At 68.6% G+C, this 922,746-nt stretch carries 836 protein-coding genes, 10 tRNA genes, 3 rRNA genes, 24 pseudogenes, 2 riboswitches and 1 other annotated feature (1 of these 876 only partly in view); of the genes and pseudogenes, 446 read left to right on the plus strand and 427 right to left on the minus strand.

Annotated features, from left to right (window positions below; all coding sequences use genetic code 11):
* Positions 1-46 precede the first annotated feature (46 nt).
* The 8 genes from rpsO (at position 47) to AC0LPE_RS09670 (ending at position 12,578) form a co-directional block, all read left to right on the plus strand.
* On the plus strand, positions 47-316 hold the full coding sequence (rpsO, locus tag AC0LPE_RS09635; RefSeq protein ID WP_006551263.1) for a 30S ribosomal protein S15: 270 nt from the start codon (positions 47-49) through the stop codon (positions 314-316).
* A gap of 324 nt (positions 317-640) precedes the next feature.
* On the plus strand, positions 641-2,926 hold the full coding sequence (locus AC0LPE_RS09640; protein ID WP_160875925.1) for a polyribonucleotide nucleotidyltransferase: 2,286 nt from the start codon (positions 641-643) through the stop codon (positions 2,924-2,926).
* Positions 2,927-3,118: 192 nt separating this feature from the next.
* Positions 3,119-4,366 (plus strand): nitrate/nitrite transporter, encoded by a 1,248-nt coding sequence (locus AC0LPE_RS09645; RefSeq protein ID WP_490606095.1) that lies wholly within the window; start codon positions 3,119-3,121, stop codon positions 4,364-4,366.
* The gene (locus tag AC0LPE_RS09650; RefSeq protein ID WP_490606096.1) at positions 4,363-8,058 is read left to right on the plus strand and encodes a nitrate reductase subunit alpha; all 3,696 of its coding nucleotides are present in this window, start codon (positions 4,363-4,365) and stop codon (positions 8,056-8,058) included. Before AC0LPE_RS09645 ends, AC0LPE_RS09650 begins: the two co-directional genes overlap by 4 nt.
* Before the next feature lie 25 nt (positions 8,059-8,083).
* Positions 8,084-9,754, plus strand: coding sequence for a nitrate reductase subunit beta (gene narH / locus AC0LPE_RS09655; protein ID WP_064060416.1), 1,671 nt, complete (start codon positions 8,084-8,086; stop codon positions 9,752-9,754).
* A complete protein-coding gene (gene narJ / locus AC0LPE_RS09660) occupies positions 9,751-10,416 on the plus strand; it encodes a nitrate reductase molybdenum cofactor assembly chaperone (protein WP_064060417.1) in 666 nt (221 codons plus the stop codon). The genes narH and narJ overlap by 4 nt, the downstream gene beginning before the upstream one ends.
* A complete protein-coding gene (gene narI, locus AC0LPE_RS09665) occupies positions 10,413-11,144 on the plus strand; it encodes a respiratory nitrate reductase subunit gamma (RefSeq protein ID WP_490606097.1) in 732 nt (243 codons plus the stop codon). The genes narJ and narI overlap by 4 nt, the downstream gene beginning before the upstream one ends.
* Positions 11,145-11,240: 96 nt before the next feature.
* On the plus strand, positions 11,241-12,578 hold the full coding sequence (locus AC0LPE_RS09670; protein ID WP_490606098.1) for a M16 family metallopeptidase: 1,338 nt from the start codon (positions 11,241-11,243) through the stop codon (positions 12,576-12,578).
* Here AC0LPE_RS09670 and zapE (AC0LPE_RS09675) read toward each other — a convergent pair.
* Positions 12,527-13,579 carry a cell division protein ZapE gene (gene zapE, locus AC0LPE_RS09675; RefSeq protein WP_490606099.1) on the minus strand — a complete coding sequence of 351 codons (1,053 nt, stop codon included), beginning with the start codon at positions 13,577-13,579 and terminating at the stop codon, positions 12,527-12,529. The two genes, AC0LPE_RS09670 and zapE (AC0LPE_RS09675), sit on opposite strands and share 52 nt — an antisense overlap.
* A gap of 50 nt (positions 13,580-13,629) precedes the next feature.
* Between zapE (AC0LPE_RS09675) and AC0LPE_RS09680 the strand changes: the two genes are divergently transcribed.
* The 4 genes from AC0LPE_RS09680 (at position 13,630) to AC0LPE_RS09695 (ending at position 16,214) form a co-directional block, all read left to right on the plus strand.
* Positions 13,630-14,232 carry a TetR/AcrR family transcriptional regulator gene (locus AC0LPE_RS09680; RefSeq protein WP_443209920.1) on the plus strand — a complete coding sequence of 201 codons (603 nt, stop codon included), beginning with the start codon at positions 13,630-13,632 and terminating at the stop codon, positions 14,230-14,232.
* An 85-nt stretch (positions 14,233-14,317) separates the two neighbouring features.
* Positions 14,318-15,073 (plus strand): 4-hydroxy-tetrahydrodipicolinate reductase, encoded by a 756-nt coding sequence (gene dapB, locus AC0LPE_RS09685; RefSeq protein ID WP_170318494.1) that lies wholly within the window; start codon positions 14,318-14,320, stop codon positions 15,071-15,073.
* Positions 15,070-15,549, plus strand: a complete 480-nt coding sequence (locus AC0LPE_RS09690) for a hypothetical protein (RefSeq protein ID WP_159418550.1) — start codon at positions 15,070-15,072, stop codon at positions 15,547-15,549. The genes dapB and AC0LPE_RS09690 overlap by 4 nt, the downstream gene beginning before the upstream one ends.
* A 161-nt stretch (positions 15,550-15,710) precedes the next feature.
* The gene (locus AC0LPE_RS09695) at positions 15,711-16,214 is read left to right on the plus strand and encodes a flavodoxin family protein (RefSeq protein ID WP_490606336.1); all 504 of its coding nucleotides are present in this window, start codon (positions 15,711-15,713) and stop codon (positions 16,212-16,214) included.
* A 2-nt stretch (positions 16,215-16,216) separates the two neighbouring features.
* Here AC0LPE_RS09695 and AC0LPE_RS09700 read toward each other — a convergent pair whose 3' ends face one another.
* Both AC0LPE_RS09700 and AC0LPE_RS09705 read right to left on the minus strand, forming a co-directional pair.
* Positions 16,217-16,657: an SRPBCC family protein gene (locus AC0LPE_RS09700; protein WP_006551250.1), complete on the minus strand. Its 441-nt coding sequence runs from the start codon at positions 16,655-16,657 to the stop codon at positions 16,217-16,219.
* A 57-nt stretch (positions 16,658-16,714) separates the two neighbouring features.
* Entirely contained in the window at positions 16,715-17,287 is a 573-nt protein-coding gene (locus AC0LPE_RS09705) for a hypothetical protein (protein ID WP_490606100.1), read from the minus strand.
* Between the two features lie 144 nt (positions 17,288-17,431).
* On the opposite strand from AC0LPE_RS09705, the gene thyX reads away from it, so the two are divergent.
* The 6 genes from thyX to AC0LPE_RS09735 all read left to right on the plus strand — a co-directional run bounded on the left by thyX (position 17,432) and on the right by AC0LPE_RS09735 (position 25,832).
* Positions 17,432-18,187 (plus strand): FAD-dependent thymidylate synthase, encoded by a 756-nt coding sequence (gene thyX, locus AC0LPE_RS09710; RefSeq protein ID WP_016695555.1) that lies wholly within the window; start codon positions 17,432-17,434, stop codon positions 18,185-18,187.
* A gap of 152 nt (positions 18,188-18,339) precedes the next feature.
* Entirely contained in the window at positions 18,340-19,245 is a 906-nt protein-coding gene (gene dapA / locus AC0LPE_RS09715) for a 4-hydroxy-tetrahydrodipicolinate synthase (RefSeq protein WP_120282311.1), read from the plus strand.
* Complete coding sequence (locus tag AC0LPE_RS09720) at positions 19,245-21,050, plus strand: ribonuclease J (protein WP_490606101.1); 1,806 nt, start codon at positions 19,245-19,247, stop codon at positions 21,048-21,050. The genes dapA and AC0LPE_RS09720 overlap by 1 nt, the downstream gene beginning before the upstream one ends.
* 77 nt (positions 21,051-21,127) lie before the next feature.
* Positions 21,128-21,754, plus strand: coding sequence for a TIGR03085 family metal-binding protein (locus AC0LPE_RS09725; RefSeq protein WP_490606102.1), 627 nt, complete (start codon positions 21,128-21,130; stop codon positions 21,752-21,754).
* 93 nt (positions 21,755-21,847) lie between these two features.
* Complete coding sequence (locus tag AC0LPE_RS09730; RefSeq protein ID WP_490606103.1) at positions 21,848-24,631, plus strand: DNA translocase FtsK; 2,784 nt, start codon at positions 21,848-21,850, stop codon at positions 24,629-24,631.
* Between the two features lie 217 nt (positions 24,632-24,848).
* On the plus strand, positions 24,849-25,832 hold the full coding sequence (locus AC0LPE_RS09735) for a TerC family protein (RefSeq protein WP_088898225.1): 984 nt from the start codon (positions 24,849-24,851) through the stop codon (positions 25,830-25,832).
* Here AC0LPE_RS09735 and AC0LPE_RS09740 read toward each other — a convergent pair.
* Positions 25,822-26,106 (minus strand): YciI family protein, encoded by a 285-nt coding sequence (locus AC0LPE_RS09740; RefSeq protein ID WP_033096530.1) that lies wholly within the window; start codon positions 26,104-26,106, stop codon positions 25,822-25,824. The genes AC0LPE_RS09735 and AC0LPE_RS09740 overlap by 11 nt on opposite strands.
* A 25-nt stretch (positions 26,107-26,131) precedes the next feature.
* Positions 26,132-26,659: an amino-acid N-acetyltransferase gene (locus tag AC0LPE_RS09745; protein WP_016694603.1), complete on the minus strand. Its 528-nt coding sequence runs from the start codon at positions 26,657-26,659 to the stop codon at positions 26,132-26,134.
* A 43-nt stretch (positions 26,660-26,702) separates the two neighbouring features.
* Between AC0LPE_RS09745 and pgsA (AC0LPE_RS09750) the strand changes: the two genes are divergently transcribed.
* From pgsA (AC0LPE_RS09750) to pspM, 4 genes are all read left to right on the plus strand, one after another.
* The gene (pgsA, locus tag AC0LPE_RS09750; RefSeq protein WP_016694602.1) at positions 26,703-27,431 is read left to right on the plus strand and encodes a CDP-diacylglycerol--glycerol-3-phosphate 3-phosphatidyltransferase; all 729 of its coding nucleotides are present in this window, start codon (positions 26,703-26,705) and stop codon (positions 27,429-27,431) included.
* Positions 27,432-27,650: 219 nt separating this feature from the next.
* A complete protein-coding gene (locus AC0LPE_RS09755; RefSeq protein ID WP_026061660.1) occupies positions 27,651-28,037 on the plus strand; it encodes a helix-turn-helix domain-containing protein in 387 nt (128 codons plus the stop codon).
* A gap of 199 nt (positions 28,038-28,236) precedes the next feature.
* Complete coding sequence (pspA, locus tag AC0LPE_RS09760) at positions 28,237-29,043, plus strand: phage shock protein PspA (RefSeq protein WP_006551283.1); 807 nt, start codon at positions 28,237-28,239, stop codon at positions 29,041-29,043.
* Positions 29,044-29,069: 26 nt separating this feature from the next.
* Positions 29,070-29,879, plus strand: a complete 810-nt coding sequence (pspM, locus tag AC0LPE_RS09765; RefSeq protein ID WP_258259316.1) for a phage shock envelope stress response protein PspM — start codon at positions 29,070-29,072, stop codon at positions 29,877-29,879.
* A 59-nt stretch (positions 29,880-29,938) separates the two neighbouring features.
* Here the strand turns inward: pspM and AC0LPE_RS09770 are convergent, their stop codons facing one another.
* Genes AC0LPE_RS09770 through AC0LPE_RS09780 form a run of 3 tightly spaced genes read right to left on the minus strand, consistent with a single transcriptional unit; the run spans position 29,939 to position 31,837 of the window.
* Positions 29,939-30,544 carry a CbiQ family ECF transporter T component gene (locus AC0LPE_RS09770; protein ID WP_088898223.1) on the minus strand — a complete coding sequence of 202 codons (606 nt, stop codon included), beginning with the start codon at positions 30,542-30,544 and terminating at the stop codon, positions 29,939-29,941.
* Positions 30,541-31,221, minus strand: coding sequence for an energy-coupling factor ABC transporter ATP-binding protein (locus AC0LPE_RS09775; RefSeq protein ID WP_490606104.1), 681 nt, complete (start codon positions 31,219-31,221; stop codon positions 30,541-30,543). The genes AC0LPE_RS09770 and AC0LPE_RS09775 overlap by 4 nt, the downstream gene beginning before the upstream one ends.
* Before the next feature lie 19 nt (positions 31,222-31,240).
* Complete coding sequence (locus tag AC0LPE_RS09780) at positions 31,241-31,837, minus strand: biotin transporter BioY (RefSeq protein ID WP_088898222.1); 597 nt, start codon at positions 31,835-31,837, stop codon at positions 31,241-31,243.
* Between the two features lie 249 nt (positions 31,838-32,086).
* Between AC0LPE_RS09780 and AC0LPE_RS09785 the strand changes: the two genes are divergently transcribed.
* The 6 genes from AC0LPE_RS09785 to recX all read left to right on the plus strand — a co-directional run bounded on the left by AC0LPE_RS09785 (position 32,087) and on the right by recX (position 36,462).
* Positions 32,087-32,260, plus strand: a complete 174-nt coding sequence (locus AC0LPE_RS09785; protein ID WP_006551287.1) for a hypothetical protein — start codon at positions 32,087-32,089, stop codon at positions 32,258-32,260.
* A gap of 16 nt (positions 32,261-32,276) precedes the next feature.
* Positions 32,277-32,999, plus strand: coding sequence for a PIG-L deacetylase family protein (locus AC0LPE_RS09790; RefSeq protein WP_106199985.1), 723 nt, complete (start codon positions 32,277-32,279; stop codon positions 32,997-32,999).
* Positions 33,000-33,039: 40 nt separating this feature from the next.
* Positions 33,040-34,185 carry a glycosyltransferase gene (locus tag AC0LPE_RS09795; RefSeq protein ID WP_211269808.1) on the plus strand — a complete coding sequence of 382 codons (1,146 nt, stop codon included), beginning with the start codon at positions 33,040-33,042 and terminating at the stop codon, positions 34,183-34,185.
* Positions 34,186-34,222: 37 nt separating this feature from the next.
* A complete protein-coding gene (locus tag AC0LPE_RS09800) occupies positions 34,223-34,417 on the plus strand; it encodes a DUF3046 domain-containing protein (RefSeq protein ID WP_006551291.1) in 195 nt (64 codons plus the stop codon).
* Between the two features lie 277 nt (positions 34,418-34,694).
* Positions 34,695-35,738: a recombinase RecA gene (gene recA / locus AC0LPE_RS09805; RefSeq protein WP_006551292.1), complete on the plus strand. Its 1,044-nt coding sequence runs from the start codon at positions 34,695-34,697 to the stop codon at positions 35,736-35,738.
* 106 nt (positions 35,739-35,844) lie between these two features.
* Positions 35,845-36,462 carry a recombination regulator RecX gene (gene recX, locus AC0LPE_RS09810; RefSeq protein WP_016692690.1) on the plus strand — a complete coding sequence of 206 codons (618 nt, stop codon included), beginning with the start codon at positions 35,845-35,847 and terminating at the stop codon, positions 36,460-36,462.
* A 56-nt stretch (positions 36,463-36,518) separates the two neighbouring features.
* Here the strand turns inward: recX and AC0LPE_RS09815 are convergent, their stop codons facing one another.
* From AC0LPE_RS09815 to gluA, 4 genes are all read right to left on the minus strand, one after another.
* On the minus strand, positions 36,519-37,427 hold the full coding sequence (locus AC0LPE_RS09815) for an amino acid ABC transporter permease (protein ID WP_006551295.1): 909 nt from the start codon (positions 37,425-37,427) through the stop codon (positions 36,519-36,521).
* Positions 37,424-38,104, minus strand: a complete 681-nt coding sequence (locus AC0LPE_RS09820; protein WP_006551296.1) for an amino acid ABC transporter permease — start codon at positions 38,102-38,104, stop codon at positions 37,424-37,426. Before AC0LPE_RS09820 ends, AC0LPE_RS09815 begins: the two co-directional genes overlap by 4 nt.
* A 123-nt stretch (positions 38,105-38,227) precedes the next feature.
* On the minus strand, positions 38,228-39,061 hold the full coding sequence (locus AC0LPE_RS09825) for a glutamate ABC transporter substrate-binding protein (RefSeq protein ID WP_016692693.1): 834 nt from the start codon (positions 39,059-39,061) through the stop codon (positions 38,228-38,230).
* A 69-nt stretch (positions 39,062-39,130) separates the two neighbouring features.
* Complete coding sequence (gene gluA, locus AC0LPE_RS09830; RefSeq protein WP_186455156.1) at positions 39,131-39,859, minus strand: glutamate ABC transporter ATP-binding protein GluA; 729 nt, start codon at positions 39,857-39,859, stop codon at positions 39,131-39,133.
* Between the two features lie 225 nt (positions 39,860-40,084).
* On the opposite strand from gluA, the gene miaB reads away from it, so the two are divergent.
* Positions 40,085-41,614 carry a tRNA (N6-isopentenyl adenosine(37)-C2)-methylthiotransferase MiaB gene (gene miaB, locus AC0LPE_RS09835; protein WP_443209262.1) on the plus strand — a complete coding sequence of 510 codons (1,530 nt, stop codon included), beginning with the start codon at positions 40,085-40,087 and terminating at the stop codon, positions 41,612-41,614.
* On the plus strand, positions 41,602-42,195 hold the full coding sequence (locus AC0LPE_RS09840) for an Rv2732c family membrane protein (RefSeq protein WP_088898218.1): 594 nt from the start codon (positions 41,602-41,604) through the stop codon (positions 42,193-42,195). The genes miaB and AC0LPE_RS09840 overlap by 13 nt, the downstream gene beginning before the upstream one ends.
* Positions 42,196-42,266: 71 nt before the next feature.
* Here the strand turns inward: AC0LPE_RS09840 and AC0LPE_RS09845 are convergent, their stop codons facing one another.
* Complete coding sequence (locus AC0LPE_RS09845; RefSeq protein ID WP_443209260.1) at positions 42,267-43,679, minus strand: DUF349 domain-containing protein; 1,413 nt, start codon at positions 43,677-43,679, stop codon at positions 42,267-42,269.
* Between the two features lie 148 nt (positions 43,680-43,827).
* Here AC0LPE_RS09845 and AC0LPE_RS09850 point away from each other — a divergent pair, with 148 nt between their 5' ends.
* The 5 genes from AC0LPE_RS09850 to AC0LPE_RS09870 all read left to right on the plus strand — a co-directional run bounded on the left by AC0LPE_RS09850 (position 43,828) and on the right by AC0LPE_RS09870 (position 48,990).
* Positions 43,828-44,541 (plus strand): class III extradiol dioxygenase subunit B-like domain-containing protein, encoded by a 714-nt coding sequence (locus AC0LPE_RS09850; protein ID WP_490606105.1) that lies wholly within the window; start codon positions 43,828-43,830, stop codon positions 44,539-44,541.
* On the plus strand, positions 44,538-45,500 hold the full coding sequence (miaA, locus tag AC0LPE_RS09855; RefSeq protein WP_229567959.1) for a tRNA (adenosine(37)-N6)-dimethylallyltransferase MiaA: 963 nt from the start codon (positions 44,538-44,540) through the stop codon (positions 45,498-45,500). The genes AC0LPE_RS09850 and miaA overlap by 4 nt, the downstream gene beginning before the upstream one ends.
* 10 nt (positions 45,501-45,510) lie before the next feature.
* A complete protein-coding gene (dapF, locus tag AC0LPE_RS09860; protein WP_490606106.1) occupies positions 45,511-46,377 on the plus strand; it encodes a diaminopimelate epimerase in 867 nt (288 codons plus the stop codon).
* 106 nt (positions 46,378-46,483) lie between these two features.
* Complete coding sequence (hflX, locus tag AC0LPE_RS09865) at positions 46,484-47,950, plus strand: GTPase HflX (protein WP_059381257.1); 1,467 nt, start codon at positions 46,484-46,486, stop codon at positions 47,948-47,950.
* Positions 47,950-48,990: a hypothetical protein gene (locus tag AC0LPE_RS09870; RefSeq protein WP_490606107.1), complete on the plus strand. Its 1,041-nt coding sequence runs from the start codon at positions 47,950-47,952 to the stop codon at positions 48,988-48,990. The genes hflX and AC0LPE_RS09870 overlap by 1 nt, the downstream gene beginning before the upstream one ends.
* 54 nt (positions 48,991-49,044) lie before the next feature.
* On the opposite strand, the gene AC0LPE_RS09875 is transcribed toward AC0LPE_RS09870, so the two are convergent.
* The 4 genes from AC0LPE_RS09875 to AC0LPE_RS09890 form a co-directional block, all read right to left on the minus strand.
* On the minus strand, positions 49,045-49,302 hold the full coding sequence (locus AC0LPE_RS09875) for an HPr family phosphocarrier protein (RefSeq protein ID WP_016692704.1): 258 nt from the start codon (positions 49,300-49,302) through the stop codon (positions 49,045-49,047).
* A 63-nt stretch (positions 49,303-49,365) separates the two neighbouring features.
* On the minus strand, positions 49,366-51,456 hold the full coding sequence (locus tag AC0LPE_RS09880; RefSeq protein WP_490606108.1) for a PTS fructose transporter subunit IIABC: 2,091 nt from the start codon (positions 51,454-51,456) through the stop codon (positions 49,366-49,368).
* An 8-nt stretch (positions 51,457-51,464) separates the two neighbouring features.
* Entirely contained in the window at positions 51,465-52,454 is a 990-nt protein-coding gene (gene pfkB, locus AC0LPE_RS09885) for a 1-phosphofructokinase (RefSeq protein WP_024100688.1), read from the minus strand.
* Positions 52,451-53,218: a DeoR/GlpR family DNA-binding transcription regulator gene (locus AC0LPE_RS09890; RefSeq protein ID WP_019289185.1), complete on the minus strand. Its 768-nt coding sequence runs from the start codon at positions 53,216-53,218 to the stop codon at positions 52,451-52,453. The genes pfkB and AC0LPE_RS09890 overlap by 4 nt, the downstream gene beginning before the upstream one ends.
* A gap of 133 nt (positions 53,219-53,351) precedes the next feature.
* Here AC0LPE_RS09890 and ptsP point away from each other — a divergent pair, with 133 nt between their 5' ends.
* The 3 genes from ptsP to AC0LPE_RS09905 all read left to right on the plus strand — a co-directional run bounded on the left by ptsP (position 53,352) and on the right by AC0LPE_RS09905 (position 57,734).
* Positions 53,352-55,019, plus strand: coding sequence for a phosphoenolpyruvate--protein phosphotransferase (gene ptsP / locus AC0LPE_RS09895; protein ID WP_490606109.1), 1,668 nt, complete (start codon positions 53,352-53,354; stop codon positions 55,017-55,019).
* 108 nt (positions 55,020-55,127) lie between these two features.
* Entirely contained in the window at positions 55,128-56,420 is a 1,293-nt protein-coding gene (locus AC0LPE_RS09900; RefSeq protein ID WP_160875957.1) for a solute carrier family 23 protein, read from the plus strand.
* 171 nt (positions 56,421-56,591) lie between these two features.
* Positions 56,592-57,734 (plus strand): acyl-CoA dehydrogenase family protein, encoded by a 1,143-nt coding sequence (locus AC0LPE_RS09905; RefSeq protein ID WP_016692710.1) that lies wholly within the window; start codon positions 56,592-56,594, stop codon positions 57,732-57,734.
* Positions 57,735-57,813: 79 nt separating this feature from the next.
* On the opposite strand, the gene lexA (AC0LPE_RS09910) is transcribed toward AC0LPE_RS09905, so the two are convergent.
* The gene (gene lexA, locus AC0LPE_RS09910) at positions 57,814-58,524 is read right to left on the minus strand and encodes a transcriptional repressor LexA (RefSeq protein ID WP_145691767.1); all 711 of its coding nucleotides are present in this window, start codon (positions 58,522-58,524) and stop codon (positions 57,814-57,816) included.
* 253 nt (positions 58,525-58,777) lie between these two features.
* Between lexA (AC0LPE_RS09910) and AC0LPE_RS09915 the strand changes: the two genes are divergently transcribed.
* Both AC0LPE_RS09915 and nrdR read left to right on the plus strand, forming a co-directional pair.
* The gene (locus tag AC0LPE_RS09915) at positions 58,778-59,392 is read left to right on the plus strand and encodes a LysM peptidoglycan-binding domain-containing protein (protein ID WP_490606110.1); all 615 of its coding nucleotides are present in this window, start codon (positions 58,778-58,780) and stop codon (positions 59,390-59,392) included.
* 193 nt (positions 59,393-59,585) lie between these two features.
* On the plus strand, positions 59,586-60,056 hold the full coding sequence (nrdR, locus tag AC0LPE_RS09920; RefSeq protein WP_059381265.1) for a transcriptional regulator NrdR: 471 nt from the start codon (positions 59,586-59,588) through the stop codon (positions 60,054-60,056).
* A gap of 12 nt (positions 60,057-60,068) precedes the next feature.
* Here nrdR and hrpA read toward each other — a convergent pair whose 3' ends face one another.
* Positions 60,069-63,962 carry an ATP-dependent RNA helicase HrpA gene (gene hrpA, locus AC0LPE_RS09925; protein ID WP_490606111.1) on the minus strand — a complete coding sequence of 1,298 codons (3,894 nt, stop codon included), beginning with the start codon at positions 63,960-63,962 and terminating at the stop codon, positions 60,069-60,071.
* Positions 63,963-64,012: 50 nt separating this feature from the next.
* Positions 64,013-64,975, minus strand: coding sequence for a TIGR03621 family F420-dependent LLM class oxidoreductase (locus AC0LPE_RS09930; protein ID WP_490606112.1), 963 nt, complete (start codon positions 64,973-64,975; stop codon positions 64,013-64,015).
* Between the two features lie 125 nt (positions 64,976-65,100).
* Here AC0LPE_RS09930 and AC0LPE_RS09935 point away from each other — a divergent pair, with 125 nt between their 5' ends.
* Positions 65,101-66,294, plus strand: coding sequence for an aminotransferase family protein (locus AC0LPE_RS09935; RefSeq protein WP_145691872.1), 1,194 nt, complete (start codon positions 65,101-65,103; stop codon positions 66,292-66,294).
* Here the strand turns inward: AC0LPE_RS09935 and AC0LPE_RS09940 are convergent.
* Positions 66,254-66,520: a hypothetical protein gene (locus tag AC0LPE_RS09940; RefSeq protein ID WP_145691764.1), complete on the minus strand. Its 267-nt coding sequence runs from the start codon at positions 66,518-66,520 to the stop codon at positions 66,254-66,256. The two genes, AC0LPE_RS09935 and AC0LPE_RS09940, sit on opposite strands and share 41 nt — an antisense overlap.
* A gap of 132 nt (positions 66,521-66,652) precedes the next feature.
* Here AC0LPE_RS09940 and AC0LPE_RS09945 point away from each other — a divergent pair, with 132 nt between their 5' ends.
* The gene (locus AC0LPE_RS09945; protein WP_016692718.1) at positions 66,653-67,363 is read left to right on the plus strand and encodes a hypothetical protein; all 711 of its coding nucleotides are present in this window, start codon (positions 66,653-66,655) and stop codon (positions 67,361-67,363) included.
* Positions 67,364-67,431: 68 nt separating this feature from the next.
* Positions 67,432-68,364, plus strand: a complete 933-nt coding sequence (locus tag AC0LPE_RS09950; protein ID WP_490606113.1) for a hydrogen peroxide-inducible genes activator — start codon at positions 67,432-67,434, stop codon at positions 68,362-68,364.
* A 36-nt stretch (positions 68,365-68,400) separates the two neighbouring features.
* Here AC0LPE_RS09950 and AC0LPE_RS09955 read toward each other — a convergent pair whose 3' ends face one another.
* The 4 genes from AC0LPE_RS09955 to AC0LPE_RS09970 form a co-directional block, all read right to left on the minus strand.
* Entirely contained in the window at positions 68,401-69,168 is a 768-nt protein-coding gene (locus tag AC0LPE_RS09955) for a LysR substrate-binding domain-containing protein (protein WP_490606114.1), read from the minus strand.
* Positions 69,169-69,209: 41 nt separating this feature from the next.
* Complete coding sequence (locus AC0LPE_RS09960; RefSeq protein WP_160875965.1) at positions 69,210-71,714, minus strand: DEAD/DEAH box helicase; 2,505 nt, start codon at positions 71,712-71,714, stop codon at positions 69,210-69,212.
* Between the two features lie 90 nt (positions 71,715-71,804).
* A complete protein-coding gene (locus AC0LPE_RS09965; protein WP_006551325.1) occupies positions 71,805-72,842 on the minus strand; it encodes an alpha/beta fold hydrolase in 1,038 nt (345 codons plus the stop codon).
* A 174-nt stretch (positions 72,843-73,016) separates the two neighbouring features.
* Positions 73,017-74,039, minus strand: coding sequence for a proteasome assembly chaperone family protein (locus AC0LPE_RS09970; protein WP_160875967.1), 1,023 nt, complete (start codon positions 74,037-74,039; stop codon positions 73,017-73,019).
* A gap of 147 nt (positions 74,040-74,186) precedes the next feature.
* Here AC0LPE_RS09970 and AC0LPE_RS09975 point away from each other — a divergent pair, with 147 nt between their 5' ends.
* Positions 74,187-74,939 carry a sensor domain-containing protein gene (locus AC0LPE_RS09975; RefSeq protein WP_490606115.1) on the plus strand — a complete coding sequence of 251 codons (753 nt, stop codon included), beginning with the start codon at positions 74,187-74,189 and terminating at the stop codon, positions 74,937-74,939.
* Between the two features lie 170 nt (positions 74,940-75,109).
* A complete protein-coding gene (locus AC0LPE_RS09980; RefSeq protein WP_088898203.1) occupies positions 75,110-76,246 on the plus strand; it encodes a DUF4192 domain-containing protein in 1,137 nt (378 codons plus the stop codon).
* Between the two features lie 19 nt (positions 76,247-76,265).
* Here the strand turns inward: AC0LPE_RS09980 and galE are convergent, their stop codons facing one another.
* Complete coding sequence (gene galE / locus AC0LPE_RS09985; RefSeq protein ID WP_172414945.1) at positions 76,266-77,258, minus strand: UDP-glucose 4-epimerase GalE; 993 nt, start codon at positions 77,256-77,258, stop codon at positions 76,266-76,268.
* 45 nt (positions 77,259-77,303) lie between these two features.
* On the minus strand, positions 77,304-77,990 hold the full coding sequence (locus AC0LPE_RS09990; protein ID WP_016692727.1) for an iron-dependent transcriptional repressor DtxR: 687 nt from the start codon (positions 77,988-77,990) through the stop codon (positions 77,304-77,306).
* A gap of 104 nt (positions 77,991-78,094) precedes the next feature.
* On the opposite strand from AC0LPE_RS09990, the gene AC0LPE_RS09995 reads away from it, so the two are divergent.
* Together AC0LPE_RS09995 and AC0LPE_RS10000 are read left to right on the plus strand one after the other, a co-directional pair.
* The gene (locus AC0LPE_RS09995; protein WP_026061234.1) at positions 78,095-79,366 is read left to right on the plus strand and encodes an acetoin utilization protein AcuC; all 1,272 of its coding nucleotides are present in this window, start codon (positions 78,095-78,097) and stop codon (positions 79,364-79,366) included.
* A 106-nt stretch (positions 79,367-79,472) separates the two neighbouring features.
* Entirely contained in the window at positions 79,473-82,127 is a 2,655-nt protein-coding gene (locus AC0LPE_RS10000) for a bifunctional acetate--CoA ligase family protein/GNAT family N-acetyltransferase (protein ID WP_051033001.1), read from the plus strand.
* Between the two features lie 100 nt (positions 82,128-82,227).
* Here the strand turns inward: AC0LPE_RS10000 and AC0LPE_RS10005 are convergent, their stop codons facing one another.
* From AC0LPE_RS10005 to AC0LPE_RS10015, 3 genes are all read right to left on the minus strand, one after another.
* Entirely contained in the window at positions 82,228-83,190 is a 963-nt protein-coding gene (locus AC0LPE_RS10005; RefSeq protein WP_016692730.1) for a sigma-70 family RNA polymerase sigma factor, read from the minus strand.
* A 168-nt stretch (positions 83,191-83,358) separates the two neighbouring features.
* Positions 83,359-84,837: a DUF7782 domain-containing protein gene (locus AC0LPE_RS10010; protein WP_490606116.1), complete on the minus strand. Its 1,479-nt coding sequence runs from the start codon at positions 84,835-84,837 to the stop codon at positions 83,359-83,361.
* Between the two features lie 37 nt (positions 84,838-84,874).
* Positions 84,875-85,234 (minus strand): DUF3099 domain-containing protein, encoded by a 360-nt coding sequence (locus AC0LPE_RS10015; RefSeq protein ID WP_160875975.1) that lies wholly within the window; start codon positions 85,232-85,234, stop codon positions 84,875-84,877.
* 73 nt (positions 85,235-85,307) lie between these two features.
* Between AC0LPE_RS10015 and AC0LPE_RS10020 the strand changes: the two genes are divergently transcribed.
* Positions 85,308-85,544: a DUF3039 domain-containing protein gene (locus tag AC0LPE_RS10020; protein WP_006551335.1), complete on the plus strand. Its 237-nt coding sequence runs from the start codon at positions 85,308-85,310 to the stop codon at positions 85,542-85,544.
* On the opposite strand, the gene AC0LPE_RS10025 is transcribed toward AC0LPE_RS10020, so the two are convergent.
* Positions 85,517-86,854: a YihY/virulence factor BrkB family protein gene (locus tag AC0LPE_RS10025; RefSeq protein ID WP_490606117.1), complete on the minus strand. Its 1,338-nt coding sequence runs from the start codon at positions 86,852-86,854 to the stop codon at positions 85,517-85,519. The genes AC0LPE_RS10020 and AC0LPE_RS10025 overlap by 28 nt on opposite strands.
* 211 nt (positions 86,855-87,065) lie before the next feature.
* Here AC0LPE_RS10025 and AC0LPE_RS10030 point away from each other — a divergent pair, with 211 nt between their 5' ends.
* The gene (locus tag AC0LPE_RS10030; protein WP_490606118.1) at positions 87,066-88,793 is read left to right on the plus strand and encodes a DEAD/DEAH box helicase; all 1,728 of its coding nucleotides are present in this window, start codon (positions 87,066-87,068) and stop codon (positions 88,791-88,793) included.
* 75 nt (positions 88,794-88,868) lie between these two features.
* Here the strand turns inward: AC0LPE_RS10030 and AC0LPE_RS10035 are convergent, their stop codons facing one another.
* Positions 88,869-89,063, minus strand: a complete 195-nt coding sequence (locus AC0LPE_RS10035; RefSeq protein WP_006551338.1) for a DUF7455 domain-containing protein — start codon at positions 89,061-89,063, stop codon at positions 88,869-88,871.
* 258 nt (positions 89,064-89,321) lie between these two features.
* Between AC0LPE_RS10035 and AC0LPE_RS10040 the strand changes: the two genes are divergently transcribed.
* The 3 genes from AC0LPE_RS10040 to AC0LPE_RS10050 are packed head-to-tail and all read left to right on the plus strand — an operon-like array spanning position 89,322 to position 91,419.
* Positions 89,322-89,702: a DUF952 domain-containing protein gene (locus AC0LPE_RS10040; protein ID WP_088898198.1), complete on the plus strand. Its 381-nt coding sequence runs from the start codon at positions 89,322-89,324 to the stop codon at positions 89,700-89,702.
* Between the two features lie 10 nt (positions 89,703-89,712).
* A complete protein-coding gene (locus tag AC0LPE_RS10045; RefSeq protein ID WP_088898197.1) occupies positions 89,713-90,195 on the plus strand; it encodes a cation:proton antiporter regulatory subunit in 483 nt (160 codons plus the stop codon).
* 9 nt (positions 90,196-90,204) lie between these two features.
* Entirely contained in the window at positions 90,205-91,419 is a 1,215-nt protein-coding gene (locus AC0LPE_RS10050) for a cation:proton antiporter (protein WP_490606119.1), read from the plus strand.
* Positions 91,420-91,501: 82 nt separating this feature from the next.
* Here AC0LPE_RS10050 and AC0LPE_RS10055 read toward each other — a convergent pair whose 3' ends face one another.
* Positions 91,502-92,872: an RNA polymerase sigma factor gene (locus AC0LPE_RS10055; protein ID WP_016692739.1), complete on the minus strand. Its 1,371-nt coding sequence runs from the start codon at positions 92,870-92,872 to the stop codon at positions 91,502-91,504.
* Positions 92,873-93,006: 134 nt separating this feature from the next.
* The gene (gene ppgK / locus AC0LPE_RS10060) at positions 93,007-93,792 is read right to left on the minus strand and encodes a polyphosphate--glucose phosphotransferase (RefSeq protein WP_088898196.1); all 786 of its coding nucleotides are present in this window, start codon (positions 93,790-93,792) and stop codon (positions 93,007-93,009) included.
* A gap of 100 nt (positions 93,793-93,892) precedes the next feature.
* On the opposite strand from ppgK, the gene AC0LPE_RS10065 reads away from it, so the two are divergent.
* On the plus strand, positions 93,893-94,783 hold the full coding sequence (locus AC0LPE_RS10065; RefSeq protein ID WP_160876032.1) for an inositol monophosphatase family protein: 891 nt from the start codon (positions 93,893-93,895) through the stop codon (positions 94,781-94,783).
* Positions 94,784-94,869: 86 nt separating this feature from the next.
* Here AC0LPE_RS10065 and cei read toward each other — a convergent pair whose 3' ends face one another.
* A complete protein-coding gene (gene cei / locus AC0LPE_RS10070; protein ID WP_160875979.1) occupies positions 94,870-95,553 on the minus strand; it encodes an envelope integrity protein Cei in 684 nt (227 codons plus the stop codon).
* 361 nt (positions 95,554-95,914) lie between these two features.
* Between cei and AC0LPE_RS10075 the strand changes: the two genes are divergently transcribed.
* On the plus strand, positions 95,915-96,217 hold the full coding sequence (locus AC0LPE_RS10075; protein WP_006551346.1) for a DUF4193 domain-containing protein: 303 nt from the start codon (positions 95,915-95,917) through the stop codon (positions 96,215-96,217).
* A gap of 167 nt (positions 96,218-96,384) precedes the next feature.
* On the opposite strand, the gene AC0LPE_RS10080 is transcribed toward AC0LPE_RS10075, so the two are convergent.
* A complete protein-coding gene (locus tag AC0LPE_RS10080) occupies positions 96,385-96,837 on the minus strand; it encodes a DUF3093 domain-containing protein (protein ID WP_060650904.1) in 453 nt (150 codons plus the stop codon).
* Positions 96,838-96,963: 126 nt separating this feature from the next.
* Here AC0LPE_RS10080 and dut point away from each other — a divergent pair, with 126 nt between their 5' ends.
* Complete coding sequence (gene dut, locus AC0LPE_RS10085; RefSeq protein WP_016694466.1) at positions 96,964-97,434, plus strand: dUTP diphosphatase; 471 nt, start codon at positions 96,964-96,966, stop codon at positions 97,432-97,434.
* A 1-nt stretch (position 97,435) separates the two neighbouring features.
* Positions 97,436-98,332 (plus strand): DUF3710 domain-containing protein, encoded by an 897-nt coding sequence (locus tag AC0LPE_RS10090; protein WP_490606120.1) that lies wholly within the window; start codon positions 97,436-97,438, stop codon positions 98,330-98,332.
* A gap of 12 nt (positions 98,333-98,344) precedes the next feature.
* On the opposite strand, the gene AC0LPE_RS10095 is transcribed toward AC0LPE_RS10090, so the two are convergent.
* Positions 98,345-99,076 (minus strand): alpha/beta hydrolase, encoded by a 732-nt coding sequence (locus tag AC0LPE_RS10095; RefSeq protein ID WP_216359305.1) that lies wholly within the window; start codon positions 99,074-99,076, stop codon positions 98,345-98,347.
* 183 nt (positions 99,077-99,259) lie between these two features.
* Between AC0LPE_RS10095 and AC0LPE_RS10100 the strand changes: the two genes are divergently transcribed.
* Positions 99,260-99,634, plus strand: a complete 375-nt coding sequence (locus AC0LPE_RS10100; protein ID WP_016694463.1) for an OB-fold nucleic acid binding domain-containing protein — start codon at positions 99,260-99,262, stop codon at positions 99,632-99,634.
* A gap of 75 nt (positions 99,635-99,709) precedes the next feature.
* On the plus strand, positions 99,710-100,462 hold the full coding sequence (locus AC0LPE_RS10105) for a DUF3159 domain-containing protein (protein WP_229567972.1): 753 nt from the start codon (positions 99,710-99,712) through the stop codon (positions 100,460-100,462).
* 40 nt (positions 100,463-100,502) lie between these two features.
* Here the strand turns inward: AC0LPE_RS10105 and AC0LPE_RS10110 are convergent, their stop codons facing one another.
* Together AC0LPE_RS10110 and AC0LPE_RS10115 are read right to left on the minus strand one after the other, a co-directional pair.
* Positions 100,503-101,156, minus strand: coding sequence for a potassium channel family protein (locus AC0LPE_RS10110; protein ID WP_490606121.1), 654 nt, complete (start codon positions 101,154-101,156; stop codon positions 100,503-100,505).
* Positions 101,157-101,181: 25 nt separating this feature from the next.
* Positions 101,182-101,847 (minus strand): potassium channel family protein, encoded by a 666-nt coding sequence (locus AC0LPE_RS10115; protein WP_016694460.1) that lies wholly within the window; start codon positions 101,845-101,847, stop codon positions 101,182-101,184.
* A 139-nt stretch (positions 101,848-101,986) separates the two neighbouring features.
* Between AC0LPE_RS10115 and AC0LPE_RS10120 the strand changes: the two genes are divergently transcribed.
* From AC0LPE_RS10120 to dxs, 5 genes are all read left to right on the plus strand, one after another.
* Positions 101,987-103,984, plus strand: coding sequence for an APC family permease (locus AC0LPE_RS10120; protein ID WP_229567973.1), 1,998 nt, complete (start codon positions 101,987-101,989; stop codon positions 103,982-103,984).
* Positions 103,981-105,264, plus strand: a complete 1,284-nt coding sequence (locus tag AC0LPE_RS10125) for a class I SAM-dependent RNA methyltransferase (protein ID WP_160875989.1) — start codon at positions 103,981-103,983, stop codon at positions 105,262-105,264. Before AC0LPE_RS10120 ends, AC0LPE_RS10125 begins: the two co-directional genes overlap by 4 nt.
* 151 nt (positions 105,265-105,415) lie before the next feature.
* Positions 105,416-105,874: a MarR family winged helix-turn-helix transcriptional regulator gene (locus tag AC0LPE_RS10130; RefSeq protein ID WP_160875991.1), complete on the plus strand. Its 459-nt coding sequence runs from the start codon at positions 105,416-105,418 to the stop codon at positions 105,872-105,874.
* Positions 105,871-107,466, plus strand: a complete 1,596-nt coding sequence (locus tag AC0LPE_RS10135; protein ID WP_229567975.1) for an MDR family MFS transporter — start codon at positions 105,871-105,873, stop codon at positions 107,464-107,466. The genes AC0LPE_RS10130 and AC0LPE_RS10135 overlap by 4 nt, the downstream gene beginning before the upstream one ends.
* Before the next feature lie 159 nt (positions 107,467-107,625).
* Positions 107,626-109,569 carry a 1-deoxy-D-xylulose-5-phosphate synthase gene (dxs, locus tag AC0LPE_RS10140; protein ID WP_490606122.1) on the plus strand — a complete coding sequence of 648 codons (1,944 nt, stop codon included), beginning with the start codon at positions 107,626-107,628 and terminating at the stop codon, positions 109,567-109,569.
* Between the two features lie 75 nt (positions 109,570-109,644).
* On the opposite strand, the gene AC0LPE_RS10145 is transcribed toward dxs, so the two are convergent.
* Entirely contained in the window at positions 109,645-111,042 is a 1,398-nt protein-coding gene (locus tag AC0LPE_RS10145; RefSeq protein ID WP_145691752.1) for a sugar porter family MFS transporter, read from the minus strand.
* A 287-nt stretch (positions 111,043-111,329) separates the two neighbouring features.
* Here AC0LPE_RS10145 and AC0LPE_RS10150 point away from each other — a divergent pair, with 287 nt between their 5' ends.
* Positions 111,330-112,130 (plus strand): oxygenase MpaB family protein, encoded by an 801-nt coding sequence (locus AC0LPE_RS10150; protein ID WP_160875997.1) that lies wholly within the window; start codon positions 111,330-111,332, stop codon positions 112,128-112,130.
* Positions 112,131-112,178: 48 nt separating this feature from the next.
* Here the strand turns inward: AC0LPE_RS10150 and AC0LPE_RS10155 are convergent, their stop codons facing one another.
* The 3 genes from AC0LPE_RS10155 to AC0LPE_RS10165 all read right to left on the minus strand — a co-directional run bounded on the left by AC0LPE_RS10155 (position 112,179) and on the right by AC0LPE_RS10165 (position 115,588).
* Entirely contained in the window at positions 112,179-113,432 is a 1,254-nt protein-coding gene (locus AC0LPE_RS10155; protein WP_490606123.1) for an HRDC domain-containing protein, read from the minus strand.
* A gap of 117 nt (positions 113,433-113,549) precedes the next feature.
* Positions 113,550-114,962 carry a WS/DGAT/MGAT family O-acyltransferase gene (locus tag AC0LPE_RS10160; RefSeq protein WP_490606124.1) on the minus strand — a complete coding sequence of 471 codons (1,413 nt, stop codon included), beginning with the start codon at positions 114,960-114,962 and terminating at the stop codon, positions 113,550-113,552.
* A gap of 50 nt (positions 114,963-115,012) precedes the next feature.
* Positions 115,013-115,588 carry a DUF3000 domain-containing protein gene (locus AC0LPE_RS10165; RefSeq protein ID WP_026061620.1) on the minus strand — a complete coding sequence of 192 codons (576 nt, stop codon included), beginning with the start codon at positions 115,586-115,588 and terminating at the stop codon, positions 115,013-115,015.
* Between the two features lie 168 nt (positions 115,589-115,756).
* Here AC0LPE_RS10165 and hemE point away from each other — a divergent pair, with 168 nt between their 5' ends.
* Genes hemE through AC0LPE_RS10185 form a run of 4 tightly spaced genes read left to right on the plus strand, consistent with a single transcriptional unit; the run spans position 115,757 to position 121,251 of the window.
* Positions 115,757-116,854: a uroporphyrinogen decarboxylase gene (gene hemE / locus AC0LPE_RS10170; RefSeq protein ID WP_016694449.1), complete on the plus strand. Its 1,098-nt coding sequence runs from the start codon at positions 115,757-115,759 to the stop codon at positions 116,852-116,854.
* On the plus strand, positions 116,851-118,209 hold the full coding sequence (locus AC0LPE_RS10175; protein WP_490606125.1) for a protoporphyrinogen oxidase: 1,359 nt from the start codon (positions 116,851-116,853) through the stop codon (positions 118,207-118,209). The genes hemE and AC0LPE_RS10175 overlap by 4 nt, the downstream gene beginning before the upstream one ends.
* A 5-nt stretch (positions 118,210-118,214) precedes the next feature.
* Entirely contained in the window at positions 118,215-118,910 is a 696-nt protein-coding gene (hemQ, locus tag AC0LPE_RS10180) for a hydrogen peroxide-dependent heme synthase (RefSeq protein WP_006551366.1), read from the plus strand.
* Between the two features lie 55 nt (positions 118,911-118,965).
* Complete coding sequence (locus AC0LPE_RS10185) at positions 118,966-121,251, plus strand: molybdopterin-dependent oxidoreductase (protein ID WP_490606337.1); 2,286 nt, start codon at positions 118,966-118,968, stop codon at positions 121,249-121,251.
* A 4-nt stretch (positions 121,252-121,255) separates the two neighbouring features.
* On the opposite strand, the gene AC0LPE_RS10190 is transcribed toward AC0LPE_RS10185, so the two are convergent.
* Positions 121,256-122,224 carry an L-lactate dehydrogenase gene (locus AC0LPE_RS10190; RefSeq protein ID WP_490606126.1) on the minus strand — a complete coding sequence of 323 codons (969 nt, stop codon included), beginning with the start codon at positions 122,222-122,224 and terminating at the stop codon, positions 121,256-121,258.
* A gap of 176 nt (positions 122,225-122,400) precedes the next feature.
* Between AC0LPE_RS10190 and AC0LPE_RS10195 the strand changes: the two genes are divergently transcribed.
* Positions 122,401-123,126 (plus strand): HAD family hydrolase, encoded by a 726-nt coding sequence (locus AC0LPE_RS10195; RefSeq protein WP_490606127.1) that lies wholly within the window; start codon positions 122,401-122,403, stop codon positions 123,124-123,126.
* Here AC0LPE_RS10195 and msrB read toward each other — a convergent pair.
* From msrB to AC0LPE_RS10210, 3 genes are all read right to left on the minus strand, one after another.
* Entirely contained in the window at positions 123,089-123,517 is a 429-nt protein-coding gene (msrB, locus tag AC0LPE_RS10200; RefSeq protein ID WP_059381498.1) for a peptide-methionine (R)-S-oxide reductase MsrB, read from the minus strand. The genes AC0LPE_RS10195 and msrB overlap by 38 nt on opposite strands.
* 57 nt (positions 123,518-123,574) lie before the next feature.
* Entirely contained in the window at positions 123,575-124,810 is a 1,236-nt protein-coding gene (locus tag AC0LPE_RS10205; RefSeq protein WP_490606128.1) for a glycosyltransferase family 87 protein, read from the minus strand.
* Between the two features lie 64 nt (positions 124,811-124,874).
* On the minus strand, positions 124,875-126,434 hold the full coding sequence (locus tag AC0LPE_RS10210) for an alpha/beta fold hydrolase (protein ID WP_037191399.1): 1,560 nt from the start codon (positions 126,432-126,434) through the stop codon (positions 124,875-124,877).
* 165 nt (positions 126,435-126,599) lie between these two features.
* Between AC0LPE_RS10210 and zapE (AC0LPE_RS10215) the strand changes: the two genes are divergently transcribed.
* Positions 126,600-127,613: a cell division protein ZapE gene (gene zapE / locus AC0LPE_RS10215; protein WP_016694441.1), complete on the plus strand. Its 1,014-nt coding sequence runs from the start codon at positions 126,600-126,602 to the stop codon at positions 127,611-127,613.
* A 70-nt stretch (positions 127,614-127,683) separates the two neighbouring features.
* Here zapE (AC0LPE_RS10215) and AC0LPE_RS10220 read toward each other — a convergent pair whose 3' ends face one another.
* Complete coding sequence (locus AC0LPE_RS10220) at positions 127,684-128,235, minus strand: GNAT family N-acetyltransferase (protein WP_490606129.1); 552 nt, start codon at positions 128,233-128,235, stop codon at positions 127,684-127,686.
* A 399-nt stretch (positions 128,236-128,634) separates the two neighbouring features.
* Between AC0LPE_RS10220 and AC0LPE_RS10225 the strand changes: the two genes are divergently transcribed.
* Positions 128,635-129,129, plus strand: a complete 495-nt coding sequence (locus tag AC0LPE_RS10225; protein ID WP_490606130.1) for a 2-isopropylmalate synthase — start codon at positions 128,635-128,637, stop codon at positions 129,127-129,129.
* 177 nt (positions 129,130-129,306) lie between these two features.
* Here the strand turns inward: AC0LPE_RS10225 and AC0LPE_RS10230 are convergent.
* The 5 genes from AC0LPE_RS10230 to AC0LPE_RS10250 form a co-directional block, all read right to left on the minus strand.
* Positions 129,307-129,378, minus strand: a tRNA-Val gene (locus tag AC0LPE_RS10230).
* A gap of 20 nt (positions 129,379-129,398) precedes the next feature.
* Positions 129,399-129,474 (minus strand) — tRNA-Gly (locus AC0LPE_RS10235).
* Positions 129,475-129,524: 50 nt separating this feature from the next.
* Positions 129,525-129,599 (minus strand) — tRNA-Val (locus AC0LPE_RS10240).
* 1 nt (position 129,600) lies between these two features.
* Positions 129,601-129,671: transfer RNA gene (locus tag AC0LPE_RS10245), tRNA-Cys, on the minus strand.
* A gap of 25 nt (positions 129,672-129,696) precedes the next feature.
* Positions 129,697-129,769: transfer RNA gene (locus AC0LPE_RS10250), tRNA-Gly, on the minus strand.
* Positions 129,770-130,179: 410 nt separating this feature from the next.
* Between AC0LPE_RS10250 and AC0LPE_RS10255 the strand changes: the two genes are divergently transcribed.
* The 8 genes from AC0LPE_RS10255 to AC0LPE_RS10290 all read left to right on the plus strand — a co-directional run bounded on the left by AC0LPE_RS10255 (position 130,180) and on the right by AC0LPE_RS10290 (position 137,887).
* Positions 130,180-130,251, plus strand: a tRNA-Val gene (locus tag AC0LPE_RS10255).
* A gap of 239 nt (positions 130,252-130,490) precedes the next feature.
* A complete protein-coding gene (locus tag AC0LPE_RS10260; RefSeq protein WP_490606131.1) occupies positions 130,491-131,141 on the plus strand; it encodes a DUF742 domain-containing protein in 651 nt (216 codons plus the stop codon).
* Between the two features lie 139 nt (positions 131,142-131,280).
* Entirely contained in the window at positions 131,281-133,359 is a 2,079-nt protein-coding gene (gene thrS, locus AC0LPE_RS10265) for a threonine--tRNA ligase (RefSeq protein WP_490606132.1), read from the plus strand.
* Between the two features lie 59 nt (positions 133,360-133,418).
* A complete protein-coding gene (locus tag AC0LPE_RS10270) occupies positions 133,419-133,940 on the plus strand; it encodes an ATP adenylyltransferase (protein ID WP_051033086.1) in 522 nt (173 codons plus the stop codon).
* 151 nt (positions 133,941-134,091) lie between these two features.
* A complete protein-coding gene (gene pgsA, locus AC0LPE_RS10275; RefSeq protein WP_490606133.1) occupies positions 134,092-134,763 on the plus strand; it encodes a phosphatidylinositol phosphate synthase in 672 nt (223 codons plus the stop codon).
* Positions 134,760-135,662, plus strand: a complete 903-nt coding sequence (locus AC0LPE_RS10280; RefSeq protein WP_006551380.1) for a phosphatidylinositol mannoside acyltransferase — start codon at positions 134,760-134,762, stop codon at positions 135,660-135,662. Before pgsA (AC0LPE_RS10275) ends, AC0LPE_RS10280 begins: the two co-directional genes overlap by 4 nt.
* Positions 135,663-136,790, plus strand: coding sequence for a glycosyltransferase family 4 protein (locus tag AC0LPE_RS10285; RefSeq protein WP_016694911.1), 1,128 nt, complete (start codon positions 135,663-135,665; stop codon positions 136,788-136,790).
* The gene (locus tag AC0LPE_RS10290) at positions 136,787-137,887 is read left to right on the plus strand and encodes an NUDIX hydrolase (RefSeq protein WP_490606134.1); all 1,101 of its coding nucleotides are present in this window, start codon (positions 136,787-136,789) and stop codon (positions 137,885-137,887) included. Before AC0LPE_RS10285 ends, AC0LPE_RS10290 begins: the two co-directional genes overlap by 4 nt.
* A 16-nt stretch (positions 137,888-137,903) precedes the next feature.
* Here the strand turns inward: AC0LPE_RS10290 and AC0LPE_RS10295 are convergent, their stop codons facing one another.
* Positions 137,904-139,736, minus strand: a complete 1,833-nt coding sequence (locus tag AC0LPE_RS10295) for an ABC transporter ATP-binding protein (protein ID WP_490606135.1) — start codon at positions 139,734-139,736, stop codon at positions 137,904-137,906.
* Positions 139,733-141,565 (minus strand): ABC transporter ATP-binding protein, encoded by a 1,833-nt coding sequence (locus AC0LPE_RS10300; RefSeq protein WP_490606136.1) that lies wholly within the window; start codon positions 141,563-141,565, stop codon positions 139,733-139,735. The genes AC0LPE_RS10295 and AC0LPE_RS10300 overlap by 4 nt, the downstream gene beginning before the upstream one ends.
* A gap of 312 nt (positions 141,566-141,877) precedes the next feature.
* On the opposite strand from AC0LPE_RS10300, the gene pdxS reads away from it, so the two are divergent.
* Entirely contained in the window at positions 141,878-142,780 is a 903-nt protein-coding gene (gene pdxS, locus AC0LPE_RS10305) for a pyridoxal 5'-phosphate synthase lyase subunit PdxS (RefSeq protein ID WP_059381317.1), read from the plus strand.
* A 5-nt stretch (positions 142,781-142,785) separates the two neighbouring features.
* On the opposite strand, the gene AC0LPE_RS10310 is transcribed toward pdxS, so the two are convergent.
* Positions 142,786-143,982, minus strand: coding sequence for a SpoIIE family protein phosphatase (locus AC0LPE_RS10310; protein ID WP_088898175.1), 1,197 nt, complete (start codon positions 143,980-143,982; stop codon positions 142,786-142,788).
* Positions 143,979-144,800 (minus strand): alpha/beta fold hydrolase, encoded by an 822-nt coding sequence (locus tag AC0LPE_RS10315; protein WP_088898174.1) that lies wholly within the window; start codon positions 144,798-144,800, stop codon positions 143,979-143,981. The genes AC0LPE_RS10310 and AC0LPE_RS10315 overlap by 4 nt, the downstream gene beginning before the upstream one ends.
* A 142-nt stretch (positions 144,801-144,942) precedes the next feature.
* Between AC0LPE_RS10315 and tesB the strand changes: the two genes are divergently transcribed.
* The 12 genes from tesB to AC0LPE_RS10375 all read left to right on the plus strand — a co-directional run bounded on the left by tesB (position 144,943) and on the right by AC0LPE_RS10375 (position 158,183).
* Complete coding sequence (gene tesB / locus AC0LPE_RS10320) at positions 144,943-145,767, plus strand: acyl-CoA thioesterase II (RefSeq protein ID WP_016694918.1); 825 nt, start codon at positions 144,943-144,945, stop codon at positions 145,765-145,767.
* A 76-nt stretch (positions 145,768-145,843) separates the two neighbouring features.
* Complete coding sequence (pdxT, locus tag AC0LPE_RS10325; RefSeq protein ID WP_016694919.1) at positions 145,844-146,455, plus strand: pyridoxal 5'-phosphate synthase glutaminase subunit PdxT; 612 nt, start codon at positions 145,844-145,846, stop codon at positions 146,453-146,455.
* Positions 146,456-146,593: 138 nt separating this feature from the next.
* Positions 146,594-147,346 carry a YebC/PmpR family DNA-binding transcriptional regulator gene (locus tag AC0LPE_RS10330; RefSeq protein ID WP_490606137.1) on the plus strand — a complete coding sequence of 251 codons (753 nt, stop codon included), beginning with the start codon at positions 146,594-146,596 and terminating at the stop codon, positions 147,344-147,346.
* 196 nt (positions 147,347-147,542) lie between these two features.
* Positions 147,543-148,121 (plus strand): crossover junction endodeoxyribonuclease RuvC, encoded by a 579-nt coding sequence (gene ruvC / locus AC0LPE_RS10335; RefSeq protein ID WP_026061730.1) that lies wholly within the window; start codon positions 147,543-147,545, stop codon positions 148,119-148,121.
* On the plus strand, positions 148,118-148,714 hold the full coding sequence (ruvA, locus tag AC0LPE_RS10340; protein WP_490606138.1) for a Holliday junction branch migration protein RuvA: 597 nt from the start codon (positions 148,118-148,120) through the stop codon (positions 148,712-148,714). Before ruvC ends, ruvA begins: the two co-directional genes overlap by 4 nt.
* On the plus strand, positions 148,711-149,880 hold the full coding sequence (ruvB, locus tag AC0LPE_RS10345) for a Holliday junction branch migration DNA helicase RuvB (protein ID WP_016694923.1): 1,170 nt from the start codon (positions 148,711-148,713) through the stop codon (positions 149,878-149,880). Before ruvA ends, ruvB begins: the two co-directional genes overlap by 4 nt.
* Before the next feature lie 147 nt (positions 149,881-150,027).
* A complete protein-coding gene (gene yajC / locus AC0LPE_RS10350) occupies positions 150,028-150,357 on the plus strand; it encodes a preprotein translocase subunit YajC (protein ID WP_016694925.1) in 330 nt (109 codons plus the stop codon).
* A 121-nt stretch (positions 150,358-150,478) separates the two neighbouring features.
* Positions 150,479-152,254 (plus strand): protein translocase subunit SecD, encoded by a 1,776-nt coding sequence (secD, locus tag AC0LPE_RS10355; RefSeq protein ID WP_016694926.1) that lies wholly within the window; start codon positions 150,479-150,481, stop codon positions 152,252-152,254.
* 2 nt (positions 152,255-152,256) lie between these two features.
* On the plus strand, positions 152,257-153,459 hold the full coding sequence (secF, locus tag AC0LPE_RS10360; RefSeq protein ID WP_490606139.1) for a protein translocase subunit SecF: 1,203 nt from the start codon (positions 152,257-152,259) through the stop codon (positions 153,457-153,459).
* A 1-nt stretch (position 153,460) separates the two neighbouring features.
* The gene (locus tag AC0LPE_RS10365) at positions 153,461-155,212 is read left to right on the plus strand and encodes an ABC transporter substrate-binding protein (RefSeq protein WP_490606140.1); all 1,752 of its coding nucleotides are present in this window, start codon (positions 153,461-153,463) and stop codon (positions 155,210-155,212) included.
* The gene (locus tag AC0LPE_RS10370) at positions 155,209-155,766 is read left to right on the plus strand and encodes an adenine phosphoribosyltransferase (protein ID WP_016694929.1); all 558 of its coding nucleotides are present in this window, start codon (positions 155,209-155,211) and stop codon (positions 155,764-155,766) included. Before AC0LPE_RS10365 ends, AC0LPE_RS10370 begins: the two co-directional genes overlap by 4 nt.
* A gap of 104 nt (positions 155,767-155,870) precedes the next feature.
* Positions 155,871-158,183, plus strand: a complete 2,313-nt coding sequence (locus AC0LPE_RS10375) for a RelA/SpoT family protein (protein ID WP_016694930.1) — start codon at positions 155,871-155,873, stop codon at positions 158,181-158,183.
* A gap of 22 nt (positions 158,184-158,205) precedes the next feature.
* Here the strand turns inward: AC0LPE_RS10375 and AC0LPE_RS10380 are convergent, their stop codons facing one another.
* The 3 genes from AC0LPE_RS10380 to AC0LPE_RS10390 form a co-directional block, all read right to left on the minus strand.
* Positions 158,206-159,003, minus strand: a complete 798-nt coding sequence (locus AC0LPE_RS10380) for a peptidylprolyl isomerase (protein WP_490606141.1) — start codon at positions 159,001-159,003, stop codon at positions 158,206-158,208.
* Between the two features lie 209 nt (positions 159,004-159,212).
* Positions 159,213-159,995, minus strand: coding sequence for a peptidylprolyl isomerase (locus AC0LPE_RS10385; RefSeq protein WP_490606142.1), 783 nt, complete (start codon positions 159,993-159,995; stop codon positions 159,213-159,215).
* The gene (locus AC0LPE_RS10390) at positions 159,995-160,870 is read right to left on the minus strand and encodes a peptidylprolyl isomerase (RefSeq protein WP_490606143.1); all 876 of its coding nucleotides are present in this window, start codon (positions 160,868-160,870) and stop codon (positions 159,995-159,997) included. The genes AC0LPE_RS10385 and AC0LPE_RS10390 overlap by 1 nt, the downstream gene beginning before the upstream one ends.
* A gap of 149 nt (positions 160,871-161,019) precedes the next feature.
* Between AC0LPE_RS10390 and AC0LPE_RS10395 the strand changes: the two genes are divergently transcribed.
* The 3 genes from AC0LPE_RS10395 to AC0LPE_RS10405 all read left to right on the plus strand — a co-directional run bounded on the left by AC0LPE_RS10395 (position 161,020) and on the right by AC0LPE_RS10405 (position 163,714).
* Entirely contained in the window at positions 161,020-161,703 is a 684-nt protein-coding gene (locus AC0LPE_RS10395; RefSeq protein WP_186455154.1) for an MBL fold metallo-hydrolase, read from the plus strand.
* A gap of 105 nt (positions 161,704-161,808) precedes the next feature.
* On the plus strand, positions 161,809-163,083 hold the full coding sequence (gene hisS / locus AC0LPE_RS10400) for a histidine--tRNA ligase (RefSeq protein WP_060653189.1): 1,275 nt from the start codon (positions 161,809-161,811) through the stop codon (positions 163,081-163,083).
* Complete coding sequence (locus AC0LPE_RS10405; RefSeq protein WP_172414944.1) at positions 163,070-163,714, plus strand: hypothetical protein; 645 nt, start codon at positions 163,070-163,072, stop codon at positions 163,712-163,714. The genes hisS and AC0LPE_RS10405 overlap by 14 nt, the downstream gene beginning before the upstream one ends.
* Positions 163,715-163,739: 25 nt before the next feature.
* On the opposite strand, the gene AC0LPE_RS10410 is transcribed toward AC0LPE_RS10405, so the two are convergent.
* Together AC0LPE_RS10410 and AC0LPE_RS10415 are read right to left on the minus strand one after the other, a co-directional pair.
* A complete protein-coding gene (locus AC0LPE_RS10410; protein WP_145691730.1) occupies positions 163,740-164,957 on the minus strand; it encodes a hypothetical protein in 1,218 nt (405 codons plus the stop codon).
* Positions 164,957-165,292 (minus strand): type VII secretion target, encoded by a 336-nt coding sequence (locus tag AC0LPE_RS10415; protein ID WP_088898158.1) that lies wholly within the window; start codon positions 165,290-165,292, stop codon positions 164,957-164,959. The genes AC0LPE_RS10410 and AC0LPE_RS10415 overlap by 1 nt, the downstream gene beginning before the upstream one ends.
* Before the next feature lie 199 nt (positions 165,293-165,491).
* On the opposite strand from AC0LPE_RS10415, the gene AC0LPE_RS10420 reads away from it, so the two are divergent.
* Entirely contained in the window at positions 165,492-166,520 is a 1,029-nt protein-coding gene (locus AC0LPE_RS10420; RefSeq protein WP_088898157.1) for an Rv2578c family radical SAM protein, read from the plus strand.
* 20 nt (positions 166,521-166,540) lie between these two features.
* Here AC0LPE_RS10420 and AC0LPE_RS10425 read toward each other — a convergent pair whose 3' ends face one another.
* Positions 166,541-166,984, minus strand: a complete 444-nt coding sequence (locus tag AC0LPE_RS10425; RefSeq protein WP_145691728.1) for an acyl-CoA thioesterase — start codon at positions 166,982-166,984, stop codon at positions 166,541-166,543.
* 108 nt (positions 166,985-167,092) lie between these two features.
* Complete coding sequence (locus AC0LPE_RS10430; RefSeq protein WP_016694941.1) at positions 167,093-167,557, minus strand: MarR family winged helix-turn-helix transcriptional regulator; 465 nt, start codon at positions 167,555-167,557, stop codon at positions 167,093-167,095.
* A 92-nt stretch (positions 167,558-167,649) separates the two neighbouring features.
* On the opposite strand from AC0LPE_RS10430, the gene AC0LPE_RS10435 reads away from it, so the two are divergent.
* Positions 167,650-168,675: a pirin family protein gene (locus AC0LPE_RS10435; protein WP_490606144.1), complete on the plus strand. Its 1,026-nt coding sequence runs from the start codon at positions 167,650-167,652 to the stop codon at positions 168,673-168,675.
* A complete protein-coding gene (locus AC0LPE_RS10440; protein WP_490606145.1) occupies positions 168,672-169,451 on the plus strand; it encodes a pirin family protein in 780 nt (259 codons plus the stop codon). Before AC0LPE_RS10435 ends, AC0LPE_RS10440 begins: the two co-directional genes overlap by 4 nt.
* Before the next feature lie 87 nt (positions 169,452-169,538).
* Here AC0LPE_RS10440 and AC0LPE_RS10445 read toward each other — a convergent pair whose 3' ends face one another.
* Together AC0LPE_RS10445 and AC0LPE_RS10450 are read right to left on the minus strand one after the other, a co-directional pair.
* The gene (locus tag AC0LPE_RS10445; protein WP_172414943.1) at positions 169,539-170,552 is read right to left on the minus strand and encodes a hemolysin family protein; all 1,014 of its coding nucleotides are present in this window, start codon (positions 170,550-170,552) and stop codon (positions 169,539-169,541) included.
* On the minus strand, positions 170,545-171,912 hold the full coding sequence (locus tag AC0LPE_RS10450; protein ID WP_088898151.1) for a hemolysin family protein: 1,368 nt from the start codon (positions 171,910-171,912) through the stop codon (positions 170,545-170,547). The genes AC0LPE_RS10445 and AC0LPE_RS10450 overlap by 8 nt, the downstream gene beginning before the upstream one ends.
* Before the next feature lie 429 nt (positions 171,913-172,341).
* On the opposite strand from AC0LPE_RS10450, the gene AC0LPE_RS10455 reads away from it, so the two are divergent.
* Together AC0LPE_RS10455 and AC0LPE_RS10460 are read left to right on the plus strand one after the other, a co-directional pair.
* The gene (locus AC0LPE_RS10455; RefSeq protein WP_016691628.1) at positions 172,342-172,464 is read left to right on the plus strand and encodes a hypothetical protein; all 123 of its coding nucleotides are present in this window, start codon (positions 172,342-172,344) and stop codon (positions 172,462-172,464) included.
* Positions 172,465-172,732: 268 nt separating this feature from the next.
* On the plus strand, positions 172,733-173,167 hold the full coding sequence (locus AC0LPE_RS10460; protein ID WP_016691629.1) for a DUF4383 domain-containing protein: 435 nt from the start codon (positions 172,733-172,735) through the stop codon (positions 173,165-173,167).
* Between the two features lie 46 nt (positions 173,168-173,213).
* Here the strand turns inward: AC0LPE_RS10460 and AC0LPE_RS10465 are convergent, their stop codons facing one another.
* Positions 173,214-174,974 carry a RecQ family ATP-dependent DNA helicase gene (locus tag AC0LPE_RS10465; protein WP_088898482.1) on the minus strand — a complete coding sequence of 587 codons (1,761 nt, stop codon included), beginning with the start codon at positions 174,972-174,974 and terminating at the stop codon, positions 173,214-173,216.
* A 162-nt stretch (positions 174,975-175,136) separates the two neighbouring features.
* Here AC0LPE_RS10465 and AC0LPE_RS10470 point away from each other — a divergent pair, with 162 nt between their 5' ends.
* Positions 175,137-175,928 (plus strand): SDR family NAD(P)-dependent oxidoreductase, encoded by a 792-nt coding sequence (locus tag AC0LPE_RS10470; protein ID WP_490606146.1) that lies wholly within the window; start codon positions 175,137-175,139, stop codon positions 175,926-175,928.
* A gap of 19 nt (positions 175,929-175,947) precedes the next feature.
* Here the strand turns inward: AC0LPE_RS10470 and AC0LPE_RS10475 are convergent.
* Positions 175,948-176,555 (minus strand): annotated as a pseudogene (locus AC0LPE_RS10475) (nucleoside/nucleotide kinase family protein).
* A gap of 32 nt (positions 176,556-176,587) precedes the next feature.
* The gene (locus AC0LPE_RS10480) at positions 176,588-177,121 is read right to left on the minus strand and encodes a hypothetical protein (RefSeq protein WP_490606147.1); all 534 of its coding nucleotides are present in this window, start codon (positions 177,119-177,121) and stop codon (positions 176,588-176,590) included.
* 82 nt (positions 177,122-177,203) lie between these two features.
* On the opposite strand from AC0LPE_RS10480, the gene AC0LPE_RS10485 reads away from it, so the two are divergent.
* Positions 177,204-177,503: a protease inhibitor I42 family protein gene (locus tag AC0LPE_RS10485; RefSeq protein ID WP_016691636.1), complete on the plus strand. Its 300-nt coding sequence runs from the start codon at positions 177,204-177,206 to the stop codon at positions 177,501-177,503.
* Positions 177,504-177,606: 103 nt separating this feature from the next.
* Here the strand turns inward: AC0LPE_RS10485 and ypfJ are convergent, their stop codons facing one another.
* Positions 177,607-178,524, minus strand: a complete 918-nt coding sequence (gene ypfJ / locus AC0LPE_RS10490; protein WP_490606148.1) for a KPN_02809 family neutral zinc metallopeptidase — start codon at positions 178,522-178,524, stop codon at positions 177,607-177,609.
* Between the two features lie 139 nt (positions 178,525-178,663).
* On the opposite strand from ypfJ, the gene aspS reads away from it, so the two are divergent.
* The 3 genes from aspS (at position 178,664) to AC0LPE_RS10505 (ending at position 182,269) form a co-directional block, all read left to right on the plus strand.
* Positions 178,664-180,451, plus strand: a complete 1,788-nt coding sequence (gene aspS / locus AC0LPE_RS10495; protein ID WP_490606149.1) for an aspartate--tRNA ligase — start codon at positions 178,664-178,666, stop codon at positions 180,449-180,451.
* A 180-nt stretch (positions 180,452-180,631) separates the two neighbouring features.
* On the plus strand, positions 180,632-180,901 hold the full coding sequence (locus tag AC0LPE_RS10500; RefSeq protein ID WP_006551422.1) for a DUF4235 domain-containing protein: 270 nt from the start codon (positions 180,632-180,634) through the stop codon (positions 180,899-180,901).
* A 204-nt stretch (positions 180,902-181,105) separates the two neighbouring features.
* Positions 181,106-182,269, plus strand: coding sequence for a kinase (locus AC0LPE_RS10505; RefSeq protein WP_490606150.1), 1,164 nt, complete (start codon positions 181,106-181,108; stop codon positions 182,267-182,269).
* 31 nt (positions 182,270-182,300) lie between these two features.
* On the opposite strand, the gene AC0LPE_RS10510 is transcribed toward AC0LPE_RS10505, so the two are convergent.
* Complete coding sequence (locus AC0LPE_RS10510) at positions 182,301-183,938, minus strand: alkaline phosphatase D family protein (protein ID WP_490606151.1); 1,638 nt, start codon at positions 183,936-183,938, stop codon at positions 182,301-182,303.
* 95 nt (positions 183,939-184,033) lie between these two features.
* Here AC0LPE_RS10510 and AC0LPE_RS10515 point away from each other — a divergent pair, with 95 nt between their 5' ends.
* From AC0LPE_RS10515 to AC0LPE_RS10550, 8 genes are all read left to right on the plus strand, one after another.
* The gene (locus AC0LPE_RS10515; RefSeq protein WP_490606152.1) at positions 184,034-185,446 is read left to right on the plus strand and encodes a replication-associated recombination protein A; all 1,413 of its coding nucleotides are present in this window, start codon (positions 184,034-184,036) and stop codon (positions 185,444-185,446) included.
* Positions 185,447-185,577: 131 nt separating this feature from the next.
* Positions 185,578-188,244 carry an alanine--tRNA ligase gene (gene alaS / locus AC0LPE_RS10520; RefSeq protein WP_423658970.1) on the plus strand — a complete coding sequence of 889 codons (2,667 nt, stop codon included), beginning with the start codon at positions 185,578-185,580 and terminating at the stop codon, positions 188,242-188,244.
* Positions 188,245-188,246: 2 nt separating this feature from the next.
* A complete protein-coding gene (gene ruvX, locus AC0LPE_RS10525) occupies positions 188,247-188,765 on the plus strand; it encodes a Holliday junction resolvase RuvX (RefSeq protein ID WP_423658969.1) in 519 nt (172 codons plus the stop codon).
* Positions 188,762-190,618 (plus strand): endolytic transglycosylase MltG, encoded by a 1,857-nt coding sequence (locus AC0LPE_RS10530; protein ID WP_490606153.1) that lies wholly within the window; start codon positions 188,762-188,764, stop codon positions 190,616-190,618. Before ruvX ends, AC0LPE_RS10530 begins: the two co-directional genes overlap by 4 nt.
* Positions 190,608-191,462 carry a shikimate dehydrogenase gene (locus AC0LPE_RS10535; protein WP_490606154.1) on the plus strand — a complete coding sequence of 285 codons (855 nt, stop codon included), beginning with the start codon at positions 190,608-190,610 and terminating at the stop codon, positions 191,460-191,462. Before AC0LPE_RS10530 ends, AC0LPE_RS10535 begins: the two co-directional genes overlap by 11 nt.
* A 162-nt stretch (positions 191,463-191,624) precedes the next feature.
* Entirely contained in the window at positions 191,625-192,776 is a 1,152-nt protein-coding gene (locus AC0LPE_RS10540; protein ID WP_490606155.1) for a thiolase family protein, read from the plus strand.
* A gap of 148 nt (positions 192,777-192,924) precedes the next feature.
* Positions 192,925-193,281 carry a YciI family protein gene (locus AC0LPE_RS10545; protein WP_490606156.1) on the plus strand — a complete coding sequence of 119 codons (357 nt, stop codon included), beginning with the start codon at positions 192,925-192,927 and terminating at the stop codon, positions 193,279-193,281.
* 13 nt (positions 193,282-193,294) lie between these two features.
* Positions 193,295-194,542 (plus strand): RNA polymerase sigma factor, encoded by a 1,248-nt coding sequence (locus AC0LPE_RS10550; protein WP_490606157.1) that lies wholly within the window; start codon positions 193,295-193,297, stop codon positions 194,540-194,542.
* On the opposite strand, the gene AC0LPE_RS10555 is transcribed toward AC0LPE_RS10550, so the two are convergent.
* Positions 194,535-194,915, minus strand: coding sequence for a DUF1622 domain-containing protein (locus AC0LPE_RS10555; RefSeq protein WP_490606158.1), 381 nt, complete (start codon positions 194,913-194,915; stop codon positions 194,535-194,537). The two genes, AC0LPE_RS10550 and AC0LPE_RS10555, sit on opposite strands and share 8 nt — an antisense overlap.
* 163 nt (positions 194,916-195,078) lie before the next feature.
* Here AC0LPE_RS10555 and AC0LPE_RS10560 point away from each other — a divergent pair, with 163 nt between their 5' ends.
* The 4 genes from AC0LPE_RS10560 to aroB are packed head-to-tail and all read left to right on the plus strand — an operon-like array spanning position 195,079 to position 198,609.
* Entirely contained in the window at positions 195,079-195,696 is a 618-nt protein-coding gene (locus AC0LPE_RS10560; protein WP_490606159.1) for a prepilin peptidase, read from the plus strand.
* A gap of 48 nt (positions 195,697-195,744) precedes the next feature.
* Positions 195,745-196,932, plus strand: a complete 1,188-nt coding sequence (gene aroC, locus AC0LPE_RS10565; RefSeq protein ID WP_026061033.1) for a chorismate synthase — start codon at positions 195,745-195,747, stop codon at positions 196,930-196,932.
* A gap of 4 nt (positions 196,933-196,936) precedes the next feature.
* Complete coding sequence (locus AC0LPE_RS10570; RefSeq protein ID WP_016691666.1) at positions 196,937-197,503, plus strand: shikimate kinase; 567 nt, start codon at positions 196,937-196,939, stop codon at positions 197,501-197,503.
* Positions 197,500-198,609, plus strand: coding sequence for a 3-dehydroquinate synthase (gene aroB / locus AC0LPE_RS10575; protein WP_490606160.1), 1,110 nt, complete (start codon positions 197,500-197,502; stop codon positions 198,607-198,609). The genes AC0LPE_RS10570 and aroB overlap by 4 nt, the downstream gene beginning before the upstream one ends.
* A gap of 11 nt (positions 198,610-198,620) precedes the next feature.
* Here the strand turns inward: aroB and AC0LPE_RS10580 are convergent, their stop codons facing one another.
* Complete coding sequence (locus AC0LPE_RS10580; protein ID WP_490606161.1) at positions 198,621-199,238, minus strand: TIGR03086 family metal-binding protein; 618 nt, start codon at positions 199,236-199,238, stop codon at positions 198,621-198,623.
* 111 nt (positions 199,239-199,349) lie between these two features.
* Positions 199,350-199,952, minus strand: coding sequence for a B-4DMT family transporter (locus AC0LPE_RS10585; RefSeq protein WP_490606162.1), 603 nt, complete (start codon positions 199,950-199,952; stop codon positions 199,350-199,352).
* A gap of 75 nt (positions 199,953-200,027) precedes the next feature.
* Here AC0LPE_RS10585 and AC0LPE_RS10590 point away from each other — a divergent pair, with 75 nt between their 5' ends.
* From AC0LPE_RS10590 to AC0LPE_RS10665, 16 genes are all read left to right on the plus strand, one after another.
* Complete coding sequence (locus tag AC0LPE_RS10590; RefSeq protein ID WP_490606163.1) at positions 200,028-201,125, plus strand: M24 family metallopeptidase; 1,098 nt, start codon at positions 200,028-200,030, stop codon at positions 201,123-201,125.
* A gap of 34 nt (positions 201,126-201,159) precedes the next feature.
* On the plus strand, positions 201,160-201,723 hold the full coding sequence (gene efp, locus AC0LPE_RS10595; protein WP_006551441.1) for an elongation factor P: 564 nt from the start codon (positions 201,160-201,162) through the stop codon (positions 201,721-201,723).
* Entirely contained in the window at positions 201,724-202,233 is a 510-nt protein-coding gene (gene nusB, locus AC0LPE_RS10600) for a transcription antitermination factor NusB (RefSeq protein WP_016691671.1), read from the plus strand.
* Positions 202,234-202,442: 209 nt separating this feature from the next.
* Positions 202,443-203,060: a bifunctional pyr operon transcriptional regulator/uracil phosphoribosyltransferase PyrR gene (gene pyrR / locus AC0LPE_RS10605; RefSeq protein ID WP_024100783.1), complete on the plus strand. Its 618-nt coding sequence runs from the start codon at positions 202,443-202,445 to the stop codon at positions 203,058-203,060.
* Positions 203,057-203,998, plus strand: coding sequence for an aspartate carbamoyltransferase catalytic subunit (locus tag AC0LPE_RS10610; protein WP_016691672.1), 942 nt, complete (start codon positions 203,057-203,059; stop codon positions 203,996-203,998). The genes pyrR and AC0LPE_RS10610 overlap by 4 nt, the downstream gene beginning before the upstream one ends.
* Before the next feature lie 44 nt (positions 203,999-204,042).
* Entirely contained in the window at positions 204,043-205,356 is a 1,314-nt protein-coding gene (locus AC0LPE_RS10615; protein ID WP_006551445.1) for a dihydroorotase, read from the plus strand.
* Positions 205,357-205,364: 8 nt separating this feature from the next.
* Positions 205,365-205,856, plus strand: a complete 492-nt coding sequence (locus AC0LPE_RS10620) for a PH-like domain-containing protein (RefSeq protein ID WP_059381367.1) — start codon at positions 205,365-205,367, stop codon at positions 205,854-205,856.
* A gap of 117 nt (positions 205,857-205,973) precedes the next feature.
* Positions 205,974-207,158, plus strand: a complete 1,185-nt coding sequence (gene carA, locus AC0LPE_RS10625) for a glutamine-hydrolyzing carbamoyl-phosphate synthase small subunit (RefSeq protein WP_033096601.1) — start codon at positions 205,974-205,976, stop codon at positions 207,156-207,158.
* On the plus strand, positions 207,158-210,502 hold the full coding sequence (gene carB, locus AC0LPE_RS10630) for a carbamoyl-phosphate synthase large subunit (protein WP_490606164.1): 3,345 nt from the start codon (positions 207,158-207,160) through the stop codon (positions 210,500-210,502). Before carA ends, carB begins: the two co-directional genes overlap by 1 nt.
* Positions 210,499-211,341 (plus strand): orotidine-5'-phosphate decarboxylase, encoded by an 843-nt coding sequence (pyrF, locus tag AC0LPE_RS10635; RefSeq protein WP_490606165.1) that lies wholly within the window; start codon positions 210,499-210,501, stop codon positions 211,339-211,341. The genes carB and pyrF overlap by 4 nt, the downstream gene beginning before the upstream one ends.
* 429 nt (positions 211,342-211,770) lie before the next feature.
* Positions 211,771-212,091: an integration host factor, actinobacterial type gene (gene mihF / locus AC0LPE_RS10640; protein ID WP_006551450.1), complete on the plus strand. Its 321-nt coding sequence runs from the start codon at positions 211,771-211,773 to the stop codon at positions 212,089-212,091.
* Positions 212,092-212,156: 65 nt separating this feature from the next.
* Positions 212,157-212,708 (plus strand): guanylate kinase, encoded by a 552-nt coding sequence (gmk, locus tag AC0LPE_RS10645; RefSeq protein WP_016691679.1) that lies wholly within the window; start codon positions 212,157-212,159, stop codon positions 212,706-212,708.
* A 75-nt stretch (positions 212,709-212,783) separates the two neighbouring features.
* Positions 212,784-213,086: a DNA-directed RNA polymerase subunit omega gene (rpoZ, locus tag AC0LPE_RS10650; RefSeq protein WP_016691680.1), complete on the plus strand. Its 303-nt coding sequence runs from the start codon at positions 212,784-212,786 to the stop codon at positions 213,084-213,086.
* Positions 213,083-214,366, plus strand: coding sequence for a bifunctional phosphopantothenoylcysteine decarboxylase/phosphopantothenate--cysteine ligase CoaBC (gene coaBC, locus AC0LPE_RS10655; RefSeq protein WP_423658930.1), 1,284 nt, complete (start codon positions 213,083-213,085; stop codon positions 214,364-214,366). The genes rpoZ and coaBC overlap by 4 nt, the downstream gene beginning before the upstream one ends.
* Positions 214,367-214,500: 134 nt before the next feature.
* The gene (gene metK, locus AC0LPE_RS10660; RefSeq protein WP_088898499.1) at positions 214,501-215,715 is read left to right on the plus strand and encodes a methionine adenosyltransferase; all 1,215 of its coding nucleotides are present in this window, start codon (positions 214,501-214,503) and stop codon (positions 215,713-215,715) included.
* Between the two features lie 17 nt (positions 215,716-215,732).
* Positions 215,733-217,751 (plus strand): primosomal protein N', encoded by a 2,019-nt coding sequence (locus AC0LPE_RS10665; RefSeq protein ID WP_085468097.1) that lies wholly within the window; start codon positions 215,733-215,735, stop codon positions 217,749-217,751.
* A 212-nt stretch (positions 217,752-217,963) separates the two neighbouring features.
* On the opposite strand, the gene AC0LPE_RS10670 is transcribed toward AC0LPE_RS10665, so the two are convergent.
* Positions 217,964-218,482, minus strand: a complete 519-nt coding sequence (locus AC0LPE_RS10670) for a hemerythrin domain-containing protein (RefSeq protein WP_490606166.1) — start codon at positions 218,480-218,482, stop codon at positions 217,964-217,966.
* A gap of 286 nt (positions 218,483-218,768) precedes the next feature.
* Between AC0LPE_RS10670 and AC0LPE_RS10675 the strand changes: the two genes are divergently transcribed.
* The 6 genes from AC0LPE_RS10675 (at position 218,769) to crcB (ending at position 224,360) form a co-directional block, all read left to right on the plus strand.
* Positions 218,769-219,800: an esterase/lipase family protein gene (locus AC0LPE_RS10675; RefSeq protein ID WP_490606167.1), complete on the plus strand. Its 1,032-nt coding sequence runs from the start codon at positions 218,769-218,771 to the stop codon at positions 219,798-219,800.
* Positions 219,801-219,983: 183 nt separating this feature from the next.
* Complete coding sequence (gene fmt / locus AC0LPE_RS10680; protein ID WP_229568022.1) at positions 219,984-220,907, plus strand: methionyl-tRNA formyltransferase; 924 nt, start codon at positions 219,984-219,986, stop codon at positions 220,905-220,907.
* The gene (locus AC0LPE_RS10685) at positions 220,904-222,385 is read left to right on the plus strand and encodes an RsmB/NOP family class I SAM-dependent RNA methyltransferase (protein WP_490606168.1); all 1,482 of its coding nucleotides are present in this window, start codon (positions 220,904-220,906) and stop codon (positions 222,383-222,385) included. The genes fmt and AC0LPE_RS10685 overlap by 4 nt, the downstream gene beginning before the upstream one ends.
* A gap of 92 nt (positions 222,386-222,477) precedes the next feature.
* The gene (locus AC0LPE_RS10690; protein WP_490606169.1) at positions 222,478-223,404 is read left to right on the plus strand and encodes a 1-phosphofructokinase family hexose kinase; all 927 of its coding nucleotides are present in this window, start codon (positions 222,478-222,480) and stop codon (positions 223,402-223,404) included.
* Between the two features lie 132 nt (positions 223,405-223,536).
* Positions 223,537-223,986: a fluoride efflux transporter FluC gene (locus AC0LPE_RS10695; RefSeq protein WP_490606170.1), complete on the plus strand. Its 450-nt coding sequence runs from the start codon at positions 223,537-223,539 to the stop codon at positions 223,984-223,986.
* Positions 223,983-224,360 (plus strand): fluoride efflux transporter CrcB, encoded by a 378-nt coding sequence (gene crcB, locus AC0LPE_RS10700; protein ID WP_490606171.1) that lies wholly within the window; start codon positions 223,983-223,985, stop codon positions 224,358-224,360. The genes AC0LPE_RS10695 and crcB overlap by 4 nt, the downstream gene beginning before the upstream one ends.
* Before the next feature lie 18 nt (positions 224,361-224,378).
* Here the strand turns inward: crcB and AC0LPE_RS10705 are convergent, their stop codons facing one another.
* The 9 genes from AC0LPE_RS10705 to AC0LPE_RS10745 form a co-directional block, all read right to left on the minus strand.
* Positions 224,379-225,305, minus strand: a complete 927-nt coding sequence (locus AC0LPE_RS10705; protein WP_490606172.1) for an urea transporter — start codon at positions 225,303-225,305, stop codon at positions 224,379-224,381.
* A 45-nt stretch (positions 225,306-225,350) separates the two neighbouring features.
* On the minus strand, positions 225,351-226,409 hold the full coding sequence (locus tag AC0LPE_RS10710) for an urease accessory protein UreD (RefSeq protein WP_490606173.1): 1,059 nt from the start codon (positions 226,407-226,409) through the stop codon (positions 225,351-225,353).
* Positions 226,409-227,041 carry an urease accessory protein UreG gene (gene ureG / locus AC0LPE_RS10715; RefSeq protein ID WP_490606174.1) on the minus strand — a complete coding sequence of 211 codons (633 nt, stop codon included), beginning with the start codon at positions 227,039-227,041 and terminating at the stop codon, positions 226,409-226,411. Before ureG (AC0LPE_RS10715) ends, AC0LPE_RS10710 begins: the two co-directional genes overlap by 1 nt.
* A gap of 66 nt (positions 227,042-227,107) precedes the next feature.
* A complete protein-coding gene (locus AC0LPE_RS10720) occupies positions 227,108-227,800 on the minus strand; it encodes an urease accessory protein UreF (RefSeq protein ID WP_490606175.1) in 693 nt (230 codons plus the stop codon).
* A gap of 10 nt (positions 227,801-227,810) precedes the next feature.
* Positions 227,811-229,535, minus strand: coding sequence for an urease subunit alpha (gene ureC / locus AC0LPE_RS10725; RefSeq protein ID WP_490606176.1), 1,725 nt, complete (start codon positions 229,533-229,535; stop codon positions 227,811-227,813).
* Positions 229,535-229,960, minus strand: a complete 426-nt coding sequence (ureB, locus tag AC0LPE_RS10730; RefSeq protein WP_490606177.1) for an urease subunit beta — start codon at positions 229,958-229,960, stop codon at positions 229,535-229,537. The genes ureC and ureB (AC0LPE_RS10730) overlap by 1 nt, the downstream gene beginning before the upstream one ends.
* Positions 229,961-230,029: 69 nt before the next feature.
* Positions 230,030-230,896 (minus strand): sirohydrochlorin chelatase, encoded by an 867-nt coding sequence (locus tag AC0LPE_RS10735; protein ID WP_490606178.1) that lies wholly within the window; start codon positions 230,894-230,896, stop codon positions 230,030-230,032.
* A gap of 4 nt (positions 230,897-230,900) precedes the next feature.
* Positions 230,901-231,206, minus strand: coding sequence for an urease subunit gamma (locus tag AC0LPE_RS10740; protein ID WP_490606179.1), 306 nt, complete (start codon positions 231,204-231,206; stop codon positions 230,901-230,903).
* A gap of 347 nt (positions 231,207-231,553) precedes the next feature.
* Positions 231,554-233,182 (minus strand): ammonium transporter, encoded by a 1,629-nt coding sequence (locus tag AC0LPE_RS10745; RefSeq protein ID WP_490606180.1) that lies wholly within the window; start codon positions 233,180-233,182, stop codon positions 231,554-231,556.
* Positions 233,183-233,570: 388 nt separating this feature from the next.
* On the opposite strand from AC0LPE_RS10745, the gene AC0LPE_RS10750 reads away from it, so the two are divergent.
* The 18 genes from AC0LPE_RS10750 (at position 233,571) to AC0LPE_RS10835 (ending at position 255,223) form a co-directional block, all read left to right on the plus strand.
* Positions 233,571-237,032, plus strand: a complete 3,462-nt coding sequence (locus tag AC0LPE_RS10750) for an FUSC family protein (RefSeq protein WP_490606181.1) — start codon at positions 233,571-233,573, stop codon at positions 237,030-237,032.
* A 195-nt stretch (positions 237,033-237,227) separates the two neighbouring features.
* A complete protein-coding gene (rpe, locus tag AC0LPE_RS10755) occupies positions 237,228-237,911 on the plus strand; it encodes a ribulose-phosphate 3-epimerase (protein WP_490606182.1) in 684 nt (227 codons plus the stop codon).
* Positions 237,908-238,927 carry a bifunctional diaminohydroxyphosphoribosylaminopyrimidine deaminase/5-amino-6-(5-phosphoribosylamino)uracil reductase RibD gene (gene ribD / locus AC0LPE_RS10760; protein ID WP_490606183.1) on the plus strand — a complete coding sequence of 340 codons (1,020 nt, stop codon included), beginning with the start codon at positions 237,908-237,910 and terminating at the stop codon, positions 238,925-238,927. Before rpe ends, ribD begins: the two co-directional genes overlap by 4 nt.
* A gap of 37 nt (positions 238,928-238,964) precedes the next feature.
* A complete protein-coding gene (locus AC0LPE_RS10765) occupies positions 238,965-239,570 on the plus strand; it encodes a riboflavin synthase (RefSeq protein WP_490606184.1) in 606 nt (201 codons plus the stop codon).
* A 93-nt stretch (positions 239,571-239,663) separates the two neighbouring features.
* Complete coding sequence (locus AC0LPE_RS10770) at positions 239,664-240,914, plus strand: bifunctional 3,4-dihydroxy-2-butanone-4-phosphate synthase/GTP cyclohydrolase II (protein ID WP_016691693.1); 1,251 nt, start codon at positions 239,664-239,666, stop codon at positions 240,912-240,914.
* Complete coding sequence (gene ribH, locus AC0LPE_RS10775) at positions 240,914-241,396, plus strand: 6,7-dimethyl-8-ribityllumazine synthase (protein ID WP_490606185.1); 483 nt, start codon at positions 240,914-240,916, stop codon at positions 241,394-241,396. Before AC0LPE_RS10770 ends, ribH begins: the two co-directional genes overlap by 1 nt.
* A complete protein-coding gene (locus AC0LPE_RS10780) occupies positions 241,393-241,902 on the plus strand; it encodes a PH domain-containing protein (RefSeq protein WP_490606186.1) in 510 nt (169 codons plus the stop codon). The genes ribH and AC0LPE_RS10780 overlap by 4 nt, the downstream gene beginning before the upstream one ends.
* A 9-nt stretch (positions 241,903-241,911) precedes the next feature.
* Entirely contained in the window at positions 241,912-244,149 is a 2,238-nt protein-coding gene (uvrC, locus tag AC0LPE_RS10785) for an excinuclease ABC subunit UvrC (RefSeq protein ID WP_490606187.1), read from the plus strand.
* Between the two features lie 23 nt (positions 244,150-244,172).
* The gene (gene rapZ / locus AC0LPE_RS10790) at positions 244,173-245,087 is read left to right on the plus strand and encodes an RNase adapter RapZ (protein ID WP_490606338.1); all 915 of its coding nucleotides are present in this window, start codon (positions 244,173-244,175) and stop codon (positions 245,085-245,087) included.
* A complete protein-coding gene (locus tag AC0LPE_RS10795; RefSeq protein WP_490606188.1) occupies positions 245,084-246,130 on the plus strand; it encodes a gluconeogenesis factor YvcK family protein in 1,047 nt (348 codons plus the stop codon). The genes rapZ and AC0LPE_RS10795 overlap by 4 nt, the downstream gene beginning before the upstream one ends.
* Entirely contained in the window at positions 246,121-247,104 is a 984-nt protein-coding gene (gene whiA, locus AC0LPE_RS10800; protein WP_006551475.1) for a DNA-binding protein WhiA, read from the plus strand. Before AC0LPE_RS10795 ends, whiA begins: the two co-directional genes overlap by 10 nt.
* 134 nt (positions 247,105-247,238) lie before the next feature.
* On the plus strand, positions 247,239-248,255 hold the full coding sequence (gene gap, locus AC0LPE_RS10805) for a type I glyceraldehyde-3-phosphate dehydrogenase (protein WP_120282439.1): 1,017 nt from the start codon (positions 247,239-247,241) through the stop codon (positions 248,253-248,255).
* 26 nt (positions 248,256-248,281) lie between these two features.
* Positions 248,282-249,493, plus strand: coding sequence for a phosphoglycerate kinase (locus AC0LPE_RS10810; RefSeq protein WP_088898509.1), 1,212 nt, complete (start codon positions 248,282-248,284; stop codon positions 249,491-249,493).
* Positions 249,494-249,498: 5 nt separating this feature from the next.
* The gene (gene tpiA, locus AC0LPE_RS10815) at positions 249,499-250,284 is read left to right on the plus strand and encodes a triose-phosphate isomerase (RefSeq protein ID WP_016691702.1); all 786 of its coding nucleotides are present in this window, start codon (positions 249,499-249,501) and stop codon (positions 250,282-250,284) included.
* A 197-nt stretch (positions 250,285-250,481) separates the two neighbouring features.
* On the plus strand, positions 250,482-250,715 hold the full coding sequence (secG, locus tag AC0LPE_RS10820; RefSeq protein ID WP_006551479.1) for a preprotein translocase subunit SecG: 234 nt from the start codon (positions 250,482-250,484) through the stop codon (positions 250,713-250,715).
* A gap of 64 nt (positions 250,716-250,779) precedes the next feature.
* The gene (gene ppc, locus AC0LPE_RS10825; protein WP_490606189.1) at positions 250,780-253,542 is read left to right on the plus strand and encodes a phosphoenolpyruvate carboxylase; all 2,763 of its coding nucleotides are present in this window, start codon (positions 250,780-250,782) and stop codon (positions 253,540-253,542) included.
* Between the two features lie 88 nt (positions 253,543-253,630).
* Positions 253,631-253,969 (plus strand): YciI family protein, encoded by a 339-nt coding sequence (locus AC0LPE_RS10830; RefSeq protein WP_088898512.1) that lies wholly within the window; start codon positions 253,631-253,633, stop codon positions 253,967-253,969.
* Positions 253,970-253,972: 3 nt separating this feature from the next.
* Entirely contained in the window at positions 253,973-255,223 is a 1,251-nt protein-coding gene (locus tag AC0LPE_RS10835; protein ID WP_088898513.1) for an RNA polymerase sigma factor, read from the plus strand.
* A 362-nt stretch (positions 255,224-255,585) separates the two neighbouring features.
* On the opposite strand, the pseudogene AC0LPE_RS10840 reads toward AC0LPE_RS10835, so the two are convergent.
* The 5 genes and pseudogenes from AC0LPE_RS10840 to AC0LPE_RS10860 all read right to left on the minus strand — a co-directional run.
* Positions 255,586-256,401, minus strand: a pseudogene (locus tag AC0LPE_RS10840) (T6SS phospholipase effector Tle1-like catalytic domain-containing protein); the annotation flags it as partial.
* 130 nt (positions 256,402-256,531) lie between these two features.
* A complete protein-coding gene (locus AC0LPE_RS10845; RefSeq protein WP_490606190.1) occupies positions 256,532-257,020 on the minus strand; it encodes an SRPBCC domain-containing protein in 489 nt (162 codons plus the stop codon).
* Positions 257,021-257,088: 68 nt separating this feature from the next.
* Positions 257,089-258,330 (minus strand): MFS transporter, encoded by a 1,242-nt coding sequence (locus tag AC0LPE_RS10850; protein WP_490606339.1) that lies wholly within the window; start codon positions 258,328-258,330, stop codon positions 257,089-257,091.
* Entirely contained in the window at positions 258,225-258,443 is a 219-nt protein-coding gene (locus tag AC0LPE_RS10855) for a hypothetical protein (RefSeq protein ID WP_490606408.1), read from the minus strand. The genes AC0LPE_RS10850 and AC0LPE_RS10855 overlap by 106 nt, the downstream gene beginning before the upstream one ends.
* A gap of 336 nt (positions 258,444-258,779) precedes the next feature.
* Positions 258,780-259,538: a hypothetical protein gene (locus AC0LPE_RS10860; protein WP_490606191.1), complete on the minus strand. Its 759-nt coding sequence runs from the start codon at positions 259,536-259,538 to the stop codon at positions 258,780-258,782.
* Positions 259,539-260,659: 1,121 nt separating this feature from the next.
* On the opposite strand from AC0LPE_RS10860, the gene AC0LPE_RS10865 reads away from it, so the two are divergent.
* The 3 genes from AC0LPE_RS10865 (at position 260,660) to AC0LPE_RS10875 (ending at position 263,110) form a co-directional block, all read left to right on the plus strand.
* The gene (locus AC0LPE_RS10865; protein ID WP_490606192.1) at positions 260,660-261,232 is read left to right on the plus strand and encodes a hypothetical protein; all 573 of its coding nucleotides are present in this window, start codon (positions 260,660-260,662) and stop codon (positions 261,230-261,232) included.
* Between the two features lie 108 nt (positions 261,233-261,340).
* Positions 261,341-262,081 carry a lycopene cyclase family protein gene (locus AC0LPE_RS10870; RefSeq protein ID WP_490606193.1) on the plus strand — a complete coding sequence of 247 codons (741 nt, stop codon included), beginning with the start codon at positions 261,341-261,343 and terminating at the stop codon, positions 262,079-262,081.
* A 27-nt stretch (positions 262,082-262,108) separates the two neighbouring features.
* Complete coding sequence (locus AC0LPE_RS10875; RefSeq protein ID WP_490606340.1) at positions 262,109-263,110, plus strand: GMC oxidoreductase; 1,002 nt, start codon at positions 262,109-262,111, stop codon at positions 263,108-263,110.
* Between the two features lie 373 nt (positions 263,111-263,483).
* Here the strand turns inward: AC0LPE_RS10875 and pgl are convergent, their stop codons facing one another.
* The 5 genes from pgl to tkt are packed head-to-tail and all read right to left on the minus strand — an operon-like array spanning position 263,484 to position 269,936.
* Complete coding sequence (gene pgl / locus AC0LPE_RS10880; protein WP_160875034.1) at positions 263,484-264,242, minus strand: 6-phosphogluconolactonase; 759 nt, start codon at positions 264,240-264,242, stop codon at positions 263,484-263,486.
* Positions 264,235-265,143, minus strand: coding sequence for a glucose-6-phosphate dehydrogenase assembly protein OpcA (gene opcA / locus AC0LPE_RS10885; RefSeq protein WP_324256232.1), 909 nt, complete (start codon positions 265,141-265,143; stop codon positions 264,235-264,237). The genes pgl and opcA overlap by 8 nt, the downstream gene beginning before the upstream one ends.
* Positions 265,140-266,681 carry a glucose-6-phosphate dehydrogenase gene (gene zwf, locus AC0LPE_RS10890; RefSeq protein ID WP_172414976.1) on the minus strand — a complete coding sequence of 514 codons (1,542 nt, stop codon included), beginning with the start codon at positions 266,679-266,681 and terminating at the stop codon, positions 265,140-265,142. Before zwf ends, opcA begins: the two co-directional genes overlap by 4 nt.
* Before the next feature lie 2 nt (positions 266,682-266,683).
* A complete protein-coding gene (gene tal / locus AC0LPE_RS10895; RefSeq protein ID WP_490606194.1) occupies positions 266,684-267,829 on the minus strand; it encodes a transaldolase in 1,146 nt (381 codons plus the stop codon).
* Between the two features lie 4 nt (positions 267,830-267,833).
* Entirely contained in the window at positions 267,834-269,936 is a 2,103-nt protein-coding gene (tkt, locus tag AC0LPE_RS10900; RefSeq protein WP_088898569.1) for a transketolase, read from the minus strand.
* Positions 269,937-270,148: 212 nt separating this feature from the next.
* On the opposite strand from tkt, the gene AC0LPE_RS10905 reads away from it, so the two are divergent.
* Entirely contained in the window at positions 270,149-271,126 is a 978-nt protein-coding gene (locus AC0LPE_RS10905; protein WP_088898520.1) for a heme o synthase, read from the plus strand.
* A 64-nt stretch (positions 271,127-271,190) separates the two neighbouring features.
* Here the strand turns inward: AC0LPE_RS10905 and AC0LPE_RS10910 are convergent, their stop codons facing one another.
* Complete coding sequence (locus AC0LPE_RS10910) at positions 271,191-272,156, minus strand: quinone oxidoreductase family protein (protein WP_088898521.1); 966 nt, start codon at positions 272,154-272,156, stop codon at positions 271,191-271,193.
* A 23-nt stretch (positions 272,157-272,179) separates the two neighbouring features.
* Here AC0LPE_RS10910 and AC0LPE_RS10915 point away from each other — a divergent pair, with 23 nt between their 5' ends.
* Positions 272,180-272,521, plus strand: coding sequence for a hypothetical protein (locus AC0LPE_RS10915; RefSeq protein ID WP_088898522.1), 342 nt, complete (start codon positions 272,180-272,182; stop codon positions 272,519-272,521).
* Positions 272,522-272,593: 72 nt separating this feature from the next.
* Here AC0LPE_RS10915 and AC0LPE_RS10920 read toward each other — a convergent pair whose 3' ends face one another.
* The 4 genes from AC0LPE_RS10920 to mptB all read right to left on the minus strand — a co-directional run bounded on the left by AC0LPE_RS10920 (position 272,594) and on the right by mptB (position 277,105).
* Entirely contained in the window at positions 272,594-273,559 is a 966-nt protein-coding gene (locus tag AC0LPE_RS10920; protein ID WP_088898523.1) for a COX15/CtaA family protein, read from the minus strand.
* A 68-nt stretch (positions 273,560-273,627) separates the two neighbouring features.
* Entirely contained in the window at positions 273,628-274,425 is a 798-nt protein-coding gene (locus AC0LPE_RS10925; protein ID WP_016691722.1) for an ABC transporter permease, read from the minus strand.
* Positions 274,422-275,366 (minus strand): ABC transporter ATP-binding protein, encoded by a 945-nt coding sequence (locus tag AC0LPE_RS10930; protein ID WP_016691723.1) that lies wholly within the window; start codon positions 275,364-275,366, stop codon positions 274,422-274,424. Before AC0LPE_RS10930 ends, AC0LPE_RS10925 begins: the two co-directional genes overlap by 4 nt.
* Positions 275,367-275,377: 11 nt before the next feature.
* A complete protein-coding gene (gene mptB / locus AC0LPE_RS10935; RefSeq protein ID WP_490606195.1) occupies positions 275,378-277,105 on the minus strand; it encodes a polyprenol phosphomannose-dependent alpha 1,6 mannosyltransferase MptB in 1,728 nt (575 codons plus the stop codon).
* A gap of 109 nt (positions 277,106-277,214) precedes the next feature.
* Here mptB and AC0LPE_RS10940 point away from each other — a divergent pair, with 109 nt between their 5' ends.
* The 7 genes from AC0LPE_RS10940 to AC0LPE_RS10970 all read left to right on the plus strand — a co-directional run bounded on the left by AC0LPE_RS10940 (position 277,215) and on the right by AC0LPE_RS10970 (position 283,800).
* Entirely contained in the window at positions 277,215-277,997 is a 783-nt protein-coding gene (locus AC0LPE_RS10940; protein ID WP_372473013.1) for a helix-turn-helix transcriptional regulator, read from the plus strand.
* Positions 277,998-278,112: 115 nt separating this feature from the next.
* Entirely contained in the window at positions 278,113-279,558 is a 1,446-nt protein-coding gene (gene sufB, locus AC0LPE_RS10945; RefSeq protein ID WP_006551501.1) for a Fe-S cluster assembly protein SufB, read from the plus strand.
* Positions 279,559-280,788 carry a Fe-S cluster assembly protein SufD gene (gene sufD, locus AC0LPE_RS10950; RefSeq protein WP_490606196.1) on the plus strand — a complete coding sequence of 410 codons (1,230 nt, stop codon included), beginning with the start codon at positions 279,559-279,561 and terminating at the stop codon, positions 280,786-280,788.
* Between the two features lie 50 nt (positions 280,789-280,838).
* Entirely contained in the window at positions 280,839-281,627 is a 789-nt protein-coding gene (gene sufC / locus AC0LPE_RS10955) for a Fe-S cluster assembly ATPase SufC (RefSeq protein WP_006551503.1), read from the plus strand.
* A gap of 4 nt (positions 281,628-281,631) precedes the next feature.
* Positions 281,632-282,885, plus strand: a complete 1,254-nt coding sequence (locus AC0LPE_RS10960) for a cysteine desulfurase (RefSeq protein ID WP_490606197.1) — start codon at positions 281,632-281,634, stop codon at positions 282,883-282,885.
* Between the two features lie 4 nt (positions 282,886-282,889).
* Positions 282,890-283,381, plus strand: coding sequence for a Fe-S cluster assembly sulfur transfer protein SufU (sufU, locus tag AC0LPE_RS10965; protein ID WP_024100819.1), 492 nt, complete (start codon positions 282,890-282,892; stop codon positions 283,379-283,381).
* Positions 283,381-283,800, plus strand: a complete 420-nt coding sequence (locus AC0LPE_RS10970) for a metal-sulfur cluster assembly factor (protein WP_016691730.1) — start codon at positions 283,381-283,383, stop codon at positions 283,798-283,800. The genes sufU and AC0LPE_RS10970 overlap by 1 nt, the downstream gene beginning before the upstream one ends.
* A gap of 56 nt (positions 283,801-283,856) precedes the next feature.
* Here the strand turns inward: AC0LPE_RS10970 and ku are convergent, their stop codons facing one another.
* Both ku and AC0LPE_RS10980 read right to left on the minus strand, forming a co-directional pair.
* Entirely contained in the window at positions 283,857-284,831 is a 975-nt protein-coding gene (ku, locus tag AC0LPE_RS10975; RefSeq protein WP_490606198.1) for a non-homologous end joining protein Ku, read from the minus strand.
* Positions 284,832-284,928: 97 nt separating this feature from the next.
* The gene (locus tag AC0LPE_RS10980; protein WP_490606199.1) at positions 284,929-286,044 is read right to left on the minus strand and encodes a lycopene cyclase family protein; all 1,116 of its coding nucleotides are present in this window, start codon (positions 286,042-286,044) and stop codon (positions 284,929-284,931) included.
* A gap of 166 nt (positions 286,045-286,210) precedes the next feature.
* Here AC0LPE_RS10980 and AC0LPE_RS10985 point away from each other — a divergent pair, with 166 nt between their 5' ends.
* Positions 286,211-287,842 carry an ABC-F family ATP-binding cassette domain-containing protein gene (locus AC0LPE_RS10985; RefSeq protein WP_016691733.1) on the plus strand — a complete coding sequence of 544 codons (1,632 nt, stop codon included), beginning with the start codon at positions 286,211-286,213 and terminating at the stop codon, positions 287,840-287,842.
* Positions 287,843-287,962: 120 nt separating this feature from the next.
* Entirely contained in the window at positions 287,963-288,214 is a 252-nt protein-coding gene (locus AC0LPE_RS10990) for a helix-turn-helix domain-containing protein (protein ID WP_026061044.1), read from the plus strand.
* Positions 288,215-288,231: 17 nt separating this feature from the next.
* Here the strand turns inward: AC0LPE_RS10990 and AC0LPE_RS10995 are convergent, their stop codons facing one another.
* Both AC0LPE_RS10995 and acnA read right to left on the minus strand, forming a co-directional pair.
* A complete protein-coding gene (locus tag AC0LPE_RS10995) occupies positions 288,232-288,798 on the minus strand; it encodes a TetR/AcrR family transcriptional regulator (RefSeq protein WP_016691734.1) in 567 nt (188 codons plus the stop codon).
* 105 nt (positions 288,799-288,903) lie between these two features.
* Entirely contained in the window at positions 288,904-291,708 is a 2,805-nt protein-coding gene (gene acnA, locus AC0LPE_RS11000; RefSeq protein ID WP_088898529.1) for an aconitate hydratase AcnA, read from the minus strand.
* 342 nt (positions 291,709-292,050) lie between these two features.
* On the opposite strand from acnA, the gene AC0LPE_RS11005 reads away from it, so the two are divergent.
* From AC0LPE_RS11005 to AC0LPE_RS11040, 8 genes are all read left to right on the plus strand, one after another.
* Positions 292,051-292,599, plus strand: coding sequence for an Rv1476 family membrane protein (locus AC0LPE_RS11005; protein WP_229568041.1), 549 nt, complete (start codon positions 292,051-292,053; stop codon positions 292,597-292,599).
* 359 nt (positions 292,600-292,958) lie between these two features.
* Complete coding sequence (locus AC0LPE_RS11010; RefSeq protein WP_490606200.1) at positions 292,959-294,899, plus strand: NlpC/P60 family protein; 1,941 nt, start codon at positions 292,959-292,961, stop codon at positions 294,897-294,899.
* Between the two features lie 171 nt (positions 294,900-295,070).
* On the plus strand, positions 295,071-296,432 hold the full coding sequence (locus AC0LPE_RS11015) for an AAA family ATPase (protein WP_490606201.1): 1,362 nt from the start codon (positions 295,071-295,073) through the stop codon (positions 296,430-296,432).
* Entirely contained in the window at positions 296,429-297,388 is a 960-nt protein-coding gene (locus tag AC0LPE_RS11020) for a DUF58 domain-containing protein (protein ID WP_120282469.1), read from the plus strand. Before AC0LPE_RS11015 ends, AC0LPE_RS11020 begins: the two co-directional genes overlap by 4 nt.
* Complete coding sequence (locus AC0LPE_RS11025; protein WP_006551517.1) at positions 297,385-298,365, plus strand: VWA domain-containing protein; 981 nt, start codon at positions 297,385-297,387, stop codon at positions 298,363-298,365. The genes AC0LPE_RS11020 and AC0LPE_RS11025 overlap by 4 nt, the downstream gene beginning before the upstream one ends.
* A 65-nt stretch (positions 298,366-298,430) precedes the next feature.
* Positions 298,431-299,180 carry a 3-oxoacyl-ACP reductase FabG1 gene (gene fabG1, locus AC0LPE_RS11030; protein WP_016694070.1) on the plus strand — a complete coding sequence of 250 codons (750 nt, stop codon included), beginning with the start codon at positions 298,431-298,433 and terminating at the stop codon, positions 299,178-299,180.
* Positions 299,181-299,226: 46 nt separating this feature from the next.
* On the plus strand, positions 299,227-300,033 hold the full coding sequence (inhA, locus tag AC0LPE_RS11035; protein WP_016694069.1) for an NADH-dependent enoyl-ACP reductase InhA: 807 nt from the start codon (positions 299,227-299,229) through the stop codon (positions 300,031-300,033).
* Positions 300,034-300,055: 22 nt separating this feature from the next.
* Positions 300,056-301,132, plus strand: a complete 1,077-nt coding sequence (locus AC0LPE_RS11040; RefSeq protein ID WP_490606202.1) for a ferrochelatase — start codon at positions 300,056-300,058, stop codon at positions 301,130-301,132.
* Positions 301,133-301,145: 13 nt separating this feature from the next.
* On the opposite strand, the gene AC0LPE_RS11045 is transcribed toward AC0LPE_RS11040, so the two are convergent.
* A complete protein-coding gene (locus AC0LPE_RS11045; RefSeq protein ID WP_490606203.1) occupies positions 301,146-301,826 on the minus strand; it encodes a winged helix-turn-helix transcriptional regulator in 681 nt (226 codons plus the stop codon).
* Positions 301,827-301,995: 169 nt separating this feature from the next.
* Between AC0LPE_RS11045 and AC0LPE_RS11050 the strand changes: the two genes are divergently transcribed.
* Positions 301,996-302,826, plus strand: coding sequence for a class I SAM-dependent methyltransferase (locus AC0LPE_RS11050; protein ID WP_490606204.1), 831 nt, complete (start codon positions 301,996-301,998; stop codon positions 302,824-302,826).
* A 34-nt stretch (positions 302,827-302,860) separates the two neighbouring features.
* On the opposite strand, the gene AC0LPE_RS11055 is transcribed toward AC0LPE_RS11050, so the two are convergent.
* Entirely contained in the window at positions 302,861-303,670 is an 810-nt protein-coding gene (locus tag AC0LPE_RS11055) for an Rv1486c family protein (protein WP_490606205.1), read from the minus strand.
* 82 nt (positions 303,671-303,752) lie between these two features.
* Between AC0LPE_RS11055 and AC0LPE_RS11060 the strand changes: the two genes are divergently transcribed.
* Complete coding sequence (locus AC0LPE_RS11060) at positions 303,753-304,586, plus strand: DUF3097 domain-containing protein (RefSeq protein WP_490606206.1); 834 nt, start codon at positions 303,753-303,755, stop codon at positions 304,584-304,586.
* Positions 304,587-304,598: 12 nt separating this feature from the next.
* Here AC0LPE_RS11060 and AC0LPE_RS11065 read toward each other — a convergent pair whose 3' ends face one another.
* The 11 genes from AC0LPE_RS11065 to AC0LPE_RS11115 all read right to left on the minus strand — a co-directional run bounded on the left by AC0LPE_RS11065 (position 304,599) and on the right by AC0LPE_RS11115 (position 314,865).
* Positions 304,599-305,288, minus strand: coding sequence for a hypothetical protein (locus AC0LPE_RS11065; RefSeq protein ID WP_490606207.1), 690 nt, complete (start codon positions 305,286-305,288; stop codon positions 304,599-304,601).
* Positions 305,285-306,235, minus strand: a complete 951-nt coding sequence (locus tag AC0LPE_RS11070) for an MlaD family protein (protein WP_490606208.1) — start codon at positions 306,233-306,235, stop codon at positions 305,285-305,287. The genes AC0LPE_RS11065 and AC0LPE_RS11070 overlap by 4 nt, the downstream gene beginning before the upstream one ends.
* Positions 306,232-307,260, minus strand: a complete 1,029-nt coding sequence (locus tag AC0LPE_RS11075; protein WP_490606209.1) for an MlaD family protein — start codon at positions 307,258-307,260, stop codon at positions 306,232-306,234. Before AC0LPE_RS11075 ends, AC0LPE_RS11070 begins: the two co-directional genes overlap by 4 nt.
* Positions 307,257-308,357, minus strand: a complete 1,101-nt coding sequence (locus AC0LPE_RS11080; protein WP_490606210.1) for an MCE family protein — start codon at positions 308,355-308,357, stop codon at positions 307,257-307,259. The genes AC0LPE_RS11075 and AC0LPE_RS11080 overlap by 4 nt, the downstream gene beginning before the upstream one ends.
* Position 308,358: 1 nt before the next feature.
* Complete coding sequence (locus AC0LPE_RS11085; RefSeq protein ID WP_490606211.1) at positions 308,359-309,375, minus strand: MlaD family protein; 1,017 nt, start codon at positions 309,373-309,375, stop codon at positions 308,359-308,361.
* Positions 309,375-310,412: an MlaD family protein gene (locus tag AC0LPE_RS11090; RefSeq protein WP_229568049.1), complete on the minus strand. Its 1,038-nt coding sequence runs from the start codon at positions 310,410-310,412 to the stop codon at positions 309,375-309,377. Before AC0LPE_RS11090 ends, AC0LPE_RS11085 begins: the two co-directional genes overlap by 1 nt.
* Positions 310,409-311,425 (minus strand): MlaD family protein, encoded by a 1,017-nt coding sequence (locus AC0LPE_RS11095; protein WP_229568050.1) that lies wholly within the window; start codon positions 311,423-311,425, stop codon positions 310,409-310,411. Before AC0LPE_RS11095 ends, AC0LPE_RS11090 begins: the two co-directional genes overlap by 4 nt.
* Positions 311,426-311,432: 7 nt before the next feature.
* Complete coding sequence (locus AC0LPE_RS11100; RefSeq protein ID WP_060653283.1) at positions 311,433-312,317, minus strand: ABC transporter permease; 885 nt, start codon at positions 312,315-312,317, stop codon at positions 311,433-311,435.
* Positions 312,317-313,162, minus strand: a complete 846-nt coding sequence (locus AC0LPE_RS11105) for an MlaE family ABC transporter permease (protein WP_490606212.1) — start codon at positions 313,160-313,162, stop codon at positions 312,317-312,319. The genes AC0LPE_RS11100 and AC0LPE_RS11105 overlap by 1 nt, the downstream gene beginning before the upstream one ends.
* A gap of 163 nt (positions 313,163-313,325) precedes the next feature.
* Entirely contained in the window at positions 313,326-314,222 is an 897-nt protein-coding gene (locus AC0LPE_RS11110; RefSeq protein WP_490606341.1) for an oxygenase MpaB family protein, read from the minus strand.
* A gap of 7 nt (positions 314,223-314,229) precedes the next feature.
* Positions 314,230-314,865, minus strand: a complete 636-nt coding sequence (locus tag AC0LPE_RS11115) for a TetR/AcrR family transcriptional regulator (protein ID WP_159418417.1) — start codon at positions 314,863-314,865, stop codon at positions 314,230-314,232.
* 216 nt (positions 314,866-315,081) lie between these two features.
* On the opposite strand from AC0LPE_RS11115, the gene AC0LPE_RS11120 reads away from it, so the two are divergent.
* Together AC0LPE_RS11120 and AC0LPE_RS11125 are read left to right on the plus strand one after the other, a co-directional pair.
* Positions 315,082-315,522: an NfeD family protein gene (locus AC0LPE_RS11120; RefSeq protein WP_016694052.1), complete on the plus strand. Its 441-nt coding sequence runs from the start codon at positions 315,082-315,084 to the stop codon at positions 315,520-315,522.
* Between the two features lie 2 nt (positions 315,523-315,524).
* The gene (locus AC0LPE_RS11125; protein WP_016694051.1) at positions 315,525-316,766 is read left to right on the plus strand and encodes an SPFH domain-containing protein; all 1,242 of its coding nucleotides are present in this window, start codon (positions 315,525-315,527) and stop codon (positions 316,764-316,766) included.
* A 78-nt stretch (positions 316,767-316,844) separates the two neighbouring features.
* Here AC0LPE_RS11125 and AC0LPE_RS11130 read toward each other — a convergent pair whose 3' ends face one another.
* Entirely contained in the window at positions 316,845-317,882 is a 1,038-nt protein-coding gene (locus AC0LPE_RS11130) for a DMT family transporter (RefSeq protein ID WP_490606213.1), read from the minus strand.
* Positions 317,883-318,024: 142 nt separating this feature from the next.
* Positions 318,025-318,114: riboswitch (glycine riboswitch) on the minus strand.
* A gap of 132 nt (positions 318,115-318,246) precedes the next feature.
* Between AC0LPE_RS11130 and AC0LPE_RS11135 the strand changes: the two genes are divergently transcribed.
* A complete protein-coding gene (locus AC0LPE_RS11135; protein WP_490606214.1) occupies positions 318,247-319,572 on the plus strand; it encodes a DUF2254 domain-containing protein in 1,326 nt (441 codons plus the stop codon).
* Between the two features lie 77 nt (positions 319,573-319,649).
* Entirely contained in the window at positions 319,650-319,859 is a 210-nt protein-coding gene (locus AC0LPE_RS11140) for a hypervirulence associated TUDOR domain-containing protein (protein WP_006551530.1), read from the plus strand.
* A gap of 17 nt (positions 319,860-319,876) precedes the next feature.
* Here AC0LPE_RS11140 and AC0LPE_RS11145 read toward each other — a convergent pair whose 3' ends face one another.
* The 3 genes from AC0LPE_RS11145 to AC0LPE_RS11155 form a co-directional block, all read right to left on the minus strand.
* Complete coding sequence (locus AC0LPE_RS11145) at positions 319,877-320,392, minus strand: hypothetical protein (RefSeq protein WP_120282509.1); 516 nt, start codon at positions 320,390-320,392, stop codon at positions 319,877-319,879.
* On the minus strand, positions 320,389-320,970 hold the full coding sequence (locus tag AC0LPE_RS11150; protein WP_120282510.1) for a hypothetical protein: 582 nt from the start codon (positions 320,968-320,970) through the stop codon (positions 320,389-320,391). The genes AC0LPE_RS11145 and AC0LPE_RS11150 overlap by 4 nt, the downstream gene beginning before the upstream one ends.
* Before the next feature lie 81 nt (positions 320,971-321,051).
* Positions 321,052-321,756 carry a DUF6875 domain-containing protein gene (locus tag AC0LPE_RS11155; protein ID WP_159418400.1) on the minus strand — a complete coding sequence of 235 codons (705 nt, stop codon included), beginning with the start codon at positions 321,754-321,756 and terminating at the stop codon, positions 321,052-321,054.
* A 546-nt stretch (positions 321,757-322,302) separates the two neighbouring features.
* Here AC0LPE_RS11155 and AC0LPE_RS11160 point away from each other — a divergent pair.
* Positions 322,303-323,604, plus strand: a pseudogene (locus tag AC0LPE_RS11160) (condensation domain-containing protein); the annotation flags it as partial.
* A 163-nt stretch (positions 323,605-323,767) separates the two neighbouring features.
* Positions 323,768-327,535 carry an amino acid adenylation domain-containing protein gene (locus tag AC0LPE_RS11165; protein WP_490606215.1) on the plus strand — a complete coding sequence of 1,256 codons (3,768 nt, stop codon included), beginning with the start codon at positions 323,768-323,770 and terminating at the stop codon, positions 327,533-327,535.
* Here the strand turns inward: AC0LPE_RS11165 and AC0LPE_RS11170 are convergent.
* Complete coding sequence (locus tag AC0LPE_RS11170) at positions 327,514-328,185, minus strand: TVP38/TMEM64 family protein (protein WP_016693116.1); 672 nt, start codon at positions 328,183-328,185, stop codon at positions 327,514-327,516. The two genes, AC0LPE_RS11165 and AC0LPE_RS11170, sit on opposite strands and share 22 nt — an antisense overlap.
* 277 nt (positions 328,186-328,462) lie before the next feature.
* On the opposite strand from AC0LPE_RS11170, the gene mutA reads away from it, so the two are divergent.
* The 4 genes from mutA to AC0LPE_RS11190 are packed head-to-tail and all read left to right on the plus strand — an operon-like array spanning position 328,463 to position 334,365.
* Positions 328,463-330,328 (plus strand): methylmalonyl-CoA mutase small subunit, encoded by a 1,866-nt coding sequence (mutA, locus tag AC0LPE_RS11175; protein ID WP_106199845.1) that lies wholly within the window; start codon positions 328,463-328,465, stop codon positions 330,326-330,328.
* Positions 330,329-332,575, plus strand: coding sequence for a methylmalonyl-CoA mutase (gene scpA, locus AC0LPE_RS11180; protein ID WP_106199843.1), 2,247 nt, complete (start codon positions 330,329-330,331; stop codon positions 332,573-332,575).
* A 7-nt stretch (positions 332,576-332,582) separates the two neighbouring features.
* The gene (gene meaB / locus AC0LPE_RS11185; protein ID WP_088899304.1) at positions 332,583-333,632 is read left to right on the plus strand and encodes a methylmalonyl Co-A mutase-associated GTPase MeaB; all 1,050 of its coding nucleotides are present in this window, start codon (positions 332,583-332,585) and stop codon (positions 333,630-333,632) included.
* Positions 333,633-333,636: 4 nt separating this feature from the next.
* Complete coding sequence (locus AC0LPE_RS11190; protein WP_490606216.1) at positions 333,637-334,365, plus strand: lysoplasmalogenase; 729 nt, start codon at positions 333,637-333,639, stop codon at positions 334,363-334,365.
* Here AC0LPE_RS11190 and AC0LPE_RS11195 read toward each other — a convergent pair.
* The 7 genes from AC0LPE_RS11195 to AC0LPE_RS11225 form a co-directional block, all read right to left on the minus strand.
* A complete protein-coding gene (locus tag AC0LPE_RS11195) occupies positions 334,305-334,922 on the minus strand; it encodes a hypothetical protein (protein WP_088899302.1) in 618 nt (205 codons plus the stop codon). The two genes, AC0LPE_RS11190 and AC0LPE_RS11195, sit on opposite strands and share 61 nt — an antisense overlap.
* Before the next feature lie 69 nt (positions 334,923-334,991).
* Positions 334,992-335,570 (minus strand): hypothetical protein, encoded by a 579-nt coding sequence (locus AC0LPE_RS11200; protein ID WP_016693110.1) that lies wholly within the window; start codon positions 335,568-335,570, stop codon positions 334,992-334,994.
* Between the two features lie 19 nt (positions 335,571-335,589).
* Positions 335,590-336,627, minus strand: coding sequence for a sulfite exporter TauE/SafE family protein (locus tag AC0LPE_RS11205; protein ID WP_490606217.1), 1,038 nt, complete (start codon positions 336,625-336,627; stop codon positions 335,590-335,592).
* A gap of 294 nt (positions 336,628-336,921) precedes the next feature.
* Positions 336,922-338,157, minus strand: a complete 1,236-nt coding sequence (locus AC0LPE_RS11210) for a saccharopine dehydrogenase family protein (RefSeq protein ID WP_490606218.1) — start codon at positions 338,155-338,157, stop codon at positions 336,922-336,924.
* 13 nt (positions 338,158-338,170) lie between these two features.
* Positions 338,171-338,551 carry a DUF2784 domain-containing protein gene (locus AC0LPE_RS11215; RefSeq protein WP_490606219.1) on the minus strand — a complete coding sequence of 127 codons (381 nt, stop codon included), beginning with the start codon at positions 338,549-338,551 and terminating at the stop codon, positions 338,171-338,173.
* Positions 338,552-338,612: 61 nt separating this feature from the next.
* Complete coding sequence (locus tag AC0LPE_RS11220; protein WP_160875092.1) at positions 338,613-338,981, minus strand: universal stress protein; 369 nt, start codon at positions 338,979-338,981, stop codon at positions 338,613-338,615.
* 109 nt (positions 338,982-339,090) lie between these two features.
* Positions 339,091-340,560, minus strand: a complete 1,470-nt coding sequence (locus AC0LPE_RS11225; RefSeq protein WP_088899297.1) for an SDR family oxidoreductase — start codon at positions 340,558-340,560, stop codon at positions 339,091-339,093.
* Between the two features lie 86 nt (positions 340,561-340,646).
* On the opposite strand from AC0LPE_RS11225, the gene AC0LPE_RS11230 reads away from it, so the two are divergent.
* Positions 340,647-340,880, plus strand: coding sequence for a PLDc N-terminal domain-containing protein (locus AC0LPE_RS11230; RefSeq protein ID WP_160875094.1), 234 nt, complete (start codon positions 340,647-340,649; stop codon positions 340,878-340,880).
* Between the two features lie 63 nt (positions 340,881-340,943).
* On the opposite strand, the gene AC0LPE_RS11235 is transcribed toward AC0LPE_RS11230, so the two are convergent.
* Positions 340,944-341,029: transfer RNA gene (locus AC0LPE_RS11235), tRNA-Leu, on the minus strand.
* A 283-nt stretch (positions 341,030-341,312) separates the two neighbouring features.
* Positions 341,313-341,398, minus strand: a tRNA-Leu gene (locus AC0LPE_RS11240).
* Between the two features lie 133 nt (positions 341,399-341,531).
* Here AC0LPE_RS11240 and AC0LPE_RS11245 point away from each other — a divergent pair.
* Positions 341,532-342,884 (plus strand): M20/M25/M40 family metallo-hydrolase, encoded by a 1,353-nt coding sequence (locus AC0LPE_RS11245; protein WP_160875096.1) that lies wholly within the window; start codon positions 341,532-341,534, stop codon positions 342,882-342,884.
* A gap of 29 nt (positions 342,885-342,913) precedes the next feature.
* The gene (locus AC0LPE_RS11250; protein ID WP_160875098.1) at positions 342,914-343,456 is read left to right on the plus strand and encodes a YbhB/YbcL family Raf kinase inhibitor-like protein; all 543 of its coding nucleotides are present in this window, start codon (positions 342,914-342,916) and stop codon (positions 343,454-343,456) included.
* 57 nt (positions 343,457-343,513) lie between these two features.
* Here AC0LPE_RS11250 and AC0LPE_RS11255 read toward each other — a convergent pair whose 3' ends face one another.
* From AC0LPE_RS11255 to AC0LPE_RS11290, 8 genes are all read right to left on the minus strand, one after another.
* Positions 343,514-344,584: a quinone-dependent dihydroorotate dehydrogenase gene (locus AC0LPE_RS11255; protein ID WP_026061325.1), complete on the minus strand. Its 1,071-nt coding sequence runs from the start codon at positions 344,582-344,584 to the stop codon at positions 343,514-343,516.
* Between the two features lie 46 nt (positions 344,585-344,630).
* Positions 344,631-344,885 carry a DUF5703 family protein gene (locus AC0LPE_RS11260; RefSeq protein WP_006551956.1) on the minus strand — a complete coding sequence of 85 codons (255 nt, stop codon included), beginning with the start codon at positions 344,883-344,885 and terminating at the stop codon, positions 344,631-344,633.
* Positions 344,885-345,907: an NHL repeat-containing protein gene (locus tag AC0LPE_RS11265; RefSeq protein WP_490606220.1), complete on the minus strand. Its 1,023-nt coding sequence runs from the start codon at positions 345,905-345,907 to the stop codon at positions 344,885-344,887. Before AC0LPE_RS11265 ends, AC0LPE_RS11260 begins: the two co-directional genes overlap by 1 nt.
* A gap of 139 nt (positions 345,908-346,046) precedes the next feature.
* The gene (locus AC0LPE_RS11270) at positions 346,047-346,919 is read right to left on the minus strand and encodes a heme ABC transporter ATP-binding protein (protein ID WP_088899294.1); all 873 of its coding nucleotides are present in this window, start codon (positions 346,917-346,919) and stop codon (positions 346,047-346,049) included.
* On the minus strand, positions 346,910-348,007 hold the full coding sequence (locus AC0LPE_RS11275) for a FecCD family ABC transporter permease (protein WP_490606221.1): 1,098 nt from the start codon (positions 348,005-348,007) through the stop codon (positions 346,910-346,912). The genes AC0LPE_RS11270 and AC0LPE_RS11275 overlap by 10 nt, the downstream gene beginning before the upstream one ends.
* 7 nt (positions 348,008-348,014) lie before the next feature.
* Positions 348,015-349,040, minus strand: coding sequence for a heme/hemin ABC transporter substrate-binding protein (locus AC0LPE_RS11280; protein WP_088899292.1), 1,026 nt, complete (start codon positions 349,038-349,040; stop codon positions 348,015-348,017).
* A 3-nt stretch (positions 349,041-349,043) separates the two neighbouring features.
* Positions 349,044-349,709 (minus strand): biliverdin-producing heme oxygenase, encoded by a 666-nt coding sequence (locus tag AC0LPE_RS11285; RefSeq protein ID WP_088899291.1) that lies wholly within the window; start codon positions 349,707-349,709, stop codon positions 349,044-349,046.
* A 94-nt stretch (positions 349,710-349,803) separates the two neighbouring features.
* Positions 349,804-350,742: an aldo/keto reductase gene (locus tag AC0LPE_RS11290; RefSeq protein ID WP_490606222.1), complete on the minus strand. Its 939-nt coding sequence runs from the start codon at positions 350,740-350,742 to the stop codon at positions 349,804-349,806.
* A gap of 211 nt (positions 350,743-350,953) precedes the next feature.
* On the opposite strand from AC0LPE_RS11290, the gene AC0LPE_RS11295 reads away from it, so the two are divergent.
* From AC0LPE_RS11295 to mshC, 5 genes are all read left to right on the plus strand, one after another.
* Positions 350,954-351,799 carry an undecaprenyl-diphosphate phosphatase gene (locus AC0LPE_RS11295; RefSeq protein ID WP_174479658.1) on the plus strand — a complete coding sequence of 282 codons (846 nt, stop codon included), beginning with the start codon at positions 350,954-350,956 and terminating at the stop codon, positions 351,797-351,799.
* A gap of 36 nt (positions 351,800-351,835) precedes the next feature.
* The gene (locus AC0LPE_RS11300) at positions 351,836-352,564 is read left to right on the plus strand and encodes a histidine phosphatase family protein (RefSeq protein ID WP_490606223.1); all 729 of its coding nucleotides are present in this window, start codon (positions 351,836-351,838) and stop codon (positions 352,562-352,564) included.
* Between the two features lie 45 nt (positions 352,565-352,609).
* Positions 352,610-353,200, plus strand: coding sequence for a DUF3090 domain-containing protein (locus AC0LPE_RS11305; protein ID WP_006551966.1), 591 nt, complete (start codon positions 352,610-352,612; stop codon positions 353,198-353,200).
* A gap of 4 nt (positions 353,201-353,204) precedes the next feature.
* Positions 353,205-354,011, plus strand: coding sequence for an SCO1664 family protein (locus tag AC0LPE_RS11310; RefSeq protein ID WP_490606224.1), 807 nt, complete (start codon positions 353,205-353,207; stop codon positions 354,009-354,011).
* A 75-nt stretch (positions 354,012-354,086) separates the two neighbouring features.
* Complete coding sequence (gene mshC / locus AC0LPE_RS11315) at positions 354,087-355,328, plus strand: cysteine--1-D-myo-inosityl 2-amino-2-deoxy-alpha-D-glucopyranoside ligase (RefSeq protein ID WP_490606225.1); 1,242 nt, start codon at positions 354,087-354,089, stop codon at positions 355,326-355,328.
* 52 nt (positions 355,329-355,380) lie between these two features.
* On the opposite strand, the gene AC0LPE_RS11320 is transcribed toward mshC, so the two are convergent.
* A complete protein-coding gene (locus tag AC0LPE_RS11320) occupies positions 355,381-358,599 on the minus strand; it encodes a DEAD/DEAH box helicase (protein ID WP_490606226.1) in 3,219 nt (1,072 codons plus the stop codon).
* 485 nt (positions 358,600-359,084) lie between these two features.
* Positions 359,085-359,831 (minus strand): Mur ligase domain-containing protein, encoded by a 747-nt coding sequence (locus AC0LPE_RS11325; RefSeq protein WP_490606227.1) that lies wholly within the window; start codon positions 359,829-359,831, stop codon positions 359,085-359,087.
* A 17-nt stretch (positions 359,832-359,848) separates the two neighbouring features.
* On the opposite strand from AC0LPE_RS11325, the gene AC0LPE_RS11330 reads away from it, so the two are divergent.
* The gene (locus tag AC0LPE_RS11330) at positions 359,849-361,357 is read left to right on the plus strand and encodes a protein adenylyltransferase SelO (protein ID WP_490606228.1); all 1,509 of its coding nucleotides are present in this window, start codon (positions 359,849-359,851) and stop codon (positions 361,355-361,357) included.
* A gap of 224 nt (positions 361,358-361,581) precedes the next feature.
* Here AC0LPE_RS11330 and AC0LPE_RS11335 read toward each other — a convergent pair whose 3' ends face one another.
* From AC0LPE_RS11335 to AC0LPE_RS11345, 3 genes are all read right to left on the minus strand, one after another.
* Entirely contained in the window at positions 361,582-361,878 is a 297-nt protein-coding gene (locus AC0LPE_RS11335; RefSeq protein ID WP_242496712.1) for a type II toxin-antitoxin system Phd/YefM family antitoxin, read from the minus strand.
* 114 nt (positions 361,879-361,992) lie between these two features.
* Complete coding sequence (locus tag AC0LPE_RS11340) at positions 361,993-362,625, minus strand: pyridoxamine 5'-phosphate oxidase family protein (RefSeq protein WP_371053763.1); 633 nt, start codon at positions 362,623-362,625, stop codon at positions 361,993-361,995.
* 221 nt (positions 362,626-362,846) lie between these two features.
* Complete coding sequence (locus tag AC0LPE_RS11345; RefSeq protein ID WP_490604568.1) at positions 362,847-364,100, minus strand: IS256 family transposase; 1,254 nt, start codon at positions 364,098-364,100, stop codon at positions 362,847-362,849.
* Between the two features lie 121 nt (positions 364,101-364,221).
* Here AC0LPE_RS11345 and AC0LPE_RS11350 point away from each other — a divergent pair, with 121 nt between their 5' ends.
* Positions 364,222-365,625 carry an FAD-dependent oxidoreductase gene (locus AC0LPE_RS11350; protein ID WP_490606229.1) on the plus strand — a complete coding sequence of 468 codons (1,404 nt, stop codon included), beginning with the start codon at positions 364,222-364,224 and terminating at the stop codon, positions 365,623-365,625.
* A 50-nt stretch (positions 365,626-365,675) separates the two neighbouring features.
* On the plus strand, positions 365,676-366,071 hold the full coding sequence (locus tag AC0LPE_RS11355) for a tautomerase family protein (RefSeq protein ID WP_475862627.1): 396 nt from the start codon (positions 365,676-365,678) through the stop codon (positions 366,069-366,071).
* Positions 366,072-366,095: 24 nt separating this feature from the next.
* Here the strand turns inward: AC0LPE_RS11355 and AC0LPE_RS11360 are convergent, their stop codons facing one another.
* From AC0LPE_RS11360 to AC0LPE_RS11375, 4 genes are all read right to left on the minus strand, one after another.
* Entirely contained in the window at positions 366,096-367,244 is a 1,149-nt protein-coding gene (locus AC0LPE_RS11360) for a glycoside hydrolase 5 family protein (protein ID WP_490606230.1), read from the minus strand.
* Positions 367,245-367,320: 76 nt separating this feature from the next.
* Positions 367,321-371,475 carry a TIGR02680 family protein gene (locus AC0LPE_RS11365; RefSeq protein ID WP_490606231.1) on the minus strand — a complete coding sequence of 1,385 codons (4,155 nt, stop codon included), beginning with the start codon at positions 371,473-371,475 and terminating at the stop codon, positions 367,321-367,323.
* Positions 371,472-372,866 carry a TIGR02678 family protein gene (locus AC0LPE_RS11370; RefSeq protein ID WP_490606232.1) on the minus strand — a complete coding sequence of 465 codons (1,395 nt, stop codon included), beginning with the start codon at positions 372,864-372,866 and terminating at the stop codon, positions 371,472-371,474. The genes AC0LPE_RS11365 and AC0LPE_RS11370 overlap by 4 nt, the downstream gene beginning before the upstream one ends.
* The gene (locus tag AC0LPE_RS11375; RefSeq protein WP_072740516.1) at positions 372,863-374,353 is read right to left on the minus strand and encodes a TIGR02677 family protein; all 1,491 of its coding nucleotides are present in this window, start codon (positions 374,351-374,353) and stop codon (positions 372,863-372,865) included. Before AC0LPE_RS11375 ends, AC0LPE_RS11370 begins: the two co-directional genes overlap by 4 nt.
* Positions 374,354-374,608: 255 nt before the next feature.
* Here AC0LPE_RS11375 and AC0LPE_RS11380 point away from each other — a divergent pair, with 255 nt between their 5' ends.
* Positions 374,609-375,901 carry a PucR family transcriptional regulator gene (locus AC0LPE_RS11380; protein WP_490606233.1) on the plus strand — a complete coding sequence of 431 codons (1,293 nt, stop codon included), beginning with the start codon at positions 374,609-374,611 and terminating at the stop codon, positions 375,899-375,901.
* A 7-nt stretch (positions 375,902-375,908) separates the two neighbouring features.
* Here AC0LPE_RS11380 and AC0LPE_RS11385 read toward each other — a convergent pair whose 3' ends face one another.
* A complete protein-coding gene (locus AC0LPE_RS11385; RefSeq protein WP_490606342.1) occupies positions 375,909-376,226 on the minus strand; it encodes an alpha/beta hydrolase in 318 nt (105 codons plus the stop codon).
* Positions 376,227-376,712: 486 nt separating this feature from the next.
* Here AC0LPE_RS11385 and AC0LPE_RS11390 point away from each other — a divergent pair, with 486 nt between their 5' ends.
* Positions 376,713-377,066 carry a Zn-ribbon domain-containing OB-fold protein gene (locus AC0LPE_RS11390; RefSeq protein ID WP_006551994.1) on the plus strand — a complete coding sequence of 118 codons (354 nt, stop codon included), beginning with the start codon at positions 376,713-376,715 and terminating at the stop codon, positions 377,064-377,066.
* Between the two features lie 10 nt (positions 377,067-377,076).
* Here AC0LPE_RS11390 and AC0LPE_RS11395 read toward each other — a convergent pair whose 3' ends face one another.
* Entirely contained in the window at positions 377,077-377,487 is a 411-nt protein-coding gene (locus AC0LPE_RS11395) for a RidA family protein (RefSeq protein ID WP_024100879.1), read from the minus strand.
* Positions 377,488-377,573: 86 nt separating this feature from the next.
* Here AC0LPE_RS11395 and AC0LPE_RS11400 point away from each other — a divergent pair, with 86 nt between their 5' ends.
* Entirely contained in the window at positions 377,574-377,945 is a 372-nt protein-coding gene (locus tag AC0LPE_RS11400; RefSeq protein ID WP_006551996.1) for a winged helix-turn-helix transcriptional regulator, read from the plus strand.
* 53 nt (positions 377,946-377,998) lie between these two features.
* Here the strand turns inward: AC0LPE_RS11400 and AC0LPE_RS11405 are convergent, their stop codons facing one another.
* The gene (locus AC0LPE_RS11405) at positions 377,999-378,064 is read right to left on the minus strand and encodes a hypothetical protein (protein WP_254707588.1); all 66 of its coding nucleotides are present in this window, start codon (positions 378,062-378,064) and stop codon (positions 377,999-378,001) included.
* Between the two features lie 263 nt (positions 378,065-378,327).
* Positions 378,328-378,591: a GlsB/YeaQ/YmgE family stress response membrane protein gene (locus AC0LPE_RS11410; protein WP_217579816.1), complete on the minus strand. Its 264-nt coding sequence runs from the start codon at positions 378,589-378,591 to the stop codon at positions 378,328-378,330.
* Between the two features lie 193 nt (positions 378,592-378,784).
* On the opposite strand from AC0LPE_RS11410, the gene AC0LPE_RS11415 reads away from it, so the two are divergent.
* The 4 genes from AC0LPE_RS11415 to AC0LPE_RS11430 all read left to right on the plus strand — a co-directional run bounded on the left by AC0LPE_RS11415 (position 378,785) and on the right by AC0LPE_RS11430 (position 381,379).
* Positions 378,785-380,158, plus strand: a complete 1,374-nt coding sequence (locus AC0LPE_RS11415; RefSeq protein WP_490606234.1) for a cytochrome P450 — start codon at positions 378,785-378,787, stop codon at positions 380,156-380,158.
* 54 nt (positions 380,159-380,212) lie between these two features.
* On the plus strand, positions 380,213-380,689 hold the full coding sequence (locus AC0LPE_RS11420) for an SRPBCC family protein (RefSeq protein WP_230811013.1): 477 nt from the start codon (positions 380,213-380,215) through the stop codon (positions 380,687-380,689).
* Between the two features lie 115 nt (positions 380,690-380,804).
* Entirely contained in the window at positions 380,805-380,945 is a 141-nt protein-coding gene (locus AC0LPE_RS11425) for a hypothetical protein (RefSeq protein ID WP_006552001.1), read from the plus strand.
* A 215-nt stretch (positions 380,946-381,160) separates the two neighbouring features.
* Positions 381,161-381,379 carry an aromatic-ring hydroxylase C-terminal domain-containing protein gene (locus tag AC0LPE_RS11430; RefSeq protein ID WP_490606343.1) on the plus strand — a complete coding sequence of 73 codons (219 nt, stop codon included), beginning with the start codon at positions 381,161-381,163 and terminating at the stop codon, positions 381,377-381,379.
* Between the two features lie 129 nt (positions 381,380-381,508).
* Here the strand turns inward: AC0LPE_RS11430 and AC0LPE_RS11435 are convergent, their stop codons facing one another.
* The 4 genes and pseudogenes from AC0LPE_RS11435 to AC0LPE_RS11450 all read right to left on the minus strand — a co-directional run.
* Positions 381,509-382,996, minus strand: a complete 1,488-nt coding sequence (locus AC0LPE_RS11435; protein WP_490606235.1) for an NAD-dependent succinate-semialdehyde dehydrogenase — start codon at positions 382,994-382,996, stop codon at positions 381,509-381,511.
* Positions 382,993-385,998, minus strand: a complete 3,006-nt coding sequence (locus AC0LPE_RS11440) for an FAD-binding and (Fe-S)-binding domain-containing protein (RefSeq protein ID WP_237451183.1) — start codon at positions 385,996-385,998, stop codon at positions 382,993-382,995. The genes AC0LPE_RS11435 and AC0LPE_RS11440 overlap by 4 nt, the downstream gene beginning before the upstream one ends.
* A gap of 191 nt (positions 385,999-386,189) precedes the next feature.
* Entirely contained in the window at positions 386,190-386,693 is a 504-nt protein-coding gene (locus tag AC0LPE_RS11445) for a PucR family transcriptional regulator (RefSeq protein ID WP_490606236.1), read from the minus strand.
* 697 nt (positions 386,694-387,390) lie between these two features.
* A pseudogene (locus AC0LPE_RS11450) lies at positions 387,391-387,705 on the minus strand (PucR family transcriptional regulator ligand-binding domain-containing protein); the annotation flags it as partial.
* 168 nt (positions 387,706-387,873) lie between these two features.
* Between AC0LPE_RS11450 and gabT the strand changes: the two are divergent.
* Complete coding sequence (gabT, locus tag AC0LPE_RS11455) at positions 387,874-389,259, plus strand: 4-aminobutyrate--2-oxoglutarate transaminase (RefSeq protein WP_490606237.1); 1,386 nt, start codon at positions 387,874-387,876, stop codon at positions 389,257-389,259.
* On the plus strand, positions 389,256-390,701 hold the full coding sequence (locus AC0LPE_RS11460; protein WP_160875140.1) for an aldehyde dehydrogenase family protein: 1,446 nt from the start codon (positions 389,256-389,258) through the stop codon (positions 390,699-390,701). Before gabT ends, AC0LPE_RS11460 begins: the two co-directional genes overlap by 4 nt.
* Before the next feature lie 170 nt (positions 390,702-390,871).
* Here AC0LPE_RS11460 and AC0LPE_RS11465 read toward each other — a convergent pair whose 3' ends face one another.
* On the minus strand, positions 390,872-392,350 hold the full coding sequence (locus tag AC0LPE_RS11465; protein WP_490606238.1) for an aldehyde dehydrogenase family protein: 1,479 nt from the start codon (positions 392,348-392,350) through the stop codon (positions 390,872-390,874).
* Positions 392,351-392,683: 333 nt separating this feature from the next.
* A complete protein-coding gene (locus AC0LPE_RS11470) occupies positions 392,684-393,589 on the minus strand; it encodes a LysR substrate-binding domain-containing protein (protein WP_490606239.1) in 906 nt (301 codons plus the stop codon).
* Positions 393,590-393,688: 99 nt separating this feature from the next.
* On the opposite strand from AC0LPE_RS11470, the gene mqo reads away from it, so the two are divergent.
* Positions 393,689-395,194, plus strand: coding sequence for a malate dehydrogenase (quinone) (gene mqo / locus AC0LPE_RS11475; protein WP_272267337.1), 1,506 nt, complete (start codon positions 393,689-393,691; stop codon positions 395,192-395,194).
* A gap of 9 nt (positions 395,195-395,203) precedes the next feature.
* Here mqo and AC0LPE_RS11480 read toward each other — a convergent pair whose 3' ends face one another.
* Together AC0LPE_RS11480 and AC0LPE_RS11485 are read right to left on the minus strand one after the other, a co-directional pair.
* On the minus strand, positions 395,204-396,244 hold the full coding sequence (locus AC0LPE_RS11480; RefSeq protein WP_490606240.1) for an alkene reductase: 1,041 nt from the start codon (positions 396,242-396,244) through the stop codon (positions 395,204-395,206).
* Between the two features lie 16 nt (positions 396,245-396,260).
* Complete coding sequence (locus AC0LPE_RS11485; protein ID WP_088898615.1) at positions 396,261-397,223, minus strand: helix-turn-helix transcriptional regulator; 963 nt, start codon at positions 397,221-397,223, stop codon at positions 396,261-396,263.
* A 100-nt stretch (positions 397,224-397,323) separates the two neighbouring features.
* Between AC0LPE_RS11485 and AC0LPE_RS11490 the strand changes: the two genes are divergently transcribed.
* Positions 397,324-397,872 carry a DinB family protein gene (locus tag AC0LPE_RS11490; protein WP_490606241.1) on the plus strand — a complete coding sequence of 183 codons (549 nt, stop codon included), beginning with the start codon at positions 397,324-397,326 and terminating at the stop codon, positions 397,870-397,872.
* Between the two features lie 13 nt (positions 397,873-397,885).
* Here the strand turns inward: AC0LPE_RS11490 and AC0LPE_RS11495 are convergent, their stop codons facing one another.
* Complete coding sequence (locus tag AC0LPE_RS11495; RefSeq protein ID WP_490606242.1) at positions 397,886-400,414, minus strand: helix-turn-helix transcriptional regulator; 2,529 nt, start codon at positions 400,412-400,414, stop codon at positions 397,886-397,888.
* 297 nt (positions 400,415-400,711) lie between these two features.
* Here AC0LPE_RS11495 and AC0LPE_RS11500 point away from each other — a divergent pair, with 297 nt between their 5' ends.
* Entirely contained in the window at positions 400,712-401,323 is a 612-nt protein-coding gene (locus tag AC0LPE_RS11500; RefSeq protein ID WP_229568111.1) for a hypothetical protein, read from the plus strand.
* A gap of 4 nt (positions 401,324-401,327) precedes the next feature.
* On the opposite strand, the gene AC0LPE_RS11505 is transcribed toward AC0LPE_RS11500, so the two are convergent.
* Entirely contained in the window at positions 401,328-402,797 is a 1,470-nt protein-coding gene (locus tag AC0LPE_RS11505; RefSeq protein WP_490606243.1) for a DUF7159 family protein, read from the minus strand.
* Positions 402,798-403,013: 216 nt separating this feature from the next.
* On the opposite strand from AC0LPE_RS11505, the gene AC0LPE_RS11510 reads away from it, so the two are divergent.
* Entirely contained in the window at positions 403,014-403,820 is an 807-nt protein-coding gene (locus tag AC0LPE_RS11510; protein WP_490606244.1) for a crotonase/enoyl-CoA hydratase family protein, read from the plus strand.
* Between the two features lie 6 nt (positions 403,821-403,826).
* Here AC0LPE_RS11510 and AC0LPE_RS11515 read toward each other — a convergent pair whose 3' ends face one another.
* The 7 genes from AC0LPE_RS11515 to AC0LPE_RS11545 form a co-directional block, all read right to left on the minus strand.
* Positions 403,827-404,030: a zinc-ribbon domain-containing protein gene (locus AC0LPE_RS11515; protein WP_016694796.1), complete on the minus strand. Its 204-nt coding sequence runs from the start codon at positions 404,028-404,030 to the stop codon at positions 403,827-403,829.
* Between the two features lie 32 nt (positions 404,031-404,062).
* Entirely contained in the window at positions 404,063-404,686 is a 624-nt protein-coding gene (locus AC0LPE_RS11520; protein ID WP_490606245.1) for a maleylpyruvate isomerase N-terminal domain-containing protein, read from the minus strand.
* 94 nt (positions 404,687-404,780) lie between these two features.
* On the minus strand, positions 404,781-405,155 hold the full coding sequence (gene gvpJ / locus AC0LPE_RS11525; RefSeq protein ID WP_016934320.1) for a gas vesicle protein GvpJ: 375 nt from the start codon (positions 405,153-405,155) through the stop codon (positions 404,781-404,783).
* A gap of 340 nt (positions 405,156-405,495) precedes the next feature.
* On the minus strand, positions 405,496-406,851 hold the full coding sequence (locus tag AC0LPE_RS11530) for a cytochrome P450 (RefSeq protein WP_490606344.1): 1,356 nt from the start codon (positions 406,849-406,851) through the stop codon (positions 405,496-405,498).
* Between the two features lie 115 nt (positions 406,852-406,966).
* Positions 406,967-407,737, minus strand: coding sequence for an 8-oxoguanine DNA glycosylase OGG fold protein (locus AC0LPE_RS11535; protein ID WP_490606246.1), 771 nt, complete (start codon positions 407,735-407,737; stop codon positions 406,967-406,969).
* Positions 407,738-407,899: 162 nt separating this feature from the next.
* On the minus strand, positions 407,900-409,066 hold the full coding sequence (locus AC0LPE_RS11540; RefSeq protein WP_490606247.1) for an aromatic ring-hydroxylating oxygenase subunit alpha: 1,167 nt from the start codon (positions 409,064-409,066) through the stop codon (positions 407,900-407,902).
* A gap of 45 nt (positions 409,067-409,111) precedes the next feature.
* Positions 409,112-410,365: an IS256 family transposase gene (locus AC0LPE_RS11545; protein ID WP_490604568.1), complete on the minus strand. Its 1,254-nt coding sequence runs from the start codon at positions 410,363-410,365 to the stop codon at positions 409,112-409,114.
* A gap of 192 nt (positions 410,366-410,557) precedes the next feature.
* Here AC0LPE_RS11545 and AC0LPE_RS11550 point away from each other — a divergent pair, with 192 nt between their 5' ends.
* Entirely contained in the window at positions 410,558-411,313 is a 756-nt protein-coding gene (locus AC0LPE_RS11550) for a TetR/AcrR family transcriptional regulator (protein WP_088898606.1), read from the plus strand.
* Positions 411,314-411,378: 65 nt separating this feature from the next.
* Here AC0LPE_RS11550 and AC0LPE_RS11555 read toward each other — a convergent pair whose 3' ends face one another.
* Positions 411,379-412,179, minus strand: coding sequence for a HugZ family pyridoxamine 5'-phosphate oxidase (locus AC0LPE_RS11555; RefSeq protein WP_016694803.1), 801 nt, complete (start codon positions 412,177-412,179; stop codon positions 411,379-411,381).
* A gap of 148 nt (positions 412,180-412,327) precedes the next feature.
* Between AC0LPE_RS11555 and AC0LPE_RS11560 the strand changes: the two genes are divergently transcribed.
* Entirely contained in the window at positions 412,328-412,777 is a 450-nt protein-coding gene (locus AC0LPE_RS11560) for a cupin domain-containing protein (protein ID WP_490606248.1), read from the plus strand.
* Between the two features lie 562 nt (positions 412,778-413,339).
* Positions 413,340-415,598, plus strand: a complete 2,259-nt coding sequence (locus tag AC0LPE_RS11565) for an NADP-dependent isocitrate dehydrogenase (RefSeq protein WP_490606249.1) — start codon at positions 413,340-413,342, stop codon at positions 415,596-415,598.
* Positions 415,599-415,770: 172 nt separating this feature from the next.
* Here the strand turns inward: AC0LPE_RS11565 and AC0LPE_RS11570 are convergent, their stop codons facing one another.
* The 3 genes from AC0LPE_RS11570 to AC0LPE_RS11580 form a co-directional block, all read right to left on the minus strand.
* Positions 415,771-416,355 (minus strand): PadR family transcriptional regulator, encoded by a 585-nt coding sequence (locus AC0LPE_RS11570; protein ID WP_423660883.1) that lies wholly within the window; start codon positions 416,353-416,355, stop codon positions 415,771-415,773.
* A 19-nt stretch (positions 416,356-416,374) separates the two neighbouring features.
* Positions 416,375-417,364 carry an NAD(P)H-dependent flavin oxidoreductase gene (locus AC0LPE_RS11575; protein WP_490606250.1) on the minus strand — a complete coding sequence of 330 codons (990 nt, stop codon included), beginning with the start codon at positions 417,362-417,364 and terminating at the stop codon, positions 416,375-416,377.
* 212 nt (positions 417,365-417,576) lie between these two features.
* Entirely contained in the window at positions 417,577-418,860 is a 1,284-nt protein-coding gene (locus tag AC0LPE_RS11580) for a TetR/AcrR family transcriptional regulator (RefSeq protein WP_490606251.1), read from the minus strand.
* 324 nt (positions 418,861-419,184) lie between these two features.
* Between AC0LPE_RS11580 and AC0LPE_RS11585 the strand changes: the two genes are divergently transcribed.
* The 14 genes and pseudogenes from AC0LPE_RS11585 (at position 419,185) to AC0LPE_RS11650 (ending at position 431,590) form a co-directional block, all read left to right on the plus strand.
* Positions 419,185-419,409, plus strand: coding sequence for a hypothetical protein (locus tag AC0LPE_RS11585; protein ID WP_490606252.1), 225 nt, complete (start codon positions 419,185-419,187; stop codon positions 419,407-419,409).
* A 170-nt stretch (positions 419,410-419,579) separates the two neighbouring features.
* Positions 419,580-420,386, plus strand: a pseudogene (locus tag AC0LPE_RS11590) (MlaE family ABC transporter permease); the annotation flags it as partial.
* A 20-nt stretch (positions 420,387-420,406) separates the two neighbouring features.
* Complete coding sequence (locus AC0LPE_RS11595; RefSeq protein ID WP_490606253.1) at positions 420,407-421,243, plus strand: MlaE family ABC transporter permease; 837 nt, start codon at positions 420,407-420,409, stop codon at positions 421,241-421,243.
* 3 nt (positions 421,244-421,246) lie between these two features.
* Complete coding sequence (locus AC0LPE_RS11600; protein ID WP_490606254.1) at positions 421,247-422,524, plus strand: MlaD family protein; 1,278 nt, start codon at positions 421,247-421,249, stop codon at positions 422,522-422,524.
* Positions 422,521-423,594: an MlaD family protein gene (locus AC0LPE_RS11605; protein WP_490606255.1), complete on the plus strand. Its 1,074-nt coding sequence runs from the start codon at positions 422,521-422,523 to the stop codon at positions 423,592-423,594. The genes AC0LPE_RS11600 and AC0LPE_RS11605 overlap by 4 nt, the downstream gene beginning before the upstream one ends.
* Entirely contained in the window at positions 423,591-423,815 is a 225-nt protein-coding gene (locus tag AC0LPE_RS11610) for a hypothetical protein (RefSeq protein WP_490606256.1), read from the plus strand. Before AC0LPE_RS11605 ends, AC0LPE_RS11610 begins: the two co-directional genes overlap by 4 nt.
* Complete coding sequence (locus AC0LPE_RS11615; RefSeq protein ID WP_490606345.1) at positions 423,815-424,864, plus strand: MCE family protein; 1,050 nt, start codon at positions 423,815-423,817, stop codon at positions 424,862-424,864. Before AC0LPE_RS11610 ends, AC0LPE_RS11615 begins: the two co-directional genes overlap by 1 nt.
* Positions 424,855-425,979, plus strand: a complete 1,125-nt coding sequence (locus AC0LPE_RS11620) for an MCE family protein (protein WP_490606257.1) — start codon at positions 424,855-424,857, stop codon at positions 425,977-425,979. Before AC0LPE_RS11615 ends, AC0LPE_RS11620 begins: the two co-directional genes overlap by 10 nt.
* A 32-nt stretch (positions 425,980-426,011) precedes the next feature.
* The gene (locus AC0LPE_RS11625; protein WP_490606258.1) at positions 426,012-427,070 is read left to right on the plus strand and encodes an MlaD family protein; all 1,059 of its coding nucleotides are present in this window, start codon (positions 426,012-426,014) and stop codon (positions 427,068-427,070) included.
* On the plus strand, positions 427,067-428,284 hold the full coding sequence (locus tag AC0LPE_RS11630; RefSeq protein WP_490606259.1) for an MlaD family protein: 1,218 nt from the start codon (positions 427,067-427,069) through the stop codon (positions 428,282-428,284). Before AC0LPE_RS11625 ends, AC0LPE_RS11630 begins: the two co-directional genes overlap by 4 nt.
* Positions 428,271-428,825: an Rv1363c family protein gene (locus AC0LPE_RS11635; RefSeq protein WP_490606260.1), complete on the plus strand. Its 555-nt coding sequence runs from the start codon at positions 428,271-428,273 to the stop codon at positions 428,823-428,825. The genes AC0LPE_RS11630 and AC0LPE_RS11635 overlap by 14 nt, the downstream gene beginning before the upstream one ends.
* A 23-nt stretch (positions 428,826-428,848) precedes the next feature.
* Positions 428,849-429,754 (plus strand): oxygenase MpaB family protein, encoded by a 906-nt coding sequence (locus tag AC0LPE_RS11640; RefSeq protein WP_490606261.1) that lies wholly within the window; start codon positions 428,849-428,851, stop codon positions 429,752-429,754.
* A gap of 7 nt (positions 429,755-429,761) precedes the next feature.
* The gene (locus AC0LPE_RS11645; protein WP_490606262.1) at positions 429,762-430,481 is read left to right on the plus strand and encodes an oxygenase MpaB family protein; all 720 of its coding nucleotides are present in this window, start codon (positions 429,762-429,764) and stop codon (positions 430,479-430,481) included.
* A gap of 65 nt (positions 430,482-430,546) precedes the next feature.
* Positions 430,547-431,590 carry an ABC transporter ATP-binding protein gene (locus AC0LPE_RS11650; RefSeq protein WP_490606263.1) on the plus strand — a complete coding sequence of 348 codons (1,044 nt, stop codon included), beginning with the start codon at positions 430,547-430,549 and terminating at the stop codon, positions 431,588-431,590.
* Here AC0LPE_RS11650 and AC0LPE_RS11655 read toward each other — a convergent pair.
* Complete coding sequence (locus tag AC0LPE_RS11655; RefSeq protein ID WP_490606264.1) at positions 431,587-432,651, minus strand: helix-turn-helix transcriptional regulator; 1,065 nt, start codon at positions 432,649-432,651, stop codon at positions 431,587-431,589. The genes AC0LPE_RS11650 and AC0LPE_RS11655 overlap by 4 nt on opposite strands.
* Positions 432,652-432,745: 94 nt before the next feature.
* Between AC0LPE_RS11655 and AC0LPE_RS11660 the strand changes: the two genes are divergently transcribed.
* The 3 genes from AC0LPE_RS11660 to AC0LPE_RS11670 all read left to right on the plus strand — a co-directional run bounded on the left by AC0LPE_RS11660 (position 432,746) and on the right by AC0LPE_RS11670 (position 434,445).
* On the plus strand, positions 432,746-433,198 hold the full coding sequence (locus AC0LPE_RS11660; protein ID WP_490606346.1) for a cupin domain-containing protein: 453 nt from the start codon (positions 432,746-432,748) through the stop codon (positions 433,196-433,198).
* Positions 433,195-433,599 carry a DUF1304 domain-containing protein gene (locus AC0LPE_RS11665; RefSeq protein ID WP_490606265.1) on the plus strand — a complete coding sequence of 135 codons (405 nt, stop codon included), beginning with the start codon at positions 433,195-433,197 and terminating at the stop codon, positions 433,597-433,599. Before AC0LPE_RS11660 ends, AC0LPE_RS11665 begins: the two co-directional genes overlap by 4 nt.
* Before the next feature lie 87 nt (positions 433,600-433,686).
* Positions 433,687-434,445, plus strand: coding sequence for a 2-phosphosulfolactate phosphatase (locus tag AC0LPE_RS11670; protein WP_490606266.1), 759 nt, complete (start codon positions 433,687-433,689; stop codon positions 434,443-434,445).
* Between the two features lie 55 nt (positions 434,446-434,500).
* Here the strand turns inward: AC0LPE_RS11670 and AC0LPE_RS11675 are convergent, their stop codons facing one another.
* Positions 434,501-435,481 (minus strand): pirin family protein, encoded by a 981-nt coding sequence (locus AC0LPE_RS11675; RefSeq protein WP_490606267.1) that lies wholly within the window; start codon positions 435,479-435,481, stop codon positions 434,501-434,503.
* A 142-nt stretch (positions 435,482-435,623) separates the two neighbouring features.
* On the opposite strand from AC0LPE_RS11675, the gene AC0LPE_RS11680 reads away from it, so the two are divergent.
* The 7 genes from AC0LPE_RS11680 (at position 435,624) to AC0LPE_RS11710 (ending at position 444,511) form a co-directional block, all read left to right on the plus strand.
* Positions 435,624-436,463: a MerR family DNA-binding transcriptional regulator gene (locus AC0LPE_RS11680; protein ID WP_490606268.1), complete on the plus strand. Its 840-nt coding sequence runs from the start codon at positions 435,624-435,626 to the stop codon at positions 436,461-436,463.
* Entirely contained in the window at positions 436,460-437,296 is an 837-nt protein-coding gene (locus AC0LPE_RS11685) for a hypothetical protein (protein ID WP_490606269.1), read from the plus strand. Before AC0LPE_RS11680 ends, AC0LPE_RS11685 begins: the two co-directional genes overlap by 4 nt.
* A gap of 183 nt (positions 437,297-437,479) precedes the next feature.
* Entirely contained in the window at positions 437,480-438,793 is a 1,314-nt protein-coding gene (locus tag AC0LPE_RS11690) for a PucR family transcriptional regulator (protein WP_490606270.1), read from the plus strand.
* A 131-nt stretch (positions 438,794-438,924) separates the two neighbouring features.
* Positions 438,925-440,388, plus strand: coding sequence for a class I adenylate-forming enzyme family protein (locus tag AC0LPE_RS11695; RefSeq protein WP_490606271.1), 1,464 nt, complete (start codon positions 438,925-438,927; stop codon positions 440,386-440,388).
* Between the two features lie 73 nt (positions 440,389-440,461).
* Positions 440,462-442,279: a DUF3556 domain-containing protein gene (locus AC0LPE_RS11700; protein WP_490606272.1), complete on the plus strand. Its 1,818-nt coding sequence runs from the start codon at positions 440,462-440,464 to the stop codon at positions 442,277-442,279.
* Positions 442,276-443,691 carry a phytoene desaturase family protein gene (locus AC0LPE_RS11705; protein ID WP_490606273.1) on the plus strand — a complete coding sequence of 472 codons (1,416 nt, stop codon included), beginning with the start codon at positions 442,276-442,278 and terminating at the stop codon, positions 443,689-443,691. Before AC0LPE_RS11700 ends, AC0LPE_RS11705 begins: the two co-directional genes overlap by 4 nt.
* A 73-nt stretch (positions 443,692-443,764) precedes the next feature.
* Positions 443,765-444,511 (plus strand): oxygenase MpaB family protein, encoded by a 747-nt coding sequence (locus tag AC0LPE_RS11710; protein WP_490606274.1) that lies wholly within the window; start codon positions 443,765-443,767, stop codon positions 444,509-444,511.
* 7 nt (positions 444,512-444,518) lie between these two features.
* On the opposite strand, the gene AC0LPE_RS11715 is transcribed toward AC0LPE_RS11710, so the two are convergent.
* Positions 444,519-445,826 (minus strand): alpha-hydroxy-acid oxidizing protein, encoded by a 1,308-nt coding sequence (locus AC0LPE_RS11715; protein WP_490606275.1) that lies wholly within the window; start codon positions 445,824-445,826, stop codon positions 444,519-444,521.
* Between the two features lie 129 nt (positions 445,827-445,955).
* Here AC0LPE_RS11715 and AC0LPE_RS11720 point away from each other — a divergent pair, with 129 nt between their 5' ends.
* From AC0LPE_RS11720 to AC0LPE_RS11735, 4 genes are all read left to right on the plus strand, one after another.
* Positions 445,956-446,621, plus strand: coding sequence for a class I SAM-dependent methyltransferase (locus AC0LPE_RS11720; RefSeq protein WP_490606276.1), 666 nt, complete (start codon positions 445,956-445,958; stop codon positions 446,619-446,621).
* Positions 446,622-446,721: 100 nt separating this feature from the next.
* Entirely contained in the window at positions 446,722-447,771 is a 1,050-nt protein-coding gene (gene rsgA / locus AC0LPE_RS11725; RefSeq protein WP_490606277.1) for a ribosome small subunit-dependent GTPase A, read from the plus strand.
* A gap of 729 nt (positions 447,772-448,500) precedes the next feature.
* The gene (locus AC0LPE_RS11730) at positions 448,501-449,307 is read left to right on the plus strand and encodes a glycoside hydrolase family 19 protein (RefSeq protein ID WP_272267368.1); all 807 of its coding nucleotides are present in this window, start codon (positions 448,501-448,503) and stop codon (positions 449,305-449,307) included.
* A gap of 58 nt (positions 449,308-449,365) precedes the next feature.
* Positions 449,366-449,917 (plus strand): dihydrofolate reductase family protein, encoded by a 552-nt coding sequence (locus AC0LPE_RS11735; protein ID WP_272267369.1) that lies wholly within the window; start codon positions 449,366-449,368, stop codon positions 449,915-449,917.
* A gap of 15 nt (positions 449,918-449,932) precedes the next feature.
* Here the strand turns inward: AC0LPE_RS11735 and AC0LPE_RS11740 are convergent, their stop codons facing one another.
* A complete protein-coding gene (locus AC0LPE_RS11740) occupies positions 449,933-450,781 on the minus strand; it encodes an alpha/beta fold hydrolase (protein WP_088898589.1) in 849 nt (282 codons plus the stop codon).
* 12 nt (positions 450,782-450,793) lie between these two features.
* A complete protein-coding gene (locus tag AC0LPE_RS11745) occupies positions 450,794-451,498 on the minus strand; it encodes a DUF899 domain-containing protein (protein ID WP_490606278.1) in 705 nt (234 codons plus the stop codon).
* A gap of 137 nt (positions 451,499-451,635) precedes the next feature.
* Here AC0LPE_RS11745 and AC0LPE_RS11750 point away from each other — a divergent pair, with 137 nt between their 5' ends.
* Positions 451,636-453,408, plus strand: a complete 1,773-nt coding sequence (locus tag AC0LPE_RS11750; RefSeq protein WP_490606279.1) for a dynamin family protein — start codon at positions 451,636-451,638, stop codon at positions 453,406-453,408.
* Complete coding sequence (locus AC0LPE_RS11755) at positions 453,405-454,847, plus strand: GTPase (RefSeq protein WP_039587271.1); 1,443 nt, start codon at positions 453,405-453,407, stop codon at positions 454,845-454,847. Before AC0LPE_RS11750 ends, AC0LPE_RS11755 begins: the two co-directional genes overlap by 4 nt.
* 13 nt (positions 454,848-454,860) lie before the next feature.
* Here AC0LPE_RS11755 and AC0LPE_RS11760 read toward each other — a convergent pair whose 3' ends face one another.
* The 14 genes from AC0LPE_RS11760 to AC0LPE_RS11825 all read right to left on the minus strand — a co-directional run bounded on the left by AC0LPE_RS11760 (position 454,861) and on the right by AC0LPE_RS11825 (position 467,121).
* Complete coding sequence (locus AC0LPE_RS11760) at positions 454,861-455,223, minus strand: hypothetical protein (protein WP_490606280.1); 363 nt, start codon at positions 455,221-455,223, stop codon at positions 454,861-454,863.
* A gap of 89 nt (positions 455,224-455,312) precedes the next feature.
* Entirely contained in the window at positions 455,313-455,858 is a 546-nt protein-coding gene (locus AC0LPE_RS11765) for an RNA polymerase sigma factor (protein ID WP_016692266.1), read from the minus strand.
* Positions 455,859-455,962: 104 nt separating this feature from the next.
* Positions 455,963-457,252 (minus strand): DUF7373 family lipoprotein, encoded by a 1,290-nt coding sequence (locus AC0LPE_RS11770; RefSeq protein WP_039587275.1) that lies wholly within the window; start codon positions 457,250-457,252, stop codon positions 455,963-455,965.
* A 44-nt stretch (positions 457,253-457,296) separates the two neighbouring features.
* Positions 457,297-459,123, minus strand: a complete 1,827-nt coding sequence (locus tag AC0LPE_RS11775; protein WP_033098212.1) for an Hsp70 family protein — start codon at positions 459,121-459,123, stop codon at positions 457,297-457,299.
* Positions 459,124-459,226: 103 nt separating this feature from the next.
* The gene (grpE, locus tag AC0LPE_RS11780) at positions 459,227-459,544 is read right to left on the minus strand and encodes a nucleotide exchange factor GrpE (RefSeq protein WP_033098152.1); all 318 of its coding nucleotides are present in this window, start codon (positions 459,542-459,544) and stop codon (positions 459,227-459,229) included.
* 40 nt (positions 459,545-459,584) lie between these two features.
* A complete protein-coding gene (locus AC0LPE_RS11785) occupies positions 459,585-460,340 on the minus strand; it encodes a hypothetical protein (RefSeq protein ID WP_016692262.1) in 756 nt (251 codons plus the stop codon).
* Positions 460,341-460,560: 220 nt separating this feature from the next.
* Positions 460,561-461,469, minus strand: coding sequence for an energy-coupling factor ABC transporter permease (locus AC0LPE_RS11790; protein ID WP_229568139.1), 909 nt, complete (start codon positions 461,467-461,469; stop codon positions 460,561-460,563).
* Between the two features lie 13 nt (positions 461,470-461,482).
* Positions 461,483-462,214 (minus strand): urease accessory protein UreD, encoded by a 732-nt coding sequence (locus tag AC0LPE_RS11795; protein ID WP_272267384.1) that lies wholly within the window; start codon positions 462,212-462,214, stop codon positions 461,483-461,485.
* A gap of 2 nt (positions 462,215-462,216) precedes the next feature.
* Entirely contained in the window at positions 462,217-462,981 is a 765-nt protein-coding gene (gene ureG, locus AC0LPE_RS11800) for an urease accessory protein UreG (RefSeq protein ID WP_490606281.1), read from the minus strand.
* Positions 462,974-463,669, minus strand: a complete 696-nt coding sequence (locus tag AC0LPE_RS11805; protein ID WP_016692258.1) for an urease accessory protein UreF — start codon at positions 463,667-463,669, stop codon at positions 462,974-462,976. Before AC0LPE_RS11805 ends, ureG (AC0LPE_RS11800) begins: the two co-directional genes overlap by 8 nt.
* Entirely contained in the window at positions 463,669-465,369 is a 1,701-nt protein-coding gene (locus AC0LPE_RS11810) for an urease subunit alpha (RefSeq protein WP_490606282.1), read from the minus strand. Before AC0LPE_RS11810 ends, AC0LPE_RS11805 begins: the two co-directional genes overlap by 1 nt.
* A 4-nt stretch (positions 465,370-465,373) precedes the next feature.
* Positions 465,374-465,703 (minus strand): urease subunit beta, encoded by a 330-nt coding sequence (ureB, locus tag AC0LPE_RS11815; protein WP_088898586.1) that lies wholly within the window; start codon positions 465,701-465,703, stop codon positions 465,374-465,376.
* 13 nt (positions 465,704-465,716) lie between these two features.
* Entirely contained in the window at positions 465,717-466,019 is a 303-nt protein-coding gene (locus AC0LPE_RS11820) for an urease subunit gamma (protein WP_016692255.1), read from the minus strand.
* A 439-nt stretch (positions 466,020-466,458) separates the two neighbouring features.
* Positions 466,459-467,121, minus strand: coding sequence for a GAP family protein (locus AC0LPE_RS11825; RefSeq protein ID WP_160875482.1), 663 nt, complete (start codon positions 467,119-467,121; stop codon positions 466,459-466,461).
* Positions 467,122-467,467: 346 nt separating this feature from the next.
* On the opposite strand from AC0LPE_RS11825, the gene AC0LPE_RS11830 reads away from it, so the two are divergent.
* A complete protein-coding gene (locus AC0LPE_RS11830; protein ID WP_490606283.1) occupies positions 467,468-468,313 on the plus strand; it encodes an alpha/beta fold hydrolase in 846 nt (281 codons plus the stop codon).
* Between the two features lie 4 nt (positions 468,314-468,317).
* On the opposite strand, the gene AC0LPE_RS11835 is transcribed toward AC0LPE_RS11830, so the two are convergent.
* From AC0LPE_RS11835 to ligD, 3 genes are all read right to left on the minus strand, one after another.
* Positions 468,318-468,719, minus strand: coding sequence for a TIGR03668 family PPOX class F420-dependent oxidoreductase (locus tag AC0LPE_RS11835; protein ID WP_160875478.1), 402 nt, complete (start codon positions 468,717-468,719; stop codon positions 468,318-468,320).
* Positions 468,720-468,769: 50 nt separating this feature from the next.
* Positions 468,770-469,291, minus strand: coding sequence for a DUF6328 family protein (locus AC0LPE_RS11840; protein ID WP_490606284.1), 522 nt, complete (start codon positions 469,289-469,291; stop codon positions 468,770-468,772).
* Positions 469,292-469,364: 73 nt separating this feature from the next.
* Positions 469,365-470,333 carry a non-homologous end-joining DNA ligase gene (gene ligD, locus AC0LPE_RS11845; protein ID WP_490606285.1) on the minus strand — a complete coding sequence of 323 codons (969 nt, stop codon included), beginning with the start codon at positions 470,331-470,333 and terminating at the stop codon, positions 469,365-469,367.
* 105 nt (positions 470,334-470,438) lie between these two features.
* Here ligD and AC0LPE_RS11850 point away from each other — a divergent pair, with 105 nt between their 5' ends.
* Complete coding sequence (locus AC0LPE_RS11850) at positions 470,439-471,374, plus strand: formylglycine-generating enzyme family protein (protein WP_160875476.1); 936 nt, start codon at positions 470,439-470,441, stop codon at positions 471,372-471,374.
* Between the two features lie 89 nt (positions 471,375-471,463).
* Complete coding sequence (locus tag AC0LPE_RS11855; RefSeq protein WP_490606286.1) at positions 471,464-473,791, plus strand: arylsulfatase; 2,328 nt, start codon at positions 471,464-471,466, stop codon at positions 473,789-473,791.
* A gap of 63 nt (positions 473,792-473,854) precedes the next feature.
* Here the strand turns inward: AC0LPE_RS11855 and AC0LPE_RS11860 are convergent, their stop codons facing one another.
* The gene (locus AC0LPE_RS11860; protein WP_490606287.1) at positions 473,855-474,685 is read right to left on the minus strand and encodes an aldo/keto reductase; all 831 of its coding nucleotides are present in this window, start codon (positions 474,683-474,685) and stop codon (positions 473,855-473,857) included.
* A gap of 39 nt (positions 474,686-474,724) precedes the next feature.
* Positions 474,725-475,951, minus strand: coding sequence for an MFS transporter (locus AC0LPE_RS11865; protein WP_490606288.1), 1,227 nt, complete (start codon positions 475,949-475,951; stop codon positions 474,725-474,727).
* 163 nt (positions 475,952-476,114) lie between these two features.
* Between AC0LPE_RS11865 and AC0LPE_RS11870 the strand changes: the two genes are divergently transcribed.
* The 4 genes from AC0LPE_RS11870 (at position 476,115) to AC0LPE_RS11885 (ending at position 480,429) form a co-directional block, all read left to right on the plus strand.
* A complete protein-coding gene (locus tag AC0LPE_RS11870) occupies positions 476,115-476,606 on the plus strand; it encodes a MarR family winged helix-turn-helix transcriptional regulator (RefSeq protein WP_088899205.1) in 492 nt (163 codons plus the stop codon).
* A gap of 198 nt (positions 476,607-476,804) precedes the next feature.
* The gene (locus tag AC0LPE_RS11875) at positions 476,805-477,509 is read left to right on the plus strand and encodes a universal stress protein (RefSeq protein ID WP_016692223.1); all 705 of its coding nucleotides are present in this window, start codon (positions 476,805-476,807) and stop codon (positions 477,507-477,509) included.
* 428 nt (positions 477,510-477,937) lie between these two features.
* Positions 477,938-479,164, plus strand: coding sequence for a Na+/H+ antiporter NhaA (gene nhaA, locus AC0LPE_RS11880; RefSeq protein WP_216359316.1), 1,227 nt, complete (start codon positions 477,938-477,940; stop codon positions 479,162-479,164).
* Entirely contained in the window at positions 479,161-480,429 is a 1,269-nt protein-coding gene (locus tag AC0LPE_RS11885; protein WP_160875468.1) for a glycosyltransferase 87 family protein, read from the plus strand. Before nhaA ends, AC0LPE_RS11885 begins: the two co-directional genes overlap by 4 nt.
* On the opposite strand, the gene AC0LPE_RS11890 is transcribed toward AC0LPE_RS11885, so the two are convergent.
* Together AC0LPE_RS11890 and AC0LPE_RS11895 are read right to left on the minus strand one after the other, a co-directional pair.
* Positions 480,402-481,112, minus strand: coding sequence for a FadR/GntR family transcriptional regulator (locus tag AC0LPE_RS11890; RefSeq protein ID WP_016692220.1), 711 nt, complete (start codon positions 481,110-481,112; stop codon positions 480,402-480,404). The genes AC0LPE_RS11885 and AC0LPE_RS11890 overlap by 28 nt on opposite strands.
* 26 nt (positions 481,113-481,138) lie before the next feature.
* The gene (locus AC0LPE_RS11895) at positions 481,139-482,857 is read right to left on the minus strand and encodes an L-lactate permease (RefSeq protein WP_423661141.1); all 1,719 of its coding nucleotides are present in this window, start codon (positions 482,855-482,857) and stop codon (positions 481,139-481,141) included.
* A gap of 220 nt (positions 482,858-483,077) precedes the next feature.
* Between AC0LPE_RS11895 and AC0LPE_RS11900 the strand changes: the two genes are divergently transcribed.
* From AC0LPE_RS11900 to AC0LPE_RS11915, 4 genes are read left to right on the plus strand one after another with little or no spacing between them, the layout of a single operon-like run.
* A complete protein-coding gene (locus AC0LPE_RS11900; protein ID WP_026060979.1) occupies positions 483,078-483,842 on the plus strand; it encodes a (Fe-S)-binding protein in 765 nt (254 codons plus the stop codon).
* Positions 483,839-485,341: a LutB/LldF family L-lactate oxidation iron-sulfur protein gene (locus AC0LPE_RS11905; protein WP_490606289.1), complete on the plus strand. Its 1,503-nt coding sequence runs from the start codon at positions 483,839-483,841 to the stop codon at positions 485,339-485,341. Before AC0LPE_RS11900 ends, AC0LPE_RS11905 begins: the two co-directional genes overlap by 4 nt.
* The gene (locus AC0LPE_RS11910) at positions 485,338-485,961 is read left to right on the plus strand and encodes a LutC/YkgG family protein (protein WP_423661138.1); all 624 of its coding nucleotides are present in this window, start codon (positions 485,338-485,340) and stop codon (positions 485,959-485,961) included. The genes AC0LPE_RS11905 and AC0LPE_RS11910 overlap by 4 nt, the downstream gene beginning before the upstream one ends.
* Positions 485,958-486,221, plus strand: coding sequence for a WhiB family transcriptional regulator (locus AC0LPE_RS11915; protein WP_016691381.1), 264 nt, complete (start codon positions 485,958-485,960; stop codon positions 486,219-486,221). Before AC0LPE_RS11910 ends, AC0LPE_RS11915 begins: the two co-directional genes overlap by 4 nt.
* Before the next feature lie 18 nt (positions 486,222-486,239).
* Here AC0LPE_RS11915 and AC0LPE_RS11920 read toward each other — a convergent pair whose 3' ends face one another.
* Positions 486,240-486,539 (minus strand): alpha/beta fold hydrolase, encoded by a 300-nt coding sequence (locus AC0LPE_RS11920; RefSeq protein ID WP_143543580.1) that lies wholly within the window; start codon positions 486,537-486,539, stop codon positions 486,240-486,242.
* 398 nt (positions 486,540-486,937) lie between these two features.
* Here AC0LPE_RS11920 and AC0LPE_RS11925 point away from each other — a divergent pair, with 398 nt between their 5' ends.
* The 4 genes and pseudogenes from AC0LPE_RS11925 to AC0LPE_RS11940 all read left to right on the plus strand — a co-directional run bounded on the left by AC0LPE_RS11925 (position 486,938) and on the right by AC0LPE_RS11940 (position 493,034).
* A complete protein-coding gene (locus tag AC0LPE_RS11925; RefSeq protein WP_490606290.1) occupies positions 486,938-488,137 on the plus strand; it encodes a S8 family peptidase in 1,200 nt (399 codons plus the stop codon).
* A gap of 682 nt (positions 488,138-488,819) precedes the next feature.
* On the plus strand, positions 488,820-489,401 hold the full coding sequence (locus tag AC0LPE_RS11930) for a hypothetical protein (protein ID WP_490606291.1): 582 nt from the start codon (positions 488,820-488,822) through the stop codon (positions 489,399-489,401).
* Between the two features lie 319 nt (positions 489,402-489,720).
* On the plus strand, positions 489,721-491,202 hold the full coding sequence (locus AC0LPE_RS11935; RefSeq protein ID WP_490606292.1) for a glyceraldehyde-3-phosphate dehydrogenase: 1,482 nt from the start codon (positions 489,721-489,723) through the stop codon (positions 491,200-491,202).
* Between the two features lie 574 nt (positions 491,203-491,776).
* Positions 491,777-493,034 (plus strand): annotated as a pseudogene (locus tag AC0LPE_RS11940) (selenium-binding protein SBP56-related protein).
* A gap of 53 nt (positions 493,035-493,087) precedes the next feature.
* Here the strand turns inward: AC0LPE_RS11940 and AC0LPE_RS11945 are convergent.
* From AC0LPE_RS11945 to AC0LPE_RS11955, 3 genes are all read right to left on the minus strand, one after another.
* The gene (locus AC0LPE_RS11945) at positions 493,088-493,846 is read right to left on the minus strand and encodes a cutinase family protein (RefSeq protein ID WP_490606293.1); all 759 of its coding nucleotides are present in this window, start codon (positions 493,844-493,846) and stop codon (positions 493,088-493,090) included.
* 138 nt (positions 493,847-493,984) lie between these two features.
* Positions 493,985-494,881 carry an alpha/beta fold hydrolase gene (locus AC0LPE_RS11950; protein ID WP_490606347.1) on the minus strand — a complete coding sequence of 299 codons (897 nt, stop codon included), beginning with the start codon at positions 494,879-494,881 and terminating at the stop codon, positions 493,985-493,987.
* Positions 494,821-495,561, minus strand: coding sequence for a TetR/AcrR family transcriptional regulator (locus AC0LPE_RS11955; protein ID WP_490606294.1), 741 nt, complete (start codon positions 495,559-495,561; stop codon positions 494,821-494,823). The genes AC0LPE_RS11950 and AC0LPE_RS11955 overlap by 61 nt, the downstream gene beginning before the upstream one ends.
* Before the next feature lie 130 nt (positions 495,562-495,691).
* Here AC0LPE_RS11955 and AC0LPE_RS11960 point away from each other — a divergent pair, with 130 nt between their 5' ends.
* The gene (locus tag AC0LPE_RS11960) at positions 495,692-496,339 is read left to right on the plus strand and encodes a pyridoxamine 5'-phosphate oxidase family protein (RefSeq protein WP_490606295.1); all 648 of its coding nucleotides are present in this window, start codon (positions 495,692-495,694) and stop codon (positions 496,337-496,339) included.
* Between the two features lie 24 nt (positions 496,340-496,363).
* On the opposite strand, the gene AC0LPE_RS11965 is transcribed toward AC0LPE_RS11960, so the two are convergent.
* Together AC0LPE_RS11965 and AC0LPE_RS11970 are read right to left on the minus strand one after the other, a co-directional pair.
* Positions 496,364-497,647, minus strand: coding sequence for a competence/damage-inducible protein A (locus AC0LPE_RS11965; RefSeq protein WP_490606296.1), 1,284 nt, complete (start codon positions 497,645-497,647; stop codon positions 496,364-496,366).
* A gap of 24 nt (positions 497,648-497,671) precedes the next feature.
* Positions 497,672-499,156: an adenylate/guanylate cyclase domain-containing protein gene (locus tag AC0LPE_RS11970; protein WP_490606297.1), complete on the minus strand. Its 1,485-nt coding sequence runs from the start codon at positions 499,154-499,156 to the stop codon at positions 497,672-497,674.
* Between the two features lie 353 nt (positions 499,157-499,509).
* On the opposite strand from AC0LPE_RS11970, the gene AC0LPE_RS11975 reads away from it, so the two are divergent.
* Together AC0LPE_RS11975 and AC0LPE_RS11980 are read left to right on the plus strand one after the other, a co-directional pair.
* Entirely contained in the window at positions 499,510-499,755 is a 246-nt protein-coding gene (locus tag AC0LPE_RS11975; RefSeq protein WP_490604541.1) for a hypothetical protein, read from the plus strand.
* Positions 499,752-500,521 (plus strand): annotated as a pseudogene (locus AC0LPE_RS11980) (Nramp family divalent metal transporter); the annotation flags it as partial. The gene AC0LPE_RS11975 and the pseudogene AC0LPE_RS11980, both read left to right, overlap by 4 nt.
* Positions 500,522-500,587: 66 nt before the next feature.
* Here AC0LPE_RS11980 and AC0LPE_RS11985 read toward each other — a convergent pair.
* From AC0LPE_RS11985 to AC0LPE_RS11995, 3 genes are all read right to left on the minus strand, one after another.
* Complete coding sequence (locus tag AC0LPE_RS11985) at positions 500,588-501,049, minus strand: hypothetical protein (protein ID WP_072740513.1); 462 nt, start codon at positions 501,047-501,049, stop codon at positions 500,588-500,590.
* A 118-nt stretch (positions 501,050-501,167) separates the two neighbouring features.
* Positions 501,168-501,938: a replication protein gene (locus tag AC0LPE_RS11990; protein ID WP_490604542.1), complete on the minus strand. Its 771-nt coding sequence runs from the start codon at positions 501,936-501,938 to the stop codon at positions 501,168-501,170.
* A 208-nt stretch (positions 501,939-502,146) separates the two neighbouring features.
* On the minus strand, positions 502,147-502,848 hold the full coding sequence (locus AC0LPE_RS11995; protein WP_490604543.1) for an SIMPL domain-containing protein: 702 nt from the start codon (positions 502,846-502,848) through the stop codon (positions 502,147-502,149).
* Between the two features lie 193 nt (positions 502,849-503,041).
* Here AC0LPE_RS11995 and AC0LPE_RS12000 point away from each other — a divergent pair, with 193 nt between their 5' ends.
* Positions 503,042-503,314, plus strand: a complete 273-nt coding sequence (locus tag AC0LPE_RS12000) for a GlsB/YeaQ/YmgE family stress response membrane protein (RefSeq protein ID WP_019289453.1) — start codon at positions 503,042-503,044, stop codon at positions 503,312-503,314.
* Between the two features lie 68 nt (positions 503,315-503,382).
* Here AC0LPE_RS12000 and AC0LPE_RS12005 read toward each other — a convergent pair whose 3' ends face one another.
* The gene (locus AC0LPE_RS12005; protein WP_490604544.1) at positions 503,383-503,802 is read right to left on the minus strand and encodes a glutaredoxin domain-containing protein; all 420 of its coding nucleotides are present in this window, start codon (positions 503,800-503,802) and stop codon (positions 503,383-503,385) included.
* A gap of 227 nt (positions 503,803-504,029) precedes the next feature.
* On the opposite strand from AC0LPE_RS12005, the gene AC0LPE_RS12010 reads away from it, so the two are divergent.
* The 4 genes and pseudogenes from AC0LPE_RS12010 to AC0LPE_RS12025 all read left to right on the plus strand — a co-directional run bounded on the left by AC0LPE_RS12010 (position 504,030) and on the right by AC0LPE_RS12025 (position 507,664).
* Complete coding sequence (locus AC0LPE_RS12010; protein ID WP_490604545.1) at positions 504,030-504,692, plus strand: hypothetical protein; 663 nt, start codon at positions 504,030-504,032, stop codon at positions 504,690-504,692.
* A 189-nt stretch (positions 504,693-504,881) separates the two neighbouring features.
* A complete protein-coding gene (locus AC0LPE_RS12015; protein ID WP_337200373.1) occupies positions 504,882-505,481 on the plus strand; it encodes a phosphatase PAP2 family protein in 600 nt (199 codons plus the stop codon).
* Between the two features lie 195 nt (positions 505,482-505,676).
* Positions 505,677-506,378 (plus strand): annotated as a pseudogene (locus tag AC0LPE_RS12020) (phosphatidylinositol mannoside acyltransferase); the annotation flags it as partial.
* Positions 506,379-506,444: 66 nt separating this feature from the next.
* Positions 506,445-507,664 (plus strand): annotated as a pseudogene (locus tag AC0LPE_RS12025) (IS3 family transposase).
* A gap of 29 nt (positions 507,665-507,693) precedes the next feature.
* On the opposite strand, the gene AC0LPE_RS12030 reads toward AC0LPE_RS12025, so the two are convergent.
* The 3 genes from AC0LPE_RS12030 to AC0LPE_RS12040 are packed head-to-tail and all read right to left on the minus strand — an operon-like array spanning position 507,694 to position 509,628.
* Positions 507,694-508,122 carry a DUF998 domain-containing protein gene (locus tag AC0LPE_RS12030; protein ID WP_490604546.1) on the minus strand — a complete coding sequence of 143 codons (429 nt, stop codon included), beginning with the start codon at positions 508,120-508,122 and terminating at the stop codon, positions 507,694-507,696.
* Between the two features lie 4 nt (positions 508,123-508,126).
* Positions 508,127-508,894 (minus strand): ABC transporter permease, encoded by a 768-nt coding sequence (locus AC0LPE_RS12035; protein ID WP_169687832.1) that lies wholly within the window; start codon positions 508,892-508,894, stop codon positions 508,127-508,129.
* Positions 508,891-509,628 carry an ABC transporter ATP-binding protein gene (locus AC0LPE_RS12040; protein ID WP_490604547.1) on the minus strand — a complete coding sequence of 246 codons (738 nt, stop codon included), beginning with the start codon at positions 509,626-509,628 and terminating at the stop codon, positions 508,891-508,893. Before AC0LPE_RS12040 ends, AC0LPE_RS12035 begins: the two co-directional genes overlap by 4 nt.
* A 111-nt stretch (positions 509,629-509,739) precedes the next feature.
* Here AC0LPE_RS12040 and AC0LPE_RS12045 point away from each other — a divergent pair, with 111 nt between their 5' ends.
* Complete coding sequence (locus AC0LPE_RS12045; RefSeq protein ID WP_490604548.1) at positions 509,740-510,840, plus strand: sensor histidine kinase; 1,101 nt, start codon at positions 509,740-509,742, stop codon at positions 510,838-510,840.
* Positions 510,837-511,481: a response regulator gene (locus AC0LPE_RS12050; RefSeq protein WP_490604549.1), complete on the plus strand. Its 645-nt coding sequence runs from the start codon at positions 510,837-510,839 to the stop codon at positions 511,479-511,481. Before AC0LPE_RS12045 ends, AC0LPE_RS12050 begins: the two co-directional genes overlap by 4 nt.
* Before the next feature lie 25 nt (positions 511,482-511,506).
* Here the strand turns inward: AC0LPE_RS12050 and AC0LPE_RS12055 are convergent.
* Positions 511,507-511,758, minus strand: a pseudogene (locus AC0LPE_RS12055) (metalloregulator ArsR/SmtB family transcription factor); the annotation flags it as partial.
* A 26-nt stretch (positions 511,759-511,784) separates the two neighbouring features.
* Here AC0LPE_RS12055 and AC0LPE_RS12060 point away from each other — a divergent pair.
* On the plus strand, positions 511,785-511,937 hold the full coding sequence (locus AC0LPE_RS12060) for an efflux permease Rv1217c-related protein (protein WP_169687489.1): 153 nt from the start codon (positions 511,785-511,787) through the stop codon (positions 511,935-511,937).
* A 19-nt stretch (positions 511,938-511,956) separates the two neighbouring features.
* On the opposite strand, the gene AC0LPE_RS12065 is transcribed toward AC0LPE_RS12060, so the two are convergent.
* Positions 511,957-512,595, minus strand: coding sequence for a potassium channel family protein (locus AC0LPE_RS12065; protein WP_490606348.1), 639 nt, complete (start codon positions 512,593-512,595; stop codon positions 511,957-511,959).
* A gap of 19 nt (positions 512,596-512,614) precedes the next feature.
* Positions 512,615-513,971: pseudogene (locus tag AC0LPE_RS12070) on the minus strand (TrkH family potassium uptake protein).
* 225 nt (positions 513,972-514,196) lie between these two features.
* Here AC0LPE_RS12070 and AC0LPE_RS12075 point away from each other — a divergent pair.
* From AC0LPE_RS12075 to AC0LPE_RS12090, 4 genes and pseudogenes are all read left to right on the plus strand, one after another.
* The gene (locus AC0LPE_RS12075) at positions 514,197-514,751 is read left to right on the plus strand and encodes a TetR family transcriptional regulator (RefSeq protein ID WP_169687827.1); all 555 of its coding nucleotides are present in this window, start codon (positions 514,197-514,199) and stop codon (positions 514,749-514,751) included.
* Complete coding sequence (locus tag AC0LPE_RS12080) at positions 514,748-515,482, plus strand: ABC transporter ATP-binding protein (RefSeq protein ID WP_169687826.1); 735 nt, start codon at positions 514,748-514,750, stop codon at positions 515,480-515,482. The genes AC0LPE_RS12075 and AC0LPE_RS12080 overlap by 4 nt, the downstream gene beginning before the upstream one ends.
* Positions 515,479-516,255 carry an ABC transporter permease gene (locus AC0LPE_RS12085; RefSeq protein ID WP_247272846.1) on the plus strand — a complete coding sequence of 259 codons (777 nt, stop codon included), beginning with the start codon at positions 515,479-515,481 and terminating at the stop codon, positions 516,253-516,255. The genes AC0LPE_RS12080 and AC0LPE_RS12085 overlap by 4 nt, the downstream gene beginning before the upstream one ends.
* 136 nt (positions 516,256-516,391) lie before the next feature.
* A pseudogene (locus AC0LPE_RS12090) lies at positions 516,392-517,479 on the plus strand (IS3 family transposase); the annotation flags it as partial.
* A 36-nt stretch (positions 517,480-517,515) separates the two neighbouring features.
* Here the strand turns inward: AC0LPE_RS12090 and AC0LPE_RS12095 are convergent.
* Positions 517,516-518,774, minus strand: a protein-coding gene (locus AC0LPE_RS12095) for an IS3 family transposase (protein ID WP_153008518.1) whose coding sequence is annotated in 2 segments (ribosomal slippage) — positions 517,516-518,429 and positions 518,429-518,774 — 1,260 coding nt in all. Because the reading frame shifts where the segments join, the coding sequence is not laid out codon by codon here.
* A 60-nt stretch (positions 518,775-518,834) separates the two neighbouring features.
* Here AC0LPE_RS12095 and AC0LPE_RS12100 point away from each other — a divergent pair.
* Both AC0LPE_RS12100 and AC0LPE_RS12105 read left to right on the plus strand, forming a co-directional pair.
* A pseudogene (locus AC0LPE_RS12100) lies at positions 518,835-518,978 on the plus strand (integrase core domain-containing protein); the annotation flags it as partial.
* Positions 518,979-519,010: 32 nt separating this feature from the next.
* Positions 519,011-519,211 (plus strand): annotated as a pseudogene (locus tag AC0LPE_RS12105) (LpxL/LpxP family acyltransferase); the annotation flags it as partial.
* A 34-nt stretch (positions 519,212-519,245) separates the two neighbouring features.
* On the opposite strand, the gene AC0LPE_RS12110 reads toward AC0LPE_RS12105, so the two are convergent.
* Positions 519,246-520,004 carry a DUF6920 family protein gene (locus AC0LPE_RS12110; protein ID WP_490604550.1) on the minus strand — a complete coding sequence of 253 codons (759 nt, stop codon included), beginning with the start codon at positions 520,002-520,004 and terminating at the stop codon, positions 519,246-519,248.
* Between the two features lie 236 nt (positions 520,005-520,240).
* Positions 520,241-520,391 (minus strand): annotated as a pseudogene (locus tag AC0LPE_RS12115) (epoxide hydrolase); the annotation flags it as partial.
* 3 nt (positions 520,392-520,394) lie between these two features.
* Here AC0LPE_RS12115 and AC0LPE_RS12120 point away from each other — a divergent pair.
* Positions 520,395-520,514 (plus strand): annotated as a pseudogene (locus AC0LPE_RS12120) (CGNR zinc finger domain-containing protein); the annotation flags it as partial.
* 18 nt (positions 520,515-520,532) lie between these two features.
* On the opposite strand, the gene AC0LPE_RS12125 reads toward AC0LPE_RS12120, so the two are convergent.
* The 4 genes from AC0LPE_RS12125 to AC0LPE_RS12140 form a co-directional block, all read right to left on the minus strand.
* Positions 520,533-520,853 (minus strand): ZIP family metal transporter, encoded by a 321-nt coding sequence (locus tag AC0LPE_RS12125; RefSeq protein WP_490604551.1) that lies wholly within the window; start codon positions 520,851-520,853, stop codon positions 520,533-520,535.
* A gap of 8 nt (positions 520,854-520,861) precedes the next feature.
* Positions 520,862-521,305, minus strand: a complete 444-nt coding sequence (locus AC0LPE_RS12130) for a hypothetical protein (protein ID WP_490604552.1) — start codon at positions 521,303-521,305, stop codon at positions 520,862-520,864.
* A 181-nt stretch (positions 521,306-521,486) separates the two neighbouring features.
* Positions 521,487-522,287, minus strand: a complete 801-nt coding sequence (locus tag AC0LPE_RS12135; RefSeq protein ID WP_160875389.1) for an HAD-IIA family hydrolase — start codon at positions 522,285-522,287, stop codon at positions 521,487-521,489.
* A gap of 79 nt (positions 522,288-522,366) precedes the next feature.
* Positions 522,367-522,621, minus strand: a complete 255-nt coding sequence (locus AC0LPE_RS12140; RefSeq protein WP_088899005.1) for a hypothetical protein — start codon at positions 522,619-522,621, stop codon at positions 522,367-522,369.
* Positions 522,622-523,287: 666 nt separating this feature from the next.
* Between AC0LPE_RS12140 and AC0LPE_RS12145 the strand changes: the two genes are divergently transcribed.
* Together AC0LPE_RS12145 and AC0LPE_RS12150 are read left to right on the plus strand one after the other, a co-directional pair.
* On the plus strand, positions 523,288-523,692 hold the full coding sequence (locus AC0LPE_RS12145; RefSeq protein WP_490606404.1) for a hypothetical protein: 405 nt from the start codon (positions 523,288-523,290) through the stop codon (positions 523,690-523,692).
* A gap of 41 nt (positions 523,693-523,733) precedes the next feature.
* Positions 523,734-523,982, plus strand: coding sequence for an ANTAR domain-containing protein (locus tag AC0LPE_RS12150; RefSeq protein WP_490604553.1), 249 nt, complete (start codon positions 523,734-523,736; stop codon positions 523,980-523,982).
* Positions 523,983-524,019: 37 nt separating this feature from the next.
* Here the strand turns inward: AC0LPE_RS12150 and AC0LPE_RS12155 are convergent, their stop codons facing one another.
* Complete coding sequence (locus tag AC0LPE_RS12155; protein WP_490604554.1) at positions 524,020-524,361, minus strand: VOC family protein; 342 nt, start codon at positions 524,359-524,361, stop codon at positions 524,020-524,022.
* A 350-nt stretch (positions 524,362-524,711) separates the two neighbouring features.
* Here AC0LPE_RS12155 and eat point away from each other — a divergent pair, with 350 nt between their 5' ends.
* Positions 524,712-526,166 carry an ethanolamine permease gene (gene eat / locus AC0LPE_RS12160; RefSeq protein ID WP_490604555.1) on the plus strand — a complete coding sequence of 485 codons (1,455 nt, stop codon included), beginning with the start codon at positions 524,712-524,714 and terminating at the stop codon, positions 526,164-526,166.
* A 30-nt stretch (positions 526,167-526,196) separates the two neighbouring features.
* Here eat and AC0LPE_RS12165 read toward each other — a convergent pair whose 3' ends face one another.
* From AC0LPE_RS12165 to AC0LPE_RS12175, 3 genes are all read right to left on the minus strand, one after another.
* Positions 526,197-527,036: a sucrase ferredoxin gene (locus AC0LPE_RS12165; protein WP_490604556.1), complete on the minus strand. Its 840-nt coding sequence runs from the start codon at positions 527,034-527,036 to the stop codon at positions 526,197-526,199.
* A gap of 66 nt (positions 527,037-527,102) precedes the next feature.
* Positions 527,103-528,335 carry a cupin domain-containing protein gene (locus tag AC0LPE_RS12170; RefSeq protein WP_490604557.1) on the minus strand — a complete coding sequence of 411 codons (1,233 nt, stop codon included), beginning with the start codon at positions 528,333-528,335 and terminating at the stop codon, positions 527,103-527,105.
* On the minus strand, positions 528,310-528,567 hold the full coding sequence (locus AC0LPE_RS12175; RefSeq protein ID WP_016690757.1) for a hypothetical protein: 258 nt from the start codon (positions 528,565-528,567) through the stop codon (positions 528,310-528,312). The genes AC0LPE_RS12170 and AC0LPE_RS12175 overlap by 26 nt, the downstream gene beginning before the upstream one ends.
* Before the next feature lie 229 nt (positions 528,568-528,796).
* Between AC0LPE_RS12175 and AC0LPE_RS12180 the strand changes: the two genes are divergently transcribed.
* The gene (locus AC0LPE_RS12180; RefSeq protein ID WP_120282760.1) at positions 528,797-529,048 is read left to right on the plus strand and encodes a DUF6480 family protein; all 252 of its coding nucleotides are present in this window, start codon (positions 528,797-528,799) and stop codon (positions 529,046-529,048) included.
* 81 nt (positions 529,049-529,129) lie between these two features.
* Here the strand turns inward: AC0LPE_RS12180 and AC0LPE_RS12185 are convergent, their stop codons facing one another.
* A complete protein-coding gene (locus AC0LPE_RS12185) occupies positions 529,130-529,465 on the minus strand; it encodes a hypothetical protein (RefSeq protein ID WP_490604558.1) in 336 nt (111 codons plus the stop codon).
* A gap of 143 nt (positions 529,466-529,608) precedes the next feature.
* Here AC0LPE_RS12185 and AC0LPE_RS12190 point away from each other — a divergent pair, with 143 nt between their 5' ends.
* The 3 genes from AC0LPE_RS12190 to AC0LPE_RS12200 are packed head-to-tail and all read left to right on the plus strand — an operon-like array spanning position 529,609 to position 532,165.
* On the plus strand, positions 529,609-529,905 hold the full coding sequence (locus AC0LPE_RS12190) for an HpcH/HpaI aldolase/citrate lyase family protein (protein WP_226949835.1): 297 nt from the start codon (positions 529,609-529,611) through the stop codon (positions 529,903-529,905).
* Positions 529,902-530,738, plus strand: a complete 837-nt coding sequence (locus AC0LPE_RS12195; RefSeq protein WP_490604559.1) for a cyclase family protein — start codon at positions 529,902-529,904, stop codon at positions 530,736-530,738. Before AC0LPE_RS12190 ends, AC0LPE_RS12195 begins: the two co-directional genes overlap by 4 nt.
* The gene (locus AC0LPE_RS12200) at positions 530,735-532,165 is read left to right on the plus strand and encodes an MmgE/PrpD family protein (RefSeq protein WP_490604560.1); all 1,431 of its coding nucleotides are present in this window, start codon (positions 530,735-530,737) and stop codon (positions 532,163-532,165) included. Before AC0LPE_RS12195 ends, AC0LPE_RS12200 begins: the two co-directional genes overlap by 4 nt.
* 147 nt (positions 532,166-532,312) lie before the next feature.
* On the opposite strand, the gene AC0LPE_RS12205 is transcribed toward AC0LPE_RS12200, so the two are convergent.
* Together AC0LPE_RS12205 and AC0LPE_RS12210 are read right to left on the minus strand one after the other, a co-directional pair.
* Complete coding sequence (locus tag AC0LPE_RS12205; protein ID WP_490604561.1) at positions 532,313-533,971, minus strand: class I adenylate-forming enzyme family protein; 1,659 nt, start codon at positions 533,969-533,971, stop codon at positions 532,313-532,315.
* Positions 533,972-533,979: 8 nt separating this feature from the next.
* Positions 533,980-534,954 (minus strand): cyclase family protein, encoded by a 975-nt coding sequence (locus tag AC0LPE_RS12210; protein WP_490604562.1) that lies wholly within the window; start codon positions 534,952-534,954, stop codon positions 533,980-533,982.
* 125 nt (positions 534,955-535,079) lie between these two features.
* Here AC0LPE_RS12210 and AC0LPE_RS12215 point away from each other — a divergent pair, with 125 nt between their 5' ends.
* The 5 genes from AC0LPE_RS12215 (at position 535,080) to AC0LPE_RS12235 (ending at position 539,468) form a co-directional block, all read left to right on the plus strand.
* On the plus strand, positions 535,080-536,075 hold the full coding sequence (locus tag AC0LPE_RS12215) for a TetR-type transcription factor C-terminal domain-containing protein (RefSeq protein WP_490604563.1): 996 nt from the start codon (positions 535,080-535,082) through the stop codon (positions 536,073-536,075).
* A gap of 57 nt (positions 536,076-536,132) precedes the next feature.
* A complete protein-coding gene (locus AC0LPE_RS12220) occupies positions 536,133-537,386 on the plus strand; it encodes an acyl-CoA dehydrogenase family protein (RefSeq protein WP_490604564.1) in 1,254 nt (417 codons plus the stop codon).
* A 106-nt stretch (positions 537,387-537,492) separates the two neighbouring features.
* A complete protein-coding gene (locus AC0LPE_RS12225; RefSeq protein WP_490604565.1) occupies positions 537,493-538,089 on the plus strand; it encodes a hypothetical protein in 597 nt (198 codons plus the stop codon).
* Positions 538,090-538,222: 133 nt separating this feature from the next.
* Complete coding sequence (locus AC0LPE_RS12230; RefSeq protein ID WP_088899020.1) at positions 538,223-538,663, plus strand: VOC family protein; 441 nt, start codon at positions 538,223-538,225, stop codon at positions 538,661-538,663.
* Between the two features lie 73 nt (positions 538,664-538,736).
* Positions 538,737-539,468, plus strand: a complete 732-nt coding sequence (locus tag AC0LPE_RS12235) for a DJ-1/PfpI family protein (protein WP_490604566.1) — start codon at positions 538,737-538,739, stop codon at positions 539,466-539,468.
* Positions 539,469-539,481: 13 nt separating this feature from the next.
* Here the strand turns inward: AC0LPE_RS12235 and AC0LPE_RS12240 are convergent, their stop codons facing one another.
* Positions 539,482-540,549: a coiled-coil domain-containing protein gene (locus tag AC0LPE_RS12240; protein WP_160875364.1), complete on the minus strand. Its 1,068-nt coding sequence runs from the start codon at positions 540,547-540,549 to the stop codon at positions 539,482-539,484.
* On the opposite strand from AC0LPE_RS12240, the gene AC0LPE_RS12245 reads away from it, so the two are divergent.
* The 4 genes and pseudogenes from AC0LPE_RS12245 to AC0LPE_RS12260 all read left to right on the plus strand — a co-directional run.
* The gene (locus AC0LPE_RS12245; RefSeq protein WP_229564879.1) at positions 540,548-540,733 is read left to right on the plus strand and encodes a hypothetical protein; all 186 of its coding nucleotides are present in this window, start codon (positions 540,548-540,550) and stop codon (positions 540,731-540,733) included. The two genes, AC0LPE_RS12240 and AC0LPE_RS12245, sit on opposite strands and share 2 nt — an antisense overlap.
* A 432-nt stretch (positions 540,734-541,165) precedes the next feature.
* Positions 541,166-541,891 (plus strand): aspartate/glutamate racemase family protein, encoded by a 726-nt coding sequence (locus AC0LPE_RS12250; RefSeq protein ID WP_490604567.1) that lies wholly within the window; start codon positions 541,166-541,168, stop codon positions 541,889-541,891.
* Positions 541,892-542,181: 290 nt separating this feature from the next.
* Complete coding sequence (locus tag AC0LPE_RS12255; RefSeq protein WP_088898977.1) at positions 542,182-542,637, plus strand: nitroreductase family deazaflavin-dependent oxidoreductase; 456 nt, start codon at positions 542,182-542,184, stop codon at positions 542,635-542,637.
* 131 nt (positions 542,638-542,768) lie between these two features.
* A pseudogene (locus AC0LPE_RS12260) lies at positions 542,769-542,912 on the plus strand (LysM peptidoglycan-binding domain-containing protein); the annotation flags it as partial.
* 99 nt (positions 542,913-543,011) lie between these two features.
* Here the strand turns inward: AC0LPE_RS12260 and AC0LPE_RS12265 are convergent.
* Positions 543,012-544,265: an IS256 family transposase gene (locus AC0LPE_RS12265; RefSeq protein ID WP_490604568.1), complete on the minus strand. Its 1,254-nt coding sequence runs from the start codon at positions 544,263-544,265 to the stop codon at positions 543,012-543,014.
* A gap of 121 nt (positions 544,266-544,386) precedes the next feature.
* Here AC0LPE_RS12265 and AC0LPE_RS12270 point away from each other — a divergent pair, with 121 nt between their 5' ends.
* Positions 544,387-544,698: a LysM peptidoglycan-binding domain-containing protein gene (locus AC0LPE_RS12270; protein WP_490604569.1), complete on the plus strand. Its 312-nt coding sequence runs from the start codon at positions 544,387-544,389 to the stop codon at positions 544,696-544,698.
* Between the two features lie 27 nt (positions 544,699-544,725).
* Here the strand turns inward: AC0LPE_RS12270 and AC0LPE_RS12275 are convergent, their stop codons facing one another.
* Positions 544,726-545,163, minus strand: a complete 438-nt coding sequence (locus AC0LPE_RS12275; protein WP_490604570.1) for a carboxymuconolactone decarboxylase family protein — start codon at positions 545,161-545,163, stop codon at positions 544,726-544,728.
* A gap of 99 nt (positions 545,164-545,262) precedes the next feature.
* Positions 545,263-545,637: a winged helix-turn-helix transcriptional regulator gene (locus tag AC0LPE_RS12280; protein WP_490604571.1), complete on the minus strand. Its 375-nt coding sequence runs from the start codon at positions 545,635-545,637 to the stop codon at positions 545,263-545,265.
* A 121-nt stretch (positions 545,638-545,758) separates the two neighbouring features.
* On the opposite strand from AC0LPE_RS12280, the gene AC0LPE_RS12285 reads away from it, so the two are divergent.
* The 4 genes from AC0LPE_RS12285 (at position 545,759) to AC0LPE_RS12300 (ending at position 551,104) form a co-directional block, all read left to right on the plus strand.
* Positions 545,759-546,604, plus strand: coding sequence for an SDR family oxidoreductase (locus tag AC0LPE_RS12285; protein ID WP_490604572.1), 846 nt, complete (start codon positions 545,759-545,761; stop codon positions 546,602-546,604).
* A gap of 50 nt (positions 546,605-546,654) precedes the next feature.
* Complete coding sequence (gene pepN / locus AC0LPE_RS12290) at positions 546,655-549,147, plus strand: aminopeptidase N (protein ID WP_088899018.1); 2,493 nt, start codon at positions 546,655-546,657, stop codon at positions 549,145-549,147.
* Positions 549,144-550,274: a site-specific integrase gene (locus AC0LPE_RS12295; RefSeq protein WP_490604573.1), complete on the plus strand. Its 1,131-nt coding sequence runs from the start codon at positions 549,144-549,146 to the stop codon at positions 550,272-550,274. The genes pepN and AC0LPE_RS12295 overlap by 4 nt, the downstream gene beginning before the upstream one ends.
* A 128-nt stretch (positions 550,275-550,402) precedes the next feature.
* On the plus strand, positions 550,403-551,104 hold the full coding sequence (locus AC0LPE_RS12300) for a DNA alkylation repair protein (protein WP_490604574.1): 702 nt from the start codon (positions 550,403-550,405) through the stop codon (positions 551,102-551,104).
* Position 551,105: 1 nt separating this feature from the next.
* Here the strand turns inward: AC0LPE_RS12300 and AC0LPE_RS12305 are convergent, their stop codons facing one another.
* Entirely contained in the window at positions 551,106-551,495 is a 390-nt protein-coding gene (locus AC0LPE_RS12305; RefSeq protein ID WP_490604575.1) for a hypothetical protein, read from the minus strand.
* A gap of 294 nt (positions 551,496-551,789) precedes the next feature.
* Between AC0LPE_RS12305 and AC0LPE_RS12310 the strand changes: the two genes are divergently transcribed.
* Positions 551,790-552,755: a recombinase family protein gene (locus tag AC0LPE_RS12310; RefSeq protein ID WP_230825897.1), complete on the plus strand. Its 966-nt coding sequence runs from the start codon at positions 551,790-551,792 to the stop codon at positions 552,753-552,755.
* 725 nt (positions 552,756-553,480) lie between these two features.
* Here the strand turns inward: AC0LPE_RS12310 and AC0LPE_RS12315 are convergent.
* The 3 genes and pseudogenes from AC0LPE_RS12315 to AC0LPE_RS12325 all read right to left on the minus strand — a co-directional run bounded on the left by AC0LPE_RS12315 (position 553,481) and on the right by AC0LPE_RS12325 (position 556,144).
* Positions 553,481-553,786 (minus strand): hypothetical protein, encoded by a 306-nt coding sequence (locus AC0LPE_RS12315; protein WP_071935021.1) that lies wholly within the window; start codon positions 553,784-553,786, stop codon positions 553,481-553,483.
* A 28-nt stretch (positions 553,787-553,814) separates the two neighbouring features.
* Positions 553,815-555,884 (minus strand): annotated as a pseudogene (locus tag AC0LPE_RS12320) (DUF4158 domain-containing protein); the annotation flags it as partial.
* A gap of 77 nt (positions 555,885-555,961) precedes the next feature.
* Positions 555,962-556,144, minus strand: coding sequence for a hypothetical protein (locus AC0LPE_RS12325; RefSeq protein ID WP_490604576.1), 183 nt, complete (start codon positions 556,142-556,144; stop codon positions 555,962-555,964).
* 263 nt (positions 556,145-556,407) lie between these two features.
* On the opposite strand from AC0LPE_RS12325, the gene AC0LPE_RS12330 reads away from it, so the two are divergent.
* Positions 556,408-558,774: a phosphoketolase family protein gene (locus AC0LPE_RS12330; RefSeq protein ID WP_230825378.1), complete on the plus strand. Its 2,367-nt coding sequence runs from the start codon at positions 556,408-556,410 to the stop codon at positions 558,772-558,774.
* 3 nt (positions 558,775-558,777) lie between these two features.
* Here the strand turns inward: AC0LPE_RS12330 and AC0LPE_RS12335 are convergent, their stop codons facing one another.
* The 4 genes from AC0LPE_RS12335 to AC0LPE_RS12350 all read right to left on the minus strand — a co-directional run bounded on the left by AC0LPE_RS12335 (position 558,778) and on the right by AC0LPE_RS12350 (position 564,017).
* The gene (locus AC0LPE_RS12335) at positions 558,778-559,542 is read right to left on the minus strand and encodes an HAD family hydrolase (protein ID WP_106199629.1); all 765 of its coding nucleotides are present in this window, start codon (positions 559,540-559,542) and stop codon (positions 558,778-558,780) included.
* Positions 559,543-559,558: 16 nt separating this feature from the next.
* A complete protein-coding gene (locus tag AC0LPE_RS12340) occupies positions 559,559-561,976 on the minus strand; it encodes a glycoside hydrolase family 65 protein (protein ID WP_490604577.1) in 2,418 nt (805 codons plus the stop codon).
* A gap of 49 nt (positions 561,977-562,025) precedes the next feature.
* Positions 562,026-562,877, minus strand: coding sequence for a trehalose-phosphatase (gene otsB, locus AC0LPE_RS12345; protein WP_229564887.1), 852 nt, complete (start codon positions 562,875-562,877; stop codon positions 562,026-562,028).
* Positions 562,878-562,949: 72 nt separating this feature from the next.
* Positions 562,950-564,017 carry a helix-turn-helix domain-containing protein gene (locus AC0LPE_RS12350; RefSeq protein WP_088898970.1) on the minus strand — a complete coding sequence of 356 codons (1,068 nt, stop codon included), beginning with the start codon at positions 564,015-564,017 and terminating at the stop codon, positions 562,950-562,952.
* 120 nt (positions 564,018-564,137) lie between these two features.
* On the opposite strand from AC0LPE_RS12350, the gene AC0LPE_RS12355 reads away from it, so the two are divergent.
* The gene (locus AC0LPE_RS12355; protein ID WP_088898969.1) at positions 564,138-564,599 is read left to right on the plus strand and encodes a 6,7-dimethyl-8-ribityllumazine synthase; all 462 of its coding nucleotides are present in this window, start codon (positions 564,138-564,140) and stop codon (positions 564,597-564,599) included.
* 25 nt (positions 564,600-564,624) lie between these two features.
* Here AC0LPE_RS12355 and AC0LPE_RS12360 read toward each other — a convergent pair whose 3' ends face one another.
* Positions 564,625-565,533, minus strand: a complete 909-nt coding sequence (locus AC0LPE_RS12360) for an SDR family oxidoreductase (protein WP_490604578.1) — start codon at positions 565,531-565,533, stop codon at positions 564,625-564,627.
* A gap of 122 nt (positions 565,534-565,655) precedes the next feature.
* On the opposite strand from AC0LPE_RS12360, the gene AC0LPE_RS12365 reads away from it, so the two are divergent.
* Positions 565,656-566,672, plus strand: coding sequence for an AraC family transcriptional regulator (locus tag AC0LPE_RS12365; RefSeq protein ID WP_229564888.1), 1,017 nt, complete (start codon positions 565,656-565,658; stop codon positions 566,670-566,672).
* 153 nt (positions 566,673-566,825) lie between these two features.
* Here AC0LPE_RS12365 and AC0LPE_RS12370 read toward each other — a convergent pair whose 3' ends face one another.
* Both AC0LPE_RS12370 and AC0LPE_RS12375 read right to left on the minus strand, forming a co-directional pair.
* Positions 566,826-567,971: an MFS transporter gene (locus AC0LPE_RS12370; RefSeq protein ID WP_145691989.1), complete on the minus strand. Its 1,146-nt coding sequence runs from the start codon at positions 567,969-567,971 to the stop codon at positions 566,826-566,828.
* Positions 567,968-568,867: a PAC2 family protein gene (locus tag AC0LPE_RS12375; RefSeq protein ID WP_016690813.1), complete on the minus strand. Its 900-nt coding sequence runs from the start codon at positions 568,865-568,867 to the stop codon at positions 567,968-567,970. Before AC0LPE_RS12375 ends, AC0LPE_RS12370 begins: the two co-directional genes overlap by 4 nt.
* A gap of 51 nt (positions 568,868-568,918) precedes the next feature.
* Here AC0LPE_RS12375 and metH point away from each other — a divergent pair, with 51 nt between their 5' ends.
* The 6 genes from metH (at position 568,919) to hisG (ending at position 576,231) form a co-directional block, all read left to right on the plus strand.
* Positions 568,919-572,488, plus strand: a complete 3,570-nt coding sequence (gene metH, locus AC0LPE_RS12380) for a methionine synthase (RefSeq protein ID WP_423660669.1) — start codon at positions 568,919-568,921, stop codon at positions 572,486-572,488.
* On the plus strand, positions 572,481-573,188 hold the full coding sequence (locus AC0LPE_RS12385; RefSeq protein WP_229564890.1) for an HAD family hydrolase: 708 nt from the start codon (positions 572,481-572,483) through the stop codon (positions 573,186-573,188). Before metH ends, AC0LPE_RS12385 begins: the two co-directional genes overlap by 8 nt.
* Before the next feature lies 1 nt (position 573,189).
* A complete protein-coding gene (gene trhO, locus AC0LPE_RS12390) occupies positions 573,190-574,050 on the plus strand; it encodes an oxygen-dependent tRNA uridine(34) hydroxylase TrhO (RefSeq protein WP_229564891.1) in 861 nt (286 codons plus the stop codon).
* A 4-nt stretch (positions 574,051-574,054) separates the two neighbouring features.
* Positions 574,055-574,942, plus strand: coding sequence for a pseudouridine synthase (locus tag AC0LPE_RS12395; RefSeq protein WP_490604579.1), 888 nt, complete (start codon positions 574,055-574,057; stop codon positions 574,940-574,942).
* Between the two features lie 40 nt (positions 574,943-574,982).
* The gene (locus tag AC0LPE_RS12400) at positions 574,983-575,264 is read left to right on the plus strand and encodes a phosphoribosyl-ATP diphosphatase (protein ID WP_170318512.1); all 282 of its coding nucleotides are present in this window, start codon (positions 574,983-574,985) and stop codon (positions 575,262-575,264) included.
* Positions 575,265-575,367: 103 nt separating this feature from the next.
* Positions 575,368-576,231: an ATP phosphoribosyltransferase gene (gene hisG, locus AC0LPE_RS12405; RefSeq protein WP_016690818.1), complete on the plus strand. Its 864-nt coding sequence runs from the start codon at positions 575,368-575,370 to the stop codon at positions 576,229-576,231.
* Between the two features lie 48 nt (positions 576,232-576,279).
* Here hisG and AC0LPE_RS12410 read toward each other — a convergent pair whose 3' ends face one another.
* Together AC0LPE_RS12410 and AC0LPE_RS12415 are read right to left on the minus strand one after the other, a co-directional pair.
* Complete coding sequence (locus AC0LPE_RS12410) at positions 576,280-577,119, minus strand: thioesterase family protein (RefSeq protein WP_160875342.1); 840 nt, start codon at positions 577,117-577,119, stop codon at positions 576,280-576,282.
* A complete protein-coding gene (locus AC0LPE_RS12415; protein ID WP_490604580.1) occupies positions 577,116-578,009 on the minus strand; it encodes a RecB family exonuclease in 894 nt (297 codons plus the stop codon). Before AC0LPE_RS12415 ends, AC0LPE_RS12410 begins: the two co-directional genes overlap by 4 nt.
* 89 nt (positions 578,010-578,098) lie before the next feature.
* Here AC0LPE_RS12415 and AC0LPE_RS12420 point away from each other — a divergent pair, with 89 nt between their 5' ends.
* Complete coding sequence (locus tag AC0LPE_RS12420) at positions 578,099-578,950, plus strand: tRNA (adenine-N1)-methyltransferase (RefSeq protein WP_060653154.1); 852 nt, start codon at positions 578,099-578,101, stop codon at positions 578,948-578,950.
* 21 nt (positions 578,951-578,971) lie between these two features.
* Here AC0LPE_RS12420 and AC0LPE_RS12425 read toward each other — a convergent pair whose 3' ends face one another.
* Positions 578,972-579,451: an MTB12 C-terminal domain-containing protein gene (locus tag AC0LPE_RS12425; RefSeq protein WP_120282826.1), complete on the minus strand. Its 480-nt coding sequence runs from the start codon at positions 579,449-579,451 to the stop codon at positions 578,972-578,974.
* 187 nt (positions 579,452-579,638) lie between these two features.
* On the opposite strand from AC0LPE_RS12425, the gene arc reads away from it, so the two are divergent.
* From arc to prcA, 6 genes are all read left to right on the plus strand, one after another.
* Positions 579,639-581,408, plus strand: coding sequence for a proteasome ATPase (gene arc / locus AC0LPE_RS12430; protein WP_120282828.1), 1,770 nt, complete (start codon positions 579,639-579,641; stop codon positions 581,406-581,408).
* A 76-nt stretch (positions 581,409-581,484) separates the two neighbouring features.
* Positions 581,485-581,871, plus strand: coding sequence for a nitroreductase family deazaflavin-dependent oxidoreductase (locus AC0LPE_RS12435; RefSeq protein ID WP_026060877.1), 387 nt, complete (start codon positions 581,485-581,487; stop codon positions 581,869-581,871).
* 55 nt (positions 581,872-581,926) lie between these two features.
* Positions 581,927-583,420, plus strand: coding sequence for a depupylase/deamidase Dop (gene dop / locus AC0LPE_RS12440; protein ID WP_490604581.1), 1,494 nt, complete (start codon positions 581,927-581,929; stop codon positions 583,418-583,420).
* A 167-nt stretch (positions 583,421-583,587) separates the two neighbouring features.
* Positions 583,588-583,779: a ubiquitin-like protein Pup gene (locus tag AC0LPE_RS12445; protein ID WP_006552173.1), complete on the plus strand. Its 192-nt coding sequence runs from the start codon at positions 583,588-583,590 to the stop codon at positions 583,777-583,779.
* Positions 583,776-584,630: a proteasome subunit beta gene (gene prcB, locus AC0LPE_RS12450; protein WP_423660679.1), complete on the plus strand. Its 855-nt coding sequence runs from the start codon at positions 583,776-583,778 to the stop codon at positions 584,628-584,630. Before AC0LPE_RS12445 ends, prcB begins: the two co-directional genes overlap by 4 nt.
* Complete coding sequence (gene prcA / locus AC0LPE_RS12455) at positions 584,627-585,439, plus strand: proteasome subunit alpha (protein WP_229564896.1); 813 nt, start codon at positions 584,627-584,629, stop codon at positions 585,437-585,439. The genes prcB and prcA overlap by 4 nt, the downstream gene beginning before the upstream one ends.
* Here the strand turns inward: prcA and AC0LPE_RS12460 are convergent.
* Entirely contained in the window at positions 585,340-586,938 is a 1,599-nt protein-coding gene (locus AC0LPE_RS12460) for a bifunctional phosphatase PAP2/diacylglycerol kinase family protein (protein ID WP_229564897.1), read from the minus strand. The two genes, prcA and AC0LPE_RS12460, sit on opposite strands and share 100 nt — an antisense overlap.
* Before the next feature lie 31 nt (positions 586,939-586,969).
* On the opposite strand from AC0LPE_RS12460, the gene pafA reads away from it, so the two are divergent.
* From pafA to AC0LPE_RS12495, 7 genes are all read left to right on the plus strand, one after another.
* On the plus strand, positions 586,970-588,328 hold the full coding sequence (pafA, locus tag AC0LPE_RS12465; protein WP_026061779.1) for a Pup--protein ligase: 1,359 nt from the start codon (positions 586,970-586,972) through the stop codon (positions 588,326-588,328).
* A gap of 88 nt (positions 588,329-588,416) precedes the next feature.
* Entirely contained in the window at positions 588,417-589,412 is a 996-nt protein-coding gene (locus AC0LPE_RS12470) for a helix-turn-helix transcriptional regulator (protein ID WP_016695543.1), read from the plus strand.
* Positions 589,409-590,437, plus strand: a complete 1,029-nt coding sequence (locus AC0LPE_RS12475) for a helix-turn-helix transcriptional regulator (RefSeq protein WP_490604582.1) — start codon at positions 589,409-589,411, stop codon at positions 590,435-590,437. Before AC0LPE_RS12470 ends, AC0LPE_RS12475 begins: the two co-directional genes overlap by 4 nt.
* A 127-nt stretch (positions 590,438-590,564) precedes the next feature.
* Positions 590,565-590,822 (plus strand): Sec-independent protein translocase subunit TatA, encoded by a 258-nt coding sequence (tatA, locus tag AC0LPE_RS12480; RefSeq protein WP_490604583.1) that lies wholly within the window; start codon positions 590,565-590,567, stop codon positions 590,820-590,822.
* Between the two features lie 104 nt (positions 590,823-590,926).
* Complete coding sequence (tatC, locus tag AC0LPE_RS12485; protein ID WP_490604584.1) at positions 590,927-591,865, plus strand: twin-arginine translocase subunit TatC; 939 nt, start codon at positions 590,927-590,929, stop codon at positions 591,863-591,865.
* Entirely contained in the window at positions 591,862-594,618 is a 2,757-nt protein-coding gene (locus AC0LPE_RS12490; protein WP_490604585.1) for a DEAD/DEAH box helicase, read from the plus strand. The genes tatC and AC0LPE_RS12490 overlap by 4 nt, the downstream gene beginning before the upstream one ends.
* 106 nt (positions 594,619-594,724) lie before the next feature.
* On the plus strand, positions 594,725-595,612 hold the full coding sequence (locus tag AC0LPE_RS12495) for a DUF4333 domain-containing protein (protein WP_490604586.1): 888 nt from the start codon (positions 594,725-594,727) through the stop codon (positions 595,610-595,612).
* A 10-nt stretch (positions 595,613-595,622) separates the two neighbouring features.
* Here AC0LPE_RS12495 and AC0LPE_RS12500 read toward each other — a convergent pair whose 3' ends face one another.
* The gene (locus AC0LPE_RS12500) at positions 595,623-596,600 is read right to left on the minus strand and encodes a 5'-3' exonuclease (RefSeq protein WP_490604587.1); all 978 of its coding nucleotides are present in this window, start codon (positions 596,598-596,600) and stop codon (positions 595,623-595,625) included.
* Positions 596,601-596,635: 35 nt separating this feature from the next.
* Here AC0LPE_RS12500 and AC0LPE_RS12505 point away from each other — a divergent pair, with 35 nt between their 5' ends.
* Positions 596,636-597,766 (plus strand): M24 family metallopeptidase, encoded by a 1,131-nt coding sequence (locus AC0LPE_RS12505; protein WP_229582028.1) that lies wholly within the window; start codon positions 596,636-596,638, stop codon positions 597,764-597,766.
* A gap of 15 nt (positions 597,767-597,781) precedes the next feature.
* Here AC0LPE_RS12505 and AC0LPE_RS12510 read toward each other — a convergent pair whose 3' ends face one another.
* Positions 597,782-598,099 carry a hypothetical protein gene (locus tag AC0LPE_RS12510; RefSeq protein ID WP_024101048.1) on the minus strand — a complete coding sequence of 106 codons (318 nt, stop codon included), beginning with the start codon at positions 598,097-598,099 and terminating at the stop codon, positions 597,782-597,784.
* A gap of 59 nt (positions 598,100-598,158) precedes the next feature.
* Here AC0LPE_RS12510 and dprE2 point away from each other — a divergent pair, with 59 nt between their 5' ends.
* Positions 598,159-598,905, plus strand: coding sequence for a decaprenylphospho-beta-D-erythro-pentofuranosid-2-ulose 2-reductase (gene dprE2, locus AC0LPE_RS12515; RefSeq protein ID WP_085470576.1), 747 nt, complete (start codon positions 598,159-598,161; stop codon positions 598,903-598,905).
* A gap of 462 nt (positions 598,906-599,367) precedes the next feature.
* On the opposite strand, the gene AC0LPE_RS12520 is transcribed toward dprE2, so the two are convergent.
* The gene (locus AC0LPE_RS12520; protein WP_490604588.1) at positions 599,368-600,201 is read right to left on the minus strand and encodes an AAA family ATPase; all 834 of its coding nucleotides are present in this window, start codon (positions 600,199-600,201) and stop codon (positions 599,368-599,370) included.
* Between the two features lie 3 nt (positions 600,202-600,204).
* On the minus strand, positions 600,205-601,656 hold the full coding sequence (locus AC0LPE_RS12525) for a transposase (RefSeq protein ID WP_490604589.1): 1,452 nt from the start codon (positions 601,654-601,656) through the stop codon (positions 600,205-600,207).
* Positions 601,657-602,020: 364 nt separating this feature from the next.
* Here AC0LPE_RS12525 and AC0LPE_RS12530 point away from each other — a divergent pair, with 364 nt between their 5' ends.
* The 4 genes from AC0LPE_RS12530 (at position 602,021) to AC0LPE_RS12545 (ending at position 605,115) form a co-directional block, all read left to right on the plus strand.
* A complete protein-coding gene (locus AC0LPE_RS12530; RefSeq protein ID WP_226949896.1) occupies positions 602,021-602,662 on the plus strand; it encodes an AMIN-like domain-containing (lipo)protein in 642 nt (213 codons plus the stop codon).
* A gap of 289 nt (positions 602,663-602,951) precedes the next feature.
* Positions 602,952-603,434, plus strand: a complete 483-nt coding sequence (locus tag AC0LPE_RS12535) for a hypothetical protein (protein WP_490604590.1) — start codon at positions 602,952-602,954, stop codon at positions 603,432-603,434.
* A 290-nt stretch (positions 603,435-603,724) separates the two neighbouring features.
* Positions 603,725-604,168, plus strand: coding sequence for a hypothetical protein (locus AC0LPE_RS12540; RefSeq protein ID WP_106202033.1), 444 nt, complete (start codon positions 603,725-603,727; stop codon positions 604,166-604,168).
* A gap of 182 nt (positions 604,169-604,350) precedes the next feature.
* Complete coding sequence (locus tag AC0LPE_RS12545; protein ID WP_001389365.1) at positions 604,351-605,115, plus strand: IS6-like element IS6100 family transposase; 765 nt, start codon at positions 604,351-604,353, stop codon at positions 605,113-605,115.
* Positions 605,116-605,135: 20 nt separating this feature from the next.
* On the opposite strand, the pseudogene AC0LPE_RS12550 reads toward AC0LPE_RS12545, so the two are convergent.
* Positions 605,136-606,095 (minus strand): annotated as a pseudogene (locus AC0LPE_RS12550) (integron integrase); the annotation flags it as partial.
* 145 nt (positions 606,096-606,240) lie between these two features.
* On the opposite strand from AC0LPE_RS12550, the gene AC0LPE_RS12555 reads away from it, so the two are divergent.
* The 6 genes from AC0LPE_RS12555 to aph(3')-Ia all read left to right on the plus strand — a co-directional run bounded on the left by AC0LPE_RS12555 (position 606,241) and on the right by aph(3')-Ia (position 611,283).
* Positions 606,241-607,077, plus strand: coding sequence for an ANT(3'')-Ia family aminoglycoside nucleotidyltransferase AadA9 (locus AC0LPE_RS12555; protein WP_010991842.1), 837 nt, complete (start codon positions 606,241-606,243; stop codon positions 607,075-607,077).
* 163 nt (positions 607,078-607,240) lie between these two features.
* On the plus strand, positions 607,241-607,588 hold the full coding sequence (locus AC0LPE_RS12560; RefSeq protein ID WP_000679427.1) for a quaternary ammonium compound efflux SMR transporter QacE delta 1: 348 nt from the start codon (positions 607,241-607,243) through the stop codon (positions 607,586-607,588).
* Positions 607,582-608,421 carry a sulfonamide-resistant dihydropteroate synthase Sul1 gene (gene sul1 / locus AC0LPE_RS12565; RefSeq protein ID WP_000259031.1) on the plus strand — a complete coding sequence of 280 codons (840 nt, stop codon included), beginning with the start codon at positions 607,582-607,584 and terminating at the stop codon, positions 608,419-608,421. Before AC0LPE_RS12560 ends, sul1 begins: the two co-directional genes overlap by 7 nt.
* A 127-nt stretch (positions 608,422-608,548) precedes the next feature.
* Entirely contained in the window at positions 608,549-609,049 is a 501-nt protein-coding gene (locus AC0LPE_RS12570; protein WP_000376623.1) for a GNAT family N-acetyltransferase, read from the plus strand.
* Between the two features lie 506 nt (positions 609,050-609,555).
* On the plus strand, positions 609,556-610,320 hold the full coding sequence (locus AC0LPE_RS12575) for an IS6-like element IS6100 family transposase (protein WP_001389365.1): 765 nt from the start codon (positions 609,556-609,558) through the stop codon (positions 610,318-610,320).
* 147 nt (positions 610,321-610,467) lie between these two features.
* Positions 610,468-611,283 (plus strand): aminoglycoside O-phosphotransferase APH(3')-Ia, encoded by an 816-nt coding sequence (aph(3')-Ia, locus tag AC0LPE_RS12580; RefSeq protein ID WP_000018323.1) that lies wholly within the window; start codon positions 610,468-610,470, stop codon positions 611,281-611,283.
* A 136-nt stretch (positions 611,284-611,419) separates the two neighbouring features.
* Here the strand turns inward: aph(3')-Ia and AC0LPE_RS12585 are convergent, their stop codons facing one another.
* The 3 genes and pseudogenes from AC0LPE_RS12585 to AC0LPE_RS12595 form a co-directional block, all read right to left on the minus strand.
* On the minus strand, positions 611,420-611,821 hold the full coding sequence (locus AC0LPE_RS12585; protein WP_001183556.1) for a LysR substrate-binding domain-containing protein: 402 nt from the start codon (positions 611,819-611,821) through the stop codon (positions 611,420-611,422).
* 39 nt (positions 611,822-611,860) lie between these two features.
* Entirely contained in the window at positions 611,861-612,565 is a 705-nt protein-coding gene (locus AC0LPE_RS12590; RefSeq protein ID WP_001067855.1) for an IS6-like element IS26 family transposase, read from the minus strand.
* Positions 612,566-612,626: 61 nt separating this feature from the next.
* Positions 612,627-612,980, minus strand: a pseudogene (locus AC0LPE_RS12595) (transposase zinc-binding domain-containing protein); the annotation flags it as partial.
* A 318-nt stretch (positions 612,981-613,298) separates the two neighbouring features.
* On the opposite strand from AC0LPE_RS12595, the gene AC0LPE_RS12600 reads away from it, so the two are divergent.
* Both AC0LPE_RS12600 and AC0LPE_RS12605 read left to right on the plus strand, forming a co-directional pair.
* Positions 613,299-613,571: a trypsin-like serine protease gene (locus AC0LPE_RS12600; RefSeq protein ID WP_490606349.1), complete on the plus strand. Its 273-nt coding sequence runs from the start codon at positions 613,299-613,301 to the stop codon at positions 613,569-613,571.
* Between the two features lie 39 nt (positions 613,572-613,610).
* Positions 613,611-614,375 carry an IS6-like element IS6100 family transposase gene (locus AC0LPE_RS12605; protein WP_001389365.1) on the plus strand — a complete coding sequence of 255 codons (765 nt, stop codon included), beginning with the start codon at positions 613,611-613,613 and terminating at the stop codon, positions 614,373-614,375.
* Positions 614,376-614,465: 90 nt separating this feature from the next.
* On the opposite strand, the gene AC0LPE_RS12610 is transcribed toward AC0LPE_RS12605, so the two are convergent.
* Together AC0LPE_RS12610 and AC0LPE_RS12615 are read right to left on the minus strand one after the other, a co-directional pair.
* On the minus strand, positions 614,466-614,666 hold the full coding sequence (locus AC0LPE_RS12610) for a hypothetical protein (protein WP_069408167.1): 201 nt from the start codon (positions 614,664-614,666) through the stop codon (positions 614,466-614,468).
* Positions 614,667-615,013: 347 nt separating this feature from the next.
* Positions 615,014-615,583 (minus strand): TetR/AcrR family transcriptional regulator C-terminal domain-containing protein, encoded by a 570-nt coding sequence (locus tag AC0LPE_RS12615; RefSeq protein ID WP_005882738.1) that lies wholly within the window; start codon positions 615,581-615,583, stop codon positions 615,014-615,016.
* Positions 615,584-615,621: 38 nt separating this feature from the next.
* On the opposite strand from AC0LPE_RS12615, the gene tet(33) reads away from it, so the two are divergent.
* Both tet(33) and AC0LPE_RS12625 read left to right on the plus strand, forming a co-directional pair.
* Positions 615,622-616,845: a tetracycline efflux MFS transporter Tet(33) gene (tet(33), locus tag AC0LPE_RS12620; protein WP_010991840.1), complete on the plus strand. Its 1,224-nt coding sequence runs from the start codon at positions 615,622-615,624 to the stop codon at positions 616,843-616,845.
* A 719-nt stretch (positions 616,846-617,564) separates the two neighbouring features.
* Positions 617,565-618,329 (plus strand): IS6-like element IS6100 family transposase, encoded by a 765-nt coding sequence (locus AC0LPE_RS12625; protein WP_001389365.1) that lies wholly within the window; start codon positions 617,565-617,567, stop codon positions 618,327-618,329.
* 116 nt (positions 618,330-618,445) lie between these two features.
* Here AC0LPE_RS12625 and AC0LPE_RS12630 read toward each other — a convergent pair.
* The 3 genes and pseudogenes from AC0LPE_RS12630 to AC0LPE_RS12640 all read right to left on the minus strand — a co-directional run bounded on the left by AC0LPE_RS12630 (position 618,446) and on the right by AC0LPE_RS12640 (position 621,906).
* Positions 618,446-619,446: pseudogene (locus tag AC0LPE_RS12630) on the minus strand (hypothetical protein).
* A 4-nt stretch (positions 619,447-619,450) separates the two neighbouring features.
* Positions 619,451-620,614, minus strand: a complete 1,164-nt coding sequence (locus AC0LPE_RS12635) for a site-specific integrase (RefSeq protein WP_372466175.1) — start codon at positions 620,612-620,614, stop codon at positions 619,451-619,453.
* 125 nt (positions 620,615-620,739) lie between these two features.
* The gene (locus AC0LPE_RS12640; protein WP_229581137.1) at positions 620,740-621,906 is read right to left on the minus strand and encodes a hypothetical protein; all 1,167 of its coding nucleotides are present in this window, start codon (positions 621,904-621,906) and stop codon (positions 620,740-620,742) included.
* 180 nt (positions 621,907-622,086) lie between these two features.
* Between AC0LPE_RS12640 and AC0LPE_RS12645 the strand changes: the two genes are divergently transcribed.
* Positions 622,087-622,317: a cold-shock protein gene (locus tag AC0LPE_RS12645; protein WP_229581135.1), complete on the plus strand. Its 231-nt coding sequence runs from the start codon at positions 622,087-622,089 to the stop codon at positions 622,315-622,317.
* A 360-nt stretch (positions 622,318-622,677) separates the two neighbouring features.
* Here the strand turns inward: AC0LPE_RS12645 and AC0LPE_RS12650 are convergent, their stop codons facing one another.
* From AC0LPE_RS12650 to AC0LPE_RS12665, 4 genes are all read right to left on the minus strand, one after another.
* The gene (locus AC0LPE_RS12650; RefSeq protein WP_006553200.1) at positions 622,678-623,295 is read right to left on the minus strand and encodes a recombinase family protein; all 618 of its coding nucleotides are present in this window, start codon (positions 623,293-623,295) and stop codon (positions 622,678-622,680) included.
* A 128-nt stretch (positions 623,296-623,423) separates the two neighbouring features.
* Positions 623,424-623,960 (minus strand): PaaI family thioesterase, encoded by a 537-nt coding sequence (locus AC0LPE_RS12655; protein ID WP_129978101.1) that lies wholly within the window; start codon positions 623,958-623,960, stop codon positions 623,424-623,426.
* Positions 623,961-623,982: 22 nt separating this feature from the next.
* Positions 623,983-624,432: a universal stress protein gene (locus AC0LPE_RS12660; protein WP_129978100.1), complete on the minus strand. Its 450-nt coding sequence runs from the start codon at positions 624,430-624,432 to the stop codon at positions 623,983-623,985.
* A gap of 12 nt (positions 624,433-624,444) precedes the next feature.
* Positions 624,445-626,016, minus strand: a complete 1,572-nt coding sequence (locus AC0LPE_RS12665) for an MFS transporter (RefSeq protein WP_039583601.1) — start codon at positions 626,014-626,016, stop codon at positions 624,445-624,447.
* 128 nt (positions 626,017-626,144) lie between these two features.
* On the opposite strand from AC0LPE_RS12665, the gene AC0LPE_RS12670 reads away from it, so the two are divergent.
* Positions 626,145-626,813: a TetR/AcrR family transcriptional regulator gene (locus tag AC0LPE_RS12670; RefSeq protein ID WP_006554624.1), complete on the plus strand. Its 669-nt coding sequence runs from the start codon at positions 626,145-626,147 to the stop codon at positions 626,811-626,813.
* Between the two features lie 23 nt (positions 626,814-626,836).
* Here AC0LPE_RS12670 and AC0LPE_RS12675 read toward each other — a convergent pair whose 3' ends face one another.
* From AC0LPE_RS12675 to AC0LPE_RS12685, 3 genes are all read right to left on the minus strand, one after another.
* Complete coding sequence (locus AC0LPE_RS12675) at positions 626,837-629,851, minus strand: Tn3 family transposase (RefSeq protein WP_039583599.1); 3,015 nt, start codon at positions 629,849-629,851, stop codon at positions 626,837-626,839.
* 140 nt (positions 629,852-629,991) lie between these two features.
* Entirely contained in the window at positions 629,992-630,759 is a 768-nt protein-coding gene (locus AC0LPE_RS12680; RefSeq protein ID WP_490604591.1) for a hypothetical protein, read from the minus strand.
* 354 nt (positions 630,760-631,113) lie between these two features.
* Positions 631,114-632,387, minus strand: a protein-coding gene (locus AC0LPE_RS12685) for an IS3 family transposase (RefSeq protein ID WP_265572591.1) whose coding sequence is annotated in 2 segments (ribosomal slippage) — positions 631,114-632,111 and positions 632,111-632,387 — 1,275 coding nt in all. Because the reading frame shifts where the segments join, the coding sequence is not laid out codon by codon here.
* Positions 631,984-632,115: a sequence feature (AL1L pseudoknot), on the minus strand. It overlaps the preceding gene by 132 nt.
* A gap of 55 nt (positions 632,388-632,442) precedes the next feature.
* Here AC0LPE_RS12685 and AC0LPE_RS12690 point away from each other — a divergent pair.
* The 10 genes from AC0LPE_RS12690 (at position 632,443) to AC0LPE_RS12735 (ending at position 641,204) form a co-directional block, all read left to right on the plus strand.
* A protein-coding gene (locus AC0LPE_RS12690) for an IS3 family transposase (RefSeq protein WP_487764536.1) occupies positions 632,443-633,698 on the plus strand; the annotation gives its coding sequence in 2 pieces (ribosomal slippage) (positions 632,443-632,716 and positions 632,716-633,698; 1,257 coding nt in all).
* Between the two features lie 161 nt (positions 633,699-633,859).
* Positions 633,860-634,246 (plus strand): hypothetical protein, encoded by a 387-nt coding sequence (locus AC0LPE_RS12695; RefSeq protein ID WP_490604592.1) that lies wholly within the window; start codon positions 633,860-633,862, stop codon positions 634,244-634,246.
* Between the two features lie 487 nt (positions 634,247-634,733).
* A complete protein-coding gene (locus AC0LPE_RS12700) occupies positions 634,734-635,684 on the plus strand; it encodes an SMI1/KNR4 family protein (RefSeq protein WP_490604593.1) in 951 nt (316 codons plus the stop codon).
* A gap of 195 nt (positions 635,685-635,879) precedes the next feature.
* A complete protein-coding gene (locus AC0LPE_RS12705; protein ID WP_490604594.1) occupies positions 635,880-636,989 on the plus strand; it encodes a transposase in 1,110 nt (369 codons plus the stop codon).
* 171 nt (positions 636,990-637,160) lie between these two features.
* Positions 637,161-637,709 (plus strand): recombinase family protein, encoded by a 549-nt coding sequence (locus AC0LPE_RS12710; protein WP_421096666.1) that lies wholly within the window; start codon positions 637,161-637,163, stop codon positions 637,707-637,709.
* A gap of 94 nt (positions 637,710-637,803) precedes the next feature.
* Positions 637,804-638,205 (plus strand): ArsR/SmtB family transcription factor, encoded by a 402-nt coding sequence (locus AC0LPE_RS12715; RefSeq protein WP_230825412.1) that lies wholly within the window; start codon positions 637,804-637,806, stop codon positions 638,203-638,205.
* Positions 638,202-639,299 (plus strand): ACR3 family arsenite efflux transporter, encoded by a 1,098-nt coding sequence (gene arsB / locus AC0LPE_RS12720; RefSeq protein ID WP_230825415.1) that lies wholly within the window; start codon positions 638,202-638,204, stop codon positions 639,297-639,299. Before AC0LPE_RS12715 ends, arsB begins: the two co-directional genes overlap by 4 nt.
* Before the next feature lie 3 nt (positions 639,300-639,302).
* Positions 639,303-639,716, plus strand: coding sequence for an arsenate reductase ArsC (locus tag AC0LPE_RS12725; protein ID WP_256062354.1), 414 nt, complete (start codon positions 639,303-639,305; stop codon positions 639,714-639,716).
* 14 nt (positions 639,717-639,730) lie between these two features.
* Positions 639,731-640,774: an ArsO family NAD(P)H-dependent flavin-containing monooxygenase gene (locus tag AC0LPE_RS12730; RefSeq protein WP_230825418.1), complete on the plus strand. Its 1,044-nt coding sequence runs from the start codon at positions 639,731-639,733 to the stop codon at positions 640,772-640,774.
* Between the two features lie 22 nt (positions 640,775-640,796).
* Entirely contained in the window at positions 640,797-641,204 is a 408-nt protein-coding gene (locus AC0LPE_RS12735) for an arsenate-mycothiol transferase ArsC (protein WP_230825419.1), read from the plus strand.
* Between the two features lie 52 nt (positions 641,205-641,256).
* Here AC0LPE_RS12735 and AC0LPE_RS12740 read toward each other — a convergent pair whose 3' ends face one another.
* A complete protein-coding gene (locus AC0LPE_RS12740) occupies positions 641,257-641,748 on the minus strand; it encodes an ArsI/CadI family heavy metal resistance metalloenzyme (protein ID WP_230825422.1) in 492 nt (163 codons plus the stop codon).
* A 97-nt stretch (positions 641,749-641,845) separates the two neighbouring features.
* Here AC0LPE_RS12740 and AC0LPE_RS12745 point away from each other — a divergent pair, with 97 nt between their 5' ends.
* The 3 genes from AC0LPE_RS12745 (at position 641,846) to AC0LPE_RS12755 (ending at position 643,423) form a co-directional block, all read left to right on the plus strand.
* Entirely contained in the window at positions 641,846-642,205 is a 360-nt protein-coding gene (locus tag AC0LPE_RS12745) for an Rv2640c family ArsR-like transcriptional regulator (protein ID WP_230825425.1), read from the plus strand.
* A gap of 230 nt (positions 642,206-642,435) precedes the next feature.
* Positions 642,436-642,870 carry a helix-turn-helix domain-containing protein gene (locus tag AC0LPE_RS12750; RefSeq protein WP_452584963.1) on the plus strand — a complete coding sequence of 145 codons (435 nt, stop codon included), beginning with the start codon at positions 642,436-642,438 and terminating at the stop codon, positions 642,868-642,870.
* A 1-nt stretch (position 642,871) separates the two neighbouring features.
* Positions 642,872-643,423, plus strand: a complete 552-nt coding sequence (locus tag AC0LPE_RS12755; protein WP_490604595.1) for a VapC50 family PIN domain-containing toxin — start codon at positions 642,872-642,874, stop codon at positions 643,421-643,423.
* Between the two features lie 526 nt (positions 643,424-643,949).
* Here the strand turns inward: AC0LPE_RS12755 and AC0LPE_RS12760 are convergent.
* On the minus strand, positions 643,950-644,957 hold the full coding sequence (locus tag AC0LPE_RS12760) for a tyrosine-type recombinase/integrase (RefSeq protein ID WP_229564909.1): 1,008 nt from the start codon (positions 644,955-644,957) through the stop codon (positions 643,950-643,952).
* 254 nt (positions 644,958-645,211) lie between these two features.
* Between AC0LPE_RS12760 and AC0LPE_RS12765 the strand changes: the two genes are divergently transcribed.
* Positions 645,212-645,856, plus strand: coding sequence for a class I SAM-dependent methyltransferase (locus tag AC0LPE_RS12765; RefSeq protein ID WP_490604596.1), 645 nt, complete (start codon positions 645,212-645,214; stop codon positions 645,854-645,856).
* Positions 645,857-646,368: 512 nt separating this feature from the next.
* On the opposite strand, the gene AC0LPE_RS12770 is transcribed toward AC0LPE_RS12765, so the two are convergent.
* The 3 genes from AC0LPE_RS12770 to AC0LPE_RS12780 all read right to left on the minus strand — a co-directional run bounded on the left by AC0LPE_RS12770 (position 646,369) and on the right by AC0LPE_RS12780 (position 651,938).
* The gene (locus tag AC0LPE_RS12770; RefSeq protein ID WP_490604597.1) at positions 646,369-649,386 is read right to left on the minus strand and encodes a Tn3 family transposase; all 3,018 of its coding nucleotides are present in this window, start codon (positions 649,384-649,386) and stop codon (positions 646,369-646,371) included.
* A gap of 227 nt (positions 649,387-649,613) precedes the next feature.
* Positions 649,614-651,077, minus strand: a complete 1,464-nt coding sequence (locus AC0LPE_RS12775) for a dihydrolipoyl dehydrogenase family protein (RefSeq protein ID WP_490604598.1) — start codon at positions 651,075-651,077, stop codon at positions 649,614-649,616.
* Positions 651,078-651,173: 96 nt separating this feature from the next.
* A complete protein-coding gene (locus tag AC0LPE_RS12780; protein WP_490604599.1) occupies positions 651,174-651,938 on the minus strand; it encodes a ferredoxin-like domain-containing protein in 765 nt (254 codons plus the stop codon).
* Positions 651,939-652,012: 74 nt separating this feature from the next.
* On the opposite strand from AC0LPE_RS12780, the gene AC0LPE_RS12785 reads away from it, so the two are divergent.
* From AC0LPE_RS12785 to AC0LPE_RS12795, 3 genes are all read left to right on the plus strand, one after another.
* On the plus strand, positions 652,013-652,426 hold the full coding sequence (locus tag AC0LPE_RS12785) for a PPOX class F420-dependent oxidoreductase (protein ID WP_430716435.1): 414 nt from the start codon (positions 652,013-652,015) through the stop codon (positions 652,424-652,426).
* 5 nt (positions 652,427-652,431) lie between these two features.
* Positions 652,432-652,932 (plus strand): acyltransferase, encoded by a 501-nt coding sequence (locus AC0LPE_RS12790; protein ID WP_088899434.1) that lies wholly within the window; start codon positions 652,432-652,434, stop codon positions 652,930-652,932.
* A 114-nt stretch (positions 652,933-653,046) separates the two neighbouring features.
* A complete protein-coding gene (locus tag AC0LPE_RS12795; protein ID WP_088899435.1) occupies positions 653,047-653,580 on the plus strand; it encodes a glutathione peroxidase in 534 nt (177 codons plus the stop codon).
* A gap of 42 nt (positions 653,581-653,622) precedes the next feature.
* Here the strand turns inward: AC0LPE_RS12795 and AC0LPE_RS12800 are convergent, their stop codons facing one another.
* The 3 genes from AC0LPE_RS12800 to AC0LPE_RS12810 form a co-directional block, all read right to left on the minus strand.
* Positions 653,623-654,993 carry a metallopeptidase TldD-related protein gene (locus AC0LPE_RS12800; RefSeq protein WP_430716436.1) on the minus strand — a complete coding sequence of 457 codons (1,371 nt, stop codon included), beginning with the start codon at positions 654,991-654,993 and terminating at the stop codon, positions 653,623-653,625.
* Entirely contained in the window at positions 654,990-656,501 is a 1,512-nt protein-coding gene (locus AC0LPE_RS12805) for a TldD/PmbA family protein (RefSeq protein ID WP_088899437.1), read from the minus strand. The genes AC0LPE_RS12800 and AC0LPE_RS12805 overlap by 4 nt, the downstream gene beginning before the upstream one ends.
* 62 nt (positions 656,502-656,563) lie before the next feature.
* Positions 656,564-657,328 (minus strand): TSUP family transporter, encoded by a 765-nt coding sequence (locus AC0LPE_RS12810; RefSeq protein WP_088899443.1) that lies wholly within the window; start codon positions 657,326-657,328, stop codon positions 656,564-656,566.
* Positions 657,329-657,432: 104 nt separating this feature from the next.
* On the opposite strand from AC0LPE_RS12810, the gene AC0LPE_RS12815 reads away from it, so the two are divergent.
* The 4 genes from AC0LPE_RS12815 to AC0LPE_RS12830 are packed head-to-tail and all read left to right on the plus strand — an operon-like array spanning position 657,433 to position 661,982.
* A complete protein-coding gene (locus tag AC0LPE_RS12815) occupies positions 657,433-657,975 on the plus strand; it encodes an FxsA family protein (RefSeq protein WP_088899438.1) in 543 nt (180 codons plus the stop codon).
* Between the two features lie 19 nt (positions 657,976-657,994).
* A complete protein-coding gene (locus AC0LPE_RS12820; RefSeq protein ID WP_490604600.1) occupies positions 657,995-659,605 on the plus strand; it encodes an amidohydrolase in 1,611 nt (536 codons plus the stop codon).
* A 17-nt stretch (positions 659,606-659,622) separates the two neighbouring features.
* On the plus strand, positions 659,623-661,206 hold the full coding sequence (gene lnt, locus AC0LPE_RS12825) for an apolipoprotein N-acyltransferase (protein WP_490606350.1): 1,584 nt from the start codon (positions 659,623-659,625) through the stop codon (positions 661,204-661,206).
* On the plus strand, positions 661,206-661,982 hold the full coding sequence (locus AC0LPE_RS12830; RefSeq protein WP_016695914.1) for a polyprenol monophosphomannose synthase: 777 nt from the start codon (positions 661,206-661,208) through the stop codon (positions 661,980-661,982). Before lnt ends, AC0LPE_RS12830 begins: the two co-directional genes overlap by 1 nt.
* Before the next feature lie 22 nt (positions 661,983-662,004).
* Here the strand turns inward: AC0LPE_RS12830 and AC0LPE_RS12835 are convergent, their stop codons facing one another.
* The 5 genes from AC0LPE_RS12835 to AC0LPE_RS12855 form a co-directional block, all read right to left on the minus strand.
* Positions 662,005-663,000 (minus strand): AurF N-oxygenase family protein, encoded by a 996-nt coding sequence (locus tag AC0LPE_RS12835; protein ID WP_490604601.1) that lies wholly within the window; start codon positions 662,998-663,000, stop codon positions 662,005-662,007.
* Complete coding sequence (locus AC0LPE_RS12840; protein WP_490604602.1) at positions 662,997-663,911, minus strand: prephenate dehydrogenase dimerization domain-containing protein; 915 nt, start codon at positions 663,909-663,911, stop codon at positions 662,997-662,999. The genes AC0LPE_RS12835 and AC0LPE_RS12840 overlap by 4 nt, the downstream gene beginning before the upstream one ends.
* The gene (pabB, locus tag AC0LPE_RS12845) at positions 663,908-666,073 is read right to left on the minus strand and encodes an aminodeoxychorismate synthase component I (protein WP_490604603.1); all 2,166 of its coding nucleotides are present in this window, start codon (positions 666,071-666,073) and stop codon (positions 663,908-663,910) included. Before pabB ends, AC0LPE_RS12840 begins: the two co-directional genes overlap by 4 nt.
* Positions 666,074-666,081: 8 nt before the next feature.
* Positions 666,082-666,516 carry a chorismate mutase gene (locus AC0LPE_RS12850; RefSeq protein ID WP_490604604.1) on the minus strand — a complete coding sequence of 145 codons (435 nt, stop codon included), beginning with the start codon at positions 666,514-666,516 and terminating at the stop codon, positions 666,082-666,084.
* A 266-nt stretch (positions 666,517-666,782) separates the two neighbouring features.
* Entirely contained in the window at positions 666,783-667,121 is a 339-nt protein-coding gene (locus AC0LPE_RS12855; RefSeq protein ID WP_026061850.1) for an RNA polymerase-binding protein RbpA, read from the minus strand.
* A 231-nt stretch (positions 667,122-667,352) separates the two neighbouring features.
* On the opposite strand from AC0LPE_RS12855, the gene AC0LPE_RS12860 reads away from it, so the two are divergent.
* Complete coding sequence (locus tag AC0LPE_RS12860) at positions 667,353-667,694, plus strand: hypothetical protein (protein WP_490604605.1); 342 nt, start codon at positions 667,353-667,355, stop codon at positions 667,692-667,694.
* Positions 667,695-667,733: 39 nt separating this feature from the next.
* Here AC0LPE_RS12860 and AC0LPE_RS12865 read toward each other — a convergent pair whose 3' ends face one another.
* Complete coding sequence (locus AC0LPE_RS12865) at positions 667,734-668,321, minus strand: hypothetical protein (protein ID WP_490604606.1); 588 nt, start codon at positions 668,319-668,321, stop codon at positions 667,734-667,736.
* A 542-nt stretch (positions 668,322-668,863) separates the two neighbouring features.
* Here AC0LPE_RS12865 and AC0LPE_RS12870 point away from each other — a divergent pair.
* The 5 genes from AC0LPE_RS12870 (at position 668,864) to AC0LPE_RS12890 (ending at position 694,448) form a co-directional block, all read left to right on the plus strand.
* Positions 668,864-690,901, plus strand: coding sequence for a non-ribosomal peptide synthase/polyketide synthase (locus AC0LPE_RS12870; protein WP_490604607.1), 22,038 nt, complete (start codon positions 668,864-668,866; stop codon positions 690,899-690,901).
* Between the two features lie 83 nt (positions 690,902-690,984).
* Complete coding sequence (locus AC0LPE_RS12875) at positions 690,985-692,160, plus strand: cytochrome P450 (protein WP_490604608.1); 1,176 nt, start codon at positions 690,985-690,987, stop codon at positions 692,158-692,160.
* Positions 692,157-692,351: a ferredoxin gene (locus tag AC0LPE_RS12880; protein ID WP_085470249.1), complete on the plus strand. Its 195-nt coding sequence runs from the start codon at positions 692,157-692,159 to the stop codon at positions 692,349-692,351. The genes AC0LPE_RS12875 and AC0LPE_RS12880 overlap by 4 nt, the downstream gene beginning before the upstream one ends.
* Complete coding sequence (locus tag AC0LPE_RS12885; protein WP_490604609.1) at positions 692,348-693,502, plus strand: NAD(P)/FAD-dependent oxidoreductase; 1,155 nt, start codon at positions 692,348-692,350, stop codon at positions 693,500-693,502. The genes AC0LPE_RS12880 and AC0LPE_RS12885 overlap by 4 nt, the downstream gene beginning before the upstream one ends.
* A 10-nt stretch (positions 693,503-693,512) precedes the next feature.
* Positions 693,513-694,448 (plus strand): LysR family transcriptional regulator, encoded by a 936-nt coding sequence (locus tag AC0LPE_RS12890; RefSeq protein WP_490604610.1) that lies wholly within the window; start codon positions 693,513-693,515, stop codon positions 694,446-694,448.
* A 12-nt stretch (positions 694,449-694,460) separates the two neighbouring features.
* Here the strand turns inward: AC0LPE_RS12890 and AC0LPE_RS12895 are convergent, their stop codons facing one another.
* On the minus strand, positions 694,461-694,670 hold the full coding sequence (locus AC0LPE_RS12895) for a hypothetical protein (protein WP_490606405.1): 210 nt from the start codon (positions 694,668-694,670) through the stop codon (positions 694,461-694,463).
* On the opposite strand from AC0LPE_RS12895, the gene AC0LPE_RS12900 reads away from it, so the two are divergent.
* From AC0LPE_RS12900 to AC0LPE_RS12920, 5 genes are read left to right on the plus strand one after another with little or no spacing between them, the layout of a single operon-like run.
* Entirely contained in the window at positions 694,575-695,561 is a 987-nt protein-coding gene (locus tag AC0LPE_RS12900; RefSeq protein ID WP_490606351.1) for a phosphotriesterase family protein, read from the plus strand. The genes AC0LPE_RS12895 and AC0LPE_RS12900 overlap by 96 nt on opposite strands.
* A gap of 50 nt (positions 695,562-695,611) precedes the next feature.
* Positions 695,612-696,727 (plus strand): FAD-dependent oxidoreductase, encoded by a 1,116-nt coding sequence (locus tag AC0LPE_RS12905; protein WP_160877700.1) that lies wholly within the window; start codon positions 695,612-695,614, stop codon positions 696,725-696,727.
* A gap of 43 nt (positions 696,728-696,770) precedes the next feature.
* The gene (locus AC0LPE_RS12910; RefSeq protein WP_160877738.1) at positions 696,771-697,703 is read left to right on the plus strand and encodes an alpha/beta hydrolase; all 933 of its coding nucleotides are present in this window, start codon (positions 696,771-696,773) and stop codon (positions 697,701-697,703) included.
* Positions 697,696-698,652, plus strand: coding sequence for an MBL fold metallo-hydrolase (locus AC0LPE_RS12915; RefSeq protein ID WP_229564928.1), 957 nt, complete (start codon positions 697,696-697,698; stop codon positions 698,650-698,652). The genes AC0LPE_RS12910 and AC0LPE_RS12915 overlap by 8 nt, the downstream gene beginning before the upstream one ends.
* 6 nt (positions 698,653-698,658) lie before the next feature.
* Positions 698,659-700,386, plus strand: a complete 1,728-nt coding sequence (locus AC0LPE_RS12920) for a CocE/NonD family hydrolase (RefSeq protein ID WP_490604611.1) — start codon at positions 698,659-698,661, stop codon at positions 700,384-700,386.
* Between the two features lie 33 nt (positions 700,387-700,419).
* Here the strand turns inward: AC0LPE_RS12920 and AC0LPE_RS12925 are convergent, their stop codons facing one another.
* Both AC0LPE_RS12925 and AC0LPE_RS12930 read right to left on the minus strand, forming a co-directional pair.
* Positions 700,420-700,989: an ATPase gene (locus tag AC0LPE_RS12925; protein ID WP_490604612.1), complete on the minus strand. Its 570-nt coding sequence runs from the start codon at positions 700,987-700,989 to the stop codon at positions 700,420-700,422.
* Positions 700,986-701,372, minus strand: a complete 387-nt coding sequence (locus tag AC0LPE_RS12930) for a TA system antitoxin ParD family protein (protein WP_160877730.1) — start codon at positions 701,370-701,372, stop codon at positions 700,986-700,988. Before AC0LPE_RS12930 ends, AC0LPE_RS12925 begins: the two co-directional genes overlap by 4 nt.
* A 204-nt stretch (positions 701,373-701,576) precedes the next feature.
* Here AC0LPE_RS12930 and AC0LPE_RS12935 point away from each other — a divergent pair, with 204 nt between their 5' ends.
* Both AC0LPE_RS12935 and AC0LPE_RS12940 read left to right on the plus strand, forming a co-directional pair.
* On the plus strand, positions 701,577-702,647 hold the full coding sequence (locus tag AC0LPE_RS12935) for a class I SAM-dependent methyltransferase (protein WP_490604613.1): 1,071 nt from the start codon (positions 701,577-701,579) through the stop codon (positions 702,645-702,647).
* Between the two features lie 69 nt (positions 702,648-702,716).
* Positions 702,717-703,088, plus strand: coding sequence for an HNH endonuclease (locus tag AC0LPE_RS12940; RefSeq protein WP_160877726.1), 372 nt, complete (start codon positions 702,717-702,719; stop codon positions 703,086-703,088).
* A 25-nt stretch (positions 703,089-703,113) separates the two neighbouring features.
* Here the strand turns inward: AC0LPE_RS12940 and AC0LPE_RS12945 are convergent, their stop codons facing one another.
* Entirely contained in the window at positions 703,114-703,770 is a 657-nt protein-coding gene (locus AC0LPE_RS12945) for a CPBP family intramembrane glutamic endopeptidase (protein ID WP_490604614.1), read from the minus strand.
* A 309-nt stretch (positions 703,771-704,079) separates the two neighbouring features.
* Here AC0LPE_RS12945 and AC0LPE_RS12950 point away from each other — a divergent pair, with 309 nt between their 5' ends.
* The gene (locus tag AC0LPE_RS12950) at positions 704,080-704,247 is read left to right on the plus strand and encodes a hypothetical protein (protein WP_490604615.1); all 168 of its coding nucleotides are present in this window, start codon (positions 704,080-704,082) and stop codon (positions 704,245-704,247) included.
* Positions 704,248-704,929: 682 nt separating this feature from the next.
* Here the strand turns inward: AC0LPE_RS12950 and AC0LPE_RS12955 are convergent.
* The 4 genes from AC0LPE_RS12955 to AC0LPE_RS12970 are packed head-to-tail and all read right to left on the minus strand — an operon-like array spanning position 704,930 to position 709,327.
* On the minus strand, positions 704,930-705,862 hold the full coding sequence (locus AC0LPE_RS12955) for a TAXI family TRAP transporter solute-binding subunit (RefSeq protein WP_490604616.1): 933 nt from the start codon (positions 705,860-705,862) through the stop codon (positions 704,930-704,932).
* Positions 705,859-707,286, minus strand: a complete 1,428-nt coding sequence (locus AC0LPE_RS12960) for a sensor histidine kinase (RefSeq protein ID WP_490604617.1) — start codon at positions 707,284-707,286, stop codon at positions 705,859-705,861. The genes AC0LPE_RS12955 and AC0LPE_RS12960 overlap by 4 nt, the downstream gene beginning before the upstream one ends.
* A 1-nt stretch (position 707,287) precedes the next feature.
* Positions 707,288-707,944 carry a winged helix-turn-helix domain-containing protein gene (locus AC0LPE_RS12965; RefSeq protein WP_160877716.1) on the minus strand — a complete coding sequence of 219 codons (657 nt, stop codon included), beginning with the start codon at positions 707,942-707,944 and terminating at the stop codon, positions 707,288-707,290.
* A 15-nt stretch (positions 707,945-707,959) separates the two neighbouring features.
* On the minus strand, positions 707,960-709,327 hold the full coding sequence (locus tag AC0LPE_RS12970; RefSeq protein ID WP_490604618.1) for an MFS transporter: 1,368 nt from the start codon (positions 709,325-709,327) through the stop codon (positions 707,960-707,962).
* Positions 709,328-709,512: 185 nt separating this feature from the next.
* Here AC0LPE_RS12970 and AC0LPE_RS12975 point away from each other — a divergent pair, with 185 nt between their 5' ends.
* Both AC0LPE_RS12975 and soxR read left to right on the plus strand, forming a co-directional pair.
* Positions 709,513-709,731, plus strand: a complete 219-nt coding sequence (locus AC0LPE_RS12975; protein ID WP_225623569.1) for a hypothetical protein — start codon at positions 709,513-709,515, stop codon at positions 709,729-709,731.
* 98 nt (positions 709,732-709,829) lie between these two features.
* Entirely contained in the window at positions 709,830-710,321 is a 492-nt protein-coding gene (soxR, locus tag AC0LPE_RS12980; protein WP_016696413.1) for a redox-sensitive transcriptional activator SoxR, read from the plus strand.
* A gap of 10 nt (positions 710,322-710,331) precedes the next feature.
* Here soxR and AC0LPE_RS12985 read toward each other — a convergent pair whose 3' ends face one another.
* Together AC0LPE_RS12985 and AC0LPE_RS12990 are read right to left on the minus strand one after the other, a co-directional pair.
* Positions 710,332-711,216 carry an alpha/beta fold hydrolase gene (locus AC0LPE_RS12985; protein ID WP_490604619.1) on the minus strand — a complete coding sequence of 295 codons (885 nt, stop codon included), beginning with the start codon at positions 711,214-711,216 and terminating at the stop codon, positions 710,332-710,334.
* Positions 711,213-711,446, minus strand: coding sequence for a hypothetical protein (locus tag AC0LPE_RS12990; RefSeq protein WP_490604620.1), 234 nt, complete (start codon positions 711,444-711,446; stop codon positions 711,213-711,215). The genes AC0LPE_RS12985 and AC0LPE_RS12990 overlap by 4 nt, the downstream gene beginning before the upstream one ends.
* 138 nt (positions 711,447-711,584) lie before the next feature.
* Here AC0LPE_RS12990 and AC0LPE_RS12995 point away from each other — a divergent pair, with 138 nt between their 5' ends.
* The 3 genes from AC0LPE_RS12995 (at position 711,585) to AC0LPE_RS13005 (ending at position 713,955) form a co-directional block, all read left to right on the plus strand.
* Entirely contained in the window at positions 711,585-712,619 is a 1,035-nt protein-coding gene (locus AC0LPE_RS12995; protein ID WP_490604621.1) for an NAD(P)H-binding protein, read from the plus strand.
* 9 nt (positions 712,620-712,628) lie between these two features.
* Entirely contained in the window at positions 712,629-713,372 is a 744-nt protein-coding gene (locus AC0LPE_RS13000; RefSeq protein WP_490604622.1) for a VIT1/CCC1 transporter family protein, read from the plus strand.
* A 70-nt stretch (positions 713,373-713,442) separates the two neighbouring features.
* On the plus strand, positions 713,443-713,955 hold the full coding sequence (locus tag AC0LPE_RS13005) for a MarR family winged helix-turn-helix transcriptional regulator (protein ID WP_145691899.1): 513 nt from the start codon (positions 713,443-713,445) through the stop codon (positions 713,953-713,955).
* Between the two features lie 22 nt (positions 713,956-713,977).
* Here the strand turns inward: AC0LPE_RS13005 and AC0LPE_RS13010 are convergent, their stop codons facing one another.
* Both AC0LPE_RS13010 and AC0LPE_RS13015 read right to left on the minus strand, forming a co-directional pair.
* A complete protein-coding gene (locus AC0LPE_RS13010) occupies positions 713,978-715,003 on the minus strand; it encodes an SDR family oxidoreductase (protein WP_490604623.1) in 1,026 nt (341 codons plus the stop codon).
* 31 nt (positions 715,004-715,034) lie between these two features.
* Positions 715,035-716,495 carry a glycoside hydrolase family 15 protein gene (locus AC0LPE_RS13015; protein WP_490604624.1) on the minus strand — a complete coding sequence of 487 codons (1,461 nt, stop codon included), beginning with the start codon at positions 716,493-716,495 and terminating at the stop codon, positions 715,035-715,037.
* Between AC0LPE_RS13015 and AC0LPE_RS13020 the strand changes: the two genes are divergently transcribed.
* Positions 716,478-716,948: a phytoene desaturase family protein gene (locus tag AC0LPE_RS13020; RefSeq protein ID WP_490604625.1), complete on the plus strand. Its 471-nt coding sequence runs from the start codon at positions 716,478-716,480 to the stop codon at positions 716,946-716,948. The two genes, AC0LPE_RS13015 and AC0LPE_RS13020, sit on opposite strands and share 18 nt — an antisense overlap.
* 24 nt (positions 716,949-716,972) lie before the next feature.
* On the opposite strand, the gene AC0LPE_RS13025 is transcribed toward AC0LPE_RS13020, so the two are convergent.
* Positions 716,973-717,179: a hypothetical protein gene (locus AC0LPE_RS13025; RefSeq protein WP_160877856.1), complete on the minus strand. Its 207-nt coding sequence runs from the start codon at positions 717,177-717,179 to the stop codon at positions 716,973-716,975.
* Between the two features lie 129 nt (positions 717,180-717,308).
* Between AC0LPE_RS13025 and AC0LPE_RS13030 the strand changes: the two genes are divergently transcribed.
* Positions 717,309-718,505: a Fic family protein gene (locus AC0LPE_RS13030; protein WP_160877858.1), complete on the plus strand. Its 1,197-nt coding sequence runs from the start codon at positions 717,309-717,311 to the stop codon at positions 718,503-718,505.
* 60 nt (positions 718,506-718,565) lie between these two features.
* On the opposite strand, the gene AC0LPE_RS13035 is transcribed toward AC0LPE_RS13030, so the two are convergent.
* A complete protein-coding gene (locus AC0LPE_RS13035) occupies positions 718,566-718,790 on the minus strand; it encodes a DUF2188 domain-containing protein (RefSeq protein WP_490604626.1) in 225 nt (74 codons plus the stop codon).
* Between the two features lie 152 nt (positions 718,791-718,942).
* Here AC0LPE_RS13035 and AC0LPE_RS13040 point away from each other — a divergent pair, with 152 nt between their 5' ends.
* Together AC0LPE_RS13040 and AC0LPE_RS13045 are read left to right on the plus strand one after the other, a co-directional pair.
* Positions 718,943-719,998, plus strand: a complete 1,056-nt coding sequence (locus tag AC0LPE_RS13040; RefSeq protein WP_160877862.1) for a tyrosine-type recombinase/integrase — start codon at positions 718,943-718,945, stop codon at positions 719,996-719,998.
* Between the two features lie 78 nt (positions 719,999-720,076).
* Positions 720,077-721,516, plus strand: a complete 1,440-nt coding sequence (locus AC0LPE_RS13045) for an NAD(P)/FAD-dependent oxidoreductase (protein ID WP_160877864.1) — start codon at positions 720,077-720,079, stop codon at positions 721,514-721,516.
* Positions 721,517-721,571: 55 nt separating this feature from the next.
* On the opposite strand, the gene AC0LPE_RS13050 is transcribed toward AC0LPE_RS13045, so the two are convergent.
* The 3 genes from AC0LPE_RS13050 to AC0LPE_RS13060 form a co-directional block, all read right to left on the minus strand.
* Positions 721,572-722,021, minus strand: a complete 450-nt coding sequence (locus tag AC0LPE_RS13050; RefSeq protein WP_088899596.1) for a PaaI family thioesterase — start codon at positions 722,019-722,021, stop codon at positions 721,572-721,574.
* A 118-nt stretch (positions 722,022-722,139) separates the two neighbouring features.
* A complete protein-coding gene (locus AC0LPE_RS13055) occupies positions 722,140-722,625 on the minus strand; it encodes a hypothetical protein (protein WP_490604627.1) in 486 nt (161 codons plus the stop codon).
* Entirely contained in the window at positions 722,622-723,224 is a 603-nt protein-coding gene (locus AC0LPE_RS13060) for a TetR/AcrR family transcriptional regulator (RefSeq protein ID WP_490604628.1), read from the minus strand. The genes AC0LPE_RS13055 and AC0LPE_RS13060 overlap by 4 nt, the downstream gene beginning before the upstream one ends.
* A 96-nt stretch (positions 723,225-723,320) precedes the next feature.
* On the opposite strand from AC0LPE_RS13060, the gene AC0LPE_RS13065 reads away from it, so the two are divergent.
* A complete protein-coding gene (locus AC0LPE_RS13065) occupies positions 723,321-724,202 on the plus strand; it encodes an alpha/beta fold hydrolase (RefSeq protein WP_490604629.1) in 882 nt (293 codons plus the stop codon).
* Positions 724,203-724,346: 144 nt separating this feature from the next.
* Here AC0LPE_RS13065 and AC0LPE_RS13070 read toward each other — a convergent pair whose 3' ends face one another.
* A complete protein-coding gene (locus AC0LPE_RS13070; RefSeq protein ID WP_490604630.1) occupies positions 724,347-725,063 on the minus strand; it encodes a hypothetical protein in 717 nt (238 codons plus the stop codon).
* 196 nt (positions 725,064-725,259) lie between these two features.
* On the opposite strand from AC0LPE_RS13070, the gene AC0LPE_RS13075 reads away from it, so the two are divergent.
* From AC0LPE_RS13075 to AC0LPE_RS13105, 7 genes are all read left to right on the plus strand, one after another.
* Positions 725,260-726,678 (plus strand): FecCD family ABC transporter permease, encoded by a 1,419-nt coding sequence (locus AC0LPE_RS13075; protein WP_490604631.1) that lies wholly within the window; start codon positions 725,260-725,262, stop codon positions 726,676-726,678.
* Positions 726,675-727,811 (plus strand): iron chelate uptake ABC transporter family permease subunit, encoded by a 1,137-nt coding sequence (locus AC0LPE_RS13080; RefSeq protein ID WP_160877848.1) that lies wholly within the window; start codon positions 726,675-726,677, stop codon positions 727,809-727,811. Before AC0LPE_RS13075 ends, AC0LPE_RS13080 begins: the two co-directional genes overlap by 4 nt.
* On the plus strand, positions 727,808-728,680 hold the full coding sequence (locus tag AC0LPE_RS13085; protein ID WP_088899763.1) for an ABC transporter ATP-binding protein: 873 nt from the start codon (positions 727,808-727,810) through the stop codon (positions 728,678-728,680). Before AC0LPE_RS13080 ends, AC0LPE_RS13085 begins: the two co-directional genes overlap by 4 nt.
* Before the next feature lie 78 nt (positions 728,681-728,758).
* The gene (locus AC0LPE_RS13090; RefSeq protein ID WP_088899762.1) at positions 728,759-729,169 is read left to right on the plus strand and encodes a BlaI/MecI/CopY family transcriptional regulator; all 411 of its coding nucleotides are present in this window, start codon (positions 728,759-728,761) and stop codon (positions 729,167-729,169) included.
* Positions 729,170-729,182: 13 nt separating this feature from the next.
* Entirely contained in the window at positions 729,183-730,133 is a 951-nt protein-coding gene (locus tag AC0LPE_RS13095) for a M56 family metallopeptidase (RefSeq protein WP_006552761.1), read from the plus strand.
* A gap of 71 nt (positions 730,134-730,204) precedes the next feature.
* Positions 730,205-731,656, plus strand: coding sequence for an NADP-dependent phosphogluconate dehydrogenase (gene gnd, locus AC0LPE_RS13100; protein ID WP_490604632.1), 1,452 nt, complete (start codon positions 730,205-730,207; stop codon positions 731,654-731,656).
* A gap of 4 nt (positions 731,657-731,660) precedes the next feature.
* Positions 731,661-732,560 carry a DMT family transporter gene (locus AC0LPE_RS13105; protein ID WP_088899759.1) on the plus strand — a complete coding sequence of 300 codons (900 nt, stop codon included), beginning with the start codon at positions 731,661-731,663 and terminating at the stop codon, positions 732,558-732,560.
* Here the strand turns inward: AC0LPE_RS13105 and AC0LPE_RS13110 are convergent.
* The gene (locus tag AC0LPE_RS13110) at positions 732,514-733,155 is read right to left on the minus strand and encodes a class I SAM-dependent methyltransferase (RefSeq protein WP_088899758.1); all 642 of its coding nucleotides are present in this window, start codon (positions 733,153-733,155) and stop codon (positions 732,514-732,516) included. The genes AC0LPE_RS13105 and AC0LPE_RS13110 overlap by 47 nt on opposite strands.
* Before the next feature lie 304 nt (positions 733,156-733,459).
* Here AC0LPE_RS13110 and AC0LPE_RS13115 point away from each other — a divergent pair, with 304 nt between their 5' ends.
* From AC0LPE_RS13115 to AC0LPE_RS13140, 6 genes are all read left to right on the plus strand, one after another.
* Complete coding sequence (locus AC0LPE_RS13115) at positions 733,460-734,863, plus strand: hemolysin family protein (protein ID WP_088899783.1); 1,404 nt, start codon at positions 733,460-733,462, stop codon at positions 734,861-734,863.
* Entirely contained in the window at positions 734,860-735,978 is a 1,119-nt protein-coding gene (locus AC0LPE_RS13120) for a hemolysin family protein (protein WP_490604633.1), read from the plus strand. The genes AC0LPE_RS13115 and AC0LPE_RS13120 overlap by 4 nt, the downstream gene beginning before the upstream one ends.
* On the plus strand, positions 735,975-736,913 hold the full coding sequence (locus AC0LPE_RS13125) for a 3-methyladenine DNA glycosylase (protein ID WP_490604634.1): 939 nt from the start codon (positions 735,975-735,977) through the stop codon (positions 736,911-736,913). The genes AC0LPE_RS13120 and AC0LPE_RS13125 overlap by 4 nt, the downstream gene beginning before the upstream one ends.
* A 66-nt stretch (positions 736,914-736,979) precedes the next feature.
* Complete coding sequence (locus tag AC0LPE_RS13130; RefSeq protein WP_490604635.1) at positions 736,980-739,163, plus strand: malate synthase G; 2,184 nt, start codon at positions 736,980-736,982, stop codon at positions 739,161-739,163.
* A 143-nt stretch (positions 739,164-739,306) separates the two neighbouring features.
* The gene (locus AC0LPE_RS13135; protein WP_490604636.1) at positions 739,307-741,040 is read left to right on the plus strand and encodes a substrate-binding domain-containing protein; all 1,734 of its coding nucleotides are present in this window, start codon (positions 739,307-739,309) and stop codon (positions 741,038-741,040) included.
* Positions 741,041-741,042: 2 nt separating this feature from the next.
* Positions 741,043-742,227, plus strand: coding sequence for a metallophosphoesterase (locus AC0LPE_RS13140; RefSeq protein WP_490604637.1), 1,185 nt, complete (start codon positions 741,043-741,045; stop codon positions 742,225-742,227).
* Between the two features lie 97 nt (positions 742,228-742,324).
* Here AC0LPE_RS13140 and gcvP read toward each other — a convergent pair whose 3' ends face one another.
* From gcvP to AC0LPE_RS13195, 11 genes are all read right to left on the minus strand, one after another.
* Positions 742,325-745,177 carry an aminomethyl-transferring glycine dehydrogenase gene (gene gcvP, locus AC0LPE_RS13145; RefSeq protein WP_490604638.1) on the minus strand — a complete coding sequence of 951 codons (2,853 nt, stop codon included), beginning with the start codon at positions 745,175-745,177 and terminating at the stop codon, positions 742,325-742,327.
* Between the two features lie 162 nt (positions 745,178-745,339).
* A riboswitch (glycine riboswitch) is annotated at positions 745,340-745,435 on the minus strand.
* A gap of 117 nt (positions 745,436-745,552) precedes the next feature.
* Entirely contained in the window at positions 745,553-746,179 is a 627-nt protein-coding gene (locus tag AC0LPE_RS13150) for a MerR family transcriptional regulator (RefSeq protein WP_006552749.1), read from the minus strand.
* 239 nt (positions 746,180-746,418) lie between these two features.
* The gene (locus AC0LPE_RS13155; protein WP_006552748.1) at positions 746,419-746,892 is read right to left on the minus strand and encodes a bifunctional nuclease family protein; all 474 of its coding nucleotides are present in this window, start codon (positions 746,890-746,892) and stop codon (positions 746,419-746,421) included.
* A gap of 148 nt (positions 746,893-747,040) precedes the next feature.
* A complete protein-coding gene (gene ftsR / locus AC0LPE_RS13160; RefSeq protein ID WP_006552747.1) occupies positions 747,041-747,778 on the minus strand; it encodes a transcriptional regulator FtsR in 738 nt (245 codons plus the stop codon).
* The gene (garA, locus tag AC0LPE_RS13165; RefSeq protein ID WP_006552746.1) at positions 747,778-748,239 is read right to left on the minus strand and encodes a glycogen accumulation regulator GarA; all 462 of its coding nucleotides are present in this window, start codon (positions 748,237-748,239) and stop codon (positions 747,778-747,780) included. Before garA ends, ftsR begins: the two co-directional genes overlap by 1 nt.
* 155 nt (positions 748,240-748,394) lie before the next feature.
* Positions 748,395-748,799: a glycine cleavage system protein GcvH gene (gcvH, locus tag AC0LPE_RS13170; RefSeq protein WP_016694267.1), complete on the minus strand. Its 405-nt coding sequence runs from the start codon at positions 748,797-748,799 to the stop codon at positions 748,395-748,397.
* A 42-nt stretch (positions 748,800-748,841) separates the two neighbouring features.
* Entirely contained in the window at positions 748,842-749,603 is a 762-nt protein-coding gene (locus AC0LPE_RS13175; protein WP_490604639.1) for a DUF881 domain-containing protein, read from the minus strand.
* Positions 749,604-749,605: 2 nt separating this feature from the next.
* Positions 749,606-749,965 (minus strand): small basic family protein, encoded by a 360-nt coding sequence (locus AC0LPE_RS13180; RefSeq protein ID WP_006552743.1) that lies wholly within the window; start codon positions 749,963-749,965, stop codon positions 749,606-749,608.
* On the minus strand, positions 749,962-750,825 hold the full coding sequence (locus AC0LPE_RS13185) for a DUF881 domain-containing protein (protein WP_490604640.1): 864 nt from the start codon (positions 750,823-750,825) through the stop codon (positions 749,962-749,964). Before AC0LPE_RS13185 ends, AC0LPE_RS13180 begins: the two co-directional genes overlap by 4 nt.
* A gap of 4 nt (positions 750,826-750,829) precedes the next feature.
* Positions 750,830-751,432: a CDP-alcohol phosphatidyltransferase family protein gene (locus AC0LPE_RS13190; protein WP_006552741.1), complete on the minus strand. Its 603-nt coding sequence runs from the start codon at positions 751,430-751,432 to the stop codon at positions 750,830-750,832.
* Between the two features lie 111 nt (positions 751,433-751,543).
* A complete protein-coding gene (locus AC0LPE_RS13195) occupies positions 751,544-752,161 on the minus strand; it encodes an NUDIX hydrolase (RefSeq protein ID WP_423660427.1) in 618 nt (205 codons plus the stop codon).
* Between the two features lie 197 nt (positions 752,162-752,358).
* Here AC0LPE_RS13195 and AC0LPE_RS13200 point away from each other — a divergent pair, with 197 nt between their 5' ends.
* Together AC0LPE_RS13200 and AC0LPE_RS13205 are read left to right on the plus strand one after the other, a co-directional pair.
* A complete protein-coding gene (locus AC0LPE_RS13200) occupies positions 752,359-753,387 on the plus strand; it encodes a phosphotransferase family protein (protein ID WP_490604641.1) in 1,029 nt (342 codons plus the stop codon).
* 54 nt (positions 753,388-753,441) lie between these two features.
* The gene (locus tag AC0LPE_RS13205; RefSeq protein WP_160877668.1) at positions 753,442-753,837 is read left to right on the plus strand and encodes an MmcQ/YjbR family DNA-binding protein; all 396 of its coding nucleotides are present in this window, start codon (positions 753,442-753,444) and stop codon (positions 753,835-753,837) included.
* A gap of 21 nt (positions 753,838-753,858) precedes the next feature.
* On the opposite strand, the gene AC0LPE_RS13210 is transcribed toward AC0LPE_RS13205, so the two are convergent.
* The 38 genes from AC0LPE_RS13210 to AC0LPE_RS13395 all read right to left on the minus strand — a co-directional run bounded on the left by AC0LPE_RS13210 (position 753,859) and on the right by AC0LPE_RS13395 (position 796,357).
* The gene (locus AC0LPE_RS13210; protein ID WP_026061784.1) at positions 753,859-754,275 is read right to left on the minus strand and encodes a VOC family protein; all 417 of its coding nucleotides are present in this window, start codon (positions 754,273-754,275) and stop codon (positions 753,859-753,861) included.
* A 366-nt stretch (positions 754,276-754,641) separates the two neighbouring features.
* Positions 754,642-754,715, minus strand: a tRNA-Pro gene (locus tag AC0LPE_RS13215).
* A gap of 97 nt (positions 754,716-754,812) precedes the next feature.
* Positions 754,813-756,243, minus strand: coding sequence for a ribosome biogenesis GTPase Der (gene der, locus AC0LPE_RS13220; protein WP_016695593.1), 1,431 nt, complete (start codon positions 756,241-756,243; stop codon positions 754,813-754,815).
* On the minus strand, positions 756,240-756,902 hold the full coding sequence (gene cmk, locus AC0LPE_RS13225) for a (d)CMP kinase (protein ID WP_490606352.1): 663 nt from the start codon (positions 756,900-756,902) through the stop codon (positions 756,240-756,242). The genes der and cmk overlap by 4 nt, the downstream gene beginning before the upstream one ends.
* Positions 756,903-756,934: 32 nt before the next feature.
* Positions 756,935-758,155, minus strand: coding sequence for a pseudouridine synthase (locus AC0LPE_RS13230; RefSeq protein ID WP_490604642.1), 1,221 nt, complete (start codon positions 758,153-758,155; stop codon positions 756,935-756,937).
* Between the two features lie 10 nt (positions 758,156-758,165).
* Positions 758,166-758,798: an SMC-Scp complex subunit ScpB gene (scpB, locus tag AC0LPE_RS13235; protein WP_229568341.1), complete on the minus strand. Its 633-nt coding sequence runs from the start codon at positions 758,796-758,798 to the stop codon at positions 758,166-758,168.
* A 140-nt stretch (positions 758,799-758,938) separates the two neighbouring features.
* Complete coding sequence (locus AC0LPE_RS13240; RefSeq protein ID WP_490604643.1) at positions 758,939-759,835, minus strand: segregation and condensation protein A; 897 nt, start codon at positions 759,833-759,835, stop codon at positions 758,939-758,941.
* A gap of 5 nt (positions 759,836-759,840) precedes the next feature.
* A complete protein-coding gene (locus AC0LPE_RS13245; RefSeq protein WP_490604644.1) occupies positions 759,841-760,824 on the minus strand; it encodes a ParA family protein in 984 nt (327 codons plus the stop codon).
* A 134-nt stretch (positions 760,825-760,958) separates the two neighbouring features.
* A complete protein-coding gene (xerD, locus tag AC0LPE_RS13250) occupies positions 760,959-761,930 on the minus strand; it encodes a site-specific tyrosine recombinase XerD (protein ID WP_490604645.1) in 972 nt (323 codons plus the stop codon).
* 3 nt (positions 761,931-761,933) lie between these two features.
* Positions 761,934-762,560, minus strand: a complete 627-nt coding sequence (locus AC0LPE_RS13255; RefSeq protein ID WP_490604646.1) for an NUDIX domain-containing protein — start codon at positions 762,558-762,560, stop codon at positions 761,934-761,936.
* Between the two features lie 5 nt (positions 762,561-762,565).
* Entirely contained in the window at positions 762,566-764,320 is a 1,755-nt protein-coding gene (pyrG, locus tag AC0LPE_RS13260; protein ID WP_080597776.1) for a CTP synthase, read from the minus strand.
* A gap of 159 nt (positions 764,321-764,479) precedes the next feature.
* Positions 764,480-765,430, minus strand: coding sequence for a copper transporter (locus AC0LPE_RS13265; RefSeq protein ID WP_490604647.1), 951 nt, complete (start codon positions 765,428-765,430; stop codon positions 764,480-764,482).
* Positions 765,427-766,611 carry a putative cytokinetic ring protein SteA gene (steA, locus tag AC0LPE_RS13270; protein ID WP_016695508.1) on the minus strand — a complete coding sequence of 395 codons (1,185 nt, stop codon included), beginning with the start codon at positions 766,609-766,611 and terminating at the stop codon, positions 765,427-765,429. Before steA ends, AC0LPE_RS13265 begins: the two co-directional genes overlap by 4 nt.
* A gap of 84 nt (positions 766,612-766,695) precedes the next feature.
* A complete protein-coding gene (gene recN / locus AC0LPE_RS13275; protein ID WP_088899747.1) occupies positions 766,696-768,465 on the minus strand; it encodes a DNA repair protein RecN in 1,770 nt (589 codons plus the stop codon).
* Position 768,466: 1 nt separating this feature from the next.
* Complete coding sequence (locus AC0LPE_RS13280; protein ID WP_088899748.1) at positions 768,467-769,411, minus strand: NAD kinase; 945 nt, start codon at positions 769,409-769,411, stop codon at positions 768,467-768,469.
* Positions 769,408-770,232, minus strand: a complete 825-nt coding sequence (locus AC0LPE_RS13285) for a TlyA family RNA methyltransferase (protein ID WP_088899749.1) — start codon at positions 770,230-770,232, stop codon at positions 769,408-769,410. The genes AC0LPE_RS13280 and AC0LPE_RS13285 overlap by 4 nt, the downstream gene beginning before the upstream one ends.
* A gap of 1 nt (position 770,233) precedes the next feature.
* Positions 770,234-770,464, minus strand: coding sequence for a hypothetical protein (locus AC0LPE_RS13290; RefSeq protein ID WP_088899750.1), 231 nt, complete (start codon positions 770,462-770,464; stop codon positions 770,234-770,236).
* A 52-nt stretch (positions 770,465-770,516) separates the two neighbouring features.
* Positions 770,517-771,548, minus strand: coding sequence for an HAD-IIA family hydrolase (locus AC0LPE_RS13295; RefSeq protein WP_490604648.1), 1,032 nt, complete (start codon positions 771,546-771,548; stop codon positions 770,517-770,519).
* Positions 771,545-772,960 (minus strand): hypothetical protein, encoded by a 1,416-nt coding sequence (locus AC0LPE_RS13300; RefSeq protein ID WP_080597806.1) that lies wholly within the window; start codon positions 772,958-772,960, stop codon positions 771,545-771,547. The genes AC0LPE_RS13295 and AC0LPE_RS13300 overlap by 4 nt, the downstream gene beginning before the upstream one ends.
* Before the next feature lie 65 nt (positions 772,961-773,025).
* Positions 773,026-773,142 (minus strand): 5S ribosomal RNA (rrf, locus tag AC0LPE_RS13305).
* Positions 773,143-773,247: 105 nt separating this feature from the next.
* Positions 773,248-776,381, minus strand: a 23S ribosomal RNA gene (locus tag AC0LPE_RS13310).
* A 298-nt stretch (positions 776,382-776,679) separates the two neighbouring features.
* A 16S ribosomal RNA gene (locus tag AC0LPE_RS13315) occupies positions 776,680-778,201 on the minus strand.
* The 16S, 23S and 5S rRNA genes sit together here, the layout of an rRNA operon.
* Positions 778,202-778,673: 472 nt before the next feature.
* A complete protein-coding gene (gene tyrS, locus AC0LPE_RS13320; RefSeq protein ID WP_088899249.1) occupies positions 778,674-779,951 on the minus strand; it encodes a tyrosine--tRNA ligase in 1,278 nt (425 codons plus the stop codon).
* Positions 779,952-779,966: 15 nt separating this feature from the next.
* Positions 779,967-780,617: a DNA-3-methyladenine glycosylase gene (locus AC0LPE_RS13325; RefSeq protein WP_088899250.1), complete on the minus strand. Its 651-nt coding sequence runs from the start codon at positions 780,615-780,617 to the stop codon at positions 779,967-779,969.
* Positions 780,602-780,823 (minus strand): Trm112 family protein, encoded by a 222-nt coding sequence (locus AC0LPE_RS13330; protein ID WP_016692763.1) that lies wholly within the window; start codon positions 780,821-780,823, stop codon positions 780,602-780,604. Before AC0LPE_RS13330 ends, AC0LPE_RS13325 begins: the two co-directional genes overlap by 16 nt.
* 39 nt (positions 780,824-780,862) lie before the next feature.
* The gene (locus tag AC0LPE_RS13335) at positions 780,863-783,847 is read right to left on the minus strand and encodes an AMP-binding protein (RefSeq protein ID WP_490604649.1); all 2,985 of its coding nucleotides are present in this window, start codon (positions 783,845-783,847) and stop codon (positions 780,863-780,865) included.
* A gap of 153 nt (positions 783,848-784,000) precedes the next feature.
* Positions 784,001-785,422 carry an argininosuccinate lyase gene (gene argH, locus AC0LPE_RS13340; protein WP_016692765.1) on the minus strand — a complete coding sequence of 474 codons (1,422 nt, stop codon included), beginning with the start codon at positions 785,420-785,422 and terminating at the stop codon, positions 784,001-784,003.
* 2 nt (positions 785,423-785,424) lie between these two features.
* The gene (locus tag AC0LPE_RS13345; protein ID WP_490604650.1) at positions 785,425-786,624 is read right to left on the minus strand and encodes an argininosuccinate synthase; all 1,200 of its coding nucleotides are present in this window, start codon (positions 786,622-786,624) and stop codon (positions 785,425-785,427) included.
* A gap of 47 nt (positions 786,625-786,671) precedes the next feature.
* Positions 786,672-787,181: an arginine repressor gene (locus tag AC0LPE_RS13350; RefSeq protein ID WP_423660967.1), complete on the minus strand. Its 510-nt coding sequence runs from the start codon at positions 787,179-787,181 to the stop codon at positions 786,672-786,674.
* A gap of 2 nt (positions 787,182-787,183) precedes the next feature.
* Positions 787,184-788,113, minus strand: coding sequence for an ornithine carbamoyltransferase (gene argF / locus AC0LPE_RS13355; RefSeq protein WP_258260738.1), 930 nt, complete (start codon positions 788,111-788,113; stop codon positions 787,184-787,186).
* A gap of 6 nt (positions 788,114-788,119) precedes the next feature.
* Entirely contained in the window at positions 788,120-789,307 is a 1,188-nt protein-coding gene (locus AC0LPE_RS13360) for an acetylornithine transaminase (RefSeq protein WP_145691054.1), read from the minus strand.
* Positions 789,304-790,242, minus strand: a complete 939-nt coding sequence (gene argB / locus AC0LPE_RS13365; protein ID WP_016692770.1) for an acetylglutamate kinase — start codon at positions 790,240-790,242, stop codon at positions 789,304-789,306. The genes AC0LPE_RS13360 and argB overlap by 4 nt, the downstream gene beginning before the upstream one ends.
* On the minus strand, positions 790,239-791,489 hold the full coding sequence (gene argJ / locus AC0LPE_RS13370) for a bifunctional glutamate N-acetyltransferase/amino-acid acetyltransferase ArgJ (protein WP_490604651.1): 1,251 nt from the start codon (positions 791,487-791,489) through the stop codon (positions 790,239-790,241). Before argJ ends, argB begins: the two co-directional genes overlap by 4 nt.
* On the minus strand, positions 791,486-792,559 hold the full coding sequence (gene argC / locus AC0LPE_RS13375) for an N-acetyl-gamma-glutamyl-phosphate reductase (protein WP_490604652.1): 1,074 nt from the start codon (positions 792,557-792,559) through the stop codon (positions 791,486-791,488). Before argC ends, argJ begins: the two co-directional genes overlap by 4 nt.
* 60 nt (positions 792,560-792,619) lie before the next feature.
* Positions 792,620-793,120, minus strand: a complete 501-nt coding sequence (locus AC0LPE_RS13380) for a PspA/IM30 family protein (protein WP_085468325.1) — start codon at positions 793,118-793,120, stop codon at positions 792,620-792,622.
* Positions 793,117-794,121, minus strand: coding sequence for an NAD-dependent epimerase/dehydratase family protein (locus AC0LPE_RS13385; protein WP_490604653.1), 1,005 nt, complete (start codon positions 794,119-794,121; stop codon positions 793,117-793,119). The genes AC0LPE_RS13380 and AC0LPE_RS13385 overlap by 4 nt, the downstream gene beginning before the upstream one ends.
* Positions 794,118-795,029: a bile acid:sodium symporter family protein gene (locus tag AC0LPE_RS13390; protein WP_490604654.1), complete on the minus strand. Its 912-nt coding sequence runs from the start codon at positions 795,027-795,029 to the stop codon at positions 794,118-794,120. Before AC0LPE_RS13390 ends, AC0LPE_RS13385 begins: the two co-directional genes overlap by 4 nt.
* Entirely contained in the window at positions 795,026-796,357 is a 1,332-nt protein-coding gene (locus tag AC0LPE_RS13395) for a flavin-containing monooxygenase (RefSeq protein ID WP_490604655.1), read from the minus strand. Before AC0LPE_RS13395 ends, AC0LPE_RS13390 begins: the two co-directional genes overlap by 4 nt.
* A gap of 58 nt (positions 796,358-796,415) precedes the next feature.
* On the opposite strand from AC0LPE_RS13395, the gene AC0LPE_RS13400 reads away from it, so the two are divergent.
* Positions 796,416-797,483 (plus strand): Lrp/AsnC family transcriptional regulator, encoded by a 1,068-nt coding sequence (locus tag AC0LPE_RS13400; protein ID WP_088899260.1) that lies wholly within the window; start codon positions 796,416-796,418, stop codon positions 797,481-797,483.
* Here the strand turns inward: AC0LPE_RS13400 and pheT are convergent.
* From pheT to infC, 6 genes are all read right to left on the minus strand, one after another.
* On the minus strand, positions 797,472-799,958 hold the full coding sequence (gene pheT / locus AC0LPE_RS13405) for a phenylalanine--tRNA ligase subunit beta (protein ID WP_088899261.1): 2,487 nt from the start codon (positions 799,956-799,958) through the stop codon (positions 797,472-797,474). The genes AC0LPE_RS13400 and pheT overlap by 12 nt on opposite strands.
* Positions 799,959-800,017: 59 nt before the next feature.
* Complete coding sequence (gene pheS / locus AC0LPE_RS13410; protein ID WP_026061249.1) at positions 800,018-801,088, minus strand: phenylalanine--tRNA ligase subunit alpha; 1,071 nt, start codon at positions 801,086-801,088, stop codon at positions 800,018-800,020.
* An 84-nt stretch (positions 801,089-801,172) separates the two neighbouring features.
* Positions 801,173-801,985, minus strand: a complete 813-nt coding sequence (locus tag AC0LPE_RS13415) for a TrmH family RNA methyltransferase (RefSeq protein WP_490604656.1) — start codon at positions 801,983-801,985, stop codon at positions 801,173-801,175.
* A 38-nt stretch (positions 801,986-802,023) separates the two neighbouring features.
* Positions 802,024-802,404: a 50S ribosomal protein L20 gene (rplT, locus tag AC0LPE_RS13420; RefSeq protein ID WP_006553977.1), complete on the minus strand. Its 381-nt coding sequence runs from the start codon at positions 802,402-802,404 to the stop codon at positions 802,024-802,026.
* A 67-nt stretch (positions 802,405-802,471) separates the two neighbouring features.
* Positions 802,472-802,666, minus strand: coding sequence for a 50S ribosomal protein L35 (gene rpmI / locus AC0LPE_RS13425; RefSeq protein ID WP_006553978.1), 195 nt, complete (start codon positions 802,664-802,666; stop codon positions 802,472-802,474).
* 71 nt (positions 802,667-802,737) lie between these two features.
* On the minus strand, positions 802,738-803,451 hold the full coding sequence (gene infC, locus AC0LPE_RS13430) for a translation initiation factor IF-3 (protein WP_080597679.1): 714 nt from the start codon (positions 803,449-803,451) through the stop codon (positions 802,738-802,740).
* Positions 803,452-803,770: 319 nt separating this feature from the next.
* Between infC and AC0LPE_RS13435 the strand changes: the two genes are divergently transcribed.
* On the plus strand, positions 803,771-804,136 hold the full coding sequence (locus AC0LPE_RS13435) for a DUF1844 domain-containing protein (protein WP_016692782.1): 366 nt from the start codon (positions 803,771-803,773) through the stop codon (positions 804,134-804,136).
* A 97-nt stretch (positions 804,137-804,233) separates the two neighbouring features.
* Here the strand turns inward: AC0LPE_RS13435 and uvrA are convergent, their stop codons facing one another.
* Positions 804,234-807,257, minus strand: a complete 3,024-nt coding sequence (uvrA, locus tag AC0LPE_RS13440) for an excinuclease ABC subunit UvrA (RefSeq protein ID WP_088899262.1) — start codon at positions 807,255-807,257, stop codon at positions 804,234-804,236.
* A 131-nt stretch (positions 807,258-807,388) separates the two neighbouring features.
* On the opposite strand from uvrA, the gene AC0LPE_RS13445 reads away from it, so the two are divergent.
* On the plus strand, positions 807,389-808,078 hold the full coding sequence (locus AC0LPE_RS13445; protein ID WP_145691063.1) for an MBL fold metallo-hydrolase: 690 nt from the start codon (positions 807,389-807,391) through the stop codon (positions 808,076-808,078).
* 36 nt (positions 808,079-808,114) lie between these two features.
* Positions 808,115-808,438, plus strand: coding sequence for a hypothetical protein (locus tag AC0LPE_RS13450; protein WP_443209736.1), 324 nt, complete (start codon positions 808,115-808,117; stop codon positions 808,436-808,438).
* Between the two features lie 118 nt (positions 808,439-808,556).
* Here AC0LPE_RS13450 and AC0LPE_RS13455 read toward each other — a convergent pair whose 3' ends face one another.
* Positions 808,557-808,862, minus strand: coding sequence for a hypothetical protein (locus AC0LPE_RS13455; RefSeq protein WP_145691064.1), 306 nt, complete (start codon positions 808,860-808,862; stop codon positions 808,557-808,559).
* A 204-nt stretch (positions 808,863-809,066) separates the two neighbouring features.
* Complete coding sequence (locus AC0LPE_RS13460) at positions 809,067-809,318, minus strand: hypothetical protein (protein ID WP_145691065.1); 252 nt, start codon at positions 809,316-809,318, stop codon at positions 809,067-809,069.
* 193 nt (positions 809,319-809,511) lie between these two features.
* Here AC0LPE_RS13460 and AC0LPE_RS13465 point away from each other — a divergent pair, with 193 nt between their 5' ends.
* From AC0LPE_RS13465 to AC0LPE_RS13480, 4 genes are all read left to right on the plus strand, one after another.
* Entirely contained in the window at positions 809,512-811,206 is a 1,695-nt protein-coding gene (locus tag AC0LPE_RS13465; RefSeq protein WP_490604657.1) for an alkaline phosphatase D family protein, read from the plus strand.
* A 166-nt stretch (positions 811,207-811,372) separates the two neighbouring features.
* Positions 811,373-812,416: a DoxX family protein gene (locus AC0LPE_RS13470; protein WP_026061251.1), complete on the plus strand. Its 1,044-nt coding sequence runs from the start codon at positions 811,373-811,375 to the stop codon at positions 812,414-812,416.
* Positions 812,417-812,589: 173 nt separating this feature from the next.
* Positions 812,590-814,908 (plus strand): HelD family protein, encoded by a 2,319-nt coding sequence (locus AC0LPE_RS13475; RefSeq protein WP_490604658.1) that lies wholly within the window; start codon positions 812,590-812,592, stop codon positions 814,906-814,908.
* Between the two features lie 111 nt (positions 814,909-815,019).
* Positions 815,020-815,439, plus strand: coding sequence for a hypothetical protein (locus tag AC0LPE_RS13480; protein ID WP_088899267.1), 420 nt, complete (start codon positions 815,020-815,022; stop codon positions 815,437-815,439).
* Positions 815,440-815,443: 4 nt separating this feature from the next.
* On the opposite strand, the gene AC0LPE_RS13485 is transcribed toward AC0LPE_RS13480, so the two are convergent.
* The 3 genes from AC0LPE_RS13485 to uvrB all read right to left on the minus strand — a co-directional run bounded on the left by AC0LPE_RS13485 (position 815,444) and on the right by uvrB (position 819,130).
* Positions 815,444-815,896 carry a universal stress protein gene (locus tag AC0LPE_RS13485; RefSeq protein WP_059381080.1) on the minus strand — a complete coding sequence of 151 codons (453 nt, stop codon included), beginning with the start codon at positions 815,894-815,896 and terminating at the stop codon, positions 815,444-815,446.
* Between the two features lie 156 nt (positions 815,897-816,052).
* Positions 816,053-816,925: an SCO6745 family protein gene (locus tag AC0LPE_RS13490; protein ID WP_490604659.1), complete on the minus strand. Its 873-nt coding sequence runs from the start codon at positions 816,923-816,925 to the stop codon at positions 816,053-816,055.
* Positions 816,926-816,970: 45 nt separating this feature from the next.
* Entirely contained in the window at positions 816,971-819,130 is a 2,160-nt protein-coding gene (uvrB, locus tag AC0LPE_RS13495) for an excinuclease ABC subunit UvrB (protein WP_016692792.1), read from the minus strand.
* Between the two features lie 69 nt (positions 819,131-819,199).
* Between uvrB and AC0LPE_RS13500 the strand changes: the two genes are divergently transcribed.
* From AC0LPE_RS13500 to AC0LPE_RS13525, 6 genes and pseudogenes are all read left to right on the plus strand, one after another.
* Positions 819,200-819,718 carry a ribonuclease FAU-1 family protein gene (locus tag AC0LPE_RS13500; protein ID WP_088899269.1) on the plus strand — a complete coding sequence of 173 codons (519 nt, stop codon included), beginning with the start codon at positions 819,200-819,202 and terminating at the stop codon, positions 819,716-819,718.
* Positions 819,719-820,180: 462 nt separating this feature from the next.
* Entirely contained in the window at positions 820,181-821,896 is a 1,716-nt protein-coding gene (locus AC0LPE_RS13505) for a sodium:solute symporter family protein (protein WP_051033008.1), read from the plus strand.
* A complete protein-coding gene (locus tag AC0LPE_RS13510) occupies positions 821,893-822,024 on the plus strand; it encodes a putative transporter small subunit (RefSeq protein WP_016692795.1) in 132 nt (43 codons plus the stop codon). The genes AC0LPE_RS13505 and AC0LPE_RS13510 overlap by 4 nt, the downstream gene beginning before the upstream one ends.
* A gap of 141 nt (positions 822,025-822,165) precedes the next feature.
* A complete protein-coding gene (locus tag AC0LPE_RS13515) occupies positions 822,166-822,687 on the plus strand; it encodes a DUF7373 family lipoprotein (protein WP_490604660.1) in 522 nt (173 codons plus the stop codon).
* A gap of 170 nt (positions 822,688-822,857) precedes the next feature.
* A pseudogene (locus AC0LPE_RS13520) lies at positions 822,858-823,257 on the plus strand (sigma-70 family RNA polymerase sigma factor); the annotation flags it as partial.
* A 325-nt stretch (positions 823,258-823,582) separates the two neighbouring features.
* The gene (locus AC0LPE_RS13525) at positions 823,583-823,783 is read left to right on the plus strand and encodes a hypothetical protein (RefSeq protein ID WP_490604661.1); all 201 of its coding nucleotides are present in this window, start codon (positions 823,583-823,585) and stop codon (positions 823,781-823,783) included.
* Here the strand turns inward: AC0LPE_RS13525 and AC0LPE_RS13530 are convergent.
* From AC0LPE_RS13530 to AC0LPE_RS13560, 7 genes are all read right to left on the minus strand, one after another.
* Positions 823,771-824,433: an FMN reductase gene (locus AC0LPE_RS13530; RefSeq protein WP_490604662.1), complete on the minus strand. Its 663-nt coding sequence runs from the start codon at positions 824,431-824,433 to the stop codon at positions 823,771-823,773. The two genes, AC0LPE_RS13525 and AC0LPE_RS13530, sit on opposite strands and share 13 nt — an antisense overlap.
* The gene (locus AC0LPE_RS13535; protein WP_060652933.1) at positions 824,430-825,572 is read right to left on the minus strand and encodes an LLM class flavin-dependent oxidoreductase; all 1,143 of its coding nucleotides are present in this window, start codon (positions 825,570-825,572) and stop codon (positions 824,430-824,432) included. The genes AC0LPE_RS13530 and AC0LPE_RS13535 overlap by 4 nt, the downstream gene beginning before the upstream one ends.
* Before the next feature lie 97 nt (positions 825,573-825,669).
* On the minus strand, positions 825,670-826,887 hold the full coding sequence (gene coaE / locus AC0LPE_RS13540) for a dephospho-CoA kinase (protein ID WP_490604663.1): 1,218 nt from the start codon (positions 826,885-826,887) through the stop codon (positions 825,670-825,672).
* 47 nt (positions 826,888-826,934) lie between these two features.
* Positions 826,935-827,768 (minus strand): DUF5602 domain-containing protein, encoded by an 834-nt coding sequence (locus AC0LPE_RS13545; protein WP_071935114.1) that lies wholly within the window; start codon positions 827,766-827,768, stop codon positions 826,935-826,937.
* Between the two features lie 47 nt (positions 827,769-827,815).
* Entirely contained in the window at positions 827,816-829,204 is a 1,389-nt protein-coding gene (locus tag AC0LPE_RS13550; RefSeq protein ID WP_490604664.1) for an FAD-binding oxidoreductase, read from the minus strand.
* A gap of 112 nt (positions 829,205-829,316) precedes the next feature.
* Positions 829,317-832,739 (minus strand): ATP-binding protein, encoded by a 3,423-nt coding sequence (locus tag AC0LPE_RS13555; protein ID WP_490604665.1) that lies wholly within the window; start codon positions 832,737-832,739, stop codon positions 829,317-829,319.
* A gap of 82 nt (positions 832,740-832,821) precedes the next feature.
* The gene (locus tag AC0LPE_RS13560) at positions 832,822-834,279 is read right to left on the minus strand and encodes an MFS transporter (protein WP_145691078.1); all 1,458 of its coding nucleotides are present in this window, start codon (positions 834,277-834,279) and stop codon (positions 832,822-832,824) included.
* 290 nt (positions 834,280-834,569) lie between these two features.
* Between AC0LPE_RS13560 and AC0LPE_RS13565 the strand changes: the two genes are divergently transcribed.
* The gene (locus AC0LPE_RS13565) at positions 834,570-834,782 is read left to right on the plus strand and encodes a hypothetical protein (RefSeq protein WP_016934979.1); all 213 of its coding nucleotides are present in this window, start codon (positions 834,570-834,572) and stop codon (positions 834,780-834,782) included.
* 187 nt (positions 834,783-834,969) lie between these two features.
* On the opposite strand, the gene rpsA is transcribed toward AC0LPE_RS13565, so the two are convergent.
* On the minus strand, positions 834,970-836,430 hold the full coding sequence (gene rpsA, locus AC0LPE_RS13570; RefSeq protein ID WP_016691436.1) for a 30S ribosomal protein S1: 1,461 nt from the start codon (positions 836,428-836,430) through the stop codon (positions 834,970-834,972).
* A gap of 219 nt (positions 836,431-836,649) precedes the next feature.
* On the opposite strand from rpsA, the gene AC0LPE_RS13575 reads away from it, so the two are divergent.
* On the plus strand, positions 836,650-837,558 hold the full coding sequence (locus tag AC0LPE_RS13575; protein ID WP_202400262.1) for a class I SAM-dependent methyltransferase: 909 nt from the start codon (positions 836,650-836,652) through the stop codon (positions 837,556-837,558).
* A gap of 7 nt (positions 837,559-837,565) precedes the next feature.
* Here AC0LPE_RS13575 and AC0LPE_RS13580 read toward each other — a convergent pair whose 3' ends face one another.
* From AC0LPE_RS13580 to AC0LPE_RS13595, 4 genes and pseudogenes are all read right to left on the minus strand, one after another.
* The gene (locus AC0LPE_RS13580; protein WP_160876885.1) at positions 837,566-838,339 is read right to left on the minus strand and encodes an amino acid ABC transporter ATP-binding protein; all 774 of its coding nucleotides are present in this window, start codon (positions 838,337-838,339) and stop codon (positions 837,566-837,568) included.
* Positions 838,336-839,321: pseudogene (locus tag AC0LPE_RS13585) on the minus strand (amino acid ABC transporter permease). Before AC0LPE_RS13585 ends, AC0LPE_RS13580 begins: the two are co-directional and overlap by 4 nt.
* Positions 839,322-839,332: 11 nt before the next feature.
* Positions 839,333-840,205: an ABC transporter substrate-binding protein gene (locus AC0LPE_RS13590; protein ID WP_229568343.1), complete on the minus strand. Its 873-nt coding sequence runs from the start codon at positions 840,203-840,205 to the stop codon at positions 839,333-839,335.
* 108 nt (positions 840,206-840,313) lie between these two features.
* Positions 840,314-841,399 (minus strand): isocitrate/isopropylmalate dehydrogenase family protein, encoded by a 1,086-nt coding sequence (locus tag AC0LPE_RS13595; protein WP_490604666.1) that lies wholly within the window; start codon positions 841,397-841,399, stop codon positions 840,314-840,316.
* 19 nt (positions 841,400-841,418) lie between these two features.
* Here AC0LPE_RS13595 and AC0LPE_RS13600 point away from each other — a divergent pair, with 19 nt between their 5' ends.
* The 3 genes from AC0LPE_RS13600 to trxA all read left to right on the plus strand — a co-directional run bounded on the left by AC0LPE_RS13600 (position 841,419) and on the right by trxA (position 843,736).
* Entirely contained in the window at positions 841,419-841,937 is a 519-nt protein-coding gene (locus AC0LPE_RS13600) for a 2'-5' RNA ligase family protein (protein ID WP_160876879.1), read from the plus strand.
* Between the two features lie 232 nt (positions 841,938-842,169).
* The gene (locus AC0LPE_RS13605) at positions 842,170-843,201 is read left to right on the plus strand and encodes a GlxA family transcriptional regulator (protein WP_490604667.1); all 1,032 of its coding nucleotides are present in this window, start codon (positions 842,170-842,172) and stop codon (positions 843,199-843,201) included.
* Between the two features lie 163 nt (positions 843,202-843,364).
* Positions 843,365-843,736, plus strand: coding sequence for a thioredoxin (trxA, locus tag AC0LPE_RS13610; RefSeq protein ID WP_016691445.1), 372 nt, complete (start codon positions 843,365-843,367; stop codon positions 843,734-843,736).
* Positions 843,737-843,830: 94 nt separating this feature from the next.
* Here the strand turns inward: trxA and polA are convergent, their stop codons facing one another.
* The gene (gene polA, locus AC0LPE_RS13615) at positions 843,831-846,554 is read right to left on the minus strand and encodes a DNA polymerase I (RefSeq protein WP_088898383.1); all 2,724 of its coding nucleotides are present in this window, start codon (positions 846,552-846,554) and stop codon (positions 843,831-843,833) included.
* Positions 846,555-846,809: 255 nt separating this feature from the next.
* Between polA and AC0LPE_RS13620 the strand changes: the two genes are divergently transcribed.
* Genes AC0LPE_RS13620 through AC0LPE_RS13635 form a run of 4 tightly spaced genes read left to right on the plus strand, consistent with a single transcriptional unit; the run spans position 846,810 to position 851,060 of the window.
* Positions 846,810-848,180, plus strand: coding sequence for a branched-chain amino acid ABC transporter permease (locus AC0LPE_RS13620; protein WP_490604668.1), 1,371 nt, complete (start codon positions 846,810-846,812; stop codon positions 848,178-848,180).
* A 3-nt stretch (positions 848,181-848,183) separates the two neighbouring features.
* On the plus strand, positions 848,184-849,173 hold the full coding sequence (locus AC0LPE_RS13625; protein WP_120283063.1) for a branched-chain amino acid ABC transporter permease: 990 nt from the start codon (positions 848,184-848,186) through the stop codon (positions 849,171-849,173).
* Entirely contained in the window at positions 849,166-850,227 is a 1,062-nt protein-coding gene (locus AC0LPE_RS13630) for an ABC transporter ATP-binding protein (RefSeq protein WP_490604669.1), read from the plus strand. The genes AC0LPE_RS13625 and AC0LPE_RS13630 overlap by 8 nt, the downstream gene beginning before the upstream one ends.
* On the plus strand, positions 850,224-851,060 hold the full coding sequence (locus AC0LPE_RS13635; RefSeq protein ID WP_160876871.1) for an ABC transporter ATP-binding protein: 837 nt from the start codon (positions 850,224-850,226) through the stop codon (positions 851,058-851,060). Before AC0LPE_RS13630 ends, AC0LPE_RS13635 begins: the two co-directional genes overlap by 4 nt.
* A gap of 40 nt (positions 851,061-851,100) precedes the next feature.
* Here AC0LPE_RS13635 and AC0LPE_RS13640 read toward each other — a convergent pair whose 3' ends face one another.
* Positions 851,101-852,432 (minus strand): ABC transporter substrate-binding protein, encoded by a 1,332-nt coding sequence (locus AC0LPE_RS13640; RefSeq protein ID WP_016691451.1) that lies wholly within the window; start codon positions 852,430-852,432, stop codon positions 851,101-851,103.
* Positions 852,433-852,618: 186 nt separating this feature from the next.
* On the minus strand, positions 852,619-853,233 hold the full coding sequence (locus tag AC0LPE_RS13645) for an ANTAR domain-containing response regulator (RefSeq protein WP_016691452.1): 615 nt from the start codon (positions 853,231-853,233) through the stop codon (positions 852,619-852,621).
* 107 nt (positions 853,234-853,340) lie between these two features.
* Between AC0LPE_RS13645 and AC0LPE_RS13650 the strand changes: the two genes are divergently transcribed.
* The 3 genes from AC0LPE_RS13650 (at position 853,341) to lexA (AC0LPE_RS13660) (ending at position 854,707) form a co-directional block, all read left to right on the plus strand.
* A tRNA-Leu gene (locus tag AC0LPE_RS13650) sits at positions 853,341-853,417 on the plus strand.
* 79 nt (positions 853,418-853,496) lie between these two features.
* Positions 853,497-854,030 (plus strand): hypothetical protein, encoded by a 534-nt coding sequence (locus AC0LPE_RS13655; protein ID WP_088898388.1) that lies wholly within the window; start codon positions 853,497-853,499, stop codon positions 854,028-854,030.
* A 14-nt stretch (positions 854,031-854,044) separates the two neighbouring features.
* Entirely contained in the window at positions 854,045-854,707 is a 663-nt protein-coding gene (lexA, locus tag AC0LPE_RS13660) for a transcriptional repressor LexA (RefSeq protein ID WP_490604670.1), read from the plus strand.
* A gap of 12 nt (positions 854,708-854,719) precedes the next feature.
* On the opposite strand, the gene AC0LPE_RS13665 is transcribed toward lexA (AC0LPE_RS13660), so the two are convergent.
* Positions 854,720-855,634 carry a hypothetical protein gene (locus AC0LPE_RS13665; RefSeq protein ID WP_490604671.1) on the minus strand — a complete coding sequence of 305 codons (915 nt, stop codon included), beginning with the start codon at positions 855,632-855,634 and terminating at the stop codon, positions 854,720-854,722.
* Positions 855,635-855,819: 185 nt separating this feature from the next.
* Here AC0LPE_RS13665 and AC0LPE_RS13670 point away from each other — a divergent pair, with 185 nt between their 5' ends.
* Positions 855,820-856,392 carry a hypothetical protein gene (locus tag AC0LPE_RS13670; protein WP_159418102.1) on the plus strand — a complete coding sequence of 191 codons (573 nt, stop codon included), beginning with the start codon at positions 855,820-855,822 and terminating at the stop codon, positions 856,390-856,392.
* A 199-nt stretch (positions 856,393-856,591) separates the two neighbouring features.
* On the opposite strand, the gene AC0LPE_RS13675 is transcribed toward AC0LPE_RS13670, so the two are convergent.
* The gene (locus tag AC0LPE_RS13675) at positions 856,592-857,131 is read right to left on the minus strand and encodes a flavodoxin domain-containing protein (RefSeq protein WP_088898391.1); all 540 of its coding nucleotides are present in this window, start codon (positions 857,129-857,131) and stop codon (positions 856,592-856,594) included.
* 238 nt (positions 857,132-857,369) lie between these two features.
* Here AC0LPE_RS13675 and AC0LPE_RS13680 point away from each other — a divergent pair, with 238 nt between their 5' ends.
* A complete protein-coding gene (locus AC0LPE_RS13680) occupies positions 857,370-858,242 on the plus strand; it encodes a universal stress protein (protein ID WP_172414964.1) in 873 nt (290 codons plus the stop codon).
* 34 nt (positions 858,243-858,276) lie between these two features.
* On the opposite strand, the gene ppsA is transcribed toward AC0LPE_RS13680, so the two are convergent.
* Entirely contained in the window at positions 858,277-860,562 is a 2,286-nt protein-coding gene (gene ppsA, locus AC0LPE_RS13685) for a phosphoenolpyruvate synthase (RefSeq protein ID WP_490604672.1), read from the minus strand.
* A gap of 174 nt (positions 860,563-860,736) precedes the next feature.
* Here ppsA and AC0LPE_RS13690 point away from each other — a divergent pair, with 174 nt between their 5' ends.
* From AC0LPE_RS13690 to AC0LPE_RS13700, 3 genes are all read left to right on the plus strand, one after another.
* Positions 860,737-861,234, plus strand: coding sequence for a potassium channel family protein (locus tag AC0LPE_RS13690; RefSeq protein WP_253250086.1), 498 nt, complete (start codon positions 860,737-860,739; stop codon positions 861,232-861,234).
* A 110-nt stretch (positions 861,235-861,344) separates the two neighbouring features.
* Complete coding sequence (locus AC0LPE_RS13695) at positions 861,345-863,132, plus strand: ABC transporter ATP-binding protein/permease (RefSeq protein ID WP_490606353.1); 1,788 nt, start codon at positions 861,345-861,347, stop codon at positions 863,130-863,132.
* A 73-nt stretch (positions 863,133-863,205) separates the two neighbouring features.
* Positions 863,206-864,189, plus strand: a complete 984-nt coding sequence (locus AC0LPE_RS13700; protein WP_016696076.1) for a TIGR00341 family protein — start codon at positions 863,206-863,208, stop codon at positions 864,187-864,189.
* 8 nt (positions 864,190-864,197) lie between these two features.
* Here AC0LPE_RS13700 and AC0LPE_RS13705 read toward each other — a convergent pair whose 3' ends face one another.
* Positions 864,198-866,090, minus strand: coding sequence for an alkyl sulfatase dimerization domain-containing protein (locus AC0LPE_RS13705; RefSeq protein ID WP_160875890.1), 1,893 nt, complete (start codon positions 866,088-866,090; stop codon positions 864,198-864,200).
* Positions 866,091-866,434: 344 nt separating this feature from the next.
* Here AC0LPE_RS13705 and AC0LPE_RS13710 point away from each other — a divergent pair, with 344 nt between their 5' ends.
* Positions 866,435-867,847, plus strand: a complete 1,413-nt coding sequence (locus AC0LPE_RS13710) for a WS/DGAT/MGAT family O-acyltransferase (protein ID WP_253250087.1) — start codon at positions 866,435-866,437, stop codon at positions 867,845-867,847.
* A gap of 181 nt (positions 867,848-868,028) precedes the next feature.
* Positions 868,029-868,905: pseudogene (locus AC0LPE_RS13715) on the plus strand (cyclopropane mycolic acid synthase family methyltransferase).
* 37 nt (positions 868,906-868,942) lie between these two features.
* Here the strand turns inward: AC0LPE_RS13715 and AC0LPE_RS13720 are convergent.
* From AC0LPE_RS13720 to AC0LPE_RS13805, 18 genes are all read right to left on the minus strand, one after another.
* A complete protein-coding gene (locus AC0LPE_RS13720; protein WP_490604673.1) occupies positions 868,943-870,538 on the minus strand; it encodes an FMN-binding glutamate synthase family protein in 1,596 nt (531 codons plus the stop codon).
* A gap of 78 nt (positions 870,539-870,616) precedes the next feature.
* Positions 870,617-870,763 (minus strand): hypothetical protein, encoded by a 147-nt coding sequence (locus AC0LPE_RS13725; RefSeq protein WP_172414966.1) that lies wholly within the window; start codon positions 870,761-870,763, stop codon positions 870,617-870,619.
* A 121-nt stretch (positions 870,764-870,884) separates the two neighbouring features.
* A complete protein-coding gene (gene msrA, locus AC0LPE_RS13730; protein WP_016696069.1) occupies positions 870,885-871,406 on the minus strand; it encodes a peptide-methionine (S)-S-oxide reductase MsrA in 522 nt (173 codons plus the stop codon).
* Positions 871,407-871,472: 66 nt separating this feature from the next.
* Positions 871,473-873,077: an NADH-quinone oxidoreductase subunit NuoN gene (gene nuoN, locus AC0LPE_RS13735; protein WP_229564999.1), complete on the minus strand. Its 1,605-nt coding sequence runs from the start codon at positions 873,075-873,077 to the stop codon at positions 871,473-871,475.
* The gene (locus tag AC0LPE_RS13740) at positions 873,074-874,774 is read right to left on the minus strand and encodes an NADH-quinone oxidoreductase subunit M (protein WP_160875884.1); all 1,701 of its coding nucleotides are present in this window, start codon (positions 874,772-874,774) and stop codon (positions 873,074-873,076) included. The genes nuoN and AC0LPE_RS13740 overlap by 4 nt, the downstream gene beginning before the upstream one ends.
* A 13-nt stretch (positions 874,775-874,787) precedes the next feature.
* Positions 874,788-876,680, minus strand: a complete 1,893-nt coding sequence (gene nuoL, locus AC0LPE_RS13745; protein ID WP_229565001.1) for an NADH-quinone oxidoreductase subunit L — start codon at positions 876,678-876,680, stop codon at positions 874,788-874,790.
* Positions 876,681-876,737: 57 nt separating this feature from the next.
* On the minus strand, positions 876,738-877,037 hold the full coding sequence (gene nuoK / locus AC0LPE_RS13750; protein WP_006554035.1) for an NADH-quinone oxidoreductase subunit NuoK: 300 nt from the start codon (positions 877,035-877,037) through the stop codon (positions 876,738-876,740).
* Positions 877,034-877,825: an NADH-quinone oxidoreductase subunit J gene (locus tag AC0LPE_RS13755; protein ID WP_229565002.1), complete on the minus strand. Its 792-nt coding sequence runs from the start codon at positions 877,823-877,825 to the stop codon at positions 877,034-877,036. The genes nuoK and AC0LPE_RS13755 overlap by 4 nt, the downstream gene beginning before the upstream one ends.
* Positions 877,822-878,367, minus strand: coding sequence for an NADH-quinone oxidoreductase subunit NuoI (nuoI, locus tag AC0LPE_RS13760; RefSeq protein ID WP_016696064.1), 546 nt, complete (start codon positions 878,365-878,367; stop codon positions 877,822-877,824). Before nuoI ends, AC0LPE_RS13755 begins: the two co-directional genes overlap by 4 nt.
* The gene (gene nuoH / locus AC0LPE_RS13765) at positions 878,367-879,671 is read right to left on the minus strand and encodes an NADH-quinone oxidoreductase subunit NuoH (protein WP_160875881.1); all 1,305 of its coding nucleotides are present in this window, start codon (positions 879,669-879,671) and stop codon (positions 878,367-878,369) included. The genes nuoI and nuoH overlap by 1 nt, the downstream gene beginning before the upstream one ends.
* Positions 879,668-882,136 carry an NADH-quinone oxidoreductase subunit G gene (locus AC0LPE_RS13770; protein WP_490604674.1) on the minus strand — a complete coding sequence of 823 codons (2,469 nt, stop codon included), beginning with the start codon at positions 882,134-882,136 and terminating at the stop codon, positions 879,668-879,670. The genes nuoH and AC0LPE_RS13770 overlap by 4 nt, the downstream gene beginning before the upstream one ends.
* Entirely contained in the window at positions 882,133-884,319 is a 2,187-nt protein-coding gene (gene nuoF / locus AC0LPE_RS13775) for an NADH-quinone oxidoreductase subunit NuoF (RefSeq protein WP_490604675.1), read from the minus strand. The genes AC0LPE_RS13770 and nuoF overlap by 4 nt, the downstream gene beginning before the upstream one ends.
* Positions 884,316-885,620: an NADH-quinone oxidoreductase subunit D gene (locus AC0LPE_RS13780; protein WP_088898406.1), complete on the minus strand. Its 1,305-nt coding sequence runs from the start codon at positions 885,618-885,620 to the stop codon at positions 884,316-884,318. The genes nuoF and AC0LPE_RS13780 overlap by 4 nt, the downstream gene beginning before the upstream one ends.
* Positions 885,617-886,333, minus strand: a complete 717-nt coding sequence (locus tag AC0LPE_RS13785; protein ID WP_160875876.1) for an NADH-quinone oxidoreductase subunit C — start codon at positions 886,331-886,333, stop codon at positions 885,617-885,619. Before AC0LPE_RS13785 ends, AC0LPE_RS13780 begins: the two co-directional genes overlap by 4 nt.
* Entirely contained in the window at positions 886,330-886,884 is a 555-nt protein-coding gene (locus tag AC0LPE_RS13790) for a NuoB/complex I 20 kDa subunit family protein (protein WP_059381031.1), read from the minus strand. Before AC0LPE_RS13790 ends, AC0LPE_RS13785 begins: the two co-directional genes overlap by 4 nt.
* 100 nt (positions 886,885-886,984) lie before the next feature.
* Complete coding sequence (locus AC0LPE_RS13795; RefSeq protein WP_016696057.1) at positions 886,985-887,344, minus strand: NADH-quinone oxidoreductase subunit A; 360 nt, start codon at positions 887,342-887,344, stop codon at positions 886,985-886,987.
* Positions 887,345-887,602: 258 nt separating this feature from the next.
* Positions 887,603-888,007, minus strand: a complete 405-nt coding sequence (locus AC0LPE_RS13800; protein ID WP_490604676.1) for a hypothetical protein — start codon at positions 888,005-888,007, stop codon at positions 887,603-887,605.
* Positions 888,008-888,087: 80 nt separating this feature from the next.
* On the minus strand, positions 888,088-888,336 hold the full coding sequence (locus AC0LPE_RS13805) for a hypothetical protein (protein ID WP_490604677.1): 249 nt from the start codon (positions 888,334-888,336) through the stop codon (positions 888,088-888,090).
* Between the two features lie 335 nt (positions 888,337-888,671).
* Between AC0LPE_RS13805 and AC0LPE_RS13810 the strand changes: the two genes are divergently transcribed.
* Positions 888,672-889,706: an ABC transporter substrate-binding protein gene (locus AC0LPE_RS13810; protein ID WP_160875872.1), complete on the plus strand. Its 1,035-nt coding sequence runs from the start codon at positions 888,672-888,674 to the stop codon at positions 889,704-889,706.
* Positions 889,707-889,743: 37 nt separating this feature from the next.
* On the opposite strand, the gene AC0LPE_RS13815 is transcribed toward AC0LPE_RS13810, so the two are convergent.
* From AC0LPE_RS13815 to AC0LPE_RS13830, 4 genes are all read right to left on the minus strand, one after another.
* Positions 889,744-890,412, minus strand: coding sequence for a methionine ABC transporter permease (locus AC0LPE_RS13815; RefSeq protein WP_490604678.1), 669 nt, complete (start codon positions 890,410-890,412; stop codon positions 889,744-889,746).
* Between the two features lie 13 nt (positions 890,413-890,425).
* Positions 890,426-891,445: a methionine ABC transporter ATP-binding protein gene (locus AC0LPE_RS13820; protein WP_490604679.1), complete on the minus strand. Its 1,020-nt coding sequence runs from the start codon at positions 891,443-891,445 to the stop codon at positions 890,426-890,428.
* Entirely contained in the window at positions 891,445-892,281 is an 837-nt protein-coding gene (locus tag AC0LPE_RS13825; RefSeq protein ID WP_016696051.1) for a MetQ/NlpA family ABC transporter substrate-binding protein, read from the minus strand. The genes AC0LPE_RS13820 and AC0LPE_RS13825 overlap by 1 nt, the downstream gene beginning before the upstream one ends.
* A 61-nt stretch (positions 892,282-892,342) precedes the next feature.
* The gene (locus AC0LPE_RS13830; protein WP_490604680.1) at positions 892,343-893,371 is read right to left on the minus strand and encodes an isopenicillin N synthase family dioxygenase; all 1,029 of its coding nucleotides are present in this window, start codon (positions 893,369-893,371) and stop codon (positions 892,343-892,345) included.
* A 351-nt stretch (positions 893,372-893,722) separates the two neighbouring features.
* Between AC0LPE_RS13830 and AC0LPE_RS13835 the strand changes: the two genes are divergently transcribed.
* Positions 893,723-894,340: a DJ-1/PfpI family protein gene (locus AC0LPE_RS13835; RefSeq protein ID WP_189637403.1), complete on the plus strand. Its 618-nt coding sequence runs from the start codon at positions 893,723-893,725 to the stop codon at positions 894,338-894,340.
* Positions 894,337-894,858: a MarR family winged helix-turn-helix transcriptional regulator gene (locus tag AC0LPE_RS13840; RefSeq protein ID WP_059381024.1), complete on the plus strand. Its 522-nt coding sequence runs from the start codon at positions 894,337-894,339 to the stop codon at positions 894,856-894,858. Before AC0LPE_RS13835 ends, AC0LPE_RS13840 begins: the two co-directional genes overlap by 4 nt.
* Here the strand turns inward: AC0LPE_RS13840 and AC0LPE_RS13845 are convergent.
* The 10 genes from AC0LPE_RS13845 to AC0LPE_RS13890 all read right to left on the minus strand — a co-directional run bounded on the left by AC0LPE_RS13845 (position 894,825) and on the right by AC0LPE_RS13890 (position 905,420).
* A complete protein-coding gene (locus AC0LPE_RS13845; protein ID WP_490604681.1) occupies positions 894,825-895,712 on the minus strand; it encodes an acyl-CoA thioesterase II in 888 nt (295 codons plus the stop codon). The genes AC0LPE_RS13840 and AC0LPE_RS13845 overlap by 34 nt on opposite strands.
* Entirely contained in the window at positions 895,709-897,130 is a 1,422-nt protein-coding gene (gene pyk, locus AC0LPE_RS13850; protein ID WP_026061874.1) for a pyruvate kinase, read from the minus strand. The genes AC0LPE_RS13845 and pyk overlap by 4 nt, the downstream gene beginning before the upstream one ends.
* A 91-nt stretch (positions 897,131-897,221) precedes the next feature.
* Positions 897,222-898,205 carry a TM2 domain-containing protein gene (locus tag AC0LPE_RS13855; protein WP_160875862.1) on the minus strand — a complete coding sequence of 328 codons (984 nt, stop codon included), beginning with the start codon at positions 898,203-898,205 and terminating at the stop codon, positions 897,222-897,224.
* Positions 898,202-899,269 (minus strand): prolipoprotein diacylglyceryl transferase, encoded by a 1,068-nt coding sequence (gene lgt / locus AC0LPE_RS13860; protein ID WP_229565016.1) that lies wholly within the window; start codon positions 899,267-899,269, stop codon positions 898,202-898,204. The genes AC0LPE_RS13855 and lgt overlap by 4 nt, the downstream gene beginning before the upstream one ends.
* Entirely contained in the window at positions 899,266-900,069 is an 804-nt protein-coding gene (gene trpA / locus AC0LPE_RS13865) for a tryptophan synthase subunit alpha (RefSeq protein ID WP_160875858.1), read from the minus strand. The genes lgt and trpA overlap by 4 nt, the downstream gene beginning before the upstream one ends.
* The gene (gene trpB / locus AC0LPE_RS13870; RefSeq protein WP_160875910.1) at positions 900,066-901,328 is read right to left on the minus strand and encodes a tryptophan synthase subunit beta; all 1,263 of its coding nucleotides are present in this window, start codon (positions 901,326-901,328) and stop codon (positions 900,066-900,068) included. The genes trpA and trpB overlap by 4 nt, the downstream gene beginning before the upstream one ends.
* Before the next feature lie 112 nt (positions 901,329-901,440).
* Positions 901,441-902,250 carry an indole-3-glycerol phosphate synthase TrpC gene (trpC, locus tag AC0LPE_RS13875; protein WP_490604682.1) on the minus strand — a complete coding sequence of 270 codons (810 nt, stop codon included), beginning with the start codon at positions 902,248-902,250 and terminating at the stop codon, positions 901,441-901,443.
* Positions 902,251-902,341: 91 nt separating this feature from the next.
* Positions 902,342-903,007: a TIGR02234 family membrane protein gene (locus AC0LPE_RS13880; RefSeq protein ID WP_490604683.1), complete on the minus strand. Its 666-nt coding sequence runs from the start codon at positions 903,005-903,007 to the stop codon at positions 902,342-902,344.
* Positions 903,004-904,587 carry an anthranilate synthase component I gene (locus AC0LPE_RS13885; RefSeq protein WP_024101208.1) on the minus strand — a complete coding sequence of 528 codons (1,584 nt, stop codon included), beginning with the start codon at positions 904,585-904,587 and terminating at the stop codon, positions 903,004-903,006. Before AC0LPE_RS13885 ends, AC0LPE_RS13880 begins: the two co-directional genes overlap by 4 nt.
* A gap of 44 nt (positions 904,588-904,631) precedes the next feature.
* Positions 904,632-905,420, minus strand: coding sequence for a dioxygenase family protein (locus AC0LPE_RS13890; RefSeq protein WP_423660038.1), 789 nt, complete (start codon positions 905,418-905,420; stop codon positions 904,632-904,634).
* Positions 905,421-905,528: 108 nt separating this feature from the next.
* On the opposite strand from AC0LPE_RS13890, the gene AC0LPE_RS13895 reads away from it, so the two are divergent.
* Entirely contained in the window at positions 905,529-906,014 is a 486-nt protein-coding gene (locus tag AC0LPE_RS13895; RefSeq protein WP_490604684.1) for a MarR family winged helix-turn-helix transcriptional regulator, read from the plus strand.
* Between the two features lie 118 nt (positions 906,015-906,132).
* On the opposite strand, the gene AC0LPE_RS13900 is transcribed toward AC0LPE_RS13895, so the two are convergent.
* The 6 genes from AC0LPE_RS13900 to AC0LPE_RS13925 all read right to left on the minus strand — a co-directional run bounded on the left by AC0LPE_RS13900 (position 906,133) and on the right by AC0LPE_RS13925 (position 911,429).
* The gene (locus AC0LPE_RS13900) at positions 906,133-906,312 is read right to left on the minus strand and encodes a tautomerase family protein (RefSeq protein WP_106201504.1); all 180 of its coding nucleotides are present in this window, start codon (positions 906,310-906,312) and stop codon (positions 906,133-906,135) included.
* A 55-nt stretch (positions 906,313-906,367) separates the two neighbouring features.
* Positions 906,368-906,730: a phosphoribosyl-AMP cyclohydrolase gene (gene hisI / locus AC0LPE_RS13905; protein WP_106199468.1), complete on the minus strand. Its 363-nt coding sequence runs from the start codon at positions 906,728-906,730 to the stop codon at positions 906,368-906,370.
* On the minus strand, positions 906,727-907,500 hold the full coding sequence (gene hisF / locus AC0LPE_RS13910) for an imidazole glycerol phosphate synthase subunit HisF (protein WP_016696031.1): 774 nt from the start codon (positions 907,498-907,500) through the stop codon (positions 906,727-906,729). Before hisF ends, hisI begins: the two co-directional genes overlap by 4 nt.
* On the minus strand, positions 907,497-908,339 hold the full coding sequence (locus tag AC0LPE_RS13915) for an inositol monophosphatase family protein (RefSeq protein ID WP_085468365.1): 843 nt from the start codon (positions 908,337-908,339) through the stop codon (positions 907,497-907,499). Before AC0LPE_RS13915 ends, hisF begins: the two co-directional genes overlap by 4 nt.
* Before the next feature lie 3 nt (positions 908,340-908,342).
* The gene (priA, locus tag AC0LPE_RS13920; protein WP_088898475.1) at positions 908,343-909,077 is read right to left on the minus strand and encodes a bifunctional 1-(5-phosphoribosyl)-5-((5-phosphoribosylamino)methylideneamino)imidazole-4-carboxamide isomerase/phosphoribosylanthranilate isomerase PriA; all 735 of its coding nucleotides are present in this window, start codon (positions 909,075-909,077) and stop codon (positions 908,343-908,345) included.
* Positions 909,078-909,149: 72 nt separating this feature from the next.
* The gene (locus AC0LPE_RS13925; protein ID WP_490604685.1) at positions 909,150-911,429 is read right to left on the minus strand and encodes an ATP-binding cassette domain-containing protein; all 2,280 of its coding nucleotides are present in this window, start codon (positions 911,427-911,429) and stop codon (positions 909,150-909,152) included.
* 62 nt (positions 911,430-911,491) lie between these two features.
* Between AC0LPE_RS13925 and AC0LPE_RS13930 the strand changes: the two genes are divergently transcribed.
* On the plus strand, positions 911,492-912,478 hold the full coding sequence (locus AC0LPE_RS13930) for a helix-turn-helix transcriptional regulator (protein ID WP_490604686.1): 987 nt from the start codon (positions 911,492-911,494) through the stop codon (positions 912,476-912,478).
* Positions 912,479-912,590: 112 nt separating this feature from the next.
* On the opposite strand, the gene AC0LPE_RS13935 is transcribed toward AC0LPE_RS13930, so the two are convergent.
* From AC0LPE_RS13935 to hisD, 7 genes are read right to left on the minus strand one after another with little or no spacing between them, the layout of a single operon-like run.
* Positions 912,591-912,845 carry a hypothetical protein gene (locus AC0LPE_RS13935; protein ID WP_490604687.1) on the minus strand — a complete coding sequence of 85 codons (255 nt, stop codon included), beginning with the start codon at positions 912,843-912,845 and terminating at the stop codon, positions 912,591-912,593.
* Positions 912,842-913,477: an imidazole glycerol phosphate synthase subunit HisH gene (hisH, locus tag AC0LPE_RS13940; RefSeq protein WP_088898428.1), complete on the minus strand. Its 636-nt coding sequence runs from the start codon at positions 913,475-913,477 to the stop codon at positions 912,842-912,844. Before hisH ends, AC0LPE_RS13935 begins: the two co-directional genes overlap by 4 nt.
* Before the next feature lie 10 nt (positions 913,478-913,487).
* Entirely contained in the window at positions 913,488-914,645 is a 1,158-nt protein-coding gene (locus AC0LPE_RS13945; RefSeq protein ID WP_490604688.1) for an MFS transporter, read from the minus strand.
* A gap of 1 nt (position 914,646) precedes the next feature.
* A complete protein-coding gene (locus AC0LPE_RS13950) occupies positions 914,647-914,802 on the minus strand; it encodes a hypothetical protein (RefSeq protein WP_016696019.1) in 156 nt (51 codons plus the stop codon).
* Between the two features lie 3 nt (positions 914,803-914,805).
* Positions 914,806-915,420, minus strand: a complete 615-nt coding sequence (hisB, locus tag AC0LPE_RS13955; protein ID WP_006554074.1) for an imidazoleglycerol-phosphate dehydratase HisB — start codon at positions 915,418-915,420, stop codon at positions 914,806-914,808.
* Positions 915,417-916,544: a histidinol-phosphate transaminase gene (locus tag AC0LPE_RS13960; RefSeq protein WP_490604689.1), complete on the minus strand. Its 1,128-nt coding sequence runs from the start codon at positions 916,542-916,544 to the stop codon at positions 915,417-915,419. Before AC0LPE_RS13960 ends, hisB begins: the two co-directional genes overlap by 4 nt.
* Positions 916,541-917,863: a histidinol dehydrogenase gene (gene hisD / locus AC0LPE_RS13965; RefSeq protein WP_490604690.1), complete on the minus strand. Its 1,323-nt coding sequence runs from the start codon at positions 917,861-917,863 to the stop codon at positions 916,541-916,543. The genes AC0LPE_RS13960 and hisD overlap by 4 nt, the downstream gene beginning before the upstream one ends.
* A gap of 121 nt (positions 917,864-917,984) precedes the next feature.
* Here hisD and AC0LPE_RS13970 point away from each other — a divergent pair, with 121 nt between their 5' ends.
* The 4 genes from AC0LPE_RS13970 to AC0LPE_RS13985 all read left to right on the plus strand — a co-directional run bounded on the left by AC0LPE_RS13970 (position 917,985) and on the right by AC0LPE_RS13985 (position 921,953).
* A complete protein-coding gene (locus AC0LPE_RS13970; RefSeq protein ID WP_088898432.1) occupies positions 917,985-918,368 on the plus strand; it encodes a helix-turn-helix domain-containing protein in 384 nt (127 codons plus the stop codon).
* Positions 918,369-918,479: 111 nt separating this feature from the next.
* Positions 918,480-920,234, plus strand: coding sequence for a PHA/PHB synthase family protein (locus AC0LPE_RS13975; RefSeq protein WP_261379850.1), 1,755 nt, complete (start codon positions 918,480-918,482; stop codon positions 920,232-920,234).
* A 109-nt stretch (positions 920,235-920,343) separates the two neighbouring features.
* The gene (locus tag AC0LPE_RS13980) at positions 920,344-920,769 is read left to right on the plus strand and encodes a hypothetical protein (protein WP_059380999.1); all 426 of its coding nucleotides are present in this window, start codon (positions 920,344-920,346) and stop codon (positions 920,767-920,769) included.
* Positions 920,770-920,834: 65 nt separating this feature from the next.
* A complete protein-coding gene (locus AC0LPE_RS13985) occupies positions 920,835-921,953 on the plus strand; it encodes an alpha/beta fold hydrolase (protein ID WP_059380998.1) in 1,119 nt (372 codons plus the stop codon).
* 37 nt (positions 921,954-921,990) lie between these two features.
* Here AC0LPE_RS13985 and AC0LPE_RS13990 read toward each other — a convergent pair whose 3' ends face one another.
* Both AC0LPE_RS13990 and AC0LPE_RS13995 read right to left on the minus strand, forming a co-directional pair.
* Entirely contained in the window at positions 921,991-922,284 is a 294-nt protein-coding gene (locus AC0LPE_RS13990; protein WP_016696012.1) for a DUF2470 domain-containing protein, read from the minus strand.
* 108 nt (positions 922,285-922,392) lie between these two features.
* On the minus strand, positions 922,393-922,746 hold the 3' portion of the coding sequence (locus tag AC0LPE_RS13995) for a WS/DGAT/MGAT family O-acyltransferase (RefSeq protein ID WP_059380997.1). 1,089 nt of this gene lie beyond the right edge of the window; only the last 354 of its 1,443 coding nucleotides appear in the window; its start codon lies off the right edge, out of view — the gene reads right to left on this strand; the stop codon is at positions 922,393-922,395.

The raw sequence follows: 922,746 nt of genomic DNA on the forward strand, positions 1-922,746 counted from the left end.
GGTCCGTCTACCGTCACGCGGACGTCAGTTGTACAGGAGTGACCCAGTGGCTCTGACCACCGAACAGAAGAAGCAGATCCTCGGCGAGTACGGCCTCCACGAGACCGACACCGGTTCCCCCGAGGCGCAGGTGGCACTGCTCACCAAGCGCATCGTGGACCTCACCGAGCACCTCAAGCAGCACAAGCACGACCACCACTCCCGCCGCGGCCTGCTGCTGCTGGTCGGTCGTCGTCGCCGCCTGCTGAAGTACGTCGAGAAGGTCGACGTCGAGCGTTACCGCTCGCTCATCCAGCGTCTGGGTCTGCGTCGCTGACGCGGACACGACACGACCTGATCTGCATTCGCTGATCTTTTCCGGCAGCCGACGGGGTACCCACTACACTGGGCCCCGTTGGCTGTCGGTGTTTGTGCCGGTTCGGCCGGCGACTTCCATCGCCTCCAGCGGCGATGATCCGTATGCACCGACGGTGTCGGTCCTCGGTAGTGACCTTCCGGTCCCGTCGGGTGTCGTATCCCGAATCCGCCGGAGGGTTTCGATCGACGACCGCCTCCGTGAGTCGGTGCGCAGCCGTGGCCACGGGGGTCGCGGCGCCCGCGCGGGTACGGCGAAGACGAAGAGGGAAGAGAAGACATACAGATGACAAGCACTACCGCAGTCGAGATCGACGAAGGGGTCTACGAGACCACCGCGACGCTCGACAACGGTGCCTACGGCACCCGCACCATCCGTTTCGAGACCGGCCGCCTCGCACGCCAGGCCGCCGGTTCGGTCGTCGCCTATCTCGACGACGAGACCATGCTGCTCTCGGCCACCAGCGCCTCGAAGCAGCCCAAGGACCAGTTCGACTTCTTCCCGCTGACGGTGGACGTCGAGGAGCGCATGTACGCCGCGGGTCGCATCCCCGGCTCGTTCTTCCGTCGTGAGGGACGCCCCTCCACCGACGCGATCCTGACCTGCCGTCTGATCGACCGGCCGCTGCGCCCGTCCTTCGTCGACGGTCTGCGCAACGAGATCCAGGTCGTCGTCACGGTTCTGAGCCTGAACCCGAACGACCTCTACGACGTCGTCGCGATCAACGCCGCGTCGGCCTCCACCCAGCTCGCCGGCCTGCCGTTCTCCGGCCCGGTCGGTGGCGTGCGTGTCGCGCTCATCGTCTCCGACGACAACAAGTCGGGCCAGTGGGTCGCGTTCCCGACCGTCGAGCAGCTCGAGAACGCCGTCTTCGACATGGTCGTCGCCGGTCGCATTGTCGGTGGGGCAGACAACCCCGACACCGCGGACGTCGCGATCATGATGGTCGAGGCCGAGGCGACCGAGAACGTCATCGCGCTCGTCGACGGTGGCGCCCAGGCGCCCACCGAGTCCGTCGTGGCCGAGGGCCTCGAGGCGGCGAAGCCGTTCATCGCCCGCCTGTGCATCGCGCAGCAGCAGCTCGCCGCCGCCTCCGCGAAGCCCACCGGTGAGTTCCCGCTGTTCCCGCCCTACCAGGACGACGTCTACACCGCGGTCGAGTCCGCCGCGTCGGAGAAGCTCGCCGAGGCGCTCACCATCGCCGGCAAGCAGGAGCGCGACGACCGCACCGACGAGATCAAGGTCGAGGTGCTCGAGCAGGTCGCTCCGAACTTCGAGGGTCGCGAGAAGGAGATCGGCGCTGCCTTCCGCTCGCTGACCAAGAAGCTCGTGCGCCAGCGCATCCTGCGCGACCAGTTCCGCATCGACGGCCGCGGTGTCACCGACATCCGTGCCCTCTCCGCCGAGGTCGCGGTCGTTCCCCGCGCCCACGGTTCGGCGCTGTTCGAGCGCGGCGAGACCCAGATCATGGGTGTCACCACGCTCGACATGGTGAAGATGGCGCAGCAGGTCGACTCGCTCGGTCCCGAGACCAGCAAGCGCTACATGCACCACTACAACTTCCCGCCGTACTCCACCGGTGAGACCGGTCGTGTCGGCTCGCCGAAGCGTCGCGAGATCGGCCACGGTGCCCTCGCAGAGCGCGCGCTCATCCCGGTTCTGCCGAGCCAGGAGGAGTTCCCCTACGCCATCCGTCAGGTCTCCGAGGCCCTCGGCTCGAACGGCTCGACGTCCATGGGTTCGGTCTGCGCCTCGACGCTGTCGATGCTCAACGCCGGTGTGCCGCTCAAGGCCCCGGTCGCCGGTATCGCCATGGGCCTGGTCTCCGACGAGGTCGAGCTCGAGGACGGCACCCGCGAGACCCGCTACGTCGCCCTCACCGACATCCTCGGTGCGGAGGACGCGTTCGGCGACATGGACTTCAAGGTCGCCGGCACGAAGGACTTCGTGACCGCCCTGCAGCTCGACACCAAGCTCGACGGTATCCCGTCGCAGGTCCTCGCCGGTGCGCTCTCGCAGGCCCACGATGCCCGCGCCACGATCCTCGAGGTCATGGCCGAGGCCATCGACACGCCCGACGAGATGAGCGAATTCGCTCCGCGGATCACCACCATCAAGGTCCCGGTGGACAAGATCGGTGAGGTCATCGGCCCCAAGGGCAAGATGATCAACTCGATCACCGAGGAGACCGGCGCCAACATCTCCATCGAAGATGACGGCACCGTCTACGTCGGTGCAGCGGACGGCCCGTCCGCGCAGGCCGCGATCGACAAGATCAACGCCATCGCCAACCCGCAGCTGCCGAAGGTCGGCGAGCGCTTCCTCGGCACCGTGGTCAAGACCACGGCGTTCGGAGCGTTCGTCTCCCTGCTCCCCGGCCGCGACGGCCTGGTGCACATCAGCAAGCTCGGCAACGGCAAGCGCATCGCCAAGGTCGAGGACGTCGTGAACGTCGGTTCGAAGATCCGCGTCGAGATCGCCGACATCGACAACCGCGGCAAGATCAGCCTCGTCCCCGTCGAGGACGAGTCGGCCGAGGCCGCTGCGACCGGCGAGAACGCCGAGTCCTGATCACCCCACCCGCCTGCCGGTTCCCGGTGGGCGCGTGAACCCCGCACCCGTGGCGCCCGACATCCGGTCGGGCACCACGGGTGCGTCGTTTCCGGCAGACCATGGTTACCGGGGTGCAACGGCCGGACGTCATCCGGGTGAGATTCCGCCGAACCGGGTCCGGACCGCGCCCGGGAATGGTTCCCTGAGTATGTGAGAACGGACACGCAGGCGGATCTCGGGAGGTTGCGCGGAGCGAATCTGGTTCTGGCAACCTGGGTGTCCGCCATCAACTTCTGGGCCTGGAACATGATCGGGCCGCTGTCGACGACCTACGCCACCGACATGTCGCTCAGCAGCACGGAAGCGTCGACGCTGGTGGCCACGCCGATCCTCGTGGGCTCCCTCGGTCGCATCGCGGTCGGGGCGATGACGGACCGGTACGGCGGACGGGCGATGTTCATCGCCGTCTCGCTGTCGTCGATCGTTCCCGTCGTCGCGGTCGGATTCGCCGCCGAGGCCGGCTCCTATCCGTTGCTCCTGGTCTGCGGGTTCTTCCTCGGCATCGCCGGCACGATCTTCGCGGTCGGGATCCCGTTCGCCAACAACTGGTACGAACCCGCCCGCCGCGGCTTCGCGACCGGCGTGTTCGGGGCGGGCATGGTGGGCACGGCCCTGTCGGCCTTCTTCACCCCGCGTTTCGTGAACTGGTTCGGGCTGGTGCCCACCCACATCGTCGTGGCGGCCGCCCTCGCCGTGACCGCCGTGGTGTGCATCCTGATGATGCGCAATGCTCCCGATTTCCGTCCCAACACCGACCCGGTGCTGCCCAAACTGACAGCCGCGGCGAAACTCGGTGTGACCTGGGAGATGTCGTTCCTGTACGCGGTCGTGTTCGGCGGATTCGTGGCGTTCAGCAACTATCTGCCCACCTACATCAAGACGATCTACGGCTTCTCCGCCGTCGACGCCGGTACCCGCACGGCGGGTTTCGCGCTCGCCGCGGTCCTCGCCCGGCCCGTGGGCGGAGCGCTGTCGGACCGGGTGCCGCCGAAATACGTGGTCCTGGCCTCGTTCACCGGCACCGCCGTGATGGCGGTGATCGCGACCTTCCAGCCCCCGCCCGACCTGTGGTCGGCGCTGACGTTCATCACAATGGCGATCTTCCTCGGCATCGGCACCGGCGGTGTCTTCGCGTGGGTGGCGCGCCGCGCCCCGGCGCACACAGTGGGCAGTGTCACCGGCATCGTCGCCGCTGCCGGTGGGCTCGGCGGCTACTTCCCGCCACTGGTGATGGGCGCGACCTACGACGCCGAAGGCAACGACTACACCGTCGGTCTGCTCCTGCTCGCGGCGACGGCACTGGTGTGCCTGTTCTACACCGCATTCCGCCTGCACGCCCACGAACCGCCCCCTGTCGCACGATCCGGAACCCGCGACGTACGTGAGGAGAAGCCGTGACGGACACCGCCGGAGTCGGGAACCGGATCGAGGAACTGCTCGTGCGCAGCGGACGGTTCTTCACCTCCGGCGAGCAGTCCGACGACACACGCACGGTCACGCGGCGCGGTGGCCGCGAGGGCGACATCTTCTACCGGGACCGCTGGAGCCACGACAAGGTCGTCCGCTCGACCCACGGGGTGAACTGCACCGGCTCGTGCTCGTGGAAGATCTACGTCAAGGACGGCATCATCACCTGGGAGACCCAGGAAACCGACTATCCGACAGTCGGTCCCGACCGTCCCGAGTACGAACCGCGCGGATGCCCGCGCGGCGCGGCCTTCTCCTGGTACACCTACTCGCCGACGCGCGTGCGCTATCCGTACGCGCGCGGGCTGCTCGTCGAGATGTACCGGGAGGCGCGGCAGCGACTCGGCGATCCGGTGCTCGCCTGGGCCGACGTCCAGAACGATCCCGAACGGCGCCGCCGCTACCAGAGTGCCCGCGGCAAGGGCGGACTGGTGCGCGTCACGTGGGCCGAGGCCACCGAGATGATCGCCGCCGCGCACGTCCACACCATCAAGGAGTACGGACCCGACCGGGTGGCCGGCTTCTCGCCGATCCCCGCCATGTCGATGGTCTCCTTCGCCGCCGGATCCCGGTTCGTCGAACTGCTCGGCGGCGTGATGACGTCGTTCTACGACTGGTACGCCGACCTACCGGTGGCGTCGCCGCAGGTCTTCGGCGATCAGACCGACGTACCCGAGTCCGGGGACTGGTGGGACGCCTCCTACCTGATGATGTGGGGTTCGAACGTGCCCGTCACCCGCACCCCGGACGCGCACTGGATGACGGAGGTCCGCTACCGCGGCACCAAGGTCGTCTCGGTGAGTCCGGACTACGCCGACAACACCAAGTTCGCCGACGAGTGGATGGCGTGCGCGGCCGGTACCGACGGTGCCCTGGCGATGGCGATGGGCCACGTGCTCCTCACCGAGTTCTATGTGCGGCAGCGCGTGCCGTTCTTCGTCGACTACGTGCGCCGGTACACCGACCTGCCCTTCCTCGTGCGGGTCGAGGAACGCGACGGAAGGCTCGTGCCGGGCAAGAACCTCACCGCCGCCGATCTCGGGCACAGCGTCGAGAACGCGGCCTTCAAACCGGTCTTCGTCGACGGTACGACCGACACCGTCGTCGTACCCCCGGGCTCCCTCGGCTTCCGCTACGGCGACGACGGCATCGGAAAGTGGAATCTCGAACTCGGCGACCTCGTCCCGACATTGACGGTCGCGCCCGGCGGCGGGGGAGCGGGCGAGACCGCGGCGGTGTACCTGCCGAGCTTCGACACCGTCGACGGGCACGGTGAAAGCATCGAACGGGGCGTGCCGGTCCGTCGGATCGGGGACCACCTCGTGTGCACCGTCTTCGACCTGATGCTCGCGCAGTACGGGGTGAACCGTCCGGAGCTCGACCTGCCCGGGCAGTGGCCGAGCGGGTACGACGACCCGGGCTCGCCGTACACCCCGGCCTGGCAGGAGGCCCTCACCGGGGTGCCCGCGGCCCAGGCGATCCGGATCGCGACGGAGTTCGCCCGCAACGCCGAGGAGTCGGGCGGGCGTTCGATGATCATCATGGGGGCCGGCATCTGCCAGTGGTTCCACGGCGACGCGACCTATCGCGCCGTACTTGCGCTGCTCATGCTCACCGGCTGCATGGGACGCAACGGAGGCGGGTGGGCGCACTACGTCGGCCAGGAGAAGTGCCGTCCCGTCACGGGATGGGCGGCCATGGCGATGGGGACGGACTGGTCTCGCCCACCTCGCCAGATGGCCGGCACCTCCTACTGGTACGTGCACACCGACCAGTGGCGCTACGACGGTTACCGTGCCGACGCGCTGGCCAGTCCGCTGGGACGAGGTCGTTTCCGCGACAAGCACACGATGGACGTCATGGCGTCCGCGGTCGCCATGGGCTGGACACCCTTCTATCCCCAGTTCGACCGCAACACCCACGAGATTGCCGAACAGGCACGGGCGGCGGGACGGGAGATCCCGCAGCACGTCGCGCAGCAACTCGCCTCGGGTGAACTGAAACTGTCGGTGACCGACCCCGACGACCCGCGGAACTGGCCGCGCGTGCTCAGCGTGTGGCGGTCGAACCTGCTCGGCTCGTCCAGCAAGGGCAACGAGTATTTCCTGCGGCACCTGCTCGGCACCGATTCCAACGTGCAGGCCGAGCCGACCGCCCCCGGCCTGCGGCCCGGTGAGGTGGCGTGGCCCGACGACCTGCCCGAAGGAAAACTCGACCTGCTCATGTCGATCGACTTCCGCATGACCTCGACAACGTTGTTCTCCGACATCGTCCTGCCCGCCGCGACCTGGTACGAGAAGGGCGACCTGTCGAGCACCGACATGCACCCCTACATCCACGCCTTCACCGCAGCGGTCGATCCGCCCTGGGAAACCCGTTCGGACTACGACGCTTTCGGCGCCATCGCGCAGACCTTCAGCACCCTCGCCCGGACCCACCTGGGAACCCGCACCGACATCGTGATGGGGACACTGCAGCACGACACGCCCGCAGCGATGGCGTATCCGTCCGGCACCGAGCGGGACTGGCGCTCGACCGGCGAGGTGCCGGTTCCGGGGAGGACGATGGGTCCGCTCACCGTCGTCGAACGGGACTACGGTGCGATCGCGGAGAAGTGGGCGACGCTCGGTCCGCTCGTCGAGTCTCTCGGGTTGAACACCAAGGGCGTCGTGACCCGGCCGGACCGTGAGGTCGCCGAACTGGCACAGAGATTCGGCGTGATGGATTCCGGTGCCGGACAGGGACGTCCGGCGATCACCACCGCCGAACGCATGGCCGACACGATCCTCGCGCTGTCGGGCACGTCCAACGGCAGGCTCGCCGTCGAGGGTTTCCGTGAACTGGAGAAACGCACCGGACGGCGACTCGTGCACCTCGCGGAGGGCAGCGAGGAACGGCGGATCACCTACGCCGACACCCAGGCCCGTCCCGTACCGGTCATCACGAGCCCGGAATGGTCGGGGAGCGAAACGGGAGGTCGCCGGTACGCGCCCTTCACGGTCAACATCGAGGAACTCAAACCCTTCCACACCCTGACGGGACGGATGCACTTCTACCTCGACCACGACTGGCTGGAGGAACTCGGTGAGCAGCTCCCCGTCTACCGGCCCCCACTGGACATGTCGCGACTGTTCGACGAACCGGCCGTCGGCACGGGTGACGGAATCGGGCTGGCCGTTCGGTATCTGACGCCGCACTCGAAGTGGTCGATCCACTCGGAATATCAGGACAACCTGTTCATGCTGTCGCTGTCCCGGGGCGGGCCGACGATGTGGATGTCGCCGGCCGACGCCGCAAAGATCTCGGTGAGCGACAACGACTGGGTCGAGGCCGTCAACCGCAACGGTGTCGTGGTGTGCCGGGCGATCGTCTCGCACCGGATGCCCGAAGGGGTGGTGTTCGTCTACCACGCCCAGGACCGCGTCATCGACGTCCCGCGCAGCGAGACCACCGGACGCCGCGGCGGCATCCACAATTCGCTGACCCGCATCCTCATCAAGCCGAGCCACCTGGCCGGTGGATACGCGCAGACGGCCTACGCGTTCAACTATCTCGGCCCGACGGGCAACCAGCGCGACGAGGTGACGATCGTGCGTCGCCGATCCCAGGAGGTCGTCTACTGATGCGTGAGCAGGAAGCGAGGCGATCGTGAAGGTCATGGCACAACTCGCGATGGTGATGAACCTCGACAAGTGCATTGGATGCCACACCTGCTCGGTGACCTGCAAACAGGCGTGGACCAACCGGTCGGGCACCGAGTACGTGTGGTTCAACAACGTCGAAACCCGCCCGGGCCAGGGCTATCCGCGCACCTACGAGGACCAGGAACGCTGGCGCGGTGGCTGGGTCCGGGATACCAAGGGACGGCTGCGTCTCCGCGACGGTGGACGCCTCGCGAAACTCGCCCGCATCTTCTCGAACCCGAAGATGCCGTCGATCCACGACTACTACGAACCGTGGACCTACGACTACGACAACCTGACGAACGCCCCGCTCGGCGACCACGTCCCGGTGGCCTCGCCGCGCAGCCTCATCTCCGGTGAACCGATGAAGGTGGAATGGTCGGCGAACTGGGACGACAACCTCGGTGGCTCACCGGCGATCGTGCCCGACGACCCGATCCTGAAGAAGGTCGGCGACCGGATCAAGCTCGAGTTCGAGCAGACCTTCATGTTCTACCTGCCGCGGATCTGCGAGCACTGCCTCAACCCGTCGTGTGTGGCGTCGTGTCCGTCCGGCGCGATGTACAAGCGGTCGGAGGACGGGATCGTCCTCGTCGACCAGGACCGGTGCCGCGGCTGGCGGATGTGCGTGTCCGGATGCCCGTACAAGAAGGTGTACTTCAACCACAAGACCGGGAAGGCCGAGAAGTGCACCTTCTGCTACCCGCGGGTCGAGGTGGGGCTGCCGACCGTGTGTTCGGAGACGTGCGTGGGCAGGCTCCGGTACATCGGTCTGGTCCTCTACGACGTCGATCGGGTCCTGGAGGCGGCATCGGTGGAGAACGACACCGACCTGTACGAGGCGCAACGCGGCCTGCTGCTCGACCCCCGTGACCCCGAGGTGATCGCCGGCGCCCGCGCCGAGGGCATCTCCGACGAGTGGATCGAGGCCGCGCAACGGTCCCCGGTCTACGACCTGATCAGCACGTACCGGGTCGCGTTGCCGCTGCATCCGGAATACCGGACGATGCCGATGGTCTGGTACGTGCCACCGCTGTCACCGGTCGTCGACGCCGTCAGCCGGGAGGGACACGACGGCGAGGACATCGGCAACCTGTTCGGCGCCCTCGACGCCCTGCGCATCCCCATCGCGTACCTCGCGGAACTGTTCACCGCCGGGGACACCGCGACGGTCGAGGCGGTGTTGCGACGACTCGCCGCGATGCGCTCCTACATGCGCGACATCAATCTCGGCCGCGAGACCCGCCCCGAGATCCCCGAGGCCGTCGGCATGACCGAGGAACGGATCTACGAGATGTACCGGCTCCTCGCGCTCGCCAAGTACGACGAGCGGTACGTCATCCCGACCGCCTACGCGGCCGAAGGGCATCGGCTCGAGGAGTCGGCGACGGACTGTGCGCTGTCCTACGAAGGTGGCCCCGGCATGTACGAGTCGGGTCCGTTCGGGGAGGCCAGCGGCGTCCCGGTCCCGGTGGCGGTCGAGACCTTCCACGCCCTCGCACAGCGGCAGACCAGTGAGGGGATGGCGGCGAACGCGTCGAACCCGTCGCGGGTGAACCTCCTGAACTGGGACGGCAAGGGCGTACCGACGGGCATGTTCCCGGGCGGTCACGACACGAGGGGGGAGAAGCAATGAGACTGCTGCGTCCACGGCGCGCCGGCGTCGCTCGCGCCCTGCACCGTCGCCTCGTCCGTCAGGCCGCGTCGCTGCTGCTCGCCTATCCCGACGCCGGACACGCCGGACGGCTGGACGTCGCCGGGCAGCTCGTCGACCACATCACCGGTCCCGAGCAGGACATGCTGGGGACGGCGGTCCGCGCACTGGACGAACCGGATCTGCTCGTCCTGGCCCAGCGGTACGTCGAGACCTTCGACCTGCGGCGACGCTCGACGATGTACCTGACCTACTGGACCGCGGGCGACACCCGGAATCGCGGCGCCGAGATGCACGCCTTCGCGAGTGCCTACCGCGCCGCGGGAGTCGAGCCGCCCGCCCACGAATCACCCGACCATCTGCCGGTCGTCCTCGAATTCGCGGCCACCGTGGATCCCGCCGCGGGCGAGGAACTCCTCACCCGGTATCGGGTGGCCCTCGACGTGCTGCACACCTCCCTGCACGAGGCCGGCTCGGCGTACGCGCAGGTCGTCGCGGCCGTGTGCGCGACGCTCCCGCCGGTCACCGCCCGGGACGAGGAACGGGCCCGGCGCCTCGCGCAGGCGGGACCGCCCCGCGAGTCGATCGGTCTGCAGCCCTTCACCCTGACGGTGCCGCCCCGGCGAGGAGTCCCGGAATCATGAGTGCAGGAGAGATCTTCTGGGACGTGGTGCCGTACGTGACGCTCGCGATCGTCGCGGTGGGGACCTGGTGGCGGTATCGATACGACAAGTTCGGATGGACCACCCGTTCGTCCCAGCTGTACGAGGCGCGGTTACTGCGCATCGCGAGCCCGATGTTCCATTTCGGGATCCTGGTCGTGATCGTCGGCCACGTCATCGGCCTGGTGATCCCGCAGTCGTGGACCGACGCCGTCGGGTTGAGTCAGCACGCCTATCACGTGCAGGCCATCACGCTCGGCACGATCGCCGGTGTCTCGACGCTCGTCGGCATCTCCCTGCTCGTGTACCGCCGTCGCACCCGCGGTCCCGTCTTCAGCGCCACCACTCTCAACGACAAGGTCATGTATGTCGTGCTCGTCGCCGCGATCGTGGCGGGTCTCGCCACCACGCTGATGGGGTCGGGTGTCGTGGGCGAGGAACACAACTACCGGGAGACCGTCTCGCCGTGGTTCCGGTCGATCTGGGTCCTGCAACCCCGCGGCGACCTGATGGTGGAGGCGCCGTTCAGCTTCCAGCTGCACGCCCTGATCGGCCTCGCGCTCTTCGCCATCTGGCCGTTCACGCGCCTCGTCCACGCCTTCAGTGCCCCCGTCGGATACCTGTTCCGGCCGTACATCGTCTATCGCAGTCGCGACGAGGCCCCTCCCGGACGACTCGTGGGTTCGGAACCGCGGCGACGGGGATGGTGAGCACGCGCAGCCTGCCGTAGGTGGAGGGCCCGGAGGTCGGGTGTACTGTGAAATGTTCCGCGCCCTCCCGACCTGTCAGGACCACCGAAGATCCCCATGGCTGCCAGTTCCCACGTGAAGAACGATGCTTCGACTCCCGTGCCCGTTGCGGAGACCGGCGTCCGCCGCTCGGTTCTACCCGGGGGAGTGCGAGTCGTCACCGAGCACGTCCCCGGAGTGCGCTCGGCCGCCGTCGGTGTCTGGGTCGGTGTCGGCTCGCGCGACGAGCAGCGATCGGTCGCAGGTGCCGCCCACTTCCTCGAACACCTGCTGTTCAAGGCGACCCCGACCCGCACCGCCCTCGACATCGCAGAGACGATGGACGGGATCGGCGGTGAGCTCAACGCCTTCACCAGTAAAGAACACACCTGCTTCTATGCGCACGTGCTCGACGACGACCTGCCCATCGCCGTCGACGTCGTCGCCGATGTCGTGTTGCGCGGCCGGTGCCTGAGCACGGACGTCGACGTCGAACGGCAGGTGGTGCTCGAGGAGATCGCGATGCGCGACGACGATCCCGAGGACCTGCTCGGCGACTCGCTGCTCACGGCCCTGTACGGCGATCACCCCATCGGCCGGCCGATCATCGGATCCGTCGAGTCGATCGAGTCCATGACCCGGACCCAGTTGCACTCGTTCCATGTGCGCCGCTACACCCCGCCGCGGATGGTCGTCGCGGTCGCCGGCAACGTCGACCACGCGCACACAGTCGAACTGGTCCGCCGCGCCTTCGCCGGTCACCTGGACGACGCGGCCACCCCCGCGCCCTGCCGCGACGGACGGCTCGAACTGCGCACTGCACCGACGATGAGCATCGTCGAGCGCGACAACGAGCAGGCGCACCTGACGCTCGGCGTGCGGTCCTTCGGTCGGCACGACGGGCGTCGCTGGGCGCTGTCGGTGCTCAACGCAGCAGTCGGCGGTGGGCTGAGTTCGCGCCTGTTCCAGGAGGTGCGCGAGAAGCGGGGCCTGGCCTACTCGGTGTACTCCGGCACCGACACCTTCGCCGACACCGGCGCCTTCTCCGTGTACGCGGGCTGCCAGCCCGACAATCTCGGTGAGGTCGGCGCGGTGGTCCGTGAGGTGCTCACCGACGTGGCCGAACACGGCATCACCGACGCGGAATGCGCTCGCGCAAAGGGGTCGCTGCGCGGCGGTCTCGTGCTCGGACTCGAGGACACCGGGGCGCGCATGCACCGGATCGGCCGCAGCGAACTGAGCTACGGGCAGCACTGGGGCATCACCGAGACCCTCGAACGCATCTCGTCGGTGTCCACCGAGGAGGTGCGCAGCGTGGCCGCCGACCTGCTGCACCGGCCGTTCGCGGTCGCCGTCGCCGGCCCCTACCGGCGCACTCGTGACGTTCCGGCGTCGGTGCGCGAACTCGTGTCCTGAATCGTCCTCAGCTGGGCCAGTCGGCTCCGCAGGCGTCCGATGTCGTGCGCGACGGGTCCCGCCGGAGCAGCGAGTTCCGATACCGCGACTTCCGAGACGAACACGACCCGCACGTCGCGGTCGTGGAGCACGTCCACCAGATTGGCGAACCGCTGCGCGGGTTCGCGACCCGCGGTCGTCAGATCCGGGATCTTGTCGACGACCCAGAACAGGTGGTCCGCCGCGAGCGCCAGATAGTCGGCCGGCGCCGTGGTGTGGTCGCAGAGATCGCCGAAGTCGAACCAGAGACAGTCCTCCTCGGCCCGTAGAGCGCGGAGCGGGCGTTCCGCCGGGCGCAGGACCCGATGTTCGGCCGGCGCCGGCCGTTCGAGACCGAGCCGTCGTAGCTGCCGGTCGGACGGGGAGACGGCCCAGATCCCCGACGCGAATCCCTTCGCATGGTCGGAGCCGAGCCGATGATCGCGCGGACCGTCCAGAGCGACGACCGTCGCGCACCGCTCGACGAGCTCGATCGTCGGGACGAAGCCGTCGTGGAAGAGCGGGTTGGGGAGCAGGTCGCGGGGAGGATAGTTCGAGGTCAGGACGAGACGCGTGCGGCGACCGAGCAGTGCGGGGAACAACCGGGCGACGAACGTGCCGTCCGCCGGATCGTGGACGTGGAATTCGTCGAAGCACACGAGCTCGGCGCGACCGATCAGGTGATCGAGTGCGGCGTCGAGATCGAAGCGGTGCCGTCGGAGCTCGACGTGCAGGTCGCGGAAGAACTCGTGGAAGTGGACGCGCAGCTTGTTCCGTCCGGGATAGGCCGAGAAGTACACGTCGGCGAGCCAGCTCTTGCCGCGCCCGGGCGGGCCCCACAGGTAGACGTTCGGGCGCTCGGGATGACACAGCTGCTCGACGGCGTCGTGTTGCGCGGGATCGAGCACGAACCCCCGGCTGTGCGCGGCCTCGTCGAACACGGTGCGGGGGACGGGGTTCGGCATGGCGGTGTTCGGCGACATGCGGTTCCTGCGTCGGCGCACCCTCACGGCCGAGACTCTATCATCGTAGAGTGACGACTTCACCCGAACGTCCCTCCCGGCGCACGGCCATCAGCGATGCCGCCCTCGAACTCGCCGCCCGTGGCGGCAACCACGCGGTGACGCACACGGCCATCGACGTGCACCTCGGCCTGCCGAAGGGCTCGACCTCCTACTACTTCCGCACCCGCCACGTGCTCGTCTCGGCTGCGATCACCCGCCTCGCCGAACGGTCGCGCGCGGATTTCGCCGCGCTGTTCGACGACACGACCGGCGACCCGAGCCCTCCTGCCGACCTGATCGCGCGCTATCTCGAACGCCTGCTCACTGTGCGTCGCACCGATGTGCTGGCCCGGTACGCGCTCGCGACCGACGCGCGCCTCGAACGAGAGTCTGCCGAGGCGCTCGCGGCCTGCATGTTCTCGATCTCCGCGGCCACCGATCTCGTGCGGGAACTCGGTGCGCCGGAACCCGACACGGCGGGGCGCGATCTGGTGACCCTGCTCGAAGGAGTTCTGTTCGACCGCACCCACGGCGCTCGCGCCCACATGTCCTCGGATTCGGACACGGTATGGGTCGACGAGATCAGCTCGACCGTCGGTCGGTGGCTCGACGCGCTCTGCGCACAGCAGTAGGTGGCGTTCGACCCGCTCGGGACGTCCACGGGTGGTTGCGTAGGATTTCCGGGGGAGACGGCAACGAAAGGGCGTGACGACGCAAGTGGATGCAACAAAAGTTCGGGTGGGTGTACTCGGTGCTGCCGGCAAGGTCGGCCAGGCGATCTGCGCCGCCGTCGACGCCGCGTCCGATCTCGAGCTCGTCGCCACCGTCGACAAGGGCGACAGCCTCGACGCCTTCGTGAACTCGCAGACCCAGGTGGTCGTCGACTTCACCCACCCCGACGTCGTCATGGACAACTTGCACTTCCTCGTCGAGAACGGCATCCACGCCGTGGTCGGAACCACCGGCTTCGACGACGAGCGCCTCGACCGGGTGCGGAGCTGGCTCGCGGATCGTCCCGAGGTGGGCGTGCTCATCGCGCCGAACTTCGCGATCGGTGCCGTGCTGTCGATGCGCTTCGCCCAGGCCGCCGCCCGGTTCTTCGACTCCGTCGAGGTGATCGAGCTGCACCACCCGAACAAGGCCGACGCCCCGTCCGGCACCGCCTACCGCACCGCCCGTCTGATCGCGCAGGCCCGCGCCGAGGCCGGTGTGGCTCCGAGCCCGGACGCCACCACCACCGAACTCGACGGTGCTCGCGGCGGCGACGTCGACGGTGTCCGCGTGCACTCCGTGCGTCTCGCCGGACTCGTCGCCCACCAGGAGGTGCTGCTCGGCACCCAGGGCGAGACCCTCACCATCCGGCACGACTCGATCGACCGTTCCTCCTTCGCCCCCGGGGTGCTGCTCGGTGTGCGGGAGATCGGTAAGCGACCGGGTCTGACCGTCGGAATCGATCCCCTCCTCGACCTGTGAGAACCGGCTCGCTCAAAGTCCTCGTGCCCATCGCGTTCATCGTGGTGGCGCTGGGGTTCTACTTCGTTCTGCTCGGCTCCACCGGCCTGGAGCTGGTCCGGTCCGGTGAGGTCGCGGCGATCGGTCTCGGGATCGGCATCCTCATCCTCCCGGTCGTGGGGGCCTGGATCGTCTACGCGACCCTCCGCGCAGGGCTGCAGCATCAGCACCTCGCGCGGCGGATCCACGACGAAGGCCTCGAACTCGACGTCGACGACCTGCCCCGCATGCCGTCGGGGCGGATCGACCGGGACGCCGCCGACGAACTGTTCGCGACCGTGAAGCAGGAATGGGAAGCCGACCCCGACAACTGGCGCAACTCCTACCGGCTGGCACGCGCGTACGACTACGCGGGCGACCGCAGCCGCGCGCGGGAGACGATGCGCCGGGCGGTCGCGCTCGAGAAGCTCGAACGCGACGGCCACGCCGGTTCCTGAGCCGGCGAACGGCTTCGACAAACCTGCCGCAAGCGGTTTCGATAGGCGCTGCCGCGAGCGGCTTCACAAGCGCTGCCGCGAGCGGCTTCACAAGCGCTGCCGCGAGCGGCTTTGACAACCTCGATGCGGTGCAGCAGCCTGCTGATGTGACGGACGAGGCTGTGGAAGACCGGGCAGGGACGGGCGAGTCGGGACGCGGGGACGGATCCCGCACGGTGCTGGTGGTGCACCACACCCCGTCGCCGCCGACCCGCGAGATCCTCGAAGCCGTCCTGGCGGGAGCTCGGGACCCGGAGATCACGGGTGTCACCGTCCGGGTGGTCCCCGCGCTGGGCGCCACGGTGCCCGATGTGCTGGCCGCCGACGGCTTCCTGTTCGGCACGACAGCCAGTTTCGGTTACATGTCGGGTGCGCTCAAGCACTTCTTCGACACGGTCTACTACCCGTGTCTCGATGCCGTGGCCGGCCGTCCCTACGGTCTGTGGGTGCACGGGAACAACGACACCGCCGGCGCTGTGGCGTCGGTTCGGCGCTTGACCACCGGGTTGGGTCTCGTGCAGGCTGCTGCCGATCTCGAGATCACCGGACCGGTCGACGCGAAGGTACGCGAGCAGTGCTACGAGCTCGGCGCCATCGTCGCGGCGACCGCGGCCGGTGACATCTGACGTCAGCGGAAGTTCTTCTCCGTGAACGACTTGAGGCCCTTTCCGGCGGTTTCGAGGGCCATCTTCTCGGCGCGCCGCACGAGGAATCCGGGGATGGGGACCTTCGGATCGATGGTCAGTGAGAACTCGGCCGTCGTGCCGGATCCCTTGGCGGTGAGGGTGTAGGCGCCGTCCTGCTGGCGCTGCTGGCTGCTCTCCACCAGGGTCCACGACATCGACCCGTCGCCGTTCCAGGAGTACTCGACGACCTGCTCGTCGGTGATGCCGACGATCGAGACGGTCATCCGCACGCGGTGCGGTCGTCCGTCGGGGTGGGTGGACTCGACGGTGACGGACTTGTGGGTCGACGACCACTCGGGCAGGCGTTCGACCGCGGCGAGCGCGGCCATCACCTGCTCCGGGGTTGCGTCGATGTCGAAACTCCTGGTGCTGCTGACTGCCATGCGCCCTCCGCGTCGCCCGATTGTGTGCGTCGGCACTCTATCGTGCGGTGAGGTGCCTTACGCGTCGCTGCGCGGGTTCGTGTCGTCGGGTCCCGCGGCATCGTCCGGGCCGGCGGTGTCGGTCGGCGGTTGCTCGGTGGGTGCAGGCGGGGTGGGCTTCGCCCAGCCGCCCTGCCGGCGCCATTCGTCGGCCCGGCGCTGGTAGCGCATCTGCTCACGCAGGGCGCCCTGCACGGCCTGTGCCATCCAGGAGTTGAGCGACAGTCCGCTCTGCTGCGCCGCTTCCTCGGCCTTGGTCTTGATCTGCTCGACGAGGCGCAGGGTCACCCGGCTGATGTCGCCGGTCATCTCCTCGAACGACGGCGTCGGATCCTCGTGCGGGGGAGCGGGTTCGTTGTGGACGGCGAGGACGGCATCGGTGCCGTCGAGTCGCACCGTGACGGTGCGGTCGCCGAGTTCGTCGCTGATCTCGTTGGCCATGTCGGACAGTGCTGCCAGGACGGCGAGGCGGACGGGTGCGGCGATGGCGGTCGCGAGGACGGCGGCGGTGCGCCGGGTCTGCTCGTCGCCGAGTTCGGCCGCGGAGATCACGGAGTCGGTGATGGCGGACGTGTACTTGTCGATGTCCATGACGCCAGTGTGACGCCGCTGGTGACGTCATGCAAGGTGTCATCGTGATGTCATCGATCGTCGCAGGTCGAGGCGCGTTAGTGTTCGGACGGAAGAAGACGGTGCGTCATAAGGACGCGCGACGACCGAGGCGAGGAGGAGACGATGGCGCCCGAACCCGCCGTTCCGAAGGTCCGGCTCATCGCCACGACGGAGTTCCACGTCCCCGACGACGTCGACTGGGACACCGACGCCGAGGGCGGCGAAGCGCTCATCGAGTTCGCCGGTCGCGCCTGCTACCAGAGTTGGTCCAAGCCCAACCCCCGCACCGCGACGAACGCCGGATACCTCCGTCACCTGCTCACCGTGGGACACCTGTCCGTTCTCGAACACGCCACGGCGACCTTCTACATCACCGGTATCTCCCGCTCGTGCACGCACGAATTGATCCGGCACCGGCACTTCTCGTTCTCGCAGTTGTCCCAGCGTTTCGTCGCCGACGGCGAGGTGCCCGTGGTGGTTCCGCCCGCGATCGCGGGCGATCCCGAGCTCGAGGAACTGTTCCTCGCCGCCGCGGAACGCAGCCGCGAGGCGTACGTGGCGCTGCTGGCGGCGCTCGACGAGAAGCTCTCGCATCTTCCCGCCGGTCCGTTGCGCGCCAAGCAGGTCCGGGAGGCCGCCCGGGCGGTGCTTCCCAACGCCACGGAGACCCGCATCGTCGTCACCGGCAACTACCGCTCGTGGCGTCACTTCGTCGCGATGCGCGCGACCGAACATGCCGACGTCGAGATCCGGCGTCTCGCCGTCGAATGTGTGCGTCAGCTCGCGGATGCCGCACCGAACGCGTTCTCGGACTTCGCGATCACGAAGCTGGCCGACGGCAGCGAGATCGCAGCTCCCACGCTTGCGACCGATCTCTGATCGACCTGCGCACCGATCTCTGATCGACCTGCACACAGATCTCCGATCGACCTGCACACAGATCTCCGATCGACCGCTACACCGATCTGTGATCCGTCTTCGGGGGGCGGGCGTGTGTCGAGTCGGCCCTGCCACGCGGTAGCCTTCTGACCATGACCAACGGTGATTCCGCAACTGCTGTCGAGCTTCCGTTCGGCACCGTCGCCACAGCGATGGTGACCCCGTTCACTGCCGATGGCAAGCTCGACGTGGATGCGGGCGTGCGTCTGGCGAACTACCTCGTCGAGGGTGGCTGTGACGCACTGGTTCTCGCCGGTACGACCGGCGAATCGCCCACGACGACCGAGAACGAGAAGATGGAGCTGATGCGGGCCGTGCTCGCATCCGTCGGCGACCGCGCCAAGATCATCGCCGGTGCCGGCAGCAACGACACCGCCCACAGCGTCGAGCTCGCCCGCGACGCCGCGCGAGCCGGTGCGCACGGCCTGCTCGTGGTGACCCCGTACTACTCGCGGCCCCCGCAGGCGGGTCTCTACGCCCACTTCGTCGCGGTGGCCGATGCGACCGATCTGCCGGTCATGCTCTACGACATCCCACCTCGATCCGTCGTGCCGATCGAGACCGACACGCTGCGTCTGCTCGCCGAGCACCCGCGGATCGTCGCGGTGAAGGACGCCAAGGGTGATCTGAACGCGGGCGCCGAGCTGATCGGCACCACCGACCTGAAGTTCTACTCGGGCGACGACCCGCTGAACCTGCCGTGGCTGTCCGTCGGCGCCGTCGGATTCGTCAGCGTGATCGGCCATCTCGTGCCCGGTCGCCTCCGCGAGCTGCACACCGCCTTCGAGGCCGGCGATCTCGAACTCGCCCGTCGCATCAATCTGTCGATGGTGCCCATCTACCGGGCCGTCGCGCGACTGGGAGGTGTGAGCGCCTCGAAAGCAGGGCTGCGACTGCTCGGCATCGACGTCGGAGAGCCCCGTCTGCCGCAGGTCGCTCCGGTGACAGCGCAGATCGACGCTCTCGCGGCGGATCTCCAGGCTGCGGGGGTGCTGTGATGAGCCGCCCCGATCGTGGCCGTGGCCGCGCCACCCGCAACGCCGGTCCGCCCTCCCGCGCCCCACGCCGGGTGCCGCAGAACTCCGCGGCCGCCCAGCGACCCGACGCGCGCGTCGTCGACCCCACCGAACGGTTGGGTACGCCGCCCAAGGCTCCTCGCGACGGTCTGCGCGTCGTCGCGCTCGGCGGTATCGGCGAGATCGGCCGCAACATGACGGTCTTCGAACACCAGGGACGGCTCCTGATCGTCGACTGCGGTGTTCTCTTCCCCGAGGACCAGCAGCCCGGCGTCGATCTGATCCTGCCCGACTTCCGGTACATCGAGGACCGGATGGACGACGTCGAGGCGATCGTCCTCACCCACGGCCACGAGGACCACATCGGGGCCGTGCCGTTCCTGCTGCGTCTGCGCCCCGACATCCCGGTCGTCGGATCCAAGTTCACCCTGGCGCTGGTCGCGGCCAAGTGCCGCGAGCACCGTCAGCGTCCCAAGCTCGTCGAGGTCGTCGAGGGGCAGAGCACCTCGCACGGTCCGTTCGAGTGCGAGTACTTCGCGGTCAACCATTCCATCCCCGACGCGATCGCCGTCGCGATCCGCACCGCCGCGGGCGTCGTGCTGCACACCGGCGACATCAAGCTCGACCAGCTGCCGCTCGACAACCGCCTCACCGACCTCGCGGGCTTCTCCCGCCTCGGCGACGAGGGTGTCGACCTGTTCCTCGTCGACTCGACGAACGCCGAGGTCCCCGGCTTCGTCACGCCCGAGCGCGAGATCGGCGGGGTGCTCGACACCGTCATCGGCAAGGCCACCAACCGGGTGATCGTCGCGTCCTTCGCGAGCCACGTGCACCGCATCCAGCAGATCGTCGACGTCGCGGAGCGCTACAACCGGCGCGTGGCGTTCGTCGGCCGGTCGATGGTCCGCAACATGCAGATCGCGCAGGATCTGGGCTACCTCAACGTGCCCGACGGCCTCGAGGTCGACATCGACACCGCCGCGAGCCTGCCCGACGGCCGGGTCGTGCTGGTCTCCACCGGTTCGCAGGGCGAACCGCTCTCGGCGCTGTCCCGGATGGCGCGCGGCGAGCACCGGCAGATCAACATCCGGGCCGACGACCTCGTCGTCCTCGCGTCGTCGCTGATCCCCGGCAACGAGAACTCCGTGTTCGCGGTCGTCAACGGTCTGGCCAAGCGCGGCGCGAAGGTCGTCACCCAGCAGAACGCGAAGGTGCACGTCTCCGGTCACGCGTCGGCCGGCGAGCTGCTGTACCTCTACAACGCGGTGCGACCCACCAACGCGATGCCCGTCCACGGCGAGTGGCGCCACCTGCGGGCGAACGCCGCCCTGGCCGAGGCCACGGGTGTTCCCCGCGAGCGGATCGTGCTCGCGGAGGACGGTGTGGTCGTCGACATGGTCGACGGACTCGCCGAGATCGTCGGGCGCGTCCCGGTCGGTCACGTCTACGTCGACGGCCTGTCGGTGGGCGACGTGGGCGAGTCCACGCTGTCCGACCGTCTCGTCCTCGGCGAGGGTGGTTTCATCTCGATCTCCGTCGCGGTCGACGCCACGACCGGCCGTGCGGTGAGCACCCCGGAGGTTTCCGGTCGCGGTTTCTCCGACGATCCGGGCGCGCTCAACGAAGCAGCGCAGCTCGTCGACAAGGCGCTCAACGAACTCGCTGCCGAAGGGGTCACGGAGACCCATCGCATCGCCCAGGGCATCCGCCGCGTCGTCGGCCGCTGGGTCGCCGAGACCTATCGTCGTCGCCCGATGATCGTGCCCACGGTGATCCCGGTCTCCTGAGTGCGGTGCGCGCGGTCCCGCCGAACACGCGGGCTCGCGCGATGGGCGAGGGCAGGAGTGATCGCTAGAGTGGCGGAATGAGCCTCGCCCGAAGCGAACGACATGCCCTCGTCCGCACCATGTCCGAGGTCGGGCCCGACGCGCCGACGCTCTGCGGCGACTGGACGGTCCGGGATCTCGCCGCGCACCTGCTCGTCCGCGAGCGCCGGGTGGACGCGATGCCCGGCATCGTCGTCCCGGCCCTGGCCGATCACACGGAGAAGGTGCGACGCTCCGCCACCGACCGGCAGTGGGCACACCTGCTCGCCGACGTCGATTCCGGCCCGCCGAAGTGGTCGCCGATGTTCCTGTTCGACGCCGTCGCCAACGCGGCGGAGATGTTCGTGCACCACGAGGACGTGCGCCGCGCGCAGCCCGGATGGGAGCCGCGGACGCTGTCGGCGGACGACCAGGACCAGCTCTGGCGCATCGCGCGGATGATCGGACGCAACAGCTACGGCGGATGCGACGTCACGGTGGTCTTCGAGCGGTCCGGTTCCGGCGAGCGGGTCACCCTGCGCAAGCGCGGTCCGCGCACCGTCGTGCTGCGCGGCGAACCGTCCGAACTCGTGCTGCACGCCTTCGGCCGGGACCAGGTGCGGCTCGAGATCGAGGGTGACGAGTCGGCGGTCACCGAACTGGCGGGGTCGAAACGCGGACTGTGAGCGCTCGCCCGGGACAGCGTGTGACCAGTGCCGCCGCCCGGTACCCGTGTTGCTGATGGTTCATGAGAGGTCCGTGCGGCTACCCTGGCGAATATGGCAGGAAAGTCGTCGGGCAGCCGCGGAACGTCGTCTACGACCGCTCGGTCGCGGGCGGGGGCGCGGGGTTCGGGCGGCAGCACCTCCCGTGCTCGCAGCGCGGGTGCCTCCACCTCGAAGACCGGATCGACCGCGAAGTCGAAGGCGTCCGGATCGACCCGGTCCACCCCCGCACGCAAGCCGCGCGCCGCGGCCTCGACCGCGAACCGTCGCAGCGGTGGCACCGCACGTCGCACTCCGGCCGCGAGCCGCCGCCCCGCGCCCGCCCGTCCCCGGCGCAGTTCCGGGGGGATCCTCACCGCTGTCGGCCGCACCGTCGGCGCCGGCTGGATGATGACGGCCCGCGCCCTCGGAGCCACGACCCGGACGATGGGTCGCGCCACCGAGATCGAGTCCGGACACCGCCGCGACGGCATCGCGCTCGGACTGATCTCCATCGGCGTGATCATCGCCGGCACGGTGTGGTTCGGCGTCGGCGGCCCGGTGGGGGAGTGGGTCGAGACGGCCGTCCGCGCCGTCACCGGCGGTGCGAGCGCGGTCCTTCCGCTCGTCGCGGTCGGCATCGCGGTGACGCTCATGCGCACCGAACCGCATCCCGAGATCCGTCCCCGGCTCGTCGTCGGCGGACTGCTCGTCGGTCTGCCCGCACTGGGCCTGTGGCACATCGCCTCCGGTTCGCCCACCGACGCGGAGGGCCGATCCGAAGGAGCCGGTTTCGTGGGTGCTGCCGTGGGCGGACCACTCACCTCCGGACTCACCGTCTGGCTGTCCGTGCCGCTGATGCTCCTCGCGGCAGGCTTCGGGATCCTGCTCCTCACCGGCACCACGGTGCGTGAGCTGCCCGAACTGTTCCGCGACTACTTCGGCCTCGGCTACCGCGCCGACGACGAATACGGCGACTACGACGACCACTACGACGACGGTTACGGCTACGACGAGCCGCCGATGTTCGACGCCGACGGCTACCCGATCGACGAGCCGCCCGCCCCCAAGCGGTCCCGTCGCCGGCGTACCCCGGTGGAGAACTACCCGCCCGACGAGTTCGACGGCGACGCGAAGACCGAGGTGCTCCCGCTGTGGGACGACCGCGCACCCGAACCGGAGAAGCCCACCTCACCGCCGGCCACGCTGGAGATGCCCTCGGTCGCCGAGACCCCGGCCGCAGCACCGGCCCCCGCTCCCGCCCGCAAGAAACCGAAGGCCGCGCCCGTCCCCGAGGTCGTCGACCAGACCTCCGAACCGGAACCGGCAGAGACGTTCGTCCGCGACCGCGAGGTCGAGGGCGACTACACGTTGCCCTCCCTGGAACTGCTCACCAAGGGCGATCCGCCCAAGACGCGGTCGGCCGCGAACGACCAGATGATCGAGGCGATCACCGAGGTCCTCGAACAGTTCAAGATCGACGCCGCGGTCACCGGCTTCACCCGCGGCCCGACCGTCACCCGCTACGAGGTCGAGCTCGGCCCCGGCGTCAAGGTCGAGAAGATCACCGCGCTCGCCCGCAACATCGCGTACGCGGTGGCGACCGACAACGTCCGTCTGCTCGCGCCGATCCCGGGTAAGTCCGCAGTCGGCATCGAGGTCCCCAACACCGACCGCGAACTCGTGCGTCTGTCGGACGTGCTCGCGGCACCGTCGACCCGCCGCGACCACCACCCCCTCGTCATCGGTCTCGGCAAGGACATCGAGGGCGACTTCGTCTCGGCCAACCTCGCGAAGATGCCGCACCTGCTGGTCGCCGGTTCTACCGGTTCCGGTAAGTCGAGCTTCGTCAACTCGATGCTCGTGTCGCTGCTCATCCGCGCGACGCCCGACGAGGTGCGGATGATCCTCATCGACCCCAAGATGGTCGAGCTGACGCCCTACGAGGGCATCCCGCACCTGATCACCCCGATCATCACGCAGCCCAAAAAGGCCGCGGCGGCGCTCGCGTGGCTCGTCGAGGAGATGGAGCAGCGCTACCAGGATATGCAGGCCAACCGTGTGCGGCACATCGACGACTTCAACGCCAAGGTGAAGTCGGGGGAGATCACCGCACCGCTCGGCAGCGAGCGCGTGTACCGGCCGTATCCCTACATCCTCGCCATCGTCGACGAGCTCGCCGACCTGATGATGACGGCCCCGCGAGACGTCGAGGACGCGATCGTCCGCATCACCCAGAAGGCCCGCGCCGCCGGCATCCACCTCGTGCTCGCCACCCAGCGACCCTCGGTGGACGTCGTCACGGGTCTCATCAAGACGAACGTGCCCTCGCGACTCGCGTTCGCGACGAGTTCGCTCACCGACTCGCGTGTCATCCTCGACCAGCCCGGTGCCGAGAAGCTCATCGGTATGGGCGACGGACTGTTCCTGCCGATGGGCGCGGGCAAACCGATCCGCCTGCAGGGTGCGTTCATCACCGACGAGGAGATCGCAGGGGTCGTCGACTTCGCCAAGAACCAGGCCGAACCCGAGTACAACGAGGGCGTCACCGCCCCGAAGGCCGGCGACAAGAAGGACGTCGACCCCGACATCGGCGACGACCTCGACGTCTTCCTGCAGGCGGTCGAACTCGTCGTCACCAGCCAGTTCGGTTCCACGTCGATGCTGCAGCGCAAGCTCCGCGTCGGCTTCGCCAAGGCCGGTCGCCTGATGGACCTGATGGAGACCCGCGGCGTGGTCGGCCCGAGCGAGGGCAGCAAGGCCCGTGAGGTTCTGGTCAAGCCCGAGGAACTCGACGGCCTGCTGTACTCGATCCGTGGCGGCGGAGACCCGGCGGAGGCCCCGGCCGCAGAGCAGTGAGACATGCCCGTTCGACGGGCCGTCCCTGCTGTCTCCGGCGGGAAGTGACGATGTGTGGCACAATCGTGGGAGCTGTGGAGGGGAGTATCCCCTGATCCGCGGCGGTCTCGTCAACACGTGCGGCGCCGATGCCGTCCCGGGGCCGTCGGTCCGGCGATAGTCCGGGCGGGAGAGACCTCCGGCAGGTACGCATACCTACCGGAAGGCCCGTGTATCCATGCACGTAACCCTGACCACCTGGTTGATCACGATCGCCGTCATCATCGGGTTGTTCGTCTTCGACTTCTTCGCCCACGTCCGCAAGCCGCACGCGCCCACCCTGCGCGAATCCGGCTTCTGGTCGGCCGTCTTCATCGCCATCGCGATCCTCTTCGGCGTGATCGTCTTCGTGATCTGGGGCCCGACCTACGGCGGCGAGTACTTCGCCGGCTACATCACCGAGAAGGCGTTGTCGGTCGACAACCTCTTCGTCTTCGTCATCATCATGGCCACCTTCGCGGTGCCCCGTGAGTACCAGCAGAAGGTTCTCACCATCGGCATCGTGCTGGCCCTGGTCATGCGTGGTGCCTTCATCGCGGTCGGTGCCGCGGCGATCAACGCCTACAGCTGGGTGTTCTACCTGTTCGGCTTCTTCCTCGTCTACACCGCCGTCAAGCTCATCCGCGACCACGGCGAGGACCCGCAGGGCATCTCGGAGAACCGGATGGTCAAGTTGGCCCGGAAGTTCCTGCCGGTGCACGACGAGTACGACGGCGACCGGCTCGTCACCCGCATCGACGGCAAGAAGCTCGTCACGCCGATGCTGCTCGCGCTCGTCGCGATCGGGTTCACCGACATCCTCTTCGCGCTCGACTCGATCCCCGCGATCTACGGTCTGACGAACGAGCCGTACCTGGTGTTCACCGCGAACGCCTTCGCGCTGATGGGTCTGCGACAGCTGTTCTTCCTCATCGGCGGTCTGCTCGAGCGGCTGGTCTACCTGTCCTACGGACTGTCGATCATCCTGGCGTTCATCGGCGTGAAGCTGGTGCTCCACGCCCTGCACGAGAACACGCTCGGCTGGATCAACGGCGGCGAGCACGTCGCCGTCCCGGAGATCTCCACCGGCGTGTCCCTGGTCGTGATCGTCGGCGTGCTGGCCGTGACGACGGTGGCCAGCCTGCTGAAAACGCGCGGCGAGAAGGAATCCGTCAGGAGTTGAATACGCCCATCACCGGGTTCCACCCGGTGATGCGCACGGCATCGACGAGGTCGCGCTGCGCGAACGGGTCCTGGGCCATCAGTTCGCGCGCCGCGGCCTCGTCGGCCACGTCGACGAGGATGAGCGCACCCGAACCGTCCGTCCACGGGCCGGTTGCCCGCACGATGCCCTGTTCGACGAGATCGCCGAGCCATGCGCGGTGCTTCGGGCGGTGCTCGTCGCGCGCCGAGGCGGTCGCGTCCGAATAGGTGTACTCGACGGCGAACAGGGCCATGCGGGCCTCGCTTTCGTGGTCTCGATCAGAGGGTGAGGAGCATCCGGGTGTTCCCGAGCGTGTTCGGTTTCACATAGCTCAGGTCCAGGAACTCCGCGACGCCCGTATCGTACGACCGGCACATCTCCGCGTAGACCTCGGCCGTCACAGGAGTCCCCTGGATCTCCGCGAAACCGTGCCGCGCAAAGAATTCCACCTCGAAGGTGAGCACGAACAATCGTTCCAGCTCGAGCTCGCGGGCGACCTCGATGAGGCGCGCGACGATCAGGTGACCCGCGCCGTGACCCTTGACCGACGGATCGACGGCCACGGTGCGTACCTCGCCGAGATCCGACCACAGCACGTGCAGGGCACCGCAACCGACGACCTGCCCTCCGAGTTCGGCGACCCAGAACTCCTGGACGGCCTCGTACAGGGTCACCAGATTCTTCTCGAGCAGGATCTTGCCCGCGTAGATGTCGATGAGCCGCTTGATCTCGGGCACGTCGGAGGTTCGGGCGCGCCGGACGACCATTCGATCGTTCGAGTCGTGGTTCGTCGGCGGTGTCGTCATGCGGTGAACAGTAGCGCGTGCGGCTACCGATATTGTGGGGCACATGAGCACGCCCCGCCAGCATGTCACCGCGTCGGGCGGGAGCGGCGCCGCACCGGGACCGCACGCCGGGAGCCCGCACGATCCGGTGCCGTTGTGGAACATCGCCAACATCCTGACGGTGGGCCGGATCGCGTTGGTGCCGGTCTTCCTGGTGCTGCTCTTCGTCGGCGACGGGCACGACACCGTGTGGAGGCTCGCGGCGACCGGAGTCTTCGCGATCGCCGCCATCACCGACCGGATCGACGGTCAACTCGCGCGAAAGCACGGTCTCGTCACCGATTTCGGCAAACTCGCCGATCCCATCGCCGACAAGGCCCTCATCGGTGCCGCGCTGGTCGGCCTGTCGTTGCTCGGCGACCTGTCGTGGTGGGTCACCGGGATCATCGCGGCCCGGGAACTGGGGATCACCGCCCTGCGGTTCGCCGTGCTCCGGCACGCCGTGATCCCGGCGAGTCGCGGCGGCAAGCTCAAGACCCTGGTACAGACGCTCGCGATCGGCGTCTACCTGCTGCCGCTGCCGGACTCGGTGGCACCGGTGGCGATCGGCCTGATGATCCTCGCGGTCGCCCTGACGGTGGTGACGGGACTCGACTATGTGGTCCAGGCGATCCGGCTGCGTACCGGGGTGCGCCGGAGCGAGACCGTCCGGGCGGAGGACGGGCCGGCGGACGACGTCGCCGCCCAGGACACGCCGGACGACGGTCGCACGGTGGGTGAGGACGCCCGGTGACCCTGCCCCGTAACCGCGTCCGGTAACCACGTGCGGCACGTGCGGGATCCGGCCCGGTGCGGCCGACACCGCTGTGTCGGGACTACTCGGACGTCTGCAACCGCCGTCGGCGTTGTAATGTCTGGACACCGCGGTATCGAGGTCCGATCGATCTGCGGGAACCTCGCAGCGTCGTCGTGCGTTGACGAGGTGTCGGCACGACGGACGAAGGAGGATGGGATGGCGCTGTTGTTGCGTGAGGCACTCGGTGACAGCCTTCGGCGCACCCGTGTTTCGCAGAGCCGCACCCTGCGCGAAGTCTCCAGCAGCGCCCGGGTCAGCCTCGGCTATCTCTCGGAGATCGAGCGCGGCAGGAAGGAGGCCTCGAGCGAACTGCTCGCGGCCATCTGCGATGCACTGGACGTCCCGCTGTCCGACGTGCTGTTCGACGTGAGCGGTCTGCTGGCGGACGGCGTCGACCGTCGCGCGGGCATGGAGACCACCGCAGCCGCCACGGCACCCGCCGAGCGGTCCGACGACGGCGCCACCGCCGAGCCGGGGCTGCTCGCGCAGGAGCCGCGCATGGTGATCCCTGCACCCGCCGCACAGGCGCTGGCAGCCGCCTAACATGGATCACGAACCGTGCCGGCCTTGCCGGATACGGTCGTAAGCGACATCGACCGGGGCGTGGTGCGTGCACGGACCCGGCCGGGGCAGGTGGGTCGTCGGGGGTAGCAGCGGACCGGCGATCTTCGAACCGGGGCGCGAGGGCCGCGTACCGGGTCGCGTTCGGCGCGGCGTACCAGATGGAGGCAGGATCACACCCATGGCTAATCCTTTCGTCAAGGGCTGGAAGTACCTGATGGCGCTTTTCAACTCGAAGATCGATGAGAAGGCCGATCCGAAGGTCCAGATTCAGCAGGCGATCGAGGACGCGCAGCGGCAGCACCAGGCGCTCTCGCAGCAGGCGGCTTCCGTCATCGGTAACCAGCGTCAGCTCGAGATGAAGCTCAACCGTCAGTTGGACGAGGTCGAGAAGCTCAACGCGAGTGCTCGCCAGGCCGTCATGATGGCCGACCAGGCGACGGCGGCGGGCGACACCGAGAAGGCGATCCAGTACACGAACGCGGCGGAGGCCTTCGCGGCCCAGCTCGTCACCGCCGAGCAGTCCGTCGAGGACCTCAAGGTGCTGCACGACCAGTCGCTCCAGGCCGCCGCGCAGGCCAAGAAGGCCGTCGAGCAGAACGCCATGGCGCTGCAGCAGAAGGTCGCCGAGCGCACGAAGCTGCTCAGCCAGCTCGAGCAGGCCAAGATGCAGGAGCGCGTGAGCGAGTCGCTGCGTTCGATGGATTCGACCCTCGCAGCGCCGGGCACCACCCCGAGCCTCGACGCCGTCCGCGAGAAGATCGAGCGTCGCTACGCCAACGCTCTCGGTTCCGCCGAGCTCGCCCAGAACTCGGTGCAGGGCCGCATGCTCGAGGTGCAGCAGGCCACCGTCCAGATGGCCGGCCACAGCCGACTGGAGCAGATCCGGGCATCGATGAAGGGCGAGGCCCTTCCGGGCACTCCCGCCAACCCTGCCGTCGACACGCGCAAAGAGCCCCCGAACGCTGCCGGTACCACCGGCCGCTGATCCGCACGCCTCGGAACCGATCCGCCGTGAACGCCTCCGGAGACGACCGGACCGGGAACATCCCCGGTTCGGTCGTCTCTGCGTTCCGCGACGCCACCGACAACGCGATGGAGGCCGCGCGCCGCTGGCGCGATCCCGCCGCCCGCTTACGGCGTAAGAAGCGTCGCGCGCGTCGCCGGGCCAGTTTCTTCGGTGCCGGCTCGGGCACCACAGCAATCGGCACCGCCACTCTCGCCGTCGCGTCGGCTCCCGAATGGACGCTCGTCGCGGCCGGGGGAGCCACGGCGGCTCTCGCGGTGCCCGCCGTCCTCGCCGTCCGTACGTTCCGTCGTCTCGATGCGGTGCCGCTGCCCCCACCGCCGCCGCGCCGCCGGTCGCTGCCACCGGCCGGTTCGGTCGCCCGCGCCCCGATGGAACGCCTCGCGGCGAACGAGGAGAGCCTGCGGCGACTGCTCGGTGTGCTCGTCCGGTCGAACTCCGTGGCCCCCGACGACCTCACCGAGATCGACGACGCGGCCCGCGCAGCCGCATCCGCACTCGATGCCGTCGTCGAGGACGTCGTGGCCCTCGAATCCGCCGCGCGGGGCAGTGCGGCCGCGAAGACCCATCTCTCCGCCGCCATCGTCGACGCCGGCGAGCGTCTCGGGACGGGTGTCGACCAGTTCGAGGAACTCGTCGCCGCCGCCGCACGCCTCGCTGCGACCGCCGAGGGCAACCGGTCGCTGGCGATGCTCGACCAGCGACGCGCCGAACTGATCGCCACGTCCGACAAGCTCGAGAGCTGGGCGCAGTCCTGGCGCGAGTTGGGACAGATCGAGCAGCGTTACCGCCCCTGAGGGGTGGAACACCTCCGTCATCGACACCGCGAGCCGAGCACGTCGGCCGTCGACACCGGTCAGTCGTCCACACCACGAGCGGCGAGGGCCTCACCCATCGCCTCCGCGGTGCGCAGCGCTCCCACCACCACCGGAACCACGAGGGCCCGCAACGAGAATCCGAGACCACGCGCCTTGCGTGCCTCGGTCACGCGGGTGACCACGGTGCCGATCAGCGGGATGGCCCGGACGGTCATCACCAGCACGAGTCCCACCCGATCGGGATCGACCCCGACGCGCGCGAGGGGACGCGCCGCCCGCACGATCGCGTCGAGCATCTCGGTGGTCCGCGTCGTGAGGGTCACGAGGGCGGCCAGAGCGACCGCCACGAGCAGCGACCCGCAGATCACCACCGCCCGTTCCCATCCCGCCACCAGGACCTGGAACGCTGCGATGATCGCCAGCATCCACACCAGCGGCCGCAATTGCACAGCGGCCAGACGCGGAGGTATGCGCGCGGCCGCGTACGCGAGCACGGCCAACGCCAGGGCGGGCAGCACCTGCCAGGGCTGCCGGATCCACAGGGTCAGGGCGAGGATCAGTGCTGCCACCGCGAGCAGCTTCGCTCCCGCCGGAAGCCGATGCAGGACGGAGCGTCCGGGATGGTAGAGGCCGAAAGTGTTCACCCGATCAGATTCCGGTAGAACGCGAGCGCGGACGCCGGTTCGTCGTCGGCAACGACCCGCCCCGAATCGACCACCAGCACACGATCGAAGTCCGCGAGGAGTTCGAGATTGTGGGTCACCGCGATCACCTGCTGTGGCAGGCTCGCGAAGGTGCGCGCGATGAGCTTCGTGTTGCGCAGGTCGAGCAGGGTCGTCGGTTCGTCCGCGACGAGCACCGCCGGGTCGGTCACCATGATCGCGGCGAGCGCGAGCAACTGCTTCTGGCCGCCCGAGAGCAGGTGGCTGGGGTGGTCGTGATGCCCCGCGAGCCCGAAGTCGGCGAGGACCTGCCGTACCCGGGCCTCGCGTTCCTCCTTGCCGAGTCCGCTGCGGCGCAGTGAGAAGGCGACGTCCTCGGCGACCGTCGGCATGACGATCTGATGGTCCGGGTCGGTGAAGACGAATCCGACCTTCTTGCGGACCTCCCGGCCCTTGCGCGCTGTGTCGAGGCCGTCGACGGTCACCGAACCGGACCACGGGACGAGCAGGCCGTTGATCATGCGCGCCATCGTCGACTTGCCGCTGCCGTTCGCGCCGACGATGCCGACGCGTCGTTCGGTGAGGACCACGTCGACCCCGTCGAGGACGGTGCGGTCGCCGTAGGCGTGCCGCACCTCCCGGAATCGGATCTCGCTCATCGACGGTCGGGCGGCGGCGTCAGTGCGCGGGATCCGCAGCGGGGCGGGGCGCGATGCGCGGTGCCGCCAGTGCGGGATAGGCGCGGTGCACCTGGGCGGCGACCGCTGCGGCGACGACCGCCTTGGCGAGATCGCCCGGCAGGAAGGTGACGTTGGCAGCAGCGGCGGCCCACACCGTGAGATCCGTGCGCAGGACCATGCCCGCGATACCGAAGGCGTAGAGAACGACGATGCCACCGAGGACGTTGACGGCCACACCGGGCAACGTGCGGTATCGCGGCAGCATCTTCATGCTCAGCCAGCCGATCACGGCGACGGCAGGAACCCAGCCGATGAGGAAGCCCACCGTGGGACCGGCCAGCGAGGTGAGGGTCGTGCGCCCGCCGGCGAGTACGGGCAGCGCCAGTCCCAGCACGATCACGGTGAGCACCGACAGGACACCCTTGCGTGCGCCGAGCAGTGCACCCGCGAGCATCACGCCGAGGGTCTGCAACGTGATGGGCACGCCGGACGATCCGATGCTGATCTGACCGGGCAGTCCCAGGGCGATGATCAGGGCGGCGAAGACGGCGATCTGCGCGAGGTCGCGCGCGGGGATACGGCGGGACGTGGACACGATTACTCAGCCTTCCGGTATGGACGGTGAACCCGTAGAGCCTAAGCCGTACCGGCGTGCCGCGGGTCACCGACCCACCTCCGGGTGCCCGTGGGCCACACCCGGGGTGCGTCTCCGGGTGTCCCCTGATCTTTCCCTGATATCTGCGCTGACCTGCTGTTTTTCTCCACTCGAGCTGTCAGGATCGAGGCGTACCGAGCAAACGGAGTCCGGCACGGAAGAGGTCGGCATCGAGGGTGGGAGTACCCAATGTTCTGGAAGATCGTAGGAATCGTCGCGGTGGTGTGGGTCGGTCTCGCCGTCCTCGGTGCCCTGCTCGACAACCTGTTCGGCTTTCTCGTACTCGGCGCCGTGATCTTCGGCGGATACCTGCTGTACAAGGCAGTATCGGGAGGTGACAAGCACGACCTGACACGTCTGTAGGACGAAGGGGGCAGCTGTGGAGGCGGTACCGGAGGACTGGCAGGACGGACTCGTCGTCGTCGCCCACCCGGACGACATCGAATACGGCGCGGCGGCGGCGATCGCGCGGTGGACCCGACAGGGCAAGGAGATTTCCTACGTTCTGGCCACCAGTGGCGAGGCGGGCATCGCCGGTCTGTCGCCCGAGAAGAGCGGGCCGGTGCGGGAATCGGAGCAGCGCGAGTCCGCGCGGATCGTCGGAGTGGATACCGTCGAGTTCCTCGGGCACCCGGATGGTCGACTCGTCCCGAGTCTCGATCTCCGTCGCGACATCGCTTCCGCCATCCGACGTCATCGTCCTGAGATGGTGGTCACGCTCGCGTTCGGGCTGTCGCCCCGGCCGGGCTGGGTCAACAGTGCCGACCATCGGGCGCTCGGGATCAGCGTCCTCGACGCCGTCTCCGATGCCGCGAACGAATGGATCTTCCCGGAACTCACCGAACGCGGTCTGGAACCGTGGCACGGCGTGCGATGGGCTGCCGTGTGTCCGGGTTCGCCTCCGACCCACGCGGTGGACGTGACCGATACGGTCGAACTGGCAGTCGAGTCCCTCGCGGCGCACCGTCTGTACCTGCAGGCTCTCGACGACAGGCCGGTGGAGGCACAAGCGCGCGAACAGGTGGAGCGCGCATCGGCGCCGCTGCCGGGATTCGCTGCCGAGCGCGCCTCCGGGTTCGAGTTGTACACCTTCGCGGGATAGGAAGCGTCCCGCCGTCGGTGGCCTGTGGCAGGCTGTGCGCGTGCGAGTGGCGGTGGTGGCCGGGCCCGATGCGGGTCATGCGATTCCGGCGATCGCGTTGTCGCTGCGGCTCGCGGATGCCGGGCACGACGCGGTCGTCCTCACGGGCGAACGATGGCTCGGCCTCGAGCTGCCCGGTGTGACGTTCGCTGAGTTGAAGGGGCTGGCGCCCCGGCTCGGTGACGACGACGGCGACGCGGGGGCGAAGATCCACGCCCGCGCCGCCCATATCGCGAGCGAGATGCTCCCGGATCTCGGGGCCCTGCTACCCGACCTCGTCGTGGCGGACGTGCTCACCGCCGGCGGAGGGATGGCCGCCGAGCGCCTGGGGATCCCGTGGGTCGAGCTCTCGCCGCACCCGTTGTACCTGCCGTCGCGCGGGCTCCCGCCGATCGGCAGCGGTCTCGATGTGGGCAGGGGCGTGCGGGGCCGGTTGAGGGATGCCGCGTTGCGAGCGATGACCGCGAGATCGCTGCGGCAGGGGGAGCGCGAGCGTTCTGCCGCACGCGTCGGGATCGGTCTGCCGGCGCGCGATCCCGGGCCCCGGCCCCGGCTGATCGCCACCCTGCCGGCACTCGAGGTGCCACGTCCCGACTGGCCCGGGCACGCGCACGTCGTCGGTCCGCTGCTGTGGGAACCCACCGTGGAGATCCTCGATCCGCCGCCAGGGGACGGACCTCTCGTGATGGTCGCGCCGTCGACCGCGGTCACCGGCGTGACCGGGATGGTCGAGACGGTCTGCGACGCACTCGACGGGGCCGGGATGCGGGTCGCCGCGACGATGCTCGACCCTCCGCCGCAGTCGCTCCCCAGCTGGGCCGTCTCGGGTCGCGGCAGGCAGGACGTCCTGCTCCGGCAGGCCGATGTCGTCGTGTGCGGGGGTGGGCACGGGATGCTCGCCAAGACGCTGAGTGCGGGGGTTCCGGCGGTGATCGTTCCCGGGGGCGGCGACCAGTGGGAGCTGGCGAACCGCGCCGCACGGCAGGGGAGTGCGGTGGTGGTGCGTCCGCTCGACGCGGATGCGGTCCGCTCCGCGATCGACACCGTGCTGTCGTCGCCGGACTTCGCCGCCGCGGCTCGTGCGGCCGCGGACGGTGCCGGCGACGTGGAGGATCCGGTCGCGGTGTGCGAGGCCGCAGCGGACTGACTGTCGCGCCACACCGCGCGCGACTACCGTGGTCGGGGTGCGGTTGACGGAGTTCTACGAGGTGGTCCGGGACGAGTTCGGACAGATGCACGGCGATGCCCTGCTGCGCGATCACGTGCTGCTTTCGCTCGGTGGACGGACGGCGGCCGAGGCGATCGAGGCGGGACAGGAGCCCCGGGAGGTATGGCGCGCTCTCTGCGACGAGTTCGACGTCCCACCCGTGCGGCGGTAGCCGCGGAGCCGATCGGGGCTGTTCCCGACCGGAATCGGTGCAGGAGTAGATGCCGGAATCGATTTTCTGTCCGACCGGGATGAGACCATTCCTGGCGTACACGAAGCGACCGGATTTCGAACACGTGTTCGGCTATGCTGGGAACGCCGGGTGGGTTGTCCACAGGTGGTGATTCCATCCACAGATACGGCGTTTCCGCGGTCGCGACAGCGAACTTGTCGGTGCCGGGTTCTAACGTCGTCGACAACAAGGACGAGATTCTATTAAGGGGACCAAGATGGCAGCACAGGCTCACGACCGCGAGAAGGCGCTCGAGCTCGCCCTCGCGCAGATCGACAAGAGCTTCGGTAAGGGCTCGGTGATGCGCCTGGGCGAGGACGTCCGTCCGCCCATCGCAGTCATTCCCACCGGGTCGATCGCACTCGACGTGGCTCTCGGTATCGGCGGCCTGCCGCGCGGGCGCGTCATCGAGATCTACGGCCCGGAATCCTCGGGTAAGACGACGGTGGCCCTCCACGCGGTCGCCAACGCGCAGGCCGCCGGCGGCATCGCGGCGTTCATCGACGCCGAGCACGCCCTCGATCCGGACTACGCGCGCAAGCTCGGTGTCGACACCGACGCCCTGCTCGTGTCCCAACCCGACACCGGTGAGCAGGCCCTCGAGATCGCCGACATGCTCATCCGCTCGGGTGCGCTCGACATCATCGTCATCGACTCGGTCGCGGCGCTCGTGCCCCGCGCCGAGATCGAGGGCGAGATGGGCGACAGCCACGTCGGTCTCCAGGCCCGCCTGATGAGCCAGGCACTGCGCAAGATGACCGGTGCTCTCAACAACTCCGGCACCACCGCGATCTTCATCAACCAGCTGCGCGAGAAGATCGGCGTGATGTTCGGCTCGCCCGAGACCACCACGGGCGGTAAGGCACTGAAGTTCTACGCCTCGGTGCGTCTGGACGTGCGCCGGATCGAGACGCTCAAGGACGGCGGCGACGCGGTGGGCAACCGCACCCGCGTGAAGGTCGTCAAGAACAAGGTCTCGCCTCCGTTCAAGCAGGCCGAGTTCGACATCCTGTACGGCCAGGGCATCTCGAAGGAGGGCTCGCTCATCGACATGGGTGTCGAGCAAGGCTTCATCCGCAAGTCCGGCTCCTGGTACACCTACGAGGGCGACCAGCTGGGGCAGGGCAAGGAGAACGCCCGCAAGTTCCTGCTCGAGAACACCGATGTGCGCGACGAGATCGAGAAGAAGATCAAGGAGAAGCTCGGCATCGGTGCCGTTCTCACCGATCCGAGCGACGTCGAGGAGCCGGTCGACTTCTAGTCACCACCCACGGCTCTGCGGGGGCACGGACGCACATCGCGTCCGTGCCCCCGCGGCGTATCCGCACCCGGCCGCGTTGTCGGTGGGTCCGGTTACTGTGCGCGTCATGGACGACCCCGAGGAACGACGGCCCGACGCCCGACGCGAACGACGCGGACGGCGGCGCTCGGCTCGCACCGAGCAGGAACTGCCCGGCGGCGGCACCGAAGCGCAGGCCAAGGACGTCTGCCTTCGTCTGCTGACCGATCGCGCACGCAGCCGATCCGAGCTCGCGACGAAACTCGAGCAGAAAGGGTTCGCGTCCGACGTCGCCGAACGTGCCCTCGATCGGCTCACCGAGGTCGGGTTGATCGACGACGCGGATTTCGCGAACCAGTGGGCGCGTTCACGGCATCTGCACGCCGGGAAGGGCAAGCGCGCGATCGCACTCGAACTGCGCCGCAAGGGAATCGACGCCGACGACGCAGCGGCCGCCCTCGAACAGATCGACACCGCCGACGAACGGGAACGGGCGGTCGAACTCGTCCGCAAGAAGCTCCGCACCCAGCCGCCGCTGCCCACCGAGGGCGATCGGCGCGAGATCGCGGCCGAACGCGACAAGTTGGTGCGGCGGCTGGTCGGGATGCTGGCCCGGCGCGGCTACGCGCAGGGGATGGCGTTCGATGTCGTGCGGGAAGAACTCGCGACGTTCGGTGCCGACGCGAGCGACCTCCCGCACGACTGAGCCCGACTGCGAAACGCCTGGGCTCGACTGCGAACTTCGCAACCGCAGTGCTGCTGTTACTTGCGGCCCTCGCCGCTCAGGTCCAGGCCCGGCACCGACATCGTGGGCATCGTCTGCGGCTCTTCGGCCGCCACGGCACCCTTCTTCCGCTTCCCGGATCGCAGACGCTTCTCGAGCCAGATCGCGAACTGTGTCAGCGCACTGTTGAGGATGATCATGATCGCCGCGACCACCAGCAGCGACGGCAGGTAGTTCTGGAAGAACGCGCCGAGCTGCTGGCCGGAACGCACCACTTCGACATAGCCGATGAGGTAGCCGAGCGCGGAGTCCTTGAGCGCGATCACCATCTGCGACACGATCGCCGGGAGCATGACCGTCACGGCCTGCGGCAGCAGGATCAGTCGCATGAGCTGGTTCTTCCGCATGCCGATCGCGTAGGCGGCCTCGCTCTGACCACGCGGAAGCGATCGGATGCCCGCGCGCACGATCTCGGCGATGACCGAGCCGTTGTACAGGGTCAGGCCGGTGATGACCGCCGCGAGCGCGAGATATCCGGACTTGAAGACGCGGTACTCGGCGAACACCTGGTAGGCGAAGATCATCAGGATCAGCACCGGGACGGCGCGGAACAACTCGACGATCGTGCCGGCGATCCAGCGGACCCACCGGTGGTCGGACAGACGCGCGATACCCAGGACCGTGCCGAGCACGAGTGCCAGCACGATCGACGCGACGGCCGCGATGATCGTGCCGCGGATGCCGGGCAGCAGATAGGTGGTCCAGCTGGACGATTCGACGAACGGCTCCCACTTGGCGGCCGTCAGCTGTCCGTTGGCGTCGAGCGCGCGGTAGACGATCCAGCCGACCAGGACGAGGAGCGCGACCACGACCACCGACAGGATCCGGTAGAGCGCCTTGGCGCGGGGCCCGGGTGCGTCGTAGAGAACGGTTCCGTGTGCACTCATCGGGCGACCTCGTATCGCTTGCTGAGCCGGCCGAAGAGCAGGCCGGTGGGAAGGGTGAGGATGACGAATCCGAGCGCGAAGATGCCACCGACGACGAAGATGGCCGCTTCGTTCTCGATCATCGTCTTCATCAGCAGCGAGGCCTCGGACACGCCGATGACGGAGGCGATCGTCGAGTTCTTGGTCAACGCGATGAGCACCGAACCGAGCGGGGCGATGACCGCGCGGAACGCCTGCGGGAGGACGATCAGGCGCAGGTTCTGGCTGAAGGTCAGGCCCAGCGAGCGGCCGGCCTCCGACTGGCCGAGCGAGACCGTGTTGATGCCCGAGCGGAGCGACTCGCACACGAAGGCCGCCGTGTAGACGCTCAGGCCGAGCACGGCGAGCCGGAAGTTGTTGTCCACCAGGAAGGTCGGCGACGACTCGGAGGCCAGCTTGATGCCGAGCGTCTGGGACAGACCGAACAGGCAGAAGATGATGATCAGGGTCAGCGGGGTGTTACGGAAGATCGTCACGTAGGCGGCGCCGACGGCACGCGCGACGGGGATGGGGGACACGCGCATCGCGGCGAGGATCGTTCCGAGGATCAGTGCACCGATCGCCGAGATGACGGTCAGCTGGATCGTGGTCCAGAACGCGTCGAGTAGCTGGCTGCTGTACTTGCTCAACAGATCCACAGGTCACTCCGGGATCGAGGGGACGGGTGGGAGTCCGGAACGGTCCGGCCGGTCCGTGGGATCACGGACCGGCCGCACCGGCGGACGTGACGGGTGGTACCCGTACGCGGTGTCGATCGACACTCAGTAGCGATCGACGGTGGGCTGCTCCGGGAGCTCGTAGCCCGAGGCACCGACCGTCTCCTGGAACGCGGCCTCCCATGCACCGCTGGCGATCATCTCCTCGATCGCGTCGTTGATCGCGTTGCGCGACTCGTCGTCGCCCTTGGCGAGACCGATGCCGTAACGCTCGGTGGTGAACGGCTCACCGACGACCTTGAAGTCGCCCGGGCTCTGCGCGGCGTAACCGGCGAGGATGATGTCGTCGGTGGTCACCGCATCGACGGCGCCGTTGCGCAGCGCCTCCACGCACAGCGAATAGGTGTCGAACTCCTGGAGCTGGACGTCCTGCGCGTAGTTGTCCTTCACGTTCTGGGCCGGGGTCGAACCCGCCACCGAGCACAGGCGCTTGCCGCCGTTGAGCGTTTCGGGTCCGGTGATCTCGGTCTCGTCGGCGCGCACGAGGAGCGACTGTCCGGCGATGAAGTACGGACCTGCGAAGTCCACCTTCTCCTTGCGGGAATCGGTGATCGAGTAGGTCGCGACGACGTAGTCGACCTCACCGTTCTGGATGAGCGTCTCGCGCTGGGCCGAAGGAGCCTCCTTGAAGGTGATGTTCTCCGGCGGGACACCGAGCTGGTCGGCGACGTACTCGGCGACCTCGACGTCGAACCCGCTGAACGAACCGTCCGGGTTGCGCAGGCCCAGGCCCGGCTGGTCGAACTTGATACCGACCGTCAGGGTGCCGTTCTCCGCGGACTGCGAGACACTGCGCGTCTCGTCGCCACCGCACGCCGTGGCGACCACTGCCACGGCGACGGCGCCGATGCCCAGGCGGATGGAGCGGGACAATTTCATCGAATACCTCCGGTGCGGTTCGGAACTACGTCCGACGGACCGGGTGGCCCGTCGGATGCGGGGAAAGGTTCAGTGACTGAGGATCTTGCCGAGGAAGTCCTTGGCGCGATCGGATTTCGGTGCGGTGAAGAAGGTCTCGGGATCGGTGTCCTCGACGATGCGACCGTCGGCCATGAACAGCACGCGGTCGCCGGCCTTGCGGGCGAATCCCATCTCGTGGGTGACCACGACCATCGTCATGCCCTCCTTCGCGAGGGAGGTCATCACGTCGAGGACCTCCTGGACCATCTCGGGGTCGAGGGCGGAGGTGGGCTCGTCGAACAGCATGACCTTGGGGTTCATCGCGAGCGCGCGTGCGATGGCGACGCGTTGCTGCTGGCCGCCCGACAGTTGTGCCGGGTACTTGTCGGCCTGGTTGGCGATGCCGACCCGGTCGAGCAGCTGCATCGCCGACTCGCGGGCCTTCTCCTTCTTGATCTTGCGCACCTTGATGGGGCCGAGCATGACGTTCTCGAGGATCGTCTTGTGGGCGAAGAGGTTGAACGACTGGAACACCATGCCGACGTCCGAACGCAGGCGGGCGAGTGCCTTGCCCTCCTCCGGCAGCAGGGTGCCGTCCACGTGGATCTCTCCCGAGTCGATCGGTTCGAGCCGGTTGATGGTGCGGCAGAGGGTCGATTTACCCGAACCCGACGGACCGACGACGATGACGACCTGTCCTCGCGGGATCTCGAGGTTGATGTCCTGCAGTACGTGCAGGGATCCGAAATGCTTGTTCACCCCGTTCATGGAGATCATGGACGAGCTGGTGTCCGACTTCTCGGACGGACGATCCGTTCCGGCTGCCGCTGATGTCATATCTGCAGACCCTATGCCGTCCGGCGCCCGAGACTTCGCATTTCGGGACACCTTCGGTGCACGCGTCACGGGATTTTTACGGCACGAGCGGTGACCGACACCTCGACGGGGCTCATGGGGGCAGCGCGTGGAAAGGAGACCGGTCGAGGTGAGATACCCTGAGACGTGTCACTGATCGACGAAGAAGCCCCCCGCACCGGTGCCCGGACCTACGAGGTCCGCACCTACGGCTGCCAGATGAACGTACACGACTCCGAGCGTCTGTCGGGGTTGTTGGAGGACGCCGGCTTCACCAAGGCCGGGCCCGGCGCGTCACCCGATCTGGTGGTCTTCAACACCTGCGCGGTGCGGGAGAACGCCGACAACAAGCTGTACGGCAATCTGAGTCATCTGCGTCCGGTCAAGGACGACAACCCCGACATGCAGATCGCCGTCGGAGGCTGCCTCGCCCAGAAGGACCGCGACACGGTCGTCGAGAAGGCGCCCTGGGTCGACGTGGTCTTCGGCACGCACAACATCGGCAATCTCCCCGCACTGCTCGAACGCGCGCGGCACAACCGCCGTGCCGAGGTCGAGATCCTCGACGCCCTCGAGGCGTTCCCCTCGACGCTGCCCGCCAAGCGCGAGTCGTCGTACGCCGGATGGGTGTCGATCTCCGTCGGCTGCAACAACACGTGCACCTTCTGCATCGTGCCGTCGCTGCGCGGCAAGGAGGTCGACCGGCGCCCGGGCGACATCCTCGCCGAGGTGCAGGCGCTCGTCGACGAGGGCGTGCTCGAGGTGACACTGCTCGGCCAGAACGTCAACTCCTACGGCCGGTCCTTCGCCGATCCGGAGCAGCCCCGCGACCGGGGCGCCTTCGCGTCGCTGCTGCGCGCGTGCGGCGAGATCGAGGGCCTCGAGCGGGTGCGCTTCACGTCCCCGCATCCGGCGGAGTTCACCGACGACGTCATCGACGCGATGGCGCAGACCCCCAACGTGTGCCCGCAGCTGCACATGCCGCTGCAGTCCGGCAGCGACCGGATCCTGCGCGCCATGCGCCGCTCGTACCGCAAGGAACGCTTCCTGGGCATCATCGAGCGGGTCCGTGCCGCGATGCCGCACGCCGCGATCACCACCGACATCATCGTCGGCTTCCCCGGCGAAACCGAGGAGGACTTCCAGCAGACCCTCGAGGTCGTCGAGAAGGCACGGTTCACCAGCGCGTTCACCTTCCAGTACTCGAAGCGCCCCGGCACGCCCGCTGCCGACATGGACGGTCAGCTCCCCAAGGCCGTGGTGCAGGAACGTTACGAGCGCCTGATCGCGCTGCAGGAACGCATCACCCTCGAGGAGAACCGCAAGCTCGTCGGAACCGAGGTCGAACTGCTCGTCGCCGCGGGGGAGGGCCGCAAGAACGCCGAGACCGCCCGGATGAGCGGGCGTGCCCGCGACGGCCGCCTCGTCCACTTCCGTCCCGAGGGCGCGATCGACACCGCGGTGCGTCCCGGCGACGTCATCACGATCGTCGTCAGCGACGCCGCGCCGCACCACCTCGTCGCGGACACCCCGATCCTCACGCACCGCCGTACACGTGCGGGCGACCACTTCGAACAGGGCCGGCTGCCCAAGACACCGCCGATCGGTGTCGGACTCGGACTGCCGAGCATCGGCGTCCCCGACCCGCTGCCGCCTCAGATGGGATGCAACGCATGACCACCGACAAGCCGCACGATCACCACGCGACGGGTGACGTACGCGCCGAACTCGAAGCCGCCGAACGGAAGGTGGCGAGCGACATCGACCCGGGCGCCCGGGCGATGTTCGTCGCGATCGCCGTCCTGATCCTGTTGGCGACCTTCAGCCTGCCCCACGCCGGATCCGCGAACGGGTGGGAGGTGCTGTCCTTCGCCCCGGACGCGACCACCGAGGAGATCGGTCTGCCGTCGCGGCTGTTCGTCGGCTTCGCAGTGGTCTTCGCCGGGCTGGGCTCGATCCTCGCGCTCGTCACCCGCAAGTGGTCGCTCGCGTGGGTGTCCCTGGCCGGATCGGCGGTGACCATCGTCTTCGGCATGCTCGCGATCTGGTCGCGCCAGACCCTGCCCGTCGAGTCGTCCGCCGCGGGACCGGGATTCGGTCTCGTCATCGGCTGGTTCGCCGTCATGGTCATCGTCTTCCACTGGGCCCGTGTGGTGTGGGCGCGGACCTCGGCCCAGCTCGAGGCCGAGGCCGAGTTGCGGAAGGTCGCGGCCCAGCACGAACGGCCCCGCCTGATGCGCGACGACCCCGAGGCCTGACGCCTCCCGAACGAAGACGATCCCCCTCTCCCGATCGGGAGAGGGGGATCGTCGTCTTCGGATGTCGCGGGTCAGCGCTCGCCGACGGCGCCTTCGGCCGCGTCGGCCCACTCGCGCCACTGCGCGGCCTGGGCGAGAGCCTTCTCGGCCTCCTTCGCCCGGCCGGCGGCGGTCGCCTTGGCGGCCTGCTCCTCGAACTGGCGCACCCGCTCACGGAACTGGGCCGCACGGGCGAGTGCCTCGGGATCGGTGCGGCGCCACTCGGAATCCGCGGCCTCGCGCACCTTCTTCTCGATGGCCCGCAGCCGACCCTCGAGATCGTGCATGCGCTCGCGCGGCACCTTGCCGATCGCCTCCCACTGGTCCTGAAGCTCGCGCAGGCGCGCCCGGGCACCTTCGAGATCGGCCGCCGGGTCGATCGAGGAGGCCGCCTCGAGCAGGGCCTCCTTCGCGCGGGCGTTCTCCTCGAACTCGGCGTCGCGCTCGGCGTTCGCGGCGTTGCGTGCGGCGAAGAAGACGTCCTGGGCGCCCTTGAACCGCTTCCACAGCTGGTCGTCGGCGTCCTTCGGTGCGCGTCCGGCCGCCTTCCACTCGGCGAGCAGGTCGCGGAAGGCCGCGGCGGTGGCACCCCAGTCGGTGGAGTTCTGCAGTTCCTCCGCCCGGGCGACGAGTTCTTCCTTGCGGCTCTTCGCCGCGGCGCGCTCGCGGTCGAGTTCGGCGAAGTGGGCTCCGCGACGCCGGTTGAACGCCTCGCGTGCCTTCGAGTAGCGACGCCACAACACGTCGTCGACCTTCCGGTCGACCCCGCGGATGGTCTTCCACTCCTCGAGGATCTCGCGCAGCCGGTCGCCGGCGGCCTTCCACTGGGTGGATTCGGCGGCGATCGTCTCGGCCTCGGCCGCGAGGGCCTCCTTGCGGGCCGTGCTCTCGGCGCGCCGACGCTCCTTCTCCTGCTTGGCGAGAGCCGCGGCCTCCTCGGAGTGCTCGATGATCGCGGTGAGCCGGGTGGCGAGCGCATCGAGATCACCGATGACGGCGGCGGTCGGCAGCGACTCGGCCAGTGCCTCGGCGGCCGCGCGGGTCTTCTTCACGTCGGCGGTGCCGGAGGTCAACCGGGTCTCGAGGATCGCCACCTCGGTGGCGAGATCGTCGTAACGGCGTCCGAAGTGCGCGAGGCCCTCGGCGGCGTCGCCTGCCTGCCACGATCCGATGCACCGCTCGCCCTCGCTCGTGCGGACCCATGCGGTGCCGTCCTCGTCGACGCGTCCGAACCGACTCGGATCGCTCGCGGGCACCGCCGGGACGTGGGGGTGCGTCTGGGCCGCGACGGGATGCGGCTTCGGGGGTGCTGCGGTGGAACTGCCGTTCTCTCGGCCCGCAGGGCCGGGCGTCGCAGCATGGGCTCGGGGTGTGGCGGGACCGGGACGCGGGGTCCGCTCCTGCGTCGACTCGCCGGTTCGGTCCTGTGCGTTCGGGTCGCTCATCGATACCTCATCTCTGCCGCGCGGCACGGCTGCCTGGTCGCATGGTCTACCGCCGGTCGATCCCGGGGTTCCGCGATCGTGTCCGCCCACTATTGAAACAGGTCGTGTCGATGCAGGGCGCCGGGTCCGGTGGACTACGGTTGCCGATGTGTTGACCGCCGCGGCGTTCGTGCCGTCCCCACCGCTGCTCGTGCCCGAGCTGACCGGTCTCGCCGCGTCCGAGACCGACGATCTGCGCGAGGCGGTTCTCGAGGTCGGTCGCAGCCTGTCCGATGCCGCGGAATGGGTGGTCGTGGGCGCCGAGTCGGCCGAACAGACCGTTCCCTCCACCGCGCGCGGGACCTTCCTCGGGTTCGGAGTCGACGTCACCGTGCAGCTCGGTCCCGAGGCCGCCGGCGAACCCGATCCCGAGCTCGCATTGACCGCTCTGGTGGCCGGCTGGATCCGCGATCGCACGGCACCCGGCACCCGCGTGACGACCCACGTGGTGGCCGTCGACGCGGACGCCGCGCACTGCGCCGATCTCGGCCGCGACCTGCGCACGGCGCTCGACCGCGACGATCTGCCGCGCGCACTGCTCGTCGTCGCGGACGGAGCGACCACCCTCACGGCCAAGGCGCCCGGCGCCTACGATCCTCGCGCCGAGGACGTCGAGGCCGTCCTGGCGGCGGCGCTCGCCGCCGGCGACCCGGAGGCGCTCGCGGCGCTCGACCCCGACCTGTGTTCGGACATCGAGCTGACCGGACGCGCCGCCTGGCACGTCCTGGCGGCCGCCCTCGGCGCGCGCCCGCGCTCGGCGTCCGTCACCTACTCCGCCGCGCCCTACGGCGTGGGCTACCACGTGGGGATCTGGACACCGTGAGCGCAGAAAACACCGGTCCCGCCGACACGCTCGTCCCGATCGCGGTCGTGGGCCCCACGGCCACGGGCAAGTCCGATCTCGGACTGGACCTCGCCGAGGTGCTCGGCGGCGAGATCGTCAACATCGACGCGATGCAGCAGTACCGCGGCATGGACATCGGGACGGCCAAGCTGCCAGCGGACGAGCGTCGCGGCATCCCGCACCATCAGCTCGACGTCCTCGACGTCACCGAGACCGCGACGGTCGCCCGCTACCAGCAGGCCGCGATCGCCGACGTCGAGGCGATCCTCGGCCGCGGTCGCCTCCCGATCGTCGTCGGTGGATCGATGATGTACGTGCAGGCACTGCTCGACGAATGGCAGTTCCCGGCGACGGATCCGCAGGTCCGCGCCAAGTGGGAGGCGGTCCTCGAGACCGAGGGGCTCGCAGCGGTCCACCGGGCGCTGCAGAGCGCCGATCCCGCCGCCGCGGCGACGATCCTGCCCACCGACGGCCGCCGCATGGTCCGCGCGCTCGAGGTCGTCGAACTGACCGGGCAACCGTTCGCGGCGTCGCAGCCGACGATCGGTGAGCCTCGCTGGGGCACCGTGATCCTGGGCGTCGACCGCGACACCGCCGAACTCGACGACCGCATCGCGCGGCGCACCGACCTGATGTTCGAACGCGGCCTCGTCGACGAGGTGCACGGTCTCCTCGAGGTCGGCCTGCGCGAGGGTGTCACCGCACGTCGCGCGATCGGTTACGCGCAGGTCCTCGCGTACGTCGACGGGGAGTACGACCTCGATCACGCGCGCGAGCGGACGTTCATCGGGACCCGGCGCTACGTACGACGGCAACGCTCGTGGTTCCGCCGCGACCCGCGCATCCACTGGCTCGACGGCGCCGACCCCCACCTGCTCGACGCTGCCCTGCGGGCCGTCCGGGACGCACGCACATCACCGGCCTCACCAGCCCGATAAGGTAGCGCGCATGGAGTTCAGCAAAGGGCACGGAACCGAGAACGACTTCGTGATCCTTCCCGATCCCGACGCGCGCCTGGACCTCGACGCAGGCCGGATCGCCGCCCTGTGCGACCGGCGTCGCGGGCTCGGTGCCGACGGTGTGCTCCGCGTCGCCCGTGCCGGTGCGCTGGTGTCGGCCGGCGTGCTCGGAGAACTGCCCGAGGGCACCGGGGCGGACGACTGGTTCATGGACTACCGCAACGGCGACGGATCCATCGCCGAGATGTGCGGCAACGGTGTGCGGGTGTTCGCGCACTATCTCACCGCGCACGGGCTCGAGAACCGCCGCGAGTTCGTCGTCGGCAGCCGCGCCGGAGGCAAGCCCGTCACGGTGCACGAGACCGGACCTGTCCTCGGCGAGGTGACCGTGGACATGGGGACGGTGCGCACCCTCGGCGAGTCGGCGGCGACCATCGACGGACGGGTCTACCCGGGCATCGGCATCGACGTCGGCAACCCGCACCTCGCGTGCGTGGACCCGCACCTGAACGAGACGAGCCTGGCCGGTCTCGACCTCACCTCGCCCGGCTTCGACCCGGGCTTCTTCCCACACGGCGTCAACATCGAGTTCCTGACCCCCATCGCGGCCGGAACGGTCCACATGCGCGTCCACGAACGCGGCGTGGGGGAGACCCGCTCGTGCGGAACCGGCACGGTCGCCGCGGCCGCTGCGGCCCTGCGCTTCGACGGCGCATCCGACGGCGCGGTGCGGGTCCGGATCCCGGGCGGCTCGGTCGAGGTGCGGATCGAGGACGGTCACGCCTGGCTACGCGGACCGTCGGTGCTGGTCGCGGTGGGTGAACTCGACGACACCTGGTGGTCGGCGCCGAACTGATCGGCACCGATCGGCCCTGCTGAGGCGCACTCGGGTATGCCCCTGCGCGAATGCGGCGGAAAAACTCGAATGCACCGATTCGGGCTTCGTGACACCATGGAGGTGTATGACGAACACACAGCGCACGCGCCGCGCAACCACAGATGACAGCACTTCGACCGCGTACGACGCACCCGGAGGCTGGACCGCCGAGGATCCGTCCGTCGGCGAGATGCAACTCGAAGACCGCAGCGCGTTGCGGCGTGTGGTCGGTCTGTCCACCGAACTCGAGGACATCACCGAGGTCGAATACCGCCAGCTCCGACTCGAGCGTGTCGTGCTCGTCGGTGTCTGGACGGGCGGAACGGCCGCCCAGGCGGAAGCGAGCCTGGCCGAGCTGGCCGCACTCGCCGAGACCGCCGGCTCCGAGGTCCTCGAAGGTCTCGTCCAGCGTCGCGACCGGCCCGATGCCTCCACCTACATCGGTTCCGGCAAGGCCGACGAGCTCCGGCAGATCGTCCTGACCACCGGCGCGGACACCGTGATCTGCGACGGTGAACTCACTCCCGCCCAGCTCACGGCGCTGGAGAAGGTCGTCAAGGTCAAGGTCATCGACCGGACCGCGCTGATCCTCGACATCTTCGCCCAGCACGCCACCTCGCGAGAGGGCAAGGCGCAGGTCTCCCTCGCGCAGATGGAGTACATGCTCCCGCGCCTGCGCGGCTGGGGCGAGTCGATGTCGCGGCAGGCCGGTGGTCGTGCCGGCAGCAACGGCGGTGTGGGCCTGCGTGGCCCCGGTGAGACGAAGATCGAGACCGACCGCCGCCGGATCCGCGAGCGGATGGCCAAGCTCCGTCGCGAGATCAAGGCGATGAAGGCCGCGCGCGACACCAAGCGCACCCGGCGTCTGCGCAACAGGATCCCGTCCGTCGCGATCGTGGGCTACACCAACGCCGGTAAGTCGAGCCTGCTCAACAAGCTCACCGGCTCCGGTGTCCTGGTGCAGAACGCACTGTTCGCGACCCTGGATCCGACGACCCGCCGGTCGGCGCTGCCCGACGGCCGCGAGTACGTGCTCACCGACACCGTCGGTTTCGTCCGGCACCTCCCGACCCAGCTGGTCGAGGCGTTCCGGTCGACCCTCGAGGAGGTCGCCGACGCCGATGTGCTGCTCCACGTCGTCGACGGCTCCGACCCGCTGCCCACCGAGCAGATCAAGGCGGTGCGCGAGGTCGTCACCGAGGTGCTCCGCGAATCGGACGCCCCGCCGCCGCCGGAGTTGATCGTCGTCAACAAGATCGACGCCGCCGATCCGGTGACACTGACACAGTTGCGCAGCGCGATCCCCGGCGCGGTGTTCGTCTCCGCGCACACCGGGGAGGGCGTCGAGGAGTTGCAGACCCAGCTCGCGGGTCTGCTCGAGGATCCCGACGTCGAGGTGAAGCTGCTCCTGCCGTACACCCGCGGCGACCTGCTCGCACGCATCCACTCGGACGGTCAGATCCTCTCGTCCGAGCACGAGGTGGACGGCACACGGGTGCACGCGAAGGTGCCGGCAGCGCTGGCGTCGGCATTGGTCGACTTCGCGGCCTGATGCGGGTCGTGCGCCGGGCGGCGCTGCTCGCTGCCGTCGTGGCGTTCGTGCCGGCCCCGAACGCCGGCGCGCAGGACACCGCGATCCCGGCCGCGGATCTGCCGACCGAGATGCTGTGCACTCCCGACGATCCCGCGCTCGCCGAACTGTCCGGCCTCGCGACGATCGGCGACCGGCTGTTCGCGACCCCCGACGCCGGAGAGGACGAACGCATCGTCGAACTCGACGGGGATTGTGCGGTTCTGCAACGGATCCCGTCGCCCGTCGATCCCTACGACGTCGAGGATCTCGCCGCGGGTCCCGACGGCCGGTTGTGGCTCGGCGATCTCGGCGACAACACCCGCGTCCGCGAGACGATCGCGCTCATCTCCCTCGACCCCGACACCGGGCAGGGAGATCTGCACCGGCTGACCTATCCCGACGGTCCCCGCGACGCCGAGACCGTACTCGTCTCCGCGACAGGCGAACCGATCATCGTGACGAAGGCGCTGTTCGGATCGAGCAATGTCTACCGGCCCGCACGCGGACTCACGATCGACGGCCTGCCCGTCCCGGGACCGGCCCCCCTCGAGAAGGTCGGATCGCTGGCACTCGGACCGTCGGACACCCCCGGCGGTCCCGTTCCCGGTGCGTCCTCCTCGATGGTCACCGGCGGTGCGGTCAGCGCCGACGGGACGGTCGCGGCGGTCCGCACCTACACCGACGTCTACCTGTTCCACGTCCCCGACGGCGATCTCGCGTCCGCTCTGGTCGCCGGTCCGCGCTTCCGCGTCCCGGTCCCGGGCGAACCGCAGGGCGAAGCCGTCGCATTCACCGCCGACGGTGACCTGGTCACCGCGTCCGAGCGCGGCGCGGCAGGCACGGAGAATCCACCGATCCATATCCGTCGCGGTGCGACCGATCTCTTCGCACCCGCGGACGACGATGCCGCGGACGAGATGTCGCCCGCGGCACTGCCGGTCGTCGGTGCGGGCGTGGCCGCCGGGGTCATCGCGCTCGGGGTCCTCGGACTCGTCGTCCGGCGCCGCACCCGCGGCTGAGATCAGGCGCCGCACCCGCGGCTGAGATCAGGCGCCGCGAGCCCGCGGCCGAGATCAGGCGTCGAGGTCTGCGGCGACCAGTTCCGCGACCTGCGCGAGGACCGCGTCGTCGTCGCACGAGATCGTGACCTGCGTGCCCTTTTCCGCGCCGAGCGTCATGATCATCAGGGCCGAACCGGCGTCGACGGGCTCGCCGCCGTCGACCGAGAGGGTCACCGGGACACCGGCCGCGACCACGGCCTCGGCGATGATCCCTGCAGGACGGGCGTGGAGGCCGATGGACGAACCGACGGCAACCGTGGTGCTGGGCATGTGAATCTCCTTCGTGATGGGGAAGTGCAGAGGGTCGGATCGATCAGGAGCGTGCCGCTGTGTTCAGGAGCGTGCCGCTACAGGCTGGGGGTTCGTCTCGTCGGCGGCGACCCGGGCGGGACGCGTGATCGACTTGGCGATACTGACCGCGAGTGCGGCGACCACCGTGCCCGCCGCCAGCGCGATCAGGAACCACACGACGCGGTCCATCGCGAACAGCACGAACAATCCGCCGTGGGGAGCGGTGAGCGTGACACCCGTCGCCATGACGATGCCGCCGGTCACGGCGCCGCCGAGCATCATCGACGGGATGACCCGGAACGGGTCGGCCGCCGCGAACGGGATGGCGCCCTCCGAGATGAACGATGCACCGAGCAGCCAGGCGGCCTTGCCGTTCTCGCGTTCGGCCGTGCTGTAGAGACGCGGACGCACCAGCGACGACAGTGCCATGGCGAGCGGCGGAACCATACCGGCGGCCATGACCGCCGCCATGATCTCGAGCGAACCGGTGTTGGCGACGTCGAGACCCGCGACCGCGAAGGCGTAGGCGGCCTTGTTGACCGGTCCGCCGAGGTCGAAGCACATCATCAGGCCGAGGATCGCACCGAGCAGCACCGCGGAACCACCGGACAGACCGTTGAGCCAGTCGGTGAGACCGGTCGTGATCGCGGCGAGCGGGCGACCGAGCAGCAGGAACATGAGCCCACCGACGATCAGGCTCGCGAGCAGCGGGATGATCACCACAGGCATCAGGCCACGAGCCCAAGTGGGCAGCGGGATACGGCCGACCCACAGGGCCGCGAAGCCGGCGATGATGCCGCCGACCAGACCGCCGATGAAACCGGCGCCGACGAAGACGGCCACCGCACCGGCGGTGAAGCCCGGAGCCAGACCCGGACGGTCCGCGATCGCGAAGGCGATGTACCCGGCCAGTGCCGGGACGAGGAACGAGAACGCCAACGAGCCGATCTGGTACAGCACCGCACCGAGATAAGTGCCGAGCCCACCCTCGGGAAGGTTGGTGAGCGTGTTGTCGAGGACGATGTCGGCGGCCGAGTCGGTGATGTCGGGACCGGCGAGCAGGAAGCCCAGAGCGATGAGCAGACCACCGGCCGCGACGAACGGGATCATGTAACTCACACCGGTGAGCAGGATCTGCCGCAGCCGGGTACCCCAACCGAGGTCGGTGCCGGTCTCCGACTCACCCGCCGGGGCGCCCGCGGTGCCCTCGACGGTGCGTGCGGACGGATCGGTGGCGGCCCGCAGGGCCTCGTCGACCATGGTGTCCGGTTCGTTGATCGCGCGCTTGACGCCCGATGCGATCACGGGCTTCCCGGCGAACCGTTCGCGGCCCTTGACCCCCACGTCGGTGGCGAAGATGACGGCGTCGGCGCCGGCGATCACGTCGGGGGGCAGGGGAGTGCTGCCGCTCGATCCCTGCGTCTCCACCCGGACCGTCACGCCCGCGCGTTCACCGGCGGCGGCCAGCGCATCGGCGGCCATGTAGGTGTGCGCGATACCGGTCGGGCACGCGGTGACCGCGACGATCGTGCGGCCTCCGGGCTGTTCCGCGCTCTGCGGAGGCGCGACCGCCGGCGTCGCAGCGGCTGTCGGTGACGGCTGTTCCGGCGCTGCGGTCGAGCCGGCAGGAGCGCTGCCCGACGACTCCGGTCGGGGCGGGAGGACGTCCTCGACCAGCGCGATGACCTCGTCCGCGGACGCGGCCGCGCGCAGCGACGCGACGAAGTCCGGGCGCACGAGTGCACGAGCGAGAGCGGTGAGCAGCTTCATGTGGTCGCCGCCCGCACCTTCGGGCGCGGCAATGAGGAAGACGAGGTCGGCGGGTCCGTCGGGCGCACCGAAGTCGGCCTTCGGGGACAGCCGGGCGAAACCGAGCGACGGCGTGGTCACCGCTTCGCTGCGTGCGTGCGGGATCGCGATCCCGCCGGGAAGGCCGGTGGCGGACTTGGCCTCCCGTTCGAGAACGGCCGCGGTGAGTGCGTCGGCGTCGGATGCGCGACCGTTCGCTGCGAGACGCTCGGCGAGCGCGGCGATGACGGAGTTCTTGTCGGATCCCAGGTCTACATCGAGCGAGACGAGTTCCGTGCCGATGATCGAGGAACCGCCTGCGGAGCCGGAGGTGGTGTCGGACATGACGTTCCTTAGGAGTGGGAGGGGAGCGGTCGGGGTCGGCGGTGGACGTCGGTGACGTGCACTCGGGATGGATCGACGGAATCGGGTGTGGGCAGGGCTGTTCCGGGGAGCGTGACGGCTGCGGTTCCGTACGCCACGGCGAGGCGCAGGCACTCGTCGGGGGTGTGACCGGCCTGCTCGGCGAGCAGATATCCGGCGAGCGACGAGTCGCCCGCGCCGACCGTGCTGCGGACCGTGACGTCGTCGGCGGTGGCCCGCCACGCGCCGGTGGCGGTGACCAGCACCGCGCCCGCACCGCCGAGGGTCGCGAGTACCGCGCCGACCCCGCGTTCCACCAGCACCCGTCCCGCGTCGACCACGGCGCCGACGTCTCCTGCGGCGGCGCCGGATTCGAGTTCGTGGGCGTCCGCGCCGGTGAGCTGGGCCAGTTCGTCGGCGTTCGGCTTGATCACGTCCGGGGCCGCCGCGGGGAACCGCTCGGCGAGGGCGAGCAGTGGCCGCTCGGAGGTGTCGACCGCGATGCGGCATCCGAGACCGCGCAGGGCACCCACGAGATCGGCATACCACGACTCGGGCACACCGGGAGGAAGAGAACCGGACAGGACGGTCCACGCGGCTCCCTGCGCGCATTCCAGCAGGACTGCGTGCAACTCGCCGAGTGTGCGTCCGGTGCAGGGGGTTCCGGGTTCGTTGAGTTTGGTCGTGGTGCCGTCGGGTTCGGCGACGGTGATGTTGTTGCGCGTCGGCCCGGAGGTGGGCACGGCCCGATGGGCGATGCCCTGCTCGTCCAGCGCGGCGAGCAGAGGATCGCCGGCGTTGGCCGGGAGAACGGCGACGACCTCGGTCGTCGCGGCGTGCAGCACACGCGCGACGTTGATCCCCTTGCCGCCCGGATCGACGGTGGATCGCTCGGTGCGATGCACCTTCCCGCGCTCGAGCGGGCCCGTCAGCCCGACCGTGCGATCGAGACTGGGGTTGGCCGTGAGCGTGACGATCATGTCGTCACCACCTCGATTCCGTGTTCGATGAGTTGCCGACGGTCGGTGTCGTCGAGATCGGTGTCGGTGACCAGAACGTCGATCGGTTCGAGCGACGCGAAGCTCAGCAGATTGCGCCGACCGACCTTCGACGAATCGGCGACCACGACGACCCGGTCGGCGGTGCGCACCATCGCGCGCTTGACCGCGGCCTCGTCGGCGTCGGGGGTGGACAGGCCGTGGTCGATGCTCAGCGCGTTGGTGCCGATGAAGGCCACGTCGACGTGCACCGTCGACAAGGTGGCGAGGGCCTCGGCACCCACCGCGGCCTGCGTGACACCGCGGACGCGACCGCCGAGCAGGTGCAGCTGCACGGTGCTCATTGCGGCGAGGCGCGCGGCGATCGGCACCGAGTTGGTGACGACGGTGAGGTCGACCTCGGGCGGCAGCGCTCCGACGATCCTGCCGGTCGTGGTGCCGGCGTCGAAGAGCACGCTTCCGCCGGACGGCGGGAGGAAGGACGTCGCGGCGGCGGCGATGCGGTCCTTGTGTTCGGCGCGGGTGTGCTCGCGCTCGGAGAGGGCAGGCTCGGCCACCGAGAGCGAGGCGGCCGGGATCGCGCCGCCGTGAACCCGCCGCACGAGGCCCAGGCGTTCGAGGTGTGCGAGGTCGCGGCGCACGGTCTCGGTGGTGACGCCGTACCGGTCGGCGAGCACTGCGACCGACACGCGGCCACGTGCCGCCACCAGTGCTGCGATCGCCTGCTGCCGTTCCTCTGCGTACACCGACACTCCTGGGGGTACCCGATCTGTGGGGAAAACAATGTTGGTTTATGTTGTTTTACGCCCGTCTGTGTTGACATGTCAAGGCTTCCGAGTAATCTGAGTCACAACGAACTACTGCGGTGAGGAGATCTCCATGGAGCAGTCGGCGTCCGTCCTGCACGGCACCCCCGTCGTCCCCGGTATCGGATACGGGCCGGTCATCCGTCCCGTCGCGCGTCCTGTGGTCCCGGCGCAGGGCGCCTCGATCCCCGACACGGCGCGCGAGGCCGAGGTGGGCCGGTTCGAGGACGCCGCGAAGGTCGTGGCCGAGCGGCTGCGCGCCCGCGCCTCGCGTGCATCGGGTGCCGCGGCAGAAGTGCTCCAAGCCACCGCTGTGCTGGTCGAGGACCGCGCCTGGCGCGGAGCGGCCGCGACGAAGATCCGGTCCGGATCCGACGCGGTCGGCGCCACCGTCGCCGCCACCGACCAGTTCGCGGCCCTGTTCGAGAAGATGGGCGGGCTGCAGTCCGAGCGGGTCACCGACCTGCTCGACATCCGCGACCGCGTGATCGCCGAACTGCAGGGCGCCCCCGAACCCGGTCTCGAGATGCCCGATTCGCCGTCCGTGCTCCTCGCGGCCGATCTCGCACCCGCCGACACCGCCGGACTCGACCCGTCCGTCGTCGTCGCGCTGGCCACCTCCCTCGGAGGACCCACGAGCCACACCGCGATCATCGCGCGCCAGCTCGGCATCCCGTGTGTCGTCGCAGTGGCAGGTCTCGACGACGTCCCTGCCGGCACCGAGGTGCTGGTCGACGGCGCGACGGGCCGGATCGTGCTCTCCCCGGACAGCGCCGAGGCCGCAGCCGAGGTCGAACGCGACCGCGTCGAGCGCGAGCGGGTGGCGGGCTGGTCCGGTCCCGGCGCCACCGCGGACGGTCACCCGGTCGAGATCCTCGCCAACGTGCAGGACGGATCGGGTGCCCGCGCGGCGCGCCGGACGCCGGCGCAGGGCGTCGGACTGTTCCGCACCGAGCTGTGTTTCCTCGACCGCGACACCGAACCGACGGTGGACGAGCAGGCCGACATCTATGCGGAGGTCTTCGAGGCGTTCGAGGGACGGAAGGTCGTCCTGCGGACCCTCGACGCCGGCTCCGACAAGCCCCTCCGGTTCGCCAACCACCCCGACGAACACAATCCCGCCCTCGGCGTCCGCGGTATCCGCATCACGACCACGGCGCCGGGAGTCCTCGATCGTCAGCTCGACGCGGTGGCCGCGGCCGCCTCGCGTACCGGCGCCACGCCGTGGGTCATGGCTCCGATGGTGGCGACCGTTTCGGAGGCCGCCGATTTCGCCGCGCGCGTACGCGAGCGCGGACTGTCGCCGGGCGTCATGATCGAGGTTCCGTCCGCCGCCCTGCTCGCCGACCGATTGCTCGAACACCTGGACTTCCTGTCGATCGGCACCAACGACCTCGCCCAGTACACGATGGCGGCCGACCGGATGTCGCCGCAGCTGGCCGCACTCACCGACCCGTGGCAGCCCGCGGTGCTCGCGCTCGTGGCCCGCGCGGCACAGGCCGGGGCGGTCGCGGGCAAGCCGGTGGGGGTGTGCGGCGAGGCGGCGGCCGACCCGCTCCTCGCCTGCGTCCTGGCCGGCATGGGCGTGACCTCCCTGTCGTGCGCCGCCTCGGCGGTGACGGGTGTCGGGGCCCGGCTCGCCTCGGTCCCGATGGACCGTTGCCGCGAGGCGGCCGAGGCGGTCCTCGCGAGCGACGACCCCGTCGCGGCACGGGCCGCGGCAGCGAAACTGCTGGACTGAACGGCAAGGCCGGGACGGCCGGTTCCACGCGGCCGGGACGGCCGGTTCCACGCGGCCGGGACGGCCTGTTCCACGCGCCCGAGGCTGCCGGTTCTACGATGACCTGTCGTGACCGAACGAGCGAACACGACCGGACGCACGACCACACGCCGCGGCTGGACCCTGCACGGCGACGGGCGTCGTATCAATCCCGGTGCGGTGGTCGCACCGCACGAGCGACTGTCGTGGCCGCGCACCATCGGCATCGGGATGCAGCACGTCATCGCGATGTTCGGCGCCACCCTGCTCGTGCCGACGATCACCGGCTTCCCCGTCACGACGACGCTGCTCTTCTCCGGTATCGGCACCGCGCTGTTCCTGATCATCACGCGCGGCCGGGTGCCCAGCTATCTCGGTTCGTCGTTCGCGTTCATCGCGCCGCTCAGCGCGTCGGCCGGGTCCGGTCCGGCAGCGCAGCTCGGCGGAATCGTCGCCGTCGGCATCGTGCTGGTGCTCATCGGTCTGATCGTCAAGGCGGCGGGTTCGCGCATCATCGACGCGGTCATGCCGCCGGTGGTCACCGGGGCGATCGTCGCCCTCATCGGCCTCAATCTCGCACCGACCGCCACCGGCTCGTTCGAAGCCCAACCGCTCGTCGCCACGATCACGCTCGTGGTCACGCTGCTCGTGACAGTGGTCGGCCCGGGCATGCTCGGCCGCCTCGGCATCCTCGTCGGTGTGATCGTCGGATGGATCTTCGCGGCGTTCACCGGGGCGATCGCGTCGGAACGCATCGACGCCATGCGGGACGCCGCCTGGTTCGGTCTGCCCGACCTGCGCGCCCCCACCTTCGAACTGTCGGTCGTGCTGCTGGCGCTGCCCGTCGTCGTCGTGCTGGTCGCGGAGAACGTCGGCCACGTCAAGGCGGTCGCCGCGATGACCGGCCGGAACCTCGACGACATGGCCGGCAACGCGCTCATCGCCGACGGCCTCGCGACCACCCTCGCCGGTGCGGGCGGCGGCTCGGGCACCACCACCTACGCCGAGAACATCGGCGTCATGGCGGCGACTCGCGTGTACTCGACCGCTGCATACGCCGTTGCGGCGGTCACCGCCGTCGTGCTGGCCTTCTCGCCGAAGTTCGGTGCGCTGGTGTTCACCGTGCCCGACGGTGTCCTCGGTGGCGCGACCCTCGTGCTCTACGGCCTGATCGGCATCCTCGGTGTCCGCATCTGGACGGAGGCGAAGGTCGACTTCACGGATCCGGTCAACCTCACGGTCGCAGCCGCGGCGCTCGTCGCCGGCATCGGCGACCTGACCCTGTCGATCGGCTCGGTCGAACTCGGCGGTATCGCCTGGGGGTCGATCGGCATCCTCGTCGCGTACCCGCTGCTGCGCAGACTCGCGGATCTGCGCCGCTGACCGGCGCCCGGCGCATCGGCCGACACCGCCCCGTGCCCGCGGGCCGTTCGATACCGACGGGCGCCCGCCGGGGTCGTCCGGGTCACAAAATGCGCTCGGTTGTGTCAGCGTCACCGCGCGCTCGGCTGCATACCGTGAGTATGTCGAACGACGTCTCACACAGGAGCGCAGATGGAACGCACCCTTTTCGAGCCCGAGCACGACCTCTTCCGGGAGTCGTACCGGAAGTTCCTCGAACAGGAGGTGGCCCCCTTCCATGAGCAGTGGGAGAAGGACAAGATCGTCGACCGTGAGGTGTGGAAGAAGGCCGGCGCGCAGGGCTTCCTCGGCATGGCGGTGCCGGAGGAGTACGGCGGCGGTGGCATGGACGACTTCCGTTACAACGCCATCATGGCCGAGGAGACCACCAAGCTGGGCTTCAGCGGTCTGGGCTTCATGCTGCACAACGATGTCGTCGCTCCCTACCTGCTCGAGCTCGCGAACGAGGAGCAGAAGAAGCGCTGGCTTCCGGGCTTCTGTTCGGGTGAGCTGATCACAGCCATCGCGATGACCGAGCCGGGCACCGGCAGCGACCTGCAGGGCATCAAGACCCGCGCGGTGCGCGACGGTGACGACTGGGTCCTCAACGGCGCCAAGACGTTCATCACCAACGGCATCCACTCCGATCTGGTGATCGTCGTCGCCTGCACCGACCCGGAGAAGGGCGCCCAGGGCTTCTCGCTGCTCGTCGTCGAGCGCGGCATGCCGGGCTTCGAGCGGGGACGCAACCTCGACAAGATCGGCCTCGACGCGCAGGACACGGCGGAGCTCAGCTTCAACGACGTCCGCGTCCCGGCGGCCAATCTCCTCGGTCAGGAGGGCATGGGCTTCATCTACCTGATGCAGAACCTGCCGCAGGAGCGCCTGGCGATCGCGGTCGTCGCCGCGGCTGCGATGGAGCGCGTGCTCGACGACACGATCCAGTACTGCCGCGACCGCAAGGCCTTCGGCAAGCCGATCGGCAAGTTCCAGAACACCCGCTTCGAGCTCGCCGAGCTCGCCACCGAGACCCAGCTCGCCCGGGTGTTCGTGGACCGGTGCATCGAGCTGCTCAACGAGAAGAAGCTCACCGTCCAGGAAGCCGCGATGGCCAAGTACTGGACCACCGACAAGCAGGTCGAGCTGATCGACCGCTGCCTGCAGCTGCACGGCGGCTACGGCTACATGCGCGAGTACCCGGTCGCCAAGGCGTACCTCGACGCCCGCGTGCAGAAGATCTACGGCGGCACGAACGAGATCATGAAGGAAGTCATCGGGCGCGGCCTCAACGTCTGAGGCACGTACGAGAAAGGCCGGGGTGGCTCCGCTCAGCGGAGCCACCCCGGCCTCGTTCCTCTCCGGGTGCACCCGGGAATCAGATCTTGCGGACGACCGTGACGACCTTGCCGAGAATGACGGCGTCGTTGCCCGGGATCGGTTCGAACATCGGGTTGTGCGGCATGAGCCAGACGTCGCCGTCGACCCGCTTGAACGTCTTGACGGTGGCCTCGCCGTCGAGCATCGCGGCGACGATGTCGCCGTTGTCGGCGACGTTCTGCTGCCGGACGACCACCCAGTCGCCGTCGCAGATGGCCGCATCGATCATCGACTGGCCGACGACCTTGAGCAGGAACAGCGAGCCCTGACCGACGAGTTCGCGCGGCAGCGGGAAGACGTCCTCGACCGATTCCTCGGCCAGGATCGGGCCACCGGCCGCGATCCGACCGACGACGGGAACCATTGCCGCCGAAGGAATGTCGTCGGTCGACGAGCCGGCGACCACCTCGGGGGAGGACTCGGCTGCGGGGGTGGGCTCGAGACCGCGGACGTCCACGGCACGCGGACGGTTCGGATCGCGGCGCAGGAAGCCCTTCCGTTCGAGGGTGCGCAGCTGGTGCGCGACGGAGGACGTGGAGTTGAGCCCGACGGCGTCGCCGATCTCGCGGATGCTCGGTGGGTACCCCCGTTCGCTGACGGAATCGCGGATGACCTCGAGCACACGACGCTGACGCTCGGTGAGGCTCGCGGTGGGATCGTCGGTCGTGGGTCCGCCCCGGCGGGCTGTGGATGTTCCGTCCGCCTTCATCGTGACCTCCGTGCGGCGAGTGTCGGATGGGTTGCAAGTTGCCTTTCGAATCTATCGAGATCCCGCGCGTATATCAAACAGATGTTCGAGATTCACCCTCCGAGGAGCTGTCGTCGGGGTGCGACTCGTGGTAGAACATTCGAACAGACTTTCGTTCGAACACATGAGCGACTGATCGAACGGGGTCGTGAGACCACGCACAGCGACACGGTCGAGGTCGGAAGACCACGCACAGCGACACGGAGGATTTCCGATGAGCAGAGCGGTTCGGATCGACACGGCGGTTCCGGTGGGTACGGCGCGACAGGGCGCTGTGGCCCGAACCGGTGCCTCAGTCCGGACGAGCACGGCAGGACGGACCGTCACGGGCCCGCCCGGAGCAGGTGCACCCGGGGCGGCGGCGTATCGCATCCGGCCGATCGCGACGTCGACGCTGCATCATCGCACCCGTGTCCCGGCGCGGACGAGACCGCGCGTCGCCGCGCCCACGCGCGAATATCGCGAATATGTCGCCGCACCCTCGCGCGAACCCCTGCACCGTCGCTCGGAGATCACGCCGCGCAGTCGCCGGCCTGCGGAGGGGACGAGTTGGCGGCAGATGGCCGCGACGGTGCTCCTCACCGCGCTCGCGACGACGATGCTCCTCGTGCTCGCCCACGTGCGTACCGATGAGGTGATCCCGCAGGGCGCCGGCACCACGGTCACGGTCGTACGCGAGGGGGAGAGCCTGGAGGCGTTGGCCGCTCGCGTGTGGCCCGATGCTCCGGTCGACGTCACGGTGGCGAGGATCGCCGACCTCAACTCGCTCGACGGTACGGCCGTGCAGGCCGGAAGCCGTCTCCTCGTGCCGGATTCCTCCCGGGGATGAGGGTGTCGTGGCCCTGCCCGACCCGCGATCCGCGCCCGAACCGGACAGGCGGGTATTGTCTAACACTGTCAGTCACACCACTCCGTGTGGTTGCGGCGGTGTCGGCCCACTCGCGGGTGGAGACGGTTCCGGTCGGGAGACATTGCTTCGGCGCCGACGTCGCGACCCGCACGGGCACGACGAAGGAACCGACATGTACTGCCCGTATTGCCGCCACCCCGATTCCCGGGTGGTCGATTCGCGCGAGGCAGACGAGGGTGCCGCGATCCGTCGTCGGCGGGCGTGTCCCGAATGCGGGCGCCGCTTCACCACAGTCGAGACGGCCGTGCTGTCCGTCGTCAAGCGCAGCGGCGTGACCGAGCCGTTCAGCCGCGAGAAGGTCGTGCGCGGCGTGGCCCGTGCCTGCCAGGGACGCGATGTCGACAACGATGCGCTCAACAAGCTCGCGCAGCAGGTCGAGGACGCGGTGCGGGCGAAGGGATCCCCCGAGGTCCCGAGCCACGAGGTGGGACTGGCGATCCTCGGGCCCCTGCGCGATCTCGACGAGGTCGCCTATCTGCGATTCGCCTCGGTCTACCGTTCCTTCAGTTCCGCAGAGGATTTCGAACGCGAGATCCAGGAACTGCGCGAGCACAAGAAGTCCCGCTCGGACGCGACCGACTGACGGTTTCGGTCGCTACCGGATCGCGTCGATCGCCTTCAGGACGCGCTTCTCCGACACCGGGATCCGCGTCCCGAGACCCTGCGCGAACAGGCTCACGCGCAATTCCTCGATCATCCAGTAGATCTCGACCACCTCGGGTGCGGCACGTCGCTCCTCCGGCAGTCGTGCGAGCAGCTTGTCGTAGGCGCCGTAGACGCGATCGAGCACATCCATTCCCGCCGCGTCGCGATGCGCACTTGCCGGCAACGCCTCCAGGCGCTGCGCGGCCGCGGTGAGGTAGCGCGGCAGGTCGGCGATCCGCCGCGATCCGAGGTCGGTGACGAAGCCGGGGAACAGCAACGACTGCAGCTGTTCGCGTACGTCGTCGGCAGCCTCGCCGTTCGACCGATCGAGGAGCACACCCGCCTCGTGGGCGCGGGACAGCACGGGCACAACCGCTTTCAACAGACGGGCCACGCGCCCCGGCAGATGTGAGCGCACCGTGGCCGCGAGCGCCTCGAACTCCTCGGGTGTGCGCACGGGAGCTCCGTGCGCGGCGATGAGTTCGTCCACCGCGCAGGCACGGCAGTCCTCGATCAGCGCTTCGAACGATCCGTCCGGGTTCCGCCCGAGCGCGAGTCGCTCCATGTTGGTCAGTCCCGAGGTCACGGCCTTCGCCTTCGTCGGTGCCGACGACAGAAGCAGGGCACGCAACCCCTGACGCGTCGCGTTCTGCTGGGCCTGCGGTGTGCTGAGCACGCGCACCGCGACGCCGTCCTTCTCCGCAACCAGGGCGGGATAACCGGTGACCTTCCGGCCGCCGACCTCACGGGTGACGGTCTCCGGCAGGTTCCCGAGGGTCTCGGCCGTCCACACCACCGCCGCGGGACGTTCGGTGCCCGCAGCGGCGCGCGAGACCTCCGCTTCGACCCGCGGAGCCAGCTTCTTCCGCAGCGCCGCCAGACTCTTGCTGCGGCCCAGCACGGTGCCGCGTTCGTCGACCGCCGCGAAGGTCATCCGCAGATGGTCGGGCAACGCACCGGTATCGAAGTCCGAGGGCTCGATCGTGCACCGGCCGAGCCGCGACAGCTCGCGGGCCATCGCGTTGACGAGCGGTTCGGAGCGCGGCGTCACCGACGCGAGGGCGGCCGCCGCGAAATCGGGAGCCGGGACGACCTGCCTCCGAAGGTGTTTCGGCAGGGTCTTGATGAGGGCCGTCACCAGCTCGGTCCGCATCCCGGGTACGAGCCAGTCGAAACCGACGGACTTGAGGTTCGCGAGCAGCGCGACGGGGACGCGTGCGGTGACGCCGTCCTCCTCCGTGCCCGGCTCGAATTGGTAGGTGAGGGGGAACTGGATCTCGCCCTGACGCCACGCATCCGGGTAGTCGCCCTCGAGCACCGACGCGGCGTCCTGGTTCACCACGGTGTCCGGCGTGAACGTCAGCAGGTCGGGTTGCTGCTTCCGGGTCTTCTTCCACCACATGTCGAAGTGCCGGGCCGAGATCGCCTCCGGGCCCACCCGCTGGTCGTAGAAGTCGAACAGGGTCTCGTCATCGACGACGATGTCGCGCCGGCGCGCACGGTGTTCGAGTTCCTCGACGTCCTCGAGCAGCGCCCGGTTGTCGTGGAAGAACTTGTGCTGCGTGCGCCATTCGCCCTGCACGAGGGCGTGGCGGATGAACAGCTCTCGCGAGACCTCCGGATCGATCCGTCCGTACGGCACGGGACGCTGGGCGATCAGCGGGATGCCGTAGAGCGTGACGCGTTCGTAGGCCATCGCCGACTCTCGGCGCGTCGACCAGTGCGGCTCCGAGTAGGTGCGCTTGACCAGGTGCGGAGCGAGCTTCTCGACCCATTCGGGTTCGATGCGCGCGGCCGTCCGCGCCCACAGCCGTGAGGTCTCCACGAGTTCGGCCGCCATGACCCAGCGCGGAGGCTTCTTGAACAACGACGATCCGGGGAAGATCGCGAACCGTGCGCCGCGGGCACCGAGGAAGTCGCGCTTGTCGCCCTCGCGAAGACCGATGTGCGACAGCAGGCCTGCGAGCAGCGACTTGTGGACGTCGTCGGGATTCACGTCGCGGTGGTGCGTCTGCCAGCCCATGTCGACCGTGATCTGACGGAGCTGCCCCTGCAGGTCCTGCCACTCACGGATCCGCAGCCAGTGCAGGAACTCGTCGCGGCACAACCTGCGGAACCTGCTCGACGACAGTTCCCGCCGTTGTTCCTTCAGGTAGTCCCACAGCCGCAGGAAGGCCAGGAAGTCCGAGCCCTCGACGGCGAACCGGGCGTGCTTCTCGTCGGCGGCCTGCTGGAACTCGGTCGGGCGTTCGCGCACGTCCTGGATCGACAGGGCCGCGACGATGATGAGCACCTCGCGCAGGCATCCGTTGCGGTGGCCCTCGACGATCATCCGGGCCATGCGCGGATCGACAGGAAGCCGGGCGATCTCGCGGCCCGTCGCGGTCAGGCGCGGCGTCTCGCCCTTCTTCGCCGGTTCGAGCGCGCCGAGTTCCTCGAGCAGAGCGATGCCGTCGCGGATCGCGCGGGGATCCGGTGCCTCCACGAACGGGAAGGCCTCGATGTCGCCGAGTCCGAGCGCCGTCATCTGCAGCACCACCGACGCGAGGTTGGTGCGCAGGATCTCGGGTTCGGTGAATTCCGGCCGACCGTCGAAGTCGTCCTCCGAGTACAGGCGGATACAGATGCCGTCGGCGACGCGACCGCAGCGCCCCGCGCGCTGACGCGCCGAGGCCTGCGAGATCGGCTCGATCGGCAGTCGCTGCACCTTCGTGCGCACCGAGTACCGCGAGATACGGGCGGTGCCGGGGTCGACGACGTAGCGGATACCGGGAACCGTCAGGGACGTCTCGGCGACGTTGGTGGACAACACGACCCGGCGTCCTGTGTGCGGTGCGAAGACGCGGTGCTGTTCGGCCGCCGACAGGCGTCCGTAGAGCGGGAGGATCTCGGTGTTGCGGAGCTTACGGTCGCGCAGTGCGTCGGCGGTGTCGCGGATCTCGCGTTCGCCGGAGAGGAAGACCAGGATGTCGCCGTCGCCCTCGCGCTGGAGTTCCTCGACGGCCTCGCACACGGCGTCGACGGGGTCGCGGTCGACGAGCGTGTCGCCCGCCTCGACGGTCAGCGGCCGGTAACGCACCTCGACGGGATAGGTGCGGCCGGAGACCTCGACGATGGGGGCGGGCGTGCCGTTCGCGTCGGCGAAGTGGCGCGCGAAACGTTCGGGGTCGATCGTCGCCGAGGTGATGATCACCTTCAGGTCGGGACGACGCGGAAGCAGCTGCGCGAGGTAACCGAGCAGGAAGTCGATGTTGAGGCTGCGTTCGTGCGCCTCGTCGATGATGAGCGTGTCGTACCGGCGCAGCAGCCGGTCGCGCTGGATCTCGGCGAGGAGGATGCCGTCGGTCATCAGCTTGACGAGTGTCGACTCGGTGACCTGATCGTTGAACCGCACCGTGTATCCGACGGCGTCGCCGAGCTCGGTGTCCAGTTCGTCCGCGAGTCGCTCGGCGACGGCGCGCGCGGCGATACGGCGCGGCTGGGTGTGGCCGATCAGGCCGCGAACCCCACGCCCGAGTTCGAGACAGATCTTCGGGATCTGCGTCGTCTTGCCCGAACCGGTCTCACCGGCGACCACCACGACCTGGTGGTCGCGGATCGCGGCGGCGATGTCGTCCTTGCGCTGCGAGACCGGCAGATCCTCGGGATAGCGGATCTGCGGGACCGACGACGCGCGGGACGCGAGCCGGGTGCGGGCGTTCTCGATCTCGGCGGCGACCTCGGTCAGCGCCTCGCCGCCCCGCGCCCGGTCGAGCCTGCGACGGAGGCGGTTCTCGTCGCGGAGGGAGACCTCGGACAGGGCAGCGCGCAGTTCGCGACGATTCGGGGCGGGGGAGATGGACATGCTGATCACACAGCCTAGCGAAACGGCCCGGTCGGGGCCGGTCGGGGAGGTCAGGCCTCCGGTGGTCGGCCCGCCAGGGCACGCACCCGGCCGATCACCGCGCCGAAGATCTCCCGGTACGGGGCGTGGACCGTGAAGTGGGTGAACCCGTAGCGCTCCCGGCTGCGCAGGATCTGCCCGGCCATCTCGTCCACCGTGCCGATCAGCACGAACGGCGAGTCGAGCAGGTCGTCGGCGCCGACGGTGTGCTCGAACCGCTCGGCGAGCGCGGCGGCGGTGCCCGCCCGGTCGTCGGTCTCGACGACCGCCTGGAGCAGGGTGTGCCACTCGATGTCCTCGACCCGGTCGCCGGCCCGCGCCCGCGCGAACGCGACACGGTCGTCGGCCTCGGTCGCGGTGGCGATGCGGAACGTCCCCGGTGGCCTCCCCGGCAGCTGGACGGCACCCGCGACACTCACGATGTCGGCATGGGCGGCGGCGACGGACAGGATCCGGTCGCCGGTGCCTCCGACGATCAGGGGCGGGCCGTAGCCGCCGAATCCGCGCCGCTGTACCGGACGGAGCACGGGCAGATCGAACGCTTCGCGCAGCGCCGCCTGCTCGTCGAAACCGGACCCGGTGAACGATCGCTGCAGTTCCTGCACGGTGGATTCGAGACGCTCGGCGCGCTCGTCGAAGCGCTCCCACTCGATCCCGGCCGCCTCGAACTCCCATCTCATGTGGCCTGCGCCGAGACCGACCTCGAGACGGCCGCCGGTGAGCAGATCGGTGGTCGCGATCTCGCGGGCGAGCAGTGCCGGATTCCAGAAACCGGCGTTGAGCACCATCGTGCCGACCCGCAGACGCTCGGTGGCGCCGGCGGCGGCCAGGACGGGGAACGGCGCGGGGACACCGAGATGGTCGGCCGCGTACACCGCATCGAAGCCGGCGTCCTCGACGGCGCGGCACCAGCGAACGAACTCGTCGGGGGACCCGACCTCGAAGATGTTGACGGAGAAGCGGAACTCGGTCATGGCACCCAGGGTGGCGGGTTCGGGCCTCCGGCACCAGAGTCGTTTCCTCCGCATACGATGACGGGTGTCGTGATCGTCGTGGACGGGAGTTGGTCGTGGGTGCGTTGTGGCACGGATTCGCCGATATGGGCGCGATCGAACGGGACGGCGCATTCGTCGTGTCGCGCGGGGAAGGCGCGTACATCTGGGACGACGCCGGCAACCGCTACCTCGATGCCACCGCCGGACTGTGGTTCACCAATGTCGGTCACGGCCGTACCGAGATCGGCGACGCGATCGCAGCGCAGGTCGCCAAGCTCGCCCACTACTCGAACTTCGGCGATCTGACCTCCGAACCCACCGTCGAACTCGCCGAGCGTCTCGCGGGGATCGCCCCCGTTCCGGGCAGCAAGATCTTCTTCACCTCCGGTGGATCCGACTCCGTCGACTCGGCGGCCAAGCTCGCGCGGCGGTACTGGCAGGAGGTCGGGAAGCCCGGCAAGCGGCTGCTGGTCTCGCGCGAGAAGGCGTACCACGGCATGCACGTCGGTGGCACCTCGCTCGCCGGTATCCCCGTCAACGGTGAGGGCTACGGCCGCCTGTGGGAGGACACCGCGCGGGTTGCGTGGGACGACGCCAAGGCGCTGCTCGAACTCGTCGATTCGGTCGGTGCCGACTCCATCGCGGCCTTCTTCTGCGAACCCGTCATCGGTGCGGGCGGGGTGTACCTGCCGCCGGACGGCTATCTCGCCGAGATCCGCGACATCTGCCGCGAGCACGACATCCTGTTCGTCGTCGACGAGGTGGTCACCGGCTTCGGTCGTATCGGCGGTTCGTGGTTCGCGTCGTCGCGATTCGACCTGGATCCCGACATGGTCACCACCGCCAAGGGACTCACCTCCGGCTACCTGCCGATGGGCGCCCTGTTCGTCGCTCCGCGGGTCGCCGAACCGTTCTTCGCCGGCGGCGTGTGGTGGCGCCACGGATACACCTACGGCGGGCATGCTGCAGCCGCAGCGGCCGCGCTCGCCAACCTCGACATCATCGAGCGTGAGAATCTGCTCGCCGAGGCGGCGCGGATCGAGCGGACGCTGCACGAGAAGCTCGCTCCGCTGGCGGACCACCCGCGGGTGGCGGAGGTGCGCAGCGGCCTCGGTGCGGTGGCGGCCGTGCAGCTCGCCGATCCGTCCGAGGCGCTCGGTTTCGTGAAGACCCTGCGGCAGCACGGGATCTCGGGACGAGCGGCCGGTCAGGGCGCGATGCAGATCTCCCCGTCGTTCGTGATGACCGACGAGCAGATCACCGATCTCGCCGACGGAATCGCCGCAGCACTCGGCTGATCCGTTCCTTCGGCCCGGCCGGTACCTCGGCGAGGGGGAGTTCGGCGCTGCCGTCGCGTGCGGCGAGCGAACGCGCATAGCGTTCGTGCAGTACCGACCGCACCTCGTCGGGGCTGTAGTTCCGTCGTTGTCGCTCGTTGCGGGCGGTGACGGCACCGGTCGCCGCGACTCCCACGATCCCGGCGAGTCCGACGAGCTTCCACCACTTGCCACCGCGCAGTGTCATGCGGACGACCCTAGCGGCCGTCGCGGCCGTGCGGACGACCCCAGCGGCCCTCGGGGCCGTGCGGACGACCCCAGCGGCCCTCGGGGCCGTGCGGACGACCCCAGCGGCCGTCGGGCATGGCAGGCTCACGGCATGGACACTTCGTCGGCAGATCGGTCCGCCGGTGCGCGTTCGCGTCTCACCCTCGACGAGGCCGTGGCGACGACTCGCACGGGGGACCTGTGGATCTTCCGCGGCGCCACCCCGGCCGACCGGGCGATCCAGACGCTGACCAACGCGCCGGTGAACCACGTGGGGATGACGGTCGCGCTCGAGGACCTACCGCCGCTGATGTGGCACGCCGAGCTCGGACGCAGCCTCCCGGACATGTGGACGGGGCGGCACCAGCGCGGCGTGCAGCTGCACGACCTTCGTAGTGCGGTGCAGGTGTGGGCCGCTCGTTACGGACAGCGCGGCTGGTTGCGGCAGATCTCGGTGGCGGTCACCCCGGATCAGGAGGACCAGCTGCTGCGCACGATCGCGCGGCTCGACGGCACACCGTTCCCGTCGACGACGAAACTGACGGGGCGATGGTTCGCGGGTCGGCTCCCACGTCGCCGCCGTGCGGCCGTCCCGTCGGGTGGGCTCGAGAGCGCCTACTGCGCCGAGGTGGTCGGTCTGACCCTGGAGGAGATGGGATTGCTGCGGCAACGGCACCGGGGGAGCAACTGGTACGACCCCGGCCGGTTCTGGAGTGGCGATCGGCTGCCGCTCGCCCCCGGTGTGGAGTTCGGTGGCGAGATCGAGGTCGTGCTCGACGAGGACGACCTCGCTGCCGGCAAGGCGGCAGGCTCGACGTCGTAGGGCCCGCGGCCGGCGTAGTCCGATAGCTGCGAAAGGTAAAGGCGATAGGTCGCTCTACACTGATAGGCGTGAGCGATCAGAGCTACCAGCCCACCCTCTCGCAGCTGCGTGCCTTCGTCGCGGTGGCCACCTACCGCCACTTCGGCACGGCAGCAGCGCGACTCGAGGTCAGCCAGCCCACACTGTCCCAGGGCCTGGCGGCTCTCGAGAACGGCCTGGGCGTCCAGCTCATCGAGCGCAGCACCCGCCGTGTGCTCGTGACACCGGTGGGCGCACGCCTGCTTCCCTACGCGGAGGTGGTGCTCGACGCCGCCGACGGCTTCGTCGACGCGGCGGCAGGAGTGTCCGACGGGCTGTCGGGCCCGCTGCGGGTGGGCTTGATCCCCACCGTCGCGCCCTACGTCCTGCCCGAGATCCTGCCCGCCCTCGACGCAGCGATGCCGGCCCTGTCGCTGCAGGTCGTCGAGGACCAGACCGCCCGGCTCCTCGACGCACTGCGAGCCGGAACCCTCGACGTCGCCGTCCTCGCGCTGCCCGCCGACGTCTCGGGTGTGATCGAAGTTCCTCTGTACGACGAGGATTTCGTCCTCGTCCTGCCGACCGGACACGAACTCGCCGGGCGCACCGACCTCTCGGTGTCCGCACTCGACGACGCTCAACTGCTGCTGCTCGACGAAGGCCACTGCCTGCGCGACCAGACACTCGACCTGTGCCGGTCCGTCGACGCACGACCGGCACTCGGCGACACCCGCGCGACCTCCCTGTCCACCGTGTTGCGCTGCGTCGCAGGACGATTGGGCATCACCCTCGTCCCGGCCTCCGCGGTCGCCGTCGAAACCGCCAGGGGAGACCTCGAGGTCGCGCACTTCGCGGACCCGGCACCCGGCCGCCGGATCGGACTGGTGTTCCGCTCGTCGTCCCCGCGCGGAGTCGACTACCGCATCCTCGCCGAGACCATCCGTGGCTGCGTGCCGCCCACCTGCCGCCCCGTCGTCTCCTGACCACGACCCCGATCAGCGCCGACCGCGTCGTGTCGATCAGCGCTTACCGCGTCGGGGTTTTCCGGGGCGCTTCCGCGCGGACGCCCCCGCCCGGCGGGACGTCTTGGGTTCCGGCGCGCGGCGCTTGGGGGCCGAGCCCTTGCGTTCGCCACGACGCGAGGTGCCGCCCGACTCGCCTTCCGGCTCCGAATCACTGCGGCGTCCACGAGAACTGTTGGCCGTCCGCCCCCGGACGATCCCGACGAACTCGTCGACGAGGTCGGTCGTCCGGTCGGTGATCCACACGAGACCCACCTGGGACGCCGGCGCGTCGACGACGGGACGGTAGGTCAGGTCGCGGCGGTGGTGCAGGCGGGCGAGCGATTGCGGCGTGACGAGCACACCCACCTCCGAGGCGACGTGCGAGATCGCGTCCTCGGTGGTCGCGGGCCGTTCGAAGGCCTCCTCACCGGGGAGGGCGACCCAGTCGAGCACGTCGTCGAGCGGATGCAGCACCGTCTCGTCGGCGAGGTCGGACACCGACACCTCGTCGACCGCCGCGAACACGTGCTCCTTGGGCACGACCACGACGGAGACCTCGGTGTAGAGCGGGATGACCGACAGGCCGTCCCGCTGCAGCGGCAGGCGCAGCAGCGCGATGTCGGCGACGTCCTCGCGCAGCGGATCCGCACCTGCCGTCGGTTCGACGGGGACCAGTTCGATCGGGACGTCCGGAATCCGTTCGTTCCACACCCGCACCCACTTCGCGGGGGTGACACCCGGGACGTAGGCCAAGCGGAAGGGTTGCACGGTCGGTTCGCTCACCGAGTCAGGCTACCGCTCCCGGGACCCGCCGCCTGCGACGATCAACCCTCGACGATCTCGAACTCATCGAACACCACTTCGCCGGCGGCATCGGACTCACCGAGATTCACCTCGCCGATCAACGCCCAGCCGTGATCCCCCTGCGGGTCGTGCAGGGTCTGACGCACCCGCCACAGTTCCGGACCCGTCTCGACGGTGAACAACAACGGCCCGCGCGCGTCGGGGCCGGTGCCGATCTCGTCGTACTCCTCGAAGTACAGCTCGAGCAGGTCCTCCCAGTCCTCGGCATCGAGACCGTCGCCGAGGGCCGCGAGTTCGTCCCAGCGTCGACGCGAGGCCAGCTCGACCCGCTTGAACATCGCGTTGCGGACCATGACCTTGAACGCACGGACGTTCGCGGACAACGGGCGAGGGGAGTCGGCGCCGAACGCGATCTGCTGCTCGTCGGATTCCGCCCCGGGGTGGGTCAGCGACTCCCACTCGTCGAGCAACGACGAGTCGACCTGGCGGATCAGCTCACCGAGCCACTCGATGATGTCCTCGAGGTCCTCCGTGCGCGCGGCGTCCGGCACCGTCTGCCGCAGCGCGCGGTAGGCGTCGGCGAGATAGCGCAGGACCAATCCCTCGGAGCGGGCCAGACCGTAGTGCGAGACCAGCTCGGAGAAGGTCATGCTGCGCTCGATCATGTCGCGCACCACCGACTTCGGGGACAGCGGGAACTCCGACACCCAGGGATGCCCACCCCGATACGTCTCGAAGGCCGGCTCGAGCAGTTCCACGAGCGGCTTGGGCCAGGTGATCTCCTCGAGCAGTTCCATCCGCTCGTCGTACTCGATGCCGTCGGCCTTCATCTGCGTGACGGCCTCACCGCGCGCGGCATGCTGCTGCGCCATGAGCACCTGACGCGGATCGTCGAGCGTCGACTCGATGACGGACACCACATCGAGTGCGTAGGTGGGGGAGTCGACGTCGAGCAGTTCGATCGCTGCGAGCGCGAACGGCGACAGCGGCTGGTTGAGCGCGAAGTCGCGTTGCAGGTCGACGGTGAGACGGGCCCGGCGCCCGAACTCGTCCGGCTCGTCGAGCTGCTGGACCACGCCCGCCTGCAGCAGCCCCCGGTACAGCGAGATCGCCTTGAGGATGTGCTTGCGCTGCGCCGGACGGGGTTCGTGGTTGTCCTCGAGCAGGTGCCGCATCGCGTCGAAGCAGTTGCCCGGTCGCGCAATGACGTTGAGCAGCATCGAGTTGCTCACCGAGAACCGCGACTGCAGCGGTTCGGGCGACGCCGCGATCAGCTTGTCGAAGGTGCCCTCACCCCACGAGACGAACCCTTCGGGTGCCTTCTTGCGCTGCACCTTCCGGCGCTTCTTCGGGTCGTCCCCGGCCTTGGCGAGGGCCCGGACGTTCTCGATCTCGTGCTCGGGGGCCTGCACGACGACCGTGCCCATCGTGTCGTATCCGGCGCGACCTGCACGACCGGCGATCTGGTGGAACTCGCGGGCCTTGAGCTGCCGGGTGCGGGTGCCGTCGAACTTCGTCAGGCCCGTGAGCAACACGGTGCGGATCGGGACGTTGATGCCGACGCCGAGCGTGTCGGTGCCGCAGATGACCTTCAGCAGCCCGTCCTGCGCGAGCTTCTCGATCAGGCGCCGGTACTTCGGCAGCATGCCCGCGTGGTGCACGCCGATACCGTGCCGGACGAGACGCGAGAGGGTCTTGCCGAAACCGGTGGAGAACCGGAAGTCGCCCAGCGCGGTGGCGATTGCCTCCTTCTCGGCCTTCGTGCACATGTTCACGCTGGTCAGGGCCTGGGCGCGCTCGAGGGCCGCGGCCTGGGTGAAGTGCACGACGTAGACGGGAGCCTGATGCGTGGTGACGAGCTCCTCGATCGCTTCCCCGATGGGCGCCTGCGAGTACGAGAAGGTCAGCGGGACCGGACGTTCGGAGCCCGAGACCTCCACCGTCGGCCGTCCGGTGCGCCGGGTCAGATCCTTCTGCAGGAAGGTCACGTCGCCGAGCGTCGCGGACATGAGCAGGAACTGTGCGTGCGGCAACTCGATGAGCGGAACCTGCCACGCCCACCCGCGGTCGGGTTCCGAATAGAAGTGGAACTCGTCCATCACGACCTGGCCGATGTCGGAGTCCGGTCCCTCGCGCAAGGCGAGATTCGCGACGATCTCGGCGGTCGCGCAGATGATCGGTGCTCCGGCGTTGACCGACGCGTCGCCGGTCATCATGCCGACCTTGTCGGCGCCGAAGACGTCGCACAGGGCGAAGAACTTCTCGCTCACCAGCGCCTTGATCGGGGCGGTGTAGAAGGTGCGCTTCCCCGCAGCGAGCGCGAAGAAGTGCGCGCCGAGCGCCACCATCGACTTACCCGAACCGGTGGGCGTGGCGAGGATGACGTTGGAGCCGGCGACGAGCTCCATGAGCGCTTCCTCCTGCGCCGGATACAGCGAGATGCCCCGATCCGTCGTCCAGGTGGTGAACGCGTCGAACAGCGCGTCGTCGTCGACGGGGTCGGGTATCAGATCGGGAAGCAGCACTTCTCCAGGCTAGTCGGAAGGACCCGACCCACCGGAGCGGGTCGCGCGGCGCTGCAGGAGCGCAGTCGGTGGCCCTGGGTCGAGTTCAGGTCAGGTGGCGCTGCGCTCGTCCGAACCCATCGCGCCGAGCACCGCCATGCGGGTCTCCGGGCCACCGCTGATCTGCGACTCGCTCACGCCCGACACGAGGAGCCGGCGCCAGCGGTCGAGGTCGAACTCCAGGGGAGCGGTGGTCTCCAGGAAGTTCTCGACCACCCGCAGGAAGCGCAGCGGGTCGTCGCGGAACGGGAAGTGGCCGGAGCCCCGGAAGATCTCGAGACGTGAACCGGGCATGGCCGAATGCGCGAGATAGGCGTGGGCGATGGGGATGACGCTGTCGTGATCGCCCCAGATGAGCTGGACGGGAAGGTTCTCCGTCAGATAACAGCGGTCGAGCATGGTCACCACCTGACCACGCCAGTCGACCACCGCGCGCAGCGTGCGCAAATACGCTTCGTAGGCCGTGGGGTCGGGGAGGTTCCCCAGCACGCGCACCAGATCCGAGGTGTCGTGCAGCAGGGCACCGGGCCTCAGTGGCGATCCGTTGACCCGGTTCAGCATCGCGCCGGCAGCGCGCAGGACGGGCATCGCCCCGGGCAGTCGCAGGACCCGCAGCGCTTCGCTGACGATCGGCACCGAGATCAGCCGCAGGGCAAGATGGACGTCCTTGGTGACCCCGCCGGACGCGACGAGCACCAGACGCTCGACCATGTGCGGGAACTGGTAGGCGAACTGCATCGCCACCCCGCCGCCGAGCGAATGGCCGATCACCGTGACCGATTCGATCCCGAGGACCGACAGCAGGTCGCGCATACCGTTCGCGTAGGCGGCCACCGAGTAGTCGGCCCGCGGCTTGTCGGATCGACCGTGCCCGAGCAGGTCGGGGGCGATCACGGTGTACTTCTCCGCCAGGTGCGGGATCACGTCCTGCCAGGTCGACGAGTCGTCACCGATTCCGTGTACGAGCAGCAGTGCGGGACCGCTTCCGGCCAGGCGGAACGCGCGTCGGTAACCGTGGATCGTGCGGAACACGATGCGGGGTTCGTTGTCCGGAACCGGGCGGAGCGTCCGGGCGCGCGGTGGAACCATGAGCGTCTCCTGCGACGTCGGTGATCGCGTGGTGGTAGTCAGGCTGCCCGACCCGTGGCCGAGAACCGGACACAACTACTACTGTGGCATGTCGCCGAAGCGTACATGTCTGTATGTGACGTCGACAACGACGATTGTGATGATCATGAAACATCCGGCGAACCCGCCGTGGTGTCAACGCGGAGCGGAATCGTCCCCGTCGTCCGGGTCGAACTCGCCGAATCCGCCGTCGCCGGTTCTTCCGTCGTCCGGACCGGGGAGATCGCCGCCGGGACCGGCGCCGCGCCGGTCGTATTCGGCGAGGAACCGCTCGAACTCCGCCCCGATCTCCTCACCCGTCGGCAGACTCTCGTCGGTCGGCAGGGGAGAGGTCTGCTGTTCCTGGGCGGCGACGTAGCTGTCGTATTGCCGCTCGAGCGCGTGCACCACGCCGAGGACCTCGGCATTGTCCTCGATGTGCTCGTCGATCTGCTCCCGCACCCGCGCCGCGGCCTCACCGAGCGCCTGCAGAGACAGCTCGAGGCCGCCGACCTCTGCGACGTTCGTCAGCAGCGTCTCGGCGGCCGCCGGATAGTCGGTCTGGGCGAGATAGTGCGGCACGTGCACGGAGAAGCCTACGGACTCGTGCCCGTGCTGGCCCATGCGGTATTCGAGCAGCGACGACACTCCCGCGGGCACCTGGAGCTCGCCCGACCAACGGTGGTGCCCCGCGATGAGGTCCTTGTTCGTCGAGTGCGCGGTGACCGCCAACGGCCGGGTGTGCGGGATCGCCATGGGGATCGCGTTGAGTCCGATGGTCCGCCGCACCCCGAACTGCTCGGCGAGCAACCGCACCGCGGTGATGAAACGCTCCCACTTCAGATCCGGCTCGGCACCCGCGAGCAGTAGGAACGGGGTGCCGGCCTCATCGATGAGCGCGTACAGGTTCAGTTCGGGCTCGGCGTAGTCCGAGAAGTGGTCGGCCTTGAACGTCATGAGCGGCCGACGCGACCGGTAGTCGATCAGTTCGTCGACGGCGAACGACGCGACGAGTTCGGTCTCCAAGTTCTCGCGCAGGTGCGTGGTCGCCAGGCGCACCGCGTGTCCCGCGTCGGCGAACCCTTCGAGACCGTGCACGAGGACGGGCCCCTCACCGTCCGGGGAGGTGAGCTGCGGAGCCGGGAATTCCAGCTCGTACATGCGGGACTGCTCGTCCATCTGCGAACCACTCCGATCACACTCAGTCTCGGCATCTCCGCCGGGGTCACCCGACGTGGCATGGTGGTGTTCGAGTCTAATTGACGCCACGACGACCGATTCCGGGGCGCACACCCTGCCCGACGTCGACGACCGAGGGAGGTTCGGATGACCCGACGCGATACTCGTCCGAGGCGCCGCGCATCGGCCGGCCGGAGCGTGGTGGCGGCCGCGTGCCTGATGCTCGCATCCGCCTGCTCCCAGACCGTCTCCGGCGACCCCCGGCCCGAACCGGCAGCCCTGACAGGAACCGCGTCCGCGCCTGCGCCTGCGCCTGCGCCTGCGATCGTCCGGGCACCGGGCGAACTGGTGCTTCCCCCCGAACGGTTTCCCGAACCGTACGTCGCGGTGGTCCTCCCACCGGAGGCGGTGGCGCAGGCGGCGCCCGACCTGACCGGGATCCAGCCCGGCTCGAGGGTCGATCCGGGCGGATGTCTGCCGCCCGCGCAGGATTACGGCCCCGAGAGCACCGCCATGGTGGTCGGTACCGACAACGCCAGTCGCGCGACGATCAGCGTCGAGGTCACCCGGCCTGCTCCGGACCTCGCCGAGTACCGCACCTATCTGACGGAATGCTCGCAGGTGGACGCCACCGTGCGGGGCATCACCTCGACCGTCTCGACCGTCCTGGGCGACGATCCCGCTGCGCCCCTCGACGGAGCCGGGACGCTGGCCCTGACCCGCACGGTCGACTCCGGTCGGGGATCGGGCGGCATGACCCAGTCGATGGCCACGCGGATCGCGCAGATCGAGGACGTGCGTGTGACGGTCACGTACATGTCCTTCGATGCGGCGGCGCCCGACACCGACAATCTCGACCGCGTGTTCCGGGAGGCCGTCGACTTCGCCGCCCGTCCCTGACGGGGGCAGGGCGCGCACCCTAACAGCGCCTGCCGACGGGATCGCCCGTCCGGCATCCGATCGCGGTGCCGCTCGCGGAGTTGTCCACAGCCGGCCGGTTCATCCCCAGAAGACCCCGGAACGGCCTCCGGCGCCGCTTGTCGTTCGGACCGATGGGCCACGGTCGGCGCATGACAACTTCCACGCCTTCGTCGTCGCATCCGCTCCGTCTCACCGATGTCGGTGACGTCATCGCTGCCCTGCCCGCACTGATGGGCTTCCCGCCGACGCGCTCGATCGTCGTGATGTGCCTGACCCCGACCGGAGACGCCCCGACCCGCCCGAACGGCAGGGTGGCGAGCATCGGCGCGGTGATGCGACACGACCTCGTCCTGCCCCGGCCGGGGGAACCCGTCCCCGAGCTCATGCGCGCGGCGTTCCGGCGCTTCTGCGCCGTCTGTGCCCGCGAGGGCGCGGAATCGGTGGTGGCCGTTCTCGTCGACGACGATCTCGCCGACCGGCACGATCCGGTGATCGCCGACCTGTGCAGGCTCGTCGACGACTTCGCCGATCATCTCGACGCCGTCGGCATCGACCTGGCGGGGGTGTACGCGCTTCCGGAGATCACCGGCGGAGCGACCTGGTTCGTGCCCGGCCAGGACATCACCGGCAGGGTGGCCGATCCCGGGTCCTCGGTGGTCGCGGCGGCCCGGGTGTTCGAGGGCAGCCCGATCCGCGGCTCCCGCACCGAACTCGCCGCGCTGCTCGCGCCGTATCCGCCGGCGGTGCGGCAGGAGGTCGCGCGGTGCATCGACGAGGTCGTCGAGACCCGCGACCGCGAGTACGAACGCTGTGCCCGTGAGGGCGGCGGCGAACGCGCCGACCGTCTCGAACTCGAGACCGTGCTCGCGCACATCGAGACGTACGCCGCCGGAACGGATCCCAGCGCGTCCGACATCGCCGAGCTGGCCGTCCTGCTCGCCAACCGCACGGTGCGGGACGCCGCCATGGGACTCGCGACCGGACCGCTCGCGCGGCCGGCGGAGCGTCTGTGGACCGAGCTCGCTCGAGCTCTGCCCGATCCCGAGCGGGCCGATGCCGCCGCGCTCGTCGGCTTCGGTGCCTACGTGCGCGGCGACGGTCCGCTCGCCGGGGTTGCGCTCGCAGCGGCCCTCGAATCCGATCCCCGCCACCGGCTTTCGGATCTGCTCGACCAGGCCCTGCAGGCGGGACTGCGTCCCGAGTCGATCCGCGGCCTCGCGGAGACCGGACACGAGATCGCGGCGCGGCTGGGACTCGAACTGCCGCGCGGCGACGAACCGTCCTGAACCGGAGTGGTGCGCTCGATCAGCGTCGAGCGGCGTGCAGACGGTCGCCGAGGGACCGGGTGAACTCCCACGCATCGGAGACGATCTCGTCGAGATCGGTGTGCTGGGGGTTCCATCCGAGCTCGGAGATCGCGCGGCTGCTCGAGGCGATGAGCACGGCCGGATCACCGGCGCGGCGCGGCGCGTCGACCGCAGCGATCGGGAGGCCCGTGACCCGCTCGCACGCCGAGATGACCTCGCGGACGGTGAAACCCTCTCCGCTTCCGAGGTTGTAGATGCCGTGGCGGCCGGGCTCGGACTTCGTCAGTGCCAGTACGTGGGCGTCGGCGAGATCCTTGACGTGGATGTAGTCGCGCACCGCGGTGCCGTCCTTGGTCGGCCAGTCGGTGCCGAAGACCGAGATGTGATCGCGCACACCGAGAGCGACCTGCAGTACCAGCGGGATCAGATGCGTCTCGACGACCCGGTTCTCCCCGGCACCGCCGTAGGCGCCGGCGACGTTGAAGTACCGCAGGCTCGTCGCCGCGAGACCGTGGGCGTGCGCGTACGACGAGATCGCGTGATCGATGGCGAGCTTCGACGCACCGTACGGGTTGGTCGGCCGGGTGGGTGCGTCCTCGGTGATCGGCACGCTCTCGGGTTCGCCGTAGGTCGCGGCGGTGGAGGAGAACACCAACCGCGGGGTGCCCGAGCGGCGGATGGCCTCGAGCAGGGCGAGGGTGGTCACCACGTTGCCCTGCCAGTACTTCTCGGGGAACTCCACCGACTCGCCGACCAGCGACTGTGCACCGAAGTGGAGGACGCCGTCGAAACGGGATCCGGAGAGCAGTTCGTCGGCGACGGCCGCGATGTCGCCCTCGACGAACTCGGCACCGGTGGGCACCGCCCCGGCGTTGCCGGTGGACAGGTCGTCGACGACCACGACGTCGTGGCCCTGCTCGAGCAACACGGTCGTGCACACGCTGCCCACATAGCCGGCGCCGCCGGTCACCAGAAGTCTCACGCTGGACATCCCCTTTTCGCATGCCCGTACCGGACATGCGAAAAGGGGTCTGGGTCAGACCTGCTTCACCTGCACGGCGTGGGCCATCTCGTCGGAAAGCTCGAAGCTGTCGTGACCGGCCACGGTGATGGACACCGAGCCCGGTCGCGTCTCGACTGTAACCCGCGCGTCGGGGACCACACCGGCCTCACGCAGCCGCGCGATGACCTCGGGGTCGGACTGGACGTACTCCGCGAGCCGGCGCACCACGACCGCGGTCGGCTTGCCGTGCGGGATCTCCGTCAACCGCACCAGCTTCTCGTCGAGGACCGCCGTGCGGTCGAGACCGAGCTGGGCCAGTCCCGGGATCGGGTTGCCGTAGGGGGAGGTGGTCGGGTTGTTGAGCACCTCCACGAGGCGGCGCTCGACCTCCTCGCTCATCACGTGTTCCCAGCGGCACGCCTCGGCGTGCACGTTCTCCCAGTCGAGACCGATCACGTCCACGAGAAGCCGTTCCGCGAGCCGGTGCTTGCGCATGACCGAGACCGCGAGGTCGCGGCCCTTCTCGGTGAGCTGCAGGTGGCGGTCGCCGGCGACCCGGAGCAGGCCGTCGCGTTCCATACGGGCCACGGTCTGGCTGACCGTCGGTCCGCTCTGTTCGAGGCGCTCGGCGATACGCGCGCGCAGCGGCACCACGCCTTCCTCTTCCAAGTCGTAGATGGTCCGGAGATACATCTCCGTTGTATCGACCAGGTCCTTCACTCTCACACCCCTTCGTCTGGGCCGATTCTAACCGTGCGAACAGGACGGTGGGGGCGCCCTCCGAGGCTCGCATGTCCGTGGGTGGACCAGTAGCGTCTGTGTCCATGACCACGAGCTCCACCGCGGCGGGCGGTACGACACAGCTGAGCGGCGATCGGATAGTGGTGTGGAGCCCCGACTACCTCGATTACCGGTGGGGTCCGACACATCCGATGAATCCCACGCGCCTCGATCTCACCATGGCGCTGTCCCGCAGTCTCGGTCTCCTCGAAGGTGTCGAGACGGTCCGCCCGTCCCCTGCGGACGACACCGATCTGCTGCGCATCCATACCGCCTCCTACGTCGACGCGGTCAAGCGCGCGGGCTCCGCCCCCGAGGGAGCGGCGCCTCCGGCCGACGCGCCCCACGGTCTCGGCACCGAGGACAACCCGATCTTCCCCCGCATGCACGAGGCCAGCGCGACGCTCGCCGGGGGGACCCTCGCAGCCGCACGCGAGATCGCGAGCGGCCGGGCCCGCCGCGCGGTGAGCATCGGGGGCGGGATGCATCACGCGATGGCCGACTGGGCTGCCGGATTCTGCGTCTACAACGACGCCGCCATCGCGATCTCGTGGCTGCTCGACCACGGCTACGACCGCATCGCCTACATCGATGTCGACGCCCACCACGGCGACGGTGTGCAGCACGCCTTCCTCGGCGATCCCCGCGTCCTGACCATCTCCCTGCACCAGCATCCCGCGACGTTGTGGCCCAACACCGGCTGGTCCAGCGAGGTCGGTTCGGGTCCGGCCGAGGGCACCGCGATCAATCTGCCGGTGCTGCCGGGCACCGTGGACGCGTTGTGGTTGCGCGCCTTCCACGCCGTCGTACCGGGCGCGGTCGCGGCGTTCCGCCCCCAGATCCTCATCAGCCAATGCGGTGCCGACAGCCACCGCGAGGACCCCCTGGCCGACCTCTCCCTGACCGTCGACGGCCAGCGCGCGTCGTATCTCGCGATGCGCGATCTCGCCGACCGCTACTGCGAGGGCCGCTGGCTCGCCGTGGGCGGCGGCGGTTACGGCCTCGTGCGGGTGGTGCCCCGGGCGTGGACCCACCTGATCGCCGCGGCGTTGGACCGCGAGATCGACCTGAGCACCCCCGTCCCGGCGGACTGGAGCGAGCGCGTCGGCGCTCTCGCTCCGAGCGTCGAACTGCCCACCGTCATGGGGGAGGGCTCCGACGTCTCGTACCTGCCGTGGGACGGACCCGGCGGCACACCGGAGACGGGCATTGCGTCCCTGGACCGTGCACTGACCCGCATCGATTCGGCGATCATCGCCACGAGGCGGGCGGCCTTCCCGCTGCTCGGCCTGGACCCGGAGGACCCCCGTGACTGACCGGCAGAATCCCGCGGCGGCACCGGACACCGCGTCTGCGGCGGGCGCCGCACCCGCACACGGCGTCGGGACGACAGGGGAGACCGACCCCGCGCGCGAGGCGGCGCTGGCGCGCGCCCGCGACTATCCGCGGCATTGGGTCGCCGACGTGCTGGCCTCGGACGGTGGTGTCGTGCACCTGCGGCCGATCGTCCCCGAGGACGCCGACGGGATCGTCGCCTTCCACGCCAAGCTGTCCGAACGAACCCGCTATCTGCGGTACTTCGGTCCGTACCCGACGATCTCGAAGAAGGACCTGTTCAACTTCACGGTCGTCGACCACAAGTCGCGAGTGGCGTTCGTCGCGGTGCTCGGCGACGAGATCATCGCCGTCGGGCGGTACGAGGGACTCTCGCACGAGGGCGACGGCCTCTCCGCCGAGGTGGCCTTCACCGTCGCCGACGCCCACCAGGGACGCGGTCTCGGCCCGATCCTGCTCGAACATCTCGCCGGCGCGGCCGCCGAGAACGGACTGCACACCTTCGTCGCCGAGGTCCTCGCCGAGAACCGGCACATGATCACGGTCTTCAGGGAGGCCGGCTACCAGGTCAGCCGCAGCTTCGAAGGGGGAGTCGTCCGGCTCGAGTTCGCGATCGACCCCACCGAGGCCCTCGTCTCGGTCCGCAACGCCCGCGAACGCGCCGCCGAGGCGCGCAGCGTGCGCAACATCCTCGGTCCCGGCAGTGTCGCCGTCATCGGTGCCTCCACCGACAGCCGCAAGGTTGGCAACGCCGTGCTGGTGAACATGCTGCGCAGCGGGTTCACCGGGCCGGTCTACCCGGTCAACGCCGAACACCGGTCCGTCCGGGGTGTCCGCGCCTACCCGACCGTCCGCGACATCCCCGACGAGATCGACCTCGCGGTCGCCGCCGTACCCGCCGAATCGATCGACTCGGTGCTCGACGACTGTCTCGCGAAGGGCGTCAAGGCGCTGCTCGTCGTCTCGTCCGGTTTCGGCGAGACCGGACCGGAGGGCCGCGACGCTGAGCGTCGGCTCACCCTGGCCGCGCGGTCGCACGGTATGCGACTCATCGGGCCGAATGCTCTCGGTGTCGCCAACAACGATCCCGCCATCCGGCTCAACGCGACCCTCGCGCCCGTGCTCCCGGCGTCCGGCAACGTCGGCTTCTTCTGCCAGTCCGGCGCCCTCGGCATCGCGATCCTCGACGAGGCCGCCAAGACGGGCGTCGGACTGTCGTCCTTCGTCTCGGCCGGTAACCGCGCCGACCTGTCCGGCAACGACTTGCTGCAGTACTGGGACACCGATCCTGCCACCGAAGTGGTGCTGCTGTATCTGGAGAGCTTCGGCAACCCGCGCAAGTTCTCGCGCATCGCGCGGCGGGTGGCGCGCAGCAAGCCGATCGTCGCCGTCAAGAGCGGCCGCCACGCGGTGCCCCCGGCGCTCGCCGCCCGGACGGGGGAGATGGACGACACCATCGTGCGATACCTGTTCGAGCAGGCCGGTGTCGTCCAGGTCGAGTCGATCGGCCAGCTCTTCGACTCGGCGCTGCTGTTCGGTTACCAGCCGCTGCCCGCCGGTCCCCGCGTCGCCGTGGTCGGCAACTCCACCGCGCTGGGCCTGCTCGCCGTCGACGCCGCCCGGGGCCAGGGCCTGCAGGCACCGGACGCGGTGGATCTCGGCGCGCAGGCGTCGCCGGAGGAGTTCGCCGAGGCCGTCGCGAAGGCGCTCGACTCACCCGACGTCGACTCGGTGATCGCGGTCTTCGTCCCGCCGGTCGCCGTCGACGTCCAGCCCTACGCCCAGGCCCTGCGCGACGCCGTCGCAGGGTCGGAGAAGCCCGTGGTCACGACCTTTCTGGCGACCGAGGGTATTCCCGACGTGCTGGCCGTACGCGGGCCGGACGGCAACCCGACGCGCGGATCCGTGCCGTCCTATCCCGGTCCGGAACGGGCCGCGCTCGCCCTGGGACGGGCCTGGCGGTACGCGAAGTGGCGCAGTCGTCCGCCCTCGCAGGTCGTGCGGCCGGCGGGCATCGACCCCGAACGCGCCCGCGGGCTCGTGGACGGCTGGCTCGAAACGACACCCGAGGGCCGCTACCTGTCGGACACCGAGGCGGCGCTGCTGCTGTCCTGCTACGGGGTCGAGGTCGCGGACTTCCGCGCCGTCACCACCGAGGAGGAGGCGGTCGCGGCGGCGGAGGAGATCGGTTTCCCCGTGGCGGTCAAGGCCACCGGTGCCCAGTGGCGGCACCGGCCCGACCTGAGCGGTGTCCGGCTCGATCTCGTCGACGCGGATTCGGTGCGGATCGCCTATCGCGACCTGGCCGCGGTGTCGGGGGAGCCGTTGATGCACGTGCAGCGGATGGCCCACAAGGGCATCGGGTGCGCGATCCGTGTGCAGGACGACCCGTCGTTCGGTTCGCTCATCTCGTTCGGTCTCGCCGGTGTGATCTCCGATCTGCTCGGTGATCGGGCCTACCGGGTCCTGCCGCTCACGGAGGACGAGGCGGTCGAGCTGATCGACGCTCCGAAGGCGGCGCCGTTGCTGTCGGGCTACCGCAACGCCGCGCCGGTGAACAAGCCGGCACTCGTCGATTTCGTCCAGCGGATCTCGGCGCTCGCCGACGACCTTCCCGAGGTGCGCGAGCTGGTGTGCGAGCCGGTGCTGGCCTCGGTGGTGGGAGCCGAACTCACCGACGCCCATGTGCGGATCGGGCCCGAACCGCACCCTCTCGACCTCGGCCCGCGCCGTCTGCGCTGACGGCGGCCTGGTGGACGTCTCACCGAACAGGCCCCGGACAGCAACGATCCCCGAGAACCCAGCCCGGTTCTCGGGGATCGGATACCGCTGACGCGCCCGGTCAGCTGGCGTAGGCGCGAAGGCGCTCGGCGCGGTCGCCTTCGCGGAGCTTGGCCATCACTTCGCGTTCGATCTGGCGGACGCGCTCACGGGAGAGCCCGAAGAGCTTGCCGATCTGATCGAGGGTGCGGGGCTGGCCGTCGTCGAGTCCGTAGCGCAGCCGGATGACCTGCTGTTCGCGCTCGTCGAGCGTCGCGAGGACGCTGCGGACGTCGCTGTGCAGGAGGCCGGCGATGACCGCGGTCTCGGCGGACGTCGCCTCGGCGTCCTCGATGAAGTCGCCCAGCGGGGCCTCCTCGTCGTTGCCGACGGGCATGTCGAGGCTCACCGGGTCGCGGCTGTGATCGAGCAGGTCGGCGATCTTCTCGACGGGGATACCCGACTCGTTGGCGAGTTCCTCGTCGGTCGCCTCGCGGCCGAGCTGCTGGTGCAGCTCACGCTTGATGCGGGCGAGCTTGTTGACCTGTTCGACGAGGTGGACGGGGAGCCGGATGGTGCGGCTCTGGTCGGCCATGCCGCGGGTGATGGCCTGACGGATCCACCACGTCGCGTAGGTCGAGAACTTGAAGCCCTTCGCGTAGTCGAACTTCTCCATCGCACGGATCAGGCCGAGGTTGCCCTCCTGGATGAGGTCCAGCAGGGGCATACCGCGTCCGGTGTAACGCTTCGCCAGCGAGACGACGAGGCGCAGGTTGGCCTCGAGCAGGTGGCTGCGAGCGGCCTGTCCTTCGCGGACGATGATCGCGAGATCGCGCTTCTTCGCGGCCGACAGACGCTTCTTCGTCTCGAGCAGGTGCTTGGCATACAGGCCGGCCTCGATCCGCTTGGCCAGTTCCACCTCGTCGGCTGCGGTGAGCAGAGCAGTCCGTCCGATACCGTTCAGGTAGACGCGAACGAGATCGGCTGCGGGGCTCTGACCGTCGAGGTCGGAATCGAAGCGAGCGGTGGTTTCGGGGCGTGCCATGACGTGCCTCCTCATCGGTGGTGTCTCACAGGGTTCAACGACCGGCGAAGCGGTGGAGTTCCCGTCGGTCTCCGAGTACCACCGCGCTGACCTGCACTAACCCGATGAGCTCCTGAGAAGTTGCTGAGAGAACCGAATCGTGGAACCTCAGGAACGCCCCGAAGGGGGTCAGGCGGGCTCGATCAGCCCGTGCCGCACCAACCCGTGCACGAGGCCCACCGCCTGCGCGAGGAGGTCGTCCTCGTCCTCGCCGTGCGCGGCCGCGAGCAGCGACACGAGATCCCCGAGCGGCAGGCCGTCGGCGCGCATGCCGCCGAGCAGGGCGGCCGCGAGGTCGTCCACCTCGTGCTGCCAGGCCGGACCGCCACCGCGATGCACCCGCGCGACCACCTGGTCCCACCCGTCCTCACCGGGCAGGTGCACCCGCTCGAGGGCCGTGTCGGGCCGCACCGCGAAGCGGGCGTCGAGCACTTCGTGCGTACGCAACCAGTCGAGGCGCCGGAAGTAGTCGATCGCCTCGTCACCCAGCGCGTCGGTGAACGCGTGCCGCAGGTCCTCGGCCATCACATCGGACGGCAGGTCGGTGCGGCGCAGGTAGACGAACCCGAACCCGACGCCCTCGACGCCGTGCTCCTCGAAGTGGTCGAGCCACTGCTCGGCGCGCACCGCGACCTCCGGCTCGCGTTGATCGGCGTCACCGTCGCGCAGCCACGTCCCGACGTAGAGGGCGGGATCGGCGACATCGCGCTGCACGATCCAGGCGTCGACGCCGTGTGACGGCAACCACGATGCGACGCGGGCCCGCCAGTCCTCACCCTCGACGTGCACCCAGGACGCGAGCATCGCGGCGGTGCCGCCGGGATTCAGGTGTTCGGCGGCCTGCGAGATCATGAGGCGGCTGGCGCCGTCGAGGTCGAGACCGGAGTCGCGGTAGCTGTGCTCGACGCGTCCGGCGCTCACCACGAACGGCGGATTCGCGACGATGCGGTCGAAGGTCCGGCCGGCGACCGGCTCGAACCACGACCCCTCGAGAAGATCGATGTCGATCTCGTTCAACGCGGCGCTCGCGGCGGCCAGGGTCAGACAGCGGGGATTGATGTCGGTCGCGGTGACCTCGTCCGCGTGGTCCGCGGCGCGGATGGCCTGCACCCCGCAACCGGTGCCGAGATCGAGCACCGAACCGACCCGATCGGTCGGGGTGGCCTGCAGCAGCGACAAGGAGGCCTGACCGACGCCGAGGACGTGATCGGGACGGGTCGGGACGGGACGGATCGAGCCGTCGAGATCGGACAGCACCCAGCGGCTGCCGGTCCCGGCGTCGAGGGGCCGCAGGTCGAGAGCGGCCCGCACGCCGTCGCCGTCGCGTTCGACGAGTCCCGCCTGCACGGCCTGCTCCGTCGTCACCGGAGCGAGAGCCTGCGCGACCTCGTCCTCGGGGCAGGTGTCCTGGAGGAGGAACAGCCGCACGAGCACGCCGAGATCGCCCGCACCGCGCGCGATGCGCCGGGCAGGGACGGGTTCGCTGCGCCCGAGGGCGGCGTGCGCCTCGGGGCCGAGCAGTTCCCGGACGGTGTCGAGGTCGTAGCGGCACCGGATCAGTGCGGTGCGCAGAGCCGGGCAGAGAGACAGAAGAAGGTCGCGGTCCACCACGACATTCTCGCAAGCGTCCCGTCCGGGGTCCCTCTCAGCCGTCGATCACATGGTGGCGGGACGACTCGATCGCCGGGGGATCGTCGAAGCGGCCGTCCCAGCGGCTCGGTTCGTCCTTGCGGCGCGGCGGCCGGTCGTTGGCGATGAGGACGGCGATCCACGGCAGCGGGATCGACACCCCGATGATCGCCATCGAGATCCAGGGATTGGCCCATATGCCGTACGCGATCGCCGCCAGCAGCAGGGCGGGGATGCGGACCGACATGATGGTGAGGTACTTGCGAACCCGTGCTCGGTGCTGATCCTCGAGCGACGTCTCCGCCGCGGTGATCAGAACCGGGTTGTCGGGCGATCCGTTCTCGGGGGATCCGCCGAAACCGTGAGTTCTCGCCATGTCTTCCACCTTCCCACGCCGGGCCGTCGCACGCACATACGCATCCGGCCCTTCCGTGCGGCATCATGGACACGTGAGCACGGATATCAAGGAACGGCCGGATACCACCACCGACGAAACGACCGACGACGACACCCCGAAGTTCTTCCACTACGTGAAGAAGAACAAGATCGCCGAGAGTGCGGTCATGGGTACCCATGTGGTCGCGCTGTGCGGTGAGGTCTTTCCGGTGACCCGGTCGCCGAAGCCCGGCTCGCCGGTGTGCCCCGAATGCAAGAAAGTCTACGACGGCTTGCGCAAGGGCGACTGAGACACCTGGTGGAACACCCCGTCGTCCGCCGCGGCGTCGGGTGATTCTTGCGGAAGCGTCTCCACCGGCGGAAGTTCGGTCTCGGCCGGGGGAACTTCGGATCCCCCGGCCTTGTCGTCGTGCCGGGCCTTCTCGTCGCACGAGGCAGTGGCGTCGTGCTCGTCGCACGAGGCAGTGTCGTCGTGCAGAGACGTGTCGTTGTGGGTCGCCGTATCCGACTCGGTCGGCTTCCCGTCGATCGGCCACGACTCGGGTTGGCGATCCCCGGGCCGGATCAGGTCGGACAGCCGAATCGTCGTGGAGCCCGTCAACCGGCGCGTGAGGTTCGTCACCGGCCCGCTGTCGGGCGACGGATCTCGTGCCGACTGCTCGGCGAGCCAGATCCGCCACTGCTCCAGGCGTGTGGCGCGTGCCGGCCAGAACTCCTGCACCGTGGCGTTGAACTCGGCTCCGAGGACCACGGCGAAACCCAGGAAGAACGTGAACAGCAGGAACGCGATCGGGGCGGCGAGCGCGCCGTAGGTGTAGCCCGTTGCCGCGACCCACGTCAGGTACCACCGCAGGATCACGCTCGACGCGAGGAAGAACACCCCGGCCAGGACCGCGCCGCCGAGCAGTCGGTGCCACGGCAGCGACCTGGGCAGCGCCACCTTGTACAGGGTCGTCAGACCGATCAGCAGGAGCAGGCCCACCGCGGGGAAGTAGAAGGTGTCGATGATCCGTGAGCCGACGTCGAACCAGGCGTCGGGCAGCAGCCGGCCGATCAGTGTGGGCCCGAGCGCGACGAGCGGCATCGTGAACACCGCCAGGATCAGGAAGACCACGTAGAGGAGCAGGCCGAAGATCCGCTGCCACACCGGGTGGCGATGGTCCTGCTGGTGGTGCGCTTCGACGATCGAATCCACGAACGTCGAGATCGCCGACGATCCTGCCCACAGCGACAACACGAAGCCCAACGACATCACGTCGGCGCGGCCCCGCCGGAGGACGTCCTCGACGGTGGGTTCGATGATCTGGTCGACCACGCTGTCGCTGAAGACCGAGCGGAGGAAGGTGACGGTCTTCGACGTGATGATCTCCACCGTGTCGGGACCGAACCAGCCTCCGACGTAACCGAGGCTGCCGAGCAGACCGAGCACCAAGGGCGGCAGCGAGAGGGTCTGCCAGAAGGCCGCCGTCGCCGCCTTGCTGAAGATCGAGTGGTCCCAGGCCGACGACAGGGTGTGCGTGACGACCTCCCAGCCCTTCCCGACCGCGCGGCGAACGCGGCCGGAGGATGCCTGTGCGGGGGACCGTGGTGTGTCGTTCATCTACTTCCAGAATTCCTGAAGACACGCTCGCGTGCGCGCACAGGCAGGTGAGGGCCTCTCGAATTCTGCCACGCAGTCCTCGGAGAACCCGCCGACGCCGCGGCTTCGGCGGGTTCGCGGGCTCCGAGACGATAGGCTGCATGACGGTCGGCGCCCGGACGAGTGCGGTGGCACCGACCCGAGCGAAGCGGACAAGGAGCACGAGAAACCGGTGAGCACCGAAACCGTCGGACAAGCTACGACCTCCGCCCCTGTGGCCCAGCTGCGTGCCTGGCAGCGCCGCGCCCTCACCAAGTACCTCGCGACGAAGCCGCGTGACTTCCTCGCCGTCGCGACCCCCGGCGCCGGTAAGACGACCTTCGCCCTCCGGGTGGCGTCGGAGCTGCTGCGCGACCGGACGGTCGACCAGATCACGGTGGTCGCCCCCACCGAGCACCTCAAGCACCAGTGGGCGGGTGCTGCGGCCCGCATCGGTATCGCGCTCGACTCGAACTTCACGAACTCCACCGGGCAGACGTCGAGCGACTACCAGGGCGTCGTGGTCACCTACGCGCAGGTCGCCTCGCATCCGTTCAAGCACCGCGTGCGTACGGAGGCGCGTCGCACCCTGGTGATCCTCGACGAGATCCACCACGGTGGCGACGCGAAGAGCTGGGGTGAGGGCATCCTCGAGGCGTTCGGGGACGCGACCCGCCGTCTGGCGCTGACCGGTACACCCTTCCGCAGCGACGACAGTGCGATCCCGTTCGTGAGCTACGAGCCGAACGAGGACGGTCTGCTGCAGTCCAAGGCCGATCACGCCTACGGCTACGCCGACGCGCTCGCCGACGGCGTCGTGCGCCCCGTCGTGTTCCTCGCGTACTCGGGCGAGGCGCGCTGGCGCACGAGTGCGGGGGAGGAGTTCACCGCGCGGCTGGGGGAACCTCTCAGTGCCGAGCAGACGGCCCGTGCGTGGCGGACGGCCCTCGATCCCCAGGGCGACTGGATTCCCGCGGTGCTGGGGGCGGCGAACACCCGTCTGCAGCAGCTGCGTGCCGGCGGCATGCCGGACGCCGGTGGACTCGTCATCGCCACCGACCAGACCACCGCGCGTGCGTACGCGAAGATCCTCGAGTCGATCACCGGCGAGATGCCGACCGTGGTGCTCTCGGACGATCCCACTGCTTCCGAGCGCATCTCGCAGTTCAGCGAGGGCAACCAGAGGTGGATGGTCGCCGTACGCATGGTGTCCGAGGGCGTCGACGTCCCGCGACTCGCGGTGGGTGTGTACGCGACCAGCGCCTCGACCCCGTTGTTCTTCGCACAGGCGATCGGCCGCTTCGTGCGGTCGCGGCGCAAGGGGGAGACCGCCAGTGTCTTCCTGCCGTCCGTGCCGGTGCTGCTCGAGCTCGCCAGCCAGCTCGAGGCCCAGCGCGACCACATCCTCGGCAAGCCGCACCGGGTCAAGGAAGGCTTCGACGACGAGCTGCTCGCCGACGCGAACCGGCGCAAGGACGAACCCGGCGAGGACGAGAAGGCCTACCACTCGCTCGGAGCGGACGCCGAACTCGATCAGGTCATCTACGACGGATCCTCGTTCGGCACCGCGACATTCGCCGGTTCCGACGAGGAGGCCGACTATCTGGGACTCCCGGGTCTGCTGGACGCGGAACAGATGCGGGCACTGCTGCGTCAGCGTCAGGAACAGCAGCTGAACAAGCCCAAGGCCGCACCGGCACCCACTCCGCCGCCCCAGGTGACCGAGCGGGTCGAGACCGCCGACACCCTCGCCCAGCTCCGCCGCGAACTCAATTCGCTCGTCGCGGTCGTGCACCACCGGACCAGGAAGCCGCACGGGGTGATCCACGGCGAACTGCGTCGCCAGTGCGGTGGTCCGCCGACGGCGATGGCGACCGCCGAGCAACTGCGCGACCGGATCACGATCCTGCGCAGCTGGTGACGACGAGAACGGGCGACCACCTCGAGGTGGTCGCCCGTTCGGTCGGGTCTCGGAACCGTGGTTCCGGACGGCGGATCACACGGTGGCGTCGGACTCGCTCACGATCGTCGCTCCGAGTTCACGGAGGCGGTCGGTGTGCTCGTTCGCGTGGTGCCCGCAGAACAACAGTTCTCCGCCGGTCGGAAGGACGGCGCGGACACGAGCGGCGGCATTGCACCGATCGCAGCGATCTGCAGCGGTCAACTTCGGGCTGGTCAACGTACCGGGCATGACTCCTCCAAACTGGCCACCGCTCATATCGGGTGCCGGGGTCTGGTCCGCCGCACCGGCCGGCGCGGTGGATCTACTCTGACAGACGATTCGTATTCACGTGTTGTTCCCCTGGATGCCCAATGGTGGCGTGTTTCACGCATCGAACAGCGAAAACGCTGCGACATGGCCGTTTTCCGCACAGTGTGTTCGCTCACAGCGCAGAGCTCCAGGGGGCCGGGAACGCCCCGGAGAGGCCGTCCGACGCACAATGACGCCATGACCGAGACCCTGCTGCACATCATCTCCCGCGACGAGTGGGACCACTTCCGACCCCTCGGGGCGGTCGCACCGGAGTCCCTCGGGACCCAGGGTTTCGTCCACCTCTCCACGCCGCACCAGGTGCACCTGCCCGCCGACCGCTTGTACTCCGGCCGTACGGATCTGCTCCTGTTGCATGTCGATCCGACGCGTCTCGTCGACCCGCTCCGTTTCGAACCCGGCGTGCCGGGGGACCCGGAGTCCATGCGCTTCCCCCACCTCTACGGGCCGCTGCCCGTCGATGCCGTGGTGGAGGTGATGCCCTACCTGCCGGGACCGGACGGCCGGTTCGCACCCCTCGACCGGGAGCAGGCGGACGTCGTCGGTCCGGAGGACTAGTCTTTCGGCCATGATCGTCGACGTGACGCCGCTACCCGGGATCGGTGTACGCAAGGACTTCGAACTCGCCTCCGGACGCCGCATCGGGGTGATCACCCATCGGGACGGTCACAGCGACCTCATCATCTCGAAGGCGGGCGACCCCGACGCGTGTGCCGCCTCCCTGCCTCTCACCGTCGAGGAGGCAGCGACGCTCAGCAATCTCCTCGGTGCCCCACAGCTCGTCGCCCAATTGCGTGAGGACCACCGCGACCTGCCCGGAATCCTCACTCGCCAGCTCCACATCCACGAGGATTCGCGGTTCGACGGAGCGGTACTGGGCGACACGGCGCTGCGCACGCGCACCGGCGTGTCGGTCGTGGCCGTGATGCGTGCCGGTCAGGTCATGCCGTCCCCGACACCCGACTTCGTCCTCACGGGTGGGGACATCCTGGTGGCGGTCGGCACAGCGGACGGTCTCGACGCTGCCGCCAGGATCCTGCGCAACGGCTGATCCCGCGGAATGAACACCACGACACTCGCACTCATCGAACTGGGTGCGGTGTTCTTCGGACTCGGCGTCCTCGGCCGGCTCGCGGCGCGGATCGGCATGTCGCCGATCCCGTTCTATCTGATCGGCGGCCTGTGCTTCGGCAACGGTGGCTTCATCCAACTCGGCGACATCGGGGCGTTCAGTCACCTCGCCAGCGAGATCGGCGTGGTCCTGCTGCTGTTGCTGCTCGGGCTCGAGTACACCGCGAACGAGTTGATCAGCGGCCTGAGACGCTCCCGGATGGGAGGCCTGCTCGACCTTGCTCTGAATGCGGTGCCCGGAGCCGCCGTCGCGTTGATCCTGGGGCTCGGTCCCATCGGCGCCTTCGTGCTCGCGGGCGTGACCTACATCTCGTCGTCCGGGATCGTGGCGAAGGTTCTCGCCGATCTGGGACGCCTCGGCAATCGTGAGACACCGGTCGTCCTGTCGATTCTCGTCTTCGAGGATCTCGCGATGGCCGTCTACCTCCCGATCCTCACCGCGATCCTGGCGGGCGTGAGCCTGCTCGGCGGCCTCGAAGCCGTCGCGATCTCGCTCGGTCTCGTCACCGTGGTGCTGGTCCTGGTGGTGCGGTACGGACGCTACGTCTCGGTCGTGCTCGACAGCCCCGACCGGGAAACGCTGTTGCTCAAGCTGCTCGGCGCAGCGCTGCTGGTGGCGGGGATCGCGTCGGCCCTGCAGGTGTCGGCGGCCGTGGGAGCCTTCCTACTGGGCATCGCCATCTCCGGTTCGACGGCACACAACGCGGTCCGGGTCCTCGAACCGCTCCGCGACCTGTTCGCCGCCATCTTCTTCGTCTTCTTCGGACTGAACACCGATCCGACGGCTATACCGCCGGTGCTCGGCTGGGCGGTCCTGCTGGCCGTGCTGACCGCGCTGACGAAGCTCGTCACCGGATGGATCGCGGCGGCCCATCACGGTATCGCCGTGATGGGCCGGGCCCGCGCCGGCGCGGCGCTCATCGCCCGAGGAGAGTTCTCCATCGTGATCGCCGGTCTGGCCGTCGCCTCCGGCCACGTCGACAGCCGCCTCGCGGCTCTCGCCTCGGCATACGTGATGATCACCGCGGTGCTCGGTCCGGTGGCCGCGCGTGTCGTCGAACCGGTCATGCGGTTCGCATCCACACGGCTCCCCGGACGCGAGGGGCGCCAGCGCCTTCCCGGAGACGAGCCGGAACTCCTCTAGCGGGCCTGTGGCCCGGAACGCAGAACGAGGGCCACCCGATCGGATGGCCCTCGTTCCGTGCGATTGTTCTGCGTGACGGAGATCAGTCGAGGTAGTCGCGCAGCACCTGCGACCGCGACGGGTGGCGCAGCTTCGACATGGTCTTCGACTCGATCTGGCGGATGCGCTCGCGCGTCACGCCGTAGACCTGACCGATCTCGTCGAGGGTGCGCGGCTGGCCGTCGGTGAGGCCGAAGCGCAGACGCACGACGCCCGCTTCGCGCTCGGACAGGGTCTCGAGCACCGACTGCAGCTGATCCTGCAGCAGGGTGAAGGAGACGGCGTCGACGGCCACGACGGCCTCGGAGTCCTCGATGAAGTCGCCGAGCTGGCTGTCGCCCTCGTCGCCGATCGTCTGGTCGAGGGAGATGGGCTCACGCGCGTACTGCTGGATCTCCAGCACCTTCTCCGGCGTGATGTCCATTTCCTTGGCGAGCTCCTCGGGTGTGGGCTCGCGGCCCAGATCCTGGAGCAGCTCGCGCTGGATACGACCGAGCTTGTTGATGACCTCGACCATGTGCACCGGGATACGGATGGTGCGGGCCTGGTCGGCCATGGCGCGGGTGATGGCCTGACGGATCCACCAGGTGGCGTAGGTGGAGAACTTGTAACCCTTGGTGTAGTCGAACTTCTCGACCGCGCGGATCAGACCGAGGTTGCCTTCCTGGATGAGGTCCAGGAACGCCATGCCGCGGCCGGTGTAGCGCTTGGCGAGCGAGACGACGAGGCGGAGGTTCGCCTCGAGCAGGTGGTTCTTGGCCCGGTTGCCGTCGCGGCAGATCCAGTTCAGATCGCGGCGCTGGGCGACGGGGAGCTTCTCGCCCTTCTCCGCCAGCTGCTGCAGCATGTGGGTCGCGTACAGACCTGCCTCGATGCGCTTGGCGAGCTCGACCTCCTCCTCGGCGTTGAGGAGGGCGACCTTGCCGATCTGCTTGAGGTAGGCGCGCACGGAGTCGGCCGACGCGGTGAGCTCGGCGTCCTTGCGTGCCTGACGCAGCGCCTCGGACTCCTCCTCGTCCCAGACGAAGTCGCCCGAGGCCTTGTCCTTCTCGCTGGGCTCGTCGTCGTCGACCACGACATCCTCGGCGCCGGCGAGATCACCCTCCGAGACCTCGAGGTCTGCGAGGTCCGCTTCCTCGGTGGCGTCGAAGTCCTCGTCGCCCGAACCTGCAGCCTTCGTGGCTTTCTTTGCTGCCTTCTTCGCGGTGGTCTTCTTGGCTGCCTTCTTCGCAGGAGCCTTCTTGGCGGCTGCCTTCTTCGCGGGGGCCTTCTTCGCAGCGGTCTTCTTCGCCGGCGGCTTGGCACCGGGAGCGGTGCCCTCCGCGGAGTCCGCAGCGCCTGCGACGCTCGAAGCGTCCGCAACGGGTGCCGATTCGTTGGCGGAATCAGCGGTGTGGATGTCGGTGGCTGCCACGTACGCCCTTTCGTGACGAGGTAGTGCGGCGTCGCGCCAGAGTGATTCCGGCGGAGAGGTCTGTCGGGATGGGGGCCGGTTCCGGCCTGCTGGGGACCATTGTAACGATCCCTCGGGCAGCCGATGCGCCGGACTCAGGGAGTGACACCTGTTTTCGCGGCATATGCAGCCCCTACGATTCCCGCCGCGTTGCGCAGTTCGGCGGGGACCACCGGGGTGCGGTTGGTCAGGAGTGGGACCCACTTCTCGTGCTTGCGGCTGATACCGCCGCCCACGATGAACAGGTCGGGCCAGAGCAGGGCCTCGAAGCGGGTGAGGACGCGGGAGACCTCCTTCGCCCACTGCTTGTACGACAGGTCGTTGCGTTCCTTGACCGACGAAGCGGCGCGGTGCTCGGCCTCCTTGCCGTCGACCTCCATGTGTCCGAACTCGGTGTTGGGCAGCAGTACACCGTTGTGCAGCACGGCCGAACCGATCCCGGTGCCGAAGGTCAGCAGGATCACCACGCCGTCGGTGTCCTTGGCGGCACCGAAGCGGTCCTCGGCGATCCCCGCGGCATCCGCGTCGTTGAGCACCGAGACGTCCCGGTCGCCGAGCACCCGCGAGAAGAGGGATCCGGCGTCGGTGCCGATCCACGACTTGTCGATGTTGGCGGCGGTGCGGGCGACGCCTCCGGTGACCACGCTCGGCAGTGTCACGCCGACGGGGCCCGTCCAGCCGGCCTGCTCGACGATCTGCGCCACCGTCTTCGCCACGGCCTCCGGAGTGGACGGTTGCGGAGTGAGGATCTTGATCCGGTCGCCTACCAGACGGCCCGTGTCGAGATCCACCACGGCACCCTTGACGCCACTGCCCCCGATGTCGACTCCGAACCCGTGGTTGACGGCAGTCGATCGGTCCGTGGGGACGTCCTGTGCCATTGCGTACTTCCTCTCGCTGGGTGGGGCCGTCTGCTCCGCTCGTGTGGAAACGATAATGCCCGTGTGACCGGTGCGGCACACACTGGCGAAACGCTCGGCGCTGTGTTCGGATCGGTTCGTGCATACACAGAGAACGCTCTCCGCATCCGAGTTGTCCGGCTTGAGGGACGTCGCCGTGACCGTCGCGCGGGAGGCCGCAGCCTACGTACGAGGACGTAGGGCCACGTTGTTCGGCCCTCCGGGATCGGGCGAGATCACCCGTGTCGGGACGAAGTCGACAGTGACCGATCCCGTCACAGTGGCCGACACCGAGAGCGAAGAGCTCATCCGGCGCCGACTTGCCGTGCTGCGGCCCGGGGATGCCTTCCTGGGGGAGGAGACCGGAGGCGACGCTGGAACGTCGACTGCGAGAGGCGTCGTCTGGGTGGTCGATCCCATCGACGGCACCGTCAACTTCGTCTACGGACTCCCGGCGTCGGCGGTGTCGGTGGCTGCGCAGGTCGACGGACGCTCGGTGGCCGGCGCAGTCGTCGCCATCGCATCGGGGGAGACGTTCTCGGCGGCAGAAGGTCTCGGTGCCCATCTCGAAACGAATGGCACGCGGGTCCCGTTGCGCTGTAATCCGATAACGGATCTGCAGCTGGCGCTCGTGGCCACCGGGTTCTCGTACTCCTCGGAACGGCGTGCACGGCAGGGAGAACTGGTGGCGGCGCTGCTACCGCGGGTGCGCGACATCCGGCGGGTCGGAGCGGCCGCCCTGGACCTGTGCATGGTCGCGGCCGGCAGGGTCGACGCCCACTACGAACACGGACTCGGTCCCTGGGACTGGGCGGCGGGTGCGCTCGTCGCCGCGGAAGCCGGTGCCGTGGTACGTGTCCCGAACGGCACCGGGGACGACGGCGAGCTCACGGTCGCGGCCGCGCCGGGGATCGCCGCCGATTTCGAAACTCTGCTCGCCGAAATCGGAGCGCTCGACCCAATTCCGAATTGACCGATTCGTCACATCACGAATTGCCGTTCGTCACCTTTTATCGCAGTAGTGACGAAAAACAGGATGCACGGTCTGTGAAAAGAGATTCAGCACCGGGCATTGCGTGCGGCCGTGAGCAGATCGAGGTCGAGCGGAGCCGTCTGCTCGCCCACCGGGACCTCGCGTAGCGCTCGCAGGACCTCCTCGGCATCCGCCCCGGGGGAGATGTCCCGGAAGTAGGTCCCCAGCGCGAGATCGACCGTGTCGTCCTCGCGTGTGTCCTGCACCAACTCGGCGCACGGGGCGAGCAACCACACCGAGGACGCAGCCGCGCGTCCGGCCTCGCCGAAGCGGATCTGCCCCTGGCACTGCATGTTCTGGTCGACGTAGACCGGATCGTTGCCGGCCTGCACGTCGGGCGGGCTCGAGAAACCGTAATCGCTCAACTGGGCGGCCACGTGCGTGGCCTGGCCGCGTTCGCCGTTGGCGTTGTAGACCCGGACCCGGGTGGCCGCCAGGGGAGCGGGTTCGACCTCGAGCAGCGTCGATCGGTCCACGACCTCGCCGAGCGGCGCCGGTTGCGGGCCTTCGGGATCGGTGGCCTCGGTCGGGGGAGCGTTGCATGCCACGGTGGTCGTGACGGGCTCGGACGAGGTGAACACGGAGGTCCACACGACGATGGTGGCGGCGGCGAGGACGGCACCCGCGACGGCGGCCGGGACCACCCGGCGCCGACGGAACGGGCGGCCGCGATCATCGTTTGCGCTTCCTTCGGTGATCAGGGAAACCACGCGGCCCTGCCTCTCGTGTCATGCCGGGTTCGTCGCACTCACTGTAGAGGTCGTGGACGTGGTCGGTGGAACCGCCGACCCGAGGAAATGTCACGAGTCGTTGTGTTGTTGATGACGATTGCCCGACAATTTCCGGCGGTTCCACGCATCGATTGCATATTCGTGCGTGAGGTCGGCTATTGTTCGGCGGCCGAACCGTCCAAGAAGGGGCGGTGCGGCGCGAAAACAGAGTGAATTCGGGTATGCCACAGCAGTGACACGCCCGTCGGGAACTCCAACGGACGGCCGTGCGTTGCCCTGGCCGGGAGCACCGTCCGTGTCCCGGCCGGCTACCGGTACGAGTACTAGAAGGTAAGAGGAAATGGCGACTGACTACGACGCACCCCGGCGGACCGACAGCGACGATGTGTCGGAGGATTCACTCGAGGAACTGAAGGCCCGGCGCAACGAGGCCCAGTCCGCGGTGGTGGACGTCGACGAATCGGACACCGCCGAGTCCTTCGAGCTGCCCGGGGCGGATCTGTCCGGCGAAGAGCTGTCGGTGCGTGTCGTCCCGAAGCAGGCCGACGAGTTCACCTGCTCGAGCTGTTTCCTGGTGCATCACCGGAGCAGACTCGCAAGCGAGGAGAACGGTGTCATGATCTGCCGGGACTGCGCAGCGTGATGAGGACATAGGTGCGGAACGAGGCCGGGTGACGACGGTGCGCCGTGGTCACCCGCGTCTCCCTCGTGCGTGCCCCGGCGCCGCGGCAGCCTCCGCTGTTCCCGGCATCCGGGCCCTGTCGTATCCGGGCCCTGTCGTATCCGGGGCCGATTCCCGTTCGAGCAGCCCTACTTGCGGGTCGGATCGTCCTTGCGGCCCGACTCGTCGCAACCCAGCGCCGCGAGCAGTTCGGCAGGCCGCCGCGTGCTCACCAGCCAGTAGGGCGTCGGATCTTCCGGGTCGTCGAGCACGACGAGCGCCATGGTCCGCACCCAGGGGCGGTGCTGGACGAACGCCGCCGGATCGAGCTGGCGTCCCATCGCGGCACTCTTGGCCGACGCCGGCACCACCACACCCCGCGAGATCACGTCGACGGGCAGATGTGCGCGACCGACGACGAGTTCGCCGCCGACCACCTCGACCCGACTGCGTGAGAGCCAGGTGAGCACCCAGATCGGCACCGGGAGCAGAAGGACGTAGGGCAGCCACGCGTACATCCCCGGCGCGCCCATGTGCAGCTCGGCCGCGAGCAGAGCGGCCACACCGAGCCCGATCGGCCACCACCACCACGGTACCCACATCCGCTCCGAGAAGGTCGGAGCGTCGGCCGTCGGAGGAGTAGTCGGTGAGGTGCGCGAGGAACGGGACACACCGTAAGGATAGTCGGCTCGGTGGAGCGGCCCGGCACGCGAGTAGTCTCGGACGACGTGACCGATCTTCCCCCGATACCGCTGCGCCGGCTCGATCCGGAGCTCCCCGTGCCCACTCGTGCCCACCCCGGTGACGCCGGTGTGGACCTGTGCACGTCGGTCGACGTGACTCTCGGCCCGGGGGAGCGGGCGCTCGTCGGCACCGGCATCGCCGTCGCGCTGCCCGTGGGCACGGTCGGCCTGATCCACCCCCGTTCGGGCCTCGCCGCCAAGTTCGGCCTGTCCGTCGTGAACACTCCCGGGACGGTCGACGCGGGCTACCGTGGAGAGATCAAGGTGTGCCTGATCAACCACGACACCGAGCGCGCCGTCGAACTCCGCCGGGGCGACCGCATCGCGCAGCTGCTCGTCCAGCGTGTCGAACTCGTCGACTTCGTCGAAGTGGACGAGCTCGACGACACGGCGCGGGGCAGCGGCGGATACGGATCGAGCGGCGGGCACGCCGGCCTCGTGAAGGAGGGTTCCTGACATGTTCGGACGACGCCGCAAGGACCGCGGGTCGAACGTCGAGGCGGCCGACGCCGCACCCGCCGGCGACCTCGGCGCGTACGACGAGCCCTCCGACGAGGAGTACGACGAGTACGCCACCGGAAGTGCGGCCGATTCCGGCCCGTACGACATCGACGAGGTCGACGAGGAGACGGTGACGGCCTCCCGTCTCGACCTCGGATCCGTGCTCGTTCCGCTCCCGGCCGGTGGCCAGATCCAGGTCGAGATGGCACCGAACGGCACGCCGCAGAACGTCCACCTCGTGACCCAGTTCGGGCGCATCACGGTCTCCGCGTACGCGGCACCGAAGTCGCCGGGACAGTGGCGCGAGGTCGCCGCGGAGCTCGCGGAGACGCTGCGCAACGACAAGGCCGAGGTCAGCATCGAATCGGGGCCGTGGGGCCGCGAGCTGCACGGCAGGACCGCGAACGCGGATCTCCGGTTCATCGGTGTCGACGGCTTCCGCTGGATGATCCGCTGTGTCGTCGCAGCGCCCGCGGGGAACGCCGGAGCCGACTCCGAACTCGTCGGGATCGCGCGGTCGGTGATCTCCGGCACCGTCGTCCGCCGCGGATCCGAGCCCCATCCGGTCCGTACGCCGCTGCCGATCGTGCTGCCCGAGGCACTCACCCGCCAGCTCGTCGCGGCCCAGCAGCAGCAACAGCAGGCCGCTGCCGCGCAGCAGCAACAACAGGCCGCCGCCGCGCAGCAGCAACAACAGGCCGCGCCCCAGCAGGGCACGGATCCGGCGCAACCCGCTCCGCGGACGGCCCCGCCGGCACAGCCCACCCAGCAGACGCAGCAGGTTCCGCCCACTCAGCAGACGCCGCCGCGTCGGGGCGAATCCGGTTCGGCGATGCAGCAACTCGGCTTCTGACACCGAGACCGATCATCGGTTCGGGACGGGGACGATCCTGTCGAGCGCGGTGAGGCACAGCCTCCCGAGCACGGAGGGATCGTCCCCGACCTGTTCGAGTGTCACCGTCGCGAGTTCCGCGCGAGGGATCTCCCGCGCCCATTGCCGCCCCACCTCGAGCGGATGGACCGCGTCGTCCACCGCGGCGGCGATGCCGACCGGCACGGCCACGGACCGCAGTTCGTCGACGTCGAGTGCCCGATAGCGCGCGGCCTCGTCCAGTGCGGCCGGGAGATCGGGCCATTGGGCGCTCCACGAACGCCTCAGTTCCCGCGCGAGCCAGGACGGGCTCGACGCCGTCATCGCAGCGGTGACCGCATCGATCCCGTGGGTCCGTAGCTCGGAGGCCGTCCACCGCGCACTCGCGGCGGCCGGCGCCTCCCGCGGATCGCCGGTCCATGCAGGTAGGGCAGCGAGGACGCCGACGGCCCGGCCCGGATTGTCGAACGCCCACCTCACCGCGACGGCCGCTCCGATCGACACCCCTCCCACGAGGATCGGTCCGTTCCCGGCCGCGTCGTCGAGCGCGGCGAGATAGCTGGCCACCACACCGCGCGGATCCGGATCGACGGCGATCGGGGTGATGCCCCGCCGTCGGAGTTCGGCGCCGAACGCCTTCTCGGCGAAGCATGCGTCCGAACCCGTGCCGGGAAGCACGACCGCGGTGCCGACGGTCGGGGGGACCGGGGATTCGCTGTGGGACATGCGGACGATCCTGCACCATCGGCCCCCGGAGACTGCGCTCACCTGCCCGCACAGCAGGACGGAGGGCGGCTGCACGCGCGTGTGCACCGTGCAACTTGTATCCGGCGAGAATGCGTCTACAGTGGCGGTCGAAGAAGAGTCCGGTGGCACGAGATCCGTGCCCCTTCCGTACAGGAGCGTGTTATGGCTTCCCCGGCCGGCTACCTGCGTCGGCTCACACGGCGGCTCACCGAGGACATCGAAGAACTCGATGCCGAGGAGATGGCCGAATCCTCGCACTCCACGGGCGCTCTACCCGTCGTCGAATGCGCCCGCGGTCAGGAAGTGACCATGTACGGACGTCTTCGCAGTGTCGAGTCGTGTTCGCGTGCTGCTGCCGCCGTCGTCGAAGCGGAGTTCTTCGACGGGACCGACTCGATCCAGCTCGTGTGGATCGGCCGTCGGCGCATCCCGGGAATCGAGCCCGGGCGTACGTTGACGGTGCGCGGTCGTGTCGGCGAACGCGACGGACGCAAGGTGATCTACAACCCCTACTACGAGCTGCGCGAGCCCGCCTGATCGGTGCACCTCGGGGGCGACAACCCGGTGCATGCGGGGTCGTGGCCCTGTGCCGGATGTGGCAGGCTCGTAGGAGTGAGCGACACCAACCAGCAGACGATGCTCGAACAACTCGGTGGTATCAGCGGGTTGATCTATTCGACGCTGCCGGTCCTGGTGTTCGTTCCCGTCAACAGTCTCTGGGGCCTCACCGTCGCCATCTGGTCCGCGCTGGGCGTCGCTCTCGCGGTGCTCGTGTGGCGTTTGATCCAGCGCACCCCGATCCAGCCCGCGATCTCGGGCTTCTTCGGAGTCGCGCTGTGTGCCTTCATCGCTCATCGCACCGGCGATGCGAAGGGATACTTCCTCTTCGGGATCTACGCGAGCCTGGTCTACGGGGGCGCCTTCCTGTTGTCCGTGCTCGTCCGCAGACCGCTCGTGGGCGTGATCTGGGGAATGCTCAACGGCCAGGGATCGCGGTGGCGCTCGCATCACACCGCGGTGCGCGCGTACGACGTCGCGACCCTCGCATGGACCCTGGTCTTCCTCGGACGCTATCTCGTGCAGAACCACCTCTACGACGAGGACCGCACCGGCTGGCTCGCGGTGGCCCGGATCGGCATGGGCTGGCCGCTGACCGCGCTGGCCCTGCTCGTGACCCTCTGGGCGGTCCGGCGTGCCGACCGCATCGTCGAACCCCCGCCCGCGGAGACGGTCGACGACGCATCGGTCGACGCCGCACCGACCGATGATCCGGCGGCGGACGACGCGCTGTCGAACAAGTCCCGTGACGAGCACGGCGCGCGCGACGAGCACCGACTCCCCGGCCAGCACCGGCTCCGCGACTAGTCGGCACAGCCTCCGCGACCAGTCGGCACAGCCTCCGCGACTAGCGGTTCACCGCCTGCCGGAGATCGTCCTCGACGTCCTCCGCCGTGACGAACAGCAGTTCGTCCCCGCCTTCGAGCGGGTCGTCCGGCTGCGGGACGATCACCCGCCCTCCGCGCAGGACCGCCACCAGGGCCGTATCGCGCGGCAGTTCCAGTTTCCGGACCGGTTTCCCGGCGAGGGCGGTGGTGTCGCGCAGGGTGACCTCCACCAGATTCGCGCCCTTGCGCAGCGTCATCAGCCGCACCAGATCGCCCACGGTGACGGCCTCTTCGACCAGCGCCGCAAGCATGCGCGGGGTGGAGACCGCGACATCCACACCCCACGATTCGTCGAACAGCCACTCGTTGCGCGGATCGTTGACGCGGGCCACGACCCGCGGGACACCGAACTCGGTGGTCGCGAGCAGGCTGAGGACCAGGTTGGCCTTGTCGTCACCCGTCGCCGCGATCACGACGTCGTACTGTTCGAGTCCGGTGGATTCGAGCGAGCTGAGTTCGCAGGCGTCGGCGTGGACCCATGTCGCGTCCGGCACGGACTCGGGTTCGACGTGGTCGAGCTTGCGTTCGATGAGCATCACCTCGTGGGCGTTGCGCAGCAGCTCCCGCGCTATCGAGCGCCCCACCGCGCCGGCGCCGGCGATCGCCACCTTCATGTGGGCTTCCTCTCGGGTGGACGGGTCAGTTCTCGTCGACCGGCGGGTTCTCGGCGTGCGTGATCGCCTCCGAGACCGAACCCGACACGGCCGCGATGTAGACGGAGTCGTCGGCCTGCAGCACCGTCCTGCGGTCGGGCAGCAGTCCGGTGCCGAACCGGATCAGGAACGCGACACGCGAACCCGTGGCCTCCTCGAGTTCGGTGACGCGTCGTCCGACCCACCCCTCGTGCACGTTCACCTCGGCGATGGCGACGGATCCGGTGGGATCGCGCCAACGGGCGGTCTCGCTGTCGTGCGTGAGCGCATGCAGGAAACGGTCGGTGGTCCACGGCACCGTCGCCACGGTGGGGATGCCGAGCCGCTCGTATGCCGCGGCCCGCTTGGCGTCGTAGATCCTCGCGACGACGCGCTCGACGCCGAAGGTCTCCCGGGCCACGCGCGTCGAGATGATGTTCGAGTTGTCGCCGGACGAGACCGCCGCGAAGGCATCGGCTCGTTCGATGCCGGCGGAGATCAGGACGTCGCGGTCGAAGCCCATGCCGAGCACCGTGTGCCCGGGGAAGTCCGGGCCGAGCCGTCCGAACGCGCTCTCGTCGCGGTCGATGACCGCGACCTCGTGACCGAGCCGGACGAGAGCGGTGGCCACCGCCGAACCGACCCGACCGCACCCCATCACCACCACGTACACCCGTGGACTCCGTTCCGGTCGATCTTTCCGAGACGGACCGCAGCGGACCGCCGATCCGAACGGTACCGCGTGACGATCTTCGAGAGGTCGTGACCCGGCCGAGGGGTACTTCGGGGCCGGAACCGCATAGGCTTTGCGCGTGTCCAAGCTTTCCACCGCGGCGAAGCGGCTCGTGCTGGGTCGCCCTTTCCGCAGCGACACTCTCGGGCACGAGTTGCTGCCCAAGCGCACCGCACTGCCGGTCTTCGCCTCCGACGCGCTGTCGTCGGTCGCCTACGCACCCGAGGAGATCTTCCTCGTCCTGTCCGTCGCGGGGCTGTCCGCCTACGCCTTCTCCCCGTGGATCGGTCTCGCGGTCGCCTTCGTGCTCGTGATCGTGATCGCCGGTTACCGCCAGACCGTGCGCGCCTACCCGTCCGGCGGCGGCGACTACGAGGTCGCCACGAAGAATCTCGGCCCCACGGCAGGATTGACCGTGGGCAGTGCGCTGCTCGTCGACTACGTCCTGACGGTCGCGGTGTCGCTGTCGTCCGCGGCGGCGACGGTCGGATCGGCCGTCCCGTTCGTCGCCCGGCACAAGGTGCTCTTCGTCGTCGTCGCGATCGCGTTGCTGACCGCGGTGAACCTGCGCGGACTCCGGCGCGCCGGCCGGGCCTTCGCCGTGCTCACCTACACCTTCGTGGGCTGCATGCTGGTGATGCTCGGGGCCGGGCTGTTCCGGATCTTCGTCCTGGGCGACGACCTGCGTGCGGAGTCGGCGGACTTCGAACTCGTCGCCGAGCAGACCGATCTGACCGCGCTCGCCTTCGTCCTCCTGCTCGCACGCGCCTTCTCGTCCGGTTGCGCGGCGCTGACGGGTGTCGAGGCGATCAGCACGGGCGTGCCGGCCTTCAAGAAGCCGAAGGCACGCAACGCTGCAACGACCCTGCTGGTGCTCGGCGGTGTCGCCGTCACGCTGTTCCTGGGGGTGGTCTTCCTCGCCGAGCGACTCGGCGTGGTGGTGGCCGAGCATCCCGACACCCAGCTGCGCGGTGCACCCGAGGGTTACGAGCAGAAGACGCTGCTCTCCCAGTTGGCGCACACCGTCTTCGAGGGGGTGCCGGCAGCATTCGTCCTGATCACGATCGTCACCGCCGTGATCCTCGTGCTCGCCGCCAACACGGCCTTCAACGGATTCCCGGTGCTCGGTTCGGTTCTCGCGCAGAACCGCTACCTGCCGCGCCAGTTCCACACCCGCGGCGACCGGCTCGCCTTCAGCAACGGCATCCTCTTCCTCGCCGGGATCGCGATCGTCTTCGTGTGGGTCTTCGAGGCCGAGGTCACCCGGTTGATCCAGCTGTACATCGTGGGTGTGTTCGTCGCGTTCAGCCTGGGACAGGCCGGCATGGTGCGTCATTGGACGCGGGAACTGGGCACCGAGACGGATCCGGCGGCCCGGGGCCGCATGACGCGGTCGCGGTGGATCAACGGTGTCGGATGCGTCTCCACGTCGGTGGTGCTGCTGGTCGTGCTGACGGGCAAGTTCGCCGCCGGTGCGTGGATCGCGGTGGTGACCATGGTCGTCGCGTTCGGGCTCATGAAGGCGATCCGGCACCACTACGACACGGTCGCCGCGGAACTCGAGAGGGCGGACTGGGACGGCGTGCTGCCCAGCCGCACCCATTCGATCGTGCTCGTCTCGACCCTGCACCTGCCCACGATGCGCGCCCTCGCCTATGCGCGGGCGACACGCCCCGACACGCTCGAGGCGATCACCGTGAACGTCGACGACGAGAGCACCCGGCGTCTCGTCCTCGAGTGGGAGAAGAGCGATCTGACCGTGCCGTTGAAGGTCGTCGAGTCGCCCTACCGGGAGATCACGCGGCCCGTCCTCGACTATGTCCGCCGGGTGCGGCGTGATTCTCCCCGCGACGTCGTGACCGTCTTCATCCCCGAGTACGTGGTGGGGCACTGGTGGGAGCAATTGCTCCACAACCAGAGCGCCCTGCGGCTCAAGAGCCGGCTCCTCTTCCAGCCGGGGGTGATGGTGACGAGTGTGCCCTGGCAGCTGCGCTCGTCCGCGGACGCCGGCGCCGTGGGGCGGGCCACCCCGAACGGGCAGGATCGACAGTTCGACAACGAGGAGGAACCGCGGTGAATCGTCAGGCACACCCGCGCACGGATTGGTCCGGCCGGAGGATCGAGGTGATCCTCGGCAATCCCGCCCACGGCGGTGCGTGTGTCGCGCGGTTCGAGGGACGCGTCGTGTTCGTGCGGCACGGACTGCCGGGGGAGCGGGTCTTCGCTCGCGTCACCGAGGATCGGGGCGGGTCGTTCTGTTTCGCCGACGTGGAGGACGTGCTCGAGGCGTCCGAGGACCGCCTCGAGCGGGTCTGCCCGATCTCCGGTCCGGGGGGAGCGGGTTGCTGCGATCTCTCGCACATGACCGTCGAGGCTCAACGCCGTTTCACGGGCGCCGTGGTGGCCGAACAACTGCGTCGGCTCGGTGGGGTGGACCGGGAGGTGACCGTCGAGGAGGTGCCGGGCGGTGCGTCCAACGGCACCCTGTGGCGCACCCGGGTCCGGCTCGCGGTGGACGTGGTGGGGAACCCCGGTTACCGCCGGTATCGCAGCAACGAGGTCGTCCCGGAACTCGCGTGCCCGCAGATCGATCCGCACGCCTACGTCGGTCTCGCCGATCGTGTGTGGCAGCCGGGAGCGGAGCTGCAGGTCGTGCTCGACGCGGACGGCAGGCGGCACGTGGTGGAGATCGCACCTCCGGTCCTCTCGGGGGGTGCCCGGCGGCAGGGCCGGCGCGGCGCGGCGTCGCGACGGGCGGCGGTGAACGCGCCTCGTCCGGAGAAGGTGATCGAAGGCCCGGGACGCGTGGTCGAGCGGGTCGGCGAGCGCGAGTGGCGGTTGGTTCCGACCGGTTTCTGGCAGGCCCATCGCGGCGCTGCGTCGACCTATTCGGCTGCGGTGGCCGACTGGGCGCGGGCCTCGGAGGGTGCGACGGCATGGGATCTGTACGGCGGAGTGGGGGTCTTCGCGGCCGTGCTCGCCGAGCAGGTCGGTCCGTCCGGCCGGGTGGTGTCGGTCGAGTCGTCGAAGACCGCGGTCGACGATGGGATCGAGGCGCTCGCCGACCTCGATCAGGTGTCCTTCCTTCACGGACGTGTGGAGCGGATCATCCCCGATCTCCCGGCTCCCGAGGTGGTCGTCCTCGATCCGCCGCGCGCGGGGGCGGGCAAGGACGTGGTGGCCGCCGTGGCCGCGGCGGGACCTCGCCGGATCGTCCACGTCGGCTGTGATCCCGCGTCCTTCGGTCGGGACGTGGGTCTGTACCGGGACCACGGATTCGAGTTGACGGACGTCCGGGCCTTCGCGGCGTTCCCCTCCACCCATCACGTGGAATGCATCGGTCTGTTCACCCGTTGAACAGGGTTCCCGCCGCACCGCTCGGAAGAGGTGTGACGGAGACCGCATCGGGGTGGTCGGTGTGACATGAAAATACGATTGCTTGTAGTACGCAACTAATCTGTATAGTTGCATGACGTAATCAATTAGTTCGTTCCGACGGAGGTTCGCTGTGCTGGAAAAGGCTCAGGCCCACGAACTCGCCGACGCCATCTTCATGTTCGGTCGCACGCTGCGTGGTGCACTCGTGCACCACGACACCGATGTGCTTCCTTCTGCGCTCGTCGCGGTGCTGTTCGTGCTCGCACGGATGGGGGAGTGCCGGCCCAGCGAGCTCGCCGTCGAAATGTGCGTCAGCCAGTCGTCGTTGAGCAGACAGATCGCCGAACTCGTCGAGCGAGGCCTCGTGGATCGACATCCCGATCCCGACGATCGTCGCGCTCATCGGGTGAGTTGTTCGGTCGCGGGTATCGAGATCCTCGAACTCGTGAAGAAGCGCCGAACCGAACGGCTCTCCGCAGAACTCGCGGACTGGCACGAGGACGAGATCGCGGGCGCCATCACGACGCTCGACCGTCTCACCTCGTCCCTGGCTCCGCTCGTCATCGATACTCGAAGGACCAATTCATGACCACAGTCTCCGGATCGGGAGCGCAGCCGGATGCTCCGGCAGCCGAGGAGCAGATGACGCACCGCGAGATCCTCGTCGTGCTGTCGGGCCTCCTCGCCGCTCTCTTCACGGCGCTGCTGAGCAGCACGATCGTCTCGACCGCCCTGCCGACGATCATCGCCGACCTGAACGGCACCCAGACCCAGTACGCCTGGGTCATCACCACGGCCCTCCTCGCGAACGCCGCGTCGACGCCCATCTGGGGCAAGTTCGCCGACCTGTTCAACAAGAAGTTGCTCGTCCAGCTGGGGATCCTGGTCTTCGTGATCGGCTCGGTGCTGGCCGGTATCGCGCACAACGTGCCGGTCCTGCTCGCCGCCCGCGTGATCCAGGGCATCGGCATGGGTGGTCTGACCGCTCTCGTCGTCGCGATCATCGGCAGCATCATCCCGCCCCGTCAGCGTGGCCGGTACTCCGGCTACATGGGCGCCGTCATGGCCGTCGCCATGTCGGGTGGACCCGTGCTCGGTGGTGTCATCGTCGACCTCCTCGGCTGGCGCTGGTGCTTCTACGTCTGCGTGCCGATCGCCGTCGTGGCGCTGATCCTGCTGCAGCGCACGCTGCACGTCGCGACCGTCCGCAAGGAGAACGTGAGCATCGACTGGTTCGGAGCCACGCTCATCACCGCCGCCGTGAGCGTCCTGCTCGTGTGGGTGTCCTTCGCGGGTAAGGCCGGCTACTACGAGTGGTTCTCGCTCGAGTCCGCCCTCTACGTCGGTGCCGGCATCGTCCTGCTCGTCGCGACGCTGATCGTCGAGTCGAAGGTCGCCGATCCGATCATCCCGCTGAAGATCGTCACCGAACGCACCACCGGCCTCGCGATCATCGCGTCCGTGGCAGTCGGTATCGGTCTGTTCGGTGCCACGACCTTCCTCGGTCAGTACTTCCAGACCTCGCGGGCCTACAGCCCGACGGTGGCCGGTCTGCTCACCATCCCGATGGTCGCCGGCACGCTCGTCTCGTCGATGCTCTCCGGTCAGCTCATCACGCGCTTCGGCAAGTGGAAGGGCTTCCTGATCGGCGGCGCGATCCTGCAGATGGTCGGTTTCGGCCTGCTCGGCACGGTCGACCACCTCACCTCGCTCACGCTGATCAGCGTGTACATCGCGATCGTGGGTCTGGGCACCGGCATGCTGATGCAGAACCTCGTCCTCGCCGTGCAGAACACCGTCAGCGTGCGCAACATCGGCGCCGCGAGCAGCTCGGTCGCCTTCTTCCGCACCTTCGGTGGCGCGATCGGTGTGTCGGTGCTGGGCTCGATCCTCGCGTCCCGCGTCGCGACGATCTCCGCCGACGGCCTCGCGAAGCTCGGTGTGGACACCTCCGGCGGCGGATCGGGCGGAAGCCTCGACTTCTCCCAGCTGCCCGCACCCGTGGCGGAAGTCATCCGTGCCGCCTACGGCGACGCGACGGCGACCCTCTTCCTCGTGGCGGCGGCGTTCGCGGTCGTTACCCTGGTGGCAGTGGTGCTGATTCCGAACCAGGCGTTGCGCACCACCATCGACCTCGTCGAGGAGAAGTCGCCGGCAGATCGCGCCGACATCTCCTCGTGAGGGTGACCTCGCTCACCGGCGGACGATCCGTCCGCCGGTGACCAGGAGATCACGCGGAAGCGAGGCGGTGGCGGGAGACGCTCCGTTCCCGCGCTCCGTAGACTGAGGAAATCACTCGCGCGACGAGCGTGAGCCACGAGCCGGAGGGAGCTGTTCCAGTTGGGTGTTCTGTCCCGCATCCAGTCGCCCGACGATCTGCGTCGACTCTCCCCTGTGGAGCTCACCGAGCTCGCGGGGGAGATCCGGGAATTCCTGGTCGAGAAGGTCGCGGCGACCGGCGGTCACCTCGGGCCCAATCTCGGCGTCGTCGAGCTGACCATCGCTCTGCACCGGGTGTTCGATTCGCCACGCGATCCGATCCTCTTCGACACCGGTCACCAGGCCTACGTCCACAAGATCCTCACCGGTCGTCGCGACGAGTTCGACAGTCTCCGGCAGAAGGGCGGGTTGTCCGGCTACCCGTGCCGCGCGGAGAGCGAACACGACTGGATCGAGTCGTCGCACGCCTCGGCGGCCCTGTCGTACGCCGATGGACTCGCCAAGGCCTATTCGCTGTCCGGACAGTCCGATCGGACCGTGGTGGCCGTGGTGGGCGACGGCGCGCTGACCGGTGGTATGTGCTGGGAGGCGCTCAACAACATCGCCGCCGGGCAGAACCGCTCGATGGTGATCGTCGTCAACGACAACGGCCGCTCCTACGCCCCCACGATCGGCGGTCTCGCCGAGCACCTCGCGGCGCTGCGCCTCAAGCCCGGCTACGAGAAGGTGCTCGACAACAGTCGGCGCATCGTCAAGCGGATCCCCTGGATCGGCTCGGCGGCCTACTCGGTGCTGCACGGCATGAAAACCGGCGTGAAGGACGCCGTCAGCCCGCAGGTGCTCTTCACGGATCTGGGCATCAAATATCTCGGCCCGGTCGACGGGCACGACGAGCAGGCGATGGAATCGGCTCTGCGTCGCGCGAAGGCGTACGGCGGCCCCGTCCTGGTCCACGCCGTCACCCGCAAGGGAGCCGGCTACGCGCCCGCCGAGAACCACCTCGCCGATCAGATGCACGCCACGGGCGTGATGGATCCGCGCACGGGTCGCGCGAAGTCCGCCTCCGCCCCCGACTGGACGTCGGTCTTCTCCGACGAACTCATCGCGCTGGGGGAGAAGCGGGAGGACGTCGTGGCCATCACCGCCGCGATGCCCGGGCCGACCGGCCTCGCCAAGTTCGGCGAACGGTTCCCCGATCGCACCTTCGACGTCGGCATCGCCGAACAGCACGCGGTGACCTCGGCGGCAGGTCTCGCGCTCGGCGGGATGCATCCCGTCGTCGCCGTCTACTCGACCTTCCTCAACCGGGCGTTCGACCAGCTGCTCATGGACGTCGCGCTGCTGAAGCAGCCGGTCACCGTGGTGCTCGACCGTGCGGGTGTGACGGGCTCCGACGGCGCCAGCCACAACGGCATGTGGGATCTGTCCCTGCTGGGCATCGTCCCCGGCATCCGGGTCGCCGCTCCACGCGACGGGGCGACGCTGCGCGAGGAACTCGGTGAGTCGCTCGACGTCTCCGACGGCCCGACCGTCCTCCGTTTCCCCAAAGGCTCGGTGGGAGAAGACATCCCGGCGATCGAGCGTCTCGACGGCACCGTCGACGTGCTGCGGATGCCGCCATCGCGTCGCGGCGACGCACTGATCGTCGCGGTCGGTGCCTTCGCCGGTCTCGCGCTCGACGTCGCCGATCGTCTCTCCAAGCAGGGCATCGACGCTGCCGTCGTCGACCCGCGGTGGGTATTTCCCGTGCCCGACGCGGTGGTCGACCTCGCCCGTGACTTCCGCATCGTCGTCACGATCGAGGACAGCGGCCTCCACGGTGGCGTCGGCTCGGCGGTCTCCGCCGCGCTGCGCCGCAATGACGTCGACGTACCCACGCGCGATCTCGGGGTGCCGCAGAAGTTCCTCGATCACGCCTCCCGCAACGAGATCCACGCCGAACTCGGTCTGACGGCCCAGGACGTGGCGCGTCAGGTCACCGGCTGGGTCGCCGGCCTCGACAGCGAAGCCGAGGAGCGGTCGCGACCGTCGGCGGTGGAACAGTCCGATCGCGAAGCGGGCTGAGTCGGCCGACGCGCTCATACAGACGCGAGGGGCGGTATCCGGACCACCGGATACCGCCCCTCGCGTCCGTATCGACTAGGTCTGCATCTCCTCGAGTTCCATGCCCTTGGTCTCGGGGATCTTCGTCTTGACGAAGAAGAACGACAGCAGGGCGAAGAACGCGAACAGTCCGTACAGGAACCACAGCCCGACCGCGGAGGTCAGCGGCGGGAACGCCAGTGTCACCGTGAAATTCGCGACCCAGTTCGCCGCGGTGCTGATACCGAGGGCCACCGCGCGCATGCGGTTCGGGAACATCTCGCCGAGCATCACCCACATGATCGGACCCCAGGTGGCGGCGAAGAAGATCACGAAGGCGTTCGCGCCGACGAGGGCGAGCGCACCCCACGGTGCCGGAAGTTCGACATCCTCACCGCTGCCGACCGCCTGCGAGAAGGCGATGGCGGCGAGCAGCAGGCTGACGAACATGCCGATCGAACCGGTCATCAACAGCGGACGGCGGCCGATCTTGTCGACGAACAGGATCGCGACGAACGTCATGAGCACGTTGATCACGGCCGTGATCACCGACGTCGTGAACGACTGGTTCTCGGTGAAGCCCACCGACTTCCACAGGGTCGTCGAGTAGTAGAAGATCGCGTTGATACCGACGAACTGCTGGAAGACGGCCATCGTGATGCCGACCCACACCAGCGGCTGCAGACCGAAGACCGGGCCGCGGATGTCGCCGAAGGACGCCTTCGACTCGCGTCGCAGCGTCAGCCGGATCTCGCGGACACGCTCGTCGGGCCGGAGTTCGCCCGTGACGTTGGCCAGGACGGCCGCAGCCTCCTCGTCCATGTCCTTGCCGACGAGATAACGGGGGGACTCCGGGATCGTCAGCGCCAGTACGCCGTAGAGGACGGCGGGCGCGACGCCGACGAGGAACATCCAACGCCAGGCCTCGAGATTCCACCACAGCTCGTTCGACGCTCCACCGGCGGCGTTCTGCAGCACCGCGTCGGACAGCAGGGCCGCGAAGATGCCGAGAGTGATGGCGAGCTGCTGCAGTGATGCGAGGGCGCCGCGGTAGCGAGCGGGTGCGATCTCGGAGATGTAGGTCGGGGCGATGACCGAGGCGATACCGATGCCGAGGCCGCCGAGCACACGCCACAGCATGAGATCGGGAACGCTGAAGGCCAGGCCGGACCCGATCGACGAGATGACGAACAGGGCGGAGCCGAGGAGCATCACCCGCTTGCGGCCCCAACTGTCGGCGAGGCGTCCGGCAAACCATGCCCCGACGGCACAGCCGAGCAGGGCGATGGCGACGGCGAAACCGGTCACGAACGAACTGAGCGCGAAGTTGTCCTGGATGGAGTCGACGGCGCCGTTGATGACCGAGCTGTCGAAGCCGAACAGGAAACCGCCCACGGCCGCCGCGACGGTCACGGCGATGACTTTCGCGGCGTGTGCGGTCGATGGTTGGGTCACCGAGGAACTCCTGGATCGGACTGGCCGCGAGGGCGGGAAAAGGGCTGGACACAGTGTGTTTTCTTCAGTGGAACATTACGCCGGGGTGAACGGCCGACTCGACGTTTCCGGCGAGAACTCGCCCACAGGGCGGACTTCGAACGGGGCATCGACGGAGTGTGGCGACGCCTCAGAGCGGGCAAGAAGTTAAGGAATATTCTCTCCGCGTCGTTGCTCTGCCTGCGACCTTCCCATCCGGTGAGGACCTCCGCTTGACACTGTGTGATCTGGGAATACAGTCGCGTTCCATGACTCGGCGACGACCGGATGCGACGGTACAGGGTGTGGTGGGTGAAGCGGCGTTCCTGCTGACCTCACCTCGGAGGTTCCTCATGGAGATCGCTCTGCCTCCGGTGGGGCACGGGGTGGTGGAACACAGCACGGCGCTCATCGATCCCGTCACACGCTTCCGGAACACGAGCGCGTACATCTTCCTCGTGGCGTTCGGCGACGCCGAGGAACGGCGCAGGGTGGTGCGTTTCGTCAACCGCGCCCACGCACCGGTTCGCTCCGACGGATACAACGCCTTCGATCCGAAGCTCCAGTTGTGGATCGCCGCGGTGATGTTCCACGGCGGCCGCGACGTGTACGAGCGGTTCTTCGGCCGCCTCGACCGGGCCGAGGCCGAACGGCTGTACCGCGAGTTCGCGGTCTACGGCACGTCGTTGCAGGTACCTGAGGAGATGTGGCCCGCGGACCTCGACGCGTTCGATGCCTACTGGCACAGTGTCGTCGACGATCTCGAGATCGACGAGACCGTTCGTTCCTACGCACGCGCCTTGCTCTCCGGTGGCGACCTGCCGATCGTCGTCCGGCCGGCGATGGCGCTCAACAGGTTCTTCACCCTGGGCATGCTCGATCCCCGTATCCGTGAGGCCTACGGCTTCACATGGACCGAGGCCCACCAGCGATGGTTCGACCGCCTCATGCGGATCGCGGTGCCCGCCTACCGGGCGCTGCCCGCGGCGGCGCGCCACCTGCCCAAGAAGCTGGTCCTGCGCGACGCGCGTAAGAGGTTCGCCGCGGTGCCCGCGCACGTCGCTGCCTAGGACGCGGCAGCGCCGGAAAGAGACAGCATGCGGCAGAGGCGGCGGAGATCAGTTCTCCGCCGTCAGGGCCTTCGCGAGTCGCGGCACGGTCAACGCGCGCTGCCACGGACGTGCCCCGCCCTCGGCGAAGCGGCCGTCGATGTACTCCTCGACGTCGCCCCCCTCGGAGACGTCCCAGTCCCAGCACAGGCGCCGAACGAGTTCGGGACTGACCAGGTTCTCGACCGGAACGGCGACTTCCTCGCTCAGAGCGGCGAGTTCGCCGCGCGCGAGGGCGAGACGTGCGGCCTGTTCGGGGTGGTGGCGCGACCACCGGCCGGCAGGCGGAGGCCCGGTCAGCGGCGGAGTGAGGGGTGGGAGCCGGTCCTCCGGCAGCGCACGGGCCCGCTCGATCGCGTTGAGCCACGCGCGGGAGGAACGGCGCTGTCGCGGACCGCCGAAGACCGGAAGCTTCTGCAACTGTTCGACGGTCGTGGGATTCGCCTCTGCGGCGGCGATGATCGCGGAGTCGGGAAGGATGCGCCCCGGCGCGATGTCGCGCCGCGCAGCGATCTCGTCGCGTGTGGTCCACAGTTCCCGGACGATCGCCAGACGGCGTCGGTCCTTGATCGCGTGGATCTTGGACGTGCGCCGCCACCGATCGGGCTTCGGAGCGGGCGGCCCCGCGAGCCGGATGTGCTCGAATTCCTGGGCGGCCCACTCGGTCTTGTTCTGCCGCTCGAGTTCGCGCGCCATCGCCTCGCGGAGTTCCACGAGCGGTTCGACGTCGAGCGCGGCGTAGTTGAGCCACGAGTCGGGGAGCGGTCGCGTCGACCAGTCCGCCGCACCGTGGCCCTTGCGCAGTTCGAGGCCGAGGGTCTCGGCCACGATCGCGGCGAGACCGACACGAGGGAATCCGGCGAGACGACCGGCGAGTTCGGTGTCGTACAGCTTCGCCGGGCGGAGTCCGAGTTCGGCCAGGCCGGGGAGATCCTGGTCGGCGGAGTGAAGGACCCATTCGAGGTCGTTGATCACCTCGGCCAGGGGAGCCAGGTCGTCCCGTGTCGGAATGGGATCGAGCAGCACCGTGCCGGCGCCCTCACGACGGAGCTGGACGAGATAGGCGCGCGCCGAGTAGCGGTAACCCGATGCGCGTTCGGCGTCGACGGCGAGCGGGCCGTGTCCCCGCGCGAGCATCGCTGCCGCGTCGGCGACCCCGCGCGCCGTGGTGACGACCTCCGGGACGCCGTCGCGCGGTTCGAGGAGCGGCACCGTCGTCATGCTCGTGCTCTTCTGCTCGTCCTCGTCGTTCTGTGCCGGCATGGGCGTGACTCTAGCGGTGTCGTCCCCGTGCGCAATTCCGTTCCTGTCCGGAACGTTCGATCGGTGGACACGCGCGGACCCGCTCGATGCCACGCGAACCTCTCCGGGACGCCCGTGTCAGCCCTCCTGGGAGACGACATCGTCGCTGTCCGTACCGGCCGCGAGGACGAGGTCCTCGAGGGCGGGGGAGAAGTCGTCGACGAGCTCCCACAGGTCGGGCACGAGATCGGGACACGAGATCAGGCCGATGTCGAGCCTGCCGTCGAGGGAGAGCACCGTCACGTTGAGCGCCGCGCCGTGGAAGATCGGTCCGAAGGGGTACATCGCCGTCATGCGTGCACCCAGGAAGTACAGCGGCACGGGCGGTCCGGGCACGTTGGAGATCACGAGGTTGTGGATCACCGGATGCCGGTCGGCGAGGCGGAGCCCGGCGTACGCGCGCATCGCGGGGGCGAAGACCGCCGCGCCGAGGAACTGCGACCAGTCCTGCAGCAGGTTCGCGCCGAGGTCGGCGTTGTGCTCCTTGGACACCGCGTTCGCTTCCGAGAGTGCCCGCAGCCGTTCGGCCGGGTCGGCGATGTGGGTGTGGAGGTCGGCGAACATCGCCGAGACCTGATTGCGCCCCGGCCGATCCGACCTTCCGTGCACCGAGACCGGGATCATCCCGATGAGCGGCGAGTCGGGCAGCTCGCCGCGCCGCTCCAGATATCGGCGCAGCGCACCGGAGCACACGGCCATCACCACGTCGTTGACGGTGACGCCGAAGACGTTCTTCACCAGTTTCACGTCGTCGAGGTTCAACTCGGCGAAGCCGACGTTGCGGTGTCCGGTGATGGTGGAGTTGAACGGGGTGCGCGGCGCCGTGAACGGCGCGGGCATGGCGTCGCCGCGTCGTGCGCGGGCGATCCACGAGGTCAGCGATGTGACCGCGCCGGGCAGGATCCGCAGCAGGTGGAGAGGCCGGCGGGCCACGTTGAGAGCTCCGGCAATCGCGATGGCGAGGTCGTTCGCGTCGCCGGCACCCCACTGGACCGGTTCGGGCCGGGGATCGGCCGGGTCGAGGCTGCACAGCTGTGCGATGAGTGCGGCGCCGGAGACCCCGTCCACCCCGGCGTGGTGCATCTTCGCGATGACCGCGATCCTGCCGTCGTCGAGGCCGCCGACGAACCACATCTCCCACAGCGGCCGCGAGCGATCCAGGGGTTGCGCGGCGATGTGGCCGCACAGGTCCGCGAGCTCGGTCCGGCCGCCCGGGGCGGGCACGCCGACGTGGTGGACGTGCCGGTCGAGGTCGAAGTCGTGGTCGTCGACCCAGACCGGATGGTCGAGGTTGAATCTGCTGTCGGCGAGCTTCATCCGGAACTGGGGTACGGCGGTGAGGCGTGCTTCGAGTTCGTTGCGCAGGCTCACGTAGTCGTAGCCACCCGGGACGGTGGACGGATCCAGCACGATCAGCCCGCAGATGTGGAGGTGCTGACTGGGGGTCTCGAGATAGAGGAAACCGGCATCGAGCCCGCTGAGACGCTGCATGAACCAAGAATAGAACAGGTTCTAGAAATCCGGTCGGATTGCGCCGGTTTTCACCGCTGGAGTCGCGCGACCCCCGCCGGAGGCAGACCCGCGGCATAGGCGAGGACGTCACAGAACGCCTCCACGTGCGGGGTCAGCATGTCGGACTGCGGAGTCCACGATGCACGCAGTTCCAGTTGGTGGGCCCGTCCCGGCCCGGCGATGTCCCCGAACCGCACGGAGGTCGTCGCCGTCACCGTGCCGCCCAGCGCCGTGAGCGGTTCACCGTGCGCGGCGAGGGCGTCGACGAGCCAACTCCACGCGACCTCCGGCAGCAGTGAGTCCGCTGCCAGGCTCTCGTCGACGTCGGCCTGGATGTACGAGACGAGCCGGGTGGTTCCGTGCCACGCCTCGTCGCCGTCGGGGTCGTAGAGAAGGATGAGGCGGCCGAACGCGTCGCCCTCGGACTGTTCGGGCACCCGGTCGGTCTCGTCGTGCAGGACCTCGGCGCCCAGCGCGTAGCTGTAGGGCGCGAGCCGTTGCGGGGGCCGGATCGGCCCGACCTCGATCTCCGGGCGCACGGTGGCCGCGTTCATCGCATCGACTGCGGAACGGAAGCGGGCCGGCTCGGCGGGCGAGGTGGTCACCGAGCGGAGGTTAGTGCCGGTGACGCACCGCACGCGGGAGGCGCGCCGATTCCGGCGAACGGCACGGGCGTGGCAGCATGGGCAACGGGTCCGGACCACACGTCCCGTGTGCGCCCCGGCAGACGCTGCCCTGCGCGACGGCGCGCAGTGCCCGAAGAACGAGGATCGATGACCGGCTTGGAGAACACGAACGTCGGATCTGCGGTGCCCGCGGACTACCCCGCGCGGAGGATCCTGCCCCATGCGCCCCTGCTGGCGGCCGCTCGCGGTGAGAAGCCGGCCCACCGCCCCGTGTGGTTCATGCGCCAGGCCGGCCGCTCCCTGCCCGAGTACAGGGAGATCCGGGCCGGTATCGGCATGCTCGAATCGTGCTTCGACCCCGAACTGGTCTGCGAGATCACGATGCAGCCGGTGCGGCGCCACAAGGTCGACGCCGCCATCCTGTTCTCCGACATCGTCGTCCCGCTCAAGGCCGCCGGGATCGACCTCGACATCGTCGCCGGCACGGGCCCGGTCGTCGCGAACCCCGTCCGCACCGCCGCCGACGTCACCGCGCTGCCGACCCTCGAGGCCGAGGAGGTCGGAGCGGTCGCCCGCGCGGTCGGGCTGCTGACCCGCGAGCTCGGAGACACCCCGCTCATCGGGTTCGCAGGCGCGCCCTTCACCTTGGCCTCCTATCTCGTCGAAGGCGGCCCGAGCCGCAACCACGAGCGCACCAAGGCGCTCATGCACGCCGACCCGAAGACCTGGCACGCCCTCCTCGGCAAGCTCACCGATGTCGCCATCGCCTTCCTCCGCGCGCAGATCGGTGCCGGTGTCGACGCCGTCCAGCTCTTCGACTCGTGGGCCGGTGCCCTCTCTCTCGCGGACTACCGCGAGTACGTCCTGCCGCACTCCGAGCGTGTCTTCGCCGAGATCGCCGGTGCGGGGGTGCCGCGCATCCACTTCGGTGTCGGCACCGGTGAGCTCCTCGGCGCCATGGGTGAGGCGGGCGCCGACGTGGTGGGCGTCGACTGGCGCATCCCGCTCGACGTCGCCGCGACCCGCGTCGGCCCGGGCAAGGCCCTGCAGGGCAACCTCGACCCCGCGATCCTGTTCGCGGGCCGGGAGGTCGTCGAACGCGAGGTGCGCCGCATCGTCGCCGAGGCCGACCGTGCTCTCGAGGCCGGCGCTGTCGGACACATCTTCAACCTCGGTCACGGTGTCCTGCCCGACACCGATCCCGACGTCATCACCCGAGTGGTCGAGCTGGTGCATTCGCTGTGACCCCGCCGACGGTCGCGGTCGTCGGCGGTGGGATCAGCGGGCTCGTCGCCGCGTACCGGCTGCGTCGTTCGCTCGGCGCCGCCGCGCGGATCGTCGTGCTCGAACGGTCGACGCGGCTCGGCGGCAAGCTCCGCACGGTCCCGCTCGCGGGCGACCCGGTCGACGTCGGTGCCGAGGCGTTCATCGCACGCCGACCCGAGGTGCTCGCGCTCGTCGAGGAACTCGGCCTGAGCGACCACATCGTCCACCCCTCGGCGGCCCGTCCCCTCCTGTACGCCGACGCGCGACTGCATCCGCTGCCGGCGGGCACGCTGATGGGCATCCCCGCATCCGCGCAGTCCGTCGAAGGACTCGTCGACGACGAGACCCTGGCACGCATCGCCGCCGAACCCACCGTGCCGTTCCACTGGGACCGGGACTCCGACGTCTCCGTCGCGGATCTCGTCCGAGCACGCTTCGGTGAGCAGGTGGTGCGGCGCAGCGTCGACCCGCTGCTCGGCGGGGTGTACTCGGGGCTGTCCGACACCGCGGGTGTCCGCGCCACCGTCCCGACGCTCGCGGCGGCGCTCGATGCCGGCGCGACGAGCCTGAGCGAGGCCGTCGCCCGCGCCCTGCCCCCGAAGACGGACGCCCCGGTCTTCGGGACGCTGCGCGAGGGCTACGGCGTGCTGATCGAGGCCCTCGTCCGCGAGGCCGACGCCGAGTTCCTCTACGGCACGGCGGCATCCGGACTGAAGCGCAGCGCCGGCCGGTGGTCGGTCGACCCGCTCGGCGAGGTCGACGGTGTAGTGCTCGCCGTGCCCGCCCCGGACGCCGCCCGGCTGCTCGCCGACAGCGTGAGATCCGCCGCGCAGTGCGCAGCGCAGATCCCGCTCGCCTCGTCGGTGGTGGTCGCGCTCGCGTTGCCGCACGACGCCGGCCTGCCGCAGAACTCCGGAATCCTCGTCGCGACGGGGGAGAACCTGTCGGCGAAGGCCTTCACGCTGTCGAGCCGCAAATGGCCCCACCTCGCCGAACGACCCGTCGCGCTCGCCCGCGCGTCGTTCGGACGGTTCGGCGACGACGCGCTCGTCGACGCGTCCGAGGCCGATCTGATCGCGCTGGCCCGCGCGGATCTCGCGACCGTCACCGGAGTCGACGCCGAACCGGTGGCCGCCTTCGTGCAGCGGTGGCACGGCGGGCTGCCGCAGTACCGCGAACACCACGGCGAGATCGTCGCCGCCTTCGAGGCCGAGATCGCAGGGATCGACGGACTCGAGGTCGCCGGCGCGATGCTGCACGGTGTGGGCGTACCCGCATGTGTCGCAACAGGCACGGCCGCGGCCGCACGCCTGGCTGCACGAATGGAAGGATGAACGTCATGGCACGTCTCGACTACGACAAGCTCAATTCCACACTCCGTTACGCGATGTGGTCGGTCTTCCAGGTCCGGCCCGGCGTCCTCGGCGACGACCGCACCGCGGCGATCGAGGACGCGAAGGCGTTCTTCGCCCGCTTCGACGACACCGACGTGATCGTGCGTGGTATCTACGACGTGGCCGGCACCCGCGCCGACGCCGACTTCATGATCTGGACGCACGCCGAGCACATCGAGGATCTGCAGAAGTTGTACGCCGACTTCCGGCGCACCACGATCCTCGGCCGCGCGAGCACCCCGGTCTGGTCGAACACCGCACTGCACCGGCCCGCGGAGTTCAACAAGAGCCACCTCCCCGCCTTCATCGCAGGGGAGGAGCCGGGCAACTACGTCTGCGTGTACCCCTTCGTGCGGTCCTACGAGTGGTACCTGCTGCCCGACGAGCAGCGCCGCAAGATGCTCGCCGACCACGGCATGGCGGCCCGCGGCTACCCCGACGTCCGCGCCAACACCGTTCCGGCCTTCGCGCTCGGCGACTACGAGTGGATCCTCGCCTTCGAGGCGCCGGAGCTGCACCGCATCGTCGATCTCATGCGCGACCTGCGTGCCACCGACGCGCGCCTGCACGTCCGCGAGGAGACCCCCTTCTTCACCGGACCGCGGGTCGACGTCGAAGCCCTCGTCGCGTCGCTACCCTGACGTGACCTCGACGAGCGCGGTGCCACCGGAGGGAGACGGTCGTCTGTTCTCCCAGATGGCGCACTGGGGCATGTTCTCGGCGCAGGCGCGCGACGGCGAGATCGTCGCCGTGCAGCCCTACGCCGGGGACCGCGACCCCTCACCGATCCTGGGGAACATCCCCGGATCGGTGCGGCACCGTGCTCGCATCGCCGGGCCGGCCGTCCGCCGCGGCTGGCTCGAGAACGGACCGGGACCGAGCACACGACGCGGCGACGACGAGTACGTCGCCGTCTCGTGGGACGAACTCACCGAGATCCTCGCGGGCGAACTGCAGCGCGTGAAGGACCGGCACGGCAACCGGGCGATCTTCGGCGGCTCCTACGGCTGGTCCGCCCCGGGCCGGTTCCACCACGCACAGAGCCAGGTGCACCGCTTCCTGAAGATGTTCGGCGGCTACACCCGCTCGGTGCACTCCTACTCGCTCGGCGCGACCGGCGTGATCATGCCGCACGTCGTGGGCACCCACTGGAAACTGTTCGCACGCTCGACCTCCTGGGAGGTCATCGCCCGCGACACCGATCTGATGGTGTGCTTCGGCGGGATCCCGCTCAAGAACACCGCTGTCAACGACGGCGGCACGAGCGATCACCCCACCCGCGACGCCCTCGACCGGATGCGGGCCCGCGGCGGGCGGATCGTCTCGTTCAGCCCGATCCGCAGCGACGTGCACGGTGAGCACGAGTGGCTCGCGCCCCGGCCGGGCACCGACGTCGCGATCATGCTCGCCCTCGGCTACGTCCTGGCCACCGAAGGTCTGGCCGACCGCGAGTTCCTCGACCGCTACTGCACCGGTTACGACCGCTTCGAGGAATATCTGCTCGGCCGCACCGACGGCGTCCCGAAGACCCCCGAGTGGGCCGCCGGACTGTCGGGCATCCCGTCCGGCACCCTCGTCGACCTCGCGCGACGCATGGCCCGCGGCCGCACCCTGGTGTCGGTCACATGGTCGCTGCAACGCGTGCGGCACGGCGAGCAGGCGCCCTGGGCGGGCGTGACCCTCGCCGCGATGCTCGGTCAACTCGGCGTTCCCGGAGGCGGTTTCGGCCACGGCTACGGGTCGATGAACGAACCCGGTCTCGCGCCCGTCCCGTATCCGCTGCCCACCCTGTTCCAGGGCAACAACGACGTCGAGGACTTCATCCCCGTCGCCGCGATCTCCGACCTGCTGTTGCAGCCCGGGGAGCAGTTCGACTACGACGGCCGTCGCCTGACCTTCCCGGACATCCGGCTCGTGTACTGGGCGGGTGGCAATCCCTTCCACCACCACCAGGACATCGGGCGGCTCCGCCGGGCCCTGCAGCGACCCGACACGATCGTCGTTCACGACCCGTACTGGACGCCGATGGCCAAGCACGCCGACATCGTCGTGCCGTCGACCACGGCGCTCGAGCGCGACGACCTGACGTGCACGCGCAACGATCCGCTGCTCGTCGCGATGCAGGCCGCCGTCCCGCGCTTCGCCGACGCCCGCGACGACTACGACACCTTCACCGCTCTCGCCCACCGCCTCGGCTTCGGCGAGCAGTTCACCGAGGGCCGGACGTCCCGGCAGTGGCTCGAACACCTCTACGAGCAGTGGCGCGGTTTCGTCCTCGCCGACGACCGGCGCGTCGAGGACCCGCCGCCCTTCGACGACTTCTGGTACGGCGGACCGGTCCGGATGCGGACCGAGGACGATCTGACGCTGTTCGAGGATTTCCGGTCCGACCCCGAGGCGAACCCGCTGCGGACTCCCAGCGGACGGCTCGAGATCTTCTCCGCCGACATCGACTCGTTCGGCTACGACGACTGTGCCGGGCACCCCACCTGGTACGAACCCGACGAATGGCTCGGCTCCTCGCGGGTCGAACGGTTCCCACTGCACCTGATCGCCAACCAGCCGGCCACGCGCCTGCACGGGCAGCTCGATCACGGCTCGGTGAGCCAGGCGTCGAAGATCCGTGGCCGCGAACCGATCCGGATGCGTCCCGACGACGCGGCCGCGCGAGGTCTGGAGGCCGGCGACATCGTCCGCGTCTTCAACGATCGTGGTTCGTGCCTCGCCGGGGTCGTCCTCGACGACGGTCTGCTGCCGAACGTCGTCCAGCTCGCGACGGGAGCCTGGTACGACCCGCTGGATCCGTCCGATCCCGGATCGATGTGCGTGCACGGGAACGCGAACGTGCTCACCCCCGACGTCGGCACATCGTCGCTGTCCCACGGCTGCACCGGGCAGCACGTGCTCGTCGACGTCGAGCGGTTCGACGGCGAGCTACCGCCCATCCGGGCCTACGATCCGCCCGTCGTCCGGCAGCGCTGAGCGGTCACAGGCCGAGGGACGCCTGGACCTCACGCAGGGTGGCTGCGGAGGCGGCCAGCCCCGCTTCCTCCTCCGACGACAGCGGCACGTCGAGCACGGTGTGCGCGCCGCGCGCGTCGACGACGGTGGGAAGCGAGAGGCAGACGTCCTGCCGGCCGTGCCGCCCGGTCTGCAGCGTCGACACCGCAAGCACCCGGCGCTGGTTCCGCAGCACGGCCTCCACGATGCGGGCACTCGACAGTCCGATCGCGAGATTCGTGGCGCCCTTGCCGCGGATGATCTCGTAGGCGCTGCGCACGACCTCCTCGAAGAGTGCGGCGCGGGTGTCCGGACCGAAGACCGGGCGTCCGTCGACGGTGAAGGACTTTACCGGCACACCGCCGATCGTCGCACTCGACCACAGGGCGACCTCCGAATCGCCGTGCTCGCCGACGACGAACACGTGGACGTTCTCGATCGCGACGTCGGCACGGTGGGCGAGCAGATACCGCAGCCGGCCGGAATCGAGCACCGTGCCCGACCCGAAGATCCGGCCGTCCGCGATGCCGGTCGCCGCGATCGCGGCGCGGGTGACGATGTCGACCGGATTGCTGACGAAGACGATCACCGCCTCGGGGGAGACGGACAGCAGGCCGGGAGTCAGGTCCCGTGCCAGGGCGACGTTCGCGGCCGCGAGATCCAGGCGCGACTGGCCGGGATGCTGCTTGGCCCCCGCGGTCACGACGATGAGATCGGAACCGGCGGTGACCGCGATGTCGTCGCTGCCCTCGATCCGGCACGACGGCGCGAACTGGGTGCCGTGGTTCAGGTCGAGGACCTCCGCGCGCACCTTCGCGGTATTCGTGTCGTACAGCGCGATCGCGTCTGCCGACCCCCGGAGCAGACATGCGTACGCCACCGCGGTGCCGACGCTTCCGGCACCGACGACGGACAGTTTCGTGTGTCGCCGGATTCTCGTACCCGTCTCGCTCATGCGAGGAATTATGGCGTATACCGGCCGCTCGGTCGGTGACCTCGGGCCACATGATTCGGTCCGTATCGGGGCATTCCCTGCGAGTGGCCGGCCCGCCGCGATGGCGGCGATGCGACTGCTCGAGGAGATCTACCCGAGCCGACCTGCCACTGTCGCGCAGCCGTTAGCCTCGGGACATGGCCGAGACTCCCTTCGATGCCGTCCTGTTCGACTTCTCCGGCACCCTGTTCCGGCTCGAGGAGGACGAGAGCTGGCTCGCGGACGTCACCGACCACGAGGGCAGACCCTTCGACGTGCACCGGCAGGCCGAACTCATGCGGCGGCTGACGCAACCCGTCGGGCAGCCCGTCGAGATGGACGCCGACGAGCACCACGCGTGGACCAACCGCGACCGCGAACCGCGCTGGCACCGCGAGGCCTACCTGACGGTGCTGCGCAGGTCGGGCGTGGCCGATCCCGAGCAGGCACAGGCGCTCTACGAGAAGGTGACCGACCCCGACTGCTGGACCGTCTATCCGGACACCGTTCCCGTCATCGAGGAGCTCGCCGGAGACGGGATCGCCGTCGGCGTGGTGAGCAACATCGCCTTCGACCTGCGGCCGGCCTTCGCGCGGCTCGGTATCGACGACCTCGTGTCGGTGTTCGCGCTGTCCTTCGAGGTGGGCGCCGTCAAGCCCGAACCGGAGATCTTCCGCTACGCCGTCGACAGACTCGGTGTCGACCCGCGACGGACGCTGATGATCGGCGACAGCGAGAAGGCGGACGGTGCCGCCCGGTCGATCGGATGTGCGTTCGAACTCGTCGAACCGGCACCGACCACCGAGCGGCACGACGCACTGTGGACCGCGCTGGCCGCGGCCGGGATCACTCCGACGGAACCAGGCGCAGGGAGATCGAGTTGATGCAGTACCGCTGGTCGGTGGGCGTCGGGTAACCCTCGCCCTCGAAGACATGCCCGAGATGGCTGTGGCACGTCGCGCACACCACCTCGATGCGCCGCATGCCCAGCGAGTTGTCCTCGCGCAGGATCACGGCGTCGGAGTCGGCGGGGTCGAAGAACGACGGCCACCCGCAGTGGGAGTGGAACTTCTCGGTGCTGCGGAACAGTTCGGCACCGCACGCGCGGCATTCGTAGATGCCCTCGGTCTCGGTGTCGGTGTACTCGCCGACGAAGGGGCGCTCGGTGCCTGCCTGACGCAACACGGCGAATTCGGCGGGTGTGAGCTTCGCGCGCCATTCCTCGTCGGTGTGGACGACCTTGGGTGCGGGTTCGGATCGAGGAGCAGACGTCATGATCTCCACGCTAACCGCGGTCGGCGCACGCGTCACGTCTGCACCGGAAGCAGCGGGTCACGTCCGTGCCGGCTGTTTCTCCTCGAGCAGGTGCGACGGCTCGATACCGTCCGCCAGGCGTCCTTCCCGCTTCGCGGCGAGGTAGCGGTCGAGCAGGACGGCGAAGACGACGATGAGCAGCAGCGACCAACCGAAGGTGGTCTTCATGTACTCCGCCGCGCGCCCGGCTTCCACCCATCGGCTCGACAGCCACGAGTCGTAGCTCAGGAAGCCGTAGACGGCGAGCCAGGCGGGCCAGTTCCGCATCACGGAATTCGGCAGCAGCACCGTCATCAGCAGCGGGAACAGCATCATCGAGTAGTACATCTGGCCGAGCGATCCGAGCAGGAACGAGGCCGCGAGCAACACACCGCCGGCGGTGCACACGAAGAACACCTCGTCGTGGCGGCAGTAGCGGTAGAGCAGCCACACCGAGACCGCGACCATCACCGCGAGCACCGCCCGCAGGCCGAAGACCAGCCAGGCCGGGAGCCCGTAGTACATGCCGTTGCCGACGATCGCGCTGTTGAAGTAGTCGCGGGACTCGAGCAGGTACGGCACGGTGTGTTCGACGAACTGCCACGCGTCGACCGACAGGGGCCACGCGATGATCGTCAGCGCGATCGGGACGCCCGCGGCGGTGATGAAGACCTTCCACTGTCCGCGCACGAGTGGCAGGAACAGCAGGGGAGCAAGGATCGGTTTGACGGCGAAGGTCAGGCCGAGCGCAGCTCCCGCCCACAGATCACGGCGTTTGAGCAGCAGCGTCAGGAAGGCGATCTCGCCGAGCAGGACGAGACCGTTGATGTTCGTGAAGACGAGCGTGTTCGTCACCGTCTCGGACGCGAACGCGGCGAAGACCAGCACCGGCGCGATCGGCGAGTCGAGTCGCAGACCGAACATGCGCAGCAACAGGTAGAGCGCGACGAGGATCGCGATCGCATTGGCGAGGATGAACAACCACCGCGACCGTTCGGGGTCGATCACCGCGATCGGGGCGATCAGCAGCGTGCCGGAAGGTGGGTAGAGATAGTGGGGATCGACCCACTGGAACTCGGCGGTGTACACCGGCCGGCGGTTGAGGAAGGCCAGCGCCGCGTTGTAGACCGGGGTGAAGTCGTCCGTCCGGAACCCGTTGACCGCTTTGACCACGACCCGGTGCAGAACCGTCAGTACGGCAAGCGGCCACACCACGGCCTTGACCACCTCGGCGGTCGTGCGTGCGGTCCGGGGTTCGAGACTTCTGAGGAACACTACGGCACGGTACACCGCGGGCCTGCGGACCCGTGCACACGCCCTGACCCCGTGCCGGGAAGGTTCACGCGGGGCACAGGCTCCCGTTGGGCGGAAGTTCCCCCTCGGACAGATAGGCCTCCACCCGGGCCTGCACGCAACCCGAGTGCAGGACCGCCGAGTAGCCGGCCCCCTGCCACGACAGCGACGCCCAGGCGATACCGCCCGCGGTGAGCACACCTGTCACCGACTCCACGCCGGCATTGCCCACGACCGGGTCCGCGGCCCCCGAGGAGACGAGCACGGGCACGTCGAGCGCAGCCGGCAGCGGCGGGGGAGGCAGGCTCGGCCACGCCGCACATGCCGTCAGGCCCGTCGCAAGGTCCGCGCCGTAGAGCGGATACAGGGTCGACCAGCTCCGGGCGAGATCGCCCGCATGGGTCGGGGTCGGCCACCGCTGTCCGTCGCTGCACCGGGCGACGAACTGACCGTCCGTCGAGAGCCTCTCCTCGGCCGCGCCGACCAGTTCGATGAGCGGCATGACATCGCCGTCCCGTGCCGCCGCGAGGACGTCCGCCACCTCACGGACGCGGCCCTGCAGATCGCCGCGCGGCGTGCCGAGGACACCCGTCAGCGCCGTGAGGAACGAGTTGGCCGAGACCGGCGCGAGGTCACCCTCGGTGGCCTGCTCGTGCAGATCCTCGATCGCCGCGCGGGGATCGTCGCCCAGGGCGCAGTCGAGGGCGATGCACTGCCGCGTGAAGGCATCGACGGCGGCCTCCGCGCCGCGGGCCTGCGACTCGGCCATGAGCTCGGCGTCGGCGGTGGCCGCGGCGGGGGAATCGAGGACCAGGCGGCCGACCGCGCCCGGATAGGCGGCGGCGTAGGCGAGCGCGACCGTCGCCCCGTTCCCCACCCCGAGGAGGCCGATCCGGTCGACGCCCCATGCCTGGCGGAGGCGTTCGATGTCGTCGGCGGCGTGCGATGCGCCGAACATCAGCTGCTGGGGCTGCAGGTAGTCGGTGCACGAGACGGTCGCCTGTCGGCCCAGATCGGCGACACGTTCGGGTGCATCGCCGGTGCGGCCGAATTGCCCGAGATCGCCGAGACCACGACGGTCCGCGGGGAAGATGCAGTCGATCGCGAGCGAGTTGCCGATTCCGCGCCGATCCACCGCGACGATCGGGCGCATCGCCAGTGCACCGGACATCGGACCGGTCGCCATGCCGGTCAGTGCACGCGAGGACGCGATGTCGGCGCCGGTCGTGAGAACCAGCGGCGCCACGTCGGTGGGCGTATCGGGCAGTCGTGCCCGCATGACCGCCAGTGGGAAGGTGCCCGTCACGGTGCCGGCCGCATCGATCGGGGCGACGACCTCCGCGCACTCGAGAACCAGGCCCTGAGGGCCGGGCGGTGCGTCGAACGAGGAGAGTGTCTCGTCGGTGCAGTTCCGCCACGCCGGTTCGGCCGACGGCACTGGAAGGTCGGGCACTTCGGTCTCGTCCTGCGGGGTCCTGTCGACGGCGACACCGGGATCGTCGCGCACCACGGCGACGTCGGGACGTATCGACGGTCCTGCTCCGCACGCGGTCGACGCCGCGGCAACCGTGATCAACATCGCGGCGATCACTCCCGATCTGCGCATGCGCACAGCCTGCCAGGTTCACCGGCGGACGCGTGCAGCCGGTGGTGGAGCGGCCGATCCGAAGTGTCCTCCCGGTGCATGACGCCGAGGTGAACGCCGTGTGAAGTAGGTCGCAATCCGGATTCGAGTGAGGATCCGAGCATGGTGCGGTCGTACCCTGGGCTAATGCACGAACGTCTCGTCGACCGCAATCCGGTGGTGCCTGCAGACCAGTTGGTGGCGCAGATGGTGCCCCCCGCGATGTTCGACGAGGTGAGCTTCGAGTCGTACATCCCGGATCCGAACGAGCCGAGTCAGGCGGCCGCGGTGAAGACCGCGGCGGAGTTCGTCGGCAAGATCGGGAAGATCCGCGGCGGCAAGCGCGGCCTGTTCGGCCGCCGCTCCCAGCCGCAGGGTGCCGGCCTCTACCTCGACGGCGGCTTCGGCGTGGGCAAGACCCACCTGCTCGCCTCGATCTTCCACAGCGCACCCGCCCCCAAGGCCTTCGGCACGTTCGTCGAGCTCACCCACGTCGTCGGCGCCCTCGGGTTCAACAAGGCCGTCGAGGAGCTGTCGAGCCACAGCGTGCTGTGCATCGACGAGTTCGAACTCGACGATCCGGGCGACACCATGCTCGTCTCGCGTCTGCTGACCGAACTGTCGGCCCGTGGCGTCTCGATCGTCGCGACCTCCAACACGCTCCCCGGCCAGCTGGGTGAGGGACGGTTCGCGGCACAGGACTTCCTGCGCGAGATCAAGAAGCTCGCGTCGATCTTCGAGACCATCCGCGTCGACGGCCCCGACTACCGTCACCGCGACCTGCCGCCCGCACCCGATCCGGTCGACTCGGCCGAGCTCGCCGAGCGCGCCGAAGCGATCCCGGGCGCCACGCTCGACGACTTCGACGAGCTGTGCGCGCACTTGAGCACGCTGCACCCCTCGCGTTACGGCAAGCTCGTCGAGGGTGTCCCCGCGGTCTTCCTCGAGGGCGTGCACCCGGCGAAGGACCAGTCGGTTGCCCTGCGTCTGGTGGTCCTCGCCGACCGCATGTACGACGCGAGCATCCCCGTGACGGTCTCCGGCGCCAAGCTCGACGAGATCTTCACGCCCGAGATGCTCGCCGGCGGTTACCGCAAGAAGTACCTGCGCGCGACGTCCCGTCTCCTGGCGCTGTCCCGCTTCGAGGTCGCCGCGGGCTGATCGGATACCCGGCGCTCGTGTGCGCCGGGTCGTCCTCACCCCATCACCGGCTCACTGCCGGGAGTTTCGTTCAGAGGGTGCGCTGCATGACGAAATCGTCGTGCGTCTGCGCGCCCACGACGAACGTGCGCGTGCCCACCACCTCGAAGCCCTGCTTCTCGTAGAAGCGCCGGGCGCGGGTGTTCTCCTGGTTGACGCCGAGCCACAGGCCCGCCCGCCCGAGCGTGCGGGCCCGCGCGACGATCGCGTCCATGAGCGCCGCGGACACCCCGGAACCGTGGTGACCCGGCATCACGTACAGCTTGCTGATCTCGGTCGCCGGCCGTGCCGTGAGCATCGCATCGATCGCCGGATCCTCGGGAGCGGCGTCCACTGCCATCAGATAGCCGACGATCTCCTCACCCGCGCGCGCCTCGAGAACGATGCGTTCGGGGGAGGACAGATACTCGGCGAACTTCTCCGCGCTGAGGGTGCGCTCGATGAAGTCGGCGATGTCGTCCTCGGCGGCGTCCGGAGGGCAGGCGAGCGGGAAGGTCGCGGCGGCGACCTGGGCGATCGCCTCGGCATCCCAGATGCCTGCCTCGTCGACGGAGACCGCTTCTTCGAGTGGTGGCATGGACATGCACACCAGTGAAGCACTCGGACGGGACGATCCGGCAGGTGCCCCGCGTGTCGATGCGAGACGGAGACACGAGCCGGACGTGAGGCGGAAAAGGGTCCGGATATGGCTGAACCCCAGCCTTGGATGGGGGGTCATGGCTGGGGTTCGACACCATCGGGGGGATGGCAACATCCACGCTACATGAGGGATACCTCAGGTTCCAGCCGCACTGGTCACGGTTCCGTCACACGGTCCCGTGCATACGACTTGCACGAAATGTCGGTGCGTTGTACCGTCGCGGCTATGAAGCGCGTACTCGTAGTTCACCGCCGTAGCGGGGTCTGATTCGGACCGACCCCTCGCTGCGGGTCGTTGAGCTACGCGTCGGTCCTCCCTTCTCGTGGAAGACCACTACGAACGATGAACGCCTTCACCTCCTTCTCCGATTTCGCTCCGATGTTCCCTTTCGGCACCCCTGATGCCGATCCGTTCTTCGCTCGCTACGGGCGTGCCCTTCCTCGCGGACTGCGTGAGGAAGCCTCCGGCATGAGCTGGACGGAGTTCGAATCCACCTACGGTGCCCAGCACGGCCCGGTCCGCCTCGGTGGCTGGACCGCGACGGCCCTGGGTGCGGGGCGCAGCGCCTTCGAGGCGACGATCGCGATCGGCGACACGATCCACACGGCATCCGCCACGACCTGCGGGCCGATCGCCGCAATGACTGCGATGCTGTACGACCTCGGGCTGAACATCGAGATCCTGTCGTTCCACCGCCACGACCTCGGTGGGATGTCCGCGACCTTCCTGTTGTGCCGTTCCGGCGAGCGCACGACCTGGGTGATGGGCACGGGCGAGACCGGCAACGAGTCGTCGCTGCGGGCGATGATCGCGGGGATCAACAAGCTCGGCGCGTGACGCGCCGGTCCGGTGCGGGGGAGTACCTTCGCACCGGACCACCCGCAGTCGGATCTCTCACCGGGGTGACCCGGACGATCGGCCGGCTCCACGAACGAATGCGTCTCCACGAACGAATGCGTCTCCACGAACGAATGAAGGCCCCCTTCGAAATTCGAAGGGGGCCTTCATCTTCTGTGCGCGATACTGGGATTGAACCAGTGACCTCTTCCGTGTCAGGGAAGCGCTCTCCCGCTGAGCTAATCGCGCCGGCATGGTGATCGCCGGAGTGGAGCGGATGACGGGATTCGAACCCGCGACCCTCACCTTGGCAAGGTGATGCGCTACCAGCTGCGCTACATCCGCATGTGCACGTTGTTTCGGTGAACCGGTTCGACCCACGTGCTGGTCGAACCTGGTGCGCGATACTGGGATTGAACCAGTGACCTCTTCCGTGTCAGGGAAGCGCTCTCCCGCTGAGCTAATCGCGCGAGGTGGAGACGGGAATCGAACCCGTGTGCACGGCTTTGCAGGCCGTTGCCTCACCACTCGGCCACTCCACCGTAAAAGGTCGAGTCCAACCTCTCGAGCGGATGACGGGATTCGAACCCGCGACCCTCACCTTGGCAAGGTGATGCGCTACCAGCTGCGCTACATCCGCATTCGCACCGTTCGGCGTCTTGCTCTCCGTGGTGCGGTTCAAAACAGTAGCCGAGCATCTACGAAACACACAAATCCGCAGGTCAACGGCGGAAAACCGGCAGATTTCGCGAACGTGACGGCTCGATGACCCCATGAGAGGTGTCGAATCGGGCTTCCGAATTCGGCTTCGGGGCCGATCTCGCGTCTCCTGCTCGGGTCGATCCCGCCGGCGGTCGCGCCCTCCGGGGCCTCCCGGGCGGAGGGGCGTGCCGCTCCGGGTGCCGACTCCTGCCCGCCCGCGTGCGCGCGCGTGCAGCGCCCGGACGCGCTGCACGGAACATCGCATCGAAACGCTGCGACCAGGCGATTCGTGTTCGTGGCGGGAGCGTGTTAGTGTTCCATCTCGTTCGAGCCGCTGCGAAGCGGCCCGGTCCCGTGGCTCAGTGGAAGAGCGTCCCGTTCACACCGGGGAGGTCGCTGGTTCGATCCCAGCCGGGACCACCGAGATGGACAGTGACGAAAGGCACCCCCGCAGGGGTGCCTTTTTTCGTACCTTGATGAAATCGTTGAGCGTGCGTGGCGCCCGGTCGGGCGGGTCGCCCGCGAGCGCTTGTTTCCTTCGAACCGCAACGGCCCCATCGGGCTCGACCACGCGTGTCGTGTGGGCACAGCTGTGGTGCTTGTGGCCGAAGTGCGCATAGTGATGGCAGGATCGTGGTCGTCGAGGAGGACACGTCCGGATGAGCGTTGCGGACAACGAATGGCCGGTCGTGGGGGCGACCGGAGCGAGATTCGGATCCGGTCGGTCCCGTCGACGTCGGCGGCCGGCGGATCACGCCGTGCCGGTACGGAATCACCGCGAGCCGGGCCCCGTCGTGGACGAGGTCACGGCAGCCGAGGTGTACCGGCCCGCAGCGCAACCGGTCGACAGAGCGCGATCGGTCGACACAGCGCGATCGGTCGACAGAGCGCAGTCGGTCGGAGCAGCGCAGGCGGCCGGCCGGAATGCGGGCACCGGGACCAGTGTGGGAATCGAGGACATGAACCAGCCAGAGACGTCGTCGTTCGTGCGCCCGTTCGTACGGAGCGGGGGACGCACCCGAGCCGAGGTGGAGTTGCCTCTCGAAGTGCTCGTGTCGGCCGTCCCCTCCGCGATGGGCAGTGAGTCCGGTCCGGCGATGGATGAGCATCGCCTCGTGCTGGCGTTGTGCGCCCAGCCGAGATCGATCATGGAGATCGCGGCCCTCGCGCAGATCCCGCTCGGTGTCGCCCGCGTGCTCGTCGGCGATCTCGCGGCGACCGGCGAGATCACCGTGCACCGCACCGCAGACAAGGTGGGACCGAACGTCGAACTGCTCGAACGGGTACTGACGGGTCTCAACCACCTCTGAGGACTTCACGGCTCCCTGTGTTCGCGGTCCGCGCGGATGTCGATAGCATGAGGAAGTTGCCGTGTGCTCGCGGTCGTCGACCGCAGCACGTGCCCGGCGACGACCACGTATCAGGCATCGAGCCGAGGAGTCCGTCACAGTGACCACGCCCGCATCCGCGAAACCAGCCACGATCGTCCGGGTGCCCGCGGGGACCACTGCGGGCGCGGCGGTCCGTGACGCGGGTCTGCCCACCAAGGGACCCGAGACGATCGTGGTCATCCGCGACTCCGAAGGCGCGCTGCGCGACCTGTCCTGGACGCCCGAAGCGGACGTCGAGGTCGAGGCCGTCGGCGCCGACACCGACGACGGCCGCAGCGTCATCCGCCACTCGGCCGCCCACGTGCTCGCGCAGGCCGTGCAGCAGGAGTTCCCGGAGGCCAAGCTCGGCATCGGCCCGCCGATCCGCGACGGCTTCTACTACGACTTCCAGGTCGAGCGTCCCTTCACGCCCGAGGATCTCGCGAAGCTCGAGAAGCGGATGAAGAAGATCGTCAAGGACGCCCAGCGCTTCTCGCGTCGCGTCGTCGACAGCCTCGAGGACGCCCGCGAGGAACTGAAGGACGAGCCGTTCAAGCTCGAACTCATCGACGACAAGGCAGGAAGCAGTGACTTCGAGCCGGACCCCGAGGTGATGGAGGTCGGCGGCAAGGAACTGACCATCTACGACAACCTCAACCCGCGCACGGGTGAGCTCGTCTGGAAGGACCTGTGCCGCGGCCCGCACGTGCCCACCACCAAGTTCATCCCGGCCTTCAAGCTCACGCGCAGCTCCGCGGCCTACTGGCGCGGCGACCAGGACAACGCCGGCCTGCAGCGCATCTACGGCACGGCCTGGGAGTCCACCGAGGCGCTCGACGCGCACCTCGAACTCCTCGCCGAGGCCGAACGCCGCGACCACCGCAAGCTCGGCAACGAGCTCGACCTGTTCTCGTTCCCCGACGAGCTCGGTTCGGGTCTGCCCGTCTTCCATCCCAAGGGCGGCATCATCCGCCAGGAGATGGAGAACTACTCGCGCCAGCGGCACGTCGAGGCCGGCTACGAGTTCGTGTACTCGCCGCACATCACCAAGGGTCAGCTGTACGAGGTCTCCGGTCACCTCGACTGGTACCGCGACGGCATGTTCCCCGCGATGCACATCGACGAGGAGCTCAACGAGGACGGCACCGTCCGCAAGCCGGGCCAGGACTACTACCTCAAGCCCATGAACTGCCCGATGCACGACCTGATCTTCCGGTCGCGCGGGCGCTCCTACCGCGAACTGCCGCTGCGCATGTTCGAGTTCGGTTCGGTCTACCGCTACGAGAAGTCCGGTGTCGTCCACGGCCTGACCCGCGTGCGCGGCATGACGCAGGACGACGCACACATCTTCTGCACCCCGGAGCAGATGCGCGACGAGCTCACCAGCGTCCTGAACTTCATCCTCGACCTGCTCAAGGATTACGGGCTCGACGACTACTACCTCGAACTGTCGACGAAGAACCCCAAGAAGTTCGTCGGCAGCGACGAACTGTGGGACGTCGCGACCGAGACGCTGCGCGAGGTCGGTGAGGCCTCCGGCCTGAACCTCGTGCCCGACCCGGGCGGAGCCGCCTTCTACGGCCCGAAGATCTCCGTGCAGGTCAAGGACGCGCTCGGCCGCAGCTGGCAGATGTCGACGATCCAGCTCGACTTCAACCTGCCCGAACGCTTCGAGCTCGAGTACACCGGCGCCGACGGTGCCAAGCACCGTCCCGTCATGATCCACCGCGCACTGTTCGGTTCCATCGAACGGTTCTTCGGTGTGCTCACCGAGCACTACGCCGGTGCCTTCCCCGCGTGGCTCTCGCCCGTTCAGGTCGTGGGCATCCCCGTGGCCGCCGACTTCGAGGGTCACCTGTTCGACGTCGTCGGCAAGCTGAAGGCGCAGGGGATCCGCGCCGAGGTCGACGTCTCCGACGACCGCATGCAGAAGAAGATCCGCACCCACACCACCCAGAAGGTGCCGTTCATGCTGCTCGCCGGCGAGCGCGACGTCGCGGCCGGCGCGGTCAGCTTCCGCTTCCGCGACGGCACGCAGGTCAACGGCGTGCCCGTCGACGAGGCCGTGCGGATCGTCACCGAATGGGTCCGCCGCCGCGAGAACGCCTCGCCCACCGCCGAACTCGTCGGCTCCGGTGGGGAAGGCAGCCCGTCGTGACGGGCGACCGCACCCCGGGACCCGCCGACATCCCAGCGACCGAGGACAGTCCCGCCTCGATGGTCGATCGCGGCGTGGGAGAGTCCGACCACCTGCAGCGCCTGTGGTCGCCACACCGGATGTCGTACATCACCGAGTCCCCGCGGGGTCGCGACGAGCCGTACGAGCCCTTCACCGACATCCCGAAGATGTCCGACGAGGAGGGCCTGGTCGTCGCACGCGGCGAACTGGTGTACGCGGTGCTCAACCTGTACCCGTACAACCCGGGCCATCTGATGATCGTGCCGTATCGCCGGGTGGCCAACCTCGAGGATCTGACGCCCGAGGAGAGTGCCGAGCTCATGCAGTTCGCGCAGCGGGCGCTCCGCGTCATCAAGCGCGTCTCGCGGCCGCACGGCTTCAACGTCGGCCTCAACCTCGGTGCCGCGGCGGGAGGCTCGCTGGCCGAGCATCTCCACCTGCACGTCGTCCCGCGCTGGGGCGGCGACGCCAACTTCATCACCGTCCTCGGTGGGTCGAAGGTGATGGTGCAGCTGCTGCGCGACACCCGTGCACTGCTCGCCTCGGCATGGGACGAGTGACAGTCCTCCCCGAGTCGTCGCGATCGCAGCGCACGGCCGTGGTGCCGTTCGCGTGCCGACCCACCGCGGGCCGACCGCGCATTTCCGGCTCCACTCGTGGCAGGATCGGATTCCGGACACAACGGTCGGACAGGAAGACAGGGGTCGCGGGATGCTGAGCTTCTTCGGGCGTGCGTCGGTGTCGAAGGTCACCGCGCCGCTCGGCAAGGCGCTGATCCGTACCGGCCTGACTCCGGACGCCGTCACGCTCATCGGCACCGTCGCCACAGTCGCCGCCGCCGTGACGCTGTTCCCCATGGGACACCTGTTCTGGGGCGCGATGGTCATCTGGCTGTTCGTCATGTTCGACATGCTCGACGGCGCCATGGCCCGGGCCCGCGGGGGCGGAACGCGCTTCGGAGCGGTACTCGACGCGACCTGCGACCGGGTCGCCGACGGTGCGATCTTCGGTGGTCTCGCGTGGTGGGCCGTCTACCACGAGCAGAGCCGCCCGTTGTTCGTCGCCACCCTCGTCTGCCTCGTGACCTCGCAGGTCATCTCGTATGCGAAGGCGCGGGCCGAGGCGAGCGGTCTGTCCGCCGACGGCGGTCTGATCGAGCGGCCCGACCGGCTCGTGATCGTGCTCGTGGGCGCCGGTCTCACCGGCCTCGGGCTCGACTGGGCGATCCACATCGCGATGTGGCTGCTCGTCGTCGGATCGGTGATCACGGTCTTCCAGCGGGTTCTCGCCGTCCGCAACTCCGCGGGTGCGCGCGAACTGCTTCCCATCACGCCCCCGGCCGGCGGGACGACGGAGACCCGGGACGACGGGGGAGCGCAGTGAGTGTCGGCGAGAAGGCGTCCGATCTCGCGTACGCGGGTGGCTGGCGCCTGGTCCGGGCGCTGCCCGACGGCGTCGCGCGACGGTTGTTCGACGCCGGCGCCGACCATGCGGCGCGCCGTGGCGGCGGACCGCAGCAACTGCGCCGCAACCTCGCGCGGGTGCTCGGGGTGCAGCCGCACGAGGTGCCCGACGATCTGATCCGCCGGTCGGTCCGGTCCTACGCGCGCTACTGGCGCGAGGCGTTCCGCCTGCCGTCGATGGATCTCGACGCGACCGCGAAGTCGATCGATTCGTCCATCGAGGGCCGTGAGCACATCGAGGCGGCGCTCGCCGCCGGTCGCGGCGCGATCCTGGCGCTGCCCCACAGTGGGAACTGGGATCTCGCCGGCGTGTGGTGCGTCCGCTACTTCGGCGGATTGACCACGGTCGCCGAGCGCCTGCGTCCCGAGTCCCTCTACCGCCGTTTCGTGGACTACCGCGAGGGTCTCGGTTTCGAGATCTTCCCCTCGAGCGGCGGGGAGACACCTCCGTTCGGGGAGCTGGCCGCGCGGTTGCGCGACAACCGGATCGTGTGCCTGCTCGGCGAACGCGACCTCGCTCGCAAGGGAGTCCCGGTCACCTTCTTCGGCGAACCGACCCGCATGCCCGCCGGACCGGCGAAACTGGCCATCGACACCGGTGCGGCACTGTTGCCGGTGCACTGCTGGTTCACCGAGGACGGCTGGGGGTTCCGCGTGGATCCGGAGCTCGACGTGAGCGTCGGGATCGACGCTGCCACACAGGCCCTCGCCGACCGGTTCGCCGCCAACATCGCCGCCCACCCCGAGGACTGGCACATGCTGCAACCGTTGTGGCTCGACGATCTGTCGGAGGCCCGCCGCGCCCGGATGGAGGCGTAGGTGAGGATCGGGATGGTCTGCCCGTACTCCTTCGACGTTCCCGGTGGAGTACAGGCACACGTCGTGGATCTCGCGGAGGTCCTCATCGGGCGCGGGCACGAGGTGAGCGTGCTCGCTCCCGCGTCGGAGACGACGCCCCTGCCGGACTTCGTCGTCTCCGCAGGTCGCGCCGTCGCCATCCCGTACAACGGATCGGTCGCGCGCCTGAGTTTCGGTCCCGTCTCCTACGCGCGGGTCCGCCGCTGGATCAACGACAACGACTTCGACGTCCTCCACATCCACGAACCGAACGCGCCGAGCCTGTCGATGCTCGCGCTCAAGGTGGCGGAAGGGCCGATCGTGGCGACCTTCCACACTTCCACGACGAAATCGCTGGTGCTCAGCACCTTCCAAGGCGTCCTGCAGCCCTATCTCGAGAAGATCAGCGGCCGGATCGCGGTGTCCGAGCTGGCCCGGCGCTGGCAGGTCACCTCTCTCGGCGCCGACGCGGTCGAGATCCCCAACGGTGTCGACGTGCCGTTCTTCCGGCACGCCCCGCTGCTGCCGGGTTATCCGCGACCGGGCCGCACGGTGCTCTTCCTCGGCCGGTACGACGAATCCCGCAAGGGCATGGATGTCCTGCTCGGAGCGTTGCCGGCTCTCGTCGCCCGGCATCCCGACATCGAGATCCTCGTGGTGGGGCGCGGCGACGAGGAGCGGTTGCGGAAGGAGGCGGGGCGCTACTTCCGGCACCTGCGCCTGCTCGGGCAGGTCGACGACGACGAGAAGGCGTCCGCGATGCGCAGCGCGGATGTGTACTGCGCGCCGAACCTCGGTGGTGAGAGTTTCGGCATCGTGCTCGTCGAGGCCATGGCGGCGGGGACGGCGGTCGTCGCCTCCCAGCTCGACGCCTTCCGCCGTGTGTTGCGCGACGGACAGGCCGGTGTCCTCGTCCCGGTCGGCGACGCCGACGCGCTCGCACGCGGCATCCTCGAGGTCCTCGACGACGACGACCGCCGGCAGGCGCTGGTCGACTTCGGATCCACGGTGGTCGAGGCGTACGACTGGCCGGTGGTCGCTGATCAGATCCTGCGGGTCTACGAGACCGTCACCGTCGGTGCCGGCCCGGTGCGGGAGGTCCGGTCGTGACCGTCAGCGCGGTGACGATCCTCGTCCTGTCGCTGGTCGCCGCCGTGGTCGTGGCGATCGGTGTGTGGGCCTATTCCACCGCCAACCGGCTCGACCGTCTCCACGTGCGCTCGGATCTGTCCTGGCAGGCACTCGATGCGGCCCTGGCGCGCCGCGCGGTGGTCGTGCGGAGCATCGCCGCGTCGATCCCCGTCCCGGAGGGACGCGCACTCGCCCGACTCGCCGACACCGCCGAGCGGGCCGACCGCGACCGGCGCGAGGAGGCCGAGAACGCGTTGTCGGCTGCCCTGGCACGCCTCGAGACCGGCCGGCTGCGCCCCCAGCTCGTGGCCGAACTCGCCGACGCGGAGGCGCGCGTGCTCATCGCCCGCCGCTTCCACAACGACGCGGTACGCGACACCCTGGCGCTGCGCACCCGACGACCGGTCCGCTGGCTGCACCTCGGGGGAACCGCGCCGCTGCCCACCTACTTCGAGATCGCCGAGCGGGCGGGTGCGGTCGCCACCGCGTCTCCGGCCGTTCCCGGCACGGCTCCTTCTCCGAGCGCGGCCCCTGCATCCGGCACTGCCACTGCTCCCGCTGCGCGCACCATCCCTGTGCCGGATCGGGCACGCACGTCGGCCCGCGTCGTGTTGCTCGACGAGGACGGCCGGGTCCTGCTGCTGCGCGGACACGACCCGGCAGTGCCCGAGCGGCACTTCTGGTTCACGATCGGCGGCGCCGTCGAACCCGGCGAGAACCTCGCGTCGGCCGCGCTCCGCGAGCTCGCCGAGGAGACCGGCCTGCGGGTCGAGCGCGATCTCCTGTGCGGGCCGATGTGGCGGCGCGTGGCCGTCTTCCCGTTCAACGGCGAGGTCCTGCACTCGGAGGAGCTGTTCTTTGCGGTGCGGGTGCCATCCTTCGAACCCGCAGCGGACGGCTTCACCGATCTCGAGCGGAGCATGCGCCTCGAACACCGCTGGTTCGACGACGACGAACTGCAGACGCTCGTGCAGTCCGGGAACCCGGTCTACCCGCACGATCTGCCCGAGCTGCTCGACGAGGCGCGGCAGGTCGCGATGCGGCGGCTCGAGCCGGAGATCCGCGCGATCCACTGAGCCCGAGCCGCTCCCCTCACACGAGCGTCGACCGGAACGACCAGGCGTCCTGCAGCCGGGCGTAGAGCCCACCCGTTGCGACCAGCTCGTCGTGCGTGCCGTCCTCGACGATCCGGCCCCGGTCGAACACCAGGATTCGATCGGCGACCCGCGCACTGTGCAGGCGGTGGGCGATCGTCACCGTGGTGCGTCCCCGTCCGATCGATGTCAGCGCCCGCTGCAGGCGCACGTCGGTTCCTGCATCGACACCGCTGGTGGCCTCGTCGAGGACCAGCAGGTCGGGGTCGACGAGCGCGGTGCGTGCCAGCGCGACGAGCTGGCGTTCGCCGACCGACAGCGCCTCACCCCGCTGGCCGGTGCGGGTGTCGAGGCCGTGCGGTAGGTCGCGGGCCCAGTCGTCGAGCCCCAGCTCGGCAAGGATCGCTTCGACGTCGTGCCGGTCGGTTCCCGGACGGGCGACGGCGATGTTCTCGAGGACGCTGCGATCGAACAGGAAGGGATCCTGGGCGACCACGGCGACACGCCGGGCGAGCGACCCGTCGTCGATGCTCGCGACGTCGACACCGGCGAAGCGGACGGTGCCGGTCGTGGGGTGCAGCTGCCGGGTGAGCAGCTTGGCGAAGGTGCTCTTGCCCGAACCGGTCTCGCCCACCACCGCGACCTGCTGCCCGGCACCGATCCGCAGGTTTAACCCGCTCAGGACCGGGCGTCCGGGGACGTAGCCCACCTCGACGGCGTCGATGTCGACGTCGAACATCCCGGGTCGCAGCGGCGTCGCGATCTCCTGTGCGACCGCGTCGGTCTCCAGGTCGAGGATCGCGAGCACCCGGCGCAGTCCCGCCTCCGAGTTCTTGGCGTCGGCCAGTGTGTTGACGGCGAACTGCAGAGGCCGGACGAAGAACGTCACGAGGAAGACGAAGGCGACCACCGTCCCCACGGTGATCGACGAACCCACACCGGAGGTGCCGAGGCCGAGCGCGACCCCGCCGTACATCACCGCGATCGTGATGAGCGTGTCGATGCTCTGGCCGACGGAGAACGAGGCGCTCATCGGCAGCAGCGTGCGGACCTGTGCGTCCGCCGTCGCATCGATCCGCGAATGCACCCGGGTCCGGACCCGCTCGACGGCGCCGGCGGCCCGGATCGTGTCGATCCCGGTGAGGGTCTCCGCGAACGCCGCGTACAGCTGCCCGATCCGCGAGCGCACCACGTCGAACCGGCCCGCGATGATCCGCTGCACGTAGCGGCCGACGAGCGGCACGACGCACGCGACCAGCGCCGCCAGGATCGCCAGCGGCCACGAGTACACCGCCATGACGATGAACGCGATCGTCATCTGGGTCAGGTTCTGGACGAGGGTCATGCCGCCACCCTGGGCGAACACCGTCACCGCATCGAGGTCGTCGGTGCTCCGGGCGACGAAGCTGCCCTGCGCGCCGGATTCCAGACGGGTGGGAGGCAGCCGCAGGGTGTGGTCGAGCACCCGGATCCGCAGGGCGGACACGACGTCCTCGACGGTCGAGATCAGACGACGGTTCATCAGCGACGAGCCGACGCCTGCGACCAGCACGGCTGCCATTCCCAGGAGCGCGCACCAGACGACGATCCGGGTGCGCTCCTCGGAGGTGACTGCGGTGAGCAGACCGTGATCGATCGTGTACTGCACCACGACGGGAACGACGATGCGTCCCACCGCCGCGAGCGCGGCGAACGCCAGGGTGGCGGCCAGGCCGGTCCGCACCGACGGGACGAGCCGGGCGACGCGGCGGAGCAACGCGACGGTGCCGAGTCGTTCGGTGTCGGTCCTTTCGGCGTCCGGTTGTGGGGATGCGGTGGGGGACACGGTCATCGGGTCGCCCCCTCGAGTTCGGCCGTGCGTGCATTGTCGTCGTAGGCCGTCACCAGATCGCGGTAGGCGGGCACCGATGCCGCGAGACCGGCGTGAGTGCCGGTCGCGACCACCCGGCCCTGATCGACGAAGACCACCTCGTCGGCGAGTGAGATCATCGCCGGACGGTGTGCGACGACGAGGATCGTGGTCTCCGATCGTCCCTGCGAGAACTCCGCCCGCAGGTTGTCGACGACGGCACGCTCCACGGCGGGATCGAGCGCGGACGTGGCGTCGTCGAGGACGAGCACACGGGGTCGCCGCACGAGTGCCCGAGCGAGGGCGATGCGCTGACGCTGGCCGCCGGACAACCGCGCGTGACCGTCGCCGATCACGGTGTCGAGACCGTCCGGCAGTTCGTCGACGAAGCCGGCCTCGGCGAGCGCGAGCGCGCGACGGACCGCTGCCTCGTCGATCCCGTCGTCCCACAGGGTGAGGTTGTCGCGCACGGATCCGGCGAAGACGAACGGGGTCTGGGTGACGAGAGCGACGTGTCGTGCCGTGTGATCGGGTGGTGTCGTGGCCAGGTCGACGTCGTCGAGGGTCACGGTGCCCGAGGTGGGCGGGAACAGACGAGTGAGCAGCGCGACGAGGGTGGACTTGCCGGAACCGTTGCGCCCGACGAGCGCCACGATGCGTCCCGGGCGCAGATCCAGGTCGACCGAGTCGACGGCGGGACGGTCGGCGTCGGCGAAGCGGTAGGAGACGGCATCGGCGCGCAGACGGGCCGGAGCCGCCGAGTGGGGGACGGAGGCCGAGCCGGACGGCTCCGGTTCGGCCTCGGCCAGTACCGTCTCGACGCGGCGGCGACCGACGACACCGGCCGGCAGGACGGCGAGGAAGCGGCCGATGACACCGAGCGGCATCGCCATGGTGAGCAGCAGGTAGACGACCGAGACCAGGGCGCCGATGGTCACCGCACCGGCCTCGATCCGCACCACGCCCACGAGCAGGACCACGAGGACCGCGAACGACGGGGTCAGTTCGATGAGCGGGTCGAAGATCGCCCCGACACGACCCGCGGACCGATTGGCCCTCGCGAGTTCGTGTGCGGCGCCGGCGAATCGCCGCGTCTCGTCGTCGGTCGCTCCGAGCGTGCGGATGACCTGGGCGCCGGCGATCGCCTCGTGCGCGAGCGCGGCGACCTCGGCGCGGCGCGACTGCACCTGCCGGGCGCGCGGCGACAGGACCCGTTGGTAGACCACGTTCGTCGCGATGAGCGCGGGGATGAGCACGGCCGCGATCACACCGAGCCGGGTGTCCGTGCGGAAGACCTGGACGAGCACCGCCAGGAGCATGCCGGTCATGCCGACCGCGAACGGGAAGTGCTGCATCGGGGCGTGGGCGGAGTCGGCGTCGGAGACGGCATGGGCGAGCAGACGACCGGTGGGATGACCTCGGTGCCAGCGCGATCCGGAATCGAGATAGTGATCGGCCAGGCGCGTGCGCGTGCGGGCCAGTCCGCGGAACTGGACGGTGCCTCCCGCGAACGTGCGGGTCACGATGCTCAGGACGCGCAACAGAGCGACGCCGATCAACGCGAGAGCCGTTGCCACAGCGATGCCGGTGGACAGCTCGCCGCGTTCGAAACTCCCGAGGACGAGATCGTCGGTGGCCGAGCCGATCACGTCGGCGAACAGCACCGTGCACAGGCCGTTGGCGATGCTCGCGCCGATCGCGACCGCCGCGGGGACGGGGAATCGGCGACAGTCCTCGACCATCATCGCGATCCCTGCCCGGAAGGTGGCTCCGCGGAGCGGTTCACGAGCAACAGGGCGGTTCGGTGCCACGGGCATCCCAGCCTTTCGTCGGTTCCCGGACATCCGCGTGAACCCTCGAGGTGAAACGGCGGAGTGCGCCCACGGCCGTGGGCGCACATCCCTCCCATCATGAGTATCGGCAACGATCCGGGCGACGGTTCGAGTCGGCGTGATCGAAAACCTCCGGAGCCCAGTCGGGGGAGTGGACCGGCAGCGTGCAGTCCAGTTGTTGTCAACTGGCTATGGGGGTGGCTCGGATACGGTCCTAGGCTGGGGTCCGCTGCCCGTCGCCCGTGCGCCGGCAGTATTCGCCGATCCGTCCACCGAGGAGGAATCCCCATCGTGACCAGCCCCGATACCGCCCCCGTCACCGGCACCGCCCGCGTCAAGCGCGGCATGGCCGAGATGCTCAAGGGCGGGGTGATCATGGACGTGGTGACCCCCGAGCAGGCGAAGATCGCCGAGGACGCCGGCGCGGTGGCGGTCATGGCCCTCGAACGCGTGCCCGCCGACATCCGCGCGCAGGGCGGCGTGTCGCGCATGAGCGATCCCGACATGATCGACGGCATCATCGAGGCCGTCTCGATCCCCGTCATGGCCAAGGCGCGCATCGGCCACTTCGTCGAGGCGCAGATCCTGCAGGCTCTCGGGGTCGACTACATCGACGAGTCGGAGGTGCTCACCCCCGCCGACTACGAGAACCACATCGACAAGTTCGCGTTCACCGTGCCGTTCGTGTGCGGCGCCACGAATCTCGGTGAGGCACTGCGCCGTATCAACGAGGGTGCGGCGATGATTCGCTCGAAGGGCGAGGCCGGCACCGGCGACGTCTCGAACGCCACGACCCACATGCGCCGGATCCGCCAGGAGATCCGGCGCCTGACCTCGCTTCCCGAGGACGAGCTCTACGTCGCCGCCAAGGAACTGCAGGCCCCCTACGACCTCGTCGTCGAGGTCGCCCGCGCCGGCAAGCTGCCCGTCACCCTCTTCACCGCCGGTGGCATCGCCACCCCCGCCGACGCCGCGATGATGATGCAGCTCGGGGCCGAGGGCGTGTTCGTCGGATCCGGAATCTTCAAGTCGGGTAACCCTGCCCAGCGTGCGGCCGCGATCGTCAAGGCCACCACCTTCCACGACGATCCCGACGTGCTCGCGAAGGTCTCGCGGGGTCTCGGCGAGGCGATGGTCGGTATCAACGTCGACGAGATCCCGCAGCCGCACCGGCTCGCCGAACGCGGCTGGTGACCGCTCTATCGGGGTGCGTGCAGGGCGAGCAGGGCGACGTCGTCCTGCACGCCCGCTCCGAGCGTCGCGAGCGCCTCGCGGACGGCCCCGACCGCTTCCGCCGCGCTCGTCGGCTTCGACGCGCGGACATGGTCGAGGAGCCGATCCTCTCCGAAACGTTCGCGGGTCTCACCGGAGACGAGCGCCTCGGTCACCCCGTCGGTGTACAGCAGCAGTGTGTCGCCGGGGCGCAGCGCGAAGGTGTGCTCGACGAGCCGCGGCGTGGGCAGCATCCCGATCAGCTGTCCGCCGATCGTGGGGAGATAGTCGACGTTGCCGTTGGCGCGCACGAGGAGCGGCGGCGGATGCCCACCCGAGGCGAGACGGATGTCGACCCGTCCCGTATCCGGGTCGGGAGCGACCGTACCGAAGGTGAGCGTGCAGAAGGGGGCTCGCGTCTCGCTGTCGCGTTCGTCGAGCAGGGTGGTGTTGAGCGTCCTGAGCGCCGCGGACGGGAACGTCTCGTAGACCGCCGCGGCGCGCAGCGTGTAGCGGACGATCGACGTCACCGCCGCTGCGCGAGCGCCTTTTCCGCACACGTCGCCGAGGAACAGCCCCCACGTGCCGGTACGCGCGGGGAACAGGTCGTAGAAGTCGCCGCCGACCTCGTCGGGGGACGCGATGTGGTAGTACGCGTCGACCTCGAGTCCCGGTACCGCGGGCAGGCTCGGCGGAAGGAGGGTCGCCTGGAGCGTGGCGTTGATCTTGCGGAGCCGCTCGCGCTCGAGTTCGGCCTCGCGACGGGCACGGAGCAGTTCGGTCTCGTAGGCGCGGCGCTCACGAGCGTCGAACAGCATCGTGCGGATCAGCGCGGGCCTGCCCTCGGCGTCCGGTTCGACCACCGAGGCCGCCAGGACCGGCAGCCGCGTCCGGTCGGCCCGGACGAGTTCGAGGGCGATCCCGTTGATCTGCCCGTGCATGACGAGGAGCGGCGCGTAGTGGGTCTCGTGGTAGATGCGGCCGCCCACGCTGAGCAGGTCCGAGAAGTACCGCTTGCCGACCAGCTCGTCGCTCGGGAATCCGAGCCAGTCCGTCAACGTCCGGTTCACGTCCGTGATACGGCCGTCCGGGAGCGTCGTCAGGAATCCGCACGGCGCGTTGTCGTAGAGCGCGTCGCCGTGTCGGATACGGGGATCGAGGGTCCGATCGGTCGTCGCCGTCACCCCGATCGGCGCGCGAACGCCGCGATCGCGGCTGCTGTCTCTTCGGGTGCGCTGAGCTGCGGGCAGTGGCCGGTCGCGTTCAGGGTCACGAGTTCGCTCCCGGGGATCTGCTCGTGAACGAAGGCACCGACCTCGCGCGGAGCGATCGCATCGTGGGCGCACTGGGCGACGAGCGTGGGCACCGACACCGCGGCCAGATCGGAGCGGTTGTCGGCCAGGAAGGTCACCCGGGCGAAGACGCGCGCCACCTCGGGATCTGTGCGGCAGAAGATCTCGGCGAGTTCGTCGCCGAGCTCCGGCCGTTCCGGGTTGCCCATGATGACCGGCGCCATCGACTCGGTCCAGCCCAGATAGTTCGCCTCGAGGGATTCGAGCAACTCGTCGATGTCGTCGGTGCTGAACCCACCGCGGTAACCGGTGGCCGGATCGTCGATGAAGCACGGGGACGGTGCGAGCAGCACGAGACCGGAGAAGATTTCCGGGGCAGCGGCGGCCGCGAGGACACCGATCGACGCGCTCACCGAGTGGCCGACGAAGAGCACCGGACCGAGATCCAGGCTCCGGCACAGGTCCACGACGTCCTCGGCGTAGGTCTCCATCCGCGAATAGCGCTGGGGATCCCACGCGGTCGCATCGGAACGCCCGGAGCCGACGTGGTCGAACCGCACCACGGTGAAGTCGGGTTCGAGCAGCGGGATCACCAGGCGCCACAGGTGCTGGTCACAGCCGAAACCGTGCGCGAGGACGACCACCGGGCCCTCTCGGTTGCCCGTGATCGTCACGCTGTTCCTGCGCACCACATCGGTGACTTGTCGCATTGCACCCCCTCCGTTCTCCCGAGGGTGTCATATTCGCAACTCGATAGCGATCCCGGTTCTCTCGCATCTTCCCGGGGACACGGCGTTCGGCACGCGTCCGTACAGCTAGCCTTCTTGCGTACGGCGCACAGAAGGAGTTTCCATGGCGAAGATCGAGCAGATCCTGGCGCTCGAACAGATCGAGAACGACATCTTCCGGGGCATAGCGACGGAGACGTTGCTGCCGCGGACGTTCGGTGGTCAGGTCGCCGGTCAGGCGCTCGTATCGGCGGTCCGCACCGTAGATCCCGACTTCGGGGTCCACTCTCTGCACGGCTACTTCCTCCGGCCGGGGAACCCGACGATGCAGATCGTCTATCTCGTCGACCGGATCCGCGACGGCCGCTCCTTCTGCACCCGGCGCGTGACGGCCGTCCAGGACGGCAAGGCGATCTTCACCATGTCGGCGTCGTTCCACGTGCGCGACGAGGGGATCGAGCACCAGGACACGATGCCGCGCGTGCCGGCTCCGGAGGAACTGCCCGATCCGGAGACCGTGGTCGACGACGCGACCCTGCTGTGGGCGAAGAAGGAATGGGCCGAATGGGACTTCCGGTTCGTTCCCCGCGACCGGATGGACTCGTCGAGCAGGATGGCCGCACAGCAGCAGCTGTGGTTCAAGTCCCGCGAGATCCTCCCCGACGACCCGGTCTTCCACGTGTGCACGCTCGCGTACATGAGCGATATGACGTTGCTCGGCTCGGCGAGTGTCGGCCACGACGACGAACGGACGCAGGGCGCATCCCTGGACCACGCGATGTGGTTCCTGCGGCCGTTCCGCGCCGACGACTGGCTGCTCTACGACCAGACGTCACCCTCCGCCGGGCTGGGGCGCGCACTGACCCAGGGGCGGATCTTCGATCGCAACGGCAACATGGTCGCGGCGGTGGTGCAGGAAGGACTCACGCGGTACCTGCGCGAGTCCTGAACGAGGGCGTCCCCGACGAGGACGTCCTCACGGAGTGCCTGCGCCCCGGCGACCCCGGACGGACAGGCAGGCAACGGTGACCACTTCTTCCCCCACGATCGGCGTCCTGGCACTGCAGGGCGACGTCCGCGAACACCGCAGTGCTCTCGAGGCGGCGGGTGCGCGGACGATCGCGGTGCGGCGCGAGCGCGAACTCGACGAGGTCGACGGCATCGTCCTCCCCGGCGGCGAGTCCACGACCGTCAGCCGGCTGTTACGCGTGTTCGATCTGCTCGAGCCGTTGCGGAGCCGGTTGAAGGCGGGCCTGCCCGCCTACGGTTCGTGCGCCGGCATGATCCTGCTCGCCTCCCGGGTACTCGACACCACCGAGGACGCCGAGCACCTCGACGCCCTCGATATCGTGGTGCGCCGCAACGCGTTCGGCCGTCAGGTCGACTCGTTCGAGACCGACCTGCCGCTGACCGGCCTCGACGACGGTCCGGTGCGCGCGGTGTTCATCCGCGCGCCCTGGGTGGAGGAGGTCGGGCCCGACGTCGAGGTCCTGGCCACGGTGCCGGACGGGCCGGCGGCGGGCCGGGTGGTCGCGGTGCGACAGGGTGCCGTGATCGCGACCTCCTTCCATCCCGAGATCACCGGCGACCATCGCGTGCACCGGTTGTTCGTGGAGACCGTGCGCTCGGCCACCTGACCGCGGAGTGCGCCCGACGACCTCGGCGACATGACGACACGGCCACCGTGCGGTGGCCCACAGCGGGAGCGAGTAGAATCGACGCTCCGACCTGTCGGTTGACGCCGACCACACTTCGCCGGAAGGGGCTCGAAGCGAATGAGCGGCCACTCCAAATGGGCCACCACCAAGCACAAGAAGGCGGTCATCGACGCCAAGCGCGGCAAGATGTTCGCGAAGCTCATCAAGAACATCGAGGTGGCGGCTCGGACCGGCGGTGGCGACCCGGCGGGTAACCCGACCCTGTTCGACGCCATCCAGAAGGCGAAGAAGAGCTCGGTCCCGAACGACAACATCGAGCGTGCCCGCAAGCGCGGCGCCGGTGAGGAAGCCGGCGGTGCCGACTGGCAGAACATCACCTACGAGGGCTACGGCCCCAACGGTGTCGCGCTGCTCATCGAGTGCCTGACCGACAACCGCAACCGCGCCGCCGGTGAGGTCCGCACGGCGATGACCCGCAACGGCGGCAACATGGCCGATCCGGGTTCGGTCGCCTACCTCTTCACCCGTAAGGCTGTCGTCGTGCTCGAGAAGAACGGCCGCTCCGAGGACGAGATCCTCGAGGTCGTCCTCGAAGCGGGCGCCGAGGAGATCAACGATCTCGGCGACTCCTTCGAGATCGTCTCCGAGGCGTCCGACCTGATCGCCGTGCGTACGGCGCTCGTCGACGCCGGCATCGACTACGACTCGGCCGACCCCGACTTCCGGGCCTCGGTCGAGGTGCCCGTCGACGCCGAGGGCGCGCGCAAGGTCATGAAGCTGGTCGACGCGCTCGAGGACTGCGACGACGTGCAGAACGTCTACACGAACGTCGACATCTCCGACGACGTGCTCGCCGAACTCGACGCCTGAGCGACGCTCTCGTCGTACTCGTCCCCGAGCGACGCTCGTCGTACTTGTCACAGCGGCCGGGGTCGCGTGTCGGTCTCCCGGCACCCGACCCCGGCCGCTATGCTCTCGAACAGGCGTTCGCAATCGTGCGGAGCGGGGTCGGGTCCGTCGGATGTGTCGGAAACCGGCCGTATTCGGGTGTCGAGAGGTGAGTCGGGTGCGCGTGATGGGTGTCGACCCCGGTCTGACCCGCTGTGGTCTGGGGATGGTCGACACAGGACGCGGACGCGACGTGATCCCCGTCGCCGTCGGGGTCATCCGCACCTCACCCGACCTCGACCTCGAGCACCGACTCCTCAAGGTGTCCGACTCGGTCGAGGAATGGATGGACCGCTACGAGCCCGACGTCGTCGCGATCGAGCGCGTGTTCTCCCAGCACAACGTGCGCACCGCGATGGGCACCGCGCAGGCCGGCGGTGTCGTCGCCCTGGCCGCGGCGCGTCGCTCGATCCCGGTCATGTTCCACACGCCGAGCGAGGTGAAGGCCGCGGTCACCGGCAGTGGCACGGCCGACAAGAAGCAGGTGACCACGATGATCACCCGCATCCTCAAGCTCGACGCCGCGCCGAAGCCCGCCGACGCCGCCGACGCGCTCGCGCTGGCCGTCGCACATTGTTGGCGGGCCCCGCTGATCGCCAGACTTGCGGCCGCCGAAGCTGCGGCCGCCCAGCAGAAGAAACGCTACGAGGAGCGGCTGCGCGAACAGTCGGCCGCACGGAAGGCAGGTAGCCGGTGATCGCCTCGGTACACGGCGAGGTACTCGACATAGCCCTCGACCACGTGGTGATCGAGGCGGGTGGGATCGGCTATCGCATCAACACCACACCCGCGACCCTCGCCGGTCTCCGGCGCGGCGAGCAGGCCAGACTCGCCACCGCGATGATCGTCCGCGAGGACTCCATGACGCTGTACGGCTTCGTGGACGCGGAGGCGCGCGAGCTGTTCGGTCTGCTGCAGACGGTCAGCGGCGTCGGCCCCCGGCTCGCCATGGCCACGCTCGCCGTCCTCGAACCCGATGCCTTGCGTGCCGCTCTCGCCGACGGCAACACCGCAGCGTTGACGAGGGTGCCCGGGATCGGCAAGCGCGGCGCCGAACGCATGATCGTCGAACTGCGCGACAAGGTCGCGGCCTTCGGTGCGACCGGATCGTCGCCCGTCGCGGCCGGAGCCTCGCCGCTGCGCGACCAGATCGTCGAGGCGCTGGTCGGCCTCGGATTCACGCCGCGTCAGGCCGAACCGGCCGCCGACAAGGTCCTCGCCGACGACCCGGGCGCCGACGTCTCGACGGCGCTGCGCTCGGCGCTCAAGCTGCTGGGTAGGTCGCGGTGACCGACGAGTACCGTGAGTTCGATGCTGCAGCGGCCGACCGTGATCGGTCGCCCGTCACGGCGGAGCACCTGCCCTCCGACAGCGACATCGAGACCAGCCTGCGCCCGACCAGTCTCGACGATTTCATCGGGCAACCGCGGGTCCGCGAGCAGCTGCAGCTCGTCCTGCGAGGAGCGAAACTCCGCGGCGGCACTCCCGACCACATCCTCCTGTCCGGCCCGCCCGGTCTCGGCAAGACGTCGATGGCGATGATCATCGCCGCCGAACTCGGCACGTCGCTGCGACTGACCTCCGGTCCCGCGCTCGAACGCGCCGGCGATCTCGCCGCGATGCTGTCGAATCTCGCCGAGGGCGACGTGCTGTTCATCGACGAGATCCACCGCATCGCCCGACCGGCCGAGGAGATGCTGTACCTCGCGATGGAGGATTTCCGCGTCGACGTCGTGGTGGGCAAGGGGCCCGGCGCGACGTCCATCCCGCTCGAGGTCGCACCCTTCACCCTCGTCGGCGCGACCACCCGTTCCGGCGCCCTCACCGGCCCGCTCCGCGACCGGTTCGGTTTCACCGCGCACATGGACTTCTACGAGCCTCCCGAACTGCAGCGGATCCTGCACCGCTCCGCGTCGATCCTCGGGATCGATCTGCGCGACGACGCCGCCGCGGAGATCGCCGGTCGCTCCCGCGGCACGCCGCGTATCGCCAACCGGTTGCTGCGCCGCGTCCGCGACTACGCCGACGTGCGCGCCGACGGTGTCGTGACCCGGGCCGTGGCCCAGGCCGCGCTCGAGGTGTACGACGTCGACCCGATCGGTCTCGATCGTCTCGACCGCGCCGTTCTCGGCGCACTCGTCCGCAGCTTCGGTGGCGGCCCGGTCGGCGTGTCGACACTCGCGGTGGCCGTGGGGGAGGAGCCCGCCACCGTCGAGGAGGTGTGTGAGCCCTTCCTGGTCCGTGCCGGCATGGTCGCGCGCACTCCGCGCGGACGTGTGGCCACGCAGGCCGCCTGGTTGCAGCTCGGCCTCACCCCGCCGCCGGAAGCCGCCACCGGGGGCATCGAGGTGCGCGCGCGCGAACCCCAGCTCGAGCTGTTCGAGGACGACCCCGACACGACCCTCGAGGGCGGTGTCGATCCGTCCGACCCGGACGATCCGGACGTACGGCGGTAGGACCCTCGCCCGGGGAATGGCACACTGGTCTACTGCGTCGGTCCGTGGAGGCCGATCCCGACGTCGTGGTGCCGCATGCGCCACCACGACCCGCTGGTGTCGCCCGCGTCACCACCCACCGACAACGACCGAGGACTGACTTCAACGATGGAACTGCTCTTCCCTCTCCTGATCCTGGCACTGCTCGTCCCGACCTTCCTGGGCGTGCGGCGTCAGAAGAAGGAGATGCAGAAGGTGACGGCGCTGCAGGACTCCCTGCGCATCGGCGACCGCGTGATGACCACCGCGGGTCTGCACGCCACGGTGGCCGCCCTCGCCGACGACACCGTCGATCTCGAGATCGCGCCGGGTGTCGTCACGACCTGGTCGCGTCTGGTCATCCGGGAGCGCGTCGAGACCGAGACCCCGCAGGATCCGGATCTGCTCCGCAAGGACGACGATGCGACCCCGCCGGAGGGACGTCCGACCGAGTACTGACAGCCGATTCGCGACGCACGGTTCGGCACCGGAGTCTCCGGTGCCGGTGACGAGCGCCGCGCGACTGGACCCGACCACCACTCACTCACTCACTCACTCGCATCGAGGAGACTGACAGACCGTGGCACCTTCCAACGGATCGGTGCATCCCGTGCGCGCTCTCGCCCTGTTCGGGGTGATTCTCGCCGCGTTGTATGCACTGGTCTTCTTCACCGGGGACAAGTCGCCCACCCCGAAGCTGGGCATCGACCTGCAGGGTGGCACCCGCGTCACCCTCACCGCGCGAACCCCCGACGGGAGCAGCCCGAGTCCGGACAGCCTCCGCCAGGCCCAGCAGATCATCGAGACCCGCGTCAACGGCCTCGGTGTGTCGGGTTCGGAAGTGATCGTCGAGGGCGACAACCTCGTGATCACCGTCCCGGGTGAGGACAGCTCCCAGGCCAGGACGCTGGGCCAGACCGCCCGTCTGTACATCAGGCCGGTGATCGGGGGACCGATCGACGCGAACATGACCGCCGAGGATCTCGCCGAGCAGCCCGGCGCCGGTACGCCCGAGGGCGGGCTGCCCGCAGAACCGGCCCCTGCCGAACCGGCACCCGGCGAACCCGCACCGGCCGATCAGGCTCCGCCCGCCGATGCGCCCGAACCGCAGGGACGTCCGTTCCCGGCGCAGGATCCCACCGCGCCCACCGATGCCCCGGAACCGGCCGAGACGCCCGAGGCTCCGACCGAGACCACCGGAGCACCCGAGGTTCCCGAGAACGACGGCTCGCTCACCCCGCAGGAACAGGCGGCCGCCGACATCGCCGCGGCCAAGGCCACCCGCCAGAGCGAGGACCCCGCGGTGCAGCAGGCCGCAGCTCTCGCGCTCGACTGCTCCGCGGCCGACCCGCTCGCAGGCAACGACGACCCGGCGCTTCCGCTCGTCGCGTGCTCCACGGACGGCACCGCGATCTACCTGCTCGGCCCGAGCATCATCGACGGCCAGCAGATCGACGACGCCACCTCCGGCTTCAACCAGCAGCAGTCGCGCTACGAGGTCAGCCTGACCTTCGACAGCGAGGGCAGCAACACCTGGGCGCAGTTCACCGCGGCGAACATCGGTCAGCAGGCCGCCTTCGTGCTCGACTCGAAGGTCGTCAGCGCCCCGGTGATCCAGGGCGCCACCCCCGCCGGCAGCGCCACCTCGATCACCGGCCAGTTCACGAACACGCAGGCCGCCGAGCTCGCGAACACCCTCAAGTACGGCTCGCTCCCGCTGTCGTTCGTCGCGTCCGAAGCCGAGACCGTCTCCGCGACACTGGGTCTGGCCTCGCTCGAGGCCGGCCTGATCGCCGGTGCGGTGGGCCTGGCCCTCGTGCTGATCTTCTGCCTCGCCTACTACCGGATGCTCGGACTGCTCACCGCACTGTCGCTCGTCCTGTCGGGTCTGGCGGTCTACGCGGTCATGGTGCTGCTCGGCCGATACATCGGGTTCACGCTCGACCTCGCCGGCGTCGCCGGTCTCATCATCGGTATCGGCATGACCGCCGACTCGTTCGTCGTCTTCTTCGAACGGATCAAGGACGAGATCCGCGAGGGACGAAGTTTCCGTTCCGCCGTGCCGCGCGGTTGGGCCCGTGCCCGCCGGACCATCCTCTCCGGTAACGCGGTCAGCTTCATCGCCGCCGCCGTGCTCTACGTCCTGGCCGTCGGTCAGGTCCGTGGCTTCGCGTTCACCCTCGGCCTCACCACGATCCTCGACGTCGTCGTGGTGTTCCTCGTGACCTGGCCGCTGGTGTTCCTGGCCTCGAAGTCGAAGTTCTGGTCCAAGCCGAGTGTGAACGGTCTGGGCGCGATCCAGCAGGTGGCCGACGAGCGTCGCCTCGTTGCCGCGACCGCTGCGAAGGAGGCGTGACGATGACCGACACGACCACGACGACGGCCATACCGCAGCACGGTCTGCTGTCCCGCCTGTACACCGGCACGGGCGCCTTCGAGATCGTCGGCCGCCGCAAGCGGTGGTACATCGTCACCGCGGTGATCGTGCTGATCGCCCTGCTCAGCATGCTGCTGCGCGGATTCAGCTGGGGTATCGACTTCGAGGGCGGCACCCGCATCCAGATGCCGGCCGTGCCGGGCGTCGCCGTCGAGGAAGTCGAAACCGTCTTCAGCGACACCATCGGTTTCGAACCCGAAGCGGTGCAGACCGTCGGTGCCGGCGACGGTGCGACCGTCCAGATCCGGTCGGAGACCCTCGACGGCGATCAGGTCGCCGAGCTGCAGACCGCACTGTTCGAGGAGTTCCAGCCTGCCGGGCCGGACGGTGAGCCGTCCCGCAACGCGATCAGCGTCGCCGACGTCAGCGAGACGTGGGGAAGCCAGATCACCAACAAGGCGCTCATCGCGCTGGTGGTCTTCCTCGTCATCGTCAGCATCTACATCACGATCCGTTACCAGCGGAACATGGCGATCGCGGCGATCGCGGCCCTGTTCTTCGACATCATCGTGACAGCGGGCATCTACGCCCTCGTCGGTTTCGAGGTCACCCCGGCGACCGTCATCGGCCTGCTCACGATCCTCGGCTTCTCGCTGTACGACACGGTCGTCGTCTTCGACAAGGTCGAGGAGAACACCCGCGGCATCCTGCACCTGCACCGCCGCACCTACGCCGAGCAGGCCAACCTCGCCGTCAACCAGACCCTCATGCGCTCGATCAACACCACGATCATCTCGGTGCTGCCGGTGCTCGCGCTCATGGTGGTCGCGGTGTGGCTCCTCGGAGTGGGCACGCTCAAGGACCTCGCCCTCGTCCAGCTCGTCGGCATCGTCGTCGGTACCTTCTCGTCGATCTTCTTCGCGACCCCGTTGCTGGTTACGCTCGAGGAATGGCGTGGTCCGGTCGCGAAGCACACCCGCAAGGTGCTCGCCAAGCGGGAGGAGGCCGCCGCCCGCGCAGCGAAGGCCGGGACGACGGCCGGATCGCAGTCGGCCGCCGCGCCCTCTGCGAAGGTTGTGCCGACGGTCCAGGGGGCCGGAGCCCTGCCCGACCGGGCGACGGTCCGTCGCGGCCCCGCCCCCGGAGCGCGACCCACCGGAAAGCGCGGCAAGAGAAGGTCCTGACATGGCGGTGAGCGAGCGGAACGACCCGACGACGAGGCGGTCGCCGAGGCGCCGCGGCACGCTCCTCGCGTGCGCAGCGGTGGCCTCGACACTCGCGTTCTCCACCGTGGCCTGTGGCACGGACGAGGAACCGGTGCACTCGATCGGGTACGCGATCGACAACACGGTGACGACCTACAACGCCAACACCGTCGACGGCGCCGCCTCCGGCGCACGCCAGGCGTTCGCCCGGGTGCTGCCGGGCTTCGGCTACGTCGGCCCGTCGGGCCGGGTGATCGCGGACACCGACATCGGCACCGCCTCGGTCGTGCCCGGTGAGGGCCTGACCGTGCAGTACCGCCTGTCGCCGGATGCGGTCTACTCCGACGGCGTGCCGACGTCCTGCGACGACCTCGTCCTCGCCTGGGCTGCGTCGAGCGGACGCTTCACCGCACCCGACGAGTCCGGCGAGCAGGTCCCGCTGTTCGACGCCGCCCATCGCGGTGGCTACGCCGACATCGACCGGGTCGACTGTCAGGCGGGGTCGAAGGAGGCCACCGTCGTCTTCCGGCCCGGCCGTGAGGACACGAACTGGAAGGCGTTGTTCGGGGCCACCGAGTTGATGCCGGCCCACGTGGCGGCGGACAGGTCGGGTGTCCCCGACGTGGTCGGGGCGATCACGGCGAACGACACCGAGGCCGTCCGGCGCATCGCGGAGTTCTGGAACACCGGCTGGGCCCTCACCCCGGGCGAGATCGATCCGGCGCTGTTCCCGTCCGCGGGGCCGTACCGCATCGAGTCGTACACCGCCGAGGACGGCCTGACCCTCGTCGCGAACGAGCGGTGGTGGGGGAACGCCCCGGGCACCGACCGCATCGTCGTCTGGCCGCGCGGCACCGACACGTCGGCGGCCGCGGAGGACGGCCGCATCCACGTCGTCGACGTGGCCGAGGGATCCGTCGGCCACAGCAACCTCGGTGACGGCGCCGACGTCTCCACCGTCGTCTCACGCAACCTCGAGCAACTGGTGTTCGCCACGAGCGGTGTCTTCCAGGACCCGGCGGCGCGCCGCGCCGTCGCCCTGTGCACGCCCAGGACACAGTTGTTCGACGAACTCGGCGCATCCGACGAGTCGAACGGCGTCACGGGCCCCGTCACATCGCGGCTCCTGGCGCCCGATTCGCCGCTGTACCCGCAGACGGCGCAGACCGCCGAACGCTACGCCGAGGTCGACATCGACGCCGCGCGTTCCGAACGTGAGGCCTCCGGTCAGGACCGCATGCAGGTCCGCATCGGCTATCTCGGACCGGACGAGCGTCGCGCGCGCACCGTCGAGCTGATCGGCGAGTCCTGCCGGGAGGCGGGCATCGAGATCGTCGACGCCGGCTCCGACACCTTCACGCCGTCGCAGCTGACGGGGGGGGAGGTCGACGCGATCCTCGTGGGGACGGCCACGGCGGCCGGTGCCGGTGGTGCCGCCGACATGGAGGACGCCCGCGGCTCGCTGCACTCCGGCACCGGCAGCAACGTCGGCGGCTATTCGATCGGACGCGTCGACGAACTGCTCGACGGTCTGCTCGTGGCGAAGGACAACGCGGCCATCGCCGGACTCGCGACCGAGGCCGAACGCATCCTGTGGGGCGACGTCCCCACCCTGCCCCTGTTCGCGCAGCCCCGCACGCTCGGGTTCGCGGCGGGAATGCATGCCGGGGTGCCGAACCCGACGACCGCGGGTGCGGGCTGGAACATGGACCGGTGGATACTCGGAGGATGAACGCTCAACGGATCGGCGACCCGCGGCTCGTCGAGGAAGCTGCCGTGGCCGTGGCCGAACACACCCGATGGGTCGACGACTTCCCGACCGCGGGTGTCCGTTTCGCCGACCTGACGCCCGTCTTCGCCGACGGACCGTCCTTCTCGGCCGTCATCGCGGCGCTGGCGTCCGCGGCACCCGACGCCGAACTCGTCGCCGGTATCGATGCGCGCGGCTTCCTCCTCGGCGGCGGCATCGCCCGCACCCTCGGCGTGGGCGTGCTCGCCGTCCGCAAGGCGGGCAAGCTCCCGCCGCCCGTTCAGACCTGCGAATACAGCCTCGAATACGGCACCGCCGCGATCGAGATCCCGGGCGACTGGATGGCCCTGCAGGGACGCAAGGTCCTCGTCGTCGACGACGTCCTCGCAACCGGCGGAACCCTCGCCGCGACCGTCGAACTGCTCGAACGCGTCGGTGCCGAGGTCGTCGGGATCACCGTCGTCACCGAGATCGAAGCCCTCGGCGGCCGGGCGCGACTGCAGAAGTACCCGCTCACGTCTCTCGTGCGGATCTGAGAGATAGAGTTGCCACAGGTGCCGGTGAACCCGCCGGGCCCGTACGGTCCGGACATGCGCATCGGTGACGAACCGGGTTCGCAGCCGCGACGGGAGGTGGAGGCATGACCCAGAATCTCGATCGGTCGCACAATTCCGGTCAGAACCCGACACCCACACCGGCATCGACCTCCGCGTCGAGGCGGGTGCGCGCCCGCCTGGCGCGACGTATCACCGGTCAGCGGGGCACGAGCCTCAAGCCGGTCCTCGAGCCGCTGGTCACCATCCACCGCGAGCTGTACCCGAAGGCCGACCTCTCGCAACTGCAGCGCGCGTACGACGTCGCCGAGGAGCGGCACGCGAGCCAGAAGCGCAAGTCCGGCGATCCGTACATCACCCACCCGCTGGCGGTCGCCACGATCCTCGCCGAGCTCGGCATGGACACCACGACCCTCGTCGCGGCACTGCTCCACGACACCGTCGAGGACACCGGATACACGCTCGAGCAGCTCACCGCCGAGTTCGGTGAAGAGGTCGCGCATCTCGTCGACGGCGTCACCAAACTCGACAAGGTCGTGCTCGGCTCGGCCGCCGAGGGCGAGACCATCCGCAAGATGATCATCGCGATGGCGCGCGACCCCCGGGTGCTCGTCATCAAGGTCGCCGACCGCCTGCACAACATGCGGACCATGCGCTTCCTGCCTCCCGAGAAGCAGGCCCGCAAGGCACGCGAGACCCTCGAGGTCATCGCCCCGCTGGCCCACCGCCTCGGAATGGCGACGGTCAAGTGGGAGCTCGAGGACCTCGCCTTCGCGATCCTTCACCCGAAGAAGTACGAGGAGATCGTCCGGCTCGTCGCGACCCGCGCGCCGTCGCGCGACACCTACCTGGCCACCGTCCGCGACGAGATCGGCCGGACGCTCGCGGCGTCGCGGATCGATGCGGTCGTCGAGGGCCGGCCCAAGCACTACTGGTCGATCTACCAGAAGATGATCGTCAAGGGCCGCGATTTCGACGACATCCACGACCTGGTCGGCGTGCGCATTCTGTGCAACGAGATCCGCGACTGCTACGCGGCCGTCGGTGTCGTGCACTCGCTGTGGCAGCCCATGGCGGGACGGTTCAAGGACTACATCGCGCAGCCCCGCTACGGCGTCTACCAGTCGCTGCACACCACCGTCATCGGTCCCGAGGGCAAGCCGCTCGAGGTGCAGATCCGCACACACGAGATGCACCGCACCGCCGAGTTCGGCATCGCCGCGCACTGGCGGTACAAGGAGACCAAGGGACGCCACTCGGGTGATGTCGCCGAGCTCGACGACATGGCCTGGATGCGGCAGCTCCTCGACTGGCAGCGGGAAGCGGCCGACCCGGGGGAGTTCCTCGAATCGCTCCGCTACGACCTGGCGGTCAAGGAGATCTTCGTCTTCACGCCCAAGGGCGACGTGATCACCCTGCCCTCCGGCTCGACGCCCGTGGACTTCGCGTACGCCGTGCACACCGAGGTCGGGCACCGCTGCATCGGAGCCCGCGTCAACGGCCGCCTCGTCGCCCTCGAACGCAAGCTCGAGAACGGCGAGGTCGTGGAGGTCTTTACCTCCAAGGACCCCAACGCCGGCCCGAGCCGCGACTGGCAGTCGTTCGTCGTCTCACCCCGCGCCAAGGCGAAGATCCGGCAATGGTTCGCCAAGGAGCGTCGCGAGGAGGCCCTCGAATCCGGCAAGGACGCCATCGCGAAGGAGGTCCGCCGCGTCGGTCTGCCGCTGCAGCGCCTGATGAACGCCGACCTGATGGTCGCGGTCGCCAAGGAACTGCGCTACGCCGACGTCTCGGCGCTGTACACCGCCGTCGGTGAGCACCACGTCTCGGCGCACCACGTCGTGCAACGGCTGGTCGCGCTGCTCGGCGGGGTCGGTGGCGTCGAGGAGGAACTGGCCGAGCGGTCCACCCCGTCGACCATCCCCACCCGCTCGCGGCACAGCGGCGACTCCGGTGTCCTCGTGCCCGGCGCACCGGGCACGGTCTCGAAGCTCGCCAAGTGCTGCACGCCCGTCCCCGGCGACGAGATCATGGGCTTCGTGACCCGCACCGGAGCGGTGAGCGTGCACCGCACCGACTGCACCAACGCCGGGTCGCTGCGGGAGCAGTCGGAGCGCATCATCGAGGTGCAGTGGGCGCCCTCGCCGTCGTCGGTCTTCCTCGTCGCGATCCAGATCGAGGCGCTCGATCGGCACCGCCTGCTGTCGGACGTCACGAAGGCGCTCGCCGACGAGAAGGTCAACATCCTGTCGGCCTCGGTGACGACCACGGGCGACCGGGTCGCGGTGAGCCGGTTCACCTTCGAGATGGGCGATCCTAAGCATCTCGGACACGTGCTCAACGTCGTCCGCAACGTCGAGGGCGTCTACGACGTCTACCGGGTGACCTCGGCAGCCTGATCGCGGCGGTCGGGTCGCTCCGTCACCGCACGGCTCCGATCACGACGGGCGTCGTGGGTACGCCGCCCCCGAGCGGGCTGGAACCGTCGTGCCCGTCCGCGGCGGCTGCGTCGAGCACCGGCATCCCGGCATCGGCGATGCGGCCGAAGGCCGTGAAGTCCGGTCGCAACAGCGAATCTCCGAGCAGCAGGAAGAACTGGCTGCCGTTGCTGTTCTCCACCCCGGCGTTGGCCATCGCGACCGTGCCGCGTGGATACAGCACCGCCGGCGGGAGATAGGACGTCGCCGCCTCCGCCGCGAACTGCGGTACCGGGTACTCGTCCGCGAAGGTGTAACCGGGCCCGCCGGATCCCGTCCCTGTGGGGTCGCCGCACTGGTAGAGCTCACCGCCCGGATCGGTTGCGAGACGGTGGCAGGAGGTGCCGTCGTAGAACCCGCGACGCGCGAGATCGACGAAGCTGTTGACGGTGCACGGAGCCTGGGTCCGGTCGAGCACGAGCGGGATCGCGCCGATCGACGTCTCGAGTGTCAGGTCGACGATGCCCACGGTCGATGCGGTGGACGGGGGACGAGCGCCACCCCTGTCGACGTACTCGCATGTCACCGTCGGTGCCGGTGGGGCCGGGACCTCGGGGAGTCCGCGGTAGATGGACAGATCGCGTGGGGGAGCGGACCGTGGCTGGGCGACCTCGGTGACCTTCGTGGTTTCGGAACCGGCGTCCTGCGCACAGCCGCCGAGCAACACTGCGACGGCGACGAGACAGAGCGGAACAACGGTACGGAGCCGGGACGCGAACCGCTGTTCGGTGGTGTGGATCACAGCATCGGGACGCTATCGGAACCCTGCACGAACCGATAGGGGCCGAGGGTGGATCGGTGAACAATCACCCCCGAGATCACCCCGTGAGGTGGTGTGGTCCAGCGGATCTCGTACCGGCCGGCAGTATCCGCGCCGTCGGAGTCCCGACGGCACGACGTCCCGCCCCGGGATCCGGGGCGGGACGTCGTGCGCTGTCGGGCGAGGGGGTGTCAGGACCCGACGGTCACCGACTCGATCTGCACCGCGCGGTTGGGGGCACCGCCGCCGGCCGCCATCGATCCGTCGTCGCCCTCCGCCGCGACCTCCTCGATCACGGTGAGTCCGGCCTCGTCGACCGTCCCGAAGACCGTGTAGGTGGGGGGAAGCTGCGAATCCTCGTAGACCAGGAAGAACTGGCTGCCGTTGCTGCCGGGCCGGCCGGTGTTGGCCATCGCGACCGTGCCGCGCGGGTAGATCACCGGCTGGCGCAGCTGGGCGTCGCCGGGCGCGTACACGTTCTCCGGGTACTCGGTGTCGAAGCCGTAACCCGGACCGCCCGTGCCGGTGCCCGTCGGGTCGCCGCACTGCAGCACCTGCAGACCCGGCGAGGTCACCAGACGGTGGCAGGGCGTGTCGTCGAAGTAGCCCTGCTCCGCGAGGGACACGAAGCTGTTGACCGTGCACGGCGCCGCGGCCCGGTCGAGCTCCACGCCGATCTCGCCGACGCTGGTGGTGATCTGCGCGGCGGTGGTGCCGGTGGCGGAGACGTCGTCCGCGGACGGGGCGGTCACGTCGCGCGCGGCGTCGCCCGAGGCGTTGTAGGTGCACGAGACGAGATCGCCACCGGCGGGTCGCTCCGGCAGTTCGCCCGTGTAGGCGGGGGACTCCCGGTCGGCGACGGACGCGGGTGCCGAGGAGGTCGCGGCGCTGTCGGTGGACGTGTCGTCGGAGCATCCCGTGAGCAGGAGTGCCAGCCCGGCGCCGGCGGCGAGGGTGGTGCGCAATCGGATCATCAGTCCATCCTGACCGACGTGAGGGTGGTCTCCAGCGCGGGGGCACCGTCGGCGGCTCCGCCTGCGACACCGGCCGCGGCGATCTTGTCGAGGGTCGCGAGACCGGTCTCGTCGATCGTGCCGAAGACGGTGTACTGCGGCGGCAGCACCGAATCGCCGTACACCAGGAAGAACTGGCTGCCGTTGGTGTCCGGGCCGGCGTTGGCCATCGCGAGCGTGCCGCGCGGATAGGTCATCGGTTCCTGCGCCGCGGGATCGTCGGCGGCGAACTGGTCGGTCGGGAACTCGTTCGCGAACTGGTAACCCGGCCCGCCCGACCCGCTACCCGACGGGTCGCCGCACTGCAGGACCTGCAGGGACGGCGAGGTGGTGAGCCGATGGCAGGCCGTCTCGTCGAAGAAGTTCTGCGAGGCGAGCGACAGGAAGCTGTTGACGGTGCACGGCGAATCGTCGTTGTGCAGGATCAGGCCGATGTTCCCCTGGCTCGTCTCCACGCTGACGCTGATGTCCGTGTTGCCCTCGCCGGTGGTGCGGATGCCCTCGGTGCGCGGCGGCTCCGCCGGCTTCGACGGTTCGCGGCCGTCCGCGGGGTAGGAGCAGTTCACCGTCTCGGGCAACGGCTCGGACCGGCCCTCGGGGAGCGCGGCGTACTCCGTTTCCGAACCCGAGGTGTCGTTCGACGCCGCCTCGGTGGCCGTGTCGTCGCCCCGGTCGACCGCCCACAGAGCAACACCCGCACCGACGACCACGATCACTCCGAGCGCGGACAGCGCGATCGTCATGCGGCGCCGCTTACGCTCGCGTTCGGCTCGACGCTCGAGCTGCCGTTCGAGTTTGCGTTTCGCGGCCTGGCGCCGTTGTGCGTTGCTCGGCACTGCAGTAGTCCTCCCGTGAACGATCGATGTGGTCCAACCGACTTCGAAGCAGACCCGAGTCTGCCACCCGGGACCGGCAACCCGCGGGCAGGGCGCAACGCATAGTCTGTAGGAGACCTCGAAGGCTTCCACCCGTAGGAGCGATGCTCGTGCTCGTGACCGGATTCCCTGCAGGGATGTTCCAGACCAACTGCTACATCCTCGCGCAGGACAACGCGAAGGAGTGCGTCGTCGTCGATCCCGGCCAGGACGCCGCCGAGCCGCTCGTGGAGTTCCTCACCGGATCCGATCTCACGCCCCGGGCGGTGCTGCTCACGCACGGTCACCTCGACCACATGTGGTCGGCGCAGCCGGTGGCCGACCGGTACGGGATCCCCGTCTACATCCACCCGGACGACCGGATGATGCTCACCGATCCGCTGCAGGGCATGGGGTCGAGCCTTGCGCCCTTCCTCGACGGCGTCGAGTTCGTCGAACCGCAGCAGGTCGTGGAGTTCGCCGACGGGGACGAGATCGAACACGCCGGAATCGGGTTCGTCGTCGACCACACGCCCGGACACACCCGCGGCTCGGTCGTCCTGCGCACCCGCACCACCACGCCCGACGGGGCCGTCCTGAACGTCGCCCTGACCGGCGACACCCTGTTCCAGGGATCGATCGGCCGCACCGACCTGCCCGGCGGCGACCACGCGCAACTGCTCGACTCGATCGCGCGCAAGCTGCTCGTGCTCGACGACGGCACCAACATCCTCCCCGGACACGGCGGGGCGAGCACGATCGGCCAGGAGCGGGTGTCGAACCCCTTCCTCACCGGCCTGGCAGAATCCCGCTGACGGCACGAACACCGACGCACGAACGCCGGCGCATCGATACCGACGCACGAACACCGCGATCCGTCCGGTGACCAACCGAGAGAATCCCGAGAGAAGGCAGTACCAGTGAGCAAGGCCTCCACGTTTTCGGCGCCGAAGGGTGTGCCCGATTACGTTCCCCCGCAGTCGGCGGAGTTCGTGGCGGTACGGGACGGTCTGACCCGTGCCGCACGCCTGGCGGGGTACGGGCACGTCGAGCTGCCCATCTTCGAGGACACCGGCCTGTTCGCTCGCGGCGTCGGCGAGTCCACCGACGTCGTCACCAAGGAGATGTACACCTTCGCGGATCGCGGTGAACGCTCGGTCACGCTGCGTCCCGAGGGCACCGCAGGTGTGATGCGCGCCGTGATCGAGCACGGTCTCGATCGCGGTCAGCTCCCCGTGAAGCTGTCCTATTCCGGACCGTTCTTCCGCTACGAGCGTCCCCAGGCGGGCCGCTACCGTCAGCTGCAGCAGGTCGGCGTCGAGGCGATCGGCATCGACGATCCCGCGCTCGACGCCGAGGTCATTGCGGTCGCCGACGCAGGATTCCGGTCGCTCGGACTCGACGGCTTCCGCCTCGAGATCACGTCCCTCGGCGACGAGACCTGCCGCCCGCAGTACCGGGAGAAGCTGCAGCAGTTCCTCTTCGCGCTCCCGCTCGACGAGGAGACGCGCCGCCGCGCCGAGATCAACCCGCTTCGGGTGCTCGACGACAAGCGCCCGGAGGTCCGCGAGATGACCGCCGACGCACCGCTGATGCTCGACCACCTCTCGGACACCGCTCGCGCGCACTTCGACGAGGTGCTCGCCCACCTCGACGCGATCGGTGTCCCGTACGTCGTCAACCCGCGCATGGTGCGCGGCCTCGACTACTACACGAAGACCACCTTCGAGTTCGTCCACGACGGGCTCGGCGCCCAGTCCGGCATCGGTGGTGGAGGCCGCTACGACGGGCTCATGGAACAGCTCGGCGGCCAGCCCCTCTCGGGCATCGGTTTCGGAATCGGCGTAGACCGCACGGTTCTCGCGCTCGCCGCCGAGGGCAAGACCGCCGGTAGCCCCGCGCGGTGCGAGGTGTACGGGGTGCCGATGGGCGATGCCGCCAAGGCCGCACTCGTGCCCATCGCACACAAGCTGCGCGCTGCGGGTGTCCGCGTCGACCTCGCCTACGGTGGGCGCGGCCTCAAGGGCGCCATGAAGGCGGCCGACAAGTCGGGCGCCGTCGTCGCGCTCGTGCTCGGCGACCGCGAACTCGAGGCGGGCGAGATCGTCGTCAAGGATCTGCGCAACGGCGAGCAGCACAGCGTTGCACTCACGGACGTCGTCGCCCGTGTGGGTGAGGTCGTTGCCGGCGCATGACGACCGGGACGGTGCCGCCGTCCCGCTCGATCTGATCCCGTCCAAACTGCTCCGGCCACGCGCCCGCAGGATCGCGCTGCTCGCACTCGCCGTCGGCGTCGTCCTCGGCTTCCTCGTCTGGATCGTCGCGCCCGGCTGGGTAGCGCTGCTCGTCGGGGGCGTCTTCGCCGTGCCGCCGGCCGTCGGTGCGTTCCTGGCCACGCGTCGGCACCTGCTGCTGCGCGGCACCGTCGTCACCCTGTCGGGGGCGTTCCGGTCGCGCAGTGTCGATCTCGCGCGACTCGCCGGGGTCGAACTGATCGTTCGGGTGGGCGGGGTATCGCAGGCCGTCGTGCGCGTCAACGACGGCGAGCACAACCTCGTGTCGGTCCCGCTCGCCCTGTACGCGAACGGCGGCGGCCGCGAACTCGACGTACTGGCCCTGCGAAAGCTCGCGGATGCGCTCGCCACCAGCGAGATCGCACCGGCGGCGGCGATCTCGTCGGTGCTCGTCGAACAATTGCGGGCCGAGGCCCGCGACGCCGCGCTCGGCGAACGCCCGCTCTACCGGGCGATCGAACTCGCGCGCGGCGCCGGCCGGGTGCCGCAGACGACGCTGACCGACCACGAGGTCGCCTCGCTCGTGGACTGACGGCCCGTCGATCGGCGAGTGGCGCTCACCGGTCGTCGTACGAACCGATCACCGCGGGAACGACCAACGGCAGTTCGCCGACGACCTCGGTGCCCTCCGCGGCGGCACTCAGCAGACGGGTGGGGGAGCGGTGCTCCTCGTCGTCGGATCCGCGGGTCGAGCCCGCGGGGACCATCCCGCCGGTCGAGGGTGCCCTTCCCATCGCGGTCGCGCCGGTCGTGGTCGGCGAACCCCCACCCGTACCGGGCGCGGTCGGAATCGGAGCGGCGGCAGGCGCACCTGCAGTTCCGAACGCGGCCCCTGCGGTGCCGTGACCGGCGGCCACTCCGGCCGACATCGTTCCGGCCGATCCCGCGACCGCCGCGCCGACGGTCGGAACCGCCGCGTGTGCGGTGGGCACGGTCGCCGCGTGGGCGGTGGGAATGGTCGGGGCGTGCGCGGCGGCCGTGAACGGCGCTGCGACACTCGACGCGACATCGGTTGCGGCAGTGGCGACCGTGCGCATCTCGTGGACCCCGGCCACGGCGACCGGCGCGGGCACGGGAATCGGTGTGGTCAGCGCCGTCATCGCGGCGGTATGGATCGTCAGCTCGCCCCGGGTGCGCGCGACGACGGCCAGTGCCGCCTGGAGATGCTGCACGGCGGACGCCAACAGGGCGGCCTGGCCCGGCGGCGTCGCGAGAGCGGGCGCGGCCGCCATCGCCGTGGCCACGAACGACTGTGCGATGCCGGTCAATTCGATGTTGCCGCGTTCGACGGTCGCCGTGGCGGCGCGGGTGACGTCGCCGATCCGGTCGCCGCGGTCGGCCAGTTCGAGGGCGGACTGTTGTGCGCGCACCCCGTGCCCTGCGGCCTCGTCGGCCGTCACCCCCTCCCACGACTCCGGAAGTGCGTGCAGCGCACTGCGGCCGAGCATCGTGGCGGTCTCGAGCAGACGCGACCCCTGCTGCAGGATCGCCGAGGGGTCGAGTGAGTCGAGGATGCCGGTCCCGAACATCGAGCAGAGGTCGGTGAGCGGCCGCACGATCGTTTCGAGATCGGGTAGCACCGGTACCGGGATCGATTCGAGCAGTTCGACGATCGAATTCGCCTCGAGGACGGGCAGACCGGGCTCGGGGAGCACGGGTTCCGGCAGTACCGGAAGCGGTGCGTCGAGGACCGGTCCGATCGGAGACGCGCGGAGAGCGTCGAGAACGGTCGGTGAGGCGGCGGGTGTTGCGGTGTCGACGACCGATCCCTGCATCACAGTCCTCCCGCAGCATCGGCCAGCGCCGAAGCCGTTCCGGTGTCGGTCGTTTCGTAGCCGGTGGCCGCCTCGTGTGCCGCGATGCCGTTGGACGCGTAGGCCCACGACAGTTGCGCGACGGCGCGGCTGTGCTCGGACTGGGCCGCCGCGAACACTGCGAGGAACTCTCCGCCGATGAGTCCCATGGCCGGGCTCAGCGCGGAGATGTTGGCCTGCAGATCGAACGTCCCCGCCTGCGCCACCTGCTCGGCCGCACGAAGATTCGTGGTCCCGAACGCTCGAATTCCGTCGGGCACCACCCGGATTCCGGCACCGGGAAACAGACCGCTCATCGAACCCCCCCATCGAAGATCAGTGTGGCGAGCACTGTAACTCGAGCGAACCGGGCGAGCCACCGGGCCCTCGGCCGGCTGTGGATGAAGCGGCGGGAATGCCGATGTATTCGTTGCACAGCGAGTGCGCTCCGTCCGATCGAACACGATGTCGAACGATCTGTTGACAGCGAATAGCACACATGTTCGACTGGAGGGCATGCGGTGGGCGGGTCAGGCTGTGGATGCGGACGACGGAGCTCTGCCGGGTCTCGAACGGGCCGGCCTCGTCCGTAGTGTCCGCACGCCGGAGTTCGAGGGCGTCACCTTCCACGAGGTGCTGTGCAAGAGCGCGCTGAACAGGACGCCGGAGGCCTCCCGGTTGCCGTTCCGGTACACCGTCAACACCTTCCGCGGCTGCACACACGCGTGCCGGTACTGCTTCGCCCGGCCCACGCACGAGTACCTCGATCTCGACGCCGGGCACGACTTCGACTCGCAGCTGGTCGTCAAGACCAACGTCGCCGCCGTCCTGCGCCGCGAACTCGCGCGACGATCCTGGACCCGGGAACACGTGGCGCTCGGCACCAACACCGATCCCTACCAACGTGCGGAGGGGCGCTACCGGCTGATGCCCGGAGTCATCCGGGCCTTCGCCGAATCCGGCACCCCCTTCTCCATTCTCACGAAGGGCACGCTGCTGCGCCGGGATCTCCCGCTGCTGTCGCTGGCGGCCGGTCAGGTCGACGTGTCGGTCGCGGTGTCGCTCCCGATCGGCGATCCCGAGCTCGCCGCGCACATCGAGCCGGGCACGCCGTCACCGAAGGCCCGTCTCGATCTCGTGAAGGCGATCGTCGAGGCCGGGTTGTCGTGCCATGTCATGGTCGCTCCGGTGCTGCCCTTCCTCACCGACTCGCGGCAGCACCTCGACACGCTGTTCGACTCCCTCGCCGCAGCCGGCGCGTCGGGGGTCACGGTGATACCGCTGCACCTGCGCGGATCGACCCGCGGGTGGTTCCTGTCGTGGCTCGCCCAGGAGCATCCTGCCCTCATGCGCCGCTATCGCCGCCTCTACGGCCGGGGCGCCTACGTCGCTCCCGAGTACTCGCAGTGGTTGGACGAGCGGGTCGCGCCCCTGCTCGACCGTCACCGCCTCGGGGCCCGGGCGTCCGCTCGGCGCGAGGAGAAGGGGGCGCTGCGCACCGACGAACGCGCCCCCGAACCGGAGGCGGCGCTCACCCTGTTCTGAGGCGGTTCGCGGGCGGCGTGTCAGTCGTCGTATGCGAGCCGGAACTTCTCGAACGCCGCACGCGAGGCTTCGGGGACCGGCCGTGAGCCGCCTTCGGCGGCGGTGCCGACGTCCACCGAATCGGCGAGCGCGACGCACCTGCCGTGCTGGAACAGGGCCGAGCCGATCACGACCGACGACGTCCCGATGTGATGGACACCGGTGGCGATGACGATGTCGTGCGGATAGAACACCTCGGCCAGGAAGTTGATCTCGATCTTCGCGAGTACCGCACGCTCGAAGGGCTGGGTACCGCCCAGGGTCGACGACACGGCCTCCATGACGAGGACGCGGGCCTGTTCGAAGTAGCGGGCGATCGAGACGTTGTTGATGTGCCCGAGCGCGTCGGTGTCGCCGAAGAGGGGCGTGATCGTGCGCTGCAACGGATACAGGTCGAGCGAGGTGCGTCGCGGGTCGTACCGCATGGGAGGTACCGCCTTCGAGATGGTGACTGTGACCCGGTCAACATATCCGTGACCGGGCCGGCGTCCCGCTTCGGAGGCGCGGGAGGTGTTCGTCCCGGGGTGGACGGCCTACCGTCTACCGTCGATCATGCGATCGCGCATGCGGGTGAAGGCCTCGGCCATGGAGGTGACGTCATCGGGCGAGAGCAGGTCGAACATGTTCTCGCGGACCGCCTCGACGTGGCCCGGACCCGCCTCGGCGAGTCTCGCGTAGCCGACGTCCGTCAGTTCGGCCCACGCGCCACGTCGGTCGGATTCGCACTCCACGCGCCGGACCCACCCCGCATTCTCCATGCGGGAAACGGCGCGGGTGATGCCGCTGCGGGTCGTGGTGCTCGCGTCGGCGAGGTCGCGCATGCGCATCCGGCGGTCGGGTGCCTCGGACAGCAGGACCAGGATCTCGAAGTCGGTGAAGGAGATGTCGGAGTCCCGCAGCAGCTGCTTGTCGAGATTCTGGAACAGCAGACGCGTCGCATCGAGATAGGCGCGCCACAGGCGCTGTTCGTCGTCGCCGAGCCACTTCGCTTCTCCCATGACCTCCAGTGTACCCGTGTTAGTTGACTGCGCAATCAAATGTGACACACTGGAAGCGTCGACCGACGGACCACCGAGAGGAGTCGAGCGGCATGAGCAACACCGACACCCGTCCCGAGGAGATCCGCTGCCGGACGGAGGACCTCCCGATTCGCGACCCGCTCCGCCCCCGCGTGGAGATCATCACCTCGCGTGAGGTCCCGCTCGGCGGCCCCCGGGCCATGCCCGTCCGCCGCACGCTCCCGCAACGGCAACGTTCGCTGATCGGTGCGTGGTGCTTCGTCGACCACTACGGTCCCGACGACGTCTCCCGCACCGGCGGCATGGACGTCGCACCGCACCCCCACACCGGGCTCCAGACGGTGTCGTGGCTGTTCACCGGGGAGATCGAACACCGCGACAGTCACGGCGTGCACGCGATGGTCCGGCCGGGGGAGTTGAACCTCATGACCGGAGGCCACGGGATCTGCCACTCCGAGGTCTCCACCGCCGCGACCGCGACGCTGCACGGTGTCCAGCTGTGGGTGGCCCTGCCCGACACGCATCGCGATGCGCCCCGCGACTTCCAGCACCACGTGCCGCCGGTCGTCCGGGTGCCCGGCGCCGACGTCAAGGTCTTCCTCGGTTCGCTCGCCGGCCAGGAGTCGCCCGTGACGACGTACACCCCGCTGCTCGGCGCGGAGATCGTCCTGGACCCCGCAGCGAGTATCACCCTCGACGTCGACCCGTCGTTCGAACACGGGGTGCTCGTCGACACCGGTACGGTCGCACTGTTCGGCACCGTGCTCACCCGTGCCGCGCTCGGCTACACCGGAACCGGCGTGCCGGCCCTCGAACTGACCAACACCACCGACGAACCCGCACGTATCGTCCTCCTCGGTGGAACGCCCTTCGGCGAGGAGATCGTGATGTGGTGGAACTTCGTCGGGCGCGACCACGACGAGATCGTCGCCTACCGGAACGCCTGGGAACGCGGCTCCGATCGGTTCGGCAGCGTCTCCGGCTACACCGGCAGGGTCGAGCGTCTCCCGGCGCCACCCCTGCCCCAGGCACGTATCCGCCCCCGCCGCAATCCGCCCACCGCAGATCCGAACTGCCCGACACAGGACCCCGCATGAGCACCGCACCGATTCTCGACGTCCGCCGCGCGGACGACCGCCTCCACACGAAGATCGACTGGCTCGACTCGAGGCACTCCTTCTCGTTCGGCCACCACTACGATCCCGACAACACGCATTTCGGGATGCTGATGGTCAACAACGACGACATCGTCCGTCCGGGAAGCGGTTTCGACACCCACCCGCACCGCGACATGGAAATCGTCACCTGGGTGCTCCGCGGATCGCTCGTGCACCAGGACTCGACGGGACACTCCGGGGTGATCTACCCGGGTCTCGCGCAGCGCATGAGCGCGGGCTCCGGCATCCTCCACTCCGAGAAGAACGACTCGTGGCGTCATCCCGGCGCCACCGCGTCGTATGCCGCCGAGCACGACGAACCGGTGCGGTTCGTGCAGATGTGGGTGCTGCCGGACGAAGCCGGGATCGAGCCGGGATACGAACAACTCGAGATCGACGACGAACTGCTCTCCGGCGGTCTCGTGCCGGTCGCATCCGGAATGGACGCCTACGCCGACCATTCCGCCATCCGCATCCGCAACAGATATGCCGCCATGCACGTCGCGCGGATGCGTCCGGATCGCCCCGTGACGCTGCCGGACGCACCCTTCGTGCACCTCTTCGTCGCCCGGGGCGAAGCCGCACTCGAGGGAGCCGGACCTCTCGCCGAAGGAGACGCGGTGCGGATCGCCGGAGGTGGCGGTCGAGCGCTCACCACGGCGACCGGCGCCGAGGTCATCGTCTGGGAGATGCACGCCGCACTCGGACATTCCTGAACACCGCCACTCCCGACCGGTCCGGCGGACCGGAAACGGCGACAGGCCCGCCCCGGAGATCCGGGACGGGCCTGTCGCCGTCGTGGGTCAGTTCGCGGCGCCGCTCATCGGCAGCAACCGGGCCAGGACGTCCGACAGGGTGATCAACCCGACGATCCGTCCGTTCTCGGTGACGGTGACCAGATGGTTCCTGGTCTCCCGCATCGTCGTGAGCGCCTCGTAGACCGGCGTCGCGGCGTCGATCGTCAGCGCGGGGCGCATCAGTTCGGCCGCCGTGGTTCCGGGTGCGGCCTGGAGACTGTCACGCACGTGCACGACACCGTCCACGTGCCCGTTGGCGCGTACGAGCAACCGGAGATGCCCCGTGCGATGAGCCGTCTCACGGATCTCGTCGGCCGTCGAGGTCGGCTTCACACTGCTCGGCTCCGCCTGCGGCGTGACGATCTCGCCGAGCGTGAGCGTCTCGAGCTCCAGCGCGCTGCTCAGGTGCCCGTGATAGCGCTCGTCGAGCGTGCCGACGGTGGCCGAGTGCTCGACCAGATGGCGGAGTGCATCGGGATCCTGACCTTCGGCGACCTGATCCACGGGATCCACGCCGACCTTCCGCAGGCACCAGTTCGCCATGTGGTTCAACCGGACGAGCAACGGCCGGGTCACCCACATGAACGCCCGCATCGGCAGCGCCAGCATCGTGGCGGACTTCTCCGGGTGGGCGATCGCCCACGACTTCGGTGCCATCTCGCCGACGACGAGGTGCAGGAACGTCACGATGATCAGCGCAAGGACGAAGCCGGCGACATCCGCGAGCCACAGCGGCGCGCCCCAGTTCTCGAACAAGGGCGTGAGCCAGTGGTGCACTGCGGGTTTCGTCGTCGCACCGAGTGCGAGCGTGCACACCGTGATACCGAGCTGGGATCCTGCGAGCAGCACCGACAGTTCGGACGCGCTGCGCAGGGCGGCGCGCGCCGACCGGCTCGACGGCGCTGCGTCCTCGAGCCGGTGTCGTCGCGCCGCGATGAGCGCGAACTCGACCGCGACGAAGAACGCGCTGGCGGCGATCAGGCCGATCGTCACCACCGCGACGACCACAGGGTTACTCATTGCCGGTCACCTCGTCCGTCAGAACGGTCACGCGCACGGACGACGGCACGTGCTTGTCGATGTCGCGTACCTCGGCGACCAGGGTCCTGTGGATCGGGCCGTCCTCGTTCAGCAGTTCGGCGGGCTCCGGATCCAGCGTGATCCGGACGGTGTCGCCCACCTCGGGCAGGCCGCCGAACTCGGTGATGACCAGACCGGCGAGCGTCTCGTAGTCGCCCTCGGGCAGTTCGTGGTCGAGGGTGCGGGCCACCTCGTCGATGTGTGCGTCGCCGCGGACGATCCAGCCGTCGCCCTCGGGACGGATGACCTCGACGGCCATCGCGGGATCGTGCTCGTCGGCGATCTCGCCGACCAGTTCCTCCGCGATGTCCTCGAGCGTGACGACGCCGGCGAAACCGCCGTACTCGTCGATCACCAGTGCCATCTCGTCGTCGGCCCGTGCCAGTTCGGTGAGAACTTCCGGTAGTGCCAGCGTGGCCGGCACGATCACGGGCGGTCGGCAGACCGTCGCGGCCGTGCCCGTCGGGGTGTCGAGGCCGAGGAGGTCGTGCAGGTGCACGACCCCGCGCAGATCGTCGGACGAGGTGCCCACCACGGGGTAGCGGGTGTGCCCCTCGCTCATCTTGTCGAGAATCGTGGCGACCGGCTCGTCCAGCTCGACGACGTCGACCCGCGACCGCGGGATCATCGCGTGTTCGGCGGTCCGGGTCGGGAACTCGAGGATCCGGTCGAGGAGGGTGGACAGCTCCGGCGGAAGTTCGCCGGTCTCGCGGGACGCGGCCACGATGTGTTCGAGGTCGCGCGGTGTCGCGGAGTGCTCGACGTCGTGCACCGGCTCGATGCGCAGCGCGCGCAGCAGGAGATTCGACGACGCGTCGAACAGTTTGATCAGCCATCCGAAGACGGCGAGATAGGCGCTCGTCGACAGGGCGAGACGGCGTGCGACCGGTTCGGGACGGGCGATGGCGAGGTTCTTCGGTACCAGCTCACCGAAGACCATCTGGACCACCGTCGAGAAGAGCACGGCCAGCACGGTGCCGACGGCGACACCCACGGCGGTGGGGATGCCCACACCGCCCAGCAGTTCGCCGAGGCCGCTACCGATCAGCGGTTCCGCGACGTAACCGACGAGCAGGCCGGTGACGGTGATGCCGAGCTGAGCGCCCGAGAGCATGAACGAGGTGCGGCGGGTGACCGCCAGTGCGCGGGCCGCAGCCGAGTCACCGCCTTCGGCGCGGGCCTTCAGGCGGGAGCGGTCGACGGCCATGTACGCGAATTCCTGCGCGACGAAGTAGCCGGTCAGTGCAGTGATGGCGAGAACGACAAGAATGCCGGCCGCGATTCCGAGGGCGGTCAGCACTTCGGGGACCGGGCTCGGGTGACGAGCAGAGCGTCACATCTGGGCGGGACGGGTCTTCGAGGTTTTCGCTTGGGGCGTTTCATGACTCCCTCTGGGTCGGGTCGGGCTGACGGATGCATTCACAGGATAGGACGAACGGACGGGGGTGGAAGTTCCACCATCCGGGTGGAGGTATGGTCACAAAGCGATCTTGTAATCCCCGGATTATCATCCGAATGGACCGGATTGTCCGACGCGGGTATTTCCGAGCGATTACGACATTTCTGACCGATTTTCTCGAATATTTCGACGTTTGTGCTGGTAGGGGCATTTTGTGGCCCGGATTACAAATCTAAGTGCTGCGCGGACGTGGAATGCAGGTAACAATTGGATCGCGTGTCGACGCGCGTCGTCACAACTTCGTTGTTGTTCCATTGATGGGAGAAGCCCGTGCCTGCACTCGAGTTCCTTGTCGACCTCTTCGGTAACCTCGCCGACCTGTTCGACGTGCTGAACTTCTTCACCGGTTCCGCTGATGCGGCCGGCGATGCGTTCGGCAGCAGCCAGGCCTGAGCCTCGCAGACTCGAAGGCCCGTGGGTTGATCCCGCGGGCCTTCGTCGTGTCCGGAGATGGTCGTCTCCGTCCGGCCAGGGGGAGCGGAGTGCCGCACCGTTTCCGACCCCCGTTCTCGATCCCGTCCCGACCACAGAAAACCGACGTTTGGGTTCGTTTCGCCAGAGCTAACCGGTGGGTGTAATTCGGACCACTCAACCCAAACGGACGTTCGGTGAGAGGACGCGAAAGATGACATCTCGAACACCAAGCCCCGGCCGCGGCTCGATGACGGCAACGCCGGTGCAGACCGCGGCGCTCGTGGTGGGCGCGGTCTTCCTCCTGGTGGGCATCCTCGGTTTCATCCCGGGTGTCACGTCGGACTACGACCAGCTCTCGGGTGCAGGCCACCATTCCGAGGCTCTGCTGTTGGGGATCTTCCAGGTCTCCATCCTCCACAACATCGTGCACCTGCTCTTCGGTGTCCTGGGACTCGCTGCAGCCCGGGATGCAGCCATGGCCCGCAGTTTCCTCATCATCGGCGGTGCGATCTACCTGGTGCTGTGGATCTACGGTCTGATCATCGACAAGGACAGCAGCGCCAACTTCGTGCCCTTGAACACCGCGGACGACTGGCTGCACTTCGTCCTCGGCCTGGGCATGATCGCTCTCGGCGTGCTTCTCACACGCACGCGAACGGCCCCGGGCACGGCTCGCCCCTGACCCGAGCCCGCCCCTCCCGACGTCGGGATCCGGAAGAACCCGTGGTTCACGCCACGGGTTCTTCCATGTGGGCAGGCAGGGTGTCGGTGTGGGTCTCGTCGGGGCGATCGGTATCGTCGACCGTCAGCACCCCCGACTCGGCGATCGCCTCGAGCGACAGCGTCCGGTAGCCCTCGCTGTCGAACAGGACGGTGACGCGATCGTGCTCGCAAGTCATCACCACTCCCGGTCCCCACTCGGCATGCACCACGCGAGTGTTCGGGGCGAACGCCGACGTCTCGCAGTCCACCTGCGCCGTCTCGGTGCCCGGAAGCACGGATACCGTTGCGGCCTCGTCGGACGCGCCGTCCCGGCAGGTGTCGCACCGGCCGCAGGGGTCGGACAGCGCCTCGCCGAAGTATCCGAGCAGGAACCGGCGGCGGCATCCGCGGGTCTCGGCGTAGCCGCGCATCATCTCGACCCGCGACCGGTCCAGTCGTTCACCCGAGGCAGCCGTCTCGCGTGCGCGCACGACCGCCTTCCGTCGTGGGATGTCGGCGGCGGAGAGTCCGCGTCGGCCGGAGACGAGAGCCCCGCACCGCTCGAGCAGGTTCACCGCGTTTGACAGTCTCCGGCCCCGCACGTCGAGTTCGGTACGCAGCCGTCCGAGCTTCATCGGCGACGCGGAGCGGACCGCCGAGAACACCCGGCCGATCAGCTCCTCGTCGGGGTTGTGGGTGGTGAAGAAGGTCGCGAGCGACAGATCCTCGGGACGGTAGAACATCAGGACGGTGGCCGGCTCCCCGTCGCGTCCGGCGCGCCCGATCTGCTGGTAGTAGGAATCGACCGAGTCGGGTACCGAGGCGTGCACGACGAAACGCACATCCGGCTTGTCGATACCCATGCCGAAGGCGGAGGTCGCCACCACGACATCGCAGCGACCGTCGAGGAATCCGAGGTGGACGTCCTCGCGCTCGGCCGCGCGCATCCCGGCGTGATAAGGGCACGCATCGATCCCGCGTTCGCGCAGGGCCTCGGCGTACCGCTCGGTGTCCTTGCGGGTCGCGGCGTACAGGATGCCCGGACCGGACAGGGACGCCACTGCTTCGACGACGGCGCGTCGCTTCTCGCCGTCGTCGGTGTGTCTGCGCACCTCGATGTCGAGGTTCGGCCGGTCGAAACCTCCGGCGACGACGAGCGGATCCCGCATGCGCAACGCCTCGACGATGTCCTCGCGGACCGGGGGTGAGGCGGTCGCGGTGAGTGCGACGACGGGTGGTCGGCCGAGAGCCTCGGCCACGTCTCCCAGGCGCAGATATTCGGGCCGGAAGTCGTGCCCCCACATCGCGACACAGTGCGCTTCGTCGACGACGAGGAGCGAGACCTCCACGCTCCTCAGGCGCTCCAGGACCTCGTCCTTGGCGAGCTGTTCGGGAGCGAGGAAGACGTAGTCGGCGTCGTGTTCGAGCACGGCCTGCCAGTTCGCCTCGTTCTCCGACTCGCGCTGGCGTGAATTGATCGCGACCGCCTCGGGCGCCTCCGAGTGGTCCAGACCGGCGATCTGATCGTTCTGCAACGCGATCAAGGGGGAGACGACGACCGTCACCCCCGGTAGCAGCAGTGAGGGCACCTGATAGATCGCGGACTTCCCGGAGCCGGTGGCCATCACGGCCAGGACGTCGCGTCCGTCGAGCAGCGGAACCATCGCGTCCAACTGTTCGGGGCGCAGCGTGTCCCAGCCGAACACCTTCTGCGCCGCGGCGCACAGTTCCTCGCGGGCATCCTCCGATGCTCTGTCGGACGAAGGCCGATATGTCTTGTGCTGCAAGTGGACTCCAGAAATCGGAAGGGACTGCCCGTGACGGGGCGAGCGCAGGATGTCTCCCGCATACCCGACGACGTGCCCGACCCAAACGGTTGCGAGCTCCCGGTGCCGTGTCGACCCGACGGGGTGTGGGTACCCGCGAGCCATACGTGCCGAGGAGGAGATATGAACGACGCTCGACCTCTCGCTCTGGTGACCGGAGCATCGCGAGGCATAGGCCGGGAGCTGGCGGCCCTGTTCGCGGCCGACGGATACGACCTCGTGCTCGCGGCGAGATCGGACACTCTGGACGAGGTCGCCGCCGACCTGCGGACATCCGGTGCGGAGGTGATGTCGGTCCACGCGGATCTGAGGACTCCGGAAGGGGTCCGGGCGGTGCACGAGGCGGCGACGGCCGGAGGTCGCGTCCCGGCGGCGGCTGCGCTCAACGCCGGTGTCGGGATCGGCGGGGCGTTCGTCGACGCAGAGCTCGAGGACGTTCTCTCGATCGTCGACGTCAACGTGCGCTCGACGGTGCATCTGGCGCATCTGTTGCTGAACGACATGCTGCGGGTGGGTTCGGGCCGGATGCTCGTCACCTCGTCGGTCGTGTCGAAGATGCCCGGCCCGTACCAGGCCGTGTACAACGCATCCAAGGCCTTCGTGCAGTCCTTCACCGACGGCGTCCGCAAGGAACTCGACGGCAGCGGGGTCACGCTCACGGCCATGCTGCCCGGGGCCACGGACACCCACTTCTTCGCACGTGCCGGGATGCTCGACACGATCCTCGGGAAGGCGCCCAAGGACGATCCCGCCCACGTCGCGCGCGACGGCTATGCCGCTCTGATGCGCGGCGAGGCGAACGTGGTGCCCGGTTCCGTGCTCGCGAAGTCGATGGCGGTCTTCGGCACGGTGGCGCCCGACGCGGTGACCTCGGCCGTCCACCGGGTCCTGGCCAAGCCTCGATCGGGGCGATGATCCGCGACGGCAGGAGCGCTCAGGCCGATCGCGTCCGCACTGCCGGGCGGGTGGGGTGGTCGTAGCGCACCAGGACGTCCGCGTCCGTCTCGTCGTGTTCGAGCACCGCGTCGATCGTCCAGTGATCCTCGGCGCGCGTGCGCCTTTCGAGTGCGCCCCGGGACATCGTCAGGACGACGGTGACGTCGAAGTCGAGACCACGGCCGAGGAGGATGGGGCCGGCGACGACGAGGATCTGGTCCTCCGCCGCTCGCCGAGGGCGTTCGCGCGCAGAACGGTCGGTGCGCTCGTCCCACAGCCGCGGAAGCCACCGCTGGTGTTCGCGTACCGCGCGGAGCACCTCCCGGTCGACCGCGGCGTAGTCGAACCAGTCGTGGCGGTAGCTGTACGGATCGGTCCGCCCGTGCTCGACCGGAGCGCCGCGGGCCGGACGAAATCGTGGAGATCGACGACGTCCGCCGCGCGACCCCGCGTTCTCAGTTCCGTCGCGACACGCTGCGCGAACTCCACCGGATCCGCCGCGTCCGGTGCGTTCACGGCGACACACACGCGTCCGGTGAGCGCTGCGGCGCGATCGGCGACGGAGATCGTGAGTATCTCGGGGGTCAGGGGAGTGAAGGCGGCCATCGCTCGCCGTCACTCCCTTCCGGGGGTGGACGTCACCAGGGCGGTGTGTCGTTCCCCTCCGGTACCGGTGTGTCGAGAAGCCGGTCGAGCCAGAGCACCGCCTCGACCAGCGCTTCCATCTGCGACGCCCAGTCCATCGCGAAGACCACTTCGTCGAGGTCGCTGCGGGCCGCGATCGAGTCGCCGGCGAGCGCGTCGACGACCGCCTTCATCACGGTGCTCTCCGGCTGCGGGAGTTCCTCCGGCCGGACGTGACGGCTGCTCTCGGTCCGGATGGTCAGTTCGAAGCTCTCGTCGCCCCGCACCTGCGGACCGATCTTGTCGACGACGACGTCGGCGATCGTCGAGACCGTCCACCTCAGCACGCCCCCGTAGAGCGGGGGAGTGATCTGTGACGGCGAGTCCGAACCGGCGCTCGACACCAGCGCCGCGACCTCTTCGGTCAGTTCGCTGTAGCCGTTCTCGTGTGCCAGAGCGAGAAGGCGTCCTCCCATCACCGCGTCGCTGCGTGTGATTCCGGCTCGTTCCTCGTGCATGGAGAACGAATGCCCCGTTTTGTGTCCCATCACACATCGCTGCCGTGACCAGTGAACGAGCGCCGCCGTCACGGGAGTGAGGAAAATCACATTCGCGGGCTATCCTGAGGTCATGAAGCACATCGCCACTGGTCCGAAGGATGTCACTGTCGGTGTCGGGGACATGATCGAGCTGCATCTTCCCGAGAACACCTCCCGGGACTACTGCTGGTCGACGTCGAGGGTCGGAGAGGGGCTCGTCCTTCGCGACATCCGATTCGTGCCGTCGAAGAACCCGTTGCCGGGAGGGACCGGCGAGCGGGTCTTCTTCTTCAAGGCGCGCCGCGCCGGCACCTGGCCCATCTCCCTGCGCATGCGGAAGCATGCCGATCTCGTCGCCGACCGCGCGAACATGACCGTCACCGTCGCGTGACGGCGTCCGGAGGCGCACGGACTCAGCGCAGTGCCGGAGGCGCACGGACTCAGCGCAGTGCCGGAGGCGCACGGACTCAGCGCAGTGCCGGAGGCGCACGGACTCAGCGCAGGGCCGGCGGGTTGTCGAGATCGCGTGCCGAGTAGGTGTCGCACGCGTCGACCCGACCGGTGCGGTAGCCGGCCAGGAACCATGCCTGACGCTGCTCGGACGACCCGTGCGTCCAGCCCTCCGGGTTCACCCGGCCGGTGGCGGCCCGCTGGATCCGGTCGTCGCCGACGGCCGATGCGGCCGACAGTGCGTCGCGGATGTCGGTGTCGGTGAGCGGCACGAGGAAGGGCTCGCCGGTGGTCGGCTCGGGCAGCTTGTCGGCGTGGTAGGCCCACACCCCGGCGTAGCAGTCGGCTTGCAGTTCCGTACGGACGGCGCCGGATTCGGGGCCGCGCGGATCGGCCTGCGCGCGACCGAGATCGCCGAGCTGGTTCTGCAGGTGGTGCCCGAACTCGTGGGCGACGACGTATTCCTGCGCGAGCGGACCGCCGCTGGCGCCGAACCGCGTCTCGAGTTCGTCGAAGAAGCTGGTGTCGAAGTAGGCGGTCCGGTCCGCCGGGCAGTAGAAGGGCCCGATGTCGCTGGTGGCGTTGCCGCACCCGGTGGACGTGGCCGAGGTGAAGATCTCGACCTCCGGCTGCACGTAGGCCACGCCGGTCTGCGTCCCGAACTGCTGCTCCCACACGGAGTCGAGCGACCCGACGGTGTAGAGCACCCGGCAGTCGACGTTCTCGTTCGCGGCGCTGCCGCCGACCTCGCACTGTTCGAGTGCGCTCTCGGCCTGCGGATCGCCGGAGGTGTCGGGCACTCCCGAGCCGAGCAGCGAGGACGGATCGCCGCCGAACAGCAGCGCCAGGATGATGACGATCAGGCCACCGGCCCCGCCACCGAGAGCGAGCTTTCCACCGCGCCCACCGCCGCCGGTACGGACCCGGCCCGCATCCATGCGTGCACCTTCTCTGAACGTCATCGCCGCCGCTTTCTCCTGTGTTCGTCGGATTCGGACAAGCTTGGCACGAACTATTCGGTACGGGTGCGCTCGGGCCGATCGTGTCTTTCGTAGGATTACAGCCGACGAACCCGTCGCTGATCGTTTCGAAAGGAATTCCGTGCTGCGCACCCATCTCGCCGGCTCGTTGCGAGCCGAGCACGCCGAGCAGACAGTCACCCTCACCGGTTGGGTTGCCCGGCGACGCGATCACGGCGGGGTCATCTTCATCGACCTGCGCGACGCCTCGGGTGTATCGCAGGTGGTCTTCCGCAGCGCCGGCGTCCTCGAGCAGGCGCACCGGCTCCGCGCGGAGTACTGCGTCCGGATCACCGGCAAGGTGGACATCCGCCCCGAGGGCAACCAGAACTTCGAGATCCCGACCGGTGCGATCGAGGTCGACGCCTCCGAGCTCGTGGTTCTCAACGAGGCCGCCCCGCTGCCGTTCCAGCTCGACGACCAGGTCGGCGAGGAAGCGCGCCTGAAGTACCGCTACCTGGATCTGCGTCGCGAGAAGCCCGGCAAGACCATCCGTCTGCGCAGCAAGGTCAACGCTGCGGCCCGCGCGGTGCTCGCCCACCACGAGTTCGTGGAGGTCGAGACTCCGACCCTCACCCGCTCGACGCCGGAGGGCGCGCGCGACTTCCTGGTCCCGGCCCGTCTGCAGCCCGGCAACTTCTACGCTCTGCCGCAGTCCCCGCAGTTGTTCAAGCAGCTGCTCATGGTCGGTGGCATCGAGCGCTACTACCAGATCGCCCGCTGCTACCGCGACGAGGACTTCCGCGCCGACCGTCAGCCCGAGTTCACCCAGCTCGACATCGAGATGGCGTTCGTCAACCAGAACGACGTGATCCTCCTCGCCGAGGAGGTGCTGCACGCGCTGTGGCGTCTGGTGGGCTACGAACTCGAGACCCCGATCCCGCGGATGACCTACGCCGAGGCCATGCGCCGCTTCGGCACCGACAAGCCGGATCTGCGTTTCGGCATCGAACTCGTGGAGTGCAAGGAGTTCTTCAAGGACACCACCTTCCGTGTCTTCCAGGCCGAGTACGTCGGTGCCGTGGTCATGCCCGGTGGTGCGAGCCAGCCGCGTCGTCAGCTCGACGCGTGGCAGGAGTGGGCCAAGCAGCGCGGTGCCAAGGGCCTCGCCTATGTGCTCGTCGGTGAGGACGGCACGTTGAGCGGTCCGGTCGCCAAGAACCTCACCGACGCCGAGCGCGAGGGCCTCGCCGCGCACGTGGGCGCGAACCCTGGTGACTGCATCTTCTTCGCCGCCGGTCCGACCAAGCAGATGCGCGCCCTGCTCGGTGCGGCCCGCGACGAGATCGCCCGCAAGCTCGATCTGATCGATCCGAACGCCTGGGCGTTCGTGTGGGTGGTCGACGCCCCGCTGTTCGAGCCGGCGGCCGACGCGACCGCGAGTGGCGATGTCGCCCTCGGTCACTCGGCGTGGACCGCGGTGCACCACGCGTTCACCTCGCCCAAGCCCGAGTACATCGACACCTTCGACACCGATCCGGGTTCGGCGCTGGCGTACGCCTACGACATCGTCTGCAACGGCAACGAGATCGGTGGCGGCTCGATCCGTATCCACCGCCCCGACATCCAGGAGCGGGTGTTCAAGGTGATGGGCATCTCGGAGGAGGAGGCGAACGAGAAGTTCGGCTTCCTGCTCGAGGCGTTCAAGTACGGCGCGCCCCCGCACGGCGGCATCGCCTTCGGCTGGGACCGCATCACTGCGCTGCTCGCCGGGGTGGACTCGATCCGCGAGGTCATCGCGTTCCCCAAGTCCGGTGGCGGTGTCGATCCGCTGACCGATGCTCCCGGCCCGATCACGCCGGAGCAGCGCAAGGAGACGGGCATCGACTTCGTGCCCGAACCCGAGACCGAGGGCACCGACAAGGCCTGATCACCCGTAGCTGTCGATGGCGCGGTGTCGCCCGTCTCCGGACGGGGCGCCGCGCCGTCGTGTGTGCCGTCCGGCGGTGTTCCCGGGTGAGGTTCGTGGGCCCGATGAGGTTTGTGAGGATCGAGCCCGGGTACTCCGTCGGTCCGGCGCCAACGGTGGCGACGGATCGAGGAGGTATCCATGGCCGACGCACGCGTGATCTTCTACAAGCCGCTCGCTCTCGCAGCCAGTGTGGGAGGCGGCATCCTCGCCGGAGCCGTCTTCAACCAGGTGTGGAAGAAGGTCGGCGGCAGTGACGAACGGCCCGAACCCCAGGATCTGTCGCAGCGCACCCGGGACGTGCTGATCGCGGCTGCCCTCCAGGGCCTGATCTTCGGTGTCGTGAAGGCTGCGGTGGACCGCGGTACGGCCCGTGGTTTTCAGAAGGTGACACACGTTTCACCCGAATGATCATGACGTGTCCCGATCGTGATCGGTGCCCGAAGCGCGGAGTTGCCGGGGCGCGGACGGGGACACGCCCGCATGAACAGCGATTTTCCCTCGCAAAGCAGACAATAGCGACCTGGTGGGCCGGGCGCGGGTGAGAAAGGTCCTGCTCGATCCGAGCATTGTGGACGACCTCGTCGTGACCGGGAACCTGTAGATTGGGCAGTGATGACCGCAACATTGGCAGACCCCGTGTCCGAGGTGGTTCACGCCGCCGAAGCGCTGCTCACCCGCCGTACCGGCGCCACGGTGACCCTGACCGATCCCGTGGATCTCGGGGGCAGTGGCCGCTCGGTGGTCGTACGGGTACGAGTGGCCGCCAATCCGTTCTCGCTCCCGCGCACCCTCGTCCTCAAGCAGGTACCGCCCTCGCGTGGCACCGGCCACGTCGACTTCCGCGGTTCCGAGACGGACGAGCAGATCGCCTTCCTCCGCGAGGCGGTCTCCTACCAGTTCACGACGGCCCTGGCGAAGGATCACCGTCCGGGCGCCGAACTGCTCGCCTACGACTTCGACGCCCGCCTGCTGGTCCTCAGCGACCTCGGCGACGCGACCACGCTGTCGGAGGTGCTGCGCAACAGTTCCGAGGCCGCCGGGAACACCCTGATGGCCCTGGCCCAGGCACTCGGGCGCATGCATGCCGCGACCGTCGGCCGCGAGGAGGACTTCGCGGCGCTGCTCCGTCGCGCCGACGTCGCGCGGGTCGCCGACGCCGTGTCCCAGCAGGCTCTCGACGCCGTGCGGGGCGTGCCCGAGCTCCTCGAGGCCGACTTCGGTCTGTCGGTGCCCGAGTCGGTACGCGAGCGTGCCGAGCGGGCGTCCAAGCTCTTCACCGGCGGTCGTTTCCGGGCCTTCAGCCCGTCCGACCTGTGCCCCGACAACATCGTGGTCGGCGACGAGGGTGTGCAGTTCCTCGACTACGAATGGGGCGGCTTCCGCGACGCGACCCTCGACATCGCGTACGCACTCAGCTCCTTCCCGCTGTGCCTGTGCTCGGTGCCGTTGTCCGTCGATCGCATCCGTGCGATGGCCGACGCGTGGCGCGCCGAGGTCGTCGCCATGTGGCCGCAGCTGGCCTACGACGAGGTACTCGAGGAGCGGCTGCTCGACGCACTGCTCGCGTGCATCTGGCTGAGCACGCACCTGTTCCTGCCCGAGGACCATGCCCGGATCGCCTCGGTACGCGAACACGGGTTGTCGGTGCCGCGCATCCCCGCGCTCCGCGCCCGCTGGTCGCTGCTCGCCGAGTTCGCCACCGCGACAGGCCACGACGACGTCGCCGTCCACGCCCGCGACGTGCTCGCCCACCTCGAGGACCGCGCCGCCGGTTAGCGCGGTCGATCCGGCAGGCGCCGACCGGCGTCTACACCAGCGGAGCGGCGGGCTCGATCCTCGTCGCGCCGTCGGCTACCCGGTATCCCGCGACGCGACGCGCGGCCGTGTTCGGATCCGTGCGGTCGCCGATGAAGAACCACTCCATCTGTGTCGCCTCGGGAGTCACGTCGAGTACGCCGTAACCGTGCGAATCCAGTTCGACGAACCGCACGTGCCGGTTGGCCGCGGTCGCCGTCGCCTCCAGCGCGGGAGACAGGCTACGCGGGGGCACACCGAGCAACTCGTCCATGTTCGCCGACGTCACCGACGGAACCACGAACTCCGTGGCGACGGTGCCCGCACCCGGATAGTCGGCGGCGTCCACCGGGACGTCCATCGCCCAGGAGGTGTGGATGTCGCCGGTGAGGAAGACGACGTTGCGCAGTCCCGCCGCCGTGATGGTGTCCATCAACCGCCGGCGGTCGGCGGTGTAGCCGTCCCACTGATCGGTGTTGAAGGGCACACCTCCGGCCGGCACTCCGACGAGTTCGGTCAGTGCTCCGGTGGTCCGCGGATCGAGGGGCGGCAACACGATCGGCGAGAACATCACCGAATTGCCGATCAACTGCCATCGGGTGGGGGAGGTCGTCAGGCCGGCGGTGAGCCACTCCATCTGGTCCCGTCCGGTCATCGTGCGACCCGGATCGTCGACCTGCCGTCCGACTGCGAGGACCTGCCGGGAACGGTAGCTCCGCAGATCCAGCATCGACAGTTCGGCGAGCCGTCCGTACCGCAGACGCCGGTAGAGTCGGCCGCCGTTCGGACGCACCGGCATCCACTCGTCGTAGGCCTGCACCGATGCGTCCTTGCGGGAGGCCCAGTCGCCCTCGACGAGCGGATCGTGGTTCTCCGCCCCTCCCGCCCACGCGTCGTTCGCCGCCTCGTGGTCGTCCCAGATCACGATCCACGGCACCTTTGCGTGCAGCGCCTGCAGGTTCGGGTCGGTCTTGTACTGCGCGTGCCGGATGCGGTAGTCGGCGAGACTCACGATCTCGTGGGCGGGCTCGTGCGTCCGGACGCCCCGGCCGCCGGCGACGGGGAACTTCCCCGCCGCGTATTCGTACAGATAGTCGCCGAGGTGCATCACGGCGTCGAGATCGTCGCGTGCGGCGAGGTGGCGGTAGGAGGAGAAGAAGCCGCCCTCCCAGTCGGCGCACGACACGACCCCGAAGCGCAGGCGTCCGACCGCAGCGTCGTGCGAGGGGGCGGTGGACGTGCTGCCGGTCGGGGAGACGGCACCGCCGGCGCGGAATCGATAGAAGTAGGTCGTTCCCGGTGCGAGCCCACGAGCGTCGACCTTGACCGTGTGGTCGGAGACGGAACTCGCCGTCGCGGTCCCGCTAGCGACCACCGCGTCGAAGCTGCTGCTGCGGGCGAGCTCCCAGGTGACCGGGACGTCCGGTCCCGCACCCGAGCCGGGTGTCGCCTCCGGCGAGGGTGTCACCCGCGTCCACAGGATCACCGCGTCGGGCAACGGATCTCCCGACGCGACGCCGTGCGCGAAGACGGCGGGAGATGCCTGCGCGTGCTGCGTGGTCGAGGCGAAGGCCGCAACACCGGCGGCGAGGATCGACGACCGGAGCACGGCGCGGCGGGACACATGATCGGCGGACGGTGTCGTGGCCACGACCAAGATCCGACCACACGGTCGGTCATCCGTCCATACGAACGACGAACACCGCCGTCGACCGGGCGTCGGCGCGAGCTTGTAGCGTCGGATGCGTGAGTGATCTTTTCGGGGCGAACGACCCGTCTGCCGAACCGGACGCCCTGTTCGAGGCGCCACGCGAACCGGAACCCGAGGACGAACCGCAGGTCCGCCGGCAACCCGTGGCGGCCGGCGGCGCGAACGCGCCCCTCGCTGCGCGCATGCGACCGGCGAGTCTCGACGAGGTGGTCGGACAACAGCACCTGCTCGAACCCGGAGCGCCGCTGCGGCGGCTCGTCGAGGGATCGGGTGCGGCCTCCGTCGTGCTCTACGGTCCGCCCGGTACCGGGAAGACGACCCTGGCCTCACTGATCTCCGGGGCCACCGGACGCCGGTTCGAAGCGCTGTCCGCTCTGTCGGCGGGCGTCAAGGACGTACGTGCCGTCATCGACCTGGCACGTCGGCGCCTCACCCACGGCGAACAGACCGTGTTGTTCATCGACGAGGTCCACCGCTTCTCCAAGACCCAGCAGGACGCGCTGCTCGCCGCGGTCGAGAACCGCATCGTGCTGCTCGTCGCCGCGACGACCGAGAACCCGTCGTTCTCCGTGGTCGCCCCGCTGCTGTCGCGCTCGCTGGTGCTCCAGTTGCAGCCGCTCGGGCCGGACGACATCCGGGCACTGCTCGAACGCGCGCGCACCGACGCCCGTGGACTCGTGGGTGCGGTCGAGATCGACGACGACGCCCTCGACCACCTCGTCCGGCTCGCCGGGGGCGACGCCCGCCGCGCCCTGACAGCGCTCGAGGCCTCCGCCGACACCGCGCTCGCCGTCTCCGGTGGCGACGCGGCCGTCATCGACCTCGCGACCGTGGAGTCGAGCATCGACGAGGCCGCCGTCCGCTACGACCGCGACGGCGACCAGCACTTCGACGTCGCGAGCGCCTTCATCAAGTCGCTGCGCGGCTCCGACGTCGACGCAGCCCTGCACTATCTGGCACGGATGATCGTCGCGGGGGAGGACCCGCGCTTCATCGCCCGTCGCCTGATGATCCAGGCCAGCGAGGAGGTGGGCATGGCCGATCCCACCGCTCTGCAGACGGCGGTCGCCGCCGCGCAGGTCGTGCAGCAGGTCGGGATGCCCGAAGCCCAGCTCGCACTCGCCCAGGCCACCATCCACATCGCCACCGCCCCCAAGTCGGGATCGGTCACCGCCGCCCTCGGCGCCGCGATCGCCGACGTGAGGGCCGGCAAGGCCGGTCCGGTACCCGCGCACCTGCGCGACGGGCACTACCAGGGCGCGCAGAAGCTCGGCAACGCGATCGGCTACAAGTTCCCGCACGCGCACCCGGACGGCGTGCTCGCGCAGCAGTACGCCCCGGACGAGCTGGTCGGCGTCGACTACTACGAGCCGACCGGCCGCGGCGTGGAGCGGGAGCTGTCGGCCCGCCTGCCCAAGCTGCGCCGCATCGTGCGCGGTGAGCGGTGACGCCGAGTACTCACGGCGCCGTACCGAGGCCACTTCGGGCGGCGCGATAAGCTGAAGAACGGCCGATCGACAGGATCGACCGCCCGTCCCGGGTAGTTCACACCATCGCCAGACCACAAAGGACCATCGACGTGCAGACCCACGAGATCCGCAGGCGCTTTCTCGATCACTTCGTGAAGGCGGGACACACCGAGGTGCCCAGCGCGTCGCTGATCCTCGCCGATCCCAACCTGCTGTTCGTCAACGCCGGCATGGTCCCCTTCGTGCCCTACTTCCTCGGTCAGCAGACCCCGCCCTACACCCGCGCCACGTCGGTGCAGAAGTGTGTGCGCACCCTCGACATCGAGGAGGTCGGCAAGACCACCCGCCACAACACCTTCTTCCAAATGGCCGGCAACTTCTCGTTCGGCGACTACTTCAAGGAAGAGGCCATCACCTTCGCGTGGTCGCTGCTCACCGGCTCCGTCGAGGACGGCGGCTACGGCATCGATCCCGAGAAGCTGTGGGCGACGGTCTATCTCGACGACGACGAGGCGTTCTCGATCTGGCGCGACAAGGTCGGCGTGCCCGAGGAACGCATCCAGCGTCGCGGCATGAAGGACAACTACTGGTCGATGGGCATCCCCGGACCGTGCGGCCCGTGCTCCGAGATCTTCTACGACCGCGGCCCCGCCTACGGCGTCGAAGGCGGCCCCGAGGCCGACGAGGACCGCTACATCGAGATCTGGAATCTCGTGTTCATGCAGAACGAGCGCGGTGAGGGCGGTGCGAAGGACGACTACCCGATCCTCGGCCCGCTGCCGAAGAAGAACATCGACACCGGCATGGGTGTCGAGCGCGTCGCCTTCCTGCTCCAGGGCGTCGAGAACGTCTACGAGACCGACCTGCTGCGCCCGGTGATCGACAAGGCCGCCGAACTCACCGGCGCCGTCTACGGTGCGAAGCACGACGACGACGTGCGTTTCCGCGTCATCGCCGACCACGCCCGCACCGCGGCGATGCTCATCGTCGACGGCGTCAACCCCGGCAACGACGGCCGCGGCTACGTGCTGCGCCGTCTGCTCCGCCGCATCGTGCGCTCGGCGCGTCTGCTCGGCGCCGACAAGCCCACCATGCGCGAGTTCATGGCGGTCGTGCGCGACACCATGGCCCCGTCCTATCCCGAACTCGACACCGACTTCTCGCGCATCGAGACCGTCGCGGTGGGCGAGGAGACGGCCTTCCTCAAGACCCTCGGTACCGGCAGCAAGCTGTTCGAAGGCGCCGTCGAGACCGTGAAGTCGCAGGGCAGCAACGTGCTCGGTGGCACCGAGGCGTTCACCCTCCACGACACCTACGGGTTCCCGATCGATCTCACCCTCGAGATGGCGGCCGAGGCGGGCCTGACCGTCGACGAGGAGGGCTTCCGGTCGCTGATGGCCGAGCAGCGCCAGCGCGCCAAGGACGACGCCCGCGCCCGCAAGCACGCCCACGCCGACCTGACCGTCTACAAGGAACTCCTCGACCGCGGTCCCACCGAGTTCACCGGCTTCAGCGAGCTGGTGACCGAGGCGCACGTGCTCGCCGTCATCACCGGTGGCGAGCGCCTGCACGCGGCGAGCGCGGGCCAGCAGGTCGAGCTCATCCTCGACCGCAGCCCCCTCTACGCGGAGTCCGGCGGCCAGATCGCCGACATCGGCACCATCACCGGCCCCGGCCTGAAGATCAAGGTCGACGACGTCCAGAAGATCGCCAAGCAGCTGTGGACGCACAAGGTCACGGTGCTCGAGGGTCAGGTCGTCGAAGGCGACGCCGTCCTCGTGCAGGTCGATCCCGAGTGGCGCAAGGGCGCCACCCAGGGCCACTCCGGCACCCACCTGGTCCACGCCGCGCTGCGCGAGGTGCTCGGCCCCAACGCCGTGCAGGCCGGTTCGCTCAACAAGCCCGGCTACCTGCGCTTCGACTTCTCGTGGCCCGGCGCCCTGTCCGAGCAGCAGAAGCAGGACATCGAGGCTGTCACCAACGAGGCCGTCGCGGCGAATTATCCCGTCAACACCTTCGTCACCGACCTCGACAAGGCCAAGAAGATGGGTGCGATGGCCCTGTTCGGCGAGAACTACGGCGACGAGGTCCGCGTCGTCGAGATCGGTGGGCCGTTCTCGATGGAGCTGTGCGGTGGCACGCACGTGCAGCACTCCTCGCATGTCGGCACCGTCACGCTCCTCGGTGAGCAGTCCGTCGGTTCCGGTATCCGCCGCGTCGAGGCGTACGTCGGTCTCGACTCCTACCGCCACCTGGCGAAGGAACGCGCGCTGCTCGCGGGCCTGTCCTCGACCCTGAGGGTTCCCTCGGAGGAGGTGCCCGGACGTGTCGAGGCCCTGCTCGACCGGCTCAAGGCCGCCGAGAAGGAACTCGAGAAGACCCGCGCGGCGAACGTCGCCGCCGCAGCCGGAACGTACGTGGGCAAGGCGCAGCGCGTCGGTGACGTGCTCGTCGTGGCCGACGCCGCCCCTGAGGGTGTCGCCGGCAACGACCTGCGCACACTCGCATCCGACGTCCGTGGCCGGCTCGGCACCGAGCCCGCCGTGGTGCTGCTGCTCGGCAACGCCGGCGGCAAGGTGCCCTTCGTCGTCGCCACCACCAAGGCAGCGCAGGAGAAGGGCATCAAGGCAGGCGACCTCGTTGCGAGCTTCGGTCCCGCGATCGGTGGTCGCGGTGGCGGCAAGCCCGACATGGCGCAGGGTGCAGGGTCGGATCCGGCCGGTATCCCGGCCGCACTCGATGCCTTCCGTGCCCGCCTGAGCGAGCTGGCCGGCTGAGCGTGGCCGAACCGCCGCGCCCCGATCGTCCCGGAGTGGACGATCCCGGCCGTGGTCGCCGCATCGCAGTCGACGTCGGCAGCGTCCGGATCGGGGTCGCCTCCAGCGACCCCGACGGCATCCTCGCCACCCCGGTCGAGACGGTGCCGCGGTCCAAGGAACGCGGACCCGACGCACCCGATATCCGGCGCATCGTCGAGATCGTTAGGGAATACGAGGCTGTTGAGGTTATCGTCGGGCTGCCGCAGACACTGCGCGGTGAGCCCGGCAAGGCTGCGAAACTGGCGAGCGACTTCGCGCGCCGACTTCGCCGTGCCCTACCCGACGTTCCTGTGCGCATGGCCGACGAACGCTTCACGACGGTCACTGCGGCGCGCGCCCTCCGCGAGAGCGGGGTGAGTGCGCGAGGTGCGCGGCCGGTCATCGACCAGGCTGCCGCCGTGGCCATCTTGCAGGGTTGGTTGGACGAGCGGAGTTCGGTAGTGAACGAGTCGGGGCGTGACGCGGGGGGCAGCCGGTGAGCCGGCACGGACGACACGACGACCATTCGGAGAACGCACGGGAGGATCTGTTCGCGGATCCCTATGCCGGTGGGTACACGCAACCGCCGGTCGATCGCACCGGAGCAGAGGATCCGTATCGCACCGGATCCCAGGATCCGTATCGATCCGACCCGCGGTACCGGTACGACGATCCGTACGCATCCGGCCCCCGGGGTCACGATGCGTACGGGCACGACCCGTACGGCGGTGGTGCGTACGAGGGCGCCCCGGGTGAGACCCCGGAGGCCCGTCGACCCGATCCGGACGATCACGAGACCACGGTCCTGAACTTCGAGCCGGGTGTGTTCGACGGCCCGCCGCCCGGTCACCCGGAACAGGGTTACGCCGAACAGTGTTATGCGGACCAGGGGTACGTCGAGCAGGGGTACGTCGAGCAGGGCTACGGCGACGGGGGCTACGCAGGATCCGGGTACGAGCAGGACGGATCGACCGACACCGATCCCGGATACGCTCCGGCCGATCACCCCGAGGGTGGACATCTCGACGACGAGTACCCGGGCGGATACTCCTACGCCGCACGCGACGCGAACCGTGACGGCCACCGCGACGACGACCCCGCCGACGACGCGGTCGCAGCGGAGGAGATCACCGCCGAGCAACGTGCGGTCCCCGTCGCGGTCGGTGGTTCGGAACGCGCTGCACGCCGCGATCCGAAGGCGAGCAGGCGCAAGAAACGCGGACGGGTCGTGGGCGCGCTCGCCGCCGCCGTGCTCCTGCTCGTCGTCGTGGGCGGCGGTTATCTCGCCTACGACCGGTTCCTCGGCACGAACCTTCCGCCGGACTTCACGGGACCTCCCGGACCTGCCGTCGTCGTCCAGGTCAACCCGGGCGAGACCGCCGGGGAGATCGGCAGCGAGTTCGTCGACAAGGGAGTCGTCGCGAGCTCCGCCGCCTTCTACGAAGCGGCCGTGCAGAACTCGGGGATGAACTCGCTGCAGCCCGGCTTCTACCAGGTGGCCACGAACATCCCGGCCGTCGACGCCGTCGCCGCGCTCGTCGACCCGGCCAGCCGGGTCGGTGCGCTCGTGATCTCCGAGGGACGTCAGCTCCACGACATCCGCGACGTCAATACCGGTGCCGTCCGCAAGGGCATCTACACACTCATCGCGGAGGCGAGCTGCCACGGCGATCCGGCCGCCGAGAACTGCGTCACCTACGAGGAACTCGACGCGGCCGGTGCCACCCCGGACCTGCAGGCACTCGGCGTTCCGGAATGGGCGCGCGACGCGGTGGCGAACGTGCCCGACCGCAGGCGGCAGCTCGAAGGCCTCATCGCCGCGGGCAGCTGGGATTTCGATCCGACGGCCGAACCCGTCGAGATCCTTGCCCGCCTGGTGTCGGAAAGCGCTGCGAGTTACGACGCGACGGGGATCACCGACGCGGCCGCACGGGTGGGGCTGACCCCGTACGAGATGCTCATCTCCGCATCGCTCGTCGAACGCGAGGCCCTGCCACAGGATTTCGCGAAGGTCGCGCGCGTGATCCTCAACCGCCTCGACATCGACCAGATGCTCCAGTTCGATTCGACCGTCAACTACGAGCTCGACGAGACCGAACTCGCGACCACCGACGCCGACCGCGCGCGGGTGACCCCCTGGAACACCTACGCCATGGTCGGTCTGCCGGCGACGCCCATCTCGTCACCGAGCATCGGTGCGCTGCAGGCGATGGAGAACCCGGAACCGGGGGAATGGATCTACTTCGTGACGATCGACGACAAGGGCACCACGCTCTTCGCGAATTCCTACGAGGAGCACCTGCAGAACACCGAACTGGCACTCGCGAGCGGGATCCTCGACAGTGGCCGCTGATCCGAACGGGGGTGTCCGAAGGGCCGCGGTCCTCGGGAAACCCATCGCGCACTCGAAGTCGCCCCTGTTGCATCTCGCGGCGTACCGGGCACTCGGGCTGACCGAGTGGACCTACGAACGCATCGAATGCACCGGTGAACAACTGCCGGGGCTCGTGTCCTCACTCGGGGAGGAATGGGTCGGTCTGTCCGTCACGATGCCCGGCAAGTTCGCGGCACTGGAATTCGCCACCGAACGCACCGAGCGGGCCGTGAGGATCGGATCGGCGAACACCCTCGTCCGCATCGGGAACGGCTGGCGTGCCGACTGCACCGACGTCGACGGCGTGTCCGGAGCACTGCGTTCGGCCGGCGTCGGCGATCTGTCCGACGCGGCGGCGGTCGTCGTGGGCTCGGGTGGTACCGCGCGGCCGGCGCTCGTCGGTCTCACCGACCTCGGTGTGCGCTCGGTGACCGTGGTCGCTCGGTCCGAGGAGAAGGCCCGAGCGACGTTCGATTGTCTCGACGACGACATCGAGGCCCGATGGCTGTCGTTCGACGCACCCGAACTCGGCCGGGTCTGCGCCGAGGCCGGAGCGCTCGTGAGCACCGTGCCCGCACCCGCGGCGGCGCCGTACGCGGAGGCTCTCGCACAGGCCCCGTGCATCCTCGACGCGATCTACGACCCTTGGCCCACGCCGCTCGCGGCAGCGGCCGAGGCGCGCGGCGTCCGCGTCGTCAGCGGTCTGCACATGCTGTTGAACCAGGCGTTCGGGCAGGTCGAGCAGTTCACGGGTCTCTCCGCCCCGCACGCGGAGATGGCGCGCGCCGTCGGACTCGACCTGAATTCTCCGCACCCGGCCTGAGAATTCGCGCGCTCCTCGATCCATAGATACGGGTGAGGGGTCCGATACCGAACAAGAATGGTCCGCGAGCAGTTTCCGACCCGTTCGCGAAGTAGTGTCGGACCCGTCCGACGGCCGTGACGGCCGTCACCGCTGTCGCCTGCGGGTCGAGAAGGAGCAGACATGAGTGCAGTGATCGTCCAGGCCGTGCGCACACCTGTCGGCAGGAGGAACGGCGGCCTGTCCGGCGTGCACCCGGCACAGCTGTCCGCCGTGGTCCTGAACGCGCTGGTCGAGCGCGCCGGCATCGATCCGGAGGTCGTCGAGGACGTCATCTGGGGTTGCGTGCAGCAGGCCGGCGAGCAGGCCATCGACATCGCCCGCACCGCGGTGCTCACAGCGGGTTGGCCGGAGTCCGTGCCCGGCGTGACCATCGACCGGCAGTGCGGCTCGAGCCAGCAGGCGCTGAACTTCGCGATCGCGAGCGTCGAAGCGGGACACTACGACGTCGTCGTCGCCGGTGGCGTCGAGGTGATGTCGCGGGTACCCATGGGCACCTCGACCTCCGTGGGCGGGTCGCCCTACCCCGAGGCCTTCCTCGAGCGGTACGACGGGGCGCGGCCGAACCAGGGCATCGGTGCCGAGATGATCGCCGAGAAGTGGGGCCTGAGCCGCACCGACGTGGACGCCTTCTCCGCGCGTTCGCACGAACGCGCCGCCGCCGCCCAGGACGCCGGGCTGTTCGCCGACCAGATCGTGCCGGTGACCACCCCGGACGGAACCGTCGTCTCGCAGGACGAGGGCATCCGTCGCGGCACCACCGTCGAGAAGCTCGCCGGCCTGAAGACCGTCTTCAAGGAGGACGGTGTCATCCACGCCGGGAACTCCTCGCAGATCTCCGACGGGTCCGCCGCACTGCTCATCATGAGCGAGGAGGCCGCCGCGAAGCACGGCCTGACCCCGCTCGCGAAGATCCACACTGCCGTCGTGACCGGCTCCGACCCGGTCATCATGCTCACCGCACCCATCCCGGCGACGGAGAAGGCGCTCGCGAAGTCCGGCCTGTCGATCGACGACATCGGCGTCTTCGAGGTCAACGAGGCGTTCGCTCCGGTGCCCATGGCGTGGCAGAAGGAGATCGGCGCACCCGAGGACAAGCTCAACCCCAACGGTGGTGCGATCGCCCTCGGTCACCCGCTCGGGGGTTCCGGTGCTCGCATCCTCACCGACATGATCTTCCACATGCGCCGCAACAATCTCCGGTACGGCCTGCAGACCATGTGCGAGGGCGGCGGCCAGGCCAACGCCACCATTCTCGAGCTCGTCGCGCAGTAGGCCGCACCCGACACCGTCCGCTGTCCACCCGCGATGCCTGAGCGGGTGGGCAGCGGATTTCTCCGCGCAGGTGTCGAATCGGCGCCCTACCGTTCGTGTAGAGGGTGAGAGGCCGGAACCGCCGGCCGCCGAGGGAAAGGACCCCGCCATGGCGCAGTACCTGCTGAGCATCTACCAGCCCGACGGTGAACCGCCGTCACCGGAGTTCCTGGAACCGATCATGAAGAAGGTCGCGGCGTGGCAGAACGAGATCCGGGAGGCAGGGGTCTGGGTGTTCTCCGGCGGCCTGCACCCGCCGGACACGGCGACGGTCGTGCGCACGGACGAGGGGCGCACGGTGACCACCGACGGTCCGTACATCGAGGGTAAGGAGCATCTCGGCGGTTTCGACGTCATCGATGTGCCCGACCTGGACGAGGCGCTGAAGTGGGCGCGCGGTCTCGCCGACGCCACCACACTGCCCATCGAGGTGAGGCCCCTGGCGTTCGGATCCTGCGCCGGATGACGTGCACACCTCGATGACCGGGCCCTCCGCCGCCGACATCGGACGTGTCTTCCGTGAGGAGTACGGCCGGGCGGTCGCCGTGCTCACCCGCGTCCTCGGCGACATCGGCGTCGCCGAGGACGCGGTGCAGGACGCCTTCTCGACCGCCGTCGAACGGTGGCCCGGGGAGGGGATCCCGCCGAGCCCGGCCGGATGGATCATCACCACCGCCCGTCGCCGGGCGATCGACAGGGCGAGGCGGGAGGCCGCACGCTCGGTCAAGCACGCCGAGGCGGACCTGCTCCACCCGGCATCCGGCGTCGCGTTCGACCCCGAGGCAGTCGACTCGCCCGAAATCCCCGACGATCGCCTCCGTCTGATCTTCACCTGTTGTCACCCGGCGCTCGCGCCTGCGTCGCGAGTCGCGCTGACCTTGCGGCTGCTCGGCGGACTCACCACCGCGCAGATCGCCCGGGCCTTTCTCGTTCCCGAAACGACGATGGGGCAACGGATCTCCCGCGCCAAGCGGAAGATCCGCGACGCGCGCATCCCGTTCCGTATCCCGTCTCCGGACGAGTTTCCCGAACGCCTCGACGCGGTGCGGTCCGTGCTCTATCTCGTGTACACCGAGGGCCACACGGCGAGCGCCGGACCCGAACTCGCCGACACGGACCTGTGTTCGGAGGCGGTGCGGCTGGCGCGTGTGCTGGCCGGGTTCGTTCCCGGCGATCCCGAGACCACCGGACTTCTTGCCCTGATGCTCCTCGGTGAATCCCGGCGCCCGGCGCGGACGGGACCCGGCGGCGAACTCGTCCTGCTCGCAGACCAGGACCGCTCGCGGTGGGACCGCGCGCTGATCGACGAAGGGCAGGCACTCGTGCGGCGCACCCTGCGCTGGAACAGGCCGGGGCCCTACCAGATCCAGGCCGCGATCGCCGCAGTGCACGCGGACGCGCCCACCTTCGAGGACACCGATTGGGCGCAGATCGTCGCGCTCTACGACCTGCTGATGGCCACGGACCCCACACCGGTCGTCGCGTTGCACCGGGCCGTCGCACTCGCCGAAGTGGAGGGTCCCGCAGTCGCTCTCGGGATCGTCGACCGCCTCCACCTCGAGCCGTACCACGTCTTCCACGCCGTCCGAGCCGACCTGCTCGCCCGCCTCGGCCGGATCACCGAGGCGAGCGAGGCATACGCCACCGCCGCCGCGCGGACGGCGAACACGATCGAACGCGCCCATCTCCTGCACCGGCGCGACGAGCTCCGGGGCTCGCTCAGGTAGCCGGTGTCGTGCCGGCCGTCGTCCCGGCCTCGGGAACCGAACGCTGCCACGGCCACCGGCCATCGATCTCCAGCTGCAGCGACCAGCTCAGGAAGGTGCGGATGAGCACGATGACCGCCAGCACACCCACCGATGTGAAGGTCGGCGTGACAGCGACGGTCTTGATGATGTCGGCGGCGACCAGGAATTCGAGACCGAGCAGGATCGACCGGCCGAGATTGCGCCGGTACGGCTCGTAGATCTCCGAACCCGGCCCGCCCCGCCGGGCGGTCGCCGCGATCCACGTCGCCGCCAATGCGCCGATCACCATGACGCCGACTCCGACGACGTCGATGGCCGTGCCCACGTGTTCGAGCAGCGACGAAATCTCCATTCGACCAGAACCTTCCGACCGGAACCGACAGACTCCGGCAATCCTCGCAGGACGATCGCCGCACCGTGCGGCTTTGTCCACAGGAGGTGTGCCTGTCCACAGGCCGGGCCGGACACCGCGCGAACACCCTGCCTGCGAGTGCGGATGGGAGATGCTCCGGGTCGTGGCAGGGGAGACGGTGGGTGTGCTCGCGACGGTGGTCCTCGGCGTGGGCGTGGGAGCGATCGTGCGCGTGGTGGCGGGAGGAATGGCCGGTCGTCGGCCACCGCCGGGTCTGTGCGAGGCGGCATGCGCGGCAGCCGCACTCGTCGCGGTCTCGATCACCACAGGTGCCGCGGTCGTCGGAGCAGCGATGTTCGGATGGTGGTGCGTGTGCCTGAGCGCCGTGGACCTGCTCGTGCGGCGTCTGCCGAACGTACTGACCCTCGGGGGAGCGGGCACGATCCTCGGCGTGGCCGCGGCGACGGGGCACGGCCGCGCGGCGTTCGCCGGTGCACTCCTGCTCGCGGCACCGTTGTTGATCACCCACCTCGTGGTGCCGCGGTCGGTGGGTGCGGGCGACGTCAAACTCGCCCTCGGTCTCGGCGCCGTCACCGGACTCGCCGGCCCCTCGGCGGTACTCCTCGGTGCACTCCTCCCACCCGTCCTCACCGCAGGTGCGGCCCTGTTTCTGCGGCTCCGGGAGGCCGGCCGCGGGGGAGCGCGTGCCGCTCCGCGCGTGCTTCCGCACGGACCGTCGATGTGCGCCGCCGCGGCACTGGCGGCGATCTCGACGGGTTGACCAGGGGCGGCATGTCGAGCCGGCGGACGAACATGGAAGGATGGACGTGTGCTGCGTTGGATAACTGCTGGAGAATCCCATGGTCCCGCCCTCGTCGCGATGCTCGAGGGGATGGTCGCCGGAGTCGAGGTGACGTCGAACGACATCTCGGAGCAACTCGCGCGACGGCGACTGGGCTACGGCCGCGGCGCACGCATGAAGTTCGAGGCCGACAAGGTCACCGTGATCGGTGGCGTCCGGCACGGACGCACCCTGGGCGGCCCGATCGCGATCGAGATCGGCAACACCGAATGGCCCAAGTGGGAGACCATCATGGCCGCCGACCCGGTCGATGCCGAACTGCTCGAAGGCCAGGCGCGCAACGCGCCGCTGACCCGTCCCCGCCCCGGCCACGCCGACTTCGCGGGCATGCTCAAGTACGGCTTCGACGACGCGCGTCCCGTCCTCGAGCGTGCCAGTGCCCGGGAGACCGCAGCACGCGTGGCGGCCGGCACCGTCGCCCGGAACTTCCTGCGCCAGGCGTTCGGCGCCGAGGTCGTCTCGCACGTCATCTCCATCGGCGCATCCGATCCCTATGTCGGCCCCGAACCCGGTGCCGACGATCTCGCCGCGATCGACGCGAGCCCCGTGCGCGCCTACGACAAGGCCGCCGAGGAATCCATGATCGCCGAGATCGAGGCCGCGAAGCGCGACGGCGACACCCTCGGCGGCATCGTCGAGGTCGTGGTGCACGGGCTGCCCGTGGGCCTCGGTTCGTTCGTCAGCGGTGCCGATCGCCTCGACGCGCGACTGGCCGCGGCCCTCATGGGAATCCAGGCCATCAAGGGTGTCGAGGTCGGCGACGGCTTCGAGACCGCGCGCCGACGCGGCAGCGCCGCCCACGACGAGATGAAGCCCGGCCCCGACGGTGTGCTCCGTTCGAGCAACCGTGCCGGCGGCATCGAAGGCGGCATGACCAACGGTGAGGCCCTGCGCGTGCGGGCGGCGATGAAGCCGATCTCGACCGTCCCGCGTGCCCTGTCGACGGTCGACATGACCACCGGCGACGAGGCCGTCGCGATCCACCAGCGCTCCGACGTGTGCGCGGTGCCCGCAGCGGGTGTCGTCGCCGAGGCGATGGTCGCCCTCGTCGTCGCGCAGGCCGCCCTCGAGAAGTTCGGCGGCGACTCGCTCGCCGAGACCGTGAGCAACATCGACCACTACCTGAAGGGCATCGCGGCGCGGCCGCCGCGGTGATCTCATGTCGCCTCGCCTGGTACTCATCGGCCCGCCGGGAGCGGGCAAGTCGACGATCGGACGTCGGGTCGCGAACGCACTCGAACTGCCACTGCTCGACACCGACGCCGAGATCGAGCGTGTGACCGGCCGGACGATCCCCGAGATCTTCTCCCAGGACGGCGAACCGGCCTTCCGGGAGATCGAGGAGGAGGTCGTCGCGCGGGCCCTCGACACCCACGACGGAGTGGTGTCCCTGGGCGGAGGAGCGATCCTCTCGGAGCGCACCCGCGCGCGACTGGCCGGCCACACCGTCGTCTATCTCGAGATCAGCGTGGCGGAAGGACTGCGTCGCACCGGCGCGGTCGGCGCCGCCGGAACCAGGCCGTTGCTGGCCGGCGGTGATCCGGCCCAGAAGTACCGCGACCTCATGCGTCGCCGCCGCCCGTTGTACCGGCAGGCGGCGACCATCCGGGTGCGCACCGACGGCCGCAGCCCCGGGCGGGTCGTCCAGCAGGTGCTCGCCAAACTCGAAGCGGCGGACGCCGCCACCAGCCAGACCATCAGCGAGGATCGGAGCCCCACACCGTGACCGAACCGGTACGCATCGACGTCGAGACCGCCCAGCCCTACCCGGTGATCATCGGCCGGGGACTGCTCGGCGACGTCGTCGAAGAACTGTCCGGCACGCGGACCGTCGCGATCTTCCACCAGCCGACGCTCACCGCGACGGCCGAGGCCGTGCGGGAGGCGCTCGCCGAGACCGGCATCGACGCCCACCGCATCGAGATCCCCGACGCCGAGGACGGTAAGGAACTCGCCGTCGCCGGATTCTGCTGGGAGGTGCTCGGCCGCATCGGCCTGACCCGCTCGGATGCCGTCATCAGCCTCGGCGGCGGTGCCGCCACCGATCTCGCAGGCTTCGTGGCCGCGACGTGGATGCGCGGCGTGCGGGTCTACCACATCCCCACCACGCTGCTGGCGATGGTCGACGCCGCCGTGGGCGGCAAGACCGGCATCAATACCGAGGCGGGCAAGAACCTCGTCGGGTCGTTCCACGAGCCGTCGGCGGTCTTCGTCGACCTCGCGACCCTCGAGACGGTGCCGCGCAACGAGATCGTGGCCGGCCTCGCCGAGGTGATCAAGACCGGCTTCATCGCCGATCCGGTGATCCTCGACCTGATCGAGGAGAACCCCGAGGCCGTGCTCGATCCCGCCGGGAGGGTGCTGCCCGAGCTCATTCGGCGCTCGGTGGAGGTCAAGGCGAAGGTGGTCGCGGCCGACCTCAAGGAGTCGAGCCTGCGCGAGATCCTCAACTACGGTCACACGCTCGGCCACGCCATCGAGCGTCGCGAGCGGTACCGCTGGCGTCACGGCGCCGCCGTGTCGGTGGGCCTGGTCTTCGCCGCCGAGTTGGGCCGGCTCGCCGGGCGTCTCGACGACGCCACCGCCGATCGGCACCGCGCGATCCTCGAATCCGTCGGCCTGCCGACCACCTACGATCCCGATGCCTTCGGCGATCTGCTCAAGGGCATGCAGACCGACAAGAAGAACCGTGCCGGCATGCTCCGGTTCGTCGTCCTCGACGGGCTCGCGAAGCCCGGCAGGCTCGAAGGACCCGACCCGACCCTGCTCGCGGCGGCCTACTCCGAGGTCGCGCGCCAGGGCAAGGCCGACGCGGGAACCGTCCTGCTCTGACCTCCGCGTAGTCAGACCGTCCGGTTCGACGCGGGCGGTCTCCACGACGGGTCGCGCCCGGTGAGTCCGATCAGGCGTTCCAGCGGCGGGGCGTCCTCGCCCACCCGGACGGCCGGACCGAACAGGCCACCCCCGTCGGCGACGCGTTCCTCGTCGGTGATGCTCTCCGCGAATGCGGTACACGCGGCGATCTCGTCGGGCTCGCAGGAGTACTGCTGTCCCGTGGCGACGGCGAGGTCCCAGCCGTGGACGACGAGTTCGTCGAGCGTGACGAGTCCGGCGACCGGCGCGGGCAGGTCGAGGCCGCCCGCACGCGTCATGCCCTCCCACGCTGCGGGATCGCTCCACGCTCCGCGAAGTTCGCCGAGCCGATGGGGAACGAGACGCCGCCAATCCGGCGGCAGTTCGCTCGTGAGCTGCGGGGGAATGTCGGTGTACGGGCCGATGTCCTTGCGCGCGGCCGCGGTGAAGGCGAGCGACAGGCCCAGCACGTGGTCGACGAGCGCACCGACGGAGGTCTCCGAGCACGGTGTGGGCCCCGCCAACTGTGCGTCGTCGATCCCCGCCAGGATGCGTTCCATGCGGCGGGTCGCGGGAGTCAGGTCGAGCGTCTCGGTGGTGTCGGTCATGGCCAGCTCCTCGAGGTCGGTTACGTGTACCGACCGTCACCGCGCCGAAAACTGAGCGCCCGCCCATGCGGGGCGGGCGCTCAGCAGTGTTGCGGTCTCAGTGTTGCGATGTCACTGCTTCGGATCGATCCTCGGGAACACCTCGGTGGGAGAGTCGTCGCTGCGCCAGGCGGGATCGGCCTGCTGTGCGGAGTTCACGGGCGCCGAACCCGCGGACGCGGTCGCTGCGACCCCTGCGGGCTCGTGGTGCTCGTGGTGGACGGACCAGTCGTCGTCGCGAGCGGCCTTGCGCTCGTTCCGGCGCGCGAAGAACCGGCCCAGCGTCACCGCGGCCATCGCCGGCAGGAACACCATGAGCACGGTGAACGCGGCACCGGAGGTGATCTCGAAGAACAGGGAGGTCACGCCCACCGGGATCGGGGTGACGGTGTCGACGAGCCAGGTGAGGACCCCGCCGACGAGTCCGGTGACCGCACCGGCGGCGAGCCAGCGCATCGTGAGGTCGTCGCCCTCGTCGGCGTCGGGATGGGCGCGGTGGTCGCGGATGCCGTCGAGGCCGGCCCAGACGAACGCTGCGACGACCACCACGGCGAAGCCCAGCCAGCGCAGTACCGATCCCTGCAACGGCCACTGGATGAGAGCGGCACCGAGCAGGACGCGCACGACCACGTGGACCAGGGCGAGCCCGAGTCCGCGGAGCAACCAGGGTTTCATGTACCTCAGCGTAACGGGTGGCGAAGCCGACAGTGTGTCCCGTCCCACAGCCGTGATCGCGGTAGGTTGAGCGATATGTCTGCCGACCACGCCTCCCGCCGGCGCGCGCTGCGTGCGCTGCTCGCCGAACGCGAACTCGATGCGCTGCTGGTGACCGATCTGACCGGTATCCGCTATCTCACGGGCTTCACGGGATCCAACGCGGCGCTGATCGTCTCGAGCGAGGACGACGAGAACGAGACGCGCACCGTCATCTGCACCGACGGCCGCTATGTCACGCAGGTGGGGGAGCAGGTCCCCGATCTGCGGGCCGTGATCGCCCGGTCGTCGGCCGCGCACCTCGTCACCGAGTTCGGAACCGGTTCTGCGCGTTGGGGATTCGAGAGCCACGTCGTCACGGTCGACGAACGGTCGCGGTGGGACGATCTCGGCGTGTCCGTCCGCTTCGTTCCCGCTCCCGGGCTCGTCGAGCAGCTGCGGGCCGTGAAGGACGAACACGAGATCGGCCTGCTGCGCGACGCGTGCGGTGCGGCCGATCGCGCACTGGCGGATCTCATCGCGGCGGGCGGGCTGCGTCCCGGGCGAACCGAGAAGGAGGTCGCCCGCGACCTCGAATGGCGCATGTTCGAGCACGGCGCCGACGGCATCTCCTTCGAGACGATCGTCGCCGCCGGCGCCAATTCGGCGATCCCGCACCATCGCCCGACCGGCGCGGTCCTCGCGGAGGGCGACTTCGTGAAACTCGACTTCGGGGCGCAGATCGGCGGCTACCACTCCGACATGACGCGCACCTATGTGCTGGGCCGGGTCGCGGACTGGCAGCGTGATCTGTACGAGCTGGTCCTGCGTGCGCAGCAGGCCGGACGCGAGGCGCTCGCCCCCGGTGTCGACTGCGCCGCGGTGGACGCCGCGGCGCGCACCGTGATCGCCGAGGCGGGCTACGCCGACCTGTTCCTGCACGGGCTCGGTCACGGGGTCGGGCTCGAGATCCACGAAGCACCCGGAATCGGTGCGGCGGCGACCGGTACACTTGTCGCCGGTGCGGCGGTGACCGTCGAGCCGGGTGTGTACTTCTCGGGGCGCGGAGGCGTGCGGATCGAAGACACGCTCGTGGTGCGGGAGCATACTCCGGAGTTGCTCACGCTCACCGACAAGACATTGACCGTCGTTTGAGGGCGGTTCCTCGACCCTAGGAGACACGAACCAAGTGGCTGATACCAGTGACTTCAAGAACGGCCTCGTTCTGAAAATCGACGGACAGCTCTGGCAGATCATCGAGTTCCAGCACGTCAAGCCGGGCAAGGGCCCCGCCTTCGTGCGCACGAAGCTCAAGAATGTGACGTCGGGCAAGACCGTCGACAAGACCTGGAATGCCGGTGTCAAGGTCGAGACCGCCACCGTCGATCGCCGCGACATGACCTACCTCTACAACGACGGCACCGACTACGTCTTCATGGACGGCGAGACCTACGACCAGATCACCATCTCGCCCGAGCTGCTCGGCGACAGCGCCAACTTCCTCCTCGAGAACATGCCCGTGCAGGTCGCGACGCACGAGGACGTTCCGCTGTTCGTCGAGCTCCCGGTCACGGTCGAGCTCGTCGTCCAGCACACCGATCCGGGCCTGCAGGGCGACCGCTCCACCGGTGGCACCAAGCCTGCGACCCTCGAGACCGGTGCCGAGATCCAGGTCCCGCTGTTCATCAACACCGGCGACAAGCTCAAGGTCGATTCCCGTGACGGCAGCTACCTCGGGCGAGTGAATTCCTGAGTGTCCGGTAACCAGAAGAAGCTCGGGGCCCGCCACAAGGCCCGCAAGCGGGCCGTGGATCTGCTCTTCGAGGCGGAGGCCCGCGACGTGCATCCCGTCGACCTCGCCGCCGATCGCGTCGAACTCGCGATCGACGACGACCAGGTCGCGCCGGTGCCGGCATACGCGCAGACCATCATCCGCGGTGTCGCCGACAATCTCGACGAGACCGATCGGGTGATCGCCGATCACCTGCACGAATGGACGCTGGACCGTCTCCCCGCAGTCGACCGCGCGATCCTGCGCATCGCGGTGTGGGAGCTCTTCCACGCGACCGACGTGCCGCCCGTGGTGGCCGTCGACGAGGCGGTCGAGCTGGCGAAGCAGCTGTCCACCGACGATTCGCCGGCCTTCGTCAACGGGGTGCTCGGTCAGATCGTCGCCGTCGCCGACCAGGTGCGTGCAGCTGCCGCTGCCACCCTCGTCCGGCCGGCGCAGGAGTCGCAGGATCAGGGCTCGGACGAGTCCTGAATTCGTCACCCTCTTCGGGTGAGCGACGACACGAGGCACCGTGAGCGGGCCCGGTGGGAGTCTTCCCGCCGGGCCCGCTCACGCATCCGGGGTCTGTGTTGCGCTTCACCCGTCATCCGTGCCGGGGCGGACGTCGACGCTGATAGGCTCGACAACTGTCAGGCATCCTTTAACGATCCGTCCAGTGAGGCGGAGAAGGAGGTCGCTGCATGGCCGTGTCCGAGGACGGGTCCACAGCTTCTACCCCCACTACGTCTTCCGGTACCGGCGTGCCGGCGCGTGAGCTGCTCTCCGCTGCCGACGTCCACCGGACGATCTCGCGCATCGCGCACCAGATCATCGAGAAGACCGCGCTCGACACCCCCGAGGACGCACCGCGTGTCGTGCTCCTGGGCATCCCCACCCGCGGGATCACCCTCGCCCAGCGCCTCGCCGACCGCATCGAGGAATTCGCCGGCGTCCGTGTCCCGGTCGGCTCGCTCGACATCACGCTCTACCGCGACGACCTCCGCACGAAGCCGCACCGCCCGCTGGAGCGCACCTCGGTGCCCGAGGGCGGCGTCGACAACACCCTCGTCGTCCTCGTCGACGACGTCCTGTTCTCGGGACGCTCCGTCCGCGCCGCGCTCGACGCCCTGCGCGATCTCGGCCGACCCCGCGCGGTGCAACTCGCGGTCCTCGTCGACCGCGGCCACCGCGAACTGCCGCTGCGCGCCGACTACGTCGGCAAGAACGTGCCCACCGCGCGCAGCGAGGACGTCCGCGTACTGCTGACCGAACACGACGGGCGCGACGCCGTCGAGATCTCCGGAGGCAAGTCCCAGTGAAACACCTGCTCACCATCGCGGATCTGACGAAGGACTCCGCGACGGGGCTTCTCGACGAGGCCGAGCGGTTCGAGCAGGCACTGCTCGGGCGTGAGGTGCGCAAACTCCCCACGCTGCGCGGCCGCACCATCATGACCGTCTTCTACGAGAACTCCACCCGCACCCGCGTGTCCTTCGAGGTCGCCGGTAAGTGGATGAGCGCCGACGTCATCAACGTCTCGGCGTCCAGCTCGTCGGTGAAGAAGGGCGAATCGCTGCGCGACACCGCCCTGACGCTGCACGCCGCCGGCGCCGACGCGCTGGTGGTCCGTCACTCCGCCTCCGGTGCCGCACACCGGATCGCGCAGTGGACCAACGAATCCGGCTCCGGACCGGCCGTGGTCAACGCCGGCGACGGCACCCACGAACATCCCACCCAGGCCTTGCTCGACGCGCTCACCCTGCGCCAGCGTCTCGGCTCCATCGAAGGGCGCCGGATCGGCATCGTCGGCGACGTGCTGCACAGCCGCGTCGCCCGGTCGAACGCGCTGCTGCTGAGCATGCTCGGCGCCGAGGTCGTGCTCGTCGCTCCTCGCACCCTGCTGCCGGTGGGGGTGGAGACCTGGCCGGTGACGGTCGCCGATTCGCTCGAAGCCGAACTTCCCACCCTCGACGCGGTCATGATGCTGCGCGTGCAGGCCGAGCGCATGAACGGCGGGTTCTTCCCGTCCGCCCGCGAGTACTCGATCCGATACGGGCTCAACGCCAAGCGCGCGGCGTTGCTGCCGGAGCACGCCGTGATCCTGCATCCCGGCCCGATGCTCCGCGGCATGGAGATCGGCTTCCCCGTCGCCGACGCCCCACAGAGCGCTGTGCTGCAGCAGGTGAGCAACGGTGTCCACGTGCGGATGGCGGTGCTCTTCCGCCTGCTCGTGGGCACGGAAGGGAACCTGTCGTGACCCACACTTCCCACCCGGGAGACACAGGAACAGGAGTGACACAGGTGACGCCGCAGGTGCTCATCCGCAACGTCCGCCTCTACGGCGAGGGCGACCCGGTCGACGTGCTGCTCGGCGACGAGCAGATCCTCGCGATCGGCACCGACCTCGAGGCCGACGCCGACGCGGAGATCGTCGACGGCACCGGGCAGATCGTGCTCCCGGGCTTCGTCGACCTGCACACGCACCTGCGTGAACCGGGCCGCGAGGACACCGAGACCGTCGATTCGGGCTCGGCTGCCGCGGCGCGCGGCGGGTACACCGCGGTGTTCGCGATGGCCAACACCGATCCGGTCGCCGACTCGGTGGTCGTCACCGACCACGTGTGGCGCCGCGGCCGCGAGGTCGGGCTCGTCGACGTCCACCCCGTGGGTGCCGTCACCGTCGGACTCGAGGGCAAGCAGCTCGCCGAGATGGGCACGATGGCCGCCGGCGTCGGGGGCGTGCGGATGTTCTCCGACGACGGCAAGTGCGTCTACGACCCGCTGCTCATGCGTCGCGCGCTCGAGTACTCCGCCTCGCTCGGGGTGCTCATCGCCCAGCACGCCGAGGAACCGCGGCTGACCGTCGGTGCCGTCGCGCACGAGGGACCGACCGCGGCGCGTCTCGGCCTCACCGGCTGGCCCCGCGCCGCCGAGGAGTCCATCGTCGCCCGCGACGCGCTGCTCGCCCGCGACGCCGGAGCCCGCGTGCACATCTGCCACGCGTCCACGGCCGGCACCGTCGAACTCGTCCGGTGGGCACGCTCGCAGGGCATCTCGATCAGCGCCGAGGTCACGCCGCACCACCTGCTCCTCGACGACTCGCGTCTCGAGAGCTACGACGGCATCAACCGGGTCAATCCGCCGCTGCGCGAGCGATCCGACGTCGAAGCGCTGCGCCGCGGCCTCGCGGACGGGACCATCGACTGTGTGGCCACCGACCACGCCCCGCACGCCGAACAGGACAAGTGCTGCGAGTTCTCGCAGGCGCGTCCGGGAATGCTCGGGCTCGAGACGGCGTTGTCCGTCGTGATCGAGACGATGGTCCGGCCGGGCCTGCTGGACTGGCGCGGCGTCGCGAAGGTCATGAGCGAGCGTCCCGCGGAAATCGTGGGCCTCGACGATCAGGGCCGGCCCCTCGAGGTGGGCGAACCCGCGAACATCGTGCTCGTCGACCCGGATACCGAGTGGACGGTGCACGGCCCCGACCTCGCGAGCATCTCCCACAACACGCCCTACGAGGACATGACCCTGCCGGGCCGGGTCACCACCACCGTGTTGCGCGGGCGGATCACCGCTCGCGACGGTGCGGTGTTCCCGCGCTCGACCGAAAGGTAGGAACCGACATGGATCGCTTCTTCATCACCGTCGGTTTCCTCGCGCTCTGGGTCGTGCTCGTGCTGCTGATGTGGAAGGGCTGGAAGGGACGCGCCCGACGTCAGCAGGACGCGGTCGGCGAACTGCCGACCGTGCCGGCCGAGCTGGGGGAGCGGCTCGTCGAACCGACCACCGGTCTATACGTCGGCAGCACGCTCGCGCCGAGCTGGCAGGACCGCATCGCGGTCGGCGATCTCGGCCACCGCGCCAACGCGGAACTGACCCGATACCGATCCGGTGCCCTGCTCGAACGCGACGGTGCGTCCCCGATCTGGATCCCGCAGGACTCGATCCGCGCGATCCGCACCGAACGCGGTCTGGCGGGCAAGGTCATGTCCAAGGACGGGGTGCTGGTCATCCGCTGGCAGCTGCCCTCGGGCACGGAGGTCGACACCGGCTTCCGCGGTGACGACAAGTCGATCTACCCGCTCTGGACGAACGGGTCGGACGAAAAATCTTGAGACGGTGACGATCACAACGACGATGACGATCACGACGAACAACACGACGATCACGACACGCGAGATCTCAGCCCGTGCGGCCGGCTCTGGTGCGGTCGATAAGAACGGAGACAACGCATGAGCGGCAGAACATTCGGCGGCGGCACGGCTGTGCTGGTCCTCGAGGACGGACGGGTCTTCCGCGGCATCCCCTTCGGTGCGGTCGGACAGACCCTCGGCGAGGCCGTCTTCAGCACGGGTATGACCGGCTACCAGGAGACCCTCACCGACCCCAGCTACCACCGGCAGATCGTGGTGGCCACGGCCCCGCAGATCGGCAACACCGGCTGGAACCATGAGGACAACGAGTCCGTCGGCCCCACCGGCGACCACACCGAGTCCAAGATCTGGGTGGCCGGCTTCATCGTCCGCGACCCCTCGCGTCGCGTGTCGAGCTGGCGCGCCACCGGCTCGCTGCAGGACGAACTCGAGCGGCAGAACATCGTGGGTCTCGCGGGTATCGATACCCGCGCACTCGTGCGGCACCTGCGCACCCGCGGTTCGATGCGCGCCGGCATCTTCTCCGGCGACGCCCTCGCCTGGAAGGGTGACGACCTCGACATCGACGTCCTGCTCGACCGGGTGAAGAGCCAGCCCTCGATGCTCGGCGCCGACCTCGCCGGCGAGGTGAGCACCACCTCCGGTTACGTCGTCGAACCGACCGACGGGGACGCGCGCTTCACCGTCGCGGCCATCGACCTCGGCATCAAGACCAACACCCCGCGCATGTTCGCCCAGCGCGGCATCCGGGTGCACGTGCTGCCGTCCACCGCGACGCTGCACGACATCCTCGACCTGAAGGCCGACGGCGTCTTCCTGTCCAACGGCCCGGGCGACCCGGCGACCGCCGACGGCGCGGTGCACCTGACCAAGGAAGTGCTCGGCCAGGGACTGCCCCTGTTCGGCATCTGCTTCGGCAACCAGATCCTCGGCCGCGCGCTCGGCCTGGGCACCTACAAGATGAAGTTCGGTCACCGCGGCATCAACATCCCGGTGGTCGAGCACGAGACCGGCCGCATCGCGATCACCGCGCAGAACCACGGGTTCGCGCTCGAAGGCGAGGCCGGCCAGGAGTTCGACACCCCGTTCGGTCGCGCAGTCGTCAGCCACACCTGCGCCAACGACGGTGCGGTCGAGGGCGTCAAGCTCCTCGACGGCCGTGCCTTCTCCGTGCAGTACCACCCCGAAGCGGCGGCCGGACCGCACGACGCCGCCTACCTGTTCGATCGTTTCACCCGCATGCTCGAGGGAGAGAAGAACTGATGCCACGCCGTACCGACCTCTCCCACGTCCTGGTCATCGGGTCCGGCCCGATCGTCATCGGACAGGCCTGCGAGTTCGACTACTCGGGCACCCAGGCGTGCCGGGTGCTCCGCGAGGAGGGCCTGCGCGTCTCCCTGGTCAACTCGAACCCGGCCACGATCATGACCGACCCCGAGTTCGCCGACTCGACCTACATCGAGCCGATCACCGCCGACTATGTCGAGAAGGTCATCGCGACCGAGCAGGCCAACGGCACCCCGATCGACGCGGTGCTCGCGACCCTCGGCGGCCAGACCGCCCTCAACACCGCCGTCGCCCTGTCCGAGCGCGGCATCCTCGACAAGTACGACGTCGAACTCATCGGCGCCGACTTCGACGCGATCCAGCGCGGCGAGGATCGGCAGAAGTTCAAGGACATCGTCGCCAAGTGCGGCGGCGAGTCCGCCCGCTCGGCCGTCTGCTACACGATGGACGAGGTCCGCGCGACCGTCGCCGAACTCGGCTTCCCGGTCGTCGTGCGCCCCTCCTTCACGATGGGTGGCCTCGGCTCCGGCATGGCCTACAACGATGCCGACCTCGAGCGCATCGCCGGTGGCGGCCTCGCGGCCTCGCCCACCGCGAACGTGCTCATCGAGGAGTCCATCCTCGGCTGGAAGGAATACGAGCTCGAGCTCATGCGCGACGGCGCCGACAACGTCGTCATCGTCTGCTCGATCGAGAACGTCGACCCGGTCGGAGTGCACACCGGCGACTCGGTGACCGTCGCTCCCGCGATGACGCTCACCGACCGCGAGTACCAGAAGATGCGCGACCTCTCGATCGCCATCCTGCGCGAGGTCGGTGTCGACACCGGCGGCTGCAACATCCAGTTCGCGATGGACCCGCGCGACGGCCGGCTCGTCGTCATCGAGATGAACCCGCGCGTGTCGCGGTCGTCGGCCCTCGCGTCGAAGGCCACCGGCTACCCGATCGCGAAGATGGCCGCCAAGCTCGCCATCGGCTACACGCTCGACGAGATCGTCAACGACATCACCAAGGAGACCCCGGCCTGCTTCGAACCGAGCCTGGACTACGTCGTGGTCAAGGCCCCGCGGTTCGCCTTCGAGAAGTTCCCCGGCGCCGACGGCACCCTCACCACCACGATGAAGTCGGTCGGTGAGGCCATGTCGATCGGCCGCAACTTCTCCGAGGCCTTCGGCAAGGTGCTGCGCTCGCTCGAGACGAAGTCCGCCGGCTTCTGGACGGGCCCCGAGGTCGAGGGCACCCTCGACGAGATCCTCGAGGAGATCCGCACCCCCACGGACGGCCGGTTCTACCGGATCGCCCGGGCCCTGGAGCTCGGTGCGACCGTCGAGCAGCTCTTCGACGCCACGAAGATCGACCCGTGGTTCCTCGAGCAGTTCGCGCACATCGTCGAGCTGGGCCAGGACGTCCGCAACGCAGAGCAGTTCGGTGCCACCGAGCTGCGCTACGCCAAGCACCACGGATTCTCCGACCGGCAGATCGCAGCCCTGCGCCCGTCGCAGTTCGCCTCCGAGGACGACGTGCGCGCCCTGCGTCAGGAGCTGGGCATCCACCCGGTCTACAAGACCGTGGACACCTGCGCCGCCGAGTTCGAGGCGAAGACGCCGTACCACTACTCGACCTACGAGCTCGACCCCGCGGCCGAGTCCGAGGTCGCGGAGCAGCGCGACAAGCCGAAGGTGCTCATCCTCGGTTCCGGCCCCAACCGCATCGGCCAGGGCATCGAGTTCGACTACTCGTGCGTCCACGCCGCGCTGACGCTGTCCGAGGCCGGCTACGAGACCGTGATGGTCAACTGCAACCCCGAGACGGTCTCGACCGACTACGACACCGCCGATCGCCTGTACTTCGAGCCGCTGACCTTCGAGGACGTCCTCGAGGTCTACCGCGCCGAGTGCGAGTCCGGCACCGTCGCCGGCGTCATCGTCCAGCTGGGCGGCCAGACCCCGCTCGGCCTGGCGCGTCGCCTGAAGGCCGCCGGGGTGCCGATCGTCGGTACCTCCCCGGAGGCCATCGACCTCGCAGAGGACCGCGGCGAGTTCGGCCGCGTGCTCGACGAGGCCGACCTGCCGGCCGCGAAGTACGGCACGGCCACCACCTTCGAGGGTGCACGCGAGATCGCCGCCGGCATCGGATACCCGGTGCTGGTGCGCCCGTCCTACGTGCTCGGTGGTCGCGGCATGGAGATCGTCTACGACGAGAAGGCGCTCGAGACCTACATCTCCAACGCCACCGAGATCTCCGACGACCGCCCTGTGCTCGTCGACCGCTTCCTCGACGACGCCGTCGAGATCGACGTCGACGCACTGTGCGACGGCACCGACGTGTACATCGGCGGGATCATGGAGCACATCGAGGAGGCCGGCATCCACTCCGGTGACTCGGCGTGTGCGCTGCCGCCGATCACCCTGGGCCGCGCCGACATCGAGAACGTGCGCCGCTCGACTGCGGCGCTCGCGAAGGGCATCGGTGTCAAGGGCCTGCTCAACGTCCAGTACGCGCTCAAGGACGACATCCTGTACGTCCTCGAGGCGAACCCCCGTGCCTCCCGCACGGTGCCGTTCGTGTCCAAGGCCACCGCGGTGCAGCTCGCCAAGGCCTGCGCCCGGGTGATGCTCGGCGAGTCCATCGCCGAGTTGCGTGCCGCGGGCATCCTCCCCGCCGAGGGCGACGGCAGTGACATCCCCCTCGACGCACCGGTCGCGGTGAAGGAAGCGGTGCTGCCCTTCAACCGGTTCCGACGTGCCGACGGCACGGGCATCGACACCCTGCTCAGCCCGGAGATGAAGTCCACCGGTGAGGTCATGGGCCTCGACGACGACTTCGGAACCGCATTCGCGAAGAGCCAGACCGCCGCCTACGGCTCCCTGCCGACCTCCGGCACGGTCTTCGTCTCGCTCGCGAACAAGGACAAGCGGTCGATGATCTTCCCGGTCAAGCACCTCGCCGACCTGGGCTTCCACATCATGGCCACTGTGGGAACCGCAGAGGTGCTGCGCCGCAACGGTGTTCCGTGCGAGCAGGTCCACAAGGTGTCCGGTGAGGACAAGCCGGAAGGCGCGCTCGACGTCGTCGACCGCATCCGTGCCGGCGATGTGGACATGGTCATCAACACCCCCTGGGGCAACGCCGGTCCGCGCGTGGACGGTTACGAGATCCGCAGCGCGGCGGTCGCCGCGAACATCCCGTGCGTCACCACGGTGCAGGGTGCCTCCGCGGCCGTGCAGGGTATCGAGGCGGCACTGCGCGGCGAGATCGGAGTCAGCTCGATCCAGCGGATGCACGCGCGGCTGCGCGGCGTGCCCGCCGAACAGGCGTGACGCCCTTCGGGCAGCGACTCGCGGACGCCCTCGGGCGCCGCGGGCCGCTGTGCGTGGGCATCGACCCGCACCCGGGGCTGCTCACCGCGTGGGGGCTCGACGACGACGCCGACGGCCTGGCCCGGTTCAGCGAACTGTGCGTCGAGGCCTTCGGCGACACCGTCGCGGTCGTCAAGCCGCAGGTGGCGTTCTTCGAGGCGTACGGCTCCGCCGGTCTCGCGGTGCTCGAACGCACCATCGCCGACCTCAGGGAGGCGGGAGCGCTCGTCCTCGCCGACGCCAAGCGCGGCGACATCGGCTCCACGATGGACGCCTACGCGCGCACCTGGCTGTCGGACGGCTCTGCGCTGCGTTCGGACGCGGTGACCGTCTCCCCGTACCTGGGGTTCGGTTCGCTCGCCCCGGCGCTCGATCTGGCTGCCGGAACGGGCCGTGGGGTGTTCGTGCTCGCGGCGACCTCCAATCCCGAGGGCGCCCAGTTCCAGCGCGCACGGCTCGACGACGGGCGCACCGTCGCGCAGGTCGTGGTGGACGAGTGCGCTGCCCGCAACAGCGCTGCCCGCACGGACGGGGCCGCAGAACTCGGCTCCGTGGGTGTGGTGGTCGGTGCGACCCTCGCCGAGGCACCGGACCTGTCCGACCTCCACGGGCCCATCCTGATGCCCGGAGTGGGGGCCCAGGGCGGCACTGCCGACGACGTGCGACGACTCGTAGGCGACCATCTGCGCGCGGTGGTGCCCAACGTCTCACGTGACGTGTTGCGGGCCGGCCCGTCCGTCGCCGACCTGCGGGCCGCCGTCGCCCGCACCCTGGACGGCTTCGCCTTCCTCACGAGCTGAGACGTTCGACTCTCGTGCCCGGATCGCCATGCGCGGTCCGGGCACGAGTCGTACATACCGCTCGTATGCACTCTGACCTGCGCTCGGAGTGGCGCGACACGCGGAATGGGAAAAAAATTTCTCGGCCCGCCGAATCGCCGGAACAGCGGGTCGGTGAGCGGGGAAGCCGCCCGGCCCGATGCCGCCCCCTCTGTCGCGGCGGATACCCGGTGACCTGCGGTTTTTCGCTGTTCGAGCAGTTCGCGGCGATGTCTCGACGCCGATCGGGGGGCGCGAGATCCACTGCGGAAACGGCGTGCACTACCGCACGGATTTTCGAGCGGATCGCCGGGGGGTGGGTTCGCATTCGTCGGTGGTCGTGAGTACGGTCGCTATCGCCGCTGGTTACAGCGGTGAAGACTCGAAAGCCAACGATGAGACGGAGGAACCGTGGCCCTTCCCCAGCTGACCGATGAGCAGCGCGCCGCTGCTCTGGAGAAGGCGGCTGCTGCCCGTCGTGCCCGGGCTGAGCTCAAGGAGCGCCTCAAGCGCGGCGGCACCGACCTCAAGCAGGTGCTCAAGGACGCCGAGAACGACGAGATCCTCGGCAAGATGAAGGTGTCGGCTCTGCTCGAGGCCCTGCCGAAGGTCGGCAAGGTCAAGGCGCAGGAAATCATGACCGAGCTGGAGATCGCCCCGACCCGCCGTCTGCGCGGCCTCGGCGACCGTCAGCGCAAGGCCCTGCTCGCCAGGTTCGATTTCGACGCCTGAGCACCGTGGTAGCTGACGCACGACCCGTGACGGACAGCGCACCCGCAACGCGGAGGGGCCGGCTGGTGGTACTGGCCGGACCCTCCGCGGTGGGTAAGTCGACCGTCGTACGCCTTCTGCGGAGCCGGATCCCGGATCTGCACTTCAGTGTCTCGGCCACCACCCGGGACCCGCGACCGGGCGAGGTGGACGGGGTGGACTACCACTTCGTCGGCCGCGCCGAGTTCGACCGGATGATCGAAGCCGGTGAACTGCTCGAATGGGCCGACATCCACGGCGGCCTGCAACGATCGGGCACTCCGGCCAAGCCGGTGCTCGACGCACTCGCCGAGGGACATCCGGTGCTCGTGGAGGTCGACCTCGCGGGAGCGCGGGCCGTCCGTGCCGCGATGCAGGACGCAGTCCTCGCCTTTCTCGCCCCGCCCAGTTGGGAGGTGCTCGTCGAGCGCCTCACCGGCCGAGGCACCGAAACCGACGAGGTCGTCGCTCGCAGGCTCGATACCGCCCGCAGCGAACTGGCCGCGCAGGACGAGTTCGACGTCGTGATCGTCAACGACGATGTCGACCGGGCCTGCGATGAATTGGTATCCTTGTTGGTTGGACCCGGAGCCGACTGACCGTCCGCGCCTCGAGCGCGTCCGGCTGCCGGTTCCGGCGCCCTCCCATCCCGCGACATCTCAGGAGAACACCGAGTGAGCAGCATCCAGGCAGCCGCGACCGACCTCGAGGGCAACACCCTTCCGGTCTACGACACCCCCACGGGTATCACCAACCCGCCTATCGACGAGCTGCTCGAGCGCGCCTCCTCGAAGTACGCGCTGGTGATCTACGCGGCCAAGCGGGCACGCCAGATCAACGACTACTACAACCAGCTCGGCGACGGCATCCTCGAGTACGTCGGCCCCCTCGTGGAGCCGGGCCTGCAGGAGAAGCCGCTGTCGATCGCCATGCGCGAGATCCACTCGGATCTGCTCGAGCACACCGAAGGCGAGTGAGCAACCCCGCTTCGAGCGGCGAGGCCGGATCCGTGCAGCGCCGCCGTATCGTCGTCGGTGTCGCCGGTGGCATCGCCGCCTACAAGTCCTGCGCACTGATCCGTGCCTTCACCGAGAGCGGGCACCATGTGCGGGTCGTCCCGACGGAGTCCGCCCTCGAATTCGTCGGGCGCGCCACCTTCGAGGCGCTCTCCGGCAATCCCGTGCAGACCGGGGTCTTCGCCGAGGTGCCGCAGGTGCCGCACGTCCGGCTCGGGCAGGAGGCCGACCTCGTCGTCATCGCTCCGGCCACCGCCGACCTCATGGCGCGGGCGGTCGCGGGTCGCGCCGACGACCTCCTCACGGCCACCCTGCTCACCGCGCGGTGCCCCGTGATGTTCGTGCCCGCGATGCACACCGAGATGTGGGAGCACCCCGCGACCGTCGACAACGTCGCGACGCTGCGCCGCCGCGGTGCCGTGGTCGTCGAACCGGCGTCCGGTCGTCTGACGGGCAAGGACACCGGTGCCGGGCGGATGCCCGAACCCGACGAGATCTTCAATCTGGCCTCGCTGCTGCTCGAGCGGGCCGACGCGCTGCCCCGCGACCTCGCCGGTCGCCGCATCGTCGTGTCCGCCGGCGGTACCCGTGAACCCCTCGACCCGGTGCGCTTCCTCGGCAACCGGTCGTCCGGCAAGCAGGGTTACGCGCTCGCCCGTCTCGCCGCGCAGCGCGGTGCCGACGTCACTCTCGTCGCCGGCAGCATCGCGGGTCTCGACGACCCGGCCGCGGTCGACGTCGTCCGGGTCCAGACGGCCGCACAGATGCAGGACGCCGTCGCCAAGCACGCCTCGGGTGCCGACGCGGTCATCATGTCCGCGGCCGTCGCCGATTTCCGGCCCTCCACCTTCGCGACCAGCAAGATCAAGAAGGGCGAGGGCGAACCCGACTCCATCGCGCTGACGAAGAACGACGACATACTCGCCGGTCTCGTCCGGGCGCGTGCCGACGGCGGCCTGTCCGCCGAGACGGTCATCGTCGGATTCGCGGCGGAGACCGGCGACGAACACGGCGACGTGCTCTCCTACGCCCGCGAGAAGCTCGCCCGCAAGGGATGCGATCTGCTCGTCGTCAACGCCGTCGGGGAAGGCAAGGCGTTCGAGGTCGACGACAACAACGGCTGGTTGCTGTCCGCGGACGGTTCGGAAACGGCCCTCGCCCACGGATCGAAGGCTCTCATGGCCAGCCGCGTGCTCGACGCGTTGGGACCTCTGCTGGCGGAACGCAGCAGAATCGGGTGATTTCAATACTCGCGCCGACGCCTGCGGAGCAGTAGCGTCGGCACTGCGATCGGGTCCTTCCGGCCCGATCGGGGAGCGCATGCTCCATACGGTTTGTCCGTCCAGCGCCTGGCGCACAGTCGAGAGGGAGTTTCGTGAGCAAGACCGGCGGTCGTCTTTTCACCAGTGAGTCCGTGACCGAAGGGCATCCGGACAAGATCTGTGACGCGATCAGCGACTCGGTTCTCGACGCGCTCCTCACCGAGGATCCTCGTGCCCGGGTAGCAGTGGAAACCCTCGTCACCACGGGTCAGGTGCACGTGGTGGGTGAGGTCACCACCTCGGCGTACGCCGACATCCCCAAGATCGTCCGCGATCGGGTACTCGAGATCGGTTACGACTCGTCGTCGAAGGGCTTCGACGGCAACTCCTGCGGTGTCAACATCGCGATCGGCGCGCAGTCGCCCGAGATCGCCGGCGGCGTCGACGTCTCGCACGAGGCGCGCAGCGGTGTGCTCACCGACGACGAGGTCGCTCGTCAGGGCGCCGGCGACCAGGGCCTGATGTTCGGATACGCGTGCTCCGACACGCCCGAACTCATGCCGCTGCCGATCTCCCTCGCGCATCGCCTGTCGCGCCGGCTCACCGAGGTCCGGAAGTCGGGGGTCCTGCCGTACCTGCGTCCCGACGGCAAGACCCAGGTCACCATCGAGTACGACGGCGACAAGCCCGTCCGCCTCGACACGATCGTCATCTCGACGCAGCACGCCGCCGACATCGATCTGAACAACCTGCTCACGCCGGACCTGCGCACCCACGTCGTCGACGCGGTGCTCGCCGACCCGAACCTGGCCGATCTCGACACGACCGACGTGCGGCTGCTGGTCAACCCGTCCGGATCGTTCGTCCTCGGCGGCCCGATGGGCGATGCCGGCCTCACCGGTCGCAAGATCATCGTCGACACCTACGGCGGCATGGCCCGTCACGGTGGTGGCGCGTTCTCCGGCAAGGATCCGTCGAAGGTCGACCGTTCGGCCGCCTACGCGATGCGCTGGGTCGCCAAGACCGCCGTCGCTGCCGGTCTCGCAGACCGCATCGAGGTGCAGGTCGCCTACGCGATCGGCAAGGCGGCTCCGGTGGGTCTGTTCGTGGAGACCTTCGGCACCGAGAAGACCGACCCGGCCCGCATCCAGCAGGCCATCGGCGAGGTCTTCGACCTGCGTCCGGGCGCGATCATCCGCGACCTCGACCTGCTGCGCCCGATCTACGCGCAGACCGCTGCGTACGGCCACTTCGGCCGTACCGACATCGAGCTGCCGTGGGAGAACACCGACCGCGCCGACAAGCTGCGCGCGGCCGCCGGTCTGTAGATTCCGATCGGGCCCGGGTGGCTGCTGATTTCGACGCCGCCGAGGTCGATCCGGTCGCGCGGGTTCTCCCGCTGCTACCGGTTCCGCACCTCGACCGGGAGTTCGACTACCTGATCCCGCGCGACCTGGACGCGGACGCCCGCCCGGGCGTCCGCGTCCGCGTCCGCTTCGCCGGACGTCTCGTCGACGGTTTCCTGCTCGCGCGCGCCGCGACGAGCGATCACACCGGCAAGCTCGGCCGGCTCGACCGGGTCGTCTCGTCCGAACAGGTCCTCACCCCCGAGATCGCTGCTCTGGCAGAGGAAGTCGCGACCCGCTATGCCGGGACCCGGGCCGACGTGCTGCGTCTGGCGGTACCTCCGCGACACGCACGCGTCGAAGCCGAGGCGCCGCGTACACCGGAAACTCCGCCTGTCCCGGAGATCGAGCACGCGGCATGGAGTCGGTACCGGCACGGCGAGAACTTCCTCGAAGCGCTCGGCGGCGGCCGCGCCCCGCGCGCGGCCTGGCAGGCGCTGCCCGGTGAGGACTGGCCCCGACGGCTCGCCGAACTCGCCGCGCTGACCCTCGCCTCGGGGAAGGCGGCCGTGCTGGTCGTTCCCGACCAGCGCGACCTCGACCGTCTCGTGACGGCGTGCGCCGACGTCGCCGGCGCCGATCACGTCGTCGGCCTCGCCGCCGGCCTCGGACCGGCCGAACGTTATCGACGCTGGCTCGCGGCCCTGCGTGGATCCGCCCGCATCGTCGTCGGAACGCGGGCTGCGGTCTTCGCCCCGACGCCCGAGCTCGGGCTCCTCGTGGTGTGGGACGACGGCGACGACCTGCACTGCGAACCGCGGTCGCCGTATCCGCACGCCCGCGAAGTGGCTGCTCTGCGCGCCCACGCCGTGGGTGCCGCCATCGTCATCGCCGGGCACGCCCGCACCGCCGAGACCCAGGCACTCGTCGACGCCGGTTGGGCACACGATCTCGTGGCACCCCGTGACGTCGTACGGGCGTGCGCGCCGAAGGTCACGGCCCTCGCCGACAGCGACCACGCACTCGCACGGGATCCGGCCGCGCGTGCCGCGCGACTGCCGGCCATCGCGTTCGCCGCCGCCCGATCCGCCCTCGCGGCCGACCGCCCGGTGCTCGTGCAGGTACCGCGGCGCGGGTACGTGCCCGCGCTGGCGTGCGGAAAGTGCCGGGCACCCGCCCGCTGCCGGCACTGCAACGGCCCGCTCGCTCTGCCCACGGCGGCCGGTCCCGACGGTGCCGCGATCCCTGCGTGCCGTTGGTGCGGTGTCGCCGATGCGCGTCACCGCTGCCATGCGTGCGGTGCGCGCTCGTTGCGGGCCGTGGTGGTCGGGGCGGCCCGCACCGCCGAAGAACTGGGCCGCGCCTTCCCCGGCGTGCCGGTCGTGACCTCCGGCGGCAACGACGTCAAGCACACCGTGCCCGGTTCGGCGTCGCTCGTCGTCTCCACTGTGGGTGCCGAACCGGTCGCCGAAGGTGGTTACGGGGCGGCGCTGCTCCTGGACGGGTGGGCGCTGCTCGGCCGTGCCGACCTGCGCGCCACCGAGGAGACGATGCGCCGCTGGCTCACCGCGTCGGCGCTCGTACGGTCGTTCGCCGACGGGGGACAGGTCGTGGTCGTCGCCGATTCCGGCATCCCCACCGTGCAGGCGCTCGTCCGCTGGGATCCCGTGGGGCACGCGCAGTCCGAGGTCTCCGAACGAGCCGAGGTCGGTTTCCCACCTGCGGTCCACATGGCCGCGATCGACGGGTCGTCCGCGGCGGTCGCGGAACTGCTCGAGGCCACACACCTGCCCGAGGGAGCCGAGGTGCTCGGGCCCGTGCCGCTACCGCCGGGGCAACGACTGCCGTTCGGGTCCGAGGGACCCGAACCGGAGGACGTGCACCGGATGATCGTGCGGGTCGCACGCGAGCGCGGTCGCGCACTCGGTCGCGCCCTGCGAGACGCGCAGGCCACCCGCACGGCGCGTCGCGCGGACGGGCCGCTGCGGGTCCAGGTGGATCCGCCGCGTATCGGCTGAACCGGCCGAGGTGAGCGGGCGCGGATCGCCACCGCGCGGCTAGGCCGCTTTCGGAATCGGTTGCGACGGAATCGATGCGGCGTCCGTACCCTTCCACAGTGCCGCGAAGTCGTGGCGATGGCGTATGCCGAGGACGTGCACGAGGATGAAGCGCGGTACGGGCGGCACGAGATGCACGACGCGATCGCGCGAGGAGTCGTCGAGGCCGTCGATCAGCCAGTGCCGAGCTGCTGCATGCCTTTCGGCTCGATATTGAACTCCTGGTCCCACGCGCGCCACTGCGCATCGGTGATACTGGTCGAGACCAGCGGCATCATCTCCCGCTCCTCGCGTTCGAGATGGGGTAGTAGCACCTCGGACAGGCGGGACAGTGCTGCACCGAGTGCCTCCCCGGAACCGGGGCGGTCGGCGCGGAAATCCCGGGCGGCGTCCTCGACGGTGGCGATCGCAGGCTCGATGGTGCGGTGGTCGGCGTTCATCCTCTCCACGAGCGGCGCCGCGTCGGGATTGCACTGCACCACGCGCGGATAGAGCCCACGGTCCTCGGACTCGTGGTGATGGTGCAGGAAATCCATCATCCACAACACATGATCGGCGAGAGCCACTCGGTGGGTCTCCTGCCATGTCTTCGTCGAGGTGGCGACCTCGATGCGGAGTAGGTCGCGGCGGAGGGCGGAATGCACGATTCCCATGATTCGGGTATCGGCAGGTCCGTCGGGATCGGTGATCATGACGACTCCCGTGAATCGACGAGCAACGAGACCTGCGGAGCGCAGGCGGGGATCTGCGAGGACGGTGGGGGCACCGTGTTCGCACCGTGGGGTTTCCGTCGACGGAGGCTGTTCCCAGTGTCGATCCGGCACGGACCGAGCGCAAGACCCGCCCGCTGCTGTCCTGCATATGTACGACAGCGACACGCGTTGCCGGAGATATTATTTGTCACAGTAACGGAGCCGGTGATTGTGACCGATCTACTTCAGTAGGTGCCGGGGAGGCACAGGAGGAGAGGGCGGACGAATGAGTGCCGGGCGGAATGTCGGTGGTGCCGTCGGAGCGTGTGTCGTCGCGATGCTGACTGTGGGTGCAGCGGCACTGACTGCGGGCGCAGCGGCGGCGCAGCCGCTCCCGTCCGACGACGGACCGATCCTCGGTCTCGGGGAGGGGTCGTACAGCAGCGTGCCGGTCCCGGTGGGACCGGTGGCCACCGGGCACGCCGAAGCCGCCGAATACGCCGAGAACAACCCCGATGTCGCCCCCGCGGGTAGCAACGACTTCGCGTGCGTGCCGTCCGAGGAGCACCCCCGTCCGGTGGTGCTCGCGCACGGCACCGATTCCAACGCCTACTCCGACTTCGCTGCTCTCTCACCGCTGCTCGCCGCGTCCGGCTGGTGCGTGTTCGCTCTGAACTACGGGTTCGCCGACGGCGCCGAGGACTACGGCACGGGCGACATTCGGGTCTCCGCAGCACAGTTCGGTGAGTTCGTCACCGAGGTTCTCGACGCCACCGGTGCGGAGGAGGTCGACGTCGTCGGCTACTCGCAGGGAGCCACCGTCGCCCGCTACTACATCAACGAGCTCGGGGGTTCCGAGGTCGTCGACCGGTGGGTCGGAGTCGCGTCGCCGAGCTACGGCGGCACCTTCTACGGCATCGGGGCAGCCTTCGCCACGCTGCCCGGAGCGACCGACATCGTCGAGGGCGAGTTCTCCGTCGCCCTCGTGCAGCAGCTCCAGGGGTCGGAACTGCTCACCGAGCTCAACACACCCACCGACACCGTGCCCGGCGTGCGCTACACGACCATCGGCAGCGAGGTCGACGAGGTCATCCAGCCTGCCGGCAACGTCGCGCTCCACGGTGAGGGCGCCGTCAACCACGTGATCCAGGAGCTGTGCCCGCAGGATCTGACGGGTCACTTCAACATGGTCTACGACCCGTTCTCGCTGCAGCTCGCGCGGCATGCGCTCGACCCCGACCGGTACGCGATCGGGGAGTGCACTCCCGTCGCGCTCGGCACCGGTATCCCCGAACTGATCCTGCAGTCCAACACCTGAGCTCCCTGCTGCTCGGGCACCGACCTCCGTGAGGTGACCGCTCGGCGCGGTGATGCAGGTCCCACGACGTCGACTCCCTAGACTGTGAGAGATCATCGCCGTCGAAAACTGGAGCAGCATCCGTGACATCCCCGCACAGTCCACACGCAGCGCACCCCACCTCCTGTCCGGCGGTGCTCTGACATGCGCGTGGTCTTCGCGGGAACGCCGGAACCCGCCGTCCCGTCGCTGCTCCGCCTCATCGAGTCGACGCGCCACGAGGTCGTCGCGGTGGTCACCCGCCCCGACACCACCGCCGGTCGCGGCCGGAAGGTCGTGCGATCGGCCGTGGGGCAGATCGCCGACGAACACGGCATCGAGGTCCTCACGCCGCGCTCGCCGCGCGACCCCGAGTTCGTCGCGCGGCTGACCGAACTCGCACCCGACTGCTGCCCCGTGGTGGCCTACGGCGCCCTGATCCCGCAGGACGTCCTGGACATCCCCACGCACGGATGGGTGAACCTCCACTTCTCGCTGCTGCCCGCCTGGCGCGGCGCGGCGCCCGTCCAGGCGGCGATCGCCGCCGGTGACGAGATCAGCGGAGCGAGCACCTTCCGGCTCGAGGCCGGACTCGACACCGGTCCGGTCTACGGCGTCGTCACCGAGACGATCCGTCCCACCGACACCGCCGGCGACCTGCTCGGCCGACTCGCCGAGGCCGGTGCGACACTGCTCGAATCCACCCTCGACGGACTCGAGGACGGCATCCTCACGCCCGCACCGCAGCCGGCCGACGGTGTTTCGCACGCGCCCAAGGTCACCGTCGAGGCCGCTCAGGTGCAGTGGACCCTCCCCGCACACGTCATCGACCGCCGGATCCGCGCCGTCACCCCCGCTCCGGGCGCGTGGACGATGATCGGCGACCTGCGCGTGAAGATCGGCCCCGTGACAGTGACCGACGAGACCCTCGAACCCGGTGAGCTCGACATCCGCAAGGACGGTGTGCTCGTCGGTACCGCCACGACTGCCGTCCGGCTCGGGACGGTGCAACCGCCCGGGAAGAAGGCGATGGCAGCCACGGACTGGGCGCGCGGCGCCCGTCTCGACCCGAAGGTGCGTGCGCGATGAGCGAATCCGGCAGGCCCCCGCGGGGCAAGCGCAATCCCGGAGGACGGAACCCGGCAGGCCGCGGGGGACGCAACGGCGGAGGGAAGCCGAACCGCAATCCGGCGTCCGAACACACCCGCCGGCCGTCGAAGCCACCCGCCGACCCCGCACGCGTCGCCGCGCGGGACGTGCTGCGCGCGGTGCGCGAACGGGACGCCTACGCCAATCTCGTTCTCCCGTCGCTGCTCCGGGAACGGCATCTCGACGCGCGCGACGCTGCCCTGGCCACCGAACTCACCTACGGCGCGGCGCGCGCACAGGGACTGCTCGACGCGGTGATCGCGGAAGCCGCGAACCGTCCCGTCGACGAGATCGACGGTGCCCTGCTGGACGTGCTGCGTCTCGGCACCTACCAGCTGTTGCGCACGCGGGTCGCTCCGCATGCCGCGGTGGCGACGAGCGTGGATCTGGTTCGATCCGAATTCGGTTCGGGTCGAGCGGGTTTCGTGAACGCAGTGCTACGTAGGGTGGGGGAGCGGCCGGAGGAGGAGTGGATCGAGCTGCTCGCCCCCGATGCGGAACGTGATCCGGTGGGCCACCTGGCCTTCCGCTACGCGCACCCGCTGTGGATCGCACAGGCGTTCGCGCACGCACTCGGCCCGGATGCGTCCGAACTCGCGGATGTGCTCGCCGCGGACGACGCCCGCCCGATCGTTCACCTCGTCGCCCGCCCCGGTGTCATCACCGCAGAGGAACTCGCCCTCGTCACCGGCGGTGAGATCGGGCCCTGGTCGCCCTACGCCGTGCACCTCGAGCACGGTGATCCCGGTCGTCTCGAGCCGGTCCGGGACGGGATGGCCGCGGTCCAGGACGAGGGAAGTCAGCTCGTCGCCCGTGCTCTGACCCTCGCTCCGCTCCACGGCGAGGATCGGGGCCGCTGGCTCGATCTGTGTGCGGGGCCCGGCGGGAAGGCTGCTCTGCTCGGGGCCATCGCCGCCATCGACGGACACACGGTCGATGCGGTCGAGCCGGTCGAGCACCGTGCGGATCTGATCCGCAAGACGGCACGCGACCTACCTGTGACCGTGCATGTCGCCGATGGGCGGGATCCCGGTCTGGAACCCGGATACGATCGAATTCTCGTCGACGCTCCGTGTACAGGGCTCGGCGCGTTGCGGAGGCGGCCGGAGGCGAGGTGGCGTCGCAGGCCCGCCGACGTCGCCGAACTCGTGCGTCTGCAGAAGGAATTGCTGGCTTCGGCGATCGGACTTCTGCGTCCCGGGGGAGTGGTGCTCTATTCGACCTGCTCACCGCACGTCTCGGAGACGGTGGCGGTGGTGTCGGACGCAGTGCGCCGTCACGGTGTCGAGCAACTCGACACACGCGAACTCGTTCCCGGCGTGCCGCGGACAGGAGACGGTCCTGGGGTTCAATTGTGGCCCCACCGGCACGGTACCGACGCGATGTTCATGGCGGCCCTGCGCAAACCTTCGGACTGAGACACCTCCCGGAAGGACAGGCGTCCATCGAGGATTCGGGGTCGACTGCGTACGGCCCGGGCCGAACGCACCGCACCGGCTAGGGTTTCGGTATGCCCGATATCGTCACGCTGACCATGAATCCGGCTCTCGATGTCACGACCTTCGCCGACGAGGTCGTTCCGACCCGCAAGCTTCGATGTGACGAGCCCTTCTACGATGCGGGGGGCGGGGGTATCAACGTGGCGAAGGTCGCGCGGGTGCTCGGCGCCTCGGCCGGCGCGGTCTTCCCTGTGGGGGGTGCACGCGGCCGGCAGATGAGCGGCCTCCTCGACGACGACTGTGTCGACGCGTACGCCGTCCCCATCGCCGACGACACCCGCGAGTGCTTCACCGCGATCGATCGCACCACCGGGGCCGAATATCGATTCGTGACGCCGGGCCCGGACGTCACCCGCGACGAGCAGGAACGGTGTCTTGCTGTGCTGACCGAGGTCGCACAGGACGCGAAGTATGTCGTGGCCAGCGGCAGTTTTCCACCCGGTGTCCCCGGCGCCTTCGTCAACCGGGTGGCGGAGATCGCCCGTGCGTCGGGGGCCCGGTTCGTGCTCGACTCCTCCGATGACGCGCTCGCGAGCATCGAGTCGGGGGTGTTCCTGGTCAAGCCGTCGCTCGGTGAGTTGTGCGAGTGGGTGGGGCGCGACCTCCCCACGGTGGAGGAGCGGGTCGCGGCGTCGCGCGAACTGGTCGAGCGCGGTGTCGCGGAGATCGTGGTGGTGTCCCTCGGTGCCGAGGGAGCCGTCATGGTCACCGCGGAGAACGAGGTCGAGGTTCCCGCACTCGACGTCGAGGTGCGCAGTGCGGTGGGTGCCGGCGACAGTATGGTGGCCGGACTCGTCGTCGGGCTGCTGCAGGAACGGTCGCTGCACGACGCCTTGGCGCTCGGCATCGCGTGCGGTACGGCTGCGCTGCTGACCGCAGGCAGCCGTGTGTGCCGTCGAGAGGACATCGACCGGTTCGATGCGCTCGCCCGTGCGTGAGGCCGGCCGGGGGCTTCCCGGCGCCGCGGCTGAAGTGAACAAAGTGCAGGGTTTCCCGGCGAGGCTCGGATAGACTGAGAGGATGGACCTTCGGATGAAGTCCTCCCGCGGTCGACACGTCGAGGCGCGGACATGAGCAGCGGCCGGCCGGCTTATCTCCGGTGGGCCTCGATCGGGCTCGTCGCAATCGGCGGCCTGTTCGGCGCCGGTAGCCGCGAAGGCCTGTCGCTCGTCATCCCGAAACTCGGTGAAGTCCCCATCGTGATCGCGATCGTCAACGTCGTCGGCGCGTTTCTTCTCGGCTACCTGTACGAAGCCGTCACCCGGCTCGACACCGCGAAGCCGACCGGCAACAACCTGAAGCTTCTCCTCGGGACGGGATATTGCGGGGGCTTCACCACCTACAGCTCCCTCGCGACCGATACCGCGGTGCTCTTCCGCGACGGGTACATCTGGCAGGGCGTGGTGTACGCCCTGGGGACGGTCGTCGTCGGTGGATGTGCCACCTGGGCCGGAATCGCGCTTGCCAGCAGTGTCAACGCGAGGATGGCACCGCCCGCCGGGGGAGGGGCGACGACGTGACGCCGCTCGTCTTCATCACGCTGAGTATCGCCGGCGGCGTCGGCGCAGTTGTGCGGTACATCTTCGACGGCTTCCTCCGTGCCCACATGACGACGAGGTTCGCGTGGGCGACGACCATCATCAACGTGTCGGGATCGCTCGTGCTGGGATTCCTCACCGGCCTCACGGTGGAACATCTCGTCTCCACCGACGCGAGCTATATCCTCGGCACCGGATTCCTCGGCGGGTACACCACATTCAGTACGGCGAGTTACGAGACGGTCCAGCTCATCAAGGAGCGCCGTTACGGGCAGTCGTTCATCAGCGGCGTGGTGATGCTGGTGCTGGCCCTGGCAGCGGCGGGACTCGGGTTGTGGATCGGCACCTCGATCTGAGTCCGAAGCGGAAACCCCTCAGGGACGTTCGGCGGACGGGATGTAGTGGGCGATGATCAGGAACACCCACGTGGTGAGAATGTAGGGCCACGTGTAGGTGGGGACGTCGAGGTCGTGCATCACCAGGGTGACCACCGCTGTGACGATCGTGCCGATCACCGCGAGCACCCAGGAGATCACGCTCTCCTTCAAGAAGGTCACCGACAGCGCGATCGCTGTGAGCACACCGGAATACCCGCTCAGGCCGTTGCCGGTATCGGTGAGACTCTCGCCCAGCGCGAGGGCGCACAGGGTACCGACGACACTTCCGAGGAGACCGGCCAGGCCGACCTTCCAGTTCGCGATGAACAGGCCGATGAGAATGAGTCCGCCGGCCCAGACATTGTCGACCAGCACGACTTCCGAGACATTGGTCAGCAACGATCGGAAGAAGGCGACTACGGTCGAGTCGATCGTCATCTGCGACGAGTCGACCCACCAACGCTCGAAGACGAAATGGATGATGGTCGCGACGATGCAGAACGGCGCTGTCGTCGACGGCAACGCGTAGGTCTTCAGGGGCGTCTTGGTGAACAGTTCGTCGATCAGCCAGGTGACAGGGGCGGCGAGCGCCCCACCGACCAGTGCGATGGGGTACGAGAACCACTGGCTGCCGAGGGTCGCGAAGGTCGCCGCGCCGACGAGGGCGCCCGAGAAACCCTGCATCCCGAAGATCAGGTCGGCAGCTTTCGTCCGGATGACCCATCCGGTGAAGGTCTGCGCCACGCAGCCGATCGCCACGAGTACTGCCATCTGCCAACTGGCGACCACGAAGCCCGCCATGATGAGCAGAGTCGTGTAGATGTTCGCCTGGAAATAGATCTGCGACGGACCGTGGCCGAAACCGACGAGCCAGGAGCGAGGCGATCCCATGGACTGGTGGGACTCTGCAGTTCCCGTGGTCATATCCAGCTCCTTCCGTACGCCCGTCGTGTCTGTGTCGTTCCGCTCTCAGGTCTTGCGGATCGCCGGTGCCGCCGACCCGGTGAGAACCTCGTGCGCGGCCGCTGCCGCTGCATAGTTCGCGCGGGCCACCGACACCGGATTGTCTGCCAGCAGCCGCATCCACACTCCGGCGTCGTTCGGTAGCGCGCTGATACCGAACAGTCCCCCGTCGAATGTGGCGGCCAGGGCATCGTGGAGCAGATCGGCGAGGTCCGCCGCGGACACCAGGGGAGTGAACACGTACAGCATCGCCAGGATGTCGTGACCTGCCATGACCCCCGATCCCGTCGGAGCCGACATGTCGTCCGTACCTGTGGGACAGAGGCGAACGCGGTCGAGTGCGATCATCTGCCCGCCGGGTCGGCGCACCTCGACATCGGAGGCGTACACGTCGTATCGGTGCCGCTCGTCGCGCGCGAGGCGACCCGCGTACACGGTCTCCCCGAGAAGGAAGGTGGCCGACTCGTCCAGAGTGACCGAGGTGTGCTGGTAGAAGCGTGAGCCGGCGAACGGAATGACGGCGTCGGGAAGATACTCGACGTAGGCGTCCGGCCCGACCGTGATGTGTGTGACGGACGAGGCATAGTCGTTGTCCATCCTGTACACCCGGGTCTGAGCCTGAGTCGTCACGTGGGCCGATGTGCGTGCCCCGAACGTCAGATCGGTTCGCAACCGGTCGGACTGGAGAACACCTCCACCCGAGGACATCATGTACGTGTAGGGACAATCGGGGCGGAGCGGGTCGAAATACAGCGGGCGCATGATCTGCAACGGCGACTTCTGGTAGTGCCGAACGAGTTCCGTCCGGTCACGGAGCCGGTTGTGCTCGAAACCGAGCTGGAGAATGCCCACCTTGCCGGGGCTCCCCACGGGAAGGGTCGCGTGAGGGCTGCTGTGCCGGAGGACTTCGGCCGGTACCCGTGAGGGTTCGAAGAAGTCCGGTTGGAGCCGGTACCCACCGGGATGGGGCGCGGACACGGGCAGGGGGCTCACCGGGGCGAGACCCCGGGACTCGCCGGGGCCGCGACCGGTGTCTGCCGAAGCAGCCGAGATGCCGGCCGTCATCAGACGAGTTCTGTCCGCGAGTCGTTCCACAACGAGAGGATCTGGTCGAGCAACTCGTCGAGTCCCTCCCCGGTCAGGGAATTGGTGAGAACGACCGGCGTGCCGCCCCGCACCCGGTGGGCGTCGCTCTCCATCACGCCGAGATCGGTCCGCACGTACTGTGCGATATCGATCTTGTTGATGACGAGGATGTCGCTGTCGGTGATGCCGGGACCCCGCTTGCGTGGCATCTTCTCGCCCTCCGCCGTGTCCAGGACGAAGATGAAGACGTCTGCCAGAGCAGGTGAGAACGTGAGTGTCAGGTTGTCCCCGCCCGATTCGTAGATCAACGTGTCGATCTCGGGGAACCGTTGCAGCAGTTCTTCACCCACAGCGAGATTCATCGTGGGGTCGTCGCGCACAGCCGTGTGCGGGCAGGCACCCGTCTCGACGCCGACCACCCGATCGGGATCGAGAATCCCGTCGAGAACCCGTCGCACGTGCTGTGCGTCCTCCTGGGTGTAGATGTCGTTGGTGATGACACCGGGAGTGCGTCCGGCCGCGATGAGCAGTGGTACCAGCGCCTCCGTCAATGCAGTCTTGCCGGAGCCCACCGGCCCGCCCACACCGATTCTCAGAACATCGTCAGCCATGGTGGCTCCTTCCCTACGGTTCGTGACGAAACGAAGTGGCAGCCCCCACCTCGCATATCGGACAGGTCAACTCGCGAACAAACGCGCTTCTGCTCTTTCGTGCCGGGCGGACATGATGTCGGCCATCGGTGCGCAGCCCCCGAGATCGTCGAGTTCGCGTACGACGGCGTCCTTCGTCACCTGTTCGATCACCGGTCCGATCCTGTGCAGGATCACCTGAGCCTCCCGGTGATCGGTCAGGCGCAGGCGCAACGCCGCCCCTACGAAACTCACAGCGAAAGCGGAGAGGTCGGAAGCCACTGCGAAGTGGGTGCCGACGCCCGTCGCCGCATAGATCAGCGCGGAGACCACGGGCTGGCATCCCGGCGTGACACGCGCTTTCAGGCGTCGCCGGTACTCGGCGAGCGCCTCGTCGCCGAGCACGACCTCGACGAGGCCGGCGAGTTGGTGGCCACTGCGAACCGAGGCACGCCGCATCTCGGCATTCAGCTTGGACGCGAACAGTCGGTGATCGACCTCCTCCACGAGATCCCAGTCGCCGATCTGCGCGGCCTTGTGGGCGCAGGCGAGCGCAGTCGCGTCCGCAGGCCCCACCGAGTGGACGAGAAGAGATCCCAGAAGGTCCTCCACCTCGCCGCGATCGACGAGGTGGGCCTGGCTGTACCCCTCCAGTCCGTGGGACATGGTGTAGAAGCCGCTCGGGAACGCCGAGTCCGCGAATTGCAGACTCGTCAGCAACTGACGGATGTCCGACGTCACGCTGTCTCCTTCACGCCAGGAAGAACATCTGGGTGAGCGGAAGAGTCTGCGCGGGATCGATCGCGGCGGTTTTTCCGTCGTAGGTCACGTCGTAGGTCTCCGGATCGACCTCGATGGTCGGCGTCGCATTGTTGCGCACCATGTGCTGCTTTCCGATGTTGCGGCACCTCTTCACCGGCAGGATCTGGCTTTCCAGCCCCAGTTTCTCCGGCACGCCGAGGTCGATCGATGCCTTCGACATGAAGGTGGCCCGGGTGGACTGCAATGCTCTGCCCTGCGCACCGAACATGGGCCGGAAGTAGACCGGCTGAGGTGTGGGGAGCGACGCGTTCGGTTCGCCCATGAGTCCCCAGTTGATGAGGCCGCCTTTGACGACGACCTTGGGCTTGGCCGCGAAGGAGGTCGTCGGCCACAGCACGATATCGGCCATCTTTCCTTCTTCGAGCGACCCGATGTACTCCGAGATACCCTGCGTGATCGCGGGATTGATGGTCACCTTCGCCAGATAGCGCAACACCCGGAAATTGTCGTTGTCCTCCGCGTCCTCCGGGAGTTTGCCGCGCTTGTCCTTGCAGTGGTGAGCGATCTGGAATGCCCGCATGAAGGACTCGCCGATTCGACCCATGGCCTGGGAATCGGACGACACCATCGAGATGATGCCCTCGTCGTGGAAGACCGTCTCGGCGGAGATGGTCTCGGCTCGGACGCGGGAATCCGCGAACGCGACATCCTCCGGAATGTCGTGCGACAGGTGGTGGCAGACCATCACCATGTCGAGGAGTTCGTCCACCGAATTCGCCGTGTACGGGAGTGTGGGGTTCGTGGAGGACGGCAACACGTTCGGATGGCCGGCGACCTTGATGAGGTCCGGTGCGTGTCCACCGCCGGCACCCTCGCTGTGGAACGTGTGGATCGTCCGGCCGTCGATCGCATCCAGAGTGTTCTCGACGAAGCCCGACTCGTTGAGTGTGTCGGTGTGCACCGAGATCTGGATGTCGTAGCGGTCCGCGACGTCGAGGGCGTTGCTGATCGCGGCGGGCGTGGCGCCGTAGTCCTCGTGCACCTTCAACCCCGCAGCGCCGGCCTCGATCTGTTCGCACAGGGCCTCGGGGAGCGAACCGTTGCCCTTCCCGAGGAATCCCATGTTGACGGGCATCGCCTCGGCGGATTCCAGCATGCGGTGCAAGTTCCAGACACCGGGCGTGGTGGTGACGCCGTTGGTCCCGTCGGTGGGTCCGGTACCACCGCCGAAGAGCGTGGTGATGCCGTTCGACAGTGCGGTCACTCCCTGTTGCGGTGAGATGTAGTGCACGTGGGAATCGAACCCGCCGGGGGTCGCGATGCAGTGCTCACCGGCGAGTAGTTCGGTACCCGGCCCGACGACCAGTCGGGGATCGACCCCGCGCTGAAGATGCGGATTGCCGGATTTGCCTACCCCCGCGATCTTCCCGTCCCGGACGCCGATGTCACCCTTGAGAACTCCGAGCACGGGGTCGAGGATGATCGCATTCGTGATCACGAGGTCCAGCACGCCCTGGGCGTCGGTTCCCTGCGGATCGGCTCCCATTCCGTCGCGTGCGGTCTTGCCGCCGCCGTAGACGATCTCGTCGCCGTAATTGCCTTCGTTGAAATCCTTCTCGATTTCGATGATCAGATTCGTGTCGGCCAGATGCACGCGGTCACCGGTCGTGGGACCGAAGAGATCGGTGTACTGCTTGCGTGAGATGATCGCCATTACTTCGCGCCTTTCTTCTTCTTCGGAGTGCTCGCGCTCTCTCGCGCCTTCGGGGTGCCGTCCTGGTACTCGAGTTCCTTCATCAGGGCCATCGCACGAATTTTCGTGCCTTCGGAGTCCAAGCCACCGTCGACGAGGTTGTTGAACCCGATGACGTGGCGGTTGCCGGCATAGGCCGTGAGCGTCACCTCGCGCGTGTCGCCCGCCTCGATGCGCACACTCAATCCGGAGGGCAGATCCAGGTGCATGCCGTAGGCGAGTTCACGTTCGAACAGAAGTGCCTTGTTGACCTCGAAGAAGTGGAAGTGGGACCCGATCTGGATCGCACGGTCTCCGGTGTTGCTGACCTGCAGCGTGACGGTGTGGCGTCCTGCATTGATCTCGATCTCTTCGTCCCTGTGGTGATATGTCGGCTTGGCTACCATGGTGTTTCCTTCCTCGCGGCGGCGTGTCGAGAAGTCCGTGTCGGTGGTCGATCTGCCGGTCGGTGTCGGTCAGTGCGAAGACGCGGTCGCTGGGCGTCGACGACCGAGATCGCCGCCGGGATCCTCGCCGGGATGATGGCCGTGGCCGTGGCCGTGGCCGTGGCCTCCGGACTCGTCGAAGGCGTGTGAGTGCGCATAGCCGTGGCCGTGGTCGGCCATCAGACCTGCTTCGACTCCTGAACGGCCGTGCGACAATTCGTGCGCAGCGTTTCGGGTACGCGTGTCGACGATGCGGATCGTCGCCTGTTCGCTCATCAACGGTCCGTAGAAGGTGCAGTCTGCAAATCTGGTGTCGCCGAGCGGGATCGGAGAGACGCGACGAAATCCTGCAGGGACGACGACGGTGTGACGGTGACCGAGCCGCCGGAGCCGCTCCAGGACCGCGGCCAGATCGTCGGTCGTGCGTGTCGTGGCGACCTCCACGACGTTTCCTGTGCCGTGGGTGCGCACCAGATATGCGATGCGGTGCAGTTCGGCCTCGTCGAACGGATCGGACGAGGGGGCCTGGACGACCATCGCGGCGTCGGGAGAGTCGCGCCGGATGCCTGTGGCCGCGAGACGCAACCACGCGATGAGATGGTCGGCGGTGCCGAACGGCTCCGCCAATGCGAGACGGCCCGGTGCGCTCGAGGAGAGCCACTGCACGGTTCTCGCCGTGTCGGCGATCAGCGTCGGATTGCGCCCCAGAGTCATGGGCACGATCGAGATGGGTCCGTCAACCGATTCCAGGAGGTGGGCGACGAGATTGTGGAGCGGTCGGCCGACCGGGGTGACGAACCGGTCGGGGCGCCCCTGCTCGAGGAAACGCAGGTCGGCGCCGTCAGCGCTCTCGTGGCCCGCGACCAGGACCGTTCCGGTCTCGTTCCCGCCTCCCACTGCGTCAGCCGCCGATCGGGTCGTGGCAGGAGACCAGCTTGCTCCCGTCGACGAAGGTCGCCTCGACCTGCAGAAGCGGCAGGAGTTCGCGGACTCCGTTCATGCAGTCCTTCTCCGAGACGATCGTCTTGCCCAGTTCCATGACTTCGGCAACGGATCGGCCGTCGCGTGCGCCTTCCAGGATCGCCTCGGAGATGAGCGCGGTCGCCTCGCTGACGTTGAGCTTCGTACCCCGCTCGCGTCGTCGGCGTGCGAGTTCTGCCACCTGGTACACGTAGAGTTTTTCGACTTCTCGAGGAGTCAAATCCATTTTCCGCTCCCGCAATGCCGTAGGGCCGATTCGATGAGCATCTTCCGGCTACGAGCCGGCTCGCTGTGTTCGACGATACGCCGGAGGCCCAACAAAGTTCGCAGTTTCGTCGTTCGTCGAATGCATCCTCATCGGATGTAAATCTGTTCATATGTGCAGTCGCGCAAGTGATGTCGGCGGATTCGCCGGCCGAGGGCGAGCTGCCCGGACGGGGACGTACCGGCTCCCCTGATCTCTGCTACGACATCGGATCCCGTTGCGCGCCACACTGGAAGAGGAAATGGTCGTAGCGCGGTGCGTGTGTGTTCCGCCCGGTTCGATCACCGAATCGGAATGAGCGCCTCGTTTTATCCACTCTCGACCGGCACGACGGTCATCTCGACGAGGTCGTCACCCAACGCCGACAAGGCGCTTCGTACGGGAGTCAGCGCCTCCGCAGGCGTCAGGATCTCCGCGCGGACCCGTGGGGAGACATCCAGGGTTCGTTTCTGCCCTCGGACCATCTGATCGACCGAGTCGGTTGTGGTGACGAAGACTTCGGAGAGAATTGCGCGGCGTGCACCCGCGGCAAGTACCTCTCGTTCCACACCTGCGGCTCCGGCCGAGTCGAGAACTGCCGTGACCAGGTACAGCTTGTGTCCGGGTTCCATCGGCTTCGATACGAGCGCCGATATCGAGCCGTCTGCTGCGGGATCGGGGGGAGTGGGGCCCTCGTGATAGGCGTTCATGCCCTGCTGGCTGAGATCGAGATGTTCTTCTTCCTCGGCGCTGACGCGAAGGCCGATCGTCTTCTCGATCGCGAAGCCGATCACCAGGGTGAGCACGAGGGCGTAGACGATCACCGCGATCAGTGCGACGACCTGGTAACCCAGCAGTGCCCAACCGCCACCGGCGAAGACTCCGTCCCGGCCGATCGAATTGATCGCCTCTTCGCCGAAGAAGCCGACGCACAGGGTGCCGAACACGCCACCGATGAAATGGACTGCCAGCACGTCGAGCGCATCATCCACACGCAGAAGCTTTTTCAGTCCGAGCGCCACATAACACACCACTCCGGCAAGAGCACCGATGACCACCGCGGCCCACGTGTTGACGTAGCCCGCGGCGGGGGTGATGGTCGCCAGTCCGGCCACCGCGCCCGTCACGCCTCCCAGTACGGTCGAATGGCCTTCCCGGTAGCGCTCGATCACGAGCCAGACGAGCATCGCGGCGGCGCCGGCCAGCTGGGTGTTGACCAGAGCTTGAGCGGCAACCCCGTTGGCCTGCAGCCCGTCTCCGGCATTGAAGCCGAACCAGCCGAACCAGAGGATGCCCGCGCCCACAATCACCAGCGGGACCGAGTGCGGCAGTGGTGCGCGGTTGGGTCGAACCTTGCGTCGTCCCAATACGATCAGCAGACCGAGCGCGGCAGCTCCGGCGGACGAGTGGACGACCATTCCGCCGGCCCAGTCCTGCGCTCCCATCTTGGTCAGCCATCCGCTGGGAGCCCACAACCAGTGCGCCACAGGTGCGTACACGATCACCGACCAGATGGCGATGAACACCGCCCAGCCCAGAGCCTTGAGGCGATTGGCCACTGCTCCCGTGGCCAGCGCCGGGGTGATGATCGCGAACATCAACTGATATGCGAAGAAGGCCAGCGTCGGGATCGCAACGGTTTCGGTCACCACGTGGAGGTCCGGCTTGGGGGCCTCGCCGATGTTGGTGAGCGCGACGAACCCGAGATCGGCGATGATCCCGTTGCCCCGGTCGTTACCGAAAGCGATGCTGTAGCCGAACACGAACCAGGTCAGCGAGATGATGCACAGGCCGACGAGGTTCTGCTGCAGCATCACGAGCGTGTTGCGCCTGCTCACCATGCCTGCGTAGAAGAACGCAAGACCCGGTGTCATGAACAGGACGAGGGCCGCACACACCAGTACCCATGCGGTGTCGCCGCTGTCGATCGCGGCTTGCGACAAGGTCGAAGTGGTCATCGACGGGCCTGCGCTTTCGGGAGAGGTGTGATCGTCCCTGAACGAGTCTGCCGAACAAGGTATTTCGGACTTCGGTCGACTCGGGATCGGGACGGTGGGCTCTGCTCTGCCCGATGACGAGCGATATGCATCCAGCGACCTCCGATCCTCACATCGGCCAGTGACGCGGTTCTCGATGCCGGCAGCAGAATCGCCGGGCGGCGAGAGTTGTAGTCCGAGGTGAGCATATACACCCCCTTTGCGCGATGTGGGTCGATCGCGTCAACTCGACTCCCTACCGTGACGCTGTTCCTCGCCGAGCGTGCCGGCGACGGGCATGTCACCTACCGGGCAGTTCGTCCGTCCGTTCCTCTCTACCGGCGCACTCGTAGGGCTCTAGACTTGCGCTGTGGAGGCCGTCTGGGTGGGAGCCGGGATCATCATCCTGGGGATGACCCTCCTCGACCTGTTCCTCACCGCCCTCAATTACGACGAAGCAGGCTTTCTCCACCAACCGGTTGCGGCGTGGGTGTGGCGCGTCATCAGGCGAGTGACGCGAAGAATGTCACGCCGCCGGAGGCCTGTTGTACTCCGTCAGGTCACGGGTATCCAGATCGTGGTCATCGTGGGTATCTGGGTGGGTGGCTCGATCGTGGGCTACGCGTTCATCTACCTCGGCATGATGAGCGGGCAGGGCTTCCTGCACGACGGTGGTTCCGGCGACGCGTTCGGCGCACTGTATTTCAGCACTGCTCAGCTCGCGACGATAGGCACGTCCCAGATCACCCCCAACACTGATGCGACACGGATCATTTCGGCCCTGGAGACCCTCACCGGCTTGATGCTCGTCCCCCTCATCGTCACGTTTCTTCTCGGGGTCTACGGAGTGATCAGTGCCCTGCGCGAACTTTCCGCGCGGTTCTACAATCCTGGAAACGGCATCGGCGACCCGGTGGCCAGCCTGAAGCCGTACTTTCCGGGCGGCGAACCGCGTGACCTCGACGTGGCACTTTCGTCCGTCGCCGAGAGCTTCAGCAGTTACACCGATGGGGTCCGACTGCACCACTCCGCCTACTACTTCCAGAGCGGCCGCGACACCTTCTCGCTGCCCTACTCGATCAGGATGCTGAGCGGAATCGTCGCAGTACTTCGGTGGGGGTTGCCGAAGTCCCACCCTGTGACCGTCGAGCCTCTGTTGCTTCCACTCACCGACCAGTTCCTCCGGTTCGCGGACTACATGCATCCCATTCTCGGGTGGACGAGCACCGACGTTCCCGAGACGAGGTCGCGTGAAGAATTCCAGCGGCTGATCGAGAAGGACATCGAACTGCACCGGACGGCAGGAGATCGCTCGGGGCCTCCAGAGGAAAGCGAAGATCCGTGGGTCACCCGGTTCGCGCGGGTGAATCGGAAGATGGGCGAACTGGCTCACGTCGAACCGTTCACCGATCTCGGCGATGCCTACGAACGGTACGTCGAGTGGCTGCCGTTCGCGTACCGGGCGCAGCAGTTCACCGAGGCGGTCAGCCGCGATCTGGACTATCAGCCCGTGTACGCACCCGGCTGGACCGATGTCGCGGAATCTGCGGCGCCAACCGAGCGTCCGAGTGCGGGGACTCACAGCCTCCGCACCTTCTTCGCCAATCGGCTCACCCTCATCGACCCCGGATACGTTCGATTGTTCGGTGCGCTGCGCGTCGTTCTCGCTGCGATCGTTGCGGTCGCGGTAATGGCGATCGGTCTGAAACTGGTCGGGGGAACGCCGATGCCCACGGCGATCTTCGGCGGAATGATCGCAATGTTCGCAGCCGGTGTCGCAGCACAGTCCGCCTCGCGCCCGGGCATCGCCAAGTTCGGCGGGATGCTCGTGACGGTCCCTGTAGTGGTCGCGGTCGGGCTGATGACCGTGGTCCCGCACGACCCGTTGCCGTCGGGGCTCGCAGTCGCAGCGCTGGCTTTCGTCGGCGTGTGGCTCGGCAGATTCGGACCACAAGGAGCCGGGCTCGGCCGTGTGTTGTTCATGACGTTCTACTTCAGTGTCCTGCTCCGCTTGAGTTCCGACGACTTCTGGGTGTATGCGCTGACGGGCCTCGTGAGCGTCACCGTGTCGGTGCTCGTTCAATTCATTCCGCTGGGCAGCGGCCGAGTGGGGCTCGTGCGCGGAGGCATCCGCGCTTTCGAACGCAGTGTCGCGGACACCATCGACCCCCTCGTCGATACGGTCTCCGCTGCTCGCTGGGATCCGGACCTGCGTAAACGGGTGCAGAGCAAACTCGATCAGCTTCATCACACCGCCTCGTTTCTGGGTGGTCAGCTCACCGGGCAGGTACCGGGCCTGCACCTGTCGCCGGAGCAGTTGACCGATCTGCGAATTCGGATCTTCGATGTCGAACTGGCGGCGGTGAACCTCGGTGCCGCGACTCGCGACGCGACCGGATTCGGTATGTCGCTGCCGATTCGGGCCGCACTCGCCGGTGAGCTCGAACGGCTCAAACAGCACATCCGCGGTTACCCGGGTCTTCCTGGATGGGTTGGGGATTCGGAAGACGACAGGACATATTCACTCGATCCTCCCGGTGGTGCACCCGACCCTGTCGACTGGCCGATCCTGGCGCAACGTTTGCATCATGCGATGCGCGAATTGTGGTCCGCAGCCGATGATTTGCATCTTGCACGCGCCGAGGACCTGATCGCGCGTCCGGCTACCACGGATCGAGCCGATCGCCTGCCTGCGCCGACCGGTCCGGAAAGCGCCGCCGGAAAGACGGAAACACCGTCCCCTGCCACGGGAAAGGCGGAAGCACCCTCCGGCCCGGGCAGCGGCGGCCGAAACCTGATCGCGGGACCGGTTCGCCGCGGAATCCAGGCCACGCTCGCAACAGGGCTCTCGCTGTGGGCCGGCGGTGCGGTATCTCAGACATATCAGTACTGGGCCGCGCTACCGGCGTTCTTCGTGCTGGGTGAGACCGACGGGGAGACACTTCTCAAGGGGGTGCAGCGGATCGTCGGTACCGTGTTCGGAGGCGCGATCGGGTTCGGCTTCGCAATCTGGATCGGGACCGACACCCTCGCCGTGCTGCCCCTGCTGGCACTGTGTGTGTTCGCATCGATGTACTTCGGGCCCGTGTCGTCCGTGCTGAGGGCGTTCTGGACGACCATGCTCGTCGCGTTGCTGTACGACCTCCTGGGAAAACTCGACTCGGAGACGATCGAACTACGTGTCGTGGAGACAGTAATCGGAGCCGTGCTCGCCCTGGTGGTCGCCGCGCTGGTCCTGCCCACCCACACCGGCACACGACTGGCTACGGATACATCACAGTTGGTGCGCACGGTGCGCGACGTGACTGCGATATGCCTCGACCACCTCCGATCCGGTTCCGTCGGGAAGCTGGATATGGGCGATCTCGAACGCCGTGAACTCGCCTTGACCAAGCTGGTGAACGAAGTCGAGAACACGGCGCTGCCGCTGCGCCGTTCCTCCGGCGCACTCGATGTCCGGGGAATCGAAGGGAGACTCACCGCGCTGTGGGCGCTGTTGTTCTATGTGCGGCACCTCGTCTCGGCCACCGAGCATCTGTCCCCCGACGAGAATGTGCTGACCGACGCCCAGCGGCGCGACATCCAGGCGATCACCGAACGCAACTTCGGGGCGCTCCTGACTGCCTTGGAAGGTGGGACACCCGGCCCGGTGGAGGGGGATGTGGAAGTGGTCGACGAGTACGACATTCCGTACGGCACGCCTCTGTCACAGGTACTCCGGTCCCTCGAGCGCATCGATTTGACCGTGACGTTCATGGTGGAGGAGGTGCTGCCGAGCGAGGGGAGGTTCTCGCGGGTCGGCTCGGCGGCGCGCAGAGTCCGGAATCGGTGAGTGCGGCGGATGTTCGGACAGACCGGCGTGCAACCGTTTTCGTGTGTCGAACGCGACCTCTCCGGGGCCGGCTGCCGCCCATCGTGCGACTCGGCGACCCTCTCGAGCCGAGGATGCCGGACCGCGACGGGGTGCCTCCGACAGCCGGCCGCCGGGTGCCGACACGCCCGGCGCGCTCGTCTAGACTCGACCGATGTGGCCCACCCGATGATCGCCCCCTCGATCCTGTCCGCAGATTTCGCTCGTCTCGCCGACGAGGCGCAGGCTGTCGCCGGTGCCGACTGGCTCCACGTCGACGTCATGGACGCGCATTTCGTACCGAACCTGACCCTCGGACTCCCCGTCGTCGAGTCCTTGCTGAAGGCGACCGACATCCCCCTCGACTGTCACCTGATGATCGAGAATCCCGGTCGCTGGGCGCCGCCCTACGCAGAGGCGGGTGCGCACAACGTGACCTTCCATGCCGAGGCGACCGACGATCCGGTCGCCGTGGCGCGCGATATCCGGGCCGCCGGTGGCAAGGCGGGGCTGTCCGTGAAGCCCGGCACCCCGATCGAGCCCTATCTCGAGATCCTGAAGGAATTCGACACCCTGCTCGTGATGAGCGTCGAACCCGGCTTCGGCGGTCAGTCCTTCATCCCGGACGTCCTCGACAAGGCCCGGCAGGTCCGTCGTCTCGTCGACTCCGGTGAACTGCGGTTGCTCGTCGAGATCGACGGCGGTATCAATGCCGACACCATCGAGGCCGCCGCCGAGGCCGGTGTGGACTGCTTCGTCGCCGGATCGGCCGTCTACGGCGCCGACGATCCCGGTGAGGCGGTCCGGAAACTTCGGGCGCAGGCCGGGACTGCGTCCCGGCACCTGACGCTCGCCCCGTGACCACACCCGAGATCGCCGAAGCGCTCCAGTTCGCGCTCGACGCGTCGGAGGCGGTGCGGGGCACGACGAGCCCGAACCCGCCGGTCGGTGCGGTCATCCTCGACGCGGAGGGGCAGCCGGTGGGGGTCGGTGCCACCGCCCCGCCCGGGGGGCCGCACGCGGAGATCCGGGCTCTCGAAGCGGCCGGAGAACGCGCCCGGGGCGGCACCGCCGTCGTGACTCTCGAGCCGTGCAATCACACCGGACGCACGGGCCCGTGCGCGCGCGCCCTCGTCGAGGCGGGCATCGCGACGGTGTACTACTCGGTGGCCGACCCCAACCCCGTCGCCGGCGGTGGTGCGGACACCCTGCGCGCCGCCGGGGTGACCGTGCATCCGGGATTGGGGGCCGAGGCCGTCACACGGGGACCGTTGCGGGCTTGGCTGCACCGCCAGCGCACCGGGCGACCGCACGTGACGTGGAAGTACGCCGCCTCGATGGACGGCCGGAGTGCGGCCGCCGACGGGACGAGCAGGTGGATCTCCGGCCCCGAATCACGGGCACGGGTGCACGACCAGCGCAGCCGGCTCGACGCCATCATCGTCGGAACCGGCACGGTGCTCGCCGACGACCCCTGGCTGACGGCTCGGCTGCCCGAAGGTGAGCTCGCCCCGCACCAGCCGCTTCGGGTGGTCGTCGGGATGCGTGAGATACCTACCTCGGCAAGGGTTCTCGACGACGCTGCCCCCACCCTGGTGCTGCGTACCCATGATGTGGGGGAGGTGCTGGACGCGCTCGGGGATCATCCCGACGTCCTGCTCGAGGGCGGTCCCCGGCTCGCAGGTGCCTTCCTCGCGGCGGGTTGCGTCGACCGCATCCAGGCATACCTCGCGCCGGTGGTGCTCGGAGCAGGGGAGGCCGCCGTCGAGGGCGCGGGAGTGAACACGATCGCGGACGCGTTACGGTTCCGCCGGGAGCGGGTCGAAACGGTCGGCTCGGACATCCTGTTGACACTCGTCCCGGACCGGGACGACTGAATCGAGACCGGTCACGCACCGGGGCAAGGAGCGGAACATGTTCACCGGCATCGTCGAGGAACTCGGGGAGATCGTGGCGAAGGAGGATCTCGCCGACGCGGCGCGCTTCACGGTGCGCGGTCCGGTGGTCACCTCCGACGCGAAGCACGGTGACTCGATCGCGGTCAACGGTGTGTGCCTGACAGTGGTCGACGTGGTCGACGGCAGCGCGTTCACCGCGGATGTGATGAAAGAGACGCTGGACCGGTCGTCGCTCGGGCAGTTGACGCCCGGCAGCCCGGTCAACCTCGAACGCGCCGCCGCGATCGACAGTCGTCTCGGCGGCCATCTGGTGCAGGGACACGTCGACGCGACGGGCACGGTCCTGGCCCGCACACCCTCCGAGAACTGGACGGTCGTGCGCATCTCGCTACCCGCCGAAATCGCCCGCTACGTCGTGGAAAAGGGCTCGATCACCGTGGACGGCGTCTCGCTCACCGTCTCGGCGCTCGGTGGGGAACGCGGTGACGAATGGTTCGAGATCTCACTCATCCCGACCACCCTGTCGCTCACGACGCTCGGCACCGCCGCTCCGGGCAGCCTCGTCAACCTCGAGGTCGACGTGATCGCCAAGTACGTGGAGCGCCTGCAGAACGCGCGCTGACGCGTCGTAGTGTGGAGCACGACAGTGCTGTGTTCACGAGCCGGAGACCTTCCGGTACGGGTCGTCCGGATACGAGAGTTGGAGTCCAGGGAAGTGACGAGGTTCGACACCATCGAGCGCGCGGTCGCCGACATCGCCGCCGGTAAGGCGGTCGTCGTAGTCGACGACGAGGACCGTGAAAACGAGGGCGACCTCATCTTCGCCGCAGAGAAGGCCACACCCGAACTCGTGGCGTTCATGGTGCGCTACACCTCCGGCTATCTGTGCGTCCCACTCGACGGCGAGGACTGCGACCGGCTCGGGCTCCCCCCGATGTACAGCGTCAACCAGGACAAGCACGGCACCGCCTACACGGTCACCGTCGACGCGAAGGAAGGCATCGGCACGGGTATCTCCGCGTCCGACCGCGCCGCCACCATGCGGCTGCTCGCCGACCCGACCTCCACTGCCCAGGACTTCACGCGTCCCGGTCACGTGGTGCCGCTGCGCGCCAAGGAGGGCGGCGTCCTGCGCCGGCCCGGGCACACCGAGGCCGCCGTCGACCTCGCCCGCATGGCCGACCTGCGGCCGGCCGGCGTCATCTGCGAGATCGTCTCGCAGAAGGACGAAGGCGAGATGGCCCGCACCGACGAACTGCGGGTCTTCGCCGACGAGCACGAGCTCGCCCTGATCTCGATCGCGGATCTCATCGCGTGGCGCCGCAAGCACGAGAAGCATGTCGTGCGCGTCGCCGAGGCCCGCATCCCCACCCGGCACGGCGACTTCACGGCCGTCGGCTACCAGAGCATCTACGACGAGGTCGAACACGTCGCGCTCGTCCGCGGCGACATCGCCGGCCCGGACGGCGACGGCTCCGACGTGCTCGTGCGCGTGCACTCCGAATGCCTGACCGGCGACGTCTTCGGGTCGCTGCGCTGCGACTGCGGTCCGCAGCTCGACGCCGCCCTCGAGATGGTGGCCGAGGAAGGCCGCGGCGTCGTGCTGTACATGCGCGGCCACGAGGGACGCGGCATCGGCCTGATGCACAAGCTGCAGGCCTACCAGCTGCAGGACTCCGGTTCCGACACCGTCGACGCCAACCTGCAGCTCGGCCTGCCCGCCGACGCCCGCGACTACGGCATCGGCGCCCAGATCCTCGTCGACCTCGGCATCTCGTCGATGCGCCTGCTGACCAACAACCCGGCCAAGCGCGTCGGTCTCGACGGCTACGGCCTGCAGATCACCGAGCGCGTCCCGATGCCGTTGCGCGCGAACCGCGAGAACATCTCGTACCTGCGCACCAAGCGCGATCGCATGGGCCACGACCTGATCGGTCTCGACGAGTTCGACGAGGGAGACGCCTGATGAGCGGCGAAGGCCTGCCCGAGCTGCAGCTCGCGGACGCCGCAGGACTGAGTCTCGCGATCGTCGCCGGTCGCTGGCACGCCGAGATCTCGGACGCCCTGATCGCCGGTGCGCAACGCGTGGCCGAACAGGCCGGCGTGACCGACGTGACCCTCGAGCGGGTCGCAGGTGCCATCGAGCTCCCGGTCGTCGCGCAGCAACTGGCCCGGACCCACGACGCGGTGGTCGCGCTCGGTGTGGTCATCCGTGGTGGAACGCCGCACTTCGAGTACGTGTGCGACGCCGTGACCTACGGCCTCACCCGGATCGCCCTGGACGAAGGGACACCGGTCGGTAACGGTGTGCTCACCACCGACACCGAGCAGCAGGCCCGCGACCGCGCGGGTCTGCCCGATTCGATGGAGGACAAGGGCGGACAGGCCTGCGCTGCCGCCCTCGACACCGCCGTGACACTGCGGCGACTGCGGAAGGCGCAAAGGTGACCGGCACCGAGACCGGCTGGGATCTCGAGGTACGCCCGGAGAAGATGCGGCGCTGGGTCGTCGTCGCCGCGGTCTTCGTCCTCGCCGTGCACATCTTCGCGGCGCTCGTACTGCGCGGCGGCGGCGACACGGGCGTACACCTGCGGGTCGTGGACCAGATCGCTCTGCTCGCGATCGGTGTCGTGCTCACCGGAGGCATCCTGCTGTTCACCCGGCCGCGGCTGCGGGCCGGCGCGGCCGGCGTGACCGTGCGCAACGTGATCGCAGAACGTCACATCCCCTGGAGCGACGTGCGGGGATTGTTCTTCGACCACGGCGCGCCCTGGGCCCGCCTGGAACTGCCCTTCGACGAGTACGTGGCCGTCGTCGCGATCCAGGCCCGGGACGGGGAGACCGCGGTGGATGCGCTCGAACGATTCCGCGAACTCGAGTCCCGCTACACGAACACCGTCCGCAACGACGACACCGACGGTGACGACGGCGGAGCCGTCAGGGGCGACGACTAACCTGGACCTGTGCCCGACCCCTCGACATATCGTCCTGCCCCCGGCTCCATTCCCACGGAGCCGGGGGTCTACAAGTTTCGCGACCCGCACGGCCGGGTCGTCTACGTCGGCAAGGCGAAGAACCTCCGCTCGCGTCTGAACTCGTACTTCGCCGACATCGCGTCGCTGCACCCGCGGACCCGGCAGATGGTGACCACGGCGGGCAAGGTCGAGTGGACGGTGGTGCGCACCGAGGTCGAGGCGCTGCAACTCGAATACAACTGGATCAAGGAGTTCGACCCGCGGTTCAACGTGCGGTACCGGGACGACAAAACGTACCCGATGCTCGCCGTCACGCTGAACGAGGAGTATCCGAGACTGTTCGTCTACCGCGGTCCGCGTCGTCGAGGGGTGCGGTATTTCGGACCCTATTCGCACGCGTGGGCGATCCGCGAGACCCTCGACCTGCTGCTGCGTGTGTTCCCGGCGCGCACCTGCTCGGCGGGGGTGTTCAAACGGCACGCCCAGATCGGCCGCCCCTGCCTGCTCGGATACATCGACAAATGCTCGGCGCCCTGCGTCGGCCGCGTCACTGCCGACGAGCACCGCCGCATCGTCGAGGACTTCTGCGACTTCCTCGCCGGTCGCACCGACAAACTCGTGCGCGAGGTCGAGCGACGGATGCAGGCCGCTGCCGAGGAACTCGACTTCGAGACCGCGGCGCGACTGCGCGACGATCTCGGCGCACTGCGCAAGGCACTCGAGAAGCAGGCCGTCGTGCTCGGCGACGGCACCGACGCCGACCTCGTGGCGTTCGCGGGCGACGACCTCGAGGTGGCCGTCCAGGTCTTCCATGTGCGCGGCGGTCGCGTGCGCGGTCAACGCGGCTGGGTCGTCGAGAAGTCCGGTGACGTGCTCGACCGTCCCGAGGACCGCGACGTCGAAGGCGTCGAGGCCGCCGAGGGGACCGACGACGCCGAAGAACTCTCGCTGCTCGTCGAACAGTTCCTCACCCAGTTCTACGGCGAGGAGGCCGCGCTCGGCACCGACGACGCGGACGCCACCAGCGCTGTGCCGCGCGAGGTGCTCGTTCCCGCCCTGCCGCCCGACCCGGACGAGATGAGCCGCTGGCTCGGGCGCCTGCGCGGCGGTCCCGTGCGTCTGCGCATCCCGCAGCGCGGCGACAAGAAGGCACTGGCCGACACGGTCGAGCGCAATGCCAAGGAAGCACTCGCGCAGCACAAGCTGCGGCGCGCGGGCGACTTCAACGCCCGATCGGCGGCGTTGCAGGGCATCCAGGACGCCCTCGACCTCGACTCGGCGCCGCTGCGCATCGAGTGCGTCGACATCAGCCACGTGCAGGGCACCGACGTCGTCGCATCGCTGGTCGTCTTCGAGGACGGGTTGCCCCGTAAGTCCGACTACCGGCACTACGCCATCAAGCACGCCGCCGGCGACGGGCACTCCGACGACGTCGCTTCGATCGCCGAGGTCACGCGCCGGCGTTTCCTCCGCCACAACCGCGACCTCGCCCGGCAGGCAGATCCGGACGGTTCCGCCCCGGAGGGAGGCGACGGCGGGGATCTGGCGCCCGAAGCGGCACTGGACCCGGCGACGGGCCGTCCGCGGCGGTTCGCCTATCCGCCGAACCTGTTCGTCGTCGACGGTGGTGCACCGCAGGTCGCGGCTGCGGGCGAGGTCCTCGACGAACTCGGTGTCACCGATGTCGCGGTCGTCGGACTCGCGAAGCGTCTCGAGGAGGTGTGGGTGCCGGGGGAGGAGGATCCGGTGATCCTCCCGCGGACCAGCGAGTCGCTGTTCCTGCTGCAGCGCATCCGCGACGAGGCACACCGTTTCGCGATCACCTACCACCGCAGCAAGCGGTCCAAGCGCATGACGGCCTCCGCTCTCGACGGGGTCCGCGGTCTCGGCGATACCCGGCGCAAGGCGCTCGTCACCCACTTCGGGTCCGTCGCGCGACTGCGGGAGGCGAGCGTCGAGGAGATCACCGCGGTGCCCGGGATCGGGCAGGCCACGGCGAAGGCCGTCCTCGAGGCGCTGCGGGGTGACGCACCCGCTCCGGCCGAATCGCCGCAGGACACCGACTCCCCGGCCGTCGCGGACGAGAGCGACGCCACCCCCGCCCCTGCGGGCGCTCCGGTTACGGCACCTGTGGTCGACCCGGCTGCCGCGGATGCGGGCGACACGCCGGTAGGCGATGATGGCTCCGTCGGCGTGTCGGGAGTACGAGCGGAGTCGGAACAGTGACCGAAGTGGGTCGGATCCCGGGAATGGCGGACGGTTCGGAACAGGGTGTCGACGGTGAACGGCCGGCGCAGGCCGAGGTCATCGTCGTCACCGGCCTGTCCGGAGCCGGACTGAGTACGGCGGCGACCGCCCTCGAGGATCTCGGGTGGTACGTCGCGGAGAACCTCCCGCCCCAGTTGGTGCTGTCGATGATCGATCTCGCGGTGCAGGCCGAACCTCCGCTGCAACGCCTCGCCGTGGTGATGGACGTGCGCAGCCGGTTGTTCACCGGCGACCTCGAACGCGTGGTCACCGATCTGGCGGCCCGCCCGGTCAACACCCGGGTGCTCTTCCTCGAAGCCGCCGACTCGGTGCTCGTCCGGCGGTTCGAGCAGGTGCGCCGCAGCCATCCGCTGCAGTCCGACACGGCCGACCGCACGCTCACCGACGGCATCGCCGTCGAACGCGAGCAGCTCGCTCCCGTCAAGGCCGCGGCCGACCTCGTCATCGACACGTCCGCGCTGTCCGGGCCCGATCTGCGTCGCAAGATCGATGCGGCCTTCGGCGACGCCGCATCCGACACCATCCGGGTGACCGTGGAGTCGTTCGGCTTCAAGTACGGCCTGCCCATGGACTCCGACGTCGTGTGCGACGTGCGGTTCCTGCCGAACCCCCACTGGATCGCCGAACTGCGTCCGCACACCGGGCAGGACGCGGCGGTGCGCGACTATGTACTCTCCCGCGACGGTGCCGAGGACTATCTCGCCACCTATCACCGGCTGCTCGATCTGACGACCGCCGGTTACCGTCGGGAGGGGAAGCGCTACATGACGATTGCAGTGGGCTGCACCGGAGGGAAACACCGGAGCGTGGCGATGGCCGAGGCCCTCGCCGCACGCCTCGAGCAGGAACCGGATCTGACGGTGAACGTGGTGCACCGGGATCTGGGGCGCGAGTGAACGCCGAGACTCCGAACTCCGACAGCGCTCCGAACCCCGGGGCAGCGCCCGGACCTGCGATCACCGCTCTCGGCGGCGGACACGGTCTGTACGCGACGCTCAGTGCCGTCCGGCGCCTCACCGACCGGGTCACCGCCGTCGTGACCGTCGCCGACGACGGAGGTTCCTCGGGACGGCTGCGCGCCGAACTCGGCGTCGTCCCACCCGGCGACCTGCGCATGGCCCTCGCCGCACTCGCCGGCCGCGACGACGAGGTCCGGGTGTGGACCGAGACCGTCCAACACCGCTTCGGCGGCACAGGCGCACTCGCCGGGCACTCCGTCGGCAACCTGATCCTCGCCGGGCTCGCCGAGGTGGCGGGCGACACCGTCACTGCTCTCGACATGCTCGCTCGCGTCCTCGACGTACGCGGTCGGGTACTGCCCATGTCGCCGATCCCCCTCGACATCGAAGCCGACGTGTCGGGACTCGAATCCGACCCGCGGGTGAGCCGCTGCATCCGGGGACAGGTCGCGGTGGCGACCACCCCGGGCAAGGTGCGCCGCGTCCGCCTGATCCCCGCCGATCCGCCGGCCTGTCCGCCGGCGCTCGACGCGGTGTGCGAGGCCGATCTCGTGGTGCTCGGCCCGGGATCCTGGTTCTCGAGCGTCATCCCGCACGTGCTCGTCCCGGACCTGCACGAGGCGTTGGTCCACACGACGGCGCTCAAGGTCCTCGTGCTCAACCTCGCGGCGGAACCGGGGGAGACGGCAGGCTTCTCCGCGGAACGTCACCTGCACGTTCTCGCCCAGCACGCCCCCGATTTCCGTGTCGACCACGTCGTCGTGGATGCTGCCTCGGTACCGGAAGGACGCGAGCGCGAGCACCTGAGCCGGTCCGCGGCCCGATTCGGAGCGGACGTCTCGTTCGTCGACGTCGCCGAGACCGGTACGCATCGACACGACCCCGCCAAGTTGGCGGGGGCACTGGAAACATGTCTGTCCTCGCGCGGTGGAGTCCGTGCCGCGCGCGGGGACGGGAGGGAGAGCGTCTCGTGGCAATGACAGCGGAGGTCAAGGACGAGCTGAGCAGGTTGTCGGTCACCAGGATCAGCAATCGCAAGGCCGAGGTGTCCGCCCTCCTGCGCTTCGCCGGGGGATTGCACATCGTCGCCGGACGGGTGGTCGTCGAGGCCGAGGTCGACCTCGGATCGATCGCACGTCGCCTCCGCCGCGAGATCTTCGAGCTCTACAGCTATCCCGCCGAGATCCAGGTGCTCGGCGCGGGCGGTCTGCGCAAGAGCTCCCGGTACATCGTCCGCGTCGGCAAGGACGGTGAGGCGCTGGCCCGCCGCACCGGCCTGCTCGACGGGCGCGGACGACCCGTGCGCGGACTGCCTGCGCAGGTGGTCGGTGGCAGCGTCTCCGACTCCGCCGCGGCGTGGCGCGGAGCGTTCCTCGCCCACGGTTCGCTCACCGAACCGGGCCGTTCCTCGGCCCTCGAGGTCAGCTGCCCCGGCCCGGAGGCCGCCCTCGCGCTCGTCGGCGCCGCCCGCCGGCTCGGCGTCACCGCCAAGGCACGTGAGGTGCGCGGCGCCGACCGCGTGGTGATCCGCGACGGCGAGGCCATCGGCGCGCTGCTCACCCACATGGGCGCGCAGGACACCCGGCTGGTCTGGGAGGAACGTCGCATGCGCCGCGAGGTGCGGGCGACCGCGAACCGTCTCGCCAACTTCGACGACGCCAATCTGCGCCGGTCCGCACGCGCCGCCGTCGCTGCCGCTGCGCGGGTCGAGCGGGCGTTGGCGATCCTGGGCGCCGACGTTCCCGATCACCTCGCCGCCGCCGGCGCGCTGCGCGTGCAGCACCGTCAGGCGTCCCTCGAGGAACTCGGTCAGCTCGCCGATCCGCCGATGACCAAGGATGCCGTCGCGGGACGGATCCGCCGTCTGCTGTCGATGGCGGATCGTCGAGCGAAGGAACTCGGGATCCCCGACACGGAGTCGGCCGTCACCGCTGAGTTGCTGGACGAGGCATAGCGGGGCAGGCTTGCAAGGGAGTTCGCGCCACGACCGGGCGGCTCCCCGCAGTACGGCCACATCCCACTAGGGTGGAGGTCACACGAGCACGAGCACCACCACGACCATCGAATACTGGGCAAAGGAGCTTCATTGTGACTGTCCGCGTAGGCGTGAACGGATTCGGACGCATCGGGCGCAACTTCTTCCGGGCGGTCGAGGCACAGAAGGCACTCGGTACCACCGACATCGAGATCGTTGCCGTCAACGACCTCACCGACAACGACACCCTCGCGACGCTCCTGAAGTACGACTCGATCCTGGGGCGCCTCGACAAGGACGTGCATGTCGAGGGCGACGACATCGTCGTCGGCGACCGGAAGATCAAGGCCCTCTCGATCAAGGAAGGCCCCTCCGCTCTACCGTGGGGCGACCTCGGTGTCGACGTCGTCGTCGAGTCCACCGGCATCTTCACCAACGCCGCCAAGGCGAAGGGTCACATCGACGCCGGTGCCAAGAAGGTCATCATCTCGGCGCCCGCCACCGACGAGGACATCACCATCGTCATGGGTGTCAACCACGACAAGTACGACGGCACGCAGAACATCATCTCCAACGCCTCGTGCACCACGAACTGCCTCGGCCCCCTCGCAAAGGTGCTGAACGACGAATTCGGCATCGAGAAGGGCCTGATGACCACGATCCACGCGTACACCCAGGATCAGAACCTGCAGGATGGACCGCACAAGGATCTGCGTCGCGCTCGCGCCGCCGCCCTGAACATCGTCCCCACCGGCACAGGCGCCGCCAAGGCCATCGGCCTCGTGCTCCCCGAGCTGCGCGGCAAGCTCGACGGCTACGCGCTGCGCGTCCCGGTCCCGACCGGCTCGGTCACCGACCTCACCGCGACCCTCACCAAGAAGGCCACCGCCGACGAGGTCAACGCCGCACTGAAGGCTGCTGCGGAGGGTCCGCTGAAGGGCATCCTGAAGTACAACACCGATCCGATCGTCTCCTCGGACATCGTCACCGACCCGCACTCGTCGATCTTCGACGCGCCTCTGACCAAGGTCATCGACGAGCAGGTCAAGGTCGTCTCGTGGTACGACAACGAGTGGGGCTACTCGAATCGTCTTGCCGACCTCGTCGGTCTCGTCGGCAAGTCTCTCTGAAACTCGTAGAACAGGACATTTGAACAGTGGCAGTTCAGACCCTCGAGGATCTGCTCGACGCAGGTGTGGAGGGTCGGGGCGTACTCGTGCGCTCCGACCTCAACGTCCCGCTCGACGGCGACACGATCACCGACGCCGGCCGCATCCTCGCGTCCGCGCCCACCATCCGCGCGCTCGCGGAGGCCGGGGCCAAGGTCGTCGTGACCGCGCACCTCGGCCGCCCCAAGGGCGAGCCGGATCCGAAGTACTCGCTCGCGCCCGTCGCAGCGAAGCTCGGTGAGGTGCTCGGCCGCAACGTCCAGCTCGCCTCCGACGTCGTCGGCCAGGATGCGCTGGCGCGTTCCGAAGGGCTGACCGACGGCGACATCCTCCTGCTCGAGAACGTCCGCTTCGACGCTCGCGAGACCAGCAAGGACGATGCCGAGCGGCTCGCCTTCGCCCGTGAGCTCGTCGAGCTCGTCGGCGACGACGGCGCATTCGTCTCCGACGGCTTCGGTGTCGTGCACCGCAAGCAGGCGTCGGTCTACGACGTCGCGACGCTGCTCCCGCACTACGCGGGTGGTCTCGTCGCAGCCGAGGTCGACGTGCTCGCCAAGCTCACCACCGACACCGAGCGTCCGTACGCCGTGGTGCTCGGCGGCTCGAAGGTCTCCGACAAGCTCGGGGTCATCGAGGCGCTCGCACCCAAGGTCGATACGCTCGTCATCGGTGGCGGTATGTGCTTCACCTTCCTTGCGGCACAGGGCTACTCGGTCGGCACCTCGCTGCTCGAGGAGTCGATGATCGACACCTGCAAGCAGCTGCTCGAACGCTTCGGCGACGTCATCCACATCCCGCAGGACGTGGTGGTGGCCGACAAGTTCGCGGCCGACGCACAGTTGCAGACCGTCGCGGCCGACTCCATCCCCGACGGATGGATGGGCCTCGACATCGGACCGGAATCCGTGCAGCGCTTCGCCTCGCTCCTCGGCTCGGCGAAGACGGTGTTCTGGAACGGCCCGATGGGCGTGTTCGAGTTCGAGAACTTCGCGGCCGGAACGAAGGGTGTCGCGGAAGCGATCATCGAGGCCACCGGCAAGGGAGCGTTCAGCGTCGTCGGCGGCGGCGACTCCGCTGCGGCCGTGCGGTCGCTCGGCCTCGGTGAGGACCGTTTCTCGCACATCTCCACCGGTGGTGGCGCCTCCCTCGAGTACCTCGAGGGCAAGGAACTGCCCGGCATCGCAGTTCTGGAGGGCTGACGGTCATGGCACGGACACCGCTCATCGCGGGCAACTGGAAGATGAACCTCAACCACCTCGAGGCCATCGCCCTGGTGCAGAAGATCGCGTTCACCCTTCCCGAGAAGTACCTCGAGAAGGTCGACGTGACGGTCATCCCGCCGTTCACCGACATCCGCTCGGTGCAGACCCTCGTCGAGGGCGACAAGCTCGGCATCACCTACGGAGCCCAGGACCTGTCGGTCCACGACTCCGGCGCCTACACCGGCGAGATCTCCGGCGCGATGCTCGCGAAGCTCGGCTGCACCTACGTGGTCGTCGGGCACTCGGAGCGTCGCACCCTGCACGGTGAGACCGACGAGATCGTCCGCGACAAGACCAAGGCCGCGCTGCGGCACGGTCTCACGCCGATCGTGTGCATCGGTGAAGGACTCGACGTCCGCGAAGCAGGCAACCACGTCGAGTACAACGTCGAGCAGTTGAAGAACTCGCTCGCCGGCCTGTCCGCCGAGGAGATCGCGAAGATCGTCGTCGCGTACGAGCCGGTCTGGGCCATCGGCACGGGCAAGGTCGCCTCGGCGGCCGACGCGCAGGAGGTGTGCGCCGCGGTGCGCAACACCCTCGCCGAGCTGGCCTCGCCCGAGGTCGCGGCCTCGGTCCGCGTCCTGTACGGCGGGTCGGTCAACGCCAAGAACGTCGGTGAGCTCATCGCTCAGACCGACGTCGACGGCGGCCTCGTGGGAGGCGCCTCCCTCAAGGCCGACGAATTCGCCCAGCTGTCGGCGATCGCCGCAGGCGGTCCGCTCCTCTAGAGCGACCGGCATCACGGTGGGGTGCAGGATCTCGACGAGATCCTGCACCCCACCCGCGTTTCGCCTCACCGCGGTGTTGCTACCCCGACCCGCGCAGCCACGACGACCGTCCCCGGCACACCCGCAGCATCCCCGTATGACGAGCGGGTAAGCTGACGCCGACGTCGCCCACCATCCGAAGGACATCGAACACCGACATGGAACTGTTCCTGGACATCCTCCTGATCGTCACGAGCCTGTTGCTCATCCTGCTGGTGCTGCTGCACCGCGGTAAGGGCGGTGGTCTGTCCAGCCTGTTCGGTGGCGGAGTCCAGTCCAATCTCTCGGGCTCGACCGTGGCGGAGAAGAACCTCGACCGTCTCACCGTCTTCACCGGCATCATCTGGGTGATCTCGATCCTCGGCATCGGACTGCAGATCAAGTTCAGCTGATCCCCGCGGGTGCACAGCCGCTGCCGCGGTCGCGCCCCGGCCGCCAGGCACAGATACTGGCTGTATGACGGACACTGTGCCTGCCTCTGCGACCGAACCACTCCGCGAGGACATCCGCCTGCTCGGCGGCATCCTCGGCAACGTCATCCGTGAGCAGGCGGGACCCGAGACCTTCGACCTGGTCGAATCCGCCCGGGTGGAGAGTTTCCGGATCCGGCGCTCCGAGATCGACCGCACCGAACTCGCCGAACGCTTCGCCGGCGTCGCCACCGACGACCTGATTCCCGTCGCCCGGGCGTTCAGCCATTTCGGTCTGCTCGCCAATCTCGCCGAGGACCTGCACCGCGAACGACGTCGGGCCCTGCACGTGCGCGCAGGCGACCCACCGCAGGACAGCAGCCTCGCCGCCACCTATGCCAAACTCGACGCCGCCGGCCCGAGTCTCGACGCCGATACCGTGACCGACGCGCTCGCATCGGCTCTCGTCGCCCCCGTCATCACCGCTCATCCCACCGAGACCCGCCGACGTACCGTCTTCGACGTCCAGACCGCCGTCACCGAGCTCATGCGGCGCCGGGAGAGGACCGACGATCCCGCCGCGCTCGAGGAGATCGACCGCGCCCTGTACCGGCACATCCTGACCCTGTGGGACACCGCGCTCATCAGGCTCGCGCGTCTGAGGATCAGCGACGAGGTCGACAACGGTCTGCGCTACTACGACCTCGCGCTGTTCGACGTCGTTCCCGCCCTCAATGCCGAAGTGCGACGCGAACTCCGGCGACGCTGGCCCGACGCGGCGGTGCTCACCGAACCGCTGGTCCGGCCCGGAACCTGGATCGGCGGCGACCGCGACGGCAACCCCAATGTCGACGGCGAGGTCGTCACCACCGCAGCGAACCGCGCCTGTGAGACCGCGCTGCGACACCACCTCACCGAACTCGCTGCGCTCGAACGCGCACTGTCGATGTCCGAACGCACCGCGACCATCAGCAGCGCTCTGAAGAAGCTCGCCGACGACTCGGGCGACGACAATCCCGCCCACAGCGACGAGCCGTACCGACGCGCAGTGCACGGCATCCGTGCTCGCCTCACCGCGACCGCGGACAGGTTGCTGCCCGGCGTCGATCTGCCCCACACGGTGCGTATCCCGTGCGAGCCCTATGCCACCCCGGCCCGCCTGCACACCGACCTGAACATCGTCGACGCCTCGCTGCGTGCCGGCGGCGCGGCCGTGATCGCCGACGATCGGCTCGCGCACCTGCGCAGCGCCGTCGAGGTCTTCGGCTTCCATCTCGCCCCGCTCGATCTGCGGCAGAACTCCGAGGTCCACGAGAACGTCGTTGCCGAACTGCTCTCCTGGGCGGGGGTGACCGACCGCTACCGCGACCTGCCGGAGGACGACAAGGTCGCGCTGCTCACCGCGGAGTTGCGGATCCGGCGCCCGCTCACTGCTCCTGACGCCCACCTGTCGGACGAGACCGCCAAGGAACTCGGCATCCTGCGTGCCGCGGCCGACGTGGTCCGTCGCATCGGACCGGCCGCCATCGAGCACTACATCATCAGCATGTGCACGTCGGTGTCCGACCTGCTCGAGGTCGAGGTCCTGCTCAAGGAGGTCGGGCTGCTCGATCTCGACCGCGGTTATCCGCGCAGCACGGTGCAGGTCATCCCGCTGTTCGAGACGATCGACGACCTGCGCGGCGGTGCCGCCACGCTGACCGCCGCGCTCGCCGTGCCCGAGTTCCGCAGCCTCGTCGACGGACACGACGGACTGCAGGAGATCATGCTCGGCTACTCCGATTCCAACAAGGACGGCGGCTATCTCACCGCCAACTGGGCGCTCTACCGCGCAGAACTCGACCTCGTCGAGGCGGCGCGCACCGCCGGGATCCGGCTGCGCCTGTTCCACGGTCGCGGCGGCACCGTCGGCCGCGGTGGTGGACCGAGCTACGACGCCATCCTCGCCCAGCCGCCCGGCGCGGTGCAGGGCTCGCTGCGCCTGACCGAACAGGGCGAGGTCATCGCCGCGAAGTACCGCGAACCGGTGCTCGCCCGCCGCAACCTGGAGGCGCTCGTCTCGGCGACCCTCGAGTCGAGCCTGCTCGACGTCGAGGGCCTCGGCAAGGACGCACCGGAGGCCTACCGGATCCTCGACGAACTCGCCGATCTCGCTCGCGCCGCGTACAGCCGGCTCGTGCACGAGACACCGGGTTTCGTCGAGTACTTCACCACCGCGACACCGGTCTCGGAGATCGGTGCCCTCAACATCGGCAGCCGTCCCGCGTCCCGCAAGCAGACGAAGGCGATCAGCGACCTGCGGGCCATCCCGTGGGTGCTCTCGTGGACCCAGAGCCGCGTGATGCTCCCCGGCTGGTACGGCACGGGAACGGCCGTGCAGGACTGGGTGGCCGGTGATCCGGACCGGTTGGCGACCCTGCAGGATCTCTACCGTCGCTGGCCGTTCTTCCGTTCGGTGCTGTCGAACATGGCGCAGGTGCTCGCCAAGTCCGATCTCGGCCTGGCCGCCCGGTACTCCGAACTCGTCGAGGACACCGAACTGCGCGAGCGGGTGTTCGGGAGCATCGTCGACGAGCACGCCCGCACGGTCGACGCCTACCGGCAGATCACGGGATACGACTCGCTCGTCGCGGACAATCCGGCGCTCGAGCGGTCGCTGCACAACCGCTTCCCGTATCTCGAACCGCTCAACCACCTGCAGGTCGAATTGCTGCGGCGGTTCCGTGCCGGGGAGGACACCGACCGGGTCCGGCGCGGTATCCAGATCACGATGAACGGTCTCGCCACGGCGTTGCGCAACAGCGGCTAGAAATTTTTTCTCGTCGGTTGTCGATACGGCAGGTGTCCGCTCGTCGTGATGGTGTAGGACGAACACCACACAGACGGGAGCAACCGCGATGAAGTACATGCTGCTGATCTACGCATCCACGACCGACGAGCCCACCTGCACCTTCGAGGACTGGCAGGACTACGAGAAGGCGATGCGCGATGCGGGTGTCCTCGTGTCCGGGCACGCCCTGCAGGATCTCGTCACCGCGACGACCGTGCAGGTCGACGCGGACGGACGACGCACGGTGACCGATGGGCCGTTCGGCGAGAGCCGCGAGGTGCTCGGCGGATACGACGTCATCGACGTCGGCAGCCTCGACGAGGCACTCGACTGGGCGGCACGCTGCCCCGGGTCGAGGGACGGCGGCACGGTCGTCGTGCGGCCGATCGCCGACTTCGGGGACTGAGCGATGGGGGAGTCGGCCGCCGCCGTCGAGTCGGTGTTCCGTGAGGAACACGGCCGGCTCCTCGCCGCGCTCGTCCATCGCTTCGGCGATCTCGATCTCGCCGAAGAGGTCGCATCGGAGGCACTCGAGGCGGCGCTCGTGCACTGGCCGGTCGACGGTGTGCCCGAGCGTCCGGGCGCGTGGCTGCTCACCACGGCCAGGCGCCGAGCGCTGGATCGGGTGCGCCGCGACCGCGTGTATGCGACGCGACTGGCCGAACTCGCCGTCGACACCGAACGTCGCGCGCCGTACGAGCCGCTCGGGGCCGGGGAACTGCCGGACGACCGCCTCGAGCTGTTCTTCACGTGCGCCCACCCCGCCCTCGCGACGGACGACCGCGTCGCGCTGATCCTGCGCTGCCTCGGCGGTCTCACCACGAACGAGGTCGCGCGGGCCTTCCTCGTCCCGTCGCCGACGATGGCGCAGCGGATCGTGCGGGCCAAGAAGAAGATCCGCGGTGCCCGCATCCCGTTCCGGGTGCCCGGACCGGACGAACTGCCCGAGCGGCTGCCCGTGGTGCTCGCGGCGCTGTACGCGATCTTCACCGAGGGCTACGCCGCGAGCAGCGGCGAACATCTGCAACGCCCCGACCTGGCCGAGGAAGCGATCCGCCTCACACGCATCCTGCACCGTCTGATGCCGGCGGAACGGGAGGTGAGCGGGTTGCTCGCGCTGATGCTGCTCGTCCACGCCCGCCGGGACGCGCGCACCGACCCGTCCGGCGCCGTGATGCTGCTCGAGGTGCAGGACCGTTCCCGGTGGGATCGCGCGATGATCGACGAGGGCAGTGCACTGGTGGTCGCCGCGCTCACCGGAGGACCACCCGGACCGTACGGGGTGCAGGCCGCGATAGCCGCGCTGCACGACGAAGCGAGCGACCTCGACAGCACCGACTGGCCGCAGATCGTCGCCCTCTACGACGTGCTGACCGCCATGAGCCCGTCACCGGTCGTCGCACTGAACCGCGCCGTTGCGGTTGCGATGCGCGACGGGCCCGCGGCCGGCCTCGAACTCCTCGACGGACTCGCCGAGGAGCCGGGTCTGCGCGACTACGGGCCGTACGTGGTGGCGCGGGCCGAGTTGCTGGCCCGGGTCGGCCGGAAAGGCGAAGCGGCCGAAGCATATCGGCGGGCGTTCGAGCTCGCCGGTACCGAACCCGAGCGACGCCACCTCAGGGCGAGGTCGGCGGAGCTGTCGCGTTCGCGCGAGTTGTGACCGACCCCGGTGCGCCGAGACCTCCGATCAGGACGGAGCGGCGCGGTTCGGCGGTTCGTATAGCCGGATACCTCGAGGTCGTAGCGCTTCGGCGTGTACCACTCCGGATCGACCCAGTGCGGATTCCGTAGCCGGGCCGCCAGACGGTCCTCCCGGAGCCTGACGCTCTCGTGGACTTTCAGTCCTTCGGGAGATCGTGTCCCGCCGAGGATCTCACGAGTTCCTCGACCGATGAGCCACCAGATGCGGCTCATCCGGGTCGGCGTGGCCGTCGCGCTCGTCTGCTCCGGTTTCGGAAGCTGCCGCAGGCTCACCGTCCGGCGCAGGAGCACGCCGTGGTCGAGGGCACCCTCGAGGACCCAGCGGAGCGAGACGTCGGCGAGTCGGCAGTCCTCGAATCCGCCTCCGACGTCGGAGTGGACGCCCGAGAACCAGACCTCCTCGATCCGGTCGTTCGCGACCTTGTCCACCCTGTACGGCCTGCGGTACTCGTCGATGGAGATCGCGTGCCGGCCGGATTCCACGTTCGGCAACTCGGCCGTCTTTTCGAAGTGGTAGTCCTTCTCGAAGATTCCGGGTGCGCTGACGCTGTCCCAGATCCCGAGGTAGTGCACGGGGACGGAGAACGTCCCGTTCGACGCGCGGCACACGGTCGTCGCGAACTGTTCGGCGCATGCGAAGTCGTCGGAGTCCCAGGACCTGCGACGGGCGTATGCGGCGATCGCGTACTGCACGAGATTCTCGGACGACGCCCGTGGAAGGCCGACGAGATGCAACATCGCCGCGAAGGCACGTGCTGTGTGGGCGCCCCGGCTGAACCCGAAGAGATAGATGCGATCACCGGGCTCCCACTGCTTCATCAGGAACGTGTAGGCCTCTGCGAGGTTCGTCTTGATACCGACGCCGAATGCGAGGCCGAGCGTGCGGGAGATCCTCTGTCCCACACGCGTCGAGGCCCCGGCGGAGGAGAAGGTACCGACGCCGGGGTCGTAGTAGGTGACCTGTTCGCCCGTCGTGTTCTCGAGCGCGCGGAACAGACGGACGACGTTGGTGTTCCCCTTCGCCCGAATTTCGTTGCCGGTGCCGTCGAAGCACAGGACGATGTTCTTCGATCCCTTCCTTCTCGCGACCTTCTGCGTGATCTCTGTCGGTTGTGTGCTCGTTCCGGGCTGCGGCATCGTAGTGCTCCCTGAATGCGACCGGTTGGTGGATTCGACGCTAGGAGGCGGCTCGGGAGGTCTCACGGGTAGTGCGCTACTCGAATCCGGTGGTGCTCGTCAGGCGGATCACTGCAGCGAACGGCGCCGGTCAGCGGTATTCGTCGACCAGGTCGAGGTAGTCGTCCCACACCGGCGGGCGAGTGCCGGCCAGTGCCGCGTCGAGACGGTCGAGGTAGTACTGCCACCCCGGCCCGATCTCTCCGGCCTCCGAGCGCGGGACGTGGCGGTGTGTGAACTCGAGGGTGGTGACCTTCCCGACCTGGCGCAGCGCCACCTCGAGCTGCCACTCGTCCACGTCGACGGCGAATCCCTCCGGGGGAGAGCACCGGAGGATGTCGACATAGGTGGTGGCCGAGTCGAGGTCGTCGGTCATCGTCAGGAGCACACGGCCCGTGGCCGGGTCGCCGGTGTACGTGCCGTACCAGCGACCCAGCTTCTCCGAATCGGTGAGTGCCGCCCAGACCTCGCCGATCGGGAGCAGGAAGTTGCGGTGGTAGATCAGCCGCACCAGCGACGCGTCGCTCGGACAATCACGTTCCGGGCTCACTTCGCCTGTGTTCGTCCTCGGCGTGCTCATCACGGCTCCTCTCGATGGCGCTCGCCTTATCGGAATTGTCCTGCATTCGGCTGCCTGCGCGGTCCGTTTCACCGCGATGGTTCCTCCGCTGCGGCGAAGGAGGTGCGCAGCCGTTGGTTGGGCAGCAGCGCGACCGCGACGAGTCCGACGACGGACAGCGCCGCCAGCAGGAGGAAGACCTGGCCGGTGCCCTGGCCGTGGGGCGGGACCGTCGCGGCGAGGAGAGGCAGACCCACCGCCGCTCCGATGAGACGGAAGAAGAAGACCGCCGCACCGGCCGCTCCGAAACGCTCCGGAGCGACGGCGTTCTGGACCAGCGTCACGAGATTCTGCAACAGGACCCCGATTCCCAGGCCGAGCAGCAGGACGGCGAGCTCGATCCACCACGGAGCGGTGTTGCCGTCGGCGAACGCGAGCATCGCGCATCCGGCGACCTGGAGCACGGACCCGGCCACGAGCAGTGCCTTCCACCTGCCGGAGCGGGTGATGAGACGACCCGAGGTGTAGGAGGACGACGCGAGTCCGAACACCAAGGGGGTCAGTAGGATCCCTGTGGCAGTGGCCGTGTGGTGGCGCACCGCCTGGAAGTACTCGCTGAGGAAGGACAGCGCTGCGTAGAACGCGAACCCGGACGACACGGACGTGATCAGGGCGCACGCGACGGTGCGCTGCCCGAGCAGATCCACCGGAACCACAGGTGCGGGAGTGCGGCGTTCGACGGCGAGCGCAGCGACGAGCAGGACACCGCCGCCGAGGAGGTATCCGACCTGTGGCCACGACGACCGGCTCCCATTTCCGGCGCTGACCCACACGAGCACCAGCGTCACCCCGGACGTGAGCAGTACCGCGCCGACCCAGTCGATCCGCGCGTCCGACGAGCTGCGCGGCCCCGGCTTCAGCCTGCGTCGCAGTGCGACCAGTGCGATGGCGGCCGGTGCCGCAGGAACGAGGAAGCAGGCCCGCCAGCCGAGGGGCGTATCGACGAGGGCGCCGCCGAGGAGCGGACCGCCGGCCATCGACACCGCCATGACCACGGCGCCGTATCCGGCATAACGACCCTGTTCCCGCGGCGGGATGAGGGCGCCGAGCACCGCGACGGTGACGGCCACGACGCCGCCGAGGCCGATCCCTTGCACCACGCGGCCGGCGAGGAGGACGGGCAGAGCCGGAGCGCAGGCCGAGACCACCGATCCCGCCGTCAGCGTCAGCAGCGCCGCCTGGACGAGGAGGCGTGTGTCGTAGCGGTCGATATCGATCCCCAGACCGGGGTGGTGGTCGCGTTGGCCAGGAGAGCGACCGTGATGATCCAGGTCAGGCCTACGGACCCGCCACCGAGTTCCGCCGTGACGGCAGGCAGTGCAGGGATCGCGACGGTGCCGGAGAGCAAGGCGGCGAACAGCGCGGCGAGCAGGGGAAGCAGCACCGCGAGAATGTCGCGATGTGTGGGTAATGGATCGCCGGACGTCGGTGATGAGAGCTGCGGAACCGCAACATGGTGCGAGGACATGACGGGTCCTTGGAAGAAGTCGGCGCTCGACGGAGTCGAGGGCAGGGCCGGAACGGAATGCAACACGAAGCGAGGGCACGCCGGGATCGGACCGCCGGAAGGCGGGATCACCGATGCGATACTCGTCGCTCCATGTTCTGCATTCGCATGACTTCTCCTCGGACGGGGGACGCTTCCGTGTCCACCGAATCGATATTCCCAGTGTGCGCCATCGGCAGGCATCGGCACGAGTAGTGCGCTACTCGAATCCGTTCACAGGATCGTCTCGATTCGGTACGGCGGGGTGAACCGTCGGTACAGGGAAGAGATCCGCGAATTCGGACGGCGGCAGTCGTGAAGGTCGTTGTCCGGCACTTCGGTCCTCACGGATGCGGGTTCACCGTTCCGGTCGAGCCGGATGTACCGGTCCGAGACCAGGGTCCGGTCCCGCCAGGTGCGTATGTAGGTGATCCACTCGTCGTCACACAGGGCGGTGACGAGAAGTTCCAGACGGTTCTCGGCGTCTGCGGGTGACTCGTTACCACGGGCGACCGCCTCGACCAACGCCTTACGGTGGGCGCATCTCTGCCGGGCCGCCAGGAGGTCGGTCGCGCTACGAATGCCCAGTGCGCGCAGGTCGGACAGCACTCTCGCGCCCTCGGGATCCGTCTCGGCGGTCGAATCCACGATATGGAGTCGCAGAATCGCCTGATCGACCCAGTCGACGAGGCGGCCGACCGGAATCCGTGTCTCGAGCAGCAGATCGACGAGATCGTGATGCGCAAGGGCTTCGACGTTGGGCACACCCTCGTCGATCAGTCGTGCCCGGTCGTAGAGGTCGAGTCCCTCGATGTCGGTGAGCGGCAATTGCTCTTCGAGCATGCGGCGTTTCTTGGTGAGGGCGAAACGCCGCAGGGTGTCGCGCAGTAGCACCATCGCGGTTTCGGGAAGCACGCCGATCACGAACGCCAATGGGAGCACGGTGGCGTCGTAGACCCGCGACTCCGGTGATTCGACGACGGCCTGGAGCAAGCAGGCAAGGATGACGACGGTGATCACTCGTACGGTGATCGCGCTGTATGCCTTGGGCCGTAAGTCGTTCCGTGAATACCGGCGCAGGCAGGTGTTGAGGGAGAAGAAGTACGCGCCCAGGAATGCGAACGCGAGCGGATCGGCGAGCGCAGTGAAGAGACTTCGTATCGGGCGTGCCGGACGACGCGGCTGGGGAGTACAGCGCCATGGTCCAGCCCAACGCGATGGTGACGGTGGAAACGAGGATGGGCCACAGTCGCTGGGTGGCGTTCACCGTGGTGGTCCGCTCGTCTGCGGCGTAGAAGACCTCGTCCATCTGGCCGCCGTACTTGGCCTGCACGTCTGCCAACGTGTGGACGTTCGGGTCCAGGCGGAAGATCTGCCATTCGAAGCGGTCGCGGAGCGTACTCAGACGTTGACGGTCGAACAGGAAGAACAACAGGCCCGGCAACATGGTTGCCACTGCGACAAATGCGACTGCGACGACGGGCGCCGCCGTGATGCTCACCAGTCCGGTAGCGAATGCCGAGATAGGCACCGCCACGCTGATCACGAGCATGCACCACAACGTGACCGTGTGGAGTTGACGGCGGGAACGAGCCTTGGTGCCGTCGAGGGGTGTATCCGTTGTGGCGTGCAGGGGGACGACGTATCCGTGGCGGATCAGGCCCTCCCAGGGCCACTGTCGCTCCGGGTCGGTCGGTACGCGGCGTTCGAGCGGTGCGAACACGAGCGTCCGACCGTCCGCGTGGGTGATGTGCAAGCGGCAAGGCGTCGCATTGCGCAGTTCCGCAGGTGCCGTGTCCGAAGCCGGCGCGGGAGCGCCGCCGTGGCTATCGTTGCCGGGACGGGTAGCGAGAGCATCGTCCAGGCTTCGGAGTGTCTTCAGGGCAGACGCGAACCGGTTGCTCTCCCTCTTCTGCAACATGATTCTCACCCCGTTGCATCGTTCGGCTGTATTCGAATCCTGCGCGCCTCGGGTGCGGACGGCACGGGTAGCGAGCTACCCGATTCCGTCGATCGCTCCGCCGGTCCGTGCGACCGAGGGGCGATCCGGACGAAATACCGCAACCGTTCCGTGACATCTCGTACGCTGCACCACGAAGCGACGAGGGGGCGACGTGGACGACCCGCAGCACGGGTACTGGAACAGGCGGCGTTTTCTCGCCGGGATGGCCACGACGATGGCGGCGTTGGTCGGCACCGCAGGCGTGTTCGCGCGGGAGGTGAACGCGAGTCCGCTGAGCGAGACGCCTCCCGTGCGCGACACGATCAACGGAGTGCTCGCGTTCGTCGTACCCGGCAACGACCCGTACTCGCACCAGCAGGGCGTGTGGACCGACCGGCCCGGCGGCGTCACCGTCGGCACGGCGGAATCCCTCGAGCGAACCCTGGACCAGGCGTCGCCGATGCCGTTGCTCGGACCCGAGGCGGGCAACCTGCCCGGTGCCGCGGCGATCGCAGTGCTGCTCAACACCTTCGGTGTCACCGCCGACCCGCGTTCGGTGAGCGGGCCGTTCGCGGCGCCCTTCGCGAATCTGAGCCATGCCGCGAAAGCGCAGGTCTTCGAATGGCTCGACACCGACCCGCGTTTCGAGGGCCTGGTGCTGAAATTCGTGGTCAACGCGATCCCCACCCTGGCCGCCTTCGCGGCCTTCTCCGAGGTCTCCGCGTACGACCGCGCCCGGCGCTAGGTCACCGGGCGCCCGGTCGGCTGGGAACTGAGCCGCTATTCCGGGCCGAGCGACGGGTGGGACGAGTTCCTGGGCTACTACGGCGGAATCGACGAGGTGGAGAAATAGATGACCGACGTCATCGTCATCGGGGCGGGTGGCGGCGGACCCGTCGTGGCCAAGGAACTCGCAGCGCGCGGTCTCGACGTGCTCGTTCTCGAGGCAGGCCCCCGCTTCGCCGACCCGGAGAACGAGTGGACCCATTTCGAGGACGACATCAACAATCCGATCACCGGGCTGTTCCGCCACGGGCCGGGGGACCGCTCGGGCACGCCGTGGCTGCGTGATCTGCCCCAGAACTCGTTCGTGTGGCAGGTGTCCGGTGTCGGTGGCACCACGCTGCACTTCTTCGGCAACTCGCCGCGGGCGGCACCCGGCGCGTTCTCCGGATACGACGGCGCCGACCGCGCCATGTACGACACGGCGCACCTGTTCCCCTTCGGATACGACGAGCTGCGTCCCTACTACGAGTGGGTGGAGGCCACGCTGCCCGTGCAGACCGCACCGATGGGCGCCAAGGAGCAGTTGTTCCTGCGGGGTGCAGCGGCCATGGGGTTGCCGCACCAGACCTCGCTCGACACCACCGGGCCAGCCCATCGCGCCCAGCAGAACGCGATCCTCCAGCCCGGTGGCACCGCCGGCCGCACCCGGGACCGCGCGCGTCTGCACCATCCAGAAGCGCGGGGCTGCACGATGTGCGGGCACTGTTATCAGGGCTGTTTCCTGCCGCTGGGGGCGCCGCGGAATCTCAAGGCCGAACGCTCCACCGACAACTCGTATGTCCCGATGATGCTCACCGCAGACGCGTAGTCACCCCAGGGGCGTGCCGTCACCCTGATCGCCGATGCGGTGGTCTCCGAGATCCTCGTCGAGGAGGTGAACGGGGAGACCGTGGCGCGCGGCGTGCGGTTCACGACAGCGGGGGAGGAGCACGAGGCGACCGCGCCGGTGGTGGTGCTGGCGGCAGGGTGCATCGAGAGCCCGAGATTGTGGCTGAACTCGACGCTGCCGAATCCGAACGGCTGGGTCGGCCGCGGCCTCACCGACCACCACATGGACGCGGTCTTCGGCGTCTTCGACGAGTACACCGGGCAGACGCGCGGACCGGGATCCAACGCGCGCGTCGATCTGCCCGGCTACGGCGGGATCGAGCAGGTCGGCCTGCCCCCGGCGTTGATCGCGTACGCGCTGAACTTCAGCGACTCCGGCATCCACGGATACGGACGTGCCGGCGGTGTCGTCGATTCGGCGGGGGCCGACAGTGTGGGTCGGCTCGTCGGACGCGACCTGCTCGACACGATGGCCGACGCCGACCGCGTCCTCGCCGCGCTCGTCATCTCGGACGACGACGTCGAACCGGACAACCGCGTGACGCTCTCACCGATCCTGTATCCGGACGAAGGGGGTCTGGCGCCGCGGGTGACCGTGCAGCATCGTCGGCGCTCGGCTCGTACCCGCCGCAATCGTGACCACGCGACCCGCACGGCCGTCGAGTTGATGAGGGCGGCGGGCGCGAAGAGGGTGCATCGCTGCGACTGGCCACCGCTGATCCTGCACTCGCAGTCGAGCATGAGGATGGGGGTGAGCGACCGGGATTCGGTGCTCGACGCCGACGCGGAGGCGCGGTGGGTGGAAAGGTTGTTCGTCGCCGACAACTCGGCGCTCGCCAACAGTCTCGGAGGCCCGAACCCGACGTTGACGACACAGGCGATCGCCACCCGCACGGCCGAGAAGATCTTCGCGAAGTACTTCGGTGGCGATCCCTGGGTGGCACGGGAGAACCCCGTGTCGTCGATCGACGACCGCGTCACCGCCGCGGTGATCGAACGGAGTATCTGACCGCTCGATCCCGGATCGGAACCATCGATTTCGTCCCGAGTGGAACCGTCGGGCGTCCCGGCGCGTCGAACGAGACAGAGGGCCGTGACGACAACGGTCCACGACGGGAGGAGCTCACCGGCATGGACCCACGAACGGTGCGATGTGTCCCGGGCCGATCACCACTGCGCGCGCTGCGCTCGACGGCAGGCCCGCGTTCGATGAATCGGATGCGGTGCGTGCGAAGCGGTGTCGACGACGGCGACACCGCCGGTACTTCGGAGGGGCGCCGTGTGGAGACGGACGACGCCGACGATCCCGACTTCGACGGCGCCGGCGCGTGACGTCCGGATCGCCGATCACGGCGTCGGGCTCCCGGTGCTCCGCTCGGTTACTACGCCGGGAGTTGCGCTGCGGCAGCCGGATCGAGGAACCACACGGTGCCTTCGGTGCCGCGGGCGCCGGCGGAGGGGAAGTCCTCCGGTGCGGCACCACCCACGGCCGCTGCGACGGCCTCCGCCTTGGCGTCACCGGTGACCAGCAACCAGACCTGCCGCGCCCGCTGCACGGCGGGCAGCGTCAGCGTCACCCGGGCCGGCGGCGGCTTCGGGGAGTCGTCGACACCCACCACGAAACGTTCGGACTCGCGCACCGCGTCGGTGTGGGGGAACAGCGAATTGATGTGTCCCTCACCGCCCATGCCGAGCAGGTGCACGTCGAAGACCGGTGCGGTGCCGTCAGGGGAGTGCGCCGCGAGGAGTTCGGCGTACCGCTGGGCCGAGTCCTGCGGCGTGCTGCACCCGTCCTCACCGAGCGCCGGCATGGTGTGGATGCGGGCCGGGTCGATCGGCACGTGGTCGAGCAGAGCCTCACGGGCCTGCACCTCGTTGCGATCCGGATCGCCGGGCGGCAGGAAACGCTCGTCGCCGAAGTAGACGTTCACCGCCGACCAGTCGATGGCGCCCTGGTCGCGCCGCACGTTCTCGAGCATCGCGATACCGGTACCGCCGCCGGTGAGCACGACGTGGGCCTGCACCCGCTCGCGCTGCGCGGCGACGACGGCATCGACGAAGGCGGACGCCGCGGCGCGGGCGACCTCGTCGGCGTCGGCGAAACGCCGGATCTCGGACGGAGTGCGGACCGTGTCAGACATAATCCACCTTCGGCAGGGCCGACAATGCGGCTTCGTAGACTTCGTCGGGATCGAGGCGACGCAGTTCCTCGGCGAGACATTCGGCCGAGTTCCGGCGTGCCAGGCTGATCAGCGAATCGGGCTTGTGGGTGCGTTCGAGGGTCGCCACGCGGCCTTCCTGCGGGCGTTCCAGGGCGATCGTCTGCGACGCCGTGCGCAGTTCCACCCTCAGCTCGCCGATAGCTCGCTCGACGGGGCAGTCGAGACGGCTCGCGAGCCAGCCCGCGATCAGATCGACGGCCGGCTCGGTCCGCAGACCCGACACGCGCGCCGAGAGCACCGGCTCGTAGGGCGGCTGATCGAGTGCCGAGACCAGCAGCGCCCGCCAGTAGGTGATGCGGGCCCAGGCCAGATCCGTGTCGCCCGGCCGGTAACCGGACAGGCGGGTCGCGAGATCGGCACGCGGGTCGTCGGAGTTGGTCACGTCGGTGATGCGGCGGACGGCGAGGCGACCCACCGGGTCCTCGGCCGGGACCGCGGGGGCCTGGTTGGGCCACCACGCGACGACGGGGGTGTCCGGCAGCAGGAACGGCACCACGACCGACTCCTGATGTTCACCGAGTTCGCCGTGCAGGGCGAGGATCAACGCCTCGGAGGCACCCGCTTCACCGGCGACCCGGATCTCCGCGTCGAGCCGCGACGGACCGTCCTGCCGGCCGCGACCGACGACGATGACGCGGCAGGGATGTTCCTTCGACGCCTCGGTGGCGGCCGTGATCGCGGCGTCGAGGCCCCGCGCGTCGCCGGCGCACACGATGAACGTGAGAACACGTCCCTGCGTGACCATTCCGCTCGACCGCCGCAACTCCACCAGCTTGCGGCTGATGGCGTTGGCGGAGGTGTTGCGCAACTGGAGCCTCACGGACGCCTCCATTCCCGGCCGGTGCGCCGCAGCATCTCGTCGGCCGAACGCGGACCCCAGGTGCCGGACTCGTAGGGCTCCGGTCGCCCGTTCGCCGCCCAGTGCTCGAGCACCGGATCGAGGATCTTCCAGGACAATTCGACTTCCTCGTCCACCGGGAACAGTGACGGGACGCCGAGGAGCACGTCGAGGATCAACCGCTCGTAGGCCTCGGGGGAGGAGACCGTGAACGCCTGGCCGTAACTGAAGTCCATGTTCACGTCCCGGACCTCCATCTCGGAGCCGGGCACCTTCGAGCCGAAGCGCATCGTGATGCCCTCGTCGGGCTGCACGCGGATCACCAGCGCGTTCTGACCGAGTTCCTCGGTCATGGTCTTGTCGAACGGCAGGTGTGGGGCCCGCTTGAAGACCACCGCGATCTCGGTGACGCGGCGGCCGAGGCGCTTGCCGGTGCGCAGATAGAAGGGGACACCCGCCCAGCGGCGGGTGTCGACCTCGAGGGTGATGGCCGCGTACGTCTCGGTGGTCGAATCCGCCGCGAAGCCCTTCTCCTCGAGCAGACCGACGACCTTCTCGCCGCCCTGCCAGCCGGATGCGTACTGGCCGCGCGCGGTGGTCTCGTCGAACGGCTCGGCCGGCCGGGTCGCGGAGAGCACCTTGATCTTCTCCGCGTGCAGCTCCGACGCCGCGAAGCTCACCGGCTCCTCCATCGCGGTGAAGGCGAGCAGCTGCAGGAGGTGGTTCTGGATGACGTCGCGCGCCGCGCCGATGCCGTCGTAGTAGCCGGCGCGACCACCGAGACCGATGTCCTCGGCCATCGTGATCTGCACGTGGTCGACGTAGTGCGCGTTCCACACCGGCTCGAACATTTGGTTCGCGAACCGCAACGCGAGGATGTTCTGGACCGTCTCCTTGCCGAGATAGTGGTCGATGCGGAAGACGGATTCCTCGGAGAACACCTCACCGACAACCGAATTGAGCTCGCGCGCACTCTCGAGGTTGTGCCCGAACGGCTTCTCGATCACGACGCGGCTCCACGAGCCGTTGCGTTGCGCGGCCAGACCCGAACGCGACAGCTGCCCGCACACCACGGGGAAGGCGTCCGGGGGAACCGACAGGTAGAACGCGTGGTTGCCACCCGTACCGCGCTCGCGGTCGAGCTTCTCGAGGGTCGTCGCGAGCTCCGCGAACGCCGCATCGTCGTCGAAGGTGCCCTGCACGAAGCGGATCCCCTCCGCGAGGCGCTGCCAGACCTCCTCGCGGAAGGGGGTACGCGAATGCTCACGTACCGCGTCGTGGACCACCTGACCGAAATCCTCGTCGGCCCAGTCCCTCCGGGCGAAACCGACGAGCGCGAATCCGGGCGGCAGGAGGCCGCGGTTGGCGAGATCGTAGACGGCGGGCATCAACTTGCGCCGGGCCAGATCGCCGGTCACACCGAAGATCACCAGCGCGCACGGGCCGGCGATACGTGGCAGTCTGCGATCTCTGTTGTCCCGGAGCGGATTCACCCACTCCGCCGCACCGGATTCGGGCACGTTCAGCCCTCCGCGCCCGGCGCGTGAGCCGCGAGCTGTTCCGCCGTCGCCGCGAGCAGGTCCTTCCACGACACGACGAACTTCTCCACACCCTCGTCCTCGAGCTTGCGGAAGACGTCGGGAAGATCCACACCGACCGATGCCAGCGCGTCGAAGACCTGCTGGGAGGAGGCGATGTTGCGGGTGACGGTGTCGCCCGTGACCTCACCGTGGTCGGCGACGGCCTCGAGGGTCTTCTCCGGCATCGTGTTCACGGTGTTCGGCGCGACCAGTTCGGTGACGTAGAGGGTGTCGGGGTAATCGGGGTTCTTCACACCCGTCGACGCCCACAGCGCACGCTGGGGAACGGCACCCGCCTCGGTGAGCTGCTCGAACCGCGTCCCGCCCTCGAACGCGCGCTGGTAGGCGCCGTACGCGAGTCGCGCGTTGGCGAGACCGGCCTTGCCGCGCAGCGCCAACGCCTGATCGGTGCCGATCTCCTCGAGGCGCGGGTCGATCTCGGTGTCGACACGCGAGACGAAGAACGACGCGACCGAGCGGATCTTCGACAGGTCGTGACCGGAGGCCTTCGCTGCGGTCAGGCCGTCGAGGTAGGCCTCGATGACCCGCTCGTAGCGCTCGACCGAGAAGATCAGCGTGACGTTGACGCTGACACCCTCACCGATCACCCGGGCGATGGCCGGCAGACCCGCCACCGTCGCCGGGATCTTGATGAACAGGTTCGGGCGGTCGACGATTCGCCACAGCTCGAGGGCCTGCTGGACGGTGTCGTCCGTCTTGTGCGCCAGACGCGGGTCGACCTCGATCGACACCCGTCCGTCGAGGCCGTCCGTCGCCTCGAACACCGGCGCGAGGACGTCGCAGGCCGCGCGCACGTCGTCGGTGGTGACGGTGCGGATCGCTTCGGTGGCGTCGGCGCCGGCGGCAGCGAGATCGCGGATCTGCGCGTCGTAGGCGTGGCCCTTCGACAGGGCGGCCTGGAAGATCGACGGGTTGGTCGTCACACCCACGACACTGCGGGTCGCGACGAGCTCGGCGAGCTCGCCGGAATCGATGAGGTCGCGGGACAGGTCGTCCAGCCACACCGAGACACCCTGGGCGGACAGTTCGGCCAGCGCCGCGTTCTGCGTGGAGGTCTGCTGGGTCATCGGATCATCCCTTCACTCGGGTCAGCGAGCGACGCGCGGCGTCGACGACGGCCTCGGCAGTGATGCCGAACTCGCGGTACAGGGTCTTGTAGTCGGCGGAGGCGCCGTAGTGCTCGAGCGAGACCGGCTCACCGGCGTCGCCGATGAGGCGGTACCACGGCATCGCGAGACCGGCCTCGACGGACACGCGGGCACGCACCGACGGGGGCAGCACCTCGTCGCGGTAGGCCTGGTCCTGCTCGAGGAACCGGTCGAGCACCGGCACCGAGACGACGCGGGTGGCCACACCGTCGGCCTCGAGGGTCTCGCGGGCGGCGACGGCGAGCTGAACCTCGGAACCGGTCGCGAGGATCACGACCTCCGGGGTGCCCGAGGATGCCTCGGCCAGGATGTAGGCGCCGCGGGCGACACCCTCGGCGGCCTTCTCCCGCGTGCCCTCGAGCACCGGCACGTTCTGACGGGTCAACGCGAGCGCGGTCGGGCCGGTGCGGTTCTCCAGCGCGGCCTTCCACGCGAACGACGTCTCGTTGGCGTCGGCCGGGCGGATCACGGCGAGATTCGGGATCGCGCGCAGCGCCGCGAGGTGCTCGATCGGCTGGTGCGTCGGGCCGTCCTCGCCGAGACCGATCGAGTCGTGCGTCCACACGTAGATCGCCGGGGTCTGCATGAGGGCCGCGAGACGCACCGCGGGCCGCATGTAGTCGGAGAAGACGAGGAAGGTGCCGCCGTAGGGGCGGGTCGGGCCGTGCAGGGCGATGCCGTTGAGGATCGATCCCATCGCGTGCTCACGGACACCGAAGTGCAGCGTGCGTCCGTAGGGCTGCGCGTTCCAGTCCTTCGTGGAGATCGACTCGGGACCGAAGGAGTCGGAACCGGGGATCGTCGTGTTGTTGCTGCCGGCGAGGTCGGCGGAGCCGCCCCACAGCTCGGGCAGCACCGGTCCGAGCGCGGCGAGGGCCTTGCCGGACGCCGAGCGGGTCGCGGGACCGCTCTCGGTGGGCTCGTAGGTCGGCAGTGCGTCGACCCAGCCCTCCGGGAACTCACCGGCGTGCAGGCGGTCGAACAGTTCCTTGCGCTGCGGCTCGCGGGCGGCCCACGCGTCGAAGTCGGCCTGCCAAGCCGCGCGTGCCTCGGTGCCGCGCGTCACGACCTGCCGGGCGTGCTCGATCACGGCCGGGTCGACGTCGAAGTTCTTCTCGGGGTCGAAGCCGAGGATCTTCTTGATCTCGGCGACCTCGTCGGCGCCGAGCGCGGCACCGTGCGCGTCGCCGCTGTTCATCTTCGTCGGGGCCGGGTAGCCGATGATCGTGCGGACGGAGATGAAGGACGGACGGTCGGTGACCGCCTTCGCGGCCTCGACGGCCTCGAGCAGCGCGGCGACGTTCTCTCCGCCCTCGACGGTCTGCACGTGCCAGCCGTAGGCCTCGTAGCGCTTGGAGACGTCCTCACCGAGAGCGATCGCGGTGTCGTGCTCGATGGAGATCTTGTTGTCGTCGTAGAAGACGATCAGGTTGCCGAGCTGTTGGACACCGGCGAGCGAGGACGCCTCGGAGGTCACGCCCTCCTCGATGTCGCCGTCGGAGGCGATCACGTAGACGTAGTGGTCGAACGGGCTCGAGCCGGCGGGCGCCTCGGGATCGAACAGACCGCGCTCGCGGCGGGCGGCCATCGCCATACCCACGGCGGAGGCGAGACCCTGACCCAGCGGGCCGGTGGTCATCTCGACGCCGGCGGTGTGGCCGTACTCGGGGTGGCCCGGGGTGAGCGAACCCCACGTGCGCAGCGCCTCGAGGTCGGCGAGCTCGAGTCCGTAACCGGACAGGTACAGCTGGGTGTACAGCGTCAGGCTCGAATGTCCGCACGAGAGCACGAAGCGGTCGCGGCCGACCCACTCGGGGTCGGTCGGATCGTGGCGCATCACACGCTGGAAGAGGGTGTACGCGAGGGGAGCGAGGCTCATCGCGGTACCGGGATGCCCGTTTCCGACCTTCTGCACGGCGTCGGCGGCGAGCACGCGCGCGGTGTCGACGGCCTTGGTGTCCAGGTCGGTCCAGTCGGCAGGATGCGCAGGCTGGGTGAGGGTGCGGATCTCGTCTGTGATCGACACGAGCTTGAAGTCTCCTGACATGGGTGTACGGGGTCCCGGCGGGTGGAAGTCGGCCCGCGCGCTACTTCAGACTAGTGCGCTGCTCCGAACGGGTCGATTCGGTCCGGGCAACGGTCCGGTCTACCATCGTTCGTAGTAGAGGAGCGTCCGGAACCGGGCGACCGTGAACGGGCGAAACGAAGGTGCGGATCCGCGTGGGACAAGGAGACAGTGTGCGGGCAGGGCGACGGCCGGGAGGACACGGCTTCGGCGTCCCCGAAGCGCCGAGCGCCCCGCGCCCCGACACCGCGTGGGGCCGGATCTCCGGCACCGTCCTCGCCTACATCGCGTTGACCAAGCCGCGGGTGATCGAACTTCTGCTGGTCGCGACCATTCCCGCGATGCTGTTCGCCGACCGCGGCAACGTCGACATCGTGCTCATCCTGAGCACCCTGTTCGGCGGCTGGATGGGTGCGGCGAGCGCCAACTCGCTCAACTGCGTCGTCGACGCCGATATCGACAAGGTGATGAAACGCACCGCGTTGCGTCCTCTCGCCCGGCAGACGGTGCCGACACGCAACGCCTTCGTCTTCGGCATGATCCTCGGGATCGCGTCCTTCGCGTGGTTGTGGTGGCGCGCCAACCTGTTGGCCGGACTGCTGGTCGTGGCGACGATCGCGTTCTACGTACTCGTGTACACGATGGTGCTCAAACGCCGGACCTGGCAGAACGTGGTCTGGGGCGGGGCCGCCGGATGTATGCCCGTGATGGTCGGCTGGGCCGCCGTGACGGGTTCGCTGAGCTGGGAACCCATCGTGTTGTTCCTGGTCATCTTCTTCTGGACGCCGCCGCACACCTGGGCGCTCGCGATGCGCTACAAGGAGGACTACAAGGCCGCCGGCGTGCCGATGCTGCCGGTCATCGCCACCGAGCAGCACGTCACGAAGCAGATCGTGCTCTACACCTGGGCGACCGTGATCGCGACGCTGGTGATCGTCCCGGCCGCCGGTGTGATCTACGCGGCCGTCGCGCTGCTCGCGGGCGCCTGGTTCCTGATCGTCGCGCACCAGCTGTTCAACAGCGTGCGCGGTGGGGCGTCGGTCAAGCCGCTCAAGCTGTTCCTGCAGTCCAACAACTACCTCGCGGTGGTGTGCCTGGGCCTGGCGATCGACTCCGTGCTCGCACTGCCCACGATCGGCTCGTACTTCTGACCCACGCTCGACGACGAACGCCCCGGCCGATCGGCCGGGGCGTTCGTCGTGTCGGGTCGGGAGATCACGGGATCAGGACGATCGATCCGGTGGTCCGGCGTCCTTCGAGATCTGCGTGGGCGCGGGCGGCCTCGGCGAGGGGATAGCTCGCTCCGACGCGGAGCTTCAGCGACCCGTCGGCCAGCGCCGCGAGCACGTCGCCCGCCCGCCACAGCAGTTCCTCGCGGTCGCGGGTGTAGTGCACGAGGGTCGGCCGCGTGACGAACAGCGAACCCGCCGGGTTCAGCCGCTGCAGGTCGAAGGGCGGGACGGGTCCGCTCGCGGCACCGAACAGCGCGACCGTGCCGCGCACGCGGACGGACGCCAGCGACGCCTCGAAGGTCGCGGCACCGACACCGTCGTAGGCCGCGGCCACCCCCTCACCGTCGGTGAGCTCGCGCACCTTCCCGGCGAGGTCGTCGCCGTAGCGCAGCACCTCCGCGGCACCGGCCTCGCGTGACAGGGCCTCCTTCTCGTCGGAGGACACCGTGGTGATCACCCGCACGCCCTTCGCGACGGCGAGCTGCGTCAGGATCAGCCCCACCCCACCGGCACCGGCGTGGACGAGCACCGTCTCGCCGGGCTGTGCCGGGTGGACGGAGTTCAGCAGGTAGTGCGCCGTCATGCCCTGCAGGAGGACCGAGGCGGCCTGCTCGGCCGGCACCGAGTCCGGGACCGGCACGGCGACCTGCTCGCGGACGCGGACCAGTTCGGCATACGAGCCGGGTGCCTCGCACCACGACACCCGGTCGCCGACCGCCGTGTCCCGCACACCTTCGCCGACGGCGACGACCGTGCCCGTGCCCTCCGAGCCCGGGATGTACGGCAGCTCCGTGCCGTAGAGGCCGGTGCGGAAGTAGGTGTCGATGAAGTTGACGCCGATCGCGTCCGTGCGGACCAGCAGCTCACCCGGTCCGGGCGAGGGGTCGGGTCGTTCGACGGGGACGAGGACGTCGGGGCCTCCGTGCTGTGCCACTTCGATTGCGTGCATAGCGCTCACAGTATTCTGCAGACATGAGCGTCGAAACACAGGTCGTGGCCGCACCGGCCGACATCGTCTCGTCCATCCGCAGCTTCGTCGCCGAGCACGGAGGTTCCGGGAAGGCCGTGCTGCAGCCGATCGGTCTGTCCGGCGTCCGGATCACCGTGGTCGCCGCCGACGGCACCCTCGGCGACCGCGTCGCGAAGGACCTCCCGACGGCGCGCGTCATCGTCGAGGAGATCCCCGACGTCACCGTCTCCGAGTGGGACCGCGAGGTCACCAGCATCGCCAACCCGCAGAAGGGTCATTGGGCGAAGATGGCCGGCTGGGTGGCACGCCAGACGAAGTTCCCGAAGGCCCGCAACGAGCGCTGACAGGCCCGATCCCCGTACGACGACACGCGGCCCCTTTCCGGAAACCCGGGAAGGGGCCGCGTCGTCGAACGATCAGGCCGGAACGGGTTCGCGATCCGGAGCGGTCGTGCGCGTCCGTCCGGCCGCCCACACCGCCGCGGTCGCCGCCGTGCACAGTCCGGCGCCGGCGACGTGGAAGACGACCAGTACGGCTGGCACGTCCGTCCAGAACTGGACGAGGCCGATGCCGGCCTGTGCGACCACCAGGGCGAGGACGACCTTCAGTCGCAGCGTGACGGCTCGCGGTGCGCGGACCGCGTAGACGGCGAAGGTGAGGCCGATCAGCAGCGCGAGGTAGCCGACGAGCGCTTCGGCGTGCAGGTGGACGAGATTGGTGATGTCGAGTGCGAGGCGCGGAACGGGCCTGTCGATGCTCTTGTCTCCGGCGTGCGGGCCGGCGCCGGTGACCATCGTGCCGAGCACGAGGACCCCGGCGAGCGCGACACCCGACAACGCGGTGAGCCAGCGCAGCGGCTGGGGCAGAACCTGCACCACCGTCCCGTCGTCCGGCTCGCTCACCTTCGCGTAGAGCACCGTCGCCAGCCACACCATGAGCATCGATGCGAGCAGGTGGATCGCGACCGTCCACCAGGCCAGACCGGCCAGGACGGTGATGCCGCCGATGATCGCCTGCAGCACGGTGCCCGCAGGCATCAACCATGCCCAGGCGATGACCTCCTTGCGGCGCCGCGCGCGGGTGACGGCCAGGACGATCGCGGCTGCGACGGCCACGACCACGAAGGTCAGCAGCCGATTGCCGAACTCGACCACCTGATGCAGGGTGTTCACCCCGCTCGACACACCCACCGGAACCAGCGACCCGGGGAAGCACTGCGGCCAGGTCGGGCAACCCAGTCCGGAGGCGGTGACGCGGACGACCGAGCCGGTCACGGCGATGCCGCCCTGGGTGACGATCGTGAGGAACGCGATGATCTTCTGCGTCCGCAGCGACGGCAGGGGGAGACGGTCGACAAGGCTCAGGTAGCCGCGATACAACACGGTTCGATGGTACGGCGTGAACCACTACACGCTGTAGTTGGGTCGTGCCCGATCGGGCCGCCCACGACTCAGGTGAAGCGGAACCAGCGCGCCGCGGCGGTGCCGCCGATCACCGTCCAGACGAGCAGCGAGACGATCGACAGCCAGTCGAACACACCCGAGGTGGCGTTCTCGAGCGCGAGCGTCAGCGCCCCCGACGGCACGATCCGCAGCAGGTGGACCACCGCTTCGGGGATCACGTCGCCGAGCACCACGATGCTGCCGATGCCCAACAGCACGAACCACACGATGTTCGCGAGGGCGAGCACGATCTCGGCGCGCAGGGTTCCGCCGAGCAGCAGCCCCAGTGTCGCGAACATCACCGTGCCCAGGGCGATGACGACCGCCCCGATGAGCAGGTCGACGGGGGAGGGGCGCCAGCCCAGGGCCAGTCCGATGGCGCCGAGCAGCACGGCCTGCAGCACGACGACGATGCCCACCGCTGCGCTCTTGCCCGCGATGATCCCCCACTTGGGCAGCGCGGTCGCGCCGATCCGCTTGAGGGCGCCGTAGCGGCGGTCGAAGCCCACGGCGATCGCCTGACCGGTGAACGCCGTCGACATCACGGCCACCATCATCACCGCAGGCAGCACGCTGTCGACCCGCGAGTCGCCGAGATCGCCGATGGGCAGCAGCGACAGGCCGATCAGCAGCGTGATCGGGATGAACATGGTCAACAGGAGCTGCTCGCCGTTGCGTAGCAGCAGCTTGAGTTCCATGGCGGTCTGCGCCGCGAGCATCTTCGACGGCGAGTTCGGCTGCGGTCGCGGGGTGAAGGTCCCCTCCGCGAACCGGTTGTTCGCCAGACGATCGTGGGTCACGCTCACCCTCTCAACTCCCGACCGGTCAACTCGAGGAAGACGTCCTCGAGGCTGCGTTGATCCACCCGGATCTCGGTTGCCAGTGCGCCCAGGTTCGCGCACCAGGTGGCCGCCGCCGCGACGACGGACGGTTCGATCGTGCCCTCGACGAGATACCGCCCGGGATTGTCCTCCCGGACCCGGTGGGTGCCGGCCAGAGCGGACTGCAGGGCGCTCAGGTCGAGACCCGCAGGCGCGGTCAGCCACAACTGGCCCTCGGCGCCGTCACGGGTGACCTCGTCCGGCGTTCCCGCGGCGACCACCCGGCCGTGATCGATGATGACGATCTCGTCGGCGAGCTCTTCGGCCTCGTCCATGAGGTGGGTGGTGAGCAGCACGCTCACGCCGTCGCGGCGCAGCGCGTCGATCAGTTCCCACACGAGGAGCCGGGCCTGCGCGTCGAGACCCGCCGTCGGTTCGTCGAGGAACACCAGTTCGGGGCGTCCGACCAGCGCGCACGCGAGCGCGAGGCGTTGCTGTTGTCCGCCCGACAGCCGGCGGTAGGGGGTGCGGCGGGCATCGGTGAGTCCGAGGCGCTGGAGCAGCCAGTCGGGGTCGAGGGGATCGGCCGAGTACGCCGCCACCAGGTCGAGCATCTCGCCGGCCCGCGAACCCGGATATGCGCCGCCACCCTGCAGCATCACGCCGATCCGGGGGCGGAGGGCGTCGGAATCGGCGACAGGATCGAGACCCAGGACGCGGACCGTGCCCGCGTCGGGAGTGACGAACCCCTCGCACATTTCCACGGTGGTGGTCTTACCGGCGCCGTTCGGGCCGAGGAGGGCGAGCACCTGGGCACGTTCGACGGTCAGATCGAGACCGTTCACGGCGGTGACGCCCCCGTAGGTCTTGACGACGCCGTCCAGGCGCACGGCCGGTACCGCACCGGCGGGAGAACTCGGGGTCACAGGGTTCCAGCCTAGGCGTCCGCGGTTTCCGTCGGACGCGGTGGTGTGCGCTCCTGCAGCCGCCACGGCAGCCGGGAGCGTGTGGCGACGATGATCAGCCCGACCACGACGATGGTCGCGATCGACGCCTGGACGATGATGAACGGTTGGTATTCGCTGCCGTTGGGCATGAGGATCATGCCGACGACCGACGAGAACGCGATGGTGGGGATCCGGAAGACCGGGCGGGTCGCCCAGGCCGCGAGCGGGATCACCGCCCACAGCAGATACCACGGTTGCACGACCGGGAAGAGCAGCACGATCGCACCCAGCGACACTCCCAGCGCACCGACCGGATGGATCCGTCCCATGAGCACCGCGAGCAGCATGCGCACCGTGACGAAGGCGGCCACCAGCGCTGCGATGGGGCGTGTGATGGACAGTACGGCCGTCGTGTGGTCGCCGAGACCGAGCAGCACGCCCCCGAGGCCGGTACCCATGCCGAGCAGGGTCGGGATCGACATCCAGCTGCGGACCTCCGTGGCGGTGCCCAGGGTCTTCGTCCAGCCGAAGCCCAAGCCGCTGCCCCAGCTCACAGCGCCGATGACGACGCAGGTCCCGATCCCGAGGATCGCGGCGGCGGCGATCACGGCGCGGAAGCCGCCACCCCACTTGCGGGCAAGGGCCATGCCGACGAATCCGAGCGCGAGCAGCGAGGGCACCTTGATCATCGACGACAGGGCGATCAGCGCGGTGCCGGCCGCGAGCCATCCCGCGAGACGCAGGCGCGAGGCTGCCTCGTCGTCCGGGTGGACGGCCCGCAGCGCGAGTTCGACTCCGGCGAGCATGAGCCCGAGCATCAGGGCCTCGTTGTGGATGCCGGCAACCAGGTGGAAGAGCAACAGCGGGTTCGCGGCACCGAGCCACAATGCGCTCACCGACGCGACGCCGCACCGGCGGGCGAGCCGCGGCAGCGCCCACACGATCAGGGCCACACCCACGAGCGCGAGCAGGCGGTGGACGAAGATGCCGGCCACGATGTTCTCGCCCGTGAGGTAGGTGATCTTCTCGCCGATCCACAGGAAGGCCGGGCCGTAGGGGGCCGAGGTGTCGCGCCAGATGTTCGGCACAGTCCGGGTCAGGACGTGGTCGACCCCCAGCGCGCCGGCCGGACCGATGGCGTAGGGATCGAGCCCGCGCGCCGCGATCTCGCTCTGCGCGAGATACGAGTAGACGTCCTTGCTGAACATCGGCGGCGCGACGACCAGCGGAAGGATCCACAGCAGCAAGGTGCGGTCGAGCTGCGACCGGGACAGTCGGCGCACGGGACCGTCCGGTGCGCCCCGGCCGATCGCGAACCGGCCGAGCAGCAACCAGGCGAGGATCACCAGCGCCGTGCCGATCATGGTCGTCGTGAGGGCGGCGCTCGGCATGCGTGCCGCCAACCCGAGGGCGCGGACGCCCTGCACGGGGTTCTGCAGGACCGGCTGGGCGCCGGCGCCGAGCGCTCCGACGGCCATGAGGACGGCACCGGTGGCGCCGAGCAATCGGATGCGGTGGAGATAGATGTTCTCGATCGCATCGAGTCCGCGACCTTCGGTCTCGTCGCCGTGCAGGACGACCGAGACATCGGCGTGTGGGCCCGGGGCGTCGAGGCCCAGGGCGCGTCGGATCCACACGTGCAGCCGTTCGCGGACCCCGGATCGGCCCGGCGACGGAGACGTCGTGCGCGGGGCGCACAGGGGAGGAGTCGACGGCACGTCAGAAGCGTAACGGGACGGCGGGGGTGGTCTTCGACGGCTCCGTCATGAGGTGTAACAAAGGGCACCCTTGGTGGACCGTGCTTCCGAATTCCGTCACACTGGTGTTGTGAAATACCGGTCCGACACCACCGACACCGCAGAACGCGCAGGTCACGCACCTGCCGCGACGGCGTCGCGCGTCGAGGACACCCGCAGGAATCCTGCTTCGACGGGCCGCGAGATCCCGGAGGGTCAAACCCGCGCCGCAGTCGTGCAGCTGCTGCTCGAAGAAGGTCCCATCACCGCGCCGGAGATCGGCGAGCGTCTGGGGCTCAGTGCCGCGGGCGTGCGACGCCATCTCGACGCGCTCATCGAGTCCGGTGAGGCGCAGGCCGCCGCGCCGCCGCGCAGGCAGGGACGCGGTCGTGGCCGCCCCGCCCGCCGCTTCCAGCTCACCGCCGTCGGGCGTGCCCGCCTCGGGCACTCCTACGACGATCTCGCCACCGCCGCGATGCGGCACCTGCGCGAACTCGGAGGCGACGCTGCCGTCGAGGACTTCGCGCGGCGCCGCGTGGACTCGATCCTCGGCACCATCGCACCCGCCGACGAGAACGTCGACGACGTCGAGAGCGTCGCCGAGGAGATCGCCGGGGCGTTCACCGCCTCCGGTTTCGCCGCCTCGACCCGCCGCGTCGGCACCGGCGTGCAGATCTGCCAGCACCACTGCCCTGTCTCGCACGTCGCGGAGCAGTTCCCCGAACTGTGCGAGGCGGAGCAGGAGGCCTTCGTGCGGATCCTCGGAACCCACGTGCAACGCCTCGCGACGATCGCGAACGGCGACGCCTTCTGCACGACACACGTGCCCGTTCTCCCCAGAGCGGATGTGCCCCGTCCGGAGCCGCCCACGTGACGACCCCACCGCGAGTGCTCCGCGAACCAGGGCACACCAGGAAGACATCCACCCACCCGTCGACCGTCGACGCACAGCCCGCGCCGACGCCCACCAGACTCCGGAAGGAGCTCGCATGACCGTCGCATCGGATCAGACGTCCGGAACCGCGCCGCTGACGCAGGAAGAGACGATCGATTCTCTCGGCCACTACGAATACGGCTGGGCGGACCCCGACACCGCCGGCGCCACGGCGCAGCGCGGCCTGTCCGAAGAGGTCGTGCGGGACATCTCCGCCAAGAAGAACGAGCCCGAGTGGATGCTCGACATCCGCCTCAAGGCGCTGCGCACCTTCGACAAGAAGCCGATGCCGGTGTGGGGCTCGAACCTCGACGGAATCGACTTCGACAACATCAAGTACTTCGTGCGCTCGACGGAGAAGCAGGCCGCGAGCTGGGACGAGCTCCCCGAGGACATCAAGAACACCTACGACAAGCTGGGCATCCCGGAGGCCGAGAAGCAGCGCCTCATCGCCGGTGTCGCCGCCCAGTACGAATCCGAGGTGGTCTACCACCAGATCCGCGAGGACCTCGAGAGCCAGGGCGTGATCTTCCTCGACACCGACTCGGGTCTACGTGAGCACCCCGAGCTGTTCAAGGAGTACTTCGGCACGGTCATCCCCGCCGGCGACAACAAGTTCTCCGCCCTGAACACCGCGGTGTGGTCGGGTGGCTCGTTCATCTACGTCCCGCCGGGTGTGCACGTCGACATCCCGCTGCAGGCCTACTTCCGCATCAACACGGAGAACATGGGCCAGTTCGAGCGGACCCTGATCATCGTCGACGAGGGCGCCTCGGTGCACTACGTCGAGGGCTGCACCGCGCCGATCTACAAGTCCGACTCGCTGCACTCCGCGGTCGTCGAGATCATCGTCAAGAAGGGCGGCCACTGCCGCTACACGACCATCCAGAACTGGTCGAACAACGTCTACAACCTGGTGACCAAGCGCACCAAGGTCGAGGCCGGCGGCTCGATGGAATGGATCGACGGCAACATCGGTTCCAAGGTGACGATGAAGTACCCGGCCGTGTGGATGATGGGCGAGCACGCTCGCGGTGAGGTGCTCTCCGTCGCCTTTGCCGGCGAGGGTCAGCACCAGGACACCGGCGCGAAGATGCTGCACCTGGCTCCGCACACCTCCTCGACCATCGTGTCGAAGTCGGTGGCGCGCGGTGGTGGACGTGCCTCCTACCGCGGCCTCGTGCAGGTCAACAAGGGCGCTCACGGCTCGAAGTCGACGGTCAAGTGCGACGCGCTGCTCGTCGACCAGATCAGCCGCTCCGACACCTACCCGTACGTCGACATCCGTGAGGACGACGTCACGATGGGTCACGAGGCGACCGTCTCGAAGGTGAGCGACGACCAGCTGTTCTACCTGATGAGCCGCGGACTCGACGAGGACGAGGCCATGGCGATGGTGGTGCGCGGATTCGTCGAGCCCATCGCCAAGGAACTGCCGATGGAGTACGCCCTCGAACTCAACCGCCTGATCGAACTGCAGATGGAAGGGGCAGTCGGCTAAATGACTGCGGAAGCGAAGAACACTCCGGCTACCGGAGTGCAGGATGCCGTGCGTGCCGAGAATCGTGCCCCGGCGGTCAAGACCGCCGGCAAGCCGGCAATCAACAAGGGTGAGGTCTTCACGTCGTTCGACGTGAATGCCTTCGAGATTCCGTCGGGTCGCGACGAGGTGTGGCGGTTCACCCCGCTGCGTCGCCTGCGCGGTCTGCACGACGGCACCGCTCCCGCGACCGGCACCGCGACCGTCGAGGTCACCCCGGTCGACGGCGTGCAGGTCGAGACCGTGGCGCGCGACGACGCGCGACTCGGGCAGGCCGGTGTGCCGTTCGACCGGATCGCAGCACAGGCGTACTCGTCGTTCGAGACCGCGACCGTCCTGACCGTCGGCCGCGAGGTCGAGGTCGCCGAGCCCGTCACCGTGACGATCACGGGACCGGGCGAGGGCGCCGTCGCCTACGGACACGTGCAGATCCGGCTCGAGGCGTTCGCCAACCTCACGCTCGTCATCGACCAGCGCGGCAGCGGCACCTACGCCGAGAACATCGAGTTCGTGCTCGGCGACAGCGCACAGCTGAAGGTCGTCGCGGTGCAGGACTGGGCCGACGACGCCGTACACGTCGCCGCGCATCACGCTCGCCTCGGCCGCGATGCCGTGCTGCGCCACTTCACCGTGGCGCTCGGCGGCGATCTCGTGCGCGTGTCGGCGACCACCAAGTACGACGGCCCCGGCGGCGACGCCGAACTGCTCGGCCTGTACTTCGCCGACGCCGGTCAGCACTTCGAGCAGCGTCTGCTCGTCGACCACTCGCAGCCGAACTGCAAGTCGAACGTCGTGTACAAGGGTGCGCTGCAGGGCGATCCGGCCTCCGGCAAGCCCGACGCGCACACCGTGTGGATCGGCGACGTGCTCATCCGCGCCGAGGCCGAGGGCACCGACACCTTCGAGCTCAACCGCAACCTGGTGCTCACCGACGGTGCGCGCGCCGACTCGGTGCCGAACCTCGAGATCGAGACCGGTGAGATCGTCGGTGCCGGACACGCGTCGGCGACCGGCCGCTTCGACGACGAGCAGCTGTTCTACCTGCGTGCTCGCGGCATCCCCGAGGAGGAAGCGCGTCGCCTCGTCGTCCGCGGCTTCTTCCACGAGCTGCTCGAGCGCATCACGGTCACCGAGGTCCGCGAACGGCTCGAGGCCGCCATCGAGGCGGAACTCGCCGCCGTCGGCGCCTGACCGGCCCTGCCTCCCGTACTCCCGATACTTCACTAAGGAAACGCATTTCGATGTCCACACCTTCGAACGTCCTCGAGATCAAAGACCTGCACGTCCGCGTCGCACAGACCGACGAGAACGCCGAGCCGATCGACATCCTCAAGGGCGTGAACCTCACGGTCCGCTCGGGTGAGACGCACGCCATCATGGGCCCCAACGGCTCCGGCAAGTCCACCCTGTCGTACGCGATCGCCGGCCACCCCAAGTACGAGATCACCTCGGGCAGCATCACCCTCAACGGTGAGGACGTGCTCGAGATGAGCGTCGACGAGCGCGCCCGCGCCGGCCTGTTCCTCGCCATGCAGTACCCGGTCGAGGTGCCCGGCGTGTCGATGTCGAACTTCCTCCGCACCGCCGCGACCGCCGTGCGCGGCGAGGCCCCCAAGCTGCGCCACTGGGTCAAGGAGGTCAAGCAGGCGATGTCCGATCTGGACATCGATCCGGCCTTCGGTGAGCGCAGCGTCAACGAGGGCTTCTCCGGTGGCGAGAAGAAGCGCCACGAGATCCTGCAGCTGGGTCTGCTCAAGCCGAAGATCGCCATCCTCGACGAGACCGACTCCGGCCTCGACGTGGACGCGCTGCGCGTCGTCTCCGAGGGCGTGAACCGCTACCAGGAGAACGAGAACGGCGGCGTCCTGCTCATCACCCACTACACCCGCATCCTGCGCTACATCAAGCCGCAGTTCGTGCACGTCTTCGTGGGTGGCCGCGTCGTCGAGTCCGGCGGCCCCGAGCTCGCCGACGAGCTCGAGACCAACGGCTACGTTCGTTTCACCCAGGCAGCAACGCAAGGAGCGTGATCGGATGACGGTGCCGGTGCGGACCTTGGACATCGCCCGGATCAGGGCCGATTTCCCGATCCTCGCGCGCACGGTGCGCGACGGCAAACCCCTGGTCTACCTCGACTCGGGGGCCACCTCCCAGCGCCCGGTACAGGTGCTCGACGCCGAGCGTGAGTTCCTCGCGACGCGGAACGCGGCCGTGCACCGCGGTGCGCACGCGTTGTCGGAGGAGGCGACCGACTCGTACGAGGACGCTCGCGCCGTCATCGCGTCCTTCGTCGGGGTCGACGTCGACGAGGTGGTGTTCACCAAGAACGCCACCGAGTCGCTCAACCTCGTCGCGTACGCCTTCGCCGACGACCGGTTCCCGAACCGGCTCGGACCCGGTGACGAGATCGTCGTCACCGAACTCGAGCACCACGCGAATCTCGTTCCGTGGCAGGAACTCGCGCGGCGCACGGGTGCCACCCTGCGCTGGTACGGGGTCACCGACGACGGTCGCATCGATCTCGATTCGCTGACGCTGACCGACGCCGTGAAGGTCGTGGCGTTCACGCACCAGTCGAACGTGACCGGTGCGGTCGCTCCCGTCGAGGAGATCGTGCGGCGCGCGAAGGAGGTCGGCGCGATCGTCGTGCTCGACGCGTGCCAGTCGGTGCCGCACATGGCCGTCGACTTCCGTGCTCTCGGTGTGGATTTCGCGGCGTTCTCCGGACACAAGATGTTCGGTCCGTCCGGCGTCGGTGTCCTCTACGGCCGACGTGACCTGCTCGCCGACGTGCCGCCGTTCATCACCGGTGGCTCGATGATCGAGACGGTGACGATGGAGGCGACGACCTTCGCCGCACCGCCGCAGCGATTCGAGGCCGGATCGCCCATGGTCTCGCAGGCCGTCGGCCTCGGTGCCGCCGTGCGCTACCTGCAGGACATCGGCATGGACGCCGTCGCCGCACACGAACACGAGCTGACTGCTGCGGCACTCGCCGAGCTGGGCGGCATCGACGGCGTGCGCATCATCGGACCCACGACCGGCGAACAGCGCGGCGGGGCGGTGTCGTTCGTCGTGGACGGAATCCATGCTCACGATCTCGGCCAGATCCTCGACGACGAGGGCGTCGAGATCCGGGTCGGACACCACTGCGCCTGGCCGCTGCACCGCCGCTTCGGGGTGGCCGCGACCGCCCGCGCATCGTTCGCCGTGTACAACACGCCGGACGAGGTGCAGGCACTCGGCGCGGCGATCCGGCGCGCCCAGAAGTTCTTCGGGGAGGCGTGATCCGATGCGGATGGAGCAGATGTACCAGGAAGTGATCCTGGACCACTACAAGCACCCGCACAATCGCGGACTGCGCGAACCGTTCGGCGCCGAAGTGCATCACGTCAACCCGACCTGCGGCGACGAGGTGACCCTGCGCGTGCACATCGACGGCGACACCGTCAGCGACGTCTCCTACGACGGGCAGGGCTGCTCGATCAGCCAGGCATCGACGTCCGTGCTCACCGACCAGGTGATCGGCGTTCCGCTCGGCGACGCGCTGAAGATCGTCGAAGGGTTCGTCGAGATGGTCGGCAGCCGCGGGACCGTCGAAGGCGACGAGGACCTGATCGGCGACGGCATCGCGTTCGCCGGCGTCGCGAAGTACCCGGCGCGCGTGAAGTGCGCGTTGCTGGGCTGGATGGCCTTCAAGGACGCGGTCGCGCAGACCGTGGACGCCGCCCCCGCCGACCTGGCGGGCGGCGCGCACACCCTTTCGAGCGGAGGACAGAACTGATGACCGAACCCGCACCGGGCACCGTGAACACCGACGAGAACCCGACGGCCGATGCCGGCGCGGACGAGACCTCGACGCTGGTCGCGGCCACGGCGCCGCCGCTGGATCCGGGCCGCCTCGACGAACTCGAGGAAGCGCTGCGCGACGTCGTCGACCCCGAGCTCGGCATCAACGTCGTCGATCTCGGTCTCGTCTACGGGATCTCCGAGGTCGACGAGACCGTGACCGTGGACATGACGCTCACCTCGGCGGCGTGCCCCCTCACCGATGTCATCGAGGAGCAGGCCAAGGGCGCACTCGTGCGCAGCGGCCTGTGCGACGAGCTGCGCATCAACTGGGTATGGATGCCGCCGTGGGGTCCCGACAAGATCACCGACGACGGACGCGAGCAGCTGCGCGCACTCGGATTCACCGTCTGATCCCGCGGTCTCCGGTTCCGAGCCTCGGCGCCTGATCTTCGACTTCCCGTCGGAGGTCAGGCGCCTTTGCGTTCGCCGGAGGTCTTCTTGGCGGCCGTCTTCTTCGCTGGAGTCTTCTTGGCTGCCGAGCTCTTGGACGCGGTCTTCTTCGCGGGGGCTTTCTTCTTCGTGCCCTCGTCCTCGCCTTCGTCCTCGTCGTCGTCCTTCGAGGACTTCTTCCCGCCGGAGGACGAACCGGACGGGACCTTCTTGCCCGCCGCATCGACGCTACGTTGCAGGGCCGCCACGAGGTCCAGCACCTCGGCGTCCTCTTCACCGGTGTCGTGTTCGGCGACCTGGAAGACCTTCTCGCCGCCGCGGGCGAGGGCCTCGTCGATCAGCGTGCGCAGTTCCACCTGGTACTCGTCGGTGAATTCGGTGGGATCGAAATCGTCGGACATCGACTCGACGAGGGTCTCGGCCATCGCGAGTTCGCGTTGTTTCGGCTTCTCGATGTCGTCGAGCGACTCGAACTCGGCCGCGCGCACCTCGTCGGGCCACAGCAGGGTCTGCAGGATGAGCAGTCCGTCGCGGGTGCGCAAGGCGGCCAGCCGGGTGCGCTGACGAAGCGTGAAGTGCACCAGCGCGGTCCGGTCGCTCTGTTCGAGAGTCGCGGCGAGCAGGCCGTAGGCCTTCGGCGACGACGAATCGGGTTCGAGATAGTAGGACTTCTCGAACAGGATCGGGTCGATCTGCTCGGTGGGCACGAACTGCAGCACCGGGATCTCGTGCTTCTCGGCGGCCGGGAGTTTCTCGAAGTCCTCGTCGGTGAGCACGACCCGCTCGCCGTCCTCGGAGTCGTACGCCTTGTCGATCTCCTGGTAGGGGACGACCTCACCGCACTCGGTACACACACGCTGATACTTGATCCGCCCGCCGTCCTTCGCGTGCACCTGGTGGAAGGAGATGTCGTGCGACTCGGTCGCCGAGTACACCTTCACCGGCACGTTGACGAGGCCGAACGCGAGTGAGCCTTTCCAGATCGACCGCATGTGTCCATCATGATCGACACCTCGAAAGCACGCTGGAAAGCTGCGAAACTCACCGGCCCGTTCGCCGAGACGTTCGCCACACGCCGCACCCGGCGGATCAGCGGAGGGAACGCAGAATCGTCGCGCGCGCACCCGTCGGCAGCACCCGGAACAGGCGCCACATCGTGGCCGCCACGCCGGTCGCGTCGTCGCGACCGGACAGGTAGGCGCGTTGCTGCTCGACCGGCAGGGCGAAGAACGCGTCGAAGAACTCGATCGCTCCGCGTGCGTCGAGTCGCAGCAGGACCCGCAGCCCCATCTGCCGCAGCGTCGCCACCGAGCGGGCGCGGACCGGCCACAGGACGCGCTGCGGATCGTCGCCGCGGCGTATCGCATCGACCACCGCATCAGCGGTGGACAGGGCGGTAGCCACCGCGTATCCCGTGGCCGGATGCATCAGACCACCGCGAGCGCCGAAACCGATCACCCCGGGGGCTGTCGGTGCACCCTCGACGGCGAAGCGCACCCGTTCGACCTGCTCGTCGCCGGTCGTGCGCACTCCTCGCGCTGCGAGGCGGATGTGCAGGCGCCGCTCGAGTTCGCCGAGACCGAGTGCCGGACGGCCGACGAGGCAGGTCTCCTCGAGGATCGTGCGTCCGTCACCGACCGGCACCGCATACAGGAAGGACGGCACGTCGTCGGGGCCCGTACCGTTGTCGCGGCGCCAGTCCATGAACCAGGCGTCGTGGCCGTCGAGTGCCGGAGCCGCGGTCGCATCGTCGACGATCAGCCCGAACGCCGTCTGCTGGGCGCGTTCCGGTTCGGCGGGAACCCCGCGGGCATCGACGACGTAGCGGGCAGGCACCCGGCGGCCGTCCCCGAGGACCACGCCGTCCGCATCGACGTCGCGCACCCGACCCGTGACCACCGTGACGGCGTCGAGGGCGAGGAAGTCCTGCAGTCCCGCCGTGTCCAGCACCCGGTAGGCGCGATCGACGACGTGGGGCCCGGTCGTCCACGCTGCGGGCCTGTCGATGTGCGCTGCCACCACCTCGTCGGGCAGCCAGGCGGGTAGTTCGTCGGCCCACGCCGCGTAGGTCGCGGTCCATCGGCGCTGCGGGCGCACATCGACGGCCGTCACCGACAGTCCGGCTGCGGCCGCTCGGAACGCCAGCGCACGGCCCGCGGGACCGAGTCCGGCCACGACGAGGTCGGTGGGGGGAAGGTGGGTCACGGGCGTCAGCCTAGGTCGCGCGAGGGGAGGACCCGGCCGTGCGTGGCGAGGGTAGCGAATCTCACCGTGGGGGAGAGGGGCCGTCACGGTAAAATGAGTGGTTCGTGTGCCCGGCTGTTTGCCACCATGGCACTCATCCATCGTCTTTCGTTCTAGGAGCCCGTGCGTGATCACCGCTACCGACCTCGAAGTCCGCGCCGGCGTGCGGACACTGCTCTCCGCCCCCGGATCGGGGTTGCGGGTGCAGGCCGGGGACCGTATCGGCCTCGTGGGACGCAACGGTGCCGGCAAGACCACGACCCTGCGGATCCTCGCGGGTGAAGGCGAACCCTACGCCGGCACCGTGATCCGTTCCGGCGACATCGGTTACCTGCCGCAGGATCCCAAGGAGGGCAATCTCGACGTCCTCGCCAAGGACCGGGTGCTCTCGGCGCGAGGTCTCGACGAGATCATGCGCAGCATGGAGAAGCAGCAGGCGCTCATGGCGGAGGCTGTCGACGAGAAGATCCGCGACCGCGCCGTGCGCAAGTACGGTTCGCTCGAAGAGCGTTTCGCGACGCTCGGCGGATACGTCGCCGAATCCGAGGCTGCGAGCATCTGCCACAGCCTCGGCCTGCCCGACCGGGTCCTCGGCCAGCCGCTGCACACGCTGTCGGGTGGTCAGCGCCGTCGTGTCGAACTCGCCCGCATCCTGTTCGCCGCCTCGGACGGCTCCGGCGGGAAGTCCGATACCACGCTGCTGCTCGACGAGCCGACCAACCACCTCGACGCCGACTCGATCACCTGGCTGCGCGGTTTCCTGCAGAACCACGACGGTGGGCTCATCGTTATCAGCCACGACGTCGACCTGCTCGCCGATGTGGTGAACAAGGTGTGGTTCCTCGACGCGGTGCGCGGCGAGGCCGACGTCTACAACATGGGCTGGAAGAAGTACCTCGACGCACGCGCCACCGACGAGGCGCGGCGCCGGCGCGAGCGCGCGAACGCCGAGAAGAAGGCGTCCGCCCTGCAGAAGCAGGCCGCGAAGCTCGGCGCGAAGGCCACCAAGGCCACGGCCGCCCAGAACATGGCCAAGCGCGCCGAGAAGCTGCTCTCCGACCTCGACGACGTACGCGTCGCCGACAAGGTGGCCAAGATCCGGTTCCCCACGCCGGCCGCCTGCGGAAAGACCCCGCTGATGGCCAAGGAACTGACCAAGGTCTACGGCTCCCTGGAGATCTTCACCGGCGTCGACCTCGCGATCGACCGGGGCAGCCGCGTCGTCGTCCTCGGCCTCAACGGTGCCGGCAAGACGACGCTGCTGCGACTGCTCGCCGGTGTCGAGCAGCCGGATCTCGGTGAACTCGTGCCCGGTCACGGTCTGAAGATCGGCTACTTCGCGCAGGAGCACGACACCATCGACGACTCGGCGACGGTGTGGGAGAACATCCGGCACGCCGCTCCCGACGCCGGTGAACAGGACCTGCGCGGACTGCTCGGCGCGTTCATGTTCACCGGTCCGCAGCTCGAGCAGCCGGCCGGAACGCTCTCCGGTGGTGAGAAGACGCGACTCGCCCTGGCGGGGCTCGTGTCGTCCGCGGCTAACGTGCTGCTCCTCGACGAGCCGACCAACAACCTCGATCCCGTCTCGCGCGAGCAGGTGCTCGATGCATTGCGGAGCTACGAGGGTGCCGTCGTGCTGGTCACCCACGATCCGGGTGCGGCCGAGGCCCTCGACCCGGAACGTGTGATCCTGCTTCCCGACGGAACCGAGGACCACTGGTCCCAGGAATACCTCGAGCTCATCCAGCTCGCCTGATCGGGCCTCCGGTCGGATCCGTCCCCCGATCCGCTCCTGCTGGTCCGATCTGCGTCCGCGCAACCTGACAGTCCTCTAGCCTGGGAAAGGGACCTTTGGCGAGGGCGCAGGGAGGATCCGATGGCGCGAAATTCCGGTGGTGGAGAGACGACCTACGCGAAGGGAGCCCGAGTTACAGGGGAATCGCGGGACCGCTTGCAGGAGGATCTGAAGCGCCGCTACGAGGAGGGCGCGAGCATTCGGAGGCTCGCGCAGGAAACCGGTCGATCCTACGGTTTCGTGCACAACGTTCTCGTGGAGTCGCAGGTGCGGCTGCGGGGCCGCGGCGGCCCGAACCGTCGTCGGGCGGCAGCGAGCGACGAGAAGGCATGAGGAACGGATCCGGCGCGTCAGTCGCGCCGGCGCACGGATTCCTCGACGAGGTCGAGAACCGCGACGAGGTCCTGTTCGGTGTGCCCTGAAGCGAGGCGGGCGACGAGCCCGTCGAGCACGAGGTCGAGATAACCCAGGACGACTTCGGTCGGCACGTCGTCGCGCAGCCGGCCCGCTTCCCGCTGCCGTTCGAGGCGTCCGACGGTGGCCTCGGTGAGTTCGGCCGAATGTTGCATCCACGCCTTCGCGAACTCGGGGTCGGTGCGGAGACGGCGCGTGATCTCGAGCCTCGTCCCGAGCCAGTCGAACTGGTCGGGGGAGGACAGCATGTCGCGCATGACCTGCACGAGACCCTCGTTGGCCGCGACGTCGGCCATCCGTCTCGCATCCTCCTGGGCGAGGGCGAGGAACAGTCCGTCCTTGTCCTTGAAATGGTGGAAGATCGCGCCACGAGACAGACCCGTGGCGTCTTCGAGCAGTCGCACGGTCGCGCCGTCGTAACCGTATTCGGCGAAGCAGCGACGGGCACCGTCGAGGATCTGCCTGCGCCGCGCGGCGAGATGGTCCTCACTGACCTTGGGCACGCGCCACTTCCTTTCGGCTCGATGGAGACGGCGGGCCCGAGACGAGTCTCGTCCCGGGCCCGCCGCTTCACACGGATGTGACCGATCGGGTCACGAGCACTGCTCTCAGCCGCGGATCATGTTCCGCAGCACGTACTGCAGGATGCCGCCGTTGCGGTAGTAGTCGGCCTCACCGGGGGTGTCGATGCGGACGACAGCGTCGAAGGTGACCTTCTCGCCGTTGTCCTTGGTCGCCGTGACCTTGACGGTCTTCGGCGTGACGCCCTCGTTGAGCTTCTCGATGCCCTCGATGTCGAAGACCTCGGTGCCGGTCAGGCCCAGCGACGCGGCCGACTCGCCCGCCGGGAACTGCAGCGGGATGACACCCATGCCGATGAGGTTCGAGCGGTGGATGCGCTCGAAGGACTCGGTGATGACGGCCTTGACGCCGAGCAGGCGGGTGCCCTTGGCGGCCCAGTCGCGCGAGGAGCCGGAACCGTACTCCTTGCCACCGAGGACGACCAGCGGGATGCCGGCCTTCTGGTAGTTCTGCGAGGCGTCGTAGATGAACGCCTGCGGAGCACCGTCCTGGGTGAAGTCGCGGGTGTAGCCACCGGAGACACCGTCGAGCAGTTGGTTCTGCAGACGGATGTTCGCGAAGGTGCCGCGGACCATGACCTCGTGGTTGCCACGACGCGAACCGAGCGAGTTGTAGTCCTTGCGCTCGACACCGTGGGCGTCGAGGTACTGCGCGGCCGGGGTACCCGGCTTGATCGGACCGGCCGGGCTGATGTGGTCGGTTGTGACCGAATCGCCGAGCAGCGCGAGGACGCGAGCGCCCTTGATGTCGCTGACCGCGTCCGGCTCCATCGTCATGCCCTCGAAGTACGGAGCCTTACGGACGTACGTCGACTCCTCGTCCCACGCGAAGGTGTCGCCCTCGGGGGTCTCGAGGTTCTGCCAGCGCTCGTCGCCCTTGAAGACGTCGGCGTAGGACTTGCGGAACATGTCCTGGTTGATCGCCGACTTGATGGTGTCGTCGATCTCCTGGGCGGAAGGCCAGATGTCCTTCAGGAAGACGTCGTTGCCGTCCTTGTCCTTGCCCAGCGCGTCGGTCTCGAAGTCGAAGTCCATCGTGCCCGCGAGCGCGTACGCGATGACCAGCGGCGGCGAGGCCAGGTAGTTCATCTTCACGTCGGGGGAGATGCGACCCTCGAAGTTGCGGTTGCCGGAGAGCACCGCGGTGACCGAGAGGTCGTTGTCGTTGACGGCCTTCGAGATCTCCTCGGGCAGCGGGCCGGTGTTACCGATGCACGTGGTGCAACCGAAGCCACCGAGGTAGAAGCCGAGCTTCTCGAGGTACGGCCACAGGCCGGCCTTCTCGTAGTAGTCGTTGACGACCTGCGAACCCGGAGCCATGTTGGTCTTGACCCACGGCTTGGTGGACAGGCCCTTCTCGACGGCGTTGCGGGCGAGCAGCGCGGCGCCGAGCATGACCGACGGGTTGGAGGTGTTGGTGCAGGAGGTGATGCCCGCGACCACGACGGCGCCGTGGTCGAGGACGAACTCGCCGCGCTCCTCGGAGACGACCTTGACCGGCTTCGACGGACGTCCGTGGGCGCCGTTGGCAGCCGAGTGGACGTCGACGGCACCGTCGTCAGCGAAGGACAGCACGGCCGGGTCGGACGCCGGGAAGGTCTCCTCGACGGCCTCGTCGAGCTTGGTGTGCTCGGCCGGGAGGTTCTCCTCCACGTAGTTGTGGATGTCCTTGCGGAAGGCGACCTTCGACTCGGACAGCAGGATGCGGTCCTGCGGGCGCTTCGGGCCGGCGATCGACGGGACGACCGTCGACAGGTCGAGCTCGAGGTACTCGGAGAACTCGGGCTCGCGGCTCGGATCGTGCCACAGGCCCTGCTCCTTGGCGTACGCCTCGACGAGAGCGAGCTGCTCGTCGCTGCGGCCGGTCAGGCGCAGGTAGTTGATGGTCTCGCCGTCGATCGGGAAGATCGCTGCGGTCGAACCGAACTCGGGGCTCATGTTGCCGAGGGTCGCGCGGTTGGCGAGGGGGACCTCGGCCACGCCGGCACCGTAGAACTCGACGAACTTGCCGACGACGCCGTGCTTGCGCAGCATGTCGGTGACGGTGAGCACGACGTCGGTCGCGGTCACGCCGGGCTGGATCTCACCGGTGAGCTTGAAGCCGACCACGCGCGGGATGAGCATGGAAACCGGCTGGCCGAGCATCGCGGCCTCGGCCTCGATGCCGCCGACGCCCCAGCCGAGCACGCCGAGGCCGTTGACCATCGTCGTGTGCGAGTCGGTGCCGACGCAGGTGTCGGGGTAGGCCTGCCCGTTGCGGACCATGACGGTCGGGGCGAGGTACTCGATGTTGACCTGGTGGACGATGCCCATGCCCGGGGGCACGACGCGGAAGTCGTCGAAGGCGCCCTGGCCCCAGCGCAGGAACTGGTAGCGCTCGCCGTTGCGCTCGTACTCGAGGTCGACGTTGCGCTCGAGGGCGTCGGCGCGACCGAAGTAGTCGAGGATCACCGAGTGGTCGATGACCATGTCGGCGGGGGAGAGGGGGTTGACCTTGTTCGGGTCGCCGCCCAGGGTGGTCACGGCCTCACGCATGGTGGCGAGGTCGACGACACAGGGGACACCCGTGAAGTCCTGCATGATCACGCGGGCGGGCGTGAACTGGATCTCGATGCTCGGGTCGGCGGAGGGATCCCAGTTGGCGATGGCCCGGATGTGATCGGCCGTGATGTTGGCACCGTCCTCGGTGCGCAGCAGGTTCTCGGCCAGGACCTTCAAAGAGTAAGGAAGTTTCTCGGTGCCGGGGACGGCCGACAGGCGGAAGATCTCGTAGGAGTTGTCTCCGACCTGCAGCGAACCCTTGGCGCCGAACGAATCACTACTGGTGCTCACGTCAGCTCCACTCGTCGTTTCGGCTGGCCGCCGACGGGGCTGTGTCGACGGCTGAAGCGAGGCACACGACGTCCACCCGCGGCCTGTTGCCCGGATGCCGAAGTCGTGGCGTCTCGCACTCGATTCTAACAGTACGCTTGTCCTGTATTGAACCGAAGTCGGGTCCGTCGTGTCGACGAGGCGTCCCGCCGGCATCGGTCCTGCTCGCGACGAGTGCTTCGAGGCGCCGTCGCGCGATCGCGTAGTGTTCTCCCTTGCCGCACGGGTGTGGCGCTTCGTGTCGTCTCCGCGCGGCCGGATCGCCGTATCGCCCGGCTTCCGACCCTGCACCACCGGAGAGAGATGTCTGCGCCACTGCTTCGCATACCGGGCCCTGCGCTCACGGATCTTCCTACCGGGGTCTCGGTCGAAAAAGTGCTCGCCGATCTCGCCGACGACCAGGTGGCGGCGCCCTCGCAGTACGTCGACGACCTCGTCGCCGAGGTGCAGCGCGCGCAGGAGAACGGGATCGACCTCAGCGTGGTCGTGCTCGACCGGGACCCCCGTATGGATTCGCAGCTGCGCGACCTCGCGACGGAGGTCGGCGCCGAGGACGGCGGAACGGTGCTGGTCCTCAGCCCGGGATGGGTCGGGACGTTCAGCGAGGATCTCGACCGCGTCACTCTCGAGGCCGCCCAGGATCGCACCTACACCGGCGATCCGGTGGTCTCCACACGCAACTTCGTCGACTCGGTGCTCGAGCCGTCTCCGCCCTGGACGCTGATGACGCTGCTGATCGTCGCGGTGGTCGCTCTTGCGGCCGGCGCGACCTGGCTCGCCAAACGCCGCCGCGCGGACGGCGACGCGACCGTTGCCGGAGGTAGCGGATCGTCATCGGCCGAAGATGTCTGAGGTCTCTTTCCCGTCACCGTAGAGATCTTCTCCGGGTTGTCCTCGTCCCGATCGTGACGGAATCCGGCAGGGAAGATCGTTCGGCGTCCTCACGGTGTTGCTCGGTGTCCGCACCGTGTTCTTTCGGCGTTCTTCCGGCCGATCTTCGTGACTGTCATGCGACATACCCCTGAGGTGTCGTACGGTTCTCATGACGCTCTTGGGGAAGGTGTGTCACAACCCGGCTCGTGGGGACGCTGTCCGCAGTCGGTGTACGACTGCAGCGTGTGAGCCGTGGGGCACCCACGGCGAGCGGATGCTGCCTGCCTTCCTCGGGTCGTCCGGCCGGATGTCTCGGCCACCAGGTGCGACCGAGGGAGATGCACGTGAGACGGTTCGGTATCCACGGAGGGATTCCGCGACGGTCGGGGCCGGACGGCACCGCCACGACGCTCACTGCAGGCCGTCGACCCGACGGTCCGACGCCCGGTCGCATCCCGCGGACGCGCACCGGCACGCTCCTCGCCGGTTTGGGGTTGGTCACAGCCGTGCTCCTCACCGTGACCACGACGGCGTCCGCCGCACCGGCCCCGCCGCCGAACCCCTCGGACGCCGAGATCGACCGCGCAGGTGCGGCCGTCGCGGCCAACATCGACCGGGTCGGGCAGCTGATCGTCCGGATCGCCGACGCGGATCAGCAGCTCGCCGAGCTCGACGCGCAGGTCGCCATCCGCCGCGAGGACGTCAACCGCGCCCTCGTCGATCTCCAGAGCGCGCGCGACGCGGCGGATCTCGCCGAACGGGTGGTCGTGGATTCCCGCCGCGCACTCGACGACGCCGCCGACCGGATCGCTGCTGCCCAGAAGAACTTCGACGCGTTCGTCCGCGACAGCTACACCCGTGGCGCCAACTCGGTCTCCCTCGCGGCCTTCCTCGACGTCGACGGTCCCGACGATCTGCTCGACCGCGCCCAGGTCATGCGATTGCTGTCCGCCGGGCGCACCGCGGTGCTCGATGCGCTCCAGCGCGCCCGGGCCCAGGAGGCCAACTCCCATTCGCGGGCACGCGCGGCCAAGCTCGAGGCCGACGCGGCGGCGGAAGCCGCCGAGCAGCGCAGGGCCGAGGCCGAGGCCGCGATCGCCGTCGCGCGAGCGGAACTCGGTCGGCAGGCTGCCGAGAAGTCGCGCATCGAGCAGGAACGTGAAAACGCGCAGAGCGAACTCGACCGGGCCCGCGTGAACGTTGCGGGCCTGGAAGGGCAACGCGCGCAGTACCAGGACTGGGAGCGTCGCCGCGCAGCCGAGGAAGCAGCCGCCGCGGCGGCACGGGTCGCGGCAGCCGAGGCGGCCGAGCGTGTCGCCGCCGACGCCGCAGCCCGGGAACGTGCGGCGGAACTGGCCAACGGCCGTCGCCCTCACACGCTGATCGAGGAGTCTCCGTCGACCGGCGACAGCGACGTCGCCGCACCGGGTGAGGTCACCACCGAATCCGGAGCGCCGGAGGACAGTGACACCGCTGCGAGTCGCACCGATACCAGTGGCACCGACACGGTTGCACCGGACTACACCGACGACGCCACGGTCCCGGATTACGGCGACCGTGGAAGCGTCCTGGACGACGTCCTCGAGGATACGGACAGCGGAACGGTCCCGGATGACACCGATGGTGGAACCGTCCCGGATGACACCGACGATGGATCCGTCCCGGACGGCACCGACAGCGGCACGATCCCCGACGAAGACGAGGACAGCGGCAGCGACGGTGGGATCGACTGGGAGAACCCGGATCCGGGCGACCCCGTCGTGGAGACCCCCGGATCGGGGACCGGGGGATCGGGTTCTCGCCCCTCCACACCGAATTCGACGCCCAGCACCCCGTCGCGTCCGTCCGTCACGGGTCCCGCTGCGGTGGAGATCGTCATCGACCGCGCGATGTCCCAGATCGGCGTCCCGTACGCGTGGGGTGGTGGCAACGAGAACGGCCCGACCCGCGGTATCCGCGACGGTGGCGTCGCCGATGTCCACGGCGACTACGCCAAGGTCGGCTTCGACTGTTCGGGACTGATGATCTACGCCTTCGCGGGCATCGGTATCTCGCTCCCGCACTACACCGGCTACCAGTACACGGCCGGCACGCAGGTCCCGTCGTCGCAGATGAGGCGGGGCGACATGATCTTCTACGGGCCCAACGCCAGCCAGCACGTCGCGCTGTATCTCGGCGACGGGCAGATGCTCGAGGCGCCGCAGTCGGGATCGTTCGTGAAGATCTCGCCGGTACGCTGGGGCGGCATGACACCGTACGTGGTGCGCATGGTGTCGTGAGGGCGAGGTTTGCCGCGGCCCTCGTACCACCGAGGACGGGTGCCATCCGGTCGTTTCCGGGTGCCGTCTCCCGGTCGGTGCAGGGGCGACGACACACCGAGCCGGCACCTGCAATAGTGGTGCAGCAGGTGTTTCCAGCGGAGCGACGTAGGCGAAAGCGGTGGATTGTTGGTGACCTCACGCGAGGGTGGGACGTCCGGTTCGGCAACGCCGGGCGACCAGAGCGGTAACGACGGACGCAAGAACTACCAGGCTGCGGCGGGTGCCGCGTCGGCGCCGAAGGCGGCGGGCGCGAACGGTCCTGCTCCGCAGGGGTCCGGCGCGAACGCTCAGCCGGCTCCGCAGGGGACCGGTGCGAACACTCAGCCGGCGGCCGGTACGAACACCCAGCCGGCAGCCGGCGCGAACATGCGGAAACCCGGCGACGCTCCTGCGAAGGCGTACGACCCGGCCGACGACGTCCGTCTCCTCGAACGGGCCATCTACGAGGTCAAGCGCGTGATCGTCGGCCAGGACCTGCTGGTCGAGCGGATGCTGGTCGGTGTGCTCGCGCGCGGGCACGTGCTGCTCGAAGGCGTTCCCGGTGTCGCGAAGACGCTGGCCGTCGAGACCTTTGCGAAGGTCGTCGGTGGATCGTTCTCCCGCGTCCAGTTCACCCCCGACCTCGTGCCGACCGACCTCGTCGGTACCCGCATCTACCGGCAGGGACGCGAGGAGTTCGACACCGAACTCGGACCGGTCGTCGCGAACTTCGTGCTCGCCGACGAGATCAACCGCGCCCCGGCGAAGGTGCAATCGGCGCTGCTCGAGGTGATGGCCGAACGCCACGTCACCATCGGTGGCAGGACCTTCCCGATGCCCGAGCCGTTCCTCGTGATGGCGACGCAGAACCCCATCGAGAACGAGGGCGTCTACCCGCTCCCGGAAGCACAGCGCGACCGCTTCCTGTTCAAGGTCCTTGTCGACTACCCGACGGTGGAGGAAGAACGCGAGATCGTCTACCGAATGGGTGTCGCCGCTCCCGAACCGAAGCAGGTGCTCGACAACGAGCAGCTCCTGCGCCTGCAGAAGATCGCCGGACGTGTGTTCGTGCACCACGCGCTCGTCGACTACGTGGTGCGGGTCATCTTCGCGACGCGTCGGCCCGCCGAACTCGGCCTGCAGGATGTGCAGGGCTGGATCGCCTACGGCGCCTCGCCCCGCGCGACGCTCGGCATCATCTCCTCGGCGCGTGCCCTGGCGCTCGTGCGCGGTCGCGACTACGTGGTACCGCAGGACATCGTCGACGTCATCCCCGATGTGCTCCGCCATCGCCTGGTGCTGTCCTACGACGCGCTCGCGGACGACGTCTCCCCGGACCAGATCATCACCCGCATCCTGCAGACGGTGGGTCTTCCGCAGGTCGCGCCCCAGGCGAACGCACCCGTGCCGACCGCGACCCCCGGCCCGGCGCCCGCCGATCCGCGGACCGTTGCCGGTCAGCAGGCGCCCGTCGGTGCACCCGGTCCGCAGGGAGGTGCGGGCGCGCGGTGAGCACACGTCCTCACGACGGGTCGCCACCGCGGTTCCGGTCCGGTGAACTGCGCGATCCCGCGCTCACCGCCGCGCTCCGCACCCTCGAGCTCACCGTGCGGCGCCGTCTCGACGGCGTCCTGCACGGCGACCACCTCGGTCTGATCCCGGGCCCGGGTTCCGAACCGGGGGACGCCCGCGAGTACCAGCCGGGCGACGACGTGCGGCAGATGGACTGGTCGGTCACTGCGCGCACGACGCACCCGCACGTGCGGCAGACCGTCGCCGACCGGGAACTCGAGACGTGGCTCGCGGTCGACCTGTCGGCCAGCCTGGACTTCGGTACCGGTATGTGCGAGAAGCGCGACCTGGCGATCGCAGCGGTGGCCGCGCTCGCGCATCTGACCACCGGTGGCGGGAATCGGATCGGTGCGGTGATCTCCACCGGCAACGAGACCGTCCGCGTCCCCGCGCGGGGTGGGCGGCTGCACGCCCAGTCGTTGCTGCGTACCGTCGCGACCACCCCGCATGCACCCGACGGGACCCGCGGCGATCTCCAAGGCCTCGTCGAGTCGCTGCGACGCCCCCAGCGCCGCCGCGGTCTGGCCGTCGTGGTGAGCGATTTTCTGGGTCCGCTCGACTGGGAGCGCTCCCTGCGGGCGCTGTCCGGCCGGCACGAACTGCTCGCCGTCGAGATCATCGATCGCCGCGACCTCGAACTGCCCGATCTGGGCGACGTGGTGCTGCACGACCCGGAGACGGGCCGCACCCGCGAATTCACGACCACTCCCGAACTGCGGGCCGACTACGCGCAGGCGGCCGCGGAGCATCGCGCGGCCGTGCACCAGGCACTGCGCAGTTCCGGTGCACCCGTGCTGACGCTGCGCACCGACCGCGACTGGATCGGCGACGTCGTGCGGTTCGTCGCGGCCCGGCGGCACAGCTTCGGCGCACCCGCACGGCAGGGGGGACGATGAGCCTGTCCGGTTTCACTTCACCGTGGTGGTTGCTGCTGCTGTTCGTCGTCGCCGCCCTCGGCGGTGCGTACGTGCTGGTCCAGCGCCGGCGCCAGACGAACACGCTGCGCTTCACCAATCTCGAGCTGCTCGAGAAGGTCGCGCCCGCCCGCCCGGGACGCGCTCGGCACATTCCCGTCGCACTGTTGCTCGTCGGCCTCGTCTTCCTCACCGTGGCGCTCGCCGGCCCGACCGCCGAACAGCGGGTGCCGCGCAACCGGGCCACGGTCGTGCTCGTCATCGACGTGTCGTTGTCGATGGAGGCCACGGACGTCGCACCCACGCGACTCGCCGCCGCTCAGGAGGCGGCCAAGCAGTTCGCCGACGACCTGACACCCGGCATCAACCTCGGTCTCGTCGCGTTCTCGGGTACCGCCTCGGTCCTGGTCTCGCCGACCACCAACCGGGAGGCGAGCAAGTCCGCGATCGACAACCTGCAGCTCAGCGAGCGCACCGCGACCGGCGAGGCGATCTTCACGGCGATGCAGTCGATCGACACGCTCGCCGCCGTGCTCGGCGGTAGCGACCAGGCGCCGCCCGCGCGGATCGTGCTCTTGTCCGACGGCAAGCAGACCGTCCCCGAGAGTCCCGACGATCCTCGCGGGGGGTTCACCGCGGCGCGACAGGCGGCGGAGAAGGGAATCCCGGTCTCGACCATCTCGTTCGGCACGCAGACGGGCACCGTCACCATCGAGGACGATCGGATCCCCGTGCCCGTCGACGACCCGTCGCTCAAGGAGATCGCCAATCTCTCGGGTGGGAGCTTCTTCACGGCGGCGAGCCTCGAGGAACTCGAGGACGCCTACAACACGCTCGAGGAGCAGATCGGCTTCGAGACGACCCGCGGCGACGCCAGTCGTCCGTGGCTCATGCTCGGAGCGCTCTCGGTGATCGCGGGGCTCGGCGCGGCGATGGTGTTGCGCCAGCGGCTGCCCTGATCCCCCTTGTGCACGCTCACGGAGCGTTTTCCGTCCTGGACCGGCCACCAGATAGGTTGGAATGCATGACTGACGCAGATAGTGCCGCAGCGTCCACGCGCGCGGGTGTCACCCCCCGATCCGTCCTCGTCACCGGCGGAAATCGCGGGATCGGCCTCGCCGTCGCCCGTCGCCTGCAGGCCGACGGCCACAAGGTCGCCGTGACCCACCGCGGTTCGGGCGCGCCCGACGGCCTGTTCGGTGTACGGTGCGACGTCACCGACGCCGACTCGGTCGACGCCGCGTTCAAGGAGGTCGAGGAGCATCAGGGTCCCGTCGAGGTGCTTGTCGCGAACGCGGGCATCACCGACGACACCCTGCTGATGCGCATGACCGAGGACCAATTCAGCTCGGTGATCGACGCGAACCTCACCGGCGCCTTCCGGTGCGCCAAGCGCGCCAACCGGGCGATGCTCCGTGCCCGTTGGGGCCGCATGATCTTCCTCGGCTCCGTGGTCGGCCTCGCCGGTCAGGCCGGTCAGATCAACTACGCGTCCTCGAAGGCCGGTGTCATCGGTCTCGCCCGTTCGGTCACCCGCGAACTCGGTTCGCGATCGATCACGGCCAACGTCGTCGCTCCCGGTTTCATCGAGACCGACATGACCGCGGATCTGTCCGACGACCTGCGCGACACCGCGAAGAAGTTCATCCCGCTGCAGCGGCTCGGCAAGCCCGAGGACGTCGCAGCCGTCGTCAGCTTCCTGGCCTCCGACGACTCCGCCTACGTCTCCGGCGCCGTCATCCCGGTCGACGGCGGCATGGGCATGGGCCACTGACGGTCTCACGACCACATCCGAATCTCACTGGAGGACCGACACACTCATGGGCGGACTGCTCGAGGGCAAGACCATTCTCGTCACCGGCATCATCACCGATGCCTCGATCGCCTTCCACACCGCGAAGGCCGCGCAGGAACAGGGCGCGAAGGTGATCATCACCGGCTTCGAGCGACTCCGGTTGATCGACCGGATCGCGCAGCGTCTCCCGCAGCCGGTGCCGCCGGCGATCAGCCTCGACGTGCAGAACCAGGAGGATCTCGACGGTCTCGCCGACAAGATCCGCGAACTCGCACCGGAGGGGATCGACGGTGTCGTCCACTCCATCGGTTTCGCACCCCGGTCCTGCCTGGGCAGCCCGTTCCTCGACGCGCCCTGGACGGACGTCGCGGTGGCGCTCGAGGTGTCGGCCTACTCCTACGGCGCGCTCGCCAAGGCCGTCCTGCCCGTCATGAACGAGGGCGGCTCGATCGTCGGAATGGACTTCGACCCGTCCCGGGCCGTGCCGTTCTACAACTGGATGGGTGTCTCCAAGGCGACGCTCGAGTCGGTGAACCGCTACGTGGCCAAGGAGGTCGGCCCGCGCGGCATCCGTTCGAACCTCGTCGCCGCCGGCCCGATCAAGACGCTCGCGGCCAAGGCCATCGCGGGCGACGCGACCGGCCCGGGCGCGGAGATGAACCGTCTGAACGAGGGCTGGTCGGCCGCGTCGCCGATCGGCTGGGACGTCGACGATCCGACGCCTGTGGCGAAGACCGTGTGTGCAGTGCTGTCCGACTGGCTACCCGGGACAACGGGATCCATCGTCTATGTCGACGGTGGTTTCCACTCCCAGGTCGGCTTCGGCAGCTGACCGTACGACGGAAGGCACTCCCATGACGAACACCCCCGGGGCGTACGACGCGCTGATGCTGCTGTCCTTCGGCGGACCGGAAGGACCCGACGACGTGCGGCCGTTCCTCGAGAACGTCACCCGCGGACGAGGGATCCCGCCGGAACGACTCGACGAGGTCGCGCAGCACTATCTGCACTTCGGGGGTGTCTCGCCGATCAACGCCCTGAACCGGGCGATCATCGACGCCGTCCACGCCGAGTTCGACGCGCACGGTATCGATCTGCCGATCTACTTCGGCAACCGCAACTGGCATCCCATGGTCGAGGACACCGTCGCGCGGATGCGTGAGGACGGGATCCGTAACGCCCTGGTGTTCGCGACCTCCGCCTGGGGCGGCTACTCGGGTTGCCGGCAGTACCACGAGGACATCGCCCGGGCGCGGGACGCCGTCGAGAACGCCCCGCAGCTGACGAGGCTGCGGCACTTCTACGACCACCCGCTGTTCCTCGACGCTGTCACCGACGCCGTGCGCGCGGCCCGCGTCGAACTCGCCGACGACGTGCGCGATTCCGCTCGCGTGGTGTTCACCGCGCACTCCGTTCCGACCTCCTTCGACGCGACCGGTGGTCCGCCGGAGGAGGGTGGGCATCTCTACAGCCGGCAGGTGGCCGAAGCGGCGCGGTTGGTGGCCGAGGCGCTCGGCGAGGACGACTACGACCTGGTGTGGCAGTCGCGGTCCGGTCCGCCACAGGTGCCGTGGCTCGAACCCGACATCGTCGACCACATCGACGCCCTGCACGAACGGGGAGTCCGCGCCGTCGTGGTCGTGCCGGTCGGGTTCGTCTCCGATCATCTCGAGGTCGTGTGGGATCTCGACACCGAGGCTCGCGACCGGGCCGCTGAGCTGGGCATGGGCTTCTCTCGTGCGGCGACGGCCGGTACCGACCCGCGCTTCGCGCAACTCGTCCGCGAACTCGTCGAGGAACAGCGGGACGGGATCACCGCCCGTCGCTGCGGCACCGAACCGCTGCTCGGGGCCGCGTGCAACGGGAGCCTGTGCGCCGTCGGGTGCTGCGAGCCGCCGAAACGCCCGTCCCGTCCCGCCGCGAACGGATAGATCCCTCCGCGCCTCACCGGGCGGCGTGCCCGACCGGTGAGGCCAGAGGGGAGTCGAACCAGCGCGGCAGCGACCGGCGCAGGGCGCTCGGACCGTCGACGACCACGGCGCCCGAGCGCAATGCGTCCGGCCAGGTCGCTTCGCCACGCCAGATCTCGGTCAGCTCCCGCAGTCCCGTCGTCACCCGGATCGAGACCTCGAAGCCCGGGTCCTCGTCACACACGTCGACGTCGTGCGGCGTGATGACCATCCACCACCGGCGCGACGCGTGGGTGACCGTCGGGAAGGCGAACTCCACGACCACCCGGGATTCCGGCAGGGCCGCATGGTCGACGTGCCGGTGCATGTCCCACATCAGCAGTCGCGGATCGAGGTCGACGTCACCGAGTTTCCCGGTCCACCGCGTGCCCCACGCACCGAGTGCGTCGACGACGGTCTCGAGATCGCGTCCCGCCGGGGTGAGCACGTACCGGACGTCGTTTCCGTCCTCGAGACGCCGCACGATTCCCGCCGCCGTGAGCTGGTGCAACCGCTTCGACAGCAGCGTCGGCGACATGCGGGGCAGGCCGCGCCGGAGATCGTTGAACCGTTCGCTGCCGAGCACGAGTTCGCGCACCACGAGCAGCGTCCACCTCTCGTCGAACAGTTCCATCGCCTTCGCGACGGGACAGAACTGGTGGTAGGGCGGGCCCATGATCGGATCCTAGGCCGGTCGGACCGCCGCGACCAGCACGAATGTGTGGCGGTGCAGTACAGATTGTGTACTGGAGGACACCGCGTCCGCGTTCCTACAGTCGATCTGTGACCCGGGCCGCCTTCGGGACGGCGCCGAAGCCGGGTCCCTCCACAGGAGGAATCCTCTGATGACCGACATCTCCACGACACACGACGCCGATCTCGCCCTGAAGGCCAAGCACCGGGCGATGTGGGCACTCGGCAACTATCCGGCGGTGGCGACCGAGGTCATCGCCGAACTCGGCCCCGCTCTCGTGGCCGCGACCGGAATCGGTCCGGGCGACCGCGTCCTGGACATCGCCGCCGGATCGGGCAACGCGTCGATCCCCGCCGCGCTCACCGGTGCGACGGTGCTCGCGACCGACCTGACCCCGGAACTGTTCGAGGTGGGCCGTCGTGACGCCGACGCGGCAGGTGCGACGCTCGACTGGCAGGAAGCCGACGCCGAAGCACTCCCGTTCGACGATGCGAGCTTCGATGCCGTGATCTCTTGCGTGGGAGTGATGTTCGCGCCCCACCACCGGGCCGCTGCCGACGAACTGCTCCGGGTGACCCGGCCGGGCGGACGTATCGGCCTCCTGAGCTGGACCCCCACCGGCTTCATCGGGCAGATGTTCGCGACGATGAAACCGTATGCGCCACCGCCCCCGCCGGGCGCACAGCCGCCGCCGCTGTGGGGCGACGAGGTGCACGTGCGCGAGTTGATCGGCGACCGCGTCACCGACCTGCAGGCACGCACCGACAATCTGCGCGTCGAACGGTTCGCGACCGGGGAGGACTTCCGCGAGTTCTTCAAGTCCGCCTACGGTCCCACCATCGCGGTGTACCGCAACATTGCGGACGACCACGAACGGGTCGCGGCTCTCGATCTCGATCTGCTCGAACTCGCCCAGCGTCACTATCTCGGTGGGGGAGCGATGAATTGGGAGTACCTGTTGGTCACCGCGCAACGAGGTTGACGCGCACTGGAGTCGACGCGCACTGCCGGCGCGGTCAGTGATGGTGCTCGGCCCGCAGAGCCGCCGCGACTGCACCGGTGCGGGCCTCGCGGACCGCGGCCCACAGCGGCTGCAGCGCGCCCTCGCGACCGGTGGCGGCGGACACCGAACCGGCCCGCAGGCCCCCTCCGCGACCGGCCACGGTGAGAATCGCCGCGACCTGGTCGGCGGTGTCGAGGACGCGCACGGCACGTGCGGGCAGGGACGGGGGATAGCGGTGCCGGGCGAGTTCGGCGATCTCCTCGGCGATCTCCGTCCGCGGATCGGCGCGGCGCCCGTCGGTGCCCACCGTCGGGATTCCGCTCAATGCGGAGGCGGCATCACGTACCGCCTCGCGAATCGCGAACTCGGCCGCACCGAGACCACCATCGACGGCGATCTCGGGGACCGCCGACAGTGTGAAGACGTTCCATTGCAGCACGTCCGGACCCTCGATCACGGGCACCAGGCCCAACCCCGGTGCACCGGGCGCTCCCACGACGACGCCTTCACCGGCCGCGAGCGCCGCGGAGGCGAACGCTGTACCTGCAGGCAGCGCGCGGACGTCGCCCGGGGCGGGAAGGACGAGATGCAGACCCGCGCCGGCTGCGGTGTCGACGCGGCGGATCAGGGTGAGCAGCAGTGCGGCACCGTCGGCGACACCCCTGTCGGGCAGATCCGCCGCGGAGGCCGTCGCCGCATCGTGGGCACCCACGAGATGCATCGGCGCCCACTCGTGCAGCGCGTCGATCACATCGTCGGGGGAGGCGTGACCGGACAGCCACGACCCCGCCCACACGGTCAGCGTCAGGCTCGGAGAACTCACCCCGAAAGCATACGGCGACCGCGCACGGCGGTCCGGCGTGGCAGCGCGAGCGGCCCCGCGCGATGTCCTAGGGTCGACTGGCGTGAGCCCACGCGATATCTACGGCGGCGACATCTACGCCGGTCACGCCCGCACCAAGAAGAAGGCCGTTCCCGAACTCGCAGCGGAGCGCGGCGTCGTCGTCGAGGACGCCGCATCCGGCTGGTGCGGCGCGATCGTGGGGATCGAGAAGACCTACGACGGCGACTTCGTGCGGCTCGAGGACGCGCAGGGACGCACCCGCCTGTTTGCGATGCGCCCCGCCGCGTTCCTGGTCGACGGAGCATCCGTCACCCTCGTCAAGCCGAAGATCCGTCCCGCCTCCGCACCGACGAGATCCGCCTCGGGATCCACCCGGGTGGAGGGTCTGCGCGCACGCGTGGCGCGGGGGAGCCGGATCTGGGTGGAGGGCGTGCACGACGCCGCCCTCGTCGAACGGGTGTGGGGGCACGACCTGCGGGTCGAGGGCGTGGTCGTCGAACAGCTCGAGGGCCTCGACAATCTGGGTGCCCGGCTGGCCGAGTTCGAACCCGGCCCGGGCCGGCGCGTCGGTGTGCTCGCCGACCACCTCGTCACCGGATCCAAGGAGGAGCGTCTCACCGCGAATCTCGGTCCGCACGTGATGGTCACCGGCCATCCCTACATCGACGTGTGGCAGGCGGTGAAACCGAAGGCCGTGGGCATCGACGCCTGGCCCACCATCCCGCGCGGGCAGGACTGGAAGACCGGCGTCTGCCGTGAACTCGGCTGGGGCACCCCGCAGGACGGCTGGCGGCGCGTCTACAACGCCGTGAATTCGTTCCGCGATCTCGAATCGCACCTCATCGGCGCCGTCGAGCGCCTCGTCGACTTCGTCACCGAACCCGAGGAGGGCTGACCGACCGGAACCTCAGCGGCCCCCGTCCGCCGGCGCCGGCGCAGGTTCCGGCTCCGCGGCGCCACCCGGCAGGCCGGTGCCCACTCCGCCGACGTCGGTGATGGTCCAGTCCGACGCGCGGTCCATCGTCACCGTGTAGGTCGCGGTGGCGGCGACGCCGTCGGGTGTCTGCTTGCTCTTCGAGATCATGTCGACGAAGACCTGGACGACGAAGGTATCGCCGTCGTTGCTCGCCACCTCGGCCGCGAGCAACCGGGCGTCGGCGGTGTACTCCATCTGCGTCAGCCACGGAGCCACGACGTCCACGGCGCCTTCGAGTTTCGGTGCGAGTTGTTCGCTGACGCCGTCGGTCAGCGCCGTCCGCCAGGCGTCGAGATCACGGAAGTCGACCTCCGAGACGCTCAGCGCGTAGTCGGAGGCGACGGCCTCGGCCTCGGCCTCGGTGTCGAGTCGGCTCTGCAGGGCTTGCAGTTGCTCGGACGAGTCGTCCGTCGCCCACAGCACCCCGAAGGTGACCGCGGCGACGACGGCGAGCACCGTCACGACCGCGAGGGCACGGACCGACGACCACCACGGACCGCGGCTTCCCGCCTCGGCGGCAGTCGGCGTGGAGGTGGCCGGTTCCTGTTCGGTGACCCCGATGTTCGAGGGCCCGGTGTTCGAGGGGCCGGTGTTCGACATGACGATTTCTTCCTTCTTCATCGGGGTACGTTCACGGTGAATCGGACGCTGTCGCCCGGCATGGTCGCGATGGCCTGTTCGAGCAGGGTACCGAGATCCATTCGGCCCACCACGGAACCGGTGGCCTGGGTGACCGGGCGGAGCGCGACACCGATCGCGCCGAGTTCGGGTGCGAACCTCCTGAGGAAGTCGGCGAGTTCGATCTCCTCCTCGCGCCACGAGCCGAGGATCTCCTCACCCTTCAGTACCGAGGACCCCTCGAAGAGGTACTCGTACGAGACACCGAGGGTCTCACCGAACTGGTCCAGCATGGGAGGCGCCGCGACCATCGCGGGTCGCACCCAGTCCACATCGCCGATCATCCACATCAGGTCGCTCAGTACCGTTTCCAGCGATCCCTCGTGCCGGGTCAGGGTCGACAGCAGCAGCTCGGCGCCACGACCCGCCGCGGGCATGGTCTCCTCGAGACCCGCAACCGATTCGGTGAACGTCGCGACGAGCTCGTTCAGCGACTCGGCGTCGGTCTGTTCGAGCAGCTCCGAGGTGGTGGCGAGGAGATCGGGTACCGAGGTGGGCAGCTCGACGATCTCGGTCAGGTGGGCGCCGTCCTCGAGATAGGGCCCCTGGGTCGAGGCCGGGAGGAACGAGAACACCGGTTCGCCCAGCGACGACAGGTTCTCGACGCGCATGGTGCTGTCGACGGGGATGCGGTGTTCGGCTTCGTAAGAGATGTTCATGCGGACGAAACCGTCGAGGTTTTCCATGCCGTCGACCCGTCCGATGTTCACCCCGCGGTAGACGACGCTCGATCCGGTGCGCAGTCCTGCCGCGTCGCGCATGTCCACCACGGCGTGCACGCGGCGCTGGGTCGGATCGATCTGCAGCACACCGACGACGAGATACCAGGTTCCCAGGATCATCACGAGGGCCAGGGCGAGTGCGGACATCCAGGCCGGAATTCGGGTCACGGGATCGCTCCGATCATGCGCAGGAGAACCAGTCCGTCGGCCGCCGGACTTCCCTCGTTACCGGCGATGGTCACCTCACGGATGTCGATGCCGGGTTCGAGCAGGAAGGGGACGAGCTTCTCGTCGACGAGCTCCACGAGTTCTGCTGCGTTGCCGCGCAGTTCGGTGGCGTTCGGCGACGGTTCGCGCAGCAGCGGAGTGAGGATCTCGAGGTTGTCGTTGATGTGCGGGAGGCGGGGGATCAGCCATTCCAGGCCCGTGACCATGGTGTTCACGTCGATGACGATGTTGAGCACGGCCTCCATGAAGTAAGGCACCCGGTCGAGACGCCGACGTGCGGTGTCGGAGAACAGGAACCCCACGTCGTCGCGTGCGGCATCGAGACGCTGGGACAGGTCCTCCGTCGCGACGACGATGCGATCGATCTGGTCGATGTTCGCGGCGGCCTCGCTCAGATCGTTGGAGACGACCGCCGACAACTCACGGGTCTCCTGCGTGTCCTCGGGCAGCACGTCGTTCAGCCGCGCAAGCGAATCCTGCAGGCGGGTCAGGCTTCCGCCGTTGACGAACATCGCGATGCGTTCGAGCATGTCCTCGATCTGCGGACCCGGATCCGTGTCCTGCAACGGGATCGTGTCGCCGTCCTGCAAGGGTGCGCCGCTGCCGTCCTTCGGGGGGAGCAGAGCGACGTAGATGTCGCCGAGCACGGTGTTCTGCCGCAGTTCGGCGCGGGTGCCCGCGGGCACGACCACCGACTCGCGCACGTCGATCCGGGCAACGGCGCTGTGCGGCTCGAGATCGATCGCCCGCAGGGTGCCGACCGAGATGCCTTCGGAGCGGACGTCCGCCCCGGCCGGCAGGCTCAGCAGCGATTCGAATTCGAGGTTCAGCCGGTAGGTCGGTCCGCGCACCCCGGAGCCGGGCAGCGCGTGGTCGCTTGGGTCGAAACTGCATCCGCACAATGCCACCAGAGCGGTGAGGACCGCACCGATGAGAAGGCGGGACCGGGAGAACGAACGGGTCACGGCGTTGCTCCGATCGTCGACAGGACCAGCTGAGGCAGCGGCACCGACACCGAGCGGGAGGACACCACGGTGCAGCTGTCGGGTGCGATCTGCTCGAGTGCCGTGCACGTCAGCGCGGCATCGGGGGTCGGCACCTCGGCGCGGGCGGGATCGAGTTCGACGGCGACCGACCCCGGGTGGGACTGCACCATGGTCTCGAGCATCGTGATCGTGCCGGGAATGGTGGCGAGCAGTTCGCTCGAGCTCTCCGCCTGGGTGCGCAACATCGTCAGCGTGGGCAGCGTCGAGTTCAGGGCGTTCATCAGGTACGGGAAGTGCTCGTTGAACAGCCGGTCGAGAGGTCCGACGGCCAGTGACAGCTTCTCGACGAGGATCTTCGCCACGACGAGCATCTGCTCGATGCCCGCCAGGCCCGGGGCGAACGTCTGGATGGTGGACTTGACGTTCTCCCACTCGCCGGTGAGCAGGGTCGTCATCTCGGCCGAGTTGTCGAGGATCTGCCCCAGCTGGTCCATGAAGTTGTCGGGGGAGGAGAGCAGGTCCGCGAGGTCGCGCAGTTCTCGGTTGAGTGTCGGTCCCAGGTCCTCGAACTCGCGTCCGGCGTCCTTCAATGCGGTTTCGAGCGGCGCGGTCCCGTCGGGTCCGCGCTCGGTCATCTGCCGCACGAGTTCGGAGAACGATCCGAGCGCGTCCGACACGCTGACCGGGGTGCGGGTGTGCGCCGTGTCGATGCACGTCTCCCGCGACAGGGTCGGTCCCGGCCGGGGATCGGCGTCGACGAGTTCGAGTCTGCGGTCGGTGAGGATGGACGCGTTGGTGATCACCGCGCCGGTCTCGGCGGGAAGCTCGCGGTCACCGACGGTCATGTCGACGCGCACGCGCGCACCGTCGGGTTCGATCCGGTCCACGGTCCCGACCGAGATCCCGCGGATGGTGACCGGGGAACCGGGGTAGAGGCCGTAGGAGTCCTCGAAGTACGCGCAGATCGAGGTGTCGTCTCCCGAGGTCGCAGCGAAGGCGGTCGCGCCGGCCACGGCCAGCGCCACGACCGTCACCGCGGGAACGAGTCGTCGTGTAGTCGTCGTCAGTGTTCGCACGTCAGCACCGTGTTCCCGGCATCGGGAGACAGACGTCGGGTCGCTCGACCGTCAGTCCGCTCTGGTCGACAAGGGCCTGGCCTTCGGGACCGGCGACGGCCGCGAGTCCCGTGAGGGTGGCACGGAGGGATTCCGTCATCGACTCGACGGAGGCCGACAGTTCCGCGCTGCTGTCGGCGGCTTCGGCGAGATGCGGGATGATCGGTTCGACCTTCTCCTGGTACGGGCCGCTGAGGAAGTCGAACAGCAGTCCTGCGAGCCCGGAGAGCCCGTCGGCGAAGATCTTCACGTCCTGATGGGCCTCGACGATCTTCGGGCCGAGGATCGCATAGCCGCGGATGATCTCGAGCGCGAGTTCCTTGTTGTCGTTGGCAGTGCGGAGATATTCGTTGGACAGCTCGAGCAGGCTCTCGACCTGGTCCTTCTGATTCGCGATGACGTCCATGACGGCTTCGAGATCGGTGACCGTGATCCGCACCGAATCCGGAGATTCGCCGAGCAGCGCCGCGGTCTTGTCCAGGGCGGTGCGCAGTGCCTGCGTGTCGAGTTCTTCCACCACCTCGGTGGCCTCCTCGAACATGTCGTTCACCAGGAACGGCAGTGCTGCGCGGTTCTCGGGGATCGGTTCGGTGAGCGGCTGCCGGCCGGCCGGGTGCACCGCGAGGTACAGGCCTCCGATGGGGGTGAGCATCCGCACCGACACGGAGGTCTGGTCGCCGACGAAATGCTCGGAGTCCACGGTGAACTCGACGTCGACGTGGTCGTCGGCGAGGTGCAGGCCGGTGACCGAACCGACCGGCACACCCGCGATGCGCACGTCGTCGCCCGCGGCGAGCCCCGCCGATTCCGGCAGTTCGAGGCGGTAGGTCGTCGAACCGACCGGTCGCAGATAGAGCACGAGGACGATGCCCGCGACGAGGGCGAGGACGATCAGACCCGACAGCGCCCACCACATCTGGGTGCGGGGATCGGCGTCCTCGGCGCCGAAGTCGAGTCGTCCGAACAGGCGGGTGCGCATCAGGCACCTCCGTTGCAGATGGTCAGGGGACGGCCCTGGAGCAGAATGTCGGCCTCGATCGGCAACTGCACCGCGCCGTTGCTGCACTGCCGGGACTCGTCCACGCGCGGCACCAGGGAGTTGATGCCCTCGAAGATCCCCGGCAGAACCGACAGGGTGTCGATGGCCGTCTGCGGATCCGGGATCACCTGGTCCACCCGGACGATGAAATCGTCGTTGCGTTCCAGGAATCCGTCGTGTTCGGCAGGCGCGCCGAGGCCCAGCTGGGAGAGCAGGTTCACCGTGCGGTCGACCTCCGCCATCTCGAGTGCACCGAGCTTGGTCAGGGACAGGAACTCGGTCATACGTGTCACCAGCGGGGTGAAGATCGAGTGGAAGACCTCGAGGATGTTCTCGAGGTTCGCGGACCGGCCTTCGAGTTGCTCGTTGAGGGCCGTGAAGTTGTCGAGCAGGGTGCTCATCAGGGCGCTGCGGTCCTCGGCGTAGCTCGCGAGCTCGGCGATGTCGCGCATCACCGGGGTCGGACTGGACTCGCTGCCCTCGATCAACGCGGCCACATTCGTGGCGAGCCGGTTGTAGACGGCCGGATCGGCTTCGCGCAGAAGCGGTTTGAGTCCGTTGAAGACCGTGGTGATGTCGAACGAGTCGACGGTGTTCACGACCAGCCCCGACGGATCGACCTCCTGACCGCCCTCCTCGCTGCGATCGAGTTCGAGATAGCGCTGGCCCGTAAGGTTCTGGAACTTGACGAGCAGCCGGTCCGACTCGCGCAGACGGTACTCCTCGAGCACCGTGAAGTCGACGAGCGCACGGTTGCCGTCGGACACCGAGATGTCGGTGACCTTGCCGATCTGTACGCCCCGCAGGCGCACATCGGCGTTCTCCTTGAGGCCGAAGACGTCACCGAACTGGGCCTTGTAGGCGACGGTCGATCCGCCGACGGGACGTTCGATCGCCTGCACGATCAGCACGATGATCAGGACGACGACGCCGGCGAGCAGGGCGAGCCGGACGGCTGCCTGGCGTGGAGTTCTCATCGGGTACCCCCGGTGGTCTCGAGCGGGACCCGGAAGGCCGGGAAGGTGTCGACGAGCACGTCCACCCCCAGGACCACCCGGTCGCCCTGGTGCTGCAGTGCGCCGTCGGCGCCGTCGACGAGCCGGTCGACCTGGTCGGGGGTGACCCCGCCCAGGCTCTGGTTCAGCGGGATCAGGATGTCGAGGAGCATGTCGACGGCAGACGAAGTGGGGCCGAGCGCGCCGACGATCTCACCCGAGAGTGCGAGCACCAGATGCGAGACCTCGGTGATCGTCTCGCTCGCCTGCTGCGTGCGGAAGTCGTCCTCGAGTTCCTCGACGGACGCGATGGCCGACAGAGTGTTCAGTGCCGACGGAGTGAACGCCGCGACACCTTCGGAGACATCCGCGAACTTCGGCAGCAACTCACTGAGCGGCTCGTTCTGGGTGCGGGCGATGTTGCGCATCACGAGCAGCGAAGAGGCGAGCAGCGGCGCCATCTGCTGGGTCAGTTCGGCGGCGCTGTCGATCGAGTCCGACAGCTGTGGCGTCACCACGTCGAGCAGGAGACGACCGGAATCGCGCAGCACCGTGGTGACGGTGTAGTCCCCGACATCGCCGAGGGCGAGGGTGCTGCCGGCTCGGATCGGCTCGCCGCCCGGCATCGGGATGAGCTCGAGTGCGGTGGAACCGAAGATGTTCGACGAGACGAAACGGGTGTGCATGGCCGTCGACAACTCGGCGACGTGGCTTTCGTCGACGCTGAGTGTGACGATCTGTTGCTGCGGACCCTGCGGTTCGACCTCGATCACCGATCCGATCGACATGCCCCGCAGACGCACGGCGGTGTCGGTGGAGACCCCGTCGCCGAGATTCGATGCGGTGACGGCGAACTGCACCTCACCGGAGCGGTCGGGCTGCGACGCCCACCAGGCCGCGGTGACGACGAGTGCGGCGGCGACCACGACGGCGAGCCCGCGGATCCGCAGTCCGCGGCGGCTGGGGCCGAAGCCCGAATACTGTGCTGCGCTCACTGGTTCCTCACCCCGAGAAGCTGATCGTCGCGTCGAGGCCCCACATGACGAGCGTGAGCACCATGTCGGTGGTCACGATCAGCACGAGGCTCGCCCGGATGGCGCGGCCCGAGGCGATCCCGACCCCCTCGGGACCACCGCTCGCGTGATAGCCCTGGTAGGCGTGCACGAGCGTCACGACCAGGACGAACACGATCACCTTGACCAGTGAGTAGATCAGGTCGATCGGCTCGGTGAACATGTGGAAGTAGTGGTCGTAGGCGCCCGAGCCCTGACCCTGCACCACGGTGACGGTCGCGCCGGTGGCGGCGAATCCGAGTGCGAGCGCGATCAGATAGGACGGGACTACGGCGCCGACGGCGGCGATGAGCCGGGTGGAGACGACGTAGGGGATCGAGTCGATGGCCTGGGCTTCGAGCGCGTCGATCTCCTCCGAGATCCGCATGGCGCCGACCTCGGCGGTGATGCGGCAGCCGGCCTGGGCGGCGAATCCGATCGCCGCGATGAGCGGTGCGAGCTCGCGGGGATTCGCCAGGGCCGACATGGCTCCGGTCAGCGGTCCCATTCCGAGCATGTCGAGTGCGGAGAAGCCGACGAGCCCGACCATCGCCCCGGCGACGATGCCGAGGATGGCCAGCACCGGTGCGACACCTCCGCCGACGATGACTGCGCGGCCGTTGCCCCACGTCAGGTCGGTGAAGATGGCGACGGTCTGCCGGCGGTTGCGGCGCAGGGCGTGGCCGATGCCGCGGAAGGAGACGACGACGAAGTGCAGGTAGAGCCCGAGGGATTCGATCGGGTTCCACGCCCGTCCGGCGTGGCGCGTCCACCGCAGACCGCGGGGACGATAGGGCGACGGCGTGGCAACGGATCCGCTGCGTGTGGCGCTCATCAGAGGAACCTCATGGGGACGAACATCAGGACCACCTGGGTGATGAAGAGGTTGACGACCATGCAGGCGATGATGCTGAGCACCACGGCCGCATTGACGCTGTCCGCGACGCCCTTCGGGCCGCCCTTGGCCTCGAGGCCCCGTTGGCTGGAGATGATCGCCACCACGTACCCGAAGACCGCGGCCTTGAACAGGCAGACGATCAGGTCGGTGGTCGAGGCGAAACTGCCGAACGACAACCAGTACGAGCCGGGGGCGACGCCCTGGCCGAGCGAGGCCACCGCGAAGCTCGCGAGGATGCTCATGAGGATGATCAGCACCGACAACATCGGGGCGACGACGACCATCGCCAGGATGCGGGGGGAGACCAGCCTGCGGTGGGGGTCGATGCCGAGGGTGCGCAACGCGTCGATCTCCTCGCGGATGGTGCGAGAGGCGAGGTCGGCGGAGATGGCCGAACCACCGGCACCACCGATGAGCAGTGCCGCGGCCAGGGGGGCGATCTGCTGCATCACCCCCATGCCGCCCACCGCACCGGCCATCGAGTTGGCGCCGACATTGTCGGTCATGCTGCCGACCTGGACGGCGATGACGACGCCGAGCGGCAGCGCCACCAGAACGGCGGGCACGGCCGAGACAGAGATGAAGAACCATCCCTGAACGATTGCCTCCCGCATCGGGAAACGACCGCGCGCGATGTCGACGGCCAGGTATGCGGTGGAGCGGAACGCCAGACGGAGCGTGCGTCCGAATGTGCGTGTGGAGTCGGCGGTGCGTGTGACCACGGCACCTCCGAACGGCCGCTCGCCCCGGACGTCTGCGTCCGCGGGTCGCGAGGTCTTCATCGAGCCCCCCTGATGAACTGACACTGGATCGAGTGGTACTGGGTGGAACCGGCGCGGAAGCAACCGGATATCCGGGTCGGGTACTTGAAGGACGGCCGACGACTGCAGCATCGGCTCGCGTCCGTGACGAGCGAACGCGTGTACGGCGGTGACGACCGGTGGGTCAGATCCCCAGCGCGGCGCGGGCTTCCGGGATCATGCGCAGGCGCTCGGGAATCAGCCGGGAACCGACGCGCATGAGTGCGAGGATCGCTCGGAACTCACGTTCGCGGGCCGCGCTCCACGGCACTCCCCAGATCCGGCGGACGGATTCGGGGAATGCGCCGAACATCAACGTCTTCACCGGCCGCCCCGTCAACTTCTCCAGGACGGCGGGAAGGGGCCGGGGGAGTGCGGCGAGTTTCGGCTCGAGGGTGGCGATCACGTCCTGCTCATCGGCGAGTTGCTGCATCCGCCGGGTTCCGGGCGACATCGCGAGCTTGTCGGCGACCCCCCGGTCGACGTAGACGCGAAGACCTGCCACGTCGTCCGGCATGTCCTGCTCACGAACCCCGAACAGCACGCCGAGCCGGCAGCTCTCCCGGTAGAAGGCCTCCACCTCCGGTGCGGGTTGCGGACCGAAGCAGACCTCGATCGCATAGATGAGCGATTCGATGGTGGTGAGGTGGACCCACGTCCACACGTCGCGGTTCCACGCGTGGTATCTCCGGCCTTCGTAGTCGAGTCCGGTGATGGGGCGGTGCATCTCCCGCAGTTCCCGTGCCGAATCGGCGACGTTCTCGCCGAAGTAGATGCGGTAGGTGTACGCGAGGGTGTTCTCCGCACGTACCGACGGCTCGGTGAACGACTTCGAATGTTGTTCGAGCGCAACCATGACGGTGGGGTGGGTGCCCTGGAGCGACAGCGCCCGGAACAGGAACATCGGCCAGATGCGGCGGTCTGCAACCGGACGAAGGTGCGGTCGGCGACGGGTACGTCGTCCTCGATGTTTGCGCGAACACGCTGTGCGGGAGTGACTTCCATGGCCGGACTCCTCGGGTTCGAAGGCTGGGGAACGGATGCGGACATCAGCTGTCGGTGGAGGGCGTCGAGGGCACGATCAGGAAGGACAGCATGGTCCGGGCCACCCGTCGTACCCCGTCGTCGGTCGCGGTGGCGCTGCCGAGATCGGGTGCGAGCCACACGCTCGCGAAGAATCGCGAGACGATCTCCGCGGCGGTGGCCGTGTCGAACGTGATCCCCGCCCGTTGTGCGGTGAGGTCGAGTTCGTGGCGGACCGACGTGAGCAGCGCAGCGGTGATCTGCGGATCGTGCAGGAGGGGGAGGGCGGCTCCGTCGTCGACGAATCGTCGTGCGACCGGGTGGTGGCGAACGGTGCGGACCGCTTCGACGATCCATTCGACCGCGCGCTCGTACGGGTCCTCGATGTCGTCGATGGCGGCGTGGAACCGCGTGACGAGCTGATCGAGCTCCCACGCGAACGCGCGACCGAGCAGTTCCTCTTTGGTGTCGAACCGCCGGAAGACCGTCGCGCGGCCGACGCCGGCCTCCGCCGCGACGTCGGCCACGGTCGTCCGCTCGAGGCCGTGATGGCTCAGACAGCGGATGGTGGCCGCAAGGATTGCGGTGTCGGTCGGATCGGCGTCGGCGCTCTGGCCGATCAACGCTCCCACGAGGAGCGAACGCACGGGGGTGATACCCATAGTTCGGGGACGGTATCACCGATCTCACAACGGCAAAAGGATGTGTTTCGGCTAACTTCACTTATGAACCGAGGTGGGAGTCCGGTCGGGACGGAAAAGAGAAAACTGCAGAATTCCCGACCTGAGAACTCCCCTGCGGAAAGCGGCGTCGAGGACGCGAAGCCGAGACCGCTTCCGCCACCAGGGCATCTGCCAGGATGTCCGATTTGTGGTTCGATGGTGACCGTGGCCGCATTGATTTGGTTGATCGCCGGAGTGGCGTTGGCGGCCGGCGAAGCGCTCACGGGCGATTTCGCGCTGCTCATGCTCGGCGGTGCAGCGCTCGTCACCGGCGGTGTCTCCGCGGTGACCGATCTGCCCGTCTGGATCGACGCGGTGATCTTCGCCGTGACCTCGCTGGTTCTGCTGCTCGGTGTCCGGCCGATGCTGAGGCGGCGGTACTCTCAGCCGCCCGCTCTGCCGACCGGGATCGACGCTCTCCCGGGCAAGCACGCCCTGGTCCTCGAGCAGGTGGGGGAGCATTCCGGGCGCGTGAAGATCGACGGTGAGGTGTGGACCGCCAGGCCGCTGGACGCCACCGAGGTGTACGAGCCGGGAACGACAGTGACAGTGATGCAGATAGACGGCGCGACCGCCGTCGTGTGGAGGGGTGTCTGAGGATGGAAGCTCTGATCGTGCTCGCCGTGGTGGTGGCACTGGTCGTGGTGGTCGTGGCCAAATCGGTATCGCTGGTACCGCAAGCGGAGGCCGCGGTCATCGAACGTCTCGGCCGGTACTACCGGACGGCGTCGGGTCAGCTCACCTTCCTGGTGCCCTTCGTCGACCGCATCCGGGCGAAGGTCGATCTGCGCGAACGTGTGGTTTCGTTCCCGCCGCAGCCGGTCATCACCCAGGACAACCTCACGCTGAGCATCGACACGGTCGTGTACTTCCAGGTCACGAACCCGCAGGCGGCCGTCTACGAGATCAGCAACTACATCGCCGCGGTCGAGCAGCTCACCGTCACCACGCTCCGCAACGTCGTCGGCGGTATGACCCTCGAGGAAACGCTCACCTCCCGTGACTCCATCAACGGCCAGCTCCGCGGGGTGCTCGACGAAGCGACCGGCCGATGGGGACTGCGTGTCGCCCGGGTCGAACTCAAGAGCATCGATCCGCCGCCGTCGATCCAGGAATCGATGGAGAAGCAGATGAAGGCCGACCGCGAGAAGCGCGCGATGATCCTCACGGCCGAGGGTCACCGCGAATCCGCGATCAAGACCGCCGAGGGCGACAAGCAGTCGCGCATCCTCTCCGCCGAGGGTGCGAAGCAGGCCGCGATCCTCGAGGCCGAGGCCGACCGGCAGTCGCGGATCCTGCGCGCGCAGGGTGATCGCGCGGCACGGTACCTCGAGGCCCAGGGCGAGGCGAAGTCCATCGAGAAGGTGTTCGCCGCGATCAAGGCCGGCAAGCCCACTCCGGAGCTGCTCGCCTATCAGTACCTGCAGACCCTGCCGCAGATGGCCCAGGGCGATGCGAACAAGATGTGGGTGGTGCCGAGCGACTTCGGCAAGGCGCTCGAAGGATTCGCGCGGACGCTCGGTGCGCCCGGCGAGGACGGCGTCTTCCGCTTCGAGCCGAGTCCTGTCGACGAGGAACTGCAACGGCCCGAGGACGACAGCGCCGAGGTCGAGGACTGGTTCGCGACCAAGCGCGACCCCGAGGTGGCCCAGGCCGTCGCCGAAGCCGAGGCGGTCGCGCGCAAGCCGGTCGATCCCGCGGTCCGGACGGGTCTCGCCACGGAGGGTGCGCAGGGCGGTGCCGGTGAAGGGCAGTCGGCGTTGCCCGCAACGCCGCCCGCGCAGCGCTGGATGACGAACGACGCATCCGAGCAGCCGGCCGAGCCGCCGCAACAGCAGTAACGGAAACCGATTCGAGTGGGAGGGCGCGCCCGTCGGCGCGCCCTCCCACTCGTCATCGGCGGCCGAGCATCGGCAGTGTCATCGGCGGCCGAGCATCGGCAGTGCCATCGCCACCATGATGAGACCGGCGCCCGCGGCGGCGAGCACGGTCACGGACTCTCCGAAGGCGACCATGCCGATCATCAGCGCGACCACGACTTCGAGGTAGGACAGCCCGGACAGTTCCGCGGCGCGGAGGTGCTTGCCCGCAACGACGAGCAGCCCCAGCGCGAACAGACCGCAGACGACGAAGAACCCACCGGCCCACAACCAGTGCGTCGCGGTCATCCCCGACATGTCGGGTCGGGTCACCGCGACCATCCCACCTGCCGCGACGGCGCCGAAGACGAAGTTCCACAGGGACCGGACGTCGGATGGCATGTCGGTGCGATAGCGGTAGCACAGCAGGGCCCCGCCGTAGAAGACTCCCGAGGCCGCGCCCAGCACGGTGCCCAGCGTCTCGTGCTCACCCCCGGACGACTCACCGCCCACCAGGCCGGCGGCGAGCAACATCCCGGCGAACGCCGTGCCGATCGACAGGGCGTCGAGCCGACCGACCCTCTCCTTCAGGAACACCCGGGCGAGGGCCGTCGCGACGACGGGGCCGAGGTAATGGAGAACCACGGCACGGGACAGGTCGGTCAACACCGTGGCGGACAGATAGGTCGCGAGGGACAGTCCGAGGAGGACACCTCCACCGACGACCGACCAGGACAGGCGGGTCCGGCGCAACTGCCCGAGACGGCGGGAGAGCGCGATCAGGACGAGCATGCCGAGCGCTCCGACTGCCATCCGCCCGAGCGTCAGTGCCTCACCGAGCACCGCGCCTTCGGGAGTGGCCTTGCGGCCGAACAATCCTGCGGCGCCCATCGTGGTCGCGGACAGCACGATCGCGGCGATCCCGAGTCGCCGGTTCGTACGCGGCGGCGACTTCGGGGCGGGGGAGGGAGGGAGAACGGGGCCACGCGACTCGGTCGATGCAATCTCGGCGAGCTGCTCGAGCAGCGCATCATCGGCGCGCAGGGGCGCGGACAGCGAACTATCGGCGCGCGAAGGCGCGCCCAGGGAAACGGTCACACGTCTACCTCGGGTCCAGGGTGCACGAAACGAGCACCAGCGGGTGTTGTCGTTCCCCGCTCTGTCATCGGACCTGAGAGCTTTCGCGGACGGAGCCGCTTACACCTTCGGTGAACCCGGAAGAGTTGCTTTCCAGAGGAGCCTCGCCGTGGCGGTCTGGGGGCCTGAGAGATTCCCGGGGAGGTTGCTCCTTCGGCGCCCGCTGTGTGCGGGACTCTCCCGCCGCGGTTCGGTGGCTGTTCAGTTGTCCGTCGAGTATCTCATGGACTCGTCGTGACCGCGCCGAAGGGGACATCCGGTGCGCGTGCCCACAGTTCGCTGCGAGTGCCCGCGGTGCGGAGAACGGATGGTTAGCTTGGTCGACATGAGTGCTCTACCGAGATCGTGGATGCAGTTGCGGATCGCCGCGGGCGTATACCGATTCCGGGAGAGCCTGTTCGCGCTGCCCGCGCTGGTCGTCGTCGCCGGAGCCGTGCTCGCGGAGGTGAGCGGCTACATCGATCGGGCCTTCGGCCCCTTTCCGTGGGGCATGAAGATGAACAGCAATGCCGCGATCTGGCTGCTGAGCACCGTGGCGGGTGCCACGATCACCACCGCCGGTGTCGTCTTCTCGTTGACCGTCGTGAGCCTGCAGTTGGCGAGCAGCCAGTTCTCACCGCGGGTGATGCGGTCCTTCATTCGGGATCGGGCCAGCCAGACGGTGATCGGGATGCTGGTGGCGACCTTCGTCTACTGCGTGCTGACGCTGCGCCACATCGGCGCGGACGACGCCGCACCCGCCCCGACACTGTCGACCACCCTCGCAGTGGTCCTCGCGGTGTCGACCGTGGTGCTCATCATCGCCTATCTCAACCGGCTGGCCCACGGTCTGCAGGTCGGGGAGGTGGTGCGCAGCATCGCCTCGGAGGCCGAGAAGGTCATCGCGAACACGAGCCGGAGTGCGCACCGCGAGATCCACGTCGACCGGGTGCCGGAGCCGGATTTCACCGAGGGTGCGACGGTGCACGCCCCGCGCGACGGCTGGGTGACACAGGCGCCGGCCGAGCTCGTTCTCGCCGTGGTACCGCCGGGCTCGGTCGTGCGGATGGAGACGCGTCCCGGCGCGTACATCCACTTCGGGGAACCGCTGCTGCGGGTCCATCCGAAGCCGGAACGGGCGGTGGTCCTGCGGCGGCTCGAGGCGGCCGTGGAGATCTCGAATGCGCGCACCATGCAACAGGACGTGGACTTCGCGCTGCGGCAACTCGTCGACATCGCGCTGCGCGCCCTCAGTCAGGCGATCAACGACCCGACGACCGCCACCGAGGTGGTGCTCCGGCTCGGCAGTCTGCTGCGCACCCTGCTGGTCACCGACAGTCCGGTGCCGGCGATCGAGGGGGCGGACGGCCGGATTCTGCTGCGTCCGTGGATCCTGTCGCCCGACGAGTACATCGAGCACGCCTTCGAACAGATCCGGCAGGCCGGTTCGGCGCAGCTGCACGTGGCCACGGCGCTCGCCCGGGTTCTGCGCATGCTCATCGATCATCTCTCCGAGCAGGGGCGCACCGAGTCGGTACCGGCCTTGCAACACCAGTTGCGGCTGCTCGTCGACGCGGTGGTCGACCGGCCCGAGTTCCGTCCGGAGGACCTCGAACGTTTCCGGGCCGTCGCCGAGGGATCCGCGGATCCCGCGGAGCATCGGACGGACTGATCGACCTGGGGTGTAGGACCGATCGGAGACGGCTATCCGACTGTCACAGGAAGCGGGCCGAGCGGGAGGACGACGACATGGCGACCCACTTCTCCGTCGGTGACCACGTCCGATGGAACTCCGAGGCCGGATACGTCGAGGGTGTGATCATCGCGAAGCACACGGAGGACGTGGAGTTCAAGGGACGCACGCGGCGGTGCAGCGAGGACGAGCCGCAGTACGAGATCCGGAGCGACAAGACCGATCACGTCGCGATGCACAAGGGCAGTGCGCTGAAGAAGACCTGACGGTGGAGATCCCGGCGTCAGGTGATCAGCGCCTGCCCGACACCGCACACCGCGACCGCCCACAGCACCGAGGTGGACGTGCCGATGATGAACTGTTCGGAAGCATTCGGTTCGCGTAGTTCGGGATAACGGGCGAGGCCCTTCACGGCCATGATGACGGCGATCCCTTCGGGCCATCCGGCGAGGACGGAGGCGGTGACCGCTCCGCGTTCGAGCACGCCGATGACGCGTCCGCCGCGGAGCGGGCCCGGGGGAGGGGTGGGCTCGGGACCGGCGTCGGGTTGCCGGCGCGCGATCCGGAAAGCCACGAGGACCGCGGGTCCGCCCCCGGTGATCGCCGCCGTGGCGGTGAGGATCAGCGTGGCCGCGAGCGCGACTCCCTGAACCGGTGTGGTCGCGGTGGCGGCGAGGGCGGCACCGGCGAGACCCGCGAGGCTCAGCGAGGCGGCCGGCCACACCGGCAGGCTCGGGCGCAGCGCGAGCGTGGGTGCGAGAGCGGCGACGGCCAGGCACACCAGTGAGAGGACGGTCAACGATCGGCCCTTTCCAGGAGTCGGCGCACGAGTTCGCGTCCGGCCAGTTCGGCCTGCCACCCGGCGGTGGCGAGGCGCTGGGATACCGCTTGCTTGCTGATGTCGAGACGCTCGGCGATCCGCGCCTGCGACAGACCCTGGCGAGCAAGATCGACCGCCTCGTGCCCCTGCTCGGTGCGGCGCAGGACGACGGTGGCGAGCAGGGTGAGCGCGGCGTCGACATCGGCGGTGGCCTCGGGGTCGTCACCTTCGGCCGCGACCTGCCCGGGTGCGCTCTTGGCGCGTTCGACAGCGGTGCGGGCATGTTCGAAGGCGGGTCCGCGGCCGGCGCGTGTCTGCTCGGGGAGCGGGGTCTCCACCGGGCCGATTCCCACCCCGATACTCCAGCGTTCCCTTCGGAGGAGGTCTAGGACGAGATCGACGACGAGAGCGGGATCGTCCGCGACGGCCTGGACCTCGTCGCCCGCGGTGCGATCGAAGGGCCGTACCAACGGAACGTCCTGCAGTGCGGTGAGGAGGTCCGCCACGCGGTCGACATCGCGGCGGCTGCCCCGTTGGTCGACCGTCAAGACGAACATGTGTCAAGTGTGAGGGCTTGATTCCGGATAATCAAGACCTGAAGCTTGACGAATCGGGTGCCGCGCGGCGATGCGTACGGGCTAGCGGGCCGGCTCGTTCCCCGTCAGCTCATGATGTGCGGTGATCGCGTCCACCGCATCGCCGTCGTACTTCATCCGTTTCGCGATGGTGAGGCGGAGTGTCGACGGCAGTGCCGGGGCGAACTTCTTGAAGTAGGCGCACAGCCATTCCTGGCGACCGACGAGAAACGGGAAATCGGTCGTCATCATGTTGCGGGCGACCAGCATCGGCAACGGGGCGTCGAGCGGATGGAAGTCGTGATTCCACAGACCCGGCTGGGTGCAGCCCGGGTAGAACTGGCCGAGCATGAAACCGTGTTCGACGAACCGCGACTTGAATTCCGCGTGGACGACGTCGATCACCTCGAAGCCGGTGAGGTCGGGCAGTACGGTCACGAGCGTCTTCAGGCTCCGGTCGCGATCGTCCTCGCGTGAGAGCGTCGTGTACAGGTCGAACTGGTCCTCCACGATCGTGCCGAGTGCCCCGGCGTCGATTGCGGGTCCGTGGACGAACGCGGCTCCGAAGAGCTGCTTGCCGATCGACGGACGAACGAACGGGCAGACGGGCCCGCTGCGGCCGAGGTCGGGGTTGGGTTCGGTGAGATACCCACTCGCCCACGTTCTCAACAGGTGGGCGCTCGCTTCGTCTGCGTACTCGGAGGTTTCACCGAACAGGTCCACCCAGACCGTGCCCGAACGAGGCCCGACTCGTCTCTGGATCGGCATCTGCGCTTCCTCCCTCCAGGGGGATGGATGTCGCGTGTCTGTGGGAACCGGGGAAGGTTCTTGGAAAGGATTGTCGGAAGGCTGTTTCGCGCAGCAGGCATACGACGAGTGGAAACTGTTGCAGCGCAAAATGTTCGACTGTTCCGGCCCGGCCTCGTGCATCGTCCGCTCTCGCGGGTCCCGTGCTCGTGCGACCGTCGGACCGGGCGTGAATTCCCCTTCGTCCGGAGTTTACCGAAAGTTTTGTATTCTAAGTTTGTAAAATGAGCATAGCGCGGACGGAGGGTTTCTATCCATCCCATCAAACAAACCCAAGGTTTATGGCGTGAAAATGCCGAATGTCGGGATGTGCGAGCGTCGTCCTCTGCGTCATGTCCTGGTCGCATCTCGATCTCGTTCTGCTGCACAGCATTGCAGCAACCCCGTCCCCGTCCTACGCTGACGCTCGAGGAACTGCCGGGTGGTGGCGTCGGCGACGTTCCGCTCACCCCGATACTGCGGTGGCTGCTCGGGAGTGGCCGAACGTATCCGGGCTTCTGTCAATCGGTGTCGGTTCCGCTGCCGGACCGACTCCGCGAGGCCGACCTTCTCGCGGCGCTGCAGGCGGTCGTGGATTGGCACGACATGCTGCGGGCGCGGCTCCACGCGGAGTCCGGAGCGACCGACGAGCTGCGTCTCGAGACACGGCCGGTCGGATCCGTCTCGGCGTCGTCGATCCTGCGTCGCGTCCGGGTCGACGATCTGACGGGGCCCGGGTTCACCGCGATCGCCGCCGCCGAGCACGCTGCCGCGACCGGACGGTTGGATCCCGGCAGGGGAGTGATGTTGCAGGCGGTGCAATTCGAGGCGGGGCCCGCCTCGCGGCTGTTGCTCGTGGCACACCATGCCGTGATCGACGGTGTCTCCTGGCGGATCCTGCTGGGCGACCTCGCTGCTGCGGCGGCTCGACTCGAACACGGACTCGCTCCGGATCCCGCACCGACGGGCACCTCGATGCGCCGCTGGGCGCACGGTCTCGTCGAGGCGACCCGCCGTGGCACGCGTGCGGCCGAACTGCCGTTCTGGATCTCGACGCTGTCGGGTCCGGATCCGCTGCTCGGCGCCAGAGAGCTGGATCCCGCGGTCGACGTCGGGGCCACCGTCGACACCGTCACCGTCGAGATTCCCACCCCGGCCACCGGAGCGCTGCTGACCGTCCTTCCGGCGGCCTTCCACGGGAGCGTGATGGACGGTCTTCTCGCGGCCCTGACCGGAGCCGTCGTCGCATACCGCGCCGAGCGCGGGATCGGCGTTGCCGAGGTGCTGGTGGGGTTGGAAGGGCACGGCCGGGAGGAGCAGGCCGTACCGGGAGCCGATCTGTCCCGGACGGTCGGGTGGTTCACCGCGGCCTATCCGGTGCGGCTGTACCTGACCGGTATCGACGTGGAGGCCGTGGCACGCGGCGGTACCGCAGCGGGGGCCGCGATCAAGACCGTCAAGGAACAATTGCGTGCCGTTCCCGACCACGGGATCGGATACGGGATGCTGCGGTATCTCGACGACGAGGGCCGCGCTGCGCTCGAGCCCCTGCCGGCGCCCCGGCTCGCCTTCAACTTCCACGGCCGGAGCACGCTGCCGGATGCCGTCACGGACATCGAATTCGGCGGTGGCCTCGATCCCGCCCAGCCGGTACCGGCGGTGATCTCCGTCAACGCCATGGTCGTCGACACCGCCGACGGTCCGGTGCTGCGCGCGGATCTCGCCTATCCGACCGGGGTCATCACCCGCCCGGAGGTGTCGGATCTGGCCGAACGGTGGCGACGCATGCTCAGCGGCCTCGTCCGGCACGTCGCCGAACCGGGCGCGGGAGGACACACCCCCTCGGATCTGCCGCTGGTCCCGTTGAGCCAGGAACGCCTCGACGAGCTCGCGCGCCGCTATCCCGGCCTCGAGGACGTGTGGCCCCTCACCCCCCCTGCAGACCGGCTTCCTGTTCCATGCCCTCCGGAACGATTCGATCGACGCGTACACGGTGCAACTGACCCTGCACCTGCGCGGTGTCGTCGATCCGCGACGCCTCCGGCGGTCGGTGGCCGCCCTGGCTGCGCGGCATCCGAACCTGCGGGTGAACTTCGTCTTCGACGGGCAGCCCCCGCCCGTGCAGGTCGTGCAGGCGTCGGTCGAACTGCCGCTGCGTGAGCTGGATCTGAGCGACCTGGACCCCGAGGACCGTGCGGCGGAACTGGTCCGACTGCAGACCGAGGACCGGACGCAGCGTTTCGACACGGCGCACGGACCGCTGGTACGCCTGAGCCTGGTCAGGATGGGACCGGACGATCACCGGTTGGTGTTCACCAACCACCACATCCTGCTCGACGGCTGGTCGGCGCCGCTGCTGCTGAAGGAACTCCTCGTGCTGTACGGAACCGACGCGGACACCGGGGTTCTCCCGCCGGCACGTCCCTACCGGGACTACGTGCGGTGGCTCGTGCAGCAGGACCCGGCACCCGCCCGCGATGCCTGGTCGCGGTACCTGGCCGGCCCGGATCGGCCCACGCTGGTCGCCCCGGACGCCGAGCAGACCTCCGTGCAGGCCCTGTCCGAGGAGACCACCTGGGCACTCGATCCGGCGGACACCCGGCGCCTCGAGGGCTTCGTGCGGGACCACGGGGTCACCGTCGGCACGGTGGTGCAGGTCGCGTGGGGGATCGTGCTGGCGAAGCTCACCTCGCAGCGCGACGTCGTGTTCGGATCGACCGTCTCCGGGCGGCCCGCGGAGGTCGACGGGGTCGAGGAGATGATCGGCCTGTTCGTCAATACCGTTCCCGTGCGGGTCCGGCTCGACCCGTACGAGACTCTCACAGAGCTCGTCGAGCGGATCCGAGCCGAACAGACCGCACTGCTCGACCGGCATCACCTCGGCCTCACGGAGATCCAGCAGGCCGCCGGCCCCGCCGCGGGGTTCGACACCTTGACGGTGTTCGAGTCGTATCCGGTCGACCGTGCCGCTCTGTCCGATGCGGTCGACATCGCGGGCATGCAGGTGCGCGAGGTCACCGGACACGACTCCGGCCACTATCCGCTGACCCTGATCGCACACGTCGACGACGCGCTGCGGCTGCGACTGAGCTACCGCCCGGACCTGTTCGACGCGGCCGCGGCCGACGCGATCGTGTCGCAGGTCGCTCAGGTCCTCGAGGCCGTCGTCGACCGGCCGAAGGTGCCGCTCGGCCGCCTCCGTTTGTTCGGGGACGCGGTGCCGGTCGTGTCCGCTCCCGGCACCGCGCCTTCGCGGACATGGACGGAGATCGTCGACGACTGGATGTCGCGGTCTCCGGAGGCCGTCGCCGTCGTCGATGCGGGCAGGCAGTGGACCTACGCGGAGTTGGACGAGCGGGTCCAGCGGCTCGCGCATCTGCTCGTCTCCCGCGGAGCGGCACCGGAGACCACCGTCGTGGTGGCGATCCGGCGATCGTTCCTGCGGGTCGTCGCGATGCTCGCCGTCGTCCGCGCCGGTGCCGTCTACGTGCCCGTCGACCCCGACCAACCCTGTGACCGTGTCGCCGCGATGGTCCGGACGGTCACACCGCTCTGCGTGCTCGTCGACGGACCCGAATCAGCGGTGCCCGGCGGGGTATCCGTCGTTCCCGTCCGGGACGTCGAGCTCGACGGTGCGCCGGCAACGCCGGAGCCGGACATCGACCGCCGCGCGCCGGTGCGTGCCGACAACACGGCGTACGTGATCTTCACGTCCGGATCGACGGGCACGCCGAAGGGGGTGACCGTGACGCATCGCGGCATCGCCGAGCTGGTCGATCGGCTCTCGACGGTCGCCGACCGCGAGTCGCGTGTCGCGCAGGCGATGCTGCCGGTGTTCGATGCCTCATTGCTGGAGACGATCGTCGCGTTCTCGGCCGGGGCGCGGCTCGTCGTGGTGCCGCCCGGTATCGCCGCCGGTGACGACCTCGAGCGTGTGCTCGCCGACGAGGAGATCACCCACCTGTACACCACGCCAGCGGTGCTGGCGACGCTGGATCGGGACGCGCTGCCGGCTCTGACCTTCGTGAGCGTGGGTGGGGAGGCGTGCCCGCCGTCCCTGGTGGAGACGTGGGCCCGGGGTCGTCACATGGTCAACGGCTACGGTCCGAGCGAGGCCACGGTGATGTCGAACCTGCTCGATCCGCTCATCCCCGGCGAGAACCCCACCGTGGGACCGCCGATGCCCGGTTTCGACGAATACCTGCTGGACTCGTACCTCCAGCCCGTGGCCGGCGGCGCGGTGGGGGAGCTGTACCTCACCGGACCGGGTCTGGCGCGCGGGTATGCGGGACAACCCGGCCTGACCGCGACGCATTTCGTCGCCGACCCCCTCGGCGCACCGGGGCGCCGGATGTACCGCACCGGGGATCTGATGCGCTGGACCCGCACCGCGCAGGGCACCGAACCCGTCTACGTCGGGCGCAGTGACTTCCAGATCCAGCTGCGCGGTCTGCGCATCGAGCTCGAGGAGGTCGAGGCGGCACTGCTCCGGCATCCGGCCGTCGCCCAGGCGGTCGTGGTGGTGCGTGACGACGGCAGCGGCGACCGGCTCGTCGGATATGTGGTGCCCGCCGGGGCCGTTCCGGTCGAAGCGCCCGAGATCCTGCATTTCGCCGCCACCCGGTTGCCGCGGTACATGGTCCCATCGGTCATCGTCGTGCTGCCGGGGCTGCCGGTCACCCCGAGCGGGAAGGTGGACCGGTCGGCGCTGCCGGCGGCTGCGCCCGTCGGGGCCGCCTACCGGGCGCCGCGTACACAGACCGAAGGAGTCGTCGCCCGCGCGTTCGCCTCCGTCCTCGAACGGGACCGGATCGGGATCGACGACAACTTCTTCGACCTCGGCGGTAACTCGCTCGCCGCGACCGCCGTGGCATCGAAGCTGCGCAGCGAGCTGGGCCGGGACGTTCCGCTGTCGTTGGTCTTCCTCGACCCCACACCGGCCGGGCTCGCGGATCACCTCGACGAGCCGCCGGCGACCGCTGCTCCGGCGACCGGGATGTTCGATATGCTGATCCCCCTGCGAAGGCAGGGTCACCGCCCACCGGTGTTCTGCGTGCATCCCGCGATCGGTTTGTCCTGGGTGTACGCGGGACTGCTGCGCTACCTGCCGGATCGGCCGGTGTACGGACTGCAACTGCCGTACCTCTCCGGCGGACCCCTCGACGCGACGCCCGCCGAACTGGCGCACCGCTACGTCGAGGAGCTGCGGGCCGTGCAACCGCAAGGTCCCTACACCGTGCTCGGCTGGTCCCAGGGCGGACTGATCGCCCATCACATGGGCGTCGAACTCGGCGCCGCGGGGGAGTCCGTCGACCTGGTCGTCCTCGACTACTACCCGCTCGAACGCGAACGACGTGCCCATACCCACGCGGAGTTGCTGGCGGGCCTGGGCATCGAACTGCCCGGCGCGAGGCCGGACGACATGACCTCCGAACAGTTGCTCGACGCGGTGAACCGCAGTCTCGGGCACGAGACCGGACTGTCCACCGCCGACCTGGAGTGGATCCTCACGGCCTACGCGCACGTCCATCGGGCCGCGCCGACACTCGAGCTGCGATGTTTCGACGGCGACCTGCTGTTCGTCGCCGCGGCGCGATCGCTCGGCACGGGTGACGGTGCGTCACCGGCCCTGTGGCGGCCGTGGGTGTCCGGCACGATCACCGAGCACACGATCGACTGCGACCATCTGGAGATGATGACCCCGGCCGTGCTCGCTGTCCTCGGCCCGATCCTGGCGGACTATCTCGCCGCCGGGTCCTGATCCGGATCGACGACGGCGTCGAGCGCCGAACCGGCGGGCTCGGGGAGCCGGGCCTCGAGCAACAGCCCGGCGAGACCGAGTGCGATGCACACCCCGGTGATCACCATCAGTCGCGGATCGGTCTGCCCGGTCAGGGCATCGCCGAGGAGCACGACCGCCACGGTGCCCGGCAGGATGCCCACGACCGTCGCGAGCGTGTAGGGGACGAGGCGGACCGCCGAGACGGCGCAGCAACAGTTCACGACGAAGAACGGGGCGGCGGCGATCAACCGCAACGAGCCGACCGCGAGCCATCCGCGGCGTGCCAACCGCAGATCGATCGCTTTCGCCGCCGGGTGTGTGAGACGCGATTCCACGGCCTTGCGTCCGACGGCCCGCACGAGCAGGAACGCGAGGACGGCGCTGACCGTGGAGGCGGCGACCGTCACGCCGATGCCGACGGCACTGCCGAACAGCACGCCGGCGCTGAGGGTGAACACCGTGCGCGGGATCGGGGCGATCGTGACCAGGGCGTGGACGGCGAAGAACGCCAGGACCAGTGCCGGGCCGTGCACCGATTCGGACCACTCCCGGATCTGGGCGATCGTCGGATGCGGCACCACGAGAGCTACGACGACGAGCGCCGCCACCAGGCCCAGGATGCCGAGCACTCTGCGGTCTGCGGCAAGCCTCGTCACGAGCGTCCACACTACCGGCCGAGCAGTGTCTGCTTCCCCGCGAGCAACGTGAGGAAGCCGGCACGATACCGTTCCGGTCGAGGACGTCGTTATCGAACGCTAGAAAAACTGTGGTGATCCCCACAACGACCGCGCGGTGTGTGGGGATAGCATCACACCGAAGGCAACCTACCCTTTTCGAGGTTGTCCACCTCCGGCCGACAACGCCGTCCGTACAAAGCCTGCAAACCCGCAGTAGGAGGAATCGCCCGTGTCATTAGCTGCAGAAGCCGAGGATGCCGCGCGCGCATACGCGCAGTGGCAGGACGCGGTGGCGGGGGTGCTGGCCAAGTCCCGACGCGTCGACCCGGCCGAACTCGGACCCGAGCCGCAGCGTCTGCTCGAGACCACGACCTACGACGACGTCACCGTCGCGCCGCTGTACGGCGTCCGCGACGAGCGCGACGAAGCGCCGCTGCCCGGTGAGTTCCCGTTCGTCCGCGGCGGCTCGTCCACGCGCGACGTCAACACCGGCTGGCTCGTCGACGTCCGCTTCACCGGCACCGACGCGGCCTCGGTCAACGAGCGCATCCTCGACGCCCTGAACAACGGCGTCAGCTCGGTGTGGCTCGGTCTCGGCGCCGGCGCGGTCCCCGTGGACGCGCTCGACACTGCGCTGAGCGGTGTGCTCCTCGACCTCGCGCCGGTCCGTCTCGACGCCGGTGCCGACGCGGTCGCAGCGACCACCGCCGTGTACGCCGTGCTCGACAACCGCACCGACATCGAGGACCGCACCGCCGTGCGCATCTTCCTCGGTGCAGCGCCGCTCACCAGCGCGTTCTCCGAGCGTCCCGACGTGCCCCTCGCCGAGGCCGTCGAGCTGGCCCGGGCCGCCGCCGACCGCACCGAAGCGGTGCGTGCCCTCACCGTGGACGGCACCGCCTTCCACAACGCCGGTTCGTCCGACGCCGAGGAGCTCGGCGCCGCGATCGCTGCCGGCCTCGACTACGTGCGAGCACTCGTCGACGCCGGGGTTCCCGTCGCGGCCGCGCTCGGCCAGCTCGAGTTCCGTCTCGCCGCGACCGACGACCAGTTCCAGACCATCGCCAAGTTCCGCGCGGGTCGTCAGGTGTGGGCGCGCGTCGCCCAGGTCGCCGGTGCCCCCGAGGCCGGCAACGCACCGCAGCACGCCGTGACCTCGGCGGCGATGATGGCCCAGCGCGATCCGTGGGTGAACATGCTGCGCACGACCCTCGCCGCCTTCGGTGCGGGTGTCGGTGGCGCCGACGCCGTCACGGTCCTGCCGTTCGACTCCGCGCTGCCGGCCGGTGTGCTCGAGGTGTCCGAGGCGTTCTCCGCCCGGATCGCCCGCAACACCCAGCTGCTGCTGCTCGAGGAGTCCAACCTCGGTCGTGTCCTCGATCCCGCCGCCGGTTCCTGGTACGTCGAGGAACTGACCGCGCAGATCGCGGAGAAGGCGTGGGGCTTCTTCCAGGAGATCGAGGCGGCCGGTGGCTACCGCGCCGCTCTCGAGTCGGGGCTGATCGCCGAGCGTGTCGCGCAGACGCGTGCCCGCCGCGAGTCCGACATCGCGCACCGCAAGTTCTCGGTGACCGGTGTCAACGAGTTCCCGAACCTGGCCGAGAAGCCGCTGCCGGTCGGTGTCGCCGAGGCCGGCGCGTCCGCCGCGCGGTACGCCGCGCCGTTCGAGGCCCTGCGCGACCGCTCCGACACCTACCTGGCCTCGCACGGTGCCCGGCCGAGGGTGCTGCTCGCCCCGCTCGGACCGATCGCCGAGCACAACGTGCGTGCGACCTTCGCGGCGAACTTGCTCGCCGCCGGTGGCATCGAAGCGGTCAATCCCGGACCGCTCGATATCGACGCCGACCTGTCGTCCCTGGTGGGCGACACCGGAACGTCCGTCGCCGTGCTGTGCGGCACCGACACCCGCTACGGCGAGCAGGCCGGTACGGCCACCGCTGCGCTGCGTGCGGCGGGGATCACGACGGTGCTGCTGGCCGGACCGGAGAAGGCCGTGAAGGACGCACAGGGCGACGATCGTCCGGACGGCTTCCTCACCGCGCGCATCGACGCCGTCGCCGCCCTCACCGACCTGCTGAACACTCTGGGAGCGTAAGTGAGCATCGAACACGAAATCGGCAGCTTCGCCGACGTCCCGTTGACGGACCCGGCAGCGCCGGCGCCCACTGCTCCCACCGCGGAGCAGGCCGCCGCGCTCGTCGAGTCCGTCGCCGAGGCGAACAACTACAGCACCGAGGACGTCGTGTGGTCGACGCCCGAGGGCATCGACGTCAAGCCGGTCTACACCAAGGCCGACCGCGACGCCGTCGTCGCCGAGGGCTATCCGCTCGGCAGCTACCCGGGTATCGCCCCGTTCGTGCGCGGGCCGTACCCGACGATGTACGTGAACCAGCCGTGGACCATCCGCCAGTACGCCGGCTTCTCCACCGCCGCCGAGTCCAACGCCTTCTACCGGCGCAACCTCGCCGCCGGTCAGAAGGGTCTGTCGGTGGCCTTCGACCTGGCCACGCACCGCGGCTACGACTCCGATCACCCGCGCGTGCAGGGTGACGTCGGTATGGCCGGTGTCGCGATCGACTCGATCCTCGACATGCGTCAGCTGTTCGACGGCATCGATCTGTCGCAGGTGTCGGTGTCGATGACCATGAACGGCGCGGTGCTGCCGATCCTGGCGCTGTACGTCGTGGCGGCGGAGGAACAGGGCGTCAAGCCCGAGCAGCTGGCCGGAACCATTCAGAACGACATTCTGAAGGAGTTCATGGTCCGCAACACCTACATCTATCCGCCGAAGCCGTCGATGCGGATCATCTCCGACATCTTCGCCTACACCTCGGCGAAGATGCCGCGCTTCAACTCGATCTCGATCTCCGGCTACCACATCCAGGAAGCCGGCGCGACGGCCGACCTCGAGCTCGCCTACACCCTCGCGGACGGCATGGAGTACATCCGCGCCGGACTCGACGCGGGCATGGACGTCGACAAGTTCGCGCCGCGCCTGTCGTTCTTCTGGGCGATCGGCATGAACTTCTTCATGGAGGTCGCGAAGCTACGCGCCGGTCGCCTGCTGTGGAGCGAGCTCGTCGAGAAGTTCGGGGCGAAGAACCCGAAGTCGAAGTCGCTGCGTACCCACTCGCAGACCTCCGGCTGGTCGCTCACCGCGCAGGACGTCTTCAACAACGTCGCCCGCACCTGCGTCGAGGCGATGGCCGCGACCCAGGGCCACACCCAGTCGCTGCACACCAACGCGCTCGACGAGGCGCTGGCGCTGCCCACCGACTTCTCGGCGCGCATCGCCCGCAACACCCAGCTGCTGCTGCAGCAGGAGTCGGGCACCACGCGGCCCATCGACCCGTGGGGCGGCTCGCACTACGTCGAGTGGCTCACCCACGAGCTCGCCAACAAGGCCCGCGCCCACATCGCCGAGGTCGAGGCGGCCGGCGGTATGGCACAGGCGATCTCGGAGGGCATCCCGAAGCTGCGCATCGAGGAGGCGGCCGCCCGCACCCAGGCGCGCATCGACTCGGGTCGCCAGCCGGTCATCGGTGTCAACAAGTACCAGGTGACCGAGGACCACGAGATCGAGGTCCTCAAGGTCGAGAACTCGCGTGTGCGGGCCGAGCAGCTGGCCAAGCTCGAACAGCTGCGCGCCGACCGCGACGAGGAGGCCACTCGCGCCGCCCTCGACGCGCTCACCCGCGCCGCCGGTGCGCAGAGCCAGGGTCTCGACAACAACCTGCTCGCGCTGGCCATCGACGCGGCCCGCGCGAAGGCCACCGTCGGTGAGATCTCGGACGCCCTGGAGAAGGTCTACGGCCGTCACCAGGCGGAGATCCGTACGATCAGCGGCGTGTACCGCGACGAGGCCGGCAAGGCCACCAACATCACCGCCGCGACCGAGCTGGTCGAGAAGTTCGCCGAGGAGGAGGGCCGTCGCCCCCGCATCCTCGTCGCGAAGATGGGCCAGGACGGTCACGACCGAGGCCAGAAGGTGATCGCCACGGCCTTCGCCGACCTCGGATTCGACGTCGACGTGGGACCGCTGTTCCAGACCCCCGAAGAGGTCGCCCAGCAGGCGGCCGACAACGACGTGCACGTCATCGGCGTGTCGTCGTTGGCCGCGGGTCACCTGACGTTGGTCCCTGCCCTCAAGCAGGCACTGGCCGAGGTGGGCCGCGAGGACATCATGATCGTCGTCGGTGGTGTCATCCCGCCGGGTGACTTCGACGAGCTCTACGCGGCGGGTGCGGCGGCGATCTTCCCGCCCGGCACCGTGATCGCGGATGCGGCGACCGGTCTGCTGACCAAGCTCGCCGCGCAGCTCGGCCACCACCTCGGAGGCTGACGTCGGCATGAGCGACACCTCGGCCGGCGCCGCGCAGACCCGCCGACGGCAGATCGACGTCGACGCCCTCGCCGAGGCCGTGCTCGCCAACGAGCGGGCCGGCCTCGCGCGGGCGATCACGCTGATCGAGTCGACCCGCGACGACCATCGGGAGCGGGCGCAGCAGTTGCTGCTGCGCCTGCTCCCGAAGGCGGGCAACGCGATTCGTGTCGGTATCACGGGTGTGCCCGGTGTCGGCAAATCGACCTTCATCGATGCGCTCGGCATGTATCTGCTCGAGCAGGGGCATCGGGTCGCGGTGCTGGCCGTCGACCCGTCGTCGACCCGCACGGGTGGTTCGATCCTCGGCGACAAGACGCGGATGGCGCGTCTCGCGGTGCAGCGGGACGCCTACATCCGCCCGTCGCCCTCGGCCGGCACGCTCGGTGGGGTCGCGAAGGCCACCCGCGAGACGATGGTGCTGCTCGAGGCCGCCGGTTTCGACGTGATCCTCGTCGAGACCGTCGGTGTCGGGCAGTCCGAGGTGACCGTGGCGAACATGGTCGACACCTTCTGCTTCCTGACCCTGGCCCGCACCGGCGACCAGTTGCAGGGCATCAAGAAGGGCGTGCTCGAACTCGCCGACCTGGTGGCCGTCAACAAGGCCGACGGGGAGTTCGAACGCGACGCGCGGGTCGCCGCCCGCGAACTCGCCGGCGCGATGCGCATGGTGCATCCGCACGACGCGATCTGGAAGCCGCCGGTGATCACCATGAGCGGCATGACCGGCAACGGTCTGGACACCTTCTGGGACACCGTGCTCGAGCACAAGAAGGTGCTCACCGAGGCGGGCATGTTCGAGGAGAACCGGCGCCGTCAGCAGGTGGACTGGACGTGGACGATGGTGCACGACCAGCTGTTGCGTCGTCTCGAGACCTCCCCGCGCGTGCGGGCGATCCGCAAGGATGTCGAGGCCGGGGTGCGCGACGGTTCGCTGACCGCCGCGCTCGCCGCGCAACGCCTGCTCGACGCCTTCGACGGGGTGAACGACCCCGGAACGTCCGGCGAGGACTCCTGATCCCATGAGCCGCCGCACGATCGCCGCCACCGTTCTCGGTGCGTTCGCGATCGTCGCGGCGGCTCATGTCGTCTTCCAGGTTCTCGCGCCGGATTCGGCGTTCACCGACGTCTCGCAGTGGTTCCTCATGCCGCTGCTCGCGCTCGGACTCGTCCTCGTCACGTCCGCACCGCGCGACCGGCTGGTCGTGGGCACGCTTGTGGCGCTGGGGTTCTCGTGGCTGGGGGACACCGCGCCCGATCTCGTCGAGGGGGATGCCTCGTTCCTGGTGCTGGTGGGCTTCTTCCTGTGCGCCCAGCTCACCTACATCGTCGCGTTCCGGCCGTACCGGCGGTCGAGCGTGGTGCGGACCCGCCCGTGGGTGGTCGGTCTCTACGCCCTCGCGGTGATCGCCATGGTCGCCGTGTGCGCTTCGGCGGCAGGGATTCTCGTGGTCCCGATGGCGGTCTACGCGTCGTGTCTGGCGGCGATGGCGGTGCTCGCCACCGGTCTGAACCGGACGGCGGCGGTCGGCGCGATGCTCTTCGTCGTCTCCGATGCGCTCATCGCCGCGCGTGCCTTCGTCGACGCGGATCTGCCTGCCGTGGGGTTGTGGATCATGGCCACCTACATCGCGGCCCAGGCCCTGATCGTGCGCGGTGTGCTCACCGCGCACGATCGGCGCGGACGGGCCTACAGGTCGAGCAGTTCCTTGGCGACGGTCACCGATGTCGGGGCGTCGAGCGACGGGTAGTCGCCCCACTGCCCGCCGGTGATGGACACCTCCACGTCGGGCAGCTGGATCTGGGTGACCGAGACGGCGGCGACCGAGACGGCCTCTCCCATGGTGTAGGCGACGCCGCCGGCGGCCTCGATGTCGGGGTCGGGAAGCAATTCGAGACCGCCGGTTTCGAGGTCGCTCGCCGACGGGACGTTTCCGGATCCGGGTGCCAGGACGATCTCCACCGACCGGATCTCGTCGAGGTTCGTCGCGGTGTCCGGGGTCTCCCACGCGCAGTAGACGCTGTACTCGTCCACGCCGCTCGACGAACGCAGGCTCAGGCCTTCGATGTAGGGGGCGACGGCGGGCGCGACATCGTCGCACGATTCGAAGCGGGCGAGGATGTCGCTGCCGAGGCCGGTCGGTTCGCCGACGGTGTCGGCGTCGAAGGTGGTGTCGACGGCTGCGGAGTCGGCGTCCGAGGCGGTGTCGGAGGAGGCGTCGTCGCCGGAGGAACACGCTCCGAGGAGCAGAGCGCCGGCGAGGGTCGCGGATGCGACCGCGTATCGGGTCAGATTCACACGGCGCATCGTAGCGTCCGTACGAGTTGTATGTGATCTTGGTTCCGCCCGGGCGGTCGAGGGCCGCGACACCGTGCGTTACAGCCCGAGAAGCTGCTTGGCGACCGCCACGCCGCCCGCCGGATCGAGGACCATCGCGGCATCGCGGCCGCCGACGGTGATCGACACGGAGGCCTGGGGGAGTTCGACGCCGGTCGCGGTGAAGGCGGTGCCGGCCATGTTGATCGGCATGCTGTGCGCGAATCCGCCGGCCGCTTCGATGGCGGGATCGGGAAGCACCACCAGGCCGGTCTTCGCCGCGGTGGCGGGTGTGACGGTCTCGGGTTCGACGACGACCTCGACGGAACGGAGTCCGGAGGGCGGCTCGCCGGCTCCGGCCTCCCACACGCAGTTCACGCGCTGGGTGCTCACGATGCCGCCGGGAGCGGGCGTCAGCCCGTCGATGTAGCGCTCGAGGGTCGCGCCGATGGCCTCGCAGCTGGGGAAGCTCTGTGCGATCTTCACCAGATACGGCGATTCGGCGGAGGTGGACGTCGGGGAATTGATGTCGGCTGCGTTGCGGATGCCGACCGTGGAATCGTCCGAGGAACAGGCCGTCAGAGCGGCGCCGGCGGTGAGGAAGACGAAGGCACCAGTATGTATTCGCTTTTGTCGCACGCGGGCATAATAGCGATTATCAAGCGCCGTCGGGGGAGCGTGGTGACGGGGTGGAATTCAGGCGAGTCTCGTTGTGTCCGGGCACCTCCCGAGGCTCCGGACGGGCCCCGGCGAGGGGCGTCGCGTCGGCGCCTTCGAGCAGTGCCACCGGCGTCGGCTGCGCCAGCGGTTCGAGCGAACCGCTCTTCTCCGCGGCGGTGAGGCGCGAACGCTTCCAGGACACGATCAGCAGGGTGAGCCAGGCGGCGACGATGGCGAGGTAGAGCACCGCCAGTGCCGGGCCCGAGAGTTCGAACGCCTTGGCGAGCTTGTGCGCGTTGGTCAGCACGATGACACCGCCGACACCGGTACCGAGCAACGTCGCGGGCACACGGCTGACCAGCCACGCCGCGACCGGCGCCGCGAGGGCACCACCGAGGGCGAGACCGGCGACGATCACCAGATTGCCGAGCGAGTCGTGCCCGAGCCCGAACAGGAAGCCGACGCTCGCCGCGACCGCGACGAGGAACTCCGACGCGCTCACCGAGCCGATCACGGTGCGCGGTGCCGTCTTGCCGCGGGAGAGCAGGGTGCTGGTGGTGATCGGGCCCCAGCCGCCACCGCCGCTCGCGTCGATGAATCCGCCGAAGAAGCCCAGCGGCGACAGGAATTTCGCGGTGTGCGGGGAGGTGCGGGCAGGGGCGACCGCCGGGGGTCGCACCGAGAAGCGCAACGCGACGTACACGCCGATGGCCAGCAGGATCCCGGCGGTCACCGGTTCTGCGGCCTCGGTCGACAGTCCCGACAGCACGGTCGCGCCGAGGAAGGCGCCGATGGCGCCGGGAACACCGAGCCGCAGCACGACCTTCCAGTCGATGTTGCGGAACCGCCAGTGCGAGGCACCGGAGACGAGGGTGGTTCCTACCTCGGCGAGGTGCACGGCGGCGCTCGCGTGCGCCGGACCGACACCGCTGAACAGCAACAGGGTGGTCGCGGTGACACCGAAGGCCATGCCGAGTGCGCCGTCGACGAGCTGTGCGCCGACACCGACGAGCGTGAAGATGAGCAGATTGAACATGCGTTGGCTCCGAAAGCTGGAAGAACCCGAAAAGTTGGACGAGCGGCGAAGCGCTCAGCAACACTCCCGGGTGCAACACAGACAATCGAAGCAGGCGCCGCGACGGGTCGGCCAGAACGGCATGAGCGCGAGACGAGCGGCCGGAGCCATCTCGGTACTCGTCGCAGCCATGGTCACGTCCTCAGGTCTCGTTCCGCGCGCGGATCGTTCGGTCCGGTCGAGCATAGCCCGTCGAGGCGACGGAGCCACACTCGGCGGGCTATGCGCGCCCGATCGGGCGCGCCGGACGCGAGGTCAGCCGAGGCGGCGTGCGGAGATCTCGAAACCGGCCGCGCGGAGCCGTTCGCTGAGCACGTCCCCGAAGGCCACGGCGGGGGTGAGGACGCCGCCACCGGCGTGCAGGGCCGCGCCGCCGAGCGCGAGCGAGAGGGCGGACTCGCCGAGCATCACGGCCGTGGCCTTGTAACCCGGGTCGCCCTGCGCGGAGAACCGCGCGGTGTAGCGGGCACCCGACTCGGTCGAGGCGTACAGATCCACCGTGAAGTAACCGTTCTCGCGGGTCTTCTCCGACGGTCCCTCACCGGGCGCGGGCAGGAGCTTGTCGAGGACGAACCGTGTGGGCGGGAACGACAGGCCGGCGGCGAGGGCGCCCGTGCCGAGTCCGACGAGCCCGGCGAGGACGGGGGACAGCGGCGAGGACCCGACGCTCATCACCTCCCGGTAGCGGAAGCGGCGTCCGTAGGCCCAGTCGCGCAGCGCGTTGCTGCGTCGCACGATGCGGGTGTTGTACGAGGCCATCACGAACGGGGCCAGCCGGCCCGAGACCTCCGGGGCGACGGACTTGCCGTCGAAGAACGCGAAGTCGTTCTGCCGACCGAGATCGGGTTCCCGAGCAGGATCGGGGGACAGCGAGTACGGGCGCGCGGCGATCTTCCGTGCGGCGGCATCCTTGCGGATCGCGTCGAGCTGTTGCCGGAGCGAATCGATGGTTCCGCCGCTCACGCCGCCGCGGAAGGAGCCGAGCACGAAGGTCGTGTCGGTGAGCGGCAGGTTGCCGTCGGCCTCCGCGGCGCGGTAGAGCGCGTGGACGCCGAGGTCGGACGGGACGGAGTCGAAACCGCAGGAGTGGACGATGCGGGCGCCGGTGCGGCGGGCCACGTCGTCGAAGCGGTCGATGCTCTCGCGGTGGAAGAGCACCTCGCCGGTGAGGTCGACGTAGTCGGTGCCGGCCTCGGCGCACGCCTGCACGAGCGGCAGCCCGTACGTGGCGTAGGGACCGACGGTCGTGATCACCACGCGGGTGGACTCGGCGAGCGTGGTCAGCGAGGCGGGATCGTCGGCGTTCGCCTCGATCAGCCGCCAGTCGGTTCCGAGGTCGGCGGCGAGCTTCTCGAGTTTGGTGCGTGAACGTCCTGCGAGTCCGACGGCGACGCCGTCGGGGAGGTTCTCGGCGAGATAGGCGGCGGTGAGGCGCCCGACGAAGCCGGTGGCGCCGTAGACGACGATGTCGAGATCCCGGGAGACAGTCATGTCCCCACCCTACTCAGGAGTAAGTCTTCGGGGCGACCTTCGTCACACGGATCCGGTGCCACAGCACCACCCATGAGATCAGCACGGCGAGCGCGGCGAGGGCGCGGACCGCACCGAGCGCGGACTCCGGGTAGATCACGCCGGTGAGGTAGTGATCGATGAACCCGCTCGGCGGCAGACCCTCCTGGCCGGCCCCGCGGCGGGCCCAGTTCTCCACCGCGGTCAGCGGGCAGTCGAACCCCACGGCCACCGAGGCCGCTCCCCACACCACGGCGACGACGTGCGCGACGATCGTGCGGGGCCACCGCCACGCGAGGAAACCACCGAACGCGACGTAGAGCACGAACAGCAGATGCACGAAGGCCGTGAGGTCGGCGACCACCCGGAACGCCATGTGCCCAGGGTAGAACGAACGGCCGCGGAACGAACGCGGTTGCCGGAGGGCGGGCGGTGCCTCAGCCGGCCTTGATGACGAGCACCGGCACCGACGACTCGGTGATCAGCCGCTGCACCGCCCGCTCGACGAGGAACTTGCCGGTCGCGGTGCGCCCGCGGCTGCCGATGACCACGCGTTCGGCGCCGCTGCGCGCGAGCAGTTCGACGGTCGTGCCGACCGGATCGCCGTCGTGGACGGCCGAGAGCAACTCCCACCCGTCGGTACCGGCCACCTCGCTCACCTGTGCCCGCACGTCCTCCACCTCGTCGGGCTCGTCGAGCGGGTGGAGCACCACCAGCGACTGCTGCCGATCGGCGGCCTCCCGCACCGCGGCCTGCAGAGCGATCCGGCCTTCGGGGGTATCGGCGTGAACGACAGCGACAGTCATGACTCTCCTCGTGCGGGCCTGCGGGGACGTCCTCCATTATCGCCGCGGCCCCGAGGCCGGGCCACGATCGACGGTGTGGAACCGGTCTCCCCGAATTTCGGGGTCCGGATCACCAGGGTGCCGGGCGGAAGTCCTTGAGGAAGCATCCGTACAGGTCCGTACCGGTCTCGCCCTGGACGATCGGGTCGTAGACGCGGGCCGCGCCGTCCACGAGATCGAGCGGCGCGTGGAAGCCTTCCTCGGCCAGCCGCATCTTGGTGTGGTGCGGCCGCTCGTCGGTGATCCACCCGGTGTCGACGGCGGTCATGAGAATGCCGTCGGTGAGCATCTCCTCGGCGCTGGTGCGGGTGAGCATGTTCAGCGCGGCCTTGGCCATGTTGGTGTGCGGATGCCCGGCGCCCTTGTAGCGGCGACCCGCGAACTGCCCTTCCATCGCCGAGACGTTCACGACGTACTTGCGGCGTGCCGGGGATGCGGCGAGCGCCGGACGCAGACGGTTGACGAGGATGAACGGCGCCACCGAGTTGCACAGCTGCACCTCGAGCAGTTCCAGCGGCTCGACCTCGCCGACGGTCTGCACCCAGCTGTTGGTGTGCACGAGATCCGGCAGCAATCCGCCGGCGTCGACGGCGACGCCGGCCGCTACCCGCTCGGGTGTCGCCGAGCCGGCCACCAGTGCCAGCGAGGTCAGCGAGTGCGCCGACAACTCGGCCGGCAGCGACCCGGCCAGGGCGGCCGGGTGGGCGTCCGAGGGCTTGCCGAAGGTCAGGACCTCGGGGCGAGGGCCGGCGGGCAGCGGATCGGCCTCCGCCTCGGCGAGCGCCGAGTAGGCACCGGGGGAGCGGCGCACCGTCTGCGCGGCATTGTTGATGAGGATGTCCAACGGACCCTGCGCGGCCACATCGTCGGCGAGGGCGACCACCTGGGCGGGATCACGCAGGTCGATGCCGACGATGCGCAGCCGGTGCAGCCAGTCGCCGCTGTCCTCCATCGCGGTGAAGCGGCGGATCGCGTCGTTGGGGAACCGGGTGGTGACGGTGGTGTGCGCGCCGTCGCGCAGCAACCGCAACGCGATGTACATGCCGATCTTGGCGCGCCCGCCGGTCAGCAGGGCGCGACGACCCCGCAGATCGGTGCGCGCGTCGCGCTTGGCGTGGTTCTCCTCGGCGCAGGTCGGGCACAACTGGTGATAGAAGGCGTCGACGCGGGTGTACTTGTCCTTGCAGATGTAGCAGTGCCGCGGACGCAGCAGCGTTCCCGCGCTCGCACCGCGCGTCGCCGACGCGAGCGGGAGTCCGGCGGTCTCGTCGTCGATGCGGGTGGGGGAGGCGGTGGCGGTCGCGGACAGCACCTGACGGTCGGCGTCGACGCGTTGCTTGCGGGCCTCGTTGCGGCGCAACCGCTTGAACTTCTTGAACATGTGCCCCACGGCCCGCTGCACGGTGATCGCGTCGGGATGCTCGGCGTCGAGACCCGCCGCCTGGTCGAGCACCCGCAGGCAGGTGGCCAGATCGTCGGGGTCGATGCGGGTGAAGCCGTCGGTGGCGGGCTCGGCGGTGGTGTCGCTGTGGGGGTTCATCTGCCTTTTTCCGTGTGCTGCTGTATGCCCGATCGTATCGGGCAGGATGATCGTGTCCGAATTCCCGTGCAGGTACCGGAGGAACGATGAGCCCGAGCTCCCCCTTGTCCAAGAAGAAGTTCGCCGAACTGAGCCGCCCCCAGCAGGCGCTGGTGGTCCTCCTCGCGGTGGTGCAGTTGTCGCTCGCCATCACGGCCTGGGTCGATCTGGCGAGGCGACCGGCCGACAAGATCAACGGCAGCAAACTGCGCTGGGCGCTGACCATCGCGGTGAACTTCTTCGGTCCGATCCGGTACTTCCGCAAGGGCCGCCGGGACTGAGCGGACCCCGGACGAACCGAAGGCCCCGAACCGATATCGGTTCGGGGCCTTCGGGTTTCGGAGTGTCCGAGGGGGGACTTGAACCCCCACGTCCGTTAATAGGACACTAGCACCTCAAGCTAGCGCGTCTGCCATTCCGCCACTCGGACCGACGCCCACACGGGGCATGTCGGTAGAACCCGCTCCCGCGGGCGCTGAAGAAACAGTAGCGCATGGGGCGCCCGATCCCCAAAACGGCACTTCAGGCGCGCCCGCGGTACTCGACGAGCCGGACCTCGTATGGATCCGCGCGCTGATTCGTCAGCCGCTACGGCAACCGCCGCCGCGGCTGACGAAAGCGGTAGCGGCTGTCGCCCGTTCGATCGTTTCCCGACAACGACGAAGGCCCCGAACATGATGTTCGGGGCCTTCGTCGTCTGTCTCGACTCAGAGTGTCCGAGGGGGGACTTGAACCCCCACGTCCGTTAATAGGACACTAGCACCTCAAGCTAGCGCGTCTGCCATTCCGCCACTCGGACCTGATGCTCGCGCCCGCTCGTCGTGGGCGCTGTGAAAGAGTAACCCACCGCGCCCACGGTCCCAAATCGCCACCTCCACCTGCGGTGATCCGAACTGTCGAGATGGTGGACGGGCGGTGGTAGACATACGGCCATGGCCAATGACATGAGCGCCCACCAGCCGTCCCGGGCGGAGGAGGAGGTCGTCGACCTCGTCTCCCGCCTCATCCGGTTCGACACCTCCAACACCGGCGAACCCACCACCACCCGCGGCGAACGCGAGTGCGCCGAATGGGTGGCCTCCGTGCTCGAGGAGGTCGGCTACGAGACCACCTACGTCGAATCCGGAGCGCCGGGCCGCGGCAACGTCTTCGCGCGGCTTCCCGGCTCCGACCCGAGCCGCGGTGCCCTCATGCTCCACGGCCACCTCGACGTCGTGCCGGCCGAAGCCGCGGACTGGAGTGTGCACCCGTTCTCCGGGGCCGTCGAGAACGGTTACGTGTGGGGACGCGGCGCGGTCGACATGAAGGACATGGTCGGGATGATGATCGCCGTCGCCCGCTACTTCAAGGTCGAGAACATCGTGCCCCCGCGCGATCTGGTGTTCGCGTTCGTCGCCGACGAGGAGGCCGGAGGCAAGTTCGGTTCGCAGTGGCTGGTCGAGCACCGGCCCGAGCTGTTCGAGGGCGTCACCGAGGCCGTGGGGGAGGTCGGCGGGTTCTCCCTGACCGTGCCGCGCCCCGACGGCACCGAACGTCGCCTGTACATGGTCGAGACGGCCGAGAAGGGCATGCGCTGGATGCGCCTGACCGCAACGGGTGTCGCCGGGCACGGCTCGTTCCTCCACGAGGACAACGCCGTCACTGTCCTCTCCCGCGCGGTGGCCCGGCTCGGATCACACACCTTCCCGCTGGTCGTCAACGATTCCGTCGCCGAGTTCCTCTCCGTCGTGAGCGAGGAGACCGGCCTGGACTTCGATCCGGCCTCGCCGGATCTCGAGGGGGCGCTCGCCAAGCTCGGGTCGATCGCCCGCATCGTGGGCGCGACCCTGCGCGACACCGCGAACCCCACGATGCTCGACGCCGGGTACAAGGCCAACGTCATCCCGCGCACCGCGCACGCCGTCGTCGACTGCCGCATCCTGCCGGGCCGGCTCGCCGAGTTCGAACGCACCGTCGACGAGTTGATCGGCCCCAACGTCACCAGGGAGTGGATCACCGGGCTCGAGCCGTACGAGACCACCTTCGACGGCGACCTCGTCGACGCGATGAACGCGGCGATCCTCGCGCACGACCCGATCGGCCGGACGGTGCCGTACATGCTCTCGGCCGGCACCGACGCCAAGGCGTTCGCCAAGCTCGGTATCCGCTGCTTCGGTTTCGCGCCGCTGCAGTTGCCGCCCGATCTGGACTTCGCGGCGCTGTTCCACGGTGTCGACGAGCGTGTCCCCGTCGAGGCACTGCGCTTCGGCACCCGGGTCATGGAACACTTCCTCATGCACGCCTAGAACACACGAAACGTCACGAAAGGACCGGAATGGCTTTCGATTACGACCCGTACAAGTTCCTGCCCGAGCTGCCCACCTTCGAGGTGACCAGCGCGGACTTCGCCGAGGGCGAGGAATGGAAACTCCCGCAGGCCAGCGGTGCGTTCGGAATCCCCGGGGGCGGCGACGTCTCCCCGCAGCTGTCCTGGTCGGGTTTCCCCTCCGAGACGAAGAGCTTCGTCGTCACGGTGTTCGATCCGGACGCCCCCACGGCGTCGGGTTTCTGGCACTGGGCCGTCGCGAACATCCCCGCCTCGGTCACAGAACTGCCGACGGGTGCGGGTAGCGCCGACTCGGACGCTCTTCCGGAGCAGGCCGTCACGCTGCGCCACGACGGCGGAGCCCACGGGTTCATCGGTGCCGCTCCGCCGGCTGGACACGGCCACCATCGCTACATCGTCGCGGTGCACGCACTCGACGTCGAGGTGCTCGAGGGTGTCACGCCCGAGTCGAGCCCGGCCTTCCTCGGCTTCAACGTCTTCGGGCACGCCATCGCCCGTGGTCTGCTGACCGGCACCTACGAGGTGCGCTGACAGGTCGTGACGGACGGGGCCCGGGTCGAGTACGACCCGGGCCCCGTCCGTTGCAGGTCAGACCCGTGCGGTGGCGCCCACCGCGTCGGCGATGGAGCGGTAGCCGTGCGCGCGCAGCTTGCGGGCGATGCCGCGGTTGATGCGCCGCGCCCAGAACGGACCGCCGTAGATGAAGCCGGTGTAGCCCTGGACCAGCGACGCGCCGGCGAGAATGCGCTCGAACGCCTGCTCCGGGGTTTCGATGCCGCCCACCGAGACCAGGGTGAGTCGATCGCCGACCCGCACGCGCAGTCGGCGCAGCACCTCGAGGGAGCGCTCGGCGACCGGGGCGCCCGACAGGCCGCCCGCGCCGATCTCCTCGACACGGCTCTGCGGGGTGTTCAACCCGTCGCGGCGGATGGTGGTGTTGGTGGCGACGATGCCGGCGAGCCCGAGTTCGAGTGCCAGGTCGGCCACGGCGTCGACGTCCTCGTCGGACAGGTCGGGGGCGATCTTCACCAGCACCGGCACGGTGACGGTGTCCAGCACCGCGGCGAGGATCGGGCGCAGCGACTCGACGGCCTGCAGATCCCGCAGGCCGGGGGTGTTGGGGGAGGAGACGTTGACGACCACGAAATCGGCGAGCGGACCGAGCAGTCGCGCGCTCTCGGTGTAGTCCTCGGCGGCCTGCTCGGCCGGCACGACCTTCGTCTTGCCGATGTTCGCGCCGATGGGGACGGTGCGGCGGCGCTGACGCAGCCGGTTGGCGGCCTCCCCGGCACCGTGGTTGTTGAAGCCCATCCGGTTCACGATCGCCCGGTCCTCGGGGAGGCGGAACAGTCGCGGCTGCGGATTGCCCGGCTGCGCCTGGGCGGTGACGGTGCCGATCTCGGCGAACCCGAATCCGAGCGGCCCCCACACGTCGACACCGGTCGCGTCCTTGTCGAAACCGGCCGCCAGACCCACCGGCGTGGGGAACTGCACGCCGAAGACGGTGTTGCGGAGGATGGGGTCGTCGGTGACGAGCACTTTCGCCACCAGGGCGCGCAGCGGCCCGAAGCGAGTCGACCAGCGCATCGCGAGGAAGGCGAGGTGGTGGGCTCGTTCCGGCGGCAACAGGAACATGAGCCGAAGAAGATAGCGGTACACGAACTACTCCCTGCAAGCCCGGTCCACGACGGTCCGGGATCTGTTATCAACCAACGGTGGGTTCGGGGACGTGATGGGCGGTCTTGCGGCGGCGCAGCAGCACCCGCCGGCTCCCGTCCGGATACAGACGCACCCGGGTGAGTTCCCAGCCGTGGAATTCGGCGGAGATCGCCAGACGCATCGACGCGCTCACCCGGGACACGTCCCGGGGCAGCTTGAGCGGCACGTATTCGTATTCGTCGTTGCTGGTGTCCCAACCGACGGGCATCCGGGTGAGCCGGCCGAGTCGCTCGTTCGCCATCACTGTCCTTCGATCGGGATCCGTTGCAGTCCGTCACCGGTTGCCGACGCGATCACCAGTGCCGCATCGGCCGGATCGACGGCGATCGAATTCGGTTGCCGCACCGTTGCGAAGCGGTGGCGTTCTCGCGGGATCCCGGTCGAAAGATCGTAGCCCACGACCTCGTTGCTGCCGGTCAGAGTCACCCAGATCAGGTCCCGCGTCTCGTCGTAGGTCACAGCGTACGGGGCGGGGCCGACCGGATAACGCTGCCGCAGGACGATCGCGTCGAGGGTGTAGACGAGCAGTTCGTCGCCGGTGGTGTCGGTGACCACCACGCGTCCGAACGGGTCGGTGGTCAGCTGCGTCGCGCCTTCGCCGGCGCGCAGCGCGGGCCCGAGATGGGCGTCGGCGAGGTCGAGCTCGGTGAGGGAGGTCTGCCGGCGGTCGAGCGCCGCGACGGCGTCACCGGTCACGGCGAGAGCGTCGACGGAGGCGAGGCCCCCGAGGGTGGTGGCCACCTCGCCGGATTCGGGGTCGACGACGAGCACCCGGCCGTCGTCGGTGCCGACGGCCCAGCGGCCGTCGGACAGCACGGCCGCCGACGCGGCATTGCCGTCGACCGGGACCTCGGTGATGGTGCCGCCGGCGGCGTCGATGCGCAGCACGGCCCCGGACACGGGCGCGAGCACACTGCCCTCGGGGCCGGTCACGACGGTCGCGGCGGACGATGGCAGGTCCACCAGGCGCGGTTCCGCCCCGGCACCGTCGAACACCGTGTCGTCGAACAACGCGAGTCGTGCGCCGTCGTCGACGAGCGCGGCGAAGGTGCCTGTGGACGGTTCGACGACCAGCGCGTCGACCTGCAGGTCGAGCGGACGGACGTCGCCGGCAGGGGAGGGGCCGACCTCGGGGGCGGCCGCGGGAGTGGCGGGTTCGATGGTCTGCAGCACGTCCGGGGTGCTCTCCGACGAGCAGCCGGCCAGCACGACCATCGCGATCGCGCCCACCATCGTGACCGCTCGGATCCCCGCTCTGCCCATCGTTGCTCCTCGTCCTCGGATTCGATTCGCACCTGCCGGACGCGCTCCGGCGCCCGGCGCGCCGACCTTCAGTGTTCCTGATGCCGGTCGCGGGGAAGAAATCAGTGGGTCGTCCGACGGGCCGGATGTGACCTGCTGCTCAGGTCTGCGCCGACGCGGACCTGTCGCGGTTCGGTCGTCGCGGCAACACGAGCGGGGTACCGGTCTCGGGGTGGCGGCCGATCGCCACCGGGTACTGGTAGACGCGGCCGAGCAGCTCTTCGGTGAGGACGTCGCCGGGTGCGCCGTCGGCGACGATGCGGCCCTGTTCGAGCACACAGATGCGGTCGGCGTAGGCGGCGGCGAGGCCGAGATCGTGCAGTACGACCACCACGGCGTGCCCGTGGTCGGCGCGGGCCCGCACGACCTGCATGACCGCCTCCTGATGGCCGAGGTCCAGTGCCGCGGTGGGTTCGTCGAGCAGCAGTGTCTCGGTGTCCTGGGCCAGCACCCGCGCGAGCGCCACCCGGGCGCGTTCGCCGCCGGACAGCGCGGGGAACGGCCGGTCGGCGAGATGGGTGACGTCGCAGGTTGCGAATGCCTCGGCGACGATGCGATCGTCGTCGTCCTGCCGGGGGGTGCGCGTCCACGCGGCCCGTCCCATCCGCACGACCTGCCGGGCGGTGAACGGGAAACCGACCGTGTGCTGCTGCGGCAGCACCGCACGGCGACGCGCCAGCGCGAGCGACGACCACTGCTCGAGGGGGCGGCCCTCGATCTCGACGGTGCCACCGCTGATCGGATGATCGCCGGACAACGCCGCGAGCAGGGTGGACTTACCCGCCCCGTTGGGGCCGACCAGCGCGACGACCTCGCCGGTGCGCACCTCGAAGTCGAGACCGTGCAGGATCTCCCGCTCGCCGCGCCGCAGTCGCACACCCACCGCGCGCATCGTCGCGGTGCCGGGCGCCGAGCGGGCCGGGACGGCGGTCGCCGGGGATCCCAGGGAGCGGGGGAGCAGCCTCATGCCCATCCGCCTTGCTTCGCTCGGGTGCGGCGGAGCATCAGGAAGAAGACCGGACCGCCGATGAGGGCGGTGATCATGCCGAGCGGTAGGTCTGCGTTCTCGACCAGCGTGCGCGCCGCGAGATCGGCGGCGAGCAGGACGACCGCGCCGGCAAGCACACTCGCCACGACGAGCACCCGGTGGGCGGGGCCGAGCGCCAGGCGCATCAGGTGTGGCACGACCAGTCCGACGAACATGATGATGCCGGTGAAGGCGGTGGCGCCGCTGACCAGCACGGCGACCGCCAGGATCGACAGTTGCCGCACGCGTTCGACGTCCACACCCAGATGCCGGGCGACGCTCTCACCGAGCGCCAGCAGGTCGAGTTTCGGGGCGAGCAGCACCGCGACGAGCACCCCGGCGAGGGTCAGCGGGGCGACCACCGCGACGATGTCCCAGGTGGCGCCGCCGAGACTGCCGAGTTGCCAGAACACGATCTGGTCGCGGGCGGCGGGACTGGCGACGAAGGTGAAGAACGCGATGAGCCCGCCGGCGACGGCGTTGACGGCGACGCCGGTGAGGATCACCGTGACCACCTCCGTGCGTCCGTTCGATCGGGACAGCACATAGACCAGCACGGTGGTGATCAGACCGGAGACGAGTGCGGCGCCGGCCAGCGCCCAGCCGGCGGTGAAGGCGCCGCCGAGCACGATCACCGCGGACGCGCCGACGGCGGCGCCGGAGGACACGCCGATCACGCCGGGTTCGGCGAGCGGATTGGCGAAGATGCCCTGCAGCAGCGCCCCGGAACAGCCGAGGGCGGCACCGACGAGCATCGCGAGCACCACGCGCGGGAAGCGCACCTCCCACAGGGTCACCTCCCCGGCGGGGTGCGCGGGCACCGGGCCGAGGTCCAGCCCCATGCGGTGCAGCAGACTGCCGACCACATCGGCCGGACTCGTGGGCACCTGGCCGAGGCACGTCGACGCGACGGCCAGGGCGAGCAGGGCGACGACGAGACCGGCGAGGACGACGGTGGTGCGTCCCCGTCCGGCCTTCCGCAGTGCCCGTTCGGGCAGACCGGTCGCTTCGGTGACGTCTTCGCTCACGGACATCCGGCGATCACGCCCGGTCCGACGGGTAGAACGCCTCCACCAGAGCGGCCAGGACCTTGCCGGTCTGCGGGCCGAAGCTGAGCAGGGTCGAATCGTCCATGTCCACGATGGTGCCCGTCTTCCCGGCCGGAGTCTGGGCGACCCCCGGGAGCTGCGCGAGCCCGTCCGGTCCGCCCACCGAGTCGAGGCTGTGCGTCATCACCAGGATGATGTCGGGCGCCGAGGCGATCATCGCCTCGCTGGTGATGGGCACGAACTGCGAGTCCAGGCCGGCGAGGATGCCGGCGTCGCGACCACCGGCCGCTGCGACGAGCGCATCGGCTCCCGAGCCGGGGCCGCCGAGCATCTTGATCGCCGCACCGCGCAGATAGAGGAAGGCGACCGTGGGTTCGGGATGATCAACGGGGATCGAGTCCTTCGCCGCGGCGATCTCGTCGAGCGTCCGCTGAGCGAGCGCCGCTCCGGCTTCGGGGACGCCGAGCGCGGCCGCGACCGCCTCGATGTCGTCGGCGACGGTGTCGAGGGAGCGTTCCGGGTCGACGAACACCACCGGCACGCCGGTCGCGCGGATCTGTTCCTGCACCGCCGGCGGACCGATCGAGGTGTCGGTGAGTACGACGGTCGGGTTCAGCGCGAGAATCGCCTCGGCGTTGAGACCGTGCCCGCCGGGCGTGACGTTGGGGACGTCCTCGATCGCGGGGAAGGACGCGGTGGAGCGGCCGACGAGCTTGTCGCCGAGACCGAGCGAGTACACGGTCTGCGCGAGGGTACCGGAGCGGTCGGCCACCACGATCCGGGAGATGTCGGTGATCGTGGTCTCGACCCCGTCCACGCCGCGCACCGTGGCCGGTAGCACGGGATCCGGGTCGGTGGTGATCGGCTCGGGTTCGGAGTCGACGACGGCGGTGCGCGGACCGGTCGCGATGTCGGTGGCGGTCGTACCGTCGGTGGTGGGGGCGCTGCACGCGGCGACGACGAGGACACCCAGCACCGCGATCAGCGCGACCGGGAGGCGGAGGAGGGAACGGTACATCGGTCAGGCACGCACCCGGTAACGGTCGATGTCCCGCGCGAGGTCGGCGAACAGGGCACCGTTGAGTCCGTACACCAGGTTCGCCTCGTCGATGACGGTCTGCTGCTGGTCGCCGTCGAGCGGTGCGGCGTCGAGCTTCGCGCGGTAGGCATCCTTGAACGGTTTGGGCTTCGGGATCTGATCGAAGATGTAGAAGCGCAGGCCGTCGCGTTCGTAGCCGTAGGCGCGTTCGAGCATGCGGCGGATGATCTGACCACCGGACAGGTCGCCGAGATAACGCAGATAGTGATGCGCGAGGAAGGCTTCCGGGGACACCGCCGCGACCTGCTCGAGCCGGTCGACGTAGGCGACGGTCGCGGGCAGCGGCGCGATGCGCTCGCGCCAGTCCGAGCCGACGAGGAAGTCGAGGTCGGCTTCGAGCGCGGCGGTGCGGAGCAGTTCGTCGCTGAGGAAAGGACCGGCGATCGGGTCGTCGGTGTAGCCACGGCCGATCCGCTCGAGGCTGTCGTAGACGAACCAGGTCTGCGCGATGAGCGCGGCGTGGGCTTCGGTCGACAACTTGCCGCCGAGCAGTTCCGAGACGAACACCGAGTTCTCGGTGTCGCTGTGGGCCTGCTGGGTCTCGAGCCGGATGCGCTCGGCGAATCCGACGACTTCGGTCGCGGCCATCGACCGACCTCCCTCACATTGCCTGAACCGAATGTACTCGGCAGGCTAGCCTAACCTTCCGGAAAAAGGCAGGGTGCGGGCGGTGTCGCCGGGATCACGCGCTCACGTCGTCGAGCGCCGCGGCGATCGCCGGCGGCAACGCCAACTCCTCCGCGACCAGCACTCCGGTCAGCTGCGCGAGATCCCGGGCACCCACGAGTGTCGAGGCGACGTGCGGCCGGTCGCGCACCCACGCCAGCGCGACGGCCAGCGGCGAGGTGCCGAGACCGTCGGCGGCCGTGGCGACCGCGTCGACGACACGCACCGCGGATTCGGTGAGATAGCGGCGCACCTCCTCGGCGTGCACGTCGTCGGCGCCGCGCGAATCCGCCGGCACCCCCGACCGGTACTTACCGGTGAGCACACCGCCGGCGAGCGGCACGGCCGCGAACACACCCACGCCGTGGTGGGCCGCGGCGGGGATCAACTCCTCCTCGACGCCGCGGGCGAGTAGGGAGTACTCGACCTGCGTGCTGATCAGCGGAGCCGGACGCCGGGCCGCCCCCGCGGCGGTCGCGAGCTGCCAGCCGAGATAGCCGCGCACCCCGACGTATCGCACGCGCCCGCTGGTCACGGCGAACTCGAGGGCGTCCATCACCTCGTCGACGGGGGTGTGCGGCTCCCACGTCGCGACCTGCCACACGTCGAGGTGGTCGGTGCCGAGTTCACGCAGGGTCGCGTCGAGCTGGTTGAGCAGGCCCGAGCGGGAGCAGTCCACCCGGCCGGAACCGAGTGTGGAGGTGTCGATGCCGGAGCTGCCCGAGAGCACCAGCTGGTCGCGGGGCACCACGTCGTCGAGCAGTTCGGCGAGGATCCGTTGCGCGACCCCGTCCCCGTAGGCGGGGGAGGTGTCGACGAGCGTGCCGCCCACATCGACGAAGGCCGACAACTGGGCTGCGGCCTCGTCGCCGTCCGTTCCGCGACCCCACGTCAAGGTGCCCAGGCCGAGCCGTGAAACCCGCAGGCCGCTCGCACCGACTGTCCTGTATTCCATAACCGTCCGCGTTTCCTCCCGACACGACGGGACGTTGCCGCGCTCGGCCACGACCCCGGTACTGCACCCTAATGCGCGACAGGCGCGCGGCAGCGTCCGGCGCGCCGACCGGTCGGCTTCCACGTACCCTTCGGCGAGTGAGAACCGCTCCCTGCATCCGCGACCGCCGATCCGTCCCCACCGCAGCCTCCGTGCCGGGAGTCGCCGCATGATCGGCGAATCGATGACCTGGCTGCAGACGATCGTCCTCGGCATCGTGCAGGGCCTCACGGAGTTCCTGCCGATCTCCTCGTCCGGTCACCTGCGGATCGTGTCGGAGATCTTCTTCGGAGAGGACGCCGGCGCGTCGTTCACCGCGGTCACCCAGCTGGGCACCGAGGCCGCGGTGCTGGTGTTCTTCGCCGGCGACATCTGGCGGATCCTGCGCGCGTGGTTCCGCGGCCTGTTCCACAAGGAGCACCGCGCCGATCACGATTACAAGATGGGCTGGTACGTCATCCTCGGCACCATCCCGATCGGCATCCTCGGTGTGTTGTTCAAGGACGACATCCGCACCGTCGCCCGCAATCTGTGGCTCGTCGCCACCATGCTCATCCTGTTCTCGATCGTCATCGCCGCCGCCGAGTACTTCGGCAAGCAGCGGCGCGACGTCAGTCAGCTCACCCTCAAGGACGGTCTGATCATGGGTTCGGCGCAGGCGCTGGCCCTGATCCCCGGCGTGTCCCGCTCCGGCGGCACCATCTCCGCCGGTCTGTTCCTCGGGCTCACCCGCGAGGCTGCCGCCCGATACTCGTTCCTGCTCGCCATCCCCGCCGTCGTCGCCTCCGGTCTGTTCAGCCTGCCGGACGCCTTCGAACCGGCCGGGGAGGGGCTCAATGCCTCGGGGGCGCAGTTGCTCGTCGCGACCGTGATCGCCTTCGCGGTCGGCTACGCTGCGATCGCCTGGTTGCTGCGCTTCGTCGTCAACCACTCGATGTACTGGTTCGTCGGCTACCGCGTGATCCTCGGCGTGATCGTGCTCGGACTGCTCGCCACCGGCGTGGTCTCCGCCACCTGAGAGGCTGCCGACAGGCGGTACCTCTAGGCTGGGCGCATGACGGTCATCCTGCTGCGGCACGGACGGTCGACGGCGAACACCTCGCACGTGTTGGCCGGTCGTTCCCTCGGTGTCGAACTCGACGAGGTCGGCCACGTCCAGGCGAAGAATCTCGTCACCCGGTTGGCCGGGCTCGAGATCACCGAGATCGTGCGGTCGCCGCTGCTGCGGTGCCGGCAGACAGTGCAGCCGTTGGCGACCGATCGTGGACTCGAACCGGTCGTCGATGAGCGACTCGCTGAGGTCGACTACGGGCAGTGGACCGGACGCGAACTGAAGGAACTGGTCAAGGAACCGCAGTGGGCGGTCGTGCAGCAGCACGCCTCCGCAGCGGTCTTCCCGGACGGTGAAGGGCTCGCGCAGGTGCAGTCCCGCGCGGTCGCTGCGATCCGCGAACACGACCGGCGTCTGCGCGAGGCGCACCGCAAGGACGTCGTGTGGATCGCGTGCAGCCACGGCGACGTCATCAAGTCGATCCTCGCCGACGCGCTCGCGACGCATCTCGACAGCTTCCAGCGGATCGTCGCCGAGCCGGCGTCGATCAGCGTCGTCCGCTACACCGACACGCGGCCGTTCGTGCTGCGCGTGAACGACACCGGTTCGGATCTGTCCGGGCTTGCCGGGCCGTCCGAACCCAAGTCCGTGCCCGGCGGTGAAGTGCCCGGCGCGGCCGAGGAACCCGGCGACCCACCGCAGGGGCACCGACAGGAGACGGCACGCGGATAATGGCAGTGTCCGTCATGGCAGAGTGTGGGGACTCGAGGAGGTGTGATGGCCCGCGCGATACACGTGTTTCGAACACCTGATCGGTTCATCGCCGGCACTGTCGGTGAACCGGGCGACCGGGTGTTCTACCTGCAGGCCGTGCACGAGTCCCGTGTGGTGAGCGTGCTTCTGGAGAAGCAGCAGGTGCAGATCCTCGCCGACCGGATGGGGCTGTTGCTCGAAGAGGTGCAGCGCCGCTTCGGCACCGTGATCCCCGACGATCCCGAGGTCGACGTCAGCCCGTTGGTGACACCGATCGAGGCCGAGTTCCGGGTCGGCACCATGGGTCTGGGCTGGGACGCCGACGCCGGATCGGTGGTGGTGGAACTGCTCGCCGTCACCGACACCGAACTCGACGAGTCCGTGGTGCTCGACGACACGGAGGAAGGTCCCGACGCGGTGCGGGTGTTCCTCACCCCGGTGCAGGCCCGCGAGTTCGCGGCCCGTTCCGAACTCGTCGTCTCGGCCGGTCGTGCGCCCTGCCCGCTGTGCGGCGAACCGATCGGTGCCGACGGCCACATCTGCGTCCGCACCAACGGCTACCTGCGTACGCCCGGATTCGATCCGGCCGCGTGGTTCGGCGAGGAAGAAAGCTGACCGCGTGACGGCGCCGGACGTGCGGACCGCGCTGACCGACGGCGACCTCACCGTCGTCGGACAGATCGTGCACGCGAGCAACGCCACCCTCGTGTGCGACGCGCGGCACGGCGACACCGTCGTGCGGTGCGTCTACAAGCCCGTCCGGGGCGAGCGGCCACTGTGGGACTTCCCCGACGGCACCCTCGCCGGACGCGAGGTCGCCTCGTACCTGATCTCCGAGGCGCTCGGCTGGGACGTTGTTCCGCTCACCGTGCTGCGCGACGGGCCGTACGGACCCGGCATGGTGCAGCGCTGGATCGACACGGTCGACTCCGCGCAGGGCGGAACGGAACGCCTGGATTTGGTGGACCTGTGCCCGGCCGGTGCGGTTGCGCAGGGGTGGCTGCCGATCCTGCGTGCCCGCGATCTGGACGGCGCCGAGGTGGTGCTCGTCCACGCCGACGATCCGCGCCTGCAGCGCATGGCGGTGCTCGACGTCGTCCTCAACAACGCCGACCGCAAGGGCGGCCACGTCCTCGAAGGTCTCGACGGACACGTCTACGGCGTCGATCACGGCATCTGCCTGCACCAGGACGACAAGCTGCGCACCGTGCTGTGGGGGTGGAGCGGCGACCCGGTCGACCCGGTCCTCCTCGCCGACCTCGACAAGCTGCTGCGCCGGTTCGACGGCGGCTTCGCCGAGGAGCTGTGCGAGCACATCACCACCATCGAGGTGCGTGCCCTGCAGCGCAGGATCACCCGCTTGCTCGAACGTCCCGTGATGCCGCATCCGCGCGGCGACCGGCGCATTCCCTGGCCCGCCTTCTGACGTCCCAGCCGTTCGCCTACCGCACGCCCGGGTGCCCGCGCGGAGCACTCCCGCGACTCCATTAGGCTCGTAGTCATGCAATCTTGGTCCGACGTCGCGATCCCGTCCGTCCCCGGTCAGGGGCCTCCGTTGCGGTTGTTCGACACCGCGGACCGAGCGGTGCGTCCGGTCACCCCGGGCGACACGGCAACGATGTACGTGTGCGGCATCACCCCCTACGACGCCACGCACCTCGGCCACGCCGCCACCTACCTGACCTTCGATCTGGTCAACCGCATCTGGCGCGACGCCGGCCACGACGTCCACTACGTGCAGAACGTCACCGATGTCGACGACCCGCTGTTCGAACGCGCCGAGCGCGACGGTGAGGACTGGGTCGTCCTCGGAATGCGCGAGACCGCGCTGTTCCGCGAGGACATGGAGGCGCTGCGGGTGCTGCCCCCGCGCGACTACATCGGCGCCGTCGAATCGGTGAACGAGGTCGTCGAACTCGTCGAGAAGCTCGTCGCCTCCGGTGCCGCGTACATCGTCGACGACGCCGAGTACCCGGATGTCTACTTCCGGACCGACGCCACCGAGCAGTTCGGCTACGAGTCCGGCTACGACCACGACACGATGATGCGGTTCTTCGCCGAGCGCGGCGGCGACCCGGAACGTCCCGGCAAGCGCGACCCGCTCGACGCCCTGCTGTGGCGTGCGCAGCGTCCCGGCGAACCGGCCTGGCCGTCGCCGTTCGGTGACGGACGCCCCGGCTGGCACATCGAGTGCGCGGCCATCGCCCTCAACCGCATCGGTTCCGGCTTCGACGTGCAGGGTGGCGGCAGCGACCTGATCTTCCCGCACCACGAGTACTCCGCCGCGCACGCCGAAGCCGTCACCGGCGACCGGCGTTTCGCCCGGCACTACGTGCACACCGGCATGATCGGCCTCGACGGCGAGAAGATGTCGAAGTCGCGCGGCAACCTGGTGTTCGTCTCCAAACTGCGCGGTGAGGGCGTCGATCCGGCCGCCATCCGCCTCGGTCTGCTGTCGGGGCACTACCGCGTCGACCGGCCGTGGACGTCCGAGGTCCTCGCCGCCGCCGAGGCGCGACTGGCGTTGTGGAAGCAGGCGGCCGCGCTGCCGTCGGCGGCGTCGGCCGAGGACGTGGTCGCGCGCCTGCGCCAGCACCTCGCCGACGACCTCGACACCCCCAAGGCCCTCGACGCCCTCGACGGGTGGGCGACCTTCGCCGTCGAGCGTGGCGGCGACGACGCTGCCGCACCGGGCCTGTTCGCCGACGCCGTCGACGCGCTGCTCGGTGTGAACCTGCGCTGACGCGTCGGTGCGTGGTGTTGGTAGCAGGCATCACCAGGACCACGCACCGTAGCTACGCCAGCAGGGCGCGGATGTCGTCGGCGGTCAAGGCCGACGAGAACATCTCTCCGTCGTCGACGACCGACGAGAACAGCTCCGCCTTGCGTAATTGCAGCGCCCGCACCTTCGCTTCGATGGTGTCGCGGGCGATCAGCCGGTACACCATGACGTTGCGGGTCTGCCCGATGCGGTGGGTACGGTCGACGGCCTGCGCCTCCGTCGCGGGATTCCACCATGGGTCGAGCAGGAAACAGTAGTCCGCTTCCACCAGATTCAGGCCGAATCCGCCGGCCTTGAGGCTGATGAGAAACACCGGTGCCGCTCCGGACTTGAATTCCTCGAGTACTTTTCCGCGTTTGCGGGTCTTGCCGTCCAGATACAGGTAGTCGATTCCGGCGGCGTCGAGCCGTGCCCGGACGCGGTCGAGGAACCCGGTGAACTGGCTGAACACCAATGCTCGGTGCCCGCCGACGATCACGTCGTCGAGCTGTTCGAGCAGCGCATCGATCTTTGCGGAGCCGGCCTTGTTATGCGCGTCGTCGACGAGGGCCGGATCGAGGCTCATCTGCCGCAGCAGGGTCAGCGACCGCAGGATCGTGAAGCGGTTGTTGTCGAGGTCGTCGACGAGCCCGAGAATTTTCTGCCTCTCGCGCTGCAACTGCCGGTCGTAGACGGCACGGTGTTTCGGTGTGAGTTCCACCTCGAGTACCTGCTCCTGTTTCTCCGGCAGGTCGGTGGCGACCTGTTCCTTGGTGCGACGCAACATCAGCGGTTTGATGCGCTGCCGCAGCTGCACCAGCAGTTCGGGGTGGCTGCCGCTTTCGATGGGTTTGCGGTAGTAGTCCTGGAACTTCGTCGGATGGGGGAACAGGCCGGGTGCGGTGATCGACAGCAGCGACCACAACTCCATCAGGTTGTTTTCCATCGGAGTTCCGGTGATCGCGACCTTCAGCGGTGCCTCGATCTGCCGCACGCACTGATATGCCTTCGCCCGGTGGTTCTTGACGAACTGTGCCTCGTCGAGCAGCAGCATCGACCAAGCCCGTTCGAGATACTCGTCGATATCCAGGCGCAGCAGCGTGTACGACGTGACGACGACGTCGATCCCGTCGAACAGATCACCCAGCGACACACCGCGTTTGGCGGATGTCTCGGTGATCGCTACGACATTCAGGTCCGGTGCGAATCGCCGGGCTTCGGTGGCCCAGTTCGGAACCACCGATGTCGGCGCGACGATGAGTACCGGAGCATCCGCGGGTCGCTTCGCGCGAGCGTGGCAGATCAGTGCAAGCGACTGCAGGGTCTTGCCGAGGCCCATGTCGTCGGCGAGGATTCCGCCGAGTCCGTGCGTCCACAGGAACGTCAACCACCGGAATCCGTCGAGCTGGTACGGCCGCAGTGTTGCGTGTAATGCCTTCGGTACGCGGGTCTTCGCTGTCGCCTTCACATCGAGAAGTCCTTGCACCTGTTTCTTCCAGGCCGCGGCCTGTTTCTCGACGACACCGAGTGCCGCCAATTCCTCCCAGATGCCGGCCTGGAATCGGCTCAGCTGCAATCGATCCGGATCGTCGTTTTCGTGCAGCGCGCGGGCTTCGTCGACGAGTCGGCGCAGCTGCTGCAATTCGGGTTTGTCCAGCGACAGGTAAGCACCGTCGGGCAGCATCAGATACGAGGCGCCTTCACTGAGCGCCGTGAACACCTCGGAGAACGGGATCGTCTCACCCTCGATCTCGATGGTGATGTTCAGGTCGAACCAGTCGGTGTCGGCGGTGGCCTCGGTGGACAGTCCGATGCGCAGACTGTCGCCGACGTCACGGTAGTCGGCGGGAGTGCCGTCGACGCGCACGTGCACGTCGTCGCGGTCGGACAGTAGGGGCAGCAGATCGGACACCAGGCGTGCCGTATCGAGTGCTGCGAAGGTGAGATGCGAGAGCAGGCGCCCATCGACGGAGTTGTCAAGGCCGAACGGAGCGACGACCGGCCGGATCTCGGCGAGCAGTGCGTCCTCTGCGTCGCGGTCGCGGACGGTGTCGCCGAGACGTTCGTACAGCTCGGCCGTGTACTCGCCGTCACCGACTGTGTAGACGAACTGCCAGTGCAGATCGGCGCGATGCTGGGGATGGAACGTCACGTGCAGCACGAGCGTCGGCCCGCTGACGCTCGGGGCTGTGAACGAGCCGTCGGCGGAGGTGACGGTCGCTGCTCGTTGCAGGCGCGGGTAGTAGGTGGTCGCGAACCGCGGCACCTGATCTGCCGGCACGGTGAGCGCACCGCTGCTCTGCAGCAGTTGCTGCATGCCGGCGGCAACGGGGTTGCGGAGCTGCGCGAGACGGAACGGTAGATCTGCCGGCGCGCCGCCGTCGTGATCCCCTGAAGGGAGGTAGACGACGCCGTGGGCGGGGGTGCCGATGAACGCGACGGCGGTCCCGGTCGAATCGTCGCCGATGTGCAGGGCTGGGGTGACGGTCAGGCCGTCACCCGAATCGGCGACGTCGACATGCACATCGGCGGTGCCTGGCGGCGGCACCGCACCGTGCTTCTTCTTCGCGTAGCGCAGCTCGATCCCGAGGCGGTGGGCATCGTCGAGCAGCGACCACAGTCGCGGCGACACCGCCGACAGATCGAGGGTGGTCTGGGCGGAACTGTAGTAACTCCGTGTCGAGGCGTGTACCAGCGCTGCGAACTCGAGCAGCAACTGCCGATGTTGCTCGTTCACGTCGTAGGTGTAGGCCAGGTTCTGCCACGAGATGTTGCCGGACACCCACCCGGTGCGGCCGGGTCGCAGCACCCGTGCGGTGAGTGCCGGTGCAGGAGTGTGGGCGCGTTGTGTCAACGCCAGTTGCAGTGCGAGCGGCGTTCCGCTGCCGGTGTCGTGGTCCTCGAACATCGCTTCGAACGGTGCCTCCCACGAGGGAGTGGGAGAAGGCATGTCCTCCTGCGGGGTGAGCAGTGTGAGTAGAAGCGCCACGGTGTGCTTGCAGTCGTAGCCGACCGGGCACGAACACTCGCCGTACTCGAACTCGAGTCCCCGCGGTCCGGGGTGGAGCTGAACGACAGTCTCGTACATTCGTGTGCCGGAGATGCGTCCGAGACCGACGAGATTGTCCTCGTCGAATCCGCAGTCGACGACCGCGCCCTGCTCGGCGTAGCGCACGCCGCGGTCGAAGGTGGATCGGCCCACCGCGGCGATCAAGGACTGGACGAGATGCGCGAATGCGGGATGGCCGGACATGGGTGAGCAGTCTATGCCCCCACGTCGCGTGCGCGAGTTCGCCGTGCCGCCGTCCTGATCGAGGCCGCGCCCGACCGGCGTCGTGCAGGTGACTGGCGTGTCGCCTGTGCCGCAGCGGGATTCGACCTCGACCGCCTGCACCCGCTGGTCGCCGCAGCGCTGTATCCGGGTCGGTCACCGCCGCAAGCGTCCCGGATGCCGAAGCACGGGAATCGGACTCACCTGATCCATTGCCGTGGTGAACGGCACCGGCTCGGCCACGGCATCGTCCGGCGCCCGGGACGACTACACCTATCGTCGACCGCCCTCGAATCCGACCGTAACGCCTGGGCCCGTGTTGCCGATCCTGAGCAGGATGACCCGTCCGGGTAAGTTGTGACGGACGTGAACGATCGGATGGAAGAGGGGGAGCCCGGTGCACAGTGACCGGTGGGTCGAGGTCAGCCCTTCCCCGTTCGACCACGAACGCGAGGGGCTCGAACGGATCAAGGAGATCCTTCCCGACGCCCCGCCGTTCCGGGCGTGGTCGAACTTCGAGTTCCGCGACAACCGCGGCCGCTGGCACGAGGTGGACCTGCTGGTCCTCGCTCGCGACACTCTAGTACTTGATCGAGCTGAAGTATTACCGCGGCTTCGGGGGTCGTGCGGGTTGCGGCCCGAACCCCGGTGGGACCGCGGACGACGACACCGCCGATCATGCCCGTCACGACACCGTTCGCGGAGAGCGCGGTGTCGAGGAGATAGGTCGCGCTCGTCTTGCCGTTGGTGCCGGTGATGCCGTGGACCTGCAGGTCGTGGGAGGGATGACCCAGGATCCACGACGCCAGCGGACCGACCACGTCGCGAGGCCGATCGACGACGAACGTCGGCAGCAGATGCGACGGCCGGTCGCTGAGCCCCGCGACCGCACCGCGGGAGCCGGCTTCGGCCGCGAAGTCCAGGCCGTGGACGTGATGCCCGGGCAACGCTACGTACAGATCGCCCGGCTGCACCGTCCGGGAATCGTCGCTGATCCCGGTGATCACGCGGTCGTGACCGTCCGGCGGCCCGACTCGCAGGACATCGCGGAGGTGCTCGGCGACGTCGCGGATCCGGATCTGCCGGGAGGGGCGGCCAGGATCGTCCGGGTCGGGATGCACGGGGGCGGATACCCGGTCCGGGGCGAAATGATGCGCCGCCGGTGACCGGGGTGCACCGGCGTTCCATTCGCCCGCGACAGGCGGCGGAGTCACACGGTTACCCTCGAGGGATGACTGCGATTCCGGATTTCCCCGTCGGCACGAACACCACGATATCCGGTCTCGGTAGTTCCTTCGCCGACGAGTTGAGTGGCTTGTCGGTGCCGTGGCAGGGCACCGAGGCGCCCGAGCCCGAACTCCTCGCGCTCAACGAGGAGCTCGCGGTGTCACTGGGCCTGGACGTGGCGGCCCTGCGCAGCGCCGACGGGGTAGCCGTATTGGCAGGCTCGGCGGTGCCGGTCGGCGCCAAGCCTGTCGCGATGGCGTATGCCGGTCACCAGTTCGGCGGATACGCCCCGCTGCTCGGCGACGGTCGCGCGTTGCTGCTCGGCGAACTCGTCGACGGGGACGGCCGACGTGCCGACCTGCATCTCAAGGGTTCGGGCCCTACGCCGTTCTCCAGGGGCGGGGACGGTTTCGCGGTTGTCGGGCCGATGCTGCGCGAATATCTCGTGAGCGAGGCCATGCACGCGCTCGGTATCCCGACCACCCGTTCGTTGTCGGTGGTGGCGACCGGCCGGTCGGTGTACCGCGAGGGTGTCGAGCCCGGAGCGGTGCTGGCCCGGGTCGCGTCCAGTCACCTGCGGGTGGGGACCTTCGAGTTCGCGGTGCGACGGGGCGAGATCGTGCGCTCGCTTGCCGACCACGCGATCGCCCGGCACTATCCGCACCTGCTCGACCGGCCGGAGACCGGCGAGGACAACCGCTACCTGGGCTTCTTCGCCGCCGTGGTCGAGGCCCAGGCGGCGTTGGTCGCGCAGTGGATGCTCGTCGGTTTCGTCCACGGCGTGATGAACACCGACAACACCACCATCTCGGGAGAGACCATCGACTACGGTCCGTGTGCCTTCGTCGACGCCTTCGATCCGGCCGCAGTGTTCAGTTCCATCGACCACAGTGGGCGCTACGCCTTCGGCAACCAGCCTGCCGTCCTGAAGTGGAATCTGGCACGTCTCGCCGAAACCCTGCTCACATTGGTCGATTCCACCCCGGACGCGGCGATCGGCGCCGTCACCGCGGTTCTCGACAGTTTCGACGTGCGCTACGAGCACCATTACCGGGTCGGTATGGCGGCGAAGCTCGGCCTCTCCGAGGACGCGCTCGACCGGGTCTCGGTCGACGATCTGCTGGCCCTGCTGGAAGAGCACGGCGCCGACTGGACCGCGACCTTCCGTGCCCTCGCCGGCGAACTGCGAGGAGATCCGGCATCCCTGGACATGCTCGTGCCGCGCGAGCGCACAGCGCCCTGGCTCGAACGCTGGCACGCCGCCGCGACGAGCGACAACCGTGGGGCGAAAGAGCGGGCCGAGGCGATGGACCGGGTGAACCCGCTGTACATCCCCCGTAATCATCACGTCGATTCAGCTCTGAAGGCCGCGACGGCCGGTGACCTCGCGCCGTTCGCGACACTGCTCGACGTGGTGACGCATCCCTTCGAGATGCGTGCCGAGTGGGCCGAATACGCCTTGCCGGCACCACGTTCGTTCGCCGAGTCCTTCCGGACCTTCTGCGGCACCTGACCGTCCGATCCCGCGCACCTCTGCTCGATCAGGCGCTCTCGGGGAGTCGGCCGTCTCGGCCGGCCCTGGACGAGTCGGGTGCCGGGCGGGCCGTGGTCGTCGGTGACGATGACGATGACGGTGACGGGGACGGGGACGGTGACGGTGTGCAGACGTACGGGATGGGTCGATCCGGCCCGAACTGTTGTGGACGACGGACCGACGACGCTCCGGCAGGTCGGCGCTCAGCGAGAACGATGGCGCTTCTTCCGCTTCTTCTTGTTCTTCGTGCGCCGGCGAGCGGATCGTAGCGGCGGTTCGTCCGCCGGCTCGGCGTCCTCGAGCAGCGCCCGCTGCATCTCGCGGCGGAGGCTGTCCATCAGTTCGGGGGAGCGCAGCAGGAAGGTCGCCTCCTGCAGCGCCGCGTAACGGTCCTGGGAGATCAGGACGCCCGTGCCACGTTTGCCGACGATCTCGACGGCGACAGTGTCGTCGTTGACCTCTCGGACCAGTTCACCGAGCCGCTTGCGTGCGGCTTTCACGGACACGGACGTTGGTGGCACTCGCGGCGACTCCGATCTGTTCCCCCGACCCGGGCATCCTTTCATCACCGATGCCGGAATCGGGGGTGGACACGGCGGACACTCCGAACGAGATCACAGGAGTGCGCGCACGGAACGTGGTAGTGCGCTCGCGGAACCGGTGATCGGTGACGGGATCGGATCGTCGGCGACGGTACGCAGGGGCACCACTCCCGCCCACACGGAGTGGTCCTCGCCGTCCCCGCGATCCTCACCCGGACCGGCGGCCCGGACCTTCACGCTCACCTCGGCGAGCGGCACCTCCAGGACGGTGGTGGCGGCCAGCTCCTTCGGGGTCGGCGACCGGACCTCGTCCCAGCGTCCCGGCATCAGATGTTCGCTCACCACCCTCAACGCACGTTCCTTCTCGTCCGGGACGACCGGTGTGGCCACTCCGAACAGCACGGCACTGCGGTAGTTCATGCTGTGGTCGAAGGCCGACCGGGCGAACACGAGTCCGTCGAGGTGTGTCACCGCGACGGACACCTCGATTCCGGCACGGGCGGCGAGGAACATCCCGGCGCCGGTGGAACCGTGCAGCAGCAACCGGTCTCCGTCGCGTCCCATCGCCATCGGCAGCACCACGGGCGATCCGTCACGCACGAATCCCACGTGCGCGATGCGGGCCTCGTCGAGAAGGCGGTGCAGGACGGCGGGATCGTCGGTGCCGCGTTCGGGTTTGCGCGTCAGACGTGTGCGGTTGTTCATGGCTCCGATCGAAGCAGCGCCGCCGCGGCCGGGCAACCGGATTCCGAATCGAGTAGTGCGCTACTCGCGACCGTCGACGATCGCCGCCCCAGACTTCGTGTACAGGCACGTAGGTGCGCGACAGTCGACCGGCCGACGGAGATGACGAGATGGACAAGATCGGTGACCATGGTCAAGCCCCGATAGGTGGTGTAGGACGGTGATCCTTTCTCCTGTCCTGACTATGCAGCAGGAATCGCGGCGGCAGGCTCTGTAACCACCTCCCCGCAGGACTCCGGCTCCGCACCAACGGCACGACAACGAGCCAGCACCTCGAGCCCGAGATACCGCCGACCCTCCGCCCATTCATCGGTCTGCTCAGCCAGAACAGCACCGACCAGCCTGACGACCGCGTCGCGGTTCGGGAAGATCCCCACCGCATCGGTCCGACGCCGGATTTCTCGATTGAGCCGCTCGGCCGGATTGTTCGACCACACCTGAGTCCACACATCCTTCGGAAAAGCACTGAACGACAACAGATCCGGGCGAGCATTACCCAGGTGCTCAGCCACCGCCGGGAGCCGGTCCTCGGTGTACTCGACGAGACGATCGAACTGAGCATCGACCGCATCGGCCGTCGGTTGGTCGTAGACCGAATGCAACATCGCCTTGACCGCCGGCCACATGCTCTTCGGACACACACCCATCAGGTTCGCCGCGTAGTGGGTCCGGCACCGCTGCCACGCAGCACCGGGCAGGTTCGCCGCGATCGCATCGACCAGACCACGGTGCGCATCGGAGGTGACCAACCGGACCCCGCTCAGACCGCGGGCGACCAGGTCGGCGAAGAAGGTGTTCCATGCCGGACCGGTCTCGCTGGTGGCCACGTGCAGGCCCAGCACTTCGCGGTGCCCGTCGGCGTTGACTCCGGTGGCGACCATCGCGACTGCATTCACGACCTGCTTGTTCTCGCGGACTTTCATCGTCAATGCGTCGGCGGCGACGAACGTGAACGGGCCCGCGTGATCGAGGCGGCGTTGCCGGAATGCGGCAACCTGCTCGTCGAGGTCCTCGGCCATGCGTGAGACCTGGGATTTCGACAGTGCGTTGATGCCGAGGGTTTTGACCAGCTTGTCCATCCGGCGGGTGGAGACCCCGGCCAGGTAGCAGTCGGCGACCACGGTGATCAATGCCGCCTCGGCGCGTTTACGGCGTTCGAGGAGCCATTCGGGGAAATACGTTCCGGATCGGAGTTTGGGGACGGCGACGTCGATGGTGCCGACGCGGGTGTCGAGGGGACGGTGCCGGTATCCGTTGCGCTGATTGACTCGTTCGGTGGACTGTCGGCCCCATTCGGCGCCGCAGACCGCGTCGGCCTCGGCGGACAGCAGGGCGTTGATCATGGTTTGCAGCAGTTCGCGCATCAGATCGGGCGACGCGTCGGTCAGGGCTTGGTGCAATACGCCTGCAGGGTCGACAATGTGGGGTGCGGTCATCGTGATGACTCCGTTCGAGGATTCTGTGGAAGGTTGACTCGAAGGATCACGCGGTGACCGTTTCACGTCCAGCAGCGACACGCTGCCGGTTGTGTTGCTGGTCACCGGGTTACACCACTCTATGGGGCACTACTGTGACCATGCAATCGTTCTGGGCGCGAGCGTCGGCGGTCTGCTCGCGGCCCGTGCACTGGCCGACTCGTACCGCGCGGTGACGGTCGTCGAACGCGACGTCCTCCCGACCGGTGCGGAGAACCGCCACGGGGTACCGCAGGGGCGGCACGGACACGGGCTTCTCGCCCGCGGCGCCCGGTCCATGGACGAATTGTTCCCGGGTATCCTCGACGAACTGATCGCCGACGGCGCACCGGTGATCGCCGACGGCGACCTGTCGGAGATGCACTTCGTCCTCGGTGGCCACCGGCTGGCGCCGTCGGGTCGCTTCCGCGACCACCGAGCCACCTACGTGCCGAGCAGGCCGCTGCTCGAACATCATGTCCGGCGGCGCGTGCGCGCCATCCCGAACATCACTCTCCTCGACGGGCACAACGTCGGCGACCTGACGACGACACCCGACCGCCGCCGGATCACCGGAGTGCAGGTGGGCAGCCGCGAGGGTGTTCGGAGCCTGACGGCGGATCTGGTGGTCGACGCGATGGGGCGCGGAGCCCGCACCCCGGCGGGTCTCGAGAAACTCGGTTACGGGCGACCGGTCGAGGAGCATGTCGTCGTCCACGTCGTGTATCGCAGCCAGCTGTTGCGACTCGCGCCGGGCACACCGATGGAGAAGATGGTGTTGATCGGCGCCGTGCCGGGTCGCCCCGCGGGCATGGCGCTGTTCGGCTACGAGCACGACACGTGGCTGTTCACGGTCGCCGCCATGGCTGGTCGTGAACCGCCACCGCGCCTGGACGGCATGATCTCCGCCGTGGAGGCGTACGCGCCCGAGCATGTCGTGGCCGCGCTCCGTACCGCCGAACCCCTCGGTGAGCTGGCACAGCACAAGTTCCCGTCCAGCCAATGGCGACACTATGAGCGGATGCACCGTTTCCCGGATGGACTGCTGGTCTTCGGCGATGCGATCTGCAGCTTCAATCCGGTCTATGGTCAGGGCATGACGGTAGCCGCCGTCGAAGCGATGTCGCTGCGGGACTGCCTGCGGCGCGGTGAGGACGACCTGTCCCGCAGATTCTTCCGGGCCGCGAGGAAACCCATCGGCGCCGCGTGGCAGCTCGCGGTCGGCGCGGATCTGGCGCTGCCCGAGGTCGAAGGTTCACGCAGCGTGCAGACCCGACTCGGCAACGCGTATGTGGCGCGTGTCCTGGCCGCTGCCGAGAACGATCCCGTGGTCGTCGACCGAGTCCTGCGGGTCAGCAGCCTGATGGATCCGCCGAGCTGTCTGTTCCACCCTGCGCTCGTGGGACGGGTGTGCGCGGGCAACCTTCGACGTCACCGGACAACCGACGGCGCACCGGCGGCGATCCCCAACGAGAGGCGGAAGGGTTTCCTCACCGCCCGCAGATGAATTCTCCACCGCTCATTGCGCAGCGGTCCTCGGGCCGGTAGAAGTGTCGGATGCCCAGCACCCTCATCGAGGTTCGCAACCGTCACGACCGCGACATCGAGACCGGCATCATCGACGCCGTCCACCACGCGCTCGTCGCGGCCTTCCGGATTCCGGAAATAGACAAGCACATCCGGCTCGTGGTGCACGAACCGGAACGATTCGCGGTGCCGCCGACCCTGAGATCACCCGAGCTCTACACCCTGGTGATCGTCGACTGCTTCGCGGGGCGCAGCGTGGACGCGAAGCGGCGCCTCTACCGTGAGATCACCGAGCGGCTCGAAGTTCTGGGGATCCCCGCCGACCACGTCACGGTTATCGTCCGGGACATCCCCGCCGCGAGTTGGGGAATTCGCGGCGGGCAGGCTGCGTGCGACGTGGATCTCGGTTTCACCGTCGACGTGTGAGGACTGCACCCTCCCCGCGTCGATCTATGGGAAGAACTGCGGGTTCGAGGCGGTGGAGGGTTCCAGGAAGCCGAAGTTGTCGACCACATCCCAGAGGGGATCGTCGAACCCGATGTCGAAGGTGCAGTCGGACTCGCGTGGGTCGGGTACGAACGCCCACAGCAGTGCACCCGCGGTGCCGGCGGCGCGTTGACCCTCGATCTTCGTGGTGATGTGATCGGCGCGGTCACCGAGCGACCCGCACGATCCGGCGCGCTCACCGATCTCCGCCACGAGCAACGGCTTTCCGACGGCTGCGGCCTGCGCGACCCGCCGGGCAAGGCCGTTCCACTGATCGCCGGGCAACGGCACGCCGTCGGCGCCGTAGTCGTGGTACTGCACGGCATCGACATAGGAGGAGGCGCTGACGAACTGGTACTCGTCGCCCTGGGTGCCGCACTGACCGCCCCCGGTGTAGCCCGCGGTGATCAGGGTGCGGGGGTCGACGGCGCGCAGTTCGGCACCGGCTGTATCGAAGAAGTCGCGCAGCACCTGGGCGGCCCCGGGCTCGCACGACCGGGTCCACCAATAGCACGCGGCGTCGGTGCAGGAACTCGTCTCCGGCTCGCCGACGAGCTCCCACGCCGCGAGGGAGGGGGAATCCCGGTAGCGGGCGACGGCAGTGTGCATCCAGTCCCGGTAGCTCATCACCACCCGCTCGTGGCCCGGGGTGAACTCGGTCCAGCCGTCGACGTACCACTGCCGGTCCTTGAAGACCTCGTCCTCACACGCACCGTCCTGAGGTGCCAGGACAGGCAGCAGCATCTGATCGTGCGCTTCGGCCGCCGCGAAGACCGCGTCCATCGGTCCGAAGTCGAGTTGCCCGGTGAACCGGTTGACGGCCAGCGCCTGGAAGAGGTTGAAGCGGGTGAGCGAATTCGGGGGCAGCGCACCGAAATAGGCGTCGAGGTCGACCATCGCTCCGCATCCCCAGTTCACCGACCAGTCGGTGGCGAGCTGGTAGGCGTTGAACCCGGTGGGCCACCAGGCCCGACCGTCGAGCGCGAAACCGTCCGGCGACGCGGTCACCCGCGCGCCGGGCGCCGGTGCCGCTGCCGCGGGGCTCGTGCCCAGCAGCAGCCCGACCACGGTCGCGGCGCCGACGATGAGTCTGGATACCCGAAGCCTCGTCATCTTCCGGATCGTAGGTCCGCGGCACAGGTGAGAGCCCCGATCGAGGAGGAACACGCCGCAGTGACCGTCGTCACGATCAGGCGAACTCGAGGGCTCCCTCCACCGGGCGTGTGACCCGTCGGGTGCGCGGGGATCCGAGCGCGCTCTCCAGATCCGACCCGTCGTGCTCGGCGAGCAGTTCGCCACCCGACCACACCAGCAGCGTCGTGGCGACGGTGTGCTCGGCCACCGAATGCGACAGATCGTAGTGCGCGCAACCCGGCACGCCGGCATAGGTGATCCACAGGTCGAAACCGGTCATGAACAGGTCGAGGTCGAATTGCACGGACAGACCGAGCAATTCGCTGCGACCGGTGTCATCCACACCGGCGAAGGCCTCGTCCAGGGCGAGCAGACGCGGCGCATGCGGGTCGGCGGAATCGAGCATCACGTGCGCCGCGGCGAACAACGGCAGGTGCAGGGAGACGGACTGCTCGCCACCGGACAGCGCCGAGTGCCGGGCCGGGGTGAGGCGGTCCTCACTGCCGTCCGCACCGACGAGACTGAACGAGAACACCCGCCACCGGCGGTAATCCAGCGTGGCGGCGAGGATCTCAGGGTACGACCGTTCCGGATGCGCGGCCCGCTCCGCGCGGATCCGCGACGCGAAATGCGCGCGGATCCCCGCGAGGTCCTCCGGCGCCAGCATCGACGCGTCGCGGTCGAGGAGCTTGCACACCGCGCGGGCCGGCTCGTCGAGATGGTCGGCGAGCACCCAGTGCACCCCGATGGTGTTGCCCGAAGACATGTGCCGTTGCCGCATCTCGGTGCCCATCCGGGCGATGAGGTCGCGGGCGTCGACGGTGCGCTCGTGGATCTGCTGCGCGAGACCGGTGAGCAGCGCGTCCTCGAGGATCCGTCGTTCGGAGTCGGTGAGCAGGGTTTCCTGTTCCTGCCGCGCCCGGGCGATGCGCTGCGCGAACGCCGCGACGGACGTGTAACCCTGTTCGTCCTGTACCTGCACGACGGTAATGCCGTCGGCGGCGTCCCAGTGCAGCCGGTAGTCGCGGCCTCGGGCGAGTTCGGCGTCGAACTCCTGCAGTGCGGAGGTCAGTGCCGAAGCGGTGGACTTGCGGGTCGACTCGGAGGCCGTGACCGATTCGGTGGCGGCGTCGAGTGCCCGGAACAACGAGAGGACCTCGGTGGGCAGCACATCGACCGTGTCGTCGGGGGACTGTCGGATCCGGTAGGCCAGCTGATCGGCATCGAGCCACGCGGCGGCGCTGGACGGCCACACGTGCTCGCTCTCCACGCCGAGCAGGGTCAGCAGGTCGCGCCGGGCGAAGGGTGCCAGGGCGTCGGCGTCGGCGCGGGCCTCGGTGAGCGCCGACCGCAGTGTCTGCTCGGCGCCCGTGTGGGCGGCCTCTGCCTTGCCGATCCGCTCGAGCGCCGACTCGTGGGCCTTACGCGCGGTTCGCTCGGCGGTCTTCGCAGTCTCGATCCGGCGTCGGGCCTCGTCGAGCTGGGCATCGATCCGGTCGGCGCTCGCCCCGATCGACTCGCGCAGCGTCTCGAGCTTCTGCTGCTCGTTGGCCAGCGTCTCGGCGTTCTCCGCCGCGAGCTCGGCCGCGTTCTCGGCGGAGACCCGCGCCTCGTCGAGCCGAACTTCGGTGTCGCGGAGTCGATCACCCCAGGTGACCTGCTCACGCAGGGCGCGCTGCAGGGCCTGGCCCTGGGAACGGAAGTGCCGCACGGCTGCGTCGAGACTGTCGAGTTCCGTCGCGGTGAGCGGCGCTCGGTGCCGGCCGGCCGTCGACCGCAAGTGCTGTTCCTTGGTGGCGACCGCGGCGATCGCCTGGTCCAGGTCGCGATCGGCGGCGGCTGCGGATTCGGATGCGGTCCGCAACGCGCCGGCGCATTCGGTGACCTTGCGCAGCGCCGCGAGCACGGATCCGGTGCGCGGCAACGACTTCACGGCCTCGTCGAGTGCGGTGAGCCGGTGGCCGATCTCGCGGTCCTGCTCGCGCTGCGCCTCCACGTCGGCGCGGCATTCGGCGATGGTGGTCTCGAGTTCGACGATGCGACGCTGCCGACGCCGGGCGCGGGCGGTGGCTCCGATGAACTCGGCCTGCTCCTTGACGTGGCGACCGAGCTGCACTCCCTGCCGGAACCCGCCGTGCGCATCGACCGACACTCGCGCGTCCGGACCGGGATCGGTGGTCCACGCGATCGACGACAGCACCGCGGCGATCCGTTCCTCGGGGACGGCCGTGTCGGGTTCGGGAACGAGTACGTCGGCGAGGGTGAGACCGCTGGGGCGGTGCTCGGGCGCCAACGGCACCAGTAACTGCTCCGACTCGATGTCCGGCAGGTCGCCGTCGGTGATCCACCCGTCGAGCAGGTTCGCGGCCTGCAGCGCCGCTTCGATACCGGCAGCGTCCTGCGTCGACACATCGTCGCGGAACCGGACGAGCTGCCACAGCGGGGCGCCGACGAGATCGTCGCGGCTGCCGGTGCGGGAAGGGAACGCCGGGGGAGCGTCGTCGCGTTCGGCCGCGACGGCGGTGCGTTCGGTCTCGAGTTCGGCGATGCGGGTGCCGAGCGACTCGATCTCAGAGCCGCACACGCGACGCCGGAACCGCAGGTCGTCGAGCACGGGCCCGGTGTGCTCGGCGAACACCGCCGCGGGGGACGGGGCATCGTCCTGACCGACGGTGCCGAAGGCGGTGTCGAGCGCCTCGAAGACCGGGGTGGACAGGCCCACGGCCGCGAAGGTCTCGGCGCGATCGGACCACCACCGGCCCAGCTCGGCGGCGACCTCGCTGCGGGACAGCTCGACCATGGTCTCGGCGGCCTCCACCGCGGCCGAGGCGGTGTCGCGTTGCGCGCGGGCACGCACCGCGGCGGCCTCGGCCCGTGACCGCGCGGCGGTCGCACCGTCGAGCTGGGACAGTGCGCTGCGCACCGCGCGCACGTCGGCGTCGCGTTCCTCGGCGAGTGCGTCGATCGCGGTGTTGAGCTGCTCGGTCCGTTCGATGCCGTCGAGACCGGTCCATGTGATGCCGGCGTCCTCGGCCGCCGCACTCAGCCCGTCCTCGGCGCGACGACGCGCCGCCGTCGCCGTCTCGAGCGCGTCGCGGGCGCTGTCGTGGTCGCGGAGCCGGTCGGCTACGACGGCCTGGGCGCGGTTCGCCTGCTCGGCCTGTGCGGCGGTGGTGCGCTCGAGGTTCTTCACCGCGGACGCGAGGTCGTCGAGCTGCTGTTTGCCCTCGTAGGCGCTGGAGCGGTGCAGTGCCTCGAGGGTGGTGCGTGCCTGTTCGTGGTCGCGTTCGGCCACCAGGAGCTGTTCCTCGGAGGCCGCGCGGGCGGCGGCGGCCTCGGTGCGGGCTTCGGTCGCCTCGCGCAGCGACCGGACGGCGGTGTCCACCACTCCGAGACGGGTGGCGACCTTGTCGACGGCGGTGCGCGCCTGCTGACGGATGTACTTCGAATACACCTTGACGAACTGTTGCGCCGCATCGTCGGCGGCGGCGAGGGATTCGAGGGTGCGCTCGACCTCCTCGATCGCGGAGAACGAGCGGGCGGCCTCGACGATGAGATCGTCGTCGAGGGGGCGAAGGCCGTCGGTCAGCGCCTGCGACAGGCCCTTCGGGTCGAGGTTCTTGGCGAGCTGGGGGCGGCGCAGCGTGAGGATCAGGTTGATCAGCTGGTCGTAGCGTTGCGCGCCCAGACCGAACATGCGCGCGTCGATCGCGGCCCGGTAGTCGACGGGACGATCGGCGATCGCGTCGGCTCCGATCTGATCGACCAGTTGTTTGCGGGTGAGCGGTCGGTCCTCGTCGTCGAGCAGCGAGAAGTCGACTCCCACACGGCCGTCGACGACGAAATGCCAGCGGGTGACCTTGTCGTTGCCGCGGGTGGCGCGCATCCCGATGCCGACGGTGACGGCCTCCGGGTCGTCGGCGCGGCCGCGGCAGAACTCCATCCACACGTACGAGTGGGCGCTGTCCTGGCCGCGGTACAGCAGGTTCGAGCGCATGGTGCGCTCCTCGCCGGCGAACGGGTTCAGACGTCGCGGTTCGATCCGGCCGTCGAGCACGAACGGGAACAGCACCTCGAGCGCCTTGGTCTTGCCCGACCCGTTCGGTCCGCGCAGCACCAGTCGTCCGTCGGCGAACGAGAACTCCTGGTCGCGGTAGTCCCACAGGTTGATGATCCCGGCACGCGTGGGGCGGAATCGGGCGCTGCTCATGAGATCTCCGTCGGGGTCGTATCGGGGGCGGGGACTGTCGGTGGGGTGGTCTCGGGGAACAGGTCGATCTCCGGATCCCGTTCGCGCACACTGACCGTCACGCCGCGGAAGCGGGCGATGGCGGGCAGGACCAACACTCCGCCCGGTACGCGGGCCACCAGGCGCAGTCTGTCGAGCATGTCCACCGCGGCCTCGGCCAGTCCCGCGGGGTCGGCCTGCCACTGCGCGGCGAAGGTCCGGCCGTAGATGTCGACGAGACGACCGACCGTGCCCGCCAGCCACGAATCCTCGAGCAAGGGATGCTCGAGCGGGGCACGAGCGTCGTCGTCCTGCTCCTGCTCGTCGGGCATCGGGGTGTCGGACGCCGCGAGCGGGGTGAACACCGTCGACCTCGGGATCGCGGAATCGACCGCCGCGACGAGGACGTCCTGCGTCTGCGCGGGCACCGGCATCCGGGGCGGGACAGGGGCGTCGGGATCGAGGACGCGATCGCACATCTCCCCGGCCAGCAGCAGCGCGACCTGCGCGACCGTCCCCGTGTTCGGGAACCGCATATCCGACAACCGTCCCGAGGTGTCCACCAGCGCAACGCCTTCGGCGCGACGCTCACAGACCAGGCCGGTGAGCAGTTCCACCTCGTCGGTGGTGCGCGGCAACGCCAACTGCAGCGCCTCGTCGTCGTCGAGATCGTCGGCGTACACCACGGGACGCTGCACCAGTGCGCGGCGCACCCGCCGCCGGACCTCCGCCGTATCCGAGTGCGGGGCACCGGCATTGCCGAGCAGACCGCGCACCGATTCGAGGTGCTGCAACGCCCGCGGTGGCCGGAACAGGGCGTGCACGACCGCACGATCGACGTCGTAGAGCGCCTCACCGTTGTCGGGATCGCTCGCCCACCTGCCCGCATCACCGTCGGCGAGGGTGATCGCGCCGCGCACGCCGAGCCAGGTCACGGCATCGACGAAGGCATCGCGGTCGGCGGCACGTTCGGTGTCGAGTTCGACACCGTCCACCCGGCTCGCCTCGGAGGCGACGTGCTCGGCGAGTTCGGACAGCGTGATCTGCCCGGCGCCGCGACCGAGCGCGGCGATTGCCAACGCGAGATAGGCGTAACGGCGCCGGTCGAACGGCCGGCCGGTGTGCGTCGACGTGCCTGCCCCCGCGTCGAGGCGATCGGCGACGGTGAACAGCCGCGCGGTGGTCTCGGTGACCTCGAGCCGGTATCCGAAGGTGGCGAGCAGATCCTCGCGCAGCTCGGTGGCCCAGCGGCGCACCGTCGCCAGCGCCGACCGGTCGGGGAAGGTCGTGGTGACGAGATGGTGGGTGAGCACCAGCCGCGCGGCGCGCTGATACGAATCCAGTTCGACGGACGGAATCGAACGGGCCCTCATCGCACCTCCACCGACAGACCGTCGAGATACAGGCGCCCGCGCGCGGTGTGCACCACCGTCGACTCGCCGCTCGGTCGGAGGGTGAGCTTGACGCCGTTCTGCGTACCGGAGGAGGCATCGTCGCTGCGCACCCGCCCGCTCACGGGCACCCGGGCCGACAGTGCGGCGTCGAGCAGGCTCAACAGCACCTCGGCTTCCGGTTCGCTCAGCTTCCGTTCGCGCACACCTCCGGCGGCGAGGGAGCGCGCCGCTTCGGCCCGGCGACGCTGCTTCTCGAGCTGCGCCTCGCGCAGCCGCCGTACTCCGGCGTCGTTGCGCTGGATCCGTCCCGGCGCTCCCGCTGCGGGGCGCCGGCCGGTCTCGGCGAGGGTGCGGGCGATCTCCACGGGAGGCGCGTCCCACCACGACCGGGTGACCGGCACGATGTCGGCATCGGGATGGGCGACGGAGAAGTGTCGGGGCCGGCCCAGGTCGAACACCGCATCGAACAGCGCGTGCGCGGCCTCCTCGGACGGCGCGGCAGCGAACCATCCCGCGAGATGCCGCAGCTGCGACTCGCGGCTGACACCCCCACGACGCTGCTCGGTGAGCCGGCGCAGCAGCCCGAGCACCGCGGAGATCGCGTTGATGGTCGCGCCGCGCAGGCGTTCGGATTCGCTCGGTTCGGAGCCCACCCCGACGAACCAGTGTTCGATGCCCCACCAGCGCTGCGCCCAGTCCGCTTCGCGTTCCTCGAACGAGAGCAGCACCCGCTCGTCGTGCCGGGCCGCGGCCGCGGTGAGCTTCTGAACCCCGGTGACCTGCACCCGGTCGAGCGCCGCGGAAAGCTTCGGGGCGTAGCGGGCCAGATCGGTGCTGAACTCACGCATGTGGGTGAGGAGCGCGTCCTTGTGGGCGAGGAAGGTCTCCGGGGTGACCTCGGTGGTGCGCACCAGCTCGCCGAGGACGAGATAGAAACGGGCAGCGCGCTCGGCCATGTCCGACAGCGTCGCGTCGAGGCGACTCAACTTCCGGTAGACCAGTTCGCCGTCGCCGGCCGCGTTCGCATCGGCGAGATCGTTCAGGTCGGCGAGCAGATCGGGGAGGGCCAGACGCGACAGCGAGACGTCCTCCCCACGGGAGGACAGCACGTCCTCCACGGCGCGGAACACCCGGTAACCGGCCTGCCCGAACTGGTAGACGTAGTGCCGGTTGCGGTACTCGGCGAGCGTCGCCGCCCGGGATCCGTCGTAGCTGCGTTCGAGCACACCCCACGCGTGCAGCTGCTCGAGCAGGGCCGGGATCTCGGAGGAATCGGGCACGTCGTCGCCGTTCGCGCCGGGCAGCCGAGTGAGGACGTTCTCGACGTCGCCGGCGTGCAGCAGCACCGAGTAGTTGCCGCGCGCATGATCGAATGCGCGCAGAACCCACAGGTAGTGCACCCTTTTCTCGGCCGTTGCGAACGAGAAGAGGCGCAGGCGGTCGTCCCGCACCAACGCGTCCTCCATCGCGCCGAACCGCGCTCGGCCTGATTCACTCACCGTGACAGGTTAGGCGGCGCAACCGACGGGTCCGGACAACACCCGGCGTGAGTGTCGGCACGATCGTTGCCCGATGAACGCCCCGATCCGCGGTGGCGGCCCGCCCCGAGCCGTTACGGTCGAGGCGGTGCGCTCGGCGAGGGCAGTGCGCCCGGACAGACGCCGCAGCCTCCGGAATCGGACACGATGAATCCTCACGAGATCGGACAGGACACCCACAGAGTGGGCGATCCGGGACCCGCCACGCGTGCACTGATCGAGGCGGTCGCCGACCTGTCGACGACGCGGCAGGCCGAGATCACGCAGTACATGACCGAGCGGATCTCGGCCGAGATCGAGGCGATGTCCACCGACCGCCACACCCGCCGCTCCCTCGCCCAGGCCGCGGAGGAGGGTGTCGCAGCCATCACCCGGTTCCTGCGGGACGATCTTGCCGAGATCGAGATCCCGGCGGCGTCCTATTCACTGGTGCGCATGCTGGCCCGGCAGGGATTCCCGGTCTCGGTGGTCGACCGCAGCAACCGGCTCGCGCAGGACAGCATCATGCGCTGGTGCCTCGAGGTGCTGGCGGGACTCAGCGACGACGCCGCGGCAGTGATGCAGGCGGGCGTGGAGATCCTGATGAAACTCTCTGCCGGGATCGATGGGGTGTCGCAGAAGTTGCTCGGGGTCTACGAGGCCGAGCGCGACACCTGGCTGCTCAACCGCAACGCCTCCCGGACCGCCCGCATCCAGGACATCCTGGCCGGACGGCCGATCGAGGTGGGGGACGCCGAGCGCACCCTCGGCTACCGGCTCGGCCAGCACCACCTCGGGGTGATCGTCTGGACGGACGACATCGAAGTGGTCGGCGGGGACCGGTCCGGCACCGAATGGAACGGCCTCGAGCAGGCGGTGACGGCCTTGGCCGAACATCTCGGGCGGGGAGGTCGGGTGCTGTTCGAACAGTTCGACGAGTACACCGCCTGGGCATGGATCCCGCTCGGTACCGTCGATCGCATCGACCCGAGCGGACTGTCCGGGGTCGTCGCGGCCTGGCAGCGACCCGTCGGTGTCGCCGTCGGAGCGCCGCAGGAGGGGATCGACGGTTTCGTCCGCACCCATCGGCAGGCGGCGCGGGCGCGGGAGGTGGCTCTGACATCGGCTCTGCCGGTCCCACGTCTCGTCTCGATCGACGAGGTCGGCGCGGTCGCGTTGATGTGCACGAATCTCGAATGGGCGCGCGCCTGGGTGGGGGATGTGCTCGGCCGCCTCGCCGCCGACGATCCCGCTGCCGCACAACTGCGGCACACACTGCGGGAGTTCCTGTCCAGTGGAGGCAGTTTCGTCGCCACCGCGGAAAAGCTCCATCTGCACCGGAATTCGGTCGCCTACCGGATCAGCAAGGCGGAGGAGCAGATCGGGCACAGTGTCCGCGAGTGTCGACTCGACCTCGAGAACGCGCTCGCGCTGTGCCACTGGCTCGGAGCCGCCGTGCTCGCGCCCGATTCGGAAGGTCCACCTTCGCCCGGGTGACGGCCCGTTATCGGGAGCCGGGCACGGCGCTGCGGACGAACCGTCCGATCTCGCCGATCGCGCGGATTCCTTCGGGTAGCAGATCCGCGGCGGCCTGGAATACGTGCACCTGCCGGTCCCAGACCTGCAGTTCGCACGCGATACCGGCGTCGGCGAGACGGTCGGCCATCGACTCCGCGTCCACCAGGAACAATTCGTGCGAGCCGACCTGGATGAGCGTGGGCGGCATGCCCGACAGATCCGCGTCGGCAGGGCAGAGCCGCCCCGACTCCTGGCGACGTCCTGCAAGACCGGCCAGCGCCTCGAGTGCGTTGCCGGGCAGCAGCGCGCAGTGTGCGGCGTTGGAGTGGCCGAGCTTGCGGGCGAGTCGACCCGGCGAATCGGGTGCCGCTGTCTTCCACGTGAAGGACGAACGTCCCTCGGTTCACCGGTGCGGCTGCACACTGTTTCGGTAGTGATTCGGGCTGTGCGCACAGTGTCCGCGCGTGGCACTGGGTGCCGGTGCGAGCTGGAACACGTCGAAGTAGGGAAGATCTGCAGGTAGGGAGGTTTATTCGGGCGCTTGTCCAAGTGATATCCGGTGGCCCGAACGACCCGAAAGCCCCTGTCGACCGACCCGGCATTGTGCGCTGCGACCAGCGAACCCCCACGATCTGTGTGCTCGCGTACCGATGGAAAAGCTCCCGAGTCGACCTACCTTCGAATAGGGGGCCGATGATCGGAGCCACGTCATCGGCCCGTCGGGGTCCCGCCCCCCTCTACGACGGACCGCTTCGTGGCTCGGACATTTTCCGTTGACGGAAGGACTGCGATGGCGCCCCACGCGACGCAGAACTGCATGACGATCCTGCGCTGCGGAAGCTGCACGACGCTTCACGCTCCGGAGACAGCGTGCTGCTCCTCCTGCGGCGGCGCGAACCTCGAGTCCGCCCGCTGCTCCGGCACCGGCTCGATCGTGTCCTGGAAGGTCGTCGAACCGCTCGACGACGGCGCGCAGGACGACAGCGCGGTCACCCTCGCAATCGTCGAACTCGACGACGGGCCATGGCTCTACTCGAAGATCGAAGGATCGTTCCCCGACTGCGCCGAGGCCCGGGTGCGGGTCGCGTTCCGGTCCACTGCGGGTGACGACGGATTCCCCGTCTTCGGGATCTGCGCGGCCTGATCTACGACGCTCATCCCTCGAGAACCGCGGTGGCTTCGATCTCCACGAGCACGACAGGTTCGTAGAGCGCCGCGACACCGATCAGCGATGCCGGCGGCATCGGATCGGGCAGATCGATCTCCTGCGCGACGGCCTGCACACCGGCCATGAACTGTCCGATCTTCTCGGGATGCCAGTCTGTGACGTAGAACGTCAGGCGCACGACATCGCGGAAGGTCGCGCCGGCTCCGTCCAAGCCTCGTGCGACGTTGCGCAGCGCTTGGGCCACCTGACCGGCCAGCTCGGTAGGAATCGGTGAGCCGTCCGGCATGTATGCGACCTGTCCGGCGAGATGGACCTGTCGCGTGCCGGTGGAGACTGCGACGTGGTGGTAAGGAGCGTTCGGCAGCGTGCCTTCGGGGCTGAACAGGGTGACGGACACGGACATGGAGTTCTCCTGGGGTCGGAACCAAATGGTATCCGAGTTATACTTGGTATCCGGAAGTCACTTCAACGAAACCAGGTTTCATGTCGGATACCGCTGACCACGATCTGCTCGCCGTCGCCGCCCACCGGGAACTGTTGGGGCAGATCCTCGACAAGTGGTCCTTGAGCGTGCTCACCGAATTGTGCGAGGCTCCGCGCCGCTTCAACGAGCTGCGGCGCGCCGTTCCCGAGGTCACGCAGAAATCCCTGACGACCACGTTGCGCAGACTCGAACGCAACGGAATCGTCGAACGCCGGGTGGTGAACACCCGCCCCGTCGCGGTCGAATACCGCATCACGCCACTGGGGAAGACGGTGCGCGAACCGATCGACGCTCTGTTGATGTGGGCGTCGACGAATCTTCCTCGCATCGAGGAAGCGCGACGCAGATTCGACGAGGATCTCGGCGAATGAGGATGTCAGCGCTCGGGCCACGGTTCGACGACCAATCGAGGCCATTCCACCTGTCATCGTCGGGCTTTCGCTTCGTACACGTTGCGAGGTGCCAGCACCGGATTCGGGCGGAGCACCATCCCGAACAGGTCGTCGAAACCGTGCGGAGCGTAGACCCGTAGTCCCGGATGCCGGCCTGCCGGTCGCGGCCGTCGAGAAAGTTCCAGACCGTCTGGAAGACTCCGCCCGCGGTGAGATATCAGTCTCCGATGCCGAGTTCACCCGTCCGGTCCAGGACGACCCGGCACACCGGATTTCCGGGAACGATGTCGAGCAGTCGCTGCTCGGTTGCGGGGCGTGAGGTCACTCGGGCATCGTCTCTCGTCGCGGGATACCGATAGCGCTAGGCCTGACGCGACCGGGACTTCCAGGCCGACCAGGCAGCGGTCACGATGATCGCGCCGGCGAGGGAGCCGATGATCTCGCTGGGGCGTAATTCGAGTCCGTCACCTGCGAGAAGGCTGATGAGTAGACCGCCGATGAACGAACCACCGACGCCCGCGACCAACGCGAGAGTCCAGTCGATCCCGGTCCCGGACCTGCCCACGACGAGCTGTGCCACCGCGCCGACGAGCAGCCCGAACAGAATGATTCCGATGATCAACATTGCGCGAGTACAAGTGGACATCCTCACGCGGACCCCGCTTTACGTCTCGAAAGTGCAATTCGAGATCCGGTCTTCCCACGGGTCAAACTGTTGTTACATGCGAGCCTGCCCTTCGAGTTCAGCAAGGTTGCGGTTGCGCAATGACTCGGTAGTGGGTCTGGTGTGACCGTCCGAGGCGGACCGCACTCGGAGAATGGCCAGGACAAGCGCACAGGCCCAGGATTTTCCGATTGCGCCCGACGTGCCGATGCATTTGATCGACCGCATCCGGGCACTCCGACATCTCGATACCGGTCCCGAGAAATTCCGTGATGCAGGCGGGCCGGTCACCCTCGTACATATCGGTCCTGCCCGGTGGGCGCCGACCTTCGCTATCGTCACCTCACCGCAGGGCGCCCACGATGTTCTCGGCGGTTTCGACGGTTCCTTCGACAAGGAAATGACCGTCCACGTCGAGGGACGGGTGTGGGTCGGCGACAATCTCTTCAATCTTCCTCACGATTCGTGGGTGCCGCACCGTCGTGCGTTGCAGCCTTTGTTCACCAAGAAGCACGTAGCGGTCTACGCCGACCGGATCGCCGAGGTCGCCGACACGATGGCGGCAGAGTGGAGCGAGGGCGGGTCGATCGATCTCGACACCGAAACCCGGCGACTCACCCTGCGTGTCCTTGGCCGGTCACTCTTCGGAACGGATCTCAGCGAGAAATCCGAAGCTGTCGGAGTTCCACTCGGACAGGTGGTGCAATTCGTGGGACGACGTGCCCTGCAACCGATACGAACCCCGACATGGCTGCCGACACGTGCCCGTCATCGTTTCCGTGTTTCGTTGGCTGTTGTCACCGAAACGCTCGACGAGGCGATGGACGCCGCGCGGAGCGGTGCTGGCAATGGCGCCGAATTGATCAAGCTGTTCTTCGAGCTCACCGATCCGGTCACTGGCAGAGCGTTCAGCGACGAGAAAATCCGTGACGAGTTGCTCGCGTTTCTCTTCGCGGGTCACGACACCACCGCGACCACTCTCGCCTACAGCTTGTGGCAGCTCGGCCGCAATCGCGAGATGCAGGAGCGGGTGGCGCGGGAGGCTGCAGCCATCGGAGACCGCCTGTTGCGCGCGAGCGATATCGGGGATCTGCCCTACACCGTCCAGATAGTCCATGAGTCACTGAGGATGTGTCCGCCCGCAGCGACGGCCGCGCGAATGGCAATGCGCGACGTGGAGGTCGACGGTTACCGTATCCCTGCCGGGACGAATACGATCGTCGGCACCTACGCGCTCCACCATGATCCGTCGCTCTGGGACGAGCCCGAGAAATTCGACCCGGATCGGTTCGCCTCCGGGCAATCGGTAGACAGGTCGCGGTGGCAGTATCTGCCGTTCGGTGGTGGCCCACGCACCTGCATCGGAGATCATTTCGCCATGCTCGAAGCAATCCTGGGCCTCGCCAGTGTGGTGCGAAAACTCGAGGTGGAATCCCTTCACGACGATTTTCCGGTAAAGACGCCGTTCACCTTGGTCGCGGCCGGACCCGTGCCCGCGCGTGTGGGGACCAGAGCCGTCGCTGCGTAGTCGTCGGCAAAGGCAGGCAGGTGCGTCGCGCCGCACTGATCGGGACAGGGCAGGATGGTGGCCATGCAGACCACACCCCTGACCTTCGAGTCCTCCGTTGTCGTTTCCGCCACCCCCGACGAGGTGTACGCCCTCGTCTCCGACGTCACCCGCACGGGTGAATGGTCGCCCGTCTGCGCGGAGTGCTGGTGGGACGAAGGGCAGGGCCCCGAGGTCGGTTCCTTCTTCACCGGCCGGAACGTCACCCCCGAACGCATCTGGGAGGCCCGGTCGAAGGTCGTCGTCGCCTCCCCGGGCCGCGAGTTCGCATGGTCGGTCGGCCCGGGCCTCGTGCGCTGGAGCTACGTCATCAAGCCCGCGGACGCCGGCACGGAACTCACGGAGACCTGGGAGTTCACCGAAGCCGGGCAGAAATTATTCCACGAGAAGTTGGGGGCGGAGGCACCTGCCCGGATCGCCGCGCGGGAGCAGGCCGCCCGCAGCGGAATTCCGGCGACCCTGGACGCGATCAAGCGCATCATCGAGGGCTGACCCGGGACGCTCGTCGATCATCGAGGGATCGCCGGGCGACTCCTTGCCGAGGGGCGAACGGTGAACACCGCGACCTTCGGGTGCACCAGGCTCGGTACGTGGTGGGCGCAGTGTCGTGCGCTGCGAGGCCGGGATCGGATTCGAGGGGTCGGCTGCGACACGTAGCAGCCTGATCGCCGAAGTGCGGGTCACCGAGGAACTCCCCACCGGCGGACTGGGTGTCGGCCTGGGCATCCAGAAGGCCGATTCGCGCTAGGAGGCCCTGCGCGATCTGATCGACGAGGTGCTCCGCGTCGACGATGCCGGCTCACCGATCGCGGCGTTGATCTCCGGCCTCGACGTCGCCTACGACCTCGGTGAGAGACACCCGCTGCTGGGACGACGCATGCCGGATCTCGACGTCATTGCCGAGGAGAAGCCGGTTCGAGTGTTCGGGCTCGCCCACTTCTGCTGCAATTCGACGGTCCACCAATCGATTCCGGGCATCGTCCTGAATGCGTCGACCTCGTGTGGGCGCGTTACGACGCCGCTTGGGGATTGTCGTTGCTCGGTGAGGGGGACGCGCCGTCGGCTGTGGTCGTGCGCCCGTACGGGCACGTGGCATGGGTGGGGGGCTCGACGGACGGTCTCGACGCCGCGCTCGCGAAGTGGTGCGGCACTGCGGCCGGCCGACCAGGAACCGTTGCGTGAGCAGGTGATTCCTGACCTACGCGGGTAGACCGTACCGACCTTGCGCGCCGAACAGGGCTTCGCGCGCGTTGCAGTTGCGTCGAAACACGGTTCGGCGCGCAAGGATCGGCGGCGCAGTGAGACCATGCGTCACCGACGAGGAACAGCGACGTACTTGACCTCGAGGAACTCGTCGATACCGATGGTGCTTCCCTCGCGTCCGAGACCCGATGCCTTGATGCCGCCGAACGGTGCCGCGGGATTGGACACGATGCCGGTGTTCAGCCCGATCATGCCGACCTCGAGCGCTTCGCTGACACGGAAACTGCGGTCGACATCCTGGGTGAAGAGGTATCCGGCCAGTCCCCAGGGCGTGTTGTTGGCGATCTCGACGACCTCGTCCTCGGTGTCGAAGACGATGATGGGCGCGACCGGTCCGAAGATCTCCTCGCTCATCAACGCGGCGTCCTTCGACACGTCGGCGAGGACGGTGGGTGGGTAGAAGTAGCCGGGTCCCTCGGGTCGGCTTCCGCCGCACACCACGCGCGCTCCACGTTCCACGGCATCGGCGACGAGACGCTCCACTTTCGTCAGAGCCTTCTCCTCGACCAACGGACCGACCTGGCTACCCTCGACCAGGCCGTCCCCGACGACGAGGGCATCCATCCGAGCAGCGAGCTTCTCGGCGAACCGATCGGCGACCGCGCGGTGCACGAAGATGCGGTTCGCAGCGGTGCAGGCCTCACCCATGTTGCGCATCTTCGCGGCGAGCGCGCCGTCGACGGCCCGGTCGAGATCGGCGTCCTCGAACACGATGAAGGGGGCATTTCCGCCCAGCTCCATCGAGCTGCGCATCACGTGCTGGGATGCCTGTTCGAGCAGCCGGATGCCCACCGCGGTCGAACCGGTGAAACTGACCTTGCGTGCGATACCGCTCGACATCCAGGTCGAGACGACCTCCCCGGGTGCGGTGGTGGGCACGACGTTCAGCACACCCTTGGGCACACCGGCCTCGACGAGCACGTCGACCAGGGCCAGCGAGGTCAACGGCGTCAGCTCCGAGGGTTTGAAGACGATGGTGCACCCGGCTGCGATGGCGGGTCCGATCTTGCGGGTACCCATGGCGAGCGGGAAGTTCCACGGCGTGACGAGGACGCAGGGTCCCACCGGCTCCTTGGACACCAGGATGCGGGTCGCGCCGTCGCCGGTGCTGGTCACATCACCGCGGATGCGGACGGCTTCCTCGGAGAACCACCGGAAGAACTCCGCCGCGTAGGCGACCTCGCCCTTCGCCTCGGCGAAGGGTTTGCCCATCTCGGTGGTCATGATGGTCGCGAACTCGTCCTGCCGCTCCAGGATGAGCTCGTAGGCCCGGCGAAGGATCACGCTGCGTTCGCGCGGAGCGGTCTTCGCCCAGTGTTTCTGCACGCGGGCGCAGGTTTCGATGGCACGCCGGGCGTCGTCGGCGTTGCCGTTCGCGACGGTCGCGACGACCTCCTCGGTCGCCGGGGCGACGACCTCGAATCGTTCACCGGAGCTCGATTCGACCCACTCACCGTCGATGAACAATCCTGTGCTGACGCGGGACACTGCGTCGGAGACGCCCACCCGTGTCCCGACAATCGTTGCATCGGTCATGCGCTTTCCTCCTCGGAGATGGTGTTGTTCATCGACATTCGTGGCCCGGGATCGAGCAGTTCTGCGAGATGTTGCCCCGGGCAGGACACGTCGATCTGTGCGACCTGCATCGCGCACGAGAATCCGTCGGTGACCACCGCGGAGTCGTCGTCGGCCGCGCGCAGTGCCGGGGCGAGGGAGGTCTCGGCGACCTTCATGCTGATGTCGTGGTGTTGTTTCTCGAATCCGAAGTTTCCTGCTACGCCGCAGCATCCGACCGCGTCGCGGACGTCGTCGACTCCCGCTGCGGTCAGGATCCGGCGATGGCTTCCGGCGCCGAACACGGAGTACTCGTGGCAATGGGTCTGCAGCACCATCTCGTTCGGTAGCGGCTGTGCAGGAGCGGGTGTCCAGCCGTTGCGCACCATGGTGTCCAGGTAGGACGCGAAGCTGTGGACCCGTGCGGCGACGCGACGCGCAGCCTCGGTGGGCACCAGCTCGGGCAGGTCCTTGCGCAGGGCGGCGGCGCAACTCGGCTCGACGACGACGATCGGCCGGTCGGTGCCGTCGTCCAGTGTGCGGGCGGCGTGGGAGAGTTTCTTCTTCGCGGTGTCGAGCTGGCCGGTGGAGATCCACGTCAGTCCGCAGCACGCGTCCGCGGAGCAGCTCACCTGCTGATCCGCCGAGGCGAGCACGCGGGCGGCGGCACCGGCGACCTCCGGCCGCAACCCGCGAGTGAAGGTGTCGACGAACAGCACCACCGGCATCGAACCGGACCGGCCGCTCAGCGCGTCGCTCACGGCCTTCTTCCAGGCCCGCCGGGAGGCGAAAGGCGGAAGTACCCGGTCGGGGGAGATGCCGCCGAGAGCGGCGACGCGCTTGGCGAGAGAAGTGCGCAGGACCGCGTTGACCAGCGGTGCTGCCAACCCCGTGACGCGGAGCCAGCGTGGCAGCCACCCCAGCGAATAGTGCGATACCGGTCGTCGTGTGCCGTCGTAGTAGTGCGAGAAGAACTCGGATTTGTAGGTGGCCATGTCGACGCCGGCCGGGCAGTCGGTCGAGCAGGCCTTGCACGACAGGCACAGATCGAGTGCCTCACGCACCTGTTCGGACTTCCACCCTTGTTCGATCGTGCGGGCGCCGCGCACCATCTCCTGCAGGACCCGGGCCCGGCCGCGAGTCGAATCCTTCTCGTCGCGGGTCGCGCGGTAGCTCGGGCACATCACGCCCCCGGCGTCGGCCCGGCACCGTCCGACGCCGATGCAGCCCTGGACGGCGTGCACCCACGGGTCGGGGGTGTGTTGCGGCCGCGCGCCGTCGGGACGGACCGCCTCGATCGGGTGCAGGTCGTAGTGGGTACGCCAGGTGCGTTCGGGAACGCCCGCCAACGCCAGATCTTCATCGATCCGTGCCGGGTCGGTCAGCGATCCCGGGTTCAGGATGCCTTGCGGGTCCCAGATCGTGCGGAAGGCGCGGAATGCGCTCATCATCCGCGCGGAGTACATCACCGGCAGCAGTTCCGAGCGGGCACGGCCGTCGCCGTGTTCTCCGGAGAGCGATCCGCCGTGACGGACCACCAGACGCGCGGCTTCGTGCGTGAACTCGCGGAAGACCTTCCGGCCCTCCTCGGTGCGCAGGTCGTAGGTGATGCGGATGTGCATGCAGCCGGCGCCGAAGTGCCCGTACATCACCCCCTGCAGACCGTACCGGTCGAGCAGTGCACGGAAGTCCTGCAGGTAATCGGCGAGGTTTTCCGGCGCGACGGCGGAATCCTCCCAGCCCGGCCAGGATTCGCCACCGGACGCCAGACGGGAGGACAGTCCGGCGCCGTCCTCGCGCACCCGCCACAGGGAAGCGCGCTCGGTGGTGTCGGCCGCGATGCGGCCGTCGACGAGACGGCCGTTGCGGCGAAGTTTGTCGAGCAGTGCGTCGGCGGCCGCGGCCACGGAGTCCGGGTCGTCACCGTCCAGGTCCACGTAGAGCCACGCGCTTCCGGCGGGGAGACCGAGGACGGAGTTCTCGCCCCGACGCAGCCGCATGGTCTCGACGATCGCCGCGTCGACACCCTCGACCGCCGCAGGAGAGAATTCCAGGATGGTTCCGATGTCGCGGGCTGCGTCGACGACGTCGTCGTAGCCGAGGCAGACCAGCAACGCGCTGGACGGGCGGGGAACCAACTCGACGCGGGCGCCGACGATCACCGCGCACGTTCCCTCGGATCCGACGAGCGCACGGGCGACATCGAACCGCTTCTCCGGCAACAGATTGTCCAGGTGGTACCCCGAGACCTGCCGTTGGATCCTCCCGAGCTCGGTGCGGAACTCGAACAGGTGCTCGCCCGCCAACGCGGTGAGCTCGGCGTCGAGCTGCTGCGCGCGAGCCGCAGCGGCCGCGTCGTCGGGGTCGGTGGCACGCAGGCCTCGCTGCGCCGCGGTGAGCCGGAACCCGTCGGCGGTGACGAGGTCGATCTCGTGGACGTGATCGGACATGCGGCCGTAGCGCACCGAGTGGTTTCCGCAGGCGTCGTTGCCCAGCGCGCCACCGACCGTGGCCCGGTTCTTCGACGAGGGATCGGGGGCGAAGGTCATCCGACCCGAGGACGCGTCCTCGACTGCCCGCGTAAGGGTGTCGAGCACGACGCCCGGTTCGACGTCGGCGACACCGGACGTCTCGTCGATGTCGAGGATGCGGTTCATGTGCCGGGAGAAGTCGAGGACGACACCGGAGCCGATGGCATTACCCGCCATCGACGTCCCGCCCCCTCGGCTGACCAGCGGAATCCCGGTGTCGCCGCAGGCGGTCACCACCGTCACGACGTCGTCCACCGACCGAGGAAAGACCACGGCCGAGGGTGGCACCCGATAGTTGGAGGCGTCGTAGGAGTACTCGGCCCGTCGACGCGTCGAGGTGTCGATCGGGACGCCCAGTGCGTGGAGTCTGTCGGTGAGGAGTCGAACTCGGACGTTCTCGTCGGTCGAGGAAGCTCCGCCGTCCTGTCCTATGGTGAGCTGGTCGTCGTTCATCGCGTGCGCCGCGTCAGGAACGGGGACCGCAGAGAATGTGGGCGCGTCGGATCAAGGAACACTATCGGCCGCCTCCCAGTTTGTAGGATTGTCGACAATCCTGTGTATGCACGGAGCGTACAAAGCGGCGACGCCGAACGCAACGCACACCGCCTGCGCATCCGCATCCGTAATCGAGCTTCTTCGGGCCCTTAGCTGGTCGGTGCGTCGGCGATGAGCGCCGCGAGCAGCAATTCCGCCCGTACCCGCGCGTCCCCGAGGTCGACATCGAGCAACTGCTCGATCTTCGCGATGCGCCCGCGCAGCGTGTGCCGGTGGACGTCCAGCGCGGCCGCTGCCGATTCCCAATGTCCGTTGGCTTCGAGAAACGCGCGTAGTGAAGGAACCAGGCGCCCGCCGCGCTCGCGGTCGTATTCGGCGAGGACCGTTACGGTCGACGCGGCGACGGATTCGAGCACGGACCGTACCTGGGGAGAGGCGAGGAGGGCGGTGCCGTGGGTGGCATCGAACTCCGCGATACGACAGGTGGCGTCGGTGGTGCGCAGTGCATGCTCGGCCTGCTCGAGTCCTTGTCGGACCTCGGCGATCCGATGGGCGGGGCTGAGGCCGGCGCGCAGGGGGCGGGCGTGCTTCGCCGGTAGGTCGGCGAGCATCGCCGTGACGTCGGAGATGCTGTCGTCGCCGCGCAACAGCACGGTGAGTTCGTCCCCCCTCCTCGCGGCTGTAGAACGGTCGCCGGCGGGCGTCGAGAACGATGTCGAGATGCCGACGCACCTCGGACGAATGCGGTGTGCTCAGCCGCAGGACGCGGACGCGGTTGCGTCGACCGACAGCGTCGGCCAGGTACTCCAGTGCATCGCCCGCGTCCAGGAGACCCGCGGCGAGTAGGTCGAAGACCTTGGACCCGAGGTCGTTTCGTTCGTTCCGCAGACGCCGGGGCTTGTCGAGTTCGAGGGTCACCAGGGAGACAGCGTGACCGATCAGTACGAGTTCGACGTTCTGGAGGGGTCGGTCCGCTTGGACCGCCAGGTATCCGTTCACGATGCCGCCGTGGACGACCGGCTGAACCGTCACCGTCCTCCCCGGGCGAATCAAGGTGACCGACCCGGTGCCGTCCCGCCGCGCCTCGGCGATCGGCTCGGTGAGGTCCGGGTCCGGCATCGGATGAGCGATCACGGCATCGTCGCGCTCGGCCACGTACACGACCGAGGCGGAGGTCGAGACGGCCAGTTCGCGCACGATGGCGGTCACGCCCCCGCGCAGTGCGGCCCGTGTGATGCGGACCTGGGTGTCGGCTGCTCGGCGCACCAACTCGTACTCCTGCTCGGCGAGCCGCGTCGTCACCGCACGGCTGACCGCCGCGAACGGGGTCGTGTAGGGCACTTCGAGCAGCGCCAATCCCGCCGCGTCGGCGGCCTCGAGTACCGACGGAGGGATTTGTTCGTGCGACAGGCCGGTGCCGAAGCCGAGTGCGGCAATCCCGGCCTCTGCGAGTCGCCGGACGTAGTCGCCACCCTCCTCGTCGCGCAGGCCGAGGCCGGTGGTCAGGACCAGTTCGCCTCCGGACAACCATGGTCGCGGGTCGACGAGTTCGGTGGGCTGGACGAAATCGATCAGTCGCTCCTGCCCGGCCCGTACGGCCCGCAGTGCCAGCCCGAGTCCTGGTTGTCGTAGTAACCAGGCGATGCCCACGCTCATGACCGTCATCCTATGGCGGTGGACGAATCGGCGTATTTCCTCGGAGCAGGTTGTACGAAATGGATATGGAGCCGTTCCGTCCCCGCTTCGATACTCGAATCACCACCTGCTCCGCACCGCACCGTCGACGGCGACGCTGCGATCACGCGCCGAGCGAATGATCGAGAAAGGACCCTCATGTCCGAGATGGAGTACCGACTTCCCCAGCAGCGTCGCCTCGTCACCGAGTTGCCCGGCCCGCGCTCGGTCGCTCTGACCGAACGCCGCCACAATGCTGTCGGCGCGGGCGTCGCCTCGTCCGTGCCCGTCTACGCCGCCGACGTCGACGGCGGTGTCGTCGTCGACGTCGACGGCAACTCGCTGATCGACCTCGGTTCCGGTATCGCCGTCACCAGCGTCGGGGGTTCGGATCCCGCCGTGGTGGCCGCGGTGAGCGAGCAGGTCGCGCACTTCACGCACACCTGCTTCATGGTCACCCAATACGAGGGTTACATCGCCGTCGCCGAGAAGCTCGCCGAGCTCACCCCGGGTGATCATCCGAAGCGCACGGTGCTGTTCAACAGCGGCGCCGAGGCGGTGGAGAACGCCGTGAAGATCGCGCGGGTCGCGACCGGTCGCAGCGCCGTGGTGGTGTTCGACCACGCCTACCACGGCCGCACCAACCTGACCATGGCACTGACCGCGAAGAACCAGCCCTACAAGGAGGGCTTCGGACCGTTCGCGCCCGACATCTACCGGGTCGCGGCGTCCTATCCGTTCCGCGAGGGCCTGAACCACGACGGCACCGAGGTCAGCGGTGAGCAGGCCGCCCGCCGCGCCATCTCGCAGATCGACAAGCAGATCGGGGCGCACAACGTCGCCGCGATCGTCATCGAGCCGATTCAGGGCGAGGGCGGATTCATCGTGCCCGCCAAGGGTTTCCTGCCCGCCCTCGTGGACTGGGCGAAGGCCAACGGCATCGTGTTCGTCGCCGACGAGGTGCAGACCGGCTTCGCGCGCACCGGCGACTGGTTCGCCAGCAACGACGAGAACATCGTCCCCGACCTGATGACCCTGGCCAAGGGCATCGCCGGTGGTATGCCGCTGGCAGCGGTGACCGGTCGCGCCGATCTCATCGACGCCGTGCACGGCGGCGGCCTCGGCGGCACCTACGGCGGCAACCCGGTGGCCTGTGCCGCTGCGCTGGCGACCCTGGACCGTATGGCCGAGCTGGACCTGTGCGGCCGGGCCCGCCGTATCGAGCAGATCGCCACCGACCGGCTGCGTGCGCTGGCGGCCGACATCGACATCATCGGTGAGGTCCGCGGCCGCGGGGCGATGCTGGCCGTCGAATTCGTGCAGCCCGGCACCCGTGAACCCGACCCCGAGGCGACCAAGGCCATCGCCGCCAAGGCACTCGAGCAGGGCGTCATCATCCTGACCTGCGGCACCTACGGCAACGTCATCCGCCTGCTGCCGCCGCTGGTGATCTCCGACGAACTGCTCGAAGACGGTCTCGACGTCCTCACCGCCGCCGTCCGCGAGGTCGCCGGCGCCACGTCCCTTGCAGGAGCAATCCGATGAACCACACCCTTCCCGCCGATGTTCCGACCCGGCTCTGGCTCGGTGGCAAGCTCGCCGATGCCTCGACCGGCGCGACGTTCCCGGTGACCGATCCGGCCACCGGTGCGGTGCTCGCCGAGGTCGCCGACGCCTCGCCGGCCGACGGCCTGCAGGCTCTCGAGCTCGCGAGTGCGGCACAGGCCGAGTGGGCGGCCACCGCACCGCGCACGCGTGGTGAGATCCTGCGCACCGCATTCGAACTCGTGCAGGCCCGCGCCGACGACTTCGCCCGCGTGATCACCCTCGAAATGGGCAAGACCCTGGCCGAGGCGCGCGGCGAGGTGAACTACGGGGCCGAGTTCCTGCGCTGGTTCGCCGAGGAGGCCGTGCGGATCGGTGGTCGAACCGCCACCGCCCCGGCCGGCAACGGACGCATCCTCGTCACCAAGGAAGCGGTCGGTCCCGTGCTGGCCATCACCCCGTGGAACTTCCCGCTGGCCATGGCCACCCGCAAGATCGGTCCCGCCCTTGCGGCGGGCTGCCCGATCATCGTCAAGCCCGCGGCGGAAACCCCGCTGACGATGCTGTTGCTCGGCCAGGTCTTCGCCGACGCCGGTCTGCCGGCCGGCGTGCTGTCCATCCTGCCGACCTCCGATGCTGCGGCGCTGACCGAGCCGTTGATCACCGATTCGCGGATGCGCAAGATCACCTTCACCGGTTCGACGGGGGTCGGCAAGCACCTGGTCCGGCAGTCCGCCGACCGGCTGCTGCGCACCTCGATGGAACTCGGCGGCAACGCCCCGTTCCTGGTCTTCGACGACGCCGATATCGACGCGGCCGTCGACGGGGCGATGGCGGCGAAGATGCGCAACGGGGGAGAGGCCTGCACCGCAGCCAACCGATTCCACGTCGCGCGGGCGGTGGCCGAGGAGTTCACCGACAAGCTCACCGCACGCATAGCCGCACTGCAGACCGGCCACGGCCTCGACGAGGGCACCGACCTGGGGCCGCTGATCACCGACCGGCAGCGCGCCACGGTCGACGAACTCGTCCGCGACGCGGTCGAGCGAGGAGCCCGCGTCCGCACCGGCGGGCGGATCCCCGACGGGACGGGCAGCTTCTACCCACCGACCGTGCTCGACCGGGTGCCGGCCGACGTCCGGCTGTTGAAGGAGGAGATCTTCGGTCCGGTCGCGGCGGTCACGATCTTCGACACCGAGGACGAGGCGATCGCCGCCGCGAATGACACCGAATACGGTCTGGCCGCCTACTTCTACACCTGCGACCTCGATCGGGCGATGCGCGTCGCGTCGGCGCTGAAGACCGGGATGGTCGGCGTGAACCGGGGTGTCATCTCCGACGTTGCCGCACCGTTCGGCGGTGTGAAGGAATCGGGCTTCGGCCGGGAGGGCGCCGCCGAAGGTATCGAGGAGTATCTCGACACCAAGTACATCGCCCTGTGAGCGTCTGCCGTCTGCACCCCGAGTCTGCGCAGGGTGCAGACGGCAGCGTGTCGTATCGGAGCCGGTCGGTAGCTGTGACACAGCCGTGGATGCCGACTGCGTGCGGTCGGGCTACGTACGGCCGCGACGGTCGTCGAATCCGTCGGCGTAGCGGAGGCGCTGTTGCGTGCCTACACCAGCCGAGTCACGCCGATGGTGTGATCGGTGGTGAACTCCTCGATCGCCCACTCGCCGTTGAATCGTCCGAGACCGGAGTTGCGTTCGCCACCGAATGCCACGTGTGCCTCGTCCTGAACGGTCATCTCGTTGATGAACGTCATGCCTGCCTCGACCCGATGCGCGAATTGCAGTCCGCGGTCGATGTTCTGCGTGAAGACTGCGCTGGACAGACCGAATTCGTGGTCGTTGGCCAGTTCGAGGGCGTGTGCTTCGTCGTCGGCGCGCAGGACCGCGACCATCGGGCCGAAGATCTCCTCGCGGGCGATCTCCATGTCGGGTGTGACGTCGACGAACACGTGCGGAGGCACGACCCGGCCGTCGATCTTCCCGCCGAGTGCAACGCGTGCTCCGGCGTGCCGGGCCTGCTCGATCTTTTCCTCGAGGCCCTTCAACTGCGAATCGTTGACGACCGGCCCGACCAAAGTGCCGTCTGCGGAGGGATCGCCGTAGGGCACGGCCTGCGCGGCTCGGGTGAACCGTTCGACGAAATCGTCGTACACCGGCGCCTGCACGATGATGCGGTTCACGGCCATGCAGATCTGTCCGGAATGCAGGAACGACCCGGTCACCGCTGCCTCGACGGCCGCGTCGAGGTCGGCGTCGTCGAGGACCACCAGGGGTGCGTTGCCGCCCAATTCGAGTGCCACCTTCTTGAGGTGCTCACCGCCGGTGGCGACCGCACCGACCTGCTTGCCGACCGGTGTCGAGCCGGTGAAGGAGATCAACCGCGGGACGGGATGCTCGACGAAAGCGTCGCCGATCTCCGAACCGGAGCCGATCACCACCGACAACACTCCCGCCGGTAGGCCTGCTTCCTCGAAGATCCGGGCGATCAACAGGCCGCCGGTCACCGGAGTGTCCGAGGCCGGCTTGATCACCACGGCATTGCCCAACGCCAATGCCGGTGCCACCGATCGCTGCGACAGGTGCAGCGGGAAACTCCACGGGCTGATCACCCCGACCACTCCGATGGGCTTGCGGTACACCCGCATCTCACGGTTCGGGGTGTTCGAATCGAAGATCGATCCGTGGACCCGGGACGGGAACGACGCCGCCTCCTGAGTGATGCCGATGGCCAGGGAGACCTCGGTATCGGCCTTGATCCGCGTCGAGCCGGATTCGGCGACCAGCCAGTCGATGATCTCGGCTCGGCGTTGTTCGAGGATCTGCGCGGCGCGACGCAGGACCGCGGCGCGGTCGGCGGGACCGGTCGCGGCCCACTCGGCCTGTGCTGCCCGGGCGGAGGTGTAGGCGGCGTCGACGTCCTCGGCGGAGGCGAGGCGGATCGTGGCGACCACGCTGTCGTCGAACGGGTTGGTGTCGGTCAGGACGCGGTCGGAGCGTCCCTCGCGCCACTGCCCATCGATGAACTGGGAGGCGACCGGCTGCCCGGCGAACGTGGCGGTGGAACCGAGATCTGTTGTTGTCATGGAGAACTCCTCGACGGTAGGTAGGTCAGGGAAAAGCGACGACGGGCTCGAAGGTCGATGCGTTTACCGAATCGTCGAATGTGGTGTTGATCTGTTCGAACAAATAGGCTCCACCTGCCGGTCTGGATGCCGGAGTCCGCACGATGTCCTCGTATCCGAGAACTGCCGACAGCGGCGTCGGATAACACTCGTTGCAGACGATCGCATCTGTGTGGCGTACCCCGCCGGCGACCATTCGAACCCGGAGCTTGCGCCTGGTCGGGACCGGCGACGCAGGAAATGGCGCACGGCTCTCGCGGCTGTGCGCCACGTCTTGCGTTCGATGGACGATGCCTACGAATCGAGCCGGCGATCGTCGAATCTGTCGGCGTGTCCGGCGATGTGAGCGTGCAGTCGCGTGACCGCCGGTGAAGGCGTCCTCGTCCCCGTCGTCAATCCGATGGTGCGATTCGCGATGCCGGCGACCGGCACGGTGACGATTCCGGGGACCGGAGTTTCCGAGCGAGGCAACAGTGCAACCCCGAGGCCCTGGGCGACCAGTGCCCGGATCGTTTCGAACTCGCTGATCTCGAACGCGATGTACGGTTCGAATCCTGCTTCAGCGCAAACAGATTCGAGTTGTCTCCGGATGTGGTAGTCGGGAGGGTTGGCGATGAAGTGATCGTCCGCGAGGTCGCGCAGGTCGAGGCGGGCACGGCCGGCGAGTCGATGGCTGCTCGGGAGGTGGAGCAACAGCCGCTGCTGGGCGAGCACGGTGACCGGCAGATCCTCCGGCGGAGGGATGATGACGGCGAGATCGAGCCGGCCGTCGCGAACCATCTCTGCGAGCGCTTCGCCGTGCGCCTGGACCAAGTGCAACCGGACGCCGGGGACGAGACGGTGGAACTCGGCCAGCAACGACGGGATGCTCACCGGCCCGAGGGTGAGCGGGAACCCGAAGCGGACGACGCCGTGATCGGGATCGGCGTGCTCACGCACCGTGGCGATCGCACCGTCGAGCTCCCGGACCAGATGCCGGGTGCGTTCGTGCAACTCCCGCCCGGCCGACGTCAACACGACCCCTCGTCCGGATTGCTGGAACAACGCCACACCCACTGCTTTCTCGAGTGCCCGGATGCGGCGACTGACCGAGGACTGGGGAACGTCGAGCAGATCCGCCGCGCGCGTGATGTGGCCTTCGCGCGCCGCGGCGTCGAAGGCGACGAGCAGTGGGGCGACCATTGCGGTCTCGGACGTCATATACCAATCCACATCTGCATGGTAATACCTGCGAAATCTCATTGGACGGATGAATCGGGAAGAGGCACGCTGAAGATCGACAACGGCGAAAGCAGGTGAATGATGGTGAATCGGAAGCACTCTGCCGACGGACCACAGCACGACGACCACGAGTGCGACGCCGTCCTGATCGGCGGCGGCATCATGTCGGCAACACTGGGTGCACTGCTGACACGGCTCGAACCCGATCGGTCGATCCTCGTCCTGGAACGACTCGACGAGGTCGCGGCCGAGAGCAGCGCCCCGTGGAACAACGCCGGCACCGGCCACGCGGGCCTCTGCGAACTGAACTACATGCCCGATCCTGAGGATTCGACCCGGGCCGAGGAGATCGGCCGACAGTTCCGGATCTCACGGCAGTTCTGGGAGTCCCTCGACGAGCCGGACGAGACGACGTTCGTGAACGCGACACCGCACATGAACGTCGTCTTCGGCGAACGCGATGTGGACTATCTACGTCGGCGGCACGCCACCTTGCAACGCTCGCTGCTGTTCTCCGCCATGGAGTACAGCGAGGACCCCGACACGATCGTCCGGTGGGCACCGCTGGTGATGGGCGGTCGCTCCGGATCCGAACCGATCGCGGCCACGCACTACGAGGCAGGCACCGACGTCGACTTCGGTGCCCTGACCCACCGACTGCTGTCGGACGCGCGTCGTCGTGGCGTCGAGCTTCGTACCGGGCACGAGGTCACACGACTGCGCCGCACCACCGACGGGAGGTGGACGGTCTCGGGACGCACGACGACGGGACGGTTTTCGGTCCGATCCCGGTTCGTGTTCGTCGGCGCCGGCGGGTACGCCCTGAAACTCTTGCAGAAGGCCCGCATCCCGGAGGTGCGAGGTTTTGCCGTCTTTCCCATCGGCGCGCAGTTCCTCCGCACCGGTAATCCCGACGTGGTGTCCCAACATGCGGCGAAGGTCTACAGCCAGGCCGACGTGGGCGCACCACCGATGTCCGTGCCGCATCTCGACAAACGGATCGTCGACGGACGCGAGTCGCTGATGTTCGGCCCGTACGCCACGTTCAGCACCAGGTTGCTCAAACACGGCCGGCTCACCGATCTGTTCACCACCCTGCGCCCACACAACATCGCCCCGTTGGTGGCGGTGGGCCTGCAGAATCTGTCGCTGGTGCGCTATCTCGTCGGCCAACTGCTCGCGTCCCGTGCGCGGAAATTCCGGCAGCTGCAGCGATTCTGTCCCGAGGCACAGCAGTCCGACTGGGAGTTGATCGACGCGGGGCAACGAGCCCAGCTCGTCAAACCCGATCGTCGCAGGGTCGGCGTCCTGACCTTCGGCACCGAGGTCGTGGCGAGCGCGGACGGCAGCATCGCCGGGTTGCTCGGGGCGTCGCCCGGCGCCTCGATCGCTCCATCGGCGATGGTCGAGCTGCTGAGCACGTGTTTCCCGGATGACGTGGCGCGGTGGCGACCGGTGCTCGAACGGATGATGCCCGACCTGTATCGGGAGACCGAAACGACCTCGCGCGCCGAACCGGGCCTCGCCCGCGCTACAGCAGCGGCGAGAAACGGTTCGGCGCGCGAGGATCCGAGCGCCTCGTAGGATTTACGCTCAGGCGGTCTGCAGGAACGGGTAGTCGGTGTAGCCCTCGGCTCCGGACGCGTAGAACAGCTCCGGACGCGGTGCGTTCTCCGGCTGCCCGTCCCGCCAGCGCTCGGCCAGGTCGGGATTGGCGATCAGCGCGCGGCCGACGGCCACGGCGTCGGCGTGCGAATCGTCGATCAGCTGCACGGCCTCGTTGCGGGTGGTCGGCGAGCCGAAGCCGCTGTTGGCGATCACCTTGCCGCCGAAACGCTTCCGGAGTTCCTGGACCAGATCGCCGGTCGGCTCCTTGTGCAGGACCGACAGATACGCCAGGCCCAGGGGCTGCAGGGCGTCGACCAGAGCGCCGTAGACGGCACGCACATCGTCGCGATCGGTCTCGACGGCGTCCTGGATGTTGTGTTCGGGGGAGATCCGCAGCCCGACACGTCCGGCGCCGACCGCCTCCGACACGGCCTTCACGACCTCGACAACGAGGCGGATCCGGTTCTCCACCGAACCGCCGTACTGGTCGTCCCGCACGTTCGATGCGGGGGAGAGGAATTCGTGCAGCAGGTAGCCGTTGGCGCTGTGGACCTCGACGCCGTCGAGTCCGGCATCGATTGCACGGCGGGCCGAGGCGACGAAGTCGTCGACGACGGAGGGGATCTCGTCGATGGTCAGCGCGTGGGGCACGGGGTAGGGCTGCTTACCCTGCTCGGTGTGCACCTGGCCGTCGATCGCGATCGCGCTCGGCCCGACGACACGCCGGCCACCGTTGACGTCGGGATGCGTGACGCGGCCGCCGTGCATCAACTGCAGCACGATGCGTCCGTCGCGCTCGTGCACGGCATCCGCGACGCGACGCCAGCCGGCGACCTGCTCGTCGGTGACGATGCCGGGCTGACCGACGAAGGCCTGCGATTCGAAGTTCACATAGGTTCCCTCGGCGATGATGAGTCCGGCGCTCGCCCGCTGACGGTAGTGCTCGACGATCAGATCTCCGGGTACACCGGCCGACCCCCACCCCCGACGGCATTCCGGTGCCCGGCCGATTGTGGGATGGGTCATAGCGCCGGGTGGATGGTCACTCCGAGTGTTCGACGGCGGTGACCAGCCGATTCGACCAGTTCTCCAGGTGCTCGACGAACTCCGGTGGCGACGCACCGAGCAGCCGTCCTCCGGACATGCCCACGGCGAAGACCGCCCAGTCCATGCTGTCGGCGTCCACCTCGATCCGGCACCGTTCGGAGTCGATCGCGATCACCTCGGCCCACTGACCGATCCGGCGCCGCACCTCGTGCTCCGGCGCCTCGAGTTCCGCACTGACCTTCACCTGGGAGCGGCTGCGGATGCCGCGTTCGACGAAGGCCGCGGCATTGCCGCCGGGCAGCTCGCGCTGCCGGAATCGCATCCCGGTGGCGGTGGTCTCGGCCATGCGGTCGAGCCGGAAGCTGCGCCAGTCACCACGGTCGAGGTCGTAGCCGACGAGATACCAGCGTCGCCCGAGGGAGACGAGCTGCCGGGGTTCGACGCGCCGGCTCGTCGTGGTGCCGTCGGCCGCGGTGTACTCGAAGACGATGCGTTCGTCGTCGCGGCACGCGCGCGCGACGGTGACGAGTTGCTGTGAATCGGTCGCGCGGGTCGCCCAGGGGGTGTCGGCGGAGACCGTCGCCGCATCGAGCGCCTCCACCTGGCGTCGCAGCCGCGGTGGCATCACCTGGATGACCTTGGCCAGCGCGCGCACGGAGATCTCGGCGATCCCGGTGATCGAGGTCTGGGCCGCGGTGAGTAGGCCGACCGCGAGCGCGACCGCTTCGTCGTCGTCGAGAGCCAGTGGTGGCAACGACGCGCCCGGCGCGAGCTGGTACCCGCCGCCGACCCCACGATCGGACCGCACCGGATATCCGAGATTGCGGAGCCGTTCGATGTCGCGGCGGAGGGTGCGCAGCGAGACGCCCATCCGGTCGGCGAGTTCGGCGCCGAGCCAGTAGCGGTGGGTCTGCAACAGCGACAGAAGCCGCAGGGTGCGGGAGCTCGTGTCGGACATGACCTCATTCTTCCGCACCTGCGGACCTATAAGTGACAGGAACTGGCACCAATGGCTCGTAGCGTAGTTCTTGCCGGATCACGACGACGAGGAGCACCCGATGACCGAGACCACCACCACCCGGAACGCCACCCCGACCCTCGACCAGGAACGCCGCGATCTGCTGTCGGGCCTCGCCCACGCGCGGCACTTCCTGCGGTTCACGGCCCGCGATCTCACCACCGAACAGGCGTCGCAACGAACAACGGTGAGCGCCTTGACGATCGGCGGACTCATCAAGCACGTCACCGAGGTCGAGCGGGGATGGGCGGATTTCCTCGTGGTCGGAGCCGACTACATGGAGAAGGATTTCACCGAGTGGACCGAAGAGGATTTCGCCGAACACGACAAGGTCTTCCAGCTGCAGCCCGGTGAGACCCTCGAAGGAGCGCTGCGCGCCTACGACGAGGTCGCCACCCGGACCGACGAGCTGGTACGCACGCTGCCGTCGCTGGACGTCGTCCACGAACTTCCCAAGGCACCGTGGAACACCGAGGACGCCTGGTCGGTGCGTCGCGCGCTGCTGCACATCGTCGCCGAGACGACGCAGCACGCCGGCCACGCCGACATCATCCGCGAATCCCTCGACGGATCGAAGTCGATGGGGTGAACCGGAGGTCGCGCTAGCGCCGGCCGGTGTCGCGCATCAACTCGGCGAGCTCCGTGCGGTCGGAGACGTCGAGTTTGGTGCACGCCCGGTAGATGTGCCCCTCGACGGTGCGGACCGACACCACGAGCCGGTCGGCGATCTGCCGGTTGGACAGCCCGGCGGTGACCATCGCGGCGACCTCCCGTTCCCGGCTGGTCAGGGGGAGCGGGCGAGCCGCCTCGTCCAGCGCCGGCGACGAGGCGTGATCGCATCGCGCAGCCAGTGCCGCGGCCGCGGCGGCGGCTTCGACGGATCGTCGGGTGTCGCCGTGGTCGCGGTAGGCGAGGGCGGCCAGGGCGTGGGCATCGGCGGCGTCGGCGAGGGCCCCGAGCGCCTCGAAGGTCTCCGCGGCCGCGGTCAGTCCCCGGCCGTCCGCCTCCGCGGAAGCGGTGGCGTGGGCCGCCATGGCGGCGACGAGACGTCCGTCGCACTGCTCGGTCAGTGCCGAGAGTCGTTCCGCGGTGGTGCGATCCCCGAACCGGGTGGCGGTGTGCAGGGCGATCGCCTCGACGGCGAACTGATCGTGCCGTGCCGCGATCTGCGCCGCCTCTCGGGCCGAGGTGATCGCGTTCGTGGTCTCGCCGCGCGCCGCGGCGAGCCATGCCTCTGCGATCCGGAGTTGCGGCTCGAAGACGGCGACGTGCAGGCCGCTGCGCGAGGTCGCCTGGGCCAGAGCGGCATCCGCGTCGTTGACACGCCCGAGTACGGCGTAGCCGTGTGTGAGGGCGAGGTACGCCGGCACGTTCCAGGAGACGGTGGCAGCCCGGTCGTCCACCTGGAGCGCGGCGACGGCCTGTTCGAGGCGGTGCACGGCGTGCACGAACCGCCCGCGCGCGGTGTCGACGACGCCGAGCAGGATGTTCGCCAGCCCCCACGCGAGATACTGGCCTATCGACGTGACGGTCCCGTGGGCGTCGGCGGGACCACGCATCGCGCTCTCCCGATAGGTCTCGGCCCGACGCTCGGCCTCGTCGAGGCTCCCGGTGAGGAGCAGTGCGAGGACCTCGCCCAGTCCGGCGGGATAACGCAGCAGGCCGTCGACCTGATCGGCGACTGCTGCGCAGCGCGCCGCCATGGCGGGGACCTCGTGACCACGTCCCATCACCGCGAGGGCCAGTCCGCCGCCGAAGAACGCCCACTCGACGGCCCAGGGGAGCGCGGTTTCGGTGGCGAGGACGCGATGGGCGAGGGTGAGTGCATCGCGGGGACGCCCTTCGTACACCGCGCATCCGCAGTCGATCGCGTCGACCACCGACCCCAGGTGGGGCCGCGTCACCAATTCGCGGAGGGTCGCGAGCACCTGCTGGGCCTCGGCGGCGTTACCCATCCCCCAGAACAGATTGGAGATGCGGGTCGCGCCCCATCGCACGAGCTCGCTCTCGTCGAGGGTGCGGGGATCGAACGAGGCGAGCACGGACTCCGCCTCACTGATTCCACCCAGCCACACCAGTGCGCGGGCGAGGAGATCGGCGGCCGAGAACGTCCCCGTGGCATCGAACGCCGCGCGTGCGAGACGTTCGGCGAGCGGTGCGTCGCCCAGGGCGATCGCATCGTGAGCCGCGGTCTCGAGCAATTCGGGGTCGACGGACCGGCTGCTGTCCAAGGAGAGCTCGGCCAGACGGATCCGGTCGGCCGGGCCTCGCTGGACGCGTGAACCCAGCGCCTCGACAAGCTGCCCCCGGATCCTGCGACCCGCGACCCGGCCCACGCGGCGGCGCACGACCTCACCGAAGAGGGGATGGGTGTAGCGGACGCGATAGTTGCGGTTGTCGTCGACGACGTCGATCAGTCCACGTCGTTCGGCTTCCTCGACCGCGTCGTCACCGGCGAGACCGCAGAGGATCTCGAGGTCGAGCGGTTCGCAGAACGCCAACAGCTGCAGGGCCTGCAACACCTCGGGCGTGAGGTGGTCGATGCGATGTTCGAGGAGTGAGGCGAGCTCGGAGGTGACGGCGGTGCCGCCCCGGAGCTGCCACACGTTCCCCACCCGGCGGAGCGTGCCGGCCTCACGGGTCCCGACCACGAGGTGGTGGACGAACAGCGCGTTCCCACCCGAAGCCTTCCAGATCAGGTCGGCGCTCAACTCTTCCAGGGGTCCACCGAGCACGGTCTCGATGAGATCGATGCACTGCTGCCGGGTGAACGGTGACAGCTCCAGGCGGATGAGATGGCCGTCCTTCCACAGGGAGGTGACGGCGTCGGGCACGACTTCGCCGTTGCGGACCGTAGCGACCGTGTGGACCGCGCGATCGAGGGCGAGCTGATGGAGGAAGGTGGCCGAGAGTGGATCGAGCAGGTGGGCGTCGTCGACCCCGAGGACGAGCCGTGCGCGATCGGAGCCGTGTTCGCCCAGCAGGGCCTGTCGTGCAGCGGCGAGGAAGGCGACGTGGTCGCTGGCAGGGGGAGCTTCGATGAGGTGCGCGAAGGCACCCAGAGGGATGCTCCGAGCGGATTCCGTTCCCGCGATCCAGCGCACCGGGGCGGACAGCGAGTCGGTGGCCATGCGGGCCAGGGTGGTCTTCCCGACTCCGGGATCTCCGGTGAGGACCACACCGCCTCGGTCGTGGTCCGTCAGGGCCGCGACAATGATTTCCAGTTCCCCCGCCGCTGAATCAGTGGCCAGCGCTGATCCATGCACACGATCGTAGATCCGCGAAGTGCGGATATCTCCGGGTTGGAGATTTCACCTCCCGCGGGCGACCGCAGATCGAGTACTCCACTACGCGCGACGTCCCCACTCTCGGCGACCACGATGGAGTCGTCGGAGCAAGCGAACGGAAAACAGCCGAAGGAGCTGGTGATGACCACGACATCGTCGGAGCCGTTCTTCAGCTGGACGTCGAGACGGATCGACCTGAGCGCTGCAGCGGACGCGCGCACGGTGACACCGGAGCTCGACGAGTCACTGCGCTGCGGCTCCCGAAAGGCCCGATTGCTGGCCATTCGCGATTCGGAGAGCGAGACCGACTACGTGGCGTTGCTGGTGGGCGACGTCTCGGGACACAGCGACGTCACCGTCCGCGAGGTCGACGAGGAGCGTCTGCTGGTCGAGGCGAGCCGGCCGTCCACCGAACCCGAGATCCTGTTGGGCGTCGCCTCCGCCCCGGAGCCCGGGCATCCCGGCCCCCATCACGTCGACCGGGAGGTCTTCGTGGACGGACCCGTGCGGTCGCTGATCATCCGCAGCGGAGCGCGGTCGGTGGTGGTCGATTGGTGCCACGACGAACGCGTGCACTCGGCGTCGAGAGAACAGGCCGTGACGGCGGCGCCGCCGATGCGCACCGGACCCGGGACGAACCGGTTCCGTGTCGCGCGACCGATTGCGAGTCCGCGGGTGACCCGGTGGTGGCAGCGACTGCTGCCTCATCCGGAACCGACGAGTTCGCGTCGCACCCCGGCGGTCTGCGGCTGACCGATCAGAGCCCGGGGATGCGGGGCAGCTGCGGGAGCTGGATCTGCGGGGGCGGCGGCAGCGTCGGCATCTCGAACTGGGGGAGGCCGGGGACCATCGGGGCCGGCTCCGGTTCGAGTGACGGCACCGAGGTGTCGGCCGCCGCGTCGTCCTGTGCCCCGGTGGTGGGGATCTGCGTGGAGGTCTCCGCCGTCGTCGGTGGCCGGGAGGTGGTGCGGGTCTCGCTGCGATCGGTGACCGTCGACTGCTCGTCCGACACCGCCGGGACGGTTTCCGGCACGGTCGAAGCGTCCGTGGTGGTCGTGGACCGGGGCTCCGCTGCCGGTTGCGCCGGTGGCTCCTGCATCTCCTGCTGTGTGGCGGTCGGCTGCGGATCGCGACCGGAACTCTGGAGCAGGTCGATACCGAGGCCGATCGCCGCTGCGACGACGACGGCACCACCGGCGAGCAGGAGGCGTCGACGGTTCCGCGGCTGCGCGGGCGTCTCGGTCTCCTGCCGGATGTCGGCGGCAGCGAAGCTCTCGGTCGGCGCGTCCGGCGCGACCGGCTGCGGAGCGAACTGTGCCGTCTCGGTGAGCTCGAGCGGCGCCGCGAACTCCGCCGTCTCGGCGACCTTCGCGGTGTCCGGGCGGGCGAGGAGCGCCGCGCCTTCCGCCGCCACCAGTTCGGGCTGCGGGGGCACGATCACCGGAATATCGAGCCACGATTCCATCACGGCGGTGACCAGCGGAATGTTCGCTCCGCCCCCGATGAGCACCGCGGCGTCGGGAGTGCGTCCCGAACGGCGGATCACGTCGAGGGTGAGGCGGGCCGAGGCCTTCACAGGTCCGTCGATGAGCGAATCGAAGCTGTCCTGCGAGAGCAGCAGCAGACCACCCTCGCCGGGCATGCACACCGCATCCTTCGAGGACAGCTGCTCCTTCGCGTCGCGGCACCGGGCGGTGAGGGCCCGCTGTGCCGCCATGTCGGCCGGCTCGGCGAAACGCTGCAGGTCGACGTGGTGGTCGTAGATCAGGCGGTCGACGAGGTCGCCGCTGATCCCCTCCGAGCGTGCCGTGCTCAACGCGATGCGGGTACCCCGGTCGACAACCGTGACGGTGAGGCCCGAGCTGCCGAGGTCGTAGAACACGAGCGTCTCGTGATCGCCGAGCTCTCCTGTGGTTTCCAGCATTTCGAGCGCCGCGGTCACTTCCGGGACGAGCCGGAAGTTGTCGATGTCCAGGCGGCTCATCGCGCCCTGGACGAAATCGGCCTGCGTCTCGTTCTGGTAGGCGACGCCGATGGCGCGCACCTGCTCGATCTCGTCGGTCTCGGCGAGCATCGTCTCGATGGACTCCGCGGCCAGCTCGGCCGGCCGGTCGAGCAGGGCGGGCATCGAGCGGGATCCGAAGACGGGGCTGTCGAGGCTCCCGGTGTCACGTCGCGCAAAGCGCACCGCGCTGGCACCGACCGAGACACCGAGAACTGTAGTCATGCCGCCGACTATAACGGTTCGGTCACGGTCTGCACGCCGGAGGCGGGCGGTGCCCGGATGGCGGCGCGTCTCCGAACGGCAGCCGAGGACGTTCGTCGCGGCCTCTCGCATGTTCACCGTCGGCGGCGAAATCCTTGCTGTACAGTCGGCTTCGCGATCGCGGGCAGGATTCTCCGGACGTCCCGATCCCCACCGGTTCTCGAGGAGGTTCGGCGGATGAGCGAGCAGAGAGTGCGGATCGAGATCGACGAGTTCGGTGTCGCAACCGTGACCTTGGACCGCGCCGAGAAGCACAACGCGCTCGACCCGGCGATGTTCGATGCGATCGTCGATGCCACCGAGCAGCTCGCGATCGACCGCACGGTACGCGCCGTCGTGCTCCACGGCGCCGGCAAGAGCTTCTGCTCCGGCCTCGACATCACCGGTCTCGGTAACCGCGACGGCAGTGGCCCGCGGGATCTGCTCGCCCGCGCAGACGGCCACATCGCCAACCATGCCCAACGCGTGGCCTACGGTTGGTCCCGCGTCCCGGCCCCGGTGATCGCCGCGATCACCGGCAACTGCTTCGGCGGCGGCCTGCAGATCGCGCTCGGCGCCGACATCCGCTTCGCGACGCCCGACGCGCGGCTGTCGATCATGGAGGTCAAGTGGGGCCTCGTCCCCGACATGGGGATCACCCAGAGCCTGCCGCGACTCGTGGGCCTCGATGTGGCGAAGGAACTCACCTTCACGGGGCGCATCCTCACGGGCACCGAGGCCGACGCACTCGGTCTCGTCACCCATGTCTCGAACGACCCGCTTGCCGCGGCGCAGGAACTGGCCCACGAGATCGCCGGCAAGTCGCCGCACGCCGTGCAGGCGGCCAAGCGCCTGTACGAGGAGACGTGGACCGGCTCCGATCCGGAGTCCGCGCTGATGCTCGAGAGCACGCTGCAGGTCGAGCTGATGGGGTCGCCCAATCAGATCGAGGCGGTCACGGCGGGGAGAGCCAAGCGTGCTCCCGCCTTCGCCGATCCCGACTGACCGGGCTCAGATCTCCACGGCGGTACCGCAGATCCCGCACTGCTCCAACTGTCGGCGGCCCCACCGCGCGACCGGCACGAAGAACAGCGTGAACTGCTTGGACTCCCGGATCCGAAGCCACTGCGTGGTGTTGTGGCAGCGCGGACACGTCCGGTTCTGCCCTGGACCGAGGTTCTGTCGCTTGGTGCCGAAGCCGAAGAGAAGGAACATCGTCCGAGCATAGAGCGACGACGCGTGGTCCTTCAGTGCATGACGGGAAGGATCGTCGGGTCGGCGCGACCCGACGCCGCCTCGACGAAGATGAGCGGATCGGGTACCGCGGCGAGGATGTCGCGCGTCCGTTCGAGTGCCATCGACTCCGGCGGTGGTCCTCCGACCGCATCGGCCACGTCGAGCCAGTGGATCGTGGTCTCCAGGATCGCTACGTCGATGAAGGCGCCGAGCGCGACCGAGTCCAGAAAGGGATGCGGGATGACGGTGGCACGATTCAATCCCGTGAGTCGCTCGAAGGCGGCGGGAAACTCGGATACGAAGCGCGTCGCCATGGTCGCGCGATCGGCATCGACCGCCAGTTGCCGGACCATCTCGGCCATCTGCCCGTGCCGCAATTCGGCCACGGTCGGATCGGCATTGAAGACCCGGAGCATTTCGGCCGCGCTGGTGACCTTCGCGGCACCGTCCGCTGTGGGGGTGGCGAGCATGTCGATCATCACGGACGGAGTGATGTGCACGTAGAGGTCGCGAACCGTCCAACCGGGTAGTCGGGTGTCGGTCGTCCACTGCTGGTCGGACAGGTCGGCGGCGCGTGAGCCCCACATGCGCCACAGACGGATCATCAGCGCCCGGTCCCGTTCGAAATCCGCCACTGCCACCCCTCGGTCGACGTGCTGCGGTTCCGATGGTATCGCCCATCCGTGCTCTTCGCCGTACGTTCGCCACCGGAAAACGACGGTCGATCCGCTACCGCCGCTTCCGTTTGCTTCGCGGAGCTTCCTGCCGCTTCTCCGACACATCGTCGAGAAATCCCAGCACCTTCTCGGCAGCGGAGTCCAGGGCGCTGTGGGTCTTGTGCTCGGCGGCGCTCTCCACGGCCTTGCCGCCGATATCACCGACGATCTCGGGCACACCCTTCGGCTGGGTCTGTGAGATCTCCAGCCTGTCGACGGCCTGCGCGAACCGCAGGTAGGTGTCCACGCTGGCGACCACGATGCGGGCATCGATGGTCACGATCTCGATGCCGACGAGGGACACCCGCACGAACGCGTCGATCACGAGACCCTTGTCGAGAATGGTGTCGATGACGTCTGCCAGCCCGGACGAATTCGGTCGGGCCATCGTTCCGCCGCCACTCCGGCCGCCGGCGGGTTCGGTCGATGTCATGGTGCTGCTCCTCGTGCGTGAACGGAATTGGCGCACAGCGATTCCGGACCACACGAATGGATCCGGGCGAGGAGGACGAAGTCTCCGGGCGACGCGGGCGTCACTTCTCCATCATGACGCCTTCTCGGCGGCGCGACCAGGACCGCGAAGGCATCGTGGTTGCAGGAGAATGGGCTGCCGGTGGGAGCTCTGCTGGTCGCGGTGACCGTGATCGCCGTGCTCGTCGTCACCGACTGGTCAGCCCCTGTCGACGACCCGACCGCCGTCCACCGTGCAAGAGCAGCGACGCGACGGATCAGGCGGGGGAGAGCCGCACCCGTAGGCCACGGGGCTTCAACGTGATTGCCTCGTGGACGTCGAGTTCGTAGCCGGGTTCCGGAGCGAAGTCGTACCGCCGGATCAGCGATGCGAGCGTGAGCACCGCTTCGTGCAGCGCGAACTGCCGACCGATGCACGCGCGGATGCCGGTGCCCCACGGTTTGAAGATGTGCGCCGGACGCTTCCGCACGGCCTCGGGTTCGAACCGGTTCGGGTCGAACCGCTCGGGGTCGTCGCCCCACAGCGGGTCGCGGTGCAGCTGTGGCAGCAGCACGAACACCCACGAACCTTTCGGCAGGACACGACCCCCGAGGGTGGTCTCACCGCGCACCTTGCGGAAATAGCCCGGGGCGGCCGGCCACAATCGCAGCGTCTCGTCCACCACTCGCCGCACATACCGCAGCTTGGCGACCTGCTCATACCCGATCCGGCCGTCGGTACCGACGACCTGGGCGATCTCGGCCCGCGCCTTCGCCACCACCTCGGGATGTCGGCTCAGGAAGTGGACCGCGAACCCCAGAGTGGCCGCGGTGGTCTCGTTGCCCGCGACCAGGAAGGTCAGCACCTGATTGCGGATCGATTCGCGATCGAGCTGCTCACCGGTGTCGGGATCGGCGGTGTGCATCATCAGGTCCAGCAGATCGCCGTGCTGCTCACCGGAGCGCATCCGCTCCTCTACGATGCGATCGACCGTCTCCTGCATCAGCGCGATGTCGCGTTCGTGCTGCTCACGGGCGCTGCGGCCGAACAGGGCGCGCAGGATCGGGATGTCGTTCGACGAGCGGTTGATGTACTCGAGCGCCCGGCTCATCGCCGCGATGAACGGATCCGGTTCGGTGCGGCCGAACGAGTCGAAGTCGTAGCTGAAGCCGCACCGGCCGATGACGTCGAAGGTGAGCGACGTCATGCTCTTCGGCACGTCCACATACTCGCCGCCGGCCGCGGCGGCGTCCCAGCTGTCGACCAGCCGGTCGACGACCGTGAGCATCGAGTCGTGATAGCCGCGCATCGCGGCCTGGCCGAATCCCGGGCCGAGGATGTTGTGGGCCTTGCTCCAGTTCGGTTCGGAGTTGAACGCGGTGAACAGCCCGTCGCCGGCGATGACACGAAGCTTGCGCAGCGGCTTGCCGAGGAACTTCGCCCACTTCTCCTCGTCGTTGACCTCGCGCACCAGCTCGGCGCCGGAGACCACGATCAATCGGTGCCGGAGGATCTTGCGTTCGAAGATTCCACCTAGTTCCTGAGCCATCTGCATCTCACGCTGAACCGGTTTGGCCACATCGATACTGAGCAGATCACCCACCAGCGGAAGTCTCCATCGCGGCTGTGGAATCGGCTGTGCGCCGGTCGTCCTGGTGATGCTCGTCGTAGTCGGTGACCCCATCCTGCGAGTGTGCATCAGCCCCGACGGGACGATTCGGGCGGCCTCATCGCGACGCCCGGGTCGATCAGAACAATCGCGGAGTCGCGTGCGACCCGTCCCGGGCTTCACAGATACGGGCGTGCCAACGGTCGACGAGCCACATCTCGACCATCTCCGGACGCGTGGCGATCAACGAGGCCCACATGTTGAGAAGTTCGACGTACCGGTGATAGCGCCGCAGCGTGAAGTCGGCGACCGACGGATCCTCGAGCCACCCTTCGTGGATGAGCGTCGACACCGCGTGCTGATCGAGAAGTTGTGCCGGGCCCGCCTCGGTCCGCACCTCGACCGCCCACAGATAGGTCGCCAGGAGCGGTACGCCGACGCCGGGAGTGTCCGGCCATCCGGACCAGGTCTGCCGCGCGGTGTCGGGCAGCGACTTGGTCTTCGCGCAGTAGTCGAGGACTCCCTTGATCTTGGTGAACCGGTCCCGGTCCTTCGGGGCGTGTGCGTCGCGGACGTCCGGAAAACGTCGGGCGCCGCGTCGTCGCGGATGCGCGCTGCGCCAGGCCGCGCACAGGAACAACAGCCCCAGGCCGGCGTGGTCGGCTTCGATCAGTTCACTGTCCGATCGGAGGTCGTTGCGTTGGACGATCGCGTCGCCGTCGTCGATGATCCGTCCGTCGAGATTCCGTCCCCGGAGGCGGATCTCGTGCCCGGCGCGTTCGAGGTGGCTGTTCCACCATTTCAGGTCGACGGTGACGCCCTCGTCGAGCACCTGCAGGTCGAACGAGCGCGCCCGACACCACTCGGAGCATGCTTGCGGAGGCTCGAACCCCTGGTCGTACGGATGCATTCTGTGGACATTGCCACGAGTGACCGGCGATTCCGGGGCAGGACACGCGCTGACTGTCGACATGTTGCCGTGTCGTCACACGAGGTGAGCGCTCGTCGGATCCGGTGCTGACGGATCACCCGAGCCGGAACGGGAGGAGGGCATGGCGACGGGCAACGAGGGTCATTTCAGGTCGATCCCCACCCTCTCGGCCATCACCCTGATCATGTGCTGCACGCCTATCTCGTTGCGCCCGATGAGCATGTGCTCATGTTGGCCGCGGCGCACTCCTTCGCCGCACTGGGGGAGCATCGCGAAGTCCTCATCCCTTACGGCAGCATGAACCTGCGCGAAAATGCCGGCGTACAGCTCCACCTGCTCCGGACTCTCCGCGGGGTACTTCGCCATCCAACTGTGCCGCACGACGCAGGTGGTGGCCGACCTGCCGGGCAAGATGTCGATGACCTCCACCCCCACAGGACTGTTGGCCAGAATCAGGTTGGGATAGACCCAATAGATGATGCCCATGTGCGCGATCGGGTCATCCCAGGTGTCGTCCTGCTCCTTGCCCTCGAGGTCCCGAACCCAATTGAACGGGAAGCCGATCCGGTGATGCGGACCGAACTCGTCGTACACATGGGTATTCGCGATGGTGTTCTGTCCGATGACGCTGTCCCCGTGAACGAACGGAAAATGATAGCCCTCGGCGAATGCTTCGAGTGCACCCTTCCAGCTGACGTCCGCTTCCAGGTGTCGCTCGTCGTGATACTGAAAATTCCGGTAGTCCCACCGTGCAAGCTCGTTGCCGAATTCACCCAGATGAGAGTCCAGATCCAGTGGTACATCAGCGTCGAGGACACCCCAGACGAACCCGTGACGCTCCTCGCTGGGTAGTTCCACGAGGCCGTAGTCGTTCCGATCGATGTCGTCGAACCCCGCCTTGCCGGGGACTCCCCGAAGTCTTCCCTTGTTGTCGTAGACCCATGCGTGGTACGGACACGTGAACCGGCGACTGTTCCCGGCCCCGCACGCCGGCATTGCTCCGCGGTGGCGGCAGTAGTTCAAGAAGACATGAGCCTGCCCGTCATGGTCACGGGTGATCAGCAACGAGTCGTCGAGCACCGTGCGCACCACGTAGTCGTCGTTGTTCGGGATCTGCGCCGACGCCGACAACGGCAGAGGTGTCTCCCTCAGGAGTCGAGTGCGTTCGAACTCCGCAAACTTGTCGTCTCGGTAGTACGCCAGCGGCACGCGGAGTGTTGCCTCGGCCATGTCCGTGGTGTCGGACAGCGCCAGATTCAGGGCCCTTCGGGTGAGTTCGGCCCCGTAGGGGCTGGTGGTCGGGGTCAAGCCCCGATAGGTGGTGTAGGACGGTGATCCTTTCTCCTGTCCTGACTATGCAGCAGGAATCGCGGCGGCAGGCTCTGTAACCACCTCCCCGCAGGACTCCGGCTCCGCACCAACGGCACGACAACGAGCCAGCACCTCGAGCCCGAGATACCGCCGACCCTCCGCCCATTCATCGGTCTGCTCAGCCAGAACAGCACCGACCAGCCTGACGACCGCGTCGCGGTTCGGGAAGATCCCCACCGCATCGGTCCGACGCCGGATTTCTCGATTGAGCCGCTCGGCCGGATTGTTCGACCACACCTGAGTCCACACATCCTTCGGAAAAGCACTGAACGACAACAGATCCGGGCGAGCATTACCCAGGTGCTCAGCCACCGCCGGGAGCCGGTCCTCGGTGTACTCGACGAGACGATCGAACTGAGCATCGACCGCATCGGCCGTCGGTTGGTCGTAGACCGAATGCAACATCGCCTTGACCGCCGGCCACATGCTCTTCGGACACACACCCATCAGGTTCGCCGCGTAGTGGGTCCGGCACCGCTGCCACGCAGCACCGGGCAGGTTCGCCGCGATCGCATCGACCAGACCACGGTGCGCATCGGAGGTGACCAACCGGACCCCGCTCAGACCGCGGGCGACCAGGTCGGCGAAGAAGGTGTTCCATGCCGGACCGGTCTCGCTGGTGGCCACGTGCAGGCCCAGCACTTCGCGGTGCCCGTCGGCGTTGACTCCGGTGGCGACCATCGCGACTGCATTCACGACCTGCTTGTTCTCGCGGACTTTCATCGTCAATGCGTCGGCGGCGACGAACGTGAACGGGCCCGCGTGATCGAGGCGGCGTTGCCGGAATGCGGCAACCTGCTCGTCGAGGTCCTCGGCCATGCGTGAGACCTGGGATTTCGACAGTGCGTTGATGCCGAGGGTTTTGACCAGCTTGTCCATCCGGCGGGTGGAGACCCCGGCCAGGTAGCAGTCGGCGACCACGGTGATCAATGCCGCCTCGGCGCGTTTACGGCGTTCGAGGAGCCATTCGGGGAAATACGTTCCGGATCGGAGTTTGGGGACGGCGACGTCGATGGTGCCGACGCGGGTGTCGAGGGGACGGTGCCGGTATCCGTTGCGCTGATTGACTCGTTCGGTGGACTGTCGGCCCCATTCGGCGCCGCAGACCGCGTCGGCCTCGGCGGACAGCAGGGCGTTGATCATGGTTTGCAGCAGTTCGCGCATCAGATCGGGCGACGCGTCGGTCAGGGCTTGGTGCAATACGCCTGCAGGGTCGACAATGTGGGGTGCGGTCATCGTGATGACTCCGTTCGAGGATTCTGTGGAAGGTTGACTCGAAGGATCACGCGGTGACCGTTTCACGTCCAGCAGCGACACGCTGCCGGTTGTGTTGCTGGTCACCGGGTTACACCACTCTATGGGGCACTACTGTGGTCGGTGCTGGGGTCGGATTCTCGACGGTGGCCATGCCAGGTCCTTTCGCTACCGATGTCAGCAAGGGTGACAGTACATGAAACGTGTTCTATGTCCAGCCGTATTGTCCGGTACGTCCCGGCCGAACGAGCACTGTCGCATTCGGCACGGGACAATGAGTGGGTGCGTACCCATGGATGGGCCGGTTTGATGCCCCCTGCCGATGACAACGAAGCGTCGAAACGCATCATCATCGCTGCCGGAGAGCTCATGGATTCGGGCGCGACCGACGTGAACATCCGTCAGGTTGCGCAGAAACTCGGCATCGCTCGCCAGACCGTCTACAGGTACTTTCCGAACAGTCAGGCCCTCTTGGCCGCGACGGCGCAACACGCCACCGACGAGTTCCTCGGCGACCTGGCGCGTTCTCTCGAAGGTCTCACCGAGCCGTCACACGCGATCGTCGAAGCGATCGCTCTGACCTTCGAGCGTCTACGCAAGCATCGCCGCTTCGGTCTGCTGTTCGCCCGGCCCGAGAACGCGAAGTTCACCGCCGAAGTGACCGCCGCCCGGTCCATCGCCATAGGACGCGTGATCGTGGATCACCTCGCCATCGATTGGGCAGCACACGGATGGACGGACGCCGACATGAACGAACTGGTCGAGATCATGCTCCGGTTCGTTCAATCGCTCCTCGTCGACCCTGGTGATCCTCTCCGTTCCCCGGCCGAGCTGCGCGCGTTTCTGCATCGTTGGGTCGGAACCGCCATCGAGGCGAAGGCCTTGCCGTCTGGAACGCGGCCCCCGTCGGGTACGCATTGTTCGCGCTGATCACCGAGAAGGAATCCGACCTCGCCACGGCAGCAGCGATGCTCGAGCCACAGCACTGACCATGTTTACGGTGATTGCGCCGCGCGAGCCAGAGCGACTGTTGCTGCGCGCAATTCGTCGGCGGAGTCGAGCGGCGACAGATAGCCGGCGCGCGTCATGGCTCGCCCACGCGGCGTGGTGACATCGAGGTCGAGGCCGTATCGGTCGGCTCCGACACAGGTTGCCGCTGTCGCATCCGGGAACCCGCCGAGCTTCCGGGCCATCGCCAGCAGTGCGTCGGCGTGATCGTCGTTGAGATGCGCGATCGCACGAGCCGCCGACGGGGTCACAGGATCCGGCAACGCTTCGGCATAGTCCTCGGCGGTGGCCGAATCCATCCGTCCGTACCCACCGACCCAGCGCACGCGCTGAACCCGAAGAACCCAGAGCGTGAAGTCGCTGAAATCGATGTACACGCGGGCCGCGGGGACAGCGGCCAGGTGTGCTTCGCGCGCGGCGGCCAATTCCTCACCTTCGGGACGCTCGACGTACCCGGCGAGAGTGATGCGGGTGCCGGCGAGCGGGTCGGACTGCGGGTCGGGCGCGACGATCGCGATGCTCGCGCGTGGGTCGCGCGCAAGATTGCGGCCGTGCTCTGCCATGTGCGACACGCACAACACCGGTGAGCCGCCGACCAGTCCGTACGTCACGAAGGAGGCCCAAGGGTCTCCTTCCTTCGTGAGGGTCGCGAGAGTGCCGGTGTTCGTCGACGCCGCGACCGTCCGCGCTTCCTCGGCGGCAGTAGGTCGGGTCGCGTTGACGATCTCCGCCAACGGCGGCGGCACGGTGGGAGCGTCGCCGGGGTCTCCGTGATCCGAGTTCGTCATTCACGAGACGCTACCGACACGCCGGCTTCCGAGCGAGCCGTCATGGATGGGCATGATGGGCCGCGGCGGAGCGGCAAGCAGAGGACGGGTTCATCGAGTGCACGAGTTGTCCTGCAGCAGTGTCGTGTAGGCGGTAGCGTCCGTGCGCATGAAGCGCTCCGTGCAGGGTGTACTCGCGGCGACGGCATGTGCAGCAGCGGTGGCGGTGCCCGGGTGGGCGTACGCCACCCCGAGCGAGGGCATCTCAGGGGTGACATGGGTGGACATCGAGGTGCCACCGGGACTGCTGCCGGTCGTACCGGACGGTGTGCACGCCGTGGCCCGGGAGATCACCATCGAACCGGGTGGTAGCACCGGTTGGCACTATCACGATGGTCCCGTGCTCGGCATCGTGCGGGCCGGCACATTGACGCATCCCGAAGGAGACTGCGAGCCTGTCGTGTTCGAGACCGGTGATTTCATCAACGAACCGTCGGGTCGGGACCACCTGCACGTGGGCCGGAATCTCGGCGCGGAGCCGGTGATCCTCGACGTGGTGTACCTCGTGCCGATCGGGTCGCCGCTGTTCGAGGATGTTCCGGCGCCCGCCTGCGATTGATGTCGGAGCAGTGGCGGGCTCCTGGCGGTAACCGCTCGAGTCGAGTCGTCGGCGAGAAATGTGAAGTTTTTCATCGGGACGCAGGCGTGCGGCTCCCTCTCGGGTCCGCGGTCGTCTCCCCGCAGAGCGACGATCGACGAATCTCGACGGAACGATCGTCCCCGCCGACAGCATCTGCGGGCGTCGGCGTTCGACCGCGATCGGACGGCCGAGGGATCGAAGTCCGGTTCGACAACGGGATCGCTTGTGACAGCAGTCTTTCCACTGCTTGCGAAGACTACTTTCCTGACGGCGATGCGGTGCGCTGATCGCACCCGTGTCACGACAGGTCGAGGGGCCATCGAATCGGTGGCGCGCCGGACTGCGGCGTTGTCGGTCGCGAGCGGACACGAGGTCGACGGTCGGGCGCCCGCCGGGCCGTCGAAGCCTGTCGGCGGAGTTCGAGTTACCGGCGAGTAAATATCGTTCTCGTGTTCTCGCACGTAGCCTGATACCCGATGCAATCCCGCACGCGGAGCATTTCGTGAGGCGGACCGAACCGACGTAGGGAGTCGAGACAAGAATGAGCGCCGACAAGCAGTCGACCATTATCTATACGTTGACCGACGAGGCGCCGTTGCTTGCGACCTACGCCTTCCTGCCGATCGTGCGTACCTTCGCTGGGGCCGCGGGTATCGAGGTCGAGACCAGCGACATCTCGGTGCCTGCGCGGATCCTGGCCGAGTTCCCCGAGCACCTCACGGAAGAGCAGCGCGTCCCGGACAACCTGGCCGAGCTGGGTCGTCTGACGCAACTGCCCGAGACCAACATCATCAAACTGCCCAACATCAGTGCGTCCGTGCCGCAGCTCCTGGCTGCCATCAAGGAACTGCAGAGCAAGGGCTACCAGGTCCCGGATTTCCCGGACGCCCCGAAGACGGACGAAGAGCGTGCCATCCGGGAGCGCTACGGCAAGATTCTCGGCAGTGCGGTCAACCCTGTCCTGCGTGAGGGCAACTCCGATCGGCGCGCACCCCGGGCGGTGAAGGAGTACGCCCGTAAGCACCCGCACAGCATGGGCGAGTGGTCGATGGCCTCACGCAGCCACGTCGCGCACATGCGGCACGGCGACTTCTACCACGGCGAGAAGTCGATGACGCTGGACCGGGCGCGCAAGGTCCGGATGGAGCTGGTGACCAAGAGTGGCGAGACGATCGTCCTCAAGCCCGAGGTGGACCTGGGTGAGGGCGACATCATGGACAGCATGTTCATGAGCAAGAAGGCGTTGCTCGAGTTCTACGAGGAGCAGATGGAGGATGCGCGCAAGACGGGCGTGATGTTCTCCCTCCACGTCAAGGCGACGATGATGAAGGTCTCGCACCCCATCGTCTTCGGCCATGCGGTGAAGACCTTCTACAAGGACGCCTTCGCCAAGCATCAGAAGCTGTTCGACGAACTGGGCGTCAACGTCAACAACGGTCTCGGCGACCTGTACGACAAGATCGAGCCGCTCCCCAGCACGCAGCGCGACGAAATCAAGCAGGACCTGCACAACTGCCATGAGCACCGTCCCGAATTGGCCATGGTCGATTCCGCCCGCGGCATCTCCAACTTCCATTCCCCCAGCGATGTCATCGTGGATGCCTCGATGCCCGCAATGATTCGCTCGGGCGGCAAGATGTACGGCGCCGACGGACGACCCAAGGACGTCAAGGCGGTCATGCCGGAGTCCACTTTCGCGCGCATCTACCAGGAGATCATCAACTTCTGTAAGACCAACGGCGCGTTCGACCCGACGACCATGGGTACCGTTCCCAACGTCGGTCTCATGGCGCAGAAGGCCGAGGAGTACGGCTCGCACGACAAGACCTTCGAAGTTCCGGAGGAGGGCGAGGCCAACTTCGTCGATGTCGAGACCGGTGAGGTGCTGCTCACCCAGCACGTCGAGGCGGGTGACATCTGGCGCATGTGCACCGTCAAGGACGCGCCGATCCGCGACTGGGTCAAGCTCGCGGTCACCCGGGCACGCAACTCCGGTATGCCGGTCCTGTTCTGGCTCGACCCGTACCGCCCCCACGAGAACGAGTTGATCAAGAAGGTCGAACTGTACCTGCAGGATCATGACACCGAGGGCCTCGACATCCACATCATGTCGCAGGTGCGCTCGATGCGGTACACGCTGGAGCGGCTGATCCGCGGGATGGACACCATCGCCGCGACCGGCAACATCCTGCGCGACTACCTCACCGACCTGTTCCCCATCCTCGAACTCGGTACGAGCGCCAAGATGCTGTCGATCGTGCCGCTGATGGCGGGCGGTGGCCTCTACGAGACGGGTGCCGGCGGGTCGGCGCCCAAGCACGTCAAGCAGTTGGTGGAGGAGAACCACCTGCGCTGGGATTCGCTCGGTGAGTTCCTGGCGTTGGCCGTAAGCCTGGAGGATCTCGGCATCAAGACCGGCAACGAGCGCGCCAAGATCGTGGCGAACGCGCTCGATGCAGCGACCGGCAAGCTGCTGGAGACGAACAAGAGCCCGTCGCGCAAGGCCGGCGAGCTCGACAACCGGGGCAGCCAGTTCTACCTCGCGATGTACTGGGCACAGGAACTTGCCGCGCAGACCGAGGATCCGGAACTCGCAGAACAGTTCGCCCCGCTGGCCGAGGCGCTGGCCAGGGACGAGGACACGATCGTGCGGGAGCTGAACGAAGTGCAGGGCGCGCCGGTCGACATCGGCGGCTACTACCGGCCGGACAGGGACAAGACGGTGGCCGTGATGCGGCCGAGTCGGACCTTGACCACCGCGCTGACGGCAGTCGACCCTGAGGCCGGAAACGCACCGTGACAGGTAGACCTGCATCCGTGTAGACAAGCCGCCGCTCCTCGACCGGTGTGACCGCGCGGGTCGTCGAGCAGTCCCGAGAATGCACGGGCAGAGGGAGGTCGACCGGCCCTCGAACGGAGGGCCGGTCGACCTCCTCGCGTAGTACACCTCGGCCCGGTTCTCGTGTTCCGGTCTACGGGACCGTTCCGCTGCGGTCGGCGGAGGAATCCGGTGTCGAGTCGAGCCGGTCGATCGTGTCGAGCGCCTCGTCCAGCCAGGTCAGCCAGGTCTCTTCGAGGAGGATGCCGAGGCGGAGCACGAGATGCTGCAGGGTGCTCCGCGCGTCGCCCCGGGCCTCGGCGAAGTCGCGTTGCTCGATGGCGCGATATTGCTCGAGCATCGCCGCGCGGTATGCGCGTTGATGTTCCAACGCGGGACGCGCGGAGTCGGGATCGTCGAGCGCCGCGGCCGCGCGCAAGCGCACGGAGACACCGGAGCGCACTACGTCCGGATCCTCGATCTCGGAGATCCAGCCGCGCAGCAGTCGGCGACCATCGGGTGTGATGGTGAAACGTCGGGGCTGACCGCGACCGGGTTTTCCGTCCGTCGGGACTTCGCGGATCAGGTCGCCCGCCCGCATCCGGTCCAGTTCGCGGTAGATCTGCTGGTGGGTCGCGGGCCAGAAGTACCCGATCGACCGGTCGAAGCGCCGCGCCAGTTCCAGACCGGTGCTGTCGCGCTCGACCAGTGCGGTGAGGATGGCGAACCTGAGAGACACCGCGTCAGCCTAGGTCACGCTATCCGGCGTCGATCATGGCGACTCGGCGTCGTTCGAGGGACGTCCACGCCTGCTCGTATTCGTCGCGAAGTCGTTGGACGAGCTCGCGGGCGGGGACGACGGACTCGATCGCGCCGAGGCCCTGGCCGGCGCCCCAGATGTCGCGCCAAGCCTTGGCGTCGGTGTTGCCACCGGACCCGAAGTTCATGGCGGACGGATCGGACTCGGGGAGGTCGTCGGGGTCGAGTCCGGCGGCGACGATGCTTCCCCGCAGGTAGTTGCCGTGCACGCCGGTGAACAGGTTGCTGTAGACGATGTCCTTGGCGGTGCTGTCGACGATCATGTTCTTGTAGTCGTCGGCGCTGCGGGCCTCCTCGGTGGCGAGGAAGGCCGTGCCGGCGTATGCGAGGTCGGCGCCGGCGGCCTGGGCAGCGAGGATCGAGCGGCCGTGGGCGATGGATCCGGACAGCAGCAGGGGGCCGTCGAACCACCGGCGGATCTCTTGGATCAATGCGAACGGTGACTGCGTCCCGGCGTGGCCGCCTGCGCCCGCGGCGACGGCGACGATGCCGTCCGCGCCCTTGTCGATCGCCTTGTGCGCGAACTCGTTCGAGATCACGTCGTGGAGGACGATGCCGCCGTAGGAGTGAACAGCCTCGTTGACCTCCTCGCGGGCACCGAGCGAGGTGATCACAATGGGGACCCGATGCTCGACGATCACCTCGAGGTCCTGCTCGAGGTGATCGTTGGAGCGGTGCACGATCTGGTTGACGGCGAACGGCGCGACGTACTCCTCGGGGTGGCGCGCCGCGTAGTCGGCGTTGCTCTCGGTGATCTGCTGCAGCCAGTCGACGAGCATCGACTGGGGACGGGCGTTGAGTGCCGGGAACGACCCGACGACTCCGGCCTGGCACTGGGCGGACACCAGTTCCGGCCCTGACGCGATGAACATCGGGGAAGCGACCAGGGGCACGCTCAGCGGGCCGGACAGGATCGGTGGCAGCGTCATGATGTGTTCCTTCTTCGTCTCCGGACGGTCCCTCTGCCGCCAGACTATGTGCAACAAGGTGCAAAAAACAATGGGTCGACGTCACCTAGCCTGGAACAGAGGATTTTCGGGGATCACAGCTGTGTGCACCCAGTGGCACTACGGGCGTCAGCGGGTGATCTCGCGCAGTGTGCAACGAGCGGCACCACTCAGTGCGTATTGAGCGTGATCGCTCAGTGCGCGGACCCGATCGTCGGCGTGCACGGGGCGTCCTCGCCGTGGCCGAGGCGCTGACCGGACCGGCTCAGCAGCACCGCGAGCATGCACCGGTGGATGTTCTCCGCTTGCTGCTGTGCCGCGGACGTGCCCAGCAGGACCCCGAGATCCGGCACCAGGTTGATCGCGGCGTACATGAGGAAGCGGGCATCCGCGGCGGACAGACCGTCGCAGATCGCCTGCAGGTAGGACGACCACTGCTCCACATTGGCGCGCTGACGCAGCCGCAGATCGGCGCGCGAGGCGTCCATAACGTTGACGAGCTCGGCGAAGTACACCGACATCAGTTCCCGCTGGGAGAACGACAGGTCGACGTAGATCGAGACCAGCGATCGCAACGCGTCCTCCGGATCGGACGCTGCGGCCGTCCCGGCGGCCACGGCTGTCTCGAGTCGGTCGGCCGCTCGGTGGAAGGCCGCAGCGAGGATGTCGGACTTCGACACGAAATAACGGTAGATCCCGGAGGCGGGGAGGCCGACCGTGGCAGCGATGTCCTCGACCGCGACCTCGTTGTAGCCCCGTTGGTGGAACAGCCCGACCGCCGAGCGCAGCAGGTTTTCCCGCATGTTGTCCTGGCCCGGGCGATCCGCGGCGGCGACTCGCTCGGGCGCGGCGGGAGGGGGGGAGAAGCGGGTCTCGGCGAGCGCGGTGCACGCATCGAGCAGTAGTTGTTCCATGTACCGCGGAGGCAGCGTCAGATTGTGCACGGTGATGCTGCCGATGGTGCTGAGCATGGCCGCGACAAGCACGAACGCGTCCTCGTCGGACAGATCCGGCCGGATCTGCTGCAGTGGGCGACGGATGCGGGCATTGACCGCCCAGGAGCGTTCGCGGATGGCGGGGCGGTCCTCCTTCCGGAGATATCTGCGCTCCCATCGGTAGATCCCGGCCGACCGACGCTGCTCGACCGTCACCGCGATGATCGCGGACATCTGGGCACGGAGGGTCTCCCGTGGATCGCGCGCGGGGTCGTCGGGCACGGAATCGAGGGCGCCCTCGAGCGAATCGATCAGCATGAGCGCCGAATTCAGGAACAGGGCGTACTTGCCCGGAAAGTGCCGGTAGAGCGCGGACTTCGTGACACCGACCTCCGTCGCGATGTCCTCGACGCTCACACCGTGGTAGCCGCGCTCGGCGAAGGCGACGGCAGCTGCGGCGGCGATTCGTGCACGACGATCCTTCGGGCGGGTTCGTCGTCCGGTGTCGGGGGACGTCTTGCCGACCACGCGTGTTCGCCTCACTGATTCTGGATGTCGTTCGCGGAGGATCGGTGTCGCTCCGTCGGGGAAATTCTCGACCCGTTCTGCGAGCAGCGTACACACCGGCGGGGCATCGATCCATCCGAGCGGCCGGTTCCTTGTTGCCATCGGGGCCGTCCGAACGATGTCCGCGCGACGTCGATCGGGTCTTCGGAGACCTTCGGAATGACCGTTCACAAATTTCGGATGTTCCTGATAACCTCCCCGGCGGTCGTGCCGGCGGACCGGTTCGATCGATCCTGATCCGGCCCGGGCCGGGACCGTCGTTCTCCACTCGTTCTTCCATCCATCGAGGAGGGCTCTGCCATGCTTGCCATCGCCCGCAGGATCCTGTCCTACGAGATGACCGTCGCCGAGTTCATCGGACTCGTCATCCTCGTCGCAATCCCGTACGGCCTGGTCGGGGTGATCTGGACCCTCACCCACACCTCACATCTCGGTGCCATGGACGGGGTGGATCCGGTGATCTCGTTCCTCGGATCGATCGTGTGCTGGCCGGTCCTCATCTTCTCCGACGTGTGCATGACGTGAACGTCGGAATGGTTGTTCACTTAGCTCTTGTCCGGCACAGGACTGGCGTGGCACACTTCACGCGCTCGGACCGTGACGCGCTCCGCCACCGGCCGGACAGTTCCACTCGGCGCCGACGGGCGGTTTCCGGCGCCGACATCCAGGGGGGGTTCGATGAAGGGAACCGGTAGATGACCTACGAGTTGCCGAACTCGCGTGGTCCCATCAGGGACGTCGCGACGGAAGGTGGCTATCTCATCGGCTTCGCCGTCCAATCGCTCGTGGTCCTCGCGGCCGCGGTGTTCAGACGGCGACTTTCGTTGCACGAGACGGTCACTCAGACACTCTTCATCGGGAGGGTCTGTACCGGGCCGTCTCTGCTGCTCATGGTCCCGGTGGGGGTGTTCATCGCGGTGTCCGTCGGCGAACTCGCCGGCCGCATCGGAGCCGGCGGCTACTCGGGTGCCGTCGTCGCGTTCATCATCGTCGGACAGGCCTCGGCCCTGGTCTGCGCGCTCATGCTCGCCGGCGTCGCCGGCTCCGCCATCTGCACCGATCTCGGGTCCCGCAAGATCCGCGAGGAGATCGACGCGATGGAGGTGATGGGTCTCGACATCCTCGAGCGCCTCGTCGCCCCCCGGCTCGTCGGAGCGGTCATCGTCTCGTTGGCGCTGTGCTCGATGGTCACGGTCGGTGGTGTCGCGGCATGCTGGCTCTACCACATCTACGTGCAGCATCTGCCCGCCGGCACGTTCATGGCGACCTTCGCCGAGTACGGCCGACCGGCCGATTTCGTCATGGCCCTCGTGAAGTCCGCGGTGTTCGGCCTGCTCGCGGCGCTGGTCGCCACGTTCAAGGGGTTGCACACCAAGGGCGGCCCGCGCGGGGTGGCCGACGCGGTGAACGAAGCCGTCGTCATCGCCTTCGCGCTCGTCTTCATCGTCAACACCGCTCTGTCGGCGCTGTACACGGTGATCGTCCCGGCAGTGGGTGAGTTCCGACGAGCACCGATGTCCGATTGCAGGCCACCCGGCTGGCGCAGCCGATCCGGCAGACCGGCGACAATCTCGCGACGCTCGGGATGCACGTCACCTTCTACTGCCGCACCATTGCGTCGATCCCGTACGCGCTCACCCGATTCCGCAAGCACGTCATCGCGCAGATCAGCGAGGTCAGCTTCGGTACCCAGTCACTGCTCTCCGGTGGTGGCACGATCGGCATCGTCTTCGCGATGTCGCTCGCCGCGGCCATGATGCTCGGCGTCGAGACCCAGCGCGGCCTCGAACTCGTCGGGATGACCACGATGTCGGGCATGCTCTCCGCGGTGGCCAACACCCGCGAGCTGGCGCCGGTCGTCGTCGCCATCGCCCTGTCGGCGAAGGTGGGCGTCGGCTTCACCGCCCAGATCGGGGCCATGCGCATCTCCGACGAGATCGACGCGCTCGACTCGATGGCCATCAAGTCGATCCCGTTCCTGGCCGCCACCCGCACCATCGCCGCGATGGTGTGTGTCATCCCGATCTACATGATCGGACTGCTGGCCAGCTACCTGTCCACCCGACTGGTCGTGGTGGTGTTCAACGGCGCGTCCGCCGGCACCTACGACTACTTCTTCCACCTCGTGCTCACCCCGCAGGACCTGCTGTATTCGGGCATCAAGGCCATGGCCTTCGCGATGGTGGTCAGCCTGGTGCACTGCGCCTACGGCTACTACGCCTCGGGTGGTCCCGCAGGCGTCGGTGCCGCCGCGGGCAGGGCGCTGCGCACGGCGATCCTGTCCATCGGTGTGCTCGACGTGCTGCTGACCTTCGCGCTGTGGGGACTGGTTCCCGAAATTCCTGGTATGGGGGTGTGATTCGTGGACCGTCCCAGTTCACGCGAACGACTGAATTATCTGGTCCGGGGTGCTGTGGCCTTCGCCGTGGCCCTCGGCGTCGCGGCGGTGATGGTGCTGCGCGGTACCGGCGCGCTCGATCGGACCGAGGACGTCTTCGTCGAGGTGCCCTCCGCCGTCGGCCTGGTCAACGCCGGAGCACCGGTCCGGTATCTCGGCGTCGACATCGGCCGGATCGCCTCGATCGAGGCCGGCGCCACCGAATCGCGGGTGCGACTGGCCGTCGACATCGATGCCTCCCGCACGATCCCGTCCGACGTCCTGGCCCGCGTGGTTCCGCGCACCTTCTTCGGCGACATCTACGTCGAATTGGTCACCACCGATCCGGCCGGCGGCGATGCGGCCCACGGCAGCGCCGGGCCTTCCGAGGCGGTCGCCCTCGCCGAGGTCGACTCGATCGCCGTCGACACCGGCCCCGAGGCCGTCGCGATGTACGACGTGTTCACCCGCATGTCGAGTGTGCTCGAGCAGATGCAGCCGCAGGAGATGGCCAAGGCCCTCGACGCGCTCGGGCGCGCCCTGGACGGTAACGGTGAGACCATCGGACGCACCATCGACCGGCTCGCCGCGACCACCGACCAGCTCACTCCGTCGCTGAACGAGTTCATCGACGCGACACCGCTCTTCGTCACGGTCATGGAATCGCTCCAGACCGCGACCCCGGACATGGTGGGCATGCTGTCCGCCGCGACCGAGGTCTCCCGGGCCATCGTCGAACACCGCGGCGACCTGGCCGACACGATGGGAGCGGCGACTCTGCTCGCCGCCTCCGTCGACGGATTCACCGGCCCCCGACTGGACACGATGATCACGGTCACCGACTCGATCGGCACGATCCTCGCGACCACCGGCGCCGATCCGGACGGCCTCTACGCCACCCTCGCGAACGCGGAGACCTTCGGCGCCGCCGGTGCTCGGGTCTTCGGCAGCGGCCGGTTCGACATCACCGCCGTCCCGTCCTTCGCCGGCCCGCTGCCCTACACCGCTGCGGACTGCCCCAGTTACGGGTCCCTCACCGGCGCGAACTGCAATAGTCCCGGCAACGGCTCCTACAGTGCCGCCAAGCCGGTGATCAACGCGGCCACCGAGGCCGGCCCCCTGCAACTTCTCGAACAGCAATTGCGCGGCGAGCCCGCCGCGGCGCCGGCGGAACAGGACACGGCGGAGCCGACCGGACCGCACGCCGCGGTGACGGCACTGCTCGCCCCCCTCTTCCGCGGAAGCGAGGTACGGATTCCGTGAAACTGACACGACTCCAGGTCTCGACCCTGGTCGGCTACTGCACCATCGGCGTCGTCTGCAGCACCCTCGTCTACAACGCGCTCGCCGTGCCGGTGCGGGGTGCCAGCGACAACTACGTCCTCGAGTTCACCGATGTCGAAGGGCTCAACCCCGGCAACCCCGTGACCCTGTCCGGGGTGCGGGTGGGCCGGGTCGACGCGGTCGACGTCGCCGACACCGACGACGGTCGCGCGCTCGCCCGCGTCACCGTGGAGGTCGAACGCGGACGCACCCTCCCGAAGGACGTCGAGGCGTCCGTCCGGTACGGCGACATGCTCGGCGCTCGCTATGTGGCGCTCACCCTGCCCGAGGCGGGGGTCGCCGCCGGATCCGACGGCGCCGAGGCGGGGGTGCCCGCCGAATCCGACGGCGCCGAGGTGCTCGAACCGGGAGGCGTGGTGCCCGTCTCGCAGACCACTCCACCCATCGACCTCACCGCGCTGATGAACGGCTTCCGGCCTCTGTTCGAGTCGTTGCCCCCGCAGGAGGTGAATGTCCTCGCCCGGAACGTGGTCGACACCTTCAACGGCCGAGGCGACGCGGTCGCCCGGTTCCTCGACCGGGTGGCGGTGCTGTCGACGCAGCTCGGCGACCGCGAACACATCCTCGGCGAGGTCACGACGAACATGAACCGCATCCTCGGTTCGCTCGACAACCGGCACGACGAACTGCGCGACCTCACCGACGGGCTGGCCGCGCTCGGCGCCTCGGTGGTGGGGGACGGGCAGCAACTGGCCGCCTTCCTCGACGCCGGTGCGCAGAGCGTGTCCGCACTGGCGGACACCATCGCCGACTCGCAGGGCGCCTTCACCCGCAGCCTGCAGCAGTTCGGCGCCGTCACCGACCAGTGGATCGCGTCGACTCCCGAGTTCGAGCGCATGCTCGCCGGCCTGCCCGCCTTCGCCGACAACATCAACCACACGGGGCAGTACGGCAGCTTCATCAGTCTCTATCTCTGCAATTTCACCCTGAAAGCAGGCGACGCGGAAGTGAACATCTTCGGCCCGACCCATTCGCCGGTGTGCTCATGATGACCCTTACCCGATTCATCGATCTGCTCGTGCGTTTCGTCACCGCACTCGGTGGCCGCATCGGCCGGGTGCCCCAGTTCGCGGCCTGGACGGTCGTCGTCGTGGTGGCGGTCGCCAGTGTCTCGCTCGTCGCGGTGGGCATCGCCTACATCGACGATCTCGTCCACGTCCTCCGAAGCGACGCAGCCTCGGCAGCCGGGGGAGGGGCACTCACCCGATGATGTTCCTCGTCAAGCTCATCGACGTCTTCGTCGGTGCCCTCGAGTTCCTGTTCGGGGGTGGCCGACGGCAGAACACCACCCACATGCCGCTCGTGCTCGGCACCATCGGAATCTTCGTCCTCGTCGTCGGACTCGGTGCGGCCGTGGGACTTCCGCGGGTGTGGTACCAGGTGCGCACCGAGCCGTACACGGCCGAGTTCGCCAACGCCGCCGGACTCGCCACCGGCGATCCGGTCTACGTCGCGGGCGTGCCGGCCGGGCGCGTGGAGGGCATCCGGCTCGCCGGTACCCACGTCGACGTCGACTTCCGCCTCGACAAGCAGCGCGCCGTGGGCAACACCTCCACCGCATCGGTCCGGCTCGAAACCGTCCTCGGCAAGCGGTATCTCGATCTCCGTCCTGCCGGGGTCGACGACGGAGCGAACCGGATCCCGCTGGCCCGCACCACCGTTCCCTACTCGCTCGACAAGATCGGAGCCGGCGCCGACGCGGTCGCCGAGGACCTCGACCTCGACGCGATGACCGAGATGATGAGCACCCTGTCGCAGGTGCTGCCGCGGGAGAGCGACGAGCTCGACCGTGCCCTCACCGGTATCAGCGCCGCCTCGACCGCGTTCTCCCGGCACGGCGAACAGTTCGACCAGCTCCTCGACACCGCCCGGAAGCTGTCGGAGATGGCGGTCGACCAGCAGGACATCCTGGTGCAGAACGCGGTCGACGCCCGCACCCTCGTGCAGACCCTCGTCGTCCGCAAGGACACACTCACCCGGCTCGTCGAGAACCTGCGGGTCGTCATCGCGACCATGTCGGAGACGCTCACCGCCAACCGCGGCGACGCCGACCGCCTCGTCGCCAACCTGGTGGAGGTCTCCGGGACCCTCCAGCGCAACGCCGACCGGATCGGCCTGCTCATGGACCGCCTGCCCCCAGCCCTGCGCACCGTCACCGATGCCACGGGCAACGGCTCGTGGGCGGACGTCGTCACCCCCGCCACGGTCCTTCCCGACAATCTTCTCTGCGCGATCGGAGTGATGCAGGAATGCCGGTGACCTCGACACCGACGAGAACCTCGCGACGGAAGAAGATCGTCGCGGCGACCCTTGTCCTACTCCTTCTGATCGCGTTGCCCGCGTGGTACGTCTTCGGCCGCACCGACCGCAGTCACACCGTCCACGCCGACTTCGAATACGTCAACGGCATCTACGTGGGCAGTACCGTCGCCGTGCTCGGCGTGGAGGTCGGCACCGTCACCGACATCGAACCGCAGGGAACGTCCGTGAGAGTGACGATGACCGTCCCCGACGAGGTGACCCTCCCCGAGGACGTCTCCGCCTACGTGATGAGCCCCGCGATCATCAGCGAACGCTACGTCGAACTGGGGCCCGCCTACGACGGCGGTCCCACCTTCGCCGACGGCGGGGTGATCCCGAAGAACCGCAGCCACTCGCCGATCGACATCGACAACATGCTCGACAGCCTGTCCACGATCATCGAGACGATGGGACCGGACAACGCCGACCTCGGCGCCGTCCTCACCAGCGGAGCCGATGTGTGGGAGGATCGCGGCGCGGCCTTCCACGACGCCATCGCCGATCTCGCCGCCGCCACGGGCGTCGTCGGGGCATCCAGTGAGGACTTCGCACTGCTCGTCGAGAACCTTTCGGCACTGCTGCGCGCCCTCGACGAACGGTCGGTGGGTCTCGACAGCATGGTCACCGATCTCAGCGCGCTCGCCGGGGTCTGGGAGGAGAGCGATCTCGACGTCACCGAGCCGTTGCAGCAACTGCAGGTCGTGTTCGACGAGGTCGACACCTTCGTCGCGCAGCACCAGGAGAGCTTCGGTGCGATCTCCGACAACCTGAAGGTCATCGGCGACACCCTCGGCGAGAACCCTCAGGGTCTGGCCGAGTTCATGGACCTCGTCCCGCTGATGATGGAGAACCTGACCGACACGATCGGCCCCGACGGTCGCGGCCGCATCCGTCTGAACATCTCCACCGCGCTGACGCAGTTCGCGGTCGCGGCCCCGCTGTGCGCGGAACATCCGCTCCCGCTGTGCACGGGAGCCGGCTTCACCAACCCGATCTCCTTCCCGATCAGCGCCTCGGATCCGCTCGGCATCGTCAGCGCGGTCACCGGTGGACAACCAGGACGTAACCCGTGAGCTCAGCTTCTGCAGCGTCACCTCGTCACTCCGTGACGCGGGTCCTGGCCCTCGTCGGTGCCGCTCTCACCTGCGCGACGGTGGTGTCCGGATGCGGCTACGGCATCCAGGATCTTCCCGTCGGACGCTCCATCGGCGGTGGCGACTTCGAGGTCACCGTGCAACTGCCGTCCGCGGACGGCCTGGTCCTCGGCGCCGACGTGCGCTACGGCCAGCAGATCGTCGGCCGCGTCGCCGGACTCGACACCGCACCCGGTGGCGCCGACGTGCGGGTCTCGCTCGAGGAAGACCTCGAGGTGCCGTCCGATGTCCTCGTCTCCGTCGAGATCCCGTCCGCGCTCGGCAGCCCGTACCTGCGACTCGTCCCGCCTCCGAACCCGAGTTCGTCGCTGCTCGCCCACGGTGACGTCGTATCGGAGCAGAACGTCGACCTCGGTCCCCGGGTGGAGACGATGCTCGCCGCGCTCGGCAATGTCGTCAGCGGCAGCGGACTGACCCAACTCGAAACCGTCGTGCGCGAACTCAACGTCGCATTCAACGGCCGATCCGGGAGCGTCCAGGCCCTCGCCGACACCGCCACCGAGATGATGACCCGCGCGATCGACGAACAGACCTCCTTCGACCAGGCCATGACGCTCGCCGCCGACGTCACCCGACGGATGGTCGAGGAGGAGGAGATGTTCGACCGCTATCTCGTCGAAACCGCCGGCGCCGTCGATGTCCTGGTGGCCCAACGCGAGAGTATGGCCTCCCTGCTCGACGCCACCACGAGCCTGGCGGCGAACGTCAACGAGTTGACCGCCGCGACCCCCGACGGGGCCGGCGGACTGTTGCGCGACGCCGACACGATCACCGCCACGCTTGCGTCGTTCAACGACCGCATCGGCACCGCCCTCGCCAACATGAACGCCTTCATGGCCGCCTTCGACAGTTCCGTCCGCGGCGACTACCTGGTGTTCGACGGTGCCCTGGAGATCCCGGAAAGCCTCGACACGATCTTCACCGGCGGGTATTTCACCGGTGACTTCACCGGATTCGACGACGCGTCCGCATCGGCCTCGCTGGAAGAACTGCTCGGAGGGGAGCGATGAAGAAGATCGTCGTCGTCCAGCTGGTCCTGTTCGTCATCACCGCGCTGACCGTGGTGCCCTACGGCATCTACTACATCGTCGGACCCACCGGTGTCGGCGACCGCATCAACATCCACGCCACGGTCGACAACGCCCTCGGTGTCGGCGAGGGCACCGTCGTGACGTATCGCGGTGTCCAGGCGGGCATGGTCACCGGTATCGGATTCGACCCCGAGACCCGGCGTGCCCGCCTCGATTTCGCGCTCGACGGTGATACCCGTATCCCCGTCGACTCCTACGCCAAGATCACCCAGGGCACCATGGCCGGCATGCTCAACGTCGACATCTTCCCGCGTGTCGACCACGGCCCCTATCTCACCGACGGCGACGAGATCACGATGCCCGCCGAGGAGCAGCCCACCCAGATCTCCGAAACCCTCGCCCACACCGCCGATCTGCTCGAAACCATCGACCCCGCGGTGATCTCGACCGTCGGTCAGGAGCTCGGCAGCGCGTTCGAAGGACTCGGACCCGACCTGGCCCGTCTCGTCACCGACGCCGACCGGATCTCCGCGCAGTTCGCCGAGGACGCGCCCGCCCTCGCCGAACTGCTCGATCGCGCAGCCGGATTGACGGGCACCATGGCCGAGAACTCCACCGAGTTCGTCGACGGGATGGCGTCGGCGCGGACCGTCGCCGAATCATTGCAGGCCAACGAGGATCGCATCGCCTCGATGATGGCCACCGGCCCCGACGCGATGCGCCGTGCCGACGAGGCCATCGGCGCGAACCAGGAGTCGTTCTCCGCGGTGCTCGCCAACCTCGGCGCGGTCGGTCCGGTGATCTCCGACCGGTCCGCGGCGCTGCGCACCGGTCTGGACGCGATTCCCCGCGGCCTGGCGGCACTCGAATCGATCGTGCACGGCGACCGCGCGGACTTCGCCCTGATCGCCACGCAGGGACCGGCCTGCTACTACGACAATCCCCGTCGCGCGCTCGGCGACACGTCCCCGATCGAACCGAACCTCGACTACTACTGCCCACCGGGGCAGGACCTCGAGCAACGCGGCTCCCGCAACGCACCCCGCCCCAACGATCTCGGGCTCGGAGGCACCATCCCGGGCACGGTGATCGGACCGCCTGTCGTTGCCGATCCGGTCCTCATCCCGAGCGGCACCGAACTGCTCTACTTCTGGAAGAGCCTGCTGGAAGGCAACACCCATGGCACACGATGACACCGGTACGGCAGTCCTCGACAAGGCTCCGGTCCCAGAGTCCACGACCGTCGAACGACGCTCGTCGAAGCCCCGCGGGCTGGTGGTCGCGCTGGTCCTCTCGATCAACGCTCTGCTCGTGATGCTGGCAGCACTCGTCGTGGTCCTCCTCGATCACCGCACCGACGAGCAGGCCGAACAGGAGGCGGTGGCACTGGCGCGCGAGTACGCCGTGGTGATGTCGACCTTCGACTACCAGAACCTCGACGCCAACCGCGAACGGATCGCGGAGATGTCCACGCCGGCCTTCGCCGAACGCTACGGATCGATGGTCGACGCATTGCGTGAACTCGTCACCGAGGGACAGGGGAGCGCCGAAGCGCAGGCGCTGCACGCGGCCGCCGAGCACGCCGACGGCGACACCGCCACGGTGCTCGTCTTCGCCGACCAGAACGCCACGAACGTCTCGACGCCCGACGGGGGCACCTCGCGTTTCCGCATGGTGTTCTCCCTGGTCCGCATCGACGACCGCTGGCTCGTCGACAACGTCGAAACACTCTGACCCACACCACGAGGAGACACGCGATGCCCACTCCCTATCTCGACGACCTGGACCGGGAACCGGTACTGAGCTCGCGCCGGACCCGTATCACCATCACCAGCGGCCCCAACCGGTGGATTCGCAAGCAGCACAAGGTGTCCGACGCCGTCGACTTCTGGTCCTTTGCCGGGGCCGCCGCGAACGTCATCATGCAGCTCGGCTGGCCCGAGGTCGCGTACGGCGTCATGGAAAGCAAGGTCGAATCCGGCTCGCTGGTCAAGCACCCGTGGAAGCGGGCCCGCACCACCGCCACCTACCTGGCTGTGGCGATCCTCGGCAACGACGAGGACCGCAAGGCCTACCGCGAGGCCGTCAACGGTGCCCACCGGTTCGTGCGATCCGACGAGAACAGCCCGGTCAAGTACAACGCGTTCAACCGCGAACTGCAGCTGTGGGTCGCTGCCTGCCTGTACATCGGCATCGAGGACATGTACCAGCTGCTGCACGGCAAGCTCGACGACGAGCAGCTCGAGGAGTTCTACCGCACCGGTTCCACCCTCGGCACAACCCTGCAGGTCACCGAGGACATGTGGCCCGCGACGCGGGCCGATTTCGACAGGTACTGGAACATCGCCTGCGAGCGGGTCGTCTTCGGCGAGACCACCAAGGCGTACTTGATGGACCTGGTCGATCTGAAGATGATCAACTGGCCGATGCGCCTGATGTTCCGGAATCTCCTGCGTTTCCTCACCATCGGGAGCCTGCCCCCGATCTTCCGGGAAGCGCTCGACCTGGAATGGAGCGAAGCCGACCGCCGACGCTACGAGCACTTGTTCGTGTTCGTCTCGTTCGTCAATCGGTTCATCCCGCGTTTCCTGCGGCACGGCGGAAGCGAAGCGCTCGTCGCCGATCTGCGTCGCCGCGTCAAGTCCGGTCGCAATCTGATCTGACAGGCGCATGACCGTTCCAGACACCGACATCGACCCGGACGGGTTGTTGCGGCGCTACCTGCACGACCGGCGTTTCCTGCTCGCCCTGCCGCGGGCGGTGGCGCTGCAGATGCTGCATCCGGCGATCGCGGCGGGCATGGACCACTCGCGGACGCCGCGCCGGCTCTGGTTGCACAAACGCCGGACGGTGCCGGCGCTCGTCCGTGCCGCGTACGACGACCGGCACATCCGCCCGATCGTCCGGTTCGCGCACGAGGACGTGAAGGGAACGGACGATCTCGGCCGCCGGTACCACGCGCTCGACCCGGATGTCTTCTTCTTCCAGCACGCCACCTACGTCGACACGCTCGTGACGATGATCGACGTCTTCGTCCGTCGCCTCGAGGTGGGGGAGAAGGAGGCGCTCTACCTGGACAGTTGCGCGTGGTACCGGCGTTACGGCATCTCCGATCGGCGGATGCCGCAGGACTGGGCGGAGTTCACGGACTATTTCGACGACACCTGCGCCTCGGTCCTGGCCCGCACACCCAGCGGCGACCGCTACCGCGACCAGATCTTGCGGCCCCGCGACTGGGTGCAGCGCGGGATCCCGGCCCGGGTCGTCCGCACGCTGCTGCACCCGGCCGCGCGCACGCTGTGGGAGGTCGACGTCGGCGCTGCCGATCGACACGCCCTGACCGCATACGCGACGTACCGGCGCCTGCGTCGAGGACCGATAACGCGGTAACCGCACCGCGGATCGACAGAACGGATCATCACCCGGCACCGAGTCGGGTTCATCAGGAGGTAAGTGTGGGAGTCGAGGTTTCCGTCGAGGGGCTGACCAAGTCCTTCGGCTCGCAACGTATCTGGCAGGACGTGACGTTGACGTTGCCGGCCGGTGAGGTCAGTGCGCTGCTCGGTCCGTCGGGTACCGGTAAGTCGGTGTTCCTCAAGTCGTTGATCGGTCTGTTGCGCCCGGAGGAGGGCTCGATCGTCATCGACGGCACCGATATCCTGCAGTGCTCGAGCAAGGAGCTCTACGAGATCCGCAAGCTGTTCGGGGTGTTGTTCCAGGACGGGGCGTTGTTCGGGTCGATGAACCTCTACGACAATGTCGCCTTCCCGTTGCGTGAGCACACCAAGAAGACCGAATCGGAGATCCGGCAGATCGTGATGAGCAAGCTCGAGCTCGTCGGTCTGCTCGGCGCCGAGGACAAGCTGCCCGGTGAGATCTCCGGGGGGATGCGCAAGCGCGCCGGCCTGGCCCGCGCGCTGGTGTTGGATCCGGAGATCATCCTGGTCGACGAGCCGGATTCGGGTCTCGATCCGGTGCGCACGACCTATATTTCGCAGACGTTGATCGATATCAACGCGGAGATCGATGCGACGATCCTGATCGTGTCGCACAACATCAATCTGGCGCGTACGGTGCCGGACAACATCGGCATGTTGTTCCGTCGGCAGTTGGTGATGTTCGGTCCGCGTGAGGTGTTGTTGACCTCGGACGAGCCGGTGGTCAAGCAGTTCCTCAACGGCACGATGATCGGTCCGATCGGGATGTCGGAGGAGAAGGACGAGGCGACGATGGCGCACGAGCAGGCGCTCGTCGATGCCGGTCATCATGCCGGTGGTGTGGACGATATCGAGGGGATCGTGCCGCAGATGCAGGCCACGCCGGGGATGCCGGAGCGGCAGGCGGTGGCGCGTCGGCAGGAGCGGGTGCGCTCGATCCTGCACACTCTGCCCCCGGCCGCCCAGAGCGCCATCCTCGAGGACATGGATTCTCAGCCTCGAACCACGGCGTTCACGGGGTCCGACGCGCCCACCGAACTGATCCCGGTGGTGCTGCGTTAGATAGGGGACGACAGCGACGGCCGGGGCATCTGCCGGCCGGCCAACCGAGCGACGAGTTCCGCGCGACTACCCGCTCCCGTCTTCGCATAGACGGATTTGAGGTGGTCGTGCACCGTGTTCGGCGTGATGCCCCGGTGCCGAGCGATCTCGGTCGTCGACAGTCCGCTCAGTACGTCGGTGCACACCTCGCACTCGCGTGCGGTCAGCGCGTACGCGGCGAACAGCACCTCTGTGAGCTCGCTGTCCGCCGCGGGTTCGATGGTGACCGCCGTGCGGGATTCGTCGCCGTCGGTGCTCAACGGCGCTGCACGGACGACGATCCAGCCTCCACCCTCGTTGCGGATACGCGCCCGGAACACTCCGGTCGAACTCGCCCGAGCTCCGAACGTTGCCGCCCGCAACAGCAGTGCCAATCGCACGGGACCGGCGAGCCGCTCCTCCCATGCCCGCGCCGCGACCGTCGATGCGACCGGCTCACCCGCTGGATCCGTCACGATCACGGCCGGTCCCGGATTGGCTCCGGGGCGTGCACGCAGGGTGTGGACGGCGGCCGCCCGGGTCGCGGCCGCCACCGCCGGCGCGACCATCGTCAGGAACTCCAGCTCCCGATCCGTGAAGTCCGGTCCCGATCGGACGAAACCGGCCGATCCCCAACACAACCCGTCCACCGTGAAGACGACCCGCACCTCACGGTGGAGTCCGAGTGGGCGCCACACCGCAGCGTGCCGGAGGCTGTGGGCGAGTTCGGTCGACGGTAGATCCGAGGCCCGCACCACCGTTCGTCCACTGCGGGCGATGTCTGCGAACGTCGCGGGATCGTGTCCACCGCATTCCGATTCGGCGAGCAGTGGCTCGTACTCGCCGGGAATGCGGTTGCGCCCACTGGTCATCGAACCGAACGCCAGGGTCAGGGGATCGAACAGTGCCCAGCACGTCAGGTCGCTGCGTACGGTGCGATCGACCAGTTCGATGGCGTGCTGGTGCAGTGCGGTGACGCCGGCGCCGGTGCCCGCGAACTCCAGGATCTCGCGGCGTAGCCGCTTCGCCCGCACTTCGAGCATGAGCCCAGTATGCGCCGGATCCGGGAGACGGGAGCATCCCCGATTCAGGGGATGGTTCGGCTGCTTCCGGGTCCCTAGCGTCGCAAATGTGTCCATGATTCATCTCGAGCGGGCCGGTACGGGCAGGCGATTGTCGGTGCCGGACGCCGTCGTCACCGTCCTGTCGTCCGGTGAACACACCGGCGACGCTTACGAGGTCATGCTGGTCGAGGCGCCCTGCGGCACCCCACCGCCGCTGCACTCCGAGCCTTGGCCCAAGACCTACCACCTGCTGCGCGGCCGGATCCTCGTCCTGCTCGACGGTGAGGGCTGCGAACTCACCGCCGGTGACACGCTCACCATCGCGGCGGGAACGATGAACAGCTTCTCGGTGCTCACCGATGATGCGGTCTTTCTCCTCGTCTGTCCCGGGACGGGGATGAGCGGATTCTTCACCGACCTCGACGCGTTGGGGGAGGAGCACCTGCCCGAGGACGCGCTGATGAGCGGGTTCAGGCAGATCGCCACCAGTTACGGCATCCGATTCGCCGAGGAGGTCTCGCCATGATCGTCGTTGCGCAACTCGCGGCCCTGGTCGCTGCCGCAGTGCACCTGCTGGTCTTCGTGTGGGAGACGATCCTCTTCCGCCGTCCGAGCATCCACCGGGACGTGTTCCGCATCCCGACCGAGGACGTCCAGCCGGTGCGGATGTGGGCATTCAACGTCGGCTTCTACAACCTCTTCCTCGGATCCGGAGCACTCGCCGGCGTGATCCTGTGGTGGACCGGCTACGAGACGCCGGGCCGCACGCTCGTCGTCTATACGTGCACGTTCATGTTCCTGGCCGGCATTGCATTGTTCGCCTCGGACCGGATGGCGATGAGCCGTCCGCGCGGGGCCGGGGTGGTGGGATCGCTGTGCCAAAGCGTGCCGTCGCTGGTCGCGCTCGGGGCGCTGGCGCTGGTGTAGAAGCGGCGCGGCCGACGATTTGGTGTTCTCGACCTCGCTCAGCGCGGTCGGGAACACCGGATTCGTGGCATGTGTGAGGGTAGAGGCGTGAACCCCGCGCACCAGCAGTCGCATGCTTCTGTTCGCTTCGAGTGGGACTTGTTCGGAGCGGTTGCTCTCGGGGCCTCCGACATCTCGGTCGTGGTGGACGTGCTGTCGTTCACCACGACGCTGTCGGTCGCCGCGGATCGTGGAATCGAGGTGTTGCCGTACTGGGCGAGAGACGATTCGGCCGCCGAGTACGCCGCGAGACATGATGCCGTCCTGGCGGTCGGGCGTAGCCGAGCGGAGGCGGGGGAGGTGAGTCTGTCTCCGCGCACCGTTCGCGACGCCGACAACCTGCATCGCCTCGTCCTGCCCTCGCCGAACGGCTCGTCGATCGCGCACTCGCTGGCTACGTCGTCGTCTGTCGTCGTCGGGGCGTGCCTGCGCAATGCCACTGCGGTGGCAGCATGGATCGCGGAGGCGCTGTCGGAGGGTGCGACCGTGGCAGTGATCGCCGCTGGCGAGAAGTGGCCCGACGGGTCTCTGCGACCGTGCGTCGAAGATCTGTGGGGTGCGGGCGCGGTGCTTGCCGACGTGTTGGTTCGGCGTCCGGAACTGGCCGCGTCGCCCGAGGCCGAGATGGCAGTGGCCGCCTGGTATGCGGTTCGCGAGAAGGTGGCGTCCTCGCTCGGGGAGTGCGCTTCGGGTCGGGAGCTGATCGCCATGGGATACGGCTCCGATGTCGCCGTGGCAGCGGAGGTCGGTCGGAGTGCGACCGTGCCCGTGCTCGTCGGCGATCGCTTCGTGGACCACAGTGGATAGACGATTCGGGTGGCTTCGACCCCGCTTTCCGGGGTCGAAACCACCCGAATTGCAACTATCCGTCCAGGCCTTTCTCGTCCGAGGCGTGCACGGCGGGAATCGAACCGAATCGCCCGGCCTGGAAGTCCTCCATCGCCTCGATGATCTCGGCGCGGGTGTTCATGACGAACGGACCCGCCATGACGACGCGCTCACGAATCGGCTTGCCGCCGAGCACGAACACCTCGAGGGCGTCGGTGCGCGAATCCTGTGTCGCGGCAGCAGAGATGGTCAGGCTTTCACCCCTACCGAAGACGGCCGTCTGTCCGGTGCGGATCGGGCGGTGTTCCGGTCCGACCGCGCCATCACCGGCGAGCACGTATGCCAGGGCGTTGAATTCGGGGTTCCACGGCAGGGTGACGCTCGCTCCCGGCGCCACGGTCGCGTGCAGCAGGGTGATCGGCGTGTGCGTCGAACCGGGGCCACGGTGCCCGTCGAGTTCTCCGGCGATCACCCGGATGAGCGCGCCGCCGTCGGCCGAGGACAGCAGGGCGACCTCGCCGCCGCCGATGTCCTGGTACCGCGGTGTGACGAACTTCTCGGCCCTGGGCAGGTTCACCCACAACTGCACGCCGTGGAACAGTCCACCGCTGACCACCAGGTGTTCCGGTGGTGCTTCGATGTGCAGAATGCCGCTGCCTGCGGTCATCCACTGGGTGTCGCCGCCACCGATCGTGCCGCCGCCTCCGTGGGAGTCGCGGTGCTGCATGATGCCGTCGATCATGTAGGTGACGGTCTCGAAGCCGCGGTGCGGATGCCAGGGTGTGCCCTTCGGTTCGCCGGGTGCGTAGTTCACCTCGCCCATCTGATCCATGTGGATGAACGGATCGAGGTACTTCGTCTCGATGCCCGCGAACGCACGGCGGACGGGGAAGCCTTCGCCTTCGAAGCCACGCGGTGCGGTGGTCACGGATAGGACGGGACGGGAGAGCGCGTCGGGTGCGGGCTCTTCGACGCGGGGAAGAGCGAGAACGTTGTCGACGGTCACGGCGGGCACGGTAACCCCTCTCGGTTATGTAGTTGATCTGTCAACTACCTTACTGCACTCAACCACTGCTCTCTCCGAGTTGTTCCCGCCCGGACGCGCGGGTGCATCTTCGACTTGACCCTGACGCAGCGTCAGGGTTGATGCTGAAGCCATGAGAATCAGTGACTTGGCCCAGGCCGCAGGAACCACCGTTCGCGCCGTCCGGCACTATCACCGGCTCGGGCTCATGTCCGAACCCTCACGGACACCCAACGGATACCGGGACTACGAACTCGCCGACCTGGTGCGCCTGCTGCGCATCCGCTGGCTCGCCCAGTCGGGTGTTCCGTTGGGTTCGGTGGCGACCGTCCTCGGCGGCCACTTCACCGACGGCAGCGACCGAGATGCCGAGTCCGATCTCACCGCAGACCTCGAATCGCTGCTCGAGGCGGCAGATAATCAGATCCGGACGCTCCAGGTCAAACGTGAGGCACTCGCCGCGATTCTCGAGCGTCACCGCGCCGGCGACCGGCTCTCGCCCTTGCCGTCACCGATCGTCGACGCGTTCGACGAACTTATCGACGGCGAGGACGACCCGCACACCCGGTCGCTGTTCGTCCGCGAACGCGACAGTTGGGAGATGCTCGCACTCACCGGGCAGGCATCGCCGGAGTATCTCGACGCCATGCGAACCCTGCTCGAGGACCCCGGACAACGGCACGCGATGATCGCCGTCTACCGACGCTTCGGTGCGCTCGCCGGACAGGATCCCACCGCGGCGACCGACGAGATCACCGCCGTCATCGACGGCATGACCGCGCTGCTCGACGACATCCCGATCATGGCGGAGGTGCTCGGTTCGTGGGCGGCCGAGGCGGCAGCTGCCCTCGAATCGAACACCGAGGTGCTTGCCGAGTTCCTTCCGGACCCGGCGCAGCAGGCCGTCGCGATCGGGTTCGTCCGGCGCGTCTCTGCACAGTCGGGACCGCAGCGGGACGGAGCGCGGGCATGACCGGGCGCACCGTCCGGCTCGTCCAGCGGGCCGCTCTCATCCTCACCGTGGTGGTGGCATGTACGAACGCCGTCCTTGCCGCGTTCGGTGTCCTCACACCGGCGACCGCGCTGAAGGTCTGGCTCGGATTCGAGCTTCCTCTCGGGATCCTGGTGCTGATCGTCGGCGCACTGCGCGTCCGAGTCCTGCGCCGATCCGGAACACCGTGGGCGGGGGTGCTCGACGAACTCGTCGGCCGCGTGTCCGCGACCCTGATCCGCGCAGAGTTGAGAAGCTACCGCGCACTGTGGTTCCTGATACGAGGGTGTCGCGTCGGCGCCGGCCCTGAGGTGACGACGATCGGCTATACCCGAGGCACGATGAGCGTGCCGATCGGATGGCTCGTGGCGTCGGTCATCGAGATCGCGGTGGTCCACATACTCGTGCCCTGGGAGTGGTTGCGCTGGACGTTGCTGATCGTGTCGGTGTACTCGCTTCTACCCCTCGTCGGGTGGCTCGCGGATCGTGTCGTAAATCCGCATCTTCTGACGCGGGACGGCCTGGTCCTGCGCTCCGGGCATCAGGTCGTGGCCCATATCGACATCGACAACGTGCAGCGATGCCTCCCGCGCCGCCGCTTTCAGCCGACGGAGACGGGCGTGGACGGCGAGGTGCTGTTCCTGCCCGGTCCCGACGGCACCAATCTCGATCTCGTCCTCGCGGAACCCGTCGAGGCCCTCTTGCCGGCCTTCTTCGACCATCGCCGCCGTCCGGCGCTCGTGAGCCGGTTCGCGATCCACGTCGACGAGCCCGCAGCGGCGCGCCGAGTGCTCGACGCCGCGCTCCTCGCCTGAGGCGACGAGGGTGAAATCGACGATTTCGTCTACCGGATCCGTTCCCCATGCGGTGACCTGCGGTCATCGTGTATGGCAATGCGGCATGCCAGGACGAAGCCGCAGGCTGACGCTCGGGTAAGACCTCGCCGGTGGTGTGGTGATCGCGCACTGTGCACGAGAGTTTTCTGGTAGACGAGTGCAATGAGCGATGACGCCCGACGCGGGACTCCGTCGAAGGACGCGCGTGCCGCCGAGGTGCAGGAACTCGTCGTGGTGGTCGGTGAGCGGCTGCAACGGCGGTCCGGCGAGCTCGTGGCGAGCATGGACGCGGCGATCGAGTCGGTCGTCGAGGATCTCGACGAGTCCGAACTGACGGACATGCTGCGGGCAAGTGTGGAGGGCAATGTCGCCACCATCCTGCACATGATCAGCAACGACATCCCGCTCGATCGCATCCAGCCGATCACCGCGGCCACGGAGTATGCGGTGCGGCTCGCGCGACACGGCGTTCCTGCGGCGGCGCTGCGGCGGGCGTACCACATCGGCTCCGACGACCTGTTCAACCAGATGTTCGCGGAGATCCAGCAGCTCGATTGTGCACCCGACCTGAAACTCGAACTGCTCCATCATTTCGCCGGGTGGATGCACAAGTACGTGGACTGGATGACGCGCGTCGTGCTCGACGCACACGAAGAAGAGCAGCGGGTGCTGGTCCAGCAGTCCGAGAATGTGACGTCGGCGCTGGTGGAGCAGGTGTTGAGCGGCGGTGCATTCGATACCGAGGAGTTCGCGACGAAGACCGGTTACCGGCTCGACGGAACCCACCTCGGTGCGATCGCGTGGATCGAAGGCCCGGCGCAGGGCGCAGACCAGACGCCCACGCTCGCGGCGGCGGCAGAGACTCTCACCGTCGCGGCCGGTGGGGGAGGCGCACCCCTGTTCGTACCGGTGGATCGGCGCACGGCCTGGCTGTGGACGACGACGGCGGGTGGCACGGTCGTCGACGTGTCACGCCTTCGGACGGCTGTGCAGGCCGTCCCCGGGTTGCGCGTGGCGTTCGGGAAGCCGGAGGTCGGGGTCGCGGGGTTCCGGCGGAGTCACGAGCAGGCCGAGGCGGTGCGGATCGTCGCGAGCACCGCGACCGTTCCCCACAGCCGAGCGGTGTACTACGGCGAGGACGGCATGTCCGCGACAGCGGTGCTGGCACGCGATCTCGCGACGACCAGGCGTTTCGTCGCCGATACGCTGGGCCGACTCGCGATCGACAGCCCGGCCGCGGAGCGGTTGCGGGACACGACGCGGGTGTTCCTGCGAACCGGCGGAAGCTATGTGCAGACCTCCGAGGAACTCGTCCTCCACCGCAACACCGTGAAGTACCGGCTGCAGAAGGCGGAGGACGAACGGGGACGGCCGATCTCCGACAACCGGCTGGATCTCGAGCTGGCTCTGCACGTCTGTCATGTGCTCGGACGGCCCGTGCTGCTGTCCAAGGAAAAGCGCTCGTCCGGTCGCTGACCCGTTTTTTTGTGCAGAATCGACAAGAGAAGCGTCGAAGTTGGTTTCGTGGGGACGTGTCCTGGATCACGCCGACCGCATAGTGTCGTGCATCACAACCGATACGTGCTCGTCGGACCGAGGAGCTGTAGATGCCCTTCTCCCGCTTTCCCTTTCTCCCCTGGAACGTCCCCGCCGAGGATCGCTCTCGTACGGCGGTGCGAGACGACAGGATCGAACTCACCTACGCTCAGCTCGACGACCGAACCCGCGCTGTCGCAGCGCAGTTCGCGCGTCACGGCGTCGGTGCGGGTGACATCGTCGCGATCATGCTGCCGAACCGGATCGAACTGCTCGTCGCGATGATCGCGGCGTGGCGTCTCGGTGCTGCCGCGACACCTGTCAATCCGGCGTTCACAGAATCGGAAGCGGCATATCAGATCTCGGACTCCGGCGCTGTCCTCGTGGTCAAGACTTCGACCGACGCACCCGACGGGGGCCGGCCGAGCATCGCGGTGAACGATCTCGCCGACGGGGGCGACGGCCCCGAACCCGTGGCCCTGCGCGGCGACGAATTGAGCCTGGTCATCTACACCAGCGGATCCACCGGCCGGCCGAAGGGCGTGATGCTCGATCACGACAACGCCGAGGCCATGTCGTCGACGATGGCGCAGCATTTCCGTCTCACCGCCGACGACCACTGCATGCTCGTCCTGCCGCTGTTCCACGTCAACGCGATCATGGTGAGTGCACTGGCGGTCTGGCGCTCGCACGGACAGCTCAGTGTCATCGGATCGTTCTCCGCGACCCGGTTCTTCGACCACGTGGAAAAGCTCCGTCCCACATACTTTTCCGCTGTACCCGCGATCTACGCGATGCTCGCGGCGCTGCCCGACACCGTGCGCCCCGACACCTCGTCCCTGCGGTTCGTGGTGTGTGGCGCGGCGCCGGTGTCGAAGGAACTGCTGCAGCGGTGCCACGACCGCTTCGGCTTCGTCATGGTCGAGGGATACGGACTCACCGAGGCGACCTGCGCGTCCGCCTGTAATCCCGTCGACGGCGTCCGCAAACTCGGAACGGTCGGACCGGCACTGCCCGGACAGCGGATCGGGATCATGTCCCCGGACGGTGAACTGCTGGCACCCGGCGAGACAGGGGAAGTGGTCATCGCGGGACCGACGGTCATGCGTGGCTACCTCGATCGCCCCGATGCGACCGCCGAGACCGTCCGCGACGGTTGGCTGCACACCGGGGACATCGGGATCCTGGACGAGGACGGTTATCTGCGCATCGTCGACCGCGTCAAGGACATGATCATCCGCGGAGGCGAGAACATCTATCCCAAGGAGATCGAAACCGTCCTGACCTCGGTCGACGACGTTCTCGAAGCCGCGGTCGTCGGGCGGCCCGACCCGGTCCTCGGTGAGGTTCCCGTCGCCTACGTGGTGCTGTACCCGGCTGCGACGACGACCACCGAGGACCTTCTCGAGCACTGCCGGCGGCACCTGATGCGCGCGAAGGTGCCCGAGCGGATCGACATCCTCGACGCGCTACCGAAGAACCCCGTCGGCAAGATCGACAAACCCTCGCTCAGGCGCACATTGCAACACGCCTGACCCCCATCCCTCGTCCTACCTCGACGCGAGTGCCCCTCGCGGTGATGAGCCCTGCCCACCTTCAGGAGTCACAATGGGATTCAAGACGGCAGACATGCCACCGGTCGACCCGGCCACCTACGACGACATGCCCTTCATGGAGCGCATGCGGGTGCTGGCGACCCACTGGGCCGAATACGGTTTCGGCAGCCCCAAACAGATGCACATGCTCTACGTGTACAAGCTGATCTTCTACGTTCTCGGTGGGGTGGCGGTCGTCGGACTCACCACGCCCGGACTGGGTTTCGCCGATCCCGCCGGCTGGTGGGGCGAGCCGATCGTCTACCAGAAGTTGATGGTGTGGACGCTCCTGTTCGAGATCACCGGCTACGCGTCGTCCTCCGGACCGCTGGCGTTCAAGTTCAAGCCGTTCACCGGTGGCTGGCGTTACTGGACCCGCCGCGGCACCCTGCGGCTCCCACCCTGGCCGAAGGTGGTGCCGTTCACCCGCGGTGACCATCGCACCGTCGTCGACGTCGCGATCTACTTCGCGCTCCTGGCCACGCTGCTGTTCCTGCTGCTCGGACCCGGCGTCACGACCGCTGCCCTGCCGGGAAGCGAGGTCGGATTGCTCCCGCAGTGGGCGCTGCTGACCTATGTCGGCCTCATCGTCGTCATGGGTCTGCGCGACCGCGTGGTCTTCCTGGCCGCACGCTCGGAACAGTACGTCGCCGTCATGTTCTTCTTCGGCATCTTCAGCAACCACGTCGATATGATCCTGGCCGCCAAGATCGCGCTGGTCACCGTGTGGTTCGGCGCAGGTGTCTCCAAGTTCGGTCACCACTTCACCAATGTGATCCCGCCGATGCTCAGCAACACCCCGTGGATCACCTCGAAGCGGTTCAAGCGCTCGCTCTACCGCAACTTCCCGCAGGACCTGCGTCCGTCGAAGGTCAGCTGGTTCCTTGCCCACGTCTGCGGCACCGTCGTCGAACTCGTCGTCCCGCTGGTGCTGCTGTTCTCCACGAACACGACGATCACCTGGCTCGCCATCATCGGCATGGTCATGTTCCACATCTTCATCACCTCGACCTTCCCGCTGGCGGTGCCGCTCGAGTGGAACGTCTTCTATATGTTCGCCGCGGTCTGGCTCTTCGGTGGATTCCCCGCCGGCGCCGGTTACGGTGTGGGCGACGTGAGTTCCGTCTGGATCCTCGCACCGATCCTCGTCGCTTTCCTGTTGTTCCCGATCCTCGGCAACCTGCGCCCCGACCTCGTCTCCTTCCTGCCGTCGATGCGTCAGTACGCCGGCAACTGGGCGTCGGCGCTGTGGGCCTTCCGCGGTGACGAGGCGGAGAACAAGCTCAACGAGAATCTCACCAAGTTCAACGACAACCAGATCGACCAGCTCAGCGGGGCGTTCGGCAAGGAGGTCGCCGAGATCTTCATGCAGAAGGCGGTCGCATGGCGCACCATGCACAGCCAGGGGCGCGGACTGATGTCGCTGATGATGCGGCACCTCGACAAGCTCGAGAACTACCGCATCCGCGAAGGTGAGTTCACCTGCACCACCCTGGTGGGTTGGCAGTTCGGCGACGGTCACCTCCACAACGAGCAGACCATCACCGCGGTGCAGGAGCGGTGCCGGTTCGAACCGGGAGAATGCGTCATCGTGTGGATCGAGTCTCAGCCGATCCATCGGAAGACGCTGGACTACAAGGTGATCGACGCTGCGCTCGGTGTCGTCGAGCGCGGTCACTATCACATCGAGGACGCGGTCTCGGCGCAACCGTGGCTGCCCGACGGCCCGATCCCGCACACCGTCACCTGGCGTATGGCCGGCTACGAACCGGCCGGAACGGCCTACCTCCACCCGCAGGTCCGACCCGATCGTGTCAAGGTTGGAGCATGACCGACGCGGTGGTAGTCGGCAGCGGGCCCAACGGGCTCGCTGCCGCCGTCGTCCTCTCCTCCGAGGGCGTACGGGTACGAGTGCTCGAGGCAGCCGAGACGATCGGTGGCGGCACGCGCAGCAGCGAACTGACCCTGCCGGGCCTGCTCCACGACGAATGCAGCGGCTTCCACCCGTTGGCCGTGGACACACCCTTCAGCAGGAGGTACGACCTCGCGGAACACGGACTGACCTGGTCGTGGCCCGAGGTGCAGTACACCCACCCGCTCGACGGCGGACGTGGTGGCGCGGCCTACCGATCCGTGGACGACACCGCCACGGAACTCGGGACCGACGGGACCAGGTGGCGCCGGATCTTCGGCGCACTGACCGAACGATTCGGCGGCATCACCGAGGACTTCCTGCGGCCGATGCTGCACGTACCCGTCCATCCGGTGCTGCTCGCCAGATTCGGGATGTTCGCCGCGATGCCCGCCGACGCGCTCGCACGCGCCTGGTCCACTCCCGAGGCGCGCGCCCTCTTCGGTGGCGTGGCGGCACACGCCCTGCGGCCCTTCGGCTCGCCGATGTCGTCGGCCATCGGCATCGCGCTGGGCACGGCGGCGCACGCCTACGGGTGGCCGGTCGCGCAGGGCGGATCGCGCGCGATCGCCGCAGCGATGGCGTCACTGATCGAGAAGAACGGCGGCACCGTCGAAACCGGGGTGCGCGTGGAGTCCCTCGACGAACTCGGCAACCCCGATCTGGTGCTCCTCGACACCTCACCCGCCGACGCCGTGCGGATTGTCGGCGACAGGCTGCCTCGCCGCACCGCCCGCGCCTACCGTCGGTACAAGCACGGGCCCGGAGCGTTCAAGGTCGAGTACGCCGTCGAGGGCACCGTGCCCTGGCAGCACGAACCGTCCCGCCGCGCCGGCACCGTCCACGTCTGCGGTTCGTACGCCGAGACGGCGGCGGCCGAACGTCAGGTCAACCGGGGGATCATGCCCGATCGCCCCTACGTCCTGGTCGGCCAGCAGTTCCTCGCCGACCCGTCGCGCTCCGCAGGGAACCTGAACCCGCTCTACGCCTACGCGCACGTCCCGCACGGGTACACCGGCGACGCGACCGAGCCGATCACCGCCCAGATCGAACGGTTCGCCCCGGGCTTCCGCGACACGATCCGTGCCGCGCACGTGCGGACGACGACCGAGATGTCCGTCCACAACGCGAACTACGTGGGCGGCGACATCGTCACCGGAGCCAACAGTGCGGTGCAGCTCGTGCTCCGGCCCCGCCCGGCCCTGGACCCGTACGCGACCGGCGTTCCCGGCGTGTACCTGTGCTCGGCGGCGACTCCGCCGGGTGCCGGGGCGCACGGCATGTGCGGCTACCACGCGGCCCGGTCGGCGCTGGCGTACCTGAAGGCATGAGGTGATCTTCCGGGGTGAATGTGCGGTGGGGGTGCGCGGGGCGTGCGAAACTTCGTCCTCTCGCGTCGCCGGCATGGCGGGCCTACTGCTGCAGGCACTCAACCCCGGCATGATGCGACTGTTCGAGCGCGCGTCGGCCGCGTACGTCGATCCGAAGGGGCGGGACGAGCGCACCGGCCGCTATCTCGACACGGTCATGTTCGGCGACAAGGCCCATGCGGATGCCGCCGCTGCGTCGGTGCGCCGCATGCACGCTCACGCCGTGTGGGACGACCCGGACACAGGCACCACGCTGCGCGCCGACGAACCCGCGTGGATCGACTGGACCCACAACGCCCTCGCATTCGCGCTGTTGCGCGGTGCGGAAGCCTTCGGCCTCGACCTGACCCCGGCCGAACAGGACAAGTTCGTCGTCGAACAGCACATCGCCGCAGAACTCGTCGGCGCGGACCCGGCCCGCCTGCCCGCTACCCGGGCCGACCTCGAGGCGTACGTCGACGAGCAGCGCCACTGGCTGTCGCTGTCGCTCGCCGCTGCCGAGGTGACGCACGCACTCCGGAAGCCGAACCTGTGGGGCAATCCGGTGAAGGTGTCCACCTTCGTCGTCGTGCAGGACGGCATGTTGTCGCTCCTGCCGGAGTGGGCACGCCTGATGTACGGCATCGAGGGGCGCCCGATGAACCTGCGCGCCGCGGCGCGCACCACCAAGCAGCTCATCGGCATCGCCCGCAAGAACGAGTCGTACGACAAGATGGTCGCCGAGATCACCACGCGCATCGACGAGACTCCCTACCGCAAGGTGCGTGCGCGCAAGGCCTGACCCTGTTTCAGAAGGAGGGATTCGGCCGGACGAACCGTTCGTCGATATCGGCGATCGATCGGGCGCCGGTCAACGCCATGGTGAGGTCGAACTCGGCGATCACGTTGCGGACCACCTCCTCGACGCCCTGTCGACCCGCGATCGCCAACCCGTACATGTAGGGCCGGCCGAGCAGCACGGCGTCCGCGCCGAGCGCGAGCGCGACGAAGACGTCGGCACCGCTTCGGATCCCGCTGTCCAGCAGCACGGTCGGCTCCCGGCCGATCGCCGCGCGGATGTCGAGCAGGGCATCGAGCGAGGCGATCGATCCGTCGACCTGGCGTCCACCGTGATTCGACACGACGAGGGCGTCGACTCCGAGGTCCACGGCGCGACGCGCGTCGTCGGGGTGCAGAATTCCCTTGAGCACGATGGGAAGTCGCGTCCGATCCCGCAACGTCGCCAGATGCTCCCAGCTCAGTCCCGGATTGGAGTAGATGTCGAGGAAGGTCTCCGCGGCGGCGCGCGGCACGGGGGAGCGGAGGTTGTCGAGGAATCGACCCGGATGGTTACGGGTCATCGACAGCAGTGTGCGGATCGCACCGAGCGTGACGTCGGGTCGCTCCGTCACCATCTCGCGGGCGGCGTCGATCCGCTCCCGGACGATGTCGAGGAAGCGGGGATCCGAGGTGTACTGCGCGATGCCCTCACCACGTGCGAACGGCAGCGACCCGAGATTCAGGTCCTGCGGACGCCACCCCAGCATCGTCGTGTCGAGGGTGACGACGACGGCCTCGGCGCCGGCTGCTTCGGCCCGTCGCAGCAGACTGTCGACGAGATCCTCGTCGGAACTCCAGTACAGCTGGAACCAGCGGGACGCAGAGCCCATCGCGCCGGCACAGTCCTCCATGGAATTGCAGCCCTGATTGGAGAAGACGTACGGCACGCCGGTCGCGGCGGCCGCCCGCGCGATCGCCAGGTCGCTGTCGGCGGCCATCAACGCTCCCGCCCCGATCGGGGCCAGCAGCAGCGGCGAGGAGAGCGACGTGCCCGCCACGGTCGTACGCAGGTCGCGTTCGGTGACACCGTGGGCCATGCGCGGGACGGTCGCCCATCGGTCGAACGCGCGCCGATTGTTGCGCATCGTGCGTCCCCCACCGGCACCGCCCGCGACATACGCCCAGGCCCGCTTCGAACTCGCACGCCGCGCGGCGCGTTCGAGGTCGCCGAAGGACGTCGGAACGGCCGGACGCCGGCCCAGCGCTCCGTTGCGGTACACGACCCCCTGACGTTCCCGGCCGGGACCGGCGGGTGCGGATGCGGCAGTTTCGGTCACGAGTGAGTTCCCCTCTCGAACGGTGGCGCTTGTCGATCCTTCCTCACGAACCCGGCCGAGTGAACCGGTTACCGGTGCCGAATTCGGAATCGGTGCGGTGGATCCGGCGGCGGGCGTACCGTCGGATCCATGACCGAGGACGGCCAGGTTGCACCGTGGGACGACATCTACCGGGGCGTCGCCGAAGGGTTTTCGGGCCCCGTACCGTGGAACATCGGCGAACCCCAGCCCGAGATCGCCCGATTGATCGACGAGGGCAGATTCCGCAGCGATGTGCTGGACGCAGGCTGCGGACATGCCGAGACCTCCCTCCACCTGGCGGCCCAGGGATACACGGTGGTGGGTCTCGACCTGTCGCCCACAGCCATCGAGGCAGCTCGGGCCGCGGCGTCGGAGCGGGGCCTGACGACCGCGACCTTCCAGGTCGCCGATATCACTTCGTTCACGGGATTCGACGGCCGGTTCGCGACGATCGTCGACAGCACCCTGTTCCATTCGCTGCCCGTGGACCGGCGCCGCGCCTACCTGAGCGCCGTCACCCGTGCCGCTGCTCCGAACGCGTCTTTCTTCGTCCTCGCCTTCTCGAAGGACGCCTTTCCGGAAGAGGGTCAGGGACCCAATCCGGTGACGGACGACGAGTTGCGCGACGCGGTCGCCGAGTTCTGGACCGTCGACGACGTGCGGCCGGCGTTCATCCACGCGTTTCTCGGCGACGAGGATGCTGCCGCGTGGCAGCGTGACGACAAGGGCCGCTCGATGCTCCCGGCCTGGTTGCTGTCGGCCCACCGCGGTTGAGGGTGCACGCGGAAATTCGATTGCATTGCCGGGGTGCGAAGTTCACCATCGGATCTGTCGGAGCGGACCACCCGCGCCTCGTCACGATCCAGGAGTCACCGTGCACCCCGATGTCCCACCCGGAATCGATTCGCCGGTCGAGTACGGCTGGTCCGAACAGATCGCGGAACGGTTCGCGGACAACGACATCCAGGGAACTCCCGGCCGGATCGTGCGGGTCGGTCGCGGTCACGGTGACGCCGTGACCTCCGCCGGTCCGCTGCGGGTGCGGACGGCGGGCCACCACGTCTGCACCGGCGACTGGGTGATCGTGCGCGAACCGCCCACGGAAGGCGACACGATCGGCACCGTCTGTGCGGTCCTGCCCCGTAGCGGCGCGATGCGTCGAGCCGATGCGTCGGGTCGTTCGGAGGAGCAGGTTCTCGCCGCCAACGTCGACACCGTCGTGGTGACCGTCGCGGCCGACACCCTCGATGTCGGTCGCATGGAACGTCTGCTGGCGCTGGCCTGGGACAGCGGCGCGCAACCGGTGGTCGCCCTCACGAAGGTCGACCTCGCCACCGAAGCGGTCTTCGAACAGGTCGCCGTGCTCGCACCCGGAGCGAGCGTGGTCGAGGTCTGTGCGCCGGACCGATCCGGATTGAACGAACTGCGCGAGCTGCTCCACGGCACCGTCGTGTTCGTCGGAGCGTCCGGCGCCGGGAAATCGACCCTGGTCAACGCGCTGTGTGGTCGCAATATTCAGGCGACGGCGCCGGTGCGGCAGGGGGACGGCAAGGGGCGGCACACCACGACCGATCGGGAGATGTTCCCTCTGGGTGGCGGCGTGACCCTCATCGACACGCCGGGATTGCGGGGCGTCGGGATGTGGGACGCCGGTGCCGGCATCGCCTCCGCCTTCCCCGAGATCGACGAGCTCGCTCAGTACTGCCACTTCGCGGACTGTGCGCACGAGACCGAACCGGGATGCGCGGTTCGCGCCGCCGTCGACCGCGGCGACCTCGATGTCCGGCGAGTGGAGAGTCATCGCAAGCTGCGGCGTGAGAACGAGTGGGTTGCGGCCCGGTCCGATGCCCGATTGCGGCGCGAGCGGACCCGTGAGCTCAAGGTGATGAGCCGCGCGATCCGGGCGTACTACCGCGACCGCTGAGGGTTCTCGGCGCGGCATACAAGGCGGTCGGTACTCTCCCGCGCAGTTCGCGCGGTGAACCGGGGCTCGCTACTGCAACACGCCGCGTCGACCCCGTTTCGGCGCGCTGATCATCGAAGGCCCCGACCGAATGGTCGGGGCCTTCGACCTGCGCGAACATACCGGTCGGTACTTCCTGCTCGGGTCCGTCGCAGTGTGAACGCGGATGGTCTCGGTGGGCGCGAAGCTGCGCGTTATCGAGGTGTGTCGTCGGACACGAAATGATTACGACCCAGCTCGGGGGTGTACTTCTCCTCGGTCGAACCGAACCGGTCTGTTCCCGGGAGGGCGACCCATCGCGGCGTCGATTCGATCATCGGTGACGCGAACCTTCGGCGCGTGCGCCCGTTGTATCGAAAGTGTTGGCGCACAAGGAATTCGGTAAGAGATCGTCGATCCTCGGTGGACAAGGGGGCAGGATCGGCCAGGTGTCGCCGCGGCCGGTTCTCGTTGGGCCGGCCGAATGCGATCGCCGCAATGATCGACTTCCGATTATGGCGTGCATCACTTTCGTGGGTTCAGATGGCGTCGGCCACGATCGCTTGAAAACCTCTCGACCTGCGACGTTACCTGGTTGTGACCTAATGGTCGCGTGTTGGCCCTCCGTGCGGTGGTAATGATCCCGCCGGTGATGCCCGCGGCCCCGTTCGAAGGCCGAACCCAGCTTCGGCGAATCTTGGAGCACGACCCTTGTCCGTTTCATCATTGCGCCGTTTCCGTGCCGCGGTCGCCGCGGCGGCCGTCCTCACCGCCGCGCTCGGCGTCGGTACCTCCGCCGCCCATGCCGACACCGCACCCACCACCCCCACCCAGACCCGTTTCCAGGAGCCCCGCGACCTGCTCCGGGCGCTCGACTTCGACGCCCTGGCCGCCGACGGCTGGACCGTGACGGACGATGAGGAGGAGGCCGACTCGGCAGAGGCGACCGAGGTGGTCGAACTCGTCGCCGAGACGACTCCCGCGCCGCCCGCCGTCACACCCGAGGAACTGACCCGCATCGTGCCGGGTATCCCGGCGGAGAAGGTCGAGCAGTTCATCGCGCCGTTGAACGAGGCGATGGCGCGCAGCGGCATCGACAATCCGGTCCGTCAAGCGGCGTTCATCGCCCAGCTGGCCGTCGAATCGGACTCCTTCCGCACCTTCGAGGAGTACGCGTCCGGTCGCGCCTACGAGGGTCGTGCCGATCTCGGCAACACCCATCCCGGCGACGGTGAGCGCTACAAGGGTCGCGGCGCGATCCAGATCACGGGTCGCCACAACTACGAGAAGGTCAGCGAGCACATCGGCGTCGACTTCGTCGCGCACCCCGAGCTGCTCGCTGCGCCGGAGAACGCCTTCACCACCGCTGCCTGGTACTGGACGTCGCGCAACCTCAACGAGGTCGCGGACACCGCGGGGATCGTCCGGGTGTCCGAGCTCGTCAACGGCGGTCACCACGCTCTCGGTCGCCGCATCGACGACTTCAAGCGTGGCCTGGACGTGCTGCTCCAGCCGTAGGCGCGACACGTTCGCACCGGGCCGATGAGTTCGGGGCCCGTCGACGGTCTATCGGATCATGAGAAAACTTATCTACGACTTCGGCGTGTCCCTCGACGGTTACATCAACGACCGCGACGGCAACATCGACTGGACCGACCCCAACGACGAACTGCACCAGTTCCACAACGACCGGTTCCGTCAGCTCGAGCTCTCGCTGCACGGCCGGCGGATGTACGAGCTGATGGCCGAGTACTGGCCGCACCTGCCCGAGGACGCCTCGCCCATCGAACGCGACTTCGCCGAGTTGTGGACGACCACGCCCAAGGTCGTCTTCTCCCGCACCCTCACCGAGGTCCACTGGAACAGTCGCCTCGTCAGCGACGACGCGGTGGAGGAGGTGCGCAGGCTCAAGACCGAGGGCGACGGCGTCATGGAGGTCGGTGGGGCAAATCTCGCCGCGTCGCTGATCCCGCACGGTCTCATCGACGAGTACCAGGTGTTCGTCTCACCCGTCCTGCTCGGTGGAGGCACACCGATGTTCCCGCCCCTGGAGAAGCGCGTCGATCTGCGCCTGGTCGAGACACGACAGTTCACGACCGCCGTGATGCTGCGCTACCTCGCCGACTGAGGACCGCCGGCCGGATCAGAAGAGCTCGGGCGTCACCGGCGGAACGTCGTCGAGGAACGCCGTCACCATCGGCGCCAGCACGTTGGCCTCTCCGGAGATGCCGAGGTGTGACATCGCCGGGAGGATCACCAGGCGTGCCCGAGGAACCTTCTGCAGCATCCCCGTCGCCGCTGCTTCCTCGTCGCCGCCACCGAGCAAGCGGAACATCGTCACCGCGTGTTCCGGTTTCACGCCGTCCGCGTCGCCGACGATCACCATCGTGTTCGCAATGATCGACCGCATCTGTTCGTCCGTGATCTGCTGGTCCTCGATGTTGAGGACCTTCATCTTGTCGACGTAGACGGCGAACGCCGCGGGATCGGGCGTGTGCTCCATGAACGACTTCTCGACGGAGGAACCGGCGAACACCTCGGCATCGAGATGTCCGACGCCCTCGAGCACCGACGCGTACCAACCGTCCTGTCGGTAGGTGGCCGACAACGTGACGAGCTTTCCGACGAGGTCCGGATGCCGGAGCGCCACCTGCAACGCCACCCCGCCGCCCTGCGAATAACCCATCACGTCCGCACGCTCGACGTTCAGAGCCCGCAGCAACTCCGCCGCATCGTCGCCGAACTGCTCGTACGACATCGGACGATCGGTGTCCGGGGTGCGACCGTGCCCCTGCTGATCGAAGAGGATCACCGGGCGCCGTTCGGCGAAGGCGGTCACCCAGGACGGCATCGACTCGGTGCTCATGAACGCGCCGGGAATCAGCAGCAAGGGCAGCGGAGCGGACCCGCCGAGTTCGCCGTGCACCTCGAAGTACAGACTCAGGCCGTTGATGGGCAGATGTCCGCTGCGCGAGGGTGTCGAGTCCGCCATGTCACCCGGCCCTCACTGCGCGCCGGTGCCGGGACCGTAGAGCCGCGCCACGTCGGGGGAGTCGAGCCACCCCGAATAGGTCGGCGACTGCGGCCAGCCCTCGGGCGAGTCCTGCCATTCCTCCTGACGGCCCCACGGAAGAAGGTCGATCAGCGCGAAGGTGTAGCTGAGCTGTTCGGTGCCCCGGCCCGTGGTGTGCCAGGTGCGGTAGACCTTGTCGCCGTCGCGCAGGAACACGTTGACCGCGAACCCTCCACCGGGAGGTGCGTCGACGTCGGCGCCGAACGAACTCTCCGACGACGAGTACCACTCCATCGTGTTGCCCACCTTCGCCTTGTAGGCGAGGGCTTCGTCGATCGGCCCGTTGGTGACGATGACCATGCGGGCGTCGTAGTTGTCGAGGATGCCGAGCCGGGTCCACTGCGTCGTGAGACTCGTGCATCCGCCGCACTGCCATTCGGCACCGTCGGAGCACATGTGGTGATAGGTGATGAGCTGCGAGCGGCCCTGGAACACATCGACGAGCCGGATCGGGCCGTCGGCGCCGATCAGCGTGTAGTCGGGCAGTTCGATCATCGGCAGCCGGCGGCGCTGCGCTGCGATGGCGTCGAGTTCGCGAGTGGCGGCCTTCTCCCGTCGCCGTAGGTCGTCGAGCGCCGACCGCCATGTCTGCTCGTCGACGATCGGAGGAAGGGCGCGGGTGGTCTGCTGGGTCATGACGTCTCCCGGAGCCGGACGGATCCGTTCACGAATGTTGACCGGGGCAGGAGCCGGAAATCATCGTGGACGCGGCCACGAGTCCGAACGCCGGAGTGGAGCACGGCCCCGTACCGACCGGTATGTAGTGTCGTCGCGTGTCTCCTGATCCGTCTGTGGCCGACCTGATCGACGGCGCGTGCAAGGTGCTGCGCGCCTACAAGCACGACGAGGTCGCCGACCGCGCCGAACGCAAACTCGCCGACACCGGCCGGCCGACGTCGATCGTGGTGGTGGGGGAGATCAAGCGCGGCAAGAGTCTGCTGGTCAGCGCTCTCATCGGCCGCGACGGCGCCGCTCTCGACGACGTCGAGCACTCGACCGCCGTCGCAACCCGTTTCGTCACCGCCACCGACGATTTCCCGGAGGGCACCGCCGAATTGGTGTTCCCCGACGGGCGCCGGCGCATCGACCGCGCCGAGCTGGGGGAGTGGATCACCACCGGCGGCCGCTACGTCCAGGACCCGACCGTCGAGGCGCTGCCGGTCGCGGCGGTCGTGCCGATCGCGTCCGAGAAGCTCACGAACGCGTCGATCGTCGACACTCCCGGCATCGGCGGCCTCGACCCCCGGCACGCGGCGATGGCCGCTCACTCCGCCGATCGGGCCGCCGTGCTCGTGCTGGTATGCGATGCGTCGACCCCGCTGACCGAACCGGAGATGCGGTTCCTGCGCGAGAGCGCTGCCGGAGTGGAGAACGTGCTGGTCGTGGTCACCAAGACCGACAAGAACCTCACCCGCTGGGAACAGATCGTCGCGGAGAACCGCCGCGCCGTCGCGGAACACGTCGGCCGCGACATCCCCGTCGTCGCCGTCTCGAGCGTGCGAGCCCTGGCCGCGACCGCGCTACCGCCCTCCCCGGTGCGCGAGCGCAGCCTCGCCTGCTCCGGTCTCCCCGGACTGTGGGGGATGCTCGACGAGCGGGTCGCCGCCGCACGGCACCGCCCCGAAGCCGATGCGCTGCGCGTCGCCCTCGACGGGTTGCGCCGCATCGAAACCGGAATCAGCGACGAACTCTCCGTGGTGCGCGACGGCGAATCCGCGATCCCGGACCTGACCGCCGAGATGGAACGGCTGAAGGGGCTCAAGGACGAGGCGCAGCAGTGGGAACAGCACCTGCAGCGCGACCTCACCCTCGCGCGGCAACGGGCGATCACCCGCCTCGACGAGGAGCTCGCCCGCGTGCGCGAGGACTGGACGACACGCATCAACAAGTCGTCGATGCAGGTGCTGCGGCGCTGCCCGCAGGTGTTCACCGCCCAGATCCAGGCCGACCTGCTCGACGCGATGGCCACCACCGCGCAGGTCTTCCTCGACGACCTCGAGAAGATCGTCACCGACCTCTTCGACGACCCGCAGCAGTGGGAGCACATCCGCGAGATCACCCTCGAGGCGCTGCAGACCGATCCATTGGTGACCGGGGAGGTGGGCTCGAAACGCCAAGGGCTGCTGGATCCGAGCGTGCTGACGATGGGCATGATCGGCACCACCATGCTCGGCGCGGTGATCGGGGCCGGTGCCATCGCCGGCGTCGCCTGGGTGGCGATCAATCTCGGGTTCAAGGCGATGCGCACCGGCAAGACGAACCTGCTGACCTGGCTGCGCGAGACCCTCGCGACCGTGCGGACCGTCACGACCCGCATGCTCGAGGCCGCGATGGCCACCACCCGCCCGGAGATCGTGCTGCGTCGCCGCAAACACCTGCAGGACCGGATCACCGAGTTGCAGAAGCGTATCGACGAGGCCAAGCGCGCCGCGCAGGCGGACGCCGCGACCCGCACCGCGAACATCGAACGACTGGAGAAGAACCTGCGCATCACTCGCGCCCGCATCACCCCGATCGATACGGCTCTGAGGGGAGGTGCCGCATGAGCGCCCCGCACATCCCACCGCAGACCGGGGCACCCGATCCGGTGCACCAGCGCATCGACGCCGCCCTGCACCAACTCGCCGCGCTCGGCGGTGATCTCGTCGCCCACGCCAACCGTATCGGCGCGATCCTGTGGTCACCGCCGCGCATCGTCGTCGTCGGGCGGCTCAAGGCCGGCAAATCCACCCTGGTGAACGCGTTGATCGGGGCGCCGGTCGCCGAGACCGCGGCGCTCGAGGCCACCAATGTCGTCACCGTCTACGAGAACGGTGCGCCCTCCCGCGCCGACGTGGTGTCCACCGATGGCACCCGTCGACCCGTGCCGCTGGCACTCGGCACCACCGTCGACCTCGGCGTCCCGCCGGAGCAGGTCGCGTACGTGCACCGCTACCTGCCCTCCCATGCGCTGAGCACCATCACCCTCGTCGACACCCCCGGTCTGGCGACACTGACCGTCACCAACGCCGCCGCCACCGAGCGCGCCCTGATCGACGGATTCGAGCAGACCCGCTCGGCGTCCGTCGACGCCGACGCGGCGGTGTTCCTGTTCGACTCGATGCCGCGCACCGACGAGGTCGAATTCCTGCAGCGCCTCGGCTTCACTCCGCTGAACACACTCGGAGTGCTGTCGCGCGCAGACGGTTTCGGCCGCGGGGTGCTCGGCAACCGCGATCCGCTCGGACACGCCGCCGAACACGCGAACGTGCTCGCGCGGCGGTTGGCGGGACAGGTCGGCACGGTGGTGCCGGTCGCCGGGTTGCTGGCGCAGACCTCCCACACCGGTGCGTTCACCGACGCCGACGCCCACGCGCTCGTGGCGCTCGCCCCACTGGCCCCGCTGGAGTTGTTCGATCTGCTCGACGCGGATCCCGCCGCGCTGCCGGTGCCGCGCGATCAGGTGTGGCGACTGCTGGAGCTGATCGGGGAGTACGGGCTCGTGCACGCCCGCGCGCAGGCAACGGGTGGGGCGCACCAGGTCAACCAGTGGTTGTCCGGGGTGTCCGGCGTCCATCCGCTGCGAGCGGTGCTCGAACAGTCGTTGCGTCGCTTCGCGGTGCTGCACCGCGCCGGCCGGATCCTCGCCGAACTCGACGCCCTCGTCTATTCGCATCCGGCGCGCGACGCCATCCGGCAGATCGTCTCGGCGCTGCGCACGGACCCGGCGCTGGTGCCGGTGGAGTTGTTGCGGGCGTTGCGATCTCTGCTGCAGGCCGACCCGAGCGCGCCGGCGGTCGACGAACTGGTCCAGGTGCTGCGCGGCGGCACGATCGCCGAGGCGTTGGGGCTGGAGCCGACGGCGTCACCCGAGCAGATCCGAGCGATGGCGCAACAGAAGCTTGTCGCGGTGCAGGCCCAGAGCGTGTCGACGCGGTCGGCGGCGGAGGACACGGCGCTGACAGCGCTGACGCACGCCTATACGGTGATCGTCCGCGGACACTGACCCGGTCGGTGGGTTACGCGCCGAGATCGGGTTCGTCGACGTTGTCGGTGAAGCCGAACGAGGCTGCCTCGTCGTCGGATGAAGCCTCGCCGTTGTCGTCGTCGACAAGGCCGGGGTCGATTCCACCTGCGCTGTCGAGGTCGGCATCGGGGTCGAGGGCAGGATCGAGGTCGACAGAGTCGACGGTGACCGTCTCCGGAACGATCTCGTCGTCGTCCGGGATCAACGAGGTATCGACCGCGGCAGTGCCGGGGTCGGTGGCGATGTCGAGCGCGCGCTCCCAGACCTGATCGGGCAGTTCCGGTAGGTCGGCGAGCACATCGATACCGAGCAGCTCCCCCAGTGAGGGCACCGGATCGGTCTCATCGCTTGTCATGGGCTCTTCCTTCTTCCCCCGTTGTCCGTCGTCGTCAGGTTGGAGTCGTGTGGGCCCCGGAATGTTCCTGCCACGTCCCAATCTACCGGTCAGGGATCGAGACCGGCGGGATCGAGGCGGGCGGGATCGAGCAGTTCGACGAGTTGTGCTCGCCCCCGGTTGATGCGGGTCTTGACCGTCGCGACCGGCACGTTCTGATGCTCGGCGATCTCGGCGTAACTCATCTGGGCGTATTCGCGGAGCACGACCGCGACGCGGAACTGTTCCGGGAGTCGAGCGAGGGCGTGACGCACCGCGTCGGTGTCGACGACGCGATCGGCCGGTCCCGGCACCGTGGAGGCCCGACCGAGGTCGATCTCGTCGTCGGGGATCTCGCGGCGCTTGCGCACGATCGCCAGCGCGGCGTTGCTCGCGATGCGGTAGAGCCAGGAACCGAAGCGGGAGGTGCCCCGGAATTTGTCGAGGTTCTGCCAGGCGGCGATCAGGGCGTCCTGCAGGGCGTCCTCGGCGTCGTGGCGGTTACCGGTGATCTGTACACATACCGCCCACACCTGGGTGCGCGACGGTTCCACCAGTGCGGCGAACGCGGCCCGGTCGCCGGACCGGCACCGTTCGATCAACTCCGTCTCGTGCATGGCACCCCCATCTGTACGCGGAGTAACCTACCCGGCCGCGTCGCGCAGCGGTCCGGTGACCGCCCTCGGTGTCGTGCACCGACGGTCACCGGACCGCGAGGAGGTCAGTTCTCGCCGAGGCCCATCTCCTCGGCGCGGACGAACTTCACGTACTGAGTGGCCACGCGCTGCGGCACGGTGCGCAGCGTGTCGGAGTCGGGATTCTCGTTGCCGATCGAGCGGAAGCCGGACAGTTCGGCCACGTAGCGGCCGTAGGTCATCAGGCACGCGGCGGCTCGACCGTCGGCGACGTCGCCCGACCAGCAGGTGGTGTTCGGAAGACCTTGCGTCAGCGAGGGGTCCTCGACCAGGTCCGGATACGTCTCGGCCGTGTGTGCAGCGAACGCGTCCTTCAGGACTTCGGCCTCGTCCGGGCCCGCGGTGCGATAGACGACGCTGTTGACCTTCGCGACACGATCGGTGCCGGTCTGCTCGAACACCACCTCGGTGTCGGCTGGAGCGGAGTCGTAGTGCAACCAGCCGTCCGGTCCGTAGACCGCCATGTCGGAGTTACGTGAGTACTCGCTGTCGACGAATCCCACGGCCCGGGCCATCACCTTGTCCAGATCGATGGGCAGCGAGGCGATCTCGTCGGTGGGGGTGGCCGGGAACCGGTCGAGCAGCTCGATCTGCTGTTGCACACCGCGCGTCGCGGTATCGGTGATCCACTCGGTCCCACCGCTGTCGTCGCCGCTGTAGGTGTAGACGACGAACATGCCGCGTGTGGTGAGCGTGCTCAGGGACGTGGTGGCCAGTTCCGGCCAGGAGTAGGTGGTGGCCAGTGTGTCGGGCAGTTCCGGCAGCGTCGTCGGGGTCTCCGGACCGGTGGAGAACGGACCGTCCGCGGGCCCGAGCTTGTACTCGTACAGGGCCTGCGCGGCGCCGGCGGCGTCCTCGGGGGTGGGGAATCGCCAGACGCTGACACCGAACTCGCGGCTGTCGTCGTCGGTGCTCCGGAAGCTGGTGAAGGCGTTGATGATCGAGAATTCTTTCAGGATCTCGTTCTCGCTGCCGGAGAAGATGTTGCCCGTGCCGCCGAGGAACACGCCGTTGGTCGATCCGCCGACGGTGAGGGCCGGGTCGACGGTGTGCGGGTGGACGACGAACTCGGCGAGTCGCTGGCCTTCCACCGCCGGACCGAAATCCTCGGCCGCCATGCCCAGCGCAACGAAATCGCGCGGCTGGGTGTTGTAGTCACCGGTATCGAGCGAGTCGAGATCCACACCGGCAGAGGTCTGTTCGGTCGTGGTCTCGTCGACGACGGTGGCGTCGCTGTCGGACGAGCAGCCGGCCACGGTGACGACGGTGACGGCCGCCAGGGCCAGGGCGAGACGGCCGGTTCGAGGGATGTGCATGAGAAGAGGACTCCTGAAGAGGAAGGTATGGGAGGTAAGGCAGGTCAGGCGTTCCAACCGAGTTCGGCGAGCAGTGCTTCGCCGCGCTCCGTCGTCGTCGAGAACTGCGCGACGAGTCCGGTGGACTTGTCGATGACGGTGAAGTACGAGTTGCCGCCCGGTGGGTGGTCGTAGTCGGCGATACGCGTGCCGTCCGCCGAGACGATCCTGGTGTTGTCGTTCTTGGCGTCACGGAGCCGGATGAAGTTCGAGCGTGCGTACTGATCGTCCCGGTACGCCGACACGGATTCGTAGTCGGTGGGCTCCATGCCCAGCGCCTTCCCGAGGTTGGAATTGGGGCTGATCTGGCACCGCACCTGCATGGCACCTTCCGAGGAGAAGCCGGACTTCTCGCACGAACTCGACCCGGTGAGCAACTTGGTCGGCAGCAGTTCGACCACCTCGTCGGTGCTCTCGCTGCGATAGACCGAATCCGATGTCGCCGGGGGCGGTGCTCCGGTGTCCGACCTGTCCTCGGCCACAGCGGGGGCGGCTGCGGCGCCGGCCGCCGCTCCGTCGTCCGCGTCCCCACGGGTGAGTCCGAAGACCGCCCCGGCGGCGACGAGCACCGCCAGCACGGCGGCCCCGGCGATGAGCAGGGGCCGAGACGGCCGTGACCGCTCCACGTCGCGCGTCGGTGCCGGGTTCGGTTGCGCCGCCGGGGTACCCGGACGGGGAACGCCGGGTCGGGGTGCTGCGGGGCGGGGAGTGTCCGGTCGCAGCACCTCGGTGTCGAGGTCGGCGGCGGGTTCGGTGGTGCGTCCGCCGGCGACGAACCCGGCGGCGCCCTTGGCCACGACGGTCTTCGGGTCGTCGAGGGTGGCGATGGATCCGAGTTCGGACAGCCGCCGATGCACGTACGGGATCCGGGAGGAGCCGCCGGTCAGATACAGCGCCTGCAGACTCGACCGGTCCACCCCGGCATCGCGCAGCACCTGGGCGGCGAGCTGCACGCCACGGGTGATCTGCGGTTCGATGAGCTGCTCGAACTCGTCGCGGGTGATGGTGAAGGTCAGATCCGCGCCGTTGCCGGTGACCCGGATCGTCGCCGAGGGATGCTCGGAGAGCAGTTCCTTGGCGCGGCGGATCTGATCGTCGAGGGTGCGACGGGCGTCGAGCCCGTCCGGGGTGCGCAACCACGCCGCCAGATCCGGATCGTCGTCACGCAGGCGTTCGTCGACCCAGCGGGCGACGGTGGCGTCGAGGTTCTTGCCGCCGAGGGTGTTGTCGCCGCCGGCCCGGATGACCTCGAAGGTCCATTCGCTCGTCGCGGTGAGCACGGCGATGTCGAGGGTGCCGCCGCCGAAGTCGAACACCGCGATCGTCGAGCCCTTGACGATCTTCGCGTCGTGCTGGCGCGAGTAGTAGAACGCCGCGGCGCGGGGTTCGGAGATCAGCGAGACGCTGCCGCCGAGTCCGGCCAGGGATGCGGCGTGGCGCAGCACGTCGAGTTCGCGCTGAGACCAGGCCTCGGGGTGGGTGAGCACGACCTCCGCCGGCGGATGGTTGTTGTGCCGGGGTAGCGCCTGGTTGTAGACGGTGCGCAGGACCGAGGCGATGGTGTGGGCGACGGGGACGTCCTGGCCGCGGACCATCACCGACCCGACGGCCACGTGGGTCTTGGGGTAGGCGACGAAGCCGGCCGGGTCCACGGTGGCCTGGTTGATGGCCACGTCGCCGGTGGTGATCGCCCCGGTGTGGTCGACGTACACCGAGGACGGCATGAGGTTGGAGGTGTGGGTCAGCGGCAGTGATTCGACCCGGTCCGGCCCGATCCGGTGCGCCGCCGACGTGTTGGACGTGCCGAAATCGACCGCCAGAACCCAGCTCATCTCGATCGTGCCTTTCGAATGCGAACCGACAAAACCTGCATGGACGGTGCGATGACCGCCGCGGACTTTATAGCGGCGAACGGTCGTCGCCCGGTGGCGGGTGTCACGACGCCCCCGGACTGGGGTACTGCGCCGGCGGAACCTGCACCCGCACCTCGACGTACCGCAGGATCTGCCCCTCGTGACACCAGCCGGGCCGGATCATTGCGGCGACCAGGTTCTCGTCCGCCGGTGCCGCTGCCGGCGTCACCGCCACCGCACGGTGACGGCTCGGATCGAATCGCGTACCGGGCTCGACGGCCAGACGTTCGACCCCCAGATCGGCGAGTCGTGCGGTCGCGGCGGCGCGCTCGGGCCCGTCCGCCGCGACATCCGCCGCCGCGATCAGTTCGTCGATCCGCTCACGGATCTGCGGTGACATCACCTGCTTGCCCTTCGTCTCGGATCGGTCGGAGTGGGTCTCAGACCAGATCGGAACCGGCGTCGGTCGACTCGGAACCGTTGTCGAAGGCCGAGACGTCGACGTAGTCGTCGGCGATGCCGTCGCCGTCGTAGTCCACCGCACCGGAGTGCAGGTCCACCACCACGTCGACCTCGCCGTCGCCGTCCTCGTCGAAGACGGCCAGATCGAGGCGGCCGTCACCGTCGAGATCACCGGCGACGGCGTCGATGTAACCGTCACCGTCGCGGTCGAACTCGATCAGGTCGGCGTTGCCGTCGCCGTCGGAGTCGCTGATCTGCGCGTCGGTCCTGCCGTCGCCGTCGTAGTCCACCAGCGACAGGTCGACCTGTCCGTCGCCGTCCACGTCGACGTCGGCGACGCGGGTGCCGTCACCGAGGGTGTACTCGTCGAGCACGACCGGCTCGGTGGAGGCCGATCCGGAGGTCACGCTCGAGGTGGACTCGGCGTTCTCCGCGGCGGCGCGGTCGGAGGCCGAGGAGGCCGATCCGGCGGAGCTCGACGCACCCGAGTTGCTCGCCGATCCGTAGGACGAGTCCGAGCTCGAGGAGCCGGAGCTGTCGTACCGCTCGTAACGCTCGTAGGACTCGTAGCTCGTCGATCCCGACTGGTCGGACGACGAGGAGCCGTAGGACGAGTTGCCGTCGTAGGAGGACTGCGAGCCGTACGACGAGTCCGCACGGTCGCTGGCGGTGGACTGCGATGCGGCGCGGTCGGCGTTCGAGGAGCTGCTGCCGGGGAAGGAGTTGGTAGCCATGGTGGGTGCCTCTTTCGGTGTCTCGGTGACTGACACAGGTAAGAGAGACCGGGAGGCGGAAAGGTTCCCGCCGAATCGAACAAATTTCCGAGATTCCTGATCGGCGGTGAAAACGCCAGGTCACGGAGCTGCAACGGTCGGTGATCGTATCGGTTGCGAAACGCCGAACGGTGCGGCCGCATCAGCGACCGCACCGCTCGAAGGGGCTTCGAGAGGACCGTTACGCGCTCTGACGGACCGGCGTGTGACGACCCATCGCGGTGAGGGCGGCGCCGATCACCGCGGTGGCGGCGAGCCCGGCCAGTGCCGCGAGGAATTCGGTGCCACTGAGCGTGCCGTAGTCGGCGAGGCCGGGAAGACCGGCGAAGGCGGCGTCACCGACCGGCAGCGAATAGGCACCGACGATGTGCTCGAGACCGTCCGGACTACCGGACGCGCCGAGAGCCAGCGCACAGGCGCTGACCACGCCCAGACCGCCGATCGCGGCGAGACCACGTCGGACGGCAACAGGAGTGACGGAGGACCGTGCGTCCCACGCGGCGACGCCGGGCGCGAACGCCATCACGGCGCTCAGCACGGCAGCGGTGATGAGGGCTTCACCGAGGCCGATGGTCAGGTGGACCGCAGTCAGATCGCCGATGAACGCTGCTGCGGCGCCGGTTCCGGCGGTCGCCGAGTACGCGACGCCGAGAACTGCGGCACTCACCGGCACGGACAGACCGGCGCCGACGGCGGCGGTGGTCCGCGTCAGCTTCCCGAGGCCGAGTCGCTCGGCGCCGGTACGGACACCGGCGGTGACGAGGACGGGCAGCACCGCCATCAGCAGCACGTTCACCCCGAGGGCGTTGATCCCGCCGTCCCCGAACAGCAATGCCTGCACACCGACGACGGCGGTCATCGCGAGAAGCGCGAGCCGGGGCCCGAGAAGCGCGGTCGCGAGAGCGCCGCCGATGAGATGGCCGCTGATGCCGCCGGCAATGGGGTAGTTGACCATCTGAGCGCCGAAGATCATCGCTGCGGTCGTTCCGGCGAGAAGGGTGTCCCGGCTCGTGATGCGCGGCCGCCCGGCGGTGGCGGCGAGGACGACCGCACCGGTGGCGATCGCCGCGGCGGGCGCGGTGGCGCTCATGGGAAGGAAATGGTCAGGGACGTGCATGGGTGAGACTCCCTTCGAGGGTGGACGGGTGAACGTGTGCGGAGCGCCAGGAGCGCCAGGTCGACTCGAGTGGCGAGGAGTGGGTATCGGCACCGAGGAACCGCAGCAGGCTGCCGGGCCCTTCGAGCTGGACGACGCCGTCGCCCTCGGCGCGTCGCCCGTAGGTCGCGATGACGTCGTGCACCCGCGCGGAACCGAGGATCCCGGGCTCGGGGAACGCGCCGTGCGCGTACAACTCCTCGACGAAGAGGGGACGACGATCGAGAGTGACCGAGGTACGGCTGCGGATCGCGCCCCCGGTTTCTCCGTGGCGTCCGAGGACGAGGGTCTCCCGCATGCTCGCGGCGGCATCGGAGGCGAGTTCGATCCGGGTGTCGCGGTGCACGCGGGCGCCGGTGGCGATCACGAACGGGTAGGTGTCCCAGACGAGAGTGCCGCCCTCGGCGACGGTGATCCGCACGTCCCACCGGGACAACCGGTTGTCGGCGTCGTAGGCGACGGTGCCACCGATGTCCTGCAGTTCGAGCGTGCACCCGGCGTCGACGTGGACGTCGACGGTCACCGAGTCACCACCGAGCAACAGCGCGCCGGCGGCGACGAGGGCGACACGCGCGTGGTCCGGACCGACCTCGACCGTGCGGGGGACGAGCATGCCCGCCCGCAGGGCCAGGCGTGCCCGGTCCGGTGCGCGGTCGATACGGATCGTGGTGCGGGACATGATCAGTCGTGCGTGTGTGCGACGGCGTGATCGTGGCTGTGACCGTGACCGTGACCGTGCCCATGGCCGTGATCGTGGTCGTCGTCCTCGTCGGCGTGGAAGTGCGGAGCCATCGGACCGGGATCGACAGGGGTGTGCGACCCGGCGCGGTGGGCCGCCAGCATCTCGCGCACCCAGTCACCGAGCGCCTGCACGGATGCGGCGTCGGTCCGGGACAGCGCCAGCACCGGTCCGCCTTCGCGGGCCTTCTCGGCGTCGGCGACCATCTGCGGCACGTCGACACCCACATAGGGGGACAGATCGGTCTTGTTCACCACGAGCAGGTCGGCGCGGCTGATGCCCGGACCGCCCTTGCGGGCGACGTCGCCACCACCGGCGACATCGAGCACGAAGATCTGTGCGTCGACGAGCGCGGGGGAGAAGGTCGCGGTGAGGTTGTCGCCGCCGCTCTCCACCAGGACGACGTCGAGCGGCGCGAAGTCGCGTTCGAGATCCTCGACGGCCAGCAGGTTCATGGTCACGTCGTCGCGGATCGCGGTGTGCGGGCACGCACCGGTCTCCACCGCGCGGATGCGCTCGGGGTCGAGCACGCCCGCCGAGCGGAGGAAACGGGCGTCCTCGTCGGTGTAGATGTCGTTGGTGATCACGCCGAGCTGCAGCTCGGACGCGAGGGTGCGGCAGATGGTCGCGATCAGCGAGCTCTTGCCCGTGCCGACGGGACCGGCGACGCCGAGACGGAGCGAACTGGTGGTGGTGTGTTCAGGCACGGAACAGCCTTTCTGGAGCGGATGCGTGGGCTTCGGCCCACAATTCGGTCTGGGGACCACCGGTGGCCGGGATGTCCGCCGGATCGGTGAGAGCGGACAGCTCGGCGATGAGCGGTTCGAGATGAGCGCAGGCCTCGAGCGCCCATCGCGAACCGGTGGCCGGGTCGGTGGGGTGCAGTTTGAGGAAGGCCGCGACGATCGCCTGCGCCTCCTCGTACAGCACCAGTCGTGCGGTGTCGATCGCCGGGATGCGCGCGAGCGCCGCGATGGCCCCGACGACCAGTCCCCGCGAGGGCCGCGGGGTCCGGGTGTCGAGATCGTCGAGAACGGTGGAGGGCCACAGGTTCCGGGCCAGTCGCAGATAGCCGCGGGCCAGCAACCGGGACGCGTCGCGCTGGGCCGGGCCCGGAGTGCGCGCCGCCCAGTGGTCCTCGATCTCGTCGATCCGGAGCGTCAGGGCGGCTCCGGCAGCGGCGTCCACCGCGTGCCGGGTCACCACGGCGACGCCGGCCTCGACCGCCGCCGAGGTGCGCAACCGCGCGACGAGGAAGCGGCGCACCTCGGTCGGCGACATCCCACCCTGGAGCGCGGGTTCGAGCCCACCCGAGTTGACGTTCCCGCCGACCGGCGCGCGCCCGTCCGCGAGAAGGAGCAGCACCGTGGTGGGGGACAGAGTGTCGGGCAACATCAGAACATCGAATACAGCTGCGCGAGCGGCAGTTCGGTGGCCGGCGCCGGAACGACCCGCTCGCCGTCGATGTCGATGTCGAAGGTGTCGGGGCGGATCTCGATGCGCGGCAACACGTCGTTCTGCTTCATGTCGGCCTTGCCGATGTGCCGGGTCGGCCGCAGCGGCAACAGTCTGCGGCGCAACCCGAGTCGTTCTACCAGGCCGTCGTCGAGGGCGGCGGGGGAGACGAACGACACCGACGTGTGCGGAGCGAGCGCATCGCCGAACGCCGGTCGCTGCAGCACCGGTTGCGGCGTCGGGATCGAGGCGTTGGGGTCGCCGAGCGCGGCCCAGGCGATCGATCCGCCCTTGATGACCAGCGACGGCCGGATGCCGAAGAACTTCGGATCCCACAGGACCAGATCGGCCATCTTGTCGACCTCGATCGAACCGAGTTCGTGGTCGACGCCGTGCGCGATCGCAGGGTTGATCGTGTACTTCGCGACGTAGCGGCGGGCCCGTTCGTTGTCGGCGGGCATGCCGCCGTCGAGCTCCCCGCGCCGGTTCTTCATCACGTGCGCGACCTGCCACGTGCGGGTGATGACCTCACCGATGCGGCCCATCGCCTGGGCGTCGGACGAGGTGATCGACAGGGCACCCATGTCGTGCAGGATGTCCTCGGCCGCGATGGTGGTGGCCCGGATCCGGGACTCGGCGAACGCGAGGTCCTCCGGGACGGCGGGGTTGAGGTGATGGCAGACCATCAGCATGTCGAGGTGCTCGTCGACGGTGTTGATCGTGTGCGGCAACGTCGGGTTGGTCGAGCCCGGGATGATGTGCGGCAATCCGGCGATGCTCAGGATGTCCGGGGCGTGCCCACCACCTGCGCCTTCGACGTGGAAGGCGTGGATCGAGCGACCGCCGATCGCGGCGAGCGTGCTCTCCACGAAGCCCGCCTCGTTGAGCGAGTCCGAGTGCAGCGCGACCTGCAGTCCGTGCTCGTCGGCCGCGCGCAACGCCGCATCGATCGCGGCGGGAGTGGAGCCCCAGTCCTCGTGCACCTTGTACCCGGCGGCACCGGCGAGGGCCTGTTCGCGCAGCCCCTCGGCGGAGATGGTGTTGCCCTTGCCGAGCAACAGCACGTTCACCGGCAGCGCGTCGAGCGCGCGGTGCATCTGCATCAGATGCCACGGGCCCGGCGTGACGGTGGTGGCCTTCGATCCCTCGGACGGACCGGTTCCGCCGCCGGCGATCGTGGTGATGCCGGTGGCGAGTGCTTCGACGATCTGCGACGGCGACAGCAGGTGCACGTGCGAGTCGAAGGCGCCCGCGGTGAGGATGCGACCTTCACCGGAGATGATGTCGGTGGACGGGCCGATCTGCAGCTTCGGGTGCACGCCGTCCGCGATGTCCGGGTTGCCGGCGCGGCCGAGGGCGACGATGCGGCCGTCGCGGATGCCGACGTCGGCGCGCACGATGCCCCACCAGTCCAGCAGGATCACGTTCGTGATCACGGTGTCGGGAGCGCCCTCGGCTCGGGTCGTCACACCTTGGGCCATCGATTCGCGGATGGACTTGCCGCCCCCGAAGACGGCTTCCTCGCCGCCGAAGGTGCGGTCCTCCTCGATCTGGATCCACAGGTCGGTGTCGCCCAGGCGCACCTGGTCGCCGACCGTCGGTCCGTACAGTGCCGCGTACTCGGCGCGTGTGATCTCCACGTTCTCAGTCCTCCTGCTTCCGCACCTGGATGCCGGGTACGACGCGTCGCCCGCGCAGGGCGACGGCGCCCAGCTCGCGGCTGCTGCCGGGTTCGAAGCGCTGCGAGGTCCCCGACGGGATGTCCAAGCGGTAGCCCTGCGCGCGTTCGCGGTCGAATTCGAGGGCCGCGTTCGCGTCCGGCAGGTGGATGTGCGATCCGATCTGGATGGGACGGTCGCCGGTGTTGAGGAAGACGAGGGTGATGCGCTCGTCGTCGGAGCGGTCCGCGTTGAGGGTGAGGGAGCCCTCGGCGACGCGAATCGCTCCGGGTCCCGAAGTCGGTCCGGATGCCATGTCGGAGCTCCTTTCAGGAAATCGGGTGGTGGATCGTGACGAGCTTGCGTCCGTCCGGGAAAGTGGCCTCGACCTGCACGTCGGTCAACATCTCGGCGACACCGTCCATGACCTCGTCGCGGGCGAGGACCTCGCGGCCCTTCACCATGAGGTCGGCGACGTCGGCGCCTTCGCGTGCCCGTTCGATCACCCAGGTGGACAACAGGGCAACGGCTTCGGGATAGTTCAGTCGGACGCCGCGGTCCCGCCGGTCGCGCGCCACCATGCCGGCGACGGCCAGAAGGAGTTTCTCGGTGTCGGCGGGAGTCAGCTGCATATGTCGTTCTTTCGTGCGAGTCGGCGGTCGTGCAATCGATGCCGATCATGCGCGGCTGTTGTTTCGCGGACGTTACCCCCGCGTATCGCGGAGAAATCCGGACACGCCGACCTCAGAAGTGCTGCCGCACTGCGTGACCGCGACGACACCCGGAGCGGGATGTCTCTACCGTCGTTCTGGTCGAACAGTCCTACGGCCGCTCCCGATCGATCGGAAACGGCCGTAGGTCAGCGATATTCGAGACGTTCGTCGCTAGGACGGAACGGAGACCTCCTGATATCCCGCGAGGATTTCGTCGGTGTGTTCCCCGTGCAGCGGCGGCGCCGACCGCAGCGGTGGTCGCTGCCCACCGAAATTGACCGGGAACGCGCTAAGGTAAGTGTGGTGCCAGGGCCGGATCATCCCTCGAAGGAGGCGGTATCGGAATCCGTCGCGGATGTCAGCCCAGTGCGCCGACACCCTTACCGATCAGTGTCACGCCGATGACCAGTACCAGCACGCTCATCACCGCAGTGTTGTGGGCGCGCAACCAGGATTCGAGCTCGTCCAAGGGGCCGCGCAGGCGGTCGGCCGCCAGCAGATAGCCCAGTACCGGCAGCACCACGGTGGACGCCGCGAGAATCGCGAACACCGCGATGGACACGACGGTGCCGCCGCTCGTCAGATCGGCACCACCGATCGCGACACCGGCCGCGGCACACATGATCAGATTCTTCGGGTTGATCGCAGCGAGCGCGAAACCCAGCCCGGCGCTCTTGGCGACGGTCATGTGATCGATCGTCTTCATCCATGCCGGAGTGTCGTGTTCGGCGCGACGATTGCGCCACTGACGGAGACCGACGACCAGCAACAGCACACCCAGGACGATCTCGATCGTTGCCCTCGATGTCGACGGATCGTCCTGCGAATCGGTGACGACCCCGCCCAGAAGAGCGAACACCACCGTGGCGACGACGATGCCGACCAGCCAACCGCCCGCGAATCCGAGGCTGGTGGTTCTCGCCCGGTCGGAGAGCAGCATGAGGATGGTCGCGATGATCGGAACGGGGGAGACCGCCACACCGACGGCCAGCGGAAGCAGTTGTCCCAGTACCGCGCCCATCGGTGCTCCTGTCGTTGGAAGCAGACGCCCGTATTGTGCTCCCCCGGACACGGAATTCGTGCAGAACGACGGTTCGGGGCGGATTCATCCGGCGCAGTCGACCTCGAGTCGAATCGAGGTCACAGTGGGGATCGATGAGATCGGCGAGTTGCACCGGTCTGTCCGAGTAACGCCCGATCCGCGCCACCGACGCGGACGGGAACGAACCTCGATCGCGAAGGAGCCGATCATGGGACAGGCACACCACATCACAAGGACCACCGAGGACGTGATCGACCGGTTCGACCGGGCGTTCCGCTACTCGAAGACCGCACCGACCGTCACTGCACCGGAAGGTTGAGCAACGGTGACCACCGTCAGTGCCAACGGGGTCGATCTGGGCATCGAGTCCTTCGGCGACGCGGACGCACCACTCGTCCTGCTCGTCGGCGGGACGACGATGCTCTCGTGGCCCGACCAGCTGTGCGAGCGGCTCGCAGCGGATGGGCGTCGTGTCGTGCGGTACGACCTGCGGGATTGCGGGGAGTCGACGACGAAGGACCCGGACGCCCCCGGCTACACCCTGCGCGACCTCGCCGACGACGCGGCAGCCCTCGTCGACGCGCTCGATGGCAGGCCGGCGCATCTAGCGGGCATCGGTGTCGGCGGGATGGTCGCCCAGGTCGCTGCGCTCGACCATCCCGCCACGTTCCGGGCCCTGACTCTGGTCGGGACGCGTCCGGTCGCCCCGGGCCCGTGCGACCGCGACCTTCCCGATCACGACACAGCGACGATGAAGCGCATGTTCGCACTTCCGATGCCCGAGTGGGCCGATCGCACGGCCGTGGCAGAATTCGCCGCCGCCCGCGCAGCAGTCCTCGGCGACGATCCGGACGCCGCGCGCCTGGTCGCCGAGCGCATCTGGGACCGCACCCCGAACGACCGACCGTCGGCCCACTCCGCGAATCAGCTCGGAATGGTCTTCGCCGGACTCGACTGCACGCCCCGCTGGCGAGAACGCTTGCCCGAGGTCGGCATCCCGGCCCTCGTCGTGCACGGTCGCCGGGATCCGTTCTTCCCCGTCGGCAACGGAGAAGCCATCGCACGCGAGATCCCGGGAGCGCGGTTGCTCGTCCTGGACGATGCCGGCACCGCGGTCCCTGTTGCGGCGGTCGACGAGATCGCCGAGGCGATGCTCACGTTGGACTGGTAGTCGCTCACGCCGACCAGGACCGCCAGCGCAGCCTGTCGATGGTGATCACCGGTCCCGGTGGTCGTTTCGCCTGGTACTGCGGGTATTTGCGGACGAGCGCGTCGATGCCCGTAGTTCCCTCGGCAGTGTCGGCGTCGTGGACCGTGGCGATGCCGTCGATGCGGACCCACCACAGCTGCGACCAGTCGTCGCTGTAGTGGTCGACGAGCACGCACACCCGCGGGTTCTCTGCGATGTCGGCGAGGCGACGTAGGCGCCGGGTGGATTTGGGTTTGTCGTCGACGCACGTGTGGATCACGTCGCCGTCGAGGGCGAACACGATCGGAACGAGGTGCGGCTCGCCCGATCCGTCGGCGGTGGCGAGGCGGGCCACTCGGGCATCGGCGACCCTGCGACGGACATCCATGCGCCTCACGGTAACCCGACACGACCGCCTGCCCGGACACGGTGGTCCTGTCATCTCGATGTTCGGTTGTCGCCGCCCGTGCCGAGTCGGTTCCGGAACGACGGCACAATCCACAGACCGAAGAACATGAGTGTCGCTACCGCGGCCGCAACGATCGCGACGGGCATGTTCACCACGACGCTGAAGATCAGCAGGACGACTCCGACAAGGGCAAGACCCAGAGCCGTGAGGCCGGCGATCGCCAGTCGTTGTCCGGTCGCGACGAGCGTGGACAGGGCATGCTGCCGGAAGAGGAGGCGGTGAAGTCCGACCGGCGCGACAAGCATGATCACCGCGGTCACGGACAGCGCAACGGTGGCGAGGTAGATGACTTCCTGGGCGTCCGACAGTCCCTCGAAGCGCTGCTGGAACGGCAGGGTGAGCAAGAATCCTGTCAGAAGCTGAACACCGGTCTGCACCACTCGCAGCTCCTGGAGGAGATTGCTCCAGTTGCGGTCGAGTCGCTGGGTCTCGGTTTCACCGCGCACCCGATAGTTCCACTCGGCGTCGTCCCGGTGGCCCGTGCCGTCCATGCTCCGCTCCCTGCTCCGGCGATACCCGTCGATCGTTGCCGCCACACCCGCCCGACGGGGAGGAGGCCGAGGCTCAGTGGCGACCCGGGAGATCGACCTCCGGCACCGTCTTGTCGGTGCGAAGGCCTCGCCAACTCGGATGCCGCAGGCTTCCGCCCGCGTACTCCCGATACTCGACCTCGCCGACGAGGATGGGCTCCACCCAGTGAGCGCCGTGGGTCTCCCGTGCCGGCGGCGCAACCGCCAGTGGGGTCGTCGGTCGTTCCAAGGGACGCAGCTGCGATCGCAACTCACGTCGGGTCGCGGCGGTGAATCCGGTCCCGACCCGGCCGATGAACACCAACCGTTCCTCGTCGTCGTGCGCGCCGAGCAGCAGCGAACCGATGCCGCCGGCAGCCTTGCCGGATCCGGGGAGCCACCCGACGACGACCACCTCGGTGTTCCGGCGCAGCGGCGTCTTGATCCAGCCGTCGCTGCGGGTCCCGGGTAGATACGGTGCGTCCGGGTCCTTGGCGACGATCCCTTCGAGGCCGTGTTCGCGCGCGACCGTGAGCATGGTCGGTGCGTCGACATCGGTCCAGTAGGGCGACACTTGAACCCGAGGTCCGGGGACGATCAGATCGTCGAGGACGGCCCGGCGCTCCAGATAGGACAACTCCGTCGTGGACTCTCCGTCGAGAGCGAGGACGTCGAACAGGTAGATCAGCACCGGTAGCTCGGCGCGTAGCTCCTCGGTGGGACGGTGGACGTGCATGCGGCGCTGCAACCGGGCGAAGGACGGCCGACCCTCGGAATCGAGGGTGACGATCTCACCGTCGACGATGCAGTCCCGGCCGCCCGTCGCGGTGGTGAGCGGGTGGGGGAGTTCGGGGAAGCTCCGGGTGATGTCGTTGCCGGTGCGGCTGGTCAGCCGGCACTGTCCGTCGGTTACCGTGGCGAGGGTGCGCTGGCCGTCCCATTTCATCTCGAACGCCCAGTTCCCGGTCGGCGGCGGACCGAGGGTCGCCAGCATCGGGGACAGTTCCGTCGTCGTGGAGGGCATGTCCCGAGTCTGCGGTACGGGGCCGGGACGGGACCGGTGAATGCGCGGTCTCGTCGCGTCGGTGCGTCCCTCGCGCCCCGACCCGGGCCGTGCGAGGCTGACGTCATGACGCGCGCTGCGACACAGAACATGACTCTCATCGCCGGAGGCACGTTCTGGATGGGGTCGGAGGATTTCTATCCGGAGGAGCGACCGGTCCACCAGGTGACGGTCGACGGGTTCTGGATGGACACGCACCCGGTGACCGTCGCCGAGTTCCGGCGCTTCGTGAAGGACACCGGATACGTCACCACCGCGGAGGTCGCGCCCGACCCCGCCGATTATCCCGGCGCCGATCCGTCCCTGCTCGTGCCCGGCTCGCTCGTGTTCACGCCTCCCCCGGGGCCGGTACCGCTCGATGACTACACGAGGTGGTGGTCGTTCGTCCCGGGTGCGGACTGGCGTCATCCCGAAGGGCCGGGGAGCACCGTCGGCGGGCGGGAACTCCATCCCGTCACCCACGTGTCGTGGTTCGATGCCCGCGCCTACGCCGAGTGGGCCGGCAAGGAACTGCCGACCGAGGCCGAATGGGAGTTCGCCGCCCGCGGCGGACTCGACCGCAAGGCCTTCACATGGGGCGACGAGCACGAACCGAAGGGCCGGCCCGGCGGGAACGTCTGGCAGGGCGAATTCCCGTGGCAGAACCTCGAAACGGACGGATTCGCCGGAACCTCACCTGTCGGACACTTCCGGCCGAACGGGTACGGTCTCCACGACATGGCGGGCAACGTGTGGGAGTGGACCGCCGACTACTACACCGCGAACCATGCTTCGAGCGGCAAGAACGTCGCGCCGGCGTCGTCGTGTTGCATCCCGACGAATCCCCGCGTGGACACGGCCGAACACGATCCGCGCGAAGCGTATCCGCGCCGCGTCATCAAGGGCGGATCGCATCTGTGTGCCCCGAATTACTGTCTGCGGTACCGACCCGCGGCCCGCCAGGGTGACACCGAGGAGACCGCGACGTGCCATATCGGATTCCGCTGCATCATTCGCCCGTGAGAAGGCAGGTTTCACCCTGGTCAGGGGTGTATGCGGCCCGATACCGGTGGTGTACTGGGAACGGATGGGGGTGAAAAGAGGCATCCACCATGAGCCAGGATCTGCGTCCGGATCCGATCCCGGGCGGAGAAACTCTGCCGTTCCCACCGGTGCCGTCGGGAAGCATCGCAGGACGGACCATGCAGGAATCGGTCTACAGCCCACGCGCACAACACCGTCGCCTTCCCGACGACGCCCCGAACATCCTGGTCGTCCTCATCGACGACGCGGGCCCCGGTCTGCCGAGCGCATTCGGTGGCGAGGTGAGCACACCCACCCTCGACCGCCTGCTCGACGAAGGCATCAGCTACAACCGCTTCCACACCACGGCGATGTGCTCGCCGACCCGCGCATCGTTGTTGACCGGACGCAACCATCACCGTGTCGGAAACGGGCAGATCGCCGAACTCGCCAACGACTGGGACGGCTATTCCGGGCACATCCCGAAATCGAGCGCCACCGGAGCCGAGGTGCTGCGCCACTTTGGTTACACCACAGCGGCTTTCGGCAAGTGGCACAACACTCCTGCGGAGGAGACCACCGCAGCGGGTCCCTTCGACAACTGGCCCACCGGAGTCGGTTTCGACTACTTCTACGGTTTCCTCGCCGGCGAGGCGTCGCAGTACGAGCCGAACCTCGTCCGCAACACCACCGTCGTCCTGCCCCCGAAGACTCCCGAGGAGGGCTACCACCTCAGTGAGGACCTCGCCGACGACGCGATCGGCTGGTTGCGCCGCCACAAGGCGCTCGATCCGTCCCGGCCGTTCTTCATGTACTGGGCCAGCGGGTGTCTGCACGGGCCGCACCACATCATGAAGCCGTGGGCCGACCGGTATGCGGGCAAGTTCGACGACGGATGGGACGCTTATCGCGAGCGCGTGTTCGAGCGGGCCAAGGAGAAGGGCTGGATCCCACCGGATGCCGAACTCACCGAGCGGCACCCCACCATGACGGCCTGGGACGACATCCCCGACGACGAGAAGCCCTTCCAGCGACGCCTCATGGAGGTCGCGGCCGGATACGCCGAACACTGCGACGTGCAGGTGGGGCGGTTGTTCGACGAACTCGACCGGCTGGGCTACCGCGAGAACGCCCTGGTCTTCTACATCTGGGGCGACAACGGGTCGTCCGGTGAGGGCCAGAACGGCACCATCAGCGAACTGCTCGCGCAGAACGGGATCCCCACGACCACGGCCCAGCACATCGCGGCCCTCGACGAACTCGGCGGACTCGACGTTCTCGGCTCCCCGAAGACGGACAACATGTATCACGCAGGCTGGGCGTGGGCGGGCAGCACGCCCTACAAGGGCATGAAACTTCTCGCGTCCCATCTCGGGGGAACCCGCAATCCCATGGTGGTGCGCTGGCCCGCGCGCATCACGCCGGATCGCACCCCCCGGACCCAATTCCTGCACTGCAACGACCTGGTGCCGACCTTCTACGAGCTGCTGGGCATCACCTCGCCGCGGACCGTCAACGGGATTCCGCAGGATCCGATCGACGGCGCTGGTTTCGCCCGGACGTTCGTGGACCGTGACGCGCCGGCGGGCAAGCTCACCCAGTACTTCGAGGTCATGGGCAGCCGAGCGATCTACCACGACGGATGGATGGCGTCGGCCTTCGGACCCCGCGCACCGTGGCTGCCCGGCCTGCCCGGCGGAATCCGCGATTGGAGCCCGGACGACGACACCTGGGAGCTCTACAACCTCGACGAGGACTGGACGCAGAGCCGCGACCTCGCCGAGCAGTACCCCGAGAAACTGGCACAGATGCGGGAGATCTTCGCGATCGAAGCGGCCAAGAACAACGCCCTTCCCATCGGTGGGGGCCTCTGGGTCGCGGCGATCCATCCGGAACAACGCATCACCACGCCGTACACGAGTTGGGATTTCACCGGCGAGGTCACCCGTATGCCTGAATTCTGCGCTCCCGCACTGGGAAACAAGAACAACCGGGTCTGTATCGAGGTGACCTTCCCGGAGCGGGCGCACGGCGTCCTGTATGCGTTGGGTGCCAACGGTGGTGGTCTGACGTGCTTCGCGGACGACGGCTATCTCTGCTACGAGTACAACCTGTTCATCCTGATGCGGACGAAGATGCGTTCGGCGAGCCGCGTCGCGCCCGGACACCACCTCGTCGAGGTGGTCACCAAGTACGCCGAAGCGCGCCCCGGTGGTCCGTTGAACGTCCTGATGTCCGTCGACGGGCAGTCGGTGGGGGAGACCGTCGTGCCGGTCAGTGCGCCGTTGCTGTTCACGGCGAACGACTGCCTGGATATCGGCACCTGCCTGGGGTCACCTGTCTCGCTCGACTACTTCGACCGGGCACCGTTCCCGTTCGACGGGAGCATCGACAGGATGACCGTCGAATACACCTGAACGCAGCTCTTCGAGTGCCTTACCGGCTCCGGGCGGTGGATCCGCCCGGAGCCGCGAGGTCTGTCAGTTGAACTGGTCCGGATGGGGTCCGGTGCGCAGATCGCGGTCGGCGCCGGCGATGGTGGACATCTCCTCGTCGGTCAGTTCGAAGTCGAAGACCTCGAAGTTCTCCCGGATCCGGGACGGCGTGACCGACTTCGGGATGACGACGTTGCCGAGCTGCAGATGCCAGCGCAGCACCACCTGGGCCGGCGACTTGCCGGTGCGTCCGGCGATCGACGTGATCGCCTCGTCGTCCAGCACGGCGCCCTGGGCGAGCGGGCTCCACGCCTCGGTGGCGATGCCGTGCTCGGCGTGGAAGGCGCGCAGTTCGCTCCGCTGCAGACCGGGATGCAGTTCGATCTGGTTGATCGTCGGGGCGAGCGAGCTGCCGTCCAGCAATCGCTGAAGGTGGGCGGGCTGGAAGTTCGACACGCCCGCGGCGCGGAGGCGTCCTTCCTCGACGAGGCGTTCGAGGGCACGCCAGGTATCGGCGTAGAGGTCGCGGGCCGGGGTCGGCCAGTGGATCAGGTAGAGGTCGAGACGATCGAGGCCGAGCGCGGCGAGGCTGGTGTCGAAGGCGCGGAGGGTGGCGTCGTAACCCTGATCGGAGTTCCACACCTTCGTCGTGATGAACAGTTCGTCGCGGGACAGTCCGGAGTCCGCCAGCGCGCGGCCGACGCCGGCTTCGTTGCCGTAGATCGCGGCGGTGTCGATGTGGCGGTAGCCGGTCTCGAGTGCCGCGCTGACGGCCGCGGTGGTCTCGTCCTCGGGGATCTGGAAGACGCCGAAGCCGAGCTGGGGGATCTCGACGCCGTTGTTCAGAGTGACGGTAGGAATCGTGGACGATGTCACGAGATGGTGCTCCTTCGGGGGTGTTCGCGTAGTTCGGGATCACAGTCGGACGGGGTCGACGGCAGCACGGGAGGTGCCGTGGAGGTCGGGTTCTGTGAATGTGTGAGTTGCGTTGGCGTGATCGTCCTTTCGCTGTAGTCGGTGGGACAGGACCGCCGGGATCAGAGCGGACGCGGCCAGGACGGCCCCGACGGCGTTGGGTGCCGTGTACCCGAATCCGGCGGATATCACCATGCCGCCGAGCCAGGCGGCCAGGGCGTTGCCGAGATTGAAGGCACCGATGTTGGCAGCGGACGCCAGGGTCGGGGCGCCGTGCGCATGGTCGAGGACGTGCTTCTGCAGGGGTGGGACGGTCGCGAAACCGAGAGCGCCGATCAGGAAGACCGCCGCGACGGACACCGTCTTGGCGGAGGCCAGGAAGGTGAACAGGCCGAGCACCACGGCCAGGCCGGCCAGGGCGGTGTAGAGCATCGGCATGAGATTGCGGTCGGCGAAATGTCCACCGACGAGGTTGCCGACCACCATGCCGGTTCCGAACACGGCCATCAGCCAGGGGACGGAGGACTCGGCGAAACCGCCGACATCGGTCAGGATCGGTGCGATGTAGGTGATCGCGGCGAACACGCCCCCGAAGCCGAGGACCGTCATGGTCATGGCCAGCACGACCTGGACGTTCTTGAACGCCGCGATCTCGTGACGCAGCCGGACGCCCTCGGGTCGGGGGACGTCGGGAACGAGCTTCGCGACGCCCGCGAGGCCGACGACGCCGAGCGCGGCGACGATCAGGAACGTCGCGCGCCAGCCCGCGGTGTGGCCGACGAAGGTGCCCAGCGGCACGCCGACGACATTGGCCACCGTCAGTCCGGTGAACATCAGGGAGATGGCAGCGGCTTTCTTCTGCGGTGCCACCAGGTCGGCGGCGACGACCGAGCCGATGCCGAAGAACGCTCCGTGGGCGAGGGAGGCGACGACGCGGCCGATCAACATGACGGCGAAGGTGGGTGCGAGGGCAGAGACGGCATTGCCCAGGACGAACAGGCCCATGAGCAGCATCAACATGTTCTTGCGGGAGATCCTGGTGCCGAGCGCCGTCATGATCGGGGCACCGATCATGACGCCGAGGGCGTAGCCGGTGACGAGATATCCGGCTGTGGGGATCGAGACTCCGAGATCCGATCCGACCTGGGGGAGCAGCCCCATGATGACGAATTCGGTGGTGCCGATTCCGAAGGCGCCGATGGCCAGGGCCAGTAGAGCGAGTGGCATGAGAACGATCCTTCGATCGAGAAGAGACGCAGACGCGCTTTACTGGCGTCAACAATAATTGCAGACGACGACGAATTGCAAGCGCGGGTATAGTGAGCGATGTGACAACGCCGGCACACCGCCCGCGTCACCTGTTTCGTACGAGCCGACCGAGGAGCCGACCATGACCGCCACGGACCCGTCGATGACCGCGCTGGCCAACAGCTGGTCGGCGCTGTCGCTCCTGCACGGGCGGATCGAGAACCGGATCGAGAGCGCCCTGCAGTCCGGCCACGGGTTGAGCGTGCGCGAGTATTCACTGCTGGACGTGCTCAACCGTCAGCACGACGGGGAGGGCGGGCACCTGCAGATGCGCCAGGTTGCCGACGCCGTGGTCCTCAGTCAGAGTGCGACGACGCGGCTGGTCACGCGGCTCGAGGATCGCGGGTTGCTTGCGCGCTATCTATGTCCCACCGATCGCCGCGGCATCTACACCGACGTCACCGACGCCGGCCGGCGCCTGCTCGACGAGGCCCGGCCCACCCACAACACCGCCCTGCGGGAGGCGCTCGACGAGGCCGCGGCCGAACCTGTCCTGGCGCCACTGGTCGACGCCATCCGGCAGTTGCAGGACGATGATCGGACGGATGCCGCCGGGGGCCCGGCACCACGCTGAACGGGGGCGATCTCGCGCGACGTCCTCCGCGCGCAGACCTGTCGGAGCAACAGGTGAGATCGCGCGGCCGGGTCGGGTATCGTCTCCCATGGTGTGCCGGGAAGTCTGGTCGGCGGGAACAGCTTTCTTCGACGATCCGGAGGACGACATGAACGCATCGGTACACCTCTTCTCGGTGCACGCATCTGGAGGCACGCCATGAACTGGGCCGTCTTCGTCGCCTTCCTCGTCGTATGGGTGCTGTCAGGACTCGTGACCGGTCTGTGGATGGCACGGCGAGGCCACGACCCTCGCTGGACGATCATCGCCGTCATCCTCGGACCGTTGTTCGTCCCCATCGCCTTCGAGCGCATCGAGCGTGTTCCCCGGTCCGTCGAAGTGACGACGGTGGCCCGGCAGCATGCCGGAGAGGTCGACGAGGGCGGACTCCGCGTGATGGTCGGTTACGACGGATCCACCGAGGCCAAGCATGCGCTGGACGCGGCGCGACGACTGTTCGGGCCGGCCGGAGGAGTGCTCGAACTCGTCGTCGTGATCTCCTACGACGACGCCGGCGATCCCGACTCCGAACTTCTCGCCACGGTGCGACGGCGCCTCGAGCAGGCCGTCGAATCGATGGGTGATATTTCGGTGGGGTATGCCGTCCTCGCCGGCCCGGCCGGTCGATGCCTGGGTTGGTTCGCCGAGGAACATCACGCCGACGTTCTCGTCGTGGGCCGCCGCGGACGAGGCATGTCCTCTCGGATGCTCGGCAGCGTCGCGGAATATCTCATCGGGCACTCGCATGTGCCTGTGCTCGTCGTCGATCCCACCGTCGTCTCGCCGGACGCGGGTGCGAACGAACCCACGGTCGCCGTTCGGGTCGCTCCCGAGGAGAATGTGACGGGCACCGCGTCGACCTGACCCGATACGGTATGGTCGATCTCGGTGCGCCGGGAAGTCTGGTCGGCAGAAGTAATTACGTCGTCGAACCGGAGGACCCGTGTCTGTACCCATCTGTCCCGTCGCCACCCGTCCCGCCCGAGCTCTGCAGCCGGCGCAGTGACCGGCACCCCCGCGAAGCACGTCCACCGCAGCGCCGAAGGTCGCATCGACCTCCTGACTGCGTGTCGGCGTCCGACGCCGAAATCGCAGGGATGCCATAGTTTTCGGTACCCGATCCCACTCCGGGGATCGGAACGTACTGCCGCCCATGCGGATCGGGTGCATCCGCCCCGGCCGGTCCCCGTTCGCGCACCGCGTGCGGTCGAGAATTCCGAGGACCTGTGATGCCGAACATCTTCTCCGGAGTCCCCTTCCTCTCTCGCGGAACATGGCAGGACACACGCCGTGTGACGGAGATCCTCCGCAAGGAGACCGTCGGCGGTGTCCTGCTGCTCATCGGCGCCGTCATCGCATTGATCTGGGCGAACACAGGATGGTCGGATTCCTACCATGCCCTGCGGGAGACCTCGATCGGTCCGGCGTCGTGGCACCTGGACCTGTCCCTGGGCACCTGGGCGGCCGACGGACTGCTCGCCGTGTTCTTCTTCGTCGTCGGCGTCGAACTCAAACGGGAATTCGTCGAAGGCAGTCTGCGGGACCTGCGGCGTGCCGCCATGCCGGTGACCGCCGCCCTGGGCGGCATGATCGTCCCGGCCGTGATCTTCGCCGTCATCAATCTTCGTGGTGGCGCCGACGCGTTGAACGGATGGGCGGTCCCGACGGCGACCGACATCGCGTTCGCCGTAGCGATTCTCGCCGTCATCGGTAGTCATCTCCCGTCGGCGCTGCGAACGTTCCTGCTCACCCTCGCCGTGGTCGACGACCTGCTCGCCGTGACCGTGATCGCGGTCTTCTACACCGACGAGGTGAACCTGCTCTACCTGGGCGGGGCGCTGATCCCGTTGGCGCTGTTCGGCATCGCGCTCCGACGCGGCTTCGGTGCCTGGTGGCTCCTGGTGCCGTTGGCGGCAGTGACCTGGTGGCTGGTCCACGAATCCGGTGTGCACGCGACCATCGCCGGTGTACTGCTCGGCTTCGCGGTTCCCGTCGCCCGGCAGGTGGGGGACCGCACGATTCCGGTCGCCGAGCACGTCGAACACCGGCTCCGGCCGCTGTCCGCCGGTATTGCCGTGCCGGTCTTCGCCTTCTTCGCCGCCGGCGTCACCGTCGGAGGATTCACCGGCCTGGCGAACGCCCTCACCGATCCCATCTCCGCCGGGGTGATCGCCGGTCTGGTCGTCGGCAAGGTCGTCGGGATCTTCGGGGTCAGCTACCTGGTGGCGCGCTTCACCCGAGCACATCTCGACGACGAGCTGAGTTGGGTGGACGTGCTGGGTGTGTCCCTGCTCGGCGGTATCGGCTTCACGGTGTCCCTGCTCATCGGCGATCTCGCCTACGGTGCAGGAACCGTCGCGGCCGATCACGTGAAGGTCGCCGTGCTGTGCGGATCGTTGCTCAGCGCCGCTCTGGCCTCGACTGTTCTCGTGGCCCGTAACCGTGCCTACCGCACGATCAGGGCGGCCGAGCAGGTCGACGAGGACGGCGACGGGATTCCCGACGTCTATCAGCGATGATCGATACCTCGGATCGCGGTCGGGACGGTCTGCCGTGGTGGGTCCAGCCGACCGTGCGGTCACCGCAGGCCCTGCTGAAGTGCGTCTTCTGGCCGGTCGCCGTGATGCTCGTCGTCCATCGCACGGTGATCCTCGCCGTCGACGGTGCACGCACGGACGACTTCACCGGTGTCTACCGCGCAGCCGTCGCCTTCTGGAACCGTGAACCGGTCTACACAGCGACGTACGAACACGTCGACCCGCACTACCTCTACCCGCCGTCGGGTTCGCTGCTGATCGCACCGTTCGCGGCCCTCGAACACGAACTCTCACGATGGGCATTCATCGGGGTCAACGCGGCGGCCGTCCTCGTTGCCGTGTACCTGGTCGTGCGGATGTTCGGGTACACAGCGCGATCCGCGGCGCTCCCGATCGCGGTGACGGTCGCCTTCGCGTCCGAATCGGTGATCAACACCCTGGTGTTCACCAACATCAACGGTGTGGTCCTACTCGGTCAGATGGCGTTCCTGACGTTGTTGCTGGCGCGGCGGGACCTCTGGGCCGGCGCCGCGATCGGGGTGACCTTCGCTATCAAACCGATTCTCGCGCCGTTGCTGTTGCTTCCCGTGCTGCGCCGCCAGAGCAAGACTCTCCTGACCGCCGCAGCGGTGCCGGTCGGGCTCACCGCACTCGCGTGGCCGTGGGCTGCGGATCCGTGGCAGTTCGTCGAACGCACCGTTCCGTATCTGTTGCAGTCCCGCGACTACTTCAACAGTTCGATCACCGGCAACGGCACCTATTACGGTCTGCCCGAACCCCTGATCCTCGCGTTGCGCATCGGTTTCGCGTTCCTCGCCGCGGCCACGCTGTATCTGCTCCACCGCTATCACCGGCACGACGAGGTGTTCTTCGTCGTCACCGGTGCCGGTGTGCTGATGACCGCATCGTTTCTGCTCGGTTCGCTCGGGCAGATGTACTACTCGATGCTGCTGTTCCCGTTGCTCATGAGCGTGGTCCTGCCGCAGTCCGTGATGCGGAACTGGCCGGCATGGCTGGCGGTGTACGGCTTCCTCAGCGCCGACGAATGGTATTCGGGCAGATGGGTGGAGGCCGGCCGGTACGCCGAGTACATGCGCCCGACACTGGGCTGGTCGCTGCTGCTCATCGTGATATTCGCGGTGCTGGTCGATCGCCGACGATCCGCACGCGTCCCCGGACCGGTCACAGACCCTTCGGTGGACATCGCTCGGACAGGGCGTCAGAACGCGTCGGCGCCGAAACTCTGAGCGTAGTAACCGCGGATGTGCTCGACGATGCGCTTGCGAGCGAGCGTGGCATCGCCGGCGCGGACCGCGTCGACGAGACCGCGGTGCTCGTGACGCAGCCGCACGCAGGTCGCGGGCCAATCGGTGTGTGGTGCGCCCGCGAGGACGTAGCTCTCGATGGAGTCGCGGAGACCGGCCATCATCGCCGCGACGACGAGGTTGCCCGCCGCGTCGGCCATTGCGACATGGAACTGGGCGTCGAGAACGAGGAACTCGGGTGCCGCCAACTCCGGATCGTCCATCGCGTCCAGCAGTTCCTCGGCCGGGGTGAGTTCCGGTGCCGGGCTCCGGTTGGCCAGCGTCTGCATCACTTCCGTCTCGAGTACCAGACGTGTGCGGACGATGTCGGAGACCGGGAAGTTCTGCGCCGCGACCTGCAGGCGCATGAGCATAGACATCCCGCCGGTGGGTCGCGAGACGATCATCGCGCCGGCGTTCGGCCCGGACCCCGTGTGGGTGCTGAGCAGCCCGAGGGCCTCCATCACCCGCAGTGCCTCACGAACCGAAGACCGGCCGACGCCGAGTTGTGCGGCGAGCGTGCGCTCCGGGGGCAGACGCTGGCCCGGGCCGAGTTCTCCCGAGACCAGCATCTGCTCCAAGTGGTTCAGTACCTGCTCCCACGCACGACCCTCGGACGACGACATGACTTCAGAGCCTAGTCGATTCAGGATCAGGGAAGCATCCAGGACAACACCGGCGTGGACTGCAGGTAGACCAGCACACAGAGGATGACGAGCATCGCGACGCTGTAGCCGATCACCTTGCGCAACAACACCGATTCGCTGCCCGGCTGATCGACGGCGGTGGCGGCGATGGTGAGGTTCTGCGGGCTGATCAGCTTGCCGACCACACCACCGGAGGTGTTCGCCGCGACCAGCAGGGTCGGGTCGATGCCGGCGGTCTGCCCGGCGGCCTGCTGCAGGCGGGCGAACAGGGCGTTGGCGGATGTGTCCGAGCCGGTGACGGCGGTGCCGAGCCAGCCGAGGATCGGGGAGAACAGGGCGAAGATCGCGCCGGTGCCGGCGAGCCACGTGCCGATCGCGACGGTCTGGCCGGACTGGTTCATCACGTAGCTCAGGCCCAGGACGGTGGCCACCGTGGCGATGGCGAGCTTCATCCGCACGACGGTGGTGCCGAAGGTGGCCGCGGCCCTACGGACGGTCAGCGGGAACATACCGCCGCTGTCCCACCGTGCGTAGACGAGGGTGACGATCGCGCCGCTGAGCAGCAGCAGTGTTCCCGGCGACGACAGCCACGAGAAGGTGTAGACCGCGCTGCTCGACGCGGCGCCGTTGCCTGTGAGCAGATTGCCGTACAGGCCGGGCCACTCGATCTTGACGTCGGTGGCGGCGAGACGCTCCGGCAGATCGACACCGACGGTCCACAGCTTCGCAATGCCGAACACGGTGATGACCAGCAGGTACGGGAACAGGGCCATGACGACGCGCGAGGTGGTCAGCGACTCGTCGGCGACGGGACGCTGCGGAGCACGAGCGGCTCCGGGTCCCTCCGTGCCGGCCTGGACCGCGATGGTATCGGTGCGGGTGCGCGAGAGCTGGTCCTCGGGGGTCCGCGGCTTCCAGACCTGCAGCATCAGCACGGCCGCGGTGAGACCGGCGAGCGAGGCGACGACATCGGTGAGTTCGTACGAGAAGTGGCTCGAGCACCAGAACTGGGCGAGCGCGAAGGTCGTGCCGGTGACCAGTGCGATCGGCCAGGCCTGCCGGACACCGCGACGACCGTCGACGAGGAAGAGCAGCAACAACGGCACGAAGAGAGCCAGGATCGGTGTCTGACGGCCGACGACGGCGGCGATCTCGGTGGCGGGGATGTCGGTCAGGGCGCCGGCGGTGGTGATCGGGATGGCCATGGCGCCGAAGGCGACCGGTGCGGTGTTGGCGATCAGGACCGTGACCGCGGCCCGCAGGGCGGGCATGCCGAGGGTGACGAGCATGGCGCCGGTGATCGCGACGGGCGCGCCGAATCCGGCGAGTGCTTCGAGCATGCCGCCGAAGCAGAAGGCGATGAGCATCGCCTGGATCCGCATGTCGCCGTGACCGATCGAGTTGAAGATGCGCCGCAGATCCTCGAACCGGCCGCTGACGACGGTGAGTTCGTAGAACCAGATCGCAGTGATCACGATCCACATCACCGGGAAGAGCCCGAAGGTGATGCCCTGCAGAGCGGACAGGCCGGCCAGTGGCGCGGGCATGTCGAAGCCGATGATCGCGACGACGAGCGCGACGACGAGGGCGCCGAGTCCGGAATACCAGGCCTTGAGTTTGAAGCCGGCGAGCAGGACGAAGAAGGTCAGCAGCGGCGCAAGGCCCACGAGAGCCGATGCGGTGAGGCTGCCTGCGATGGCGTCAGTGGCGGGTGTGAATGTCACCGCCGATATCCGGGTTGCCACACGAAACTCCTGTGGTTGCGCCGCTGTTGGCGGCGGATCTGATTTCGACCGATGTGGTCAGACCACGTGAAAGTACACCATGGTCCGCGTCACAGTCGACCCGTGACGGAATTTGCGGTCACTGTCCGAAAATGTGCGGCGGATCTCCGGAACGTGTGGTTCAATGTGGTCAGACCACACCCCCGATGCGGAGATCTCCATGCGAATCGCCCTGTTCGCGACGTGCCTCGGCGACACGATGTTCCCGAAGGCCGTTTCGGCCACCGCCCTGCTCCTCACCCGGCTCGGGCACGACGTCGTCTTCCCCGAACGCCAGACCTGCTGCGGCCAGATGCACGTCAACACCGGCTACCAACCCGACGCGCTGCCGCTCGTCGAGAACTACGTCGACGCCTTCGACGACAGCAGCATCGACGCCGTCGTCGCCCCTTCCGGATCGTGCGTCGGATCCGTCCGTCACCAGCACGAAATCGTCGCCTCCCGTTACGGTTCCGCGTCGTTGTGCGGGCGGGTCGACACCGTCAAGGCCAAGACGTACGAGTTGTCCGAATTCCTCGTCGACGTCCTCGGAGTCACCGACGTCGGCGCCTATTTCCCGCACCGGGTGACCTATCACCCCACCTGTCACTCGTTGCGGATGCTGCGGGTGGGGGAGAAGCCGCTCCAGCTGTTGCGTGCCGTGCGCGAGATCGACCTCGTCGAACTGCCCGAGGCCGACTCGTGCTGCGGTTTCGGCGGCACCTTCGCGATCAAGAACGCCGAGACCTCCACCGCGATGCTCGCCGACAAGCTGAGCAATGTCGCCGCCACCGGCGCCGAATACTGCAGCGCCGGCGACTCGTCGTGCCTGATGCACATCGGCGGTGGCCTCACGCGCCTGCGCACCGGTACCCGCACCATCCACCTCGCCGAGATCCTCGCCTCCGTGGAACCGGCCGTCGCCCCCAAGGGAGTGCCCGCGTGACCGCACTCGGTATGCCCGTCGTCCCGCCACGAGGATCCGGAAATCTGCGCGGTATCAAGGCGTTTCCCGACGCCGCGCACCAGGAACTCGCGAACCCCCAGTTGCGGCGCAACATCGGCAAGGCCACCCACACCATCCGCGCCAAGCGACTGAACGTCACCGGGGAACTGCCCGACTGGGAACAACTGCGCGACGCCGGCGCCGCCATCAAGACCGACGTGCTCAACCGCCTCCCGGACCTGCTCACCCAGCTCGAGGAGGCGGTGACCGCGCGGGGCGGCGTGGTGCACTGGGCGGCCGACGCCGCCGAGGCCAACGCCATCGTCACCGAGCTGATCCGGAAGACGGGATCCGACGAGGTCATCAAGGTCAAATCGATGGCCACCCAGGAGATCGGGCTCAACGAGCACCTCGAGAGACGGGGGATCGCGGCCTACGAGACCGACCTCGCCGAGCTCATCGTCCAGCTCGGCCACGACAAGCCCTCGCACATCCTCGTGCCCGCCATCCACCGCAATCGCGCCGAGATCCGCGAGATCTTCCTGCGTGAGATGCCGGACGTCGACCCCGACCTCGACGACAACCCCCGCCATCTCGCCGCCGCGGCACGAAAGTTCCTGCGACACAAGTTCATGACGGTTCCGGTCGCGGTGTCGGGTGCGAACTTCGGCATCGCCGAGACCGGCACCCTCGCCGTCGTCGAATCCGAGGGCAACGGCCGCATGTGCCTGACGCTGCCGCAGACGCTCATCACCGTCATGGGCATCGAGAAGCTGCTGCCCACCTTCCGCGACCTCGAGGTGTTCCTGCAGCTGCTGCCGCGCTCGTCCACAGGCGAGCGCATGAACCCCTACACCTCGATGTGGACCGGTGTCACCCCCGGTGACGGCCCGCAGGAATTCCACCTGGTGTTGCTGGACAACGGCCGCACCGCCGCGCTCGCCGACGAGATCGGACGCGAAGCGCTGCACTGCATCCGGTGTTCGGCGTGCCTGAACGTGTGCCCGGTCTACGAGCGCACCGGGGGCCACGCCTACGGCTCGACCTATCCGGGCCCGATCGGCGCCGTCCTCAGCCCGCAATTGGCCGGGATGGACGAACCCGACGACCCCAACGCCAGCCTGCCGTTCGCGTCGAGCCTGTGTGGTGCCTGCTACGACGCCTGCCCCGTCAAGATCGACATCCCCTCACTGCTGGTGGAACTACGCCACCAGAAGGTCGAACACGCCCGCTTCGGACCCGAGGCTGCGGCGATGAAGGCCGCATCGCTGGCGATGTCGTCCTCGCGACGCTGGACGGCCGCGCAGAAGGCCGCCGGTCTCGGCCGCATCCTCGCCGGGAAGAAGGGGAAGATCACCAATCTGCCCGGTCCGCTCGCCGGCTGGACCGACGCCCGCGACATGCCGGCCCCGCCGAAACAGACCTTCCGGCAATGGTGGGCCTCCGACGAAGGACGTGCCGCACTCGCGAAGGCACGCGAGGAAGGACAGCAGCGATGAGCAGCCGCGACGCGATTCTCGGCCGGATCCGTTCGGCGCAGACTCTGGCACCGCCGACACCGGTCGAGGTACCGCGCGACTACCGTCTCGGACGCACCCTGCCGGACGCCGAGCGCCGTGAGCTGCTGGTCGACCGGCTGGTCGACTACAAGGCCCACGTCCACGAGAGCACGCCGGAGGATCTGCCCGTCGTGCTGGCGAAGATCCTCACGGATCGCGGTGTGCGCCGCGTCGGAATCCCGGAGGGCCTGGATCGGTCGTGGCTGGCGGAGTTCGGCGGCGAGGTGGTGGTCGACTTCACCGACCGCCCCGCAGCCGACCTCGGTGATCTCGACGGGGTCGTCACCGGCTCGGCCGTCACCTGCGCGGAGACGGGCACGATCTTCCTCGACGGCAGCCCCGACCAGGGGCGACGCGCGCTCACGCTCGTCCCCGACCTGCACGTGTGCGTGGTGGCGATGAGCGACGTCGAGGTGGGAGTGCCCGAAGCGCTGGCCCGGCTCGTCCCGGAGCGGCCGATCACCATGATCAGCGGACCGTCCGCGACGTCGGACATCGAACTCGAACGCGTCGAGGGCGTGCACGGCCCCCGCACCTTGGAGGTGGTGATGATCGGATGACCGTGCTGACCGAGCGTGTCCGGCCACGACTCGGATGGCAACAGCATGCCAACTGCCGGACCTCCGACGAGTACTTCTTCTTCGCCCCGGAGGGCGAGCCGCCGAGCATCCGCAGGCGACGCGAGGTCGTCGCGAAACGCATCTGTGCGAACTGCCCGGTGCTGGCCGAGTGCCGCACCCACGCGATACTCAGCGGCGAACCGCACGGAGTGTGGGGTGGACTGTCGGAACACGAACGGCTGCAACGTCCGAAGCGCTGATCGCGTCCCGCGGGCCGCTCACGGAATCGAATGGGCGAACTCCTCGATCAGCGCCGCCACCCGGGCGGGATGACCGAGCTGCGGTACATGCCCCGCGGCCAGCACTTCCAGGCGCGCGTGCGGTACGAGTGCCGCGACGGCCTGCGCGTCCTTCACCGGGACCACAGGATCGTGATCACCCCAGATCATCAGCGTGGGAACTCGTAGTTGCCACTGTCCGGCCCGGCCGGTCGTCCTCGAGTTCCGGCTCCACCAGCGGTGCGACCGCAGGTACTGGCTGGTCGTGCAGCGCGGCGCGCCACCGTACGGATACCTCACCGATCCGCTGCTGGACCCGGCTCGCTACGTGTATCTCGAGTCGTCGATCCCGACACTGCTGGCGCTCGCCCACGGTCGGAGTGATTGGTCTCGTGCTGTCCGGGACGGATCCGTCACGGCCGCAGGTGATCCCGCACTGATGTCGCGTGTAGGGGAATGGTTCCGGCCGGTCCCGGAGCGGTCGCACATGCGGTGACCGGATGCGATTTCGGTGTTCCTGACATCGCTCAGCGCGGTCGGGAACACCGAAATCGAGAACGGCTACGCACCAGTGACGCGACCCGTCCCGTCGAAATGGGGTAGTCGTCTACGCAGGCGCCGGTATCGGCCGGTTCCCATACTGATCCCGCGGGGTCCTCCCGCATCTCTTGTCACCCTTCGGATCAGAGGAACCCATCATGATGACGGACGATGTCGACGGCCCCGTCGAAGCCGAGACCACGGGCCGGCAGATCATCACTTTCACCGAGGACAGCACCCATGAGGAACGGGTGGCCGCACTCGAATCGATCGGCGGCGTGACCTCGATCGCGTCCAGCGACGAGGCGGGACCGGAAGCGGTACCCGCCGACGAACTCGAATCCGCCGACGCGACCATCTTCGAACGACTCGGGGTGGCTGTCGCCGTGGTCGACGGGTCGCAGGTCGAATCGCTCGAGGAGGTCGCGCGGCAGGATCCGGCGATCGTGGCGGTGGAACCCGAACATGTCGTCCATATCCTGGCGGCACCGCTGGCCATGGAGACACATCTGGCGGACGGCCGCAGGCACACCTGGGGTCTGCAGGCCACCCGTGCGCTCGCGTCGCAGTTCGACGGCTCCGGTGTTCGAGTGGCCGTGCTCGACACCGGATTCGACCTGAACCATCCCGACTTCGCGGGCCGGACGATCATCAGCAAATCGTTCATTGCAGGCCAGGCGGTCCAGGACGGGAACGGGCACGGCACCCACTGTGTCGGGACGTCCTGTGGACCGAGGAATCTACCGAACGCGCGGGGTTACGGCGTCGCGCCGAAAGCGGCGATCTTCGTCGGGAAGGTGCTGAGCAATCAGGGCAGTGGGTCCGACTCCACGATCCTTGCCGGGATCGAGTGGGCGTTGGCCAACGGGTGCCAGGTCGTCTCGATGTCGCTGGGCGCCAACGTTCCTCAGCCGGTGATGGCCTACGAGGCCGTCGGACAGCGCGCACTGGCCGCCGGGACACTGATCATCGCGGCCGCGGGGAACAACGCGCGTCGGCCCGCGGACCCCGGATTCGTCGGAAGTCCCGCGAACTCGCCGTCGATCATGGCGGTCGCGGCGCTGGCGTCCGACCTGAGGATGGCGGCGTTCTCGGCCAGGGCCACCGTGGTCCCGGGCGGCGCGATCGACATCGCCGCACCCGGTGTCGATGTGTACTCGTCGTGGCCGATGCCGGACCGCTACAACACGATCAGCGGCACGTCCATGGCCACGCCGCACGTGGCCGGATTGGCGGCGCTCATCGTGCAGAGCACAGCGAAGACCGGGAAGGAACTCTGGAAGACGCTGGTCGACGGGGCCGAGGTGCTGCCGTTGCCGCAGACCGATGCGGGCGCGGGGTTGGCCACCGCACCGTGAGTCGGTACCCGATGCGCAAGGCCTCCGTCGTCCTGGCGGTGTTGTCGGTCGTAGTCCTGGTGTCGGTGACGGCCTGCTCGCACGCCACGAATCCGCAACGAGGGGGCACCTCGGAGGACGGGGAGACATCGATGGTGGAAGCACCCCGAGAGCACCTGGTCGTCCTTGCCTCCGAGCAGGCCGAGGCGGCCCTTGCCGGCATCGAGGCAGCGGCCCCGGTGACCCAGTTGCTCCGGCCACGGCTGCTTCTCGTCCTCGCGGATCCCGATGCGAGGGACAACATTCGAAGAATCCCCGGCGTCCTCGGTGTCTACGGCACCGCCCCCGACAGCGAACCACTCGGTCTGTCGCCCGAGGAGCAGTTGTTCGTGGACGCCTGGGCCGCCCGACGCAGTCGGAGTCGTTGCCATAGAAGCCAGCGCACACCTCTGATTCTGCGAACTGCAGGCGGTCGAATACGAGCGTCGTCGACGTGCATTGTCGAGGTCGCTGGTCGGCGGTGTGTAGCAGTCTTCACGAAGGTGCGTCGGTTCCACCTCACCGAGACCCGGCATCTGCAAGCCGGCCGAGGTTGTCGATCCGTCGGGGATGTTCTGTGACAACTGCTGGAGGACCACAAGCCCTGTGTGACGGAGGACGGTAGATGCTGTTCCCTAGGCGGGTGGCATTCACCGGAAGCGGAATGGCGTCGGCGGCGGTGCTTCTGCCGTCGGCGTTTCCGCACGCCGAATCCCTCGTCGACGGCGTGCTGACGGTGAAGGTCACGAATGTGACCTCGGGGACGGCCAGGTGTCAGCTGTCCGTTCATGACGTGTCCGAGGCGGGCAGGCTCGATCTGCGGGTGGCTGCGGTCAATGCACTCCTCGACATCGATAGCGAGGCGAATGAGCTCGACAACACTCGCGCCGATGCCGCCGAGGGTGCGTTGAAGATCCTGTGGACCGACCACCCGATCGACAGGGACGGTTCGTCGACCACGTCCTGGGACTCGGGCCGCACAGATACCTCGTACGCGATCTATCAGGAGTGCAGCACACCCGATCCGATGCTCGGTTCGGCTATCAACGGCCGCGCACAGGTGTACACGGTGACCGGCGCGGGCAAGAGGCGCGCCGTGCCCGACCACTCGGGTCCGAGCGTCGGCAGCGTCGAGAGTTTGTTGGGTGGATTAGGGGATCTGCTGGCGGTTCGTTCTCGAGTTGACGCCCGGCGTCGGCACGATCCACCTCTCCGGGAGGATCGTTCGATCACTCGGCGGACGTGAACCTCGTGAATCGCCGGCCGGGGAGAGTCCTGCCGGGAGTGGCATTTCCCCGGTGGGAGTAATCCCCGACAGCGCGCTGTCCGGAGGTGTCTTTCAGGGAGAGACGATCGGCTTCACGCACGCGCGGGCGCGTTTCGCCTACCGGGCGTCGACCCGTGAGAGCTCTTTCATATGCTTGGCGGTACGCACGCCGTAATCGGCGTCGGTCGCGTACGGTTCCACCGATCCGGACACCGACCGACGAGTGACGTGCGTCTCGTCTGGGCTGCACCCAACAGCCTGCGACGTGTCAGACGAGCCGGAAAGGCAGAGGAGCGCAGTGAGCACCCCGGAATTGGCACAGTGGAACTCGCAAGAGGCTATTGCGGAAGCAATGATCCCGATCATCGGCGGTCTGCACCGTCGGCATTCGGTCACGATCTTGCTTCACAGCCGCTCCCTCGTGAACAAGTCGGTGATCGGCATTCTGCGGACGCACCGTTTCGCGCGTCAGATCCGCGGTGACGAGCTGTCGGTCGAGGCGACGTTCCCGTTCCTCGAGGCGCTGACCGATCTCAACCTGCAGCCGTCGAAGATCGACCTCGGCCTGCTGGTGACGGCTTATCAGGCCGAGGGTGCCGGACGGTCCATCCCGGAGTTCGTCGCCGAGACCCTCTCGGACCTGGTCGGTGGTGCTCAGACGAGCCCCGCGAAGCCGCAGGACGTGGTCCTGTACGGCTTCGGTCGGATCGGTCGCCTCGTCGCCCGTCTTCTCATCGAGAAGGCCGGCTCGGGCAACGGCCTGAACCTGCGCGCTGTGGTGGTCCGGAAGGGCAGCGGTGACGACCTGACCAAGCGCGCCTCGCTGCTGCGTCGCGACTCCGTCCACGGGCAGTTCAACGGCACGATCAAGGTCGACGCCGAGAACAATGCCCTGATTGCCAACGGCAACGTCATCAAGTTCATCTACAGCAACGATCCGGCGAGCGTCGACTACACCGAGTACGGCATCGACAACGCCATCCTGATCGACAACACCGGCATCTGGCGCGATCGTGACGGGCTGTCGAACCACCTTCGCCCCGGTATCGCCAAGGTGGTGCTCACCGCGCCGGGCAAGGGCGACCTTCCGAACATCGTGCACGGCGTCAACCATCGCGCCATCGACCCGGACGAGAAGATCGTCTCGTGCGCGTCCTGCACCACCAATGCCATCGTGCCGCCGCTGAAGACCATGGACGACAAGTTCGGTGTGCTGCGTGGCCACGTCGAGACGGTGCACTCGTTCACCAACGACCAGAACCTGCTGGACAACTACCACAAGGCCGACCGTCGCGGTCGTTCCGCGCCGTTCAACCTGGTGCTCACCGAGACCGGCGCCGCGTCGGCGGTAGCGAAGGCACTTCCCGATCTGAAGGCGAAGATCACCGGCAACTCGATCCGCGTTCCTACGCCGGATGTGTCCGTCGCGATCCTTCACCTTCAGCTGACTCGTGAGACCACCAAGGAAGAGGTGCTCGAGCACCTGCACCAGGAGTCGCTCACCGGTGCGCTGCGCCGCAACCTCGACTACACCTCGGCCACCGACGCGGTGTCGAGCGACTTCATCGGTTCGCGCGCGGCGTGCATCATCGACGCCAATGCGGCGATCGTCGACGGCGACACCGCCATCCTCTACGTCTGGTACGACAACGAGTTCGGCTACTCGTGCCAGGTGGTGCGTACCGTCCAGTACCTGTCGGGTGTGGAATACCCCGTCTACCCCATCACGGAAGCCGGCCCCGTGGAGCATGTCGAGGAACCTGCCGCTGCACAGGCATAACAGTCCTGCAGTCCTCCAGGGACTCGTCGAGGAGGGAACCCATCCTCACCTGAGGATGGGTTCCCTTTTGCGTTGCGCCGTTGGTGGCGTCGAGGAGGAGTAGCGGCCGTCGAAACTCGGGGGAGGTTGTGTGCGGTTCCGGTGAAGAACTCGCACAGAACCTCCCCTTATTTCGTCACTTTTCGCCGTGCCGCTGCAACCAGACCTTCCCGGCCGGGATGTGGCCGATCGCATGGTGTTCGACGACGTTGACGGCGAGGCGACCCACCGGATACCACGGCGGACGCAGCGGGACCTTCGGTGCGAGGGCCCCGGACGGGCCGAGACGTGTTGTCGCGAGCGACAGTCCGCGTTCGCATCTGTACCTGCGACGCGACGCGTGGAAGCACGGATACCGGGTGTGGAGCGGGAGTTCTACCAGCGACCTGGCGCGCGTAGCTGTTCTCGTCGGCGGCGGGGGAGGACAAGCCATCATTCGGAGCCCTGCGCGCTCCCGTGAGTTCACCACGGTTCCGTCCCTCGCGCGATCCTCGTACTCTGACTCGTGGGGTCTCCTCGACGAAGGAGGCTGAAAATGAGTCAGCCGATCACAGACCCGACCTTCTATCGGACCGCGGCAGACGCGGCCGCCGCCCCACCGGAGCGATTGGCCTACGTGGTCGCGTTCGATCGTGCGGCGGACAAACCCGACGCCATGAGCGTGATCGACGTGGATCCCGACTCGGACACCTACGGCCGGGTGGTGGGCTGGACCGAGGTACCCGGGCTGGGCAACGAACTGCATCATTTCGGTTGGAACGCCTGTAGCAGCGCGTTGAAGCACGAGGGCCACGATATGACGGGGTTGGCACGCAGATACCTCATCGTGCCGGGCATCCGCTCGTCGTCCCTGTACGTGCTCGACGCCGAGCCCGACCCGCGTCAACCCACCGTGGCCAAAGTCGTGGAGGCTGCCGATCTCGCCGCCAAGGCGGGTTACTCCCGACCGCACACCTTGCACTGTGGACCGGACGGGGTGTTCATGACCTGCCTGGGCGGTGCCGACGGATCGGACGGCCCGGGCGGGATCGCCCTGCTCGATCACGGCACGTTCGATGTGCTCCGGCAGTGGGAGACCGACCGGGGGCCGCAGTATTTCGCGTACGACGCCTGGTGGCATCTCAACCAGAACACGCTGATCAGCAGCGAGTGGGGCACACCGTCGATGATCGAGAACGGGTTGGTGCCCGAGCTGCTACTGGCGAACGAGTACGGCCATGCCATCCACTTCTGGGACCTCTCGACGGGTGCGCACCAGCAGCGAGTGGACCTCGGCGCCCAGTACCAGATGCCGCTCGAACTGCGCCCGTCGCACGACCCCGAGGCCACGTGGGGATTCGTCGGCGTAGTCGTCTCGACCGAGGACCTGTCCGCGTCGGTCTGGGGCTGGCACCGCGGTGACGACGGTTGGGCGGTGGACAAGGTGATCACCATCCCGGCCGAACCGGCAGAGCCGGACCTGCTGCCACCGGCGCTGAAGCCGTTCGGTGCGGTGCCGCCGCGCCCATCCGGCGGTACCGAGCGAGCCACTGGCCGGTGGTCCGCAGATGGTCGAGATCAGCCGGGACGGCAAGCGGGTCTACGTCACCAACTCCCTGTACGGGGCCTGGGACGATCAGTTCTACCCGGACGGGGTCGGCGCCTGGATGGCACTGATGCGCACCGACCCTCGCGGCGGGATGGAGATCGACGACCGCTTCTTCCCACACGGCGACGACTTTCGGGGTCTGCGGGCGCACCAGGTTCGTCTCCAAGGTGGCGACGCGTCCTCGGACTCCTACTGCTATCGGTAACGACCGAGTCGGACCCGATTCCACCCGCGCGGCCGACTTCCGGCCCGGCTCGGTCAGGGCTGGTAGTCGGGGTACTTCGTGTGCAACTGGAAGTACCCCGTCACGTTCTCCCGGAGCCAGTCCTTGCCGTCCTCGGGTGTGCGACCGTCGCAGACCGCGTCGCCTTCGATGCAGACTCGTTCGACGTGGATCTCACCGAAGTCGTTCCGGCCGCCGCCGAGCGTCACGCCGGGAGCGACGGGACCCGGGAACAGGGTCTCGACGCCGCGGTCGTCGCGGGGATCGGAGTAGAGGATGCCCGAGATCTGTTGGGGGGGAACGGACCCGTCGGCTGCGATCTCGGCGAGAACGTCGCCGGCGATCGAAGCGCCCTGCGAGTAGCCGAGAACCAACAGGTCCGAGTCCGGGCAGGTGCTGTGCCGGACGGTGATCGTCTGGCGGAGTCGCTGATGCCCGATCTGCTTCGACCTGTCGTATGCGATGGTGCCGTCGTCGTCGATGCCGTCGAAATCGTCGTGCGAGCCGGTCCCGGGCAGCGGCACGACCACTGCGGGGTAACGGATGTGTTCGACCACGGTGCCGGGAGCCTCGAACCGAGCGGAGATCTTCGCCAAGGGGGACTCCGGATCGATCGAGTCGAGGGTTTCGAAGCCACGGGTTCCATCGACGGCGAGGACGTACCGCTCAGGGCAGTTGCGGACCGGGTCGGCGGACGCGGAACCGACCGGACCCGCGACGTTCAGTCCTGCGGTGAGCAGACCTGCGGCGAGCAGACCGACGGTGCGTGTGCGTCTGCGATCGATCCGGGACATGCGCGATTCTCCTCGTGTGCCCCCGACAGACAACAGTTGACGCCGATAATAGCGATGTCTCGTTTGTTCGGCCTGTTAGGGATGCGCGCTTTTCGGTGATCATGCTCACCTCGGTCGGAAACTCAGGTGAATTCCCCGTCAGTGCTCGGCGAGGGTGCGGGCGGCCAGCTCGGTGATGAAGCCGGCGATCTCCTCGGGGTTCTCTTCGGCCATGAAGTGGCCGCTGGTGGTCGCCTGGTAGGTGAGATCGGGTGCCCACGCCTGCCATAGCGCTGAGGCATCGAAGCCCAGCTGAGAGCCCCAGTCCTGGGAGATAACCGCGACGGGCATAGTGAGCTGAGCGCCGCGTTCGCGGTCGGCAAGATCCATGTCGAGGTCGATGCCGGCGGTAGCTCGGTAGTCGGCCACGATCGAGTCGACAGAGTTGATCGAGTTGGTGACGTAGTGGTCGCGCTCCTCGGGCGTGAAGGTCGTTCCGGTGGGGTCCCATGCGTCGAGGAACGAGCCGAAGAATTCCGGGGCGACCGCGGCGATCATCTTCTCGGGCATCCCCGCGGGCTGGGCCATGAGATAGAGGTGCCAGGCCACCTTCGCGTTCACGCCCTGGAGTACGGCCCAGGTGTCCATCGTGGGCAGGACATCGAGGATGCCGAGACAGTCGACGGCGTCGGGGTGGTCGAGTCCTGTACGGACGGCGACGAGGGCGCCGCGGTCGTGACCGACGAGCCCGAAGTGGTCGAATCCGATCTCACGGGCGAGGGCGACGACGTCGTTCGCCATCGTGCGCTTGGAATAGGTTTCGGGGTTGTCAGCAGGGGGTCGGTCGCTGGCGCCGTAGCCGCGCAGGTCGGGGACGATCACGGTGTGGTCGTCGGCGAGTATGTGGGCGACGTGGCGCCACATGTAGTGGGTCTGCGGGAAACCGTGCAGCAGGACGACGGCCGGGCCCTGGCCGCCGATGGCGACATTGAGGTTCACGCCACCGTCCCCGGTGATCGTGCGGTAGGTGAAGTCCTCGATGGTGCAGCGGGTGATGGGGTTTCCGTAGTCGTAGTCGTGGTGGAGGTTTCGGGGTGGCCGGAGAAGATGCCGGCAGGCAGGTCCGTTCGGCCGGCGGACGCGGTGAGCGCCGGAATGACGACCGTGTCGACGAGGGCTTCGAGGTAGGTGTCGTCGACGGTGAGGCCGTTCGCCCGTCGCAGGAGCAGGACGGTGCCCACAACTTCCTCATATGCGAATGGTTGAGCGCCCGTGGGAAGTTCGCCTCGAGCAACGGCATCGTCGAGGACTGCCTGGGGGAGGCGCCCGCCTGTCGGGCCGACGGTCTCCTCGATGGCGTCGCACAACTCCGGGTCTTCGAGTCCCGCATGGAGCAGCATGAAGGCGGCGTTGCTGTCGGTTGCGGACATGGTGTGGCTGAGGCGCTGCGCAAGGAGCAGCAGATCGTCGCGGAGTGTCTCGCCGCGTCGGAGTGGGACCGCCGAGGGATGCGCAGGAGCGTCCTTCACGGCTGCGAGCACCATGTGGCGCTTGGACGGCCATCGTCGATACAGCGTTGCTTTCGACGCCTGGCAACGTCGAGCGACCGCCTCGAACGTCACGCCTTCGTAGCCTTCCTCGGCCAGTAGCTCGAGAACGGTGGTGGTGATCCGACGCTCCAGTTCGGCGTCGCGTGGACGACCGCGTTGCGCAGCCGACTCATTCAGATACGACACGTTCCGTATCGTAACTCAGGCAACTCATGTTCGACGAACCTCGAAGTCGATACCCTCGTCTTCCTGATTGCGGCCAACTGTGATGCACTATCTCGCTGTCGACATAACGGACATCGGCGAGGAGATCGGTATGGGGTCGAGGTATCACCATCTGGCGTTCGGCCCGCAGGCGGTGGCTCGTCAGGAAGCTGCAGGCAGCATCGTTGCCTATGGCGCCGACCTCGACGAACCCGATCAAGGACCTCAATTGTTGGGCGACCGCGAACTCGCTCTCGTACGCGAAAGCTTCCAGTTCCACATGGCGACGGTGACCCCGAGCGGATGGCCCTATGTCCAGTACCGCAGTGGACCCGTCGGGTTTCTGCACCACCTCGGTGGGCAGACGATCGGGTTCGCGGATCACCGAGGCAACCAGCAGTTCGTCTCGGTCGGGAACATCGCAGCCACCGGGAAGGTCGCGCTGTTCCTCGCGGACTTTCCGCTGAAGAGGCGGTTGAAGGTCTTCGGTACCGCGCGGGTGGTCGATGCGGACGACGACCCGCAGCTTCTCGACCGACTGCGCGATCTCGGAGACGGTCGGAGAATCTCGGCGCGATGCGAACGAAGCATCGTCATCGAGGTCGAGGCCTTCGACTGGAACTGCTCACGGAGCCTGATCCCCCAGTACACCGACGAAGCGGTCCGCGCCCGGATCCGTCCCTACATCGACGAGATCAACGACCTCCGAGCCGAAGTGGATTTCCTCCGGGCCCGCTTGAAGGCGGTGGGAGAGAACTGACGGCCGCCGAGGGTCCGCGCAGGCTCAAGCCCGGCCGAGCTGTGCGACAACCAGATGCAGTGCCGCCGTGGTGGTCAGAGTCCTGACCCGTTCGCGGTCTCCGGGGAAGCGGAGGGTGACCGCGTACGTCGGTCGTCCCTCGATCGCGACGCCGAAGCACACCGTGCCCACCGGCTTGGCGTCGGTTCCGCCGTCGGGGCCGGCGATCCCGGTGGTGGAGACCGCGACGTCGACCTTCAGGCGACGTCGGGCACCCTCGGCCATGGCTGCGGCGACCTGCTCGCTCACCGCCCCGTGCTCCGCGATCATCTCGGCCGGTACGTCGATCAGATCGGACTTCGCGTCGTTGGAGTACGAGACCACGCCACCCATGACATAGGCCGACGACCCGGGACGGTCGGTGAGCCGCGCAGCGACGAGTCCGCCGGTGCACGACTCCGCAGTCGCGATCGTGCGGCCGTCGAGGGCGGCGATCAGCTGGTCGTCGATGGTGGAACCGTCGGTCGAGAATATCTGGCGGCCATGGTGTTCGGTGAGGACATCGAGAAGACGGTGATAGATGCCCGCGTCACCGGAGGCGACCCGCGTCACCATGTCGAGTTCGCCGTGGCGAAGGCAGGTCGTGATCTCGAGGCGATCGAGGCCGGTGATCTCTGCTTCGGCCCGGCGCAGCGTCTCGGCGAGTTGTGCCTCGTGCAATCCGTAGGCGCGGACGGTGTGCTGCTGCAGGTCGTCGGCGCGCGACAACACGTTGGCGACCGCAGGGGAGGCGACCGCGCTCGGCCACATCGCCTGCAGCTCACCGGGCGGTCCGGGCAGGATGACGATGGTCGGTACCGGCCGATCGCCGGCGACCGCGGGGATGACCACGCCCGGCGCTGTACCGGTGGGCGGCAGGGCGGTGGCACCGGCAGGCACGTGCGCCTGCTTGCGGATACCGATGCGCGTCGGCCCGGCGTCGAGATCCGGGGTGTCCGGGCGGAAGCGGCGAATGACACCCGCGATGTGCTCTTCGAGTTCGGGATCGAGCAACAGTTCGCGATCGCAGAACTCCGCGACGGTGGGGACTGTGAGGTCGTCGGCGGTGGGACCGAGGCCCCCGCTGGTGACGATGAGGTCGACGCCCTGATCAGCGAGAAAGCGCAGCTGCGCGGTCAGGTCGTTGGGCCGGTCGCCGCAGATCGTGATGTGAGCGACGTCGACGCCGAGCCTCAGGAGTTGATCGGACAACCACGGTCCGTTCTGGTCGGTGATCCTCCCGGTCAGCACTTCGGTCCCGGTCACGATGATTCCTGCACGCACGCTCACAGCGCCGAGCCTAGTCGGCGACGATCATCGTGGACGCCTCGCTGCTCTGTTGCGACGGTCTGCGAGGCGGGCGAGCTCACGAAGCATGCCGGGAGCCCGGCGCGCCAAGGTCAGTACTGCGCGGTCCGAGACGGTCGGGCGTGGCGGCAGCGCAGGCTGTGCAGGACGGGTCCTGGTCGTCGCACTGAACACCTGCACCTGACCGGGCACACCTTTGAGCCGATGCCTGCCCAGGTCGGTGAAATCGAAATCTCCGCCGACCGCAAGCTCGCGCACCGCCTGTGAGCATCGCACCTCGCCAGGCCCGCAGGAGGCAGCGATCCGCGCTCCGATATGGACCGTCATTCCGGTCAACCCGGGACCGGCGCGGGTCACCGACCCGACATGCACGCCGGAGCGCACAGAAAATCCGAGAGTCGATGTCGATCGGCTGATCCGGTGCGCGCACTGCAGTGCGGCCACTGGACCGTCGAAGACACTGAGGGTCCCATCGCCCGCGATGCCCACCAGCGTGCCTCCGCCGGCCTCGACCTCCGCACGCACGAGTCGGTCGTGCGCGCCCAGCAACCTCGCGAACCGGTTGTCACCGACCTCCGCGAGCAGGTCGGTGGAGCGGACGACATCGGTGAACAGAACCGCGCCCAGGAACCGATCGGCCTCGACCGGATGGTCCGTGCCGCTGACGAGTTCCTCCACGTGGTCGAGAACAGGAATCAGCACTTCACCCAGGGTTGCGCCGAGGGCGATCGGTGGCAGCTCGTAGAAGCGGCCGTTCGGAATCTGCGCGGCCATCCTGCGGCCGGCCTCTCGAGCGAACAGAGTGTCCGGCTGATGCAACACCTTCGTCGGGCATTGGATTGCCGGCAGAATCAAGGAGTAGTTCGCGCGGAGAGCCCACTCGAGATGTTTCTGGGCAGTTCTCGGTGTGGCGGAGCAGCGTTCGAGCAGCGCCATGATCCGTCGATTGTGTGGGACATCGAGGGTCGGGTGTGCCAGGGACGTGAGCTTCCCTTGACCCCAGCATGCGTACGCATCCCGATACGACTCGACGAACCGGTCTCGCTCGTCAGCAGTCCATCCCGGTGGCGGATCACCGTCGGACAGCAGGGTATCGGACCAGGGTTCGGCGAGGACCAGCCCGGAAACGCGGTCGGGGTGCCGAGCGGCTACCAGGGCAAGGGGCCCGCAGGTGCTGGCCGCGCCGACGAGCGTGGCGCGATCGACCTCGGCGTCGTCGAGCACCGCGACGACGTCGTCGGCCTGCTCCTCGAGCGTGGGGACGTGCTCGACGGGATCGGACAGTCCGAATCCGCGTCGCTGGAAGAACAGCGAACGCGCGAAGCGGGCACAACGTTCGAAGTTGTAGTGGAAGTGCGGATCGGTCCACATCAGATCCGGATGCATCATGTCTTCGAAGAACCACGCGATCGGATGTGGCTCCTCACCCACGATCTGATACGCCAGTGCGGCGCCGTCGCGCTGGATGTACCGCGTCACGGGCGGATCCATGGGAACAACGATAGGCGCCGGTCGACAGCGCGGCGAGTGTCGGCTGTCGAAACCGACCGGCGACGGAAACCGGCCTCTATCATGAGGTTGCTGAGGAAAGCGTGGTCTTCACGGCGCGTCTCGCATGAGACGGGTGGACGCCGGAGCAGGGGTGTGCTGCTTTCTGTGGTCGCTGCAGCGCTGCTCCTGGGTGTCTTCGCATCAGGGTGCGCTTCGATGCGCGGCGGGGTGGAAGGCAATTTCGGTCGGGCAGCGCAGCAGATCGGTTCGGCGGCGGTCTCGGCTCAGCTGAGCCTGGAGGTTTCGCCGACGGTCACAACACCACCGCCGCCACGGACACCGCCCTGTCGGACATGCTCGAAGAGGTCGACCAGGCCGTCTCGGCAACCGCGGATCGAGCGGTGGACACCCCCGGCCAGGGAACCCTGCGCGCCGAGGTCCTGCAGGCGGCGAACACGGTTACCGGACAGATCATCCGGGGACGAGACATCGTTGCCGGAGTCGGCGAGCAGACCGAGCTGACTGCGGTTGCGGCCGAGCTCGGACGTGCAGGTACGGAGTTGCTCGATCTCGGAGACCGTCTCGAGGCGGCCGGATGAAAAGTCTCTTCGCCGTCGCTCTCAGAATCCTCACCGCGATCGGGGGATTTCTCGACATCGGTGATCTGGTCACCAATGCCGTGGTGGGCGCGCGTTTCGGGTTGTCCTGGCCTGGGTGGTGCCGGTAGGCGTGCTGGGAATCTGTGTCTTCCGCAGATGTCCGGCCGCGTCGCTGCGGTCAGCGGCCGAGCCACTTTCGAGATCATTCGCGAACGTCTCGGGCCGCGCATGGCAGTGGCGAATCTGAGCGCGTCGCTTCTGATCAACCTGTCGACGTGGACCGCCGAGGTCGGTGGTATCGCGCTGGCGTTGCAGTTGGCGAGCAGTGTGAACCCGAAGATGTGGATTCCGGTAGCCGCCCTGGCGGTGTGGCTGGTGATCTGGCGGGTGAAGTTCTCGGTGATGGAGAACGTCACCGGGGTGGTCGGACTGTGCCTGGTCATGTTCGCGGTGGCGGTGTTCCTTCTCGGCCCGGATTGGGAGGCAGCTCGCGAACCAGATGTTCACTCCATCCCTGGCGGACAGCATAAACCTGGCGGCATATCGGTATTACGCGATCGCGTTGTTCGGTGCGGCGAGGACTCCGTACGAGGTGTTCTTCTTCTCCTCCGGAGCGGTGGAAGAGAAGTGGACGGTGCGGGATCTCGCGAAGTCCCGGCTCAACGTTCTGGTCGGATTTCCCCTCGGCGGCATCCTCTCGGTGGCCATCGCCGCACTGTCGGCGATCGTGCTGATGCCCCCTGCTCGTCCGGTTGTATCGGCCAGTGGGGGAGTGCCGTCGCCGGAGGTCGTCGGGATTCTCCTCTCGCCTCGCCGGCGCGCCGCTGACCGATCACGCCGCGGCCTCGACGATGCTGGGCAGAGTTACCACGCTCCGGCGGCGGCACGTCGCTGCTGCCGACGCCCGCCTTTTCCGTCGTGACGTCGCCTTGCCGGTATCCGCTGCGCACGTCGACGCAACGCCAGCTCGTGCTGCAAGCGCTCCGCAGACAGCTTGCCCGGACCGTGAATGCTCGTGCCGTCCGGCCGTTCGATCGTGGTGGCCATCGCCGTGTTTCTCCTCGAGGATCTCGAAATTCGCCAGCGTCCAGTAGTACTCCTCGACAAGTGCTGGGGCAATGGAATTTACGCCATTCTGCTGAGCACGAATGAACACCAGGCGATCACGAGTGACGGCGTTGTGTCCGCTGCCGTGGACCAACAGCACTTCCGGCCCACGGCCACCGAAATCGAGTCCCGACAGCACGCCGTCGTCGACGGGCACTTCGATACGGGTTCCCGACACCATCACCATCCCTCGCCGTCGATTGCTCGGCGAGACTGTCTACCGCAGAACGTTACCTACCCCTCATGAGACAACCGATCCATCCGATCGGTCAACGGAATTCGGCCGAGCGCCTTTGCATCGGATCTCAGGCCGCAACAGGCGCGCGACATCCGCACCGCACGGCACGCCCCTGCTCGTCATCGGGAAGCCACCCGTACTCGTCGCAGTCGCCGCACTTCGGGTGGAGGACACGGGGCGTCGACAGCGACCGCCACAACGGCAACCATCCGTGCGCCAGTCGCATCGGATTGCCCGGTCTGTGCACGGATTTCGCTGCCGCAACCAGAGCCGGCACGCCGTGTGTGGCGACGAGTGCTTCGATCGCCGCTGCCGCATCGGGTTTGAGGTAGACGAAGGTCGCGGTGAGTCCGGCCTGCCTGCAGGCTGCCGCAAGCTCAACCACCGTGGGACCGAGCGGTGTCTTCGCGACGCGCGGTGTGCGGTTGGTTTCCGTCCTTGGTGCATCGGTACTTGAAAGAGCGCCTGAGTCTCCGATGTCCGCGCTGCCGCGGGTCGGATTCTCAGGCGCCGGGTCGGTGACGGGACGTTCGTAGATGGTCTGGATGGTGATCCACTGGCCGAGCTCGTTCTGGATCTTCTCGCGTACCAGGTAGCCGAGGTCGGCGAGCTCGCGCAGAGCGGATCGGATCGCGTCGCGACCTTCCTTCGGTGACTGCGCCGCGATCGAGTCGGCGCGGGTGCGCCAGTCGTCGGGCTTGGACAGCAACCAGACGAGCACACCCCGCGCGCGGAAGGACAGCCGCTCGTCGGTGATGACGGCATTGCTGAGGACGGTGAAGTTGGCGGCAAGGCGCGGTCCACGACGCACGCCGCCGGCCAGGGTATTCTGACCCACGTTCGACTCCTGTTCAGTCGGACATCCGGCCCGTCGGGAGCTGCAACTCCTGGCGGGCCTTATTCGATTGTGGCCGCGCGGATCGGCGGCGTGCTGGCATCGTGCCACCGTCTGTACAAGGCGCGCAAGGAATCGAGCGGAGGGTGCTCGAGTTTCGGTGTTCTCGACGTCGCTGAGCGGGGTCCGGAACACCGAGGTTTCCCCGACGCTAGGGGGACGCTTCGAACCGCGCCTCGACGTCGGCGGTGAGGGTGACGCGGTCGGGTTCGAAGACCAGCTCGGGTTCGGCGGACTCGGGTGCGCTCATCGCATCCGAGCGCAGCATCGCTGTGCGCATCATCGGAGCGCCGCCCGCGTGGACGGGTGAGGGCTGAGAGCCGAGCATGCCCGGATCGGCGATGGCCACCGCACGAACGGTGTCGAGACCCAATGACGTCGTGTACGCCTTCGCCTTGTCGAGGGCGTCGCGGACGGCGAGGTCGCGGACCTGTGCGAGTCGCTTCTTCCGGGCCTTGTGGGTGATCCACCACTGGAGATCGGCGACGGTGACCACTTCGAGTTCGGCGACCCGTTCGACGAACGCACCCACAGCGTCGAACTCGTGGAAAGTGACGGTGATCGACGCCGACGAGTTGTACACCCACGGGCGGTTCTTGCCCTCGCGGTTGAACGGGCGCCGCCGGCTGTGGCGCACCCGATCGAAGGTCCACCGCTTCACCGGGCTCCGGGTGCGCCTGCGCAGTTCGGTCACGAGATCGGTGATGGTGGCGACGGCTGCGGTCACCGGTTCGGCGGCCTGCTTACGCGACGGGCCGTCGGCGTGTACCCGCAAGACCACCGTGCACCGGTTGGGTGCGACGGTGCGCTCAGCGTGACCGGTGACGGTGATCGTGACGGGAGGCTGGGTCATGCGCACGAGTGTGCCAGCGCAAGCCGACCCCGTCGGGCAGACCGCACGTGCCGTAGTCGGAACCGCCGAATCCGACCTTCCGGACCTCGCAATCGTGACAGTCTGAAGTTGTCAGAAGTGAGAGGTGTGACTGGTGGGACGACTGGGTATCTGAGTTGGGTCGAACTAGCCAGTGTTCACGAAAGGACTGCACATGCTCGGACTCGGAATCCTCGGTTGGATCATCATCGGTGGTCTCGCCGGTTGGATCGGCAGCAAGATCATGGGCACCGACGCCCAGCAGGGCATTCTCCTCAACATCGTCGTCGGCGTCATCGGCGGCTTGATCGGTGGTTTCCTGCTGAAGGTCTTCGGCGTGGATGTCGAAGGCGGCGGACTGATCTTCAGCTTCCTGACCTGCCTCCTCGGCGCGGTCATCCTGCTGTTCCTCGTCAAGGCCGTCACCGGCCGGGGCGTGCGCCGCTGACCGCTCTGCATCGACGAGGTCCCGGATCCACACGGATCCGGGACCTCGTTCGTGTCGGTGGCGGTTCGTCAGACCAGTTGATCGCGAAGCCAACGGGGGTCGGGATTGGTATGCGACACATCGCCGACGAACACCGTCGGCACCGTCTCGTTCCCGCCGTTGACTTCCCGGACCCGAGCGGCCGCAGCGGGATCCCGCCAGATGTTCACCCAGATCGCGCGACGCGCGCGGGTGCGCAGGGTGGCGCGCAACCGGATGCAGAACGTGCACCCCGGGCGCCAGTACACCACCGGAACGCCGCGGGTTGCGGCGTCGCGACGGGCCGTCGCGTCGTCGACGTGGTGAGGGAAGAACAGGGGAGAGGCGACCCAGGCGAGGACGAGCAGCAGTACTGCCGTCACCACCGAGGTCACGTCGAATGCGCCGGTGAGCAGAACGACGGCTGCGACGGCCACCATCGCTGCGGAGAGGATCCAGGTTCGCCACACGCCTGTGAGCCTAGTTCCTTCGAGCGCCGACATTTCCTGTCACAACCCGGCAGATCCACGAACGGCACGTCCGAGAATGCCGATTTGTCCGTATGGATCGAAGTCATTGCGTTCCAACACAGTTCGCTGACAGGGCCGTAACACGGTCTCGGACCCCTCCGATGGTCATCTCGAGCGCGCGGCGGTGCGCGTCGGGGGAGAGATATTCGGACTCGAGGGGGCAGATCATGAGAAGAACCGTTGCGGGTGTGTTCGTCGCTCTGGGACTCGTAGTGGCAGGGTGCGGCGACGGTGGCGCATCGAACGACGCTGTGGAGACCGCGACGACAACTGTCGCAGCCGGGACGTCGACCAGCGTCGCAGGGACATCCACTGCGGATCAGGACGAGGCCGGGGAACCTGCGGACAATTCCGTCGATGTGGCACCGAGTGAGCCGGGCGAGGTAGTGGCTCCGCCCGTCGCCGCACCTCCTGCAGTCGCGCCTCCCGCAGCTGCACCGGTCGATGAGGCACCACCGGCTGCGGCGCCGGTGCCCGATCCCAACCCGTTCGACTGCGTCGGTGACATCTGTCCGAATCCCTACACGGACGCGCCGGCACCCGGTCCGAACGCGGACCCGAACGATCCGAAGATCGTGTGGTGCGGAACCGACAAGTACGTCCACGATCGCGGGGCGACGGTCTGGGACGACGGCACGTGGTCGCCGTGGTCGCAGCACTGCGCCGACGAGTTCGACGCGGTGAACAACCCGCCCAACCCGCCCGGCGAGATGGGTGGCGGCGGCGCCGTGTCCGGTCCGTGCCGACCCGAGGAGGAGGGCACCGTCACGTTCACGCCCGACATGCGGAAGCAGCAGTGCACCGGCGGACAGTGGGTGTTCATCCGCTAATCGGCGGTCCTCCCCGAACGGGACGCGGCGCAGGCTCGAGGTTCCTCGTCACCCCGCCCTACCTGCCGGTCTGCAGCCGGTCGAGGTGGCGCGATAGCGTATTCGGTCATGGTCGTCACCGAGAGTTCACCTCCTGTATCCCCGCGGTTGGTCCGCTCGATGTTCATTCCTGCTGTAGGAGTGGCGCTCGTGCTGACTCTTCTCGCGGCGGCGACGGTGCCGATGCGCGACCGCCTGTACCTGTCCGTCGCCCAGACAGTCGAGGGATCCTTCCTCGGACCGCTCGCAGGTCTCGTCGCCGACAAGGGACTGCTCGTCCTCGTCGCCTTCACCGGGGTGCTCGCGGCGTGGCTGTGGCGGAACGATCGACGCAGCTTCGGCACCCTCGCCGTCGGCGGCATCGGTGTCGTGGGCGCCTACCTGTCGAGCGAACTCGTCAAGCTCGTGGTGACGGAGCCGCGGCCGTGCCGCGCACTCGGCATCGAGACGGTGCTGGAATGCCCCGAGGTGGGGGACTGGTCCTGGCCGTCGAACCACTCCGTCATCGCGGCGTCGTTCGCCACAGCGTGTGTCCTCGCGGCTCCGCGTCTGATCTGGCTGGTCGCTCCGCTCGCCGCAGTGCTTGCCTTCTCCCGGGTCACGGTGGGGGTGCACTACGTCCACGACGTGCTGTCGGGCATGGCGCTCGGCGTGTTGGTGGTCGCGCTGGTCGTCGTGGTGCTGATGCCGTTCGCGTCGCGGCTTCCGATCCTGTCGCGCGAGGCGCCGGCCGTCCCGCCCACGGGGTAGGCGCACCGAATACAACACACCGAATCCGGCTGTCGGCAGAGCGAATCTGCAGGCAGCCGGTTTTCTGTTGGCAGGTCGGACGGGACGCCACCGCCTCGAAGCTGTCGCGGTCGTGCACCTGATGGGTTTCATGCTGCTGTTGAGCCCTGTCCCCGGCGTCGTCATCGTTGTCGACCTCCGAGTTCGGGGTACTCGATGCGCATGAAGGATCGGGCCTGGGATCTCGCCTACGCCGCCGGTTGGTGGGCGGTATGCGCGCTACCGGAAAAGCCGGCGAGGCGCCTGTTCGAAATGGCCGCGGATCGAGCGGCCCGAAAGGGCGGTCCGATCCAACTACGCCGCAACCTCGCCCGGGTCTTGTCCACCACTCCCGATCAGGTGCCCGACGAACTCGTGAGTGCGAGTCTGCGTTCCTACGCGCGGTATTGGTGCGAAGCGTTCCGGTTGCCGTCGATGGATCCGGTACGGCTGGCCGAAACCATCGACTCCGCGGCCACCGGTCTCGAACACATCCACGAGGCCGTCGCACGTGGGCGCGGCGCAGTGCTGGCGCTTCCGCACAGCGGGAACTGGGACCTGGCGGGAGTGTGGATCGTACAGCGGATCGGCACACCGACCGTCGTCGCCGAGCGGCTGCAACCGGAATCGTTGTTCCGCCGCTTCGTCCGATTCCGTGAAGGCCTGGGTTTCGAGATCATCCCGCTCACCGGCGGCACCGTCCCACCGTTCGAACAACTGACCGCCCGGATCCGGGAGGGACGGTTCGTCGGACTCCTCGGCGAGCGTGACCTGACAGGAGCGGGCGTGCCGGTCACCTTCTTCGGCGAACCGGCCTGCATGCCGGCCGGCCCGGCCAAGCTCGCGATCGATACCGGCGCACCGCTGCTGCCGGTGCACTGAGGCTGCCCCCTCGGAGTGGACACCCTGACAATGGTTCGTAGAAGAACCAGGAGGGATGTTCACATGGGACGCCAGTCTCAGTACACGGAGGAGTTCCGCCGAGACGCGGTCGCGTTGTATCGCGCCGGCGGCGGCACCCGTACCTACGCCGCGGTGGCCTCGGACCTGGGCATCAGCGGCGAGACCTTGCGGACCTGGGTTCGCAAGGACAACGCCTCGGCGCAGGGCTCAGCTGCCACGGCGGGCGGCGGCAACGAGACCGCAGCCGACGAGTTGGCGCGGTTGCGGGCAGAGAACGCCCGGCTGCGCAGCTCGGAGAAGGAATGGCAGCTCGAACGTGAGATTCTGCGCCGGGCAGCCGCCTATTTCGCGCAGGAGATGAAGTGAAGACCTGCCGCTGGGACTTCATCTCCACCCACCGCAGCGAGTTCGGTGTGCAGCGGCTGTGCCGGGTCCTCGGTACCTCCCGGTCCGGCTACTACCGGCACCTGGCCACCGCCGATGCGCGCACCGAGCGTGCTGCCGAGGAGGCCGCGACCGTGGCGCAGATCCGTGAGATCCATACCGAGCATCGCGGCGGGTACGGTGCACCCCGCATCCACGCCGAACTGCGGGAACTCGGGGTGCGCATCAACCGCAAAAAGGTCACGCGGTTGATGCGTGGCCACCACATCGTCGGTCGGCATCTGCGGCGTGGCCGGCGCACCACGATTCCCGATCCGCATGCGTCGGCGGTGCCGGATCTGATCGGTCGGGATTTCACCGCCGAGGCGCTCGATATCCGTTGGTGCGGCGACATCACCTACATTCCGGTGGGGTCGTCGTGGTTGTATCTGGCGACGGTGATCGACATCTGTTCGCGTCGGGTGGTGGGGTGGTCGATCGCCGAGCATATGCGTACCGAATTGGTCACCGATGCACTGGACATGGCGATCACCACTCGTGGCGGTGTCGTGGACGGCGTGATTTTTCACAGCGATCGCGGAGCGCAGTACACCTCGGCTGAATTCGCGACATTCTGTGCTGCACAGGGTATTCGACTGAGCCGGGGGCGTGTGGGGTCAAGTTACGACAATGCCTTGGCGGAGTCGTTCTTTCAGAGTCTGAAGCGTGAATGGTTGCATGGCAAGGCCGCGACGTCGAAGGCGCGGACGCGTCTGGAATTGTTCGAGTGGTTGTCGTACTACAACCGGCGACGGCGTCATTCCGCGCTGGGTTATCTGGCGCCGATCGAGTTCGAACGACGATTGACCGCATCGGCTACGCTCGCACTCGCCGCATGAAATCCGGTGTCCACTCTCAAGGGGCAAGCTCACACCGTGCCGGGGACCGTGAACGCCGCGATGACCGCCGCTGCTGGAAGTGAGGCGAACACGACTGCACCCGCGTGGTCGTGAATCTTGTGGCGTCGCGTGTACTCCGTCGGTGTCCGGTCCGGTGTGCCCGGCGGATATCCACGCATCGCATCCATCGGAAAGAGTCCCGACACTACGAGCGCGACACCGAACACTCCGATCGTCACACCGAGCAACACGCTGCCGAATACATCGGCGACGCCGACGGATCCGAGGGCCACTACCGCACCGCACACGATTAAGTTGGTGCTCTGGATCCAGCCCCGGCGGCCCAGTGCGAGCGCACTGACGGGCTGGCGTACCGGGTGATAGCCAGGACGAGTCCACCCGTCGACGAGGAAGACCACGACGAACACCGTGAGCGCGACCGAACCGATGATCGTCACGCGGTTACTCCCACCGGAAGAGCGCCGCCGCGACGACAACACCGGTCACGATCGCCACGCCGAGCGCGACGAAATGGGCCGGATCGGCCGGACTTCCGGCCCACGCCGCGGACATGGCCTGCGTCGAGGCGCCGAACGGTAGCCACTGTCCCACCGCGGCAACGGGATCCGGGAGTGAATCGGTGCTGCCGAACAAACCGCCGGTTGCGCCGAGTGCGAAGAACGCGACGAGACCGATCGCCACCGCGGAGTTCGGGGTCGGGGAGATCGCCGCGACGATCATTCCCACCGCGTACATCGCCGCCATCGAAAGCGCGAAGACACCCAAAGCAGTGCCCGGGTGCACAGGCAGACGGGCGTCGAAGAAGACGATCGCGACGACCAGCGCCACACCGAGCCCGACCAGGGTCTGCAGCACGCTCACCACGACCTGCGCCACCAGGACCATCGCAGGCGACGCCGGCGTCACCGACAGCCGGCGCAGAATCCCCGTGCGACGGTAGTACGCGAGGAAGCTCGGCATGTTGATGACGCCGATCGTGGCGATGATGATCGTGAACACCAGCGGCAGGACGTACACATCGAGCGCCGACCGTCCGTTGATCACAATCTCGCCGCTCGCCGACGACGCACTCATGACGAGGATCAACAGCGGGAGGCCGATCGGCACGACGAGACCCGCAGTGTCGCGAGCCACCATCCTCCCTTCGCACGCGATCAGCGTCAGCCACGCCGCGAGACCGGGCCGCCGGATCTCGGTGCCGGTGTTCATACGGTGTCCTCCAGTTCTTTTCCGGTGAGCGCGACGAATGCCTCGTCGAGGTTGTTCGCCGAAGCTGCCGCAACGAGGCCGGGCGGAGTGTCCAGGGCGACGAGCCTGCCTGCGTCGAGCAGGGCCACTCGGTCGCAGAGACGTTCGACCTCGTCCATTGCGTGGCTGACCAGGAGGACTGCAACGTTGTCGTGGCGCAATCGCTCGACCGTTTCCCACATCTGTCGCCGGGCCCGCGGGTCGAGGCCGGTGGTGAGTTCATCGAGGATGACCACTCGTGGTCGTCCGGCGAGTGCCAGCGCGATCGACAACCGCTGCTGCTGGCCACCCGAGAGCTTCTCGAATCGGGTTCCTCGTCGCTCGGTGAGACCGACCATCTCCAACAGTTCTGCGGCACCGACGGGGGCCGGATAGAAGGTGCGATACAGACGGACGAGTTCGGCCACGGTCAATGCCCCGTGGAGGGTGGCCTCCTGCAATTGAACTCCGAGGAGCTGACGGGCGTGTGCACGGTCGCGGTGGGGATCGACGCCGAGAACACGCACACGTCCACCGTCGGGTGATCGCAAGCCCGCGACCATTTCGACGGTGGTGGTCTTGCCCGCCCCGTTCGTCCCGATGATCCCGAGGGTTTCGCCGACACCGAGTGTGAAGCTGATGTCGTCGACCGCGACCCTGTCTCGGTACCGCTTGCACAGGTGCTCGGCGACGATCGCCGGAGTGCTGGTGTCCATGACGCCGACGCTATGAGCCGAGCGTGCGTGCTCGCGCGTGCCGGATGTCAGGAATGCCGACCATGACTTTCGGCACCCGCTCAGCGTGTGGCCGCGGCTTAGAGTGATGTCGTGCATCGATGGACACCGGAGGGACTGTCGGGCGTGGCGATGCTCGTCGTCTCGGTCGTGGTGGGCGGACCGGTCCTGTTCGGCGGCGCTCGCACCGAGATCCCGCGCGCCGCATGGATCGTGCTGTTCGGTGTCCTGCTCGTCGCGTTGTTCGGTGCCGCTGCGACCCAACGACCGTCGGCAGGCAAGGTCTCATTCGCGGTGGCCGTCGTCTCCGGCTGGGCGGTGGTGGCGACCGCGCCGGGAATGGGGCCGCTGCCGATTCTGCTCGTCGTCGTCGCTGCCGTGAGTGTCTACGTCGTACCGGTTCGCGTGGGTCTGTTCGTGGTGGTGCTCAACACGCTCGTCATCGCCTTCGCGGCGGCGCAGCAGACCGGGGACACGGGTGCGACGATCCTGACCGCAGGTTTCTATCTCCTCATCCAGCTGGCGACGGTGTTCAGTTCGTTGTCGCTGCTGCGGGAACAGCGGATGCGGCGGGAGCTGGCCGAAGCGCACGTAGAACTCCAGGCAGCGACCGTCCTGCTGTCGGAATCCGCGCGCACCGCGGAACGACTGCGGATCTCCCGCGACCTGCACGACCTCATCGGTCACCAGCTCACGGTGCTCGCGCTCGAACTCGAGACGGCACGGCACCGCGATGGTGACCGGGCTCGTGAACACGTCGAGCGAGCGAACGGGGTCGCACGGCAATTGCTCGCCGACGTCCGGTCCACGGTGGGGGAGCTGCGAGTCGAGCCCTTGAATCTCGAGGTCGCCCTGAACCGTGTGGTGCGGGATCTGCCCGGGCTCGATGTGCAGATCGACGTCGCATCCGATGTGGAGGTCCGCGAAGAGCAGGCTGCGGCATTCGTGCGTGCCGTGCAGGAGATCGTGACCAACGCGCTTCGGCACGCCGATGCTCGTACAGTTCGAGTCGAGGTCTCGTCGGAGGCCGGAAGCGTTGTCCTGTCCGCGACCGACGACGGTGCAGGCACCCGGAAGTTGACCGTCGGCAATGGTCTGCGCGGCCTCGCTGAACGGTTCGAAGCTCTGGGCGGACACGCCACATTCGACGGCAACGGTGGGTTCCGAGTCACAGCGAGAGTGCCGATCTCATGATCCGCGTTGTGGTGGTGGACGACCAGACCCTCGTGCGTCAGGGAATCCGGAGTTTGCTGGAGGTCGCCGAGATCGACGTGGTCGGGGAAGCGGACGACGGTCGGGTGGCCCTCGACGTCATCGCCGACACCGGCCCCGACGTGGTCCTGCTGGATCTCAGAATGCCTGGGTACGACGGTATCTGGACGCTCGATCGCCTGCGTAAGCGGGAGGTCGCGGTCCCGGTCCTCGTGCTCACGACATTCGACGACGACGCCCTCGTGCTCGATGCTCTGCGCTCGGGGGCGCGCGGCTACCTGCTCAAGGACGTCACGCTCGACCAGTTGACGCACGCGGTGCGGACCCTTGCCGACGGCGGAACGCTCATCGCCCCGTCGATCACCGACCGGCTTCTCCGTGCGATCCGGTCCGGCCCGTCACCGTCGGGGGCGGGGGCCTCGCGCGCACCGGACCTCACCGACCGAGAACTCGAAGTGCTTCGCCTGATGGCCGAGGGCTTCAGCAACCGCCGAATCTCCGAGGCACTGTTCCTCGCCGAGGGCACAGTGAAGAACCACGTGTCGTCGATTCTGCTCAAGTTCGGTGCCCGCGACCGGACCAACGCGGTGTTACGGGCACTCCACGACGGAGTTCTACGCTGAGTGGCCCGAGGACGACCCGAGCAGATCAGCGGCAGCAGTTCGGATCGAGCACCGTGCACAGGGCGTCGAGGGCTTCACCGTGGACTCGGTGATCGACGTTCATGCCTCGTCGGGTCGAGTCGACCATTCCGGCTCTGCGGAGTTGCCCGAGGTGATGGCTGACGGTTGATTCGGCCAGGCGCACCGCGCCGGCGAGGTCGCATGTGCACACCTCACCGACATCCGCTGTGAGCAGAATCGCCATCAGCTGGATGCGAGTCGGGTCGGCGAGCGCTCGTTCGGGCCGCTGATCGATCTGCCTCGGTGGGTGCACGATCTGTCCCGTTCGAGCACATCGCGCGCCTGCCGATGGACACATTGTCCTGGACCTCGCTGATCGTGCTCACGATGGTCGCGTTCGCGGTGTCCTCGCTCGGCGTGGCGGGGTTCCGCCACCGCGACCTGGAGACCACCTGACCACCCTGGGCCGGACTGCTCAGCTCAGATCGGCGAAGCGTTCGGTGTCACGGACCTGGCCGGAGACGATGATGGTGTCCCCGGCCGAGAGAACGGTGTCGGCGGTGGCGTAGGTGAAGCCTTCGCCGGGGCGTTTGATCGCAACGACAGTGACCTTGTAGGTGGAGCGGATGGTGGTCTCGGCGAGCCGCTTGCCGTGTGCGAAGGCCGGCGGGGTGGTCTTGACCATGGCGAAGCCGTCGTCGAATTCGATGTAGTCGCTCATCCGTCCGCGGACCAGATGCGCGACACGTTTACCCATGTCGTGCTCGGGGCGGATCACGTGGTGCACGCCGATCTGGGTGAGGATCTTGGCGTGCGCGTTGCTGATCGCCTTCGCCCAGATGTTCGGTACTTCCAGGTTGATCAGCGCGGACGCGGTGAGCAGGCTCGCTTCGAGGTCGGAACCGATACCGACGACTGCGCGGGCGTGCTCGGGTACCGACAGTTGACGTAGCGAATGCTCATCGGTGGTGTCGGCCACCACCGCGTGGGTCAGTCGGTCGGCGACCTTCGTGATGACCGTCTCGCTGCTGTCGATGCCGAGGACCTCGGCGCCCTGCGCCATCAGCTCGAGTGCCAACGATTTACCGAAGCGGCCGAGGCCGAGCACAACCACGACATCGGAAGCGGGTTTCCTAGCCAATGAACGGCCTTTCCACAGGGTATTCGTAACGGCGGCCACGGTGTCGGGCAGCCAGGGCGCTGACGAGGGTGATCGATCCGATGCGGCCGAGATACATCAGCAGCACCAGAATCAGTTGCCCCCCAGGCGGGGAGCTGGGCGGTGATGCCGGTGGACAGGCCGACGGTGGCGAATGCGGAGGTGACCTCGAACAAGAGGACGTTGAGATCGAAGTCGGTTTCGGCGAGCAGGACGATGGTTGGCACCATGACCAGCGCGACACCGACCAGTGCCACCGACAGTGCCTGTCGCTGGACGCGGGTGTCGATGCGGCGGTCGAAGATGGTCACCGACTTCTGGCCGCGCACCTCGGCGGCGATGACGAACAGCAGCAGCACGAAGGTGGTGACCTTGATGCCGCCGGCGGTGCCGCCACTGCCACCTCCGATGAACATCAGCACGTCGGTCACCAGCAGGGTGGCGTCGTCCATCTGGGCGTAGTCGACGCTGTTGAACCCGGCGGTGCGAGGCATGACGCCTTGAAACGTGGCGACGAGCAGTTTGTCGGCGAACGCGTACTGCTGCAGTGTCCGGGACCATTCGAGTAGCAGCACCAGGGCCGGTCCCACCACCAGCAGCACCGCGGTGACCGTCACGGTCAGCCGGGTGTGCAGGCTCCACCGACGGGAGCGGTCTTCGAGTGGGCGTCGAAGTCTGCGGCCGACTTCGAATAGCACCGGGAAGCCGATTCCGCCGAGAATCACGGCGACCATCAGCGGGATGCAGATCCACGGGTCGTCGGCGAATCCGATGATGTTGTCGCTGTAGAGGGCGAAGCCGGCGTTGTTGAACGCCGAAATCGCGTGGAACACGCCCAGCCACAGCGCCCGCAATGGTGGTTCGTCGTATCCTAGTGCGAACCGGAGCGTCAGCGCCGCCGCGACAACGGCTTCGATGAGCACGCTGACCCGGACGACGCCGTAGACCACCGAGCGTACGTCTCCGAGCCCGGACGCCCGCGCCTCGGCAGCGGTGTTGAGCCTGGCCTTGAGTCCGATCCGGTTGGCGAGTACCAGTCCGACGAGCGAGGCCATCGTCATGATCCCGAATCCGCCGGCTTGGATCAGCGCGAGGATGACGCCTTGTCCGAACCCGGACCAGTGGACGGGGGTGTCGACGACGATCAGTCCGGTCAGGCACATGGCGGAGGTCGCGGTGAACAGGGACTCGATGACGGAGGTCTGCGCGCCGGACCTGGTCGCTGCCGGGATGAGCAGCAGGACCGAACCGATGATGATCGCCGCGGCGAAGCTCAACGCCACGACTCGGACCGGGGTGAGGGTGGCCTGCGCCGCCAGCCGGCGCCGCAGTGCAGTCCGTGTCGACGGTGCGGTGCGTTCGGTCACGCCGACGAACACTAGACCTGTCGACGCTGCTGACACAGCAGGCCTGCCAGGTGGCGCCGGAACAGGCGCATCCGGCCGTCGTTGACGCAGGACTTGTGATGGCATGCACCGAATCCCGATCCGCCTGGGGGCTCGGTAGAAGGCGAACCGCTCTTGCCACGCTGAATGTTAGTGACTAACATTCAGCGGGTGAGAAGGTCCGAACAGACTCGCGAGCGACTTCAGGCGACAGCGATCAGGCTGTTCGCCGAGGAGGGCTACGACGCCGTCACCATCGACCGCATCGTCGCCGCTGCCGGCGTCTCTCACATGACGTTCTTCCGGAATTTTCCTTCCAAGGACGCAGTGCTCCTGGACGATCCGTACGACCCGCTCATCGCAGAGGCCGTCGCCGCGCAACCGGCCGATCGCAGCCCCCTCGAACGGGCATGCAACGGAATCCTCGCCGCATGGACGCGCATCCCCGAGGAACATCTCGGCGACGTGCGACTCCGCCTGCAGATCGCGGTGTCACACCCGGCCCTTCGTGCACGGATGTGGGAGAACACCTTGGAGACCCAGGAGGCGATCGCGCACGCGCTCCGATCTCGCGGAGCGCGTGCGCTCGAAGCCGACGTGGCAGCCGGGGCGTGCGTGGGGGCACTGATGGCGGCGTTGACCGATTGGGCACGGCACGGCGAGGAGCCGCTCGGCAACCGGATCGCGCAGGCGATGCAGCTGCTGCTGCCGCAGGTCGGGTCATGACCGGCGCTGGAGTTGCGCTGCTCGAATGCCGCAACGTCCGCACCCGCTACGGCGATGCGGTCGTGCTCGACGATGTGACCACCGAGGTCAGATCCGGGGAAGTGCATGCCTTTGTCGGCCTCAACGGTGCCGGAAAGACAACACTGATGCGTCTGTGTCTCGGCATGCTCGAGCCGGACGAGGGCACCGTCCGGGTCGACGGGCGGGCACCGACAACGATGGCCGCGCGGTACTGGACCGGTGTCGGGCATCTGGTCGAGACACCGTTCGCCTACCCGGAATTGAGCGTCACCGAGAACCTGTGCATGGCGGGACGACTGGCGGGCCTGTCCACCAGGGCCGCCCGCGCCGCTGCCGACCGCGGGATCGAGGAACTGGCACTGACACCGTGGGCGATGACCGGGGCGCGGAAGCTGTCGCTGGGCAATCGTCAGCGGCTGGGCCTGGCCGCGGCCTTGATTGCCGATCCGCGTCTGCTGATCCTGGACGAGCCGACCAACGCGCTCGATCCGGCAGGGGTCATTCTGGTGCGCACGCAGTTGCAGCGGTGTCGCGAACGTGGTGCGGCCGTGATGGTGTCGAGTCACCATCTCGATGAGGTTGCCCGCGTCGCCGATCGCATCACGGTCGTGGGTGCCGGTCGCATCGTCGGGTCCCTCGATCCGGACGGCACCGACCTCGAGCGGCAGTTCTTCGATTTGGTGTATCGGGACAGCGAGGCGAGACGATGACCGGCACCGACCAGCTCCGCGTCGCCCTGGCGGTGGAATGGGTGAAATTCCGGCGAGCGCGTCCGGTATGGACCGCGACCGCGTTGCTCACGGTCGGGGTGATCGCCTTGTCCGTGGCCACCCTCGCGTCCGTGGGCGGCGCCAATCCGGCTGTTGCGAGCAAGGCTCAGTACCTCGTCGACGGCGGCGGGCAGGACGGCCTGTTCGCCGCCGCCTCCACGATCGTCTCGGTCGGCGGCATGCTCGGTTTCGGTGTGGTCGCGGGATGGGTCTTCGGCCGAGAATTCACTGAGGGCACGATCACCGGGCTGTGGGCCACCCCAGTCGCGCGGCCCGTCATTGCCACCGCCAAATTGCTGCTCCTGTCGGCGTGGAGTGTGGTCACCACGGTGGTGCTGGCCGTTGCGCTGACGGTGGCGGCCTTGTTCGCCGACCCCGGCACCCTCGGAGCCGACGTCGTCGCGCTCGTCGGCAAGTTCACCGCCATCGCCCTACTGACCGCCGGACTGGCGATACCCTGCGCATGGGTCGCCACCGTCGGACGGGGTTACCTTCCGGCGATCGGAGCGATCATCGCTGTCGTGCTCGTTGCTCAGATGGCGGTCATGGCGGGACTCGGCGGCTGGTTCCCGTTCGCTGCCCCCGGGGTGTGGGCGGCGGGAACGCAGGCCGGCACGGTAACGGGAGCACAATTGGCTCTCACACTCATGGTTCCCGCCATTTTCGCGGCCTTGACGATCCGATCGTGGCGCCGACTCACCCTGACGCGCTAGGTGTAGTTCCCTCGAGAGACACACGCTCCGGTACGAATCGTTTCGGACAGGTTGGGCACACGATAGGGTGTGAGGCTGCCCCCTCGGAGTGGACACCCTGACAATGGTTCGTAGAAGAACCAGGAGGGATGTTCACATGGGACGCCAGTCTCAGTACACGGAGGAGTTCCGCCGAGACGCGGTCGCGTTGTATCGCGCCGGCGGCGGCACCCGTACCTACGCCGCGGTGGCCTCGGACCTGGGCATCAGCGGCGAGACCTTGCGGACCTGGGTTCGCAAGGACAACGCCTCGGCGCAGGGCTCAGCTGCCACGGCGGGCGGCGGCAACGAGACCGCAGCCGACGAGTTGGCGCGGTTGCGGGCAGAGAACGCCCGGCTGCGCAGCTCGGAGAAGGAATGGCAGCTCGAACGTGAGATTCTGCGCCGGGCAGCCGCCTATTTCGCGCAGGAGATGAAGTGAAGACCTGCCGCTGGGACTTCATCTCCACCCACCGCAGCGAGTTCGGTGTGCAGCGGCTGTGCCGGGTCCGCGGTACCTCCCGGTCCGGCTACTACCGGCACCTGGCCACCGCCGATGCGCGCACCGAGCGTGCTGCCGAGGAGGCCGCGACCGTGGCGCAGATCCGTGAGATCCATACCGAGCATCGCGGCGGGTACGGTGCACCCCGCATCCACGCCGAACTGCGGGAACTCGGGGTGCGCATCAACCGCAAAAAGGTCACGCGGTTGATGCGTGGCCACCACATCGTCGGTCGGCATCTGCGGCGTGGCCGGCGCACCACGATTCCCGATCCGCATGCGTCGGCGGTGCCGGATCTGATCGGTCGGGATTTCACCGCCGAGGCGCTCGATATCCGTTGGTGCGGCGACATCACCTACATTCCGGTGGGGTCGTCGTGGTTGTATCTGGCGACGGTGATCGACATCTGTTCGCGTCGGGTGGTGGGGTGGTCGATCGCCGAGCATATGCGTACCGAATTGGTCACCGATGCACTGGACATGGCGATCACCACTCGTGGCGGTGTCGTGGACGGCGTGATTTTTCACAGCGATCGCGGAGCGCAGTACACCTCGGCTGAATTCGCGACATTCTGTGCTGCACAGGGTATTCGACTGAGCCGGGGGCGTGTGGGGTCAAGTTACGACAATGCCTTGGCGGAGTCGTTCTTTCAGAGTCTGAAGCGTGAATGGTTGCATGGCAAGGCCGCGACGTCGAAGGCGCGGGGGCCTTACCCCCAGCAAATGGACACGGGTGGTGGATTACGCCGCGGATGCCAGCGTAGCGATGTAGAGGGTCTCGTAGGTGTTCGGGGACCGGTGTCCGCACCAGGAATGTCGTCGTCGGGTGTTGTAGCGGGTGACCCAACGGAACACCTGACGCCGGCACGTGGCTTCGTCCGACCAGACGTTCGCGTTCTGGAGGACTTCTCGTTTGAGGGCGGCGTTGAAGGATTCGGCGAGACTGTTGTCGGCGCTCGTGCCGACTTTACCCATCGACTGGGTGACGCCGAGGTCGGCGCAGAGGGAAGCGAAATCCTTCGAGGTGTATTGCGCGCCGTGATCGGAGTGAAAGATAGACCCGGACAATCCATTACGATCTCCATGAGCAGCAAGGAGAGCGTCGGCGACGAGGTCGGTGCGCATATGGTCGGCGATCGCCCAGCCGGCGAGTTTGCGGGAGTAGCAATCGATCACCGTCGCCAGATACAGGTTGGCACCGCCCTCGATCGGTAAATATGTAATGTCGCCGACGTAGATACAGTTCGGTGCAGGGGCGGTGAAGTCCCGCTCGAGCAGGTCGGGCACCTTCTGGTCCGCAGGTTCTGGGACGGTGGTCGTGACCCGTCGTCGACGGCGGTAGCCGACAATGCTGTTCTGACGCATCACCCGGGCCACCCGCTTGTGGTTGACCCTCTCGTTCACGGTGACGCCATCGTTGAGTTCTGCGGTGATCCTGGGTGCTCCGTAGGTGTTGTCCTCGGTATGGATCGCCCGGATTCGTTCGGCCAGCTGCGCGTCGGCCGCGGCGCGAGCGGTCCTGTCCGGCTCGGCGGACTTCCAGGCGTAGTAGGACGAACGCTCGAGCTCGACGAGCTCGCACAACCGCTTCACCTGATAGGTGTCGGAGTGGTCGGCGACGAACTGGAAGCGGGTCACCAGTTCGTCTCCCCGGCGAAGTACTTGGCCGCCTTACGAAGGATCTCGCGTTCGGTGGTGAGCTTGGTTGCTTCCGCTCGTAGGGCGGCATTCTCGGCTTCGAGACGGGCGAGTTTCTGCTCGACGGTCTCCGATTCGCTACCCGTGCCGGAGCTCAGGCTATGAGGCCGTGCCGGAGTATGCACCCGGGTGCCGTCGACGTGGGTTTTGGTGCCGGTCCCGTACTGGTCGATCCAGCCTGTCAAGGTGCCGCGCACGACCCCGAGGTCAGCGGCGATACCTCGGATCGTCGCGCCCGGCGTGGACTCGTACAACTCGACCGCCTGGCGCCGGAACTCCTCCGAGTAGTTCTTTCGTGACATGACTGAAGATCATCTCGCTTCCCCAGCAGATGCTGGATTCAGCGTGTCCAAGAACCGGGGTCAAGGCCCCGGACGCGTCTGGAATTGTTCGAGTGGTTGTCGTACTACAACCGGCGACGGCGTCATTCCGCGCTGGGTTATCTGGCGCCGATCGAGTTCGAACGACGATTGACCGCATCGGCTACGCTCGCACTCGCCGCATGAAATCCGGTGTCCACTCTCAAGGGGCAAGCTCACACTGCTGGTTCACCCCGGGTGGCTGGGGGTTCCACGTCGACGCGCCGATCGATACCGCAGGCGGCGTACACGCCACGACCCAGAGGCTGGCCGACCGGTTCGCTGCCGGTATCGCCGCGCATCCCGCCGACTGGCACATGCTGCAATCGGTGTGGACGGCCGACCGGCGGGACCACACACAGACACCCGGCAGGAAGTGACGACGCCGGTTCTCGCGGCGTGGCTGGTGGACGGTCAGAGGAAGTCGGCAGCGGTGATCTCGGCGCGGAAGAACTCGCCGTCCCCGCCGGTGCCCGTGTCCCAACTCGCGCGGATCCGCGAGGCGATGGTCATGCCGCCGAACCGGCGTTCGGCCTCGACCGCGACGATGAACGGATACCGGCCGAACTCGTGATTGTCGGGGTTGCCCCACCGCAGCATCCGCACCCCGCACAACGCCCCGTCATCGGCGACATCCAGACGTACGGTCTCCTTGCGGCCGTCCACCGTCCAGGTCGACGAGGCGACGAATTCGTCGCCGAGCCACCGTGCGAGGGGAAATGTTGTAGGCACGAAGATGCTCTCTCCGGCCAGGCGACCGGCCGCACTGTCGCTGACATCCGGACCATCGGCGGACATCACCGGGATGATTCCCCCGATCCGCCAACGCATCTCGCCACACCCGTCGGTGAAACGGTCGTATCCCGATACGGGCACCGGGCCGATCCGAGTGGTCGCCGCCCAGATGAATCCCGTCGCCGGAGCGAGGAGTTGCACGGCGGTGAACGGTCTCCAGGAACCGAGCCTGATCTCCCCGGACATCTCCAACCGTGCGGCTGCGGCCATCGGCGTGCCCTCGGCGACAGCATGATTGATCCAGCGCCGCGCAGCAGGTGGCAGGGATGCGGTCATCGCCGGCGCGAACCGCTCACCGGTGCCCCTGACCTCGGAGAGAGCGCGCCAGTGTGCGCCGACATGGTGAGCGGCGCGAGGAGCAGCTGGTGCACGGGCCATGCGCACGAATCCTCCACCGGTCGACTCGGCCGTCTCGATACTTCACTCGGACCCGGTGATTCATCGGTCGAGTGGGCCGATATTCGCTGATTCCAGCACATTATGCCTGGCCACCGTGTCCTTGCCGATGGAATCGTCGATCGTCGCGCTGGGGGAAAACCCGCTCGGTCGGTTACCGCTTCGAGCGACGTGCACTTCGCAGTAGGTAGCCGACGAGGGTTTCGATCAATGGTTGCTCAGACATGCCCGAGCAGTACGGTCCCCAGGCCCTCCTGTAGGTCTCGGACCAGGTAGTCGGGGACCTCCAGCGATGGTGATCGCGGACGGCACGTCGACTCGAAGCTCGGGGTGGAGCAAGTTGTGGCTCTCGTAGTAGATGCGAGGCGCCGGTCCGCGTTCTTCGACACGAGCCGAAGCCGCACCCGCAGGTGGTGTGACATGAACACGTGCGGCAACCGTGAGAAGAAGGCCCGGTTCCTGGCGAACCATCGCAAGAACACCGACGGCTGACCGGAGGACTGTACCTCGTCACACCGTGGCAAGGACGTAGGAGAGAACGAATCCAGCGGCGGTGCTCAACGCGACCGTCGGACCTCCTTTTTCGCAGGCCTCGGGCATGAGAGTGTCTGCCAACGATGCGAGCACCGCGCCGGCAGCGAAGGCGAGCGGCAACGAGATCGTTTCGGGTGCACTCGAAGCGAGGGGGCCGGCGCCGACGACGACGGCCAGGGTGAGCAGTATGGCGCAGATCAACCACGTGCCGAGGATGAAGGTTCGGGATCGGCCCTGCGCGCGCATGGACGCGCTCCCGACCAGCGCTTCGGGAAAGTTGGAGACGAAGATCGCCACGAGCAGTGTTATCCCGCCTGTCCCTTCGCCGAGGGACACACCGAGGGCAACGTTCTCCGGCACTCCGTCGAGGGTGACCGCGGCCAGTAGCGCCAGTCCGGCGGATCCGCTGACGGAGGCAGTGGAGGGTGGTTTTCCGTTGCGGCGGCGTCGAGGTCGAGTTTCTCGCTGCCTTGCGGCTGTGGGTGCTTGCCCTCGGCCAGCCGGTCCAATTGCTGGCTGAGGAGGGTGAAGACGACTGCGCCGGCCGCGAGTCCGAGCGCTGCGCGCCAGATGCCGCCTTGTTGATACGACTCTTCGAACAGCTCGAAGGTCAGTGCTGTGATCAGTGCGCCTGCCGCAAAGGCCAGCATGGCGGCGAGTGCGCGCTTGGGGATGGTGAATCGGCCGCCGACCAGCGCGCCTATGACCAGGGCGCTGGAAGCGATCACTCCGAAGATCAGCGACTCCATGACGACGCCACCTCTTCCCTCACGCCCGCAGTAGCCGAGGAGATCGTTCCGACGAGTCCCGAGTACCCCGTTTTCGTTGAATCAGCCGGGAAGCTGATCGAGGCGGACGTGCTGTACGGGATCGGACGAGTACGGGCCGAACACGTTGGGTAGCGGCTACCTCGGAGGGGCGATCTCGGGGTCAGAACGGATTTGCCGTGGAGCCGACCAGGTCCGCAACGGAGTTGATGACGCGGGTCGGACGATAGGGGAATCGCTCGACGGATTCACGGGTGGAGATGCCGGTCAGGACCAGCAGCGTCTGCAGGCCCGCCTCGAGGCCGCAGACGATGTCGGTGTCCATGCGGTCGCCGATCATCAGCGTGTGTGCAGAGTGCGCACCGATCGCGCGCAGGGCAGAGCGCATCATCAACGCGTTCGGTTTGCCCACGAAGTACGGTTCGCGACCCGTCGCGCGGGTGATCAGCGCCGCGACGGCGCCGGTGGCGGGAAGCGAACCCTCCCGTGACGGGCCGGTCGGATCCGGATTGGTCGCAATGAACCGGGCGCCGCGTTCGACCAGTCGGATCGCGGTGGTGATCGCCTCGAAGGAGTAGGTGCGTGTCTCTCCGAGGACGACGTAGTCCGGATCGCTGTCGGTGAGCACGTAGCCGATGTCGTGCAGCGCGGTGGTCAATCCGGACTCGCCCACCACGTAGGCGCTGCCGCCGGGACGTTGATTCGCGAGGAACGTCGCCGTCGCCAACGCCGAAGTCCAGATCGCCTTCTCCGGAACGTCGAGGCCGGAGAGCAGGAGGCGAGCCCGTAGGTCTCGGGGCGTGCGGATGGAATTGTTGGTAAGCACCATGAACGGCGTACCGGTATCGCGGAGTTCGGTCAGGAACGCGTCGGCGCCGGGTATCAGGTGATCCTCGTGCACGAGAACACCATCCATGTCCATCAGGTAATTCCAGACCGGCGCGGATGTGGGTTCTTCGCTCATTCTTCGAGTGTGTCACTGACTGTTCCGGTAGGCAGCCGATACAAGGGTTATCACCCGACGACCGGTGTCGACTCCGTACTCACCCGCCGAGGTTTGCGACGGTCGAGTCGAGCACGCCCGCCTGCAGTTCGAGGTCGCTCTCGTCGTAGTCGCGATCCTGCGGCAGCTGCTTCCGGAGGTCTTCTCTGGTAACTACGAGAAACGGTCGGTTCTGATCGGTCAGCTCCTGACCTCCGACAACGCGGAACCGTCCCTCCTCCAGAACGAGTGCGGGGTCATCGAGCGTCGAATCGAGTAGTTCTCGAAGGTCGGTGGCGGTCAACTTGGTGGGCACATGTCCTCCTGCACTTGCTCGTCTCTCGAACCGTTGTCTTCTCACGGAGGTACCCGGTCGAGTGCCGGCTGAACCTGGGGGCGTTCGGGCGACGCGGCGGGTCGGCAATATCCTCGGGGAGTACATCGGCAGCGAATACTTCTGTGGCGGTATGCGTCGCCGCGACGTACGAAATGTCAAGGGACCGGGTGCGTTCGGTCGCCTCTCGGCGAAAGGCGCAACACGGCTCCAGCCGAACGGAACTTCCGTGAAGGCAATGGGTTGAGCCCGGGGGACACGAATACGCACCCGATCCGCCGAGCACAACGCGACCCGCTACCCGTCTATTCCCGGTGGGGACAAGCCGTCGGAAGTCGAACGCGTGCGCGAGGGACTGTGACCACGGACATTTTTGTTGATGCTTCAACCGGCGTACGATCGAGACCACTCATGTACACGGACTTCGCCACACTCGGCGGAACTCTCATCTGGTTCGCCGCTCTCATCGCCCTTACCCACATCCTCGGCCACACCCTCTGACCTTCCGACCCACAGTCGGCCACCCGATGCCCGAGGTATCTGCCGAACGCCCAGAAGGTGCTCTTCACACCTCCGTACCGGCAATCACGGGTAGCGTGGGTGGTACGGGCACCTTGCCCGCGACTTTTCGCCTTGACACGCGGCATCGTGAAACAGGCGGAAGAGGCTTCCCATAATGGCCGAATCAAGGCCCTTGGAGATCTACGAAGACCACCGAGCGGACGGCACGATCTCGGCGAAGCGTTGCGCGCAGTGACCGCGGCTGCGGCTGCCACGATCGCCAGGGTCGACTGTGCCGATATCGTGCTCATCGGCAAGAACACATTCGAGGCGCACGGAGTGGCGTCGTCATCGTCCCGGGAACTCGGTCGGATCCAACGCGACGCCGGTGGTCCCTGCATCGACGCTGCTGGGGTCACGAGCGTGGTCTACAGCAGCGACCTGCGGTCCGAGAGACGGTGGCCGCAGTTCACCGAGGAAGCCCTGCTGGTCGGGGTCGGCAGTGTGTTGTCCTTCCAACTCACACCCGAACCGATATCGCCGGTTCGCTGAACCTGTTCGCATCGAAGCCGCAGACTTTCGACGGTGCAGCGGTGGCGCTGGGCATCGCATTGGCGGCGCAGGCGGCGTCCGAGCTCACGGCTGCACGCGCGGAGCTGCATCTGCGCTCGGCGTTGGCTGCCCGAGACACCATCTGCCAGGCCAAGGGTGTTCTGATCCAGCGCTGCGACGTCGACACCGCCCGCGCGTTCGTGATGCTGCGGACACTGTCGCAGGATCTCAACGTCGCCCTCGCCCGAGTTGCCGAGCGAATCGTCGAGGACCACACCGCTTCTCTGTGATCGGTTGTCGGATCACGGAACTTCGAGGTATACGGGCTCAGTCCAGACAGAACTCGTTGCCTTCGATGTCCTGCACGACGATGCAGGACTCGTCCACACCGTCGGCGTGCAGAACCTTCACTTGCGCAGCGCCGAGCGTCACCAGTCGGTCGGACTCCGCTTGCAGAGCAGACAGTCGCTCGTCGCTCTCCAAGCCTGTGCCGACGCGCACATCGAGATGCACCCGATTCTTCGCAGCCTTCGCTCGGGTCCGACGAAATCGAAGGTGACCTGTACCTGCCTGACCGACACCATGCGGGTACGCCCCGTGGCCGAGAGCGGACCCTCGGATCGGCGCACGACACCTCGATGAGCCCGCTACACCACCGATGCGCCCCATCCGAACGCAGCCACGGCCACGATCGCTACCGCCCACAGCGGCGCTGTCACTTCGAATCCTCCACGTGTCGTCGGTTGGTAGAAGACCGCCCGCAGGCTACGTAACCGTGCGTTCCATTACAGGCGCGCAACAGGGTTGCAACAGTCTTCTCCGATACTCGAGAAACGAACAGACACCCTGTTCGCCCGGGAGGATGCTGGATCATCCGAGTTACACGGCTGCACTCCATCTCGTTGCGCGATTCTCCACGACCCCGGGGGGTAGCTCATGAACACCGGCAGCTGCTCGCGCGACGTTCCACCACCTCGGCGTGACGCCGCCGTACGAACCGATCGCCTGAGGGAGACGGAATGTCGGTCGTAGAACCATCGAAGAGTTCGAGGACCCGCAAGCACCACGACGGCGCCGACTTCCACGCCGAGAAGAGCGAATACCTCGAAAAACGTTCACTCCGTAAAGGAACCGCAGGGTGGGTGCTCCTCGCGGGACTCGGTGTCAGTTACGTCATCTCCGGTGACTACGCCGGATGGAACAACGGACTCGCCGAAGGCGGATTCGGCGGTCTGCTCATCGCCGGCGTGGTCATCGCGGGCATGTATTTCGCGATGGTGCTCGGGATGGCCGAGTTGTCGTCGGCCCTTCCGGCCGCAGGGGGCGGATACACCTTCGCTCGTCGCGCGCTCGGCCCCTGGGGTGGATTCGCCACCGGCACGGCCATTCTCATCGAGTACGCGATCGCACCTGCGGCCATCGCGACGTTCATCGGCAGTTATGTCGAATCGTTGAACATCTTCGGGATCACCGACGGATGGTGGATCTACCTCGCTGTCTACGCCGTTTTCATCGGCATCCACCTCACCGGTGCGGGCGAAGCGCTCAAGGCGATGTTCGTCATCACCGCCATCGCACTTGTCGGACTCGTGATCTTCGCAATCTCTGCGGTGGGACTGTTCGAGTCCGACAATCTCATGGACATCGCGCCGACCGGTGCCCTCGGTGCCTCGGACTTCTTGCCGTTCGGCTACTTCGGTATCTGGGCCGCGGTCCCATTCGCGATCTGGTTCTTCCTGGCGATCGAGGGCGTTCCTCTCGCTGCGGAGGAAGCGCGCGAGCCGGAGAAGAACGTGCCGCGCGGCATCATCTCCAGCATGCTCGTGCTCCTGGTGACAGGAGCGACCGTGCTGTTCCTCGCGACCGGTGCGATGGGTGCCGAGGGATTGTCGACCTCGGGCAATCCCCTCGTCGAGGCGCTGGGTGACGGGACCGCGGCGAAGGTCGTCAACTACATCGGGCTCGCCGGGCTGATCGCCAGCTTCTTCTCGATCATGTACGCGTACTCGCGGCAGACTTTCGCGTTGTCCCGTGCCGGCTACCTGCCGACGAGCCTGTCGGTGACGAATTCGCGCAAGGCGCCCATGCTCGCGTTGATCGTGCCCGGCGTGATCGGTTTCGTCCTGTCGCTGACCGGTGAAGGCGCGATGCTTCTCAACATGGCGGTCTTCGGTGCCGCCGTGAGCTACGTGCTCATGATGGTCAGCCACATCGTGCTGCGTGTGCGTGAGCCCGGGATGCGGCGTCCGTACCGCACGCCCGGTGGTGTGGTCACGACGTCGTTCGCGTTGGTGATCGCTGCGGCCGCTGTGGTGGCGACCTTCCTCGTCGATCCCGTTGCGGCTCTGTGGACGTTCGCCGCGTTTGCGGCATTCATGGCCTACTTCGGTCTCTACAGCCGTCACCACCTCGTCGCGAACTCCCCGGACGAGGAGTTCGCGGCCCTCGCGAAGGCGGAGGAAGAGCTGGGGTGACGACCTCAGCCCGGTTGCGCGGCCGCCCGCTCACAGCGTGCGGACCGAGGTGGGTTCGTAGACCATGACCGAAGCCGTCGGCGCTCCGCGGCAGGTCAATCGGCACGGGGGAGTGCGGTGGGCCTGCAGTTCGACGTCGACACGCTCCGGGTGTGGTGCACGACCGGCGAGCCGGATCCGCCAGCGATCACCCTCGCGCACACTCTCGGCGATCACGTAACCGCTGCGCCCGGCCGGACCGAAGCGTCGGAGCGTGGCGGCGAGCGCGGCCTGCTGAGGCGGAGACATATCGGTGTAGCCGCGTAGATGGTGGTGGTGGATCCGGTCGAAGAAGTGTTCCTCGATCGTGAGGACAGACGATTCGGCGTCGAGACCGCCGTAGTAGACACCGTCGGGTACGACGACGACGTTGGCGGCGAACCGGTCTCCGCCTACGTGCGAGCATTCCCAGACCTGATCGGGCCAGCGCTCGGCCAGAGCGCGCGCGACCGGCCGTCCACGCACGGCGCAGCACGGATCGTGGTGACCGTGAGCGCAGACCAAGAGGACGGAGGGGCCACCGGGGTCGCCGGGAGTCTCGAGGGCGGTGACGATCTGTGTCAGATCCTCCTCGCGATCCCACGTTCCCCATTGCTGACGCACCGTGCCCGAGGTCTCGCGGCGGAGCACCGCCCACTGGTCGTGTCCTCCGCGGCGACGACGGCCTGGGCGCTTGACCAGCAGTATGCGTGCGCGGGCCGCCTGCGCGGCGGAGAACACGGCCGTCTTGGCCGCGGCGTCGAGATCGAGCCCCTCGAACCCGTTCACCGGCCATCTGCCCCGATATTCGACGAGGATCCAGACGAATCCGCGCGGGGCCGTGCCGGCCATCGGATCACCCCGCAGGCGGGCATTGTCTGCGCAGAAGAAGCGTTCGGCTGAGACCACAGTGCACCGTCACTGTTCCGCGGGGACGAGGATCCCTGCGCGCAACAGCCGTTCGACCAGGTCGGTCCCGAGGGTTTTCGCCGGGTGGGATCCGCCGTCGAGCAGGCGCGTGACAGACGGCAGTTCCTCGTCCGCCACAGCGACACGGCCGACACGCGTGACCAGGTGTGAACCTTCCAGGCGCGCATACAGTGCGCTGCGGAGTTTCACCGTGGTGTCGGGGCCGAGATCGTGGACGGCGGCGAATTGGGCGAGCGGCGCCAGCGGTGCCGGACGGGCCTGCTCCCGCCGGGCACGGTGGAACAGGGAGGTGACGTCCGCCTCGCCCAGTACGGCGATGAGATGCTCACGAACAGCAGCGATCTCGGCTTCCAGGTCATCGATCCCCATGGGCAGCGCGTCGCGCATCTCGGGATCGTCGCCGAGCGCAGCGAGTGCTGCCCGGGTCAGATGCTCCGCAAGTGCGTGGCGCGTCCACGTGTGGATGCCGACGGTGAAGTGGATGGAGATCTCCCCTCGCGCCTCGGCGGCATGGATCCAGCCACGCGGTAGATAGAGGCAATCGCCGGGTTCGAGCACGGTGTCGATGCACGCAGGCTCTGTCGCGGCTCGGGCGACAGCGGCGCGGTGATCGGTCCAGGGTTGATTGCGCAGCGGCGCCGGGTGGACGGGCTCGTGGATCACCCATCTCTTGGTTCCCTCGATCTGCACGACGAAGACGTCGTGGACGTCGTAGTGGTGGCTGAACCCCTGGTTCCGAGGTGGAGTGATGTACGCGTTGACCTGGACGGGGTGTCCGAGTTCGTCGCTCAGAGCGGTGCCGAACTGCGAGATCGGTTCCCACGTGCGGTGCAGTGCCTGCAGGACGAGGGTGGCACCGTCGGCAAGGTTGCGCCAGAGCATCGTGTCGTCGAGTTGGTCGGAGATGGTCGCTCCGACACCGGCGGGGGAGGTGAACGACGAGTCCGGCAGTGTCATCCCGTCCTTGGCGACGCGAAGAAAGGGCGTGCGGAGTCCGCGACGCGAGATGAGTTCGTCGACCGCCTCGGCGGAGAACAGGTCGGTGAATGTCCCGGCGCTACGCGTCAGCAGTGGTGCTCGCCCCCAGATCTCGGACGCGAACTTCTCTCGACCGATGTCGATCAGGCGGGTTTCCAGGACTCCGGCGTCCGTTTCGACGCCGGAGTCCTGGGTGCGGTGCGAGGAGTCCTCACACTCAGCTGCCGCCGTCGGCTCCGCCATCGGCTCCTCCGTCAGCCCCACCGTCGGCTCCACCATCGGCTCCGCCGTCGCCACCGCTGTCGGCTCCACCATCGGCCCCGCCGTCCGCACCGCCGTCGCCACCGCTGTCGGCGCCCCCGTCGGCTCCGCCGTCAGCGCCACCGTCGTGAACGCCCGGGACGCCGACTGCGCCGCCGTCCGCCGGGCCTTCCTGGCCTTCGTCCTTGTTCGGATCCTGCTGTGGGTCAGTCATGATTCCTCCCGAGGTCAAAAGGCTTGGGAACAGCGGCGTTACCGGCTCCCGGAGCCTGCAGCGGTGTATCGTTCGGCCGTTCTCAGCTTATCCGGGCGCATCGGTGGCCACGTTCGATTCCGAGATCATCGAACCGTTGTGCCACGCGTTCTACCCGCGCACTCGCCGGCGCGGCGTCGCGTAGAAGAAAGCCGAGGCGTTGCTCGCCGATAATCGGGTACAGGAGAGTATGGCTGACGAGAATCCCGACGCGTCCGAGTTCGACCCGCAGAACCCCGATCCCGCGAACACTCCCGGTCTCGAACCCGGGGGCGGGGTGGCGCCCGGAGATACTCCGCCCGCCGAGACCTCTGTGGGCGGTCCGCAGCACGAACCGCCACAGCGCCGCAGTGCCGGCGCCCTCGTCGCCATCGTGATCGCAGTGGTCGTGGCCCTGATGGTGGCCGGCGGTCTGCTCGTTCGAGCAATCGGGTTGTTCTGAACAGTCGACCGAACGAAGGTCAGAGAGGTACCGGAAGAACGAATTGCCTTGCGGTAGTTGAAGAGGTCGGGGCGGATCGCATCACGACGACGTCACGCCGCCGTATCGGTCGATTCGATGCGACGGCGGGTTCGGCGCGCCCCACGTTCCGAGCCAGATCGTCTTCACGTTGACCAGCATCCGTCTCGACTCGGCTTCGGAGGGCCTGAGCGATCGGTCCTTGAAGAACGCCATGACGATCATGTCGGTCAGCGTCGTGACGAGACCCTCGTGGTCGTCCGACAGCGGAGTGATCTCCCCGGCGTCGGCGTCCCTGCTCATCTGCGCTGCCAGTTGGTCGTTGAGATCGGTGACCAGCGACGTCCACCGAGCTCTGAGCTTGTCGTCGTAGTTGACGGCCTGAAGGCCCGCGACCATCACGCGGTCGCGCTCGACCCAGGCGCGATAGGACGTGCCGAAGAGTCGGTCGAAATAGTCGGCGTGGGATTCGCCGGCGCTGGATCGTCACAGCCGCACGCGCAGCGGGACTGTCGTCGCCGATCCAGAGTATCTGGACCGCCGTGAGCGACCTGGCCGGGCTCGCGGAATCGTCCCGAGTCGGCCGCATCCAAGGATTCTTCGGACGCTCCGTCGTCCACCCGAAGCAGATCGACATTGTCAACGAGGCCTACACGCCCTCGGCCGAGGAACGAGAGCGCGCGCAGCGCATCGTTGACGACGCGTCCGCGTCCTCGGCGGCGGGGGAGTCCGCGGTCCTCGACGAGAACGGCAGATTCATCGACCCGGCGGTCGTTGCGAATGCTCGCGTCGTACTCGACCGAGCCCCGGCCATCACAGTACGAGGAGCCACATCATGACCGAACAAACCATCACCGGTCCCGACGCACTGCTGAATGCGGTCGTCGACACCGACGTCGACATCGTCGAGCTGGGACATCCCCACACGACCGGTATGCCTTGCTCACCGAACCACCCCGGATTCCGGATGACGCTCATCCGCCGGCACGGCGACATGGTGCGACCCGACGGCGGATCGGCATCGAACGAGATCATCGTGACCGGCGGACACGTCGGCACCCACGTCGACGCGCTCTCCCACGTCAGCCACGAGGGCAAGCTGCACGGCGGCATCGACGCCCAGGAAGCCCAGCGCGGTGGAAAATTCTCCCAGCTCGGCGCGGAGTCCATTCCCTTCATGCTTCGCCGTGGACTGCTCCTCGATGTCGCACGGGTCCGCGGCGTCGACTCCCTCGACGTGGGGCAGGCGGTCACCGAACAAGACCTGCGCGATGCGGCCGACGCCGCCGGTGTGACACCGCGCCGCGGTGATGTCGTGCTGATCCGTACGGGATGGGCCCGGTACTTCGACGATCCGCAACGCTATCTCGGCCAGCAGGACGGTGTTCCGGGCGCCGATGTCGGTGCGGGCCGGTGGCTCGCGGCCAGCGGCATCGCGGCCGCCGGTGCAGACACGACCGCCTTCGAACACATCCCGGCGGGCAAGGGGCACAGTGTTCTTCCGGCCCACCGAGTGATGCTGGTGGAGAACGGAATCCACATCATCGAGCACCTCGACCTCGAGGATGCAAGCGCCCGCGGCCTGACCGAATTCACGTTCGTCATGGCACCGCTGCGCATCACCGGCGGCACCGGTTCGCCCGTGCGCCCCGTCGCGGTGGTGGCCTCGTGACCAGCACCGAGACCCGACACGACCTGACCGGAACGGTCGTCGGCCGGCTCGCCGCCCTCGCCGCCGACATCCGCACCACGGGACTGCCCGCAGAACGGCGCAAGGACGTCGCGCGCCGGGTGCTCGACCTGCTCGGAAACTCCCTCGCGGCGCACGACCAGCCGTCCGCTCGCGTCGTCACCGAGGTGGCACGCAACTGGTCGGGCGCAGCCGCGGCCACCGGCATCGGCACCGGAGAGCGGTTCCCGGCGGCCACCGCCGCGCTCGTCAACGGAACACTCGCCCATTCGATGGATTCCGACGACACCCATCTGCCGTCGGTGCTGCACCCGTCCGCTTCGGTGATCCCGGCGGCGCTCGCCGTCGGTGAAGCAGTGGGAGCCTCCGGTGCAACCGTTCTCGACGCTGCGGGTGTGGGTATCGAGATCGTGGTCCGCCTGGGAATGGGCGGCTACGACGAGGAACTCGGCAACTCCGAATTCTTCGAACGTGGCCAGCACGCAACCTCCATCGGCGGTGCCGTAGGTTCGGCTGCCGCCGCAGCGATGCTCTACGGACTCGAGACCGAAGGCATCGCGGACGCCATGGGCATCGCCGCGAGCTTCGGTGCCGGATTGCTCGAAGCCAACCGCACCGGCGGCACGGTCAGGCGGACGCACTGCGGATGGGCCGCACACTCCGGTGTCACCTCGGCAGAATTCGCTCGCGCCGGTCTCACCGGACCGCCGACCGTGATCGAAGGACGCTTCGGATTCCTGCACGCCTTCTGCGGCGATCGGGCCGACACCGCGAAGGTGCTGGACGGACTGGGCGAGCACTGGGAACTGCCGGGCATCTTCTTCAAGCCCTACCCGTGCAACCATTTCACCCACGCCGGCATCGACGCCGCGCGGGCGCTCGTCCGCGACGGTCTGGACCCGGCCGACATCGTGGAGATCCAACTCGGCGTACCGAAGCCGGTACTACGCACGATCGCCGAGCCCCCGGCATCGAAGGCTGCTCCCGAATCCGGTTACCACGCGGCCTTCTCGGGCCCGTTCACCGTCGCACGGGCACTGCTCGGTGGCTCGGGACTCGGTGTGGGACACGCCGATTTCACCGACGCTGCCGCGAAGGATCCGCGCACACTCGAACTCGCGCGGCTGGTCACGAGTTACAGCGACGACCGCTGCGACGAGATCTACCCACATCAGTTCCCGGCGGTGCTCCGGGTACGTACGCGGGACGGTTCCTGGCACGAGGCTCGCGTCGACTATAACCGGGGTGGCCCGGCGAACCCGCTCTCCGACGACGAGCTCACGATGAAGTTCGATCTCAACCTCGAAGGACGGTTGTCGCCGGAGAGCGCCGTAGAGGTCGCTGGAGCCGCGCTGGCGCTCCCCGCCGCCGAGTCACTCGATGCCCTGATGGCGACCGTGCGCGGTTGATCCACGCAATGTGCGGATCGTGATGGTGTGCCGTCCGGTCGCACGCGAGAAGGCGGGTCTTCTCCGGTAGCTCTGTACCGAAGAAGACCCGCCTTCGGCGCAGCGCCTACGGAGTGCGCACGCGGGCGAGAAACTCTGCGACCATCGTCAGGACGGTGTCGCCGTTCGTAGCTCGCGGCGCAGCAATTTACCCGTCGCCGTCTTCGGGATGTCGGAGATGATCTCGACGTAGCGTGGGCACTTGTAGGCGGCCAGTCGCTTCTTCGTGAACGCGATCAGCTCATCGGGCGTGACTGTGGCTCCGGGGCGGAGGCTGACGAAAGCCTTGACCGTCTCGCCGCGGTATTCGTCGGGCACACCGACCACCGCAGCTTCGCGAACGGCGTCGTGTTCGTAGAGCACGTCCTCGACCTCGCGAGGCCAGACCTTGTAGCCACTGGCGTTGATCTGATCCTTCTTGCGATCGATGATGTAGAACCAGCCGTCGCTGTCCATATAGCCGACATCGCCGGTGTGCAGCACGCCGTTCGGGATCGAGTTCGCGGTGGCCTCCGGCTTGTTCCAATACCCCGCCACCACCTGCGGTCCCGCCGTCACGAGCTCCCCGACCTCGCCCGGGGGAAGGTCGTTGCCGTTGTCGTCGACGATCCGCACGACAGTGTCGTAGACCGGCACGCCCACAGAGGTCGCGCCGGTCAGCTCGTCGACCGGTGCCCGCCTGCCAAGGGGCACCCCATGCGACGGGGAAGTCGTTTCGGTGAGGCCGTAGATGTTGTGGATGTAGTGGCCGAACCTCTCCTCGAACGCCGCGATGGTGCTCGGTGGGATCGGTGCTCCACCCGAGTAGATCTTGGTCAGGCTCGCCAAGGCCTCCTTGCTCGCGTTCGGGGCGTTCATCAACGCGATGAACACCGTGATCGATCCGACGGTGAACGTGGCGCGTTGCTTTTCGATCGTCTCGATGGTGTCGGCCGGATCCATGCGGTACATCAGGACCAGCGGTGCACCGGTCAGCAGTGACAGGGCGATGTGGCCGACGAGTCCGGTGATGTGGAACAGCGGTGCGACGCCGAGGACGACGTCGTCGGGGCCGATGTCGATCCAGTCCCGGTAGGTCTGCGCGTTGAACGCCACGTTGCGGTGGGTGGTCATCGCACCCTTCGGCGGGCCGGTGGTCCCGGAGGTGTACGTCAGGAAAGCGACCGTGTCGGGGCCGATCTCGGCAGGAGGGACGGTCCGGCCCCGGAACTCCGCGAGCATCTCCGCCATGTCCGTAGTGCCCGCGCACTCGATGCGTTCGACGCCGGCGAGGGTGCCGCTGTTCGCACTCTGGTACTCCAGTTCCGACGTCGTGATCACGGTGCGCACGTCGGTCGACTCGACGACCTTCGCTGCCACGTCGGTGTTGAGGGATTGCAGCGCGACCAGGACCGTGGCACCGGAGTCGCGCAGGATCTCCTCGAGTTCGCGTTCGCGGTACATCGGGTTGGCGGACACCGCGATACCGCCGGCCTTCCACGTTCCGAGCTGGGCGATCACGAATTGCGGCACGTTCTGTGCGTAGATCGCGACTCGTTCTCCTGGACGGAACCCGGCGTCGAGGATGCCCGCAGCGAAGGCGTCGCTCAGCTCGTCGAGTTCGCGTGCGGTGATCCGGCCGTCGAAGTAGCGGATGATGTCGGCGTCCGGATTGCGGTCGACGGTCGCCCGGAACATCGCCAGGGCATTGTCGAACTCGATCGTGCGTGGTTGCCGTTGCGCAGCGTCGTACTGCGACAACCACACCTTGTCGCCGTAGATGGTCATGGTTCGCCTCAGCGGATGACGATGGGATTCACCGGGGCGCCGGTGCCGTTGACGATCTTCAGGGGCGCGGCGGTGTAGAGGAAGCTCCATCGGCCATCCGCAGCGCACGCGTCGGCGAGGTCGTCGAGCCAGGCGATCTCCGTCAGCGTGACACCGAGATTGCGCATCAGCGCGCAGTGCAGCGGCAGTGCGACGCCGCTCTGCGGGTCGTAGGTCACCTCGTTGGCGATCGTGTCGGTCACCAGGTTCGGAATCTCCTTGTCCTGGAACCACTCGACGAGTTCGGGGGAGTAGGTCAGGCCGGGTTCGCAGAATCCGTCGTAGAACTGCTCGGGGTTGTTCAGCTCGTACCAGTACTTGAGCCATCCGGTGCGGATGATCAGGATGTCGTGCGGCTCGATGGTCACACCCTGTGCGGTGGCAGCTTCCTCGAGGTCGCGGTGGTCGAAGGTTTCACCTTTGTCGAGATAGGGCTTCCCGCGATGGCGGGCCATGTCGATGAGGACGCCGCGGCCGACGACGCCCTTCTCCGCGATCGGGAGGACGGAGGCCTTGTCCATTCCTCCGACGGTGCTGCGGGCGTCGTATCCGTTCCAGAGTTTGCCGTCGTACCAGACGTGTCCGAGTGCGTCGTACTGGGTCGATCCCTGGAGGAAGACCAAGGCGGTGTCGTCGGCGTAGTGCAGGCCACCCGGGAAGGCCGGAGCCCCGTCGCCGTCCCAGGAACTCTCGTCGAGCACGTTCTGCCGCTTGATTCCTTCGCGACCCGGCCAGAGCGGGTCGCCGGGGCTCTCGGCGCGTCCCATGTGGATCTGGAGCGTGAAGGTCTCGCCCGACTTGACGTGCTGGACGCCGCGCAGAACTTCTGCTGCGTCGAGGTAGTTCAGTGCACCCAGCTCGTCGTCGGGTCCCCACTTGCCCCAATTGTTCGGCGCGTTCTCTCCGAGCAGTTCACGCATTGCGGGAGCGTCGACCTCGGTCATGTTGTCCTCCATCGGGTAAACAGCGGGAGCGAGCACACGCTCGGTGTCGCCTATGGTGCACATCACACTTGCCGACGTCAACGGTTCGATATTTTCCTGAAAAGGACTGCGAGACAGTCGTGCAAATGGATACGCTGCCCGGAACGGTCGAGGGTCGGGTGAGCAGTGTTCAACTATTCCAAACACGGGAGTTGTCGGTGAGCGCGGTTTCGGTCGACAGGTCGGCGTCGGTCGGGGCCGGGTTGCGCCAGGTACGGACGGCGCGCGGCATGACACTGCGGGGCCTGGCGCAGCGCATCGACGTCAGCCCGGCCACGCTGAGTCAGATCGAGAACGACAAGACCGGACTGACCGTCGAACGCTTGAACCGGATCGCCGACGTGCTCGGGGTGAGGCCGACGGAGATCCTCGAAGCCGGTCTGGTGGCACCCGCAGTACCTGCAGAGGAACCGGTAACCCTCATTACGACCCGGTCGGACCGACCCGGACAGGTCGAAGCGCGCCGGCAGTGGCGTGAGTACGAGCCGTTGTCGCTCGCACCCGTGGTCCAGGCCGCGCTCGAGGAGATTCTCGCCGTGGGTTACCACGGCACGAGCATGCGCGAGATCTCCAAGCGCTGCGGCCTGTCGGTTCCCGGCATCTACAACTACTTCACCAGCAAGCAGGACATCCTGATGACGATCTATCAGGTGACGATGGACGATCTGGAGCAGCGCACGCGCGGCGCACTCGCCGAAGGGGCCGGCCGAGATCCTGTCACGGTCTTCACCTTGTTGATCGAGAACCTGGCGCTGTACCACACGCACCGGCGCGAACTCGGCTTCATCGGTGCCAGTGAGATGCGTTCTCTTACAACGGAGAATCGACGGATCATCGCCAACAAGCGGAACTGGCAACAAGCGGTCGTCGACGAGAAGGTGCTGGCCGCCGTGCGCGCCGGATCGTTCCGGGTCCGCAATCCCGAGGACGCCGCTCGCGCCGTGGTTTCGATGTGTACCGCTCTCCCCACCTGGTGGCGACCCGGCGGGCGGATGAGCCCGGAAGAAGTCGCGAACCTCTACGTGGAGTACGCCCTCGATCTCATGCAGTACCGAGGCGCAGACCTCGACCGCGGTCCCTGACCGAACCTCGACCCCGTTTCACGACGTCCCCGACCGAACCTTCGAGGGAGAAACCGTATGACCGACGTAGCCAACAGCATGCTCACCGCGCAGACGAACACCGGATCACTGGATCTTCGACCGTCTCCCAGAGCGCTCGAACTCGAACAGGCGCTGGTGGAGTTCATGCACAGCCATGTGTTCCCCGCCGAACACGAATACGAGGCCTACCGCCGCAACGTCGGTCCCGACGACCACACCGTCCCACCCGTCATCGAGACCCTCAAGCAGGAGGCCCGCAAGCGCGGTCTGTGGAATCTGTTCCTGCCCTCCGAATCCGGCATCGGGCAGCTCGACTACGCCGGGCTCGCCGAGATCACCGGCTGGAGCCTGCATCTCGCGCCGGAAGCCACCAACGGGCAGGCTCCCGATACCGGCAACATGGAACTGCTCCACCTGTTCGGCACCGATGACCAGAAGAAGCGGTGGCTCGATCCTCTGCTGAACGGGGAGATCCGGTCCGCCTTCTCGATGACCGAGATCGCCGTGGCCAGCTCCGACGCCACCAACATCGAGACCAGGATCGAGCGCGACGGCGACAGCTACATCATCAACGGTCGCAAGTGGTGGACCAGCGGCGCCGCGGATCCTCGCTGCAAGGTGCTGATCGTCATGGGCAAGACCGACCCCGCCGCCGACACCCACCGTCAGCAGTCCATGATCCTGGTGCCGATCGACACTCCCGGTGTCACGATCGTCCGCGACCTGCCGGTGTTCGGACGACACGACCAGCACGGTCACTGCGAAGTCGTCTACGACAACGTCCGCGTGCCCGCCGAGAACCTCCTCGGGGAGGAAGGTGGTGGCTTCGCCATGGCGCAGGCACGTCTCGGACCCGGCCGCATCCACCACTGCATGCGCGCACTCGGTGCCGCCGAACGGGCCCTGGCGCTGATGACCACGCGCGCGCAAGGGCGTGTCGCCTTCGGCAAGATACTGGCCGAGCAGGGTGTCGTGCAGCATCAGATCGCCGAATCGCGCGTCGCGATCGAACAGGCCCGGCTGCTGTGCCGTCTTGCGGCCAAGACCATCGACGAACACGGGAACAAGGCCGCCGCCCCGTACGTGTCCGCCGCGAAGGTCGCAGTGCCGCGCATGACCCTCGAGGTCATCGACCGGGCGATCCAGGTGCACGGCGGCGCGGGTATGAGCGACGACGTTCCCCTGGCCGCAATGTACGGCTGGCACCGCGCCATGCGCATCTACGACGGCCCCGACGAAGTGCACCTGCGCACGATCGCCAAGAACGAACTGCGCAAGTACCCGAAGTGACCGCGCTCCTCGTACGGATGGGGACGCGGCCGATCGAAGGGCCGGCACCGTAGGCCGATCACGACCGTGCGTCGGACTCTCGTTCCACTCGACATACTGTCTGCCTATGGCCGCCGGTTTCGAATTCTCCTGGGCTCAATTCCTGTGGATCGTGCTCATCCTCGTGGGCGTGCCGACCCTGATCGGCGTGAGCACGGTGTGGGTTGCCTGGCAGCGGGAGCGTGTCGGTGTCCGGAGTCCGTCGAGCGACCACGAGCAGACCGGTGATCGACCCGTGGGTCTCGGCCGGCGCGGCCTGTGGGCGACCGGTGCAACCGCATTCGCACTCGGATTCTTGTCCTGCGCGGGCTGGTTGAGTTGGTCGGCGGAGCACGACGGAGAATTCCGAGGCCCCGGCCTGCCCGCACCGAACGAGTTCCCCACCTGGCAGGTGATCGCCTGCGGAGTGACTGTCGTGCTGGCGTGCCTCCTTTCCGCTCGTCGATCCCGCTGGGTGGTGAGCGGCGGACTGGCTGCCGCAATCGGCACGGCGGCAGGGTTCACCACCGCCTTCAGCGTGGTTGCCAGTACCGACGACACCGGTCAGGCGGGAGTGGGTGTGATGCTGTCGGAGATCGGATGGGGCATCGGGCTGTGTCTGCTGATGCTTGTCAGGGCCGCTTGGATCAGAGTTGCGCGTCGCAGAGCGGTGGGCGCGTCGTAGCTCATCGATGCGGTGGATCGATGCGGTGGTGGGAAACGATCCGGTGTCCCGCCGAGTCCGTGGAATGTCGAGATCCGAGCACCGGCTCCGTCCCTGCAGCAAACGGACGAGACAACATCGAAGGATGGATCCCATGGCACACGTACGACGTTTCGATCATGTCGGCCTCACCGTCTCGGACCTCGACGCCGCGACGGCGTTCTTCGTCGGCCTCGGCTTCGAGGTCGAAGGCACCGGCACTGTGCAGGGCGACTTTCCCGCGACCGTCTGCGGTCTTCCCGGCACGCACTGCGACATCGTGATGCTCCGACCCCCGGACGGAGGAGCCCGGCTCGAACTCTCGAGGTTCATCGCACCCGACCACCTTCCCGGCTCGCCGACGGCGATGCCCAACGAGCTCGGGATCCGCAATGTGTCGTTCGAGGTCGGCGATCTCCACGCTGCCGTCGATGCTGTCGCCGAGCGGGGATACGGCCTCGTCGGGGGCATCGGTGAGTACGAGAACAGTGTGCGAATGGCGTACGTGCGGGGACCCGACGGGATCATCGTCTCGCTGTTCGAACAGTTCGGTTGACGCTCGTCCCTACCCGCGGAGATCGGCACCGAAAGTCTGAGTACATGCGTGCGCAGACTGCTAGGGTGCCGGAGTGCAGATCGCCATCGTCGTCTTCCCGGGTCTGACCGCACTGGATGTCGTCGGACCGTACGAAGTGCTCCGGTACCTTCCGGAGGCGGACGTGCGCTTCGTCTGGCACGAGACCGGACCGGTCGTTGCCGACAGCGGAATGCTCGCGCTCGGCGCGACACACACGTTCGACGAGACACCGTGCCCGGACATCGTGCTCGTACCCGGGTCGGGGACAGCCATCGCCGTCGCCGCCGAGGACGAACTCCTCCGCACATGGCTGCGCAGCGCACACCGGACCTCGACGTGGACCGTCTCCGTATGCGGCGGCGCGCTGATTCTCGCCGCGGCGGGACTCCTCGAGGGCCGACGCGCGGCGTCGCACTGGCAAGCGCTGACGGCGTTGCGCGCGTTCGGAGCGGTTCCGTGTGGTGACGAACGGGTGGTCTTCGACGGCAAAGTCGTCACCTGCGCCGGCGTCTCCGCCGGAATCGACCTGGCACTTTCGCTCGCGGCCCGGATCGCGGGGGAGGAACGCGCGAAGGCGATCCAGCTGATGATCGAGTACGACCCCGCCCCGCCGTTCGGCAGCGGTCACACCAGTTCGGCGTCGCGGCATACGAAAGTGCTGGCCAACGCACTTCTCACCCGCGACGCCGTTCGCGTTTCCAATATGACCGCGGCAAGTCGTTTGGCGTGGTCGACGGTGATCGACGGAGTGCGCGCTCGCCGATCGCGGACACGCGCTCGATGATCGGCCGGCCGGTTCAGCTCGTCCCGGCCGTTCTCGCTGCATCCAGTTCGGCACGGAGAGAACTCGATTCGGTCTTCAGCGTCAGATTCTCCGCCTGAAGCGTCCTCGTCTCGTCGCGTAAGGCGGTGATCTCGTCGCGCAGTGCCGACAGTTCGGCCCGCAGTTCGTCGCCACGCGCCCGTGCTGCGGTCTCGGCCGCCTGGGCCGTCGCGGCGGTGATGCGCGATTCCTCGAGTCGGCTCCGTAGCTCGGAGGTGCGGTCGCGCTCGGTGGTGAGCTCGGTGTCGAGGCGTTCGCGGGTCGCGACCTCCCGGTCGAGCGCGGCCTGCAGGCGCGCGAGCTCGGCTCGCAGATCGGTGATCTCGACGGTCGCGCGCTCACGCTGGGCAGCCGCGTCGTCGAGTTCCCGTCGCTGTGCGGTGAGCGACTCGTCCTGCTGAACGATCGTCGCTCGCAGGTCGCCGACAGTTCGTGTGTGCTCGGCGGTCGCTGCCTCGAATTCGTCCTTCCACCGCTGCAGTGTTGCGGCGTGCTCGTCCTTCAGCCGAGTCAGCTCGGCGTGATGCGCTTCCTCGAGTCGGCGCACCTGTTCGGTGTGTGCGGTACGAGCGTCGGCGAGTTCGGCATCGACGGCGGCCACTGCGGCGTCGGCGTTGTCGCGGTCCTCGATTGCCTGGGCGAGTTGTTCGCGTAGCCGGACGATCTTCGCGTCGGCGTCGGCTTTGACCTTCGCGAGTTCGGCGGCCGACCGCGTCATCTGAGCCTCGAGGGCCTCGGCGTCGGTGAGCTTGTCGACCGCGGTGGTGATCCGCTCGGCGATCGCCGAGTACTGCTCGACGGTGTTGGTGGCCAACGCGCGTAGTGCAGTGGTGGCGGCCGTGAGCGCGGAGACCGCATCGTCCGGGCTCTCGACGACCGGTGGGGCCATGCCGGCAGCTTCCTTCTTGGCGCGCTCGCGTTCGCGATAGGCGCGCACGCGGTCGGCTGCGGTGGCGTACTTCCGGGGGCGTCCCACCCGAGGCTTGCTCGAGTCGTCCTCGTCGGTGGTCGCTTCGCGGGCGGGGGAGTGTGCGTCGGTCATGGATGTCCTCGTCGTGGCGCCGAAATCGCAGGTCGTAGGTATCGTACCGCATTTAGTTACGTTATTACAGAACAAGACCGTAATGAAACGAAACGATATGAAACATGCTGAACTGGCCAAACAACGTACGATTTCCGGTTTCGTAACTACTATCGCCATTGAAACCGCTCGCTTTCGTCCATGATCGAGTGGGAGCACTGATCGTCATAATCCCCACTTATGACGATCAGGTACGCGCGCGGATCGAAAACTGTGTACCCCTCGGATCGGCAGACCGGAAGGGTTGCCGAGGAAGGAGGGCCCTGGACTGTGGCGCCGGTCACCGAGTGTGCGGAGTGGGAGTTGTCTACTGTCTGCCTCAGCCGGCGGATGCGATGAAACACAGTGCAGCGCTGGGCAGTCTGTGCTCGGCCGAGCGCGCGTACCCGCACACAGAAGAGAAGAGGTAATCGAATGGGCTCTGCAGCAACGTTCCTCGCGGATGTTCTCGTCGCCGTCATCACGCAGTTGATCGAGACCGGATCGTCGTCCGGATCCTGATCCGTCACCGTCGTGGTCGCTCTCCCGCTCGTCACACGGAGAGCGACCACAGGCGCAGGACAGAGGGGGTGCAGGGGTGGAACACGTCGGGATCCTGGGCCACAGCTGGGAAGGTGCCTCGCTGTGCTGGCGCGAGGTGTGTCAGCACAGCGACCGTCTCGGGCACCCGGCACATCCGGACGTCACCATGGACTGCATCTCCTTCGAGCACTGCATGCCCGCATGGGAGCGTGGCGACTACGAAGCGGTGCGCGCAGTGCTTGCCACCAGCGTCGATCGTCTGGCCCGGGCCGGCTGCGACTTCTTCGTGTGCCCGGACAATACGGCCCACCTCGCGCTCGAAGCACCCGGTGATCCACTCGCGATTCCCGGGCTGCACCTGATCGACATCGTGGCCGACGCAGCGCAGCGTGCCGGGCACCGACGCGTCGGCATCCTGGGAACGCGGTTCACCATGCAAGGCCCTCTGTATCCCCGCGAACTGGCGGCACGGGGAATCGAGGCCGTCATCCCGACAGGCGGCGACCAGAACCTGGTACACGCGGCGATCTTCGACGAACTGGTGCACGGCATTTTCCCGGACGAGACGCGGACGTCCTTCGTTGACCTCATCGGCAGACTCGCGGACTCCGGATGCGACGCGGTCGCGCTGGTGTGCACCGAGATCCCACTTCTGGTCTCCCCGGACGACTCGCCGTTACCCGTACTGGACTCGACACGACTGTCCGGACAGGCGGCCCTCGAGGTGGCACTCGGAACGCGCGACCTGCCGACCTGGCGCGGCGGACAGTTCCGGCGATAACAGGCAGGTAGCCACGGCGGGTCGTAGCATCGAGCATATGGTCCTCTTCTACGAGATCGCCCTCGTGATCGCGTCGGTGCTCATCGCATGGTTCGCGGTGTACGTGCTGTACCGTCTCGTCACCGACGAATCCACCAGCCGGCACTGACAGGTCGCCGCCCGACCGGCCACATGCGGACATGTCGGCCGCACTGCCCCGGCTCAGGGAGCCCGGGGTACGTCGGACGTCGGTGCCTCAACCTTGTCGAACACGTTCCGAGTGCCGTACGCGACGGGCATGAGGGCAGACCATGACCGACAGTTCGTTCCGTCCCGAGCGCACCTACCGACCGAGCCGGTGGCGACACATCGAGAACGTCGCGATGAGCACGTTTACTCGTGCGGGATTGGTGCCGCACTCCTATCTGCTGGCCACACGCGGTAGGCGCACCGGGAAGATCCGCCGCAACCCCGTGCTGGTCGTCGATCTGCACGGAAAGCGCTGGCTCGTGGCCCCCTACGGATCGGTGGGGTGGGTGCACAACGCGCGTGCTGCCGGCGATGTCGAGCTCAGCAGGCGTCGCGACACGCGCCGCTACTCGATCCGCGAGGTGTCAGCGGAGGAGGCCGGGCCCGTCCTGCGGCGGTACATCGAGCTGGCGTCCGCCACCCGGCGGTATTTCGAGGCGAGCAGGAACGATCCGGTGGAACGATTCGTCGCAGAGGCCGGTCACCATCCGGTCTTCGAGCTGCTGCCACCGACGTAGTCGACGGAACTTTCATACGAGATTCGGGTAGCGCGCTACGCGTGTGCCTGCCGCCGATGGTGAGCACCATGATCCTCGTCGATTCGATTCGAATCGCGGACGCTCTACAACCCCGAGGCACGGTCATGGTTACGAAATACGACGTGGTCGCAGGCGACACCCTCTCGAAGCTGGCGCAAAGGTTCTACGGTGACGCGACGCTGTTCCCCGTCATCGCTGTTCCGAACGGCATCACCGATCCGAACGAGATCACTGTCGGTCAGGAGCTGCTCATCCCGTACATCACCAGACGGCATACCGTCGCGTCCGGCGAGACACTGTCGGGTCAAGCCCCGATAGGTGGTGTAGGACGGTGATCCTTTCTCCTGTCCTGACTATGCAGCAGGAATCGCGGCGGCAGGCTCTGTAACCACCTCCCCGCAGGACTCCGGCTCCGCACCAACGGCACGACAACGAGCCAGCACCTCGAGCCCGAGATACCGCCGACCCTCCGCCCATTCATCGGTCTGCTCAGCCAGAACAGCACCGACCAGCCTGACGACCGCGTCGCGGTTCGGGAAGATCCCCACCGCATCGGTCCGACGCCGGATTTCTCGATTGAGCCGCTCGGCCGGATTGTTCGACCACACCTGAGTCCACACATCCTTCGGAAAAGCACTGAACGACAACAGATCCGGGCGAGCATTACCCAGGTGCTCAGCCACCGCCGGGAGCCGGTCCTCGGTGTACTCGACGAGACGATCGAACTGAGCATCGACCGCATCGGCCGTCGGTTGGTCGTAGACCGAATGCAACATCGCCTTGACCGCCGGCCACATGCTCTTCGGACACACACCCATCAGGTTCGCCGCGTAGTGGGTCCGGCACCGCTGCCACGCAGCACCGGGCAGGTTCGCCGCGATCGCATCGACCAGACCACGGTGCGCATCGGAGGTGACCAACCGGACCCCGCTCAGACCGCGGGCGACCAGGTCGGCGAAGAAGGTGTTCCATGCCGGACCGGTCTCGCTGGTGGCCACGTGCAGGCCCAGCACTTCGCGGTGCCCGTCGGCGTTGACTCCGGTGGCGACCATCGCGACTGCATTCACGACCTGCTTGTTCTCGCGGACTTTCATCGTCAATGCGTCGGCGGCGACGAACGTGAACGGGCCCGCGTGATCGAGGCGGCGTTGCCGGAATGCGGCAACCTGCTCGTCGAGGTCCTCGGCCATGCGTGAGACCTGGGATTTCGACAGTGCGTTGATGCCGAGGGTTTTGACCAGCTTGTCCATCCGGCGGGTGGAGACCCCGGCCAGGTAGCAGTCGGCGACCACGGTGATCAATGCCGCCTCGGCGCGTTTACGGCGTTCGAGGAGCCATTCGGGGAAATACGTTCCGGATCGGAGTTTGGGGACGGCGACGTCGATGGTGCCGACGCGGGTGTCGAGGGGACGGTGCCGGTATCCGTTGCGCTGATTGACTCGTTCGGTGGACTGTCGGCCCCATTCGGCGCCGCAGACCGCGTCGGCCTCGGCGGACAGCAGGGCGTTGATCATGGTTTGCAGCAGTTCGCGCATCAGATCGGGCGACGCGTCGGTCAGGGCTTGGTGCAATACGCCTGCAGGGTCGACAATGTGGGGTGCGGTCATCGTGATGACTCCGTTCGAGGATTCTGTGGAAGGTTGACTCGAAGGATCACGCGGTGACCGTTTCACGTCCAGCAGCGACACGCTGCCGGTTGTGTTGCTGGTCACCGGGTTACACCACTCTATGGGGCACTACTCACTGTCGGGATTGGCGCAACACTTCTACGGCGACGGGACCCTGTTCCCGGTGCTCGCGGCGGCCAACCACATCGCCGACCCGAATGTCGTTCAGGTCGGCCGCTCGCTGTTGATCCCCGAACTCAGGGACGTGGGGCACCACACTGTGGTCGCCGGCGAGACCCTGCGGGCTCTGGCGGAGGACCACTACGGGAACGCGGAGATGTTCGCGATGATCGCGGCTGCCAATCACATCGACGATCCGAACAGGATCACCGTCGGGCAGGTGCTGTTCTTCCCGAACCTCACCAACTTCTGACCAGAGGGCCCGTGAGGCCGGTGCGGGTCACGGGGCGACGGGGTAGTGGCTCCGCACCGCGATGCGGTTCCACGCGTTCATGACGATCGCAAGCCATGTGACCGCAGAGACCTGCTCGTCGTTGAGTGAACCGTTGTCCCACTCGTGCCGACCGGGTTCCATGGGGTGCGTGACTTCTTCGGCCAGCGCGAGCGCGGCCCGCTCCTGGTCGGTGAAATACCGCGACTCCCACCAGGCCGCGAGGACCGCGAGACGATCGGTGATCTCACCCTTCTCCAGAGCGTCCCGCGTGTGCATGCGCAGGCAGAACGCGCATCCGTTGAGCTGCGACGTGCGGATCTTCACCAGTTCGGCGAGCTTCGCATCGAGACCGGCCTGGGCGACGGCCTCCTCGACCTCCTTGTTCAATGCCAGCACGCTCTTGTAGGCGGCCGGGTGCTGCTTACCGAGATTGACGTGCGCCATCGTGGATGTCCTTCCGGCGGGCGACACCGGCCGGAGCGACCGGCCGCTTCATTCTGTCAGTCGCATCCGGGCCGGTGGGGGTGGTTCGCGCCGCCCGGATCAGTGGCTGCGGTCGTACTCGTGCTGCGCGGCGACGATCTCGGGCATCGACTCCTCCACGACGTCGATGAGCGTCAGCAGGGGCGCGGTGATGCGGCGTCCGAGGTCGGTGAGCGAGTACTCGACGTGCGGAGGGATCGTCCCCAGCACGGCGCGGTGGATCAGGCCGTCGCGTTCGAGGGTCTGCAGGGTCTGCGACAGCATGCGTTCGCTCACGCCGTCGACCCGGCGGCGCAGTTCCGAGAACCGGCGCGTGTCGTCGACGAGGGCTGCCAGCACCAGCACACCCCAGCGTCCGGTGATGTTCTGCAGCACCGGACGTGACGGGCACTCGCGCGCGAAGACGTCGGCTTCGGGGAGGCGATCGGTGCTCATGAACGCCGAGTATACGACGGCTATGAGAACGAAAGGTACTGACTCAAGAGGTTGCACTTACTAAAAGTAAGTGCTGGAATGGTGGCGTTCCCGATCCCGCTCGACCACTTCGAGGAGTCCCATGTCCATCGCTGTCACCGGAGCCGCCGGCCACCTCGGCCGCCTGACCATCACCGCTCTCCGCGCCCGCGGAGTCGCCGCCGGCGACCTCGTCGCCATCGTGCGCGACGCGGCGAAGGCCGCAGATCTGGCCGCCGACGGGGTGCAGGTCCGTGTTGCGGACTACGCCGATGCGGCGGCCCTGCGCGACGCGCTGGCCGGTGTCGACAAGCTGCTTCTCGTCTCCGGCAGCGAAGTGGGGCAGCGACTGCCCCAGCACACCAACATCATCGACGCCGCCAAAGCCACGGGCGTCGCGTTCATCGCCTACACCTCGATCCTGCACGCGGCGACGAGCCCGCTGATCCTCGCCGGCGAACACAAGGCCACCGAGGAACTGCTCGCCGCCTCCGGCATCGAACACACCCTCCTGCGCAACGGCTGGTACTGGGAGAACTACGACAACTCGGTCGCAGCGGCCGCTGCCTCCGGGGCGCTGTTCGGCTCGGCCGGCACAGGCCGCGTCGCCGGAGCGGCCCGCAAGGACTTCGCCGAAGCCGCCGCCGCGGTCCTCACGACCGAGGGACACGCCGGTGCCGTCTACGAACTCGGCGGTCAGCGACTGACCTACGCCGACCTGGCGGAGGTCCTCTCCGGCATCGTCGGCGTACCCGTGACCTACAAGGATCTGCCGAAGGAGGAGTACGCCACGATCCTCGAGAACACCGGTGTGCCCGCACAGTTCACGGCAGTGCTCGCCGACTCCGACGCGGGCATCGCCGTCGGCGCGCTCGACACCGACAGCGGAGATCTCGAACGCCTCATCGGACGCCCCGCCACGCCGGCGGCCGAAGCGATCGGTGCCTGACACCCGCTAATCCCGTCGAGTCCGGGCGCGTGATGGCAGGATCGGGACTCGTGAGCTCCGCGAATCTGACCCGTGCCGAAACCGCCGCGCGCGCCCGCGCACTCGACGTGCACTCCTACCGCGTCGAACTCGACCTGCGGGGTGCCGTCGACGCCCGACGCACCGGATTCCCCACGGTCACGACGCTCGAATTCACCGCCTCCACCGACGAGGCCTGGCTCGATTTCATCGGCGACTCCGTCGAGTCGGTGACGATCAACGGCGAGCTCGTGCCCGTCGTCTACGACGGCGCGCGGATCACCATCGGTGGTCTGAAGGAGATCAACGTCGTCACCGTCGTCGCGACCGGCCGGTACAGCCGGTCGGGGGAGGGGCTGCACCGCTTCGTCGACCCTGTCGACGGCGAAACCTATCTCTACACCCAGTACGAGCCGGCCGACGCCCGACGCGTGTTCGCGTGCTTCGAACAGCCGGATCTCAAGGCGCCGTTCACCTTCGTGGTCACCGCCCCGCGCCGCTGGCAGGTGCTCTCGAACGAGGCCGCCGAGCGCACGGTGCAGCGCGACGACACGCAGACCGTGACGTTCGCGCCGACCCAGCCGATCTCCACCTACATCACCGCGATCGTCGCCGGCCCGTACCACCGGGTCGACGCGTCGTGGAGCCGCGACGAGCTGACGGTGCCGCTGGGGGTGCTGTGCCGCGCCTCGCTCGCCGAGCATCTCGACGCCGACGAGATCGTCGAGGTGACCCGGCAGGGCATGGACTTCTACGCCGAGCACTTCGACTATCCGTATCCGTTCGGCAAGTACGACCAGGTGTTCGTGCCCGAATACAACCTCGGCGCGATGGAGAACCCCGGCTGCGTCACCTTCACCGAGGCGTACGTCTTCCGTGGCGCCGCAACCGCCGCCCAGCACCAGGGGCGCGCCAACACGATCCTCCACGAGATGGCCCATATGTGGTTCGGCGACCTGGTGACCATGAAGTGGTGGGACGACCTGTGGCTCAAGGAGTCGTTCGCCGACTTCATGGGCGCCTTCACCAGCGCCGAGGCCACCAAGTTCACCGACGCGTGGGTGGCCTTCGCGAACCGCCGCAAGGCCTGGGCGTATCTGCAGGACCAGCTGCCCACGACGCATCCGATCGTCGCCGACATCGTCGACCTCGAGGCCGCGAAACTGAACTTCGACGGCATCACCTACGCCAAGGGCGCGAGCGTGCTCAAGCAGCTCGTCGCCTATGTCGGCCGCGACGCCTTCTTCGAAGGTGCCCGCCGGTACTTCCGCAAGCACGCCTTCGGCAACACCACCCTCGACGATCTGCTCGTCGAACTGTCGAGCACCTCCGGCCGCGACCTGACGTCCTGGGCGCAGGCGTGGCTGCAGACCACCGGGGTGTCGACCCTGCACCTCGAAGACTCCGGGACCGGGTACGAGATCGTGCAGAGCGATCCGCGCCCGCATCGCCTCGCCGTCGGCTGCTACGACCCCGACGACTCCGGCGACCTCGTGCGCACCCACCGCGTCGAGGTCGACCTCGCCGACGAACGCACCCCCGTCGACCTGCCCGAGGCGGCGCTGGTGCTGCTCAACGACGACGACCTCACCTACGCGAAGATCCGCCTCGACGCCCGGTCGCTCGACACGGTCGAGTCCTCCTTGGACCGCGTCCGCGAACCGCTCGCGCGCGGCCTGCTGTGGTCGGCGCTGTGGAACGCGACCCGCGACGGGGAACTCGCCGTCGACCGCTATCTGTCGATGGCCGCCCGGTTCGCCCCGCACGAGGCCGACATCGCGCTGCTCACCGCCGTGCTCGCCAACGCCGCCCAGGCCGTCGAACACTATGTGCCCGACTCGGCGCGCACCGACGCGCGGCGTCGCTGGCTCGACGCGGTCTGGGACGGGATGCACGGCGCCGCACCCGGCAGCGACGCCCAGTTGGCGTTCGCCCGCGCCGTCGGTGTCGCGGCGAGCGTCGACGACCGGCACGCCGCCGACCTGCGAGCGATCCTGTGCGGCACCGTCGCACCGCCGGAGGGTCTGCGCCTCGACCCCGACCTGCGATGGAGCTGGTGGGCGGCGCTGACCACCACCGGCGACGCCGACGAGGCCGACCTCGACGAGGAACTGCGCACCGACGACACCGCCTCGGGACGCACCGCGCACCTGCGCGCACTCGCCTCCCGTCCCCGCGCCGAGGTCAAGGCGCACGCGTGGGCGACGATCCTCGCCGACCACACCCTCACCAACGACCACCTCGACGCGACCATCGCCGGGTTCCGCGCCGGGGCGCGCCGCGACCTGATCTCCGCCTACGACACCGACTACTTCGCCGTGCTGCAGGAGACCTGGACGAGCCGCAGCATCGAGATCGCCCGCCGCATCGTCGTCGGGTTGTTCCCCGCGGCCGACAGCCTCGAACCCGTCGACACCTGGCTCGAGGCCCACACCGACGCCCCGGCCGCGCTGCGGCGGCTGGTGATCGAACAGCGCGACCATCTCGCCCGCGACCTGCGTGTCCAGAGGATCAACACGCCGTGACCAGCCCGGATCTGCCCCTTCCCGAGGTGCCCGCGGTCCCGGATACGGTCGCCACCGCGATGCGGCGGCTGCGGGAGAAGGCGACCTCGGAGAACACTCGCGCCGCCCAGATCGGCGACTGGACGATCTTCACCCGCTGGTGCGAACGCACCGGGCACAGTCCGATGCCGGCCACCGCCGAGCAACTGAGCTGGTTCCTCACCGAGAAGGCCGCCGAAGTGCGCCCGGACGGGCGCTGGGCGTACGCGCCGTCGACGCTGTCGCGGTGGGTGTCGACCATCAACAAGATGCACGCCCTTGCGGGCCTACCGAAACCCGGTGGGCACGAATCGGTTCGGGACCTGCTACGCGGCATCCGACGCGACCGGGCCACCCCGCCGGCGCGCCGGACCCCGCTGCTCACCGACGACATCCGCACCATCCTCACCGCGATGCGCACCGAGGCGGCCGACGCCGGGTGGGCCGAACGCGTCGCCGAACGTCGCGACGCGGCGCTGCTGCTCGTGGGGCTGGCCGGGGCGCTGCGCCGCTCCGAGCTCACCGGCCTCGACGTCTCCGACGTCGTCCCGCACCGCGCCGACGGACTCTACGTGACGGTCCGTCGCTCCAAGACCGACCGCAGTGCGCGCGGCCGCACGGTCACCCTGCCGTACGGGTCCGATCCGCACACCTGCCCGGTGTGCGCCTATCGACGCTGGCGGGAGGTGCTCGACGCCTGGGACGAGTCCGGACGCGAGGCCGTCGTCGACCTGCTCGGCACTGACCCGGCCGACCCGGCCGAGCACTGCTGCCGCGGTCTCGCGGCCGGGCGCACACAGGACGGCGACCGGCCCCTGTTCCGGCCGGTTCACCACAGCGGCACGGTGGGGACGACCGCGCTGTCGGGGCAGTCCGTGCACTCGATGATCCAGCGCCGCGCCCGCCGCGCCGGATTCAGCGACGACCTCGTCGCCACCCTCGGCGGACACAGCCTGCGGGCCGGGTTCGTCACCCAGGCGGTGCGCGGCGGCGCGACCACGCAGACGATCATGACGCAGACCGGGCACGCGGACGAACGGATGGTCGCGCTGTACAGCCGCCACCACGCCGGTCTCGTCGGCAACGCGGTCACCCAACTCGGCCTGTGAACGGATCCGGGTGGATCCGACCCCGCTCAGCGACGCCGAACCCACCCGAATCGACGATGGAACCAGCCCAGGCCGTTGCCCGACGCTCGTAGGCTGAGGCGCGACCGACATACGGACAGGAGATCGCGGTGGCACAGACGAAAACGGACGCTCCGACCATCGACGAGTTGCTCACCGAACTCGCTGCACTCGACGATCCGAAGATCCGCGCGGTGAACGAGAAACACGGCGACGACCACGGCGTGAACCTCAGCGCCCTGCGCGCCGTCGCCAAGCGGGTGAAGACGCAGCACGAGCTCGCGCAGCAACTCTGGGCCACCGGCGACACCGCCGCCCGGCTGCTCGCGCTGCTGATCTGCCGCCCCAAGGCGTTCACCGTCGACGAGCTCGACGCGATGGTCCGCGAGACCGGCACCCCGAAGGTGCACGACTGGTTCGTCAACTACGTCGTGAAGAAGAACCCGCACGCCGAGGAACTGCGCGGCCGGTGGATGACCGATCCCGATCCGGTCGTCGCGAGCGCGGGATGGGCGCTCACCGCCGAGCGCGTCGTCAAGAACGCCGACGGACTCGACCTGTCCGGCCTGCTCGACATCATCGACGCTCAGATGCGCGACGCCCCCGAACGATTGCAGTGGGCGATGAACACGTGCCTGGCGCAGGTCGGCATCGAACACCCCGACCATCGGGCCCGCGCGCTCGACATCGGCGAACGCCTCGAGGTGCTGAAGGACTATCCGACGTCACCGGGCTGCACGTCACCGTACGCGCCGGCCTGGATCGGCGAGATGGTGCAACGGAAGAACGAGGCGAAGGCCACCCAGCCGTAGCTCACGCCACGTCGAGTGTGCGGATCTGCTGCCGGATCTCGTGCCACCCGGTGGTCCTTCCCGTCAGCAGCCACACCCGGGCGTCGATGTCGTCGCTCACAGGTCCGCGCACCTCACGGATCTCGGTGAAATACGGTTCGAGGTCGAACGGGTCGGCACCGGTGAACAGCACATCGGTGCTCGACTCGTCGGGAAGAGGGAAATAGCCGTACGCGCGGTTGGGCTGTGCGCCGACAGATCCTCGTACGCGCCCGCGGTGCTCGCGGCGATCCGTTCCCCGACGTCGCTGTTGGACATCGGGACCGAGACGGACGGCACGAGCGCGGCGAGCGCCACGCCGATCACCACCCAGCTCGCGGGCGATCAGCGCGACGACCACGACCGCAGCCACCGTCGCCACGATCGCCGGTATCCGCAGCACGAGGGGGTAGCCGTAGTACTCGGGAAAAATCGGGCGGATATGGCTGAGTGCACGCCTATGGTCTGTGGAACCGCGCGGGAGTGGCCGGCGGCCGGGAGGTGGCGGGGGTTGAGGCCGAGACGGTAACCACCACCTTTGGTTGTGTCGAAAAACCTTCGTTTCTCGACAGGGTTGAGCGTGAAACCGTTTATCCAGGTCGAGGATGTTGAATACCCGTGTCGAGAAACTACGTCGGATAACCTCACCGTCGGATATTGTCGACACGTGCTGATCGGCTACGCCCGCGTCTCGACCGGCGACCAGAACCCGAATCACCAGATCGACGCGCTGCGCCGGGCCGGCGTTTCCGACGAGAACATCCACGTCGACCACGCCTCCGGCGCGAAGGCATCCCGCCCCCAACTGGATCTGGTGCTCAGGTTGCTGAGACAGGGAGACCAACTCGCGATCACACGCCTCGACCGGCTAGGCCGCTCGGTACTGCACCTGATCGGCCTCGGCGCCGAACTCCGGGAAAAGGGCGTCGGCCTGAAGGTGCTCGAACAGGGCATCGACACCGCCACCGCAGAGGGCCGCGCCATGTTCGGGATGCTCTCGGTGCTCGCCGAGCTCCAACGCGAGTTGATCGTGGCCAACACCCGCAATGGGCTTGCCGCAGCCAGGGCTCGCGGCCGCAAGGGCGGGCGCCCACCGAAACTCACTGCCGAGCAGGTCGAGCACGCTCAACGTCTCTACGACGCCAACACGCACACCGTCGCCCAGATCGCCGGACTGCTCGGCGTGCGCCGCACCACTCTTTATGGGCACCTGAGCAAGTCCGACGATGTATCGGCAGGTTCCGAGACAACGACCTCTACCGACCTTGGCCTGGACATACTCGAGCACCCCGTCCCGGTGCGGAAGACACGGGGTGCCTGGCCGAGTTGCGGGCACGAGCCCAGCACCCGATCCGAGGCCGCTCACCAACGCGCCGACGTGGCCGTCACCTGGCTACACCGAGACCTCGACGTCCCTGGCGAAATCGTCGCTCGAAACCATTGCCGCAATTGCCAACCTGAAGAACCTGCTGTCGATGTTGCCTGCACCGTCTGTGGAGACGGCCCCATCCTCGCCGGAGAATTCGCCGCCGAAATCGACACCAACGACGTCCTGCCCGATCCGGTACAACAGTGGCTCACCGACGCCGGATGGCAAACGGACCCAACGCTGCTGTGCCCCGAACATGCCTGAATGGCCAGTCGGGTCCTGGGTCCGCCTCTTGCCCGCGCCGAGTTGTCCACATAATCAAAACCCCACGCAGGTGCAACAGAACTCGCCCGCCTGCCATGCCGGGGTCAGTATTCACATGCCGTCGACACTCTGCGTCGACGTTGGGCAGGTGCACCTATACGCGACCTCGACGCCACGCCCACACGGACAGCCCGATTCCTACGACAGACGCCACCGGTAGCAGCCATCTCATCCGATTCCACATGGTGATCTCGTGGTACTGCTCGCTCGACAGGAATTGCCCTGTCGGTGTTCTCGGACCGGACAAGTCCCACCAGAGACTCCCGGAACTGCTCATGGCCTGTGGCCAGGCCATGAAGACCCCTACCGAGGTTGCGATCATGAGGCACGTGACAGGGAATACCATCCAGAACCAAGGGGATTCAGGGGTCCGCTCATGTCGGGAGCCCTTTGGCAGAACCACACACGCCACCAATGCCACAACGCCGAAAGCACAGAATATCAACCACGCCACGACCTCGATGGTAGTGGTCCACTGCTGCACACTCCTGGAGGCGTATGATCGTCGTCCACGATGGGCAAAGAGATCATATCTCGGGCCTAGGTCCGGGCGTCTCTTATGCGGTGCGAGCGGTAGCAACTGGCTCTGAGCGCGTACAGGCCAGCGGCGGACCTGTTTGTTCTCCAGATGAGAACCTGGAGAAGGTAGTCGACGGGACCGATCGTTAAAGGAAATCGATCGCGTAGACCTCTTCGGTCTCTCTATTCCCGGGTTCGGATATGATTCGGGCCTTGGAGGCTGCCATTTCGATGCCTGCCCCATCGGGATGGTCGATCTTGTAGTAGACCGCTATCCGGTGAAGCAAATCGATAATTATCTCCGCTCGACTACCCTCGTTCTGTCGACGTTCGTCCGGACGGAACAAAATTCGACTGTAGCGCTCGTTGCCCATAGACACGCGATCGGGAATGAAGTCGCGAGCATAGCGCTCGATGGTGGATCCCCAGATCGGCAGGTTGTCGTAGAACACAAGGTTAGATGGGCAGAGATAGTGTGGCCGCGGACGACAGCGTGCCGGAGCCGAGAATCGGGGTCAGCGGCAACACGCCATGGTAGCCGATCAGCGCGAGGTTCGCCGCCCGCAGTGTCTCCTCCCGCACGTACCACTCTGCGGTCCAAGCCAGCGTGTCGTAGGAGATGCCGCAGGCATCCGCCATGCGGGTCAACCCGAGGTTGGTCGCGTGCGCCAGAAGCACCGCGATCAGATTCCGTTTCAGCTCCGGGCTGCGGGTCGCCTTGCCGCCGGCGTGGGTGAAGCAGTCCAGCAACCCGGTGCGCTGGTCCATCTCGATCAACAGCGACACGATCGGCGCGAACGGCAGCATCTCGGTCAGCTCCGCCTTGAGTGCCACCGACTCGGCTGGCACGTCCTCCGCAGGCAATGGAGAGATCACCAGATCGCCCCGCTCATCGAGGCGGACCGGGCCATCGCCTTCGCTGAGAGTCTGTTCCAGTTCGCCCAGCGCCGTGTGCAGCTCGTCCTGCAGCTGGGCCAGCGCGGTGGTGGCGTCGGCGGGTTTGCCGACCAGTCGACAGAACTCTGCACGCTGGTCGGCCCACTTTTCGCGGGTGAGCAGGTAGGCGGCCGGATCGCAGTAGCGGCGCGAGCCCGGCACCCACACATCCCCCGACCGCAGCCCGTCGCGCAAGGCGAGCAGCACGCACAGCTCCCAGTAGTGGCGGTACGCGCTGGTGTTGCCGCTATCGGTCGCCGTGTCCAGGTAGCCGCGCCAGCGGGCGGGTACGAACCCGTTCGGAGCATCGTCGGGGACCTTGCGGGCACCGGTGGCATTCAAGTGCCGCAGGATCGCCACCGCCCCCAGCAGCTCGGTGGCGGCGGTGCCGCCGGCGAAGGTCACTGCTGCCAGCACCTGTGGGGTGAACTGCCGCAGGTACCCGTAGGAGCCGTCCAGCGAGGCGAGGTGGCCGTGATCGCGCGGCAATGGTGGCAGCGCGGTCGACTGCGCCGACCGCAACCGTTGCCATCCGATCTTCTCGCCGCGGATCAGTGCGCCGACCTGCTCGTCCGGCACCGCCGGGTCGGCGACAATGGCTAGGATCGCGTCTAACAGCGACTGCCGGTCCTCCCCGGACTTGGCGCGTTCGGCCAGCGCTTCGCGCATCTTGTGTCCGGCCTTGCTCTCCCGCGCCGAGATGGCCTGGTCGAACAACTGGATCACCTCGTCGAGTACCTCGGTGGCCGACTGCGCCACCAGCGTCAGCAGGATCGGGTACCGCCGTTGCGGCTCACGTCGTGTCAACGCCTGCGCGGTCAGGCGGCGACCCATCGTGGCCAGGAACCGGCGCCGCTCCGCGGGCAGTGCCGACAAATCCAGGGTGTCCGCGCCGAGGGAGCGCAGGAACTCCAACTTCGCGATCTCGGCCTTCACCGCGGCGGGTGAGGCCTCCACCGGTCCGGTACCCAGCCACCGCAGCCGGGTCATTCAGATCATCGGATCGGTCACCAGCAGGCCATCGAGTCCGGTCCGGCGTTCGGCGGTGAATTCGTGCGCCAGCCGGGCGAATGTCTCTCCCTGCGCCACCTCTCGTGCATGGGCAATCCGCTTGACCACCGTCAGCGGACCCGGCCGGATCACCTTCGCCGAGGTCAGGTATTCACAGGCCAGCCGAAACAGCAGGGTCGGCGAATCGTGCTCCATCGCCCGCGCCAACAGGAACTCGTCGAGTTCCTTGAACTCCAACGTCGTCGGCGTCCGCCACCCGAGATACCTTGCCGCCAGTAGTAAATGATCTGTGCGGGTCTTTGCTCGCCGCCCGTAGGAGCCGATCGCATCCGGATCGACTCGAAGCTGCTCGGCCAGCCGCAGAACCGCTGACCGTGGTGCGGAGGTCACGTCATCGGGTACGAAACCCAGCCACGGCAGCGTGCACAGGGCAACAGCAAGACCCAGCCGGTCGGCTGGACCGCGACCTCGACCTGGGTCGACGAACGCCGCATCGGCCGGGGTTAATGTGAAGAAGCGGAACAGCTCCTCCCGCCCGATCTCCGGGAACCTCCGCAGGGACATCAACTCTTCTTCGGTGAACACCTGGCCTGCCACCCGCATCTCCCACCTGAGTACGAAGACTCCCAGGTCAGCAGGTTACCTGGCCATATCCGCCCGATTTTTCCCGAGTACTACGGCTACCCCACGAGGACCGACCCGGGCACGACCACCTCGGCGACCCATGCGATCAGCGGCGCGACCGGCGGCTGGTCGGCCAACCCCCAGTCGATGTGATTGCGGCCCACGGCCAGCATGTACATCTCGTCGAACCAGTAGCCGCGGCCACCGGCCACCGCCGTGACCAGGTGTGCGAACGCCACGAGCGCCCGATCACCCCCACCGCGCGGCCTGCGAACGGGATGGATCACCCGCCGCTGCGGTGCTTCGTAATCGACTGTGCGGTCCTGACCCAGGGCATTCGCATTCGACTTCCGGTGTCGGATCGTTCCGGTCGGTACCGGGAGTGGGTACCTCCCCGATTGGGTACCGTTCCGAGCGAGGGTACGCGGCAGGCCGGGCCCCGCATGCGCTTTCGCGGGAAAGCCCTGGCCGGCGCCGGATATCAGCGACGACGAGGAGAACGATGCAGCTCCCCACCACCGACACCGACTTCGACACCCTCGACGCGTGGTGGCGGGCCGCGAACTATTTGTCCGTCGGCCAGATCTACCTCATGGACAATCCGCTGCTGCGCGAACCGCTGCGGCCCGAACACATCAAACCGCGGCTGCTCGGACACTGGGGCACCACACCGGGATTGAACTTCGTCTACGCGCACCTCAACCGCGCCATCACCACCCGCGACCTGGACATGATGTACGTCATGGGTCCCGGTCACGGCGGACCCGGACCGGTGGCCGCGGCGTGGCTCGAAGGCACGTACAGCGAGGTCTACCCGAGTATCTCCCGCGACGAGGACGGCATGCGGCGCCTGTTCCGCCAGTTCTCGTTCCCCGGCGGCATTCCCAGCCACGTCGCCCCCGAGACCCCCGGATCGATCCACGAGGGCGGTGAACTCGGCTACTCCCTCTCGCATGCCTACGGCGCCGCCTTCGACAATCCCGATCTGATCGTCGCCGCGGTCGTCGGCGACGGCGAAGCCGAGACGGGACCGCTGGCCGCGAGCTGGCATTCGACGAAATTCGTTGACCCGCGCCGCGACGGCGCGGTACTGCCGATCCTGCACCTCAACGGTTTCAAGATCGCCAACCCGACGGTGCTCGCGCGCATCGGCGAGGACGAACTGATCTCGCTGCTGCGCGGCTACGGGCACGAACCGATCGTCGTCGCCGGCGACCATCCCGCCGACATGCATCGGCGCTTCGCCGCCGCCCTCGACGCGGCGCTCGACCGCATCTCCGAGATCCAGCAGACCGCCCGCAGCTCGGGAAACGCGACCCGCCCGGCGTGGCCGATGATCGTGCTCCGGTCCCCGAAGGGCTGGACCGGCCCGGTGGAGGTCGACGACGCCCCGGTCGAGGGCACGTGGCGCGCCCACCAGGTGCCGATCGGTGATCCGCGCAGGAACGACGAGCACCGCCGCCTCCTCGAGGAGTGGCTGCGCAGCTACCGGCCGAAGGAGTTGTTCGACGACGACGGCGTTCCCGTCGCGGCCCTGCGCGACCTCGCGCCCCGTGGCACCCGGCGGATGAGCGCCAACCCGCACGCCAACGGGGGAGCGGTGCTGCGGGATCTGATCCTGCCCGACTTCCGCGACTACGCCGTCGACGTTCCCGAACCGGCCACCGCCACCGGCGAGGCCACCCGCATCCTCGGCACCTTCCTGCGCGACGTCATGCGGCGCAACGCCACGAACTTCCGGATGTTCGCGCCCGACGAGAACAACTCCAACCGCCTCGACGCGGTCCTCGACGCCACCGACCGCACCTGGAACGCGCGCATCGAGCCGGGTGACGACCGGGTCGCCCCTGACGGCCGCGTCATGGAGATCCTGTCCGAACACACCTGCCAGGGCTGGCTCGAGGGGTATCTGCTCACCGGCCGGCACGGATTGTTCTCCAGCTACGAGGCTTTCGCGCACCTGGTCGACTCGATGGTGAACCAGCACGCCAAATGGCTGCTCACCACGAACCGGATCCGCTGGCGCCGCCCCATCCCGTCGCTGAACTACCTGCTCACCTCCCACGTGTGGCGGCAGGACCACAACGGCTTCTCGCACCAGGATCCCGGATTCATCGACCACGTCGTCAACAAGAAACCCGAAGTCGTGCGCGTCTACCTGCCGCCGGACGCCAACACCCTGCTTTCGGTGGCCGATCATTGCTTGCGCACCCGCCAGTACATCAACGTGATCGTCGCCGGGAAGCAACCGGCCGTACAGTTCCTCGACATCGACGACGCGATGACCCACTGCCGCAAGGGCATCGGGATCTGGCAGTGGGCCTCGACCGACCGCGACGTCGAACCGGATGTGGTGCTCGCCTGCGCCGGCGACATCCCCACGATGGAAACCCTCGCAGCCGTCGACATCCTGCACCGCCGCTTCCCCGACCTGCGGATCCGGGTGGTCAACGTCGTCGACCTCATGCGGCTGCAGGACGACCGGGCGCACCCGCACGGGTTGCCTGATGCGCACTTCGACGCGCTGTTCACCACCGACAAGCCGGTGGTCTTCGCCTACCACGGTTATCCGTGGCTGATCCACCGTCTCGTCTACCGGCGCACCAACCACGAGAACTTCCACGTCCACGGCTACATCGAGGAGGGCACGACCACCACACCCTTCGACATGTGCGTGCTCAACCGCATCGACCGCTACCACCTCGCGCTCGACGTCCTCGACCGCGTCGAGCGGATCCGGCCCATCGCCGGGCACGCCCGCGAGGAACTCGAGAACATCCTCGCCGAGCACACCCGCTACGTGCGCACCCACGGCGAGGACATGCCGGTGATCACCGACTGGCACTGGCAGGGCGTCGGAATCGACTGAGCGTCAAACCGATCCGCGACGGGCCAGTCGTCCGGCGGTGAAGGCGTCGACGTCGACCTCGTCGAGGGAGGCCACCACCAGATCGGCACCCGCGTCCTCGAGATCGGCGGAGTCGTCGAAACGGGCGACACCGAGCGCCCGCATGCCGCCGGCCTTCGCCGCCCGGATCCCGCTGATCGCGTCCTCGACCACCACGCACGCCTGCGCGGGCACCCCGAGTTCGTCGGCGGCGGTGAGGAACAGTTCCGGGTCGGGTTTGCCGTGGGCGACCGGGCGCCCGGACAGATCGGCGTCGAAGCGGTCGAGCAGCGTCTCGCCGGGATGGTCGTGGGCGGGGATCGCCCGCAGGAACAGTCCGGCGTTCTTCGACGAAGACGCCGCGGCCACCGCGATCCCCGCCGCCTGCACGGCCGCGACGAAGCGCACTCCGTCGTCGTAGGCGCGGAACCTGCGCTCGTCGATCAACCGCAGCAACCGGGCCTGCTTGCGCTCGGCGTAGTCGACCGCGCGACGCTCGGCGTCGGGCACCGCGAAGTACTCGAGGGCGGCGCGGGCACCGTCCATCCGCGGCCGGCCCGACAGCACCTGCCGGTACACCTCCGCGGTGAACGCGTCCTCCTGCCAGGAGGTCTCGGGCTGCAGGTCGCACCAGTCGCCGGCCATCAACTCCGCCAGCGCTTCCCGCCACGCCGTCTCGTGCGGTGAATCGACGAGCACCCCGTCGACGTCGAAGATCACCGCGCGGAACCGCGACTGCGTCTCGGCCACGATGTCCTCCTCGCGGTCAGGCCGGGACGGCGGCGAGCCGGAACTCGTGCGACTCGCCGGCGCCGAGCTCGACGAGTTCGCCGTCCACCGCGACCCGCACCGGCACCCGGAAACCCTCGGTCTCGGCGCGCACCGACAGCTTGTCGCCGTCGATCCGCACCCGTAGGGGAGTGCCGCGGTACCGCATGGAGAACGACACCCCGTCGAGGTGCGAGACCAGCTTGGGCCGGAAGACGAGCACGTCGCCGTACGCACGGGCACCGACGTAGTAGCGCTGCACCAGATCGAGGGTGCCGCCCATGACCCCCATGTGGATGCCCTCCTTGGTGGTGCCGCCCTGCAGGTCGCTGACGTCGCTCTCGAGCGCGAGCTTGAACCGCAACCACGACGACTGCGGATCGAAGGTGGCGAGCACACCGGCGAACGTCACGTGACTGAGCGTCGACCCGTGCGACGTGCGCTGGTCGTAGTAGTCGACGGTGCGGCGCACGAGGTCGCGACCGAACGGATAACCGAGCTGCTCGAACACCTGCCGCAACTCGGCATCGTCGAACAGGAAGAACAACATCACCGTGTCGGCCTGCTTGGCGACCTTGTAGGCATCCGGATCGCGGCCCTCGGCGCGCAGGATGCGGTCCATCCTGCCGATGTTGCCGTACTCCGTGCGGTAGTGCTCCCAGTCGAGCTCCTCGAGATCCTCGTAGCCTTCGAACTGGCTGATCACCCCGTCGTGGTAGGGCACGAACATCTTCCGGCTCATCTCCGACCAGGTGCGCAGTTCCTCGTCGGTGACCCGCAACCGGGCCCGCAGGGCCGTGCGCCGGCTCTTCGACAGCACCTCGAAGACATCGAGGGCGCGCGCCGCGATCCACGCGACCATCACGTTCGTGTACGCGTTGTTGCGCACACCGCCCTCGGTGGCTCCCGGATACCGTTCGTGGAACTCGTCCGGGCCCATCACCCCGTGGATCTCGTAGCGGTCCCGATCCGGGTTGTAGTGCGCGATCGACGCCCAGAACCGCGCGATCTCGAGCATCATCTCGGCGCCGTAGTCGGCGAGGAAGTCGACATCGTCGGTGGCCTGGTAGTAGTGCCACACGTTGTAGAAGATCGCGGCGCTGACGTGACGCTGGTTCCGGCTCAGGTCCGGATCCCATTGACCCGACATCGGGTTCAGATGCACCGTCTGGGTCTCCTCGGTGCCGTCGCTGCCGCTCTGCCAGGGGAACATCGCGCCGCGGTAACCGGCCTCGCTCGCCGCGGCCTGCGCCTCACCCAACCGGCGGTAGCGGTAGAGGATCAGGCCTTTGGTGATCTCCGGGGCCCGCAGGTTCAGGAAGGGATAGACGAACATCTCGTCCCAGAACACGTGCCCGCGATAGGCCTCGCCGTTGAGTCCGCGCGCCGGCACTCCCGCGTCGAGGCGCGCGGTGTGCCGTGAGCAGACCTGCAGTACGTGCGAGACGTGCAGGCGCAGCAGCAACTGCGCGCGCGACTCCCGCGGCAACCGGATGTCGCAGATGTCCCACAGCTCGTCCCACGCCGCGACGTGCTCGTCGTACGCCTCGGCGAAATCCGGATAACGCAGCACGTGCCGGCCCGCCGACGCGAGGGGCTCGGTGATCGCGTCGTCGCGGGAAGTGAACATCGCCACCATCTTCTCGATCCGCACCGTCGAACCCTCGGCGATGTCGAAGGAGAGGACCTGCTGGATGTAGTCCTCCATCTGGTACAGATCCCGGTCGACGAGCATCGCTCCTCCCGAACCCTCCCGGAACACCCGGGTGCGTGCGGCCTGGGCGATGTAGGTGTCGGACTGGCGGATCTGCACCTTCAGCGCGATCGTCTCGGGACCGTAGGTGCGCGGCGAGACCGGATCGAGGTGCCGCGCCTCGAGATCGCGGTAGCGGGCGACCGCGCGATTGGAAACCCGGCCGTCGAGGGCGGTGACGATCTCGACCCGCCCCGACCAGTTCTCCGGGGTCAGCGACCATTCGAGCGCTCCCTGGTTCGGATGCTCCATGCTCACGAACCGTCTGCTGCGCAGCGACGTCTCGCGGCCGTGCCGGTCCCGGAACCGCAGTTCGCGGACCACGGTGGCGGTGCGGATGTCGTAGACGTGCCGGTAGTCGAGGATCTCCACCTGCGCCAGGCGGATCGCCTCACCGCCGTCGATGCGCAGCTTCAGCACGAGCCAGTTCGGGAGGTTGACCAGATCCTCGTTCAGGACCGGGCTGCCACCCATGATGGTGGTCTCGCGGTTGTAGCAACGATGCGCGTAGGTCCCCGGATAGTGGACCTCGCCCATGTCCTCCCACTCGGCCGTGCCGCGTGAACAGAAGTAGCCGTTGCCCGTCGAGGTCAGGGCTTCGCGCAGGGGTTCGTCGTCGGGATCGAAACCGTCGTAGTCGAGGGTGAACTCCGGGTCGTACACGCGAACCTCCTGGCGGGTCGTAGTCGACACGAACTGTCCGGTAGCGCTGTCACCTGCCCAGAGTCGACAGGAAACGTTCGACGTCGTCGACCGACGCGAGGACGAACTCGGCGTCGGTGCGGCGCCCGGCCATCTCCGGGTCGTCGGGGCTGCCGACGAGGATCCCGATGCCACGACCCCGCAACGCCCGGAAGGCGTCCTCGTCGGTGATGTCGTCGCCGAGATAGAGCGGCACGACCTCGTCGGAGGCGAGACCGAGGACCTCGATCAGGTGCAGGACCGCCTTGCCCTTGTTCCAGTCCACGGCCGGTTTGAGTTCGTAGACCATCTTTCCCGGCACCACGGCGAGTCGGTCGGGGTTCTCCTGCAACAGCGTCTCGACGATCGCGCCCACCCGCTCGTGCACCTCGGGGGAGGCCTGCCGGTAGTGCACGGCGACCGACGCGCGCTTCGGTTCGATGCCGACGCCGTCGAGACCGTCCAGGCGGCTGCGCAGGGTCTCGGTGGTCTCGGTGATCAGATCGGTGAAGTCGGCGAGGACGTCGTGGGCGATCTGCCCGTCGGTGGGGCTCCAGATGTCGAAACCGTGGCTGCCGGCGACGACGAGATCGTCGACACCCATGAGTTGCTGGACGACGTCGCGGTCGCGGCCGGTGACGATGCACACCGACACGCGGTCGGCGAGTTCACGGACGGTGCGGCGCATGGTGTCCGACCACACCGCGTCCTCGGGGCGGGCGACGATCGGGGTGAGCACGCCGTCGTAGTCGAGGAAGACCGCGGGCCGGCGGCCCGCGAGACGGTCGGACAGGGCGGCGCCGTCGAGTGCCGACGGTAGGTCCTCCACGGTGCGCGGCGCGGTCATCTGATCGGTACTCCTGTCGTCGCGGCGACCCGTCATGGTTCGCACCGTACACAAAGATCGAAATGCTCGGCCGGGGATCCGGGGAGGCGGATCGGCCGGATGCAGCGGTCAACGCACCGGGCGTCGCCAGTGCTCGTCCGCGGTGAGTCGGGAGCGGACGTGTTCGGCGGCATCGTCGTTGCGGAACGGGCCCGCCAGCAGGTCGGCGTAGACGTGTGAGATGGCGGCGTGGCGCAGTCCGCCGCGGCGGTCCATCCGTTCGAAGACCACCGGGGACCAGGGAATCGCCACCACCACGTCGCCGCCGTGCTCGACCGGGCGCAGACCGAGACTGTCGGCGAAGTCGTCGGGGTCGTCGGCGTAGACCTCGAGCAGCGCCGGGGCCGCGTAGTCGGTGGCGCCGACGCCGGTGAGCGCGTAGGGGATGTCGATGCGTTCGGCCAGTCGCGCGCGGGTCGCGGTGACGCCCTCGGGGGCGGTGAACCGCCGGACCGCGCACACCTTCCGCTCGGCAGCCCAGGCCCGCAGCATCGGTTCCCAGCGCACCTCGACGATCGGGCCGCGCGGGACCCGGCGCACGAGCTCGCGTTCGACGAGCACCTCGACGACGCGGTAGGTCGCGCCGGTGGACGCGCCGGACAGCTTGATCAGCTCGGGGACGGAGATCTCCCCGACGTGATCGGCGAGTGCGCGCACCACCCGGTCGGACGGTTCGCCGGTGAGCACCCCGGACGGGCGGCCCGGGCCGCGCCACGGGTCGGCGTCGGCGCCGCGGTCGCGGACCCACACCGCCGGGCGGTTCGCGACGAGCGAGAGGTTGCCGGTCGCGTCGGCGTAGGAGATGCCGTGCCGGTCGAGCTGGCGCCGCACCGGATCGGACAGATAGTGGGCGCACACGAAGCCGCGGTCGGAGTCGGACAGGTCGGCGGCGATGCGGGCGACGTCGCCGGAGAGCACACCGCGGGAGGCGACGACGGAGAAGGACACGGTGTCGCCGTCGGGGGCGGTGACGAGCATCCGGGTGGGTGCCTCGGGGGAGCGGGGGCGGTCGCTCGACAGCGACCAGCCGAGCGGCAGGCACGCCTCCAGTCGGGCGGTGGCGCGGCGGTAGATGTCGATGTACCGCTCGGGGCGGGGACCGACGGTGTTCTCGGGGGCGGGAGCCGGCTGTGTCACATCCACCACGGTAGTCACTCTGTGCATGACGGAAAAGAGAAATAAACGAAATCTCATAGGACGGAACAGCGCCCCTCCCGCACCACAAACTATGACGGGGCATGCGCTAGTTTCGTGACCATGACCGACATCACCGGGCGCATCGCGTTCGTTCAGGCGACCTGGCACCGCAACATCGTCGACCAGGCACGTACAGGCTTCACCGACGAGATCACCCGCCTCGGCGTCTCGCAGGACGCCCTGGACTTCTTCGAGGTCCCCGGCGCCTTCGAGATCCCGCTGCACGCCCAGCGACTGGCGAAGACGGGGCGCTACGACGCGATCGTCGCGGCCGGACTGGTCGTCGACGGCGGCATCTACCGGCACGACTTCGTCGCCACCGCGGTGATCGACGGCCTGATGCGCGTCCAGCTCGACACCGATGTGCCGGTCTTCTCCGTCGTGCTCACCCCGCACCACTTCCACGAGCACGACGAGCACGTCGAGTACTTCACGCGGCACTTCGTCAAGAAGGGCGCCGAGGCGGCTCGCGCCGTCGACGCCACAGTGCGCTCGCTGCGCGCGCTGCCGACCGGAGACTGAGCCCCGACCGGCAGCGCGCGTCGGATCAGCGTGCGCTGCCGGAAGGATCCTTCGCCACCGGGCGCTCACCGGCCGTTGCCGCGTCGGGGGCCTCGGTGCGCCGACGATAGGCGGCACGTGCCGTCTCGTCGGTGTTCAGTGCGAGCGACTGGAGACCGAACGCGGCGGAGATGCGGTGACGGGTCGCCTCCGGCACCGCCTTCAGCGCTCCGAGGATCGCGCCCGCCGTGCGGGGCACGTACCGCAGGCCGGGACGGGCTGTCGCGATCACTCGCACGATCGCGGCGGCGACCTCCTCGGGGCCGACCATCGCGAGCTTCTCGATGAGCGCGTTCGGCTTCATGCCCGCGATCAACTCGGTGCGCACGAAGCCCGGGGCGATCGTGGAGACCACGATGTTCGAGCCGGCGAGCTCCTGGCGCAGCACCGATCCGAGGCCGATCACGGCGTGCTTGGTCGCGGAGTACACCGCGAGTCCGGGGGCACCTTCGATGCCCACGACGGAGCCGAGATTGACGATGTGTCCGTAGCCCTGCTCGGTGAACCGGGCGGCGGCCAGCTTCGAGCCGAGGATCACGCCGCGGACGTTGACGTCGATCTGCCGGTCGGTGACCGTGTCGGTCTCCTCGAGGAACGCGCCGGTGGGCATGATGCCGGCGTTGTTGACGAGCACGTCGATCCCGCCGAACTCCATGTGGGCCAGGCTGAGGAATTCGTCGAAGGATCCTCGGTCGGTGACGTCGAGAGGCAACCCGAGCACCGTGGTGCCGAAGCGCGCACCGATCCGGGCAGCGGTGTCCTGCACCAGATCCTTGTCGATATCGCCGATGGCCACGCGCGCGCCGGCCGCGACGAGGGCTTCGGCCGTCGCCTGTCCGATGCCGCGCGCTCCACCGGTGATGACAACCCTCTTGCCGTGCACGTTCAGGCTCATGCCGTGTCGTCCTTTCCTCGCTGTGCTGATGAAATCGACGCTACGAACCGAGCTCTCCGTGATCCATGCCACTATCGGCAAGTTCTTGTGAATTTCGGCCACGCTGCCGAGGATGGAGCCTCGTGAACCCCTGGACCTCCCGCCGCGCGGCGACGAGCGCGGCCCTGATGGTGTCGTTCGGACGCGAGCGCGGCCTCGACGCCGAGACATTGCTGGCGGGTACCGGGTTGGGGGAGGAGCAGATCACCGATCCGGGCGGGGAGATCACCGACGACCTGGAACTGGCCGTGATCGCGAATCTCGTGGAGGCGCTCGACGACCGGCCCGGGGAAGGGTTCGCCCTCGGTCTGCGGTACCAGGCGGCGGTGCACGGGATCTTCGGTTACGCCCTCATGAGCTGTGCGACGGTGCGCGACGGCATCGAGGTGGGCACCCGCTTCTTCGACCTCACCTTCGCCTTCTCGCGCGCGGCCCTCGAGTATGCGGGTGACGAGGTCCGCTTCTGCCTCGACGACCGGCACGTGCCGGCGCACCTGCGGGGTTTCCTGCTGGAGCGGGACGTCTCGGGGATCCTCGCGCACTGGGGTGCGCTGTGGGGGCAGCCGTCGGAGGTCCGTCGCATCGAGGTGGCCGAATCGCTCGGTGAACGGGTCCCGCCGGTCTTCCGCGACCGGGGTTTCTGGGTGGAGACGACGGCGTCGACGCATGCGGTGGTGGTGGACGCGCGGGCATTGGACCGGCCCATGCCGACCGCGAGCCCGGAGGCCGCCGCAGTACTGCTGCGGGAGTGCGCGGAACTGCTGCAGCGCAGACAGAATCACGGCGAGCTCGGTGCCCGCGTGCGAGAGGTGCTGCTGCGCCGGGCCGCCGAGGGTCCCACGCAGGACCAGGTGGCCGCGGAGTTGGGTTCGAGTGTGCGCACCCTCCGGCGGCAGTTGGGGGAGGAGGGGACCTCGTACCGGGCGATCGTGGCCGAGACGCTGGGGGCGATGGCGGGGGAGTTGCTGGATGCGGGCCTGCCGGTGGAGAGGGTGGCGCACCGTCTGGGCTACGCCGATGCGTCGAGCTTCTCGGTGGCATTCAAGCGGTGGACCGGCCGCACGCCGGGTGGGCGACGACGGGAAAGACGCTCGGTCTGAGGCTACTGCGGAGCCAGCCCGAAGAGCCCTTGGAGATATTCTGGACAATACGGAAAGCATAGAAAAACAGAATTCCTCCTCCTTCTCATCCCCGTCACCACCCATCGAGGCCACCGCCACCAACACCTCAACAGCCGAGAGGGCAGGCCGCCATCAGCGGTCCGAAGCCTCCGGACGCCGAGTCATGGCCAGGGGGACGAGCACACCGAGCAGTGCGGCGGGCAGCAGGAACGCGAGGACCGGGTCGGCGCCGTACACCGGTGTCAGCAGGAGAGGGGAGAAGGCCGCACCGCCGAACCGGAAGGCCTGCACGACGGACACCGCGCCACCGCGGTTGCCGCCCGGCCCGCCGAGTACCGCGGCGTTGACCCCGACGAGGATGAACTGCGAAGCGATGCCCGCCAGGAACCATGCGACGCCGAGCACGACGAGCCACGGGACGGTACCGACGACCACGACCAGCGCTGCGCCGCTCACCGCGCCGATGAGCACGATCGCGCGGGCACCGACGCGGTCGATGAGCATCCCGACCGGTCGGGAACTGAGGATGCCGGCGAGACCGAACACGGTGAGTACCACGCCGCGTTCGGACGGGGACAACCCGAAGTCGTCCTCGACCCGGAAGGCGAGGAGGAACCCGAGTCCGCCGAGCGCACCCCAGCCGAGCAACGCGACCAGCCCGATACGCAGAACGCGCGGAGTGAGCGCGTCGCGCAGACGGACCCGGGTGGTACCGGACGGGTCGTCGCGCACCGAGTCGGGCAGCCCGGCGAGCGCCAGGAGCAGCGCGGCGCCGGCGAGCACGACGAACGCCCACCGCCAGCTCACCTCGGCGGCGAGACCGCCGATCAGCGGGGCGACGGTCTGGCCGGCGGCCTGCATCGCCCCGAACAACCCGAGCGCGCGCCCGAGCCTGTCCTTCGGGGTGATGACGGCCAGCGCCGCGAGCAGCAGCGGTGTGGTGAACGCGTTGGCCGCGCCCTGCAGCATGCGGGTGCCGATGAGCACCGAGAAGGTCGGCGCCAGCGCCGCGGCGATCGAGACCGCCGCGTAGACGAGATAGGCGGTGCGCACGGTGCGGACGCGTCCCCACCGTGCGCCGAGCGTGCCGGAGAACAGCATCGCGGCGGCGAACACACCGAGATAGGCGGTGACGGTCGTCGCGGCCGTGCCGGTGGAAACACCGGTGTCGGCGCCGATCTCCGGGAGCATCGACACCACGACGCTGCCGCCGAAGGGGCCGAGGAATCCTCCCGCGTACAGCGCCGTGCGCTGCAGCGGTTCGCGCAGATCTCTCACCTGTTGAAGCCGCCGGGGCCCCGTCGCCGCAGATAGCGTTCGAACTCGGCGGCGAGGGCGTCGCCGTCGATCTTGGCGATGACTTCGGAGATGTCCTCCTCGGCCTCGGCGTCACCGCGCTCCTCGAGGGTGCGCACGTACTCGGCGATCTCCTCGTCGTCCTCGATCATGTCGGTGACGGTCTGCTCCCACTCCTCGGCGAGGAGGGGGAGTTCGCCGAGTGGCACCTCGAGGTCGAGGACGTCCTCGACGCGGCGCAGCAGCGCGACGGTGGCCTTGGGGTTCGGCGGGTTGGACACGTAGTGGGGGATCGCCGCCCAGAACGACACGGCGGGGATGCCCGCGCGCACGAAGGCGTCCTGCAGCACACCGGTGATGCCGGTGGGTCCTTCGTAGCGGGAGGTCTGCAGCTTGAAGCGTTCGGCGGCCTCGGAGCTGTAGGCGGTGCCGGTCACCGGGACGGGGCGGGTGTGCGGGGTGTCGGCGAGCAGTGCGCCGAGCAGGACGACGGTGTGGACCTCGAACTCGTCGACGAGTTCGATGATGGCGTCGCAGAAGCTGCGCCAGCGCATGCTCGGCTCGATGCCGTGCAGCAGGACGACGTCGCGGTCGCTGCCGGGCGGGGAGCACAGCGACAGTCGGGTGGTGGGCCAGTCGATCTCGCGGGTGACGCCGTCGACGAGACGGACCTGTGGCCGGTTGACCTGGTAGTCGTAGTACTCCTCGGAGTCCAGCTCGGCGAAGGGCTCGGCGTCCCAGATCAGCTCGAGGTGCTCGACGGCGCCGCTGGCGGCGTCGCCGGCGTCGTTCCACCCCTCGAAGGCGGCGACGAGCACCGGATCGCGCAGGACGGGGACGTCCTGGTCCGGGGTCTCGGGATACTCGGGTGTACTCACTCGTCCAGCCTACGACCCGGGCCGATCCGGGCGCCCACTAGTCTGAAGGGCATGTCCACCCCACTTCATTCTGTCCTGCTCGATGCGCTGACCCAGCGCGTTGTCATCGGAGACGGGGCGATGGGCACCATGTTGCAGGCCGCGGATCTCTCGCTCGACGACTTCCGCGGTTTGGAGGGGTGCAACGAGATCCTCAACGAATCTCGTCCCGATGTGATCCGGGGGATCCACCGGGCGTACTTCGAGGCCGGCGCCGACGTCGTCTCGACGAACACCTTCGGCTGCAACCTGCCCAACCTCGCCGACTACGACATCGCCGACCGCATCCGTGAGCTGTCCGAGCTCGGTACCCGCCTCGCCCGCGAGGTCGCCGACGAGATGGGTCCCGGTGCCGACGGCATGGCCCGCATGGTGATCGGGTCGATGGGTCCGGGTACAAAGCTGCCAACCCTCGGCCACGCGCCGTTCGCTGCGCTGCGCGACGCCTACGGTGAGGCGGCGCTGGGCATGCTCGACGGTGGCGCCGACGCGATCCTCGTGGAGACCTGTCAGGACCTGTTGCAGGCGAAGGCCGCGATCATCGGCAGCAAGCGGGCGATGGAGCAGGCCGGTCGCCGGATCCCGATCGTCACCCACGTGACGGTGGAGACCACCGGCACGATGCTGCTCGGCTCCGAGATCGGTGCCGCTCTGACCGCCCTCGAACCGCTCGGCATCGACCTGATCGGGTTGAACTGCGCGACCGGTCCGGCGGAGATGAGCGAGCACCTGCGGTACCTGTCGCAGCACGCGACGATCCCGGTGTCGGTGATGCCGAATGCGGGTCTGCCGGTGTTGGGCGCGAACGGTGCCGAGTACCCGCTGCAGCCGGAGGAGCTCGCCGAGGCGTTGGCCGGTTTCGTCTCCGAGTACGGGCTGACCTTCGTCGGTGGCTGCTGCGGCACCACCCCCGAGCACATCCGGCAGGTCGCCGAGGCGGTGCGCGGGGTGCAGCCGGCGCCGCGCGCCGCGCAGCCGGAGCCGGGTGTGTCGTCGCTGTACACCTCGGTGCCGTTCGAGCAGGACGCGTCGATCCTGATGATCGGTGAGCGCACCAACACGAACGGGTCGAAGGCGTTCCGGGAGGCGATGCTCGCCGCGGATTGGCAGAAGTGCCTGGACATTGCGAAGGACCAGATCCGCGACGGGGCGCACATGCTGGATCTGAACGTCGACTACGTCGGGCGCGACGGGGCGGCGGACATGGCGGAGTTGGCGTCGCGGTTCGCGACGTCGTCGACGTTGCCGATCATGATCGACTCGACGGAGCCGGACGTGATCAAGGCGGGCCTCGAGCATCTCGGTGGCCGCTGCGCGGTGAACTCGGTGAACTACGAGGACGGTGACGGCCCGGGTTCGCGGTTCGAGCGGATCATGGAGCACGTCGTCGAGCACGGCGCAGCGGTGGTCGCGCTGACGATCGACGAGGAGGGCCAGGCCCGAACCGCCGAGCACAAGGTGCGCATCGCCGAGCGGCTGATCGCGGATCTGACCGGCAAGTGGGGGTTGTCGCCGCAGGACATCATCGTCGATGCGTTGACCTTCCCGATCTCGACGGGTCAGGAGGAGGTGCGGCGCGATGCGATCGAGACGATCGAGGCGATCCGCCGCATCCACGAGGCGCATCCGGAGGTGCACTTCACCCTCGGTGTCTCGAATGTGTCGTTCGGTCTGAATCCGGCGGCGCGGCAGGTGCTGAACTCGGTGTTCCTGAACGAGTGCACCGAGGCAGGGCTGGACACGGCGATCGTGCACGCGTCGAAGATCCTGCCGATGGCGCGGATCCCGGAGGAGCAGCGGCAGGTCGCTCTGGATCTGGTGTACGACCGGCGCAGCGAGGGTTACGACCCGCTGCAGAAGCTGATGGAGCTGTTCGAGGGAGTGTCGGCGGCGTCGGCACGCGAGTCGCGGGCGCAGGAGCTGGCGGCGTTGCCGTTGTTCGAGCGGCTCGAGCGGCGCATCGTCGACGGCGAGCGCAACGGTCTCGAGGACGATCTGACCGAGGCGATGGAGACCACCCCGCCGCTGGCGATCATCAACGACACGCTGCTGTCGGGCATGAAGACGGTCGGTGAGCTGTTCGGGTCGGGGCAGATGCAGTTGCCGTTCGTGCTGCAGTCCGCCGAGGTGATGAAGACCGCGGTGGCGTTCCTGGAGCCGCACATGGAGTCGACCGGTGACGAGGGCAAGGGCCGGATCGTGCTGGCGACGGTCAAGGGCGATGTGCACGACATCGGCAAGAATCTCGTGGACATCATCCTGTCGAACAACGGCTACGAGGTGGTCAACCTCGGTATCAAGCAGCCGATCGCGACGATTCTCGATGCGGCGGTGGACAAGCGCGCCGATGTGATCGGCATGTCAGGTCTGCTGGTGAAGTCGACGGTGGTGATGAAGGAGAACCTCGAGGAGCTCAACGCTCGCGGGGTCGCCGAGCAGTTCCCGGTGTTGCTCGGTGGTGCGGCGCTGACCCGTAGCTACGTCGAGAACGATCTGGCGGAGGTCTACGAGGGCAAGGTGTCGTACGCGCGCGATGCGTTCGAGGGTCTGTCGTTGATGGATCGGGTCATGGCCGAGAAGCGCGGTGAGGGTCCGGCGCCGGACAGCCCGGAGGCGATCGAGGCCGCCCGTAAGGCCGCCGAGCGCAAGGAGCGGCACGAGCGCAGCAAGCGGATCGCGGAGAAGCGCAAGGCCGCGGAGACACCGGTGGAGATCCCCGAGCGCAGTGATGTCGCGAAGGATCTGCCGGTGCCGACGCCGCCCTTCTGGGGCACCCGGGTGATCAAGGGCATCCCGCTGGCGGACTATGCGGCGCTGATCGACGAGCGTGCACTGTTCCTGGGGCAGTGGGGGCTGCGCGGGCAGCGCGGCGGCGACGGCCCGAGCTACGAGGAGCTCGTGGAGACCGAGGGCCGGCCGCGGTTGCGGTACTGGCTGGACCGGTTGGCGACCGAGGGCATCCTGCAGCACGCCGCGGTGGTGTACGGCTACTTCCCGGCGGTGTCCGAGGGTGACGACGTGGTGGTGCTGACCGAGCCGCGTCCGGATGCTCCCGAGCGCTACCGGTTCACCTTCCCGCGGCAGCAGCGTTCGCGGTTCCTGTGCATCGCCGATTTCGTGCGGTCGCGGGAGGATGCGATCGCGTCGGGTCAGGTGGATGTGTGGCCGTTCCAGCTGGTGACGATGGGCCAGCCGATCGCGGACTTCGCGAACGAGCTGTTCGCGTCGAACTCGTACCGCGACTATCTCGAGGTGCACGGCATCGGTGTGCAGCTGACCGAGGCGCTGGCCGAGTACTGGCATCGGCGGGTGCGGCAGGAGCTGGCGTTCGCCGAGGGCGGCACGGCCGCGGACGAGGATCCGGAGGAGGTCGCGGAGTACTTCAAGCTCGCCTACCGCGGCGCCCGGTTCGCGTTCGGTTACGGCGCGTGCCCGAATCTCGAGGATCGCATCAAGCTGGTCGAGTTGCTCGAACCCGAGCGGATCGGGGTGGAGCTGTCGGAGGAGCTTCAGTTGCATCCCGAGCAGTCCACCGATGCGTTCGTGCTGCACCACCCGGAGGCGAAGTACTTCAATGTCTGATCGGGTGGAGGCGCCGCTCGCGGTGCAGACCGGTGCGCTGCGGGCGGTGCTGTGGGACATGGACGGCACCCTGCTCGAATCGGAACGCTTGTGGGACATCGGGATGCACGAGTTGTCGTTGCATCTCGGTGGGCCGATGAGCGACGAGACCCGCATCTCCACGATCGGGGGTCCGATGGATCTGGCGGTGTTGCGCACCTTCGCCGGGTTGGGTCTGGACCCGACCCCGGACGAGGCGGCGGCTGCGGCGGCGTGGCTGACCGACTACATGGGCCGGTTGTTCGCCGACGGGCTCACGTGGCGGCCCGGCGCGCAGGCCGCGCTGCGCACCGTCCGTGAGGCCGGATTGGGGTCGGTGCTGGTGACCAACACCGAGCGGGCGTTGTGCGAGGTGGCCCTCGAAACTCTGGGCCGTGAGCTTTTCGATCATTCGGTGTGCGGCGACGAGGTGCCGGCCGGCAAACCGGATCCGGCGCCCTACCTGCGGGCGGCGGAGCTGCTCGGTCTGGATCCGGCGCAGTGCCTGGCGGTGGAGGATTCCCCGACCGGGGCGGCCGCGGCGGATGCGGCCGGGTGCACGGTGCTGGTGGTGCCGTCGCTGGTGGATGTGCCCGGCTCGGAGCGGCGGGTGTTCCGATCGACGCTCGAGGGGTTGAGCGCCGAGGATCTGCACGAGCTGCACGGTGCGGGGGTGCCCTGAGGTGGCGGTCCCGAAGATCGTGCTGTTCTACAAGTTCACCCCGCTGCCCGACCCGGAGGCGATCCGGTTGTGGCAGCACACTCTGGCGTCGTCGCTGGGGTTGACCGGGCGGATCCTGATCTCCGAGCACGGCATCAACGGCACCGTCGGCGGTGACATCGCCGACGTGAAGAAGTACGTACGCGGGTTGCGCGGCTATGCGGCGTTCAAGGACACCGACATCAAGTGGTCCGACGGCACCGGCGACGACTTTCCGCGGCTGTCGGTGAAGGTGCGTCCGGAGATCGTGACGTTCGGGGTGCCCGACGAGGTGAAGGTCGACGAGCACGGCATCGTCGACGGCGGCACCCATCTGTCGCCGCACGGCGTGCACGAGTTGGTCGCCGAGCGCGGCGACGAGGTGGTGTTCTTCGACGGCCGCAACCGCTTCGAGGCGCAGATCGGCCGGTTCCGGGATGCGATCGTGCCGGACGTGGCCACGACCCGCGATTTCGTCGCCGAGCTCGACAGTGGACGCTACGACCATCTCAAGGGCCGCCCGGTGGTGACCTACTGCACCGGTGGGGTGCGCTGCGAGGTGCTGTCGGCGTTGATGCGCAACCGCGGGTTCGAGGAGGTCTACCAGCTCGACGGTGGCATCGTCCGCTACGGCGAGACCTTCGGCGACGAGGGTCTGTGGGAGGGTTCGCTGTACGTCTTCGACGGGCGGATGAACGTCGAGTTCAGCGACGAGGCGACGGTGATCGGCCGCTGCACCCTGTGCGGGACGCCGACCTCGCGGTACCGGAACCATCCGGAGATCCACGGCCGGGAGTTGACCCTGGTGTGCGAGGGCTGCGTCCCGGACCCCGTGGAGGCGTAGACCGGTGCGTGCTGCACCGCTGCCGGTGCGCGACGGGCTCGGCCCCGACCGCATCCGGATGCCCGCCGACGTCGACGCGGCCACGATCGTCGAGTTCCTGCAGGCCGGCCATCCCGAGGAGGACTGGGCGGCGCACATGGCCGCGGGCGAGCTGGTCGACGAGCACGGCCGCCGCATCGATGCGCGCACGCCGTATCAGCCGACGCGGTTCGTGTACTTCTACCGCGATCCGGCGCCGGAGGTGCCGGTGCCGTTCCCGGTGCGCGTCCTGCACCGGGAGGACGGTCTCGTCGTCGTCGACAAACCGCATTTCCTGGCGACGATCCCGCGCGGAGCGCACATCCGCGAGTCGGTGGTGGTGCGGTTGCGGCGCGAGCTGGAGCTGCCGCATCTGGTGCCGGTGCACCGTTTGGACCGGATGACCGCCGGGGTGCTGCTGTGCACCACGGATCCGGCGTGGCGGCGGCCCTATCAGGAGTTGTTCGAGCGGCAGCGGGTGCGCAAGGTGTACGAGGCGGTCGCCGGCTACCACCCGGACCTGTCGTTCCCGCAGGTGGTGCGCACCCGGATCGTGAAGCGGCACAGGGAGTTGACGGCCGAGCAGTTCGCCGACGAACCGAATTCGGAGACGCGCATCGAGTTGGTCGAGCGGCGGGGGGAGCTGGCCCGTTATCGGTTGTTCCCGCGTACCGGCCGCACCCATCAGTTGCGGCTGCATCTGGCGTGGTTGGGGGTGCCGATCGTGGGGGACAACTTCTATCCGCGGTTCCGGCGGCGCCGCGCGGACGATTTCACCGATCCGCTGCGGTTGCTGGCGCGGTCGCTGGAGTTCACCGATCCGATCAGCGGGGTGGCGCGGCGGTTCGTCAGCGGACGGGAACTCGACTTCTGAGCGGGTGGTGGTGTCCTGGCTGTAGGGCCGGTGGCGGGGCATGAAACAATCGACCCCTGTGAAGACCTTCGATTCCCTGTTCGCCGAGCTGTCCGAACGCGCCGCGACCCGCCCCGAGGGCTCCGGCACCGTCGCCGCCCTGGACGCCGGCGTGCATTTCCAGGGCAAGAAGGTACTCGAAGAGGCCGGTGAGGTGTGGATCGCCGCCGAGTACCAGTCCGACGAGGAACTGTCCGAGGAGATTTCGCAGTTGCTGTACTGGGTGCAGGTGCTGATGGTGGGGCGGGGTCTGAAGCTCGAGGACGTCTACAAGCATCTGTGACGGCCGGTGGCCCGCTGTGTCGGTGCCGCCGTCCGTGCCCTGTAGGTGCCCTGTAGATCCCTTCCTCGCTTCTGCTCGTCGTTCGAAAGGACCCAATTCCGTCATGCTGCGCGTCGCAGTCCCCAACAAAGGTTCGCTGTCCGAGTCCGCCGCCGAGATCCTGCAGGAGGCCGGTTACCGTCGGCGCACCGACTCGCGGGATCTGACGGTCATCGACCCGGTCAACGACGTCGAGTTCTTCTTCCTGCGGCCGAAGGACATCGCGATCTACGTCGGTTCCGGCGAGCTGGATCTGGGGATCACCGGCCGCGATCTGGCGATGGATTCGGGGGCTCCGGTCACCGAGCGGCTGTCGCTGGGCTTCGGGTCCTCGCGTTTCCGGTACGCCGCCCCGAAGGGCCGCGATTGGTCGGTCGAGGATCTGCAGGGTCTGCGCATCGCCACCTCGTACGCGAATCTGGTGCGTCGTGATCTCGCCGCCCGCGGCATCGAAGCCGAGGTGATCCGGCTCGACGGTGCGGTGGAGATCTCCATCCAGCTCGGCGTCGCCGACGCGATCGCCGATGTGGTCGGCTCGGGCCGGACGTTGCGCCAGCACGATCTCGTCGCCTTCGGCGAGTCGCTGTGCGATTCGGAGGGTGTGCTGATCGAGCGGGAGGGTTCGGATCACTCGGATCGGGCCCGCAACCAGCTGATCGCCCGCCTCGAGGGTGTGGTCTTCGCGCAGCAGTACGTGATGATCGACTACGACTGCCCCAAGCACCTGCTCGAGCAGGCCGTCGAGGTCACGCCCGGTCTCGAGTCGCCGACGATCTCGCCGCTGGCGAACGAGAACTCGGTGGCGGTGCGGGCGATGGTGCCGCGCAAGGGCCACAACGCGGTGATGGACCGGCTCGCCGAGATCGGTGCCCGCGCCATCCTCGCGTCGAACATCCGCTCGTGCCGGGCGATGCGCGCCCCCGAATAGACGCGCACCGATCCCGACATCTTCGATCATCTGGTGCGGCCCCGCTGATCAGCGGGGCCGCACCTGCACGTTCTGGGCGATGCGGCCGAGCGCGCCGGTCTCGTCGTAGAGCAGACCGGCGGTCGTGCCGATCCCGTCGGGTCCGACGGACATCTCCGCGGCGATCCCCACCCAGTCCTGTTCGCGGAACTCGGGGGCGCGGAACAGGTGCACGGTCAGTTCGGTGTTGAGGAAGGTGTACTCGCGGGCGTCGAGTTTGGATCCGACACCGTTGGCGACGTCGGCGACGCTCATCAACCGGTCGAGTCCGCTGGGGGTTTCGCCTTCGACGAGGGCGATCTCGCTGCGCACCCACGCCGACGACAGGCCGGGAGCGCCGAAGGGGACGATGATGCGCCAGTCGACGGTGCCGATGTAGCCGCCCTTCCAGGCAGGATGCGGGGCACTGGCTTCGAAGTGGCCGGGGGCGGGCAGCGGGGTCTCCGAGGTGCGCGCGACCTGCGGCAGATCGACGGTTTCGAGGCGCCAGCCGGTGCCGCGCGCGACCGCGCGGTGGGTGCCGTCGGGGGCGGTGGCCCACAGTTCGGCGACGACCAGTTCGATGCGGCGGCCGGGTCGTTCGATGTGGGTGCGCACCTCGAGGTCGGTGAGGGGGACGGGGCCGAGCAGTTCGACGGTGAGCCGGCTCAGGCGGGTGTCGGGGCGCGGCCGGTGCCGTTCGATGGCGCGGGCGAGCAGCGCCGAGGGTGGGGCGCCGTGCTGCAGGTGCGGTCCCCAGGTGCTGACGGTGTGTTCGGTGGGGCGGAACATCGCGATCTCGACGTCGTCGACCGGGCCGGTGGGGGTGCTCGGCCGGGGGACCGGCACGTAGTAGGCGGCGTCGCTCACTCGGGATTCTCCTGCTGCTCGATACGGTGGGGCGCACCCGACGTCGACGGTATCGACTGGATCGACGGTGTCGCAACGCCGTCGAGGGGATACGGCGGTGGGGTACCGCCGAACGCCGGGCACAATGCCCGATGATCGCACCACCGGCAACCGGGGCCGGGATTGGGGCGGAAGTCGCCGCTTCTGCGCAATTGCCGGATCGTCGCCCACATCGCGCGCACGATCCGTTCGAAGCGGCGCAGTTCCTCGGGGTCGGGCCGGTAGTGCAGCACCTGTCCGTCGCCGAGATACAGCAGCCGCAGCGAGGCCGGGACGATGCCGCGTTGCCGCCACAGGATCAGCGCGTAGAACTTCAGCTGGAACAGCGCCGCCCGCTCGCCGCGCAGCGAGGGGGCGCGGCCGGTCTTGTAGTCGACGACGTGCACCGCCCCGGTGGCGTCGACATCGAGGCGGTCGATGATGCCGCGCAAGGGGACGTCGCCGTCGAGGGTGGTCTCCACCCGCAGTTCGCAGCCGTCGGCGGTGACGGCGGTGGGGTCCTCGACGGTGAAGTAGGTGTCCAGCAGCGCGGCGGCCTCGGCGAGGAAGGCCGCGTCGTCGGTGTCGACGCCGAGATCGGGGGTGGCGGCGAGGACCCGGGCCAGGGCGTCGGGCAGCAGGGTCTGCGCGGCGGTGGCGGTGCGGGCCGGTCCGTCGAGGCCGAACAGTGCTTCGAGGGCGGCGTGCACGACGGTGCCGCGCGCCTGGGCGCGGGTCGGCGGTGCGGTGAGCCGGTCGACGGCCTTGAAGCGGTAGAGCAGCGGGCAGCGGGTGAAGTCGGCGGCCCGGGAGGGGGACAGGGCGACCGGCCGCGTGGTGTCGGTGGGGGGTGTGGGTGCAGCTGTGGTCACACCTGGCAGGCTAGGACGCGGGTCCGACACGGTGCCGGACCCGCGTGCCCGATCCCGGGTGCGGGGCTGGAACGAAGGTGGACACGGCGATGGCAGTAGGCGGACTCGGGCGCAGCGGACCCTTCCAGGTGGGGGACCGGGTGCAGTTGACCGACGCCAAGGGCCGCAAGTACACCGTGGTGCTCGAACCGGGTAAGGAGTTCCACACCCATCGCGGCGGGATCCTGCACGACGATCTGATCGGCACCGACGAGGGTGTGGTGGTCACCTCCACCAACGGCACCCCCTATCTGGCGTTGCGTCCGCTGCTCGTCGACTACGTGATGTCGATGCCGCGCGGCGCGCAGGTGATCTACCCGAAGGACGCCGCGCAGATCGTGCAGGAGGGCGACATCTTCCCCGGTGCGACGGTGCTCGAGGCCGGCGCCGGCTCCGGTGCGCTGACGTGTTCGCTGCTGCGCGCGGTCGGGGAGAGCGGCCGGGTGATCTCCTATGAGGTGCGCGAGGACCATCTCGAATACGCCGAGCGCAATGTCGACACCTTCTTCGGGGAGCGCCCGGCGAACTGGACGACGGTGCTCGGGGATCTGGCGGACTACGACGTCGAGAAGTACGGCCGTGTGGACCGGGTGGTGCTGGACATGCTCGCCCCCTGGGATGTGCTCGAGACGGTGAAGAAGGCGCTGGTACCCGGCGGGGTGCTCATCGTCTACGTGGCGACGACGACGCAGCTGTCGCGGGTGGTCGAGGCGATGCGGGAGCAGACCTGCTGGACCGAGCCGCGCTCGTGGGAGTCGATGGTGCGCGGGTGGCACGTGGTGGGGCTGGCGGTACGTCCCGAGCATCGGATGCAGGGGCACACGGCGTTCCTGGTCAGTGCCCGGCGTCTGCAGGACGGGGTGGAGACCCCGAAGCCGCAGCGTCGGCCCAGCAAGGGCTGAGCCGACGCCGACCGGCGGGGGTTATTCGCAGCTGAGCGTGCCCATGGCCAGGATCGAGCAGGCGCTCTCGTCGGCGATGACCCAGGTGCCGTCGATCTGCTCGAAGGTCAGCGGCATCGGGGCGCCGCCGTGCGGGCCGGCGACCTCGGTGGTCGCGGTGACGGTGTCGGCGTCGACCGTGGTGATCTCGCCGACGGTGCCGGTGAGCGGGTAGCCGGCGAGCACTCCGGTGAACTGGTCGAGCACGGCGGTGCGCGCGGTGCCGTTCTCCACGACCGCGGCGCGGTCCTCGGTGGTGGCGGCCGGGTCGAAGAACACGTCGATCTGTTCCTGCAGCTGCTCGACGGTGACCGCGGCGGTCACGGTGGTGCTGGTGGTCGTCGTCGCGCTGGTCGTGGTGGCGGTGTCGTCGCCGGCGTCGTCGGAGCTGCAGCCGGTCAGGGCGGTGAGGGCGGCGATCGCGGTGGCGGCGCAGAGTGTGCGGACTGGACGTGGGGTCACGGAGGAGTACCTTTCGAGAGAAACGGTCGACGCACGATATTTAGGGCAGCCTAACAGCGTGTCGGGTGTGCGGTGCCATGGCGCGTCCCACACGCGACACATGTTCGGAACACGACTGTTTCGTGTCCTCCCCCATGTGGGGCGATGTCCCGGTAGCGTGGAATGACCGACAGTGGAGGGAGTCGCTATGAGCTCGTCAGAGAAGCCGGATGCGGTTGCGGCGGCACGCGAAATCGAAGAGTTGCGCGCAGAGGTGGCGACCTTGCGTCGTCGGCTCGGCGAACCGTCCGATCAGGTACGCGACCTCGAAGCCCGGCTCGAGTCCCTCACGGTCCGCAACGGCAAACTGCTCGAGACCCTCAAGGATGCGCGCCAGCAGCTGATCACGCTGCGCGAGGAGGTCGACCGGCTGGCCCAGCCGCCGAGCGGCTACGGGGTGCTGCTCGAGACGTTCGACGATCAGACCGTCGACGTGTTCACCTCGGGCCGCAAGATGCGGGTCGCGGTGTCCCCGAATCTCGAACTCGACACCTTCCGGCCCGGTCAGACGGTGCGGTTGAACGAGGCGTTGACCGTCGTGGAGGTCGGTGGGTTCGAGCGCGTCGGCGAGATCACCACCCTGCGGGAGGTGCTCGACGACGGCACCCGCGCGCTGGTGGTCGGGCACGCCGACGAGGAACGCATCGTGTGGCTGGCGGCCCCGCTCGCCGCGGCCGCCGCCGACGACAGGACCGATGTGCTCGTCGACGACGAGAACTCGTTCACGCTGCGCCCGGGTGATTCGCTGCTGGTCGACAGCAAGGCCGGCTACGCCTTCGAACGGATCCCCAAGGCCGAGGTCGAGGATCTCGTGCTCGAGGAGGTCCCGGACGTCGGCTACAGCGACATCGGTGGCCTGGGCCGGCAGATCGAGCAGATCCGCGACGCGGTGGAGCTGCCGTTCCTGCACAAGGATCTGTTCCGCGAGTACTCGCTGCGCCCGCCGAAGGGTGTGCTGCTGTACGGCCCGCCCGGTTGCGGTAAGACCCTGATCGCGAAGGCGGTCGCGAACTCGCTGGCGAAGAAGATCGCCGAGGCCCGCGGCGACGATTCGAAGGAAGCGAAGTCGTTCTTCCTCAACATCAAGGGCCCGGAGCTGCTGAACAAGTTCGTCGGTGAGACCGAGCGGCACATCCGGTTGATCTTCCAGCGGGCCCGGGAGAAGGCGTCCGAGGGCACGCCGGTGATCGTGTTCTTCGACGAGATGGACTCGATCTTCCGCACCCGCGGTTCCGGTGTGTCCTCCGATGTGGAGACCACGGTGGTGCCGCAGCTGCTCGCCGAGATCGACGGTGTCGAAGGGCTCGAGAACGTCATCGTCATCGGTGCGTCGAACCGTGAGGACATGATCGACCCGGCGATCCTGCGGCCCGGCCGCCTCGACGTGAAGATCAAGATCGAGCGTCCGGACGCGGAGGCCGCGCAGGACATCTTCTCGAAGTACCTGACCGAGAGCCTGCCGGTGCACGCCGACGATCTCGCCGAGTTCGGCGGCGATCGGGTCGCGTGCGTGCGGGCGATGATCGAGCGGGTCGTCGAGCGGATGTACGCCGAGTCCGAGGACAACCGGTTCCTCGAGGTCACCTACGCCAACGGTGACAAGGAGGTCCTGTACTTCAAGGACTTCAACTCCGGCGCGATGATCCAGAACATCGTCGACCGGGCGAAGAAGTACGCGATCAAGTCGGTGCTCGAGACCGGGGCACCCGGTCTGCGGGTGCAGCACCTGCTCGATTCGATCGTCGACGAGTTCGCCGAGAACGAGGACCTGCCCAACACCACGAATCCGGACGACTGGGCCCGGATCTCGGGGAAGAAGGGCGAGCGGATCGTGTACATCCGCACCCTGGTCACCGGCAAGAACGCCAGCGCGAGCCGCGCGATCGACACCGAGTCGAACACCGGCCAGTACCTGTAGGAATCGACCCGCGACGGCCGGGCCTTCCCTCCTCCGGAAGGTCCGGCCGTCGCGGCCTATCGGGGGAGGACCGACCGTGCCGTTGCCGCGCACCATGGCCCGGTTCAACAAGATCGTCACCAACCGGGTCACCACACCCTTCGCGCAGCTGCTGCCGGGCACCGCGGTGGTCGAACATCGCGGGCGCCGCTCGGGCCGGGTGTTCCGCACCCCGGTGCTGCTGTTCGGTGTCGGCGACGATCTGCGGATCGCGTTGACCTACGGCGCCGACACCGACTGGGTGCGCAACGTGTGCGCCGCCGGCGAGGCGGTGGTGCACACTCGGGGCAGGGCCATCCCGGTGCGCGACCCGCGGCTCGGGACCGACCGGCAGGCGAGCTGGGCGCCGCTGCCGGTGCGGGTGGCGCTGCAGGCGATCGGCGCGCACGGCTATCTGGACTGCACCCCGCAGCCGCACCGCTGACCGGTGGCGGGGCTGTTCACGACCGTGAGCGTCCGGATCGCCTAGGCTCGAGGGCATGCAGCGGATCATCGGTATCGAGGTCGAGTACGGGATCTCCTCACCCAACGAGCCATCGGCGAACCCGATCCTGACCTCCACGCAGGCGGTGCTGGCCTACGCGGCCGCCGAAGGGGTGCCGCGCGCACGGCGCACCCGCTGGGACTACGAGGTCGAATCACCCCTGCGCGACGCGCGGGGCTTCGATCTGGGCCGGTTCAACGGCCCGGCCCCGGTCATCGACGCCGACGAGGTCGGCGCCGCGAACATGATCCTCACCAACGGCGCTCGCCTGTACGTCGACCACGCCCACCCCGAATACTCCGCCCCGGAGGTCGCCGACCCCCTCGACGCGGTGATCTGGGACAAGGCCGGCGAACGGGTGATGGAGGCCGCCGCCCGGCACGCGTCGAGTGTGCCCGGCGCACCCCGGCTGCAGCTGTACAAGAACAACGTCGACGGCAAGGGCGCCTCCTACGGCACCCACGAGAACTACCTGATGGACCGCGAGACCCCGTTCTCCGCGGTGGTCGCGGGCCTGATCCCGTTCTTCGTCTCCCGGCAGGTCATCACCGGCTCCGGACGCGTCGGCATCGGCCAGTCCGGTGACGAGCCCGGTTTCCAGCTCTCGCAGCGCGCCGACTACATCGAGGTCGAGGTCGGTCTCGAGACCACCCTCAAGCGCGGCATCATCAACACCCGCGACGAACCGCACGCCGACGCCGACAAGTACCGGCGCCTGCACGTGATCATCGGCGACGCGAACCTGGCGGAGATGTCCACCTACCTCAAGGTCGGCACCACCGCGCTGGTGCTCGACCTGATCGAGGCCGGCGTCGACCTGTCCGATCTGCAGCTCGCCCGCCCGGTCACCGCGGTGCACCACATCAGCCACGACCCGTCGCTGCGCAAGACCGTCGCGCTCGCCGACGGCCGGGAGCTGACAGGCCTGGCGCTGCAGCGGATCTACCACGAGCGGGTCGCGAAGTTCCACGACGGCACCGAGGACGAGCGGATCCTCGACATCCTCGACAAGTGGGCGATGGTGCTCGACCTGCTCGAACGCGACCCGATGGAATGCGCCGACCTGCTGGACTGGCCCGCGAAGCTGCGGCTGCTCGAGGGCTTCCGCAACCGCGAGGGACTGTCCTGGTCGGCGCCGCGCCTGCACATGGTCGACCTGCAGTACTCGGATGTGCGCCTGGACAAGGGCCTGTACAACCGGCTCGTGGCCCGCGGGTCGATGCAGCGGCTGGTGTCCGAGCAGCAGGTCCTCGATGCGGTGCACACCCCGCCGTCGGACACCCGCGCCTACTTCCGCGGCGAGTGCCTGCGCCGTTTCGGTGCCGATATCGCGGCGGCGAGCTGGGATTCGGTGATCTTCGATCTCGGTCGCGAGTCGCTGGTGCGCATCCCGACGCTCGAGCCGCTGCGCGGCAGCCGCGCGCATGTCGGGGAGCTGCTCGAGACGGCGCAGTCGGCGGCGGAGTTGGTCGATCAGCTCACCCACTGACCCCCCGGCCCGGCAGGGGTGCGGTGGCCGGATCACAGGTCGCGAGTACGCGTGTCGCCACCGGTGGACCGCTTCGCTGGGTAGGGTAGGAGTTCGAAGCAGCGGTGACCACACCGATCGTCGACCGGTGACGGTTCCGCGCCGAGTACAGGAGGAGGTCGGCGGCTATGGCACAGGAGCAGACCACACGCGGTGGCGGCGGAGACGACGACGAGGTCGTCGGTGACGGCGGTGCCGGTCAGGAGCGTCGCGAGAAGCTCGCCTCGGACACCGACGATCTTCTCGACGAGATCGACGACGTGCTCGAGGAGAACGCGGAGGACTTCGTGCGGGCATATGTGCAGAAAGGTGGCCAGTGACAGCCGAACGATCCTCTCTTCCCTACCGCGAGGTGCAGCCGAAGCTGCACCTCGCGTCGCCCTTGTCGTCGTTCTCCGACCACCTGCGGATGCACGCCCCGGAGATGCTGCCGGAGAACCGGTTCCGGTTCGAACGAGGTGACCACGTGGACCTCGCCCCGCACGGCACCACCATCGTGGCGCTGACCTTCGACGGGGGTGTGCTCATCGCCGGCGACCGGCGCGCGACCATGGGCAACCTGATCGCCTCCCGCGACGTCGACAAGGTGTTCATCACCGACAACTATTCGGCGGCCGGCATCGCCGGCACCGCGGGCCTGGCGATCGAGCTCGTGCGACTGTTCGCGGTCGAACTCGAGCACTACGAGAAGATCGAAGGTGTGCCGCTGACCTTCGACGGCAAGGCCAATCGGCTCTCGTCGATGGTGCGCGGCAATCTCGGTGCGGCCATGCAGGGCCTGGCCGTGGTGCCGTTGCTGGTCGGTTTCGACCTCGACGCGTCCGATGCGCACCGCGCCGGGCGGATCGTGTCCTACGACGTGGTCGGGGGCCGCTACGAAGAGCGCGCCGGCTACCACGCGGTCGGCTCCGGATCGTTGTTCGCCCGCTCGTCGCTCAAGAAGCTCTACCGCGCCGACGCCGACGAGCAGAGCGCGTTGCGCAGCGCCGTCGAGTCGCTGTACGACGCGGCCGACGACGACACCGCCACCGGTGGTCCCGACACCACCCGCGGGATCTACCCGACGGCGGTGGTGATCACCGCGGCCGGGGCCGTGGCCGTCGCGGAGGAAACCCTGTCCGAGCTGGCCCGCACCATCGTGGCCGACCGCACCGCAGGAGATGCCCGGTGACACTTCCGTACTATGCGTCCGCCGAGCAGATCATGCGCGATCGCTCGGAGCTGGCCCGTAAGGGCATCGCCCGGGGCCGGTCGGTGATCGCGTTGACCTACGCCGACGGTGTGCTGCTGGTGGCGGAGAATCCGTCGAAGGCGCTGCACAAGATCAGCGAACTGTACGACCGGGTCGGTTTCGCCGCCGTCGGCAAGTACAACGAGTTCGAGAATCTGCGGCGCGCCGGGATCATGCACGCCGACATGCGCGGCTACTCCTACGACCGGCGGGACGTGACCGGGCGGGCGCTGGCGAACGCCTACGCGCAGACCCTCGGCACGATCTTCACCGAGCAGCCCAAGCCGTACGAGGTGGAGATCTGCGTCGCCGAGGTCGGGCGCGCCGACACCGAGGACGGCCCGCAGCTGTACCGCATCACCTACGACGGGTCGATCGTCGACGAACCGCAGTTCGTGGTGATGGGCGGCAACACCGAACCGATCGTCACCGCGCTGCGCTCGTCGTACACGGGGGGTCTGCCGCTCGACGAGGCGGTCGCCGTGGCGGTGACCGCGCTGCAGCAGCCCGCCACCGCCGATGCGGCGCCGCGGGTGCTCGGCCGCGGGGAACTCGAGGTCGCGGTGCTCGAGAAGCAGCGGCCGCGCCGCGCCTTCCGGCGTATCTCGGGGGCGGCGCTCGACGCGCTGCTGCCCAGCACCGGGTCTGCTCAGGCGGCGCCGTCGGAGACGCCCGCCGATCCGGCCCCCGAGTCGGGGTCCGAGACCGCGACCGGCTCGGAGACCGGGTCCGGTCCCGACGCGGGCTGATCCGCCGCGAGCCGATAGACCGTCAACGCCGACGGCACCACCTCGAAGTCGAAACCGGTGCCGTCGGCGAGGACCTCCCCGTCGGTGGCCAACGCCACCGGATCCCCGATGACCTCCACCGACAGGCCCGGGATGTGCCGCTGCCGATACATCGGTGACGCGCCGAGGGTGCCGGTCGCCGCAGCGAGGAGCAGTCGCAGCCGCGAGAACCGGCTCTCCGCGGGCAGATACCGCACGTCGAGGGTGCCCCGATCCAGATGGGCGCGGGACATCGGCACCTGATCCGCCGGGGTGTAGTGGCCGTTGCCGACGAACAGCAACCACACCGCCCGCCCCGCCCCGTCGATCCGCACGGGCATCGGGCTCGCCGTGCGCAGCACCGCGAGCATCGCCAGGCCCGCCGCCGGCCACTTGCCGATCCGCGGTTCCCAGTGCTCCCGCAACCGCACCGCATCCGGATAGCCGCCGAGGCTGGCGGTGTTGACGAACCGCCGCACCGTGCGCCCGTCCGGCCCGGTCACCGTGACCTGACCGAGCCCGACGGCCACCGCCTGCCCGGCGGTGACCGCCCGCACCGTCTCCTCCAGGTCCACCACGCCGAGGTCGAGCGCGAAATGGTTGAGGGTGCCGCCGGGGAACACCGCCACCGGCAGCCGCGCGTCGACGGCGACGTCGAGCACCGCCGCGACCGTGCCGTCCCCGCCGCACACTCCCACCGCCTGCGGCCGATGTTCGGTCAGCAGACGTTCCAGCTGCTCCGCCGGATCGCCGTCGGGATCCAGATCGACGCGCCGCACCCCCGGCAGCGCGGCGGTGACGGCCGCGGCGATCTCCTCGGCGGTCCCGGCGTCGCGGTTGACCACCAGCAGCATCCCGTCGCCGCCGGGCAGGGCGGGCGCGGCGGCCGCGACCTGCACGGTCGCCGGTTCGCGGCTGCGCACCGCCCACCAGCGGCGCGTCGACCACGCCACCGTCGCGCCGACGGCGGCGCCGACGACGACGTCGCCGGGCCAGTGCACGCCGGTGTGCACCCGCGAATAGGCCACCGCCGCGGCCAGCGGCGCCAGGACCGCCCCGGCCGCAGGGGATTCGAGCGCCACCCCGGTCGCGAACGCCGCCGCCGACGCGGCGTGCCCGGACGGGAACGACGACGAGCGGGGGATCGGCACACTGCGGCGCCGGAACTTCGGGTCGGTGCGCGCCGGGGGCCGGCGGCGCGGCAACAGCGGTTTGAGCAGCCCGTTGGTCAGGGCGCTGGCCCCGGCCACCGACAGCAGACCCCGCACCGCACCGCGGCGGGCGTGACCACCGACAGCGGCGCACACCGCGGCGCACGCCACCCACAGCACACTGTGGTTGGCGGCGCGCCCGAGATCGCGCAGCAGTGGGTCGGCGGGGGACGCGCGCAGCGCCCCGGTGCGCTCGAACAGGGCCCGGTCGGCGGTGCGGTAACGCTCGGGAACGATCACACCTCGACCGTAGATGTCGTTGCGACCCATGGGGGTCGGGTTCGCGCGGTACTGTCGAGGTGTGCAGCGACGAATCATGGGTATCGAGACGGAGTTCGGCGTCACGTGTACCTTCCACGGGCATCGTCGGTTGAGCCCCGACGAGGTGGCCCGCTATCTGTTCCGCCGGGTGGTGTCCTGGGGGCGCAGTTCGAACGTCTTCCTGCGGAACGGGGCGCGACTGTATCTCGATGTCGGTTCGCACCCCGAGTACGCCACCGCCGAGTGCGACGACCTGCTCCAGCTCGTCGAGCACGATCATGCCGGTGAGCGGGTCCTCGAGGAACTGCTCATCGACGCCGAGCAGCGTCTCGCCGAGGAGGGTATCGGCGGCGACATCTTCCTGTTCAAGAACAACACCGACTCGGCGGGCAACTCCTACGGCTGCCACGAGAACTATCTCGTCGCCCGTGTCGGCGAGTTCTCCCGCATCTCCGATGTGCTGCTGCCGTTCCTGGTGACCCGCCAGTTGATCTGCGGCGCCGGGAAGGTGCTGCAGACCCCCAAGGCCGCCACCTTCTGCCTGTCGCAACGCGCCGAGCACATCTGGGAGGGTGTCTCGTCGGCGACCACCCGGTCGCGGCCGATCATCAACACCCGCGACGAGCCGCACGCCGACGCCGAGAAGTACCGGCGCCTGCACGTGATCGTCGGGGACTCGAACATGTCCGAGACCACCACCATGCTCAAGGTGGGGTCGGCGGCGCTGGTGCTCGAGATGATCGAGGCCGGAGTGCCGTTCCGCGACTTCGCGCTCGACAACCCGATCCGCGCCATCCGCGAGGTCTCCCACGACCTGACCGGCCGGCGCCCGGTGCGCCTGGCCGGGGGCCGGCAGGCCAGCGCGCTGGACATCCAGCGCGAATACCACGCGCGGGCGGTGGAGTATCTGCACCAGCGCGAACCCGACCCGCACGTCGCGCAGGTGGTGGACCTGTGGGGCCGCGTCCTCGACGCCGTCGAATCGCAGGACTTCGCGAAGGTCGACACCGAGATCGACTGGGTGATCAAGCGCAAGCTGTTCCAGCGCTACCAGGACCGCTACAACATGGAGCTGTCGGATCCGAAGATCGCGCAGCTCGACCTGGCCTACCACGACATCAAACGCGGCCGCGGTGTGTTCGACCTGCTGCAGCGCAAGGGTCTGGCGGCGCGGGCGACCGACGACGAGTCCGTCGACGCGGCGGTGAACACCCCACCGCAGACCACCCGGGCGAAGCTGCGCGGTGATTTCATCGCCGCCGCGCAGGCCGCGGGCCGCGATTTCACCGTCGACTGGGTGCATCTGAAGCTCAACGATCAGGCGCAGCGCACCGTGTTGTGCAAGGACCCGTTCCGGTCGGTGGACGAACGCGTCGAACGGCTCATCGCCTCCATGTGAGTACCGCCGGCCGTCGGATCGGACCGGACGGTCCGATCCGATGGACGGTGATGCGGTGCCGGCGGCGTGCGGGCACTAGGGTTGGCGCGTGGCGATCTCGAAAGTCGAACGGCTGGTGAACCTGGTCATCGCGCTGCTGTCCACCCGACAGTTCGTGACCGCGGAGAAGATCCGTGCCTCGGTGGCCGGCTACTCCGAATGCGCGAGCGACGAGGCGTTCAGCCGCATGTTCGAGCGGGACAAGAACGAACTGCGCGATCTCGGGGTGCCCCTCGAGACGGGCCGGCCGTCGCGGTCGTCGACGGTGGAGGGCTACCGCATCAACCGCGACGCCTACGAACTGCCCGAGATCGACCTCACCCGCGAGGAGACCGCCGCCGTGGCCGTCGCCGCGGCGCTGTGGGAATCGCCGGAGCTGACCGCCGCCGCGCAGGGCGCGGTGCTCAAGCTGCGTGCCGCCGGGATCCGTGTCGACTCCGACGGTGGGGAAGTGGTGGCGCCGCTGCCGCCGCGCGCCCGCGGTTCCGAACCGGCGTTGACGGCGTTGCTCGCCGCGATCGACGCGCGCCGCGCGGTGCGGTTCACCCACCGCAGTTCCCCCACCGAGCCGTGGTCGACGCGCACCGTCGAACCGTGGGGTGTGGTCACCGTGCACGGCCGCTGGTATCTCGTCGGCCACGACCGCGACCGCGACGCGGTGCGCACCTTCCGGCTCTCGCGCATCGGCGACGAGATCACCGCGATCGGCCCCGAGGGGGCGGTGCAGATCCCGGAGGGGGTGGATCTGCGGGGGCGCGTGCTCGCCGCGACCTCCCCGGCGGAGGTCAGCGGATCGGCGCGGCTGTGGGTGGCCGACGGGCGCGCCTGGGAGCTGCGCCGGCTCGGACAGGCCGGCGCGGCCCGGCGGATCGGCGACCGCGACGGGGTGGAACTCGAGGTGCCGGTGCGCTCGTGGGAATGGATCGCCCGGATCGTCGCCGGGCAGGGCGCGGACGCGTTGGTGCTCGACCCACCGGAGTTGCGGGCCGAGGTGCACCGCATCCTCGAACAGGCAACCACGGATGCGGGGGAGGAGGAGCGATGAGCACACGACTGTCGGCGCGACTGGGACGACTGCTCAATCTCGTGCCCTACTTCCTGGCGCACCCGGGGATCAGCGCGGCCGAGGCCGCCCGCGATCTCGGGGTCACCCCCAAGCAGGTGATGGACGATCTGAACCAGCTGTGGGTGTGCGGGCTGCCCGGCTACGGGCCCGGCGACCTGATCGATCTGTCGTTCTCCGAGGACAGCATCGTGGTGACCTTCACCGCCGGCATCGAACGCCCCCTGCGGTTGACCTCCACCGAGGCCACCGCACTGCTCGTGGCGCTGCGATCGCTGCAGGAGATGCCCGGTGTCGTCGACCCGTCCGCGGCGCAGTCGGCGATCGCGAAGATCGAGGCGGCCGCCGGGACCGCCGCGCTGCCCGCCGACACCACCACTGACACCGCGACCGCGGCGACTGCCGAACCGGATCCGGAGGCGACCGCGGACTCGGATGCCGCCGGACAGGTGCGGGACGCGGTGCGCGACGGTCGCGCCGTGCACCTGACCTACTATTCGGCCTCCCGCGACACCGTCTCCGAACGCGACGTCGACCCGATCCGCATCGTCATCATCGACGAGCACGCCTATCTGCAGGCATGGTGCCGCAGCGCCGAGGGGGTGCGGCTGTTCCGCTTCGACCGCATCGACGCCGCCACCGTGCTCGACGAGCCGGCGCGGCCCCCGCATCGGGCGATCACCGACGACGAGCACCTCGAACTGTTCGAGGGCGACCCCTCGCTGCCCGCCGCACGGTTGCGCATCGCCCCGTTCTACACGTGGCTGCTCGACTACTACCCGCTCACCGACGTGCAGGTACTGCCCGACGGCAGTTGCGAGGCGTCGATGCGGTACGCGTCGCCGGGGTGGATGGCGCGGCTGCTCGTCGGTCTCGGCGCCGGGGTGCAGGTGCTCGACCCACCGGAGTTGCGGGCCGCGGTGCGGGCGCGGGCCGAGGCGGCGCTGGCCGCCTACGCCGAACTCGGCCGGGAGGACGCGACCCGCGGTGCGGGTCCGACACCGTGACGGTCGCGTTGTGAAACATCTGTGTGAATCCTCTGCAAATTGTGGGTGGATACACCTGCGCGGGGCCTCAGGGTGTGCTCGAGGTCCGGTAGCATCGATCGGAGCCGATCAGTGGAGGTTGTTGTAAATGGGTGCAATGAGCCCCTGGCACTGGGCCATCGTGGCGCTGGTGGTCGTGATTCTCTTCGGTTCGAAGAAGCTGCCCGACGCCGCGCGCGGTCTCGGTCGTTCGCTCCGGATCTTCAAGAGCGAGGTCAAGGAGATGCAGAACGACGACGCCCGGGCGTCCACGCCGCAACAGCCGGCGCCGAATCCGTTGCCGGCCGCGCAGCCGACAGCCGATCCCACCGCGCCGAACACGCACACCGAACCGCGGTCTGCCTGACCGACGTTCATCCTGCCGGGGCGCCCACCACGGGTGTCCCGGCGTTCCGCTGACCCCGGCACGCCCGCACGCCGGTGGTCTCGACAGGAGCTGAGAACCGCACCGTGCGCATCCCGTTCGATCCGCGCCGAAGCCGGCGCAAGACCAATCCCGACGGCACCATGTCGCTGGTCGAGCACCTCTACGAATTGCGCACGCGTCTGCTGATCGCTCTCGCTGCGATCGTGCTCACCACCATCCTCGGATTCGTCTGGTACAGCCGCAGCCTGTTCGGCCTCGAGAGCCTCGGGGAGATCCTGCGCGGCCCCTACTGCGACCTACCCGCCTCGGCCCGCGCCGACCTGAGCAACGACGGGGCGTGCCGTCTGCTCGCCACCGGTCCGTTCGAGCAGTTCATGTTGCGCCTGAAGGTCGCCGCCACTGCGGGCATCGTCATGGCGTGCCCGATCTGGCTGTACCAGCTGTGGGCGTTCGTCACCCCCGGCCTGTACCGCAAGGAACGCCGCTACGCGATCGGCTTCGTCACCTGCGGGGCGGCGCTGTTCGTCACCGGCGCGGTGCTGGCCTATCTGGTGATCTCCCACGCGTTGTCGTTCCTGCTCACTGTCGGCAACGACGTGCAGGTCACCGCCCTGTCGGGCGCCGAATACTTCGGCTTCCTCATCAACCTGCTGGTGATCTTCGGGGTGTCCTTCGAGATCCCGCTGGTGATCGTCGCGCTCAACGGCGTCGGGGTGCTGCCCTACGCCAAGCTCAAGGCGTGGCGGCGCGGGCTGATCATGGCGGTGTTCGTCTTCGCCGCCATCGCCACCCCCGGCCAGGATCCGTTCTCCATGCTCGCCCTGGCGTTGGCGCTGACGCTGCTCGTGGAGTTCGCCATCCAGATCGCCCGGCTGACCGACCGGCGCCGCGCCCGCAAGGCCCGCGCCGAGGGCTGGGCCGATCTCGACGACGACGAGGGTTCGACGATCCCCGCCCCGAGCCCGGTGGAGCCGGCAGCGCCCACCGATCCGGCCCGCACCGACTACTCCGACACCCTGTGACCGGCGACCCCACTCCCGGCCCTGCCGGTGACGACGGGACCGGCACCGCGCCGCTCGTCCCCACCCCGCAGCTCGCGGAGTTCGGCACCGGCCTCGGGTTCCCGCTCGACCCGTTCCAGATCGAGGCGTGCCGCGCCCTCGAGAACGGGCATTCGGTGCTGGTGTGCGCCCCCACCGGCGCCGGCAAGACCGTCGTCGGTGAGTTCGCGGTGTATCTGGCACTGCAAGGCGGTTCCAAATGCTTCTACACCACCCCGATCAAGGCGCTGAGCAACCAGAAATACGCCGACCTGTGTGCCCGGCACGGCCGCGACGCGGTGGGTCTGCTCACCGGCGACCAGTCCATCAACTCCGATGCGCCGGTGGTGGTGATGACCACCGAGGTGCTGCGCAACATGATCTACGCGTCGTCCACCGCCCTGATCGGCCTCACCCACGTGGTGATGGACGAGGTGCACTTCCTCGCCGACCGCTTCCGCGGCGCGGTGTGGGAAGAGGTCATCCTGCACCTGCCCGAGGACGTGCGGCTGGCGTCGCTGTCGGCGACGGTGTCGAACGCCGAGGAGTTCGGTGACTGGATGACCACGGTGCGCGGCGACACCACCGTCGTCGTCGACGAGGTGCGGCCCATCCCGCTGCACCAGCACATGATGCTCGGCTCCCGCATCTACGACCTGTTCGACCGCCGCGCCGACACCGACACCGCCCCGACCCGCCGGGGCCGCGACATCGTCGTCAACCCGGAACTGGCGTCGGCGGTGCGGCAACGGCAGAGCCTGTCCGGGATGGACCGCTGGGGTGAACGCGGACCCCGTTTCCGGCCGCCGCCGCGCCCGGAGGTCATCGTCCGCCTCGACCGCGACGGTCTGCTGCCGGCCATCACCTTCGTGTTCAGCCGCGCCGGCTGCGACGCCGCCGTGCAGCAGTGCCTGCGCTCGGGTCTGCACCTGACCGACGACACCGAAGCCGCCGAGATCCGCCGGATCGTCGACGAACACACCCGGGATCTGCCGCGCGGCGACCTCGAGGTCCTCGGCTACGCATCGTGGCGCACCGCCCTCGAACGCGGCATCGCCGCCCACCACGCGGGCATGCTGCCGGCCTTCCGGCACACCGTCGAAGAACTCTTCGTCCGCGGGCTGGTGCGGGCGGTGTTCGCCACCGAGACCCTCGCGCTGGGCATCAACATGCCGGCCCGCACCGTGGTGCTCGAAAAGCTCGTCAAGTTCAACGGCGACACCCACGCCGAGCTGACCCCCGGCGAGTACACGCAGCTGACCGGCCGGGCCGGGCGGCGCGGCATCGACGTCGAGGGCCACGCGGTCGTGCTGTGGCAGCCGGGCATCGAACCGGCCTCGGTCGCCGGGCTCGCCTCCACCCGCACCTTCCCGCTGCGCAGCTCCTTCCGCCCGTCCTACAACATGGCGGTCAACCTCATCGACGCCGTCGGGGTCGAGCGGTCGCGGGCGCTGCTGGAGATGTCCTTCGCCCAGTTCCAGGCCGACAAGTCGGTGGTCGGTCTCAAACGCGGCATCGACCGCAACGAGACCACCCTCGCGCAACTGCGCGACCAGCTCGGCGGTGAGGGCAGCGAGATCCTCGACTATCTGCGGTTGCGCGCGGAGCTGACCGACGCCGAACGCGCCCACGAGCGGCGCGGCAAGCAGGATCGCCGGGCCGCGGCGGTGGCGTCGCTGGTGACCCTGCGGCGCGGCGACATCATCGCCGTGCCCGCCGGCAAACACACCGGCCTGGCCGTGGTGGTGCTGCCGGACACCGATGCCGGTGATCCGCGGCCGCAGGTCGTCACCGCCGACGCCTGGTCCGGTCGCCTCTCCGCCGGGGACTTTCCGACCCCGGCGACGGTGCTGGGCACGCTGCGGCTGCCGCGGCACGTCGATCACCGCACCGGCCGCGGGCGCCGCGACATCGCGTCGGCGTTGCGGTCGAAGGGCCTCGTGCCGCCGCGCCGTCCCAAGCGCAGCAGGTCCAAGGGTGACACCCGCGAGATCGACGCGTTGCGCCGCGAGCTCAAGCATCATCCGGCCCGCAAGCATCCCGATCTCGATTCGCTGGCGCGGGTCGGGGAGCGCTACCACCGGTTGCTGCGCGAGACCCAGCAGCAGCGCCGCAAGGCCGCCGCGGCGACGGATTCGCTGGCGCGCACCTTCGAGCGGATCGTCGCGCTGCTGACCGAACGCGGCTATCTCACCGGGGGTGACGATCCGGCGACCACCGAGGCGGGGGAGCGGCTCGCCCGCATCTACACCGAATCGGATCTGCTGGTCGCCGAATGCGTGCGTCGCCGTGCCTGGGCGGGACTGTCCGCCGCCGAACTCGCGGCGGTCGCCTCGGCGGTGATCTACGAGTCGCGCACCGACGAGCCGGTGACCGTCGTCGGACCGACCGGCCCGATCCGGCACGCGCTGGCCGAGACCACCCGGATCTGCGACGGGTTGCGGGCCGACGAGATCCGGCACCGGCTGCCCCCGACCCGCGAACCGGATCTCGGTTTCGTCACCGCCGCCTACACCTGGGCGTCCACCGCGTCGCTGACCGAGGCGCTCGTCGCCGCGGAGGCAGCCGGCAAGGAACTCTCACCCGGAGATTTCGTGCGGTGGTGCCGGCAGCTGATCGATCTGCTCGACCAGATCCGCACCTGCGCGGACGATCCGGAGCTCGCCCGCACCGCCGGCAAGGCGGTCGGGGCGGTGCGCCGCGGGGTCGTCGCCGTCGATCCCACCGCCGAATGACCCGGCTCCCGCGGGGTGTGCGGGGCGCCCGGTAGGCGTGGATGCCCGCGCGGCGGGTGGACGCTACCGTATGGGCACACAACGGGAAGGGTGAGTGGAGACGACGATGACCGGGCCGAACGAACCGCAGGACTCGCCGGGGCAGAGGCCGCCGGAATCGACGGATCCATGGGCACCGAACCCGACCTCCGGGGGCGGTGAGCAGCCCGGATCACCGTGGGCGCCGCCCGCCGGCCAACAGCAGTGGGGGCAGGGCAGCGGCACCGGCTGGGGGCAGTCACCCGCCGGGCAGTCGCCGTGGCAATCCGACACCGGTGCGGGTGGGAACGTCCCGCAGCCCGGGTGGGCGCCGCCCGCCGGGCAGCAGACTCCCGGGCAGCCCGGTGCCGGGCACCAGAATCAGTGGGGTGCGCCGACCGGTGCGCCGCAGCAGGGTTGGGGTCCGGCCCCGCAGCCGCCCGCGACCGGCTGGGGGCAGCCGGCACCCGGTCAACAGGCACCAGGGCAGGCACCGGGCTGGGGTCAGCAGCCGGGAGCCCAGCCGTGGGGCGCGCCCGGTCAGCAGCCGACGCAGCCCGTCCCGGGGTGGGGTGGGCAGCAGCCCGCCGGGGCGCAGCCCTGGGGTGCGCCCGCGAACACCTGGCAGCAGCCCGGTACACCGCAGCAGAACGGCCCGCAGACGGGAAAGTCGAAGCTGCCGTGGATCCTCGGCGGCGTCGGGCTCGTCGCGGTGCTCGCCCTCGTCGGGATCATCGCCGCGACGATGTTCGGCGGGAAGGTCCTCGACACCGAATCCACCCAGGCCGGCATTGCGAAGGTGCTCACCGAGTCCTACGGGGCCGGGCAGGTCGGCGACGTGCAGTGCCCGAGCGACCAGAAGGTCGAGGCCGGGCACAGCTTCACCTGCGAGGTCACCGTCGACGGCCAGTTCCGGGAGGTGACCGTCACCGTCACCGACGACAACGGCACCTACGAGGTCGGCCGCCCCAACTGACCGGGACCGGTCAGCGGTCGGCCAGGGCCGCGACCAGCGCGGACACCGGCCGTTCCAGACCCCACCGCTGCGCCAGCGCGGTGAGCTGCTCCGGATCGGCCGGTGCCGCCGGCAACACGTCCGAGCGGGACAGGTCCACGTCCGCGTCGGTGGCGACCCGCACCACCGGCAGCGCCGCATCCAGATAGTCCGCCGCGGCGGCGAGTTTGACCCGCATGCCCTTCGCCATCGACGTCGACTCGTCGAGCGCGGCCGCGCGCACCGCGTCGAGGGAGCCGTACTGCTGCAGCAACGACGCCGCGGTCTTCTCCCCGACACCCTTGACGCCCGGGAGTCCGTCCGACGGGTCGCCGCGCAGCGCCGCGAGTTCGGCGTAGGCGGCGCCGGCCCGCTCGGCGGGCACCCCGTAGCGTTCGGCGACCAGCGCCGGATCGAACAACTCGGCCTTGGCCAGGCCGCGCCCGGCGTAGAGCACCCGCACCGGCACCGGGCTGTCGGTGACGACCTGCAGCAGGTCGCGGTCGCCGCTGACCACGATCACCCGGTCCGTGGTCTCGCGGGTGGCGAGGGTGCCGAGCACGTCGTCGGCTTCGAAACCGGCCGCGCCGCCGGTGGCGATGCCGGCGGCGGCGAGCACCTCGAGGATCACCGGCACCTGCGGCAGCAGCGCGGGCGGGACCTCCTCGACGGTGCCGTCGGACCCGGCGGCGACCCGGTGCGCCTTGTAACTGGGGATCGCCGCGACCCGGAAGGCCGGGCGCCAGTCCAGATCCAGGCACACCACCAGCCGGGTGGGGCGGTGGGTGCGGATCAGCGAGGCCACCATGTCCACGAATCCGCGTACCGCGTTGACCGGGCTGCCGTCGGGGGCGGTGACCTTCTCCGGGATGGCGTGGAAGGCGCGGAACCACAGGCTCGCGCCGTCGAGCAGCATCAGCGTGGGGTCCGGTGCGGGCGTGGGGTTCTCCGGTGCGGTCACGGACCACATCCTGCCATCCGGTCGCGGCCACTAGGCTCGAAGACATGACCACTGCCGCCACCCGATTCCCCGCAGACCGTTACGCGGCCCGCCTGGCCCGGGCCGCCGAACTCGGTGCCGCCGCCGGCTTCGACGCGCTGCTCATCACCCCCGGACCGGATCTGCGGTATCTCACCGGTTCGCGCGCCGAGTCGTTCGAGCGCCTGACCTGCCTGGTGATCCCCACCGACGGCTCCGGCGCCACCGTGGTGGTGCCGCGGCTGGAGTTGGCGTCGCTGAACGACTCCGCCATCGGTGAACTCGGTCTGCCGGTGCGGGACTGGGTGGACGGTCAGGATCCCTACGCGCTCGTGCGCGAACTCGTCGCGACGGTGGGGGCGTTCGCGGTGGCCGAGGCGATGCCGGCGCTGCACCTGGTGCCGCTGACCGCCCGGTTCGGCAGCGTCCCGGCGCTGGCGACGTCGGTGATCCGGCAGCTGCGGATGGTCAAGGACGCCGACGAGGTCGAGGCGTTGCGCCGCGCCGGTGCCGCCATCGACCGGGTGCATGCCCGCATGGGTGAATGGTTGCGCGCGGGACGCACCGAAGCCGAGGTGGCCGCGGACATCACCGCCGCGATCCTCGAAGAGGGGCACACCGCGGCGGCGTTCGTCATCGTCGGTTCCGGCCCGCACGGCGCCGACCCGCACCACGAGGTGTCCGACCGGGTCATCGAGTCCGGCGACATCGTCGTCATCGACATCGGTGGTCCCGTTGAACCGGGCTACTACTCGGATTCGACCCGCACCTACAGCATCGGCGAACCGGACCCGGAGATCGCGACGAAGATCGCGGTGCTCGAGAAGGCGCAGCAGACCGCGGTCGACGCGGTGCGTCCCGGGGTGCGCGCCGAGGACGTCGATGCCGCCGCCCGCAACCTGCTCGCCGCCGCCGGTTACGGGGAGGCGTTCGTGCACCGCACCGGGCACGGCATCGGCCTGTCGGTGCACGAGGAGCCGTACATCGTCTCCGGCAACGACGACACGCTGCAGCCCGGTATGGCGTTCAGCATCGAACCGGGCATCTACTTCCGCGGTGAGTGGGGTGCGCGGATCGAGGACATCGTCGTCGTCACCGAGGACGGCTGCGAGTCGATGAACCTGCGCCCGCACGGATTGACGGTGCTGCCGGGCTGATCCCGTCCCGCCGGGTCAGCGTTCGTCGAGCAGGGCGAGCAGCTTGTCGGCGAGCGGACCGGGATGGTCGGCGGCGGCCTGCCGCAGCGCCTCGTTGCGGGCGCGGATCTTGCGGGCGAACTTCGTCTGCGCGCCGGTGAGAACCTCGTAGGTGAGGATCTCGGTGTCGTAGTCCTCGACGATGCCCAGCAGCCGGTCGAGTTCGGCGACGGTGAGCAGGACGGTGGCCAACTCCGGGAAACCCTCCTCGGCGGCGTGCCCGGTCGCGAGGTCGCGGCGGGACTTCAGATCGGCGAGGAAGACGTCGATGCTCGGGGTGCGGTCACTGTCCATCCCGCAGACAGTAGAACCCCGCCACTGCATCCCGGAGCTCGACCCGGGACACTGGCCGCATGAACCACACCGCGCAGGGAACCGTCGTCATCTTCGGGGGACGCAGCGAGATCGGCGTCGAGACCGCCACCCGCCTCGCGTCGGGCCGCACCGTGATCCTGGCCGCGCGTCGCGCCGACGACCTGGCCGACGAGTGCGCCGCCGTGCGGGCAGCGGGCGCGACGGCGGTGCACCCGGTCGAGTTCGACGCCGACGCCCTCGACACCCACACCGCGGTGCTCGACCGCATCGCTGCCTTCGGGCCGATCGATGTGGCGGTGCTGGCCTTCGGCATCCTCGGCGACCAGGCCCGCGCGGAAACCGATGCGGCGCATGCGGTGTCGATCGTGCACACCGACTACCTCGCGCAGGTCGCGTTGCTCACCGACCTGGCGCAGCGGTTGCGCGCGCAGGGCTCGGGGCGGCTGGTGGTGTTCTCCTCCGTGGCCGGGTGGCGGGTGCGCCGCGCCAACTACGTCTACGGCTCCGCGAAGGCCGGCCTCGACGGTTTCGCGTCCGGTCTGGCGGATGCCCTGCACGGCAGCGGCGTGTCGCTGCTGCTGGTGCGCCCCGGTTTCGTGATCGGCCGGATGACGGAGGGCATGAGCCCGGCGCCGTTGTCGAGCACCCCACCGCAGGTCGCCGACGCGACGGTGCGGGCGCTGCACCGCGGGCGCGGGGAGGTGTGGGTGCCGGCGGTGCTGCGGCCGGTGTTCTTCGGGATGCGGCTGTTGCCGCGCGTGATCTGGCGGCGTCTGCCGCGCTGACGACTGCGGCAGACGGCGAGCGCTTCGCGCAGACCGGGCCGATGTCGATTGTCTCCCGCGTAGCCCTTGTCCGTATAGAGCGCCCTTGTCCGTATAGAGCCGGTCGTCGCGGACTCCGGCCTTTGCGGGCTCCGTGGTGCGGTTGCAGATCTTGGCCCGTGGTGCTGCATCGGGAATAGCCGATCAGGATTCCGTCCATGAGGCGACGAAAGTGCTGTTTGAGTCAGCTATTCGAGACCGACATGCAGGACGGTTAAACAGGACGGTCGGACGGGCGTCTTCCCCAGGACGCGATCGAGTGCCGGGCCCCTTCGGGGTGTGCTGTTTGAGGATCGGTCCGCAGACTTGATCTTGTTCCGAAAACGAACGTATATGAAACATCCACGGCGGAACCGAGCGATGTGACCTTCGTGCCTGTATGACCGGGGATCTTCCGTGAAATATGGCAGGTACAGAGGTGATTCAGGTGGTGCCGATGACGAGGGTTTCGGCGGCGGTGTCGATGACATCGGCGGTGATGACGGTCAGATCGTTGATCTTGAGGATGCGATCGACCTGACGGAACAGGCGCTGAATGAGCCGGAAGTTGCCGCCGGTCAGCCGGGCGACAGCGGCAATTGCCTGGTGGTCGGTGAAGTCGGCGGGGTCCAGACCCTCGGCGAGACTGCGCCAATGATGGGTGAGCACGAAGATCAGTTCCTCGTGGGACAGCGGCCGGTAATGGTGAGCGAACCCGACGCGGCTGTAGAGCTGCGGGTAGCGCACGAAGCGTTTTTCGATGCCGGGCATGCCGATGAGGATCAGTCCGTGCTCGCCGCGGTCGTAGTGATCGCGTAGGTGCTCGAGGGCGCTGGTGCTCAGTCGTTCGGCTTCGTCGACGATGCACAACTCGATTCGGCTTCCTCGTCGGCTGCGGGGCCGGGGATGAGTCAGCGGCCGCGGCGGTGGGTTCAGGTGGGTGTCGATGCAGATCTCGGCGCGGGTGATCAGTTGGTGCAGGTCCTCGCGGAGCCGGCGGGTGGTGACCCCGACGTAGGGGGTGTAGACGATGGTGCGGGCTCGGGCGAGGGCGGCGTTGATGGGTTGTTCGGCGTCGTTGTCGCGGGGTCCCCAGTCGTCGAGGAGAGGTTCGACGGTGTCCCAGTGTGCGTAGCGGCGGGTGGAGAGGGTTTTGCCGACCCCGGCGGGGCCGAAGCACAGTCCGATGGTGCGGTCGCGGCGGACCGCGTCGGCGAATTCGGTGAAGCGGCGGTGTTCTTTGGTGACGATGAACCGGCCGCTGTCGGGGGGGCTCATCGTTCAGTCCTCGCGGTAGGTGCGCAGCGTGGAGCGGCGGCGGTGCGGGGCGGGTTCTGCGGCTGGTGGTGCGGCGGGGGTCGGGAGGTAGTCGGTGACGAGCTGGATGCGTTCGTGGATCTGGCTGCGCAGTCGGCGGCGGTGGGCGCGGCGGGCGGTGTCGATGTCTTTGAGGGAGATCGTCCGGCCGCTGTGTTCGGGGCTGATCGCGGTGCATAGATAGCGGTCGTGGTGGAAGACCCGGATGGCGGTGATGTCGCGGGGGTCGTAGCGGATGGTGACCGGTTCACGCACGTACGCGGCCAGGACCGGGTCGAGATAGCGCAGACCCTGGAAGTGGATGCCGTCGCGGTGCACGATCCGCCCGGTGGCGACCTGGACGAGCAGCAGATCCAGCGCCTCGATGTTCTCGGGCAGCTGCGGCAGCCAGCCGTCGGCGAGCCAGCGCCGGTGTGGGCTTTCGCCGGTCTCGCGGTGGGGTCGCTGGTGGTACTGCTCGATGATGAAGTCGCGCATCCGGTGGTCGAGGTCGGTCACCGACAAGGCCGGCTCGGTGACCGGCCGGCCGTGGTCGAGGTGGCCCGGTAGTTCGGGCAGCAGTTCACAGGTGAGGGTGCCGAAGAAGCGTTCGATCTTGCCGCGGCCCTGGGGTCGGGCGACGGTCGAGTGGATGAGGGTGATCTTCAGGTCGGCGGCGACCTGGCGCAGGTGGTCGCTGATGAAGTCGCTGCCATGATCGGCGTAGAGGATTTCGGGGATCCCGCACATCGGCCAACTCGGATCGACTTTGGTCCAGATCGCCTGTCGCAGCGCCAGGGAGGTGCCCAAGGTGGATGGCGCGCCGAGAGTGATGCTGTAGCCGGGCACGGCGCGGGAGTGATCGTCGAGAACCACCGTCAACCATGGCCGCACCGGGGTGCCGGCCGGGTCGAGGACCAGCACATCGAGCAGGGTGTGGTCGATCTGCCACATCCGGTTCGGGGCATCGGCGGTGCGCCGGTAGACCAGCTCGTAGCGGTCCCGCCACCCCGCGGTGCCGTCGTGGGCGAGGGTGAGCAGCTCGGGGTCGAGGCCGCGGACGATGGCGTAGACGGTGCTGTAGGACGGGACGGGCCACTTCTGGTGGTCGGCGACGGTGGACACCCGCCGGTGGATCGCGGCGATGCTCGGCGGTGGGCAGGTCAAGGCCAGACCCTCGATCAACTGGACCAGCTCCGGGCGGGTGGTGCGGCCGGTCCGGCGGGGTGTGCGGGCGAGTCCGGACAGGCCGTGGGCGCGGTAGTGCGCGAGCCAGCGGCGGGCGGTGCGTTCTCCGATGCCGGCCTCGCGGGCCACCCGCGTTAAGGGGACACCGCCGGTCAGGTGCGGTTCGAGCATCCGGTAGCGGCGCATCGCCTCGGTGCGTTGCGCCGGGGTCAGCTCCACCGCGACCATCATCGATCCTTCGACGCCCACCCGACAACCCGCCGGAGTGCGACACCGTGCGGTCGACGTTACGCTCCGCCGCGAGCCGGCGACAGCGCCCCAACAGGTTGCGTGACAATGATTTTCACAGTCACCTCGAAGACAGATCATCAGGAACGCGATCATGGGATTGCGAGCCGGCATGCCCGACGCTTCCGGCGGGCGCTCTCCGCGGAAAAGGGAAGCATCCGGGACTCGCAGGGAGGGGCGGTCGATGTGCGAGGCATTGAACTGAACGCGCACAGTCCGGACTCTTTAGGCCACCGCGTCGAGAACGTCGCGCCTGCGCGGCATAGGGCCTTCACGCTAAAGTCCACTTGCCCACCCACCGAGGCGTTGGAAGGTCGTGGCGCCCATGCTGTCCGCTGTGCGAGGTGCGGCAGTCATCCTGTCACTCGGCGTTCTGGCGACCGGGTGCGCAGCAGACGGGGGTGGCGATGAACCCGCTGCGGCAACCGCTGATGCAGCCGGAATCTCCTGTCAGCGGGTCGAATCGTTCGCCGGGACGCTTCGAGTCGGAAATCCGACGCCGGTGCCGCCGACCGATGCCCCAGCCGATCGAGCTCTGGCACCCGGCGAGGTTCCAGCGGGCGTGGTCTATCCCGTGCTCGACGCCGTCACCATCGGCCCAGGCACTGACTCGGAGGCGGACAAGGTCACCTTGACCTTCGGCGGTGACGGGTCGATCGGTTGGTCCGCGCGGTTCGTGGACATCGCTTTTCGTGACGGCACCGATGTTCCCGCCCCGGTTTCCGGGAAGTGCCTATTACAGATAGACCTCAGTGGGGTGGACACCGGTGATATCTGGACCGACCGGTCGCCGGTTCATCTGTTCCCCTCCGGTGCCTCGGCGATCGTCGAAGTGTTCAGCTATCCCAGTGACAACCACCTGGCCCAGACGTTCATCGGTACCCGCACCAGCACACCGGTGATCACCGTCGACACTGCGGATCCCACCGATACGCTCACCGTCACGGTCGAGGCAACACTGCGGTAGGCGCCTCGACCGGGGCGTTTCACCCCCAGGACTGTCTCGACGGGTACCGCCAGCTCTGCAACGCCGGCGGAGACCATGTGCCGGCTTCCGAGAACACTGTTGTTCCCTGAGCTGGTGCTTCGAGTGCGGCTTCGGTGTAAAGCAGCAGCACACCGCTGTGATGGACGCCGTCACTTCTCGGTCCTATGGTGGCGTGCGTGAGGGCCTCGCTGACTGTCCGGGTGGCCGCGGGTGTCTTCGTGGTGGGGCTGTTGCCGCGGCACCGCACCTGTACGACCAGTATTTCCGGGTGCTGCCGCAACCGGCTCCCGGCGGTATTGCGTCCGGTGCAAATTGTCTGGCTCCGAACATTCTGCGGCAGGTCCTACCCGACCCGGTGTCGGTGACAGCTCCTGCCGATGATGCGCCCGAAGCCGGCTCGCTGCCACCGGGATTTCGTCCCATCGCGGTGGTCACCTGTACCGAGTCGACGACGGAGGACGACGCTGTGAACGGGGTCGCCACTGTCGACGAGGAACACTGGATCGGGGATCTGTCGAGTGTTCTGATGGCGTTCGCGCAGCCCTCGCGACCTCAGTCGTGGTTCAGCGACTGCACGGCGTCCGCCGCTCGTCTTCCCGCGGTATGGCTGGTCGATGCCGCCGGCCGGGCCGTGCGTCCGGCATTTCCCCACGAGGCAGCGTGTGGCTTGCCCAGCGATGCCCCGATCTCAGCGATTCGTCGGTTGGAACGGACGACGACGGTGCAGCATGTTTTGCCTACCGGCCCGTAGACGATCACGAATCGTCGCTGGTGCCGACAGTTCCGGGACGGGGTCCGCCGGGTTCCGGTGGTGTCGACGATGCCCGGGAACGACGGCTCGCACACGGACAACGGACAGCTCGTAGCGAGACGAATCAGTTCCGGCGAAGACACCGTCCACGACGCAGAACATCAGGTCAGGGACTGCACAGGCACACTGCCCCGGGGAAAAGATGCGCCACCGTCTGTGGCCATCGAGCGGTGGGTTCAGGTCACTGGTTTCCTCGAGTGAACACCCCTGCCACCCTTGAGAGGAACCCGATGCGCATCGACCGTCTCGTCCTTCCCGTCTCCCGGATGGTGCTCCAGCGCCGGGAGGACGGCAGGCATCTCGTCGCCGCCGAGGACGCACTGGAGATCCTCTACGAGGCCGAACAACAGGGCGTGTCAATCTGGAGCGAACCGGACTACACCGCGGTGACCGCCTTCGGCGAAGTCTTTCCCGGCGATGCCCCACATCCGACCTGGTGGGCGGTCGTCGGTACTGCGGCACCCGACACCACCGTCCATGTCACTGTCGACGACGAGCGGGTACCAGATCCTCCGGTCCACCGGCTGGCCGAGCTGTGGGCCTGTGAGTGGATCGCGCACCCCGCCGTCATCCGGGTTCACCGCAATGATGATCATCCGGTCTCCCCGATCCGGATCGGGCGCCCGGATTTTCTTCCTCCGGCACGGTACCCGGAGTGGGAGATCGACAGGTGAGGAAAGAGATGAGCCGGCGAGGTCGCCACGTCACACCGCGGGCCGGACCCCTGCTCATCCTGTCGTTGACAGCGTGCTCGCAGATCGAACCAGGTGCAGGCACAGCCGGTATTGCTGGGATGGCTCTGTTGCAAAAATCGTGAAGCTTGAGCATGCTTGGCGGAGATTGGACGGACGGAACGATGACGGATTTCAAGTGGCGCCATTTCCAGGGTGATGTGATCCTGTGGGCGGTGCGCTGGTATTGTCGCTATCCGATCAGCTATCGCGACCTTGAGGAAATGCTGGCGGAACGCGGCATTTCGGTCGACCATACGACGATCTATCGCTGGGTCCAGTGCTACGCCCCGGAGATGGAGAAGCGGCTGCGCTGGTTCTGGCGGCGTGGCTTTGATCCGAGCTGGCGCCTGGATGAAACCTACGTCAAGGTGCGGGGCAAGTGGACCTACCTGTACCGGGCAGTCGACAAGCGGGGCGACACGATCGATTTCTACCTGTCGCCGACCCGCAGCGCCAAGGCAGCGAAGCGGTTCCTGGGCAAGGCCCTGCGAGGCCTGAAGCACTGGGAAAAGCCTGCCACGCTCAATACCGACAAAGCGCCGAGCTATGGTGCAGCGATCACCGAATTGAAGCGCGAAGGAAAGCTGGACCGGGAGACGGCCCACCGGCAGGTGAAGTATCTCAATAACGTGATCGAGGCCGATCACGGAAAGCTCAAGATACTGATCAAGCCGGTGCGCGGTTTCAAATCGATCCCCACGGCCTATGCCACGATCAAGGGATTCGAAGTCATGCGAGCCCTGCGCAAAGGACAGGCTCGCCCCTGGTGCCTGCAGCCCGGCATCAGGGGCGAGGTGCGCCTTGTGGAGAGAGCTTTTGGCATTGGGCCCTCGGCGCTGACGGAGGCCATGGGCATGCTCAACCACCATTTCGCAGCAGCCGCCTGATCGGCGCAGAGCGACAGCCTACCTCTGACTGCCGCCAATCTTTGCAACAGAGCCGTCGTAGAGACGTCGGAATGGCCGAGCAGATCCTGCACGGTTCGAATGTCGTAACCGCTGCGGAGCAAGGCCGTCGCGAACGAGTGGCGGAGGGTGTGCGGTGTGGCGGGCTTCGTGATGCCTGCTTGTTCTACGGCACGTTTGAAGGCGCGCTGAAAGGTCTGGTCATACATGTGATGGCGACGCACGACACCGCTCCGTGGATCGGTCGAATGCGTGTGCTGCGCAAAAACCCAGAACCACGGCCAGGAATGCCCGGCGCGCGGATACTTCCGCTCAAGGGCGTCGGGAAGCGCAACGCCGCTGCGGCCCTCGGCCTGGTCCTTCAGCCACCATGCCCGTGCACGCGACAGCTGCTCGCGCAGGCTGGGTGCCAAGCTCTCGGGTAACATCAAGGCCCGATCCTTGGAGCCCTTGCCCTCCCGCACGATGATCGTGCCGTGATCGAAATCCAGATCCTTGACCCGCAGTTGCAAACCCTCACTGATCCGCATGCCCGTTCCATACAGAAGCTGGGCGAACAAACGATGCTCGCCTTCCAGAAAACCGAGGATGCGAACCACTTCATCCGGGGTCAGCACCACCGGCAAGCGCCGCGACGGCCGAGGTCTTCCGATCTCCTGAAGCCAGGGCAGATCCGTGCACAGCACCTTGCCGTAGAAGAACAGCAAGGCCGCCAATGCCTGACGATGCGTGGAGACCGAAACCTTGCGCTCGTTCGCCAGCCAGGACAGAAATGCCTCGACTTCGCTGCTGCCCAAGGTTGCCGGGTGACGCACACCGTGGAAACGGATGAAGGCACGAACCCAGTGGACATACGCCTGTTCGGTTCGTAAGCTATAATGCAAGTAGCGTATGCGCTCACGCAACTGGTCCAGAACCTTGACCGAACGCAGCGGTGGTAACGGTGCAGTGCTGGTTTTCATGGCTTGTTATGACTGTTTTGTTGTACAGTCTATGCCTCGGGCATCCAAGCAGCAAGCGCGTTACGCCGTGGGTCGATGTTTGATGTTATGGAGCAGCAACGATGTTACGCAGCAGGGCAGTCGCCCTAAAACAAAGTTAGACATGATGAGCAACTCTATACACACCGGAATCTCAAGACAGCTTTCACAGGCACGCGATGTAATTAAACGCCATTTGGCATCAACGCTGAAAGCCATACACTTGTATGGTTCTGCAATTGATGGTGGCCTCAAACCATATAGCGACATTGATCTGCTGGTTACCGTGGATGCACGCTTGGATGAAGCTACCAGACGCTCCCTGATGCTCGATTTCTTGAATATCTCGGCACCACCATGCGAAAGCTCAATACTCCGGCCGCTAGAGGTAACTGTTGTTGCATGCAACGAAGTAGTGCCTTGGCGTTATCCGGCACGACGAGAACTGCAGTTCGGGGAGTGGCTGCGGGAGGATATTCTTGAAGGTGTCTTCGAGCCAGCCGCCTTGGACGCCGACCTTGCAATTCTAATAACGAAAGCTAGGCAACACAGCATCGCTTTAGTAGGTCCAGTGGCTCAAAAAGTCTTCATGCCGGTGCCAGAGCATGACTTTCTCCAGGTGCTTTCCGATACCCTTAAGCTGTGGAATACTCATGAGGATTGGGAAAATGAGGAGCGGAACATCGTACTCACGTTAGCTCGGATCTGGTATAGCACTGAAACTGGAGGAATCGTCCCCAAGGATGTGGCCGCCGAATGGGTTTTAGAGCGCTTGCCAGCTGAGCATAAGCCAATACTGGTTGAGGCGCGGCAAGCCTATCTTGGGCTTTGCAAGGATAGTCTTGCTTTGCGTGCAGATGAGACTTCGGCGTTCATTGGCTATGCAAAGTCTGCGGTCGCTGATTTGCTCGAAAAGCGAAAATCTCAAACTTCGCATATTTGCGATGGCGCCAAGAACGTCTAACGTCTAACTATTCATTTAAGCCGAAGCCGCTTCGCGGCTCGGCTTAATTCAGGCGTTAGATGCACTAAGCACATAATTGCTCACAGCCAAACTATCAGGTCAAGTCTGCTTTTATTATTTTTAAGCGTGCATAATAAGCCCTACACAAATTGGGAGATATATCATGAAAGGCTGGCTTTTTCTTGTTATCGCAATAGTTGGCGAAGTAATCGCAACATCCGCATTAAAATCTAGCGAGGGCTTTACTAAGCTTGCCCCTTCCGCCGTTGTCATAATCGGTTATGGCATCGCATTTTATTTTCTTTCTCTGGTTCTGAAATCCATCCCTGTCGGTGTTGCTTATGCAGTCTGGTCGGGACTCGGCGTCGTCATAATTACAGCCATTGCCTGGTTGCTTCATGGGCAAAAGCTTGATGCGTGGGGCTTTGTAGGTATGGGGCTCATAATTGCTGCCTTTTTGCTCGCCCGATCCCCATCGTGGAAGTCGCTGCGGAGGCCGACGCCATGGTGACGGTGTTCGGCATTCTGAATCTCACCGAGGACTCCTTCTTCGATGAGAGCCGGCGGCTAGACCCCGCCGGCGCTGTCACCGCGGCGATCGAAATGCTGCGAGTCGGATCAGACGTCGTGGATGTCGGACCGGCCGCCAGCCATCCGGACGCGAGGCCTGTATCGCCGGCCGATGAGATCAGACGTATTGCGCCGCTCTTAGACGCCCTGTCCGATCAGATGCACCGTGTTTCAATCGACAGCTTCCAACCGGAAACCCAGCGCTATGCGCTCAAGCGCGGCGTGGGCTACCTGAACGATATCCAAGGATTTCCTGACCCTGCGCTCTATCCCGATATTGCTGAGGCGGACTGCAGGCTGGTGGTTATGCACTCAGCGCAGCGGGATGGCATCGCCACCCGCACCGGTCACCTTCGACCCGAAGACGCGCTCGACGAGATTGTGCGGTTCTTCGAGGCGCGGGTTTCCGCCTTGCGACGGAGCGGGGTCGCTGCCGACCGGCTCATCCTCGATCCGGGGATGGGATTTTTCTTGAGCCCCGCACCGGAAACATCGCTGCACGTGCTGTCGAACCTTCAAAAGCTGAAGTCGGCGTTGGGGCTTCCGCTATTGGTCTCGGTGTCGCGGAAATCCTTCTTGGGCGCCACCGTTGGCCTTCCTGTAAAGGATCTGGGTCCAGCGAGCCTTGCGGCGGAACTTCACGCGATCGGCAATGGCGCTGACTACGTCCGCACCCACGCGCCTGGAGATCTGCGAAGCGCAATCACCTTCTCGGAAACCCTCGCGAAATTTCGCAGTCGCGACGCCAGAGACCGAGGGTTAGATCATGCCTAGCATTCACCTTCCGGCCGCCCGCTAGCGGACCCTGGTCAGGTTCCGCGAAGGTGGGCGCAGACATGCTGGGCTCGTCAGGATCAAACTGCACTATGAGGCGGCGGTTCATACCGCGCCAGGGGAGCGAATGGACAGCGAGGAGCCTCCGAACGTTCGGGTCGCCTGCTCGGGTGATATCGACGAGGTTGTGCGGCTGATGCACGACGCTGCGGCGTGGATGTCCGCCAAGGGAACGCCCGCCTGGGACGTCGCGCGGATCGACCGGACATTCGCGGAGACCTTCGTCCTGAGATCCGAGCTCCTAGTCGCGAGTTGCAGCGACGGCATCGTCGGCTGTTGCACCTTGTCGGCCGAGGATCCCGAGTTCTGGCCCGACGCCCTCAAGGGGGAGGCCGCATATCTGCACAAGCTCGCGGTGCGACGGACACATGCGGGCCGGGGTGTCAGCTCCGCGCTGATCGAGGCTTGCCGCCATGCCGCGCGAACGCAGGGGTGCGCCAAGCTGCGGCTCGACTGCCACCCGAACCTGCGTGGCCTATACGAGCGGCTCGGATTCACCCACGTCGACACTTTCAATCCCGGCTGGGATCCAACCTTCATCGCAGAACGCCTAGAACTCGAAATCTAACGTCCGTTCGGGCATCGAGGTCCATGTCGGGGTGGGACGGGCCCGTGGCTTCAAGATCACTTGCAGTCCGACCGCGATGTCTTGGTTGCGCGAGAGGTTGTCGATATCCTCCACTTCCATCATCAACCCTGGATAATGCCGCCGCCGTCATCGCCGCCGACGCCCGTGCCGGGCTTTTCGGGCCTGTCAGGCTTGCTCGGCCTTCAGCCTGCCTGGGCGAGATCTCCGGCGGACGGATTAACGGCGGAGCTTCGCCGCCTTTCGTGCGTGTGAAGGCCGAAGATAGTTCTCTCAAAAACATCCGTTTATGAGAGATACCAAATGTCATTTTCAGAAGACGACTGCACCAGTTGATTGGGCGTAATGGCTGTTGTGCAGCCAGCTCCTGACAGTTCAATATCAGAAGTGATCTGCACCAATCTCGACTATGCTCAATACTCGTGTGGGCTCTGTTGCAAAAATCGTGAAGCTTGAGCATGCTTGGCGGAGATTGGACGGACGGAACGATGACGGATTTCAAGTGGCGCCATTTCCAGGGTGATGTGATCCTGTGGGCGGTGCGCTGGTATTGTCGCTATCCGATCAGCTATCGCGACCTTGAGGAAATGCTGGCGGAACGCGGCATTTCGGTCGACCATACGACGATCTATCGCTGGGTCCAGTGCTACGCCCCGGAGATGGAGAAGCGGCTGCGCTGGTTCTGGCGGCGTGGCTTTGATCCGAGCTGGCGCCTGGATGAAACCTACGTCAAGGTGCGGGGCAAGTGGACCTACCTGTACCGGGCAGTCGACAAGCGGGGCGACACGATCGATTTCTACCTGTCGCCGACCCGCAGCGCCAAGGCAGCGAAGCGGTTCCTGGGCAAGGCCCTGCGAGGCCTGAAGCACTGGGAAAAGCCTGCCACGCTCAATACCGACAAAGCGCCGAGCTATGGTGCAGCGATCACCGAATTGAAGCGCGAAGGAAAGCTGGACCGGGAGACGGCCCACCGGCAGGTGAAGTATCTCAATAACGTGATCGAGGCCGATCACGGAAAGCTCAAGATACTGATCAAGCCGGTGCGCGGTTTCAAATCGATCCCCACGGCCTATGCCACGATCAAGGGATTCGAAGTCATGCGAGCCCTGCGCAAAGGACAGGCTCGCCCCTGGTGCCTGCAGCCCGGCATCAGGGGCGAGGTGCGCCTTGTGGAGAGAGCTTTTGGCATTGGGCCCTCGGCGCTGACGGAGGCCATGGGCATGCTCAACCACCATTTCGCAGCAGCCGCCTGATCGGCGCAGAGCGACAGCCTACCTCTGACTGCCGCCAATCTTTGCAACAGAGCCTCACCACCGACTATTTGCAACAGTGCCGATAAAAATATATCATCATGAACAATAAAACTGTCTGCTTACATAAACAGTAATACAAGGGGTGTTATGAGCCATATTCAACGGGAAACGTCTTGCTCGAGGCCGCGATTAAATTCCAACCTGGATGCTGATTTATATGGGTATAGATGGGCTCGCGATAATGTCGGGCAATCAGGTGCGACAATCTATCGATTGTATGGGAAGCCCGATGCGCCAGAGTTGTTTCTGAAACATGGCAAAGGTAGCGTTGCCAATGATGTTACAGATGAGATGGTCAGACTAAACTGGCTGACGGCATTTATGCCTCTTCCGACCATCAAGCATTTTATCCGTACTCCTGATGATGCATGGTTACTCACCACTGCGATCCCCGGGAAAACAGCATTCCAGGTATTAGAAGAATATCCTGATTCAGGTGAAAATATTGTTGATGCGCTGGCAGCGTTCCTGCGCCGGTTGCATTCGATTCCTGTTTGTAATTGTCCTTTTAACAGCGATCGCGCATTTCGTCTCGCTCAGGCGCAATCACGAATGAATAACGGTTTGGTTGATGCGAGTGATTTTGATGACGAGCGTAATGGCTGGCCTGTTGAACAAGTCTGGAAAGAAATGCATAAGCTTTTGCCATTCTCACCGGATTCAGTCGTCACTCATGGTGATTTCTCACTTGATAACCTTATTTTTGACGAGGGGAAATTAATAGGTTGTATTGATGTTGGACGAGTCGGAATCGCAGACCGATACCAGGATCTTGCCATCCTATGGAACTGCCTCGGTGAGTTTTCTCCTTCATTACAGAAACGGCTTTTTCAAAAATATGGTATTGATAATCCTGATATGAATAAATTGCAGTTTCATTTGATGCTCGATGAGTTTTTCTAATCAGAATTGGTTAATTGGTTGTAACACTGGCAGAGCATTACGCTGACTTGACGGGACGGCGCTTCCCTACCCTCATGGCCGCCTCCCAGGAATCGACCCAGGTGCTTATCGTGGACATAATCCTTTACTCATAAATTTATCTTATTCCATTATTGTACCTGTCACGCAAAACTTGCAGAAAAGCCATAAACGCAGGAGAATCCTGTCGGCGGTGAGGATAATAAATATGGTAGCCGTCAAAATATGGACACCACTCGGTCAGAACAGCAATCAGCTTGCCGCTTTTGATATATCCATCTGCAACATACTCGGGAATATAGGCAATCCCCAGCCCGTCTAATGCTGCATCGAGCTGATGAATCGTGCTGTTCGCAATATATTGCCCTTTGACTTTCAGACTGAATTTCTGAGCATCTTTCTCGAATTCCCAGGCGTACAATCCACTCGTATCAGAATAGCGGACGTTAATGCAGTTGTGGTTCAAAAGATCCTGCGGCTTCCTGGGCTTAGCATAACGCTTAAAATGGCACTGTTGCAAAGTTAGCGATGAGGCAGCCTTTTGTCTTATTCAAAGGCCTTACATTTCAAAAACTCTGCTTACCAGGCGCATTTCGCCCAGGGGATCACCATAATAAAATGCTGAGGCCTGGCCTTTGCGTAGTGCACGCATCACCTCAATACCTTTGATGGTGGCGTAAGCCGTCTTCATGGATTTAAATCCCAGCGTGGCGCCGATTATCCGTTTCAGTTTGCCATGATCGCATTCAATCACGTTGTTCCGGTACTTAATCTGTCGGTGTTCAACGTCAGACGGGCACCGGCCTTCGCGTTTGAGCAGAGCAAGCGCGCGACCATAGGCGGGCGCTTTATCCGTGTTGATGAATCGCGGGATCTGCCACTTCTTCACGTTGTTGAGGATTTTACCCAGAAACCGGTATGCAGCTTTGCTGTTACGACGGGAGGAGAGATAAAAATCGACAGTGCGGCCCCGGCTGTCGACGGCCCGGTACAGATACGCCCAGCGGCCATTGACCTTCACGTAGGTTTCATCCATGTGCCACGGGCAAAGATCGGAAGGGTTACGCCAGTACCAGCGCAGCCGTTTTTCCATTTCAGGCGCATAACGCTGAACCCAGCGGTAAATCGTGGAGTGATCGACATTCACTCCGCGTTCAGCCAGCATCTCCTGCAGCTCACGGTAACTGATGCCGTATTTGCAGTACCAGCGTACGGCCCACAGAATGATGTCACGCTGAAAATGCCGGCCTTTGAATGGGTTCATGTGCAGCTCCATCAGCAAAAGGGGATGATAAGTTTATCACCACCGACTATTTGCAACAGTGCCGTTCAGGCAGTACTTCATCAACCAGCAAGGCGGCACTTTCGGCCATCCGCCGCGCCCCACAGCTCGGGCAGAAACCGCGACGCTTACAGCTGAAAGCGACCAGGTGCTCGGCGTGGCAAGACTCGCAGCGAACCCGTAGAAAGCCATGCTCCAGCCGCCCGCATTGGAGAAATTCTTCAAATTCCCGTTGCACATAGCCCGGCAATTCCTTTCCCTGCTCTGCCATAAGCGCAGCGAATGCCGGGTAATACTCGTCAACGATCTGATAGAGAAGGGTTTGCTCGGGTCGGTGGCTCTGGTAACGACCAGTATCCCGATCCCGGCTGGCCGTCCTGGCCGCCACATGAGGCATGTTCCGCGTCCTTGCAATACTGTGTTTACATACAGTCTATCGCTTAGCGGAAAGTTCTTTTACCCTCAGCCGAAATGCCTGCCGTTGCTAGACATTGCCAGCCAGTGCCCGTCACTCCTGGCCAGTTATGCGTTGGGTACGACCGCTGCAAATGCTCGTGCCCTGGATAGCACAGAAGAACGAATACAAGACTATCGGCGTGAGCAGCGCATATTGTCCGACAATTCAATCAGCGGCCAGAGCGTCCAGCGCGGCACACTGCCACCCGATACCAGACCCTACCTTGCACCGGATTGGCCAACACTGGCTGAAAATACAATGCCGTCTGTTATTGCTTTGTCAGCAATCGAGCAGCCCTACGGCTTTGCTGAAAACAGTCCGGCCTGGCTTATTCCTGGCGTTCAACAAAACGCTGCCACAGCAGCATTGACGCACTACCGCGCCTGGCAAAAAGGCTGGGCAAAACAAGACGCAAAGCGACAGCATCAAACTATATGCGGCGGTTTCGTCATCGAAGGCAACCGAGTGCTAACAGCGGCGCATTGTGTGGACAGGCAAGAAGCCTTGCGGGCTCTGTTGCAAAAATCGTGAAGCTTGAGCATGCTTGGCGGAGATTGGACGGACGGAACGATGACGGATTTCAAGTGGCGCCATTTCCAGGGTGATGTGATCCTGTGGGCGGTGCGCTGGTATTGTCGCTATCCGATCAGCTATCGCGACCTTGAGGAAATGCTGGCGGAACGCGGCATTTCGGTCGACCATACGACGATCTATCGCTGGGTCCAGTGCTACGCCCCGGAGATGGAGAAGCGGCTGCGCTGGTTCTGGCGGCGTGGCTTTGATCCGAGCTGGCGCCTGGATGAAACCTACGTCAAGGTGCGGGGCAAGTGGACCTACCTGTACCGGGCAGTCGACAAGCGGGGCGACACGATCGATTTCTACCTGTCGCCGACCCGCAGCGCCAAGGCAGCGAAGCGGTTCCTGGGCAAGGCCCTGCGAGGCCTGAAGCACTGGGAAAAGCCTGCCACGCTCAATACCGACAAAGCGCCGAGCTATGGTGCAGCGATCACCGAATTGAAGCGCGAAGGAAAGCTGGACCGGGAGACGGCCCACCGGCAGGTGAAGTATCTCAATAACGTGATCGAGGCCGATCACGGAAAGCTCAAGATACTGATCAAGCCGGTGCGCGGTTTCAAATCGATCCCCACGGCCTATGCCACGATCAAGGGATTCGAAGTCATGCGAGCCCTGCGCAAAGGACAGGCTCGCCCCTGGTGCCTGCAGCCCGGCATCAGGGGCGAGGTGCGCCTTGTGGAGAGAGCTTTTGGCATTGGGCCCTCGGCGCTGACGGAGGCCATGGGCATGCTCAACCACCATTTCGCAGCAGCCGCCTGATCGGCGCAGAGCGACAGCCTACCTCTGACTGCCGCCAATCTTTGCAACAGAGCCTTTGCGTCAATGCAGGGAGATAGCGAAGAGCGCGCTTCAACGGAGATGCTCGAATGGGTCCACGACGGATTGGAGTCCGTGGTCGCGGCAGACGTAGATGATTCGCACGCCGTACCCGTCGGCGCCGCTCGGCTCGGGGTCGCATTCTGCGCGGCAGACGTTACAGAGCCGGTGCTCGTTGCTCCCCCAGACCGTGACCTCGATATCGTCGGGGATCTCCATTCCGTCGAACTCCATATGCGGAGGTTAGCTGTCGCGGATTGAGTCGTGTCAAGATGCGGCACCGATGCTAAACCGCCGTTACCTATGGTCATCGCGCCGGTCGCGCACTCGACGCTTAGTTCTTGAGGTACTCGAGGACGGCGATGACGCGCTTGTTCCCTGTGCGCTCGTTAAGGTCGAGCATGGTGAAGATGCTGCTGATGTGCCGTTCCGCGATCGCGACGCGACATGCACACGGTCCCTGATTTGCTCGTTTGTGAGCCCCGTAGCCATGAGCGAATCGTCAGTATCGCGGAGGAGGTGCTGCGGGAGCGGGAAAGGATTGACCTTACTGACGCAGAGACCCAAAGTGCGAGCATCCCTCATCGCTTTGATGCCAGCCCTTCAACCATTGCAACTAACCCGAACTCGAAATCTAGGTCTTGATCGACAGGCTCACATCCGTTGTCGAGCGCTGTTTGTTCTTCTAGTACGAAACCGACCGTATAGCGGCTGATAGCCATGAGAGCTCGGACCGCAGAGCCCTCAGCGAATCCTTCGGACACGAGAAACTCGATCTGACTTTCGGGGGCATCCGAGCCCGCTGGCATCTGGTCACTCTTTTGACGGTGAAACTCTGCGTGCAGCCGTGCTCCATCCCGGACTGCCAGAAGCGCTGTCCGGAAGCTCCGCGCGTTGCGCAGGAGAAAGTCGTCCCAGCGCTCCCCTGACTCTGGGAGTGAGGCGTGGTGTTCGCGATCAAGCACATCAGCTGCGAGCGATCCGAGCAGGTGGGCCTTTGTCCGAAAGTGCCAGTAGAGCGCTGGCTGCTGCACCCGCAGATGCGCAGCCAGCGCCCGTGTGGTGAAACCGTCGATCCCCGTGTTATTGAGCACATGCCTCGCACCGCGCAAGACTGCTGCACGATCGAGTCGCGCTTGTTTCTGAGCCATGCTTGCACTTTATCATCGATAACTTTATCGTTGATAAGGTGTCATCTCTCACTTCCGCTCGTGGCTCGTTGGCCACGGTCCTCATCACGGCTAGCCTCGACGCCGCCGGCATGGGCCTGGTGATGCCGATTCTTCCCGCACTGCTACACGAGGCAGGGGTCACCGCTGATGCGGTTCCGCTGAACGTCGGAGTGCTGATCGCGCTCTACGCGGTAATGCAGTTCATCTTTGCCCCCGTACTGGGAACGCTGTCGGACCGATTCGGCCGCCGCCGGGTGCTGCTTGTTTCCCTGGCCGGTGCGACCGTCGACTATCTCGTGCTCGCCACGACGTCCGCTCTGTCGGTGTTCTATATCGCCCGCGCAGTGGCTGGGATAACCGGAGCGACCAATGCGGTCACCGCCACCGTGATCGCCGACATCACGCCACCCCACCAGCGCGCCAAGCGTTTCGGTTTACTCAGTGCCTGCTATGGCGGCGGAATGATCGCGGGGCCAGCCATGGGTGGACTGTTCGGTGCCATCTCGCCACATCTGCCGTTTTTGCTCGCTGCTCTTCTCTCAGCGAGCAATCTGGCACTCACCTTTATCCTGTTACGCGAGACCCGTCCTGATTCCCCTGCGCGCTCTGCGTCGCTCGCTCAGCATCGTGGTCGCCCCGGCCTCAGCGCGGTGCCTGGGATTACCTTCCTATTAATCGCATTCGGCCTTGTTCAATTCATTGGGCAGGCTCCAGGTGCGACCTGGGTGCTGTTTACTGAACACCGCCTCGACTGGAGTCCCGTCGAAGTTGGAATCTCCCTGTCCGTTTTCGGGATCGTACAGGTTCTCGTGCAGGCCCTCCTTACTGGCCGCATCGTGGAGTGGATCGGTGAGGCAAAAACAGTCATCATCGGGTGTATTACCGACGCCTTGGGTCTCGTAGGCCTGGCGATTGTCACTGACGCATTTTCCATGGCACCTATCTTGGCGGCACTGGGGATCGGTGGCATCGGCCTCCCCGCTCTGCAAACCCTTCTCTCCCAGCGCGTCGATGAACAGCACCAAGGGCGCCTCCAGGGTGTGCTCGCCAGCATCAACAGCGTCACATCGATCTTCGGACCGGTCGCTTTCACAACGATCTTCGCGCTCACTTACATCAACGCCGACGGCTTCCTCTGGCTCTGCGCCGCAGCACTCTACGTGCCCTGCGTGATTCTCATCATGCGTGGTACAGCAGCGTCCCCGAAGTTCGGCTCTTGGGCGAGCGGCGACTCGATGTGAGTTGTGAGACGTGAGCAGGAGCAACACGGCGGCGACACTGCTTCGCCATGGCCGACTAGCGAGACGGCGCCACCGGGAAACTCGGCATCATCTACCAAGGACAGGTCAGCTGGGAGCCTGATAGACCCATCGAAATGTGCGTGCCGATCGCGGAGAAGGGCCGGGCGCATCGGATCGAGCCATAGCACCATGAGTCTTCACGGAAGTGCGTCGACGGAGACTTGGTTGTGAACCGGGCCAAGGGAGAGCTGGAGGCCCTCTCCGAGTGGCTTGCCGATGACATGAGCTGGACGCTCATCGAGAAATCCACACACAGCGGCCCCAGTGCAGCCCGAGAGGTGCGCCCGCCGTTCTCCCGAGCGGGTGGAGGTCATTTCTGTCGTCACCCACGGACGACGCGCTTCCTGCGACGGCTACCTCGAGGCTGGAGGAATGCGCGTCCGTTTCAGCCATGCGTTCCGCTTCGTCAGCACCCCCAAGACCTCGATGATCGCAGAACTGCGACGCTACTGCATCGAGACGCAGGTTGACTGAGGCCTGTGCGGACAGCACGAACGACCCTTGAGCCCGTAATCTGGGAACCGCAGAAACTACCCGATCGAAACGCAACTACTTTGCCGACCCTACGGGGTTGGCTCGCGGTCGTCGTCCTTGGCCGGGCTCTGTTGCAAAAATCGTGAAGCTTGAGCATGCTTGGCGGAGATTGGACGGACGGAACGATGACGGATTTCAAGTGGCGCCATTTCCAGGGTGATGTGATCCTGTGGGCGGTGCGCTGGTATTGTCGCTATCCGATCAGCTATCGCGACCTTGAGGAAATGCTGGCGGAACGCGGCATTTCGGTCGACCATACGACGATCTATCGCTGGGTCCAGTGCTACGCCCCGGAGATGGAGAAGCGGCTGCGCTGGTTCTGGCGGCGTGGCTTTGATCCGAGCTGGCGCCTGGATGAAACCTACGTCAAGGTGCGGGGCAAGTGGACCTACCTGTACCGGGCAGTCGACAAGCGGGGCGACACGATCGATTTCTACCTGTCGCCGACCCGCAGCGCCAAGGCAGCGAAGCGGTTCCTGGGCAAGGCCCTGCGAGGCCTGAAGCACTGGGAAAAGCCTGCCACGCTCAATACCGACAAAGCGCCGAGCTATGGTGCAGCGATCACCGAATTGAAGCGCGAAGGAAAGCTGGACCGGGAGACGGCCCACCGGCAGGTGAAGTATCTCAATAACGTGATCGAGGCCGATCACGGAAAGCTCAAGATACTGATCAAGCCGGTGCGCGGTTTCAAATCGATCCCCACGGCCTATGCCACGATCAAGGGATTCGAAGTCATGCGAGCCCTGCGCAAAGGACAGGCTCGCCCCTGGTGCCTGCAGCCCGGCATCAGGGGCGAGGTGCGCCTTGTGGAGAGAGCTTTTGGCATTGGGCCCTCGGCGCTGACGGAGGCCATGGGCATGCTCAACCACCATTTCGCAGCAGCCGCCTGATCGGCGCAGAGCGACAGCCTACCTCTGACTGCCGCCAATCTTTGCAACAGAGCCGCTGGGATTGCTTGCATTACTTGCCCCTGTCGGGGCCGGCGAGCACCGTCGTGCAGCTACGGCTACAGGTCTTCGAGTACGGAGAGCAGGTCGTCGAACAGGGCATCGGCGCGCTGTTCGATCTCGTCGAAGGTATCGGCGAGGTCCTCGAGGTCCTGATGATCGCGACGGCGAGCAGCGATCCCGCGTTCGTAGTAATCCGGGTCGAGAACCACCTCGGGTTCGACCCTTGCCTCGTCGGTGTCCGGCGGGACCACCGGCAGTGTCGGACGGTTGGGGGCGCGGCCGGACAGGTGAGCGCGTACCAGCGCCGAGATCGACTGGGCGGTCATCGCGTGGGCATGAGGCAGGTGTCCCCAGCGGTCGATCGGACACACCAGCGGTTGGCGGCCCTGCTCGGCGGTGAGCGGACCGATATGGATGTCGACCGGGTCGGTGAGGTAATGGCGCAGCAGATGCGTGCCGGGATTCTCGTCGAGAAACGCCTGGATGTGCGCCCACCGCCGGTAGATCGCCACCCCCAGGGGTCCGCAGCGCCGGGTTCGGGTGTAAGGCGTACGCGTTCCCCGGCTCGGGTGGTGACCTCGAGGGCCCCGTCGTCGATGCGGATGTCGCGGCGGCGCAGCCGGGTGATGTCGGCAAAGCTCAGGCCGGTGGCGGCGAGCACGAGCAGCAGCGCGTCGCGGCGGCCGAACAGTCCACTGGGCCAGCCCTCGGTCGGCAACGCGGCGGCGGTGCGCAGCAGGATCGGTGCGAGTCGATCGGATCGCCGGCCGCGGGTGGTGTCGAGGTGGCGGCGCACCGTCTCGGTGCGCCCGGGCGGTGGGTAGCCGTGCCGGGTGTGGACGGTGTTGATCGCCGACAGTCGGCGCCGCTGCGTCGCTATCGCCGCCGGATGCTCGCGCACGAACACCGCCAACGTCTGCGGGGCGGCGGGGATCGGCCGCCGGTCGGCAGCGAGGCACCAGTCGGCGAACAACGCCCAGTCGTGCCGATACCGCTCTGGGATTCGCAGCCCCGCCAGCGATATCGAGTGGTCGGTCAGAGGGGGTGTGGTGGTCACGGTGCTACAAACCCAAATTCGTGACAGCGTTGCCGATCAACGGGGCATTCTCGCGGGCGTAGACCTCGAGCATCGCCGGAGTGCTGTGCCCGGTCTGGCGCATGATCGCGTGCGCGGACGCCCCGTTGCGGAACGCTTGGGTGACGAACCCGGCCCGCAGCGAATGCCCACCCAACTGTTGCACGAGCTCGGGGTCGTAGCCGGCCTGCTCGGCGCGGCGGCGGATCGCCTTGTGCACCGCCGCCCCCGACAAGGCGGTTTCGGAGAGGTTGCCGTTGCGGCGGATCGACCGCAGCAACGGTGCATCAGAGGCGGTACGCGGACGCGGTCCCCGGCACACATGGGACTCGAAGGGTTGCGTGGTGCGCAGCAACCGGATCACCGCGGGACGCCCACCGCTGTCGTAGGCGGCGACGATCTGCGCCCACCGCATCCACGCACACGGCGGACAACTGAGATGACCGTGGGTGAAGGGCAGGGCGCGGATGGTGCCGCGGCCCTCCTGATCGGTCTTGGATTTGCGCAGGCGGATGTGCAGCCCGTCGAGCCGGTGCAGCGAGATGTCCCCGCAGGTCAGGGCGACGAGTTCGCTGCGGCGGAACGCCCCGGCGAACCCGAGCAGCACGATCGCGGTGTCGCGGCGTTCGAGGACCTCATCGGCCCAGCCTGCACAGCCCGTCCGGGCCCGCTCGACGATGGTGAGCACATCGGCGGTCAGCAGCGGGGCCCGCGGAGCCCGGGGCCGGTCCCCGGCGGTGGCGTAGTCCCGGCGGATCCCGGACATCGTCCGGCGCACCAGGTCATCGCCGGTGGGACTGGCGTGTCCCGCCTCGCGGTGATGATGCGCGATCGCCGCGAGGTGATGCGCCAGCGTGGCCGGGGCGTAGGCACGCGTGCCGCCGGGGGTGAGGGTGTCAGCCGCGGCCACCAGATAGGCGGCGACGGTCACCGGATGCGCCGGCAACACCTGATGTCCTTCGCTTCGGCACCAGGTGGTGAACTTCCGCCACGCCGAGGCGTAGGTGCGGCGGGTCCCAGCGGAGCGGGCCGAGGCCACCGAGGCGCCGATCCGTTCGAGAATCTGCGGCGCAAGATCGGGCAGGTCGAGGGAAGAACCGGCCCTGGATGTCTCTACGACCTCACCGGCGGGGATGTGCTCGCTGTCCACGACCAGCGACGCTACCGAGGTGCGCCGACACGAGCCGGAATGGATCGAGTGTCGTGGCGACCAGAAGTGTCGGTGCTGCTCCGGCGTCGCAGATCGGGGCCGGTGACTGCGTCAGGACTGATCTTTCACGGCGTCCCGGCCACGCTGCCCAGCGTGTAGATCGTGTCACCGGCCGGTGAGCCGATGATCGAGTCGAGCCACGGCAACTCGACCGGATCCCCGATCGGGATACCGGTACGCAGGTCGTAGCGCGAGAGCACCGGCTGATTCTGATGGTCGATTGCGGTGACGACTGCATCGTGCACGGACACTGTCGTGGTGTCGGCGGCCCCGGGCACGGTCCATTCGTGGATCACCGTCGGGGATCCGATCACCGGAACCGACAGCACCTGCTTGTCCGGGTTGATCCAGTACAACCGGTCCTCGCTCACGCTCAGGGTTCCCCGCAGTACCCCGTCCCCTACCTCCGGCATCTGCAAGGTCGTGTACTGGGGGATGCCGGTGTCGATGTCGATGGACACCAGCGCCATTGCCGGTCCGCCTGCGTTCATGCTCGCTGCCGAATAATCGGCGTTGAACGCCAGGACCGAGCGACCGTCCGGTGTGCACACCGAGGTGCTCGACGCCCAGCTGTGCTCGGGTTCGGTCTGCCACTGTCCCCGCAACTGCAGCTCACCCGAGGAGAGCAGTTCGTAGAACCGGCTCGTGCGCGGACCGGTTGCCGTCGAGATGTTCTCGATGATCGCGAACTGCCGGTCCCCGCAATACGCCGCGGTGTGGACCATGCCGTCGACAGACCCGTGCCGGACCTGCTGATCGGCGCCGATCGCAACGAAGTTGTTCGCTCGGCCCCGGACGAACCACACCGTCGCAGCCCCACTGACGGGATTGTGGGAGAACGCCGAGATCGTGTGCTCGTCGATCGGGATGTCGGTGCGCCCCTGCTCGGTCAGTACCGTCACCGCTTCACCGGTGACGGTCACCAGCGAATCGGCGGAGAACAGCACCCGCGTGGCATCGACACGCTCGCCCTCGATACGACCGAGCACGGTGCCGTCGTCGTCGAAGGCGAACACCAGGGTGCGGCCACCGAAAGTTTCCACACCGAGACCTCCGAGCGACACCGCGCCGGCCGTGTGAGCTGGCAGTGTCTCGAGCGGCTCACCGGGATACGACGGGGACCCGCACCCCACCGCCAGTACCGACGCCACGCCGAGAACCGCGCCGGCCAGCAGGATTCGGGTAGCACGGGTGCTGGGGATGCGGACATCGTCGTGGTCACCTGTGTTCACCTGCTCACCGTTCCATGCCCGCGGTTCCCTGGTCCGGACCGACACGACCACCTCGGTGCGCACCTCGCTCCGGTCCTGCCTCGGCCTCAGCAGGCAACTCTGAGGCGGCGTAGACGAGGTACGCCACCCGCCTGCGCCGCCGCCTCTGTGAGCGGCGCGCATGTAGTGCATCATCGGGAGATGACGTCCCGAGGCATCGTCCGATTCTGGAACAGCGAGGACGGGTGGGGCGTCATCGACTGCGAACAGACCCCCGGCGGTTGCTGGGTGCACTTCAGCGAGGTCGAGGTCGCGGGCTTCAGAAAACTCACCCCTGGCCAACAAGTCACCTTCGAGTGGCAGAAACCGAGTGGTCCAGTGGAGGGCTTCGCGTTTGTGGCGGTGCGCGTGCACCCGGTCGAGGACGAGTGACGATCGTCGTCTCACATACGGAAGTCGGGTGCGCCGACGCGCAGGTCACCGTCGCGGGTTACTGCCCGTAGGGGCGCGGCGGGAGCGGGTTGATCTCGTCACTGTCCCAGGTGACGGGGTAGCCGTAGCATTTGCCGAAAATCGGGCGGATATGGCGTAGTGCCCGGTCGGTGATCCGCTCGGCCTGTTGGGTCGAAACGATCGTCTGTCTCGCCACCGGCTCCTGGCGGGCGCGGCGTATCCGCCCAGCTCGCCGACGATCCGATTCGGGCCAGAACTCGTGTGGGACGTAAGGGCCCGCAACCCAAGGTTGTCAGGAAGTGCAAAGTAGCGGGATCCTGACGACAGGCTGGTGAATTCTCAGGCTCGTGGTGCAGCACTGCTGACGATGCGGTGGATGGTGGAGCGGCCGACGCTGTATTCCTCGGCCAGGTCCGCCAGGCTCGCGTCGTCGGCGGGGTCGTGGTAGCGGCGGTGGATTGTTTTCCGTGCCGTGAGAGGAAGTTTCGGCTGCTTGCCCTTGAGCCTGCCTTTCGCGCGGGCCTTGGCCATGCCCTCGCGGGTGCGTAGGTGGTTGAGGTTGGCCTCGAATTCGGCGACCATGGCCAAGGTTTGCAGGAAGAGCTTGCCGAACGGGTCGTTCCAGTCGTAGATCGAGCTCCCGAGTCCGAACAGCACCTCGCGCTCGCGCAGTTCGGTCAGGGTCTGGCCTGCTTCGGCCATGTTGCGTGCGAATCGGTCGAACTTCGGCGTGGTCAGCACTACCTGTCGCCCGTCGATGGCCGCCGCGGCGGAGGTGACGGCGGCGAGTGCGTTGTCGAGCCCGGCCCGGTTCTTGCGGGTGGTCCCGGAGAACCCTTTGTCGATGAAGATCCGCTCACGCGGCACTCCGAGCGCCAATAGCTGCTCGGTTTGGATCTCGACGTCTTGTTCGTCGGTGGAGCAGCGGCAGTATCCGACGCGGAACGGCTCACCCATGCCGAAAGTGTTCCAGATAGCGGGGGTTGACCGGCACAGTCAGCGGAACACCTCTACGGAACACCGGTGAGCTGGGCCGACGTTGGCTCTGCGTGGTGTTCCGGTGGCCGATCCGGTTACGGAACAGGTCAGGGGGTGTTATCGGTGTGTGGGGGTGTGTTGTGGGTGAGGAAGTGGTTGACGTCGACGGTGAGGAACAGGGCGGTGGCGGTGGTGATCACGTGGGCGTGGTCGTTTTCGATGGTGGCTTGCAGGTGGAGTTTGCGGCCGTCGCGGGCGTGGATGTGGGCGCGGAGGGTGTAAGGGGTGTCGAGCAGGATCGGGGCGAGGTAGTCGATGGCAAGGTGGCGGGTGACCGCGGGTTCCCCGACGGTGTAGAGCAAGAGTCCGAACAGTTCGTCGAGGACGGTGGCGACCGCGCCGCCGTGGGCGATCGCGGGGGCGCCGACGTGGCGAGAGTCGAAGCGGTGGTGGGCGTGGACGCCGTGTGCGTCGCGGCGGGCGCGTAGCTGGTGGCCGTGGGGGTTGGCCGGTCCGCAGCCGAGGCAGTGGTCGTGGTGGGGTGGCAGGTCGGCGGAGTCGGGTGCGAGCACAGGGAAGGCGGGAATCCAGTCCGGGACCTGTCGGGGCTCGGGTGTATAGGTGCTGGGTGTGTTCTCGGTCATGGGCGCTTTCTGTGGGGTGTGTCTACCGTGCGGTGGTGAAGAGGATGTCGCAGTGGGCTTTGCGGGCGAGCTCGATCGGTGGGGCAGTCAGCAGCCGGGCCAGCAGCGGTGGCCGGTGGGGATCGGCGGTGACAATGAGGTCGGCGCCGGTGGCGGCGGCCAGGTGCAGCAGCGCGTGCGGGGCGGGTTCGGACAGGATGTGGGTTTCGATGTCGGTGGCGCCGTGGGCGAGGGCGTGCTGGTGGGCGGTCCGCAGGATGGCCTCGGTGGGAGTGGTGCCGCGTAGCTGGTAGGCGTCGGGTCCGAGCCGGTCGAGGTCCGCCCCGAGCTCACGTGCGTCGATGTGGTGGCGGGCGCAGATGATCAGGAGCCGGGCGTGGGTGGCGTGGGCGAGTTCGGCGGCGTGGTCGACCACACGGTAGGAGCGGTCGGATCCGTCGGTGTCGACGATGATCGTGCGATAGGCCGTCATGACGGGCGTCTTTCACGAGAAGGGAGCGTGTTTTGCGGGGGAAATGGTCGAGATGTATCGGCGGCGTGGTGCGCGGCCGGGGGCCAGTACTGCCAGCACGATCGCCCCGACGGTGGTGAGGGCGGCCAGGGCGAGCGCGGCCTGGCCGCTGCCGTGCACGAACGCGGCCTTGGCGAACTCGGCCAGCGGTGCGGCCACCGGTCCGGCCTGGTCGGCGACCTGCAGCGCCGCGGCCAGGGAATCGGCGACCGGGCCGCGGGCGGGCTCGGGCAACTGGGGCAGGGCGGGCTGGATGCGGTGGGTGTAGCCGGCGGCCAGCACGCTGCCGGCCACGGCGATCCCGATCGCGGCGCCGATCTCGCGGGCGGCGTCGTTGACCGCGGCGGCGACCCCGTGTTTGGCCTCGGGGGTGTCGGCGACGATGGCATAGGTCGCCGGCGCGGTGCACAATCCCAGGCCCGCGCTCATGATCAGCAGCGGCCACAGCAGGTCGAGGTAGTGCGCGGCGAGTGTCAGCCGGCTCACCAGCACCAGCCCGGCGGCGATGGTGAGCAGGCCGGCCACGGTCATCACCCGTAACCCGACCAGGCTCGACAGCCACGGCGCGATCACCGAGATCACGACCAGCGGCACCACCATCGGCGCCAACGCCAGCGCCGAGGCCAGCGGCCCGTAACCGAAGACCAGCTGCAGGTACTGCACAAGCAGCAGGAATACCCCGAAGGTGACCAGGAACTGGATGGTCACCGACAGCGACCCGGCACCGAAACCACGGCGGGCGAACAACCGCACATCCAGCAGCGGCGCCGCCGAGCGCAGCTCGACGACCACGAAGGCCGCCGTCGCGGCCACGCCGACCCCGGCGGCGGCGGCGACGAGCGGGTCGGCCCAGCCGCGCGCGGGGAACTCGATCACGGCGAACACGATCGCCGCGACAGCGACCGCCACCGCCACCGCGCCCACCCAGTCCACCTGCGGATGCTCGCGCTGGCGGGACTCGGCGATGGTGCACGCCAACCCCGCCAGCACCGCCCCGGCCACGGTCAACCCTACGAACACCGATAGCCACGACCATCGTTCGAGCAGCACCCCGGCACCGAGAATCCCCAGTATCGCCCCGGATCCGGCGACCCCGGCCCATATCCCCACCGCCCGGCCGCGATGAGCGGGGGCGAACCCTGCAGTGAGGATCGACAGCGTCGAGGGCATCACCAGCGCGGCGCCTGCCCCGGCCAGCGCGCGCGTCGCGATCAACCAGGCCGGGTCGGACAGCAGCAGCGGCAGCGCCGAGGCGGCGGCGAACACCACCAACCCCACCACCAGCACCACGCGGCGCCCGTAACGGTCACCGACGGCGCCGGCGGGCAGCACCAGACACGCCAGCACCAGCGTGTAGCCGTCGACGATCCAGGTCAGCTGGGCTTGGGTGGCCCCGGTCGCAAGCGCGATCTGCGGCAACGCCGAATACAACGCCGCCATCGCCGCGACCACCAGCGCCACCGCCAGGCACGACACCGCCAGCATCCACCACTGGGCCCTGGTCCAGCGGGCGATCTCGACGGTGTCCGTTCCGGGTGTGGCCACCGGCACCTCCCCGACTTTGAAGACCAACGGTATCTGTACGAGACCATTCGTATCATAGTGGTTGGGGGTGGGATAGAGTTCACCCATATCAAGAGTTCAACGACACGAATTCGGAGGAAGGCGCGTCCATGACCGACCCAGGCCCGGCGGCGACCGACCCGCTCGCCGCGGACGACGAGCAGGCCGATCCGCGACTGGCGCGCTCACGCAACCGGTTGCTCGACGCGGCCACCCATCTGCTGTCCACCGGCGGTGTCGAGGCGGTCACCGTCGAGGCGGTCACCCGCGTGTCGAAGGTCGCCCGCGCCACCCTCTACCGGCACTTCGGCAGCACCACCCAGCTGCTCGCGGCGACTTTCGAACGACTACTTCCCCAGGTCGACACACCGACCGGCACCGGGCCCGTGCGTGAGCGGCTCCTGGCGCTGCTCGCCAGCCAGGCCGACCTCATCGAACAGGCTCCGGTGCAGATGACCACCCTGGCCTGGCTGGCGATGGGTTCCATCGGCGAGGACCACCCCGACCCGGCCGCGGTCACCTCGCTGCGCGCGCGCGTCATCGAGCAGTACCGCCACCCGTTCGACCAGATCCTCACCAGTCCCGAGGCCCGCGCGATGCTCGGCGAGCTCGACACCACCTTCGCCATCATCGAACTCCTCGGCCCGATCGTGTTCGCCCGTCTCACCGGATTACGCAGCATCGACCACGACGACTGCACCCGGCTCGTCGACAACTTCCTCACCGCCCACCGAACACCCACGCCAGCAGACACCGCTATCGACATCGCCACGCCGTAACCACGGGCCCCGGTTCCGCGCGGTCAGAACAAGGTGTCGCGCACCCGCAGCGGCCGGTACCCGGTCGGGCCCAGCTGGGCCAGCTCGGCGTCGATGTCGACCTCGATCGCGCCGAAGAAGTTGATGTTGGCACTGTGGGCCGGGCTGATGTGGGCCAGGACCTCGTCATCGATACGCTGCCCGGTCCGGCGCATCTGCTCGACAGCGAACCCGTAATACTCTGTGGTCCAGGCGATCACAGCGTTGGTCGTCAAGGTCAGGCACCAGGCCTGCTCGGTCTGGTCCTCGAGGTGGCGCGCCCGGATCATCCCCTCATGGGCATAGAGCAGGTCGCGGCGCAGCGCGTGCAGCGACTCGCCCTTGTTGAGCTGCCGCGAGATCTTGCGCCGGTAGTCCGGATCGGAGAGGTATCTCGCGGCGTAAATGGTGCGCCGCAGCGCCCCGTACTCCTTGAGCGCCGCGGCCAGGGTGTTCTGCCGCCCCGACGCCGACAGCTTGCCGACCAACAGCGACGCGGTGGCGTGCCCGAACTTCAGCGATCCGGCCAACCGCAGCAGATCGTCCCAGTGCTCGGCGATCAAACCCAGGTTGGCCTTGCGGGTCATCAGCGGGCCCGCGTGCGGGAACCGGGCCTCGGCCTCGGCGCGCGGGCCCGGCCGGTACAGGGTGATCCGCCCCAGATCCCGGATCCGTGGCGAGAGCTGCATCCCGAGCAGGTCGAACAACCCGAAGTTGACCAGGGTGACCCCGTGGGTGTCGGTGGCGTGCTCGGTGATCGGCAGATCGGTGGCGTTGCCCAGGATCTCATCGAGCACGTAGTGGGCTTCGCGTTTGGTCGCCACGATGACCTTGGTGCCGTAGGTGGCGTGGGTGTCGCTGACATGGGTGTAGGTCGACAGGCCCTCGCTGGCGAAATAGCGGCTCAACGGCCGCGCCGTGGTCGACTTACCGCGCGTCGGGAAACGCTGCCCGTCGCTCGACGACAGTGTTCCGGCGCCGAACACCGCGGTCAGCGGCAGCCGCTGGTGGTAGCCGACCAGTACCAGGTTGGCCGCGCGCAGGGTCTCCTCGCGCACATACCACTCGTCGGTCCAGGCCAGGATGTCGTAGGTGATTCCGCACGCCTCGGCCATCCGGGTCAACCCCAGGTTCGTCGAGTGCGCCAGCAGTACCGCGATCAGGTTGCGTTTGAGCTCCGGCGTCCGGGTGGCCTGACCGCCGGCGTGGGTGAAGCAGTCCAGGTAGCCGGTGCGTTTGTCCAGCTCGATCAGCAGCGACACGATCGGCGCGAACGGCAGCATTTCGGTCAGCTCGGCCTTGAGCGTGATCGCCTCGGCGGGAACATCTTCCGCGCTCAGCGGCGAGATCACCAGATCCCCGCCCTCGTCCAGCCGGACCGGGCCGTCCCCGCCGGCCAGCACCTCCTCCAGCTCACCGAGAGCGTCGTGCAGTTCGGCGACCACGGTGGCCAGCGCGACGCCAGGATCGGCGGATCGCCCGACCAGGCCGCAGAACTCAACGCGTTGCGGTTCCCACTGCCCGGTGGTGAGCAGGTAGGCGGCCGGGTCGGCGTAACGGCGCGAGCCCGGCACGAACACATCCCCGCTGCGCAACCCGTCACGCAATCCGAGCAGCACACACAACTCCCAGTAGTGCCGATACGCGGTCGCGCTGCCGGATTTGCGGGCCTCGTCGAGGTAGCCGCGCCACTTCATCGGCACGAACCCGGTCGGGGCGTCATCGAAGACCTTGCGCCGCCCGGTCGCGTTCAACTCGCGCAGCATGTTCACCGCGATCAGCAACTCGGTCGCGGCGGTACCGCCGCAGAAGCGCACCGCTTCGAGCACCGCGGGGGTGAACTGACGCAGGTAGTTGTAGGAGGAATCCAACGCCGCCAGATGCCCGTGATCACGCGGCAACCTGGGCTTGGCCTGGGCGATCGCCGCGCGCAGGCGCTCCCACCCGATCTTCTCGCCGCGGATCAGCGCACCGATCTCCTCATCCGGAACGCCGGGGTCGGTGACGATTTCCAACAGATCGTCCAGCAGCGCCTGACGGTCCTCTCCAGTCTTCCCTCGTTCGGCCAGCCGCTGCTGCATCTTCCGTTCGGCAGCACCGAATTTCACCGAGATCGCCTGATCGAACAACGCCACGACCTCATCGAGGACATCGGTGCCGGACTGGGCCAGCACCGTGAGCAGGATCGGATACCGGCGTTGCGGATCCCGACGTTGCAGCGCTTGCGGACTCAGGCGCCGGCCCATCGTGGCCAAAAACCGGCGCCGCTCGGCGGGCAGCACCGACATATCCAGCCGATCAGCGCCCAACCCGCGCAGGAAACCCAGCTTGTCGACCTCGGCGCGGACCGCGGCCGCCGAGGCCTCCACCGGCCCGGTCGACAGCCACCGCAACCGCGAGATCCCCAGCGAAGCGTCGGTGACAAGCAAGCCGTCCAACTCCGCGCACCGCGCCGCAGTGAACTCGTGAGCGAGCCGGTCATAGGTTTCGGTCTGGGCCTGGTGGCGGGCGTGGGCGACCCGCTCGACCACGGTGACCGGGCCTGGCCGGATCACCTTCGCCGAGATCAGATACTCACACGCCAGCCGGAACAGCAGAGTCGGGGAATCGTGCTCCATCGCCCGCGCGAGCAGGAACTCATCGAGCTCCTTGAACTCGAGCGCACCGACCGCACGCCATCCCAGGTACCGCGCGGCCAGGCGCACATGCTCGGTGCGGGTCTTGGCTCGCCTGCCGTAGGCACCGATCACCACCGGATCCAACCGCAACTGCTCGGCGACACGAGCCACCGCCACCGGCGGAGCCGTGACCAGCCGATCCGGCACGAATCCCAGCCACGGCAGCGTACACAACGCGATCGCCAAGCCCAGCCGCTCGGCTGGGCCCCGGCCCCGGCCCGGATCCACGAACGCCAGATCCGCAGGCGTCAGCGTGAAGTACCGGAACAGCTCCTCGCGGCTGATCTCCGGGAATCCCCGCAGTCGTTCCAACTCCTCGTCCGCGAACATCCGCGTCGCCACGACCCCAGCCTCCACCAGCACCGACCAACATCATCATCGGCAGTCAAGCACCAACCAGTCGACAGCGCATGCCGAACTCGAAACCCCGTGCCCACCAGTCGGATACGCCAAATCCGCCCGATTTCCGGCGGATGCTACGGCTACCCCGTGACCTTCCGCAGGTTGCTGGTGTCGATGACCTCCAGGTCCGGGTGCGCGGCCAGCGCCCGGGCGCAGTCGGTGGACGAGCCGATATAGGTCGACATCAGGTCGATGTCGGTGGCGACGAACCATGCCCGGTCCTGCGGCCACCACAGGTTCGGACCCCACCCTCCGAGAGTGCGCACCGCATCGCGCACCGTGCCGTGCACCAGAAAGTTGTCCCGGATCGGGAGGCGGAGCAGCGGTCCGGGAAAGGGAAGGTGCAGGGCTTGGCCGGCGCGGCCTTCCCAGAACCCGAACCAGCACTCGTCCGGGGTGCTGGTGTGCTCGACGAGAACCTCGGCCAGGGCCGCGAACTGCTCTTCCGGGATATCACCTTCGTCGGGTTCCTGGTCCCACACGGTGTTGCGGCCGTCCCCGACACCGCGGTGGATACCTGCCTGCAGCAGCGAACCCCACTCGACGGTTTGGTGGATCACCCCGCCGGTATGGGCAGCCACCTCGGCCCGGCGCACCCGAACCTGCTCCCCGGTGTCGGGGTCGATCCGGGCGGCAGGATGCAGCACCCGTGAATACAGCGTGTAGATCGGGGGCACCAGCGATCCGACGGTGTACTCGAAACGGGGCAGCGCGTCGGCGATCCAGTCGCCGCCGGTGGTGTCGTCGAGTACGTCGTCGACCCGCCACACCAGCGACTGCGAGTTCGGGTCGACATGCCGATTCATCTGCTGCCGGTCGCTGGGACCAGCGTCGCTGTGCTCACTCACGTATCCGACCCTGCCACACCGCGGTCGTGCCGGGCGCCCGTCTACAGCGCGGGATTCGCTCTGGCGGAAGAGATGCAGCGGACCGTGTTGGGACCTCTTCCCGAACGCGGATCACCCATTCCAGTCGCGTCCAGATGACGTGACTCGGTGCGCTGAGGTGCAAAACTCGACTCATGAACGGCGATGACACGCCACCGGCGCCGCGGCAGCCGTTCGTGTTGCGTGATCCGATCGGCCGCCCGGCACGCCCACCGGGGCTGATCGTGGCAGGTTTGTCGGTGCTGTTGTGCACCGGAATCGTGTTCGCCCTGCTGGATTGGTGGGTGAACCATCCCGGGTCTCATGCACACACTGTCATTTGTGTGCGACCGGTTGATCGGCACGGTGTTCAGCGTAGTACTTGGCTTCGTACTCGACCGGTGGGATCCGCCCGAGACGATGCATGAGCCGGCCGGCGTTGTACCAATGCACCCACGCCGAGGTGGCCTCCTCGACGTCACTGACGGTGCGCAACGGGCCCTTGCGGAACGGGGAATCGTCGGCGATGCACTCGGCCTTGTAGAGCCCGATCGTCGTCTCCGCGAGGGCGTTGTCGTAGGCATCGGCCACCGACCCTATCGACGGCCGAAGCCCTTGCAGGAACAGGGTTTCCCCGAAGCGCAGAGCCGTATATTGCGAGCCTGCATCCGAGTGGTGAATAGTGCTCCCGCGCAAAGGATTACCTTGCACCGACCGCAGCATGCAGGCCTGATTCACCGCCCGTTGAACGAACGCTGTTTCCTTCGACGTCGACACCTCCCAACCGACGATCGTGCCGGCGAACGCATCGATCACGAACGCCGTATACGCGAAGCACGGCACCATCCGCACATACGTGAAGTCAGCGACGTAGAGCGCATCGGGCCGCTCGACCCGGAAGTTCCGGTCGACCAGATCCGGCGGCCGCGGCGCCGACGGCTCCGCGATGGTGGTGCGGACCTTCTTCGCCCGGGTGGCGCCGCGCCACCCGCCCACGCGCATGAGCCGCTCCACGGTGCAGCGGGCCACCTCGATGCCCTGTCGCCGCAGGTGGGCCCACATCTTCAGCGACCCGTACAGTGACTCCGGTTTGCGTCTCCCGTGCTCGTCCCGCTCGACGTAGTACGAGGCCAGCACCGCGGTGATGGTGGCGTCCCACAATGCGCGCTTCGACAGCGGGCGCGCCCGCCAGGAGTAGAAGGTTCTCGGGGCGATCGGGCACCCGTGCTCGGTGAGCACACGGCAGATCGGTACGACCCCGAACTCATCGCGGTGTTCGGCGATGAATCGGCAGATCACTTGCGTGGCGGGTCGCACTCCCGCGCGAAGAAAGACGTTGCAGCTTTGAGTATTTCGATGGTCTTCTCGAGCTCGGCGTTCTTCCGGCGCAATGCGCGCAGTTCGATCTCCGCCTCGGACGCCGACGCAGCCGGGGTGCCACCACCGGCCGCTTCGGCCTTGCGGACCCACACCCGGACGGTCTCCGTCTTCAATGACATCCGTTCGGCGATTGTGCGGATCGCCTCGTACTCCGAGGCGTAGTCACCACGGTGTTCGAGGACCAGGCGCACGGCTTTCTCCCGTACCTCGGCTGGATAGACATTCGGCATAAGGTTCACCTTCCCAAGAAAGAAGGTGTGCATCAAACCCGGGACGATTCACATCATGTCCAAGCGTTACCCCGCCGAGCAGCGTGAACGAGCGGTGAAGATGGTCCTCGACCACCTCGACGAATATTCTTCGCCGTTCGCGGCGTGCAAAGCCATCGCCCCGAAGCTCGGCGTCGGTGTCGAGTCGCTGCGCACCTGGACCCGCCAGGCTCTGATCGATGCCGACAAGACACCCGGCGTGACCACCGCTGAACAGCAACGAATCAAAGAGCTCGAACGCGAAGTCCGAGACCTCCGTGAGGCCAACGAAATCTTGAAATCGGCCTCGATTTTCTTCGCGAGGGAGCTCGACCCTCGCCGCCGCTGATCTGCCAGTTCATCGACCAGATGCGTGCACAAGGACACCGGGTCGAGTCGATCTGCGCCGTGCTCACCGAGCGTGGCGTCAAGGTCGCCCCACGCACGTATCGGAACTGGAAAACTGCTTCTCCATCCCGCCGGACCGTCGCCGATGCACATCTGACGAACGCTCTGCGTGAGACCGTCGGCACCGCCGAAGGTCTCTACGGTCGCCGAAAGATGACCGTGCACCTGCGCAGACACGGCCACGACGTCGCGGCATGCACCGTCGACCGGTTGATGCGCGACGAAGGGCTGTCCGGAGCGGTCCGGGGCCGTCGGCACCGCACCACCATGCCCGGCGGCTCGGACAGCCGCCGCGCCCCTGACCTGGTCGATCGTGATTTCACCGCCGAGGTTCCGAATCGGAAGTGGGTCACCGACTTCACCTATTGCCGCACCTGGGCGGGGTTCGTCTATGTCGCGTTCGTGATCGACTGCTTCTCGCGGGCGATCGTCGGCTGGCATGCCGCCACCGTCAAGGACACCGCGATGGTCACCACCGCCTTGAAGATGGCATTGTGGCGACGTGACCACACGGGCCACCCGGTCGGCTCAGGGTTGATCCACCATAGCGATGCCGGCAGTCAGTACACTTCCATCTCTTTCGCGGAAACCCTTGTGCTGGAGGGTATTGCCGCGTCGATTGGCAGCGTCGGAGACGCATACGACAACGCTCTGGCCGAGAGCACGATCGGGTTGTTCAAGACCGAAGTGATCACCAAGGGAAACCCGTTCCATCCGGGTCCCTACAAGTCCGTCGAGGACGTCGAGTACGCCACGATGGAGTGGGTCGACTGGTTCAATCGCAGTCGCCTGCACAGCCGTCTCGGATACGTCCCGCCGGATGAATTCGAGGCGGCGTACTACGCTCACCTGTCGACTCCACAACCGGAGCCGTCACCGATATAGGAGCGGCAAGAAACCCGAGACGGTTCAGTGTCAGGCCAACCCGGATCCACCGTTATTCAGACAGTCCCTCGACGGTACGTGGTACGAGTTCACGGCGGTATGGCAGGAATGAACCGGGTTCGAGCATGCTGGCAGCGGCGGGTGCTTCACCGTTGTATGGGATGAATGAATCGGTCGGGTGCGTGCTGCCGTCCGTCTTCGCCCCGGAAGAGGCCGTAATGCCTGATCAAGACACTCTCGAAAAACAACTGTTGGCTGAACTCCGTGAGATGCGTGACTGGGTGTCCATCGCCGGCGTGCTGCACCTACTGGGAACATCATCCTGGGTGGCTGGGCGGGAGGCGGTCCGATCGATTCTGGACTGCATCGACACCAGCACTCGTCTCCGCATCGGTCGCGTCGACAGTCAGTATCGGGAAATACCCAAGCCTTTGCCCGTCGAAGACCTCCTCGAACGCATCTTCAACATCGAGGACGCAGCCGACCGGTCCTTCGAGATGATGCAGTTGTTCATCGACACCACAGACAATTCCGATGAGGGCACATGAAGTAGTTCCGGACGCCCTGGTTCTGCTGGGGCTGCGGACACGATCGGCAGGCTCCAGCATCCCCGGGTGCAGAAATGGTCTCACCTGGCAATTTGGTGTCGATGGTGCGTAAACGGCAATTTACGTCTTCGACCCCGCAAGAACAGGGAGTGACCACAGCACCACGGTCGATTTGCTCGATTCATCCTGTTTGTAGGTGTCGAGATGCAGCGAAGATTGACAAGCTCGACCGCCTAGATTGACAACGATCGGTCAGGGCGAAACCGGTGTCACCTGCGCTTACCTGTAACGGCGACCGTTAGCGGCGCCGACATTCTGTCAAAGTAGCCTGTCAATCCAGCCCTCCCGTCCTACATTCGACAGAACCGCAGCTGGCCTGGTGAGACGAGAAGACCGGCGCTGGTGTCGGCTGATTCTTTGAGGCCTGTACCGCGGTCATGTGCTGGTCACCGCATGCCTCCAGCCGGACCGAAGGAGACTCGATCACATGACGACGCACTGGCGGATCACCATCAGCTCAGTCCAAGAAGGTGATTCTCGCCGAGGACTCGTGACTCTGAAAGGCAGCACATCGAGCAGCGCCCTGCCGGATGTCATCGGTGATGCCGCAGACCGTGCACATGCCTGGGCCGACAAGTTCGGCAGGACCCTCGCCGGTTGCGCGACTCTTCAACTCGACGGCGAGGACGAAGATGACGATTACTACAAGATCGAAGGTCTCGACGGTTCACTGTCGTTCGACGAGATCGCAGAGCGCGCAGTCCGAGAGAGGTTGCATCGCCGATCCCAGACGGAGCAATCGCCACCCCGATCAGAGCGATCGGTCCGGACACCGGTTGGGGTGGCTTCTCGCTACGGGGCCGAGTCCGCGGGTTTCGCGACAGCGTGGCAGGCATTGCGAGACTTGGTCGCCGATGTCTCGATCGTCAGTGGTGCACCCCTCGATGACGTTACGAAAGTGGAGAGCGCGACGGGGGTCCGATGGACTGCCGACCTGCGGACACTGTTCACCCAGCACAGCGGTGGCTTCGAGCTGGTTCCTGCTTTCGAGCTGGTGGATCTGGGTCGTGTGCTCGAGGTGCGGCAGATGTTCTTCGACGCTGAAGAATTCGTAGTCGAACAGAATGCCGATCTTCCTCCGGTTGCAGCAGATGCCGAGCGTCCGGCGGGATCACCAGCGGATCGCTTCCTTCCACAGTTCATTCCGATCGCCGAAGACAACACCGGTGCTGTGCTGGTCGTGGACACGCGCCGCGGCGACCTGAGCGGCTGCGTCATCGAGTTCAGCACCAGCATGGGGGGCTCCGAGGCGTTGTGGCCCTCGCTCGGAGCGCTGGTCAGTGATGTGATCACCACACTGACTACAAACGGAGCCTTGTTGCAAGGGAAGTATCGGCCAGAGGTCGGGGCGGGTCTTACGTGGTCACGAGTGACGTGAACGCGTAGTGGTGTTCGGCCAGTACGTTTCCAGGGTTGAACTCCGCCATGATCACTACATCGACAGATCTGGTGGTCCCGCTACCGGATGTGTTGAGTGATCGCGGCGGATCGCACGTGAGGGGCACCGAGCAGAGCGGTGGTTGACCCGTTTGTCCTCGGAGAGGGTGCAGTCCTCGTGCGCTACCGTGCCTTGATGAACCAATCCGGCGTGGCCGTCGCGGATCATCACCAGTTCGTCCTGGGATCTGTGACCGCGGAAACCTACGAACCGTCGGAGACCGGCAGCGTCATCGAGGTCGGGCAGAACTTCGTCACGGTCCTGACCGGCATCGCCTACGGTCCGGTGTCGTTGACCGTCGAGGTCTGCGACAACGAGCCGGCCTTCGACGCTGACCGGTGCGTGTGGGAGGTCGTCGAGGAAGCCACGGTGAAGGTGACCAAGGCATTTATCGTGATCACCCTGGGTGGGGAGACGCTACCCGACTTCGACCGGCTGGCCATCGGCCGCGGGTTGTATCGGTTCCGGGTGTGCGGTCGCGGTCGGGACACGCACTGGGCTCTCGAGGTCGACGAGCCCACCGAGGAGTACCTGGTGCAGGTGTGGCGGGTGAATCGGCCACATGGGATGGTTCGGCTTCACAAGACGGACAGTGCGTGGGAGCAGGAGATCGTCGAACATCCGACCCGCCAGTGGTGGGACCCCGATCCGGCCGCCGACGCAACCATCTACCTGAGGGTCGGCTACGAGAAGATGGCCGAGGCGGCGAAGCAGGAGGCCATCCGATGGGGTGGGAGACCGCCGTCCGAGAAACTGAGCCGGTGCCCCCACGCGATCGACCTCGCCGGTGTCGATCGCGCGCTTGCGGACGCGATCGCGAGGGCTCGCGAGCCGAAACTTCGGCGCATTACCGTCTGGGCTGTCCGACGAGCCTTCACCATCGCCGGCATCGCCGACAGGGATTGGATCGCGCCGGCACTCGACGCGCTCGACGACGGCCACCGGACGTTGCCGCCCCCGTTCGGCCGCGACGAACCTGAGCAGCTGTGGCAGGCGTTCCAGGACGACCCCACCATCGACACCACAATCCCGGAGAACGGTCCGGCTCCGGCGCCGGTCATCGCGATGTACGCGGTGCGAGATGCCTCCGAATCATTTGCATTCGATCCACTGCGGGGCACGTTCCAGAGTCTTCAAACTGCCGCTCGGACCGACGGCGGGAACTACATCGCGTTGATCCGCGACCTACGAAGGGAGTTCTTCCCGAAGTTGATGCCCGCCGACCGGTACGAGAGGTGGATCTGATCATTTGCCCGCTGCTGCCCCGGGGGCCATGCCGTTCTCACCGCTCAGAACCGTGCCATCTATCGCCGAAGATCACAGGACGACCAGGCGCGACGTCTGTTCCGAAACTCATGTCTAAAACCAATGGTTCAAAACCAGGCTTGTCGGTGAGTTATGGAACACTTCGAGCTTGTGACCGAACTTTTGGGCTATGCGAGGGTCTCGACGACCGATCAGACCCTGGATCTGCAGAGCGACGCGCTGAGGGCCGCGGGGTGTTCGCGGATCTGGACCGAGACCGCCAGCGGTGCCACCACCGCCCGGCCGCAACTCGACGACCTGTTCTCTCACCTTCGGTCCGGGGACACCTTGGTGGTGTGGCGCCTCGATCGCCTCGGCCGGTCCCTACCGCATCTGCTTCAAGTGGTCACCGACCTCGAAGAGCGCGGCATCGGGTTCCGGTCGGTAACCGAATCGATCGACACCACGACCGCCGGCGGCAAGCTGATCTTCTCCATTTTCGGCGCGCTCGCCGAGTTCGAACGCAATCTCATCCGCGAACGCACCTCGGCCGGCCTCGCCGCAGCCCGGGCCCGCGGCCGACTCGGGGGCCGGCCGCCGAAGATGACGTCGAAGAAGATCAAGCAGGCGAAGCTGATGCGCGACAACGGGATGAGTCAAACCGAGATCGCGGAGATCCTCGGTGTCGGCCGCACGACGCTGTATCGCCACCTGAAGTAGTAGTGATACCGCGCCGACGGTCTGGATCGCCCACGAACGGCTCCATGAGAACCGACGAGTTGGAGTCCTATTCGATATCTGTCAATATTGATGTATGTCGATACAAGCAGATCCCAAGGGCGGTGCCTGTTGCGCTCCGCTGGCGCGGGAACCACTGACGCCGGATTGGGCCGCAGACCTGGCCCGGATGTTCAAGGCTCTCGGTGATCCGGTACGGCTGCGGATGCTGAGCCTGATCGCCAGCCACCAGGGCGGCGAGAGTTGCGTGTGCGATATCAGCCCGGCCTTCGACCTGTCCCAGCCGACCATCTCACATCACCTCAAGGTGCTGCGCGAGGCCGGCCTGCTCGACTGTGAGCGCCGCGGGACGTGGGTGTACTACCGGGTGATCCCATCGGCCTTGGCCCAGTTGTCGGCCGTGCTCTCTGTCGAGGTGGGGGTCCTACCGGGTTCGGACTGCACTGTGATCGACGATGCCGTGGAGCCGGCCCGATGACCACGACGAACACCGAACACCCGGCGGTCGTCGGGAAGATGTCGACCCTCGACCGGTATCTGGCCGTGTGGATCGGCGCCGCCATCGTCGTGGGCCTGCTGCTCGGCCGGATGATTCCCGGACTCGGTGAAGCGCTGAGTTTCATCGAGATCGACGGCATTTCTCTGCCGATCGCCCTCGGTCTGCTGATCATGATGTACCCGGTGCTGGCCAAGGTGCGCTACGACCGCCTCGACACCGTCACCGGCGACCGCAAACTGTTGGTCTCGTCGCTGATCCTCAACTGGATCCTCGGCCCGGCGTTGATGTTCGCGCTCGCCTGGCTGATGCTGCCGGACCTGCCCGAATACCGCACCGGCCTGATCATTGTGGGTCTGGCCCGGTGCATCGCGATGGTCATCATCTGGAACGACCTCGCCTGTGGTGACCGGGAAGCCGCGGCGGTGCTGGTGGCGATCAACTCAGTCTTCCAGGTGATCATGTTCGCCGTGCTCGGCTGGTTCTACCTGTCGGTGCTCCCCGGCTGGCTCGGACTCGAACAGGCCGCCCTCGACGTCTCACCGTGGCAGATCGCGAAATCGGTGTTGATCTTCCTCGGCATTCCCCTGGTCGCCGGGTTCCTCACCCGCTACTTCGGCGAGAAAGCCAAGGGCCGCACCTGGTACGAGGACACCTTCCTGCCGAAGATCGGGCCGTGGGCGCTCTACGGGTTGCTGTTCACCATCGTGATCCTGTTCGCGTTGCAGGGCGAGCAGATCACCTCCCGCCCGTTGGATGTGGTGCGGATCGCGCTGCCGCTGCTGGCGTACTTCGCGATCATGTGGGTCGGCGGATACCTGTTCGGTGCCGCGATCGGCCTCGGCTACGAACGCACCACCACGCTCGCATTCACCGCGGCGGGCAACAACTTCGAGCTCGCCATCGCCGTGGCGATCGGCACCTTCGGGGTGACCTCCGGGCAGGCTCTGGCCGGGGTGGTCGGACCGCTCATCGAGGTTCCCGTCCTGGTTGCCCTGGTCTACGTCTCACTCGCCCTGCGGAAGCGCTTCACCCGTCACGAGTCGGCGCAGGTGCCGGCGCCACGAAAGGTCTGAGCCGTGAGCACACCGAGTGTGTTGTTCGTCTGTGTCCACAACGCCGGTCGCTCGCAGATGGCCGCCGGGTTCCTCACCGCTCTGGCCGGGGACCGGATCGAGGTGCGTTCGGCCGGCAGCGCCCCGGCCGAGCAGGTGAACCCGGCCGCGGTCGTGGCGATGGCCGAGGTCGGCATCGATATCTCCGGTCAGAACCCGAAGATCCTCACCACCGCGGCGGTGCAGGCATCGGATGTGGTGATCACGATGGGCTGTGGGGACACCTGCCCGGTGTTCCCCGGCAAGTCGTACCGCGACTGGGTGCTCGACGACCCGGCCGGGCAGGGCCTCGAGGCGGTGCGCCCGATCCGGGACGCCATCCGCGCCAAGGTCGAAGCCCTCATCGCCGAGTTGACCGCCCCGTCCACCCCGCGCTGACCCGAGGCTCTCCGATGACGAACGTCGATGTCGTGGTGATCGGCGGTGGGCAGGCGGGTCTGGCTGCCGGCTACTACCTGCGCCGGGCCGGGCACCGCTTCGTGATCCTCGACGATCAGGAACGGCCAGGTGGGGCGTGGCCGCACATGTGGCCGTCGCTGCATCTGTTCTCCCCGGCGGAATTCGCATCCCTGCCGGGGTGGCCGATGCCCCGCTGGCCGGGCGGTTTCCCACCGGCACGGCATGTCGTGGACTATCTCTCCGCCTACGAAACCCGCTACGACCTGCCGATCGAGCGACCGGTGCGCGTGCAGGCGGTGCGGCGCGACAATACTGACCTGCTCGTCGACACCGACCGCGGGCAGTGGCGGACGCGTCGGGTGATCAGCGCCACCGGTACCTGGCAGCAGCCGTTCTGCCCGAGTTATCCAGGTGTGAAGGTGTTCACCGGGCGGCAGTTGCACACCGTCGATTACCGCAGTCCGGCCGAGTTCAGCGGCGCCGATGTGGTGATCGTCGGGGGCGGCAACTCCGCCGCTCAACTCGTCGCCGAGATCACCACCACCGCAAGAACCATCTGGGTCACTAACCGGCCCCCACGATTCCTGGCGGACGGCGTCGACGGCCGGGCCTTGTTCGAACTCGCCTCCCGCCGGGCGATCGCGCTGGCCGCCGGACGGCCCGATCCCGGTGGCATCGCCGCACTGGGGGACATCGTGATGGTCCCGGAGGTGCTTGCCGCCCGCGACCGTGGCGTCATGACCGCGCTACCGATGTTCGACCGGCTCACCCGCGACGGCATCGCGTGGGGACAGCGTCACCAGCACGCCGATGTCGTGCTGTGGGCCACGGGATTTCGGCCCGCCCTCGCACACCTGCGGCCGTTGCGGCTGCGCGATCACACCGGCACGGTGCCGGTCGCCGGCACCCGATCACTCAAGGAACCGCGCCTGCACCTGCTCGGGTACGGCGACTGGACCGGTCCCGGTTCGGCCACCATCCTCGGCGTCGGCCGCACCGCCAAGACCGCCGTCGCCGACCTCGACCTCGACACCTGATCTGCGTGAAAGGACCTCGACCGTGAGCACACCCTCGGTGCTGTTCGTCTGCGTGAAGAACGGCGGAAAATCCCAGATGGCCGCCGGCCTGATGAAAGCCGCCGCCGGCGACACCGTCGCGGTGCACTCCGCCGGTACGAAGCCCGGCGCCAGTATCAATGCCCTGGCGGCCGAAGTGCTCCTCGAAGTCGGTGTCGACATCGCGGGCGAGACTCCGACACTGGTCGACCCCGACCTGGTTCGGGACGTCGATCTCGTGGTCACCCTCGGCCGCGAAGCCCGTCTCGATCCGGTGGCCGGGACACGGTTCGAGAACTGGGACACCGACGAGCCGTCCGAGCGCGGCATCGACGGCATCGAACGGATGCGGTTGGTCCGCGACGACATTGCCGCTCGTGTCACCGACCTTGCCGACCGGCTCCGTCGCTGAAGACACCGATGTCGGCCACCCGAATCCGGTGGCCGACATCGAGGGGTGTTGTTCAGCAGCAGGACGGTGCGGTCGGCGCCTCCTGCTTGTCCTCGGTCGGGGCGGCGGCGGTGCCGCAGCACACGCCACCCTCCGCGGCGGCCGGATCGTCGAGGTGCTGGGGGCTCGAACCGAAGGTCTCCGAATCGGCGAGGACGGTGTAGACCTCCCACTTCTCCCCGGCCGGACCGGTGACCCACACCTTGTCCTGGGTAGCGAAGCAGCAGGTGGTGCCGATCTCCTCGTCGGTGAACAGCCCTTCGCCGGTGAGGCGGGCGATCTCAGCGTGGACCTTCTCGCTCGACTCGACCTCCACACCGAGGTGGTTGATGGTGCCGCCCTTGCCGGGGTTTTCGAGCAGAACCAGCTTCAGGGGCGGTTCGGCGATCGCGAAGTTCGCGTAGCCGGGCTTGAGTTTGGCCGGTTCGGTGCCGAACAGTTTCGTGTAGAAGGCGACCGCTTCTTGCAGGTCGTCGACGTTGAGGGCGAGTTGTGCGCGGGACATGACATCCTCCACCTGTGTGACATATGTCGAAATACTGGACGCGTACAGGATGCGCCACCTTTTCGACATATGTCAAGTAAGTGGCTAAGCTTGAAGTATGCCGAAAGCTCTGCCCGTGATCGATGTCAGTGCCCCGATCTGCTGCGAACCGGTTTCGGCCGCACCTATGAGCGACAACGCAGCTCTCGAACTCGCACTGCGCCTGAAGGCTCTGGCGGACCCGGTCCGCATCAAGCTCATGTCGATCCTGCTCACCGCCGACGGCGGTGAGGTATGCACCTGCGATCTCGCCAGCGGCGTCGACCTGGCCGAATCCACCGTCAGCCACCACCTCGGCCAGCTTCGCAAGGCCGGCATGGTCGAATCCGAACGCCGCGGGATGAACGTCTTCTACCGTGCCCGCGCCGAGTCCCTCGAAGCCCTGCGGATGGTGCTGGACCCGAACTGCTGCCGCTGACATCTCACTCGACAACCAGAGCACCAACCATTGGGTGCAAGCGAGGTGTCGCTGCCCGCTGTGGTCCTGCACTCGAAACTGTGCTGGTTGAGGATCGTCAAACAGCACACCCGAGAATCCGCCCGAGCGAGCCATGCGAACTTCCGCCGTGACGGACTCACAAGTCGAAGATTGCCTACTTTTGCGTTTGTTTCGCTTGCTGCGTATATTGCATTTAGAGGAGGTGGGGTATGTCCGCGATCGAACATCCGAGTGTCGTGGAGCAGGAACAGGCGCGACAGGCACTGAACGCTCTGCGGGACGTGAAACCGAGTACCGACACATTCGACGTCACTGTCGCCGGCACGTCGGAGTCCGTGCACCTGCCGAGTTCCGCCCTGGAGTTGATCAAAGACGTACTGGCGAACATGGCAGCCGGCCAGGGCGTGACCGTGGTCCCTGCGCATGCGGAGCTCACCACCCAGCAGGCCGCCGAGCTGCTCAACGTCTCGCGCCCGCACGTGATCAAACTCCTCGACCAAGGCCTCATCCGGTATCGGCTGGTAGGCCGGCATCGCCGAATCCTGGCATCGTCGCTTCTCGAATACCGTCGCCTTCAAGAGCGCGGTGCGCGTGGGGCGGCGGACGAGCTGGCCGCGCTGTCCGAGGGCCTCGGACTCTACTGACGTGACCTTCACCGTCCTCTACGACGCGAACGTGCTGTACCCGAACGTGCTTCGCGATGTGCTGATTCGCCTGGCTCAGACCGGGCTGGTGCATGCCCGGTGGACCGACCGAATTCTCGACGAGACGTTCCGCAATCTCGCCGCCGACCGGCCGGACATCCCTACCGACACCTTGGCCAGGTTGCGGGAGCTGATGAACCGAGCGGTCCCGGATTGCCTGGTTACCGGGTACGAGGCGCTCATCCCGGCGTTGACGCTGCCCGATGAGGACGACCGGCATGTGCTCGCCGCGGCGATCCGCTGCTCAGCGCAGGTGATCGTCACCGCGAACTTGCGTGACTTCCCCGATACCGAACTTGCCCAGTTCGGCATCGAGGCCCTGCACCCGGACGAGTTCGTCATGGACCTGTTCACGCTCGACGGAGCGCGGGTACATCAGGCGATCAGCGCGACTGCTGCAGCGTGGCGTAACCCACCCGGTACACCGGCCGATGTATGCGACCGCCTCGCCGCGGCGGGCTTACCGATCTCCGCCGCGGCGTTGCGCCGCTGAGACTCCACGACGCGTCCCCCGCGGTCTGAATGTTCCGAAAGTTGTTCTTGTACCGATGTTTCGAGACGTTGTTTCAGAATAAACTTGTGAGACGCCGGGAGCTGGGTCGACCCGGTCCCGTTTGCATGCTGGATGACTGTCTAAATGCCACGTTTATGAGACGATCATCTGCCACCCTTTCGTCATTCGTTCGGGCGTCGAGGCAACCCCGTAGCGGACGCGATGAGCAGGGGTTGTACGCTGCACCCGTTCCGGACTCGGTTCAGAGCGTCATCGTATGGCTGTAAGTGTGGTCCTTGCCCTCGTCGTCCTGCCAGTGCAAGGTCACATGTTGGGTCAATGCCACGCCCATGTGCAGCGCTGTCAACACGCCCACCTCGGTGCCAGGGGCGATGGCTTCGAACGTTGGAACGTCACTACCGCTGTCGCTGAAGAGGTGCGACGCCTCTCCGTCGCCTCGCGGTTCGATATGTAGGGGTTCCGGTAGTAACCGCCGAAAAATCAACGGATATGACGTAGCTGCTGGTCAGCGTCGGCGTTCGGCTCCCGGGCCCAAGATCGAGGTCAGCTCGCGCATCGCCTGTGGGGACGGTTTGAAGTATCGGCGCAGGTTCTCGGCTTTGCGGTGGCGGGACTTGGCCATCAGTTCCAGCAGGCTGGCCCCGGATTCCCCGAGGTGGGTCAGGCCGGAGTGGCGCAGTTCGTGCAGGTCCCAGCCGGTCCGGGGTCCATCGACGGCGGTGGCGGCGTCGAGCAGGTCGCGGGCCTGGTCGTAGGACAGCCGGGCCAGGCCGGTGTTGGGACAAACGTCGCGGTCGGCGAGGTACTTGCCGGGCCCCGGCCGGCGGTGGGTCACGAAAACAGGTCCGCGGGTGCGGTCGCGGATGAGCCGGGGCAGCAGGCGGGCGGTGCCCGCGTCCCAGTACACGTTCTCGAGGACGTGTTCGTGGTGGGCGGCGCCACGGCGGCGGGTACGGGGTTTGGCGCCCTTGGACTTCACCGCCGCGCACCGCCCTGCGAGGTCGAGGTCTTCGACGTTGAGCTGGAGCAGTTCCTCGGCACGGGCACAGGTTTCGTACAGCATCCGCCACAGCGTCTTCTCCCGCAGGTGGATCTCGCGGCGGGCGATGAGCCGGTCGATCGCGGTACGCGAGCGGACGGGGGTGTCGGAGTCCGGCGGAGTGGACCGCGCGGCCGAGGCCGGGACGCTCGGCGCGGTCCAGCCCTGCTCGGCGCACCAGGACAGCCATCTGGCGACTGCGGCGCGGCGCGCGTTCCAGGTGTTCACCGCGGCGGTGCCCCAGAGGGTTTCCAGTGCGGCGCCGACTTCGGTGTCGGTGACCGAGTCCAGGGCGCGGCTGGCGGCGGTGAGTCCGTCGTGGCGGGCGTCGAGCTGGTCGACGGTCTTGACGACGGCGATGCCGTAGGCGCGGCGGGTGTTCGCCGAGCCGATCGTGTCGAGGAACGCCTCGGCGGCGGTGCGCAGGGTGCGCGCCGGCGGGGCGGTACGCAGCCGGGTCACTCTCGCGGCCATCGGATTCCCCTCTTCAGTACTATAGCCCCGGATAACGGGGTCGCTTCGTGTGCACCCCGGAGCGGGTCCGCCGCAGGTCGCCTCTCAAGTTACCCCGGATAACAGACCATTATCCGGGGTATCACTGCTATCGTTGAGCGGTCACGGCCAGACGCGTACCGCCGTTCCGGTGCCTCCACCCGACCGGGTGGAGGCACCTTCGCCGTTCCCGGGTAGCGCCGAGTCCGCCGCGATCATGGAATATCGTGCCGGTCATGACCACGGATGATTGGTTGGCCGACACCCGAACCTCTTATGACACGGTTGCGGTCAGCTATGCCGACCAAGTGCGCGGCGTCCTCGCCGGACACCAGTACCTTCGCGCGGCTCTGGCATTGTTCGCCGACAGCGTGCGGACCGCTGGCGGCGGACCGGTCGCGGACGTCGGCTGCGGCCCCGGTGAAGTCACCGCCCACTTGCATGAGCTCGGTGTCGACGCCTTCGGTATCGACCTCTCCCCGGCGATGATCGACGTGGCCCGACGCGACCACCCCGACCTGCGGTTCGAGGTGGGCTCGATGACGGAACTGAACCTGCCCGTCGCTTCGGTGGCCGGCCTGCTCGCCTGGCAGTCTTTGATCCACATCCCAGACGACGAGGTGCCGACTGTATTCGGGCGCTTCCACCAAGCACTGCGTCCCGGCGGACCGTTGCAACTCCTGTTTCACGTCGGCGACGAGTCGCTGTTGAAGACAGAGGGCTACGGCGGTCACCCGATGAAGGTCCATGTCCACCGCCGGCAGCCGAACCAGGTGGCATCGTGGCTGCACGATGCCGGATTCGTGGTCGAGGCCCAGATGCTGCTCGACCCGGATGCGAAAGCTCAGCAAGCGATTCTCTTCGCACGCAGTAAGTCCTAACTTCTGCATATGTCGGGCTCGCCATTCGGAACCGCGAGGTCCCCGACGTACACCGCCCGGCGGGAAGCGTGGACCTGGAGTACGCATGTCACCGACCAACGCGACGCCGAACCGCATCGCCCCCACTGACGCGCCGCCCCTTCGGCGCCGCGGTCACCTGCCGACCAGACGCCCCGCCCGCGCAGTCGACCCAGGAGCCGGCATGGAATCCCGGCGTCACCCACAGCGAGCCCGAAATACGCCCTGCACGTCTGGACCGGCCGGGCACGGCGGGTGATCAGCCGGCACACCGGACGCCAGTGGGCGGGCATCACCGCCGACAAGCTGCGGATCGGAGTCGAGGGCGCCCCTACTCCTTCGGCTACATCGCCGGACCGCACCACTCACGGGCCTGGGACCACGACTGGACCCAGGACGGACGATCCTGCGCGGACCTGATCCCGGACATGAGGACCACCGAATGGCTCGACCACGAGCACACGAACCGGGCCCTGGGGTAACGCCGGGACCGGTCAGAACAGGGTGTCGCGCACCCGCAGCGGCCGGTAGCCCGTCGGGCCGAGCGCGGCGAGTTCGCCCTCGATGTCGACTTCGATCGCGCCGAAGAAGTTGATGTTGGCGCTGTGCGCGGGGCTGACGTGGGCCAGGACCTCGTCGTCGATGCGGTGCCCGGCCCGGCGCATCTGCTCGACCGCGAGGCCGTAGTACTCGGTGGTCCAGGCGATCACGGCGTTGGTGGCCAGGGTCAGGCACCACGCTTGCTCGGTCTGGTCGGCGAGCTGGCGGGCGCGGATCGTGCCCTCGTGTGCGTAGAGCAGGTCGCGGCGTAGTGCGTGCAGGGATTCGCCCTTGTTGAGCTGGCGGGTGATCTTGCGCCGGTAGTCCGGATCGGAGAGGTATTTCGCGGCGTAGATGGTGCGCCGCAGCGCCCCGTACTCCTTGAGCGCGGCGGCCAGGGTGTTCTGACGGCCCGAGGCGGAGAGCTTGCCGACGAGCAGGGAGGCGGTGGCGTGCCCGAACTTCAGCGAGCCAGCCAACCGGAGCAGGTCGTCCCAGTGCTCGGCGATCAGATCGATGTTGGCCTTGCGGGTCATCAGCGGGCCCGCGTGCGGGAACCGGGCCTCGGCGTCGGCGCGGGGGCCCGGCCGGTAGAGGGTGATGCGGCCCAGGTCCCGGATGCGTGGGGACAGCTGCATCCCGAGCAGGTCGAACAACCCGAAGTTGACCAGGGTGACCCCGTGGGTGTCGGTGGCGTGTTCGGTGATCGGCAGATCGGTGGCGTTGCCCAGGATCTCGTCGAGCACGTAGTGGGCTTCGCGTTTGGTCGCCACGATCACCTTGGTGCCGTAGGTGGCGTGGGTGTCGGTGACATGGGTGTAGGTCGACAGGCCCTCACCGGCGAAGTAGCGGCTCATCGGCCGCGCGGTGGTGGATTTCCCGCGCGTGGGGAACCGCTGCCCGTCGCTCGACGACAAGGTCCCGGTGCCGAACACCGGAGTCAGCGGGAGCCGCTGGTGGTAGTCGATGAGTACTAGGCTGGCCGCGCGCAGGGTTTCCTCGCGCACATACCATTCGTCGGTCCAGGACAAGATGTCGTAGGAGATGCCGCAGGCCTCGGCCATCCGGGTCAACCCGAGGTTGGTCGAGTGCGCGAGCAGCACCGCGATCAGGTTGCGCTTCAACTCCGGCGTGCGGGTGGCCTGTCCGCCGGCGTGGGTGAAGCAGTCCAGGTAGCCGGTGCGTTTGTCCAGCTCGATCAGCAACGACACGATCGGTGCGAACGGCAGCATCTCGGTCAGCTCGGCCTTGAGCGCGATCGCCTCGGCCGGAACGTCCTCGGCGGTCAGCGGGGAGATGATCAGATCCCCGGACTCGCCGTCCAGGCGTACCGGCCCCTCACCTTCGGCGAGCACGGTCTCGAGTTCATCGACCGCGGTGTGCAGTTCTTCGACGACGGCGGCCAGGGCGACGCCGGGATCGGCCGACCGCCCGACCAAACGGCAGAACTCGCCGCGCTGCGGTTCCCACCGCTGCGGTGTGAGCAGGTAGGCGGCCGGGTCGGCGTAGCGGCGTGAGCCGGGCACGTACACGTCCCCGCTGCGCAGCCCGTCGCGCAGCCCGAGCAGCACGCACAGCTCCCAGTAGTGCCGGTAGGCGGTAGCGCTGCCGGACTTGCGCGCCGCGTCGAGGTAGCCGCGCCACTTCGCGGGCACGAACCCGGTCGGGGCCTCGTCGAACACCTTCCGCCGCGCGGTCGCGTTGAGTTCACGCAGCATCGCGACCGCGATCAACAACTCCGTCGCCGCGGTCCCGCCCGCGAACTCCACCGTCGACAGCACCGCGGGGGTGAACTGACGCAGGTAATTGTAGGAGGAGTCCAGCGCGGCCAGGTGCCCGTGATCACGCGGCAACCGGGGTTTGGCCTGCGCGATCGCCGCCCGCAGACGTTCCCACCCGATCGCATCGCCGCGGATCAACGCACCGATCTCCTCATCGGCCACCGCAGGATCGGTCACGATCGCCAGGAGGTCGTCCAGCAGGGCCTGGCGGTCCTCTCCGGATTTGCCGCGTTCGGCCAATTCCTGCTGCATCCGGCGTTCGGCGGCACCGAACTTCGCCGAGATCGCCTGATCGAACAAGGCCACGACCTCGTCGAGCACGTCGGTTCCGGACTGCGCCAGCACGGTGAGCAGGATCGGATACCGCCGCTGCGGATCCCGGCGTTCCAACGCCTGCGGGGTCAACCCGCGCCCCATCGTGGCCAGGAACCGGCGTCGTTCGGCGGGCAGCACCGACATATCGAGCCGGTCGGCACCCAGGTCGCGCAGGAACGCCAGCTTGTCGACCTCGGCGCGCACCGCAGCCGCGGACGCCTCCACCGGCCCGGTCGACAGCCACCGCAACCGCGAAACCCCCAGCGAGGCATCGGTGGTCAGCAGTGCGTCCAACTCGGCGCAGCGGGCCGGGGTGAACTCGTGGGCCAGACGGTCGTAGGTCTCGCGCTGGGCCTGCTCGCGGGCGTGGGCGACGCGTTCGACCATGCTCACCGGGCCTGGGCGGATCACCCGCGCCGAGATCAGATACTCACACCCCAACCGGAACAGCAGAGTCGGGGAATCGTGTTCCATCGCCCGCGCGAGCAGGAACTCGTCGAGCTCCTTGAGTTCGAGCGCACCCGCCGCCCGCCAGCCCAGATACTGAGCGACCAGGCGTAGATGGTCGGTGCGGGTCTGGGCGCGGCGGCCGTAGGAACGGATCTCAGTGCCGTCGAGCCGCAGCTGCTCGGCCAGCCGCGCTACCGCGACCGGCGGGGCGGTCACCACACGATCGGGCACGAATCCCAGCCACGGCAACGTGCACAACGCGATCGCGATCCCGAGCCGATCAGCCGGACCACGACCGCGGCCGGGATCGACGAACGCCAGATCCGCCGGCGAGAGCGTGAAGAACCGGAACAGCTGCTCCCGGCCGATCTCCGGGAACTCCCGCAGACGCGCCAACTCCTCATCCGCGAACACCCGCGTCGCCACGAAACCGACCTCCCATCAACCAACCACGTTGGGAGCCAAGCCAACCAGTAGTCCGCCTCCACCGCAGGCCGAACCGGGCCCTCACCAGCAATCAGCCGCGGCTACGCCATATCCGTTGATTTTTCGGCGGTTACTACCGGAACCCCCGTCTGCCGCGCTGACCGTCGGCGTGCAGTTCTCGTCGCCACGCGGCGTGTCACGACGACAACTGCACGTTCGAGAGGCGGTCAGCTGCGGCGGGATTCGAGCAGCCGCAACCAGATCTCGCTGATGGTGGGGTAGGACGGCACCGCATGCCACAGCGTGTCCAACGGCACCTTCCCGACCAGGGCGACGGTCGCGGCGTGGACGAGTTCGGCGACCTCCTGGCCGACGAAGGTCGCGCCGACGAGGGTGTCGGTGGCCCGGTCGACGACGAGCGCGGCGTGCCCGGCGTAGTCGTCGCGGGCCAGCGAGGCACCGGCGACGTCGATGTCGGCCTCGAGGACCTCGACGTCGACGCCGTCGGCGCGGGCCTGCTCGGCGGTGCGGCCGACCGCGGCGATCTCCGGGACGGTGAAGATCACCTGCGGGACCTGACCGTGGTCGGCGCTCGCCCGGAACCGTGACCCGTCGGTGGGGCGGTTCTCGGCGCGGGCGGCGATGACGTCCCCGCACACCCGCGCCTGGTATTTGCCCATGTGGGTCAGTGCGGCGCGACCGGCGATATCCCCGACCGCGTACAGCCATTGCCCGTTCACCCCGTCGACGGTCAGATCGTCGGCGACGGTCACCTTCCCGTCGGTCAGGCCGACGCTGTCGAGGCCGAGTCCGTCCACGGTGGGGTGGCGGCCGGCGGCGACGACGATCTCGTCGACCTCGAGGGTGCTGCCGTCGGACAGTTCGACGGTGGCGGGACCACCGTGGATGCAGCCGACGCCGGTGTCCTTCACATCGGGGCGCTGCACCGAGCGGATCTCGGTGCCGTAGCGCACATCCAGGCCCTTGTGGGCCATGCGGGTGGCGACGCGTTCGGCGGCGAACGACTCCACACGCGGCAGCAAGCGGTCGCCGCGCACCGCGAGGGTGAGTTCCTCGACGCCGAGTTGCCGCAGCCAGGTGGCGGTTTCGCACGCGACGACACCGCCGCCGACGACCAGCACGCGGCGGGGGATCTCGAGCAGGTTCGTCGCATCGCGGGAGGTCCACGGCAGCGCGTCGCGCAGCCCGGGCAGGTCCGGGATCGACGGGACGGTGCCGGTGGCCAGGACCACGGCGTGCCGGGCCTGCAGGCGACGCTCCCCGTCGCTGCCGGCGACGGTGACGGTGCGTTCGCCGTCGAGGCGGCCGTGGCCGCGCACCACGTCGATACCCGCACCCTTCGCCCAATCCACCTGGGAACTGTCGTCGCGATTGTGGGTGAAACTGTCGCGGCGGGCCAGCACGGCCGGTACCTCGACGCCGTGGGCGCTGATCTTGTCGGCGACGCCGGGCATGTTGCGGGCGGTGGCGAGCACCTGGGTGGGGCGCAGCAGGGCTTTGCTGGGCATGCACGCCCAGTAGGAACATTCGCCGCCGACGAGTTCGTGTTCGACGAGCACCGCGGTGCGGTCGCTGCCGGCGATGGCGTACTGGGCGGCGTTCTCCCCGGCCGGGCCCGCGCCGAGGACGATCACGTCATAGCTGTCGGATTCCGCTGTCGGACCGCTCATCCGTCCACGATAGGCGCGGCCGAACCGCCGGCGGGCCGGATCGGCGGCGACGGTCCGGTTCGCGAAGTCCGCCCGTTCGTGCAGGTCGGGGACGGATCAGTGCAGGTCCGGGGAGTCGGCGTCGAAGATCAACCCCATGGGGGCGAGCACCCGCACCACCTGCTCGGCGGTCCACTCGTCCAGATCGCACAGCAGCACCGACCGCCACGGGGTGACGATCACCGGACGGTCGACGGCGGCGAGGAATTCCGCGAGTCGCGCGGGGAGGATCCCGCCGGGCAGCCCGCCGGCGAGGGTGACGGCCCCGTCGGGCTGGTCGAGCCACCCGATCGGTGGCCGCGGCTGCTCCGGTACCGGTTCCGGGTCACCGGTGGGGTCGGCCGGTGGGGTGAGCAGCGCGTCGGCGGCGTCGCCCGGGGCGACGCGCACCCCGGTGTCGGCGCCGTCGCGGATCACCGCGTAGCGACCGTCGGGGCGGGCGAGGACCGCGACGGTGGGGGCCAGGGCGACGATGTCGCCGGTGCCGTCGTCGAGCCCGAGGACGGTGCCGGCCGGCACCGGCCGGTCGTCGAGGTGCGCGATCACCGCGGCGGTGAGGTCGCGCAGGTCGTGGTGTCCGCCGATGCGGCCGCTGAGCGGCGAGACGAGAAGCCGTGCGCGGGTGGGCACGTCGACGGTGAGACCGGCGGCGGTGACGGCCGCGGCGATCGCGGTGTGGTCGCCGCGCACCTGCAGCTGGGCGTGGGCGGTCAGATGCAGTTCGCCACCGCCGTGGGTGTGGGCGAGTTCGGCGAGCAGCTGCACCTGCGCGGAGGTCAGATGCCCGGCGGGCAGGTGCACGTCGACAGCGGTATCGGCCATGACCGCCAGCGTAGAACGCGGCGCCCGCGGGACGAGCGCTGCCGTGAGACCGTGCGGTTTGTAGGGTGGGGGCCATGCCCGAGTCGACGACCCCCACCGTCGCGGACCTCGCCGCCGCCAAGTTCGTGCTGCTGACCACCTACCGCAAGGACGGCAGCGCGGTGGACACCCCGGTGTGGGCGGCGCCCGACGGGAACCGGTTGCTGGTGTGGACGGTCGCCGACGCCTACAAGGTGCGGCGGCTGCGCCGCGATCCGCGGGTGTCCCTGGCGATCTGCGACGCGCGCGGCAACGCGAAGTCGGCGGCGGTGCCCGGCATCGGGGAGGTGCTCGACGCCGACGGTTCGGCGCACGCCCGGTCGGTGATCGCCCGTAAGTACGGGTTGCTCGGCCGGATCATCGTCGGCGCGAGCGTGGTGCGCCGTGGCCGCACCGGCACCGTCGGGTTGGCGTGTGTGCTCGATCCCGCCGACACGGCCGGCCGGTAGACGTCGTGGCGCGTTCTCACACCTACCGGTCCCAGGCGATCGCGGTGGCGCTCGCGAGCAGCCCGCTGATCTCCAGCGGGAGTCGTTGGAAGTGGTTGCGCCGCGCCGGTGTCGACGCCGCACCGCCGAGCCTGATCCACACCCGCGTGGTGGTACAGGGCCTCGGCCGGCTCACCCTCGGCGCGGGCTCGTTCGTCAACCACGGTTGCTATTTCGACACGGTCGCCGACATCACCGTCGGACAGCGGGTGTTCCTCGGCGACCACGTGCGGGTGCTCACCAGTAGCCACCGGATGGGCACCGCCGAACAGCGCGCCTCGACGTTGACGGGGGAGCCGGTGACCATCGGCGACGGCGCGTGGATCGGCTCCGGGGCGGTGATCATGCCGGGCGTGAGCATCGGCGCCGGTGCGGTGATCGGCGCGAACTCGCTGGTGACGAAGGACTGCGCCCCGCACACACTGCATCTGGGCAGTCCCGCCCGGCACGTCCGTGACCTGGACTGACCCCGCCACCCGAGCGCGTCCGGATCGTCCCGGTTCGTCCGATCCCGTAGGGTCCGTGGTGATCTCGGCCTCATCTGCGGGGCCGAGCCGATCGAACCCAGTTCAGGAGAGCGCATGTCCGTGCACGAGTACACCGTGGCCACCGCCGACGGCGGCAGCGAGGATCTCGCCCGCTTCGCCGGCCGGTATCTGCTGATCGTCAACGTCGCCAGCAAGTGCGGCCTGACCCCGCAGTACGAGGCGCTCGAGGCGCTGCACCGCGAACTCGGCGAGCGCGGCCTGCAGATCCTGGCGTTCCCGTGCAACCAGTTCGGTGGTCAGGAACCGGGCAGCGACAGCGAGATCCAGGAGTTCTGCCGCGTGAACTTCGACGTCACCTTCCCGGTGTTCGCGAAGGTCGACGTCAACGGCGACGATGCGCACCCGCTCTACCGGCACCTGCGCGCCGAGGCTCCCGGCGATTTCGGGCCGCAGCACGGTTTCCTGTTCGAGCACGTGAGCACGACCCGCCCGGAGGCGATCGGCACCGACGAGGTGAAGTGGAACTTCACCAAGTTCCTCGTCGACCCGCAGGGTGCGGTGGTGCGCCGCTTCGAGCCGACGGTCACCCCCGAGGAGATCGGCAAGGAACTCGCCGACCTGCTCTGAGCCCCTATCGGTCCGGTCGGTGGCTACCGACCGGACCGGAGGTCAGTGGGCGGCGCTGACCGACGACATGTGGAAGTCGGGGATGCGCACCGGCGGCATCGCGGTGCGGGTGAACCAGTCCTTCCACTCCCGCGGCAGGGTGCGTTCGGTGGCGCCGATCTCGGTGGCGCGGCCGAGCAGATCGACCGGAGATTCGTTGAACCGGAAGTTGTTCACCGCCGCCCGCACCTGCCCGTCCTCGACGAGATACACCCCGTCGCGGGTCAGGCCGGTCAGCAACAGCACCGCCGGATCGACCTCCCGCAGGTACCACACGGTGGTCAGCAGCAGACCGCGTTCGGTGCGGGCGATCATGTCGTCCACATCGGCGGTGCTGCCACCGGTGAGCAGCAGATTCTCGCCCGGTGCCGTGGGCGTGGCCCCGAATTCGGCGGCCGCGGCCCGCGGATACGCCAGCGCGTGCAGGGCGCCGTCGCGGAGCCAGTCGACCCGCGAGGCGCTCATGCCGGTGTCGAACACCGAGACACTGTCGGTGGAGGCGGTGGCGACCACGAACGGCGCATAGCCCAATCCCGGGGCGGCCGGATCGGACGTCAATGTCACCGGCAGTCCGGCGATCTGCTCGCCGAGGCGGGTACCGCCGGGCCCCGCCCACACCGACCGGCCCTCCTCGGCGCCGCGCCCGTCGAGGGACCACAACAGTGGGATCATCAGGTCCGCGACCACCGAGGGTGGCAGCAGCGTCTCGTACCGTCCGGCGGGCAGGTCGACGCGGGTACCGGCCCAGTCCAGCCGCCGCGCCAGTTCGGCGCGCAGCGGATCCATCGCGATGTCGGTGAAGTCGACGGTGCCGGCGCCGACCCAGGCGCTCGCCCCGGTCAGGCCGCCGCGTTTGCCGTTGAGCTCGAGCGACCCGTCGCGTTGCACCCAGCGGCGCCGCACCCCGGTGGAGGTGCCCAGCCACATCGTCGTGGATTGGTGGTGGGCGAATCCGTAGAGGGCGTCGGTGTCGTCGAAGCCGGCGGCGAGCCCGTCGAGGAGCGGGGCGAAGACCTCGACGTCGGTGCCGACAGCCTCTTCGCCCCACTGCGGGTCGGTGTCGTCGCCGTCGATCAACGGCATCGCATCCGGTGCCGCCGGGGCCTGCTGCGCGGCCGCCCACGCCGCGGCGACCACCGCGCCGATGTCGTCGGCGTCGACGATCGGGGCGCTGACCACCCCGCAGTGTGCGCCGCCGGGGGTGCGGCGGATCGCGAGGATCGTGGCGCCGCGGGCACGGGCGGAGCCGTTGGTGGTCATCGAACTGCCGGCCCACCGCAGCGACGCCTCGGCACTGTCGGTGACCATCACGATGGTCTCGTCGGCAGGGGAGGTCGCCAGGGCGGTCTCGACGAGTCGGTCTCCGGGGATCATCGGCCACCTTCCTGCACCGTGTTGAGCACGTTCACGCCGCGCACCAGCACCGACGGGCAGCCGTGCGAGACGGACGCGACCTGCCCGGGTTGCGCCTTGCCGCAGTTCATCGCGCCGCCGAGCTGCCAGGTCGACGCGCCGCCGACCGACTCGAGGGCACCCCAGAACTCGGTGGTCGACGCCTGATAGGCCACATCGCGGACCTGCCCGGCGAGGCGGCCGCCGCGGATCCGGTAGAACCGCTGCCCGGTGAACTGGAAATTGTGCCGCTGCATGTCGATCGACCAGCTGCGATCACCGACGATGTACAGCCCGTCGTCGACCCCGGCGATCAGATCGGCGGTGCTGCGATCGACGCTCGGATCGGGTTGCAGCGACACGTTCGCCATCCGCTGGATCGGCACGTGATGCGCCGAATCGGCGTAGGCGCAGCCGTTCGAGCGGGCCACCCCGAGCTTCGGGGCGAACGCCCGGTCGAGCTGGTAGCCGACGAGCACCCCGTCCTTCACGAGATCCCAGGACTGGGCGGCGACCCCGTCGTCGTCGTAGCCGACGGTGGCCATGCCGTGCGGTTCGGTTCGGTCGGCGGTGACGTGCATGACGTCGCTACCGTAGCGCAGGCTGCCGAGCAGGTCGGGGGTGGCGAAGGAGGTGCCGGCGTAGGCGGCCTCGTAGCCGATGGCGCGGTCGTATTCGGTGGCGTGCCCGACCGATTCGTGGATCGTCAGCCACAGATTCGTCGGGTCGATCACCAGATCGGTGCGGCCCGGCGTCACCGACGGGGCCTGCGCCTTCTCCGCGAGCTGCTCGGGCAGTTCGGCGAGCTCACGGCTCCAGTCCCACCACCGGTCCGAGGCCACATACTCCCAGCCGCGGCCGGTCGGTGGGGCCAGGGTGCGCATCGACTCGAAGGTGCCGGCCTCACGGTCGACGCGGGTCGCGTCGAGGTCGGAGTGGATCCGCACCCGCTGCTGGGTGATCGTCGACCCGGCGAGATCGGCGTAGAAGGTCTGTTCCTTGACCAGGGTCAGATTCGCGGCGACGTGGTCGACGCCGGCGGCGTCCTGCAGTCGCCGCGAACGGTCCTCGAGTACCGCGATGCGCTCGGCCGCGGGGACGGTGAACGGGTCGATCTCGTACGGCGAGACCCACACCGCGTCCCGGTGGACCGGTTCGTCGGCCCACTGCACCGGATCGCGGTTCAACGCGCGCAGGGTGCGGGCGACCGCGACGGCTCGGGCCGCGGCGTCGGCGGCGCCGTCCGGGCCGGGCACCGGATGCGACGCGAACCCCCAGGTGCCGTCGAGCAGCACCCGCACCGCCACCCCGCAGTCGCTGTCGTCCACCGCCGCTTGCAGGGCGCCGTCGCGCAGGGTGCTCGTCCCGGTTCGGATCCGATGCACCCGCACATCGGCGTGACTCGCACCCGCCGCCCGCGCCACCGTCAGGCCCGCGTCGGCGGCGGCGTGCAACGGCAGGGCCAGAAAATCGTCGTCCACCGCATTCACCCGCCCACGGTAACGCCGGGATGTGCGGCATCGGGGTTGCCGCACCGAGCGTCTCGGGTGGCTCAGCCGAACTGTTCGATGCCCAGGCGGATCACCATGGCGATCACCACGACCAGCAACACCACCCGCACGAACCCGGCGCCGCGGGCGAGCGCCATCCGGGAGCCGAGCACCGAGCCGGCGACATTGCACACCGCCAGCGCCGCCCCGAGCGCCCACCACACGTGCCCGCCGACGGCGAACAGGACCAGCGCCCCGAGATTCGAGCCGAAGTTGAGCACCTTCGCCATGGCCGCGGAGGTGACGAACTCGCTGCCGAGCATCGCCGCGAACACGATGATGAAGAAGGTGCCGGTGCCGGGCCCGAGGATCCCGTCGTAGAAGCCGATCACCGCCGCGGCCGTGATCACGACGGTGACCAGCCGCAGCGTCGACGGGCGGCGGGTGCCGCCGGCGCCGAGTTTCGGGCGGGCGGTGACGAACACCGCCACCGCGACGAGCACCACCATCACGATCGGGATGAACACCTCCCGGTCGATGAGCGAGACCGCCGCCGCCCCCGCCGCCGCGGCCACCGCGGCGACCAGGGCGGCGGGGCCGAGCAGCGACCAGCGCAGCGGGATGCGCCGCGCGAAGGTCAGCACCGCCGCGCCGGTCCCACAGATCGCGGTGAGCTTGTTCGTCGCCAGCGCCGCCTGCGGTGTCAACTGCGGGGCGACGAGGAACAGGGCGGGCAGCAGGATCAGCCCGCCACCGCCGACCACCGCGTCCACCCAGCCGGCGGCCGTCGCGGCGGTCATCAGCAACGCCCAGTCACCTGCAGTCATGGCGGCCATTCGATCACGCGCCGTATCCGGGGGCGGGTGCGGGAGCAAAACCGGCGGCCCGTTCGTTGACCGGACAGAAACCGCCGACGGAAGGAAGTCCCGCCGTGTACCCGTTGTTGTTCGTGCTCTACGTCGTGGCGGAGATCGCGGTGCTGGCCTGGCTCGGCTCCACCCTCGGCGCCCTGGCCACCGTGCTGATCTTCCTCGGTGTCAGCGCCGCCGGTTATCTCGTGCTCGCCGCCCTGGGTCGTCGCGCGCTGCGCAACCTCGGTGAACTGCGCGGGGGCCGGGCGCCGCGCGCCAATTCCCCGGAGCGGGTGCTCACCGACGGTGCGCTCATCGGCGCCGGCGCGGCCCTGGTGCTGATTCCCGGCATCGTCAGCACCGTGCTCGGGATGCTGTTGTTGCTGCCGACCCGCGCCGCGCTGCGGCCGGTGGTGCGCACGCTGGTCGCGCGACGCGCCCGCGCCACCGGGTTCTCCGCGCAGCGGCTGGTGGTGGTCGACGGACAGGTCGTCGATCACAGCGTCGTCGGCGGCGCCCCGCACCTGACCGGTGGTCCGGCGGTGACCGAGCAGGTCGACGACCGTGGCACCGTGCTCGAAGGGGAGATCGTGGAGACCCCGCGCCGCCGCGAAGAGCGGTAACCGGGCAGACTGGGCACTCGTGAGCCCTGCACCGCACACCCAGCTTCTCGTCGGCGGCCGCATCTACAGCGCCAGTGCCCCCGATGCCACCGCGATGGCCGTCACCGACGGCACGGTCGTGTGGGTCGGGCAGGACCGGCCCGGCCGCGCCCTGCACCCGGACGCCGAGATCGTCGACCTGCACGGCGCGTTCGTCGCCCCCGGTTTCGTCGACACCCACGTGCACACCACCACCCACGGCCTGGCCCTGACCGGGCTGGATCTGACCGACGCCGTCGACCGCGAGGACGCGCTGCGCCGGGTGCGCGCACACGCCGATGCGCACGACGACGCGGTGATCTGGGGGCACGGCTGGGACGAGACCCGCTGGCCCGACCCGACGCCGCCGACCACCGCCGACCTCGATGCCGCCGCCCCGGCCCGGCTCGTCTATCTCGGCCGGATCGATGCGCATTCGGCGGCGGCATCGAGCGCGTTGCGGGCCGCCGCCGAACCCCTCGACGAGCTGGACGGGTTCGATCCGCAGCAGCCGCTGACCGCCGCGGCGCACCACGCGGTGCGCGGCGCCGCCCGCCACGGGCTGACCGCCGCGCAGCGTGCCCGCGCCCGCTTGGCGGCCCTCGACGATTTCGCCGCGCACGGCTACGTCGCGGTGCACGAATGCGCCGGCCCCGACATCTCCGGGCTCGACGACTTCACCGAACTGCTCGGCACCGACCATCCGGTGCAGGTGCGCGGCTACTGGGGGCACGCGGTGCGCACCGGCGAGGAGGCCGCGGAGCTGCTCGCCGCCACCGGCGCCGACGCGCTCGGCGGGGACCTGTTCGTCGACGGGTCGATCGGTTCGCACACCGCCGCGCTGGCCCGCCCGTACGACGACCTGGCGGACTGCTGCGGCACCACCTATCTGACCGAGGACGAGCTGACCGCGCACGTGCGGGCGTGCACCTCGGCGGGCATCCAGGCCGGTTTCCACGTCATCGGTGACGCGGCGACCACCGCCGCGGTCGCGGCCTTCGAGGCGGTCGCCGCGGAGGTCGGGGGACCGGCGCTCGCCGCGCGTGGGCATCGGCTCGAGCACGTCGAGTCGCTGACGGTCGCGCAGGCGGAGGTGTTGGCGCGGTACGGGGTGATCGCGAGCATGCAACCGAGCTTCGACGCGCTGTGGGGCGGGCCGGACGGGATGTACGCGCAGCGGCTCGGCGCCGACCGCGCCGCGGCGTTGAACGCGTTCGCGCCGCTGGCCGCGACCGGACTGTCGTTGGCGTTCGGCTCCGATGCGCCGGTGACGGCGCCGCGGCCGTGGCCGATGCTGCGGGCGGCGGTGCACCATCGCACCGCCGGCAGCGGCATCTCGCCGCGGGCGGCGTTCGCCGCCGCGACCCGCGGGGCGTGGCGGGCCGGGGGTGTGCGCGACGGTCTGGCCGGCACCCTCGAGCCGGGTGCGCCGGCGTCGTATGCGATCTGGGAGGTGGGCGAGTTGGTGGTCGCCGCCCCGAAGGATTCGGTGCAGCGCTGGTCGACGGATCCGCGGTCGCGGGTGGCGCCGCTGCCGGATCTCGGCCCGGGCACCGCCGATCCGGTGCTGGTGCGCAGTGTGCACCGCGGCCGGATCGTGTACGCGCGGTGACCGGCCGGCCCTTCGCGATGGTGGCGCTGCGCGCGCTGCTCGCCGTCGTCGCGGGACTGTTGCTGTTCGCGTCGTTCCCGCCGCGTCCGCTGTGGTTCCTCGCCCCCGCAGGGATCGCGCTCCTGGTCGGTGTGTTGACTGCAGTGCCGATGCGGCGGCGCGCGGGGTTCGGCTACGGCTATCTCGCCGGCCTCGGTTTCCTGGTGCCGCTGCTGCCCTGGATCGGGGTGTATGTCGGCCCGTTGCCGTGGTTGGCGCTCGCCGCCGCCGAGGCAGTCTTCGTCGGCCTGTTCGGCGCGCTGGTGGTGCACCTGCGGTCGCTGCCGGTCGCGCCGTTGTGGATCGCGGCGGCGTGGAGCCTGACCGAATGGTTGCGGTCGAGCGTCCCGTTCGGCGGCTTCCCGTGGGGGCGGCTGGCGTTCGGGCAACCCGACGGCGGGTTCGTCTCCCTCGCCGTCGTCGGCGGCGCCCCGCTGGTGTCGTTCGCGGTGGCCACGACCGGCGCCGGGCTCGCCGCCCTCGTCCTCACCGCCTACCGCCGACCCCGCCCGGCGCGGGCCTGGACGGCGCCGGTCGCGGTGACCCTGCTCGGGCCGCTGCTCGCCGCGGCGGCGTGGCCGCTGGTGCGCACCACCACCGACGAGTCGTCGACGGTGACGGTCGCAGCGATCCAGGGCAGCGTGCCGCGCCTGGGCCTGGACTTCAACGCCCAACGCAAGGCGGTGCTCGACAACCACGTCGCCCGCACCCTCGCCCTCGCCGAGGACGTCGCCGCCGGGCGGGCCCCGGCCCCGGATGTGGTGATCTGGCCGGAGAACGCCTCGGACATCGACCCGCTGCGCAACGCCGACGCCGCCCGCGACATCTCCGCCGCGTCCGCCGCGATCGACGCACCGATCCTCGTCGGGGCGGTGCTCGTCAACGACGACCGGACCACCACCAATTCGGTGATCGTGTGGGACGCGCAGACCGGTCCGGGGGAGCGGCACGACAAGAAGATCATCCAGCCGTTCGGCGAATACCTGCCGTGGCGGTCGTTCTTCCGGTTGTTCTCCGAGTACGCCGACCGCGCCGGCCATTTCGTGCCCGGCGACGGCGACGGCATGGTCACCGCCGGCGGCATCGACATCGGGGTGGCGACCTGTTACGAGGTGGCCTTCGACCGGGCGTTCCGCGACTCGATCGACGCCGGCGCGCAGCTGCTGGCGGTGCCGACGAACAACGCCACCTTCGGCGACACCGAGATGACCTATCAGCAGCTGGCGATGTCGCGGGTGCGGGCCGTCGAGCACGGCCGGGCCGTGATCGTCGCGGCGACCAGCGGGGTCAGCGCCATCGCCGAACCGGACGGTCGGGTGCAGCAGAGCACACCGTTGTTCGTGCCCGATGCCCTGGTGGCGCAGGTGCCCTTGCGCGCAGACGTTACGCTGGCTAGTCGGCTCGGAGTGGCGCCGGAGCTTCTGCTCTGCGCCGCGGCCGTGGCCGCCACCGCTCTCGCCCTGGTGCGGGGACGGCGGGAGAAGGCCGGTGCGGCAGCTCGCACCAGCACCGGCGCAGCAGGAGCACCGGCCGGTGGCCGGTTCGACAAGGAGGACCTCTGATGGCAGCGGCGACGCCGGCCGGGAACGACAGCGCACCCAGCGCCCGCACCCTGGTGATCATTCCGACCTACAACGAGCGGGAGAACCTCGGTCGGATCATCACCCGGCTGCACGCCGCGCTGCCGCACACCCATGTCCTCGTCGTCGACGACGGCAGCCCCGACGGCACCGGTGACCTCGCCGACGACCTCGCCGCCGCCGACGAGCGCATCGCGGTGCTGCACCGCACCGAGAAGAACGGTCTCGGCGCCGCCTACATCGCCGGTTTCCGGTGGGGTCTGGCGCACGACTACACGGTGCTCGTGGAGATGGACGCCGACGGCAGTCACGCCCCCGAACAGCTGCACCTGCTGCTCGAGAAGGTCGACGCCGGCGCCGATCTGGTGCTCGGCTCGCGTTACGTGCCCGGCGGCACGGTGGTGAACTGGCCGTGGCATCGCGAGGTGCTCTCCCGCGGCGGCAACATCTACTCCCGTCTCGCGCTCGGGGTGTCGGTCCAGGACATCACCGGCGGCTACCGCGCCTACCGCCGTGAGGTGCTCGAGAAGCTCGACCTCGACGCGATCGCCTCGCACGGCTACTGCTTCCAGGTCGATCTCGCGTGGCGCACCCTGCAGGCCGGGTTCACCGTCGCCGAGGTGCCCATCACGTTCACCGAACGGGAGATCGGCGAGTCGAAGATGAACGGCAACATCGTGCAGGAGGCCCTCGTCCGGGTCACCGTGTGGGGGCTGCGCAGCCGCCTCGCGCGCCTGCGGGCACTACTCGGCCGCTGAACCGGCCCGCGCGGCTGATGCGCTAGGCGCTGCGCGGCCACGGCCAGCGGGCGTCGAGTTCGTCCCCGAGCCCCAGGCCCGCGCACAGCCGGCGGATGGCGCTGCAGTCCTGCACCACCGGCCGGCCCTCGGTCACGGCGATGGTGTCGGCGACCAGCTCGTCGCCGCCGGGGATGTTCTCGTGCGCGATGATCGCCGCCCAGGTGGAGGTGTCGGCGCCGGTGAACGCGGCGACCGCGGTGCCGAGCGCGTCGAGCAGCCGCACCCGGTCGGTGTCGTCGAGTTCGGTGAGCACCGCGGTGAGCAGCCCACCGGCCAGCGAGGCGTGGCACAGCTCGTCGCGGCGGTGCACCGCCACCGTCGCGCGGTTGACCGGTTGCAGTTCCGGATCGGTGGTGAGCAACGCCAGATAGGCGCTGATCGAGGTCTCCGCGACGGTGGTGAACGCCAACTGCACCAGCGCCGCATCCCGCGGGGTCTCGGCGTGCGCGACCGCGGCGCGATGCTCGCGCACCGTCGGGCACGGCGGCAGCACCGACTCCGGCAGCGCCCAGCCGCGGCGACGGCGGGTGAGCACATTGGCCTGCTGGTGCATGAGGGTGTGGTACTGCTCGTCGACCATCGCCTGGAGCACCCCGGTGATCACCGTGTCCGACGGGCCGATGCCGAAGGCGTCCTCGGTGATCAACGCGAAGCCGGGGTTGACGACGTGCTGTTCGATGTCGACGACGCTCTTGTTGTACGCGATCCACGCCCACGCCCGCAGCCGCGCCTGCTGCTGCTCGTCGAGCGCGAGATACCGCCGATGCTCGGCGAAGGGCAGCATCTGCTCGGGATAGTCGGCGCGGTCCGCCTCGAACAGCGCGTCGAGGTCGACCTCGGGTTTCTTCACGGCGGCGCGGCGCGGCCACGAGCGGGTCAGCCCGGCGATCACCGCGCTCTCCGTCGGATCGGACGGATCGTATTGCGGGAGTTCCGGCGCGCGCAGCTGCGGGCCGGGGATGTCGGACGCACTCATGTCCGGCTCCTTTCCTCGCTCGGATCGCCGGCCGCACCCGGATCGCGGGGCAGCGCCGCGAACAGCTGCGCACACAGCTGCGCGGCGGCGGGTTGCTCGTCGCCGAGCGCGGCGCGGGCCCGGTCGAGCAGCGCCGCGAAGTCGGGCAGCGCGTCGGTGGCGGCGTCGAGATCGGCGACCGCCTCGGCGAGGGCGCGGCGGGCGGTGGCGGCGTACGGGTTGGTGAGCTGGATGTCGTGGTAGACCTCGGCGGTGCCACCGGAGACGCGGGCGAGCAGCGCCCGCAGCACGGTGTGCGGGGGCGCGGCGACCTGCGCGGCGACCTCCGGCACGTCGAGCCGGTCGAGGGCGATACCGAACGCGAGGATCGCGGCGTGGGTGAGCACCTGCACGGCGGCGGTGATCCGGTCGTGCTCGTCGGCGGTGGTCTCGACCACGGTGGCATCCCAGGCGCGCAGCGCCGCGACGAACTCGGCCACCACCGGTGCGTCGTGGTGGCGCACCGTCAGCACGGGCCGGCCGGGCAACCCGAGATCGGGGGCGAACATCGGGTTGATGCCGAGCGCGGGGGCGCCGGGCCGGTAGGTGTGCAGCGCCGCGGCGGTCGGGGTCTTCACCGACAGGGTCTCCACCAGCAGGGTGTGCGGGGACAGCAGCCGCGCGAGCACCGGCAGGGCGGCACCGGCGACGACGTCGGGGACGGCGAGCACCACGATGTCGGCGCCGTCGAGCGCCGCGGCGAGGCGGGTGTCGGGGGCGGTCAGATCCGCGCGCAGCATTCCGGGTGCAGCCGGGTCGGCGGCCGGGTCGACGACGAGCACCTCACGGCCGGCCTCGCGCAGCGCGGCGGTGAGCAGGGCGCCGACGGCGCCGCATCCGCCGGCGACGACCACCCGGCCGGGCGTGGTCACGGCCCGGCCCGCCCCGGCAGCACCGGCGGCCCGTCGACGAGATCGGCCGCGGAGCCGACGGCACCGGCCCCGTCGGTCGGGGTGGTGTCGCGGGCGGCGGCGAGGCAGCGGCGCATCACCACGGACTTGACGAGGGTCTCGTCGAGTTCGTCGTCCGGATCGGACAGCGCCACGATCGCCCCGCCGATCCCGAAGGTGACCTCGTGGGCGGTGGCGACGAGGGTGCGGATGACCACCGACAGGTCGGCGGCGCCGGTCGGCGACAGATACCCGATCGCTCCGGAGTACACCCCGCGCGGGCCGTCCTCGAGCTTGTCGATGATCTCCATGGTGCGCAGCTTCGGGGCGCCGGTCATCGACCCGCCGGGGAAGGCGGCGCGCACACAGTCCACCGCCGAGACGTCCGGGCGCAGGGTGCCGCGCACCGTGGACACCAACTGGTGCACCGCGGCATAGGTTTCGACCGCGAACAGCGCCGGCACGTGCACCGAGCCGGGCACGCACACCCGGGACAGGTCGTTGCGCACCAGGTCGACGATCATCAGGTTCTCGGAGCGGTCCTTCTCGCTGGCCTGCAGTCCGTCCCGCAGCGCCGCGTCCTCGCCGGGGGTGCGGCCGCGCGGGCGGGTGCCCTTGATCGGTTTCGATTCGACGGTGCCGTCGGCGTCGATCCGCAGGAACCGTTCCGGGGACGCGCTGAGCACCGCGACCTCGGGGAAGTCGAGCAGCGCGCTGTAGGGGGTGGGGCTGATGCGGCGCAGCACCCGGTAGGTGCTCAGCGGGTCGATGCCGCCGTCGACGGTGACGGTGTTCGTCAGGCACACTTCGTAGGTCTCGCCGCTGCGGATCTCGTTCTGGCACTGGGCGATCAGATCGAGATAGCGCTGCGGGGAGTGCCGCAGCCGCAGCTGCGGGCCACCGTCCGCGCCGATCAGCGGCACCGGGATCGGCTCGTCGGTCGCCGGTTCGGGCAGCGCCGACAGGATCGCGGCGGTCGCGTCGAACCAGGCGAGCGTCTCGGGATCGTCGGTGTCCTCGGTCAGGGCCAGCAGATAGCAGCAGCGCCCGTCGTGGTCGACGACGACCGCCCGGTCGGCGAAGACCAGCGCGGCGTCGGCGTAGGGGGAGGTGTGCACGAGCTGCGCGCCGGCGTCGGCCTTGAGTTCGTAGCCCAGATAGCCGACATAGCCGAGCGCGAACCCGAACGGCAGGTCGTCGCGGGCGGCGACGCGGCGCTCGGCGAGCCGGGCGGTGAGATGGTCGAAGACGGGGCGGCGGTGTTCTTCGACGGTGCCGTCGGCGCGGTGTTCGCGCACGATGCCCTCCCCGACCCGGTAGGTCAGATAGTCGGCGCGCGGTCCGGCGCCGTTGCCGAGGACGGTGAACCGCGACTGCGGGTCCAGCGCGGCGCTGCCGTCGAGCCAGAAACCGTGCGGCCCGGCGGCGAAGAGCGCTTCGTAGACGGCGGACGGGTCGGGGTGCAGCGGCAGCCGGCGGCTGGCGAGCACGTAGCGCGGGGCCGGTTCGGGTGCCGGTTCCGGTTCGGCGGGGGCGGTGACGGTGATCGGGTTGCGCGGCGAGGTGGCGTCGCGGAAGTTGGCGAGCAGTTGCGCGCCGTGGGCGGTACCGATCGATTCGGGATGGAACTGCACCCCCCACAGCGGGCGGTGCCGGTGCGCGACGGCCATGAGCAGCCCGTCCGGGGTGCGGGCGGTGGCGACGAGGTCGTCGGGGACCGGGTCGGCGATCAGCGAGTGGTAGCGCACCGCCTCGAACGGTGACGGCAGCCCGGCGAACAGGCCGGTGCCGTCGTGCAGGATCGGGCTGGTGCGGCCGTGCACCGGTTCGGGGGCGGTGATCACGGCGCTGCCGAACAGTTGGCACAGTCCCTGATGGCCCAGGCACACCCCGAGCAGCGGTACCCCGGCGTCGGTGAGGGCGCGGGCGCTGATCCCGAAGTCCCGGGCCCGGTCGGGCCGGCCCGGTCCGGGGGAGATGACGATGTTGTCGAACGGTTCGGCGACGAGCTCGTCCCAGCTGCGATCATTGGTGAGCACCCGCGGCGGGAGGCCGTTGACGCGGGTGATCAGGTCGTAGAGGTTGTAGGTGAACGAGTCGTAGTTGTCGATCAACAGCGTGCGGATCGGTCGGGGCGCGGACACGACGGGCCTCAGTTCGTGCCGTCGCCGCGGCGACCGGAGCCGACCCGGTCCGCGGCGTCGTTGCCGAAGGCGACCCGCTCCGCGGCGTCGTTGCCGAAGGCGACCCGCTCCGCGGCGTCGTTGCCGGAGACGATGCGGTCCTCGACCCGGCAGGCCTCGTCGATGAGCAGGGTGTACAGCGAGCGCACGAAGTCGCCGGACAGGCCGTGCCGGTGCGCGTAGTCCTGGGCGCGGCGGTGCACGACCTCCATGCGGCCGGGTTGCATGACGTCGAGGCCGTGGCGTTGCTTGAGTGCGGCGACGCGTCCGCACACCTCGAGGCGGGCGCGGACCCCGTCGAGCAGGGCCCGGTCGATGTCGTCGAGTTCGGCGCGCAGATCGGCCAGTTCGGCGGCGGCCCGGGTCGGCGGTGCGTCCGCCGCAGTGTGGTGACGGTCGGTCACGGACACTCACCCCCTTGCAAGCGACCCGCCGGAGGCCCGGCGCGAAGGTCGTGGATCGGGCGTGCCGATCATGATCGATCGGCGTGCGATCATGATTGCACGCACCGTCCGGCCGATATCGACGATTGATCGATTCGTGGCGGGGCCGCAACCGAATTCGCGGAACCACCGTCCCGTCGGGAGTGCGTCGTCGGGTCCGTAACGGCGTGTGCCGCCCCGGACGATCGTCCGGGGCGGCACACGTGCGAGTTTCGGCGGCGTGGGTGTCAGGCGCCGCGGCGCTTGGCCTTGAGCAGGTCCAGGCGCTCCTTGAGCAGGTCCTCGAGTTCCTCGATGGAGCGACGCTCGAGCAGCATGTCCCAGTGGGTGCGCGGCGGCTTGACCTTCTTCGGCTCCGGTGCGGCGCCCTCGACGAGGGTGCCCTCGAGGCCGTTCTTGCAGATCCAGGTGCCGGGGATCTCCGCGTCGTCCGCGAACGGCACGTCGTATTCCTCGCCGTTGTCGCAGCGGTAGCGCGCGATTCGCCGCGGCGCCAGATCGTGGTCGCGGTCGGTTTCGTAGCTCACCGCCCCGAGTCGGCTGCCTCGCAGTACACGATCTGCCATGGTGGTGTCCTTCCTTGTGTGCTCCGCCCGGGTGGCGATGCCGTGCGGCATCGACGCCGAGCTCGACGTCCACTGTGCTCAACGTCGGCGGAGCCGATTCCGTTCCCGCGGCCCGCCGAGGAGCCGAAGGGCAAGTCTACCGACCCGCCGCAGCGCCGCGCGCACGGCGCCCGCACCGGCCGCGCATCCGGTGTTCCTGCCGCCCCGCCGGGGGTGCGGGCGGGCAGTACAGTGACGCTCGTGACCGGACGTGACACGCGAGCGAGCACGTGCCTGTGGTGCGGGCGCCCGGTACCGGAGATCGGCACCGGCCGGCGCCGCCGGTACTGCCGCCAGTCGTGCCGGCAACGCGCCTACGAGCAGCGCAGCAGCGCCCGCCGCGCCGGGCTGCCCGAGGAGTCCGTGGTGCTCACCGCCGCCGAGGTCGAGGCGCTCGCCGACCGCGCGTTCCGGGTGCGCTGCGCCGCCGAGGACGTCGCCACCGCGGTCGCCGAGGGCGCCGCGGCCGACGAGCTGACCGCCCTGTGCGCGGAGCTGCTCGATCTGGCCCGCGACGCCGAACGACTGCGCTGACCGCACACGAGCCGACAGCACACGCTCGGGAGCACAGGCTCAGGCGAAGAAGCCGCCCATGGTGTAGACGACCTGGCAGAACGCGCCGTTGGCGTACTGCAGCGAACCGAACAGGGCGCCGAGCACCGCGCCGGGGCCACTGTCGATCACCGTCGACTGCAGCCCGCCGCCGTTGTTGTCGAGGGTGGCGACCCCGGCCCGGATGTTCTCCATGTTGATCCACACGAACTTCAGGTCCGAGGCGGTCACCGGCGCGCCGGCGGTGGGTTCGACGAACACCTCGATCGAGCCGAACGGCACCTGACCGTGCGGGCCGGGATGCACCCAGGCGGTGGTCATCGCGAACGGCACGACACCGCCGCCGCAGCCCGGGCCGACGGTGGGCGCGGGCGCCGAGAACGGCTGCGGGATGTTCTTCGGCGGCGGCTCGAACGGATTCGCCGAGCCGGAATCGGCGACGAGCCGTTCGAGCGCGGCGAGGGTCTCGGGCGAGTCGGCGACCTCCGCACGCAACTGGTCGAGAGGCGCCCCCGGCGGGGCGGTGTCGGCGGCGGCCTGAGCGGGGGCCGCGAGCAGGGCGGCGGCGAGCAGGGCGGTGACGAGCGGGGCGGATCGGCGACGCAACATCTCGGGCTCCTTCGAATCGGGTCGAGCAGGCGGGACGAGACGATCCGGTCGCGATCCGGTCACGCACCGGTCGCGGCACGGAGGCACGAAGGTGACGGCCGCTTCGAGAATAAGGACACCTATCCGGTTTCGGGGCGTTTCCGGCGAGCCCGATCCTGCTTCGACGCCGACCTCATTCGTCACTCCGGTCACGAACAGGGCATTCCTCCCGGCGGTCGGGGAAAACGTTATCGAAACGCGACTGATCCCCTGCGCGGGAACGATTTCCGAGGTCACCCGCGGTGCCGTACCGGTCCTGCCGCGGCACGGGCACGGCCTCCGGGGCGCATCGGCCGGTGGTGGTGCGGTCGTCGCCGCAATCCGGTCGTACCGGTCGCACAGGTGGTCTAGCTTGTTGTGTGGTCCCTGTCACACGGGATCACACGATCGAACGGGGGTCCGATCGCGGCGCCGCACGCCCAGCGGCACCGGGGTCGGCCCCTGCACGCGATGTCGGGGGACACACGCCGATCACGGCCAACAACATCGCTTTCGGAGGGGACATGTCGCTGCGACACCTTCGTCCGCAGATACCGGCCGGCGCTTTCCCGCTGTCGTCCGCGCAACGGGCCATCTGGTTCGCGCAGCAGCTCGCACCCGAGGTACCCGTGTGCATCGCGCAGTATGTGGATCTGCGCGGCGCCCCGGACCTGGATCTGCTGCGTCGCTGCGGATATCGCGCCGGTGCCGAGTTCCAGTCCGCCTATCTGCGGGTCGTCGACGTCGACGGCGAACCCGTCCAGTACGTCGACCCCACCGTCGAGGACCGCAACGAGATCCGGCTGCTCGACTTCCGCGGCGCACCCGATCCGATGGCGGCGGCGCACGAGTGGATGACCGCCGACTACGCCACCCCGGTGGATCTGGCGAACGACCTGCTGGTGAACATGACGATCCTGCAGATCGCCGACGACCGGTTCCTCTGGTACGCCCGCATCCACCACGTCGCCCTCGACGGATTCGCGGCGATGACCATGGTCAACCGCATCGCCGCGCTGTACACCGCGGCGATCGAAGGCCGCGAGGCGGAGCCGTCCAAGGCCGCCGACCTGCGCGCCCTGTACGACTGGGACCGCGACTACCGCACCTCCGAGCGCTACCGCACCGACCGCGACTACTGGATCGAGCGGGTCGCCGGACTCGAGGACGGCTCGACCCTCGCGCAACGCGACGCCCCCACCGCGGCGGTGTCGCTGCTGTCGAGCCACACCCTCCCCGACGAGCTCGTCGACGCGCTGACCGCAGTGGACGACGAGCCGGGACTGTCGTCGACGGCGGCGGTGATCGCGGCATTCGCGTGCTATCTGGCGCGGATGACCGGCCGCGACGACGTGATGATCAACCTGCCGGTCTTCGCCCGCACCACCGCGATGGCCCGCCGCTCCGGCGGCATGCTCGTCAACACCGCGCCGCTGCACATCTTCCTCGAACCGGGCGACACCCGCACCGAGCTGGTGCGGCGGGTGCAGCTCGAACTCACCGGGGCGCTGCGGCACCAGCGGTTCAGCCTCGAGGACATCCGCCGCGAGACCGGCGCGGCCGGCGATCCGTATCGCTATGCCGGGCCGATGGTCAACGTCATGCTGTTCCGGCAGGAGATCGTGCTCGGCGCCATCCGCGGCGAATTCCACATCATGACCTCCGGTCCCGTCGAGGACCTGTTGGTCAACATCTATCAGAGCGGCGACCCGGCCCGGACCTTCCTCGACTTCCGCGGCAACCCCCACCGCTACGACGAGGACGAACTGCGCACCCACCACGACCGGTTCGTCGAACTGCTCGACGACTTCCTGCGCAGCGCCCCCGACCGTATGGTCGCCGCGATCCATCCGGCCAGCGTGACACTCGGCGAGCAGCGCCGCCGCGCCGCGGCCGCCGCCGGTTTCTGGCGCGAACGCCTCGCCGACGCCCCCGAACGACTCGAACTGCCCCGCCCGGTCACCGCACCCACCGACGACACACCCATCGACGCCCAGGACCGCCTGGCGGTCACCGCCGCGGCGCTCGCCGCGCGCTTCGCCACCACCGAGGGGGGCGCCCCGGACACCACCGTCGCCGCGGTGCTGCACGCCGCCACGGCGGCGCTCACCGCCCGGCTGACCGGCCACGACGACGTCCTCGTCGGGGTGGCCCGCGACGGGCGGGTGCTGCCGCTGCGCGTCGTCGTGGACCCGGCCGAACCCTTCGCCGAGTTGGTGCGGCGCGTGCGCACCCTCGACGCGGATCTGTCCGCCCACACCGACGTCGACCCGGCCGTGCTCGCCGCCCTCGGGCCCGCCTGCCCGGTGGTGCTCGCCCTCGACGACCCGACCCCCGCCCCTGCGGAGGCGGTGCTGCGCGTGGCGATCGACACCACCGGCACCACCTTGCAGATCCGCACCGGCTACCGGCCCGAGCAGGTGGACGCGCACACCGCCACCACCACCGGCCGGCGACTCGGCCGCGCCCTGACCGCGGCGCTCACCGACCCGCACCTGCCCACGGGGGATCTGCCGTTCGTCGGCGGCGACGAGGTCGCCGGGCTGGTCCCGGCGCACGGCGACCCGGCGCGCTCCGCGCAGACCCTGCCGGAGATCCTGTGCGCGGTCGCCGCGGTCGTGCCGGACACCGAGGCGGTGGTATGCGAGGACCGGCGCATGACCTACGGCGAACTCGACACCTGGTCCAACCGGCTCGCCCGCGTCCTCATCGACGCCGGGGCCGGACCGGAGACCTTCGTCGCCGTCGGCATCGCCCGCTCCCTCGAATCGGTGGCGGTGATCTGGGCGGTCGCCAAGTCCGGGGCCGCCTTCGTGCCCGTCGACCCGAAGTATCCGGCCGAACGCATCGAGTACATGCTCACCGACTCCGGGGCGATCCTGGGCCTGACCACCGCCGCGCACCGCGACGAGCTGCCCGGCACGGTGCCCTGGCTCGTCCTCGACGATCCGGATCTCGACGCACGGATCGCGCAGGCCGGTGATGAGCCGGTCACCGACGACGACCGGCCGGGCACGCTGCTGTTCGACCATCCCGCCTACCTGATCTACACCTCCGGCTCCACCGGCCGCCCCAAGGGCGTGGTGGTGCCGCACCGCGGCCTGGCGAACCTGTCGGCGACCCTGCACACCCGCCTGGCCCCGCCTCCGGCGGCGCGGGTGTCGCACTTCTCCTCGCCGAGCTTCGACGCGTCGATCTTCGAGTACATGACCGCCTTCGGTATCGGTGCGACCCTCGTGGTGGTGCCCGCCCACATCTACGGCGGCGGCGAACTGGCGGCGCTGCTGCGCCGCGAACGGGTCACCCACCTGTTCTCCACCCCGGCGGCGCTGGCGTCGGTGGACCCGACCGGCGTCGAATGTGAGGCGGTCACCGTCGCAGGGGAGGCGTGCCCGCCGGAACTGGTGGCGCGCTGGGCACCCGGGCGGCGGATGTACAACGCGTACGGGCCCACCGAGACCACCATCGTCTGCAACATCACCGACATGCTGGTGCCGGGGGAGACCGTCACCATCGGCCACCCGGTGTGCGGCATCGACGAGCTGATCCTCGACGGGCGGCTGCATCCGGTGCCGGTCGGGGTCGCCGGGGAGCTGTACATCGCCGGCCCCGGCGTCACCCGCGGCTATCACGACCGGCCCGGCCTGACCGCGACCCGCTTCGTCGCCGACCCCTTCGGCCCGCCCGGCTCCCGCATGTACCGCACCGGCGACGTCACCCGCTGGCGGGTCCGCGACCCGCACCGTCCCGCCCGTTCGGTGACCGTCGAATATCTCGGCCGCTCCGACTTCCAGGTCAAGATCCGCGGGTTCCGCATCGAACTCGGCGAGATCGACGCCGCCCTGAGCGACCGCCCGGACGTCGCCTTCGCCGTCACCCTCGGCCGCGCCGCACCCTCCGGGGAACAGATGCTCGTGTCCTACGTGCTGCCCGACGCCGGTTGCACCCTCGACCCGGAGCAGCTGTCCGCGGCGCTGGCGGCGCGGCTGCCCGCCCACATGGTGCCCGCCGCGATCATGGTGCTCGACGAGATCCCGCTGACCGCCGTCGGCAAACTCGACCGCAAGGCACTGCCCGAACCGGTCTTCGCCGGTGCCGGCGGGGCGGCGGCGATGTCGCCCACCGAGACCGCGCTGGCCGCGATCTTCGCCGACCAGCTCGGTGTCGCCGAGGTCGGCGCCGACGACAGCTTCTTCGAGCTCGGCGGCAACTCGCTGGTCGCCACCCGGGTGATCTCCCGCATCAACGACGCCTTCGGCACCGATCTGGGGGTGCGGTCGCTGTTCGAGGCCCCCACCGTGCGGGCGCTGGCGGCGAACCTGCCCGCCGGCGACGACGTCGACCGGCCCGCCCCGGCGCCGGTGCTGCCGCGCCCGGACCGCATCCCGGTCTCCGCCGCCCAGCAGCGCCTGTGGTTCGTCGACCAGCTCGACCCGTCCTCGGCCGCCTACAACATCCCGGTCGCGTTGCGGCTGCGCGGCGCCCTCGACCACGCGGCGCTGGTCGCCGCGACCCGCGATGTGCTCGACCGGCACGAGGCGCTGCGCACCGTCTACCCGGCCACCCCGGCCGGGCCGATCCAGCAGGTGCTGCCCGTCGACGCGCTCGCCCTGGACCTGACCCCCACCGCCACCGCCGATCTCGACGCGGACGTCGCCGCGGTGGTCGCGGCCGGTTTCGATGTCACCGTCGACCCGCCGCTGCGGATGCGGCTGTTCCGCGTCGCCGACGACGAGCACGTGCTCGCCGTGGTGGTGCACCACATCGCCGCCGACGGCGCGTCGCTGGCGCCGCTGTCGCGGGATCTGGTCACCGCCTACGCCGCGCGCGCCGTCGGCAGCGCCCCGGACTGGGCGCCGCTGCCGCTGCAGTACGCCGACTACACCCTGTGGTTCGCGGATCTGCTCGGCGACGTCGACGACCCGGCCTCCCGCGCCGCCCGGCAGCTCGAGTACTGGCACGAGATCCTCGCCGGCGCCCCCGATCTGCTGGCGTTGCCCACCGACCGGCCGCGCCCCCCGCAGCAGTCCTTCCGCGGTGCGAGCGTCGACGTCGAGATCGCCCCGGAGCTGTACGGGCGGATCCGGCAGCTCGCCCACGCCCACACCGCCACCGAGTTCATGGTCGTGCACGCCGCCCTCGCGGTGCTGCTCGCCCGCCTGTCCGGCGGCGACGACATCGTCGTCGGCACCCCCGTCGCCGGGCGCAGCCACCGCCACCTCGACGACCTGGTCGGTATGTTCGTCAACACCGTCGCGCTGCGCACCGCGGTGCCCGCCGACCTGTCCTTCGCGGAGTTCCTCGCCGCGGTGCGCGACACCGACCTGGCGGCCTTCGCGCACACCGATCTGCCGTTCGACCGGCTCGTCGACGCCGTGGTGCCGGCCCGCTCGGCGGCCTATTCGCCGCTGTTCCAGGTGATGCTCGCCTTCGCCGACACCACCGGCGCGCACCTGACCCTGCCCGGCCTGGACGTCGACATCGCCGAGATCGACACGCACACCACCAAGTTCGACCTGCACCTGCAGCTCGGGGCGGTCGCCGACAGCGACGGCCGCACCCACGCGCTGCGCGGCGCGCTGTCCTACGCCACCGACCTGTTCGATCCCGCCACCGCCGCCGCGATCGGGCAGCGCCTCGTGCGGCTGCTCGAGACGGTCACCGCCGATCCGGCGGTGCCGGTCGGCGACGTGGATCTGCTCACCGCCGACGAACGCCGCACCGTGCTCGACACGTGGAACGCCACCGCCGCCGACGCCGGTCCCGCCACCACCCTCGGGGAACTGTTCGCCGCGCAGGTCGCCGCGACCCCGCACGCCCCGGCCGTCACCGTCGACGGCCGCACCCTCGGCTACGCCGAATTCGACGCGGTCACCAACCGGCTCGCGCGGCGGCTGCTGCGCGCGGGCGCCGGACCGGACCGGGTGATCGCCCTCGCCGCGCCGCGCTCGCTGGATCTGCTCGTCGGCATGTACGCGATCGTCAAGAGCGGCGCCGCCTATCTGCCGCTCGACCCGGAGCATCCCGCCGAGCGACTGCGCTACGTCCTCGACACCGCCGCGCCGATCGCGGTGCTCACCACCAGCGACGTCGCCGACGCCCTGCCGGACACCGGCGCCGAGGTGCTGCGCATCGACCGGCTCGACCTCGACGACGAATCCCCGGCGGCCCTGACGGCGGCGGATCGGCCGGAGCCGAGCGGCGCGCATCTCGCCTATGTGATCTTCACCTCCGGCTCCACCGGCCGCCCCAAGGGCGTGGCGGTGCCGCACGCCGCGATCGTCAACCGGTTGCGCTGGATGCAGCACACCTATCCGCTGACCGCCGAGGACACGGTGGTGCAGAAGACCCCCGCCACCTTCGATGTGTCGGTGTGGGAGTTCTTCTGGCCGCTGCAGGTCGGGGCGCGCCTCGCCGTCGCCGCCCCGGGCGGGCACCGCGATCCCGGTTATCTGCTGCGGCTGTTCGCCGAGGAGCAGGTCACCGTGGCGCATTTCGTGCCGTCGATGCTCGCGGTGTTCGTCGACGCCCTGCACGGCCGCGACCGGGAGCCGCTCGTGTTGCGGCACGTGTTCGCGTCGGGGGAGGCGCTGCCCGCCGAGACCACCACCGCACTGCGCGCGGCGCTGCCGCACACCGCCCTGCACAATCTGTACGGGCCCACCGAGGCCGCGGTGGACGTCACCGCCTGGACCACCACCGACACCGACCACGGATCGGTGCCGATCGGGCTGCCGGTGTGGAACACCCGCACCTACGTGCTCGACGCGCGGCTGCATCCGGTGCCCGCCGGCGCCGCCGGCGAACTGTATCTGGCCGGCATCCAGCTCGCCCGCGGCTATCTCGACCGCCCCGCGCTGAGCGCCGACCGGTTCGTCGCCGATCCGTTCGGGGCGCCGGGGGAGCGGATGTACCGCACCGGGGATCTGGCCACCCGCCGCGCCGACGGTGCCCTGATGTACTTGGGGCGCACCGACTTCCAGGTCAAGATCCGTGGTCTGCGCATCGAGCTCGGCGAGATCGAGCAGGTGCTGCGCGCCCGCGACGAGATCGGGCAGGCGGTGGTGCTCGTCCACCACGGCGCCGACGACCGGCTCACCGGCTATCTCGTGCCCACCCCGGGCCGCAGCATCGACACCGCCGCGGTCACCGCCGATCTCGCCGCGCAGCTGCCGGACTACATGGTGCCCGCCGCCCTGATCGTCCTCGACGCGCTGCCGGTCGGCCCCAACGGCAAACTCGACCGCAACGCGCTGCCCGCCCCGCCGGCACCGACCGCCGCCGGTGGCTACCGGGCACCGCGTACCCCCACCGAACAGCTCGTCGCCACCGTCTTCGCCGACCTGCTCGGCGTCGACCGGGTCGGCGCCGACGACCACTTCCTCGACCTCGGCGGCACCTCCCTGCTCGCGATGCGCGCCGCCGCCCGGTTCGCCGCGGACACCGGCGGGGAGCTCGGCATCCGGGAGATCTTCGACCATCCGGTCGTCGCCGATCTCGCCGCGCACCTCGACCAGCCCGACCGCGCCGGCGCCGGGCGCGGCGCCCCGGTGGCCGGGCCGCGCCCCGACCCGGTCCCGCTGTCCCCGGCGCAGCAGCGGATGTGGTTCATCAACCAGTTCGACACCACCTCCCCGGCCTACAACATCGCCGTCGCGCTGCGCCTGACCGGCCGGCTCGACCAGGCGGCGCTGAAACACGCCATCGGCGACGTCGTCGCCCGGCACGAGTCGCTGCGCACCCGCTATCCGCTCACCGACGACGGGCCCGTGCAGGTCGTGGTGCCCGCCGGCGCCGCCGTCCCTGATCTGGCGGTGCTCACCGTCGACGACGGCACCGACCTCGACACCGAACTCACCCCGATCCTCGCCGCCGGATTCGATGTGGCCACCGAGATCCCCATCCGCATCCGGGTGCTCGCCCTGACCGAGGACGAACACGTGCTCGTCCTCGTCGCCCATCACATCGCCGCCGACGGTTTCTCCATGGGGCCGCTGGCCCGCGACGTCATCGCCGCCTACAGCGCCCGCCACGCCGGGCAGACCCCGCAGTGGACCCCGCTGCCGGTGCAGTACGTCGACTACACCCTCTGGCAGCACCGGGTGCTCGGCGACGACACCGACCCGACCTCGCTGGCCGCCGAACAGCTCCGGTTCTGGCGCGCAGCCCTCGCCGGCGCCCCGGAACTGCTCGAACTTCCGCTGGACCGGCCCCGCCCGGTGCAGCCGTCGCGGCGCGGCGCCCGCATCCCGTTCACCCTCGACGCCGCCGCGCACCGCCGGCTGCTCGACATCGCCCGCGCCCACGACGCGTCGGTGTTCATGCTGGTGCACGCCGCGCTGACGGTGCTGCTCGCCCGCCTGTCGGGCAGCGACGACATCGTCGTCGGCACCCCCGTCGCCGGGCGCGGTCACCGCGCCCTCGACGATCTGGTCGGCATGTTCGTCAACACCGTGGTGCTGCGCGCCCGGGTCGACGACGACGAGCCGTTCACCGCGCTGCTCGACCGCATCCGCACCGGCGACCTGACCGCCTTCGGGCACACCGAGGTGCCGTTCGAGCGGCTCGTCGAGGTCCTCGACCCGCCCCGCTCGACCGCCTACACCCCGCTGTTCCAGGTGCTGCTCGAATTCCAGGACACCGAACGCCCCGAGATCGAACTGCCCGATCTGTCGGTGCGGGTGATCGACCTCGATCCGATGCTGGCGCTGTTCGACCTGCAGCTGTCCATCGCCGAGACCACCGACGCCGACGGCCCCGCCGGCATCCGCGCGTCGTTCACCTACGCCACCGACCTGTTCGACCCCGCCACCGTCGCCTCGTTCGCCGACCGGTTCGTGCGCATCGTCGAGGCGATCACCGCCGCCCCCGACATCGCGGTCGGCAGCATCGACATCGTCACCGACCGGGAACTGGCCGATCTGACCCCGGCGCGGGGCCTGCCGCCGGTCTCCCCGCAGCTGTGGCCGGAACTGCTCACCTCGATCGCCGCGATCCTGCCCGACGCGGTCGCCCTGCGCTTCGCCGACCGGCAGGTCACCTACGCCGAACTCGACGCCTGGTCCACCCGCGTGGCGCGGCTGCTCGTCGACGAGCACCGGATCGGGCCGGAAACGGTGGTCGCGCTGGCGTCGACCCGCTCGGTCGACTCGGTCGCGGTGGTGTGGGCGGTCACCAAGACCGGCGCGGCGTTCGTGCCCGTCGACCCCGCCTACCCGCCGGAGCGGGTGAGCTACATGCTCACCGACAGCGCCGCCGCCCTCGGCATCACCACCGCCGCGCACCGCGACGCACTGCCGGTGCAGGTGCCGTGGCTGGTGCTCGACGACGACGCGGTCGCCGCCCGGATCGCCGCGACGAGCGACGCGCCGATCACCGACGCCGACCGCACCGCTCCGCTGCACTTCGACCACCCGGCCTATCTGATCTACACCTCCGGTTCCACCGGCCGCCCCAAGGGCGTGGTGGTCACCCACCGCGGCATGACCAACCTCAACGCCGAGGTGCGCAGCCACTTCACCATCACCCACCGGGCCCGCGTCTCGCACCTGGCGTCGCCGAGCTTCGACGCGTCGATCTTCGAGTTCACCAAGGCGTTCTGTGCCGGCGCCACCCTGGTGATCGTGCCGCCGGACGTCTACGGCGGCGACGAACTCGCCCGGCTGCTGCGCGAGGAGAAGGTCACCCACGCCTTCATCACCCCCACCGCCCTCGCGTCCCTCGACCCCACCGGGCTCGACGACCTCGAGGTCCTCGTCGTCGCCGGTGAGGCCTGCCCACCGGAGCTGGTGGCGCGCTGGGCGCCGGGACGCCGCATGTTCAACGGTTACGGCCCGTCCGAGGCCACCATCGAGACCAGCGTGAGCCCGCAGCTGCGGCCCGGGCACACCGTCACCATCGGCGGCCCCGCCGTCGGCTTCCACCAGACCGTCCTCGACGACCGGCTGCGGCCCGTCCCCGTCGGCGTGGCGGGTGAGCTGTACATCGCCGGGCCGGGGGTGGCCCGCGGCTATCATCGCCGCCCCGACCTGACCGCCGCCCGGTTCGTCGCTGACCCCTACGGCACCCCCGGTGAACGCATGTACCGCACCGGCGATGTGGTGCGGTGGCGGCACGACGGCACCGTCGAATATCTGGGCCGCTCCGACTTCCAGGTCAAGGTGCGCGGTTTCCGCATCGAACTCGGCGAGATCGACGCCGCCCTCACCGCCCACGACGCGATCGCCTTCGCGCACACCATCGGGCACACCGCACCCAGCGGCGACACGGTGCTCGTGTCCTACGTGCTGCCCGACACCACCGACACCACCGCCGCGCAGATCGATCCGCGGGCGCTGCGCGCCTGGGCCGCGGCGCGGCTGCCCGGCCACATGGTGCCCGCCGCGGTGGTGGTGCTCGACGAGCTGCCGCTGACCCCGGTCGGCAAACTCGACCGCCGCGCCCTGCCGGTGCCGGATCTGACGCGGCTCGGCGGCGACTACCGCGCCCCGAGCACCGATCTCGAGGCCACCGTCGCCGAGATCGTCGCCGAGGTCCTCGGGCACCCGCAGGTCTCCGTCGACGACAACTTCTTCGATCTCGGCGGCAACTCCCTGATCGCTACCCGCGTCGTCGCCCGCCTCAACGCCGCGCTCGGCACCGACGCCGGGGTCCGTGCCCTGTTCGAGGCCCCCACGGTGCGGGCGCTCGCCGCACGGATCCTCGACGATCACGGCGGGTACGGGCGGGTGCCGCTGGTCGCCGCCGAGCGGCCCGAACGGTTACCGCTGTCGCCGGCGCAGCAACGCATGTGGTTCGTCAACCAGTTCGACACCACCTCCGCCGCCTACAACATTCCCCTGGCGATCCGCCTGTCCGGCCGCCTCGACGTCGCGGCGCTCACCGCGGCGGTGCGCGACGTGCTCGACCGGCACGAGAGCCTGCGCACCTGGTATCCCGGCGACGACCAGGGTCCCCGCCAGGTCGTCGTCGACACCGACCGGGTGCTCGGCGCGCTGACCGCCCGGCCGGTCACCGCCGAGGAACTGCCCACCGAGCTCGGCGAGTTCGTCGGTGCCGGTTTCGACGTGGCCGCGGCCGTGCCGGTGCGGCTGCGGCTGTGGCGCCTGGACGAGCACGCCCATGTCCTGGCGGTGGTGGTGCATCACATCGCCGCGGACGGCTCGTCGATGGCGCCGCTGGCCCGCGACCTGATGCTCGCCTACACCGCCCGCACCGGCGGGACGGACCCGGACCGGGCACCGCTGCCGGTGCAGTACGCCGACTACGCCCTGTGGCAGCGCCGGCTGCTCGGCGACCCGGACGACCCGACCTCCCTGGCCGCCGCGCAGCTGCGGTTCTGGCGCGACACCCTCGCCGACGCCCCCGAACTGCTGCCGCTGCCCACCGACCGGCCGCGCCCCACCCAGCGCAGCTTCCACGGCGCCCTGCACCGCTTCACCGTGCCCGCCGACGTGCAGCGGCGCCTCGAGGCGCTGGCCGCCGAGCACGACACCACCGTGTTCATGGCCGCGCACGCGGCGTTCGCGGCGCTGCTGGCCCGCCTGACCGGCACATCCGACATCGTCATCGGCTCCCCGGTCGCCGGTCGCGGCCACCGCGCCCTCGACGACCTGGTCGGCATGTTCGTCAACACCGTGGTGCTGCGCACCCCCGTCGACGGGGCCCTGTCGTTCACCGACCACCTGCACCGCACCCGCGAGATCGACCTCGCCGCCTTCGGGCACACCGAGCTGCCCTTCGAAACCCTCGTCGACGTGCTCGCCCCGGCCCGCGAGACCGACCGGTCCCCGCTGTTCCAGGTGGTCCTCGAATACGGCAACACCGAGCAGGCCCATCTGGTGCTGCCCGAGCTCGAGGTCGACGCCCTCGACCCGGAACTGCCCGTCGCCAAGTTCGACCTGCAACTGACCCTGCAGGACACCGACCCGGCCGGGGTGGGGGAGCCGGGCGGGATGCCGGCGGCGTTCACCTATGCCACCGATCTGTTCGATCCCGACACCGTCGCCTCGTTCGCGCAGCGGCTGGTGCGGTTGCTCGACGCGGTCACCGCCGACCCGCACCGCCCCATCGGCGACGTCGATCTGCTCACCGACGACGAACGTCCCACCGCCCCCGCTCCGGTGCGCCCGGCCCCAGAGACCCTGCTCGATCTGTACGCCCGCGGCGCCGGATTGGACCCGGCCGCGATCGCGGTCACCGCCCCCGACGGGTCGCTGCGCTACGACGCACTCACCGACCGGGTGCAGCGCCTGGCGCGGCTGCTCGTCGAGCACGGCGCCGGACCGGACCGGCTCGTCGCGGTCGCGTTGCCGCGCGGCACCGACCTGATCGTCGCGCTGCTCGCCGTAGTGCACAGCGGCGCCGCCTATCTGCCCATCGACGTGGCGTTCCCGCCGGACCGGCTCGCGTACATGTTCGACGACGCGGCCCCGGTGTGCCTGCTCACCACCGCCGAACACGCCACCGCCCTGCCCCCGCACACCCCACCGGTCGTGGACCTGCACGACCCGGCGGTGCGCACCCGCCTTTCCGAGATGCCCGGTGGCGGTGACGGATTGCCGCGCGTGCACCCGGATGCGGCGGCGTACGTCATCTACACCTCCGGGTCCACCGGCCGCCCCAAGGGCGTGATGGTGCCGCACCGCACCGTCGTCACCCTGCTCACCGACACCACCGAGATGCTCGGTGTCGACGCCTCCGATGTGTGGACGTTGTTCCACTCCTACGCCTTCGACTTCTCGGTGTGGGAACTGTGGGGCGCGCTCGCCCACGGTGGCCGGCTCGTCGTCGTCGACTACCACACCGCCCGCAACCCGCAGGAGTTCCTGGCGTTGCTGCGCCGCGAACGGGTCACCGTGCTCAACCAGACCCCGACGGCGTTCTACCAGCTCATCGACGCCGACCGTGCCGCCGGCACCGACCTGCCGGCGCTGCGCCGGGTGATCTTCGGTGGGGAAGCCCTCGACTTCGGGCAGCTCGACCGCTGGTACCGGCGCCACGACGACACCGCCCCGACGCTGGTGAACATGTACGGCATCACCGAGACCACCGTGCACGTCACCGCCCGCACCATCACCCGCGACCTCGCCGCCACCGCCGCGGCGAGCCTGATCGGCCCACCACTTCCGTCGCTGCGCCTGCACATCCTCGACAACCGGCTGCATCCGGTGCCCACCGGGGTGATCGGCGAACTGTACGTCTCCGGCGCCCAACTCTCCCGCGGCTATCTGCACCGCCCGGATCTGACCGCCACCCGGTTCGTCGCCGACCCGCACGGCGCCCCCGGCGACCGGCTCTACCGCACCGGGGACCTGGCGCGCCGCACCCGCGACGGCGAGATCGAATATCTCGGCCGCGCCGACTTCCAGGTGCAGCTGCGCGGGTTCCGCATCGAACTCGGCGAGATCGAAGCGGCGCTGCTGCGCGCCCCCGGTGTCGGCCGCGCCGTGGTCGTCGTCCACACCGACGACGCCGCCGGCACCGAACGTCTCGTCGGCTACGTGGTGCCCGAGACCGGCCACGATCTCGACGTCGACGTGGTGCTCGAGCATGCCGCCGGGGAACTCGCCGCGTACATGCTGCCGTCCACCCTGGTGGTGCTCGACACGCTGCCGGTCACCGCGACCGGCAAACTCGACCGGCGCGCGCTGCCCGCCCCCGACTTCGCCGCCCGCACCACCGTCTCCCGCGCCCCGGCGCGCGGCCCCGAAACGGTGCTGGTGGAACTGTTCGCCCAGGTCCTCGGCCTGCCGACGGTGGGGGTGGACGATTCGTTCTTCGCCCTCGGCGGCGATTCGATCATGTCCATCCAGCTGGTCTCCCGCGCCAAGGCCGCCGGCCTGGACCTGACCCCACGCGAGGTGTTCGAACACAAGACCCCCGCGGCGCTCGCCGCCGTCGTCGGCACCACCGCCCCCGCCGAGACCCTCGCCGAGCTGCCCGGCGGCGGGGTCGGGGACATGCCGCTACCGCCGATCGCGCACTGGATGCTCGACCGCGGCGGCAGCATCGGCCGCTACTCGCAGGCGCTGCTGCTGCGCCTGCCCACCGGACTGGACGCGACCACGCTGCGGGCGATCGTCACCGCCGTCCTCGACCGGCACGACATGCTGCGCGTGCAACTGCGTCCGGCGCCGGACGCCCCCGGCGGACACGTGCTGCACGTACCCGCCCCGGGCAGCGTCGACGTCGACACCGTCATCCACCGGGTGCCGGTCACCAGCGCCGCCGACAGCGACGACTTCTTCGCCCTGGCCGCCACCGAACTCGACGCCGCCGCCGACCGACTCGACCCGCACAACGGGGCGGTGGTGCAACTGGTGTGGTTCGACGCCACCAGCGGAGCCGGCCGGTTGCTCATCGTCATCCACCATCTCGCCGTCGACGGGGTGTCCTGGCGCATCCTCGTCCCCGACCTGGCCGCCGCGTGGGCGTCCGCTACGACCGGCAGTGCTGCCCTCGCCGGCACCGGTGCGCTGCTGCCCCCGCACACCGGCACCAGCGTGCGCCGCTGGGCCCACGCCCTGCGCGACGCCGCCCCCGAGCGCCGCACCGAACTCGACTTCTGGCGCGGAGTGCTCGACGGACCGAACCCGCCGCTCGGGCACCGGATGTTCGATCCGGCGCGCGACACCAACGCCACCGTCACCACCGTCGCCACCGAACTGCCCATCTCGGTCACCGAAGCGCTGCTCACCGCCGTGCCCACCGCCTTCCACGGCGCCGTCGACCACGGGCTGCTCACCGCGCTCGCCCTGGCGGTGGCGGCGTGGCGCCGCGACCGCGGCCACGACCCGACCTCGCTGCTGCTCAACCTCGAAGGGCACGGCCGCGACAGCACCGCCGCCGCCGGCGCCGACCTGTCCGGCACCGTCGGCTGGTTCACCACCATCCACCCGCTGCGCCTGGACCTGACCGGAATCGACCTCGACGACGCGCTCGCCGCCGGCCCGGCCGCCGGTCGCGCCGTCAAGACCGTCAAGGAACACCTCACTGCCGTCCCCGACCACGGCACCGGCTTCGGGCTGCTGCGCTATCTCGACCCCGACACCGCCGCCGACCTGGCGCACGCGCCGGCCCCGCAGGTCAGCTTCAACTATCTCGGCCGCCCCACCGCCGGGGTCACCGACACCGACACCCCCTGGCTGCCCATCGACGGCTTCCCACGCGGTGGGGCGCAGAGCCCGGACATGCCCGCCGCCGCGGTGCTCGACATCAACGCCGTCACCGCCGACACCCCCACCGGTCCGGTGCTCAAGGTGCACTGGTCGTATCCGGCCGGGCTGCTCGACGACGCCGACGTCACCGCCCTCGCGCACCACTTCGCCACCGCCGCCACCGCATTGACCCGGCACACCCGCAGCCCGCACGCCGGGGGCCTGACCCCCTCGGATCTGCCGCTGGTGCGACTGCACCAGGACGTCATCGAACGCCTCGAGCAGCGCTACGGGCGCCTGGACACCGTGTGGCCGACCGCGCCGCTGCAGACCGGTCTGCTCTTCCACGCCCTGCTCGCCGGGGACCGCCCCGACGCCTACATCGTGCAGCTCGTGCTCGACCTGCGCGGTGAGGTCGACGCGAGCCGGATGCGCCGTTCCCTGCAGCTGCTGCTCGACCGGCATCCGGCGTTGCGCGCGGCGTTCCCCGCCGCCGGGGACGGGCACGTGCAGGTCATCCCCACCCACGTGGAGGTGCCGTTCACCGTCGCCGACACCAGCGACGACCCCGACCCCGACGACGCCGCCGCGCAGCTGCTCGCCCTCGATCGGCGCACCCGCTTCGACACCGAGACCGCGCCGCTGCTGCGCGCGACCGTCGTGCACACCGGCCCGGGCCGGCACCTGCTGGCGTTGACGAATCATCATCTGCTGCTCGACGGCTGGTCCACCCCGGTGCTGATCCGGGAACTGTTGATGCTCTACGCCACCGACGCGGACCAGCGGGCACTGCCGCCGGCACCGCACTACGGCAGCTACCTCACCTGGCTCGCCGACCTTGACCCGCAGGCCTCTCTCGACGCCTACCGCCGCGCCCTCGCGGGGGTGGACGAGCCGACCCTGCTCGCCCCGCAGCACCGACCCGGCACCACCGCCGGGATCTCCGAGGACCTCGACCTGGACCTGGACACCGGCCTGTCGGTGCGGCTGCACGACACCGCCACCGCCCGCGGCGTCACCGTCAACACCCTGGTGCAGACCGCCTGGGGTGTGGTGCTCGGCGCGCTCACCGGCCGCACCGACGTGGTGTTCGGCGCGACCGTCTCCGGGCGGCCGCCGCAGATCCCCGGCATCGAGGCGATGGTCGGGTTGTTCATCAACACCGTCCCGGTGCGCATCACCGTGCGGCCCGGCGACACCGTCGGCGGGCTCGTCGACCGGGTGCAGGCCGAACAGGTCGCGCTGCTCGATCACCACCATCTCGACCTGGGCACCCTCGACCGGCATCTCGGGGCCGCGGTGCGGTTCGACACCCTCACCGTCTTCGAGTCGTATCCGGTCGAACGCGCCGGCCTCGACCGCGACACCGACCTCGGTGGCATGCGGGTCGCCGACATCACCGGCCGCGACGCCGCGCACTACCCGCTGTCGGTGGTCGTGCACACCGACACCGCGGTGCACCTGCGCATGAAGTACCTGCCGGAGGTCTTCGACCGCGACGCCGTCACCGCGATCGCCACACGCATCACCGCCGTGCTCGACGCCCTGACCGGCGACCCGGCCGCCCCGATCACCGCGCTGCCGGCGCTCACCACCGCCGAGCAGGACGCGCTGCTGCCGGTGCACGGACCGGCCGGGGGCAGCGACGTCGCCCTGCCGCACCTGCTGGCCGCGACCGCCGCCGCACACCCGGATCAGCCGGCGCTGCGCGACGGGGAACGGGTGCTGACCTACCGCGACCTCGACGAACGCTCCACCCGGCTGGCGCGGGTGCTGCTGCGCCACGGCGCCGGCCCGGAAACCTTCGTCGCCGTCGGCATCGCCCGCTCCGTCGAGTCGGTGACCGCGATGTGGGCGATCACCAAGACCGGCGCGGCGTTCGTGCCCGTCGACCCGCGCTATCCGGCCGAACGCGTCGCGTTCATGCTCGACGACTGCGGCGCCACCGTCGGCCTGACCACCACCGCGCACCGCGACCAGCTCCCGGACACGGTGCCGTGGCTGCTGCTCGACGACCTCGACCGCGACGCCGCGGGGGAGAGCACCGCCACGATCGACGACACCGACCGCCCCGTCGCGCTGCGGCTCGATCACCCCGCCTACCTGATCTACACCTCCGGCTCGACCGGCCGGCCCAAGGGTGTGCTCACCACCCACCGCAGCCTGGAGAACTTCGCCCGCGATCAGCGCGGCCGCTTCCACGCCGGTCCCGGCGCGCGGGTCATGCACGTCTCGTCGCCGAGCTTCGACGCGTCGATCTTCGAATACCTCCTCGCGTTCGGGTCCGGCGCCGAGCTGGTGGTCGTGCCCCCGCACATCGTCGGCGGCGCCGAACTCGGCGCGCTGCTGCGCGAGCAGCGGGTCACCCACGGGTTCATCACCCCCGCCGCGCTCGCCTCCCTCGATCCGGCGGATCTGACCGCCTTCACCGATCTCGCGGTCGGTGGGGAGGCGTGGCCGGCCGATCTGCAGGCCACCTGGGCGCCCGGGCGGCGTCTCGTCGACGCCTACGGACCCACCGAAACGACCATCATGGCCGCGATCAGCGACCCCCTGGGGGTCGACGACCCACTCACACTCGGTGGTCCGCTGCGCGGGGTGCACGCCGTCGTCCTCGACACCGCGCTGCGGCCGGTGCCGTTCGGCGCCGTCGGCGAGCTGTATCTCGCCGGCTGGGGCCTGGCCCGCGGCTATCACGCCCGGCCCGCGCTGACCGCCGCCCGGTTCGTCGCCGACCCCTACGGCGCCCCCGGCGAACGCATGTACCGCACCGGGGATCTGGTGCGCTGGGTCGGTGACCTCGACCGGCGGGATCTGCGCATCGACTATGTCGGGCGCAGCGACTTCCAGATCAAGATCCGCGGCTTCCGCGTCGAACTCGGCGAGATCGACGCCGTGCTCGCCGCCCACCCGGCCGTCGGGTTCGCCGCCACCGTCGCGCACCGCGCGCCGAGCGGGGAGACGGTCCTCGTCGCCCACCTGCACCCGGTGCCCGGCGCCGACATCGACCCCGCCGCGGTGAAAACCCATGTCGCCGAGCGTCTTCCGGCGCACATGGTGCCCACCGTGGTCAGTGTGCTCGACGAGATCCCGCTGACCCCGGTCGGCAAACTCGACCGCGCCGCCCTGCCGGCACCGGAGCTGACCGCCGGCACCGGCGACCGCCCGGCACCCACCGACCCGCTCGAGTCGCTCGTCGCCGACGAACTCGCCGACGTGCTCGGCCTCGACCGGCTCGGCGTCGACGACAACTTCTTCGACCTCGGCGGCAATTCGCTGCTCGCCACCCGCGCCGTCGCCCGCCTCGGCGACCGGCTCGGCCGGCCCGTGCCGGTACGCGCCCTGTTCGAAGCCCCCACCGTCGCCGCGCTCGCCGCGCATCTCGACGACCGACCCGCCCCCGAGAGCGAGGAACCCGCCGCCGGCACCACCTCCGGCCCGGTCGCCGCACCGCGCCCCGCACACATTCCGCTCTCGCCGGCGCAGCAGCGACTGTGGTTCATCAACCAGTTCGACCCGACCTCCGCCGCCTACAACATCCCCCTGGCCATCCGGTTGTCCGGGCATCTGTCCCCGGCCGCGCTCGGCGCCGCCCTGCACGACGTGCTGGCCCGGCACGAGAGCCTGCGCACCGTCTACCCGGCCTCGGCGGCCGGACCGCACCAGCGGATCCTCGCCGCCGCCGACGCCCCGCTGCCGCTGGACGTGGTGCCCGCCGGGGAGGACACCGTGCACACCGCCATCGCCGATTTCCTCGGCGCCGGATTCGACGTCACCGTCGACATCCCGGTGCGGGCGCGGGTGTTCGCCTTCGGCCGCGACGACCATCTCGCCGTGCTGGTGGTGCACCACATCGCCGCCGACGGCGGCTCCACCGGCCCGCTCGCCCGCGACCTGATGATCGCCTACGCCGCCCGCAGCCGCGGGGAGACCCCGGCGTTCGGGCCGCTGCCGGTGCAGTACGCCGACTACACCCTGTGGCAGCTCGACCGGCTCGGCGACCCGGACGGCCCCGGCACCCTCGCCGCCGACCAGACCGCCTACTGGCAGCAGCGCCTCGCGGGGCTGCCGGAGGTGCTGCCGCTGCCCACCGACCGGCCCCGGCCACCGCAGCAGTCCTTCCGCGGCGACATCACCCGCTTCACCGTCGACGCCGATCTGCTCGCCCGGCTGCAGCAATTCGCCGCCGCACGGCGCAGCACCGTGTTCATGACCGTGCACGCGGCGTTCGCGGTGCTGCTCGCGCGGCTGTCCGGCAGCGACGACATCGCCGTCGGTTCCCCGGTCGCCGGTCGCGGGCACCGGGCCCTCGACGATCTGGTGGGCATGTTCGTCAACACCGTCGTGCTGCGCACCGCGGTGCCCGCCGAGCAGTCGTTCACCGAGCTGCTCGCCGCCGTCACCGACAGCGACCTCGATGCCTTCGCGCACGCGGATCTGCCCTTCGACCGGGTCGTCGACGCGCTCGCCCCGACCCGCTCGACCGCGCACTCGCCGCTGTTCCAGGTCTCGATCGAATTCCACACCGCCGAGCTGCCCGCGGTGGAGCTGCCGCACCTGAGTGTGCAGGGCGTCGCCCTCGACCCGACGGTGTGCAACTTCGACCTCGAACTGCTCGTCGGGGAGAACACCGAGGGTGGTCTCGACGCCGCTTTCGTCTACGCCACCGACCTGTTCGACGCCGAGACGGTGCGGGGCTTCGCCGACCGGTTCGGCCGGCTGCTGCACGCGATCGCCGCCGACCCGCACCGCCCCGTCGGCGATCTCGACCTGCTCACCGCCGCCGAACACACCGCCCTGGTGCCCGCGATCGGACCGCAGGCCGAACCGGCGGTGCTGTGGCCGCAGCTGCTCGACACCGCCGTCGCCGCCGCCCCGGATGCCGTCGCGGTCGTCGACGGCGACCGACAGCTCACCTACCGCGAACTCGACGCCCGCGCGCACCGGCTCGCACGGCACCTGCTCGACCGCGGCGCCGGACCCGAACAGGTCGTCGCCCTGGCGATCCCGCGCTCGCTCGAATCGGTCACCGCGGTGTGGGCGACGGTGCGCAGCGGCGCGGCGTTCGTGCCGGTCGACCCCACCTATCCGGCCGACCGCATCGCCTTCATGCTCGACGACAGCGCCGCCCGCATCGGCATCACCGTCGCCGCGCACCGCGCTGCGCTGCCCGACGAGGTGGACTGGCTCGTCCTCGACGAGATCGACCTCACCGACGGGCCGGTCGCAGCGATCGACGACGCGAACCGGCCGACGGTGCTGCGCCCGGATCATCCGGCCTACCTGATCTACACCTCCGGCTCCACCGGCCGCCCCAAGGGCGTGGCGGTCACCCACCGCGGCCTGGCCTCCCTGGCCCGGGAGGAACGGGAGCGGCTGCAGGTCACCGCCGCGGCCCGGGTGTCGCATCTGGCGTCGCCGAGCTTCGACGCGTCGATCTTCGAGCAGATGATGGCGCTGTGCGCGGCGGCGACGCTGGTGGTCGTGCCGCCGCACGTCTACGGCGGCGACGAGCTCGCCGCGGTGCTGCGTGCGCAGCGGGTCAGCCACGCCTTCATCACCCCCACCGCGTTGGCCTCGCTGGATCCGGACACCGTCCCCGAGCTGCACACCCTGCTCGTCGCCGGCGAAGCACTGCCCCCGGAGCTGGTGGCACGCTGGGCGGCGTCGCGGCGGGTGATCGACGCCTACGGTCCCACCGAGGCGACGATCATGACCTCCCTCGGCGACCCGCTCACCATCGGTGAGCCCGTCACCATCGGCACCCCCAGCCGCGGCTTCCGCGCGCTGGTCCTCGACGGACGGCTCCAGCCCGTGCCCGTCGGGGTGGCCGGGGAACTGTATGTCGCCGGGCCGGGTCTGGCCCGCGGCTACCACGACCGGCCCGCGCTGACCGCCGCCCGGTTCGTGCCCGACCCCACCGGCTCGGGGGAGCGGATGTACCGCACGGGGGATCTGGTGCGGTGGACCGCCGATCATCGCCTCGACTACGTCGGCCGCACCGACTTCCAGGTCAAGATCCGCGGCTTCCGCGTCGAACTCGGCGAGATCGACGCGGCACTGGCCGCGCACCCGCAGGTGGTCTTCGCCCACACCCTCGGCCACACCGCCCCGTCCGGTCAGGCGGTGCCGGTGTCCTACCTGCGCCTGACCCCGAATGCCGATGTCACCGCCGCCGAGGTGAAAACCTTCATCGCGCAGCATCTTCCGCCGCACATGGTGCCGGCGGTGATCACCGTGCTCGACGACATCCCGCTCACCCCGGCCGGCAAACTCGATCGCGCCGCGCTGCCCGCCCCCGTTTTCACCGCCCCGGCCGGAGACTACCGGGCACCGGGTACCGACCTCGACAAGCTCGTCACCGACCTGTTCGCCGAGCATCTCGGTCTCGACCGGGTCGGGGTCGACGACGACTTCTTCGATCTCGGGGGCACCTCGCTGCTGGCCACCCGGCTGCTGCCGGCACTCGGGGAACGACTCGGGCGGCGGGTGCCGATCGCGTCGATCTTCACGCACCCGACCCCGGCGGAACTCGCCGCGCACCTGAGCAGCGGCGAGTCCGAGGCGAGCAGCGGGATCGACGAGGCGTTCCGGGTGCTCGTGCCGCTGCGCCCCGGCACCGGCACCGCGCTGTTCTGCATCCATCCCGCCGCGGGGCTGGCCTGGCCGTACAGCACCCTCGCGCACCGGCTCGACGACGACCGGCCCGTCTACGGACTGCAGTTGCCGGCGCTGTCCGGTGGTCCGCGGCACGACACCATCACCGCGCTGGCCCGCCACTACGTGCGGGAGATCCGCCGGGTGCAGCCGCACGGCCCGTACCACCTGCTGGGTTGGTCGCTCGGCGGGGTGGTCGCGCACGCCGTCGCCGTCGAACTGCGCCGCGCCGGGGAGATCGTCGACACCCTCGCGCTGCTGGACAGCCACCTGGTGGTCGGGGCGTCCCCGGCCGTCGGCACCCGCGACATGCTGCGCGATCTCGGGCTTCCCGTCGACGACGGCGAGCCGAGCTTCGAGCACGCCGCCGCGGTGCTCGACGAGGCGTTCGGCGGCGGCACCGGATTGACCGCCGCGCACCTCGAACGGTTGCACGCCGGGTCGACCGACACCGCCCGCGCCGCGCGGCGGCACGAACCGGACACCTTCGACGGGGACGCGTTGTTCTTCACCGCGGCCCGCTCGGAGGCCCCGGTTCCGGCGGTGGCGGCCTGGCACAACGTGATCGCCGGGGAGATCCACCAGTACCGGCTCGACTGCGATCACCACGAGATGGTGAGCGCCCGGGCGGTGGAGACGATCATTGCGGTGCTCTCGGCGCGGCTGACCGAGAGCGACGCGGCGCTGCGCCGGTGGGGCCGGATCGAGGTGCAGGCCGCCGGGCGCAACGGGGACCGCCGCAACTGACACCCACGTCATGCACACGGTGCATGATGAATGATGCACATTATGAGTTGGATTAATCCCAGGGGGGTCGCTTCACTGAGGGCATGACCAGCAGCCCTCCCACCGCCGACGTCGACCTGTTCGCCGACGACGTCCTCGTCGACCCCTATCCGACCTTCGCACAGCTGCGCGAACTCGGCCCCGTGGTGTACCTGCCGCGCCACGACGTCTACGCCCTGACCCGCTACGACGTCATCCGCGGCGCCCTCGCCGACACCGCGACGTTCTCCTCGCGCGCCATCGCCTTCAACCCCGCCGCCAACGACGCCCTCCAGGGCACCTCCCTGGCCTCGGACCCACCCGTTCACACCGAACTGCGCGCCACCCTCACCGAGAACCTCTCGCCGCGCGCCCTGCGCGGACTGAAGACCACCATCGAGACCAAGGCCGACACGCTCGTCGCCGACCTCGTCATCACCGGTTCCTTCGAGGCGATCGACGCCCTCGCCCGCGCCTTCCCGCTCGAGGTCGTCGCCGACCTCATCGGCTTCACCGGCGAGGTACGCGCGAACATGCTGCGCTGGGGACAGGCCGCCATGGAGGTGCTCGGCCCGATGAACCAGCGCACCGCCGAGAACTTCCCCATCGCCGGGGAGCTGTACGCGTGGTGCTCACAGGTGCAGGCCGAGGATCTGACCCCCGGCTCGGTCGGGCGCGGCATCTTCGACGCCGAGGCGCGCGGCGCCGTCCCCGCCGGCAGCGCCGGGCACATCATCCACCAGTATCTCGGGGCCGGGGTGGACACCACCATCGCCTCGATCGGCAATCTGATCGCGCTGTTCGCGGCGTTTCCCGACCAGTTCGACCTCGTGCGCGCCGATCCGACGCTGGTGCCGTCCGCCTTCGCGGAGGTGCTGCGTTACTGGGCGCCGCTGCACGCCTGGGGTCGCGCCGTCACCCGCGACATCGAGATCGGCGGCCACCTGATCCCCGGCGGGTCGCAGGCGGCGGTGCTGCTCGGCTCCGGCAACCGCGACCCGCGGCACTACGACGACCCGGATTCCTTCCGGGTGGCCCGCAACCCGGTCGATCACCTGTCCTTCGGCTACGGCCCGCACGGCTGCGCCGGGCAGGGCCTGGCCCGCCTCGAGGCCCACGCGATCATCGCCGCCCTGGCCCGGCACGCGCGCCGCCTCGTTGCCGCCGACCCGATCCGGGTGCCCAGCAACACCACCCGTTCCATCGACGCCCTCGAGATCCTGGAGGTTGTGCCCGCATGAAGATCACCCTCGACCGTCCCCGCTGTGAAGGCCACGGCCTGTGCGAGGAGGCCGCACCCGAGCTGATGCATCTCGACGACGACGGCGAACTGGTCCTCGACATCGTCGAGGTGCCCGAGGGCAGCCCGCAGGCCGCGGCCGCGAGCGCCGCCGTGCGGGTGTGTCCCGTCGCCGCTCTGAAGCTCGCATGAGCACCGCAGCTGACATGCCCACCGTGATGGAGCGGATCGTGGTGGTCGGCAACGGCATCGCCGGGCAGACTGCCTGCGACAGCCTGCGCGGCGCCGGGTTCACCGGGCAGCTGACCGTCGTCGGCGACGAACCGGTCCCCGCCTACTCGCGGCCCGCGTTGTCGAAGGCGCTGCTCACCGACGGTGGCTCCCACGAACTCGCCGCCCCGGCGCACGGCGCCACCGAACGTCTCGGCGTCGCCGCGGTCGGCCTGGACGTGGACGCACGGCTCGTGCACCTCGACGACGGCACCGCGCTGGAGTTCGACGGGCTCGTCATCGCCACCGGTGCGCGCCCCCGGCCGCTGGGGGAGGCGTTGGTGCTGCGCACCCTCGACGACGCCCTCGCCCTGCGCGAGCGGCTCGCCGACCGGCCGTCGGTGGCGGTGGTCGGCGCCGGTCCGCTCGGCATGGAGGTCGCCTCCGCCGCCGTGCAGGCCGGCTGCGAGGTCACCGTCGTCGCCGACACCGCCCCGATGCGCCCGCAGTTCGGGCCGTATCTGTCCGAGCTGTTCACCGCCGCCGCCACCGCCGCCGGGGTCAAACTCGTCTACGGCACCGCCGCCGGCTTCGCCGCCGGGACGATCACCCTCGACGACGACAGCCGCGTCACCGCCGAGCTGGTCGTCGCCGCGATCGGCGACATCCCGAACGTCGAGTGGCTGCGCGAGTCCGGGGTGCTCACCGACGGCAGGTTGGTCGCCGACTCGCGCGGGCGGGTCGCGCCGAGCATCGTCGCCGCCGGTGACGTCGCGCATGTACCGGTCCGCGGGGTGGTGCGGCGGATCCCGTTGTGGAACAGCGCGATCGAGCAGGCCCGCATCGCCGCAGCGGCCGTGCTGCTCGGCGACGCCGCACCCGAGTTCGATGCCGATCCGTATTTCTGGACCGAGCAGTTCGGACTGCATCTCAAGGCGATCGGGCACCTGCCAGTCGACGGGGAGCCCACCGTCCTGGCCGGAGAGGATCCGCGCGGACCGGCGTTGCTGCACTGGCGGCATCCGGACGGCGCGGGGGTGGCGGTGGCGATCAACGACCGCATCCCCATCCCGCGGCTGCGGCGCGCCGCGGTCACCGGGGAACTGCCGAGCACCGCGAGGGCGGCTCGGTAGGTTCGTGGGCGTGACCCGCCCTTCGGAGCATCCGGCCGATCCCGACCTCGCGCGGCTGGCCGCGGTGAACCTCAACCTGCTGGTGCCGCTGCTGGCGGTGCTCGAGGAACGCTCGGTCACCCGCGCCGCCGCGCGGGTCGGGATGACGCAACCGGCGATGAGTCATGCGCTGGGCCGGATGCGCCGGTTGCTCGATGACGAACTGGTGGTGCGGCAGGGGAGCGGGCTGGCGCTCACCCCGCGCGCCGTCGAGCTGATCGCGCCGCTGCGGGAGGTGCTGCGGCAGACCGCGCGGGTGGTGAACTTTCCCGGTTTCGACCCGGCCCGCGACACGCGCACCATCACCCTGGCGATGACCACCAGCACCGCCTTCGTGGTCGGGGCGGAGCTGATGCGGGTGATCGGCGAGCGGGCCCCGCACGCGACGGTGCGTATCCGCACCTTCGTCGAGCCGCAGCCGGCGGACTTCACCGACGACGGGGTGGATGTGGTGCTCGTGTCGGAGGCGTTCGCCGCGCCCTATCCGCGCGAGCGGCTCTACGAGAACCGGTGGGTGGTCGTCGCGCACCCCGACACCGCTCCCGACGCCGGGGCGCTGGAGTTGCTCGAATCGGTGCCGCACACCGCCTACGACGCGCGGCACCGCATCACCCCCTATGCGGTGCTGGATGCGGCCGGGGTGCCCTATCGGATCGGCGGTCTGGTGTCGGATTTTCTGATGGTGCCGCAGTTGGTGGCGCGTGCCGGTGGGGTCGCGATCCACACCTGGCGGGTCGCGGCACAGATGCGTCGTCAGTTGCCGCTGCGGATCGAGGAGTTCCCGTTGCCGGTGCCGCCGTTGGGGATCGACATGGTGTGGAATCCGCGCCTGGCCGACACCGCGTTCATCTCCTGGCTGCGGACGATCCTCGTCGAGGCCACCACCGGCGCGACCATCGGCGAGTGACCGCGCCGATGGTCAGTCGTTCTGCACGTCGAGCAGGTAGCACCACGAGTCGGTGAGTTCGTCGAGGCAGATCTCGCGCGGGGTGCGCCAGCCGAGCGAGAAGTAGCGGCGCGACATGTGTTCGAGCTGCCCGAACGCCAGGACGCAGCGGATGCGGCGGCGGTCCGGGTCGAGCCGGCCGGCCCGATCGCGCCCGAGGAACTGGGCATCGTCGCCGTCCACGAGCACATCGGATACGGCATGCCCGGCTCCGAGCTGGACACCCACTGGTGGAAGAGCCCCGAGGTCCGCTACGAGGAGACCGTCCCGAAGCTGCGCAAGTTCCACGAGTACGGCGGCGGCACCTTCGTCGACGTCACCGGCATCTGCAACGGCCGCGACATCGACTACTACAAGTCCCTCTCCGCGAAGACCGGTGTGCACATCGTCGCCTGCACCGGTTTCGTCGGCGGCGACACCGCCCTGCCGTTCTTCGAACGCGCCTCCGTCGACTACCTGATGCGCCAGTTCGTGCACGAGATCACCGTCGGCATCGGCGACACCGGCAGCCGCGCCGGCGTCATCAAGGTCGGGGTCTCCCGCGGCGGGAAGATGACCGAACTCGACAAGCGCATCTACCGCGCCGCCGCCCGCGCCGCCCTCGCCACCGGCGTGCCGATCCTCACCCACCTCGCCATCGACGCCGAGAACGCCATCGCCATCTTCACCGAGGAGGGCCTGCCGCTGCACCGCGTGCTGTTCGGGCACGCCGACGACGGCGTCAACGCCGAGAAGACCCGCGACACCTGGATCGCGCAGCAGGGCGGCCGGGTCGGCTTCGACACCTTCGGCTACGAAACCGAACTCGAGGACCCGCCGTTCTGGGCCCGCCCCCGCAAAGAGCGCCTCGCCCACTTCCTGCGCTTCCTCAACGCCGGCCACCTCGATCAGGCCCTGGCCGGCGTCGACGCCAACTGCAGCCCACTCGGCTGGCCGGGCGTCAAGGGACACACCGTGAACTACCTGTTCGAGGACCTCATCCCGGACCTGCGCGAGGCCGGACTCGACGAGGCCACCATCACCAAGCTGTTCGTCGAGAACCCCGCCGACTTCCTCACCATCGCGCAACCCTGACCCGAATCTCCCGGCGCGCACCCTGCGCGCCCTCCGAAAGAGACACCCACATGCAGACCTCGGATCCGACCAACCTCACCATCGCCATCGTCGGCGCGGGCTATGCCGGTGCGGCCGCCGCCCGGGCCCTGTCGTTGCTCGGCGCGAACGTCACCGTCTACGAACAGGCCCCCGAGATCCGCGAGGTCGGCGCCGGCATCGGCCTGCGCCCGTCGAGCATGGAACGCTTCCGCGAGTGGGGCATCTTCGACGACATCGCCAAGGTCAGCTCCCCGAGCGACTACTTCGAGATCCTCACCGCCACGGGCGAGCCGATCATGAAGGACACCTGGCCGGCGCACGGCGACCAGAAGCACACCCACCTGATCCACCGCGGCGACTTCATCGACACCCTCATCGCCTCCCTGCCCGACGGCATGGTGAAACTCGGCCACCGGCTCGAGCGCATCGAGGACCACGGCGACCGCAGCACCCTGACCTTCACCAACGGCACCAGCGTCGACGCCGACCTGGTCATCGGCGCCGACGGCATCAAGTCCGTGGTCCGTGAGCAACTGTTCTCCGCCGCCGAACCGGTGTTCTCCGGTGAACGCGCCTACCGCGCCGTCATCGACGTCGCCGACGCGCACGGCATGGTCACCGACGACAACCTGCGCATGTACATCGGCAAGGGAACCAAGGTGTACCTGCTGCCGCTGCGCCACCGCGGCCAGGTGTCCTTCGACATCACCGCCCTGTGCCCCGACCCCGACTGGGCGCCGCAGGTGAGCAAGGAGGACATGCTCGCCACCGTCGCCGGATTCGACCAGCGCATCGTCGACATCACCGCCGGCCTCGACATGGACATCGTCAACATCCGCGGTGTCTACGACATCGACCCGATCGAGCGCTGGCACAGCAACTCCGTGGTGCTCATCGGCGACGCCGCCCACTCGATGCTGCACCACCAGGGTCAGGGCGCGAACTCGGCGATCCTCGACGCCGGGGCGCTCGCCGACTGCCTGCGCGACACCGACACCGTCGCCGCGGCGCTCACCGCCTTCCGGGCGCAGCGCAAACCGGTCACCGACGAACTGCAGCGCATCTCCCGCCAGGGCTGGACCGAGGACGAGGTCCAGGACGTCTTCCCGGGCCAGAAACCCGCAGCGCAGCAGCCCGCCCAGTAGATCCCCACCCCACCCGTTCACCGCCCGAAGGAGACGACCGGCCTTGCCGTTGCACCCCGAGATCGCCCGGATCCTCGCCGACCTGCCCGCCCCGCCGCCCGGACCGCTCGATCCGGCCGCGATGCGCGCCGGGGAGCAGACACAGGTTCCGCCGCTCGAGGAGCGACTGCCCCTGCACGACGTCCGCGACACGATCGCGGCGACCCCGGCAGGGCAGGTGCCGGTGCGGATCTACACCCCGACCGACACCGACACCTGTGGCCTGGTCGTCTACTTCCACGGCGGCGCGTTCTTCCTCGGCAGCCTCGACACCCACGACCACGTCGCCCGCCACCTCGCGAAGACCACCGGCTGCACGGTGATCTCCGTCGGCTACCGCCGCGCCCCCGAAGCGCAGTTCCCCGCCGGTCTCGACGACTGCTACGGCGCCGTGCGCTGGGCCGCCGACCACGGCAACGAACTCGGCTGGGACGGAAAGATTCTCGCGGTGGCGGGGGACAGCTCCGGCGCCAACTTCGTCGCCGCCGTCACCGGCCTGGCCCACGACGACGGGTTCGACCGCATCACCCACCAGGTGCTGTACTACCCGTCCCTCGACCTGGACTTCGACGAGGACCGCTACCCGTCGATGCGGGAGAACGCCGTCGGCTACGGCCTCGAAACCGCCGGACTGAAACCGTTCAATGCCTTCTACCTCGACAGCGGCGCCGACCCCGCCGACCCGCGCGTCTCACCGATCAAGCGGCAGAACCTGTCGGGGCTGCCGGCGGCGCTGGTCGTCACCGCCGAGTTCGACCCGATGCGCGACGAAGGCGAACTCTACGCCCGGCGGCTCGACGAGGCCGGGGTGCCGGTGACGCTGCGCCGCTACGCCGGTGCCAACCACGGCTTCGTGCAGAACTTCTCGTGGATCCCCGAATACGCGCAGGTCTTCGACGAGACCGCCGCCTTCCTGCAGGGCACCGCCCATGAATGAGGCGACGATCCACCCGATCGTCTCCCCATGGGGACGCTTCGGGCTCTACACCTTCTTCATCGACGCCGACGAGCCCGCGATCGTCGACACCGGCATCGCGTCGTCCCCGGCCGAGGGCATGGCCCCCGCCCTCGACACGCTCGGCCGGCGGCTCGAGGACGTGCGGTGGATCCTGCTCACCCACGGGCACATCGACCACATCGGCGGCGCCCACGCCCTGTGGGAGGCCACCGGCCGCACAGCGCAGGTGGTCATCCACGAGGCCGACGCCCCACTGCTGCGCTCCCGGCAGGCCCACGTCGACGACTACCTCACCGGCCGCGGCCGGTACCTGAACGACCCCGACGGGGCCGCGAAGGTCACCGCCGCCGCCGAGGCCGTCATCTCCGGGGAGATGGAACCGACCCTGCTCGTACGCGGCGGCGAAACCATCTCCCTCGGCGGGGGAGTGGAGATCTCCGTGCACTCGATCCCCGGGCACACCCCGGGCTCGGTCGCCTACGTCGTCGAAGGGCAGAACAGCGTATTCGTCGGCGACGCCGTCCAGGTACACGGCGCCGCCAACGGATTCCCCGGCTACACCGACCCCGACGCCTACCGCGACAGCCTCGCCTACCTGCGCGAGACGATCCGCCCCGAGACCCTCTATCTCGGGCATCCCTACCGCCGCGCCGACGGCACCCCCTACGGCGTCGAACTCGACCGCGACCAGGCCGCCGAAGCCCTCCGCGAGAGCGTCGACATCGAAGGGGGAGTGCGCGGCGCCGCGCACCGCTGCCTGTGCCACGGACTGCTCGACACCGACTCGGCGTACTCGCCGTTCGCCCCGGTCGCCGACGACCTCGGTTACACCGGCGATCCCACCCTCGAGCCGTCCCCGTTCTTCACCACACTGCACGGCTACCGCACCCAGTTCTCGCACCAGCACCGACACGAAGAGGAGTCGTAGGTTCTCATGGCCGAGTTCGAAACGTTCGACGCAGGCGGACAGACCATCCACATCCGCAAGCACCTGCGGGTCCCCATGCGCGACGGCGTCGAGCTGGCCGCCGACGCCTACCACGGGGTCGACGACAAGCCCCGCCCCGCGCTGGTCGCGCTGAGCCCCTACGGCAAGGAACTCCAGGCACTCGCCCTGACCACCCCGCCGCAGCGTCGCCCCAGCCCCATGTGGGACGGCTGCATCGAGGCCGGCGACATCGCCCGCGTCGTCGCCGAGGACTACGTCCACGTCATCGGCGACATCCGCGGCTCCGGCGACTCCGATGGCGAGCACATCGGCAACTACAACGCCGGCGGGGTCTCCCTCGGGCAGGACGCCTACGACTTCATCGAATGGGTCGCCGCGCAGCCGTGGTGCGACGGCAACGTCGGCATGATCGGCATCTCCTACTTCGGGTCCATGCAGGTCCTCGCCGCCGCCGAACGACCCCCACACCTGAAGGCCATCTTCGTCTCCGGCGGCCACTACGACTTCTACGAGACCACCTACCACGGCGGCATCATGTGGTTCATGCCCCGCGCCGCCCGCGAGGGCCGCGGCGGTGACTCCGGCTGGGCGTTCACCGACCGGGTCAAGTCCCGCATGCTCGAGACCTACACCCCCGACGAGATCCGGGCGCGCGTCGCCCAGCGGCTCGCCGACCCGGACGTCGCGGCCTGGCCGAATCTCGTGCACGTGCTGCACTACCCGAAGCACCACGAGGCGTGGTTCGACATCATCACCAACGAACTCGACGGCGACTGGTACGAGGAACGCAACCCGATCAATCTCGCCCGAAACATCGACATCCCCGTCTACCTGCAGATCGACCAGGGCCGCGGCTGGACGATGGACGGCACCATCGAACTGTTCCACGCCCTGCAGGGACCGAAGAAGCTCGACATCGGCCCCTACCCGCCCATGCAGTCGCGGCCCTTCATCGAAGAGCACGACACGATGTTCCGCTGGTACGACTACTGGATCAAGGGCATCGACAACGGCATCATGGACGAACCCGCCGTGAACGTCTTCGTCGAAGGCTCCCGACAGCGCGTCACCGCCGACCAGTGGCCGCCCAAGGACGTCGAGCACCGGGCGCTGTACCTGCGGCCGCGCGGCAAGCTGTCCACCGAACCCGAACCGATGGGCACGCAGTACGCCGCCCCGGACGGCTTCTACCAGGCGCCGCTCACGGTCACCGACAAGGTCGAGATCCTGCGCTGGGAAACGCCGGTGTTCGCCGAACCCACCGAGATGATCGGCACCGGCGCCGCGCACCTCTTCGCCGAGATCGACCAGCCCGACACCAACTTCATCCTCCGCATGTGGGACTACGCCCCGAACGGCGCGCGGCAGCTGATCACCACCGGCTACCTCAAGGCCTCCCACCGCGAACTCGACGAGCGCACCACCGAGGGCAACCCGTACCACCCGCACACCCGCGCCGTGCCGGTCGAACCCGGCACCATCGAGGAATACGTGCTGCGGCTGTATCCGTTCGCCAACACCTTCATGCCGGGCCACAAGCTCGTCGTGGAACTGTCGAACAACGAACCGCTCGCCGACGAACACAACGCGCTGCTGCCGCCGGACGCCTTCCACCTGCCCGTCGGCCGGCCGGTGACCCACAAGATCTACCGGGACGCCGCGCACCCCTCGCGGCTGGTGCTGCCGTTCACCACGAGCGCGGCGACGAACTGATCTCGTCGTATCCGCTCACCGGGCCCGGATCTCTCAGCCGAGCCCGGTGAGCGCCGCCGGCGTCCACCCCGGCCAGCGCACCGCACTCACCGGCACCCCGCCGGCGAACCGCGCCACCACCACCGGGGTCCCGCACGCCGTGTCGTACACCGACGCCTGATCGGCGCGGCCGATCGCTTCGGCCACCAGCGGCCACAACCGTCGATAACGCGCCCGGATCTTGTCCTCGGGCACCGCATGCCCACCGGAGGCCACCCGGTGCTGCACACGCAGCACCGACATCGCCTCGGGCACCAGCATCACGTGCAACACCACCGTGAAGCCCGCCTCGTGTGCGCGGTCGATCAGCTCCAGCTTCGACGGATGCGAGAACACCGTCTCCGCAATGAACGACCGGCCCTGCCGCAGCAATCGATCCCGCGCCGCCGCGGCGAGTTGCGCCGCCTCGTACGACATCTCCTCGGCACGGTCGGGCCAACGCTGCCGCGCGATCACATCCGCGTTGACGAACACACTGCGCGGCAGCAGGGGAGCGAGGGACAACTCGACGAACGTCGACTTACCGGAACCATTGGGACCGACGATCAGATCCAGACGCCTCATGCGTCGTCGAGCACCCGGCGACTACCGTCGGGACGCTGCTCGACCAACCGGCCCTCGTCGTCGAGCACCACCGTGGTGACCCCACGCGCGGCGAGCACCGCGGCGTAATCGGTGCGGACCAGCCCGTCCGCCAGGCGCGCATCGATCTCCGCGTCGAACAGCCGTCCCTCCGCGGCGGTGAGCTCGCTCAGCTCCCGCGTCCCGGCCAGCGCCTCGTGCACCCGGTGCAAGGAGGCGGTCTCATGGGCGGTCATCGCGCGGCCGATACGGGCCCAGTATTCGAGTTGCTGGCGTCCGGTGCGGTTCTGGCGGCCGCCCTCCGCGATAGCGCTGTCGACGAGTTCGGCGTCGAAGCGGGTGACCTTGTCGGTGGACGACGTCATGACGGCCTCCTGATGTTGCAGTCTGCTACAAGCGTAGCTGTCTGCAACACGACGTGCACCCCGCGTCATTCTCTCAACACCGGTTCGTGACCTCCCGGTCCGCACTGCCACCCGGATCGACACCCGATCGAACCCGAGCCGACGCCGAGGAACCGACCACGCGACCTACCGTGAGCGAGTACTCCCATCACCAGGAGGTGCGTGATGACCACGGAGATACACGAACCCGACCAAGCACGACTCGAACAGACCCTCGGACAACTCGTCGTCGACATGGGCGCGGCCATGAACGGCGCCCTGGTCCTGATCGGTGTCGATCTGGGCCTGTGGCGAGCCCTCGACGAATCCGGCCCGACCACCAGCGAACAACTCGCGGCCCGCACCGGCCTCCGCGAACGCTATCTACACGAATGGCTGTCAGCACAGGTAGCGAGCGGATATCTGACCTACGAGCCGGACAACGACACCTTCACACTGTCCCCGGAACACGCCATGGCGCTCGCCCGCGAGGACAGCCCGGTCTACCTCGCCGGCGGCCTCCACCTGATCAGTTCGGTCTACAAGGACCGGCTGCGCATCACCGAACGCATCCGCAACGGAGAGGGTTTCGGCTGGCACGAACACGACCCCGAACTGTTCGTCGGCACCGAACAGTTCTTCCGCCCCGGCTACCGCGCCAACCTCGTCGACGTGTGGCTGCCCACCCTCGACGGGGTCGTCGACAAACTGCGTGCCGGCGCCACCGTCGCCGACATCGGCTGCGGCCACGGGGTCTCCACCACCCTGCTCGCGCAGGCATTCCCGCAGTCCACCATCCGCGGCTTCGACTACCACGACGGATCCACCGCACGAGCCCGCGAACTGGCCGCGGAGGAGGGCGTCGACAACGCCACCTTCGAGGTCGCCTCGGCGACCGATTTCCCCGGATCCGACTACGACCTGATCTGCTATTTCGACTGCCTGCACGACATGGGCGATCCCGTCGGCGCCCTGCAGTACGCGCGCGGCGCGCTCGCCGACGACGGCACGGTGATGCTCGTCGAACCATTCGCCCGCGACAGCCTGCCCGAGAACCTCAATCCCGTCGGCCGGATGTACTACGCCGCGTCCACGGTGCTGTGCGCCCCGTCGTCGCTCGACCAGCCGGTCGCGCTCGGGCTCGGCGCGCAGGCAGGGGAGCGACGGCTCGCCGACGTCGCGGCCGAAGCCGGATTCGGCACCTTCCGCCGCGCCACCGAAACGCCCTTCAACCTCGTCCTCGAAGCACGCCCCTGAAATCGTCTCCGGGACACCGGATCGGACCCACCGGCGACCACGGCGGCGCCGATGGGCCACGATCGGAGGATGGACCGCGTCAGCCGACTCTCGCTCGCCCTCGACCGTCAGGACGGGCGGTGCCTGTGGTGCGGACGGGAGTTCGGGCGGCTGATCACCCCGACCACCGATCATCTGGTGCCGCGACTGAAAGGCGGGCCGAGCATCACCGCCAACGAGGTCGCCGCGTGCCGACGCTGCAACGCCGACCGCGGACATGTCGCGCCGGTCGAATGGCTCGACCGGTGCCGGCAGCGCGGCTGGACACCCGACGAGGAGCTGCTGACCCGACTGCTCGAGGAGCTCGCCGACGAACTCGTCCGGGTCGGTGGTCATCGCCGTGCCCGGGATTATCTGTCCGCGCAGTTGCGGCGGTTGCGGCGGTTGCGGCGACCGTCATAATGCACGGGAGCCCAGGATGAATACGTCACTGTGACGTTTCTGGGTCTGTCGTCCGAGGCGGAGGAGGGGAGTCCGCACCCTCGACCCGGCGGGACGCGACCCGCAGACAGGTCAGGACGAGCACGGCGACCCCGACGGCCACCGCGGACGCGACAGGCGAGTAGATCCCGCTCGCCGCCAGGAGCGTCCACGCCACATTGGACGAGGCGTGACCGACCACCGCGATGATCGGCGCGCCGCCGCCGGCGACCGTCATCTGCACCAGCAGCATCCGGAAGACGACGGTGAACGCGAGCTGGCCGAGCAGCATCGCCGACCCGTAACCGGCCTGCACGTACGGAATAAGATGCCACAGCGCCCAGATCACGCCGATCACCGCGCCGGTGGACAGCACACCGCGGGTACGCATCAACACCGCCGTCCACCCGAGCTCCTCGCACACCGCCGCGACGAGATACGCACCGGCGACCGCCACGAGGGAGACGGAAATGCCGGACGGACCGGCACCGGCGACCGCGATGGATGCGACCAGCACCAGCATAGCTGGTACAACGAGTGCGACGATCAGCCACAGCGCGCGCGGCGGCGTGCGCATACGTTGCCCGGCCGCGTCGCGAAGACCACCCAGAAACGCAGGAGCCGTGGTTGCGTCACGGTCGACCTTCCCGGATCGCATTGTCACTGCCGCGCCGATGATATCGACGCAGATACGTGCCCACAGCAGGACTCCGCGGACCACGTGAAAACGTCACTGTGACGTTTTCACGACGGCTGGGGCGGACAGGCAGGCAGGGGACAAGGGCGGCGGGCCCGGAAGGTCGTACCGGGCGCCCGAGGCAGCGAACCGACACCAGGCGGCGGTCCGGGCCGGCCACGGGCTGAGAAGCCCGAACGGCGCGGATCGGGCGCCACGGATCGGGCACGGCGGGATGCGCGGCAGATCGAGCGTCGGGAGCGCGTCGTGCGGCCCGGTTCGTACGTCGCACGACGCGTGAGTGAACAACGCGCGCCGGACGACACGGCGCACGATGCGACGCAGTGCGACGACGGCGCGAATCTGCGGATCGGGACGCCGGTCGGCGGCATCGGGATTATCAGCGCCGAACCCCAGGTCACCGCCCATATCAGAAGTGCCGATAATCTACATTATGTTAACTAGGGTGGAATCGGACCTCCTCCGGGTAGGTGCGGCAGGGCGTCCCGAGCGCTCCGGAGATCCTTGATTCGACACGCGTCGATGCGATGTCGTCCCGCATGCAACCCGCGTCGATTCGACCCCGGCCCGCCTTCGGATCCCACGCGGCCCGACTCGGCCCGGCGGCGCCTGTACCGGACCGAGCCGCCGGCCCGGCCGCCGCACGATCGGTCGCATATTCATCGGTGTCGCACTGCGCGCGACATGCACACTGCGACATGCATACTGCTGCGACTCGCAAGTTTGCTGATGCAGTGCGTTGCGGCAACACCGTGTCATTGTCGCGTGCACGTCGCGCAGTAGACCGTCCGAATGATGTGCATGTGGCGGGCGGACTCATCCCGTCCCCCAGGGTGCCGCGACCACCGCTTACCCCTTCTCACCTCTTCCACATTTGATGGATAATCACCGTTATCCATGAATCATATTGTCAGACAACAGGTTTCATGCACACAGAGGTGAGCGGTTCCATTGTGCCCCGCGCATGTCCCCTGCACAGCCGATCCGGTCCCGATCTCCTCGAACCTCGAGGGCGAGCCCGATCTCCGCACCGCATCCCCACGACACCAGCGCATGCCTTCCACCCCACTGTCCGCCCTTGGGACGGCACGATTCCGGGGTCCTTCTCCCCTGCCCGCCCGTCTCGTCAGCCGTGATGGCGCCGGTACGCGGCTACCGCTCCCGCATGCAGCGGGACATCGGCGGTGACGATCAGCGATTGCCGGTCGAGGAACTGACTGCCGGTGGCCTGGGCCGGCACGAGTTCGGAGGCGTGGTCGACGAGCAGATCCACCAGTGCGGCGGCCGCACCGTCCGACACCGAGGCGCCGGCGAGCAGCAGATTGCCCAAGCCGATGGTGGCGACGGCGTCCGGCTGCCCGTACGTGCCGGGCTGGATGAGCACCGGTTCGTAACGCGGACCGAATCGCGCCCGCAGCGGTTCGAGGAGCACGGACAGATCGATCAGCCGCAGCGGCACACCCAGGTTCGCAAACGACGGGGTAGGAACACCACCCGCCCACAGGACGGCGTCGATCTCGCCGTCCACCACTGCGCGACCGGCGTCGGCCATCGACAGGTGCACCCGGGTGACGGCTCCCGGCTCGGCGAGCCCGGCGACGGCGAGGATGCGTTCGCCGGTGAATTCGGCACCCGAGCCGGGAGCGCCGAGGCTGATCCGTGCGCCCCGCAACTGGGCGATCTCCCGGATCGGTGAGTCTGCACGCACGGCCAACTGCATGTAGTTCTCGTAGACCCGCCCGATCGCCGTGAACTGGGCGCCCTCGTCGTGGGCCCGCACCGCGACGTCGGTGAGGGTCAGCGCCAGCTCCGCGTCCCCCGCCATCAAGGCGGCGAGATTGGTGACCGATCCCGGGGTGCGTTCCGGCACGACCGTAATGGGAAGACCCGCTCGCTCGGCGGCGGCCGCGGTGAGTTCCGCGAACTCCCAGAAGAACCCGCCCTCCTCCCCTGCCGCCAGGATCAGTTCCTCACGCTGCCCGGTCGGTGCGCAGCCGGCGACGGCGCCGCCGACCGCGAGCAGCGCGACGGACCGCAGGAGATCACGGCGGGTGATCATGATGCCTCCGATCGGAGGTCGGCGGGCAGGGTCACGGCGACGGCGAGTCCGTGCGGATCGGCTGCGGCGAGGCCGAGGGTGCCGCCGCCGCTCTCGACGAGAGCGACCGCGATGGACAACCCGAGGCCGGTGCCGGGCCCGGCGGCGCCCGAGCCACGGAAGAACCGGGAGGTGAGGTCGCCGAGCTCGTCGGCTGCGACTCCGGCACCGTCGTCCTCGACGCGGATCCGGACGGTCCCGCCACTGCGCCGGGTGATGATGCGGACCACGGTGGCCGAGCGCGCGTACTTGCTCGCGTTGCTGAGCAGCACGTCGAGCACCTGCGCGAGATGGTCGGCGGACAAACAGGCGTGCAGGCGCTGCGCGGACGGTTCGTCCACGGTGACGGTCATGCCGGCCTCGGCGAGGGCCTCGGACCAGGCATCGACGCGGTCGGCGACGACGGCGCCGACATCGCACCCGTCGTGTCCTTCGGTGCCCGCTGTGTCGGTGGGTGCTTCGGCGGTGGCGAGGGCGAGCAGGCCGTCGAGGATGCCGCCGAGCCGGTCGACTTCGACGGCCGTGCGCCGGTAGGTCTCCGTGCCGGCGGCAGCGACGTGCGGTTCGAGGGAGTCGAGCCGGATGTGCAGGGCGGCGAGCGGGTTCCGGAGTTGGTGCGCGGTGTCGGCGATGAGCTGTTTCTGGGCGCGGGTGGACGTGTGGACGGCTTCGGACATGGTGTCGAAGGCCTGCGTGAGTTCCCGGACCTCCGGTGGGCCGTGGTAGCGGACCGAGACGGTGGTGTCGCCGGTGCGGAAGCGTGGATGCAGCGCCGGGACGCTGTCGGTGAGCGCCGCGACCCGCGCGGTGAGTGCGGTGAGCGGGCGGACCGTCCACCGCGACAGGGCGGTCGCGAGGATGGTGACGAGCACGAGGGCCGCTGCCGCACCGGTGACGATGAGCAGCCACGAGGTGCGGATGTCGTGGCGGGCGGCGTCGGTGGACACCTCGACGACGACGGCTCCTTCGACCTGGGCGCCGGTGCCCACCGGCACGGCGAGCAGTACCCGCTGCGGGGACCACGGGGTCAGCGGACCCCCGATGCCCTGTTTCTGGTTGCGCAGACCGGCGGTGATCGCCTCCGGCACACCGGGATCGGTCGGGGTCAGGCCCGCGCTCGCGCGGGGTGCGCCGCGCGCGTCGACGATGAGCACGCCCTCGTCGTAGAGGCGGTGGTAGCGGGTCACTTCCTCGTCGAGCAGGGCGGTGCTGCCGGGGGCGCGCATCTGGACGGCGAGGGTGGCGAAGTGGTGGGCGTCGGCTTCCCGGTTCGCTCCCAGGACGGCGGTGCGGCCGGCGCTGGTGGCGAGGGCGAGCGGTACGGCGAAGGCGACGACGGCGATGGTCGCGAAGACGAGCAGCACCGCCAGGACCCGCCGGCGCATGTCAGCCGCCCCACCGGTAGCCGTAGCCGCGGATGGTGAAGATGAGGCCGGGTCGGGCGAGTTTCGCGCGCAGCCCGGTCATGTGCACGTCGAGCGACCGGGAGATCGCCACGTAGGCGTCACCCCACACGGCATCCATGAGTTGTTGGCGGCTGACCGCGGCGCCGGGGCGGGCGACGAGGACGGCGAGCAGGTCGAATTCCTTCGGGGTGAGAGTCACCGGTTCGCCGCCCACCTCGACTTCGCGGGCATCGAGGTCGACGACCACGTCGCCGGCGCGGACGATGCGGGAGGACTCGGACAGCGCGCGGCGCCGTTGGGTGACGACGTCCACGCGGGCGAGCAGTTCGGCCAGGCGGGCCGGTTTGACGAGATAATCGTCGGCGCCGCCGCGCAGGCCGCGTACCACCGAGCGTTCGTCGCCGCGCGCGGTGAGGATCACGACGGGGACGTCGCTGACGGCCCGCAGTTGCCGGAGCACCTGCAGGCCGTCGGCGTCGGGCAGGCCGAGGTCGAGGATGACGACGTCGAGGTCGCGGTGGCCGAGGAGCAGGTCGGCGCCGCGCCGCATGCGGATCGGCCGGTGGCCGTGGGAGGTGAGGGCTTCGACGAGGGCGTCGCCGACTCCGTCGTCGTCCTCGACCACCGCGATCTGCACGTGGGCCCCTTTCGGTCAGTGTCGTGAGCTGGCCAGGTCGGCGTGCTCGTCGGGGGTGTCGGTGTGGGTGCTCGTGCGGTCCAGGGGGGAGCCGTCGGAGGTCTCCCGCATGAAGAAGTACACGACGAGCGAGACGGCGATGCAGCCGGTCACGTAGTAGAAGAATAGCGATTCGTGGCCGGCGCGCTTGAGGGCGAGCGCGACGGTTTCGACGGTGCCGCCGAAGATCGCGAGGGTCAGCGCGTAGGGCAGGCCGACACCGAGCGCGCGGACCTTGGTGGGGAACAGTTCGGTCTTCACAATGGCGTTGACCGAGGTGTAGCCGGTGACGACGGTCAGGCCGAGCATCATCAGTCCGAACGCGATCAGCGGGTTCGTGGTGCTGCCGAGGATCGTCATCAGCGGGACGGTGAGCACGGTGCCGCCGACCCCGAAGAAGATGAGCAGCTTGCGGCGGCCGATGCGGTCCGACAGGGCGCCGCCGATGGGTTGCAGGACGATGAACACCAGCAGGGCGGCGAAGTTGATCCAGGCCACGGTGTCCTTGGAGATGCCGGAGGTGTTGATCATGTATTTCTGCATGTAGGTGGTGTAGGTGTAGAACGCCACGCAACCGCCGAGGGTCAGCGCGCACACCAGCAGGCATTCGCGGGGGTACTGCAGCAGCATCCGGATGCCGCCCTGCTCGGGCGCGCCGTCCGGCTGGTCGGCGGTGCTCTTGGCCGCGACTTCCTCGGTGAACGCTTCGGATTCGTCCATGGTGCGGCGCAGCCACATCACGGCGACGGCGGCGACGGCGCCGATGACGAACGGGATGCGCCAGCCCCACGCCTGCATGGCCTCGGCGGAGAGGGTGAGCTGCAGGACGATCTGGACGCCGAGGGCGATGAGCTGTCCGGCGACGAGGGTGACGTACTGGAAGCTCGAGTAGAACCCGCGGCGTCCGGGTGAGGCGACCTCGGCGAGATAGGTGGCGCTGGTGGCGTATTCACCACCGACGGACAGTCCCTGCATCATGCGGGCGAGGACGAGAAGAAGGGGTGCGGCGAGTCCGATGGTCGCGTAGGCCGGGGTGACGGCGATGATGAGGGAGCCGACGGCCATGACGGTGACCGACAGGGTCAGCGCCGAGCGCCGTCCGTGCCGGTCGGCGTAGCGGCCCATGATCCAGCCGCCGATCGGTCGCATGAGGAATCCCACGGCGAAGATCGCTGCGGTGGACAGCAGTTGGGCGGTGGGGTCGCCTTCGGGGAAGAATTCTTTCGCGAAGTAGACGCTGAACGCGGCGTAGACGTACCAGTCGTACCACTCGATCAGGTTGCCGACCGAGCCTTTCAACACGTTGCCGATGACTCGGCGTTCGCCCGTCGAGGTGGTGCTCACCCGGGACTCCTTTCGCTGCGTGGATCTGTGCGCTCCCCACAGTGGTTCGGGTCACAGTGGTTGCGGAAGGGTCTGTGGCGGTTCCTAACACTCCCTTAGGAATGTGGTCGGGACGGGCGGGGTCGGCGTGGCGCGCGGGGTGCCGCTCCCCCGTTGTGCCGGTCGGAGGTTCTACGGTGGTCGGCGTGACGATCCCCGCATCGAGTTATCTGTTCCAGGCCCGGACGTTCGTGAGCGGTTCGCGTAAGTGGCGGTTCGAGGCGGCGTTGGCGACCGCGCGGGTCTGCGAGCGGTTCGAGCGGCCGTATCCGAAGTCGGTGCGGACGCTGGCACACGCTGCGTACGACATGTTGCGGATGGATGCGCCGGAGGTCGCTGCCGAGTTCGGGCCGCCGTCGTTCTGACCCCGGGTGCTCACGCGAGCCGGCTGCCCGGCGTCTCCGGTGGCCGGTACTGTGCAGCACAACTCGATCACGATGTCTGCGGGGCGAGGAGGGGGCCGATGAACCCTGCGATATGGCTGACACCCGGCCAGTTGGCGGACCGTTCCGGGGTGGCGGTCTCGGCGCTGCACTACTACGAGTCGCGTGGTCTGATCACCAGTCGCCGCACCTCGGGCAATCAGCGGCGTTATCGCCGCGACACGCTGCGCAAGGTCGCGTTCATCAAGGTCGCGCAGGGCGTGGGGGTGTCGCTGGACGAGATCAAGGAGGCGTTCGATTCGTTGCCGGACAGTCGTGTGCCGACGACGGAGGACTGGGCGCGGCTGTCGCGGGCGTGGCACGACCGGCTGACCCGCCGCATCGAGGATCTCACCGCGTTGCGGGACAGTTTCACCGATTGCATCGGCTGCGGGTGCCTGAGCTTGGCGTCGTGTCCGCTCGCGAATCCCGGTGACGTGCTCGGGCAGCAGGGTCCGGGTCCGCGTCGGCTACCGGTGCACGACGACGATCCGCCGGTGGAGGCGGCGCCGCGCGCGGAGTCGTCCGGCTGAGGTCACACGGTCAGGTGCGCGCGGCCTCGATCTGCCGCACGAACCGGGCGGTGGCGTCGGCGACGTCGCGGGGATGGGAACGCGGCGACCAGTGCCCGGCGTCGAGTGGGTGGATGCGCAGGTCGGTGACCCAACGGGAGGTGTCCTCGTAGCCCACGGGACGTACCGCGCGGTCGCGCAGGTTCTGGATCAGCTGGACCGGGACGTCGGTGCGCCGCTCGCGGGGTCGGGCGAGCCGCGCGCGGATGTTCGCCCGGTACAGGGACAGTCCGTGCACCATGTCGTCGGCGAGGGTCGGGGCGACGGGTGCGATCGCGGTGGGGTCGGTGCGGTCGAAGAATCCGACGAAGGCCGGCCAGTGGTGGGCGAGCCAGCCGCGCAGCACCGGATTCGGCAGGCCGGGGATCTGGAAGGCGAGGGTGTAGGCGGAGGCGAGAGCCTGTTCGGCGGGACCGAGTGGGCGCATCTGACGCAGACGACGGCGCATCCACAGGCCGAGATGGTCGAGGTTGGGGCCGGAGATCGAGGTGTAGGAGGCGATGCGATCGCCGGCGTCGGGTTCGCACACCGCTTCCCAGCACAGCACGGCGCCCCAGTCGTGGCCGAGCAGGTGCACCGGTTCGTTCGGGGCGAGGGCGTCGATGACAGCGTGCAGGTCGGCGGCGAGGTGCTCGAGTCGGTAGTGCGCCACCTCGCGGGGCAGGGTGGAGGCGCCGGCGCCGCGGTTGTCGTAGCGCAGGATGCGGAAGTCGTCGGCGAGCAGGGGTGCGACGCGGTCCCACAGGGCGTGGGTGTCGGGCCAGCCGTGGACGAGGACGAGGGTCGGTCCGTGCGGGTTGCCTTCTTCGACGACGTGGAGTCGGACGGGCCCGTTGGGGACGGTGTGCGTGGTCATGGTTGTCCTGACGCCTCGGGGGCCGGGGGGTGGTCGCCGGTGGGGCGGGTGAACAGCCTGCGGCGGCGCAGGCTGCTGGCGATGGCGAAGAGGGATTCGGAGACGGAGGTGGGCCGGCCGTGGCGGCGCTGGACGAGGTGTCCGAGGGCGGACAGCAGTCCGGCGCCGAGGGGGACGGCGAGGACGAACAGGATCCGATGTCGCAGTGGACTGCCGCGCAGCATCGACATGGGAGGCCTCCTTCGATACCGGCCACTGTATTTGTGACCAACGGTAACACTATTTCCGGTGATGGGAACCACTCCTGATGTTTCGCGACGGTCCCGCGCGTGCATCCCTCCCGAAGGCGACAAGGGACGGGACAGCGCATGAAAGTTCTCGTGATCGGTGCCTCCGGCTACGTCGGCAGCCGGATCGTCCCCGCCATCCTCGCTACCGGCTGCACCGTGCGCGCCGCCGCTCGGAACCCGGAGGCCTTGCGACGCTTCTGGTGGCACGACCAGGTCGAGACCGCGCAGGTGGACGTCACCGCCGCGCACACTCTCCCACCGGCGCTCGACGATGTCGACATCGTGGTCTATCTCGTGCACGGCATGCGCTCGGCGCACTTCCGGGACCTCGACCTGGCAGCGGCCCGCACCGTCCGGCACGCGGTCGATGCCTCTCCGGTGACGCGCGTCGTCTACGTCTCCGGGTTCGTCCCCGAGTGTGCGCCGGACGAGCTGTCCGAGCATCTGCTCTCGCGCTGGGAGGTCGAGCAGGAACTGTCCCGATCCCGCTGCACGGTGATCACGCTGCGAGCCGGGATGGTGCTCGGCTCCGGCTCGACGAGCTTCGAGGTGCTCGGCCAACTCGCAGGGCGCCTACCCGTCACCGTGGTGCCCGACTGGATGGACTCGCGGGTCGAGCCGATCGCGGTCGTCGACCTGGTCGCCGCAGTGCTCGGGGCGGCCGTCACGGACACTCCCACGGACTCGTTCGATGTGGGCTGCGGACAGTCGCTGCGCTATCCCGAGTTGCTCCGCCTCTACGGGCAGATCACAGGCATGCCGCGCGCCCAGGTCACCGTCGCCGGATTGCCGGGCGCGGCGATCGGCCGTCTCGGCGCGTGGCTCACGGAGGTGCCGTCGGGAACCGTGGCGGCGCTGATGGAGAGCCTGCGGCACGACATGACGGCCCGCGATCGCCGGTGGATCGGCCGCTTGGCCCCGGCTGCTCATCGGCCGTTGGGGATCGTGCAGGCGTTACAGCGCGCAGTGCTGCCCGCCGATGTGAGGGTGCCGTGCGCGCAGCGGGACCCGATGGGTGCGCTGCCCGGGGACCCGGAGTGGGCGGTCGCCGCGGCGGAGGCGCGCCGATACTCCGCCGTGGGGATCCCCCCGCGCCGCCGTCCGTCGGTGTAGCATCACGACATGCCCCGTCCGGATTCGGCGTCGCCGAACGATTCCCGCAGGCGGCACGAGGACCGCGAACCGCACACCGCCGGATTGGCGAGCAGACTCAACTGGTTGCGGGCGGGGGTGCTCGGCGCGAACGACGGCATCGTCTCGACCGCGGGACTGGTCGTCGGTGTCGCGGCCGCGACGACGAACGAGGCGGCGATCCTCACCGCCGGTGTGGCCGGGCTGGCCGCGGGGGCCGTGTCGATGGCGCTGGGCGAGTACGTGTCGGTGAGTACGCAACGCGACACCGAGCGTGCGGCACTGTACACGGAAGGTCGGGAGCTCGCCGCCATGCCGGAGGCCGAACTCGACGAACTTGCCGCCCTGCTCGAGGGCAAGGGATTGTCGGCGGTCACGGCGCGTGCCGCGGCGGAGGAGTTGACGGCGCGGGATCCGCTTGCCGCGCATGCCGAGGTGGAGTTGGGGATCGATCCGACCGAACTGGCGAATCCGTGGTTGGCGGCGTTGTCGTCGGCCGTGTCGTTCACCCTGGGCGCGCTGGTGCCGCTGCTGATGGTCGTGTCGGCGCCCGACACGGTGCGGATCCCGGTGACGTTCGTGGCGGTGTTGTGTGCGCTGGCGGCGACGGGATCGATCAGTGCGTGGCTCGGCCGGGCCCGGCGGGGTCGGGCGGTGGTGCGGGTGGTGGTCGGTGGTGCGCTCGCGATGGTCGTGACCTATGGGGTGGGTCAGTTGTTCGACACCGTCCTGTAGCGGGCGGTGCCGTGATCCGTGCGATTGCGCAACAGTTGCGGGATCGCATGCATCGTCGGAGGATGACGCCATGAACTCACCTGCCCGGTCCCCGTCCGGTGGTCGCTCGAACAAGAAGTTCGATCGGCAGGTCGATGCGGTGATGTCGGCGTCGCGTGCCCTGGTGGGCATCGCGGCGGCCTCGGTGGCCGAGGTCGAAGACCGCGTCAGCATCCCGCATCTGCGCATTCTCGTGCTCGTGGGCACGCGGGGGCCTCTCACCCTCGCCGGGGTGGCGGACGAGCTGGGGGTCGATCCGTCCGGTGCCAGCAGGGCGGTCGACAAGCTGATGAAGGCAGGTCTGCTCGATCGGCGGGACTCTCCGGAGGATCGCCGGAAACTGGCGTTGACGTTGACACCGGACGGTGCGGCGGTGGTCCACACCGTCATGGACCACCGCCGCGACGCGATCGCTGCGGTCCTGAGCCGGTTGAGCACCGGGCAGCGCGACGAACTCGCCGCCGCCTTCGGTGTCTTCGCCGAGGCCGCCGGGGAACCGGCCACCGAGGATGCGCTCACGTTGTTGTGGCCGATCCATCCGTGACCGGGTGCCGCGGCCGGGGAGGTCATGCGGTGCGGGTCCGTGCCGCGAGGGCCATCCCGGTGGCGGTGAGTACACCGGTCACCGACGCCGCGAGCAGTCCGTGACGGCGCGACAGCCAGGCCTGCGCACTCGAGGTCCGGGCGCGGTCGTCGAATTCTCCGTGGGCACCGAAGTCCGTTCCGTCCGACCCGTCCGCGGGCTGCCAGAGATTGGCGGGCTGGTCGGGGTCTCGGGATCGGTCGGTCTGCTGGGAGTCGAATCCGGTGCGGGCGAGATAGCGGTCGAGCAGTCCGGGGGCGAGTGCGTTGGCAGCGAGGGTCGCCGCGGTGCTCGCCCCGACCCAGTATTCGCGGCGGCGCGGGTGGTCGGCGGCGTGCAGCACCGCGCGGGCGGCCACCTCGGGCTGGTAGATCGGGGGTACGGGTCGGGCGTGGCGCGGCAGCCGGGAGAGCACCCAGGAGAACTGGGGAGTGTTCACGGCGGGCATCTGCACCATGGTGACGTGGATGTTGCTGTGCCGGTGCAGCAGTTCGCAGCGGAGCGCTTCGTGGAAACCCTGGATGGCGTGCTTGGCGCCGCAGTAGGCGCTCTGCAACGGAATGCCGCGGTAGGCCAGGGCCGAACCGACGTGCGCGATCGTGCCGCGATCGTGCGGTGTCATCCGTTTCAGGGCGGCCATCGTGCCGTAGACGAAGCCGAGATAGTCGACTTCGGTGACCCGCCTGTATTCGTCCGGGGTGATCTCGGTGAACGGGGCGAAGACCGACGTGAACGCCACGTTGATCCATACGTCGATGCGGCCGAAACGCTCCACCGTCGCGGCGGCGGCCGCGTCGACGGCATCGGGGTCGGCGACATCGGTGGGCAGGATCAGCGCCTGTCCCCCGGCCGCCTCGATCTCGCGGGCGGCGGCGGCGAGCCCGGTCTCGCCGCGGGCGAGCAGCGCGATCCGGGCGTGGCGTCGTCCGTAGGCGCGGGCCACGGCCCGTCCGATGCCGGCGCTGGCGCCGGTGACGACGACGACCTGGTCGGTGCGTAAGGATGTCATGAGACCGGAATCCTTTCCGTGTGAGGGGCGCTCATCCCTCGGAGTTCCAGGGGTGGGCGAGACGCCGGGCCGCTTCGAGCAGCAGGGCGTGCACGAAGGCCTGCGGGAGATTGCCGCGCAGTTGCCGTTCGACGACGTCGAATTCCTCGGTGAACAGCGCCGGGGTGCCGCATGCGGCGCGGTTGCGTTCGAACCACCGCACGGCCTCGACGGTGTTGCCCTGCTGATGGTCGGCGAGGGCCATGAAGAACCCACACAGCAGGAATGCGCCTTCGGCGTCGGCGAGGGGACGGTCGTCGTGGCGGAACCGGTAGATGTAGCCGTCGCTGCCGAGTTCGGTGCGGACGGTGTCGAGCGTGCGGCGGCTCAGTGGGTCGGTGGCGGGTAGCGCACCGCGGATGACGGGTAGCAGCAGGGCTGCGTCGATGCGGTCGTCGTCGGGTGCACGTTGCCATCGCCCGGACGGATGGGTGCTGTCGGCGAGGACGGCTCGGGTCAATGTGTCGGCGAGATCGTTCCACCGGTCCCGTTGTGCGCGGGGAGCGACGGTGGCGGCGGCCCGCAGACCCGCGATACACGTCAGTTTCGAGTGCGTCCAGTGGCGGCGGTCGAGTTCCCAGATACCGGCATCGGGGTCGCGCCGGCGTAACTCGACGGCGGCGGCGGCGGTCTCGACGGCCCGCCAGTCCCGGCTGTCGAGTCGGTCGTCGCGGGCGGCGGCGGCGAACAGCAGCAGGGCTTCACCGAAGGTGTCGAGCTGGAACTGGTGGTTGACCCGGTTGCCGACGACCACCGAGCCGCCGGGATAGCCCGGCAGCGGCGGGGCGCTCTGGGACGGCACGTCCCCTCCGCCGACGGTGTACGCCGGTTTCAGGTCGGGGCCGTCGGCGAGAAGACGGTCCCCGACGAAGCGCACCGCGGCGTCGAGGAGCGGATGCGGGCCGTAGGCGGCGGCTGCGTGTCCGGCATAGCACTGGTCGCGGATCCAGCAGTAGCGGTAGTCGTAGTTGCGTCCCTGCGCCGCGCGTTCGGGCAACGAGGTGGTCGCGGCGGCCACCATGCCGCCGCTGCGGCTGGTCAATCCGGTCAGCACGGCCGTGGCGTGGCGGGCATCCCGGTCGGCGAGTGTGCCGTCGATCGGTCGTACCGCGCTCGCCCACGCCTGTTCCGTCCGGTGCCAGAGCTCGTCGGCCGGGGCCGGATCGCTGTGGAACGGCCGGTCGGAGATCTCGAGGATCAGGTCGTGGCTGCGTCCGGCCGGCAGGTGGAGATGCATGTCGAGGCCGGTCTCGGTCGGGCATGCCTCCGCGGCGCCGCTCCACCGCAGGTACATCCGTCCGGCGGTCAGTTCCCAGCGGCCGTCACGGAGGGTGGGGTGCGTCGTGTGGTGGTGGCAGCCGGCGCCGGTGCGCAGCATGACCCGCAGCCGGGTGTCGTCCTCGGGGGCGAGGATGCGACGCAGGATCACGGCGGTGTGCGGGTCGGCGGGCATGGCGGGTCACCGCCGGGCACCGAGGCGGTCTGGGCGTACACCCATGTACCCCGGGATCTCGTATGGACCGCCGACCGGCGCGAACGGTTCGCCGATCGGATCCAGGCCGTCGTCGAACGGCACGCACCGGGGTTCACCGGTCGCATCCTCGGCCGTGCCGTCCAGAGCCCCGCCGAACTCGAACAGCACAATCCCGCTCTCGTCGGCGGGGCCATCAACCAGGGCACCCCCGCCCTGCATCAGCAGCTGATCTTCCGGCCCACCCCCGGCCTGGGCCGCGCCGACACCCCCGTGGACCGGGTGTTCCTGGCCGGCGCCTCGGCGCATCCCGGTGGCGCGGTCCACGGTGCGCCCGGCGCCAACGCCGCGCGGGCCGCGCTGGCCCGCGACGGCACCGGCGGCGGGATGTATCGCACGGTGATACGTTCGCTCCAGCACACCGTGCTGCGGTAGCCCCTTCCGCTGCGGTCGGGGCGGCTAGTCGACCGGGCCGAGCGCGGGAGCGGTCACGAAGCTCAGCGCGTCGTGGCCGGCGAGATGGTTGTCGAGGATGCGCTCGATGGTCTGCCGCCATTCCTCCCGCACGGTCCCGGCGTCGTCGCCGGCATCGAGTCTCTGCAGGATGTTGTGCTGCGCAACGTGATAGGCCATGGGCGTGTCGATGTCGAAGGTCGGTAATGCCATGGCCGGCACCCTACGTCCGAACCACCCGTGACCCAAACCCCCGGTTCCGGCCGTGCACACGGGCCCGAACCGAACCCACCCCCGATCCATACCATCGGATAATCGACTATCCGATGGTATGGTCCGGGGATGGCATCGGTTGACGTCGAGTCCGGTTGGCCCGCGGTCACCTACGAACAGCACCCGTGGGTGAGCAGCGATGCCTACGGCTCGCGGCGGGAGAAACGCCTGACCACCGGCCCCTACCGCGCCGCGGTACCCCCGCTCATCGCCCACCGGCCCGTCCCGCTCGACGGCGAACTGCAGGCCCTCACCGAGGAAGCCGCGACGGAACTGACCCGCTTCGATGTCGAGGTCGGACACATCACCGCCCCGTTCGCCTCCATCCTGCTGCGCACCGAGAGCGCGTCGAGTTCGGAGATCGAGAACCTCTCCAGCGGGGCGCGGCAGATCGCGCTCGCCGAACTCGGCGAACACGCCTCCCGCAACGCCCGCCTGATCGTCGGCAACGTGCGGGCGATGCGCGCGGCGCTCGAGCTGTCCGATGCGATCGACGCCGACGCGATCCTGCGGATGCACCACGCGCTGCTCGAGCACGACGATCCGGCGATCGCCGGCCGCTGGCGCACCCAGCAGGTGTGGATCGGCGGGGGCAGCCTGGGTCCGCACACCGCACAGTTCGTGCCCCCGCACCACGCGCGGGTGCCTGAGCTGATCGACGATCTGGTGGTCTTCACCAACCGGGTGGATCTGCCGGTGGTCGCGCAGATCGCCGTCGCGCATGCCCAGTTCGAGACCATCCACCCGTTCCCGGACGGCAACGGCCGGGTGGGCCGCGCGCTGATCCAGGCGATGCTGCGCGGCGGGCAGCTCACCCGCAGTGTCGCCGTGCCGGTCTCGGCGGGCCTGTTGCACAACACCGGGGAGTACTTCGATGCGCTCGGCGCCTACCGCGCCGGGGACATCGGGCCGATCGTGCACTCGATCGTCGATGCGTCGTTCGCGGCGGTCGCCAACGGCCGCACGCTCGTCGCCGATCTCGAGGCGGTGCGTGAGCTGTGGCGGTCCCGGGTGACGGCGCGGCGGGATTCGGCGGTGCACCGGCTGGTGGACGTGCTGTTGCGCCAACCGGTGATCGACAACCGCTCGGCCGCCGCGACCTTGTCGGTGACCGGCGCCAACGCGCAGATCGCCATCGACCGGTTGGTGGACGCGGGGATCCTCACGCAGATCACCGAGGGGCGCCGCAATCGCATCTGGCAGGCCAAGGACGTGGTGCGGGTGCTCGACGAGTTCGCCGCGCGCGCCAAGCGCCGCCGCGGCTGACCTCCCCGGTGTCGCTCCGCCCGGTGTCGATCGGTTCGGTGTCGCTCGGTTCGGGGTCGATCAGCCCGGGATGTCGCGCGGGTCGTGACCGTAGGTGTTGCGTTCGCCGATGCTCCCGTCGAGGTTGTGGACGAGATGTTCGACCTTGCGGCGGCGCGCCTCATCGCGGCCGGCGGCGACGACCTCCTCGCGGGTGGGATAGCTGCCGAGCAGGTCGTTCGAGCCCTCGATGCGGTTGTGCCAGGATCCGTCCTGGTGGAACGTCTCGACATCGCCGGCGGGCATGGGGGTGCTCCTCTCCACGAACGGTCGGTTGTCCACCGCGTACCCGGTGCCGGTGTCCCCGAATCCGGACGCGGTCTCTGCTGTCCCGTCGGTCCCTGCTGTCACACTGGACTCGCACATCTGTACGAGCGGATCTTCACGGGAGGGGCATCGTGGCGGGCAGCGCGACCGAGCCGGGATTGTCGGACTGGATCGGGTCGTATCTGGAGACCTTACAGACCGCGAAACGGTCCCCGCACACCATCAAGGCCTACCGGCTCGACCTGCACGCGGTGCGCGCCCATCTCGCCGCGACCTGCGCCGTGTCGGAGGAGACGCTCACACTCGGGGACGTGACGGTGCGCGGCTTGCGGTCGGCGTTCGCGGCGTTCGCCGCCGAACGGCAACCGGCGTCGGTGCGCCGCGCGTGGTCGGTGTGGAACAACTTCTGCAACTTCCTCGTCTCCGAAGGGGTGTCGGAAGGCAACCCGATGGCCTCGATCGCGCAGCCGAAGAAACCGCAGCACACCCCGAAGGCGTTCTCCCCCACCGCGATCAATCAACTCGTCGACACCATCACCGTGGAGGCGCAACGTCCCGCGGAGTCGGCGCGGGACTGGCCGCAGCGCGATCTGGCGCTCATCGCGACCCTGCTGCTCACCGGGATCCGCTCGGACGAGTTGATCCGGCTCGATGTGGGCAGCATCCTCGGCGGCCGCGAAGCGCCGGTGCTGCGGGTGCTCGGCAAGGGCGCGATCGAACGGGAGATCCCCCTCGAGGACAGCTGGACGGCGATCGTCGCCGCCTATCTCGAGGAACGCTACGCCCGTTTCCCCGCCGCGCGGCGCCGCACCCGCGACCGCGACGAACTGCCGGTGTGGGAGCGGCACGACCCGGCCGACCCGCTGTTCGTCGGCGCGGACGGCAAACGCATCACCCGCGGCACGCTGCAGTACCGGGTGCGGCGCATCTACCGCCGCGCCGGTATCGAGTCCGAACGCAAACGCGGTGCGCTCGCCCACGCGTTGCGGCACACCTTCGCGACGAGCCTGGCCGACAGCGGCGCGACGATGGTCGAGTTGCAGCAGCTGCTCGGGCACCGGTCGTTGCAGACCGTGCAGGTGTACACCTCGGCAACCAACGATGCGGTGCGGCACGCCGCGCGGCACAACCCCGTCTACGGGTTGCTCGGGTCGGGTCGTGAGCCGCTCGGCGACGGGCCGGGTTAGCTCGTCGGTTGCGCTGTGGGCGGGCGCGGCAACTGCAAGACTGGGGATCGATCCATCCGGCAACGTGAAGGAGCATCCATGAGCGTCGAGCAGACCGAACCCCGCCGTCATCGTGTGGTCGTGATCGGATCCGGTTTCGGTGGGCTGTTCGGGACCCAGGCCCTGGCTCGTGCCGATGTGGACGTCACGGTCGTGGCGCGCACCACCCATCACTTGTTCCAGCCGTTGCTGTACCAGGTGGCCACGGGCATCCTGTCGGTCGGCGACATCGCCCCGGCGACCCGCATGGTGCTGCGCAGACAGAAGAACGCACAGGTGCTGCTCGGGGACGTCGAGAAGATCGACCTGGAGAACCGGACGGTGACCTCCCGGTTCCTCGAGCGCTACACCACCACCGAATTCGACAGCCTCATCGTCGCGGCGGGCGCCGGCCAGTCCTATTTCGGCAACGACCAGTTCGCCGAGTTCGCGCCGGGCATGAAGACCATCGACGACGCCCTCGAGCTGCGCGGCCGGATCCTCGGGGCGTTCGAGCAGGCCGAACTGTCCCACGATCACGAGGAACGCGCCCGGCTGCTGACCTTCGTGGTGGTCGGCGCCGGCCCGACCGGGGTGGAACTGGCCGGGCAGATCGCCGAGCTCTCGCGCCGCACCCTCAAGGGCACCTTCCGCAACATCGATCCGACCGAGGCGCGGGTGGTGCTGCTCGACGGCGCCTCCGATGTGCTGCCGGTCTACGGCGGCAAACTCAGCCGCAAGGCCCGCAACACCCTCGAGCGGCTCGGGGTGGAGATCCAGCTCGGCGCGATGGTCACCGATGTCGACGCCGACGGTCTCGTCGTCAAGGAGAAGGACGGTTCGCAGCGGCGCATCGAGTCGCAGTGCAAGGTGTGGTCGGCGGGCGTGGCGGCCAGCCCGCTCGGCAAGCAGCTCGCCGAACAGTCCGGCGCCGGGATCGACCGGGCGGGCCGGGTGGAGGTGCTGCCGGATCTTACATTGCCGGGGCATCCGAACGTGTTCGTCATCGGCGACATGATGTCGCTGAACAAGTTGCCCGGGCTGGCGCAGGTGGCGATGCAGGGCGGCAAGTACGCGGCCCGGCAGATCATCGCCTCCCTCGACGGCGCCGACCCGACCCATCGGGAACCGTTCAAGTATTTCGACAAGGGCAGCATGGCGACGATCTCGCGGTTCAGTGCGGTCGCCAAGGTCGGCAAACTCGAGATCAGCGGGTTCCTCGGCTGGGTGGCGTGGTTGTTCATCCACCTGCTGTATCTGGTGGGGTTCTCGTCGAAGCTGTCCACGCTGTTGTCGTGGGCGCAGGCGTTCTTCTCCACCGGCCGCAACGAGATGGCCGCGACCGAGCAGCAGGTGTTCGCGCGGATCGCGCTCGAGCACATGCGCTCGGACGAACCCGGCGGCGACTCGCAGAACGGCGAGAGCGCGACGAAGGGCGGGGACCGTTCGGCGGAGGCTCCGGCCGGGCGGGGCCGCGGGGGGACGCAGGCCGCGGGCTGATCGTCGGCGCTCCGGCCGGGCACGGCGCCCCGGCCGGAGCCGCCCGGCTGCAGGGTCAGTGCCCGATGCGGTCCGCGTTCGTGATGTTCGCCAGGCGCACCTGCCCCTGCGCGACGAGACGGTCCTGCTCGTCGACGATCTCCACCCGCCACACCTGCTGGGTGCGTCCGCGGTGCACCGGGGTGCCGGTCGCGGTGAGGACCCCTTCGCGGGTCGCGCGGAGGAAGTCGGTGTTGTTGTTGACCCCGACGACGTTGCCCTTGTCCCCCAGCCAGTTGGCGCCGGCGACGCTGGCGACGGTCTCGATCACCGCGCAGTACACCCCGCCGTGCACGATGCCGTAGGGCTGGTGCTGCGTGGGGGTGATCGTCCACCGGGCCCGCGCGAGATCGGGTCCGAGTTCGACGAACTCGAGGCCGAGGGCGGTGTTGAAGCCTCGGTCGTTGACGGCGTTGATCGCCTGCACGTCGTGCTGGGCCGGGGCGGAGGTGGACTGGTCGCTCATACGGGCTTCCCTTGTTCGTGCGTGGGTCGACCGGCCGCCGGGACAGGTGGCCGTCGAACGATGGTAGGACATGGCGATTTTCGGACGCCTGACCTCCGAGCGTGGCACGCGGGGCTGGTCACTGCAGGGTCACCAGCAGCGCGTAGGCGACGATCGAGTAGCCGTCGGGGATCGGCCCGAATCGGTGCACGGTCCGCGCGCCCTCGTACTCGACGCCGTACCAGCCCGCGTCCGCGGTCGGGATCCTGATGGTCCGCTGGATCACCGGGTGACGTTCGGCGACCAGGGCGCGCCCGTGCGGTCGGGTGCGGTACAGCGTCCACAGATAGCGGTCCCACACCAGATGCCCGGTGAGCACGACGTCGCCGAGGGTGTCGAGTTGCGGTGGGAGCACGGTGGTGAAGCCGTGACCGAGATGGGCGAGCAGTTCGATCCGATCGTCGACGGTGATCTGCTCGACCCGGGCGGGTATGTGCCGGACGAGTTCGCGGATGCAGTCGCTCGCGCCGGGGGTGGTCCAGGAGGTGGTCGGTTCACACACCTGCCCGGGAGCAGGCTGATCGGGCCACGGTTCGAGGTCTTCGATCATCCACAGGGTGGTCATCTCTCGGTGCTTCCCAGGACGCGGTCGAGAAGATGCTCGACGAGCTCGAGCGGCGTCCGTGAGGTCGAGTATCCCTGCATCATGCCTTGGGCCAGTCCCCCCGCTGCCAGGACGACGAGGTCGGCGTCCGCTTCCGGATCGCCGGCGTCCTCGCCGGTGCGTGCCCGGCGGAGTTGGTCGGCGACGATGGTCGCCAGGGCGCGTGGTGCCGCGAAGGTCTCCTCGGCGGTGATGCCCCCGCCGGTGATCGCGGACCATCCGAACGCGCCGAGCACCAGGGTCTCCTCGCGCCGCTGCTCGTCGAGGGGCAGCAGTTCCGTCAAGACCGCGCGGATCGCCTCACGGGGGGTGGCGTCGGGGCCGAGTTCGTTCCGGCGTCGTGTGAAGCGGGCACCGGCGTCGTCCATGACCGAGCGGTGGGTGGCGAGCAGGAAGTCCTTCTTGGTGCCGAAGTAGTACTGCACCAGCCGCACCGAGATGCCTGCTTCGGCGGCCACCGACTGGAAGGTCACCGCGTCGAGGCCTCCGCGGCAGATGACCCGGCGCGCGGCGGCGGTGATCTGGCGTCGTCGTGCGTGGTGGTCCACCGGTGCCGGCACGGGACTCGCCTGCCTTTCGTTCGTCCACATCGGTTGTGGTATGGACATACCATAGCTGTGATACGGTCATACCAAACCGGGGGCGAGGAGGGGACCGTGCCGGAGATCGGGCGCTTTACCAGCAAAGACGACGAGCAGACCTTTCTGCGCGCGTACGACGCCGTGGCGGCGACATGGCCCGTGCCGTTCACCGCCCTCGATGTCGAGACCGCCTTCGGCACCACTCGGGTCCGCAGGTCCGGTCGGGGTGCGGGGGCGCCACTGTTGCTCCTCCCCGGCATCGGCGGCAACGGCCAGATCTGGCACCGCTTCATCGCCGACCTCGCCCGCAAGCACGTCGTCTACACCCCCGATGTCATCGGCTGGGCCGGTCGCTGCGTGCAGACCGCACCGGTGCGCGACACCGAGGACATCGCGCAGTGGATGAGCGAGGTCCTCGACGGGCTGGGCGAGGACCGTGTCCATCTCGCGGGCAACTCCCTCGGCGCCTGGCTGGCCGGCGCGATCGCGGTGCACCGCTCCGACCGGCTGGCGAGCCTGATCCTGCTCGAACCGAGCGCCTCGACCTTCGCCCGACCCCGATTCGGGTTGCTGCTGAAGTTCTTTCGCGCAGGCATCCGCCCCACCCCGGAACGAATGCGCGCATTCAACCGGTGGTTGATGCCGGGCTTCGAGATGAGCGACGACGAGTTGGCGCTGGCGACGGCAGCGGCGAAGTTCCGGATGGCGATGCCCTGGGACCGTCCGTTTACCGACGAGCAGTTGGCCTCGATCGGCGTGCCGGCCCTGGTGTTGTTCGGCGCGCAGACCCGCGTCGCCGATCCCGAGTCCGGGGCGGCCCGGGCACGGCGGCACATCCCGTCGGTGGAGGTCGAGATCTACCCCGGCATCGGGCACGACCTGCTGTGGGCGAATCCGGAGCAGATCATCCCGCGCGTGCTCGACTTCACCGACAGTCACGACCCGATCCGGTCCTGACAGCACTCCTGCGTGCCGAGCGCGGGGTGCTCCGGACACACGACGGCGGGCCCCACATGCATGTGAGGCCCGCCGCGGGAAGGGACCGGGAGTCACTGCAGCCCTCAGGACTCCGCTGCGGTCCGGCAGTCGGAACGGATTCGATTATAGGGAAGGCTGCCCTAATCCGGCAAGGCCTCGGACGGGATAGCCCGCGGCGACGAAGGCGTCGAGCAACGCCTGGCCGCGGCGCGCGGCCGTGCGGCGGGAGGCGCCACCGAGCACGGGCAGCTGGGCGGCGCCGGTGACGACGGTGCGCCCGACGATCGCCCAGAACCGGTTCCGGTCGAGGGGGGCGAGGGACCGCAGCGCGAGATGGACAGCGTTCAGCGCGGTCGCGGCGCGGTGCGCGGTCCACACCGCCATCGCCTGCTCGCACGGCAGCACCACCACGTCGCGTTCCCCGACGGCGCGGTCCTCGGGCAGCACTCGCAGGGTGTCGTCGGCGAGACCGGCCCAGTCGATGCAGCCGTCGCTGTCCTGGTGCAGCCACAGATTGTCCAGACCCGGATCCCAGACGCGGCCCTCGAGGGCGTAGGGGGCGAGGACGCGGCCGACCACGGCGTGGATGAGTGCGCCGGCGACCTGTTCGACGGCGATGCGCGGGTCCTCGATGTCGAGCAGGGCGCGGTCGTAGAGCGCCTCGATGCGCTGCTGCCGTTCACCGCCGCCGAGGAACCACCAGCGGCGGCGGGGTTCTTCGTCGATACAGGCCACCGCATACACGCGGGGGGCTCCCGCGGCGAGTGCGCGCAGCCGGGCGCGCGTGTCCTCGAACGGGCGGACGGGTGCCGCCGTGGGCGGCAGCAGCAGCGTCGTCATCCGACACCTCCTGATCGACGGTGAATCCTGATTAGGTAAGCCTAACCATTGCATCCGGGGGTGGTGTGCGCAACCCCATCCCCTACTCCCGCCGACACATAGGATTCCGTAACCTAACTCCGAAGGCCTTCGCGTTCCCCACGATCCGCGACGACCCGAACCGCACCACCGCCTTCCCGAGGAGCACCCCGCGCCCGTGACCGTCACCCCCCACGCCCCACCGGACGCCGACCCGACCGCCCCGCCCCGCCCGGGCCGCCGGATCGCCGCCGTCCTGTGCGACCTCGCGCTCCTCGCCATCCCCCTGCTCGTCGGCGCCCTCGTCGTCGACACCCTCGCCGACGCCAACGGCGGCGGCCAGACCGACCGCATCGTCTTCGGCGGCGCCGCCCTGGCCGCCGCCGCCGGACTGCTGTGGTGGAACCACGGCTACCGCGCCGGCCGCACCGGCCAAAGCCTGGGCCTGCAATGGACCGGGCTCGTACTGCGCGACCGCACCACCACCGGACCGGCCGGCACCCGCCGCGCCCTGCTGCGCCGCGGCACCGAGATCGTCACCGAATGCCACGCCCGCCACGACGACTTCACCCCCCGCCCCACCGACAGCAGCGTCGCCGCGCTGCGCCGCCGGCGCCTGCTCGGCCTGGCCGCGCTGCTCGTGCTGCTCGCGCTCGGCGCGCTCGCCAGCATCGCCGTCGGCGCCCGCCCGATGACCTTCGCGGAGGTCTTCCACGCCCTCGTCGTCAACGACGGCTCCGAAACCGACGTGATCGTGCACTCGCTGCGCGTCCCCCGCACCCTGCTCGCGCTGCTGGTCGGCATCGCGCTCGGCGTCGCCGGGGCACTCATCCAGGGGCACACCCGCAACCCGCTCGCCGACGCCGGCCTGCTCGGCATCAACGCCGGCGCCGCCTTCCTCGTGGTGTTGTCGATCTACCTGTTCGGGCTCTCCACCCCGGCGCAGTACCTGTGGTTCGCCTTCGCCGGCTCCGCCCTCGCCAGCATCGTCGTGTTCGGGTTCGCGTCCATCGGCAACGGCGGCTCGAGTCCGCTCAGCCTCGCGTTGGCGGGCGCGGCGGTCGCGTTCTTCCTGCAGGCGATGATCCAGACCATCGTGCTGCTCGACCAGACCAGCCTCGACGGCTACCGCTTCTGGGTGGTCGGCTCCGTCGCCGGCCGCGGCATGGACGTCTTCTGGCAGGTATTGCCGTTCATCGTCGTCGGACTGCTCGTCGCGCTCGCCTCCACCCCGGCCCTGAATCTGCTCAGCCTCGGCGAGGACGTCGCCCGCTCGCTCGGCACCAACGTCGTCACCACCCGGGTGATCGGCATCGCCGCGATCACCGTGCTCACCGGCGCCGCCACCGCCGCGTGCGGACCGATCGCGTTCGTCGGGCTGATCGTCCCGCACATCGCCCGCGCGGTCACCGGCCCCGACTACCGCTGGCTCGTGCCCTACGCCGGGCTGCTCGGCGGGGCGCTGCTCGTCCTCGCCGACGTCGTCGGCCGCATCGTGGTGCGCCCCGGCGAACTGCAGGTCGGCATCGTCCTCGCCCTCATCGGTGCCCCCTTCTTCATCGCCCTCGTCCGTCGCCGGAAGCTGGTGGCCCTGTGAACGACACCCCCACCCCCTCCCTCGACAAGGACGAACCGACGACGGGCAGGCGCCGCTCACCCGTGCAGGTCTCCACCCGCGTCCCGGGCCGGCCCGCCTTCCGGCTCGGCTCCCTCTCGGTGGTCTGGCGCGCCCGCATGGTCATCGTGTGCGCGCTGATCGTCGTCGCCACCGCGGTGCTGCTGTCGATCTCCCTCGGCCGCGGCGACTACCCGCTCAGCCCCCTGCAGGTCGTCGAGGTGCTCCTCGGCGGCGGCGAACGCCTCGACCGGTTCATCGTCTTCGACCTGCGCCTGCCGCGCGGGATCGCCGCCGTGGTCGTCGGCGCCGCCCTCGCCGTCTCCGGCGCCATCACCCAATCGGTGTCCCGCAACGCCCTGGCCAGCCCCGACATCCTCGGCATCACCGCCGGCGCCTCCGCCGCCGCCGTCGCCCTGATCGTCGTCACCAGCGGCGGCTCCATCGTCGGACTGCTCGCCACCCTCGGGTTGCCGATGTCGGCGCTGCTCGGCGCGCTGCTCACCGCCACCGTCATCTACCTGCTGGCCTGGCGGCGCGGCGCCGACGGCTTCCGGCTCGTGCTCATCGGCATCGGCGTCAACGCCATGCTCATCGCCGTAACCCAGTGGATGCTCGTCTCCGCCGACATCAACGACGTCAGCCGCGCCCAGGTGTGGCTGACCGGCTCCCTCAACGGCGTGTCCTGGAGTCAGGTGGTGCCCGCCGCGATCGCGCTGCTGCTCGTCGGCGGCTGGGCCGCGACCGCCTCCTTCACCGTCGGGGCGTTGCGCCTCGGCGACGACACCGCCCGCTCCCTCGGCGTGAAGCTGCAGACCCAGCAGGCGCTGCTGCTCATCGCGGCGTGCGCGCTCGCCGCCGTCGCCACCGCCGCCGCCGGACCCATCGGCTTCGTCGCCCTCGCCGCCCCGCAGATCGCCCTGCGCCTCGTCGGGTCGGCGGGCAGCCCGATCATCGCCTCCGCCCTGACCGGCGCGCTGTTCGTCGTCGCCGCCGACCTGATCGCCCGCACCATCCTGCCGGTGCCGCTGCCGGTCGGGCTGGTCACCTCCGCGCTCGGCGGTCCCTTCCTGCTGTACCTGCTGGTGCGTTCCAACCGAAAGGTCTCCCGATGACCGACACCCATCTGCCCCCCGCCCCGGCCCCCGGCCCGATCGAGCACGCGGCGCCGCGGCTGGTCGCCGAACACATCAGCCTCGGCTACGGCGAACGGCTCATCGTCGACGACCTGGACCTGTCCATCCCCACCGGCGTGGTCACCACCGTCATCGGCCCCAACGGCTGCGGCAAATCCACCCTGCTGCGCGCACTGAGCCGGCTGCTCAAACCCCGCACCGGCACCGTGCTGCTCGACGGCCACGACATCACCACCATGCGCACCCGCGAGGTCGCCCGGGTGCTCGGCATGTTGCCGCAGGCCCCCGTCGCCCCCGAAGGGCTCACCGTCGCCGACCTGGTCTCCCGCGGCCGGCACCCGCACCAATCGTGGTTCCGGCAGTGGTCCTCCGACGACGAGGACGAGGTCGCCATCGCCCTCGACCGCACCGGCATCGCCGACCTCGCCGACCGGCCCATCGACGAACTGTCCGGCGGGCAACGGCAACGCGCCTGGATCTCCATGGCACTCGCGCAGGGCACCGACATCCTGCTGCTCGACGAACCGACCACCTATCTCGACCTCGCGCACTCGGTGGAGGTCCTCGACCTCGTCGACCGATTGCACAGCGAACTCGGCCGCACCGTGGTGATGGTGCTGCACGACCTGAACCTCGCCGTGCGCTACAGCGACCACCTGGTGGTGATGAAGGACGGCCGCGTCGTCGCCTCCGGGGTGCCCTCGGAGGTGATCTCCGTCGAGTTGCTGCGCGAGGTGTTCGATCTCGACGCGTCGGTCATCGACGATCCGGTGTCCGACCGGCCGCTGATCGTGCCCATCGGCACCCGCCACGTCTACGGCGCCGCCGGAGGTCCCCACCGCCGGTGACGATGGTCCCACCGCAGGCCAGACCCTACGACTAGGGGTAGTACGCACATTCGTCGGAGAAATCCGTAGAATCGACCCATGGCAGCACTCGGCGAACTCGAACGCGCAGTGATGGACCACCTGTGGTCCACCCCCGAACCACAGACCGTCCGGCAGGTCCACGAAGCCCTCTCGGCTCGACGCAACCTCGCGTACACCACCGTCATGACGGTCCTGCAGCGCCTCGCCAAGAAGAACCTCGTCATCCAGCAACGCGACGACCGCGCCCACCGCTACCTGCCGGTGCACGGCCGCGACGAACTCGTCGCCAGCCTCATGGTCGACGCCCTCGACCAGGCCGACGAGACCGCCGGCCGCGCCGCCGCCCTCGTCCACTTCGTCGGCCGCGTCGGCGCCGACGAAGCCGCCGCCCTGCGCGCGGCGCTGGCGAAACTCGAAGCGCAACACGGCGACGACACCACCGGCCACGACACCGAGCGGGCCGGCTGACACACTCGATGTCATGAACGCGACCACGGCGCTGTTCTTCGGAACCACAGCGCTTCTCCTCGCCGGTCCGGTGCCGGGGCTGCTCGCCCGCGCCACCTGGCCGCACCGCAACCCCCGGGCCGCCCTCGTGCTGTGGCAGTCCGTGGCCCTGGCGGCGGTGCTCTCCGCGTTCTCCTGCGGCCTGGCCATCGCCGCCCGCCTCCTCGCACCCGGCGCCGACGGCCGACCCACCACCGGCCCCCTCGAAGAGATCGACGCCCTCGGTCTGCCCCTGTGGCTGACCTACGTCATCGTCTTCGCCCTGACCGTGTTCATCGGGGCCCGCCTGACCTTCTCCATGCTGCGCGTCGCGGTGCGCACCCGCCGCCGCCGCTCCCGCCACCGCATGCTCGTCGACCTGCTCGACCGCCGCGAGAGCGGCGCCGCCGTCCGCCACCACCCGCACGTGCGGATCCTCGACACCGCCGACCCCATCGCCTACTGCCTCCCCGGGCTGCGGCACCGGGTGGTGCTCAGCGAAGGCACCCTCGACAACCTCGGCGACGACGAACTACGCGCGATTCTGCGCCACGAACACTCCCACCTGCGCGCCCGCCACGACCTCATCCTCGAGGCGTTCACCGCCGTCTACGAAGCGTTCCCCCGCGTCGTGCGCTCCGGCTCGGCGCTCGGCTCGGTGAAACTGCTCGTCGAGCTGCTCGCCGACGACTCCGCCGTCCGCAAGACCGGCCCCGCCCCGCTGGCCCGCGCCCTCGTCGCCTGCGCCGGCGCCCACACCCCCACCGGCGCGCTCGCCGTCGGCGGTCCGAGCACCGTGCTGCGCGTGCAACGCCTCACCGGACCGGGCCCCAACCTCGGCATTTCCGCCGCCGCCTACACCGCCGCCGCCGCCATCCTCGTCGTGCCCACCATCGCCGTGGCGGTGCCCTGGCTCACCGAACTGTCCCTGCTGCTCGGCCTCTGAGCCGCGACACGCCGCACCGTTCGGCCCGCCCCGATTTCGATCGGCCCCCGTTTCGGGGGAAGCTGTAGACCATGACCGTCGAACGCACCGAAACACCGCAGGCCCAGATCGGCGTGACCGGACTGGCCGTGATGGGCTCGAACATCGCCCGCAACTTCGCCCGCAACGGCTACACCGTCGCCCTCCACAACCGCAGCATCGCCAAGACCGACGCGTTGCTCGCCGAGCACGGCAGCGACGGCACCTTCGTCCGCACCGAAACCATCGACGACTTCGTCGCCGCCCTCGAGAAGCCGCGCCGCGTCCTGATCATGGTCAAGGCCGGCGACGCCACCGACGCGGTCATCGACGAGCTCGCCGACGCGATGGAACCCGGCGACATCATCATCGACGGCGGCAACGCCCTCTACACCGACACCATCCGCCGCGAAGCCGCCCTGCGCGCCCGCGGCCTGCACTTCGTCGGCGCCGGCATCTCCGGCGGCGAGGAAGGCGCCCTCAACGGCCCGTCCATCATGCCCGGCGGCCCCGCCGAATCGTACGAGGCGCTCGGCCCGCTGCTCGAGAAGATCGCCGCCCAGGTCGACGGCACCCCCTGCTGCACCCACATCGGCCCCGACGGCGCCGGCCACTTCGTGAAGATGGTGCACAACGGCATCGAATACGCCGACATGCAGCTCATCGGCGAGGCCTACCACCTGCTGCGCGACGCCCTCGGCTACGACGCCGGACAGATCGCCGACGTCTTCGCCGACTGGAACACCGGCACCCTCGAGTCCTATCTCATCGAGATCACCGCCGACGTGCTGCGCCAGACCGACGCCGCCACCGGCAAACCCCTCGTCGACGTCATCGTCGACGCCGCCGAACAGAAGGGCACCGGCCGCTGGACCGTCAAGGCCGCCCTCGACCTCGGCGTGCCGGTCACCAGCATCGCCGAAGCGGTCTTCGCCCGCGCCCTGTCCGGCTCCCGCGACCAGCGCGCCGCCGCCCGCGGCCTCGCCGCCGGCAACCTCGGCGCCGCCCCCACCGACGCCGCGCAGTTCACCGAGGACATCCGCGCCGCCCTGTACGCGTCGAAGATCGTCGCCTACGCGCAGGGCTTCGACCAGATCGCCGCCGGCAGCGCCGAATACGGCTGGAACGTCGACCGCGCCGCGCTCGCGACGATCTGGCGCGGCGGCTGCATCATCCGCGCCCAGTTCCTCAACCGCATCAAGGAGGCCTACGACGCCGACCCGACGCTGCCCAGCCTGATCCTCGCGCCGTACTTCCGCGACGCCATCGAGATCGGCATCGACAGCTGGCGCCGCGTCGTGGTCACCGCCACCCAGCTCGGCATCCCCGTCCCGGCGTTCGCGTCGTCGCTGTCCTACTACGACGGGCTGCGCGCCGACCGGCTGCCCGCCGCCCTCACCCAGGGCCAGCGCGACTTCTTCGGTGCCCACACCTACGAGCGCACCGACCGCCCCGGCAAGTTCCACACCCTGTGGAGCGGAGACCGCTCCGAAGTGCAGGCCTGACCCGATGACGGGCACGGCAGTCGCCGTCCTGTGCGCGCTCGCCGCCGCCGCGCTCATCGCGGTCGGCAGTGTCGCGCAACAGAGCTCGGCCGCTGCCGTGCCCGACACCGACTCGCTCGTCGGCTCGCTGCTGCGCAGCCCCCGCTGGTGGGCCGGGATCCTCGGCGACGGCGGCAGCTACATCCTGCAGGTCGTCGCGCTCACATTCGGGTCGGTGCTGCTCGTCCAGCCCCTGCTCGTCGCGTCGCTGCTGTTCGCGTTGCCGCTCGCCGCCGCCACCACCGGCCGCCGCGTCACCCGCACCACCTGGTTGCTCGCCGGCGCCTTGTGCGCGGCGCTGGCCATCTTCCTGCTCGTGGGCAACCCCACCGAAGGCACCGGCGACGCCGCCGCCGTCCGGTGGGCGCTGCCGCTCGGTCTGGTGCTCGCCGTCACCGCCGCCGCCGTCGTCGTCGCCCTGCTGTCACCGCGGCTGCGGGCGCTGGCGTTCGGCATCGCCGCCGGCATCCTCTACGGCGTGACCAGCGCGTTCACCAAACACGTCACCGACCTCGCCGAACACGGCATCGTCCCGCTGCTCGGCTCGTGGCAGACCTGGACGCTCGTCGCCGCCGGCGCCGCCGCGATCTACCTGCAGCAACGCGCCTTCCAGTCCGGATCGCTCACCGCCTCGCTGCCCGCCCTGACCGTCGGCGAACCGCTCGCCGCGATCGTGCTCGGCATGACCGTGCTCGGCGAACACCTGCGCACCGACGGGCCCGGGCGGATCCTCGTCGGCGCCGCCGTCATCGTGATGCTCGTGACCACCGTGGCGCTCTCCCGCGCCCAGGCCGCCGACACCCCCACCGACACCGCGGCTACGCCCGCCCCAGCACCGCCACCAGAAACTCCGCATCGTCGCTGAACGGCCGCAGATCCCAGGTCGAGAGCCGCACCTGCACCGACAACCCCGCCTGCTGCGCGTCCGCGAAGAACTCCTCGAACGGATACTCACGACCCGCCCCGAAACCGATCACCGCCCGGCCCTGCGGCGCCAGATGCGCCGCGAAATTGCGCAACACCGCCACCCGCGTCGACGGCGCCACGAAGGTCATCACGTTGCCCGCGCACACGATCACATCGAAATCCGCGTCGACACCGCGGGCCGGCAGATCCAGCTCGGCCAGATCCCCGACCAGCCACCGCGGCCCCGGATGATCCTCCTCCGCCGCCGCGATCAGCACCGGATCGACATCCACCCCGACCACACGGTGCCCGGCCCGATGCAGATAACCGCCGAGCCGGCCCGGTCCGCACCCGGCGTCGAGGATCCGCGCCCCACGCGGCACCATCGCATCGATCAACCGGGCCTCCCCGACGGTGTCCTGCCCCCGGGCGACCATGGTGCGGAACCGTTCGACGTACCACGACGAATGCGCCGGATTCTCCGCCACGATCTCCTCCCACCGGCTCGGCACCCGCTCGCCGCCACCGTGTTCCGGACCCTCGCCGCTGCTCATCCACGCTCCTTCGCTCCACCGGGACACCTGCTCGATCCCCACCGTAGGCGCCGCGCCGTCACCGGCACCGCGACACACGGCAACCACCCTCAGTAGAATCGGTACCCGTCGAAACCACTTCCGGCAGGCGGACACCGTCCGCGACCGGACCCGACGAGAGGACACCGGTGCCCGCGGCACCCACCACCACCCCACCGCCCGACACCTCCTCCCCCTGCACGGAGTGCGACTCCGGGCCGGAAGGATCCTCTATCGGGCCGGGTCACCACCCCGGCCACCACCCCGCCCGGCAGGACCGCCCCTGATGTCCGTCCTGTTCGATATCGCCGCCCTCCTCGGCTTCGTCGCGCTCACCGCCGGCACCGCCCTGTTCGTCGCCGCCGAGTTCTCCCTGACCGCCCTCGAACGCAGCGCCGTCGACGCGCACGCCCACGACGGCGACCGCCGCGCCCGGCAGGTCCAGCACGCGCACCGCACCCTGTCGTTCCAGCTGTCCGGCGCCCAGCTCGGCATCACCATCACCACACTGATCACCGGCTATCTCGCCGAACCGATCCTCGCGCAGTTCTTCACCCCACTGTTCGACGCGCTCGGCCTGAGCACCTCCGTCGCCTCGACCGTCTCGCTGGTCCTCGCGCTGCTCATCGCCACGTCCTTCTCCATGGTCTTCGGCGAACTCGTCCCCAAGAACATCGCCATCGCCCGGCCCATGGGCACCGCCCGCGCCACCGCCGGCCTCCAGCTGGCGTTCTCGCTGCTGTTCCGCTGGGCGATCCTCGGACTCAACGGCGCCGCCAACCACATCGTGCGGCGCCTCGGCATCGAACCGGCCGAGGAACTGCGCTCGGCGCGTTCCCCGCAGGAACTCGGTTCGCTGGTGCGCGCCTCGGCCCGCAGCGGCACCCTCGACGAGCACACCGCCCGCCTTGTCTACCGCTCCCTGCAGTTCGGGGACCGCACCGCCGAGGACCTCATGACCCCACGCAGCACCGTCGAGAGCCTCGACCGCAACGCCACCGTCCTCGATCTGATCGAGCTGTCCGCCCGCACCGGCTACTCGCGCTTCCCGATCGTCGACGGCGACCTCGACGCCCCACTCGGCGTCGTGCATGTCAAGCACGCGTTCACCGTGCCCGGCCCGGCGCGCGGCACCACCGCCGTCGGCGCCCTCGCCCGCCGCGTGCCCACCGTGCCGTCCAGCCTCGACGGCGACACCGTCATGGAACGGGTGCGTTCGGACGGCATGCAGGTCGCGCTCGTCGTCGACGAATACGGCGGTACCGCCGGGCTGATCACGATGGAGGACCTCGTCGAGGAGATCGTCGGCGACGTCCGCGACGAACACGACGAGACCGAACTCGACGCCCACCGCGACGGGGAGGGCTGGTCGTGCACGGGTCTGCTGCGCACCGACGAGCTCGCCCAGCTCACCGGCTACCGCGCCCCCGACGGCGACTACGAGACCCTCGCCGGGCTGATCCTCACCGAACTCGGCCGTATCCCCGAGGTCGACGACGAGATCCAGCTGCCGCTGCGCCGCGACGAACGCGACCTCACCTGGTACGCGCGCATCCTCGAGATGGACGGGCACCGCATCGACCGGGTGCTGCTCGTCCCCGGCGCCGCCCCCGAGAACCCCGACGGCGACAGCGCCGGGGACGACAGTGACGAGACCCCGGCCGACGGCGAGGGTGGTGAGCAGCGATGAGCGACTGGTTCGGGATCGTCCTCGCCGTGCTACTGCTCGCCGGCAACGCCTTCTTCGTCGGCGCCGAGTTCTCCCTCATCACCGTCCGCCGCGACCGCCTCGAGACGCTGCTCGCCCAGGGCAAGACCCGCGCCCGCACCGTCATCCACGCCGGCGAACACCTCTCGCTCATGCTCGCCGGCTCCCAGCTCGGCATCACGATCTGCTCGATCCTGCTCGGCCGCGTCGCCGAACCGGCCATCGCGCACCTGATCGAGGTGCCGCTGCACGCGGCCCGGGTGCCCGATGCGCTGCTGCACCCCATCGCGTTCACCATCGGGCTCACGATCGTGGTGGTGCTGCACATCCTGCTCGGCGAGATGGTGCCGAAGAACATCGCCATCGCCGGCCCGGAACGCGCCGCGATGCTGCTCGTGCCGATCCACCTGCTGTTCATGCGACCCGCCCGGCCGGTCATCGCGTTCTACAACCTGTGCGCCAACGCCACCCTGCGCGCGGCGCACATCGACCCGAAGGACGAACTCGACACCTCCGTCTCCGCCGTGGAGCTCACCGAGATGATCGGTGAATCCCGCTCCGAGGGACTGCTCGACGCAGAGGAACACAAGCGCCTCACCCGCGCCCTGGCCACCGGCAACCGCACCGTCGCCGACGTGATGATCCCGCTCGCCCGGGTACGCACCGTCCCGCACACCGGCGCGGGCCCGACCCTCGGCGACGTCGAGCACGCGGTCACCACCACCGGCTTCTCCCGGTATCCCACCCGTCGACCCGACGGCACGATCACCGGCTACGTGCACATCAAGGACGTGCTCGATCTGGTGCGGGAGCAATCCACCGGTCCCGAGACCGTCATCCCCGCCGCGGTGATCCGGAAGCTGCCGACCATCGGGATCGGCGACGGTCTCGACGAGGCGCTCGCCGCGCTGCGACGCAGCAACGCGCATCTGGCCGGGGTGACCGACACCACCGGAACACTGCGGGGCATCGTCGCGCTCGAGGACCTCGTGGAAGAGTTCGTCGGGACGGTCCGCGACGCCACCCACCGGGTCGCGGACCCGCTGGGCAACCGCCCCCGCACGACCGCACCCCGATCGACCGAACGAGAACCATGACCCGTTCCCCGTCCGTGACCGACCGCCCGGCGATCCTCACCGAGACCGAGTGGACCGCGCGGCGCGACGTTCACCACGCTGTGGTGGACGAGTTGCTCGCCGGGCATCTCGAGCGACGCGCCGCCGGCCGCGCCCATCCGGTGCACGACTTCCTGTTCACCTACTACAGCCTGCGGCCGAGTCAGCTGCGGCGCTGGCATCCCGGATTCGGCACCGTGCTGCTCGGCGCGGCCGCGGTGCGCGACTACCGCGACCATCCCGGCTACGAGCGGGTCACCGTCGACGGGCAGCCGGGCGTGCGGGTGGCCCGGGAGGTGCTCGACCGGCGCATCGACACCGTCGATTTCGTGGCGGGACTGCTCACCGCGACGGCCTCCCGCCCGCCGCAGCTCGGCTGCTTCGGATTGCACGAATGGGCGATGGTGTACCGGGCGGGGGCCGACGGGGTGCGGCATTCGTCGGTGCCGTTGCGGCTCGGCCACACCGGAACCGACGCGGTGGTGGAATCAATGCAGCTCCGATGCACCCATTACGACGCGTTCCGGTTCTTCACCCCCGACGCCGTCCCGCGCAACGCCACCGAACTGTCCCGCGACCAGCAGGTGCGCAGCGAACAACCCGGCTGCCTGCACGCCGGCATGGATCTGTACAAGTGGTCCTACAAGCTGCTGCCGTTGACAGATTCGGAGCTGACGGTGCGGTGCCTGCGACACGCGTCCGCAGCCCGTGAATTGGACATGCGGGCGAGCCCGTATGATCTCGAGGACTACGGCTACTCGCCCATCAGGATCGAGACTGCCGCCGGACGCGCACAGTACGTCCGCGAGCAGTCGGCGCTCACCCGTCGCGCCGCAGCTCTGAGAGAAGAGCTGGTGAATCGATGTACCGCCCTGCAGGCGCACAGAACCACTGCGCCCGTTACTACCGGCGGGTAACATAATCGACGATTCCGTGCGGCCGGGACGTTTCCGGCCGCACAGCAACCGGAAAGAGTGAGGGTGATGACAGAACGCGTGCAGGTCGGCGGACTTCAGATCGCGCAGGTTCTCTACGACTTCATCAACAACGAGGCCATCCCCGGCAGCGGAGTCGACGCGGACACCTTCTGGGCAGGTGCCGACAAGATCGTCCACGACCTCGCCCCCAAGAACCGGGCACTGCTCGCCAAGCGTGACGACCTCCAGGCCCGGATCGACGGCTGGCACCGCGACCGCGCCGGACAACCCCACGACCCGGTCGCCTACAAGGCCTTCCTCGAAGAGATCGGCTACCTCGTCCCGGCACCCGAGCCGTTCACCATCGGCACCGAGAACGTCGACACCGAGATCGCCGAGACCGCCGGCCCGCAGCTCGTCGTGCCCGTCCTCAACGCCCGCTTCGCGCTCAACGCCTCCAACGCGCGCTGGGGATCGCTCTACGACGCCCTCTACGGCACCGACGTCATCCCCGAAGAAGGCGGCGCCGAGAAGGGCACCGGCTACAACAAGGTCCGCGGCGACAAGGTCATCGCCTGGGCCCGCGACTTCCTCGACAAGGCCGCACCCCTCGCCCACGGCTCGCACACCGACTCCACCGGCTACAGCATCGACGGCACCGAACTGAAGGTCACCCTCGGCGACGGCACCGTCACCGGCCTCGCCCAGCCCGACAAGCTCGTCGGCTACCTCGGCGACAAGGCCACCCCCTCCTCGGTGCTGCTGCGCAACCACGGCCTGCACATCGACATCCAGATCGACCCCGAGTCCCCCATCGGCAGCACCGACGCCGCCGGCGTCAAGGACGTCGTCCTCGAATCCGCCGTCACCACCATCATGGACTTCGAGGACTCCGTCGCCGCCGTCGACGCCGACGACAAGGTCATCGGCTACCGCAACTGGCTCGGCCTCAACCGCGGCGACCTGTCCGAGTCCTTCGACAAGGGCGGCAAGACCCTCACCCGCACGCTCAACCCGAACCGCGTCTACACCGCCCTCGACGGCAGCGACCTCGAACTGCACGGCCGCTCCCTGCTGTTCGTCCGCAACGTCGGACACCTCATGACCAACCCCGCCGTCCTCGACCGCGACGGCAACGAGGTCCCCGAAGGCATCCTCGACGCACTCGTCACCAGCCTCTGCGCCATCCACGGCCTGCACATCGACGAGGACCACGGCCCGCTCGCCAACAGCCGCACCGGCTCGATCTACATCGTCAAGCCCAAGCAGCACGGCCCCGAGGAATCCGCCTTCACCACCGAACTGTTCGGCCGCGTCGAAGAGGTCCTCTCCCTGCCCACCAACACCCTCAAGGTCGGCATCATGGACGAGGAGCGACGCACCACCGTCAACCTCGCCGCCTGCATCAAGGCAGCCTCCGACCGCGTCGTGTTCATCAACACCGGCTTCCTCGACCGCACCGGCGACGAGATCCACACCTCCATGGAGGCCGGCCCCGTCGTCCGCAAGGCCGCCATGAAGCAGCAGCGCTGGATCGCCGCCTACGAGGACTGGAACGTCGACACCGGCCTCGCCTGCGGCCTGCAGGGCAAGGCACAGATCGGCAAGGGCATGTGGGCCATGACCGACCTCATGCGCGACATGGTCGAGCAGAAGATCGGCCAGCCCAAGGCCGGCGCCAACACCGCCTGGGTGCCCTCGCCCACCGGCGCCACCCTGCACGCCACCCACTACCACGAGGTCGACGTCTTCGCCGTCCAGAACGAACTCAAGGGCAAGGCCCGCGCCACCGTCGACGACATCCTCACCATCCCCCTCGCCGAGAACCCGAACTGGTCCGACGAGGAGAAGCGCGAAGAACTCGACAACAACTGCCAGTCCATCCTCGGCTACGTCGTGCGCTGGATCGACGCCGGCGTCGGCTGCTCCAAGGTCCCCGACATCCACGACGTCGCACTCATGGAGGACCGCGCCACCCTGCGCATCTCCAGCCAGCTCCTCGCCAACTGGATCCGCCACGACGTCGTCACCGCCGACGAGGTCATCGCCTCCCTCGAGCGCATGGCACCCGTCGTCGACCGGCAGAACGAAGGCGACCCCGGCTACCGGCCGCTCGCCCCGAACTTCGACGCCAACATCGCCTTCCAGGCCGCCAAGGAACTCATCCTCGAAGGCACCACGCAGCCCAGCGGCTACACCGAGCCGATCCTGCACCGCCGTCGCCGCGAGAACAAGGCCAAGTTCGCCTGACCCGCACACCGACACCACAGGGCCCCGATCCACACCGGATCGGGGCCCTGCCCGTCCCCGCCCCGCGCGGCGGAGCCAGGTCACATCCCGCCGCTCACTAGACTCGACCATCGGATCGACGAACGAAACGAGGCGGACACGACGTGGGCGGGCGACATCGCGGCAGCGGACGACGAGGAATCAGCACGAGCGTCATCGTGGTCGCCGTAGGCGTAGTACTCGTCCTGCTCGCCGTCCTCGGCTGGTTCCGCCTGCGCGACAACATCGACAACCAGGCCACCGCCGCCGCCGAAACCTGCGTCGAAGGCGACACCGTCCTGCACATCGCCGCCGACCCCCTCATCGCCCCCGCCCTCACCGAACTCGCCGAACAGTGGACCGACGGCGGCGTCCGCGTCATCCGCGACCACTGCGTCACCGCCGAGATCACCGCCGTCGACAGCCTCGCCGCCGCCGACACCCTCGCCGCCGGCACCTGGGATCCGGCGCTCGGCCCCGAACCCGCCCTGTGGGTTCCCCTCGACACCCGCATGAGCGCCCGCGCCGCCGACGCCGTCGACGGCACCCCCCGACCCCTCGCCACCTCCCCGGTCGTGCTCGCCGTCCCCACCGACCTCGGCCGCGCCCTCACCACCGCCACCGTCCGCTGGCAGGACCTGCCCCGACTCCAGAACGACCCCGCCGCCATGCGCGAGAGCGGACTCGACATCTGGGGCACCCTCGGCCTCGCCCTGCCCACCGGCACCGAGACCCACGCCACCACCCTCGCCCTCGAAGCGGTCACCGCCGCCACCACCGGCATCGGCGCCGGACCGGTCACCCTCGAACAGGCCGCCACCCCCGCCGCCATCACCGCCGTGAGCACCCTCGCGCTCGGCGCCGACACCCTCGGCGCGGTCGGCACCACCGCCGACACCCTCGCGGCGCTCGGCGCCCACCCCGACACCGAGGCCCCGATCCACGCCGTGCCGGTCGTCGAACAGCAACTGCACCGTGCCCTCGCGGACGGGCAGGTCCGCGGCCTCACCGGTCACCTGCCGATCGGCGTCGCACCCGTCGTCGACTTCCCCACCGCCGTCGTCGACGCCTCCTGGGTCGACGAGACCCTCGCCCGCGCCGCCGCGGAGTTCACCGACTACGCGCGTCGCCCCGAACAGGCCGGCGTCCTCACTTCCCACGGTTTCCGCACCGCCGACACCGTCCCCGAACCCGCCGGGGAACTGCCGTTGCCCCGCGTCGAGACTGCCCTCGCCCCCGCCGACCCCACCGTCGACGACGTCCTCGTCGCACTGCGTCTCGCCCCGGTGTCCCCGCGCAAGGTCACCATGGTCGTCGACACCTCCACCTCCATGGGTGCCCCCGCCGGTGACGGCACCCACCTCATCGCCACCGCAGGTGCTGTGCGCGAGGCCATGCGCCGCGCCTCCATCAACTCGGTGATGGGCATGTACGTCTTCGCCGACACCCCAGAGGGGCACCGCGTCGCCGTGATCCGTGACGGCCTCACCGAGTCCAAGCGCGCGGCGATGTCCTCGATCCTCGACGACATCGACCTCGTCGACCGCGAACCCGTCTACGCCACCCTCACTGCCGCCTACCGTGACGCCGTCGACAACTACGACCCGGGCCGACCCAACTCCGTGCTCGTCGTCGTAGACAGCGACGACCCCGACGAGGCGGCCGCCCGCGACCTGCGCGCCGCGATCGACGAACTCTCGTCCCCTGCAACCCCCGTGCGGATCGACGTCGTCGTCCTCGGCGACCGCACCGACCCCGTCCTCGAGCAGGCCGCCGAGGCCACCGACGGCAGCCTCACCGTCGTCGACACCACCGACCCGGCCGACCTCACCGACCTCCTCCGAAAGCTGACGTCCTGACCGTGCTCCGACTTCTCGTCGTGGGGGTCTTCCTCGCCCTCCTCACCTACCTGCTGCATCGACGACTCGTCCGGGCACCCGGCCTGCCGCGTCCTGCCGCCCTCGCCGCCGCCCTCGTCCTGGCGGCGATGTTCGTGCTCACGCTCGTTGCCTCCGGGGTGGGCACGGTGCTCGACCCCGCTTGGGCCCGTCCCTTCGGGTTCCTCGGCTGGAGCTGGCTCGCCGTGGTGCTGTACCTGATGCTCGGTCTCCTGCTCATCGGAGCGGGGTTGCTCGTCGCCCGCCTCGCCCGGCGCGGACGCCCCGGGCCGACCACCGACGAGACCCCGCGACGGGGGCTGCGCATCGCGACCGCCGTGCTCGTCGTCGCCGCGGTCGCCGCCGTCGGATACGGCACGGTCGAGGCCGACCGGCCGCGGATCGTCACCGTGCCCGTCGCCCTGCAGGACCTGCCCGCAGGCTTCGACGGCGCCCGCATCGCGCTCGTCACCGACCTGCACGTCGGACCCGCCCGCGGCGCCGACTTCGTGCAACGCGTCGTCGACCTCGTCGCCGAAGAGCAACCCGACCTGATCGTGCTCGGCGGCGACCTCGCCGACGGCACCGTCGAACTCGTCGGCTCCGACCTCGAGCCGCTCCGGCAGCTGCAGGCCCCGCTCGGGGTGTACGGCGTCAGCGGCAACCACGAGTACTACTCCGACGACGCCGAATCATGGCTCGACCACTGGGAGACCCTCGGTGTACGCGCCCTGCGCAACGAGCACGTCGTCCTCGAACGCGACGGCGACGTCGTCGCGCTCGCCGGCGTCCACGACTACACCGCCACCGAACCCCACCACCCCGACATGCCCGCCGCCCTCGACGGCATCGCGGACGGTACCCCGGTGATCCTCGCAGCCCACCAGCCCCGGCACGTCGACGAGGCCCGCGAACTCGGAGTCGACCTGCAACTGTCCGGGCACACCCACGGCGGGCAGATGTGGCCGCTGCGACCGTTCGTCTCCCTCGCCAACCCCACCGTCACCGGACTCGACCGCTTCGGCGACACGCAGATCTACACGTCCCAGGGCACCGGCGCGTGGGGACCGCCCGTGCGGGTCGGCACCCCACCGGAGATCTCCATCCTCGAGCTGACCGCCGCGAACGGACGTCCCTTCGCTCTGGGACTTGGTGAGTTGTGTTGTTAACGGGGAGGCATTCTGTATTTCTATGGTTTCCGTCCGGTTCGGAGTTACCCAACCGATGAAGATGGCCGACGGACGGGTCCGTCGGCCATCCCCGGCGTCAGCCGCTGTACGCCTCCAAGGGCGGGCACGAGCACACCAGATTCCGGTCGCCGTGTGCGCCGTCGATACGCCGCACCGCCGGCCACACCTTGGCCCGGCTCTTCCCCATCGGGAACACCGCGATCTCCCGCGAGTACGGGTGGTCCCACTCGCCCACCAGGCATTCCGCGGTATGCGGAGCCCCACGCAGCGGGTTGTCGTCCACCGGCCACTCCCCTGCCCCGACCCGGTCGATCTCACCGCGGATCGAGATCATCGCCTCGATGAACGCGTCGAGTTCGGCGATGTCCTCGCTCTCGGTGGGCTCGACCATGAGGGTGCCGGCCACCGGGAAGCTCATCGTCGGCGCGTGGAAACCGTAGTCGGCCAGACGCTTCGCGACGTCGTCGACCGTCACCCCCGTCGCCTTCGTCAGCGGACGCAGATCGAGGATGCATTCATGGGCGACCATGCCGGTCTCCCCCGTGTACAGCACCGGGAAGTACTCGTCGAGACGACGGGCGATGTAGTTGGCCGACGCGATCGCCGTCAGCGACGCGCGACGCAGTCCCTCGGCACCCATCATCTTGATGTACGCCCAGGTGATCGGCAGGATCGACGCCGACCCGTAGGGCGCCGCCGAAACCGGTCCCGCTCCCCCGAGTCCGGGCTCCGCGGGGTGGCCCGGCAGGTACGGGGCCAGATGCGAGCGGACCCCGATCGGGCCGACACCCGGACCGCCACCACCGTGCGGGATGCAGAACGTCTTGTGCAGGTTCAGGTGGCTCACATCGCCCCCGAACCTGCCCGGCCGCGCCAGACCCACCAGCGCATTGAGGTTGGCGCCGTCGATGTACACCTGACCGCCGGCGTCGTGCACGGCACCGCAGATGTCGGCGATGTCGTGCTCGTAGACACCGTGGGTGGACGGGTAGGTGATCATGATCGCGGCCAGGCGCGCACCGTGGTCGACGATCTTGGCGCGCAGGTCGTCGAGATCGACGTCGCCGTTCGGGCGGCACGCGACGACCTCGACACGCATGCCCGCCATCACGGCGGATGCGGCGTTGGTGCCGTGCGCGCTCGACGGGATCAGGCAGATGTCCCGATCGGTGTCGCCGCGGTCGAGGTGGTAGTGACGGATTGCGAGCAGACCCGCGTACTCGCCCTGGCTGCCGGCGTTGGGCTGCAGGCTCACGGCGTCGTACCCCGTCACCGCGGCGAGCCAGCCCTCCAGGTCGGCGATCAGACGGCGGATGCCGGCCGTCTGGTCCGCCGGAGCGAACGGATGCAGACCCGCGAACTCGGGCCAGGTGATGGCCTCCATCTCGGCGGCGGCGTTGAGCTTCATCGTGCACGAGCCCAGCGGGATCATCGTCCGGTCGAGGGCGAGGTCCTTGTCGGACAGGCGCCGCAGATACCGCATCATCGCGGTCTCGGTGCGGTAGCGGGTGAACGCCTCGTGCTGCAGGAACTCGCTGGTGCGGGCCAGGGCCTGCGGCAGCGCCGTTCCCCCGGCGGCCTCACCGGCGGTGACACCGAAAGCGCCCAGGATCGCATCCACGTGCGCCGCGGTGGTGGCCTCGTCGCACGAGATCGACACGTGATCGTCGTCGACCCGGTACAGGTTGATGCCGGCCTCGAGGGCGGCGGCGAGCACGGCGTCGGCGCGCCCCGGCACGCGCACGAGGACGGTGTCGAAGAACTCGTCGTGGACGACCTCGACGCCACCGGCGCGCAGACCGTCGGCGAGTCGACGGGCGTGCCCGGCCACGCGGCGGGCGATGCCGGTGAGGCCTTCGGCGCCGTGATACGAGGCGTACATGGCCGCGAGCACAGCGAGGAGCACCTGAGCGGTGCAGATGTTGCTGGTGGCCTTCTCACGGCGGATGTGCTGCTCACGGGTCTGCAACGCGAGGCGGTAGGCCGGGTTGCCGTCAGCGTCCACCGAGACACCGACGAGGCGTCCGGGCAGGGTGCGGGTGTGGGCGCTACCGACGGCGAGGTAGCCGGCGTGCGGCCCGCCGAAGCCCATCGGCACACCGAACCGCTGGGTGGTGCCGAAGCACGCGTCGGCACCCTGCTCCCCGGGCGGGGTGATCAAGGTCATGGCCAGCAGGTCGGCGCCGATGGCGACGAGCGCGCCGCGGCCGTGGGCCGCCGCGATGATCGGAGCGGCGTCGATGATGCGGCCCGAGGCGCCGGGCACCTGGAGGACCACGCCGAAGAACTCGCCCTCGGGAAGTCCGTCGGCAGCGAGGTCGACGGTGACGATCTCGATACCGAGCGGTTCGGCGCGAGTCGCCAGCACCGCGGCGGTCTGCGCGAACAGGTCGACGTCGACGACCAGGCGCGGGCTCTTGGACTTGCGGTTCGCGCGGCGCAGCAGGGTCATGGCCTCGGCAGCGGCGGTGGCCTCGTCGAGCATCGACGAGTTCGCGATCTCCATGCCGGTCAGGTCGGCGACCATGGTCTGGAAGTTCAGCAGCGCCTCGAGGCGTCCCTGGCTGATCTCCGGCTGGTAGGGGGTGTAGGCCGTGTACCAGGCGGGGTTCTCGATGATGTTGCGCAGCAGCACGGGCGGCGTGAGCGTGTCGTAGTAGCCGTGGCCGATCATCGACGTCGCTACGGTGTTCTGCGACGCGAGTGCCTTCAGTTCGGCGAGTACGTCGTGCTCGGAGCGGGGCGCGTCGAGGACGTCGAGGCCGGTCGGCACGTTGTCTGCACGGTCGTCGAGGATGGCGGCCGGCACCGCGGCGGTGGCGAGGGCGTCGAGGGAATCGACTCCCACGACGTCGAGGATCCGGTTCAGGCCGGCGGTGTCGGGGCCGATGTGGCGATCGGCGAAGTTCGAGGTGACGGCATCTGTCATCGCAGCTCCCGGGCTGGTCGGCGAGGTCCACATGCGCGCGGTCGCGCGAGGTGGTTCCTCCCCCTCTGTCGTGAGCTCGCGGAGCGAGCGCCTGAGAGATTCGGCCGGCCAGAGCCTTTCCCCGTGGGCGGGCGGGTGCTCCCGCCACTTTCCAGAGACGTCGGAGCTCACGCGGTCCCGGTTGCCTGAGAGATTGACGGGGAGGTGCTGCTCCTTCGGCGCCCGGCTCGGTGTCCGGGTCTCTCCCGCGTGATGGCGACGCGTCTTCGAGTCTAGTTCACGTCGCGGGGGTCGAAATACCGCAGGTGCGGAAAGTGCCGCCTGCGGTGGAGTGGAGCGGTCATGTGGTCGGCCGATGCGACATCAGTGGTGTGGTCAGCCGATGCGGCGGTTGATGCGTTCGCGGCGACGCGACGCCAGTTCGTCCTCGGGGCGTTCCTCGACGCCGCCGCCGTCGGCGCGTTCGGCGGGGAAATCGGCGATGCTGCCGGTGAGCTCGCGCATCGCGCCGCTCACCGCGATCCCGAAGACGCCCTGCCCGCCCTGCAGCAGGTCGACGACCTCTTCGGGCGACGTACATTCGTAGACGGTGGTGCCGTCGGAGAAAAGAGTGATCTTCGCGAGGTCGCCCACCCCACGGCTGCGGAGATGGTCGACGGCGACGCGGATGTTCTGCAGCGAGACGCCGGTGTCGAGCAGGCGCTTGACGATCTTGAGGACGAGGATGTCCTTGAACGAGTACAGCCGTTGGCTACCGGAACCGGCAGCCCCGCGGATGGACGGTACGACCAGATTCGTGCGGGCCCAGTAGTCGAGCTGGCGGTAGCTGATTCCTGCGATCTGGCAGGCGATGGGCACGCGGTAGCCGACGAGTTCGTCGGGCGCCGAGTTGTCCGGAAACAGGCCCGGTTGGATCTCGTCGGTCTCGTTCGTCCGCGGCGCCGGATTCGAGCGATCGCCGGAATCGACGCCGAGTGGCTGTCCCTTCGTCCGATCTCGCACTACTGACTCCCTCTCGCGCGCCCAGTTCTGCCTCGCAACGATCGATTGGTGGATCCCCCGACCACATCCGATCATCGAGCCCTCCCAGGCTCACCGAGTCATCCCTGGCGGATCAACTCAGCGTACGCTCCGGTGTTGGGCGTCGGGCTGCGACACGCCGACCGGAAGGCAACGTTCGACATTACTACCGTCACGGCCGACGCGCGCGCCAACGCTCGTCGCCGTGCGACGGACGGCGCTCAGCCGTCCGTCGCCTTGAAATCGTCGGGCGAGACGGAGTCGAGGAACTCCTTGAACTTCTCGACCTCGTCCTCCCGTTCGTCGGGCATGACCAGTCCTGCCTCGGTGAGCACCGGTTCCTCGACGTGGACCGGCGCGCCGATGCGCAAGGCCACCGCGACCCCGTCGGAGGGCCGGCAGGAAACACGCATCCCTCCGTCGAAGACCAGATCCGCGTAGAACGTCCCTTCGCGCAGGTCGACGATGCGCACCTCGCGGAGGTTGCGACCGAACGCCTCGAGGAGGTTCTTGATCAGGTCGTGGGTCAGCGGCCGTGCCGGTTCGACCCCCTGCTGTTCGAGGGCGATGGCGGTCGCTTCGTTCTGCCCGATCCAGATCGGCAGATACCGATCGCCGTCGACCTCCCGCAGCAGAAGGACAGGCTGGTTCTGCGGCTGTTCGATACGAATCCCTACTATCCGCATCTCGCTCATCGCGATGCCTCCGTCCTGCTGCTCGTCGGTGGCGGGACCACCCGACAGGTACTGCCTGGAATTCTAGTGTCCTCCAGCGCATCCGTCAGGTGCCGTAGGTCACCACCTGACGGAGGGCCGTGGTCGCACTCGACGACGAATTCGTCGCCTAACGGTCGAGGGCTCCTTGCACCGCCGCTTTCACCAGGCAGGTGTGCAATGTCAACGACAGTGCGGCCAGTTCGCGCACCATCTCCTCGGCGCGCTGCCGTGCCCCGGCGTCGCGGCCCTTCGCGATCGGGCCGGCGATCTGCGCGACGAGCGCGGCCTCGCGGTCGGCGGCGAGCTTGAACGCCCGCAGGTGCCGAACCTCGAGGCCGAACTCCGCCATCGCCTTCGCCGTGCGGGCGAGCAACACCGCGTCCTCGTCGAAGAAACCGGCCGGGCCCGGCTTGAGCAGGCCCGCCCCCACCAGCTCGGTGAGGAAGGCCGCGTCGATCCCGGCACGGGTGCACAGATCCTCGCGGCTCACCCGGATCTCGCGATCGGTGCGCAGATCCTCCGGCGAGACCTCGCCGCGGGCCACCGCCAGCGGACGCGGCCGGGTGATCCGGGTCTCGACCGATCCCACCGTGGCGGCGCCGCGGTCGATCGCCTCGAGCTGCTCCTTGATCACCTTGAGCGGAAGGTACTGATCGCGCTGCGCGGTGAGCACGTACCGCAGACGCTCGCAGTCGGCGATCGAGAAGCGTCGGTAGCCCGAGGGGGTGCGTTCCGGGCTGATCAGTCCCTCGGCCTCGAGGAACCGGATCTTCGAGATCGTCACGTCCGGGAATTCCGGACGCAGGCGGTCGAGCACCGACCCGATCGACATTCCGGCCGGCGCCGGCTGGCGGGCCGCGGTCATCAGCTACCTGCGCCCTGGTTACCTCGCGGACCGGTCAGGAACACCAGCCGGAACTTGCCGATCTGCACCTCGTCGCCGTTCGCGAGGACGGCGGAGTCGACCGGCTCGCGGTTGACGTAGGTGCCGTTGAGGCTTCCCACGTCGACGACCTGGAATTCGCCCTCGTCCTGGCGGAACTCGGCGTGCCGACGGCTGACGGTCACGTCGTCGAGGAAGATGTCGCTGTCGGGATGCCGGCCCGCCGAGGTGGTGGGCTGGTCGAGCAGGAAGCGCGATCCTGCATTGGGCCCCCGCTTGACGACCAGCAGCGCCGATCCGGCGGGCAGGCCCTCGACACCCGAGACGGGCGCTTCGGTGGTGGCCGAACCTGCGCCTTCCACTTCGTTCAGGAAGTCGGCGCGAAATACCGAAGTGGTCTCTGCAGGAGTCTCCTCGTAGCCCGCGTTGCCGTTCTCGCTCACCGTTTCTCCTTATCCGTTCGACCACCCGGGTGATCCCGGGCGGTCGCTGATTCGTTCGCCCCGTTCAGGTCCGACACGGCACACGCCATATCCGACCGTACCCCGCGCGGGGGTACTGACGCAGACAGTCGCGGTCACGTTACCTGTCGGGTCCGTCAGCCTTCCGTGATCCCGCGGTAACCTTCCGCGTCGAGCGTCTCCGCGAGGGCCTCGTCGAGGGCGCTCTCGCTGCCGACCTCCACGTCGACGAGCCAGCCCTCCTCGTACGGGCTGCTGTTCACCAGTTCGGGATTCGCGTCGAGTTCCGTGTTGACGGCGGTCACCTTCGCGGTCAGCGGCGCGAACACGTCCGACACGCTCTTGGTGGACTCGACCTCTCCGAAGGACTCGCCGGCAGCGATCTCGGCGCCCGCCTCCGGCAGCTGCACGAAGACCACGTCGCCGAGTTGGGACTGTGCGTAGTCGGTGATCCCGATGCGCACGGTCGTCGCGCCCGTCCTGCGCACCCACTCGTGCTCGGGGGTGTACCGCAGATCCTCGGGTGTCGCGAAATCGGTCAAGACTGGTCCTTTCGGAGACGACGTTCGACCGGAACGTCGGATTCAGTTACCGGGCTGAGAGTATTGGCGTGGCTCGATCTCCCGCAAGGCGGACACCTCCACCTGCGGAGACTGTTCCACGGACAATGATCCGCCCGCACGGGCGACCGTGTCGACCACTCCGCCGGGAATGTTCAGCGCGGCGGCGAGAGTCGGTCCGTCGCCGATGGCGGTGACGGTGTACGGAGCGTCGAGTCGGCGGTCGTCGACGACGATGTCGCCGCCCGGTCCGGTGACCCACGAATCGACTCCGATGCGCACGGTCTCCCCGTTCGCCCCGGCGATCTGCATCGTGTCGGCACCCGCCGCGCGCAGCTCCTGGATCATGTCGAGCAGCACCTCCGATCCGACGCCTTGGCGCGGATCGTCGACGGTGAGAACCACTCCGGGTCCGGTGGCGGGTTCGGTGCCGAGCTGGACGGACAACGTGTACAGACGCGTACGGGCCTCCTCGAGTGCCGCTTCCGAGCCTTCCTGTTCGAGACTCGAGAGGGTGCGCTCGAGTTCGGTGATCTCCTGGCGGAGAGCGGCTTCGCGGCGATTGAGGTTGTCGAGCAGCACGAGCAGGTCCGCGGGGCGCGCCGAGTCGAGGGCGTCGCCGGTGTCGGTGGTGCGCACCTGGGTGGCGATGCCGGCGCCGAGCAGGACGACCAGAATCGCCGCGAGGACGAGGAAGACGCGTTGCGAGCGGGTGGCGCGCGCAGTGCCGGTGTCGGGTGCGGGGCCGGTGTCGGATGCGGGACCGGGTTGTTGCGGTTCGGTCACGGTCAGGCTCCGAACAGGCGACGACGTAGGGCGGCAGCGTTTCCGAAGATGCGGATGCCGAGGACGACGATGACGGCGGTCGACAGCTGGGTGCCCACCCCGAGTTGGTCGCCGAGCCACACGATCAGTGCGGCGACGAGGACGTTGAAGACGAACGACACCACGAACACCTTCGCGTCGAAGATGTCGTCGAGATAGGCGCGCAGCCCGCCGAAGACCGTGTCGAGCGCGGCGACCACCGCGATGGGCAGGTAGGGCTGCACGACGTCGGGTACCTGTGGGCTGAACACGATTCCGGCGCCGATCCCGATCGCCAGTGCGAGCACCGCGTAGAGCGCGTGACCGTGTTCGAGTCGCTTCACCTGTACCCCGTTTCTCCGCTGCTGCCGAGCTTCCGGACCGTGGCGGCCGGAAACTCGAGATCGTCCTCCTCGGCGAGGGTGAATCCCACCCCGTAGAGCTGTTGGATCCCCGCGATGCGCAGGTAGGCGTCGCTGACGACGAAGGACGTCTGCAGCCGGGACGGAGAACCCACCGCCGAGACCGTGTACGGGGAGAATACGGGTCGGTTGTCGACGAGCATCGCTCCCCCGGCCTGCCGGATGGTGACGCCGGGGCCAACCCGCACGCCACCGACCTCGACGGCCTCCGCACCGGCCGCCCACAGCGCGTTGACGACCGACTGCAGGTCGCGGTCGAGGACGAGCGCGGTGGGCCGGTCCTCGAGTCGCGCCGCATCCGACAGGTTCGGTCGCGCGGCGGGTTCGGTGAGGGTGACCGTGATCCCCGGACCGCGCACGGGTGTTGCCGCGGCTGCGGTCTCGGCGTCGCGGAGTTCGTCGAGGATGCTCGCGCCGTCGCCTCCGTCGGAGAACAGGGCGGTGCGTCGTTCGTCGGTCGCGGCGCCGAGTTCGTCCCGCCGAGCGGTGAGCGCGTCGATGCGTTCGTCCCCTGCCCGGAGGGAATCGAGGATCTCGGCGCGGGTGCTGTCGGTGCCGGCCTGCACGTCGGCGTTCTGCGCGTACGCGACGCCGATCACGAGGCCGGCGAGGAGACCTCCGGCGCCGAGCCACGCGCGCGACGCGCGCGGAGAGGTGCTCGGGCGCCCTGCGGCCCGGTCCGCGGCGGACGCGGCGTAGCCGGGGTCGAGATGATCCTCGAGGAGCGACTTCAGGAGCGAGGGCACCGGATTGCGCCGGATGCGTTCCCACGCGCGGCTCATCGGATCACCTCCCGGCCGGCACGATCCGTGCCGTCACGACGGCCTGCCCGAGGTACAGCAGGCCGGTCCACACGTACAGCACGGTCCCCCAGATCAGGGCGGCCCAGCCGAGTGGGCCGGTGATCGGCTCCGAGGCGGGCACGGCGACGGCCCCGAGCATCAGCGGCAGCGCGCACATGAGCAGGAAGGTCGCGCCTTTGCCGAGGTAGAGCACGTCCGGCGGGGGCAGTTCCCGGCGCCGGTAGACGGCCAGGGTCGGGGCCAGGACGAGTTCGCGGCCGACGAGGATCACCGCGATCCACCAGGGCACGATGTCGCGCGCCACGAGGGCGACGAGGGTGGCCACGATGTAGAGGCGGTCGACGGCGGGATCGAGAAGGGCACCGAGGCGGGAGGTCTGGTCGAGCAGCCGGGCGAGTTTGCCGTCGGCCCAGTCGGTGATGCTGCTCGCGGCCAGCAGGATCAGCGCCCAGACGTCGGCGTGGGCGACGAGGACGAGATAGAGGAAGACGGGCACACCCAGCAGCCGGACGAAACTGAGGACGTTCGGCACGGTGAGGATGCGGTCCGATCCGCGCGCGTCGGCGGTTCCGGTCGCATCGGTCATGGTGGGGCCGCTCCGTGTTCTCGTGAGGTCGTACTCGTGGTGCCCCGCCGGAGTTCCGTTCGGGCGCGGAGTCCAGCCTTGCACAGCCGCGCGACCGGAGGTTCCGGGGTGTCAGCGCCAGGCGAAGACCGGCTGCTCGAGACCGTCGATGCGGGTGGCCCGCCGGCGCAGCACGACCTCACGGAACTGGTAGACCACCGCAGCGGTCGGTGCGTGGACGAGGTGACCGCGGAAGGGCCACTGGATCACCGGCTTGTCGGATTCGGGGATGGTGACGAAGCGCGGGTCGACGTCGAGTTCGTCGGTGGTGACGGCGAAGAGCACGTCGACCTCGTCGGGGCTGGGCTTCAGGTCGGTCACGGCGATGTCCGACCACACGACGAACGGCGACATGACGTAACCGGAGCGGGTGACGTAGTCGTCGAGCCGGCCGAGAACGGCCTCGGGGCCGAGGTCGAGACCGAGCTCTTCATGCAACTCGCGCAGGGCGGCCTCCTCGGGCTGCTCCCCCTCGTCCAGACGCCCGCCCGGCAACGCGAACTGGCCGGGATGCGCCCGCAGACGCGTCGGTCGCCGCGTGAGGGGCATGACGGGATTGCCGTTCACGTCGTCGAGCACCGCCACGACGACGGCTGCGTGCCGGCGGCCGTCGAGCGGTAGTCGGCGCGAATCGAACGCGTCCAGCGCGTCGCGGACGTTGTCTCGGTCGAGAGGATGAGCAGCGGGCATGGGTCGACAGTAGTTCGTCACAACTGGACCGGCGGGTAGGCGCATGTCGTGGCCGGTGTCGGTGGCGTCGGTCGCGAGGAGGGATATTCTGGATATCTACGGTTTCCGTCCCGCTCGGAGTAACTACCCGGGGTGGGAGTTCTCCGGACACGGATCCCCGCCCGCGGTCATAGTGGGAGCCGACGGAAAGGAGCTCGATGAACGACGTGCCCGCCGGCCTCGACCTCGATGCGCTCGATGCCTATCTGCAGACCTCCGCCCCCGACCTGTTCTCCGGTCCCCTCCGCGCCCGCCTGATCAGCGGCGGGCGCTCGAATCTCACCTACGAGGTGACCGACGGCGACCGGCGGCTGGTGCTGCGCCGTCCCCCACTCGGACACGTCCTTGCGACCGCACACGACATGGCCCGCGAGTACCGCGTCATCTCCGCGCTCGCCGGCACCGCGGTACCGGTCCCCCGCTCGTATCTGCTGTGCGAGGACGATTCGGTGCTCGGCGCGCCCTTCTACCTCATGGATCTGGTCGTGGGGACGCCCTATCGCACCGCGGAGGAACTCGAACCGCTCGGCGCCGAGCGCACGCGCGTGATCTCCGAGCGGATGGTCGACACCCTGGCAGCCCTGCACGCGGTGGACCCGGCGACCGTGGGGCTCGAGGACTTCGGCCGCCCCCAGGGCTTCCTCGAGCGGCAGGTGCGGCGCTGGACCACACAGCTCGAGAACTCGCACGGCCGGGACCTCGACGGCGCCGACGAGCTGCACCGGCTGCTCGTCGACAATCTGCCCGGCGACGGCGAGGTGGGCATCGTGCACGGCGATTACCGGCTCGACAACGTCCTCGTCGACGACGACGACAAGGTGGTCGCGGTGCTGGACTGGGAGATGGCCACGCTCGGCGATCCCCTCACCGATGTGGCGTTGCTGCTGGTGTACCAGCGGCTGGCGCGGGGGAACACGGAGTTCCCCGTCTCGACGGTGTCCCGCGCTCCGGGCTTCCTCGGTGACGACGAACTGCTTGCACGGTACGAGGCCGCGGGCGGACGTGACCTGTCGGACATGGCGTTCCATCTCGCCCTGGCCTACTACAAGCTCGCGGTGATCCTCGAGGGCATCTACTTCCGGTTCCGCCAGGGCAAGACGGTCGGCGAGGGGTTCGAGGAACTCGGCCGCGGTGTCGAGCCGCTGTTGCACGCCGGTATCGATGCGCTGAAGAGCCGGAAGAGTTGATTCCGAGGAGTCGATCCCGCGACCGTTGTCGTAGTCGCTCGGTACGCTCCGCCCATGCCGCATCCGGTGATGTTCGACGAGGCGGATCCTCTGCTCGCCCGTGTGCGCTCGCTCGCGCTGGCCCTGCCCGGCGCGAGCGAGAAGATCTCGCACGGCCGTCCGTTCTTCTCCACACGTACGGCCTTCGCGGTCTTCGGAGGCGGCGAGAAGGGCACCCGCGCACCGTTTCCCCGCTCCCTCATCGTCAAACCCGACGAGGAGGAACGCCGCGCGCTGCTCGAGGAATCCCACACCTATGTGCCGATGTACTTCGGGCCGTCCGGGTGGGTCGGGTACGACCTCGCCCGTCCGGAGGTGGACTGGGACGAGGTCGCCGAACTGCTCGACATGTCCTATCGGCAGACCGCGCCGGCGAAGCTGGTGCGCGAGCTCGACGCCCGTCTCGGCTGACGGGCGCCGACCGGCGCGGGTTCAGCCCTGCTGGTCGCCGATGCTGACCATCCACGACACGCCGAAGCGATCGGTGCACATGCCGAACAGATCGCCCCACGGGGCTCGCTCGAGCGGCATGTCGACACGACCGTCCGCGGTCAGTGCGTCCCACCAACCCCGGAGCACGCTCTCGTCGTCCCCGCTGAGCGAGAGCGAGAAGTTCGTGCCGGGCGTGTAATCCGTTCCCTGCGGGGTGTCCGAGGCCATGAGCACGAAACCGCGGTCGGTGGTGAGCATCGAGTGCATCACCTTCGCGTTCTCGTTCGGATCGTCCCAGTCGTGCATGTCGCCGAATGTGCTCACCGTCAGCTCACCACCGAACACCGACCTGTAGAACTCCATGGCTTCGCGTGCGGAATCGCGGAATGCGAGATAGGGATTGAATCGAGTGGTCATCATGGTCCTTTCGCGGGTGCCGCAGGGCACGGATGGTGCCGCACGGAGAATGACCGTCCGCCGACGCATTTCTCATCGTGGACGGTGCGCACCGGATCCGGGACCGTTCGGCGCGATCCGTGTCAGGAGACCGTCACTGTGGCTCGGGCGTACTCGGGTCGGTCGACGAGGTCGGCCGGCACGCGCCCGACCGCACGTCACGCAACCGCCCACGACGAGACGTCGCCGTCGGACACCGTTGCCTCGTCCTCGTCACCGTCGGTGAGGTTCACGGGGGTGCGTACCGCTGCGCAGGCGACGACCGGATGAGACCCCCGCAGAAACGAGAAAACCCCTTCCGACCGGAGTCGGAAGGGGTTTTCGCTGTCGGGCTGACAGGATTTGAACCTGCGACCACTTGACCCCCAGTCAAGTGCGCTACCAAGCTGCGCCACAGCCCGTCCGCGCTCTCTCCGAGCGCTCTCAGAGATTACAACAGGAACGGACCGAAACACTAATCGGCTGGTCAGCGCGTTTTCACGACCGGGCGTCGGGAGCTCACTTGCGGCGGTCGCGCTTCTCCCGCACGCGCACCGAGATCCGCACGGGGCTGCCGTCGAAGTTGAACTCCTCACGCAGGCGACGTTCGAGGAAGCGGCGGTAGCCGGCCTCGAGGAAGCCCGTGGTGAACAGCACGAAGGTCGGCGGCCGGGTGGCCGCCTGGGTGGCGAACAGCACCCGGGGCAGGCGACCGCCGCGCATCGGCGGCGGAGTCGCGGCCACGACCTCCTTGAGCCACGAGTTCAGGCGTCCGGTCGAGATGCGCTTGTCCCACGACTCGAGGGCGGTCTCCATGGCCGGGACGAGCTTCTGCACGGCGCGACCGGTCTTGGCGGAGATGTTCACCCGCGACGCCCACGGCACCCGCAACAGGTCGCGGTCGATCTCGCGGCCGAGTTCGTAGCGGCGGTCCTCGTCGACGAGATCCCACTTGTTGAACGCGATCACCAGGGCGCGGCCGGACTCGACGACCATCGTGATGACCCGCTGGTCCTGCTCGGTGATGGGCTGCGAGGCGTCGATGAGCAAGACCGCAACCTCGGCCGCGTCGATCGCACCGCGCGTGCGCAGGGAGGCATAGAACTCGGCGCCGGACGCGCTGTTGACGCGCTTGCGCAGACCTGCGGTGTCGACGAATCGCCACGGCTTGCCGCCGAGCTCGACGATCGAGTCCACCGGGTCGACGGTGGTGCCGGCGATGTCGTGCACCACCGACCGCTCGTCGCCGGCGAGCTTGTTGAGCAGGCTCGACTTGCCGACGTTCGGCTTGCCCACCAGCGCGACGCGGCGAGGCCCTTCCCCACCGGTGCCCTCGCGGGGTGTGGCCGGCAGCTTGGCGAGCAGCTCGTCGAGCAGGTCGCCGGTGCCGCGGCCGTGGGTGGCCGACACCGAATAGGGCTGGCCGAGTCCGAGGGACCACAGGGCTGCGGCCTCGGATTCGACGCGGTCGTCGTCGACCTTGTTCGCCACCAGCAGCACCGGAGTCTTGGACCGGCGCAGCACCTTCGCGACGGCCTCGTCGACGCTGGTGGCGCCCACGGTGGCATCGACGACGACGAGGATCGCGTCGGCGGTGCGCATCGCGACCTCCGCCTGACGGGCCACGGACTGCTGCATGCCCTTCGCGTCGGGCTCCCATCCGCCGGTGTCCTGCACCATGAATCGGCGGCCGTTCCACGACGCCTCGTACGAGACGCGGTCGCGGGTGACACCCGGGACGTCCTCGACGACGGCTTCACGTCGGCCGATGATGCGGTTGACCAGGGTGGACTTGCCCACGTTCGGTCGGCCGACCACAGCGACGGTCGGGACCGGCACGAACTCCTCGAGATCGCCGCCCTCGGCGAACTCGATGTCCCAGTCGCCTTCTTCCGACCAGGTGCCGTCGCCGTCGAACCCGGTGTAGTCGGTGCTCAGGTCGTCGCTCACAGCTTCGCTCCAGTCTGCTCGGCGACCACCGCGAGCAGCGCGGCGATCACCTCGTCGATGTTCATGTCGCTGGTGTCCACGACGACCGCGTCGTCCGCCGCGCGCAGCGGGGACACCGCGCGGGTGGAGTCGAGGTGGTCGCGGCGCTGCACCGCGGCGAGGACCGCCTCGTAGTCGTCGCCGCGACCCTCGGCGATGTTCTGGTTGTTGCGCCGGTGCGCACGGGCCTCCGCCGAGGCGGTGAGGAAGATCTTCACGTCCGCGTCGGGGAAGACGACCGTGCCGATGTCGCGTCCTTCGATCACGACGCGGTGCTCGGCGCAACCGAGACGCTGCTGGGCCTCGACGAGCAGGGTGCGCACCTCGGGCACGGCGGAGACCGCGGAGACCGCGGCCGTGACCTCGGCGCCGCGGATGATCTCGCGCACGTCGTCCCCGTCGAGGCGGATGTCCTCGACGGTGGGGTCGGTGCCGATCGACCACGGCAGGTCGGCGGTGGCCGTGGCGATCGCCGCCGGATCGGTCAGATCGGTGCCGCGGCGCAGGGCGTGCAGCGTCGCGATGCGATACATCGCGCCGGTGTCGAGATAGGCGGCACCGAGATGCTGCGCGAGGCGCTTGGAGACGGTGGACTTGCCCGTGCCCGACGGTCCGTCCATCGCGACGACCAGCGCGTCGGCCGGTGCGGCGGTCACAGCTTCACCGCCTGGTACAGGCCACCGACCTCGTTGCGGCCGAGGACACGGAGGGTGCCGGGACGCTGGTCGCCGAGCGCCACGGGACCGATATTGGTGCGCACGAGCCGGATCACGGGGAACCCGACCGCATCGAGCAGGCGCCGCACGATGTGCTTGCGGCCCTCGTGCAGCACGAGCCGCACGAGCGACTGGCCCTCGTGCACCTCGAGCAGCGAGAACTCGTCGACGGAGGCGGGTCCGTCCTCGAGTTCGATGCCGGCCTTGAGCTGCTTGCCGACACCGCGGGCGAGCACACCCTTGACGGTCGCCAGGTAGGTCTTGGGCACCTCGAAGGACGGGTGCATCAACCGGTGCGCGAGTTCGCCGTCGTTGGTGAGCAACAGCAGACCCTCGGTGTCGGCGTCGAGACGACCGACGTGGAACAGGCGCTGCCCGGCGGCGACGCGTTCGGAGACGATGTCACCGACGCAGGGACGGCCGAGATCGTCCGACATCGTGGACTGCCAGCCGCGAGGCTTGTTCAGCACGAGGTGCACGAGATCCTTGTTGATGACGACGCGGACGCCGTCGACCCGGATCACGGCGTTCTCCGGGTCCACGCGCAGGCCCTGTTCGACGACGATGTTGCCGTCGACCTCGACGCGACCCGCGGCGATGAGTTCCTCGGCGGCGCGGCGCGAGGCGACGCCGGCCTGGGCGAGCACCTTCTGCAGCCGCACGCCTTCACCGGCGGGCAGCTGGGCGGGGCCGGCTTCGCGATGCTGGTGACGCGCGGGACGAGCGTTGCTCACGGTCGGAACGACGCGCTGCGCCGCGCGCTTGGCGGCAGGCTTGGAGGGCTTACCGGTCGAGGTGCCCTTGCGGTGCGGTTTGCGGCCGGCGGCCGGCTGGGCGGGATTGCGGCCTCCGGCCGACTGGGCCGGATTGCGGCCTCCGGCCGACTGGCCGGGAGTGGCCCGGCGATCGGAGCGGGGTGAGTCGGTGCGCTCCCCCGAACGGGGAGCCCCTGCGCGCCCCGAGCGGGGAGCGTCGGTGCGTCCGCTGGAACGCGGTGCTTCGGTGCGTCCTCCGGAACGCGGTGCTTCGGTGCGTCCTCCGGAACGCGGTGCGTCCGCGCGTCCCGAGCGGGATCCCCCGGTGTTGCGCGTGTTCGCGCTGCGGGGATTGTTTCTTCTACGGTCCGGTGTGCCATCACGGCGAGCGGGTGTATTCACTTGGTTCCTGTCAGTTCTCTGGATCGAACTCCGCGGGCGAGAGAGTCTCGGGACGCGCGTTCTTTCCCATTCTCTCAAATCGTGGGTCCGACTCGAGACTGTCGGCGATGTCGTCGATCACATCGACATCGGGCAGAAGCGGCGCAACGGGCGGCAGATCCTGCAGAGACGCCAGGCCGAGGCGTTCGAGGAACAGCTCCGTGGTGACGTAGAGCGTGCCGCCGGTCTCCGGATCGGTACCCGCCTCGGCGATCAGATCCCGCGCGAGCAGGGTGCGCATCACCCCGTCGACGTTGACGCCGCGCACGGCACGGACACGGCTGCGCGTGACCGGTTGCCGGTAGGCGATCACGGCGAGCGTCTCGAGCGCGGCGCGGGTGAGCTTCGTGCGCGCCCCGCCCTGCAACAGTTTCTCGACGTAGGGCGCGAAGTCGCGGCGCGTGTAGAAGCGCCAGCCGTCGCCGGCGAACCGCAGGTCGATGCCCGATCCGCGCGCGGTGAGGTCCTGTGCGAGACGCCGCAGCGCGGCCTCGGCGCGGTCGGCGGTGACCCCGATGGCCGTCGCGAGCTGCTCGGTCGGCGCAGGGGTGTCGACGACGAGCAACAGTGCCTCGAGTGCTGCCGTGAGTTCGTCGTCGGCGATCTCGAGAAGTTCCCCGTCCCACGCGCGTTCCGGCGCAGTGTCTTCGTCACGTTCCCGCGCGGTGCCGTCCGCGCTCCCCGGCGCAGCATCACTCTCGGGCGCAGCGTCGTCCGCGTGCTCCCGCGCGACGGTGTCGTCGCTCACCCGTAGTCCTCCTCGAAATCGATGGCCTCCCCGTCGGTCTCCCCCGTCCACGCGACCTGCAGGTGTCCGAGCGGGTCGGGTTGTTCGAAGGTGACGGCGCGTTCGCGGTAGAGCTCGAGCAACGCGAGGAACCGCGCGACGACCAGCAGCCCGAGATCGCAGTCGGCGACGAGTTCGTCGAATCCGACCCAGACCCCGGCGCCACGGGCACGCAACAGACCGAGGATGTGGGCGGCCTGTTCGGGAACCGACACCTTCGGGGTGTGCAGGTGGTCGAGGCCGACGGTCGGTGGTGGTTTCGGCCGGAACGCCGCGGCGGCGATCTCGGCGAAGCGGTGCGCGTCGACGCCGAGCACGACCTCCGGTACGAGAGTCTCGTAGCACTCCTCGAGCGACACCGCGCGCGGATAGCGGCGCAGCGCCGCGGCCTCGAGGGCGGCGAACTGTTCGGCGATCTGCTTGTACGCCCGGTACTGCAGCAGACGCGCGAACAGCAGGTCGCGGGCCTCGAGCAGGGCGAGGTCCTCGGGGTCGTCGACCTCACCGGCGGGCAGCAGCCGGGCGGCCTTGAGGTCGAGCAGGGTCGCGGCGACGACCAGGAACTCGGTGGTCTGATCGAGGCCGAGTTCGGGGCCGAGTTTGCGGGTGTAGGCGATGAAGTCGTCGGTGACCTCGTGCAGTGCCACCTCGGTGACGTCGAGGCGGCGCTGCGAGATGAGGGTGAGCAGCAGATCGAAGGGGCCCTCGAAGTTGCGCAGGCGCACGTGGAAACCCGAGGTGGTCTCCTCGACCTCCGGCTGGGCCGGTTCGGTGGGTTCCTCGAGGACCACCGCCTCGACCTCCGCGTCGGGTGCCGTGCCGGTGTCCGCCGAGTCCTGGACAGGTGCGTGCACGGGGCTCAGCGACCGCTCCGGTGGATCACTTCCCGCGCGAGGGCGCGGTACGACTCGGCGCCGGCAGAGGTCGGTGCCCAGCGGGTGATGGGTTCGCCGGCGACACTGGTCTCGGGGAACTTCACGGTGCGGTTGATGACGGCGTCGTAGACGAGATCGCCGAAGACCTCCACGACCCGCGACATCACCTCACGTCCGTGCAGGGTGCGCTGGTCGAACATCGTGACGAGGATGCCGGCGACGGCGAGCTTCGGGTTGAGCCGGTCGCGGACCTTGGCGACGGTGTCGTTGAGCAGCGCCAGGCCGCGCAGGCTGAAGAACTCGCACTCCATGGGGATGAGCACCGAGTCGGCGCACGCGAGCGCGTTGACGGTGAGCAATCCGAGCGAGGGCTGGCAGTCGACGAGGATGTAGTCGTAGCGGTCGAGCATCGGGTACAGGGCGCGGCCCAGTGCCTGTTCGCGGCCGACCTCGGAGACGAGCTGGATCTCGGCCGCCGACAGGTCGATGTTGCTCGGCAGCAGGTCGAGGCCCTCGACGTGGGTGCGTACGAGCACGTCGTCGGTGGACACCCGCGGTTCGACGAGCAGATTGTGGACGGTGAGATCGAGATCGTGGTGGGCGACACCGAGTCCGGCGGACAGTGCGCCCTGCGGATCGAGGTCGACGAGCAGGACGCGGCGCCCGTACTCGGCGAGGGACGCCCCGAGGTTGATGGTCGAGGTGGTCTTGCCGACCCCGCCCTTCTGGTTGCACATCGCGATGATGCGGGCCGGTCCGTGGGTGGACAGCGGCACCGGTTCCGGGACGGGACGTCGTGGCCGGCCGGTCGGTCCGAGATCGGGCTCGGCGGCGGTTCCGGCGCTGGTGGCCGGCTCGGTGGTGGACGTTCTGTCGGTGTCCTCGCGGCCGTGTGCGTCGACCGGGACGGTGTTCGACCGGAGGTGCTCCGGCTCCATGTACGTGGCGGGTGGCCGAGGTGTGCCCACGTTCGGTACTCCCCCTGTCTTGCGACCCAGATGTCTTCTCGTCGACCCGTCGGGTGACCCGGCGGCTCGTCCCCAGAACGCTACCGCTTCGTCGGCAGGATCACCGCACGGACACGCGTCCCCTGCGGAGTCGGTCATCGCGCCCGCGGATGCGCCTGCGCCCACACCTCGCGAAGGGCACCGGCGGTGACCAGGGTGTATATCTGCGTGGTCGTCACAGAAGCATGCCCCAGTAACTCCTGCACCACGCGTACGTCGGCGCCCCCGTCGAGCAGATGGGTCGCGAAGGAGTGCCGCAGCGTGTGGGGCGACACCCCGACATCGACCCCGGCGCGTTCGGCGGCGGTCTGCAGCACCTTCCACGCGCTCTGCCGCGACAGGCGGCCGCCGCGGGCGTTGAGGAAGACCGCGGCGGTGCGGCCGGTGGTCAGGGCGGGTCGTCCGCGCACGAGATAGGCGTCGAGTGCGCCGAGCGCCGGGCGGCCGACCGGGACGAGTCGCTGCTTGCCGCCCTTGCCGCGCAGCAGCACGGTGCGTGATTCGGTGTCGATGTCGTCGACGTCGAGTCCGACGGCCTCGGAGATGCGGGCGCCGGTGGAGTACAGCAGCTCGAGCAGGGCGCGGTCGCGCAGGCTGCGGGGCCCGTCGGCGTCGGGGGCGGCGGCATCGAGGATCGCGCTGACCTGGTCGACGGTCAGCGCCTTGGGCAGGCGACGCCCGGGCGCCGGGGGTTTGACGGTGCGGGCGACATCGACCGGGGTCTGTCCTTCGGCGGCGGCGAAGCGGTGCAGGCCCCGCACTGCGATCAGGGCGCGGGCGGCCGAACTCGCCGCCAGCGCCGGGCGGTTGCGTTCCGGATCCCCCCGGCGCAGGCTCGCGGCGAAGTCGCTGATGTGGTGTTCGTGCACGTCGGCGAGGTCGCCGATGTGGATGTCGGTGAGGTGTTCGACGTAGCGCAGCAGGTCGCGGCGGTAGGAGGCGAGGGTGTTCGCCGCGACCCCCCGTTCGACGGTCAGGTGCGCGAGGTAGGCGTCGAGTTGCCCGGTAAGCGTCGGGGACGGCTGCGGAGCGACCTGCGTGGCGGGACGTTCCTCACCGGGCAGCACCGCTCACCCCTCCGCGCGCGTGCGGGCGAAGGTGGTGGGCCGGTCCGGCCACGGCGCATCCGGTGCGCGGGTCGCGGTGCCCGTCGCGCGGGCCGTCGCGAACGCGAGGAGACCGGATACCGCGGTGGCGTTGACGATCTCCCCGCGCAGCACCATCGCCACGGCCTCGTCGACCGGGACGCGGTGGACCTCGAGATCGGCCTCCTCGTGCTCGGGTTCGGGCCGGTCGACGGCGCTCAGGCCCCGGGCGGCGAAGACGCGCACGGCTTCGTCGGTGAATCCGGGTGAGAGCGCGATGTCGACGAGGAGTTCCCAGTCGGCGGCGGCCAGGCCGGTCTCCTCGGCGAGTTCGCGGCGGGCGGTGTCGAGGGGGTCCTCGCCGGGGGCGTCGAGCAGCCCGGCGGGCAGTTCCCACAGTCGCCGGCCGAGCGGGTGCCGGTACTGGTGCACGAGCACCACCCGGTCCTGCACGTCGACGGCCACCACCGCGACCGCGCCATGGTGTTCGACCACTTCGCGTTCGGCGGTGTGCCCGTCGGGCATCGCCACGTCGTCGACGCGCAGCGACACGATGGCGCCCGTGTAGATCCGCCGGCTGTCCAGGGTGCGGAAGTCGTGTCGCTGCGCCATGTCGACTACTCGGCGTCGCCGGCGGTGGACGTCGACGCGGTCGAGCCGACCGATTCCTCGGAGGTGCTGTTCTCGCCGTGGATGTCGACCGGGAGTCGCTCGGCCGCCTTGTACTGCAGTGCCGCGGCGACGAGGCCGGAGAACAGCGGGTGCGGGCGGGTGGGCCGGCTCTTGAGCTCCGGGTGCGCCTGGGTAGCGACGAAGAACGGGTGCTGCTCGGCCGGGTACTCGACGAACTCGACGAGCCGCCCGTCCGGGGAAGTGCCGGAGAACACCAGACCGGACTTGGCGATCTTGTCGCGGTAGGCGTTGTTGACCTCGTAGCGGTGCCGGTGCCGTTCGGAGACCTGCTCGCTGCCGTATGCCTTGGCCACGACCGAGCCCTTCTTCAGCGCGGCCGGGTAGGCACCGAGACGCATGGTGCCGCCGAGATCGGCCTCACCGGCGACCGCCTGTTCCTGGTCCGCCATCGTGGAGATGACCGGGGCGGTGGTGTCGGGATCGAACTCGGTGGACGAGGCGTCCTCGATGCCGACCGACCGGGCGGCCTCGATGACGACACACTGCAGGCCCAGGCACAGGCCGAGCAGCGGGATCCGGCGGGTGCGGGCGAACCGGATGGCGCCGAGCTTGCCCTCGATGCCGCGGATGCCGAAGCCGCCGGGGATCAGGACGGCGTCGACGTCGCCGAGGTGCTTCTCGGCACCGGCCTCGGTCTCGCACTCGTCGGAGGCGACCCAGCGGATCCTGACCTTCGCGCGGTGCGCGAAACCGCCGGCGCGCAGCGCCTCGGTGACCGACAGGTAGGCGTCGGGCAGGTCGATGTACTTGCCGACGAGCGCGACCTCGACGGTCTCGCGGGGGTTGTGGACCCGCTCGAGCAGGTTGCCCCATACCGTCCAGTCGACGTCCCGGAAGGGCAGGCCGAGCTGGCGCACGACGTAGGCGTCGAGTCCCTCGCTGTGCAGCACCTTCGGGATGTCGTAGATGCTCGGCGCGTCGGGGCAGGAGATGCAACCGGCGACGTCGACGTCGCACATCAGCGAGATCTTCGCCTTGAGCGAGGCCGGCACGTCGCGGTCGCAGCGCAGCACGAGCGCATCGGGCTGGATACCGATGTTGCGCAGCGCGGCCACCGAGTGCTGGGTCGGCTTGGTTTTCAGCTCACCGGACGGCCCGAGATAGGGCACGAGTGAGACGTGCAGGAAGAAGCAGTTGTCGCGGCCGACCTCGTGGCGCACCTGGCGGGCGGCCTCGAGGAAGGGCTGCGACTCGATGTCGCCGACGGTGCCGCCGATCTCGGTGATCACCACGTCCGGGGTCTGGCCCTCGGCGTCGGGTGCGGCCATCGCGAGGATGCGGCGCTTGATCTCGTCGGTGATGTGCGGGATGACCTGCACGGTGTCGCCGAGATATTCGCCGCGGCGTTCCTTGGCGATGACCGTGGAGTACACCTGGCCGGTGGTGACGTTCGCGTCGGCGGTCAGGTCGCGGTCGAGGAAGCGCTCGTAGTGGCCGACGTCCAGGTCGGTCTCGGCGCCGTCCTCGGTGACGAAGACCTCACCGTGCTGGAACGGATTCATCGTGCCGGGGTCGACATTGAGGTACGGGTCGAGCTTCTGCATCGTCACGCGCATGCCGCGTGCGGTGAGCAGAGTGCCCAGGCTCGACGCTGTGAGCCCCTTGCCGAGAGAGGACGCGACGCCCCCGCTGACGAAGATGTGCTTGGTAGGGGTACGCGAGTGGCGTGACTGTGGCAAAGAAGCTCCCGTGACGTCAGGTGCAGGACTTTTGGACTGATGCGATACAGCTGGGGCCTGCCGACCCACGGAACTTCACGGTAACACCTCCGTGGGCGGGCGCGTACCCGACTCGCGATTGCGGGCCCCCGGTGCAATCGACGTCACAGGCGGCGGCGCTCAGCGGGCCGGGGAGCCGACGGTGACGGCGGTGGCGCTCGGCCCCGTCCCGTAGCGGCCGGTGCCCCCGTCGTACTGCTCGCGCAGCGCCAGGACCGTCGTCAGGCGTCCCGATTCGCGGTCGAGGTTGTCGACCGTGGACAGGCCCGCGGCGAGCGCGGCATCGGCCCGGACGACGGCGATCGGTCCGTTGCCTTCGGCTGCCCCGGTGCGGCCGGCGAGCACCGCGCCGGCGCCGCGGCCGTCGACGACCCCCGCGAAGCGCGCGATGAGCGACCCGCGGTTGCCGGCGCGTTCGGCGTTGCCGCTGTGGTCGCCGGTGACGACGAGGGCGCTCTGGGCCGGTTCGACCTGGGCGTCCTCGTAGGTGATGAAACCGCCGCTGCGCAGCGTGGTCAGGGCGAGGGCGCGTTCCTCGGGGGTGCTGCGCGGTTGTCCGGTGCCCGGGTCGACGAGCAGCACCGCGCCGAGCAGATCCCCGGCGAGGCTGCCGGGGTCGACGGCGCCGGTCTGCAGTTCCACCCCGGCGGGCACGACGTTGGTGACGGTGGTGCGGAGCTGGTCGGTGCCGGAGGCGTCGATGAACGAGTCGGTCAGCGCGATCCGGGCGGTGACCCGGCCGCCGGCGTCACCGACGGAGCGGACGACGGCGTCGACGTCCTCGGGGGCGGCGTCCGGGGTGGTCACGAGGAGGACGGTGCGGTCGAGAAGTTCGTCGCGCACGATCCGCGGGCCGATGGTCGAGTCGAACCCGTCGGCGGCGAGCAGCTGTGCCTCGAGCCGGCTGCCGTGGTCCTCGGCCTCCTGGACCTCGCGGCGCAGTTCGGCCTTGTCGTCGCGCAGGCCGGAGACGACGCTGTCGGCCAGCAACCCGGAGCCGAGCACGATCCCGACCGCCAGGCCGAGGAACACCGCCACCAGGGAGACGACGTGATGGCGCATCGAGATCACGCGCGCAGACCCCGAATCCACTCCACGGCGGACTCCCACCACTGACGGGCGAGTTCGACGACGTCGCCACCGAGGTTGGACACGGCGAGCGCAGCGATCACGGCGATGAGGGCCGCGAAGACGAGCAGGGCGATCACGCCGCCCGAGACGCGGCTGCGGTAGAGGGTGGCCACCGCCTTCGCGTCGACGAGTTTCGGTCCGACCTTCAGGCGGGTCATCACCGCGGACGGATTGGTGTCGCGGCGGCCGTGGTCGAAGAACTCGTCGAGCGAGACGGTGCTGCCGACGGTCACCACCAGCGCCGCACCGTGATGCTCGACGAGCAGCAGCGCCAGGTCGGTGGGCGTGCCGACGGCGGGGAAGGTCATCGCGCCGATGCCGAGATCCTGGATCCGCTCGAGACCCGGGGCGTGGCCGTCCGGGTCGGCGGGCAGCACCACTTCGGCACCGGACTTGAGGGTGGAGGTGCCGATCTCGTCGGGGTCGCCGACGATGAGATCGGGGCGGTAGCCCGCCTTGGAGAGGGCGTCCGCGCCGGGGCCGACACCCACCAGGATCGGCGAGTACTCCTTGATGAACGGCTTGAGGTCCTTGAGGTCCTGCACGTGCCCGGGGCCGTCGGAGACGACGACGACGTGCCGGTCGCGCAGGTCCAGGTCGATGTCGGGGATGCCGACGCCGTCGATGAGCAGCGGACTCTCCGAGCGGATGAACTCGATGGTGTTGCCCGAGAACGCCTCGAGGTGGTCGACGAGCCCGGTCCGCGCCTCGATCATGCGGTCGGAGATCTCGATGTCGGTCTGCTCGTCGCCCTCGATGAGCAGCTTCTCCCCCGCATACACGCCGCCCTCGTGCACCCGGACCTTCGCGCCGTCCTTGATCTTCTTGAAGACCTCGGTGCCGACGTTGTCGACGAGCACGATGTCGTGCGCGACGATCACCTCGGGACCGAGATTCGGGTACCGGCCCGAGATGGACGGGGACGCGTTGATCACCGCGGTGACGCCCGCTTCGACGAGCGCGTCGGCGGTGACGCGGTCGAGGTCGATGGCGTCGAGGACGACCACGTCGCCGGGACCGATCCGGCGCAGCAGTTTCGCGGTGTTCCTGTCGACCCGGGCAATGCCACTCACTCCGGGCAACGTTTCGTTGTTACGGGACAGCAGCGCCGGCATCTTCATGCAAGAGATGATGCGCCGGTATACGAGTGAGGTTGTGGAGGCGCGCCGGTAGTCGTGTGAACATCACCCGGCGCCCCGGGCAGGTCAGCCGGTGCGCTCGGCGTGGGCGACGGCCAGCAGTTCCTCGGCGTGCGCGCGCCCGGTCTCGGTGTCGTCGAGCCCGGCGAGCATGCGGGCCAGTTCGGTGACCCGCTCCTCCTCGCTGAGGGTGCGCACCCCGCTGCTGATCACCCCGGCCCGGTCGTCGACCTTGTCGACGACGAGATGGGTGTCGGCGAACGCCGCGACCTGCGGCAGGTGGGTGACCACGATGACCTGGTGGGTGCGCGACAGGCGCGCGAGTCGCCGGCCGATCTCGACGGCGGCGCGACCACCGACCCCGGCGTCGACCTCGTCGAAGACCATCGTCGCGCCGCGTTCGGAACCGGCGAGCACCACTTCGAGGGCGAGCATGACACGGGAGAGTTCACCGCCGGACGCGCTACGCGCGAGGGGGCGGGCCGGGGCGTCGCTGTGCGGGGCGAGCCGGAACTCCACCTCGTCGATCCCGGATTCGCCGGCGTGCAGGAGCCGGTCGCCGACCTGCAGCGGCGCGGTGTCGCTCGCGGTGGCCGCGCGGTCGGCGATGTGCACGTCGAGCACGGCGCGTCCCATCGCGAGGCCGGACAGTTCCTTGCTCACGGCCTTCGCGAGTTTGCCGGCGACCTTGTGCCGCGCCGTCGACAGGGCGGTGGCGGCCTCCGCGGTCGCGGCGGCCTCCGCGTCGACCTCGGCGGCGAGCTTGTCGATCGCCTCCGCGGAGACGTCGAGACCGGACAGGCGTTCGCGGGCCTCGCGCGCCCACTCGAGCACGCCGTCGATGTCGGCGGCGTACTTCCGGGTGAGGTTCTTCAGTTCCGCCTGCCGGTTGAGCAGCGTCTCGAGGGCGCTCGGGTCGGACGGCAGGTCGGACAGATAACCGGAGATGTCACCGGTGACGTCGGTGACCACCGCGATCGCTTCCCCGAGGCGGGGACCGAGTTCGCGCAGGGCGGGATCGTCGCAGCCCTCGAGGCGGGCGCGGGCCTCGCCGAGCAGGTCGAGTGCCGCCGAGTACGCGTCGGCGTCGCCGCTGTCGTCGCCGGCGAGGGCGTTGTGCGCGACGGTGGCGGCCTCGCGCAGCGAGTCGAGGTCGGACAGGCGCCGCACCTCGTCGACGATGCGGGTGTCCTCCCCCGGTTCGGGTGCGACGCGGTCGATCTCGTCGAGACCGAAGTGCAGGCGGTCGGCCTCCTGCGCGAGCTCACGCGACCGTTCGGTGCGTTCCTGCAGTTCGGCGCGGGCCTCGAGCCAGCGGCGCCGCCGGGTGCGGTAACGGTCGAGCAGACCGGCGACGGTCTTGCCGCCGAACCGGTCGAGCGCGGCGCGCTGCTCGTCGGGACGCAGCAGCCGCAACTGGTCGTTCTGGCCGTGCACGGTCAGCAGCGGCCCGGTGAACTCGGACAGCACCCCCACCGGCACGCTGCGTCCCCCGAGGTGGGCGCGGGAGCGGCCGTCGCTGCCGACGGTGCGCACGGCGATGATGCTGCCGTCCTCGTCACGCTGGGCACCGGTGGACTCGAGCAGTTCGGCGATCTGCTGTTCGATGTGGCTGGGCGTCGGTTCGATCTCGAAGCGGCCCTCGACCACGGCGCGGTTGGCACCGACCCGCACCCGGGTGGGGTCGGCGCGCACCCCGGAGAGCAGGTGCAGGCTCGTGACGACCATCGTCTTGCCGGCACCGGTCTCGCCGGTGAGCACCGTCAGTCCCCCGTGGAAGCGCGCGTACGCCTCGGAGATCACACCCAGGTTGTCGATCCGGATCTCTGCGAGCATCTCAGAGTTTCCTTCCCCGCCAGCCCTTCACCGGAAGTTCGAACTTGCGCACCATTCGATCCGCGAACGGTGCCGAATCCAGCCGCACCCAGCGGACCGGATCGCATCCTCGCACCACCTCGAGCCGGGCCCCGGCCGGGACATCGATGATGCGGCGACCGTCGCAGAAGACCACTCCGTCGTGGCCGCCGGCGAGGGTCTCGACCGCGATGATCGACTCGGGGCTGGTCACCAGCGGGCGCGCGAACAGTGCGTGTGCGTTGCTCGGGATCACCAGCAGCGCTTCGAGTTCGGGCCACACGATCGGTCCGCCGGCCGAGAAGGCGTAGGCCGTCGAGCCCGTCGGGGTGGCGACGAGGACACCGTCGCAGCCGAACGAGGAGACGGGACGGCCGTCGACCTCGAGCACCACCTCGAGGACCCCGAGCCGCGACTTGTTCTCGAGACTCGCTTCGTTGAGCGCCCACCCGCGGTCGAGGACCTCGTCGTCCATGCGCACCGTCACGTCGAGGGTCATGCGTTGTTCGACGCGGTATTCGCGGCGCACCACCTGCATGAGCGCTTCCTCGAGGTGTTCGGCCTCGGACTCGGCGAGGAACCCGATGCGGCCCAGGTTGATCCCGAGGACGGGCACCGCCGAGTACTGCGCGAGTTCGGCGGCCCGCAGGAAACTGCCGTCGCCGCCGAGGACGATCACCATCTCGCAGCCGGCGGCCGCCTCCGGTCCCGGTTCGACGACGCTGATGAAGCTGCCCGGCAGTGCGAGGACGCCGAGTCCGTTGCTCACCGCCTCGTCGTCGAGGGTGCGCAGACCGATGCCGGCCTCACCGAGGATCTTCGCGACCCGCAGCGCGGTGCCGGCGATCTCGTCGCGCCCCGAATGGGAGACCAGCAGGATCTCCCGGCCCGATCGCGCCGCGTCGACCGCGACGGTCTCTTCGCTCACTGTGGTCCTTCCTGCACCGCACGCTCGATCAGTTCGATCACTGCCGGGTCGAGTTCCTCCGGCCCCGGCTCTGCGGCCCGTAGCCACAGGAAGTACTCGACGTTCCCGGACGGCCCGGGCAGCGGGCTCGCCACCGCTCCGAGGGTGCGCAGGCCCTGCCGCTGCGCTTCGCGCGCGACGTCGAGCACCGCCTCCGTGCGCAGCGCCGGGTCGCGCACCACGCCACCGCTGCCGACCCGGTCCTTGCCCACCTCGAACTGCGGTTTGACCATCGGCAGCAGGTCGCCGCCGGAGGCGACGCAGGCGACGAACGCCGGCAACACCAACTTCAGCGAGATGAACGACAGGTCCGCGACCACCAGGTCGACGCGCCCGCCGATCGTCTCCGCGTCGATGCTACGCACATTTGTTCGATCGATCACGTGGACACGCTCGTCGGACTGCAGGCGCCAGACCAGCTGGCCGTAACCGACGTCGACCGCGACGACCTCCGCGGCACCCTCGTGCAACAGCACGTCGGTGAAACCGCCGGTCGACGCGCCGGCATCGAGGCAGCGACGCCCCGACACCTGCAGCCCCTGCGGCGTGAACGCCTCCAGGGCGCCGAGGAGTTTGTGGGCACCGCGGGACGCCCAGGAGACCTCGTCGCTCACCTCGGTGACGATCAACGGCGTGTTCGGTTCGACGGCGGTCGCCGGTTTGGAGGCCACGGTGCCGGCGATCAGCACCCGACCTGCGGCGATCAGTTCGCTGGCATGCTCACGCGAGCGCGCCAGACCCCGCCGTACCAGTTCCGCGTCGACGCGTGCCCGGCGTGCCACGTCAGATCTTGTCCACGGTCGACAAGGCCTGCACGAGGACCTCGTGGGCTCGTTCGAGCAGGTCGGCGTGCTCGAGCAGCACGGACTGGTCGGTGCTCTCGGCACCGGGGACGGATGCGCCCTCGCGGACACGCGCCAGCAACGCGTCGACCTCCTCGCGGACGTGTGCGGGATCGACGGTGGGGCGTGCGCCGGGAAGGTGTTCGCCCGGACGTGGAATCGGCGTGCTCATCGCCGTCCACGCTAGTCGATGGGTGCGACCGGGCCACACCCTCCGGTGCGGATCAGACCGTCGCCGCCCACGCGTCCACGACGGACCGTGCACGCTCGTCCACCGGATGGACCTGCCCGAATCCGGGGTTGGCCCAGGCGATGTCGAGCAGACCCCGCAGCGCCTCCATCGGATCGGCCGCCGACTGCGCGGCGGCGAGGTGAAGATCACCTCCGTCGACCGTGACGTCCCACGAGTCGTGCGGTGCGACGCGCAGCCGGTCGGCCGGCTGGTCGAGGCTCGCGAGCGAGGCCGCGACGTAGGTCGGGCGCTGCTCGGCCGGAGCCCGCAGCAGATCGTCGACGGTGCTGACCCCGGTCAGCACGAGCAGAGAATCCGCACCGACGGCGTTGGCGCCTTCGATGTCGGTGTCCAACCGGTCACCGATGACGAGGGGACGACGGGCACCGCCGCGACGGATCGCGTCCTCGAGCAGCGGAGCTGCGGGTTTGCCCGCCACGAGCGGGGTCGCGCCGGTGGCGTTGCGCACCGCCGCGACCATCGAGCCGTTGCCGAGGACGAGTCCGCGCTCGGTGGGCAGGGTCGAGTCGACGTTGGTGGCCACCCACAGGGCGCCTGCGCGGACGGCGAGCGTCGCCTCCGCCAGGATCGCCCATCCGGTGTCCGGGGAATGCCCCTGCACCACCGCCACCGGATGCGCGTCCGCGGACCGGACCGGGGTGAGGCCGACACCGGCCACCTCCTCGGCCAGGGCCTCGGTGCCGACGACGAGCACCGGCGCATCGGCCGGGAACCGCTCGGCGAGCAAGCGCGCAGCGGACTGCGAGCTCGTCACCACCGACGAGTCGTCGGCCGGAAAGCCGAGTTCCCGCAGGTGCAGCGCGACCTCCGACGGCCGACGGCTGGCATTGTTCGTGACGTACAGAACGGTGTCGTCACCGGCGGCCAGCGCCTCGCGGGCACCCAGGACGGGTTCGGCGCCCCGATAGACGGTGCCGTCGAGGTCGAGCAGCAGGACGTCGTAGATCCGACGCAGGCTGTCGCTGGAGGCCGTACCGGCAGAGAGGTCGGTGCCGTCGGTCACGGCGCCTCTCCGGTGAGCTCCTCCACCCGCTCCTCGGCGTCGGTGACGCCTTCGATGTCGGCGCCTGCGGAGTGCAGGAACCACTGCAGGCCTTCTTCGGTTCGCCCGGCCGCGACGAGTGCGTCGGCGTAGGCGTAGAAGAGACGGGCCGCCGGCGTACCGGTCCGCTCCGGATCGAGATCCGGCGTCTGCAGGGTCACGACGGCCTGGTCGTACTGACCGAGATCCATGCGGGCACCGGCGAGGACGATGCGCAGCTCCGTGGCCTCGTCACCGGTCAGCTTGCGAGCTTCCTCGCTCCGGCCCAGTTCGAGCGCCTTCTCGGGGCGACCGAGACCGCGTTCGCAGTCGGCCATGACGGCGAGCAGTCCGGTACCACCGGACATGCGGCGTGCTGCGCGGAGCTCGGAGAGCGCCTCCGCCCACTCACCGGCGTGATAGGCGGTGATGCCGGCGGCCTCGCGGACGACCGCGATGCGGCCGGCGCGCTGGCGTGCGGCGCGAGCGTGGGTGAGCGCAGCACGGGGGTCGTCGTCGAGCAGACGACCGGCCATCACCAGATGCCGGGCGACGGTGTTCGCGTTCGACTTGTCCAGGCTCAGCAGGTCGCGGCGGATCGTCGGGTCGAGTTCGGAGGCCTCGACGTCGTCGGGGATGTCCGGCTCGTCCGGACGGGCGTCGCGACGCTGCGGTGCGATGCCTTCGCGCCCGCGACCCGGACCGAATCCACCTTCACCGCCACGACGACGGGGTGCTCCCTCGCCACGGCGGTCACCGGACTGAGGGCCGCGGCGGTCGCCGGAGTAGCTTCGCCGGTCGCCGCCGCCGCGTTGGTCGCCACCACGGCGCTGATCACTGCCGCGCTGGTCGCCACCGCGGCGATCGTCGCGGTTGCCGTAGCTGCGCTCACCGCGGGGACGGTCCGAACCCTGACGGGGACGGTCGCCGTACTGCCGACCGCGATCGTCGCCGCGGCTCGAACGGTCGTCGCTGTGGCGGGGACGATCATCGCTGCGGCGGGGGCGGTCGTCGCCTCCGGAGCGTTCGCGGTAGGGACGGTCGCTGCGACCGGAGCGAGCATCGTCGCGGCCGCGATCCCGGCGGTCTCCGCCCTGGAAGGAACGGCGGTCGTCGCCACGCCGGTCGTCGCTGCGCTGGGGTCGTCGATCGTCGCTCCGGGGCGGGCGCCGATCGTCACCGCGCTGCGGACGGTCGTCGCGGCCGGACGAACGTCCGGCGGATCCGTAACCGCCCTGCCGGCGGTCGTCGCCGCGTCCACGCTCGTCGCGGTCGCGGGGTGCGCGCTCGCCGCGGCTGTCGTCGGCGCGTTCCTCGCGCTCGTTCTTGCGGCCCGACCACGGAGTGGATCCTCCACTCCTGAAGGACCGACGTTCACCGTTGCCGTCGGACACAGAAAAATCCTCTCATGAAAACACGAAAGGGGACCCAAACGAGTGGGTCCCCTTTCGGAACGGGTGTTCGGCGGTGTCCTACTCTCCCACACCCTGTCGAGTGCAGTACCATCGGCGCAGACAGGCTTAGCTTCCGGGTTCGGAATGGGACCGGGCGTTTCCCTGTCGCTATGGCCGCCGTAACTCTATGAAACTTCACGCATCGGATTCGGTTCTCCCCCAAGGGGATTCCCGATATCTGATGTGTGTGTTGTTTCAGATACCGCACAGTGGACGCGTAACATCTTCGTGGTAAGTCCTCGGCCTATTAGTACCGGTCACCTCCACCCATTGCTGGGCTTCCAGTTCCGGCCTATCAACCCGGTGGTCTGCCGGGGGCCTTACCCCCTCGAGGGGGTGAGAAACCTCATCTTGGAACAGGCTTCCCGCTTAGATGCTTTCAGCGGTTATCCCTTCCGAACGTAGCCAACCAGCCATGCCCCTGGCGGGACAACTGGCACACCAGAGGTTCGTCCGTCCCGGTCCTCTCGTACTAGGGACAGCCTTCCTCAAGTTTCTAACGCGCGCGGCGGATAGAGACCGAACTGTCTCACGACGTTCTAAACCCAGCTCGCGTGCCGCTTTAATGGGCGAACAGCCCAACCCTTGGGACCTACTCCAGCCCCAGGATGCGACGAGCCGACATCGAGGTGCCAAACCATCCCGTCGATATGGACTCTTGGGGAAGATCAGCCTGTTATCCCCGGGGTACCTTTTATCCGTTGAGCGACACCGCTTCCACATGCCGGTGCCGGATCACTAGTCCCGACTTTCGTCCCTGCTCGACCTGTCAGTCTCACAGTCAAGCTCCCTTGTGCACTTGCACTCGACACCTGATTGCCAACCAGGCTGAGGGAACCTTTGGGCGCCTCCGTTACATTTTGGGAGGCAACCGCCCCAGTTAAACTACCCACCAGGCACTGTCCCTGAACCAGATCATGGTCCGAGGTTAGAGGTCCAATACGATCAGAGTGGTATTTCAACAACGACTCCACAACCACTGGCGTGGCCGCTTCACAGTCTCCCACCTATCCTACACAAACCGAACCGAACACCAATACCAAGCTATAGTGAAGGTCCCGGGGTCTTTTCGTCCTGCCGCGCGTAACGAGCATCTTTACTCGTAATGCAATTTCGCCGAGTCTGTGGTCGAGACAGCAGAGAAGTCGTTACGCCATTCGTGCAGGTCGGAACTTACCCGACAAGGAATTTCGCTACCTTAGGATGGTTATAGTTACCACCGCCGTTTACTGGGGCTTAAATTCTCAGCTTCGCCACCGAAATGGCTAACCGGTCCTCTTAACCTTCCAGCACCGGGCAGGCGTCAGTCCGTATACATCGTCTTACGACTTCGCACGGACCTGTGTTTTTAGTAAACAGTCGCTTCTCTCTGGTCTCTGCGACCACCCCCAGCTCGGACCGCAAGGGCCGTCACCGGGCGTGGTCCCCCTTCTCCCGAAGTTACGGGGGCATTTTGCCGAGTTCCTTAACCACAGTTCTCTCGATCGCCTCGGTATTCTCTACCTGACCACCTGTGTCGGTTTGGGGTACGGGCCGTGTACCAACTCACTAGAGGCTTTTCTCGGCAGCATAGGATCACTGAATTCCCCTCAACGGGTACGCATCACCTCTCAGGCTGTATGAATGGCGGATTTGCCTACCATTCGCCCTACCGGCTTACACCAGGTATTCCATCACCTGGCCCAGCTACCTTCCTGCGTCACCCCATCGCTTGACTACTACAATCGGGGTCCCGTGCAGCCAGCCAGTCGACTCCCGAAGGAGACGACCGACCTTTTGGACGGTTAGCACAACTGATTCGCCATTGGGCGCGGATACACGGGTACGGGAATATCAACCCGTTGTCCATCGACTACGCCTGTCGGCCTCGCCTTAGGTCCCGACTCACCCTGGGCGGATTAACCTGGCCCAGGAACCCTTGGTCATCCGGCGGACGAGTTTCTCACTCGTCTTTCGCTACTCATGCCTGCATTCTCACTCGCGCAGCCTCCACACCTGGATCACTCCGGCGCTTCCACGGCTGCACGACGCTCCCCTACCCATCCACACACCTGGCTCCCTCCCCGTGGGAAGAAAGCGGGCTTGTGTGAATGCCGCGGCTTCGGCGGTGTACTTGAGCCCCGCTACATTGTCGGCGCAGAACCACTTGACCAGTGAGCTATTACGCACTCTTTCAAGGGTGGCTGCTTCTAAGCCAACCTCCTGGTTGTCTCAGCGATCCCACATCCTTTTCCACTTAGTACACGCTTAGGGGCCTTAGCCGGCGATCTGGGCTGTTTCCCTCTCGACTACGAAGCTTATCCCCCGCAGTCTCACTGCCGCGCTCTCACTCACCGGCATTCGGAGTTTGGCTGATTTCGGTAAGCTTGTGGGCCCCCTAGACCATCCAGTAGCTCTACCTCCGGTGAGAAACACGCGACGCTGCACCTAAATGCATTTCGGGGAGAACCAGCTATCACGGAGTTTGATTGGCCTTTCACCCCTACCCACAACTCATCCCCTCAGTTTTCAACCTAAGTGGGTTCGGGCCTCCACGACGTCTTACCATCGCTTCACCCTGGCCATGGGTAGATCACTCCGCTTCGGGTCTAGAACATGCCACTAGATGCGCCCTATTCGGACTCGCTTTCGCTACGACTACCCCACACGGGTTAACCTCGCGACATGCCACTAACTCGCAGGCTCATTCTTCAAAAGGCACGCCATCACCCACCACGAACTGAATCGTGCATCGGCTCTGACGGATTGTAAGCGCACGGTTTCAGGTACTATTTCACTCCCCTCCCGGGGTACTTTTCACCTTTCCCTCACGGTACTAGTCCGCTATCGGTCACCAGGGAGTATTCAGGCTTATCGGGTGGTCCCGACAGATTCACACCGGATTTCACGGGCCCGGTGCTACTCGGGTACTTCTCACGAGAGCCGGCAAGTTTTCGTCTACGGGATTCTCACCCTCTACGACAGGCCGTTCCAGACCACTTCGACTAACCAACCGGTTTCTTACTCTCGCCCGTCATGACAGTGACGGGAAGAAAAGCCCCACAACCCCACGGATGCAACGCCTGCCAGCTATCACACACCCATGGTTTAGCCTCATCCGCTTTCGCTCGCCACTACTCACGGAATCACTGTTGTTTTCTCTTCCTGTGGGTACTGAGATGTTTCACTTCCCCACGTTCCCTCCACACACCCTATATATTCAGATGCGGGTAACACGACATCACTCGTGCTGGGTTTCCCCATTCGGAAATCCTCGGATCACAGCTCGGTTGACAGCTCCCCGAGGCATATCGCAGCCTCCCACGTCCTTCATCGGCTCCTGGTGCCAAGGCATCCACCGTACGCTCATAAACACTTACAACAAAGATGCTCGCGTCCACTGTGCAGTTCTCAAACAACACACAACACCGAATACTCACCCCATGGACACCACGGAACTTTCTTCGACATCGTCGCTGATCAAACACTCGCGTGTTCTCTCAGGACCCAACAGTGCACCGATATAACTTTCCTCCTGCCGGCACTCGGGCCCGCAGTAGTGAAGAAAATGCTTGTCAGCGTTCCACCCATGAGCACCACCGGATTACCTGTGAATCCGTAATGGCTCTGCCGATCAGAGCACAACCTGTGTTGTGTCTGTATCGGAAGTTGCTCCTTAGAAAGGAGGTGATCCAGCCGCACCTTCCGGTACGGCTACCTTGTTACGACTTCGTCCCAATCGCCGATCCCACCTTCGACGGCTCCCTCCCACGAGGGGTTAGGCCACCGGCTTCGGGTGTTACCGACTTTCATGACGTGACGGGCGGTGTGTACAAGGCCCGGGAACGTATTCACCGCAGCGTTGCTGATCTGCGATTACTAGCGACTCCGACTTCACGGGGTCGAGTTGCAGACCCCGATCCGAACTGAGACCGGCTTTAAGGGATTCGCTCCACCTCACGGTATCGCAGCCCTCTGTACCGACCATTGTAGCATGTGTGAAGCCCTGGACATAAGGGGCATGATGACTTGACGTCGTCCCCACCTTCCTCCGAGTTGACCCCGGCAGTCTCCTGCGAGTCCCCACCATCACGTGCTGGCAACACAGGACAAGGGTTGCGCTCGTTGCGGGACTTAACCCAACATCTCACGACACGAGCTGACGACAGCCATGCACCACCTGTCTACCGGCCACAAGGGAAACCACATCTCTGCAGTCGTCCGGTACATGTCAAACCCAGGTAAGGTTCTTCGCGTTGCATCGAATTAATCCACATGCTCCGCCGCTTGTGCGGGCCCCCGTCAATTCCTTTGAGTTTTAGCCTTGCGGCCGTACTCCCCAGGCGGGGCGCTTAATGCGTTGGCTACGGCACGGATCCCGTGGAAGGAAACCCACACCTAGCGCCCACCGTTTACGGCGTGGACTACCAGGGTATCTAATCCTGTTCGCTACCCACGCTTTCGCTCCTCAGCGTCAGTTACTGCCCAGAGACCCGCCTTCGCCACCGGTGTTCCTCCTGATATCTGCGCATTTCACCGCTACACCAGGAATTCCAGTCTCCCCTGCAGTACTCGAGTCTGCCCGTATCGCCTGCAAGCCCGCAGTTGAGCTGCGGGATTTCACAGACGACGCGACAAACCGCCTACGAGCTCTTTACGCCCAGTAATTCCGGACAACGCTCGCACCCTACGTATTACCGCGGCTGCTGGCACGTAGTTGGCCGGTGCTTCTTCTGCAGGTACCGTCACTTGCGCTTCGTCCCTGCTGAAAGAGGTTTACAACCCGAAGGCCGTCATCCCTCACGCGGCGTCGCTGCATCAGGCTTGCGCCCATTGTGCAATATTCCCCACTGCTGCCTCCCGTAGGAGTCTGGGCCGTGTCTCAGTCCCAGTGTGGCCGGTCGCCCTCTCAGGCCGGCTACCCGTCGTCGCCTTGGTAGGCCATTACCCCACCAACAAGCTGATAGGCCGCGGGCTCATCCTGCACCGAAAAACTTTCCACCCCAGGACATGCATCCCGAGGTCATATCCGGTATTAGACCCAGTTTCCCAGGCTTATCCCAGAGTGCAGGGCAGATCACCCACGTGTTACTCACCCGTTCGCCACTAATCCACCCAGCAAGCTGGGCTTCATCGTTCGACTTGCATGTGTTAAGCACGCCGCCAGCGTTCGTCCTGAGCCAGGATCAAACTCTCCGTTGAAGACTCACAATCACCCCGAAGGGGTAATCAGTCAAAGACATCGAGTCAAATCACTAGCATAAAAACTCAAACTAGCTCAAACACTGGATCACCGCAGACGGAAGAATGCGATGTCCAGCAACAACCACCCACAAAAAGTGAAGTGGTCGCACCAAATATTATTTGGCACTGACATTCATCGGCACACTGTTGAGTTCTCAAAGAACACGCGCACATCATCACGCTTCCGGACACCTGTCCGGCTCGCTCCGAGGCAACCGTTCCAAGCTATCACATCCGATTTCAGGGCCGCAAATCGCTGCTTTCCTGTTCTCTTCCGTGAGAGCCGATCGATGCGACATCGAACATGCCTGTTTCCGAACCTCTCGGTCCGGCGGGCTGTTCGGTGTCGCTCGAACGACGACTAAGTTACGCCGACGCTAACGAGCCGTCAAATCCGCTGGTCAGAGGCCCGCCAGCGTCGGCGAAGGTGTCAGTCGCGGACGACTCGCACGCCGGCGAAGTTCCGCTTGCCCCGACGCAGGACGAGCCAGCGTCCGTGCAGCAGTTCTCCGTCGCGCGGGGTCCACTCCTCCGAGGCGATGCGAACGTTGTTGACCGATGCGCCGCCTTCCTTGACGGTGCGACGCGCAGCTCCCTTGCTCTCGCACAGACCCGACGCGACGAGCAGGTCGATGATCGTGTCCGGCTCGCCGGCGCGGAGCTCCGTCACGGACGCCTCGGTCAGTGCGGCCGCGAGCGTGGCCTCGTCCAGCTCGCCCAGCTCGCCTCGTCCGAACAGGGCGCGGCTGGCCAACTCGACCGCAGCGGTGTTGTGCGCCCCGTGGACGAGCGTGGTCATCTCGGCAGCGAGTCGCTTCTGGGCCTCACGTGCGTGCGGACGCTCCGTGGTGGCGGTCTCGAGCTCGGCGAGTTCGTCCTTGTCGAGGAAGGTGAACCAGCGCAGGTACTTCATGACGTCGGCGTCGGCTGCGTTGACGAAGTACTGGTACCAGGCGTACGGGCTCGTCATCTCCGGGTCGAGCCACAGGCTGCCACCACCGGTGGACTTACCGAACTTCTTGCCGTCGGACGAGGTCACGAGCGGGACGGTCAGGGCGTGCACGCTCGCGCCGTCGGTACGGCGGTTGAGCTCGACGCCGGCGATGATGTTGCCCCACTGATCGGAACCACCGACCTGCAGCGCACATCCGTATTCGCGGCGGAGCTGCACGTAGTCGTTGGCCTGCAGGAGCATGTAGCTGAACTCGGTGTACGAGATGCCGTCGCCTTCGAGGCGGCGCTTGACCGTGTCGCGGGCGAGCATCACGTTGATCGAGAAGTGCTTGCCGATATCGCGCAGGAAGTCGATCGCGGACAGCTTGCCGGTCCAGTCGAGGTTGTTCGCGACCACGGCTCCCGTCGGGGAGTCGTCGAAGTCGACGAACCGCTCGAGCTGCCCACGGATCCGCCCTGCCCATTCGGCGACGGTGTCGGCGGAGTTCATGGTGCGCTCCCCCACGTCCCGCGGGTCGCCGATCATGCCGGTCGCGCCACCTGCGAGAACGATGGGCCGATGGCCGGCGCGCTGGAAACGCTTGAGTGCGAGGAGCGGAACGAGGTGACCGGCGTGCAGGCTCGGGCCGGTCGGATCGAAACCGGCATAGAGGGTGATCGGCCCCTTGTCGAGTTCGCCTCGGAGTGCGTCGAGATCGGTCGCTTGCGCGATGAGCCCGCGCCAGGTCAGTTCGTCGAGAATGTGCTCAGTCACCGTTCGATCATCCCATCACGCCCGAGGGGCGGCGGGTGCGCGTGGGCTGCGCCGGTACGCGGAGACCCCGATCGCACCGGGAACCCACAATCGCCACGGCCTGTCGGCCGCCACGCTGATTCCCACGCGCGGACCCCGCGCGACCTCCCCGACCAGCGGTTCGGACGGAAGTTCCACGCGCACCCGAGCGTCGGAAGCATCCACGTCGATGCCGTTGTCGGTCAGGTCGAGTCCGAGCGCAGCGGCCAGATTGCCCGGACCGCGCGCAAGATTCGCGAACGGTGTGCCGGGCGTGCGACGCGAACGGACGGCCTGTTCCCCCTCGACGACCTCGCCACCCCGCAACAGCACGGCCGCGGCGGTGCCGTCGGGACCGAGGGAGACGTTCGCGCAGAAGTGCAACCCGTAGCTGCGGTAGACGTACAGGTGCCCCGCAGGTCCGAACATGACCGAGTTGCGCGGGGTCGGTCCGCGGTACGAGTGCGCGGCCGGGTCCGGCCACGGTCCGTCCTCGGGTCCGCCGTAGGCCTCGACCTCCGTCAGCAGGACGGCGGTCTCCCCCACCCGGACGGTTGCTCCGAGCAGCGCTTCGGCGGCCTCGACCGGATCGAGTCCTTCGAGTTCGCCGCGGACGGATCGACGATTGCGGCTCAGTCGGTGCTCCATCCGGCGACACCGCGCGCGGTGAAGTCCTCGTGTTCGGCGTCGGTGACCTCGCGGGCCTCGTCGACGAGGAGGACCGGGATGCCGTTCTCGATCGGATACGCCCGCCGCAGTCGCGGGTTGTACAGGACGGCGTCGTCGACGAGAAGCAACGGCCCCTTGTCCTCCGGACAGGCCAGAATGCTCAGCAACGTGGGATCGACAGCCACGGATGTCCTTTCGAAGGGCGGAACCGAACCGGACCCAGGCTACCGCGCCCCGGCGGGCGAACCGGCCGTGCCCGCCTTCCACGCCGTGGCCACGGCCTTGGTGAACCGCTTGTACGTGCCGGTGTCGGGGTTGAGGTACCAGGTGCGGACGGTGGGCACGGGCAATCCCTGTTCGCGCAGACGATCGGCGGACGGGCGGTAGGACGGGCCCAACGGGATGTCGGGTACGACGTGCACGAGATCGGGTCGTTCGTCGGCCGGGACCGAGTCGAACGCCGCCGTGATCTCCGCGGCGGTCGGTGCACGGTTGCCCCGCAGCGAGCAGCCGGCCACCGCGATGTCGCGTCCTCCCACCGAGATGCCGTAGGCGACGGCGAGATCGACGCGCGGGATCGCTTCGAGCACGTCGGCCACGCTCTGGGTGAAGACCGGGCCGTGGAAGGTGGGGATGACCGTCCGCCGACTGTCGAGCAGCCAGTAGTCGCCGTCCGCATCGCGCCGGAACAGGTTGTCGGTGGGCACCCACACGTCGCCCGGTTCGAAGACGCCGCGCATCACACCGGTGATCGCCGAGGTGGCGGGGCCGGGACGGCCGAGCAGCAGCCCGACCTCGCCGACCTGCGCCTCCCGCACGAAGCCGCGTTCGTCCTCGACGAGTCGGCCTGCGCCGGCGTCGTAGGCGGCGAGGCGCACGTCGGCGCTGCCGGGCAACGGCCGGCCCTTCGAGCCGATCTTCGAGCCGGAGACGTTCGCGAGCACGACGTTGCCCTCGGTCGACGCGTAGAACTCGAGAACCCGGGCGGGCTGGAACCGGTCGAGGGTGCGGCGCCACAACCCCGGTGGCATGCCGGAACCGATGAACAACCGGATGGGATGGATGGCGTCGATGTGCAGCGACGGACTGTCGAGCACCTCACGCATCATCGACCAGGTGTAGGTGACGACGGTGACGCCGTAGCGGTGCACCTCGTCGCTGAAGAGCGACGGATTCAACCCGCGCGACAGCGCAATACGCGCCCCACCGGCCAGCGCACCACCGAAACTGACGAGCAGACCCGACGAATGATGCAGGGGCGCAAGGCAGTACATGGTGTCGCCGCGGCCCAGCGAAGCGGCGGTGGCGGTCCCGAAGGCCGACAGCGCCCATCGGTAGTTGGTGACCCGTCGCACCGCGAGCGTGTCGCCGCCACCGGAGAACAGGATGAACGCGAGTTCGCGTGCGAGTCCGGGATCGGCGACGTACCAGCCCGGCAATTGCACGGAGGAGATGTCGAGTCGTTCGAGATCGACGACGTCGGCGCCGGGTTCGATGTCGAGGTCGCGGACGTCACCGCCGCCGAGTACCAGCACGGGCAGGCCTGTCGCGACGGCCGCGTCGAGGTTCTCGGGATCGGCGACGATCTTCTCGACACCGCCGAGTCGTACGGCCTCGGCGATGTCCGGTCCCGGCGGGATCAGGACGGACACGCCGCCGAGACGGGAGATCGCCGCGACCGCCGCCATTGCGCTGGGGCGCACGTCCATGAGGATGCCGACGTGCATCGCGGGACGGATGCCGTTGTCGACGAGTCCGAGGACGACGTTGTCGATCCGCCGGTTGACGGCCTCGAAGGTGTAGACCCGGTCCTCGAAGATGAAGCACTCCCGCTTCGGCGACTTGCGGCCGATCTCGGCGAGCAGGCCACCGACGGAGATGCGGGTGCGCGGCTGGATCTGCCCGAGCCGCGCGAGCCGGGGCAACGCGCGAGCGGCCTCACCGGTGAGATCGCGTGCTCCGCGGACGGCACCGACCGCGATCCCCGCGAGCCCCTTGCCGAAATCGGTTCCGACGTCGGCGAGCGTTGCGGCCGTGTGCGTGATGCGGGATGCGACCGAGACGCCGGTGCCCTCGTCGGTGGGGTTCGGCACGGCCATCGGTGCGATGCCGACGGGCCGGTCCCCGACGCCCTCGCGCCACTGCACCCACTCCCCGACCGACGGCCACGTCTGCTGACCGGCAACACTGCCGACGACCAGACCGAAATGCCCTGCGCGCAAGGTGTATTCGTAGACCTCCGCACGGGGCGACGCCTTACGGATGCCGCGCACGGCGAGCGGTTGCCCGATGTCGTCGACCTCACCGATGAACGCGAGGACGGGGCAAGTGATCTCGGCGAGGCCCACCGCCCGGTCGTTGATGACGAAACCGCCACTGACCATGCGGTTGTGAGCGATGAACTGGCGCAACACCTCGGCGACGGCCGGTCCGGACCACGCCACCCACCCTTCGGTGTCGAGGAACCGGCGCTGAGGTTCTCGCGGCAGCAGCGCTTCCCGGTCGTGGAGCTGGAGCAGGAAGTCGATGCGCGATCGCACGGACTTGACCGGATCGAGCAGCTGGAAGCCGGTGCGCGCCATCCACCCCGTGATCGCGAGGCGGTTGAAGACGTGGTCGGCGAGGAAGTCCGCGGAGTGGGTCGCGACGATCTCCGGGATCCCGAAGGGCAGGGCGGCGAGGGTGTCGACCGGGCTGCCGAAGGTGATCAGGCTCGCGATGCCGCGGCTGCGCCGGTACGCCGCGACCTGATAGCAGAACATGCCGCCCTGCGAGTACCCACCGAGGTGCACGTCGCGGTCGGTGTAGGCGCGGACGCAGTCGACGACCTCGTCGAGGGCGAGGATGTGATCGGTGAGGGTGCGTTTCCAGCCGCCCTCCTCCTGGTCGGGCGACCCGAAGTCCACGACCCAGGGGTCGAGTCCCGCTTCGTGGAGGGTGCCGACGGCGCCGGCGTCACGGGTGACGTCGTACACCTCGGCGGACACCATCATCGGTGGCACGAGGACGATCGGAATGCCCGTGGAAGCGGTGTCGGACTCGGGGAAGTACCGGCGGAGCCGGTACATGGAGGTGCGCTCGACGACCTGGTAGGGCGACGACGACCGGCTGGGTTCGAGGCCACCGAAACGCAGGACTTCGAGACCGTTCTGGGCAGTGGCGACGAGCCGTCGCACCGACTCGGTCACTACATCGGCGTCCAGTCCCACGGTCCGCTCCCCTTCTCGACGATGTATCCGCACCGGCCCCCGGCACCTGCGGTTCTACACCGGTACCCGCTGCATGCCGAGAGTATGTGCCAGCCTGCCACACCACCCTCACCGTCCCGGGCAACTCGGGGTGTGCCCGGGACGGCAGGCGTGTCAGCCGCGAACCCAGTCGCGCAGGTGTGTCGCGGCGTCGCGCACGCGGCCGAGCTGCTCGGCCACCCGCACGCCCGCGGTGCCGCCACGCGCGTCGCGTGAGGCGATGGATCCTTCGACGGTGAGCACTTCCCGCACTTGCGGGGTCAGTGCCGGATCGACGCCGGCGAGCTCCTCGTCCGTGAGGTCCTCGAGGCCGACCCCGCGGCCTTCGGCGACCCGCACGCATGCCCCGGCCGCCTCGTGGGCGACGCGGAACGGAACACCCTGGCGGACCATCCACTCGGCGATGTCGGTCGCGAGGGTGAATCCGGCGGGTGCGAGCTCGGCCATCCGCTCGGTGTGGAAGGTCAGCGTCGAGACGAGACCTGCGATCGCCGGGAGCAGCAGCTCGAGCTGTGCGACGGAGTCGAAGACCGGCTCCTTGTCCTCCTGCAGGTCGCGGTTGTAGGCCAGCGGCTGCGCCTTGAGCGTGGCCAGCAGACCGGTGAGGTTGCCGATGAGGCGACCGGCCTTGCCTCGGGTGAGCTCGGAGACGTCCGGATTCTTCTTCTGCGGCATGATCGACGACCCGGTCGACCATTCGTCCGCGAGGGTGACGTACCCGAACTCGGGGGTGCTCCACAGGATGACCTCCTCCGCCATGCGGGAGAGGTCGACGGCGATCTGCGCGAACACGAACGCCGCTTCTGCCGCGAAGTCGCGGGAGCTGGTCGCGTCGATCGAGTTGTCCGCCGCCGAGTCGAAGCCCAGGTCGGCTGCGATCGCGTCGGGGTCGAGACCGAGCGACGAGCCGGCGAGTGCTCCCGACCCGTACGGCGAGACCGCAGCGCGCTTGTCGAAGTCACGCAACCGGTCGACGTCGCGCAGCAACGGATGCGCGTGCGCGAGCAGGTGGTGCGCGAGCAGCACGGGCTGCGCGGCCTGCAGATGCGTCTTGCCGGGCATCACGGCATCGGGGTGCGCCGCGGCCTGGCCGGCGATCGCCTCGACCACGTCGAGGACACCGTCGGCGATGCGCCGCGCGCTGTCGCGCAGCCACATGCGGAACAGCGTCGCGACCTGGTCGTTGCGGGAGCGGCCCGCGCGGAGCCGGCCGCCGACCTCGGGGCCGACCCGCTCGATGAGTCCCCGTTCGAGCGCGCCGTGCACGTCCTCGTCGGACTCGGCGGGGCCGAACGCACCGGAGGCCACATCGGCGGCGAGCCGGTCGAGGCCGTCGAGCATCGTGGCGAGGTCGTCGTCGGTGAGGAGTCCGGCGCGGTGCAGGACCTTGGCGTGGGCCTGTGAGGCGCGCACGTCGTACGGGGCCAGCGCCCAGTCGAAGTGCGTGGACTTGCTCAGCGCCGCCATGGCGGCGGCCGGTCCGGATGCGAACCGGCCGCCCCACAGGGCACCTTCGTTGGTGCCGTGAGCCGTCATGACTACAGGCCCAGATCGCGCTTCGCGGCGACCTTCGACGACAGGCCGTGGATCTGCACGAAGCCCTTGGCGTTGGACTGGTCGAAGCTGTCGCCCTCGTCGTAGGTGGCGAGGTTGAAGTCGTACAGCGACTCGGGGCTGCGACGGCCGTTGACGGTGATGTGTCCGCCGTGGAGCACCATGCGGATCTCGCCGCTGACGCGTTCCTGGGTGTTCTCGATGAAGGCGTCGAGGGCGGTCTTCAGCGGCGAGTACCACAGGCCGTCGTACACCAGCTCGCTCCAGCGCTCCTCGACGCGGCGCTTGTAGCGGCCGAGTTCGCGCTCGAGGGTGACGTGCTCGAGTTCCTGGTGGGCGGTGATGAGGGCGATGGCGCCGGGGGCCTCGTAGATCTCGCGGCTCTTGATGCCGACGAGGCGGTCCTCGACCATGTCGAGGCGGCCCACACCCTGTGCGCCGGCGCGGCGGTTGAGTTCCTGGATGGCTTCGAGGACGGTGACGTGCTTGCCGTCGATCGCGACGGGGCGACCGGCCTCGAAGGCGATGATCAGCTCGTCGGGTGCCTGCCAGTGGGCGGTGGGGTCTTCGGTGTAGTCGTAGACGTCCTTGGTGGGGGCGTTCCACAGGTCCTCGAGGAAGCCGGTCTCGACGGCGCGGCCCCAGACGTTCTGGTCGATGGAGAACGGCGAACGCTTGGTGACGTTGATGGGCAGGCCGTGCTCCTCGGCGAAGGCGATGGCCTTCTCGCGGGTCCAGGCGTAGTCGCGGACCGGTGCGATGACCTGGAGGTCGGGGGCGAGGGCGCCGAAGCCGACCTCGAAGCGGACCTGGTCGTTGCCCTTGCCGGTGCAGCCGTGGGAGACCACGGTGCCGCCGTGCTCGCGGGCGGCCTGCACGATGTGCTTGACGATCAGCGGGCGGCTGATGGCCGAGACGAGCGGGTAGCGATCCATGTAGAGCGCGTTGGCCTGGACGGTGGGCAGGCAGTACTCGTTGGCGAACTCGTCCTTGGCGTCGACGACGATCGATTCGACGGCACCGCAGTCGAGGGCGCGCTGACGCACGACCTCCATGTCCTCGCCACCCTGGCCGAGGTCGATGGCCACGGCGACGACCTCCTTGCCGGTCTCCTTGCCGATCCAGCTGATGGCGACGGAGGTGTCCAGCCCGCCCGAATAGGCGAGTACGACGCGTTCGGCCATTGTCTTTGTGCTCCTTCGTATTTCGACGTGCGTCTATGAGTGGTAGGTCAGGCGAGTGATTCGATTTTCGCGGCCAGTTCGGCTCCCGTCGTCGGTTCGCGGGCGATGACCGCGATGGTGTCGTCGCCGGCGATCGTTCCGACCACCTCGGGTAATGATGCCCGATCGAGTGCACTGGCCAGATAGTGCGCCGCCCCGGGCGGGGTGCGCAGCACGGCGATGTTGCCGCTGGAGTCGGTGGACACCAGCAGTTCGCCGAGCAACCGGGACAGGCGGTCGGTGCCTCCGGTCACCCCGCGCACGGGGCTGCCGTCCTCCGGGACGACGTACACCCCGGCGCCGCCGTCGGCCGCGCGGAGCTTGACGGCACCGAGTTCCTCGAGGTCGCGGGACAGGGTCGCGGTGGACACCTCGATCCCGTCCTCGGAGAGGAGAGCGGCGAGCTCGGTGTGGCTGCGCACCGGGTGCGCGGCGAGCAGTGCGACGATGCGGGCCTGCCGCGCCGCGCGCGTCGGCGCGGTCGCTGCACTGTCCGCATGGTTCGCCGCGGTGCTCACGGTCAGCTCCGGCTCTGCTCGAGCAGCCACACGAGCAGGGCCTTCTGTGCGTGGAGGCGGTTCTCGGCCTCGTCCCACACCACCGAGCGCGGTCCGTCGATGACCTCGGCGGTGATCTCCTTGCCGCGGTAGGCGGGCAGGCAGTGCAGCACGATCGCGTCGGTGTCGGCGAGGGAGACGAGGTCGTCGTTCAGCTGGAACGGCCGGAACGGCGCCTCGCGATCCTTGCCGTCGTCCTCCTGCCCCATCGACACCCAGGTGTCGGTGACGAGCACGTCGGCGCCGGTGGCTCCGGTGCGCGGGTCGTCGGTGACGGTGACGCTGCCGCCGGTCTCCTCGGCCCGTGCGCGGCTCGCAGCGATCACCTGTGGGTCGGGGGTGAACCCGGCCGGGGACGCGATGGTCACGTGCATGCCGGCGGTGACGCCGCCGAGCATCAGCGAGTGCGCCATGTTGTTGGCGCCGTCGCCGAAGTAGGTCATCCGCAGGCCCGCGGTGGCGCCCTTGTTCTCGCGGATGGTCTGCAGGTCCGCGAGTACCTGGCAGGGGTGGAAGGTGTCGGTGAGCGCGTTGACGACGGGCACGGTCGAGTGCTCGGCGAGCGTCTCGATGCGGTCCTGGCCGTAGGTGCGCCACACGACCGCTTCGGTGAACCGGGAGAACATCCGGGCGGTGTCCTCGAGGGTCTCACCCTTACCGATCTGGGTGGAGCCGGTGTCGACGACGATGGCGTGCCCGCCGAGCTGGGCGATGCCGGCGTCGAAGGAGAAGCGGGTGCGGGTGGAGGTCTTGTCGAACAGCACGGCGACGCTGAGGGGCCCTTCGAGGGGGCGGCGGGACAGCGGCGCCTTCTTCAGTTCGGCGGCGAGTTCGAGCACCTCGGTCTGTTCGGCCGGGGTGAGGTCGTCGTCGCGCAGGAAATGGCGGAGCACGGGTCGTCAGTTCCCTTCCCGGTCGGCGGTGTCGAGGACGGCGGGCAGCGCCGTCACGAAGCTCTCGGCCTGCTGTTCGGTGAGGATCAGCGGGGGCGCGAGACGGATCACGTCCGGTGCGGCGGCGTTGACGAGGAAACCGGCCTCGCGGGCGGCGGTCTCGACGGCCGGCGCCTTCGCGGCGGTGAGGACGACACCGAGGAGCAGCCCGGAGCCGCGCACGTGCGAGACGAGCGGGTGCCCGAGTTCCTCGATGCCGGCGGCGAGGGTCTTGCCGACGGTGTTCACGTGGTCGAGCAGGTTCTGCTCGTCGATCGTGCGCAGCACCGCGAGGGCGGCCGCGGCGCACACCGGGTTGCCGCCGAAGGTGGTGCCGTGCTTGCCGGGCCGGAACAGCTCGGCGGCCGGACCGGTGGCGAGGACCGCACCGATGGGCAGTCCGCCGCCGAGTCCCTTGGCGAGGGTCATCACATCGGGGGTGATGCCCGCTGCCTGATGGGCGAAGAAGGTGCCGGTGCGGGCGATGCCGGTCTGGACCTCGTCGAGCACGAGCAGGGCGCCGCGTTCGGTGGTGATGCGACGCGCGCCGGCGAGATAACCCTCGGGCGGGACGACGACGCCGGACTCACCCATGATCGGTTCGAGGAAGACGGCGGCGGTGTTCTCGTCCACCGCGGCCTCGAGGGCGGCGAGGTCGCCGTAAGGCACGAATTCGACGCCGGCGGGCATCGGTTCGAAGGGGGCGCGCTTGTCGGGCTGGCCGGTCAGGGCGAGGGCGCCCATGGTGCGGCCGTGGAAGGCCTTCTCGCACGCGACGATCTTCGGCCGTCCGGTGAGCCGGGCGATCTTGAAGGCCGCCTCGTTGGCCTCGGTGCCGGAATTGCAGAAGAAGGCGCGGCCCTCGTGACCGAAGCGATCGAGGAGCTTCTCGGCGAGTTCGAGCACCGGCGGCGAGGCGTACAGGTTCGACACGTGGCCGAGCTGGTTCAGCTGGGCGGTGACGGCCTCGATGATCGCCGGGTGGCGGTGGCCGAGGCTGTTGACGGCGATGCCGCCGAGCAGGTCGAGGTACTGCTTGCCGTCGGCGTCGGTGAGCACGGCACCGTCGCCCGCGACCAGCGCGACCTTGGGCACGCCGTAGTTGTTCATCAGCGAACCCGCCCAGCGCTGCTGGAGGTCGGACGTGCCGGTCATGCGGGACCTTCCTTCTCGGAGGACGGCACCACCATGGTGCCGATGCCTTCTTCGGTGAACAGTTCGAGGAGCACGGAGTGCGGTTGGCGCCCGTCGATGACGTGCGCGGTGGGCACTCCTCCCTGCACGGCGCGCAGACACGCCTCCATCTTCGGGACCATGCCGGAGTCGAGCGACGGCAGCAGCGCGGTGAGCGCGTCGGCGTCGATCCGCGAGGTGAGCGAGCTGCGGTCGGGCCAGTTCGTGTAGAGGCCTTCGACGTCGGTGAGCACCACCAGCTTCTCCGCGCCGAGCGCTTCGGCGAGGGCGGCCGCGGCGGTGTCGGCGTTGATGTTGTGCACCACGCCGTCGGCGTCGGGCGCGATCGTGGAGACCACGGGGATGCGCCCGGCGGCGATGAGGTCGAGTACCGCACCGGGGTCGACGCTGGTGACGTCACCGACGAGCCCGATGTCGGTGGCCTCGCCGTCGACGACGACCGTGCGGCGGGTCGCGGTGAACAGTCCGGCGTCCTCACCGGAGGTGCCGACGGCGTAGGGGCCGTGGCTGTTGATCAGGCCGACGAGTTCGCGTCCGACCTGCCCGAAGAGCACCATCCGCACGACGTCCATGACCTCGGGAGTGGTGACGCGGAAGCCGCCGCGGAATTCACCTTCGAGGCCGAGTCGCTTCAGCATGGCGTTGATCTGCGGGCCGCCGCCGTGCACGACGACGGGGTGGATGCCGACGGTGCGCAGGAACGCCATGTCGGCGGCGAAGGCCGTCTTGAGGGTGTCGTCGATCATGGCGTTGCCGCCGTACTTGACGACGACGATCTTGTCGCGGAACTTCTGCAGCCACGGCAGGGCCTCGGCGAGGACGAACGCCTTCTGGTGCGAGGTGAGGTCGGCGATCAGTGCGTCGGTCACGTCGTCTCCTGTGTTCGTTCCGGTCACGACGAGTACGCCGAGTTCTCTTCGACGTAGGCGTGCGAGAGGTCGGTGGTGCGGATGGACACCTGCGCGTCGCCGAGACCGAGGTCGATGTCGAGGGCGATGTCGGCGGCGGACAGGTCGACCTCGCGGGCGCCGGGGGCGCCGACACCGTCGATGCACACCGGGTTCCCGTTGAACGACACGGAGATCTTGTCGGGGTCGAGTTCGATCGGGGCGATACCGATGGCGGCGAGCACGCGGCCCCAGTTGGGGTCGGAGCCGAACAGGGCGGTCTTGACGAGGCTGTCGCGGGCGACGGTGCGGGCACCGATCAGGGCGTCGGCTTCGCTGGCGGCGCCGCGGACAGTGACGGTGACCCGCTTGGTGACGCCCTCGGCGTCGGCCATCATCTGCTCGGCGAGGTCGTCGCACACGGCGAGGACGGCGGCGTTCAGCTCGTCCTGGCTCGGGGTGATGCCGCTCGCGCCGGAGGCCAGCAGCAGCACGGTGTCGTTGGTGGAGGTGGCGCCGTCGACGTCGAGGCGGTCGAAGGTGAGCCGGGACGCGTGGCGCAGCGCGGTGTCGAGTTGGTCGGCGGTCGCGACGGCGTCGGTGGTGACCACGCACAGCATCGTCGCCAGGGCGGGGGCGAGCATGCCGGCGCCCTTGGCCATGCCGCCGACGTTCCACTTGTCGGCGTGGTGCAGGGCGGCCTGCTTGGGGACGGTGTCGGTGGTCATGATCGCGTAGGCAGCGTCGGTGCCGCCGGAGATGCCACCGGCGAGTTCGTGGACGATCTCCTGCACGCCGGAGAGCACCTTGTCCATCGGCAGACGGTCGCCGATCAGACCGGTCGAGCACACGGCGACCTCACCGGCACCGGTCTCGGTGCCCCAGTTGCTCAGCGCGTCGGCGACGGCCTCGGCGGTGGCGTGGGTGTCCTGGAAACCCCCGGCGCCGGTGCACGCGTTGGCGCCGCCGGAGTTGAGGATCACCGCGCGCAGGCTGCCGGACTTGAGCACCTGCTGGGACCACAGGACGGGGGCGGCCTTGACCTTGTTGGTGGTGAACACACCGGCGGCGGTGAGTTCGGGGCCCTCGTTGACCACGAGCGCGAGGTCCTGCCTGCCGGAGACCTTGATGCCGGCGGGGATGCCGGCGGCCCGGAAACCGGCGGGGCTGGTGACACCCTGGGTGCGGATCAGGCGTCCTCCGGCGATCTCGGTGGCGCCGGTGTAGACGTCGTCTGCGTACTTGTTCTCGGTCACGGAGCCACTCCCACGGTGGACAGGCCGGCGGTCTCGGGCAGGCCGAGTGCCAGGTTCATCGATTGCACGGCGGCACCGGCGGTGCCCTTGGTGAGGTTGTCGATCGCGGCGACGACGACGAGAAGGCCGGCGTCGGCGTCGACGGTGACGGCGATCTGGACGGCGTTCGAGCCGACCACCGCGCCGGTCGCGGGCAGTGCGCCTTCCGGCAGCAGCTGCACGAACGGTTCGTCGGCGTAGGCCTTCTCGTAGACGGCACGGGCCTCGGCGGCGGTCACCGTGGTCGGTGCGGTGCAGGTCGCGAGGATGCCGCGCGGCATGGGCGCGAGGATCGGGGTGAACGAGACCTTCACGTCGGTGCCGGCGAGGGCGGAGAGGTTCTGCTTGATCTCCGGGGTGTGCCGGTGGGCGCCGCCGACGCCGTAGGCGCGGACCGAGCCCATGACCTCGGAGCCGAGCAGGTCGACCTTCGGGGATTTCCCGGCGCCGGAGGTGCCGGAGACGGCCACGATGTTCACGACGGGTTCGACGATGCCGGCGGCGACGGCCGGGGCGAGGGCGAGCGAGGCGGAGGTCGGGTAGCAACCGGGGACCGCGATGCGGGTGGCGCCGACGAGGGCGTCGCGCTTGCCGGGCAGCTCGGGCATGCCGTAGGGCCAGGTGCCGGCGTGGTCGCTGCCGTACCAGCGCTGCCAGTCGGCGGCGTTCTCGAGGCGGAAGTCGGCGCCGCAGTCGATGACGACGGTCGTCTCGGGCAGTTGCTCGGCGATCACGGCGGAGTGGCCGTGCGGTAGGCCGAGGAAGACGACGTCGTGCCCGAGCAGGGTGTCGATGTCGGTGGCGCCGAGCACGCGGTCGGCGAGCGGCAGCAGATGGGGATGGAACTCACGCAGGGTGGCGCCGGCGTTGCCCCCGGCGGTGAGGGCGCCGATGACGAGCGAGCCGTCCTGGTAGGCGGGGTGGCCGAGGAGCAGGCGCAGGATCTCGCCGCCCGCGTAGCCGCTGGCGCCGGCCACGGCGACCCGTAGCGGCGACTCGGGGGTGGCGGTGAAGTCCGGTGAAGTACCCATACGAATGATTATGCACTCTCATGCAAATCGTTTCATAGGGGGTGTCCCTTTCGGGAGGATTCACTCCGACCGCAGCGACCGTCGGATCTGCTCGAGCCGGTCGGCGGCGGCCGCCTTGCGTTCCTCGTACTGCTCCTCGAGCGTGCGACCCGCACCCGTCGCGTGCGCGAGTTCCTCCGCGCCGAGCGCGGTCGCCGAACGCTGTTCGATCTTCTCACGCACCGATTCGAAGGTCGGCACCCCGTCCGCGGTGTATCCGGTGATCTCCTCGATCGTCGGTGCGCGGACCGGGCCGTCGGCGGATCCGGTGTCGACGACACCCGGTTCGACGATCTCGGCGTCGTGGACCTGAGCGTCGTGGACGTCTTCCTCGCGTGGGGTCACGTCGGGATCGGGGCTCGGCTCCGGGTCGATCGGCGGCACGTCCGGGATGTCCGGGCCCGGCGGAACATCCGGCACCGTCGGCGTCTCCGGCCCGGCCGGGGTCACGTCGGGGACGGGCTGCTCCGGCTTGTCGGGCTCCTCGGGAGACGGCACCCGGCCGCCTTCGTCCTTGCTCATGCCTCCAGGCTACGTCGCTCGGCTCCCGCTGAGTCCTGTTCGGCGCGAGCCCGCAGATACGCCTCGAAGGCCTCCCGGCTGGTGTACCGCAGGGGCACACCGAGTTCCTCACGCAACCGCCGGTTGTCGAGCACCGGACGGTACTGCAGGAAGCCGACCCGCTCCGGGCCGTGCTCGGTCAATCCCAACGCGCGCCCGATCCTCAGGGCGAACTTCAGGACCGCGGCGGGCACCGTGAGGGTCTTGCGGTTCGTCATCGCGGCGATCTCGGGCACGGTGACGACCCCGTCGCCCGCGACGTTGAAGATGCCCGTGACCGGACCGAGCACGGCCTCGGCGAAGGCCGCCGCGACGTCGGTGTGCCAGACGAACACGAACGGGCTGTCGCTGCCGGCGACGACGAGCAGCCGCTCGCGGTCGAGCAGCGCGGTGATCTGGTTGCGGACGGTCTCCCCCAGGATCGTGCCGATCCGCAGGATCACCTGTTCGAGCTGCGGGTGCTCGACCCGGGTGGCGGCGAGCATCTCCTCGACGAGGCGCTTGTGCCGGCTGTAGGTGAACTCGTCGTTGCCGCGGATCGGATCGTCCTCGGTGAGCGGGACCGGGTTGTCGGCGTGATAGCCGTAGGCGGCGCCCGAGGACGCCACGACCAGCCGCCGCACCCCGTAGGTCAGTGCGGCGTCGACGACGTTGCGTGCGCCCTCGACGTCGACGGCGTATTCCTGTTCCGCGGTGGTGTCGCGCCCGGGGTTGACGATGGACGCCAGGTGCACGATCACGTCCGGGCGATGGGTGCCGACGACCTCGGCCGTCCGGCGGCGGTCGCGGACGTCGGCGATCACGTGGGTGACGGCGTCGTCGGCGTCCGCGGGTTCGTGAAGGTCGGCAGGTACATGGAGGTCGGCGCTGATCACCCGGACACCGCGCGAGCGCAGGGCCGCGACGACGGCGCTGCCGAGGAAGCCGTTGCCACCGGTGACGAGGGCGGTGAGGGAGGTCATGCGATCACCTTTCGAGTTGCGGTGCGACGGGACCAGACGGTGGCCAGGAGCAGTCCGGCGACGATGTCCCAGATCCCCCACCAGCCGGCGACGATCGCCATGCCCCCGAGTCCGTCGAAGAAGGTCATGACGAGGCCGAGGCCGAGACCTGCGTTGCGGATGCCGACCTCGAACGAGACCGCTCGGCGGCTGTACTCGGGCAGTCCGCTCGCCCATCCGCACAGATAGCCGAGGCCGAGGGCGATCGCGTCGTGCAGGAACACCGCGAGCAGGACGAGTCCGATGTAGTCGAGGAAGTCGGCGAAAGTGCCGGCGAGCCCGGCGACGATGAAGGCGAGCAGTGCGAGCAGGGATCCGTTCTTCACCCACGGCTGGGCGCGGGACGCGAGGCCGGGCGCCTTCTGCGCAGCCCAGATCCCGAGGACGAACGGCAGCCCGATGATCAGGGCGATCTGCACGACCATGTCGAGGCCGTCGAGTTCGACCGAGCGCAGCAGCGCCCGGGTGTCGTCGCTGCGACTGCCCCAGAACGCGAAGTTGATCGGCATGAGCACGATGGCGAACACGTTCGACACGGCCGTCATCGACACCGACAGGGCGACGTCGCCGCCGGCCCGGTGGGTGAGGACGTTGGAGATGTTCCCGGGCGGGCAGCACGCGACGAGGATCATGCCGAGCGCGATCGACGGCGCGGGGTCCAGCAGCAACGTCAGCAGCCAGGTCACGGCGGGCAGTGCGAGGAACTGCGCGGCGATGCCCACCGCCATGGCCTTCGGTGCGCGCAGTGCACGGCGGAAGTCGTCGACGGAGGTGTCGAGCGCGATGCCGAGCATGATCGCGGCGAGCACGACGTTGAGGACGAGCAGCGAACCGGAGTCGAAGGAGAGCCTGACGTCGTCGACGTTCACCGCACGCCCGCCGCGGTGGACGAGCCGGCGGCCTCGCGGACCGCGCGGGTCTGGTCGCGCAGCGCGGCCCGGTAGGCGTCCTTGTTGACGTAGTAGGCCATCCGGCCGAGCTTCAGATAGCGGTAACCGCCGGTGAGGTCCGGGGGCGAGGCCGCGAGGGCCGCGCGCCATCGCGCCGCGGCCGCCGGGTCGGTGTCGGTGAGACCGATCGCGGCGGCGACGAGTTCGGCCTGTTCGTAGCGGCCCTGCCAGCCGAGCCCGGACGACTCGACCATGCCGAGCACGAACAGGTTCGCGAACCGCCGGCTGATCATGTTCAGCAGCAGGTCGGGTGCGTGGCCGCGCCAGTCGAGCAGGTCGCGGTCCAGGAACGGATAGTCGAGGACGTAACCGGTGGCGTGCACGATCATGTCGTAGCCGGCGGCGGAGCCGTCCCGGAACCGGACCTCGGCGCCGTCGTACCGCTCGATGTCGGGCCGCACCTGCACGTCCCCGTGACCGAGGTGATGCAGGATCAGCGAGTTGACGACCGGGTGCGATTCGTAGAGACGGTGGTCGGGTGCGGGCAGCCCGAAGCGGGTGGGGTCGCCGGTGAACTGGCGCAGCAACAGCGCGTCGAGGCGCTGTTTGATCGGCGCCGGCAGCGGCCGCCCGCGGGTGAGGGTGTCGGCGGGACGCCCGAACAGGTACTTGGGCACGAAGTGATAGCCGCGGCGCACGCTCAGGTCCACCGACCGGGCGTGATGGACGGCGTCGACGGCGATGTCGCAGCCGCTGTTGCCGGCGCCGACGATCAGGACCCGCTTGCCGCGGAAGCTCGTCGGGTCCTTGTAGGCGCTGGTGTGCAGGATCTCGCCGTCGAACTCGCCGGCGATCTGCGGGTGGTTCGGTGTCGCGAGGGTGCCGTTGGCGACCACGACACCGCGGTAGAGCTCGGTGGTCGCGGCGCCGTCCCGGTCGGCGGCGGTCACCCGCCACCGGTCGCCGTCCGGTTCGACGCGGGTCACGGTCGTTCCGAAGCGGTAGTGCTCACGCAGGCCGAAGACATCGGCGTAGTCGCCGAAGTACCGGGCGAGTGCCGCATGCCCCGGATAGTCAGGTGTCTGCGGCGGCATGGGGAACTCGGCGAACTCGGTGGTCGTCTTCGAGGAGATCAGGTGCGCCGACTCGTAGACCGTGCTCGCCGGGTTGGTGATGTCCCACAACCCCCCGACGGTGCTGTGGGACTCGAAGCCGACGAAGTCGATGCTCTGCCGGGAGAGCGCGCGGGCTCCGGCGAGTCCCGAGGGGCCCGCCCCGATCAGCGCATACTTCTGCTCCGTCTCCATGTGTCGTAGGCTCGGAGGCCGCACGAATTCGGCACGGATTTTGCAGGATAATGACGAAATGGACGATTCCGAGTACGGAACTTCGCGATCGATCGATGAAATCGACCTGAGAATTATCAATGCGCTCCAGTGGTCTCCGCGCTCCACGTGGGATGCGCTGGCCGGTCCGCTCGGTCTCGATGCCGCCACGGTGGCCCGGCACTGGCGCCGCCTCGAACGCGAACGTCTGGCGTGGACCACGATCACCCCGGGGCCGCGCATCCTCGCGCAGGTGACCACCGCGCTACTGGAGATCACCATGGCACCCGGCGCAAGGAGATCGGTGACCGAGGTGATGACCGGGCGTCCGCACGCGGTGACCGTCGAGGTGCCGTCGGCCGGCGCCGACCTGCTCGTCACTGCCGCGACCGCGACCTACGAGCAGATGACCCGGTTGGTCGTCGACGACCTGGCACAACTGCCCGGCGTCGCGTCGATCCGCACCCACGTGGTCTCGGAGTGGTTCACCGAGGGCGGGGCGTGGCGACTGAACGCGCTCGGGCCGGGCGAGCGAGGGGAACTGACCTCGGGCTCGCGGCGGGTAGGTGAGCGGCGCGGACGCACGGCGATCTCCGCCACCGATCGCGCGATCCTGTCGGCGCTGGCAGTGGACGGCCGCACCCCGATGCGCACCCTCGCGGAGATCGCCGGGGCCGGAGCGGCAACGGTCAAACGCCGGGTAGAGGCATTGCTGGCCGCAGACGTCGTCGGCCTACGGTGCGAGTTCGCGCATCCCGCAGCGGGTTTCGCGGTGCTCGTCACGTTGTGGTGCACGGTGCCCGTGGAGCGGTTGACCACCACCGGGCGGGTGGTGAGCCGGGAGCCGGAGGTGCGCAACTGTTTCGCCGTCGTCGGCGCCGCGAACCTCGTGGTGCAGGCGTGGTTGCACTCCCCCGCCGAGGTCCCGGACTTCGAGGCCCGGCTGCTCGCACGATGCCCGGACCTGACCGTGCGGGACCGGGTGCTGGTGTTGCGCATTCACAAGCTCGCCGGGCACATCCTCGACCGTGCGGGCCGCAAGGTCACCACGGTCCCGCCCGACGTGTGGCTGCCGGGCGGGGACGCGGGCGTCGTCTCAGGCGCGTAGCTCGGCACCGACCGCGGTGGCCGCGGCGGCGACCGCCGCCTCGCGGGCGGCGCTGGCCTCGTCCTCGGTGAGGGTGCGATCGGGAGCGCGGAAACGCAGCGCGAATGCGAGGGACTTGCGGTTCTCCCCCAGCTGGGCGCCCTGGTAGACGTCGAACAGACGGATGTCCTCGAGCAGGTCGCCGCCACCCGAGCGCAGGGCGCTCTCGACGTCGGTGGCCGGCACGTCCGCGTCGACCACGACGGCGACGTCCTGCAGGACCGCCGGGAACGGCGAGACCACCGGCGCCGGAAGCGATTCCACGATCGGCAACGCGTCGAGGTCGAGTTCGAAGGCGCACGTGCGGGCGGGCAGGCCGGCCCGTTCGATCACCGCGGGATGCAGTTCGCCGGCGTGGCCGACGACGACCCCGTCGACGAGCAGTTCGGCGCAGCGGCCGGGATGCCACGGCAGGTACTGCGCGGCGCGGCGCTCGAGGCGCACCCCGGCGGCGCGTGCGACGGTCTCCGCGGCGGCGAAGGCGTCGAAGGCATCGGCGGCGCGGCCCGTGCCCCACGGACCGGCCGGTTCGCGCAATCCGGCGAGCACACCACCGACATGGACGGGCTGCTTCGGCAGCGACCCTTCGAGCAGGGCGATCTCGTCGTCGGTGGGACGACGGTCGACCGGCAGCAGGTCGACCGGCTTCGTCTCGGAGGTGGGCTGCACGACCTGCGCGATCGCGTAGAGCGACAGGTCGCGCTGTCCGCGCGAGACGTTGCGGCCGAGGATCTCGAGCAGACCCGGCAGCAGCGTGGTGGCCAGCTCCGGACGGTCGGACTCGAGGGGGTTGAGCACCTTGGTGGTCACCCGTCGCGGGTCGTCGGCGTCGAGCTTCCAGGTGTCGAACACACCGGCCGGCAGGAACACCGGGGCGAGCACCTCGACGTAGCCGTCGTGGGCGAGGGCACGGGAGACGGCGCGGCGACGCTTCTGCGTGGCCGTCAGACCACGACCGGCGGGGGCGGTTGGCAGCACCGACGGGATCTGCTCGAGACCTTCGAGGCGCAGCACCTCCTCCACGAGGTCGGCGGGCTGACGCAGGTCGGGACGCCAGGTCGGCGGGGTGACGACGAGCTGGCCGTGGCCGTCCTCGCCGACGCCGACCTCGACCGCGCACCCGATCTGTGTGAGGCGGCGGGCGGCGGTGCCGTTCGGGTAACTCACCCCGGCCATGCGGTCGGGCAGGTCGATGTCCATGCGGATCGTCGGGCTCTCGGTGGGCACGACCATGTCGGTGAGGGTCGATTCCACCTGTCCACCGGCGATCTCGACGAGCAGGCTCGCGGCCCGGTCGAGCGCGGCGCGGGCCAGGGCCGGATCGACGGTGCGTTCGAAGCGCTTGCCGGCCTCGCTGCTGAGCTTGTGCCGGCGGTTGCCGCGGAAGACGGCGAGCGGATCCCAGGTGGCGGCCTCGAGCAGCACATCGGTGGTGCTGTCGCCGACCTCGGTGGTGGCGCCGCCCATGATGCCGGCGAGGGAGATCACCCCGGAGTCGTCGGTGATGACGACGTCCTCGGGATCGAGGTCGCGCTCGACACCGTCGAGGGTGGTGAGCTTCTCCCCTGCCCGGGCGCGCCGCACGACCAGTTCACCCTGCAGGGTGGCGGCGTCGAAGGCGTGCAGCGGCTGGCCGAGCTCGAGCATGACGTAATTGGTCACGTCGACCGCGGGCGAGATCGGGCGGACACCGGCGGTGTGCAGGCGGCGCTGCATCCACCACGGGGTGACGGCCTTCGGGTCGATGCCGGTGACGCGCCGCGCGGCGAACCGGGTGGCCTTCGTCTCGGGTTCGAGCCGGATCGGGTAGGCCTCGCCGCCGTCGGACGGCAGCGCCGGCACGGCCGCGGGATCGGCGAATTCGAGGTCGAAGCCGCACGCGAGTTCGCGGGTGAGTCCGCGGACGGAGAAGCAGTATCCGCGGTCGGGGGTGATGTTCAGTTCGATGACGGTGTCGCCGAGGCCGAGCAGATCGTTGGCGTCGGTGCCGGGTTCGGCGGTGCCGGGCTCGAGCACGAGGATGCCGGAGTGGTCCTTGCCGATGCCCAGCTCGGACAGCGAGCAGATCATGCCGTCGGAGACGTGCCCGTAGGTCTTGCGCGACGCGATGGCGAAGTCGCCGGGGAGCACGGCGCCGGGCAGGGCGGCGACGATGAGGTCGCCCTCGGCGAAGTTGCGGGCGCCGCACACGATGCCGCGCGGTTCGTCCTCACCGACGTCGACCTTGCAGAAGCGGATGGGCTTCTTGAACTCGGTGAGCTCGGTGATCTCCACGACACGTCCGACGACGAGGTTGTCGATGCGGCCGAGGGTCTCGATGTCCTCGACCTCGAGTCCGACCCGGACGAATCCCGCGTCGAGTTCCTCGGCGGTGACGTTCCACTCCGGGGTGGCGCGCTGCAGGATCTCGGTCAGCCAGGACTGCGCTACTCGCACTTGTGCTCAGCTCTTTCGTTCGGTCGTCGGTCGGTGGAGTCGGTGTCGGGAGCGGGCTCTCAGCCCTGCACGCCGAACGGCAGGGTGAAGCGCACGTCGCCCTCGACGATGTCGCGCATGTCGGGGATGCCGTTGCGGAACTGCAGGGTGCGTTCGAGGCCCATGCCGAACGCGAACCCGGTGTACACGTCGGGGTCGATGCCCGAGGCCCGGAGCACGTTGGGGTTGACCATGCCGCAGCCGCCCCACTCGACCCAGCCGGCACCACCCTTCTTGTTCGGGAACCACACGTCCACCTCGGCGGACGGTTCGGTGAACGGGAAGTAGTTCGGACGCATCCGGGTGCGGGTCTCCGGACCGAACAGCGCCCGCGCGAACGCGTCGAGGGTGCCGCGCAGGTGCGCCATGGTCAGGCCCTTGTCGACGGCGAGGCCTTCGACCTGCGAGAAGACCGGGGTGTGGGTGGCGTCGAGTTCGTCGGTGCGGAAGGTGCGGCCGGGGCACACGACGTAGATCGGGATGTCGCGGTGCAGCATGGTGCGGACCTGCACGGGCGAGGTGTGGGTGCGCAGCACCTGCCGCGAGCCCTCCGGGGCGATGTGGAAGGTGTCCTGCATCGTGCGCGCCGGATGGTCGGGCAGGAAGTTCAGGGCGTCGAAGTTGAAGTGCTCGGTCTCGACTTCGGGGCCTTCGGCGACCTCCCAGCCCATCGCGACGAAGACGTCGGCGATCTCGTCGGAGATGATCGAGATCGGGTGGCGGGCGCCGAGCGCGCGGCGGGTCGCGGGCAGGGTGACGTCGACGGCCTCGGCGACGAGGACCGCGGCGTCGCGCTCGGCCTGCAGCGCGGCCTTGCGGTCGTCGAAGGCGGCCTGCACGGCGGTGCGGTGGGCGTTGACCCGCTTGCCGGCGTCGGCGCGCTCGTTGCCGGGCAGCGAGCCGAGGGCGCGCTTGGCGAGGGAGATGGGCGCCTTGTCGCCGAGGTGGTCGATCTTCGCCTGGGCGAGTTCGTCGAGGTCGGTCGCAGCGGCGAACGCGTCGATCGCGGACTTCTCGGCGGCGGTGAGCGCGTCCTCGGTCAGGGCGCTCGGATCGACTGCCGGCGGGGTGCCGCCCTCTTTCTTGGCCACGACCGGTGCATCTCCTTCTTCGGACGAACGGGTGATCTCGGTAGGTGCGGTCCGGGCCGGAGGCCGCGGAAGCACGGGGAAATCCTATGTGATGGGCCGAGCGGCCCGATGTTGCACCCGCGCGCTCGCATACAGGCAGATCGAGGCGGCGGTGGCGAGGTTGAGCGATTCGGCGCGTCCGCGGATGGGGATGCGGACGCGGTGGTCGGCGCGGGCGGCGACCTGCGGGTCGAGTCCGTGGGCCTCGTTGCCGAACAGCCACGCGGTGGGTGCGGCGAGCAACTCGTCGGCGTCGTCGAGGTCGATCTCCCCGTCGGCGGCCGTCGCGAGGATCTGCACGCCGGCCTCGGCGAGCGTGGCCAGCACCCGGTCGGTGTCGCGTTCGCGCGCGACCGGCAGATGGAAGATGCTGCCGGCCGAGGAGCGCACGCACTTGCCGTTGTGCGGGTCGACGCTGTCGCCGGCGAGGACCACGGCGTCGGCGCCCACGGCGTCGGAGACGCGGATGAGGGTGCCGGCGTTGCCGGGTTCGGCGACCGCGACGGGCACGGCGAGGAGCCGCGACCGCGGCGTCACCGCTTCGGTGAGCGGCACGTCGAGGGTGTCGCACACGGCGACGAGGCCGGGCGGGGTGACGGTGTCGGACAGCCGGGCAGCGGCCCGCTCGGTGACGATCCCCACGCGCACACCCTTGCGGTGTGCCTCGTCGACGACCGTCGCGTACCGGGCGGCGGCCGCCTCGGTGACGAACAGTTCGTGCACGCGGGCGGCGGCGAGCGCCTCGGTGACGGAGTTCTCACCCTCGGCGAGGAACCGCCCGGTCTTGCGACGCTCGGCGGTCCGGAGCAGTTTCACAGCAGAAACGACCCGTGGTGTGCGCTCGGTGAGCGTGTCCACGGGTCGTTCCTGGATGTTGTCGTAGCTCAGGGCAGCACTCAGGCAGCCGGAGCGTTGACGTCGGCCGGCAGGGCAGCCTTGGCGACGGCCACGAGGCCGGCGAAGGCCTCGGCGTCGGAGACGGCGAGCTCGGCGAGGATCTTGCGGTCCACCTCGACACCGGCGGCCTTCAGGCCCTGGATGAAGCGGTTGTAGGTGATGTCGTTGGCGCGGGCAGCAGCGTTGATGCGGCTGATCCACAGCTTGCGGAAATCACCCTTGCGGGCGCGACGGTCGCGGTAGGCGTAGGTCAGCGAGTGAAGCTGCTGCTCCTTGGCCTTGCGGTACAGGCGCGAGCGCTGTCCGCGGTAGCCCTTCGAGGCCTCGAGAATCGAACGACGCTTCTTCTGGGCGTTGACGGCCCTCTTCACGCGTGCCACTGGTTATGTGTCCTGTCAGAGTTCGGGGGACGAACGAGGTGTCCCCGGATGGATCGGTCGGAGAGGCTCAGAGCCCGAGCATGCGCTTGACGCGCGGAGCGTCGGCATCGGCGACGACGGCCTTGCCGTCGAGGCGACGCGTCACCCGCGAGGACTTGTGCTCGAGCAGGTGGCGGCGACCCGCCTTCTGGCGCAGGACCTTTCCGCTACCGGACACCTTGAATCGCTTCGCGGTGCCGCTGTGGGTCTTCGACTTGGGCATGGAGTCCTCAGTTCTTGTCGTGTGCGTACATCGGTGCTCACGGACAGCACCGGATGTGCTGCCTGAGCGGGCTAGTTGCTCTGGGCGTCGCCCGTCTCGGGAGCCGGCGCGGACTCCGTGGACGGGGCTGCGGAGGCTGCCGGGCGCGGAGCGGACTTCGCCGGTGCGGCCTGCGCGGCTTCCTGAGCCTTCGCGCGGGTCTTCGCACCCTTGTGCGGGGCCAGCACCATCGTCATGTTCCGGCCGTCCTGCTTCGGACTGGTCTCGATGAAACCGAGCTCGGCCACATCGGCGCCGAGGCGCTGCAGCAACCGGAATCCGAGTTCGGGGCGCGACTGCTCGCGGCCGCGGAACATGATCGTGACCTTGACCTTCGAACCGGCTTCGAGGAAGCGCACGACGTTGCGCTTCTTGGTCTCGTAGTCGTGGTCGTCGATCTTCGGACGGAGCTTCTGCTCCTTGATCACGGTCTGCTGCTGGTTCTTGCGCGATTCGCGCGCCTTCTGCGCGGCTTCGTACTTGAACTTGCCGTAGTCCATGATCTTGCAGACCGGCGGCCGGGCGTCGGGTGCCACCTCGACGAGGTCGAGGTCGGCTTCGATTGCCAGGCGGAGGGCATCTTCAACACGCACGATTCCGACCTGTTCACCGCCGGGTCCGACGAGTCGGACTTCGGGAACTCGGATGCGTTCGTTGATGCGGGTCTCAGCGCTGATGGGGCCTCCTAGGTAGAGCGGTGTGGTCGGTCTGACCGCACCGCAGCACGTGGCCCTACTCCTCGACAAGAAGACCCCGCTGTGGTGCCGAGGCTCCACGCGGGGTCCGATACCGACCGGTCGACGGCCACCCGGCTCGCGCCGGATGATCCGCACCGCCCGATGAAGGGCGGACGTCCGGGGCTTCCGCACCCGGAGGACCGGACCCCTGAGCTGCATCGATGTGCCGCCAGAGGTGGGAGTCGGACTCCACTTTGCTGCCCACGGAGGATCACCGCGGGCGGTCGTGGGATCAAGTCTAACAAAAAGCCACGTCGACGACGAATCGGCGCGTCGGCGCCCCACCCGCGCGGTCGGCGAGGAGCGGCGCAACCCTATGCTCGACGCTATGACGGATGCTCCCGAGACCCCCGATCAGGACGCTGCGGCAGAGGATGTGCGCGAGCTCGCCGACATCCCGGCCGTCGAGGTGATCAGCCGCGCAGCCGTGATGCTCATGAGTTCGGCTGCCGAGAAGCTCGGTCTCGCCGACGAGGATCCCGACAGCAGCGCACGACGCGACCTCGACGAAGCCCGCCGCGTGATCACCGCACTCGCCGGCCTGATCACATCATCGGTGGAATATCTCGGTCCGCACGCCGGTCCGCTGCGCGAAGGGCTGCAGGCCCTGCAGCGCGCCTTCCGTGAGGCGTCGGCCGTGCCCGACGAGCCCGGCAAGGGCCCGGGCGAGAAGTACACCGGCCCGGTCTACTGAGCCGAACCGGCACTTTTCGCCTACGTCACGATCCACAGCCCGACTTCATCATCGACGCGACCGAGCCGCCCACCGCTGAGGTGGGCGGCTCGACTCGTCAGCTCGCGGCGGCCACCTTCTTCTTGGTGGTCTTCGCCTTCGCCGCCGTCTTCGCGGCGGCGGTCTTCGTCCCGGCAGTCTTCGCCGCGGAGGCCTTGGTCGTGGCAGCCTTGGTCGTCTTCGCCGCGCGCTTGCGCGCCGGCGCCGGAGCGGGCGCGGTGGTCCGCCCGTCGAGGATCTCCGCGAGGAAGCGTCCGGTGTAGCTCTCCTCCACCGTGACCACCTCCTCCGGAGTGCCCTCCGCGACCACCGTGCCGCCACCGGAACCACCCTCGGGACCCATGTCGATGATCCAGTCGGCGGTCTTGATGACGTCGAGGTTGTGCTCGATGACGATGACGGTGTTGCCCTTGTCGACCAGACCGTTGATGACCCCGAGCAGCTTGCGGATGTCCTCGAAGTGCAGACCCGTGGTGGGCTCGTCGAGGATGTACGCGGTGCGCCCGTTGGAGCGCTTCTGCAGCTCGGCGGCGAGCTTGACGCGCTGCGCCTCACCACCGGACAGGGTTGTCGCCGGCTGGCCCAGGCGGACGTAACCGAGACCGACCTCCACCAGCGTGTTGAGGTAGCGGTGGATGGAGGTGACCGGCTGGAAGAACTCCGCGGCCTCCTCGATCGACATGTCGAGCACCTCGGCGATGGTCTTGCCCTTGTAGTGCACCTCGAGCGTCTCGCGGTTGTAGCGGGCGCCGTGGCATACCTCGCACGGCACGTACACGTCGGGCAGGAAGTTCATCTCGATCTTCAGCGTGCCGTCGCCCGAGCACGCCTCGCACCGGCCGCCCTTGACGTTGAAGGAGAACCGGCCCGGCTGGTAGCCGCGCACCTTCGCCTCGGTGGTGGACGCGAACAGGCTGCGGATCTTGTCGAACACACCGGTGTAGGTGGCCGGGTTCGACCGCGGGGTGCGGCCGATCGGCGACTGGTCGACCTGGACGAGCTTGTCGAGCTGGTCGAGTCCGTTGATGCGGGTGTGCCGTCCGGGGACCTGCCGCGCGCCGTTGAGCTTGTTGGCCATTACGGTGGCGAGGATGTCGTTGACGAGTGTCGACTTCCCGGAGCCGGACACACCGGTGATGCAGGTGAGAACGCCGAGCGGGAACGACACGTCGATCTCGCGCAGGTTGTTCTCGCGGGCACCGACGACGGTGACCTGCCGACCCTTGTCGATCGGTCGCCGGAGCGCGGGGATCTCGATCTCCTCGCGTCCGGACAGATAGGCACCGGTAAGCGATTCGGGGTTGTCGAGCAGTTCCTTGTAGGTGCCGCTGTGGACGACCTTCCCGCCGTGCTCGCCCGCGCGCGGTCCGATGTCGACGACCCAGTCGGAGGCGCGGACGGTGTCCTCGTCGTGCTCGACGACGATGAGCGTGTTGCCGAGATCGCGCAGTCGCGTGAGGGTGTCGATGAGACGACGGTTGTCGCGCTGGTGCAGACCGATGGACGGCTCGTCGAGCACGTACAGCACGCCGACGAGACCGGAACCGATCTGCGTGGCGAGACGGATGCGCTGGGCCTCACCACCGGAGAGGGTGCCCGCGGCACGCGAGAGGGTGAGGTAGTCGAGTCCGACGTCGAGCAGGAAGCCGAGTCGGGCCTGGATCTCCTTGAGGACCTGCCCGGCGATCGCGGCCTCGCGCGCGCCGAGGACGAGGCTGTCGAGGAAGCGTGCGCACTCGGCGATCGACAGGTCGCTGACCTCGGCGATGGACATCGCACCGAAGTCGCCCGCGCTGACCGTCACGGCCAAAATCTCGGGACGAAGGCGGGCACCGGCGCAGGCCGGGCACGGGATCTCCCGCATGTAGCCCTCGTAGCGTTCCTTGGCCTGCTCGGACTCGGACTGCTCGAGGCGGCGGTGCAGGAACGGCATGACACCCTCGAACTCGGCGTAGTACGAGCGGACGCGGCCGTAGCGGTTCTTGTAGCGCACGTGCACCTGCTCGGTGCTGCCCTCCAGCACGGCCTTGCGCACCTTGGCGGGCAGTTTCCGCCACGGGGTGTCGATGTCGAATTCGAGGGCGTCGGCCAGGCCGGACAGCAGTCGGCCGAAGTATTCGGCGCTCTGACCCATCGACCAGGGCGCGATCGCGCCGTCGGCCAGGCTCAGATCCGGGTCGGGCACGACGAGATCGGGATCGACCTCCTTGCGCACGCCGAGACCCGCGCACTCGGGGCACGCGCCGTAGGGCGAGTTGAAGGAGAACGACCGAGGTTCGAGTTCGTCGATGGACAGCGGGTGCGCGTTCGGGCACGCCAGGTTCTCGGAGAACCGGCGCTCGCGGTCGGGGGCGTCCTCCTCGCGATCGACGAAGTCGAGCACGACGACACCCTCGGCGAGCCGCAGCGCGGTCTCGATGGAGTCGGTGAGGCGCTGCTGGGCACTGGGCTTGACGGCGAGGCGGTCGACGACGACCTCGATGTCGTGCTTCTCCTGCTTCTTCAGCTTCGGCGGATCCGACAGGGGGTGGACGACCCCGTCGACGCGCACACGGGAGTAGCCCTGGATGGTCAGCTGCTCGAAGAGATCGACGAACTCGCCCTTGCGGGTGCGCACGACGGGTGCGAGGACCTGGAAGCGGGCCCCGGCCTCCATCTCGAGCACCTGGTCGACGATCTGCTGCGGCGTCTGCCGGGAGATCTGCTCACCGCAGACCGGGCAGTGCGGGGTGCCGGCACGCGCATAGAGCAGACGCAGGTAGTCGTAGACCTCGGTGATGGTGCCGACGGTGGACCGCGGGTTGCGGTTGGTGGACTTCTGGTCGATCGACACCGCGGGCGACAGGCCCTCGATGAAGTCGACGTCCGGCTTGTCCATCTGTCCGAGGAACTGGCGAGCGTAGGCCGACAACGACTCGACGTAGCGCCGCTGCCCCTCGGCGAAGATGGTGTCGAACGCGAGGCTCGACTTGCCCGAACCCGACAGTCCGGTGAAAACGATCAGACTGTCGCGCGGCAGGTCCAGGTCGACACCACGCAGGTTGTGTTCCCGGGCTCCACGCACGATCAGGCGGTCTGCCACGCCACATCCTTCCTGTAGACAAGGCCGGAGTTCGGCCCTCAGCCATGGTAGGCGCGGGTACCGACACGTTTCCGTGACGAACACCGCGCGCCCGGGGCTCACGCGCGTGCACGCGAAGGTAGGTTGGCTGCATGACGCAGCAGCCCGTGATCATCGAGGACACCTACACCGGCGACGTCACTCCCGGCGGACCCGCGCAACGCCGAAGGATTCCCGGAGCGAGCATCGTCAAACTCGCCGTCGGCGAGATGAACAACAACACCTATCTCGTCACCGACGACGCCACCGGCAAGTCCGTCTTCATCGACGCCGCAAACGAACCCGACCGTCTCGTGCAGTTCCTCCGCGACAATGCGCCGGAGCTCGAACTGATCGTCACCACCCATCAGCACTGGGATCACTGGCAGGGCCTCGAGCGGGTCGCCGCCGAGACCGGTGTGCCGACCGCCGCGCACGAGCTCGACGCCGGTCCCCTGCCGGTGCAGCCCGACCGGATCCTGACCGAGGGCGACACCGTGCAGATCGGTGAGCTGAATCTCGAGGTGATCCACCTCTCAGGGCACACTCCGGGGTCGGTTGCGCTGGTCCTCACGGAACAGGGCACGGGTCGCACGCACATCTTCACCGGCGACTCGCTGTTCCCCGGCGGGGTCGGCAAGACGCCGAACGACGACGCTTTCCGATCGCTCCTCGGCGACGTCGAGTCCAAGATCTTCGACCGGTTCGACGACGAGACGATCTTCTACCCCGGACACGGCAAGGACTCGACCCTCGGAACCGAGCGTCCGCATCTCGGCGAGTGGCGCGAGCGGGGTTGGTGACGGTCCCGTACCGGGCCCGCAGAGGCAGGAGCCCCCGTGCACTCCGATCGCGATGACGTGCCGCCGCCGTTCACCCTCTGTTCGGACGTCGACGGCATGCGGTACGTCATCGTCGACCCGGCGGATGCGGACATGTCCGGATGGGCCGTCGAGCTGATGGATGCGAACATCCGGTGGCCGGATCCGAACGCCCTGACGTCCCTCTCGTCGTTCGAGCAGGACACCTGGTTCGTGACGGACAACAAGCACTGGAACGGCCTCGGCTATGGCACACCGAAGACCGCATGGTGTGCGATCGCAGCCCACGGGGACAGGATCAGCGCCTGGATCGGACCCGACGGCACTCGGTACGAGCCCTAGCCTGCGACAGCCGAGCACACCCACCCAGGTCGCTCCCGTTCGGCCACGTCGACACTGAGATCTTCGACCGGTGATGTCGGGACTCCCGCTGAGGTGGCGATCCTGCCTACGCCGTCGCTCAGGCCGGTCGTCCCCTACTCACCAACAGCGGGATCAGAGAATCCCGCCATGTCGGCAGATGAACGTGGCCGCTCGACATGCCGCCGTGAGCGAACTCCTCCCGATACACCCGCTCCGCCGGCTCAGTTCGCAGGTCCGAGCCCACGACCGCCGTGAAGGCCGAGAAGAGCGACTCTTCCAACGTCACCTCGTCATCAGGAAGAGGAACTCCGGCCAGATACTCTCGTAGTGCGGCCCACACATACGGGTCGCCACGCAATCCCCAGCCTTCAGGTTCCTCCACGAAAAGTCGGTCCATCGTCATCGCCGCATCATGTCAGAAGCTCTCCCAGCGTCGATCGCCCGGAAGGCAATTCCTGAACGGGTCGGAAAGCGTCACTCGCCCCGCATTCCACGCTTCAGATGTCGACGTCCGTTCGGACGGTGCATTCAGAGGACGCTCCCGGAAAAGCGCAGCCGAGTTCACAGCACGCTCCCTGTGGGCTCGTCGCTCGGAGAAGATCGGCGTCTAGTCGGGAGTATTTTCCCTGTCGGTCCCTTCCTCACCCCTGCCCGCATCGGCGTGCTCCTCGCTCGAGCGCTCGCCCACCGTGTCCGCGAAGGCCGTTCCCGAGACCATCCCGTTCGTGCCCGGCACGACCGTGGTCGGTCGTGCTCCCGGTTCGTACATACGGTCGATCTCCTCGGCCTTCTCCTTCGCCTGTCTTTTCTCTTCGTCGTCGAGCCGATCCCAACGGGTCGGATCCTCCGCGTCGGTCATGTCCGGGCCCCCTTCCAGCACGCGGCACCGACCCGAGCGGGCCGATGCGGTGGCGTCCGTTCCAGGGTGCGCCCCGTCGCGGAGTCCCGGAGGTCGAACGAGGATCGGAGTTCGCCGGAATCCTCCTGGGCACCACTGCCGCGAGTACGCTCGAAAACCGGACGAGCTCGCACGAGCACGGAGGCCTGACACTGTGGCGGATCTCGTACTGGGGCCGGTGCTTCGGCACATCGGCGACACGGACGCCACGATCTGGGTGGAGACGTCCGAGCCCTGCACGGTGCACGTGCTCGGCAGCTCCGAACACACGTGGACGGTCGCGGGACACCACTACGCGCTCGTCACGGTCCGAGACCTCGACCCCGGATCGGTGACGTCCTACGAAGTGGATCTCGAGGGCCGGGTCGTGTGGCCGCCGGCCGGCGTTGCACCGCCGCTGATCAGGACAGCGGGAGACGACCCCGACGGCTTCGTGCTCGCCTTCGGGTCGTGCCGGGTGACATCGGAGAGCGCGGAACCGACAGCCGTCCTGGGAAAAGACGCTCTCGTCGCCTACGCGCAGCGCATGCGTTCGCTGCCGATCGACGAATGGCCCGACGCGCTGTTGCTGCTGGGAGATCAGGTCTACGCCGACGAATTGTCGGAGGAGATGAAGCGACGGGTCGGTGAGCGTCACGATCTGTCGGAACCGCCCGGTGCCCAGGTGCGCGACTTCGAGGAGTACACCTGGCTGTACAGCCGGTCGTGGTCCGAGGACAACGTCCGATGGCTGCTGTCGACCGTCCCGACCTCGATGATCTTCGACGACCACGACGTGCACGACGACTGGAACACCTCCTATTCGTGGCGCCGGGAGATGGAGGCCTCCGCATGGTGGGAGGAACGCATCGTCGGGGCGTTGGCGTCGTACTGGATCTATCAGCACATCGGGAACCTCTCCCCCGCCGAACTGGATGAGGATCCGCTCTACGACCGGGTGCGGAACTGTGCCGGGGACGCCGAACCGATCCTGCGTGCGTTCGCGTCCGGCGCCGACGAGGAAGCCGACGGCAGCGCTGGGGTGCGGTGGTCGTACCGCCGTGATTTCGGACCGGTGCGTCTGCTGGTGATCGATTCGCGGTGCGGCCGGGTGCTCGCGCCCGACCGGCGCGACATGGTGTCCGATCCGGAGTTCGACTGGATCGAGGAGCAGACCGACGGCGACTACGACCACCTGCTGATCGGCACGTCGCTGCCGTGGCTCCTGCCCCGCGCGATGCACGACCTCGAGGCGTGGGACGAGAAACTTGCGTCCGGTGCGCGCGGTGCCCGACCGGCACGCTGGGCCGAGAAGCTCCGCCGCGCCGCGGATCTCGAACACTGGTCGGCCTTCCGTGATTCGTTCGAGCGACTCGCACGGCTGCTGCGGGATGTCGCCGCCGGACGTCGCGCCGGAACGTCCGGCCGCGCGCCCGCGACGATCTGCGTCCTCTCGGGCGACGTGCACCATGCCTACGCCGCCCGCGTCCGATTCGCGACGCCGACCGCCGGCGCGGTCTACCAGCTGACCTGTTCGCCCCTGCACAACCACGTCCCGGCAGCCGTCCGGGTCGCCTTCCGCGCAGCGTGGAGCAGCACCGCCGAGCGTGTCGTGCGACTGCTCCTCGGCCGGGTCACGGCCGTTCCCGAGGCGTCGTTCTCGTGGTCGAAGGTGACAGGTCCGAGCTTCGGGAACCAGATCGCCACCCTGCGGACGCGAGGACGCGCCGCGCGTCTGACCATCGAGCGAAGCGTCGAGATCGCGTCGGGTCCGCGTCTGTTCGAGACCGTCGCGGAAGTGCCCCTGACCACCGAGGGTCGGCCGCCCGAGGTCCCGTCCGCTCGCGCGGAGGAACAGTCGTCGAGGTGAGCCCGGACGGGTGGCACCCACCGGCATCCGATTCGGGATTTATTTGATTTCCGTACGCTCCGAAATACCGCTTCGTGTCCTTCGGCCCTGCTTCGCGCATATTCCCGTGACGCCCGGGGTACCTGTGTCAGGGTTTGGAAACACAGCCGACCACGGGAGGAACCACATGCTCGTCCGGAGAATTGCGCGGCCCATGCTCGCGTCCATCTTCATCGCCGGGGGTATCGACGCCCTGCGGAAGCCCGAGCCGAAAGCAGGTGCCGCGCAGCCCGGGCTCGATCAGGCTGTGAACGCCCTGCCGGCGTCGATCACCGACCGGCTCCCCAGCAATCCCGAGACTCTCGTCCAGATCAACGCCGCAGTGCAGATCGGCGCCGGGACCCTGTTCGCACTCGGCAAGGCACCGCGCCTGTCCGCTCTCGCCCTGATCGGTAGTCTCGTACCGACAACCGTTGCGGGCCACGACTTCTGGAACGTCGAGGATCCCGCCGCCCGCGCCCAGCAGCGCACCCAGCTCATCAAGAACGTGAGCCTGATGGGTGGTCTGCTCATCGCTGCCGTGGATACCGAGGGCAAGCCGTCGCTCGGCTGGCGGGGCCGCCGCGCCGCACGTGCCGCGCAGAAGTCGGTGGCCGCCGCGCTCCCGGGCCATGCCTCCGACGGCCACACCGCCGAAGCGCTGCACACAGTCGCCGAGCGGGTGAAGACGCTGACCGAGGAAGCCGGCGAGCAGGGCGGTCACTTCCTCGAGATCGCCAAGGAACGGGCACCGGAACTCGCGGAGGCCGCGCGCGAGCGGGGCAGCGGACTGCTCGAGGTCGCCCGCGACCGCGGCCCGGTGCTGACCGAACGGGCGCGCGATCGCAGCGCCGAGATCCTCGGTGTCGCGCGGGAGCGCGCCCCCGAGCTCGCCGAGGGCGCCCGTGAACGCGGCACCGAACTGCTCGGACTGGCGCGCGAGCGCACCCCTGAGCTCGCCGACGTCGCCCGCAAGCGAGGCTCGAAACTGTGGGACACCACGGTCGATCGCAGCTCGGAGTGGGCCAAGCTCGCCGAGGAGCAGTCCTCGATCCTCAACGCTCGGGCCCATGTCGCCGCGGAGAAGGCCCGTCTGCGTGCCGAGGCCGCGCGCAAGCAGGGCACGAAGGCGGAGAAGAAGCTCGCGAAGAACCTGAAGGCGCTCGAGAAGAGCATCGAAAAGAAGAAGTAGTCCGGTACGGCACCGTGGTGCGGGCGTGCGAGGGAATCGCACGCCCGCACTGCTGTGATCAGGCTTTCTGCCCGTTTCCCTCCTGCGGCGACTAGACTTCTCGGGCACTTTCGTCGACGCGTCACCCCTGCGGCGGCGAGCGATCTCGTCCTGTCTATCCCCGAGGAGTCCCTGTGCCGGTTGATGGCGCGTCCCATCCGGAGCTCGATCGCGAGCAGGCCTACGTGGCGATGCTCTACACGCATCTCGACGGTCTGCGCGACTACGCGAAGACCCGGCTGGCCCGCGTGCTGCGCGAGACCGGAGGCACCCCGCAGGCGCGCAGCGAACGCGAGTCGTACACCCACATGTACACCGAGGACATCGCGAAGTACGACGCCGCCGAGCACGGTCTGTGCTTCGGCCGCATCGATGTGCGGGACGACGGGACGGACACCTCCGGACCCGTGACGGAGGGCGGCGCGGAGACCCGCTACATCGGCCGCCTCGGCATCCTCGACGAGGACAACGACTACGAGTCGCTGCTGCTCGACTGGCGCGCACCCCAGGCCCGCCCGTTCTACCTCGCGACCCCCGCCGCTCCCGACGGCGTCGTGCTGCGCCGCCACATCCGCAGCCGCGGCCGCTCCGTCACCGCACTGCACGACGAGTACCTCGACCTCGACGCGGCGCTCGAACACGCCGACACCCCACCGGCCGGTGGCGTGGCCGGAGAATCGGCGCTGCTCGCCGCTCTGAACGCCGCGCGTACCGGGCAGATGCACGACATCGTGGCGACGATCCAGGCCGAGCAGGACGCGGTCATCCGGTCCGAGCATCGCAGTGTGCTCGTCGTCCAGGGCGGTCCGGGCACCGGCAAGACCGCTGTCGCGCTGCACCGCGCGGCCTACCTGCTCTACACCTACCGAAAGCAGCTGGCGAAGAGCGGCGTGCTCATCGTGGGCCCGAACAGCCGCTTCCTCGACTACATCGGTCAGGTGCTGCCCTCGCTCGGTGAGACCGGGGTGCTGCTGTCGACGGTCGGGGATCTGTATCCGGGGGTCACGCCGACCGTCGAGGACGGTCCCGTGGCCGGCGAGCTCAAGGGCTCCCTGGACATGGTGAAGGTGCTCGAGAAGGCCGTCCGCGACCGGCAGGAAGTGCCCCGCTCCCCCGTTCCGCTGAGCTTCGACACCTACGCGCTCACCCTCGACCGCAAGATCGTGACCCGTGCGCGGGGTCGCGCCCGGTCGTCCCGCCGACCGCACAACCTTGCCCGGCCGATCTTCGTGAACGGGGTCATCGACGCCCTCGCCGACCAGCTCGCCGGGATCATCGGATCGAATCCGCTCGGCGGCGCGAACCTGTTGAGCCGGGAGGACATCCACGATATCCGGTCCGAGATGCGTTCGGATCCCGACATCGTCGCTGCGATCGACGCACTGTGGCCGGAACTGTCCCCGCAGCAGGTGCTCTCGGATCTGCTCGCCTCCCGCGACCGGATCGCGTCGGCGGCTCCGACGCTGACCGACGAGCAGATCGACGCGCTGCACCGTCCCGATGCACCGGGGCATTTCAGCGCCGCCGACGCTCCCCTGCTCGACGAGCTCGCCGAACTGCTCGGTGTGGACGACGCCGCCGAACGTGAACGCGCGAAGCGGCGCTGGCGCAAGCAGATCGCCGACGCGCAGGGCGCACTCGACATCCTCACCGGTTCGGCACCGCAGGATCTCGAGGACGATCTCGATCCCGAACTGCTCATGGCATACGACCTGATCGACGCCACTCAGCTCGCCGAACGACAGAACCACCGTCGCCACGAGACCACGGCGGAGCGGGCGGCCGGTGATCGCACCTGGACGTACGGCCACGTGATCGTCGACGAGGCGCAGGAGTTGTCGGCGATGGCGTGGCGAACGATCATGCGCCGCATCCCGAATCGCTGGATGACCCTGGTGGGCGACACCGCGCAGACCGGGGATCCGGCGGGAACCGATTCGTGGCAGCAGATCCTCGAACCGTACGTCGCGAACCGGTGGAAGAAGACCGAACTGACGGTCAACTACCGCACCCCGGCGGAGATCATGAGGATCGCGCACGCGGTGCTCGCGGAGATCGATCCCGACCAGGTGCCGCCGCAGTCGGTGCGCGAGTCCGGTTTCGAGCCGTGGGCGCAGCACGTCGACGCGGACGCGGTGCTCACCACCGTCCAGGCCGCGCTCGACGCCGAGACCGGCCCGGGCACGACGGCCGTGCTCGTTCCGGCGCGGCTCGTGGCTGCGTGGGAGCATCTCGCGTCCGAGTCGGTCACGGTCGCGACCGTGAAGGAGGTCAAGGGCCTCGAGTTCGACGCGGTACTGCTCGTCGAACCGGCGGAGATCCTCACCGATTCCTCACGCGGGATGAACGACCTGTACGTGGCGCTGACCCGAGCCACCCAGCGTCTCGGGGTGGTGCACTCGGAGGCGTTGCCGGAGGTGCTGGCCGGTCTCGCCGCGCCGACACACTGCTGAGCCGACACGGTTCGGCAGACACCGCCGAGCGGACCCCAGGACCGGTCACCGGACGGTACCGTCCTTCGGGGCAAGGGACTGGGACGGATCATCCGCGGAGGGAACGAACACGTGGCCTATGGGGCAGCGCACCACCGGATACGTCGAGCGGGGTGCGCGGCGATCGCGGCGCTGAGCGGGTTCCTCGTCTCCGCCGCGTGCGGATCGGCGACGCCGACCCAGGACGAAGCGCAGGCCGCGACGTCCACGACGTCGATCGCCCCGACCTCGTCGACGCCGCCCGACGTGCGGTTCCTGCGGGTGAAGGAGGCGCTGGACGCGTCCGGACTGGTCGCCGATGTCAAGGACGACACGGTGCTGGCGGTGGTGCGAGGGGTGTGCGACCAGTTGAGCGCGGGCGTGCCGGAGCACGACGTCCTCGTCACGCTCCGGCCGATCGCCGCCTATGCTGCGGGCGCCTCGGGGTCGCGCATGTCGGCGGACGATGCCGCCGCGCGCTACCTCGAGACCGTCCGCGAGGAGTACTGCTGATCCGTCAGCGGACGGTGTGCACCACCAGCACGTCGCACAGGGCCTTGCGGGCGACGTCCGACGGGACGGAACCGAGCAGGCGCCCGGTCAGCGTGTTGAGGCCGCGGTTGCCGATGACGATGAGATCGGCGTCGACCTCCTCGACGAGCGTGAGGAGCGATTCGACGGGGGCACCGACGATGGGGCGCTCGGTGATCTTGCGGGCGCCGGCCACGGTCGCCTTCTCCCGTGCGGTGCGCAGGATCTCGTAGGTCGGTGCCGAGCCGGTGACCTGGTACGCCTCGTCGCGCAGCGCGTCAGCGGCCTGCGCGGTGTCCTTGGGGTCGGCCGGGTAGTAGGCGCAGGCGATCACCAGTTGGGCGCCGGCGTCGCCGGCCAGAGCAGCTGCCTTCTCCACGGCCCGATACGACGATTCGGAACCGTCGGTTCCGACGACTATGGTCCGGTAGGCGCTCATTCATCCTCCATCAGGTGTGTGGTCCATCGACGCGTGCCGCCGATGCCGTCGTCGACGGAGGACACGCACGCTCCCCCGCCATACGCTGCGTCGACAGTAGCGGGATGGGCGGCCCGGGTGGGACGTTTGGGTCTCATCCCACAATCGCGTTTGATGTTACCGCGCGTCACCGTAACGCGGGCCGAAGAGGCCGGCGGGGAACACCTCGGCGTCGACGAAGGCATCGCGCCACGGCAACGCGAGGTCGAGCAGACGCTCCACACCCTCGTCACCGAGCGCACTCCACGGCGCGACCGCCAGGTCGTCGGTGAGATCCTCGACGAGCTCACGCACCTCGAATCCTTCGCCGGTGAGCTCGCCACGCTTGTCGAGCAGCCCGCGCCCGCGCAGTTCCTTCTCGGCGTCCGCCCACTCGTCCCGCGACCAGCCCCGCAGCTTCCGGGCGGGATCGGTGGCGAAGCCGATACCGGTCGCAGTGTGGGTGACGAGTGCGTCGAGACCCGACAGTCCCGCGGTCTGCAGCGCCGCGACATGGCCGTCGCCGCGATATTCGCGCAGCAGCGTCAGGGCGTGCCACAGGCGCAGGTGCGCCTCCTCGGGCCAGGGCAGGTCGGCGTGAGCAGCGCAGAGCGGGCGCCCGTCGGGACCGGGGATCGCCCGCGCCGCGGTGGTCGCGAGGTCCGCGGCCTCGTTCATCTCCGCAGAATCGAGCACGTCCTGCCCGAGGACCCGCCGGTGGAGAGCGTCGAGTCCGCGCAACCGCGCCGCGATGATCGCGGCCGGCTCGGCGCTCTGCCACACGGCCGGGACGGCCGATGCCACCAGGCGGGGCGAGAAGCTGTAGAACGTCGCGGTCACGACCCCGGGGCCGACGGCACCCAGAGGCGCCGCGCGTCCCCCGAAGTACTGCGCAGCCGGGCCGTCGACACCGAGCGCGGCGAGTTCGCTCGCGACGTCCGGCGCGAAGTAGACGCCCGAGTGCAGCAGTTCGAGTGCGCGGGCAGCACGCCCGGCCGAAGAGGGATCCATGGGAAGCGACCCTACCGAGTCGCCGGCGCCGACCGGGCCGTGCGACTACTTCAGGCCCGCGGCGTCCATCCCGCGCAGTTCCTTCTTCAGATCGGAGATCTCGTCGCGGAGCCGTGCGGCCAACTCGAACTGCAGGTCGCGGGCGGCCTGCATCATCTGATCGGTGAGCTGCTGCACGAGATCGGCGAGTTCGGCGCGCGGCATCGTCGAGGTGTCGCGACCTTCCACGACACCGGAGCTGACGGCCCGCCCGGACTCGCCCTGGGCTCGGCGACCACGCGAGGCGTTGCGGCCGGAGCCGCCCACCTCGACGGCCTCGGTGTCCTCGGCCTCCTGATAGACCTGGTCGAGGATGTCGGCGATCTTCTTGCGCAGCGGCTTCGGATCGAGACCGTGTTCGGTGTTGTAGGCGATCTGCTTCTCGCGACGCCGTTCGGTCTCCTCGATGGCCCGCGCCATCGAGTCGGTGATCTTGTCGGCGTACATGTGCACTTCGCCGGAGACGTTGCGGGCCGCGCGGCCGATGGTCTGGATCAGCGAGGTCGTCGACCGCAGGAAGCCTTCCTTGTCGGCGTCGAGGATCGCCACCAGCGACACCTCGGGGAGGTCGAGACCCTCACGGAGCAGGTTGATGCCGACGAGCACGTCGTATTCGCCCAGACGCAGCTGTCGCAGCAGTTCGACACGGCGCAGGGTGTCGATGTCGGAGTGCAGATAGCGCACCCGGATACCGAGTTCGAGCAGGTAGTCGGTGAGGTCCTCGGCCATCTTCTTGGTGAGCGTGGTGACGAGGACACGTTCGTCGCGCTCGGCGCGTTCGCGGATCTCGTGCACGAGATCGTCGATCTGACCCTTGGTGGGCTTGACGACGACCTGCGGGTCGACGAGGCCGGTGGGGCGGATGACCTGCTCGACGAACTCACCGCCGGTCTGCCCGAGCTCGTACGGACCCGGGGTCGCCGACAGATAGACCGTCTGACCGATGCGGGCGGCGAACTCCTCCCAGGTCAGGGGTCGGTTGTCGACCGCCGACGGGAGACGGAAGCCGAAGTCGACGAGGTTGCGCTTGCGCGACATGTCGCCCTCGTACATCGCGCCGATCTGCGGCACGGTGACGTGCGACTCGTCGATGACCAGAAGGAAGTCCTCCGGGAAGTAGTCGATGAGCGTCGCGGGCGCGGACCCGGCGGGGCGGCCGTCGATGTGACGGGAGTAGTTCTCGATGCCGGAGCAGAAGCCGACCTGCCGGATCATCTCGATGTCGTACTGGGTGCGCATGCGCAGACGCTGCGCCTCGAGCAGCTTGCCGCGGTTCTCCAGATCGGCCAGGCGCTCCTCGAGCTCGGCCTCGATGCTCGCGACGGCGCGTTCCATGCGCTCGGGACCGGCCACATAGTGGGTCGCCGGGAAGATGCGCAGGGAGTCGACCTTGCGCACGACGTCGCCGGTGAGCGGGTGCAGGTAGTACAGCGCGTCGATCTCGTCGCCGAAGAACTCGATCCGCACGGCGAGTTCCTCGTAGGCGGGGATGATGTCGACGGTGTCGCCCTTGACGCGGAACGATCCGCGGGTGAACGCCATGTCGTTGCGGGCGTACTGGACGTCGACGAGCAGGCGCAGCAGCGCGTCGCGCGGCACCTCCACACCGACCTCGAGCTGGATGGACCGGTCGAGATAGGACTGCGGGGTACCGAGACCGTAGATGCACGAGACGGACGCGACCACCACGACGTCGCGGCGGGACAGCAGCGACGAGGTGGCGGAGTGCCGCAGCCGCTCGACGTCGTCGTTGATCGACGAGTCCTTCTCGATGTAGGTGTCGGTCTGCGCGATGTACGCCTCGGGCTGGTAGTAGTCGTAGTACGAGACGAAGTACTCGACCGCGTTGTTGGGCAACATGTCTCGCAGTTCGTTGGCGAGCTGCGCGGCGAGGGTCTTGTTGGGCGCCATCACGAGGGTGGGTCGCTGGACACGCTCGATGAGCCACGCGGTGGTGGCGGACTTGCCGGTACCGGTGGCACCGAGCAGGACGACGTCCTTCTCCCCCGACTTCAGCCGGCGCTCGAGCTCGTCGATGGCGGCCGGCTGATCGCCGGCCGGTTCGTACTCGCTGACGACCTCGAAGCGGGCCTCGGTGCGCTCGATCTCACCCACCGGCCGGAACTCGGAGTGTGCGACGACGGGATGTTCACTTGCGAACGCCATGGAATCCAGAGTAAGCGCTCCCACCGACACGCATCGCGGTCCTGCGTGCGGCACGGTTCGCCCGCTAGCGTGCATCCCGTGTCCGCGACCCCGCATCCCGTGAAGACCGAGACGTTCGACGTCGCCGCGAAGACCAACATCGACCCGAAGGGCTTCGTGCGCGCGGTCGACGAGTACCGCGTCGAGGAGTGGGGCCTGTACATGGCGCGACCGTCCGACCACCCGCAGTTCCACTATCTCGAATCGTGGCTGCTGCCGGACCTGCGCCTGCGGGCCTCGATCTTCCATTTCACTCCGGGCAACGAACGCGACCAGGACCGGTACGTCGACGTCGGCGAGTTCCGGCGCGAGGGCGACATCTGGTACTCCCGCGACCACTATCTCGACCTGATCGTCCGTACCGGCCGCGACACGATCGTCGAGGACATCGACGAACTGGTGGTCGCGGTCACCACCGGGATGATCGACGCGGCCGCGGCCGAGACGGCGATCGACACGGCGCTGCGGGCGGTGGACGGCATCGCCGCGCACGGCCACGACCTCGACGCGTGGCTGCGGGAACGGGGTGCGCCCGTCTCCTGGCGCTGAGGCGCAGGATCTCCGCGCAGGTGTCGTCACCTGCGCAGACAGCGGGGGCGCAGGAGCGAAAAAGTTACTGCCGCAAAGGACATGGTAATCTGCCCCGGCCGGCGAAGCAGTGCACCGAGAAGGCGACCATCGGGGCCGGCCCGGATCGCCCCTCCGCGTGCACATCGCCCGACCGAGGACACCCCTCGCGCCGGCGGCGCGCGCCCGTGCAGCCCACGAGCGCCGACGAGAACGCCGCCGATCCCTTCGTCGGCACACGCCCGGATCCGGGCGTGCCCTGCTGGAGCGGTATGCCGCGCCCGCCGGCCCGTGGCCGATCGGGCGCTCGACGCATGCCCACCGTCCGGTGGTGGATCGGACCGACACCGAAGCGGAACCGACGGACAGGACGCGCACAGCGCGCCCTGGGTTCCGCTGCGCTCCGATCGCCGCGGACGTGACGCGAACACGAAGGAGGTCGCAGTGAACGGCACCGAGCTCGTTCAGTTCAGCGCCGCGACGATCGTTGTCCTGCTCGTAATCTTCTATGGTGGAACGCTTCTCATCTCCGCCCGGATCGGGAAGAAGGACGAGAACGCCGACGGCTACATGACCGCCGGCAACAAGGTCGGTTTCGGGGTGTCGGCGGCCAGCATGACCGCCACCTGGATCTGGGCGTCCTCGCTGTACGCCTCGGCGACCTCCGGATACACCTACGGCATCTCCGGCCCCATCCACTACGGGCTGTGGGGCGCGCTGATGATCCTGTTCATCTACCCCTTCGGCAAGCGGATCCGCGCGGTCGCACCGAAGGCGCACACCCTCGCCGAGGTGATGTTCGCCCGACACGGACGGTCGAGCCAGCTCATGCTGGCCGGGTCGAACCTCGTCGGCAGCCTGATCAGCCTGATGTCCAACTTCATCGCCGGCGGTGTGCTCATCTCGCTGATCTCGCCGTTCGGCTTCGTCCAGGGCGTCGTCTTCATCGCTGCCGGCGTGTTGCTCTACACCCTGTGGTCCGGCTTCCGCGCGTCCGTGCTGACCGACTTCGTGCAGGTCGTGGCGATGCTGGGCGCGGTCGTCGTCATCATCCCGGCGGTCTTCTTCATCACCGGCTTCCCCGACGCGTTCGACAGCGGGTCCGCGAACCTCACCGACCAGCAGGGCGACTTCTTCTCGAGCGATGCCTTTCTGAACCAGGGCGCGCCGTACATCGCGGCCGTGCTCGCGTACGCCATCGGCAACCAGACGATCGCGCAGCGCCTGTTCGCGGTGCGCGAGGATCTCATCAAGCCGACCTTCGTCACCGCGACGATCGGCTACGGCGCGACCGTCATCGGCGTCGGCATGTTCGGCGTGCTCGCGCTGTACCTGGGCGTCGACCCGATGGACGGCGACGTCAACAACATCGTGCCGCAGATGGTGGCGTCGTTCCTGCCCACGGCACTGGTCGTCGTGTTCTTCGTCATGATCATCGGTGCGCTGTCGTCCACGGCCGATTCCGACCTGTCGGCGCTGTCGTCGATCGTCATGGCCGACATCTACGGCCAGAACATCGCCGGCGGCACCCGCAATGCAGATCCCAAGCGGATGCTGTTCATCGGGCGCGCCACGATGGTCGTCGCGACCGCCGCTGCCGTGGCGTTCGCGAGCATGCGGTTGAGCATCCTCGACCTGCTCGTGTTCGTCGGCGCGCTGTGGGGTGCGCTGGTCTTCCCCGTCATCGCGAGCTTCTACTGGCACAAGGTCACCAACAAGGCGTTCACGACGTCGGTGCTCGTCGCCCTGGCAGCGTTCCTGCCGGTACGTTTCGGGTGGTTCCCGATGGACGGCGTGCTCGCCTGGGCGGTGGACATCGCCTCGGTGGTCGGTGTCGGCGTGATCGCGGGTCTGATGGCGTTCGGCTTCTTCGGACTCCGGGCCGCACGCGTCGTCGGTGTCGTCGCCGCGGTGGCCGTGGCACCCTTCGCGCTCGGCTCGGTCCACGACTACGCCGTGCTCAGCGCCTCGCTCGTCGCCTACGCGGTCAGCACGGTCGTGTGCTGGGCGATGTCCGTGAACTCCGACGAGAACTTCGACTTCGAGGTCATCGCGCAGCGTGTCGGTGACTTCGACGTGGTGGAGGACAACGCACCCGAGAACGACGCTGCGCCCGAGAAGAACCCCGCAGCAACCACTCCGGAGAAGGAGACCCGATGAGCACGCTCGCGCTGACCGTCTACGTCCTGATCTGGCCCGTACTCGTCGCCGGCGTGTTGGCGGCGCTCTGCCGCGGCTTCGTCAAGGAGTGGCTGCAGGCCCGACGGAACGGCGAAGATCTGATCTGACCCTCCCCGCGGAATTTCCTTCCGGCGCCCGGGACCGCATGCGCGCGGTCCCGGGCGCCGAGTTCGTGAGGTCATGGCGTTCGGCACGTTCCCCCGAACAGTTGTGAATGGCGTCACGGATCCGCCGGGGCGGGCACATTCATGCGGTCCGCGCTCTCCGATCCGCGTCACGTATCGATCCGTGTTCGCACGCCGAGGAGAGAGCCGACCCATGCGTACATCTCGTGCCACGCGCGCCGTCCTGGCGGGCGGTGCCGGCGCTCTCCTCATCCCGCACGTACCGAGAGGATCTTCGAGGTCACCGGAACGGACCGGATCGCCAAGGCCGCGTCGAACGTCTACCGCACGGCCGGTGCCGCAGAGGTGGAGCTCCTGCGGGACGACTTCGTCGAGACGACCCGGGAGATGTATCCGGACCTCGTCGAGGACGAGACGGTTCCGCAGAACATCCCCGGCACACGCTGCTGGTCGGGTGATGTGGCGCAGGGGCGGGCGCGTGTGTGCCTGATGGTCTACGGGCGGTACATGGCGGAGCTCTCGGGGTTGCGGCCGGTGGGGATCGAAGCTCCCGAGAACGACTCGCTTCGTACGATGTCACAGCGGGTGGCCACCCAGTACGTGAAGTTCGTCCGATCCGAGGAGATGGGCTTGGGCGAGAACTGATCTCGCGGTATTGTCGACGGGTGGTCGACGCTACCCCCGACGGCGTCGACCACGTCGAACCACGGCATATTCGTAACTCCCCCGCCCGTCGAGCAGAGCCTCGAATGTGCATGCGGGACAATGTGACTGCTCGGGGTGGTCAGGGGGCTCGATGAACGAGGCCGAGTTGACTGCAGGATGCACTGATCGCGGCGTGGAGGAATCTCGACACGTTCCGTGGCACAGCAGCATTCGGAACGTGGCTGTATCGCATCGCGAGCAATGCGGCGCTCGCCGTCGTGCGCAGACGACGTGGCGAGGTCCCCGGCGACCGGGTCGGGGACGAATACGCATCCGGGGAAATACTTCTCGCCGAGAAGCGCGGTCGACGGTGATGCGGTCCGTCGAGCCCTTTTCCTTCTCCCCGAACAGTTTCGGGTCGCTATCGTGTTGCGCGAAGATGCACAACTCGGTCACGCCGAGATCGTAGCCCATCAGGGAGTGGGCGTGCAGACGGTGAAGAGCCGAATCATTCGTGCCCGTAGGCAACTCGTCGATCTGCCGAGTCCGGCACTGCTCGGCGCAGAATGAGTCGCTTCCGACCGGCGGTCGGCCCCATATCGATCCGGCAACGACGATCGGGGCGGCCGGCACGGAGGGCACCGAACGGCCGGAGAAACCCGGAAGGATGAGCAATGACACGAAGCGAACCGAATCCGTTGCCCTCGTCGGGGGCATCGCTGGGTCTCGACCTGATGGACCGGATACCCGAACTACCCGAGAGCGTCTGGTGTCGGGTGCTCGATATCGCCACCGATCCCCTCACCCCTCGCATCGGAACCGAGCTGGTTCCTGCGGTCCGAGGTCGGGGACCGGGTATTCGGTCTGGCCTGGTTCCCTTATCCCGCCGGAACGTATGCGCAGTACACGGCCGGGCCACAGCGACCGGCTGGCCGATCGACTGCACCTCTCGATCGTGGAGGCACTGGCGGTCGGCGGACTGTATCGGGTGAACGGCCCGGCGGCCGAGTTGCGCGCTCTGGCCGCGGACCTGCTCAGCGCGCACCTACCGGCCGACGGCCGACCGGACCGCGACGTCGGGGGTCACCCCAGGTGAGCACCGAGCAGTTCCCGGAAGGACGGTCCGTCCGTATGGACCGCGTTCCCCGACACGCGCGGCCGTCCGGCGGGCGAGGCGTCCGAGACCACGTGTGGTGATCCCGTGCTACGGGTGATCTGTTCGGCGAGTTCGTCCGCAGCCCTGTCGATCCGCGCCTTCAGCGCCGTGGCGGCATCGCTCTCTCCGAAGTCGTCGGTGGCGGCGAAGACGCCGGTGGGCACGACGAGCGCACGCAGGTAGCTCAGCAGCGGCCGCATCGCATGGTCGAGGACCAGCGAGTGCCGGGCGCTGCCCGCGGTCGCGGCGATCACCGTGGGCACACCGGTGAGCGTGTCCGGATCGAGCGCGTCGAAGAACATCTTGAACAGGCCCGAGTAGCCGGCGGCGAAGACCGGGCTCACCGCGATCAGCCCGTCGGCGGTCGCGAGTTGTTCGCGGGCCCGCGCGACCGCCGCGGTGGGGACACCGGCGGTGAAGGTGGTGGCGAGATCCGTCGCGAGGCTGCGCAGTTCGATCACCTCGATCTCCGCGTGGTCGCCTCGCGCACCGACCGCGACGCGAGCGGCCTCGGCGATGCGGTCGGCGAGCAGACGGGTGGTGGACGGCTCGGACAGGCCACCGCTGACGACGACGATGCGGCGGGTCATCGGGCGTCCGCCTCCTCGGGCACGAGGTCGACGCGGGCCGGGATCACCTGGCGGTGCGCCGAGTCGGCCCCCTGCGCGGCGAGGGTGGTGTGCGTGGGCGGGTCGGACGGCACGTGGGCGGGGCGGCGACGTTCGAATTCCGTACGCAGCACCGGCACGACCTCCCGGCCGAGGATCTCGATCTGCTCGAGCACGACGTCGAGCGGCAGACCCGCGTGATCCATGAGGAACAGCTGACGTTGATAGTCGCCGGCGTAGTCGGCGAAGCCGAGCGTGCGTTCGACGACCTGCTCGGGTGTGCCGACGGTCAGCGGTGTCATCGTCGAGAAGTCCTCGAGCGACGGGCCGTGACCGTAGACGGGCGCGTTGTCGAAGTAGGGACGGAAGATCCGCTTCGCCTCGGCCTCGGTCTCCGCCATGAACACCTGGCCGCCGAGTCCGACGACAGCCTGGTCTGCGGCGCCGTGACCGTACTGCTCGAACCGCTGCCGGTAGAGGGCGATCATCTGCTGGATGTGTTCCTTGTTCCAGAAGATGTTGTTGTGGAAGAAGCCGTCGCCGTAGAAGGCGGCCTGCTCGGCGATCTCCGGCGAACGGATGGAGCCGTGCCAGACGAAGGGCGGGGTGTCGTCGAGCGGCCACGGGGTGGAGGTGTAGCCGTGCAGCGGTGTGCGGAACTTGCCCTCCCAGTCGACGACGCGTTCGCGCCAGAGCCGTCGCAGCAGGTGGTAGTTCTCGATCGCCAGCGGGATGCCCTGCCGGATGTCCTTGCCGAACCACGGGTAGACCGGTCCGGTGTTCCCGCGCCCCATCATGAGGTCGACGCGGCCGCCGGAAAGGTGCTGCAGCATCGCGAAATCCTCGGCGATCTTCACCGGGTCGTTGGTGGTGATGAGAGTGGTCGCGGTCGAGAGGATGAGCTTCTCGGTCCTCGCGGCGATCCAGCCGAGCATCGTCGTCGGCGAGGACGGGACGAAGGGTGGATTGTGGTGCTCGCCGGACGCGAAGACGTCCAGGCCCACCTCCTCGGCCTTCAGCGCGATCTTCGTCATCGCGACGATGCGCTCGTGTTCGGTGGGGACCCGGCCCGTCGTGGGGTCGCGCGTGACGTCGCCGATGGTGAAGATGCCGAACTGCACGGTCGAACCTCCGTCAAGTAGTTGAACTGTCAACTACTCTAACGGACGGAGCGTCCGGAAGATTCCCGGGCGGGTCTCCGCCCGGGATCCGGACTCCCTAGGCCGACCAGCCGGTGTTCTCGGCCCACTCCCACGCGCGATGATGCGCCCGGTCGAACCACGGCGCCTTGAGCGCCGCGTAGGCGGCGGCCGCCTCGGCAGGATCCGACTTCTGTGCCGCTTCAGTGGCGGCATCGGCCTTGAGGTCGGCGTACTCGCGCCTCGCGGTGTCGACCGCGGACAGCCAGTCGCGCAGCAGCAACGCGAACTGCTGGGCGGGCCAGCCGTCCACCCGGACCGCCACCCGCGCCGGACGACCGGGATCGGCGCTGCCGTGCAACCGCATCTCCCAGACCGCCGGGTCGGTCTCTCCCCCGGCACCGTAGGACGGCTTCGGTTCGTCGGTCACCACATCGTCGATGCCCGGGAAGCCCGCAGCGGCCAGCGCGGGTGCGAGCGCGTCGGCGGCCGCGAGGTCGCCGACGGTGATCTGCAGGTCGATGACGTCGACGGCGGCCAGGCCGGGCACCGCGGTGGAGCCCACGTGGTCGATGCGCTCGGCCGCTCCCCCGGCTGCGAGGGCCAGCCGGGCGATGAGCCGCTGCGCCTGTCGATGCCACTCCTCGCGCGCGGGCACGAGCACCGGATCAACCCCGACCACCGTGCCGGTGCGCAGATTCTTCTCGAACGGCACCAGACGGTCGTTCCACAGCGTCCGGACCTGCTCGACCAGCACCTGCTGATCACCGGTGTTGTCGAGCCACACATCGGCGACCTCGCGCCGCTGTTCCTCCGTCGCCTGCGCCGCGATCCGCGCGCGGGCGTCCGCCTCGGGCATGCCGCGCAGTTCGACGAGGCGCCGGATCCGCTCCGTCTCGTCGGCATGCACGACGGCGACGAGATGGAAGGCCGGCGCCATCCCGCCCTCGACGAGCAACGGGATGTCCTGCACGACCACCGCGTCGTCGGGCGCAGCGGCGACCAGCTCGGCGGTACGGCGCCCGACCCGGGGATGGGTGATGGCGTTGAGAACCGCGCGGGCATCCTCGCTGGCGAACGCTTTCGCCGCCAGGGCCGGGCGGTCGAGGGTGCCGTCGGGCTGCAGGATGTCCTCGCCGAAGGCGTCGACGAGCTCGGCGAGTCCCTCGGAGCCGGGAGCGACGATCTCCCGGGCGACGACATCGGAGTCGACGATCACCGCCCCGAGTTCGACGAGCTCCTTGGCGACGGTCGACTTGCCCGCGCCGATTCCTCCGGTCAACCCCATTCGCAGCACGCTGCCCAGTCTCGCATCACCGCGTCGCCGGGGCACCTTCGCGGTCCCTACGACGCCTCGCGCATCGTCAGCCCCGACAACGCCACGACATATTCGCCCGCCTGTTCGTCGAAGTCGACGGTGTACACCGTCGGGTAGTAGCCGGTCCGTTGGTACGACGACGGTTGTTTCACGACCTCCCGCAGGGACGGCTTCGCCGCCAGCCACTCCCGCGTCATCATCGGCTCGATGAAGATGAACTCCCCGTCCCACGACCCGTTGAGCAGCACCTCGGTGAACTCGAAGGATCCGGGGATCACGCCGTCGGCAGCGTCCGTCCAGTGCATGCCCATGAACGGCACAGTGTTCTCGACCGGCGGACCGGGCGGTGGGATGTACCCCTCCGGAACGTATTCGGGGTCGGGGAGCCGCGCCGCGCGCTCCGCGAAATCGGGCGCGCCCGGGTCCACCTCGCGGTCGGCGTCCGTCGTGTAGAAGTGCATGTCGAAATGGGGCGCGCCGTAGAGGATCTCCGGATCGTGCCCGTTCGGGTTCCAGTCCAGCATCACGTGGTCGAAACCGGTGTCCGGGGCGCCGGCGGGAAGATCCAGCATGAGCATCGTCATCTCGGCGTCCGGGCCGTCGGGAAGGCCGGTGAGCACGGACTCGGACATCCGGATACCGACCTCACGCGGCCTACCCTCGTGATCGACGACGACGTAGGTGCGGGAGATGCCCTCCCCCAGTTCGCTTTCCGGTCCGTAGAGGGTGGTGACACCGTGATGGTGTCCCGCGGTCTCTGCGCCCTCGGCGGTCGGGACGGATCCGTCGCCGCAACCCGTCAGGGCGAGAACGGCGCAGGTGGAGAGGGCGAGTGCGGTGATCGATCGAGAAGTTCGCATTGCCTGCCTTGTGGGAGTGGAGGGGCTCGGGGCGGGAGGTGTCGGTCTCATCGGGGCCGGCGAACGACCTGCCCGACGCGCAGCACGCCGTGGGTGTCGTGCTCGTCGGCGAGGGCGCCGAGCCAGTGCGCGGTGTCGTCGTCGTAGGTGCGCGCGATGCGGTCCGGATCCGAGGTGGCCGTGAAGTTGGGCAGCGAGGTGCCCGTGGTCCACGGCGCCAGCGCCCGGTCGATCACGTGGGTGTGTGCGACGACGGCGTCTGCCGAGGGTGGCGCGAGCACACCGATGACGAAGAGGGTGAAAGCGGCGTCGCGGTGGCAGAAGGCGCTGCGATGCCGCGGTTCGCGTGCCAGGGCTCCGCCGAGGAGCCGTACCTCGACGATGGTCTGCGGCGAGTGCGAGCCCGGTCCCGCCACCGAGAGCAACGCGTCGATCGCGTCGTGCGTCAGTTCGCGGGTCAGCGCACTGTGTTCGTGGGTCGGCATCGGGTCGACCGGGTCGGCGTGCACCGCTCCCAGTGCCGCGTACGGCAGGGTGGCGATGCCGTCGAGGATCGGCGCCGCGACCGTGCGCAGCGCACCGAGGATCGCCTCGGACTCGGCTTCGCCGGCGACGCTCGCGAAGCGGACGGCCACGGTCGCGCGGCCGGCCAGCGATTCCGGGACTCCCGGCAGCGGCGGCAGTTGCAGGAAGGCCAGCGAGGTCGAACTGTGCTCGGGCAGGTCGGCGCACAGGTCGAGCCAGGCGTGCGCCACCGTGGCCGCGTCGGCGCCGTCGAAATACAGCGCCCCACCGTAGAAGTGCGGCAGGGGCATGAGGTCGATCTCCACCGCGGTGACGATGCCGAGGGTCGCCTTGCCACCGCGCAGGCCCCAGAACAGTTCGGCGTGCTGCTCGGGAGTCACCCGGAGCAGGTCTCCGTCACCGGTGACGAGATCGAAGGCGCGCACGTGGTCGGAGGACAGTCCGTAGGTGCGGACCAGCGGTCCGATTCCCCCGCCGGTCAGGAAACCGGCGACGCCGACGTGGGGTGACGATCCCGCGAGCGGGGCCAGACCGTGGGGTGCGGCCGCGTCGACGACCTGCTGCCACACCAGGCCGGCTCCGAGACGGGCGGTGCGGGTGTCGGGGTCGATCAGGCATTCGGTGAGGCGGCCGGTGTGCACGAGCAGCACATCGTCGCCGAGGGGCACGGCGCCGTGCCCGGTGCGCTGTACGGCCACCTTCAGGCCGTGTTCGCCCGCGAACCGGACGGTGGCGCTGACGTCGAGGGCGTTCTCGACCGCGATCACCGCGCGGGGACGGACCGGGACCGCCACGTTCCACGGGGTCGCGGCGTCGTAGCCGGGTTCGCCCGGCAGGGAGATCGATCCGGTGACCGCGGTGCGGAGGGCGTCGAGTGGGTCGGTGCCGACGGTGGGCGTCCGGAGGTTCATGTGCACTTCCTTTCGTCGCACGGGATGAGGTGCGACGAAAGAGTGCCGGGACCGGCTTGGCGGCTTCTTGCGGCGACGTGGGGGCGTCGTCCAAGTGTCCGCCAAGAACCGGTCAGGTGGGGATCGAGCGGGCGTGGGCGGCGAGGCCGAGCATGCCGGTGCGGGTGGCTTCGTCGGCGATCGCGACGATGTCCCGGCTGCGTTCGGGCGAGACCGGGCGCAGTTGGGCGCGCAGCAGACGGCACCGCAGCAGTGTCGGTGGGCTCGATGTGCGGGTCGCGAGGTCCTCGGCCCGGTCCAGCAGCACTGCGGCGTCGTCGGTGCGTCCGAGCAGTGCGTGCAGGCGCGCGCAGACCTCCGCCACCGAGCCGATCACCCCGACCTGTCCCACCGTCGCGATGCGATCGGTGAACGGATCGAGGAGCTCGAGGAACATCTCGGCGTAGTCGACGAGGGCGAGGTCGGCGACGACGCGCGCGATGAGTGTGCGGTGACCGAGCGTCGTCCAGGTGAAGGGTGCTCCCTTGGCTACCCACTGTTCGATGTCGCGGATCACCGCCGCGGTGTCCCGGCGGGCGCCGGCGATGGCGATGCTCCAGGAGTCCGGTTCGACGGTGCCGGGATCCGCGTCGGCGAGGGTGCCGTACTCCCACTCGAGGGTATTGGTGGCGAGATCGGAACTGCCCGCCGTGTACAGCTCGGTCTGCAGGTGGAACTGTGTGGCGGTGTCGTAGTGGCGCCGGGTCTCGGCGAAGTCGCCGTGCCACGCCGCGAGGGTCGCCTCCATCCATCGCAGCTGTACGCGCAGCACAGGCAGACGCAGCAGGTCGCAGCCGGCGATGCCCCGGCGGACGTGGAACGTGGCGGCGTCGACGTCCCCGAGGTTCATCTGCGTCATGCTCGCGACGGCGTGGGCGATCACCTCGTCGAACCGCGCCTGCTGGTGCGGAAGCGCGAGAAGTTCGTCGGTGAGACGGGCGGATTCGTGACTGTGTGTCGCGACCCCCGAGTAGAGGAGGATGCGGCCCAGCAACGCGTCGGCGACGACGTCCGGGTCGGCGAGTTCGCGTGCGATCTCCAGCGCGGTGCGGCTCATCCCGTCGGGGACGGACGAATCGGGGTGATAGCAACTGCCCACGGCGAGCGCCGCGAGCACCCGGGCATGCGCCGCGCGGTCGGTCGCGACGAACGGTTCGAGTGCGGCGAGGCGGTCGAGGACCGGTCCCGGATCCTTACCGTAGGACACCCACGGCCACGCGCCGGCCGCGCGCAGCAGCGCTGCAGCCAGGCGCCCGGCCGTCGACGTGCGGCCGTCGCGGACCGCGTCGAGCAGACCGGCGTCGACGACATCGAGTACGGTCTGGCCGCGACCCGCCCGGGCGAGTGCCTCGACGCGCGCGACGAGCAGATCGTCGCGGTCGCCCGGGGATCGTTCCGCGGCGGGCAGCAGGTCGAAGGCCCGGACGGCATCGTCCCACCAGCGTGCCGCCTCCTCCGAGTTCCACCTCTCGGTGGCCTCGCGGGCGGCGGTGACGCAGGCGTCGAACACGATGCGAGGGTCGACGAGCGGTAGTGCCGCCATGAGGTGCCGGGCTCGTCTGCCGGCACGATCCGGGTCGGAGGAGTCCGCCAGGACCTCCGCGACGCGTGCGTGCATGCGTTGGCGGCGGATGGCGGGAATCGCCGCGAGGACCTCGTCGCGGAGCAGTCCGTGGGCAAAGGCGTACCCCCGCAATCCGGGATCGGCGACGATGATGCGTTCGTCGGCGGCGTCGTCGAGGTAGTCGGCGAGGGTGTCGGGATCGAGGCGGGTCGCACCGGCGAGGATGTCCATCTCGATGGTGTCGCCGACGACCGCGGCCACTCGGAGCACCTGCAGGACGGCGGGTTCCACCGCGGCGAGCCGCCGCGCGAGGACCGAGCGGACCGCCATGGGGATGCCCCCGTCGAGGCGTTCGTCCCGGGGAAGACGTGCGTATTCGGACACGAACAGCGGGTTACCGCCGGTCCGTTCGGCGAGCAGGCGGGCCTCGTCGGCGTCGAGCGGTGCGCCGCTCACATGTCCCGCCAGGGCGGCGACCTCGGATTCGGCGAGCGCCGGGACGTCGATGTGCCGGTTGCCTTCACCGTGCAGCACGGCGTCCACGAAGCGCTGGACGGTGGGGGTCGTCTCCGAGTCGCGGAGTGTGCACACGAACCAGACGCCCCGCTTGTGCAGGGCTCCCACGAGATACAGCAGGCAACGTAGGGAGGTCGGGTCGGCCCATTGGATGTCGTCGAGCACGATCGTGAGCACGGGAGTCTGCGCCGCGGCCGTTTCGACGACGCCCAGAATCCGCTCGTAGACCGCGAAGCGCGCTTCGTCGGATTCCACTCCGGTGGGCGGGATCAGGGTGGTGTCGGCATCGGCGCCGAGTTCGCGCAGGATGCGCCGGATCGGCCACCAGGCGGGCGCTCCGTCGTCCTCGAGACACCGCGCCCACACGGTGGTCCCGCCGATCGCGGCGGTCCTGGCGTCGCATTCCTCGGCGAGGCGGGTCTTGCCGATGCCGGCGGGTCCGGTGAGGACGACCCACCGGGTCGCGCCGGAGCGGACCTCGTCGAGCATGCGGTCGAGGGTTCCGGTCTCGGAGGTGCGCCCGACGAAGATGCGTCCGGGGCCCGGCGCCGGGGTGGGCGCGGGGACGGCGGGCGCGGCCGGTGCCGGAACCTCCTCCGCGCCCGTCCATCCCGGGGTGCGGGGCCACGCCGCGAGTCCCGGTTCGTGCCGGAGGATCGCGCCCTGCAGGTCGGTGAGTTCGGTGCCGGGCCGCAGCCCCAGCTCGGCGTCCAGTCTCGTCTCGTGGACGCGGAACTGTTCGAGTGCTTCCGACGAACGCCCCGCTCGGTGCAGGGCGAGCATGCGCAGCCAGCAGGTGCGGTCGCGGAACGGGAACTCGCTGCACAGTTCGGTGGCGTCGACGAGGGCGGGAGCGAGGCGACCGAGGGCGAGCAGCGCGGTGATCCGGGTCTCACGGCATTCGGTACGTACCTCGTCGAAGGATGCCGCCGCGACCTCCACCCAGTGTTCGTCGCGCAGGTCCTCGAGGAGATGCCCCCGCACCGAGTCGAGGGCACGGTCGGCGATGTCGAGTGCGAGCTCCCATTCCCCGTTCTCGGCGTGCCGACGGGCGGCCTCGGCGTCGTCGAGGAAGCGGGCCAGGTCGACCGACTCGGCCGGGATGTCGAGGACGTAGCCGGGAGGTTGGCGCACGATCGGGGAGGCCGCACCGCTCTCCCCTCTCAGCACCCTGCGCAGATTGGAGATGTACGCCTGGATGCTCGCCATCGCGCTGGCGGGCGCGTCGTCCTGCCACAGGGCGTCGATCAGCCGGTCGGTGGAGACCACCCGCCCCCGGTTGAGCAGCAGGACGGCGAAGACCGCTCGCTGCTTGCGCGGACCCAGATCGACCTGCGACTCCGACGAGGGCCCCGCCGGGTCACTCGTCGACGCGACCCGAACCACCTCCAGCGGTCCGAGCAGTCGGTACATCATGTGGTGAGCCCCCCTCGACCCCGGCCGAACTATGCGATCGTTGCAGTGTAAGGACAGTTTTCGCCGGGTGCGCGGCGACTTCTCATCCCGTCACGGCCGGGAATTCGACCGTGTCGCCCTCGGTGTCCCCGAACGCAGGTACAGTCTGCCGCCGGGTGCGCAGGCAGGCCACACACACCACCGCTCCGAGGGCCGCGACGACCGCCGCCGCCACGAGCGCCCCCTGCAGGCCGGCCACGAAGTCCTGCGGTGACCCGCCGGGCAGCAGCGACTCGGCGGGCAGGAACACCCCGAGCACCGCGACGCCGACGGCGATGCCGGTCTGACGGAACGCGTCGTTGATACCGGCCGCGAGACCGGAATGATCCGCGGTGCTCTCCCCGAGGACGATCCCGCTCATCACCGGGTTGAAGACACCCGCGGCCGCGCAGGCCACCACGAGTCCCGGCAGCAGGACGTACTTCGAGCTGTCCGCCTCGGCGACCGTCATCATGAGCAACCCGACGGCGACGAGCGCCAGCGAGCACGACAACGAGACCCACGCGGGGACGACACGATCGAGTTTCGCCGTCGTACCGGCGACGACGAACATGGCGACGGTCGCGGGCAGGTACACCAACCCCGCCTGCACCGGCGACAACAGCAGGACATTCTGCAGGTACAGGGTGGTGTAGACGAACACCGCGAACAACGACGCCGAGATGGCGAAGGCCGCGACCTGCGCTCCGGCGAAGGCCCGGTTGGCGAGCAGATGTGGCGGCAACATCGGTTCGGCGGTGCGCATCTCGTGCACGACGAAGGCGACGAGGGCACCGGCAGCAACGACGAACGCGAGCACCGGCTGAGCATCGGACCACCCGATCTCGTGGCCGCGCAGCACGGCGAACACGAGCGCCGCCAGTCCCACCGCGGCCAGGAACTGCCCCGGCACATCGGCGCCGCGCGGGCGGGGATCCCGCGATTCGGGCACCCAGCGCAGGGACAGGAGCAGGGTCACGAGGCCGATCGGCACGTTGACGAAGAAGATCGCGCGCCAGTCGAGCAGTTCGGTGAGCAGACCTCCGACGAGCGGGCCGACCGCGAAGGCGCCGCCGATGGTCGCGCCGTAGGCGGCCAGGGCCGACGCCCGTGCCGGCCCCCGGTCGAAGACGTCGGCGAGGAGGGCGAGCGAGCAGGCGAACAGGACCGCCCCACCGATGCCCTGCACGGCCCGGGCGAGATCGAGGAACCAGATCGTCGGGGCGAGGGCGCACAGCAGCGAGGCGACCGTGAACCAGACGAGGCCGGCGACGAACACTTGGCGGCGGCCGCGGCGATCGGCCCACGACCCGGCACCGAGGACGACTGTGGCCAGGGCGAGGGTGTAGGCGTCGATCACCCACTGCAGTGGACTCACGCCCGCGTCGAGGTCGACGGCGATCGACGGCAGTGCGGTGTTGACGACGGCGATGTCGAGCATGAGCATCGCCGTCGTCACACATACCACCAGCAGCGTGATCCGCTTCGTCGCGGTGCTTCTCGCAGGGATCGGTGTGGTCATGGAACGTCCTTCCGTATCGAGGTGTGTGGACCTCGGACACGGTGCATCGCGTCGCTTGGGACGAACCGGGTGTACTTCTTGGACCGCTCGGCAGTCACCGACATCTCCCCGTCGGGACGACCGGGGATCACACACCGATCACGACAGGGTCACGGGGCAGTTGCAGGCCGCTCGGGACCGGACACACCCCCTCCTACCTGGGGCAAATGCGGAGAATTCGACGTCGTGTCCGATATCGTCGTTGCGAAGCGTCCGTCCCGGCTCGTCCCGAGCATTCGAGAAGGCAGGCCATGCGATCCTCCACCTCAACCACAGGTCGGCATCGCCTCGGCATGGAAAACGGTGTTCACTGCATCCTCATCCCCGAGGTCGCTGCCGCCCTCGCCGAGCACCGGCGGAACTGGTTCACCGCGCTGCTGACGAACGCGCGCCACAGCCACGCCGCGATGCGCAAGCGGGCGACGGCCCTGCCCGCGCAGTGGGCCACTCCCGCCGTGGGGTGAACTCGCCGTGAGCTGAGCACCTGCCACCGACGACATACGAAGACCGGCCCCCTCCGTTGCGGAGGGGGCCGGTCTCGTCGTGGTCCCGGGCGTGGTCCCGGGAGCCGTTGCGCCGGAGCAACGAGCCCCTGTAGAACGCGGACGGCCCCGCACCGAAATGGTGCGGGGCCGTCCGTGGAACCCTGTGTCAGGCGTTGCCCGACAGCTTCTCGCGCAGAGCGGCGAGCTGGGCGTCGCTCGCGAGCGATCCGCCGCCGGTCTCCGGAGCCGCCTCGGCACCCGACTCGGACGAGTAGTTGCCACCGGACACGCCGGCCGCAGCCTCGGCAGCCTCGTCGGCAGCCATCTTCTCGATCTGAGCGGTGTGCATCTTGTGGCGACGCTCGGCCTCCGCGTAGCGGGACTCCCACTCCTCACGCTGCTTCTCGTAGCCCTCGAGCCATTCGTTGGTCTCGGGATCGAAGCCCTCGGGGAAGATGTAGTTGCCCTGCTCGTCGTAGCTGTCGGCCATGCCGTACTTCGACGGATCGAACTCGGCGGTGTAGTCCTCGTTCGCCTGCTTCAGCGACAGCGAGATACGACGACGCTCGAGGTCGATGTCGATGACCTTGACCATCGCGTCGTCGCCGACGGCAACGACCTGGTCCGGGACCTCGACGTGGCGCTCGGCCAGCTCGGAGATGTGGACGAGGCCCTCGATGCCCTCCTCGACGCGGACGAACGCGCCGAACGGAACGAGCTTGGTGACCTTGCCCGGCACGATCTGACCGATCGCGTGGGTGCGGGCGAACTGACGCCACGGATCTTCCTGCGTCGCCTTGAGCGACAGGGAGACGCGCTCGCGGTCGAGATCGACGTCGAGAACCTCGACGGTGACCTCGGTGCCGACCTCGACGACCTCGGACGGGTGGTCGATGTGCTTCCAGGACAGCTCGGAGACGTGCACGAGGCCGTCGACACCGCCGAGATCGACGAAGGCGCCGAAGTTGACGATGGAGGACACGACGCCCTTGCGGACCTGGCCCTTCTGGAGCTGGTGCAGGAACTCGCTGCGGACCTCGGACTGGGTCTGCTCGAGCCATGCGCGGCGCGACAGGACCACGTTGTTGCGGTTCTTGTCGAGCTCGATGATCTTGGCCTCGATCTCCTTGCCGACGTACGGCTGGAGGTCGCGGACGCGACGCATCTCGACGAGCGACGCGGGCAGGAAGCCACGCAGGCCGATGTCGAGGATCAGGCCGCCCTTGACGACCTCGATGACGGTGCCCTTGACGGCCTCGTCCTTCTCCTTGAGCTCCTCGATCGTGCCCCAGGCGCGCTCGTACTGAGCACGCTTCTTGGACAGGATCAGACGGCCTTCCTTGTCCTCCTTGGTGAGAACAAGAGCCTCGACCTCATCGCCCACCGACACGACCTCGTTGGGGTCGACATCGTGCTTGATGGAGAGCTCGCGGGACGGGATGACGCCTTCGGTCTTGTAACCGATGTCGAGCAGCACCTCGTCGCGATCGACCTTGACGATGGTGCCCTCGACGATGTCGCCATCGTTGAAGTACTTGATCGTGGCGTCGATGGCGGCGAGGAAATCCTCGGCGGAGCCGATGTCGTTGACGGCTACCTGCGGCGAGGTGACGGTGGTGGAGGCCATGTGTTGAGTTGCTCCGGACGGGTTGATAGTCGGTTGGTCAAATTCGGTCGGGCACGTGAAACACCCACTGCGATACGGCGATGTGCGAGTCACGGCGAGTTCCTCGCTCGGCCCTGGAGCCGAACTGCGGACACTCGCGATCACCAGGCTACGCGTCTCGAGGGGACCCGGGCAAACCGATATCGGGACCGCTCCCCCGCACCCGATAGGCTCACACACATGTCGGGCTCCGCGAACACCCCTTTTCCAGACCTTTCGGGCGCCCCGGAGGGAACCGACGAGGAGGCCGCGCGCCACGCGGACGCCGAGACGATCCTCGGCGAGACCCGCCCCACCCGGACCCGCCTCGGCTCTCTCGAGAGCGAACGCGCGAACCGGGTGTGGTGGGACGCCGACACCGACGACTACCACCGCACGCACGGCGAGTTCCTCGGCGTGGATTCGGCCGCCGGCGAGTTCGTGTGGTGCCCGGAAGGGCTGCACGAGGGCGATGTGCAGTTGCTCGGCCCGGTCGCCGGCCGCGACGTCCTCGAACTCGGATGCGGTTCGGCGCCGTGCGCCCGCTGGCTCGCCGGACAGGGCGCCCGCGCGGTCGGTCTGGACATCTCCATGGGGATGCTGCAGCGCGGACGCGCGGCGATGGCCGCCTCCGGCCCGACGGTTCCGCTCGTGCAGGCCGGCGCCGAGAACCTGCCCTTCGCCGACGCAAGCTTCGACATCGTGTGCTCGGCGTTCGGCGCGGTGCCCTTCGTCGCCGATTCCGCCCGGGTGATGCGCGAGGTCGCGCGGGTGCTGCGGCCCGGCGGACGGTGGGTGTTCTCCGTGAACCACCCGATGCGGTGGATCTTCCCCGACGACCCGGGCGAACAAGGCCTGGTCGCGATGTTCCCGTACTTCGACCGGACGCCCTACGTGGAGGTGGACGCGACGGGCCGGGCGACCTACGCCGAACACCACCGCACGGTGGGCGACCGGGTGCGCGAACTGGTCGCCGCCGGCCTCGAGGTCTACGACATCGTCGAACCCGAGTGGCCCGAGCATCTCGACCGCGAGTGGGGGCAGTGGAGCCCGCTGCGCGGTTCGATCTTCCCGGGCACCGCCATCTTCTGCAGTCGCAAACCCGCCTGAACCCGATTCACAACAGGCGGGACAGGAACTCCCGGGTCCGGCTCTCCTTCGGGTCGGCCAGCACCTCGCGGGGATCCCCGGCCTCGACGACCACGCCGCCGTCCATGAACACGAGCTGATCGGCGACCTCCCGCGCGAAGCCCATCTCGTGCGTGACGACGACCATCGTCATGCCGCCCTCCGCGAGGTCCCGCATCACCGCGAGCACCTCGCCGACGAGTTCGGGGTCGAGGGCCGAGGTGGGCTCGTCGAACAGCATGAGCTTGGGATCCATGGCGAGTGCGCGGGCGATCGCGACGCGCTGCTGCTGGCCGCCCGACAGCTGCGCGGGATAGGCGTCGACCTTGTCGGCCAGCCCCACCCGCGCGAGCAGATCCCGGGCCTTGTCGACCGCCTCGTCGCGCTTGAGCTTCTTCACGAGGATCGGCGCCTCGACGACGTTCTCGAGCACGGTGCGGTGCGGGAACAGGTTGAAGTGCTGGAACACCATGCCGATGTCGCGGCGCTGCTTCGCGGCGGCCCGCGGGTGCAGTTCGTACAGCTTCGAACCCCGCTCGGCGTAGCCGACGAGATCGCCGTCGACGTACAGGCGACCGGCGTCGACGCGTTCGAGGTGATTGATGCACCGCAGGAAGGTCGACTTGCCCGATCCGGACGGGCCGATCAGACAGGTCACCTGGCCGCGCCCGACCTCGAGCGAGATGCCCTTGAGCACCTTGACGGCACCGAAACTCTTGCAGACCCGGTCGGCCCGCACCATCGGCGTGTCGACGGACGTCATATGCCTTCCTCCCCCGGTGCGCCGGGCTTCGGCGTCGGCTTGCCGGCCTCGGTGACCGGTGCGTTCTGTGCGTCGGCGAGTGCCTGCAGCTGGCGGGCGGTGAGCTGCCGGCTCAGGCCCTTCGAGTAGTGCCGTTCGAGGTAGTACTGGCCGATCATGAGCAGGCTGGTGATCGCCAGGTACCAGGTCGCAGCGACGAGCAGCAGCGGGATCGGCTGGAAGTTCGCACCCGAGATGTCGCGGGCCCGGCCGTACAGCTCGAGGCTGTAGGGCACGGCGGCGACCAGCGAGGTGGTCTTGAGCATGCTGATCAGCTCGTTGCCGGTGGGCGGGATGATCACCCGCATCGCCTGCGGCAGGACGGTGCGGCGGATGGTCTGCGACCACGACATGCCGAGCGCGGTCGACGCCTCGAGCTGCCCCTCGGGCACGGAGGTGATGCCGGCGCGCACGATCTCCGCCATGTAGGCCGCTTCGTTGAGTGCCAGACCGATGACGGCGAACAGGAACGCTGCGTTCAGGCCCTGCACGTCGATGTGGACGAACTGGTGGACGAACGGGATCCCGAGGTCGATCTGCTTGTAGATCGACGGGAACAGTCCCCACAACACGAGCTGGACGTACACGGGGTACCGCGGAAGACCCACAGGTACAGCCATGCAACGGAGCGCAGCACGGGATTCGGGGACAGACGCATCACGGCGAGCACCACGCCGAGAACGACGGCGATGGCCATGGCGAGCACCGTCAGCTGGACGGTCTTCCAGGCGGCTGCAGTGATGCGGGCGTCGAACAGGTACTGGGCGTAGATGTCCCAGCGGTACGCCTCGTTGGTGGCTGCTCCCCAGGCGAACAGCCCGAGTGCGATCAGGACGATCGCGCCGGAGATCCATCGTCCGGGATGCCGCAGGGGTACTGCGCGTATCGGCTCCGGTTCGTCCGGTCGCGGTTCCGCGGATCTCGCGGACGTGGACTCGCTCATGGTTCCCTTTCTCAGCTCGTCGCGCCGTTGATCTGCGAGGTGGTGATCGCGCCGTCCTCCATGCCCCAGCGCGCGGTGATCTCGTCGTATGCACCGGAGTCGATGAGGTACTGCACCGCCTGCTGCAGTACGGGACCGAACGGCGAACCCTTCGCGACGACGAAGCCGTAGGGCGCGGCGTCGAAGACCTCACCGGCCGGTTCGAGTCGTCCCTCGCTGCGGGCGATGACGTACGCCGTGACCGGTGAGTCGGCGGACAGTGCGTCCACCCGGCCGAGGATCAGGGCGTTGGCGGCCTCGTCCTGGCTGTCGTACTTGACCTTGTCGATGGGCGGCAGTCCGCGGGCGACGCACTCCTCGCTCTTGGCGGGGACCTCCTCGAGGTCCTCGATGGTGGTGGTCTGCACCGCCACCCGCAGGCCGCACGCGTTGTCGGGGTCGACGGATTCGCCGGTGCGCTGCGCCCACTGCACCCCGGCGCTGTAGTAGGTGACGAAGTCGACCGATTCCTCGCGTTCCTTCGTGTCGGTGAAGGACGACGAACCCATCTCGAAGGTGCCCGCCTGGACCGCCGGGATGATCCGGTCGAAGTCCGCTTCGTTGAGCACCGCCTCGAGTCCGAGAACGTCTCCGAGGGCCTGGACGAGTTCGACACCGAAGCCGACGATGGTGCCGTCGTCGTCCTTGAACTCGTTGGGGGCGTACGGGACGTTCACTCCGACCTCGAGGGTGCCGCCGTCGGCGATGTCGGGCGGCAACCGGCTCGCGATGGCGTCGACCTTGTCGACGGTGACGCGGTCGCCGGGCGGGACGGTCGATTCGGTGTTCACCACGCACCCGGTCGCGAGGGTGAGCACCGCTGCTCCCGCCGCCAGCCTGCTCAGGGTCCGGACGCGACGACGCCCCCACGAGGTCGCGCGGCGGGTGTGCACTGCTCGATTCACAGTCGAACACTATCCAACCCGGGAGGGGTGCGAATGCAAACCCGAAGCTCAGGCCTCGAGGCGGGCGATGACGGCGGCGGTGAACTCGTCCGTCGACGCGGTGCCACCGAGATCGGCGGTCGCGACACCCGCCGCGACGGTCGTGCGTACCGCGTCCTCGATGGCGCGGGCGGCCGCGGAGAACTCGATGTCCGCGCGCGCACCGACACGGTCGAGAAGCATGGCGGCGGAGAGGATCAGCGCGATCGGGTTGGCGCGGCCCTGCCCGGCGATGTCCGGTGCGGCGCCGTGCGCGGCCTGAGCCATGGCCTTGGTGCGTGACGCGTTGATCGACGCCGCGGTGCCGAGCGAGCCGGACAGTTCGGCGGCGAGATCGGACAGGATGTCGCCGAACATGTTCTCCGTCACGATTACGTCGAACTCGGCGCCGCGGCGGACGAGCAGCGCGGCCATCGCGTCGACGTGCTGGTCGTCGACGGTGACGCTCGGGTAGAGACGACCCACTTCCTGGCACACGTCCCGGAACAGGCCGGTCGTGCGGGCGAGCACGTTGGCCTTGTGCACGATGGTCACGCGCTTGCGGCGACTGGACGCGAGGTCGAAGGCGGTGTGCGCGATGCGTTCACAGGCCGCGCGGGTGATCACTCCGACCGCGAGTGCGATGTCGGGGGTGGGCATGAACTCGCCGCTGCCGACGGCCATGTTCCGGTCGGCGTAGAAACCCTCGGTGTTCTCCCGGACGACGACGAGATCCATCTTCGGTGACACCGACGCCGCTCCCGGCAGTGCGCACGCGGGCCGGATGTTCGCGTACAGGTCGAAGTGCTTGCGGATCCGTCCGCCGGGTGTGAGCTGCCCCCGGAACTCCGGTGGGTACGAGGCGCTGTCGTGCGGGCCGAGGATCCACGCGTCGAGTTCGGTGAGGGTGTCGAGGGTGACCTGCGGCAGAGGGCTGCCGTGCGTCTCGATCGCGGAGGCGCCGACGGGCAGCGGCACCCACTCGACTGCGACCCCGGCTGCCGCGACGGCGGTGTCGACGATCCTGCGGGTCGCCGGCACGATCTCGGGACCGATGCCGTCCCCCTCGAGAAGTCCGATGCGGTGGCTCTGAAGCGTTGCGGTGTCGTCGGTCACCCGGTCATCATTGCCTACCGTGGTCCAGTCGGTGGAACTCCTCCTCGACGCCCCGCTCGACGCGGCGGTGCGCGACGAGTGGACGCGGCTGCTCGACGCCGGTCTGCACAGTCAGGGACGGGTCCGTTCCGAATCCAACCGTCCGCACGTGACGCTGTTCGTCGCCCATGCCGTACCGGACGAACTCGAGGACGCGGTGCGGGCCGCCATCACGGTCCGGCGGCTCACCCTCCGGCTCGGTGGCGTGGTGATCTTCGGTGGCCGGTACGCGACGCTCGCCCGGACGGTCGTGCCGTCGATCGAACTGCTCGAACTCCAGGCGCGGGTGTTCGAGGTGCTTTCGGACTGCCCCGGGATCCCCGCGCACATCCGGCCCGGTGAGTGGACGCCGCACGTCACCCTCGCGCGGCGGGTACCGGCCGCGCGCGTCGGCGCGGCGGTCCTGGCGGCGCAGACCCCGGAGCGGCAACTGACCGGGTCGAGTGCGGGCGTGCGGCGATGGGACGGCGAGGCCAAGCGGGAGTGGCTGCTCACCTGAGCAGGGGGCGGTGGGCGGTTCAGAAGCGGTAGTCGCCGAACTGCGTCACTTCCATATGGGTGTCGGGTGTGCGTCCGGTGAGGGCCAGCACGTCGAGGAGGAGGAAGACCGCCAGAAGTAGGAGGACCAGCAGGATCATGCTTCGAGCCTGCCGCGCCGGGAACCGGCCCGACAGTGGCAGAGCCGTCGGAGAACATCGATTTTCTGCCACCGCGGTGTCACACTGGATGCCGTGTCCGGAACACCTGGAACCGCCGGCCGGCTCGAGAAGGTGGTCGTCCCCGTCCTCCCCTACGTCGAGACCTTCGAACTCGGCGTGGCGTGCGAGGTGTTCGGGTTCGACCGCTCCGACGACGGCCTGCCCACCTACGACTTCCACCTCGTCGCCGCGACCTCCGATCCGGTGCGCACCCGCTTCGGCTACACCATCGAGGTGCCGCACACGCTCGATCTCCTCGACGACGCCGACCTGATCCTGCTGCCGGCAGTGAACAGCGAGGGCATCGCACTCGACGACGAGCGCCTCGAACCGTTGTTCGCGAAGCTGCGCGCCGCCGTCGACCGCGGCGCGCGGGTGGCGAGCATGTGCACCGGGGCGTTCATCCTCGGCGCGGCCGGGTTGCTCGACGGACGTCGCTGCACGACCCACTGGATGCACGCCGACCGTCTCGCCCGGACGTATCCGACGGCGCAGGTCGACCGGGACGTGCTCTACGTCGACGACCATCCGGTCCTCACCGCCGCAGGCACCGCGGCCGGCATCGACCTGTGCCTGCACATCGTCCGCTCCGCCCAGGGAGCCCAGGTCGCCAACACGATCGCCCGGCGCATGGTGGTGCCACCGCACCGCGACGGTGGGCAGGCTCAGTACGTCGCGATGCCGCTGCCCGAATGCAAGGACGAGTCGCTCGCACCGTTGCTCGACTGGATGAGCGAGCACCTCGACCGGGAACTCCCTGTGGCCGCACTGGCGCAGAAGGCGCACATGTCGGCGCGGACCTTCGCGCGGCGTTTCGTCGCCGAGGTCGGGGTCACGCCCGCGCGCTGGCTCCGCGACCAGCGGGTTCTGGCCGCGCAGCGCCTGCTCGAGGAGACCGACCTCCCGATCGACGTGGTGGCCGACCGCGTCGGTTTCGGTACCGCGGCGGTGCTGCGCCAGCATTTCCTGCGCCTGCGGCAGACCACGCCGCAGGCCTACCGACGGACCTTCCGGCGGTCCGTCGACCCGGTCGGCGTGGGACGCCACGAACCGGCCGGCGTGTGACGTATCCCTCGATCGACACGTCCCGACGGCACCCCCGGAGCGGGCGCGTCACGTAGCGTGGCGGAAGGAACCCCGTCACGCCGCGTGGCGGAGGGAACGAACGGGAAGAAACAACGGCGGCCGGATGTTGGACCCGTCGACACGCCCGACCGAAAGGATTTCCGTGGCAACCAAGGCTCTCACCCAGCAGGACTTCGACGAGGTCGTCACGAGCAACGACATCGTGCTCGTGGACTTCTGGGCCGACTGGTGCGGTCCCTGCAAGCAGTTCGCCCCCACCTTCGAAGCATCGTCGGACAAGCACCCCGACGTCGTGCACGCGAAGGTCGACACCGAGGCCGAGCAGGCCATCGCGGCGGCGGCGAACATCCGCTCGATCCCCACGATCATGGCGTTCCGCGAAGGAATCCTCGTCTACAACCAGGCCGGCGCTCTTCCGCCCGCCGCTCTCGAGGATCTCGTCTCGCAGGTCAAGAACCTCGACATGGACGATGTACGCAAGCAGATCGCGGAGGCTCGCGCCGAGCAGGGCTGACCCACTCGCGTCGACGGCACCCGTCCCCGGTGTTCCGGGGGCGGGCGCCGTCGTCTGTACAGCTCCGTGTACTTGCCGCCGGTGTGCCTGCGACTCAGTGCGCTGCGGCGTCCCAGCTGCGGCCGTAACCGACCGAGACCTCGAGCGGCACCGACAGCTCGATGACGGAGTCCATCTTGTCGCGCACGAGCGCCTCGACCTGTTCGCGCTCGGCCTCGACCACTTCGAGCACGAGTTCGTCGTGCACCTGCAGCAGCATCCGCGACCGTAGTCCGGCCTCGTTCAGGGCCTTCTGCACGTCGATCATCGCGACCTTGATGATGTCGGCGGCCGTGCCCTGGATGGGGGCGTTGAGCGCAGCGCGCTCGGCGATCTCCCGGCGCTGCCGGTTGTCGCTGTTGAGGTCGGGCAGGTACCGGCGGCGGCCGTAGAGGGTGGACGTGTAGCCGACTTTGCGGGCCTCCTCGACCACGTTGTAGAGGTAGTCGCGCACGCCGCCGAAGCGGGTGAAGTAGGCCTCCATCTGCTCGCGGGCCTCGTCGGTGGAGATCTTCAGCTGCTGGGCGAGTCCGTAGGCGCTCAATCCGTAGGCGAGACCGTAGGACATCGCCTTGACGCGGCGACGCAGCTCGGGGGTGACCTCCTCGAGCGGCAGCCCGAACGCCCGCGACGCCACGAAGGTGTGCAGGTCCTCACCCGTACGGAAGGCCTCGATGAGCCCCTCGTCGGCCGACAGGTGCGCCATGATGCGCATCTCGATCTGGCTGTAGTCGGCGGTGAGCAGCACGTCGAAACCGTCGCCCACCACGAAACCGTCGCGGATCCGGCGACCGGCCTCGGTCCGCACCGGGATGTTCTGCAGATTCGGCTCGGTCGACGAGAGCCGGCCCGTCGCCGCGACGGTCTGGTTGAAGGTGGTGTGGATGCGACCGTCGTCGGCGATGGACTTGATGAGCCCGTCGACGGTGGTCTTCATCTTGGTGTGCTCGCGGTGCGCGAGGAGGTGTTCGAGGAAGGGGTGGCCCGTCTTGTCGAACAGGTTCTGCAGGGCGTCGGCGTCGGTGGTGTAGCCGGTCTTGGTCTTCTTCGTCTTCGGCATCTCGAGCTCGTCGAAGAGCACCACCTGCAGCTGCTTCGGCGAACCGAGATTGATCTGCTTGCCGATCACCTCGTAGGCGGCGTTCGCGGCGGCGGCGACCTGGGCCGCGAATTCGGACTGCAGGTCGTGCAGGTGCGTCGAGTCGACGGCGATGCCGGTGGCCTCGAGATCGGCGAGGACCTCGAGCAGCGGCAGTTCCATTTCGGTGAGCAGGCGCACCGACTCGATCTCGCCGAGTTCGGTGTCGAGGGCCGCGGCGAGGTCGACGACGGCGCGCGCCGCGAGGATCTGCGCCTCGGCCGCCTGCGCGTCGGCGGCGTCCTCGTCGTCGAGCAACGAGAGTTGTTGCGCACCGGTGTCTTCCACCCGCAACTCACGCTTGAGGTAGCGCAGCGACAGGTCGTCGAGCTTGAACGAGCGCTGGCCGGGCCGCACCAGATAGGCGGCGAGCGCGGTGTCGCTGGTGATGCCGGCGAGCGTCCAGCCGCGCCCGCGCAGCGCGTGGATGGCGAACTTCGCCTCGTGCACGGCCTTCTCCACGGCGGGGTTCGCGAGCCACGCGGCGAGGGCGTTCTCGTCCTCGGGCGTGAGCGCCACCGTGCTCACATAGGCGCCCTCACCGTCGGCCCCGGCGACGGCGATCGCGGTCGCGTCGCCTCCGTAGGGGGTGCCGGTGCCCACCACGGCGAGACCGTGACGTCGACCCGCCGGGGCGTGTTCGGCGAGCCAGTCGCCGAGGGCACCCGGCTCGACGATCCCGCCGCGCACCTCGAAGCCCTCCTCGGCCTCGGGCTCGGCCGACGAGAGCGTCTCGAACAACCGGTCGCGCAGCACCTTGAACTCGAGATCGTCGAACAGGCGGTGGATACGGTCGCGGTCCCACGGGGCGAGGGCGAGCTGTTCGGGGGTGTACGGCACGGCCACGTCGCGCACCATCTCGGTGAGCTGGCGGTTGAGCAGCACGTTGGACAGGTTCTCGCGCAGCGCGTCGCCGGTCTTGCCGCGCACCTCGTCGACGCGGTCGACGAGTCCGCTCAGGCTTCCGTACTCGCGGATCCATTTCGCGGCGGTCTTCTCGCCGACGCCGGGGATGCCGGGCAGGTTGTCGCTCGGGTCGCCGCGCAGCGCCGCGAAGTCCGGATACTGCGCGGGGGTGAGCCCGTACTTCTCCTCCACCGCCTCGGGGGTGAAGCGCGTCAGGTCGGAGACGCCGCGCCGCGGATACAGCACCGTGATGTCGCCGTTGACGAGTTGGAGCGCGTCGCGGTCGCCCGTCACCACGAGCACCCGGAAGCCCTGGGCGTGCGCCTGTGTCGCGAGCGTGGCGATGATGTCGTCGGCCTCGTAGCCCTCGATCGCCATCACCGGGATCCCCATCGCGCCGAGGACGTCCTTGGTGAGGTCGATCTGACCCTTGAAGTCGTCGGGTGCGGCGCTGCGCTGGGCCTTGTAGGCGGCGAACAGTTCGGCGCGGAAGGTCTTGCGGCTGACGTCGAATGCCGCCGCGACGTGCGTGGGCTGCTCGTCGCGCAGCAGGTTGATGAGCATGGAGGTGAACCCGTAGACCGCGTTCGTGGTCTGCCCGCTGTGGGTCTTGAAGTTCTCGGCGGGCAGCGCGTAGAACGCGCGGAACGCGAGGGAATGGCCGTCGAGGAGCAGCAGGGTCGGGCGGTCGTCGGAGGCCGCGGTGGACGTCGCGGAAGTGGATGCACGGGTCACGCGTGCCAGTCTAGGGACCGAGGACGACAGCGTCGGCCGCACCGCCCGACCGGTGCCTCTCCGGCATGTGCGAACACTCGTTGTCCGAAGAAACGAGACCGAAACGTCCGGGTGATCCAATTTTTCCCGTGGACGTGCGATCCAGCCGCTATAGTCCCCTGTCACGACACCGTAGTCCGGCGTCGTCGCGGTTCGCGATGACGCCCCGGGCGCAGTGCCGCGCTCGATGACAGCGCACCAACCGGGAGGACCTGCGTGGCCCCTACCTCGGGATGTCGGCGACGACCGACCTCGACCCTCCACCGATCGGTCCGCGCCGCACTCGTCACGCTCGCGAGTGTCCTGTTCGTCCTCGTCGGCGCCGGCCTCTCCTCCGCCCAGGATCCACCGGACCCACCCTCACCGCCCGCGAACACGGCACCGGCCGCACCCGACGAGGAGTCCGCGGAAGGGGTGACCGTCCGCGGAACGCTCAACAATGCCGGGGAACGACTCGACGGTGTCGTCGTCCGTGCGACCACCGAGGGCGGCGAGGTGGTCGCGGAAACCGAATCGGCCGACGGCGGGCGCTGGGAACTCACCGTTCCGCCGGGCACCTACGTCTTCGAGGTCGACACCGAGAGCCTGCCCGACGACGTCACCGTCCAGACCTCGGTGACCCGCGACGTGGCGCCGGGACGGGCGAACACGGTGATCTTCTCGTTCGGGGAGGCGCGCACCGGGTCGACGGTGGCGTGGGGCGAGACGCTGGTGCGCACCATCGTCGACGGTCTGCGTTTCGGTTTGGTCATCGCGATCGCCGGAGTGGGCCTCAGTCTGATCTTCGGCACGACCGGCCTGACGAACTTCGCCCACGGCGAGCTGGTCACCCTCGGGGCGGTCGCGGCGTGGATCTTCAATGTCACCCTCGGTGTCCAGCTGATACCGGCCACGATCCTGGCGGTGATCGTCGGCGTCGTCATCGGCCTGCTCAACAACGCACTCATCTGGGCTCCGCTCCGGCGCCGCCACACGGGCCTGATCGCCCAGCTGGTGGTGTCGATCGGCCTCGCGATCTCGTTGCGCTATCTCATCCTGGCCTTCTATTCCGACCGCACCCAGCCGTTCGACGACTACCAGGCACAGCAGCAACTGGTGTGGGGGCCGGTCGCGATCACCCCGGTCAACCTCGCGTGCATCGTGATCAGCCTGGTGGTGCTCGTCGGCGTCGCCCTGCTGCTGCAGCGCACCCGGATCGGGAAGGCGATGCGCGCCGTGGCCGACAACCGCGACCTCGCGGCGTCGTCGGGGATCGACGTCGAACACGTCATCCGGTTCGTATGGGGGCTCGGGGGTGGGCTCGCCGCGCTCGGTGGCGTGCTGTTCGGCCTGTCGGAGCTCGGTGGACGCGTGCAGTGGGAGATGGGATTCAAGCTGCTCCTGTTGATGTTCGCCGGCATCATCCTCGGCGGCCTCGGCACCGCCTACGGCGCGCTGGTCGGCTGCGTCGTGGTGGGTCTGCTGGTCCAGCTGTCCACCCTCGTCATCAATCCGGACCTGAAGTACATCGGCGGTCTGCTCGTCCTCATCGTCATCCTGGTCATCCGCCCCCAGGGCATCCTCGGCAGTCGGACAAGGATCGGGTGACCCATGGATATCGTTGCGGTACTCCAGGTTTCCTTCGCCCAGCTCATAGGCCCGTCGGCGATCTTCTACGCGCTGCTCGCGATCGGCCTGAACCTGCACTACGGCTACGCCGGTCTGCTGAACTTCGGCCAGATCGGGTTCGCGCTGCTGGGCGGTTACGGAGTGGGCATCATGACCGTCACCTACGACCAGCCGTTGTGGGTGGGCATCCTCGTCGGCCTCGCACTGGCAGGTCTGCTCGCGCTCGTCCTCGGCATCCCCACCCTGCGGTTGCGGGCCGACTATCTCGCCATCGCGACGATCGCCGCGGCGGAGATCCTGCGGCTGGTGTTCCGCTCGACCGCGTCCGACTCGGTGACCGGATCCACCCGCGGCCTGTGGGGATTCGCCGACCCGTTCACCTCGCTGAGCCCGTTCGATTCGAGTCGCCAGTACAACCTGCTCGGCATGCGGTTCTACGGCGACGACCTGTGGGCGATGGTCGTCGGCTGGACGCTCGTGCTGTTGCTGTGCGGACTGGTCTACCTCCTCTCCCACAGCCCGTGGGGGCGGGTCCTCGAGGCGGTGCGCGAGGACGAGGACGCCGCCCGCGCGCTCGGCAAGAACGTCTTCGCCTACAAGATGCAGGCCCTGGTGCTCGGCGGCATGATCGGCGGTCTCGGCGGCATCTTCAACGCCCTGCAGACCAAGTCGATCAACCCCGACTTCTACTCGACCGCGCAGACCTTCTTCGCGTTCGGCGCACTGATCCTCGGGGGTGCGGGAACGGTCTTCGGACCGGTGCTCGGCGCCATGGTGTTCTGGTTCCTGCTCACCCTCCCGGACGCCTTCCTCCGCCAGGCGATCGCCGGACCCGACCCGCTGCTCCCCCTCACCGAACAGCAGGTCGGCGCGATGCGGTACGTGCTGCTCGGCATCCTCATCGCGGTGATGATGGTCTTCAGGCCACAAGGCATCCTGGGAAGCAAGCGGAAGGTGCAACTCGATGCCTGACACGATCCGACCCGACCCGACACCACCGCGCACGGTCCTCGGCGCGGACGAACGCGCCGCACTGTTCGCCGGCGTCGACCGCGCCCCCGGCGCCGCCAAACCCGACCCGATCCTCGTCGTCGACGATCTGTGCCGCACATTCGGAGGGCTCAAGGCCGTGGACGTGGCCCACCTCGAGATCCAGCGCTCGTGCATCACCGGCCTGATCGGCCCGAACGGCGCCGGCAAGACCACCCTCTTCAATCTCCTCACGGGCTTCGACCGGCCCGACACCGGCACCTGGGCGATGGACGGCGTCCCGCTCGGCCGGCTCCATCCCCATCAGGTGGCGCGGCGCGGGATCGTGCGCACCTTCCAGCTCACCAAGGCGCTGTCGAAGATGACGGTCCTCGACAACGTCCGCCTCGGCGCCCGGCACCAGACCGGCGAGCGCATGGCCGGTGCACTGCTACCGTGGACGTGGCGCCGTCAGGAACGCGAGATCACCGCGCGCGCATACGAACTGCTCGACCGTTTCGGTCTGGCCGCGAAGGCCGACGACTTCGCCGGTTCACTGTCCGGCGGTCAACGCAAACTGCTCGAGATGGCCCGTGCGCTGATGACCGAACCGACCGTCGTCATGCTCGACGAGCCGATGGCCGGCGTCAATCCGGCGCTCACGCAGAATCTGCTGGGACACATCAAGACCCTGCGCGACGACGGGACGACCGTGGTATTCGTCGAGCACGACATGGACGTCATCCGCGACATCTCCGACTGGGTCGTGGTGATGGCGCAGGGTTCGGTGATCGCGGAGGCACCGCCGGACGCCCTGTCGTCCGATCCGGCCGTGGTCGACGCCTATCTCGGCAGTCACCACGACCAGGCACTCGAGTTCGACGACGAGGGCAATCCCGTGGGCGCGACCGCCGAACTCGCCGACGCCCTCGCGGACGCGGAGGCACAGACCCTCGAGGCCGGCGGTGATCTGTCCGACCCCGAAGCCGGAGGCGATCCGTCCGATCGCACTGCCACGTCCACGGACGCGACGGCCACGAGACTGGAGAAGCCGTGAGCGACAACATCCCTCCCGCGTCCACCACGACGACCACGGGGACGACGCCGGCGGAACGTGCCGCGACCCCGGAAGAACATGCCCGCCTCGCGACCGGCGCCCTCCTGCGCGCCGACGATCTCGTGGCCGGTTACTTCCCCGGCGTCGACATCCTGCGCGGCTGCAATTTCTACCTGCGCGACGGTGAGATCGTGGGCATCATCGGCCCGAACGGAGCCGGCAAGTCGACCCTGCTCAAGGCGCTGTTCGGCCTCATCCCCATCCGCAGCGGTACCGTCACGCTCGGCGGGGACGCGATCACCTCGGCGCCCGCGCACATCCTGGTGCGCAAGGGTATCGGCTACGTGCCGCAGACGCAGAACGTGTTCCCCTCACTGACCATCGAGGAGAACCTCGAGATGGGAATCTATCTGCGCCCGAAGGACTTCGAGAAGCAGTTCGAGCGGGTGGCGTCGTTGTTCCCCTTACTGGCCGAGCGCCGGAAGGTCAAGGCGGGGGCGCTCTCCGGTGGGGAGCGGCAGATGGTCGCGATGGGCCGCGCACTGATGATGGAGCCGTCGGTGCTGCTCCTCGACGAGCCGTCCGCGGGACTGTCGCCGATGTTCCAGGACGAGGTCTTCATCCGCTGCAAGAAGATCAACGCGGCGGGGGTGTCGATCATCATGGTCGAGCAGAATGCTCGTCGCTGCCTGCAGATCTGCGATCGCGGATACGTCCTCGACCAGGGCCGCAACGCGTACACCGACACCGGCAGCAATCTCATGCACGACCCGAAGGTCGTGGAACTGTATCTCGGTACCCTCGCCGGCAGCCGGGAGAAGCGGAAGGGGTGACCGCCCACCGGCGATCACCCCTTCGCTCACGACCTGCGGGTCACTCCCCCACCACGATGTAGTCCTCGGTGGTCAGGGTGTTGTCGGGGCCGAACACGAGTCGGCCGTACGAGCCCACGCCGGGTTCGCCCGCGTCCACGAAGGTGAGTTCGCCGGTGGCACCGTCGTAGTCGATGTCCTGATCCGCGCGGAGAAGGTCGAGGCACTGCTGGTAGCTGGTGCACTTCTCCCCGTCACGGGTCACCGAGTTGATGTTCGCGGCGATGTCCACCCCGGCGGTCGACCCTGCCTGTTCCGCCGCCAGCGCCGAGACGATCACGGCGTCGTAGGACTCACCGGCGTAGTTGAAGTCGATCAGGCCCGGGTCGACGCCGAGCAGTCGCTGCTGGAACTCCTCGCCGGTGTCGGTCAGCGGCGTGGTGCCGGCCATGCCGTCGAGCAGCCCTTCGGCGACGTTCTCGCCCAGCGCGTTCCCCATGTTGCCGTCGACGCCGAAGACCGCCATGCCGTCGGACGGGCCGATGCCCACCTCGTGCATGCGGGTGATGATCTTCGCCGACTCCTCGAAGCCGATGAGCGCCACGGCATCCGGTGCGAAGTTGGCCACCTGGTCGACCTCCGCGTTGAACGACTGCGCGTTGGGGTCGTAGATGATCTTCTGGATCTGGTCCTCCGGGATACCGGCGTCGACGAGGTTGTTCACGGTGTTCTCGGCGAGACCGGTGCCGTACGGGTCGTTCAGCGCCAGGATCGACACGCGCTGCGCCCCGTCCTCGGCGATCAGCTGCGCAAGGGCCTGCGCCTGGAGCACGTCGGTCGGGGCGGTGCGGAAGTACAACCCGCGGTCGGCGTAGCAGACGAACTGGTCGGAGGTGTTCGCCGGCGAGAACTGCACCACACCGGCACTGACGATCTTGTCGATCACCTTGAGCGAGACCGACGACGAGGCGGCACCGACGATCACCTGGGTGCCGTTGGCGAGATGCCGATCGACGGTGGTGTTCGCGGTGTCGGTCGTCGTGTCCCCGGAATCGCCCGGGAACAGTTCGACCGGCTGGTCGAGAACGCCGCCCGCGGCGTTGATGTCGTCGACGGCGAGCCGGACGGCAGCGACCTCCGGCGGTCCGAGGAAAGCGAGACTGCCGGTCTCGGGGAGAATCGTGCCGATCTTCAGCGGTCCCGTGGCGGGAGTCGCCCCTGCTGTGGCCTGCTGTGGTTCGCAGTCGGTCTCGACGGTCGTCGCAGCCGCCGACCCCTCGTCACCGGCCGACGTACCGGATGCCGAATCGTCGCTGTCCGAACCACACCCGGCGAGGGCGAGCGTCGCAGCACCGAGTACCGCTACGGCGCGGACCAGAGTCCGTCTTGCCATTCAACTCTCCTTCGAACGCCTGACACCACATCCGGCGGATTCCGGATGTGGTCGAAACATAGCGGTCCGAAGCACCCCGCGAACCGGGCCGAAATCCTTGTGATACGACCGTTATCTGCAGGGCGGAGATTTGATGTGGCGGTAACGCGACGGGACGCCGTGAGCACGCGAAACCGGTTCGCGCGCCTAGCCGGAGGTGTCGTCTCCGAGGGTCTCGAGGACGACCACCGCGACCTGTTTCATGGTGGTGCGGCGGTCCATGGCGGCGCGCTGGATCCAGCGGAACGCCTCCGGTTCGGTCATGGCGTGCTTCTCCATGAGCAGTCCCTTGGCCCGGTCGACGAGCTTTCGGGTCTCGAAGCGCTCGTTGAGCCCCTGCACCTCGCGTTCGAGCTCGCGCAGCTCGGAGAAGCGGCTGACGGCCACCTCGATGGCGGGCACGAGATCGCTCTTCGAGAACGGCTTGACGAGATAGGCCATGGCACCTGCATCGCGGGCGCGTTCGACGAGTTCGCGCTGACTGAAGGCTGTGAGAATAACCACAGGGGCGATACGACGCTGCGCGATCTCGGAGGCGGCGTCGATGCCGTCGCGGCGCGGCATCTTGACGTCCATGATCACCAGGTCGGGCCGGAGCTCCTCGGCGAGTTCGACGGCACGCTGCCCGTCGCCGGCCTCGCCGACCACTTCGTAGCCCTCCTCGCGCAGCATCTCGACGAGATCGAGCCTGATCAGGGCCTCGTCTTCCGCTACGACGACCCGACGAGGAGTTGGTGTGCTGTCGTGCGGCGCGGAGGTCATGGTCGGGCCTTCCCCTCGGTACTGGCGGTCCCCGGTGCAGGGTGGAACGTAAGAAGGGTACCGGTGCGCGCCCGCTTCGCCCGATCCTCTACAGTGGTGTCCGCAACGCCCCCGTATCCCAATTGGCAGAGGAAACGGATTCAAAACCCGTCCAGTGTGAGTTCGAGTCTCACCGGGGGCACCACTTTTCGGCTCACGCCACACGGTCGGAGCACGCGTTCCGCATCCCGCCGATTCCCGCTCCGCTGTCGTAATGTTCCGGCGTGAGCATCTGGGTTCCTGTCGTCGTTGCACTCGTCACCGGGGTGGTGTCGTGGGCCGTCGTGCGCCTGTCACGCGAGCTGTCCCGCCGAAACCTCCGGACCCGGATCGCAGCCGATCTGGCCATCTACAACGGACTCGGCGACGAATTCCGGAAGCGTCCCCTGCGGGAGAGCGTCGACGCCCGGCTGTGGCAGCTCGCGGCCCAGTCGATGCCGTTGGCGCCGGGATCGCGCCCGAAACCCCGGATCCGCAGGATCCTGGCACTGATCGCAGTGGTACTCGTCGCCGTCGGAGCGCTCGTCTTCCTCGAACTCGTCCTGGGCATCCGGGAGGACGACTCGGCCCGGATGGCGCTCGCGCTGCTGGCCGGCGCCGTGGTCGGGTTCTCGATACCCGGTCTGTCCGCCGATCCGGCGGAGTTGCAGGAGCGGCAGCTCATCCGGGCGTTGCGGGAGCGACGGGCCATGGAGCAGCTGCAGAACGGGCAGAGTTCCTCCACCGGCACTCCCCCGGACCTGGCGGAGACCGCGTAGCTACGATTCTCCGGGTGACCGGTTACGACGAGTTCGACATGTTCGGGGGCCTCGACCCCGCGTCCCTGCCGCTGCGCCAGCAGCAGATCCTGGCCGCGATCCGCGACTGGATCGTCGCGGAGGGGTCGTCGCCGAGCACCCGGCAGATCGCCGAATCGGTGGGTCTGCGGTCGACGTCGACGGTCTCGAAGCATCTGAAGAGCCTCGAGGACAAGGGTTTCCTCCGCCGCGGCACCGGTGTGGCCCGACAGCTCGACGTGCGCCCCTTCCTCGGCGCCTCCGGTGGTGAACGGGCGTCCGACGACACCGTGACCGTGCCGGTCGTGGGCGACATCGCCGCGGGCGCACCGATTCTCGCCGAGGAGCACACCGACGACATGCTCACGCTCCCCCGCGATCTGGTCGGCTCCGGCACCGTCTTCGCACTGCGCGTGCGCGGTGACTCGATGGTCGACGCGGCGATCTGCGACGGCGACACCGTGGTGGTGCGGCGCCAGCACGAGGCCCACTCCGGTCAGATCGTCGCGGCGATGATCGACGGCGAGGCGACGGTCAAGGTGTACCGGCGCCGAGACGGTCACGTCTACCTCGAACCCCGGAATTCCGCCTATCCCGTCCTCGACGGCGACGAGGCGGTGGTGCTGGGCACCGTCGTGTCCGTCATGCGCCGCATCTGATCCCTGCCGAGATCAGCGGCAGATCGGATCGGTGACGACCGGCGGTAGTCCGTCGAGGAGATCCTGCGCGGGCGGCCCGAGCAGCGGATCGCCGGCGAGCCAACCCAGCGGCGGGCAGTCCTGCAGGAGCGGGCCGGTCTCCGGTCCGGGCCGAAGAGGACCGGTCTCCGGTCCGGGCCGAAAAGGACCGGTCTCCGGTCCGGGCCGAAAAGGACCGGTCTCCGGTCCGGGCGGCACCCCTTCGGTGAACGCGCCGAGGACGTGTTCGGAGAGCTGCCCTGCCGATCCGTAGGTCGACGCCGCGACGGAGAAATCGGGACCGAACGAGGCGGAGGCGTGGAACGAGCGGTCGTCGCTCCATCCCCACTTCGTCCCGATGACACCGGCGATCAGCGCCGTCCCGTAGTTCTGCGGATATCCGTCGGCCGCGGTGTCGTAGGCCCTGGCCATCGCAGCGAGCACCGGCGAACCGGGATCGGTGCGCTTCTTCGCCTCGAGATAGGTGACCATGTCGTGCGTCGACGTGGTGCCGACACCCCAGTAGCCGGGCACGTAGGTGTCGGTGAGCCCGAACTCCGCCGCGGTCGACGAGATCGCCTGCGGGTATTTCGCGTGCAGGCGGTCGGCGATCGCATCGTTCGACGACCGGATCATCTCGGTCGCGTCGGCGTGGTCCGCGGGGTCGCCGTAGGTGAGGACGTACTCGGCCAGATACATCTTGACGATCGGCACACCGGCACGGGACTCGTGTTCGTTCGCGGTGCCGGCGCGCACACCGGTCGGGGTGTGCGCGAACGAGATCTGGGTACTGCTCGGAGCAGCGATCGCGCCGGTGTCGTCCACGATCGGCGCGGGTGCTGCGGAGGCGATGTGACCGCCGAGGGCGGTGAGGGTGGCTACGGCGAGGGCTGTCGCAATCGGGCGCATGCGGACGGTTACCCCGAACCGGACGCGCGTAACGGCCGCGACCTGCACCCGACCGTTCCTGTCGGTGCTCGCCACTACAGTTCGGCCGTCCGGGGATCGCTCCGGACCCAGCGACACGAAACGGATCCACCATGTCGATGCCCGCCACTCCGCCCACTCGTCGACCGTGCCGATCTTCCGTCCCGGTGCGTCCAGCTCGCGGACCGAGCGGCCGGGCCGTCGCGTGCCGGACGACGATCCCGTTCGGGCGCGACAACGACGGCACGCCCGTCTCGTGGGATCTGTCCGCCGGCCGACACCTGTTGATCCGACGCGACGAGCGCCGCTCGTCGCCCAGCGTGTCGCTCGACCTGATCGCGATGACGACCCTGACCGGCGGCACCCACGACCTGGTGGTCGTCGATCCGCATCGTCGGCATCGCTGGCTCGGCGGATCCGCCTCGCTCCCCACGGGGCCGTGCTGTTGGGCCACCACCGCCGAACAGATCACCGGCGTGGTCGCCGAACTCGACTCCCCGGTCGTCGGACCCCCGCGCGTGCTGCTCGTCGCCGATCTCGCCGCGACCGTCGCAGCGCTCGACGACGAGGGGCGCACCCGGCTCGCCCGGGTCGCCGCGGACGCACGCGAGCACCAGTTGCTGCTAGTCGCCACCACCGCCGACACGAATCCCCGCTGGTATCCCGAGGGGCTGATCGACGCGTTCGACGACATCGTCGCGCGACGGCACGAGGAGAGACCGTCCTTCGGCCTCCGATGATCGCTCGATCGGCCGAGGGAGTACTCGATCGACACCCGGCAGTACTCGATCGACACCCGGCAGTGCTCGATCGACGCCGAAAAAACACATCGAACCGCCGCGATTGGCGCATTCGTCCTGGGGTGGTTCTTCGTCGTCCAACGCGCCGCCGGTTTCATCACCGATCCCGAGGGGACCCTCCGGACTCGGACGCACGCGATCAACCCTGATCACGCGGTGTTTCGACGAGACCTTCCCGGATCCGTTCCGTCCACGCGTCGACGTCGACCCAGTCCCGGGCATCGCCGTAGTGTCCGCCCATCAGCCGGAAGACGATCCGCCCGATTCCGGCCCAGTCGCCCGAAGCGATGACACCGGCGAAGAAACGGTGATCACGCACGTCGGCGACCGAACGGAGGTTCTGCACCGCCCGAGGTTCCGGGGTGACCCGCCGCAGATATGCGGCCACCCGGGGCGAGAGGATCGTGCTGGTCGCTCCGACCGACGAGACGGAGAACGCCCACACCGGTCGTCCTACCGGCTCGGCGCATAGCCGATGGATCGCATCGGAAGCCTCGGGGAGCCACTGGCCGTTGTGGATCGCACTTCCGACGACCAGCGCCTCGTACGTTCGCACCGACGCGATATCGCCGAGCGCGCGGAGTTCCACGGCACCGCGGCTTTCCAGTCCCGCAGCGATGCGTTCGGCGATTCCCCGCGTCGACCCTCGGGCGGTCGCGTAGCCGATCAGGACGGACATGGCGGAGCCTTTCGGCAGTGGGTGACGGCGCCGGGTGCAGTCTCCAGTGTGAGGAGCGGCGTGCGCGGCACACGAGAGTCTTCGGTCACTTCCTGCGGGCAGGTCGGGACCGTCGACTCTTGTGCGACCGACCGGTCCGAGCGTGTACTGGCAGGGTCCCGAAACGGCAGGATCCCGGAAACAGCAGTGTCCCGAAACGGCCGTGCCCGCAGCTCGGACAGGCACCGAGGTGATCGTGATGACAGCACACCACCCCATCGTCGCCGGAGTGGACGGATCGAGAGCGTCCCTGCAGGCCGTGGGCTGGGCAGCTCGCGAAGCGGAACGTCGCCGGCTCCCGTTGTCGTTGGTCACCATAGTGTCGGTCCGCAACACCTTCGGTGTCCCGATCGGCATGCCCGCAGGATTCTTCGAGCAGGAGGAGTCCGAGGGACGCGACATGCTCCTCGACGCCGCCGAATACGCGCGCCGCGCGGCGCCCGATGGTGAGCTGGACATCGAGACCCACCTGTGCACCGGTTCCCCGTCGCTCGAACTGGTGGACCGGTCGAAGTCGGCGTCGATGGTGGTGGTCGGAGCCGGAGACAACCGGTTCGGCTGGGAGCGATTCGGTTCGGTCAGCCGAGCGGTGGTGACGCACACGCACGCCCCTGCCGTGGTGGTCCGCAAACTGCCGCACGTCGACGTCAACGACATCTCCGGTCCTGTGGTCGTCGGCGTCGACGGTTCGGAGCACAGTGTGCGCGCGGTGTCCGCGGCGTTCGAGGAGGCTTCGCTGCGCGGCACCGACGTGGTGGCCGTCCACGCGTGGTCGGACCTCGATGTGCGCGGCCCGTTCCGATTCCGGATCGACTGGGACAGCGTGGAGAACAAGGAGCGGGCGTTGTTGTCGGAGAGTCTCGCCGGGCACGGCGAGGCGTTCCCGGATGTGCGGGTGTACCCGGTGGTGGTGCTGGACCAGCCCTCCCACTATCTTGCGTCGCACGCTGCCGATGCGCAGTTGCTCGTTCTCGGCCGTCGCGGTCGAGGCGGGTTTCCGAGCCTGATGCTGGGATCCACCACATGGGCGCTGCTGCACACGGTGACCTGCCCCGTGATGGTCGTCCCGTAGTGCGCGACCTACAGTCGGCGCTGATCCCCGCCGGTCACGTCCCGTCGCTCCGGGCGCGGTCGAGCAGGATGCGTTGTTCCGCTCGCGCCACCGTCCGTCTCGTCTGCGCCGCGGCGTCGGGCGCGACCGACACGGAGGTGATACCGCGCCGGACGAGATGTTCCGCGAGTTCGGTGCTCGTCGACACGGCCTGACCGCACAGCGACGTCGTCAGTCCCGCGGCCGAGGCCCGCTCGATGATGTGATCGATCGCGTCGAGCACCGCAGGGTCGAGGGTGTCGAACAGGTCCTTGCACACCTCCGAGTCCCGGTCCACCCCGAGCATCAACTGCGTGAGGTCGTTGGTTCCGATGGACACACCGTGGATGCCGAGCTTCGCGTATTCCGGCAACCAGTAGACGACCGACGGGACCTCGGCCATGATCCAGCGCAGCAAGCGCTGGTCGGAGCCGAGCGGATGCCGGTCGAGTTGGACGAGGCAGTCCCGCAGTTCCCAGCGGGTGCGCACGAACGGGATCATCAGGTGCACGTTCGGGTGCGCGCTCCGAACCCGGTGCAGCACATCGAGATCCAGGGAGAACAGTTCCGGATCCCGAATGTACCGGAAGCATCCGCGGTAGCCGATCATCGGGTTCTCTTCGTGGGGTTCGACCTCACCGCCCTCGAGGTCGGCGAACTCGTTGCTGCGCAGGTCGATCGCGCGGTACACGACCGGACGCGGTGCGAACGCCGCCGCGATCCGCGCGAGGCCACCCGCCATCTTCTCCACATACTCGTTGCGACGGTCCTGCGCGATCATGTGCGAGGGATGTTCCCCCGCGAGCGCTTCGGTGATCATGAACTCGGCGCGCAGCAGACCGACGCCGTCGACATCGGTCGCGGCGACCGCCTCCGCGGCGTCGGGGGTGGCGAGATTGACGTAGACCGCTGTGGCCGTCACAGTCTCGGCGGAGAGAGTCGATGTCGCCGGCGCGGAGGTCGTCGCCGCGGGCCGCTCGGCGGTGTGGACCGCCCCGTCGAACACCACACCGACGTTGCCGTCCACGGTGATCAGCTGCCCGTCGTGCAGATCGGTGGTGGCGGTACGTGCACCGACCACGACGGGCTTGCCGAGTTCCCGTCCGACGATGGCCGCGTGGCAGGTGATGCCACCGCCGTCGGTGACGATGCCACCGGCGCGGCGCAGGATCGGCAGCCAGTCGGGTCTGGTCATCGGTGCCACGATGATCTCACCGTCGCCGAGTTTCTTCCCGTCGACGAGTTCGTGCAGCACCCGCACGCGGCCGGTCGTCGTCCCGGGGCCCGCACCGAGACCGGTCAGCAGCGGTCGCGCCTCGCCGTTGCCGGACGGAGCGGGAATCGACGGTCGATCGAGTGTGGTGATCGGGCGGGTCTGCACGATCCACAGCTCGTCGTCCGCGAACGCGAACTCGAGGTCCTGGGGGTGCCCGTAGTGTTCTTCGACTCCGGCCGCCAGGCGTGCGACGCGCAGGAGCTGCTCGTCGTCGAGGACCCGGGTGCGGCGCGTGGGGTCGACGGCGACGCGACTGTCCCCGCTGTCGGTGGAGGTGATGCGGAATTCCTGATGACCGAGGTGCACGTCGAGCACCTCGAAACCGTCCTTCGCCACGACGTAGGTGTCGGGTTCGACCTGTCCGCCGACGACGACCTCACCGAGACCGAGCGCTGCTTCGACGACGATGCGATCGAGTTCGCCCGTGCGCGGGTCGGCCGTGAACGCGACACCCGACGACTCGGACTTCACCATCACCTGGACCACCACGGCGATGGACGGTTCGTCGGTCACCCCGCGCAGCCCTCGGTAGGTGCGGGCACGTTCGGACCACAGTGAGGCCCAGCACGCCTGCACCGCGCGGATCACCGCGTCGGCACCGATGATGTTCGTGTAGGACTCGTGGATCCCGGCGAACGACGTGTCGGAGGCGTCCTCCGCAGGAGCGGACGACCGCACCGCGACCGGCACATCGGGACCGAGACTCTCGTAGGCGGAGACGATCGCCGCGCACATCTTGTCCGGGACGGTCGAACCCGTCACCAGAGCGGCGAGTTCGGCGGAGGTGCGTATCAGGGTGGCGTCGTCGATGTCGGGGGCGGGTACCGCCTCGGCCGCCAACCGGGATCGGACGCCGGCCGCCGCCATGGCGTCGAGATAGGCGTCGGTGGTGACGGCGAAGGCCGGCGGTACCGGAAAGCCTGCGCGGGTGAGTTCTCCGAGGTTCGCAGACTTGCCACCGACCGTCGGTGCGTCGGCGGCACCCACCTCCGCGATCGGTCGGACCCACAGTTCGTGTTCGGTCATCGACGACTCCCCACACTCCCGCCCCGCATCGACCTTTCGGGCCGGATCGGTTACTCGGTCTTCCCATCGTCGCCCCGGCCCGATCGATACCGTAGGGGCAAAGGTCATCATTCCGGGACGGGGACGACCGTGGCCGATCCTCCGCGCACACCTGATCCGCGGGAGCGGAGACGGTTGATCCTGTCTGCGCTGGCGCGACCCGCGCTCACCGCGCTCGTGCTGGTCAGCGTGTATTTCTCCGTTCCCCTGGATCAGGTCACGGGCTTGTCCGACGTTCTGCTCCTCGTCGGGGGCGGTGTCGTGGTCCTGCTCGTCGGCGGGTGGCAGGTCCACAGGATTCTCGCCGCGGAGTATCCGGCGGTGCAGGCGATCGAGGCGCTCATCAGCGTCGTGTCCCTGCATCTCGTGCTGTTCGCGACCGTCTATCTGCGGATGTCGATCGTCGCTCCGGACAACTTCTCCGAGCCGCTGTCCCGCATCGATGCGCTCTATTTCTGCCTGACGGTCTTCGCCACGGTGGGTTTCGGGGACATCTCCGCCGAGTCCGAGGCAGCGCGCGCCGTGGTGTCGGTGCAGATGGTCGCGAATCTGATCTTCTTCGCGGTCGGGATCCGGTTGCTCGCGGCCGCGGTGCAGTGGCGGCGGCGCAGCCGCGGTGACGACGAGGGGTGAAAGATCCCCGGTTCCGTCCACCGGATTCCACAACTTCGCATTCCATTGCGGCCGGTGGGGTGATCCTTGTAGGGATGCGACTCCACTGACGCCTGTCGGAGGTCGACATGTTGGATTGGGGAACCGTCGTCGTCGACAGCGTCGTGTGGACGGCGAAAGCGTTTGCGATCACTGCCCTGGTCTTCGTCGCCGTGATCGCCGCGCTCGTGCGGTTCACGCGTTGGGGTCGCCAGTGGTGGCGCATCGCCACGTCCTTCTTCGACCCGCGCAACGGCGCCGGCGGTCTCGTCCTGGCCGCGATCGTGTTGCTGCTGACGGTGTTCGCCGTGCGGATGAGCGTGCTGTTCTCCTACTGGTACAACGATTTCTACACGGCGATCCAGAATCTGGACGAGTCCGCCTTCTGGCGTTTCATGCGGATCTTCGCGGTCCTGGCGACGATCCATGTGGTGCGAGCGCTCGTCGACTATCTCCTCGCGCAGACCCTCGACATCCGGTGGCGGACGCATCTGAACGAACGCCTCGTGGACGACTGGCTGGAGTCGGGTTCCTTCTACAAGGATCGGTTCGTCTCGTCGCCGGTCGACAACCCGGATCAGCGCATCCAGGTCGATATCACGAATTTCGTCACGACCACGCGGGTGCTGTCGATGGGAGCGGTGACGGCGGTCCTGTCGATCGTCAGTTTCACCGGCATCCTGTGGGATCTGTCGGGACCGATCACGATCTTGGGTACCGAGCTCCCCCGCGCGATGGTGTTTCTCGTGATCGTCTACGTTCTCGTCACCACAGCGGTCGCGTTCTGGATCGGCCGTCCCCTGATCATGCTGAACTTCCTGAACGAGAAGCTCGGCGCGACCTACCGGTACGCGCTCGTGCGGGTGCGCGAGTACGGCGAATCCATCGCGTTCTACCGGGGTGAGGGCGTCGAACGCGGTGGCCTGCTCGCGCGGTTCGCCGCAGTGATCCGCAACTGGTGGCGCATCGTGTTCCGGACGCTGAAGTTCAACGGTTTCAACCTGGCGGTCAACCAGACCGCGGTGATCTTCCCGTTCCTCGTACAGGGACCCCGCTTGTTCGCCGGCCAGGTGACCCTCGGTGACGTCATGCAGACGAGCAACGCGTTCGGGCAGGTACACGACTCCCTGTCGTTCTTCCGCGAGTCGTACGACGATTTCGCGGCGTTCCGCGCGACGACGATCCGCCTGAACGGATTGCTCGACACGACGCATCAGGCCGCCGAACTGCCCTCGGTCTCGGTGCGGGCGCAGGAGGATCGGCTGGAGCTGACGGATCTGTCGGTCGAGACCCCGGCAGGTGACCCGCTCGTCACCGACCTGTCGCTGGGTGTCGACGCGGGCGAGGCGCTTCTGGTGCGCGGAGCGTCGGGCAGCGGGAAGACCACACTGCTCCGCACGATCGCGGGACTGTGGCCGTATGCGCGCGGTGAGGTCGACCGACCGACCGGGGACGGATTGTTCCTGTCCCAGCACCCTTACCTCCCGCTGGGCACCCTGCGCGATGCCGTCACCTATCCCCGCGCGGCGGATCACGACGACGCCGCGCTACGCACGGCGCTCGAGACCGTTGCGCTCGGACATCTCGCCGAACGACTCGACACCGACTGGGCGCGCACCCTCTCCCCCGGCGAACAGCAACGGCTCGGATTCGCGCGCATCCTGTTGTCGTCCCCGGCGATCGTGTTCCTGGACGAGGCCACCGCCGCGGTCGACGAAGGTCTCGAACACGCGCTGTACCGGACGATGCGGGAAGCGCTGCCGGACGCCGTGATCGTCAGCGTCGGGCATCGGAGCACTCTCGACGCCTTCCACGACCGCGTCCTCGAACTCCGCGGCGAAGGACGCTGGGTGGTCTCCGACCTGGAGAAGTCGCGATGATCCCCGCCATCGACCGTCGGTGCCGCGGTGTCGGATCCGGCCGGACCCGACGACTCTTCCGGGAGGTGCGTGAATGTTCGACACTCTTGTGCCCGAGTCCCAGCGACGCAGCCTGACGGAACTCGACGAGCGTCTGGATCTGTCGGTCGGTGATCGGCAGGCGAAGCGGTCGGCGTTCTGGACGATGCTCACCCTCTCGGCGGTCATCGCTGTGGCGGGGGTGGTCAGTGATTCGACGGCCACCGTGATCGGGGCGATGATCGTCGCGCCGTTGTCCACCCCGATCCTGGGGGTCGGCCTGGGGATCGCGGTCGGACGCGGTGTGTTGATCGCGCGCAGCGTCGCCCGGATCCTCGGCGGCATCGTCCTGGTTGTCCTCCTCGGGGTCGTCTTCGCCCAGGTGCTCGCGAACCCGGGCAATGTCCTGTCGAACTCGCAGGTCCTCGGTCGCACGTCGCCGACGTTGATGGATCTGACGGCGGCCATGGCGACAGGACTGGTCGGGGCGATCGCGGTGACACGCCGCGACGTCGGGGACGTCCTGCCCGGGGTCGCGATCGCGATCTCGCTGGTGCCTCCGCTCGCGGTGGTCGGTGTCTGCCTCGGCTCCGGCGCACCGACACTCGCGCTCGGCGCCTTCGTGCTGTTCGCATCCAACGTGGTCGCGCTGATCATCACGGCCACAGCGGTTCTCGTCGCCGCAGGTTACTCCCGGGAGGCGGCGGAGACCGTCCGCCCCCGGTGGCGACGGGCCTACGCCGTCCTCGCGGTGGCACTGGTCGTCGTCGCGGTGCCGATGGTCGTCAATTCGATGGCGTCGTTGTGGGCACGGCAGATCTCCGCGCAGGCCACGCGGTGGCTCGACGGGACACCCGACGCGGAGGTCACCGGGGTGGACTGGCACGGCACCACGGTGGTCGTCTCCGTGCTCGGCCCGGCCGAGCTACCACCCCTGGACGAGCTCGACGCCGCGGTCGATGCGGTCCTGCCCTGGGATCCCACCCTGCAGCTCGTCCATACCGTGGGCGCGAACATCGAACGGGTCGAACCGGAGTGAGCGAATGGTCAGGGAGTGACGATCGCGAAGTCCGGGTCGGGTTCGTCCAGCACGCTCACCAGCGTCGCAAGTACGCCGTCCACCCCGTCGACGGTGATGCTGCCGTCCGCCACGAGCGGCGTCGGGTCGGCGCCGCCGAGCAGCACCGCGACGAGCAGCGATCGGGTCAGCGTGATGGTGGTGTCCGGCGCGGGCAACGAGCCGTCGGTGTCGAAGTGCACCAGGAGCCCGTTTCGCAGTTGAGTGCGATGCACGATGTTCTCGTCGGTGAGGTTCCAGTCGATCGTCAACGTCGTCGACCATGCCCGCGGACCGTCCACACGCAGTGCGAGCGCGTCGAAGAGCTGCTCGATCGAGAGCGCACCGACGATGTCCGGGGCGGCGGTGACGGTCGGCGTGCCGATCGCACCGTGGCGGAGTTCGTAGGCGCCCATGAGGAAGAAGTTCCGCCAGGTGCCGTTCTCGGAACCGAAGCCGAGTCGTTCGAGCGCGTCCGCCTGCAGCGCCTTGGCCTGCGCGTTGTCGGGGTCCGCGAAGATCACGTAGTTCAGCACCTGCGCGACCCACCGGAAGTCGCCGTCCTCGAACGAGCGGCGGGCCTTCTCCAGGACCTGATCGGCGCCGCCCATGAACTCGATGTGCCGCTTCGCCGATTCGACGGGAGGGTGCTCCCACAGGTGGGCGGGATTGCCGTCGAACCAGCCCATGTACCGCTGGTAGACGGCTTTGACGTTGTGACTGACACTGCCGTAGTAGCCGCGCGTGTGCCACACCTTCTCGATCGCCGGTGGCAGTTCGATCGACTCGGCGATCTCGATTCCGGTGGCCCCTTTGTTGATCGCCCTCAGCGTCTGATCGTGCAGATAGCCGTACAGGTCGCGTTGGAGGGACAGATACTCCGTCAGGCGCTCGGTGTCCCAGGTCGGCCAGTGGTGCGAGGCGAACAGCACGTCGGAGCGGTACGCGAACCGGTTGATCGACTCGGTCAGATACTGCGACCACACGTGCGGATCCCGCACGAGCGCCCCGCGCAGCGTCAGCAGATTGTGCAGGGTGTGGGTGGCGTTCTCCGCCATGCACAGGGCCCGCAACTGTGGGAAGTAGAAGTTCATCTCCGCCGGGGCCTCGGTGCCCGGTGTCATCTGGAACTCGATCTCGACCCCGTCGACCGTCTCCGTTTGCCCCGTGTGCTCGATGTCGATCGTCGGAGCGATCAGGGTCGGCGTTCCGGTCGAGGTCGTCGGTCCCAATCCCGCACCGACGGCACCGCGAGGACCTCGTGGCAACGCCGCTCCGTACATGTAGGCAGCGCGGCGTCCCATCGCCGTGCCCGCGTACACGTTCTCTGCGACGGCGTGCTCGACGAAGCCGGCCGGTGCCAGGACCGGGCATCGCCCGGCTGCGACGTCCTCGACCGTCGTGACACCCTTGACGCCACCGAAGTGATCGATGTGGCTGTGGGTGTAGATCACCGCGGTGACCGGGCGGTCACCGCGATGCGCCCGATACAGCGCGAGACCCGCCGCAGCGGTCTCCGCGGAGATCAGTGGATCGATGACGATCACGCCGGTATCGCCCTCGACGAGCGTCATGTTCGACAGGTCCAGACCGCGCACCTGGTAGATACGCTCCGTGACCTCGAACAATCCCTGCCGCGCGCAGAGTCGCGACTGCCGCCAGAGGCTCGGATTCACCGTCGGAGGGCAGTCGTCGTCGAGGAATGCGTACGAATCGCTGTCCCACACGACGTGGCCATCGGTGTTCCTCACGATCCCGGGTTCGAGAGCCGCGATGAAACCGCGATCGACGTCGTCGAAATCCTGGACGTCCGAGAAGGGCAGTGATCGATCCACCTGCGTGTTCCGGACTGCGGCGGGCATGTCGGCCGATGGGTCGGACATCGCGATCCTTCCGGGTGATCTGCGGGACCCGGCACAGCAGGGAGTGTCGAGTTCGTGATTTCCGTTCCTGTCCTCGACTGTATTTCCGTACGCGCTCCCGGATCACGGCTTCCGTCCAGATCGATCGGCGGTAGCGAGACCTCCCGGAGTTCGAAAATCGGACAACAATTCTCGTTTCGGCCGGAAATCGGGCGTCCGGACTTGGCGATACGACCCGGCATCGCGTATTAGTTGTGTCGCGTCATAAACCTGTGACGGGGGTCATGGTTTGACGCACATGTCGACGGGGCAGCAGGGGGCCTCGTCACGAACTGCCCGGCGATCCGGGCGGAGGAAATGTGCCGATGCGTCCACCCATGTCGCCCACCGATTCGATGTTTCTCCTCGGGGAGTCCCGCGATCATCCGATGCATGTGGGCGGACTGATCCTTCTCCGGCCACGCGAAGGCACGACCGCCGCGGATCTGGGGGCACTGTTCACCGCTGCCGCGGAGGACGGCGAGGTCGCGCCGCTGTGGCGCAAGCGCGCGGTCCGTTCCCTGGGCACCTTCGGTCAGTGGGCCTGGGAGGAGGATGCGAACTTCGACCTGAGCTACCACGTACGACGCAACGCGTTGCCGCAGCCCGGCGGGCTCGACGAACTCTGGGATCTCGTCTCCCGGCTGCACAGCACGCTGCTCGATCGGAGCCGGCCGCTGTGGCAGATGCACGTGATCGAAGGTCTCGCGGACGGCAGGCTCGCCGTCTACACCAAGATCCACCACGCCCTCGCCGACGGTGTCGGCGCCATGAAGTTGCTGCGCCGCGCCCTGAGCCCGGACTCCGAACGGACCGGCATGCCGGCACCGTGGGCACCCTTCGACGCGCCGAGCCGCTCCCACTCCTCCGGGACCGCGCTCGATCTTCCCGAGGCCGCGATGCAGGCGGTGCGGACGGCGACGGCCGACGTCACCGGCTTCGTGCCTGCACTGGCCGGCACCGTGAACAGGGCGCTGCGCGGCGGAGGCGGATCACTGTCGCTGGCCGCACCGAACACCGTGATCAACGTGCCCATCTCGGGGACGCGCCGGTTCGCCGCCCGCTCGTGGCCGCTGGCCCGCCTGCGTGCCGTCGCGAGAGCGGCCGACGCGACCGTCAACGATGTCGTTCTGGCCATGTCGTCGGGAGCACTGCGCGCCTTCCTGATCGAGCAGGAGGCGTTGCCCGACAAGTCGCTCGTGGCCATGGTCCCGGTGTGCCTGCGACCCGACAAGGATTGCGCCGGAAACGAACTCGGTGTCCTGATGGCGGACATGGGCACGGATCTCGCCGATCCGGCCGACCGGCTGGCCAGGGTGTCGGCATCGACGACGGAGGGCAAGGCCTCCATGCAGGGGATGTCCTCCCTGTCCCGGCTGGCGGCCAGTGCACTCGGCGTCGCGCCGCTGGCGGTGGGGATCCTCACGCGCAATCGCGCGCTTCCGCGACCACCCTTCAACGTCATCGTCTCGAACGTGCCGGGTTCGCCGGATCCGTTGTACTGGAACGGTGCTCGTGTGGATGCTGTGTATCCGCTGTCCGTACCCGTCGACGGTCAGGCACTGAACATCACGTGCACGAGCACCGACGACGCCATCGCTTTCGGGCTCACCTCGTGCAGTCGCAGCCTGCCGCAACTGCAGCCCCTGCTCGATCACTTCGACGCGGCCCTCGACGCGCTCGAGGACGCCTTCGACATCGTGCCGGTCACCGACGGGGCATCCGTCCGTGCGGGCTGACGCCGCGGGGTAGCCGCCAGGCACTCGTGTGCCCGAGTCGGACAACTCCCCCAGGAATCGCCGTTCTCGTGTGAGAAGGCACTCTGCCGGAGCACTATCGACCGATAGCGGTGTGCCCCACGGGAAGCGTGGATTCCGACACAGGAACTCGCGTCCCACTCCTCGCGGAGAGTAGGTCCGAATGCAGAAGCTGACGCCGTTCTACGAGAAGGTCCAGACCCACTACGACCTGTCCGACGACTTCTTCGAACTGTTCCTCGACCCCACGCGCACGTACAGTTGCGCCTACTTCGAGCGCGACGACATGAGCCTCGAGGAGGCCCAGATCGCAAAGGTCGATCTTGCTCTCCGCAAGTGCGATCTCCGGCCCGGAATGACCTTGTTGGACATCGGCTGCGGGTGGGGCTCGACGATGATGCGGGCGGCTGAGCGATACGACGTGCACGTCATCGGTCTGACGTTGAGCCGCAACCAGTACGAACACGTGTCCGGTCTGCTCTCGGCGATGTCGTCCGGTGGCCGTACCGCGGAGGTTCGCCTGCAGGGCTGGGAGGAGTTCGACGAGCCGGTGGACCGCATCGTCAGCATCGGAGCGTTCGAGCATTTCCGCCGACAGCGGTACGACACCTTCTTCGAACGCGCCTCCCGCATCCTGCCCGCCGACGACCGGATGCTGCTGCACACCATCGTCGGGCATTCCCGTGCCCAGCTCGAGGCGATGAAGGTGACGGTCACCCGCGAGGACGCTCTGTTCCTGCGGTTCATCATGAGGGAGATCTTCCCCGGAGGGCAGCTCCCCGACCGGGACCTGGTCATCACCGGCGCACAGCCGAAACAGTTTCTGGGTGCAGAACATCGAGTCCTTGCAGCCCCACTACGCCCACACACTCGATCTGTGGGCGCAGGCCCTCGAGGCACGTCGCGACGACGCGGTCCGGATGGCCTCCGAGGAGGTCTACCAGCGATACATCCGGTATCTGACCGGTTGCGCCGCGAACTTCCGACGGCGTCTCATCGACGTCCAGCAGTTCACGCTCGTGAAGCAGCGACCCCGATGATGAGGACCTGCACCAGTTCGTCGCGAGCAGGAGCTCGTCACAGGTGGGACCGGGGACGGAACGAATCCGGCGAGGCGGCACGCCAGTCCGCCGCCCACGTCGACGGCGGATCTGCCGGCAGTTCGCCCGGAGCGAGCCACTCGTAGAGCTCCGTGTAGGAGCGGACGACGGTGGGCGACAACTTCTTCCGGAGCATGTCCGTCGTGAGTCCGCTCGGTTCACCGACGCCCATCGACGCCATGAGTTGCATCGCCTGCCGCACCGTGCTCGCGTGGTACCGCTGCACCCGTAAGGCCTTGTCCGCCACATCGAGCGCCCGTGCTCGTTTCGGATCCTGGGTCGTCACGCCGACCGGGCACCTGTTCGTGTGACACCGCTGCGCCTGGATGCATCCGAGCGCCATCATCATCGCCCGCGCCGAGTTGGTGTAGTCCGCACCTTGGATCAGCCGCTTCACCATGTCGTTTCCGGTCGCGACCTTGCCGCTCGCGCCGATCCTGATCCGGTCGCGCAATCCGGTACCCACAAGTGCGTTGTGGACGGTCATCAGTCCGTCGGTGAGCGGCAGACCCACGTTGTCCTCGTATTCGAGGGGTGCTGCGGCGGTGCCACCCTCCGCTCCGTCGACGATGACGAAATCGGGGGTCGTCCCTTCGGCGAGCATGGCCTTGCAGATCGCGAGCACGTCGATGCGGGATCCGACACAGAGCTTGAAACCGACGGGCTTCCCTCCGGACAGCTCGCGGAGACCGGCGAGGAAACGGACCAGTTCGCGCGGCGTGGTGAAGACCGTGTGCGCTGCGGGACTGATGCATTTCTCGTGGGCCGGCACACCTCGATAGCGTGCGATCTCCTCGCTCACCTTCGCTGCCGGGAGAACACCGCCCACGCCCGGCTTCGCACCCTGACTGAGTTTGAGGGAGATCGCCTTGACGTGGTCGTGGGCCGACTTGTCGGCGAATTCCGTCGGGTCGAATCTGCCGTCGCGGTCGCGCGTCCCGAAGTAGCCGGATCCGATCTCCCAGACCAGGTCGCCGCCGCCCTCGAGGTGATACGGCGTCAGGCCACCCTCTCCGGTGTCGTGGGCGAACCCGCCTCGAGCCGCTCCACGGTTCAACGCCCGGATCGCGTTGGCGGACAGCGCACCGAAACTCATCGACGAGACGTTCAGCAGCGACATCGAGTACGGCCGCGTGCAGTCGGGTCCTCCGATGCTCACCCGCGGCGGTTCGTCGGGTTCGGGCACCGGCGCGGTCGAGTGCACGAGGTATTCGTAGCCGACCTCGTAGATGTCACGTTCGGTGCCGAACGACAGTTCGCCGTGGATGCCCTTGGCGCGTTCGTAGACGACGGTGCGCACGTCCCTGTCGAAGGGTCGTCCGTCGAAGTTCCGCTCGACGAAGTACTGCTGCAATTCCGGCCGTACGCTCTCGAGCAGATATCGCATGTGGCCGAGCACCGGATAGTTGCGCAGCACCGAATGCCGGCGCTGCACGAGATCGTAGATTCCGACCAGCAGCAGGAACGTCAGGAGGACGACCAGCACCCACCAGACCCACCCTCCGACGGCGGCGATCACGCCGACCAGAACCAGGGTCAGGCCCAGGAAACCGACGAGGAAGAACCGCAGCACGGTTCACCTTCTCTCCGCCTACCCGGCGGGACACACATGTCGGACAGCGGCGACCACACTCGCCGCCCGACCGGCAGATCAGTGGGAACCGCGGCGCTTCTGCTGCAACTTGGCGAGCATCTCCTTGGCCTTGCGCTGGTTCTCCGGCTTGGCCGCCTCACGTCGGACGATCTGGATCGCCTTCACCGCGGCGGCGCTCTTCATCACCTTGCCGAACATTCCCATCGAGCACTCCTCCGCGTGTCGTTCCGAACCGTACTTCCACGATACGGACGCGCGGAAACACCGACGAGCAGCCGCTGCCGGCGGCACGGGCAGTCCCCGTGGAACTGCCCGTGCGCGCAACTCAGTTCGCCGCGTCGGCGATGCGACTGTTCGGCAGCTTCCAGCCCGGCCGTGGGAAGTGGCAGGTGTACCCGTTCGGGTAGCGCTGGAGATAATCCTGGTGCTCGGGTTCGGCCTCCCAGAAGGTGCTCGCGGGAGTCACCTCGGTGACCACCGTGCCGGGCCACAGACCGGACGCCTCGACGTCGGTGATGGTGTCCACCGCGACCTGCTTCTGCTCGTCGTCGAGGTAGAAGATCGCAGAGCGGTAGGACGCCCCGACGTCGTTGCCCTGCCGGTTCAGGGTGGTCGGATCGTGGATCTGGAAGAAGAACTCGAGCAGCGCCCGGTAGTCGGTCCGTGCGGGGTCGTAGACGATCTCGACGGACTCCGCGTGCCCCGGATGGTTGCGGTAGGTGGGGTGATCGTTCTGCCCACCGGTGTAGCCGACCCGCGTCGACACCACCCCGGGCTGCCTCCGGATCAGCTCCTCCATACCCCAGAAGCATCCGCCTGCCAGAATCGCCTTGCGTGTATCGGTCATTACGCCTCCTCGGGAGGTGGAACCGAGACGAGGGTCGCGGCATTCCCGGCCCGCGCCCGCTCGTGGTCAGAGCACGAACACCGCCGCCCGCTCGGCGAGGTCGAGGACGGGTTGCGGCAGGATGCCGAGCAGCACCGTCGCCACCGCCGCGAACGCGATCGCCGCGCTCGTCGCCACGGTCGAGGTCGCGAGCCGCGGGGCGTCGTCGGTCGGGTCGGTGAAGAACATCAGCACGATCACCCGCACGTAGAAGTAGGCGGCGACCGCACTGACCAGCACACCGACGATCACGAGCGGAGCCGCACCGCCCTCGATCGCCGCACCGAAGACCGCGAACTTCGCGATGAACCCGCTGGTGAGCGGAATGCCCGCCAGCGACAGCAGGAACAGCGCGAACGCCCCGCCGAGCAACGGTGAGCGCCGCCCGACACCGGCCCAGCGCGACAGCTCCCACGCCTCGCCGTCCGGGTCGCGCACCAGCGTCACCACGGCGAACACACCGACCGTCCCGATCCCGTAGACGAGCAGATAGAACAGCGTCGACGACACCCCGGAGGCGGTGCCGGCCACGACACCGGTGAGCACGAATCCGGTATGGCTGATCGCCGAGTACGCGAGCATGCGCTTGATGTCGTTCTGCGTCACCGCCAGAACCGCACCGACGATCATCGTCGCGATCGCGACGGCCCACAGGATCGGGCGCCACTGGTCGGCGGAACCGGGGACCGCGACGTAGAGCACGCGCAGCAGTGCGCCGAATGCGGCGATCTTCGTCGCGGCGGCCATGAACGCCGTCACGGGCGTCGGCGCACCCTGGTAGACGTCCGGTGTCCACGAATGGAAGGGCACCGCCCCGATCTTGAAGAGCAACCCGACGGCCAGCAGACCCACCCCGACGAGCGCGGTGGTCTCGTTGCTCGCACCGGTGTCGATGGCCAGGTCGATCCCGCCGAGGTGGACGGTCCCGGCGTAGCCGTAGAGCATCGCCACTCCGTACAGGAAGAACGCCGACGAGAACGCGCCCAGCAGGAAGTACTTCAGCGCTGCTTCCTGGGAGAGCAAGCGGCGGCGCCGCGCCAGACCGCACAGTAGGTACAGCGGCAGCGACAGCACTTCGAGCGCGACGAACATCGTCAGCAGGTCGTTCGAGGCCGGGAACACGAGCATCCCGCCCACCGCGAACAGCAGGAGCGGGAAGACCTCGGTCCGTGCGCCACCCGCCGCGAGCGCCTGCCGCTCGGCGGCGGTGCCCGGGATCGCCGACGCCTGGGGTGCGAACGCGTCGAGATGCGCACCGACCGCGGCGCGGGACACCGATTGCGTGCGAACCTGTTCGATACTCCGTTCCGCGACGAGCGCGACCGACAGCAACGCCATGATCAGGACCGACCCCTGCAGGAACAGCGCGGGACCGTCGATCACGACCGCCCCCGACAGGGTGGTCGCGCGGGTTCCCGCGAGCATCACCACGGCGACGATGGCCGCCACCAGCGCGACCGTCGTCAGGACCACGTGGGCGAGATAGCGTGCCGAGGCCGGCACGAAGGACTCGACCAGCACACCGACGACGGCCGCGGCGAAGACGATGAGGATCGGTGCGATCAGTCCGTAGTCGATCGCCGGGGCGGGAAGGGACGCGGCAAGAACGGCGATACCCTCAGAGGAGTTCATTCGGCTTCACCTTCCTCGGAACCGCGTGTGGGAACACCACTCTCGGCGACGGGACGCTCGGCGGGCACCACCGGTTCGGGCCGGGAGATGTCGATCGAGACGAGCGTGTCGTCGACCGCGGGGGTGATGACGTCGAGCGCGGGTTTCGGATAGATCCCCAGGACGAGCAGCAGGGCGATCAGCGGCGCGACCACCGCGACCTCACGAGGCACGAGATCGGAGAGCCTGCGGGTGTGGTCGGCACCGTCGGCACTGTCGTTCCCGTCGTCACCGTCGTCCCCGCCGGGCAGGCGCACGGGCCCGCCCATCATGCGTTGGTAGAGCCACAGCACGTAGAGCGCGGACAGCACGAGCGCGAGCGTCGCGATCACCGCCGCGACCTGGTAGCGCGGATAGGTGCCGACGAAGACGAGGAACTCGCTGACGAACGGTGCGAGTCCGGGCAGGGACAGGGTCGCCAGTCCGGCGACGAGGAAGGTCCCGGCGAGGACCGGGGCGACCTTCTGCACCCCGCCGTAGGCCGCAATGGTGCGGTCGCCGCGCCGCGAGACGAGGAAACCTGCGATGAGGAACAGTGCGGCCGTGGAGATCCCGTGGTTGACCATGTACAGGGTCGAACCGGCCTGCCCCTGCGCGGTCAGGGCGAAGATGCCGAGGACGATGAACCCGAAGTGCGAGATGGACGTGTAGGCGATCAGGCGCATCATGTCGGTCTGACCGATCGCGAGCACGGCGCCGTAGACGATGCCGATGACAGCCAGGGCCACCACGACCGGCGCGAAGGTCACCGAGGCGTCGGGGAAGAGCTGCAGGCAGTACCGCAGCATGCCGAAGGTGCCGACCTTGTCGACCACGGCCATCATGAGCACCGCCGCGACCGGCGTGGTCCGCACCGCCGCGTCGGGCAGCCAGCCGTGCAGCGGCCACAGCGGGGCCTTCACCGCGAAGGCGACGAGAAAGCCGAAACACAGTGCGCCGAGCACGGCGGGGGTCGCGTCGAGATCCCCCGAGACGGCGGCCGCGGTGACGGTGCGGACGTCGAAGGTGCCCACTCCCGCCGTCTCCCCCAGCCCGGATCGGGCGGTGACCACGTACAGGCCGATCAACGCGGCGAGCATCACCAGGCCACCGAGCAGGTTGTACAGCAGGAACTTCACGGCGGCGCGGGCCCGGTCGGCGCGCGGTGTCCCCGGCGAACCGAACCCGCCGATGAGGAAGTACATCGGGACGAGCATCGCTTCGAAGAAGACGTAGAACAGCAGGATGTCGAGGGAGGTGAACGACACGAGCACCATCGACTCGACGAGCAGGATCAGTGCCACATAGGTGTGCGCGGAACGCGGGCGGGCCGCGCCGGCCTCCTCGTCGGCGGCGCGGTGATCGTGCCACCCGGCGGCCAGGAGCAACGGCACGAGCGCGGCGGTCAACAGGACCAGCACCAGCGCGATGCCGTCGACGCCGAGCCGGTAGCCGGCGCCGAACGAGGGGATCCAGTCGTGCGATTCGACGAACTGGAAACGCTCTCCCCCGCGGTCGAATCCGACGGCGACGATCACCGCGACCACCAGAACGGCGATCGACACCGCCAGGGCGATCGAGCGAACGGCGGAACCGAGGCGAGCGGGCAGAGCCGCGATCACGGCGGCGCCGAGCAGCGGGAGCACCCACAGGATCGTCAACCAGGGAACGGTGGTCACCAGTACACCCCCATCACAGCGTCACCAGGACGAGCGCACCGACCACGACGGTCGCGCCGGCGAACATGTACAACGCGTACGAGCGGACGAAGCCGGTCTGCAGCCGGCGCAGTCCGCGCGAGAGCGCACCGATCCCGGTGGCGGCACCGGTGACCGAGCCGTCGATGCCGGTGGACTCCACGGCGTCGAGCGCACGCACGAGGCCTTGACCGGGACGCATGAACACCGCTTCGTTCACGGCGTCGCCGTAGAGGTCGCGGCGTGCGGCGACGGTCAGCGCAGACACTGCTTCGGGTGCCGTCTCCGGGACCGGTGCGCGCACGTACTGCCGGTAGGCGACGGCGACACCGGCGAGCACGACCGCCAGCGTGACGATGGTGACCAGCCAGACGGGCAGACCGGCTTCGTGATGGTCGTAGCCGACGACGGGTTCGAGCCAGTGCTGCAACGCGCCACCGAGCACCAGCAGACCGCCGGCACCGACCGAGCCCACGGCGAGGGCGATCATCGGCCAGGTCATCGAGGCCGGCGACTCGTGCGGGGTGGCGTCGGCCGCCCATCGCCGGTCGCCGAAGAAGGTCAGGATCATCACGCGGGTCATGTAGAAGGCAGTCAGCCCCGCACCGAGCAGCGCGACGCCACCGAGCACGATGCCTTCGACACCGCCGGCCGCGAAGGCCACCTCGATGATCTTGTCCTTGGAGAAGAACCCGGCGAACGGCGGGATCCCGATGATCGCGAGATACCCCAGCCCGAAGGTGGCGAAGGTGATCGGCATGACCGCGCACAGTCCGCCGTAGCGGCGCATGTCGGTCTCGTCGTTCATCGCGTGCATCACCGAGCCGGCACCGAGGAACAGTCCGGCCTTGAAGAAGCCATGGGTGAGCAGGTGCAGGATCGCGAAGGCGTACCCGGCGGGCCCGAGCCCGGCGGCGAGCACCATGTAGCCGATCTGGCTCATCGTCGACGCCGCGAGCGCCTTCTTGATGTCGTCCTTGGCGCAGCCGATGATCGCGCCGAAGAGCAAGGTCGCGGCGCCGACGATCACCACCGCGAGTCGCGCGGCCGGTGCGGCGTCGAAGATCGCGTTCGCGCGGACGACGAGGTACACACCGGCGGTGACCATCGTGGCGGCGTGGATGAGCGCGGAGACCGGGGTGGGGCCCTCCATGGCGTCGCCGAGCCACGACTGCAGTGGCAGCTGGGCGGATTTCGCGCACGCGGCCAGGAGCAGGCACAGGCCGATCGCGGTCACGGTGCCCTCGCTCGCCGCGGGCACCGCGGCGAAGACCGTGTCGTAGTCGAGGCTGCCGAAGGTCGCGAACATGATCATCAGGGCGACGAGCAGCCCCATGTCGCCGACGCGGTTGACGACGAACGCCTTCTTCGCGGCGGTCGCGGCGGTGGGCTTGTACTGCCAGAAACCGATGAGCAGGTACGAGGCGAGACCGACGCCCTCCCATCCGAGATACAGGACGAGGAAGTTGTCGGCGAGGACGAGCACCAGCATCGCCGCGAGGAACAGGTTGAGATAGGCGAAGAACTTCCGGCGCTCCGGATCGTGCGCCATGTAGCCGACCGAATAGAGGTGGATCAGCGAACCCACGCCGGTGATGAGCAGTACGAAGCAGATCGACAGCGCGTCGAGCCGGAGTCCGAGATCGACCTGCAGTTCTCCGACCGGCACCCAGGTGAACACGGTCTGCTGGGCCAGCCGATCGCGCGCGTCGAGTCCGAGCAGTCCGGCGAACATGACGGCGCCGAGGACGAACGAGGCGATCGCCGTGGCACATCCGAGCAGATGTCCCCAGCGGTCGCTGCGACGCCCGAGGAGCAGCAGAACGAACGCGCCGGCCAGGGGCAGTGCCGGTATCGTCCACAGCGCCGAGTTCAGGAACGAAGTCATGCCGCGTGTCCTCTCGGTTCGTCGTGGGCTCTCACACTCACCGTCCTCGTGGGGTCGTCAGTACTTGAGCAGGTCGGCGTTGTCGACGGAGGCGGATCGCCTCGTCCGGAAGATGGTCACGATGATCGCGAGGCCGACGACGACCTCGGCGGCCGCGACGACCATCGTGAAGAAGGCGAACACCTGTCCGTGGAGATTGCCGTGCATGCGCGCGAAGGTGACGAAGGCCAGGTTGGCGGCGTTGAGCATCAACTCGACGCACATGAACACGACGATGGCGTTGCGGCGCAGGAGAACTCCCACCGCACCGATGGTGAACAGCAGTGCCGACAGGTAGAGGTAGTTCTCGGGGTTCATCGCCGATCCTTCCTCGCGTCGTCGCCGGGTTCACGCAGGCCGAGTTCGGTGTGGTCCCAGTCGCGTCCGATGCGGCCGAGCAACTCGCCGACCGACAGTTCGGAGAACGATCCGTCCGGGAGCAGGGCCGGGACGTCGGCGGCGTTGTGGCGGGCATAGACACCCGCGGCCGGCAGCGGTGTGACCCGCTCCCCTTCGCGGAACCGGCGTGCGGCGAGTTCGCGTTGGGTCTGCCTCGGCTGCAGACGTTCCCGGTGGGCGAGCACCATCGCACCGACGGTGGCGGTGATGAGCAGGGCTCCGGTGAGTTCGAACGCCCAGACGTAGTCGATGAACAGCAGCACCGCCAGGCCCTCGACGTTGCCGCCGGCGTTGGCCGCGTCGAGTCCCGCGAAGCCGGAGACCGCGGTGTTCCCGATGCCACCGATGAGCATAGCCGCGAAGCCGATCGCCACGACGATCGCGAGAACGCGCTGTCCCTTGATGGTTTCGACGAGGGAGTCGGCGGAGTCGATTCCGACGAGCATGAGCACGAACAGGAACAGCATCATCACGGCACCGGTGTAGACGACGACCTGCACCACACCGAGGAACAATGCGTCCTGCGCGATGTAGAAGACGGCGAGCACGATCATCGTCATGGCGAGGAACAGCGCCGAGTACACGGCTTTCGGTGCGATGACGACGCCGAGCGCCCCGAGTACCGCGACGGCGCCGAGGATCCAGAACTGCACGGCCTCCCCGGTGGAGGTCGTGGTGAGTTCGGCGGCGAGCAGGGCGGTGGTCACCGGCGTTCCTCCCCGTCGGCGGCGGACGCGTGTTCCGGGACGGGGATCGTGCCCCGGTAGTAGTCCTCGTCGGTGGCGCCGGGTGCCATGGGATGCGGCGGTGGCTGCATCCCGGGTTCGAGGGGGGCGAGCAGGCGGTCCTTCTCGTAGATCATGTCGGTACGGTTGTCGGCGGCCATCTCGTACTCGTTCGTCATCGTCAGCGCGCGGGTCGGGCACGCCTCGATGCACAGTCCGCAGCCGATGCACCGCAGGTAGTTGATCTGGTAGACGCGCCCGTACCGTTCGCCGGGCGAGTACCGCTCCTCGTCGGTGTTGTCGGCGCCCTCGACGTGGATGGCGTCGGCCGGGCACGCCCACGCGCACAGTTCGCAGCCGATGCACTTCTCGAGTCCGTCCGGATACCGGTTGAGCTGGTGGCGTCCGTGATAGCGGGGTGCGGTGGGTCTCTTCTGCTCCGGATACTGCTCGGTGTTGGGCTTCTTGAACATCGTCGTGAGCGTCACACCGAAACCGGCGAGCGGGCCGCGGAATTCGACCATCACGATCCTCCTGGGAGACGACCCGCCGGGGCGGGCGGACTCGATCGGGTGCTCGACCGAGCAGGTAGTGGCGGCACGGGGAAGCCCCCGGCCATGGCGTCGAATTCCTCGTCGACGTCGGCGGGTGGTTCCGTCGCCTGTGCGATGCGCCGGGTCCGCCGCCCCTGCAGGGTGAGGTAGGCGAACAGCAGGGCGGTGGACAGCACCCCGGCGACGATGAGGCTCGCGGTGCCGGGCAGGACGTCGTCGGTGTCGAGGATGCGCAGCGCGGCCACGATCATCACCCACACCACCGAGACGGGGATGAGCAGTTTCCAGCCCAGGGCCATGAACTGGTCGTAGCGCAGTCGCGGCAGGGTGCTGCGCAGCCACACGAAGACGAACAGCACGACCCACACCTTGATCACGAACCACAGCAGCGGCCACCAGCCCGAGTTCGCGCCGCTCCACAGCGTCAGCGGCCACGGCGCGTGCCAGCCGCCGAGGAACAGGGTGGTCGCGAGCGCGGAGACGGTGACCATGTTGACGTACTCCGCGAGCATGAACATCGCGAATCGCAGCGACGAGTACTCGGTGTGGAATCCGCCCACCAGTTCACCCTCGGCCTCGGGCAGGTCGAAGGGCGCGCGGTTGGTCTCCCCCACCATCGACACCGAGTACACCAGGAAGGACGGCAGTAGCAGCACGACGAACCACAGGTCGTTCTGCGCGGCGACGATGCCCGAGGTCGACATCGTGCCCGCCTGCAGGAAGACCGCGGCGAACGCGAGTCCCATCGCGATCTCGTAGGAGATGACCTGCGCGGTCGAGCGGAGACCACCGAGCAGCGGATAGGTCGAACCGGAGGCCCAGCCGGCGAGCACGATCCCGTAGACGCCGACGGAGGTGATCGCCAGGACGTAGAGCACCGCGACGGGAAGATCGGTGAGCTGCAACGGCGTCCGGTTCCCGAGGATCGACACCTCCGGCCCGAAGGGAACGACCGCGAACGCCATGAACGCCGGAGCCGTCGCGATGATCGGGGCGAGCATGTAGATCGGCTTGTCCACCCCGGTCGGGATGATGCCTTCCTTGAGCGCGAGTTTCAGGCCGTCGGCGACGGTCTGGAACAGTCCCTTCGGTCCCACCCGGTCGGGTCCGACCCGCATCTGCATCCAGGCCATGATCTTGCGTTCGGCGAGGATCATCACGAGGGTGGTCAGGACGAGGAACGCGAAGATGGCCACGGCCTTGACGACGACGAGCCACCACGGGTCGATGCCGAACATCGACAGGTCCACGGGCTGCTGGGCGGTGACGCTCATCGCGGATCCTCCTCGGCCGATCCGGAACCCGTCGTGGCGGCCCGGATCCGCACCACATCACCGGCGGTGACACCGAGATCGCCGTGCACCATCGATCCCGGGGAGGCGGTGGGCAGCCAGACGACACGGTCGGGCAGGTCGTCGACCACCAGCGGCAGCGTGATCGAGCCGCGCTCGGTGGAGACCGTGAGCGAATGATGGTCGGCGGCGCCGATCTCCGCGGCCGTCGCGGCCGACAGACGGGCGACGGGTTCGTGCGCCGTTCCGGCGAGGTGCGGTTCGTCGTCCTGCAACCGGCCCGCGTCGAGGAGCATCCGCCAGGTGGCGAGGACCGCTTCCCCGAGAACGGGACGTCGCGGAGGCCGCGGGGACACTCCCGGCGACTCGGGGACGGTGCCCGTCCATCGTCCGAGTTCCGCGAGTTCGTGGCGCAGGGTCTCGACGTCGTGGGGACCGGGATCGTCGAGGCCTCCGTCGAGGTCCATCGCGTCGGCGATCGCCGCGAGCACCCGGTGGTCGGGCAGTGCTCCGGTGTCGCGGAGGGCGATCGGGAAGGCACGTTCGCGCCCCTCCCAGTCGAGGAAGCTCCCGGCCTTCTCGACCACCGGCGCGACGGGGAAGACGACGTCGGCGCGGTCGGTCACCGCGCTGCGTCGCACTTCCAGACTCACGACGAAGCCGGCACCGTCGAGACCCGCGAGTGCGGCATCGGGGTCGGGCAGGTCGGCGGGGGCGACGCCGGCGACCACGAGCGCAGCCACATCACCTTCGGCGGCCGCGGCGAGGATGGCGTCGGTGTCGCGGCCCGGCTCCGACGGCAGGGTGTCGGCCGGTAGACCCCACGCCGACTCGACGTCGCGCCGGGCCTGCGGATCGCCGATCGGGCGACCGCCGGGCAGCAGGGTCGGGAAGGCGCCGGCTTCGAGTGCTCCGCGATCACCGGCGCGGCGGGGGATCCACGCGAGGCGGGCTCCGGTCTCGTCGGCGAGGGCCGCAGCGGCGGACAGCGTGCCGGGCGATGCTGCGGCCCGCTCCCCCACCAGCACGATCGCACCGGGAGTCCCGAGCGCCGCCGCGGCGTCGGCGGATGCGCCGGTGCGGATCGCGTCGAGCGCGCGTGCCTCGTCGCCCGGGACGCAATGCTCGACCCGGCCCGACAGCTTGTGGACACCGCGCGAGGCGAACGGTGCGATCGTGAAGACCTGCAGCCTGTTCCGCCGGACCGCCTTGCGCAGCCGCAGGAAGACGATCGGCGACTCCTCCTCCGGCTCGAATCCGACGAGGAGCACCGCCGGCGCGCGGTCGAGGTCGCGGTAGGTGACGTCGAGGCGCCGCCCGGCGACCCGCGAGGCGAGGAAGTCCGTCTCCTCCTCCGACAGGGCTCGACTGCGGAAGTCGATGTCGTTGGTGCCGAGCGCCGTTCGCGCGAACTTCGCGTACGCGTAGGCGTCCTCGACGGTGAGCCGGCCACCGGTGAGGACCCCGGCCCTACCGCGCGCCGCAGCCAAGCCGCGGGCGGCGACGCCGAGCGCCTCGATCCACGATGCGGGAACGAGCGCTCCGGTGTCGTCGCGGACGAGCGGCGTCGTGAGGCGGTCGTCGGCGGTGGCATAGGTGAACGCCCACCGCCCCTTGTCGCAGTTCCATTCCTCGTTGACCTCGGGGTCGTCCCCGGCGAGGCGGCGCAGCACGACTCCGCGACGGTGGTCGGTGCGTTGGGCGCAGCCGCTCGCGCAGTGTTCGCACACACTCGGTGTGGAGACCAGATCGAACGGGCGGGCGCGGAACCGGTAGGCGGCGCCGGTGAGCGCACCGACCGGGCAGATCTGGACGGTGTTGCCGGAGAAGTACGACTCGAACGGTTCCTCGGTGTAGATGCCGACCTGCTGCAGCGCCCCGCGGTCGAGCATGTCGACGAACCGGTCGCCCGCGACCTGGTCGGCGAAGCGGGTGCAGCGCGCGCACAGCACGCAGCGTTCGCGGTCGAGGAGCACCTGCGAGGAGATCGCGATGGGTTTCGGGTAGGTGCGTTTGGTGTCCTCGAAACGGGATTCTGCGCGTCCGTTGGACATCGCCTGGTTCTGCAACGGGCACTCTCCGCCCTTGTCGCACACCGGGCAGTCGAGCGGATGGTTGATGAGCAGCAGTTCCATCACGCCGCGCTGGGCCTTGTCGGCCACCGGCGAGGTGAACTGGGTGCGCACGACCATCCCGTCGGTGACCACCGAGGTGCACGAGGCGAGCGGTTTGCGCTGGCCCTCGACCTCGACGAGGCACTGGCGGCACGCACCGACCGGTTCGAGCAGCGGGTGGTCGCAGAACCGCGGGATCTGGACCCCGATCAGTTCGGCGGCGCGGATCACGAGAGTGCCCTTGGGCACGGCGATCTCGGTGTCGTCGATAGTGACGTTCACGAGGTCGGTGGTCTCGGATTTCTCCGCTCCGGCACCGGACACTGCGGTCATCGCTCGCCTCCTTCCGCGGGGGTGTCGGCGGCGAGCGTCGACAGGTGCGGGTCGAACGGGCAGCCGCCGTGCTCGAAGTGGGCGACGTATTCGTCGCGGAAGTACTTCAGCGACGATGTGATCGGGCTGGTCGCGCCGTCCCCGAGCGCGCAGAACGCCCGGCCGAGGATGTTGTCGGAGATGTCGAGCAGCTTCTCCAGGTCGGCTTCGGTGCCCCGGCCGTGTTCGAGCCGCTCGAGGATCTGCACGAGCCACCAGGTGCCCTCGCGACACGGGGTGCATTTGCCGCACGATTCGTGGGCGTAGAACTCGGTCCAGCGCAGCACCGTGCGGACGACGCAGGTGGTCTCGTCGAAGATCTGCAGGGCCCGGGTCCCGAGCATCGACCCGGCGGCGGCGACGTTCTCGTAGTCCAGGGGGACGTCGAGGTGTTCGTCGGTGAAGATCGGGGTCGACGAGCCACCGGGTGTCCAGAACTTGAGCCGGTGGCCGGCGCGCACACCTCCGGCGTAGCCGAGCAGCTCGCGCAGGGTGATGCCGAGCGGGGCCTCGTACTGGCCGGGGGTGGTGACGTGCCCGGAGAGCGAGAACATCGCGAAGCCCGGTGATTTCTCGGTGCCCATCGAGCGGTACCAGTCCACACCGTTGCGGATGACGAGCGGGACGTTCGCGATGGATTCGACGTTGTTGACCACGGTCGGGCACGCGTACAGGCCGGCGACGGCGGGAAAGGGTGGGCGCAGCCGTGGTTGGCCGCGCCGGCCCTCGAGGGAGTCGAGCAGCGCCGTCTCCTCACCGCAGATGTACGCGCCCGCACCGGCGTGGACGACGAGTTCGAGGTCGTATCCGGAGCCGAGGATGTCGCGTCCGAGATAACCGGCCTCGTAGGCCTCCGCGACCGCGGCGTGCAGACGCCGCAGGACCGGGACGGCTTCTCCTCGCAGGTAGACGAACGCGTGCCGGGCGCGGATCGCGTAGGCGGCGATGATCACGCCTTCGACGAGGGCGTGCGGGGTGGCCAGCATGAACGGGATGTCCTTGCAGGTGCCCGGCTCGGATTCGTCGGCGTTGACGACGAGATAGTGCGGCTTGTCGTCGCCCTGCGGGATGAAGGACCACTTGGTTCCGGTGGAGAATCCGGCGCCGCCGCGGCCGCGGATCCCGGAGTCCTTCACCGCGGCGATGACCGCATCCGGATCCGTGCCGAGCGCGATGGGCAAGGCCTCGTATCCGCCGTGCCGCCGATAGGCGTCGAGGGTCCACGCCTGTTCCTCGTCCCAGTAACGGGTGAGCACGGGGGTCAGACCCGTCGGTGATTTCCCGAGGGCGACGACGGCCTCGTCCTTCTCCGGTGGTTCCGGTGCCCGCATGTCGTGCTTGCGGGCGACCTCGAGCCCGGCGAGGGAGGCCGGACCGGCGGTACCGGCGGCCTCGAGCGCACCGGGCCGGTCGTCGGGGATGCCCGCGAGCAGGCGCGCGGTGTCGCGGAAGTTGCGCAGCGGGGCGCCGCGCGTCGGTGCGGGTGTGCCGCCGGCGAGCAGGTCGTCGACGAGTTCGATCGCGGAGTCGACGGTGCGGTTGTCGAACAGTTCCCAGTCGACGGTCATCACCGGGGCGTAGTCGCACGCCGCGTTGCATTCGATGTGTTCGAGAGTGATTGCGCCGTCGGCGGTGGTCTCGTCGTGTCCGATGCCGAGCCGGGTGCACAGGGCGGAGAAGATCTCGTCGCCGCCCATCGTCGCGCACAGCGCGTTCGTGCACACTCCCACGTGGTGGCGGCCGGTCGGCGAGCGGCGGTACATGGTGTAGAAGGTCGAGACGGCGGCGACCTCGGCGCCGGTGAGCCCGAGCCGCCGGGCGCAGAACTCGATGCCGGCCGGCGTGATGTACCCGTCCTCCGCCTGCACGAGGTGCAGCAGCGGCAGCAGCGCCGATCGGGGCTGCGGGTAGCGCGCGACGATCCGGTCGGCGTCGGCGTCGAGGCGGGCACGCACGTCGTGGGGATAGCGGCGCGGTGCGTCGGGTGGGGTGAGATAGGTGTCCTCGTCGGGTCGCGGCCCGAGCGGGACGAGGACGGGTTCGCGTCCGGCCGGTTCGGTCATCGGCACGGCGGCGGAGGTCTCGCTCGTGGCCGCGGTGCCGGTGGTCTCCGCACCCGCGGCGCGCACGAATTCGGTGCTCATCGGTCCACTCCCCCCATCACCGGGTCGATGCTGGCGACGGCGGCGATCACGTCGGAGACCATGCCGCCTTCGCACATCGCCGCGACGGCCTGCAGATTCGTGAACGACGGGTCGCGGTAGTGCACGCGGTAGGGGCGTGTGCCGCCGTCGCTGACCATGTGGACGCCGAGCTCGCCGCGTGGCGATTCGACGCCGATGTAGACCTGTCCCGCCGGGACGCGGATGCCCTCGGTGACGAGCTTGAAGTGGTGGATCAGGCCCTCCATCGACTCGCCCATGATGTGACGGATGTGGTCGGGCGAGTTGCCGAGTCCGTCCGGTCCGAGCTGCAGTTTCGACGGCCAGGCGATCTTGCCGTCCTGCACCATCACCGGTCCGGGACGGAGCCGGTCGAGGCACTGTTCGACGATCTTCAACGATTCGCGCATCTCCCCGATCCGGACGAGATAACGCGCGTAGCAGTCGGATCCCTCGGCGGTGACGACGTCGAACTCGTAGGTCTCGTACCCGCAGTAGGGTTCGGCTCGGCGCAGGTCGTAGGGCAGGCCCGTGGATCGCAGGATCGGTCCGGTGACGCCGAGGGCCATGCAGCCGGTGAGATCGAGGCAGCCGATGTCGCGGGTGCGTGAGATGAAGATGGGGTTGTCTGTGAACAGGGCCTCGAGGTCGGCGAGGCGGCCGGGCAGCAGGGCGAGCAGGTCGCGGATCATCGGCACGGCCTCGTCGGGCAGGTCCTGGGACAGTCCGCCGGGCCGGATGTAGGAGTGGTTCATCCGCAGTCCGGTGATCGTCTCGAAGACGTCGAGGATCAGTTCGCGTTCGCGGAAGCCGAACAGCATGGGCGTGGTCGCACCGAGTTCCATGCCGCCGGTGGCCAGCGCCACCAGGTGCGAGGAGATGCGGTTGAGTTCCATGAGCATCACCCGCACGACCTGCGCGCGGTCGGGGACGAGATCCTCGATGCCGAGCAGTTTCTCGACGCCGAGGCAGTAGGCCGTCTCGTTGTGGAACGGGGCGAGGTAGTCCATGCGGGTGACGAAGGTGACGCCCTGGGTCCAGTTGCGGAATTCGAGGTTCTTCTCGATCCCGGTGTGGAGATAGCCGATTCCGCAGCGGGCCTCGGTGACGGTCTCGCCGTCGATCTCGAGGATCAGGCGCAGTACTCCGTGGGTGGACGGGTGCTGGGGTCCCATGTTGACGACGATGTGGTCCTCACCGCTGTCGCGTACGGCAGCGGTGATGTCGTCCCAGTCGCGTCCGACGGCGTCGAAGACGGTCTCGGTCGCGGGTTCGCTCGTCACGTGTACGCCCTCCGTTCGTCGGGTGGCGGGATCCGGGCGCCCTTGTACTCCACCGGGATTCCGCCGAGAGGGTAGTCCTTGCGTTGGGGATGTCCGCGCCAGTCGTCGGGCATCTCGATGCGGGTGAGCGCGGGGTGCCCGTCGAAGACGATCCCGAAGAAGTCGTAGGTCTCGCGCTCGTGCCAGTCGTTCGTCGGGTAGATGCGGTAGAGCGACGGGACGTGCGGGTCGCTGTCGGGGATCGCGACCTCGAGCCGCATCCGGCGGTTGTGGGTGATCGAGACGAGCGGATACACCGCGTGCAGTTCGCGTCCCGACTCCTGCGGGTAGTGCACCCCACTGACCCCGAGGCACAGCTCGAAGCGCAGATCCGCATGGTCGCGCAGGGTGCGGGCCACGAGCGGCAGATGGTCGCGGCGGACGAAGACGGTCAGCTGGTGGCGGTGCACGACGACCTTCTCGACCGCCTGCACGTAACCCACCCCGGTGTCGCCGGACCGTTCGTCGAGGACGTCCTCGAGCGTGTCGACGAGCTCGTCGAGGTATCCGCCGTAGGGACGTTCGGTGCTGCCGGGCAGCGATACCCGGCGCACGAGTCGGCCGTAGCCGCTGGTGTCGCCGGATCCGCGCACGCCGAACATGCCGCGCCGCACGGCGATCACCTCGTCGGTGCGGTCGTCGTGGTCGGATCCTGTCCGTTGGAGATCGGTCATCGCGGCGGCACCGTCAGTTCGATGAGGGGGCGTTGGGCCAGGGCCGCTTCCTCCGCGGCGCGGATCGCCTCCGCCCGGTTCACACCGAGGGGCATCTGCGCGATCTTCTCGTGCAGGGTGAGGATGGCGTGCAGGAGCATCTCGGGTCGGGGCGGGCAGCCCGGGAGATAGATGTCGACGGGGACGACGTGGTCGACCCCCTGGACGATCGCGTAGTTGTTGAACATCCCGCCCGAGGAGGCGCACACGCCCATCGCCAGCACCCACTTCGGTTCGACCATCTGGTCGTAGACGCGGCGCAGCGCGGGGGCCATCTTCTGGCTGACGCGACCGGCGACGATCATCACGTCGGCCTGTCGTGGCGAGGCCCGGAAGGCCTCCATGCCGAAGCGGGCGATGTCGTAGCGGCCGCCTGCGGTGGCCATCATCTCGATGGCGCAGCACGCGAGCCCGAAGGACGCCGGCCACAGCGAGCCCTTGCGCGCGAAACCGGCGAGGGTCTCGACGGTGCTGAGCAGGAAACCGCTGGGAACCTTCTCCTCGATGCCCATGCCCGTCACTTCCCCCGGACCCGGACCGGTCGATCAGCCGCCGGTCCTCCGCTCACGGAACCCGTTCGCATCCAGGACATCCCGTCGTACATGCGGGTCGTCAGTCCCATGTCAGGCCTCCTCGTTTCCACTCGTAGGCGTAGGCGACGAAGACGTTGAACATGAACAGCGCCATCGCCGCCAGACCGAAGACGCCGAGCGCGTCGAAATGGACCGCCCACGGGTACAGGAAGACGATCTCGATGTCGAAGATGATGAACAGCATCGCGGTGAGGTAGTACTTCACCGGGAAGCGGCCACCTCCCACCGGCTGGGGGGTGGGGTCGATACCGCACTCGTACGCATCGAGCTTGGCGCGGTTGTACCGGCTCGGGCCCGCGAGGCTCGCCACCGCGACGGAGAAGATCGCGAAGGCGAGCGCGATGCCACCGAGTACCAGGATCGGTACGTAAGCGTTCATGCGACCTCCGGTTGCTCGCGCGAATCCGGCCGCGGGTCTGCTCGTGCCCGCGAACCCACCCCCGCCGTGCGCCGGGCGGTTCCACCCCGGCTCCGGGTTGTGAGTTACGGCACACACTAGTGCTGTTCGCGTCGGACTTGTCGCGATTTCACGCCCTCGATTCGGGGCGGCGTGTCGGACTGCTCCACAACCGGAAGGAGAGTAGATTCTCCGGCCCCGCATACGAGTTCGCGGCCGGGCGGTCGCGCGCCGGAAGGGTCAGGAGGGGCGGGAGCAAGGGGTGAGCAGAGCGAGCACCTGCCGGCCGAGCCTGATCGGGTCGACGGGATGGCGCAGCGCCACCTCCGCGCCCGACCAGCGGGCGAGCCACTCGTCGTCGGCCCGGGCGATCAACACGATGATCGGCGGGCACGAGTCGAGTTCGTCCTCGAGTTGCTTCGCGATTCCCATGCCACCGGCCGGAGCGGATTCACCGTCGAGCACCGCGAGAGCGATGTCGCCGACGTGCATGCGTTCGACAACGACCGGCGGTGTCGCGACCTCGACGTAGTCGAGTGGAGGCAGGTCCGGGTGCAGGCGGGTACCGAGGGCATCACGAACCTGTTGCCGCACGGTCGCATCGTCGCTGTAGACGAGGATGCGCAGCGAGTCGGTCACGGGCAAGATGCTAACCGAGCACACCCGCCCGTCCGGGGAACCCGCGTGTCGCGGCGGCGCCGCGACATCGGCGGGCCGGGACGAGTTCAGGATCCACTACCGAGGGGATGCCACCGCTCTCGGATCTCGGGACGGGTGGCCGTCTCCGTCTCGTCGTCGTGAATGATCGAGGCGGGCGCGATCATCAGGTGCGCCAGCACGATGCATGCGCCGGTGAGCATGGCGAATGCGGCACCGATCAGATACGACCCGGTGAACACCGCAGCCAGGAATCCGGTCGTGAGCATTCCCGTGAGCGCGATGATCGCGAGAATCCGCCGATTCGAGCGTGGCATCGAATCGGACCTCTTGTCCGTGGATGCAACCATGAGCATCTCCGTTCCTCCCCGGAACGACGCATCCCGTACCCCCGCATCCACTCATCGTTCCCGGTCGACGAATCGTCGGTGATGAGCGAACCCCCGCGGTGGCCGAGTGCGGCCGTCCCCTCTCCCGCTCGGGCCGTGAGCGGTTTCGGTAACAGAATACTATCAAATGTTACATCCGTCTCGCGATCTGTTTGTGGGACATCACGAAGTCGTGGACCGCCCGGAAATCTGTCGGTAACCCGCGGTCCGGCCAGAAGGTTAGGCTCACCTCTCGACATGGCCCCGATCAGCGAGAGGTACTCATGAAATTCCGATCCCCGCGCCGCCGCGGGCCGCGCGCGGTAGTCGTACTCGTCGCCGCCGCCGTCGCGCTCACCGCGTGCTCGTCCGGCAGTGGCGACGACGCGAACGGCTCTGCGACAGGCGACTTCGAACCCGTCGCGATCGAGCACGCACTGGGCACCGCCGAGATCGACGCGCAGCCCGAGAGGGTCGTCACGCTCGGGATGGGCTCGGCCGAGACGGCGATCGCTCTCGGTGTCACCCCGGTGGGGATGGAGGAATATCCCTGGGGCAGCGACGAAACGGGATACCTGCCCTGGATCCACGAGGAGCTGACCGAACGCGGCGAGCCGCTGCCCGAGCAGTTCACCGGCGGTACCGAGGTGGACGTCGAGGCGATCGCCCGCCTCGCCCCGGACGTCATCCTCGCGCCGTGGTCGGGGATCACGCAGGAACAGTACGAGCTGCTGTCGGCGATCGCCCCGACCGTCGGCTACCCCGAACTGCCGTGGACGATCACCTGGCAGGACCAGATCGAGACCATCGGCACCGCGCTCGGCAAACACGATGAGTCGCTGGATCTGATCACCGGGATCGAGGACACCTTCGAACGCACCGCGGCCGCACACCCCGAGTACGCCGGCGTGACGTTCTCCTACATCTACAACACCGGGCCCGGCACGCTGGGTGTCTTCATGCCCGACGAGCAGCGCGTGGCGATGGTCCGCGGACTCGGGCTGACAGTCGATCCGGTCGCCGGGACTCTGGAGGAGACCGAGGGCACCGATTCGGCGGTCATCGGCCTCGAGAACGCCGGACTGCTGAAGGACTCGGATCTGGTCTTCACGTTCTATTCCGACCCGGCGAACCGCGCGGAGATCGAATCGCAGCCGGTCTACCAGCAGATTCCGGCGATCGCGCGCGGCTCGCTCGTCGCGCCGGAGGAACAGCCGTTCGTCACGGGATCGTCGATGATCAATCCGCTCACGGTGCCGTGGTCGATCGACCGCTACGTCCCGCTCGTCGACGAGGCGATCGCGAAGCTCGACCGCTGAGCCGGACGCACCGGTGGTGCGCCCGGCTTGTGGGGCGTCACCGCCGGTGCGCGAGCCTGCGGACCATGAGATCACCGATCGACTGCATGATCTGCACCATCACGATGAGCACGACCACCGCGAGCAACAGCACCGGCGTGTTGAACCGCTGGTAGCCGTAGACGATCGCGAAGTCGCCGAGACCGCCGCCACCGATGACACCGGCCATGGCCGAATAGCCCATCAGCAGCACGAGGGTGAGGGTGGCACCGGCGATCAGCGGGGACAGTGCTTCGGGCAACAGCACCTTGCGCACGATCTGCGCGTTGGTGGCCCCCATCGCCTGGGCCGCCTCGACCCGGCCTCGGGGCACCTCCCGCAGAGCGGATTCGACGATGCGGCCGAAGAACGGGATGGCACCGATGGTCAGCGGCACGATCGCCGCGGTCGGCCCGATCGCGGTGCCCACGATGAAGCGGGTGAATCCGATCAGCGCGATCAGCAGGATGAGGAAGGGAAGCGAGCGGAACAGGTTGACGATCACGCCGAGGACGGTGTTGAGCGTCCGGCGGGGCCACAGCCCAGACGGTGACGTCAACTGCAACACGATCCCGACCAGCACACCACCGACGACGGTGAGCACGAAGGACACCGCAACCATGTAGAGCGTCTCGAGGGTGGCTTCCCACACCTCCGGGAAGGCGTCGTACCACTGCAGTTTGTTCATCGCGCCTGCACCGTCATTCCGTGAGTCCCTCCAGTTCGGTTTCCGTTCCCCACGCCAGGCTCAGATACGGGCGTTCGGCCACGAAGCCCTCGATGAGTGCCCGATCGGTGCCCGCCGTGAACCGCAGGCGCATCCGTCCCACGGTGACGCTGCCGACCTGTTCGACCCGGCCGCCGACCACAGCGATGTCGGCGTCGATCGCACGGATCATCTCCGCGAGCCACGGTCCGTGCGCGGCATCACCGATCGCGGTGACCAGAGCCGTGTCGGCACCCGAACCCGTCGACGGATCGGTGCCGACAGGGACGAGTGCGTGCCCGAGCGCCGACTCGGGATCGGCGACGAGATCGACGATCCGGCCCGTCTCGACCACCTGTCCGGCGTCGAGCCGGGCGGCCGAGGTGCAGATCCGGCGCAGCACGCCGAGTTCGTGGGTGATCACCACGACCGTGACACCCAGTCGTCTGTTCACCTCGGCGACGAGATCGAGGACCTGATCGGTGGTGTCCGGGTCCAGGGCGCTCGTGGCCTCGTCGCACAGCAGCACCTCGGGTTCGGCGGCGAGTGCGCGGGCGATGCCCACGCGCTGCTGCTGACCACCGGACAGCTGCGAGGGATAGCTCTCCCCCTTGCCGGCCAGGCCGACGAGATCGAGCAGCTCGAGCGCCCGCTTGCGGCGCTGTTCCTTGCCGATCCCGGCCACTTCGAGGGGGAACTCGACGTTCCGGATCACGGTGCGCGAGTGCAGCAGGTTGAACTGCTGGAAGACCGTCCCGATCCTGCGACGGGCCGCACGCAGGTCCCCGCCGGACAGGGTCGACAGATCGTCCTTGCCGAGCAGGATCCGTCCCGAGGTGGGCCGCTCGAGCAGGTTCAGGCAGCGCAGCAGCGTGGACTTGCCGGATCCGGACGGGCCCACGATGCCGTAGATCTCGCCGTCCGGGATCTCGAGCGACACCCCCCGCAGCGCCGCGACCGCCCCGGAGCCCCCGGCTCCGGGGAAGGTCTTGACGAGGTTCTCGACGACGATCATCAGTTCGTCGGGTGGACCGGCAGCACGGCGCCGGAGTAGGTCTCCTCGATCCAGGCAGCCGTCTCGGGCGACTCGAGGGCCTCGGCCAGCGCGGTCACGGCCGGGTCGTTCTCGTTCTCGGCCCGCACGACGAGCAGGTTGGAGAAGGGGTTGTCCTCGACCTCTTCGGTGACGATGGCGTCCTCGGCCGGGTTCAGGCCGGCTTCGAGCGCGTAGTTGGAGTTGATCACGGCGGCGGTGATCTGCGCGTCGTCGAGCTGACGGGCGAGCTGCGGACGCTCGATGCCGACGAGGTTCAGGTTCTTCGGGTTGGCGGTGATGTTCGATTCGGTGACCACCGACAGGTCGGCCTCCTCGAAGGGCACGTCCATCTCGAGCAGACCGGCCGATTCGAGCAGGTACAGCGCGCGGGCGTAGTTGGTGGTGTCGCGCGGCACGGCGACGGTGTCGCCGTCCTTCAGCTCGTCGAGCGAGGCGATCTTGTTCGAGTAGAGGCCGATGGGCTCGAGGTGCACGTCGGCGACGGCGACGAGGTCGTCGACACCCTTCTGCTTCTGCCAGTCCGTCAGGTAGGGCTCGTGCTGGAAGAAGTTCGCGTCGACGTCGCCGGCCTCGAGCAGTTCGTTGGGATCGACCTCACCGGTGATCTCGACGATGTCGAGTTCGTAGTCGCCCAGCGCCCCGGTGCTCACGATCTGGTCGAGGATCTCGACGTGCGGGGTGGACGACGCCGAGATCCGGAGGGTGGTGTCGTCCCCTTCGGACGACGAGCAGGCCGCGAGGCCCGCAGCGAGGGTGAGCGCGGCGGACGCGACGACGATACGACGCAGTGACATCGGGTGGATACCTTCCGTTGGAGATGCGGGGACTTCGGAAATGCGGGGACGGACAGATCGATTATCGGTGTGCGGCGAAGCGGGCGAGGAGATCCGCGTGAAAACGCTCCGCCACGTTCGGGTGTGCCCGCAGGCGGGACTTGAGTGCGTTGAGGCCGTAGACGGCGTGCAGCGTGCCGCCGTGGGCGTCGGGGCCCACGCCGCGGGCGGCCGCGGCGAGATCCGCGGGCAGCTCCACCGGCGGGAGTTCGCGGTCGAGACCGGGATTGAGGAAGAAGGGTAGCGACACGCGGTCGGTGCCCGCCGGCGGCGGCAGCACGCGATGGACGGTCGCCTGGAGGTAGCCGCCGGTGGCGACCTCGAGGAGTTCGCCGATGTTGACGATGAAATGTTCTGGGAGCGGGTCGATGTCGATCCACCGTCCGTCGCGTTCGACCTGGAAGCCGGTGCTCCCGGGCTCGGGATACAGCAACGTCAGCGCGCCGACGTCCTTGTGGCTGCCGACCCCTTGACCGGTGACCGAGCGGTCGTGCCCGGGATACCGCGCGATCTTCAACAGCGGATCGGGATCGGCGAAGGCCTCCTCGAAGTGATCGGCGGGGGCACCGAGGGATTCGGCCCACGCGCCGAGCAGCCGGCGTCCGACGTCACCGGCCTCGTCGATCCAGCGCAGGGCGAGCTCGCGCAGTCGGGGGACCTGCTCGGGCCACAGATTGGGGCCGTGCAGCACCTCCCAGGGGCGATCGGGGTCGATCCCGGCAACGGCGTCGCGTTCCGGGCCGATGTCGAGCTGTTCGCGCCAGTCGACATAGCCCTGGGTGCGTTCGCCACCGACACGGGTGTAGCCGCGGAAGTGGGGTGAGCGGATGTTCTCGATCGCGAGCTTGTCCGCCTCGGGGAGAGCGAAGAATTCGCGGGCCGCCGCGACGAGTTCGTCGGCGAGCGCGGGGTCGATCCCGTGACCGGCGAGATGGAAGAACCCGATCTCGTGGGTGGCCTCCCGGAGGCGATCGAGCAGGGCGTTGCGTGTGGTGTCGTCGCCGTCGAGATCGGACAGATCGATGACGGGCAATACCGTCGAATCGGACATGATGTGCCTTTCGAACCGCATCGGATGCGAGGAATTCCCGGTCACCGCCGGATCGTCGGTCACAGCGGACTCAGGGGAATCGTGAGAGCAGTGCGAGCAGCCCCGACAGGGGTGATCAGCGGCAACGACAACACGCAGGAGCCACGGCGCTTCGAGCGCGTGTGCTCACAGTCTGCGCGTGAGTGTTGCCCATGTTCTCCTCCGGGGAGGTCGCGTGCGACCTTCGACGACAGTGGCGCCACGACGTGGTCCTGATCAAGGCTAATCGTCGCCTCGACCACCCGGCAAATCACCCTCGACCGGCAGTGCGACACCATTGACAGCAGGCTGTCCTTTTGTCAGCATATTGTCATGACCGAAACAGTTCACGTCGCCGTGTACGACACCCTGGCGGACTGGGAGATCGGATACGTCACGCCACACATCGCGGATCCCGAATGGCAGCGCAACCCCGGCCGGTACCGCGTCCGTACCGTCGGAGCCACGACGGAACCGGTCACGACCAAGGGCGGACTCCGCATCCTTCCCGACACCGTGCTCGCAGACGTCACGCCGGAGGACAGCGCGATGCTGATCCTCGCGGGCAACGACATCTGGCCGACCGACGTCTACACCCCGTTCGTCGACAAGACCCGGCAATTCCTCGACGCCGGCGTTCCGGTGGCCGCGATCTGTGGCGCGACCGGAGCGCTCGCGGCTGCCGGCCTGCTCGACGAGCGGCCGCACACGAGCAACGCTCGGGAATTCCTGCAGAGCGTCGGATACGGTGGCGCCGATCTGTACCGGGACGAACCCGCGGTCACGGACGGCGATCTCATCACCGCGAGCGGCATCGCCCCGGTCGACTTCGCCCGCGCGATCTTCGCCCGGCTCGACATGTACGAACCGCGCGTCCTCGACGCCTGGTACGCCCTCTACGGCGAGCGCGACCCGCGCGGCTACTACGACCTCATGGCCTCCGGGTCGTGACGGAACAGTACGCGGCGGGGCAGAACGCGAGTGAGCAGAACGCCGCCGAGCAGCACCCGGCCGAGCTGCTCAGCGCGGCCGCACTGACGGCCTTCCGCCTCAACGGGCAGTTCCTCGCGCTGGCCGAGAGCCTGGCGCGTCCCGTGGGCCTGACCGCGGCCTGGTGGCAGGTCCTCGGTGCGGTCTCCCCCGAGCCACTGCCGGTGTCCGCGATCGCCCGCGAGATGGGCATCACCCGGCAGAGCGTGCAGCGCATCGCCGATCTCCTCGTCGACAAGGGCCTGGCGGAGTACCGACCCAATCCGGCGCACCGTCGCGCCAAACTCGTCGCGATGACGCCTGCCGGCCGCGACGCGATCCGGGCCATCGGCCCCGCCCACGCCGACGCCGCGCGAGCCCTGTGCGAGGAGACCGGTGCCGAGGAACTGGCGCGGATCGTGGAGGGCATGCGTGCGTTGTCGGCCGCCCTCGATCGGTCGGCCGATCAGCTCCCCGACGGGCGACGCGGCGGGAAGTGACGGATGAGCCCTTCCTGCACGACGGTCGCGACGAGTTCGCCCTCGATGGTGAAGTAGCGGCCCGTCGCCATCCCACGGGAACCGGCCGCCACCGGGGATTCCGTGGCGTACAGATGCCACTCGTCGAAGCGGAGTGGACGGTGGAACCAGATCGAGTGGTTGACGGTCGCGGCGACGATCCGATCGAGTCCCCACGACAAACCGTGGGTGGTGAGGATCGAATCGAGCACGGTCGTGTCCGACGCGTAGGCCAGCGTGGCGACGTGGAGAAGGGGGTCGTCGCCCGGGAGTTGCCTGTCCGCGCGCATCCAGACCCGGTTGTGGCCGAGCTTCTCGCCGGTCCCGCGGAGAATCCAGGCCGGGTCGTTCGCATACCGCATGTCGATCGGCTTGAGCGCTCCGACGAAATGCGGCAGTTGTTCCTCGAAGCCGCGCAGCCGCTCCCCGATCGGCGGCAGCGCATCGGGCAGCGGGACGTCGGGGACGGTCACCGAATGCTCGAGGCCCCGGCCCCACCGCTGGAATGCGGTGAGCATGACGAACAGTTCCTGCCCGTCCTGGCAGGCGGTGACCATCCGGTTCGCGAAGTCGCGGCCGTCCCGGTGGGTGACGACGTGGTAGTCGATGGGCCGCTTGACGTCGCCGCCCCGGATGAAGTGCGCGTTGATCGCGTGCACGGGACGGTCACCAACGGTGCGTCCGGCCGCGATGAGCGCCTGCGCGACGAGTTGGCCACCGAAGGTGCGGCTGCCGACCTGCGCGGGATGGCCGCCACGGAAGACGTTCTCCTCGACCTGCTCCAGATCGAGGAGGCCGAGGAGAACGTCGAGATCCGTTGTGTCCGACAGTGTCACCGGGTGTCTTTCTCGCCCAGCCGGTGCACGTGGATGAGGTTGGTCGAACCCGAGCGTCCCGGAGGCGCTCCGGCGACGATCACCACGAGGTCGCCGCGTTGGTACCTCCCCAGCGACAGCAACGCCGCGTCGACCTGCTCGACCATCTGGTCGGTGGTGTCGACCGGCTCGACCGAGAAGGTCTCGGTGCCCCACGTCAGCGCCAGCTGGTTGCGGATGTGCGGGACGGGCGTGAAGGCGAGCAGCGGCAGCGGGGTGTGCAGCCGCGCGAGTCGTCGCACGGTGTCACCCGACTGGGTGAACGCGACGAGCGCCTTGGCGTCGAGACGCTCGCCGATGTCGCGGGCGGCGTACGAGATGACACCGCGCTTGGTGCGCGGAACGTGCGTCAACGCAGGCACTTCCGTCGAATCCGACTCGACGGCGGCGATGATGCGCGCCATCGTGCGGACCGTTTCGACGGGGAACTTGCCGACGGAGGTCTCACCCGAGAGCATCACGGCGTCGGCGCCGTCGAGCACGGCGTTGGCCACGTCGGAGGCCTCGGCGCGGGTGGGACGCGAGTTCTCGATCATCGATTCGAGCATCTGCGTCGCGACGATGACGGGCTTGGCGTTCTCGCGTGCGATCTGGATCGCGCGCTTCTGCACGAGCGGCACTTCCTCGAGCGGAAGTTCGACGCCGAGGTCGCCGCGCGCCACCATGACCGCGTCGAAGGCGAGGACCACGGCCTCGAGATTCTCGACGGCCTCGGGCTTCTCGAGCTTGGCGATCACCGGCACGTGCCGCCCGACGCGGTCCATGACCTCGTGAACGAGTTCGACGTCGGCCGGCGACCGCACGAACGACAGGGCGATGAAGTCGACACCGAGGCGCAGGGCGAACTCGAGGTCCTCGATGTCCTTCTCCGACATGGCCGGAACGGAGACGTTCATCCCCGGCAGGGAGACACCCTTGTTGTTGCTGACGGGCCCGCCCTCGATGACGCGGCAGACGACGTCGTTGCCCTCGACCGCCTCGACGACCAGACCGACCTTGCCGTCGTCGACGAGCAACCGGTCGCCGGCGACGGCGTCCTGGGCGAGTTCCTTGTAGGTGGTCGAGACGCGGTCGTGGTCTCCGACCACGTCGTCGACGGTGATGCGGACCACTTCACCGTGTTCCCACACGGTGCGGTCCTCGGCGAATCGTCCGAGCCGGATCTTCGGCCCCTGGAGATCGGCGAGGATGCCTACGGCGTGCCCGGAGGCCTCCGACGCAGCGCGGACCCGGTTGTAGTGGCCCTCGTGGTCGGCGTGTTCACCGTGGCTGAAATTCAGGCGGGCGACGTCCATTCCGGCGTCGACGAGATTCCGCAGGACATCGGGGTCGGCGGTGGCCGGCCCCATAGTGCAAACGATCTTGGTGCGTCGGGTCACGCTTCGAGCCTAGCCTCCGCGCCTGCGACCCTCCATCCCAGCACCCCGGCGCGTGTCGCCGGGGTGCCGAAGGGACGGAGTCGTCGGGATGTCACGGGCGGAGCTGGCGTCCGTTCTTGTCGCGGACCTTGCCGGTGAGCATGAGGATGCCGTCGATCAGCGGCCAGATACCCCCGATGCCGCAGGTGAGCCACGTGACGGCGATCTGCGCGACCGCCGTACCCGGCTGGTCGAGATAGAAGCGTCCGGCACCGAAGGCGCCGAGCAGGATCTCCAGCACACCCGCGGTGACCTTGCTCTTGTCGGAGTACGGCTCGCCCGTGTAGGGATCGCGTCCGAAGGGCGCCGCGGCGTCGCGACCGTACGGGTTCGACGGGTCGGGGTAACCGTAGGCGGGCATCACCCCGTAGCCGGGCGGCGGACCGTAACCCTGTCCGCCCTGCGGCGGTGGGCCGTAACCCTGCCCGCCCTGCGGCGGCGGACCGTAACCCTGCCCGGCCTGCGGCGGTGGGCCGTAACCCTGCCCACCCTGCGGCGGCGGACCGTAACCCGGTGCCTGGTGCGATCCCTGCGGACCGGTGTAGCGGCCCTGCGACGGATCCTGCTGCGGGGACCCGATCGGATAGTGCGGATCGGGTGTCCCGTAGACCGGTCCGGTGCCGCTTTCGGGCCGGCCCTGATGCTCGCCGTAGGGATAGTCGCCCGGCGGCGGATAGTCGGACTCGTGGTCGGCCGGCGGCGGATAGCTGGGCGTGGTTCCCCAGCCCGGTCCGTTGCCCACACCCGAGTAGGTGTCCCATCCCGGTCCCGGAGTGCCGGTGGCACCACCGAGGGAGTCGAGGGTGGGCGGTTGAGCGGACAACGATGCCTGCGCGGTGGCGTCGTAGTCGAACGCGCGTCCGAGATCGGGCGGCGGGGTGTGCTCACTGTCCGAGGACCGCTCCGGTGTGTCGGCACCGGAGGCGGACTCGCTCCGCTTGGTCAGGTCGGGCTTGGCAGGCTCCGTCGTGTCGGGCTCCGGCTTGGCAGGCTCCGAATCGGATGCTCCCGAAGTTCCCGGGTCCTGTGTGGTCACGAGTGATCCCCTTTGCTGTCTCCGGACGTCGCTTCGTCGACTCTACCGGCGGAGGATGACGAGCTGCCCGACTCGGCAGCGGCCGACTCCGAGCTGCCCGACTCGGCGTCCGCCGACTCCGAGGCGGGTACCGCCTTCCCTGCGGCCGCCCCGCCCTCGTCCTGCGCGGCCGGCTCCGCTCCGGCGCCCGCAGCCGCCGGGTTCAGCGACGCCGGGTCCTCACGGCCCTTGCGTGCGAGAACGAAGTAGGCGACCGCGAGCACGAACACGATGCCCGAGGTGAACGAGTTGATCCGGATACCGGCGATCTGGGTCGCCGCGTCGGTGCGCATGAGCTCGATCCAGAACCGGCCCGCGCAGTATCCGGCGACGTACAGGGCGAACAGGCGTCCGTGGCCGATCGTGAACTTCCGGTCGACGAACACCAGCAGCAGCACGACGAGGAGATTCCACAGCAGCTCGTAGAGGAAGGTCGGGTGCACGACGAAGGCCACCTCACCGGTGGACACCCCGTCGACCAGCCCGGGCGCGACCTGCCCGGCGTCGTTGCGCCGTTCGTAGATCTCGAGTCCCCACGCCACCGTGGTCTCGCGACCGTAGAGTTCCTGGTTGAACCAGTTGCCGAGGCGTCCGATGGCCTGCGCCAGCAGGATCGCAGGAGCGAGCGCGTCGCCGAAGGCCGGCAGCGGGATCCCCCGCCGGCGGCAGCCGATCCACGCGCCGAGCGCACCGAAGGCGACCGCACCCCAGATGCCGAGGCCGCCCTCCCAGATCTTCAGGGCGTCGACCGGGTCGTTGCCGTCCCCGAAGTACTTCTGCCAGTCGGTGGCGACGTGGTAGAGCCGCCCACCGATCAGGCCGAAGGGCACCGCCCACACGGCGATGTCGAGGACGGTGCCGGCCTGTCCGCCGCGCGCGACCCAGCGGCGGTCACCCCACCAGATCGCCACGACGATCCCGACGATGATGCACAGGGCGTAGGCGCGGAGGGCGAACGGTCCGAGATACCAGACGCCCTGCGGCGGACTCGGCAGATAGGCCAGAACAGACGCAGTGGATGTCACGAGTGCACGTTAGCGGAGCGAACGCCCTTCGCGAGATCCCGAGTCAGTGCGAGCAACGCGTCGTGTCCTTCGGCGACGGCGGAGACCAGCGCCGAGCCGACGATCACGCCGTCGGCATAGCCCGCGATCTCCGCGGCCTGGGCGCCGTTGCGCACACCGAGACCGACGCCGACCGGGATGTCGGAGTGCGTGCGCACCCGGGCGACGATCTCCGGCGCGCGGTTGTCGACGCTGTCGCGGGCGCCGGTGACACCCATGGTCGAGGTGGCGTAGACGAAGCCGCGGCACTTGTCGAGGGTGGTCGCGAGGCGCTCGTTGGTCGACGACGGTGCGACCAGGAAGATCCTGCCGAGTCCGTACTTGTCGGCCGCGGCGATCCATTCCTCCGCCTCGTCCGGGACGAGATCGGGCGTGATGATGCCGAGTCCGCCCGCGGCCGCGAGGTCGCGCGCGAAGTTCTCGACGCCGTACTTGAGCACGAGGTTCCAGTAGGTCATCACGACCGCGGCGCCGCCGACGGCGGTGATCGCCTCGACGGCCGGGAAGACGTCGCGGACCCGGACGCCGTTGGCGATCGCCTCGAACGCCGCGTTCTGGATGGTGGTGCCGTCCATGACCGGGTCGCTGTAGGGGATGCCGACCTCGATGAGATCGCAGCCGCCCTCGACGAGGGTCTTCATCGCCTCGACGGAGCGCTCGACGGTGGGATAGCCGACCGGCAGGTAGCCGACCAGTGCGGCGCGGTTCTCGGCGCGGCAGGTCGCGAAGATCTCGGTCAGGCGTTCGTGCGGGGCGCTCACTGGGCTGCTCCTTCGGGGCCGGTCTGGTCTGCGGACTCGTCGGTCGGCAGGTAGCCGAACCACTTGGCGGCGGTGTCGACGTCCTTGTCCCCGCGGCCGGAGAGGTTGACCAGGACGATGGCGCCCTTTCCGAGTTCGAGGCCGAGCTTGACGGCACCGGCGACGGCGTGGGCGGACTCGATCGCGGGGATGATGCCCTCGGTGCGGCACAGCAACGCGAAGGCCTCCATGGCCTCGCTGTCGGTGACGGCGCGGTACTCGGCCCGGCCGGTGTCGGCGAGCCAGGCGTGTTCGGGGCCGACGCCGGGATAGTCGAGACCGGCGGAGATCGAATGCGATTCGATGGTCTGGCCGTCCTCGTTCTGCAGCAGGTACGAGAACGCGCCGTGCAGGGCACCGTGGGTGCCGCCGCCGATGGTGGCGGCGTGCCGTCCGGTCTCCACCCCGTCTCCCCCGGCCTCGCAGCCGACGAGCTTGACCGACGGGTCGTCGATGAACGGGTGGAAGATGCCGATCGCGTTCGATCCACCGCCGACGCAGGCGACGACGGCGTCGGGCAGGCGACCGGTGAGCTCGCGGATCTGTGCGCGGGCCTCGAGGCCGATGATGCGCTGGAAGTCGCGGACCATCGCCGGGAAGGGGTGCGGGCCGGCGGCGGTGCCGAAGCAGTAGTAGGTGTTGTCGGCGTTGGTGACCCAGTCGCGCATCGCTTCGTTGATCGCGTCCTTGAGGGTGCGCGAGCCGGTCTTGGCGGCGATGACCTCGGAGCCGAGCAGACGCATGCGCGCGACGTTGAGGGCCTGCCGTTCGGTGTCGACCTCACCCATGTAGACGCGGCATTCGAGACCGAGCAGCGCGCATGCGGTGGCGGTGGCGACGCCGTGCTGGCCGGCGCCGGTCTCGGCGATCACGCGGGTCTTGCCCATGCGCTTGGCGAGCAGCACCTGCCCGAGCACGTTGTTGATCTTGTGCGAGCCGGTGTGGTTGAGATCCTCGCGCTTGAGGAAGATGCGCGCTCCGCCGGCGTGTTCGCTCAGGCGGGTGGCCTCGTAGACCGGGGACGGGCGGCCGGTGTAGTCGCGCTGCAGGCGGTCGAGTTCGGCCAGGAAGCCGGGATCGACGCGTTCCTTCTCGTAGGCAGCGGTGACCTCCTCGATCACCGCCATGAGCGCCTCGGGCACATAGCGGCCACCGAAGACTCCGAAATGGCCGCGGACGTCGGGTTCGTGCGCGGTCGGAGTGGCGAGGGCTTCGCTCATCGAGGGAAGCCCTCGGCCCTTGGCGGAAAGTGCGGAATCGTCTGCAGTCACGCGTCCAGTCTGCCCCACCACGCGACGCGGATCACGTGGGGGTCCGGACCGGCCGGGACGGTCAGCGTGCGGGCTTGGGGCACGACGGATGCGTGCCCACCGTCACCAGTTCGGCGACTGCCTGGCGCGGATCCCCACTGGTCACCAGTCCCTCTCCGACGAGCACCGCGTCGGCGCCCGCGCCCGCGTACGCGAGCAGATCGGCCGGGCCGCGAACACCCGACTCGGCGATCTTGAGCACGTTGCTGGGCAGGCCCGGCGCGATGCGCGAGAACGTCGTCTTGTCGACCTCGAGGGTCTTGAGGTTGCGGGCGTTGATCCCGATGACGGTGGCGCCGGCCTCGAGGGCGCGGTCGGCCTCCTCCTCGGTGTGCGCCTCGACCAGTGCAGTCATGCCGAGCGACTCGACGCGGTCGATCAGCGCAGTCAGCACGGTCTGTTTGAGGGCCGCGACGATGAGGAGCACGATGTCGGCGCCGTGTGCCCGCGCCTCGTGGATCTGGTAGGGACCGACCACGAAGTCCTTGCGCAGCACGGGAATACGGACGGCGCGACGGACGGCGTCGAGGTCGGCGAGGCTGCCGTGGAATCGGCGTTCCTCGGTGAGAACGCTGATGGCGCGAGCGCCTCCGGACTCGTACGCTGCAGCGAGCTCGGCGGGATCGGCGATGTCGGCGAGAGCACCCTTCGAGGGGCTGGCACGCTTCACTTCGGCGATGACCGCGATGCCCGGTTCGCGCAGCGCGGCCTTGGCGTCGATCGGTGGGGGCGCGGCTGCGGCGACAGCCTTGACGGAGGCGAGATCGAGGGCCGCCTCACGGGCGGCGACGTCTGCTCGCACTCCTTCGAGAATCGAATCGAGAACTGTCATCGTGGCTCGAGTCCTTTCCCACCCTGCTCAATCCCGATGTGATCAAGCTCATCGGATCTGTCTAGAAGAGTAGTGAAGTGGTTTACAGCGGTCACCGGCGGGTGCCTGTATCACCCTCGCCACCGTCGTCCGTGGGATCCTCACCTGCGTCCAGTGCGTCCCACAGACCGCGTTCGGACAGGGGTTCGTCGTTCTCGGCGCGCCGGGCGGCCGCCTCGCGACGTGCTGCCGGGGCGTCGTACTTCGACGACAATCCGGCCGCCTCGCGCGGGGTGCGCCACAGCGTCACCGCCGCGGCGAGGGCCGCGACGGCGCCGACGATCGCAAGGACGGCCGGCAGCGGATAGGTCTCGACGGCGGTCACGGTCGCGCGGTCGGGCAGCGCGGCGGCGACGGCCGCGGTCTCGGGGTCCGCGTCACCGGTGAGCAACCGGACGGCGGGGATCGCGGCGGCGACGGCGACGGCCGCGACCACGAGCGAGACGAGTCGCAGCGCGAGTCCGCGCACCGCGAAGACGGCGGCGACCGCCGCGAGCAGCACGAGAGCGAGCGGGGTCAGTGCCGCCGCCCAGCGGCCACCCTCGAGGTCGTCGACGCGGTCGATCCCGAGTCCGTCGGACGAGACCGCGGTGACCCATGTCATCCGGCTCGACGCCCACAGCAGGGCCGCGCCGACCCCGAGCAGCAGGGCGGCGATGACGGTCGGCCGGCGCCGGCGCCCGGTGGTGGGGGCGGCGTCCGGCGTCTCCGCGGTCACCGTGCGTCACCGCCGTAGGTGGTGAGGGTGGATGCGGCGGCCACGGCGGCGAGGGCGGACATGGCCTTGTTGCGGGCCTCGGTGTCCTCGGCCTCCGGATCGGAGTCGGCGACGATGCCGGCGCCCGCCTGTACGTAGGCGACGCCGTCCTTGACGAGAGCGGAACGGATCGCGATGGCGGTGTCGGCGTCGCCCGCGAAATCGAGATAACCGACGATGCCGCCGTAGATGCCGCGGCGGGTGGGTTCGAGTTCCTCGATCAGTTCCATCGCGCGCACCTTCGGCGCCCCCGACAGGGTCCCGGCGGGGAAACACGCCGTGACGGCGTCGAGGGCGTGCTTGCCCTCCGCGAGTCGCCCGGTGACCGTGGAGACGAGGTGCATCACGTGGCTGTACCGCTCGATGTGGCGGTAGTCGTGCACCTCGACGGTGCCCGGCGTGCACACCCGGCCGAGATCGTTGCGGCCGAGATCGACGAGCATGAGGTGCTCGGCGTTCTCCTTCTCGTCGTGGACGAGGTCCTTCTCGAGCAGGATGTCCTCCTCCTCGTTCGCGCCGCGCCACCGGGTCCCGGCGATGGGATGGGTGGTGGCCACCCCGTCCGAGACCGTCACGAGCGCCTCCGGGCTCGACCCGACGATCGAGAAGGCCGTCTCGCCGTCCGGGCCGGGGATGTGGAGCAGGAACATGTACGGGCTGGGGTTGGACGCGCGGAGCATCCGGTAGACGTCGATCGGCTCTGCATCGCAGTCGATCTCGAAGCGCTGCGAGAGCACCACCTGGAAGGCCTCACCGGCCTCGATGTCACCGATCAGTTTGCGGACGTCCGTGCAGAACGACTCGGTGGTGCGTTGACGGCGGTAGTCGGGTTCGGGCCGCGAATAGGTCGCGACGGTGGCCGGTGCGGGCGCGGCGAGCGCCGCGGTCATCCGATCGAGGCGGGCGACGGCGTCGTCGTAGGCCTCGTCGACGCGTTCGTCGGAGCCGTCCCAGTTCACGGCGTTGGCGATGAGCCAGATCATGCCCTCGTGGTGGTCGACGGCCGCGAGGTCGGTCGCCAGCAGCATCACCATCTCGGGGATCTGCAGATCGTCCTCGGCGAGCGTCGGCAGCTTCTCGAGATGACGGACGACGTCGTAGCCGAGATAGCCGACCATGCCGCTGGTGAGAGGCGGCAGTCCGTGGATGCGGTCCGTGTGGAGCAACTGGAGGGTCTCGCCGAGGACGTCGACGGGGTTGCCACCCGTGGGCGCGCCGGCCGGGACGTTGCCGTACCAGGCGGCGTCGCCGTCGACGACGGTCAGCGCGGCCGGGCTCCCGGCGCCGATGAACGACCACCGCGACCACGACCGGCCGTTCTCCGCCGACTCGAGCAGGAAGGTTCCGGGGCGGTCTGCCGCGAGCTTGCGGTAGGCCGACAACGGGGTCTCCGCGTCCGCGAGCACCTTGCGGGTCACCGGGACCACGCGGTGCTCGGCGGCCAGCTGGCGGAACTGCTCGCGGGTGGTCGTCGAATCGGAACGGCCGCCACCCGAGGAGTCGGTGGTGGCTGCGGGAATGGTGGTGGGCTCGCCGGACATGCGCCCCATCATCCCAGGGACCTCGTCCGGCTCTGCAGCCGCCGTCAGGCGACCTGGAACGAGCGCTTGGCCAGGCCCATCCAGAACCCGTCGACGACCTGGTCGATGCCGCGGCCGGGAGCGTCGGAGGCACCGAGCGTGACGAACAGCGGGGCGAAGTGCTCGACCGTCGGATGCGCGTACGGCATGCCCGGTGCGCGGTGCCGGAAGTCGAGCAGCGCGTCGACGTCGCCGCGCGCGAGCTGCTCGGCGGTCCAGTGGTCGAACTCCGCGGACCAGCCCGGCGCGGGTGCCTCGGGACGCGGGTCGCGCAGGAAGGGCAGACCGTGCGTGGTGAATCCGGAGCCGATGATGAGCACGCCCTGCTCGCGCAGCGGACGCAGTCGTGCGCCCAGGTGCAGCAGGCGTTCCGGATCCAGTGTGGGCAGGGAGATCTGCAGCACCGGGATGTCGGCGTCCGGGTACATGACGGTCAGCGGCACGTAGGCACCGTGGTCGAGTCCGCGGTGCGGTTGCTGCACCACCGGTTCGTCGTCGGGCATGAGTGCCGCGACCTGCCGGGCCAGTTCGGGGGCGCCGGGGCTGGTGTAGGTCACCTCGTAGAAGCGGCGCGGGAATCCCCCGAAGTCGTACACGAGCGGGGTGCCGGTGGTCGTCGACCCGATGGTCAGCGGGGCGGATTCCCAGTGCGCGGAGACCACGAGGATCGCCGTGGGGTGCGGCAGGTCGCCTGCCCAGCACTGCAGCTGCGACACCCACAGTTCGCTGTCGACGAGCGGCGGGGCGCCGTGACTGAGGAACAAGGCGGGCGTGGTCGCGGAATCGGTGGTCATGACATCCCCTCAAGTTGAAGCTTCAAGTATCATAGAGGAGAACCCGTCGCGCGGCCATTCCCATTCCCCGGCCGGGTGCGACAACGACCGAACGAGCGAGGAGCAGGCATGAGCAACGAGGACCCGCGGTGGCTCGATCCGACGCAGCAGAACGCCTGGCGGGCGCTCGTCTCCGTCATCACGCGACTGCCGGCCGCGCTCGACACCCAGATGCAGCGCGACTCCGACATGACGCACTTCGAGTACTTCGTCCTCGCACTGCTCTCCGAGAACCCCGAGCGTCGACTGCGCCTCAACGCTCTCGCCGCCGAGGCCAACGCGTCGCTGTCACGGCTCTCGCACGTCGTCACGCGCCTCGAGAAGCGCGGCTGGGTTCGACGCGAACCGGTGCCGGGCAGTCGCGGTTCGTACGCAGTGCTCACCGATGCCGGCTACGACACCGTCGTCGAGGCTGCACCGAGCCACGTCGAAGCGGTGCGCAGGCTCGTGTTCGACGGCCTCGACGACGACCAGGTGCGCGCGCTCGCGCGCCTCGGCTCGGCCCTGGTCGAGCAGATCGACGAGGGGATCGCCGACGGTATCGGTAAGGCCTGACCCGGACCCCGCCCGGACGCGCCGCACACAGGTGAGCGACAGCGCCGAGTGGAGAACACAGTTCCCGTCGGATCGCGAAAGGGGTTCGCGAGATCAAGATCGAGCGAACGGAGCCCGGTCAGCCGAGCGGAGTTCCGCCCACACCCCAGTTCTCACGGGGCACCTCGGTGATCGTCACCCACACCGACGACGGGTTCTTGCCCGAGGACTCGGCGTACGCGCGGGTGACCGCGGAGATCACCTCGGCCTTCTGCTCGTCGGACAGGCCCGGCGTCTGACTGATCTGGATGAGAGGCATGCGGGCATTGTCGCAGCCCGCCGCACGACCCGCCGACCGGTCCTGCTGCAAGCGGCTACTCGGCGATCTGCGGCGCCTCGAGCAGGATGTCGGTGTCGAAGCAGGTGTGCGTGCCGGTGTGGCAGGCGGCGCCGACCTGGTCGACGACGAGCAGCACCGTGTCACCGTCGCAGTCGAGGCGCACCTCGTGCACGTACTGGGTGTGCCCGGACGTCTCGCCCTTGACCCAGTACTGCTGCCGCGACCGCGAGTAGTAGGTGGCCTTGCGGGTCGCGAGGGTACGGGCGAGCGCCTCGTCGTCCATCCACGCCATCATCAGCACGGCGCCGGTGGCCCGCTCCTGCACGACGGCAGCGAACAGGCCGTCGTCGTTGCGCTTGAGCCGGGCGGCGATCTCCGGATTCAGGATGTCGCTCATCGGACCGTGATCCCTTCCGCGCGCATCGCATCCTTGACCTGACCGATGGTCAGCTCCCGGAAGTGGAAGACGCTCGCGGCGAGCACCGCATCGGCACCGGCCTGCACGGCGGGTGCGAAGTGCTCGACTGCGCCGGCACCACCGGAGGCGATGACCGGCACGTGCACGGCCTTGCGCACGGCCTCGATCATCTTCAGGTCGAAACCGTTCTTGGTGCCGTCGGCGTCCATCGAGTTGAGGAGGATCTCGCCGACGCCGAGTTCCTCGCCGCGCCGGGCCCACTCGACCGCGTCGATGCCGGTCCCGCGACGACCACCGTGTGTGGTGACCTCCCAGCCGCTCGGCGTGGGTTCCTGCCCTGCAGGGACGGTGCGGGCGTCGACCGACAGCACGATGCACTGCGACCCGAACCGCTCGGACATCTCGCGCAGCACCTCGGGCCGGGCGATGGCCGCGGTGTTGACCGAGACCTTGTCGGCGCCGGCGCGCAACAGGCGGTCGACGTCCTCGACGGTGCGGACGCCGCCTCCGACCGTGAGCGGGATGAACACCTGCTCGGCGGTGCGCGTGACGACGTCGAGCATGGTGCCGCGGTCGCCGCTCGACGCGGTGACGTCGAGGAAGGTCAGTTCGTCGGCGCCCTGTTCGTTGTAGAGGGCGGCGAGCTCGACCGGATCACCCGCATCGCGCAGGTTCTCGAAGTTGACACCCTTGACCACCCGCCCCGCATCCACGTCGAGGCACGGGATGACCCGCACGGCCAGCGTCATGTTCGATCTCCTTCGGAACCCAACTGCTCGGCCACGGACTGTTCCGTCGCCGACTGCACAATCTCCAGTATCTCGCCGTGCACTCCGGGCGCTGCAGCGACCACCGATCCGGACCCGATCCGCCAGGGGCTGCCCGCGAAGTCGGTGGCGATGCCACCGGCGGCCCGCACGAGTGCGACACCGGCAGCGTTGTCCCAGGGGTGATGGCCGAACACGACGGCACCGCCGATCGCGCCTCCGGCGGTGTACGCGAGGTCGGCGCCGGTGGAGCCGTGCATGCGCAGCCGGGCGACGCGCCGGCTCAGCTCGGTGATCACGGCGAGGCGCCGGGTGCCGGGCACGCGGCCGCGACTGTCGATGTCGAAACTGCCGACGGCGATCATCACGTCCTCGAGCCGCGCAGGTTGCAGCGGGTCGGTGGGTTTGCCGTTCACGAGCAGCGGCCCGTCGGCGATTCCCGCGAAGCGCTGATCGGTCAGCGGCAGCCACGTGAGGCCGAGGATCGGTTCACCGTCCTCGACGAGTGCGAGGAGGATCCCGGCCATCGGCAGCCCGGCGGAGTAGTTGATGGTGCCGTCGATCGGGTCGAGCAACCAGACGGTGCCCTCCCCCGCGGACGGGCCGCCGAACTCCTCACCGTGCACGGCGATACCGGTGCGCTCGGCGAGCGCACCGGAGATCCGCCGTTCGAGTTCGAGATCGAGATCGGTCGCGAAGTCGTTCGGTCCCTTGTCGACGGAGCGCGGCGCACCGTGCCCGGCGACGAACCGTTCCGCGACCTCGTCGAGTACACCGCTCGCGACGGCGAGCAGCCGGTTCAGGTCTGCGGGGTCGGTCATCGGTCAGCGCGAGACGGCGTCGAGCGCCTCGGTCAGTGTGAATCGGCCCGCGTAGAGCGCCTTTCCGATGATGGCGCCTTCGACGCCTTCGTCGGTGAGCGTCGCGATGGCACGTAGGTCGTCGACGGTCGAGACGCCGCCGGACGCGACGACCGGAGAGTCGGTGGCCGCGCACACCTCACGGAGGAGGTCGAGGTTGGGGCCGGAGAGGGTGCCGTCCTTGGTGACGTCGGTGACGACGTAGCGCGAGCAGCCGTCGCGTTCGAGGCGCTCGAGCACCTCCCACAGATCGCCGCCGTCGGAGACCCAGCCGCGGCCGCGCAGCCGCCACTGGCCGTCGAGGAACTTGACGTCGAGGCCCACGGCGATCCGGTCGCCGAACTCGCCGATGACGCGCGAGCACCACTCGGGATTCTCGATCGCGGCGGTGCCGAGGTTGACGCGGGCGCAGCCGGTCGCGAGGGCCGCGGCGAGTGTCTCGTCGTCGCGGATGCCACCCGACAGTTCGACTTTCACGTCGAGTTCGCCGACGACGTCGGCGAGAAGTGCACGGTTGTCGCCGCGGCCGAACGCCGCGTCGAGATCGACCATGTGCACCCATTCGGCGCCGGCGTTCTGCCATTCGAGAGCGGCGTCGCGGGGCGAACCGTAACCGGTCTCGCTGCCCGCCTCTCCCTGAACGAGGCGAACTGCTTCACCGTTGACGACGTCGACTGCGGGCAAAAGGACCAGGCTCACTGCGTACACATTAGTGCCTGTACCTGTGACATCGCCAAACGCGTGGCCGGGGCGTCAGGAAAGCGCCGTGCGTCATGCCGACCGTGCCGCGTCGAGGGCCCGGCAGGTCGGGGTCGGGCGGCCGGTGTACTCGTCGACGGGCCCCTCGTACAGCACGGTTCCCCCGTGCCGTCCCGGTCCCGGTCCGAGGTCGACGATGTGGTCGGCGTGCCGGACCACGTCGAGGTGGTGCTCGATGACGACGACCGTGTGCCCCCGGTCGACGAGGTCGTCGAAGACGCGCAGGAGGGTGCCGACGTCCTCGGCGTGCAGGCCGGTGGTCGGTTCGTCGAGGACGTAGAGGGTCGGCGTCTTCGCTCGTCCGAGTTCCCTGGCGATCTTGACCCGTTGGCACTCCCCACCCGAGAGCGTGTCGAGTGACTGTCCGAGGCGGAGGTAGTCGAGGCCCACCCCGGCGAGTGCGTCCAGTCGGCGTGCGATCTCCGGGTGCGGCAGTTCCTCGAGGGCACGACCGACGGTGAGGTCGTCGACGTCGGCGATCGACAGGCCGTTCACGGTATGCCCGAGCACGTCTGCGGTGAATCGGCGGCCGTGGCAGGTGTCGCAGACGACCTCGTGTCCGTCCATGAAGGCGAGGTCGATGTATATGACACCGGCCCCCTTGCAGGTCGGGCACGCACCCGCCGAGTTCGCGCTGAACAGGCTCGCCGGCACACCGTTGTGTTCGGCGAACATCCGCCGCAGGGCGGGTGCGATGCCGGTGTAGGTGATCGGGGTGGAGCGGCGATTCGTGCTCACCGACCGCTGATCGATCACCGTGGCGTCGTGCCGGTCGACGAGTTCGGCCGCGAGACTGGACTTTCCCGATCCGGCGACGCCGGTGAACACGGTGAGCACCCCGGTGGGGATCCGCACCGTCAGGTCGCGGAGGTTGTTGCGACGCGCATCGGCGATCTTGAGGCGGCCGGTCGCCTCGCGGGCGGGGCGACCGCGGCCGGTGTCGCGGCGCAGCGATCGGCCGGTGGGGGTGTCGGCCGTCCGCAACCGGTCGAAGGTGCCCTGGAAGACCAGGCGACCACCGGACGAGCCCGCACCGGGACCGATCTCGATCACCTGATCGGCACGGGCCATGACGGCCGGGTCGTGTTCGACGACGAGGACGGTGTTGCCGCTGTCGCGGAGCCGTTCGAGAAGCTCGATCATCGACTCCACGTCGGCGGGATGCAGACCGACCGTCGGTTCGTCGACGACATAGGTCATCTCCGTCAGGCTCGACCCGAGGTGACGGACCATCTTGATCCGTTGCGATTCGCCGCCCGAGAGCGTGGTGGTCGTCCGGGCGAGCGCGAGATAGCCGAGGCCGATCGTCACCATCGCCCCGAGCCGGTCCACCAGTGCGGAGACCACTGGCGCGGCGCGCTCGTCGTCGATCGTGCGCACGAACTCGAGCAACTCGGTGATCTCGAGCCGGGACAGCTCCCCGATCGTGCGACCGCGCACGGTGACCGCCCGCGCGGCTGCGTTCAGCCGTTCCCCACCGCAGTCCGGGCACGTCTCGGCGCGGGTGAAACGCCGGATGACGTCCTGTTTGCGTTCGGAGAGGTTGTCGGAGGTGTGCAGGTGGATACGCTCGAACCTCTCGACGACGCCCTCGTAACCGTCCGGCGGTTTGTGGCCCAGCGCCGCTGCGGCCTCGCCGCCGTAGAGCAGTGCTTCCCGCTCGGCGGGCTTCCACTCGCGCAGGGGTGTGTCCGCGTCGAAGGAACCGATGTCGGCGTACTGGGAGTACCAGTACCCACCGTGGCCGAAGCCGGGCACCAGGATCGCGCCCTCGGCGAGGGACCTGTCGAGATCGAGGAACCGTTCGACGGCACTGACGACGATCTCACCGAGCCCGGAGCAGGTCGGGCACATCCCGGTGGGGTCGTTGAACGAGAAGCGGTTCGACTCGCCGAGCACGGGCGTGCCCGCCCGGGAGTACAGCAGCCGCAGATAGGTCCAGGTGTCGGTGATGGTGCCGACCGTCGAGCGGGCGTTGCCGCCGAGGCGGCGCTGGTCGACGACGATCACCGGCGTCAGACCGTCGATGTGGTCGACGTCGGGGCGCGTCCACTTCGGCAACCGATTGCGCGTGAACGGCGGGTACGTCTCGTTGAGCTGGTAGCCGGCCTCCGCGGCGATCGTGTCGAAGACGAGCGACGACTTGCCGGAGCCGGACACCCCGACGATCACCACGAACCGGTTGCGCGGAACGGTCAGATCGACGTCGGCCAGGTTGTGGGTGCGGGCGCGGCGGATCGTGATGGCGCGGCCTCGCACTGCCGCCTCGGTGGTCGTGACGGTGGTGGTCATGGGTTCGACGCTACGGCCGGTCGCGGCCGGATCCTGACCGCGACCGGTGGGAGGATGACGGCATGGCGGACGTCACCGAGCGGATGCTCGCGTTGTTGTCGATCCTGCAGACCGGACGCGCGATCGGCGGGGACGAGCTGGCCCGGCGGCTGCAGGTGAGCCGCCGGACGCTCCGCCGCGACGTCGACCGGCTGCGCGGCTACGGATATCCCGTCGAAACCCGTTCCGGGCCCGGCGGTTTCTACCGTCTTGCGTCGGGACGCTCGATGCCGCCGCTGGTACTCGACGACGACGAGGCCGTCGCGGTGCTGCTGGGGCTCGGCGCTCTCGCCGCGACCGGGCCGGCCGAAGGTGGACTGGACGACGCTGCCACCCGCGCCTACGGCAAGCTCGACCAGTTCCTGCCCGCGCGGTTGCGCCCGCGGGTCGCGGCCGTCCGCAGCACGGTGGAGACGAGTGCGCTGCAGGCGCCCAGCGTGTCGGCGGAGCTGCTCGGCACCGTGGCGGAGGCGGTCGCGCGGTGCGACACGCTCACCTTCGACTACGTCGACGCGCAGGGCTCGCCGACCTCGCGCCGGGTCGAGCCGTACCGGCAGGTCCACCACCTGCTGCGGTGGTACCTCCTCGGATGGGACGTCGACCGCGAGGACTGGCGGGTCTTCCGCCTCGATCGTGTGCGCGACCTGCTCCGAACCGGCCGCCGGTTCGCACCCCGCCCGCTTCCCGCCGGGTCCGCCACGGAATACCTGCGGCAAGGACTCCGGCAGGGGCGGACACCAGTGCACCTGGACGTGGCGGCCTCGGCCACGCACGTCGCCGACGCGCTGAAGTACCAGGACGCCGAGATCCGGCCGACGGGTGACGACCGGACCGAGGTGCACCTCGCCGTCGAGTCGTGGCAGTGGCTCGTCCTCGCGCTCGCCACCCTCGACGCCGACGTCCGGATGCGCGCGGACCCGGAGATCGTGCGGTCCTGCGCGGTGTTCGCCGATCGTCTGCGCGCGACGACGCAGGGCGCCGTCGTCCCCTCCGAGGAGCGCGCGAGGTGAATCAGGGCGCGGCAGATCGATTTCGAGTCCGCACAGCTGCGTTACGAAGCTCCTCGCGCGCCCGACTGGGGTTCGCTACCGCAACACGCCGGGCGAAGCCCGGTTCGGCGCGTCAGCTTCCGGGACGGTCGTCCTCGGCGGGACCGAAGGCCCGGCGGGCCGACCGCGTCGATACGACACCCATGGCCACGACGGCCGCCACGATGCCGACCAACGCGATGACGAGGCCGACGACCGGCGTGGGCCGGACCACCACCACGACGATGGCGGTGACGAGCAGCACGACGGTCGCCGCGCCGACGGACAGCAGCGCGTGACGGCCGAAGGAGAACTCTCCGCTCGGTCGTCCGCGCCGCGGCCCGGTCACAACGAGTTGACCCAGTTCTGCAGCAACTGTGCGCCGGCGTCGCCGGACTTCTCCGGGTGGAACTGGGTGGCCGAGAGCGGACCGTTCTCGACGGCAGCGACGAAGCGGCTGCCGTGCTCGGCCCAGGTCACCTTCGGCGGCGCGAGACGCTCGGGAGCGTCGAGCTCCCACTTTCGGGCGGCGTAGGTGTGGACGAAGTAGAAGCGGGTGTCGGCGTCCATGCCGGCGAAGAGCACCGAATCGGCGGGGGCCTCGACGGTGTTCCAGCCCATGTGCGGCAGCACCGGCGCGTCCAGACGCTCGACCGTGCCTGGCCACTCGCCGCAGCCCTCGGTCTCGATGCCGTGCTCGACGCCGCGTTCGAACAGGATCTGCATGCCGACGCAGATGCCGAGCACCGGGCGCCCGCCTGCGAGGCGGGTTCCGATGATCTTGTCTCCGCCGACGCTACGCAGGCCCTTCATGCACGCGTCGAAGGCACCGACGCCGGGGACGACGAGTCCGTCGGCGGCGAGCGCGATCTTCGGGTCGGCGGTGACCTCCACATGCACGCCGGTGCGGGCGACTGCCCGCGTGGCGGAGTGGAGATTGCCAGAGCCGTAGTCGAGGACGGCGACCGTGGTTGCGCTCATGATGTCGATTCTATGTGGTGGGACGGGGACGTTCCGACGGCCCGGCCAGTCGGGCCAGCAACGGCAGCGCCGGGACCAGGACGGCGGCAGCGGCGAAGGCCGCGGGATAGCCGGCCGCGGCGGCCACCGCGCCGAGGGCGAACGAACCGGCGCCGGTGCCGGCATCGAAGCCGATGTTCCAGGCCGCACTCGCCGAGCCGGTGTTGCCCGCGCCGGCGCGACGGAAGGCGACGAGCAGCGCCTCGTTCTGCACGACACCGAAGCCGAGGCCGAAGGCGATCGCGGCGACGATCAGCAGCACCGCTCCCCCGCGGTCGTCGGCGACGAGCGCGAAGGGAATCATCGCCAGGCCTGCCAGGCCGAGACCGACGGGCAGCAACTTGCCGGCGCCGACCCGGTCCGCGACGGATCCTGCCGCGTACCGCCCGAGCAGCGAAGACGCGCTGAGCACGGCCAACGCCGCCGCGACGGGCAGGCCGGCGACCGCGATGCGTAGCAGCGAGGTGAGACCGCCGTAGGCGATCGCTCCCGCACCGACCGCGACCAGCGGGAACAGCAGCACGACCGGCGGTACCCGTCGCGCCGTCCGGGACTGTTTCGCGGTCAGCCGTGGCAGACGGCTCGCGGCGAGCAGACCGGCGGACGAGATGATCGCGCCGAGCACGAACACCGGCGTGGTGGAGAACCGCTCGGCGATCGCCAGGCCTGCGGGCAGGCCGATCGTCTGGGACGCGGCGATGGCGATGCCGAGCATGCCGGTGGCCCGGCCGAGCAATCGGGGCGGCGCGAGTTCGCCGACGAGGGCGGCCGCCGCCACGGTGATCATGCCGAAGCCGATACCGCGCAGCGCGGAGATCCCGAGCACGGCCGCCGGGGCCATCGACACGAGGAACAGCAGCGACGGCGGCCCGAGGAACAGGCAACCGGCCGCGAGCGTCGCGCGGTGACCGAACGCGCGCAGCAGTCGCGGCATCGCGAGCTGGGTGAGGACGGTGGTGAACATGAACACCGCCGTCACCGACCCGGCGAGCGTGTCGCTGCCGCCGGCCTCGGCGATCGCCCACGGCACGACCGGCAGCAGCAGCGAGAACCCGCCGAAGGCCGCCGCGGACGTCGACCACGCCGGGATCAGACCACGAACGGTGAACAGTCCTTGTTGTTCCGCCACGTCAGAGCAACCGGAAGACGCCCGCGGCGGCCGCCAGGACGGTAAGAGCCAGCAGCACACCCGCGAACAACGTGTTGCGCGCCTTCCACATCGACCACGTTCCGCCCGCGGCGAATCCGGCCACGATGAAGCACAGGTAGGTGAGGACGACATCCATATGTCAGAGACTGCCCTTCGTCGACGGGATGCCGGTCACACGCGGGTCGGGTTCGACGGCCTCGCGCAGCGCGCGGGCGACCGCCTTGAACTCGGCCTCGGTGATGTGGTGCGGGTCGCGGCCGTAGAGCACCCGCACGTGCAGTGCGATGCGGGCGTGGAAGGCGAACGACTCGAACACGTGCCGGTTGATCACCGTCGAGTAGGGCACGCCGGGATATCCCCCGATCACCGAGTGCACCATGTAGTCGGGCTCACCGGTGAACACGCAGTAGGGACGGCCGGAGACGTCGACCGACGCGTGTGCGAGGGTCTCGTCCATCGGGATGAAGCAGTCGCCGAAGCGCCGGATACCGCGCTTGTCGCCGAGGGCCTGACCGAAGGCCTGGCCGAGGACGATGGCGGTGTCCTCGACGGTGTGGTGGGCCTCGATCTCGATGTCGCCCTGCGCCTGCACAGTGAGGTCGAACGAACCGTGCTGGCCGAGCGCGGTGAGCATGTGGTCGTAGAACGGGATCCCCGTGGAGATCTCGGTGCGACCGGTGCCGTCGAGGTCGATCTCGACGGTGATGCTCGATTCCTTGGTGGTGCGTTCGACGCGCGCGATGCGGTCGCTCATCGGGTTTCCTCGATTTCCGTGGCCGCGAGCTTCTCGCTCACTCGCAGCAACTCGTCGTTCTCGTGGGTCAGGCCGATCGTGGTGCGCAGGTAGCCGGGGATCCCGACGTCGCGGATGAGCACACCCTCGTCGAGATACCGCTGCCAGGTGGCGGGGGCATCCGCGAAGCGGCCGAACAGGATGAAGTTGGCGTCGGAGGGGATCACGTCGTAGCCGAAGCGGGCGAGTTCGGCGGCGACGCGGTCGCGCTGGGCGGCCAGTTCGGCGACCGACGCGAGGGTTTCGTCGGCGTGCCGCAGGGCCGCACGCGCGGCGGCCTGGGTGACGACCGACAGGTGGTAGGGCAGGCGCACGAGCAGCAGCGCCTCGATCACCGCGGGGGCTGCGGCGAGATAGCCGAGCCGTCCACCGGCGAAGGCGAACGCCTTGCTCATCGTCCGCGAGACGACGATCTTCGTCGGGTACTCGTCGATCAGCGACAGAGCGCTCGGCTGCGAGGAGAACTCGACGTACGCCTCGTCGACGATCACGATGCCGGGTGCGGCGTCGAGGATCACCCGCAACTGGTCGAGCGGGATGCTGTGTCCCGTCGGGTTGTTGGGGCTGGTGACGAAGACGACGTCGGGCCGACGCTCCCGCACGGCCGCGGCGGATGCCTCGACGTCGAGGGTGAAGTCGTCGCGGCGGTAGGTGGCCAGCCACTCGGTCTGGGTGCCGTCGGCGATGATCGGGTGCATCGAGTACGACGGCACGAAACCCATCGAGGTGCGCCCGGGACCACCGAAGGCCTGGAGGAGCTGCTGCAGGATCTCGTTGGAACCGTTGGCGGCCCAGACGTTCTCGACACCGAGGGGCACACCGGACGCCTTCGTGAGATAGGCGGCGAGGTCGGTGCGCAGCGCGACCGCGTCGCGGTCGGGATAGCGGTGCAGTTGCGTCGCTGCTTCACGCACGGCTTCGGCGACGTCGTCGACGAGCGCCTGCGTGGGCGGGTGCGGGTTCTCGTTGGTGTTGAGCTGGACGGGCACCGTCAGCTGCGGTGCGCCGTAGGGCGACTTGCCGCGCAGGTTCTCGCGCAGCGGCAGGTCGGCGAGGGTGATGCTGGAGCCGGGGATCTGGGTCACTTCAGCGCCTCGAATCGCAGACGGACGGCTTCGCCGTGGGCGGGCAGGTCCTCGGCGTTGGCGAGGGTGATGACGTGACCGGAGACGTCCTTCAGGGCCGCCTCGGTGTACTCGACGACGTGGATGCCGCGCAGGAAGGTCTGCACGCTCAGGCCCGACGAGTGCCGGGCGCAGCCGGCGGTGGGCAGCACGTGGTTCGATCCGGCGCAGTAGTCGCCGAGGGAGACCGGCGCCCACGGCCCGACGAAGATCGCGCCCGCCGAGCGGACGCGCGCGGCGACCTCGGAGGCGTTCTCGGTCTGGATCTCGAGGTGCTCGGCGGCGTAGGCGTTGACGACCTTCAGGCCCTGCTCGATGTCGTCGACGAGGACGATGCCGGACTGGCTGCCGGACAGCGCGGTGGTGACGCGCTCGCGGTGCTTGGTGAGCTCGAGCTGCGCGGCGAGGGCGGTGTCGACGGCGTCGGCGAGGTCGGTGCTGGTGGTGACGAGCACCGAGGCAGCCATGACGTCGTGCTCGGCCTGACTGATCAGGTCGGCGGCGACATGCACCGCGTCGGCGGTGTGGTCCGCGAGGATCGCGATCTCGGTGGGGCCGGCCTCGGCGTCGATACCGACGACCGCGCGGCACAGCCGCTTGGCGGCGGTGACGTAGATGTTGCCGGGGCCGGTGATCATGTCGACCGGGGCGAGTTCGGCGCCGTCGGTGTCGGTGCCGCCATAGGACAGCAGTGCGACACCCTGTGCGCCGCCGACGGCCCACACCTCGTCGACGCCGAGCAGGGCCGCGGCGGCGAGGATGGTCGGGTGCGGCAGTCCGCCGAAGTTCTTCTGCGGCGGCGAGGCGATGACGAGCGATTCGACACCGGCGGCCTGCGCCGGGACGACGTTCATCACGACCGACGACGGGTAGACCGCGTTGCCGCCGGGCACATAGAGGCCGACGCGCTCGACCGGCACCCAGCGTTCGGTGACGGTGCCGCCGGGGACGACCTCGGTGGTGACGTCGGTGCGCCGCTGGGCCGCGTGCACGACGCGCGTGCGTTCGATGGCCTCCTCGAGGGCGGCACGGACGGCCGGTTCGAGTTCGGCGAGCGCACGGTCGAGTTCCGCGGCGGGAACACGCACGGAGGCGGGGCGGACGCCGTCGAACTTCTCGCAGTAGTCGAGTGCGGCCTCGGCGCCGCGGTCGCGGATGTCGTCGACGACGGGACGGACCTGATGGAGCACCGCATCCACGTCCACTCCGCCGCGGGGCAGTGCGCCCCTGAGCTCCGCAGTGGTGGGAGTACGACCGCGCAGGTCGGTGCGGGCAAGCATGAGGTGTCCTCTCTCGTCGAACAGGGATCACCCTCTACTATCCCGCATCCCCTGATGACGTTCGAAGTCGCGCCCGCGTGAGGAACCTCTCGGCACGGATCACCGTGCTTATGCTGTCGGCATGGACGAGGACGAGTCGCGCCCGAGCACGTTGGGCGAGTTGATCCGCCGCCAGCGTGAGCTCGCAGAGTTGCCCATGCGTCAGCTCGCGGCGATGGTGGGCATCTCGAATCCGTACCTGTCGCAGATCGAGCGGAACCTGCGGGCGCCGAGCGAGCGTGTGCTGCAAGCGATCGCCGAACAGTTGCATCTGTCCGCGGACACCCTCGCGGCCCACGCGCAGGCCGACGACGGAGCGGAGTCCGCCGTCCTGCGGGCGATTCGCGAGGATCCCGACCTGACCAATCCCCAGCGGCGTTCGCTGGAGGAGATGTACGAGGCGTTCCGCGAGGTCACCGTCGCGCGCCGCCGGCGTGGTGGAGGACGCGAACCCGACGAGGAGTGAGCATTCTCACAATCGGCACCGGGCGCGTTCGTGCGTCACGCAGCATCCGAGGTCAGCCCGATTTCGTTGCCTCGTCGACGAACATGCAGGTAGCACGTACCTGGGGGTAAGGTGCGCGGCTCCGTCGGCGACGTCACCATCGGCTCCGGACCATTCACCCAGTTCTGGAGTTGCTCGGTGCTCAACCATCTGCAGAAGAAGCTCACCTCCTCCCTCGACCCGATCGGGTGGGGACCGGCCGTCGCATCCGTCGCCGGCCGTGCAGTGAAGAATCCGCGGGCCGTGGCCGGCGCGACCACGGAGTACGCCGGCCGTCTGGCGAACATCCCGGCGGCGGCGACACGCGTGTGGAACGCCGCCGATCCGCAGCCCCCGGTGCCGCTGGATCCGAAGGACCGCCGGTTCTCCGATGCCGCCTGGAAGGAGAACCCGGCCTACTTCTCGCTGCTGCAGAGCTATCTCGCCACCCGCGAGTACGTCGAGGATCTCGCCGACGCCGGCTCGGGCGATCCCGTGCAGGACGGCAAGGCCCGCCAGTTCGCGAACCTGATGTTCGACGCGCTCGCCCCGTCGAACTTCCTCATCAACCCGGGTGTGCTCGTGCGCGCGCTCGACACCGGTGGCGCGAGCCTGTTCCGCGGCGCGAAGTACGCCCTCGAGGACGTCGTGCACCGGAAGGGATTGCCGCTCAAGGTCGATCGTGAGGCGTTCACCCTCGGCGAGAACATGGCCGCGACCCCCGGCAAGGTCGTCTTCCGCAACGACCTCATCGAGGTCATCCAGTACGCCCCGCAGACCGGCGAGGTACACGAGATCCCGATCCTGGCGGCGCCGCCGTGGATCAACAAGTACTACATCCTCGATCTCGCGCCGCAGCGCAGCCTCATCGAGTGGGCCGTGCAGCACAACCGCACCGTGTTCGCGATCTCGTACCGCAACCCGGACGAGTCGATGCACGAGATCACGATGGACGACTACTACCGGCAGGGTGTCGCGGCAGCTCTCGACGTCGTCGAGGAGGTCACCGGTTCCTCGCGCATCGAGGTGCTGTCGATCTGCCTGGGCGGTGCGATGGCAGCGATGGCCGCGGCGCGCATGGGCAAGCTCGGCGACAAGCGGATCAGCGCGTTCACGATGCTCAACACGCTCCTCGACTACAGCGAGGTTGGCGAGCTGGCACTGCTGACCGACCCGGCGACGCTCGACCGTGTCGAGTTCCGGATGAGCAAGCAGGGCTTCCTCTCGGGCAACGAGATGGCCGGCAGCTTCGACATGATCCGTGCGCGCGATCTGATCTTCAACTACTGGGTGTCGCGGTGGATGAAGGGCGAGAAGCCCGCCGCCTTCGACATCCTGGCGTGGAACGAGGACAGCACCCGCATGCCGGCGAAGATGCACTCGCACTACCTGCGGTCGCTGTACGGCCGCAACGAGCTCGCGCGCGGTGTGTACGAGCTCGACGGCGAGGTCCTCGACCTGTCGGACATCACGTGCGACACCTACGTGGTGGGTGCCATCAACGACCACATCGTGCCGTGGACCTCGTCGTACAAGGCCACTGGTCTGCTCGGCGGGTCGGTCCGATACGTCCTGACCAGCGGTGGCCACGTGGCCGGCGCGGTCAATCCCCCGAACCCGAAGGCGTGGTTCGAGGCCGTCGGCGCGCCCGACGGCGAGAAGCTGCCGAAGCTGCCCGAGGACCCGAAGACGTGGTCGGAGAAGGCCACTCGCACCGCCGGGTCGTGGTGGGAGGACTGGACCGCATGGTCGACGAAGCGTGCCGGTGAGCTCGTCGCTCCCCCGGCGATGGGCAGCGCGCAGCATCCGCCACTGTGCGATGCCCCGGGAACCTATGTCTTCGAGTGACATTGCGCGTTAGCTATCATTTTGCTAACCTGCTAACAGCGCTGATCCGAGCGCACCCCCACAGGGGAAGCCCCGCTCCTGTCACGAGCGCCCACGGAAGGTACACATCATGACCGCACCGACCAAGACCACCGCCGCCAACGCCAAGGCCACCGATGCCGCTGCCAAGGCGACGGAAGCCGCCACGAAGGCCGCCGCCGAGGCCACCGCAACGGCCCAGCAGTCGGCCGAGAAGCTCACCTCGACGGCCGCTGCGGTCGCCGACAAGGCCGCCACCGAGTTCACCAAGACCGTCGACGAGGCCACCGAGCGCTTCCAGGAGTTCAACGCGAAGTTCGTCGACGCCGCGAAGCAGAGCGGAAACCTCGGCGTCGACACCTACGAGAAGGCCGTCTCGAGCCTCCTGGATCTGCAGGAGAAGGTCGCCGACGCCACCCCCGTCGAGTGGGTCGCCGATCTCGCCAAGGCGCAGGTCTCCTTCGCTCGCGAGCTCACCACCACCGTCACGAGCACCGCTCGCGACCTGCTGAAGTAATCGTCGACTCACTCGATGCAGTCGATACCGAACACCGCATCAGCGGACGTTCTCCGGTGCAGTGCATGCTGACACCGACACCAGCCCGGATCGCCGCGGCCCCGTTTCGTCTCGGGACCGCGGCGATCGCGGGCTGGAGCGGCTATCTCGCCGGCCTCGTACGACGCGGCGCCACGCCGTGCACGCTGGTCTCCGACGCGAACCGGTACAGCCGCGCCCTGACCTCGGCCACGCCGCCGCGCTGGACCACGGACTGGCCGGTCGTGTGCCGGTGGTCGCTCGGAGCTCTGCGTGATTGCAGCACCCCCGATCCCGCACGCGACGAGATCCCCACGCTGTTGCTGCCGCCGCAGGCCGGCACCCACTCGTGCATCGTCGACCATTCCGCCGACCGCAGCCAGGTCGAAGCCCTCAGGGCCGGTGGCCTTACCCGCCTGCACTGCCTCGACTGGGCACCCGCGACTCCCGCGACGGACGACTGCTCGATCGATGAGCACCTGGCGGTCGTCGCCGAGGCCGTCGACCATCTCGGTGGCCGGGTGAACCTGATCGGCGACAGCCAGGGCGGGTGGCTCGGCACGATCTACGCGGCACTGCATCCCGAGCGCGTGCACTCGCTGACCGTGGCGGGAGCACCCATCGACTTCCACGTCGACCAGCCGGCGCTGTCGGTGCTCGCCCACGCGCCCCGCGGGGCCGCGGCCACAACGATCGACTTCTGGTACGGGGCGGCGCGGGCCGTCGGAGTGCCGACCACCGATCCGATCGGTGAGATCGAACGAGCGATGACACTGCTCGGCCTGCTCCACGATCCCGACGAAGTGGCGCGCTGGGAGGCCGAACGGCACTGGTTCACCTGGAAGCAGGAGATCCCTTCGGCCTTCCGCGAATGGATCATGCGGCACCTGTTCGTGGGCAACGAACTCGTCGCCGGCACGCTGAAGGCCGAAGGACGCGTCGTCGACCTCTCGGCCGTCGAGTGCCCGGTCCACCTCATCGCCGGGTCCGCCGATCCGATCGCAACTCCCCGGCAGGTCACCGCGCTGGCCGAGCACGTGTCGACCCCTCCGGAGAGGATCACCACCACGATCGCCGATGCCGGCCACATCGGGCTGTTCATCGGCCGCCGTGCGCTCACGGAGGTGTGGACGCCGCACGCCCGTCGCGTCGCGGCGTCGGCGTGATCGTGCTGTCCCGGCCGCAGCGCGGTCGGGACAGCGATCAGGACGGGGTGTCGACCCCGAGGCGCGTACACGCCGCCTTGTAGAGGTCGACGACGGCCGTGCGGAGTCCCGCCCGGTCGGTCACCGGCTCGAGCCACGGGATACGCACGGTGTGATCGCGACCGTCGATGACGACGACCCACTCCCCCGCCTCGCGGTCGACGCCGGTCATCCGAGCCTCGACGGCACCGGGCTCGGCGAAGGCACGCACGATGAGCAGGCTGTCGGCCGCGTGGTCGTCGTTCATGTGGGCGGTCACAGCCGCCACCACCTGGCTGTCGAAGTCGGTCACGGGCGCTCAGCGTAGCCAATCGGGGCGGGTGACGGGCGTGTCGGTCCCGTTCGCGACCCCACCCTGTCCGTTCGGTGATGCGCCGCAACGATTCTCGAAACGCCGCGGTCAGCCGTGTTCGGCGTCGCTCTCGCCGCTCACCTCGTCGTCGACCTCGACCCGGACGCCGAGGGCGGATTCCAGCGCCTCGAGTTCCTCGTCGAAGTGATCGAGCAGCCGGACGAGATCCGGGACCGTGCGACCGCAGGCCGTGAGACCGAAGGCGATCTCGTCGTCGGTGCTCGTGCACGTGATGTTCAGCGCCTGCCCGTCGACGGGCACCGACAGCGGATACAACGCGTCGACGCGCGCACCGTTCCAGTACAACGGCGCATCAGGGCCCGGCACGTTCGAGACGATCACGTTGAACGGCGGCCGCGGCAGCGCCCGGTTGCCGGTGAGTACTCCCACCGCCAGGGGCGC

This window comes from Rhodococcus sp. S3 (genome assembly GCF_058211795.1).

Bases quoted from the DNA above. Each gene is read 5' to 3' on its own strand.
- AC0LPE_RS09640 (WP_160875925.1), top strand. From the start codon at position 641: ATGACAAGCACTACCGCAGTCGAGATCGACGAAGGGGTCTACGAGACC.
- narJ (WP_064060417.1), top strand. From the start codon at position 9,751: ATGAGACTGCTGCGTCCACGGCGCGCCGGCGTCGCTCGCGCCCTGCAC.
- narI (WP_490606097.1), top strand. From the start codon at position 10,413: ATGAGTGCAGGAGAGATCTTCTGGGACGTGGTGCCGTACGTGACGCTC.
- AC0LPE_RS09670 (WP_490606098.1), top strand. From the start codon at position 11,241: ATGGCTGCCAGTTCCCACGTGAAGAACGATGCTTCGACTCCCGTGCCC.
- zapE (WP_490606099.1), bottom strand. From the start codon at position 13,579: ATGTCGCCGAACACCGCCATGCCGAACCCCGTCCCCCGCACCGTGTTC.
- AC0LPE_RS09700 (WP_006551250.1), bottom strand. From the start codon at position 16,657: ATGGCAGTCAGCAGCACCAGGAGTTTCGACATCGACGCAACCCCGGAG.
- AC0LPE_RS09705 (WP_490606100.1), bottom strand. From the start codon at position 17,287: ATGGACATCGACAAGTACACGTCCGCCATCACCGACTCCGTGATCTCC.
- thyX (WP_016695555.1), top strand. From the start codon at position 17,432: ATGGCGCCCGAACCCGCCGTTCCGAAGGTCCGGCTCATCGCCACGACG.
- dapA (WP_120282311.1), top strand. From the start codon at position 18,340: ATGACCAACGGTGATTCCGCAACTGCTGTCGAGCTTCCGTTCGGCACC.
- AC0LPE_RS09720 (WP_490606101.1), top strand. From the start codon at position 19,245: ATGAGCCGCCCCGATCGTGGCCGTGGCCGCGCCACCCGCAACGCCGGT.
- AC0LPE_RS09725 (WP_490606102.1), top strand. From the start codon at position 21,128: ATGAGCCTCGCCCGAAGCGAACGACATGCCCTCGTCCGCACCATGTCC.
- AC0LPE_RS09730 (WP_490606103.1), top strand. From the start codon at position 21,848: ATGGCAGGAAAGTCGTCGGGCAGCCGCGGAACGTCGTCTACGACCGCT.
- AC0LPE_RS09735 (WP_088898225.1), top strand. From the start codon at position 24,849: ATGCACGTAACCCTGACCACCTGGTTGATCACGATCGCCGTCATCATC.
- AC0LPE_RS09740 (WP_033096530.1), bottom strand. From the start codon at position 26,106: ATGGCCCTGTTCGCCGTCGAGTACACCTATTCGGACGCGACCGCCTCG.
- AC0LPE_RS09745 (WP_016694603.1), bottom strand. From the start codon at position 26,659: ATGACGACACCGCCGACGAACCACGACTCGAACGATCGAATGGTCGTC.
- pgsA (WP_016694602.1), top strand. From the start codon at position 26,703: ATGAGCACGCCCCGCCAGCATGTCACCGCGTCGGGCGGGAGCGGCGCC.
- AC0LPE_RS09755 (WP_026061660.1), top strand. From the start codon at position 27,651: ATGGCGCTGTTGTTGCGTGAGGCACTCGGTGACAGCCTTCGGCGCACC.
- pspA (WP_006551283.1), top strand. From the start codon at position 28,237: ATGGCTAATCCTTTCGTCAAGGGCTGGAAGTACCTGATGGCGCTTTTC.
- AC0LPE_RS09775 (WP_490606104.1), bottom strand. From the start codon at position 31,221: ATGAGCGAGATCCGATTCCGGGAGGTGCGGCACGCCTACGGCGACCGC.
- AC0LPE_RS09785 (WP_006551287.1), top strand. From the start codon at position 32,087: ATGTTCTGGAAGATCGTAGGAATCGTCGCGGTGGTGTGGGTCGGTCTC.
- recA (WP_006551292.1), top strand. From the start codon at position 34,695: ATGGCAGCACAGGCTCACGACCGCGAGAAGGCGCTCGAGCTCGCCCTC.
- recX (WP_016692690.1), top strand. From the start codon at position 35,845: ATGGACGACCCCGAGGAACGACGGCCCGACGCCCGACGCGAACGACGC.
- AC0LPE_RS09815 (WP_006551295.1), bottom strand. From the start codon at position 37,427: ATGAGTGCACACGGAACCGTTCTCTACGACGCACCCGGGCCCCGCGCC.
- AC0LPE_RS09825 (WP_016692693.1), bottom strand. From the start codon at position 39,061: ATGAAATTGTCCCGCTCCATCCGCCTGGGCATCGGCGCCGTCGCCGTG.
- gluA (WP_186455156.1), bottom strand. From the start codon at position 39,859: ATGATCTCCATGAACGGGGTGAACAAGCATTTCGGATCCCTGCACGTA.
- AC0LPE_RS09840 (WP_088898218.1), top strand. From the start codon at position 41,602: ATGCAACGCATGACCACCGACAAGCCGCACGATCACCACGCGACGGGT.
- AC0LPE_RS09845 (WP_443209260.1), bottom strand. From the start codon at position 43,679: ATGAGCGACCCGAACGCACAGGACCGAACCGGCGAGTCGACGCAGGAG.
- dapF (WP_490606106.1), top strand. From the start codon at position 45,511: ATGGAGTTCAGCAAAGGGCACGGAACCGAGAACGACTTCGTGATCCTT.
- hflX (WP_059381257.1), top strand. From the start codon at position 46,484: ATGACGAACACACAGCGCACGCGCCGCGCAACCACAGATGACAGCACT.
- AC0LPE_RS09870 (WP_490606107.1), top strand. From the start codon at position 47,950: ATGCGGGTCGTGCGCCGGGCGGCGCTGCTCGCTGCCGTCGTGGCGTTC.
- AC0LPE_RS09875 (WP_016692704.1), bottom strand. From the start codon at position 49,302: ATGCCCAGCACCACGGTTGCCGTCGGTTCGTCCATCGGCCTCCACGCC.
- AC0LPE_RS09880 (WP_490606108.1), bottom strand. From the start codon at position 51,456: ATGTCCGACACCACCTCCGGCTCCGCAGGCGGTTCCTCGATCATCGGC.
- pfkB (WP_024100688.1), bottom strand. From the start codon at position 52,454: ATGATCGTCACGCTCACGGCCAACCCCAGTCTCGATCGCACGGTCGGG.
- ptsP (WP_490606109.1), top strand. From the start codon at position 53,352: ATGGAGCAGTCGGCGTCCGTCCTGCACGGCACCCCCGTCGTCCCCGGT.
- AC0LPE_RS09905 (WP_016692710.1), top strand. From the start codon at position 56,592: ATGGAACGCACCCTTTTCGAGCCCGAGCACGACCTCTTCCGGGAGTCG.
- lexA (WP_145691767.1), bottom strand. From the start codon at position 58,524: ATGAAGGCGGACGGAACATCCACAGCCCGCCGGGGCGGACCCACGACC.
- AC0LPE_RS09915 (WP_490606110.1), top strand. From the start codon at position 58,778: ATGAGCAGAGCGGTTCGGATCGACACGGCGGTTCCGGTGGGTACGGCG.
- nrdR (WP_059381265.1), top strand. From the start codon at position 59,586: ATGTACTGCCCGTATTGCCGCCACCCCGATTCCCGGGTGGTCGATTCG.
- hrpA (WP_490606111.1), bottom strand. From the start codon at position 63,962: ATGTCCATCTCCCCCGCCCCGAATCGTCGCGAACTGCGCGCTGCCCTG.
- AC0LPE_RS09930 (WP_490606112.1), bottom strand. From the start codon at position 64,975: ATGACCGAGTTCCGCTTCTCCGTCAACATCTTCGAGGTCGGGTCCCCC.
- AC0LPE_RS09935 (WP_145691872.1), top strand. From the start codon at position 65,101: ATGGGCGCGATCGAACGGGACGGCGCATTCGTCGTGTCGCGCGGGGAA.
- AC0LPE_RS09940 (WP_145691764.1), bottom strand. From the start codon at position 66,520: ATGACACTGCGCGGTGGCAAGTGGTGGAAGCTCGTCGGACTCGCCGGG.
- AC0LPE_RS09945 (WP_016692718.1), top strand. From the start codon at position 66,653: ATGGACACTTCGTCGGCAGATCGGTCCGCCGGTGCGCGTTCGCGTCTC.
- AC0LPE_RS09965 (WP_006551325.1), bottom strand. From the start codon at position 72,842: ATGGTTCCACCGCGCGCCCGGACGCTCCGCCCGGTTCCGGACAACGAA.
- AC0LPE_RS09970 (WP_160875967.1), bottom strand. From the start codon at position 74,039: ATGGACGAGCAGTCCCGCATGTACGAGCTGGAATTCCCGGCTCCGCAG.
- AC0LPE_RS09975 (WP_490606115.1), top strand. From the start codon at position 74,187: ATGACCCGACGCGATACTCGTCCGAGGCGCCGCGCATCGGCCGGCCGG.
- AC0LPE_RS09980 (WP_088898203.1), top strand. From the start codon at position 75,110: ATGACAACTTCCACGCCTTCGTCGTCGCATCCGCTCCGTCTCACCGAT.
- galE (WP_172414945.1), bottom strand. From the start codon at position 77,258: ATGTCCAGCGTGAGACTTCTGGTGACCGGCGGCGCCGGCTATGTGGGC.
- AC0LPE_RS09995 (WP_026061234.1), top strand. From the start codon at position 78,095: ATGACCACGAGCTCCACCGCGGCGGGCGGTACGACACAGCTGAGCGGC.
- AC0LPE_RS10005 (WP_016692730.1), bottom strand. From the start codon at position 83,190: ATGGCACGCCCCGAAACCACCGCTCGCTTCGATTCCGACCTCGACGGT.
- AC0LPE_RS10015 (WP_160875975.1), bottom strand. From the start codon at position 85,234: ATGGCGAGAACTCACGGTTTCGGCGGATCCCCCGAGAACGGATCGCCC.
- AC0LPE_RS10025 (WP_490606117.1), bottom strand. From the start codon at position 86,854: ATGAACGACACACCACGGTCCCCCGCACAGGCATCCTCCGGCCGCGTT.
- AC0LPE_RS10035 (WP_006551338.1), bottom strand. From the start codon at position 89,063: ATGCCCGGTACGTTGACCAGCCCGAAGTTGACCGCTGCAGATCGCTGC.
- AC0LPE_RS10040 (WP_088898198.1), top strand. From the start codon at position 89,322: ATGACCGAGACCCTGCTGCACATCATCTCCCGCGACGAGTGGGACCAC.
- AC0LPE_RS10045 (WP_088898197.1), top strand. From the start codon at position 89,713: ATGATCGTCGACGTGACGCCGCTACCCGGGATCGGTGTACGCAAGGAC.
- AC0LPE_RS10050 (WP_490606119.1), top strand. From the start codon at position 90,205: ATGAACACCACGACACTCGCACTCATCGAACTGGGTGCGGTGTTCTTC.
- ppgK (WP_088898196.1), bottom strand. From the start codon at position 93,792: ATGGCACAGGACGTCCCCACGGACCGATCGACTGCCGTCAACCACGGG.
- AC0LPE_RS10075 (WP_006551346.1), top strand. From the start codon at position 95,915: ATGGCGACTGACTACGACGCACCCCGGCGGACCGACAGCGACGATGTG.
- AC0LPE_RS10080 (WP_060650904.1), bottom strand. From the start codon at position 96,837: ATGTGGGTACCGTGGTGGTGGTGGCCGATCGGGCTCGGTGTGGCCGCT.
- AC0LPE_RS10090 (WP_490606120.1), top strand. From the start codon at position 97,436: ATGTTCGGACGACGCCGCAAGGACCGCGGGTCGAACGTCGAGGCGGCC.
- AC0LPE_RS10095 (WP_216359305.1), bottom strand. From the start codon at position 99,076: ATGTCCCACAGCGAATCCCCGGTCCCCCCGACCGTCGGCACCGCGGTC.
- AC0LPE_RS10100 (WP_016694463.1), top strand. From the start codon at position 99,260: ATGGCTTCCCCGGCCGGCTACCTGCGTCGGCTCACACGGCGGCTCACC.
- AC0LPE_RS10110 (WP_490606121.1), bottom strand. From the start codon at position 101,156: ATGAAGGTGGCGATCGCCGGCGCCGGCGCGGTGGGGCGCTCGATAGCG.
- AC0LPE_RS10135 (WP_229567975.1), top strand. From the start codon at position 105,871: ATGACCACAGTCTCCGGATCGGGAGCGCAGCCGGATGCTCCGGCAGCC.
- AC0LPE_RS10150 (WP_160875997.1), top strand. From the start codon at position 111,330: ATGACTCGGCGACGACCGGATGCGACGGTACAGGGTGTGGTGGGTGAA.
- AC0LPE_RS10155 (WP_490606123.1), bottom strand. From the start codon at position 113,432: ATGCCGGCACAGAACGACGAGGACGAGCAGAAGAGCACGAGCATGACG.
- AC0LPE_RS10160 (WP_490606124.1), bottom strand. From the start codon at position 114,962: ATGCAGCGTCTCAGCGGGCTCGATGCCGGTTTCCTCTATCTCGAGACC.
- hemE (WP_016694449.1), top strand. From the start codon at position 115,757: ATGACCGGCTTGGAGAACACGAACGTCGGATCTGCGGTGCCCGCGGAC.
- hemQ (WP_006551366.1), top strand. From the start codon at position 118,215: ATGGCACGTCTCGACTACGACAAGCTCAATTCCACACTCCGTTACGCG.
- AC0LPE_RS10185 (WP_490606337.1), top strand. From the start codon at position 118,966: ATGGCGCACTGGGGCATGTTCTCGGCGCAGGCGCGCGACGGCGAGATC.
- AC0LPE_RS10190 (WP_490606126.1), bottom strand. From the start codon at position 122,224: ATGAGCGAGACGGGTACGAGAATCCGGCGACACACGAAACTGTCCGTC.
- AC0LPE_RS10195 (WP_490606127.1), top strand. From the start codon at position 122,401: ATGGCCGAGACTCCCTTCGATGCCGTCCTGTTCGACTTCTCCGGCACC.
- msrB (WP_059381498.1), bottom strand. From the start codon at position 123,517: ATGACGTCTGCTCCTCGATCCGAACCCGCACCCAAGGTCGTCCACACC.
- AC0LPE_RS10210 (WP_037191399.1), bottom strand. From the start codon at position 126,434: ATGCGCAGATCGGGAGTGATCGCCGCGATGTTGATCACGGTTGCCGCG.
- zapE (WP_016694441.1), top strand. From the start codon at position 126,600: ATGCACGAACGTCTCGTCGACCGCAATCCGGTGGTGCCTGCAGACCAG.
- AC0LPE_RS10220 (WP_490606129.1), bottom strand. From the start codon at position 128,235: ATGTCCATGCCACCACTCGAAGAAGCGGTCTCCGTCGACGAGGCAGGC.
- AC0LPE_RS10225 (WP_490606130.1), top strand. From the start codon at position 128,635: ATGAACGCCTTCACCTCCTTCTCCGATTTCGCTCCGATGTTCCCTTTC.
- AC0LPE_RS10260 (WP_490606131.1), top strand. From the start codon at position 130,491: ATGAGCGTTGCGGACAACGAATGGCCGGTCGTGGGGGCGACCGGAGCG.
- AC0LPE_RS10270 (WP_051033086.1), top strand. From the start codon at position 133,419: ATGGTCGATCGCGGCGTGGGAGAGTCCGACCACCTGCAGCGCCTGTGG.
- pgsA (WP_490606133.1), top strand. From the start codon at position 134,092: ATGCTGAGCTTCTTCGGGCGTGCGTCGGTGTCGAAGGTCACCGCGCCG.
- AC0LPE_RS10295 (WP_490606135.1), bottom strand. From the start codon at position 139,736: ATGACCGTGTCCCCCACCGCATCCCCACAACCGGACGCCGAAAGGACC.
- AC0LPE_RS10315 (WP_088898174.1), bottom strand. From the start codon at position 144,800: ATGCGACAAGTCACCGATGTGGTGCGCAGGAACAGCGTGACGATCACG.
- tesB (WP_016694918.1), top strand. From the start codon at position 144,943: ATGGCGAAGATCGAGCAGATCCTGGCGCTCGAACAGATCGAGAACGAC.
- AC0LPE_RS10330 (WP_490606137.1), top strand. From the start codon at position 146,594: ATGAGCGGCCACTCCAAATGGGCCACCACCAAGCACAAGAAGGCGGTC.
- yajC (WP_016694925.1), top strand. From the start codon at position 150,028: ATGGAACTGCTCTTCCCTCTCCTGATCCTGGCACTGCTCGTCCCGACC.
- secF (WP_490606139.1), top strand. From the start codon at position 152,257: ATGACCGACACGACCACGACGACGGCCATACCGCAGCACGGTCTGCTG.
- AC0LPE_RS10365 (WP_490606140.1), top strand. From the start codon at position 153,461: ATGGCGGTGAGCGAGCGGAACGACCCGACGACGAGGCGGTCGCCGAGG.
- AC0LPE_RS10370 (WP_016694929.1), top strand. From the start codon at position 155,209: ATGAACGCTCAACGGATCGGCGACCCGCGGCTCGTCGAGGAAGCTGCC.
- AC0LPE_RS10375 (WP_016694930.1), top strand. From the start codon at position 155,871: ATGACCCAGAATCTCGATCGGTCGCACAATTCCGGTCAGAACCCGACA.
- AC0LPE_RS10385 (WP_490606142.1), bottom strand. From the start codon at position 159,995: ATGATCCGATTGCGCACCACCCTCGCCGCCGGCGCCGGGCTGGCACTC.
- AC0LPE_RS10410 (WP_145691730.1), bottom strand. From the start codon at position 164,957: ATGCAGGGATCGGTCGTCGACACCGCAACACCCGCCGCCTCACCGACC.
- AC0LPE_RS10415 (WP_088898158.1), bottom strand. From the start codon at position 165,292: ATGAGCGGTCTGTTTCCCGGTGCCGGAATCCGGGTGGTGCCCGACGGA.
- AC0LPE_RS10420 (WP_088898157.1), top strand. From the start codon at position 165,492: ATGCGGTGGGCGGGTCAGGCTGTGGATGCGGACGACGGAGCTCTGCCG.
- AC0LPE_RS10425 (WP_145691728.1), bottom strand. From the start codon at position 166,984: ATGCGGTACGACCCGCGACGCACCTCGCTCGACCTGTATCCGTTGCAG.
- AC0LPE_RS10430 (WP_016694941.1), bottom strand. From the start codon at position 167,557: ATGGGAGAAGCGAAGTGGCTCGGCGACGACGAACAGCGCCTGTGGCGC.
- AC0LPE_RS10435 (WP_490606144.1), top strand. From the start codon at position 167,650: ATGAGCAACACCGACACCCGTCCCGAGGAGATCCGCTGCCGGACGGAG.
- AC0LPE_RS10440 (WP_490606145.1), top strand. From the start codon at position 168,672: ATGAGCACCGCACCGATTCTCGACGTCCGCCGCGCGGACGACCGCCTC.
- AC0LPE_RS10445 (WP_172414943.1), bottom strand. From the start codon at position 170,552: ATGAGTAACCCTGTGGTCGTCGCGGTGGTGACGATCGGCCTGATCGCC.
- AC0LPE_RS10460 (WP_016691629.1), top strand. From the start codon at position 172,733: ATGACGGCAACGCCGGTGCAGACCGCGGCGCTCGTGGTGGGCGCGGTC.
- AC0LPE_RS10470 (WP_490606146.1), top strand. From the start codon at position 175,137: ATGAACGACGCTCGACCTCTCGCTCTGGTGACCGGAGCATCGCGAGGC.
- AC0LPE_RS10480 (WP_490606147.1), bottom strand. From the start codon at position 177,121: ATGGGACACAAAACGGGGCATTCGTTCTCCATGCACGAGGAACGAGCC.
- AC0LPE_RS10485 (WP_016691636.1), top strand. From the start codon at position 177,204: ATGAAGCACATCGCCACTGGTCCGAAGGATGTCACTGTCGGTGTCGGG.
- ypfJ (WP_490606148.1), bottom strand. From the start codon at position 178,524: ATGACGTTCAGAGAAGGTGCACGCATGGATGCGGGCCGGGTCCGTACC.
- AC0LPE_RS10500 (WP_006551422.1), top strand. From the start codon at position 180,632: ATGGCCGACGCACGCGTGATCTTCTACAAGCCGCTCGCTCTCGCAGCC.
- AC0LPE_RS10505 (WP_490606150.1), top strand. From the start codon at position 181,106: ATGACCGCAACATTGGCAGACCCCGTGTCCGAGGTGGTTCACGCCGCC.
- AC0LPE_RS10540 (WP_490606155.1), top strand. From the start codon at position 191,625: ATGAGTGCAGTGATCGTCCAGGCCGTGCGCACACCTGTCGGCAGGAGG.
- AC0LPE_RS10545 (WP_490606156.1), top strand. From the start codon at position 192,925: ATGGCGCAGTACCTGCTGAGCATCTACCAGCCCGACGGTGAACCGCCG.
- AC0LPE_RS10550 (WP_490606157.1), top strand. From the start codon at position 193,295: ATGACCGGGCCCTCCGCCGCCGACATCGGACGTGTCTTCCGTGAGGAG.
- AC0LPE_RS10555 (WP_490606158.1), bottom strand. From the start codon at position 194,915: ATGGAGATTTCGTCGCTGCTCGAACACGTGGGCACGGCCATCGACGTC.
- AC0LPE_RS10570 (WP_016691666.1), top strand. From the start codon at position 196,937: ATGTCGCCTCGCCTGGTACTCATCGGCCCGCCGGGAGCGGGCAAGTCG.
- AC0LPE_RS10580 (WP_490606161.1), bottom strand. From the start codon at position 199,238: ATGACCGACACCACCGAGACGCTCGACCTGACTCCCGCGACCCGCCGC.
- AC0LPE_RS10585 (WP_490606162.1), bottom strand. From the start codon at position 199,952: ATGAAACCCTGGTTGCTCCGCGGACTCGGGCTCGCCCTGGTCCACGTG.
- AC0LPE_RS10590 (WP_490606163.1), top strand. From the start codon at position 200,028: ATGTCTGCCGACCACGCCTCCCGCCGGCGCGCGCTGCGTGCGCTGCTC.
- pyrR (WP_024100783.1), top strand. From the start codon at position 202,443: ATGGCCGTGTCCGAGGACGGGTCCACAGCTTCTACCCCCACTACGTCT.
- AC0LPE_RS10620 (WP_059381367.1), top strand. From the start codon at position 205,365: ATGGATCGCTTCTTCATCACCGTCGGTTTCCTCGCGCTCTGGGTCGTG.
- carA (WP_033096601.1), top strand. From the start codon at position 205,974: ATGAGCGGCAGAACATTCGGCGGCGGCACGGCTGTGCTGGTCCTCGAG.
- carB (WP_490606164.1), top strand. From the start codon at position 207,158: ATGCCACGCCGTACCGACCTCTCCCACGTCCTGGTCATCGGGTCCGGC.
- AC0LPE_RS10670 (WP_490606166.1), bottom strand. From the start codon at position 218,482: ATGATCACCGATCCCGACGGACCTGCCGATACCCGAATCATGGGAATC.
- AC0LPE_RS10675 (WP_490606167.1), top strand. From the start codon at position 218,769: ATGAGTGCCGGGCGGAATGTCGGTGGTGCCGTCGGAGCGTGTGTCGTC.
- fmt (WP_229568022.1), top strand. From the start codon at position 219,984: ATGCGCGTGGTCTTCGCGGGAACGCCGGAACCCGCCGTCCCGTCGCTG.
- AC0LPE_RS10685 (WP_490606168.1), top strand. From the start codon at position 220,904: ATGAGCGAATCCGGCAGGCCCCCGCGGGGCAAGCGCAATCCCGGAGGA.
- AC0LPE_RS10690 (WP_490606169.1), top strand. From the start codon at position 222,478: ATGCCCGATATCGTCACGCTGACCATGAATCCGGCTCTCGATGTCACG.
- AC0LPE_RS10695 (WP_490606170.1), top strand. From the start codon at position 223,537: ATGAGCAGCGGCCGGCCGGCTTATCTCCGGTGGGCCTCGATCGGGCTC.
- AC0LPE_RS10705 (WP_490606172.1), bottom strand. From the start codon at position 225,305: ATGACCACGGGAACTGCAGAGTCCCACCAGTCCATGGGATCGCCTCGC.
- AC0LPE_RS10710 (WP_490606173.1), bottom strand. From the start codon at position 226,409: ATGACGGCCGGCATCTCGGCTGCTTCGGCAGACACCGGTCGCGGCCCC.
- ureG (WP_490606174.1), bottom strand. From the start codon at position 227,041: ATGGCTGACGATGTTCTGAGAATCGGTGTGGGCGGGCCGGTGGGCTCC.
- ureC (WP_490606176.1), bottom strand. From the start codon at position 229,535: ATGGCGATCATCTCACGCAAGCAGTACACCGATCTCTTCGGTCCCACG.
- ureB (WP_490606177.1), bottom strand. From the start codon at position 229,960: ATGGTAGCCAAGCCGACATATCACCACAGGGACGAAGAGATCGAGATC.
- AC0LPE_RS10740 (WP_490606179.1), bottom strand. From the start codon at position 231,206: ATGGATTTGACTCCTCGAGAAGTCGAAAAACTCTACGTGTACCAGGTG.
- AC0LPE_RS10745 (WP_490606180.1), bottom strand. From the start codon at position 233,182: ATGACCACTTCGACCTTGTCGCAAGCCGCGATCGACAGCGGCGACACC.
- AC0LPE_RS10765 (WP_490606184.1), top strand. From the start codon at position 238,965: ATGTTCACCGGCATCGTCGAGGAACTCGGGGAGATCGTGGCGAAGGAG.
- ribH (WP_490606185.1), top strand. From the start codon at position 240,914: ATGAGCGGCGAAGGCCTGCCCGAGCTGCAGCTCGCGGACGCCGCAGGA.
- rapZ (WP_490606338.1), top strand. From the start codon at position 244,173: ATGGCGGACGGTTCGGAACAGGGTGTCGACGGTGAACGGCCGGCGCAG.
- tpiA (WP_016691702.1), top strand. From the start codon at position 249,499: ATGGCACGGACACCGCTCATCGCGGGCAACTGGAAGATGAACCTCAAC.
- secG (WP_006551479.1), top strand. From the start codon at position 250,482: ATGGAACTGTTCCTGGACATCCTCCTGATCGTCACGAGCCTGTTGCTC.
- ppc (WP_490606189.1), top strand. From the start codon at position 250,780: ATGACGGACACTGTGCCTGCCTCTGCGACCGAACCACTCCGCGAGGAC.
- AC0LPE_RS10830 (WP_088898512.1), top strand. From the start codon at position 253,631: ATGAAGTACATGCTGCTGATCTACGCATCCACGACCGACGAGCCCACC.
- AC0LPE_RS10835 (WP_088898513.1), top strand. From the start codon at position 253,973: ATGGGGGAGTCGGCCGCCGCCGTCGAGTCGGTGTTCCGTGAGGAACAC.
- AC0LPE_RS10845 (WP_490606190.1), bottom strand. From the start codon at position 257,020: ATGAGCACGCCGAGGACGAACACAGGCGAAGTGAGCCCGGAACGTGAT.
- AC0LPE_RS10870 (WP_490606193.1), top strand. From the start codon at position 261,341: ATGACCGACGTCATCGTCATCGGGGCGGGTGGCGGCGGACCCGTCGTG.
- pgl (WP_160875034.1), bottom strand. From the start codon at position 264,242: ATGTCTGACACGGTCCGCACTCCGTCCGAGATCCGGCGTTTCGCCGAC.
- tal (WP_490606194.1), bottom strand. From the start codon at position 267,829: ATGACCCAGCAGACCTCCACGCAGAACGCGGCGCTGGCCGAACTGTCC.
- AC0LPE_RS10910 (WP_088898521.1), bottom strand. From the start codon at position 272,156: ATGCACGCAATCGAAGTGGCACAGCACGGAGGCCCCGACGTCCTCGTC.
- AC0LPE_RS10915 (WP_088898522.1), top strand. From the start codon at position 272,180: ATGAGCGTCGAAACACAGGTCGTGGCCGCACCGGCCGACATCGTCTCG.
- sufB (WP_006551501.1), top strand. From the start codon at position 278,113: ATGACCGTCGCATCGGATCAGACGTCCGGAACCGCGCCGCTGACGCAG.
- sufD (WP_490606196.1), top strand. From the start codon at position 279,559: ATGACTGCGGAAGCGAAGAACACTCCGGCTACCGGAGTGCAGGATGCC.
- sufC (WP_006551503.1), top strand. From the start codon at position 280,839: ATGTCCACACCTTCGAACGTCCTCGAGATCAAAGACCTGCACGTCCGC.
- AC0LPE_RS10960 (WP_490606197.1), top strand. From the start codon at position 281,632: ATGACGGTGCCGGTGCGGACCTTGGACATCGCCCGGATCAGGGCCGAT.
- sufU (WP_024100819.1), top strand. From the start codon at position 282,890: ATGCGGATGGAGCAGATGTACCAGGAAGTGATCCTGGACCACTACAAG.
- AC0LPE_RS10970 (WP_016691730.1), top strand. From the start codon at position 283,381: ATGACCGAACCCGCACCGGGCACCGTGAACACCGACGAGAACCCGACG.
- ku (WP_490606198.1), bottom strand. From the start codon at position 284,831: ATGCGGTCGATCTGGAAAGGCTCACTCGCGTTCGGCCTCGTCAACGTG.
- AC0LPE_RS10990 (WP_026061044.1), top strand. From the start codon at position 287,963: ATGGCGCGAAATTCCGGTGGTGGAGAGACGACCTACGCGAAGGGAGCC.
- AC0LPE_RS11005 (WP_229568041.1), top strand. From the start codon at position 292,051: ATGTCTGCGCCACTGCTTCGCATACCGGGCCCTGCGCTCACGGATCTT.
- AC0LPE_RS11010 (WP_490606200.1), top strand. From the start codon at position 292,959: ATGCACGTGAGACGGTTCGGTATCCACGGAGGGATTCCGCGACGGTCG.
- AC0LPE_RS11025 (WP_006551517.1), top strand. From the start codon at position 297,385: ATGAGCCTGTCCGGTTTCACTTCACCGTGGTGGTTGCTGCTGCTGTTC.
- fabG1 (WP_016694070.1), top strand. From the start codon at position 298,431: ATGACTGACGCAGATAGTGCCGCAGCGTCCACGCGCGCGGGTGTCACC.
- inhA (WP_016694069.1), top strand. From the start codon at position 299,227: ATGGGCGGACTGCTCGAGGGCAAGACCATTCTCGTCACCGGCATCATC.
- AC0LPE_RS11040 (WP_490606202.1), top strand. From the start codon at position 300,056: ATGACGAACACCCCCGGGGCGTACGACGCGCTGATGCTGCTGTCCTTC.
- AC0LPE_RS11045 (WP_490606203.1), bottom strand. From the start codon at position 301,826: ATGGGCCCGCCCTACCACCAGTTCTGTCCCGTCGCGAAGGCGATGGAA.
- AC0LPE_RS11050 (WP_490606204.1), top strand. From the start codon at position 301,996: ATGACCGACATCTCCACGACACACGACGCCGATCTCGCCCTGAAGGCC.
- AC0LPE_RS11065 (WP_490606207.1), bottom strand. From the start codon at position 305,288: ATGAAGAAGGAAGAAATCGTCATGTCGAACACCGGCCCCTCGAACACC.
- AC0LPE_RS11085 (WP_490606211.1), bottom strand. From the start codon at position 309,375: ATGCGCACCCGCCTGTTCGGACGACTCGACTTCGGCGCCGAGGACGCC.
- AC0LPE_RS11090 (WP_229568049.1), bottom strand. From the start codon at position 310,412: ATGAGAACTCCACGCCAGGCAGCCGTCCGGCTCGCCCTGCTCGCCGGC.
- AC0LPE_RS11100 (WP_060653283.1), bottom strand. From the start codon at position 312,317: ATGAGCGCCACACGCAGCGGATCCGTTGCCACGCCGTCGCCCTATCGT.
- AC0LPE_RS11105 (WP_490606212.1), bottom strand. From the start codon at position 313,162: ATGAAGACCTCGCGACCCGCGGACGCAGACGTCCGGGGCGAGCGGCCG.
- AC0LPE_RS11115 (WP_159418417.1), bottom strand. From the start codon at position 314,865: ATGGGTATCACCCCCGTGCGTTCGCTCCTCGTGGGAGCGTTGATCGGC.
- AC0LPE_RS11120 (WP_016694052.1), top strand. From the start codon at position 315,082: ATGGTGACCGTGGCCGCATTGATTTGGTTGATCGCCGGAGTGGCGTTG.
- AC0LPE_RS11125 (WP_016694051.1), top strand. From the start codon at position 315,525: ATGGAAGCTCTGATCGTGCTCGCCGTGGTGGTGGCACTGGTCGTGGTG.
- AC0LPE_RS11135 (WP_490606214.1), top strand. From the start codon at position 318,247: ATGAGTGCTCTACCGAGATCGTGGATGCAGTTGCGGATCGCCGCGGGC.
- AC0LPE_RS11140 (WP_006551530.1), top strand. From the start codon at position 319,650: ATGGCGACCCACTTCTCCGTCGGTGACCACGTCCGATGGAACTCCGAG.
- AC0LPE_RS11150 (WP_120282510.1), bottom strand. From the start codon at position 320,970: ATGTTCGTCTTGACGGTCGACCAACGGGGCAGCCGCCGCGATGTCGAC.
- AC0LPE_RS11155 (WP_159418400.1), bottom strand. From the start codon at position 321,756: ATGCCGATCCAGAGACGAGTCGGGCCTCGTTCGGGCACGGTCTGGGTG.
- meaB (WP_088899304.1), top strand. From the start codon at position 332,583: ATGAGCGACACCTCGGCCGGCGCCGCGCAGACCCGCCGACGGCAGATC.
- AC0LPE_RS11190 (WP_490606216.1), top strand. From the start codon at position 333,637: ATGAGCCGCCGCACGATCGCCGCCACCGTTCTCGGTGCGTTCGCGATC.
- AC0LPE_RS11195 (WP_088899302.1), bottom strand. From the start codon at position 334,922: ATGCGCCGTGTGAATCTGACCCGATACGCGGTCGCATCCGCGACCCTC.
- AC0LPE_RS11205 (WP_490606217.1), bottom strand. From the start codon at position 336,627: ATGTTCAATCTGCTCATCTTCACGCTCGTCGGTGTCGGCGCACAGCTC.
- AC0LPE_RS11210 (WP_490606218.1), bottom strand. From the start codon at position 338,157: ATGACTGTCTCCCGGGATCTCGACATCGTCGTCTACGGCGCCACCGGC.
- AC0LPE_RS11215 (WP_490606219.1), bottom strand. From the start codon at position 338,551: ATGGCGTTCCGGGTGGTCGCCGACCTCACGGCCTTCGTGCATCTGCTG.
- AC0LPE_RS11220 (WP_160875092.1), bottom strand. From the start codon at position 338,981: ATGACTGTCGCTGTCGTTCACGCCGATACCCCCGAAGGCCGGATCGCT.
- AC0LPE_RS11225 (WP_088899297.1), bottom strand. From the start codon at position 340,560: ATGAACCCCCACAGCGACACCACCGCCGAGCCCGCCACCGACGGCTTC.
- AC0LPE_RS11230 (WP_160875094.1), top strand. From the start codon at position 340,647: ATGAGCCCGAGCTCCCCCTTGTCCAAGAAGAAGTTCGCCGAACTGAGC.
- AC0LPE_RS11245 (WP_160875096.1), top strand. From the start codon at position 341,532: ATGGCCAATGACATGAGCGCCCACCAGCCGTCCCGGGCGGAGGAGGAG.
- AC0LPE_RS11250 (WP_160875098.1), top strand. From the start codon at position 342,914: ATGGCTTTCGATTACGACCCGTACAAGTTCCTGCCCGAGCTGCCCACC.
- AC0LPE_RS11260 (WP_006551956.1), bottom strand. From the start codon at position 344,885: ATGGCGAACGAGCGACTCGGCCGGCTCACCCGGATGCCCGTCGGTTGG.
- AC0LPE_RS11265 (WP_490606220.1), bottom strand. From the start codon at position 345,907: ATGGGCAGAGCGGGGATCCGAGCGGTCACGATGGTGGGCGCGATCGCG.
- AC0LPE_RS11270 (WP_088899294.1), bottom strand. From the start codon at position 346,919: ATGGGCATGAGGCTGCTCCCCCGCTCCCTGGGATCCCCGGCGACCGCC.
- AC0LPE_RS11275 (WP_490606221.1), bottom strand. From the start codon at position 348,007: ATGTCCGTGAGCGAAGACGTCACCGAAGCGACCGGTCTGCCCGAACGG.
- AC0LPE_RS11280 (WP_088899292.1), bottom strand. From the start codon at position 349,040: ATGTACCGTTCCCTCCTCCGCCTCCCGGTCGCGCTGATCGCGGTGCTG.
- AC0LPE_RS11285 (WP_088899291.1), bottom strand. From the start codon at position 349,709: ATGGCCGCGACCGAAGTCGTCGGATTCGCCGAGCGCATCCGGCTCGAG.
- AC0LPE_RS11290 (WP_490606222.1), bottom strand. From the start codon at position 350,742: ATGGAATACAGGACAGTCGGTGCGAGCGGCCTGCGGGTTTCACGGCTC.
- AC0LPE_RS11300 (WP_490606223.1), top strand. From the start codon at position 351,836: ATGACGGTCATCCTGCTGCGGCACGGACGGTCGACGGCGAACACCTCG.
- AC0LPE_RS11305 (WP_006551966.1), top strand. From the start codon at position 352,610: ATGGCCCGCGCGATACACGTGTTTCGAACACCTGATCGGTTCATCGCC.
- mshC (WP_490606225.1), top strand. From the start codon at position 354,087: ATGCAATCTTGGTCCGACGTCGCGATCCCGTCCGTCCCCGGTCAGGGG.
- AC0LPE_RS11320 (WP_490606226.1), bottom strand. From the start codon at position 358,599: ATGTCCGGCCATCCCGCATTCGCGCATCTCGTCCAGTCCTTGATCGCC.
- AC0LPE_RS11330 (WP_490606228.1), top strand. From the start codon at position 359,849: ATGACTGCGATTCCGGATTTCCCCGTCGGCACGAACACCACGATATCC.
- AC0LPE_RS11340 (WP_371053763.1), bottom strand. From the start codon at position 362,625: ATGAACAACCGCACACGTCTGACGCGCAAACCCGAACGCGGCACCGAC.
- AC0LPE_RS11345 (WP_490604568.1), bottom strand. From the start codon at position 364,100: ATGACCGCACCCCACATTGTCGACCCTGCAGGCGTATTGCACCAAGCC.
- AC0LPE_RS11350 (WP_490606229.1), top strand. From the start codon at position 364,222: ATGGGGCACTACTGTGACCATGCAATCGTTCTGGGCGCGAGCGTCGGC.
- AC0LPE_RS11355 (WP_475862627.1), top strand. From the start codon at position 365,676: ATGCCCAGCACCCTCATCGAGGTTCGCAACCGTCACGACCGCGACATC.
- AC0LPE_RS11360 (WP_490606230.1), bottom strand. From the start codon at position 367,244: ATGACGAGGCTTCGGGTATCCAGACTCATCGTCGGCGCCGCGACCGTG.
- AC0LPE_RS11365 (WP_490606231.1), bottom strand. From the start codon at position 371,475: ATGAGCAGCGCCCGATTCCGCCCCACGCGTGCCGGGATCATCAACCTG.
- AC0LPE_RS11370 (WP_490606232.1), bottom strand. From the start codon at position 372,866: ATGAGGGCCCGTTCGATTCCGTCCGTCGAACTGGATTCGTATCAGCGC.
- AC0LPE_RS11375 (WP_072740516.1), bottom strand. From the start codon at position 374,353: ATGGAGGACGCGTTGGTGCGGGACGACCGCCTGCGCCTCTTCTCGTTC.
- AC0LPE_RS11390 (WP_006551994.1), top strand. From the start codon at position 376,713: ATGGCGCCCCACGCGACGCAGAACTGCATGACGATCCTGCGCTGCGGA.
- AC0LPE_RS11400 (WP_006551996.1), top strand. From the start codon at position 377,574: ATGTCGGATACCGCTGACCACGATCTGCTCGCCGTCGCCGCCCACCGG.
- AC0LPE_RS11410 (WP_217579816.1), bottom strand. From the start codon at position 378,591: ATGTTGATCATCGGAATCATTCTGTTCGGGCTGCTCGTCGGCGCGGTG.
- AC0LPE_RS11415 (WP_490606234.1), top strand. From the start codon at position 378,785: ATGGCCAGGACAAGCGCACAGGCCCAGGATTTTCCGATTGCGCCCGAC.
- AC0LPE_RS11420 (WP_230811013.1), top strand. From the start codon at position 380,213: ATGGTGGCCATGCAGACCACACCCCTGACCTTCGAGTCCTCCGTTGTC.
- AC0LPE_RS11435 (WP_490606235.1), bottom strand. From the start codon at position 382,996: ATGACCGATGCAACGATTGTCGGGACACGGGTGGGCGTCTCCGACGCA.
- AC0LPE_RS11440 (WP_237451183.1), bottom strand. From the start codon at position 385,998: ATGAACGACGACCAGCTCACCATAGGACAGGACGGCGGAGCTTCCTCG.
- gabT (WP_490606237.1), top strand. From the start codon at position 387,874: ATGTCCGAGATGGAGTACCGACTTCCCCAGCAGCGTCGCCTCGTCACC.
- AC0LPE_RS11460 (WP_160875140.1), top strand. From the start codon at position 389,256: ATGAACCACACCCTTCCCGCCGATGTTCCGACCCGGCTCTGGCTCGGT.
- AC0LPE_RS11465 (WP_490606238.1), bottom strand. From the start codon at position 392,350: ATGACAACAACAGATCTCGGTTCCACCGCCACGTTCGCCGGGCAGCCG.
- AC0LPE_RS11470 (WP_490606239.1), bottom strand. From the start codon at position 393,589: ATGACGTCCGAGACCGCAATGGTCGCCCCACTGCTCGTCGCCTTCGAC.
- mqo (WP_272267337.1), top strand. From the start codon at position 393,689: ATGATGGTGAATCGGAAGCACTCTGCCGACGGACCACAGCACGACGAC.
- AC0LPE_RS11480 (WP_490606240.1), bottom strand. From the start codon at position 396,244: ATGACCCATCCCACAATCGGCCGGGCACCGGAATGCCGTCGGGGGTGG.
- AC0LPE_RS11485 (WP_088898615.1), bottom strand. From the start codon at position 397,223: ATGTCCGACACGAGCTCCCGCACCCTGCGGCTTCTGTCGCTGTTGCAG.
- AC0LPE_RS11490 (WP_490606241.1), top strand. From the start codon at position 397,324: ATGACCGAGACCACCACCACCCGGAACGCCACCCCGACCCTCGACCAG.
- AC0LPE_RS11495 (WP_490606242.1), bottom strand. From the start codon at position 400,414: ATGGCCACCGACTCGCTGTCCGCCCCGGTGCGCTGGATCGCGGGAACG.
- AC0LPE_RS11500 (WP_229568111.1), top strand. From the start codon at position 400,712: ATGACCACGACATCGTCGGAGCCGTTCTTCAGCTGGACGTCGAGACGG.
- AC0LPE_RS11505 (WP_490606243.1), bottom strand. From the start codon at position 402,797: ATGACTACAGTTCTCGGTGTCTCGGTCGGTGCCAGCGCGGTGCGCTTT.
- AC0LPE_RS11510 (WP_490606244.1), top strand. From the start codon at position 403,014: ATGAGCGAGCAGAGAGTGCGGATCGAGATCGACGAGTTCGGTGTCGCA.
- AC0LPE_RS11515 (WP_016694796.1), bottom strand. From the start codon at position 404,030: ATGTTCCTTCTCTTCGGCTTCGGCACCAAGCGACAGAACCTCGGTCCA.
- gvpJ (WP_016934320.1), bottom strand. From the start codon at position 405,155: ATGGCCCGACCGAATTCGTCCGGGCTGGCAGACGTCATCGACACCATT.
- AC0LPE_RS11535 (WP_490606246.1), bottom strand. From the start codon at position 407,737: ATGCATCCGTACGACCAGGGGTTCGAGCCTCCGCAAGCATGCTCCGAG.
- AC0LPE_RS11545 (WP_490604568.1), bottom strand. From the start codon at position 410,365: ATGACCGCACCCCACATTGTCGACCCTGCAGGCGTATTGCACCAAGCC.
- AC0LPE_RS11550 (WP_088898606.1), top strand. From the start codon at position 410,558: ATGTCAGCAAGGGTGACAGTACATGAAACGTGTTCTATGTCCAGCCGT.
- AC0LPE_RS11555 (WP_016694803.1), bottom strand. From the start codon at position 412,179: ATGACGAACTCGGATCACGGAGACCCCGGCGACGCTCCCACCGTGCCG.
- AC0LPE_RS11560 (WP_490606248.1), top strand. From the start codon at position 412,328: ATGAAGCGCTCCGTGCAGGGTGTACTCGCGGCGACGGCATGTGCAGCA.
- AC0LPE_RS11565 (WP_490606249.1), top strand. From the start codon at position 413,340: ATGAGCGCCGACAAGCAGTCGACCATTATCTATACGTTGACCGACGAG.
- AC0LPE_RS11575 (WP_490606250.1), bottom strand. From the start codon at position 417,364: ATGACGCTGCCACCGATCCTGTCCGGCCCGCTGAGCGTGCCCCTGGTC.
- AC0LPE_RS11585 (WP_490606252.1), top strand. From the start codon at position 419,185: ATGCTTGCCATCGCCCGCAGGATCCTGTCCTACGAGATGACCGTCGCC.
- AC0LPE_RS11610 (WP_490606256.1), top strand. From the start codon at position 423,591: ATGATGACCCTTACCCGATTCATCGATCTGCTCGTGCGTTTCGTCACC.
- AC0LPE_RS11615 (WP_490606345.1), top strand. From the start codon at position 423,815: ATGTTCCTCGTCAAGCTCATCGACGTCTTCGTCGGTGCCCTCGAGTTC.
- AC0LPE_RS11620 (WP_490606257.1), top strand. From the start codon at position 424,855: ATGCCGGTGACCTCGACACCGACGAGAACCTCGCGACGGAAGAAGATC.
- AC0LPE_RS11630 (WP_490606259.1), top strand. From the start codon at position 427,067: ATGAAGAAGATCGTCGTCGTCCAGCTGGTCCTGTTCGTCATCACCGCG.
- AC0LPE_RS11635 (WP_490606260.1), top strand. From the start codon at position 428,271: ATGGCACACGATGACACCGGTACGGCAGTCCTCGACAAGGCTCCGGTC.
- AC0LPE_RS11640 (WP_490606261.1), top strand. From the start codon at position 428,849: ATGCCCACTCCCTATCTCGACGACCTGGACCGGGAACCGGTACTGAGC.
- AC0LPE_RS11645 (WP_490606262.1), top strand. From the start codon at position 429,762: ATGACCGTTCCAGACACCGACATCGACCCGGACGGGTTGTTGCGGCGC.
- AC0LPE_RS11655 (WP_490606264.1), bottom strand. From the start codon at position 432,651: ATGCTCGAAGTGCGGGCGAAGCGGCTACGCCGCGAGATCCTGGAGTTC.
- AC0LPE_RS11660 (WP_490606346.1), top strand. From the start codon at position 432,746: ATGATTCATCTCGAGCGGGCCGGTACGGGCAGGCGATTGTCGGTGCCG.
- AC0LPE_RS11665 (WP_490606265.1), top strand. From the start codon at position 433,195: ATGATCGTCGTTGCGCAACTCGCGGCCCTGGTCGCTGCCGCAGTGCAC.
- AC0LPE_RS11680 (WP_490606268.1), top strand. From the start codon at position 435,624: ATGAGAATCAGTGACTTGGCCCAGGCCGCAGGAACCACCGTTCGCGCC.
- AC0LPE_RS11685 (WP_490606269.1), top strand. From the start codon at position 436,460: ATGACCGGGCGCACCGTCCGGCTCGTCCAGCGGGCCGCTCTCATCCTC.
- AC0LPE_RS11690 (WP_490606270.1), top strand. From the start codon at position 437,480: ATGAGCGATGACGCCCGACGCGGGACTCCGTCGAAGGACGCGCGTGCC.
- AC0LPE_RS11695 (WP_490606271.1), top strand. From the start codon at position 438,925: ATGCCCTTCTCCCGCTTTCCCTTTCTCCCCTGGAACGTCCCCGCCGAG.
- AC0LPE_RS11700 (WP_490606272.1), top strand. From the start codon at position 440,462: ATGGGATTCAAGACGGCAGACATGCCACCGGTCGACCCGGCCACCTAC.
- AC0LPE_RS11705 (WP_490606273.1), top strand. From the start codon at position 442,276: ATGACCGACGCGGTGGTAGTCGGCAGCGGGCCCAACGGGCTCGCTGCC.
- AC0LPE_RS11710 (WP_490606274.1), top strand. From the start codon at position 443,765: ATGGCGGGCCTACTGCTGCAGGCACTCAACCCCGGCATGATGCGACTG.
- AC0LPE_RS11720 (WP_490606276.1), top strand. From the start codon at position 445,956: ATGACCGAGGACGGCCAGGTTGCACCGTGGGACGACATCTACCGGGGC.
- AC0LPE_RS11735 (WP_272267369.1), top strand. From the start codon at position 449,366: ATGAGAAAACTTATCTACGACTTCGGCGTGTCCCTCGACGGTTACATC.
- AC0LPE_RS11740 (WP_088898589.1), bottom strand. From the start codon at position 450,781: ATGGCGGACTCGACACCCTCGCGCAGCGGACATCTGCCCATCAACGGC.
- AC0LPE_RS11745 (WP_490606278.1), bottom strand. From the start codon at position 451,498: ATGACCCAGCAGACCACCCGCGCCCTTCCTCCGATCGTCGACGAGCAG.
- AC0LPE_RS11755 (WP_039587271.1), top strand. From the start codon at position 453,405: ATGAGCGCCCCGCACATCCCACCGCAGACCGGGGCACCCGATCCGGTG.
- AC0LPE_RS11760 (WP_490606280.1), bottom strand. From the start codon at position 455,223: ATGACAAGCGATGAGACCGATCCGGTGCCCTCACTGGGGGAGCTGCTC.
- AC0LPE_RS11765 (WP_016692266.1), bottom strand. From the start codon at position 455,858: ATGCACGAGACGGAGTTGATCGAACGGTGCCGGTCCGGCGACCGGGCC.
- AC0LPE_RS11770 (WP_039587275.1), bottom strand. From the start codon at position 457,252: ATGCACATCCCTCGAACCGGCCGTCTCGCCCTGGCCCTGGCGGCCGTC.
- AC0LPE_RS11775 (WP_033098212.1), bottom strand. From the start codon at position 459,123: ATGAGCTGGGTTCTGGCGGTCGATTTCGGCACGTCCAACACGTCGGCG.
- grpE (WP_033098152.1), bottom strand. From the start codon at position 459,544: ATGTCACCGCAGATCCGTGAGCGGATCGACGAACTGATCGCGGCGGCG.
- AC0LPE_RS11785 (WP_016692262.1), bottom strand. From the start codon at position 460,340: ATGGCTACCAACTCCTTCCCCGGCAGCAGCTCCTCGAACGCCGACCGC.
- AC0LPE_RS11790 (WP_229568139.1), bottom strand. From the start codon at position 461,469: ATGAGCGCCACCGCGCCCGCCGCGGCGATCGCCACCGGTGCGGTCGTC.
- AC0LPE_RS11795 (WP_272267384.1), bottom strand. From the start codon at position 462,214: ATGTCCCGCACCACGATCCGTATCGACCGCGCACCGGACCGGGCACGC.
- AC0LPE_RS11805 (WP_016692258.1), bottom strand. From the start codon at position 463,669: ATGTTGCCCGACACTCTGTCCCCCACCACGGTGCTGCTCCTTCTCGCG.
- ureB (WP_088898586.1), bottom strand. From the start codon at position 465,703: ATGGCATCCGGACCGACTTCGGGACCCGGAGCGATTCGCGTCGCCGAG.
- AC0LPE_RS11820 (WP_016692255.1), bottom strand. From the start codon at position 466,019: ATGCAGCTGACTCCCGCCGACACCGAGAAACTCCTTCTGGCCGTCGCC.
- AC0LPE_RS11825 (WP_160875482.1), bottom strand. From the start codon at position 467,121: ATGGGCGCGGTACTGGGACAACTGCTTCCGCTGGCCGTCGGTGTGGCG.
- AC0LPE_RS11835 (WP_160875478.1), bottom strand. From the start codon at position 468,719: ATGGATGTCCGTCGCAGGGTCGCCGATGCCCGAGTGGCCCGCCTCGCC.
- AC0LPE_RS11840 (WP_490606284.1), bottom strand. From the start codon at position 469,291: ATGGACGGCACGGGCCACCGGGACGACGCCGAGTGGAACTATCGGGTG.
- ligD (WP_490606285.1), bottom strand. From the start codon at position 470,333: ATGCCCTCCACGACGACGGAACTGTCCCCGATGCTGGCGACCCTCGGT.
- AC0LPE_RS11850 (WP_160875476.1), top strand. From the start codon at position 470,439: ATGACGCGCGCTGCGACACAGAACATGACTCTCATCGCCGGAGGCACG.
- AC0LPE_RS11855 (WP_490606286.1), top strand. From the start codon at position 471,464: ATGAGCCAGGATCTGCGTCCGGATCCGATCCCGGGCGGAGAAACTCTG.
- AC0LPE_RS11865 (WP_490606288.1), bottom strand. From the start codon at position 475,951: ATGCCACTCGCTCTACTGGCCCTGGCCATCGGCGCCTTCGGAATCGGC.
- AC0LPE_RS11870 (WP_088899205.1), top strand. From the start codon at position 476,115: ATGACCGCCACGGACCCGTCGATGACCGCGCTGGCCAACAGCTGGTCG.
- AC0LPE_RS11875 (WP_016692223.1), top strand. From the start codon at position 476,805: ATGAACTGGGCCGTCTTCGTCGCCTTCCTCGTCGTATGGGTGCTGTCA.
- AC0LPE_RS11885 (WP_160875468.1), top strand. From the start codon at position 479,161: ATGATCGATACCTCGGATCGCGGTCGGGACGGTCTGCCGTGGTGGGTC.
- AC0LPE_RS11890 (WP_016692220.1), bottom strand. From the start codon at position 481,112: ATGTCGTCGTCCGAGGGTCGTGCGTGGGAGCAGGTACTGAACCACTTG.
- AC0LPE_RS11900 (WP_026060979.1), top strand. From the start codon at position 483,078: ATGCGAATCGCCCTGTTCGCGACGTGCCTCGGCGACACGATGTTCCCG.
- AC0LPE_RS11910 (WP_423661138.1), top strand. From the start codon at position 485,338: ATGAGCAGCCGCGACGCGATTCTCGGCCGGATCCGTTCGGCGCAGACT.
- AC0LPE_RS11915 (WP_016691381.1), top strand. From the start codon at position 485,958: ATGACCGTGCTGACCGAGCGTGTCCGGCCACGACTCGGATGGCAACAG.
- AC0LPE_RS11925 (WP_490606290.1), top strand. From the start codon at position 486,938: ATGATGACGGACGATGTCGACGGCCCCGTCGAAGCCGAGACCACGGGC.
- AC0LPE_RS11930 (WP_490606291.1), top strand. From the start codon at position 488,820: ATGGCGTCGGCGGCGGTGCTTCTGCCGTCGGCGTTTCCGCACGCCGAA.
- AC0LPE_RS11945 (WP_490606293.1), bottom strand. From the start codon at position 493,846: ATGTCCCGGATCGATCGCAGACGCACACGCACCGTCGGTCTGCTCGCC.
- AC0LPE_RS11960 (WP_490606295.1), top strand. From the start codon at position 495,692: ATGGGGTCGAGGTATCACCATCTGGCGTTCGGCCCGCAGGCGGTGGCT.
- AC0LPE_RS11970 (WP_490606297.1), bottom strand. From the start codon at position 499,156: ATGGATCCGCCCGTGACGCGGTACATCCAGCGCGACGGCGCCGCACTG.
- AC0LPE_RS11975 (WP_490604541.1), top strand. From the start codon at position 499,510: ATGCTCGAAGAGGTCGACCAGGCCGTCTCGGCAACCGCGGATCGAGCG.
- AC0LPE_RS11985 (WP_072740513.1), bottom strand. From the start codon at position 501,049: ATGGTGATGGTGTCGGGAACCCGTATCGAAGTGCCCGTCGACGACGGC.
- AC0LPE_RS11995 (WP_490604543.1), bottom strand. From the start codon at position 502,848: ATGACCCAGCCTCCCGTCACGATCACCGTCACCGGTCACGCTGAGCGC.
- AC0LPE_RS12000 (WP_019289453.1), top strand. From the start codon at position 503,042: ATGCTCGGACTCGGAATCCTCGGTTGGATCATCATCGGTGGTCTCGCC.
- AC0LPE_RS12010 (WP_490604545.1), top strand. From the start codon at position 504,030: ATGAGAAGAACCGTTGCGGGTGTGTTCGTCGCTCTGGGACTCGTAGTG.
- AC0LPE_RS12035 (WP_169687832.1), bottom strand. From the start codon at position 508,894: ATGAACACCGGCACCGAGATCCGGCGGCCCGGTCTCGCGGCGTGGCTG.
- AC0LPE_RS12040 (WP_490604547.1), bottom strand. From the start codon at position 509,628: ATGGACACCAGCACTCCGGCGATCGTCGCCGAGCACCTGTGCAAGCGG.
- AC0LPE_RS12050 (WP_490604549.1), top strand. From the start codon at position 510,837: ATGATCCGCGTTGTGGTGGTGGACGACCAGACCCTCGTGCGTCAGGGA.
- AC0LPE_RS12080 (WP_169687826.1), top strand. From the start codon at position 514,748: ATGACCGGCGCTGGAGTTGCGCTGCTCGAATGCCGCAACGTCCGCACC.
- AC0LPE_RS12085 (WP_247272846.1), top strand. From the start codon at position 515,479: ATGACCGGCACCGACCAGCTCCGCGTCGCCCTGGCGGTGGAATGGGTG.
- AC0LPE_RS12110 (WP_490604550.1), bottom strand. From the start codon at position 520,004: ATGGCCCGTGCACCAGCTGCTCCTCGCGCCGCTCACCATGTCGGCGCA.
- AC0LPE_RS12130 (WP_490604552.1), bottom strand. From the start codon at position 521,305: ATGGAGTCGCTGATCTTCGGAGTGATCGCTTCCAGCGCCCTGGTCATA.
- AC0LPE_RS12135 (WP_160875389.1), bottom strand. From the start codon at position 522,287: ATGAGCGAAGAACCCACATCCGCGCCGGTCTGGAATTACCTGATGGAC.
- AC0LPE_RS12155 (WP_490604554.1), bottom strand. From the start codon at position 524,361: ATGGGGCGCATCGGTGGTGTAGCGGGCTCATCGAGGTGTCGTGCGCCG.
- eat (WP_490604555.1), top strand. From the start codon at position 524,712: ATGTCGGTCGTAGAACCATCGAAGAGTTCGAGGACCCGCAAGCACCAC.
- AC0LPE_RS12165 (WP_490604556.1), bottom strand. From the start codon at position 527,036: ATGGCCGGCACGGCCCCGCGCGGATTCGTCTGGATCCTCGTCGAATAT.
- AC0LPE_RS12170 (WP_490604557.1), bottom strand. From the start codon at position 528,335: ATGGCGGAGCCGACGGCGGCAGCTGAGTGTGAGGACTCCTCGCACCGC.
- AC0LPE_RS12175 (WP_016690757.1), bottom strand. From the start codon at position 528,567: ATGACTGACCCACAGCAGGATCCGAACAAGGACGAAGGCCAGGAAGGC.
- AC0LPE_RS12180 (WP_120282760.1), top strand. From the start codon at position 528,797: ATGGCTGACGAGAATCCCGACGCGTCCGAGTTCGACCCGCAGAACCCC.
- AC0LPE_RS12185 (WP_490604558.1), bottom strand. From the start codon at position 529,465: ATGGTCGCGGGCCTTCAGGCCGTCAACTACGACGACAAGCTCAGAGCT.
- AC0LPE_RS12195 (WP_490604559.1), top strand. From the start codon at position 529,902: ATGACCGAACAAACCATCACCGGTCCCGACGCACTGCTGAATGCGGTC.
- AC0LPE_RS12205 (WP_490604561.1), bottom strand. From the start codon at position 533,971: ATGACCATCTACGGCGACAAGGTGTGGTTGTCGCAGTACGACGCTGCG.
- AC0LPE_RS12210 (WP_490604562.1), bottom strand. From the start codon at position 534,954: ATGACCGAGGTCGACGCTCCCGCAATGCGTGAACTGCTCGGAGAGAAC.
- AC0LPE_RS12215 (WP_490604563.1), top strand. From the start codon at position 535,080: ATGGATACGCTGCCCGGAACGGTCGAGGGTCGGGTGAGCAGTGTTCAA.
- AC0LPE_RS12220 (WP_490604564.1), top strand. From the start codon at position 536,133: ATGACCGACGTAGCCAACAGCATGCTCACCGCGCAGACGAACACCGGA.
- AC0LPE_RS12225 (WP_490604565.1), top strand. From the start codon at position 537,493: ATGGCCGCCGGTTTCGAATTCTCCTGGGCTCAATTCCTGTGGATCGTG.
- AC0LPE_RS12230 (WP_088899020.1), top strand. From the start codon at position 538,223: ATGGCACACGTACGACGTTTCGATCATGTCGGCCTCACCGTCTCGGAC.
- AC0LPE_RS12245 (WP_229564879.1), top strand. From the start codon at position 540,548: ATGGATGTCCTCGTCGTGGCGCCGAAATCGCAGGTCGTAGGTATCGTA.
- AC0LPE_RS12240 (WP_160875364.1), bottom strand. From the start codon at position 540,549: ATGACCGACGCACACTCCCCCGCCCGCGAAGCGACCACCGACGAGGAC.
- AC0LPE_RS12255 (WP_088898977.1), top strand. From the start codon at position 542,182: ATGACCGACAGTTCGTTCCGTCCCGAGCGCACCTACCGACCGAGCCGG.
- AC0LPE_RS12265 (WP_490604568.1), bottom strand. From the start codon at position 544,265: ATGACCGCACCCCACATTGTCGACCCTGCAGGCGTATTGCACCAAGCC.
- AC0LPE_RS12270 (WP_490604569.1), top strand. From the start codon at position 544,387: ATGGGGCACTACTCACTGTCGGGATTGGCGCAACACTTCTACGGCGAC.
- AC0LPE_RS12275 (WP_490604570.1), bottom strand. From the start codon at position 545,163: ATGGCGCACGTCAATCTCGGTAAGCAGCACCCGGCCGCCTACAAGAGC.
- AC0LPE_RS12280 (WP_490604571.1), bottom strand. From the start codon at position 545,637: ATGAGCACCGATCGCCTCCCCGAAGCCGACGTCTTCGCGCGCGAGTGC.
- AC0LPE_RS12285 (WP_490604572.1), top strand. From the start codon at position 545,759: ATGTCCATCGCTGTCACCGGAGCCGCCGGCCACCTCGGCCGCCTGACC.
- AC0LPE_RS12330 (WP_230825378.1), top strand. From the start codon at position 556,408: ATGCAGCTCCCCACCACCGACACCGACTTCGACACCCTCGACGCGTGG.
- otsB (WP_229564887.1), bottom strand. From the start codon at position 562,877: ATGACGGGTCGCCGCGACGACAGGAGTACCGATCAGATGACCGCGCCG.
- AC0LPE_RS12355 (WP_088898969.1), top strand. From the start codon at position 564,138: ATGACCGACATCACCGGGCGCATCGCGTTCGTTCAGGCGACCTGGCAC.
- AC0LPE_RS12360 (WP_490604578.1), bottom strand. From the start codon at position 565,533: ATGAGCCTGAACGTGCACGGCAAGAGGGTTGTCATCACCGGTGGAGCG.
- metH (WP_423660669.1), top strand. From the start codon at position 568,919: ATGTCCACCCCACTTCATTCTGTCCTGCTCGATGCGCTGACCCAGCGC.
- AC0LPE_RS12385 (WP_229564890.1), top strand. From the start codon at position 572,481: ATGTCTGATCGGGTGGAGGCGCCGCTCGCGGTGCAGACCGGTGCGCTG.
- AC0LPE_RS12400 (WP_170318512.1), top strand. From the start codon at position 574,983: ATGAAACAATCGACCCCTGTGAAGACCTTCGATTCCCTGTTCGCCGAG.
- hisG (WP_016690818.1), top strand. From the start codon at position 575,368: ATGCTGCGCGTCGCAGTCCCCAACAAAGGTTCGCTGTCCGAGTCCGCC.
- AC0LPE_RS12420 (WP_060653154.1), top strand. From the start codon at position 578,099: ATGGCAGTAGGCGGACTCGGGCGCAGCGGACCCTTCCAGGTGGGGGAC.
- arc (WP_120282828.1), top strand. From the start codon at position 579,639: ATGAGCTCGTCAGAGAAGCCGGATGCGGTTGCGGCGGCACGCGAAATC.
- dop (WP_490604581.1), top strand. From the start codon at position 581,927: ATGCAGCGGATCATCGGTATCGAGGTCGAGTACGGGATCTCCTCACCC.
- AC0LPE_RS12445 (WP_006552173.1), top strand. From the start codon at position 583,588: ATGGCACAGGAGCAGACCACACGCGGTGGCGGCGGAGACGACGACGAG.
- AC0LPE_RS12460 (WP_229564897.1), bottom strand. From the start codon at position 586,938: ATGGGTCGCAACGACATCTACGGTCGAGGTGTGATCGTTCCCGAGCGT.
- AC0LPE_RS12475 (WP_490604582.1), top strand. From the start codon at position 589,409: ATGAGCACACGACTGTCGGCGCGACTGGGACGACTGCTCAATCTCGTG.
- tatA (WP_490604583.1), top strand. From the start codon at position 590,565: ATGGGTGCAATGAGCCCCTGGCACTGGGCCATCGTGGCGCTGGTGGTC.
- AC0LPE_RS12495 (WP_490604586.1), top strand. From the start codon at position 594,725: ATGACCGGGCCGAACGAACCGCAGGACTCGCCGGGGCAGAGGCCGCCG.
- AC0LPE_RS12500 (WP_490604587.1), bottom strand. From the start codon at position 596,600: ATGTGGTCCGTGACCGCACCGGAGAACCCCACGCCCGCACCGGACCCC.
- AC0LPE_RS12505 (WP_229582028.1), top strand. From the start codon at position 596,636: ATGACCACTGCCGCCACCCGATTCCCCGCAGACCGTTACGCGGCCCGC.
- AC0LPE_RS12510 (WP_024101048.1), bottom strand. From the start codon at position 598,099: ATGGACAGTGACCGCACCCCGAGCATCGACGTCTTCCTCGCCGATCTG.
- dprE2 (WP_085470576.1), top strand. From the start codon at position 598,159: ATGAACCACACCGCGCAGGGAACCGTCGTCATCTTCGGGGGACGCAGC.
- AC0LPE_RS12520 (WP_490604588.1), bottom strand. From the start codon at position 600,201: ATGAGCCCCCCCGACAGCGGCCGGTTCATCGTCACCAAAGAACACCGC.
- AC0LPE_RS12530 (WP_226949896.1), top strand. From the start codon at position 602,021: ATGCTGTCCGCTGTGCGAGGTGCGGCAGTCATCCTGTCACTCGGCGTT.
- AC0LPE_RS12540 (WP_106202033.1), top strand. From the start codon at position 603,725: ATGCGCATCGACCGTCTCGTCCTTCCCGTCTCCCGGATGGTGCTCCAG.
- AC0LPE_RS12545 (WP_001389365.1), top strand. From the start codon at position 604,351: ATGACGGATTTCAAGTGGCGCCATTTCCAGGGTGATGTGATCCTGTGG.
- AC0LPE_RS12555 (WP_010991842.1), top strand. From the start codon at position 606,241: ATGAGCAACTCTATACACACCGGAATCTCAAGACAGCTTTCACAGGCA.
- AC0LPE_RS12560 (WP_000679427.1), top strand. From the start codon at position 607,241: ATGAAAGGCTGGCTTTTTCTTGTTATCGCAATAGTTGGCGAAGTAATC.
- sul1 (WP_000259031.1), top strand. From the start codon at position 607,582: ATGGTGACGGTGTTCGGCATTCTGAATCTCACCGAGGACTCCTTCTTC.
- AC0LPE_RS12570 (WP_000376623.1), top strand. From the start codon at position 608,549: ATGGACAGCGAGGAGCCTCCGAACGTTCGGGTCGCCTGCTCGGGTGAT.
- AC0LPE_RS12575 (WP_001389365.1), top strand. From the start codon at position 609,556: ATGACGGATTTCAAGTGGCGCCATTTCCAGGGTGATGTGATCCTGTGG.
- AC0LPE_RS12590 (WP_001067855.1), bottom strand. From the start codon at position 612,565: ATGAACCCATTCAAAGGCCGGCATTTTCAGCGTGACATCATTCTGTGG.
- AC0LPE_RS12600 (WP_490606349.1), top strand. From the start codon at position 613,299: ATGCCGTCTGTTATTGCTTTGTCAGCAATCGAGCAGCCCTACGGCTTT.
- AC0LPE_RS12605 (WP_001389365.1), top strand. From the start codon at position 613,611: ATGACGGATTTCAAGTGGCGCCATTTCCAGGGTGATGTGATCCTGTGG.
- AC0LPE_RS12610 (WP_069408167.1), bottom strand. From the start codon at position 614,666: ATGGAGTTCGACGGAATGGAGATCCCCGACGATATCGAGGTCACGGTC.
- AC0LPE_RS12615 (WP_005882738.1), bottom strand. From the start codon at position 615,583: ATGGCTCAGAAACAAGCGCGACTCGATCGTGCAGCAGTCTTGCGCGGT.
- AC0LPE_RS12625 (WP_001389365.1), top strand. From the start codon at position 617,565: ATGACGGATTTCAAGTGGCGCCATTTCCAGGGTGATGTGATCCTGTGG.
- AC0LPE_RS12645 (WP_229581135.1), top strand. From the start codon at position 622,087: ATGACGTCCCGAGGCATCGTCCGATTCTGGAACAGCGAGGACGGGTGG.
- AC0LPE_RS12650 (WP_006553200.1), bottom strand. From the start codon at position 623,295: ATGGGTGAGCCGTTCCGCGTCGGATACTGCCGCTGCTCCACCGACGAA.
- AC0LPE_RS12655 (WP_129978101.1), bottom strand. From the start codon at position 623,960: ATGACCGAGAACACACCCAGCACCTATACACCCGAGCCCCGACAGGTC.
- AC0LPE_RS12660 (WP_129978100.1), bottom strand. From the start codon at position 624,432: ATGACGGCCTATCGCACGATCATCGTCGACACCGACGGATCCGACCGC.
- AC0LPE_RS12670 (WP_006554624.1), top strand. From the start codon at position 626,145: ATGACCGACCCAGGCCCGGCGGCGACCGACCCGCTCGCCGCGGACGAC.
- AC0LPE_RS12695 (WP_490604592.1), top strand. From the start codon at position 633,860: ATGAATGAATCGGTCGGGTGCGTGCTGCCGTCCGTCTTCGCCCCGGAA.
- AC0LPE_RS12700 (WP_490604593.1), top strand. From the start codon at position 634,734: ATGACGACGCACTGGCGGATCACCATCAGCTCAGTCCAAGAAGGTGAT.
- AC0LPE_RS12705 (WP_490604594.1), top strand. From the start codon at position 635,880: ATGAACCAATCCGGCGTGGCCGTCGCGGATCATCACCAGTTCGTCCTG.
- AC0LPE_RS12715 (WP_230825412.1), top strand. From the start codon at position 637,804: ATGTCGATACAAGCAGATCCCAAGGGCGGTGCCTGTTGCGCTCCGCTG.
- arsB (WP_230825415.1), top strand. From the start codon at position 638,202: ATGACCACGACGAACACCGAACACCCGGCGGTCGTCGGGAAGATGTCG.
- AC0LPE_RS12730 (WP_230825418.1), top strand. From the start codon at position 639,731: ATGACGAACGTCGATGTCGTGGTGATCGGCGGTGGGCAGGCGGGTCTG.
- AC0LPE_RS12740 (WP_230825422.1), bottom strand. From the start codon at position 641,748: ATGTCCCGCGCACAACTCGCCCTCAACGTCGACGACCTGCAAGAAGCG.
- AC0LPE_RS12745 (WP_230825425.1), top strand. From the start codon at position 641,846: ATGCCGAAAGCTCTGCCCGTGATCGATGTCAGTGCCCCGATCTGCTGC.
- AC0LPE_RS12750 (WP_452584963.1), top strand. From the start codon at position 642,436: ATGTCCGCGATCGAACATCCGAGTGTCGTGGAGCAGGAACAGGCGCGA.
- AC0LPE_RS12760 (WP_229564909.1), bottom strand. From the start codon at position 644,957: ATGGCCGCGAGAGTGACCCGGCTGCGTACCGCCCCGCCGGCGCGCACC.
- AC0LPE_RS12765 (WP_490604596.1), top strand. From the start codon at position 645,212: ATGACCACGGATGATTGGTTGGCCGACACCCGAACCTCTTATGACACG.
- AC0LPE_RS12775 (WP_490604598.1), bottom strand. From the start codon at position 651,077: ATGAGCGGTCCGACAGCGGAATCCGACAGCTATGACGTGATCGTCCTC.
- AC0LPE_RS12780 (WP_490604599.1), bottom strand. From the start codon at position 651,938: ATGGCCGATACCGCTGTCGACGTGCACCTGCCCGCCGGGCATCTGACC.
- AC0LPE_RS12785 (WP_430716435.1), top strand. From the start codon at position 652,013: ATGCCCGAGTCGACGACCCCCACCGTCGCGGACCTCGCCGCCGCCAAG.
- AC0LPE_RS12795 (WP_088899435.1), top strand. From the start codon at position 653,047: ATGTCCGTGCACGAGTACACCGTGGCCACCGCCGACGGCGGCAGCGAG.
- AC0LPE_RS12800 (WP_430716436.1), bottom strand. From the start codon at position 654,993: ATGATCCCCGGAGACCGACTCGTCGAGACCGCCCTGGCGACCTCCCCT.
- AC0LPE_RS12810 (WP_088899443.1), bottom strand. From the start codon at position 657,328: ATGACTGCAGGTGACTGGGCGTTGCTGATGACCGCCGCGACGGCCGCC.
- lnt (WP_490606350.1), top strand. From the start codon at position 659,623: ATGGTGGCGCTGCGCGCGCTGCTCGCCGTCGTCGCGGGACTGTTGCTG.
- AC0LPE_RS12830 (WP_016695914.1), top strand. From the start codon at position 661,206: ATGGCAGCGGCGACGCCGGCCGGGAACGACAGCGCACCCAGCGCCCGC.
- AC0LPE_RS12835 (WP_490604601.1), bottom strand. From the start codon at position 663,000: ATGAGTGCGTCCGACATCCCCGGCCCGCAGCTGCGCGCGCCGGAACTC.
- AC0LPE_RS12855 (WP_026061850.1), bottom strand. From the start codon at position 667,121: ATGGCAGATCGTGTACTGCGAGGCAGCCGACTCGGGGCGGTGAGCTAC.
- AC0LPE_RS12865 (WP_490604606.1), bottom strand. From the start codon at position 668,321: ATGTTGCGTCGCCGATCCGCCCCGCTCGTCACCGCCCTGCTCGCCGCC.
- AC0LPE_RS12870 (WP_490604607.1), top strand. From the start codon at position 668,864: ATGTCGCTGCGACACCTTCGTCCGCAGATACCGGCCGGCGCTTTCCCG.
- AC0LPE_RS12875 (WP_490604608.1), top strand. From the start codon at position 690,985: ATGACCAGCAGCCCTCCCACCGCCGACGTCGACCTGTTCGCCGACGAC.
- AC0LPE_RS12880 (WP_085470249.1), top strand. From the start codon at position 692,157: ATGAAGATCACCCTCGACCGTCCCCGCTGTGAAGGCCACGGCCTGTGC.
- AC0LPE_RS12885 (WP_490604609.1), top strand. From the start codon at position 692,348: ATGAGCACCGCAGCTGACATGCCCACCGTGATGGAGCGGATCGTGGTG.
- AC0LPE_RS12905 (WP_160877700.1), top strand. From the start codon at position 695,612: ATGCAGACCTCGGATCCGACCAACCTCACCATCGCCATCGTCGGCGCG.
- AC0LPE_RS12915 (WP_229564928.1), top strand. From the start codon at position 697,696: ATGAATGAGGCGACGATCCACCCGATCGTCTCCCCATGGGGACGCTTC.
- AC0LPE_RS12920 (WP_490604611.1), top strand. From the start codon at position 698,659: ATGGCCGAGTTCGAAACGTTCGACGCAGGCGGACAGACCATCCACATC.
- AC0LPE_RS12925 (WP_490604612.1), bottom strand. From the start codon at position 700,989: ATGAGGCGTCTGGATCTGATCGTCGGTCCCAATGGTTCCGGTAAGTCG.
- AC0LPE_RS12930 (WP_160877730.1), bottom strand. From the start codon at position 701,372: ATGACGTCGTCCACCGACAAGGTCACCCGCTTCGACGCCGAACTCGTC.
- AC0LPE_RS12935 (WP_490604613.1), top strand. From the start codon at position 701,577: ATGACCACGGAGATACACGAACCCGACCAAGCACGACTCGAACAGACC.
- AC0LPE_RS12940 (WP_160877726.1), top strand. From the start codon at position 702,717: ATGGACCGCGTCAGCCGACTCTCGCTCGCCCTCGACCGTCAGGACGGG.
- AC0LPE_RS12955 (WP_490604616.1), bottom strand. From the start codon at position 705,862: ATGATCACCCGCCGTGATCTCCTGCGGTCCGTCGCGCTGCTCGCGGTC.
- AC0LPE_RS12960 (WP_490604617.1), bottom strand. From the start codon at position 707,286: ATGCGCCGGCGGGTCCTGGCGGTGCTGCTCGTCTTCGCGACCATCGCC.
- soxR (WP_016696413.1), top strand. From the start codon at position 709,830: ATGAACCCTGCGATATGGCTGACACCCGGCCAGTTGGCGGACCGTTCC.
- AC0LPE_RS12985 (WP_490604619.1), bottom strand. From the start codon at position 711,216: ATGACCACGCACACCGTCCCCAACGGGCCCGTCCGACTCCACGTCGTC.
- AC0LPE_RS12990 (WP_490604620.1), bottom strand. From the start codon at position 711,446: ATGTCGATGCTGCGCGGCAGTCCACTGCGACATCGGATCCTGTTCGTC.
- AC0LPE_RS12995 (WP_490604621.1), top strand. From the start codon at position 711,585: ATGAAAGTTCTCGTGATCGGTGCCTCCGGCTACGTCGGCAGCCGGATC.
- AC0LPE_RS13000 (WP_490604622.1), top strand. From the start codon at position 712,629: ATGCCCCGTCCGGATTCGGCGTCGCCGAACGATTCCCGCAGGCGGCAC.
- AC0LPE_RS13005 (WP_145691899.1), top strand. From the start codon at position 713,443: ATGAACTCACCTGCCCGGTCCCCGTCCGGTGGTCGCTCGAACAAGAAG.
- AC0LPE_RS13010 (WP_490604623.1), bottom strand. From the start codon at position 715,003: ATGACATCCTTACGCACCGACCAGGTCGTCGTCGTCACCGGCGCCAGC.
- AC0LPE_RS13015 (WP_490604624.1), bottom strand. From the start codon at position 716,495: ATGCCCGCCGACCCGCACACCGCCGTGATCCTGCGTCGCATCCTCGCC.
- AC0LPE_RS13025 (WP_160877856.1), bottom strand. From the start codon at position 717,179: ATGGCATTACCGACCTTCGACATCGACACGCCCATGGCCTATCACGTT.
- AC0LPE_RS13030 (WP_160877858.1), top strand. From the start codon at position 717,309: ATGGCATCGGTTGACGTCGAGTCCGGTTGGCCCGCGGTCACCTACGAA.
- AC0LPE_RS13035 (WP_490604626.1), bottom strand. From the start codon at position 718,790: ATGCCCGCCGGCGATGTCGAGACGTTCCACCAGGACGGATCCTGGCAC.
- AC0LPE_RS13045 (WP_160877864.1), top strand. From the start codon at position 720,077: ATGAGCGTCGAGCAGACCGAACCCCGCCGTCATCGTGTGGTCGTGATC.
- AC0LPE_RS13050 (WP_088899596.1), bottom strand. From the start codon at position 722,021: ATGAGCGACCAGTCCACCTCCGCCCCGGCCCAGCACGACGTGCAGGCG.
- AC0LPE_RS13055 (WP_490604627.1), bottom strand. From the start codon at position 722,625: ATGACCACCCTGTGGATGATCGAAGACCTCGAACCGTGGCCCGATCAG.
- AC0LPE_RS13070 (WP_490604630.1), bottom strand. From the start codon at position 725,063: ATGACGACGCTGCTGCTGCCGCCCACGGCGGCACCCGTCCGCCCGTTC.
- AC0LPE_RS13085 (WP_088899763.1), top strand. From the start codon at position 727,808: ATGACCGACACCCATCTGCCCCCCGCCCCGGCCCCCGGCCCGATCGAG.
- AC0LPE_RS13090 (WP_088899762.1), top strand. From the start codon at position 728,759: ATGGCAGCACTCGGCGAACTCGAACGCGCAGTGATGGACCACCTGTGG.
- AC0LPE_RS13095 (WP_006552761.1), top strand. From the start codon at position 729,183: ATGAACGCGACCACGGCGCTGTTCTTCGGAACCACAGCGCTTCTCCTC.
- gnd (WP_490604632.1), top strand. From the start codon at position 730,205: ATGACCGTCGAACGCACCGAAACACCGCAGGCCCAGATCGGCGTGACC.
- AC0LPE_RS13105 (WP_088899759.1), top strand. From the start codon at position 731,661: ATGACGGGCACGGCAGTCGCCGTCCTGTGCGCGCTCGCCGCCGCCGCG.
- AC0LPE_RS13110 (WP_088899758.1), bottom strand. From the start codon at position 733,155: ATGAGCAGCGGCGAGGGTCCGGAACACGGTGGCGGCGAGCGGGTGCCG.
- AC0LPE_RS13115 (WP_088899783.1), top strand. From the start codon at position 733,460: ATGTCCGTCCTGTTCGATATCGCCGCCCTCCTCGGCTTCGTCGCGCTC.
- AC0LPE_RS13120 (WP_490604633.1), top strand. From the start codon at position 734,860: ATGAGCGACTGGTTCGGGATCGTCCTCGCCGTGCTACTGCTCGCCGGC.
- AC0LPE_RS13125 (WP_490604634.1), top strand. From the start codon at position 735,975: ATGACCCGTTCCCCGTCCGTGACCGACCGCCCGGCGATCCTCACCGAG.
- AC0LPE_RS13130 (WP_490604635.1), top strand. From the start codon at position 736,980: ATGACAGAACGCGTGCAGGTCGGCGGACTTCAGATCGCGCAGGTTCTC.
- gcvP (WP_490604638.1), bottom strand. From the start codon at position 745,177: ATGACAGATGCCGTCACCTCGAACTTCGCCGATCGCCACATCGGCCCC.
- AC0LPE_RS13155 (WP_006552748.1), bottom strand. From the start codon at position 746,892: ATGAGCGAGATGCGGATAGTAGGGATTCGTATCGAACAGCCGCAGAAC.
- ftsR (WP_006552747.1), bottom strand. From the start codon at position 747,778: ATGACCGCGGCCCGCCAGCCGGCGCCGGCCGGAATGTCGATCGGGTCG.
- AC0LPE_RS13185 (WP_490604640.1), bottom strand. From the start codon at position 750,825: ATGAGCCGCGCGTGGGAACGCATCCGGCGCAATCCGGTGCCCTCGCTC.
- AC0LPE_RS13190 (WP_006552741.1), bottom strand. From the start codon at position 751,432: ATGACCGATGCGACCGGAACCGCCGACGCGCGCGGATCGGACCGCATC.
- AC0LPE_RS13195 (WP_423660427.1), bottom strand. From the start codon at position 752,161: ATGCCCGCTGCTCATCCTCTCGACCGAGACAACGTCCGCGACGCGCTG.
- AC0LPE_RS13200 (WP_490604641.1), top strand. From the start codon at position 752,359: ATGAACGACGTGCCCGCCGGCCTCGACCTCGATGCGCTCGATGCCTAT.
- AC0LPE_RS13205 (WP_160877668.1), top strand. From the start codon at position 753,442: ATGCCGCATCCGGTGATGTTCGACGAGGCGGATCCTCTGCTCGCCCGT.
- AC0LPE_RS13210 (WP_026061784.1), bottom strand. From the start codon at position 754,275: ATGACCACTCGATTCAATCCCTATCTCGCATTCCGCGATTCCGCACGC.
- cmk (WP_490606352.1), bottom strand. From the start codon at position 756,902: ATGGACGGACCGTCGGGCACGGGCAAGTCCACCGTCTCCAAGCGCCTC.
- AC0LPE_RS13255 (WP_490604646.1), bottom strand. From the start codon at position 762,560: ATGGCGCAGCGACACGACTTCCGCACCCTGGACAGCCGGCGGATCTAC.
- steA (WP_016695508.1), bottom strand. From the start codon at position 766,611: ATGAAGATGCCGGCGCTGCTGTCCCGTAACAACGAAACGTTGCCCGGA.
- recN (WP_088899747.1), bottom strand. From the start codon at position 768,465: ATGCTCGCAGAGATCCGGATCGACAACCTGGGTGTGATCTCCGAGGCG.
- AC0LPE_RS13290 (WP_088899750.1), bottom strand. From the start codon at position 770,464: ATGAGCACGCCGATTCCACGTCCGGGCGAACACCTTCCCGGCGCACGC.
- AC0LPE_RS13325 (WP_088899250.1), bottom strand. From the start codon at position 780,617: ATGGAGCACCGACTGAGCCGCAATCGTCGATCCGTCCGCGGCGAACTC.
- argH (WP_016692765.1), bottom strand. From the start codon at position 785,422: ATGACGGCTCACGGCACCAACGAAGGTGCCCTGTGGGGCGGCCGGTTC.
- AC0LPE_RS13345 (WP_490604650.1), bottom strand. From the start codon at position 786,624: ATGGCCGAACGCGTCGTACTCGCCTATTCGGGCGGGCTGGACACCTCC.
- AC0LPE_RS13360 (WP_145691054.1), bottom strand. From the start codon at position 789,307: ATGACCGGCACGTCCGACCTCCAGCAGCGCTGGGCGGGTTCGCTGATG.
- argC (WP_490604652.1), bottom strand. From the start codon at position 792,559: ATGGGTACTTCACCGGACTTCACCGCCACCCCCGAGTCGCCGCTACGG.
- AC0LPE_RS13380 (WP_085468325.1), bottom strand. From the start codon at position 793,120: ATGAGCAAGGACGAAGGCGGCCGGGTGCCGTCTCCCGAGGAGCCCGAC.
- AC0LPE_RS13385 (WP_490604653.1), bottom strand. From the start codon at position 794,121: ATGACCTCCCTCACCGCCCTCGTCACCGGTGGCAACGGCTTCCTCGGC.
- AC0LPE_RS13395 (WP_490604655.1), bottom strand. From the start codon at position 796,357: ATGGAGACGGAGCAGAAGTATGCGCTGATCGGGGCGGGCCCCTCGGGA.
- AC0LPE_RS13400 (WP_088899260.1), top strand. From the start codon at position 796,416: ATGGACGATTCCGAGTACGGAACTTCGCGATCGATCGATGAAATCGAC.
- rpmI (WP_006553978.1), bottom strand. From the start codon at position 802,666: ATGCCCAAGTCGAAGACCCACAGCGGCACCGCGAAGCGATTCAAGGTG.
- AC0LPE_RS13435 (WP_016692782.1), top strand. From the start codon at position 803,771: ATGACGGATGCTCCCGAGACCCCCGATCAGGACGCTGCGGCAGAGGAT.
- AC0LPE_RS13445 (WP_145691063.1), top strand. From the start codon at position 807,389: ATGACGCAGCAGCCCGTGATCATCGAGGACACCTACACCGGCGACGTC.
- AC0LPE_RS13455 (WP_145691064.1), bottom strand. From the start codon at position 808,862: ATGACGATGGACCGACTTTTCGTGGAGGAACCTGAAGGCTGGGGATTG.
- AC0LPE_RS13460 (WP_145691065.1), bottom strand. From the start codon at position 809,318: ATGACCGACGCGGAGGATCCGACCCGTTGGGATCGGCTCGACGACGAA.
- AC0LPE_RS13470 (WP_026061251.1), top strand. From the start codon at position 811,373: ATGCTCGTCCGGAGAATTGCGCGGCCCATGCTCGCGTCCATCTTCATC.
- AC0LPE_RS13485 (WP_059381080.1), bottom strand. From the start codon at position 815,896: ATGAGCGCCTACCGGACCATAGTCGTCGGAACCGACGGTTCCGAATCG.
- AC0LPE_RS13490 (WP_490604659.1), bottom strand. From the start codon at position 816,925: ATGGATCCCTCTTCGGCCGGGCGTGCTGCCCGCGCACTCGAACTGCTG.
- uvrB (WP_016692792.1), bottom strand. From the start codon at position 819,130: ATGGCGTTCGCAAGTGAACATCCCGTCGTCGCACACTCCGAGTTCCGG.
- AC0LPE_RS13510 (WP_016692795.1), top strand. From the start codon at position 821,893: ATGAGCACGCTCGCGCTGACCGTCTACGTCCTGATCTGGCCCGTACTC.
- AC0LPE_RS13515 (WP_490604660.1), top strand. From the start codon at position 822,166: ATGCGGTCCGCGCTCTCCGATCCGCGTCACGTATCGATCCGTGTTCGC.
- AC0LPE_RS13525 (WP_490604661.1), top strand. From the start codon at position 823,583: ATGCGCAGTACACGGCCGGGCCACAGCGACCGGCTGGCCGATCGACTG.
- AC0LPE_RS13530 (WP_490604662.1), bottom strand. From the start codon at position 824,433: ATGACCCGCCGCATCGTCGTCGTCAGCGGTGGCCTGTCCGAGCCGTCC.
- AC0LPE_RS13545 (WP_071935114.1), bottom strand. From the start codon at position 827,768: ATGCGAACTTCTCGATCGATCACCGCACTCGCCCTCTCCACCTGCGCC.
- AC0LPE_RS13550 (WP_490604664.1), bottom strand. From the start codon at position 829,204: ATGAACCTCCGGACGCCCACCGTCGGCACCGACCCACTCGACGCCCTC.
- AC0LPE_RS13555 (WP_490604665.1), bottom strand. From the start codon at position 832,739: ATGATGTACCGACTGCTCGGACCGCTGGAGGTGGTTCGGGTCGCGTCG.
- AC0LPE_RS13560 (WP_145691078.1), bottom strand. From the start codon at position 834,279: ATGACCACACCGATCCCTGCGAGAAGCACCGCGACGAAGCGGATCACG.
- AC0LPE_RS13565 (WP_016934979.1), top strand. From the start codon at position 834,570: ATGCGATCCTCCACCTCAACCACAGGTCGGCATCGCCTCGGCATGGAA.
- rpsA (WP_016691436.1), bottom strand. From the start codon at position 836,430: ATGGCCTCCACCACCGTCACCTCGCCGCAGGTAGCCGTCAACGACATC.
- AC0LPE_RS13575 (WP_202400262.1), top strand. From the start codon at position 836,650: ATGTCGGGCTCCGCGAACACCCCTTTTCCAGACCTTTCGGGCGCCCCG.
- AC0LPE_RS13580 (WP_160876885.1), bottom strand. From the start codon at position 838,339: ATGACGTCCGTCGACACGCCGATGGTGCGGGCCGACCGGGTCTGCAAG.
- AC0LPE_RS13625 (WP_120283063.1), top strand. From the start codon at position 848,184: ATGGATATCGTTGCGGTACTCCAGGTTTCCTTCGCCCAGCTCATAGGC.
- AC0LPE_RS13630 (WP_490604669.1), top strand. From the start codon at position 849,166: ATGCCTGACACGATCCGACCCGACCCGACACCACCGCGCACGGTCCTC.
- AC0LPE_RS13640 (WP_016691451.1), bottom strand. From the start codon at position 852,432: ATGGCAAGACGGACTCTGGTCCGCGCCGTAGCGGTACTCGGTGCTGCG.
- AC0LPE_RS13645 (WP_016691452.1), bottom strand. From the start codon at position 853,233: ATGACCTCCGCGCCGCACGACAGCACACCAACTCCTCGTCGGGTCGTC.
- AC0LPE_RS13665 (WP_490604671.1), bottom strand. From the start codon at position 855,634: ATGCGCCCGATTGCGACAGCCCTCGCCGTAGCCACCCTCACCGCCCTC.
- AC0LPE_RS13675 (WP_088898391.1), bottom strand. From the start codon at position 857,131: ATGTCCGTCCTGATCGGCTACGCGACCGCCCGAGGGTCGACGCGGGGA.
- AC0LPE_RS13680 (WP_172414964.1), top strand. From the start codon at position 857,370: ATGACAGCACACCACCCCATCGTCGCCGGAGTGGACGGATCGAGAGCG.
- ppsA (WP_490604672.1), bottom strand. From the start codon at position 860,562: ATGACCGAACACGAACTGTGGGTCCGACCGATCGCGGAGGTGGGTGCC.
- AC0LPE_RS13700 (WP_016696076.1), top strand. From the start codon at position 863,206: ATGTTCGACACTCTTGTGCCCGAGTCCCAGCGACGCAGCCTGACGGAA.
- AC0LPE_RS13705 (WP_160875890.1), bottom strand. From the start codon at position 866,090: ATGTCCGACCCATCGGCCGACATGCCCGCCGCAGTCCGGAACACGCAG.
- AC0LPE_RS13710 (WP_253250087.1), top strand. From the start codon at position 866,435: ATGCGTCCACCCATGTCGCCCACCGATTCGATGTTTCTCCTCGGGGAG.
- AC0LPE_RS13725 (WP_172414966.1), bottom strand. From the start codon at position 870,763: ATGGGAATGTTCGGCAAGGTGATGAAGAGCGCCGCCGCGGTGAAGGCG.
- msrA (WP_016696069.1), bottom strand. From the start codon at position 871,406: ATGACCGATACACGCAAGGCGATTCTGGCAGGCGGATGCTTCTGGGGT.
- nuoN (WP_229564999.1), bottom strand. From the start codon at position 873,077: ATGAACTCCTCTGAGGGTATCGCCGTTCTTGCCGCGTCCCTTCCCGCC.
- nuoL (WP_229565001.1), bottom strand. From the start codon at position 876,680: ATGACTTCGTTCCTGAACTCGGCGCTGTGGACGATACCGGCACTGCCC.
- nuoK (WP_006554035.1), bottom strand. From the start codon at position 877,037: ATGAACCCCGAGAACTACCTCTACCTGTCGGCACTGCTGTTCACCATC.
- nuoI (WP_016696064.1), bottom strand. From the start codon at position 878,367: ATGGTCGAATTCCGCGGCCCGCTCGCCGGTTTCGGTGTGACGCTCACG.
- nuoH (WP_160875881.1), bottom strand. From the start codon at position 879,671: ATGAGCGTCACCGCCCAGCAGCCCGTGGACCTGTCGATGTTCGGCATC.
- AC0LPE_RS13770 (WP_490604674.1), bottom strand. From the start codon at position 882,136: ATGACCGCAGTGTCCGGTGCCGGAGCGGAGAAATCCGAGACCACCGAC.
- nuoF (WP_490604675.1), bottom strand. From the start codon at position 884,319: ATGAGCACCGAATTCGTGCGCGCCGCGGGTGCGGAGACCACCGGCACC.
- AC0LPE_RS13785 (WP_160875876.1), bottom strand. From the start codon at position 886,333: ATGACCGATCTCCAACGGACAGGATCCGACCACGACGACCGCACCGAC.
- AC0LPE_RS13790 (WP_059381031.1), bottom strand. From the start codon at position 886,884: ATGGGCATCGAGGAGAAGGTTCCCAGCGGTTTCCTGCTCAGCACCGTC.
- AC0LPE_RS13795 (WP_016696057.1), bottom strand. From the start codon at position 887,344: ATGAACGCTTACGTACCGATCCTGGTACTCGGTGGCATCGCGCTCGCC.
- AC0LPE_RS13805 (WP_490604677.1), bottom strand. From the start codon at position 888,336: ATGCCACGCTCGAATCGGCGGATTCTCGCGATCATCGCGCTCACGGGA.
- AC0LPE_RS13810 (WP_160875872.1), top strand. From the start codon at position 888,672: ATGAAATTCCGATCCCCGCGCCGCCGCGGGCCGCGCGCGGTAGTCGTA.
- AC0LPE_RS13815 (WP_490604678.1), bottom strand. From the start codon at position 890,412: ATGAACAAACTGCAGTGGTACGACGCCTTCCCGGAGGTGTGGGAAGCC.
- AC0LPE_RS13820 (WP_490604679.1), bottom strand. From the start codon at position 891,445: ATGATCGTCGTCGAGAACCTCGTCAAGACCTTCCCCGGAGCCGGGGGC.
- AC0LPE_RS13825 (WP_016696051.1), bottom strand. From the start codon at position 892,281: ATGTCACTGCGTCGTATCGTCGTCGCGTCCGCCGCGCTCACCCTCGCT.
- AC0LPE_RS13830 (WP_490604680.1), bottom strand. From the start codon at position 893,371: ATGTCCGATTCGACGGTATTGCCCGTCATCGATCTGTCCGATCTCGAC.
- AC0LPE_RS13835 (WP_189637403.1), top strand. From the start codon at position 893,723: ATGACCGAAACAGTTCACGTCGCCGTGTACGACACCCTGGCGGACTGG.
- trpB (WP_160875910.1), bottom strand. From the start codon at position 901,328: ATGAGCGAAGCCCTCGCCACTCCGACCGCGCACGAACCCGACGTCCGC.
- trpC (WP_490604682.1), bottom strand. From the start codon at position 902,250: ATGACAGTTCTCGATTCGATTCTCGAAGGAGTGCGAGCAGACGTCGCC.
- AC0LPE_RS13885 (WP_024101208.1), bottom strand. From the start codon at position 904,587: ATGTCCGGCGAGCCCACCACCATTCCCGCAGCCACCACCGACTCCTCG.
- AC0LPE_RS13890 (WP_423660038.1), bottom strand. From the start codon at position 905,420: ATGACCACCGATTCCGCGACCACGCCCGCCTTGTTCCTCAGTCACGGC.
- AC0LPE_RS13895 (WP_490604684.1), top strand. From the start codon at position 905,529: ATGAGCAACGAGGACCCGCGGTGGCTCGATCCGACGCAGCAGAACGCC.
- AC0LPE_RS13900 (WP_106201504.1), bottom strand. From the start codon at position 906,312: ATGCCTCTCATCCAGATCAGTCAGACGCCGGGCCTGTCCGACGAGCAG.
- hisI (WP_106199468.1), bottom strand. From the start codon at position 906,730: ATGAGCGACATCCTGAATCCGGAGATCGCCGCCCGGCTCAAGCGCAAC.
- hisF (WP_016696031.1), bottom strand. From the start codon at position 907,500: ATGACGCTGGCCGTGCGGGTCATCCCGTGCCTCGACGTGGATGCGGGG.
- AC0LPE_RS13915 (WP_085468365.1), bottom strand. From the start codon at position 908,339: ATGACCGACCCCGCAGACCTGAACCGGCTGCTCGCCGTCGCGAGCGGT.
- AC0LPE_RS13925 (WP_490604685.1), bottom strand. From the start codon at position 911,429: ATGACCACCACCGTCACGACCACCGAGGCGGCAGTGCGAGGCCGCGCC.
- AC0LPE_RS13930 (WP_490604686.1), top strand. From the start codon at position 911,492: ATGGCGGACGTCACCGAGCGGATGCTCGCGTTGTTGTCGATCCTGCAG.
- hisH (WP_088898428.1), bottom strand. From the start codon at position 913,477: ATGAGCGCAACCACGGTCGCCGTCCTCGACTACGGCTCTGGCAATCTC.
- AC0LPE_RS13950 (WP_016696019.1), bottom strand. From the start codon at position 914,802: ATGGATGTCGTCCTCACCTACCTGTGCTTCATCGTGGCCGGATTCGCC.
- hisB (WP_006554074.1), bottom strand. From the start codon at position 915,420: ATGAGCGACCGCATCGCGCGCGTCGAACGCACCACCAAGGAATCGAGC.
- hisD (WP_490604690.1), bottom strand. From the start codon at position 917,863: ATGCTTGCCCGCACCGACCTGCGCGGTCGTACTCCCACCACTGCGGAG.
- AC0LPE_RS13970 (WP_088898432.1), top strand. From the start codon at position 917,985: ATGGACGAGGACGAGTCGCGCCCGAGCACGTTGGGCGAGTTGATCCGC.
- AC0LPE_RS13980 (WP_059380999.1), top strand. From the start codon at position 920,344: ATGACCGCACCGACCAAGACCACCGCCGCCAACGCCAAGGCCACCGAT.
- AC0LPE_RS13985 (WP_059380998.1), top strand. From the start codon at position 920,835: ATGCTGACACCGACACCAGCCCGGATCGCCGCGGCCCCGTTTCGTCTC.